Genomic DNA, 662,897 nt, shown 5'->3' with positions numbered 1-662,897 from the left:
TGGTGATGTTGAATGTCGCCGGAAGCGCGGATAGCTCTGCCGAGCGATAGAAAAACGGGTTGGTCGGGAACACATAAGACAGGTTCTGCGTCTCCGAATTGAAGAAGAACCTGTCAAATGCCGTGTTGGCCAGTGTCAGCGGATCATCCGTGTCATATTTCAGGCACTTCAAAACCGGGCCGACGCCCGGTTTGTAGCCAATAAATGTCTGGGTCATGTGAATATCCGCAGATCGGCTAAGTTGTCATAGCCGCGCATGATGAACTTGCCGTTGTTGGACTGGAGCACGTCGAAATACAGCGTTCCGAGACGGGCATTCTGAATGTAGACCTGCCCATTCTGCACAACGAACGGATAGGTGAAGGTGCCGTTATTGTTCGGATCGGCAATCGCGAACTGGTTGGACACAACAATGAACTGGCTACCCGTCGGGGTGACATTGATAAACCAGCCTGCCTGTTTCCAAGTGTCGCCTGTGTTGATGCGGGCGTAAGCCGATATTCTGGCCGATGTGCCACCGCCGCCAACCGTCGCCGTCATGCGCCAACCCGAGTTAGCCACCGTGCCGTCGACCGACGCGTTCACGTCAGTGATCGCATCTGCGACGGCTGTGTACTGCCCTTCGACATTATCCACTCGCGTGGACAGAAGCGTCACAACGCTTGCGTCTGCCTTGTCGTCAAGCTCGGCGTTCAACTGTGTCAGTTGCTGGACAATGGCGCTGTTGGGCCCGGTCGCTACATAGATATCTTCCGACCACGAAGCCCTTGCCTTGCCGTAGGTGCTGGCAAGCTCGCGGCGAAGCGACCGACTATCTGCATAACCGGCCAGCATGCCGTCAGCGGTCTTGGTGGCGTTTTCCTGAGCCTGGCGAAGCGCTTCGCGCCGGTCGTCGGTCATCCAGTTAATGAGGCCCTTCACGTCACCGTCGAGGCGCTCGTAATCAACCGGACCTCCCGAACGGGCCTTAAGCGTCGTGAAGGCAGTATTCGCTGACCACGCTACCGACCGGCCATTGTCCACGCGCAAGCGTGTCCGGACGAACCAATCAGTGAGCGAGGTCAGGCCTTCAGATAGAATGACGCTCGTTACATCCCATGTGACAAACCGTGTGAACACCTGCGAAGGATCGTTGGCAGGCCAATATTCTATGTTCACGCCAATGACCGAGATATCCTCGATGCTGTCCCACAGAAGTTGTGCAGCGGGCAGTTCGCCCTCCCCGTTCGAAACCACGATAAGGGGGATTACGTCGAAGTTCTGCACTTCAGACAGGTATTGCGGCGGTGGAATAACGATGATGTTCGGCGGGTTGGTCTCGTAGGCTGTCGGATCAAACACACCATTGCTGATCTGCTGCAAAGACAGCGAGATATCGCGAGCGCCATCAGTATTGATCCCGCCAAGCTGGCGCGTCAGAACCTGAAACGTGCGGTCGCCATACTTCTTGCTGTTCCAGCGAACCCACCGGCCTTCCTTGATCGTGTCGAGAAACTTCGGATGAACGACGATTTCTGCCGATGCCTGATAACGCGCACCACGGATCGCAATATCTGCAAGTCGGTCCACCTGCCGAACATCCGTGACAGCGGAATAAGGAATGGCACTGGCAAGCGTTTCCCTGTCCTCGGCCAATGCACCGGCATCGATACGGGTTGCCGCGTCCTTCGTCTCATAGAAATCATCTGGCGAGATATAGGACGCCGCGACTGTGTTGATGAGTTCCGTGCGCTTGCGCTTGACGCTGAAGCGCAACGCCGCACCACGCTTGATATCGTCATCGGTGATGGTTGCAACGATAGCCTGTGGAGCGCCCGCAATAGGAAATTCGCCGTCGACACGTTCCACCCACGAGCCGCACATGGCTTCTAGGATCGGCGTCAGGTTCGCGTCGTGGTTAGCGCCGGGGCCGTCCTTGGCAATCGCGTGGGCGCGATACCGCTTCGAACCGTCGACCATGAACTCGTCGCAGATGTTAGCGGCTTGGGTGTAGTCGCCCAGTGGCAGGCGGCTTGCGCGGACTGCTTTGCCGACCATTCGCTGAGTGCCATTGAAGAAACCGCGCTCCAGATTGTAAATCTGCACAACCGGATTATCGGAATATTCCCATGTGCTCTGATCTTCCCAGCGATGTCCGCCAGAGCCGCCAACTGTGCTGTCTTTGCGCCAGTCATAAAGCGGCGCGCCAACGACTTGGAACAGCAGCTTTGCTGGCGAGGTCAGGCCATCGCCATTCTTGCGAAGCTCTGAAAACACGATTGCATAGGCTACGCCTGCGCCGCGATGGTTTGCAGTCCAGCGACCCGCAGGTCGGGCATTATTGATCAGCGTCGGTTCTGCCTGCTGATCCATCGTGCCGTAGAAGAACTTGACGCGGACGTTATCATGATCGTCGCCGCTCGTGCCTTCGTTCGGCACAAGCCAGTAACCGTCAGCGTCTTGCACCGAAAGAACACGCCATTCGCCGTTGTATCGAACACGCGGCACGGACGTGATGCGAAAGCTCGACAGAACGAACACATCCTGAATGAGACGCCCGCCACTGCCGTAGCTGTTTCGGTAGATGTGATGGCCTTCGGTCGCACATGTGCCGAGAATGACCGAACGCGGGATATTCGAGCCGTATTGCGTTTCCAGTTCCGATGCACGGCTTTGCGTCTTGGGCGGGAAGAGTGCATTGAGCGCAAACTTTGCCGCGATCCCAAATGCTGTTTGGGCGATCCCGGCAAGGATCGGGCTTGCAGCAGCCCATGCGGCCACGCTCGATACAATGCCACCGATAGCGGTAAATATTGGTGCGAGAAATGGCATTCAAAAGCCTCATGCAGGCGCAACAAAATAGGCCCGCATTTGACGGACCTTCGAACGCGCAAATTTGATTGGAAGTGGTGGCTATTTCAGCTGGCGTTTGAGGCGGCGAAACTCGCGCTCGCAATCATCTGGATTTGTAAAGATCAGCAGTTTTGCGTCTTCGCCCTCGCCAAGTACAATCATCGTCTTCGATTTTATGATAATCATGATCACACCCCGACCCTGTAGGCCTGCTCGATATCGGTCACTGGAAAGAAAGCTAGGCCGCTGGGCTGCTTGACCGCGAACCCTGTGCCGCAGATAAACCCGGCCACATATTCATCATTGATGACCATCACGCCGACATCACCCCGGCGTGCCACGAGCCGATTGACCGGCTCAAGCTGGAGATAGTTCTCGAACACATCCTTGACATTCTCGCAGCCATTGGCGCGCATCTTGCGAGCTGCCCCGGCTTCCGTCTTGTACTTGCCGCGGAACTTCACAAGCGGGTCTTCCCCGGTTACGGCCTTGATCGCATCTGCCGCCGTCATCAGGCAGTCTGATACACCCCATTCCGGAGCGATAGAGACATGAGCAGTTGCCAAGTCTTCCAGCGCCCGATCCCAGCCGGGAACCCTAGCCGAACTTGATTTTGAAATACTCATTCTTGATCCTCGCTGCGTATTCGAACAGCATGTCGCCGGGGGAAACCAGCTGCTGATCCTCATGGGAGGCATAACGATAGCCCTCACGGAAATTGTCGATGGCTCCGGTTTCGATGTGACCTTCCAGCCAAACGTCCTCCCCCTCTTCACGATGATCGATATTGTCGATGTAGCCGTACCAAGTCGGCTCAGCGTGAAGGAAAGCGTTCGTGTCGGGATCGATATAGAAATCGTAGAAGGTGATCGGGCGGTTCTTGTAATCTTCCTGCTCGATCTGGCTGAGCTTATCCGGGGTCAGGCCGAAATCAGCGGCAGCGGGCAACTTCATCGTTATCGGTTGGGCCGCTGTACCGAGAGCATATTGCGGCTCATCGATATCGATCAGCGTGTTGCCGTTGTAGGTAAGGCCATTGTAGACGATGCTGCCTTTGCCGGCAAAAAAACCATATGTGCCCGTGCCGAACTCGGCCTTGACGGCAGAGGCGATTTTGCCCCTGCCCTCGTCGAGCAATTGCTGTAGACGTGCTGGGAAGGCCATTAGTTACCGCCAAATCATCGAAAGGGTGGATTGAACCGCGCCCAGGTGATATCTGGCCGGCATGATTAGAAGTGTTTGCATGTTGATTGTCGGTTTTGGTGCCTTGATCCAAGGTGTTCTTCGCCTTGGAAATCCAGCCCAAGCAGTAGAAAAAACAGGCTGGTTATATCAGCAGTTCGGAGACCAAGGCGTAGCTATCGGCATGATCGCCATGGGTGCCGTCGCATTGGTCATCGGGCCATTATGTTTAACAACACATGGATTCGCGCTATTCGTGCGCGACGACAGCGTTGATCTGCCTATCTCGGCACTTCAATGAGCTGAAACTTCGCAGTTGGCATCACACCATCCTCAACCTCGGTCGATCCGGGCACGATCCGGGTATTCAAGACTGGATCTTTGAACCGAACAGTTGCCCCGACTGCGATATAAGACGGGATGGGCGGTTCGACTGGAAGCGTGATCGACGCCCCCGCTGTGACATTGGCGGTCACCCGATGCAGACTGTGATAATCACCGGTGGTGAGCGAAATCAAATCGCCCTTCATCATGGCCAACCCAGCAGTAACACTACCGATAAGCAGCGTTTTCCCGTTCGTCACTGATGTAAGCGAACCATTATCAGCCGGAATGGCGCTATTTGGATTGCTCCAATAGGCACGAGGAAGCGATTGCTTTCCGAGAACCGTGTAAACAATCGTCTCCATGCCGTTCTGTGCCTGTGCGAGCCATCCTTCTAACTCGGCCAAGTCCTCATCATACATCGGCTGGGTTTCAATATTGACCGTCCACCACTCATCGCCGTTCTGGATCATAGATATGGCCCGTTCGCCATAACGAGACATGGAAATCGGCTTGTTAAGTCGTGGACGGCCAGCCTGATACTCGATGAAGTCAGGGAGGCTAATACTCATCTGACATAACCTCTTTGGCTGACCTGTCTCAAATCACGAGCTGCGCGAACGGCGCTGCTCTTGTCCCAACTCTTATTATTGGCCGCGATTTTCTGGTCGATCCGGCTATCGACTGCCGCAAGAGGATTCCCATCCTTGTCGAAGGAAATCTTTACATCGGTCGTGACGTTGACGTTTTGAGAGCTGCCGCCGCCTCCCCCAATCATCTTGACGGGGATGTGTCGGCCATCAGGCAGCGGAACTGCTGCTTCAGGGCCCGCTTCACCGAAGATCGCGGGTTTGTTGGTGACGCCGCCGTTAGCGAATAGGCCGATACTGCCTGATGCAAGAGCCCCGGATAGCTGAGTACTTTTAAACCCGCCTCCAAAACTTCCGCCGCCAAAAAATCCAGCCAGAGGGCCGCTGCCGAACAAAGCAGCCTGCGCAGCGGCAAGTGCCAGTTCGACGGCGAGACGCTTAACTGCGTCGGACGCCTTATCCGATCCATCTGCAATCGACAGGATCGCGTCGCCAATCATGTTTAAGCCGTTGTCCATTGCATGGACGAATTTTTCCTGAGCCTCTTTTGCTTGTTTGTCAGCTTCGGCAGCTGCCTTTGTGGCTGCTTCCTTCGCGTTGATCTTTTCGACAAGATCAGCAATCTTCTGCCCTTCAGCTGAATAGATATCGACATTAGCCTGGCGCAGCGCATTCTGAAGTCGCAATGATTGGGCGGACATTCCCATCGTACCGAGTTCAAACTGAAGGTTCTCAGTTACCCGCGAGATTGCCTTGGCTTGCCGATCTGCTTCACGTTCTGCATCGGAACGTCCTGACTTTGCCTTTTCCGGGGCAATGCTTTCCAAGTTAGGCCGCTGGCCGGGGGTCGGCATTTCCGACGCCCGAAGGCGCGCCAACGTGACTTGATATTCCTTCGCTGCTTTAATCCGGTTCTCAATGCTCCCATCTGCCGTCACTGCTCGATTATAGGCGTCCTGAGCTTGCTCCATATTGCTAAGCGTGGGGGCCGCTATCGATGCAAGGTCACGATACGCCTTCGTCAGGTCACTTATCTTCCCTACTTGTCCAGATGCTGTGTCTCCCAACTGAGCCACAATATTGGTTAGGGAAGCCAGTTTCCCTTGAACATCGCTTGCTGATCGCCCCGTTTCGATAATCTCTCGAACCAAGTCCCGGATCTGCTCCGGTGTCCCAGACTGTTGTTCAATCTCCACCATTCGATCGATAAACCGACGTACGTCAGGTTCACCACGTTGTATACTATCGTGAAGCTGCGCCATTGCGGACTGAACTTCGGCAATGACGTAAGTGGCGCCCTCAAACGATGATGCCGGAACCTGCCGGACTGTTTCGTACAGCGAGTTGGCCGCCTCACTTACAATCGTGCGATACTCTTGGATTTTCTGCTGGATATCGTATTCCAGTAAGGCCTTGCTTTTTCCGGAATATTGCTCTGCAGCAACCGCCGCGTCTCCGTATGCATCCCGTATTTCTCGAATAAGGGCCTCATGTCCCTTTAATGCATCATTTGCCGAACTTACGTTCTCGTCGACGCCAGTAAAGTACTGGACGGCAGATGCACCCATTGCAATTAGGCCAACCGTTACCAAGGAAACGGGGCTCACCATCGACACTAGTGCGGCGCCAAGCGACCGAATGATGCTTGTACCACTCCCCATGGTCTGTAGAACTTGGCTGATCTGGGTTCCTTGCTGAAGGGCCAACTGGAGCGGTGATTGACCGGCGGCGAGCATAACGCCGATATCATTGAACTGGGCAGCCAAGTTGGCGGTCTGGAACGAGCTTGCCTTTAAAGCGTCGGAATACTGGCGGGTATCGGTAGCGACCTTCTTGACGCTTGAGGAAACCTTCTGCGAACTCCTTGAAAGTCTATCCGCTGATGTTTCTGCGCGATCCGCAGCCCCGGACAATTTATTGAGCTCGGTTGAAGCGTCGGTAAGCGGTTTGGAATTGACCGCAAAACCAAGCGTGGCAATATCACCAGCCATTGAAACTGTCCTTTTATCTCGGGGGTATGATGAAACTTCACACAGCCGTTTTCAGTCTTACACTGGCTTTCAGCGGTGCGGCCAATGCTCAAATGTTCATCGACGACACATTCAAGGCCCTACCAAAAGACGCTCAATCAGCGATGACGGCAGCTATGGATGATAATTTTCGTGATCCTGAGGCGACAAAGTTCAAATCGCTGACATTTAGATCAATCGAAGGCGAAACGAACATCAACGGTGAACCCCTGCAGGGGTTCAATGTGTGCGGACTTGTAAACGCTAAGAATAAACAAGGCGGCTATGAAGGATACAAGAAATTCACATTCTCCAGCGAAAGCAAGAAATTCGCAATCGGCGGTAACTTCTGCAAATAAAAAGGGGAGCCAAGATCCCCTATTTACTTTACAACATCAGAAATAAAAATCCGATCTAGTTCGCCATCTTGGTATTGAGGCTTGCATTTTACCGCGATTGTATCGTGATTATCAAACGCACTGGTATAAGCGTTGTTAGGCGTTACAATTTGCGGGTCCGTTATTTTCCCATCAATCCGCTTGCGTATATCTGGATCATCTACAAGAGAGACTTTGCAGGTTTGGTTTATTCGATCCAGCTCTGTAATCTGAACTCGCCAAACTCTTTCCTCACCAATTTCAATCGGCTTTGCTTTCTCGATTTCATCACGATCCAATTGTCCTATCGGAAATGAGCCTGTGGAGACATGCCCAATCCGCATGAATTGAGCAGATAAACCAATAGGGCTTACGAGTTGCTTCGCCCCGGAATGGTTAGAAATAGCTACTCGCTCTACCATATCCATTGCGTGGCGTGCGGTATGCCCCATTTCTTCTAGAGCCTTGACAGCGACTTCATTGGATGTCTGCATTTCAGCTTTCCGTCCCGCCCATTTGCTAATGACGTAGTTTGTCATTCCTTCGACCGCCTTTGTCGCGGCTGTTTTGACGGCAGTTTCGATCAAAGGGAACATCGGAGTTGCAAGCGGTGTAGCTATTGCCGTAACCGCTATCCAAAACTCATAGCTTCCCGCCTGGGGTGGCAACCCCAGAACCCGGACATCGTTCTGTATTTCCTTTTTTGAAAACCGCCCAGCAAGAGCAACTTGGCCGCTCGCGGCAATAATCTTGGAAGCGCCTTGAAGTGAGGACGCCAACACGGACAGTTCAACCGCATTGTTATTAGCGTCCAGACCCTCAAATTTTATGCAGATTGGATCAATTTTCTCGATATTCATGCCCATCCCCAGTTACGGAAATAAAAGCATGAAATTTTAAAAACGCGAGTCCTAAAATCTCCATTTTTGGTTGAAGGTTAAAGGCGGCCCGTAGGCCGCTCCTTATGCTGGCAGTCTGCTCCGCCATCTAGCCGCCATTGGAACACGCGCTATAATCCCCCGAAAGAGGGAACCCACATGAAAGCACTTGTGATCACCTGTCTCGCGCTGTTCGTTCTTTCTGGTTGCGCCAGCAATAGGGCACCTGACCCTGAATACAAAGAAGTTCGCTGCAAGCAGTTGCTTAGCCGCGCCGAATACCCAGCGATCAGGGAAATCGAACGAGTACAGGCGAGAACAGAAGCAGCACAATTGGGCTGTTATCAGTAAGGCGTCATCATCTCGACACTCCGCTGCGACTCGGCTTTGATGGCCGGGTTAACAACGGGAGGTTTGAATGAAGCAGGTACGGCTACAAGCGACTGATCCAGTTCCAGGAATGGATATCGATCTCGTTGGCGCATACGGGTATGACAAAGACCCAAATGGCGCCGATTTACTCTGCGGTCACTGTGGCGAGGTCATGTTTGCTGCCCATCCATTATCTGGGCCGAACAGCATCCATATCGAAGGCATTAAATGTCCCTCTTGCGGCGGACAAAACACCCTCGACACCGCATCCTTGAAGTGAGAACGATCCTCTTATCGTTAGTTTCACAGCGGGCTGCTCGTCCACGTTGAACGTGATCTCGTGCAGCCCGTCTTTGATGCGGTCTATTCTGCTAAGAAGCCACGGTTTATTTTCCCCGGCCATGGTGTTCTCCATCGGGCTACCCCTTCTTTTTCTTGAAGCCACGTAACAGCGATGCAACTCCGTGTCCGTCACTGACCGGCGTTTCGTTCTGAATGTTCGTTTTGTTCTTCGCTCGCCTCATAGCAGCTTCGATTGCTCGAATATCGAGCCTCCGGATTGCGACCACTTGCCATTTTCGGAACGAAATCCCCATCAAACGGCCATATTCAGCGATTTCGGCATATGAGATAGGAACAAATCCCATCCCCGAAGGCCGAGTGGTGCTTAGGTCACAGAACCATTGCCACACCCGTTTCAGTTCTGGCGGCAAATCCTCAGCCTTTCGTCTGCCGTTTGGCTTTGCCATCATTTCGGCATATTTTGTCAGCCTGCCGATCAGCTCTTCGTAAAAAGGGCTTTGTTTTTCCCTGCAGCGATTACTTGCGAGAGAATGGAAGGATATTCGGTATAAACCTTCCGCACATTCTCCGCCGTGCATTCCGGCCCTTCGAAGGCAGCGGGGAACTTCCAAGAGATCGTCGCCGCTATTGCCTCCTCAAGATTGGCTGCATCGATTTCGGATAGCGTCATCGGCTTGACTGTCCCAGCTTCAACCCTGGAATCAAATATACTTTCAGCGATTTGACGACGACGCGAGCTGTCCGGACCAGCAATTCGAATTATAATTCCGCTGTCTTCACCAGCGTCATTGCGGATCGATATTTCTGTTCCTTTTTCGGATGCTTCCCGCGAAGCAAAGCCCGAAAAGTCAAACGTCTTCTTCATCTGTGAATTTCCTGTTGATACGTTTGTGGAGAAACGGTTGATAAGCTGTTGGGATTACGGGGTTCCGGCAGTGGCCTCTTGTTCAAAAATGGCGGTCGTAATGCCGAGATTGAAAGCCGTGGTGACCACATCATCAGCTTCGCCGTAGCTTTCCTTGGCCGACTGTACTAGCGCGTGAAAATAGAACTCGGTTGGAGTGCCGGTTTCATCTGGCGCATCGTTCGCGATGATGCGAATTGCGTAAGCCAGATTGGTCTTTTCAGCCGCTCGCAGCGCGATCTGACCTGCATCGAGCGGATCACGACCACAAACCAGAGCGAGAACGCCGGCATCGCGAGCGCCCTTGAGGTGGCGCACACGGGCGTCGGAAAGGCTCGTGAACGTGACGTCGTTCGCCTCATCGCCAAATTCGCCGAGATTCTGGACCTCGCCAACAGGCACGAACGTGAGCGCCTTATAGGCTGCAATGATCGCAGCTTCATTTGCACCGGTTACAGGAGTTGCAGGCCCGATAGCAATCGTAGAGCCCGAAGCAGTTGTAATCATGGGTCTTCTCCATATGAAAAAAGCCCCGTATCGGGGCTGTTAACGGCTCAGGCCGGATCAAAGTTATGCGAAACAGTCGTATGAGATCGTCACCGGCACTTGCCAGTGCGTCTCATCGCTGAACCCCTGTGCGATGTCAGGTGCCTTGGTGATGCGGACGGTCAATCCGTCTTTCGGCAGCTTAAGGTCAGTCGGGAAGTGTTCGGCCACCTTCCCTGCTTTCTCGGTGGACTTCGTTGCCCCACCGTTCAGAGGGAGGAACACATCTATCTGAAGAATGCCCCGCCTTTGATGAGGCTCAGTTGACCCGACAAACCGCCGTCGCGAAGTGTTCGGCACATGCGTCACACGCAAATATCCCGTAGCGGGTCGCTGGAACGCGATGTTCGGCCAAGCGACCGGAAGCGCAGGATTAAGCACCAAAGACGCAACGCGCTCGAATAGAGCGTTTTCTATACTCTTCTCGATCGTCATGTCAGAGCTTGAGCCTTTGCTTCACTTCTTTGGCTTTGGCGGCAACGATTTCTTCCCACCGCTGACCGATGAGCGTTACCCACGGACGCGGAGCCGCGCCCTTGGCACCATAGTGGACATATGCCGCGTAGTTGGCGGTGTAGCCGAGATAGATGGTATCTCCGAGGTCCGCGCTATTGATGACCAGGATGACTGGCTGCAGATCAGGCGGAACCGACCCGCCGGGATTGTCTCGATACAGCCTTGGCATGGCTTCACGTGACGCCATCAGAGAGGCACGAAGAAAGCCGGTTCGCCTGTAATTCTCAGATGATGGCTGGTCATAGACCATGTCCGACAGAAGTTTGTCCATCTGACTGACGAGCTCTTGCGCGCTCTCTTTAAACACGACTTCAAGCGCGCCATCGACTTTAACGGCCCACTGCCCGACGGTTGCGGCAAAAGACTTGGCCATTATTCCACCAACTGAGCGACGAAATCGATCTTGTATTCGGCCACGCACTTGCATCCGATCTTGTGCCGGGCCGGAATGCCTGGAGCATGCGGATACATGATCAAGGTGCCGTCTTGCGCGACGAATGGTTGGTCATACCTGACCTTCTGTCCTCGCATCGCAACATGCTGCGCTCGCGGGTGCTCCTGCGGTGTGTGTCGCCAAGTCTTGGTGACGATGTCTGCCGAGAGATTTCCGTTATCGATCTGCTGGCGAAAGGCGATGTCTTTTGCCGCTGCCATCGCATCGAATGTTTCATTCAGGGCGATCGTGTCGGCCCGAAGCTTCAGCAGGCCTGCACTATAACGATTGACGATCCTGTCCACGACCTCCGCCGGCAATGGTGTTTGTTCCTTAAGAGCTTTCGTCACCGTTCGGTCAAATCGCTTGTCTCGCCGGCCGCGCTCCAGATAGTTCCGCAACAGCGCAGGATCGCCGGAAAGAAGCTCGTCACGAGCGCTCTGAACGAACCGGGCCTGTGCTGCCGTCAGACCGATAATCCCGCCTTCTCGCGTTCCAGTAGCCCGGGTTACTGGCCCAACGATAGCCTTGGCGGCCTTCGTTGGGTTGTCGCCGCTAGCAAGGCTGTCCGTCAGGGCGGCACGGATGCTTTCGACCTGATCAGCTACAATTCCTGAAACGAGACTGGCCGAATGATCGCGTAGCCAGTTTTCAGCGACTATGTTTCGCGCATCCCATCGAATAACAACGGTATGGCCTTCCGGGTCCTTGAATACCGGCATGTTCGAAACGGTATCGACCCCGCCCGCGTTGAATGCCTGTCGAAGAGCCTCTTCGAGCGGATTGAATGCCGATTCTTCGATAAACATTGCATCAATCGCGCCCGCGATATCGCCCTTCTCCAGCCGTTCAACGATCCGGCGAAGCACGATATTAGAACGGATATCATCCACGGCGGCCATGAACGCGGCGCGCAGGATCGGTTCATACGTCGCGATAAGCGCGTCAAATTGCTCACGTGGACTTAGACGCTTCAGCATGTTTCACCCTTGATAGTTATGGCGATGCCCATACAACTGTTGCGTCAAAACCAACGGGGGCTACACATGGCACTGACCTATTATTCGGATATCGAGAAGAACAAGCTTCACGCTCGCGCTGTCCAGATTTACGCAATACTCATCTCGGCAGCTCACAACCGACAAACACTGACATACGGTATGGTCGCCGATCTATTGGATTATAAGGGCGCGGGAGTACTCGATCGCCAACTCGGTTTGATCATGAATTGGTGCGCAGATAACGATCTTCCGCCGCTTACCGTTCTGGTTGTGAACTCCGAAACTGGTTTGCCCGGAGAGGGCCTTGTACGCATCAATGAACTTCATTCGGATCGTGAACTGGTTTTCAACTACCCTTGGTTTGCGTTGGTGCCACCATCTATCGAGGAACTCGCTGACTACGGCGCATTGCGATAGTAAACCGCTCAAACTCGTGCTTGCAGTTCGAAATAAACGACAGTTCCCGCCGGATTAAGCGGCTTTGCTTCGACAATCGTGCTTACAACCCCGCCGATGATGACCTTGTCGGTTGTCGTCGGCTGGATCGTCAGGCCCTTTGTGGCAACGTAGACCTTATTATCCGTCGACTTGATCAGCGTCCCGTCTATATCCTTCTGGTCATATTCCAGCGCAACAAGAGTGCACGGATAGTCCGTATCGCTCGTTCCGGGGTTCCATGGATCGCCGGATGTCTCGGTACGCCGGATAGCGCCAGTCTGTCCAAACTTGTCGATTAGCTTATTCGCGGTCTGAACAGACCGGGCATAGTTGAACTTGGCCATTAGCCCACCGATTTCAGCCAGAGACAGGTTGCATCCAGATCGCGCAGGTACGGTGCGAGCATGCCATCAACTGTCGAGATTAACGGTGTAAGGAACGATGCTGTGCCATCAGACTGAGCATTTGCATACTGAACTTCTAGATCGCCGACCTTCTCGCGAACTACCGCAGAAGAGGAAGAACCTGTATTGTTCAGACTGCCTGGATTAACTGCTTCCTCATAGGCAGCGTAGAAAGAGGCATAAACTACCGCCTGCGGGATTACGTCAGAAGGTATCGCCGTGCCTCTGAGTGACGCACCTATGCGAGGCCAAGCCCGTTCCTGATCGAATGTGGCGATACGACCTATGAAGCGGTCACCATAGACGGCATCAATGTAAAGACTGCCACGCTGACGAAGAACGGCAAGCGACGGCGCATCATCGGGCAAGGTATATCCGTTATCAGTTAGCCATGACTGGAACTGATCGTCTGTGCCGTAGCCTGCCATGTTCGTTATTCCGCCAGTTTCGCGTCAATCAGTTCCTGAAGCTTTCCATTCGAGATGTTTTTGGCGTACTCGATGCCAAGCTCATCCGCCTGCTTCTTCAGTTCTTCCCGTTCACCCTGACTGGGATTGGTGATTGCGGCCTTACCTTCACCGTCTCCGACAATGACTTCATATCGACCGGCCCAGCCCTTCGGCTCTTCCTTCACGGTCACCTCAGTGCCGACCGGGACTTCACCCTTGGCGCCAAAGATGCCCGGCTTCGTGATTTTCACACGCATGCTCTGTTCCTTCCTGAAAGAGAACGCCCGGCACTAAGGCCGGGCTGGTTCATCAGTTGACCACAGTGGAGTAGAAGACGCCGGTTTTGCCGTTGTAATCGGCCCGGATTTCCAGACCCATCGCGCCCATGATGAGGAACTGATAGTTGTCGGTCGGGTTCTGGCGAACCTTGGCGGTCGTATTCACGGCCATGCCGACAATCGGACGGATGAATTCCGAGTTCGGGACAAAGCCGAAGAACTCATTTCCGCTCAGCTCATAAGTCACCACGATCTTGTTGATGCGGCGATTCGTGAGCAGGTAGGAGAGCAGAGTGCCACCCTTGAACCCGGTCGAGCCCGAATACGACTTGTCGAAGTTCCGCCCGATCTCTGGCGAGATATACAGATTGACCTTGCCCGTGATCAGGTTGTCATCGAGCACTCCGCCGAGAACCTGAGTGATGAAGTTGTCAACATCATCAGAGCCTGCAGTCGTCAGATCGATGTTGGCGCCGCCGGCAGCCGAGCCAAGGTTGATGGCCTTGGAGAACGGCGAGGTACGGATACCGTAGCCCGAATAACCCTGCACAGTGATGGTAGGATCACCATCAAGGGCATACAGAGCCATATCGCGGCGGATTTTGGCGGTATGTGCTTCCTGATCGTCCGACAGAGCGTCAAAGTTTTCAGACTGCAGCGTGTTCCATTCCCGCCATTCACGACCATACGCGGTCGAGAAGATCGGAACCGGCGTACCTCGATAGTCATAGGTGACTTTGTCCAGAGGGACTGGCACCTGACCAGACAACGAGCGAACAACCGTACCGGCATCCGAAGATACGCGGTTCAGGTGAACGAGCTTGCCGATGTTAACCGCCTTTGCGAGAGGCATCAGATCAGCCATGTAAGCCTGACCTTCGTCGTTGCGCATGACGCGGCGGGTAATGCTGTCGAGCTCAAGCCAGGCATCACGTGGCAGCACCGCAGCCTGATTGCGCACGGCAGCAAGCTGGTCTTCAGCATTGTGGAACCAAGCACGGTCCGCCGAGACTTCATCCCACCAACCGGCGTGAATACGCGAGTTGCTGAGAAGCTGGGAGGAGAAGTAACGCATGTGGTGTAACTCCCTTATGCCGCGGCCAGATGGCCCTTGGCTGCGCGTACACGCACAAGCTGGTCCGATCCGGTCGTGTTGTTGTAAGCCTCTTCAGCGATCGCGATGATGCGATTGCCAGCGGCAGCGAGAACGAAACGACCAGTGGCGTTCGTGGTTAGTTCAGCACCCTTGGCGACGTTGGTGCCAGTCGGTACGCGGACGTTAAAGAACTGCTCATCGAGCATTTCCATGCCGATCATGCGATCATTGGCAGACCACGCATCATCCACGCCCTTGAGGACAAGGTAATTGTCCTGAGCGATGAACACCTTTTCATTGGTGGATGCGCCGGCGATGGCAAAGCCGCCTGTGCCATTCAGCACAACGGCAAGACCCGGAAGCGTTGCAGCGGCTGCAATGCCTTCCTGAACCTGCGGAGTTGCCTCGGTGAACGGGCCAGCGAAAATCTTGTTATAGCGGGCCATGGATTATTCTCCTTCCGGAACCTTGAAGCCGGGCTTATCGCTCGTCGGCTTGAATGCACCGTTCAGAGCAGCTGCGCGGCCAGGTTCAGCCTTCGGAGCCAGTTCCTTGAGAGCATCGATTGACAGCGTGTTTGCAACTGCTTCGGTGAGAAGATTGGCCTTCACGACCTTCTCGACCAAGTCAGCCTTTTCGGCGTCTTCCTTGGCCTTCTGGTTGGCGACCATTTCATTTTGTGCATCGACCAATGGCTTCACAGCGTTGGCCACTGCGGTGCCAATGGTTTCGCCGATCTTGGCAAATCCGTCCGTGAGGGTTTTGACCTCATCGGAAAGCGCCTTGAACTGCTCGTCAGAGACAGACATGTCGTCTTCCTTTCGATTGGTTGAGGGAACCCGCTCGGACAGGCCAACGGCCTCCATAATCGCGGACTTCATTCGCTCCAGCACGGACGCCTTGGAGCGCCGTTCCAAAGCTCGGGCGAGGCTATCTACCGCCCAATCCATTTCGCGGTCAGCATCCTCGATAAACGAGTTGATGACCTCGACTTCCTGTTTTTCGCCCTTAGCGTTGACCAGCATACCGACGCCTTGTTCAGGCGTTGCCGCGCCTTGCTCATCAAGCAGAATGGCGTCATGGTCGAATTCAAGGGCTCGAGCGATATGCTTGTAATTCACATCACCGTTTGCGGCTTCCAGAACTCGCTTGCCGCCTTCTGAGCGACTTGCCGTTTCAACGTCGATGACCTTGTCGAGGAACACCCGGCCATTCTCACGGCGCACGTTCTCATTCCATGCCCCGATCCAGCCAAGATTGATCCCTTCCGGATCACGCGCTGAGACAAATGCACCGTTGATCATTGGATGGCCGAGCGGTGCCGGTGTGCGCTCCAGACCGGTAAAGCTCTTCTCGATCTCGTCAGCCGGGTACATGATGTCATTCATCACGATGTCGTCGGGGAGAGTTGCGGACGGTACGATAACCACGTCTCGCCCGTTTCTCTTCTCGCGCCGGATCGCACCGGCGTTAGCCAGTGATCGGATATTCACCCGAACGGTTTTCATTGGTTATTCCTCGGTTGCGGGATCGACAGGAAGGCCAGCAGCAGCGGTCAGATCGTCGTCATCATCCTCACGGTATCGCTGTTCGTCCGTGAGCGGTTCCTTGCCGACGACTTCACGCATCTCATCAGCCGTGAAAACCAACTCATTGGATGCACTCATCTTCCGGTTGGTATCGGCCATTTTGGCTACGCGGTCGATCTTCTCGGCCATGGACGTCTCAGTCAGGTCTGACCAATCGAGATACCAATCCTTTTCAGGAAGGATGCGGAATCGTTCCAGTCGGTTGACGAAGTCCATGATGTTGGGCCGAACCGTGTTGGTTCGGCGAGACATGTTCGTCTTGGCCCATTCGTCTGCATCTTCAGTGCTGGCACGTTCGCCAGTCTGAGAGCCGACAAGTATCTTGACCGGTATCGAGATGGATGCTGCGAATGCCTGAAGCGCGATGGAGAAGAAGTGTTCAGGGCTCGGCAGCGTTACGCCAAGTGTCTTCGCGGTCATACCCTGCATCATCAGCAACTTGTCAAAGCCGCGCTGCCAGTCCTCAACCTGATCATTCATGCGATCGACGAGCTCATCGACCGGTACGCCCATGATCTTGGCCATCTCGTCAAGCTTTGCCTCGGCGTCGACTTCAAGTACCGGTGCTGACTTGGCATTCTTCCAGAAGCCCTCTCCACCTGCCCCGCTGACCTTCTCCAGTGTAATCAGATCGTTATAGCCGGGCTCCAGAAGTGAGCGGCAATCGAGCGTTCCGTCACGCGACCAGACAATCACCCGGTCTGGATGAAGCATGAATTGGCGTGGCTGTCGTGTTTCGTCACCAACGCTCGCTTCATTAAACTGGTACATTTTTGGCTGGCCGTAGGTATCGGACATTTCGTCCGTATCCCACTGCGAGACCTGTAACTGTCCTTCCCACGCCGGGATGACTTCAACCAAGCCTTTCAGCCCGCCTGGCACCGTATCGACAGGTTCAGAGAACTTCTTGTTGTCTGCAAAGCGAAGGATCAGGCCAGAATAAGCGCCAACCAGTGAGCGACGATCCGTTTCCGCAATGCGCGACCAGATGCGAAGATCTTCGAACCTTTGGCGAATATCGGCTTCGATCTTCGTCTCCTCGGTTCTCTTGCCCTCTGACCCGTCACGCTGCTTTTCCTGGAGGAATGGATTGTCCTGCCAAGTCTTCAGGATTGTCTTGTCAACACCAGCTGCGGCAATACCGTTTCGGCTATACATGCCGTACAACATGTCAAACGTCAGGTGCTCTGGATATCCGAAGTCAGCATAATGGTTGTGCTTGGCGGCAGCGAAGTGGCCCGGAAACATAGCGTCGAGCCGACGCGCCGCGGCATTGGCCAAGGCTCGAATTGGGTTCATCGGTGCCTCTTGCTTAAGAACATGGCGACGTTTTTCTCGTCACCCAGCATCAATTCAGTGATAGCCCACACAAGAGCGTCGGCACGGTCTGGCGATCCCTCACCCACGTAACCGGAGGCAGTGAAGTTGCACATCTGGTCTTCGAGATCGGGGAAAATGCCCACGTGATGCACTTTGCCCTGTTCGTACAAAGCACTAATCGGCTCGGCTCTCACTGCCTTGCCGCGGCTGGCGACCACTTCCTTGAAAGCCGCCTTCTTATCGGCTGTTGCAACGGTGAAGCGCACCATGTCGCCGCCGTAGTTCCGCTCACCGACAATCCGGTCAGCGTCGAAACGGTGATACAGGTCGACTGCGCGCCGCCCCCATCCTTCGGGCGACAACTGGCAAGTGCCATCCTCAAGAATGTATGCATGGCCGTCTATTCCGCGACCGGCTACCACAATGCCGATATCGTCGCCGCCATCATCTCCACGGGTGCCTGATGGATCGACAGCGACCACGATACGAACAAGCTCTGGCGCCTGTTTCACTCGCAAGCTGTCAATGCCCGGCATGGTCTTGCCATCGGCAGCCGTGCGGTCATCCAGCGCCCACAAGGCACCATTGACTTCACTTGCCCATTCGCCTGCTTCAAAACGTAACCGCTTTGCCGCCGACATCGAAGCCAGAACGTCGAAATACTCCGCCGGCAGATTATCGGCGTTATCGGACGGGTTTACCTTCATCTCGACGTAGTCGTCGGGATTAGGAAGCGCCTCTTTCGTGCCGGGCTTCATCTTCGACCGGAATAGCTGAAAGCTCCAATGCAGCTTTGACGGCGGGTTGCAGTCGAAATATGCCTTGAGCGCCAGATACAGCCGCCCAGTAGCCTTTGCTATTTGTGCCGCAAGCTCGCACTTCTGAGCCAGTCGGGACATTGCGGTTTCAACCGATGCCCATGGAATCTGACTACTTTCGTTGAAATAAAGCGTTGCGTATTCCTGCCCAAGGATCTTCTCGACGCGCTCCTTGTCATCCAGACCCGCAATCCAGACCTGAGAACCGTTCGGTAACTCGACATAGAAGTCAGTTTTATCGAACCGCACTCGCAGCGATGGAAAGCAAAGCTTCAGAACCTTGGGCAGTGTGTCAGACCATACGGAAGTCTTGGCATGATTGAACCGAAAGCGGAAAATGACATGCCGAGAACCAGGTGCATTGATTGCCCTCTGAATGATGGCACGGACAAGCACGAAGGTCTTTCCAGATCGGGAGCCACCGCGCAGCATGATATTGCGCGCAGGGCCAGCCAGTAGGCGGTTAGCCTGCCGTTGCTTCTCCGTCAGTTGAATTGCAGCCATGTCTCACAGTTCAGCGTCCTCTTGCGACACAGTCAGAGATATCTCACCTGAATGCTCGTGCTTCTCGATGAACATCCCAAGGTGCTTGCCAATGTCGACAAGCGCCGCTTTCTTATCGTGCAGCTTCAGTTTGATCCCGCCGGTAGAATTCTGGCTGATCTCAGCGATAGCTGCCGCCGTGTCGTCGTCAATTTCATCGCTCGAAACGAGTTGCACGTTATTCGTGACTACGTTCTTTACGACCAGCACTTCACCGCCATCGGGATTGTCTTCCTCGGTTACGAGCGTGCCCTGCCATTTGATGGCTTTACGAATGTCCGAGAACCCAATCTTGGCCAACTCCGCCAGAACGCGTTCTTTCGTGATTGCAAGCTTATCTATGGCCTTTTCCGTCGCCCTGCGTTCAACGGTTTGCTCCCATTCGAGAAGCTCACTCACGCGTTTTGATATGCTTTGCTTCCGCTTTAACGTCGCCGCATTTCCACGGTTCGGCTTAAAGCCTGCAACCCGGTACGCTTCATCCGCTGTTTTGCCCTTAGCGAGCTCTTGCGCAAACGCTTCATGACGGGCGTTTTTCAGAACAGGCATTATTCACCTATCGATTAAGTTTTGCCCGCCATCCCGAGATGATACTCTCTCTTCACGTGGGAGGTGGAATTATGAAAAACGTAGTTTTTATAGCAGGGCTGTTAATCGCGGCTACCGCACAGGCCGGGGAACTTAAGGGCCAAGGCAATCTGGTCGACGGCTTAAACAGGCATTTGCAATCGGCCCAACAGGCCCCAGCAGCTATCGATAGACCCCAAGAGATCGTAAGCGACCCAACAGGCGCACCCTTGCCGAATTGGGGCATCGTCGTAAAGGGCAAAGATGGCAAGGTCCTAGATGTATTTGGGCAGGTTGACTACAACGTGACCAACGCAGGTATGGTGAGTGTGCCAGGCTACAAACCACCTTCAGGCTCGACCTTACAGATCGTGCCTCAGGCGCAATACATTTCTGCGATGAAACAGACTGCTGGCGAAGGCCTTAGCCCGATGTTTCAGCCGTTAACTGCGATCCCGAGCGTGGTCACGAAAGCGACGGACTATCTTGCCAACGAACTGTGCGGGCGAAAAGGACGTCCATCTACGATGAATCTGTCAATTGTCGTGTCTGCATCCGGATCGATCTTATTTGCCACAGCCGGTACTGAGGCTGGTTCAGAAGTCGGATGGGAATTTGGCGACGTCTGCAAACGCTACGCGTTGGAGGGCGACAGTATCCCTTTTCGCGATTAATAAGCTAGTCCTGCGTTGTGGCGAATGGCCCCGTATCAATCAGGAATTCAGCGACAAACCGCTCTTGTTTCGGCGTGAGACTCACGGTTGTATTCCTGATGGGTAGTTGAGGAGGGCTTTATGCATCTAGTAGTTTCTTGGGACATCACCGATGGTGCAAACCGAAGCAATATCAGTGATGAAATGATATCAGTGCTTAAACCGTATAGTTGGTATCGGCCACTGACGACTTTTTATATCATAAAAACTGATCTTCTTGGTCGAGACGCCATAATCTCAGGGTTAAATGCCATTGCACGCAAATATCCGGGACGAACACGGTTTGTCGTGTCTCCTCTCATGCAAGGGACATATCAGGGCATTTTGAATAATAACGATTGGACGGAAATCAATCAGAGGACGAATTGATGAGCACGTCATCTGACCCAGCCCCGCCAGTTGGCCCTAATCCTATCGGAGATAGTTTCAATATCTCTGTGTTGGTGCCAGAAGAAATTACGATAAGAATGGTCGATGCATCGGCGTTAGCAGATTACGAGATCTGGTTTTTTCTCTCATCCCTATTGGCGAGCGCATTCGTTGGCTTTCTAATTCCCTGTATGCAGGCCCACGAAGCTAACACCCCAAGCGCTACCGCCCTCTTCTGGATCACCATTTTAGTAGGCGTTCTGTTTGCGGTTTCATTCTTTATGGCTATCGCAAAACGACGAAGCCTTCGGAAACGAGGCCGATCAATGAAGCTAAAAACTTCACAGGCTTGAAACCCATATCAATCCCCTCGTATCGAGGAGATAGAAATGAGCACCGCCGCCGATCAGTTACGAACGGCGGGGTGTCAACTAGCCATTTTAGGCTGCTCTGATGTGAGGGTCGATATGTGAATACGCTTCGACCGACTGGCGAAAAGCAGAGTTTGGCTGGTTCTGGCAAACATAAGAGACTGCATGGCTGTTGCGACTTCGACCAGGAAGCGCAACGGCTGCTGGCAAGGCAGCGACAGCTTTGAAAACGTCAGGAACGACATAATCATAGCTGACTGAGGGGATCTGGAACACGCCTGGACTGTAATCAACAGCCGATGCTGGCGCACTCATACACAGAACAGCCGCGAGCATAGCAGCGCAGCCGAAGAACAGACTTCGGAACAGCTTCATGTGTTTTCCTCTTGTTGGGTTGCAGAAATGAAAAACCCCGCACTAGGCGGAGCTGGATGCAATGTTAAATTTTCTAACTTTGGTCAGAACGGGCGCAGCATTCAGGTCTGACGGTCGCTGGCTTCTGCTCTTCCTCTACTATCCGTCAAACTGCCGTGCTGATTAGTATGCAAGCCGAATGCCACCGCTCTCCGTATATATCTCTCCCGGTGCTTGGCGCTGAGGCTTTGCCCCGAAACTTTCGCGCAAGGTTTGCACCTGACCCTTGTTCTATCGAATCAACGGGGGCAACTGTTTCATGAATGACGGCGGAAAGAAAACTCGAAGGGGAAGACCTCGTAATCCAATCGAGAAAGTTAGCTTGTCTATACGGCTCGAAGTCGAACTCGTTAACTGGATTGTAGATAACGAACCGAATTGGCGCGAAAGGATAGCTGATTTGATACGAGAGGAATTTCAACCCCGCATACAATAAAGAAGCGGCCCGAAGACCGCCTTGCAAATCGGGTTGCGCCTTAAGCGCAAACCACCACAATACAAAATATAGTGTAATTCGCTTAAGCGGGCAACTACCTATCGCGTTTTATACCCCCAATGCACAGACAATTCTTCAAGGCCATCCTTGATGTAATCGCTGAAAGTCGTCTTCTCGCGCTGTGTCTTGGCAATGTCGGCAATTTCCATGCCTTGCCCGACGACTTTGATCATGAGATCGAAGGTGCGCTTGCCGAGAACTGGCAGACAGCTATTTAGATGATGCGTTGCCTCGACCACGCGATCAGGCAGCGGGTCGAGCGTCTTACCTCCGTCAACCTGAACACGGCCATAGTCGATAGCAATCGCACCCTTTGCGCCGGATTGTTCCCAGTACATGCGGAACCGTCCAGCCGCCGCCCACTGCGCATCATTGATATGTCCGCGCGCGTAAAGCGTTCCCACGGCGCTTTCCTTGATATTGACCAGAGCGTCAACCTTGATGGGGTTTGACCTGGAGGGCTGATGGGCTGGATTAAAGTGCGGATTTGGCGCCGAGCGCAGTCGCACCGTAGATTTAAGGCTTCCGGGCTCCTCATGCTTGCGCCGCGCCACTTTAAGTGCATCACGCAATCTCTTGTCTGCAATTTTCCGCTGTTCAGTCATCGCCGCCATGTTTGTTCCTCGTCGCCCAATTATGCCGCGTGTTTTACAGGTGCGCAGAGAGGTTCAAGCCCATCCGCGATCCGCAGCCCGTCCACAAATTCAATGATCTTTTGCCAAGACTGGCGCTTGCCGATGCCCGGCTTCCCCACCGGCTTAAGCGCGAAATTCGCTTGCACCCGGCGCATGTCCCAACCCTTTTCGAGAAGGTACAGGCGAATACTGTCGTATTTCCCAGAAGATCCTTGAGCAAACCGACGCGCACCGTGCTTGGCGAGGTATTCTTGGATCAATACAGCTTCATGCATCACGCGGCCTTCCCTACTTGCTTGAATGATCCGCTAGGAGCGGAGGTGAGATTGTCGATGTTGAATTCGTGGCCGTTGGCTTCCGCTGCCGCCTGTAGGCGAGCCATGCAGGCTTCCGCGCTGACGTCATACTGATCACGCTTGACGTCATCCTTGGCGCCCTCTGCCTGCATCTGGGCTTTGATGGCTTTCCACTTGGCCGATGCGCGCTGACGACTTTCGGGCGTCCAGGTTGATTGCGAGTGTTCCCGCTGGCGCTTTTCTTCGTGCTGTTCCTTGAGAATTTCAGCTTCGCGTCGGTCGCGAGCACGAGCTTCGAGGATGGGGCGCATGATTTCATCGCACAAACCACGCAATTCGGGCGGCAAAGGCATCCACTTATGGCCGAGAGCGTTCTGCATAATGCGCTCAACAGCTTCCGATAGCGCGTAGGCTGATACACCCTTGAGCGCAGACATGAAGTTCTCTATCTCCGCTCGGCGAATATCGGCCTTTTCCGCATCGGTCAGACCGTCAGGAAGGCCGCGCGAAGGCAAGCCGTAGAGGCGTCTCATCGCCCTCTGAATGTCCTGCATGTCTGCTGGAGTGGTGAATTGATCGTTCGTCGCTATCTGGTTCTGCATGCTGCTGCTCCAGCTTCTGCCCAAGGCGCATCCACATGACGCGCGGATCATCAAGTTCGGTTTTCTGAGGTTTTTTGGCGCTGTCTCGCCCTATCTCGGCAGCGCGGTTGTCATATCGACCTTCAAGCAAACGAGTGAACGACTGCTGCTGAAGGAGAAAATCTAGATCGGCGCGGAAATCGCCTTTGCGCCCCAGACAGAAATCGCTCGCCTCGACCTTCGCCAGCGCTTCAAGCCAAACCGGCAATCCGTGAGTTTTCAGCAACGAGGCAAGTTTCCGCTTCCGCGCATCATTCAGCACCCGGACAGCAGGCAGACCACACCTACCAGCTACCGCCGAATAGGCTTCGATAGCTTCCGAAACATGGTCCTGTTTTTTTGCGCGCTCGCTAACATCTGAACGAAGTGAAGATGTTGTATCTGTATCTGTATGGTATCTCTTTTGAGATTCTAAGCCTTTGTTTTTGTTTGGCCTTGACCTATTTTCAGACAGTTTTTCTGTGAGTTTTTTCGTGGTTTCGAGCTCGATAACTGCGCGTTTATTCGTCAAAAACTCGCCGGTAATCTCGATTTTGCCCAGAGTAACAAGTTCACTGCGCAACGAATTCCACTTGCGGATCGTGCAGCCTAGAAGGCCTGAAATGTAACGGGCGTCATCCGGCAGATTGCCGCCCTGCATGTAAATCAGATCGAGGACAAGGCGATACGCAGCCTTAAGCTCGAACGACATGCCGATGGTGCCTTCAATGAAGTCCCGCGGATACGCCTTGTAATATGGAAGACCATTCATGCCGCTTGCGCCTCCTCGGCGCGCTGCAATATGACGACGCACTCTTCCTTCAGGCCTGGATCCCAGACCATTGAAAGCCGTTCACAGAGATTGTCGTTCTTGATGACCTTGTAATGCTGGAGAACGTCGAGAAGCGCTTTCATGCGGTTGTCGAGGTCCATGCGCTTATGTGGACGCTTCAAGGCAACCTGAATGCTGAATGGGCCGTCGATGAACTCGTTCTTGCCATTGAGGAAATAGCCGCAATCGCTGCGCCACTTCGCATATTCAGGCGAAAGGCGACGTTGCTTGCCCCAGCCGACATAGATATCCCAGACAGAAGGAGGGAATGGGAGTTCGATCTTTATCACGATGTGCACTCCCCTTCGTCGCGCTGGCAAAGCGCGTCTTCATCATCCAAAATCCAGTCGCCTTGGCGCTCCATGAACCGGCGCAGCTCGGCCTTGGAAAATCTTTTTGAGAAGGTTGAATTGTCAGCAGGGCGACCTTTCTGGGTCTTGAGTTCGCCAATGCGAGCCTCAGCCGCTTCCCACCACCCATGGCGATCAGGGAAATCTCGCGCCAATACCGCCTGCGAGCGTTCCGATTTAAGGAAGCAGCCGTCGCAGTTGCCAAGCCAGCAGTTACCACGCACGTTTGGCAATTGCAGATCGAAAGGCTGGGCTTTCCAGAAATCGCCCACAATCTGCCGTGTCACCCCAGCAGCAGCCAGTGGGTGCCAGTTTACCCAACGGTCTTTGACTGTTTTGGGATTTCCGTCCTTGTCGAAAAGCCGGTGGGGCTCATCAGCGCGGATGCCAACAGCTGCTGTCCAGCGATACCAGCCGATGGATCGGAGATATCGCTTGGCAGTTCTAATTTTTAGTTCTTGGGTGCAGAACCGGGATTGTTGGTTGGGTAAATACTGTTTCTTGTCTATGAGTGCGTCGAATGGCTCACCGTTCCGGCTCGCCCCCTGAAAACCTACTTCCTCGAAGAATGGCTTCTGCGCGCGATATTCCGTCCATATGATGAGAACACCCCACCGCTGGCCGCACTCGCGGACGAAATCCAGTGTTTCCTCCATTTCGCGCCCGGTGTTTTGAAACATCACCTTAACGCGATCCTCAGGAATTCCCCCGTTGGCTTCGAGGATGGCATGCAGCATATAGGCAGATGTACGACCGCCACTAAACGATATCTGTACATTACCTTCGGGTAACAGATATGGATTGCTAATCCGATCAAAGTTGATGCGTGCAAGTGCCGTCATCAGTACCTCGCCGCAATGAGCAAGCCGATCAGACAGACCAGCAGGATTGTCAGAAGTGTCGATAAAAGAGCGACGAGGACGGCGTTCATTTCTCAACTTCCTCGCGGCGTTCCAGTTGTTTTCGTGGATGCTTTTTGCGCTTCGCGAACCTTCGCCAAAAGCTGCGAAGCCTCGCGCTCAAAATCCTCCATATCAGCATCGCCGTTCACCGCTTTTTCTATTTCGAGTTCGTGTTGCAGGCGTGCGATCTGCCTTTCGCAAATGTCGAGGTAGGCCGAGCGTATGCGCTGATAGACTGAGGCATCGACCGTCTTGGATCGGCCAATGCGGAGATTGTTCAAAGTCCAGTAAGACAGGCCGTAACGGCGGCTGAGGCGCTGCAAGGCGCTGGCATTATCGCCCCACCCTTTCGCTTCCTTTTCCAGCATTCCGCGAACGTATTCGCCTGCCATTTCGCAGCTACTCATCGGTACGCGCTCCGAAACCAATTGATGCTCGATTGACTGAATTTTTGAGTCCGTCATGCACAAAGCCCTTCGCTAAGTTCCTGATCAGAGACGACCGGAACCAAACAGAAGGACGGACATGGAACACATCGGACACGCGGCTTGGAGGGTTCTGCAAAACGCTCGCAAGGCCGCGATTGCCCGAAGAGAAAAAGGCGCGGATGATAATTGGCATGGCGATCAGTCTGAAGTTCCAGGTTTGCCAACCTTGAGCGCCACGCGCCGCCCGGCAACATCCGCTACCGTCGAATATCCGGGCGAACGGAAAAGATCGCGACACAAAGGACGCTCGACAGGTCTGAAAATTTGAGAATTGGACAGGCTGAATGTTCCTCATCGCCGCCTTAGTCCTGTCCATGAGAGGGAGCCGAGACGCTAGGGAGTGCAGCGTCTCGGCTCTTTTCGTCTACCGCACGGGGGGCTTGGGAGACAGCAGACGAATGCAATTGACTATCGGTCGCAAAGTTGCGCCCAATCGAGGCATTACGATTCTTCAAAAGGGGCGAATTATGAGTAACGACATTACGGTTAAGAGCGGAAAGGTTCTCCGAGTTGGCGAGGTCGACGTGGATATTGTCGACGCGGGTATTCCCGTTGTTGTTCCCAATTTTTTCATTGAAAACCGCCAGTCTAACGGCGTTATTGCCCTGTCCTTCGCCACCGCCATTGCGGACGGGGCAAACCAGCCTGAAGCTCATGTGTGTACGCGCTTGAGGATGGATCTCGTTTTCGCGCAGCAGCTTCGAGATGCTCTTTCTGATCTTATCGGAGATGCACTGGCACAACCCGATAAATCCAAGACGAACTGAGGGGGTCATTCCGCACCTCCCTCGCGCGTGTCGCGCGTAAGGGCGTCGAAATACTGTTCAACGAGGGCTTCGTGACCTATAATTTTCTCTTTCTTTTCAGCGATTTCGAACGCGGCAACACGACGAAATGCAGCGCGAACCGCCTTCGTGTCGTGGCCCTCGCTTTTCATCTCTGCGAAAAGCTCTTTCAGATCGTCGCCATTGGCTTTCTTCGCCTCTTCGAGACGTTCCCAACGCTGATAAAAGGATTTCAGGCGCTCATTGCTCATACCGGCGTCCTCACAGAACGGGGGCGCTTGGGCGAAGGAACCTTGCGGGCCTTGCAGTTGGCAAAAAACAGTTCGTCCGGCGAAACCTCCGCCAGCTTGATAATGACGGGCCAATGCCGATCAGGAATCCCAATGTTGGGCCACTTGTATACGGCGTCCTTCTTGATCCTGCCTTTACTCGCATCCGCGATAACAGCAGCACCACCGGCCAATTCTATGATCTGTGTAACGGAGTGTTTTGTAGCCATGCAATACAATTACTGGATTTTAAATCCAATTACAAGGCCGGAAAATTCCAATTCGGATTTTATTTCCTAGTTTATGCTGTGCAACATGAAGTGGTGGGAACGATTACAGCAACGTATTGATGAACTGGGATGGTCGAAGGCTGAGCTTTCGCGCCGGGCTGAAATCAATTACGACAGCATCAACAAATATTTGCGCGGCGATATCGACAATCCTCGCGGTAATGTCCTTGAGAAATTAGCCGGGACCATTGACCGAAGCGTATTGTGGTTGCGCGATGGAATCGAACAGTCGGAAGCCGAGCTAAACCGTATCGGCGGACGCATGGTTCCCGTCCGTACTGCTGGCACGGTCGAAGCAGGTGCGTTCCGTGAGGTCGATGAACTCGACCAAGGGGAGCCGGATGAAATCTATCTGCCACCCGACAGCAAATACCCGAACGCCCGTCAAATGGCTTTTGTTGTCGCGGGCGACTCGATGAACAATCTAGATCCTCGCCCGATATTGCCCGGTGACCGAGCTATTTGCGTGGCGTATTCCGATATTGCCTCTCAAGTAAAGCTTCGCGACGGCATGGTAGTTGTAGTGCAGCGCCAGCGTGACGGCGGCCACTTCCGCGAATGGTCAATCAAGCAGATTGAATTGTATGAAGACAGGACGGTTTTTGCACCGCGTTCCAATAATCCTAAGCACAAGCCTATTGTTGTCCCGCGAGACCATTCGGCAGATAACGGCGAAGAAGTGGAGGTAATAGCTCTATTACGGCGCGTTGTGAACGATTACGATTACTGAGCTTTGCAGCGATGCCGATCAAACTCGTCCTAGCAGATGATGATAGAGAACCAATCCCAGTGTTTATCGCTGTCGGGACCGACCAAATTGCGAGAATTTATCTCGGCGATGATGAGAGCGGCCTAATATATTCCGCAATTGCTTGCTTAAGTCCGTTAACGGGATACAACGGGTTGCACGCCTTTGAGCTTGTCTTCTTTCTGCAGCAATGCGCCCCAGACGGCACAGAACTCCATGCGTTCAAAGATGGGGCATTGACTAAACCACTTCTCCCGACGCCAGAAAGCCGCGGTATAGTGTTTGCCGCCATACTGACCTGCATAATTGGCTTGATCGATAAAATACGACCGTCCCTATGCCATATGTATACAGAGGTCCCAAACCAACCCGAGCAGTCATTACGAAAATTTCATAGAATAGTAACGATATTTCGGGATTATGGGTATAATTGCTCGGAAGACGGTCCACTTTACGGGCGTTATATCTGGCGTATGGAAACCTCGGAGTAATGTGTACCATGAAGAAACTCTCTATTTCCGAGCGCGAGCAGAACCTAATGATGACCGCTTCTAAGAGGTCTGAAGCTCTAATTGACCGGTTAAACAAATCGGCGGCCTACAAAGAAGCGATCACCAAAAAACAGGTCACATTCAAGCAGAAGCTTGAAATGGCGGCAAACTAAGCAGCAAACTTTTTGCTGTCGAAATCGAAATCTCGACAAGCCTTTGCGATGTCTGCCATGAACCAACGGCTAGGCTGCTCACACATTAGAGAGCGGCCATCAGGGCTTAGAAAGTTCATGATTGGCAGAACGCAAAATTCTTCGTCGTCGCCAACCGGCGCAAAATCCGCAATTTTGAAGCTATAGCCGGGAAACCTGCGCGTTAAATGATCCTTCAACCGCTCCGCTGAGGCGGCCACCTGGGCGGCTCGCTCGTACGGCGGTACAATGATGTATTCCAGAACTTCACGCTGCATCACACTTCTCCTACTGTAACATCAACAAGACGACCGATTACGCCCTGACAATGGACGCATCGGAATTCCATGCCGCTTAATAAGGCGCTCTCAACAAGCTCATCGGCGTCCCTTGGCATCTCTGCGCAAGCGGGCACAGAAAGCCCCCTCCTCGCCTCTCTCAAGCAATTCTCGCAGCGAATGTGCAGCGTGAACGATTGATACTCCTGCTGCCTTAACGCCCACCCCATACCCTTCGCCTCTCCGTTTGTTCTCTTTCTGTTCTCATTCAGCCAGAACGGACCCTGTGAGTCGAGTCGTATTTGCAATATGGAAAATAAATCCAATTAGGTGTTGACATCCAGATTATCTGGATTTAAATTCCAACTAACAAATGAGTTGGGAGACACCAATGCACCCCTCAATCCAGAATACCTACAACGAAGTGGCAAAGACGCTTATCGGCCTGACCATAAAGGCAGAAAAGCCGGTTCGTGATTACTCCCGCCAGCGCCGTGTAATGGCCCGCGCATGGGCAAAGTTCAACGCATGGCTGGCAGAGCATCAGAACGCGAGCGCCCGCCTCCGTAAGATCATGTTCGCAAGCGAGCTGGGCCACGCTCACCGCTTTGTCCGTAATCAGGACAATCCCGTTTTCATCACAGACGAACAGTCCCGTTTTATCGGCTCTGACAGCCGGTGGAGGTGAACAAAAATGGCTGATCATCTCACCGAAACCGAGGTCAGGCGGCTGATCGCTGAAATTGAACACCGTCTCAAGACCGATCCACACGTCCCGACCCGTCGCTATCTCGCTGAAAAGCTTTTCGAACTCACCGACCTTCTACAGGAACAGGAAGGAATTGCAGCATGACGCATACCTATGATTTCTGGAATGCATCGCTAGCCAACCCGAAGGATGTAGGCAAAAACCTGCCCGTTCACGAAGGTGATGCACAGCCGGGGTTTTATCGCAAGCGCACCGGCAAAGACGGCCCTTGGCTTCCTGTCGCGATCTGGGAACAGGACGGGCAGATTGTCGCGAAGATAGGCGACAAGATGGGCGACCCGGTTGACCTCTGGTCGTGGGTTTGCCGGTTCCCAGTTTCTGAGGCTGCATATCGCAAGGCTGTAGACGGCAAAGGTTGGGATGATGATGCGCCCGTTGCTCCGAAGGGTCACAATCTGCCGGATGATCCCCACGAAGCTTTGAAGCTGGAATTTCAGGCCGAAAAGGAATTGGCCGATACGTTCCTGAAAACGCCAATCACCACTCAGGAGCAGGCCGATAAGGCGGCGGTGTGGTCGAAGAAGTTTGCCGGTATCACCAAGAAGGCTACCGATCTGCACAAGGTCGAGAAGCAGCCAAGTCTTGATGCCGGTCGAGCCGTTGACGACAAATGGCGCGACCTCAAGGAAGATCCTGCCGACCTATCCAAGAAGCTCAAGCGGCATATGGATGCATTCCTGATCGAACAGCAGCGCCTCGAAAACGAGCGCCGCCGTAAAGAACAGGAAGAAGCCGACCGCCTCCGTCGTGAGGCAGAGGAACGCGCCCGCGCAGCAGAGCAAGGCAACGACGAAACGGCATTGGCCGAGGCTGAACAGTTAAAGGCCGAAGCCGCTGAGCGTGAGAAAGCCGCGCAGGCTACAAATGCTCACGCCGGTCGCACTGGCGCAAAGGTGAGCCTTCGCACGTTCGTCTCTGCCCGGATCGTTGATTACGACAAGGCATTGGTCGCCCTGAAAGACCACCCCGAAATGAAAGCTCTTGTCGAGCAGCTTGCCAACCGTGCGGTTCGCGCCGGTGTCGAGGTTGCTGGCGTCGAGCGCTTTGAAGAACAGAGGGCCGCATAATGAACGCTGTAGCTCATCACGAAACAAATCGTCTCCCCGCCCTCCATGCTGGCGGCAAGGTCAGCGCTATTGTCCCGCAGGATTTCGACGGCGCATGGCGCATTGCATCCGCTGTTTGTAAAGCGGGCATGGCCCCGAAGGGACTGGAAACGCCGGAAAAGGCCATGGTTGCAATCATGCACGGTATGGAGGTCGGCTTAACGCCGATGGCCGCTTTGCAGTCTATTGCTGTCATCAATAGCCGTGCCACCCTTTGGGGCGATGGCGCTCTCGGTCTTGTTCAAGCTTCCGGTAAGATGGAAAGCTTCAAGGAATGGTTTGAAGGCACCGGTGATAGCCGCAAGGCTCTCTGCCTTGTGAAGCGTAAAAGCGACCCAGAGGCCAAACTTGGCGAATTCTCCGTGGCTGATGCCCGCAAGGCTTCGCTCTGGGGTAAGTCAGGCCCTTGGTCGCAGTATTCAGACCGCATGCTGAAGATGCGCGCCCGCGCCTTCGCCTTGCGTGATGGCTTCTCTGATGTTCTTCGCGGGTTGGGAATTGCGGAAGAAGTACAGGACTTTCCGGCACAACAGGAAGCTGTCAACGTCACGCCGCCGTCGCCACCAAGCCCACCTTCCCCGCCTTCGCCGGCTATCAAGGCACCCGAACAGGAACCCATTGAAGACGCTCATATCATTGACGATGGCGAAGCATTCGACCTTGAGGCTTTTCTGTCTGAACTGGACGAAGGCATGGCCACCGGCAAAACAGAAGACGAAATTGTTGAAATCTGGGACGGCTTCGACGTCGAAGCCACCTTGACCGAGGATGAAGAAGCGCTTCAGCGCGCCTTCGATCTCCGCAAGCACCAGATCGCCCGCGTTCTTCGCACCATGCTTAACTCTCACCCTGTCAATGCGGGGTGAGCCATGAGCAAGCGAGAAAAGCCAGTTTATGGTTTCGTCCGCAGGGGAAATGCTCTTGTTCCGGCCATGGAATTCGACATGGCCGCGCTGGACAGCATCCGCAACGGCGAACTGGTCAAGGTTGAAATCAAGCAGTTTCGGAACGTCTCCCGCCATCGTGCCTATTGGGCAATGATACAGGAAGTCGTTGACGGGTACGGCCTCGACTATACCGCCGACCGTCTGCACGAAATTCTCAAACTTCAGAATGGTGTGATTGATCCGGTAACGCTTCCAAGCGGCCTGACCATCGCTATTCCGGGTTCCATTTCCTTCGACAAAATGGATGAAGCCGAATTCAAAGCCTTCTTTCTCAAGGCTGAACGTTGGCTCGCCAAAACCTACGGCTATGTCCGGCAGGAGGTCGCATGATCATTCATTTCATCGCATCCAAGTTCCGCGCCCTCTGGGAACGCTATGTCGATCCACTCCCTCGCCTTCGTCGTGAGGCAGAAAAGCTTCGTCAGGATATGGAAAAGGCAAAGCGCCAGAAGAAGGCCCATAAGCACATAGAGCGCGAATATATCCGTAAGACGGCTGATATTGTCGCAGTTGAGCGCGGTATTTCCTACCGCAAAGGCTCTCTGGATTGGGGGCTGTGATGGCGCGTAAGTCATTCTCCACGAAAGAGCGCACCAGGCTTTTCTCTTTGAACAAGGGTATTTGCCATATTTGTTCCGGCAAGATCGACGCCAGCCTTGATGCTTGGGAAATCGAACATGTGAACCCGCTGGCAATGACCGGCGACAACAGCGACGACAATCTCAAGCTGGCGCATCAGAAGTGCCATGCGGTCAAGACAAAGCAGGATGTTGCGCTGATCGCAGAGGCGAAGCGCCGGGAAGCGAAGTTTAAAGGCGCAAAGCGTCCATCTTCAAAGCTCGCCGCCGAAAAGCAGCCAAAACGCCTCACAAAAGAACTCCCTCCCCGTAAGCGCCCACTTTACGTAAGCGCAGAACAGGCCCAGCCATGACCGACAAATCTCACCTACTCCGCTTCGGCTATGCACCGGGCCACTATTGGTTTGTCTGCTCAGACTGCGAACAGAAATTCTACGGAGACAAGTATGCTCGTCGTTGCGAGACTTGCGCGGGAACCCTCTATTCGCAAGTGTCGTCTGTCGAGGCTGTGGCTGACAAGCACCGTACCGCGCCCATGACCATCCCAGAACAGGCAGTACAGGCTATGCCAGAGCGCATCTTTCTAGGTTGCGCAGACACCGACAACGAGCATCAGGTTTGGACTGATGAAGGTGAAGGCGGGACAGAGTACGTCCGCGCCGATCTTGCCGCCCCTCACCTAGCAGCGGTGCCAGCCGACCCGTGGGTTGATACTCGTCTCGTCAGGTTTGATGACACAATCGTTTTTGGTCGCGGTGGCTTTGATTTTGACCGTTGGGAGGGCCTCCGGTGGGAGATGCATACTCGTCACGGATCGTTCGCTGTCTGGAAAAGCGATAGCAAGACTTGGTCTATGTACGGAGGCAAGTATGGCTTCCTGATGCTGGATCGATTTTCAAGCGAGGAAGAAGCCAAGGCCGAGGCAGAACAGATTGTTGTTTCGCTCGACGCCGAGCCTTCCGCTGGCAGAGCGGCTGTGCTGGAGGAAGCGCTGCGGATCGCGAAAAGCGAATTAGAGGCTTGGATGAGGTGCGCCCGTAAAGCCCGCATTGGCGTAACCTCTACGCCTCATGTCATTGATCATATCGACATGGTTCTCGCGTCCCATCCAGTAGCGGATAAGCCCGACGAAGCGGGGGCGCAGGGGGAAGTGATCGAGCGCATCGAGTTTCAGCGTGGATACGTTCTGGCCTGCGCAAACATCGTAAACCTGCATGGCCCTGACGTGAACGTGGCCGAAGGTTTCGCGCAACTGAACATATCAAGGGACGATCTGAAGCGCCTCGACTTGTGCGATTACGATCAGAACGCCATCCACGCGCTTGAGGATTTCTGGGGTTTGGAAAAGCTGTATGCCCCCTCTGCACCAGCTTCGGAGGGCGCGGAATGAGTGAGCCGGTTTTCAACGATGAAGTTCAATACCGAAGGCTTCCCCGACGGCTGGATCGTGCAAGACCGAGTGGATGAGGGGGTAACGCTTCTATGTAAACGTGTAGGCTGGCCGGTCCCCGCCTACGCCTGCATTTGCCTCCGTCCGAAATCGATATCTACGCATGATTGGTTGCCGGTCGCCCGGAAAATCGCCGAGGGGCTTGAACTTGTGCAGGCCTCCCACCCATCAGGAGGCGACCGTCATGGCGATTAAGTTCTTGGTCGATCCACGCGACGTTCCGCCGGAGAAGGCTGCCCGTCGTCTTGGCCTCACACTGGAGAGGTTCGGCGAACTATTACCGCGCTTGCTACAGCGCGGTTTTCCGCCGTCGGATCCTGACACCGGATATTACGATTTGGACGCCATTGATGAATGGCGCGCCTCGCGTCACAAGCGCATCTTGCAAACGAATCAATCTCCTGCGCAATCTAGCGGCTTGGTGGCGGCAAGATTGGAGCGGCTTGGTGGGTAAAGTGGATATCCCTTATTACGTGGTTAAAAAGGGCAAATACGGCTATTGGCAACCCACCAAAGTGATGAAGGATGCTGGCTTCCTGCCGGTTCGCTGCGGCATAGATGGCCCCGCAGCATGGAAAATAGCTGCGGAATGGAACGAACGCTGGCAGAGACATCGGCAAGGTCGAGCGCAGGATACCGGCCCACGTTGGCCTATCGGGTCGATAGGCGAAGCGTTTGAACGCTACAAAAAAACAGAGGAATGGTCCAAAAACAAAAAACCGCGCACCCGCGAAGAGTGGGAGCGAGCCTGGGTGAGGATCTCACCTGTATTCGGAGACCTGCCACCAACCAGCCCGGAAATCTCGCTTGAAACCCTCTCTCGCTTTCGGGCGATGATCGAGACAAATGTATCTCTGCGCGAGGCATGGCGAACGATTAAGATCTGGCGGGCGCTTTGGAACGTCTGCAAGGGGTTGAATTACACCGGCCAGAAAAACGACCCGTCATCTGCGATATCCAATCGTGCACCGCAACCCCGCTCCAGTTCGTGGCGCGAATGGGAGGTTGTGCGGCTGGCGAAAAGAGCTTGGCGGGAAAAATATTACGGCCTCGCTGTCACCATCGCACTCGCATGGGATACTCAGTTCTCCCCGGCAGACCTACGCAAATTAACAATCAGTGGAATCGAAGGAAAGGGAATAGATCGCTACTTCCCTGTAGGGCGCGCCAAGACAGGTCGGTCCGCTATTGGCACGTTGGGAAAGCGTTCCCTCGCCTTGATGGACGCCTATTTGAAAGATAGCCCCTGCGAAGTTGGTGCGTTTCTCCGCAATCGTAGCGGCGCACCGTATTCTCGATTTACGCTGCCAGATGATTTTGCGGTAATTCGCGAACTTTGCTTCCCCGGCGATAAGCGCACACTGGCCGACATGCGGCGCTCTGGCGCGATTGAAGCCCAGGCGGGCGGAGCCACACCAGCTGAAACAGCTGCCAAGATGGCGAACTCGATTTCGAGCGCCAACGCCATTCATAAAACGTATCAGCCGGTGGATCTAACTGCCGTTCGCCAGGCAGATGCTGCGCGCCGACGAGGGCGCCAGAGAATGCGCGATCAGAACAAATGATGAAGAAAAGTTGGAACTCGAAAATTATCGAGTTGGAACTTTCGCAATTTGATGAAGCTAAGTTATTGAAAAGGTGGCGATCCCGACAGGATTCGAACCTGTGACCATCGGCTTAGAAGGCCGGTGCTCTATCCAGCTGAGCTACGGGACCACGTCTTTGAAAAGTCGAAGACATTTTGAGCGCTTCGGGCTTCAGTAAAAGCCCGAGCGATCATATTCCGGCCTTAGCGCGATGACCAAGACCGGGCAAGCTGTCAATGCGTCCAGGGCATCGTGCGATCGAAGCGGAAATTGTCCGAATAGGACACTTTGCGGCGCTTCGGTTCGTTCGGCTCGGCAACGCGATAGGCAATGCCATAGCGCTTTGCATAAGCGATGGCGTCTTCCTGGTTATCGAAAGCGAGACGGATCTGGCTTCTCATATCGCCTGACGACGTGTAGCCCATCAGTGGCTCGACCGTGCGCGGGCTTTCCGGCTCGTATTCGAGGATCCATTGATCTGTCTTGGCCTGACCGGACTGCATGGCAGTCTTAGCTGGACGGAAAATGCGTGCAACCATTTGAAGAACCTTGGACTATGCTCTTGCCGCCCCCAAAAGGGCTCTGAATTTCAACAAGGCAATAGTAGACCCACCAACCCATGTCAACGCGATAAAGACACGCGCCGCAAGCCAAGCACTGGATAGCTTGCTTTTTCAGGTCAATCATGGTGGGGAAAACATGGTCGGAGCGGCAGGATTCGAACCTGCGACCCCCTGATCCCAAATCAGGTGCGCTACCAGACTGCGCTACGCTCCGTGGCCCTCTCGGACGTTGAGTTCCCTAGAGAATTCGCTTTCCTAAGGCAAGAGCTATTTTCAAACTTTCATAAAAAAATCGAACAGTTGACGCAAGAGTTGGACCCGTCCCCGCCAAAAGCTCGCTTGAATGCACCGGCCCGCGCATCGCAAGCCGGTGGAACTTCGCGAATAGAATCAGTCTTCCGAGCCGTAAGCGTCGAAATCGAAATATTTGTCGTTGATTTCCTTGTATTTTCCATTCGCACGGATGGCCTTGATGGCGGTATTGAACTTTTCAACCAGTTCCGGACGTCCCTTCTTCAGGGCGACGCCCACGCCAACACCGTGAATTTCCGGGTCGGGCGGATAGGTGCCAACCATCTTGCAGCAGGCGCCATCCGGCGTCTTCAGCCATTCGGCCAGCGTGACGCTGTCATCATTGGCGGCATCGAGGCGACCATTGGCCAGATCGAGGCGATATTCGTCAGCGGTCGGATAAGCCTTGATCGTGCTATCGGTGAAGGCGTGTTCGGCATAATTGGCATGGGTGGTGGAAACCTGCACGCCGACCGTCTTGCCTGCAAGGTCCGCCTTGGTCACGCCCTTGATGTCGCTATCCTTGGGAACCGCGACGCCGGGAGGCGTGTTATAATATTTATTGGAGAAATCGACCTGCTTCTTGCGCTCTTCCGTGATCGACATGGACGATACATAGGCGTCGAACTTATCAGCCTGCAGCGCCGGGATCGTGCCGTCCCATTCCTGCGTGATGAACGTGCACTCGGCCTTCATTTCATCGCAAAGCGCCTTTGCGATATCCACGTCGAAACCAGCCAGGGTGCCATCCGGCTTAATGAAATTGAACGGAGGATAGGCGCCCTCAGTGCCGATGATGAGTTTCAGCGGTGCTTCGGCATTTGCAGCAGTCGTTGCCAGTCCGCCGATCATGGTTGCCATCGTCGCCACCGAAGCAGCCACGACGATACGCTTCAAGACACGCATGCTAAGTTCTCCCAATTTGCTTTGGCTGGTTCCCTTATTGATGTGCCGACCCAGCCGCCGGCAGGGTAATCACAACCAAGTCAATGCAAATTGACGACTCGCAGTGCCTTCCCCCGCTCTATCAATAGATGTTTCTTTTAAATCTGGACAATGTCTTTTCGTGTGAAAGCTTCAGTATCAGTCCTACTGAGCCTTCGCTCGCAATACACGTCAACGACGCACACCGCCGTGTCATGAGTGACAGGCGATGAAAGGATAGTGCAGCTCTAACTGCCCGGTTCTACCCGAACAGCCCGACAAACATCCACACGACGAGGGACGCCATCAGACTGACAATCAACACGGTCAGAACCTGGGTTCCCTGCCTGCCCTGACGAACATTCTGTGCCTCGAATTCCTTCGGCGGCAATGCGCGCGTGACCATGACAGCCTCCTCTCAAAGAGACCTTCCAATATGCGCTGAAATAACGACGAAAAAGCGGCCTGTATTGGCGCATGCTTTTCCCGAATCAGAACAAGTCCTGACGTTACGTCATTTGAACAAGCACAGTCTTTTCTCCTGCACGAGTAGCATATCCATGCCTAAAGTAGCAGAAGAGCCCGAATTGACAGTCCTGGTAAAGTAAGTTTACCAATCAATCGTCTAAAGAATTCAACAATCAGCAATAGGCACGTCCGGGGAGAGGATGGTGTCCGTTGCCTCTTCATCGGCAGACAGACCGGTGAAGCATTTTGCATTGAAGAGAGGAACGTTTTTCAGTCCAGGAAGGGAGGAAACCATGCCCTGGAATCAAGTATACGACCCTTTGGGCAGCATGTTCTGGTCAACATTGCTTGCCGCTTTGCCAATTGTCGTCCTGTTGGGCGGTATCGGCTTTCTCCATATGAAAGCTCATACTGCAGCAATACTCGGTCTTCTGACCGCTCTCATCATCGCCGTTGTAGGATTTGGTATGCCCGCCGACAAGGCAGGCGCAACTGCCGTCTATGGCGCGGCCTACGGGCTTTTGCCCATCGGCTGGATTATCCTGAACGTCATTTTTCTCTATCGCCTTACTGAACAGACCGGGCAATTCAACATTCTGCGCGATTCAATCGCCGGGATTACGCCGGATCGCCGTCTGCAGCTGCTGTTCATCGCCTTTTCCTTCGGTGCCTTCTTTGAAGGTGCGGCTGGTTTCGGCACGCCTGTCGCGGTCACTGCGGCGATGCTCATGGGGCTGGGCTTTGCCCCTCTCCCAGCTGCTGGCCTGTCGCTGATCGCAAACACCGCGCCTGTGGCCTATGGCGCGCTTGGAACACCAGTCATCGCGCTTTCCGCCGTGACCGGCATCGATCTTCTGCAACTATCAGGCATGATCGGGCGGCAATTGCCGTTCTTCTCGGTTATCGTGCCCTTCTGGCTGATCTGGGCCTTTGCCGGACGCAAGGGCATGCTGGAAGTCTGGCCTGCCTTGCTGGTTGCCGGTGTGGCCTTTGCGATTCCGCAATATCTGGTTTCAAACTTCCATGGTCCGTGGCTGGTCGACGTGGTTGCCGCCGTCTGTTCCATGGCAGCGCTCGCGGGATTTCTGAGAATATGGCAGCCGAAACGCATCTGGACTTCCACCAGTCTCGATGCCGACGAAGTCGCCGCGCCCTATACGCCACCGCAGCAACATGCGAGCGGAATCGTTTTCCGTGCGTGGTTGCCATGGCTGATTCTGTCAGTCTTCGTGTTTCTGTGGGGCACGCCACAGTTCCGTGCATGGCTCGACTCACTCTGGGTGCTGAAGGTGCCGGTGCCTTATCTGCATAATCTGGTGTTCAAGGTGCCGCCCGTCGTCGCCGAAGCTCATGCGGAAGCGGCGGTCTATACGCTCAATCTGCTGTCGGCCACCGGGTCAGGCATCCTGCTTTCCGCCATCGTGGCGGGGCTGGTGCTGGGTTTCAATCCGTTCAAGCTTTTGAAGGAATACGGCAAGACCGCCTATGTGGTGCGCTTCTCGCTCATCACCATCGCGGCCATGCTGGCGCTGGGCTATGTCACCCGCTATTCCGGTACGGATGCCACGCTTGGTCTTGCATTCGCGCAGACCGGCTGGGTCTATCCGTTCTTCGGCGCAATGCTGGGTTGGCTCGGCGTTGCCCTCACCGGCTCGGACACGGCATCCAACGTTCTTTTCGGCGGTTTGCAGAAGATTACCGCCGAGCAGCTCGGGCTCTCGCCAGTACTGATGGCTGCCTCCAACTCGTCGGGTGGCGTCATGGGCAAGATGATCGATGCGCAATCCATCGTCGTCGCGTCCACGGCAACCCAGTGGTACGGGCATGAGTCGAAGATCCTGCGCTATGTGTTCTTCCACTCGGTTGCGCTGGCGTCGCTCATCGGTCTTCTCGTGATGGCACAGGCCTATCTGCCGCCATTTACCCATATGGTTCCGGCGGAAACCCTGCCTGCCATAACGCACTGATTGCCGATCAAGCCCGCAACAACCCACGCGAGCGCATGCCCGCGTGGGTTTTCTTTATCGGAACCGATGGCGCATTCGGGCGTTCCATTCTTACCCTCACGTTAAGGAGTTGAATGTGAACAGAAACGGGCTTTATCTGATTATCGGCGCATTGATCGTCGTTGCCGCCGGTCTGGCTTTTTACGTCTATCGCGAAGAGACGAAACCCGCCGGGATCGAGTTAAAAATCGGAGAAGGCGGTGTTTCCGTCGAGGAAAACTGACCTCTAAAAAGGTTATAAACATATAAACCGATTTAGATTTCAAGTGCTTACGCTTTGTGATGCAACGTTCTGGGCAGCTCCGTGTTATCTGCATCGCCAGATGAACGGAGGATCAAAATGAGTATCCAGACTGTTTCCGATGAACTTTATCGTCGTCACGAACGCGAATGGGCACAGTGGCGCGACGCAGTTGAAGAGCAGGAATCGAACCAGAAACAACAGGATAAGGTTTCCGGCGATACTTCTTGTGACGGCAAGACGTCCGGACACTGATTAACCTCTTCTCGAAGAATTGGATGCGCCGCGAAAGCGGCGTTTTCCGTTTGTAGCCTGTCATCGCCCGCTAAGCCCAGGTAACGAAATGCGAAGGAAGACTTGTTAGCGTCTAGCCATCGCGATTCGAACAGGGGTCAGACATATGGCTGCACGGAAGCCCACCCGAAAAGCTGCACCGAAAAAGAGGTCCCGCTCCACCAAGGGTGGATCTGGTTCGTCTGCGCCTGTTCTGGCGTTGGCCGCCATCCTCGGTCTTGGCGCTTTCAGCCTATGGGCCACCTCGCAGCACAAAAGCCCGCAAGCCGCACTGACGGCGCTGTTCCAGCGCTCCGCGACCAATCCTTTTGCCTCGACCCCGCCCCGTACGGAAAGCAAGCCCACGGTTACCGCGAAGGCTCCAGAAACGACCGCACCGTCGAAGGACAAAGACAAGGACTACGGCGCAGCCGTTGGCCCTGTGCCGCGTCCGTCAGCGCCTGTCGCTCCGAAGCCCGTTCAGCAGGCGGCGGCTCAAGCCCCAACTCAAGTCACCGTTCAAGCGCCGAAGCCGCCACGCCCGACCAATCAACTCGTCGCCTCAGCGCCGACCGGCCCGCATATGATGCCGCCGCGTGGCGTCAACACGCCTGCGCATTCGCCTTCGGTCGTCTACGCCCGGACGCAGCTGACCATTCACAAGAATGCTTGGGACAAATCCGCAGCCATCGGCACCGTCGCAAAGGGACGCGAGATGCGCTCTTACGGCAAGACAGGGCGCTGGCATCGCGTCATCGTGCCTAAGACCAATATGATTGGCTGGGTTCATGAAGATCAGCTTGTCGGCGGTCGCAACAAGCCCGACAGCGCAACGCTGATCACCGGCTCGGTCACGAAGAAGCCGGAGATCGCTAAAAGCGCGCCTCTACAGACGCAGTCCCGCATCGTCCCGCCCAAGGCGGTTGGAGATAAGAATTAGGCTTTTTTAACTTCCGCAGCCATGGCTGCAATCTGCGGATCGCCAGGAAGATATTCAAACCCGGCCCCGGTCAGTGACGACGTGTCCGCTGTCAGATCACCGAACAGCTGCTCATAGAGCCCCTTTTTTCCGAGTGCCGTCAGCAGCAGGCGCATCAGCATTGGCGGCACGGGCAGAAGGCGCGTCGGACGCCCCATAGCCTTACGGGCGATGGATACCAGTTCCCGGGTTGAACGCGGTTTGGGTTCAGCCAGATGGAACACCCGCCCCGCGACTTTTTCAGCCGGAGCTTGCGATAGGAAAGCAAGTGCGCGGGCGGCATTCTGCAAGGATACGAAGCTGCGCTGGTTGTTCGCCATGCCGAACGGTAGCGGAAATGCACTATCGCAGAGCTTCATCAAGGCCCGGAGATTGGCGCGTGCACCGGGACCGTAGACGAGTACGGGACGCGCAATGACAATCTCGATGCCGGTCATCGCCAACAGCACCGCTTCCGCCTTCGCCTTGGCGCGTCCATAATCGTCGTCTGCCCTCGGCGCTAACGGCATGTCGGGTCTCAGCGGCGAGGGATTTTCGGCAATGGTATAGATGGTTGAAACGAAGATGAAGCGTTTCACGCCCGCCTGTTTCGCCTTTTCGGCCAGTTCAACAGTCAGTCGGTGGTTGACGGCATCGAAAGCATCAGCGTCCGGTCGTTCCGCGCCCGTGCGATGGGCAAGGGCCGCGCAGTGCACAACGGACTCCGTGCCGGAGAAATACGCATTCGCCAGATCGTTGCGAGAGAGGGGCGTGACCTGATGCCCTTCGTCATGCAGCTGCTGCACAAGCGCGCTGCCGATAAACCCGCCTGCCCCCGTGACGACAATCTTCACCGTCAGCCTGCCTTGTCGCCCGTTTGGCCATCCGTATCAGCCAGCACCTGCGCCGCCAGCGCCCGCGTGATGCGGGTTTTCTGTTCCAGAGCCGCCCGGTCGAGCTTGTCGACAATCTGGATCGCAGACAGGAGCGAACGTTCAATCCGGCTGACCAGATAGGTCACGACATGCGGCTCAACGCTGACCTGACGATCGGCAAAAAGCTTGTGAATGACGCCCGACAACAAAAGATCGTCCGGCTCGGCGATTTCCACCACGGTGGCCGCTTTCAGCCGCGAAGCGAGATCGGGCAGCTTTACGTTCCAGTTCGCGGGCCACAGGCGCGACGTCATCAGGAGTGACGGCCCGAAACCCTGCGCGGCATGCTGGCGAACGCTGTTGATGAGGTGAAACAGCCCCGTTTCATCGAACGGCGCGCCGCCAATATCGTCAATCAGCACGGCGCGCTCTGCCGCAGCCTGAACGATTTCATCGGTAATCCGCGCGGGATCGACCAGAAGCGCATCTGTGCCCGCGCGCCAGATTTCGGCGAGATGCGTCTTGCCCGCACCGGTCGGCCCGGCCAGGATCGTAACCGGCGATACCCAGTTCGGCCAGCGGTCGATAAGGTCAACCGCCGCACGGTTCGAGCCCGTGACGATCAGGTCTTCGCGGTGATAACCGGGCTGGTGTTCGAGATTCAGCGGAATCTGACGCGGGGCGTCACGCATCGCTGCCTCCCGCACATCCGTCCAGATTGCGGTTCAGTCTCATTTGTCCCTGCCTGCATTCGGGCCTGCATTCTCGCCTGCCTCGATCAGCGGCCCCGCATCCGGGTCGCGACGACGAAAGGCTGGATCGTACATCGGTGAATTGAGATAGCGATTCAAGGCAAAACGCACAAGCACCCCGACTGCCGCCGCAGCGGGCACAGCGACCAGCATTCCGGTGAAGCCGAACAGTGAACCGAACGCGAACAGAGCGAACATCAGCCATACCGGATGGAGGCCAACCGACGACCCAACCAGCTTGGGCTGGAGGATGTTTCCTTCCACGAACTGGCCGATGAAAAACACCGCCGCGACGGCACAGATCATGATCCAGTCTGGCCAGAACTGTACCAGCGCCACACCAATGGCGAGTGCCAGACCGACGAACGAGCCGATATAGGGAATGAAGGAGATCAGACCGGCAAAAAAGCCGATCAGCAGGCCGAAATTGAGCCCCGTCAGGGTCAGTCCCAGGGCATAATACGTGCCCAGAATGAGGCAGAGCGTGCCCTGCCCGCGAATGAAGCCTGCAACCGCTGCATTCATTTCGCGTGCGATCTGGCGCACCGTATGAAGTTGCGCGCGCGGCACCCAGGAATCGATGCGATTGACCATCCGGTCCCAGTCGAGAAGCATGTAGAAGGCGACGACCGGCGTGACGACGAAAAGTCCCGCAATATCGATCAGGGATTTCCCCGAATTCCACAGGGACTGCAGCAGCGTTGTCATGAAACCGGCGCCCTGCTGGACCAGCGCGCTGAGATTTTGCTGAATGACCGAACTGTCGATGCCGATATATTTCTTCAGCCATTGCGAGTTTTCGTTAGCGAGCAACGACTGCAATTGCGTGATGTATCCGGGCAGTTTGGAAATGAAATCGGCAAGCTGCGTCGCCAGAATTGGCACGATGATCATCAGCCCGACGACGAGCGCGATCAGAAAAACCAGCAGGATCACGACAGTTGCAGTCAGACGCGACAAGCCGAAACGCTGGAGCCTGTCAGCCACGGGATCAAGGAAGTAAGCCAGAGCCATGCCCGCCACAAAAGGCAGCAGCACCGAGCTGAACACCACCAGAAACAGAACGAACAAGGCCATTGTCGCGACCCAGAACATCGCCTGACGCCGCACCGTTGTTCCCGTCAAACTGCCGACTTCGACATTGACGTGGATATTGCCATCCGAAGCGATGGCATCCGTCTGGCGAATGACTTTGCTGCCAGCCGTCTGGTTGGTATCTGTTCTGGCGCTTGTCTGGCGTGTCGGCGTCGGCTTCTTGACCATATGGTTCCGTTCTCTGCAAATATCTGCTGGCAAAACAATATCAGAATTGCATTACCGGCATCTTATCGCTGATGCTCGGCTCATTTCGTACTAAGAGTAGACTGGCCCGCGCGAAATGCAAAGCCATGCGACAAACGCAGTCATCGGCACGACGACGACCGATCATGCGAAAAACTGGGCAGAATCCAGCAGAGTTTTGCGCTTTTCCCGCTTCTTGACCTTGCGGGCAGCGCCATCTCGTGGCATTGCGCGCTAGGGTCTGAACTCGATTAGGATTTGGAGCGCGGTATGAGCGAAAATCGCTCAGCTTTAGGAGCGAACGCGAAGGTGGAGTGTATCTCCATCAAGTGTTCGCGACGAAAAGATGAGGGATTTCCGTCATATTCCGAAGGAACGCGGTGGATTTTGTCCCAGAATGCGTCGAAAAGCCCTCATGGAGATTTACTCCATCACGGTCTTTTCTCCTATTCTAAAACAAAATCCAGCTCGCGCCGCGCCCGAAACCTAATCGAGTTTAGACCCTAGTGGATAGCACCCAGTTTCAGGAGCAGGCCATGTCCTCGGAAAACAAGCTCGACGGCCATAATGGCCTGACCTATGCGCAGGCAGGTGTCGATATCGATGCCGGCAACCTGATGGTTGAAAAGATCAAGCCACTCGTGCGTTCGACGCGCCGTCCCGGTGCGGATGGCGAGATCGGCGGTTTCGGCGGCCTGTTCGATCTGAAAGCGGCAGGCTTCAAGGACCCGGTTCTGGTCGCCGCCAATGACGGCGTGGGCACCAAGTTGAAGATCGCCATCGACGCTGACAAGCATGACACCGTTGGTATCGACCTCGTCGCCATGTGCGTGAACGATCTGGTTGTACAGGGTGCGGAGCCGCTTTTCTTCCTCGATTATTATGCCACCGGCAAGCTGTCGCCCGATCAGGGCGTGGACATCGTTGCAGGCATTGCCGAAGGCTGTCGTCAGGCTGGCTCGGCGCTGATCGGCGGCGAAACCGCTGAAATGCCCGGAATGTATCGCGACGGCGACTACGATCTGGCCGGTTTCGCCGTGGGCGCGGCAGAGCGCGACCGGCTGTTGCCGCGCGGCGATATTGCCGAAGGCGATATCATTCTTGGCCTCGCCTCTTCCGGCGTTCATTCCAACGGCTTTTCGCTGGTGCGCCGCATTGTTGAACTGTCCGGCCTCGGCTGGAAGTCCGATGCGCCATTCCAGCCGGGTTCGACGTTGGGTGAAGCGCTACTCACCCCGACCCGCATTTATGTGAAGCCGCTGCTTGCAGCCATCCGCGCTTCGGATGGTATCAAGGCGTTGGCGCATATCACCGGCGGCGGTTTCCCCGACAATATTCCGCGCGTTCTGCCTGAAGGTCTGGCTGCCGAAATCAACCTGACGGCCATCGCCGTACCGCCCGTTTTCTCCTGGCTTGCCAAGACCGGCAACGTGGAAGCCAATGAAATGCTGCGTACCTTCAATTGTGGTATCGGCATGATCGCCGTCGTCACGCCTGAAAAGGTTGACGAAGTGGTCGCGGCCCTCGTGGCTGAAGGCGAACAGGTCGTCACGCTCGGTCGCATGATCGCACGCGAAAAGGACGGCGTCGTCTATAAGGGCACGCTCGCACTATGAGCCGCAAGCGGGCCGTTATTTTCATCTCGGGCGGCGGCTCCAATATGGAGGCGCTGATCCGGGCTGCGCAGGCACCCGACTTTCCGACGGAAATCGTCGCGGTTTTTTCCGACAAGGCAGATGCAGGCGGCCTCGTGAAAGCGCAAGCCGCTGGCGTTGCCACACAAGTTTTCACGCGCAGGGATTTTGCGTCGAAGGAAGAGCATGAAGATGCGATCCTCGCCGCGCTGGCTGCGCTGAAGCCTGATTTCCTCTGCCTCGCTGGCTATATGCGGCTTCTGTCCGGGCGTTTTATCGCGCCCTATGAAGGACGCATCCTCAACATCCACCCTTCCCTGCTGCCACTTTTTCCGGGCCTCCACACACATCAGCGCGCTATCGACGCCGGTGTGAAACTTGCAGGCTGCACCGTGCATCTTGTGACGGAAGGCATGGACGAAGGCCCCATTTTGGCTCAGGCTGCCGTGCCGGTCATCGACGGCGACACTGCCGACACGCTGGCGGCACGTGTTTTGAAAGCCGAACATCGGATTTATCCGCTCGTTCTGCGGCAGTTTGCGAATGGCCAGAAGGACGATGATGCGTCTCTAGCCGACGCGATGCTCGTGAGCGCCTGAGGGCGCTTCCGCGCATATGCGCGACAAATTCATCACACCCCAAGTTTTTTGTTAATAAAACTTTAATTTCCCGCAAAAAGCTCTAATTCAGATTTGTAACGGAACTTGCTTCGGCAATCCCCGTTATTGAGACGAGCCTATGCAGCCCCGTCTCTTTCAATATGTGTTCAAGAAGAGGACAAGATCATGTCTCTCCGTTTTTCGACTTCCTTCCTGTCCGCAATGGCCGTCATCTCCGGCATTGCTGTCACCGCTCCCGCCATCGCGGCAGACTTCGTAGCTCCTCCCGCTTCGGGTCGCACGCAGCCGCGTTCGGAAGTCGGCACCCTGACCTGCGACATTTCCCCGGCGATCGGTGTGATCATCGGCAGCCAGCAGGAGGTTGATTGTGTGTTCCGCCCTGCGCGCCGTGGTAATCCTTTGGAACATTACACCGGAACGATCACCAAGCTCGGCGTTGACGTCGGCTTTATCAATGGCGGCACTGTCGCCTGGGCCGTCTGGGCTCCGACCGTTCGTCCGGAAGGCGCACTCAAGGGCCGTTATGTCGGCGCTTCGGCCAATGCAGCCATCGGCATCGGTTTCGGCACGAACATCCTGACGGGTGGTTCTTGGAAGACGATTTCGCTGCAGCCGATTTCGGTTCAGGGCCAGCGTGGCCTCAATGCAGCTGTTGGTGTGTCCAAGCTGAAGCTGAACTACGCCGGTTAATCGTTAGCCTGCGTTACGAAAAAGCCGCGCCGAAGACATTCGGCGCGGCTTTTTATTACGCAAGTTTTCTGATCCAGATCTTTGTGTCATGCACCGCCAGACCGCCATAAGGAGCGGCGGGCTCCGCACCGAGCAGCGTATTGATCCCCTCGCCGCGCTCGAATGACGTGTTTGGAAAAATGCCTTCCGACACCACCACGCCGCGTTTTTGACCAGCGCGAAGCACGGCGTGCAGCACCACTTCGCCGCGATGATTGCCGATCTCGATCCGTTCGCCATCGGCAATGCCAAGTTCCGCCGCGTCGTCTGGATGAATCAGCAGTTCCGGGCGGATTTCCTTGGCCATAGAGGTCTGCGTTTCGGCAAAAGTCGAGTTCAGGAAATTATGCGCCGGTGATGTCGCGAGCCGGAACGGATGCTCGGCATCCGCCACCTCAATGACTTCCCAATAATCCGGGAATTCCGGGATCGAGTGGAACTCGCCTTGCAGGCCCATGACTTCCGGCGGACGGTCCGGTGCAGGACTACCCGTCCAGTCAGGACGGAAGCGGAATTTGCCATCGGGCCATTTGAAGCCGTTGATGTAATGCGCTTCCTCGAAAGGCGGTTGCTTGTCCACAAAACGCCGCTCTCTCAGTTCGTCGAAATGCGGCAGATCGCTGTTGGCGTTCATATTGTCAATCAGCGTGCGCTCATCGACAGAAAAGCCCGGAAGGTGGCCAACGCCGAGCCGATTGGCCAGTTCGTTGATGACGAAAATATTCGGTCGCGCCTCGGCTAAAGGTTCGATTAGCTTTGGCCCAAGCACCACGTGCTGCTGGCCGCCGCCGCGATATATATCGTCATGTTCCAGAAATGTGGTGGCAGGCAGCACGACATCGGCCATCTTGGCCGTATCCGTCATGAACTGCTCGTGCACGGTGACGAACAGGTCCTCGCGCGCGAAACCTTTGCGGACAAGACGCTGTTCCGGTGTCACATTCATCGGATTGGTGTTCTGGATGAGCATCGCCATGACGGGCGGGCCGTCATAAAGCGCCTCGCGATCGCCGGTGAGAACGCGCCCGATCTTCGACTGGTCGAGGAAGCGGATGGTCTTATCCTGCATCGCCCGGCCTTCAATCTCGCGCTTGTCGAATTTGAAGATGCTGGCGTTTGAGTGAAACGCGCCGCCGCCTTCATAAAGGAATGCCCCGGTCACGCAGGCGATAGAGGCTGCGGCATGCATATTCACCGCGCCATTGCGCTGCCGCGTGAAGCCATAGCCAAGGCGGAAATAGGTCCGCTTGGTCTTGCCGACGAGATGCGCGAAGGCTTCGATTTCCTCAACCGTCAGCCCTGTGATGGCGGAGGCCCATTCCGGCGTGCGGGTTGCCAGATGCGCTTCCAGCCCCTTCGGGTCATCGGTGTAGCGCTCCAGATAATCCCAATCGGCGAGGCCGTCGCGGAACAGCACATGCATGACGGCGCAAGCAAAGGCGCCATCCGTACCGGGCTTGAGTACGATGCCCATATCGGCCTGTCGCACGGTCGCATTGGCATAAATGTCGATGACGACGATCTTTGCACCACGCTCTTTGCGCGCACGCACGGCGTGGGTCATGACATTAACCTGCGTGGCGGCGGCATTGGTGCCCCAGATTACCACCACGTCAGCCTTGCTCATCTCGCGCGGGTCCGGGCCGATCAGGCTACCAGTTCCGGCGAAATAGCCCGTCCAGGCCATATTGGTGCAAAAACTGTCGAACTGATTGGAATAGCGCTTCGCGAAGCGAAGACGGTTGATGGAATCGCGCTGAACAAGCCCCATCGTGCCAGCATAATAATAAGGCCAGACGCTTTCGCTGCCATATTCGGCTTCGGCTTTCAAAAACCGTTCGGCAATCAGATCAAGCGCCGCTTCCCATGACGCCTGTTTCCATTCGCCCGCGCCCTTAGCGCCGGAGCGTATCAAAGGGTGTTTCAGCCGGTCTGGATGATGAACGCGTTCGGCATAGCGCGCCACCTTGGCGCAGATGACCCCCGCCGTATAGCTGTTGTCCTTCGAACCGCGCACACGACCGATGGTGCGCTCGTCCAGAAGTTCGACGTCGAGCGCGCAGGTGGACGGGCAGTCATGCGGGCAAGCCGAATGACCGATCTTGATATTGGATATGGAAATTTGCTCGTTCATATTTCTTTATTACCGCAAGCGCTCACACGGCGAAATATGTTTTCAACGTAGGACCTCTAAGACAGACGAAGCGTAATCGCACCCAGCACAATCAGTGCCGCAGCCGCAAAACGCGGCAACCCTACCTTTTCCTTCAGCACGACCGCAGAAATGATCATGCCGAACAGGATGGCGGTTTCACGCAAGGCCGCCACCACGGCAATCGGCGCCATGGTCATCGCCCAGAGTGCCAGCCCGTAGGAACCGAGCGTCCCCACGCCACCAATTAGCGCCGGACGCCAGCGATTGCGCATATAGCTGATAAAACGGTCGGGCTCGCGATAGAGTGCCCAGCCAGCCAACGGCACGGCATTGATGACGAACAGCCACAATGTATAGGAAAGCGGCGCACCCGACGCCCGCACGCCAAGACCGTCGATGATGGTGTAACCGGCGATAAACCCGGCATTGGTCAGCGCCAGAATGGCCGTGCGACTGGAGGTGCCGCGATTGCGCCGCCTTGCTTCCAGCGCCATGGCCAGCACGCCTGAACAGATGAAGACAATGCCGAGCCAGCTCTTCCAGCCCATGACCTCGCCCACCAGCGGCGCGCTGACCAGCGCGACGAGCAAAGGCGGCGTGCCGCGCATGATGGGATAGGCCTCGCTCATATCGCCGGATTTATAGGCCGCCGCCACCAGCGACATATAGAAAGTCTGGGTGACGGTCGACATCAGGATATAGACCCAGCTGACCGCATTCGGCATCGGCAGAAATGGCACGATGAACAAGGCGATGAAACCGGCAGCGCCGGTCACGCTGGCGGCAGCGAAAAACTTGTCGCCGCTGCTTTTGACGATGGCGTTCCAGCTCGCGTGAAGAAACGCGCCAAACAGGACGATCAGAAGGACGCCACCGGACATTGCAAGCTCGACTCAGGTGAAGATGCGGTTGGTGACCGCTGTATGTCACATTTATGACAGTCGTGGCGAATCGGAAATTGGTATCCTCTTGCCGAAAGCGGAAAGCCGTGAAACAAGCGCGATCATGAATTATCGTCACGCCTATCACGCCGGAAATTTCGCGGATGTCGTCAAACACGTCATCCTCGCCCGTATCATCGACTATCTGAAGCGCAAGGATCAGGCCTTTCGCGTCATCGACACCCATGCGGGCATCGGGCTTTACGACCTGAAAAGCGTAGAAGCGGGCAAGACCGGCGAATGGACGGGTGGCATTCACCGTGTCATCGAAGCGGTCGAAAAAGGCCAGATCGAACCGGCAGTGCTGGAACTGCTCACGCCTTATCTCGATGCAGTGCGGGCGGTGAACGCGGACGGAAAACTCCGCCACTATCCTGGTTCGCCTTATGTGACGCGGCATTTGTTGCGCAAGCAGGACCGCCTGTCAGCGCTGGAACTGCACCCGCAGGATGCGGCCAAACTGGCAAAGCGCTTCGACGGCGATTATCAGGTGCGCGTCATTGAACTCGACGGCTGGCTGGCGCTTGGCGCGCATCTTCCGCCAAAGGAAAAACGCGGCCTCGTGCTCGTTGATCCACCTTTCGAAATTGAAGGCGAATTCGACCGTATGGTGGATGGTCTCGCCAAGGCGCACAAGCGCTTCGGCGGCGGCACTTATGCGCTGTGGTATCCGGTGAAGGACCGCAAGGAAACCGAGCGCTTCGCCAAGCGGCTTCATGAAACCGGGATTCCGAAGATCATGCAGATCGAGCTGGCGATTCGCCCGCCCTCATCCGAACCGCGCCTCGATGGCACCGGTATGATTGTCGTGAATCCGCCCTATACACTCGAAAGTGAGATGCAAACCGTGCTTCCCAGCCTTACGAAACTGCTGGCCGAAGAAAAGGGTAGCAATTTCAGTGTTCGGTGGATACGCGGCGAGACGGATCGCTCTTGACCGCTGCCGCGTGCTGAAAGAAACTGCGCGAAGCAAAGCTTCGGCTATCACAGACATAAGCGCGCGCTTCGCGTTCGCATTTTGGGACAGGATAGAGACATGCAACTTACCTCGGGCAAACTGGATCGCTTCGGTCGCTTTTCGCGGGCCGCCCTCTTCGCCGCCTCCGTCCTGCCGGTGACTTTTGCAGCCCTGCCCGCCAACGCTGCCGATTATCTTCAGTCTGCACCAGCCGTCGTCGACAACACCGTCTGCAACCAGCAGAGCGTGCTGCGCTCGGTGGTCTCGCGCTTCGGCTATCAGGTGCGCCACGTTCCCGAACTGCCGCAAGTCGGAATTTCAGCGATGAGCGATGTTCAGCTGACCCGTTATGAGCCGAAGACCAACCCGGCAGAAATCGAACGCACCTATTGCAAGGCCACCGCCGTATTGAGTGACGGCCAATACCGTTCCGTCTGGTATCTGGTCGAAGAAGGTCAGGGTTTTGCATCGGTCGGTCGCAACGTGGAATTCTGCGTTGAAGGCTTCGACCGTTGGTATGTCTACGACGCGCCAAGCTGCCGCGTCCTCCGCTGACCTGACCGGAGGTTCCATGCTGCGAAGACTGGCGGCTGTCCCAAGCGCTTTGCTTTCGATTGCCCTGATGGCGACGACAATATTGTCGGGTGCAGCTCTTGCTGACGACCAGGACAATGGCGATGTGCCCGGCGATTTCGACTTCTATGTGCTGTCGCTTTCTTGGTCACCGAGCTATTGCGCGTCGGAAGGCCGTCGCGCCAACAAGCAGCAATGCAACAATCCGCGCCCTTTCGGCTTTGTCGCCCATGGTCTCTGGCCCCAAAATGAATGGGGCTATCCGGCCAATTGCCAGCTCGACAATGTGCGCAGCCGCGGCGGTTATGTTCCGCGCCAGATTATTTCCAGCCTGTCGGACATCATGCCGGCCGCTGGATTGATAGGCCATGAATGGCGCAAGCACGGAAGCTGCTCGGGTCTGTCCCAACGCGATTATTTCGACACGCTGCGCAACGCCTATGAGCAGGTCAATATTCCGCCCAGCCTTCGCAATGTAAGCGGTGACCGCCGGGTTGACCCAATGCTGGTCGAAAAAGCCTTTCTTGCAGCCAATCCGGGCATGAAGGCCAGCGGCATTTCTGTCACCTGCCAGCGCAATTATCTTCAGGAAGTGCGCATCTGCATGACGAAGGACCTCCAATATCGCGCCTGCCAGGAGGTCAATAATAACGCCTGCCGCAGCCGTTCGGTCATGATGCCGGCAACCCAATAATCTTCATTCTCAGGAATCAAACATGACGCAGATTCTCTATTCACCCGCCTCGCCTTACAGCGCGAAGGTGCGCATGGCCGCGCATTATGCAGGCGTCCCTTTTGAAAGCGTGGTCGTGAACACGTCGGCGGAGCCGGAGAACCTCATCAACGCCAATCCACTTGGCAAGATTCCAACCCTTGTTACCGATGATGGCAAGGCGGTGTTCGACAGTCGCGCCATTACCCAATATCTGAACCGCGTTTCCGGCAACAAGCTTTTCCCGCGCAATGCGGAAAAGCGCACCGATGCCGAGCGTTATGAAGCCATTGCCGATGGTCTGGCCGACGTTCTGCTCGCGCATGTCTATGAACGCCGCCTGCGCCCGGAAGATAAAATCCACCAGCCATGGCTGGATCTGCAATGGCGCAAGGCCGAGCGTGCGCTCGACCTGCTCAATGAGGCCCCGCCGCGTCTGGCGGGCAAGCTGCATGCGGGCCATATCGCCGTCGCTGCTGTTCTGGGCTATCTCGCGCTGCGCTTCGATGGCAAATGGGAACGTGGACGTCCGAAGCTGAAGCGCTGGATCAAGCGTTATCAGGAACTGCATCCGGAACTGGCGGCGTTGCTGCCGCAAGGCTAAGTTCTGCGCCAAGCTTTGAAACGCCCCGGATGGCAGCCGCTATCCGGGGCGTTTGTATTTTCAGCGATTATTGATTGCCGTCCAGCGCCTTCAGGATGCGGTACCCGGCCTTGATCCGCGCCTCATTTGGATAATTGCGGTTTGCAAGCATCACAATGCCGATCTTTTTGCCCGGCACAAAGGCCACATAGGCCCCGAAACCACCGGTCGAACCGGTCTTGTTGAGCAGCATGTCGTCCGACGGCTGCAAAGGTGGGTCTAGCTTTTCGATTTTGTGCGATTTCATCGCCATATCGGAGGTGTTGCCGCCAAGCAGCGTTTTCAGACTCAGCGGATAGGCGTAACGCTCCCAGCCAAGGCTCTGTGTCATGTCACCGACCTTGTAATAGCCGGTATGCGTGGCCGCTACGGCCTTTTGCATCGGCTGATCAAGCGATGTGCTGTCCATATTCAACTGAACGAAACGGATCAGGTCCGGCGCAGTGGTCTTGATTCCATAAGCCTGCGCGTCGAAGGCGCCGGGAGACACCCGGATCGGCTTGTTGGCTTTCGAATAGCCATAGGCGTAATTCTTCATCTGGCTTTCAGGCACCTGGATGAATGTGTGCTTCAGGCCGAAGGCCGGAATGAGCCTTGTTTCCATCACCTTGTCGAAGGGCTCGCCCATGCTTTGAGCAGCGAGATAACCAAACAGACCGATACTCGGATTTGAATAGCGGCGCTGTGTGCCCGCAGGATAATCCGGCTTCCAGTTCCTGAAATAATCGATCATCGTCTTGTGGTCGGTGACACTGTCTGGAAATTGCAGGGGCAAGCCGCCCGCAGTGTAAGTGCCAAGATCGAGCATAGAGACCTTGTCGAAGCTGCTGCCTGCCAGTTCGGGAGCGTATTTCGTCGCCGGATCGCCCGGGTTAAACGCGCCCTCCGCAAGCCCCAACCCGCCGAGCGTCGCGGTAAAGGTTTTGGAGACGGAACCAATCTCGAAGATCGTGTCTTCGGTCACCTTCTGTCCGCTTTCCTTAGAGGCGACGCCATAGCCGAAAAAGTAGGTCTCGCCGCCAGACGTAACCGCCACGGCCATTCCGGGAATCTTGTGTTCGGCCATGACAGTCTTGATCGTTTCATCGACCAGATGCCTGATCTCTTTCTCGCTCGGCGCGTTTGCGGCCTGTACTGATACACTGGACAACAGGCTGGCGACGGCAGTTATGCTCAAGGCGGAAACGGTAGTTTTTCTCATGATTTATACGCAATCCTCATTGTGAACCGATTTCCCTGCCGCGTGGGAGACATGCGGAAGGAATCGGTGTTTTCTCATGTGAAATAACGCGCGTTAAACCGGATGCAGGTGAATTGAATCAAAACCCGTCTATTCGGCACTCTCGATATAAGCGAGCTATACGTCCGAAACAAACGACGTTATCTTGCCTCTGGCATTAGAAAAATTTGGGTATAGCGATGGTCCGGCCTCATCTTCCGCTGAATGCACTGCGCGCCTTCGAGGCGTCGGCACGCCATCTCAGCTTCACCAAGGCGGCAATCGAATTATGCGTGACCCAAGCCGCTGTCAGCCATCAGGTGAAAAGCCTCGAAAGCCGCCTCAATGTCACCCTGTTCGAACGTTTGCCGCGCGGATTGCTGCTCACCCATGAAGGTGAAACGCTGCTGCCCACCTTGCGGGAGGCCTTCGATAACATTGCCGGGACGCTGGAACGTTTTGAAGGCGGACATTATCGCGAGGTTCTGCGCGTTGGTGTGGTCGGAACTTTGGCCGTCGGCTGGCTGATCCCTCGCCTGCGCGATTTTCAGACCACGCATCCGTTTATCGATTTGCGGCTTTCAACCAACAATAACCGCGTCGACATCGCCGCTGAGGGACTGGATTTTGCGATTCGGTTCGGGTCCGGGGCGTGGCACGGTGTCGAGGCAACCTGCCTTCTGGAAGCGCCGCTTTCGCCCTTGTGCATTTCGGACATAGCCAGCCAGCTGAAAAACCCGCCTGATCTCGTTCGCCATACGCTGCTGCGGTCCTATCGGGCCGATGAATGGTCGCAATGGTTTGCTGCTGCTGGCGTCACCGGCGACATGCCGCTGCCCAAAAGCATCATGTTCGATTCGTCGCTGGCCATGATGGAAGCTGCAATACAAGGTGCAGGTGTCGCGCTTGCGCCGCCGTCGATGTTCACCCGGCAGCTTCACGCCGAAACAATCGTCCAGCCCTTCCCGCAAACGGTGACCATGGGCAGCTACTGGCTGGCCCGACTTCAATCGCGCCCGGAAACGGATGCGATGACCGCTTTCCGTAAATGGCTGGTCGATACCGCACAGCAGGAAGGTTATTGAGGGCCTGTCTGCCCGAAGAAAATTCGGGCAACAAAAAACCGGGCAGTTGCCTACCCGGTTTTCCGTGTTCAATTATCAGATAATTAGAACTTGTAGCCGAGACCGACGCGGATGTCGTGGGTGTCGAGCTTGTTGCCAACGGTGGTGCCACCGAGGTCATAGTCCTTGTTACCGAACTGGGTGTAGCGGTATTCAACGCGGCCCAGGATGTTTTCGGTCAGCTTGGCTTCCATACCGGCGCCAGCAGTCCAACCAACGCGGAACTTGCTTTCGTCGTCGCCATTGCCGCTCAGCTTAACCTGCGAACCAGCGATACCACCGGTGATGTATGGCATGATCGGGTTCAGGTCGTAGCCGAGACGTGCACGCAGCGAGCCTTCGAAGCCCTGCTTGACTTCCAGACCGTCCTTGGACTTCTTGGCCCAGGAGTAACCAGCGTCACCTTCAACACCGTATACGAACTGGTCCTGCTGGAAGTTCCAGCCAGCATAAGCGCCAGCCTTCCAGTCGTCAGGCTTTACGGTGCCGACGATGTCGTTCTTGGCCTTGTTCCAGCCGTAGCCGAGGTACAGACCGGTATAACCGCCAGCCCAGGTGTTCTGGGGAGCCATTTCGACCGGAGCCGGAACAGGAGGCTGTTCCTGAATGGCGTCAGCTGCAAAGGCAGTCGCAGAGAACGGCAGCAGCGCAGCCGAGGCGATTACGAGAGACTTAAGAGTGCGCATAGCATTCTCCTTACACAAATTACGTTTGACACGGTCCCTTATCGGGCGGGCAGCATGTTGGGAGTTCGAAGTTGCCCATGCCGTGCTGATGGGGAGGAGGTATCGTCGGTAATTGCGGCACGAAATGCCCGCTTCTGTGAAGAAAACCCGACGAGAAAATGGCAAAAATGCGATGTTGCATTCTCGCAACGCCAAGCTTTTGTGACTATATGAGCAGGTGCGGATTGTTGCGGGGCAATCAACTCACTCCCTCGCTACGAGAAGCAACTGATATTGCTCGCATTTTGTCAGTAGCGGACGTATTTCCCGCTATTAATGGATGCAATCTGACGAGCAAAATGGCATGAAAATCACGAGAGAATCTCGATAAGAAAGTGTTTACCGTGTTGAACGAACAGGAAGTCAGCCAGCTTGCAAAATGTCCGGTCCTCGTGACGGGCGGCGCACGGCGCATCGGAAAGGCGATTGTCGAAGACCTCGCAGCCCATGGCTTCCCTGTTGCGATCCACTGCAACCGTTCCATCGAAGAAGGACAGGCTCTTGCCGATGCCATCATTGCGCGCGGCGGAACGGCCTGCGTCGTTCAGGCCGACCTCTCATCCGAGCAGGATGTGCGCGGCCTTATTGCGCAAGCAGAGCGTCAGATCGGCCCGATCCGCCTGCTCGTCAATAATGCGTCCTTGTTTGAGGATGACCGGGTTGGTGATCTCGACATGGCTTTGTGGGACAAGCATTTTGCAATTCATCTCAAAGCCCCGGTCATGCTTTCCGAAGCAATGGCCAAGGCTCTGCCGGAAGCAGTGGACGGGTTGATCGTCAACGTGATCGACCAGCGCGTCTGGAAGCTCAATCCGAACTTCTTCTCCTATACGTTGTCCAAGACAGCGCTTTGGAATGCAACCCGCACGCTTGCGCAGGCATTGTCCCCGCGCATTCGCGTCAACGCCATTGCGCCGGGGCCCACCTTGCCGAGTGAGCGGCAGCGACCGGGTGATTTTGAACGACAGGTCAGCAAGGTCGCCTTGCAACGTGCGCCAGAATTGCCGGAATTCGGGCGCACAGTGCGTTACTTCTGGGAGAATCGTTCCATTACCGGCCAGATGATCGCGCTTGACGGCGGGCAGCATCTGGCATGGGAAACCCCCGACATTGCAGGAATCACTGAATGAGCGGCAACCGCAAAAACCATGACGATACTGGCTCTAGCTTGCCGTCCGACGACGAGCAGGACGTGGCCGGTATTATCATTGGCGATGCGGAAGCCGAAGATGATGAAGACAGCGACGACACCGGTTCCGAAATTGTTGCTACGCCTTCAATGGCCGATCAGATCCAGTGGGACTCGTCCGATGGACTGCCGGATACGGCAGGTCTCAGCGGTCAGGATATCATCAACGCCTTCGTCAAGCGCCTGCCGAACAATCCCGGCGTCTATCGCATGTTCAACAGCGATGGTGACGTGCTCTATGTCGGCAAGGCGCGCAATCTCAAGAAACGCGTTTCCAATTATGCGCGCGGCATAGCCCATTCGAATCGCATCGTGCGGATGATCCGCGAGACGGCGATGATGGAATTTGTCGTCACGCGCACCGAAACCGAAGCGCTGCTGCTCGAAGCCAATCTGATCAAGCGATTGCGCCCGCGCTTCAATGTGCTGATGCGCGACGACAAGTCGTTTCCCTATATTCTGCTGACGGGCGATCATCGCGCGCCGGGTATTTTCAAGCATCGCGGCGCACGCTCTCGCAAGGGCGACTATTTCGGCCCCTTTGCCTCGGCAGGCGCGGTAGGACGCACGATCAATGCGCTGCAACGCGCCTTTCTGCTGCGCACCTGCACCGATTCGGTATTCGAAAGCCGCACCCGCCCCTGCCTGCTTTATCAGATCAAGCGCTGCTCCGGCCCCTGCACGGGCGAAATCAGCGATGCCGACTATGCCGAGCTGGTCTCGGAGGCCAAAGCATTCCTGTCCGGCAAGAGCCAGTCGGTGAAAGACCATCTGGCCACCGCCATGCAGGCGGCATCTGCCGATCTCGATTTCGAACATGCGGCAGTCTATCGCGACCGTCTGGCAGCGCTTTCGCATGTCCAGTCACATCAGGGCATCAATCCGCAGACGGTCGAAGAAGCCGATGTGTTCGCCATCCATCAGGAAGGCGGCATGACCTGTATTCAGGTCTTCTTCTTCCGCACCGGCCAGAACTGGGGCAACCGCGCTTATTATCCAAAAGCCGACAGCTCGCTTGGCCCGGCGGAAGTTTTGGGCGCATTCCTGTCGCAGTTCTATGACGACAAGCCCTGCCCCCGTCTTGTGCTTCTGTCTGAGGCCGTGGAAGAACAGTCGCTCATCGCCGAGGCGCTTTCCACCCGCGCCGGTCATAAGGTGCAGGTCAATGTGCCCCAGCGTGGCGAGAAGAAGGACCTTGTCGATCACGCCCTGACCAATGCGCGCGAAGCGCTGGGCCGCAGACTTGCCGAAACCTCGTCGCAGGCGCGCCTGCTGCAAGGCATGGCAGAGACATTCGGCCTTGCGCGTACGCCACGCCGCATCGAGGTTTACGACAACTCGCACATCATGGGCACGAACGCCGTCGGTGGCATGATCGTCGCCGGACCGGAAGGGTTCGTCAAAAACCAGTATCGCAAGTTCAATATCCGCTCGACAGATATCACGCCGGGCGATGATTTTGGCATGATGCGCGAAGTGATCGAGCGTCGCTTCTCAAGGCTGGTGAAGGAGCATGGCGCGCCGGATGAAGCACCCGATCCGGAAAGCCCTGAAGTGCCTGAAATAAATGACAGTTTCCCGGCCTGGCCCGATGTGATTCTCATTGACGGTGGACAGGGGCAAGTGGGGGCTGTGCGTCAGATTCTCAACGAGATGGGTATCGCCAATCTGGTCAATGCAATCGGCATCGCCAAGGGCGTGGACCGTGAAGCGGGACGCGAACGGTTTTTCGTGGAGGGCAAGCAGCCTTTCACCCTGCCGCCGCGCGATCCGGTTCTCTATTTCATCCAGCGCATGCGCGATGAGGCGCACCGGTTCGCCATCGGCACGCATCGCGCACGGCGCAAGAAAGAAATGGTCAAGAACCCGCTCGATGAAATTGCGGGAATCGGTCCATCGCGCAAACGCGCATTGCTGCATCATTTTGGAACGGCAAAGGCTGTTTCCCGTGCGGCGATGGAAGACCTGATGCAGATCGACGGCATATCGGAGGCAATGGCACGCACCATTCACGATCATTTTCGTGACCGGTGACGCAATTTTGATGCGCTTTTGCGCGCCAGCGTCATAAGGTCCGAGCAGAACACCTGCACAAGAGTTGATTTTATTGGTCATCCCTGTTGATGTGCACAAAATAACGTTACGGCGGAACAATGCAGAACAAACATACCCTCTCCTTGCCCAACATCCTCACATATGGACGGATTGTCGCCGTGCCGCTTGTGGTGTTGTGCTTCTTTGTGGAGGGGCGCCTCGAATCCAGCGACTTCGCGCGCTGGACCGCTCTTGGCCTGTTTATCGTGGCCAGCATCACCGATTTCTTCGACGGCTATCTTGCCCGTATCTGGAAGCAGACCTCGACCATCGGTCGCATGCTTGACCCGATCGCAGACAAGCTTCTCGTATCCGCCATTCTGCTGCTTCTGGCCGCCGATGGCACCATCGCCGGCTGGACGCTCTGGGCGGCGATCATCATCCTGTGTCGCGAAATTCTGGTTTCCGGCCTGCGTGAATATCTGGCGGAACTGAAAGTTAGCGTTCCGGTTTCGCGTCTTGCGAAGTGGAAAACCACAGCGCAAATGGTTGCATTGGCCTTTTTGCTCGCTGGCCCTGCCGGTGATAAAATCATGCCCTATGTAACGGAACTGGGCATTGTCCTGCTGTGGATTTCGGCAATCCTCACGCTTTATACGGGCTGGGATTACTTCAAGGCAGGCCTGAAGCACGTGATGGATTAAGCTCGTGAGCGTTAAAGTCGTCTATTTCGCCTGGGTGCGGGAGAAAATCGGCAAGGATGAGGACCTCATCGTCCTCCCTGCCCCGAAAGTGACGGTCGGCGAACTCATTAGCCAGCTGAGAACCCACGGCGAAGAATATGAAGCCGCTTTCGAACATGGCGACGTTATCCGCGCGGCGATCAATCAGGAACATGCCGAACACCACGAATGCATTCAGGACGGCGACGAGGTAGCACTTTTCCCGCCCATGACGGGTGGCTGAGATGAGCGGGCAACCAATTTGCCCGCTGTTCGTCAGCGTTCGCGAAGATGATTTCGACGCGGCGGCGGAAGTGGAAAAGCTTCGCGACGGGCGCAAGGATATCGGGGCCATAGTCACCTTCTCCGGGCTTTGCCGGGACGAAAATGGCCGCCTCTCTGCGCTTGAACTTGAACATTATCCGGGCATGGCCGAAGCCGAGATCAGGCGCATTGCCGAACAGGCGATGGCGCGCTGGCCGCTTCTCGGCATATCCGTCATTCATCGCTATGGGCTCATCAAGCCCGGCGACAATATCGTCCTTGTCGCGACCGCTTCCGCGCATCGCCTCGCCGCCTTCGAGGCCGCCTCTTTCCTGATGGATTTCATGAAGACCGGCGCACCGTTCTGGAAGCGCGAACACCTCGCCGATGGCACTGCGGATGGGTGGGTAGAGGCCAAGGCAGACGACGATTTGAGTCGGCAACGATGGGGCAAGTCGCGCGATACTTGAGCCGTCCAAACAGTGCGCTGATCTATTTGCTGAAAACTGCGTTTATCTTTAAGTGCGAATTAACTATTTAAACCCCTAAAATAAAGGGTAATTTGGGTCGCATTTACTTGTGCTGCCACAATTTTCACATGAAGATTTCATTACTGTCAGCGGAGTGAATCAGGCTCCCGTCAGATATGGATCGCGAACGGAGCAATGGGCACGGCAACACTGTCACGACGGGGATTCTCCCCGACTGTGCAGGAATCAGGTTTCGGACTTTAAGAATGCGAAAACTACTGAAAAGCACTCTTTCCATTGCGGCGGCCCTTGTGGTCGGTCTTGGCGCGCTTGGTGGCGCCGCCTTGTTTCTGACCACGTCCATGCCGACCAGCAGCATTGCTGCGGAAAAGACTGTCAGTGGCAAGGTCATGTATCGTGAGCGCATTGCCCTGCCCCCCGAGGCCAAGCTGACCGTGCAGCTTGCGGATATTTCGCTTGCCGATGCGCCGTCCACAACGATTGCCGAAACTCGCATTGAATCCGCGCAAGGATCGCCGATCCCCTTCGCGATTAATTTCGACACCGATCAGATTCAATCCGGCCACACCTACGCCTTGCAGGCCCGCATCACGGCTGGCGATACGCTCTGGTTCGTCAATGACCAGAATTACACCATCGATCCGGCCAATCCCGGTGCTCCGGTGGAAATGCGCGTCGTCATGGTTCGCAAGAGCGCCGACGAAGCCGTGTCCATCGGTATTGAAGGCAAGGACTGGCTGGCAGAAGACATTCAGGGTGGCGGCGTGATCGACAATGCCCAGACCACACTGACCGTCACCTCCGATGGATCCGTCAGCGGTTCGGGCGGCTGCAATCGTTATTTCAGCAAAGCCACGGTGACGGGCGAGAATATTTCCTTTGCCGAGGTCGGATCGACCTACATGCAGTGTCCACCCGCACTCATGAACCAGGAACGCAAGTTCCTCGACACATTGACCAGAACGCGATCCTACAAGATTGATACGGTAGGCAAGCTCGTCCTTCTCGATCAGGAAGGCAAAGAGATCGCGACACTGGCGCAAAATCTCTGATCTGATTTGAGAAAAGATACAAAAAAGCCGGGCGCGAGCCCGGCTTTTCTCATGCATGCGGATCGGATTAGCCGACGATTTCGGTGCCCGAGAACCAGTAAGCGATTTCTTCGGCAGCGGTTTCCGGAGCGTCGGAACCGTGAACCGAGTTTTCGCCGATCGACAGGGCGAATTCCTTGCGGATCGTGCCAGCGTCTGCATTTGCAGGGTTGGTGGCGCCCATGACTTCGCGGTTCTTGGCGATTGCGTTTTCACCTTCGAGAACCTGAACGATCGTCGGGCCCGAAGACATGAATTCAGTCAGTTCGCCGAAGAAAGGACGATCCTTGTGAACAGCGTAGAAGCCCTGTGCTTCACGCAGGCTCATCCAGACGCGCTTCGAAGCGACAACACGCAGACCAGCTTCTTCAAGCTTGGCGGTGATTGCGCCGGTCAGGTTGCGGCGGGTCGCGTCGGGCTTGATCATGGAGAAGGTACGTTCGATTGCCATTATGACACCTTGTTTGCTGGGAAATTTTAGAAAAGTGAGGCTCTATACCGTCGATAGGCCTGATTGCCAAGAGCTAGCGAGCATCGCCACCCGTTTACCGGCTTGAGACGGCAGAAATTTGAAGGCATAGATAACGCCATTCTGATTCAGGCTGTCAGATAGCGGGGGATTGCATGGAACAGCATTTTCAAATGTTTGCGTGGTACAATCGCTGGGCGAACGAACTGCTTTATGCAGCCGCTGCCGATCTGAGCGATGAAGAATACCGGCTGGATCTCGGCCTGTTTTTCGGCTCGGTCCATCGCACGCTCAACCATCTCCTGGTTACCGACCGCATCTGGATGAAGCGTTTTACCGGCGAAGGCGACCATCCAAAGCAACTCGACGCCATCATCACCGACAATTTCATCACGCTGCGCGATCTGCGCCATGCCGAGGATGAGCGCATCTGCCGCTATACCGAAGGGTTAAACGCCGACAAGCTCGCAGGGCGCTTTACCTACACGACCGTTTCCGACATGCGCACGATGAGCCAGCGACTGGCGCCTTCGCTTGCGCATCTGTTCAATCACCAGACCCACCATCGCGGCCAGATCCATGCGGCTCTGACGCGGCTCGGCACCAGCGCCCCATCGCTTGATCTCTCGCAATTCCAGCGCACGGAAGGCGGTCGCCGCTTCGCCTGATCTATGTTGATACTTGCGGAAACGCCCGGAGCCGTGCAAAAGCCTGTCCATGCTTATTCTCGATGACATTTCCGTCCGCATCGCCGGACGCCTTCTGATCGATCATGCCAGCGTGACGCTGCCAGCTGGGTCGAAGACCGGTTTCGTCGGTCGCAACGGCACCGGAAAGTCCACCTTGTTTCGGGTGATCACCGGTGATCTCGCGCCGGAAACCGGCAGCGTATCAGTGCCGAAGAACACCCGCATCGGTCAGGTGGCGCAGGAAGCCCCCGGCAACGAGGAAGCGCTGATCGAAATCGTCATGAAGGCGGACAAGGAGCGCACCGCGCTTCTGGAGGAAGCCGAAACAGCGACCGACCCGCATCGCATCGCAGAAATTCACACGCGGCTTGCCGATATCGACGCCCATTCAGCCGAAGCGCGCGCAGGCGCGATCCTGTCCGGTCTCGGCTTCAACGCGGAAGCGCAACGGCGCCCGGCGTCGGCCTTCTCCGGCGGCTGGCGCATGCGCGTGGCGCTGGCTGCGGTGCTGTTTGCCGAACCGGACCTGCTGCTGCTCGACGAACCGACCAACTATCTCGATCTTGAAGGCGTGCTGTGGCTGGTCGACTATGTGAAGCGTTATCCGCACACAGTCATCATCATCAGCCATGACCGCGATCTTTTGAATTCGGCCACGACCTCGATTATGCATCTCGACCAGAAGAAAATCAGCTTCTGGCGCGGCAATTACGATCAGTTCGAGCGGCAGCGGCATGAAATGCTGGAATTGCAGCAAAAGGCCCATGCCAAGCAGGAAGCGCACCGCAAGCACATGGAATCCTTTGTCGAGCGGTTCCGCGCCAAGGCCACCAAGGCCAAGCAGGCGCAGTCCCGCCTCAAGGCGTTGCAGAGGTTGAAACCGATCGACCTTTATGTCGAGAGCCATGTGCAGCCGTTCAGCTTTCCCGACGCGGAAAAGAAGGCCGCCTCGCCCATCATCGCGCTGGACCACGCCGATGTCGGCTACGTGCCGGGCAAGCCGGTGCTGCGCAATGTGACGCTGCGCATCGATAATGATGACCGCATCGCGCTGCTGGGATCAAACGGCAATGGTAAGTCCACACTGGCCAAGCTGATCGCGGGCCGGTTGAAGCCTGAAAACGGCACGCTGACCATTTCACCCAATCTGAAGGTGGCCTTTTTCGCACAGCATCAGCTGGACGATCTGGTGCCGGAAGACAACGCCAGCGAACATGTGCGCAAGCTGATGCCGACCGAGCCCGAAGCAAAGGTTCGCTCGCGCGTGGCGCGAATGGGGCTTTCGACGGAAAAGATGCTGACACCCGCCAAGGATCTTTCTGGCGGGGAGAAAGCGCGTCTTCTGATGGGGCTTGCGACCTTCCACGGTCCAAACCTTTTGATCCTCGACGAACCGACCAACCATCTCGACATCGACAGTCGCGAAGAGCTGGTCCACGCACTCAACGCCTTCAACGGTGCTGTCATCCTGATCGCGCATGACCGCCATCTGATCGAAGCCACGATGGAACGGCTTTGGCTGGTGCGCGAGGGCGGCGTGAAAGCGTTTGAAGGCGATCTTGATGAATATCGCCAGATCGTTCTGGCCGACGCCAAGGGTGAACCGGCTTCCGAACGTGACGAAGGGCCGAAGGTCAACAAGGCGGAGCAGCGCAAGCTTGCCGCGCAAAAGCGTGAAGCCATGGCGCCCTTGCAGAAAAAGATCAAGGAAACCGAAAGCTTGATGCAGAAACTGCAGAAACAGATTCAAGCTTTCGCCGCTCAACTGGAAGATCCGGCGCTCTACGAGAAAGAGCCTCAGAAAGCCATTCGCATCAACAAGGATATGAGCGATGCGAAATCCGCGCTCGCGAGCGCGGAAGAAAAATGGCTGGAGCTTTCATCGGAATATGAAGAGGCGATGGCGGATTAATCCGCCATTGCTCAACCGATAAATCCAAGAGCGAACACAAGCGCCAGCAGCACCCATCCGGCGATGCGCGCCCAGACCGGCAACGGTCTTGGCCCGAAGCGGACTGCCAGAACCGCGAAAATGACGGTCAGGATCGGAAATCCGAAATAGACCGCGACGTATCCGCTCGATCCTTCAAAAGACGAGCCGAAAACGCCAAGCCGCTCAAGCGGAAACAAGGCGATAAATGCCACCACAGCCGACAAAAGAAGCAAAAGCAAACGGTCTGAAATGGTGCGGACAAGCTGCATAGGATCAGCTCTGTCGGCGCAGACGGGTGCGCATCAGGCCATAGACGCCCAGCACGCCCAAAACCAGACCGATGGTGGTAAAGGTTTCGTCCGGTGTTTCCGCTCCACGGCGCAGAACCAGATCGGCCTTCGATATTTGCAGGCCGTCCGTATTGCCCTGAACAAGACGAAACGCATATTGGCCGGGGATGACCGGATCAATATCGCCCGCACTCTGGCGCAGCGGCGTCCCGTCCTGCGGGCGGTCCGTATTGACGGAGCTGCTGTTCGAAACGAAATCAAGCCCCTGCGACAGAACCGGCTGGCCGTCGCGGCTGACGGCAAGCGTCAGCGCGGACCGGCGTTCTGCAGGCACATAGCCCGGCAAAGGCGTGGCATCGATGAAGACCCGCACCGGCGCATCGCCCGTTTCAAGGCGCACTTGCTGCACCTTGAAACCGCTCTGCCGGTTTTCCAGCATTGTCCAGCGACCGATCTCGCTGCCGGTGAAATGGCGCATATACCACGGGTAGCCCAAGCCAAGCCCGACGCCCGCCACGATCATCGCAACAAAAACCGGACGCATCAGGCTTTCCGCTCCCAGCGGCGATCCGGCGTCTGCTGCCAGTAAGTCAAATCGTGGTTCTCCGCCTTGAAGGCTTTCCATTGTCCGCGCGCAATATCGAGCTGGTCCTGATCGTGACCGTCAAACATCACCACAAGCCGTTCGAAATTGCCGACCTGCTCCAGCCCGGCGCCTTCCACCAGAAAGCGGACGGTTGCGCCATTGGCATTGTTTTCGGTCGTCGTCAGCAGGACAGGCTGCAGCTCCGGGTTCGGTTCCGCATCGGTGCCGTGGGCAACGAAGGACGTGTCGGAGAAGGTCCACAGCAGATTGTCCAGCGCATCCCGCCTTTCCTCGCTGACGGTCTGCACCGTCACGCGCCAGCCGCGCCCAAGCGATCGCTCGACGAGGCCCGGCAGAGCTTCGTCGAGTGTCGATTCCGTCAGATGGTAGAACAGGATTTCTGCCATGCACTTCCCAGAACTGTCTGCGAAGCGGGGCGGAGAAAATGATTCACATTCCCGCCCCATCTTCTTGTTTCAAAAAGAGTTTAGCTTTCGAAATGGTCGCGGACAAGGCGGTCGAGCAGACGCACGCCGTAACCGGAAGCCCAGGTCTGGCTATATTCATTTGCCGGAGACCCCATTGCTGTGCCTGCCACGTCGAGATGCGCCCACGGCGTTTCACCGACAAAGCGCTTCAGGAACTGAGCAGCGGTGATCGAGCCGCCGTAACGACCGGCGCTGTTCTTCATATCGGCGAATTTCGAATCGATCATCTTGTCATATTCGGCGCCGAGCGGCAGACGCCACAACTTCTCACCCGTCGCCTGACCGGCATCGTAAAGCTGGTCAGCGAGTTCATCGTCGTTGGAGAACAGACCTGCATGATACTGGCCGAGCGCAACCATGACCGCGCCGGTCAGCGTGGCCAGATTGATGATAAAGCGCGGCTTGAAGCGATCATTGGTGTAGTGCAGCGCATCCGCCAGCACCAGACGGCCTTCCGCATCGGTGTTGATAACCTCGATGGTCTGGCCAGACATGGTGGTGACGATGTCACCTGGACGCTGCGCATTGCCGTCAGGCATGTTTTCCACAAGGCCGATCACACCAATCGCATTGACCTTGGCCTTGCGTCCGGCCAGCGCGCGCATCAGGCCCGTTACGGCTGCCGCGCCACCCATATCGCCCTTCATGTCTTCCATGCCGCCAGCGGGCTTGATCGAAATGCCGCCCGTGTCGAACACGACGCCCTTGCCGACAAATGCGACGGGCTTTTCCTTGCCCTTCGCGCCCTGCCACTCCATGACGACGAGACGCGGCGGGCGCACCGATCCTTGCGCAACCCCGAGAAGCGCGCCCATGCCAAGCTTCTTCATTTCCTTTTCACCGAGAATCTCGATCTTCACGCCGAGCTTCTCAAGCTTTTCCGCTTCTTCGGCAAACTCCACCGGGCCGAGTACATTGGCCGGCTCGTTGACGAGATTGCGCGCCTGAATGACGCCATCGGAAATGGCTTCAGCCACTTCAAAGGCCTTCTTCGCGCTGTGCGTATCGGCAACGTTGATGGTGATCTTCGCGGCGTGTTTCGGCTCGGCGTTTTCCTCGTTCTTGCGCGTCTTGTAACGGTCGAACTTGTAGGACCGCAGAATCATGCCAAGCGCCACATCGGCAGCTTCGTCGCCCGCAATCGTCGTTTCCGGCAGAGCCAGCGTGACAGTCGCGCGCTCGGACTTGCCGATTCGCGAAAATGCCGCACCGCCGATCTTCAGCCAGTCGTCATTGCCAAGCTTGCCCGGCTCGCCAACGCCGACGAGAATAATCTTGTCGATGCCGCCAGCCGTCGTTTCGATTGCTTCAGCAGTCTTGCCCAATGCGCCGGTGAAATCCGAGATTTCGAGGATGCGCGCAATCTTTTCCGCCCCACCGACAGCCTGCGCCGCCTCTTCAGCGAAGCCTCCGCCTTTGGCAACCAGAACGATGGCTGCGCCTTTTTCGGGTGCTTCAAACGCGCTGAAAGAAATCGAAGGACGTTTAGACATGATAACTCCAAACCGATGGCCGATGAACAAATGACACGATTGTGTCGCGACTTTTCATCACTCATGTGAGACGAATATGGCGAAACAGCAAGGGTGCAAGCCCTTCCTTATCAGTTTTGCGTTAACTTGGGTGAAGCGCCATCACATGCAATCGATATTCTGGTCACACCCTCGGTCATTCCAACAGCTGTTGCGCAGAAACATGTTGCCTCGGACATTTCAATCCTTTTAACAGACAACAGCTAGCGCCAGCGCTTCGCTTTTAGTAATCTGTTAACTGCGTTTATTCGGGCAATCTTAGCCAAGCGGCATTAGATTAAGTTCATTATTGCGAGTGCCGTTCCAAAATGGTGAATGGGCTCCTTCAACGGAACCGGGATGTAAACTCCACCTATGCGATTGATAGAGTTGTACATCCTGCGCCGCGTGGCGATCATGTTCCTCGCGGTGCTGGGCGCGGCGGTGGGCATTACGTGGACGGTGCAGGTGCTTCAGCGCATCGACTTTCTGACGACCAGCGGACAGACTTTTCAGACGATCATTCAGTTCAGTTCGCTGCTGATCCCGTCCGCCATCCCGCTGGTGATGCCTTTTGCACTGATCATCGCCATCACCCAGACGCTCTCGACGATGAACCAGGACTCCGAACTTGTCGTCATCAATGCATCGGGCGCGCCGCGCAGTGCTGTCATGCGCCCGATTCTGATGCTTGCGGCGGTGATTTCCATCGTTTCGTTTCTCGTCGCCAATTATGTCGATCCTTATGCGCGCATGAACATGCGCGCGATGATCGCCAATGCCAGCGCCGACCTCGTCAATCTGATCGTGCAGGAAGGCAGCTTCCGCAAGTTGGCTGACAATCTCTATATTCAGGTGGCCGAGCGCCGTTCCGATGGTAGCATTGGCGGATTGTTCATCGCGGATTCCCGCGATCCGTCGCTCGATCTCATCTATTACGCAGCCGACGGTGGCATCGCCACGACGGAGACCGGCGCCAACATGCTGCTCATGCAGAATGGCGAAGTGCAGCGCCGCAGTGTGTCCGATGGCACGGTTTCGATCATCAAATTCGATTCCTATGCTTTCGACCTCAGCCAGTTTGCCTCTGCCGGCGACGATTATGTGATTTATGCCAAGGACCGTCCGCTGTCCTATCTGCTCAATCCGGACCCGAACGATCCGATCCTGCAAACGCGCCCGCTGCGTTATAAGGCGGAACTGCATCGCCGTTTGACACAATGGCTCTATCCGGTGGTCTTTGCGATGATCGCACTGGCTTTCGCCGGCGATTCCCGCTCGCATCGTGAAGCACGGGTGTCCGCATCGTTTTCGGCCATCAGCACCGCCCTTCTCGTCTATTGGGCCGGGTATTTCGCCTCGGATCGCGCAGACAAGGACGCATCCTATATTGTCGTGATGTATTTCGTGCCGATTGCCGTCATGCTCTTCACCGGTTTTGCGCTGGCGACCGGGCGCAGCATCGGGCTGCCCAACAAGTGGAACGACAGATTGCTCGACAGCTTCGACCGTCTCCGGAAGTTTGTTTCCGATCTTTATGATCGCGTGACGGGCCGCTTCCGCGGCAATGCGGGAGGTCAGGCATGATCGGTTGGACGCTCGGTCGATACTTCTTCACGCGCTACGTGCAGATCACCTTCTATTTTCTGCTCGGCATTTTCGCGCTTTCGATGCTTCTCGACTTCACCGAGAATGCCAGCAAACTCTCCAATCTGCCTGACTATACGGTGTGGGCGGCGCTTGGCCTTTCCGCCATGCGCGTGCCGTTTATCATGCAGCAGATGATTCCATTCGTGGCGCTGTTTTCCGCAATGGCGACGCTGATTTCGCTTAACCGCAAATATGAGCTGGTCGTCGCGCGTTCGGTTGGTGTCTCGGCCTGGCAATTTCTGCTGCCCGCCTGCTTCGGCGCGCTGCTATTCGGCGTCGCGACGATTCTGGTGCTCAATCCGCTGGCGGCCTATGGCTTCTCCAAGGCTGAGGAAATTGCGGCGACATGGAAAAACGGCAAAGTGACCGATGTTTCCGCGCTGCGCGATCCATGGCTTCGCCAGAAGACCGACGAAGGCGAAACCATCATCGGCGCGAAGAGCATTCTGGATCAGGGCGCGAGGCTGGCCGACGCGACATTCATCCAGTTCGACAGCCAGAAGAATATCAGCGTGCGTTACGACGCCCGCGTGGCCCAGCTGATGGATGGTCATTGGCAGCTTACCGACGTGACGCGATTCGCGCGCGGCGAAGAGCCCAAGAAAATGGACAGTTTTGCGATCCCCACGCAGCTGCGACCCGAATATGTCGAAGAGAAGCTCGCTTCTCCCGATACGATTCCCTTCACCCAACTACGACGCAAGATCGAAGTCGCGCGTTCATTCGGCTATTCAGCAAACGCATTTGACATGCAATACCAGTCACTTCTGGCTTTGCCTGCGCTTCTGATGGCGATGACGCTCATTGCTGCAACAGTGTCCCTGAAATTTGTGCGTTTCGGCCAGTCCGGCGCGATGATTCTGGGTGGCGTTGTCGCTGGCTTCATGCTTTATGTCGTTTCGGTACTGGTCAAAGCATTCGGCAATGCGGGATTCGTCCCGCCGTTTGTAGCTGCCTGGGTTCCTGTGATTATTGCGACATTCTTTGGTGTCTCCTTTTTGTTGCATAAGGAGGATGGTTAGTGGGTTTGAGTAACACCCGCATGGTATTGCCCCAGCTGCTCACGCGCTTCTCGCGCGGGACCGCCTTGGCGTGCGTCCTTGCTTTGCCTTTCATATCTGTCGCAGTCATGCCCTCGCCCGCTTCGGCGCAGGACGCATTGGGAGCCAATTATCAGAGCGATCCGAATGCACGGATGCTTCTGCAGGCGGATGAGCTTGTCTATGATCGCGATGTGAACACCGTTACCGCTCAGGGTCGGGTCAAGATCGAGTATGACGGCAACCGCCTTGTCGCCGATAAGGTGACCTATAACCAGCAAACCCGACGCATGACGGCGACCGGGAATGTGGAAGTTGTCGAACGCGACGGCAACAAAATCTATTCCGATCACATGGATGTCACCGACAGTTTCCGCGACGGCTTCGTCAATGGCCTGCGCGTCGAGACGACGGATAATACGCGTTTTGCCGCCGAAAGTGCTGAGCGCAGCAACGGCGAAATCACGACATTCAATAACGGCGTCTACACGGCTTGCGAAGCGTGTAAGAAAGACCCCGACAGGCCTGTTCTGTGGCAAATCAAGGCCCGCAAGATCATCTGGAACAGCACCACGAAGACGGTGCGGTTCGAGCGCGGCAAGTTCGAGTTTCTCGGCATTCCGCTGGCCTGGTTCCCGGCGTTTGAAATGGCTGACCCAACGGTCAAGCGCAAGAGCGGCTTCCTGTTCCCGGGCTTTGCCTATAAGGACGATCTCGGTTTCGGCATCAAGAACTCCTATTTCTGGGCTCTTGCACCGAATTACGACGTGACCCTTTCGTCGACCTATTACACGAAGCAGGGCTTCCTGACCGAAGCCGAGTGGCGCCATCGCCTTGAAAACGGCACCTATAACCTGCGTATCGCAGGCATGCATCAGGCCAAACCCGGTGAGTTTGATGTCGCGACGGTTGATCGCGATGTGGACAACCGCGGCATGGTGTCCTCGAAAGGTGATTTCGAGATCAATTCCCGTTGGCGTTACGGCTGGGACGTCATGGCCCAAAGCGACCGTAATTTCAGCCGCACCTATAATATCGAAGGATATAACGCCGGAACGCAGGTTTCGAAGATTTACCTGACCGGTATCAACAACCGTAATTACTTCGATCTGAATTTCTATCGCTTCAATGTGCAGGAGTCCCTTCTGCCGGGCGATCCAAACGAGATACATTCGAAGCAGCCTTGGGTTTTTCCAAGTCTGGATTATTCCTATACGCTGCCTGAATCTGTTTATGGCGGCGAGTTGAGCATCAACACCAATCTGCAAGCGCTTTATCGCGACAACGATAATGTGACGCCTTTGGGTACTCGCTACCCTCGTGTACCGGGTTTTGGTGGAACAAGTGCTCGTTTAACGAGTGAAGCGGAATGGAAGCGTACCTACATCACGCCATCCGGCCTGGTTATTACGCCATTGCTCGCATTGCGTGCCGATGCAATTGGTGCCAATACGAATCTCGATCTTTCCTCCGCTGGATACACAGACGCCGTCGTACGCTCCGAAGCACTGCGCGCCATGGCGACTGCGGGCCTCGAATTGCGCTGGCCGATCCTGTTCTCGAGCACCAGTTCAACGCATATCCTCGAACCAATTGCGCAGATCTATGTGCGCAACAATGAGCGTTATGCTGGTGAATTGCCGAACGAAGATGCACAGAGCTTTGTCTTCGACGCGACGAACCTGTTCTCGCGCGACAAGTTCTCTGGTTATGACCGCGTTGAAGGCGGCACGCGCGCCAATCTCGGCTTCCGCTACTCCGGCAGCTTCAACAACAGCGATTGGGCGCTCTACGCCTTGGCGGGGCAGTCGTTCCAGCTGGGCGGCCTGAATTCCTATGCAACGAGCGACTTCGTGAATGTCGGTGCGGATTCGGGTCTCGACAGCGCACGTTCGGACTATGTTGCGATGATTGGCACGTCCAATTCGACCGGTCTGGCGCTGGCTGCACGCGGTCGCTTCGATAAGGACAGCCTGTCGGTACGTCGCGGTGAACTGGAAGTGCAGCAGAGCTGGCAAAAGCTGACGCTCACGGCGCAATACGCCTATATCACGCCACAACCAGCCTATGGCTATAATGATTTGCGTCAGGAAGTGAGCGGCACCGCTTCGGCCAAGGTCAATGCGAACTGGCGTGTTTTCGGCTCGGGCACTTACGATCTCGTGTCGAATACCCTCGTCCGTGCATCGTCCGGCCTTGCCTATGATGACGAATGCTTCACTTACATGATGGCATATACGCAGACGCGTAATCCCGGTGAGGACAAGGCTTCGCACGGCATCGGCTTCAACATCTCGTTGCGCACGCTCGGCGATATCGGCAGTGGCAACCAGACATTCTAAGATTTTTGATCGGAAACATATTCTTATGTTTCCGATCAAATCTGCTCAAAGCTGTTCCCAATAAAAAACGGCACTTCCGAAATTTGCGATTTCGTTCAGTAAACAATCTCCAATCGTCTTGTAAAATGCGCGAGGGTCATTGTTTCGCCGCACTGGCTCCTCTATACAGACAGCAATATAGTTGGTTTCCGATACTCTTGCGGCTCGATGACAAGCATATCCGGAACCGAATGAGCACATCCGGTGAAGGGTTTCGTTCACCGACCGTAAGGAAATCGGGAAACAAGATGATGTTTGCAAGACCTCTTTTCGCCTCCCTGTTAAGCGCGGCTGTCTGTCTGACGGCGCTCGGCACGGTTGCGCTTCCCACCTCGGCTTTTGCCGCTGGGGAAGCTGAGGTCAAGGTTGTCGTTTCCGGCAATGCGATCACCAATGGCGATATTCAGCGCCGGGCAGCTTTTTTGAAGCTGCAGCGCAAGGGCGGCAATACCGCCCAGCTCGCCCGTCAGGAACTGACTGACGAAATGCTGAAGCGCATCGAGATGAAGAGCCGCGGCATCAACGTTTCCGATCAGGAAGTCGATCAGGCCTATGCGGGCTTTGCCACGCGCAACAAGATGACGCTTGCGCAGTTGAATCAAGTGCTCAATCAGGCAGGTGTTACGCCGGACCATTTCAAGAAATACATCATGGTCCAGATGGGCTGGGGACGCCTTGTCAGCGCTCGTTTTCGTGCCACAGGCATGGTTAGCGAACAGGATGCCGTTCAGCGCATGCTGAAGGACGGCGGCAAGAAGCCTGTTGCGACCGAATATCATCTGCAGCAGGTCATCTTCGTCGTACCGACCTCTAAGCGGTCGCCCGCCCTTCTCGCCAAGCGCCGTCAGGAAGCCAATGCGCTTCGTTCGCGCTTCCAGAGCTGCGACGCGACGCGCCAGCAGGCAAAAGGCATTATCGATGTGACTGTCCGCGATCTTGGGCGCATTATCGAACAGCAGCTGCCGGGTGAATGGTCGAAGGATGTGAAGGCCGCTGGCGTGGGCCGCACGACACCGCCGCATGACACGGAAAAGGGCGTCGAATTCCTCGCCGTCTGCGCCACGCGCCAGCTTTCCGATGACCGCGTCGCACAGCTCGTTTTCTCCATGGAGGGCGCGGACACGCCAGAAGGTCAGGAAAAGAAGGCGGACGCGCTTGCCACCAAATATCTGGATGAGCTGCGCAAGAAAGCCACCATCGTTAATCGCTAACATTCCGGCGACAGCACAGCTGTCGTTCAGGATAAGGCAATGATATGAGCTGGCACGGTATTTTCCGGTTGCCAGCTTTATTTTTGGAATCAGAAGCATGTGCGCACAGTCTGTTCTTCCGCTCGCGGTTACTATCGGCGACCCATCCGGTGTCGGCCCGGATATCGCGCTGGCCGTCTGGCTCAGACGGGATGAATTGTCCCTGCCCCCTTTTGTGCTGCTGGCCGATCCTGCACAGCTTGAAGCACGCGCGCGGCTTCTCAATCTCGACGTCCAGATCGAAGCGGTCGCAGACGCTGCCGCATCGCGCGAGGTTTTTGCACGCGCTTTGCCCGTCTTGCCGCTCGTGAACAAGCACAGCGAAAGCGCTGGTAAACCACTGACTGACAATGCCGCAGGCACAGTTGAAGCGATTGAGCGCGCTGTCGCGCTTACGCTCGCTGGCGAGACGTCCGCCGTCGTCACCTGCCCGATTGCCAAGAAGCCACTTTATGAAGCCGGATTCCAGCATCCGGGGCACACCGAATTTCTGGCAGAGCTTGCAAGCCATCACGCTGGCACGACAATCACGCCGGTGATGATGCTCGCCGGGCCGCAATTGCGCGCCGTCCCCGTGACCATTCACATCCCGCTTGTGGAAGTGCCGCGCCAGCTCACGACCGAGAATATTCTCGAAGTGTCGCGCATCACGGCGCATGAACTGCGCGAGCGGTTCGGGATTGCCAAGCCGCGTCTGGCGCTTTCCGGCCTCAACCCGCATGCGGGCGAAGGCGGCGCCATGGGCAAGGAAGACGACGCGATCATTCGCCCCGCAGTGGAACAATTGCAACTGGAGGGCATCGACGTGCGCGGTCCCCTGCCCGCCGATACGATGTTCCACCCTCAAGCGCGTGCGGCATATGATGCAGCCATCTGCATGTATCACGATCAGGCCCTGATACCAGCCAAGGCGCTCGCCTTTGACGAAACCGTCAATGTGACGCTGGGCCTGCCCTTTATCCGCACCTCGCCGGATCATGGCACAGCGTTCGACATTGCAGGTCAGGGCTTAGCGCGACCAGACAGTCTGATGGCAGCGATCCGGCTTGCGCATGAGCTGGCAAAAAATACAACAGGTTCCAAGGCATGAGCATCGACAATCTGCCCCCCCTTCGCGAAGTCATCGAACGGCATGACCTGATGCCGAAGAAGTCTCTCGGGCAGAATTTTCTGTTCGATCTCAATCTGACTTCCAAGATCGCCCGTCAGGCGGGCGATCTGAAGGACCAGCCAGTTATCGAGGTTGGCCCCGGCCCCGGTGGGTTGACCCGCGCCCTTCTGGCGCAGGGCGCCTACGTGACGGCAATCGAGCGCGACGAACGCTGCCTTGAGGCGCTGGCGGAAATAGAGGCCCATTATCCGGGCCGCTTGCGGATCATCTCCGGCGATGCGCTGGAGCAGGATTTCAAGACACTGTTTCCCGATGGCCCCAAGCCGCGCATCGTGGCCAATCTGCCCTATAATGTCGGCACGCAGCTGCTTTTGAACTGGCTTCTGGTCGAGCCGTGGCCGCCGTTCTATTCCTCCATGACGCTGATGTTCCAGCGCGAAGTGGCAGAACGCATTGTGGCAACACCCGACAGCGATCATTATGGACGCCTCGGCGTGCTGGCAGGCTGGCGGACAAAATCCAGGATCGCGTTCGACGTGCCACCGCAGGCCTTTACACCGCCGCCGAAAGTCATGTCGTCCGTGGTGCACATCGTTCCGCTCGAAAATCCGCTGCCCTGCAATGCGGCGGCACTCGGTCAGGTGACGCAGGCCGCTTTCGGACAAAGGCGCAAGATGCTGCGCCAGAGCCTGAAACCCATCGGCGGTGCGGCCCTTCTGGAAAAGACCGGCATTGACGGCACCCGCCGCGCCGAAACGCTCAGCGTCGAAGAATTCGTCACTCTGGCGAATGCCCATCGCCCATGACGTGATTTAATGGTGGCCACCAGCCACCCGGCCCGCCTTTTGACTATTGGCCGGTCGGTCATGCGGTTCGGTCTTGTCCTTGGCGTCTGAGCCGTCTTTCAGAATCGGCAGCGTCATTTCATCGACGATCTGACCGACGTGATCGATTTCCTCGCGGAAACTCGACAGCGACGAACCGGAGAGCTTTTCACCGGCATTGAGGCGCGCGGTCAGCGGGTCGACATATTGATCGCCGACTTTCAGCTCATAATAAAGATGCGGACCCGTGGAATAGCCGGTCGAGCCGACATAGGCGATGACTTCGCCCTGCTTGACATGCTGGCCGACGCGCAGTCCTTCCTTGGCCGATGAAAGATGCGCATAGGTGGTGCTGTAACCGCCCTGATGGCGGATACGCACATATTTGCCATAACCCTTCTGGTATGAAATCAGTTCCACGACGCCGTCGCCCGCAGCCACGATCGGCGAACCTATCGGTGCGTCGTAATCGACACCGTTATGATGCTTGCGGACGTGCAGAACCGGGTGGATACGCCAGCCGAAACCATCGTTCAGTCGCCCGTTCGGCAAAGGTTTGTGCATCAGATATTTGGTCATCGAGGAGCCATCCTCGTTGAAGTAGTCCGTGGCGCCGCCCTTGCCTTCGTGACGGTAGAGGCGCTTGCTTTTACCGTTGGTGGTGAATTCCACAAATACCAGTTCCGGGTCGGTTTCTGCGCTTTTCCTGAAAAGAAGGTCGATCAGATCCGGCGCATTGACGCCCTTCTCCAGCACGACACCGTTCTGTTCCGCAAGCTTCTCGACTTCACGCACGATTTCTCGTGGAGCGCCCGCCTGAACCAGCCTCGTTTCTATCGAGCCATTGCTGTTTTCCGCCGGAGCCGATGGATGATAGGCGCTCAGCATGGCATCGCGGGACAAACGCGCAAAAAGCCGCTCATTACCGGTCGAATGAAAGACACCGTCATCTGCCCGACCATAAACGGCCTTGTTGGCATTGCCGTGGTTGAAGCGGGCCAGCGAAACATGGGCGGCGGCATCGCTGCCGTCTTTCTTGTCGACCAGCAGTTCCAGATTGTCGCCCGGAAGCAATTCGGTGCGGGCCAGCGCTTCTTCCAATCTCTGACTGTCTTCGGCGGCGATCCCCGCGGCCTGCAAAAGCGCCTCTATTCGTTCCCGCGATTGCGGCGCAACGATGATTTCATGCACATCCGCCTTCTCATGGGCGGCGGGCTTGGCAAGGCTGACATTGACCGGAACGCCGCGCTCCAGTTCGGACAGCGGTTGCGCCGGTTCGCAACACTTGGCCGCTATTGTTGTTCCATCCATCGTATCGTCAATGGCGGGCCGCCTGGCGTCGCGGCCTTTCACATCCAGCACCACGTGCTGATAGGTATAAAGCCGCGCATCGCCATCCTCGACGCCTTCCGCGATATCGATGCGGCGCGACACGCGATGGCTTAAGTCATTAATCGCGGCGGGCACCAGCCGCGCATCTTTGGCTGCGGCGCGATGCCGGCGAACCAAGCTTGTCGGGCTGGCAAAAGCTGGCTGTGCGGCACGACCATGGCGCACAAGCCCGCCGGTCGCGAGTATCATCGCGCCACCGGCAATGACCGTGACGGAGGCCAGCGCGAGACAGAAGCGCATATGCGTATGCAAGGAAAAGCGAACCCAGCGCACCGGCCCAAGGCTACGATGTGATAACGGTTCCGCCTTCATATTTGTGCCAGCAGGTGCAAAGACGGACCCCAATGGGTTCACCGTCGCAACCGCAAGCTTGCGATGGAAGTATCCTGCCCTCGGGGCCATACCGACAATACTCTAGGTTCTCTGCAAATATCGGCGGAACTGATGCTGATAGAGCGGCCAAATTAAGACCTCCGGTGGAGGTTATCCACCGGAGGTAAATCACAAATTATTTATGATTGCTGGTCAGTCCCGCGCGCGGTTGCGGCGGTGCTGGGACAGTGTCGACCAGGAGTAGAGCGCAAGCCCCGCCCAGATCAGCACGAAAGCGCCAAGCTGCACGGTCGAAAACGGCTCGTGGAAGATGAAAATCGCGAAGAAAAACAACATGGTGGGCGTCATATACTGCATCAGCCCAAGCGTGGTGTAGCGCAGAAGTTTTGCACCGCCCGCATAAAGAATAAGCGGGATGGCGGTGAACGGACCGGCAAGCAGCAGGAGACCGACATTCGAAACCGGACCGGCGAAGAAATGGTCCTGACCAGTCGAGCCGAGCCATGCCACATAGGCGAGCGCCGGAATACACAGGATCAGCACTTCAAGCGTGAAGCCCTGCAATGGCTGCATCGGCAGTGATTTCCGGAAGAAGCCATAGAGACCGAAGGACACCGGCAAAGCGAGCGACACCCAAGGCAAGCCGCCGGCATTGAACGTGAGCAGCAGGACAGCTGCCGCGGCAAGGCCGACAGCGACATATTGCACCTTGCTCAACCGTTCACCGAGAAACAGGCCGCCCAGCACCACATTGAACAGTGGATTGATGTAATAACCAAGTGCTGCGCCCATGACCTGGTCATGCGCGACCGCCCAGACATAAATGGTCCAGTTTGCGGTGATAAGCGCTGCGGTCAGCGCCGCCATTGCGAGCATACGCGGCTGTCGAACTGCGTTGAGAATATCCTTGAATTGCCCAAGCGCGACCAGCAGCAGCAAAGCAACCGGCACCGACCAGATGACGCGGTGAGACACCACTTCCATAGCCGGAATATGGGCTACCATTTTCAGATAAAACGGCAATGCGCCCCAAAGCGCATAGGCGCCGAACGCCATGAGAAAACCTCTGGCCCCATCCGAAAGACGGGTATCGGACAGGGTCTCATCGGTCATTGTCTCTCTCCACTCGAAAGCAAATCCGCTTTTGAATAAATCGCATAGCAGATGACTTGTTCAGCCACTGCTATGCGCTTCTCAATACATAAAATCCATTCAATTAAACTGATTGAAGCATCAATCCTAGTGAATGATGGCGGTTATTCCGCAGCCGCAAGCCCGGCCATGGCGCGGTTTTTCATAAGTTTAAAATTCACGGAATCCATCAGCGCCTGAAATGAGGCATCGATGATATTGTCCGAAACGCCAACCGTGCGCCAGCGCGCGCCTGTGGCGTCGCCCGACTCGATCAGGACGCGCGTGATCGCCGCCGTACCGCCATTCAGGATACGCACCTTGAAGTCCACGAGTTCGAGATCTTCGATTTCCGCCTGATAGCGACCGAGATCCTTGCGCAGTGCAATGTCGAGTGCATTGACCGGGCCGTGGCCTTCGGCGACAGACATGCGCACTTCGCCATCGACCTCCACCTTGACCACCGCTTCCGACACGGTCTTCAGCATGCCATTGGCATCGAAACGGCGCTCGACGAGACAACGGAACGACTCGACCTTGAAGAATTCCGGCTGCGGATTGAGCATATTGCGCGCCAGAAGTTCGAAACTTGCATCCGCGCCCTCATAGGCATAGCCTTCCGCCTCGCGCTCCTTGACCAGCGTGATCAGCGTATCGAGGCGGACATCGTCTTTCGCAACGCGGATGCCGCGACGCTCCAGCTCGGCGATGAAATTAGACTTGCCACCCTGATCCGAAACCATGACGCGACGGCTGTTGCCGACCGTTTCCGGCGGAACATGTTCGTAGGTCTGCGGTTCCTTGAGCAAGGCCGAAGCATGGATGCCCGCTTTCGTCGCGAAAGCTGATGTGCCGGTATAAGGCGCCTGCTCGGTCGGCGGACGGTTCAAAATATCGTCAAACGCACGCGAAATACGGGTGATCGCCTTCAGCGAAGCCGGTTTGATGCCGAGTTCAAACCGCTCCGACCAGTATGGCTTGAGCAGCAGCGTCGGGATCAGCGAAACCAGATTGGCATTGCCGCAGCGCTCGCCAATACCGTTCAGCGTGCCTTGCACATGCCGCACACCGGCATCGATGGCGGCAAGCGAAACGGCAACGGCCTGTTCCGTGTCATTATGGGCGTGGATGCCGAGGCTTTCACCGGGCACCACGGCCTTCACCGCATTGACGATTTCGGCAATTTCATGCGGCTGCGTACCGCCATTGGTGTCACACAGCACAACCCAGCGTGCGCCCGCCGTATAAGCCGCCCTCGCGCATTCCAGCGCATAGTCCGGATTAGCCTTGTAGCCGTCAAAGAAGTGTTCGCAATCGACCAGCGCCTCACGGCCCGCCATACGCGCAGCCGTCACCGATGCCGTGATCGATTCCAGATTTTCCTCATTGGTGCAGCCAAGCGCCAGCCGCACATGATAGTCCCAGCTTTTGGCAACGAAACAAACAGCATCGGCGGAAGCCTGCAGTAGGCTCGACAGTCCCGGATCGTTCGACGCGGAAACACCAGCACGTTTGGTCATGCCGAAGGCGGTAAATTTCGACCGCGACGTCTGACGGCGCTTGAAAAAAGCCGTATCGGTCGGATTGGCGCCCGGATAGCCGCCCTCGACATAATCGACGCCCAGTTCCTCAAGCAGCGCGACAATCGACTTCTTGTCCTCGACAGAAAAATCAATGCCGGGGGTTTGCTGCCCGTCGCGCAAGGTCGTGTCGTAGATGTAGATGCGTTCGCGTGCCATAAATGCCTGCCTGTCGGTGGGTCTCTATTGGTTCAACGTTACCGTTGCGGCCAATTATCTGTGTCGTAGTCTGGATGCTGATAGGAAATCATCGTCCTGACAAATTCGATGCTCTCCGGATCGCGTTCGGTTGCATAGCCGGGAAGGTTTGCAAGTCCGCTCACATAAGGAAGCTGCTTTTCGATGCCCCATTGCACGGTCGGCTCCACTTCCTCCGGCGCATCGAACGCACCGATGGCGAGCGCGATGCCATCCGGCGCTTCATAGGTGAGCGGGGTTCCGCATTCCGGGCAGAACCCGCGTTGCACATGATTGGAAGAGCGAAAACGCTTGGGCTCGTTGCGCGTCCATTCCAGTTTTGCCTGCTCGACGGAAACCAGCGGCGCATAGAAATTGCCGAAAGCCTTCTGGCACATGCGGCAATGACAGATAGAGGCCGAACCCAAAGCGCCGTCGACGCGGAAACGCACCGCGCCGCATTGGCAGCCGCCGGTATAAATCGGCTTGTTATCGAGCGTCATGTGGTCCTCCCCAATCAAAAACGCTGTCAGCCTACCACATCCCACGTCGTCATGCGCTCGCCCGTGGCAGGATCCTTGCCATCCTTGAGCTGCACGCCTTCCGCGAGAAGCGCATCGCGGATGCGATCAGCTTCCGTGAAGTTCTTCTCCTTGATGAAGCGCAGGCGTTCCGTAATGCGCGCCTCAATGGCATCCGTATCGACATTCGCTTTGGCGAACACCGGCACATCCTCCGCCGTCACGAAGTAAGGATCGAGCAGGCCCATCAGCGCCATGCCCTCGCCCAATGTCGCAATATCCTTGTTCTTGAACGCCTTGCGCAATGCGGTGATCGCGACCCAGCTGTTCAGATCGTCGGACAGGGCTTCCGTCACTTCACCGATTGCGGTGAGCTTCTCTGGCGCCGCAAACTTTACATCACGCAGCAAACCATACCAGCGGCGCAGTTCGTCGGCTGATTCAGCCAGACGCTGTGCCGTCCAGTTGATCGGTTCGCGATAATGGGTTTGCAGCATCGACAGGCGCGCAGCCAGACCGACCCAGCGATCACGGATTGCGTTGTCGTCCCACGCACCCAGTTGCGGCAGGCCGCCATTCAGCACGTCACGAATGGTGATGAAATTGCCGAGCGATTTCGACATTTTCTGCCCTTCGACCTGCAGGAAGCCGTTATGCATCCAGATATTGGCCATCCGCTCGGTGCCGAATGCGCAGCAGGACTGCGCGATTTCGTTCTCGTGGTGCGGGAAGACCAGATCGATGCCGCCGCCATGAATATCAAAGCGGTTCTTGTCCGGATCGTCGCATTTCAGTCCCCCGCCGAACGGCTCCAGAAGTTTGGCCATCGACATGGCCGAGCATTCGATATGCCAGCCCGGACGGCCGAGCGTCTCGATACCTGCGGGGGATGGCCAGCCCGGTTCGCCTTCCTTTGAAGGCTTCCACAGCACGAAATCCATCTCGTCACGCTTGTAGGAGGCAACGTCCACACGCGCACCCGCCAGCATTTCATCGAGCGAGCGGCGCGCCAGCGCGCCATAGCGCGGACCGCCGAACGTCTTGACGCGCTCGTTCATGGCGGAGGGCGAAAACAGCACGTGATCTTCTGCCACATAAGCGACGCCGATGGAGACCAGACGGTCAATCATCGCGCGCATCTCGTCCATATGCTCGGTCGCGCGCGGCTGAACACTCGGCGCCAGATTGCCGAGCGCCGTCACATCGGCCTGAAACTGCGCATTGGTGCTTTCCGTCACACGCCGGATGGCCTCGTTGAAAGGCAGCTTCGGATAATCGCGTGCGGCGCGCGCATTGATCTTGTCGTCAACGTCGGTGATGTTGCGCGCATAGGTAACGTGTTCGGAACCGTAAACCTGGCGTAAAAGCCGGAAAAGAATGTCGAAGACGATGACCGGGCGCGCATTGCCGATATGGGCAAAATCATAAACGGTGGGTCCGCAGACATACATGCGCACATTGTCGGCATCGATGGGGGAAAAATCCTCCTTCGTGCGGGTCAGCGTATTGTAAAGACGCAATTGCGGCGCATCAGCCATGGAACCATTCCCCAAAAAAACCAGCAAATCCAAGTGAATTCAATGCACAACGGATCGCAGCCATCTGGCCGGGGCGTTATCATCCTGTTTTATGGAAGGGAGACGAAAACGGCCGGGCCAGCAGGCTGCTAGCCAATAATGATCGCACAAATACAAATGTTCGTGGTCGGCGTTTTCATGGCAGCACTTATCCCTGTCCGGCGAACGACAGTCAAGCGCTTTTGCTTGGGGGGGATTATTTTGCCAGAAAGCACAGAGCCACTATTGCGGCTTTTAAGGGCGTATGCGCGGGCCCTATTTCGCGTTCGTAAAATCTAAGCTCCTCGCATAAGTTCTGGGGTATCTTCCACTTTTAATAACAACTATTTGGATATAAAATAGCACATGTCATTCTGCCATTGCTTTCTAAACTCAAGGAAAAATCGTGAACTCCACCCTTAAGGGCGATAAACTTGAAGATGCATTTTACCGATACCTTATAGATCAGCAAAATCGCGGAGAATTGCTTTTTGACATTTACCCGCCGGAAAACTGTAAAATCTTTAGAAAGAAGAAATAAGATTGCAAGCAACGTGAGGATGACGTTGAATTTGACATCGTCCTGGAGGTATATCGAAAAGGCAGACACTCACCCCATCTGCACGTCATATTTGAGTGTAAGAACTATAATGGGAATATACCGGAAACATACGTAAATGATTTTTCCTCGAAAATAGGTCGAATATTCCCGAATGCAGTGAAGGGCGTCCTAGTAATATCCTCACGCTTACAATCGGGCGCAGAAAAAGTTGCTTTAAACAACAAGATGGGCATTGTAAAATATGATGAAACTGGGCTGGATATAATTGCTGATCGCACGGGACGTATCTTCGTTGAAAATAGATTCATTGAAGCCCAGATTTTCTCGAGTGCTCCGCCTACCAAGTCCCTTAAATTTTCTGCTTATCACGACGGAAGATTTTTCGGAAATCTTGGCCGTTTTTTGTGTAGTCTGGACCCCAACATCTCAACCGAATCTAAAAAAGACCACGACTTGGTATCTGCTCGTTATATTCCCAACGAACACATAAAAAAATCCGCTGCGGAAGTGCTAAAACGAATCAACTACAAGAGTGGCCCCGTTGATCTAGAGAAAGTTTGCTCCTGTCTATCGATAGACTTGCAATTCACAAACCAGAAAATTCAAGATGAAAATGGAATTGTTACTCTCGGATCTGCAAACTTTCAACGTAGATTAATTCTTATTAACGCCCACGAAAATAAAAATCGAGAACGGTTCACGATCGGTCATGAGATCGGCCATTTCTGCCTAAACCATGAAATGTATCTGAGTTCAGAAACGATCGTCGAAAAAGACCTGCTGATAAATAGCGAAAAAGAAGTCACCTTCAATTACGAACGACTAGAATTTCAGGCCAATATTTTTTCAGCAAATCTAATTCTTCCCGATGAAGTTTTCAAAAACGTGACTGGATATTATCGGCACATTCTCGACATAAAAGATCGCGGGCATGGATACATATTCGTTGACGATCAGCCTTGCAATTTTATGGTGTACGAAGAGTTACTGTCTATTTTATCAACTCATTTTGGGGCATCCAAAACAGCGATCGAAATAAAGTTCAAAAACCTGGGCATGCTCACAGATCAGAGGAAACGCAGAGACGCCCCTCCTATACCGGGTTTGATAAAAAACTTGATTGCGCTTCGAAAAACTTGAGAGACGCGGACATCTGCCAAAATGTTGCATTTCTGCAACCCCGATAATTCTTGACGGGCGTTAACCGGATTACCCCAAAACCGGCCCCAAACAGCCTTCATTCGGTCTCAATCCATCACAAAATAGTGAGTGTAAATTACTTAGGCGTAACCGAAGTTCGGTTGGTTTTAGAAGCATTCGGGACCGAACGCTTCGGGGAAAGGAAGTAAAAATGTCTAAGAGTGAACTGCAACCGCGTCAGGACCGTCTGGTCGACAAGTATCGTGAAATTGGCCCCGCCGCGCTCGTCGCCGCCTTGATGACGGCAGCAAAGCGCAGCAGCGCAGGCCGTAACGACAATCGTCGTCATTCTATACTGGCCACCAAAAAATTCGCCAAGTAAGCGGTAACGACCACTATTAAGTCGCGCAACGCGGTCAGAACATTGAAAGCTGACCGCCGGAACTGTCTTCGGGTTCCGCTTTGGCCTTGCGCTTTTGTGGTGCTTTCTGAGCTTCCATCGTTTCTTCGACACGCGTCTGCAGATCCGGCGTGGCGTTGCTCACCTTATTGACCTTGTCCGAGACGGGTATCGCCTCGAAAAAATCCTCCTGCACCGGGCGCATGATGTCCGCCACTTCGCGCGGCAAGAAGCGCTTGCAGTCGAGCCAGCGTGCAAAATCTTCGGGCTGCACCACCACCGGCATGCGTTCATGGATAGGACGCAGGAGTGCATTGGCGCTTGTCGTCAAAATGCCGCCCGTATCGATCTGCGACCCGTCGGCACCGCTCCAGGTTTCGATCAGTGCACCGAAGGCGACCATGCCGCCATTGCGTGGGCGTACCCAATAGGCTTGCGCCTTGTTCTTCCCCTCGCGACGCCATTCATAAAAGCCGGAAGCCGGAACAAGCGCGCGACGGTGATTCAGCGCGGCGCGAAACGAGTTCTTTTCGGCAGCTGTTTCCGAGCGGATATTGAATACCAACGACCAGTCATTCGGGTCTTTCACCCATGATGGCACAAAACCCCAGCGCACCAGCGTGCCCACCCGATCCGGGCGGTTACTACCTACCGGAGGCATGTTGCCGACAAAACTGGAAAGAGACGGCGTTTCGCCTGCCACTATGGTCAGGATCGGCTGGGTCGGGGCGATATTATAGCGAGGAGGAAAATCCTCCGAGATCATGGCAGCCAGAAAGATCTCGAGTTCTTCCCGACTTGTCGTCAATGAAAAGCGTCCGCACATGGTGGCCATGTTCAGGTTTTTGTGCTGGTGGTCAAGACCGGTTTGCGATTGCCAAAACGCCGCAAGCCGATCATAGCTATTCCATGCCCACGATCCCCGTCATTCCCGTTCCGCTTCATGTTCATGGCGTTTCGCTGATCTGTCGTCGCGATGGCCGCTTTCTGCTGGTCGAACGCGGCAAGGAGCCGTGGAAAGGCTGGCTGGCTTTTCCGGGCGGAAGCATCGAAGCGGGCGAGACGCCGGAACAGGCCGCCATTCGCGAGTTGAAGGAAGAAACTGCGCTCGATGTCAGCGCGCTTTCCCACGTCATCACCGTCGATCTGGCGCTGGAAGGCAAGGTCTATGAGAAAAGCTATTTCCTGTCGGTCTTTCGTGCGCTGGATATTTCAGGGCGCGAACAGGCCGGCGATGACGCTGCCGCGATCCATTGGCTAACGTTGGAAGAAATGGCCCATGCCCGCGTGACTGACAGCACGCTCGACGTCGCCCGCTCCGTTGCGGAAAGCGAAGATGGCTTGGGATATTGATCGGCCTCGTTTCATCCTGTTTGACAATCTGCCTTGAAGCAGCCCCTATTTCACGCAACAAGTGCATTTCATGTGAGAGGGTTTCCGATTGAAAGGCATGAAACTGTTCCGGTTCGCATTGTTGATGTGGGCAGGCGCAGCCGGTCCGGCTTTTGCGCAGGATGCGCCCTATGAGGGCAAGATGTTGCGGCTTGCCGAGGTTCTGGGCTCGCTGCACTATCTGCGTAACCTGTGCGGAGAAGCAGGCAGCGAATGGCGCGACCGCATGGACGCGATCATCGCCGCCGAGAAGCCGTCGGAGGGCGAACGGGTGAGGATCGTTTCGAGCTTCAACCACGGATATCGCGTCTTCAGCGACAATTATACCAGCTGCACCCCTTCCGCGCTTGCGGCGATAGACCGCTATATGAAGGAAGGCGAAGGCTTGTCGAACGAGATCATCTCGCGCTATGGAAATTAACCAATCATACACTCTTATGCGGATTGCGGAGAATAGTCTCGTTCAAATCCGGTATAATCTGTTAACACTGTCTTAAGAAGGCAGGCAGGCCGCAAATGGATTGCGCTCCCGGAACACGGTGAGACATCCGCAAAACGGCAGAAAGGCGAAAGCCAGGATGAAGTCTATGGAACATGCACCGACCGATCTGGACGAGATGATCGCACGCGAGAAGAAACTCGTAGCTATCGAATATCAGAACGAGGCCTGGGCGGACGGTATTTCCGAAGGCATTGAGCCTGAAATCCTCGCCGAAGCTGCATTTACAACCGCGCTGACGGAATTGATCCGTGAGGCTGGCGACGATTGCGCGCTCGAACTGATCGAAAAGATGCGCGAACAGATCGAAGCTGGCGCTTTCCTGCCAGCACGCATCCTGCAATAGCTAAGCCATAACGTCGCCGGTCGAGGGGCAAGAACCGGCCGTTCCCACCAGTCGTCCTCCGACAACGCCGATGCATCCTGCAATCTGGAATTCCGTCCGACCGCTCGCGCTCGTCGCGGGCATGATGCTCGTCTCACTGCCCGCCTTAGCGGCAGCGGATCAATTGGCGTTTGTGGATCGTTCTGAATTCCTGACACTGCCAGCCTATAGCACCGCACCGGACGAACATCCGGCTTCGTCGCCGATACCGCTTCCCAATGCGCTGCCGCATCGGGTGCCCTCTGCAACACCGCAGAACGTGCCCGCCAGCCCTGCCCAACCGGTTGCCAAACCGATGCCGGAAGTGTTGCGTGATTTCGACAAACTGCCGCAGCCTGTCCGGCAAATGCGCGAGAAAATGCTCGCCGCCGCACAATCCGGCGATATCGAGCTGTTGCGCCCGCTGTTGGGCGAAGCCCACAACAGCACACAGTTTTCGCTGGAAGACCACGAAGAAGACGTCATCGAATTTCTGAAATCGCTGGCTGGCGATGCGGAAGGCCGCGAAATCCTCGCCATCATCGCCGACCTGCTCGGCACAGGTTATGTGCATGTGAATGCCGGAACGGATGATGAGGTTTATGTCTGGCCCTATTTCTACGCCATGCCGCTCGACAGGCTGACACCGTCGCAGACCGTCGAGCTTTTCCAGATCGTCACCGCCAGCGATTTCGAAGACATGAAAAAGGCAGGCGGCTATATTTTCTACAGCATCGGCATTGCGCCCGATGGAAGCTGGCGCTTTTTCACCGCCGGGGAATAATTACCCCACTGGTCCACGCGCGCGGCTTGGCGACTGGTTATAGATGCGCTGCCAGGCACGGCGAAACTGCCGCGCCGAGGCAAAGCCAGATTTTTCAGCCACATTCTCTATATCGAGATCTGAATTAAGCAGCATTTCGCGGGCCAGACCAACTTTCAGCCGGTTGACATAATCCGTCACGCTCATGCCCGCATGTTCATTGAACAGCCGCGAGAGATTGCGCGGGCTCGCGCCACTCACATCGGCAAGCTTTTCGACGGGCCATGCTCCGGCGGGATCCGCTGCGATGGCGTCCTGCGCACGGTGCACGACGGGGTTCATGTGGTTACGCCCTTCAAGCCAGGGCGAGAGCTGCGGATCGCCGCCGCTGCGTCGGAGGTAAACAACCAGATAGCGCGCCACCGACAAGGCGACTGCGTGGCTGGTCAAATCGGCCACGATTTGCAGCATCAGGTCGATCCCGGCGGTAATACCCGCACTGGTCAGCCGTTCGCCATCTTCCACGAAAAGCCGGTTTTGCAGCACTTTTGCGGTGGGTGCTGACTTTTCCAGTTCTGTAATGGCCATATGGTGCGTCGTGCAGACATAGCCATCGAGCAGGCCTGCGCGCGCCGCCAGCAGGGCGCCCGAGCAGATCGTGACCAGCCGAACACCGGGGCAGACGACACGCTTCAGCCAGCCGATAATTTCATTCTCAAGGACGGCGTCTTCATCCCGGCTGGCGACGGGCCCGCCAAGCGGTATATCCGTGGAACCGGACACGATCACCAGCGAACCCTGCGGCACGCTATCCGGCAACGGTTCGACGCCAGTTACTGTCAGACCGATGGAACTGTGAACAGTGCCGAGCGGCCCGACATAATGCACCGCAAATTCGACCTTGTCCTGATCGAGATTCGCCTTGCGCAACACTTCCAGCGGTCCTGCCACGTCAAGCAAAAGCAGACGTGGCGGAACGATGACATAGACGGGAATGATTTGCTTGCCGTCTGTCGGTTGCGTCATGCGGCCTTCCGTTCCTGCTGGCCAGCCAGCGCTTCTTCCACCGTGGCGATACGGGCGAAGCGATTGGCCAGTACGAGTTCAGTGCGCGCACGAATCTCGGCAGCGCTCCATTCACGGCCCGTTGCGTCAGTCATCGGGAAGGTCAGCGTCGCCTCGCCGACGAAATCGACCGTATAGCCCAGATCGGACGCCTGACGTGTGGTGGTTTCGCAGCACTGTTCCGTGCGAATGCCGGAAACGATCACCCGGCGAATACCGTTTGCTACCAGCCATACATCGAGACCGGTGCCGACCAGCGCACTGTGACGACGCTTACGGAACACCGCATCCGGCGTGAAGGAGAGCGGCGCGAGCGTGCGGACATGGCCCGATGCTTCGGCAAAGTTGCCGCTCTCTTCCATGTGGAAAATCTGCACAACCGGAATACCCGCCTGCTTTGCGCCATCAATCAGCTTTTGCTGGCGCTCGACATAGGCGGCCACATCGGCCTCACGATAATAAGGCTGGTGCCGGAAGGATTCCTGCGCATCGACGACAAGCAGAACGGTATCTTGAGCGGACATTTTTGTTCTCCTACAGTGTGAATATAGGAGAGAATTTACGCCGTACAGACTGGAGCGAAAGATAGATGCCGGACAAAGATGGGACAAATCACGCCATTCGTTCGAACAGCGTGAAAACCCATTATCCGCGCGGCAGAGCCTCGATGAATTCAACCGGCTCGCCCTGATGCGGGTTCACGATTTCCGCATCCCACATCACCTTGATGCCGCGAACAATCGTCCCGACCGGCCAGCCGGTGACGGTCTTGCCGTGGTAAGGCGTCCAGCCAGCTTTTGAGCCTGCTTGTTCATGCGTGATGGTTTCGCGGCGCTTCATGTCCACAATGGTCAGATCAGCATCATAGCCGACAGCGATGCGGCCCTTGCGCGACATGCCGAAAATACGGTTCGGGCCGTGGCTCGACAGATCAACGAAGCGCTCCAGCGACAGTTTGCCCGCATTCACATGGTCGAGCATGATTGGCACCAGCGTCTGCACGCCGGTCATGCCGGATGGCGAGGCCGGATAAGGCTTCTGCTTTTCTTCCAGCGTATGCGGGGCATGGTCGGAGCCCAGCACATCGACGATACCCTGATCGATACCCTTCCAGATGCCGTCGCGGTGGCGGTTGTCACGCACCGGCGGGTTCATCTGGATGAGATTGCCCAGTGTCTTGTATTCATCGGCGGAAAGCGTCAGGTGATGCGGGGTTGCTTCGCAGGTCGCAACATCCTTATGCGCTTGCAGAAAGTCGATTTCTTCAGCCGTGGAAATATGCAGCACATGAATGCGTGCGCCGGTTTCATGCGCAATGCGCACCAGACGTTCCGTGCATTGCAGCGCAGCAATTTCATCGCGCCAAACCGGATGGCTGGACGGATCGCCCTGCACGCGCAAACCTTCGCGCTGCTTGAGGCGGAATTCGTCTTCCGAATGGAAGGCAGCGCGGCGGCGTGTATTTTTCAGGATGGAGCGAACGCCGTCATCGTCTTCAACCAGCAGATCGCCGGTCGAGGAACCCATGAACACCTTGATGCCTGCGGCGCCCGGAAGGCGCTCCAGTTCGGCAACGTCCTTCGCATTGTCGCGTGTGCCGCCGACCCAAAAGGCGAAATCGCAATGCATGCGGTGGCGTCCGCGACGGATCTTGTCTTCCAGCGTTTCGACGGTCGTGGTCAGCGGCTTGGTGTTCGGCATTTCAAAGACAGCCGTAACCCCGCCCAGCACGGCAGCGCGGGAACCGGTTTCCAGGTCTTCCTTATGCTCCAGACCCGGCTCGCGGAAATGAACCTGGCTGTCCACCACGCCCGGCAGGATATGCAGGCCGGTGCAGTCGATCACTTCGCCTGCCGACGCCTGCCCCAGAGAGCCTATAGCGGCGATAAGCCCGTTGCGAATACCGATATCGCGCTGCCCGGTGCCGTCATGATTGACGAGGGTTGCGCCTTTCAGAATCGTGTCGAACGTCTCGGCCATTGTGCTCTCCTACGCTGCTGATGGGACTTGCGAGCCTTTCCAATGGGGATTACGTAACGAAGGCGCGAAACGCAAGGAAGAAGCGATGACAACGGCAGCCGAAACGATCAATCTTTCCAACAGAGCACTGGTCCACATCACCGGCGAAGACGCGGAAAAGTTTTTGCAGGCCGTAATCACGACCAATCTCGACAAGCTCGGCCCAGACGAAGCCAAACCGGGTGCGCTGCTGACGCCGCAGGGAAAAATCCTGTTCGATTTCCTTGTCTCGCGTATTGAAAACGGCCTGCGCTTCGACATGCCCGCAAGCATTGCAGCTGATTTCTGCAAGCGCATGACATTCTATCGCCTGCGCGCCAAAGCGGAAATTACACAATTGCCGGAATCACTTGTCAGCGTTTCCTGGCAAACTGATTCCGCTCCTTCACAAGATGATTCAACAAAACGCGATTCCCGCTTTCCGGCTGAGTTGAACGTGCTTCGCACCTATGGTCAGGCCGGTGAAAATGCCGACGCATCGGCTTGGACGAAGCTGCGCGCCGAATATGGTATCGCAGAAGGCGAAGCCGATTTTGCCTATAGCGATGTGTTTCCCCATGACGTCAATTTCGACCAGATCGGCGGCGTCACCTTCCCGAAGGGATGCTTCATCGGACAGGAAGTCGTCTCGCGTATGCAGCATCGCGGCACGCCGCGACGCCGGGTTCTGGTCGCCAAGTCGGAAGGTAATCTGCCACCGCTCGGCACGCCCATTACAGCGGACGGACGCGAAGTCGGCACTCTCGGCAGTTCTGCCAACGGCATCGGTATAGCGCTTGTGCGCATTGACCGCGTCAAGGATGCGATGGATGCTGGCACGCCCCTTTTCGCTGGCGAAACACCGCTAGAACTGAGCCTCCCGCCGCATGTTCGGTTCGGCTTCCCGGAAATCGAAGCAGGCAACGCCTGATGGCGGCGGCGGATCAATCATCCGGCAAAGCGCGCGCCTGGCAACGCATGCTGTCGGGCCGCAGGCTGGACCTGCTCGACCCCTCGCCGCTCGATGTGGAAATCGAGGACATTGCGCATGGCCTCGCCCGCGTGGCGCGCTGGAACGGGCAGACTGTCGGCGAACATGCGTTTTCCGTCGCCCAGCACTCCCTGCTGGTGGAAGAGATATTCAATCGCCTCGTGCCCGATGCAAGCGTCGAATGGCAAATCCTGACGCTGCTGCATGATGCGCCGGAATATGTCATCGGCGACATGATCTCGCCGTTCAAGGCGGTGATGGGGGGCAATTACAAGCTGATTGAAACACGTCTACAAACCGCCATTCACCACCGCTTTTCCCTGCCTGCAACATTGTCCGCAAAGCTGAAACCGCTGGTAAAACGCGCCGATCAGATTGCCGCGTTTTTCGAAGCCACGCGACTGGCCGGTTTCAGCGAAGGGGAAGCCATCAAATATTTCGGTCGCCCGCGCGGCTTCGATCCAGCCAATCTGGACCTGACCCCACGCCCGACGCAAAGCGTGCAGAGCGATTTTCTGGCGCGCTTCGCCTTGCTGGAAGAAAAGCGCAAGAGCGGCTCATGACGCTGATCGCCGTCAGCCCCCTCTCCCAACTGGCTCTACAGCTTGAGCATCACCGGCCAAGCCATGTCGTAACGCTGACTAGCGGGGAAGTTCCTGCATTGCCGGAAAGCGATGCTATGCGGCGTCTGGTGCTGACATTCAACGACATTACCGAACCGCGTGAAGGCATGGTCGCGCCAGACACGAGCCACGTGCAAGCCTTGCTCGGCTTTGTGCGCGCATGGCCCAAAAACGCGCCGCTGCTCATCCATTGCTATGCGGGCATTTCCCGTTCAACCGCAGCCGCCTATATCGCGGCCCTAGCGCTCAATCCGCAAAGCGACGAAGCAGGGCTGGCAAACGAATTGCGGAAGCGGTCGCCTTCCGCCACGCCGAATATCCGCCTGATCGAGATTGCAGATGAGATTCTGGGACGTAATGGTCGGATGGCTGCTGCGATCCAATCGATCGGTCGCGGTGCGGAAGCCTTTGAAGGTCAAGTTTTCAGCCTGCCTGTCCGCGTTTGAGCGCATTTAAAAAGCCGCCGCGGGAATCGGGCGGCGTCTGCGCACGCGGTTCCCAGACATGGCGCAGGAAGAAATAACCCGTCATCTTGAAGGCCTGGTCGATGTCTTCATAAGACGACGCACGCAGAGCCGTGTCATTGACGAAAGCAGGCAGGGCCAAAAGCTTGTCTGCCCAAGGCGCGCCAGCCTCGCGACAAACGGCGCGGCCGGATTTCGGCGAGACATAGATCAGCTCTTCACGGCGGCCCGTGGCGGCGCATTCCTTGAGATCTAGGCCGAAGCCCAGCTCTTCCAGCATCATGACTTCGAACCGCAGCAGCAATTCGCCGGATGCGAGCGGATCGTCAAAATGCTCGATGATCAGCCGCAGCGTTTCATAAAGTCCGCGATGGGCGTCGCGTTCCGGCAAGAGCCGCAAATGCGAGGCTGCAAGCTGGATGCCATAAAGGGCGACAGGCGTTTCAATGAGCCGGGCTGCGGCAAAGCCCAGCGGCTCGATGGTGAAACTGCCCATATGCTCGTCCAGCCGCGCCCACCAGCCGATATCGACATGGTTGCCGGGCTGGAGCAGCGGCTGCATGCGGCGGGATCGCCCGCCGCGCACCATGCCCAGATGTCGGCCATGTTCACGGGTCATCACTTCGACAATGGCGCTGGTTTCACCATGACGACGTGTGCCGAGAATTATGCCTTCATCATGCCATTCCATAGAGGTCAGTTTTGATTGTCAGGTTGGGAAATCAAGTCCCATTTCGCGATAGCGCTCGGGATCATTGCCCCAGTTTTCGCGCACTTTCACGAACAGGAACAGGTGAACCGTCTGTTCGAGAATTTCCGAGATTTCCTTGCGCGCCGACTGGCCAATCGCCTTCACCGTCTCGCCCTTGTGACCAAGCACGATCTTCTTCTGGCTTTCGCGCTCGACATAGATGACCTGCTCGATACGAACCGAGCCATCCTTGCGCTCTTCCCAGCGTTCCGTTTCCACGGTCGAGGCATAGGGAAGTTCTTCATGCAGGCGCAGGTAAAGCTTCTCGCGGGTGATTTCGGCTGCGAGCTGGCGCATCGGCATGTCGGAAATCTGGTCTTCCGGATAATACCACGGGCCGTTCGGCACGTTTTCAGCCAAATATTTCGCCAGATCCTTGCAGCCCGAACCATTCAATGCCGAGATCATGAATGTCTGATCGAAGGTCACCAGTTCATTGGCCTTCTGTGCCAGCGTCAGCAGAACCGGCGGATCGACGCGGTCCACCTTGTTCAGCACCAGCACCTTCTTCTGGCGCACATTCTTCATGCTTTCCAAAAGCGCTTCGGCATTCTCATTGAGACCGCCCTGCGCGTCCAGCAGAACCAGGATGATATCCGCATCCTTCGCACCGCCCCAGGCGGTGGTAACCATGGCGCGGTCGAGCCTGCGCTTCGGGCGGAATATGCCGGGGGTGTCGACCAAAACGATCTGGGCCGGACCCTCGATGAAGATGCCGCGCACCAGCGCGCGTGTTGTCTGCACCTTGTGCGTGACAATCGATACTTTCGTGCCCACAAGCTGGTTGACCAGTGTGGATTTCCCCGCATTTGGCGCCCCGATCAGCGCAACAAAGCCCGAGCGGGTCTGCCCGGTTTCCGTTTCGCTTTCTGTCGGTGTCGTCCGATTATTCATTGTCCATCCTTCCAGACGATATTTTTATAGAGCGTGATCCCCTTGGCACGCCCGCCTCCCGTGCGACCTGTCGTCATTACAACGAAATTTGTCGCAATCGATCAATTATAACCGATCTCGATTGAAAAAACGTGAGTTCTTGCGTCATATAGTTTCGTCGCGCTTCCACACGCCTTGGCGGTAGAGCATAGCCTCTGCAGCACTCTGTTCGGCGATGCGCTTGGAGCGCCCCTCACCGTTTTCCGGCGCAAAGCCTTTCACCTGAACTTCGACCACGAAAAGCGGGTCATGGTCCGGGCCGCTGCGGCTCAGGACCGAATAGGACGGGTGCACATTGCCCTGCTGATGCGCCCATTCCTGCAATTCCGTCTTGGCATCGCGGCGCCCTGCGCCGGTCTCCAGCGACCGTTTCTTCCAATAACGCTTAATGAAGGAGCGCGCGGCTTCAAGGCCGCCGTCGAGATAGATCGTCGCGATCAGCGCTTCCACGACATCGGCGCGCACATTCATGAGGCGCTTGTCGTTCAGCGATTTGATATCGGAGCCGGTGTGAATGAAATTGGCGAGACCGATTTCGTCGGCAATCGCCGCACAGGTTTCGGCATTGACGAGCGCGTTGAGGCGCACCGACAATTCGCCTTCGGAAGCCTCGGGAAATGCCTCAAACAGCATTTCTGCGACAGCGAGCCCCAGCACACGGTCGCCGAGAAATTCCAGCCGCTCATAATTCGCCCGCGATGGGGCCTGTACACTTGAATGCGTGAGCGCACGTTCCAGCCGTTTCAAATTAAGAAAACGGTGTCCTGTGCGCTCTTCCAGAATGGATGCTGCCTGCCCTGCGGAAACCATCTCAGTTTCCGGTGATGGCCGTGTGGGGCGCAGCATTCACAGAACTGAACAGACGGTTGAAACGCACATCGGTCGGCCATTTCCAGATTTCCAGCGGGCTGGCTTTGTCCGCGATGGAGAAGAAAATAATATTGGCGCGACCGACGAGGTTTTCGAACGGCACATAGCCGACGCCGAAGCGGCTATCGAGGGAGTTGTCGCGATTGTCGCCCATCATGAAATAATGACCGGCTGGCACTTCGAAGACGCGGGTATCGTCACCGATGGAATTGGGTGCGAGATCAAGCGTGTCGTAGGTCACGCCATCCGGTAACGTCTCACGATAGACCTCGACCGGACGGTTTTCTTCCGTCACATCTGGATTGTCGATGGTGCCGATGCGGTCGCGCTTGACCGGCTGGTCGTTGATATAAAGCACACCACCGCGCATCTGCACGCGGTCACCCGGCAGGCCGATCACACGCTTGATGTAATCAACGGACGTGTCGCTCGGCAGCTTGAAAACCACCACGTCGCCGCGCTTCGGTTCCGCGCTCCAGATACGTCCCGAAAAAAGGTCGAGACCAAAAGGCAGCGAAAAGCGCGAATAGCCATAGGCATATTTCGACACGAACAGATAATCGCCTTCCAGAAGCGTCGGGCGCATCGAGCCCGATGGAATGCTGAATGGCTGGAAAAGAATGGTGCGGATCACCAGCGCCAGCAGCAGCGCCTGCACGATAACGCTGATGGTTTCGCCGAGGCCGCCGGACTTCTTGGTTTCACTCTTGCTGGACACGCTCATTGTCTCTCCGCTTGCGATAACGCGATCTAATAACCGCTAAGATTGCGTGAGGCAATCCGCGCACTGCTTTCTCGCACGATTATGAGCAGGAGTTTACCTGTCACAATCCCAACAAGTTTCGTGTAGGCTACCAAAACCGCTCAAGCCGATTCCGGCAACGCCTCGATGATCACGAAAGCCTGCGCGAGAGGAAAATCATCGGTAATTGTCAGATGTATGGCAGCGCGTGTTCCCGGCGGCAGGAGTTTCTGCAACTGGGTGGCGGCTCCGCCCGTCAGATGCATGGTGGGCTTGCCGGAGGGCAGGTTCACCACCCCCATGTCGCGCCAGAACACACCGCGCGCAATGCCGGTGCCGAGTGCCTTGGCGCAGGCTTCCTTGGCGGCGAAGCGCTTGGCATAGGATGCAGCCCGCTGCTGGCGGCCATCCGATTTCTTCTGTTCGATTTCGGTATAAACCCGATTGCGGAAGCGGTCGCCGTGCCGCTCAAGCGCTTTTTCGATACGCCGGATATCGATAAGGTCACTGCCTATTCCGACGATCATGTTTGCTGCAGCCCCCGTTCGCCGTGCAGCCTGTGCTTTTCAGCCAGTCGCTCCAGACGACGACGGCGAAACCCCGAGACGGCATAGCGTGTCACAAAATAGACAAGCACGGCGCAGGCTGCGCCCAGAATTGTCGAACCGAACAGCATCGGCTTCAGAAGCGGCGTCCAGATTTCATCGAAATGCATCGTTTCGAGAGCACGGCCAAAATGCACAGGCGGCGCAGCATCCACACTGCCATTCATGATGAAGCGGCCCAGTTCGAACGTGCTTCCCCAGATGAAAGGCAATGTCAGCGGATTGGCCAGCGTGGTGCCGATGGCGGCAGCTGCAATATTTCCTGCCAGAAAATAGGCAAGCACAATCGCAATGATCAGATGAAAGCCGAAGAACGGGGTGAATGCCGAGAAGACGCCCACGGCCAGGCCCGCCGCCACCGCATGCGGCGACGCGGTGATGCGCAGAATCCTCTTGCCCCCGTACTTGAAAGAACGGGAAAAGGAGCGACGCGGCCAGAGCATAAGTCTCAGGCGCTCGCGTTGGGTCAGCGGATTTCGGCGTTGGAACAACATGGGCTCTTAATACTGCTCTCCTCGAGCGGAAACAATTGCTTTTATTAGATCATCCTATCGATCATGCATCGCGGTATTCTGTCGGCGCCAGCTCTGATTTCGGCTGGTAATGACGAGGGGATACGCCCAGCATGCGGCGAAACATTGTCGTAAAGGCCGAAACACTGTCATAGCCGAGATCGAGCGCCACGCTGGTTACGGCTTCTCCTTCCGAAAGCCGGGGAACGGCGGCGAAGAGACAGGCCTGCTGACGCCACACCGAAAGGCTCACCCCTGTCTCGCGCTGGAAATGCCGGGTAAAGGAGCGCCGGCTCATGGCAAGCCTGTCCGCCCAGTCATCGATTGTGACGCGCGAAGACGGGTTCTTGACAAAGTCGCGACAGAGCTTTTGCAAGCGCGGGTCGTTCGGAATGGGCAGTCCAAGCGACCTTTGCGGCAGCGTATGCAGATCACGCAGGATCAGTTCGATAACCAGCGCGTCGCGGCTGCCCGCTTCCGGTATGCTGTCGATCATGGTCGCATCGATGATGAGACAGCGCATCAGATCGGTCAGCCCCACGACATGCAGATAGTCGGGCACGCCGGATACGGCATCGGTGCTGATATAGATCGAGCGCATATAGACATCGCCGACGATCTCGACCGAATGCTCGATGCCAGCCGGTATCCACATGGCATGATCGCCGGGGATCATCCAGCGACCGGCATTGGTTGTAACCAGAACGACGCCCTGCGAAGCACACAACAGCTGCGCACGCGAATGGCTGTGGAGCGGTACGAAATAGCCGTCGGGATATTTCGTCGGAAGCGCCACTACCGGCCCGGTCATGGTCTCCAGCATCGCCACGCGGTCTTCGTGGAATCTTTGCAGTTCCTCGCTCTCGGGTAAGAAAAGACGTGATGGCGATGGCGGCTTCATCTCAAATTCGTTCTTAAACAGCTTAGCTTGGCCCACTCTGACAAGTAATGGACCAAATCACGAAAGCGGGCGGCGAGCAATATGCTTATGAAGAGAGAACTGGAGAGTACGCTTGACGAAATCTCCTTTCGGAATGGCATCCAAACGCTCCTTTTCTTTCCAATATGCGGGAAGGTTGGAACGAAAGACGGATACTTCTTATAAAATGCGTTCGATCTGATTGAATTGGGTCGGCGCTCTGCACGTTTATTTTAACGCACATCTTATCCGAAAACCGCTGATGCTTTTCGGGATGTGTTCGAGGAGTCGCATTATGAGCATGAGTGCTGCGCAGCAGCCGTCCAACAGCGGTGCGGACAATACGGTCCTCACCATCATATTGGCCACAAGCATGGGCCACTTTCTGAACGACATGATGCAGTCGCTCCTTCCGGCCATCTATCCGATGCTGAAGGACAATTACAGCCTGTCCTTCTGGCAGATTGGTCTTCTCACCTTCACTTTCCAGATGACGGCATCCATTTTGCAGCCGCTCGTCGGCATCTATACCGACCGCAAGCCGATGCCTTATTCGCTGTCTTTCGGCATGGGTTGCACACTTGTCGGCCTCGTGCTGCTGGCGACCGCGCATCATTATTCGGTACTGCTGATGGGCGCTGCCTGCGTCGGCTTCGGCTCGTCCGTTTTCCATCCGGAAGCATCGCGGGTTGCACGACTGGCCTCGGGCGGCAAGCACGGTTTCGCACAATCGCTGTTTCAGGTGGGCGGTAACTTCGGTTCGTCAATCGGCCCGCTGCTTGCGGCATTCGTCGTGCTGCCCTTCGGCCAGATCAGCGTTTCGTGGTTCTCGATCGCAGCTTTGGCGGGCATGTTGCTGCTCTGGTATGTCGGCAACTGGTACAATCGCTATCGTTTGGCCAATGCCCGCAGGGCTCAGCCTGACAAGACGCTGCCGCTGCCGCGTAACCGCGTAATCGCCACGGTGGCCGTGCTCGCGCTGCTGATCTTCACCAAATATATCTACATGGCGAGCCTGACGAGCTACTACACCTTCTACACGATCCACCATTTCGGCGTGTCGGTGCAGACCTCGCAGATCCTGCTGTTCCTCTTCCTCGGCGCTGTGGCCGCGGGAACGATATTTGGTGGCCCGATCGGTGATCGCATCGGAACGCGCAAAGTGATCTGGGTGTCGATCCTCGGCGTTTTGCCCTTCACTCTGGCTTTGCCTTACGCAAATCTTGAGATGACGGCTGTGCTGACGGTGATCATCGGCTTCATCCTGGCCTCGGCCTTCCCTGCCATCGTGGTCTTTGCGCAGGAACTGCTTCCGGGACGTGTGGGCATGGTGTCCGGTCTGTTCTTCGGCTTTGCCTTCGGCATGGCTGGCATCGCAGCCGCAGTTCTTGGCATCGTCGCCGACCGCAAGGGCATCGAGTTCGTCTATACGATCTGCTCGTACCTGCCATTGCTCGGCCTTCTGACTGTCTTCCTGCCAAAGCTGGAAAAGAACCGCAAAGCGAAAGCCTGAGCCCGAACTTGAAAAGCGCTCCCCCCCGAAGAGGGGGAGCGCCGCACGTCCCCCAACGGCGGCGCTCCCATGCCACTGACCTTTTGACGGCCCGGTACAGCGGCATCTCCAGAACGGTTCCTCGGAACCGCTCGATCAAATGCAGATCACACGGCGAAGCTGAAGCCTTGCACCGTTTCCCTGCGAAATTCATCAAAGGCCGCCGCGACGAGGCGGATCAGCGGCTTGCCATCCTCGGTAGCGCGGATGAGGCTACCCTTCACTTCGACCAGACCATCGGCGACCAACGGGCGCAGCAAGGCGAGTTCATCAGAGAACTCCATACCCGGCGCCACATCATCGAGATCGACCTCAAAATTGCACATGAGCGCGGTGATGATTGCCGAACGGAGCCGGTCGCTTTCGCGCATGGTATAGCCGCGCACCGTGGCAAGTTCGCCCGCATCGACGGTCTTGCGATACTGCCCGATATCGGGAATGTTCTGCGCATAGCCGCCCGGAAATTGCGAGATGGAGGACGGCCCAAAACCGATCAGGGTCTGGCTTCGATCCGTGGTATAGCCCTGGAAATTGCGATGCAGCAGCCCCTTGCGGGAAGCAACGGCCAGCGCATCGTCCGGCAAGGCATAGTGATCTATACCCACCGGCTCGTAGCCGAGAGCGGAAAAACAGTCAGCCACCACTCGCGACTGCGCAAAGCGCGCTTCAGCGTCGGGCAGTTGGCTCGCATCGATCAGTCGCTGGTTGGCGCGGCGCTGCGGCAGATGTGCATAACCATAGCAGGCAACGCGGTCCGGACGTAGCGCGGCAACCGTCTCGCAGGTGCGGCGCAGACTGTCCACCGTCTGCATCGGTAGACCATAGATGAGATCGAAATTGATTTTCTCGATGCCCTCACCGCGCAAAAGCCACGTGGCTTCCGACACGGTTTCCATCATCTGCACCCGGCCAATGGCCTTTTGCACACGAATATCGATATCCTGGACGCCAAGGCTGGCGCGGTTGACGCCCATGAAAGCCAGCGTCCTGACGAGGTCCGGCGTGACAGAGCGCGGATCAAGCTCAATGGCATGCTCCATCGTCGGCGCAAATTCGAACACCGAGCGCAGCGCTGTGATAATTTCCAGAAACTGGGAAGAATTCAGGATCGAAGGCGTTCCGCCGCCCCAGTGCAGATGGGTGACGCGCGGACGGCCGGTCAGCACATGGCCCACCGTTTCGATTTCGTTCAATAGCGAATGATAGAAACTCTCGACGACATCGTCGCGTATGGCGACCTTGGCGTGGCAGCCACAATAATAGCAGAGCTGCTTGCAATAAGGCACATGGATGTAGAGTGAGGTGCCCTCGCCCGGGCCAATCTGGCGAAGCCAGCGATGCGCAGTCTCGGATGCGAAGGGAACGAAATCGGCAGCCGTCGGAAAGGACGTATAACGCGGAACAGCAAGTGCAGCGTAACGCTTTATCGCTTCTTCATGCATGGCGCACCAACCTCGCGCGGCGCGCGGACTGGCGAAGTTCGGCCAGTGCGAACGGAGACGCCGATGCCTGAACCGGAATTGCAACCTGCAGGACTGGACGGCATGATGCGGCACGATATACCGCATGAATGACAGCCAATGTTGCAGTGACCAGCCACAAGAGCACCCGTCTTTCTCCCCATTTACCGCGCGGCCGTCCCTTTTGTAGCCGCATCAATCTTTATGGTAGAAATTACAGGGCAACGCGGCACCCCGCATTGATTTGAATCAACGGGTGACGATGAATGAGCAGAGTATTGGGAGCTGGAGAATTTTCACCAGAAGTGCTGCACGCCTATACGGTGAAATCAGCGCACCGGACTGATTTCAGGCCCAGCTTCGATCAGGCAGAATATACGCTAAAGCAAAGAATTAGAGCGATTACAACAGATCGACCTTAGACCGTTTTAAAGCGCGTCGAAATCCATGCCCGCAACAGCTGCAAGCGAACGGCGCGACAGAATTTCGACCGTATTGGCGTCGATGAGCTGGATCAGGCCCTGGCTCTTCAGCTTGGTGAAGCTTCGGCTCACCGTTTCGATGGTAAGCCCCAGATAATCCGCGATATCCGTACGGTTCATCGACAGATGCACCGGATTGGAGCGTTCACCGCGCTTTTCGGCGCGGGAGGACAGAACCAGCAGGAAGCTCGCAAGTTTTTCCACCGGCGCAAGACGACCGAGCACGAGCTGGTTGTCGCGCGCGGTGCGCAGTGCAGCCCGCGTCATCTGGTGCAGCCTTTCCTTGAGCTTTGGAAAGCGCTCCATCAGATTTTCCATTTCCTTCGTGGAGAAGGCACACAGGACCGAAGGCACCACTGCTTCCGCCGACTGCGAATAGACATCATCGTCGGCAAGACCGAGATAATCGCCGGGAAACAGGAAGCCCGCAATCTGGCGGCGCCCATCCGGTAGAGAGGTATAGATGCGCAACATACCGGACGTCAGGCTGAAGACCCGCCCCTTCAGCTCACCCTCCTCGACCAGCATCTCGTTCGCATCCAGCCTTTTGGACGTCATGATCGCTTCCAGCGCACCAAGATCGCCGTCGTCGAGCGCAGCACAAACCGCCATACGGCGCACATCGCAGTCGACACAGATGCCGCACGGCGCGCGAAAAGGCGATTTCGGATCGAAAACTAAAGGTGCTACAGCCACGATGGATTCCTGTCGGCGAGAACTGATCGGACTCTTCTATCAACCATCTAGATTACGTAAATAAAAGGCCCCACGTAAAGGGGAATCTCACCGCAGAGCTTTTAATAGCCCTGCGGCATCAAAACTTATATTATATCCAGCCAGAAAGTCTTTTAATATACAACGTTTCTAAAGAACTTCCCGGCAAGAAATAACCGTCAAATATTGCGGCTGCCCGGCTTGATGGCCGGGATTGCCGCCAGTTCCGGCGGCAGATTATCGGCGGGGTAAGCTGGCACTTCATATTCCGCAAGCGCGATCAGCTTGGTGCCAACATCAGCCTTGCCCGCCGACCGGTCAACGATGCAGGCCGCAGCAACAACCTCGATGCCGAGCTCTTTCATGCAGTCGATGGTTTCGCGGATCGACAGGCCGGTCGTCACGATATCTTCCACGATCACCACGCGCGCGCCCTTGGGCACATCGAAGCGGCGCAGGCGGAAAACGCCGTTTTCGCGTTCGACCCAGACCGACGGCACACCCAGATGGCGCGACGTTTCATAGGACGGGATAAGACCGCCAATGGCCGGCCCGACCACATAGTCGATGGGACCGAGATTGGCCGTCTTGATCTTTTCTGCCAGCGCCTTGCACAGCTTTTCCGTCTTGTCGGCATGCATGAACACACGCGCCTTCTGAAGGAAAATAGGGCTGCGAAGGCCGGAAGTGAGAATGAAATGGCCTTCGAGGATCGCTCCCGCTTCGCGGAAGACGGCAAGCACGCCTTCGGTGTTCATTTTGGTCCTATCCGTTCACGCGCTTGGCGCCGCTGACGCTCGCGCTTTCTTTCAATTGGGAAATGATGCGGTTGAGGTGTTTCAAGTCCCACACCTCGACGTCGATGATCATTTCGGTAAAGTCCGGTGCGGTGCGCACCATGGAGAGATTGTGAATATTGGCGTCGTTGGCCGCAACAATCTGGGCGATTTCCGCCAATGAGCCCGGTGAATTGATCGCCGAGACGCTGACGCGGGCCGGAAAGCGCTCATGCATCGTCTCATCGATATCCCAACGCACATCGATCCAGCGTTCCGGCTGATCGTCATAGGCGGTCAGCGCCGGTGACTGGATCGGGTAAATGGTGATACCGGCGCCCGGCTGGAGAATGCCGACGATACGGTCACCCGGCACCGCGCCTTCCGGCGCAAAACGCACCGGCAGATCGGAATTGGTGCCACGGATTGGCAGAGCACGCTTGCCCGGCTTCGTCGCGGTTTCCTGATCCTTGCCCTTATCGGCCTCGGAGCCTTCACTGCCTTCGGGAACCTTGAAGATCATCCCGGCAGCATTTTGAATGTTGAACCAGCCTTTTTCGCCGGTCTTGGCGGGGTTGTTCTGCGTTGTGACACGCGTATCCTGATAGTCTGGATAAACGGCCTTCACCACATCGGTGGACGGCAGTTCGCCGCGCCCGACGGCGGCCAGCACGTCTTCCACATCCTTTCGCGCCAGACGCGGCAGGCCCGGTTTCAGGATATCCTTGCTGAATGGCTTTCCGGCGCGCTCGAAAGCGCGTTCGAGAATACGCATGCCGAGGCCGGAATATTGCTTGCGCACGGCGGAGCGGGTCGCACGGCGGATCGCAGCGCGCGCCTTGCCGGTCGCAACCAGAGATTCCCAGGCCGCAGGCGGCACCTGCGCCTTGGAGCGGATGATATCCACTTCGTCACCGTTCTTCAGCTCGGTCATCAGCGGCATGATGCGGCCATTGACCTTGGCGCCAACACAGCTGTCACCAATATCGGTGTGCACGGCATAGGCGAAATCGATCGGCGTCGCACCGCGTGGCAGTGCAATCAGGCGGCCCTTCGGCGTGAAACAAAAAACCTGATCCTGAAACAGCTCCAGCTTGGTATGTTCCAGAAACTCTTCCGGATTATCGCCTTCGGAAAGCTGCTCGATGGTCTGGCGCAGCCAGGCATAAGCGTTGGTTTCCGTCGAGATCGCGTGCGGATTGTTGGCGCTGCCGCGATCCTTATAGATCGAATGCGCCGCCACACCGAACTCGGCAATTTCATCCATCGCACGGGTGCGGATTTGCAGTTCGATACGCTGGCGTGACGGACCGATAATGGTGGTGTGCAGCGAACGATAGTCGTTTTGCTTCGGCGTTGAGATATAATCCTTGAACCGCCCCGGCACCATCGACCACGTCGTATGGATCAGCCCCAGCGCCCGATAGCAATCCTGCACCGTATCAACCATGACACGGAAGCCGAAAATGTCGGACAGCTGTTCGAAGGACAGGCCCTTGGTTTCCATCTTGCGGAACACCGACCACGCCTTCTTCTGGCGGCTTTTGACACTGGCCTTGATGCCGTTCTTCTCGAAAATCTCGGACAGGTCCTTTTCGATCTTCTGCAGGAGACCGCGGTTTTTCTCTAGAAGTTCAGCCAGACGGTCCGTAACCGCGCGCCATGCATCGGGATTGATATAGCGGAAGGCCAGCTCTTCCAGCTCTTCGCGCATGTCCTGCATACCCATGCGGCCAGCGAGCGGCGCATAGATATCCATGGTTTCTTCGGCAATGCGCAGGCGCTTGTCCTCGCGCATGACGCCGAGCGTGCGCATATTGTGCAGACGGTCGGCAAGCTTGACCAGAAGCACGCGCACATCTTCGGCGATGGCCAGAAGCAGCTTGCGCAGGTTTTCCGCCTGCACGGCCTTCTTGGAAACCAGATCGAGCTTCTTGAGCTTGGTCAGTCCTTCGACGAGCTTGCCGATTTCCGGTCCGAACAGCTGGTCGATTTCCTGACGGGTCGCGGTGGTGTCTTCGATGGTGTCGTGCAGAAGCGCGATGGCGATCGTCGCCTCATCCAGATGCATGTCCGTGAGGATGGCCGCGACTTCGAGAGGATGAGAGAAATAAGGGTCGCCGGAAGCACGTTTCTGGCTGCCATGTTTCTGCATGGCATAGACATATGCCTTGTTGAGAAGCGCCTCGTTAACATCCGGCTTGTATCGCTGCACACGCTCCACAAGCTCATACTGGCGCATCATCTACGACAACTCCCTCAAACCAACGCCGGGCGGTTCGCGGCCACGCCGCAAAACAATGACACCCCAATCGAGCACAACTTCGCAAATTATCGAGTGTTTTGCGAGCTTTAGCACCGACTTTCTGCCAACAGGATTAATTTCAGACAGAAATCAATTTCCTGCAAGCCGCCGCAGCGATCATTTTATGTTCACGCGCGTAAAAATACGCGCCGCGGCCTGATGAGCCGCAGCGCGTGTATAAAAAGGCAACCCGAAAGCGGATTAGAAGTCGTCGTTCTTTTCCGGAGCGACCAGACCTTCGATACCGGCCAGAAGCTCTTCTTCCGACATGCGGTCGAAAGACACAATGTCTTCCTCGGCAGCATCGGCAATGCCTTCAGCCAGTTCGTCGGACGACGACGTGATCTGGGCAGGAGCAGCAGCTTCCGGTTCATCCACTTCCACATGCTTCTGCAGCGAGTGGATCAGGTCTTCCTTCAGATCGTCCGGCGAAAGCGTTTCGTCGGCGATTTCGCGCAACGCAACGACGGGGTTCTTATCATTGTCGCGGTCGACAGTGATCGAAGCGCCCTGGGAAATCTGGCGGGCGCGATGACCGGCGAGCAGAACCAGCTCGAATCGGTTCTCGACTTTGTCTACGCAGTCCTCAACAGTGACGCGGGCCATACACGGTCCCTTTCATTTTCGAACTTTAAACGGATTTTTTTCAGCACATAACGCCTGTCGGGCGAAATTACAAGCCAAAGCGAGATTACAGGCGTTAAATAGCCTTAATCCGTTCATATACCCTCGATTTTTAACGATATACCGCATAATATCTCATCGCATTTCAAAATGGAACAATATTAAGCAGACCAAAATTCGTTCCCATATCGAAATTGCTACATTAGGTAAATTAGCTCACTAAAATAACAACCTATGGTTGCTTGTTTTTCTATAATATGTCCTTAGAAACGCTATAAACGCTATTGGTAGAAATATTTCGCCAGCCGACGTTTGTGAAACAAATCTGAATACGCGGTCGACGGTCCACACTCCCGTTAGGCTGTAGAGTGGATATATTGCACGATGTTCGATTCTCGTGAAAAAATTGCGCTTTTTATTGACGGCGCCAATTTATACGCAGCATCCAAGACTCTGGGCTTTGACATCGATTACCGCAAGCTTCTGAAGGCGTTTCAGAAGCGCGGTTATTTGCTGCGCGCTTATTATTATACGGCGCTTGTTGAAGATCAGGAATATTCCTCGATCCGCCCACTGATCGACTGGCTGGATTATAACGGTTACAAAGTCGTCACCAAGGCCGCCAAGGAATTCACCGATTCGACCGGTCGCCGCAAGGTGAAGGGCAATATGGACATCGAACTCACCGTCGATGCCATGCAGCTCACCGACACGGTTGATCATTTCGTCATCTTCTCTGGCGACGGCGATTTCCGTTCGCTCGCAGAAGCCCTGCAGCGCAAGGGCCGCAAGGTTTCCGTCGTTTCGACGCTGACGACCCAGCCCGCGATGATCTCCGACGAACTGCGCCGTCAGGCCGATCATTTCATCGATCTTGTTTCGCTGAAGGCTGAAATCGGTCGCGATCCTTCGGAGCGCGCGCCACGCCGCCAGGACGACGATCTCGAAGAGAATTATTGATATCGGTCAGGGTTCGATCCATGCACCAGCATGAATTTTGAGCCCTCCCGACGAATAATCCACTTTTCTACCTGAATCAAAAAGAGCGCCTGACGGCGCTCTTTTTCCTTGGAATGCGATCAGCCCCGGTCGCGGAGCAAGCGGGCCTTTTCGCGGCCCCAATCGCGCTTCTTTTCCGTCTCGCGCTTGTCATGATTCTTTTTACCGCGCGCCACGGCCAGTTCCAGCTTCGCGCGTCCGCGATCGTTGAAATAGAGCTTCAACGGAACGACCGTCATACCGTCGCGCGATACGGAGTTGAACAGGCGCGATGCTTCGCGGCTGCTCACCAGAAGCTTCCGCAAACGGCGCGGCTCGTGGTTGAAGCGATTGCCCTGCGTATATTCCGGAATATAAGAGTTGATCAGCCAGAACTCGCCATTCTCGAAGCTGGCATAGCTTTCAGCGATATTCGATTGATTGGCGCGCAGGGACTTCACCTCGGTGCCGGTCAAAACCAGACCAGCCTCGAGCGTGTCCAAAATCTCGAAATTGAAGCGCGCCTTGCGGTTTTCCGCGATGATCTTGCGTGCAGGGGAATTCTTCGGCTTGTTCATAACTGCACTATATAATGTGTTGCATTTAAAATGAAAACGCTCCCGCGACGGCGGGAGCGTAAAAATCAGCAGCTTGCAATTCTTTTAACGAGCAGCCACGCTAATGCCTGCTCAGTTGATGAGACCTGCATGCTTCATGGCGTGATCGATCTTCTCCGCCGTCGAAGCTTCGACCTGCACCATCGGCGAGCGCAGGCTGTTTTCGACGCGCCCAAGACGCGACAACGCATATTTCGGGCCAGACGGGTTCGGCTCGATGAACAGCGCCTTGTGCAGCGGCATCAGACGGTCCTGCAGTTCCAGCGCCTTGGCGAAATCGCCAGCCTGGCAGGCATCCTGAAACTCGGCGCATAGACGCGGCGCGATGTTCGACGTCACCGAAATGCACCCTACCCCGCCATGGGCGTTGAAGCCGAGCGCGGTCGCATCCTCGCCCGAAAGCTGGATGAAATCCTTGCCGCAGGTGCCACGCTGTTCTGAAACGCGCTCGATCTTGCCGGTCGCGTCCTTCACACCGATGATGTTCTTGTGATCGCGCACCAGAGCGCCCATCGTTTCCGGCGTCATGTCGATGACCGAACGGCCCGGAATATTGTAGATGATGAGCGGAATGGAGATCGAACGCGCAACCTGCGAGAAGTGTTCGTAAAGTCCACGCTGGGTCGGCTTATTGTAATAAGGGGTCACCACCAGCACGGCGTCGGCGCCAGCCTTTTCGGCATGCTGCGCGAGTTCAATCGCCTCGACAGTATTGTTCGAGCCGGCACCTGCAATAACCGGCACGCGACCGGCGGCCACTTCGATGCAGACCTCGATGACGCGCTTGTGCTCGTCATGGGAAAGCGTCGGCGTTTCGCCGGTGGTGCCAACGGGAACCAGACCTTTGGTGCCCTCTTTTATCTGCCAGTCAACGAATGCACGAAAAGCTTTTTCATCGAACGCTCCTTCACGATCGAATGGCGTGACAAGCGCGGTAATTGAGCCCTTCAGCATCAGTAACTCCTGAAAAAGATAGACAGAACCTCAAACCGCAGGGGCGCTCGACCTCATATGCGGTTTGCGGAGGCGTTGAACAATAGTCTTGCAGCACGAATGGAGCAAGCACATTGCAAGCGGAAAACAGGGGTATTACGGCAGATTTGCGACGAAAATTCCGGCTTTATTCCAATGTCATCTTCGCTCATCCCGACAGCCCGTAAAGCCCGGTATTCCGCATGGCCGTTTCGTCCCCGTTTGCACTATCTTATAAAGCTTTTATTAATCATAGTTTCATTCCTGGGGGCCTATCCTTGACGACAAGATATGCGGGCGAAATGAAAGGCTAACAAAAGCCGAATTTTGCTAACATATTTTGCAGCAACCAAGTCCCGGCTAGCCGGATTTTTGTTTCAGAGTGCGGATGTCTAAAGAAGTCGTAGCGATCAATATCAGACGAAAAGCCCTGCTTGCAGGATGCCTTATTGCGGTTGCCGTGCAGCCGTCGGCGTCGTTTGCGCAGTCGTCACTGCCGACTCAAGTGCCGACCCCGCTCGTGCGCCCGTTTGCGCCTGCCGCAGCACCGTCTCCGGCGTCGCCGATGAATCTCGTGACGCCAACGCCGCGTCCCACCCCGCCCGATCCGGTTATCACCTCGTCATTCAGCCGCGTGGAAAACCCGGCGGCCATTGGCGGCACGCTGAAAAGCGGGCTTGATGCGCTTTATTCGAAAGATGTTGCAAGTGCGGTTGCCTTTCGCAACGGCATGCCACGCGGTTCGCTCGACCGGCAGATTCTGACCTGGGCCATTGCGACCTCGGGCGTCGAAGGCGTCACCAGCAGCGAAATCGCCGCTGCGACTGCCGAACTGCCCGGCTGGCCCGGCATTTCCACGCTTCAGCGCAATTCTGAACGCGCTCTATTCAAGGAAAACCCGCCTGCGGGAACCGTCATGGCGGCATTTGGCAGCCGTCGCCCGGTGACTACCGAAGGCATGATCGTGCTCGCTCGCGCCTATGTCGGTATCGGCAATCCCGGCAAAGCCCACGAACTCCTGTCTCCTTGGTGGGCAACGCAGCGCCTCTCGTCTGAAGACGAGCAGAAAGTGCTGAAGGAATTCAACGGCATCCTGACACGGGAAGACCATCAGCGGCGTTTTCTGCGCGCGATCTATAATGACCGTATGGCATCGGCAAAACTGCTTGCCGGTCCCGCGCAAGCCCAGTCGCTGTATAATGCTTTTGCAGCCGTCTCGCAGAAATCGCCCACCGCAGCGGCGACGATTGCCGCCGTGGACCGTTCGTGGCAGGCGAATGCGGCCTATCAGTTTTTGAAGATTCGCTATCTGCGTCGCACTGAGCGCTATGATGACGCGACCGAGTTGATGCTGAAAGCGCCGCGTCAGGCAGCCATGCTGGTCGATCCGGACGCATGGTGGACCGAACGGCGTATTCTGTCGCGCGAGTTGCTTGATCTCGGCAAGCCGCAACTGGCCTATAAGGTGGTCGCGGCCCACGCTGCCGAATCGCCAACAGTTGCCGCCGAAGCGGAATTTCATGCTGGCTGGTATGCGCTCCGCGCGCTCAAGCAACCCAAGACTGCCGCACCGCATTTCGCCAGAATTGCCGAAATCTCCGCCCGTCCAATTTCCGCGTCCCGCGCCTATTATTGGCTCGGACGCGCTGCGGATGCGGGAAGCGGCGGCAATGCGCGCGATTTTTATCGTCGCTCGGCCCATTTCGGCACGACATTCTATGGCCAGCTTTCCGCAGCCAAGCTGGATGAAAAGGCGCCGGAACTGATCTATCCGAAGCCGACCGAGACGGATCGCGCGCGCTTTGCCAACCGCCATGCGGTGCAAGCCATCAAACGTCTCGAACAAATCGGTTATGCCACCAAGGCGACATCCATCTATACGCAGCTTTCGCAGGAACTCGACAGTGTCGGCGAACTGGCTTTGCTGGCCGTCATGGCAGAGCGCAACGAGAACCATTATCTGGCACTGCGTGTCGGCAAAACCGCAGCCCTGCGCGGGCTGGATGTGGGTGCGCTTTCGCATCCGCTCGGCGCCATTCCGGCCAGCGCCAATATCAGCGGCTCGGGCAAGGCGCTTGCCTATGCCATCGCGCGTCAGGAAAGCGAGTTCAATGTCGGCGCAGTTTCGAAGGCCGGCGCACGCGGACTGTTGCAGCTGATGCCTGCGACCGCCAAGAGCGTCGCAACGCGCAACGGCATGCCCTTCTCTGCACCGCGCCTCACGAGCGACGCAGGCTATAACGCGACGCTCGGCGCGCATTTCCTGGGTGAACAGCTCGACCGTTTCAACGGTTCTTATGTGCTGACTTTCGCCGGATATAATGCTGGACCGCGCCGCGCTTCGGAATGGGTCGAGAAATATGGCGATCCGCGCGGCCAGTCGATTGAAGAGGTCGTGGACTGGATCGAGCGCATTCCCTATTCGGAAACGCGCAATTATGTGCAGCGCGTGATGGAAAATTACGAGGTCTATAAAGCGCGCCTGACCGGTTCCGCCGATATTGAAACCGATCTGGTTTACGGGCGCCGCTAGAGCGGTTCCGATTATGCTTCGGATTTTTTCGTAGGCTTTGCCTTCGGCTTGGCTGGAGCCTTCCTGGCTCTGGCTGGCCGTTTGGCCGCTGGCTTGATCGTGGTCTCCACAAGCCTTTCTGCCTGGCCGATCCAGTTTTCGCGCACGATTCGGCGCGGGAACCCGATGTGACGTTCGACCCATGCAGCTTCCTCATCCGACCAGTTTGCGATCTGGTCATAATGATAGACGCCAAGCCCATTCAGCATCGATTGAATAGCCTTGCCTATTCCGCCGATCACGGTCAGTTCGTCTGCCTTGCCTTCGCGCGGCGCATCCAGCAGTTCCGGGCGGCCCGGATCGTCCGGCACACTCTGTTCTTCCGGTTGGACCAACTGCACCGGCAGCGGCCCGCCAACAACTTCGGCATCCGGCACAGGCGCTTTCTTCGGCGTGCTCGCCTTTACGGGCTTCTTGTCTTTCGCAAGCGGCGCGGTCACCGCCTCTTTCACAGGCGCGGGCTGAACCGGCTCCGGCTTCTCATCCACGGCTGGTGCCGAAAGCGCAGCCGCGACGATTGTGCGTTCCTCGTCGGTCATGGCCTTGTTCTTGCGTCGGAACAATCTGCCCAGAACGCATCCGACGATAAACGCCACTGCAACAAGGATCGCCAGTTGAATGATCAGCAACGGCATATCGGTTTCCCTCGTATTCTGTACTACGCGCCCTAACCTCTCGATTCGGCGCATTTTATCTCTCGGCTCGCTTTTGAAGCCCACGCAGTTCGGAATGGCGGCTCTATTTACGACCGCTCAGCCATCCGACAACGATCCCGATCAATACCGCCGCGAGAAGAACGGGCCAGAATGTTTCAGCAAGATAAAGCATCAAAACCTGCACTGGGTTTCATAGGTCAATTCCAATCCGTCAGTCATAATAAGAAAGCAAAAATTGAAACAGCGAAACTGTCATTTTCGAACAGGAAAGTCGCTGGATTAACCTGCCGCCACGGAAGCTTTAATCCACAGAATCACGGCTCAACCAAATCTGATGCCGCAAGCTTCAAATCGAACGGTAGCGGCTTGGACAAAATATCCGCCATCGACTGATACTCCTCGGCACTTGCCGCCTTCCCTTTTATCGAAAGCGATCCGTCCGTAATCGTTATCTCGCCATCGGCAAGCCCTTTGGTCAAAGAGAGCGCAAACAGCACACCGTCGGAAAAATGTGGCCAGCTGCCGCGCGCCAGCGCCATTTCATCGTCGAGCGACAGGCCCGGTGCAGCCGCTTCCGCAGCCTCCATAATCCGGTCGCGCAAGGTGCTTTCAGGGATAGAGCCGGTGAAAACCAAACCGTCATTGCTCTTCTCTATCTTAAAAACATAAGGCGACGCGGCCGGCAGAACCGATGTGAGGTCGGTGATGTCGTTTACTCCCCACACAGCGCTCAATGCAGCACGTGCAGCGTCTTGCGCTGCCGGGTCGGGCGCGATGCCCTTCAGGGTGACATCGCGGCCTTCAATATCAAAACCCGTCCAGACATAGGGCGCCAGCGCTTCGGAGGTGCGGCTGGAAATATCGGTCTGAACACGATCCACGCCGAACCACAGCGCCAGCGCCGTCAGTGTTGCGGTCCACGTTAGCCCCGGCCAGAACCAGCTTTTCATGTCGCCTCACCTTCCGTGTCTGTGATCCGCTTCGTCCGAGCGGCGCATTTCAATAGCTCGTTCGTACAAAGACAGGACATTCCACAAATGCAAGAGCCGTTCGAATCAGAGAACAACAAAAAACCCGGCAGCTGAGCTGCCGGGTTTCCTGTAACCAATCCGTAAAGGATTAGAACGAACGCTGGAAGCGGATGGTGCCGCCGATTGCGTCCTTTTCGGTGATGCCACCGTCATAGGCGCGCCAGTCGTTGCTGAAGCGGGTGTAGTTGATTTCTGGCGTAATGGTGAAGCCAGGAACCAGCTCGTAAGCAACGTTAGCAGCAATTGCGGTCTTGCCCCAATCGTCATGCGCGCCCTGAAGGTTGAAGACAGCCTTGTCGGTTGCCTTGAACTTCAGACCACCCCAGACAGCCCAATCGCCGCCCCACTGGCCGTACATCTGGTCCGGATTTTCTTCCGAAGCGTATGCACCCTGCAACCAAACCGAGAAGCGGTCGGTGATGTTGACGTCGCCACGAACCTTGGCAGCCCACTCTTCGATGACCGAGTCGTAAGCCACGACGCCAGCGATCGAACCCCAGCCGCCAGCATACTTCAGGCCGCCAACAACGTGTGGCATGTAGCCGTCGATTGCGTAGTCGCCAGCGCCCGTAAAGCCACCGTCGTTGTCCGCACCCTGTTCAAGAGCGATCACAGCCGAGAAGCCGTTGCCGCCAGTGAAGGTGTACGAGATCTTGCCCGTGCGGTATGCGCCAGCAGAGACCACGTCATCGTTGATGATGTCGCCGAGGTAACCGGTGAAGGTGTGGAATTCCGACTCATCGATACCGACCTTCAGGCCGCCGAGTTCGATATAAGCGAACTGCATAACGACGTCGGAAGAGTTCGAGCCATAAACGCCGTCTTCACGCGAATTAGCCGAAGCATAGTTGAAGCGGGTTTCGGTGAAGGTCTTCAGCGTGCCGAGTTCGGTTTCCGAAGCGGTCGAGGTGCGGAGCGCGAAACGAGCGCCCTTATCCCAACCTTCACGGTCCTGACCGGAATAGACGTTGTCGCCGCCCTTTACGTCGTAACGGACGTAACCATGGATGCGCAGGCAGGTTTCGGTGCCCGGGATGTAGAAGTAGCCAGCGCCGTATGCGTCGCAAACGCGAACATATTCAACGGCTTCGGGCTCTGGCGCGACGATTGCGTCGGCAGCCTGAGCGCCGGAAGCTGCAACCAGAGCTGCAGCGGAGCCGAGAAGAAGGCTCTTGATGTTCATTTCTGACCTCCAGTCAAGAATCGGAGGGAAACCAGAAAATACCTATAAATCAGTATGTTACGTATTTTCGAGATTCAAAGTGTCAAAAACGCTCGCATCGCACGGCCTGAATATGCGTCGAGAAACGGCTCAAAGAGACGATACTATCGATGATTTTGGGGAAGGAGTTGGAAAGCTGATTGCAGCTAGTGGCGGAGAGGATGGGATTCGAACCCACGAGACCCTTATGAGGTCTACTCCCTTAGCAGGGGAGCGCCTTCGACCACTCGGCCACCTCTCCGGTAAGGGCGAGATAGCCGGTACGCCGAGGCATTTCAAGCGATTTACGCAACAGCTGGTAAAATTTCCTGCGAATTACACGCATTATATATAAGGCAACCATGGTGCAGGCTTGATTTGCGGCGTTTCGGCTATGCGCTCTTCATTGGTCCGTCGCACAATCATGCCATTCAGAACATTAGAGATTCGGCCTCTCACAAGAGGAATCACCAAGTTACGGACATCCGCAGGACACTTTCTGTTCCCAGGTGGCAAATGGTGGAATCTCGACGCTGTTTTGGCGCTTAACTTAAAAAAATCTACGTTTTCAATCGTTAAGATCGGTTAATTCGTGGTTAGGAATGTTAATAAACTCTAAAGAAGGGCCACCAAAGCTGACAATTTCGTGTCTTTTCTGCAACAACCATTCTGCATAGAGGGCTTGCCGGGGCGGGTAAGCCGTATTCGCAGTTGAAACGAGGGAACGGGCGAGTATCTTCACATCCAGAAGAAGGAGCGCTTCGGGGCGACTTTTTCACAAGGGGATGGGGACAGGTTGTCCTTCAGCCAAATCAAAATGCCCAGACCCGTTTTTAACTTTGACTGGAGGTCAGAAATGAACATCAAGAGCCTTCTTCTCGGCTCCGCTGCAGCTCTGGTTGCAGCTTCCGGCGCTCAGGCTGCCGACGCAATCGTCGCGCCAGAGCCCGAAGCCGTTGAATATGTTCGCGTTTGCGACGCATACGGCGCTGGCTACTTCTACATCCCGGGCACCGAAACCTGCCTGCGCATCCATGGTTACGTCCGTTACGACGTAAAGGGCGGCGACAACGTCTATTCGGGTCAAGACCGTGAAGGTTGGGACAAATCAGCTCGCTTTGCACTCCGCACCTCGACGGCTTCGGAAACCGAACTCGGCACACTCAAGACCTACACTGAAACCCGCTTCAACTACCTCGCGAACAACTCGCGTATAGACGGCGTATACGGCACCACCGATTCTGAAGTTGTACTTCAGTTCGCTTATATCGAACTCGGCGGCCTGAAGGTCGGTATCGATGAGTCGGAATTCCAGACCTTCACCGGTTACCTCGGCGATGTCATCAACGATGACGTGGTCGCAGTTGGCGGCTATCGCACGGGCAAGATCTCGTACACCTTCACCGGTGGCAACGGCTTCTCGGCTGTGATCGCTCTTGAACAGGGTGACGACGGCTTCACCATCGACGGCTACATGCCGCACGTTGTTGGCGGCCTGAAATATGCAGGCGGCTGGGGTTCGATCGCTGGTGTCGTAGCTTACGACTCGGTCATCGAAGAGTGGGCTGCCAAGGTTCGCGGCGACGTCAACATCACCGACCGTTTCTCGGTTTGGTTGCAGGGCGCGTACTCGTCGGAAGAATCTCCGCTGCAGATGTACGGCCAGTGGGGCGGCGATTGGGCTGTCTGGGGTGGTCTGAAGTTCAAGGCAACCGACAAGGCTGTCATCAACATTCAGGGCGCGCATGACGACTGGGGCAAGACCGCAGTTACGGCCAACGTTGCTTACGAACTGGTTCCTGGCTTCACCATCACGCCAGAAGTTTCCTACACCAAGTTCGGCGGCGAATACCGTAATGTCGTTGACGAAGACAACGCTTTCGGCGGCATGGTCCGTTTCCAGCGTTCGTTCTAATCAGATCGAGCTTGAACAGAAAGACGCCAGCGGGAAACCGCTGGCGTCTGCAATCGTAGAATCGTTGTTCACAGAGTTGTGAAACCACCCGCCTCGAAATGGGGATTTCGGCCGGTGGCGATGAGGGGAATTACCGAGAAACAGAAAGATGGGGACAAACGGGGGGCCTTAAACAAGGATCGCACCATGTCTCTGCATAAAATTAGCCTACTTATCTTGTGCTTCTTAAATTATTCCATTAGTTGTGCAGCCCGGAGAATGCCGGGGGGCGCAAAATGATAACTATTGGGGAAACCAAAGTCGGTTCTGGTGACAAATACGCGCCAATCATCGACTACAATCTGAACTACGCATCCGACAGAAGCCAAAACCATCGCCTCGTGGAGAAATTCTCCATCGCCGAGTTGACGGGAAAATATATAAACATTCTGTGGGATGACGGCTCGCACAAGTATAATGTGAGGTCGTTTCTCGGCGAGATTGACGAAATTCTGAAGGGCGAACGCTTTTCAGGTTTCGATCAGGAAATGCTTGATTCCCTTATTGGCACGCTCCGTGAGCGCGGCAACAGCAATGCAACCATCAACAGAAAGATGGCTGCGCTGAGCAAGCTGCTGCGAAAGGCGCATAAAATGGGGGATATCTATAGTCTGCCGGAGTTCGTCCGACAGAAAGAACGGGTCGGACGCATCCGTTTCCTCGAATATGAAGAAGAAAAGCGCCTGTTCGCCGCAATTAAATCGCGCTGCGAAGACAGTTTCCGTCTTGCCGTATTTCTGGTTGATTCGGGCTGCCGTCTTGGCGAAGCCATCGGTTTGACCTGGAACGATTTGCAGGACCATCGCGTCACCTTCTGGCTCACCAAATCCAACAGAAGCCGTACCGTTCCCCTCACCCGCCGTGCTGCAAAGGCAACGAAGATCGCACATGAGCGCCTCAAAGGCCCATTCTCGATGCTCAATCAGGTTCGGTTCCGCCAGATCTGGAACGAAGCCAAGATGGAAGTCGGCCTGGGCACTGACGATCAGGTCGTACCGCATATTCTGCGCCATACCTGTGCTTCGCGCCTCGTTCGCGGTGGGATCGATATCCGCCGTGTGCAGATGTGGCTCGGTCATCAGACACTGCAAATGACCATGCGATATGCGCATCTGGCTACGCATGATCTCGATTCCTGTGTGAAAGTGCTGGAGATTCACTAGGGATTTCCGGCCAACGTCTGGAGCGCCGACAGGGACAAATCGGGACACATCTGATTTCGATTACGCTGCGGTGCGAGAATCGTAAACAAAAACAACGCGATTGGATTACTCCACGCGGACGCAGCCCTTCGTAGAGTTGTGGTTTAATGCCTTAAAACATGTCTTCCATATTTGACTGCATCCTCTTCTCGCGACAGCACTGGAAGCGGAACTCTTAATATCGGCCTCATCTGCCATTGCGGTTCGGAAGCCGAAACGCACCTCCTTAATGGAGCGGTGCGAATTCCTCAGTCCTTACGACCACGCATTCTTCTGTGGTTTCCGCTTTGCGTCGGGCACGCCTTAGCCGGCCAGTGATTGAAAACACACTCCGAAAAAGCGTCCTCGCCTCCTACTATCGCGCCTCGAACCTTTATCGACCGCCTTCGTCAAAACGACACGACGGAACACGCCGCACAGCTGATCGCAATAAACCTCGCATCAACAGTACCCGATTGAAAATCCGGGATCGTCAGCGCTTTCTCAGCTAAATGAAATTGATGCGTTGACCACATCACGAATGCCGCCAACCCTGATCACCTATTTTAATATCCAGCAAATGGACCGCTAAACACGCCTTTCTCACCATTCTGGTGGAACCGACGGGCAGGTCTTGCTATGCCTGATTATCGGGAGGACGAACGGCCATGCGGCAGCAGTTGCGGACCATCTCGCCCGACCGAGCCGCCTTCATTGCCTGACGGAAAGCTGACTGGATATCGCCATGGGATCACCCCGCCTCACGCCTCTTGTGGAAAAGCTGCCTTCAACCGTGCCGTTTGTCGGCCCCGAAACGCTGGAATTGCAGCGCGGCAAACCGTTCAAGGCCCGCATTGGCGCCAATGAGAGTAGTTTCGGCCCAGCACCTTCGGTGATCGAAGCGATGCAGCGCGAAGCTGCAGAGGTCTGGAAATATGGTGACCCGGAAAATTACGAACTGCGCCATACCATCGCCGGGCATCACGGCTTGAAAGCCGAGAATATCATGCCCGGTGCTGGCGTCGACGCCCTACTTGGTCTGGTCGTTCGCCAGTATGTTCAAGAGGGTGACAAGGTCATCAACTCACTCGGCGGCTATCCGACCTTCAATTATCACGTCGCAGGTTATGGCGGCGTGTTAGTGACGGTGCCTTATCGCAATGATAAATCGGATCTGGATGGCCTGCTCGCTGCTGCAAAGCGCGAGAATGCAGCCATCGTCTATGTGGCCAACCCGGATAACCCGATGGGGACCTGGCACGAAGGCGCCGACATTCAGTCATTCATCGACGGGCTTCCGGAAACGACGATGCTCATTCTGGATGAAGCCTATTGCGAGACCGGACCGGATTCGGCCTTCCCACCTTTCGAAACAGATCGCCCAAATATTCTGCGCATGCGCACCTTCTCCAAGGCTTACGGTTTGGCGGGCATTCGCTGCGGTTATGTCGTCGGCAGCACTGAAGCGATCCGCTCATTCGACAAAATCCGCGACCATTTCGCCGTCAACCGTGTCGCGCAGGCAGCAGCTATCGCAGCGCTGAAAGATCAGGCCTATCTCAAGGACGTTGTCGGCAAAATCCATGCCGGTCGCGACCGTATCGCTGCCATTGCCGCGGCCAATGGCTTGAGCGCCATCCCTTCGGCAACCAATTTCGTGGCTATTGACTGTGGACGCGATGCAGCCTTCGCCTCCGCCATTATGAATGGACTGATCGCGCGCGATGTTTTCGTGCGTAAGCCCGGCGCACCGGTTCTCGACCGCTGCATTCGCGTGAGCGTGGGAATCGAAGAGCAGCTGGATGTCTTCGAAGCCGCCCTGCCCGGCGCATTGGAAGATGCCCGCCAGTCCGTCAAAAGCACCGAAACCGTTTGAACAGCGAGCCATCATGTCCAGTTTATTGAATGGCAGACCCTATAACGTTCTTTTCAGCACGCTCGGTGGCCTTTGCGGCGCGCTAGCAATTGCTGCCTATGCGGGCGCTGCCCATGGGGGTGAAAACCACCTCGGCAGCATAGCACCTTTGCTTCTGGGGCACGCGCCAGCCCTGCTCGTGCTGGCCCTATTGGCACCTGCAAGCCGCGCAGCCATGATCGGCGGCGCACTTCTGGTCGTAGGCCTTGCACTCTTCTGCGGTGATCTTTTCATGCGCGATATCACCGGCAATCGGCTGTTTCCCCTTGCCGCGCCGACAGGCGGAAGCCTGATGATTCTTGGCTGGCTCGGTGTTGCGCTGACCGGCTGGTTTTCACGACAAAAATAAAGGGCCTCACGGCCCCTTTTTCTTAAAGTGTGTCGCGTTCAGTCATATTCACGCGACACATTTTAAGCTTTTGTTTTTACGCATGTCTCCCGAAACTGGTTCCCACTTCGGGAGACATGCTTTAGATCAGGAATTGCCCTTGAGGCGTGCATTGCAAAGGCTGTAATAGCCGCCGCCCTTCTGCACCCACTTCAGGCCGCCAAGTGCATTGGCATCCTTCAATGCGTGATACTGCTCAAGGCAGGTGTGCATGCGCGCCTTGCCAGCCGATTCATTCGAATATTTCGCAGAAACGGCAGTTGGGAACTTCACGCCCTTTGGAGCCGCGACGGTTGGTGCAGCAGGTTCGCTATTGCCATCCGTGCTGAGCGCAATCGGATCGGCTCCGGCGCCGCATTCGGCCTTACGGAAATCGTTCCACTTCACGCCACCATCTGTGCCTGCGTCCTTGGCAGCCTGATATTTGGCGCTGCACTGCTTCATCGTCAGGCCCTTGGCGCTGTCATCAGCGGCAGGAGCTGCCGTTTTTGCAGCCTTGGCGGCTGGCGCTGCTGCGGCAGGTGCCGCCGGAGCAGCTGCAGTATCGTCGTCGCCGCACTGCGCTTTGCGGAAGTCGTTCCACTTCAGATTGCCGAGCGTTCCGGCGTCTTTGGCGGCCTGATACTTGGTGCTACATTCCTTCATCGTCAACGCGCTTGCAGGCGACGAGAAGGTGAAAGCCGCTGCACCCATAATGATGGCGGTGCCTGCCAAAGCTGTGATGGTTCGAATGGACATTGCGTCACTCCCTATCGAATACGGCCCCTTGGATCGCGAGACACCGGATTGATGCTTCCCGACCAATCTCTATTGCATATGCAGGGATTCTATATTCCTCAGCATATGCCGGAATTAAGAAGAACGCAGGCCCAACCTGTTGCTCCTGTTCATTCCTTTTCCGCGCCAACATTGCTCCTGGCAAAATTGACTGTCAATCGTTTGCTTAATATTACAGGCTCTGGCAATACAAATTTTCTAACGATCATTTTCGGCCCGTTATGGTTACCGCCTTCATAGTAACGACATAGTAACGCCATCAAATTGACCGCTTTCTATTTAAGCAGAAACTGCATTAAGGACGGTGGACGATGCCACAGCGTATCATGATTATCGGTGGCGCCGGTTCAGGAAAATCAACGCTGGCGCGGGAACTGGGCCAGATGCTGGACCTGCCGGTCATCCACATCGACACCATCTACTGGCAACCAGGCTGGGTGATGCGTTCGCTGGATGAAATCGCACGTCTGACAAAGGAAGCGGCGGACGGTGAGGCCTGGGTCTTTGAGGGCAATCACAGCCATACCATGGCCTATCGCGCCTCGCGGGCCGATATGCTCATCTTTCTCGATATTTCAACTAGTCATCGCCTCTGGCGGATCATCTGGCGCATCGTGAAATATCATGGCCGCACCCGACCGGATATGGGCTTAGACTGCCCGGAGCGTTTTGACTGGGATTTCATCAAATGGGTGGTCGATTATCGCAAAAATGGGCGAATTCGCGCCCTGAAATTCATGGAAGAGGCCCCAAATCACCTCATAAAGCGCCATTTACGCGAGCCCCGCGAAGTGGACGCTTTTCTCGACAGCATTCGTCGCGAAACAAAACAAAAGCAAACCGACCATAAAAAGTAGCTAGCCAATAAAGGTGATCGTAAAATAGCAATATTTCAAATGATGCCAAGGCGCTCTGGCACTGCTATATTCCATGCGTCTCCCAAGACTTGACGTTCGTGTACGATCATCGCAACAACGACCCTATCGGCACAGCGCAATCATCTGTTAAACGAGCGCCGGACCCAATCCGGCTTTTAACTTTTGAGCCGGTTTCCCGGCTCTCGCTGCTGGAGTCCGAACGTGGCCAATATCGCAGATAGCGCCGCTCCGCTTGCCGGTGTGCCCAATACAATGAGCCACGACCGTCATCGCCTCTACGAAGACGCGATGGCCATGCTCATTGGCACGTCGTTTATCGCGCTCGGTATCAATCTTTACAGTCATGCAACTTTGATGACCGGCAGCACCGCCGGTATCGCCCTTCTCATTCAATATGCGACGGGCACAAATTTCGGCCTTCTTTATTTCCTGATCAACCTGCCGTTCTATTATTTTGCCATCCGGCGCATGGGATGGCCATTCACGATCCGCACCTTCGTTGCGGTCGGCATGTTGTCGGGTTTTGCCTGGCTGATACCGCAGAGCGTCGATTTCAGCACTGTCAATCCGCTGTTTGCTGCGCTGATGGGCGGCACCTTGATGGGAATGGGTGTGTTGGCACTTTTCCGCCACCGCTCCGGCGTCGGCGGCGTCAATATTCTGGCGCTCTATCTCCAGGACGCTTATAAAATTCGGGCGGGCTGGTTTCAGCTCGGCCTTGATCTGGTGATCATGCTGGCATCACTGTTCTTCATCCCGTGGCAGAACATGGCGCTGTCCCTGCTGGGCGCAGTGGCGATGAACCTCATCATCGCGATCAATCACAAGCCGGGCCGCTATCTCGGCATGAGCTGATGCAAAAAAGCCGCCTTCGAAGGCGGCTTTTGTTTCCGGTCATGACTTTCGCAGTATCAGTGCGTGGTCATCCATTCGCGTGCATCGCGAAGGGCTGCGGCCAGTTCAGTCTTGCTCATTGTGGCGGCCACCTGATTGCGCATCCGGGCGGCCTTTTCGTTGCCGCGAATGGCAGCGATGTTGAGCCACTTATGGGCTGCGACCACGTCGATCTCGCAATCACGACCGATTGCAAACTTCATGCCCATTTCCAGAAGAATGCGGTCCTGCGAGGCGATCTTTTGCTGCTGCGTAAAGCTCTGAAACTGTGCCATTTTTCTTTGTCCCTGTTAAATCCCGAGAACCGTCCGGTCTTTCTTTCGTGGCGGTTGCTACCGCTTTGAAAACGCCGTCTCTGTCGTTCCGTTCATAATGTCGAGAATAGAGCTCAGGGCTGAAATGCGCGTTAAACCAGATGCTTAACGTCTGACCAACAAAATCCCAACAAGGTGTAAACTTGGGATTTTGTTAAACATCCAAGCCTCGCGGATTGCTGGGTTTTTCCAAAAATTCAATTCAAATCCACTCGGTGCATGGAAACCGGATGATAACCATAGGACAAACGCTGTCCGTCGGATTGGTGCATTTCGACGTTTACACATGCGCAGAGAATCCCTTCACCAACGCTCCCGCGAGAGTGAAAATTCCACTTCCGCTCTTGCGAAATCTCGTTTACGTTTACGTTTGCGTAAGTCGTGGCGATTGGGGGAGAACACTGTCGTCTTGCAAAACCGGCGCAATCCGAGGCTTTTCGATCAGGCAAAGGCCCCGGTTACGGCGACCACGGCAAATGAACGAAGCGGTTTGCGCCATATCCCGATGGAGCGGGACTGGCGCACATTGGGAGGAATGAATGATCCGCACTCTTATTCTTGGAATGACACTTGCAGCCAGTTTCGCCGCGCCCGCCCTGGCGGAGGAAGGCATTGTGGGCAGCTGGAAGCGCCCGAACGGTACCATCATCAGCTATGCGTCCTGCGGCGGCAACAAATTCTGCGGCACGGTCATGACCGGCGAGTACAAGGGCAAGTCCATCGGCACCATGTCCGGCACGGGTGGCAGCTACAAGGGCGAAGTCAACAAGCTCGACGAAGGCAAGACCTATACGGGCAAGGCATCGGTGAAGGGCAACACACTATCGCTGTCGGGATGCGTACTCGGCGGCCTGATCTGCAAGAGCGAAAGCCTGACGCGCCAATAATCGCGGCGGCAACAGTCACCAAACGAAAAGGGCGGCCTGAATAGCCGCCCTTTCCTTTTATTCCGCGTTTAGCGCGCTTTCTGGCCGAAGAGAATCTTCTGCGCTTCCTTGTCGTTAGCGAGATTGGATTTTTCGCGCTCTTCCTTACCGACAAGCAGACCGCGCGCGACGGCCGGACGCGCGTTCATGGTTTCATGCCAGCGCTTCACATTCGGGAAATCATCGAGGTTCTGCTCGTAGTTCTTGAAAGCATTCACCCAGCCGATACTGGCCATATCCGCGATGGAATACTCGCCGGTGATATAATCCTTGCCTTCGAGCTGACGGTTCAGCACGCCATAAAGACGGTTGACCTCATTGGTATAGCGGTCGATGCCATACTGCACCTTTTCCGGCGCATAGAGACGGAAGTGCCCCGCCTGACCCGACATCGGCCCCAGCCCGCCCATCTGCCACATCAGCCATTCGTCGACGGCCACGCGCTTGCGTTCGTCAGTCGGGTAAAACTTACCGAACTTACGTCCAAGATATTGGAGAATAGCGCCGGATTCGAAAACCGAGATCGGTTCGCCGCCCGGCCCTTCGGGATCGATGATCGCTGGCATGCGGTTGTTTGGGGCAATCTTCAAGAAGTCCGGTTTGAACTGGTCGCCCTTGCCGATATTGACATATTTGACCTCGTAAGGAACGCCCAGTTCCTCCAGCATGATGCTGATTTTGACGCCGTTCGGCGTTGGCCAATAGTACAGCTCGATGGGCTTTGTCTGTTCAACCATGGGCTTTCTCCAACTCGTTCGAGTGTGTGCAGCAGATTTGTGCGGGAAGCGTCCCGCGTTCCAATGATGGGAAACATAAGACCCATTTCGACAGGCACAAGACCAATCCGGCGCATTTAACGGAACATCAATATTTTTGAACCGCACATGAACGACCGTATCAGCTGCGGTTCAGGCGCGCTCGCTAAACTGGGCAACAACAAGGACGGATTTGAACCTTTTGGGGGCTTTCATGTTGCTCAGGCGCCTGACGATCGTTTGTCTGCTCATTGCCGGATTGGCGGTTGTCGCCGGCGTCTTCGCAGACAGGAAACACGATAGCTATCGTGACCAGACGATGTTCGGCCCGCTGGCTTCCATGCAGGTCAAGACGGGGAAACAGCCATGACCAAAACCATTCGTTCCAGTGCCGCAATCGCGCTGCGCGTATTCCTATTCACAGCGATTTTCACCGGCCCGGCGGCAACCTTCGCCTATATGCAAATCGGCGAGCACACCAAGATGAGTGGCGTCGGCCTTGTGCTCTATGTCAGCCTGCAACGCACCGCATAATCTGCTTCATTTTATGGTCATGGACTCTGCTATACTAAGCCATGACACAGCGAATCGAACAATCATTTCTCAACGAAATCAAAACGCCGTCGCCGGTCGAGCCGGAGGTGTTTACCGATGCGAGCGCGGCGGTTGCCGCGCTGCAAAAGCTTTACGAGCGCAATACGGGTTTTCTGCGCAATGCTTTCGAGAAAGTGGCGCGCGGGGAAATACGTGCCCAGCGATACCGCGCCTTCTACCCCGAGACTTGCCTTTCCACATCGAGCTTCGCGCATGTGGATTCGCGTCTGGCTTTTGGCCATGTTTCGACGCCGGGCGATTATTCCGCCACCATTACCCGTCCCGACCTGTTCGACCATTATCTGACCGAGCAAATCCGCCTGCTGATGCGCAATCACGGCGTGACGGTCACGGTGCGCGAATCGTCCACACCGATCCCGATCCATTTTGCCTTCATGGAAGGCACCTATGTGGAGGCCTCGGTCGCGAGCGCCTTCCAGCATCCGCTGCGCGATCTGTTCGACGTGCCGGATCTGGCGGCCACCGACGACAAGATCGTCAATGCAGACTTTGAACCCGCGCCGGGCGAACCGATGCCGCTTGCGCCCTTCACGGCACAGCGCATTGATTATTCGCTGCACCGGCTGGCGCATTACACGGCGACCAGCCCGGCGCATTTCCAGAACTTCGTGCTCTTCACCAACTACCAGTTCTACATGGATGAGTTCTGCGCCTATGCCCGCGATTTGATGGCGCAGGGCGGCGGCGGTTACGAACAATTCGTGGAACCGGGCAATCTCATTACCCGTGCGGGCGAAACCGCGCCAAGCAGCGGCACCCCATTGGGACGCCTGCCGCAGATGCCAGCCTATCACCTGCAGCGCTCCGACCATTCCGGCATCACCATGGTGAATATCGGCGTTGGACCTTCCAACGCCAAGACAATCACCGACCATATTGCCGTGCTGCGTCCGCATGCATGGCTGATGCTCGGCCATTGCGCAGGCCTGCGCAACAGCCAGCAGCTTGGCGATTACGTGCTGGCCCACGCTTATATGCGTGAGGATCACGTTCTCGACGACGACCTGCCGGTCTGGGTTCCCCTGCCCGCGCTGGCGGAAATTCAGGTCGCGCTGGAAGAAGCGGTCGAAGAAATCACCGGCCTCGAAGGCTATGATCTCAAGCGCATCATGCGTACCGGCACCGTTGCCACCATCGACAATCGCAACTGGGAACTGCGCGACCAGCGCGGCCCGGTGCAGCGTCTTTCGCAGGCACGCGCCGTTGCGCTCGACATGGAATCGGCCACCATCGCCGCCAACGGCTTCCGCTTCCGCGTACCCTACGGCACCCTGCTCTGCGTTTCGGACAAGCCACTGCACGGCGAGTTGAAGCTGCCGGGCATGGCGACCGAGTTCTACAAGCGGCAAGTGGCGCAGCATCTGCGCATCGGCATCCGCGCGGTGGAAAAGATCGCCGCCATGCCGGATGAAAGGCTGCATTCGCGCAAGCTTCGAAGCTTCTACGAGACGGCGTTCCAGTGAGGTTAGGGGAGTAGGGGAATAAGGGAATAGGGGAGTAGGTCTTCGGGAATGCGGCCTCAGCACCAACATACTCCCGTACTCCCCTATTCCCTTATTCCCTTATTCCCCTACTGCCCTCCTTCCATCATCACGCCGTAATCCATCCCTAAAGGCATCTCATGTCGAAGAGCCGTGAGAATATCCCCTTCCTGTTGCTGCTTGCCGCTGTAGCGGTATCCATCCCGCTCGTGCTGGGATTTCTCGGTGCGGTCCATCCGGCGCTCGATTCGTTTTCGCATTTTCGGGCACATCTCGCGGTTCTGATGATCGTGCTGGCTCTGCCGCTGCTGTTCACCAAGATGCGGCGCGAAGGTGCGATGTTGCTGCTGTTCGCCATCATGGCGCTCAGCACCACGCTCGGCATGGCGCGTGATTTTCTCAGCGATACGGCAGGCGCAACCTCAGCCGAAGCAACAGGGCCGCGCTATAGCCTCGTTCAGATCAATCTGCGGGAGGACAATCCGGAGCCAAAGCGCATCTTGCAAATGATCGCTCGCGAAAAGCCGGACATCATCACCTATCAGGAAGCCAGCGAGCAGTGGACGAAGTGGCTCGATATTCTCCAAGGGACTTATCCCTATCGCCTGCATTGCCGTAAGGATCCCCGCACTTGGGGCGTGGGTATACTGTCCCGCCGTCCTTTCGTTGAAGGCGCACAACCTGTTTGCATCGGTGATGGCGTGCTCGCTATCGCCCCCGTCGATCTCGGCGGCACGCATGTCAACGTAGCTTCACTGCATTTTTCATGGCCATGGCCGCGCTGGCAGCCCTATCAGCTTGGCTTCATAGAGCCGAGCTTAAGGGAGTTGGCTGGGCCGACGATCATCGCTGGTGATCTGAATGCCGTGCCGTGGAGCAATACCGTTCGCCGGATTGAGGCCGCGTCGAAGACCGCACATATGACAGGCATCGGGGGAAGCTGGTTCCCGTCGTTCCTGCCGGTGTCGCTAGCGCCTTTTCTCGGCCTGCCTATCGATCAGATTTTCACAAGCCCGGATATTGTTGCGCCCAGGGCTGCAGCCCGCGAAGATGCCGGGTCGGATCACCTGCCCGTTCGGCTGGACTTTTCGGTCCCAGCCCCGGTGCGCCCGGACGAAGACGAACCGGAAACGCAGTCCGTCATGCTGCAATAGAAGGAACTCCTCATGCAGATGTATCAGGTCGATGCGTTTACCGATCGCCTTTTCGGCGGAAATCCCGCTGCCGTTCTCGTCCTTGACGATTGGCTACCGGATGCACTGATGCTGGCAATTGCGCAGGAGAACAACCTCGCCGAAACCGCCTTCGTCAAGCCTCGCCCCGATGGAGCATGGGATTTGCGCTGGTTTGCCCCGGCGCATGAGGTTGATTTCTGTGGTCACGCTACCCTTGCGACAGCCCATGTCTTGTTCACCACGGCCAAGGCGGACACCCTGCTGGTCTTCCACAGCAGAGTGGGAGAACTGCGTGTGTCGAGGGAAACGGATAGCTACAGGCTAGACATTCCCCGCCTGTCGCCGGAAACCATTGACGCTTTGCCCCGCGAAATTGCCGATATCTTCGCCGAGCCGCCTGTCCACATTTTTCGGAATTTTGAAAACTTCTTTGTCGATCTCGGCAGCGCCGATGCCGTGCGGAGTTTTGTGCCGGACCTCGCCGCAATTGCCCTTCTCGGCCCGGTCGGTCTTGTTGTGACCGGGCAAGAAACGGACGATGCAAAGCCGGACTTCGTGTCCCGCTATTTTGTTCCGGGCGCAGGCATTCCAGAAGACCCGGTTACAGGGTCGATCCATGCCACGCTTGTGCCCTATTGGGCCTCACGGTTGGGACGCGACAAGCTCATGGCCTATCAGGCGTCGGCACGCGGAGGGTGGCTCGACTGCGAATTGAACGAGGATCGCGTTATTCTGCGGGGAAATGCCGTGACTTTCATGGAAGCCACGATCTTTCTGCCCGAAACGACATAGCTGTCATTCATCTGCAATAAAAAAGGCGGCCAACGGCCGCCTTTTCGCATTACATGTTCACATAGACCGGTCCTTCGCCGCCTTGTGGCGGGACCCAGTTGATGTTCTGGTTCGGGTCCTTGATATCGCATGTCTTGCAATGCACGCAGTTCTGCGCGTTGATGACGAAACGAACATCCTTGGCGCTTGGGTCCGCAGCCGAGTTGCCGTCCTTGTCCACCCATTCATAAACGCCTGCCGGGCAATAACGCGTCGATGGGCCTGCAAAAACATCGTGTTCCGACGTCGTCTGCAACTGCATATCGCGGACTTGCAGATGGATTGGTTCATTCTCGTCATGATTGGTGTTCGACAGAAACACCGACGACAGACGGTCGAAGGTCAAAACACCATCCGGCTTCGGATAGTCGATCTTCTTGTGCTTTGCTGCCGGTTCGAGCGACTGCGCATCGTTCTTGCCATGCTTCAGCGTGCCAAAGAACGAGAAGCCGAACAGCTGGTTCGTCCACATATCGAGACCGCCGAGAGCGACGCCCACCACTGTGCCAAACTTCGACCACAGTGGCTTGACGTTGCGGACCTTTTTCAGGTCCTTGCCGATCAGGCTCGAACGCCAGCTGTTTTCGATCTCGACCGGTTCGTCATTGGCGCGACCGGCTGCAATGGCTTCCGCCAGCTTGTCGGCGGCGAGAATGCCGGACAGAACCGCATTGTGGCTGCCCTTGATGCGCGGCACGTTTACGAAACCTGCCGAGCAACCGATCAGCGCGCCGCCCGGGAAGGACAGTTTCGGCACCGACTGGAAGCCGCCTTCCGTAATCGCGCGCGCGCCATAGGACAGGCGCTTGCCGCCTTCGAACACGTCGCGGATGGCCGGATGCGTCTTGAAACGCTGGAATTCTTCAAACGGCGACAGATACGGGTTCTTGTAGTTGAGGTGCAGCACAAAGCCGACCGCAACCATATTGTCTTCGAGATGATAGAGGAACGAACCGCCGCCGGTCTTCATGTCGAGCGGCCAGCCGAACGAATGCTGCACCAGACCCGGCTTATGCTTGGACGGATCGACCTGCCACAATTCCTTGAGGCCGATACCGTATTTGCCCGGTTCGCGGCCTTCATCCAGCTTGAACTTCGAGATCAGCTGCTTGGCCAGCGAACCGCGCGCGCCTTCACCGATCAGCGTATATTTGCCGAGCAGCGCCATGCCGCGCGTATAGTTCGGCCCATGCGTGCCGTCGCGCTCGACGCCCATGTCGCCGGTGGCGACACCGATGACCGCGCCTTCGTCATTGTAAAGCACTTCGGTTGCGGCAAAGCCCGGGTAGATTTCGACGCCAAGTTCTTCCGCCTTCGTGCCAAGCCAGCGGCAGACATTGCCGAGCGACACGATGTAATTGCCGTGATTGTTCATTAATGGCGGCATGGCGAAATTCGGCAAACGCACCGAACCGGCAGGGCCGAGCAGCAGGAAATGATCGTCCGTCACCGGCGTCTTGAAAGGGTGCCCCTCGTCGTCCCGCCAGTCCGGCAGCAACTGGTCGATGCCCACCGGATCGACAACCGCGCCAGACAGGATATGCGCACCGACTTCCCCGCCCTTTTCAAGGACCACGACAGAAAGCTCTGGATTGACCTGCTTCAGACGGATCGCCGCCGCAAGACCCGCAGGGCCCGCGCCGACGATCACAACGTCAAATTCCATGCTCTCGCGTTCGGGAAGCTCCGGGTTCGCATGTTCTGGGGCTTCGGACATTCATCCCTCCGTTCGGTATGCCATCATCGTCTCATTACGACAGCGAGATGATGCATCCAATTGTTTTTACGCATAATCCCCTTGCGAATACCCATCAACCAGCGCATTGGCCAGTAATGATTGGCATCCGATTGGATTTACCTGTTCCCGTCATTCGCCTTAACCTCTTACAGAGTTAGTCACTGTCGCAAATGCGTCCAATTGTCCAAAATCAGCGTCTGACTGCGTTTAATCATATTTACTTTAACGTAAACGTCAATTTCAATTGTTTGAAATCAGTGCGCTGGATTTTTTGTCGCGACCGGGGTGGTTTTCACCTCCCCGGCAAGCTTCCGGTGGTTAGTCGGCGGTTTGATCGTGAAAAGCGCGGCGCGCTCTTGCATTCGCGGTCAAAATTCGCCACCTCATCTATTGAGGTACAAAATGACTGATGGCCGCGAGATACTGGATATGGAAGGCTTGCTCCGCTTCTATGCGGAAGCGGGCGTTGACATGCCGCTCTCGGAAACGCCGATTGACCGCTTTGCCGAACCGCAGCGTGCGCCTGCCGCGCCACGACCGGACATGCAGGCCACAGAGCGCCCTCGCCCGCCACAGCAGCAGCCCAACCAGCAAAGCCGTTCGCAAAACTGGCAGCAACCCTCGGCCGCCGCAACGCCTTCGCCGGAAAGCAGGCCTGTTCAGGCCGCAGCCGACGTGCCCGATACGGCCCAGATCGCTCTGGCCCGGGAGGCCGCGGCACAAGCCGCGACATTGGACGAACTGCGCGAGAAGCTTGCGGCCTTTGACGGCTGCAATTTGAAATTCACCGCGAAGAACCTTTGCTTTGCCGATGGCGATCCTTCCTCCGACATCATGTTCATCGGCGAAGCGCCGGGACGGGATGAGGATATGGAAGGGCTGCCTTTCGTCGGCAAATCGGGCCAGCTTCTCAACCGGATGATCGAATCCATCGGTCTGAAGCGCGAGAGCGTTTATATCGCCAATACGATCCCCTGGCGCCCGCCGGGCAATCGCACGCCGACGCCGCTGGAAACCGAGCTTTGCCGCCCGTTCATCGAACGGCAGATAGAGCTTGCCGCGCCGAAAATACTGGTCGCACTCGGCGGACCGGCAGGCAAGGCGCTGACCGGAGCAACCGAAGGCATATTGCGGCTTCGCGGCAACTGGAAAATCCACCGCACGCCATCCGGCATGGAAATTCCTGTGCTGCCGACATTGCACCCGGCCTATCTTCTGCGCACACCGGCACAGAAGCGTTTTGCCTGGCGTGATTTTCTGTCCGTGAAGTTGAAACTAGACGAATTACGCAATTGATATTTCGGCCTTTCGGTGTCATCGCCTCTCGCACGAGAGCAATGCTTGTCACCAACATGCCGCAAACTTGTTCTATTTCGCCGCTTGCCAAAGCGCCTGACGGCGACAAGTAGTTTTAAAATCCAGACTCTTCGTTTCGGAGTATTTCATGGCTGGCCAGCTCCTGCCCATCGCCGCCCTGCTTGCAAGCACGTTCCTGATGCTGCTTGCCGGTGGCCTCGCGGGTATTCTTCTGCCGCTACGCGGCGGAATGGAAGGCTGGTCCACAACCACCATTGGCTGGATGGGAACAAGCTATTCGCTGGCCTTCACCATCGGCTGTATCGTCGTGCCGCATCTGGTGCGCCGCGTCGGCCATGTGCGCGTGTTTTCCGCTTTGTTGACCTTGCTGTCGATGGCGCTGTTGTTTCATGCGCTTGTGGTCAGCCCGGCGGCCTGGATGATCTTTCGTGGTGTCGCAGGCTTCTCGCTCGCAGGCAGCTACATGATTATCGAAAGCTGGCTGAACGAGCGCGTGACCAATGAATCGCGCGGGCGCATTTTCTCGATCTATATGATCATCACTATGCTCGGGCTTATGTGCGGACAGTATATCCTGCCCTTCGGCGATGCGATGACGCAGACGCTGTTCATCGTCTGCGCGATCATCTATGCCAGCGCCCTGCTGCCAACGGCCTTGTCCAGTGCCCAATCGCCGAACCCGCTGACGCAAGTGTCGCTCGACATCAAGGGGCTTTACCGCCGCTCACCCGCCGCAGCCATCGGCTCGCTCATCGCCGGTATCGTCGCCGGTACGTGGAACTTTCTTGCCGCGATCTATGGCGAGATGAACGGTCTTTCGACCTTCGGCATTGCGACCATGCTGGCCTCCGCAATGATCGGCGGTGCCATTTTCCAATATCCGCTCGGTCGCGCTTCTGACTTCGTGGACCGGCGCTATGTCATGGTTCTGGCCGGGCTTATCGGCTTCGCATTGTCGCTGGTCATGGTGCTGTTCCACCCGACCGCGCCTTATGCAATCTATGCGATGATGTTCCTGTTCGGCTCGGTGATCTATCCGATCTACAGCCTTAATGTCGCGCACGCGAATGACTATGCCGACGCCAGCGAATTCGTCAAAATCTCCGGTGGACTGCTGATCATCTATGGTGTGGGCAGTGTGATCGGACCCGCACTTTCCGGCCCGCTGATGGATGCCATCGGCCCTTCCGGCTTCTTCGTAACCATGGCCATCGCCTTTGGCGTTTATGGCCTGCACGCCTTCTGGCGTATTCGCAGGCTTCAGCGCCCCGCGATCAGCGAGCAGAAAACCGAATACAAGTTCCACACACCGGACGGCCAGTCCACGCCGGAAACCATGCAGCTTGATCCGCGTTCCGAAGGGCCGCAGGAAACGACAAGCTGATCTTTACTGGCCTTGCGGCGCGTTGACCTTATGCGGTTCGAGCGCGAGCTTGTGTTCGCGATAGATGATGAACCCGCCCGCTGCCATCACAATGACGCTGCCGACCAGCATTTCCATGGTCGGCACATCACCGAACAGCAGGAAGCCGATCAACAGGCCAAGCAACATCGACGTATATTCAAAGGGCGCGATGGTAGACATCGGCGCATGACGGTAGCATTCGGTGAGCAAAATCTGCGCAATGCCGCCCGCAAATCCCGCACCGACAAGCAGAGCCAGCTGTGTCCAGCTCGGCACGACCCAGCCGAAAGGCAGGCTAAACAGCGCAATGACGCTTGCCGATAGCGAAAAATAGATCACGATTGTTGCCGTGCGTTCTGTCTGCACCAGACGCCGCACCAGCAGCATGGCGATGGCGGAGGTGAAAGCTGCACCCAATGCGGATAGCGCCCCAATCGCCTCGGCCTGCCCGACATTGCCTTGCGAAAACAGCGTCATTCGCGGCCAGATAATCACCAGCACGCCGAACAGGCCAACCAGAACCGCGCTCCAGCGATAGAACCGCACGACTTCATGCAGGATGACCGCGCCGAGAATCACCGTGATCAGCGGCGAGGCGTAATTAATGGCGATTGCTTCGGGAAGCGGCAGTTTCATCAACGCAAAGAAGCTCATCGTCATGGAACAGACGCCGACCAGACCACGCCAGAAATGACTGAAACCGTGCTGCGTCCGAAACGCGCCGGAAAGCTGCCCACGCCATTGCAGATAGAGCAGAACGGCAATCACCGCAAAAAAGGATCGGAAGAAAATCAGCTGCCCAAGCGGCACGCCGTCAGCGGCCTTGAGCATGGTGGACATGCCGACGAAAACGGCAACGGAAGCAATCTTGAGGCCGATGCCGAGCATCGGATTCGAGTCCAGCCCTGCCGCCTCAACAGGTGCACTCGCACGAGCGTTCACGATGCAATTCCCCAAACGTACCGCGTAAAAAGCGTGGCCTGAATATTATGACCACATTGATTTCTTAAGCTTGTTTGCAGAGAACCGCCACCCGGACTTGGCGTGATCGCGAAATTTAATTGACGCAAGCGCTTTTCTTGTCGTTTGCGCAAAAGCCGGGTACGAATCCAGCATGAGAGCGGTTCCTGTTTAGACGGAATCGTCGGAACCGCTCTATCCATTTGTGTTTACGCATTTCCGAACGCAAAACCGCTTCGCACTTTTGCTGGAAATGCTCTGAAGTCCACAGAAAGAGTTCCGCAATGCGTACAGAAACCGGCCAGACATTTCGTCTCGAAGATTACCGCCCGACGCCTTACGCGATACCGGAAACAAAACTCGACTTCACGCTGGAGCCGGAAAACACCATTGTCCGCGCCGAGTTGACCATCGAGCGCCGCCCGGGCACCGCGCCCGGCACACCGCTGGTCCTCGACGGCGACGAACTGAAGCTCGTCAGCATCGCCATCAACGGCACGCCGCTTGCTGATAACAGCTATGCCGCGACGCCAGATCTCCTGACCATCAGCGATTTGCCGGAAGGCGAGCGTTTCACGCTGGAAATCGTCACCGCCGTCAACCCGTCGACCAACCGCCAGCTGTCAGGGCTTTATCGCTCCAGCAGCGTGTATTGCACGCAATGCGAAGCGGAAGGCTTTCGCCGCATCACCTATTATTATGACCGGCCCGACGTGCTTTCCGTCTATACCGTGCGTGTCGAAGCCGACCGCGAAGCCGCACCGATCCTGCTCGCCAATGGCAACCCCGTTGAAAACAGCGCGACGGCAGGCAATGCCGACCGGCACTTTGCAGTGTGGCACGATCCGCATCCGAAGCCGTCCTATCTCTTCGCTCTCGTTGCCGGCTCGCTCGGCGTCGTGAAGGATCATTTCACCACCGCTTCGGGACGTCCGGTTGATCTCGCCATCTATGTCGAGCATGGCAAGGAGAAGCGCGCGCTTTACGCCATGGATGCGCTGAAGCGCTCCATGCAATGGGACGAGGAAAAGTTCGGGCGCGAATATGATCTCGATGTTTTCAACATTGTCGCCGTGTCGGATTTCAATATGGGCGCGATGGAAAACAAGGGCCTCAATGTCTTCAACGACAAATATGTGCTGGCCGACCCGGAAACCGCAACCGATCTGGATTATGCCGGTATTGAGGCCGTCATCGCGCATGAGTATTTTCACAACTGGACCGGCAATCGCATCACCTGCCGCGACTGGTTCCAGCTCTGCCTCAAGGAAGGGCTGACCGTCTATCGCGATCACGAATTCTCTGCCGACCAGCGCTCCCGCCCGGTAAAGCGCATCGCCGAGGTGAAGATCCTGAAGGCGCAGCAGTTCCCGGAAGATGGCGGCCCCCTCGCCCATCCGGTGCGCCCGCGCGAATACCGCGAAATCAATAATTTCTATACGGCGACGGTCTATGAAAAAGGCTCGGAAGTCGTGCGCATGATCCGCACGATCATCGGCCCGGACCTGTTCCGCAAGGGCATGGACCTCTATTTCGAGCGCCATGACGGCGATGCCGCCACCATCGAAGATTTCATCAAGGTTTTCGCCGACGTTTCCGGACAAGACTTTGCGCAATTCGCGCTCTGGTACGATCAGGCAGGCACCCCGCGCGTGGAAGCGGATTTCGATTATGATGCGGCGGCTGAAACCTTCACCATCCGTTTGAAACAAGCGCTGGCGGCGACACCCGGCCAGCCGGTGAAAAAGCCGATGCATATCCCAATCGCGTTCGGCCTTATTGGGCCAGACGGCAAGGATATAGAGCCCACTTCCGTGGAAGGTGGCGACGTGCATGACCATGTCATCCATCTGCACCATGCGTCTGAAACCATTCTTTTCCACGGCATCAAGGCGCGCCCGGTTGCCTCGCTGCTGCGCGGCTTTTCCGCGCCGGTCAATCTCACTTCACCGCTCTCCGAGGAAGACCTGACATTTCTGGCGCTGAACGACAGCGATCCGGTTGCGCGCTGGCAGGCCATGACCAGCATTCTCACCCGCGCCCTGCTCGACGGCGCAAAGCGCGTTCGCGGCGGTTATCAGCCGGAGCTGAATGCCAAGGTAGTTGAACTGGTCGGTCGCGTTGCGTCCGACGAAACGCTCGACCCGGCGTTCCGCGCACTCTGCCTGACGCTTCCAAGCGAAAGCGACGTGGCGCGTGAAATGGGTGACAATGTCGATCCCGACGCTATCCTTGCCAGCCGTGACCACTTGATCGCCGCGATTGCATCGGCCTATGCGACCGATTTCGCGAAACTTTACGACGGTCTCAAGCAGACCGGCGCGTTCACGCCGGATGCGGAAGCCGCAGGCAAGCGTTCCTTGCGCAATGCGCTGCTCGATTATCTGAGCCGCCATGAGCAGAACCAGCGTCGTGCCGCCCTGCAATATGCAGATGCCGACAACATGACCGACCGCTTCGCAGCGCTGACGATTCTCGTCCATCGCTTCGGCGATACGGATGAAGCACAGGAAGCCCTGTCCGGCTTTGAACAGCGTTTCGGCGGCGACGGCCTTGTCATGGACAAATGGTTCAATGTTCAGGCAACCCGACCCGGCGACCATGCGCTGAAAACGGTGCGCAAGCTTGCCGTCCATCGCCTGTTCTCGCTCGACAATCCCAATCGGGTGCGCTCGCTGATCGGCTCGTTCTCGGCGTCGAATCCGACCGGTTTCAACCGCAAGGACGGCGCGGCCTATGCGTTCTTCGCCGACACGATCCTCGCCATCGATCCCGAAAACCCGCAGCTCTCGGCGCGGCTTTTGACCTCGATGCGTTCGTGGCGGTCGCTCGAAGAAACGCGGCGCGAACACGCCCGTGCCGCTCTTGCCCGCATATCGGGTACGGCGAAGCTTTCCACCGACCTGCGCGACATCGTGGACCGCACTCTCGCCTGATTCGCTGGCGACAATCGAAACAGCATGATTCGCCCCTGCCCGCCGCCTCGTCGCGGCTGGCAGGGTGAACAGCTATGCCCGCCAGCGCTTGTCTGACAAGCTTTCGGAGCGAGCATGTTTTTCATGAGTCTTTTCATGGATTTAAGCGCGTCAGCTGACGAACTGATTCCAGTTAAGAGCTTGAGATTCATAAGAAAATCAGCAGCAGCAAACGGGCTTTTTTACGTCTCGTTAACGAAATCGCTGGACAGCGCGAATCACTTTTGATTCATTGAATGCATTCGGAGGTGGCGTATTCCGAATCACTTCACTCGCAGGCATTTCACGAGGGACCATCAGATGGCGAGCACCGACGCGTATGGCGCGCCGGCGGGGACGCATTGCGAATCCGGTCGGAAGAGAAGGAAAGGCAAGGTCTCTGGCCATGTCCGTCTTCTCGCGGGTCCGGCCTATGGCAAGTTTATCTCGATGGAACCCATTCTGCGCCGCCTCGTTCCCGCGCTGATCATCATCTTCCTCGTCATTTTGGGTGTCGCCCGCGTGTTCTCCATGCTGGCCTGGCATGACGATATCGAACAGCAGCACAAGGCTTCGCTGTCGGCGGCGACCGCCAATCTCGCGCAAATGATCGAGCGCGTGGCGAACGGCACCACGGCAGGCGCGCAGATTTCCGCCAAAGACCTTCAGGACACGATTGCCGAATTTCGCTCGCGCGGCCTCTCCTCGCCCGGCATGACGGTTGCCGTCCTGGACGGTCAGTCGTTGGTGGTCGCAGCCTCCGGCCCGCTCTCCGATTTGACCGGGAAGCCGATCGATACGATCCTGACGGAAGCGCAACCGCTGTTCCTCTTTGCCGAGCGCGCAGGCGTATTGAAAGTGATGTTGCAGGGCGAAGCCGCCTATGGCGCCTTGTCCAAGCCACTGACGGCGCCCTATTCCGTCATAGCGACGGAAGCAGAAAACACGATCTTTGCCGAATGGCGTCGCGCCGTGTCGCTCAACGTCACGCTCTTTGCAGGCACCACCGGCGTCATGTTCGCCATTCTCTACGCCTATTTCAGTCAGGCAGCGCGCGCTCGCGAAGCCGACGATCTGTCCAACCAGATCCAGCGCCGGATTGATCTGGCCATGGCGCGCGGACGCTGCGGCCTCTGGGATTGGGACATGGCGCGCGGGCGCATCTACTGGTCGCATTCCATGTATGAAATGCTGGGCTATGAAGCGCAGGACGCGGTTCTGCCCTTTGGCGATGTCGCTGCGATCATCAATCCTGAAGACGGCGACCTTTATTCTCTTGCTGAGCAAGCCGCCGCTGGAGACTTCTCACATGTCGACCGCGTGTTCCGCATGCGCCATGCGGACGGGTCGTGGGTGTGGATGCGTGTGCGTGCCGATATTGCCGCCGAGGGCGACCTGCATCTGGTCGGCATCGCCTTCGACGTCAGCGAACAGCACCGCTTTGCGGAAGCGACAGCGGAAGCGGACATGCGCATCCGCGAAGCCATCGAGAATATTTCGGAAGCCTTCATTCTCTGGGATTCCAACAACCGTCTGGTGATGGCGAATTCCAAGTTCAGCGAATATGCGGGTCTGCCAGTCTGGACGCTGAAGCCGGGCGTGCCGCGCAATGAAGTCGACGCCCATACGCGCCCGTTCACCTTCGAACGCCGCATGGCCAACGAACACAATCGCGCAGGCGGTCAGACCTTTGAACGCCAGCTCAGCGATGGCCGCTGGCTACAGGTCAACGAACGCCGCACGCAGGATGGCGGCCTCGTTTCCATCGGCACCGACATTACCCAGCTCAAGCTGCATCAGGAACGTTTGGTGGACAGCGAACGTCGCCTCATGGCAACGATCCACGATCTGTCCATTGCCCGCAAAGGCGAGCGCGACCGTGTGCGCGAATTGTCCGAACTTGCCCGCAAATACGGTCAGGAAAAGGAACGCGCCGAAGCCGCCAACCGCGCCAAGTCGGAATTCCTCGCCAATATGTCCCATGAGCTGCGCACGCCGCTCAATGCGATCATCGGCTTTTCGGAGATGATCCAGGCGGGCACCTTCGGGCCCCTCGGCTCCGACCGCTACGAGGAATATATCAACGATATTCACACCAGCGGTAACTTCCTGCTGAATGTCATCAACGACATTCTCGACATGTCGAAGATCGAAGCCGGTCATTTCTCGCTCGACCGTGAGCAGATCGACCTTTGCCCGCTCATAAATGAGACGGTACGCATGATTTCGCTGCAGGCCGACGAGAAGAACATCACGGTCGAAACGCGCATCGAAGATGCGATGCAGCTCTATGCCGACCGCCGCGCGGTCAAGCAGGTGTTGATCAATCTTCTGTCCAACGCGGTCAAGTTCACGTCCCATAACGGGCACATCACAGTGCGCGCCCGCAAGGCCGGATCGGCCCTGTTCATGACCATTCAGGACACGGGCGTCGGCATTCCAAAATCGGCATTGAAGAAGATCGGCCAGCCGTTTGAACAGGTTGAAAACCAGTTCACCAAGAGCCATAGCGGCTCCGGCCTCGGGCTCGCCATCACCCGTTCATTGGCCGAACTGCATGGCGGCTGGCTGCGCATCCGCTCGACCGAAGGCGTCGGCACGGTGGTTGCGGTCAGCATACCCGACCGCAAGGCGGTTCAGATCAGCGGGCACAGCACCGCGATCCACGCGGCGTAAATTTAGACGCTAACGAGCTTCTCAAAGCTCGCACGCACTTCCTTCGCCAGTTCGGTCAGATGATGTTCGACACGCTTGATGTCGGGCATATCGGCGGCGCGGCACAGAAGATCGATCATGCCCGGAATGAACTCGTCGCGCGGGGCATCGCCGCCGAGACACAGGCGAATGGTCTGGCTGAGATTGGTGTAAAGCCGGTGTGCTTCAACCAGACTGTCGGCAAGGGCTGGTTCCGCATAGGCCGGGTCGAGCGATGCCAGCACCTCCTCCGTTCCAAGCGGACGCGGCTTCTTCGTCACCTTGCCGACCAGCGCCGCAAACTGGGCGATGAATTCCAGATCGACAATGCCGCCCGGTTTCAGCTTGAAATCCCAATCGTCGCGCGGTGGTTTTTCCTGATAGATCAGGTCGCGCATTTCGCGCACATCCTTGGCAATCTTCTTCACGTCACGCGGCGTTGATAGCACCTCGTCGATTTCCGCCGTGATATGCGCAATAAAATCCTCGTCGCCGTGGATCGGGCGCGCGCGCGTGAGCGCCATATGCTCCCAGGTCCAGGCTTCAGTGCGTTGATACTTGCCGAAGGATTCAATATGCGTTGCAACAGGTCCCTTGTTGCCCGAAGGGCGCAACCGCATGTCGACTTCATAGAGCACGCCCTCCGCTGTCGGCGCAGACAGCGCGGCGATCAGGCGTTGCGTCAGGCGGATATAATATTGCGACGGGGCGAGCGGCTTTTCACCGTCCGATTCATCAGCATCCGTGTCATGATCGTAGAGCAAGATCAAATCAACATCGGAACCTGCCGTCAGTTCACGACTGCCAAGCTTGCCCATGGCGAGCAGCGCGGATTTCGCGCCTTTGACCTTGCCGTGGCGACGCTGCAATTCGGCCTCCACGGCCTCGAATGCTTTGCCGATCATCAGCTCGGCCAGATCAGAAAAAGCGCGGCCGGCGCGCACGCCGTCAATCGCGCTTGTCAGCAGGCGAATGCCGATCAGGAAACGGTGTTCAGCCGCGAAGATGCGCAGCCGGTCCAGCACTTCCTCATAGTCGGTCGCGGCCCCGAGAAAGACGCGCAGCCGTTCTTCAAGATAGGAGCGGGTCGGCATTTCTGAAAAGATAGCCGGGTCGAGCAGTCCGTCGAAAACATGCGGATTGCGGGTGATGATTTCGGCCAGCCGTGGCGCGGCGCTCATGATCATCACAAGCAGATTGAGCAGGCGCGGATTGGATTGCAGCAGGCTGAAAAGCTGGATGCCCGCAGGCAGACCTTGCAGGAAACTGTCGAACCGCAACAACGACTCGTCGGCGCGCTTGGTCTCGGCGAAGGCTTTGAGGAGCGCAGGCGTCAGTTCGGTCAGGCGCTCGCGCGCTTCCGCTGACTGCGTGGCGCGATAGCGTCCGAAATGCCAGGTGCGGATGACACGGCAGATGTCGCTCGGGCGCTCATAGCCCATGGCGGCGAGCGTCTCCAGCGTACCCGGATCGTCCACATCGCCGGTGAAGACGAGATTGCCGGTCGAGGTGCCCAGTTCCGGCGCCTGTTCGAACAGGGCCGCATAGTGCTTTTCAACGATCTTGAGCGCTTCGAGGAAAACATCGGAAAACTCTGACGGATCAGCATAGCCCATCATATGGGCGACACGGGCAAAGCCTTCGTCGTCTTCAGGAAGAATATGGGTCTGCTCGTCGGCAATCATCTGGATGCGGTGTTCCACATCGCGCAGGAAATAATATTCCTTGGCCAGCGCATCGCGCGCTTTTTCCGTGATCCAGCCGCGCTCCGCCAGTTGGCCGAGCATCGGCACAGTCTGATTGCCGCGCAGTTCCGGAAAGCGTCCGCCAGCGATCAATTGCTGGGTCTGGACGAAAAACTCGATCTCGCGGATACCGCCGCGACCAAGTTTCACATTGTGCCCGCGAACGGCAATGTCGCCATGGCCCTTATGGGCGTGGATTTGCCGCTTGATCGAATGAACATCGGCAATCGCCGCATAATCGAGATATTTGCGCCAGACATAAGGGGAGAGTTCAGCCAACACCTGACGACCGGACGCGCGATCACCGGCGACGGGCCGCGCCTTGATCATGGCGGCGCGCTCCCAGTTCTGCCCGCGCCCTTCGTAATAATGCAGCGCCGCGCCAACGGGAATGGCAAGCGGCGTCGAACCCGGATCTGGACGCAAGCGAAGATCAACTCGGAAGACATAGCCATCCGCCGTGCGATCCTGAAGGATGCGGACAAGACGCCGTGTCAGACGCGAAAACGTGTCCACGCATTCATAAGGATCGCCGATGGCCGGTTTGGTTTCGTCGATGAAGACAATCAGATCAATGTCGGAGGAATAGTTCAGCTCGCGGGCGCCGAACTTGCCCATGCCCAGCACGATCCAGCCGCAATCCTTGTCGGGCTTGTTCCTGTCGGGCAGCTTGATCTTGCCCGCAGCATCCGCATCGCGCAGCAAAAAGCGCACGGCAGCACCGGTGCAGGCCTCGGCCAGATCGGTCAGCCAGCCGGTGGTGGCTTCGGTGTCGAAAATATGCGCCAGATCGCAAAGCGCGATCAGCACATGCGCTTCGCGTTTGAAGCGGCGCAGATCGGCCATAAGCGAAGCTTCGCTCGCGCCCTCCTCCATGCAGCACACGGAAACCGTCGCAAGAATGTCGTGCAATGCAGTTTCTGGCGAAGCAGAAACGATCCGGCTCAAAATAGATGGATGCCGGTTCAGCGCTTCGCGAATGAAGGGCGACAGATCGAGTACCGCTGACAGGAAGGCCGAAGCTTTCTGCGTTTCCAGCAGAGCGGCGACTTTCGGCAGTTCGTCCTCGCGGGACCGTTCAATCAGATCGGCGAGGAAAGATCGCGCCCGATCAGGATCAAGCGGCACCAGCGCACAAAGGTCTCTCTCGAAAAACAGTGCCTTTGTATCGTCAGCCGCCATGATCCCCTCATCGAATTATGCTTATTTCACCTCGCCCTGCGGCAACGGAAATTCCAGAACAGCACGCAGTCCCGGTTCGTTGCTTTCAAGACGAAGCGCGCCACCGTGCAACTTCATGACCGCCTTGGCAAGACTCAAACCGAGGCCGGAACCCGGTTGCGTACGGCTTTCCTCCAGACGCACGAAACGTTCTGTCGCCTGTTCGCGTTTTTCCTCGGGGATGCCCGGTCCATTATCGGCCACGATGATCCGCACCCAGTTAGCATCGCGCTCCATGGCGAGCGAGACATTTGCCTCGCGTTCCTCGCAACTGGCATATTTGATCGCATTGTCCACGAGGTTCGAAACTGTCTGGCCCACCAGTTCGCGGTTGATATGCAGCACCACCTCGTCCAGAGCGCCAAGCGTCAGCTTCCCATTCGCGTCTTCCGCCACCGGCTCATACATCTCCGCCACATCACGCACGATGGGCGCGACCGGCAGGTCTTCGAGGTTTTCCGTCGAATAACCAGCCTCAAGACGCGAAATCATCAGGATCGCGTTGAAGGTGCGGATCAACTGATCCGATTCGCCAATGATATCTTCCAGAGCTTCCCGATATTCCGGCCCCGCCTTTTTGCCCGCCAGTGCTTCCTCGGCGCGATTGCGCAGCCGGGTCAGCGGCGTCTTGAGATCGTGAGCAATATTATCGGAAACCTGCTTCAGCCCTTCATTCAACTCCAATATGCGCCCGAGCATGACATTGAGATTGCCCGACAACCGGTCGAATTCATCGCCCGAGCCGTTGACCGGCAGACGCCCGGTCAGGTCGCCATCCATGATACGCTGCGAGGCTTTGGATACGTCATCGATGCGCTTCAAGGCGCGGCGTCCGACCACGAGCCAGATCAAAAGCGCGCCCGCGCCCATAATGCCAAGCGCCAGCATGAGTGAACTGCGAATGATGTCGCGGAAGCGCTCCGGCTCGCCAAGATCGCGCCCGACCATCAGGCGCATGCCATTTGGCAGCGCAATTACCACGGCAACGGCGCGATGATCGCTTTCTGCCCCCTGTTCGCCATAGCGCTTGTAGACAAAGGCGCGCTCAACAATGCCGTCCGTGTCCAGCACGCCTGGTTCCACGCTTTCGACATTGCCTGCCAGAATGCGCCCCGTTGGGTCGGCGACCAGATAAAGATAAGCGCCCGGCTGGCGCGAGCGATAATCGATGCTGCGCACAAGCTGCGGAATACCGCCGCGCGCATAGCTCTTGCCGATGCTGGCCACCTCTTCGCCCAGTGCCTGTTGGGTCTGGGCGGTGAGGATCGAAGCCGACAGATTGGTCATGTAAAAGACCAATGCGACGGCCCCGACCACGAAGAGAAGCAGATAAAGAGCCGACAGGCGCACCGCCGTGGTGCGCATAAGCGCGGAAAACCGACCCATCAGTCCACCTTGGCGGCGGTCTGTTTGGCACGCCCGGCCTTCAGCATGTAACCGGCGCCACGCACCGTATGCAGCAGCGGGCCGTCAAAGCCCTTTTCGATCTTGGAGCGCAGACGCGAAATATGCACGTCGATCACATTGGTCTGAGGGTCGAAGTGATAATCCCATACATTTTCCAGCAGCATGGTGCGGGTCACCACCTGCCCGGCATGACGCATGAGATATTCGAGAAGGCGAAATTCACGCGGTTGCAGCGTGATATCGACATCCTGACGGCGCGCCGTATGCGCAAGCCGGTCAAGCTCGAGATCGCCGACGCGATAGATTGTGTCCGCCTCGCGTGGGCTGGAACGGCGCTGCAATACTTCTACGCGCGCCAGAAGCTCGGAAAATGCATAGGGCTTGGTCAGATAGTCATCGCCGCCAGCACGCAGGCCCGTCACGCGGTCATCGACTTCGCCGAGCGCAGATAGAATTAGCACCGGCGTTTCCATGCCCTTGGCCCGCAGGCCCGCCACGACAGACAGTCCATCGCGCTTCGGCAGCATACGGTCCACGACCAGCACGTCATAAGTGCCGTTTTCCGCCAGCGCATAACCGGTCTCGCCGTCACCGGCAATATCTGCCGAATGTCCGGCTTCGCTGAAAGCTTTCTCCAGATAACGAGCAGCTTCGCGGTCATCTTCAATAACGAGAATTTTCATGGCGCCACTTATAAATTACATTCGGAGATAAAGCACATCCCGAAAAGTGTAAGACAGTTTTCGGATAAGAGGTGCGTAAACAAAAACTGAGAGCGCAGATCTGATGCAATCAGATCGAAACGCGCTCTAAGACGATGCCAGGCAGTTACCCGCCTGGCATCGATTGTTCAGAAGTCGCTACGGATACCGGTCATCAACCCTGATCGATCGGCAAGGCCACGAAGCGGCTCTGATCGTTGCTCTGCAATTGCAGCAGCACAGCCTTGCGACCCGACTTGGAGGCTTCGCTGATGGCGTTGTTGATGTCTTTGGCGCTCTTCACCGTCTGGTTGTTGACGCTGACGATGACATCGCCGGAGCGAACGCCACGGTCGGCGGCATCGCTATCGGGATCGACATCGGTAACCACCACGCCGTCACCATCTTCCGAAGGCGTCACGGTCAGGCCGTAGCTGTCGAGCGTTTCGCTCTGCTGGCCGCCCTTGTCTTCATCCGTCGTACCGCCAGCCTGCTTCAGATCCTTCGGCATCGCCTCGATGGTGATGCTGATTTCTTCAGCCTTGTTCTTGCGCCAGACGCTGAGGGCTGCCTTTTCGCCCGGATTGATACCGGCAACCTTGCGGGCCAGATCACGCGGATCCTGTACCGTTTCCCCATTTACGGCGGTGATCACGTCACCGGCCTGAATGCCAGCCTTGGCTGCGGGACCATCCTTCTGCGGTGCAGCGACGATTGCGCCCTTTTCCTCGGCCAGACCAAGCGAAGCAGCGATATCCTTCGTCACCGGCTGGATCTGCACGCCAATCCAGCCGCGCTCAACCGAGCCCTTCTTGATGAGCTGATCGACAACCTGCTTTGCAGTGCCCGACGGGATTGCGAAGGCGATACCGACGCTGCCGCCCGAAGGCGAGAAAATGGCGGTGTTGATGCCGACGACCTGACCGGACAGGTTGAAAGCCGGGCCACCCGAGTTGCCCTTGTTCACAGCCGCGTCGATCTGGATGAAGTCGTCGTAAGGACCAGCTCCGATGTCACGGCCACGGGCCGAAACGATACCCGAGGTCACCGTGCCGCCGAGACCGAACGGATTGCCGACTGCAACAACCCAATCGCCGACGCGCACCTGATTGTCATCGCCGAAAGCGACATAAGTGAACTTGCGCTTGGCATCGTCAACCTTCAGCACGGCAAGGTCGGTGCGCGGATCGGTGCCGATCAGCTTGGCGTCGAGTTCGGTGCCGTCATCCATGACGACCGTATAGGCGTCACCGTCGGAAACGACGTGATTGTTGGTGACAACATAACCGTCTTCAGAGATGAAGAAGCCGGAGCCCTGTGCATAGGGGCGCTCATGACCCGGACGGCCCGGACGCTTGCCGGGGCCACGGCGACCATCGGGACGCGCATCGCCACTCGGCGGTTCCATGCCGAAATCACGGAAGAAGCGCTTCAGCGGATGATCGTCGGGCAGCTGGTCAAAACCGCGCGCACCAAAATTCTGACCGCCACGGCTATCGGCTTCCTGAACGTTCTTCTTCACGGTGACGCTGACGACGGCAGGACGTACCTTTGAAACCAGATCAGCGAAGCCGACAGTCTGCTGCGGCGGCGTCACCTGAACGGCTTCCGCGCGGGCATCGTTGAGTGCGCCAAGCGGGCCAGTCGCGACAAACGCGCCTGCAAGGGCAGCGCAAACTGCAACGGCTGCAACGCTCTTGCGGTAATGGGAAGTCTTAGCTCTGGACATCTATTTCTCCTTGCGAGCAGTAATCGGCCCGTGTTCTCGTCATCGGGAAACGAGGCCCTGAAGATCCTTTATAGAGCGCAGGATAGCTACAGCTACCTTACCGCTCAATTTCCGCAACATGAAAGTTTCGTAAGGTTGAGCGCGCGCAAGGTAGAAACTTGCTCATAAATATAGAGGATTATTTATTATTCAGAAGTCGGGAAAGCTCAGCTTTTTCGCTTTCGGAAAGCGGCTGCGCCGCTTCGCCAAGCCTGCGTCGCCCCCGAAACGCGAAGACGAGCGCCACCGCGCCGATCAGAAGCACCATGACCGGAAATCCCCAGAGCAGAACCGTGCGGGCCGACAGGCGCGGCTTCAACAGCACGAACTCACCATAACGGGCAACCACAAAATCCTTCACCTGATCGTCCGTATCACCTGCTTTCAGGCGGTCACGGACGAGAAGGCGCAGATCGCGGGCAAGCTCGGCATTCGAATCATCGATGGATTCGTTCTGGCACACCAAGCAGCGCAACTCGCCGGATATGGTGCGGGCGCGCTTTTCAAGCGCCGGGTCGGGCAGAACTTCATCCGGGTTGACGGCGAGTGCCGCCGTTCCCTGAATGGCCAGAGCAACGGCAAGGGCACACGTGGCAAAGAGGTTGCGCATCTTCATGCTGCGGCCTCCGCTTCCTGCGACGAGGTCTTTCGCTTGGAGGCAGGTGCGCCGACGCGCAAGCGGCGGTCGGCCAGCGAAAACAGGCCGCCCAGCATCATAACCAATGCGCCATACCAAATGAGCGTGACCTGCGGTTTCCACCAGATACGAACGACCACCGAACCGTCGCCCGGCTCATCGCCCAGTGCCACATAGACCTGACTGAACCAGAGCGTGCGAATGCCCGATTCGGTCGTCGGCATCTGGCGTGCCGGGAAGAAGCGCTTGGATGGCTCTATCCGGCCAAGATCGCGCGCACTGGAATCGAGCAAAGTGAACGTACCGCGATTTTCCGTAAAATTCGGACCCGTCAAAGGCCGCAACCCGTCAAAACGCAACGTGTAGTCCTGAACCTTGACCGTATCGCCCGCACGCATGATGAGCACGTTTTCGGTGCCGAAGGTCGTCACGCTCACGATACCGAGCAGCGTCACGCCAAGACCGATATGCGCCAGCGCCGTTCCGAAAACGGAGCGCGGCAGCCCCTTGAAACGCGCCCAGGCCTTCGTTGCCGAAACCTTGCCGATACCGGCTTTCTGTACCAGATCGGTAAGGCTACCGAAAATCAGCCAGGCGGCGAGACCGACGCCGCAAGCCGCAAGCAGCGATTTGGCCGAAGTGGTCCAAAGCACGATACCGGCCACAACCAGCGCCAGGGCGAAAGCCGTCATCAGTCGCTGGGCCACGCCGTAAAGGTCGCCGCGTTTCCAGGCGAGAAGCGGCCCAAACGGCACCGCAAACAGAAGCGGGATCATTAGCGGACCGAAGGTCATGTTGAAGAACGGCGCGCCGACGGAAATCTTCTCGCCCGTCATGACTTCCAGCAGCAGCGGGTAAAGCGTACCGATCAGAACGGTCGCAGCGGCCGTGGTCAGGAACAGGTTGTTGAAGACCAGCGCCCCTTCCCGCGAAATCGGATGGAAAATGCCGCCAGCGGTGAGGCTCTGGACGCGAAGCGCGAACAGCGACAGGGAACCGCCGATAAAAATGGCGAGAATGGCCAGAATGAAAAGCCCGCGCCCCGGATCGGTCGCGAAACTATGCACCGAGGTCAGCACGCCGGAACGCACGAGGAAGGTTCCGAGCAGCGATAGCGAGAAGGTCAGGATCGCCAGCAGGACCGTCCAGATTTTCAGCGCCGAGCGCTTTTCCATGACCAGCGCGGAATGCAGCAAGGCGGTGCCGACCAGCCATGGCATGAAGGATGCGTTTTCGACCGGGTCCCAGAACCACCAGCCGCCCCAGCCGAGCTCGTAATAGGCCCAGTAGGAACCCATTGCGATGCCGCCGGTCAGGAACACCCATGCCACCAGCGTCCATGGCCGCACCCAGCGCGCCCAGGCTGCATCAAGACGACCTTCCAGAAGGGCGGCGACAGCAAAGGAGAAGCAGACGGAAAAACCGACATAGCCGAGATAAAGTAGCGGCGGATGAATGGCGAGGCCGATATCCTGCAAGATCGGATTGAGATCGCCGCCTTCCATCGGGGCCGGAAGGATGCGCGTGAACGGGTTCGACGTGAAGATGATGAAGGCCAGAAAAGCCACAGCGATCCAGCCCTGCACGGCCAGCACATTAGCACGCAATGTTTCAGGCAGATTGCCGGAAAATGCCGCGACCAGCGCGCTGAAAAGCGTCAGGATGAACACCCACAACAGCATGGAGCCTTCATGGTTCCCCCAGACGCCGGTGATCTTATAGAGAAGCGGCTTTTGCGAATGCGAGTTTTCGACAACGTTCAGGACCGAGAAATCGGACACGACATAGGCATGGACCAGCACCGCTGAGGACAGGACGACAAGCGCAAAAACCGCAAGCGCCGTTGGCACGGCCACCGACATGAGCTGCGTGTCGCGTCGGCGGGCGCCGATCACCGGCACGACCGACTGAACGATCGACAGAGCCAGCGCCAGCACCAGAGCAAAATGGCCGATCTCGACACTCATAGGCAGTCTCCCGGCATAATTATTTACCTTCCCACACGCCTTTGGCCTTCAGGCTATCGGCAAGATCCTTGGGAACATAGTTCTCGTCATGCTTGGCAAGCACATTGTCGGCGCGAAACACGCCATCTTGTCCGAAACGTCCTTCGGCCACCACACCCTGCCCTTCACGGAACAGGTCGGGCGGAATGCCTTCGAACACCACTTTCACGGTCTTGATCGTATCGGTGACGGTGAAGCGCAGCTCGCTGCCTTCTCGGCTGACCGAGCCTTCCTCGACCAGACCACCCAGACGAAAACGAGAACCGGACGTCAACTCCTGTTCCGTCAGATCAGCGGGCGTGCGAAAGAAACGGATGTCCTGATTGAAGGCCATCAGCATCAAGCCAACCGCCACGGCCAGAACCGCCAGCGCACCGCCGATCAACATCAGGCGCTTGCGTTTTCTCTGGCCGATTGTCCGGGCAAGACTGCCAGCAGGTTTCGGCTTGCGTGCGTTTTCTTCTGCGGTCGCGCTCATTTCTGTGCCTCTAGACCCAAGCCGGATGCAAAACTGCGAAGTTCGGTCCGCTGTTCTTCCGCAAGGGCGGTCATGCCCCGGTTCAGGGCATCAAGCGCCGCATCGCGGCGATGCAGGATCATATAGGAGCGCACGAGACGCTTCCAGCCTTCGACATCCCCGCTATTCTGGCGAAGACTTTCATCAAGACGTTGAACCATGCCCTCGATCATCGTCTGACGGTCTTCCGCCGACAGGGACGAAGCCGCTTCGATATCGTCGGATGACGGGCCTTTTTGCTCTGTCGGCTGGTTGGCCGAAGGATTGCTTAGCCGCGCAATGGCCTGTTCGACCTGACCACGCCAGGGGGCATCAGCTGGCGCCTTGTCCAGAAGGGTCTTGAGACGGGCGGCGGCGGCATCGGGGCGACCGTCCTGCATCTCGCCTTGCGCAAGATAGAATTGCGGACGCGGATCGTTCGGATCGAGCGCGACAGCTTTGTTCAGAAACGTTTCTGCCTCGGCGGTGATCGTGCCGCCGGAAACTGCGGCAAGCCCTTCGGCCAGACCCAGCAAGCGCGGGAAATTTTCGCCGTCAATGCGCATGGAAGAACGATAGGCATTCACCGCATCCGCTGGACGGCCAAGACGCATATAAATCGGCGCCAGCACATCCCAGCCGCGCGCATCGTCGGGATTTTTCGCCAGATGCGCTTCGGCCCGCGCGATCAGTTCATCAACGGAACCGCGATCAGGATTATCGGAGAGACGGTCCGCAAGCGGCATGGATGGCACGTCCGGCTTGCCAAAAAGCGGATAGACGCCCCAGGCGATCAATGGGACCGCCAGCACGGCAACCAAGGCCAGAACGCGGCCCGACTTTGTGGCCTGCGCTGCGCTCACAGCGTCCTGACTTACCTTTTCAGCACTCAGAATGCGACGGGAAATTTCAATTCGCGCCTGTTCGGCGCTTTGCGGGTCGATCATGCCGCGCGCGGCATCGGATTCGACCTCGCGCAGTTGATCGCGATAAACTTCAAGGTCGTTCTTTTCGGCAGGCAAAAAAGCCTGCTTGCGCCGCGTTAGAGGCAACAAGACAGCCAAAGTGGCTGCTAACGTCAATAATGCTGCAATCAACCAAAATCCCATGGCTACGACTTAAGCGTAGGCATGGGAAAAACCAACCTCTACCTGCCACAACTGGCCGCCTAGGGCAATTCGCCGCAAAGGCCGCCCGTGAGTTGATCAGGTCAGCGGCGTCCAGCTGCCGTCCGTGTTGCGGCAGGCGGTGCCGCGCACGGTCTGCTGCGAACCGCCAATATCGAAGGTGTGCGAATATTGGCGGCAATTCTGCGAGCCGACCTGATAAGGCTGTGCCGCAGTGACATCACCGGAGTTCGAACCGCCGCTCCAGGAAACGGCTTTGCCGGCTGGCGAATATTCAAGCGCACGATATTCGGCTTCCAGCGCTTTTTTGCGGTCGCCCGCGCTCAGCTGGTTTGCCGCATTGCCAAGCAGGCCGTTGCCCAGCGATGCGAGCAGGCTCGATTCCGGCTTTGCAGATGACGACGATCCGCCAAGCGATGTCAGCCCTCTGCCACCACCCGATGTGCCACATGCCGCCAAGGCCAGCGACAGCGCAACCATGGTCGGAACGACCAGAACCGGAGAAGAAAACCTCAATTCCATCATCATAACAAACCGGCCCTCATGAACCAATGAGCTTGCATATTATCGCATCATGCGATCTTGTAATTTCAATTTCTTAGAGCATTTCCCGCAAAAATGTGAGCCTGTTTTGCATACGGAAATGCTAAAAAGCAAAGACGCCGTTTCAGCCTAAAAGACAACCTTAATCTTCGGCAAGCGGCAACACACTGCGAACACGCAGGCCCCCGAGCGGGCTGCGGTCGAGATGCAACTGGCCGCCATATTCACGAACGGTATCCTGCACGATGGCAAGCCCCAGACCTGTGCCCGGCTTGGTTTCGTCCACGCGGCTGCCGCGTTTCAATGCGGCCTCGATCTTGTCGTCCTCAAGTCCCGGCCCGTCATCCTCGATTACGATTTCAAACTGCCGTTGCCCGCCCATTGCTGCCCCAACGGTGATATTCACCCGACGGCTTGCCCATTTTCCGGCATTTTCAAGCAGGTTGCCGATGATTTCCTCAAGGTCTTCCTTTTCACCGGCGAAGATCGCGTGCGGGAGATCATTGCGCAAGCTGACATGCAGTGCAGGGTTAAGCTTGGCGGTCACCCGTTGCATGCGCTCCATCACCGGCGCGACAGAGGTGCGGAAAACCACACTGTCCCGTTGCGCCGCTATGCGCGCACGTTGCAGATAATGCTGGATCTGCACCTGCATGGCCTCGCTCTGCTCCTGCACGACGCGGCCCTGATCGCCGCCGATGGCGCGGCCTTCATTGACCAGCACGGACAGCGGCGTCTTGAGCGAATGAGCGAGGTTGCCGACCTGCGTTCTCGACCGCTCGACGATTCGGCGGTTGTTTTCGATCAACGCATTCATTTCGCGGGCAAGCGGCGCAATTTCCATCGGCAGTGAGGCATCGAGCTTGGATGAACGCCCCTCGCGAATATCGGTGAGTGCCTGACGCACCTTGTCGAGCGGGCGCAGGCCGAACAGGATGATGGCTGCATTGATGAGGATGCTGCCGATACCGAACACCGCAAGATAGGCGGCAAGCTTCGTCCTGAAATCGGAAATCTCGTTCATGACTTCGCTGAGATTGCCCATCACGCGGAAGCGGGCCACCCGGCCCGCATTATCCAGCACGACTTCCGTTTCGACGATGAAAAGCTCTTCGCCATTGAGTCCCGGCAAAGAATAGCTGCGCATGAAGGAACTGTCGAAAGGCGCCTGCGTGATCGGCATTTCCGGGACAATGCGCCCAATCAGCGAGGGCGATTCCAGCTTGCCGCTAACATTGGGTGCGAGCGGGTCCACCGACCAGTACCAGCCGGAAAGCGGGCTTGAATAGCGCAGTTCACCCAGTTCGGGACGTCCTTGAAGCACGCCTTCCGTCGATACACTGACAGCGCCAACAAGGCTGAATAGATGTGCTGTCAGAAGCCGTTCGAAATTGCTGCGGGCGGCATCGCTATAAAGCGAGCCGATGAGGGTCGCGACCACCACCAGCGCGGCAATCACCCACAACGTCGACAATGTGACGACGCGAACGGCGAGAGAGCGAAGCGATGGGATGACGCGAAAACGCTTCAGTTGTCGTTCCCCTTCGGTTCAGCTCCGGTATCGGAGCGCATACGATAACCCATGCCGCGCACGGTCTCGATCAGATCGACACCCATCTTCTTGCGCAGGCGTCCGACGAAGACTTCAATCGTATTGGAATCGCGATCGAAATCCTGATCGTAGAGATGCTCCACCAGTTCCGTGCGGGAAACCACTTCGTCCATATGATGCATGAGATAGGACAAAAGCCGGTATTCATGCGAGGTCAGCTTCAGCGACACGCCGTCAACACTGGCCTTGGAGGTCTTGGTGTCGAGATGCAATGGACCGCAGACGATTTCCGACGAGGCATGACCGGCAGCACGACGAATGAGCGCACGAAGCCGCGCCAAAACTTCCTCGATATGAAAAGGCTTGGCGACATAATCATCCGCACCGGCATCGATACCGGCAACCTTGTCGCTCCAGCGATCACGGGCGGTCAGCATGAGCACAGGCATGGCACGGCCGTTCCGACGCCAGCGTTCCACGACGCTGATGCCGTCAATACGCGGCAGTCCGATATCGAGAATCACTGCATCATAGGGTTCCGTATCGCCCAGAAAATGACCTTCTTCGCCGTCATAGGCGCTATCGACCACATAACCGGCGGCAACCATCGCATCGGAAAGTTGCCGGTTCAGGTCCTTGTCGTCCTCAACAATCAGGATACGCAAGCGGGCTGTCTCCCTTCAAAGGATCAGATGCAACGCAAAAGCCGGTCTGCTTCTTACAACGCAAACCGGCTCTAAAACCCATGCCGGGAATTTTATCGATTGGGCACAGCCACTTCGACGCGACGCGGACGTTCACCGTCGCGACCGGGGACCAGCACGACGACAACGCAAACCGGCGCACCGTTCTGGGTGGAAGGGGTGGCCTTGGCGAGCTGTCCGCCCTGTTTGGCCGCAACCTGTTCGCCCACGGCGGCGCAGTCGCTGGCAGCGGCGATCAGAAGATTGGAGGTCTGCGGCGCAGCAATCGGCATGGCGCCAGCATCGGCAATGCCGCCGACGGGCAACAAGCCAAAACTCACCGCGAGAAGCGCGAAAACTTTGAGTGCAGAGTTCTTTTTCATCATGCCGCCTTGTATAGCGCGCGACAGCTGAACGATGCATGAACAGCCTGTTCCCGCTATAGATCTTAAAGAATATTTTCCCTTAGCTATCACGCTTTGTGAAATTATGAAATGCGCGATGTTGCCCTGATACCGCCAAAAACCGTAACAATTCCAGCGATTGCAGCCGCCAGTTGCAGTAAAACATCTGTTAGTGCTTCGGGATCTAGATGCCGTCCGCAATCCCGATAGCGCCCGCCAGCCCCTTAATTATCGGGACCTGACCGTGCGGGGAAAATACTAGGATTTGTAGTCCGTCACGTCGTTTCTCCAGAAATTATAGGCCAGCCGCCAGATTGAGTATAGCCGTATCACCAGCGTCGATTTCGTGCTGACCATCGCTACACCGACTGGAACGCATCCGCGTCGACGTCGGCGGCGCGAATTACCTTGGCATAGGTCCAGGACGGTACAGCGACCTGTTCGCTACGAACCGAAACGCCATTTTGCCAAATCTCAACTGCGTAATGTTCGCGTTCCTCGCCGAGCGGAATGTCTTCGCCAAGCGAGTTGTCGGCATCAACCCGCCCGTGCCGCCAAATAGGTGAGAACGGATTTTAGTCGAGCGAGAGCGATTGCGAGAACGTAATGTGCATATTGCGCGTTAGCGCAGAGCTAAGCTGAAAGCGCCACGCTCACTCACCCCTCGCCGTCTAAGCCAGAAATGTTTTGTAGCCCAAAAAAGCCGCGGTCGATCTCACATCATCCAGCCTTAGCGATGAGCGTTTGGCTTCGAACATCCGGCTTCCCCATTGGAGCTCCTTGCAGAAGGTAAAATGCCCGGTAGGGCCGCATTTTTAAGTCGTTCGCTGAAACGCTTACACACCCCAAGAGCCGACCAGGAGGCAAGGCTCGCCGAAGTCGATCCTATGAGCATTAGTTCCGTTCGTCCAAGTACCGCTTCAAGCGCTAACGCTTTCGTGATCTTGACGCTTGCAGCGCCACCGAAAACTATGCCGCAGATAATGCCGACCACGAAGCGGGCCGCCGCCTCTCGTCTGCCATGCGGCGGCATATAGAAAAGAGATATAATCGCGCCTGCAATTGAACCTGCCACCTTGGAGAACCACAGCCAGGCGATGTCGGACGCAAAAAAAGTGTCGTTCAGGGTGCTCATAACGACCTCCAATCTTGTTGTGAGGCTTATAGACAACCGCGCGCCTCTTCTCGTCGAGGAGAACAGGGCACACGCAAATGGCTGCGGCGGGTCGTGCGCTGGGAGTTCTGCGATAACGTTAGGTAGTAAGGAAGGCGAGAATTCTGCCCGAAAGCACCCCTGCAGCGCTGAAAGCCTTGGCTTTATGCCCATCCAAGGCAGCACCGTCCGCCGGAACGAAGACCGACAGTCTATTCGAAATTGAGCTAGTTGTTGTCACAGGGAATTCCGAGCAGCATGTGCGGGGTTTCTTAGACCGTTACTCGGTGCATAAACCCGTACGCTTAATGCGCCTGCTGAATGCCCAGCAACGTCGTTTTCCCGTACGCCCGCAGCATTATGCGAACCAAGCGCCATCAGCGCGGCTTGCAGCGGCACGGAAGCAAAAAACGTAAAGCGGGATAAAGAGATGCCAACCACCACCAAGCAAAATCCGCCACGCCTGTCTTGTCGTGATATCCAACTGCGGCACCTGTGCTCATAAAAACCCCGGAAGCGCGAGCGCCTTCGGGGTTATGAACATGTTTGGTTCGACAAGTTAATCCCGCAGTCAGCGACTGCGGTTACACTTCTTCGACCGTACCGAATGACTACCAAAGCACCGTTACGCAGTCAAGGACTTTTTTCCTATTTAACGAATATTTTCCTGTTTTATGATATGGGCTGCAAATTCCATATTTAAGCATATACTTGAAAATAACATCTGCCCGGAACATCCGCTTCACCCTCAGCTCAAAGCGCCGAATTATAAAATAGCGGGCAACATTATGTTTCTGCTGCTTTTTCACGATTGCCATTAAAAATTTGCTCCTCCCTCCTTTGGCAACCAATCGTCAACTTCCACCCACTAGGCTCCTGGCCTATTAGTTTGCTATAATAAAAGAGCAAGTTCAGTGCATTTCCCAATTCTCTAGTGCCGAAGTCAGAGTTTATGCGTCATACGGCAGACAAAGATTCCGGAAAAAAGCAGCGGAAACCCTTCCGGGTTTCGCGCCTGATTGGACTCGACGCCTGGATTGATTCAGGCCTGTACAATCTGCATTTCCGTCTCGGCGAATGGTGGGAAAACATAACCATCTTTTCGCGCCGTTTTCGTGTGCGCGGTTTCCGGCGCTTTGTCGTCGAGGTTCTGGACGAGGGTTTTACGCTCGGCGTCGCGGGTTCTGTCGTGCTTTTGATGCTGGCGCTGCCCGCTTTTGAGGAAACCAAGAAAGACTGGCGCGCGCAGGACGATTATGCCGTCACTTTCCTTGACCGTTACGGCAATGAAATCGGCCAGCGCGGCATTCTCCACCGTCAGGCCGTGCCCATCGATGAATTGCCGGATCATGTCATCAAGGCGGTACTGGGCACCGAAGACCGGCGCTTCTTCGACCATTATGGCATCGATTTCTGGGGCCTCAGCCGTGCGCTCAGCCAGAACATGCGCGCCAATGGCGTTGTGCAGGGCGGCTCGACGATTACCCAGCAGCTTGCAAAAAACCTGTTTCTCTCCAACGAACGAACGCTGGAACGCAAGATCAAGGAAGCCTTTCTGGCGCTCTGGCTGGAAAGCAATCTGAGCAAGAAGGAAATCCTTCAGCTCTATCTCGACCGCGCCTATATGGGCGGCGGCACATTCGGTATTGCAGCCGCGTCCGAATTCTATTTCGGCAAGAACATCAAGGATGTCTCGCTCGCGGAAGCCGCCATGCTGGCGGGTCTGTTCAAGGCACCGGCCAAATTCGCGCCACATGTCAATCTGCCCGCTGCACGCGCACGCGCCAATGTCGTCTTGTCCAATATGGTGGAAAGCGGTTTTCTGAGCGAAGGTCAGGTCGCCGTCGCCCGCCGTCATCCGGCGAGTGTCATCGACCGCGCCAAGAATGAAAGCCCGGACTATTTCCTCGACTGGGCCTTCGATGAGGTGAAGCGCGTGGCAGGCCAGATGCCGCAGCACACGCTGATCGTGCGCACCACGCTGGACAGCAATATCCAGCGGGCAGCGGAGGAATCGCTCGAATATCACCTGCGCCAATATGGCAAGGACTATAATGTTGCGGAGGCCGCAACTGTGGTTCTCGCCAATGACGGCTCGGTGCGGGCGCTTGTCGGCGGGCGCGACTATGGCGAAAGCCAGTTCAACCGCGCTACCCGTGCGCTGCGTCAGGCGGGCTCGTCCTTCAAGCCTTATGTCTATGCGGCAGCAATGGAAAAGGGTCTGACGCCCAAAACCATCGTCTCCGATGCGCCCGTCAGCTGGGGCAACTGGTCGCCGCGCAATTATGGCCGCAGCTTCGCGGGTCGGGTCGACCTGACGACGGCACTCGTGCGCTCGCTGAACAGCGTGCCGGTGCGCCTCGCCAAGGATTATCTGACCACGGCACCGATTGTCGCCTTGACCAAGGCGATGGGTGTGGAATCGCCGATCTCCTCGCACAAGACGATGGTGCTTGGCACATCCGAAATGACGGTGATGGATCAGGCCACCGGCTTCAATGTGTTTCCGAATGGTGGCATGGCGGGCAATCGTCACGCCTTCACGCAGATCGTTTCTTCGGACGGTCGTGTATTGTGGGATTTCACCCGCGATGCGCCAAAGCCGCACCGCGCTCTGTCTGAAAAGGCCGCTTTCGAGATGAACTCGATGCTGGTTCAGGTGCCGGAGCGCGGGACGGGCCGTCGCGCCGCGCTGCCCATGACCCGCGTGGGCGGCAAGACCGGCACGACGCAGAACTATCGCGATGCCTGGTTTGTCGGCTTCACCGGCAATTTCACGGCGGCGGTCTGGTTCGGCAATGACAATTTCACGCCGATGAAGGATTTGACCGGCGGCATTCTGCCTGCCATGGCATGGCAGCGCATGATGTCCTATGCGCATCAAAACGTCGAACTGAAGCCGATACCCGGCGTCACGCCGCCTTTCCCCGCCCCGCCGAAAAACCCTGCGCCACAGGTGGCCAACGCCAAGCCGGAAGAAACCATGGCAGCGCCGCCACGGGTTCTTTCTCCGATGGCAACCAAGGTTCTCAAGGAGTTGCACGACCGTTTCATGGCCGCACCGCCTCTGCCGAAAATTGCCGAGCGGACCAAGATTTCGGTGCTTTGAGGATATATGCTTAAAACCATTCTCAAAGCTGCTTTTGTACTGGCGCTTGCGCTCGGCGGGGGCATATTCAGCGTCCATTTCATCCTCGACCGTTTCAACGGTTTTGGAGAATTGCAGGTTGGTGCCTGGACCGCATTTCCCGACGATGGGACGGCGAATGCCGATCCCTACTCGCGCGCCCGCGCCGCCCGCAAGGCCTATCTGGCGCTTGGCGCCGCAGAGGGGCTGCCCTTCTTTGCGCGCCGCGACAGCAGCGGACGCGACTTGCAACGCGGCTGCACCTATCGCCTGACCGGAGCCACGCCGCCAGCCCGTTTCTGGACGATCTATCCGGCCACGCCCAACCTCACTCCGATCAAGCCGCGTGACGGCCTGCAAGCAGCGCTTCATTCAAGAGAAGTCCTCTATGAAAGCGACGGCAGTGTTTCCATCACCATTGGGCCCGATGCCCGCCCCGGCAACTGGCTGCCGGTGGAAGGCCGTGGAGGCCTTATTCTCGTCATGACGCTTTACGACACGCCCGCCGCAAGCTCGTCGGGCCTGTCCGATCTCGTCATGCCTGTACTCGTGCGCACGGGGGACGACTGCCATGGGTAGGATCATCCGTCTCATCCTGCTCGGCCTCGTCGGCGCAGCCATCGTCCATATCTGTGTGCTGTTGCTGGTCCCGGTCTATTCCGACACGAATGCGTGGGCGCGTATCGAAAGCGCCACCACGCCCTATCGTTTCTTCGCTCTCGACGAGAACAAAGGCCCGGTCGGCGACAGCGACCCGCTGGTCAAGGAAGCGACCTGCCGTTTCGATCTGGCCGACGGGCCGGTTCATATGACCACGGCGGGCATTGTCCCCTACTGGTCCTTGTCGGTCTATGCGCCGAATGGCGACAATCTCTACAGCATCAACGATAACGTCTCCAATGAGCGCAAGCTTGATCTCATCATCGCCGATCCCGTCGGCATGGCGAGCCTCAAGGCGGACGGGTCGCAGATTGATGCGCAATCTCTGGCCGTCGAGCAGAACATTGGCGAAGGGGCTGCCGTGTTGCGTGTTTTCATGCCCGACGCGACCTGGAAGAAAGAGGTGCAACGCTTCTTCGATGACGCCCAGTGCGCGCCCTTCGAGGGCAGCTAAAGGCATCCAGATCTTCTGCGGCACGGTTAATGAGTTGCTAAGGCTTCATGCCTATTATCCGGTGTGCTGACCATTGCGGGGACCTTTGATGGCAGCGAGTGTATGCCTACCGGAGTATTCTGCGTGACAAATGATCAGTTCCGCGCCCTGGAGGAAATTTCAGGCAACCGGAGCCCGTCGAATTCAAAAGCGGGGAGCAAAGCGGACGACCTTCTGGCGGCCGCGATTTCTGCGTTCGCCGGTATCACGCGCCCCGGTCGTCAGGACATGCAACAGCTGGAAGATCTGGTCACGCCGCTTTTGCAGTGCGCGACCACGCGCGGCAAGCGTCACGCAGCCAATGCCCTTGCCCAGTTGGAAGAAGCCCCGCGCCGCATCATTCTCGCGCTTGCCGCCGAGCCGGTGGAAATCTCGGCCCCCATTCTCCTGCGTTCGCCGCTATTGCGTCCGGGCGACCTGATCGATCTCATCGGCCAGAACGGGCTTGCCCATGCCCGCGCCATTGCCCGCCGTCAGTCCGGCGATATTCTGCTGCAAGGCGTGTTGCGCAGCTTCGCCGATCCGGTGATCGACCGCACGCTGACGCTGCAGGACAATCTCGCGAATATCGAAGCCGAGCCGCTTGAAAAGCCGCAAATACCCGATCTGTCGGCAGCGAAAGCGCCGCTGATGAGCGGCGGCAGCTCGGAACGTCTCGCGCGCACGCTGCAACAGCCCTTCTTCAATGCGGGAACCTTGATCGGCTCTGACCGCCTGATCGAAACGGCGCTTTTGATCGACAGCCAGTTTTTCCGCAACGCGCTTGCCGATGCGCTCGACCTGTCGTTCGAGCGTGCTGACGCCGTCATCGGCAGATGGCCGGAGTCGCATCTGCCGATTGCTTTGAAGGCGCTTGGCCTCCCCGCCGCCGAATGCTTTCTGGTGATGACCGCTGTTCTGGGAACCATCGACACCGATCGCGACGGGCTGCGCGAATTCGTGCAAATCTACCGTTCCATCGATCGGGAAAAAGCCATGGCGCTGGTGCGCCGCTGGAAAGCCGAGGATATGTCGGCCATGCTGCGCAGTAAATTGCGTGAAATGGCTCATGATGATGAACCGCTGGCCGAGGCCGCCAACAGCGATGGACCGGCTGCGGATAGCAGGTTCGCCAAGTAAAGTTCAGAACGTCTCGCCGTCCTGCGCGATAGTGAAGAACAGAGACGCGTCGGTCACATCTTCCAGTTCGACCAGCCACAGGTCCGGATCAAAACGGATTTCCCGCTGCATCCTGTCGCCTGCCGCTATGTCGTCGGCATCGTGGAGAATGCGCAGAAACTTGCGCTCGCCATCATTGTCTTCTTCATAGGACGTCTGCGGCGCAGGCGAATAAAGATCGCATGTGCCGAAACGCGAACTGACCTTGATGAATATCGCGCCTGCTTCCGTCGAACCGCGCCGGGCGAGATAGGCAAAGCCACCCTCACCCTGCACTCGGCGGATCAATGCGGAAACCCAGAAATCCGATGTCAGTCGCATGGCCGCGTAACTACTTTTCTTTCGCATTATCCGACGCAAAACCGCTTCGCACTTTTGCTGGAAAGGCTTCTAGCTGATGAGCCCGATTTCACGCATCTTGGCAATGAGCGTGGAATCGATTTCGCCTGTCTGGCGCATGCCGAACAGCTTCTGGAACTCGCGAATGGCTGATTCCGTCGCCTTGCCCGGCTGGCCATTGACCGGCACCATATCATTGCCGAAAGCCTTCAGCCCGGCCTGCACGCGGATGATATCCTGCGAAGAGATTTTCCCCGCCGGACCTGCCGGTGCGCCAGCCGGTTCGCTCTTCTGAACCGGCTTTTGATAGGCGGCAAGATCAGGCTTCGGCTTGGCCGGCGTCTCGCTTTTCAACACAGCCGGTTGTGCGGATAGTTGCGGGCGCGGCGTCGGCACAGCCACGACTTCGATAGCCTTGGCGACCTCATCCTGTTGCGCAGGCGCCGGGCTTTCGACCTGCGCCGGAACGCTGGCCTGCTGCACGCCCAGTTTCTGCTGCAAGGCGCGCCAGCGATCCACAGCCTCGCGGGTCTGCGGGCCGGTAAAGCCATCCACCGGGCCTTTATAGACGCCAAGCATGGAAAGACGCTGTTGCAGACGGGCAATCTCCAGATCGGCATTCGGCGCGAGCGCAGGCAGCATATCGTCGGTGGCCGTGACCGGCATGCGATCTGCCGAAAGGTCGGCATCGCTCACGCCCTGCGTGGTCGTCTTGCCCGTTGCCTGCGGGTCAGCCGTTGCCGTTTCTACTGGCTTTGTTTCCTGCTGACTGGCGGCGGCGGTGCCGGGCAGAACGGCGCGTGGCGTCGGCTTGAAAACGAAATCAGGTCTCGTACGGAAGAACACGGCATTATGCGCCTCCGGCTGATACCAGAGCGCATTGGCCGACACGAAACTCATTACCACGAGAAAGGCCGTCGCTCCGCCGGTCAGAACCGGATTGCGCACGACAAAGTCACCGGCAACGATCGCCAGTGCCGAGGCCGAGTTGAAGAAGAATTGGAGGAGCCGTGTCCCCAGACTACGCTGTTTTGCGGGTCTGCGTGTGGAGCGGTTCTGCGATCCGCTCTGGGTTCTGCTCCCGGTCTTCGTCGTTCTGCCAGTCATTGCGCCTTTCTCCCTGGTGACGGTGCATATCGATCACCGTGCCAAGTTCCTGTTGTTCGTCATCTCCCGCGAGATATTGCGGACCTGTCACCGGAAGACGGACGGTCACAACCGTGCCTTCGCCGGGACAGCTCTTGAGGTTCATCGATCCCTGATGCAATTCCACGAGGCCCTTGACCACGGATAGTCCAAGGCCACTTCCTTCCTGAGCGCGCGTATAGCTGTTATCGGCGCGCACAAAAGGCATGCCGATGCGCTGCAAATCTTCCGGCTCGATACCGATGCCGGTGTCCGAAACGCTGATTTCCAGCATAGCGCGACCGTCAGCCACCACACGGGCGGCGTCAATGGTGACGCAACCGCCGGTCTCGGTGAACTTCACGGCATTGGCCGCCAGATTGAGCAGGATCTGCTGCACCGCGCGACGGTCGGCCATCAGTTCGCCAACGCCGTTGCCGACGCGATGGCAGAAGGCAACGCCCTTCTTTTCCGCCTGCGGCAGCATGACCGAGGTGCACATTTCGGCCACGTCGCGGAAGGCAAAGTTCTGCGGCGCAATCCCGTAAGTGCCGGTTTCCAGCCGCGAATTGTCGAGAACCGCATTCACCAACTCCAGCAGATAATGCCCCGACTGATGGATCAGGCCCGCATATTCGCGCTGCTTTTCATTGGCGAGCTGACCACCCACCCCATGCGACAGCATGTCGGAGAAACCGATGATGGAATTGAGCGGCGTGCGCAGTTCGTGGCTGACCGAGGCGAGCAGACGGCCCTTGCCGACGCGCTCCGATTCCAGCTCCGCCTTCAAGGTTGCGATTTCATCCAGAAGCTTTTGTTCGCCTTCCAGCGACCGACCGACCAGCGTGATTACGCCAGCGGCAGTCAGCCCTTCCAGACGATAGGCACGGAAAACCGGGCTTCCAGCTTCGATGGAGCGCAGACGGATATCGACACGTTTCGATGCAATCCCCGAACGCAGATCGGCCAGAAGCGAGAGATATTGCACGCGGTCGGCAACATGGACGCGGTCGACCAGAGCGGTCGTTTCCAGCATTTTTGGCTGCATGCCGAGAAGCTTTGCGGTCTTGTCGCCGACCGATGCGATGACGCCTTCTGCATCCAGTACGAACTGCACGTCGCCCTCGGCAATAGCAACCTGCGGCATGGCGGTTTCATTGTTCTGTGGCTTGACGGCCAGACCCACGCTGCGCGCGACAAGGCTTGCCGCATAAAGAACCAGCACTGTGACGGAGGCCAGCGAACCACCGGCAATCACGCCGCCGTTTGTCATCGCAAAAGCGCCGACAATGGCAAGTGCTGCAACAGCGCCAGCAATTGCGGCAGCAGGCTTGCGGCTGACAAGCCAGATTTCCAGCGGCAAGGCAGCCGCCATCAGCCACAGAGCGGCATCGCTACTGGAGACCATGCCAATGGCGGCAAGTCCCGCGCCATAGGCGACAAAATTCAATGTTCCGAGGAGAGCGGCGCTCAATCCCATCAGTGAGAGAGCGCAGAAAATCATCGCCATACCGGCGAAGCTGGCGGCGAGAATGGCAAATTCAGTCGGCCCGGATGCGAGACCGGAAGCCAGAACGGCAGCAACAAGCAGCAGCGGCACAACAACGACCGAACCGACAACACGCATAGCCGTCGCGTCGGGCGTGTTCACCCAGCGGCGGCAAAAACGTTCGTAAAAACGGCCGAGCGTCTGCACACCAGTGCGAACGGTCTTAGCTGCTTTCAAAAGAATGGCGTTCAACGTGCGCTACTCACTCAAACTCATACACATACTCATCCGCCCGAAACATTCGGAAAAGAACATTCCCGGCGATCTTCAGATTGCAGGTGAGGCTTTAAGGAAACGATAAAACGAGGCCCATGAATGCAGATAAGCATCGCGGGAGCCGTGCTTTTCGACCTATGGTAAACAGAGGGTAGCGATTGCTTGTACGAAAGCGCGAAGATTGCACAATCTTCCGCCTACCACTGCGCACATCACAGAATTGCGAATCGCGCGGTTACGGAATCTTTTCGATTTCATCGGACATTGGCGACATCGTTCGATTAGCTGAAGGCGAGCAACAGCAACAAGGCCATGATCCGTTTCCTCATCAAATCCGCTATCTGGCTGTCGCTGGCATTCATTGTAATGCCGCGCTTTTTCCCAGCGGAACAGGAAAACAAAAGTGCCGAAAAGCCCGCTGCCATCGCTGAGACGCGTGGCGAGCCGAGTACCGTGGATCAGCTTTTGGCCAATGGCAAAACGGCGATTGAGATCGGCAAACTCTGCATGAACAATCCGAGTTTCTGCGAGAATGGCACGTCGATGATTTCAAGTGCGGGCAGCGGTTTGCTCAAGGGCAGCGGCCAGATGCTCGATTATCTGAGCCAGCGTTTCGGCAACAAAAGCGAAACGCCTGCTGACCCGCAACCCGTAGCCGTCGCTGAAAAACCCGAAACGACAGTCTCCGAAATCCTGTCCGAGCAAGCCGCTCCTCAAACAAGCGGTTTGATCAATATCCCGATCCCGACCTCTCGTGCGGCAGCCTTGCGGGCACTGGATCGCCGGACGACTGGCGCGATCCCTGCAAAACACTGATCTTTCCCGTGACCTTACCACCATTCATGACTATATAAGCGGCACAACACCCCAAAGACGGCATTTCAGGCGAGTATCATGACGACCACAATCGATAGCATCATGTCCGACTTCGAATTTCTCGACGACTGGGAAGATCGCTATCGCTATGTCATCGATCTCGGCAAGGAACTGTCGCCCTATCCAGATGACGCGCGCGATGCAGAACATAAGGTTCAGGGCTGCGTCAGTCAGGTCTGGCTCAAGACCATGCCGCATAGCGGCGCAGATCCGGTGATCGAATTTCTGGGCGATTCCGATGCGCATATCGTGCGTGGTCTGGTCGCCATCGTTCTGGCGCTCTATTCCGGCAAACGCGCCTCGGAAATTCTCGCCATCGAGCCGGAAAGTGTGCTGAAAACGCTTGGCCTTGACGAGCATCTGACCCCACAGCGCTCAAACGGTCTGCGCGCCATGGTCGCCCGCATCCGCCGTGAAGCGGAAGCGGCCAAGCTCTCAGCCTAGTACCTTTTCCACCGACAGAGCAGCTGCAAGCAGGTTTTTGTCGGTGTCGCCGCGTGCGGTCAGCATCAGGCCTGTCGGCAGCTTCATGTCCGGCATAGGCAGCGTGATGCTGCACAGATCGAACTGATTGCCGACCTGCGTATCGCGTAGCGTCAGACCTTCCACACGATCATATTCGTCCTCGTCGTGACTGACCGAAGCAATCGTCGGCGCGACAATCGGTGTGGCGGGCGTGGCGAATGCATCGAAGCCATTCAACCGCTCATCCATCTCGCGGATCAGCTGATTTCGGGTTTCCACCATGGCGCGATAGGTTTCATCCGGCACGTGCAGGCGCACCGATAGCGGGCGCTTCACCCGCAGATCGACATTGGCGTCGGGGTCGCGCAGCCAAGTGTCGGCATGAATGCGGCTGGCCTCGATGCCGACAATCGACCCGGAGCTGCTTGCCTCTCGCCAGCGCTGGATCAAATCGTCCAGCATGATATCGACAAGCTTTACGCCTGCCTTTTCAAGCACCGCCAGCGACGCCCCGAAATGCGCAGCCACATCCGGCTCCATGGCGTCCAGCAAATAGCCCCTCGGCACGGCGATCCGCAGGCTGGAAAGCGGCACCGCATCCGGCAGAATCGGTGTTTCGCCCGCCATCACGGCATCGGTCAAAATGGCATCCGCCACCGTCCTGGTGAGCGGCCCAATGGAATCAAGCGAAGGCGCCAGCGGAAAAGCGCCATCCAACGGAATGCGCCGCGCCGTCGGCTTGAAACCGACAATGCCGTTCAGCGCCGCGGGAATGCGCACCGAACCGCCCGTATCCGACCCGATGGCGATTTCGCTGGTGCCTTCCGCTGCCGAGACCGCTGCGCCCGACGACGACCCACCCGGAATGCGCGTCGGATCGACGGCATTGCCCGGCTCCCCATAATGCGGGTTGAGACCGACTGGCGTGAAAGCAAATTCAGTCATATGCGTCTTGCCGACGATCACCGCTCCCGCCTCGCGCAGCCGCTGCACGATGGTCGCATCCTGGACCGCAGGTGCGGCTGTGCGCCGAACCACAGACCCGGCCAGCGTCGGTTCGCCCGCGACATCGAAGAGATCCTTGATCGAGACAATGCGGCCATCCAGCGGACCAAGGGCCTGCCCTGCTCCAAGCCGTGCATCAGCGGCATCTGCTTCCGCCCGCGCCCGCTCCGCATAAACCTTGCTGAAAACACGCTCATGATCGCGGCGGGCCTCAAGCCGCGTCAGAATAGTTTCCAGCCGATCCCGGACATTCGACGACATGCAAATTCTCCCCAATTTCCCCGCCCGGTCACACCGGCTTTTCCCTTGCGATAAGGTGGTGTTCGGTCACTGTCAATCGGGGGTATCTGGCCCCGCCTGAAATGACCGTGCGGCAAAACAGTCGCGGATTGCGGGCAGCGCTTCCCTCCCCGTTTGCGTGGTTGGACCACTGGTCGGATAGGCCAGCACCAGACGCTGGCGCAGCGTTTCATCCTCAATCGGCAGGCACACGACTTTTCGTCCATCATGGCTGAAATCGTGGCCGGGCCGCGTGAAAAGCAGCGACACGCCGAGACCATTCGCCACCATGCCGCGCACCATCTCCACCGAGGTGGTCCGCAGCACGATATTCGGCGACAGACCCTGCTGCCAAAATGGCACCAGCAGAAATTCGCGGCTGAGCGGCAGATCGACAAGAATGAACGGATAGCGCGCCAGTTCCGCCAGCGTCACGCTCTGCTTCGCGGCCAATGGATTGTCCGGCGGAACGACCGCATGCGGTGCGTAAGACAGCATGGTTTCCCATGTGACTGTCTCCGGCAGACCGACATCATAGGTAATGCCGAGATCGACAATGCCTTTTTCCAGCGCCCGCGCCATGCCTTCCAGATCGAACTCGCGCAGCTTCACGCGCATATCGGGAAACGCCTGTTTCAAATGGCCCAATATGCCCGGAACACAGACCGGCCCCAGCGTGCTGAAATAACCGAGCGTCAACCGTGCCGCACCCTCACCCTTGCCCGATAGAGCAAAATCTTCCGCGCCAGCCAGAAGCAGCCGCGCCTCTTGCAGCTTGCGACTGCCGAAAGGCGTCAGCTCCAGCCCCCTAGCCTGCCGCCGCTCGAAAAGCGGTTGCCCCAGATCACGTTCCAGATCGCGGATTGCCGCCGATATGGAGGGCTGCGAAACATTGAGCTTTTCGGCAGCGCCCGTTGCGCTGCCAGCCTCGGCGGAAGTGACGAAATAGTGGAGTTGACGAAGCGATATCATTAGAGGATTTTCCTATAATGACTGCTCGATTTCAATTCTTTTTCCGATACTGAACTGCGTTTAGCCTCCCCTTAAATTAAACAATAAGGGGATACGAACATGTTCAACGAAAGGGCGCCGTGCCTCGACGGGATTCGCGTTTTGGATTTCACGCGCGTTCTGGCCGGGCCGTTTTGTACGGCCTTGCTTGGCGATCTGGGCGCGGAAGTCATCAAGATCGAAAGTCCGGAAGGCGACGATTACCGGCACATCACGCCGGGAACAACCGACGGCGGTGGGCTGTTCCTGCTGATGAACCGCAACAAGAAGAGCATCTCCATTGATCTGCGCAAGGAACGCGGGCGGGATATTGTCCGCCAACTGGCAAAGAATACCGATATCATCGTGGAGAATTTTCGCCCCGGCGTGATGGACCGGCTGGGGCTCGGGTTTGCCGAGCTTGCCAAAAACAATCCGCGCCTCATCCATGTGGCGATTTCCGGCTTCGGCCAGCAAAGCCCGATGGGCAATCTGCCTGCATATGATCTCGTCGTGCAGGCGGTAACCGGCTTCATGGATATTTCCGGCGAACCGGATGGCCCGCCGATGATGACCGGCGAATCCGTTGCCGATCTGACCGCCGGGCTTTTTGCGTCCTGGTCGGCGCTGGCCGCCCTTCTTGCCCGCGAACGAACCGGCAAGGGCCAGTTTGTCGATGTCGCCATGTATGATTGCCTGTTCAATCTTCTGCCTGCGGCGCTGACCCAGCAGCTTTATGGCAGCAAATCGCCGAAGCGGGTCGGGAATCGCCATCCTTTGAGCGCGCCATTCGGTGTCTTTGCGGCAGCGGACGGCTATCTGACGATTGCCGTTTTGAGTTCGAAGCAATTTGCCGGTCTGGCCGAAGCTTTGGGCGAACCCCAGCTTGCGACCGACGAACGCTTTGCCACGGCAACCGCACGCAACGAAAACCATGCCGAGCTGAAGGCCATCATCGAAGCATGGAGCACGGCAATGGGTGTCGAACAGGTGATCGACGCCTTGCAGGCCCATGACGTGCCCTGCTCGCCGGTGCTTTCTGTCTCCGATGCAACCGCCAGCGAACAGGTGCGCGCGCGTGGTCTCCTGCCGGAAGTCACGTCCGCCAGCGGCCCGGTGCGCGTTCTGCGCCAGCCGGCCAAGTTTTCCGGCATGGATTGCCCCGCCCCGACACCGCCACCCGCACTGGGCGCGCATGCCACCGACATATTGCAGGAAAAACTGGAACTTACTGCCGACGATATCGAAAGCCTCGTGCGCGACGGCGTGTTGCACGGCCTGACATTGCAACCGCAGCAGCTTCTGAAGGAACCCAACCATGACGCATGATTGCCTGCTGACCGACGAACAACGGATGATCCGTGACAGTGCGCGCAGCTTCGCCCGTGAAAAACTGGCCCCAACCGCAGCCATGCGCGACCGTGAGCACCATTATTTTCCGCGCACCGAAATGCAGGAACTGGGAGAGCTGGGTTTTCTCGGCATGCTGGTTTCCGAGGAATGGGGCGGCGTTGCAACCGACCATCTGAGCTATGTTCTGGCGCTGGAAGAAATCGCCGCCGCCGATGGCAGCATCGGCGCGATGATGGCGCTGCACAATGGTCTCATTTCGACTCCCTTGCGCGTACATGGGAGCGATCGGCAGAAGGAACTTTATCTGCGTCCGCTGGCGGAAGGTCGCTTCAACGGTGCTTTTGGCCTGACCGAACCGGAAGCAGGGTCCAATGCCTTTGCGATCCGTACCAAGGCGGTCCGGGTCGATGGCGGCTTTCGCCTCACCGGCGCAAAACAGTTCATGTCGAATGGCAAATCCGCCGATATCGCCATCATATTTGCGGCAACCGAGAGCGATGACCCGCGCCGCCGCATCACCGCGTTTCTGGTCTCCCCGACCGCGCCCGGTTATGTCTGCGTTCGCATCGAAGACAAGCTCGGCCTTGCGGCCTCGGAAACCTGTCAGGTGCAGCTTGACGATGTCTTCGTTGCCGACGACCATGTGCTGGGTGAAGTCGGCGGCGGCTATGCTCTGGCGATGAGCACGCTGGAACTCGGACGCCTTGGCATCGCGGCGCAGTCGCTTGGGCTGGCGCAGGCGGCCTTCGACCATGCCCATGCCTATGCGCTGGAACGGCAGACATTCGGCAAAGCCATCATCGAACATCAGGCAGTCGGTTTCCGGCTGGCAGAAATGCACACGCAAATCGAAGTGGCGCGCAGCTATCTGCATTATGTCGCAAGGCTGCGTGATGCAGGTCAGCCCTGCAAGACGGAAGCCGCCATGGCGAAACTGTTTGCCTCCGAGATTGCTGAAAAAGTCGCCTCTGAAGCGATCCAGGTGCACGGCGGCTATGGTTATCTCAAGGATTTCGCCGTCGAACGCATTTATCGCGATGCCCGGATCTGCCGCATCTACGAGGGAACCAGCGATATTCAAAAGCTGATTATCGCTGGGTCCCTCGCAAAGAAAGGCAAGGCCGTTTGACTGCCGAGAGCGGCCTCACCTCGTATGAGGCCGCGCTGCGGGGCGGTAGTCATCCGCCCCCCAATGCAGCACCACGCCCCGGCGACGATCACTGTCACGTGGCGGATTATAGTGCCGGTGCAGCATGGCGAGGCCCGCTTTCAGCATGACCTTGGCGGAACGCACCGGCCATTGACGCTCGCGCTCCACCCGCTCCAGCCCTTTCAGGAAACAGCAAACATCGACCAGCACGCGGCTTAATTCCGGCCCGACCGCCTCCAGCGCCCGCTCCACCCGCATTCGGCTCGCAAGTGCGATGTCGGTCAGTTCCGCCATGCCGCCTGCCCCACCGCGCCCGCCGCCGCCAACGCTGATATCCCAGCGCGACGTGATCGACGGCATCAGCGAACCCCGCGTGAAATCCGCCCGCAAGCGTTCTCCTGCGTGGAACTCATCCTCCGAAATGAAGGCATTGCCGTCAGGACCTTTACGGCGATAGAGCATGGCCAGCGGCGATTCCGCCAGATTGACCTCGACCTTCTCCCCCGATGCCAGTTCAATCAGCGCCGTCACCCGCCCGCCGCCATGATCTGGCTCAGGCGGCGCGATTTTGGTCGATTGCGTGCGCCTACGCCCATTACCGGAGAGCGCCAGCTTCTGACCGTCCATCCGCAGCAAACCTTCGCCGCACATGGCGGCGACTTCATCGCGGGCAACCGCAATCGTCCCCTGCTCGCCAACCAGCAGCATATGCGAATCGCGAACCGAATCCTGCATTTCGCAAGCACCTGTTTTGAGGAACCGCATCACGCGCATTTCGGACGTCGAGATCTGTGTGGTCATGCCGCCATCCTCCAGGTTGAAAAAGCCGAATTCACGATGCGCTCAAAGGCGGTCACGATGGCGTCGAAATCGACATCATCGCGCATATCTTCCACGAGATGGCAGGCATGCATCACCGTTGTGCGATCCCGCGCAAAGCCGGTGGCCACCTCCCGCATGGCCAGACCGAAGGACGTATGCGCCACATACATGCCGATCTGCCTGACCCGCGCCACATTGCGCCTGCACCGGGTTGGCGCACGCAGTTCCTTGCCATCCACACCGAACGACGCCACGAGGAGATCAATCAGCGTTTCGCACAATTGGACGCTGTATTCCTGCCGCTTTCGATCTGGCAATCCCTCAACGGGGTCGAGAAGAAGGGGCCTCCCATGTCGTGCCGCGATCAACCGCAAAGCATCAAAAGCATCTGCCCGCGTATGAATGACATCCGTTAGTTCCAAAGACATTCATCTTCCCTCATCTGAATAGGAATATCTTCTTATAATGAGAAAATTGCAAGGGAGGATAAGTTTGCGGGATAAAGTTTGGAGTGTCCGGCACCGCGTTGGAGGATGACGCTTCTGGCGCTTTGGCTTGAGCCACCTGACCGCCCACCCCAAGGGTTTCTCTAACTATTTGCTTTAGAGAGCGTTTTTCAACAGCCATCCGCAAGATCGGCGACACCGAGAGTAAACCGACCGTCCCTCCGCCCGTCAAACAGATTCACAGATTTTAGGAATATTATCCACACCATACAGAAATCGCCGATCCTGTTTGTATCGACAAACGAGGACAAGGCGTATGAAAACAGCGCTGGAACAGGCCCGCAGAATCTTTCTCGCCGAACGGGAGCAAGACCGGATGAGCGCCATGCAGCGCGTGGCCCTGCAAATCGTGGCGGGAATCGATATCGACTGGCTGGTGCAGGCATCGGAGACGGAAAAGCAGCAAGCAGCGCGCCGCCTCACGCGACTGATCGAACGCGAACGCCTCAAGGGCACCAGTGGTCACTGGAGTTATGATCTCAACCGCCACATTGCCTTAAAACAGGCGCTCGACAGGTTGGAAGGCAAAGCCGATCGTGATGTTGCTGCACATATACGCGGCCCGCGAAAGAGTTATAGTCAACGCCGACGCATTCGAACGACCGCGCCTGATAGCAATCACAAGCAAAAGCCCATCTCGATATAAAACAATCTTTGTCGCGTCCAAATCGAAAGCTCAAATACGAGAAGCACAGTGCTAAAACACAAAGAGCGCGCCCGGGCCTGCTCATGGCAGGTCAGGGCACGCTCCATATTTTTGCTTCAGGCACATTAATATCCGAAAACCGCTTCACGGTCTTCGCGATGCGCCGTCAGGATCGCTGATTAAGCGCCCTTCGGCTTGCGGCCGAGGCCCATCTTCTTTGCCAGACGCGAACGAGCGGCAGCATAGTTCGGAGCAACCATCGGGTAGTTAGGATCGAGATCCCACTTTTCGCGGTACTGTTCCGGGGTCATGTTGTAATGGGTCATCAGGTGACGCTTGAGCGACTTGAACTTCTTGCCGTCTTCGAGGCAGATGATGTAGTCGTCATGAACCGACTTCTTCGGATTGACGGCTGGCTTCGGCTTTTCAACAACAACCGGCGCTTCTTCACGTTCCACGTGACGCTTGAAAGCGGCATGAACATCAGCAATCAACAGCGGCAGCTCGCCCGCACGAATCGAATTATTGCCAACATAAGCAGCGACAACATCCGCGGTCAGGCTCAGAAGCAGTTCTGCGCTTTCGTCGTGCGTATCCAGATTTTCCATCGGTTTTCCTTTTTTTACTTCTTATGTTTTTGTTTTTCCGCAACTTTCGGCATCGATGACACATCTGAAGTCGGGATTGCGTATCTCAGAACTCTACCTAGCTCTTTTATGACCGCACTTAACAACTATCATGATCTTTTGCAATAGAATTGTTGTGCGAAACTACATTAATAATAGCCTATTATTCTTTAAGCCACAAATAAAAAGAACGAAAACAAAGCCTTTTCATGGAAATAGCACCCCGGCAATCTCACTGGCACAATCATGGCGCGCATCGTTTATTGACGATAAAGCAACCGCATATAGTTTTTCAGCACGGCTCGCATAATTTGCATGACCAAGTTTAGCAACCGTTTTTGCTTTAAGCTATGATCTGGCCTCGCGAAACAAACACATTTTGCTGATTGCAGCACTGCCTCTAAAATCGGGCGCGAAAAAGGCATAGCTTAAATATATTTCATTGAAATCAACTCGCTTTCGACCGTGCCTGAAACTATATATGCCTCAATATCCGCCTTTCCAAAGGGTCGTTAAAGCGATCCGCAACAATTTGAAACAATGTTCATCGGATTTCAGAATGCCTCATAACGCTCGCCCGCCACAGCCTCCGCACGCCCCGAAACATCCGCATAGCGACACCCGCCACGGCATCACCCGCACCGACGATTACGCCTGGCTTCGTGCGGAAAACTGGCAGGACGTCTTCAAGGACCCGTCGGTTCTTTCCCCGGAAATACGCAAACATCTCGATGCCGAGAACGCCTATCAGGCAAGCCTGATGCAGAACACGGAAGCCCTGCAGAAAGAGCTTTTCGCGGAGATGCGCGGCCGCATCAAGGAAGATGATTCGTCGGTTCCGTTGAAGGATGGCCCCTATGCTTACGGCGTTTCATACCGCACCGGCGGCGAGCAGCCCTATTTCATCCGCACGCCGCGCGACGGCGGTGCCGAAACAATCCTGCTCGACGGCGACAAGGAAGGCGAAGGCAAGGCCTATTTCCGTCTTGCTTCGGCAGACCATGCCCCCAATCACAATCTGTTGATCTGGGGCTATGACGACAAGGGATCGGAATTCTACAAGCTGAAGGTTCGCGATCTCACGACCATGGCGGAACTTTCGGACATCGTCACCGATACCAATGGTGGCGGCACGTGGGATGCGGAAAGCAAAGGCTTTTTCTATACACGGCTTGATGAAAACCATCGCCCATCGAAAGTATTCTATCACCGCATCGGCACCGACCAGTCCGAAGACCGGCTGATCTTTGAAGAACAGGACGCTGGCTTCTTCCTCGGCGTCGGCGGCTCCGCGCTGGACGACTATATCTTCATCGATATTCACGACCACGAAACATCGGAATGCTGGCTGCTGCCCGCCAATGATCCGGCGGCCAAGCCGGAACTGATCATGGCGCGCAAAAGCGGCACGGAATACGACATTGCGCCGGGCGGCGATGAATTTTTCATTCTGACCAATGCCGATGGCGCGAAGGATTTCAAGATCTGCAAAGCGCCAGCCAGCGCGCCGCAGCCGGAAAACTGGGTGGATGTGGTGACGGAAAAGCCGGGCCGCCTGATCCTGTCCCACTCTGCCTACAAGCATCACCTCGTCTGGATCGAGCGGGACAACGGCCTGCCGCGCATCGTCATTCGGGATCGCAAGAGCGGCGAAGAACATGCCATTGCCTTTGACGAGGAAGCCTATTCGCTCGGCCTGCATGGCAGCGCCGAATACGACACCGAGGTCATCCGCTTCTCCTATTCGTCGATGACGACGCCGGAACAGCTCTTCGATTACAATATGCGCACCCGCGAGCGGACGCTTCTGAAGACGCAGGAAGTGCCGTCCGGCCATGATATCGACGATTATGTGACGCGCCGCATCCTTGCGCCCGCAGCCGATGGCGAGCTGGTGCCGGTCTCGATCCTTTATCACAAGGATACCAGGCTGGACGGTTCGGCTCCGTGCCTGCTCTACGGCTATGGCTCCTATGGCATCACCATTCCGGCAAGCTTCAGCACATCGCGCCTGTCGCTGGTGGATCGCGGCTTCGTCTACGCCATTGCGCATATTCGCGGCGGCAAGGACAAGGGCTTTGCCTGGTATGAAAACGGCAAGCGCGACAAGAAGACGAACACTTTTACCGACTTCATCGCCGCCGCCAAGCATTTGGTCAGCGAAGGTTTCACCAGTCATGACCGCATCGTCGCCCATGGCGGCTCCGCTGGCGGCATGTTGATGGGCGCGGTCGCCAATCTCGCGCCGGAAGCCTTTGGCGGGATTATCGCGGAAGTGCCGTTTGTCGACGTGCTGAACACCATGCTCGACGATACGCTGCCACTCACCCCGCCGGAATGGCCGGAATGGGGTAACCCGATTGCCTCGGAAGCGGATTATCGCACCATCGCCGCCTATTCGCCTTATGACAATGTGACGGCGCAAGCCTATCCGGCCATTCTGGCTGTTGCAGGCCTGACAGACCCGCGCGTCACCTATTGGGAACCGGCGAAATGGGTTGCCAAGCTGCGCGAGTTGAAAACCGATGACCACCCGGTGCTGTTCCGCATCAATATGGATGCCGGCCATGCGGGCGCTTCGGGCCGTTTTTCGCGGCTGGAAGAAGTCGCCTATACGCAGGCTTTCGCGCTGAAAGTCGTGGGCAAGGTTACAGGCTTCGAAGGTTGATACACGATCACGCTCCAGGGGGTTTATCTCGCTGGAGCAAATGAAAAGCAGCTACACGTTTGACAATCAACGCCCTATACTATCGCAGATTGAATGTCGTCATGGAGATTGCATCATGAAAACCGGATGCGTGACTTTTCTGGCGAGCTTGGCATTGGCGCTTCCAGCCCTTGTGCCCGCCACCACGGGCGCGAATGCGCAAGTGCGGAAAGACGTGAGCGAATATGCGGGACGGCGCTGCAGCGCGCCGCCAAAGGGCAGCGGCATTATTTTCGGTCAGTTCAGCGGTGTGGACGATTCCCCCATGGTCAGCATGGACGGCATCGTTCCAGTCGATCGCATGCGCTGCTTCACCAACCTGTCCGAGTGCAAAGGCTGGCTCTATACCATGCAGAGCAAATATACCAATGCCGGTCCGGCAACAGTTGCCCGCTGCATCAAGCGATAAACGCCGCCCAAAAAACTGCAATTTTTGGCAGCACCATAAAATGGCAATATCATTGTCGGACGATAAGCGCGGGGCCGCATAAGGGGAACGAGAAGAACACTATCGGGGGGCTGAAATCGATTTGGGAGGATCGACTATGCAGCAGGCGAGCTATGTTCATGGCGCGAGTGACCGGCTTCTGATCGGCGATACGATTGGCAATCATCTCGACCGCATCGCCCGGCAATATCCCGACCGGGCAGCAGTGGTCGTCCGTCACCAGAATATCCGCCTGACATATGCAGAATTGAACGCTCGCGTTGACGCCCTTGCAGAAGGGCTCCTCGCCATTGGCCTGCGCCCCGGCGAACGGGTCGGCATCTGGTCGCCAAACAATCTGGAATGGATATTGACCCAGTTTGCCACGGCGAAAGCGGGCCTGATCCTCGTCAATATCAATCCGGCCTATCGGACGCATGAATTGGAATATGTGCTTGCCAAGGTCGAATGTTCGGCGCTGATCCTCGCGCCATCGCTCAAGACCAGCAATTATCTGGATATATTGCGCTCTATCGTGCCGGAAATCGATAGCGCGCGGCCTGGCCATCTCGTGGCGGAACGGCTGCCTGCCCTGCGCTGTGTGATCCGGCTTGGCGAAGAACAGACCGCTGGCATGATGAATTTCGATGCGGTTGCCGTCGCAGGCGATGAGGCCGCGCGCGACGAACTGCGCCGGCTGTCGGAGGAGCTGCAATTCGACGATCCGATCAATATCCAGTTTACCAGCGGCACCACGGGCAGTCCCAAGGGTGCAACCCTCTCCCACCACAATATTCTCAATAACGGCTTTTTCGTCGGCGAAGCCATGCGCCTCACCGAACAGGACCGGCTGTGCATTCCCGTACCATTCTACCACTGCTTCGGCATGGTGCTCGGCAATCTGGCCTGCATGACCCATGCCGCCTGCATGGTGATCCCGAATGACAGTTTCGATCCGCTTCTGACATTGCAGACGGTGCAGGATGAACAATGCACCGGACTGCATGGTGTGCCGACCATGTTCATCGCCATGCTGGATCATCCCGAGTTCGCAACCTTTGATCTTCAGAGCTTGCGCACCGGCATCATGGCCGGATCGCCGTGCCCAGTCGAAATCATGCGCCGGGTGATCAGCGAAATGCACCAGAGCGAAATCACCATCGCTTACGGCATGACCGAAACGAGCCCCGTCAGTTTTCAAAGCTCGACCAACGACCCGCTGGAAAGGCGCGTTTCAACCGTTGGCCGCATCCATCCGCATCTGGAAGTCAAGATTGTCGATGCAGATGGCCGGATTGTTCCACGCGGCGAAAAGGGCGAGTTGCTGACGCGAGGCTATAGCGTCATGCGCGGTTACTGGAACGATCCGCAAAGCTCGGCGGGCGCTGTCGATGATGCGGGCTGGATGCATACCGGCGACCTCGCCACCATCGATGCGGAGGGCTATTGCAACATTGTCGGGCGCATCAAGGACCTGATCATTCGCGGCGGCGAGAACATCTATCCCCGCGAGATCGAAGAGTTCCTGTTCACCCACCCGGCGATCAGCGATGTGCAGATTTTCGGTATTCCCGACCGCCGGTTTGGCGAGGTTATCTGCGCCTGGGTCAAGCTCAGTCAGGACGGACGCCTGAACGAAGCGGAACTGGTCAGCTTCTGCCAGCAGCGGATCGCCCATTATAAAATCCCGGCGCATATCCGCTTTGTCGATCAATTCCCCATGACCGTTACCGGGAAAATCCAGAAATTCGTCATGCGGCAAACCATGATCGAAGAACTCGAATTGGAAGAAATCAAAACCGCCTAAACCTGTTATTGCGTCTTATAGCCATTGGCATGCGGTGGAATGGCTTTCAGATAGGCTGCGATTGCAGCGCGGTCGGCCTCGGTCAGATGCGCCATATTGGACACCACGTCCGTCATCGATCCCCCAAGCGAATCGAAGTCGGGCGTGAAGCCGCTTTGCAGCGCATAGGCGATATCGTTTTCGCTCCAATCGCCAATACCGCCCTCGCCGGTGGTGATATTCGGAACCACGCTCTTCTTACCGTCGCTGCCGGTTTCCGCCGATAGCGCGCCCGCCAGCCATTGGCTGGTTTGCAGCCCGCCAATCAGATTGCGCGGGGTGTGGCACTCGCCGCAATGACCGAGCGCTTCGGTCAGATATTGTCCGCGCGTCACGAGGTCGGATGCATCGGCAATATCCACGGCGGGCGCATCCGACAGGTAAAGATGCTTCCAGATGCCGAGGCTGCGGCGAATATTGAAGGGAAATCCAAGCTTGTGGGGTGCTGCGACATTATCCGATGGCGGCAATGTCTTCATAAACGCGTAGAGGTCGGCCACATCCTGCGGCTCCATTCGGGTGTAGGATGTGTAGGGAAAGGACGGGTAGAGATGCTCGCCCTGCTTTCCGACGCCTTTGAGCATGGCATTGGCGAAATCCTGAATGGTCCAGGTGCCGATGCCCTGTTCGGACGGCGAAATATTGGGCACGACGAAGGTGCCGAAATCCGAGACCAGCTCATACCCGCCAGCAAGCACCTTGCGCGCATCGCCTGCAGCGCCCGGCGCCGCATGGCAAGAGGCGCAACCGCCCGCCCAGAAAACCTGTTCACCCCGCACCGCATCGCCGGGCTTCATGGAAGCCAGAACGGCGCTATCCACTTTTTGCGGCGTGGTCAGAATCCAGAAGGCGGCAGCGCCAATGACAAGCACAGCGCCCGCGGCATATGCCAGTTTGCGGACCATCCTACCCATTCCATTGTGGCAGTTTCGGTATCAAACGAAACTGCCGGTCTTGCAAAGCTGATCAGTTTTTCTTGACGCGATAGGCCTGATGGCAGGAACCGCAATTGGCAGCGACCTGCTGAAATGCCGTTTTCAGCGCATCTACATCCTGCGGCTTGGCAGCCAGAGCAGCGGCTGCATCGGTGCGGAATTTTTCGACATGCTTGACGAAATCGTCCTTGTTTTCCCAGATTTTCGGCGAAGCTTCGGTGTCGCCCTGATCTGACCCCGCCGGGAACAGCGTATCGACATCGAGCTTTTTGGCGTCGGCGTCAATTTTCTCAAGCGCCGCCAGAACCGCCGCTGCATCGAACGGCTTTTCGCCTTTGACCACCGGCGCGATCTGGCCAACCGAACGGCCCAGATCCTTCATGATGGCCTGACGATCAGCAATCGCATCGGCCTGTGCCAACCCGATACTGGCGACGAGCACTGCCGCAGAACCAAGTGCAGGAAAAAACAAGCGCATGTAGTCCTCCGCATTTCATTGAACAAAACCGATCTATTGGCAAAATATCCGATACAATCTCTGCCATTGCAACGATCGTTCCCAACATATCACCATCAAGAAAAGTAAAACGCGCACATTACAGAGGTTTATACAATTCCTTCACGATAACGTGAAAAACATGATAGAATTAGTACTGTTTAATTTGAGCATTTTACTGGACAGCTCAATAAGAAGAAAAAAGCCTCGCCATTCCGAATGCATACAAAAAAAGCCCCGCATGGACGGGGCTTTTTCCCATAACATCAATGGGTTGGCATTATGCCTGTTCGTACATTTCCAGCACGTAATCCCAGTTGATCAGGCTGTCGACGAAAGCTTCGAGATATTTCGGACGCAGGTTGCGATAATCGACATAGTAGGAGTGTTCCCACACGTCGACGCCGAGGATTGGCTTTGCGCCATGAACCAGCGGGTTTTCGCCATTCGGCGTCTTGGAGATTTCCAGCTTGCCGTCCTTGACCGAGAGCCATGCCCAGCCCGAACCGAATTGGCCGACGCCAGCAGCGATGAAATCTTCGCGGAACTTGGCGAAGCCGCCGAGATCGGATTCGATTGCCTTTTCAAGCTTGCCTGGCAGCTTGTTGCCGCCGCCGCCCTTCTTCATCCACTTCCAGAAATGGATGTGGTTGTAATGCTGGCCGGCATTGTTGAAGAGGCCCTGATTCTTGCCGTAGCTTTCCTTGACGATGTCTTCCAGGCTCTTGCCTTCGAGGCCGGAACCTTCAAGCAGCTTGTTGCCGTTGGTGACATAAGCCTGATGGTGCTTGTCGTGGTGGAGTTCAAGCGTCTCGCGCGACATGAAAGGCGCAAGTGCTTCATAGTCATATGGAAGGGCGGGCAGTTCGAAAGCCATTGGAAACTCTCCTCTTTATCTCTCAACGCGCGGCGGGCAATGCGGTTGCCTACCCGAAAAATTGCGTGCGGACTCTACATAGGCCCCAACCGCGTGAGCGGCAATGAAATATTATTGAAATCACAGTAGGATGAACCCCATTCAGGATTTCCGCATCGCCGCATCGATAAAGGGGTAACCGTGTCCGGTACAATTAGTTCCTATGTCTTCGACGCCTATGGCACATTGTTCGATGTCCATTCGGCGGTGCGGCGGCATGCGGACAAGGCCGGGCCCGACGGGCGCGCCTTTTCGGAACTGTGGCGCGCCAAGCAGCTTGAATATTCATGGGTGCTGAGCCTGATGGGCGCTTACAGCGACTTCTGGAAGCTGACGGAAGAGTCGCTGGATTTCGCCTTTGCGCGCTATCCTTCCGTCGATCCGTCGCTGCGCAACGACCTGCTCGACGCCTATTGGAAACTCGATTGTTATCCGGAAGTCCCCGCAGCGCTCAAAAATCTTAAGGATCGCGGCGCACGACTGGCCATCCTGTCGAACGGCTCGCCTGCCATGCTGGAAGCCGCCGTGAAATCGGCGGCCCTCGACGTTCTTCTCGATGATGTCATTTCGGTCGATGCCGTGCGCAAATACAAGACCTCGCCTTCGGCCTATGAGCTGATCACCATGCAATGGCGGCTTTATCCGTCCGCGATCTCCTTCCAGTCGTCCAATCGCTGGGATGTGGCGGGCGCGGTCAAGTTCGGCATGCGCGGCGTGTGGATCAATCGTTCGGGCCAACCGGACGAGTATAAAGCGTTCGCGCCTGCCCTGATTTTGCCGAGTCTCCAGCTTCTTGGCTGACACGCCAAGCGGCGAAAAAGAATATTTCACTAAAATTTGAATTACCGGGCTTCTTCCAAATAGGCTGATTGCCCGCAAAATTGTGTCGTGAGCGCAACACGCGTGCAACGGGGGGCTTTTCGCCACTTTTAGGCCCTATTCACACCGGCTCGGCGCCACAATTCTAGGGCGTTTTCCGGTCAGTCAAATCTTCAGGCTTCGGGAAACACTTACCCGAGTCCGTGCCTTCCACCCACGGCGCCTCTACCATATCTGGTTTGGTCGCACTTCGTTAACCCTGATTGTTGTATTCGTAACCCTCCCGTCACTAGTCTGGTTTTCTTATGCAAACGACCCTCACCCGCCGCTCTTTCCTGACGGCAATGACTGCCACTGCGGCTGCCGGTCTCGCCGGTTGCGCCCAGTTGGGACAGAATGTTCCTATCATCGATGTCGATGCGTCCGGCAACCCGATCAACAGAACGCCGCAGGCCAATGTGGATTCGTCCTTTGGCGGCTGGGAGCAGATGTATGCTTCCGTCAACGATGGCGGCTTCCAGCTTCCGGCGATCCCGATCCAGAAGATGGACAAGCGTTATCTGCGTCAGGTCGTACAGGACCCGACCGGCGAAATGCCCGGCACGCTGGTCATCGATACCTCCAACCGCTTCTGCTATCTCGTGCTCGATAATGGTCAGGCGCTGCGCTATGGCGTCGGCATCGGTCGAGAAGGCTTTGCATGGTCCGGTCGCGCTGTGATCCAGTACAAGCGCCAGTGGCCGCGCTGGACGCCGCCGGATGAAATGGTCGCCCGTCAGCCGGAACTGGTCCAGTACAGCGCTGCCAATGGCGGCATGGCTCCGGGCCTTAAGAACCCGCTTGGCGCGCGTGCGCTCTACATCTTCCAGGACGGCAAGGACACGCTCTATCGCCTGCACGGCAATCCGGAATGGTGGTCGATCGGCAAAGCGGTTTCGTCGGGCTGCGTGCGCTTCCTCAATCAGGATATCATCGATCTTTACGATCGCGTGCCGCCGAAGTCTCAGATCCTGGTGATGTGAGTTAAGGGAGTAGGGGAGTAAGGGAATAGGGCAGTATGTTTTTGCCGCCTGAAAATCTTATCCCTTACTCCCTTATTCCCCTATTCCCTTACTTCTTGAAACTGCCGAGAATGCCGCGCACCAATGCGCGACCCAGCGAATTGCCGACCGTACGCACGACGGACTTCATGGCTGTTTCCGCAACGGTCTGACGACCTGAGCGCTTGCCCGTGCCCAATGCCGTGCCGAGGAGGTCGCCAAGTATTCCGCCGCCGCCTTCTTCCTCCTGCTTGGCTTTCTGTTGCTCGACCGTCGCGTTCTGCGCCTTGCGCGCCAGCATCTCGAATGCTGAATCGCGATCAACAACCGTATCGTACTGACCCGAGACCGGGCTTGCGGCGATGATCCTGGCGCGTTCTTCCGACGTCAGCGGGCCGATGCGCGACGATGGCGGGCGGATCAGGGTGCGCTGCACCATGGACGGCACGCCCTTGGCCTGCAAGGTCGAGACCAGCGCCTCGCCCGTCGCCAGATTGGTGATTGCATCGAAGGTCTTGAAATCCGGATTGGGACGGAACGTATCGGCGGCGGTTTTCACCGCATTGGTCTCGCGCGGCGTATAGGCGCGCAACGCATGCTGCACGCGGTTGCCGAGCTGCGCCAGAACCGTTTCCGGCACGTCGAGCGGGTTCTGCGTCACGAAATAGACGCCGACGCCCTTGGAACGGATCAGACGCACGACCTGTTCGACACGGTCGACCAGCGCTTTCGGCGCTTCATCGAACAGAAGATGCGCCTCGTCGAAGAAAAAGACCAGCCTTGGCTTGTCCGGGTCGCCCACTTCCGGCAGCGCTTCAAACAGTTCCGACATCAGCCAGAGTAGAAACGTCGAATAAAGGCGCGGGCTCATCATCAGCTTGTCGGCGGCAAGCACGCTGACCACGCCGCGCCCGTCCGTCGTCGTGCGCATCAGGTCGGCAATGGTCAAAGCCGGTTCGCCGAAGAATTTGGCCCCGCCCTGCTGTTCAAGCACCAGCAGCGAACGCTGCACCGCGCCGACCGACGCCTTGTTGACGTTGCCATATTTGCCGGAAAGCTCGGCGGAACGATCCGCCATTTCCTTGAGGATCGCCTGAAGATCCTTGAGGTCAAGCAGCAGAAGGCCTTCTTCGTCCGAGAGGCGGAAAGCGATATTCAACACGCCTTCCTGCGCTTCCGTGAGGTTCATCAGGCGCGACAGCAGCAGCGGCCCCATTTCGGAAATGGTGGCGCGAACCGGGTGTCCCTGCTCGCCGAAAATATCCCAGAAAATGACCGGCGATGCGCGCAGCTCGTAAGGCTTGAGCTTGATTTCCTCGGCCCGCTTGTTCAGGCCGTCATTTGCAACGCCGATAGCGGCAATGCCCGACAGATCGCCCTTGATATCGGCACAGAAGACCGGCACCCCGGCGGCGGAAAAGCTTTCCGCCAACACCTGCAAGGTCACGGTCTTACCCGTACCCGTCGCGCCGGTGACCAGACCGTGCCTGTTGCCATATTTCAGCGCCAGATATTCCGGCTGCTGGTAGGAATCGTCGGGCTTGCGGCTTGCGCCAAGGAAAATTGCATCGTCAGCAGTCATCAGGCGATTTGCTCCTCATTTCGACCGGCACATCCACAGCGCAGTTTTTTCAGATATAACTGCCGCATCGTCATGCGACAACGATAAAGCCCATGCTCCACAGAGAGAACCGGTTTTGCTGTCACAAAAGCTGAAAAATTTCCCTATATTTTTGATCCGGACAAGCTTGCAAAGCGATAGCGAGAATGCATATTACGTAAACGTAAGATTTTTGGGAGAGTTTCCATGGAAGAACTGATCGCACGCATCACCTCGAATGTCGGCATCGATGCCGCGACGGCAGAAAAGTCTGTCGGCATGATCCTCGCATTCCTTCAGAAGGAAGGCCCGGCGGATCAGGTTCAGCAGCTTCTGGCCGCTATTCCGGGTGCGGAAGAAGCCGTTGCGCAGGTCAAGGGCGGCGGCTTTCTGTCCAACCTGATGGGTGGCGTGATGGGCCTTGGCTCGCAGCTCATGGGCGCTGGTCTCGGCATGGGTGAAATTTCCGGCGTCGCCAAAGAAACCATCCGCTTCGCCAAGGAAAAGGCCGGCGATGCACCGGTCGATGCGGTGATCGGCTCGATCCCGGGTCTCGGCCAGTTCGTCTGAGAACGAACACTCTGTAATGAAAAAACCCCGGCAATGCCGGGGTTTTTTGTTTATGCCTCTTTGTTTATCGTTCTCGCCCCCACATGGCGGGCGCGTCCTGACAGCCAGCCATTAATACTGGCCCCGATCCACAGAATCACAAAGAAAAGGCCGCTTGCGGCAAAGCTTCCCGTCGCGCTGTGAATCATGCCGACGACCAGCGGCCCGATGGCCGCGAGAATGTAGCCGACGCATTGCGCCATGCCGGACAGATGCGCCGCCGTATGCGAATCCGGCGAGCGCAGCACGATCACCATCATTGCAGCGGCAATCAATCCGCCCTGCCCGATGCCCTGAATGATTGCCAGTATCCAGAAGCTCCATTGCGGCAGATAGAGAAAGCCGATCAGCGCAAGCGATGCACAGGCGCAGAGAAAGACATTGATAAAGCTCTGGCTTTTCTGACGCACCGCAATGGACGGGATCAGCAGGCATGTCACGACCTGCGCCATGATCGAAAACGACACCAGACCGCCCGCCGCAGCCGGGCTCATACCCCGCTCGCGCAGGATCGGCGCCAGCCAGCCGAACACGATATAGGCCGTCGACGATTGCAGCCCCATGAAAAGCGTCACCTGCCAGGCAAGCGGATCTTTCCAAAGGCCCACGACGCGGAAGCCCGAATGCGCGACATTGTGCTTGCTGCGCAGCGCCTGCGGCAGCCACAACACCAGAACCAGCGCCGCCGGAATGGCCCAGAACGCCAGAGCGAGATTCCACGAGCCGCCAAGCATGTTCTTGATCGGGATCGTGAAGCCCGCCGCCGAAGCTGCACCACCGCAAAGCGCCATGGTGTAAAGACCGGTCATGATCGCGGCGGTCTTCGGAAAATCGCGCTTCACCACCCCTGGCAGCAGCACATTGCCCATGGCAATCGCCGCCCCGGCGAGTGTTGCGCCCATATAGAGCGACCAGAAAGACCCGACACCACGCAGCGCCGTGCCGATGGTCAGCACAACCAGCACGGCCAGCAGCACACGCTCGGCGCCGAAACGCTGGGCGAGACGCGGCGCGAAAGGCGCGAACGCGCCAAGGCAGACAACCGGCAAAGTCGTCAGCACGCCCGCGGCCAGCGACGACATGCCGGTTCCATCGATGATTTCCGGCAAAAGCACCGAAACACTGGAGAAAACCGGCCGCAAATTGGCGGCAATCAGCACCAGGCTCAGCCCCAGCAGGATGCGTGAAGCCTTGCTCGGCATTTGCGGCGCAGAGGGCGGCGGAACGCTGTCCGCTTCAGCATCAACAAGCTGTTCCGGCTGCGATGGCATGGTGTACTCCACCCGTGCTGCGGGAGGCACGGCATTGATGCGGCTCATGATGCGAGCAACCTTTCCAGTTCTTCAATCAGCGGCGCCATAAAACGACGAACCGTCGCGCTGGCCTTGTCCGGGTCGCCGGTCGCGATGGCATCAACGATCTGGCGATGCGCCTCATAATCCGGTTCCGGCAGTTCGCCATCCAGCGTGGCTTCAATCGATTCGCGGATCGATGCGGAAAAGAAGCCATAAACTTCGATCAGCGCATCGTTGCCGGAAGCTGCGGCGATGGCTTCATGGAATGCAAAATCGCGCTCAACGAACGTCGCCCGGTCGGTCTCCTCGCGCAGACCGCGTGAAGCCAGCATAGATTCCAGATGCGCAATCGTCTGCGGCGTTATGCGTTGCGCGGCCAGGCGCGCAGCCTCCACTTCCAGCGCCGCACGCATTTCAAGCCGGTCGCGCAAGCTTGTATGGCGTATGCGGTTCAGACTCCGCGCCGTGTCGGCCTTAGAACGAACATAGGTGCCCGAGCCCTGACGTGTCTCCAGCATGCCCTGTGCCACAAGCGCCCGGACGGCCTCGCGCACCGTGCCACGACTGACACCAAGCCGCGCCGAAAGCTGGGCTTCATTCGGCAGTTGCTCGCCCACAGCCCAGCGCCCCGACGTGATTTCGGAACGAATGGATTGCGTCGCCGCTTCCGTCAGGCTTTTGCGTGAAACCGTCTTCATAGAGCTTGCCAAATTCATCGGATGACTTGATGAATTAGCGGAGCGCGCTAAACCTGTCAACAGGCGCGATTATCTTGTCACAGTCCGGGCTAATCCCGCACTTGCGTGCGCCCAAATATTTTCATTTGGCTTCAAAATGCTCTAACAATTTTCGCGCAGATTGTATTTTCATTCGCAGCCAGCAGGTGCCAGCATGATCACGCTCTACAGCCTTTCCGGAGATCACCTTGAGAAAACGGAAGTCGAACCGGGCACACCATTACCGGACAGCGTGATCTGGATCGATCTTTCCACACCCGGCGTCAATGAAGATCATATTGTCGAGGCGTGGACCGGCATTGCCATCCCTACCCGCGAAGACATGACCGAGATCGAGGAATCGAGCCGCTTTTACATGGAAAACGGCGCACAATATCTCACCGTGCCCATCCTCCATGCCGTCGATCTCGATCATCGCGAACTCGCGCCGGTGACCTTCATATTGCACGGCTCGCGCCTGATTACCGTGCGCTATGCCGACCCCAAATCCTTCACCACCTATATTCTGCGCTCCACCAAGCCGGGTAACGGGCTGATTTCCGCCAAATGCACCGGGCTTTCGATCATGCTCGGCATCACCGAAGCCACCACCAATCGCCTGGCGGATATTCTGGAAGGTGTGGCGGGCAAGATTGACGCCGCTTCGCACTCCATCTATCGCCGCCAGCCGAAGGCGCGACCAATGACGACGCAGGATTTCCGGCACATATTGACCCAGATCGGCGGTCAGGGAACCTTTCTGTCGCGCATGCGTGAAAGTCTTGCAGGCATAAGCCGCATGCTGGTCTATCTTTCAGCAACCAGCAATCCGGCGACGGGAAAAAAGGAAACCCGCTCCTGGATCAAGTCCCTGGAACGCGACATGCAATCGCTGACTGCCTATGTGGATTTTCTGTCCAACAAAGTCACCTTCCTGCTCGACACCATCGTCGGACTAATTTCGGTTGAGCAGAATGCCATCATCAAGATATTCTCCGTCGCCGCCGTGGGCTTCATGCCGCCAACGCTGGTCGCGTCCATCTACGGCATGAACTTTTCCTTCATGCCGGAACTAACATCGCCCTGGGGCTATCCGATGGCGCTCGGATTGATGGTCGCCTCGGCCCTGCTGCCGCTCTATTATTTCCGCCGCAAAGGCTGGCTCTGAGCCCTCTTCTCGACAAGAGTGCAACTATGTTATATCATCGGTTATAACATAGGAGAAAAGCCATGAACGTCACTTTGCGCAAGATCGGCAATTCCGAAGGCGTGATCCTGCCCAAGGAAGTGCTCGAACGGCTAAATTTGAAAACCGGCGACAAGCTGCAACTCGTCGAGACGCAGAGCGGTCTTTCGCTGGAACCCGTAGACGACAGTTTCGAGCAGCAGATGGAAGCGGCTCGCAGAGTCATGGACAAATATAAGGTCGCCTTGCAGAAGCTCGCCGAATGAGCTGGCATTTTCTGTCACGTCGCGTTGTTGAAGCCATCCATGTCGAGCAGTTGCAGCGGCATGGAGGCGCGCAGGGGCTGCGCGATGAAAACGCGCTCGAATCCGCGCTGGGGTGGGCGCAGAACAAAGTTGTCTACGGCGATCCCGATCATGCCGACATCGCTGCGGCCTATGTCTTCGGACTGGGTCGCAACCATGCTTTCGTGGATGGCAACAAGCGCACGGCAATTGTTACCGCGGTCACCTTTCTGGCGATCAACGGTTATATGCTCACCGCCGATGACGGTCTGCTCTACAGTTTTACAATGGGTATAGCATCCGGTGAAATCGACGAAAATGGTGCTGCCGCCTTCTTCCGCGATCACAGCGTGGTGGTGGAAGACTAAATTTGAGCCTTGATCGACACGATTTCCCAATCCTTGCCGTTGATCTTCAGCACATCGCCAGCAGGCTTACCGAACAGCATGATGGCGACCGGCGCGACATGCGAGATCTTTCCGCTTGACGGATCGGCCTCATCTTCGCCCACGATGGTCCATGTCCGGCTGTTGCCATCGTCCAGATTTTCCAGCTCCACGGTCATGCCGAACCGCACCACATCGCTGTCGGTATCCGGCACGGACAATTCCGCCGTTTCGCGCCGCACCGTCCAATAGCGCAGGTCACGCGATATGCGCGCGATGGCCGAGCGTTCACCGGCGACATTGGCTTCTGCAAGTTCACGCTGGAGACGCGCAATCTCGTCATCCATCATCTTCAGGCCGGTCGGCGTGACAAGATTGCGATGCGGACTGATCGGACGCTCGCCGAGATCGGTCGGCGCATCATCCTGTTCTTTTGTAAAAGCTCTGCTCATTTCATGAATGTAGGCGGCGCGTAACGCCCCGGCAAGCCTTCTCCCCGCTCGGTCCGCGCCATCCAAACCAAGGCACAGTTTTTATTGATTGATGAGTCAATCAAAGATAAAATAGCTCAACAGGTCTGAAAATCGGACAAGGATTGAGACGATGCCGAAGATCGGGATGGAACCCCTGCGGCGGCGTGAACTGATCGACGCTGCCATACGCACCATCGGACAACGCGGTTCGCTGGATGTGACCGTTGCGCAGATCGCCCATGAAGCGGGCGTCTCGCCTGCGCTCGCGCATCATTATTTCGGCGGTAAGGACAAGCTCATCCTCGCCACGATGCGCCATTTGCTGCGCGAACTGGGCCGCGATCTCAATGAGGCTGTGAAGCTGACGGAAACGCCGCGCGAACGCATTGCAGCCATCATCGCCGTCAATTTTTCCGCTGCGCAGTTCACGCAGGAAACCATCGCCGCCTGGTTGACATTCTATGTGCACGCCCAGCAGTCGGAAGACACGCGGCGACTTTTGCGCATTTATGCGCGCCGCCTGCATTCCAATCTGGTCTTCGCGCTGGAGCAACTCACGGGCCGCGAGCGGGCGCAACGCATTGCTGAAGGTGCGGGCGCGATGATCGACGGGCTTTACATTCGTCATGCGCTCGGTGCCGACGCGCCCGACGCCCAATCCGCCATTGCATTGGTGGAAGATTATATTGCAGTTCAGCTGTCGGTGGGAACATGAGCATGGAAGCGGATTTCGTCATCATCGGCTCCGGCTCCGCCGGTTCGGCCATGGCCTATCGCCTGTCGGAAGACGGGCGCTATTCGGTAATCGTTATTGAATATGGCGTCCCGGATGTCGGGCCTCTGATCCAGATGCCCGCCGCCCTCTCCTTTCCGATGAATATGGAAACCTATGACTGGGGTTTTTCCACCGAGCCGGAACCGCATATTGGCGGGCGCAGCCTTGTCACGCCGCGCGGCAAGGTGCTGGGCGGTTCGTCCTCGATCAACGGTATGGTGTATGTGCGCGGCCATGCCCGCGATTACGACTTCTGGTCGGAAAGCGGCGCGCAGGGCTGGGCCTATGCCGATGTGCTCCCCTATTTCAAGCGCATGGAAAACGCGCATGGTGGGCAAGAAGGCTGGCGCGGAACCGACGGGCCGTTGCATGTCCAACGCGGTAAGCGCGACAATCCGTTGTTTCATGCCTTTGTCGAAGCGGGCCATCAGGCCGGGTTTGAAGTGACGGAAGATTATAACGGCCAGAAGCAGGAAGGCTTCGGACCCATGGAGCAGACGATCTATAATGGTCGTCGCTGGTCTGCGGCCAATGCCTATCTGAAACCGGCGCTGAAGCGCCCGAATGTCAAGCTGGTCAAGGGGCTTGCGCGCAAGATCGTGCTTGAAGGCAAGCGCGCCGTTGGCGTGGAGATCGAGGCGGGACGCAGTTTCTCGACCATCCACGCGCGGCGCGAGGTGATCATCGCCGCTTCCTCCATCAACTCGCCGAAGCTTTTGATGTTGTCCGGCATCGGTCCGGCGGCGCATCTGAAAGAACACGGCATCGAGGTAGTAGCGGACCGCCCCGGCGTCGGGCAGAACCTGCAAGACCATCTGGAAGTCTATATCCAGCAGGAATGCACCCAACCCATCACGCTTTATTCCAAGCTGAACCTGTTCTCTAAAGCGAAGATCGGAGCCGAATGGCTGTTCTTCAAAACCGGCGACGGCGCGACCAACCATTTTGAATCCGCCGCCTTCGTGCGCTCCAAAGCGGGCGTGGAATATCCTGATATTCAGTATCACTTCCTGCCGGTGGCGATCCGCTATGACGGCAAGGCCGCAGCGCAATCGCACGGTTTCCAGGCCCATGTCGGGCCCATGCGCTCCAAGTCGCGTGGCAGCGTGACGTTGCGTTCCGCCAACCCGCGTGAAAAGCCTGTCATCCAATTCAATTATATGTCGCATGAAGACGACTGGGCCGATTTCCGCCACTGCGTGCGACTGACCCGCGAGATTTTCGGGCAAGCGGCCTTCGACCCCTATCGCGGTGCGGAAATCCAGCCCGGCGCGCAAGTGCAGACCGATGATGAAATCGACAATTTCATCCGCGAGCATGTCGAAAGTGCATTCCACCCGTGCGGCACGGTCAAGATGGGCGCGGTTGACGATCCGTTTGCGGTGGTCGATCCTGAATGCCGCGTGATCGGCGTTGAAGGTTTGCGCGTGGCGGATTCATCCATCTTCCCGCGCATCACCAATGGCAATCTCAACGGGCCATCGATCATGGTCGGCGAAAAAGCGTCCGATCATATCCTTGGCCGCACACCGCTGGCACGCTCCAATCAGGAGCCGTGGATCAATCCGCGCTGGCAGGTGTCGGACCGCTAGTTAGGGGAGTAAGGGAATAGGGGAATAAGGGAGTATGTTGTTCGCAGCCAAAACATACTCCCTTATTCCCCTACTGCCCTATTCCCTTCTTTTCGAAGGAACACACCATGAAAGCACAACCCAAGGCCTCGCACTTCATCGGCGGGTCATACGTGGAAGACAAAAACGGCAAGCCGCTTCCCGTGATTTATCCGGCGACCGGCGAACAGATCGCCAAGCTTTATTCCGCCACGCCAAGCGTGATCGAAAGCGCCTATGCGGCGGCGATGAAGGCGCAGGAAGCATGGGCGGCGTTGAAGCCCGTCGAACGCGGTCGCATCTTGCGGCGGACGGCGGAAATTCTGCGCGAGAAGAACAAGAAGCTCTCTAAGCTCGAAACGCTCGATACCGGCAAAGCGCTTCAAGAAACGCTGGTTGCGGATGCGGCCTCGGCTGCCGATGCGCTGGAGTTTTTCGGCGGCATTATTTCCGGCTTCAACGGTGAATTCGTGGAACTCGGCGGTTCCTTCGCTTATACGCGGCGCGAAGCGCTGGGCATTTGCGTCGGTATCGGCGCGTGGAACTATCCGATCCAGATCGCCGCGTGGAAATCCGCTCCCGCACTCGCCATGGGCAACGCCTTCATCTTCAAACCATCGGAAAACACGCCCCTCTCGGCCCTTGCTTTGGCGGAAGCCTATCAGGAAGCTGGGCTGCCCGATGGCCTCTTCAATGTCGTTCAGGGCTACGGCGATGTGGGCGCGGCGCTCGTCAATCATCGCCAGACGGCCAAGGTCTCGTTGACCGGCTCGGTTCCGACCGGCAAACGCATCATGGCGCAGGCAGGCGAACATCTGAAACACGTCACGATGGAACTAGGCGGAAAGTCGCCCCTGATCGTGTTCGACGATGCCGATCTCGAAAGCGCCATCGGCGGTGCGATGCTGGGCAATTTCTACTCGACCGGACAGGTCTGTTCCAACGGCACCCGCGTCTTCGTGCATAAGAAGGTTCGCGAACGTTTTGTCGAGCGGCTGGTCGAGCGCACGCGCAAGATTCGCATCGGCGACCCGCTGGATGAAGCCACCCAGATGGGGCCGCTCGTCAACAGCGCCCAGCGCGACAAGGTTCTCTCCTATATCGAAAAAGGCAAAGCCGAAGGCGCAACGCTTGCCTGCGGCGGCGGCATTCCCAAGCTACAGGGCTTCGATAAGGGTTACTTCATCGAACCGACCGTCTTTACCGACGTGACCGACACCATGACCATCGCGCGCGAAGAAATCTTCGGACCGGTCATGAGCGTTCTGGAATTTTCGGACGAAGATGAAGTCATCGCACGGGCTAACGATACCGAATTCGGTCTGGCGGCGGGTGTTTTCACCGCCGATATCGCGCGCGGTCACCGCGTGATCGGCCAGATCAAGGCAGGCACCTGCTGGATCAACGCCTATAACCTGACGCCCGTGGAAGTGCCGTTCGGCGGTTACAAGCAGTCCGGTATCGGGCGCGAAAACGGCGTTGCAGCCCTTGCCCATTACAGCCAGATCAAGACCGTCTATGTCGAGATGGGCAACGTCGACAGCCCTTATTGAGCATTCAGGTAACGTGCGCGGCGGCATACCCGCCGCGCAAATCGATAAAATCAGATCAGGCCACGCGATGCGAGATTACGCATCAGATGCGACGAGCCGAACCGCCACGGGCTGCATTCCGTCGACAGGCGCACGGTGTTGGTCAGCGCACCAAGCTGCGGATTGGAGATGGTCACCACATCGCCGATCTTGTGAGTAAAGCCCTGCCCCGGCGTGTCGCGGTCTTCGACAGGCGCAAACAACGTTCCCATGAACAGCACGAAACCATCCGGATACTGATGGTGCTTGCCGATGGTCTGGGCAACCAGATCCAGCGGATCACGGCTGATTTCCTTCATGGTGCTGCGGCCATTGAGAACATAGCCATCCGGTCCTTCGACCTTCAGCGCCAGTTCCGCCGAGCACACATCGTCCATCGAATAGGTTTCGTCGAACAGGCGAATGAATGGGCCAACCGAACAGGACGCATTGTTATCCTTGGCCTTGCCGAGCAGCAGGGCCGAACGGCCTTCAACGTCGCGCAGGTTCACGTCGTTGCCAAGCGTCGCGCCCTTAACCTGCCCCTGACTGTTGACCGCAAGTACCACTTCCGGCTCCGGGTTGTTCCAGGTGGAAATCGGATGCAGGCCCACTTCCGCACCATGACCGACCGCCGACATGGGCTGGCTCTTTGTGAAAACTTCCGCGTCGGGGCCGATACCGACTTCGAGATATTGCGACCAGACGCCTTCTTCTATCAGCGCCGCCTTGACGCGGGCCGCCTCTTCCGAGCCTGCCTTGAGGTTGCGCAGGCTGTCGCCGATGATCGCACCTACACGCTCGCGGATTTTCAAAGCAAGATCGGGATTGCCAGCAGCGCGTTCCTCGATCACGCGTTCGATCATGGAGCGAGCAAAGGTAACGCCGCAGGCCTTGATCGACTGCAGGTCGTTCGGTGCCAGAAGATGCAGCGCGCTTTCATCGCCGGGCTTTCCGGAAAACAGGGCTTCTAGCGAACCGATATCCTGTCCGGCGGTTGCGCGTACATGAGCCAGCGCATCGTCAAGTTCAAGCAGGTCGCGCATCGTCGGTGCAGCTTTGGTGGTAATGTCGATGACGCGCCCTTCGCGCAAAGTCACCAGAACCGGCCCCTTGGCCGTCGGGCTCCATGCTCGCCCGACAAATGTTCCCGAGGCGAAAGTTTCATTGCTGCTCACGTTTAATGCTCCTCACCGGTGTTATGCGCGGCACTCCAGACCGCATGCCTATCACTGAACTCAAACCACACTGTCGCGCCCGCAAAGCTTTCACGTTTCGTGTGATAATGCACTAACAGTTCAGTCAGTGTTTAAGGCATAAGGCAGAGAACATATTTGCGCAAAGCAAAAAACGCGGTGACGGGCATCAACCGCGCCAGTTGCGGTAAGGCGTTGAGCTTGGTGGTCAAGCGGATACTGTGTCACTCAATTGCTTTCGATGCGGTGATATCCGTACCGCCTAACAATCCGGCTATTTGAATTGCTAGTCGGTTTATGGCTTCACTCCACTGTTACCGATTTTGCCAGATTGCGCGGCTGATCGACGTCCGTGCCCATCAGGTCAGCGGTGTGATAAGCCAGCATCTGGATCGGCAGCGCATAGACCAGCGGCGTGATGAATTCCGGCACGTCCGGCAGGACGATCGTTGCCATCGTATCGACGCTGGCGCTTTCCGCACCTCGTCTGTCGGTGATCAGGATGATGCGACCGCCACGGGCCGCCACTTCCTGCATGTTGGAAACGGTCTTTTCATAAAGACGGTCAGACGGTGCAATGACGATGACCGGCATGGTTTCATCGATCAGCGCGATTGGGCCGTGCTTCAACTCGCCAGCGGCATAGCCTTCGGCGTGGATATACGAGATTTCCTTGAGCTTCAGCGCGCCTTCCATGGCAAGCGGAAAGGACGTGCCACGACCGAGATAAAGAACGTGATTGACCTTGGCGAGATCGGTACAAACTGCCGCGATCTGATCTTCCAGCTTCAGCACTTGATTGAGGAAACGCGGGGCTTCGGAAAGCTGGCGCACCAGTTCCTGTTCGCGCGCATCGTCAATCGCGCCGCGCGCCTTGGCGGCGGCGATGGCGAGCGACGCCATGGCCGAAAGCTGGCAGGTGAAGGCCTTGGTGGAGGCAACGCCAATTTCCGGACCGGCAAGCGTCGGGAACACGGCATCGGATTCACGCGCGATGGTCGAGCCGGTGACGTTAACGACGGCGGCAATCTTCAAGCCTTGCGACTTGCAATAACGCAGCGATGCCAGCGTATCCGCCGTTTCGCCGGACTGGGAAACGAACATCGCCAGCGAATCTTTCGACAACGGCATTTCGCGATAGCGGAATTCCGATGCGATATCGCTATCGACCGGCAGACGGGCAATCTGTTCGAACCAGTATTTACCCACCGATGCCGCATAATAGGCCGTGCCGCAGGCGGAAATCGTCAGACGGTCAATCTTGCTGAAATCGACGCCGATCGCTTCCTGACGCACCTTGCCGGTGGTGAAATCGAGATAGTTGGCAAGCGTGTGGGAAATCACTTCCGGCTGCTCGAACATCTCCTTCTGCATGAAGTGACGATGATTGCCCTTGGAAACAAGCATATTGGCCGTCTGCGTCTTCTGGATCGTGCGCTCGACCTGATTGTTGCCCTCGTCATAAATGGTGACGCCCTTGCGGGTCAGTACAGCCCAGTCACCATCTTCCAGATAGGCAATGGTGTCGGTGAAGGGCGACAGCGCAATCGCGTCCGAGCCGAGGAACATCTCGCCATCGCCATAACCGACAGCCAGCGGCGGGCCCTGACGAGCGCCGATGAGCAGTTCTTCATCGCCTTCAAAAAGGAATGCGAGAGCGAATGCACCATGAAGCTGCGGCAGGCAATCGCGCACGGCCTCAACCGGCGACTTGCCCTTTTCCAGCTCACGGGTCACCAGATGCGCAACGGCTTCGGTGTCGGTTTCGGTCTGGAACTTGCGGCCTTCGGCTTCCAGCATGGTGCGCAGTTCGGCAAAGTTCTCGATAATGCCGTTATGAACCACCGCAAGGCGTTCAGTGATGTGCGGATGCGCATTACGCTCCACCGGCTTGCCATGGGTGGCCCATCGGGTATGACCGATGCCTATCACGCCCGGAAGCGGCTCACCGGCAAGGCGCTTTTCCAGATTGACGAGCTTGCCTTCCGCACGGCGGCGGTCAAGCCTGCCGCCCTGCAAGGTGGCGATACCGGCGGAGTCATAACCGCGATATTCCAGTCGTTTCAGAGCATCGACCAGAAGCGGCGCGACTTCATCCTTGCCGATAATACCGATAATTCCACACATGCGTCGCTCCGATAGATGCAATCATCTTCCATTTGTGGACCGGATTTAGTCCAATAAAACAAAGTCGCAATCAAGTAATTGCATGTATCTCGAATTTGTAGCCAAACGACCTTTTTTCTGAGCGGATCGGGAAGATATCCCCGCCGACATTGTTGTGGGATAGCAGTTTCCGCAGAACTAAAAGATCACGTGATACTGGCCAACGATGGAATCCGAGAAGTTTCGCTAAACCAGCCTTGCCACCACATCCCCTAGTGACGATTGCCAATGCGGCATGGTCCAGCCAAATGTCGCGCTGAACTTCTCTGTAGAAAGGCGTGAATTGGCGGGGCGCGTCGCCTTGGTCGGATACTCTGCAGTCGCAATATCCGTCACTTCAGCGGTCGGGCCGCCCTGCTTAGCGCTTTCAGCGAAAATCCCGCGAGCAAAACCGCTCCAACTGATGTCGCCCGTACCAACAAGATGATAGATGCCATAGCCAGAAAAATCAGGCTTTGCCGCCAAATGATCCGCCACGCGAATGACGGCTTCGGCGATATCCAGCGCGGAAGTCGGATTGCCCCACTGGTCGGACACGACTGACAGGCCATCACGGGTTTCTGCAAGGCGCAGCATCGTCTTGGCGAAATTCTTGCCGAACGGACTGTAAACCCAGGCCGTGCGCAGAATGATATGCTGCGGATGGGCCTCAGCAACCAGCCTTTCGCCTTCAAGCTTGGAGCTGCCATAAACACTGCGAGGGCCGGTTGGATCGGTCTCCACATAAGGCCTATTGCTATCGCCGGCGAAAACATAATCCGTCGACAGATGAATGACGAGCGCACCGCAGGCCTTCGCCGCTTCGGCCACAGCGGCAGCACCAGCCGCATTCACCGCCAAGGCGATTTCCGGCTCATCCTCGGCCTGATCCACAGCCGTATAGGCCGCAGCCGAAACGACGACATCCGGCTTGACATTGACGATCGCCTTGCGGATCGTTTCGGGGTCTGCCAGATCAAGTTCCGGCCTTCCCAACGCAATTACTTCAAGATCCGAGCGCTCTGCGGCCTTTTCCAGAAGGCTCTGAACGACCTGCCCTTCCCGCCCGGTGACGATGATCTTCATACCGCACCTGCTTTGGTCGCACCGGTTTTGGTTTGACCGCCGCCCAGACGCTCACCAGCATAAGTGCCGCTGCGGATCGGCTCCCACCACCAGCCATTGTCGAGATACCACTGAATGGTTTTCTCAAGGCCCGTTTCGAAAGTTTCCTGCGGGGTCCATCCGAGGTCACGCTCGATCTTCGAGGCATCGATGGCGTAACGGCGATCATGCCCCGGGCGATCCGTTACAAATGTAATCAGGTCGCCGTATTTCTTGCCATTGGCGCGCGGGCGCTTCTTGTCGAGAATGGCGCAAATCGTTTCCACTACATTGAGATTGGTGCGTTCCGAGCGTCCGCCGATATTGTAGCTTTCGCCGACTTTACCGGTCGTCGCCACCAACGCCAGCGCGCGGGCGTGATCTTCGACATAGAGCCAGTCGCGCACATTCGCCCCTGTCCCGTAAACGGGCAGCGGCTTTTCGTCGAGCGCGTTCAGAATGACAAGCGGAATGAGCTTTTCCGGGAAATGGAATGGCCCGTAATTGTTCGAGCAGTTCGAGAGAACTACCGGCAAACCATAGGTTTCGTGCCATGCGCGAACCAGATGATCGGAGGAAGCCTTCGATGCCGAATAGGGCGATGATGGCTTATAGGGCGTTTCTTCCGTGAAAATGCCGCTGTCGAACGGCAAATCGCCGAACACTTCATCGGTCGAGATGTGGTGGAAGCGGAAGTTCGACTTGCGCGGTTCCGGCAGTTCACGCCAATAGGCGAGAGCGGCATTGAGCAGGCGGAACGTGCCGATGATATTGGTTTCGATGAAAGCTGCCGGACCGTCGATGGAACGATCAACATGGCTTTCGGCAGCCAGATGCATGACGACATCGACAACATTCGAACGCAGCGTGTCCAGAATGAGATTATCGTCGCAGATATCGGCCTGCAGGAAACTATAGTTCGGATGGTTTTCGATCTGACGCAGCGATGCGAGATTGCCCGCATAGGTCAGTTTGTCCAGATTGATAACATTAACCTTCGGATCAGCGGCCAGATGACGGCATACAGCCGAACCGATGAAACCTGCACCGCCAGTGACGAGAATATTCATATCATTCCTTAAGCAAAAACTTCTGCATCGGCAAGCAACGGCGCATTCTTATCCTTATCCGATGTTTGTATACCGGAAGCGGAAATTGGCCAATCTATGCCTATTGCGGGGTCATCATATCGGATTGCGCGATCATGCTCAGGAGAATAGTAATCCGTTACTTTATAGAGAACTTCTGTATTCTCAACCAACGTCATGAAGCCGTGCGCGAACCCCTTCGGCACCAAAATTTGGTTCCACTTTTCAGCTGAGACTTCTTGCGCGACCCACCGACCAAAAGTCGGTGAGCTTTTGCGAATATCGACCGCAACATCGAGAATTGCGCCGCGAACAACGCGGAGCAGCTTATCCTGAGCAAATGGCAGCAACTGATAGTGAAGACCACGTACTACCCCTTTGGCCGCCGAAAAGGAGTGGTTGTCTTGGACAAAATTGAAGTCAATACCCGCATCCCTAAGCGCCTTGGCCTTGTAGGTTTCGGAAAAAAAACCACGATCATCACCAAACTTTCGCGGAAGTATCTCAACAACACCATCTAAACCTAAAGGGCGGACTTCCATTAGTATTTTCCTAGTTCATCAACACGTCGACGCAGATATGCTGCGTACTCGGTTTTACCAAGCTTGGTCGCACGTTCCAACACCGCATTACTGCTCAGCCAACCTTTATCCAGGCCGATTTCCTCTGGACAAGCAATCTTGATGCCCTGCCGCTTTTCGATCGTTTGAACAAATGACGACGCTTCGTGCAAACTGTCATGCGTACCGGTATCGAGCCAAGCATAACCGCGACCGAAGCGCTGAACATTTAACTCACCTCGTTCGAGATAGACATTATTAACGGTGGTTATTTCCAGTTCGCCGCGTGCGGACGGCGTGATTGAATGGGCAATATCGACCACGTGATTATCATAAAAATAGAGGCCCGTAACAGCCCAGTTTGACTTGGGTTTTGCAGGCTTTTCTTCAATGGACACCGCTTTACCGGTGCTGCTGTCGAACTCCACCACACCATAACGTTGCGGATCATCAACCCGATAAGCAAAAACAGTTCCCCCCTTCATTGGTTGCGACGAAAGCTGAGACAGTTTTGAAAGACCATCACCAAAATAGATATTATCGCCTAAAATCATGGCAACGCTGTCGTTGCCGATGAACTCTCTACCGATGATGAAAGCTTCAGCAAGACCATTGGGATGCGCCTGTTCGGCGTACGAGAAATTCACTCCGAACTCAGAGCCATCGCCGAGCAATTTCTGAAAAAGTGGTAAGTCGTGCGGCGTCGAGATGATCAAAATATCCTGAATGCCCGCGAGCATGAGCACACTCAAGGGATAATAGATCATCGGCTTATCATAAATCGGCAGAATCTGCTTTGAAACAGCAATTGTTAAAGGGTACAATCTGGTACCACTACCACCGGCGAGAATAATCCCCTTCATGCGATTTCACATCCTATCATCTTACTTCTTTCGCTTCGTTCATATAAGCACATTTCGTGCCTAAGATAATGGCTTCCTTTTGACGACCGTCAGACCCATTTGGCGAACCGAGAACACAAAGAATGACCTATGGTTTTTCAGCTGCTGATCCTAAAATCAATAACCAGCCATTGCTAACTATTTCAATCGTTACGTTTAATCCCGACTTAGAAGAATTTAAGAAAACGCTGGATAGCCTACGAACTGCGCTGAAGGCGCTTCCACCCAACGCATTCTCAATTACGATTGTGGATAACTCCTCTCGCAAAGACGTCGCCTCCTTTTTGCTGCGTTTCTATCCCGAATTACCAGTTACCCTAATTCAAGGACAGGGAAATATCGGCTTCGGGAGGGCCCATAATCTCGCGATTTGCCAGACGGGTGAGTTTCATCTGATTTTAAATCCAGATATTCAGCTCGATCCTGATGCGCTCATAAATGCAGTTGCCTTTATGAGAACTCATGAAAATTGTGGCCTCTTGAGCCCTCGTGCCACATGGCCCAATGAGCAACGACAGTATTTATGCAAACGCTATCCGGCGGTATTTGACTTACTTCTGAGAGGCTTTGCGCCCAAGCTAGTTCGCTCGTTTTTCTCTGCGCGCTTGGCAAGATATGAATTGCAGGCCGAAACACAAAACGCCGTCTTTTGGAACCCTCCCATAGTGAGCGGATGTTTCATGTTTTTCAGAGGTACTACTTTAAGAAATACGGGCGGCTTCAGCGATAAATATTTTCTATATTTTGAAGATTTTGACATCTCCCTAAGATCGATAAAAATTGCCGATACAGCTTATGTACCAACGATACGAGTAGTACATGCGGGGGGGCATGCTTCGAAGAAGGGGCACTGGCATATAAAAATGTTCATCCAGTCCGCCGTGACCTTTTATAGAACTAATGGGCTTAGATTATTTTAGTTTACAGCAGAGAACCAAGAAGGCACATCGAATGAAGAGATTCAGATCATATTATACTTCGATTTAGAGCCGAACCGAAAATTAAGTTGAGCGATTTCAGGAGTTTATGATTCTCTGTGGTTTACCAAGACTACGGAGGATCACATGGCCTGGACTGAAACCGCCCGGCGAGACTATGCCAGACGTGGCTTGCGCTATGCAAGCGATTGTACCGACGATGAGTGGGCAGTTGTTGCGCCGCTTTTGCAGCCGATGGGCAAAGTCGGCCGTCCGCGCGAGCATGATCCACGCATATTGTGGAACGCAATCCAATACATCGCGACAACCGGCTGCCAATGGGCGCAATTACCGAAGGAATTCCCGCCGTTTACGACGGTGCAGTACCATTTCTACCGGATGCGCGACAACGGCGTAATGCGTCGGGATGCGATGTTATATCTCGGTCTTGGCGTTAGCAATGGCTTCGTGTGTCTTCGACAATTCCTGAACGTCGTTGATGCCAGCACGCAAGGGATCGTGATAAACCTGCGTCGAATGGATCCTCAACATGTGCAGGATCACCTGCGCATCCTTAGGATCGTTTTTGTCCCAACAGTTGTGCAAGGCTTCTCGCGTGCGGGCAAGCACCAGCGACGACACCAATCGCGTTTCGAAGCCGGCTTCCACCAACCGCCAGGCGATCGGACGATGATAATTACCCGTTGCCTCAAAGGCGCAGACCACCGGTCGGTCATAGGATTGCAAAATCTCGATCAGATGGTCATGTTCTGCACGCGTATTGAGAACAGACAATCGACGGCGGCGTTTATGGCCGGGTGCTTCGATCAACACTTCATTGCGAACCTTGGCAATGTCGATGGCTACCAACACGGCATCGGCAGGCATAGAATTCTGACTGGTCATTGTTGGTCTCTCCGGAATGAGTTGTGAACACTCACATTCTAGAGCTACTTCGACTGGCCATGGCCACCTCAAACGGTGCGCGCTTGCAGCAAAAAAGCTGCGCGCACTGTTTGAGGTGGCTCCAACTCTTCCTTCCGTAGGTGCTACGGGACCGAACTGACCTCAAATGCCATCCTCGCCTGGTCGAAGGATCACAAGATCGAGTGGCACTACATCGCGCCGGGAAGACCGATGCAAAACGGCTATGTCGAGAGTTTCAATGGCCGCATGCGCGACGAGTTACTCAACGAGCGCCTGTTCTTTGGTCTCGATCATGCCCGCGGCGCCATTGCCGAATGGGCCGACGATTACAACAATTTCCGGCCCCACTCATCGCTCGGATACCAGACCCCGGCAGACTATGCAGGGATCATCGCCGCAACCGGCTCCAACGCTACGCAATTTGGAAGCTTCGCCTTTCCGCCGGTTGCTCCCATCACGCCATGTGGCGTATCAAAAACCGCCGAGGCTCTAATCGCAGCCGGATGAAACTTCAGTGGCAGGTCATTCGATACCCACGTATGTAAAGGGCGGATTTGCACAAGCTGTAGTTGATATATCGTCAACAACTGGCGTGGTGTCTGTACGATATTCGTCTGGCGGCGGAAATCTCCGCTTAGAGGCATGTCTTTCTTAAGCTGATGGTCCAGACCTTGGCTCCACCCGGTGTGGGTGGGGCACCGTCAATTACAGATCACAAGAAATAAGACTGTTTCAAAACGCGAAGTTAGCAACTAAATCAGACCAATGACTCTTGCATGCAACATGTTTATTTCATCTTTAATAGAAGATAGTTCAGTCTGGACCTCTATGGGAAACTGAGCCGTTCTTAGGTATTCTGGGTGGCTTGAGCCAGTTTGTCTCAGATATTGAATTTCTTTGGCCAATTCATCATATGCAATTTGTATCGCTTCTTTCGTGAAAGGCCGGGTGGTATATTCCATAATTGATCCTTGAGGGCGTACGCAATAAACGTATCCTAACGCCACAGATCGAATCAAACAAGTGGCTGTCATCCAACGCAAAGCTCCGTGCCGTCAGACTGGGGTGTGTTTTTATTAAAGGTCAGATATGCCCGCAGAAAAGTTTATAATGCCCCTGCCTGGACACTTTGATAAGCGTGATTATGACAATTTTAATCAACCGCATCCCTATGTGTGTACGCCTCAGTGGAATTTTGGCGTAAATGCGGAAGCTAGAATCATCAACGATATTTTCAATGATGGGCTGACATCCGACATTATATGGCAGCCGGATACATATCATTCAGCTAAGTCCTATGCGGAATCCATAGATGCAAAGCGTGTCATCGACATCGGGTGTGGCAGTGCCCTTAAACTCAAAAGTCTGTTTTCCGGCACCGGTTCTGACGTGTTCGCTGTGGATTTCAAAGGATCACTGGCTGCGGCCATTGAAAACTACGCGGAAGCATCTCACGTCGAGTGCGATCTTACGTCATGGAACGAGGTTCTCAATGTTGCGAAGAAATTTCGTAATGATGTTCCAACAGTCATAATTTGTGCGGACGTTATTGAGCATATACCAGACCCTCGGCCGCTTCTGGCCTTTATAAGACTGTTATTGTCAGGGAACCCGAAGAGCAGGTGCTTTTTGTCGACTCCCGACAGATCCCGTCTGGGGTATCAATCGTTGACGGCTAAGCCGGCCAATCCGGCACATGTGCGAGAATGGACCGCCGGAGAACTTCGCAATCTCTTGATGGCATCCGGTTTTCATGTTGAAAATATCGGAAATATTGGCGCGAATGAACATGACGAGGCGGCCAGCACTATACTTGCGGACATTTCATTTGACGCGAAATTCTATGCGGGGACGCTAGCGCGCTATGGGATTAATTCCGTCGATGTAACATCTGTTATGATCACAACGGAGTATCCCGGTCTGATAGCTAGCGGAGGGATAGGCACCTTTGTGGCGGATTGGCATCGTTCGACCAAGGGTTCTGCTGTTCTAGCGGCTTTCGACTTCGACAAGGAAAAAACTCAGAACGGCGACGTCGTTTTGAGCCCGTCGGGTGTCATCGACGTATCAGAGATTGGAGAAATCGGTACTGCTGACGTGTTGCTGCAGGCCGCCACCCAATTTCTGTTTCTGTGCCCAGATATGAGAGAGATACACTTTCAAGAATACTTGGGTATAGGGATGCGTATCGCGCAAGCGAAAATGGCGGGGGTACTTCCTGATACCCTTACAATCGTCGCTCATTGTCACGGCAATCAGCATTATCTCGAAAATGCCAATCAAACATGGATGGGGGCTGATTCTCAGATATATGCGGTTAGGGAAAAGATTAGCATCGAACTTGCTGATTTTGTCGTGTTCCCTTCAGAGTTTCTGCGGAAATTTTACGTTCAGTCTGGCATCCAGATTGACGATAGCAAAATTATAATCTGCCCCTATCGATATACGAATATCAAAATTGATAGTTCTCCGTTCGACAATGTGAAGCGCATCGTATTCGTCGGAAAGTTTATCCCGATGAAGGGGTTCGATTTATTCTGCGCATCGTTGGATGATAGTTTCTGCAAGGAACTAAAGGCAAAGGGCATTGAAGAAATAACTTTAATTGGACGCGGGCCCGATACGGGATATGAGCACGAGAGGGTGCTCAAACACCACTTCGCGCTGACGGTCCACACTGGCTTTGATCACGCGCAATTGGTTTCGTATATTCAGGGCCACCGATCTGACAGTTTGTTTGTTCAACCTTATCGTGGTGATAATTTCCCACTCGCTGTTTATGATGTCATTGGAAATGGCGGTGTGCTTCTGGCTGGGAACGCAGGGGGCATTCCGGAGATGTTCCGAGATAAAGACTGGCGCGAGTGTTTGGCAGACCTGTCACCAGATTCGCTGCGCTACAAAATTCGCGAAATTTTGGATTGGGACAACGAGAAGAAGGCGCGCATCCGCGATACACTCGTAGAAGATCTGAGGCGCGGGAATCGCGTCTCCGAAAATCAACGATATATACCGGTTGCCAGTCAACCTGTTGAACTCCTTAGTTCAACAGTGATGATCCCATTCTATAACACCGAGATTTCGGAATTCATCGAATTGCTGAAGGCTCTCAATCAACAGTCGCTCCGCCCGAGCGAGGTGATAATCGTCAATGACGCGTCTAATTATAAGAGCCGAACCGATATGGCGGAAGCCGTTCAAAGGTATCTCGATATTCCGTTCAGGATTATTGATCACGCGTATAATTGCGGTTTGGCAGGCGCCAGAAATACCGCATTGTCCGCGTGCACAACTGATCTCATATTGAATGCCGATTCCGACGATATCCCGCTCAACGATTGGGTTAAGACAATCGTTACAGCTATGAGCAGAAACCCTCAGGCTGCAGCTGCTGTACCCTATCTAGCTGCCTTTGACGCCGGAACGGATTTCAACCGTCCCTTTCATAAAGGGCAATATGTCTACCGGCCAATGGGCGATGGATTCGTGACGTCGCAAACCCGAAATGATCTTGGCCACGCAAATTCTGGTTATAGGGTCAGTCATGCAAGAGGGATGGGCGGCTGGAACGCTGGTTCGAAGGCAAAGTATGAGGATTGGGCGTTCTTTCTCAATATTCTGGCGAACGGACTGCGGATAGAGCTTATTCCGACCGTCACCTGCTTGTATCGCGTCCGCAAGAATTCCATGGCGCGAACATATTCAGAGTGGCCAGGACAGGTCCGTCTTTATCAGACAACCAACGGGTTATCTCGTTTCGAAACACTCCAACTTCAGAGACATTGTCGGTCTGAAACAAGTTTGGGTGGCGACCCAGCAAAAGTAGGTATCGAACGCGTAATGGAGTTGCAGAAACAAATCGAAGCCTTCGAGCGCCGTAAAGTAATTCGTATTGTGAATGCGATGTCCGCGCAAGTGCAGAAATTACCCTTTCTACATAAGCTTCTACGCAGATTAGGACGTTTGGTAGGCCTACTGCGTTAGTGTTGGTGGCTCTAGCTACGTCGTTAATATTGGCGGCGTAGCTCCAGCATCAAAGACTGTCCCACGGTTCAATTAGTGACTAGTTTTGCTGGTGATCCTGTAGTCGCTTAGTTTTAACGGATTGATGAGAGCCTTTTTTAAAAAAGCTTTCAATGAATGAATATGTTCCTACGAAGAATACGAGATATCCTGAAATGTATGAGGGTAGCAGGTAACGCCATTCCAAACCTGTTTCCGAAACCATGTACGGGACCGCATACAGAACGCCGAAGATGTAAATTGTAAGAAGTAATATGTTCTGACGGCGCCAATTCATAACGAGAGCCACAAGCCCGAGCAGCAGAGCGGGCCAATGCTTGAAAATAAAGGATGTTTTCAGAGCGGTCAGCGTCGAAACTGTCCATTCATATCCAGGGATTTTAGGCGATAGGAATACATTGAAAATGTTTTTATCAACATAGGGATGCATAGGAAAGTACTCAGCCGAGTTGTTGAGCTGTCCAGTGATGTATTTCATCTTATGACGCATAAACCCTTTTGGAGATTGCCATACGACGTGAGGTAAACGGTCAACGATAAACTGACCGTTATTCATGATGTTGCCAAATCCGATCAGTGCGTCCTTCGGCCAGAACATCGCGCCGTTTCCGCTAAAGAGATACAGAGGTATCGAGGCTTCTAAAGTGCCTTCACCAAAAGCAGCATCATAGTAAGGCTTTTCCTGAGCTATTAGCTTTTCCCTTACATCAGGATCGGAGTTAACAATTGTACCCAGATACTGGTTGTACAACGCAAATCTTATCATCGATGGCTTTTCCTCAACGCCCGGCATTAGGAGAAAAGCCTTAGAAGCTATGATGATGACGACGCACGCCATTGTCGATAAAAACACGCGAGGAACAGCTTTCAGCGCTCGTCTTTTTTGTAGATAAAAGTACCATGCTACCGCAACAAGCGGCAGGGACGACACGGCGTTATATCGAATACTTATCGAGATAAAGAAGAACAGGCTTCCTGTTAGCAGCCATTTGGTGCTAACAAACCCGGATCGAAATAGCTCAAAAAATGAGAAAAGACCGAAATAAGCGAACGCAAATACCCACATATCGGTCCAGTGAACGTTTGTATGCACCCATAACGGCATCAGACAAAGCATAAGTAAAGAGCAGACGATAAGCGCTCTCCATGTTCTAGTTGTCAGCGCTATCGCCATGAATATGGCAGACCAAAGAAGCGTACCCTGAACCCAAGAAAAGCTGGCAATTGTCGCTTCACCTGATGGAGAAAATAGGTAAAAAATCCGCTGGATAAGCGCCATCAACGGCGGTTTGATTGTGTCATAGTGTTGGCTTACGGCCTGCTTCCAGCTAAAAATGCTGTCATTTGAGAGAAAGCCAGGATAAAATACTAATAGGAATATTGTGCTTATGAAAGCGCCAGCCAAAACGGATGTAATAATCCTTTTGGGCGACACCTGGTAATCAATGTCAAACGTCATTTCCCGCCCCAGTAGCCCTTATTTTCGGATGCCCGAAGCTTCAATAGTATAAAGAAGTTCGTTTTGTAAGGGGAGGTAGTCGTAATTTGTGGGACATGCGCGGTCACACGACACTCAAGGTGGCGGCCCGATCAAGTTACGGCTTGATCAGCGCCTGATAAAGAAAAACAATCCAGCGACGACGACGACAGATATCACTAACGCTCATCCTATCGAAAATATCACCCACGGATGGAACGCGTCAGAAAATTGAGCATCGTGTACGGCAAAAAAGTGCTTCCTAAGAGGTGGCTCGGTTTGTTTGAACAGTTTCGGGCGTTTCGCTAAGTGGATTTCCGCCTCGATTATGCCGCCACCATCATTGGCGTCAGCGCGTTGAAGTAAGCCTGATCCGGCGTCTGCCGGTCAAGCGATGAATGTGGACGTCGGCTATTGTAAAAGGTCAGATAACGGCCGATGCCAGCGCGTGCCTCAGACACGGTTTTATAGGCATGGAGGTAGACCTCCTCGTATTTGATCGAGCGCCACAGCCTCTCGACAAAGACATTGTCCCGCCAAGCGCCTCTGCCGTCCATCGAGATGGCAATTTCAGCTTTCTTCAACACCGCCGTGAAGTCGATGGATGTGAACTGCGATCCTTGATCGGTGTTGAAGATGTCCGGCTTACCGTAGCGGGCAAGCGCCTCTTCAACCTCCTCGATGCAGAAGTCGGCTTCCATCGTGATCGACAGTCGCCACGACAGAACACGCCGGCTGAACCAGTCCACAACGGCGCAGAGATAGACAAATCCGCGAGCCATCGGAACATAGGTCAGGTCCATCGCCCAGACCTGATTGGGTCTGGTAACCGCCAGCTTGCCCAGGAGATAGGGATAGACCTTGTGCCCCGGCGCTGGTTTCGGCGTGTTCGGGCGACGGTAGATCGCCTCGATGCCCATCTTCTTCATCAGCGTGGCGACGTGTAGTCGACCGGTTTGTAACCCTTCTCCCCTCAAGAGCCCTTGCAACATCCGGCTTCCGGCAAACGGGTATTCGAGATGCAACTCGTCGATCCGGCGCATCAGAGCCAGATCGCCATCAGACACCGGACGCGGCGAATAATAGACACTGCCACGGCTGAAGCCGAGAAGCTTCGCCTGACGCACGACGGACAGCTTGTGCTCGCGGTCAATCATTTCTTTCCGCTCAGCAATCCCGCCTTGCCGAGCGCACCGGACAAAAAATCGTTCTCCAGCGTCAGTTCGCCAATCTTGGCATGAAGCGTTTTGACATCAACGGTTGGACCGGCAGGTTCGGCGTAAGCGGTCAGCCGATGGCGTTAGACTTGAAGTTCCAAGGCATAAGGGCTTCGATTTCAGTTACAGGCCAGCCTTGAGCGATGCGGCTTAGTATTTGGGATAGCCAGTCGAGCGGATCGACGCTGTTCATTTTGCATGTCTGGAGAAGCGTGGCCAGTGTAGCCCAGGTCCGTCCACCGCCTTCGCTTCCGGCAAACAGGCTGTTTTTCCTCGTGATTGTCTGTGGTCTGATCGCACGCTCGACAATGTTGCTATCGATTTCGACCCGGCCATCGGTGAGGAAGCGCTCCAGAGCCTCGCGCCGGGTGAACGCGTAGCGGATCGCCTCGGCGGTTTTGGACTTGCCCGAGACTTTACCCAGTTCCTTTTCCCACAGGTCGAAGAGGCGGGCGACAATGGTTTCGGACTGTTCCTGACGGAACGCGGCGCGGATGTCGGCATTCTTGCCGCGAACCTCATCCTCGATCTTCCACAATTTGGTCATGGCGATGACCGTATCTGTTGCAGCCTGCGAGATCCCGCTGACGTGCAGATCGTAAAATTTGCGGCGCAGATGTGCCCAGCAGCCTGCGAGCTGTATCTGTTCGTTGCGCCCAGCCTTGGCTTGCGCCTTGATCATGCTCGTATAGGCGCCATATCCGTCCACCTGCAGGATTCCGTTGAACCCGGCAAGATGCCGCGCCACGCATTCTGCGCCCCGACTGTCTTCAAAGCGATAGGCCACCATTGGTGGACTGCTCCCACCATAGGGGCGATCATCGCGTGCATAAGCCCAAAGCCATGCCTTAGTGGCTTTTCCCGAACCGGGAGCCAGGGTAGCAAGGTCGTCTCATCGGCGAAGACCCTTTCACCTTTCTTGACCCGCTCCAGGATATAATCAGCGCATATCTGAAGCTCGAAGCCCAGATGCCCCATCCATTGCGCCATCAAACTCCGGCTGATCTCGACCCCATCACGCAAATAGATTGCTTCCTGACGGTAAAGTGGAAGGCCATCGGCGTACTTGGAGACGGCGATATAGGCGAGCAGGCGCTCTGTCGGCAGACCACTCTCGATAATATGTGCAGGCGCGAGTGCCTGAACCACACCATCATGGTTCCGGAATGCATATTTGGGGCGACGTGTCACGATAACCCGGAACTTCGGGGGCACGACGTCCAGGCGTTCCGAGCGATCCTCGCCGATCAGGACCTTTTCCAGCCCCTCGCAACCAGCTGGAATCTCCGGTTCGATGACTTCCTCAATGCGTTCGAGATGGGCCGCAAAACCCTTGCGCGGACGTGATGCCCGTTTCGGCTTGTCCCTGGCCGCATCGTCAAGTTCGCTCTGGATTGCCGAGAGACCGGTTTCCACTTCCTCGAAAGCAAACGATACCTGTTCATCGCTAACACCAAGGCGTAATCGTTCAGAGCGCCGGCCGTGCTGGGTGCGCTGCAAAACCTTCATGATGGATGTCAGGTTGGCAATCCGTTCGTTGGCGCTCTTCTCCACTGCCTCCAGCCGGGCAATCTCAGCTTCAGCAGCCTTCAACCGGGCTTCCTTTTCAGCCTGCTCACGTGCCATCGCGAGCACCATGGCTTTCAGTGCGTCAACGTCATCCGGCAGATCGTGAAGCGGTAAATCCATGAGGCTGAGTAGAGCATAAAAGCGGCCGTTTTCCCAACCATTACAGCATCATGAATCATCTTGCCGCAGGCGCTATCACCCCGTCAGCAAAGGGCGTCTTGTCCTGTTCGGGCGGATCTTTTTCCAGTCCATTCCGGCCAACAAAGCCATGAGCTGGGAATGGTCCAGACGTATCCTCGCAACTGACAGGCCCGGCCAGCAAAAGCCACGGTCCTCAAGCGTTTTCGAATAAAGGCAAACGCCACTTCCATCCCACCACACAATCCGGACCCGGTCGGCACGTTTTGACCGGAAGACATAAAGCGCTCCATTGAACGGGTCGAGACCGCCATCACGGACAACTGCCATCAGGGAAGCGGCTCCCTTGCGGAAGTCGACGGGCTGGCAGGACACATAAACCACCACACCGCTGGAAATCATGCCTTGCGAGCCGCCCTCAGAACCTTCACCAGGTGATCCGGATCGAAGGCTGAACCGACGCGAACTACCATGTCGGCGACAACAATATCGATCGAAGCGCTACTCGTCGTTTCAACCCGTGCAAACCTGGCCGGACTGGCCGGTCCCGCTGTTACCGGTGAAACAACACCAGATGCAAGCGCCTTACGACGCCATCCATAAAGTTGCGAGGGATCCAGTCCTTCAGACCGTGCAACCGCCGAGACGTTGGCCCCGGGCTGCAACGACGCAGCCACGATCCGCGCTTTCTCGTCATCCGACCAGTCACGCGGCCGCCGTCGGCTTCGCACGGGTTCCGCCGTCAAAACCTCGAATGTCCGGGGCTGATTCACAGTGTCGCTCATAGGATTCTCCGCATGATTCATGCAGAAAATCGCCCATCACACCGACGAAAGATACGTGGGGTAGCCTACCCGCTTACGGTTCGGCCTTGGTTCCATCGCCGAAAACGCCTGTCGCCCCCTCAAGAAGCTGTTCTTTCCACTGCTTGATCTGATTGGCATGCACGTCGAACTGCTGGGACAATTCCACCAGCGTCTGCTCGCCTCTGATCGCGGCAAGCGCCACCTTGGCCTTGAAAGCCGGACTATGGTTCCGGCGCGGTCGTCTCGTCATGGTATCTCCTGTTCCCAGCATTTAAGCTGAAGTCAGGCGGAAATTCCACTTATCCTAGCTGTGCAGATTTCCCGAGCCAGCTCTAACTTCAGTGGCAGGTCAACCCGTGCAAGACAAATCTGCTGAGCATGGTGAATGGGTGTTCCTTCTATTTCTTCACTGGCGTGCTGAGTAGCGACATGCAGATCGAAGAGGCGAACAACTCCTCTATCGGCAACAAAAAAATCAAGCTTCGCCTGCCAGAACGATTGGCCGCGGGTGACAAACCATCTTCTGCTCGGCTCATTTCTATCCGTTCTATTATGTGAGACCGAATCAGACACTAGCGAGGCCTGGCAATCGACAAACGCAACCATGGCTCCTTGGCTATACGTCCATCGCAGCTGTCACTGGCATGTTTCTATTCTTGAGGCGCTGAATTGCCCCGAAAGTAGCCCGCCAATATCTTGTCAGAACTACGGTCGACAAAATTGTAAAGCGGCTTTCCGTGGGTATCCATAATGAGAATCGAGATGTACTCGATTACTAATCCTGTGAGGAAAATGGATACTCCACCGAAGAACATGATCGTAATCATCAGTGAGGCCCATCCGGTCACAGGCATCATCGACGGATCAATAAGCTTAGTCACGATCACAACAAATGAGAAAAGAAATGCGAGGCATACAGCCAATCCACCTACCGCACTTCCAATGCGCAAAGCCTTCACTTGCGTTGAGAATAGAAGACGGCGGGCGTGGCTGAACAGACTTTTGAGATTGTAACCGCTCTTTCCAGTTACGATATATCGGTCATCCTTCAAAAGCATCGTGACATTTGAGACCCGCTGCGTAAACCACGAAAGGGCCATATCGAAATAGGTGCTATGGCCACATGCCTGCGAAGCCTCACGAGCTACGCTGCCACGAATAAGCCGAAAGCTATTGAATACAGTGATGTTTCTATTGCCACTCAGACGGACCATCAAAGACTTGAAAGTTTTCGACGTCCAATCACGCAAAAAACTCTGATGCACAGCCTCTTCCGGGTTTGCGTAAACAATATCGCTACCCAGCTTAACAGCTTTCTCCAAAAGGCCCTCAACCTCCTCGGGAGGATGCTGCAGATCTTCATCCATTGTCACCACCCAATCGCCGGTGCTCTTCATAATGCCCGCGACAGTGGCCGCATGCTGTCCGTAGTTCCGTGACAAATGAAGGGGCTTTACCCAATCGAATTCAGATCCTAGATCATCAATGATCGTACCAGACGCATCCTTCGCCCCATCCTCCACGAAGATCAACTCGGACACCTGAAAAGGCGCACCCGTGTCGGTCAGCTTCGAACGTACACGAGCCACGCGCTCGCAGAGCTGCCGTAAATAAGCCTCCCCAGAATAAACTGGCACGACAATGGAAATAAAAATCATATTAAGCCCCGAAATTCGCTTGTCCAGTTGCTTAACAACTGTCAGAAGCAGCATCAAACGAATTCTAACGGGCGCGCAATGAATGTGATAATGCAATTCGGGCGGTTTGGATTGGTTGGTTTACTCAACACGTTCATCACGCTTCTGGTTATTGCGGTTCTGACATGGCTAGGAGCTTCCCCGTTTGTAGCCAATGCCGCTGGATACGTTGCCGGACTTGTAAATAGCTACTTTGGAAACATGAAATGGACATTCAGATCCGAAAGCAGTTGGACAAGAACCCTTCGTTTTCTCGTAGCCTTCGGTATCTGTTATGCCGTTAACGTCTACGTATTGCATCTATCGTTACCGCTGGCTCAATACCAAGTCCTAATGCCACAGGTGGTGGCAATGACGTCATATACGGTATTGTTTTTCATTCTTTCACGGGCTTGGGTGTTTAAAAAGTGAACAACACTAAATTCACCAATGTGGTTGGCATGTTGGACCAATGACGCTTGTACCAGGGTTCGCTATCCAAACCACAAATGAAGTTGCTTGTCGGGCTTTCGATCTTACACTCTATTCCAGCGACAACAGCTTGTTACGTAGGCACTCGTGAAGTTAATTTCCGTGAACGTAGCGCGTCGTCAAGGCATATCACCACGATAACGATTGATCGGTTCGATTGCGTGATAAATACTGGCTGTAAATGCCACCGCAACAATCACCTTATCCGATCAACAATACTTAGCGAGATATGAAAAGCCTTGCGGAGAACTGAATAAAGTATGGGCGTTTTTCTTAAACGCACGATTATAGCATTCATCATTCTGAGTATTTTTCGGCGTTCTAAAGCGCTCAATTGCCCCTGTAATTCGATAAGCCCCTCCGTACTGGTAGCCATGCGACACAAGCGTTGCAATTGAAGGGACTCGAATCTGGATAGGCCATGGGTCGTTTGATAAAGCCGAACCTGTCCCGGCCATTCTGAATAGGTTCGCGCCATCGAATTCTTCCTAACCCGGTAAAGACACGTCACCTTTGGGATAACTGCGATACGAAGCCCGCTGGCTATCACGTTGAGATAGAATGCCCAGTCTTCGTATTTTGCCTTAGACGCGGCGTTCCATCCCCCAATGCGCTTAGCATGAGAAACCCTGAAGCCAGAGTTTGCATGACCCAAATTGTTTTGCACTTGAGAGGTGACGAATCCGTCTCCGAGCGCACGGTAGATATACTGTCCCTTTGGAAGGTATTTATTGAAGTCTGCGCCAGCATCAAACGCAGCCAGATATGGAACCGCCGCTGCTGCCGACGGGTCACGGGTCAACGCGACAACTATGGTCTTAACCCAGTCATTCAGTGGGATATCATCGGAGTCAGCATTCAATATAAAATCCGTTTTACAGGCGGTCAAAGCCGTATTTCTCGCACCTGCCAGCCCACGATTGTGGGCGTGATCAAGGATTCTAAACGGTATATTGAGATGCTTCTGAGCCGCCTCTGCCATCTCAATACGATTTTTAGTCAAAGACGCATCATTTACAATGATAATTTCGGTTGGGCGAAGAGACTGCTGATTGAGCGATTTCAACAAGTCAGTAAATTCGGCAATATCAGTATTATAGAATGGGATCATCACCGTCGAACTGGGAAACTCGACTTCGGCTTTGTCGCTCTTCACATACTTAGTGGTATCTGCCACATCATTGCTACGACGCAGATCATCAATGAGCTCCGCAGCGATACGGCTCCTTTTACTGCTATCCCAATCGACCAATTCTCGAATTTTACAACGAAGGGCTTCCGTAGAGAGATCAGCTAGACATTCCTGCCAAACTTCCGCTCGGAACATCTCCGGGATGCCCCCTGCGTTGCCGGTCAGAAGAGAACCGCCATTGCCGACAACATCATAGACAGCGAGAGGGAAGTTATCGCCGCGATATGGTTCAACAAACAAGCTATCGGACCTGCGCTGTCTTACATACCAAACAAGCTTCGCAAGATCAAAATCGGTATGCACCGTTAATTTGAAATGACGTTTGATAACCGCCTCGTTGCGATAACCGCTAGTAGCTCCGCGCCCAATGAGCGTGACTTCCTCAATGCCCTTTGCCTTAAGATCCTTACAAAAGTTTTTGTCAAAGGATTCGCAAAAAAGGTCGAAACCCTTCATCGGCATAAATTTTCCGACAAAAACAATGCGTCTTATATTTGCAAATTCGAGTTTATCATTACTTATATTACCGTATTTATAAGGGCACATCAGAACCTTATTATCTTCGACAACTATTCCTGCTTGCTTGTAGAGATTACGCAAAAATATCGACGGGAAAACGACTTGATCACTCAGTTCAATGCAAATCTTTTCCTTAACCGCATATTCCTGAGCATCCACCCCTAACCAAGCCTGATTTGCATTTTCCAGATAATGTTGGTTGCCGTGACAATGTGTGACGATTGTGAGTGTATCGGGAAGAATCCCCGCGCTTTTAGCTTGCGCAATGCGCATACCTATACCTAGATACTCTTGGAAGTGTATTTCCTTAAGATCAGGGCACATAAAAAGCAGCTGCTTGACAGCCTCAAGCAGTATATCTGGGAGACCTATGTCGCCTATTCTCGATACATCGATCACATCTGCCGGGCTGAAAACGACGTCATTCTTCAACTTTACTTTGCTGTCAAAATCGAAAGTGGTGAGCACGACTGAATTGTCAGTCGAACGGTGCCAGTCCGCCACAAAAGTGCCGATACCACCGCTCGCGACCAACCCAGGATACTCAGTAGTGATCATCACCGACGACACACTTGCGGAGGTAATACCATCGCGTGCCAACACTTCTCGATACGAAGAATCGTCAAACAAGAATTCCGCAAGTATCGTGCTGCCTTGATCCTCTTGTGCATTCTCGAGAATATTATCTATCTGTGCTACATAGAAACCCGAAGCCGCAAGTAAGTTTCTAAGTTCTCCGCTGGTCCATTCTCGAATGTGGGCTGGATTATCTGGCTTACTCGTAAGTCGATGATCCGCCGACTGTGGACGGCCTGGCGTCGACAAGAAACAGCGATTACGGGTCGAAGCAGCCAATAGCAACCGGACTAGCGCTAAAAGCGGGCGCGGGTCGGGCAGATGTTCAACTATGTCGGCACACAAGATAATCGTCGGGACGCCGTCGCGATATCTTTCGGCAACGGATAATACGTCGTTCCACGATGTTAGGTCGCACTCAACACGAGTTGCGGCTGGATAGTTCGCCTTAGCAGCAAACAACACCCCCGCAGTGTCAACGGCAATAACCTCAAAATCGCCTTCCGCAAAAAGGTTCTTGACCGTGAAAGCGCTGCCACAACCAATGTCTATTATCCGCCGCGCACCAGAAGCATCGGCGTATCGCTTTGCAGAAAGATACGCATCTGGTTGCCTTTCAGTATCTACATCCATATCGTCAATGAATATATCATTCAACGCACGAGCTTGCGCGTTTACCCCAAAATTCCATTGTGGGGTTGATATATACTGGTGTGGAATACTGCTGTTCTCCAAAGACCTTGGGTTAACTTCTTTTGGAGCAGACATCAAAAACCATCCGAACTCATAAGACCTCTAAAGACAACTCACGGTGGCGTTTATACCGTCTCTCAGATCAACATTTGGATGCCAGTCTAGTTCATTTCTTACTAACGATATATCAAGAACACTTTTTCTAACGTCGAATATTCTACCTGGAAGCGGGTTTCTTTTCGCTTTCACGCTCATCGCGTTCTCGACAAGGGAAATAATCTCATTAACACTCTTCCCTTCTCCACTGCCAATATTGAAAATCTTGTGGCTGCCTTTGTAGGCTATCGCCGACTCCATCGCCCGGACGGCATCTCCGATGTAAACGTAGTCTCTCTGCGTTTCACCGTCGCCATAGACATCGACTGCACGGCCATTTTTTATCGCATCTATCACAGCCGCTATCAGCCCAACCCCTTTGGCCACTGGTTGCAACGGCCCATAGGGATTAGACAACCGAAGGATCAGATAATCCAGCTGTCTTGTATATGAAAATACCCGAAGATAATTCTCAATTAGAAGTTTATGAGCACCATAGGCGTTCATTGGTATTGTAGGATCACTCTCGCGTGAAGCTACCATACCATTATCACCATATACTGTGCCACCAGAGCTTACAAATATAACTTTCTTTACGCTTGCTTCCGCGCACAAGTCTAATAGAGAAATTGTGGGATTAATGGTTCGAACAATATCCCCCGCTATATCGAAATTCACCTTCGGGGGATTAGTGCCGTGAACTAAATGAAAAACATAATCCTGATCAACGAGCGCTCGCTTAATTTGCTCAGCGTCAGAAAAATCTCCGCGCAGGAATTCGATATCGGGATGCAACGCCGTTGATGCAGTCCTTCCGAATGAGAATACCTTGTAACCAGCACTCAACAACTGATTACAGAGATGCGTACCCACGAAGCCAGTACCACCCAGCACCAATACTCTTTGCTCAGACAAGGTCATCTCCTCGCGCTGTGATCGGACTAATTGAAAGACCCCAATCTGTCAAACGTGACGAATCCTTGAGATCGATTTGACGCAGGCCCCAAAAAAAGGGGCTGTAGTACAACACTGGACATGCCACCTGAAAACAACATTCACTTCTGATAGGAAGACATTATGATTCTACAAATCATTCGATGCGTGAGTGTGTAGCCACTCTCGAACTAGACCTTCAATCTTCTGCTGCGCAGCCGCGATCATTGGGGTGTAGCGTTCGTTTTCAAATCCCCATAAAGTGGACGTAGCGTCCTCCTTGTGTCCAGCTATAAATGGCAAAGCCACAACGACCCGGAGACCTTCCTGACGCTCAAGGTAACGGTCAATCGTGTTGGTGACAGCATCAGTATTCAGCGGATTCCATTTTGAGATTATTTCTAAAGCACTTTTATTATATATGTTGAATACAGTGCTAGTCATTTTGTCGATAGTAACGTAGGTACGATCGCCAAATTGATCAACGGAGATGATTTTCGCGTCCGGATGAACATCGGCCATCAGGCCAGAAAAGATATCCCAATTTGATCCGCGCTTATTAAGGTATTCATTTATCTCGCACAGGATTTTATTGAAATTTCCAGGCAGCTCCACGTCATCTTCGATGACGGTCAGCCTGCCCACCTCGTTCGCGACCGCATAGCGCGATAAGGCATTAAAGCTACATCCACAACCAATCCAACCTGCACTATGGCGAATCCCGTCAAACAACTCGCAACCATCCGGCAGCGATTGGGCTATCGCCCTGCGCCGTTCTATAGTTTCGGGCAACGAAAGAGCGAAGAAGTCACTTTTCTGCGCAACATATATCGGATGTTCTAGAATGACGTTAGCCGGAACAACTCCAATAGCCACCAAAAAGCGGTCCATCATAAAATTGAAGCGTGCCGCACTGACTGAAACAGCGACTTCGAGAGTTTTGCTCTTCGTTGCCAAATTGTGAAGCATCTCCGACGCCGAGGTCATCATGCTCTCGACAGACCCCTCATCGAAGAATTTCACTGCACCTTCGAGTTCAGGATATTCATCCTGATCCATTGTGCCTTCGGAGAGAACAGGGACACCCAAAGAAATGCACTCGCATATCCGGGGCATTTCCAACAACGCTCCGTCATAATAGTGAATATTTATAACAATCTTTGATTGTTTTATTACATCGTATAGTTCTCTACCAAATAAATCGTTGCATATTTTTACACTATACTTCTCTTTCAATCTATCAAGAAAACTACTTCTTCGTTCGCTGCTTGAACTGTCACCATAAAACACAAAATCATATTTTTTTGGCTTTGTGTTATATTCAAAATCCTCGGCCAGCGAAGCACCGATTGGCAAATAATGTACTTTTGGGTATTTCAGACCGTTCTTGGCTAAAAAATCGACGTTCGTTAGAGAATATTCGAGCACCCACAGAGAATCTGCGAGAATTTTCTTATATTGCGCCGTGAACCATCTTGAACTTACCGATTGCTCAAGCTGGAAGATGACCCGTTTGTTTGCTGGCGGGAGACGCCCGAACATCTGCGCGCAAAGAACAATATAAAAATCATGGTCGAAACTCTTCATCGAGCCCGTAACGATTTCGCTTTCGATTCCGTGACTTGCTAAGCGTTCCGATATAGCCCGCGCTATAAAAAGGGTGTGTGGCGTGCAGAGAATGCCCCAAACGATGCCACTTTCGTGCGCGAGGCGTTTACGCAGCTTCACATAATTAAATTCGCGCCCGTACCATTTCAGGCGACGAAACAACCCTGAAACATCCCCCTTGGCCAAATAGCGTAGCGCATTGGTCAACTGCCTGAAGCGGCTGGCTAATTTTGGCATGGCTGTTCAATACCTTACAATAATAACGACGAACTCGCATGAGTAAGAAGCCAATTATATCATTGGTTTCTGAAACGCGCTTTCCATGCGACTTTCATGCGAGCCGCTTCGACTTGCGTCATTCACCAAAATATGCAGCCAGTACATCATTAGGCGGCCCGTCCATTTTCACCCGCCCATGTTCCAGCCAGATTACTCTGTTGCAGTTCTTGGTCATCAGATCTTTTGAATGACTGGCAAGAACGAGAATCTTCGTAGAGTCCACGAGCTCACGCATACGTATATTGGCGCGCTCTTTAAAATCCTCATCACCAGTCGAAAGCCATTCATCCATGATCAGGATTTCAGGACGAACAGCCGTTGATGTCGCAAAAGCCAATCTTAACTGCATACCCGACGAATATGTACGGAATGGAACATCCAAGAATTCTCCGAGACCAGAAAAATCGGCAATCTGGTCAAATTTCTCGGCAATTTCTTCGGGCGGCATTCCCATCATCGCCGAGCGCAGACGGATATTTTCTCGTCCTGTCGCATCTGGATCTATTCCTAGATTGATATTGATCAACGATACACAGTGGCCATTAATGACCGAACTTCCATGTGTCGGGGTATAGATGCCCGACAAGACACGAAGCAACGTGGTCTTACCCGATCCGTTATGGCCGATCAACCCAACCCGATCTCCGTCCCTGAACGTCATAGAGACATCATCAAGCCCCCGCACAATCACCAGACGGTCACTGCGTCGTTCGATTTTTCCGCCTGTAGCGATGCTGAGAACTCTGTTTTTGAGTGAGCGGCTAGTCGAATTATAGATCGGAAATTCGACACTAACATTCTGAAGTTGAATTAAACTCATTTTCTACAACCAATACGCTACGCGCCAGCGATATCGCCCAAAGAACAGAATCGCAACGATCCAACCAATTATTGCGCACGCAAACCCGAACGTCCAATCAAGCAGAGATGGCGGAGAACCGAAGAGCGGAGCACGAACAAGTTCGATAAAGTGATAGAAGGGGTTCAAATCGATAAACGCTCGGGAAACGTGGTCTGGTAATATCTTCACCATCCACATGATCGGCGTCGCGTAAAACAACACTTGCAGAATGTTCGTAACTACTTGGGTCATGTCGCGAAATCTCGCGCATAGAATCGCGAGAATGAGCATCATCCAAGATAAATTGATGCACAAGACTATAAAGCCTGGAATTGCCCAAAGCACATTCACACTGATCATTCGACCGAGAATAAGAAGAAGAACAGGTAAAATGACAATATTATGAGCGAATATTATTATATTTCTCCAAACCGCACGCATAACATGTGTAAACAACGGCATGCGAACTTGTAGGATTATTCCGTCGGAAGACGTAAATGTCGTACATCCCTCATTCAAGCAAGTCGAGATAAAGCCCCACGTGATGACGCCAGCGCACAGATACGGCAGAAACTCACGCATCTCGCTTTGGAAGAGCGTTCCGAAAATCAAACCTAGCGCGCCGATAAACACAGCCATGTTCAACGTTAGCCAAAAGGCGCCTACCCTGGAGCGCCGATAACGTTGTGCAACATCTTGCCAGCCGAAAATTAAGGCCAAGCGATATTTGGACAGAGCTTCCGAAATGTCGCCAATGGCGACTTTAGCTCCTTTGGTTGGCTCTGCCACCACAACGTCGTGCGACACGACGGCCCTAGTCATCTCAATACTCATGGGTTCTTCCGGGCCAATCCGATATTTGTCACGAATGCCACCTTCTTGAATAAATCTAAACAACTCTCTTATGCGTAATTGAAGAAATATAGCTGCTAAGTCAACTCCGTCGTCACCCGCGAATACGGCGCATTTAGGACCCGCTCGTTATGGCAGGATATCACCGAGTATGATCTGTCATATTGGCTAGCATACACCGTTCTCTCGCAGTCGGGAGAATATTGGACCAAAACCCATACGTTTGGTGAAGGGCCAAAGCTGCCATTAAGCTGAACGCAGACGACAATCAGCTTATATGATTTTTAATACAGGATGACGAGAACCAAAAGGTGTCCCGGCATCTATCAGAAGGATCTGGGAAAACGCGAGCAGCAGCTAAAAGCGTTTGATTTTTCCATCAAGTAGTGGCTGGGGCGCCTGGATTCGAACCAGGGAATGCCGGTACCAAAAACCGGTGCCTTACCGCTTGGCTACGCCCCAACAAATCAAACCGAAGCAATCGGTTGCGCGGCCTTATAGCCGCTTCATTTCGCAAGCGCAATCGCCTAATCGCGAAATCCTCGCTCATGCGCAAACTACCAGTTCGAACGTCACAATCACTCTAGCTTACTTCTTTCACCGGCAATACAAGCGGGGATTTGCGCGGACGCGTAAAGCTGATAATTCCTGTAACAGCTTCATTTGCCGTCGGTATCCCTATGCTTTTTTTAGCAATCTCTTCTGTATTCAGTGCAGTCCTCTGCGTTCTGGGTCTTGTGATCCTTTCTCGTCTTCTGCCCGCGACATTTCTGGCTGCGCGGATGAATTCGCGTTCGAACCACACAGTTGCGGCAAGACAGATTGGTGGATTGGCTCTGATACCGGCGACGCTTGCTACTTTGCTGATTTTCGGGGCCGATCTCGAAATTGCCAACAAGCTGTTGCTCTGCCTCATTGGGGCATCGACCTTACTGTGGGCTGTTGGCGGACTGGACGACCGCTATGAGTTGTCCGAGATCATTCGGCTTGGATCGCAGCTCCTAGCCGCCTGTGTCGTTCTCTACGGTATGGGACCCGATTTTCGCCTTCTGGCAGATGTACTGCCCCATTGGCTGGAAGCGGCATTGATCTTGTTTTCACTTCTGATCGCCATCAATGTCACGAACTTTATGGACGGCCTTGATCTGATGACCGTCGCCGGATTGGGAGTGCCGCTGGCGGGTATCGCTCTGCTGGCAGCGCTTGGCCTTGCGGGTATGGAAAGCGGCGGACTGAGCGCGGCGACTGCGGGCGGGTTACTCGGCTTTGCATGTTTCAACCGCCCCCCCGCCCGCGTTTTCCTCGGCGATTCAGGGAGCCTGCCGCTTGGTCTCATCACTGGCACGGCTTTGCTTCTTCTGGCGCGCGAAACCAACATCGTCGTGGCGTTGATTTTGCCGCTTTATTATATTCTCGATGCGGGCTCGACCATTATCATGCGTCTCAGCCAGGGTGAGAATATTTTGAAAGCGCATTCGAAACATGCTTATCAGGTCGCCAAACGTGCAGGCTGGAGCGTTTTGAAGGTTATCGGCCATGTGGCCCTGCTCAACCTTATCCTGATTGCTTGTGCCGTCGCGCTGCTGGCGCTTGACCATCTGATCACGCGCGTAGCCTTCCTGCTTGTCGCAGTCGTGGCCACGCTTGTGTTGCTTCTGGATTTTCGCGGACGCTTCAGGAAGCTATAACGCTGAAGAGTATCTTGCGAACAGTGGCCACATCGCCGCTCTCCATCGCCGCCTGAAGGCGCTGAAGGCTTTCAGGCACATCAACAGCGGCCTTGTTTCCCTTCGGCGCGCGCATGATCTTCGGATGCCGGGTGGTTTGCGCCTGCGACGGATCGTAGAAGAGCTCTTCATACATCTTCTCGCCTTCGCGAATGCCCGTCACTTCAATGCCGATGTCGCCATTCGGGTTTTCCGCATTGCGCACCGTCAGACCGGCCAACAGGATCATATTTTCCGCAAGATCGCGGATTTTCACTGGCTCGCCCATTTCCAGCAGCACCGTATCGCCGGATTCGGCAATCGCGCCCGACTGCACGATGAGTTCCGCCGCTTCCTTGATCGACATGAAATAGCGCGTCATGTCCTCGTGGGTCAGGGTGATCGGCCCGCCATTGGCGATCTGCTCGCGGAAAAGCGGCACCACCGAGCCATTCGACCCAAGCACATTGCCGAAACGGACCGAATAAAAGGCTTTTTCCTTGCCCGCTTGTGCGGCCAGCAAGCCGTAATAATAGACGACCAGTTCGGCCCAGCGCTTTGTCGCGCCCATGACATTCGTTGGCCGAACCGCCTTGTCCGACGAAATTAGCACCATGCGCTCGACGTCGGTTGCGAGTGCCGCTTCCGCCACGTCCAGCGTACCGAATACATTGTTGCAGATGCCGATGAGAGGATTTTTCTCGACCAGCGGCACATGCTTATAGGCAGCGCAGTGATAGACCGTGTCGATGTTGTTATCGCGCAGCGCCTGCTCGACATAAGCGCGGTCGCGCACGGACCCCAGCACCGGTACGATCTGGCAGGACGCAATTTGTCGCAACTGGCGCTCGATCTGATAAAGCGCGAACTCGCTCGATTCAAACAGCACCAGACATTCGGGGTTCCACTGCACGATAGTCCGGCAAAGCTGGCTGCCGATAGAGCCGCCTGCGCCCGTCACCATGATGCAGCGACCTTCGACCACTTCACGCAGCAGTTCTGCATCCGGTGGCACCGGCGAGCGACCAAGAAGGTCATCTATTTCGATATTGCGCAGCGCCGAAACGAGATATTTGCCTGCGCTCAAATCGGCAATCGGCGGCAGAATCCGCGTATTGACCGGAAGCCGGCCAAGCAGACGGGCAAAGTCCTGCCGCTGTTTCTGATCGAGCCCCGGCTCGGATACCAGCACCTGTTTGACGCCGTAATTTTCAATAAGGGCAGGCATTTCTTCAGCCCCATAGACACGCAGGCCGATAATATCCATGCCCTTGAGCTGCCCTGCCGGATCGACAAAGCCAACGACCATCGTATCGCTATGGCTGCGCAGCGCCGTCGCCAGCTGGCGCGCAGGCTCTCCGACGCCCACGATCAGCGCCGAGCTGGTGTAAGTCCTGCCCGTTTCGGCATTACGCAGCAGCCATTTCGCGCCGAAACGGCTTGCCGTTATCAGCACCGTGCTCAAAAGCCAGTAGAGAAGCGGCACGGAGCGCGGCAGACCGGCATTGCCGTAAAGCTCCATCAGAAAGACCAGCGCGACCCAGAATAGAGCCGCCACTGCGGTCGCCTGAAAGATCGGCCAGATGGCGCGTTCCGCCAGATAGCGGATGATGGCGCGATAAAGTCCGAACCGGATGAAAACCGGCACGGTCAGCATCGGAGCGATGATAATCAGAAAAAGCTGCGCCTTGCTGGGTGTGAAAACAAAGCCCAGACGAATGACAAACGCCAGATACGCGCTGAGCAACAGCAGAACGCAATCGCTCAGCATCAAAATAATCTGCTTGGTCAGTCGTGGCAAAAGCGCCAGCCTTTGCCAGGGATATCTCAAACTCATACGCGCATTATCCTGCTCTCAAGACAGAGCGAAACAAATACCGCTCCTGTCGGCAGCAAAAAACTCTCTTTTTACCCGACGGATGAAGCCCCTAGAATTATTCCGCAACCGTTAGCATGAGTCCGCCGGACGAACCATATGAATTGAGCCTGCATAAGATTAACGAACACGTTTCAGGCCGTTAATATGCCGGTGCGGCATAAAAGCGCCATAAAAGGCGATCTGTCTGGAAAAAATTTCGATTTTCCAGACAAATACCACTCAGGATATCAAAATGCCGGTTCTGATGCTGCGCCATGCGCTGCCATCGCAATAGGCGAGCTGCGCGCCCGCCGACGCATCCGTAACGTAGATCAAGGCGCCCGCACCGCGATTCGCGGCGATAGGCATTGTGAGTTTCGAATAGGATGCAGGCCGGATCGGCCCATCGACATCAAGACGCGTCACCGGTGCATTGCTTCCGATTGCGACATTGCCCGTCGCGCGATCCACACTCATTGCCTGACGCCACGTGCTCAAATCGTCACTCACCTTGATGCTGAAATCGCTGCTGCCGTTCAGGCCCATTCGGCATAGCCGGTCCAGCTGGTCTGGAACAGAAGGCTCGCCGTGTCGGTCGCGGCCTGCTTGTTGACCTTGATCTGATGTCCCGCGCCTGCATTGTTGAACAGGCTAGCCGCCGCCAGTGGGGTTCCAGTCCGTTCCATCGAAAACCAGAAGCTGCGCTTCCGCCTCGACATAGGCTTGCCAGCCGCTTGCCGGTTGAATGAACAGCCAGCCATCATCGATGAACGAAGCGACCATGCCGTTCTTGCCGGACCAGGTGCCGGTGGCGGGCGATGCAAAAATGTAGCGATCCCCGGCAGCAGGCACGACCGGTGCACCGGTCGTCGTGCGCGATTTCACGCCCAGATTCACGACCGTATCCCGCAGCCGCAATGCTTCATTATGCGTGACATGCTTCTGCGCCTGACTGGGCAGAATATAGGGAAGTTTCAGATTAGGCGATTCATCCATGTTCGGCTCCTCGTGTTTGGTGGTACGAGGAGCTTAACCCGGGCGAACAACGCGGGGATAAGTGCGGATCAACTGCCGCGATAGGTGGAATATGACCACGGGCTGACGAGCAGCGGCACGTGATAATCTCCGTCCACATCCGCAACGGCGAAGCGGATCGGAATGAGATCGAGAAAAGGCGGATTGGCCTGATCGGCCCCGCGCCCTGCAAAATACTCGGCCACATGGAATTGCAGTTCGTAAATGCCAACCTGCATGTCGTCGCCGGTCAGCAGCGGTACATCAGTACGCCCGTCCAGATTGGTGACAACGCGCTTGATCAGTTCCGGTGCGCCCTTGCTGATGCGATAGAGTTCGATGCGCATCGCCGCAGCCGGGCTGCCATGCGCTGTGTCGAGAACGTGCGTGGAAAGTCTGCCCATGTTTCCCTCGAATAATATTCAGGCTGGTTTGGCCGACTGGATGCGGAAAACGACATCCGGGAAGAAATATTCTTCCAGATTGTCCTCCTTGCCAGCACGGTCGACAATGAGAAAATCCGATTTCTGCTCAAGCGCCAGAAGCGGATGATGCCAGACATTCTTGAGATAATTGACGCCCTGATCGCCATTGGCAAGGAAAACACGCGGACGCGCAGGCTTGCCGTCGGCATCTTCAGCGACAACGACCAGAAACGGACGCCGCTCCAGCGGTATGAAGGCCTGCGAGCCAAAAGGATGACGCTCCATCATGACGATATCGATGGGCGCTTCAAAAGACTGGCCGCGGAAAATATTGATGAGCACACGCGCTTGCGTGCCTTCTGCCTCGACGCGCGCCAGATCGTGAAAACGCTCGGTCGAACCATTGTTGATGAGACGCCGCTCTGCCCCTTCAACCTCGATGACATCGCCGAACGGCGCGAATGCTTGCTTGGTCAGCGGCTCCACCGCGAGCGTCTCAACCTTCACCTTTGCCTCCCGAAAAACAGTACTGGAGGATGACAAAGCGTTGTCCCGCGCCGCTTGTCAATCGCGAAGCAGTTTCAATCAGATATGATAAAGGCCGGACATGATCCGGCCTCTCGCAACCACGGTGAAATAAGCCCTGCATATTTGCGCGGGAGCGCGTTTTACTTTTTCTTTGAAAAGCCGTAGAGCGCTGAAATGCCCAAGAGCGCCACCGCCTGCACCGCCATGATCATATAGATGAAATCAACCTTCACCCCAGCGGCAATCGCAACGAGCGCCGCGCCGATCAGGCCAAGGGAAAGGAAGGAGAATATTCGGGCGAGCTGTCTTGTTTGACGAGATTCGGCGGCGAGCGATGCGGTAGCGACGCGTGACTTTGCTCTGTGCGGCATATCCAACTCCTGACCGTGATGAATACGATTTCCGAATTCCGAACGCATAACCGTCTCAGGTCCATTCTTGACGTTGCAGTGTCTGAATCAAAAAGCGATAGGCCGTGGCGAAAATGGTGATTTCGAGAACCGGAGCGCAGCGTACATTTGGGTACGTGAGCCTAGGTAAGCGCAGAAATTGCCATTTGCAGACCGGCATGGCGACTTTTGGATCAGACACTCAGGCAGTTACCGTTTGAAATCCCACTATATAAGGCCTATGCCGTTTCGACAATAACACCATAAATAAATTGGAAATGACTTCCATGGCGCTCGTTTTCGACAGCAGTTTCTCTCCTGAATATGGGAAGCCGGTTGAGCTAAGTAAAGGGATTGTCCGCGTGACGGTGAACAATCCGAGCGCCTTCACCTTTCATGGCACCAACAGCTATATCGTTGGCCGGGACACGCTGGCGATCATCGATCCGGGTCCCGTCGATGAGGCCCATTATCAGGCTCTGCTTGCCGCCATTGCAGGACGCCCCGTCAGCCATATTTTCGTCAGCCACACGCACCGTGATCACTCGCCGCTAGCCGAGCGCCTCAAAAACGAGCTGGGTGCAAAAACGGTTGCCGAAGGCCCGCACCGGCCCGCCCGCCCCTATCATGCGGGCGAAGTGAACGTGCTCGAAGCCAGCGCCGACACGGATTTTACGCCCGATATCGTGCTTGCCGATGGCGAAACCGTGGAGGGCGATGGCTGGGCGCTTCAAGGCCTCCACACACCGGGTCATGCAGCGAACCACATGGCATTCGGGCTGAAAGGCACGGATATCCTGTTTTCGGCCGATCATGTGATGGCCTGGGCTACCTCCATCGTCGCCCCGCCGGATGGCTCGATGAGCGACTATATGGCCTCGCTCGAAAAACTCCTGGCACGTGACGATCATGTCTATCTGCCCGGCCATGGCGGTGCGGTGACCAAGCCCGCCGCCTTTGTGCGCGGATTGCGGGCCCATCGCAAAATGCGTGAGCGCGCGGTTTTTCAGCGGATCTTGCAAGGCGACCGCACCATCGGCGACATGGTGAAGGCGATCTATCGCGACACCGATCCGCGCTTGCATGGCGCAGCAGCTCTGTCGGTGCTGGCGCATCTGGAAGATCTGGTCGGGCGCGGGGAAATCGTGACCGAAGGCGACCCATCGCTCGACAACATCTACCAGCCTGCATAAACAACGCTATTCGACGTCCGCAGGTGCCTTGTTCACTTCGCCTTCCAGGCTTCCAAGAAATTCGGTGATGAAGGCCGCATTCTGCCCCAGATCGCGTTTTCCATAGCGCGAGAGCGAACGGATATCGACATAGGTGGTTTCACCTTCATCCAGCAGCCGGATGACGATATCGCTCTTGAGACCGAGAATGAAACTATGTGCCGTCGCGACAAAGCGGGTGGCGCTTTCCTCCGGCGACGGCACATCGTTGACGATCACCTGCCAGCCGAAACTCTTCAACACGGTCTGCACACCCTGCGCCACGCGGTCGGGCGCTGCCTCATAGCGGCGGCCCAGTACATCGGGATAGGCGGTGAGCTGTGTCAGCGCATCGCCGCTGACCGCCGGTGTCAGCGGGTTCATCCATTGCAGGCGGGCGGGCATGTCGGTGGGAAATTGCGGCGGCGTCTCGAAATCGGTCGAAATATCGTAGAGCGCTGGCGAGCTGATCCAGAGAATGCCCAGCAAACCGAGCGGCGCCAGCACGATGCAGGCAAACACGCAGGCCGTGAAGGATCGCGCCCCGCCCTTGTCGCCATTGACCCAGAGATTGCGAAAACCCTTGGCTGCGCAGATCAGCGCCAGCAGGGCCAGAGCGCCGCTCAACCCGGCGGCAAGGACGAAATCAGGCGTTTCAAGCTTCCAGAAGCGGTGCAACACGAAAGCCAGCGCCAGCAATACGGCAGCGAAGACCCCGAACCGCAAGGCCCAGACCGCAGAACGCGACTGTCGCCGCTGATAGCGAAGTTTTCTCATCCAGGTTCCCAGAAGCACATCCCGAAAAATACAACGCACTTTTCGGCAGAATCCCAAAACGGCCACAACATTCAGCCACGCTTATGAATAGCAGAGAGATTTGAACCCGGCAAAACATCCAGCTGTACAGTTTTGCATAATCATCTTTACTGCCTGGAAAGCACACGTATTGCGCGATCATGGCACACTAAAAACGCATGAAGTGCAGGCTATTTTTGGCTCACTATTGCCGCCGAACAGAAAAAAGCGAGGTAAATCAATCAAAAGAGCATTGCAGCAACTACTAATGAAGGGCATGATCGATTATTAGGGGGCTTTTTTCGGATTCGTCGGAGAGGACGGAATGAACCACGCGCCTGAAAACAGTGCCAACGGGATTGGCACCACCACCCGGTCGGGCAGCGCCGAAGAAAGCGCCCAGACGGGTCTTGAAACAAGTACGATGACGCTCGAAGCCGTCGAGCTGGAATTTGCGCTCGGGGCCATTGACGTGCTGATAGAGGGGTTTGATGCAGCGCTTGCCAAGGCCGCAGAACGTGTGGGTGGCGAAGTTCTGTTCAACATGCCGGCGCTCGACACCAGCGAAGCCCAGCGCATCGGCGCGATCGCCATTGCCGGGCAGCCGCAGGATCAGGTGATTTTCGTCACGCTGCGCAATGACGGCACAACCCTGTCGGTCGAACCGCCGAAGGGCGAGAATGCGCTTTTCGAAAGCCTTGGTCGCAACTATGCCGCCGTCATGAAAAGCCTGTCGCCGAAGGAGCAGACCAACGGCGCTTGATCATTTCGGCGGGGTGGATTTTTTGACGCCTGGAACACCCGCCTGAAGATTGTGCGCAGGCACCGGGTTCAGCGTCATCGACGTTTCAACATCGCGCAGCAGCACGAATTTCATTCCCTTGGCCTTCAGCGCCATTATTCCTTTGGCAACGCCCTCGCCCGCCGACCGTGTCGGCTGATTGATATGCGAAATGATGACATCGCCATCGCGGGCCGCCGATATGCGCCGCGCCACAGTCGGCGCCAGCAACGATGCGCCCTGATCCCCATTCAGCGAATAACCGCCGATCTTGTAGCCAAGGCTTGTGGCGAGCGCCACGGCGTCGGTCGAATAGCGGGCTGTCGCATCGCGATAATATTGCGGCTTTGGCGCACCAGCCCCGACAATCGACGTCGATCCGCCCTCGATTTCCGAGCGCACGGCATCCAGCGATCCGGCGGTCTTGATGCCATACATGGTCGGCACATTGGTAATGGCCGGAACATGCATGGCGCCGTGATCCTCAATCGCGAACAGGTCGGGATTGGCTTTCATCACCGCAAAGGCTTCTGCGTTTTGTTTCAACCAGCGCCCGGTCACAAAGATCGTCGCGGGAATGCGCTCCTTGACCAGCGTATCAAGAATGCGATGGTCCGTCTTGCCCATGCAGGCATCGAGCGTCAGCGCCACTTGCGGCGTATCGGCGCCGCCGCGTGCGATGCGCAGCTGCGGCTCCACGATCCGAACCTTTTCCGGTTGGGCCGCATCCTGCGGTGAAACCTCGACAGCGCCTGCCGCGCTGCAAGCGAAAACAAGCGCGGCCCCCGCCGCAGAAATGAAACGACGCATGGCCCGTTCTTCTGAAAGTGTAAATTTCGAAGGATTTTAATACGTCGGGCAATATTGTCCAGTGTGCCGACCCAACTGAATGGGGCCGACATACTAACACTTTGTTGTTATAGGGATTTTCCTTGCCAGAGCGAAAGCGCTCCTTCCTTTTCGGGAGCGCGTTCTTTTGGCTTTACGCCTTGCGCACGGCTGCCTGTGCGGCGGCGAGCCGGGCAATCGGCACGCGGAACGGCGAGCAGGACACATAATCAAGGCCGGTCTTTTCGCAGAAGGCAATCGACGACGGATCGCCACCATGCTCACCGCAAATGCCGAGCTTGATCTTGTCGCGCGTCTTGCGTCCCCGTTCGGCGGCGATCTGCACCAGTTCGCCCACGCCATCCACATCGAGCGACACGAACGGGTCCTGCTCCACCACACCGCGCTGCTGATAGGTGGTGAGGAAGCCCGCCGCGTCATCGCGCGAAATGCCGAAAGTGGTTTGGGTCAGGTCGTTGGTGCCGAACGAGAAGAACTCTGCCGTTTCGGCGATTTCCGCTGCGCGCAAAGCTGCACGCGGCAGTTCGATCATCGTGCCGACCATATAGTCGATCTTGACGCCCGCTTCCTTCATGACGTCCTGAGCCACCGCATCGATGCGCCCCTTGACGAAATCCAGTTCCGCCTTGAGGCCGACCAGCGGCACCATAACTTCCGGCACGACCGGTTCGCCGGTTTTCTTGCCTGCATCGACGGCAGCCTCGAAAATGGCGCGCGCCTGCATTTCCGCAATTTCCGGATAGGAAATCGCCAGGCGACAACCGCGATGGCCCAGCATCGGGTTGAACTCGTGCAAGCTTTCGGCGCGCTCGCGCAGCTTCACCGCGTCAACGCCCATGGAGCTGGCCACTTCGGCGACTTCCTCGTCCGTATGCGGCAGGAATTCGTGTAGCGGCGGATCGAGCAGACGGATCGTGACCGGCAGGCCCTTCATGATTTCGAACAGTTCGGCAAAGTCGGAACGCTGCATCGGCAGAAGCTTGGTCAGCGCTGCGCGACGGCCTTCTTCATTGTCGGAGAGGATCATCTCGCGCATCGCAACAATGCGGCTTCCCTCGAAAAACATGTGTTCGGTGCGGCAAAGACCGATGCCTTCCGCGCCGAAAGACCGGGCCGTGCGGGCATCCGCAGGCGTTTCGGCATTGGCGCGTACTTTCATGCGGCGTTGGCGGTCGGCCCATTCCATCAATTGGCCAAAGTCGCCGGAAAGCTCCGGCTGAAGCATGGCGACAGCGCCTTTCAGCACCTGCCCGCTCGAACCGTCGACGGTGACAACATCGCCCTTCTTGAAGGTCTGGCCGGCAGCCAGCATGGTGCCGTTGCGATAATCGACGCGCAGCGATCCCGCACCCGAAACGCAAGGCTTGCCCATACCGCGCGCCACGACCGCCGCATGGCTGGTCATGCCGCCGCGTGTCGTCAGAATGCCTTCTGCTGCGTGCATGCCATGAATGTCTTCCGGGCTGGTTTCGATACGAACCAGAATGACCTTGCGGCCTTCCGACTTCGCCTGTTCGGCATCTTCCGACGAGAAGACGATTTCACCCGTCGCAGCGCCCGGCGAGGCGGGCAGGCCCTGACCGACGATCTGGCGCTCGGCGCGCGGATCGATGGTCGGGTGCAACAGCTGATCCAGCGCCGCGGGATCGATACGCAGCACGGCCTCTTCCTCGGTGATCAGCCCTTCGCCAGCCATTTCGACGGCCATTTTCAGCGCGGCCTTGGCGGTGCGCTTGCCCGAACGGGTCTGGAGCATCCAGAGCTTTCCGCGCTCGATGGTGAATTCCAGATCCTGCATGTCGCGATAATGCTGTTCCAGCCGGTCGGCGACCTTGAGGAATTCGGCAAACGCTTCCGGCATCGCCTTTTCCAGCGACGGTTTGTCGGAACCGGCTGCGATGCGCGCTTCTTCGGTGATGTTCTGCGGCGTGCGAATGCCCGCCACCACATCTTCGCCCTGCGCATTGACGAGGAATTCGCCGTAAAGCTTCTTCTCGCCGGTCGAAGGATTGCGTGTGAAGGCTACGCCCGTGGCGGAAGTCTCGCCCATATTGCCGAACACCATGGCCTGCACATTGACCGCCGTGCCCCAGGCCGCCGGGATATTGTGCAAACGGCGATAGGTGATGGCGCGGGCATTCATCCAGCTGGAGAAAACAGCACCTATGGCGCCCCAAAGCTGCTCATGCGGGTCCTGCGGAAAAGGCTGGCCCAGCTCTTCCTCGACCTTGGCCTTGTAGAGCGAAATGACATCTTTCCAGTCGTCCGCCGTCAGCGCCGTGTCGACATCGACGGCGAGATCGGCCTTCTTGTCTTCGAGAATTTCTTCGAAGAACCCGTGATCGACGCCCAGCACCACATCCGAATACATCTGAATGAAACGGCGGTAGCTGTCATAGGCGAAGCGCTCGTCACCGGCTTCGCGGGCGATGGCCTGCACGGTTTCGTCATTGAGGCCGAGATTGAGCACCGTATCCATCATGCCGGGCATGGAGGCACGCGCCCCGGAGCGAACCGACACCAGCAGCGGCTTATCAGCATCGCCGAAATTGCGATCTGTCACCTGGGCGATATGGGCAAGCGCTGCGCGCACCTGCTCGTCCAGTTCGGACGGGTAATTGCGGTCATGGTCGTAATAATAGGTGCAGACTTCCGTGGTGATCGTAAAGCCGGGCGGTACGGGCAGACCGAGGTTGCTCATTTCAGCCAGATTCGCTCCCTTGCCGCCGAGAAGATTACGGTCGCTTGCCGCACCTTCTGCCTTGCCGTCGCCGAACGTGTACACCCACTTCGCCATCATGGCCTCCCTTGATGCAGGAACGGTTCACAAAAGGCTTGCAACAATTGCAAGTACTCCCAGAACCTGCTGTCCGTTGCTTATGCGATCCGCAAGGCTGCTGCCAACCAAAAAAGACGGGCCGCGACAATAGAATCGATTAGAGAAGGATCGTTGGGTGAGCGAATTGGTTTTATTGGCCAGACGGTTCGGAAGTAATAACATTTTGAAGCGACCACCCATAATCATCGTTCGAGCGGATGTTGGCGCGAAAACTGCGTATCCTTGTGGCGATCGTACTGGCCAGAAAAAATGGCTCGAGCTTTCTGGGCGATGGTGACAAAACAGGAAAATTACAACATCTCCGAGGCGGCCTCTTGAAACTTACAAGTGCAAAAAAATTTGATGTCGGTAAAAGAAATATGAGAGGTGAATAAACTGACTTGCAGATGTGAGTGATTTGCGCTGGGCAAGCCAGCTAGCAACAGCGATCCGGATCGAAGGCTGAACCGACGCGAACTACCATGTCGGCGACAACAATATCGATCGATGCGCTACTCGTCGTTTCAACCCGTGCAAACATGGCGGGACTGGCCGGTCCCGCTGTTACTGGTGAAACAACACCAAATGCAAGCGCCTTACGACGCCATCCATAAAGCTGCGAGTGGTCCAATCCTTCAGACCGTGTAACCGCCGCGACGTTGGCCCCGGGCTGCAACGACGCAGCCACAATCGGCGCTTTCTCGTCATCCGACCAGTCACGTGGCCGCCGTCGGCTTCGCACAGGTTCCGCCGTCAAAACCTCGGATGTCCGGGCCTGATTCACAGTGTCGCTCAGGATTCTTCGCATGATTCATGCAGAAAATCGCCCATCACACCGACGAAAGATACCTGGGGTAGCCTACCCGCTTACGTTGCAGTTTCGTTTGCTTGAAGCGCTCATGCCAAAGCCGGAAATTGTCTGGAGCAGGTAGGACCTCATCGACGCAGTATGGGGCCAGGGAGCTATCGTCGAGCCACGTACGGTCGACATTCATATCGGCCATATACGGCGTGCATTGGCGCGGCACGGTCCAAATTTGATCAGAACAGCCCAGGGTCGGGGCTACGCTCTCGATCGGTGGGCGGACCCATTACAGTAAGTTTCAATTCATGAGGCGCTGAAAAATCCGCGTCCAGAACTGAAAATTACGTTGATCATTTTCGAACCAGGCATCGAGTGCAAAAAGCGCGGCAGCTGTCGGCGCTGTATCTGCGTAGATTCGCCTCGTGGCATCAACGATCAGACTGACTTCCGTGCCATGACGGATAGCGTCCTGCTGCAAAAGTTCCCGGGCAGCTTTTACATTCGAAATTTGCAACACAACCATTCCTCCTGCGTCCGGCGGAGGGGAAAATAGAATGGAGCCGGACGTTAGGAGACCGCATAGCGGATTTTTTAACAGCAGGTGCTGTATCGTCGTCCCTGGCATGTGTTGCTCAAATATGTACTGTCTTGTAACAGAATCAAATAGTTGTGGCAACAATCGGATAGAGGGTTTAGATGAAATTCAAGACCTTTCGAGGAGTACAACAGCAAAGAAAAATAAGCGCTGTTGGATCGAAGGATAAAATTGCTATCTCGTCGACAGAACTACATAGGAAAAAAATCTTATGAATTTTGCAAAACCTTAGTTGATCCACGTCCTTGGATTTTGCATCCTAGCCGACACACCAGATAGTTCGGCTTTCACTTCAAACCGACAGGTGCGCCCGTGCTGATGAAAGACCGTGTTGATCATTTGCCCCACGTAAAGCAGCGTGAGTTGCAGCGCGTGCTGGAAATAATATTCGAGGAATTCGAGGATGCGCTCAAGGAGGGCGCGGCGGAATTCAAGAAGCGGGGTCGTATCGTCAAGGTAATTCTGTTTGGATCCTATGCGCGCGGCACACAGGTGGATGAGCCGCATACTGGCAAAGGTTACCGGTCTGATTTTGATCTGCTGATTATCGTCAACAACCGGAAACTGGCGGACTTTGAGTTCTGGCGCAAAACCGAAGACCGGCTTATGCGCCTGCGAGACGTGCAGACACCGGTAAACTTCATCGTCCATTCGCTTCGCGAGGTGAACACGCGAATTAAGGAAGGACGATATTTCTTCACTGACATTCGCAAAGAAGGCATCGTCCTTTACGAACTCGATCCAGAGCCACTTGCACGGCCTGGGATTCTCAATCCGGAAGATGCCTATCGTATCGCGAAGGAATATTTTGACGACCGACTACCGCACGCGAGTGCGTTTATAAAATTTTCTCGTTATGGTATTGAACAGAGAGACTTGAGGGAAGCCGCTTTTTTACTACATCAGGCAATTGAACAGGCTTATTCAACTTTTCTCTTGGTAACCACAAATTACGCCCCAGCTTCGCATAATCTGAAATTCTTGCGACGTCTCGCCGAAGGAAAGCGAAGCGAATTGGCTAAGGCGTGGCCTCAGGATCAACAGCGCTACAAGGCTTGGTTCAATATCGTCAACGAAGCTTACGTCAAGGGCCGTTATTCACCTCACTTCGAGATCACAGAGGAAGCATTAAAATGGCTATTAGCACGCGCGAATATCCTAATCGCTTTAATAGAAGAGCTTTGCACCCAACATCTGAACGCAATAGAACCCGAATGATAGGCGTTCTATACATGGCTCTTTGACGAATTTTCAGGTTGGTATTTTTCATTTTGTTCTGCCGTGAGAGGCTCAGACAAGTAAAAAACCGTGAATTGTTGAGCTTTGGCTCAATGAGATAAGTCGCGTCCCCGATTGATACGGCGTTGCTGACGTTCGGCCAAGATTTTCTGGCTTGCCTGCAGCCGTACGGTCTTCTGGAGGGTCTGTAACCGCTCACAAAGTGCTTCAAATGCCAGACGCTGCATAGACGACGCATTCGTGATGAGGTTCGTCTCGCCCTTCAAGATCGCATCGCGACCGAAACGGAGGTCGAGTGCCCGACTGACACACTTAAATTCCTCACGGATATCGGCATTAATTAATCGAGCCGCAATGTCGAGCTTGGCATCTTTTTTCTGCATCGCCATTGTCAGCTCACGCAATACCACTTCGGCTGCAGGTGACAAACCTGGAATGGCAATTCCCATACGCTGGCGCTCCCCGGTAATCGCTTTGGTCTCGTTGCTCAGCGCCGTCGCGTAAGATGCACCCAACGACCGAACACGGCTTTCTGCGTCCGGGACAGCCAAAAGGGCTTCCTTTCGTTCACGCCCAGATGCCAGAAATTTATCCATGATGCGGTCAGAACCACGCAATGCCCCATAGGCTGCGGGATCGTTAGCAACCGCCGCCGCGATGCGCTCAGCCGCAAAACCTTTGATAATCAAGGCTTCAATTTTGTCGACGGCACCTGCCGGATCACGCCAGATGTTGGAGGCTGTTTTAGCAAGGGCTGCGCGATTGTATTGGTAATGATTGGCTGTGAACGCCCTCTCCTTTGCCTCATCTTCTATTGGCGCTTTGAACTCCGTCACAGCTGACAGCATCGGCAACACGGCATTTGTTTTCGCGCCTGGCTCGATGCTGGCAGTTGTAACGACCTTCGCGCGGTCCCTTGTTTCGACAAGACGCTGTTCCTCGGCAAAACGGCGTATAATGGTAAAAAGACGCGTCAGTTTCTCGCGCCGATCTGAATTGAGGTTCTCCGGCATGCGCTCGAGGATATTGCGTTCAGCCACGGCATCAGCTTTGTCGGTAAAGGCCGACCAGCCAAAGCGCGCGGTCAACGCCTCATTGATCGCCTTCACTTGCTGGACCAACTGATGGTCCCCCGCAGCATGGGAAAAGGCCGTCTTATAGGCATCTGTTACACCGCGCTTGCTCTCCGCTTCGACTTCGATAAGGCGGGCCATTGCCTGCTGCGAGGGTGCAGGGATCGACAGTGCCATATAGCCGCGACGTTGCTCTTCGCGCTTGCCAAAGCGTTCCGCCTGACGACGGAATTCTGTCGCATGCGCACGCGCCAGCGGAACAAGTTCAGAAAGAGCGCCAAGCGCGGCCTTGCGTTCATCCCGAGCGACGCGACCGTCAAACAGAGAACCCGATCCCCGGATCGGGCCAAAACGTTCTGGTTTAGCGGCAATATCCTCAGCAAGGCTTCGCGGTTCTATTTGCCTGTTGGAGGCAAGTGCATTGAGCCTTGCCAGCGCACCATCTGGATCTCGATATATCTTCCCCAACACTTGTCGAAGAATGACCTCCCGCTCCTTCCAGCGATCTGAATGTAATTGCGCACGTCGGGCATCCTCTTCGAGGCTGCGGGCGAACTGGGTTATTGGGGGAAGAAGATGAGGTCCGTTGTTGCCTCGTTGCTCTGATGTTTCAGGTGGTCGTGCTGCAAGCTGCTGCGAACGTTGTTCAGTATAGGAAACGCTTTTGTTGCGTTCGATCATGATATCGAGCGCCACACTGGCCCGTTCCCAAAGCTTTGCCACTTGTCCGCGCTTGTCATCAAGCCACGCCAGCTTTTGTCCGACACGCTCTTCTATGCTCGCCATAACTACGGCAAGCGTGTCGATACCTCGCCGACGGGCAAAGTCATGCGCATGCGCCCGATAACCAGCTTCATTCTCAAAATCGAGCGTCGTGGTTTTTGCGCCTGAACGGCCAAGACGTTCAACCAGTTGCCCAAACAATTCCGGCCTATGGTTTTCGCGCTCGATCCGCTCACTTCGTATAATAGCAGTTTCGAGCTGCTTTGCCGTCCAGACGTTTCGCTCGACTTCGCGTTCCTCAAAACTCTTCCGGCCGGTCAACTTGTCTGTGACAGGGATTTTGACCTTGACGATTTCAACGCCGTCTTTTCGGAGAAGTGCGGTATCATCTTTTGATACACCTCCGTCAGCCAACGCCTTGGGCAAACTGACGCCCCAGAGCCGATGCACGGTTTCGTCATCTATCTTCACATCAGCATAGGGACTTTCATCCGTATCCTTATCCTGTGGCCGGAACTTTGCCATACCGGTCGCAATCAGTTCGCCGGCAACACCGGCTGCATGATCAACCCGCGATTTCCCGCCCCATTCCGCTTTTGGCTCAAAATCCTCCCGCGCCGCATAAAGATCGGCGCGGTCATGATGACGGGTCATGGACACATAGGTCAGATGCTGATCCATCATGCCGGTAGCAAGCACAAATGTCCGACCAACGGTCACGCCTTGCGATTTATGGATGGTCACAGCATAGCCATGATCGATATTGCGATAGCTGTCCTCGCTGAGCACCACATCCCGGCCAGTGTCGAGACGGATCGATAAAAGCGGACGCCCACCTTTGCCACCGGTGGAAACGACAGTACCGAGCATACCGTTTTTGACATATTGCGGACGAAGATGCTTTGCGCGCGTTTCGACAAAGCGGGCATTTTCTAGAAAGATGACCCGGTCGCCGCAGCCAAATTCTCGAACGCCGCGCTCTGTGCGAAACTCACGAGCGTTTGTCAGAGCACCCTCCCTGTGCATGACGATGCGCAGGGATTCGTTCAAGCGCCTTACATCTTTATTGGTATGAGCGAGCACCAGCATCTCGTCGCCGCGCAGCTTTCCATCTTTCCCTGCCGTCCGCGACTGTGCGATCGCCTCTCGGCGCCCATCGCTCCAGTCGGCAACAAGACGTTCTATAACCTCAGCGCGTCGCTCGGCTTCGATTATGTGCCCCTTTTGAGCATAGGCATCGAGCCCCTCTTCGACCTTGCCCCGCGCAAAAAGCCTGGAGGCATCGCGTGCCCAGGCTTCTCGTTGGCGGCGGACACCGGCAAGCTCGGCGAAACCAATCCGCTCCGTTATTGCCCGGAAGGCTGCACCGGCCTGGATCGGCTGAAGCTGCATCGCATCACCGACCAGAACGGCTTTTGCACCGGCATTCTCAACCGCCTTCAACACGCGTGCCATCTGCTCAGAAGACACCATGCCGGCTTCGTCCACTACGAAGATGTCTCCGCGTTTGAGAAGATCACGACCATTCTCCCAGCCAAGTTCCCAAGCGGCAAGGGTTCGCGATTTTATGCCAGAGCTATCCTCCAATCCTTCCGCAGCTTTACCGGATAAGGCTGCTCCGAAGACATCCCTGCGCTCATTTTCCCAGGCAATACGGGCAGTGGCAAGAAGCGTCGACTTGCCAGCGCCCGCAAGCCCGACCACGGCGGAGATGGCACTGTCGCCAGTAAGATGACGAATGGCGTCAATCTGCTCCAGATCAAGCTTAAAAGATTTGCCCGGATCCGCCGTTTCGAATTTTTGGATGCCCGCTTCAATCTTCGCAGCACCAATTCCAACGCCCTTGCGCTTTGACAAAACCTCAGCTGACTGCGCCATGTCATATTCAATCCGCAGGATCTCGCGGGTGGTAAAAATTGCGGGCTCGTTTGCCTTGCCGGTTTGCTGATCCACCTGTTGCGGCTTCAACAGTACTAGATCGTCAGACGCCATCAGCCGTGAGCGAATATTGGCAAAATCGCCCGGATCATCAACATAACGATGCAATGTCCTGGCGATATCCTTCTCATCAAAGGTCGAACGCTCAATGCCGAGGCGTTTGAGAAGAAGTCCGGGGTCAGCAAGCAGTCGATCAGCCATTTCCTGCCGACGCGCAAGTTCGGCCGGCGCGAAATACATCTCCACGCCCTTGCGAGCCATTGCAGTCTTTGCTGGCCCAAGATGTTTCTGGGCAATTCCATCCAGACCCTGTTCAGCGTAAGAGCGCCCATCAAGGCGAATATCATGGCCAGCCAGAGCCAAGTAGCGGCTCGCCGTCTCTGCCCAAGCAACCTTCCACGCTTTCATGGTCTCTTTGTCACCAGCCCAACACGTATAAACAATATCCCCGTTATGGCGGTTCGACTTTACCTCACGCAATGGTTTCCCGTCAGGTCGGAGAACCGGCACATATTTGGGACCAAAACCCGTTTCTGTCAGGGGTCTGAGCGCAGTCAGCAGGTGAATATGGGGATCACCATCCTTGTCGTGATAGACCCAGTCAGCAATCATACCCTTCACAGTCAGATTGTCCCGGACGAACTCCTGCACCAGGGCAATATTCTCCGCCCGCGTCAGTTCTTCTGGGAGCGCAATAATCAGCTCACGAGCAAGCTGTGCATCCACCCGCGTCTCAAATGCATCGACGGCGTTCCACAACACTTCGCTCGCACCCGCGGCGGTCTTGCCATCTATCGCCAACCGTAACCAACCCGGAACATCTTCCGGCAAAGCCAGCTCTTCATGGACCAGATCATCGTCGCCACCACGATAGTTGAATGAGATTCCGGTCTGTTCGTCTCTCATCCGGGTGCGATGCCGATAAGAAGCCGCGGAGATAATATTACGGCCCGCCCCTCTGCTGATCATCTGTGCTCTGACGAACATGATTGCCACGATGAACTCCTGACCTCACAAACGTGCCAACCAACCCAATCCTGCTGCTTGCCAAAAGTCAGCTCCCAACTCCGGGACGAAAATCAGGTTGGAATTTCGGTAGTGTCGATTTGGATAATTCCACAGACAAACGTTTTTTACTATCTTTTTTAGATTAGTTAAATTCGACCCTTATGTCTGGCTAGAATATGCGTAAGGCGTAAATTGATCTAAATTTCGTATTTTTCGTAACGATGGACAAATAGAGATGCTGATCGAACGTATAAAACAAGTTACAGTTAAACCGGCCGAACCGCTAAGGCAGGACTAGCGCAAATGAGGTCGCCGATGTGAAACTCAATCACAGTTTCGAAGAATTCGTGGCGCGGCTTCGTGAAAGCTGAAAAAAGCGATTGGGGAGAGCGACAACGGCAAAATAAAAAGCCACACAACTTTTAGAAAACGTCTCAAGGACGAGCTGCCAGAACACGACCGGTTCATGAACCCCTGAGGCAGTCGCAACCCCTCCCCGTTGCTTATGCAATCACCTTATCTGCGCCAACGAAAAAGTTGGGGCGCGACAATCGAAACGATTCAACAGTTGAGGTCCACACTGGACGATTGACTCTCCTTCTCAGTTGCCTCAAAAATAAGAACAAATAATGAACACTTGGAGATGATGATGCGCACAACTGGCAAACTCGATTATCTGGAAATGCCCGCCGCCAATGGCTCACTCGACGCGACAAAAAGCTTTTATGCACGGGCATTCGGCTGGTCGTTCACCGATTACGGTCCCACTTATTCGGCCTATTCCGAGGGGCTGGACGGCGGCTTTGACGCCGACCCGCAAGCGACATCGAAGCCCCTACCCGTGCTTTATGCGCTGAGGCTCGAAACCGCGCTTCAAGCCGTGACCGAAGCTGGCGGCACCATCGTCAAGCCGATCTTTGCATTTCCGGGCGGACGCCGCTTTCATTTCACTGATCCGGCGGGTAATGAACTCGCAGTATGGAGTGAAAATTAGAGCAGCCCATGTCCACATCCTTGTCAGCCCTCGAAGCCGCAGCGCGATACTTATCCCAGGCCGACAAGGATCGGTTCTTCCGGATCAAACGTGAAATGGAAGCGGCAGGCGCTTCCAAAAAGAGTATCGAAGACCGCCTTCACGCCTTCATCTGGGAAGTCATCGAATCCGATGACGACGATGAAGACGTGGAAGAAGAATAGACGTCAGGTCTGAAGCACATCCCGAAAAATACGAAGCGTGATCAGCTCGCTTCACGCAGGCGTTCCGCCGTTTGGAGATCGACCGAAACAAGCTGGCTGACACCCTGCTCGCCCATGGTGACGCCGAACAGACGATTCATACGCGCCATGGTGATCGGATTATGCGTGATGACCACGAAACGAGTTTCGGTTGAAGCCGCCATCTCGTCCATCAGATTGCAATAGCGCTCAACATTGTGGTCGTCGAGTGGCGCGTCCACTTCGTCCAGCACGCAGATCGGCGCGGGATTGGTGAGAAACACCGCAAAGATCAGCGCCATGGCAGTCAGCGCTTGCTCGCCGCCTGAAAGCAGCGTCATGGTCTGTGGCTTTTTCCCGGGTGGACGGGCGAGAATTTCAAGCCCGGCTTCCAGCGGATCGTCGCTTTCAATCAGTTGTAGTTCCGCCGTGCCGCCGCCGAACAGATGCGTGAACAGGCGCTGGAACTGCACATTCACCACCTCGAAGGCAGCCAGCAGACGCTCGCGTCCTTCGCGGTTCAGGCTCTGGATCGCCTGGCGCAATTTCTTGATCGCCTCGATGACATCCTCGCGCTCGGATACGATCGCGTCGAGACGGTCCGAAAGCTCCTGGCTTTCCTCTTCCGCGCGCAGGTTCACCGCGCCAAGCCGCTCGCGCTCGATCTTGAGCCGCTCCAGCTGGCGTTCCAGCTGATCGGGGTCGGGAATAGCATCATCGGCCTTCAGCCCGGTATGGCGGATCGCTTCATGCGGCGCACAGTTGAGCGCCTCAACGATACGGACTTCCGCATCCTTGCGCCGCTCTTCGGCTGCGGCAAGGCGTTCTTCGGCGCGGGCACGCTGCTCGCGGCTTGATGCCAGATGCTGAATGGCAAGCGTCGCGGCCTTGTCGAGTTCGGCCTGCGCGGTCTCAGCCTCGGCCAGAATATCAGCGGCTTCTTTACGACGATCATCCGCCAGGGAAAGCTCGTTCAACAGCGCCCGGCGGCGCGCCTCGATCTCGTCCGGCGCTTCGGCCAGACCTTCCGCCTCGTCTGCCGTCTCGGCGCGACGGTCGTTCAGCGACGCAATCTGCCGGTCGGCATTTTCCGCGCGCGAAATCCAGTTGCGTCGCTCCAGCGCAATCATGTCCAGACGGCGCAACCGCGCTTCGGCCTCACGACGCAGCCCTTCATAAGCGGCGCGTGCTTCGGCCAAAGCCGTGCGGTCGGAGAGGACTTCGCTCGTCAGCGCTGCAAGGCGTTGCGCAATGGCCTCCAGATCCGGCATTTCACCGAGCCGGTCTTCCGCTTCCGCGACGCGGATCTGCGCTTCTTCCAGATTTTCTTCCAGCCGCGCCTTGGATTCGTCCAGAGCCGAACGGCGGGTTGCAAGCTGCCCTGCCGCACGCTCGGCGACCGCCAGCGCTTCACGCGCCTCGTCCAGCTTGCGCTGATTGGTGCGCCACTGATCGCGGGCGACACGCTCATGTTCGACGGCTTCGCGCACCGAAGCTTCGGCGCGGCGCACTGCCTGTTCGGCCTCATCGACGCCGTTGCGGGCGACAACCGATTCCTGCTCCAGTTCGCTCAGGCGGTTCTTCTGTGCCAGACGTTGTGCTGCCGGTGTCGGCGCATCGGCGCTTGCCGTATAACCATCCCAGCGCCACAGCGCACCGGCCTTGCTCACCAGCCGCTGGCCGGGACGCAAAAGCGCCTGCAATCGCTGACCATCACTGTCCGACACAACGCCGACTTGGGCCAGCCTGCGGCGCAATTGCTGCGGCCCATCGACCAAGCGGTCGAGCGGCGTTGCCCCTTGTGGCAAGGCCGGATCGGCTTCCGGTGCCGGATTATAAGCCCAATAGACCGGTGCATTGTCGTCGCTTGCCGCGTCGAGGTCTTCACCCAAGGCTGCGCCGAGGGCGATTTCATAACCCTTTTCAACGCGCAGCTCTTCCACCACCGGCGGAAACAGGCCGGTTTCGCCAGCATTGAGAATACGCGCCAGCGTCTGCGCTTCGGTCTCGATGCGGTTCAGTTCCGTGCGCGCTTCGTTCAGAGGCTGTCGGCTTGCCGCTTCCACTTCGCGTGCGCCTGCGACCAGTTCTTCTGCCGCAACAACCGCTTCTTCAGCCGCAGCAAGCGCATCCGCACAGGCATCAACCACGATGCGCTTTTCAGCCGGGTCGAACAGACCGCCGATCTGCTGGACGACAGTGGCAATATCGCGCTCGATGGCGTCCATCTGCACGGCAAGGCGGTCGCGGCGATCCTGCGTTTCCTTCAAAGCGCGTTCGATCTGCGCCCGTTCGGCGGTCGCTTCCGCCCGTTCGGCGGTCACCCGCGCCAGCGCGCCTTCGCTATCGGTCAGGCGAATTTCCGCCTCTTCGAACAGCGCACGCAATTCCTCGTCGCGCTCGCCCGATGCTTCGTTGGAAGCGACCAGTTCCTGCTCTTCTTCTTCCAGTTTCGCCAGAATATCGGCATTCTCGCGCACCATCTGCTCTTCGCGAGCAATGTCGGCAGTCAGCTGTTCCAGCCGCTTCATCAGCTCGGCGCGGCGGGCGCGAATGCGTCCGTCCTCTTCGTCCAGCTGGGTGCGGGCAATTGAAAGGCGCTGCAAGGCGGCAGCGGCCTTGGCTTCGGCCTCGCGCAGTTCCGGCAACTTATGCGCGCCGACCGCCTGATCGCGAGCCGCGTTCATCTGCGCCTGCGCCATATCGCCGACAGTCGCGGTCGCAGCCGACAAGGCGCTTTGTGCCTCCCCTTCCTGCGCTTTGGCCTGGCTCCAGCGCAGATGCAGCAAGGCGGCTTCCGCACGGCGAATATCCGCGGAAAGCGCCTTGAAACGGTTTGCCTGACGCGCCTGACGCTTCAGGCTTTCGATCTGGCTACCCAACTCGCCGACCACATCGTCAAGACGGTCGAGATTGCCCTCGGCAGCACGCAGGCGTAGTTCCGCTTCGTGGCGACGCGTATGCAGGCCGGAAATACCGGCAGCTTCTTCCAGAAGCGCACGGCGTGCCTGTGGTTTTGCCTGAATGAGTTCGCCGATGCGCCCCTGCCCGACCATGGACGGCGAACGCGCGCCGGTCGATTGATCCGCAAAGAGCAACTGCACATCCTTGGCGCGAGCTTCCTTGCCATTGATGCGATAGACGGAGCCTGCCTCGCGCTCGATACGGCGCGACACCTGCAACTCATCGGCGTCGTTATAGCTCGCGGGAGCCGTGCGGTCGGAATTGTCGAGGAAAAGCGTCACTTCCGCTGTATTGCGCGCCGGGCGCGTGGCGGAACCGGAAAAAATGACATCGTCCATGCCAGAAGCGCGCATGTTCTTGTATGAGTTTTCACCCATCACCCAGCGCAAGGCTTCCACCAGATTGGATTTGCCGCAGCCATTCGGCCCGACAACGCCGGTCAGCCCGCCTTCGATGACGAACTCCATCGGCTCGACGAAGGACTTGAAACCGACAAGGCGCAGTTTGGAAAAGCGCATCAGCAAGCGCCTCCAGTTTTATCGCCCATTCCAGAAACGACAAAAGCGGACGCAATGATACGTCCGCTTTTCATCCGGGAAAACGGGTCAGAGAAGCTTGTCGATGATTGCCGACATTTCGTCAACCGAAAGGGCTCCAGCGTATTTTTGGCCGTTGATGAAGAAGGTTGGCGTCGCGTTGACTCCATAATCCTTCGATCCACGTTCCATCGTGGCTCTCACATCATCGAGAACTTGCTGGTTCGTCAAGCAAGCCTTGAAGGACTCCTGTGTAAAACCGGCAAGTTTTGCGATTTGTAGCAGGGCGGCTTCACCATCTTCGGCGGTTGCCCACTGTTGCTGCTGCTTGAAGAACACGTCGACCATCGGGAAATAGCGATCTTCCGGAGCGCAGCGCGCCAGCATGAACGCAGCGGTTGCGCGCGGATCGAACGGGAATTCGCGGAAGATGAGCCGCGCCTTGCCTGTATCGATATATTTTTCCTTGATCTTCGGGAAAGTATTGATCGTGAATTCGGCGCAATGCGGGCAGGTCAGCGATGCATATTCGATGATCGTCACCGGTGCATCGGCCTTGCCGTAGACCATATCCTTGAGCTTGCCCGGCTCGGCGATCTTCGCCGCATCGACAGTGCCTTCCGGGGCACGGTCCTGCGCCAGAGCGCCCGTTGCAGAAGCTCCTGCAAAAGCCAGTCCGGCAGCAGCCGATCCAGCGAGAGAAATGACGTGTCTGCGATTAAGCACTGCAGGCATCCGAATCATCCAGTCCTGTTTCATTTGGTTGTTCGATATATAATCTAAGGCGGCCGAGAAATATTCGCCAGACCCGCATCGTTCACATGAAAGTCAGCAGACCACCGATATTGTTTCCATATGCAGAACGACTAGCCCAGTTCTTGCTTCAACTCGCTGCAAACTGCCGAAGCCTTGCATCAAATTTATGGCGGCTTGTATCGCAATTAAGCGTTTTTGCAATTGCAGGAAGTTTCTGGCAACGCACTGAGCTTAATCCGTCTTTTTGCCGGAACTTCGCTTTTCCGCCAGAATATTCTTGCCAAGCCGTGCAAGTGCCGCCCGCAAGGCATCATCCTCGATTCCGTCCGTTGCCTTGTCGATCCGGCGCTCTTCCGAAGGGGCCAGCGGAGCAAGCCGCTTGGCCCGGCGCTTGGCCGGTATAGCGGGTGGCTTTTGCTCGATGCGGATGCGCCCGATGGCCGAAAAGCCAAGAAAGCCATTGACGCGACTGATGATTTCGCCGGTCTCGTGCTGGATCTGTAAGGCGGCAAAACCTTCGCAAGCGATGATCAAGGTCGCAGGTTTGAATGGGTCATCTTCATGCAGGCGACGCGGCCAGAGAATACGCAACGGGCGCGATGTGGCGCCAATGGCCGGGCCGACGATATCTTCCCAGGATTGCAGGAGCGAGAGATTGATGCCCGCACGTTTCTGGAGCATCGGGTCCATCAGACCCGAGGTCATATCCGCCAGCGGTCGAAATCCGCGTTTTGATTTTGGCTCGCTCATCGCGCTCCATTATAGCCGCGAAACCACTCCACAAACAAAGGAATACCTTCATCGAGCGTCGTTTTGGGGCTGAAACCCAGATCGCGGGTGGCCAGCGTGATATCCGCATAGGTGCGTGGAACGTCTGCGGCAGGCATCGGTTCAAGCCTGCGGATCGCTTCCCTACCTGTCGCCTTCTCGATTGCCGCAATGAAATCATTGAGCATGACCGGGCGGTTGTTGCCGAGATTATAGACCGGTGCCGTTTCCTGCGGCTTTTCCAGAATGCGCTTTACCGCGCCGACAACGCCGCTGACGATATCCTCCACGAACGTAAAATCGCGCTGCATCTCGCCATTGTTGAAAACGCGGATGGGCTCCCCTTTCAGGATCGCCGAAGTGAAAAGCCATGGCGCCATATCCGGTCGTCCAAAGGGGCCGTAAACCGTGAAAAAGCGCAAGCCCGTCGAATGCAGCTTGTGTACATGGCTGTAGGAAAAAGCCAGCAATTCGCCCGAGCGCTTCGTCGCGGCATAGACCGATACCGGATGATTGACCGGATCGCTTTCTGAAAAAGGAATTTTCTCGTTTGCGCCATAAACCGAAGACGAACTGGCATAGACCACAGGCGGGCGCTTCTCGAGCTTCAGCGCGGTCTCGAAAATATTGACCTGCCCCATGACATTGGCCGAAACATAGGCAGCCGGGTTTTCGATGGAATAACGCACGCCCGCCTGCGCGGCGAGATGTACGATCACATCGGCGTCCCTATCCGCGCCAATGGCATTCTTGATCGCTTCCGCATCCGCAATATCGGCTTTGGCAAAACGAAAGCCGTCGCGTGCGAGGAGCTTGGCGAGCCGCGTTTCCTTCAGCTCGACCTGATAGTAGTCATTGACATTATCGATGCCGACAACCTGCCAGCCTTCGTCCAGCAGGCGTTGCGCCGTGTGGTATCCGATGAAACCGGCGGCCCCCGTTACTATCGCTTTCATGCAATCGACTTCTTTCCGAATACGCACATTTCAAGTCCGGCACGCCGTGCGGCCATGACCCGACGGGACGCGGCTGCATTCAGCGCCGCAAGGAAGAACATGGTCGACGAAATCGTGACTTCGTGCAGCAGCGGATTGTGCAGCATGCCGTAACTGCCGCTGACCACCGCGAAATAAATCAGGGCCCTGCGCATTGCCCAGCTATCTGCGGTTCGCCACAGATAGACGAAAATAGACAGGAAGGCACCGGTCATGAAGATCAGGCCGATGATACCGTCATTCAGCAATTCGTCGAGAACAGTATTGTGCACATGGCGGAAACCAGCCAGCATCGGAGCCTGTTCGCCCGCTTCCGTCCGCACCTCATCCATTTTGGAATAGGAACCGACGCCCGCAATCGGATGCTGCACGATGATCTTGCTGGCGCTTTTCCACAGCACCTCACGAATATCGGCAGAAATCTTGTCTTCCCACTGCTTGCTGTCACCGGTGTCGTAATACTCGATCATGCCCGAAAAGCGCTTCGAAATGATGTCGCCGACAGGACCGACGACAACCAGCGCCGCCAAAGCAACGCCCAGCGCGGCGTAAACACTCCCCTGCTGGCGGATGCTGAAACGCTTCAGAAAGAAAATGATTTCAATCGCAGCAAAGATAGGCAGAACCACGATCACGGCCCGGGTTTCGGAGGTCAAAACCGCCGCCAGACCAAGCACGAGCCAGTGCGGCCCGTTCGGGAGATAGCGCGATGCCTGGCGCAAAGGTATCGCTGCCGAGATGGCCGAGACGCCCACAACAAAGGCAAAAACCGCCTGATTGCCGCCGATCCCGATACGTCCGCCAGCGGTGACCGCCAGATACAGCGCAGCAATAGTGGCGACGAGGACGCCGACACGCGCGCCAAGCACATAGGCGCGCAGCGGGTCGCGGATCAAAGCCATGCCGGAGCCTGCAAAGGCGAAAACCGCAATCAGCAGCGTATAGCCGATCTGACGGTTATCGTTGAACGGTTCACCGCGAAACAGGATCAGCCCAAGCGACCAGGCCGCATAAAGCAGAATGAAAATATAGAATTTCTTGCAATGGAGCCGCGCGACCGCATGGCGGCCGCAAGCCATATAGATCCCGATGCAAGAAAAGACGAATAAAATCAAAGGACCGAGGCCGACCCGGATAGGCATCGCCGCCGAGGCCACGCCCAAAATCCAGGGATCTACCTTGCGGCGAACTAAAAAGGATTTTTTGAAATAACTCAATCGGTTGCCTCTCTGAGATTCCTCTTCGCAAGTGCATAAACGATTCGCCTGACATAATCGGCAGTCCTGAAAAAAAGCGTAGTTAGCCTTTTGTATGGCGGCAATCGCTTTTTAGCGTAAGCTGAACGGCCCTGTGCAATTGTCGATACAGCAACCTCGGAGAATTCCACCACCGGTTTGTCGGTAGTGAAAATCTCGTAATGGCCAGCCCATCCTCGTTCAAGTGCAACATCGTAAGGGACCCGCATGGGGCGTATCCCAGCCAGCAGTTTCGCAGCCCCTTCCCGTGTCACGATATAAGCAGCAGAGCTTCCCAGCGGTCCATGCAGACAACGCCCGATCGCGAACTCGTCATCGACTTGACGGAAAGACCGGAATGCCGCCGTGCGGTGATTGACCAGTTTGATCGCATCCCAACCGCTGATTCGGATCGCTTTTTCAACGAAGGGCATAAAAGCGGGCGTAAACAGGACATCGTCCTCGACCAGAACGGCAAAGGGTTCCGGGGCCGCAGCGATGACTTCAAGGGCGCTAATGTGGCTGAAATAGCAACCAATTTCGGCAGGCATGGCGATTTTGCCATGGCAGCGCCGGAAACCGGCCTCATCGAAATCGCCAAGCTCGTCCGGCTGCAACAGCTTGCCTTCCACAGCCTCGACGCGCCGCAGATCGAGCGAAAACGCGTCAGCGCTTTGTTGCAGGCGCTCCCATCGGTCTCGCGAACGCGCGAGATTGATGACATAAACCGGTACGGAATTAATCACTGATTCTCTTTCCACGGCAAAAGCGCGATGGGAGGATTTGTAACGCGCCAGACCCATTTGCCAAGTGCTGACAATGTTTGGCTTTACACTATCGCTGTTTTTTCTATCAACTACAGTAAACGTGACATTTTTTGGAAAGCCGCTGCGACTTTGAACTCCACCGCCCGCCCGATCACTGCTTCGCCTCAAGCCAAAAGCGGCTCCACACGCAGCGGCCAGCTTTTGAGCTGGTATGATCGCCATCACCGTGTTCTGCCCTGGCGCGTGACGCCCTCAGAACAGACGCGCGGCATACGGCCCGATCCTTACCGGGTCTGGCTTTCGGAAATCATGCTTCAACAGACGACTGTTGAGGCCGTGAAATCCTATTTCACCGCTTTCGTCGCACGCTGGCCGAACGTGCGCGCCATGGCGAACGCCAGCGAAGACGACATTCTGCGCGCATGGGCCGGGCTTGGTTACTATTCCCGCGCCCGCAACCTCAAGAAATGCGCCGACCTCGTTGCCGCACAATATGGCGGCAAATTTCCAGGCAACGCCGCAGCCCTGAAGGAACTGCCCGGCATCGGCGACTACACATCGGCAGCCATTGCCGCAATTGCCTTCGGCGAAAATGCCGCAGTGGTGGACGGCAATGTCGAGCGCGTCATTTCGCGGCTCTATGCCATCGACACGCCACTGCCAGCCGCCAAGCCGCAAATCCGCGCCCTGATGGCCGGGATGACGCCGTCAGACCGCCCCGGCGACTTCGCACAAGCAATGATGGACCTCGGAGCAACGATCTGCACACCGCGCCGACCGGCCTGCGCGATCTGCCCGGTCAATGATAACTGCATCGCACTCGCCACCCGCGACCCGGAGGAATTTCCGGTCAAGGCGCCGAAGGCGGAAAAGCCGATCCGCACTGGTGCGGCTTTCGTTGCCATGAGCGGAGACGGCGCAATCTTTCTGCGCAAGCGAAAAGGCGAAGGCCTGCTTGCGGGCATGACGGAAGTGCCGGGCAGCCCGTGGACCGCGCGTATCGATGGCGACGCGACCGTCAACGCGGCCCCCTTCCCGGCTTCATGGAAACCGGCGGGCAGCATTACCCATGTCTTCACCCATTTCGAATTGCGCCTCTCGGTCTACCGCGCCGAGAATGTGAGCGAGCGTTTGGCCGCAAATGGCTGGTGGTCAGCGCCGGACGAGCTCGCCGGAGAAGCTTTGCCCACCGTGATGAAGAAAGCCATTGCAGCGGCGGTGCCGGATGCCTTCAAACAGACTGGCAAACCCAAAAGGAAGAAACCGTGATCTCTCCAATCAAACATGTCGTTTTCGATATCGGCAAGGTTCTCATCCATTACGATCCGGAACTGGCCTATCTCGACATCATTCCCGACACCGAGCGGCGGCGCTGGTTTCTGGAAACGGTCTGCACGGGTCCGTGGAATGTCGAACAGGATCGCGGGCGTAGCTGGCGGGATGCCGAAGCGCTGTTGATCGACACCCACCCGGAATGGCGCGAGCAGATTCTGGCTTTCCGGCAAAACTGGTCGCGCATGGTGCCGCATGCCTATGATGAAAGTGTCGCCATTCTGCGCGGGCTGATCGCCTCGGGGAACGATGTCACCATGCTGACCAATTTCGCCTCAGACACCTTCCGCGAAGCGCAGGTCCGGTTTCCTTTTCTGACGGAAAGCCGGGGTGTCACCGTTTCGGGCGACGTGAAGATGCTGAAACCCGACCGGGAAATCTACGACGCGCATGTCGCGGCGTTCGACCTTGACCCGGCGGCAACGCTGTTCATCGATGACTCGCTGCATAATGTGGACGGCGCAAAAGCTGCCGGCTGGCAGGCCGTTCATTTCACCGGTGCACCCAAACTCGCCGTCGACCTGAAGTCCCTCGGCCTTACGTTCTGATAAAAGCGAAAGCGCCCGAAGCATTCGCTCCGGGCGCTCCATGATCAGACTTTGCTGGAGGCCGTCCGATGAGAATTATGCTCAGGCGCCTGCTGCTGCCATCTCGTCGCGGATAACTTTGCGCAGATCGTCGATAGGTTTCAGCACGCCTTCTTGTTCAAAATGCCAGAAGGTCCAGCCATTGCAGGCGTCGAACCCTTGCACCTTGGCGCCAATACGATGGATCGAACCAGCTTCGCCATTGGCCGCCAAAGTGCCGTCAGCGCGAACGATCGCCGCATAACGACGGCGCGCATCGCAAAGAACCGTTCCCGGACGTAAGAGACCTGCTTCCAGCACGCTGGTGAAAGCCACACGCGGTTCAGCGCGCTTGCCGGTCATGACGGTCAGTTCGGCCTTGCCGAGCGGCTCGACTGCATCGATGCGAGCGGTTGCGGCGTCGATATAGGTCTGTTCGCGTTCGATACCCACAAAATGGCGTCCGAGACGCTTCGCCACCGCGCCGGTCGTGCCGGAACCGAAGAATGGGTCGAGAATAACGTCTCCCGGCTTGCTCGAAGCCATCATGATGCGGGCCAGGAGCGCTTCCGGCTTCTGCGTCGGATGAACCTTGTCACCGTTCTCGTCCTTCAGGCGTTCTGAACCCGTGCAGATCGGGAACAGCCAGTCCGAGCGCATCTGCACATCGTCATTGGCGGCTTTCATCGCTTCATAATTGAAGGTGTAGCCTTTGCCCTTCTGGTCGCGCGATGCCCAGATCAACGTCTCATGCGCGTTCTGGAAACGACGTCCGCGGAAGTTCGGCATCGGATTGGTCTTGCGCCAGATCACGTCATTAAGGAGCCAGAAGCCCAGATCCTGCAACTGTGTGCCGACGCGGAAAATATTGTGATAGGAGCCGATAACCCAGATCGTGCCATTCGGCTTCAAAACACGGCGGCAGGCCAAAAGCCAGGCGCGGGTGAAAGCGTCATAAGCCTGAAAGCTCTCGAACTGGTCCCAATGATCGTCAACAGCGCTGACCATCGACTGATCCGGGCGATGCAGATCGCCACCCAGCTGAAGATTGTAGGGCGGATCGGCAAAGATGACATCGACGGAATGATCCGGCAGGCGCTCCAGAGCGGAAACGCAATCACCCTTGATGATGGAGTCGAGCCAGGCGGTACGCGGGGCCTCGATGGGCAACTCATGGGCAAGACGTACTAGGGACATGGGATACTCGATTACCTGTGGACGCGAAAACTTGTCCTTATGGTTACCGGGTAGGGTAAATATGGCGTTAACGCCAAGGTATTGAAATCGTAAACCTTTTCTTAAAAAGGCAACAAAGTCCCGGCTTTCCGGGCTTTTTCCTTTCAAACGATGCTGAACAATTTCACGACTGCCATCTTAACGCCGTCATCGAAATGCAAAGGCCGACGGGTAATGCGTCGTCACCAATAAGGCTTGGTTATCCCTTTCCGGCTATGATTTGCGAACAATCAGCCTTCGAGGCAACTGAGCCGACCGAACCGCGCCTGTCAGGTTTTTGCATATGAATTTCGCAGAACTGCGCCATAACCGTTATTTGAGGGTGTTCTTCGTTCCCTTCCGAATGCGCGCCGTTGTGCGCGGCAGCGAAATCGGTCTCGTCATCGCGGGTGTGGTGATCGGTATCATATCCGGCCTTGCCGTTGCGGCCATCGGCGGCATATCGCAATGGATGCATCAGGCGCTATTTGCGCTGGAACCCGGCGAAAAGCTCAGTTCTGCGGCGCAGCTTTATCCCAGCGCCTTCATCGCGCCGCTGGCTGGCGGCATCCTCATGGGGGTGGTCATCTGGGTGCTGGCGCGTTGGCGCAAGCGCCCCATCGTCGACCCCATCGAAGCCAATGCCTTGCATGGCGGTCGCCTGTCGCTCACCGATAGCTTTATTCTCGTCGGGCAAAACCTGATTTCCAACGGCTTTGGCGCTTCGGTTGGCCTTGAGGCCGCATATACGCAGCTTGCCAGCGGCTTCGCATCGCGCATCGGGCGTGCACTCAAACTGCGCCGGGCCGACTTGCGCACGCTGGTCGGCTGTGGTGCGGCAGCGGCCATTGCCAGCGCGTTCAACGCGCCCCTCACCGGCGCATTTTATGCATTCGAGCTTATCATTGGCGTTTATTCCATCGCCACACTGGCCCCGGTGGTCGTCGCGGCGATTGTCGGCACTTTGGTGACGCAGGCCATTGGGGGCACACCTTTTCTGATCGATATCGGCAACATCGACGCCATCACCCCACGTGACTACGTGCCCGCATTGCTGCTGGGCTTTGTTTCGGCAGGGATCGCCATTTTGATCATGCGCGGCGTAACATTCGTCGAGCAAATCACCCGGCGCAGTTTTCTGCCCAATGTACTGACACCGGCTATCGGCGGGGCCATCGTCGGTCTGATCGCCTTCTTCTCGCCGCAGGTGCTGGCGTCCGGCCATGGCGCGCTGCATCTCGATCTGAATGCGAATATTACCATCTCGGCGCTGCTGTTGCTGATCCTGACGAAATCGCTGGCCTCGGCAATTTCCATCGGCTCCGGCTTTCGCGGCGGCCTGTTCTTCGCATCGCTGTTTCTGGGCGCATTGACCGGCAAGCTTTTCGCGGCGGTCGCGGGCGTGGTGCTGCCAACCAGCCTGACGCTTGCGCCGGAAGTCTATGCGGTGATCGGCATGTCATCACTGGCCGTCGCCATCGTCGGCGGCCCTATGACCATGACCTTTCTCGCGCTGGAACTGACCGGCGATTTTCCGATTTCCATGCTGGTGCTGGGCGCCGTCGTGTCCTCCTCGCTGATGGTCCGCAAGACCTTCGGCTACTCCTTCGCCACCTGGCGCTTCCACCTGCGCGGCGAAGCCATCCGCTCGGCGCATGATATTGGCTGGATACGCAATCTGACCGTCAGCCGCATGATGCGTCACGATGTGCGCACCGTGCTGATCGACACGGATATCGAAACCTTCCGCCACGATTTCCCGCTTGGTTCCACCCAGCGGGTCATCGCGGTGGACGCGCAAGGACGCTATGTCGGCATGATCCCCGTGCCGGAAGTCTATGCCGACAGTTTCGACAGTTCGGAAAACCACAGCATCAGCGAGCTTTTGAAGTATCAGGATGAATTCCTGTTGCCGCAAATGAACGCAAAGGAAGCTGTCGTGCGGTTTGACCGTTCCGAAAGCGAAGCGCTCGCCGTGGTCAACAATGCGCAGGAACGCAAGGTCATGGGCCTGTTGAGTGAAGCGCATACGCTCAGGCGCTATAGCGAAGAGCTGGACCGCAGACGGCGCGAGGTCTCCGGTGAAGTTTGACGCTAGGGCTATAAAGTTGTAGCTGATCCTTCAATATTCCCGATGCGTTCCCGCAAGTGTGAATGCGTCCTCCTCCCGATAAGAAGGCTACCCACATGGCGGCTCCGTCCCTCATCATTTTCGATTGCGATGGCGTTTTGGTGGATTCCGAAATCATCGCTGCGGAAGTCGAATCCGTGCTTCTGACCGATGCCGGTTTTCAGATTTCCGCCGACGAACTGGCCGAACGTTTCGCCGGTCTCACCTGGCAGGACATCCTGCTGACGGTCGAGCGCGAGGCAGGCATAGCGCTTTCCGCTTCGCTGATCGATAAATCGGAAAGCATTCTCGATGAGCGCCTCAAGAACGAGGTGCAGGCTGTCGATGATATTGTGGAAGTGGTTTCGGCATTGAAGCTGCCGAAATGCATCTGCTCCAACTCGACCAGCGCACGGCTGGAAACCATGCTGAAGCGCGTTGAGCTTTACGATCTCTTTGCACCGAATATTTTTTCGGCAAAGGAAGTCGGCACCAAAAAGACCAAGCCCGCGCCGGATGTGTTCCTTTATGCGGCCAAGCAATTCGATGCCGATCCAAGCAATGTGATCGTGATCGAGGATTCCGTGCACGGCATCCATGGCGCGCGTGCCGCCGGTATGCGCGTCATCGGCTTTACGGGTGGCGCGCACACCTATCCCGGCCATGCCGACCGCCTGACGGATGCTGGCGCCGAGACGGTGATCCACCGTCACAAGGATCTGGCGAGCGTCATCAACGCGCTATCGATCTGGACCGACGCCTGACACACAAGATGCCGGCACGCTGTCCGGTTTGATCCAAATATCGCGATAGCCCGAACGTTCGGGCTATCGTCTGTACTGCTTCAGTGTCTGAATCAAAAGCGACAGGCCGTGGCGAAAATGGTGATTTCGAGAACCGGAGCTTGAGCCGTACTTTTGGGTACGTGAGCACCGGGAGCCTCGCGCAATCCAGAAAAGTTGCAGACTTTTCGGATCAGATTATGCGAATACAAAACTCAGATTGCCATTTGCAGTCCGGCATGGCGACTTTTGGAACAGACACTCAGGCGGCGGAGCGTTTGCTGCGCCCCTTCGGCGGCGCGTTGAGGATGGCCAGCAGCTCTTCGGCTTCCTGCTCGGCAAGACCGATCAGCAGCCGGGTCCCCATCATGACAGGCTCACCCGTAGACGTCTCGAAGATCGCCCAGGTATCCGTCGGTTCGAGAATACGTTCATATTTCTGTTTCATGGGTGCAGACTAGCGCAGACTCGTTGCTTTTCGTTTGAACATCGCTGTCGAATTTAATTCGAATTTTAGCTAAAGCGCGTTTTGCTTTTAGGATATTCACAGAATGCGGTAAGACATCAGTCTATCTAACCACGCGGCTCGCCGCCAATGCCCAGAAACGAGCCTTTTCGGGTCGTCTTCCGGCGTTTTACGGGTTTTGCGGGTTTTGCAACCACCAGCGTTCGCGCGATGATCGCAGAGACCGGCTTGCCGAAATACCAGCCCTGCGCCTTGACCGGCGCGCTGTCGCCCGCACTTTCCCTGGCGAAATAGAGCGCCTGCGCCTCCGTTTCCACACCTTCAACAACCACGTCCAGACAATGCTGCCGCGCCATGGCCAATATCTGCGGAACGATCGAAACCGTGCTGCCATTATCGACGGTCCGCGTGAACGTCTTATCGATCTTGATCGCATCCACATTCAACGCGCCGAGATAAGCCAGGCTGGAATAGCCTGTTCCAAAATCATCGATATAGATGCGATGCCCCTTCTCGCGCAAATGATGGATCGCACCGGAAGCCTTCGCAAAATCCACCGCTGTACGCTCGGTCAGCTCCAGACCGATCTGCTGCGGGTCGATGGACGCTTTCACCAGCCGCGCCTCCAGCCGGTTGGCGAATTCCATGTCATGCAGGTCGCGGGCGCTTATGTTGATATTGATGCGCAAGCCGGGCTTGGCGCGCAACAGCTCGCCCATTTCGCTGATCACTGCATCGATTACATAAAGCGTTATGCGATGGATCAGCCCGCTCTTCTCCGCCCGCGTAATGAAAACATCCGGCGGAACAAAGTCTCCCTTATGAATCTCCCAGCGTATCAGAGCCTCAAAACCGACAATCGCGCCACTGGCAACATTGACTACCGGCTGGTAGACAACCTCCAGTTCCTTTTTTGTCAGCGCTCTGGACAGGAGCGTCATCAGCGAACGGTCGCGATTATTATAGACGCGCCAGCCAAGGCCAAGACTGCCAGCCGCCAACATGCCAAGCACAATGGAAAGAAATGATCGCAGCCGCGCATGCAGGCTTGTGCGGTCGATCTCCGTCCTCAGCGTGAGACAGATGAGCTTGTCCGGTTCGCAGGCATAGGCGTTCAGCTGGTCATGCTTTTCGACAAAGTCCCTTATACGCCCGCCCGATAACGGCTCCAGATCGGCATTGGCCGGATATTCATAGAAGCGGGCGAAATTCTCGCGCGACTGGTCGCTCATGAACAGGGCGAAGGCATAGCCCGGCGTATGCATGAAATCGAAGGCCGCCGGGCTTAGAACGACATTGGAGTTGCCCTTGCCCATCACCGGGCCATAGGTTCCCGGCGTAACCAGCGGGCGGTCGGCATAGACGTAGGTTCCGTCAGGCAGCAGCACATCCGCCGTGGAGCGCGGTTCCTGCCGCGCCAGATCCGGCAGCAGCGTCGAACAGTTCAACCGGCCATCGATCAGCCGGCCGATATCCTTGATCTGATAGGCTTTGAAGAGAATTCTGCGCAGATAGACCCGCTCATCGGCGGAGCAAACCCTGTGGGGCGACTGTTCCGCCTGATCGAGAGTATTGTGCGCCGAGTCGATCAGCCGCCCCGCATAGGAAAGCAATGCCTCCATATAGGCATTCACCTGTCGCTCATCGCCCATTCTTCGTAGTTTTTCGCCAACCCAATGCCCGGCGACCGCTCCACAGAGAAGCAGCAAGAGAAGGATAAGAGGAACTGGATTGAAAAGGCTGCCGCCACTGCTCCGCCTGCGCACCATCCGCCCTTGAAACCTCGCAAACGATCTGTGGCAGGGACTATACTGCTTATCCCGCATAAGCAGCTATATTAAATATAAGCACAGACCCACAGCATCAATATAAACATATAAAAACGATATGACTATTACACGAACCGCATCTTTTGGGAACAATATTAATTTATTGGCAGTTTTGTTTTTGTATTAGAGCTCGCAAATATATCGACGTTCGCGACTGTACCAATATCGCGCGCAGGCAACAAAAAATGCGCGGGTTTTGCCCCGCGCATCTGGTTTTCCGATAAGCGCTCCGCCCTATCAGGCGCTGCGAAAATTACTTGGGATTCGGGCCTTCATCGAAGCCGACGAAAATCTGGATATTCTGCTTGTCCGGCATTGGCAGCGAAATGCCCTTGTCGTTGAAGACGAACTGGGTCGCGGTATCGCCGTTGGTGATGGTGACCGCCTGCTTGTGCAGCTTGGAATAGACCACCTGATCACCCTGACGCACGGCCACACGCACCGGCATGGTGATGGTGCCGCTCTTATATTTCGGACCGGGCACAACCTTGCCAGCGGCAGCCACATCGATGGTAATGTTGCCGTCGCCATACTGGCACGAACGCGTCACATCGGTCAGCGATGCCTGATAGACCACCTGTGCCGGGTCCTTGTCGCCGCCCTTGGCATAGGTGCTGAAGAAGGCGGTTCCGTCACGCAGCGTCACCGTCGGGCAATAGGCGCGAAGCTCAGATGCGCTGATGCGCTTTGGACCTTCAGCCGCCATATCGCCAGGCTTTTCGCTGCCACTGGTCGTGCAACCCGCAAGCGCTGCGAGCAAAACCGTTGCAAAGACTGGAAACAACGATGAACGATTCTGTGATGCTTTCTGCATAAACCGGGCTTCCCTGCATTAATTCGTTTGTTTGAGAGCGCGCCGATTTCATTGAAACCGCCGGACCACCCCAATTTGTTCCGCCGCCACATTTCCCAACGCAAAACCGCTTCGCACTTTTGCTGGAAATGCTTTATACCACTGCGCACAAAACAGTGCGCGATGACGTTTTCCCGTTTTTTGCCGCGAAGAGCAACCCCACCCCCTCCGGGATGTTTTAATTTCTTGCGGCTTTTTTATGGACGCCCTATTGCATTTGCACAGCTTTGAAACGCATCCCAATAAGATGCGCGTCGAATGAGACATGCGCAGCCGATCTGGGCAGATATCTGGAATGAAGGCCTGACGAAATGAAATATGTAAGCACACGCGGCGAAGCCCCGGTCCTGGGTTTTAGCGATGCATTGCTCGCCGGACTTGCCCGCGATGGCGGCCTCTATCTGCCGCAGGAATACCCGCAGTTTTCTCCAGAACAAATCCGCAGCCTGCGCGGAAAATCCTATGTCGAAATCGCGCTGGCCGTGCTGACGCCCTTCACCGGTGGCGAAATTCCGCAGGCCGATTTCGAACGCATGGTGCGCGAAGCCTATGGCACCTTCCGTCATGATGCCGTGTGTCCGCTCGTCCAGACCGGCGCGAATGAATTCGTGCTCGAACTCTTCCACGGCCCGACGCTCGCCTTCAAGGACGTCGCCATGCAGCTTCTGGCGCGCATGATGGACTATGTGCTGGCAAGCCGTGGCGAGCGCGCCACCATCGTCGGCGCAACCTCTGGCGATACCGGCGGTGCGGCAATCGAAGCCTTTGGCGGTCGCGACAACACGGACATCTTCATCCTGTTCCCGAATGGCCGCGTCTCGCCGGTGCAGCAGCGCCAGATGACTTCGTCGGGCTTCGCCAATGTTCATGCGCTGTCCATCGAAGGCAATTTCGACGACTGCCAGAACCTCGTCAAAGGCATGTTCAACGACCTCGCCTTCCGCGATGCGCTGTCGCTTTCGGGTGTGAATTCGATCAACTGGGCGCGTATCATGCCGCAGGTGGTCTATTATTTCACCGCTGCGCTGAGCCTCGGCGCGCCGGACCGTCCGGTGTCCTTCACTGTTCCGACCGGCAATTTCGGCGATATTTTCGCAGGCTATGTGGCCAAGCGCATGGGTCTGCCCATCGAACGCCTGATCGTCGCAACCAACGACAACGACATTCTGTCGCGCACGCTCGACACCGGCGCTTATGAAATGCGCGGTGTGGCCCAGACCACCTCGCCGTCGATGGATATCCAGATTTCGTCCAATTTCGAACGTCTGCTGTTCGAGGCCCATGACCGCGATGATGCTGCCGTGCGCGGCCTTATGCAGAGCCTGAAGCAATCGGGCGGCTTCACCATTTCCGAAAAGCCGCTTTCGGCGATCCGCGCCGAATTCTCCGCAGGCCGCTCGACGGTTGCGGAAACGGCGGAAACGATCAAGTCGGTGCTGGCTGATGACGGTTATCTTCTCGATCCGCATTCGGCCATTGGCGTAAAAGTGGCTCGCGAAAATGTGTCCGGCGCAGCACCGATGGTAGCGCTCGCCACCGCGCATCCGGCCAAATTCCCCGATGCCGTAAAGGCTGCATGCGGTGTCGAACCGCAGCTCCCGGCATGGCTGTCGGACTTGATGCAACGAAAAGAAAGCTTCACAGTTCTTCACAACGACCTGAAAATCGTAGAAGAATATGTAAGCCGCCATTCCAGAGCCCACGCCTGAGGCTCCGGAAAGGAAATTTGAGCCCGACCCCGAACCGGATCGGGCCCATGAAAAGTCAGAGCGGGGAATGCAGGGAGCAGTTCGCTTATGGGTGTTGAAGTAACGCGTCTTCCCAATGGGTTGACGATAGCCACCGATACCATGCCGCATGTGGAAAGCGTGGCGCTTGGAATCTGGGTTAAAGCCGGCGCGAGAAACGAAGCCGCCAACCGGCACGGAATAGCCCATCTCCTCGAACATATGGCCTTCAAGGGCACGGAAAACCGCTCTGCCTGGCAAATCGCCTCGGATATCGAAGATGTGGGCGGCGAGATCAACGCCGCAACCAGCGTCGAGACTACATCCTATTACGCGCGCGTGATGCGCGATGACATGCCTCTCGCCATTGATATCCTCTCCGACATCCTGACCGCATCGAAGTTCGACGAAGCCGAACTGGAGCGCGAAAAGCAGGTGATCATGCAGGAGATCGGCGCGGCGCACGACACGCCGGACGATATCGTCTTCGACCGTTTCACCGAAACAGCCTATCGTCACCAGCCCATCGGCCGCGCCATTCTTGGCGAGCCGGATACGGTGATGTCCTTCTCTTCCGCCGATCTGCGCCAGTATATGGACGAGCAATACAGCGCCGACCGCATGGTCGTAACGGCTGCCGGTGGCGTGGACCACGATGCTTTCGTCAAGGAAGTTGAAAAACGCCTCGGTGGTTTCCGTGCCCATAACACGGCCCCGACGCTTGAGCTTGCCACCTATGTCGGCGGCGACTTCCGCGAAAACCGCGAATTGATGGATGCGCAGGTGCTAATCGGCTTTGAAGGCCGCGCCTATCATGTGCGCGACTTCTATGCCTCGCAGCTTCTGTCCATGGTGCTGGGCGGCGGCATGTCTTCCCGCCTGTTCCAGGAAGTGCGCGAAAAGCGCGGCCTGTGCTATTCGGTCTATGCCTTCCATTGGGGCTTTTCGGATACCGGCCTGTTCGGCATCCATGCCGCCACGGGTCGCGATGAACTGGTGGAACTGGTTCCGGTCATCATTGACGAGCTGCACAAGGCGGCGGATTCGATCAGTATCGAGGAAGTCAATCGCGCCCGGGCGCAATATCGCGCCAGCCTTCTGATGTCGCAGGAAAGTGCAGCCAGCCGCGCAGGCCAGCTGGCCCGCCAGTTCCTGCTCTATGGCCGCCCGGTCGACAATAACGAATTGATGGAACGCCTTTCCCTGATCACGCCGGAACGCCTGACGGACCTTGCAGGTCGCCTGTTCCTCGACAGCAAGCCGACCATCGCGGGTGTCGGCCCCGTTGGCCGCCTGATGAGCTTCGGCGACCTCACCGATGCGCTGTCGACCAATGCGCATACGAGAAAGATAGCTGTTTAAGGCCGTAGGGGAATAAGGGAATAGGGGAGTATGTGGCCGTGAAGATTTCGTTTTTCCTACTCACTTATTCCCCTACTCACCTACTCCCCTAACTCCGATGATCGGCCTGTCGTTTCGGCGCAACAACCCGACGATCCTGCGTGGACAGCGCATTTATCTGCGCGAGCCCATGATGGGTGATTTCGCGGGCTGGGCAAATCTGCGTGAGCAAAGCCGGGCGTTTCTAACCCCGTGGGAGCCGACCTGGCCCGACGATGACCTGACGAAAAGCGCCTTCCGCTATCGCATGCGGCGTTTTCAGGAAGAAATTTCTGCCGGAACCGGCTATCCTTTCTTCATTTTCCGCAACAGCGATAATCGCATTCTCGGCGGTATCACGCTCGGCAATATCCGGCGCGGCGTAGGACAGAACGGCATGATCGGCTATTGGAGCGGCGCTCCTTTCGCGGGTAAAGGCTATATGACCGAGGCGCTCTCTCTGGTTATCCCCTTTGCATTCGACCAACTGCGGTTGCACCGGATTGAAGCTGCCTGTATTCCCCATAATGTACGTTCGGTCCGGCTTCTCGAAAAAGCCGGATTTCAGAGAGAAGGACTGTTGCGCTCCTATCTCAAGATAAATGGCTTCTGGCAGGACCACCTGCTGTTCGCCCTCATAGAAAGCGACAAACGTATGTTGGATGGCCGCATGATCAATGGCAAGGTTGAACGCTCGTGAGCGGTTTTTCTGAAAAGCTATTCCAGAACGCCGCGCGGTTTCTCGCGTTGATCGTCTTTCTGGCCTTTTCGACCGTTCATGCATCTGCCATCGAACCGATCAAGATTTCCAAGGACGACACCGCTCTCGATCTGTCGCGCGCCGTCGAACTCCTGCGCAACAAGGGCGAGAGCGTTCAGGTTTCTACCGCGCCCGGCCCCGATGGCATTGTGCGCCGCATCGAAGTGCAGGCCGATCAGAACAGCAATGCCTCCGGCGACTGGGCCGCTTTCTCCATCGCCAATCCGACCGACCAGCAGATCGACCGCCTGATCGTCGCGCCGCATTTCCGTCTTGTCGGTTCAGGCATTATCTGGCCGGATCTCGGCTCGCCGCGTATTGCGTCGATCACCCCCAGCGAAGGCTTCGCGCTCGACCGCCAGCCAAGCGCCGATGCGGATGTGTTCCGCATCACGCTCAATCCGGGCAGCGTGGTCACCTTCGTCGCCGAGCTTTCCTCGCATAATCTGCCGCAGCTTTATCTGTGGGAACCGGAAGCCTATAAGGACACGGTCAATTCTTATACGCTCTATCGCGGTATCCTGCTTGGCATTTCAGGCCTGCTGGCGCTGTTCCTGACCATTCTCTTCGTCGTCAAGGGCACCTCGCTGTTTCCAGCCACGGCGGCGCTTGCATGGGCGGTTCTCGCCTATATCTGCGTCGATTTCGGCTTCTGGAACAAGCTGATGGAAATCACACCCGGCAATGAGCAGATATGGCGCGCGGGCACAGAGGTGGCGCTTGCCGCCTCGCTGGTGATCTTCCTGTTCGCCTATCTCAATCTCAACCGCTGGCACGACCATTTCAGCTATGGCGCGGTGACGTGGGTTCTGGGCCTGCTGGCGCTTGCAGGCGTTGCGGTTTTCGATCCGCCGATTGCCTCGGGCATCGCCCGCATCTCGCTCGCACTGACCGTCGTTTCCGGTGTGGCGATTATCGGCTATCTCGCGGTGAAGGGCTATGACCGGGCGGTCATGCTGATACCCGCCTGGCTTCTCACATTGATATGGCTGCTCGGCGCATGGATGGCGGTCACGGGCCGTCTCGACAACGATATTGTCCAGCCAGCGCTGGGCGGCGGCCTCGTGCTGATTGTGCTTCTGATCGGCTTTACCGTCATGCAGCACGCCTTTGCGGGCGGTGCGCTGCAGCAAGGGCTGCTGTCCGACATGGAACGCCAGGCGCTTGCCGTCATCGGCGCGGGCGATATCGTCTGGGACTGGGATGTGCCGCGCGACCGCGTGGTTACGACGCCCGATATCGCCAACCAGCTCGGCAATTCGGCAAGCAGCTTGCAGGGACCGGTGCGCAACTGGCTGCCCGTCATGCATTCCGACGACCGGGATCGTTTCCGTTCGACGCTGGACGCCATTCTGGAAAACCGCCGCGGACGCATCGGCCAGATTTTCCGTATGCGCGCCAATGACGGCCATTACCACTGGTATGCGCTGCGCGCCCGCCCGGTGATCGGCTCGGACGGCGAAGTCGTGCGTTGCGTCGGCACGCTCGTCAACGTTACCGAGCAGAAGAAGGCCGAAGAGCGCCTGCTGCACGATGCCGTACATGACAATCTGACCGGCTTGCCCAACCGTGAGCTTTTCCTCGACCGCCTCAGCAATGTGATGAACATGGCGCGCGGCGAGAGCAATCTGCACCCGACCGTGTTCATGATCGATATTGACCGCTTCAAGCAGGTCAATGACAGTCTGGGCATGTCGGCGGGCGATACAATCCTTTTGACCATTTCGCGCCGTCTGGCGCGATTGATGAAGCCGCAGGACACGCTGTCGCGCCTGTCTTCCGACCAGTTCGGGCTGCTGCTTGCATCAGAGAGCGACCCCGGCCGTATCGCGGCCTTTGCGGAAGCGCTGCGTCAGGCCACCCGCGCGCCCATTGCCTACGCCAAGCGCGAGATCGTCCTGACCGCCTCCGTCGGCCTCATCACATGGACGAAAACCGCCACCACGGCAGAAGATTTCGTGAAGGACGCGGAACTGGCCATGTATCAGGCCAAGCGCTTTGGCGGCGACCGGATCGAGCCGTTCCGCCCAGCCTTCCGCGCCATCGGCAGCGACAAGCTGCAGCTGGAATCCGATCTGCGCCGCGCGCTCGAACGCGACGAAATCAGCATGGCCTATCAGCCGATCGTCAAACTGGAGGAAGGCACCATCGCCGGTTTCGAAGCGCTAATGCGCTGGGAACATCCGCGCCGTGGCGCAATCTCGCCGTCGGAATTCATTCCGATTGCCGAAAACTCTGGACTGATCGTGCAGCTTGGCCTTTTCGCCATGCAGCGCGCCGCCGAAGACCTCTTCGCCTGGCAGGAACAATTCCCGAAACTCGACCTGTTCGTCTCGGTCAACCTGTCATCCACGCAACTCATCCGGCAAGACCTCATCAACGATGTCCGGTCCGTACTGTCGCGCATCCACCTCAATCCGGGCAGCCTGAAGCTGGAGCTGACCGAATCCGTCCTCATGGAAAATCCCGAGCAGTCGGCCCATGTGCTGGCGCGGCTCAAGACGATGGGGATCGGCCTGTCACTGGATGATTTCGGCACCGGCTATTCGTCGCTAGCCTATCTGACGCGCTTCCCGTTCGACATCATCAAGATCGACCGCTCCTTCGTGAAGGGCGACCAGCCGCAGAAGACCACCCTGCTGCGTTCCATCGTCAGCATGGCGCATGATCTGGGGCTGGCGGTTGTGACGGAAGGTGTGGAGAGCGAAAGCGACGCGCTCCAGCTGCGCCAGATGGGCTGCGAATATGTGCAGAGCTTCATGTTCGGCCAGCCGACCAGCCGCGAAGACGCCACCCGTATGATCAAGGAACAGCTGGAAGCAGCGGCAGCGTGAGATTAGGGGAATAGGGGAATAGGGGAATAGGGGAATAGGGGAATAAAAACTGAATCGGGTCAGCCGAAGCAAGTCTTTTTGACCTACTCCCTTACTGCCCTATTCCCCTACTCCCTTGACTCACGCATGCCCCGCGTCGGAAACCAGTCGCGACATGTCGATGCCCATATGCATCATGAGGCGGGAATATTTGCCTTCGATGTCGCTGTCGAAAAGCATGTCGAGCGGCGCATCGCAACAGAGCCAGCCATTGTCGGCAAGTTCTGCTTCCAGCTGCCCCGGCGCCCAGCCGGAATAGCCCAGCGCCATCAAAACCTGTGACGGGCCCTTGCCGCCATAAATGGCGCGCAGAATATCAACCGTTGCGGTCAGGCAGACATCTTCGGAGACCGGCATGGTGGAATCGACCATGTAATCGTCGGAATGCAGCACAAAACCGCGCGAGGTATCTACCGGCCCGCCATTGCGCACCATCATATGCTGCGTGCGCTCTGGCAAAATGATCAGTTCATCCTCATCGATCACGCCAATCTGGCGCAAAATATCCGGGAAGCCGATCGGCTGCAGTTGATTGATGATGAAGCCCATCGCGCCCTCGTCCGAATGGGCGCAGATATAGACCACCGACCGGGCGAAACGCTCGTCGCTCATGCCGGGCATGGCCAGCAGGAACTGCCCGTTTAAGAACCCCTGCTCGTGGTTTGGCTTCCGCATCGTGGTCATAGTGATGAAGGTAGCAAGCCTGCAGAAAATAACAATGGGCGTCGCAGAATTGTCTTCGACGGACGCAAAAATATAATTGCTCCCAACAATGTTGGACTTGAAGCAACCATGATTTCATTTCATTTTTGAACAATGAAAACACGTCTGAATATTCTTGCGTTTGGCCTGCTGGCCACCTCGGCCCTGCCCGCCCACGCTTCAACGTCCGCCTGGACCGACACCCCCGGCGGGCGCGTCCGCGTCATCATCGAAGATGGTGCGGTTTCAGCTGAAGCGGGCCCAAAGCGCGAGATACGCGGCGCGTTGCAAATCGAGTTGCAGCCGGGGTGGAAAACCTATTGGCGCAATCCGGGCAGTGCCGGTGTGCCGCCACAGATCAATCTTGATGGCAACGCCAACGCACAGATCGACTATCCCGCGCCAGTGCGGTTCGGTGGAGATGACGACGGCATCGGCTACAAGAAGCCGGTTTCGCTCCCCATCATCTTCAAGCTGCAACCCGATGACACACGCCTCAAAGGCCATGCCTTTCTGGGTGTTTGCGAACATATCTGCATCCCCGTGCAGGCCGAATTCGACTTCCCCGTGAGTGCAAATGCCGAATCCGCCGAGCCGCAGGCCATTGCCGCGCGTACCATTGTGGAGACGGCCTTCGGGCGGCTTCCGGCGACGGCCTCCCCCACTTTCGGCGTCAGCGCTGTGAAGCGCGATGAGGACACGGCCGTCTTCACCGTGGCCGTGCCTGATCCCAAAGCACCTGCCGAGCTTTTCGTCGCCAGCGACAAGCTTCGCCTGTCTGATCCGGTGGCGTCCGGCAATCGCAACTTCACCGTTACGATCAAGGGCAATGCGCGCTATGCAACAGTCGACTATACCGTCGTGCAGAACGGCAAGGCTGTATCGGGACAGGTCACGCTCGACTGAAGTCGTGTGCGCCCTCGCCCTTTTTGATGGCAATATCAACGTTTTGAAATTGTCGAGCGCCCCGTTATCGGTTTAACTGTCGCTGCCTGCGCTTCGCAGTGCGGCAATGACAGTTTTAAAATCAGGCAGCGGATCAGACGGCGATTTATCCCCTGCCCTCAGGAGAGAACAGATGACGATCAAAGTTGGCGACACGCTTCCCGCAGCAACCTTCAAGGTCAAGACTGCGGACGGTGTCAAGGAAGTGACGACCGACGAAGTCTTCAAAGGCAAGAAGGTCGTCCTCTTTGCCGTTCCGGGCGCTTTCACGCCGACCTGCAGCCTCAACCACCTGCCGGGCTATCTCGACAATCGCGATGCAATTCTCGCCAAGGGCGTGGATCAGATTGCGGTCGTCGCCGTCAATGACGCCTTCGTCATGGGCGCATGGGCGCAGAGCACCGGCGGCGAAGGCAAGATTCTTTATCTCGCAGACGGTTCAGCCACTTTCACCAAGGCAGCAGGCCTTGAACTCGACGCCACCGCGGGCGGCCTTGGCATTCGCTCCAAGCGCTATTCGGCCATCGTCGAAGATGGCGTGGTCAAGACGCTCAATATCGAGGAACAGGCCGGTCAGGCCGTGACCTCCGCTGCTGCCGGAATTCTCGAACAGCTTTGATCCAATGCAAAAAAGGGCGGTGAAAACCGCCCTTTTTAGTATCCAGAATGATGTCTAAAGCACCTTCAAAGATTTGTGGCCGCCATATTTGAACGGCTCCATACCGGCGCGGGCCAGTTCGTCGGCCCGTTCGTTTTCCGGGTGCCCGGCATGGCCCTTGACCCAGTGCCAGTTGACCTTGTGCGGCTTGCGCGCCTCATCCAGCAATTGCCATAGCTCGGCATTCTTCACCGGCTTCTTGGCCGCTGTTTTCCAGCCATTGCGCTTCCAGCCTTCAATCCAGCCGGAAATACCGTCGCGCACATAGACCGAGTCCGTATAGAGATCGACTTCGCAAGGTTCCTTCAGCGCCGACAGTGCCGAAATTGCCGCCATCAACTCCATGCGGTTGTTGGTGGTCTCGGCCTCGCCGCCCTTCAGCTCTTTCTCATTGCCGTTCCAGCGCAGCACCGCCCCCCAGCCGCCGGGGCCGGGATTGCCGGAGCAAGCGCCGTCCGTATAGGCTTCGATCCGCTTCACGCAGCCACTCCCTGCGGTTCCAGCCCATATTCGGCAGCCGAAACGATCTGGCGGTGGAAGCGCATCTTGCGCACATATTCCATCGGGTCCTTCTTCATGACGAAGCTGCCGTCGGGGACGGTCAGCCAGTCATAAAGCCGCGTCAGCATGAAGCGCACCGCAGCCCCCCGCGAGAGGACCGGCAGCGCATCGGCTTCCGCCGTCGAAAGCGGACGGATCGATGTGTAACCACGCAACAGCGCTGCGCCCTTGGTGCGATTATAGGAAAAGTCTTTTTCGAAGCACCACGCATTCAGGCAGACGGCAACGTCATAGGCCAGAATATCGGTGCAGGCGAAATAGAAATCGATGAAGCCCGACAGCTTGTCGCCGAGGAAAAAGACATTGTCCGGGAACAGGTCGGCATGGATCACACCGTGCGGCAGTTCGGCCGGCCAATGCTTTTCCAGAAAGTCGAGATCGGCTTCGGCTTCTTCGACCAGCCCCGGTTCGACCGTATCGGCGCGTTCGCGCGACAGGTTCCACAGCGGGCGCCAGTCGGGCAGCGTCAGACCGTTGCGGCGGCGCATGGCGAAATCCTCGCCTGCCAGATGCATGCGCGCCAGTCCCTCGCCCACGGCCTCGCAATGCGCCACCGTCGGCTTGCGCATCCACATGCCTTCCAGAAAGGTGACGATGGCCGCCGGGCGCCCGGCCAGTTCGCCGATCGTTTCGCCGTCGCTGCGTATCACCGGCTGCGGGCAATCCACGCCATGCCGGGCCAGATGCTGCATCAGGCCCAGAAAGAACGGCAAGTCTTCGCGGTTGGTGCGCTTTTCATAAAGCGTCAGAATGAAGGAGCCGGAAGTGGTGTGCAGGAGATAATTGGTATTCTCCACGCCCTCGGCAATGCCCTTATAGGACGTCAGCGTGCCGATATCGTATTGCTGCAGGAATGCGCCAAGTTCGATTTCGTTGATATCAGTATAGACGGCCATGCCGCTTATTTCCCCTATATGACCTTGGGCATTATTTTGGGCGCCAGTTTCGGAATGCCGACAACCCTGTTCTCGCCATTGACGAATGCCATATCCTGCACCGTCAGTTCCACATCGCGAATTTCACGATTCACAAGGAAGTTTTCCGTTTCCACTGCCGTTTCCGCCAGTTCGATGCGCACATCGAAGCGGTCGCGGAACGATGCGATGATTTCGTCAACGATGATTTCCGGGGCGGAAGCACCCGCCGAAAGACCGACGACCGAAATATCGCCGATCTTGTCCCACTCGATATCAGCCGCGCGTTGCACCAGCATGGACATGCGCGCGCCCGCCTTTTCCGCTACTTCGACCAGACGTTTCGAATTGGACGAATTCGGCGCACCGACAATCAGGAACAGGTCGCAGCCGGGCGCTGCCGCGCGAACCGCATCCTGACGGTTGGTGGTGGCATAGCAGATCGATTCCGCAGCCGGAGCCGAAAGATTGGGGAAGCGCGCCTGCAATTCCTCGATAATGCCTGCGGTATCGTCCACCGAGAGCGTCGTCTGCGTGACGAAACCGAGATTATCCTCATCAGCAAAATGGCAGTTGCGGGCGTCCTCGACCGTTTCGATCAGCGTGACAGCGCCTTCCGGCAGCTGGCCCATCGTGCCGATGACTTCCGGATGGCCGGAGTGGCCAATCAGGATGACATGGCGTCCAAGCCGCTGATGGCGCATGGCCTGCTTGTGCACCTTGGAAACCAGCGGGCATGTCGCATCGAGATAGAAGAGGCTCTTCGATTCCGCATCGGCAGGCACGGATTTCGGAACGCCATGGGCCGAGAAAACCACCGGCTGATCGCGATGCTCCGCCGGGATTTCATCAAGCTCTTCGACAAAGATCGCGCCGCGCGATTGCAGCCCTTCGACCACATAGCGGTTATGCACGATCTCATGGCGGACATAGACCGGCGCGCCGTATTTCTTCAGCGCCAGCACGACGATCTGGATCGCCCGGTCAACACCGGCGCAAAAGCCGCGCGGACCGCAAAGGCGAATTTCCAATGGGGGGCGCTGATCGGTCATGAAGAAGCTCGCAGGTTCGGCGTGACGAAATACTTAAGATCTGTAGCCTCCGAGTTGGGCCGCAACGCGGCCAATGTCAACCCCTTGGCGATTTTCGATAGCGCCAGAGCCACGTTCCGACAACCCCCATCAGCGCCAGAGCGAGGCCGTACCACGTCACAGCATATTGCAGATGATTGTTGGGAAAATCGATGATCGTCACGCCGCCGATGGGTAGACCGCCCGGATTGGGCTTGCTGTCGGCATCGATGAAGAAAGGCACCACCTGATTGAGATCCGGCAGATCGGCGCTTTCGGCCATCGCCGCCCAGTCTTTCCAGTAGAAGATATTTTTGGCGATATCGTTTTCGGGCAGGAAGAAACCGGGCTTTGCGGATAGCGGGTCGCGCGCCAGCCCGGTTATGCTCACCGGCCCGTCCAGCTGGCCATCGGCGCGGGTGGCCGGGTCCTTCTTCTCGTAGGGAACGAAGCCGCGATTGACCAGCACGAAGCGTCCGTCTTCCAGCATCAGCGGCGTATAGACATTATAGCCTGCCGCACCTTCATAGGTGGACAGGAAATGCCGTTCGCCCTGATGCATGAAGGTGCCGGAAACGGTCATAGGCAGATATTCGACCGTGCCCTTTTCCTTATAGAGCTTTTCCATCTCCGCCAGCGGCAAAGGCGGTTCCTTGATGCGCTCATTGGTGGAAGCGATCAGCGCTTCCTTCCAATAGAGCCGCTCCACCTGCCAGGTGCCGAGCGCCAGAAGGATGACGAGCGCGATACCCGATGCGATGAGAACGCCCCATGGAAAGCGGCGCGATGCCTGACGCTCTGTCATTCTTTGGTATCCGGATGGCTATCGGCACCTCGTTGTATCGTGCCGGGCGCGGCCTTGTTGCGATATTGCATATTGATGAGAATACCCTTCATCCATCGCATGGCCACGAGGCTGAGAATGATCGCCAGCGGCACCCAAAGGATGAAATGCACCCAGAGCGGCGGGCCGAGATTGACTTCCATCCAAAGCGCCAGCCCGACCACGATAAAGCCGATGATCAGGATCACAAAAGCTGCCGGACCGTCGCCGGAATCGGCAAACGCATAATCCAGCCCGCAGGCATTGCAGCGCGGCGCGACCGTCAGAAAACCATTGAACAGTTTGCCCTCGCCGCAGCGCGGGCAGCGCCCGGCAATACCGCTTTTGATCGGATCGACCGGCGGATAGAGATTGGCATCAGGCATCGCGCGCTCCAAGATCTTGACGGTGTTTCAAAACAAAAGGCGGCCATGTTGCCAGGGCCGCCTTGAAACTCAGATTACGGCCAATCAGCCGGCGTGCATCGGCGCGCCCCAACCACCCCAGACATAGATGGCGAAGAACAGGAACAGCCAGACCACGTCAACGAAGTGCCAGTACCAGGCGGCAGCTTCAAAGCCGAAATGCTGCTTTGGCGTGAAATCACCACCGATTGCGCGGAACAGGCAGACCAGAAGGAAGATCGTGCCGATGATCACGTGGAAACCGTGGAAACCGGTGGCCATGAAGAAGGTTGCGCCGTAGATCGAGTCCTTGAACGCGAACGGGGCGTGCATGTATTCATAGGCCTGCACGAACGAAAAGATAATGCCCAGCACCACGGTGATAGCGAGGCCGGTGATCATGCCCTTGCGGTCATTGTGCAGCAGCGCGTGGTGCGACCAGGTGAGCGTCGTGCCCGACAGGAGCAGAATCACAGTGTTGTAGAGCGGCAGGTGCAGCGGGTCGAGAACCTCGATGCCCTTCGGAGGCCAGACGCCGCCCGTAAACGTGGCGCGCGCCACCTGATGAACTTCGTTCGGGAAGAGGCTTGCATCGAAGAAGGCCCAGAACCATGCCACGAAGAACATCACTTCCGAAGCGATGAACATGATCATGCCGTAGCGCAGATGCAGCGACACGACGCGGGTATGGTGACCTTCCTTGCCTTCCTTGATGGTATCCGCCCACCAGCCATACATGCAGTACAGCACGATTGCGAGGCCGATGAAGAAAATCCACGGCGTGACGAGGTTCAGGCCGAAGAACGGCACCTCACCCGCATTGATGTAACGCATCCAGGCGATGCCGCCGATTGCGAGCACAAAAGCGCCCATCGAGCTCAGGAACGGCCAAGGGCTGGGCGCTATGATGTGATAATCGTGGTTCTTCTCGTGTACGTCCGCCATGTCTCTCCCCGTAATCCCCTGAGGGGCTCCTCTCTCGTGCCTGCCTGCTGAAATCCGCCAAGGGACACAAGCAAGCGCGACTATGTTTTGCGTCAGATGGCTCCCTGACCAGATGCCGCATACCGTCGATATTCAAGCGGTTTTACCAACGGTTTGATTCCGACAATAAAACCAGTCTTCGCATTTGTCTTTGCGGCATTATGTGCCGCCCCGGAACTGGCGTCCCGTTATCCCCCATTGCTCGCCGCATCATCCGGCTTCGTTGCTGCCTTTGCATCGGCAACCGGCTTCGGCTTGTCGATCGGGAAAAATGTGTAGGAAAGTGTGATGGTCTTCACATCCTTCAGATCGGGATCGTTGACGATCTCCGGATCGACGAAGAAAACCACCGGCATTTCCATGTCTTCGCCCGGCTTCAGCGTGGTATCCGTGAAGCAGAAGCACTGGACCTTGTTGAAATAGGCGCCTGCCCGGCCCGGCGAGACATTGAAGCTCGCACGACCAAAGGTCGCTTCATCGAACAGGTTGCGCGCTTCATACTTGATCATGGTGGTTTCGCCGATACGCACCGTCACTTCGCGCTGCACCGGCTTGAAATCCCAAGGCAGGCCATTAGCCGTATTGGCGTCGAAACGCACCTTGATGGTCTTGTCGAGAATCGTATCGGAATATTGCTCAACGCGCTGCGTCGTGCCGCCATAGCCCGTGACCTGACAGAACAGCGTGTAAAGCGGGACGGACGCATAGGCCGCACCGATCATGCAGACGAAGAAAGACACGCAGGCAATCGCAATGGTCCGGTTGGAACGCTGCTGCCGCTTGAGCTTATCGTCTTTGTTCTGCTGATCTGCCATGGTCTCCTCCCAGTTTCCCTCCCGAAACAGCCTAACCCGAACTGTTTGTCAGAGCGGCCGCACCAGAATATTGGCACCCAGTTTTGCTATCGTGCCGACATAGACGAGCAGCACGAACAGCGCCAAGGCAATTGCCAGTCCCCAGGACCGGTTGCGCTGGGCTTTCTTCTGCTGCTCGGTCGGCACGACCAGTTCCAGCTTCTCATGAACCGGATTTTCTGCCGTTTTATCCATTACAACACTCCAAAGGCGTGAAGCGCCTTCAACGTCAGTGCCTCGACAAGCATAACCGCGAACAGGCCGGACAGATACACCAGCGAAAAGCGAAACAGCTTGCGCGCGGCAACCAGCATTTCCGGCTGCGATGCGGCCATCCACATGCGCCAGGCATAATAGATGAAGGCTCCGCCCAGCAGCACCGATACGGCACCGTAGACCGGGCCTGCAAAGCCCATCACCCATGGCAGCACGCCGACCGGCGCCATGAGCAGCGTATAGAACATCGCCTGACGGCGGGTCGAAAGCTCGCCCCTCACATTCGGCATCATCGGAATGCGCGCGGCTTCGTAATCATTGGTCGAAAACAGCGACAGCGCCCAGAAATGCGGCGGTGTCCAGAGGAAAATGATCATGAACAGCACGACGCTGTCCCAGGTGATCTCGCCCGTTGCCGCAGCCCAACCGATCATCGGCGGGAACGCGCCCGCAGCACCGCCAATGACGATATTCTGCGGCGTCGAGCGCTTGAGCCACATCGTGTAGATGACGGCATAGAAGAAGATTGTGAAGGCCAGAAGCGCTGCCGACAGCCAATTGACCATCAGGCCCAGCGTCAGCACCGAAAAGACCGACAGCGTCAGACCGAAAGCCAGAACCTGATTGGGTGCAATCACACCAGCTGGAATCGGGCGGCTGCGGGTGCGCTTCATCACCGCGTCGATATCGGCGTCGTACCACATGTTCAGCGCGCCGGATGCGCCCGCACCAACCGCGATGCAGAGAATGCTGATGGCAGCCAGAACCGGGTTCATCGTGCCCGGAGCAAGGACAAGGCCGACCAGCCCCGTGAAAACCACAAGCGACATCACGCGCGGCTTCAGCAGAACCAGATAGTCCCGCGCCGTTGCCTCCGAGAACGCGACTGCGTCATTCGGACCTGAAGCGCTTACGTTTTTTTCCACCAGCGACATTAGACTTCAACAACCTCAAATTCACCGGTCCGACCACCGCATCTTGTTCGATGCAGTTCGACAACCAACACAACCTGTCCCTCCCGGAGAACATCCGTTCCTGCCGGAAATGCCGTGCAATTGTCGGCAGGCCAAACCTGCCAGTACGGTCATAACGCGATGGGCGGAACAGAATGTCGCCCGCCTTTAGCACAATTTGTTGGAAAGGGCGAAGCCTTTTGCAGACCTCCCCCTCCCCATCGCATCATCCTACGCAAAACCGCTTCGCACTTTTGCTGGAAATGCTCACTTTTCTCTGTCGCATTATCCTAAGCAAAACCGCTTCGCACTTTTGCTGGAAATGCTCATGCCCTTCGCGCGATTACTTGATGCGCGGCAGCTGTTCCCACTGGTGGTACGGCGGCGGTGAAGGAAGCTGCCATTCCAGCGTGGTTGCGCCTTCGCCCCATGGGTTTGCACCCGCTTCACGCTTCTTCGCGAATGCCTCGAAGACATTGTAGAGGAAGATCAGCACGGCAAAGCCCGAAATATAGGAGCCGTAGGACGACACCATGTTCCAGCCTGCATAGGCATCCGGATAGTCGATGTAACGGCGCGGCATGCCGGCGAGACCGAGGAAATGCTGCGGGAAGAAGATCAGGTTCACACCGATGAAGGTGACCCAGAAATGCAGCTTCGCGGTGAACTCGTTATACATGTAGCCGCTCATCTTCGGGAACCAGTAGTACCAGCCCGCGAAGATCGCAAAGACAGCGCCCAACGACAGAACGTAGTGGAAATGCGCCACCACGTAATAGGTGTCGTGCAGTGCACGGTCGAGACCGGCATTGGCGAGCTGAACGCCAGTCACACCACCAACCGTGAACAGGAAGATGAAGCCGATTGCCCACAGCATCGGCGCGCGGAAGGTGATCGAACCACCCCACATGGTCGCGATCCATGAGAAGATCTTGATGCCTGTGGGAACCGCGATGACCATCGTGGCGAACACGAAATAGCGCTGGGTGTCGAGGGACAGGCCGACTGTGTACATATGGTGCGCCCAGACCACGAAGCCGACGACACCGATGGCGACCATGGCGTAGGCCATGCCGAGATAACCGAAGATCGGCTTGCGCGAGAAGGTCGAGACGATGTGGCTGACGATGCCAAATCCCGGCAGAATCAGGATGTACACTTCCGGGTGACCGAAGAACCAGAACAGATGCTGGTAGAGGATCGGATCGCCACCGCCATCCGGCGCGAAGAAGGTCGTGCCGAAGTTACGGTCGGTCAGCAGCATGGTGATGCCGCCTGCCAGAACCGGCAGCGAAAGCAGAAGCAGGAACGCCGTGACCAGAACAGCCCATGCGAAGAGCGGCATCTTGTGCAGCGTCATGCCCGGCGCGCGCATGTTCAGGATCGTGGTGATGAAGTTGATTGCACCGAGGATCGACGATGCACCCGAAATGTGCAGCGCCAGAATGGCGAAATCGATTGCCGGACCCGGCTGACCGCTCGTCGAAAGCGGCGGATACAGTGTCCAGCCGCCGCCAGGACCCCAGCCGCCCGGTGCCGAAGGCATGAACAGCGAGATCATCAGCAGCATCAGCGCAGGCGGCAGAAGCCAGAACGAAATATTGTTCATGCGCGGGAAGGCCATGTCCGGCGCGCCGATCATCAGCGGCACCATCCAGTTGGCGAAACCACCGATCAGCGCAGGCATGACCATGAAGAAGATCATGACCAGCGCGTGCGCCGAGGTGAACACGTTGAACATCTGCTTGCCGGCATCAAGTGCGGCATCGCCCTCGACACCGTAGACCATGGACGCAAGGCCATGGAAAATCTGAATGCCCGGTTCCTGCAGTTCGGCGCGCATCGCGATGGACAGCGCGCCGCCGATGATACCGGCGATGATTGCGAAGATCAGGTACAGCGTACCGATGTCTTTATGATTGGTCGAGTAAACCCAACGAACCCAGCCGTGTGGCTTGTGGTCGTCATGGGCACCCTCGTGAGCTGCTGTGCCAGCCATGGAATTCGCTCCCGTTTTTCAACAGTTTGGCGTTCGGGATCAGAGACCCGCCGCAGCCACTTTATTGTTTGCGCCACCTTCGACGGCAGCCTGCAGCGCCTTGTTCGCGCCGTTCAGATCCGAGCCCGCAGCGGCGAGCCATGTCTGGTACTGCTCTTTCGAGACAACGCGCACGGCGATTGGCATGAAGCCATGATCCTTGCCGCAAAGCTCCGAGCACTGACCGTAATAGAGGCCTTCCTTGTCAGCCTTGAACCAGGCTTCGTTGATACGGCCGGGAACGGCATCCATCTTCACGCCGAAGGCGGGAATGGTCCAGGAATGGATCACGTCGGCGGCGGTTACCAGAAGGCGAACGGTTTCACCGACCGGAACAACCACTTCATTGTCGACGGCCAGAAGGCGCGGATAGCGGGACTTATCCTCTTTGCCCGCGGCGGCGCGATCTGCATCCTTCAGAAGAAGGGCGTCAAAGCTGACCGGATTGTCGACCTGATATTCATAGCCCCAATACCACTGGTAGCCGGTTGCCTTGACCGTCAGGGACGGGTCTTCCGGCGAATATTGCGCGGTCAGAAGCTGGAACGACGGCACAGCCAGGAACAGAAGAATGATCACGGGACCGACGGTCCAGATCACTTCGATCATCGTATTGTGGCTGGTCTTCGATGGTTCCGGATTGACGCTCGCCCGGAAGCGAAGCACGACGATAACCAGCAACGCCAGAACCAGCAACGTAACCGGAATAATGAACCAGAGCGTATAGCGCTCAAACCAATGAATCTGCTCGGCAATACCCGTTGCAGCGTCCTGAAATCTCCATTCCCATGGACGCGGCTGATCCGCAAAAGCGGCACCGGTCATCCACAGCACTGCAAGAGCACCAACGACGGCGCCCTTCGTTGTGGCAACAATCTTATCCACCAGAACTCTCTCCCTTTTCGCCCTTTCAGGCTGGACGCCGGACGCAAATGACGGCCGCATCCCCCGTCGGCGTTCAAATCACACCTTAACGCACACCGCAAGGAAGGCGAATATGTTCCTGTGCGGCATTTTTGCGCGCAGCTTTTGCCCGCCGACGGAACCACTCCCAATTCCGCCCGGATTTCTAGCCTTATGCCTGCGCATCCGTAAACCGGCAAAAACTTGGGAAAAACCTGTAAATCTCATAATGAAGCCATGATTTGAAAAGAGGTTTCGCCGCACGTGCTACGTGACAATCGATCCAACAGGCGATATCACCGTTGCAATGATAGCTATGATTGACGATGACTGATAATCGCGTCTCTGATTGCTTTTCATGGCTGATGCTGCGCGTTAACGTCCCACTGATTCGATCAGGGATTCGATCTGGAGATTTCATGACTGTCCGCATGCTTGCCAACCGCCCGATTCTTCAGCGCCTGATGGCTCTTGCCGCTGGCGTCAGCCTGTCGCTCGCAGCCGCAACCCTGCCGTCCGCCGCGCAGAATACGCCCGCGCCGTTGCAGACACCGGATCAGGCCCCGGCTGCGCAGTCGCAGGCGGCCCCGTCCAACCCGCAGCAAAGCGGCAAGCTGAAGTCGCAGCACGGCGCTTGGGCTGTGCTTTGCGATACGCCCGCTGGCGCCAAGACCGAGCAATGCGCGCTAATCCAGAATGTGGTTGCCGCCAAGCGTCCGGAACTCGGCCTTTCGGTCGTGGTTCTGAAGACCGCCGATAACAAGGCGCGCATTCTGCGCGTACTGGCCCCGCTCGGCGTTCTGCTGCCGAACGGCCTCGGCCTCAACGTCGACGGCAAGGATATTGGCCGCGCCTATTTCGTGCGCTGCTTCGAAGACGGCTGCTATGCGGAAGTCATTCTCGAAGACGAGCTGTTGAAGACGCTGCGTTCCGGCAAGGCCGCAACCTTCATCGTCTTCCAGACACCGGAAGAAGGCGTCGGCATTCCCGTGGATTTGAAGGGGTTTGGTGAAGGCTTCGACGCCCTGCCCTAAGAACTATCGATATTCCGGCGCTGGCGGGCTGCAAACCGCATCCCGCTGCGCTTCCGGTGCTCATGTACCCTTAAGTACATTCCGCTCTGGTTCTCGCGGCCTACGGTTTTCGCCTCACCATCACCAGAATCTCAACAGTTCTTCATCGCGTGGTTGTTCTCAACCGTTTTAAGGCTTACATCCTGCAGCAGACCCATGCTGCAGGATTTGTTTTTATGAAAAGCCTGATCGACAGTTTCGATACCGGACGCGACGATATCGAACGCCTCGTCGCCGCAAGCCTCAAGGGCAGCGACGACGGCGAACTCTTCATCGAATATCGCGAAGCTGAAGCGCTCGTTTTCGACAATGGCCGTCTCAAGACCGGTTCCTTCAATCAGGATCAGGGTTTTGGCCTGCGCTCGGTTGCCGGTGAAGCCATCGGCTATGCCCATGCGGGCGACCTTTCGATGGCCGCGCTGAAGCGCGCCTCCGATGCGGTTTCCGCCACCATCAAGGGCTATGGCGGCACCTACGCCGCTGCACCGGCTGGCACCAATCGCCACCTCTATACCGACGAAAACCCCATCGGCTCGCCGACCTTTGATGCGAAAGTGCAGCTTTTGCAGCAGATCGATGGCTATCTGCGCGCCAAGGACCCGAAAGTCCGTCAGGTTTCCGTCTCGCTGGCCGGTTCATGGCAGCAAGTTGAAATCCTGCGCGCCGACGGCCATTTCGTGCGCGATATCCGCCCCATGGTGCGGCTCACCGTTTCGGTCGTGGCAGGCAGCGGCGACCGTCAGGAATCCGGCTCGCACACGCTGGGCGGTCGCAAGGGGTTCGGCGAATTCATCACCGTCGAAAGCTGGCAGCATGCCGCCGACGAGGCGCTGCGTCAGGCGCTGGTCAATCTGGAAGCGATCCCCGCCCCGGCAGGCACGTTCGACATTGTACTCGCCAATGGCTGGCCGGGCGTCATGCTGCATGAAGCGGTTGGTCACGGCCTTGAAGGCGACTTCAACCGCAAGAAGACTTCGGCCTTTGCCGGGCTGCTCGGCCAGCAGGTTGCATCCAGGGGCGTGACGGTCGTGGATGACGGAACGATTGCCGAGCGTCGCGGTTCGCTGACCATCGACGATGAAGGCACGCCGACCAATCGCACGGTTCTGATCGACGACGGCAAGCTGGTCAATTACATGCAGGACCGCCAGAACGCCCGCCTGATGGGCATGGAGGCGACCGGCAACGGACGCCGTGAATCCTATGCCCATGCGCCGATGCCCCGCATGACCAACACCTATATGCTGTCGGGCGACAAGACACCGGAAGAGATCATCGCCTCCATGAAGAAAGGCATCTATGCTGTTTCGTTCGGCGGCGGACAGGTGGACATCACCTCCGGCAAGTTCGTGTTCGGCTGCACGGAAGCCTATATGATCGAGGACGGCAAGATTGCAGCGCCAATCAAGGGCGCCATGCTGATCGGCAACGGCCCGGATGCCATGCAGCGCATTTCTATGATCGGCAACGACATGAAGCTCGATACCGGCAGCGGCAATTGCGGCAAGGGCGGCCAGTGGGTTCCCGTTGGCGTCGGCCAGCCGCATCTGCGTATGGATCAGGTCACCGTCGGCGGTACGGCGGTCTGAGGACCGTCGTTTAGCCTGAAACGCCGCGCATTTGATAAACCGCACCGAAGGCGTTTATAAAGCTCTCTGAAGGCTTATAGAAAATATAGGCCGATCTGGAGATGCATATGCCTGGTTCTTCATATGACTGGACAGGGAAGCAGCCCGACAAGCGCAACCGGCAAAAGCGCATGCTCATCATCACGGCGATCACGATGGGCGCGCTCATCCTGCTATTAGGCATGGTGGACGGACTTTTGATCCTGCTCGGTTGATGGTGCCCGTTTACGAAATCGACTGCGCAGGTGTGACAACGCCAGACGAACTCTGGCGACGCTACCTTGCCGCGGTCCCGGCGCAGGATGTGCAGTCCTTCGGCTATACGCTCGATTCTTTCTGGGATGCGGTGCAATGGCAAGGGCCAGGTTGGCCCGGCGAATGCGAGATTGTGTTTAAAAACACAGAAGCGCTAAGCAAATTGCGCACGCTCGGAGGCAAGCCTTTTCTGGAAGCCTTCAGACGGCTGGTGCATGACACCAGCCGCATTTCGATAAGGCTAAACTAGATCGTCAGATATTCTGACCGCCGGACACTTCGATGCGCTGGCCGGTGATCCAGCCCGTGCCGCCCGACAGAATGGCCGCTACTGCACCGCCAATATCATCCGGACGTCCCACGCGACCCATGGCAGTGGAGTTCGCCACCATCTTGTTGACTTCCGGCATGTCGCGCACCACGCCACCGCCGAAATCCGTTTCGATGGCGCCCGGCGCAATCGCGTTCACCGCAATGCCGCGCGGGCCAAGTTCGCGGGCGAGATAGCGGGTCAGAACCTCGATGCCGCCCTTCATGGTGGCATAGGCCGAATAGCCCGGCAGCGCGAAACGCGCGAGACCGGTCGAGACATTCAAAATCTTGCCGCCATCCTCGATCAGCGGCAGCAGGGACTGCGTCAGGAAGAAGACGCCTTTCAGATGCACATTCACCAGACCGTCGAAATCTTCTTCCGTGGTTTCGGCAAATGGCTTGTGAACGCCATGACCGGCATTGTTCACCAAATAGTCGAAGGTTGTGCGGCCCCATTTTTCCTGAAGCGCCTGCTGCAACTTTTCAGCAAAAGCAGCAAAACTTGCCACCTTCCCCGTGTCGAGCGGCAGGGCAATGGCGGTGCCGCCCTCGGCTGCAATTTCAGAAACCGCCTCTTCCGCGGCCTTCGCATTGCTCTGATAGGTCAGGACGATGCCGACGCCCTGTCTGGCCAGATGCAGCGCTGCGCTGCGGCCAAGGCCCCGGCTACCGCCCGTGATGAGTGCAATCGTCATGTCAGTTTCCTTTCGCTCAACGAATTCTGGTTTCTATATTGCCGCTTTCCCGTTCGTTCGGCCTGCCACATTCTCCATGAAACATGCCCATTCCTCCGAAGGCTCCGATTTCTGTGTCACGGAAATCAAAGGCTTGCTATGCTTTTCCCATGTCCGAACACGCTTCAAATCTCGCAGCCCGCTGCATCGAAATTGTCCGCGAAACTGGGGTGGGGCCTTATCCTGCACCGACCGGCATCGACGGCGTAACCGTGGTCTGCTCCCCGGCCATATCGGCCATTCGGCCCGATATGTATCAGCCGATGATTTGCCTGGTCCTCCAGGGCGCCAAAGAAATCCTGCATGGCGAACGGGCCGTTCGTTTCGATGCGGGCATGACGGCGATCGTCTCGCACGAATTGATCACAGGTGCGCGCATTGTCGAAGCCAGCCCCGATAATCCCTATATAGCCCTTGCTTGCCGGATCGATCTGGAGATTTTGCGCGCCCTTCAGGGCGAGATTGAGCCGGAGATGATCGCGGCGGCGCGTAGCGAAGCCGTGGCCACCGGCAGGGCGGATGCAGGCGTGACCGATGCCATGACGCGTTTGCTCGATCTGCGCGACAAGCCGCTGGAACGCCGCGTTCTTGAGCCGATGATCCGCAAGGAACTGCATTTCCGCGTGCTTCTGACCCGCAACGGCGCGATGTTGCGTCAGCTTGCCCAGCCGGGCAGCCCGGCAAGCCGCATCGCTAAAGCAATCACCCATATCAAGCAGCACTGGAACAATCCGATCCGCACGGAAGAGCTGGCGGATATTGCCGGAATGAGCCCTTCCAGCTTTCACGAGCATTTCAAATCCGTCATGGCCACCACGCCGCTGCAATATCAAAAGGCGTTGCGGCTTCTGGAAGCGCGCCGCCAGTTGAGCGAAACCGCAGTGCCGGTTTCATCGGTTGCTTTTGCTGTCGGCTATGAAAGCCCGACGCAGTTCAGCCGCGATTATCGCCGCGCATATGGCGCCGCGCCTCGCGAAATGCGAGCATAGAAGAATTGCCCCGCATTGCGGTGAAGATGTGGGAAACGCCGCGAAGCGTGCCCTCGCCTGACAATTTTCAGTCTGGCATCCATAAAAATAAAACAGCCTCAAAAGGCGGTTTTATTGTTCAGCAGAATGCTCAGATGCCCGGCTCTTCTTCGAGCAGGCCTGTCACGAAATCGAACAGGCCGGGGCGGCGGTCGCGACGCAGGCGCTCGGCCTCAATGATCGACTTGATCGCCGCAAAGGAGCGGTCGAGGTCTTCATTGATGACAATATAGTCGTATTTCACCCATTTCTGGATTTCAAAACGGGCATTCTGCAAGCGTGTCTCGATCACTTCCGGCGTGTCTTCCGCACGGCGGTTGAGACGCTGCTGCAATTCGCGCATCGTCGGCGGCAGGATGAAGATCGACACCACATCGGCAGGCATCTTGGCCTGAAGCTGGTCCGCGCCCTGCCAGTCGATATCGAACAGCATATCCTGACCATCGGCCAGTGCAATCTCGGCGGTTTCGCGCAGAGTGCCGTAAAAATTGCCGTGCACTTCCGCCCATTCGATCAGTTCGTCATTGTCGCGCAGACGCTCGAACTCGCGAATGGTCTTGAAGTGATAATGCACCCCTTCGATCTCGCTCGGACGGCGCTGGCGCGTCGTCACGCTGATCGACAGCGAAAGGTCCATCTTCTTGTCTTCCAGCAACAGCCGGGCAATCGTGGATTTTCCAGCGCCCGATGGCGACGAGATCACCACCATCAAGCCTCTGCGCGCGACGCCATTTTCAACTGAAGTGATGGCCATGTTACTCTTACTCCAGATTCTGTACTTGTTCGCGAAACTGATCGACGACCGCTTTCAGTTCCAGCCCGATGGCCGTGATCGACGCCGCGTTCGATTTGGAACACAGTGTATTCGCTTCACGATTAAATTCCTGTGAAAGAAAATCGAGCTTGCGCCCGACCGGCCCGCCATCGGCGAGCAATTTATGGGCGGAGGCGACATGGGTGTCGAGCCGGTCCAGCTCTTCCTGAATATCCGCCTTGGTCGCAAGGAAAGCCGCTTCCTGATAAAGCCGGGCCTCATCCAGTTCACGCGGGCCGTCAAGCAGCAGCGCAACCTGCGTCGCGAGCCGCGCCTTGATGGCATCCGTGCTTCGCGACGGATCCTGACGCGCCGCTTCTGTGAGACGGCCAATCGTATCGACATGACCCGACAGGATCGTGAACAGCGCCTTGCCTTCCTGCGCCCGCGCCTCGGCAATGGCCTTCAGCGCGCCTTCAAAGGCTGCCACGACGGCTGCTTCCAGTGCTGCCCGGGCATCGTCGTCTTCCGAGACCTGCGCCTGATCGATCATGCCGCGCAGCGACAGAACACCATCGACGCTAGCAGGTGTCAGACCGTGCTTTTCCTGCAATTCGGCACCGAGTTTCAGCACCTCGGACAGCATGGCGTGGTTGATGACGAAATTGGCCTGCTCGTCGGTCCGTTCGACACTCAGGCTCGCCTGAAAATTGCCGCGGGAAAAATGACGCGCCAGCATGGAACGCACCGGATGCTCGACCGCTTCCAGCCCCTGCGGCAGACGCAGGCGCAGATCAAGCCCCTTGCCATTGACCGAGCGCACTTCCCAAACGATACGCGCTTCGCCATTGGCGCCGTCATGCTGCGCGGCATAGCGCGCAAATCCGGTCATGCTCTGGAGCGCCATGCGTCCCTTCCCCTCAACCTGAGCCCGGAAGCGATAGTTCGCCGCCCGTGCACCGAAACTCAATCATGCACTCCAATACGCGGAATGCTGCATTCCTTTAGACATACAGAGCCGGCGCTTTTCAGCAACCGGCTCTGTCGAATCACACACAGATATGTCTGGCAGTCAGGTCACTGCGCAACCTTCTGGCTGCCAGCAGCGCCACCGGCGCTGTTCTGCTGTTCGACATTGCGCCACTTGCGGACATTGGCATTGTGTTCCTGCAAGGTCTTCGAGAAGACATGCCCGCCGGTGCCATCGGCAACGAAATACAAATCCTCGGTCGCAAGTGGATTGGCGACCGCTTCCAGTGCCGCCTTGCCCGGATTGGCAATCGGCGCCGGTGGCAATCCGTTGATGACATAGGTGTTATAGGGCGTCGGCTTTTCGATATCCGACTTGAAGATCGGACGGTCGGACGGTTTGCCCGCACCACCGAACAAGCCATAGATGATCGTCGGGTCCGATTGCAGCCGCATGCCCTTGTTCAGACGATTGACGAAAACCGAAGCGACATGCGGACGCTCCGACGCGATACCCGTTTCCTTCTCGACGATGGAAGCGAGCGTCACGAATTCATTGCGGTCCTTGACCGGCAGGTCGGGGCCGCGCTTCGCCCAGATATCGTCAACCAGCTTCTTTTGCGAAGCGATCATGCGGTCGATGATTTCGGTCCGCGTGGTGCCACGCGTGAAATGCAACGTGTCGGTGAAGAGCGAACCTTCCGGCGGCATGTCTTTCGGCATATCGCCGACCAGAATCGGATCGGACGAAATACGATCGAAAATCTGCTTGACCGTCAGCCCTTCGGGCACCGTCAGCGGATACATGATCGACTTGCCGCTGATGAGAATATTCATCACGTCGCGCATGGTTGCACCCGCTGGAATGGCATATTCACCGGCCTTGAGGTCGTTTTCGTGACCATAGGCGCGCATGCCGAAACGGAAAATACGTCCATCGCTGACGATATCGCGGGCTTCGAGGCTGTTGGCGACTTCGGAAATGCCCGCGCCGCGCTTGACCACGAAAGTCGTCTCGCTTGCCAGCGGGCCCTGCCCGTCAAATTGCATCTTGCCGAAATAAAACAGCGCCGACGCGCCCAGCAAAGCGAGCACGACCAGCGACAGCATGAAATTCATGAAGACGACGATCTGGCTACGCGCATGGCGCGAACGCTTGCGCGGCGGCGGCGTGCCGGGTTCAGGACGCAGAGCTTCCGACGCAGATTTGGGAACAAACGGCTTTGTGGCCGCAGCCGTTTCCGCCGGCGCTTCCGTTGGCGTCTCCGGCTTGCCAGCCTTGGCTTGCTCTTCAGCAGAGTTGGTTCCGGGTTGTGCCCCGGGCTGTACCTCTGAATTCACTCCGTCACCTCGGTCTTGTAGCCTTGACCGGCCTTGCCGCCAAGAGGCGTCAACGACCTGTCCCGAGCGGCTCTCCGCACTTGATGCCCAAATCCGCTCAGGCCGAAGCCTTCCGTCAATTCGAGCGTGCTCACCCTAACCACTATTAGCGATTTTAAATATCGCATCCGGTTATATTTTGACAAAAACGCGGAGAAATCCCCGCGTTTTTATTTATTCCTATCAGATTTGGTCTGTCCGGCCAGAAATGCCGGTCAGGAATAGCGACGCAACACCAGCGAAGCGTTGGTTCCGCCGAATCCGAAGGAGTTCGAAAGAGCCACGTCGATCTTGCGTTCGCGTGCCTTGTGCGGCACCAGATCGATCTTGGTCGAGACAGCCGGATTGTCGAGATTGAGCGTCGCAGGTGCGATATTGTCGCGAATGGCCAGCGTCGAGAAAATCGCTTCGGCAGCACCGGCAGCACCCAGAAGATGGCCGATGGACGACTTGGTAGAGGACATGGAAATCTTCGAAGCCGCATCGCCGACCACGCGCTCCACAGCGCCCAGTTCGATCGTATCGGCCATGGTCGATGTGCCATGGGCGTTGATGTAGTCGATCTGGTCCGGCGTGATTTCAGCACGCTTGAGAGCCGCAACCATGCAGCGCTCCGCACCTTCACCGCTCTCGGTCGGAGCCGTGATATGGTATGCATCGCCCGAAAGGCCGTAGCCGATCACTTCGGCATAGATCTTCGCGCCACGCGCCAGCGCGTGTTCGAGTTCTTCCAGAACCACAACGCCTGCACCTTCGCCCATGACGAAGCCGTCACGGTCATCGTCATAAGGACGCGATGCGGCGGTCGGATCGTCGTTGCGCTTGGTGGACAGCGCCTTGCAGGCGGCAAAGCCCGCCAGCGAAATGCGGCTGACCGGCGATTCCGTGCCACCGGCAACCATCACCTCGGCGTCGCCGAAAGCGATCAGGCGGGCGGCATCGCCAATGGCGTGCGTGCCTGTTGCGCAGGCGGTGACGACCGAATGGTTCGGGCCGCGCAGATTGTGCTTGATCGACACATGGCCGGAAGCCAGGTTGATCAGACGGCCGGGAATGAAGAACGGGGAAATGCGGCGCGGGCCCTTGTCGCGCAGCGTGTAGCCTGCTTCGACGATACCTTCGATGCCGCCAATGCCGGAACCGATCAGAACGCCGGTGCGCACCTGATCTTCATCGCTTTCGGGATGCCAGTTCGCGTCATCCAGTGCCTGATCGGCCGCGCCGACGGCATAGACGATGAACGGATCGACCTTGCGCTGCTCCTTGGGCTCCATGTGGAGATCGGCATTGAACGTGCCGTTGGTGCCATCGCCAACCGGAATACGGCAGGCAATCTGGCAGGCCAGATCGTCAACCTCGAATTCCGTGATGCGGCGAGCCCCGCTTTCGCCAGCCAGAAGCCGCTTCCAGGACTCTTCCACACCGCTTGCAAGCGGTGACACCAGACCGAGACCGGTGATGACGACACGCCTCATATCCACCCCTTAAAACTGTTATGTCACGAGCATCGACCCGCAGGCTTTCACCGGCAGATGCAATGTCCGGGCCTGGCTTTGAAAGGGATGATGCTCCAATCGTTAAATCGGAGTCTGCCGCAAGAGCCTGTCGAAACGATCCGACACCGGCATGCCGGCAAATTCACTTGGATGCCGAAACGGCCCGTACAGACATGTCTGTACACTGTATTTTCTACACGCTTTATTCCCGGCCATTCCCGGATGCGAGGCAACCTTCATTACAAAGGCGCAGCATCCGGCAATGTCGGAATAGAGCTCAGAATACAGGCAGGGCCGGGTTCCGAAGAGCCCAGCCCTCAGCTCTGGTCCTGATTAGGCCGAAGCCTTGTCGATGAACTTCACAGCGTCGCCGACCGTGAGGATCGTTTCTGCAGCGTCGTCAGGAATTTCAACGCCGAATTCTTCTTCGAAAGCCATGACCAGCTCGACGGTGTCGAGGCTGTCTGCGCCGAGATCATCAATGAAGCTTGCGCCTTCCGTGACCTTGTCGGCATCTACGCCCAGATGTTCAACAACGATTTTCTTGACGCGCTCTGCGGTATCGCTCATGTCGGAACCTCGACCTGTTTGTTTGTTGCTCTGCCTTGGTTAGCGGCATGCAGGATTGTAATCAAGTTCTAAGATGACTGCCAGTTTCGAGCGAAGCCGCCCGGACAGTCATCCTGTGGATATTCCTTTCGGAACAGGATCGCGGCAAATTCTACGAAATGCCACAACTCTCGATGGGCGCATTACCATGCTTCTTGAGCAAGGCAAAGCGCCTTTTCCCGTCACGCCCCATGTATTAAGGTGTTTTATACCATAAACTGGCGGCGTGAAGGGGCTTAAATCATGGCCATGCCGCCATTGATGTGCAGCGTCTGACCCGTCACGTAGCCGGCCTGATCGCTGGCGAGATAGACCACGGCAGCAGCAATATCGGCGCCAACACCCATGCGCTTCATGGGAATATTGGCCATGATCGCTTCTTTTTGCTTGTCGTTCAGCTTGTCGGTCATGGCCGATTCGATAAAGCCCGGCGCAATGCAGTTCACCGTCACATTGCGGCTTGCGATTTCCTGCGCCAGCGACTTGGAGAAGCCGATGAGGCCCGCCTTCGACGCGCAATAATTCGCCTGCCCCGGATTGCCGGTCACGCCGACGATGGAGGTGATGTTGATGATGCGGCCATTGCGGCGGCGCATCATCGGATGGGTCAGCTCACGCGTCAGGTTGAAAACCGAGGTGAGATTGACATTCAGAACGGCATCCCAGTCTTCATCGCTCATGCGCACGAACAGGCCGTCACGGGTGATACCGGCATTGTTGACCAGAATATCGACGCCGCCCAGCTCTTCTTCCGCCTTCTGGCCGAGCGTCTTGACGGCTTCGCGGTCCGACAGATTGGCCGGGAAGATGAAAACACGATCGCCGAGTTCGGCGGCCAGTTCCTTCAGCTTTTCTTCGCGCGTACCGTGCAGGCCGACAATAGCGCCCTGTGCATGGAGAGCGCGAGCAATCGCTTCACCCAGACCGCCGGTCGCACCTGTTACGAGAGCCTTGCGGCCAGTCAGATCAAACATATCGGATCCTTTTAGCTAATGAGCTTTTATGCCAGAGCAGCAAGCGCTGCTTCGATTTCTTCAGCCGAACCAACAGCGGCGCCCGACACATCCTTGGAGATGCGGCGCGCCAGACCGGTCAGAACCTTGCCCGAACCTACTTCATAAAGCGAGGTCACGCCATTGGCGGCAAACCATTCCACGGTCTCGCGCCATCGCACCTGACCCGTCACCTGCTCAACCAGCAGATCGGCGATTTCACTGGCGTCCGTCACCGGCGCGGCGCGCACATTGGCGATGAGCGGGACAACCGGATTGTGCTTCTCGACACTGGCCAGCGCTTCGCGCATTGCTTCAGCAGCCGGAGCCATCAGAGTCGAATGGAAGGGTGCGGAAACCGGCAGCATGATGGCGCGCTTTGCGCCCTTTTCCGAAGCAAGCTTTGCCGCCAGTTCGACCGCAGCCTTGGAGCCGGAAATTACCAGCTGGCCGCCGCCATTGTCATTGGCGATCTGAACCGAACCGGAAGCCTTTGCTTCCGTGCAGATTGCTTCCACATCGCCATGTTCCAGACCGATGATGGCAGCCATCGCGCCTTCGCCAACCGGAACAGCCTTCTGCATCGCATTGCCGCGAATGCGCAGGAGGCGCGCCGTATCGGCAAGCGAGAAGGTGCCGGCAGCGCAAAGTGCAGAATATTCGCCCAGCGAATGACCGGCCACATAGGAAACCTTTTCCTTCAGCGAGAAGCCACGCGCTTCCATGACGCGCAGGACGGCCATCGACACGGCCATCAGCGCGGGCTGGGCATTGGCGGTGAGCGTCAGAACGTCTTCCGGGCCTTCGAACATGGTGGCGGACAGCTTTTCGCCAAGCGCTGCGTCCACTTCGTCGAAGACAGCGCGCGCTTCCGCGAACTGTTCGGCCAGGGCTTTGCCCATGCCTACCGCCTGGCTGCCCTGTCCGGGAAAGGTAAATGCTACCGCCATTGATGCCTCGTTCTGGTTCTATGCATATGATAAAGGTGAAACCGGTATCCGTTTTCGCCGCCATGCCTGCAATGAAATGCACAATTTGGCGCGATGTGCCTTAGCCTTGGGCGAAAAGTCAAGCATTTGTCGGTTTTTCGGGGATATCGCGCTTGCAAACAAGGGGAAAAACACGTAATAGCCGCCCGTTCATTGTTCGGCACCAGCTGGGGGCTGAACGGAGGGCCGTGTCTTCTTGCCGTTAAAAGCAGGATAGCACGTTGGAAGTCATAAGCGCTTCTGCCTCCCGTGTCTCCGCTCTCGACCGTCTCAAATACGCGTCCTTTCTTCACCGGTTTCCGGCAAAAGAGAAGTCGCAGGGGCTTAGCCGCTGGTGTCGGCGTGATATAACGAAGAAAGGCAAAGCCAATGGCTCTTTATGAACATGTGCTTCTTGCCCGCCAGGACATTTCCCAGCAGCAGGTCGACGCTCTTGTCGAACAGTACAAGGGTGTCCTCGAAGCTAATGGCGGCAAGGTCGGTAAGGTTGAAGCTTGGGGTCTGCGTCCCCTCACCTACCGTATCAACAAGAACCGTAAGGCGTATTATACGCTTCTGAACATCGACGCTCCGGCTGCTGCCGTTGCTGAAATGGAACGTCAGATGCGTATCAATGAAGACGTCCTGCGCTTCATGACCATTCGCGTTGAAGAACACGAAGAAGGCCAGTCGGCTATGCTGACCCGCCGTGACGACCGTCGCGAGCGTGATGGTGATGACCGTCCGCGCCGCCGTGAAGGTGGTTTCGACCGCGGTGATCGTGGGGATCGCGGTGATCGCGGCCCACGTCGCCCACGCGACAACGAAGCTGGTGAAGGAGCATAATCATGGTTGATATCAATCAGATCCCGACCCGCCGTCCTTTCCATCGCCGTCGCAAGACGTGCCCGTTCTCCGGCGCAAACGCACCGAAGATCGACTACAAGGACATCAAGCTTCTGCAGCGTTACATTTCCGAACGCGGCAAGATCGTTCCTTCCCGTATTACGGCTGTCAGCCAGAAGAAGCAGCGTGAACTCGCCAAGGCGATCAAGCGCGCCCGTTTCCTCGGCCTGCTGCCTTACGTTGTGAAGTAAGACAAGATTTTCGGGAGGCATCTCATCAGAGTTTGCCTCCCGGACCCTTTCCTCCCTTGCGATGGGCGCAACGGAGCGTACTGAAAACCCAAGTTGGGGCATTTGCCTCTAACTGCACGAGCCGGCAAGACCGGGGCAGGACAGCGAAACTGATGAAATTCAATGGAACCATAGTTGGTGTCGGCATATTGGCGGGGCTTGCCTCGGCACTGATGTCGTCCGGCGTCATTGTCCAGTCGGGCATGGCGATGGTTCTGTATTTCCTGACACCGCTTCCCATTTTCGTTGCAGCACTCGGCTGGGGTTCGACCGCCGGTATTGTCGCAGCAGCCGTAGCAACTGTAGCGGTCGGCGTTTTCGCCGTTCCGATGGCGGCCCTCCTGATGGCGCTGACGAGCTATATTCCTGCGGCCATCGGTGCATATCTGTCCGGCCTTGCGCGCCCCGCCGAAGAACTGGGCGGACCGAAAGGCGTGATGGTCTGGTATCCGCTGTCGGATATCGTTTTCCGCCTCGCCCTGATGGTGGCGGTTTCCTTCATCGTCATCGGCGCAGTTCTGGGTTTTGGCCCGGATATGGCGCGCGAACTTGCCAATGCGGTTATCGACCGCGTTGCCGAAGCCGACCCGCAATTCACCGCCAGCGATGAAATGCGCAACACCATGTCGGCGCTGCTGATGTTCGCCCTTCCGGCGATCCAGCCCGCCACGTGTCTTGCCATTCTGGTCGGCAATCTCTATCTGGCGCTGCGCCTGACTGCCATGTCGGGCCGCCTGCGCCGTCCGCGTGACGACTGGCCCGCAACGCTGCGCATGCCGCGCACGGCGCTGATCGTTTTCGCAGTAGCACTTGCAGTCGCTTTCCTGTCGGGCGCCGCCGGTCTGGTGGCAACCGTCGTGGTCGGCTCGCTCGGCGCAGGCTTCATGATGGCGGGCCTTGCCATCATGCATATGCGCACACGCGGCAAGGTATGGCGCCCGGTGGCGCTGTGGTTTGCCTATTTTGCGATCATTCTTTTCGCATTTCTGCTTTTCGTCTTCATGGTTCTCGGACTTTTCGATACGTCGCGTGGCGCGCCGATCTCGAAAATTCCGGGCAATGACAAACAATAACCCGGATTAAACACTCGAAAGGAAACTCCAATGGAAGTCATTCTTCTGGAACGCATTGGCCGCCTCGGCCAGATGGGCGAAACCGTCAAGGTCAAGGACGGCTATGCCCGTAACTTCCTGCTCCCGCAGGGCAAGGCTCTTCGTGCCAACGAAGCCAACAAGAAGAAGTTCGAAGGCCAGCGCGCTCAGCTCGAAGCCCAGAACCTGGAACGCAAGAACGAAGCAAGCGCCGTTGCTGAAAAGCTGAATGGCCAGAGCTTTATCGTTGTGCGTTCGGCTGGTGAAACCGGTCAGCTCTACGGTTCGGTTTCGACCCGCGACATCGCCGACATCATCACCGCAAACGGCTTCACCCTGCACCGCAACCAGGTTGAACTGAACCATCCGATCAAGACCATCGGCCTGCACGAAGTTTCGATTTCGCTGCATCCGGAAGTTCAGGTTGAAGTGACCGTCAACATCGCTCGTTCGAACGAAGAAGCTGAACGTCAGGCAAAGGGTGAAGACCTCACCTCGATCGAAGCCATCTACGGCATCGAAGAAGCCCCGCTTTCGGAAGAAATCTTCGACGAAGACGAAGAAGCTGAAGACCAGGCTTAATTGTTACACTTACCTCCGGAAAAGCCAGCTTTGTCAGCAGGCGTTCCAATGGTGGTAAACTTTAAATGATCATGCCCGGCGGCCTCCGCCGGGCATTTTCTCTTTCCAGAACGGGAAAACTGCCTATTCTTCTCCATGGTAATGTATTGGAGAGGGTGCAGACGGAAACGTCCGCGTTGCTTAAGACAGCGTTCCCAGGGCCGGTAGACCTTACGGAAACTGCCTGAAAATCTGATGACAGTGTGGCTCGAGAAGAGGATACACAAGCCGCCTGCCATGCAACCGCATGGATGCTACGCCTGTCTCACTCCATAAAAGGAGATGGGGCCGATGTATGGAATGATGCGTACTGTTCTTTCGCATATGATTAAAACCGGAGACCTGACGGTCACCGATTCTAGTGGTGCGCGTTCGCAGTATGGCGACAAGACCGGGGTGCCGGTTCATATACACTTCAAGACAAAGCACGCCGAGCGCGCCGTAGCGCTCGACCCCGAACTGAAGCTCGCCGAATGTTTCATGGACGGCGAGATCGACTTTCTGGACGGCGATATCTACACGCTGCTTCAGATCGTGTTCGAAAACACCGGGCCGACCGCCGCGACAGAACCGTGGATGAAGGCGCTGGCGAAACTGCGCATCCTGTTCCGCCGCTTCCAGCAGATGAACACGATTGCGCGCTCGTCCGACAATATCAAAAGTCACTACGACCTTTCCGGCGAGCTTTACGACCTGTTTCTCGACCCGGACAAGCAGTATTCCTGCGCCTATTTCGAAACACCGAATGCAACGCTTGCCGAAGCGCAACTTGCAAAAAAGCGCCATATCGCCGCGAAAATGCTGGTGAAGGAAGGCGACAAGGTGCTCGATATCGGCTGCGGCTGGGGCGGCATGGGGCTTTATCTCGCCCGCCATCTCAAGGCCAATGTGACCGGCGTGACCCTTTCGGAAGAACAGCACGGCATCGCCAACCAGCGCGCCGCCGATGAAGGACTTTCCGACCGCGCCAAGTTCGAGCTGACCGACTATCGCAATATCGAAGACAAGTTCGACCGGCTGGTTTCGGTCGGCATGTTCGAGCATGTCGGTGTCGGCCATTTCGCGGAATATTTCCAGCATGTGGCGCGACTGATGAAGCCGGATGGTGTGTTCATGCTGCATGCCATCGGGCGTGCCGATGGACCGGGCGCGACCAATCCGTTCATCCGCAAATATATCTTCCCGGGCGGTTACATTCCTGCTTTGTCGGAAGTGCTGCCGCATATCGAAAAGGCCGGGCTCTATGTCACCGACATCGAAATCCTGCGGCTGCATTATGCGGAAACGCTGAAAGCCTGGCGTGAGGCCTTCATGGCCAATCGCGAACGGGCCAAGGCGCTTTATGACGAACGCTTCTGCCGCATGTGGGAGTTTTATCTGGCCGCATCGGAAAGCGCCTTCCGCTGGCAGAACATGATGGTGTTCCACATCCAGATCGCGCACCGGCAGGAATCCGTTCCGCTGACGCGCAACTATATCGAAGCGGAAGAAAAGCGCCTCAAGCGGCTCGACAGCGCGCCAAAGGGGGCCAATAGCGAGGCCCGCGCCGTCAAGAAAAGCGCGAACGCCTGATCCGGCGAGCACCGGTTCACAAAAAGGGCTGCCGTCTCCGGCAGCCCTTTTGCATTTTCACTCGACCTTCGGCACTGGTCCTAATTTTAGCCAGCCTTCGGCACTCATCCTTATTTTAGTCGGCCTTCGGCACTCCGGTTTCCCACTTGTCCCAATGGGTAACGATATCATCGACCAGCGGCGAACCGACGAGATAGATGTTCTGCACCGTCTCCGCAAAACCGCCTGCCGTCTGACCCGGCGCTGGATCAAGATGCTGCAAGGTGGTTTCGTTCGGGTTGCCCTGATCGAAGTTCACCGAGCCGCGCAGGCTGGCGATACGATCCGTGCCGAACTGGCGCTTGATGACCAGCGTAATTGCAGCCGCTTCCATTTCCGTCACCAGATAATCATCCGCACCGTAGAGATGCGCGATATATTGCGCCTCTTTCGACAGGCCGGGCCCGTGGAAGAACGTATCGCCGGTCATATGCGTGCCTGTCTTGAGCGACGGCTTGGCCTGTGCGGCCTTGTCGGGATAACGCATGCGATAGTTCTGAGCGTCCTGCGAATCAAGCAGTTCGACCTTCGAATCGAGGCGAAGCGCGGCGGCGATCAGATCTGGATTCAGCTTGAAGACCCGGTAATCCTCATAACCCTTCCGCGGCATGAAAACCGGCTCGCCGGGCTTGCCTTCTTCCGGCGCCCAGCGATGGCCGAGATCGTAATCGACCAGCCAGGTCGCCCAACTGACATCGCCGATGGTGCCGCGCGATGGCGGCGTACCACCGACGCCCGACAGAATATAATAGCTCTTCGAGAAATCGAAGGCCGGATCGAGCAGAATAGCCTGCATGCTGGAGGAGGAATTGACCTTGCCCATGCCAAGCACCGAGCCGCAAACGCCATCATTGTTGCAATAGACCGGCTTCAGCGCGCCCTTCACTTCGATGGGCTTTGCGTCTTTCCAGTAACGGTCATACCACCACTGGAATTCACCGGCGCGATCACCGCTATTCTGTCCGATTTCGAACATGGCGGCGATGAAGACCTTGACCTTGATCGGCTCGGCAGCCGTAGCCGGTGCCGTAAACGAAGCGAGATAAGCAAGGCAGGAAAGCCCGGCTGCGATCAGACGATGCCGCATGAATGAACCTTTGCATGAAGAACCTGTCACCGGGATCTGGCACGACCGTGGACAGGGTGAATTTGATGATCGGGAGGCAGAGTAATATCCACTGCTATTCGCGGCAACGCCCGTCAAGAACATAGCGCTCATTCACAGGCGCAAACTGTGAATCAGTGTGAATCATGGTATAGCTTATCCCTTCCAGCAGGAATCATCCGAAGCCGCGTTGCGTTTGGCATCACATGACGGTTAGCTGGCAGCATCAGGGACAGGATCAAGAATCATGGCGGAAGCGGCGGTACGCAAACTCGAGGATGTGCGCGATCAGAAGGACGCACTCTATCGGGAAGCACCACACAATATCGAAGCGGAACAGGCATTGCTGGGCGCAATCCTGATCAACAACGATGCCTTTTACCGCATATCGGACTTCCTGAAGCCGACCCATTTCTTTGAGCCGCTGCATCGCCGTATCTACGAAATCACCACTGATCTGATCCGCGTCGGTAAGATGGCCAATCCGGTCACGATGAAGACCTTTCTGCCCGAGGGCAAGGTCGGCGATCTTTCGATCTTCCAATATGTCACCCGCCTTGCCACCGAGGCCGTCACCATCATCAATGCTGCCGATTATGGCCGCGCGATCTACGATCTGGCGACCCGCCGCGCGCTGATCGGGATCGGCGAGGACATGGTCAATCTCGCCTATGATGCGCCGGTCGACAACGCGCCGCAGGAGCAGATCGAGGACGCCGAGCGCCGCCTGTTCGAACTGGCAGAAACCGGTCGTTACGATGGCGGATTCCTGCCGTTCAAGGACGCCGTGACCACCGCAGTGGACATGGCCAATGCCGCTTTCATGCGCGATGGCCACCTGTCGGGTATCTCCACCGGCATTCACACGCTTGACGGCAAGATGGGCGGCTTGCAGCCGTCCGACTTGATCATCCTCGCCGGACGTCCGGGCATGGGTAAAACCTCGCTCGCCACCAATATCGCCTTCAACATCGCCAATGCCTATGAGGGCGAACAACAGGCCGATGGAACGGTGAAAGCCAAGAATGGCGGTGTAGTCGGCTTCTTCTCGCTCGAAATGTCGGCGGAACAGCTCGCCACCCGTATCATTTCCGAGCAGACGGAAGTGTCGTCCTCGAAAATCCGCCGTGGTGATATCACCGAGACCGATTTCGAAAAGCTGGTCGCCTGCTCGCAGGTGATGCAGAAAATCCCGCTTTATATCGACCAGACCGGTGGTATTTCCATCGCGCAGCTGGCCGCCCGCGCCCGTCGCCTCAAGCGCCAGCGCGGCCTTGATGTTCTGGTCATCGACTACGTGCAGCTGATGACCGGCTCGTCCAAGGCCTCGGCACAGAACCGCGTGCAGGAAATCACCGAAATCACCACCGGCCTGAAGGCGCTCGGCAAGGAACTGAACGTTCCGATCATCGCGCTTTCCCAGCTCTCGCGTCAGGTGGAAAGCCGCGACGACAAGCGCCCGCAGCTCTCCGATCTTCGTGAATCGGGCTCGATCGAGCAGGACGCCGACGTGGTGCTGTTCGTGTTCCGCGAGGAATATTACGTCAAGAACCTCGAACCGCGCGACGAGTTCGACCCGAAATACGAAGAATGGAAGCAGCATTTTGAAAAAGTGCGCGGCACTGCCGATGTCATCATCGCCAAGCAGCGCCACGGACCGACCGGTACGGTCAAGCTCGCCTTCCAGTCCGAATTCACGCGATTTGCAGATCTGGCCGAGGGTTCCTATCTTCCCGAACAGTATGAATAATATCTCTTCGAAAAAGGCGCGTATCTGATGGCCAAGGCGCGCATTCAGTTCATCTGCCAGAATTGCGGCACAGTGCATACGCGCTGGGCGGGCAAGTGCGATTCCTGCGGCGAGTGGAACACGCTCGTCGAGGAAGGCACCAATAGCGGTATCGGTTCCGGTCCGGGCGCGATGCTGTCGAAGCGCAAGGGCCGCGCCGTGGCGCTGACCTCGCTGTCCGGCGACATTGAAGATGCCCCGCGCATTATTTCCGGCATCAGCGAACTCGACCGTGTAACCGGCGGCGGCTTCGTGCGCGGGTCGGCGCTGCTGATCGGCGGCGATCCCGGCATCGGCAAGTCAACGCTTTTGACGCAGGCGGCAGCAGCCCTTGCCAATCGCGGCCACCGCATCGTCTATGTTTCAGGCGAAGAAGCGGTCGCGCAGATCCGCCTGCGCGCGCAGCGTCTCGGCGTCGCCACATCGGCAGTGGAACTTGCCGCCGAAACCAATGTCGAAGACATCATCGCCACCATTTCCGACGGCAAACGTCCCGATCTCGTCATCATCGATTCGATCCAGACCTTGTGGACCGACATGGCGGATTCTGCCCCTGGCACGGTCACGCAGGTGCGCTCCTCGGCACAGGCCATGATCCGTTACGCCAAGCAGACCGGCGCTGCGGTTGTTCTGGTCGGCCATGTCACCAAGGACGGCCAGATTGCCGGTCCCCGCGTGGTCGAACACATGGTCGATGGTGTTCTCTATTTCGAAGGCGAAGGCGGGCATCATTACCGCATCCTGCGCACGGTGAAGAACCGCTTTGGCCCCACCGACGAAATCGGCGTTTTTGAAATGTCCGATGGCGGCTTGCGTGAAGTGTCCAATCCGTCCGAGCTTTTTCTGGGCGAACGCAACGAAAAAGCGCCGGGGGCAGCGGTTTTCGCCGGGATGGAAGGCACGCGCCCGGTTCTGGTGGAAATTCAGGCCCTCGTCGCGCCCTCCTCGCTCGGCACGCCGCGACGCGCGGTCGTGGGCTGGGATGGCGGGCGTCTCGCCATGATCCTCGCAGTGCTCGAATCGCATTGCGGCGTTCGCTTCGGCCAGCATGACGTCTATCTGAATGTCGCGGGCGGCTATCGGATCAGCGAACCGGCTGCCGATATTGCGGTTGCATCGGCGCTTGTTTCCTCCATGGCCGGTATTGCCCTTCCGCCAGATTGTGTTTATTTCGGCGAAATCAGCCTTTCCGGTGCTGTTCGTGCGGTGACGCATGCAGTACAGAGATTGAAGGAAGCGGAGAAACTCGGCTTCCGGCAGGCGGAAGTGCCAAGCGGCAGCGGCGAACTTTGGAAAGATCGCAGCTTCCGTCTCATGGAAACCGCCGCCCTGCCCGACCTCGTTGCGCGCATTGCAGCATCGGGTGCCGGAAAGAAGTAATAATTCAGGGGCTTAACGCGGGAAGATTCTGTCAACCTTCCGATGTTAAGCTTCCGCGTCTTTGACTGCCCTGCGCACCGGAACGCATGCGCGAAACACTGAGGACAGGCCAGAATGCCGATAACCATACTTGATGGAATTCTACTCGGAATAACGCTGGTATCAGCGGTTCTGGCGATGGTGCGCGGGTTTTCCCGCGAAGTGCTGTCGCTGGTATCCTGGGCCGCTGCCGCCGCTGCTGCATTCCTGTTCTACAAGCCGGTGCTGCCCTACATAAAGCCCTATATCAATAACGACACGCTAGCCATGATCGCCGCCATGGCTGCGGTTTTCCTCGTGGTGCTGATCATCGTTTCGCTGATCACCATGAAGATCGCGGATTTCATCATCGACAGCCGCATCGGCGCGCTCGACCGCACGCTGGGCTTCCTGTTCGGTGCGGCTCGCGGCGTGCTTCTGATGGTCGTCGCCATGCTGTTCTTCAACTGGGCGGTGCCGGATAACCAGCCTGCCTGGATCACCAACGCCAAATCGAAGCCGATGCTCGATTCCTTCGGCGAACAGTTGCGCAATCTCCTGCCGGCTGACCCGGAAAAGATGGTCGACAAGTTCAAGCCGCAGCAGAACAATGCTCCGGCCACTGGCGAGCAGGAAGAAGCGCCTGTCCCGGATGACGCGCCTGCGCAGCAATAATCACAATCTGATGTGAAAAATTGAAACCGGCTTGTGCCGGTTTCATCTGTTTTTGGCCCCAATAAAGGCCTATATGATCAGCTTAACTGACGCGGGTTCAAGGGATCGCTTTCAAAACGGCGTCCTTTCATGTAAATGTTGTTTTTAACAACCCGCAATCGAAAGGCCTTGCGGACAATGTTCCAACAGTCGCATGATGAGACTTCCTTTATGCTGGATGACGACACCCTGCATGAAGAGTGTGGTGTATTCGGCATTTTGGGTCATGAAGACGCCGCAGCGCTGACAGCGCTCGGACTGCACGCCCTTCAACATCGCGGGCAAGAAGCCGCCGGTATTGTGTCCTATCACAATCGCCGCTTCCACTCCGAACGCCATATGGGCCTCGTCGGGGACCATTTCACCGACGCCGCCACGCTGAACCGCCTGCCCGGCGACCGCGCCATCGGCCATGTGCGCTATTCCACCACCGGCGAAACGATCCTGCGCAATGTGCAGCCGCTTTTCGCGGAACTGGAAGTCGGCGGCATTGCGATTGCCCATAACGGCAATTTCACCAACGGCATTTCGCTGCGCAAACAGCTGATCGCCTCGGGTGCGATCTTCCAGGCGACTTCCGATACGGAAGTCGTTTTGCATATGATCGCCCGGTCGCGTTTTGCCTCGTCTTCCGACCGTTTCGTGGATGCGATCCGTCAGGTTGAGGGCGGTTACGCCATGCTGGCGCTGACCCGCACCAAGCTGATCGCTGCGCGTGACAGCATCGGCATTCGTCCGCTCGTCATGGGCGAACTGGACGGCAAGCCGATCTTCTGCTCGGAAACCTGCGCCCTCGACATCATTGGCGCCAAATATATTCGCGACGTCGAAAATGGCGAAGTGATCGTCTGCGAAATCCAGCAGGACGGCTCGATCACCACCCAGTCCATCAAGGCGGAAAACCCCCAGCCGGAACGCCTGTGCCTGTTCGAATATGTCTATTTCGCCCGCCCGGATTCGGTCGTCGGCGGACGCAGCGTCTACGTGGCGCGCAAGAACATGGGCATCGAACTTGCCGGTGAAGCCGGTGTCGAAGCGGATGTCATCGTGCCGGTGCCCGATGGCGGTACGCCTGCGGCGCTCGGCTTTGCGCAGGCAAGCGGCATTCCATTCGAATATGGCATCATCCGCAATCATTATGTGGGCCGTACCTTCATCGAGCCGACCCAGCAGATTCGCGCCCTGGGCGTGAAGCTGAAGCATTCGGCCAATCGCGCCATGATCGAAGGCAAGCGTGTCGTGCTCGTGGATGATTCCATCGTGCGCGGAACCACTTCGGTCAAGATCGTGCAGATGATGCGCGATGCGGGTGCGAAGGAAGTGCATATTCGCGTGGCAAGCCCGATGATCTATCATCCGGATTTCTATGGCATCGACACGCCGCATGCCGACAAGCTTCTGGCCAACCAGCATGAAGATCTGGAATCCATGTGCCGTTACATCGGTGCGGATTCGCTGGCCTTCCTGTCCATCGACGGTCTTTACAAGGCTGTCGGCGGCAAGGTTCGTGATCCGAAGGCGCCTGCCTTCACGGATCACTATTTCACGGGTGACTACCCGACCCGCCTTCTCGATCAGGAAGGCGAAAGCAACATCCACACGCTGTCGCTGCTTGCGAGCAACGGCTGACGCATATTCGCGAACGGGCGGCCTCCGGGCCGCTCCAATCTCTTCATAAAAGTCATTGGGGACGGAATGACAATCGACCTTACGGGCCGGCTGGCCGTGGTAACGGGGGCATCGCGCGGCATTGGCTATTTTCTTTCGCTGGAACTGGCAAAGCGCGGCGCGCATGTGATCGCCGTGGCGCGCACTGTCGGCGGCCTTGAAGAGCTGGACGACGACATTCGCAAGCTCGGCGGCAACGCGACTTTGGTGCCGCTCGACATCACCGACATGGAAGCCATCGACCGCCTTGGCGGCTCGATCCACGAGCGCTGGGGCAAACTGGATATCATGGTCGCCAATGCGGGCGTGCTGGGCACCATCTCCCCGATCGGCCATGTGGGAGCAAAGACCTTCGAGAAGGTCATGAATGTCAACGTGACGAGCGTTTGGCGGCTGATCCGCTCTACCGATCCGCTGCTGCGTCTTTCCGATGCCGGGCGCGCCATTCTGCTTTCATCCGGCGTTGCGCATAGCTGCCGCGCCTTCTGGGGGCCTTATGCGGCCTCCAAGGCGGCTGTCGAGGTCATGGCCCGCAGCTGGGCCGAAGAGACCAGGCAGATGGCGCTGAACATCAACTCGGTCAATCCCGGCGCAACCCGCACCGCCATGCGCGCGCAAGCGATGCCCGGCGAAGACCCGGACACCCTGCCGACACCGCAGGAAGTGGCCGAAAAAATCGTGAAGCTTGCCGATCCGGCGCTCAATGTCACGGGCAAGCTGTTCGACGTGCGGCAGGACCGCTTCCTCGACTATCACATGCCGGATTGAAAATCTGATCCAAAATAGTTATGTTTGGAATGGCGGCTGAAGCTGTAACTCCAGCCGCCGCGTACTTAGGCTAAGATGATTACCCGCACATATGCTTGCCAGCCTGTGCGGGTTTTCTTTATCCTAAGCGTGAACCTGATGGGTATCAGCCACATAGTTCACCTCCAAAAGGAGAGCAAAGCCCTTGCCTGGGTCGGGGTGGCTCATCCTCCCCGACGCGCCCGCTGGCTTGGCGCTTGCTGCTTTTGCCCCCATCCCGAATTGATGAACCAATTTTCAGTTGGTGAATAGCCTTTTTCAACATGAGGACGAAATGACTGACGCCACTACGCGCTTCACCGTCATCAGCGGCGGCCCCGGAACGGGCAAAAGCACGCTGATTGACGCACTCGAACAGCACGGCTACGCTCGCACCGTGGAGGCCGGACGCGCCATCATTCAGGATCAGGTTGCCATTAGTGGCACGGCCCTGCCCTGGGACGACCGCGCTCTCTTCGCCGAGCTCATGTTGTCGTGGGAAATGCGCTCATACCGCTTGGCGCAAGACCAAACAGGGCCGGTCTTCTTTGATCGCGGCGTGCCGGATGTGATCGGCTATCTTTCGCTTTGCAACTTGCCCGCACCACCGCATATGGAAGCGGCAGCACAGCAGATTCGTTATAACAAAACAGTGTTTCTCGCCCCGCCATGGCCGGATATTTTTGGGCAAGATGCCGAGCGCAAGCAGGATTTCGACGAGGCTGTGTGCACCTTCACGGCGATGGAAACAACCTATCGCCGGTTCGGATATGAAATCGCGCTCCTGCCGAAAACTTCGGTTGAGGAGCGCGTTGCGTTCATTCTGGAAAAGCTCCCGTCAGTTTTCTTCTGACGCCGACGACTTTTCTTCCTCGCTCTCGGTCGCGGTTTCTTCCGCCGCTGCCCGATCCGCAGCCTCGCGGCGGTTCCACGCGGCAAGGCTGAACGGCAGGAACGCCAGATAGGCGAGAGCTGTCAGGCTCAGCGTCTGCCATGTGAAGCTCATCAGGAACGCCACGTAGACGACCACGCAGAGAATCAGCGGCATGACGATATCGCGGCGCACGAGGCTGCCGGCCGACTTGCCGTTATAAACTGGCAGGCGGCTCACCAGCAGAAACGCGATGGCTACTGTATAAATCGCAACACCGAAGGCCAGCCCGCGCGAGGGCGTCAGGCCGAGAAAACCGAGATAGACCGGCAGCAGCACCAGCATAGCGCCTGCGGGCGCAGGCACGCCGATGAAATAATTGCTCTGCCATGCAGGCCGGTTCGGGTCTTCCAGCATCACATTGAAGCGCGCCAGACGCAGACAGCAGGCAATCGCATAGAGAAGACCGGCGATCCAGCCGAAGGAACGCGCCTGATCCAGCATGAATGCATAAAGCACCAGCGCGGGCGCAACGCCGAAATTGACGATATCGGCCAATGAATCCATCTGCTCGCCGAATTTCGACGAGCCTTTCATCATGCGCGCGACACGTCCGTCGATGCCGTCGAGAAATGCCGCAACCAGCACCATAGCGACGGCCAGCTCGAAGCGGTTTTCGAAAGCAAGACGAATCCCGGTCAGACCAGCGCAAATGGCCAAAACCGTAATGAGGTTCGGAATAACAATACGCAGCGGTATCTGCGACAGCTTTGGGCCGCGGGATGACTCCACGCGGCCATTAGGCTCAAAAGGCGGAAAAGGTGTTCCCATCGGCTACGCAATCCGGACGACGGGTTCGCTACGGTTGCTGCCATAATCGGCAAGCACCGTTTCACCAGCAACAGCCGTCTGACCGACGGCAACGCGCACAGTCGCATCGGCGGGCAGATAGACATCCACGCGGGAACCGAAGCGGATAAGGCCAAAACGTTCTCCGACCGACAGATCGTCATCCTGATTGGACCAGCACACGATGCGGCGCGCCACCAGACCAGCGATCTGCACCACGCCGACCTTGCCATGCGGGCTCTCGATCAGAACGCTGTTGCGTTCGTTTTCGGTGCTGGCCTTGTCGAGTTCGGCATTGAGGAACTTGCCCGGGCGATGCTCGACCTTAACGATCTGACCACGAACCGGCGAGCGGTTGATGTGCACGGAAAAGACATTCATGAACACGGAAACGCGCGTCAGCGGCTCGTAACCGAGATCAAGCTCCGCAGGCGGAATGGCCGGGCCGACGAAGGATACCTTGCCGTCAGCCGGGCTGATGACGAGATCGTCGTCCATCGGCGTCACGCGTTCGGGATCGCGATAGAAATAGATGCACCAGACCGTCAGCACCATACCGATCCAGAACAGCGGGTCCCACAACCAGCCAAGGATCAGCGAAACCACGAAAAAGCCCGCTATGAACGGATAGCCTTCACGGTGAATCGGCACGAAAGTGTTGCGGATAGTGTCAGTCAGGCTCATCGCTTGTTCCTCGCGTTTCGCCGTATGTAGCGCATCCCTTCCAGAATCTCAAAATGCATTTCGCAATTTATGCACGACTGTCAGGTGGCGTGATCACTCCGCCGCAGGCGTTCCGCGCACAACCACGCCCATATCGTCGCTTTCGCGCACCTGACGCAGGCGTTCTTCGGCCTCGTCAGCCTCACGCTGACGATCCCACATCGAAGCATAAAGGCCTTTGTGCTTCAGAAGCTGGCGGTGGGTGCCGCGTTCGGCGATCAAGCCATCCTTCAGCACGATGATTTCATCAGCACCGATCACCGTTGAAAGGCGGTGCGCGATAACCAGCGTCGTGCGGCCACGGCTGACGATATCCAGCGCCGACTGGATTTCCTGCTCGGTCGCCGTGTCCAGCGCCGAGGTCGCTTCATCGAGGATCAGGATCGGCGGTGCTTTCAGGATCGTGCGCGCAATCGCCACGCGCTGCTTTTCGCCACCTGAAAGCTTCAGGCCGCGCTCGCCCACCATGGACTTATAGCCGTCCGGCAGATGCTGGATGAAACGGGAGATCTGCGCCATTTCGGCTGCCTTCTCCACCTCTTCCTCGGTCGCATCGGTGCGGCCATAGCGGATATTATAGGCGATGGTGTCGTTGAACAGCACCGTATCCTGCGGGACCATGCCGATAACCTTACGCAGGCTTTCCTGCGTCACATCGCGGACATCCTGCCCGTCGATGGTCACCGAGCCCGACTGGATATCGTAGAAGCGGAACAGCAGCCGCGAGATGGTGGACTTGCCCGCGCCCGAAGGCCCGACAATCGCCACGGTCTTGCCCGCCGGAACTTCGAAGCTGATGCCCTTGAGGATCGGACGATTGGAATCATAGGCAAAATGCACGTCATCGAAGCGGATTGCGCCCTTGTCGACCTGCACCGGCTTGGCATCCGGCTTGTCACTCACTTCCTGCTTTACGTCGAGCAGGTCGAACATCTGTTCGATATCGGTCAGACCCTGACGGATTTCGCGATAGATGAAGCCGATGAAGTTGAGCGGAATGGAAAGCTGCATCAACAGCGCATTGATGAACACGAAATCGCCGATGGATTGCGTTCCGGCGCGCACTTCCAGCGCCGACATCACCATGACGATCGCCATGCCGACACCGAAGATCACCGCCTGACCGAAGTTCAGCCAGCCGAGTGAGGTCCAGGTCTGGGTCGCAGCTTTTTCATAACGCGCCATGGAGCTATCGAAACGCTTGGCCTCCATCGCCTCGTTGCCGAAATATTTCACGGTTTCGAAGTTCAGCAGGGAGTCGATAGCCTTGGTGTTGGCGTCCGTATCGGAATCATTCATCTCGCGACGGATGTTAATGCGCCAGTCGCTCGCCTTGATGGTGAACCACGTATAGAGCCACACCGTCGCCGCGACGACGACCAGATAGGAAATGCCGTAGGAGACGGCGAAGATCACCGCCGTCATTGCAAATTCCAGAATGGTCGGCAGCGTGTTGAGAATGGTGAAGCGGACGATGGTTTCGATGCCCTTCGTGCCGCGCTCGATCACGCGTGACAGGCCGCCCGTGCGCCGCTCCAGATGAAAGCGCAGCGAAAGCTGGTGCATGTGCACGAACGTCCGATAGGCGAGCTGACGCACAGCATATTGGCCGACACTGGCAAACAGCGCGTCACGCAGCTGGTTGAGACCGGCCTGCACGACCCTCGATCCATTATAGGCCACCACCAGCATGACCGCACCGGTCAGGAAGAGCGGCACATAGCCCGGCGCTTGCAGCTGTCCGTTCAGCGCATTCGTCGCCCATTTGAAGAAATAGGGAACGAGAATGAGTACGATCTTCGAAATGACCAGATAGAACGTCGCCCACACCACGCGCATGCGCAGGTCCGGCCTGCCCTCGGGCCACATATAGGGCCAGAGATTGCGCAGGGTCTTGAATGTTTCGCCGGATTCGGCAGAAACCGTTTTGGAGGAGCTCATCAGGCGTTCTTTCGGGTCAGATCATAACGTGCAACAACCACCGGCAAATGCGGCAAGGTGGGTGCGAATGGCATTGATTTGCTGCCAGTTGACGCTGTAGCGCGAAGACTGGCGTTCGGGTCGATAGTCGATCAGCCTTGCGGTCACGAGAACCTTCAAATGCTGCGAAACAGTGGATTGGGCGAGATCCAGCCTGCCGACAATGTCCTTGCAGCAGCAGGCGTCCTCAAGGATCAGCTGCCGTAAGATGGCGATACGCACCGGATGCCCCAGCGCGGCATAGATCCGCGCGGCATCCTCGTCGCCTTTCGCCATCGTGCCGAGATCGGCTGCGGGCTGATCATTCATGGAAATCTTCATCGTATATCGACGATAAACGATTATACCTTAAAGCACAAGATTTCACGGCGTCTTTTCCAAAAAACGCCGTGAATGTAAAAACAAGCTATCGTGATTGTTAAGTAGCACGACAGTTGCAAATTCGTCAGGCTGTGGCGAAACGAGTGATTTTCGAGCACCGGAGCACAGGAAATTGCTCGTTGCAGACCGGCATCACGAAGAATGCAACTGTCGTGGTAGAACGAAGACTGGTCAGTTTTGACGTTCCTGCCTCTGGCGCTTCACTTCCTCATCGCCCAGTGGCTCTTTGGGCATGTGGAACACCTGCCCCGGCCAGATGAGGTCCGGATTCCTGATCTGCTCGCGATTGGCCAGATAGATCGTCGTGTAGCGTGTGCCCTTGCCATAAGCGCGCTTGGAAATCGTCCACAGATTATCGCCGCGGCGGATGATCACCGAACCATCGACCTTTTGGAGCGCGGCCTTGTCCTCGGCACCGGCTTCCGCGGGCGCAGCGCCGCTGGCGGCGGGGGCGACCGCCGAAATATTCGCGCCAGCCTCGCGACGGAACGGCACACGCGCAGTTGCGACGATACGATTGGCATTGTCGAGAAGATCGGCGCGAATGATGTAATCGGCAACAGCCAGCGGCTGCGTGCTCTGCACGAGGAAACGGCCTTCCGGCGAAACGGCACTGGAGCCGATCAGAATATCGTTGGCATGGACGATCACGCGGTTTCCGCCCTTGGCGTTGCCTGCCACGAAGATGGCGTCTCCTTCGATTTCCACCGCTTCGATGGCAATCGGAAGTTCCTCCGCAGGCTTGGCCTGCGAACTTTCGCCCGGTGTCGGCGCTGTAGCCGCGCCATTCGACGGGCCGGAGGCGCTGTCGGCGGGCTGCGCGGGAGCCGCTTCGGGCTTGGTGATCAGGCGGCTTGCTGCGCCCGGCTCTTCAACCAGCGCCAGAACCTGTCCGCTTTTTGAATCCGGCACGGAGACAATGGCGGTTTGGGCGGAAGTGGCAACCTTGTCCTGCCCCGAGGCGCGCAACACCAGCTGATGATCGCCCGGCTTCAAAGGATCGTCCAGCACCACGACGAAATCGCCATTGGGGCCTGCCTTGGCCTTGCCGAGAACACTGGCGCCAGCCACGACTTCGACGTCCGAATTCGGCATGGCCTTGCCTGCAATCACCACGGAACCGTCCGGTTCTACGCGCAAGACGTCGAAGATCGGCGTCTGGTGTTGCTGTTCCGGTTCAACGGCAGCCTGTTCGGCAGGGGTGGTCGGCTTATCGGCCTTTGGCGCAGCCGCAGCGGATTGCGCTGGGGGTGTTTCCGTCTGGGGCGTTTGCGGCTGTGCTGCCTGTTGTTCGCCGCCGGAAGCGGCGGGCGCGGAAACGCCGGCCTTCGGCGTATCTGGCTCTGTCTTTTTCGCGTTCCAATAAAGACCGAGCCCGACAATAACCGCCATCACGCCAGCGCCGAGCAATCCAAAGCTGTTCTTCTGCATTTCGTTTCGAAACCCACGCCAGAGACTTGCGCGTTTCCGGTTAAAACGGAGACTTTGGAACCGCGCTATCTATTTTTTTCTGCGCATCATCCAACACAAACCGCTTCGCACTTTTGCTGGAAATGCTAACTTCTTCCCCTGTCGCATTATCCAACGCAAAACCGCTTCGCACTTTTGCTGGAAATGCTCTCTAGAACGGGTTTATAGCTTTTGGCTTCCCCCCACAACAAATCTGCACCGAATTAGAGAAAGCTACGAGGGTTTTTCTTAGCTTGCTTATTGTTCTGCACAGCTTGTAGGCTTTTCCTGCTCCGGGTCGTCCATAAGATTGTAGAGACTAGCCTCCGGGCCCTTGGTCCACCAGACATAAACCCCACCGGCATATTTCGCGCCTGAGCCAGAAATGACGTTGGAAGCGACGACGGTTTCATCATCCAGCTCAAGCTCGGCCAGCGAAATATCACCGGCATTGTAATAGGTGACGGACACGTCCTTTTCGCCGCATTTATAAAGGACGGAATTGGTCGTCACCGCCGTATCGTCCGGCAGTTTGATGGTAATTTCAGCAGCCGATGCCGCGGAGGCGGTCAGGGACAGTGCAAAAAGCGCGACGGACAATTTCATTGGTGACAACATTTTCAAATTCACTCCGATTTGATTTGCAAAATAAGACTTAGAATACTGGCGCTGAATGTACAGGACATGAACGGATTTTACGGCTCTGCGGCGTGACGCCCGACTTGACGCTTACGCAGCAAAAGCCCAAAAAAGCACTATGTCTGAGATTCGATCCATTTGCGTTTATTGCGGCTCTTCCATGGGCCAGAACCCCATCTATCGCGAAGCGGGCCTTGCGCTTGGCCGCTCCATCGCCGAACACGGCCTGCGCCTTGTCTATGGCGGCGGCACACGCGGCATCATGGGCGCGGTGTCGCAGGGCGTGATGGAAGCTGGCGGCGAAGTCACCGGCATCATCCCGACTTTCCTGCTCGACAAGGAAGCAAGCCTCGAAAAGGCGGAACAGCTGACCGAACTGATCGTCGTTGACGATATGCACGAGCGCAAGCACCTGATGTTCCAGAAGTCGGATGCATTCGTCACACTGCCCGGCGGCATCGGCACGGTCGAGGAAATCGTCGAGATGATGACTTGGGGACAGCTCGGCAAGCATCGCAAGCCTATGGTCTTCGCCAATATCAACAATTTCTGGCAGCCTATGCTGTCGCTGCTCGACCATATGCGTGCGGAAGGGTTTCTCCATACCGCCCATCAGGTGCAGCCGCTGGTCATCGACCGGGCGGAAGACATTGTGCCGGCCATCATCGCCGCCAATGGCAAGCCGCGCGAAGGCGATCCCGAAATCATCGAAAAGATGTGAGCCCTCCCCCTCGCAAGGGCGGCCTTCTTATTCGTTTTGCATTGAACCATCTGTACCGCCCGTACAGATGGTTTTTGTTTTTAGAGCATAATCCGACCGGAGCGAAACAAGGATCGATAAGATTATGCTTGAAATATAGCAGCTTAGAGCGCCGATCTGATTCATTCAGATCGAAACGCGCTCAAGCACGCAACCGCCACCACGGCCCATTGAAAAACGTTCACCCATATGGTTGACTATTTCCGTGGATGGCGTATATTCAACCTTACGGGTGAATAATGAACGAAGATGCTCTGTCACATATTCTCAAAGCCGTCGGAGACGTTACGCGACGGCATATCTTGACGCTGCTCGTACAGGAGGGGCCATCAAGAGTGACTGCGCTCGCCGCTCATTTCGACATGTCGCTCAACTCGGTCTCCAAGCACATCAAAGTGCTGGAGGAGGCTGGATTGGTCACCCGCAAGACTTTGGGCCGCGAGCATTTCATTGCCGCTGAACTGGAACCGGTACGGGAAGTGGAAAACTGGTTTGCGGAACTGAAGTCTGTCTGGGAACTGCGCCTGACGGCGCTGGAGGATGTACTCGTTTCGAAGGAACAGGAAAATGAGTGAGCTTGAACTGACAGTCAATCGCAGGATCGCCGCTCCCCGGGAGAAGGTTTTCAACGCATGGCTCTCGCCCGCAACGCTGGCGAAATTCATGCGCGCATCAAGCGACAGCACCGGTCCGTCCGATGTCAGCACGGATGCGGTGAAAGGCGGTCGCTTTTCCATTTTGATGCACATGGTCGACCGCGACGTGCCGCATTCGGGCACCTATCTGGAAATAGACCCCCATGCGCATCTGGCGTTCACGTGGAATTCGCCGCATTCGCTGGACGACAGCGTGGTGACGATAGACCTGAAGGAAGTGGACCCGAACACCACGGACATCACGCTGAAGCAGGTCAAATTCCGCAGCCCCGAAGCGCGCGACGGCCACATCAAAGGCTGGACCACCATTCTGACGAATTTCGACGGACTGGCCAACTGACCCTGATGATCGAAATAAAAATGCCGGGCGCTCTGCCCGGCATTTATCGCATTATTTCTTCACCAGCGTCGCCACCGCTTCCACATGCGGCGACCACAGGAACTGGTCGATGGGCGTGACGCGCTGGATGCGATAGCCGCCCTTCAGCAGAATGGCGAGATCGCGGGCGAGCGTCACCGGGTTACACGACACGGCAACCACCCTTTCCACCTTGGACTTAGCCAGTTCCTGCGCCTGTTCTTCGGCGCCCGCACGCGGCGGATCGAAGACCACGGCGTTGTATGGCAGCAATTCCTTCGGCATCAGCGGACGGCGGAACAGGTCGCGCCGCTCGACCGAGACAGGCTTCAAGCCCTGCACATGGCGCACGCCACGATCGAGCGCCGCCAGCGCAGCCGCATCGCTTTCCACCGCATGCACAGCGCTTTTCTCTGCGATTCTAAGGGCAAACGTGCCGACGCCGCAGAAGAGATCAGCGACGCGCTTCGCCTTGCCGACGTGGTTCAGCACCAGCGCTGTCATGGTTTCCTCGGCTTCGGCCGTCGCTTGCAGGAAGCAGCCGGGCGGCACCGGCACCGGAACCTTGCCGAAATGGATCAGTGGCTTTTTCGGCTCGACGATGATTTCGCCCTCGTGCGAAAGACGCGCAAAGCCTTTCTTGATGACCAGCGCGGTCAGGGCGCGGCGCTGGTCGTCATCCAGCACACCGCAGCCGCTTGCCGCCAGATCGAGGCCGGATGCCGTCAGTGTGGCCGCCAGCTTGAACGGTTTGGAACCGGGGGCCAGCAAAGCGCCGACATCGCGCAAATCGTCGAGGCGCGCGATGATTTCCGGCACGGTGACCGGGCATTCGACAATATCGATAATTTCGTGGCTGAGATGGCGATTGAAGCCGAGCAGAACGCCCTTCTCGGTCTTGCGCACCGCAAAAACGGCCCGGCGGCGCGTATGCGGCGCGCAAGCCACCAGCGGTTCAACCTCTACGTCGATGCCCCTGCCCTTCAGGGCCGAGACCACCAGTTCGCGCTTCCAAAGGCGATAGGGTTCGTCCTGCCAGTGTTGCAGCGCACAACCGCCGCAGGCTTCGAAATGCTCGCAGGCCGGGTCCTGCCGTTCTGGCGAGGCTTCCAGCAAGGCCATCAGTGTCGCGCGGTTCTTGTCGCGCGCCACATTGGCCACTTCGCCCGGCAGGGTGAAAGGCACATAAATCTGACCATCGGGAAGATTGGCGACGCCATCGCCGCCCGCACCAATCGAGCGGATATTAACTTGCCCCGTTACTGGCGTCGTCATTGGTCTTTCTTTCCTGCCAAGAGATATTCACGATTGCCATCACCACCTTCGATGGGCGACGGGCAAAGGCCGAGCGCGCGCCAGCCAGGCTGCGTCTCAAGCCAAAGTTTGAGTTCTTCTGCGATGCGTTCGCCGTCTGCCGTGTCGCGCAAAATGCCGCCCTTGCCGATGGCTTCACGTCCTGCCTCGAATTGCGGCTTCACGAGAAGCGCGCAGATAGCATCTTTTTGCGCAAAGGCCAATGCCGGGGGCAGCGCCAGCTTCAGCGAGATGAAGCTCACATCCGAAACGACGCAGTCGATGTCGCGTCCATCGAGATGGATAAGCTCCAGCGCGCGGGCGTTAACGCCTTCCCTGTTGGTTACTTGGGCGTTACCACGCAGGCGCTCGTGCAACTGGTCGTGTCCGACATCGATGGCGATGACATGGCTTGCGCCGCGTTCCAGAAGCACCTGTGTAAAACCACCAGTCGATGCACCGATATCGAGCGCCGTGCGCCCCTTCACATCGAGATCGAAATGATCGAGCGCCGCAATCAGCTTGAGCGCCGCGCGCGAGACATAGGCGCTGGCCGGATCGTCCACCGTGATCGCCGCGTTGTGGGCAGCCGTCTGGCCCGGCTTGGTGACGGCTTTGCCATCCACCTTGACCGTGCCGCGCTGGATCGCATCGCGAGCGCGCGAGCGCGTGGCGAACAATCCGCGTTCCACCAGCAACTGGTCAAGGCGCGCCCTGAAATCAGGCACGGAACGGTGTCGCGATATCTTCGCGGCCAAGCGCCGAAAAGACCGTGTGCACGATACCGGCACGGTCGAGACCGGCGCTGGCATACATCGCATCCGGCTTGCCGTGATCCTGATATAGATCGGGCAGCGTCAGCGCACGAACCTTGAGGCCACGATCCAGCAAACCATCGGTGGCGAGGAATTGCAGCACATGCGAGGCAAAGCCGCCTACCGCACCCTCTTCTACCGTCACCAGCACTTCATGCTCACGGGCGAGACGACGGATGAGATCGTGATCGAGCGGCTTGGCAAAGCGCGCATCAGCAACTGTCGTCGAAAGTCCGGCAGCGCCCAGCTCATCGGCGGCGGCAAGGCATTCCTGCAACCGCGTCCCGAAGGATAGCAGCGCCACTTTGGTGCCTTCGCGCACGATGCGGCCCTTGCCGATTTCCAGCACCGAGCCGCGTTCCGGCAGATCGACGCCGACGCCGTCACCACGCGGATAGCGGAAGGAAATCGGGCTTTCGTCATATTCGGCGGCAGTGCGCACCATATGGCGCAGTTCGGCCTCGTCGGAAGCCGCCATGACGACAAAGCCCGGCAGAGCGGCGAGGAAACCCGTATCGAAGGAGCCTGCATGGGTGGCGCCATCGGCACCCACCAGACCGGCGCGGTCGATGGGGAAGCGAACCGGAAGGTTCTGGATCGACACGTCATGCACGACCTGATCGTAGCCGCGCTGCAGAAAGGTCGAATAAATGGCGCAGAACGGCTTGAAGCCCTCGCTGGCGAGACCGGCTGCAAATGTGACGGCGTGCTGTTCGGCAATGCCCACATCGAAGGTGCGCTGCGGAAAAACTTCGCCGAAAAGGTCAAGCCCGGTGCCGGTCGGCATGGCGGCGGTGATCGCCACGATCTTGTCGTCGTGACGCGCTTCCTCGATCAGGCTCGTGCCGAAAATCTTGGTATAGCTCGGCGCATTCGCAGGCGGCTTCGCCTGTTTGCCGGTGATGACATCGAACTTGTTGACGCCATGATATTTGTCGGCGGCAGCTTCGGCAGGCGCATAGCCCTTGCCCTTCTGCGTCACCACATGGATCAGCACCGGGCCTTTTTGCGTGTCACGCACATTTTTCAGCACGGGCAGAAGATGGTCGAGATTATGCCCGTCGATAGGCCCGACATAATAGAAGCCCAGCTCTTCGAACAGCGTGCCGCCGGTGAAGAATGCGCGGGCATATTCTTCCGACTTGCGCGCCTTGTCCTGAAGGAATTTCGGCAGTTTCTGCGCTACCTGCTTGGCGGCTTCGCGGACGCTGCGATAGGTGCGGCCCGAAACGAGGCGCGCCAGATAGGCGCTCATCGCGCCGGTCGGCGGCGCGATAGACATGTCGTTGTCGTTGAGGATCACGATCAGCCGCGCATCCAGCGCACCGGCATTGTTCATCGCTTCATAGGCCATGCCCGCCGACATGGAGCCATCGCCGATGACGGCAATGACATTGCGCTTTTCGCCGGAAAGATCGCTGGCCACCGCCATGCCGAGACCGGCGGAAATCGACGTCGAGGAATGCGCCGCGCCGAATGGATCATATTCGCTCTCGGAACGCTTGGTAAAACCGGACAAGCCGCCTTCCTGCCGCAGCGTGCGGATGCGGTCGCGACGACCGGTCAGGATCTTGTGCGGATAGGCCTGATGGCCGACATCCCAGATGATGCGGTCATGCGGCGTATCGAAAACATGGTGCAGCGCGACCGTCAGCTCGACCACGCCCAGCCCCGCGCCCAGATGCCCGCCCGTGGTGGACACGGCGTCGATCAGCTCGGCGCGCAGTTCTGCCGTCAGTTGCGGCAGGTCCTGCTCCGGCAAAGCGCGCAGGCGATCCGGGGTCGGCGCCTTGTCGAGCAATGGGGTGTTGGGTCGGGACATCGAAACAACCTGTCTTTGGGATTATCTGGATTGGTCGTCGGTATAGCAGCAGCGTGGCCAGATCAAGCAGCGCAGGCCGATCTGGGCCAATATGCCCAAGCTAACACCATAAGGCTATCATTCAGGCAAAGGTATGAAATCCTGTTCGTCGCCCGGCACGATATCGAACCGACCCGTGCGCCATTCTTCCTTGGCCTGCTCGATGCGCTCTTTGGAGGATGAAACGAAATTCCACCAGATGTAACGTTTCGAGCCAAGCGCCGCACCGCCGAAAAGCATGATATGCGCGCCTTCAGGCCCGGCCTGCACGACGATATCGTCACCGGGGCGGAAGGCCAGCAGCCGGTCGGGCGGAAACACTTCGCCGCCAATGCCCACATTGCCGCTCAGCGTATAGATCGCGCGTTCTTCCGCTGTCGGCGGGATGGGAAAACGACCATGCGGCTTGATGCGGATATCGGCATAAAGCGTATCGGCATGCTGGATGACCGGCGATTTCAGCCCATGCATCGAACCGATGATCAGGCGACCGTCAAATTCGGGATCCGTCATCAACGGCAGATCGGGCGCATTGGTATGATAGAAATGCGGGTCGATTTCTTCCAGCGCATCGGGCAGCGCCAGCCATGTCTGCACGCCGGAAATCGAGAGCGGCCCATTGCGTTCTTCTTCGGGCGAGCGCTCCGAATGCACGATACCGCGCCCGGCTGTCATGAGGTTCACATCGCCGGGGCGCACCACCATTTCCGTACCGAGGCTGTCGCGGTGGCGGATATGACCATCAAACAGATAGGTGACCGTCGAAAGGCCGATATGCGGATGCGGGCGCACGTCGAGCGCATCGCCATCGCGCAGCACTGCCGGCCCCATGCGGTCGAAGAAGATGAACGGCCCCACCAGCCTGCGGCGAACGGTTGGCAGCGCGCGGCGCACTTCCAGCCCGCCAATGTCGCTTGTGCGCGGAATTACCAGCGTCTCAATCGCATCCACTGTCGTCTTGTCGCCAAGCACCGGATCGGGACAGGGGAAAAAGCTCATGAGACATCCTTCCAACCGGATCAGCCGCAAAACCAGCCGATCAAATCTGTTCAAAACAAAACCGCACCGGCAGGCCGGTGCGGTCCGCATTCATCAATATGGCGCTAGCTCCACGCTTTTCCAGAGCCGCATTATCCTACGCATCGAAGCGGGATCAGAAATCAGTCCAGTGGACTGATTTCCCCGCGTAGGCGCTACGCACTTTTGCTGGAAATGCTTTAGCGACCCTGCAACAGCTTGGAAAGCGCGTTGGTGTCCGGCACCTGACCGTTGGCGGTCAGCTTGTCCACCAGACCCGGCAAAACCTGCGAAAGCTGGTTCAGCAATTCCTGCTGGTCAATGCCTGCATGCTGTGCAATTTCGCTGAGCGTCTTCTGGCCAATAGCATCGCCAAGCTGGCCCGGCTCGATGGGGTGGTTCTGCCCCTGGCCGACCCAAGATTCAACCTTTTCACCAAGACCTGCCTGGTTCAGTTGTTCCAGCAGGCCGCCAAGGCCACCGCTGAGCGGACCCGGCGCGGAAGGTGCTGCCGATGCGTTGCCCGCAGCAGCGCCACCAAGCAGGCCACCAAGCCCGCCGAGAATGCCACCGAGCAATCCACCACCAAGCCCGCCAGCCTGACCCGCAGATGGTGCAGCCGAAGCATTACCGGCTGCGCCGCCGCCAAGCAGGCCACCGAGAAGATCGCCCAAGCCGCCGCCAGCCTGAGACTGGTCAGGCACCGGCTGCGCCTGCGTCGGTGCGGGTTCTTCCTTGCTGCCGCCGAGCATCTTGCCAACCAGCAACGCGCCAAGTGCAATCATGATTGGCTTGGCAAGACTGCCGCCGGGGATCGGCGAACCGTTTGAGTTATCGTCGTAACTACCCATGACGCAATACTCCCTGTTATCCCATGCAGCTTGACGTGCATGCGGTAAGTTGAAGTTAAAACGATTTCTCGTTTTGACAAGCATATTAACTTGCCTCTGCGCAATAAATATGAAAATTTTCCGCGAGCGCGAAACAAATGTTTATCTGCGCTTCGGGAGATATAAGATGTCTGTAATAAGCTGGATCATACTCGGCCTGATTGCTGGCTTCGTCGGCAGCAAAATCGTTAATAAAAGCGGTCAAGGCGTCTTCTTTGACATCGCATTGGGTATTGTCGGCGCAATCGTCGGCGGCGTGCTTTCATCTTCACTGTTCGGGCGCGGCGTCACCGGCGCATTCGATCCGATCAGCCTTATCATCGCCATTGTCGGCGCAGTCATCGTGCTTTGGGCCTATCACGCCATCACCGGCAAACGTTCTATCGGCTGATATTTTGATTTATATGTTTCCGGCTCCGGTCCGCGCCGGAGCCGTTTGCGTTTCAGGACCAGCGGTTTCTCAGCAAAGATGTTGAATTTATGAGCTTTCTCGAACCCTACATCACAGCCTATGGCGCGTTGGCGCTGTTCGTCATCGTCTATTTCGAGTCGTTCGGCGCGCCGCTTCCCGGCGAAAGCGCGCTGATCGCAAGCTCGCTTCTGGCGCTGCATGGCACGCTGAATATCGAAGCCGTGCTGCTGGCGGTGTTTATCGGCGCGGTACTGGGCGATTGCACCGGCTATCTGATCGGGCATTTCGGCGGGCGCAAGCTGATCCTGCGCTATGGCCATCTGGTCAAGCTCACGCCTGAAAGGCTCGATCAATTTGAAAAGCTGTTCGACAGCAAGGGGTTTTATGTGGTCGCGACGGCGCGCTTCGTCGTGCTGTTGCGCCAGCTCAACGGCATTGTCGCGGGCTCCATGAATATGAACCCGCTGCATTTTCTGGCTGCAAACGTGATCGGCGCTGCCGGGTGGACGCTCTGCTGGGGCCTTGGCCCCTATTTGCTGAGCGGCGTGCTCGCGCCCTATGTCTCTCAACTCAGGGCGCTGTTCTAACTATTCCGCGTCGAGCGGTTCCGTGCCGACAGGCTGACCATCGCGGCCGATGCGGATTTTTTCGACCTTGTCTTCCGCCGATTTCAGCAGCGTGTCGCAATGCTTCTTCAGCGCTTCGCCGCGCTCATAGATGCGAATGGATTCTTCCAGCGGCACATCGCCCCGCTCCAGATCATCGACGATCTTTTCAAGCTGCTTGAGGGCATCCTCGAAGCTCATGACCGCAATATCGGCGTTGGACGGTTCGGTTACCATGATTCATCCTTTCAACAGCCGCGTAATATGCGTAGATGCGGACTGCGACAAGCCCTCTAGATCATATCCACCCTCCAGCACACTCACGAGCCGGTGATCGCAGAAGCGTTCCGCCCGTTCCATGAGTTTGCCGGTCGCCCAGTCGAAGTCCGCCTCGTCGAGATTGATCTCGGCCAGCGGATCGCGAAAATGAGCATCGAAGCCAGCCGAAATAAGGATCAAATCTGGCCGGAAGTTGTCCAAAGCGGGCAATACACGACTATTAAATGCTTCGCGAAATTCGCGGCTGCCCGTATTGGGTGATAGCGGCGCATTGACGATATTGCCGACGCCGGTTTCATCCTTCGCGCCCGTGCCGGGATAGAGCGGAAACTGATGCGTGGAGCAGAACAGAACGCTTGGATCGTCCTGAAAAATATCCTGCGTTCCGTTGCCATGATGCACGTCCCAATCGATGATGGCGACCCGCTCGGCACCGTGTCGGCGCTGCGCATGACGAGCCGCAATGGCAATCGAATTGAACAGGCAAAAGCCCATGGCGCGCTCACGCTCGGCATGATGGCCCGGGGGGCGTGCAGCGACAAAGCCGTTGCTGGCGGCGCCTGAAAACACGTCATCCACCGCGCCCATCGTTGCGCCGATGGCGGTGAGCGCTGCCTCCATGCTTTTCGGGCTGACATAGGTGTCGCCGTCGAGCTTCACTACGGGCTGCGGCGCTTCTTCATCCTCGACCGGCTCCGGGATTTTGGCGCGCACCGCATCAAGATGCTCTTCCGGATGGGCGAGAAGGATCGCGTCTGCGCTCGCCTTCGATGCCTCGACCCGGTCGAGCCGGTAGAAATCTGTCCCTTCCAGCTCGCTCATCAGCGCGCGAATGCGATCCGGGCGCTCGGGGTGCCCGGACGGTGTCAGATGTTCCAGATAGATCGGATGCCAGTAAAGCCGTGTCGTCATGCGTCCACTATAGCATCAGGCGAGCACATGACCATGACGGCCCTGTGCATATCCTGCCTGCAGTCTTCAGATGATTTCGGTGCGGGCAATGCCGATGCCGAAACCTTCGAGGCCGACATAGTGACGTTCGCGCGAGGCCAGCAGCACGATGGAGGTGATGCCCAGATCTTTGAGGATCTGCGCGCCAAGGCCGATCTGACGCCATTCTTCTTCACGGGCGCGGGCTTCCGCATGGCTTTCATGCTCGCCTGGCAGATTATCGCGGGCGCGCGCATCGTGATGATCGGCGCGAACACCGACCGAACCTTCACGCAGATAGACCAGAACGCCCCGGCCTTCCTTGCCCATGCGCTCCATGATCGCGTCGAGATTGCTGCCACCCTTGCCGAACACGTCGTTCAGCACGTCTTCGCGATGCAGGCGCACCGGCACTTCCTCGCCATCGCGAATGTCGCCGAACACCACCGCCACATGCTGCATCGGCTCCCATGGCAGTTCGTAAGTATAGGCATGGGCATTGCCGGCGCAGGTCTTGATCGCCGCATCGCCGACGCGCTTGACCAGCGTTTCCTTGCGCTGGCGATAGGCGATGAGGTCTGCCACCGTCACGCGGTGCAGCGAATGTTTTTCGGCGAAAGCGGTCACATCGGGGCCGCGCATGACTGAGCCGTCATCATTGACCAGTTCGCAGATGACGCCGATGGGCGGCAGATTGGCGAGCTTGCAAAGATCGACGGCAGCTTCGGTGTGGCCCGAGCGCATCAAAACGCCGCCTTCGCGCGCGATCAGCGGGAAAATATGGCCGGGACGCACAAAATCATCCGCACCTGCATTCGGGTTCGCCAGATTGCGCGCCGTCAGCGTGCGGTCTTCCGCCGAAATACCGGTGGTCGTACCATGGCGATAATCAACCGTGACCGTAAAAGCGGTGGTGTGGGCAGATTCATTCTCGGCGACCATCGGCGCGAGATTGAGGCGCTTCGCTTCCTCACGTGGCATCGGCGTGCAGACGATGCCCGATGTGTGGCGCACGATGAAGGCCATCTTTTCCGGCGTGCAATGCACGGCGGCAACGATCAGGTCGCCTTCGTTCTCGCGGCCATCATCGTCCATGACGACGACGATTTCGCCGCGCTCGAAAGCGCGCAATGCATCCACAACCTGCTTCTGATTATAGCTCATCGACATACACCCTTTTTAAATCCGTCCGGTCTGGCCCCGTTTTATCAGACGCGGCCAGTTTGGCCGCGGTGACGCAGATAATGATCCGCAATGGCGCAAGCGACCATCGCCTCGCCAATCGGCACGGCGCGGATGCCCACGCATGGATCGTGACGTCCCTTGGTCATCACGTCCACTTCCTTGCCGTCCTTGTCGATGGAGCGGCGCGGCGTCAAAATGGAAGACGTCGGCTTGACCGCAAAGCGCGCCACCACCGGCGCGCCGGTGGCGATGCCCCCCAAAATGCCCCCGGCATGGTTGGACAGGAACAGCGGCGTGCCGTCATTGCCCATCCGCATTTCATCGGCATTTTCTTCGCCGGTCAGGCGGGCAGCCTCAAAGCCATTGCCGATTTCGACACCCTTCACGGCGTTGATCGACATCAGCAGGCTGGCAATATCCTGATCGAGCTTGCCATAGATCGGCGCGCCGATACCGGCGGGCACGCCCTCGGCCACGATCTCGATCACCGCGCCGACCGACGATCCGCTCTTGCGAATGCCGTCGAGATAATCCGCGAACAATTCGACCGACCCGGCATCCGGCGAGAAGAAAGGATTGTTGTCCACTTCCGACCAGTTCCAGCGGCGGCGGTCGATGCCGTGTACGCCCATGGCGACCAGCGCGCCCTTGACTTCAAGGCCCGGCACGATCTTGCGCGCAATGGCGCCAGCCGCCACACGGGCCGCCGTTTCCCGCGCCGACGAGCGGCCCCCGCCACGATAATCGCGAATGCCATATTTGACGTCATAGGTGTAATCGGCATGACCCGGACGGTACTGGCGGGCGATCTCGCCATAATCCTTGGAGCGTTGATCGGTGTTTTCGATCATCATTGAGATGGGTGTGCCGGTGGAGGTCATGGTCACGCCGTCTTCGCCGAGAAGAACGCCGGATAGCACGCGCACCTGATCCGGCTCGCGACGCTGGGTGGTATATTTGGACTGACCAGGTTTGCGCTTGTCGAGATAGGACTGAATTTCAGCTTCGGTAAAGGTGATGCCGGGCGGGCACCCATCCACGATGCAACCGAGCGCCAGACCGTGGCTTTCGCCCCAGGTGGTTACGCGGAACAGATGACCGAAACTATTATGAGACATGCGCGACGCCTGACTAAAATGACCCCGGAACGCCCCGGAGGCGAACCCTGACGGGCAGGATACTAGCTACTTCACCGGGCGTTTTATTGAGCTTTTCGGGATCGGTCAAATCATGGCCACCGCCGACCCGAAATTTCCTTCGGATCATCCCGTTCCGGTATTTTTTTTGACACATTCGACACGCTAGATTGAGGGCAACAAAGAGCAAGTCGCTAATAAACAAATGGCGACGTGGTGTCGATTCGGTGAAGTCTTGCTTCACGACAATGAAACCGGGCGAAAGAGCGGGCAAAGGAACGGAAAACCATGCAGTATCTGGTCGGATTGATCCTCATTCTCGCCTCGCTGTTTTCGACAGTCGCCATGGCCGACGATGCCGAAGGCAAGATCACGTCCATCAACAAGGATAGCGAAACGCTTTCACTCGATGACGGTAAGACTTACAAACTGCCGGGCGAATTCGATTACAGCGCCATCAACAAGGGCATGAAGGTCATCATCATTTACGATATGGTGGATAATACCCGCTTCATCACCGACATTCAGGAAGCGCCGTAAGGCATAATTTGCCGATCAGGCGCAGTCCAACCACGCCTTTACACCCACTCCAGCTTGCCGTTTTCGAACTTCAGAATCTTGTCCTGCGGGATGGAGAGATTGGCGGCCTCATGGCCGTCGAGATCGCCATAGAGATAAAACAATGTGCGAATGCAGCCGCCATGCGTGACGCAAACGGTTGGCCATTCCACGGCCTCAACCCAGCGGCCAATGCGCTGCGACAGGCTCATATAGCTTTCCGCAGTCGTGCCCGGCGGCACGAAATTCCACTTGTCGCGGGCGCGCGCTTCCACCAGATCATTCCGCTCCCTGGCAATGTCTTCCATCATGAAGCCCTGCCAGTCGCCGAAATTCACTTCCATCAATTGCGGATCGGTGCGGAAATCATAAGGATCAAGGCCCATGCGCAGCCGGATGCGTTCCATCGTCTCGCGCGTGCGGCGTAATGGGCTTGCCACGAAATCGAAGCCTGCGCCATCACCGATTAGCGATTTCAGCATATCGCCATTGCGATCAGCCTGGGTGCGTCCATGAGCATTGATGTCAATATCGAGCTGCCCCTGAATGCGCTGCGAAACATTCCAGTCCGTTTCGCCGTGACGCGAAAAGTAGATGATCTCCCGGGCCAAAGCCTTACCTCTAAAGCGTTGCCAGTCGAAAACAGCTGTCGAAGCCGTTCCGGCTGTTTCCTCTTTCTCTTAGTGTCTGAATCAAAAACCGGCAGGCTGTGGCGAAAATGGTGATTTCGAGAACCGGAGCGCAGCGTACATTTGGGTACGTGAGCACCGGAAGCGCAGAAATTGCCATTTGCAGACCGGCATGGCGGCTTTTGGATCAGGCGCTAAAACAGGGATAACTTTCCCGGTCCGGGAAAGACAAAGAAAAATCCCGAAAAGCGTCTCAACTTTTCGGGATTTCAAAAGGATCGTATCAGTCCTTGACGACTGAAATGTCCGGCGCGTCCACCGCCTTCATACCGATGACGTGGTAACCGCTATCAGCGTGGTGCACTTCACCCGTCACCGAACGCGACAGGTCGGAGAGGAAGTAGAGGCCAACATCGCCCACTTCTTCAATCGTCACGGTGCGGCGCAGCGGCGCGTTATATTCGTTCCATTTGAGAATATAGCGGAAGTCGCCAATGCCCGAAGCGGCCAGCGTCTTGATCGGGCCTGCCGAAATCGCGTTGACGCGGATGTTCTGCGGGCCGAGATCGACGGCGAGATACTTTACGCTTGCTTCGAGTGCAGCCTTGGCAACGCCCATGACGTTGTAATTCGGCATGACCTTCTCGGCGCCGTAATAGGTCAGCGTCAGGATCGACCCGCCATCAGCCATCAGCTTTTCCGCGCGGCGGGCAACTGCGGTCAGCGAATAAACCGAAATCAGCATCGTATTGGTGAAATTGGCTTCCGACGTATCGAGGTAGCGGCCGGTCAGTTCGTCCTTGTCGGAGAAACCGATGGCGTGCACCAGAAAGTCGATCTTGCCCCACTTCTTCTCAAGCGCGTCAAAAACAGCGTCGATGCTCGCGGCATCCGCCACGTCGCAATGACCGGCAACAAAAGCGCCAAGTTCTTCGGCAAGCGGCTCGACGCGCTTCTTCAATGCATCGCCCTGATAGGTGAATGCGAGTTCTGCGCCGGCATCGCGGGCGGCCTTGGCAATGCCCCAGGCGATGGAGCGGTTGTTGGCCACGCCCAGAATCAATCCACGCTTGCCCTGCAACAAACCAGACTGTGCGGTCATTAAGGGTCCTCATTGAAAAACTATAAACTTGTTGCCCTATCGCACAGGCTTGCATCACCTTCAAGCAATTGCAGCGAAAAAGCCGGGCATTGTCACTTTACTGCCGCAAAGCTACAACACCCGGCCCGCATTTTGGCCCGCGTGACCACAGAAAAACAGTTCTGATCGATTGAAAAGCAATTCAATCGATCAGAATCGCATAAATTCTTATTGTGTGGCCTTATTGCCTCCCAAAGCGATTTCCGCTTCGGGAGAACAATATCAGCCTTCGCGGCGCTTCTGGAGGAATTCTTCCAGTTCCTTGTCACCGCCCTCCGGCAGCATGATGCGGATATGAACATAAAGGTCGCCGCGCCCGCCCGCTTTCAGCGGCAGGCCCTTTTCCTTCAGGCGCAGCACCCGATCCGAACTCGACCAGGCGGGAACCTTCACCGCAATACGCCCATCGAGCGTCTCGACCTCTTCCTTGCCGCCAAGGGCTGCATCGCTGAGATTGACCGGCAAATCCACATGCACGTCGCGCCCTTCAAGACGGAAACGCGGATGCGGCTTGAAGCGGATCGTCACAAGCGCATCGCCGGGCGTTCCGCCCATCAGCGGCTCGCCCTGCCCTTTCAAGCGGATGGTCTGGCCATCCTCGACATATTTCGGCAGCTTGATATTGAGATGCTTGCCATTCGGGAAAATCGCCTCGACCTTCTCCGCGCCTGCCGCTTGCGACAAGGTCACGTCGATGGATGCGGACAGATCTTGGCCCTTGGCACTGGCGCCCGCGCGGCCACGCTGCCGTCCGCCGCCGCCAAAAGCACCGCCGAACAAATCGTTCAGAATGTCTTCTGCGCCGCCGAAGCCGCCGCCCTGACCGCCGGGACCGGAACGGAATTCGAAATGGCTGTTGCCGCCGCCCTGGCGGAAGCCCGCAAACGGGTCGCCATGTGCACCGCCGAAACCACCGCCGCCCTGGAAACCCTGAAACAAGGGCTTGCCTTCGGCATCGATCTCGCCGCGGTCGAACTGACCGCGCTTATCCTTGTCGCCGACGATTTCATAGGCCTGATTAACTTCCGCAAAGCGCTCCTGCGCCTTTGGATCATCCTGGTTCTGATCCGGATGGTGCTTTTTGGCCAGCTTGCGAAAGGCCGATTTTATTTCTTCGGGCTTCGCCGTTTTGGCGACGCCCAGCACGCTATAGGGATCGCGCATATAGTTCCTCATTCAGGAAAATGACTGTGAAGTCAGTGGTAAGACTCAATTGAGCCTAATATGCGCATCAGGCAAGAAAAGTTCCAGTCTGTACCGACGTCAGACTGCGCATATTGTCAGATCGGTGCAAATGCCGTGACAGTCCACTGGCCGCCGCGCTGCATGCAGGTTTCACCGCGATAGATGGAAACGCCGTCAAAAGCTTCGCGTGAGGTCTCGAATTCACGGCAGAGCTGATCGTTCTTGTTGCTCTCGGCAACGGTCGTGATCGTGCCCTGGCTGCCAGTATCCGGATTGGTCCACGGCACCGGCTTCTTACCCCATTGCGTGAAGTTTAAAGCGGAAACCACGTTCTTGACTGTTGACTGATCGGAAAGCGTACTGGAATCCGGCACGGTCGGCTGCTGCACCGAACCGGTGATGGTGGTCGAATCAGGAACGGCCTTGTCGATGCTGACGCCACCCATGGCACAACCGGCCAGCGAAAACAGCGTCATGCCGATCACGGCATTGCGCAGGGCCGCAGCAAAATCAACGGCAGAGCGGATATGTTTCTGGTGACAGACAGTTCCAGCAGCCAAACGCTACGTCCTCAATTTTACACGCTATGGATGCAGCGATTATGGCGGTGGTGGGTTAACAAGCGATGAGCTGGCAAGGTAAACAAAACCATACCAATGCACAACAGCAACTCTGTGGGTTTCCTCAGCCGACGGGCAGAAAAATCCACGCCCATTCTTGTGATGCGGCATATGCATTCAACCCCGCCCCTGTCCCTGACCAGGAGGTGGACAAGACGCGCTTTATGGAGGAAGCTCGCGCCAGTTTTTCAGGTCGGGATTCCCGTTCCGACCCCGCCTATCACCACAATCATTCGAGAATAGTGGAAATGACCAGCTCAAGCGACGATTTCACCCTGTCTTCCCAGCCTTTCAAGCTTTTTGCGGAGTGGCTGGCCGATGCAGGCAAGACCGAACCGAACGATCCCAATGCCGTAGCGCTTGCCACCGTCGATCCCGACGGGCTGCCCAATGTGCGCATGGTGCTGCTGAAGGATTTCGACGAGCAGGGTTTTGTCTTCTACACCAATTATGAGAGCAAGAAGGGGCAGGAAATCCTGTCGGCTGAGAAGGCTGCCATGTGCTTCCATTGGAAGACGCTGCGCCGTCAGGTGCGCGTGCGTGGGCCGGTTGAGAAAGTCAGCGATGCCGAAGCCGACGCTTATTACGCCTCGCGTCCACGCGGCAGCCGTATCGGCGCATGGGCCTCAAAACAGTCGCGCCCGCTGGAAAGCCGTTTCGCGCTGGAAAAATCTGTCGCGGAATATACCGCGAAATATGCCATCGGCGACATTCCACGCCCGCCATACTGGTCGGGCTTCCGCATTCGCCCGGTCTCGATCGAGTTTTGGCACGATCGCCCGTTCCGCCTGCACGACCGCGTCTTGTTTACCCGGCCCGTGCCGGAAGGGGACTGGAACAAGGACCGGCTTTATCCGTAAGAGAAAGAAAAGCTGCTACGCCCCGCCCTCACCGTGAGGTGCGGAGCGTAGCGAAGCCTCGAAGGGTCGGCCCTTCGACAAGCTCAGGATGAGGGTCGCGCGTTTACGCCTGCCCCTCAATTACACAATCGGCTTGATCGCCACCCAGAGGCTGCCGAAAACGAGGCCGAGGAAGATCAGCCAGCCGACGATATTGTTCGACTTGAACAGTTTCAGGCACTGGTCGGGGTTGTCGATATCGAGCACGATAATCTGGCGGTAGAGATGTACGCCAGCGGCCAGCAATCCGGCAAGTGCCGGCATCGGCACCTGCGCCACCGCAAAAGCGGCGGCAAAGAAACCGATAGCGCCGCCATAAAGGATCATCAGTGCGGTCTTGGTGTGCTTCCCGAACAGGCGCGCCGTGGAACGCACGCCGACCAGCGCGTCGTCTTCCTTGTCCTGATGGGCGTAAATCGTGTCGTAACCGATGGTCCACAGGATCGCGCCGATATAGAGCAGCACCGGTGGCAATGAGAGCGATCCTTCGACCGCAGCCCAACCCATCAGCGCGCCCCATGAAAAGGCGAGACCCAGCACAAATTGCGGCCAGTCGGTAATGCGTTTCATGAAGGGATAGGCAGCGACGATCAAAAGCGAGAAAATGCCGAGCGCAATCGAAAACCAGTTGAATTGCAGCACCACGACAAGCCCGACCAGCGCTTGCAGGACGAGAAAGGCCTTGGCCTGACCGCGTGTCACCTGCCCGGCAGGCAGCGGGCGTGAACGGGTACGGTCCACCTGATCGTCGATATCCTGATCGACCAGATCATTATAGGTGCAGCCCGCGCCGCGCATGGCGATGGCGCCAACCAGAAACAGGAACAGGTGCCAGATCGAAGGCACGACCGACCATGCGCCGTCACCGGGCTGCGCACCGGTGCCCGCCACCAGTGCCGCCGACCACCAGCACGGCCACAACAGAAGCTGCCAGCCAATCGGGCGATCCCAGCGCGCAAGCTGCGCATAGGGCCAAAGCGACTGCGGCAACAACTTATAGACCCAATGGCCCGACGGAGCGTCCTTTACGCGCCCTTGCGCATTGCGTGACTGAATCGATCCGTGTAGTTCGGGCTGTGACATGGCGAAATCCTTGATATATGCAGCCATCACTATAACCCCGACGAAGACGGAGCAAGCAATGAGAGTTCTTTTAATCGGTTCTGGCGGTCGTGAACATGCTCTGGCCTGGAAACTGTCCGCTTCTCCGTCACTGACAAAACTCTATTGCGCGCCGGGCAATCCCGGCATCGCGGAAGCCGCCGAACTGGTCGATATCGATGTCAGCGACCATAAGGCCGTGATTGCCTTCGCCAAGGATAAGGCCATCGATCTGGTCATCGTCGGACCGGAAGCGCCGCTGGTTGCAGGCCTTGCCGACGATCTGCGCGCCGAAAACATCCGCGTCTTTGGCCCCTCCAAGGCGGCAGCCCAGCTGGAAGGCTCCAAGGGTTTCACCAAGGATCTCTGCGCCCGCTTCGATATTCCGACCGGGGCCTATGGCCGTTTCAACAATGCGCCGAAAGCCAAGGCCTATATCCGCCAGCAGGGCGCGCCCATAGTGGTGAAGGCTGACGGTCTGGCCGCAGGCAAGGGCGTGGTCGTCGCCATGACGCTCGATGAAGCGCTGGATGCGGTCGATGCCTGCTTCGAAGGCGCGTTCGGCTCTGCCGGGGCCGAAGTGGTGGTGGAAGAATTTCTGGACGGCGAAGAAGCAAGCTTCTTCTGCATCTGCGACGGCAAAACGGCCCTGCCGCTTGGCTCGGCGCAGGATCACAAGCGTGTCGGCGATGGCGACACCGGCCCCAATACGGGCGGCATGGGCGCTTATGCCCCAGCTCCGGTCATGACGCCGGAAATCGTTGAGCGCACCATGCGCGAACTGATCGAGCCGACCATGCGCGGCATGGCGGAAATCGGCGCGCCCTTCTCCGGCATCCTGTTTCTCGGCCTGATGATCGGCAAGGACGGCCCAAAGCTGATCGAATACAACACCCGTTTCGGTGACCCGGAATGTCAGGTGCTGATGATGCGCCTCAACAGCGACTTGCTGGCGCTGATCAATGCCGCCGTCGACGGCAAGCTGGATCAGGTTTCGCCGGACTGGAAAGATGATCCGGCGCTGACCATCGTTATGGCTGCGGAAGGCTATCCGACCAATGTAAAGAAGGGCAGCGTCATTCGCGGTCTCGACGCGCTTGACGGTCTCGATGGTGTCAAGGTCTTCCACGCAGGCACGGCTGAAAAGGACGGCAATCTCATTGCCAATGGCGGTCGTGTGCTGAACATCACCGCAGTCGCCAGCACTGTCGCGGAAGCACAGGCGAAAGCCTACGACGCCATCAGGAAGATCGACTGGCCGGAAGGTTTTTATCGCACCGATATCGGCTGGCGTGCTGTGGAGCGGGAACGTTCCGGCAAATAGTTTTAATGACAGCACCGGCATGATCGCATCCTTTTGACAGATAGGATGCGATTGGAGCCTGTTTTCATCATGCAATAGGCTGCGAGAAAATATTGACGTTTACGTAATAAGCCGATAGCTCTTGTGTTGAAGAAGACTGATACTCCCTCTGCACGCTTGCAGATCGGAGGCCGGGGTTTCCGAGGAGGGGCCTCGATGAGCACGATGTGGAGGAAAGATGTATCGCGCGCCGGTTTCTGAAATTTCCCATACGCTGATGAAGGTTGCGGGGCTTGAAAAAGCGCTGGCCGACAACCGCTTTCCCGAATTTTCCGCCGATCTGGCCGCAGCCATTCTCGAAGAGGCCGGAAAGTTTGCCGCTGAACGTGTCGAGCCCTTACGCATCCCCGGCGACCGGCATGGCGCGACCGTCAAGGACGGCGTCGTCACCACCGCGCCGGGCTGGAAAGACCTTTACCGCGACTGGATTGCAGGCGGCTGGAATTCGCTGACGGGCACGCCGGACTATGGCGGTCAGGGTCTGCCGACCATGATGTCGGTCGCCGTCAATGAAATGTGGAATGCCGGTTCGCTGTCCTTCGCCATCGGGCCGACGCTCACCACGGGTGCGATTGAGGCGCTGGAAAAGCATGCCTCCAGGGAATTGAAGGATATCTATCTCGAAAAGCTTATCTCCGGCGAGTGGATGGGCACGATGAACCTGACCGAGCCGCAGGCCGGTTCCGACCTTGGCGCGCTGCGCAGCCGCGCCGAGCGCGGCAATGACGGCACCTATCGCATTTTCGGCCAGAAGATTTTCATCACCTATGGCGAACATGACCTGACCGATAACATCGTGCATCTGGTGCTGGCCCGCCTGCCCGATGCGCCTGCGGGCACCAAGGGCATTTCGCTGTTTCTCGTGCCGAAATTCCTCGTCAATCAAGACGGTTCGCTCGGTCGTCGCAACGATCTGTTCTGCTCTGGTCTTGAACACAAGATGGGCATTCACGCCTCGCCGACCTGCACCATGATCTATGGCGACGGTTTCGTGAAAGGCGAGGAACAGGGCGCGGTCGGCTATCTGATCGGCGAAGAAAATCGCGGCCTCGCCTGCATGTTCACCATGATGAACAATGCCCGCCTGCTGGTCGGCATTCAGGGCGTTGGCGTTGCGGAAGCGGCTTACCAGCAGGCGCTCAACTATGCCAAGGAGCGCAAGCAGGGCCGCGCCATCGGTGCGAATCCCAAGGAGGGTATGAGCCCGATCATCGAACACCCCGATGTGCAGCGCATGCTTTTGACCATGAAGGCGCTGACGCAGGCCGCCCGTTCCATCACCTATGCCTGCGCCCATGCCATCGACATGAGCCATGCGACCGAAGGTGCGGATGCACAGCATTGGGCCGACCGTGCCGGTTTGCTCACGCCGCTGGCCAAGAGTTTTGCCACCGATGTTGGCGTGGATGTCACGTCGCTCGGCGTGCAGATCCATGGCGGCATGGGATTCATTGAGGAAACCGGCGCGGCCCAATTGCTGCGCGATGCGCGCATCACGCCGATTTACGAAGGCACCAACGGCATTCAGGCCATCGATCTGGTGATGCGCAAGTTGCCGCTTGGAAATGGCGAGCATATCAAGGGTTTCCTTGCCGAATTGCAGCAGGATGCCGACAAGGTAGTTGCCTCCAACCGCCCGGAACTGGGCGAAACCGGCGCACGTCTTGCAAAGGCGCTCTCCGAAGCGCGTGAAGCGACCGACTGGCTGCAAAAGACAGTTGCCGAGGGTGGCGCAGAGGCGGCACTTGCCGGTGCAACGCCTTATCAGCGTCTGCTGTCGCTTACTTCCGGCGGCGCTTATCTGGCCCGCGCAGCCCTTGCAGGCGACGATAAGGGTCGCGCCGTTCTTTGCCGTTTCTTCGCCGAGAACATGCTGGCCGAAGTATCGTCGTTGAAAGACACCGTCATCACCGGCGCAGCCAGCCTCGCCGCCGCTAAATCCGCACTGGAGGCTTGAACGTGAGCGAACATATTCTCGTCGAACGTCGCGATGCGGTGCAGATTATCCGACTGAACCGGGCCGACAAGAAAAACGCCATCACCCGCGCCATGTATGCCACCATGGCCAAGGCGTTGAAGGATGGCGACGCCGACGACGCGGTGCGCGTCCATGTGTTTCTTGGTGTGCCGGGCGCGTTTTCATCCGGCAACGACATGCAGGATTTCATGGCCGCAGCGGCTGGCGGCGGCGATATGGGCAAGGATATTCTGGATTTTCTCTATGCCCTGTCGAGCGCCAAAAAGCCGGTCGTCTCAGGCGTTGATGGCCTTGCGATTGGCATTGGCACGACGATCCATTTCCATTGCGACCTGACATTTGCAACGTCACATGCGCTGTTCCGCACGCCATTCGTTGATCTCGGTCTCGTGCCGGAAGCCGGTTCCAGCTTGCTCGCGCCACCGCTGATGGGGCATCAGAAGGCCTTTGCCCTTCTGGCGCTCGGTCATGGTTTCAGCGCGGAAGCAGCGCTTGAAGCAGGCATCGTCTATAAAATCGTGGAAAGCGCAGAGCTGGAAGCGGAAGTGCTGAAGGCTGCGGAAGAAATCGCCGCCAAGCCGCCGGAGGCCATGCAGATCGCGCGGTCGCTCATGCGCATGCCCGCCGAAAACATCGCGGATCGTATTGCGCGGGAAGCGAAGCTTTTCGGCGAACGCCTGACCTCCAATGAAGCGCGTGAGGCCATCATGGCCTTTCTCAGCCGCAAGAAGTAAATCCCGGCTCTGATCGATAAAAAAGAACCCGGATGGGGAAACCCATCCGGGTGGCTTTGTCTGGAGGTCAGCCAATTAATTTAGCTTCAAAATGAAGCAGTCTCCTAAACCTAGCGGCAGAATGGGACGAGATCGTGATCACACGACAATGTGAATAATCTCGCCCGTTCAACTTTTCCGCTGCGGTCAATTCCGGGCGATGATTTCCTTGCCTTCGATCACCAGACGGACGCCCAGCGTGCCAGCCTTGCGGCGGGCGAGGAAGCGCGGGCGGCGACGGCGCGTCTCGTGCCCCTGACGGCGGGCCTGCGGTTGGCTGGTGCGCACCGGGCCGGTGCTTTCGTAAAGCGGACGGGCGACGCCGTCTTCTTCCACCAGCATCATCGGCAGGTTGAACGCAGCCGCCCAGGCGCGCCAGTCGGCGGCAACATCGGTCAGGTCATGCGCCACCAGAAGCGGCACGGAAAGCTGCGGGTCCTGATGCATCAGTTCCAGCGTGACGGTGATTTCGCCATATTCGTCTTCGACCGCGCGGGCGACAACACCGACAAAAGCATGGATCGGCAGTGCAATCGACATGGGCAGGCCGCTCGACGGCAGAACCTGCCGGATGACCGCGCCCCGTTCGTTGATGGTGAAGGTGACGTCGGTATTGCCGTCGTGCGATGCGTAGCTCACCACCTGCGGAAAGTGAAACGGATCGAGCCGCAGTTCACGGCCTGCCCAGTCTGGCTTCAGTCCCTTGCTCATCATTGTCAACGCCTCTGTCTCTCTGTCTCTGTCGAGAGCCGGTTATTCCAGCTTCTCTTTGATTGGGCTTTCTGCCCTCGTTGAGATGGAGAATAGACCGCGTTTGTTACCGATGGCCTTAAGGAGTTGGGTTAACTTTTCCCTGCTTTTTCCTTTGGTTATCAGAATGCAACCAGGTGTAAGAATTCGGAAATTCTTCCTAATATGCGTTTACCGATAGCAAAACGGGCGGAAAAACCGCCCGTCATTCAAGTAGCAATTTGGTTTGTTTTACAGGGTCTTGCCGGGGTTCATAATCCCCGCCGGGTCGAAGGCCGTCTTGATGCGGCGCATCAGGTCGAGCGCGAAAGGCTGCTTGAAATGCGCAAGCTCGTCCCGCTTCAGGCGACCGATGCCATGCTCGGCAGAAATCGACCCCCTGTAACTTGTGACAATCGTGTGGATGCGGTGATTAAGCGCGCCCCAATGGGAGAGGAATTCCTTTTTGTCCGCGCCGACCGGCTGCGACACGTTATAATGCAGGTTGCCATCGCCGATATGGCCGAAGCAGACAATGCGTGCACCGGGGATCATCTCCAGCACCGCCGCATTGGCTTCGCGGATAAAGGCCGGAATGGATGAAACAGGCACGGAAATATCGTGCTTGATCGAGCCGCCCTCCGGCTTTTGCGCCCAGGACATTTCCTCGCGCATTTTCCAGAAGGATTGCGCCTGCGCGACGCTTTCGGCAATCGCCGCATCCTGAAGAATATCCGCCTCAAAAGCTTCGTGCAGAATGGTTTCCAGCGTGGTGCGCGCATCTTCTTCCGAGCGCGTGGAGGAAATATCGATCAGCACATACCAGTCATGCGGGCTTTCCAGCGGATCGCGCGCGCCATCGACATGGCGCACCGTGAACTCGACGCCGACACGCGGCATCAGCTCAAACCCGGTCAGCGACGGGCCTGCATGTTCGGTCGCGAGCTGGAACAGGCGCAGCGCGTCGTCCGGGCTGCGCATCCCGGCATAGGCGACGCCCTTGCCCTTCGGCTGCGGAAAGATTTTCAGAACCGCCGCCGTGATCACGCCGAGCGTGCCTTCGGAACCCACGAACAGGTCTTTCAGGTCATAGCCGGTATTGTCTTTCTTCACATAGCGGAGGTCGTCGAGAGTTTCGCCGGTTGGCAAAACCACTTCGAGACCGAGGCAAAGCTCGCGCATATTGCCATAGGCGAGCACCGCCGTACCACCTGCATTGGAACCGAGATTGCCGCCGATCTGGCACGAACCTTCCGCGCCCAGCGACAGCGGGAACAGGCGGCCCGCCTTCTCGGCCGCGTCCTGAAGGTTTTTCAGGATGACGCCTGCCTCGACGGTCACCAGATTGCCCACCGTATCAAGCGCGCGTATCTTGTTCATGCGGCCAAGCGCCAGCACGATCGTCGTGCCGCTCTCATCCGGCGTCTGCGCGCCGACGAGGCCCGTATTGCCGCCCTGCGGCACAATCGGTGTTTTCGTTTCGCTGGCGAGTTTCATGATCGCCGCGACTTCTTCCGTGGAGCCGGGACGCAACACCAGCGCCGAATTGCCCTTATAAAGATCGCGTTGCTCGATCAGATAGGGCGCAATGTCTTCTGGCGCGGTGAGTGCGTTCTTCTCGCCCACGATGGCGGCGAAACGTTCGATCAATCCGGTGTCCATATTGGTCCTTTGAAATCTAGCGCGGTGCGGCAGCGCGGTTCAAACGGTCATTGATGGCCTCGCCGAGACCGTCAAAGGGAATGGGTTCAACGGCAATGGTGCTGGCGCCGATGGCGTCGAGCTTGCGCATGAAATCGAACAGATTGCTGGCCGCCTCGCGCAGATTGCCATCGGCGCTGAGGTTGAGTACGGCCTTTGCCGTCTCGGCTCCGGCCACCCGCGACGGCCCGAAAGCCAGCAGCGCCTCGCCCGGCTGCACATCGCCAACCGCAAGCCGCATGGCGGCATCCGGTGCATAATGCGAGGCCATCATGCCCGGCGCGATGATATGCGCCTGAATGGCCTCGGTCTGTTCGGTGCGCACCAGCTTTGTGCCAATCGCTGCTTCTATGTCCTCTGCAGCAAGCCCGCCGGGGCGCAACAGACGCACCATGCCGCCCTCGACCTTCACGATGGTGGATTCCACGCCCACTCCGCATGGACCGGCATCGAGGATCAGGTCTATTTTGTCGCCAAGATCGTCCGCGACGGCTTTGGCGCTTGTCGGACTGATACGCCCGGAGGTATTGGCGCTCGGTGCCGCAACAGGGCTGTCCAGCGCCGTGATGACCTCCTGCACGCGGCCATGCGGCATGCGGATGGCGAGCGTCGGCAGTCCCGCCGTCACCAGCGGATGAATGGGCCGACTGGTATCCTGTTGGTCTTTCAGCGGCAGCACGATGGTCAGCGGGCCGGGCCAGAACAGTTCCGCCAGCTTGCGCGACAGGGCATCGAAGGTAACATAGCGCTCTGCCATGGCAATGCCGCTGACATGAGCAATCAGCGGGTTAAACTGCGGGCGACCCTTGGCGGCGAAAATACCGGCCACGCCTTCGCCGTGCGAGGCATCGGCGGCAAGACCGTAGACGGTTTCGGTGGGAATGGCGACAAGACCGCCGCGCCGCAGGATTTCCACCGCGCGCTGAACTGCCTCATCATCGAATTTCATTACATCTGACACTGGTTTTCCGCCTCTCGGGCGTCCAAGTTGAGTGCATCCCGAAAAGTGCAAAGCGGTTTTCGGACAAGATGCACGCATAGATATGAGCGCCTTCTGCCTACACAAGCGCGAAGCCCTGCGCAAGCAAACAGGCGGTTTGCCTCGTGCACATTTATGGCAACGCGACCCGGAAAATTGCGTTTTGTTAGCTTTTTTGCGGCAGGATGTTACTATCCATGCTTGAGGTGAATAATGTTATCGCGATTTATCGCCATTTCACTGACTGTCGCCGGACTGCCCGCTGTTCCATCGGCCCACGGGGCGGAACTTGCGCGAACGACCTATGCGGTCGGTTCCATCGACTATATCGGCTATGACCGGATGGGCGCCAACGGGCTGCCTGTCTGCGGCGCTTGCAGCCAGCGGCAAGAGGCTGAAGCCGAAGCGCTGAAGGAAATCGAAGCACGGCGCAAGCGCGCCCGCGCCTATATGGCGCGCATGCAGGGCAAGCCGCTGCCGGAAGACGTGCAGGAACAGCCCGCTATCATCCCGACCGAACAGAAGATGCCAGACTTCGACCCCGCCAAGCCCGTGCGCGTCGTCGGCGATCCGTGGGCAGGCGCATCGGGAGAAGTGGACCTCAGTTCGCTGACGCTCAGACCCAGCCTTCAATAATCCTCAAATAAAAATGGCGCCAACCGGCGCCATTTTTATTTCGTATAGGCTGGCTATCAGCCAGCGATCTTGGAGAAATCCGCAACCTTGCCGGTGGCCGTGCGGATCAGGTCGAGCAGAGCCAGACGGTTGGCGCGAACATTTTCGTCCTCGTCATTGACGAGCACCTTTTCGAAGAACGTATCGACCGGACCGCGCAGCTTGGCGAGCGCCAGCATCGCGCCCGAAAAATCTTCGCGGGCAATGGCCGTTTCGGTTTCGCTCGATGCGAGATTGACCGCGTCGAACAGAGCCTTTTCCTCGTCCAGCTTGAGAAGCGAAGCATCGACGCTGCTCGCGACTTTGGTGCCCTTCTTCTCTTCCGCTGCCAGAATATTGGCGGCGCGCTTGGTGCCAGCCAGCAGGTTCTTGCCGTCTTCCTCATTGATGAAGACGATCAGCGCTTCCAGGCGGCGTGCGACCAAAAGCAGGTTGTCGGCTTCCGGCGTCAGCACGGCGTCGATAGCGTCGTAACGTGCGCCTTCGTCTTTCAGATGCACCTTGAAACGATCGTGAAGGAAGGAGAGAAGATCGGCCAGCACCGGTTCGGCGCTGCGGTCGGCTTCGGCACGAACTTCCGTCTCATAGTTGCGCAGTGCATTGTCGACATCCTGTTCGCCATCGACATCGCCAGACTTTTCACCTGCAAGCCTGGCTTCGAATTCACGCAGCTTGCGCTGGACCACGCCTTCTTTCAGCGCGGCGAAGGCCGAACGGAACAGCGGCAGCAGCGGGAATTTCCAGTCCTGCGATAGCAGAAGACGAATCACGCCAAGGGCGGCACGACGCAGCGCATAGGGGTCTTTCGAACCGGTCGGCTTTTCGTCAATGGCCCAGAAGCCGACCAGCGTATCGAGCTTGTCGGCCAGCGCCACGGCAACCGAGACCGGGTTCTTCGGCACCACATCGGACGGGCCTTGTGGTTTGTAATGTTCTTCAACCGCTGCGGCGACGGCTGCATCCTCGCCCTGAAGCAAAGCATATTTGCGGCCCATCGCGCCCTGAAGCTCGGGGAATTCACCCACGACTTCGGTGGTCAGATCAGCCTTGGCCAGCACTGCCGCACGTGCAGCAAGCTTCGGATCGGCACCGACCAGCGGCGCGATCTGCGCAGCCAGTTCGCGGATACGCTCAACGCGAGCGCCTTGCGTCCCGAGCTTGGCATGGAAGGTCACGTTCAACGCGTCCAGCCGCGCCATGCGCTGATCGAGCGGCTTCTTCAAATCGAGGCCGAATTTTTCCGCCGAGGCGCTGAGCTTGTCGAGGTCGGGCAGATCATGCTGATCGGTGTGCCAGAAATAGAGCGCATCCGACAGACGTGCGCGCACCACCTTGCCGTTACCGTATGCGATTTCCGTACCGCCATCGCGGGCTGCGATGTTCGACACCAGAATGAACCGGTTGGACAGCGCTTCCGTTTCGCCCTGCTTGCGCGTGACAAAACACTTCTGGTTGGCGCGGATGGTGAGGCGGATGACTTCCGGCGGGATCGCCAGAAACTCTTCCTCGAATTCGCCCATCAGCACGACCGGCCATTCGACAAGACCTGAAACTTCCTCCAGAAGCCCCTCATCCTCGACCAGTTCGAGTCCCGACGCGAAGGCAAGGTTATGCGCGTCCTGCGAAATCATTTCCTTGCGGCGTTCGGCGTCGAGCACCACAAAAGCCTTTTCCAGCTTTTCGACATAATCGTCGAAGCGGCGCACCTTGATCGCCTGACCGTCGCTCAGGAAACGATGACCATAGGTCAGATTGCCGGACTTGATGCCATCGACGTCGAATTCGATAACCACTGTTTCCTCGGTTTCAGGGCCGAAGGTGCACAGGATCGATTGCAGCGGACGCACCCAGCGCAATGCACCGGGCTTTGCCGAAGCCGCGCCCCAGCGCATGGATTTCGGCCACGGGAAATTGCGGATCGTCTGCGGCACCAGCTCGGCGACGATTTCTTCCGCCGGGCGGCCCGGCTTCGTCAGATGGGCGACATAGAAATCGCCCTTCTTCGGATCGGAATGCACATGGGCCTGCGCAACATCGGTGAGACCGGCCTTGCGCAGAAAGCCCTGAATGGCCTGTTCCGGTGCTGTGACCGACGGGCCCTTGATGTCCTCATGCACGTCCTTGGAACGCACGGTCAGGCCGCGAATGTCGAGCGTCAGGCGACGCGGCGTCCAGTAAGCGGTCGCGGCTTCATAGGTAAGACCGGCTTCGACCAGACCATCGGTGATCATCTTTTTCAGATCGCCGGCAGCCTTGCGCTGCATGCGGGCCGGGATTTCCTCGGAAAAGAGTTCGAGAAGTAAGTCAGGCATTAAACAGCCTCATTCTTGTAATTAAAGCCGCCTGCATCGGTGAGCAGAAATGCCTCGCCGCACTGACGCGCGAGATTGCGGACGCGCAGGATGTAGCTCTGGCGCTCGGTGACCGAAATCACGCCGCGCGCATCCATCAGGTTGAAAACATGGGATGCCTTAATGCACTGGTCATAGGCGGGGAGCACGCATTTGTGCAAAGAGCCCTCGCCCGTGCTGCCCGCCTTCAAAATGGCTTCGCATTCGCGCTCGGCATCAATGAAGTGGCGATGCAGGATTTCGGTATCGGCCATTTCGAAATTGTAGCGGGAATATTCCTGCTCAGCCTGCAGGAACACATCGCCATAGGTAACCTTTTCGTCGCCTTCGAGACCGTTGAAATTGAGGTCGTAGACATTGTCCACGCCCTGCACATACATGGCGAGGCGCTCCAGACCATAGGTCAGTTCCCCGGCGACCGGCGAGCATTCAATGCCGCAGACCTGCTGGAAATAAGTGAATTGCGACACTTCCATGCCGTCGCACCAGCATTCCCAGCCAAGCCCCCAGGCGCCGAGCGTCGGACTTTCCCAGTCGTCTTCCACGAAACGCACATCATGCAGCGTCGGATCAAGGCCGATGGCCTTCAGCGAACCGAGGTAAAGGTCCTGAAGGTTCGGCGGCGATGGCTTGATGATGACCTGATACTGGTAATAATGCTGCAGCCGATTGGGATTTTCGCCATAGCGGCCATCCTTGGGACGGCGCGACGGCTGCACATAGGCGGCTTTCCACGGCTTCGGCCCGAGCGAACGCAGCGTGGTTGCCGGATGAAACGTACCCGCACCCACTTCCATGTCGTAAGGCTGCAAAATAGCGCAACCATGTTCCGCCCAATAGTGATGGAGCGTCAGGATCAGACCCTGAAAGGAACGGGTGGGATGCATATGTGCGGGCAACATGCTGGACGAATTAGACACCGGGCTGGGCCTCGTTATTGAAATGATGGCCCGGTCTAAGCAGGATTTCCGAAAAGTGGCAACCGGTTTTCGGATAAAAATCCTGCCAGATCATACATCAGCACCGCAGGGTCAAGCACAGACTGCCGGTTTCAGTGTCCTATCGCCCTGAAACCGGACCTATCTGCCGCTTTTAATCCGTCGTCGGCTTTTCCGGTGTGGGCGCAGCTGGTGCAGGCGCGACAGCAGGCGTGTCCTGCTTCGGTTCTTCCGGCTTCGGCTGGTCCGGCTTTTTCTCGCCTGGCTTGGTCGCATCGGCGGAAGACTGGCCCGGAACGTCGGGCAGGCCCTTCTTCAGCTTTTCCTCGATCTTGACGAGTTCTTCCGGCTCCGGCTTGCCTGCAATCGCATGGTTCCACTGAAACGTCGCCTCAAGCTGGCGACCAACGCGCCAATAGGCATCGCCCATATGATCGTTGATCGTCGGGTCTTCCGGGCGCAGCTTAACAGCCTTTTCCAGTTCCACCACCGCTTCGTCGTAACGACCGAGCTTGTAATAGGCCCAGCCCAGCGAATCGACGATGTAACCGTCCTGCGGGCGCAACTCGACCGCCTTCTTGATCATGTCGAGCGCACGATCGAGATGGATGCCCATATCGACCCAGGAATAACCAAGATAATTCAGCACCTGCGGCTGGTCGGGATAAAGCTCCAGCGCCTTGTTGAAACTCGGTTCCGCCTTGTCCCACTGCTTCAGACGCTCATAGGCGATGCCGCGCTGGTAGAAGACCGGCCAGTCCTTGCGTTCCGGCGTCTTGATCTGTTCGACAGCCGCGTCATAAATCTTGGCGGCTTCGGCGAAATTCTTGTCCTGCGCGTAAACGCCACCCAGCGCCAGATAGGTACGGATGTCGGTCTTGTCGCGGCCCAGAAGCGTCTTCAACTGCTCAATGGCCTCGGCAGACTTGTCATTATCGGCAAGGTTCAGCGCGCGCTGCATTTCGGCATCGCGGCGATAGGGCGATTTTTCCGGCACTTGCGCATAATATTCCACTGCCGCTTCCGGACGGCGCAGCTTGGCCGAAATATCGCCAAGCTGGAACAGGGTCGCATCATTGCCCGGACGCAGCGGCAGCGAGAGTTGCAGATAAAGCTTCGCAAATGCCTCTGCACCGCTGCGGTTGATCGCGGTGCCGAGCGTATAAAGCACTTCACCAGCGCCCTGCTGCGGCGTTTCGATCAGGCGGTCAACTTTCTGCCCCGCCTCGACCTGCTCGCGCAGTTCGGTGAGCGTCATGCGACCATTCAGCAGTTCCTCGCCATCCTTCAAGATCTGGATGGCCCCGGCCTTGTCGCCCTGACGCAGCTTGAACGAGGCATAGGCCATAATGATGCGTTCATAGGTGTCGGGCGCAGCGCTGCCGCCGGGACGGTCATCGAAGGCCTGCTGGTAGAATTCCGCCGCTTCCTTCTTCATCCCGGCCTGATCGGCGATCAAAGCAGAATTATAGGTGCGGAACAGGCCATACCATTCGGGGCCTTCCATCTTCTTGATATCGGCCAGTGCCTGCTTGGGATTGCCCTGCCCCACCTTGACCCACGCATTCATGAAGCCTGTCGCAAGCCGGTCCATGTCGGACTGCATGGACAGCATCAAAAGCGGTCCGACCTTGCGGTACTGCTTTTTGGAAATAGCGTCGATGGCAAGGGCGACGCGAGAGAAACGCTCGATATCCGGCACATTCTGCAATTCGGAAGCAAGTGGCAGGGCGTCTTTGAAGCGGCCTTCGGTCAGCAGAACGAGAAGCAGGTCCTGCTTGACCTGACTGTTGCCCGGATCGAAAGCCATGGCCTGACGATAGAAATCGGCGGCGGCGGACAGGTTGTTATCGGCTTCGGCGGTGCGGCCCGCCAGATAGGCGCCAGCAAAGGAACCGGCCCGAACAGCAGGCGTGACGACGGGAGCGGGATCGGCTGCCGCCTTGGCCCATGCGCCGCTGGCAGGCATTGCAATTCCCGCCAGAAGCGAAAAAAGCAAACCGTAAAGCGGGCCGTTTTTCATTCCATGCCGCATGAAGCCCAATCCTCTTCTCACATTCCCACCTGTGCCATCGGCAACGAATCGCCGACCGTATCCAAAACCGACAAGCCGTCTCCTCACCGGAAAAGGCACTTCAAGCATGGCCTTTTTGGGATGAGGGGGCAAGAAAAGCATCCGTGATGGGGTGCTTTTCCTGATCGATCCCGTTCGAAATATTCGAACTCAGTTCACGCGGCTGATGCAGAAGTCGATGACTTCGATGAGGGCATCCTTTTCCGGCGAGGCCTTCAGCGGCGCCAGAGCATCGCGGGCAATCTCGCCAAAGTGGCGCGCACGCTGCACGGTATCGGCAATCGCGCCATGTTTGGTCATCAGGCCGATGGCCTTTTGCAGCGATGCATCGTCGCTGGCACCGTCCTCGATGGCGTGCTTCCAGAACGCGCGTTCATCATCGGTGCCACGACGGTAGCTGAGAATCACCGGCAGCGTGATCTTGCCTTCGCGGAAGTCGTCGCCCGTGTTCTTGCCCAGATCGGCAGCCGAGCCACCATAGTCGAGCGCATCGTCAACCAGCTGGAAAGCGAGACCGAGATTGAGACCGTAATCCCGCAAGGCTGCGCGATCCGAACGCTGCACACCGGCGATGATCGGGCCGACTTCGGCAGCCGCCGAAAACAGCGCCGCCGTCTTGGCCTTGATGACCGCCAGATATTCGTTTTCGGTGGTTTCCATGTTCTTGGCAGCGGCAAGCTGCATGACTTCGCCCTCGGCGATCACCGAAGCAGAGGTCGCCAACACGTCAAGCGCGTCGAGCGAGCCGACATCGACCATCATCTTGAAAGCCTGACCGAGCAGGAAATCGCCGACGAGAACGCTGGCCTGGTTGCCCCAGATCATGCGGGCGGTGCTTTTGCCACGGCGCAGATCGCTTTCATCAACCACATCATCGTGCAAAAGCGTTGCGGTATGCATGAATTCGACAGCGGTTGCGAGACGCACATGACCGTCGCCGTCGTAACCGAACATGCGGGCGGCAGCGAGCGTCATCATCGGGCGCAGGCGTTTGCCGCCCGACGAGATCAGATGATTGGCGACTTCGGGAATCATTTCGACGTCGGAACCGGCGCGTGACAGGATCATTTCGTTTACGCGCGCCATATCGGCCTTCGTCAGGTCGACAAGCGGCTGCACCGATCCTGTCTGCTTTTTCTTGTCGTCGAGATTCAGAACCACACCCAATGCCATTACTCCTTGATGGGGCCGCCACCATATTTAAGCGCGGCGGAATGCTCAAGACGCATTCCGTGCCTTCACTGCCTGTTCAACATTGACGGAAGCTGTTGTCAATGCGGTGCATTGGCTCCAAACTAGGTAAATGATCGAACTTATCCGCACCAACGATTCCGTCCTTTTGTCTTTCGCCGAAGCCTTGATGAAGGAAGCGGGAATAGCTTATTTCATCGCAGACACCAATATGAGCATTATCGAGGGGTCGTTAGGCGTACTGCCGCGCCGTCTTCTGGTCAGTGAGGATCAGCTGGACGAAGCGCGGCAAATCCTGATCGATGCCGAGATTGAACACGAACTGCGCGATCAATGACCCTGACGACCGAAGACGAGATTGAAGAAACGCTGGATGTCTTTCATCGCGGCGCTTTTCATCTCGTGCAACCGGCAATGAAAGGGCATCGCTCCGGCGTCGATGCGATGATCCTTGCAAGCGCGGTGCCGGACGGCTTTGCCGGACGCCTCGCCGATCTTGGCAGCGGTGCGGGTGCAGCCGGGCTTGCGGTTGCGGCCCGATGCGCGGCAAGCCGCATTACCCTTGTCGAACGCTCTGGCCTGATGGTCGGCTTTGCCAGAAAGACCATCGCGCATCCCCTGAATACAGCTCTGGCAGACCGCCTCGCGATTGTGGAAGCGGATGTGGCGCTGACCGGAAAAGCGCGTGTTGCGGCAGGTCTTGCCGATAACAGCTTCGATTTCGCCATCATGAACCCGCCTTTCAACGAAGCGGCGGACCGGCGCACGCCCGATCCGCTCAAGGCGGAAGCGCATGTCATGCCCGAAGGCATGTTCGAACAATGGGTGCGCACGGCGGCGGCCATCGTCCGGCCGGGCGGCGGCATCGCCATCATAGCGCGACCGGGCTCGATTGCGCTCATTCTGGAAGCGCTCACCGGGCGCTTCGGCGGCTTGCGCATCGTGCCGGTGCACCCCCGCGGTGACGCAGCGGCAATCCGTATCGTCGTCACCGGCACGCGGGGCAGCCGCGCCGGTCTCTCGTTCATGCCGCCACTCGTCCTGCATGGCGACAGCGGCAACGGTTTCACACCCCGCGCCAATGCCATCAACAACGGCCAGACCGCGCTTCTTTGATCCGGGGAGAATAAACCGTGCTGCTTATCGTCGGAACCGTTCGGCTGCCTGCTGCGAAGTTGAATGAGGCGCGCCCTGTCATGCAGCAAATGATCGAAGCCAGCCGCGCCGAGGCTGGCTGCATCGACTATTCCTATGCCGCCGACATTCTCGATCCGGGTCTTATCCATGTAAAAGAGCTGTGGCTGGACCGGGCTTCGCTGGACAAACATTTTGCCTCCGGGCACATTGCCGCCTGGCGTTCGACATGGCCGACACTCGGCATCACCGACCGCGATCTTGTGCTCTACGAAGTGGATGCGCCGCAAAGCACCTAACAGTTTCTTTAAGGAGACCGATGAACCACAGTCCAAATTCCGCTCGCCCCGTATCTCTCATGCGACGCTTTCTGGATAGCGAGGTTGCCGGTGGCCTGGTGCTGATGGCAGCGGCAGCGCTTGCGCTCATCGTGGCCAACTCACCCTTCTCGCAAATCTATTTCGATGCGCTTCACGTCTATATGGGCCCATTGAGCCTTGCGCACTGGATCAATGATGCGCTGATGGCGGTGTTTTTCCTGCTCGTCGGGCTGGAGATCAAACGCGAATTCATCGACGGGCAGCTTGCAAGCTGGCCAAACCGGATGCTACCAGGCATTGCCGCAGCAGGCGGCGTGATCCTGCCTGCGATCATCTTCGCGTCGCTGAATTTTCACGATGCCGAAAAAGTGCGGGGCTGGGCGGTGCCTTCCGCAACCGATATCGCCTTTGCGCTCGGGGTCCTGTCGCTGCTCGGCTCACGCGTACCGTCGAGCCTCAAGGTTTTTCTGGCGACGCTCGCCATTCTCGATGATCTGGCCGCCGTCGTCATCATCGCCATTTTCTACACAGCCGAAATCTCGATGCCCTATCTGGGCGGGGCTTTCATAACTGCGATTGCGCTTTTCGCGATGAACCGCATGGGCGTGATGAAGCTGCTGCCCTATCTGATCGGTGGCGCAATTTTGTGGTTCTTCGTGCTCAATTCCGGCGTTCACGCCACCGTCGCCGGTGTGGTGACAGCGCTGATGGTGCCGCTGAAACCTGCGCCCGGCAAACCGGATGACATGACGTCACCGCTGCACATCCTCGAACATGCGCTGGCAAAACCGGTCGCCTTCCTCATCGTGCCGATCTTCGGCTTTGCCAATGCGGGCATTTCCTTTGCCGGGCTCGATGCCTCGGTGATGGGCGACACGCTGACACTCGGCATTCTGCTCGGGCTTTTTGTTGGCAAGCAGCTTGGCGTGTTCGGCGCAGCCTGGCTCGCCATCAAGACCGGCCTTGCGCAAAAGCCGATGGGCGCCAGCTGGGCGCAGCTTTATGGCGTCGCCATATTGTGCGGCATCGGCTTTACCATGAGCATTTTCATCGGGCTTTTGTCCTTCCCGTCCGATCTCATGCAGACCGAAACGAAAATTGGCGTTCTGGCCGGTTCGGCGCTCTCGGCCATATTCGGCTACGGACTGTTGCGGATCGTGGCAAAACCCGCGAAAAAATGATCCTACTCACCCTCCGAAGATATAAATTTTCGGAGGGTTTTCTTTGTGTTTCCCAGATTGGTTCCTACATTGGCAACCAACAGTTGATCCAGTTTGGAGTTTGCCTTGCCCGGTTTATTGACGCGCCTTGTTCCGCGCCGCTTTCGCAATGCCGCAATTGAAATTCCCGTCGTGCGCCTGCATGGCGCCATCATGAGTGGGGGTTCAGCGCTGCGCCCGTCGCTATCGCTGGCATCGACCGCCGCCGTGCTGGAAAAGGCTTTCAGCAACAAGCATGCGCCAGCCGTGGCGATTTCGCTCAATTCTCCCGGCGGTTCACCGGTGCAGTCGCGCCTGATCTATCGCCGCATTCGCGATCTCGCCTCCGAACACCAGAAAAAGGTTTTCATCTTCGTTGAGGATGTGGCCGCATCCGGCGGTTATATGATTGCCCTGGCCGGTGACGAGATCATCGCAGACCCCTCCTCCATCGTCGGCTCCATCGGCGTGGTGTCCGCGTCATTCGGTTTTCCGGAATTGCTGAAGAAAATCGGCGTGGAGCGGCGCGTCTATACCGCCGGCAGCAACAAGGTCACGCTTGATCCGTTCCAGCCGGAAAAGAAGGCCGACATCGAACGGCTGAAATCGCTGCAACTCGAAATCCACGACACCTTCATCGAAATGGTCAAGGAACGGCGTGGCAACAAGCTTGTCGAGGAATCCGACCTGTTCACCGGCCTGTTCTGGACCGGCACGACAGCCTTGCAGCTCGGCCTCATCGACGGGCTGGGCGACATGCGCAGTTTCCTGCGCAAGACCTATGGCGACAAGGTGGAGCTCCAGCTGATCCAGCCCCAGCGCGGACTGCTTGGCCGCAAGGTTCCGGGCGTCGGCATGGCGCTTTCATCGGCGTTTTCCGGCTTGGAACCGGCGGAAATTGCCGCCCATCTCGGCGACGGCCTGCTCTCCGTTGCTGAAGAAAAAGCGCTTTGGGGACGCTATGGTCTTTGAAACATCACGGTTTCTCGTGATAAGATGTCAGAAATGACAGGGTGCGATAAGCGCGCGCCCAACACGACACATAAGGAATTTGGTCATGCCACAGCTCATTTTTCTGCTGCTGATCATCATCGCCGCCTGGTATGGCTACCGCTCGTTCAAGCGTGAAGCCACACGCGTGTCGCAGCGCGTTCGTCAGGCCGAGAAGGAAGCGCAGAACCGTGCCAACGGCACGCTGGTGCAGGACCCGAAAACCGGCGAATATTACGTCAAGAAAGACTGATCCGCTTAAACCCCGATGACCGACACCCTGTTGCGCGCCCGGCCTGCTGACAGCCGGTCTGTTACCCGTCTTGCCCCTGCGAAAATCAACCTCGCGCTGCACGTCACCGGACGGCGCGACGATGGCTATCATCTGCTCGACATGCTGGTGGTCTTTGCGCACTATGGCGATACGATAACGGTTGCCGATGCTCCGGAAGACCGGTTTACGGTCAGCGGGCCTTTCGCCTCGGCGGTTCCCCTCGATGGCGGCAATCTGGTGCTCAAGGCGCGCGATGCATTGCGCGCGCATTCCGGGCGCGATCTGCCGCCCGTTGCCATTCATCTTGAAAAAAACCTGCCCATAGCATCGGGTATTGGCGGCGGCTCCAGCGATGCGGCGGCCACATTGCTTGCCCTCAACACGCTCTGGAACCTCCAATTCGATTTCGACCGGCTCGCCGCGCTCGGTCTGGCGCTTGGCGCTGATCTGCCCATGTGCCTGCATGGTGCGGCGCATGGCACGCCGCTGACGGCGCGCGGCATTGGCGAAGACCTTGCACCTGTTACGGGCCTTCCGGCCCTGCCCCTGCTGCTCGTCAATGACGGCACGGCGCTTGCCACGCCCGATGTGTTTCGCGCCCTCGACAAGCGGAACAATCCCGCCTTGCTGCCGCCCGACCAGAATGAACTCGGCGCGCTCTGCCATTACCTTGGCACGACGCGCAATGATCTCCTGTCGCCAGCCCTGGCGCTTGCTCCGCAAATCGGCGACAAGCTTGCGCTGCTACGGGCGGGCGATGCGCTATACGCCCAGATGTCCGGTTCCGGCGCGACCTGTTTTGCAATCTTCGCCGACGAAGACGCCCTGCAAAAGGCCGCAGCCCGCATGAGAGCCGAAAAGCCGGACTGGTTTGTCATCGCGACCGGCACAGCTGCATCGTAACCCTCACACAGCTGTAACCCGCCTCCTCCGATATTGATTCTGCCTGCTTTGCGCTTGCGTGCAGCCCGCAGAAATCCATTCTCCTTCGATAGTCAGTAACACCCTATTCAAAAGCCAGCTATTGTTCACTCTTATTGGACAATAAACACGGACACTCTGTTCGCGATTTATGAACAAAAAGCGTCATATAACAGTCACGTGATTGCTGGTATATCAATCAAACTGTTGATTTTACGTATATATTTTTCCTATTTTCGATTGTTTCCAAATATTAACGAGCACGAATGTGTGATTAACAAAACATTTTCGTGACTGGAACTTTTGCCCATTGTCACCCATTTCAGCTGCATCGGAACGACGAAAAGAAACGCCGCTCCAGTTTCCAAGGAGATAGGAAATGAAAAAGATTGTTCTTGCTGCTGCTGCCCTCGCCCTGAGCGCCGGCGCTGCCTTCGCTGAAAACCCATATGTTGGCGAACCTGCAGACCTCTATGCAAATGACCGCACCCCGGTTGTTTCGCAGACTGTTGACCACACCGCAACCGCAACCATCCAGTCTGGTTCGGCCTATCAGGACGGTTCTGCACATCGTTTTGGCGACGCTTCGCCTTCGAGCTACCAGAACTAATCAGGCCTACGCCTGACTGCATAACGGGCGTCGCGCTGAAAACGCCGCTGACGCCCGCCCTGCCGGAATCCTCCCAAGCAATCCCGGCGATTGATTTCCCCTCCCTGATGGATGGCATTTCGGCCACCCGGGACGCCCCGGACAGAACCCAGTGATTGGGTGTCGTTCGTGCGGCAAACGAAAAGGAATATGAAAATGAAAACGTTTGCTCTTGCTGCTGCCGCCCTTGCCCTTAGCGCCGGTGCTGCCTTCGCAGAAAACCCACATGTTGGCGAACCTGCAGACCTTTATGCAAACGACCGCACCCCGGTTGCTTCGCAGACCGTTGACCACACCGCAACTGCGACGATCCAGTCGGGTTCGGCCTATCAGGACGGTTCCGCGCATCGTTTTGGCGACGCTTCGCCTTCGAGCTACCAGAACTAATCAGGCCAAAGCCTGCTGCATAACGGGCGTCGCGTTCGAACGCTGACGCCCAAGGCCGGGCCTCAAACGATCCGGCTTCAACAGTTATCTCCCCGAAGGATGGTGCCTGAGCCACCCGGGTGCCCTTACTTGCTTCCCGATTGGTTCGGGTGCCATCCGAAGGGCGATCTTCAAAGGAATATGAAAATGAAAAAGCTTGCTCTTGCTGCCGTTGCCGTTGCCCTTAGCGCCGGTGCTGCTTTCGCAGAAAACCCGCATGTCGGCGAACCGGCCGACCTCTATGCAAACGACCGCACCCCGGTTGCTTCTCAGACCGTTGACCACACCGCAACCGCGACGATCCAGTCGGGTTCGACCTATCAGGACGGTTCTGCACATCGTTTTGGCGACGCTTCGCCTTCGAGCTACCAGAACTAATCAAGATAGAAGCGAAAGCTGCTATCTTACAAAAAGGCGAAGCTCCTGCTTCGCCTTTTGCTGTTTAGAGCCTGAATCAAAAAGCGGCACGTGTGTGCGAAAATGGTGATTTTCGAGTACCGGAGCGGGGCGTACTCAAAGTACGTGAGCACCGGAACGCAGAAGATTGCCATTTGCAGCCACACAGGACGACTTTTGGAACAGGCTCTTAGGGACCGCTTCAATCCTGCGTGGGCGGATGAATGCCATGCTTGAGCCGCACTGGCTTCATCTGACGCGGAAGCCCAGCAAAAGCCATCCCGTCCAAAATCAGAGGCTTGATCATATCCAGCCGAACCAGAAGCCCGGCATCGAGCGTCGGCCCCTTGCCGAACACTGCCGCCTTCAACCCGCCAAGCCCGCGCTCCCCGGCCAGCGTGAACCGCGCCGGATCACTTGTGCCTTCCATATGGCGACGCGCAACTTCTTCCCATCCATCCTGCGGAATAGCGCCCGGCGCGAGAACCAGAACCCAGGGCGTGCGGATCTCGCTTAACGCCGCCGCCTTATCCGCGCCATCGCTGAACGAACATCCGGCGCCAATCGCCACCAGTGCGGTTTCATCCGACGAGCCTTTGTCGATCACCAGAACGCGACGAACAAGCCCCTCCACCACCGCTGGCACAAGCGCCGACAATGTGTGGGTCAGAGGCTTTTCGGAATTCTGCGTTTCTATAATCACGGACAGCATGCGCGCTTCTTATATCAACAGCGCGTGAACGGAAAGCGGAACGAACTATGTTCTTGATTTGTTCTTACTCTTCGGATAGGAATAGATTCATCAGACAGAGTCGGACAATTACCAGAAGCGTTGCCGCATGCAAGCCGTCAGAGGCTTTGCCGGACATGCTTTGAAGCTCCGCAGGGAGATGAAGATGGCAGCTATCCAGCACGCAGATATCATCAAGCAGGCAGACATGGCCGCATTCGGCACTGGCCGTGCGGAGCATGCCAACGCGCTTGTCGGCGAAGCGGGGCTGCGGATCGATCACAGCCGTCGGCGTGGACGCGGTGCGGGCATTAATCCGACGGGACGCTTTGAGCCGACCACGCGCGAGGATTTCGACGACGGCTGGACGACGCTGGAAGAGCTGCCCGCTTTTAACACCGATGTGCAGGTGGAAAAGCCGCGCACGATCATCACCCGCAACGATTCTCCCGATATCAGCTTCGACCGTTCGATCAATCCTTATCGCGGTTGCGAGCATGGCTGCATCTATTGTTTCGCCCGCCCGAGCCATAGCTATATGGGGCTGTCGGCTGGTCTCGATTTCGAATCCCGCCTGTTCGCCAAGCCGGACGCGTCGCGCCTTCTGGAACGCGAACTGGCGAAGGCTGGCTATCAGCCCAAGACGATTGCCATCGGCACCAATACCGATCCATACCAGCCGATCGAGAAGAAATGGCGCATCATGCGCGAAATTCTCGAAGTGTTGGAAGCGGCCAACCACCCCGTCGGCATCGTAACGAAATCGGCGCTTGTGGTGCGCGATATCGACATTTTGAGCCGCATGGCTGAAAAGGGTCTCGCCAAGGTCGCGCTATCGGTGACGACGCTGGACGCGCATCTGGCCCGCACGATGGAGCCGCGCGCTTCGACGCCGAGCCTGCGCCTTCAGGCAATCCGCAAGCTGACCGATGCAGGTATTCCGGCTTCGGTCATGATGGGACCTGTCATTCCGGGTATCAACGATCACGAGATCGAGCGCATTCTCGACGCGGCTTATGCGCAAGGAGCGCGCGAGGCTGGCTATGTACTGCTGCGCCTGCCGCTGGAAGTAGCGCCCTTGTTCAAGGATTGGCTGCTGCGCAATTATCCCGACCGTTACCGGCATGTGATGTCGCTGGTGCGCTCGATGCGCGACGGCAAGGACTACGATGCCGAATGGGGCAAGCGGATGCGCGGCACCGGCCCTTATGCCTGGCAGATCGGCCGCCGGTTTGAAATCGCCGCCCGCAAGTTCGGCTTCAACAGCCAGCGCAAACACCTGCGTACCGATCTGTTCGAACCCGTCCAGAAAGGCGGCAAGCAGTTGTCATTGTTTTGATGGCCACACCCAATACAGATTAACACACTATCTATTTCCGCCTGTCCCGTCAGGCGGATCGGGTCCTGCTTCCCGCCACCATTCCTCTTGGCAGGACCTTGCGGAGAATCGGAGGCAATGCGAAAATCGCCGCCTCATGAAAAGCACGGCTTCTGATTCTCCTCTTCTATTCGACATCCCACTCGTGCCCGACTTCTCTGAAGAAGCGAGGCTGCTGGCGCGTGGGCTTCGCCATATTGTCGGCATCGATGAAGCGGGGCGCGGGCCTCTCGCCGGGCCGGTCGTAGCTGCTGCCGTGCTGCTGGACGCAAGCGACGTTCCCGACGGGCTAGACGATTCCAAACGTCTCAATGCAGCCAAGCGCGATGCGCTCTATGAGACTATTCTGGCGAAGGCCATAAGCGTCTCTGTTGCAAGTCTCAGCGCCCGCAGCATCGATGTCAGCGATATTCGGAAAGCTGCTTTGGAAGCCATGCGTCGCGCCGTACACGGGCTGATCTTACAGCCATGCCACGCATTGATTGATGGGCGCGATGTACCGCCCGGCCTGCCCTGCCCCGGTTCCGCCCTCGTGAAGGGCGATCAGCGCTCCGTGTCGATTGCTGCGGCTTCCATCGTCGCCAAAGTGACGCGGGATCGCATGATGGAGCGCGCAGGCAGCGTTCACACGATCTACGGCATGGAAGTGCATGCAGGCTATGCAACCGCCCGCCACCGCGCCGCCATTGAAAGCGACGGCCCCATCCCCGGCCTGCACCGTTACACTTTCGCACCGATCAAGGGACGCTTTGAGCCTCACACTTAAGCGCATCGTGTAGATGCGAAACGCCTGAACGGAAATCAGTCCGCAGGAATGAGCCCTTATCCGGCTCGGTCCGAAAAGATGCGAGCGCAAAACCGGAAGCTGCACCGATCGAATCCTGGTGGATTTATCAGGCGCCACTGGCGGCGATCAACCAGATCGCGCCGGTTATGTCATCCATCGCCCCCGGTAGCTCCATTCTTTTCGAATACTCGGCATGTCCCTGAATGGCTCATCCATTCCACTGGTATGCACCGCCGAATTGGCGCACCCTCTCCGAGGCCTTATTAAAACAAAAATGCCGCCCTTTCAGGCGGCATTTCAAAACTCAAAAGGTCGCGAGAACCTTAGTTCATGTTCGACTTGACCTGAACCAGTGCGTCCTTGAACAGACCGCCGGAAACCTTGGTGTCAACCTTGTCGGCGACAAGCTTGCCAGCGGCGGCAACGGCGAGATCGACAGCCGAAGCGCGGACGGCATTGATAGCGTCGACTTCAGCGGTTGCGATCTTCTGTTCAGCCAGCTTGTTACGGCGGGCCACATATTCTTCAGTCGCACGCTTGGCGTCTTCGAGAAGAGCCTTGGCTTCGCGTTCAGCAGCGGCGACGATATCGCCTGCTTCCTTTTCGGCTTCCTTGCGCTTGCGATGGTATTCGGCCAGAAGCTGCTGTGCTTCTTCGCGCAGCGTACGGGCTTCTTCCAGTTCCTTCTTGATGTGATCGGCACGCTCATCGAGCGAACGACCAACCATGGCCGGAACTTTCAGATAGGCGAGGATCGCCAGGAAGATGATGAGGCCAACAAGTGCCCAAAATGTAGCGTCCATTGTCCTCTCCTCAGGCGTTCACGGCCTTGACAGCGGCTGTTACCGAAGCCTTGTCGGCCTTGGTGCCCAGAAGCTGTTCGACGATTTCAGCCGTGGTTTCCTCGGCGATGGTGCCGACGTCGCTCATGGCCTTGGCCTTGATCGCAGCAATACGCTCTTCGGCGTCCTTGAGCTTGCCTTCCAGCGCAGCTTCGGCAGCAGCGCGTTCGGCGTCTGCTTCGCCCTTGCCTTTTTCGCGAGCAGCTTCTGCAATGGAAGCGGCCTTGGTGCGGGCCTGGGCCAGTTCCTGCTCATAAGCAACGATGGCGTTATCGGCATCCTGCTTGAGACGGGCAGCCTGCTCGAGATCCTGGGCGATACGGTCACGACGGGTTTCGATCACGCCGCCAATGCGCGGCAGAACCACGCGCGACATGAACAGATAGAAAAGACCGAAAGTGATCGCCAGCCACAGAAGCTGCGAGGCGTAGTGGGTGGAATCGAACGGAGGGAATACGCCGCTGCCGTGTCCGGCATCCTGCGCGACCCCGGTTTCGGTGTGCACAGCATCAGCTGCGCCGTGCTCACCAGCAGCTGGTGCCGGTTGCGATTCGGTGGCGGTTTGGGCAAACGCCGTGGACACGAACATCCAGATTTCCCCTTAAATCGAGCATGATCTGATCCGAAAACCGGTTCCCGTCTTCCGGGATCATGCCTACTCGAACGTCATATGCAAAGGCCAGCCGCGCTGCATTTCAAGATACAGATCGCGGCAGGCCAGACTCTTGAACCGTTTATTAGACGGCGAAGAGGAGCAGAAGCGCGATGAGCAGCGAGAAGATGCCCAGAGCTTCCGTAACGGCGAAACCGAACACCAGACGGCCGAACTGGCTGTCAGCAGCGGACGGGTTGCGCAGAGCGCCGGAGAGGTATTGGCCGAAGATGTTGCCGAGGCCGAGAGCCGTACCGGCCATACCGAAACAGGCGAGACCGGCGCCGATGTACTTTGCTGCTTCCGCTTCCATGTTAAGCTCCTTCTGGATTGAAATATAAGCGCGGATTTCAGTTCTGGCGGTCGCCCGCCGGTTTGAACTCAGTGTCCCGGATGTACTGCGTCGTTGATGTACATGCAGGTGAGAACGGTAAACACGTAGGCCTGGAGGAAGGCTACGAGGAATTCGAGTGCGGTGATCGCAACCGTCATGATGAGCGGCAGCACCGCGCCACCGACGCCGATGGGCCCAAGAGCGGCCAGCGAAACAACAAAGCCGGCAAAAACCTTGAGCGTGATGTGGCCTGCAAGCATGTTCGCAAAAAGACGAACCGAGAGGCTGATCGGACGCGACAGGAACGAGATGATTTCAATGGCGACAACCAGCGGCACGATGATGCCGGGAACACCGCTCGGCACGAACAGCTTGAGGAAGCCGAAACCGTGCTTGAAGAAACCGTAGACGATGACCGTACCGATGACCAGGCACGCGAGAGCGAACGTCACGATGATCTGGCTGGTGACAGTGTAGAAATACGGGAAGAGACCGATGAAATTCGCGACCAGTACGAACATGAACAGCGAGAAGACGAAGGGGAAGAACTTCATACCCTTCGAACCAGCCGAATCCCGCAGGCTTGTCGCCACAAATTCGTAGGCCATTTCCGAAACCGACTGCAGACGGGTCGGGATAAGACCGCGGCCCGACGATGTCAGATAAAGGAAGCCCGAAGCGACCACGACGGTTGCGACCATGAAAGCCGAAACATTCGTGAACGACAGGTCAACGCCGCCTACATCGATGGGAATCCACCGAGAAATCTGGAACTGATGGATCGGATCGTTCGCCACCTTAACCTCGTCTGTCTTCCCTGCCCGAAGGCGATTTGGCCTGCCCGAAGGCGATTTAGTCTGCCCTGAGGCGACTTGGTCTACCCGAAGGCGTTTCAGTCTCGGGGCCCGACATGCATCCGGCCCGCTTATCACTTACACTTGAACGAACTTTACCGTAAAGTCCGCCAAGTCTTATTTCCTGTCACTCTTTTCCGCGTTAGTCTTAATGCCGCCTTGATCGGCGACATAACCTACGGAACGAAGCACATTGAGGACACCCGCTGCGAAGCCCAGTAGGAGAAATACGATCAATCCCCAAGGCGACGTGCCGGCGACACGATCGATGAACCAGCCAAGCACCGCACCCACCACGATCCCAGCGATAAACTCGCTGGAAAGCTTCATGGCCTGCGCGACCGAACTTGCCGTCTCCGACCGCTCCTCCTCGGAAGCTGGCTTCTTGAACATGCCCTTCTTGACCAATTCGGCCTCAAGACGGTTCAAACGCTGATCCAGCTCCCCGGAAGCAGGTTGCCCTTGCCCATCCTTGACAGCACCGGATGGCTTTTCGGGCTCAATTCCCCGTGCCATTGGCAGCTCCTTTTTTCAAGAAAGGCAGGTTCAAAACCCCATTTCCAAGTTGCGCGCAACATATTGACACCCCGCCCGCTAGTCAAGGCGGTGAAGCCACTGCTCCAGAAGGTTTTTTATTCATAAAAAACAATTGGATAGCTAATGGTGCGACTCATTTTCCGCCCAAAGTCCAAGAATGTGGCGCGAATCCTTCACTTTTTCGTTGCCACTATCCCCAGCGTATCGCAGCCGGAGCGGCTCCAGCGCCAATGAAACGCGGGCCCTGCTTCAGCCATCCGGTTTCCGCCGCGATCAACGATCAAACTTGCCCTGGATTCGCGTGAGAGCGCACTGCGCCAAGTGCTTGCTGTCGAGCAGTGAAACACAGACAGGGAAAGCTGGGTCAAGAACGGGCGCAACGCAACAGGCGGAAGAGGTTGCCCTCTCCCGCCTGTTTGTTTTCATAATGACAGTTTCGCTAAACGGCACGTCGAAGCCGATCTGCCGTCGGCTCTAACGCTTCATGCCAAGCAGAACCGTTCCTTGCCCGGCAAAGCTTAAAACTTGCCAGAAAGGCCGATGATCGCGCCGAAGGCCGTATCCTTGTTGACCGTGCGGTTTACATAAGGCGTCACGCCGATGCTGACGGCATCGCTGAACGCATAGGAAACCGTGGTCGACAGGCTGCCGCGTGTATGCGCCGCATCGGAATCGAACTTGAACGAGCCGATATAGTCGGCGCTGGCGATTACGCTCGGGTCCTTGTGCGACAAATCCTGCTCGATCTCGGCATTGACGGACCAGTTGACCTTGTCGGTCAGCGCCATGCCGTAATTGAGACCGAGATAGGCCGTGGTGCGCTGTGACTTCACATCCGAATAGGTGAATGGGAAATGAGCGCCGGATTCGGTATAGCCGTCCATTTTCAGGTCGGTATAGTCCAAGCCGCCGTAATAACCGAACGATGCCTTGTTGCCGAGATCAAACGACTGCCCTGCTTCCAGCTGTACGCCCCAACCATTGACGGTGCTGTCACCGCTGCCCGGTTCGGTATAGCCCAGCACCTGACGCGTCCGCTCGACATCATAGCGATTGATCGCAGCCGAACCACGCATATACCAGGTTCCGCTCTGGGTCCGGTCTTTCCACTGCGCATAGATACCGCCGCCGAGATTATTGTTGGTGCGGTCGAAATTGTCCGGCATGTCCTGCCAGAACGTATGGGCAATGGTTGCGCCTGCCGAGAAATTATCGGTGAAGGCGTGACCGAGCGTCATCCAGCCGAGCACATCCTTGCTGTCGCCTGCGCGGCCAACGTCGGAATAGATGCCGTACCAGCTTTCGCCACCCCGCGCCATGCCGAGACCGGCGCCGGAGAAGTCGTTGAAGCCCTGACCGCTGCTGCTGCCGCCCATCAGCCGGCCAACAATGGCGCCTTGCGAGCCGACGACCGAGAAGGTGTCATTGGCAAGTGCGGCAACCGTCTGCACCGTATTGGTGACATCGATGCCGACAGGCGTGGGCGTTGGTTCCGGTGCTGGTGTCGGCTTCCCATTCGCGTTCGGGTCCGGATCAGGGGTCGGAGTGGGGTTCGGCTTAGGATCGGGCGGCGTTACCGTCACGAGTTTCCAGAGCGCGGTATGTGGAACAGTATCGGCGCCATAAGAGTAACCGACGATCACAGTCCCATCAGCAGAGACGCCGCTCGTATAGGAAGCCTTGCCCCCCAAAGTCCCAAGGTCTGTCGGCGATGTCGCACCGCCAATCCAAACCACGGCGTGGATTGCATCGCTCTCATTCGTCGCATGGCCAACGATAACCCCCCATTCGCTGAAACGGCAGTTGCGTCAGAAGCCTTGCCCCCTAAAGTGCCCAGATCGGTCGGTGTTGTCTCTTGATTATACCACGCTACGGCATGGGTATCAGCTGTTGATGAATACGTTGCCCCCCCGATGATGACACTGCCATCAGCGGACACAGTACGGGCAAAAGAGCTCGATCCGCCATTCAAAACGCCCAGATTCACCGGATTCGCGTTTTTGCCGTACCACGCCACGGCGCGCAAATCTCCACCAGCCAGGTTCGACTGTCCAACAATTACGGTTCCATCGGCAGACAAGCCGCGTGCGCTGGAGTTACCACCCAAAGTCCCAAGATCCACCGCATGCGAATCTATGTCGTACCATGCCGCAGCATGGTTATGTGTCGCATCCAAATCTGCCGAACCGACAATCACCGATCCATCGTGGGAAACGGCAGCCGCGGCGGAAGTAGCGCCACCCAATGTTCCAAGATCAAGGATCGAATAGGCACCGTTAACACGCGACCAAAGAACGGCATGACCGTTGTTCAAAGCACCATTACTGTTCGAGGATCCGACAATCGTCGTTCCGTCGGCCGAAATTGCATGGGCGACCGCCGTACTATTGGCATCGAGAGCGTCAAGACCAGTTGGCGTCGACGTTTCATTCAACCACACCAGAGGGCGCTGCACACCTTGGGCGTCGACCGTGCCGCCAAAAATAACCTTCCCGTCAGCAGACGCACCATTCGCAGAAAACGGACGACCTGCGTCCAAAGCCAAATTTTGGAGGACAGTCAGTTTTCCAGTTTTGCTATCCCAGACTGAAGCAGTAGTAGCGCCGCCAGTCGTATCTGCAACGTACCCAAAAATCACACTGCCGTCAGCAGAAACGCCTTGGGCAACAGACCTAACCCAGCCAGCCCCCTCAACCAAAATGGGTGCAGGGTTAGGATCAAGCTCCAGCTGCTGCGCCATCGCAATATGTGCAACGCCTAATAAAGAAGATGTACCAATAAGCAAATACGCCAAATTCTTATTTAAAACTTTCATTACCCCTCACACATCAAAAAAGATGAACAAACTCCGATGATTCCTATCTTATATTTATTTTAAAATATCATGTCTATATTACAAAATATTCATATATATACTAATAAAGTTAAATATGAAGTAACTTTATCTATATATTATTTTACATCTAATTTAGATAATAAGAATAGCTACGCGCAGGCGGGCCGGATCGACACGCCAGACATTTATTCGCGCATATTTTATGAAATCGAAGCCGCAGCAAGCTCTGCTAAAGCGGGCCTTTGCGGGTGGATACCGGATAGATCAAAGCTGTATCAGTGGGCAGTCCAGCGGGCTTGCCGCCGCGGGCTTCACACTTTTGCTGGAAATGCTTTCTTCCCTACGCTTTTCCGAACGCAAAGTCGCTTCGCAATTTTTGCTGGAAATGCTTGTCAGCTCCACCCGCCGCCATAGGTGCGGTAGAACACATGAAGGCCGATCTTGGTCAGCTTCTTCATGGTGGGTGCCCAGAAGGGCTTCACATAGGTTGCATGATAATGCGTGGCCGAGCCCACTTCCGGCAGCCATATCTGACCGGACGACACCGTCTTCGCCACCTGCTGCGCCATGCGCCATTGCGGCATCTCGGTAACACGATGTTTCTGCCCGTCGCAGGCAAAGGAGAACTGGCAGGCATTCAGCCAATCGCGGTTCTGATAGACCACCCCGCAAATGGTGCCCGGATAGGCCGGGTTGCGCACGCGGTTGAGCACGACCTGCGCCACAGCCACCTGCCCTTTGACCGTTTCGCCACGCGCCTCGTAATAAACGGCTTCGGCGAGGCACTTCTGTTCGCCCTTGCTAAATGCCGAAGGCGGCAACGGAGTTGCCGCCCAGTCGTGATCTTCCTGTCCGATGGGCGGGACGAAACGCCCCTCGCTCGGGTCTGGTTTCAGGATACTCTCAAAGGGTGATGTTTTTCCATAATCAGGCGCAGACGGTGCATAACCCAGGGCCAGCACATCCGGCTGGTCATTGTTGATCAGCTTGGCCAGTTGCACCGGCATTTCTGCGCGCGGCTTTGGCGGCTTCACGGCATGGAAGGCCATGGTGATGTCGATTTCCTTGCCTTCAAGCTTGCTGGAAAAGGCCATCTTGGTGTCGGTCTTTTCCGGCGGGCGGGTGATCATGCTGATCTTGTCGAACATGCTGCCCGCGGTGAACGCCTTGGCGGGCGCCTTTGGCTGCACCGAGACCAGACGGCCCGTCTTGTCGGCGCGGTTGATGCGGTTTTCGTCCGGGTTGGGATCATCCGGGCCGAGCTTCGCGGTCTTCTTGCCGCCCGAAAGCGCTACACGACCGATGCCCGGCACTTCGATGCCGTTGGTGGCGATGCTGCCGGTGACGGTCGTTGCATCGACAAAGGGCATTTCCGCCTGATGCACCGAACCAACGGGAGCCTTGGCGACAAAAGCCGTCCAGCGATGCGTGCCGAGATCAGCAGACGGCACGAGGCTCGCCATATCCTGAAAGGCAATCGCATTGGAATTGAAGAGATAGGCGAAGGCTGTGAGGACCAGCGGGATCAGACGCTGCGGCCTGCGGGCGATGTGACGCGGTTTCGCGCGCACGGCATAATAGCGACCATCCTCCGGGCAATAGCCCGTGACAGGATAATGCCATACCGGCTCGGCAACGGCCTTCCGTCGGCCAAACAGCGCTCGTATCGACACAAGACGCACCGCACACTCCACTCACACAGACTTCAGTTCTCGCGCACAGGTTCCGAAGCCGTTTCACGCTTTTCGGGATGTGCTTAACGAAGCCGATAATGGAGTATTAACCTTGATGGATCGTTAACGATGTCTTGTTTACCCTTTGAAAATATTGATTAATTTTGAATTAACACTGTCCGCCCAACGATTGTTTTCATTGCGTTTTTGAGTGGCAATGGTCAAAACGGTATGGCAGGGATAAAAGCCCTTTGGCAAAAAATGCCTGCATAAGATTACCGACAGGAACCAGCGAACGTCATTGGCACGTGATATTCAAACAGAGGCAGAATGGACTTTTTCCAAATGTTTGCGGCTGGCCTTATCAGCATAGTTGGATGTTATGCTGCTTCAGCGGAAGTCATGAACCTCAGAGTGACCAGCTCATCCATGATGCCCACTTTTGGTCCGGGGGATGTGGTCGCCACCAGCAGCTATGCGTCGACCGAAACCATGGAACGGGGCGATCTCGTTGCCTACAAGGTCCACTATATATCGAAAAGCTTGTTGGGCGGCCCCGGCCAGCTTGTGGATACGGTATTCCTCGGGCGGATCATAGGCTTGCCTGGAGAAACAATCGAGATCGAGGACGGGATACCAATTATCAATGGTGAACCGCTTAAGATGACACCAATTTCATCGACTCTCGATGGGGGGTGCCCCGAAGAGACAGAATCCAGCACTTATTATCAATGTCGTTTCGTGCGGGAAACAACACCGAAAGGCAAAAGCTATATACTGCTGGACATGGTCAATAATAGTTTCGGTGATAATATCGACGCAAAGACACTCGCGGATAATGAATACTATATTATGGGGGACAATCGGGACAACGCGAATGACAGCCGCTTTCCATCGGTCGGCCTTGTTCTCAAGGACCAAATAAAAGGTAAGATTCGCATGTTTTCCGCATCGGTCCGCAAGCCGGATCGTCAGTGGCGACTGGATGGCTTTCCGGGATTTAAGTAAGCTCTATCAAGCGCACTCGACAGCAATCGTTCGGAGGGGAATGATGAACGCAATCTTCAAGACGGCCTGCATCAATGGTTTCATTGCAATGGCGTTTCTGGCATCGCCGGGGAGCGCCTTCGCCAAATCGCCCTGCGACGGGGTTACCACGAGCCTGACCAAGCAACAGCGGTCCGATTACTCGGCCCTGATTGCCAAAAGCCTTCGCAAGAAGGTGAAGCCAACTGCGGTCAAAATCGACAGTTTCATGCAAAGCGGTGAATGGGCAGTCGTTTATGCCGATGTTCCGGTCGCCGACCCCGGCTATTTCTTCTTCGACCTTTCAGGCAAGACACCGCAGCTTAAAGACGTCTGGGGCGGCATGGCCGACAGGAGTGAAGTGCCGGATCTGGTCAAATGGGCCAAAAAGCTTGGCGCGAATGGAAAGATCGCCAGCTGTTTTGCCGATACGGCAACTGCATCCTAAAGCGCTTGTCAGAACAGAGCGCCTTTGGCAATCACTTCACCGACCAGCGGTCGATATCGGCGTCCTGTCCGATCAGCGCCAAACCCGTGGCAATCGAATCGAACTGGTTGGAGCTGGTCACGGCCGCATCGGGAAAGCGGCTTTCGAATGCGGTGCGGATGGCCGGCACAAAGGACGTGCCGCCCGTCAGGAAAACGCGGTCGATATTGCCGGATTGCAGTCCGGCCTTTTCCACGGCTTCATCCACCGACTGTTCGATCTGGCGCACATCCTCGGCGATCCAGTTTTCGAAATCGTTGCGGGTGATATCCGAGCGAATTTCAAAATCGTCCGCCTTGAAATGCAGTTCCGCGATGCGCTCGGATGAGAGGCGAACCTTCAGGTTCGAAACGGCGCGATAGATTTCGTAGCCGTAATCATTCTCGATCAGATTGATGAAATGCTCCAGCGCTTCCGGCTCGACCGCCTGCTTGGCAAGCTCGGTCAGGTCGCGGATCGTCGCGGGCGAGTTCATCAGGAACAGCGTGTTCCAGCGCGCGAAATTTGCGTAATAATGGTTCGGCATGGTCAGGCGCTTGCCGAAGGACTTGTATTCCGTGCCCTTGCCGAGCAATGGCGAAACCGCATTGTCGATGATGCGGTAGTCGAATGTGTCGCCCGCAATGCCAAGACCGGTCTGGCTCATCGGCGTGAAGGAAAGACCGCCCTTACCTACTTCGAAGCGCACGATGGAAAAATCGCTCGTGCCGCCGCCAAAGTCGGCCACCAGAACAGTCGAATCCGCCTTCAATTCCTGCGCATAAAAATAAGCCGCGGCCACCGGTTCATAGACATAGTGAATGTCGGTGAAGCCGAAGGCGCGAAACGCCTTTTCGTAGCGCTGCATGGCCAGCTGCTCGTCCGGCGAGCCGCCTGCAAAAATAACCGGACGCCCGACCACCACGCGATTGCCCTTTGGCGGCAACCTGTCGCCGAGGCGCGCGGCAACCGTTTCGAGGAATGTCGTCAGAATATCCTCGAACTTGAACCGTTTGCCGAAGACCGGCGTATCGGTGAAGGATTTTGACGCCGCAAAGGTCTTGAAGGATTGCAACATGCGCGTTGAATGCGGCGCATTGACAAAAGCATCCATCGCCCATGGGCCGCTTTCCACCGTGCGCTCGCCGGTTTCGCGATCTTGCCAGAAACAGAGGATCGAGCGATAGCCGGTCACGTCGGCGCCATCCTTGACGACGCTCAGCACAGCCGCGGTGCCATCGGGGCTTGCAACCGACAGAACCGTGTTGGTGGTGCCGAAATCGATGCCTAATGTCACGCCATCAAATGGGCTCTCAATAGCCTTCGTCATCGTGGCACCTTTTGGGAGAAAATCGGGGAGCGGGCGGATTAGCAGCCGCGACGACCAAGCTCAACCCGTTAATGTGCGTTTTGATGCCAACGGATAAGATCGGCGCGAAAAAAATACCTGAAACACCGGCCCAACCCATCATGTAACGAACGGAAAAGAAGTTTGAAGTAAAAGATTGTAGGTTTTTTGAAAATTTATAGAATTTTTGTTTTCAGACTGTTAGGTTTCAGCCCCGCATCCGGAGTGGTTCACCTTTTAGAGCATAATCCGATCAAACCTGCTCTCATAATACCGCCAGAACTGCTCCCTTATTTGTTCTCACCGCATGAATGCGACGCCGGGTGATTTCTTCCGACTGCATAATGCTCCAGGCTGTCCAACAAATGAAAGCGATACTCATGGCGTTTCTCTCACGTACACTTCTCGCCACCGTCTTGCTGTCTGCAAGCGCCCTGCCCTTTGGAGCGCTGGCTGAAGAATCAGCGGGCCAGCCGCTCGCCACCGGCTATCACAGCAGCGGTCAGGTTACCGCCGAGGTCAGCGGCGCCATCCGCGACGGCGACAAGCTAACCGTCAAGGTTCGTTTCAAGAACGCCACGGAAGGCGACAACGTTTCCTCGACGCTTTACAGCTCCATGTCAGACAAGGAGTACGAGAATGATTATTACCTTCTCGCCGGCGTCAAGAAGTATCTGCTGTTGAAGGACTCCGAGGGCAAGCCGCTCACGCCAACCTCCGTTTCACTGTTCGGCAAGGGGCCTGTGGTCGGCGTCTGGCACGGCGTTTTTCCGGCACCACCGAAAGATCAGAAGGTGACGCTCTATATCAAGGGGGTCGAGCCGCTCGGACCATTCGCCGTTCCCGCCGAATAGGGGGAACAGCCAATGGCTACAATCCATCGATTGACCCGTCTCGGTCTGATCGGCCTTGCTGCGCTGTGCCTGCCGTCGGTCGGAACAGCGCAGGATGCAGGGCTGAATACGGATAAGAACGCCTATATCCGTGATCTTGTGCCGGAAATCCGCGATCTGGTTTCGGCTTCCGGCGGTACGGATGACAACGCACGCGGCCTTTCGGCCGCAGCGCAACAGATTGTCGAGAAGAGCGGCAACATCACGATGCGCGAGACAGACAACAGCGTCGTCCTGTCTGTCTCGAGCGATATCCTGTTCGGTTTCGACAGCGCCAAGCTGACGGCTAAGGCCAAGTCCACACTGGGTGGTGTCGTCAAGATATTGGACAGCACACCGGATTCCACCGTGCAGGTTGTCGGCTATACGGATTCCAAGGGCTCCGATAGCTATAACCTCAAGCTTTCGAAAGCGCGGGCCAGAGCGGTTGTCGAATTTTTAGTCGGCAATGGCGTGCCGTCGGCGCGCCTGAAGCCGGAAGGGCGTGGCGAAAGCGAACCTGTCGCTCCCAACGACATCAAGGGTAAGGACAACCCCGATGGACGCGCCCAGAACCGGCGTGTGGAATTTGTGCTGCCAAAGGCATGATGCCGTCTGCACAGTAATGCCAAAAGAAAAAGCCCGGATCACTCCGGGCTTTTTTACATGATGCTTATCGCTTCTTCTTGGCGCGGCCCGCGAACGGATTGTCCGAGGTGCGCAGCGCAAGGCGGATCGGCACGCCCGGCATATCGAAGGTTTCGCGCAGGCCGTTGACCAGATAACGCACATAAGATTGCGGCATCGCGTCGGGACGCGAGCAGGAGACGACGAAGCCCGGCGGGCGGGTCTTCACCTGCGTCATATATTTCACTTTCAGGCGGCGACCGGAAACAGCCGGCGGCGGCTGATGGGCAATCACGCTTTCCAGCCAGCGATTGAGGCGGCCGGTGGAAATACGGCGATTCCATATCTCATGGGTCTTCACGACATTTTCCATGAGCTTGTCGAGACCCTGGCCGCGTTCGCCGGAAATCGGCACGGCGCGCAGCCCGCGCACCTGCGGCAGAAGACGGGCGGTCTTTTCGTAAAGATCGGCCAGAACCATCTGACGGTCTTCGATCAGGTCCCACTTGTTGAAGGCGATGACCGGCGCACGACCTTCACGGATGATGAGATCGGCGATCTGCAAATCCTGCTTTTCAAAGGGGATCGTCGCATCAAGCACGATGATCACCACCTCGGCAAAGCGGATGGCGCGCAGGCCATCGGCAACCGAAAGCTTTTCCAGCTTTTCCTGCACGCGCGACTTGCGACGCAGACCGGCAGTGTCGAACAGCTTGATCTTGCGACCGTGCCATTCCCAATCGACCGAGATCGAGTCACGGGTGATACCCGCTTCCGGGCCAGTCAGCAGGCGGTCTTCACCGAGCATGGTGTTGATCATCGTGGACTTGCCCGCATTCGGGCGTCCCACAATGGCAATGCGCAGCGGCTTGGTCGCGTCATAGGCCGGGATGACTTCCTCATCCGGATCTTCAATGTCGTCGCCGATCAGCTCGCCGACCGCCTTTGGCGTGAAGACTTCGTCAGCGCCTTCCGCTTCTTTTTCGTCGGCGAAGACGCGTTCTTCGCCCAGAAGTTCGACAATGGCGTCGCGCAGGTCGGGCATGCCCTGACCATGTTCAGCGGAGATCGGGCACGGTTCGCCGAGACCAAGCTGGAAGGCGTCATAAAGGCCCGACTGCGCGCCGCGCGCTTCGGCCTTGTTGGCCACCAGCACCACGGGCTTGCCGGACCGGCGCACCAGTTCAGCAAAGGTGTTGTCGGCAGGCGTCAGGCCGTTCTTGGCATCGACCACGAACAGCACCGCATCGGCTTCGCTGATGGCGGCTTCCGTCTGGGCGCGCATACGCGCTTCCAGCGAGTCATTGGCGGCCTCTTCGAGACCAGCCGTGTCGATCACCTGAAACTTGAGGTCGTAGAGCTTGGCGTCATGGATGCGCCTGTCGCGCGTGACGCCCGGCAGGTCGTCCACCAGCGCCAGCTTGCGGCCGACGAGACGATTGAACAGCGTGGACTTGCCGACATTGGGACGCCCGACGATTGCGAGAGTGAAACCCATGAACGAAAATTACTCCAGAAAGAAACAGGGCCGGTTCAAGACCAGCCCCGAAGGTAGCCTTTGTTTAACTTTGTGCCGCAACGCCTGCGCTGCGCATCAGGTCCAGCATCGTATTGGCGCGCTGGCGGATATTGGCCTGCGCCATACCGTCATCGGCGATCTGCTTGAACAATTTGACCGCATCGTCGAAACGTTCGGCCTTCCAGGCTGCGAGGCCAAGGGCTTCGCGCGCGCTGGAGCGCATCGAATTGCCATCGGCAGACAGGGTTTCAACCCGCTTGGCGACATCGTCATAAGAACCGCTATCGACCAGCAGATAACCCGCCCGCAAACGCGCCACATCGCGCAGCGTACCCGGCACGGCATTGTCGGCAGCGATATCGTCAAACGCCTTCACGGCGCCAGCCGCATCGCCCTTGCTGGCAAGGACGGAGGCCGCACGCAGGCGCGCCAAAACCGGATAAGACCCATAGCCGGTCTTTTCCAGATCGTCGAGCGCAGCAAGTGCTTCATCGTTCTTGCCTGCCGATGCAAGGTCAAGCGCCGCAAGGAACTTGTCGCCGGAAGCAGAGGCCTTGCTGTCGGTCCAGTGCTGGTAGCCGACCCAGCCGGCAGTGCCCAGAACGATTGCAACGGCAGCACCGATCACGATCGGGCCGAAATTCTTCCAGACCTGCTTCGCCCGTTCCGAACGGAGTTCCTCGTTTACCTCGCGAATGAAACTGTCGTCTGCCATGGACCTGCCATTGTTCTTGAATCTGATTTACGAAATAGCTGTTCTGGCGCTTTTAGTCGGAATTGTCGCCATATGTAAGACCCGTCCGCGAAATAAGCATAGCGAGCCCTGCGTAAAAGTGAATTTCGGTCCGACCTTCGCCATATTCAAGGGATAGCCGGGTCACTGGCCCCTTCCCGGCCTTGGATTTTCCCGGTATTTGATGGCAATGCGCGTTTTCTTCCCCAAAACTCTCCTCGCTCTTTCCCTCTCGGCGGCTTTTTGTGCGCCTGCCGGGGCCACATCACCGGAAACAACGGCCAGCAAAACGCAATATGTGCTGATTTCCTTCGACGGCGCGCATGACAATGCGCTTTGGACGCGCTCGCGCGAGCTTGCGAAGAAAAACAACGCTCGTTTCACCTATTTCCTGTCCTGCGTCTTTCTGATGACCCGCAAGGACCGCGCCAGCTATCAGCCGCCGCACAAAAAGGCGGGCGCGTCCAATGTCGGCTTTGCCCAGACCCGCGATGAAGTCGTGACCCGGCTTGGCAATATCTGGCAGGCGCATCTGGAGGGCAACGAGATCGCCAGCCACGGCTGCGGCCATTTCGACGGCACGAGCTGGTCCACCGCCGACTGGAACAAGGAAATCGGCGCGTTTCGCCGCATCGTGGCCGACGCCTACAAAAATAACGGCATCGAAGGCGAACCGGAAGGCTGGCGCAACCTCGCTCTCAACGGCATCAACGGCTTTCGCGCGCCCTATCTCGCCGCTTCGAAGCCGGTGCAGGACGCACTCAAGGCCAATGGCTTCCGCTATCAGGCATCATCCGTCACACGCGGGCCGGAACTGCCGCAGATCACCGGTCAATTCGCATCTTTCGGTCTGCCGCTGATCCCGGAAGGCCCGTCAAAGCGACCGATCGTCGGCATGGATTACAATCTCTATGTCCGCCATTCCAAGGCTAAGGAAACACCTGACCAGTCGGCAGCGTTCGAAGAGCGCGCCTATAAGGCGTTTCGCGCCGCCTTCGACAAGCAATATGACGGCGAGCGCATTCCCTTGCAGCTTGGCTTCCATTTCGTGCTGATGAATGACGGCGCATACTGGCGCGCCATGGAGCGACTTGTTTCCGAGGTCTGCACCAAGGCCGACGTCAAATGCACCACCTATGGCGATTATCTGAACAGCCTCGACAAGAACACCGGCTCGACCATTCAGAACCGGTCGTAACCGGCGTTTTTCCAAACCCTCGTGCTTCGAGACGGCGCTGACGCGCCTCCTCAGCATGAGGGTGTTGGCGCTCTTTAGCATGAGGTGTTGGCGGACTTCCCTAAACGCTCTGCGGCGTTTCCAGATTTTGACGATCCAGCGTCGGCAGTTGCTCGCCATGGATGGTCGCCTCGAAGGCGCGAAGGCGCTTGTAGATCGACAGAAGCTCGATGATCGTTGTCCAGGAATTGACCAGATACTGGAACGAGCCGCGCACCTGATCGAAGACGTTCAAGATCTGGTTCATCAGGCCCAGGGTCAGTTTGCCTGCCACAATGGACGGAATGAGGATCAGGGTCGGGAAAATATTATCCGCCTGAATGTAGAAGATGCGGGCGACGTTGAAATAGACGTAGTGGAAATAAAGCCGGAAATAATTATGCCGGACATTGCGGAACAGTTCCTGCATCGTCACCGGCGCGGCGCGGTCTTCGTGATCCTCACCATAGACCAGCTCCTTACGATAGGCTGCTTCCACGCGCTGATTGTTGAACTCCAGCCCCGGCAACTTGATGCCGACGAGCGCCAGAAAACCGGTGCCGAAGGCGGCCCACAAAATGGCCGCCCAGACAAGCGCATGCGGAATAGCGCCGATGATCGGCAGTTCATTGACCTTTTCCGAAAAGGTGAACAGGACCGGCAGAAAGGCGATCAGCGTCATCACGGATTTCACAAGGCTGACGCCCAGCTGTTCCAGCGTGGAGGAGAACCGCATCGTGTCTTCCTGCACGCGCTGCGCGGCGCCTTCGATATGACGCAATCGCGGCCAGTGGCTCATATAGTAATTGTTCATCGCCGTGCGCCATCGGAAGATATAATGGCTGACGAAGAACAGGCTGAGCACGCTCACCGTGACCGCGATGAAGGCGATGCCAGCGAATTCGACCATCCCCCAGTAAAAATCGGCGGCTGTCACCGAACCCGGCGTCGACAGCGCCTTCTGCACCATGTCGTAGAATGGTCCGTACCAGGCGTTCACCGCAACACTCACCTGCACCGAAAAATAGGTCGTGAACAGGATCAGTGCCGAACCGAGGATCGACCAGCGCTGCCATGGATGCGGTGAAAACAGCGCCCAGAAAGCGTAAAACGCAAAGGTCGCCACGGCGAAATAAATGTAGAACCAGAGAAACGGCGCCGACCAGAAAAGGCTTGCGCCGATGATCGGCGCGGCGTCCGGCGCGGCGGGCGGCAGGCCGAAAAGACGCCCGAGATTTTCGCCCCCCATATACCAGCCGAACACGGCCAGCAGACTCCAAAGAAAGACAGATGGAAAAAACAGTTTTGGGCGGGGGAAAAAAGATACGAACACGAAAGCGGTCCCGATTCTATGGGGTTATCGCCCCATAGAATGCTTCTTGCAGCGCCTTTGCCAGTTAAATGTTTGTAAGATTTTGACAGAAACCTTTTTTAGATTCCCAATTTTGCAGTGCTACTTGGCCTTTTGACCGGCCAGCACGCCGATGACGGCGACTGCCACCAGCGAGAAGGCGGCGGCAAGGCTGGCCGAGGTGAAGGAGCCAGAACGCTGCGCCATGTAACCGGCGACCAGTGGCCCGACAATCTGCCCGATGCTGAACGATACGGTCATGCGCGCCAGTGCCCGCTTCGGCGAGGCGGGAGCCAGAACCCGCGCGATCTGGAGACCGAAAGCAGTCAGCGCCATGAAGGTCATGCCGAGAAGCGCACCGCCGACCAGCGGACCGACAGGCGGGGCGATGACGACGCTTGCGGCGACACCGATGGCTTCCAGTAGCGCCGTCAGCGCGAAGGCATTGAACAGGCCGAACTTCTTCGCCGCCGGAGACCACAGCCAGATCGACGGCGCGGCGGTCAGGCCGGTGACGATCCACACGGCTGCTTCCATCAGCGGCCCGCCATCATTGGCGCGCACGATGGCGATCAGAAAGGTGGCGGTGATGACATAACCGAAGCCGAAAATGCCATAGGCGAGCGCCAGCGCGTTGAAGGCAAAGCTTTTCGGCAAAGCCGGTTCACGCGCGTTGCCGCCGTTGCCGCGCGGTCCCTCGCGCACCAGAAAGACCACTGCCGCCAGCATGACCAGCGTGAGCAAAGCCGCGCCGATCCAGTCCGCACGCCAACCGAGGCCGGAAAAACGGATGGCCGCCACCAGCACCGCCGATATGGCGATACCGCTGCCCACGCCGCCGAAATGCAACGCGCCAAGCCCGCTGCGCTCGGCGGCGGTCACATGGCTGAGCACGATGGCCGTGCAGAGGATCATGGTCACGGCGCTGGCGAAACCGGCGGCAAAGCGGATCGCGGCAAACATCCAGACGCCGTCGAAGAGTGCCATGGCGGCGCAAAGTGCGGCGCTGATGATCAGGCCGGTGATCACGCTGGCGCGCTCTATGCCTGCCGACCAGCCATAGCCTGCGGCAACAGCGCCGAGCAGATAGCCGATATAGTTGGCGGAAGCGATGAAGCCCGCATCGGCGGCATTGAAGCCAAGATCGGCCATCATGCCCGGCAGGATCGGCGTATAGATGAAACGCCCGATCCCCATTGCGGAGGCCATGGCGAGAAAACCGCCCAGCGCATAACGGATCGCCGTCTGATGTTGAGCGGATTTTAGTGAGGATGACATTGAAAAATCCGAACGGAAGAAGGCAGACTTAAGGAAGTTCGACTTGGGAGAGAACTGAGTCATGCGCGGGAAAATACGCCTCAAATGCAGCCGCACAATTGAATTTTTCTGATGGCAGCGATCAAGGGGAGTAAGGGAGTAAGGGAGTAAGGGAGTAAGGGAGTAAGGGAGTAAGGGAGTAAGGGAGTAAGGGAGTAAGGGAGTAAGGGAAGAGGATCGCGGGCGCTTATTCAGCGCAAGCGTTTTTCTTCGGAGCACCGAGTGCCTACCCTATTCCCCTATTCCCCTACTGCCCTCCTCTATCCCCTCACCACCGGCACGCTGTCCGGAACCCCGGAATGCAGGAAGTGCAGCAGCGTATCCTGCACCGATTCCAGCCGGTGCACGCAATCGCGCCAGCCGAAGGGAATTTCCTTCGGCACGGGCGGAATGCGCTGCGGCGCCACGCCTTCATCCAGCGAACAATTGGCGATGATGATCTGCAACGCCTCGCTGACCCATGGCGGCGGAGGCGCTTCCTTCTTGCGCAGCGCATTACCCAGCGCTTCGCCAAACAAGAGCGCTGAAGCATAAAGACGAATGCCGCGACGGTCATAACGCCCGGCCATTTCTGTCACTTCGCGCGCCGCCAACCGCCCGCGCAACGACCAGCGCGCATTGCTGCGCGCAAGCGCAATGCCGTCACCCAACGCGATTACCGCGCGATGCGCGGAGGTGAACTGGTTGATTGCGTTTTGGGCGCGTGCCGCATCCTCCTTATCGAGCGCGATGGCCGCCTGTTTCAGCCCGTTGGCCAGCCGGTCCAGCAGGCCCCGCGCCGCCCGGTCGATCAGCCGCACCGGGTCCGGTGTCAGCAAGATCTGGCTGAACAGAAGCCCGACACCTGCGCCCACCAGAACGTCGATCAGGCGCGTCACACCCGCCACCTGCGGCCCCATGGCGAGCACCAGAATGGCCGAAACACCGGACTGGATGGCAATTGCCGGCGCCATGCCGAACGAGGTTGCCAGCACCATGGCGATGAAGGTCACCACCGCCATATGCACGACGAGAACGGTTTCCGGCAGCAGCAGCGACAATTCTCCCGCGGCTACCCCTGTCGTCACGCCGACCATGACGCCGATGGCCTGCTTGCCATGGTTTGGCAGGTTGGGCGCAAGGCAGATCACCGCCGTGACCATGGCGAAGACCGGCCTTGGCTGACCGAGAAGCCACTGGCAGATCAGCCACGCCACAGCCCCACCAATGGAAGCAATCAGCGCATCGCGCCAGCTCACCGACCATTGCTGGACAACCTTGTTCACGCGCTGATGCATGGGGTTTTCTCCGCTTGGGCAGGCCTATCGGCAGATACTTATGGCAGAAGCCCGGCAGCTCAAGCCTTGAAGAACGCCTCATACTGATCCGGCTTGAAACCAACCGTCAGCACGCCGTCCCTGTCGAGCACCGGGCGCTTGACCATGGAGGGCTGTTCCAGCATCAGCGCCCGCGCCTTGGCGGCATCGACACTCTGGCGTACATCTTCGGGCAATTTGCGGAAGGTCGTGCCAGCGCGGTTCAGAAGCTGTTCCCATGCGACGGTTTTAAGGAAACGGTCGAGCGTTGCCGCATCCAGCCCTTCCTTCTTGTAATCGTGAAAACCATAGTCGATGCCATGGTCCTCCAGCCATGTGCGCGCCTTCTTCATGGTGTCGCAGTTTTTGATACCGTAAATGGTCACGCTCATGGTCGACTCCTTCAATCCTTTGCGCGATCAAAGGCTAATACGCGTTTCGGTTCAACCCCTTATGTCGGCCTATCGCGCATCGTGAAAGATTATGCCCAGCGTATGTCGCATGCCGGAGCGGATACGGCTGACGCCGTGCCGCATCTTGACCCGGTAGTCGCCGCGCGTGCCCTGTACCGGGCGGTCATTGACGGCGAAGATAACCGCGTCACCCTGTTGAAGCGGCACCACCTCCGCCCTGCTCTGCATGCGCGGACGTTGCTCGGTGAGCACGAATTCGCCGCCCGAGAAATCCTCGCCCGGCTTTGACAGGAGGATAGCCACCTGCAACGGAAAGGCGATGTCGCCATAAAGGTCCTGATGCAAACAATTATAATCCCCCTCGCCATATTGCAGGAGAAGCGGTGTCGGACGTAACTGACCGGCTGTGTGGCAGCCTTCCAGAAAGGCGTCGTGGGTCGGCGGATAGCGCGTGTCGCTGCCCATTCTCCGGCTCCACGCATTGGCGATGCGTGCGAGCTGCGGATAGAGATTTTCGCGCAGGCCCGCAATTAAGGCAGGCAGCGGATAGGCGTAATATTTGTATTCGCCGCGCCCAAAACCGTGCCGCGCCATGGAAATGGTGGTGCGAAATGCGGCGGAATCATGCCATTTCGTGGCAAAATTGTGGCATTCGCTATCTGAGAGGAGTTTCGGGAGAATAGCCGTACCCAATGTGTCGAGTTCGGCGCCGATCTTCTCCCAGTCATAGGCGGCGACTTTAGCCGCCGCCGTTTCGTGATCGCCACTCATGCTTCACGCTCCCGCTTCAGGAGGTCGCGCTTGCGCTCGACACCCCAGCGATAGCCGGACAGTCCGCCATCATTGCGCACGACACGATGGCAGGGCACCGCGACGGCGATCTTGTTGGCGGCGCAGGCCTGCGCAACAGCGCGAACGGCTTTCGGCGCGCCGATCCGTTCGGCAATATCCGTATAGCTTGCTGTTTTTCCTGCCGGAATTTCCCGCAAGGCCTGCCAGACACGCTGCTGGAATGCCGTGCCGCGCAGATCGAGCGGCAGATCGAGACCAATGCCCGGCGCTTCGACAAAGCCGACCACCTGCGCGATCATGTCCTCGAAGTCGCGGTCGGCCCCGATGAGATTGGCTCTCGGAAAGCGCTTTTCCAGATCGCGTATCAGTGCTTCCGGGTCGTCGCCCATTAAAATGGCGCAGACGCCCTTGTCGCTCGCCGCCACAAGCACTGCGCCAAGCGCCGATTGGCCAATGGCGAAACGAATGTCGGCATCCTTGCCGCCCTGCCGGTAAGCCTTTGGCGTCATTCCGAGAATCCGGTCTGAGGCTTCGTAGAAGCGGCTGCTGGAATTGTAACCCGCATGATAGATTGCATCGGTGACGCGGATTTCCGGCGCGTCGAGCGCCACACGCATTTTGCGGGCGCGATGCGCATCGGCATAAGCTTTTGGCGTCAGCCCGGTGAAGGCTTTGAAAATGCGGTGGAAATGCGCGGGGCTGGTCTTCACCGCATCTGCGATTTCCTCCAGGGACGGCACTTCTTCCGCCGCCTCTATATAGCGGCAGGCAGCGGCTACAATTTCGGCATGGCGCGCATTATTCTGCGTCGCGAGCGTTTCAGTCAGATGCGGCTTGCAGCGCAGGCAGGGGCGAAAGCCTGCCCGCTCCGCATCCTCACAGCGGTCGAAAAACTGCACGTTTTCGCGCTTTCCTCGCCGCGACGGGCAGGACGGGCGACAATAAACGCCAGTGGTGCGCACGGCATAAACGAAGGCGCCGTCCGACGCCTTGTCGCGTCCGAGCACCTTCTGCCAACGGCTTTCATCGGGATCGTGCTTTGCGAGTGTCATAAGGTTCATGTCCGTGTTCCTTCTTTATATGAACCAGACATAGAAGCTTACAAGGGCGCTCACACTCCGCTGCTTGCTTTCAAATTCGCATCACGCTTTACGCGCATCCGCGATAGCTGCGATCAGTTCCTGCTGCTTCATGACCCCGCCATAGAGCTTGGTGCCGATGACGAAAGACGGGGTGCCGCTGAAATTAAACGCTTCGCCCTGATTCATGTTGCGCTCGAGTATGTTGTTGATGCGCTTGGAATCCGCCTTATAGGCCGCCTGAAGCTTGGCCGCGTCCAGACCAGCCTTCTTCAAGGCTGCATCGACCTGTTCCTTGGTCAGACGGCCCGGCGTGGCCATCATGGCTTCCATCGCCTTGGCGTAATTACCGGATTTTTCCGCCGCCAGAACAAGCCGCGCCGCATAGGCTGACGTTTCGCCAAAGATGATCCAGTCCTTCAGCACCAATCGCACATTGCCGTCATCCTTGACGACGCGCATCAGTTCGCCATGGCCCTTTTTGCAATAAGGGCACTGATAGTCGAAATATTCGACGATGGTGACATTGCCATTCGGGTTGCCGAGAACCGGGATTTCGGTGTCGTAAAGAACCTCGGCCACGGTCGGAACGGCCTGTGCCAGACCTTGCACGCCCGAAAGGCCGAGCGTCGCAACGGTTCCGGCTGAAACAGCCAGCATCTGACGACGATTTATCATGCACTCACTCCCGTACCGGATTGCGACTTGTCGAGCACCACAACGCGGGCGCCCGTCGGGGCGCGCTTGTAGAGATCGAGAATGTCCTGATTGAAAAGGCGGATACAGCCCGAGGACGCCGCCTTGCCGACCGACCACGGTTCGTTGGTGCCATGGATGCGGTAGAGCGTGTCCTTGCCGTCGCGATAGAGATAGAGCGCGCGGGCGCCAAGCGGATTGCGAATGCCGCCTTCCAGACCATTGGCATATTTCGCGTAATGATCGGGATTGCGCTTGATCATATTGGCGGTCGGGGTCCAGCGCGGCCATTGCGACTTATAGGCGACCTTGGCTTCGCCCTTGAAGGTCAGCCCTGCACGGCCGACGCCAACCGAATAGCGCATGGCCTTGCCGCCCGGCTGCACCAGATAAAGATAGCGCGCATAGGGATCGACAATGATGGTGCCCACCGGATGGTCGGTCGCGTAATCGACCTGCTTGCGCAGGTTGCGCTCGGCAATCTTGTTCACGTCGAGCGCGGGAATGAAGTTCTTTCCGTCGGTGACGGCACCATACATCACTTCATATTCGCTGCGCGCCGTCTGTACTTCCGGTTCCGCAACGGCCGCGACTTGCACCGGCTGCGGTTCTGCCACAACCGGCTGAACCATCGGCGCGGGCATAACAACCGCGACCGGCTGCTCGGCGGAAGTGGTCGTGCAGGCGGCTGCCGCCAGTGGCAGCGCAGCGACAGTGGCAATGCGCAACAGTCGCGCTGCAATACGATATCTATCGTCCCCGCGTTTCATAATAGTCCAAGCCCCCGGCATCATCTTCAATCCTTGTTTCTGCAATTACATCCGGCCATCGGCTGTGAGACCAACCGACCGGGCAATGGTGGCAGACGTGACATCGCCCACCAGTCTCGTCCCCTCCCGCTCGCGGCTTGCCTTGTCGAAGAAAATCATCGTCGGCGGGCCAGCCACTTTCAGCTTCGCCATCAGGTCGGCATTGCCACTGGTGAGATCGGAAATATCAGCCTTGATGAGCTGATAGCCGTTCAGGCTTTTCTTCACATCGGCATCCGGCAACACACGCTTTTCCACGGTGGAGCAACTCACGCACCAATCCGCCGTGAAATAGACCAGTGTCGGGCGCGAGCCTTCCACTGTCGCAAGCTTCTCCTGAAGGGAAGAAACCGTATCGACCGGCGCGAATCGCAGCTCGGTCCTATTCTGGTTGTCGCCACGGTTAGCGAATGCGGCCAGCGGTTGCAACGGATCTCTGCCGCCCGAGGCAAGACCGAGCATCAGAATGGTTGCGTAGACGAAGGCCGCCGCGCCAATCGTGCGGGCCACCACGCTGTGCCCCGGCACTTTGAGAAAGGCAAAACTTGCCACGCCGAACAGCAGGATCGCCCAAAGTGCCATGTCCACGCCTGACGGCAGAAGCGGCGCGGCCATGAAGATGGCGGTTGCCAGAAAACCGAAGCCGAAAATCTGCTTCACGGTTTCCATCCATGCGCCTGCGCGCGGCAAGGTGCCCGCGCCAAGGGTCGCGAAAGCGATCAACGGCAGGCCCTTGCCGATGCCGAGCGCAAAAAGGGCCCCCGCACCCAGCGCGATATTGGCCGTCTGTGCAATATAGAGAAGCGCGCCCGCCAGTGGTGCGGTCACGCAAGGACCGACGATCAGCACCGACGAAAAGCCGAGTATGACGGCGGAGCGCTTGGAGCCTGTGCGCTGGCCAGTCTGCGCGGAAACCGCGCTCACCCACTGGCTGGGAAGCTGGATCTGGAACAGGCCGAACATCGACAGGGCCAAAAGCGTGAACAGCCCGGCCAGAGCAAGCGCTGTCCATTTCGATTGCAGGACCATTTGCAGATTCTGCCCCGACCAGCCAGCGATTGCCCCCACCAGCGCAAAGCCCAAAGCCAGACTGACCACATAGACGGAGGACAGGACGAAGCCGCGTTTTGCCGTCAGCTTTTCACCTTCGCGCGCCAGTGTTCCGGCAACAATGGGGTAGATCGGGAAGACACAAGGCGTGAAGGCCAGCAGCACCCCGAAAGCCAGAAATGCCGCGATAACAAAGCCCGTGCCGCCCTCAGCCAGCAGGTTTTCGACCATGCCCTTTTCCGGCGCGAGCGCAAAGGCCTTGCTTTGTGCGCCAGGGGTCGGCGGGACCGCGGCTTGCGTAAAGGCCGAACTCTGCCCGAATGATTTCGCCAGATTTCCCATCTGGCTGGAAACCGCCAGCGTCACCGGATCGACCGTCCGTGTTTCAGGCCGATAGCAGATGCCGTCTTCCTGACAGCCCTGATAGGTGATTTCCACCGGCGCGGTTTGCGCGTTCACGCTGGCGCTGGCATAGCGATAATAGACTTCAAGCCTGCCGAAATTCGGATCGTCCTTGGCAATGCCGGGCTGTGTATCGACATCGAGCGCATTGCCCTTGTCGTCCTTCGCGGCAATATGATCGCGATAGAGATAGTAGCCTTCGGCAATGGTCCAGCCAAGCACGAGGCGTCCGTCGGCATCTTTCGTCACGCCGAGACGAAAGGCTTCGTTCACCGGCAAGGGGCCTGCGGCAAAGGCAGACGAGCACGCCGTGAAGATCAGGAGAGCCAAACACGCAAGGCTCGCAGAAAGACGCATTCCGGTTTTCCGAACTGATTCGTAGAAAATTGATTATGCTGTAAAAGGCGAATGACGCCGCCACCTTAAGGCAGCCTTAAGCTGGGTTGCCGACAAGCCCGGGCGGTTTAAAACGACAAACAAGGCGAAAACAGGAAGACCAATGCGCATTCTGGTGGTTGAAGATGATGCAATCCTGCTCGACGGCCTGTCCGTCGGTCTTGGCATTGCCGGTTTCACCGTGGATGCGGTCTCGACCTGTGGCGATGCGGAAGCAGCCCTCGCCGCGCAGAATTACAATGCTGTCGTGCTCGATCTCATGCTGCCGGACGGGTCCGGCCTCGACATTCTGAAAACCATGCGGCGCGGACGTGACGATACGCCGGTGCTGCTTCTGACCGCCCGCGATCAGGTGCCGGAACGCATTGCCGGGCTGGACGCCGGTGCCGACGACTATGTCGGCAAGCCGTTCGATCTGCATGAGCTGGCCGCCCGGGTGCGCGCTATTGCGCGGCGGGGGGCTGGTCGCGCCAATGCCGTGCTGGAATGGCGCGGCGTCGAGCTTGATCCGGCGGAAATGTCGGCGCGTTTTAACGGCGAACCGCTGCGGCTGACGCGGCGCGAATTCTCGATCCTGCGCGCGCTGATGGAGCGCCCCAATGCGACGCTTTCGAAATCGTCGCTGGAAGAAGCGCTTTATGGCTGGCAGGAGGAAGTAGAGAGCAATGCGGTGGAGGTCCATGTCCACCACCTGCGATCCAAGCTTGGCTCCGATTTCATCGAGACGGTGCGCGGGGTCGGCTATCGTCTGGCGGGAGCCTGCGCATGAATTCGATCCGTGGCCGTCTGACCGGCATTCTGATCGGCGTGACCTGTATCGTCTGGCTGGTTGCGGTGGTGTGGATTCACATCACCACGCAGGCGCAACTGGAAAAGGTTCTGGATGCGCGTCTGATGGAAGCCGCGCGCATGGTTAATTCACTATTGAGCGATCACCGTGTCGAAGTCGGCCCGAACGGCGATGGCGGCCAGCTTTCGCTAAAACCCATGCCGGAATTTTCCGACTATGACCGGCAGCTTTTCTGCCAGATCTGGGCGCTGGACGGCAAGCTGGTCGGGCGCTCGGAAAGCGCGCCCATCACACGGCTGACCAATGTGGCGAACGGCTTTTCCAACACCGTTGTCGACGGTGAGCGCTGGCGGGTCTTTGCGGTTGAAAACACGCAGCTCGGTCTGCGCGTCATGGTTGGCGACAGTCTCTATGTCCGTGAAAGGCTGGTGCGCACGGTGGTGACGGGGCTGGCCGTGCCTGCCCTTCTGGTACTACCGCTGCTGGCAGGCATGATCTGGCTTTGCGTGCGGCGCGGGCTCAACCCGTTGAGCAGCCTTGCCTCCGTTCTGTCGAAGCGACAGGCACAGGATTTACGCCCGCTGCCGGAAGACAATCTGCCCAAAGAAATAGCCCCTGTCGTGACGGCGTTGAACGGGCTGTTCCACCGCGTCGAGGAAGCGCGCGAGCGCGAGCGCAACTTCGCGATCTTCGCCGCCCATGAGCTGAAGACGCCGCTCGCCGGACTGAAGACGCAGGCGCAAATCGCCGAAAGCGCAAAGGACAAAGCCGTGCGCGCCAATGCGGTGCGCCAGATTGCGGCGGGCGTGGACCGCACCAGCAGGCTGGTCGGTCAGTTGCTCGATCTTGCGGCGCTTGAAACCAGCGACGAAGCCGAGACACCGGTGCCGGAACCGGCCTGCAAGCTTCTGCACACCATCGCCACCGATATGCGCATGCTCGGCGCGCAGCGCGGCGTCGCCATCGAATTGCTGGAGGGGATGCCGCTTGTGCAGATGCCGTTCCCACATCTCTTCACGCTTGCCGCGCGCAACCTGATCGAAAATGCCGTGCTGCATTCCCCGGTGGATGGCTTCGTGCGCTGCGGCTTTACCGTCGCGGACGACCGCCTCACCCTCACCGTCGAAGACAGCGGCCCCGGCATTCCCGACAATGAAATGCCGCATGTGACGGAACGCTTCTTCCGTGGCAAGCACCGGCAGGATAATGGCAGCGGCCTTGGGCTTGCCATCGTGCACATGGCGGTGACGCGCATGGGCGGCAGTTTTGCTCTGGTCAACCGTTCCGATGGTGGTCTTCGCGCCTCTATGATCGTCCCGGTGACATAAGCTCCGGGACCACTTCCCTCCCTAGAAAATCGTCGTTGATTAGGATCAATGACAGCACGCCACCGAGCGCAGATAGACATCCTGTCGCTACAACTGCCCCTGACGGGCGGTCTTCGTTACGCGCTGCGAGGGGATTTCATGAACTACGCCGCTGGAACAGTCCTATCCGGTCTGGGAGCGCTTTTTGCCGTGCTTCTGGCCGGATTTTCCCATGACGAGCTGTTCAGAACCCATATGTGGATTCTGTTCGTCGTGCTCGCCATTTTCACCATTCTTCTGATGCGCAATGCCGATTACGGTCTGACGCCGAAAAAGACGGACCAGTCCGTCTATATGGATGGCCCGATCCGCTACGGCGTGATCGCCACGGTGTTCTGGGGCGTTGTCGGCTTCCTCGTCGGCGTCGTTATCGCAGCCCAGTTGGCTTTCCCGGATCTCAATCTGGAACCATGGCTGAACTTCGGTCGGGTGCGCCCACTGCACACTTCCGCCGTCATCTTCGCCTTCTGCGGCACCGCGCTCATCACCACATCCTTCTATGTGGTGCAGCGCACCTGCCGCGCCCGTCTGTTCGGCGGCGATCTGGCCTGGTTCGTGTTCTGGGGCTACCAGCTTTTCATCGTCATGGCCGCCACCGGCTATCTGCTCGGCATCACCCAGAGCCGCGAATATGCCGAGCCGGAATGGTATGTGGACATCTGGCTCACCATCGTCTGGGTCGCCTATCTGGTCGTGTTCCTCGGCACGGTCCTGAAGCGCAAGGAGCCGCATATCTATGTGGCCAACTGGTTCTTCCTCGGCTTCATCATCACCATCGCCATGCTGCATATCGTGAATAACCTTGCCGTGCCGGTCTCCTTCCTTGGCACCAAGAGCTATTCCGCCTTCTCGGGCGTTCAGGATGCGCTGACGCAATGGTGGTACGGCCACAATGCCGTCGGCTTCTTCCTCACCACCTCGTTCCTCGGCATGATGTATTATTTCGTGCCGAAGCAGGCGAACCGTCCAGTCTATTCCTACCGCCTGTCGATCATCCACTTCTGGTCGCTGATCTTCCTCTATATCTGGGCTGGTCCGCACCACCTGCACTATACCGCCCTGCCCGACTGGGCGCAGACGCTGGGCATGGTGTTCTCGATCATGCTGTGGATGCCGTCCTGGGGCGGCATGATCAACGGCCTGATGACGCTTTCGGGCGCATGGGACAAGATCCGCACCGATCCGATCATCCGCATGATGGTGGCGGCCATCGCCTTCTACGGCATGGCGACCTTCGAAGGTCCGCTGATGTCGATCAAGGCGGTCAATTCGCTGTCGCACTATACCGACTGGACCATCGGGCACGTCCATTCCGGCGCGCTTGGCTGGAACGGCATGATCACCTTCGGCGCAATCTATTATCTGGCTCCGAAGTTGTGGAACCGCGAACGCCTCTATTCGGTGCGCATGGTCAACTGGCACTTCTGGCTCGCTATTCTCGGCATCGTGCTCTACGCCGCCGCCATGTGGGTTGCGGGTATCCAGCAGGGCCTGATGTGGCGCGAATACGACGACCAGGGTTTCCTCGTCTATTCCTTCGCAGAAACGGTCGCCGCGATGTTCCCTTACTACGTCATCCGCATGACTGGCGGCCTGCTCTACCTCACGGGCGGTCTCGTCATGGCCTGGAACGTCTATCAGACCATTCGCGGAAATCTGCGCGATGAAGCGCCGATTGCCGGCGTAACACCGGCCAAGCCGACATCAGCGATGCAGCCTGCGGAATAAGGATCGAACACACATGTCCTTTCTGAAAAAACATGCCGTAATCGAAAAGAACGCAACGCTGCTGCTGGTTGGATCGCTGACCGTGGTGCTGATTGGCGGCATCGTGGAAATCGCGCCGCTGTTCTATCTCGAAAACACCATCGAGAAGGTGGAAGGGATGCGACCCTATTCACCGCTCGAGCTTGCGGGGCGCAATATCTATGTGCGAGAGGGGTGCTATCTGTGCCACAGCCAGATGATCCGCCCCTTCCGCGACGAGGTGGAACGCTACGGGCATTACAGCCTTGCGGCGGAATCCATGTATGACCACTCGTTCCAGTGGGGTTCCAAGCGCACGGGGCCAGACCTCGCCCGCGTCGGTGGCCGCTATTCCAACGAGTGGCACGTCCAGCACCTGATCCGCCCGCGCGACGTGGTGCCGGAATCGGTCATGCCGGGCTATGGCTTCCTGAAGGATACGCCGCTCAGCGCCGACACCATTGCCGCCGATCTTAAGGCCAATGTCGCGGTGGGCGTACCCTATACGCAGGACATGATCGACAATGCGCTGGCCGACCTCAAGGCACAGGCCGATCCCGAAGCGGATACATCCGGCGTCGAAGCCCGCTATCCGAAAGCAAAACTTGGCGATTTCGACGGCAACCCGGCTGCTTTGACCGAGATGGATGCACTCGTCGCCTATCTCCAGATGCTCGGCACGCTGGTCGATTTCTCGACCTACGATCAATCCCCCAAAGCGCGATAGGAGCTTCCCATGGATTACAACGCCATGCGCCACTTCGCCGACAGCTGGGGCCTGCTCGGCATGACGGTCTTCTTCGTTATCACCGTCTTCTATGTCTTCCGTCCCGGCAGCAAGAAGATCGCCGACGAGGTGAAAGCCATTCCGTTCAAGGATGACGCAAATGACTGATAAGCATATTGACGACGTCAGCGGTGTTTCCACCACCGGCCATGAATGGGACGGCATCCGCGAACTCGACAATCCGATGCCGCGCTGGTGGCTGTGGACCTTCTACGCCACCATCCTGTTCGCCATCGGCTACACCATCGCCTATCCGGCATGGCCACTGATTTCCAGCTCGACTGCGGGGCTGACCCAATGGTCGAGCCGCGGCGCGTTGCAGGAAGACATGCGCCAGGTGGCGGCAGAAAAACAAGGCATTCTCGACCAGATCAAGACCAAGGATGTGCACGAGATTGTGGCCGATGAAAATCTGCGCCAGTTCGCCGTTGCAGGCGGCGCGGCTGCCTTCCGCGTCAATTGCGTGCAGTGCCACGGCTCCGGCGCGCAGGGCGCGCCCGGCTATCCGAACCTCAACGACGATGACTGGCTGTGGGGCGGTTCCATCGACGAAATTCTGACGACCATCCGTCATGGTGTCCGCTCGAAGGACGACGCGGATACGCGGACTTCCGAAATGCCCGCCTATGCCGACATTCTGGAACCGCAGCAAGTTCGCGATGTGGCGGCCTATGTGGTGAGCCTGACCGGCACACCGCATGACCCGTCGATGGTCCCGGCAGGCCAGAAGGTTTTCTCGGAAAACTGCGCCGTCTGTCACGGTGCCGACGCCAAGGGCAGCCGCGAATTCGGCGCGCCGAACCTGACCGATGCGATCTGGTTCTACGGTTCCGGCGAAGACGCGATCATCCGTCAGGTATCACACCCCAAACACGGCGTCATGCCCGCATGGGAACCGCGCCTCGGCGACACGACCGTCAAGCAGCTGGCGATATTCGTGCACTCGCTTGGCGGGGGAGAATGAAGAGAGGGGAGTAAGGCAGCAGGGGAATAGGGGAGTATGTTTTGGTTGTGAAGGCCCGCAACGTCGCGCCCCTTTTTTTCATACTCCCTTACTCCCCTATTCCCCTACTCCCTTCTCCTCTCACGGAGCATAAAATGTCAGAGCAGGTCGAACGCATCGACGTTCAGGCAGTGAATTCCCCCAAGACCCGGCAATCGCTCTATGCGGCGCGGGTCAAGATTTTTCCGAAGCGCGTTCGAGGTGAGTTCCGGCGCTTCAAATGGCTCGTCATGCTCATCACGCTGGGCATCTATTATCTCACGCCGTGGTTGCGCTGGGATCGCGGGCCTTATGCGCCCGATCAGGCCGTGCTGATCGACCTCGCCAATCGCCGCTTCTATTTCTTCTTCATCGAAATCTGGCCGCAGGAATTCTATTACGTCGCGGGCCTGCTCATCATGGCGGGCCTCGGCCTGTTTCTGGTCACATCCGTCGCAGGCCGCGCATGGTGCGGCTATACCTGCCCGCAGACCGTCTGGGTCGATCTCTATCTCGTGGTGGAACGCGCCATCGAAGGCGACCGCAACGCCCGCATGAAGCTCGACAAGGGGCCATGGACTTTCGACAAGATCTGGAAGCGGGTGGCGAAACATTCGATCTGGCTTTTGATCGGGGTGCTGACCGGCGGCGCGTGGATTTTCTATTTCGCCGATGCGCCGAAATTGCTCCTCGACTTCGTGAGCGGACAGGCGGCGCCCGTCGCCTATTTCACCGTCGCCATTCTCACCGCCACCACCTATGTGCTCGGCGGGCTGATGCGCGAGCAGGTCTGCACCTATATGTGCCCATGGCCGCGCATTCAGGCCGCGATGCTGGACGAGAATTCGCTGACCGTCACCTATAATGACTGGCGTGGCGAGCCGCGTTCGCGCCATGCCAAGAAGGCAATCGCCACCGGGGAAGCCGTCGGTGACTGCGTGGATTGCAATGCGTGTGTCGCCGCCTGCCCCATGGGTATCGACATTCGCGACGGCCAGCAGCTTGAATGCATCACCTGCGCGCTATGCATCGATGCCTGCAATTCCGTTATGGACAAGGTCGGCAAGGCGCGCGGCCTCATCTCCTATGCGACGCTGGCCGACTACAACGCCAATATGGCGCTGGCGACCGACAACGGAACGATGCCCATTACCCCCGCGCGGGTTTATGACGCGCCGAACCGCTTTTCCCACAAGGTGCAGAACCTGTCGTGGGGCAAGGTGCTGCGTCCGCGCAGCCTGTTCTATTTCATCGTCTGGGCGCTGATCGGCCTCACGCTGGTCATTTCGCTGTCGATGCGCCAGCGCATCGGTATCAATGTCCTGCATGATCGCAACCCGCAATATGTGCTTCTGTCCGACGGTTCAATCCGCAACGGCTATACCGTCAAGCTTCTGAACATGATCCCGACGCCGCGCACCTTCCGGCTTTCCATCGAAGGTCTGCCCGGCGCGACCCTGACCGTACAGGACGAGACGGCAGACGTAGACGGCAATTATGCCGTGCCCGTCGAACCCGACCGGCTGAAGACATTGCGCGTCTTCGTGACCCTGCCGCACAGCGCCATCACCGATCACCGCCAGGATTATGAAATCGAAGTGCGCGATGCGGACGGCGCGGAACACGCCCGCTACAAGGCAACCTTCATGGCTCCGGAGGGACGATAATGTCGGCAGAAACCAAGACAGCATCCGCAAATTCGTCGGGCACTTTCACCGGCCGGCACATGCTGGGCATCATGGTGGCGTTCTTCGGGGTGATCATCGCCGTCAATGTGACGATGGCCTATTTCGCCATCAACAGCTGGAGCGGGCTGGTCGTCGCCAATTCCTACGTCGCAAGCCAGGAGTTCAACGAAAAGGCCGAGACCGGCAAGCAGCAGGCCGCTCTGCAATGGCAGTCGAAACCGTCTTATGAAAATGGCGTGCTGACCTATCGTCTGCTCGACCGCAACGGCCAGCCGGTTGCAGTGACTGGCGGTACCGTGGAGTTCAAGCGTCCGGTGGGCGATGTGAACGATACCAAGGCCGCGCTCACCGCTGGCGACGAAGCAGGTGTGCTCGGCGCCAGCATCGCGCTTACCGATGGCGCATGGGTCATGGAAATCAATGCCGATGCCGGTCTGGAAGACCCGTATCGCCACATCATCCGTGTCCTGATCAAAAACGGCAAAATGCTATGAGCTGCTGCGTCGAGAATGCACAGATCGCGACTGTCATCCAGCGTGTTTCTCCGGATGAAATGCAGCTCGCCAGCCGCGCGCTTGGCGACGGGCTGCGGCAACTCGACCTCTCGGTGCCGGGCGTTCACTGCGGCCTGTGCATCAAGACCATCGAAGATTCGCTGGGCCAGATTGCGGGCGTTGCCTATGTGCGCGTCAACCTGACGGCGCGCCGGGTCGCGATCCGCTGGAAGGACGGCGAAACGCCGCCCAATGTCGTCGATCCGCTGCGGAAGCTCGGCTATGAAGCGCATATTTTCGACATGGCGCAGGAGAAGGACCCCGCCTTCACGCGCCTGCTGATCGCGCTTGGCGTTGCGGCTTTTGCCTCCAGCAATGTCATGCTGCTTTCCGTCGCCGTCTGGTCGGGCGCGGATGCGGCAACCCGCGATCTGTTCCACTGGGTCTCTGGCCTCATCGCCCTGCCGACGCTGATCTTCTCGGGCCGTATCTTCTATGTTTCCGCTTGGAATGCGCTGCGCAACAGGCGAGTGAACATGGATGTGCCGATAGCGCTCGCCATTTCGCTCGCTTTTGCGATGAGTATCTATGAGACCATGAACCACGGTCATCATGCCTATTTCGATGCCTCCGTGACGCTTCTGTTCTTCCTGCTGATCGGTCGCACGCTGGATTACATGATGCGCGCCCGCGCCCGCTCCGCCGTGCGCGGACTGGCGCAGCTTGGCAGTCGCGGCGCGGTGGTGATCGGCGATAATGGCGAGCGGAACTATCTGCCCGTCAATGAAATCCGCCCCGGCATGCGCATCATTCTGGCGGCGGGCGAGCGTGTGCCGGTGGATGCCAGAATTGAGGAAGGCCGCTCCGAACTCGATTGCGCCATTGCATCAGGCGAAAGCGATGCGGTGCCGGTCGGCCCCGGTTCAGATATTCGCGCCGGTACGCTGAACCTCTCCACGCCACTCATCATCCGGGCGACGGCGGAAGCGAAAGATTCCTTCCTTGCCGAAATGGTGCGCCTGATGGATGTGGCCGAGAGCGGACGCGCCTATTATCGCCGCCTCGCCGACCGCGCCTCGGAACTCTATGTGCCGATGGTGCACACGATCGCCTTCCTCGCATTTACAGGCTGGATGGTCTACACGGGCGGCGACTGGTATCGCTCGATCTATATCGCCATCTGCACGCTGATCATCACCTGCCCATGCGCGCTGGCGCTGGCGGTGCCGATTGTGCAGGTGGTTGCGGCGCGCCGCCTGTTCGAGAACGGCATCATGATCAAGGACGGCTCCGCCATGGAGCGCATGGCCGAGATCGACACGGCGATTTTCGACAAGACCGGCACGCTCACGCTCGGCCAGCCGCGACTGATCGGCGTTGAAAGCGTCAATGCGCGCTATCTGGAAATCGCCGCCGAACTGTCGCTCTATTCCCGCCATCCGCTGTCGCGGGCGTTGGCGCAGTTTTCCGGTCAGGGCCCGATGAGCGCCTTCACCCGGATCGAGGAATTTTCCGGTTCGGGGATCGAGGCGGAAATCGACGGCAAGCTCTATCGTCTCGGCAAATCCGAATGGGTGGGCGGCCTGGCCGATGCAACCGCCGCAAACGGCCCGGAAACCTGCCTTTCCATCGACGGTATGCTGGTTGAAACCTTCCGTTTCGAGGACAGCCCGCGCGAAGACGCCGCCGCCGCCATCGCCGCGCTGAAAAAGGATGGGCTGAAGCTCGCCATTATTTCCGGCGACCGGTTGCCCGCCGTCAGACAACTCGCGGATTATCTCGGCGTCGATGATTATCGCGGCGCAGTGCTGCCCGCCGACAAATCCCGGCTTGTACAGGAGCTTTCCGGCGAAGGCCGAAAGGTGCTGATGGTGGGCGATGGTCTCAACGATGCGCCCGCCCTCGTCGCGGCCCATGTTTCCATGGCGCCTGCAACTGCAGCGGATATCGGGCGCAATGCCGCCGACTTTGTGTTCCTGCGGACAAGCCTCGCCGCCGTGCCGCTGGCCCTCGCCGTCTCGAAGGAGGCTGGCCGGCTGATCAGACAGAATTTCGCGCTGTCCATCGGCTATAATATCATCGCCGTGCCGATTGCGATTTTCGGCTATGTCACGCCGCTGGTGGCGGCTCTTTCCATGTCGCTATCATCCATCGTGGTTGTCAGCAATGCGCTACGCCTGAAAGCGGGAAAGCAGAAGCAACAGGCGCAGAAAACGGCAGCGCCTGTGGCCTTCATCAAGGAAGCACACAAATGAGCGGGCTTCTGTTTCTGATCCCCGTTGCGCTGTTCATGGGTGCACTGGGACTTGCCGCTTTCCTGTGGTCGCTGAAAAACGGCCAATATGAAGATCTCGATGGCGCGGCTAGTCGAATCCTGCTCGACGACGACACTATTCCGTCACAAGAATCGCGCGCAAATCGTTGACATTGGTGCCGGTCGGTCCCGGTATGAACAGATCGCCGATGGCGTCAAACGCCGTCCAGGCATCATTGTTGTTGAGGCGCGCCGCACCATCCTCGCCCGCCTTTTGCAGACGCGACACCGTGCTGCCATCGGCGAAAGCACCCGCATTGTCCTCCGAACCGTCAATGCCATCCGTGTCAGCGGCCAGCGCATGGATATTGCCATAGCCGTCGATATCGAGCGCGAAGGACAGCAGGAATTCGCTGTTGCGCCCACCCTTGCCACCCTTGCCGCGAATGGTGACGGTGGTTTCGCCCCCGGACAGAATGACCACCGGTTTCTTGAACGGGCGGTCGCGTTCGGCCACCTCCCGCGCAATTGCCGCATGGACATGCGCCACCTCGCGCGATTCCCCTTCCATGGCGTCCGACAGGATCACCGCTTCAACACCGTGGCGGGCAGCCTCTTTCGCTGCCGCTTCCAGCGATACGGCGGCAGATGCAATCACCCGCACCTCGTTTTGCGCGAAAACCGCGTCATCGGGTTTCGGTGCATGTGCGCCTTCGCCGCGAATATGCTTGAGCGCAGCCTCCGGCAAGTCGAGCCGGTAGCGTTCGATGATCCTGAGCGCATCGTCGCGGCTGGTTTGATCCGGTACAGTCGGGCCAGAAGCCACGAAGGCCGGATTGTCGCCCGGAATATCCGAGACCACCAGCGAGAAAACTTTGGCCGGATGGGCGGCGGCGGCAAGGCGTCCGCCCTTGATGGTCGAAAGATGCTTGCGCACGGCATTCATGGCCGAGATCGGCGCGCCCGACGCCAGCAAGGCCTTGTTGACGGCAATTTCGTCTTGCAGCGTCAGCCCTTCCGGCGGTGATGGCAGCAGTGCCGAGCCGCCGCCTGATATCAGCGCCACCACGAGATCGTCTTCCGTGAGGCCCGATACGGCTTCGAACAGGCGCTTGGATGCCACAAGCCCGGCATCATCTGGAACCGGATGCGCCGCCTCGATAATCTCGATGCGTTCGCAGGGCGTGCCATAGCCATAGCGTGTCACCACAAGACCCTCAATCGGGCCGTCCCACGCCCTTTCGAAAGCCGCCGCCATCTGCGCGGAACCTTTGCCCGCGCCGATGACGATCGTGCGGCCCTTGGGCTTCGCGGGCAGGTTTGCCCGTATCACCAGTTCCGGATCGGCTGCGGCAACAGCCGCATCGAAAAGGCTGGTCAAAAACTTCTTCGGATCGGCGATGGCGCTTGGGGCAGTCATGGGATTCCCGATTTTGATTATTGGTTTGGCAGCACTATTTCGTGCCGCGCAAATAAAATCAATGGAGCCGGCCACCTCCTCCAAAGCGGCCAGCTCCACCTTCTCCCCTCCAGAGAAAAGGTCATGCCCGAAGCTCAGGCGACCTCGTGATTGGCCATCCGCTCCAGCGCGCGCACCAGACCGGAATGGTCGAGACCATCATCGCCGTGCGCCGCGCAGGAATTGAACAGCTCCTGCGCCGTGGCCGTGTTGGGCAGCGAGACGCCCAAGGCCTTCGCGCCCTGAAGCGCCAGATTGAGGTCTTTCTGATGCAAGGCAATGCGGAAACCAGGATCGAAGGTGCGCTTGATCATGCGCTCGCCATGCACTTCGAGAATGCGCGAGGAAGCAAAACCGCCCATCAGCGCTTCGCGCACCTTGGCCGGATCGGCACCCGCCTTCGAGGCGAAGACCAGCGCTTCGGCAACAGCTTCGATGTTGAGCGCCACGATGATCTGATTGGCGACCTTGGTGGTCTGGCCATCGCCACAATCGCCGACCAGCGTGATGTTCTTGCCCATCAGCTTGAGAAGCGGCAGCGCCGCATCAAAGCTTGCCTGCGCGCCGCCCGCCATGATGGAGAGGCTGGCGTTCTTCGCGCCCATCTCGCCGCCCGAAACCGGCGCATCGATATATTCCGCACCCGTGGCGCGGACTTTTTTCGCAAATTCCTTGGTCTCGATGGGCGAAATCGAACTCATGTCGATCAGCGTCTTGCCCTTGCCCAGACCTTCCGCCGCGCCGTTTTCCCCGAAAAGGACTTCGGCCACCTGCGGCGTATCCGGCAGCATGAGTATGGTCGTCTCGCATTCCGCAGCCACCGCCTTGGGCGTATCGAGAACCGTCAGCCCCGCATCCATCAGGTCCTTGTGCGGCGGCTGGCTATGCTTCGAGGTGAAAAGCTGGTGGCCTGCATTCTGCAAATGCTGCGCCATCGGCTTGCCCATGATACCCAGTCCGATAAAGCCGATCTTGGCCATTCTCTATCTCCCTATGCAATTTACGCGCTCAGACGCTCGGCTTCATATTGTTTGAACCAGCCCAGACCTTCCTCGGTGGTGGTCTTCGGCTTGTATTCACAGCCGATCCAGCCCTTGTATCCGGCGTTCTTCAGTGCCTCGAAGACGTTCGGATAATGGATCTCGCCGGTGCCGGGCTCGTTGCGCCCCGGATTGTCGGCAAGCTGCACATGCGCGATCAGCGGCTTGTAGCGCTCATAGGTCGCGACGAGTTCGCCGCGCGTGCGCTGCTGGTGATAAAGGTCGTACTGAATGAACAGGTTGTTGCTGCCCACCTCGTCGATGATCGAAACCGCCTGCTCCACAGTGTTCAGATAGAAACCTGGAATGTCGTAATGGTTGATCGGCTCGATCAGCAGGCGGATGCCGTGCTTTCCCAGCTCCTTCGCCGCCAGCCGCAGATTGCCGACAAAGGTGGCCCGCAGCGCGTCCGGGTCGATGCCCTGCGGCGCGATCCCGGCAAGGCAGTTGACCTGCGAGCAGTTGAGCGTCGTGGCGTAATCGATGGCATCCGCCACGCCGCGCCGGAACTCATCCACACGATCCGGCAGGACGGCGATACCGCGCTCGCCGCCTGCCCAGTTGCCGGCGGGCAGATTGTGCAGCACCTGCGCCAGATTGTGGCGGGTCAGCGCTGCTTTCAGCTCATGCCGGTTGAAGTCGTAAGGGAACAGATATTCGACGCCTGCGAACCCGGCCTTGGCGGCCAGCGCAAAGCGATCCATGAACGGCACTTCGGTGAAAAGCATGGTGAGATTGGCTGCAAATCTTGGCATTTCCGCCTCCTCTGTTTTTCTACGCAATTGCGGAGAACCGCTTCACACTTCTCCAATTGCTCTAATGTTGTTCTTTTCCCTCATCCTGAGGAGCCTCCCGAGCTTGTCGAAGGGAGGCGTCTCGAAGGGCGAGGGAAAACGCACCGTGCCTGCCCTCACCCTTCGACCCTTCGACGGGCTCAGGATGATGCTTCGCTTCGCTCCGCACCTCAGGATGAGGAGTGAAGCCGGGGGAAAAATCGCGCCGCTAATCCAGCAATGCCGCAATCGCGGTCGGCGCATCCTCGCCGCGTTCGGCCAGGTCCTCGAACTCGACCACCTGATCGATGTCGGCGCCCATGGAAATATTGGTGACGCGTTCCAGAATGAATTCCATCACGACGGGCACCTGATGCTCCTGCATCAGCGCCTTGGCCTGCTCGAAACTTTCCGCAAACTGGTTAGGGCTGCGCACCCGGATCGCCTTGCAGCCGAGACCTTCGGCAACCGCCACATGATCGACGCCATAGCCCTTCTCCGCATCGCCGGACGCATTGATGTTGTCAAAGGCAAGGCTGACCTCGAAATCCATATTGAAGCCGCGCTGCGCCTGACGGATCAGGCCGAGATAGGAATTGTTCACGACGACATGGATGTAGGGCAGTTTGTGCTGCGCGCCGACCGCCAGTTCCTCGATCATGAACTGGAAGTCATAGTCGCCCGACAGCGCCACGATAGGCCGATCCGGATCGGCAGCGCGGACGCCCAGCGCCGCAGGCAGGGTCCAGCCGAGCGGACCGGCCTGACCGCAATTGATCCAGTTGCGCGGGCGGTAGACATGCAGGAACTGCGCGCCGGCGATCTGGCTGAGACCTATGGTGGTGACATAGCAGGTGTCACGCCCGAAAGCCTTGTTCATCTCCTCATAGACACGCTGGGGTTTCAGCGGCGTCTGGTCGAAATGCGTCTTGCGCAGCATGGTGCGCTTGCGGCCCTCGCATTCCTTCGCCCAGCCGGACCAGTCGCGCAACTTGCCTGCCGCCTTCCATTCGGTCGCAACGTCGAGCAACTGCTTCAGCGCCTTGCCCGCATCGGACACGATGCCGAAATCTGGTGCAAAGACGCGCCCGATCTGCGTCGGTTCGATATCGACATGGATGAAGGTGCGATCCTTCTTATAGGTATCGACATTGCCGGTGTGACGGTTGGCCCATCGATTGCCGATGCCGATGACCGCATCGGAGGCCAGCAGATTGGCATTGCCGTAGCGATGCGAGGTCTGGAGGCCGCACATGCCCGCCATCAGACGGTGATCGTCCGGGATGACGCCCCAGCCCATCAGGGTCGGGATGACCGGAATGCCGGTGATCTCGGCGAATTCGACCAGCAAATCCGATGCATCGGCATTGATGATGCCGCCACCCGCAACGATCAGCGGGCGTTCCGCCGCGTTGAGCATGGCAATCGCCTTTTCGGCCTGCGCCCGCGTGGCGGCTGGCTTATAGGCCTCCATCGGCTGATAGGTGTCGATGTCGAACTCTATTTCGGCCATCTGCACATCAATCGGCAGATCGATCAGCACCGGACCGGGACGGCCCGACCGCATGACATGGAACGCCTTCTGAAAAACAAAAGGCACCAGTGCAGGCTCCATGACCGTGACCGCCCACTTGGTGACCGGGGCCGCGATCTTGGCGATATCGACTGCCTGAAAGTCCTCCTTGTCGAGCCGGGCGCGGGGGGCTTGCCCTGTGACGCAGAGGATCGGAATGGAATCGGCGGAAGCCGAATAGAGGCCGGTGATCATATCCGTGCCCGCCGGGCCGGAGGTGCCGATGCACAGGCCGATATTGCCATGCTTTGCCCGCGTATAGCCTTCGGCCATATGCGATGCGCCTTCGACATGGCGGGCGAGCACATGGCGGATCGAGCCGCGCGCCTTCATGGCCGAATAAAACGGATTGATGGCTGCACCCGGCACGCCGAAAGCGCAATTGATCCCTTCCCTCTCCAGCACAAGCACGGCTGCATCGACTGCACGCATTCTGGCCATCGCCCTATCCTCCTACGGAAACATCTTCCATTTACAAATCCTATTTTCAAAAAATGGAAATGCATACCATTATATGGAAATAAAGATTTTCAACGGAATGGAGATAATCGGCGGCCCTTTTCGCGGATGCGGCGATAGGATAGTGAATGATCACAGCAGAATCGGAGGCGGGCAGATGGAACAGGCCAAGGCGAAGCGGGGCCGCAAGGCGGCGGATAATGCCGCGCCCTCGTCCGTGCAGGTTCTGGACCGTAGCCTGAAACTTCTGGCGCTGATCGCCGAGAATGACGGCTCGACCCTGACCGATCTCGCCGATGCGAGCGGCATGGCACCTTCCACCGTGCACCGGCTGTTATCCTCGCTTGCCAATCACGGCATGGTTTCACACGATCTGGAAAGCGGCGACTGGACCATCGGTGTCAAGGCGTTTGAAATCGGCAATGCCTTTCGCCGCTTCCGCAAGCTGGGCACGCTGGCGCGCCCCTATCTGAAGCAACTCATGGAGACGAGCGGCGAGACCGCGAATATCGGCGTCGAGGACGACGGCGATGTGGTGTTCATCTCGCAGATTGAAAGCCATGCGCCGATGCGCGCCTTCTTTCGTCCCGGACGGCGCGGACCGATCCACGCATCGGGCATCGGCAAAGCAATTCTGTCGACCTGGTCGGATGGCGAAATCGCCCGCGCGCTTTCAGCAAAAGCGCTTGAGCACTTCACCCAGCGCACGCTGGATGGCCTGCCTGCGCTTCTGAAAGACATTCAGGCGACACGCATGCGCGGCTGGTCCATCGATGACGAGGAACACACGCTCGGCATGTGCTGCATCGCCGCCCCGATTTTCAACGAATATGGCGAGGGCATTGCTGGCATTTCCGTTTCCGGCCCCGCGGTGCGTCTGCCAAAGAAGAAGCTCGAAGAGGTGGGGCCGCTCATCCGCGCGACCGCCGATCAGCTGACCCGCGCCATTGGCGGCAAGCGACCGGAAGAGCTCTGAACACGATTATTTTGGGCTGAATTCTATGTTGCCACGCTGCTCTTTTCCCTCATCCTGAGGAGCTTTCCTGAGCTTGTCGAAGGAAAGCGTCTCGAAGGGCTGAGGGAAAACGAACCAGCGCCTGCCCTCGTCCTTCGATCCTTCGACAGGCTCAGGATGATGCTTCGCTTCGCTCCGCACCTCAGGATGAGGGGGAAGCGAAGCGACGGATTAGGCGAAAATCGTCAGGCTACATCTGTACTTTACAGTTCCGTCTTGAGCGGCCTCCCCGCCACATAGGTTTCGACAATGGCGCGGTCGTCGCCGACCGTTTGCAGCAGGAACAGCTCCTGTTCCAGCGTTGCGCCTGCCGCCATGCGCAGACGCATCGGCGATGTGGCGGCTGAATCAAGCACCACGATATCGGCCTCCGTGCCTTCGTCCAGCGTGCCGATCTTGTCTTCCATCGACAGCGCCCGAGCATTGCCAAGCGTCATCATGTAGAAGGACTGGAACGGGTTCAGACGCTGTTCGCGCAACTGAAAAATCTTGTAACCCTCGTCCATGGTGCGCAGCATGGAAAAGCTGGTGCCGCCGCCGACATCGGTTGCCACAGCCATGCGCACGCCCGACGCCTTCAGGCGATCACGGTCGAACAGGCCGGAACCGAGGAACAGGTTCGAGGTCGGGCAGAACACCGCCACCGAGCCGGTTTCCGCCATCACACCCACTTCGCGCTCTTCCAGATGGATGGAATGGCCAAGCAGCGTCTTGTTTCCCAAAAGGCCGTAATGCTCGTAAATGCCGAGATAATCCGGCGCATCGGGATACAGCGACTTTGTAAACGCAATTTCGTCGTGGTTCTCCGAAAGATGCGTCTGGATAAAGCATTCGGGATGTTCACGGGCAAGCGCCTGACTGGCTTCGAGCTGTTCCGGCGTCGAGGTAATGGCAAAGCGCGGCGTGATCACATAGTCGAGGCGGTCCTTGCCGTTCCAGCGCGCAATCAGCGCCTTGCTGTCGTCGTAGCCGGATTGCGCCGTGTCGCACAAAGCGGGCGGCGCGTTGCGATCCATCATCACCTTGCCGCCCAGCATGCGCATATTGCGATGCTGCGAGGCACGAAAATAGGCGTCGACGCTTTGCGGATGCACCGAGCAATAAGCGACAGCCGTGGTGGTGCCATGGCGGATTAGCTCGTCCAGAAAACGCTCGGCGATGAATTCCGCGTGCTGCTCATCGGCGAATTTCTGTTCGGCCACGAATGTATAGGTGTTGAGCCATTCCAGAAGATTGGCGGCATAGGACGCGACCACCTGGGTCTGCGGATAATGGATATGCGTATCGATGAAGCCCGGCAGGATCAGATGCGGGCGATGATCGGCCAGCTTCACATCGCTGCCCGCTTCCGCGCTAACTTGCGCATACTCCCCAAGGCGCACAATGCGTCCGTCTTCGACCAAAATGGCGCCATCTTCGATATAGCGATAGGACGCGCTGTCATCGAGACTTTGCGGCTCATCGCGAAAGGTCAGCACGCGGCCACGGATGAGAAGTCTGGTCATTGTTACTTTGCTCCAGCAGTAGCGGATTCATACCAGGAGGCGAGAAGCTGGCGCTCCTGGTCGGTCACTCCGGTCACATTGGCGGGCGGCATGGCATGGGAGCGACCGGCCTGCAAATAGATTTCACGCGCATGGGCGGCGATATCCCGGTCTGTTTCAAGCGTCACGCCCTTCGGCGGCGTGATCATGCCTTCCCAACCCGGCTCCGCCGCATGGCACATGGCGCAGCGTCCTAAAACGGTATCCCGCACCTTGCCGAAGTGCGGGTCCGAGATGAAGCTTTCCTGCAAGGCCGAAACCTTCTGTTCTTCCGGCTGACCGGTCAGAATCTTCGGTGCGGTGGAAAGCCACATGATGACGATGAACAGGATGACCGTCACCAGCCAGGTCCAGGTCGGCTTGCCCTTGCGGGCATGCTGCGTGTTGAACCAATGGCGGATGGTCACGCCCATCAGGAACACCAGCGAAGCGATGATCCAGTTATACTGCGTGCCGAAAGCCAGAGGATTGTGGTTCGACAGCATCAGGAATAGAACCGGCAGCGTCAGATAGTTGTTATGCGTCGAGCGCTGCTTGGCGATCTTGCCATATTTCGGATCGGGCTTGCGACCGGCGATGAGATCGGCCACCACGATTTTCTGGTTCGGGATGATGATCATGAACACGTTGGCCGACATGATCGTCGCCGTGAAAGCGCCCAGATGCAGGAAGGCCGCGCGGCTGGTGAACAGATGCGTATAGCCCCAGGCCACGAACACCAGCACCGCATAGAGCATGACCATCAGAAGCGTATCGCTCTTGCCCAGCATCAGCTTGCAGATGGTGTTATAGGCGACCCAGCCAAAGGCCAGCGAGGCGATGGAAATCGCGATGGCGACCGGAACAGACACGTCGAGTACATTCGGATCGATCAGATAGAGATCGGCGCCCGTGTAATAAACGATGCAGAGCAGCGTGAAGCCCGACAGCCAGGTGGCGTAGGATTCCCATTTGAACCAAGTGAGATGTTCCGGCATTTCGGCTGGCGCAACCAGATATTTCTGGATGTGATAGAAACCACCGCCATGGACCTGCCATTCCTCGCCATGCGCACCAACCGGCAAGCCGGGACGCTGGCGCAGACCGAGATCAAGCGCGATGAAGTAGAAAGACGAGCCGATCCACGCAATCGCGGTAATGACATGCAGCCACCGCGCTGCGAAGCCCAGCCAGTCCCAGGCTACGGCAAAATCATACATCAGGCACTCCCATTGTTCGCCCCATTGTTCGTTATCTCATTATGTGCCAAAGCTTTGCGTCCGAGGGAACGTCACAACACGACCATCACTTTCAAAAAAAACTAGACAATCGTGGAGGGGACGCATGTCTTATCTTGATAATCTGCGCGTTTTCGTGCGCGTTGTCGAATTGGGAAATCTTTCTGCCGCCGGGCGCGACCAGCGCGCCTCTCCGGCGGTTGCGAGTAATCGAATCAAGGAGTTGGAGAAGCATCTTGGCGTCCGGCTCTTCAACCGTACCACGCGCAAGCTGACGCCGACCGAGCATGGCCGCATATTCTATGACGGCGCTTTGAAAATCCTCGAAGCGGTCGATGAGGCGGAAGCAGCCGTCGCGGAACTTGCGAAAAATCCCAAGGGTTCGATTCGCATCACCGCGCCTTTGGGGCTTGGCCGCAGGCTCATCGCGTCGGGCATTCCGGAGTTTCACGACAAATATCCGGATATCGAAGTGCGCCTGCGACTATCTGACCACGAGATCGACATTATGAGCGAAAGCGTGGATGTCGCCTTCAAACTCGGTGTTCTGGAAAACTCCAACTTGCGCATGCGCGGCATCCTGAATTGTGAGCGCGTGATCTGCGCCGCCCCGCAATATCTTGAAAAACATGGGATTCCGCAATCACCGGAAGAGCTGCTCGGCGACACGCATGACTGTTTGCTGCTGCGTTTTCCGGGGTCGAAGGAATATTACTGGTCGCTGCAAACATCGGAAGGTCTTCGCAAATTCGAAGTCACCGGACCTTATGATTCCGATGATGGCGACGTATTGACGCAATGGGCGCTGGGCGGGCGCGGCATCATCAACAAGCCGCTGTTCGAGGTGAAGGAATATCTCCGCGACGGACGGCTGGTGCCGCTCCTCGAAAGCACGCCGCCAGCACCGATCCAGCTTGCGGCGATCTATCCGCACAAGCGTTTTCAGGACCCGAAGGTGCGTCTGATCATCGATTTCATGACGGAGCGCTGCCAGCGGCTGATACGGGAGGCGCTGGCTAAATAGCAAAGCGCAAAGATGTTCATGCATCGCCTCTGCGGAGGTGCGGTCGCCACACGCACTTGACCAAAGTCTCTCCGAGCCGTTCCGATGAAAGCGGAACGGCGGAGCTTCTCCATACTATCAGGGGCCGCGCCCGTTCAAAATCTCCTGTTCTGGATGATGAACCATAAATCCCGTGATAGTAACGGCCATCAAAGCGGCAAGAGTATCTAATCCACGCAACAATAAGCGACCACACTATTCGAATTGACAATTAATCGGATAAAGCTTTCAAATATATTTGAAATATAAATTCAAAATAATACATTTTACACAATACTCATTTTAAAAATTCCATGAGTATCAACCCGTAAATCCAACGGTTCAGAGAAAATGTGAATAAATTTCAAGGAATTATTTTTTTGAGAGAAAATATTTCACCTGATGCTTCAAATCGCGACCCAATAATTGAAGACATCCAGAAGCGCACCTTCCAATGGTTCTGGGAGAGTGGGCAAAATAGTCCCCACGGCCTTATCCCCGATCGCAATTCGGAAGGGCATCTCGATCAGGATTTCACAAGCATCGCAGCCACGGGTTTTGCCCTTACAGCCTACGCTGTCGGTGTCGAGCGCGGATATATTGCTCGTCATGAGGCCGCAGAACGAACGTATAATACCCTTCATTTTTTTGCCACCGCACCTCAGGGCGACGGTACGAGCGGCTTCACGGGTTACAATGGATTTTTCTACCATTTCTTGCACAAGGACAGCGGCACCCGTTATAACACCTGCGAATTATCATCCATTGATACCGCTTTGCTGCTTGCAGGGGCGCTGTTTGCTCAAGCCTACTATTCCAACCCTTCTGACCCGCTAGAGAAAGCTATTCGCAACCTCTCCGGTCAGATCTATTCAAAAGTAAACTGGAGCTGGATGCGGGGTGGAGCCGACAAAAAGACAATTGCCATGGGCTGGCTGCCGGAATCGGGGGGCTCTTTTGTGTCAGCCCCGTGGCTCGGCTATAATGAAGCAATGATATTATATATCCTTGCACTGGGCGCGCCTACATTTTCGCTTCCACCGTCTGCATGGAAAGAGGGATGGACCAGTAATTATTACCGGCAAATATGCTCTTATCAGGACAAAACCCTGCTTCGTTTCGCGCCCATGTTTGGCCACCAATACAGCCATATCTGGCTTGATTTTAAAGGCATCCAGGACGACTGGAACAAAGAAAACGGGCTGGACTATTTCGAGAACAGCTGCCGTGCGACCTATCATCAGCAAGCCTATGCGGTCGCCAATCCACTGGGTTTCAAGGGATATGGCGAAAATGTGTGGGGGCTTACAGCATGCGATGGCCCTGCCAATGATTCTGGTGGCGAACCTTACTGGGACGCACAGGGAAAGCGCTATTTCGGCTATACTGCCCGTGGCGCCGGGCGTCTGGGCGTTATCAATCCTGCGGATGCTTATACAGATGCCGGCGGCACCATCGTTTCTGACGATGGTACGATTGCGCCTACGGCAGCAGGTGGCTCCATCGCATTTGCACCAGATATTGTCATTCCCACATTAAAACATATGAAGAATATAAACGTTGGAAACAGGCCTGTTTATGGTAAATATGGCTTCTTCGACGCTTTCAACCTCACCGTAAACAAGTCTCCATATGTAAATGGATGGGTGGGTTATCAATATATTGGTATTGATCAGGGACCGATCGTGCTCATGATTGAAAATTATTACAGCCGCCTGATATGGGACACGATGAAAAAGAACAGTTATATTCGCGACGGATTGAAGCGAGCCGGCTTTACGGGTGGCTGGCTCAACGATAACGGATATGATGGCTTGGTTGAGCCCGCGCGGTAATTGAACATTTTCTAGTGAATTGAATTTGACGTTTGAATTCCGCCTGACATAGATGCTGTTTCAAACGTCAAATTCGAAAAATCCACTAGATACATATACTTGCTAGTGGTCTTTTTGATTCCAACATTTGCTTAGCGCGTGAACCGAGGGATGCAAATGTTGGAATCAGATCACTAGGCGTAATGCGTCAGTATCTCAGCGCCTTGGAATAATTGACACACAAAACGGCGGTCAGCACTTCGGCCGCCGCAAGGGCTGCAATGACTTCCGGCCGTTTGTCCTTCACGACCGCACCGCCGACCGGGCAGATGAGCTCTTCAAACAACTCGTCGCTGCCGAATTCGCGGTTCAACCAATTTTTGAAAGTCGCCTTCTTCGTCTTCGAGCCGATCATGCCGACATAGATCGCATCGCGGCGTTGCAGCGCCTCGGCGGCGATCAGAAAATCAAGCGCATGATCATGCGTCAGTATGATGAACGCACTGCCCGGCGGTGCGGAACGCACCACCTGTTCCGGCATGGCCGCGAGGCAGGTTTCGACGCCCGGCGCGTCAACAGCCATAAGCTCCGCCTCGCGCGTATCCACCAGCACCACCCGCACCGGCGTCAGCGACAGCGCATAGGCCAGCGCATCGCCGACATGGCCTGCGCCGAAGACATATACATGCGGGCGGGTGGCGATTTCCGCATCGATCTTGCCGACCAGTTCATCGGCGAGGCCGCGATTGACGCGTCTGAAACTTAAAGCCACGCGCCCGCCGCAGCATTGGCCGATTTCGGGGCCCAGAGGCACATCCATCGGGGAATCGCGACCGCCAGCGAGTATTTTCCGGGCGTGGTCGATGGCCATATATTCGAGCTGTCCGCCGCCGATGGTGCGGAAGATCATATCGCGGGCGACGAGCATCCATGCCCCGGCATCGCGGGGCGCAGAGCCCTTCACGTCCGCCACCTCCACCAGCACGCTGTCGTGGCGACGGTTCAGGAATGCCCTTATATCGTCCCGCCTGCCCAGCGTGCCGCGGCTCATAGTGTTACCCCTTTTGCGCGCGCAACCGCTCGATAGCCATCAGCACACGCTCAGGCGTGGCTGGCGCATCGAGACGCGGGCTGATCTTGTGGTCGGCAACGCTCGCCACCGCATCCGACAGCGCATAAAGCACCGACATGCCGTGCGGCAGCGGCGGCTCGCCCACCGCTTTCGAGCGATGGATGGTCGACTCATAGGCTTCCGACCAGTCGGTCAGCGCCACATTGAAAATCTTTGGCCGGTCGGACGCCAGCGGGATCTTGTAGGTGGATGGCGCATGGGTGCGAAGCCGCCCCTTATCGTCCCAGACAAGTTCCTCGGTGGTGAGCCAGCCCATGCCCTGCACAAAGCCGCCTTCGATCTGGCCGATGTCGATGACACGGTTGAGCGAGCGTCCGGTATCGTGAAGAATATCGGTGCGTTCCACCACATATTCGCCGGTCAGCGTATCGATAGAGACTTCCGAACAGGCCGCGCCATAGGCGTAATAATAGAAGGCATGGCCTTTGCCCTTCGCCCGGTCCCAGTGGATTTTCGGCGTCTTGTAGTGCCCGGCGGCGGAAAGCTGCACGCGCCCGATATAGGCCTGCTTCACTAGATCGTTGAAGCTGATCTCCTGATTGCCAACGCGAATGCGGTTGGGCAGGAATACAACCTGATCTTCCGGCACCCGATATTGCTCGGCAGCAAAACGGATCAGCCGCTTCTTGATCTGGCGTGCGGCATCCTGCGCCGCCATGCCGTTGAGATCGGCACCCGACGATGCCGCCGTCGGCGCGGTGTTCGGCACCTTGGCGGTGGTGGTCGCGGTGATCTTCACCCGGTCGATGTCGATCTGGAATTCTTCCGCCACGACCTGCGCCACCTTCATATGGAGCCCCTGCCCCATTTCGGTGCCGCCATGGTTCATATGCACCGAGCCGTCATTATAGACATGCACCAGTGCACCGGCCTGATTGGACTCGGTCTTGGTGAAGGAAATGCCGAATTTCACCGGCGTCAGCGCCATGCCGCGCTTCACGGTGCGGCTTTTGGCGTTGAATTCACGGATAGCCTCGCGGCGCGCAGCGTAATCGGCGCTTTCTTCCAGTTCCGCGACAATGCGCTGGATGATGCAGTCTTCCACCTTCTGGTGATAGGGTGTGACGTTACGAGCGCCACCCTCCGTACCCATCGCGTCGTAGAAATTGAGCTTGCGGATATCGAGCGGGTCCTTGCCAACCGCAAAGGCCACTTCCTCGATGACACGTTCGGCACCAACCATGCCCTGCGGGCCGCCAAAACCGCGAAACGCCGTGTTGGACACGGTATTGGTATAAAGCGGCGCGGATTGCGCATGCACTGCCGGGAAGAAATAGGCATTGTCGCAATGAAACAGCGCGCGGTCACCGACCGGTCCCGAAAGGTCGGCGGAAAAACCGGCATTGAGCGCGAACATATAATCGACGCCCAGAATATTGCCTTGGTCGTCGAAGCCCACCTCGTAATCGATCATGAAATCATGACGCTTGCCCGTGGCGGTCATGTCCTCATCGCGGTCGAGACGGATTTTCACCGCGCGCTTGTGCTTCTTGGCGGCGATAGCGGCAATAGCGGCCCATTGATTGGCCTGCGTTTCCTTGCCACCGAAGCCGCCGCCCATGCGGCGCACTTCAACCGTGACCGCATGGCTCGGCACGCCCAGCGCATGGGCGACCAGATGCTGCGTTTCGCTCGGCCCCTGCGTGGAGCAATAGATGGTGACGTCTTCATCTTCACCGGGAACGGCCAGTGAAGCCTGCCCCTCGAGATAGAAATGGTCCTGACCGCCGACCATCATGCGGTTCTTGACCTTGCGCGGGGCCTCGTCGATGGCCTTGCGGGCATCGCCGCGATTGAGCGTCAGCGGCGTGAAGACCAGACGGTCTTTTGCGCCGTCGAGATCGGCAATGGAAAACAGGCCCGGCATTTCCTCATATTCGACCTTGGCCAGACGCGCGGCGCGGCGGGCCTGATCGCGTGTGCGACCGATCACGGCAAAGATCGGCTGGCCGTGAAACTGTACCGTATCGACCGCGAAGATCGGATCGTCATGCATGCCGGACGGCGAGACGTCGTTTTCGCCGGGAATGTCGCGCCAGGTCAGCACATCGACCACGCCGGGCGCTGCACGCACGGCGGCAAGGTCGATAGACTTGATATTGGCATGGGCCACCGTCGCAAGGCCGACGCCAACATGCAGCGTGCCTTCGGGTTCGGGAATATCGTCGATATAGACCGCCTCGCCCGTCACATGCTTATGCGCGGAATCGTGCTTCTGGTCGGTGGCGACACCACCTTTGATAGCGGCGGCTTTGATCGTGCTTGCAGGATGTTTGTTCATGCCTGCCTCCTTCAGACCGCTTCGATATGCTGAGCGCGCAGGGGTTCGGCTTGCCCTTGCGTTTCGGCATAGAAGCGGCGCAACAAATTCTTTGAGACCATCAGGCGATAATCCGCTGTGGCGCGCATATCGCTCAAGGGCTGGTAATCCTGCTCATAGGCACCGATTGCGGCCTCCACTGTATCTTCGCTCCATGGCTGGCCCAGAAGTGCGGCTTCCACGGCAAAGGCGCGTTTTGGTGTCGCCGCCATGCCGCCATAGGCGATGCGAATGGAAGCGACCTTGCCTGCCGCATCAAGCACCATGTGGAATGCGCCGAGCGCTGCGGTGATGTCTTCCTCGAAACGCTTGGACACCTTGTAGATCGCAAAGAGATTGCCTGCCTCCGGAACCGGCACATGCACCGCCTCGACGAACTCGCCGGGCTGACGATCCTGCTTGCCATAGGCGATGAAGAAATCTTCCAGCGGAATGGTGCGGCGGCTATCGCCCTTGCGCAGCGTCAGCCTTGCGTTGAGCGCGATCAGCGGCGGTGGGGTGTCGCCGATGGGCGAACCATTGGCGATATTACCGCCGATGGTGCCCATATTGCGCACCTGCTCGCCGCCGATGCGGTTGATGAGTTGCCCAAGCTGCGGAATGCGCTTGGCGAGGAAAGCGAAGGCCTCCGTATAGGTCACGCCCGCGCCGATGGTGACGACGTTTTTGTCCTCGGTGATCGCCCGCAATTCGGTCAGATGGCCGATAAAGACCACCGGCGAAATATCGCGCATCATTTTTGTGACCCAGAGGCCCACATCGGTGGAACCGGCCACCACGGTCGCCTTCGGCTCATTGGCCAGCAGTGCGGCAAAATCGTCGAGATCGGCAGGCACGACCAGACGGTCCTTGCCATCGCCGACTTCGACCCGCGAACCGTCGCGCATGGAATTCAACTGTTCCAGCACATGGGCGCGTTCTGCCGCCAGCGGGTCTTCAGTTGTATTGCCGTAATCGGAAATGGCACGGGCGGCGCGAATGATCGCCTCATAGCCGGTGCAGCGGCAGAGATTGCCTTGCAGCGCCTTTTCAATGGCCGGATCGGCGGGCTTCGGATTGCGCATCCACAGCCCGTAAAGCGACATGACGAAGCCCGGCGTGCAGAAGCCGCATTGCGAGCCGTGGAAGTCGATCATCGCCTTTTGCACCGGATGCAGACCGCCATCGGCCCCGCGCAGATGCTCGACCGTCACCACATGGCAGCCATCCAGTGAACCGACGAAACGGATGCAGGCATTGACGCTTTCATAGACGAGTTCGCTGCCCGCGATCTTGCCGACCAGCACCGTGCAGGCGCCGCAATCGCCTTCTGCACAACCTTCCTTGGTGCCGCGCAGCTTGCAGGCCAGACGCAGATAATCGAGCAGTGTTTCCGTTGGCGAAACCTGGTCGAGTTCAACCCGCTCGCCATTGAGAAGAAAACATATTCTGTTTCTCACAGACTGAACCATCCTGCTCAGCTCCCGCGATAGGTCGAATAGGAAAAAGGCGAAACCAGAAGCGGCACATGATAATGCGCTTTTTCATCGGAAACACCAAAGCGCAACGGCACCACATCAAGGAACGGCACGCCGTCTTCGTCCTTGCCAAAATATTCGCCGACATGAAACAGGAGCTCATAGGAGCCGCGTTGCAGGTCGCCATTGGCCAGCATCGGCTCACCGCTGCGCCCGTCCTGATTGGTGCGGATTTCCTTGATGCTGTGCGGCGTGTGATTCTCGATCCTGCGCAATTCGATACGCAATCCCGCAGCAGGCTTGCCGCTGACCGTATCGAGAACATGTGTCGTCAACCGACCTGTTCTGCCCTCATCGCCGTGATGTCCCTGACCCATTTGCACTCCTGACCGCTTGCGTGATTCTCCGGCCATTAACAGCCGAACCGCCGCAAGTTGCTGATTTTACTCGGTTTGCCAGTGCTGTTTTTGCAATGAAAGCACATTTTTATGGCAGACCGGCGGCGTTCCCGCTTTTGTTCCCATCGTGAAGTATTCCGCCTTATGCGGCATTAAGAAAGAGCTTTCTCATTGGATGTCTTTCAAAATTTTGAAGGGGAATTCAGCGCGTAAATCTTTATTATCATGGACCAAATAACAGAACCCAAAGGGATGTTTGGAAGGGGATGTATGGCATGAGCTATCCACGTAATCTGATCGGCTATGGCCGCAACACGCCAGATCCGCGCTGGCCCGGCGGGGCCAATATAGCCGTCCAATTCGTGGTCAATTATGAAGAGGGTGCGGAAAACTGCATTCTCGACGGCGATGCATCCTCGGAATGCCTGCTGTCGGAAATCGTCGGTGCACAGGCCTGGAACGGCCAGCGCAACCTGAACATGGAATCCATCTACGAATACGGTGCGCGTTCCGGTTTCTGGCGTCTGTGGCGCGCCTTCACGCGGCGCAACATGCCCGTCACTGTCTATGGCGTGACGCTGGCCATGGCGCGCAATCCCGAAGCAGTCGCTGCCATGAAGGAAGCCGACTGGGAAATCGCCAGCCACGGCTTGCGCTGGTGGGAATACAAGGACGTGCCGGAAGAAGTGGAGCGCGAGCATATCCGCGAAGCCGTGCGCCTGCACACCGAAGTCACCGGCTCGCGTCCGCTCGGCATTTATCAGGGCAAGCCGTCCGACAACACGCTGAAATTGGTGATGGAAGAAGGCGGCTTCGTCTATTCAGCCGATTCCTATGCGGACGAGCTGCCCTATTGGGTCAAGGGCCCGAAAGGCCCGCATCTGATTGTGCCCTATACGCTCGATGCCAACGACATGCGTTTTGCAACGCCGCAAGGCTTCAATTCCGGCGATCAGTTCTACACCTATCTGAAGGACGCCTTCGACGTGCTCTACCGCGAAGGCGCAGAAGGCGCGCCCAAGATGCTGTCCATCGGCCTGCATTGCCGTCTGGTCGGACGTCCGGGTCGGGCAGCCGCCCTTGAACGTTTCCTCGATTATGTCCAGAGCCACGACAAGGTCTGGGTTGCCAAGCGCATCGACATTGCCAATCACTGGCACGAACACCATAAGCCAAAAGTGGCCGATGTAGTGCCATCCCAAGCCAGCAAAGCCGATTTCGTGGCCCGTTTCGGCAGCATTTTCGAGCATTCGCCGTGGATCGCCGAGCGCGCCTATGATGCCGGCTTCGGTGCCGCTGAGGACACGGCCTCCGGTCTTGCCGCTGCGATGACGAGAATCTTCCGCGCCGCCTCGCCCGAGGAGCGGCTTGGCGTTTTGAATGCCCACCCGGATCTCGCCGGCAAGCTGGCGCAGGCCAAACGCCTGACGGCGGAATCCACCGCCGAACAGGCCGGTGCCGGTCTCGATGCACTGACCGATGCGGAAAAGCAGACTTTCACCGAACTGAACGACGCCTATACGCAGAAATTCGGCTTTCCCTTCATCATTGCCGTGAAGGGGCGCAACAAACAGGAAATCCTCGGCACGTTCCAGCGCCGCGTCGCCAATGACCGCGATACGGAATTCGCCACCGCTTGCGCGCAAGTCGAGCGTATCGCCCTTCTCCGGCTGAAAGATATTCTGCCAGAAACGCTTTATTGATCAGGAACAGACAATGACCCGCACTTATTTCGCACCGACCGGTGGGTTGCCACCGCAGACGCAGCTTCTGACCGACCGCGCCATGTTCACGGAAGCCTATGCGGTTATTCCGAAAGGCACGTTCAGCGATATTGTGACGAGCTTCCTGCCTTTCTGGGAAAAGACGCGTCTATGGGTGATCGCCCGCCCTATGTCGGGTTTTGCCGAAACCTTCTCGCAATATATCATGGAAGTGCAGCCCGGCGGCGGCAGCGACCGCGCCGAGCTTGACGACACGGCGCAAGGCGTGTTGTTCGTGGTCGAAGGCGAAGTCACCGTCACCGTCGCGGGCAAGACCCACACGCTGACCGAAGGCGGCTATGCTTATCTGCCGCCGAAAAGCGGCTGGAGCCTGCGCAACACGGCCAGCGCGACCGCACGTTTCCACTGGGTCCGCAAGGCCTATGACTATGTGGACGGGCTTGATGTGCCGGAGCCGCTCTTCCTCAACGAAAACGACATCGCCCCCTCGCCCATGCCCGACACCAATGGCGTTTGGGCAACGACGCGCTTTGTCGATCCGAACGACATGCGCCACGACATGCATGTCACCATCGTGACGCTAGAACCGGGCGGCGTGATCCCCTTTGCCGAAACCCATGTCATGGAGCACGGCCTCTATGTGCTGGAAGGCAAGGCGGTCTACCGGCTCAATCAGGACTGGGTGGAAGTGGAAGCCGGTGATTTCATGTGGCTGCGCGCTTTCTGCCCGCAGGCCTGCTATGCAGGCGGTCCGGGCAAGTTCCGCTATCTGCTTTACAAGGATGTGAACCGTCATATGAAACTGTCGCGATAAGCGTAAACCGCAACAGGTATCCGGCCAAAGCTGGCTGGATACCTGCTCACTGCAACGCCCAACCCGCTATTTTCAAGCAAACGTTGCAGTGAAGACTATATTAGACTTCGATAACCTTTTAAGATTATTCGAGCAAACAAGATATTTTGATGGGATTGCAGTTGAACGCCCTCCTGATTTATGCTCAATAAATCTCCAAAGCCGCCTCTTTTGAGCAGCAGGCTTCGGATGATTGTTTTTAGAGAGAAATATATTTATGAAAAACCATCGCGCGCTCGGCCTTGCTTGCACGCTGTCAGCACTTCTCGCAGCCCCTGCCTTTGCAGCCCCCCTTCCGGGCGGTGCAAACAGCTTGCAGGAAACCTATCAGGACTGGACCGTCTCCTGCCAGACGCAGAAGGACGCGTCCACCTGTGCTATCCGCCAGGAGCAGAACAGCTCTCAGACCGGCCAGCGCGTCTTGACCGTCGAGCTGCGCAATGTGGCGGGCGGAAAGGTCGACGGCGTCATCCTGATGCCGTTCGGCCTTGATATCGGCAAAGGCGCAACCATCAAGGTTGATGAGGCCGCTGGTCCGAATCTGGCATTTTCCACCTGCCTTCCGCAGGGTTGCCTTGCACCGGTCAGCTTCGACCCCAAACAGGTTGCGGCCATCAAGGCGGGTGCCAATATCAACGTGACCGCGACGGCGCTCAGCCCAAGCCAGCCGGTCGCCTTCAAGATTTCCCTGAAGGGTTTCGGCAGCGCGCTTGATCGCATTATTGCTCTGACGAAGTAATCGCAAAAGCGAGAACGCGGATACGGTATGATATCCGCAGCATGCAACTATGCCGCACGACCTTCAGGCCGTGCGGCATTTTTGTTTTATGCCAGTGTTCTGGAAATATGGGCCAGATGCCTGCGCCAGCGCAGGGTCATCATCACCGCAACGATGCCAAGCCCTGCGGCAAGGCCGAGCCAAATGCCCTGACCGCCCATGCCGACCTTGAAGGCGAGCAGCGCGCCAAGCGGCAGGCCGACGCCCCAATAGCCAAGCAGCGCCAGAAACATCGGAACGCGCGTGTCGCGCATGCCGCGCAACATGCCCGCCGCGACCGCTTGCGCGCCATCGACCGTCTGAAACAGGGCGGCCAGCGCAAGAAAGCTGACGGCCAGTTCCATCACGGGCAGATTTTCCGGATCGTGCAGATCGAGAAACACGCCGATGAACAGACGCGGGATCAGGATCATCAGAAGGCCCATGATCATCATGAAGCCGACGCCCAGCGCATAGGCGCTCCAGCCTGCATAGGCGACGGCTTTAGGATTGCCCGCGCCATAAGCGCGCCCCACCCGCACGGTCGCCACCTGCCCGAAACCGAGCGGCACCATGAAGCTCAGCGATGCGATCTGGATCGCCACCGCATGCGCCGCCATGGCGGTCGGGCTGATCCGGCCCATCATGACCACCGCCGCATAGAAGATCGAGGTTTCAAACACGAAGGTCAGCGCCATCGGAAAGCCAATGCGCCACAGCTCGCGCAGACGCGGCCAGTCAGGACGCCAGAAGCGACCGAACAGGTGATAGCGCCGGAAGCGGCGATGACGCAGCGCGATCACCGCCATGCCGAGAAACATCATCAGGCTGGAAAGCGTCGTCGCGATACCTGCGCCATGCAGTTCCATGCGCGGAAAGCCGAAATGACCGAAGATCAGCGTCCATCCGGCAAGCGCGTTGAAGCCGATCGCAGCACCTGCAATCAGCAGCGTCCACATCGGCTTTTCCATCGCCGCGAAGAACGAGCGCAGCACGATGTAGAACAGATAGGGCAACAGCGCCCATTGCAGCGTGTGCATGAAATCGGTCGAGCGTGCGGCAATATCCGGCTGCTGGCCGAGGAACAGGAATATCTCCTCGCAATGCCACAGCACGACCCAGATCGGGATCGAGATGATGATCGCCGTCCAGAAGCCCTGACGGACCGTGCGGCGCACATCGCGCACCGAATGGCGGTTCTTGCCAAGCGCGATGGCGATCATCGGCATGACCGCCGAAACCAGCCCCATCGAGAAGATGACCAGCGTGTGGTAGAAGCTCGTGGCGAGCAGCGCCGAGGCGAGCGTATCCTTGCCGAGACGCCCGATGAAGATCACGTCGGTTGCCGTCAATGCGGCTTGCGAAACATTGGTCAGGATCAGCGGCCAGCCGAGCTTCAGCGCCGCCGAAAGTTCCCTGCCCCAGCGTTGAACGCTGTTCTGATTGGGCTCATGAAAGCCCGCATTGGTTGTACTGCTCACATTCCACTCCCCTGAATCATCCGGGGAGCCGTCACTCCGCCGGACAATTCAAAACCTGAAAACCACGCGCCGAGACATCAAAGACTCAGAGACCGGGTCAATCTGAGGAGAGAGTGGCGTCGCGATACGATCATCGACCGTCCCATGCCGGCTAAGAGCCGCGCGTTGCTTTTCAAAACAACGGTGCCCCAGCTTTTCGGGTTGTTCAATTTCAATGGGGAACGTTTTGCATGTTCCTGAAACTGATCCGGAGCCAAGCGGGTTGCGCATCGATCTGCACAAAATCAGTGCAATCAATATCAAAACTGCACGGATAAGCAACACATCATGAAACGAAATACTTTGCCCCTGCCAATGTCAGAAATCCTTTTCTCTTTCCGTCGCGAATGAGCCATCCATCGTCCGATAAATGATTGACCCGGCACAGCGTCTGGATAGGAATATACGTGTTGTATTTTGCGAGGTTCCCATGCGCAGCACCAAGGTCATCCATATCGTCGGCTGTCATGCGGAGGGCGAAGTCGGCGACGTCATCGTCGGTGGTGTCGCGCCGCCTCCGGGTGAAACGGTGTGGGAACAGTCGCGCTTCATCGCCAGCGATGAGACCTTGCGCAATTTCGTGCTGAACGAACCGCGCGGCGGGGTGTTTCGCCATGTCAATCTGCTGGTGCCGCCGAAAGATCCGCGCGCGCAGATGGGCTTCATCATCATGGAACCTGCCGATACGCCGCCTATGTCGGGTTCGAACTCGATCTGCGTTTCAACAGTGCTGCTTGATAGCGGCATCATCCCGATGCAGGAACCGGTAACGCGCATGGTGCTGGAAGCGCCGGGCGGGCTTATCGAGGTGGAAGCGGAGTGCCGCAACGGCAAAGCCGAGCGTATCAGCGTGCGCAACGTGCCGTCTTTCGCGGACCGACTGGATGCTGCGCTTGAGGTCGAAGGACTAGGCACCCTCACCGTCGATACGGCCTATGGTGGCGACAGCTTTGTCATTATCGATGCGGCTGAGATCGGCATGAAGATCGAGCCGGGTCAGGCGCGGGAACTGGCAGAGATCGGCGTGAGGATCACCAAGGCCGCCAATGAGCAGCTCGGTTTTCGTCACCCGGAAAAGGACTGGAACCACATTTCGTTTTGCCAGATCACCGAGCCGGTCACGCGCGACGGCGATGTACTGACCGGCGTGAACACGGTGGCGATCCGTCCGGCCAAGCTGGACCGCTCGCCGACCGGCACTGGATGTTCGGCGCGAATGGCTGTGCTGCACGCCAAGGGCCAGATGAAAGTGGGCGAGCGCTTCATCGGCAAATCCGTACTGGGTACGGAATTTCATTGCCGGTTGGACAGAGCGCTGGAACTTGGCGGTAAGCCCGCCATCAGTCCGATCATTTCCGGTCGCGCATGGGTGACCGGCACCGCGCAGCTGATGCTCGATCCGAGCGATCCGTTTCCCGGGGGGTATCGGTTGTCGGACACCTGGCCCCGGGGCGAATAGCCGGATTCGTTCGAATAGAGCGGTACTGGTTTAGCGCCGAGGTCCACAATTCCAGCATGGCAATACGTGGAAAGGACTAGACAGACCTTTGGCCTGCCCGCCGGCCCAGGATGCGCCCATGGCGCCACCCAGAATTCCTGTCAGGACCGATAAGGCTATCACTGTATTTTTCATCGAAGACCTCCTCTGTTGTAAACACAGTGGAGTTGAACACAGATCGGATTCTCCCACATCCCCAACTCTATGCCGCCGAAATTCAGGGTTCCAGAATATCCTCGATCCTTCGAGACGGCCCTACGGGCCTCCTCAGGATGAGGATCGAAGGAGACAGTGCAAAGCATGAAGCACGCAATAAAAAAACCCCGCCAAAGCGGGGTTTTTTATTGTGTAAAGCTATAACCTCACGCGAAGTCCAGCGCGCGGTCGCCATTCTCATCCTTGATACGGGATGGCAGGCCGATATGGTTCAGGATGTTGAGGAAAGGCTTCGGGTTCAGCTCTTCCACATTGACCATTTTCTTCACATCCCATTCGCCGGAAGCGATCAGGATTGCGGCAGCCACAGGGGGAACGCCAGCCGTGTAGGAAATGCCCTGCGAACCCACTTCGTTGTAAGCGTCCTTATGATCGGCAACGTTGTAGATGAAGACTTCCTTTTCCTTGCCGTCCTTGGTGCCCTTGACGAAATCGCCAATGCAGGTCTTGCCGGTATAATCCGGCGCCAGCGACGACGGATCGGGCAGCACAGCCTTGACCACCTTGAGCGGCACGACTTCCAGACCTTCAGCAGTCTTGACCGGCTGTTCGGACAAGAGACCAAGATTGTTCAGCACCGTGAAGACGTTGATGTAGTGATCGCCAAAGCCCATCCAGAAGCGGACATCCGCATTCGGGTAGTTCTTGGACAGCGAATGCACTTCATCATGGCCAGTCATATAGGCCTTGCTCGGGCCGACGACAGGCAGATCGAACGTGTGGCCAACTTCGAACATCTTGTTCGACTGCCACGCACCCTTCTGCCAGGAATAGACCGTGCCGGTGAATTCGCGGAAATTGATTTCCGGGTCGAAATTGGTCGAGAACCAGCGGCCATGCGAACCGGCATTGATGTCGACGATATCGATCGACTTCACATCATCCAGATAATCGTCAGCGGCCAGACGCGCATAGGCATTGACCACGCCCGGATCAAAGCCGATGCCGAGAATGGCTGTGATGCCCTTCTCTTCGCACTCCTTGAGGTGCTTCCATTCGTAGTTGCCATACCATGGCGGCGTCTCGCAGATCTTCTTCGGATCTTCGTGAATGGCCGTGTCCATATAGGCAACGCCCGTATCGATACAGGCGCGAAGAACCGACATATTGAGGAAGGCCGAGCCGACATTGATGACGATCTGAACACCCGTCTTCTGGATCAAAGCCTTGGTGGCTTCAACATCCAGAGCATCCAGCGCATGCGCTTCCAGCTTCACCTCGGTCTTGAGGCTCTTCTTTTCATGCACGCTATCGATAATCTTGCGGCATTTCTCAACCGTGCGGGACGCAATATGGATATCGCCCAAAATGTCAGAGTTTTGCGCACATTTATGTGCAACAACCTGTGCCACGCCCCCGGCGCCGATAATGAGAACGTTCTTCTTCATTTTCTGTCGATGCTTCCTCTTCCAGCGGTTTCCCGCCATCTATTGACCGTCCCGATTGCCTTCTCATTCGGAACACATGAGTTCGTTGCAGCCTGAAGCCGCAACCGGATCTTTACGAAAGCGACCCTTCAAAATCCGCGAAGGTGAATTCGCGGACAACCTTGACCGTGCCGTCCAATTCGCGCACGGCAATCGCAGGCATTTTCACGCCATTGAACCAGTTTTTCTTGACCATCGTATAACCGGCGGCATCCGCAAAAGAGAGACGGTCGCCAACTTTCAGTTCATGGCCGAAATTGAACTCGCCGAAAACATCGCCCGCCAGGCACGACTTGCCGCAGACCATGTAACGGTGGTTGCCCTCATTCGGCTCCATCTTCGCGGTTTCGCGATAGATCAAAAGATCGAGCATATGGGCTTCGATGGAGCTATCCACGATGGCGAGGTTCTTGCCGTTGAACAGCGTGTCGAGAACCGTCACTTCCAGCGTTGTGGTCTTGGTGATCGAGGCTTCGCCCGGTTCCAGATAGACCTGCACGCCAAACTTTTCCGAAAACGCCTTCAGGCGCGTGCAGAACTCATCGACCGGATAATTCTCGCCGGTGAAATGAATGCCGCCGCCAAGGCTGACCCATTCAACCCGGTGCAGAAGCGAGCCGAACTTGTCTTCGATCTCCGTCAGCATCTTGTCGAACAGACCGAAATCGGAATTTTCGCAATTGTTGTGAATCATGAAGCCAGTCACGCGGTCCATGACCTTCTCGACCTTCGCCACATCCCACTCGCCAAGACGGCTGAACGGACGCGCCGGATCGGCAAGATCGAAGCTCGATGACGACACGCCCGGATTGAGACGCAGGCCGCGCTTGATATGCGCCGCCTTATCGGCAAAGCGATCCAACTGGCCGATGGAATTGAAGATGATCTTGTCGGCATTGGCGATGACTTCATCGATCTCGTGATCGGCATAGGCAACGCTATAGGCGTGGGTTTCGCCGCCGAATTTCTCGTGGCCAAGACGCACTTCGTTGAGCGAGGACGAGGTGGTGCCGTCCATATACTGGCTCATGAAATCAAACACAGACCATGTCGCGAAGCATTTCAGCGCCAGCAAAGCCTTCGCGCCGGACTTCTCGCGCACATAGGCGATCTTTTCCATGTTGCGCTTCAGCTTGGTCTTGTCGATCAGGTAATAAGGCGTCTGGATCATGGCTCTTCGTCTTCGGGTCGTCCAATGGGGAAATCTGGCCTGTCCAGCAAGGCTGGTCGCCACGTTGGGAAGAAGCGTCAGACGCTTCTTCTGGAATTATTCAAAGGCTTATAGGAAGCTTGTGACAGAAACACAAATCCGCCACAGCACCACGGGGAAAAATTTCCCCACAAGCTGTCGCGGATCGCTTCCATCTTGGCTATCAGCCTTCAACGGTTGGCCCTGATATAGAGCTTTTCGCCAGAATTTGAACCCCTTACACGCTTCTCCCTTGTTTTGATTGAAAGTCTTTGTGCGCTGGCCCGGCTTCCTGCGCGTGATTGACCGCTCTATCATCGCCCGAAATATCTCCCTGATAATTAAACAAGCATCTTCTTGACAAATTAAAGGGGCGGGCGTAGCGATTGGCATGCAGTTCGGACAGATGGGCATTTTGGGGCCTCCATGTCCGGTTATTCAGTTGTGTAAGGGAAAAATCATGCAGGACCAAACATCCGCTAGCGGCCAGACCGCCGGTTGGGGAGACCTGTTTGCCGGTAAGAACGCCATCCGGTCGCTCACGCTTGTCGGCGGTGTCGCATTGCACGCCATCAACGTGTTCATCGCCACCACCATCCTGCCCACGGTCGTCGCCGATATTGGCGGCATGGATTATTACGCCTGGAACACGGCGCTGTTCGTGACGGCCTCCATTCTCGGCTCTGCGCTCGTTCCGCGCCTGCTCTCGCAGGCAGGTCCGCGCAGCGCCTATCTGTTGGCGGCAATAATTTTCGCCGCCGGGACGCTCGCCTGCGGTCTCGCGCCATCCATGCCGGTCATGCTGGCCGGGCGTTCGGTGCAGGGCCTTGGCGGCGGCATGATGCTGGCGCTTTCCTATGCGATGATCCGCATCGTTTTCCCTGAAAACCTCTGGCCCCGCGCCATCGGTCTCGTCTCCGGCATGTGGGGCGTTGCAACCCTCGTTGGTCCGGCCATCGGCGGCATATTCGCCGAGCTTGGCATCTGGCGCGCTGCCTTCTGGTCGCTGGCACCGGTGATCGGCATTTTTGCCATCATGGCCATGGTCGTGCTGCCGCGCGCCTCCGGCGATGCAGGCAGCCGCGCACCACTGGCCTGGCCTCAGCTCATTTTGCTGACGGCGGCTGTCCTTGCCGTCTCCGCCGCCAGCATTTCGGTCAATGCCGTCATGAATGCGGCAGGCGTCGCGCTGGCTATCGTGCTGTTGGTCCTGCTCTTCGTGATCGAACGCAATTCGTCACGGCGCATTCTGCCCAAGGGGTCTTTCAGTCTCCGCCGGCTCGGCGCGCTTTATCTGACGCTCGCCTTCCTCAGCGCCTCGGTCACCAGCGCCGAAGTGTTCGTGCCACTGTTCTTTCAGGTGCTGCATAACCAGTCGCCCTTAGTCGCCGGTTATCTGGCCGCCATCATGGGCGGAAGCTGGACGCTCGGTTCCATCGGATCTTCGGGCGTCTCGTCAGGCCGGGTTGACCGGGTGATCATCGCCGCGCCGCTGATGGGCATAGCGGGCATGGCCACGCTCGCCACGCTGGTTCCCGTCGGCAGCGACGGTCAATGGGCAAGCCTGTTGCCAATCTGTCTGGCGCTGGCGGTCATCGGCTTTGGCGTGGGCATGACATGGCCGCATCTTCTGACGCGCATTTTCAAGCGCGCCGATGCGGATGACCAGAATCTAGCGTCGGCATCCGTCACGACTGTCCAGCTTTTCACCACGGCGCTCGGCGCCGCGCTGGCGGGCATGGTCGCCAATATGGCTGGCCTCAGCAATCCCGGCGGCTTTGCAGGCACCGCCAATGCCGCCATGTGGCTGTTTTCCGGCTTTGCCATCATGTCGGCGCTGGCATTCCTGTCCGCGCTGGCTTTGGTGCGCAGCGCAAGACAGCCGCAAGTGGCATCGTGCTGATCAGGAAAGACTGGCCGGGGTAAAAACATAGGCGCAGCGCCGCGCCCCGGCCAGAATATGCTCGGTACGGGCAACCGAAACATCGGGACCCAGAACCGCTTCAAACACCTGAAGCTCGGCCCGGCAAAAGCCCTGACAGGCATCGGCGGCGGCACAGATCGGACAATGGTTCTCGACAAAAAGCCAAGAACCATCCGCCCGCCGCTCGGCATCGGCCATATAGCCCTCGGTCGAGCGAATATCTGCAAGCGCCTTGACGCGCTCGTCGAACTCCATGTCCTTGAGGCGCGCATGATACTGGCGGCGGGTTTCCGTCTCGCGATGCGCAACCAGCGTTTCCAGCGCGTCTTCACCAAGGATGGTGCGCACGGAATGCAGAAGCTGCACGGTCAGATCGGCATGGGTATCGGGAAAGCGCTTATTGCCGGTTTCCGTCAGATCCCAGAACTGCGACGGGCGGCCAACGCCCTGCGAAACGGAATGCGGCGCGACGAGACCTTTCTCGGCCAGCCGCACCAACTGCTGGCGCACCGCCTCGCCGGTGGTGCCGAGATGTTCACCGATTGCGGCAGCCGTCTGCGCACCGCGCATCTTCAGCGCCAGCATCACGCGTTCTGCGGGTGAACGTGCTCCCGAAACGTCCGTATTTAGAAAGTCATTCCTTGACATATTGCCTGTTTTCGATTTAAAGAAGCATTATCTTGTTAAATTAAGCGAACCGCCCGGAATTATCAAGATCGTTCTGTATGAAGGAGTCCAAAATGAGCTTTACCCTGCCTCCGCTTCCCTATGCGACCAACGCTCTTGAAGGCGTCGGCATGGGCACCGAAACGCTTGAGTTGCACCATGGCAAGCACCATCAGGCTTATGTAACGGCGCTCAATGGCTTCGTTGAGAAGAACGATGCGCTCAAGGGCAAGTCGCTTGAGGAAATCGTGCTCTTTGCCAAGGACAAGGCCGATCTCGCTCCGGTCTTCAACAATGCCGGTCAGCATTGGAACCATGATCTATTCTGGCAGAACCTGTCGGCAAATGGCGGACGCCTTCCCGGCGCGCTGGAAAAGAAGATCGTTGAAGACTTTGGCGGCGTCGACCAGTTCAAGGAAGCCTTCAAGACGGCGGCTGTCGGCCAGTTCGGGTCGGGCTGGGCGTGGCTGGTTCTGGCCAATGACGGCAAGCTGAAGGTCACCAAGACGCCAAATGGCTCCAATCCGCTGGCAACCGGCGAAGGCAAGGCGCTATTAGGGCTTGATGTCTGGGAGCATAGCTATTATCTCGATTTCCGTAATCGTCGGCCTGACTATGTAACGAACTTCCTCGACAAGCTGGCCAACTACGAATTCGCGGAAGCCACCCTGAAGGCAGCCTGACGCGCTTATATTGATTGCGATCAAAGCGGCCTGCCTGCTCAGGATGCAAACTCCACGGAGTTGCATCCATGCGGGCGGGCCGCAGCAATGACCGATAAAGACCAAACCAACCGACCCAATCCTGAAGGCGCCGTCCTCCCAAGCGTGGTGCCGGAGAACAACAGAGACAGTTCCGAAGATGAGCAGCAACTTTAATCAGGAAACCGTCACCGATATCCATCACTGGACCGACACGCTGTTTTCCTTCCGCACGACGCGTGATCCGGGCTTCCGCTTCCAGAGCGGCCAGTTCATCATGATGGGCCTCGAAGTGAACGGCAAGCCGCTCACCCGTGCCTATTCCATTGCCTCGAGCCTCTACGAAGACGGGCTGGAATTCTTCTCGATCAAGGTGCCGAACGGTCCGCTGACTTCCAAGCTCCAGCATTTGAAAGTTGGCGACCAGATCATCCTGTCCAAGAAGCCGGTCGGCACGCTGCTCTATGACAATCTCAAGCCCGGCAAGAATCTGTGGCTGCTCTCGACCGGCACCGGCCTTGCGCCATTCCTGTCGATCATCCGCGATCTGGAAGCCTATGAGCGCTATGAGAAGATCATTCTCGTTCATGGCGTGCGTCAGGTGGCGGAACTGGCCTATACGGATTTCATTTCCAACGAATTGCCGCAGGACGAATTCCTCGGCGAGATGGCGGCAAAGCAGCTCATCTATTACCCGACCGTCACCCGCGAGCCTTACAAGAACCGCGGACGCCTCACCGACCTCATTCGCTCGGGCCAGATTTTCACCGATATCGACATGCCGGAACTCAATCTGGAAGACGATCGCGTGATGCTGTGCGGCAGCCCGGAAATGCTGGCTGAAACCAAGCAGCTCCTCGAAGAGCGCGGTTTCAAGGAAGGCAGCCAGAGCGAAGCCGGTCATTTCGTGATCGAAAAGGCTTTTGTCGAAAAATAAGTTTCGCAGCCATGCAGACGAAAAAAGGGAGGCGATTGCCTCCCATTTTCATTTCAGCTCTTCGAAATCGAGCCCGATATCGAGGTTCGGCGCGCTGTGCGTGGTCCAGCCGACCGAAATCAGCTCAACGCCGCTGGCAGCCACCGCCGCCACCGTTTCCGGCGTGATCCCGCCGGACGCTTCCGAAATCGCGCGCCCGTCGATCACCGACACCGCCTCGCGCAATTGCGCAGGCGACATATTGTCGAGCAGCACCGCATCCACGCCGACAGCCATCGCCTCATCAAGCTGTTGCAGCGTATCGACCTCGACTTCGATCTTGACCATGTGACCGGCCCCGGCCTTGGCACGTTCGATGGCCTCACGCACACCGCCAGCAACTGCGATGTGATTGTCCTTGATCAGCACCGCATCATAAAGCGCGAAACGGTGGTTCATGCCGCCGCCTGCCCTCACTGCATATTTCTGCAAGGCGCGCAGCCCCGGTGTTGTCTTGCGCGTGCAGACGATGGAGGCCCTGATGCCTTGGACCGCCTGCACCAAGCCGGCGGTGGCTGTGGCGATACCGGAGAGGTGACCGAGGAAATTCAGCGCCGTGCGCTCCCCCGCCAGAATGGAACGGGACGAGCCGGAAACGCGGGCAACATCCGCCCCCTTCTCAAGAGACTGACCGTCCCGCGCCAAACGTTCGAATTTGACATCCGGATCGACCAGACGAAACGCCATTTCGGCCACATCCAGCCCGGCAATGACGCCCGGCTGGCGCAGGCTGAAAAGCATGGCCGAACGGTGATCCTCCGGCACCACCGCATTGCTGGTGATATCGCCAGCGAGCCCCAGATCTTCCAGAAGTGCGGCGCGCACCAGCGGTTCGACGACAAGCGGAGACAAGCGCGGCAGGTTCATCATGCAGTCCTTGTAACAGGGTGAGGCGCGGCGATTTCGCAAGCCAGTGCGAAAGCGACCGGAAAGGTGAAAAAGCTGCGGCCTGAATCCGTGCTTTTGGTGGGATAGTCGGTGCGGGCATGGCTGCCGCGCGACTCGCACCGGTCAAATGCCGCAACCGCAGCGACCAGCGCCACGGCTGCGGCATCGTCGGTCTCCGCGAGGGGGAGAAGGGTGGTGATTGCAGAGCGCAAACCTTCTTCATCACGCAGCAGGCCAAGATGGCGGGAAACAATGTGCCGCACGGGTTCAGCGTCCGCGCTCTGCGGCAGGCTGACCGGCACGGGATGCCGCACGGCGACCGCCTCTTCACAGCCAATCGCGCGGGCGGCGCGCAACCCCATGGCGGCGGCTTCAAGCAGTGAATTGCTGGCAAGCCGGTTGGCGCCATGCAGGCCGGTGCAGGCAGCCTCGCCCACAGCCCAGAGACCGGGCAAGCTGGTGCGACCGTCAGCGTCGGTCTTGACGCCGCCCATGTGATAATGCGTGGCGGGTCTGACCGGGATCATATCGCGGGACGGATCGACGCCATGTTGTTTGCAAAGCGTATCGATACCGGGAAACCGGGTTGCAAAACGCGCGCCCAGAGCTGTACGCGCATCGAGATAGACCTTGCGCCCTTGCGCGATCTCGCTGCCGATGGCGCGCGCCACTACATCGCGGGGCGCAAGCTCGCGGCCCGGAATATCCGCCATGAAGCGCTCGCCACGATCATTGACGAGATTGGCGCCCTCCCCGCGCACCGCTTCGCTGATCAGCGGCAGACGCGGCGCGGAAACGGCTAGCGCGGTCGGGTGGAATTGCACAAATTCCATATCGGCCAGCACAGCGCCTGCACGGCCTGCCAGAGCGGCCCCTTGGCCGAGATTGCCGAGCGGCGTGGTCGTTGCGTTATAAAGTCCGCCGATCCCGCCCGTCGCCAGCACCACGGCGCGCGCTGCAACCGGACCGACATTTTCAAGACAAGCGCCGGCGACACGGCCATCCTGCCGGATGAGCCGCAAGGCGCGGGTGTTTTCCATGACGTTGATCGAAGGCGTCGCCAGCACTTTCGCAATCAAGGCGCGCATAATGCCAGCGCCGGTCCCATCGCCATCCACATGCACAATGCGATAGCGACTATGGGCGGCTTCCAGCCCGAGCGAAAATGAACCGTCCGCCGTGCGGTCGAAGTGTACGCCATGGGCTTCCAGCGCGGCAACCACGTCCGCGCCTGCCGCGATAATTTCTGCCGCCACGCCTGCGTCACACAGGCCGTCGCCCGCCGCAATCGTATCGGCCAGATGCAGCGCCGCGCTGTCATCCGCGCCAAGGCTCGCGGCAATGCCGCCTTGTGCCAGCGTGCTGGATCCGGAAAGGCCGAGGGTTCCCGCCGTCACCAGCAACACAGGCTGCGGCGACAAGGTCAGCGCCGTCATCAGACCGGCAAGGCCGCTGCCAATGACGAGGACCGGGGCCGTATTCATACCGCCAGCATCCGCTCGACGGCACGCCGGGCAGGCTCCATCAATGCTGCATCGACGGTCACTTCATGACGGTTGTTTTCCAGCGCGTCGCGAATATTGGCGAGCGTGATCCGCTTCATATGCGGGCAGAGATTGCACGGGCGGATGAACTCCACATCCGGGTGATCGACGGCGACATTGTCGCTCATCGAGCATTCGGTCAAAAGCACGACACGCTGCGGCTTCTTCTCGCCGACATAGTCCGACATGACCGCTGTGGAACCGGCAAAATCGGCGACCGCCACCACTTCCGGCGGGCATTCGGGATGGGCCAGAACCACCACGCCGGGATGGCTTTCACGCAATTCACGGATATCGTCGGGCGTGAACCGCTCATGTACCTCGCAATGGCCATGCCAGGCGAGAATTTCGACATTGGTTTCGCGCGCCACATTCTGCGCCAGAAACTCGTCGGGGATCATCAGCACACGCGGCACGCCAAGCGACTCCACCACTTTCTTGGCATTCCCGGAAGTGCAGCAAATGTCGGACGCCGCCTTCACGGCAGCAGATGTATTGACATAGGTGATGATTGGCACGCCCGGATGCGCCTGCCGCAACAACGCCACATCTTCCGGCGTGATGCTGTCGGCCAGTGAACAGCCCGCGCCCATATCGGGGATCAGCACCGTCTTGCCGGGATTAAGCAGCTTCGCCGTCTCGGCCATGAAATGCACACCCGCCAGCACGATCACATCGGCATCGACCTCCGCAGCCTTGCGGGCCAGCGCCAGACTGTCGCCGACAATATCAGCCACGCAATGGAAGATTTCAGGCGTCTGGTAATTATGCGCAAGGATCACCGCATTGCGTTTTTTCTTCAATTCGAGAATGGCTGCGACATCGTCTTCGAAGCCCAGCCACTCCGCCTTGGGTAGCACCTTGGCCACGCGGTCATAGAGTTGCGAAACGGAAACATGATCGTTCATGGTTGGGCCTCCCGAGCCTACCCATTATACTCAATCTGAGCATTTCATGTTTATGAACTTATACTCGATTCGAGTATATTGTCAATCGCGGGAGATTGGCAGCTTGGCTCCAGCCAGATGGCGCTCGGAAAGGGCGCGTTCCTCGACAATCGAGTAACGGAAACGGAAGAGTTTTGCCGGGCGACCGCCGGTTTCGCTATCGCTTTCGCCGGTTTCCTCGACCAGATCCTGCTGCTCGATCAGGCGGCGGAAATTCTGCTTGTGCAGGCGCAGACCGGCCAGCGCTTCGACCGTGCGCTGCAATTGCAGAAGCGTAAAACTGTCCGGCATCAATTCGAACACCACCGGGCGATATTTGATCTTGGCGCGCAGTCGCGCAATGGCCGTGGCAAGGATGCGGCGATGATCGGCAAACATGGAGCGACCGTTCTCGTCTTCCTTCATCCCAGCTTCCGCCACCAGACCGGCTTCGAACAGCAGTTCATAGCGTTGCAGCACGAGGTCTTCGTTCCAGCGCCCGCCCCACTCGCCATTTTCAAAGCCGAAGGTGAAGGCGATACGCCGCATGCGCTGCGCGGTCAGTTCCGGCGTTTCGGCCCGATAGGCCCAGACAAGGAGCGCATTGTTGAGATGCTCCATGATGGCCGGTTCGCCCTGACGGTGATCTTCCCACGGCAGATAATCATACCAGCCGCGCCAGCCGGCCTGCCCTGCCGCCGCATCGCTCTCACGCACAAGGCCGAGATAGCTGATCGAAATGATGCGTTCGCCCTGTGCGTGACGGTCACGGTCGGCAAAAGTGTAGAGCTGCTCCAGATAACCGACCGGATGTGCGGTTTCCGACTGCACCCAGGCGCGCAGACCGGATTGCAACGAACGATGCTCGCTTTCGAACGGGCCAGAGGGAAGAGCCTGCCCCTGCCGCACGGTCATGACGCGCGGCTGTTCGCTGGTCACGGCGGCCAGCACGGCAATCAGTTCGGTATGGGCAATATCGTCGGTCACGGCAACTCCGGAAAACAGTTCCGACATTGAACGCGATTGACCAACGAATACAAGGCGCTGTGCGTTACCGGCCACAGCTTTCAGCGCCTACGCCTTGCTCTTGGCCCCGAAAACATGCTCCGGCCCCGGAAATGTGCGCGCGCGCACCTCCTCGGCATAGGCTTTTGCGGCATCGGACACCTGCGGCGCCAGTTGCGCAAAGCGCTTCACGAAGCGCGGCGTGAAATCCTGAAACAGCCCCAGCATATCGTCGGAGACGAGTATCTGCCCGTCGCAAGCCGCCGACGCACCGATGCCGACGGTCGGAATGGCAAGGGCACCGGTGATCTCGCGCGCCAGCGGCTCCACCGTGCCTTCAATCACCAGCGCAAACACGCCGGCATCGGCAATGGCCTGCGCGTCACGGCGGATGCGGTCGGCTTCCTCGTCGCCGCGTCCGAGCGAGCGAAAACCGCCGACCGTGTTGACCTGTTGCGGCATCAAACCGACATGGCCGAAGACCGGAATGCCGCGCCGCACCAGAAAATCGACCGTTTCGGCCATTTCTTCGCCGCCTTCGAGCTTGACGCCATCACAGCCAGTTTCCTGCATCACGCGAACGGCGTTGCGAAACGCCTGTTCCTTCGATTCCTGATAGGAACCGAACGGCATATCGACGATGACGCAGGCCGTCTCGGCTCCGCGCATCACCGCCTGCCCATGGGCGACCATCATGTCGAGCGTCACGGCAAGGGTGGAATCCATGCCGTAAAGCACCATGCCGAGCGAATCCCCCACCAGCAGCAGGTCGCAATGCGGATCGAGCAGACGCGCAATCGGTGTCGTATAAGCGGTGAGGCTGACAATCGGGCGCTCGCCCTTCAGGGCTGAAATGGCCTTGGGCGTCAGTCGCTTCTGTTTGACGGGTGCGCTCATGTCAGGCCGCCTGTTCCTGCGCGACATGCGCAATGACACGATTATCGAGGAGCCGCGTCGTGCCAAGCCGCACGAACAGCGCAAGCAGCACCGGACGCCCCTGCACCACCGTCAGGCGCTCCAGCGTTTCGGGGTCGCGCAGCGCCACTACTTCCGGCGTCGCCAGCGGCTCCGTGGCGATATAGGCGCGAATTGCCGCTTCCAGCGCATCGGGATCATCCACACCGGAGCGATAAAGCCGCTCAGCCTCATCAAGCGCCTTCGGCACGATGATGGCGGCAGCACGCTCAGCGGGCGTCAGATAGACATTGCGCGACGAACAGGCGAGCCCGTCATCCTCCCGCACCGTCTCCACGCCGACGACGCGCACCGGAATGGCCATATCCTCCACCATGCGGCGGATGATGACGAGTTGCTGAAAATCCTTTTCGCCGAAATAGGCGGCATCGGGACCGACGATATTGAAGAGCTTGCTCACCACCGTCGCGACCCCGGCGAAGTGGCCGGGACGCGCCTCGCCTTCCATCTGATTGCCGAGCGTCGGCACATCCACCACCGTCTGCATCGGGCGCGGATACATGTCGCTGACGGCTGGTGCGAAGAGGTAATCGACCTCTGCCCCGCGCAACAGAGCCGCATCGCGCTCCAGATCGCGCGGATATTTGTCGAGATCTTCATTCGCGCCAAATTGCAGCGGATTGACGAAGATCGACACGATGGTCAAGTCATTGTCGGCGCGGGAACGATGTACAAGTTCCAGATGGCCTTTGTGAAGATAGCCCATGGTCGGCACGAAGCCGATGCGCTTGCCCGCACGACGCGCAGGCGCCAGAACCTGCCGCAATTCCTCGATGGTGCGGATAATCTGCATACGCGTTCCTCCTCGCGGGCCGATCTTCTGATGGCCGCGAGTCCTACAGCGTCAACTCAAATATGACAACAGCGAAGGCAAGGCGCACCAAGCCGCTTATTGCGTCGGGGTCGCCACCGCTCCCACCGTATTGCCGACAGCGCGACCAAAACGGTCGATCTGCTCGTCATAGGTCTTGCGGGTTTTCGGATCGAACACGGCAATCGGCGCTGTGACCACGAGAGAGGCCGCCGTACCGACGCCTTGCGCCGTGCCGATGGCCACGGCGCCCAGACGATCACCGAGACCGATCTGCGAATCCGTGATGGTCTGGCCTGCAACAAGGCGCTGGCCGATCAGCTGCACGACCTCGGGGCTTGAGGCAAACTTGCCGTGATTGAGGCGATCACCCGATTTGAGCTTGGTAAGATCGATGACGGTAATGCCCGCCTTTTCAAGCCCCGAACGATAAGGCTCTATGGACGGATCGATCTGGCCGAGGCGGTCGATATTACCGGAAATGCGCCGCGACAGTGCAAGCGCGCGGTCGTCACGCGAGGTGAACAGCGTGAAGCGCGGATGGTCCTTGCCCATCGCCAGAAACTGCTTGGCAAACACATCGACGTCGAGATCGGGTGAAGCCAGAATGACATCGGTGATCTTGGCATTCACGCGCCCGTCGCGGATCGCCATCTGGCGCAGCGCTTCAACCGTCAGCCAGCTGCCCATCGAATGGGCCATCACGGTGATGTCCTTCACCTCCGGCTCACGGGCGATGGCGCGAAGGATCTGTTCCAGCGCGTCGCGGGAATAGTTGGTGCTTTCCTTGTCGTAATTATAGTCGAACACGCTGGCGCGCGACGGCCAGGTAAAGATCACCGGCGCAACATCGGCCCCGGAATCATGCACGATCTGGGCAAAGCGGTAGACGGAATCTTCAAACGTGTTGTTGAAGCCGTGCACGAACACCATCACGCGGCGGCTCTTGGTGAGGTGCGGGCGAACCCAACCTGCCTTCTCAACATCGGTCTTGAGCGGTGTTACACTGACGGTGGCAAAATCGGTCTGCGGATTGGGCGGCAGCTTCTTTGGCCACTGCACTTCGCCGGCCTTGCGGTTCTTTTCCGGCGGGATGGATACGACGATATCATTGATCGAGACAAGCTTGTCGCGCTCGCCGGAGAACAGAATGCCGGGATTGTCAGATGGGCGGCGGGTGGTTGCGACGAGCAGATCAACCTTGGTCGTTCCGGGCGATGTAACCTCGCCCACCGGCACAAGCACGCCTTCAGGACGACTGGCGCAACCTGCGAGCAGCGTCACCAAAACAAGCAATGCAGGCACAGCCCGACGAAACATGCTCTGCAAAACCAAGCTCCCTTTACGCCACCGCTTCGCACCGAAATCAGACCTGATTTCTGAAAGGCCAGACACGCCACGTCAATGAATTCGCGTTTCTTTTACACTGCGAATTTTGCAGGTTAATATATTCTTGACGGGCCAAGCTCTGCCAAGCCCCTTTTATCCACCACCGAACGATCAGGCCACGGCTGCGGCTTATCGGTTACACACTGTTCAGCAACCAGCACTTTTCCGGAACGCCCCAACGGACGATATAGGGACCAACAGCAAACGCAACTCCCTGAACAAAGGAGGCAATTATGGCTTTGGAACTTACCGGACTGCACCACCTGACGGCCATCACCGCCAATGCACCGGCCAACCGGCGCTTCTACACCGATACGCTCGGGCTGCGGCTCGTCAAGAAGACCGTCAATCAGGACGACACCAGCGCCTACCATCTGTTCTATGCCGATGGTCTGGCATCGCCGGGCACCGACATCACCTTCTTCGACTGGCCGGTCGAGCGCGAACGCCGCGGCACCAACAGCGTGGCCCGCACGGGCCTGCGCGTGAATGGCGTCGAAAGCCTCGACTGGTGGCGCAAGCGCCTGAACGAACAGGGCATCGAAGCCGGCGATATTTTTGAAGTGGCCGGTCGCGCCGTACTCGATTTCGAAGACCCGGAAGGCCAGCGTCTGCGGCTGACCGACGATGGCGGCGCGGGCGACGCCCATAGCTGGGACAGAAGCCCCGTACCCGCCGAGAGGCAGATTCGTGGCCTCGGCCCGATAACGCTGAGCGTCCCCGACCTCGCGCCGACCAGGATCGTGCTCGAAAAGCTGATGAACATGAGCGAGACCGGCGACTATGCCTCGCCCGATGGCGAAGGCCATGTGCATGTCTTCTCGATGGGACCGGGCGGCGCGGCTGCCGAACTTCATGTCGCCGTGCAGCCCAACCTGCCGACAGCATGGCAGGGTGCGGGAGCGGTGCACCATGTCGCCTTCCGCACGCCGGATCAGGAAAGCATGCAGGAATGGGTCGAACGCCTGCGGTCGCTCAGGGTGCCGTCCAGCGGTGAAGTCGAGCGTTACTATTTCCGTTCGCTCTATTTCCGCGAACCGAACGGTATCCTGTTCGAAATCGCAACCGACGGTCCGGGCTTTGCCGTCGATGAACCGCTGGAGAGCCTCGGCGAAAGCCTGTCGCTGCCGCCTTTCCTCGAAAGCAAGCGCGCAGCCATCGAAAAAGGCCTCAAGCCGCTGGACTAAGCAAATAAAAAGGGCCGCCGGAGAAATCCGGCGGCCCTTTTTTCGTTTGATCGACGAGGCATTCAGAGTTTCTGCTTCAGCCAATCGCCTGTGAGGCGAATATCGTCGTCGGTCAGGCCATGCCAGCCCTCGATGGCGTGAACATCGATATCGGCACCATCATCCCGCAGCGCCTTTGCCAATGCGCCCGAAGCATCGCCGAACGGATCGGCTGCGCCGTTCAATTGAAGAACGGCAGCGTCGGAGAGATCGGCGTCCGGCTGTTCCTCCAGAACTTCCGAAGGGCGCAGCAGAACCGCCTTGCGCACGATATGCGGATGAAGCCGCATGAAGGCCGCAAGCAGGTTTGCCCCGTTGGAATTGCCGATAAAGGCCAGTCGGTCCGGGTCGATGTCATAGGCCGCAATCGCGCCCTCAACGAAAGCCTCAAAGGCTTCCGCTTCGAACCGGATGTCCTTCTGATCGAACCGCTTCTGATCGAAACGGCGGAACCAGCGCTGAATGCCCTCCTCCGTGCTGCGACCGCGAACACCGATCAGCGTGGCGCGCGGCGCGGCCAGCCGGGCGAGCGGCATGAGATCATTCTCATTGCCGCCCGAACCGTGCAGCAGGATCAGCGTGCTGCCATCCGGATCTTCCGGCAGGTGAACTCGATGGACGAAGGGCAGATCGCGATAGATCACCCGCTCCTCACCCGGCAGGCCGAATTGCGGCATGCGGGCGCGGATTGCCTGGGCCTGTTTCTCATTGCCCGGCGGCACGAACAGAAGCTGCCCCAATGTTTCCACCGGCTCATCCACGGTAAAACCAGGGGCGTCGGTGGCAAATTCGAACAGGGTTCCGCCCGGCTCACGAACATAGAGCGAGGTGAAATATTTGCGGTCATGCACATTGACCTCGCTGGAATTGAGCTTGGACAGCTCCTTTTCCAGCGTCGTCACATCGTCGGTCGTGCGGGCGCGAAACGCCACATGATCGGCAATGCCGGTCCCCGGAATGCCGGGCCAGAAGCCGCTCGCATCGCGCACATCGATGGCGTCACCGGAATCGGAGACCAGCCGGTCGATGGTTTCTTCCTTCCCCTGATGGCGAAAGCCGAAATATCGCTCGATGAATGCGGCGGTCTGTTCGGGCTGCTCCGACAGGATGGTGGCGGAGCGTATCCGGCGAATGGCGAATTCAGCCGGAATGCCCTCACCGGACCACGGGTCATTGGCCGCAAGATCGCTGCCGACCAGCTTGACGATCACGCCATCGGGATCGCGCAGCCGCAAAACCGGCTCGCCAAATTCCTGCACCGGACCCTCGGACGATACGTGATAACGCAACGCGCGCTCCAGCCAGAAGCCGATGGCCGTGCGGTCGATGGAAAGCGCGATTTCGCTGACCTGCCCGTGACCGACCCGGCCCTTGGAGCCGTCTTCCCAGACCAGAAAGGTGATCAGCGAACCGGGCGTGCCGGAGCGGTCGCCATAGAACAGATGCAGCTGCTCGGCATCCTCGAAGCCGCCCGTCCGCTTGACGATACGCAGACCCAGAAAGCCCGCATAGAAATCGACATTCGCCTGCACCTTGTGCGTGATCAGCGTGAGATGATGGATGCCACTGGTCATGATTGCGATCTCCCGTCCTAATAAAGCTGCACGAGAGATAGTACAGCCAGTGCGGATTGCCCATGGGGCTATACGGTGACGGATTGTCAACGGATGGAGCGTTTGGCTTGTGCAGATTTTGGGGAGGCTCACAAAAAGAAAAAGGCCGCGCGGGAGGAGGATGCGCGGCCTGATCTTCGAATACGGCTGGGAGGAGGAGTGCCGTATTCCGGTATCGAGTTCTGGGAGGAGGAGTGAACTCGATGGCCAAGTTCTAACCCGCTGTACTTTATACAACAACGGCCAATAATGCATGTCAGTTATGCAAATTCCGCACTGCTCAAGAAAAAGGCATCTGCGGAAAATGCAAAAGCGCCCGCAAAAACGGGCGCTTCTGAAGGAAGATTTATATTTATAATCAGCGATTTAGAGGAAATGTGCAATCATCGGCGCAGCCAGTACATTCACCAGTCCAACCAGCACCATGACGAGACCGGCGATGGAACCTTCCTCGCTGCCGATCTGGTGGGCCTTTGCCACACCGGCGCCATGCGCTCCCATGCCGAACAGTGCGCCGCGCGCCAGTGCGGAGCGCAGCGGCAGCCAGTTGAGCATCACTTCGCCAAGCGCCGCGCCGAAAACACCGGTCAGCACCACGAAGATGGCAGTCAGGTCCGGCGTGCCGCCAATGTCGCCCGAAACCGTCATGGCGAACGGCGTGCTCATCGAACGCGGCATCAGGCTGAGGCTGATCGCCTCGTTCAAGCCCAGCAGATGCGCCAGCCCCCAGGCCGAAGCCATGGCCGATGAACTGCCGACCAGCACACCAGCCAGCAAAACCGGCCAGTACCGGCGGATGGTCGCGCGCTGCTGATAGATGGGAATGGCGAAGGCAACCGTTGCAGGGCCGAGCAGCGCCACCAGCCAGTGGGTGGCGCCGAAATAGCCGCGATAGTTTTCATCAAGCGCGACAACCAGCCCCATCAGCAGAAGCGGCGTGACGGCCAAAGGCGTCAGCCACCATAGGGGAAAGCGGCGATAAACGCGCTTGGCCGCGAGATAAAGCAGGATCGTGGCCGCCGACCAGAACAGCGTTGCCACGAAGGGGTTACTTGGCAGCATAACGGAGGCTCCAGCGATAGCAGAGGTCTACCGTCAATGCGGTGACGCTCATCACCGTCAGCGTGCCGAGCAGGATGACGGCCATGATCTTGAGGCCAAGCACACCGATCAGTTCGCGATGCTCAAGGATCGCCAGAACGGCGGGCACGAAGAACAGCAGCATTTCCGCCAGAAACCATTCCGCGCCGCGCTTCATGCTGAACAGGCTGACGCGCCCGCTCAACAAAAGCGCCAACACCAGCGCCATGCCGATGATGCCACCCGGCAGGGGCAGGCCAACCACGCGGACGAAAGCTTCACCCGCCAGCCAGAAGCCGACCAGCGTCGCAATCTGCATCATGCGGCTGTGGTGCAGCGCATAGCGGAAGCGGACGGCGAGAGTACGGGCATTTTTGGAGGCGTTCATTGGCTTCTTCCCGGGCGTTGACCCGTTTGAATTCGGTCTCTTGTGAACAACAATATAGGCCGTCATGGCTTATTCTAGAAATGAATTGATTTCATTGCAGCTATTCCGATATAGAATAGCTCATGAACTTGAGGAGCTTTCAGGCATTTGTGGAGGTGGTGCGGCAGGGCGGGTTTTCCGCCGCGGCCAGAGCCATTCACGCGACCCAGTCCACCGTCAGCAAGGCAGTGAAGCAGCTGGAGGAAGAGCTGGGCCTTGCCCTTCTCGACCGCGACGCTTCCCCGCCCCGCCTGACGGCTGCGGGCGAAATCGTCTATCGCCGATCTATCGCCATGCTGGCCGAGAAAGACGATATGCTGGCGGAACTGGGCGAATTGCGCGGCCTGAAACGCGGTCTGCTGCGCCTCGGCCTGCCGCCCATCGGCTCCAGCGTGCTGTTTGCGCCGGTTTTCGCCGCCTATACCAAGCTTCACCCGGATATCGACATTCAGCTGGTCGAGCATGGCAGCCGCCGCCTGGAAGAGCTGTTGCTGGCGGGTGATGTCGAGCTTGCCGCCTCGCTTCTGCCTGTTGAGGACAGTTTCGAGTGGCAGGATGTACGCTGCGAGCCGGTCGTCGCCCTGCTGCCCGCGACCCATGAGGCCGCCAAAGGCGACGGCGTGACGCTGGACCAGATCGCAGGCTTGCCTTTCATTCTTTTTGAAAGCGGCTTTGCACTCAATCATATCATCCTCGATGCCTGCCAGCAGCATGGCTTTGCCCCCAATGTCGCGGTGCGTTCCAGTCAGATCGATTTCATCGTCGAGTTGGTGGCAGCGGGCATGGGCGTCGGCTTCCTGCCCCTGATGATCGCCGAGCAACGCCATCATTCCGGCGTCCGCATTCAGAAAATCACCGATGCGGACATGAACTGGAACATGGCTCTGATCTGGCGCAAAGGCGCGTTTCTGTCCCATGCGGCGCGGGCCTGGCTGACACTTGCAAGCGGTGGAACGTCAAAAACCCCTTGAAGCGCGCGGGTCGTCGCCTATCTCAAATAGATACACCGACTTTACGCGCCATCCGGCGGCGTTCCGTCTTGATGCTTATCAGCTGAGAAGGAGGCTATGATGGAAGGTCAGGTTATATTCTACAAAGGCGACAGGATCCTCTACCGGCACCATATCGAAGTGCAGGACGACGATTATTCCAAGGGCGTCAATGACGCCTTGATCGCCTTCCAGCGCAACTATGCCGGTTTCGATCTTGCGGGCGACGATATTCACGTCCGCTTCAAGAAGCCTGGAGATGTTTAACGGCTAACATTCCACCGCGACTGGAGCCCGCGTCCGGTTTCATGCCGAACGCGATGGGCTCCTTTTGCCCGCATTGTCAGGCTGCGGCGTAAGCGGCTTCGCGCGCCACGCGGCGGATGTCGTTGCGGCTGAGGCCGAGATCGCTCAGTTCGCGGTCGCTGCAGCTTTCAAGCTCGCGCAGGTTTTCGCAATACTGCATCCAGCGATTGAATTGGGTACGAAGATTGATTGGAAGGCTCATGGCGGTATCCCCTTGTTTTTATCTTCCTCCCAAAAATGAGCTTCCGCCTTTCAAACGCGTTTGAGAAGTGCAGATACTGCATGGCTGCATTGTGATTGGGGAAATCCTGCAAATCAGCCAACATTCTTTTTATCTAAATTAGCTAATGCTTTTAAAATATAAAAATTCCGGTTAGACGGGAAGCAGAACGTCTTTCAAGTCGATTCCCGCCGGTAAAAATGAAGAAAACTCTCATTATAGTCGGTAATGCCCCTTTACCCCGCGACCTGTCGCGCGAGGTTGATGCTGCAGATTTCGTGGTGCGTTTCAACGAGCCCAAGCAATCGATCGGCATGAGCGGCACGCGGACCGACCTCCTGATACTGGCCACCTCCAGCAAGCCGATGCAGCGCCGCCTGCGCGATCCGGGCTTCGTGCAAACCCCGACCTTCCGGGCCGCGAAGGAAGTCATGCTCGCCTATCACCCGAGCATCATGCGTCTTTATCACCCCAAGCCGAATATCCTGTCGCGTCTCAAGGGGCGTCGTTCCGACTGGACCGCCGAAACCATCGAAGTCGTGGGCGCTGCGGGCAAGGAAATCCGCATCATGCCGCCGCAGTTCTATATGGCTGGCTGCAAGGAACTGGGCGTCAGCGAGGAGCAGCTGAGCAAGGTTTTTCCCAGCACCGGCTTTTTCGGCATCTGGCACATGCTGGGCAAATGCCCCGCCGAAAGCTGGGACGTGAAGCTGTGCGGTTTCACCTGGGAAGGCTGGAAACGCCACGCATGGGGCGACGAGCGCAGCTGGGTCGAAAGACAAGTGGCTTCCGGGCGCATCAGCATCATCGAATAGCCCGACCTGCTCGGGCCTTCGCCACAAATCTCGTTAAAAGGAGTATTTGAATGACTGAACCGTTACGCATTTTTATTGGCTGGGACTCCCGCGAACCGATCGCCTATGAAGTCGCCAGGGCCTCGGCGCTGAAACATTCTTCCATTCCGCTGGAGATCGTACCGATCAAGTTGCAGGATCTGGTCGATCAGGGCGTCTATACGCGTGACATCGACCCGCTGGCGTCCACGGAATTCACCTATTCGCGGTTCTTCACGCCCTGGCTTGCCGGCTACAAGGGCTGGGCGCTGTTTTGCGATTGCGACTTCCTGTTTCTCGGCGATATTGCCGGGCTGCAGGCCTATAACGACCCGTCGAAGGCGGTTTACTGCGTGCAGCACGACTATCAGCCGAAAGACAGCGTCAAGATGGATGGCAAGGTGCAGACCACCTATCCGCGCAAGAACTGGTCGTCCTGCATGTTGTTCAATTGCGCGCATCCTTCGACGCAGCAGCTGACGCCGGAACTGGTCAACCGCGAAACAGGCGCTTTTCTGCATCGCATGCAATGGGCTGCCGATGATGAAATCGGCGCCTTGCCGACCGAGTATAACTGGCTTGAAGGCTGGAACGAAAAGCCCGAACACGGCCTGCCGAAAGTCGTGCATTACACCAGTGGCGGTCCCTGGTTCAAAGACTGGCAGAATGTCGATTATGCCGATCTGTGGCGCGCCGAAGCCGATCTTGTGGAACCGGGCTGGAAGCCGGTCTGATCGCCGCTCCTTTCCGGCAAAAATCCTGAAGCTTTTTCGTCGGCTCCACGCTACATAGAGACCATGAACGAAACGCGTCATGACTCTCCAGCGCAAGGCGGATCGCAAAAGCCCGCCACGCAACAAAAACCAGACGGCCCGAAAAGGGCCGTGAAGGCCTTCATCATCCATCTGAAGCGGGCGAGCGATCGCCAGCCGCAGGTGGCGCATCTCATCGAAAACCTGCCCATGCGGGCCGAGGTGATCGACGCCATTGACGGGCGTGTGCTTGATGGAGAAACCATCCAGCGCGTTTATCGCCGCTCGGTGCACAAGCCCCACTATCCCTTTCCGCTGGGCACCAATGAGATTGCCTGCTTTCTCTCGCATCGCAAGGCATGGCAGGCCATCGTCGATCAGAAGATCGACGCCGGTTTTGTGCTGGAAGATGACGTGGAGCTGACGCCGGAATTTGCCGCCGCTTTTCAGGCCGCGTTGCAGCTTGTCGACCATGACAGCTTCATCCGCTTTCCTTTCCGCGAGCGGGAAACAGGCCGCGAAGTGCTGAATATCGATGGCGTGCGCGTGATCCTGCCCGTACCGGTCGGCCTCGGCATGGTCGCCCAGCTTGTCGGGCGCGACGCGGCGAGACGGCTGCTGGCCGCGACCGAAACTTTCGACCGGCCGGTCGACACCACGGCGCAGATGAACTGGGTGACGGGACTGAAGCCGCTTTCCGTCCTGCCCGGCGGCGTGCGCGAGGTGTCGGTGCGTCTGGGCGGCAGCACCATCCAGAAATCCCGATCCCTGCCCGATAAGCTGAAGCGGGAAATCCTGCGACCGCTTTATCGCTGGAAGATCAAAAATCGTTCTCGCAAGAGTTAGCAATTCCATTCAGGAAAAAACTGATTTAATTATTTATTTTTAAAGATTTAGCGACAAAACAATATTTCGCGCGACCGACTGAACATACAAGATCGAGGATTATCGTGTCCGTACCAATTCTTCTTTATCACCAGATCGATGTTCCGCCCCGGCACAAGGCGCCTTTTCGCAGCATGACCGTGCATCCCGACCGTTTTGGCAACCAGATGGCCTGGCTCAAGCGCCTCGGCTATCAGGGATTGTCGCTGAAGGATGCGCTGCCCTATATCTATGGTGGCAAAGAGGGGAAAGTCGCGGTCATCACCTTCGATGATGGGTTTGACAATGTCTTCCGCAATGCTCTGCCTATCTTGCAGGAACATGGCTTTACCGCCACGAATTATTTCGTCGCGAACCAGATCGGTGGCTTCAATCTCTGGGATCAGAAAATCGGCGTGGCGCGGGCCGATTGCATGGGCGTCGCCGAAATGCGGGAATGGGCGGCCCTCGGTCACGAAGTCGGGTCACATACGCTCGATCACATCAATCTGAGCACCGCAAACGATACGGATGCTGAAGTGCAGATCCGGCAATCTCGCGAAAAGATCGAGGACTTGCTTGGTCAGGAAGTCATATCATTCGCCTATCCCTATGGCGGCGAGACTGCGAGAACACGCGAGATCGTCGCGCAGGCCGGGTATAAATACGCCACCACCACGGAAAAGCGCCGCGCAAAAGCCACCGACGACCCGTTCGGCATTCCGCGCCTGACGATCCGGCGTAACGATATATGGCTGCAATTCCTGCGGAAGATCGCCCTGTCCTGAGCCGAAACATAACCGGTTTCAGCTTGCCTTGGCCCGCTCCATGCAGGGCGGCTTCGTCAGGTTTTGCAAATCCACCATGAAGCCGCGTTCGACCAGACATTCCGGTCCCGTATAGTGAACCGAGCCGGAATAGACCAGCGAAAGGTCGTCGGAAAACCGCTCGTTGCCGACGATGGCCTTGTAGTGTTCCGAGCCGCCTGCATGGCCGCCCTCTTTCGCGATCCGTTGAAACTCCTCGACCGAGCGCGACGAAAAACGATAGTGCAAAAGCGCCCCGGTGACCGGCAGATAATTGCGGAAGCAAGGGCCCGGCCCGTGAATGCTGCCGCGGCGATAATCGGTCTTGCGGTCTACCCAGATCAGCGGAAATTTGGACAGGCGCATGCTGCGCCCGAACAGGCGCTGGCGCGGCCCACCGCGCACGGCAACGCCGAAACGCTCCTGCTTGACCGTATAGCCGTCGCCGTCGAAATGCGACGACACTTCGAAAGGATATTTCGTTCCGTCATCGACAAAAACGCCATCGCGCAGAAGACCGGCGGGATACATGTCGATCATCGGCGCGAGGCAACGCCGGATACCATGCGCTTCCAGTTCCCCGATGAAATCGCGCAAGCTGCGCTGTTCCATACGCGGGAAGACGAAGAACTCGTCGGCATCCACCGAGAGATACCAGCGGCGGCGACCGTAAATATTGAACAGCGCATCGCGCCAGGCGCGCCCGCGATCCGCCTCAGCATAGCGCACGTCGGAAACGAACAGATCGACATCGGCGGCATTGGCGAGAATTTCGGCCGTGCCGTCATCCGACTTGTCGTCCACGACGATGAAACGCGTGACGCCCAGCGCACGATAATAGCGCAGGAACGAATTCAGATAGGCGCCGGCATTGCGCACCACGCAAATCAGCGGCAGATCATCCGGCAGCAAAGCCGCGAAACTTCCAGCCGAGGCGATCAGATTGGCCTTGCCGCGCCTTCTGGGCACCGACAGCCGCGCATGACGCCAGCGCAGCTTGAAGTGCTGGGCCGACGAGGCGCGCCAATAGGCGGCCCAATCCGTTTCTTTTGACGCTGGATAGTGCATTGGCGGCAAAACCGACTTCATACGGGGGATGTCTTTCAGGAAGCGCTAATAAACACTATATCGCTATTCATTCCAGGCAATTCCATGTCAGCAAGAATCACGCTGTGTGATGCGACGATACGAATGCGTGAATGATCGTTTCAGCCATTTTGCCCTTCTGGCTGCATTTGCTTGATCCTGATCAATGCTGCTTCAATAAAACGTGGCAAATTGCCCGCGACCGCGCCATGGACCTTAACGGCCAAAAGCGCTAGTTAAGGCAAAGACAAGCGCATCGGCCTAAAAATCGGGAGCGATTTTTCGGAAACAGGGTGCGTCGAATCAAATAGTTAGAGCGAGTTTTGTGCGCCCTGAAGGACGCGCTGCCCTCTAAGGAGCGCATGATGGATTATCGCCGGTTTTTCGAAGACGCGATTGATCAGTTGCACGCCGAGAAGCGTTACCGCGTTTTCGCCGACCTTGAACGCATCGTCGGACGTTTCCCCCGCGCGATCTGGCGGAACAATGGCACGGCCCGTGAAATCACCGTTTGGTGTTCCAATGATTATCTCGGCATGGGACACCATCCCGATGTGATCAAGGCCATGTGCGACACCGCAAGCAATGCCGGTTCCGGCGCAGGCGGCACGCGCAACATTTCCGGCAACAACCATCCGCTGGTCGAGCTGGAAGCCGAACTGGCCGACCTGCACGGCAAGGAGGCCGGTCTCGTCTTCACCTCCGGCTTCATTTCCAACGAAGCCTCGATTTCGACCATTGCGCGCCTGCTGCCGAACTGCCTGATCCTGTCCGACGAGCTGAACCATGCCTCGATGATCGAAGGCGTGCGCCGCTCGGGTGCGGAGAAGAAGATTTTCCGCCACAATGACGTCGAGCATCTGGAACAGCTTTTGAAGGCCGCCGATCCGGCACGCGCCAAGCTGATCGTGTTTGAATCCGTCTATTCGATGGATGGCGATATTGCACCGATCGAAGAGATCGCCGACCTCGCCGACAAGTATAATGCCATGACCTATATCGATGAAGTTCATGCCGTTGGCATGTACGGCCAGCGCGGCGGCGGTATCACCGACCGCGATGGTCTGGCACACCGCATCGACATCATCGAAGGCACGCTCGCCAAGGCTTTCGGCGCGCTGGGCGGCTATATCACCGGCTCACGCGCCATTATCGATGCCGTGCGTTCCTATGCGCCGGGCTTCATCTTCACGACCGCGCTTCCGCCATCGGTGGCAGCGGCTGCAACGGCTTCGATCCGCCATCTCAAAACCTCGCAGATCGAACGCGACGGCCAGCAGCGTCAAGCGCAGCAGGCCAAGGATGTACTGTCGGCAGCGGGCCTGCCGGTCATGCCTTCGGACACGCATATCGTGCCCGTGCTGGTCGGCGATCCGGAGCTTTGCAAGAAGGCCAGCGACCGGCTGCTCGATGTCCACGGCATCTATATCCAGCCGATCAACTATCCGACTGTGCCGCGCGGCACCGAACGCCTGCGCATCACGCCGTCGCCGCTGCATGACGATGCGCTGATCGACGGGCTGAAGGACGCGCTGCTGGAAGTCTGGAACACGCTCGGCATTCCTTTTGCCGAAACCGATGCCCCGCAGACGGCCAGTTCCGACCGCGTCGTGCCGCTGATGGTGTCCAAGGCGGGCGGATAAGCGCTTCGCAAATAGCTGAATGAAAAAGGCCGGTTTTCACCGGCCTTTGTTTTAGATTAAAGTCGCTCGATCCATTTCACGAGCCGTGCTGCGGCCTCATCAATCTGATGCGGGGCGCGACCGAAACATAGCCGGAAGAACGCCTCGCCGCCCTGCCCAAAGGCGCTGCCCGGTGCAAGGCCCACATTGGCCCGGTCGATAATATCGATGGCCGCCTTGACCGAATCCGTCACGCCTTCAACGCCGAAGAACAGATAGAACGCGCCTTCCGGCGGGGCCAGGCGCACCTTGCCGGTTGCCTGCAAGGTCGAGCAAAGCCTGTCGCGGGTGGCGCGGGCACGCTCCACCTGCATGGCGAAAAAGGGTTCACCCTGATCGAGCGCCGCCACCGCGCCACGCTGCATGAATGGCGCCACACCGGAGTTCGAATACTGGATCATGTTTTCGATCACCGGACCGACGGAAGGATGCACCGTCATCCAGCCCACGCGCCAGCCGGTCATCGCCCAGTTCTTGGAGAAGGAATTGACGAAGATGATGCGGTCGTCGGGCTCCATGATTTCCATAAAAGACGGGGCGTGACCGCCGCCATAATAGAAATGCGTGTAGATCTCGTCGGCGATGATCCAGAGACCGTGCTTGCGCGCCAGATCAAGGATGTAACGCAGCGTCTCACGGTCGGCGGTCCATCCGGTCGGGTTGGACGGCGTGTTGATGAACAGCGCGCGGGTGCGGGGCGTGATGGCGGCGGCGACCTTCTCCGGGTCGAGCACCCAGCCATTCGCGCCGAATTCCAGTTCCACCGCGACGGGCACCGCACCTGCAAGACCAGCCGCGCCGACGAAATTCGGCCAGGCCGGCGACAGATAGATCGCTTCCTCGCCCGCACCGACCGTCGCCGTCAGCGCCATTTCGATGGCGTGCATGCCCGAGCCGGTGACGTAGAAATTCTCAGGCTTCAAGGCCAGCGGGAAATGACGCGCATGGTAACGGGCCAGCGCCTCGCGCAGTTCGGGAATACCGGCCTGCCATGTATAGAAGGTCTCGCCGTCGGTAATGCTTTTCTGCGCCGCATCGCGGATGAAATCCGGCGTCGGCAGATCGCCTTCGCCCACCCATAACGGAATGAGCCCTTCGCGGCCCCTGCCATGATTGGCAACGGCGACAATGCCGCTTTCTGGCGCTTGCGCTGCTTCACGGCGGAGACTGGCTAAAAGTGTCATGATGATCCTGCGCTACTTGCTCTATGTCTATCGGCCTTAGCAAGACGCGAGCACAAAATCACTCGGCATTTTGTGATGATCCGATCATCGGTATTGATGAATGCCAAAACAAAAACGGAGCCCTTGCAGGCTCCGTCTTGTAACGCAAAGAAAAAATCCCGATCAGGCCTTCTTGGCAAGAAGATCGCGGATTTCGGTCAGCAGCACTTCCTCGCGCGGAGCTTCCGGCTCAGGCTTTGCTTCTTCCTTCTTCTTCATGCGGTTCATGCCCTTGACGACAAGGAACAGCACCCAGGCGATAATCAGGAAATTGATCAGCAGGGTCACGAAGTTACCGTAAGCAACGGTTGCACCGGCTTCACGGGCGGCGGCAAGCGTGGACTTCGGCTCGCCGGCAAGCTGGATGAACATGTTCGAGAAATCGATACCGCCGGTGATCAGACCGATGATCGGCATGATGATATCGTTGACGATGGAATTGACGAGGCCACCGAAGGCGCCGCCGATAATCACACCGATGGCCAGATCGACCATATTGCCCTTGAGAGCGAATTCCCTGAATTCTTTCAACATTCGTCAGTCTCCCTCACGATTGCATTCCACATAACCGGGCCGTCGTTGCTGCGGTGCGTTCGTCAATTAATATGGCGTCAGATCGCTCCGACGGTGAACGATAGGACCGCTCCTGACAGGGGGAGGCTCGAAGAACGGTTCTATCAAACTGTATTTCGCTTAGTTTGTATTCGAAAAACTTCAAAGAAAAGATAAACGCGGATATCGACGGGTAAAACATCCGCTTTTTCATCAATATTCTTGCACGCAGAACATGAAAGTGCTTGCGTCAGACAGACTTGGATAAACTGAAGAGGAATAAAGCCGCCTATGCAAGGCTGGGGAATCATCGGCGCTGCCTTCCTGTACCTGCTGCTGCTTTTTGCTGTTGCCAGTATCGGCGACCGCAGAGCCTCACGCTGGAACAGTGCGCCGCGTCCCTATGTCTATGCGCTGAGCCTTGCGGTCTATTGTACGTCCTGGACCTTCTTCGGCTCTGTCGGCCTGTCCGCACAGCGCGGGCTGGAATTTCTCGGAATCTATATCGGGCCGATCCTGGTGTTCACGCTCGGCAACCGGCTACTGCGCCATATCGTGCGGCTGGCCAAGGCGGAGCGCATCACCTCCATCGCCGATTTTCTGGCGGCGCGGTATGGCAAAAGTTTTGGCGTGGCATCTCTCGCCACCTGTATCGCCGCCGTAGGGTCGATCCCCTATATCGCCTTGCAGCTGAAAGCAGTTGCGGGCAGCGTCGGGCTGGTGATGGACCATTATGGCCGCGCCGTCGCGCCGCCTGCCTTCATCTTCGGCGATATTTCGCTGGCGGTTGCCGCTGTGCTCGCCGTCTTCGCGATCCTGTTTGGCACGCGCCACACCGATGCGACCGAACACCAGAACGGGTTGATCCTCGCCATTGCGGTGGAATCCGTCATCAAACTTTGCGCATTTCTCACCGTGGGGCTCGCCTGCACGTTCTTCCTGTTCGGCTCGCCCTCGCAGCTCATCGACCAGATTTCCCAGTCCACCGATGCGCTGAAAGCCTTCCACTACCAGACCTCCATCGGCACCTGGATCATACAAACCGCCTTGAGTGCTGCGGCCATCATCATGCTGCCGCGCCAGTTCCACGTTACGGTCGTCGAAAGCCGCAGCGAAAAGGAATTGCGCACCGCATCCTGGCTGTTCCCGGTCTATTTGGTGCTGATCAATATCTTCGTGTTTCCGATTGCCCTGATCGGCGTGATGACGCTTGGCACCACGGTCAGTGGCGATCTTTACGTGCTGGCGCTGCCGCTTGCCGCCGAAGCGCACTGGATGGCGCTCATCGCCTTCCTTGGCGGTCTGTCCGCTGCAACGGCGATGGTGATCGTCGCCTGCGTGGCGCTGTCGATCATGATTTCCAACCATCTCGTGCTGCCGCTTTTCATCCGCAGCATGGCCAAGCGTCACCCGGCTGAACAGCCCGACCTGACAAAGGTCATTCTCAATACAAGGCGTGTGACGATCATCGCCATTCTGGCGCTCGCCTTCGCCTATTATCGCTTCACGTCCAACAATATTCACCTTGCCTCTATCGGCTTCGTATCGTTTGCGGCGATTGCGCAATTCGTTCCGGCCTTTATCGGCGGTTTGTTCTGGCGCAATGCCAATGGGCGCGGCGCAATGATGGGGCTGTCGGCGGGCTTTCTCGTATGGGCCTATACGCTGTTGCTGCCCACCATGGCGCCGGAAGATGCCGCCATTTTGCGCGACGGCTTTCTGGGTTTCACCGCGTTGCGCCCGGAAGCGCTGTTTGGCACCGATGCGCTGCCGCTGACCAATGGCGTGATCTGGAGCCTCACCGCCAACACGCTGTTCTATATTCTGGGTTCGCTCTCGCGCGCCTCGACGCCGCTGGAGCGCATTCAGGCCAGCATCTTCCTGCCGCGCTATTTCATCGCGACGCCGACGCTCCGACGGTTCCGCACCACCGTCACCGTGGCGGAACTGAAAGCCACCATGGCGCGCTATCTCGGCTCCGAACGTGTCGAGCGCGCCTTCCTGCGGTTCGAAGGGCATGAACAGCGCAGGCTCGATCCGGGCATGACCGTTGACACGCCCCTGATCCGCCATGCCGAACAATTGCTTGGCACGGCGGTTGGCACCGCTTCGGCACGGCTCGTTCTGTCGCTGCTTCTGCAACGCAACGATGCTTCAGGGCGTGATGCGCGCCAGCTTCTCGATGACGCTTCCGCCGCCCTGCAACAAAATCGCGACCTGTTGCAGATCGCGCTCGACCAGATGGAACAGGGCATTACGGTTTTCGACAAGGATTTTCGGCTGGCCTTCTGGAACCGCCAGTTCCGCACCCTGCTCAACCTGCCTGACGAGGTGATGCAGGTCGGTATCCCGGTCTCGGAAATCGTCGAGCATCTGATCCGCCGCGAAGACATCGCCTTCAATGCGCGCAACAGCATCATCCATTCACTGACGGCCAGCCGCAAGCCCGCGCGCCTGAAGATGAAATCGACGGCCAAGACACTGGAAATCCAGTCCAATCCGATGCCGGATGGCGGTATCGTCGCGACCTATACCGACATCACCGCTGCCGTCGAAGCCGATCTGATGCGCCAGAAGGCCGCCGAAATGCTGGAACAGCGCGTGGCCGACCGCACGGCGGAACTGACCCATGTGAACAAGGAACTGGCGCGGGCGCAGGCCGCTGCCGAAGAGGCCAATCTCGGCAAGACGCGCTTTCTCGCCGCCGCGGGCCACGACATTCTGCAACCGCTCAACGCCGCGCGCCTCTATTCCACCGCGCTGTCGGAGAAACTTGGGCGTTCGGAAACCAGCGAATTTGCCCGCAACATCGATTCCTCGCTGGAGGCGGTGGAAGCCATTCTGGGCATGGTGCTGGATATTTCGCGCCTCGACACAGGCGCGCTGAAACCGGAAGTCTCGGTGTTCCGGCTGGACAGGTTGCTGAGCCAGATCGCCACGGATTTCACGCCGCTGGCGCGCAAGAAGGCGCTGAAACTGCGCGTGGTGCCGTCGAGCATCGTGGTGAAAACCGACCGCAACATGCTGCGCCGCCTGATCCAGAATCTCGTTTCCAATTCGATCAAATATAGCCGCAGCGGCGGCATGCTGCTTGGCGTCCGGCGGCGGGGCGCTTTTGTCGAATTGCAGGTGCTGGACACCGGCATCGGCATTGCGCAGCACAAGCTGAAACTCGTCTTCCGCGAATTCACCCGCCTTGATGAAGGTATGCGCGAGGCGGAAGGGCTGGGACTTGGCCTGTCCATCGTCGACCGCATCGCCCGGCTGCTGGAATTTCCGCTGTCGGTGCGCTCGGTTCAGGGCAAGGGCACAACATTCACCCTGCGCATTCCGGTTTCAAACGAGCCGGTGCCGGTAGAGGAAACCAGAAGCCGTCGTGGCCATGCGCGCGCGCTGGAACTGACAGGCCTCGATGTGCTGTGCATCGACAATGATGCCGACATTCTGTCCGGCATGGAAACGCTTCTTTCGGGCTGGGGCTGCAACGTGACCACGCTGCGCAACGGCGCGGCGCTGAAAGCCTTTTGCGCCAATCGCAGCACCGCGCCGGATGTCATCGTCGCCGATTATCATTTGATCCATGAAAACGGCATCGACATGATCGGCTTCACGCGGGAGCATTTCGAGACGGAAATACCCGCCATCTTGCTGACCGCCGACCGTTCCAAGGAAGTGCGCCAGCGCGCCGAGGATGAAAACATCACCTTGCTGAACAAGCCGCTTCGCCCGGCGGCGTTGCGCTCATTGCTGTCGCATTTTTATCATGCGCGACAGGACGGCAGCTCGTCACAGACGGCTGCGCAATAACCATATCATGTGCTGATAACGTCACTGCCGATGCGCGACAGCAAGATGACAGCCTGAGTGCGGCTATCGACGCCAAGCTTCTGCAACACGGCCGAGACATGCGCCTTGACGGTTGCTTCCGACACGCTCAGCTCATACGCGATCTGCTTGTTGAGAAGACCCTCGGCGAGCATGGTCAGCACGCGGGTCTGCTGCGGTGTGAGCGTGCGCAGGCGCGCAATCAGCCCCTCGATTTCCGGATCCTTCGGGTGATCGAGATCGATGCCTTCCGGCGTCCAGATATCGCCTGCAAGCACGGCGCGAACCGCCTCGCCGATGGTTTCCATGCTGGCAGATTTGGAGATGAAGCCCGATGCGCCAAGTTCCACCGCATGATGGATGGTGGCGGCGTCATCCGTGGCCGATACGATCACCACCGGCAAAGCCGGTTGGAGCGCCTTCAGCGCAACCAGCCCTGACAGGCCTGCACCACCGGGCATGGTCAGATCGAGCAGCAGAAGGTCGATATCGTCGCGTTCGGCAACCAGTTTCCTGACGGCATCGAAATCGCCAACTTCGACAATCTCGACGTTTTCGGATTGTCCCGACAGAACCTGTCTCAATGCGCCGCGAAAAAGCGGGTGATCGTCAGCGATGATAAAGTGCATGTGCCTCGCGCGCCAATTTCAAGTGGTTCCTCCCCGTGCGGTGCATCCAATGCTACCAAACAAGTTTTTATGCCTATTTTTATGCGGAGCAACCAAAAATCACGTTGCTAACGTGTTTTCGCATTTCTCATTGCCGCCATGTTGCCCCATTGTGTGGTAGGGTTGCGCCGGAAATTGAAACACAGGCCCCGCCAGACACGTGAAGCAGAGGGTGGGAACCAGAAGGCCTTTCATGACGCGCAATATGCTTTATCCCGAGATTGAACCCTTCAAGGAAGAGATGCTGCAGGTGTCCCCGCTGCATCGCATCCATGTCGAGCAGTGCGGCAACCCGGACGGCAAGCCGGTGATCATGATTCATGGCGGCCCCGGCGGCGGCATCACGCCTGCCATGCGTCGCCTGCACGATCCCGAGCGTTATCGCATCATCCTGTTCGACCAGCGCGGTTGCGGTCGTTCCACGCCGCACGCCGAATTGCGTGAAAACACCACCTGGGATCTGGTCGCCGATATGGAGCATATCCGCGCCCATCTCGGCATCGACAAATGGCAGATTTTCGGCGGCTCCTGGGGTTCGACGCTCGGCCTCGCTTATGCTGAAACGCACCCGGAACGCGTGTCGGAAATGGTGCTGCGTGGCATCTTCATGCTGCGCCGGTTCGAAATCGACTGGACATATACCAACGGTGCCAGCATCATTTTTCCAGATCACTTCGAAGCCTTTCAGGAGCATATTCCCGAAGCCGAGCGCGGCGATATGATTGCCGCCTATTACAAGCGCCTGACGGACCGCGATCCGAAAGTTCAGCTGGAAGCCGCCCGTCGCTGGGCGCGCTGGGAAGGCTCAATCATTTCGCTTCTGCCGGACCCATCCCGCGTTGATGCCTTCGGCGCGGATGAATATGCAATCGCCTTTGCGCGCATCGAATGCCACTATTTCCAGAATCGCGGCTTCCTCGATTCCGACGACCAGCTTTTGCGCAATGTCGAACGCATCCGGCATATTCCGGGCGTCATCGTGCATGGCCGTTACGATATCTGCACGCCCTTCATCAATGCATGGCAGCTGAAGAAGCTGTGGCCAGAAGCCGACCTCAAGATCGTCGAGGATAGCGGCCACGCCGTGACCGAGCCGGGCATCGTTCATGAGCTGATCGAAGCGACGAAACGCTACGCCGCGTAACGACAGAAACAGAAAAGGCGCCATTTGGCGCCTTTTTTATTATCCACGAGCGATCACGTCCGTCCGCCGGGCGGTGTTGGTGTCGTCTCCGCGGGCTTTTCTGGCTCGCTGTCGAAGCTCTTGGCTATGTCCATGAAGCGGCGCATGAAGCGTTCCATATAGCTCATGGATTGTTCGAACTCCTGTTCGCTCGGCAGGCCCGAAGCGGTATTGCCGCCGCCCTTCTGATCGATGGCCGCCAGCCGGTCTTCCAGCACCTTCACGCGGCCCTGCAAATCCGCCAGATCATTCTCATAAGCCTCGCGGTCTTCCGTGGCCATCTTGCAGATCATCTGGCCCTGCGACTGTTCGGTGCAAACCGAAATCGCGCCGGTCTTGCTATCAAGGCGCACATAGCCGGTTTCGGTCTGTTCCAGACGATAGCGGCCATTTTCCTGCGCCACCGCTCCGGATGCGGCCAGAACCGGCGCGACCAGAGCCACCGCCGCCAGACCGCGCATGACGGGACGTGCGGCGAAAAAGGTGTTTTTGTTCGACATAATCCGATCTCCCTTTGGCTTCCTGTCATCATATGGGAGCTTTGCGACGAAAATCGAACATCACGGTCTTTGATTTTCTGACAATTTCGGTCTAGAGGACAGCCATGACCAAGATCATCTACAAGATCGCCCCGCGCGAACTCTGGGCGCAAGCGGAAAAGGCGGGAAGCTTTTCGGGTGCACCGGTTGATATTGCCGATGGCTATATCCATTTCTCTACTGCAACACAGGTGCGCGAAACCGCTGCGAAGCATTTCGCGAACCAGAACAACTTGGTTCTTGTGAGCGTGGACGCGACCCGTCTTGGTGAAGACCTTAAATATGAGGCCTCGCGCGGTGGTGCGCTTTTCCCTCATCTCTATGCGGACCTGCCGCTTGATGCGGTCGTGGCTGTCGAGCCCTTGCTGCTCGACGACAATGGACTTCATATTTTCCCGGAGCTGAAAGACGAATGAGCGGACTTTTTGAAACTCTCGGCCGACGCGCCCTCTTCTCTTTCGACGCAGAACAGGCGCATGGCCTGTCCATTGCCGGGCTGAAGACCGGGCTCGTAAGCTGCAGCGCACCGAGCGACCCCGCTTTGTCGGTCAAGGTTGCGGGATTGCAGTTTCCCAATCCGCTCGGCATGGCCGCTGGCTATGACAAGAATGCCGAAGTGCCGGATGCGCTTTTGAAGCTCGGCTTCGGCTTCACCGAAATCGGCACCATCACGCCGCGCCCGCAAAGCGGCAATCCGCGTCCGCGCATTTTCCGTCTTGTGGATGACAGGGCCGTCATCAATCGCCTCGGTTTCAATAATGAAGGCCACGAGGCGGCTTTCAAGCGCCTGTCGCAGCGCGCAGGCAAGAGCGGCATTGTCGGCGTCAATATTGGTGCCAACAAGGATGCGGAAGATCGCATCGCCGATTACGTGGCGGGCATTCGCCGGTTCTACCAGCTGGCGCGCTATTTCACCGTCAATATTTCCTCGCCCAACACGCCGGGCCTGCGCAATCTCCAGGCGCGCGACAGTCTGCGCGAGCTTCTGAGCCGTGTGCTGGAAGCGCGCAACGAGGAAGGCAGCATGTGCACGCTGAAGCGTCCGGTGTTCCTCAAGATCGCGCCTGATCTGGCCGATGAGGAACTGGACGACATTGCCGTCGAGGCCACCGAGCAGAAACTGGACGGCATCATCGTTTCCAATACCACCCTGTCGCGTACCGGGCTGAAAAGTGCTGAAAACCGCGACGAAACCGGCGGGCTTTCCGGCGCACCGCTGTTCGAACGGTCCACCGTGGTTCTTGCCCGCATGCGCGAGCGTGTGGGGCCTGACATGCCGCTGATCGGCGTTGGGGGTATCGATAGCGCCGAAACCGCCCTGACCAAGATCAAGGCTGGGGCTGATCTGGTACAGCTTTATACGGGCCTCATCTATCGCGGCCCCGGCCTGCCAAGCGACATTCTGCGCGGGCTTTCGGCAGCGGTTAAACGCGAAGGCGTTGCCAATATTGCCGAACTGCGCGACCGCGACACAAAAGACTGGGCAGCGCGTCCGTTGCCTGCGTGATTATTTCGTGAATTCCAGCCGATAGCGGCGTGGCAGCATCGCCAGAAGCGTGATGCCACGTATCGACAGAAACAGATTAAGCGCCAGCCAAAGCCCGTGATTGCCCATCGCGGGCTTTGCCGCGTAAAGCACGGCCATAAAGAAGGCCAGCGACAGAAACATCATATTGCGCATGTCGCGCGACCATGTGGCCCCGATATAGACACCGTCCATATGAAAGGCGAGCAGCCCGGTGATACCGGTGAGTGCCGCCCATGGCAGATATTTGAGCGCCTCGGCATGGACATCCTCGGCCTTGGACAAGAGGCTGATGATTGGATCTCCGAAAACCAAAAGCGCGAAGGCGATGATGCTGGCCATCACCAGCCCCCACACAAAGGTGAGCTTAGTGCCGCGCACAAAGGCCGGGCTGTAGCGCGCACCGATCGACCGCCCGACGATCTGTTCAGCGGCGGCGGCCATGCCGTCGAGGAAAAAGCCTGCCACGAGGAAGAAATTCATCAGCACGGCATTGGCTGCGAGCGTCACCGGCCCGAGATCGGAACCCGCACGTGTGAAGAAGGCGAAAGCGGTCAGAAGCAGGAAGGAGCGGATCATGATATCGCGATTGACCGCGAACATGCGCAGAATGCCTTCCTTCTGGAAAATGCGCTGGCGGCTCGGGCGCTTGGTCGCGTCCTTGCGGAAATGCCGGACCACCAGAAAGAGGCCGACTATCGCCGCGACGGTTTCGCCGGTGACCGTGGCCCAGGCAACGCCTGTCACGCCCCAGCCGAGTTCCAGACCGAGGATAATGCAGAGCACGATATTGATGCCGTTGAGCAGAACCTGAAGGCCGAGGCCAAGCAGGCCCTGTCCGCGTCCGAGAACCAGCCCCAGCACCGAATAATTGATGAGCGCCACCGGCGCGGCCAGCATGCGGATCGACACATAGGTCGCCATGGCCTCCTGTGTCGCGCTTGTCGGATGCATGAAGCTGGAGGCCGCGGCCAGAATGAGCGGCAGGCAGAGGATCATCAAGCCGCCCGCGATCACCGCGATAATGATGGCGCGCCAGAAGATTGCCTGTTCTTCGATGGCGTCTTCAGCACCCATGGCCTGCGCCACCAGACCGGTTGTGCCGGAGCGCAGGAAATTGAACATGGACAGCAGGAAATCGAACACCAGCGCGCCGATGGCCAGCCCGCCGATCAGTTCGGCCTTGCCCATCTGCCCGACCACGCCCATATCGACGAGCCCCAGCAGCGGCGTCGTGATGGCGGCAAGCGTCATGGGAATGGCGATCAGCATGACCATGCGATGCGTCACATCGAACGGCCTCGTAACGCTTCCAACGCGCTGCGACTGATCCATAACCACTATCCCCGAATTCACACCTGTAATTCGAGAACGTCTACTCTGGAATCGCTCGAAACTACAGAGAATTCGGCCCATAGATTGTCGCAGCCCCTGACAGCTTTATGTCAGGAGTTATAGAGATCAGAGGCCCAGCATCATTGCCCAATAGATGCGATTGGGTTTGTTTTCCGGCGTGGCCCAGGCCAGGCCATAATGGCTGAAGGTGGGATCGAGCATGTTTTTGCGATGGCCGGGCGACTTCATCCAGGCGTCGAACACGGCTTCGGTATTGGGCTGGCCGGAGGCGACATTTTCAGCCGCAGGACCGCGAATGCCCGCCTGACGCAACCGCGCGACAAAACCATTGCCCCAGCCGACGCTGTGGCCGATCTTGCCATAGCTTGCCATGCGCTTCGCCTGAAAAAGCGCGGCCTGTTCCAGCTTGGAATCGGTCGCCATGAGCGAGAGGCCGTTTGCCTTGCGGATGGTGTTGAACAGCGCGGTGGGATCACCCGCGCTCACCACATTCGTCGCTGCATCCGCTGCGCCGAACGGCAAGACGGAGAGCGAAACCGCGCCCCCGGCGAGAACCAGAAAGCCGCGCCGGGAAAGCATAAATCCTTGTTTTTGCTGCATCGTCCGAATGTATAACCCTGCTTCCAATATCTGCTATTTGCGATAGCTGAGGATACGGAGCAAAATAAAGGCAGGGATGACAACGGCTGCGCCCAAAATGAGATAATCCGCGAAACGGGCGACGGCGGAGAAGCCCATATTCCACAGGCGCAGGAAGAAATCGCGAATGCCCCAGAGAATATCGTAGGGCGTCCAGTGGAACGCGCTCATGACCACGCCAACCACCAGCGAAATCAGCACCAGCTTGACGATGATGCGTGCAGGCGTATCGCCAAGAAAACGGTTTACACCATCAGACATGCAAATCTCCTGCGTCTCAATTTTCCGCCATGCTGACAGATTCATCGCGCAAGACATAAGCGGAGATGATGACATCCGCAAGTTTTGAGCGTCTGCATCTATCTTTGCTTACGATAATCGCGTGGAGCCTTCTGCTTCTGGCGCGAGAAGGACCGGTTCATGCTGCGCGTATCGGTAAAGCCACTCGCGACGGCCACTTCCAGAAGCGATAATCCGGTCTCGGCCAGCAGTTCCTTTGCCTTCTTGACGCGCAGTTCTTCGCGCACTTCGAAGGCTGTGCGTTCCAGCGCCAGCCGGAAGCCGCGCTCCATCTGCCGCACCGAAATGCCGAGCCTGCGCGCCACATCGATCATGGGCACCGGGTCTTCCAGCGTTTCCTCGAAAATGCGGATGGCCTTGCGGATCATCGGCGAGCGCACGCCATTGAAACTAAGCGCTGGCTGTTCGGAGCGTACCAGCTCGTAAGGGATCATGAGGATCGATGCGCTTTTACGCGCCAGTTCCTCGGAAATTTCGTTCTGGATGATGGAAAGCGCCAGCGACGCTGCACCCAATCCACCCGCGCAGGTATAGTGCCGCCCGCTGCGGTGAAACAGGCTGGTCGTATCGGCGGTATAGCCGTCGAACAGATCGAGAAAATCGTCGCGGTGGAACCAGTTCACACAGCAATTGCGGTCTTCGAGCAAGCTGCCCTCGGCAAGCAGGAAAGCGGCGGTGCAAAGCCCCACCACGGTCTTGCCGCGTTTGTCGGCGCGCTTGATGAGATCGATCAATGCCTGCTGGCGCGGACGATACTGGGCAAGCACCCCACCAACGACCGCCACATAATCGCATTCGTCGAGTTCGCCGATGGGAGCTGTCGGCTCGATCACCATGCCGGAACTGGACGCAACCGGATCGCCCGACAGCGTGCAGATTTTCCAGGCGCAGCGGATCTGGCGGCTCTTGTCACGATCATCGGCAGCGAGGCGGAAGGGATCGAGAAACAGGCTGAGCGCCGTCAGCGTAAAACCCGGCAGCGCGACAATGCCAACCGACAGCCTGCGCGGCGACGCATCCGCCGGGGCATCCTGTTTTCGGCTTGTTTCCGGTCCTGTTCCGTTGGCCACGTTCGTCGCTTTCCTCCGCACTTCATCTATCTGCGCGGAGCAGGCTCATACAGTCAACGAAAATGCTTGGAAAGCTTCAACTGCTGCGCCTGATAATTGGAGCCGAGATCGGTGCCGTAAAGCGCCTTCGGACGGTGCAGCATATGCTCATAGACAAGGCGTCCGACGATCTGGCCATGTTCCAGAATGAAGGGCACTTCATGGCTGCGCACTTCGAGAACCGCGCGGCTGCCCGTGCCGCCAGCCGCACTGTGACCAAAGCCCGGATCGAAGAAGCCCGCATAGTGAACGCGGAACTCACCGACCAGCGGATCGAACGGCGTCATCTCTGCGGCGTAGAGCGGCGGCACATGCACGGCTTCTCGCGAGACGAGGATATAGAATTCATCCGGGTCAAGCACGAGTTCGCGTGCGCCGCGATCATAGATAGGCTCCCAGAAATCGAGCACATCATTGGCGGCGCGCTTGTCCACATCGACAACGCCCGTGTGATGTTTGCCGCGATAGCCGATCAACTTGTCCGGGCCGCCGGAAAGATCGACGGAAAGCGCAATGCCGCCGCCGGAGATGTTCGGCATTTCAGCGGCCACCAGCGTCTCGGAATTATGCAGCGCGGCGAGTTCCGCCTCATCGAGCTGGGCGCGGCCCTTGCGGAAACGGATCTGCGACAGGCGCGAGCCGGTGCGCGCAACAATGGGGAATGTGCGCGGGCTGACTTCCAGATAAAGCGGGCCGTTGTAACCGGCAGGCACCTTGTCGAATTCCTGCGCGCCATCGGCAATCACGCGGGTGAAGATGTCGAGACGGCCAGTCGAGCTTTTCGGATTGGCGGATGCCGACAGTTCGGGCGACAGCGCAAGGCTTTCCAAGAGCGGCACGATATAGACGCAGCCGGTTTCGAGAACCGCGCCTGCGGTCAGGTCGATCTCGTGCAGCTTGAGCCGTTCGAGCTTATCTATAACCGGTGTGCCGGGACCCGGCATGAAGGAGGCGCGAACGCGATAGGCCTTTGCGCCAAGGCGGAGATCGAGGCTCGCAGGCTGAATCTGGTCGGTATCCAGCGGGCGCGGCGAAGCCAGCAAACCGCTTTCGAACAGCGCAGCGATATCCGCATCCGCCAGAATTCCCGCATCTCTTAGCGCCATCGACCTCGTACTCCATAGTCTGAGCAATTCTTCAAAAGACCTTTGACCACTCGAAGGCCCAATGCCAACCCTTCACGCCCGGAGAAACGGGGTTTTCCGCAGGAATCGAACCCAATCGTGAGCCAACGAGGCAGGCTTTTCCTCAAAACTCGCTATCGTGGCATTGACGACCTTGCGCAACAGGCATATGGAAAATGTGTTCCGTGGTGATTTGGCCGGCCGGCTTGCAGCCACGTTAAAGAATTCGCTAAAAAGGGCCGCGGTTCGTTACCGGCCTTTTGGGCCGGTTTTTTATTGGCCGCCGAGATGCCACTAAACGCTTTTGGGCGTCCCGGCCGACCAGCTTTTGACAGGTTGGAAAAATGACGACTGAGACTACCCGCAAGTTCCGCCCCGCAACGCAGCTCGTGCACGCCGGTTCGCTCCGCTCCGGTTTCGCCGAAATGTCGGAAGCGATGTTCCTCACGCAGGGTTTCCTTTATCCCGATGCCGAAGCCGCCGAAGCGCGTTTCAAGGGCGAAAATCCGGGTTTCATCTATTCGCGATACGCCAACCCCACCACGGACATGTTCGAAAAGCGCATGTGCGCGCTGGAAGGCGCCGAGGAAGGCCGTGCCACGGCTTCCGGCATGGCTGCCGTCGCCGCTGCCATTCTGTGTCAGGTCAAGGCGGGTGATCATGTGATTTCCGCGCGCGCCGTGTTCGGCTCGTGTCGCTATATCGTCGAGACCCTGCTGCCGCGCTATGGTGTGGAAATCTCGATCATCGACGGCTCGGACATCGCCAACTGGAAAGCCGCTGTTCGTCCGAACACCAAGGTGATGTTCCTCGAAAGCCCGTCGAACCCTACGCTCGAAATCATCGATATCGCCGCCGTGGCCGAAGTGGCCAATGAAGCAGGCGCGAAGCTGATCGTGGACAATGTCTTTGCGACCCCGCTTTACCAGAAGCCGCTGGAGCTTGGCGCGCATATCGTCGTCTATTCGACCACCAAGCATATTGACGGTCAGGGCCGCTGCCTTGGCGGCATCGTGCTGTCCGACCGCGAATGGGTCGAAACCGAGCTTCAGGACTATTATCGCCATACCGGCCCCGGCATGAGCCCGTTCAATGCCTGGATTATGCTGAAGGGTCTGGAAACGCTGTCCGTGCGCGTGCGCCAGATGACGCAGTCGGCGGCTGCCGTTGCCGATGTTCTCGCAGGCAAGCCGGGCGTCAAGCGCGTCCTTTATCCGGGCCGCGCCGACCATCCGCAGGCAGATGTGATCGCCAAGCAGATGACTGGCGGTTCGACCCTGATCGCGCTCGAACTGGAAGGCGGCAAGGAAGCCGCGTTCAAATTCGAAAATGCGTTGCAGGTGTTCAGCATCTCCAACAATCTGGGCGACGCCAAGAGCCTGATCACCCATCCGGCCACCACGACGCACAAGAACCTGAGCGATGAGGCCAAGGCCGAGCTTGGCATTTCCGATGGCGTGCTGCGCATTTCGGTTGGCCTTGAAGATACCGACGATCTTCTGGAAGACGTCGAAGAGGCGCTGAAGGCAGCCGTTCGCTAAATAAAGAAAAGGATGATCCGGCCTGATTCCGTCAGGCCGGGTCATCCGTTTATTTTCTGCATTTTCTTGTGCCGAAGCATCTCCGGATCATGCAAAAGACGGTGTTTCGTCTTAAAAAATGTGACCTTTTCGCTGCAATCCACCACAAGAACGATCCGATTGCAGAAAACCGCCCGCTTTGGCCCTGTCGAGATTGCCGCGCCACGTTGACCTCCAACGCAACTTTGGCGATAGGTGGGCAACAGGCACATGACAAAGGCGGATGCGATGTACAGGGCGGTGACGCAGGGGATCGAAATAACGGTTGAGCCGTTTTATCTGGAAGACGAGTCGGCTCCCGAAGACAACCGCTATGTCTGGGGCTACCGCATCACCATTGCCAATAATTCCTCCGACACGGTGCAGCTGCGCTCGCGCTACTGGCAGATTACCGATGCCAATGGCCGCGTCGAGGAAGTGCGCGGGGCCGGTGTCGTCGGCGAACAGCCGGTGCTCGATCCGGGCGACTCGTTCCAATATTCATCCGGCTGTCCGCTGACCACATCATCCGGCGTCATGGTCGGGCGCTATCAGATGCAGAACCCGACGGGCAATACATTCGAAGTGGATATTCCGGCTTTCTCGCTGGATGTGCCGGAACAGCGCCGCACGCTGAATTAGAGCAGGAAACAAAAAAGGCGGTTCTTCTGAACCGCCTTTTTTGATTACTTGGCGAACTGCGCCGGATCAAACTCGTAATGCGTCGAGCAGAATTCGCAGGACACCGAAATCTTGCCGTTTTCGATGCTGTCCTGAATTTCCTCTGCCGAGAAGCCCGACAGGACGCCCTGGATTTTCTCCCGCGAGCAGGAGCATATATCCGCCACCTTGATGGCGTTGAAGACGCGCACGCCGCGCTCGTGGAACAGGCGATACAGCAGGCGTTCCGAGCCGACCTGCGGATCGGTCAGTTCCGAGCTTTCGATGGTGCCGAGCAGTGACCGCGCCTCATCCCAGGCATCATCCACCGGATGAAACACGGCTTCTTCCTCGTCACCGTCGCCGCCCGGCAGATCGGGAACACGCGCGCGCAATTCCGATTCCGGCAGGAACTGGATGATCAGACCGCCTGCGCGCCATTGCTCGACCGGCTTGCCATCGGCACCCCGTTCGACCAGCTTGGCGACGCTCAGCTTCAGATCGGTCGGGATCTGTTCAGACTGACGGAAATAGGTCGTGGCAATTTCCTCCAGCGTCGAGCCGTCCAGCGCCACAATACCCTGATAGCGCTGCATATAGGCGCCCTGATCCACCGTGAAGGCCAATGTGCCGCGACCGAGCAGCTCTTCAGGCTGCGTCTTGCCTGTGGCGATGGCGTCCTTCAGGCGATCCTCATCGAAACGCGCATAGCCGCGCACCGCATTGGGTGTGCTGAAATCCACCACCAGCATGTCCACCGGACCGTCGGACTGGGTCTGGAAGATGAACTTGCCTTCGAATTTGAGCGAAGTGCCGAGCAGAACGGTCAGAACCGTCGCCTCCGCCAGCAGGCGGGCCACTTCTTCCGGATATTCGTGGCGTTTCAGGATGGCGTCGATGCTCGTGCCAAGCTGAACCGCGCGACCGCGCACATCGAGCCCTTCCACCTGGAAAGGCACGACGGCGTCGTCGCCTGCAAAGCCGAAATCACCCAGATCGAGCTTGGGACCCGAATGGCCGTTTTCGGCTTCGATATAATCGTTGCTGGTATTCTCAGCCACAGAAAACTCCAATCACGCGCCTTGCAGGCACCAGGCCAGAATGGCCTTCTGGGCGTGGAGCCTGTTTTCGGCTTCGTCGAACACGACCGATTGCGGCCCGTCGATCACTTCGTTGGTCACTTCCTCCCCGCGATGTGCGGGCAGGCAATGCATGAAGAGCGCCTTCGGGTCGGCTTTCGCCATCAGCCGCGCATTGACCTGATAGGGCATGAACACATTATGTCCACGGGCACGGTCCTCCTGTCCCATCGAAACCCAGGTGTCGGTCACGATGCAATCCGCACCGCTTGCCGCTTTTTCCGGGTCTGTCGTGGACATGATGTCCGCACCGTTTGCCCTGGCCCAGTCAATGAAGTGCTGGTTTGGCTCGCTGCCTTCCGGCGTCGCGATATTGACGTTGAAGTCAAACCGCGCCGCGGCTTCCACAAGCGAATGCAGGACGTTGTTGCCGTCCCCCATCCAGGCAAAGGTCTTGCCTTTGATCGAGCCGCGATGTTCCTCATATGTAAGTACGTCGGCCATAATCTGACAAGGGTGGGTGTCGTCGGTCAAAGCGTTGATGACCGGAACGGTGGCATATTCGGCCAATTCGAGCATGCGGTCATGCGATGTGGTGCGGATCATGATCGCATCCACATAGCGCGACAGGACCTTTGCCGTATCAGCGATAGTCTCGCTGCGACCGAGCTGCATTTCCGAGCCGGTGAGCATCAGCGTTTCGCCGCCGAGCTGGCGCATGCCGACATCGAACGACACGCGCGTGCGGGTCGATGGCTTTTCGAAAATCATCGCCAGCACCTTGCCGGCATAGGGCTTTTCAATCTCGCCCGCCTTCAGCCGCGCCTTGCGCGCCTTGGCGTCTTCGAGGATGGAACGCAATTCGCTTCCTGAAACAGAAGACAGGTCGAGAAAGTGCTTGATACCGTTATCCTGAGCCATGATTACGCCGTCTTGCTGATCGGATTTACGACAGAAAGCCGTTCCACGGCTGTTTCGATGCGGTTCAGCGCTTCACGGGCTTCTTCCGGCGTCGTGACCAATGGCGGCAGCAGACGCACGACATTGTCGCCAGCGCCGACGCTGAGGAAATGCTCGTCGCGCAGCGCCTGAATGAGCGTGGTGTTCGGCACAACGCATTTGATGCCCATCAAAAGGCCGCGACCGCGCACCTCGGACACCACATTCGGGAACCGGTCGATGATCGACGCAAGGCCCTGCTTCATGACAAGCGCGGTGGCCTGAACATTTTCCAGAAAACCCTCTTCCAGAATGACGTCCAGCACGGCATTGCCGACCGCCATGGCCAGCGGATTGCCGCCATAGGTGGTGCCATGCACACCGGCAACCATGCCCTTGGCGGCTTCAGCCGTTGCAAGGCAGGCGCCAACCGGGAAACCACCGCCGATGCCCTTCGCCACAGCCATGATGTCCGGCGTGATGCCCGACCACTCATGGGCGAAAAGCTTGCCGGTACGACCAACGCCGGTCTGCACTTCATCGAGGATCAGGAGCAGGCCCTTTTCGTCGCAGATCTGACGGATAAGGCGCATGAATTCTTCCGGGAAGCCACGCAGACCGCCCTCGCCCTGAATGGGCTCAAGCAGGACAGCGGCGGTTTCATCGGTGATGGCGGCGCGAAGGGCCGCCTCGTCGCCGAACGGCACCTGATCGAAGCCTTCGACCTTCGGGCCGAAACCTTCGAGATACTTGGCCTGGCCACCGGCAGCGATGGTCGCAAGCGTGCGGCCATGGAACGCGCCTTCAAAGGTGACAATCCGGAAACGCTCCGGATGACCGTTGGCGAAATGATAGCGACGGGCGGTCTTGATCGCGCATTCCAGCGCTTCAGCACCGGAATTGGTGAAGAAGACCTTGTCGGCGAATGTGTTGTCGACCAGACGCTGGCCGAGCTTTTCCTGTCCGGGAACTTCATAAAGATTGGACAGGTGCCACAGCTTGTCTGCCTGATTTTTTAGGGCTTCGACCAGATGCGGATGGGAATGGCCAAGGGAGTTCACCGCAATGCCAGCCGCAAAATCGAGATAGCGCTCGCCGGTTTCGGTGATCAGCCAGATGCCCTCACCTCGCTCGAAGCGCAGAGCCGCACGATTATAGGTGTCGTAAAGCGGTTGCACGGTCGTAGCGTCGGTCATTGCAATCAGGCCTCCATAAGCCTTTCTAATGCTGCATATCCGCAGAAAGCGGACTGTCAGCCTTGCCATTTTGAGCGATATTCCGGCCCTCTCTCCGGCCAGTTATCACAGGATTTTGGCACGTCGATCATGCGCCCTTCGCATGACGAACCTGCCGAAATAAAAAGCCGCCCACCGGGCGGCATAATTATTCTGGGTGTATATTGGCGCTCGCGAAAAAAATGTCAATCAAACTAAGGCTCGATTATCGCGCTTCTTTACGCATGAGTTGATGCATTTTTTGCCCGTTGTACGGGCGTTGCCCGCACTTTTTCAGCGCGCATGCCGGACTTGTCGCCAACATTTCCGGAAGCGGGCTAGCGCTACCGACATCCCGCCTATATATAGAGCCCAGTTTCCACGGCGCGGCGCGTGCAGCGGCTTCTCTCTCAAAGGTGTTCAAAAATGCACCACGGGACCAAAGAAAAACCGTCTTTGCCACCCAAGTTGGGGAAAACCTTAAAAATGGAATCTGCCTGACAGGGCTATCCCTTGTCATGGAGTCATCCGGTATTGTAGTTTCTCTTTAAAGAAAAAAGCTACATTTCGTGCGGCGGACCTAGTCACCCGGATAGATATGGTGTTTGCGCCTGGAGCAATCCGGGAACACTGGTGGATTCCGGATAACGAAAATGATTGGAGCCCAGGGCGATGAACTGGACAGACGAACGCGTTGAACTACTGAAGAAACTGTGGAGCGAAGGCTTGAGCGCAAGCCAGATCGCAGCACAGCTTGGCGGTGTGAGCCGTAATGCAGTGATCGGCAAAGTGCACCGTCTGAAGCTTTCGGGTCGCGGTAAGACGACGACCGCTGCTCCGCGCAGCAAGAAAGTCAATACGGTTGCAGCAGCGCCGCGTCCTGTAACGCAGCATGCGGGCGGCAGCACGCATACGGCCCATACGACGACGATGCGCACGGCAACTGTCACCAAGACAGTGGGCGCAACGGCACTGCAGATGGAATATGCAGCCGAAGTGGTGACGGAAACCGTCGTCAAGCCGGCTTCGAATGTGGTGGTGCCGATCTCGCGCCGCCTCACTTTATTGCAGCTCTCCGAGCGTACCTGCAAGTGGCCGATCGGCGACCCGCTGAACGAAGATTTCCACTTCTGCGGCAGTGAATCGGGTGAATCCAGCCCTTATTGCAGCTACCACTCCCGCCTGGCTTTCCAGCCGACGGCAGAACGACGCCGGGCACGCTGATCTAAGGGAATAGGTGAGTAAGGGAATAGGGGAGTATGCTTGACGATATCGTCGGCAGCTCCCTTTTTCTTTGCCTGCCGCCCTATTCCTTCACATACTGCCCTACTGCCCTAATCCCTTATTCCCCTCCTCATAGACCCTCAGCGTGCGATCGGCGATGCCGTCCCAGCTGTAATCGCGGGCGATCCAGTCGATGAGTTGCTGCGACTGTTCTGCCGTCAGCGGGTTGTCGCTCTTGCGGCGTAGCGCGGTTTTCAACGCATCGATGTCGCCGAGCGGGAAATAGTCGTCGTCTGGCAGTCCGACTTCCAGATTGGCCGTGATGTCGCTGGCCAGCACATTGAGCCCGTAGCCCATCGCCTCCAGAAGTGCGATGGGCATGCCTTCATGGCTCGACGGCAGCACAAAAAGTCCAGCCTGACTGAAAAGCGCGGAGAGTTCCTCCCCCTGCAATGCCCCGGTCAGGACGACGCCCGGCACGGCCTCGGCGCGGGTGCGCACCTCTCCCGCATAGTCGGCGGTATATTCCGCCGAGCCGATCAAGGCGAGTTTCAGCGATGGATCGGAGAGCTTGGCGAATGCCTCGATCAGATCGAGCTGGCGCTTTTCCGGTACGATGCGCGCGACCAGCGCAATATAGCGGCTCGGAACTAGCCCATGCTTTTCCAGCCAGCTTGGATCACGGCTCGGCTCGCGCAGGGTGACGCCATTCGGGATGAAGGTGACGGGAACGTTATAGCGTTGCCCGACCGTTTTCGCGATATCGTTGGAGACGGCGATGCGGGCGTTTGCAAAGCGCATTCCCCATTTTTCGCCAAGCTTCAATGTCGTGCGCGCCAGGCGGCCCCATTTTTGACGGTTATAATCGAAGCCGTGATGGGTCACGACCGTCCGCAAACCGAGCAGACGCGCAAGCGGCGTCACTAGTGCCGGGCCGATAGCGTGAATGTGCAAAATGTCGGGCCGTGTGAAACCCGCGCGCAGCACGCCCAGAAGGGTATGCACGATGGCTTCGAACTTCATCGACGTCGGCGCCCAGATCGGCGTGACTTTCACGCCTTCCCAGACATAGGGCTGTTTGTTGGGAAGATAGGGGCTGCGGCCCACCACTTCGACATCCCAACCCTTGGCGATGTAAAGACGGGCCAGTTCTTCGACATGTCGCTCCACGCCGCCCTGCACATTGGGTACGCCGCGCAGGCCGAGCATCATAACACGTCGCTTTTTAGCCCTTTGTTCCATCAAAGCGCTCCCAGTTCCGCGTAAAGTTCCAGTGTCCGGTTCCGATAAGCCTCCGGCGAGAACTCCCGACCAGCCCAGGTGCGGCCAAGACGGCCCATCCTGCGCCGGGCCTGCGGGGGCAGACTGGCGGCTTCGCTCATGACGCGGGCAAGGTCTTCAGCATCGCCGGTTCTGGCCACCATGCCGGTCTCGCCCGGCACGATCATTTCGGGAATACCGCCAATGTCGGCGCCAATCACCGGCACGCCAAGCGCATAGGCCTCCAGAATACTGATCGGCGCATTTTCATACCATTCCGACGGCAGGATCAGCGCCTTGGCCTCGCCGATGAGCCTGTGCAACCGCTCGCCCGAGACATAGCCCGCAAAGGTAATATCGCCGCCGGTTTCAGCCGCCAGCGCCCGCAAACTTTGCTCTTCCGGGCCGGTGCCTGCAATCACCAGTTTCTGGCCGGCAATTGCGGCTGCGCGGATCAGCGTGCCAATGCCCTTTTCCGGGGCCAGACGGCCCACATAGGCGAAATAGTCGCCTTCATGCTCGAAGGGTTCGAGATTATCGGTCTGTGCGAAATTCGGGATATAGACCAGCTTTTCCTCCGGCCAGCCCCATTCGATCAGCTTCGAAATATAGAAGCGGCTCGGTACCACGATGCGATCGAGCGTGTTGCGATAAAGGCCGAGCGTGCGATGGATCGCCGTTTCGACCAGAACCAACCCGCTCAACGCCGTCGAATCCTTGATGCATTTATGGACTGCGACATTGTAGATGCGCCCGCCCTTGCAGCGCTCGCAAATCTGGTTATGCGACAGCATCTTATAGGCCGGGCAGGCGAGCTTCAGATCATGCGCGGTCATGACGGTGGGAATACCCGCCGCTTTCAGCACCGGAAAGATCGACGGCGACAGGTGATGATAAACATTATGCGCATGGGCGACGTTCGGGCGAAAGCGCTCGATCAGCGCCTTGATGCGGTCGCGCGCTTCCCATGAATAGATGATCTTGCCTGCCTGCGCGACTTTGGTGAGAAGGCCGCTCTCGCGCCCATATTCGATTTCCGACACGAAATAGGACGACCAGTCGGAGGCGAAATTGTCCGGATGCTGCATGGCAAAGGGAGCCGTCTCCCATCCAATCTCGGAAAAGAGCTTGATATGGTCGAGAAAAACCGCTTCGGCCCCGCCGCGACGGTAAAAATAATTATTGATTGCCAGCAGGCGGTGATCCGGATCGGCAGCTTTCATCAGGGAGCACCTTCCTCTGCTCCGATATGAGCCAGCGCATCGCGTATCGACAAAACCTCCGCGCCGCTTTGTGCCGCATGGGAAACCAGCTTTTCGAAGGTTTCCGGCGTGCAACCGAAAGGCGTCGGCCTGTCGCTGATATCATGCGTATAGAAGATCAACCAGCCGGGATTTGCGACGAGATCGTCGATCCAGCGGGTCAATTGCTGCGAATGCTGCTCCGGCTGCCTTATCTCGACGGCTTCCAGAAAGGCGAGATCAACCGCGTCGCGATTGATCCGCTCGCCGCCACTGCGGCAGGTGGCGAAGCGGTCGGCAAACAGGCCGCGCGAGCGCATCGACGAGGCGCAATAGGGATAGGCGAAATTGCGCCGCCCGACCCGGTTCGGTTCGATCCCGTGCAGATAAGCGTGGTTGCGGTCAAGATCGGCCGCCAGATCGCGCGCGCCGACCGAAGGCACATTCCAATGTGCATATGTATGGCAGCCAATGTCGTGCCCGGCCTCGGCCAGCCTGCGGAGCCCGTCTTCGGTGATCAGCTGCCGGTGGGTTTCGACGGAGCCGACCAGGCCACCGGCAATATAGAAGGTGCCATGAAAGCCGTAGCGTTCCAGTATCTTCGCGCCTGTGCTTTCAGCACTGTCGGGAACATCGTCGAATGTGAAACTGATGATCCGCCGGTCCTTCGGCAGTGGAAAGGGCCGCAACGGAAAACTGCGGCTCAGCGCGTCATGCAGGCGGTTGTTCAGCCGGTCCAGACGTGCCCGCGCCCAGCCCAATCTGTCCTGCTCCCCCAATTTTTCCTGTCCCATTGTCTTTACCAAGCCTTTGCCCCAAAAAGCTTAACTTACAAGTCGCGCCTTCGCCTGAAGGCGCATGCCGAAAACGGCAATCATCAAACAAAACCAGACCGCGCTGCCATTCTGGAAAAACGTGCTTTCCATGCAGGATGCATAGAGGCCGTACAACCACAAACGGCTGAAAAGAAGCGTCAATGCCGGATCGTTCCCCGTCGCTTCGGCTGCTTTGATATAACTTAGCGGCAGGATCATCAGCCAGATCAGCATCAGGATCAGGCCGAAAACGCCCGCATTGATCATCATATCCAGATAGGCATTATGCGCGTTGAAGGCTGCGACTGCCCATGTCGCCCCGCCTCCCCCGGCATAGACCATTTCCGGTGTTTTCCAGAAAGAGTCCAGCCCGTAACCGAATATCGGCTTTTTAGCGACTGCCGAAAAGGCTATGCGCCAAATATCGGCGCGGTTGGTAAATGTCGCGTCAATGCCGATGCTGGTGATCAGCTGGCGGATGGGGTCCGAAACCGCAGCTCCAATGGCGACGAAATTGAACGCCGCCACCCCGCCGATCGAGATCGGAATGCGTGTCCAGCGCCAATGCGTGAAGATCAGCGATATGATGGCAATGAAGGGCAGCATGGCCGTCGATGTCTTGCCGCCCGTGTGCAGCAGGAAGAAGACACAGAGCGCCACGACCAGCCCGCCTGCCTTGCGATACCCCATTTGCCAGCCATAAAGGCCGAAGAAGCTGAGCAGCACCAATGCAGCAGCAGCAGCGTTCTTGTGCGGAAAATGTCCGCGCCATGCGCCCGCCAGCATCGGCTCGATGACATTTGTTGCCTGATGGATGGCCCGGCTCGGCATGAAGATAACGCCGAAATAGGCAAAGCCGAGCGTGATGAACGACCCGATCAGCAGGAGCCGCGCCATCTGGGTGGCGGAGCGCGGCAAAAGCAGGAATATGCTGGCATTGAGCGCCATCAATACCGACAGCACCACCTTGCGGCTTGCGATCGAAGGATGCGCCGAGACAAGGGCCGTCACGAACATCCAGATGAACAGCGTTACCAGAAGCGTCCGCGGCTGGAGAATGGTCTGGCGCAAGGGACTGCTCAGGCCGCAAGCGATGAAGCCTGCGGTCAGTCCCAGCGTCAGCAGCTGGTTCAGCAGGTTCGATTGCCCTGCCGAGGCAGCAGTGCCCAGTTCAGCACTGGAAGTCGGATAGGGGCTGATCCCCACCCACATGAACAGAAACATGATCAGAAACAGGGCAACGCCCAGCGATGACGATACCGTCGTCAGGTCGCGGGGCGATGCTTTGACTGGGACAGGGGCCGTCACACGCCGATGGGAAGCGAGGTCAGACACGGCTCTCCCGATTTCTCCGCCAGGCGCCAAGATAACCCAGCGCCAGCGCCAGCGCCACGCCGAGACCGAGCCCCACGAAACCACCGGCTGCACCGAGCAACACGGTGCGCGGCGGCCAGCTGCGGCTGACGGGCGGGATCGCCGTCGAGATCACGCGGATATTGGTGGCGTCGAGTTGCTGGCGCTGATGCGTTTCCGTCGAGCGCGTCAGGAACGTGTTGTAGATGGACACTTTGGCGGTCATGTCGCGCTCAAGGTCGGACAGCTGCACCTGCGCATCATTATCCAGCGCTACCGCAGAGCGCGCCGTCGCGGCCTGCGCATTGAGCGCATTGACAACCGCATTGGCCTGATCGAGATCGACCTTTGCCGATTGCAGGATGCGCGAGCGTTCATTGGCGATCTGCTGTTCCAGCCCGTCGAGCTGGCGCTGCGTGTTGATAAGCTCGGGATAGCGCGGGCCATAGGTCATGGTCAGCGCATCGTAACGCTGCTTCAGCGTCGCATACTGGCTGCGCAGATTGGTCATGGTCGGCGATTGCAGCGTGCTTGCCGGGCCAACCGGGCTGCCCGTATCACGAGTCAGCTCGTTATAGCGGGTGCTGGCGTCGGTCTGGCGCGCCTTGGCATCGACCAGCTTCGTGTTGATCTGCGCCATGGACTGCGCGCTGACCAGTTCGCCGCCGGTGGTCTGGAGACCATGTGCGCGGCGGAAAGCGGCGACTTTCTCTTCCGCATCGGTGGCGGCTTTCTGCAAGGAGGTCAGGCGTTCCGACAAGGCCGCAGCAGCGCGACCTGCGCCATCGGCATCCGCCTCGGCCACTTCTTCCTGAAACGACTGCGCCAGAGTATCGGCAACCTTGACCGATTTTTCGGGATTATCAGTCCAGACACCGATGGTCACGAGATAGGACCGCTCCGGCCGGCTCACGACAATGCGTTGCGACAAGGCGCGCACCGCCGTCAGCGTGTCGTCGGATGCACCCTTCGGTTTGCCAAGTCCAACCAGCGCGCGCAGATCGAAACTGGCAGGCGGCGGTACGAATTCCGGATCGCTTTGCAGGTTGAGATCCTGCACGACACGACGCAGCACATTGCCCGAGACCAGCATTTTCATCTTGCTTTCGATGTCGAGAATCTGGCTGTCAGCCTGAAGGCTCTGAGCATAGATATCGTTGGGCAAAAGCTGCAAGCCGGATGGCGGCACCAGCATATCCGTATAGGCCGTATAGCGCGGCTTGGCCGTCATGCCATAGGCAAGGCCCGCCAGTGCACCGGCAAGCGCGAGAATGACGATCCATATCCAGCGGGCGCGCACCCATTCAAGTGCCGCCCAGAGATCGATTTCCGGCAGCATGAGCCCGCCGCCGTAAGACCCCGTCTCCTGCTCCACCGGACGGGATGCAGGTGCATCGGAAACGGACGCTGGCCTTGGATATGACGGCGCATGGTTCTGCGCCAAAGCCTGGTTCCATTGCTCGAGCGTCTCTGCACCGCGCTTTTGAGCAGCCGGTTGCTGAGCCTTCGAAGCAAGGTCACGCAAGGTGTACATTGATCGATCCTATGGTTGGGCCTTTGATCGCCCTCGTGTTGCCCCGTCGCGCAAAAAGCGCCTTTGCCTTGTTTATATGAGAAGATTAAAAAAATTGGTTAATCACAACTATCGGGCAGCAATACGCGATAAAACTGGAAAATACATGACCTGTTCAGTTAGGGTTCATATTTCAACGCTACATGTGCAATAAGCACAATAACCGCAGATCAAGACAATATTGAGTAAGTCGGGAGAGGGAAACAACCTTTCCGCAAAAGCCATGCCGGGCTGGACCGAGGCGCAAAGCCGACATCGGCAGACAATGCCCGACACAGATTACCCCCTAAATCCGCAGTAAGAAATGTTGAAACGCTACTGGCCCACCTTGTTGTCCTATGCCGCATCGAGTGGCAGTCTGTTTGCAGCCAATGTGGCGCAGCTGCTGACTTTTGCCATTCTGGCACGGTATCTCGGATCACACGAGTTCGGGCTTTTCGTGACCGTCATGGCGATCACGGCCATAGCGAATTACATTTGCGGACTTGGCGGAGCCGAATGTCTCGTGCGGCGCGTGGCCCAAAACCGGGCCATCTATCCCGCCATGCTCGGGCACAATATCATCCTGATCGTCACAAGCGGCGTCGTGCTGGTGGTGATCGGCATGATCCTGCTGCCGTTCTGGCTTGAATCCGTCCCGGAATTCGCCAGCAATTATCTCGGCATGTTTTTCCTGCTCGTCACGAATATCGTGCTTGTCCGCGCCATTCTTCTCGTCGAACAGATCTATATCGCCCATACCGACTTCGTATCGGCCAACCTGTCGGTGGTCGGTTTTGCGGTGGCGCGCACGCTGGCCGCAGTCATTGCCTGCCTCGTCTTCGATATTTCAACCGTGGTGCAGTGGGCCTACTGGCAGTTCGGCTGCCATGTGCTGGTGCTGGCGATCTATGTGTGGTTTTTGCGCCGGCTCGGCGCGCCGCAATATCGAATCGTGCGCGAGGAAATCCGGCTCGGCATCATGTTCGCCTCGCAGTTCATTTTTCGCGCTATTCGCCAAAATGCCGACCTTCTCATCCTCGGCGCGCTTGTCGCACCCAGCATCGTCGGCAGCTATGGCGTAACCCGCCGTATCGTGGACAGCAGCATGCTGACCATCGAGGCTATGAACCGTCTCGTCTATCCGCGCCTGTCGCAAGCCAGCGCCAACGGCATTCACCACGCATTGCCGATCACGCTGCGTCTGCTCGGTGCTTCGCTTCTGATCGGAACGCTGACCTCGCTGGTCATCTTCATCGCCGCGCGCTATCTCCCTCTTCTGTTCGGCCAGGAATATACGACGCTGATCGCCTTCTGCCGCACACTGTGCTGGATCACGATCTTCGTCGCTCTGTGGTCGATTGCAGTGGATTTGCTCGGTGCTGCCAGCCAGCACGCCTATCGCACGGCGGTGCTGAATGTCGGTAATATTCTGGGTGCGCCGCTTCTGGCGGCAGCCACCTGGTACGCCCCGATCACCGGCACGTTCACCGCCATTTACTTTATTGAAATATGTATCGTGTTGGCTTCGTGGTGCTGCGTCTTCTATCTCGTCAAAAGAAGCCGCGAGGCTGCTGCAAGGAAAGAGGTTCAAGTTTAAGCCCGGTCCGCCCGGGCAGAGGGGCAGGGTATAGTGGGGTTCACATCTGTCGCGGATACAAGGACACATCGGGTCCGGTCCATGCGTGTCGACGACATACCAGCGGTGCGCGACCTGTTCAGACAGGTCTTCCGACCCGAAGCCACCTCGAACGACGAGAGTTTCGACCGCTATTTCCAGCAAGTTTTCTTCGAAAACCCCTATTACGATGCCGATCTGTGCAGCATCGTGCATGAGGACAGTAAGGGCGAGATCGACAGTACGCTTTGCGTGTTGCCCATCCCCTATCATGTCGACGGCAAGATCGTCATGGGAAGGCTGCTCTGCGCCTATATGATGCGCCCCGGCAGCTCACCACGCGGCGCAGCGGAACTGACGCTGACCTTGCGCTCCCGGCCCAATGATTTCTCCTTCAGCGACAGTGCAGCACCCGTCAGCACCCGCCATTTCAGCGCGGTCGGTGGCATCACGCTCGATACCCATGGCCTTGCCTGGACCCGGATTTTCCGCGCTGCCAGTTATGTGGCCCAGTTCGTCGCCGAACGCCGCGCCGCCTTGCGCGGCTGGCCTGCGGCAAAGGTCGGCCAGCTTCTGGACCCTCTCGTTCCACTGCCCAAATTGCGCAATTCCACCAATGGCAAGCTGGCGGTGCAGGACATTGAGCAAAGCGACGCCATCGGCCTGATCCGTCACTTCCTGCCGACCTATGACGCCTATCCGGCATGGACGGAACAGGACCTGCACTGGGTCTTGAACCTTGCCCGCGACAACCGCGCCGCCGGTGCGCTCCGTTCCTGCTCGGTTTCCGGCACGAGCGGCGAGCCGGTGGGTTTCTTCTGCTATTATGCCCGGCCAAACGGGATTGCCGAAGTGCTCAGCATTCTGGCGCCGAAAAACCGCGAGCAAGCCGTGGTCGAAGTCATGCTGTCCCACTTGCAGGAGGCCGGGCATATCGCGGCGCAAGGCCGTGCAGACCCGCACTTTCTCGGCGCGCTGTCGCAGCAATCGGTGATGTTCTTCCGCCTGAAAGCCAATGTCTGTGTGGTGACCGCCAATCCAGATGTGCTGAACGCCCTCGACCACAACGATATCTTTGTCGGCGGACTCGCGGGAGAAAGCTGGAGCAGGCTTGTAACCGATTTCCAGTGAGGTTCTAGCTAGAGCAGTTCCAGCAAAAGTGCGAAGCGGTTTTGCGCAGGATAATGCGTAAAAACAAATAGATAGATCGGCTCCACGATTCCATTTTAACCGGAAATGCTCTAGCGGCTGAACCGGCGTTCGAGCAGGAAGAATGTCGTCGGCCCATTGGCGCTGGCGCCGTTATCGAGACGAAACTCCACTGCGCCCTCGCCGGTCGCAACGGGCGCATGAAGCTTGCCGTCAAGGCCGATGGCGGACAGTTTCCAGACCGATGCGGCGCCTGCAAGCCGGATATCGACGCGGTTGCGCAGCAGTGTAACGGGCAGACGCCCCCAATCCTCGATCACCTTTTGCGCGCTGTCGCGAAAACGCATATCCGTGTTGCGCGCATCGGTGGCAAAAATCACCAGCATCTTTTCGCTGGTCGCGAGGGGTTGTTCATCGAGCGCCGACACGGAAACGAGGCCGCGCTCTTCGGCATTGCCAAGTGTCACAACCCCGAGCGTCAGACTGTCCTTCAGATCGGCAAAGGCCAGAGCTTCGGTGCGGGGTGTCACCACCCGCATGCGGCTGCGGTCACGTTCCAGAAGGAGTTCCCCGGTCGCGCTGGCGAAGATGCCACGATAGGGATCGGTCGGATTGTCCTGCGAAAGCAAGCCTGCCTGTTTCAAACGCCCCAGAACATTATCCAGCGCGACATTGCGATAATTGATCTCGATGCCCCGCGTTACGGTTTCCGGCCATTGCAGACCGGAGGCGAAAAGTCCGATACCGCCGACCAGCGCCAGCGGTTTCAGCCTTTCCGGCTCACGCGCCTCAAGCGAATCTCCCAAGCTGGTTTCGCCCTGTATCATGAAGGGAACGGTAAAAGGCGCCGTTTTGACATCGCCACGCCGGAACAACAGCGAGGCCAGCGTTTCGCCCGCCCGCGCCACCGGATCGACCGCAAATGTATAGGGCACGATGCGCTGGCGAAGCGGCTCCGCCTCGTCGAAACCAAGCGTGACCGGCCCCTGCCCGTGGCGGCAAATGCCGTCCCAGCCCTGCAAGGCGGCATAGGCCGGAAAGACCAGCCCGGCTTCGTAGCGATAGCGGTTCCAGAACAGATGTTCATATTCGGTAACGAAGAACGGACGCCCGATCCAGCGCCCCGCCGCAAGCTCGCTTACATAGAAAGCGGCCTCACCGATGGAGCTGTTCTGCTTCATCGTCGTTCCCTGTTCCATTGAGCCGGTCCAGTCGTGATAGCTGTTGGCGCTGACCGCTTGTTGCGGCATGCGCGACAGCGCGGTCTGGACCGTGAACCAGTTATTATAGGGTGCGATCAGCCCCTTATAACCCAGCTTCCGATAGGCAGCCTCAAAGCGCGCGGCCAGCGCCTGTTCCCGCTCGACGGCGAAAGCCTGAAAATCATGCAGCCGCCGACCGCCGCCGGAGCGGCTTTGTGGCAGTTGCACCGTTCCCGCTTCAAGGCTTTCGCCAGCGGCAAGACCGCCCCAGGCGCGCGACAATGCAGCCGTGCCGGTATAACGTTTTTTCAAAAACGCATTGAAAGCCGGGGCAAATCCCGGCCAGAACGGCCCGCTCGCTGGCCTGCCATGCAGGAAACTCGTGAATTCAATGCCATTCTCATTGAAGGGAACAATCAGCGCCAGCGCCGGGTCGTGCAGCGGGGCCAGCCCCGTATAGGGATTGACCGTCGCATAGACTTCCTTTTGAAACCGCAACCAGTGGTCGAACGCGGTGTCGTCCACATAGATGCGGCGTTTCAGATTGCCTTCCGGCCCCCAGCGGTTGATATCCTTGCCGCCGAGCGCGCCGCTTTCCGCCGTCAGCCCGTCGATGGTCAAGTAGATGCCTTCGCGTTTCAACGCCGCCATCAGATAGCGAATGCGGTCCAGCGCCTGTGGGTCGAAGTTGAAGTCACCATCCCGACCCAGCATCAGGTCGGTGTCGAGGAAATGCAGCCGCGCAATATTGTAGCCATGGAGACGCAGCTGCCGCACATAACGGTCGATGAAGGCGTGGTCAATTTTCCCGGCTGACGGCAATCGCCAGGAGAGCGACGCGCAAAACAGGCGCTGAGGCTCATCCGGCTTTGCAGCCCGGACCAGACGCCCGGCGGCATTGGCGACGATGCGACCTTGCTCATCGATCGCAGGGTTGGGCAGAAAGGACGAGAAGTCCAGCGGGCTGCCCGGTGCCATTTCCAGCCGGGTTTCGGTGACCGGCATCCACTCTTCCGCGCCAGCCGTTACCGGCCAGCACGCCAAAGCGCCGAGACCGGCAAGGCAGGTTAGGAAAGCGGCGCGCGGCTTTCTCATGTCGTCTCTTTGAGAGGCTCTTTCGATATTTCTTTCACAACTCGGCTTTCGATCCAGTCCTGCGGCTTTCGGCGCGACTGGAAGAAGCCGAGCGGCATGGCGGCTGCGTGGAAAATCCACGCAACAACCGCGTAGACGCCAAGCGAAACGCTGCGCTCGCGGATCGACATCAGCACGAAAGGCAACAGCGCGAAAACGAGGGCTGCGACAGGCCCCCAAGGCGTGACGAAACCCAGCAATAGCGCGGCGAACACCAACAGCCACCAGACATAGACCGCGCCCCAGAGCCGCAATTCCGGCAGTTCTTTTATAACGTTCTTCCAGTGCGGCTGCCCGACTGCCGCGCGCAGCACCTCGCCCGTGCCGCGCAGATATTTGCTTTTCCAGCGGCGTGTCAGAAGCTTGTAGGCATTCATCGAATAGCCGAAATGCTGCACGAATGGCCGGTCGAGACGGTGCAATTTCCAGCCATGGGTACGCAGCCGCACGCCCGCGTCAAACTCCTCATGGCCATGCAGGTTGCGGTCGGAGAAATAGCCTGCCTGTTCGATTGCGGCACGACGGTAGAGCCCGCCGCCATTCATCCGGTCGATGTTACCAGCCTGCTTTTCGGGCGTATGCCTGCGGGCTCGCCGCTGAAATTCAAGGCTTTCCAGAATCTGGTCCACCACATGGCCGGTGACGCCACCGGCTTCGGGGTGGTCGGCCATATATTGCAGGGCTGCCGGAAAAAAATCCGGTTCGATGATCATGTCCCCGTCAATCAGGCCGACGAAAGGTTGCGTGGAATATTGAAAGCCCAGTTGCGGCCCCAGACCGCAGCTCGCCCGCGCAGGCGCTTCGATCTGCACCACCCGCACCGGATAGGCGCTGGCAATCTCCACCGTGCGATCTGTCGAACCGCTATCGGAGACGATGACTTCGACCTGTTCGTCCGGCAAGGCTGCAAGCGCGCTTTCAATCGCGGCGGCGATGCGCTGTTCTTCATTCAAAGTCTTGATGATGATCGAAACTGACATTACCCCGCCTTGCCCGCTACCGGTTGGTTATCGACAGTCATCGCTTGAAGCACATACACTTCTTGGATGTTTTCCAAAGTTTCATAGTTCCGTTTAGTTTCAAATAAACTAAACACCGCTATGCCAATATCGAATCGTCAGTGCATATTGGCGGATAAGCTTATCAACCGGCAAAGCAAACAGATATTTCAAGGCTACTGATGTCGAATGCCAATTTTCAAATAGAAGTACACAGTCGCGTTGATGATATATCCGAAGACTGGCCCGATGCAAATGACAGCAGCGGCAGCGCATTGTTCGTCTTTCAGTCGAAAACGTTTTTGCGCGCCTGGGAAGCGAGTTATGGCCAAGCCCGCAAGGCCCAGCTTTGTCTGGTCGAGGTGCGCGACCAGGACCGGCGCCCGGTCCTTTTTGTCCCCCTTTACATCCAGCAGCAACATGGCGCGCGCGTCCTCGCCTTCACCGATGACGGTGTGGCCGATTACAATGCGCCGATCCTTTTCGACCATGGGCAGACATGGGATGCCGCAAGTGCGGAGGCGCTGCTGCAATCCATTATCGCCGCTCTGCCGCCCTTCGACATAGCGGCTTTCGACAAGATGCCGGAAAGCATCGAGGGCCGCCCCAATCCGTTCTGGTATATTTCCAACCGCGATTGCGATGAGGCAACGCAATGGATCACGCTCGACCGGGCACAGCCCGATATCGAAGCATCGATCCGCGGCCTGCGCACCTTGAAAAAGCGCGCCAAGGCGCTGCGTCAGGCAGGCCGCTATCGCTTTCTCGTCACGCGCACGCCGGAAGAACGCGCCACCATTCTCGACGCCATGTTGCGGCAGAAGCAGCGGCGCTTCGTGGAAACCCGCGTGCCGGGCTTCGACGCTCATCCCGAAAAGCGCCAGTTCTTCGAGCTGGTGACGGAACCGCTCGCCGCCCGCAACGCCCTGCATTTCTCCGCCCTGACCATGGACGACGAGGTGGTCGCCACCATGTGGAGCGTCACGCGCAACGGGCATTATTGTGCAATGATCACCACTTTCGAAGATGGTGTCTGGAACAAATATTCGCCTGGCAAGGTGCTGATCCTGCGCCTGATCGAAGCGCTGAAAACCGACAATTACGCCTGTTTCGATCTCGGCTTCGGCAATGAGCCGTGGAAGCAGGATTTCGCAGATCGCACGATCCCCTTGCGCGATTATGTTGCCGCCCGGACAGCGCGCGGGAAACTGTCTCTGGCAAGCCAGCAACTGTTACGATCGCTGCGCTCCACCCGACTTTATCAGCGGCTTCGCCCGCTCAAATGGGAATTGCTGCGCCGGTTCTCGCGCTGAACGCTCAGCCCTCGCGCTTCGGCAGGCGCACCATGAAGGTGGAGCCTTCGCCAAGCTGCGAGCGGACGACGAGGCGTCCGCGATGGCGGGCCAGAATATGCTTGACGATGGCAAGCCCCAACCCGGTGCCCTTCTGCGCCCGGCTGGTTTCCACATCGATGCGGTAGAACCGCTCGGTCAGACGCGGCAGATGTTCGGCAGAGATGCCCGGCCCGAAATCCTGCACCGAAGCCACGACTTCCGGCGCGCTCCCGGTTTCATCCGTCTCCAGCTTGACGATGACTTTCTTGCCGCCCTGCCCATATTTGCAGGCATTTTCGACAAGGTTCTGGAACACCTGTATCAACTCGTCGCGGGCACCCGTGACCAGCACCGGACGATCCGGCAGATTGCGTTCGATGGCCACGCCCAGATTGGCGGCAAGCGGGGTCAGCGTGTCGGTGACATGGTTGATAACAGCCGTCAGGTCGACGCTTTCATTGACCGCCAGATGCGCCCGCATTTCCAGCCGGGACAGAGACAGGAGATCGTCAATCAGACGCGACATGCGCTCGGCCTGCTTCTGCATGATATCGAGAAAGCGGTCGCGGGCGGCAACGTCATTGCGCGCCGGACCCTGCAAGGTTTCGATGAAACCGCGCAAGGAGGCGAGCGGCGTGCGCAATTCATGGCTGGCATTGGCGATAAAGTCGGACCGCATGCGGTCGATGCGGCGCGTCTCGCTCTGATCGCGGAAGATGAGCACGAAGAGTTCGGGCCGCCCGTCCATATCCGGCAGCGCCTTGACCATGGCCTTGTACCAGCGGTCGATTGGCACACGCTCGAAATATTCGATGCTGCGGGGCTCGCCATCGGCAATAACGCCCTGAATGAGCGCATGCATTTCCGGGGCGCGGAAGCGCAGATAGAGCGCCGTTCCGCTTTCCAGCGATTGAAAGGCTTCAAGCGCCGCCGCGTTGGCGAACAGCACCGTGCCGCCATGGTCGAAAACGATCATCGGATCAGTAAGCAGATCGGCCAGCCGCTCGCCGGAAACACCGGCCATTTCGCTGTGGTCTTCGTCCTTGACCGGAGCCGCTTCGGGTTCACCACTACCGACTTCATTCGCGACCCACACCGCCCCCAGCACCACCAGAGCCAGAAGCGCAGCCCGGAACCAGAATGGCAGTTCCAGAGCCATGACGCAGACCGCCAGAACCATGCTGACGATGAGAACGCCTTTTACCCTGCCTAGCGGCGCAAAAATCGACGATTCCTGAACCTGCGCCGTCTGGGCGGTCTTGGCATCCTCGGTATGGCGGTTGTTTTCACTCATTCTTGTCCCTCAGGCGTGCCGAAGATCTGCCCCAAAATCCACAGCGACGTCTTTACGCAACTTCTTATCTGCCCATATCATGGATTGATATAAACGAAAGGGAATTGCCGTGGGTGACAGTTCGAAGACAGCTAACAAAAAGAACGACAAGAAAAGCGATATCCCAGCTATTGATAAGCCGCTGAAGCTGAAAATCGGCGGCGAAACCCGCAAGTTCGATATCAACGATCCCAAGCTTCCCAACTGGATTGACGATCAGGCGCTGCAGTCCGGTGGCTATCCCTATTCATCCCGCATGAAGAGCGATGAATATGAGGCGACGCTCGAACGCCTGCAGATCGAGCTGGTCAAACTGCAATACTGGCTGCAATCGACCGGCGGACGCGTCATCAGCGTCTTTGAAGGGCGCGATGCGGCTGGCAAGGGCGGCACCATCTTCACCATCCGCGAATTCATGAACCCGCGTACCGCGCGCAACGTCGCCCTGCCAAAACCCACCCCCACCGAAAGCGGGCAGTGGTATTTCCAGCGCTATGTGGCGCATTTCCCCACGGCGGGCGAATTCGTCACCTTCGACCGCTCCTGGTATAACCGGGCTGGCGTGGAAGCGGTGATGGGCTTCTGCACTCCTGCGCAGCTTGAAATCTTCCTCACCGAAACGCCCGATTTCGAACGGATGATCGTGACGGACGGCATTCACCTGTTCAAATTCTGGCTCGATATCGGGCAGGAAATGCAGCTGAAACGCTTTCACGAGCGCCGCCACAGCCCGCTCAAGAGCTGGAAATTCTCGCCGATGGATGTGGCCGGTATTTCGCGCTGGGATGATTATTCCGCAGCACTCCACACCATGCTGGAACGCACCGACAGCGGCTATGCGCCATGGACCATCGTGCGCTCCAACGACAAGCGGCGCGCACGACTGGCCGCCATCCGGCGTATCCTTTTGACCCTCCCCTATGACGGACGAGACCTCGACGCCATCGGCCCGGAAGATCAGTCCATTATCGGGCGCGGTTCGGCATTCATCACGCAGTCGACGGCATCCAAGTAAAAAATACTCGGCCTGTGCGGCGTTTTCTCCCAAAGATGTGGTTTGCGCACCAGCTGCCACAGCGCCCGCCAGGCCGAGAGCGAAATCAGCACCCAATAAATCGGTATTCCCGGCAGATAGGCATAACCGCCGCGTTCTGTCGGCTCCATGGTTTTTGCGCCGAGCAGATAGAAGCTGAGATAGGCCAGCAGAATATTCACCACATCCAGTACCAGCAGCCAGAGACTGGCGGGCGTCAGCGGCTGCGCGAGCAGCTTTACGACCAGGACGATCAGCGTCACCAGCATGAACGGATGCAGCAGCGCCGAAGCAATAATGCCAAGCGTATAAATCTGGTTGATCGCAAAGCGCCAGCCGCCAAGCTGGTGCAAGGCCGTGTAAGGGTCGCGGGCATGCACCAGCCATGTCTGTATCCAGCCCTTGATCCAGCGCGTGCGCTGCTTGCGCCAGACAGCGTAATCCTCAGGCGCATCCTCGATGGTGCCTCGACTGATTATGCCGATACTGTAGCCATAGCGCGCCAGACGAATGCCCAGATCGGCATCTTCGGTTACGTTGAAAGCATCCCAGCCGCCGACCTCTTCGAGACACGACCGGCGGAAATGATTGGACGTGCCGCCAAGCGGAATGACCAACCCCCGGCTGGCCAGCCATGGCAGAAGCCCGCGAAACAGTGCCGCATATTCAAAGGCGAACATGCGCGTCAAAAGATTATGCCGGAAATTGCCGATGATCAGCGGCGCCTGCACGCAGGCAAGCTGCCCGCCGTCGCGCCGGAAAGCCTGCCATGCCTCGCGTAACTGGTCGGGATGCGGGCGGTCCTCGGCGTCGAACACCGCAACAATCTCGCCGCGCACAAATTGCAATGCATAGTTCAGTGCATTCGGCTTGGTGCGCGGCCCACCCGGCGGCACGGTAATGACCTCGAAATTCGCAGGCAGAGTGTGGCGCTCTATCGCGGCGCGGGTTTCGACATCGTCTTCTTCGCAGACGAGCTTGATTTCCAGCTTGCTGCGTGGCCAGTGGATCCCGTTGAGCGCGGCAATCAGCTGGCCGATTACCTCTTTTTCCCGATAAAGCGGCACGAGCACGGAATAGACCGGCAACTCACTTTTCTTCAGCGGGAAGAGTTCCACAAAGCACAGACGCCCGCCGCTCGTCACCGCGAACAGCCGGATCAGCACGCAGCCGAAGAAGAACAGCGTCATCAGGACATGGATGGCAAGAAAAGTCTGGAGCGGCCAGTTGATGAGGGCGGCGATCAGCAGATAAAGCGCCATCGCAATGACGAAGGCTTGCCAACTATGCAAGACGCGGGCTGCCGAAAGGGTTTGCGGCGTCATCTGCCGCGCCCGTTCAATCAGCCGCGCGCGGTATCGCCGTCGCAAGATCTGCCTGAGAAGTGTAGGCGTGCAGATGCGGATACGCCTGCGCAGCGACGGATTTGCACGCACATGCTCAAGCAGGCTCCTGATCCGATGCTCCGCCGGCGCAATATAGAGATATGTCGTGCCATCCGGCCCGATGGTCGTGACCTGCGCGACATCGGTGAGCCGCAGCAAGCCCTCTTCATCCGACATGAACACGCGAGACGGCAATATTGCCTGCGTGAACTCCAGCCCCAACAGGTCTGCAATCGCTTCGAAAACCGCAATTTCCGTCATGCCGGGCTGCTGAACAAGTTCGGCGCAGAATGTGGTCCCGTTGCGCACGGCTTCGCTATAAGCCCCGATAAGCGAACATCGTGCAACTCCGCGCCGCTGCAATCTGGCAGATATGGCGCCGCATATCTCCAGATCGAAGCCAATCGATCCGTTATTCATAACGCCCCCCGACGTTCGACAAATATAAATCAGATATATTTATTTTATTGATTTATAATAGTAGAATATAATTATGCACTACTACCTTTCTCTTCGCCTTTTATTGAAATTTTAAAGTAAAAAAATATTATAAAAATGCAACCATTATTTTAAGCGCCATTCACTATGCAACTCTTGCAAGTTGCGCGTTAACGCGAAATTATGCCGAAGCTGATAGGAAGCCTGCCCATGAAACGGTGTCTTTCAAGCTTGATGATTTTAGCTGGCGCGCTGGCGGCGAGCCCGACCGCGTTTGCGCAGACGGCACCGGCTGCTCCGGATTTCCTCAACCAGAGGGAACGCCTGCCCCTGCCTTCGCTGCAACGGCTCACGCGGCTGCGTTTCATTACCACAGTGGATTTTCCGCCGTTCAACACGCTCAACAATCAGGGGCAGCTCTCCGGCTATAATGTCGATCTGGCCAAGGCGCTTTGCCGCCAGCTCGGCATCGAGGATATCTGCCAGATCGAAGCAGCCCCCTGGAACGAGCTGGAAGACCGTGTCCTGAAAAGTGATGCGGAGGCGATCATCGGCGGCTGGCAACCCACCGAAGCGCGGAGGAAGGATTTCGTGTTTTCGCGCAGCTATATGCGCCTGCCCGCCCGCTTCGCGACGCAAAAAAGCAAGAGCTTTAACCAGCCCGCCTCGCTGGCAACACGCGGCAAATCAGTTGGCGTTGTTGCGGGCACCGCGCATGAGCAATTGCTCAAGAGCTATTTCCCACAGGCGCTGGCAAAACCCTATCCGGATCGCGCAGCCATGCTGGCCGACCTGAAAGGCGGCAAGCTCGATAGCGTGTTCGACGACGGCATGGCGCTGTCCTTCTGGCTCAATGATGCCGAAAGCGGCAATTGCTGCGCCCTGACCGATGGCCCCTATCTCGCGCCGCAATATCTGGGAACCGGCCTCAGCATCGCCGTGACGAGCGAGAACGCCGCCATCGCCAGCGCCATCAACAATGCGCTGCAAGCCTTGCAGCAAAAGGGCGTCCTGACCGAATTGTACCTGCGTTATTTCCCGACAAGCTTTTACTGAGCCCGGGTTGAATCAGCCGGATAACACTTTTCGGCCACCCCACGCCCAAATGCGCATTTCAAATGACGGCATTTGCTGCACACGCTCCCCACAGGGGGCCAAACATGCGTGCCATTTTGACGCAGAGCATAGACTCAACGATTTCGGATTTCACAAATTTTTGAAACTTCCGACAGAACAATACTTACAGTAATAAAGTAAAAATGTTTACTATCAAGCACTTTTGGTAAATTTCAGCCGCTAAAAGGTTGATAAAGCGACCGATATCAAGCAGTTACGCGCCGCTTTTACCACAAACATAAGTTTAAATACATCGATTTATTTTGACTTGAAGAAACAACCGCCTGATCCCTAATCTGTCATGGGGAGAAGGAGGATTTATACGATGTTTGATGGCGTTCCCGCACAATGGCACAAAACTCCGGAACAAACCAAACGCTCGCCGAATGAAGCGGCATATGTCTTTCTGGGGATCATGCTGGCAGCATTGACCGTACCGGCGGCGTTTCTCGGCTGGGCACTGTTCCAGAGCATCGGCTCGCTGCTGCACTGAGCGGTTTTCGGGTCAGAACGCAATTCACCCGGCTTGAGGAGACCGGGGCTGCTGTGGCGTGATCTGTAAACCATTGGGGACATCCCGGTGAGGATGTTCGTGAAACAAGATTTTGAGCAAATGAAAAGCCCCGCCGGATAGCGGGGCTTTTGCTTTTTTGGTTTCAGGGCTAGCGGTCAGAGACCGCCGGCCGAGCCATTCGGCGCATCATGGGATGGCGTCTGCTCGATTGCATCATCCTCGTCCTCAGGCTTCTTCGGCGGCTTGCGCGCGATGATGCTGTAGAACATCGGGATGAAGAGCGTCGCAACGAAGGTTGCAACCAGCATACCGCCGATAACGCCCGTACCGATGGAGTGACGGCTGGCCGAGCCTGCGCCCGAGCTGATTGCCAGCGGCACCACGCCGAGAATGAAGGCCAGCGAGGTCATCACGATCGGGCGGAAACGCAGGCGTGCCGCAGACAATGCCGCATCGAAGGCGGATTTGCCCGTCTCGCGTTCCAGCACGGCAAATTCCACGATCAGGATCGCATTCTTTGCCGCAAGACCGATGAGTGTCACCAGACCGATCTGGAAATAGACGTCATTGGTCAGTCCGCGCAGATGGGTGGCCAAAAGCGCGCCGAAGATTGCGAAAGGCACCGCCGTGATAACGGCAAGCGGCAGGCTCCAGCGCTCATACTGGGCAGCCAGGATGAGGAACACCATCAGAAGACCGAAAATCATGGCCTGCGTGCCGGTGCCGCTGGTCGTGACTTCCTGATAGGCGGAACCCGTCCACGCGATCTGGAAGCCCTGCGGCAACACTTCCGCCGCCACTTCCTGCATCGCCTTGATGGCGTCGCCCGAGGTGTAGCCCGGCGCCGGGTTGCCGGTGACCTTTGCAGCGTTGAACGCGTTGAAACGTTCGAGCTGGTCGGGACCGACGATGCGTTTGACGGTCACAAGAGCACTCAGCGGAATCATGCTGCCGGAGTCGGCGCGCACGAACACGTGTTTCAGATCGCTTGGATCGCGGCGGAACTCTGCCTCGGATTGCAGATTGACCTGATAGTTACGACCAAACAGCGTGAAATCGTTGACATAGACACTGCCGAAGGTCGCCTGCATGGCGGTGAACACCGAGTTGATCGGCACGCCCATCGCCTTGGCCTTTTCGCGGTCAAGCTGGATGTCGTATTGCGGAACATTCGGATCGAATGTCGTGCGTACACCTGCAAGCTCGGGCCGCTTGGCGGCTGCATCAGTGAGCAGCTTCGTGGCATTGGTCAGCGATTCCACACCACCGCCGGTACGGTCCTGAACATAAAGTTCGAAACCGCCGGTCGTGCTGAGGCCGAGGATCGGCGGCGGGTTGAAGGCCAGCACAAGGCCGTCCTTGATCCCCGCATTCATGCCCATGATGGCGCCCGGCAGGTTGCGCGCGTCGAGATCCGGCGTCGTGCGTTCCTTCCAGTCCTTAAGCATGATGAACATGGTGCCCGCACTGGTCTTCAGACCGCCCGACAAGAGGTCGAAACCCGAAACGGCAAACACGTTTTCCACGGCTGGATGCTTGCGGATATTTTCGCTCGCCTGATTGAGAACCGCCGTCGTACGTTCCAGCGAGGCGGCCGGAGGCAGGATGGCGACACTGAACAGGAAGCCCTGATCTTCATCCGGCAGAAGCGAACTTGGAACCTTCTGGAACAGGAAATACGTGCTGCCCAGAAGACCTGCAAAGATCAAAAGGCCGATGGCAACGCGCTTGAGGAAGAAGCGAACGCCCGCCGTATAACCTTCCGTAACCCGGTCGAAGAATCGGTTGAAGATGCGGAACGGCAGGATCGGCTCATGATGTCCCGGCTTCAGGATCAGCGCGCAGAGCGCCGGTGTCAGGGTCAGCGCCACAGTACCGGACAGCACCACCGAGATCGCGATGGTGACGGCGAACTGCTTGTACATTTCACCGACGAGACCGCCCATGAAGGCAACCGGAATGAACACCGCGCAAAGCACGAGAACAATCGCGATAACCGGCCCCGTCACTTCGCCCATGGCCTTGATGGCGGCCTTGCGCGGCGAGAGCTTCTCGGTCGTCATGATACGTTCGACGTTTTCAAGCACCACGATGGCGTCGTCCACGACGATACCGATGGCAAGAACCAGACCGAACAGGGTCAGAAGGTTGATCGAGAAGCCCAGCACATACATGCCCGCAAATGTACCGATGATCGAGATCGGCACCGCGATAACGGGAATAAGCGTTGCGCGCCAGTTTTGCAGGAAGATGAACACCACGAGGACAACGAGGATAATAGCCTCGATGAAGGTGTGGATGACTTCCTCGACCGAAACCTTAATGAACTTGGTCGTGTCGAACGGGATGGAATAATTGATGCCCGCCGGGAAGCTGGCCTTCAGCTCATCCATACGGTTCTGGATGAGTTCCATCGTGTTGAGCGCGTTTGCGCCCGGCTGCAGATAGATCGCAATCGGAACGGCGGGCGTTCCATTGAGATTACTATCGACGAGATAGCTTTCGGTGCCAAGTTCCACGCGCGCCACGTCTTTCAGACGCAACGTCGCCGCATTGGGGCTGGACCGCAGAATGATGTTTTCGAAGGCCTTTGTATCCGGCAGACGGCCCTGCGTCGTCGCCGTATAGGTGAACGGACCGGCCTGCGGATCAGGCTGATCGCCGAAGCGACCTGCAGCAAACTGCGCGTTCTGTTCCTGAATGGCGGTCTGAACGTCGGATGGCGTCAGATTATACTGCGCGAGCTTGTCCGGGCGCAGCCAGATACGCATCGAATAATCGATATTGCCGAGCAGTTGCACATCGCCCACGCCCGACAGACGCTTCAGATCGTCGATGACGTTCAAAAGCGCATAGTTACCGACATAGGTACGGTCATAGCGTCCCTCTTCCGCGAACATGGCGACCATGCCCAGAATGGTGGTGGAACGCTTGTCCACGGTCACGCCGAGACGCTGCACTTCCTGCGGAAGCGAAGAGGTCGCGCGCTGAACGCGGTTGTTGACGTTGATCGTGGCCTGATCCGGGTCGGTGCCCAGCGCGAAGGTCACAGTCAGCTGCATGGTGCCGCTGCCAAGGCTCGAGGACTGCATGTAAAGCATGTTCTCGACGCCGTTGATCTGCTGCTCCAGCGGCGCGGCGACGGTTTGCGTCACCGTTTCCGCGCTTGCACCCGGATAGGTCGCGGTGACCACCACCTGCGGCGGTGTCAGCTCCGGATATTGGGCGATCGGCAGGATGCGGATGCAGATAAGCCCCGCAAGCACAAGCACAATGGATATGACCGCCGCGAAAACGGGGCGGTCTACGAAAAACTTATTCATTTGCTGCCTGCCGCCTGTTCCTTGCCAGCTTCAGCCGACGATGCTTCCTTGTTGCCGGCAGCCGCCGCCTCGACAGGCTGCACCTTGGCGCCCGGATGCGCCTTGATGACGCCTTCGGTCACAATGCGGTCACCTTCCTTGAGGCCATCGGAAATCAGCCATTCGTCGGCGAGTTCACGCGCGACCGTGACCGGGCGCACTTCCACGACATCGTCCTTGTTCACGACATAGACGAATTGCAGCTGCGGACCCTGCATCAGGGCAGCCTTCGGGATCGTCACGGCGTCTTTCACCTGAATGCCGAGAATGACGGCGCGCACGAACTGACCGGGGATCAGGCGGCGATCCGGGTTCTGGACCACGGCGCGGGCGCCGAGCGTTCCGGTTTCCGTATCGAGCGACGACGAGGTGAAGTCGATCGTGCCTTCATGGTCATAAGCCTGTCCGTCACCGAACAGGATCTTGATCTTGAGACGGTCGGCATCCTCGCCCGTCGCGCCGCGTTCGGCGCGCAGCCGCTGGATTTCAGCGGCTTCCGTGTCGGTGAACGAGAAATTCACATAGACCGGATCAAGCTGCGTGATCGAGGTCAAAAGGCTCGATGTCGCGTCGGTGCCGATAAGGCTGCCCTCGGACACCTGTTCCTGGCTGGTAATGCCGCTGATCGGCGCGGTCACCTTGGTATAGCTCAGATTGAGTTCGGCAGTGCGCAACTGCGCCTGCGCGGCGGCGACAGCGGCCTTGTTCAGATCGCGGGTCGCGAAGGCCGTATCGCGGACTGCCGTGCTCTGCACCTTCTGCTGGACCAGTTGTTCGGCGCGCTCGGCATCGCGGATGGACTGCTGATACTGCGCCTGCGCCTGCGCAACCTGAGCCTGCGCTTTTTCAAGCTCGGCCTGATAGGGCGCCGGATCGATTTCGAACAGCACTTCGCCGGCCTTCACCTCGGTGCCTTCGACGAAGTTGCGGTGCAGGAGAATGCCGCCGACGCGGGCGCGAACCTGCACGTTACGATAGGCGCTGATGCGCGCTGCATATTCATAGGTAACGGGCACGTCGTGCGGTCTGATCGTCACGACAGAAACCTGCGCAGGCGGTGCGCCTGCGGGTGCCTGTGCAAAAACAGGCTGCCCTGCAAAAACAAGAAAAGCGGCTCCCGCCGCAAAAAGCCGGATAGAACGATGGATGGTCATGATGGGTGTTGCCCTTGCTGTCGCCCCGGTGGTGCCCATGAGGTGCGGCCAATTAAACATACATATCTGTTTGTAAACACGATTTGCGATGCTATAGTCAATAAGCTCAAAGGTAGATCACGAATGATTTATCCACGGTACAGCCGAAAAAGCAAGGAAATCCAGTCTTTTCCGGCAGATTGAGACAAATATGCGCCGAACCAAAGCCGAAGCCGCCGAAACGCGGGAAGCCATACTGATCGCTGCCGAGCAGATGTTTCTGGAACGCGGAGTTAATCAGTCATCGCTGATGGAAATCGCGTCCCATGCAGGCGTGACCCGTGGCGCGATCTATTTCCACTTTCACGACAAGCTGGACATATTTCAGGCCATCATCGGACAGGCGCGCTTTCCACAAGAAGAGATCATGCTGCAGGCGGCGAGCGTCAATCATCCGAACCCGCTCAATGTGCTCGAACAATCCATTGTTTCGGCGCTGGAACTGTTCGTGACGAATGAGCGCCAGCAGGTCATTTTCACCATCATCAACCAGCGCTGCGAATATGTGGGCGAAATGGCCCCGGTGGTGGAGCGCATCAAGGAAGCCCGCGACAATGTGCTGTCGCTTTTCACCGGACTTCTGGACGTTGCGGAACGGCGCGGCGAGCTGTCGCCGGAATGGACAGCCAGCACCGCGGCTCCGATCCTGCTCGCCATTGTCAGCGGACTGCTGAACGAATGGCTGCGCAGCGAAAAGAATTTCGATCTGGTGGCGGGCGGCAGCAGGGCTGTGAGGACACATATCCAGTCGCTTCGCCGGAACGACTGAGATCGGTCAGACACGGTAAAGCTACGCTCCGGTTCTCAAAATTTGCATTTCCGCCAGCACAGCCCGCACCCCCTGACACCGAGATCAGGCCATTATCCAGTGTTTGCTAAAGTTTTTCAGGAAGACTCGACAGCTTATTATTTTACGTTTACGTCAATGTAAGCCTTGCGAAGAAGTGGAAACTCGACCACATTATTCTGGAGGGAGCTGACCGGGAGGACGGGCCAGCTTGGGAGATGGGCGGATGACGTTCCGCTGGAAGACATTCCGAAAACTGTGAAATGGCTTTCGGATGCGATGTGCACGAACAAACGATCAGAGCGCCGGTCCGGTGATGGGATCGCAGGCGCTCCAGCTGCAACGGACGGAGCGATCCGGGGAGAAAAAATGGCGAAAAAAGCGACAGGGCAAAGTGCATCTGCAACCGAAACCGTCATGGCGCAGCAGGCCAAGCCTGCACCCGGACAGTTGAACCGCTACTGGCTGCAATCCTATCCGGCTGGCGTTCCCCATGAGTTCGAGCTGAACCGCGCCATGTCCATTGGTGACATGATCGCTACCGCCTGCCGTCAGTTTCCCGGCAATCCTGCCTTCACCTGCATGGGCAAGGACCTGACCTTTAAAGAGCTCGACGAGAATGCGCGGGCGCTCGCCGCATTCCTGCAATCGCGCGGACTGGTCAAGGGCGACCGTGTCGCCATCATGATGCCGAATGTGCTGCAATATCCCATCGCGATCGCCGCCGTCCTGCGCGCGGGCTTCGTCGTGGTGAATGTCAATCCGCTCTATACGCCGCGCGAATTGGAACACCAGCTCAATGATTCCGGCGCCAAGGCGCTGATCGTGCTGGAGAATTTCGCTGCGACCGTTGAAAAGACCCTGCCCGCCGTCAAGCTGTCGACCATCATCGTGGCCTCCATGGGCGATATGCTGGGGCTCAAGGGCCACATCGTCAATCTGGTGGTGCGCAAGGTCAAGAAGATGGTTCCGGCCTGGAACCTTCCCGGCCATGTCAGCTTCAAGGATGCTCTGGCGCAAGGCAGGTCGAAGTCGTTCAATCCGGTTCCCGTCGAAGGTTCGGACCTCGCCTTTCTGCAATATACCGGCGGCACGACCGGCATTTCCAAGGGGGCGATGCTCACCCACAGCAATATTCTCGCCAATGTCGAGCAGATGGAACTGTGGAATGAGGTGGCCTTCCGCATCAAGGGCAGGCCGAAAGCGCTGAACTTTGTCTGCGCGCTGCCGCTCTATCACATCTTCGCGCTGACCGTGAATGCGATTTACGGCATGAAACTTGGCGCGCGCAACATCCTGATCCCCAATCCGCGTGACATTCCGGGCTTCGTTAAGGAACTGAAGAAATATCCGTTCCATATCTTCCCCGGCCTCAACACGCTGTTCAACGGGCTGATGAACAATCCCGATTTCCAGACGCTGGATTTCAAGCCGATGATCCTGACGCTTGGCGGCGGCATGGCCGTGCAGCGCCCGGTGGCCGAACGCTGGCATGACATGACCGGTTGCCTGATCACCGAAGGCTATGGCCTGTCGGAAACCTCGCCGGTCGCCAGCGCCAACGCGCTGGACGCGACCGAATTCAGCGGCACCATCGGCCTGCCGATGCCTTCGACCGAAATTGCCATCCGCGACGATGACGGCAATGATCTTCCGCTCGGCGAAGTCGGCGAAATCTGCGTGCGCGGCCCGCAGGTCATGAAAGGCTACTGGAACCGTCCCGACGAAACCGCCCGCGCCATCATGCCGGACGGATTTTTCCGCACCGGCGACATGGGCTTCATGGACGAGCGCGGCTATACGAAGATTGTCGACCGCAAGAAGGACATGATCCTCGTCTCCGGCTTCAACGTCTATCCGAACGAGATCGAGGAAGTCGCAGCAGGCCATCCGAGCATTGTGGAATCAGCCGCCATCGGCGTTCCCAACGAGCATTCCGGCGAAGTGGTGAAGCTTTATGTGGTGCGCCGCGATCCGAACCTGACGGCAGACGAGGTCAAGGCCTTCTGTGCCGAACGGCTGACCAATTACAAGCGCCCGCGCGAAATCGAGTTCCGCGAAAGCCTGCCGAAGAGCAATGTGGGTAAAATCCTGCGCCGCGAATTGCGCGACTGATCGCAAAAATCAACAGCCGGGGTTTTCTCCCCGGCTTTTCTCTTTAGAGAGGTCCCGGGTAAAATGGAATCGGGCAACCGCTATCTATTTGTTTTTACGCATTATCCCACGCTAAAGCGCTACGCACTTTTGCTGGAAATGCTCTAGATCAGGCCGATGGCGGGGCAAGCGGCTGCACGATTTCCTGAAAAGGTGCGAGCGCCTCGCAGCGCCCGGCGAGTGTCGCCAGCGCCGGATATTTCTCGACGTCGACGAGATGCCCATGGGCCTCGCCAACAAACCGCAGCGCACAGGCAACCGCGATATCCGCGTGCCCGATATCGTTACCGAACCAGAACGGCGAACCGCGCGCGGAAAAGTCCTGCTCCAGAACGTCGAGCACACGCCCGATCTGTGTTTCGCACCGCTCCACCCAGACTGGTGACTGTTCCTTGCGCAAAAGCCCCTCATAGAGAAGGCTCACCGCCTTGTCGGCAAGCCCCGTGGCCAGCGCGCAAATCTTTAACGCCTGACGCCGTTCAATGCCGTGACCAGCGATCAGCGGTTTTCCCGCCTCGGCAATCTCATCGAGATAATCGAGGATCGCCGCACTTTCGATCAGCACATCGCCATCGTCGAGCAACAAGGTCGGCACACGGCTGAGCGGATTATAATCCGCCAGTCGGTCACGGTCGCCAAATGTAGACCACGGCCAATGCTCGAATGGCAGGCCATACAGGCGCATGGCGATTGCAACACGTCGGACGAAGGGTGAATCATATTGGCCGATAAGGATCATGGACTTAAGCTCGGATGAGGTTGTAATCCGGCCATGCTACCGCAGGACCCCGCTTCCGCAAGGGTCACTGCGATGAATTCTTCTGAACGAAAGATCAGAAAACGGAAAGCTTTACGGTATGGCTTTCAGCAGTTGCGGCAGACCGGCAATGGACTGAAGCACCACATCGGCATGCGGTTCCAGCGCCTCACGCGGGCTGTTGCCCGACAGGACGCCGATGGCCAGTCCCGCATCCGCCGCATGCGCTGTTTCGAGATCGTGCAGATTATCGCCCACCATGGCGATTTCACGCGGCTGAAGCCCCAGCTTCTCTGCGAAATGCAGCAATGGATCGGGAAAGGGTTTTGGGCGCGCTGCCGTGTCATAACCGATGATCACTTCAAAGAAGCCCTCAATGCCGAGCGCCCTGGCCGTCGCATGGGCGCCCGCCTCGGAATCATTCGTCGCAATGCCAAGCCGATAGCCCATGGCGCGCAGCGCTTCCAGCGTTTCGCGCAGGCCTTCGATGGCGACCGCCGAACGCGCGCCCTCCGCCACCGCATAGCGGTCATATTCGCCGATCAGGCTGCGCCGGTCAGCGTCGTCCAGTTCCGGATGCCAGAGCGAGACGATGTCTTCCACCGTTCCCGCAGCAATCACCGAATTGGCGCGAAAACGCTTTGCCGTCCAGTCATAGCCACCGGCATCAAGCAGGGAGCGCGCATGCGGCTCGTCGCCCTTTCCCAAACACTGGGCAGAACGCTGCGCCAGTGTCCACGAAACCGAAAACCATGTGCGGTCGAAATCGATCAGTGTGCCGTCCTTATCGAAAAGAACGGCACGGATGTTTTTCAGGCGGTCGGCAAAGGGCGTCGCACTCATGCTTCGAGTGCGCCCGCACGCTTCTTGACGGAAGACGGCTTGGCACCGAGCAGTTTCAGGAGATCGTCGCCACGGCGCACATAACGCAGCGAGCGGCGCGTCAGGATGCGACCGGCCTGCGGCGCGGTCATGACGATGTCGTGTTCCGGTTCGCCCGGCACGGTGACAATCGTGACGAGCTTCGCGCCTGCTTCCACCTGATCGCCCGGCTCGACATGGAAGAACACCATGCCGCCTTGCGGTGCGCGGACCATTTCGACGTTCGAAAGCGGCGATATGAGGCCCTTATAGTCGAGGTCGAGCTTGACGCTCTCGTCGCGGATGACGCCGCGATGCACGAGAAACTTATAAAGACCTTCCGCATCGCCCTTGCCCATATCGGCGTAAACATCGGTCAGGCCGCGGAATTCCACCGTGGTCACGGCGCGGCGCTTCATATCGCGCTTGTCTTTCGGCAGTTGCAGAACGGGATGCGCGCAGGCTTCCTCAAAAGCAGCGTCAGCTGTGGTGTCCCATGCAAGGATCGCTGTGGAATTGAGCGCGACCGCCAGATCCTTCATGTCCTCCACGAATTCCTCCGCGATATAGACATAATTTTCGCTCTCGTCGTCGCAATGCAGGTCAAGCACGATATCGTTCGGCAATGCGAGCTTGAGAAGCGTCGCCTTGAGCCGCTTGGCCAAAGCTTCCGGCGCATCGGGACCGGGCAGTTCCGAGGTATCGAAATCCGGCAGCAGCGGGAATGCGCGATTGAAGTTCACCGCCGAGAACATCTCGAAACGGCCCTGATGCTGATAGGCCAGCCACTGGTTGGAACCCACCGGATTGGCCTGTGGCACCACGGTGATGTTGCCCAGAATGCGGCCTTCTTCGCCAGCCTTTTTCAGCATCGGGATGAGAAAATGAAGTGCGGCCTGACCCGGCAGCTCCGAACCATGCAGCGAGGATTGCAGATAGGCTGTCGGCGCATCGCCACCCTTGCCTGCAAAGCGCAGCACACGCAGTTCGATGGCATTGCCCGGTACGTCGCCCGCAAATTCGATGATCTCAGTCTTCATTTCACATCCATTTCATTTTCATACGAATGAAGCCGGGTCTGGTACAACAAACCCGGCTCCACATTATTTCTATTACGCAGGATTATGCCGTCAAGCTTTGCGTCGTGCGTGCAGATGCGCGACAAGACCTTGCGTGGAGGCGTCGCGGGTGCCTGCCGTCTCCTTGCCGGAAACCACCGGCAGCAATTCGGTGGCCAGTTCCTTGCCCAGTTCCACGCCCCACTGATCGAAGGCATTGATGCCGAAAATCTGCGCTTCCACGAACACACGGTGTTCATAAAGCGCGACGAGGCGACCCAGCGCATAAGGATCGAGCTTGTCGTGCACCAGCGTCAGCGACGGGCGGTTACCGGAGAAAACACGGTGCGGCGCGATCCGCTCGACTTCGCTTTCCGGCAGCTTCTTCGCCTGCAACTGGGCGCGGGCTTCGTCGAGCGTGCGACCCTTCATCAGTGCTTCCGACTGCGCAAGGCAGTTGGCCAAAAGCATTTCATGCTGATGATCGAGTTCCGGTTCGTGCCCTTTGGCGGCCACGATGAATTCCAGCGGGATCGTATCGGTGCCCTGATGCAGAAGCTGGAAGAAAGCGTGCTGGCCGTTGGTGCCGGGCTCGCCCCAGACAACCGGACCGGTCGGGCCGGAAACCGGCTTGCCGTCCACAGTCACACTCTTGCCGTTCGATTCCATGTCGAGCTGCTGGAAATAGGCCGCAAGGCGCGAAAGGCGCTGATCGTAGGGGATGATCGCGCGGCTGCCATAGCCGCAAATCGCTCGGTGCCAGTAGCCGATCAGGCCGAGCCACAGGGGCAGGTTCTTGTCCATCGGCGCATCGCGGAAATGCACATCCATGGCATGGGCACCGGCGAGGAACTTGCGGAAATTTTCGGGACCGACAGCGATCATCACCGGCAGACCAATCGCCGACCATACCGAATAGCGACCGCCGACCCAGTCCCAGAAACCGAAGACGCGCTCTTCGGCAATGCCGAAGGCCGCAACCTTGTCGAGCGCCGTCGACACGGCAGCGAAATGCGCGCCGACCGCCGCCTCGCCCAGCGCATCGGCTATCCATTTGCGCGCCGTCTGCGCATTGGTCATGGTTTCGATGGTGGTGAAGGTCTTCGAGGCGATGATGATCAGCGTCGTCGCCGGATCGAGCGGAGCCAGCGTGTCGGCAATATGTGCGCCATCGATGTTGGACACGAAATGAGCGCGCGGACCATCGTGATAAGGCGCCAGCGCCAGCGTCGCCATGACCGGGCCGAGATCGGAACCGCCAATGCCGATATTGACGATATCGGTGATCTTCTTGCCCGTCGAACCCTTTAGCGCGCCGGAACGGATGCCGTCAGCAAAGGCCGCCATGCGATCCAGAACCTGCTTCACATCCGGCAGCACATTGTGGCCGTCAACGAGCACTTCCTTCGACGATGTGTCGCGCAAGGCCACATGCAGCACGGCGCGGTCTTCGGTATTGTTGATATGTTCGCCTGCGAACATGGCAGCGCGGCGGCCTTCCACGTCTGCGGCCAGCGCCAGCTCTTTCAGAAGCCCAATGGTCTCGTCATTGACCCGACATTTCGACCAGTCGAACAAGAGATCGTCCAGCGACAGCGAATAACGCTCGAACCGGCCCGGATCGGATTGAAATGCCGCGCGCATGTCGTGCGGGGCTTTCTCCGTCCAGTGCTTTTTCAGCTTAGCGACCGTTGCTTCAAGCTTCGTCGCGTCTCTTGCCATGATGCTACTCCCGAATCAAATCGATTTAATTCCGCATATTAGGGCAGTTTAAGAAAGTTTGTGGCAATTAAATCACCGAAACTTCCTATTTGGATAGATTGCCATATACATCTTATCAATCAAATTACATTGATAGCAGCACGCGTCTGGAGCAAAGCATGGACCTGACAGGTGAAGAACGCATAGCAGCGCCAAGACAGGCGGTTTGGGATGCGCTGAACGACATCGAGACGCTGAAAGACTGCATTCCCGGCTGCGAGGATATCGAGCGTCTGTCGCCAACCGAAATCCGCGCTGCGTTGAAAGTCAATCTCGGCATTGTCAAAGTCCGGTTCCACGGCATGCTGGAATTGTCCAACATGAACCCGCCAGCCTCCTATACGATTTCCGGCCATGGCGAGGGTTCTATTGCCGGTTTTGCGCATGGCGTGACCGACGTGATGCTGACCGAAGATGGCGACGAAACAATCCTGTCTTATACCATACGCGGCGATGCGGGCGGCAAGATTGCCCAGCTCGGCACCAAGCTGCTCGGTTCTGTCGCGCGCAAAGTGGCCGACCGCTTCTTCGCCAATATTGCCGAAGCTGCATCCGAAGCCTCTGCGAGAACAGCATAATTTCAAACCATCTATCTGCCTTGAAAAGCGGTGCCTCGCATCGCCTATTTCTTGACAGTTTTTGAGCGCCGCATTTCCGAACGCAAAACCGTTTCACACTTTTGCTGGCAATGCTCGGGAATCATAAATTGACCAGATGATAAAAAATTTGACCTTCCGAAAAAATCTGTCATCCTAACCATAACCGGAGCAAGCAACAGCAAGATTGCAGCCTGGACATGAGCGGCATTGCGCAAAGGGAACCCGCATGTCGCATGGAGCACCAAGGCGTCCGCAAGGGCGCACAAAGGTCGCTCCGAAGCATTTCTACGCATCGTGATTTCCAAAGGTCGATCCGGACTTTTGGGCCAATACTGTAGATAAAGATGGGAGATGCGATCCATGAATCCTTCCACGAGGGGATCCGCAGGCAGTTCATCCATTGATGCAGAAACGGGCCACACGCCTGACATTCACGGCGCGCGCCTTGCCGCCGGTGAATATGCGCATGTGTTCGACGATCTGCATCCGCCGCTGACGCGGCACGAAGCCATTGTCGAATCCGACCGCTGCTATTTCTGCTATGACGCGCCCTGCATGAATGCCTGCCCGACGGGCATCGACATTCCGCTGTTCATCCGGCAGATCAATGCGGGCAATCCGGTCGGTGCGGCCAAGACAATCCTGAGCGAAAACATTCTGGGCGGCATGTGCGCCCGCGTCTGCCCGACGGAGACGCTCTGCGAAGAAGTCTGCGTGCGCGAAACGGCAGAGGGCAAGCCGGTCAAGATCGGCAATCTGCAACGCTATGCCACCGATGTTCTGATGGCCGAAGGCAAGCAGCCCTTCAAGCGTGGAGCGGAAACCGGCAAGCATATTGCCGTGGTGGGCGCTGGTCCCGCCGGTCTTTCGGCAGCGCATCGTCTGGCCATGAAGGGCCATCAGGTCACCGTGTTCGAGGCGCGGCCGAAGGGCGGCGGTCTCAACGAATATGGTATTGCGGCCTATAAGACCGTCAATAATTTCGCCCAGCGCGAACTGGAATTCGTGCTGGAAATCGGCGGCATCACGATCGAATACAACCAGACGCTCGGTCAGGACATCACCATCGAAGCGCTGAAAGCGGGCCATGATGCGGTGTTCCTCGGCATGGGGCTGCCAGGCGTGAACGATCTTGGCCTTGCCGGCGAAGATGCGCCCAATGTGCTCGACGCGGTCGATTACATCGCCAATCTGCGTCAGGCCAAGGACCTCTCCGCCCTCCCCGTCGGGCGCAATGTGGTCGTCATCGGCGGCGGCATGACGGCCATCGACGTCGCCATCCAGACCAAGAAGCTCGGCGCGGAAAATGTTACCGTCGTCTATCGGCGCGGTCAGGAAAGCATGAATGCCAGCGCCTACGAGCAGGAACTGGCGCAGATCCATGGCGTCGTCATCCGGCACTGGCTGCAACCCCATGCGCTGGAACGCAGCGGCGACGGCACCGTCCATGCGGTGACCTTTGAATATACCGGCAATCAGGACGGCAAGCTGGTCGGCATGGGCGAATATTTGACGCTGGAAGCTGATCAGGTCTTCAAGGCTATCGGCCAGACATTCGATCCAGAACCGCTGCGCGGCTCCGGTATCGGCATGGCCAAGGGCCGGATCAGCGCAGATGCGGAAGGCCGAACCACGGTTGAAGGCATATGGGCGGGGGGCGACTGCGTTGCAGGCGGCAAGGACCTGACGGTCGCATCGGTAGAGGCGGGCAAGATTGCCGCTGAATCGATCCATGCCACGCTGACGCGGCGTCCGCAGGCCGTGGAAGGCTTTGCGGAAGCCGTGCTTTCCGGCGGGGCACATCACGCGAGCGCATCCGCACGGGACAGAAACATCCCATCCGATCATTGGGCAACGACCCAGCTTGGCAACGAGCAAGGCTGAGGAGGTTCAGGACATGGCTGATCTTTCAACGAATTTTCTCGGAATCAAATCGCCCAATCCGTTCTGGCTGGCTTCGGCCCCGCCGACCGACAAGGCCTATAATGTCGAGCGCGCCTTCAAGGCGGGCTGGGGCGGCGTTGTCTGGAAGACGCTCGGCGCGGAAGGCCCACCAGTGGTCAATGTCAACGGCCCGCGTTACGGCGCCATCCACGGCGCCGACCGGCGGCTGCTCGGCCTCAACAATATCGAGCTGATCACCGACCGTCCGCTGGAGGTCAATCTGCGCGAGATGAAAGAGGTCAAGATGCGCTGGCCCGACCGCGCGCTCATCGCCTCGATCATGGTGCCTTGCGAGGAGGAAGCCTGGAAGGCGATCCTGCCTCTGGTCGAGGAAACCGGCGCGGATGGCATCGAGCTGAACTTCGGCTGCCCGCATGGCATGAGCGAACGCGGCATGGGTGCTGCTGTCGGTCAGGTGCCGGAATATGTCGCCATGGTCGTCAAATGGTGCAAGCAATATAGCCGCATGCCGGTGATCACCAAGCTGACGCCCAATATCACCGATATTCGAAAGCCCGCGCGCGGCGCGCATGCGGCGGGTACGGATGCCGTGTCGCTGATCAACACGATCAACTCCATCGTCTCGGTCGATCTCGACCGCATGTCGCCGGTGCCCTCCATTGACGGTCGCGGCAGCCATGGCGGCTATTGCGGCCCGGCGGTAAAGCCCATTGCGCTCAACATGGTGGCGGAAATCGCCCGAGATCCCGAAACCCACGGCCTGCCGATTTCAGGCATTGGCGGCATCACGACATGGCGCGACGCAGCCGAGTTCATCGCGCTCGGCTGCGGCACGGTGCAGGTCTGCACGGCGGCCATGACCTACGGCTTCAAGGTCGTGCAGGAAATGATCGACGGCCTGTCGGACTGGATGGATTCGAAAGGCTATGAAACGCTCGACGATTTCCGCGGCATGGCCGTACCGCAGGTTACCGACTGGCAGTATCTGAACCTGAACTATGTCACCAAGGCGCGCATCGATCAGGATCTCTGCATCAAATGTGGTCGCTGTCACATCGCCTGCGAGGACACCTCGCATCAGGCGATCACCAATCTCGTCAATGGCGCGCGCCATTTCGAGGTGATCGACGAGGAATGCGTCGGCTGCAATCTCTGCGTCAATGTCTGCCCGGTCGAGAACTGCATCACCATGGAGCAGATCGGCGGCGTCGATCCACGCACCAAGGCGCCGATCATGCCTGATTACGCCAACTGGACCACCCATCCGAACAATCCGATGGCGGTCAAGGAAGCGGCTGAATAAACGCTATCCAACAAAGACAAAGCGCCGGGCGAAACCCGGCGCTTTGCAAGCTAGAGCATTTCCAGCAAAAGTGCGTAGCGCCTACGCGGGGAAATCAGTCCACTGGACTGATTTATGGTCCCGCTTCGATGCGTAGGATAATGCGTAAAAGCAAATAGATAGAGCGGTTCCACGATTCCTTTTTAACAGGAACCGCTCGCGTCACGAATCCTTGAAACGCGCCTGAATGCTCTGTGACAGCAGCGCCACCGGGCGGGTCTGATCGCCGGGCGGGTTCCACAGCAGTTCCTCAATCTCGCTGGAAGCGACCGGCACCTGACCGTCCTTCAGCGTGAGATGGAAAAGCTCTGCTTCCACGGTGGCGTCCACCTCATTGGCGGCTGGGGCCGACATCTTCGCCGCATAGCGCAATTGGCTGGCGTCGATGCGAATGCCAAGTTCTTCCTCGATCTCGCGAATAAGCGCGATTTCCGGCTGTTCGCCTGCATCGATCTTGCCGCCGGGCTGGAAGAATATCGCGCTGCCGCGCTTGCGCACGAGCAGGAACCGGCCTGCCTCGTCGCGGATGATGGCTGCTGAAATGCGAATCGTTTTCATGATGCGGCAACTTCTTCCCGTGGGCGGATTCCGTCAAGGATGATGGCGCTGACCGCCGCTGCCGTTTCGTCGTAAAAGCCGGGCTTCTGGGTCCGGTCACCGAGAATGGCGGAAACCTGCACCGAGAAATCGGAATAATGCTGCGTCACCGCCCAGATCGTGAAGATCAGATGATAAGGATCAACCGGCGCGATGCGCTTTTCGGCGATCCACCGATGAATGACGGCTGCCTTCTCATCGACAAGCTGCTTCAGATGCCCTTTCAGAAAATCGGAAATGGCTGGTGCGCCGTGCAGGATTTCATTGGCAAACAGGCGCGAGGCTTCTGGCTTTTTGGCCGATATTTCCAGCTTCACCGCAATATAGCGGCGCAATTCATCCAACGGGTCGCCCTCCGGGTCGATATTCTCGAAAGGCTCCAGCCATGTGGCGAGCGTATCTTCCAGCACGGTGACATAGATGTTCTGCTTGCGCGGAAAATAATAGAGCAGGTTCGGCTTCGACATTCCCGCCTTCTCGGCGATCTGGTCGATGGTCGAGCCGCGAAATCCATAGTTTGAAAACACTTCCAGCGCCGCGTCGAGAATGAGCCGGCGATTGATGCCCTGAATACGCGTCGCACCTTCCGTCTTTTCGGGCGCGGTTGGGTCCGCAGATGGGGGTGCTGAAGGGGCTGTGGCCATTTGACACCTTTCGGCAGTGTAGAATTTTTCAAAAGCGCTTGACCGTCTTCGAACGCTCTTCTAGCCTGCATTTTGACCAACTAGTCAAGTTTTTGCAATTCAGGCAAGAATATTGTGGCCAAAGAGCCGGGTCGCGGGAACTTATAAGCGAGTGGATACGAGCCTTATGCAGATTTGGCGCAGCGTCCAACGCATCCATACAATGAGGAGGTCGAGCGCATGGTGCTCACCAGCAATCTCAGAGTCAATGGCGACCGCCTGTGGGACAGCCTGATGGACATGGCCAAGATTGGCCCTGGTCTGCGCGGCGGCAATAACCGTCAGACGCTGACCGATGAAGACGGCGAAGGCCGCAAGCTTTTCCAGTCCTGGTGCGAAAAGGCTGGACTGTCGATGACCGTCGACACGATGGGCAACATGTTTTTCTTGCGCCCCGGCGAAGACGCCGATGCCGACCCCGTCTATATGGGCAGCCATCTCGACACGCAGCCGACCGGCGGCAAATATGACGGCGTTCTGGGCGTTCTGGGCGGGCTCGAAGTCATGCGCACGCTCAACGACATGAACATCCGCACCAAGCGCCCCATCGTGGTCACCAACTGGACCAATGAGGAAGGCACCCGCTTCGCGCCTGCCATGCTGGCTTCCGGCGTATTTGCAGGCGTGCTGGATCAGGACTGGGCCTATCAGCGCACTGACGCCAAGGGCAAAAAATTCGGCGATGAGTTGGAGCGCATCGGCTGGAAAGGCGACGAGCCGGTCGGCAAACGGAAAATTCACGCCATGTTCGAACTGCATATCGAACAGGGGCCGATCCTTGAGGCTGAAAACAAGGATATCGGCGTTGTCAGCCATGGTCAGGGCCTGTGGTGGCTGCAAGTGACGCTGACCGGCAAGGAAGCGCATACCGGCTCGACGCCGATGAAGATGCGCAAGAATGCCAGCCTCGGCCTTGGCAAGATGCTGCAACTCGTCAACGAAATCGCCATGGCGCATCAGCCGGATGCGGTTGGCGGCGTCGGCCATATCGATGTTTCGCCGAATTCGCGCAATGTCCTGCCGGGCACGGTCGTGTTCACGGTGGATTTCCGCTCGCCCAATCAGGATGTGCTGGACGGCATGAAGGCGCGTTTCGAAAAGGAAGCGCCGAAGATTGCCGAGGAACTGGGCATCGGCATCGAAATCGAAGTGGCTGGCCATTTTGATCCCGTCACCTTCGACAAGGGCTGTGTGGAAGCTATCCGCAATGCCGCCGAACGGCTTGGCTACAGCCATCGCGATCTTGTTTCCGGCGCTGGCCACGACGCCTGCTGGGTCAATCGCGTTGCACCGACGGCAATGGTCATGTGCCCCTGCGTCGACGGGTTGAGCCACAATGAGGATGAGGAAATTTCGAAGGAATGGGCGTCGGCGGGAACCGACGTGCTTCTGCATGCCGTATTGGAGACTGCTGAAATTGTAAGCTGATTTCACTGCCATCCAATACAGCACCTGTGTTCATACAAAACCAAAAAGGGGAACGAACAGTGGCTAAGACTGGAGCATCCAAGGTCATCAAAGGCGGCACCGTCATTACCGCCGACCGCACCTTTAAAGCCGACGTTCTCATCGAAGGCGAGAAGATTGCTGCCGTTGGCGACAATCTGACCGGCGATGAAATTATCGACGCGACCGGCTGTTATATCATGCCCGGCGGCATCGATCCGCATACCCATCTGCAAATGCCCTTCATGGGCACCTATTCGTCCGACGATTTCGACACCGGCACGGCGGCGGCCCTTGCGGGCGGCACGACCATGGTGGTCGATTTCGTGCTGCCGGATTCCGAAGGCAACCTCCTCGACGCGCTTCAGGAATGGTTCCAGAAGGCGGGCAAGGCGCGCACCGATTATTCGTTCCACATGGCGATTACCGGTTGGAACGAGCGCACCTTCAACGAGATGGCCGAAGTGGTGAAGCGGGGCATCAACACCTTCAAGCATTTCATGGCCTATAAGGGCGCGCTGATGGTGAATGACGACGAGATGTTCGCCTCGTTCCAGCGCTGCGCGGAACTGGGCGCCATGCCGCTCGTTCACGCCGAAAACGGCGATGTTGTCGCCCATTTGCAGGCCAAGTTGATGGCCGAAGGCAATAACGGGCCGGAAGCCCATGCATATTCCCGCCCGCCGGAAGTGGAAGGCGAAGCCACCAACCGCGCCATCATGATCGCCGATCAGGCAGGCGTACCGCTTTATGTCGTGCATGTTTCCTGCGAGCAGAGCCACGAAGCAATCCGCCGCGCCCGACAGAAGGGTATGCGCGTGTTTGGCGAACCGCTGATCCAGCATCTGACGCTGGATGAAAGCGAATATCATAACAAGGACTGGGATTATGCGGCGCGCCGCGTGATGTCGCCGCCCTTCCGTGACAAGGTCAATCAGGACAGCCTGTGGGCGGGTCTTGCGGCTGGCAGCCTGCAATGCGTCGCGACCGACCATTGCGCCTTCACCACCGAGCAGAAGCGCTATGGCATCGGCAATTTCACCAAAATTCCGAACGGCACCGGCGGTCTGGAAGAGCGCCTTCCGGTTTTGTGGACGCGTGGTGTTCGCACCGGTCGTCTGACGCCGAACGAATTCGTGGCGGTGACTTCGACCAATATTGCGAAGATCCTCAACATCTACCCGCAAAAGGGTGCTGTCCTGCCGGGGGCCGATGCCGATCTGGTCATCTGGGACCCGGAAGCCACCAAAAAGGTTTCGGCCAAGACACAGCACTCCTCCATCGACTACAATGTGTTCGAAGGTTTTGAGCTGAAGGGCCTGCCGGTCGTGACGCTCTCTCGCGGTCGCGTTGCCTATAACAAGGGCAAGGTTACCGCCGAGCCGGGCGACGGTCGCTTCATCGAACGCGAGCCGAACGGCGCGGTGAACAAGGCGCTGTCGCAGTGGAAGGAAATCGTCGCTCCGCGTAAGGTGGAACGCAGCGCAGAACATATGCCGATAGGGGTCTGACACATGGCTCTAGCTCAGCTTCGGGAACCGCGCATGAATGTGAATGACAGCATGGCCCCGGAGAGGGGCTTGGAGAATGCGCAGACGGTAATCGACATCAAGGATCTGTCATTGGTTTTCGAGACCAATGACGGGCCGGTCCATGCGCTGTCCAATATCAACCTCGCGATCCAGCGCGGCGAGTTCGTTTCCTTTATCGGTCCTTCGGGTTGCGGCAAGACCACGCTGATGCGTGTGGTCGCCGATCTCGAACAGCCGACCTCCGGTTCGGTGAGCGTCAACGGCATGACGCCCGCCAATGCCCGTCTCGACCGCTCCTACGGCTATGTATTTCAGGCGGCAGCCCTGTTTCCATGGCGCACGATCGAGGACAATATCAGCCTGCCGCTGGAAATCATGGGCTATTCCAGGGCGGAGCGTCAGGCGCGGATCGAGAAGAACCTCGCGCTCGTCAATCTGACCGGCTTTGGCAAGAAGTTTCCATGGCAGCTTTCCGGCGGCATGCAGCAGCGCGCTTCCATCGCGCGCGCCCTGTCGTTTGACCCCGACATGCTTTTGATGGACGAACCCTTTGGCGCGCTCGATGAAATCGTGCGCGACCACCTCAACGAACAGCTTCTGAAACTCTGGGCCGCGACGCGCAAAACCGTCATCTTCGTGACCCACTCGATCCCGGAAGCCGTGTTTCTTTCCACCAAGATCGTGGTGATGAGCCCGCGTCCGGGCCGCATTCATGAAATCATCGACTGCGACCTCGGACCGGATCGGACGCTGGATATTCGTGAATCGGAGGCTTTCCTGAAAATCGCCCATCGCGTGCGCGAAGGCCTGCGGCTGGGGCATATCCATGAGTAGAGCTCGCGGCCCATATGCTGTTGCTGGAGGCCGCAAATGAAAGCCTTCCTGCACGACAAATTCATTCCCGTGACGACGGTTCTCGCCGTGTTCGTCGCGCTCTGGTATGGGCTGGCCGTTTTTCTCAATGCGCCATTCGAGCGCGATCAGGCAGAGCGCGCCGGGACCGAGGTTTCGTTTTCCACGCTCGTCGCCAATACGATGAACCAGGAGCGCCCGGTTCTGCCAGCACCGCATCAGGTGGCGCAGGAAATCTGGAAGACCGTTTTCGACGTCAAGCCCACGTCCAAGCGCAGCCTCGTCTATCATGGATGGGTCACGCTGTCCTCCACGCTGCTGGGCTTCGCGCTGGGTTCGCTTCTTGGCATCGCGCTTGCGGTCGGCATCGTCCATTCGCGCACGCTTGACAAGAGCCTGATGCCGTGGATCATCACCTCGCAGACGATCCCGATCCTCGCCATCGCACCGATGATCATTGTGGTGCTTAACGCCATCGGCATATCGGGCTTGCTGCCGAAAGCCTTCATCTCGACGTATCTCTCCTTCTTCCCCGTTGCCGTGGGCATGGTGAAAGGGCTGCGGTCGCCGGATGTCATGCATCTCGACCTCATGCGAACCTATAATGCGTCCCGCGCACAGGTGTTCTGGAAGCTGCGCTGGCCTGCCGCCATGCCGTTCCTGTTCACATCGATGCAAATTGCCGTTGCCATCAGCCTTGTTGGCGCAATCGTCGGCGAATTGCCGACCGGCGCCGTGGCCGGACTTGGCGCGCGTTTGCTCGCTGGCTCTTATTACGGGCAGACGGTGCAGATCTGGGCGGCGCTCATCGCCGCCGCATTGATGGCGGGTGTGCTGGTCGCACTGGTCGGGCTGGTAGCGCGCATCGTCAACAGCCGCATGGGCGCGAAGGCGGAAAGGGCGGCGGCATGATGACCGGCATTCTCTCCGTTATCGCCATCATTGTGGTGTCGTGGGTGATTGTGGGTTGGGTTTCCAGCCTCAAGGCCCGCACCCCGCAGGGCCAGAAACTTCTCGACATCGCGGTCCCTGCCCTGTTCGGCATCGCCATGCTGGTGCTGTGGGAAGCAGCCGTCCGGCTGTTCGCCATACCGCAAGTGCTGCTGCCTGCACCTTCCGCCATCTGGGCGCGGATTGTCGATTCCGTGCCGATCCTCTGGGCGGATTTCCGCCAGACCTTCATGAAGGCGGTCATCATCGGTTATGTCGCCGGTTGCGGGCTTGGCTTCATCACGGCCATCATCGCAGACCGCATCCCTTTCCTGCGCAAGGGCCTGTTGCCGCTCGGCAATCTGGCGGCGGCGCTGCCCATCGTCGGCGTCGCGCCGATCATGGTGATGTGGTTCGGTTTCGACTGGGAGTCGAAGGCTGCCGTCGTCATCATCATGACCTTCTTCCCCATGCTGGTGAATACGGTTGCAGGCCTTGCCAGCACCGGATCGATGGAGCGCGACCTGATGGAGACCTATGGCTCCAATTACTGGCAGACGCTGGTGAAGCTGCGCCTGCCCGCCGCCATGCCCTTCATCTTCAACGCGCTGAAGATCAACTCCACGCTCGCGCTGATTGGCGCTATCGTGGCCGAATTCTTCGGTACGCCGATTGTCGGCATGGGCTTCCGCATCTCGGCTGAGATCGGGCGCATGAATGTGGATATGGTCTGGGCCGAGATTTTCGTGGCCGCTCTGGCGGGATCGCTCTCTTATGGGCTGATCGCGCTGATCGAGCGCAAAGTGACATTCTGGCACCCTTCTTACAGGCGGGGGTGAAGCCTTTCCGGCGAAAGCGCGAAGTGCTTTTGCAGGAAAGACGCAGATGTAAGCAGATCCGGTATCCGCCACCATAAGGCGGGACCGTCAACCAGAGGAGAACCAAGCATGAAGAAGGCACTATCCATAGGCCTTGCAACAGCCGGACTTGCATTGGCACTCATGAGCACGACCGCCATGGCCGCCGACAAGCTGACCTTGCAGCTCAAATGGGTTACGCAGGGCCAGTTCGCAGGCTATTACGTGGCCAAGGACAAGGGTTTCTACGAAGAAGAAAAGCTTGACGTCGAGATCAAGCCGGGCGGTCCGGACGTGGCCCCGCCACAGGTGATCGCCGGTGGCGGTGCGGATGTGGTGGTGGACTGGATGCCGTCGGCGCTCGCCACCCGCGAAAAGGGCGTGCCGCTGGTCAACATCGCGCAGCCTTTCAAGAAGTCGGGCATGATGCTGACCTGCCGCAAGGAAACGGGCATCACCAAGCCGGAAGATTTCAAGGGCCGCACGCTAGGCGTCTGGTTCGGCGGCAATGAATATCCGTTCCTGTCCTGGATGAACCATCTGAAAATCCCGACCACGGGCGGCAAGGATGGGGTCACTGTTCTCAAGCAGGGCTTCAATGTCGATCCGCTGATCCAGAAGCAGGCCGACTGCATTTCCACTATGACCTATAATGAATATTGGCAGGTTATTGATGCCGGTATTCCTGCCGACCAGCTCGTCGTCTTCCCCTATGAAGAACAGGGCGTCGCGACGCTGGAAGACGGGCTTTATGTGCTCGAAAAGAGCCTCGATGACCCAGCCATGGTCGACAAGCTGGCACGCTTTGTCCGCGCTTCGATGAAGGGCTGGCAATATGCGTCCGAACACCCGGATGAAGCCGCCGAAATCATTCTCGACAATGATTCTTCCGGCGCGCAGAAGCAGGAAGTTCAGGAGCGCATGGTCAAGGAAATCGGCAAGCTGATCGACGGCTCGGACGGCACGCTCGATGTTGCCGCTGCCGACCGCACGGTCGAAACGCTGCTTGGTGGCGGCTCCGATCCGGTCATCACCAAGAAGCCGGAAGGCGCCTGGACCACAAAGGTCACTGATGCGATGAAGAAATAATCATTGCCATCTCACAATGAAAAAACCCGGAAGCGTGCTTCCGGGTTTTTGTTTGCGTAGCCAGTATTTTTACTTCAGCTTCTCTTCCAGAGCCACGGCCCGAACAAGCTCGCGTTGCAGACGCGCTTCTTCCTCGACCTTCGGCTTGGTGAAGCGTCCGAGCAGCAGATAGGCCACCGGCGTCACATAAAGCGTCGCAATGGTTGCAAGGCCAAGACCCCCGACGATCACCCAGCCGAGCGCCACGCGGGCTTCCGCGCCCGCTCCGCTTGCTAGCACCAGCGGCACGCCACCCAACACGGCGCAAATCATGGTCATGCAGACCGGACGCAGGCGGATATTGGATGCTTCCTCGACAGCCTCGCGTACGCTCAGCCCCTTGTCGCGCAGCTGATCGGCGAATTCGACGATCAGAATGCCGTTCTTGGCCATGATGCCGACCAGCAGCACAAGGCCGATTTGGCTATAGACATTCAGGCTGGTGCCGGTCAGCATCATCGCGACAACCGCACAGCCCAGACCGAGCGGCACCGTCGCCATGACGATCAGCGCGCTGACGAAGCTTTCGAACTGCGCGGCCAGCACCAGCAGAATGATGATGATGGCAAAGCCGAACACCATGGCAAGGCCGGTGGAGGTTTCGCTGAGCGTCGAGGCTTCGGCCAGCGGAATGATATGGCTGCCCGGCGGCAGCAGCGGTGCGGCGATTTCCTGCGCTGCCGTGAAGGCATTGCCGAGCGCGAAATCCGCACGCAGGCCTGTGGTGATGGCCACCGAACGCTGGCGCGTTTCACGGTCGAGCTGCGGCGGCACCGCCTTTTCAACGACGGTTGCGATGGACGACATCGGCACATAGCGACCGTCCGCCGCTTTCATGAAGATGTTTTCCAAATCCGTCGGATCGTTGATCGGATTGGTGGTCGCGACAAACTTCACGTCGAAGCTGCGGTCTCCGACATAGACAGAGCCGATCTTGCGCCCGTCCAGCACCGACTGCACGGCATTGGCAAGGCCGGTAATGTCGATGCCAAGATCGGAGGCGCGCTCACGGTTGATCTCGACGGAAAGCTGCGGCTGCGTCGGCTCCACCGACAGGCGCGGCTGCACGAAGCGCGGATCTTTTTCCAGCGCCGCAACCACGGCCTGCGCGGCAGGCTGAAGCTTGGCGTAGTCGCTGCCGACAATGGCGAATTGCAGTCCGTTACCCGCGCCGCGAATGCCAAGACTGTTCGGCTGCGTCGAGAAAATACGCACGGCGGTGATGTTCTGCACCCGCTTCGTGATATCCGCCATGATCTCCTGCTGGCTGCGGTGACGCTCCTTCCATGGCGCGAGCGTCAGCACCATGAAACCATTGTTGGAGGAGCCACCGGAACCCGCAATGGCATAGGTGGTGACAATCTCGCCATCGTCGCGCAAGGGTTGGATGGCTTCCTCGATCTTGTTGAGCTGCGATTGCAGGAAATCAACACTGATGCCTTGCGGGCCATTGATGCGCAGCAGCGCCACCGCGCGGTCTTCCGACGGCGTCAGTTCCTGACGGATCGTGCCAAAGACCACGACCGACGCGCCACCGAAAAGCAGCGCCACCAGCACGACCACCCATGGCGCGGCCAGACAGGCATGGAGCGTCTTGCGATAGAAACCGGCGAGCGCGCCGCCAATCCGGCGCAGGAACAGCGGTCCATGCGCACCTTCCGTCTCGCCGCTTCCCTCTTTCAGAAAGCGCGAGGCCAGCATCGGACACAGCGTCAGCGCGACGACCGACGACAGCAGAACCGCAATGGCCAGCACGAAGCCGAACTCACGAAACAGGCCGCCCGCCTGCCCCGGCAAAAACGAAATCGGCACAAACACGGCGGCAAGTGTCAGGGTGGTCGCGATGACGGCAAAGAACACTTCCTGCGTGCCCAACACGGCAGCAGCACGCGGCCCCATGCCCTGATTGCGTCGACGCACGACATTTTCCAGCACCACGATGGCGTCATCGACCACAAGGCCGGTGGCAAGCACCAGCGCCAGCAATGTCAGGATGTTGATGGAAAAGCCCGCAAGATAAATCGCTGCGACGGTGCCGATCAGCGCCACCGGCATGGAGAGCGCCGGAATGAGCGTGGCGCGAATATCCCACAAAAACATGAAGATGATCGCTACCACGATGATCACCGAAGCGATCAGCGCAATCTCGACTTCGTGGATGGCGCCATTGATGAAGCTTGCATCATCGCTGGTGACGGCGATGTTCACGCCCGGCGGCAATGTCGTTTGAAGATTGGCAACGGCGGCGCGCACGCCTTGCGAAATATCGAGCGTGTTGGACTGCGCCTGACGCACGATGCCAAGGCCGATTGCCATTTTGCCGTTGGAACGCACGGCAGAACTTTCCACATCGGGGCCGAGCGTGACAGTGGCGATATCTCGGACCTGTGTACGGCCCTTGATATAGACATTCTCGAAATCTTCGGGCTTTTCCAGATTGGCCGTCGCGCGCACCACGATGGCCTGATCGGAGCTGCGCAGCGATCCGGCTGGCGCATCCAGCCCCATGGAATTGAGCGCGGTCGCGACATCGGCCAGCGTCAGCCCGTAGCTTGCAAGGCGCGCCTGATTGATATCGATGCGAAAAATCTTGGCGCGGTCGCCATTGATCTGCACATCGGCCACGCCCGGCACTGCCGACAGCACATCCTGAATCTGATCTTCGATCAGCACGGTCATGTCGTCGACCGACATGGAGTCCGACGTCACGGCCAGTCGCATCACGGGATCGGCGTTCGAATCCGCCTTGATGATGCGGGATGGATCGGCCTCTTCCGGCACCGTGTTGGCGACGCGTGAAATCGCATCGCGCATATCGGCAGCGGCAACGTTGAGATCGACACCGTCATTGAACTCAACCGTCACGCGGCTGCGCTCGAAGGACGAGGTGGAGGAAATCGACTTGACGCCGGAAACACGCGCAACGGCGTTTTCCAGAACCTGCGTCAGCTGGCGGTCGATGGTTTCGGCGGACGCGCCGCTGAAATCCGTGCTGATCGTAACCACCGGACGATCCACATCGGGCAATTCACGAATATCGACGCCGGTAAAAGCGGCAAGGCCCGCAACGACGATCAGAACATTGACGACAAAGGCGAAGACCGGACGACGAATGAAAAGCGCCGTCGAACCGCCCCGCTCGGCGGATGGTGATTTATGGTTGCTCACCGGCGCGCCCTCAACCGGCAACGCGCTTGGTAGGCGCAGGCTCGGCGCGGGCGGTGCCCTGCTCCTCCATCACGCGCACGGGCGCTTCATCGCGCACGGTCTGCACCCCTTGCGTGACGATCATGTCGCCCTGCTTGACCGGACCGTCCAGAAGAATGCTCGTCGCATTGCGCTGCACGACACGCACGGCGACCTTTTTTGCCAAACCCTGCTCGATGCGCCAGATATAAGAGCCGTCCGCGCCCCACTGGATCGCCAGCGGATCGACAGACGGAAACCGGCTGCCGGGGAAAAGCACGGTGACGTAGAACGACATGCCGGCGCGCAGGCGATCTTCGGAATTATCGACCTCGGCCCGCACATGCATCGTGCGGCTCGCCTCATCGATCATATTGTCCACGGCGTTGATTTCGCCCTTGTGGGTTTCCCCCGGAAAGGCCGTCGTTTCCGCCGTCAGCGGCTGGCCAACCTTGATCTGCGGCGCAAAACGCTCAGGCACCCAGATATCGACCAGCATCTTCGAGCGGTCGTCAATGCGCGCAATGGAGGTCTGCGCGGTGACATAGTTGCCAGCATTGACGGGCAGAATGCCCACCACACCCGAAATCGGCGAGCGCACCGTGCGGCGGTTCAAGGCAAGTTGCGCGTCCTTCAGTGCAAGTTGCGCATTGGCGACGGCCAGTTCGGCTTCGACCGCCTGAACACCGGTTGCGGTGTTGGTGGCGCGCAGCCGCTCAATACGCTGCCGGGTCGTCTCAGCATCTTTCAGGGCCGTTTCAGCCTTGGCGACGGCAATTGTCTCGGTATCCGAATCGAGTTCTGCAATCGGGTCGCCAACCTTGACGCGGTCGCCCGCCTTGACGAAAAGTTTGTTCATATAACCGCTGGAATAAGGCGTGATCGAAACAGTGCTAAGCGCACGTGCAGAACCAATGACGGTCAGGCGATTGTTGATCGTTTCCTCGCTGGCCGGTTCGACGACGACCAGCGGCGCCCTCGCGCCGGATCGGGCAGCGGATTGCTGAGTGCGGGGCGTGTCAGCGCCTGCGGCGGCGTTTTCCGGCGCAGCGTTCTTCTGTTTATAGGCGTTCCAGCCGCCCGCAGCGGCCAGAACAATAAGCAGGCAGAGTGCAATCTGCTTCCACGATTTCATTCAGCTCTCCGGCAGGCCCCGTCCCGTCGCTGCCCGACGGGCCTGTCTTTTCAAAAATATACTTTTTTGCACGACACGTCGAATGCCCGACCATTCGCGACAACCTATCGGCAAGATGGTTACCGCCTGCCCATGACAGGGATTCGATGGAGAAATAGCTAACACATCCCCATATTGCTTTTTTGCATCGCCTCCCAAGAAGGTCGAATTAAATTTCGGTAATCCTTGCACCCAACAAGTGACGACCACATTTAAATCGATACAATAAAGCCTGTTGGAAATCTCCCCCGCCACCATATATAGGAAGCTATATTTATTGCAGTATCGAGACTCATAGACATATCGGACGCGCTGCACCGGCCAACAGCCCCAGTCGCCGTCTATTTGGAATCAGGTTATGGCGGTTGTTGAAAAGACCATAGTTCCGGGCGTTGCTCCGATAGAAACCGCTGCGCCGGACGGAAGCGCCGAGGATCGCACCTCGCCGGCGCAATTTACGCGGCTGCGCTGGCAGAACCGCCTTTCCAGCAAATTGCTTCTGCTTATCGTTCTCGCCGTTCTGGTAGCGGAAGTTCTGATTTTCGTGCCGTCCATCGCCAATATGCGCCTGCGCTGGCTGACATCGCGCCTCGATACGGTGGGCGCAGTCAGCGAAGTGCTGGCGGCAAGCGCCAATATGGACGTGCCGCGCGCCATTCAGGACAAGGTGCTGCTCGTTACCGGCACCAAGGCGATTGCACTGCGCGAAGCTGGCGCGTCACGCCTTCTCGCCATGTCGGAAGTGCCTGGCAAGATCGATCAGGTGATCGACCTCGACAATGTCAGCGAAGCGGCGTCCATCTGGGACGCCTTCAGCACGCTTTTTCACGGTGGCGACCGGACATTGCGCATCTACGGTTCCGTTTCGCCCACCACGTCGCCGGGGCGCGTGATTGAAATCGTCACCTCCGATGCGCCCATGCGCCGCGCCATGTTGCTCTATGCCCGTAACGTGGCCGTCATTTCGCTGATTATTTCGGTGATCGCCGCCAGCCTGATCTATCTCATCATCCATGAAATGCTGCTGCGCCCGGTGCGCATCATGCATCGCAACATGATCGATTTCGCAACGACGCCCGACAATCCAGCGCTCATTCTCGTGCCGGAAAACCGCAAGGACGAGTTCGGCATTGCCCAACGACAGATTGCCCACATCCAGAGCGATCTGCAACGCACGCTGAAGGAACAGAAGCATCTGGCCGATCTCGGCCTCGCCGTATCGAAGATCAATCACGACATGCGCAATATTCTGGCTTCCGCGCAATTGATGTCGGACCATCTGTCTGACGCCAAGGACCCGATGGTGAAGCGCTTCGCGCCGAAGCTGATCCGCACACTCAGCCGCGCCATCAGCTATTCGGAAAGCGTCATCGCCTATGGGCGCTCGCAGGAAGCGCCGCCGACGCCGCGCCGTGTCAACCTGCACGCCATCGTCACGGATGTGCAGGAAAGCCTCAATCTGGAAAGCGAAAGCGGCATCGAGTTCGACAATCGCATTCCTGACGACTTCGAACTGAATGTCGATTCGGAACAGCTGTTCCGCGTGCTGAGCAATCTTTGCCGCAATTCCGTGCAGGCCATGGAGCGCGACGCTACCGGCGGTGCCGCCGCGGTGAAGCGCCTGACGCTCTCATCTGGACGAATCGGCACCACGGCGATCATCGGCGTTGAGGATACGGGGCCCGGCCTGCCGCAAAAGGCGCGCGACAATCTCTTCACGGCGTTCAAGGGTTCGACCCGCAGCGACGGCACCGGACTGGGCCTTGCCATCGCGCAGGAGCTTATTCGCGCCCATGGCGGCAGTATCGAGCTTCGCGAAGACCGCCCGATCGGCGCGCATTTCGAGATTCGTCTGCCTGATTTGCCTGCACAGCGCGAAAGAGAACAAGCGCGGCGCGAAGAAACCGTGTGACTGGGGAAAAACCCCAGGGAAAACAACGGTGAAAAAGCCCGGAAATCCGGGCTTTGACAAGAAATCTTCACAGAACGGCATTTTTTTCTCACAAGACGCTTGCATTTAGCAATGGGTCCGATTATCAACCGCCCATCGCCGCAGCGAGCGGCGCCAAGGCAAGCACCCGTAGCTCAGCTGGATAGAGCACCAGACTACGAATCTGGGGGTCAGAGGTTCGAATCCTTTCGGGTGCGCCATTTCTTTTCAAGCATTTAGCGAAGATTTCACGACAGACTGATCGACAGGTCTGACTTCGCTTTTTTGCTTATTCCATTGCAAAACGGATTGCCGGCGTCGTCTCTGCAAAACGCAGCGACGGTGAGGCGGCCCCCGCCCTATTCCACCGAATCCATAACGCATTGATATGTGACGCCCTGCGACGTGATGGCGATTTTGGACAAGGTCTCGAATGCAATTTCATAGCCCTCGCCCGCAAATTTGCTGCCGGAGCTGGAGGGCACCTTCTCAAGAAGACGGTCGCGGCTGAAAGCGCTCAACCGGATATGGTTGGGGTCGTCGGTCGAGGTGAAGACATCGATGACATTGTCGTGGTCGCATACATAGGAGATGCGGTCCTGATCGGCTTCAGCATGGGCCAGAGACGGCATCAGGATCAAAACAGCACCGAACAGCCAACGCATGGACAAACCCCTCCTGAGACCCGCAACGCGCTTCTGTCGGAATGAAGCAGACAGGCGTTGACGGCTTCCTTTAGGTGCATCCGAATGAAACGCCGTCCCAATCGGCTGCACGACACTCCCACATAACGAATTGTCGGCAATCCGCGCAAGAGATCATGCAATCAACCGCTGTGAAAAGCGGCAACACGCAAACATTGTCGCTTAAAATGCAGCATTCTTTCTTGGAGAAGAAGTGGTGCCCGGAGGCGGATTCGAACCACCGACACGCGGATTTTCAATCCGCTGCTCTACCAACTGAGCTATCCGGGCATCCTGTCGCAAGCACTTGGTCTTGCTTGTGGCGGTGTTGGTGTCCGCCGGAAGTGGGTGGGTTATAGCATTAAATTTCGCGCTGTCCAGCACCGTATCGCATTTTTTATGCGCTTTTCTCACAGTTTCTCTAATGTTTTGATTTCACATCAGAAAAAGCGCCAAAAACCCTAATTCTCGCCCTCATCCTCGTCGCCCAGAGGCTTGCCGGGGATGACATAGCTTCCCGAAAGCCAACGATTGAGATCGATGCTTTTGCAGCGCGGCGAACAGAACGGATAGCTGTCACGCGCCGAAGGCTTGCCGCATTCCGGGCAAGGTCGTGTCGGGCGCAGCGGCGTCACGCGTGCGCCTGCTGCTGCGGATATGTCCTTCTTGCCGTTCATGGCTGAACCTTAAACTTTTCCGGTGCTCCAGTTGGCATAGACCGGATAATCACCGTCAGCCAGCAGGCTTACGGTTTCCTGAAGCGGCAGGCCGACCACATTGCTGTAGGAGCCGACCAGCTTGACGACAAAACTGCCTGCAAGGCCCTGTATGGCGTAGCCGCCAGCCTTGCCGCGCCATTCCCCGGAAGAGAGATAGGCGTCGATCTGCTGGCGCGACAGGCGCTCAAAGCGCAGGCGTGTTTCCACCAGGGTCTGGCGCAGATTGCCGTTCGGCAAAAAGAGGCAGACGCCCGTAAAGACCTTATGGGTACGGCCCGACAGAAGACGCAGACATTCACGCGCCTCATCGGCGGTTTCCGCCTTGGGCAGAATACGCCGCCCGACCGCGACGACCGTATCGGCCGCGAGCAGGAAGGGCTTGACGAAATTGGCGTCGCTTTTCAGTTGCGCCAACGCCGCTTCAGCCTTTTCACGCGACAGACGACGCGCCAGCGAGCGGGGATGCTCGCCACGCTGCGGCGTCTCGTCTATGTCCGCAGGCTGGATATGATCCGGCTCGATACCGGCCTGCCCAAGCAGTTCGATCCTGCGAGGAGACCCGGAAGCCAGAACCAGCTTGTGTTGCGCAACTGTCGTCAAGAACACCCCCGAAACGGCTGCCCGTGCGTGATAAGCTTACTTGAAGCGGTAGGTGATGCGACCCTTGGTCAGATCGTAAGGGGTCATTTCGACCAGAACCTTGTCACCAGCCAGAACGCGGATACGGTTCTTACGCATACGGCCAGCCGTATGAGCGATGATTTCATGTTCGTTTTCGAGCTTCACGCGGAACATTGCATTCGGCAGCAGTTCCGTAACAACACCCGGAAATTCGAGGACTTCTTCTTTCGCCATGCGATACCTGTTTCTTTCTTCGATAAAAGCGTCCGAAAATGGACTCTGATCCTAAATTTGGCCGGAACCTATATGATTAGGCGGCATTTGTGAACAACGGAATTCCGTGAACTTATTTCGGGCTGAAACGCTGCAAAATCTGCGTCTTCAACCGATCCCGCACATCGCGATAAGCATTCATGATCTGCTCGCGGCTGCCGGTGACCAGCGTGGGGTCTGGTGTCGGCCAATATTCCACATCCACGGAGAAACCGCGCATGCGCTCCAGCACCGTATGGTGGGCAAGCGGTGTCAGCGTCACAATGAGATCGAAATAGCCGTCGGCCAGTTCTTCAATGCCCCGCGGCTGGCGGTCGTCGAGCGAAAGACCCTCTTCCGAAAGCACCGCATCCACGAATGGATCGCGTTCGCCCCGTTTCACACCTGCAGAAGCCACATATATATTGGGCGGCAGCAGCTTTCTTGCAAGAAGTTCGGCCATCGGCGAGCGGATCGCGTTCTTGCCGCAGACGAAAAGCAGGGATGACGGCAGTTTCTGTTTCGGGCCGCCATCGCCCTCTCCATCATCCTGCGCGCTTTCAACATCAACGGCGACCATGCAGGCTCAACCTCGCCAATGCAGCACGCAGACAAGCGTGAACAGTCGCCGCGCCGTGTCAAAATCGACTTCGATCTTGCCCTTCAGCCGCGCCTGCAAGGTTTGCGACCCTTCATTATGCAGTCCGCGCCTGCCCATATCGATGGCTTCGATCTTGCTTGGCGTGGCCGAGCGGATCGCCTGATAATAGCTTTCGCAAATCATGAAATAATCGCGCACCACGCGGCGCAGCGGGGTCAGCGACAATATATGCGTCGCCACATCGTCCCCGCTTTCGCGGCTTATGGCAAAGATCAGCCGCGTTTCCATCAGCGACAGCTTCAGCCTGTAGGGACCGCCGGTCTCGTCGCCAATCGGGTGAAAGGAATTCTCCTCGATCAGATCGAAAATCGCGACCGCGCGTTCATGCTCGACGTCAGGCGTCGACCGCCCGATGGATTCATCGAGCTCGACATCAACAAGACGGGCATTGGGAACGCCAGCGGTCATGATGCCTCATAGATTGAGCCGGATGGCGACTGACTTGGCGTGCGCGTCAAGACCTTCGGCGCGCGCGATTTCGATGGCAGCAGGGCCGAGAACCCGCAACTGGTCCGGGCCAAGCTTCAAAAGCGAGGTGCGCTTCATATAATCAAGCACATTCAGGCCCGACGAGAAGCGGGCCGAGCGCGCCGTCGGCAGCACGTGATTGCAGCCGCCCACATAATCGCCGATCACTTCCGGCGTGTGCGCGCCGATAAAAATGGAACCGGCATTGCGGATTTTCGGCAGCAGCGCTTCCGGGTCGGCGACGGCGATTTCCAGATGTTCGGCAGCGATACGGTTGGCGAGCGGAACCGCCGCCTCGAAATCCTCCACGAGAATGACCGCGCCGAAATCGCGCCAGCTTGCCGTGGCAGTTTCAGCACGCGGCAGCGTCAACAACTGACGCTCAACCGCCGCTTCCACATCCTTGGCCAGCGTTTCGTCATTGGTCATGAGGATGGATTGTGCGGCAGTGTCATGCTCTGCCTGCGCAAGCAGATCGGCAGCGATCCAGTCCGGATTGTTGTCCTTGTCGGCAATCACCAGAACTTCCGACGGACCAGCGATCATGTCGATGCCGACCGTACCGAAAACAATACGCTTGGCAGCCGCGACATAGGCATTACCGGGGCCGACGATCTTGGCGACCGGCTTGATGGTTTGCGTGCCATAGGCAAGCGCGGCAACGGCCTGTGCCCCGCCGACGCGGTAGATTTCCGAGACGCCTGCGAGACGCGCTGCAACCAGCACCAGCGGATTGAGAATACCGTCGGGTGCGGGAACAACCATGACGATGCGCTCGACGCCCGCCACCTTGGCGGGCACGGCATTCATCAGAACCGAGCTTGGGTAACTGGCCGTGCCGCCCGGCACATAGAGGCCAACCGCCTCGATTGCCGTCCAGCGCGAACCAAGCTCGACGCCAAGCGCATCCGTGTAACGGTCATCCTTGGGCAACTGTCGCGCATGGTGGCTTTCAATGCGCTCATGCGCCAGTTTCAGCGCTTCGACGGTGGATGCGGGCGCAACTTCAAAAGCCGCGTCGATTTCAGCTTCCGTGATGGCAATGCCGGTCTTTTCCAGATCGATACGGTCGAAGCGGCGCGAATAGTCGATCAGCGCCGCATCACCTTCGCGTCGCACGCGCTCGACGATTTCGCGGGCTGCGAGGTCCACGTCTTCCGAAACTTCGCGCTTGCCGGACAGAAAGGCTGCGAATTGCTGTTCGAAGTTCGGATCGGTTTGTCTGAGCGTCGTGACCACGCTTTTATTCCTTTAAATAGTCCAGATAAGAGCAACCGCCCGCATGGCAGCAGACGCGATGCGTCGAAGTTACATTGTCATACGCCGTGACGCGGGAGCGATTCCGTTTCCCAGGCCGCGCCCAGATCCGTCAGCTGCGCTTCGATGCATTCCACCGAAAGACGGATAGCGGCATTTGCCGAGAATGTCAGTTCTATTGTGCCCGCAGGCGCTTCGCCGGGGACAAAACCGATCGTCAGCAGCGACAGGACATCATCCTGCTTCTGGCGGTCGATGCCAGTGGCCTTGGCGGCAGTGACGCGGTTGAAATGCAAAGCGGCGCGGCGGCGTTGATATTGCGGCTTGCGCAGGAATTTCGGCCGCGCCTCTTCCCAGACGAAACGGTTCGCCGTCAATAAAAAGCGCTGCTCTTTGGCGATAAATTGCAGATCGGAGACTTTGAGAACCGCGTCCTGAAGATGGGCGGACAGGACCTGTAAATCCTCTTCATCCAACGCCACAAGCTTCAACATATCCATGGTCCGCACCGATTTCCTGTCATGTTCAAAACAACCGCCCGACATCGCATCCAGATTGGCGACATGGTTGGTTCACGAAGCAACTTTGCTCAATGGTTTGAGACAACTTTGCTCAATAACTTTGCATGTCGGCAGAAAAAAATCGACAGGCTTTTCAAGCCTGTGATCAATCAGCGTGCCAGAATGAAAAAGCCGGAGCTTGATTTAAGCTCCGGCCCTTGCCGATTATCCGCTGATGCGTTCGACATTCGCGCCGCAACGCGAAAGCTTTTCTTCCAAACGCTCGAACCCGCGATCCAAATGATAGACGCGGTTGACGACGGTTTCGCCTTCAGCGGCAAGGCCCGCAATAACCAGCGATACCGATGCGCGCAGATCGGTCGCCATGACCTGAGCGCCCTTGAGGCGTTCCACGCCTTCAACGGTCGCGGTCTGGCCGGACAGCGAAATCTTCGCGCCGAGACGCGCCAGTTCCTGCACATGCATGAAGCGGTTTTCAAAGATCGTTTCGGTGATGTGCGACGTGCCCTTGGCCTTGGTCATCAGGCCCATGAACTGTGCCTGAAGGTCGGTCGGGAAGCCCGGGAACGGATCGGTCGTGACATCGACCGGATGGATGCCATGGCCATTGCGCACCACGCGCAGACCGCTATTGGTCTCGGTGATTTCCGCACCGGCCTGACGCAGCGTATCGAGCGCCGAGGAAAGCAGGCTTTCCTGTGCGCCTTCGAGCAGCACGTCACCGCCGGTCATGGCGACCGCCATGGCATAGGTGCCGGTTTCGATACGGTCGGGAATGACGCGAACGCGCGCGCCGGAAAGGCTGGTGACGCCCTGCACGTGGATCGTGCCGGTGCCTGCACCCGTGATCTTCGCGCCCATTGCATTGAGGCAGTCGGCAAGATTGACGACTTCAGGCTCACGTGCCGGGTTTTCGATGATCGTTTCGCCCTTGGCGAGAACAGCGGCCATCAGCATGACATGCGTTGCGCCGACCGAAACTTTCGGGAAGTGATAGCGCCCGCCGACAAGACCGCCCTTCGGCGCACGCGCCTTGGCATAGCCGTTTTCGATGTCGATTTCGGCACCCAGCGCCTGCAGGCAATCGAGCAGCAGATCAACGGGGCGCGTACCAATAGCGCAACCGCCTGGCAGGGACACGGTTGCTTCGCCCATACGCGCCAGAAGCGGGCCGATCACCCAGAAGCTCGCACGCATTTTCGAGACCAGCTCATAAGGCGCAGTGGTATCGACGATGTTGCGGGCTGTGAAATGGATGGTGCGGGAATAAGCGCCGTTCTGGTGTTCGCGTCGGCCATTGACCGAATAATCAACGCCATGATTGCTCAGAATGCGGATCAGCTGCTCGACATCGGCCAGATGCGGCACGTTTTCGAGCGTCAGCGTATCGTCGGTCAGGAGCGAAGCGATCATCAGGGGCAAAGCGGCATTTTTTGCGCCCGAGATCGGAATGATTCCATTCAGCTTATTACCGCCGACGATTTTGATGCGATCCATGCTGTTTCCCCTTCTGGGCCGGGGCTTCTCCCCCGGTAATCGATTTGAAGCCGTTGGAACGCGTTTCGATCGGGATAATCGGATCGACACTCCAACTGTTTGTTTTCAAGCACATCTTATCCGAAAACCGGTTCACCCTTTTCGGGATGTGCTGTTGCTGCTGCCTGAACGGCGCGGCGGCGGTACATGACAAATGACGAGTCTTGCGGCGGAATTACGTTCGAACGCGAATCGCTTTTGAACGACAATGGCAACCGAGAACAGAAAAGCGCTTTTACCTTAGCCGACGTTTCTCTTCAAGAAAGGCTTTCCAAGCTAAAGCGAACTCTTATTTGGTCGGCTGATGCCCTATTCCTTTTCTTGCCCCGCTTCTTTCCCGGCGCTGGCAATGCCGTCGGTGCGCTCATCCGCTTCGCCGGAGCGTCGCGAGCGTGACTGTTCCTTGCGGCGCATCAGATTCGCGCGCAGCTGATCGGCCAGCCGCTTTTTCTGGCGGTCCAGCTGGTTTTGTCGTTCCTGATTGATCGGTTTTTCGCTCATGAGCCGTGTTTACTACGAGAAAAAGCGCCGGAAAAGCGGCTTGAAGCGCAGCTATACGCAGATTTCCACATTATGTGAAAAGAAATGCATTTGGTCGCTTGCGATTTGCGCAATGATGTGTCAGAAGTCCGCCGCACTCAAGAGAATGCTGCGGTAGCTCAGTGGTAGAGCACTCCATTGGTAATGGAGAGGTCGAGAGTTCAATCCTCTCTCGCAGCACCATTCATCTCTTTGATTTGGCAAATTTTCCCTGAAAATTGATCACGAATGTCACGGCTTTGTGCGATAGCATTTTAGCGCATTCTTACCCGTTGTTTTTTCATCGGATGGTCGAAGATCGCCGGTGAAACATTGGCGTCCAGCCTTTGAAGAAATGGGAAACTCAGGAGAGGATATTTTATGCTGTGGACCTTGTTCGGCATTCTTTCGGGTGCCTGCATCGCCATTCAGGCGCCGATCAATGCAGCTCTTGCGCGCGGACTTGGCTCCCCACCGACTGCCGCTGCGATTTCATTTCTGGCAGGTGCAGTCATTCTCGCCATCGTCTCGACCATAACCGCAAAGGCGACCGGCAACCTTCCCACATTCAATGTACCCGCAGGCTGGCTGTTCGTCGCGGGCGGCGCGCTGGGCTGTATCTATGTCACCGCATCGATCCTGCTGACACCGCGCATCGGCGCAGCAGCCGTGATGGGCCTTGCCGTGGCCGGGCAGTTGATGGCCGGTCTACTTGCTGACCGCATCGGCTTCATGGGCGTCGCCGTGCGAGAGATCACCGCCGGACGTGTCGCAGGCGCCGTGCTCCTGCTTACCGGTGCCCTGATGATCCGCTTTCTGTAAAAGAAAACGCCGCGCTTCAAAGCGCGGCGTTTTCGTATTCGTTAAGGCATTGAAACTGGCTCAACCCTTGAAAGTATAGTCCGCAATCGACTGCGGCTTCATCTCGATGGAGAAGCCCGGCAGCGACGGCGGCATATAGGCCGCGTTCTTGATCACGCACGGGTCGATGAAATGCTCGTGCAGATGATCGACATATTCGATCACACGGCCTTCCTTGGTGCCCGAAACGGCCACATAGTCGATCATCGACAGATGCTGCACATATTCGCACAGGCCAACGCCGCCCGCATGCGGCCAGACCGGCTTGCCAAACTTGGCGGCCATCAGCAGCACGGCCAGAACTTCGTTCAGACCACCCATGCGGCACGAATCGATCTGGACGATGTCGATGGCGCCTTCCGCTATGAACTGCTTGAACATGATGCGGTTCTGGCACATTTCGCCGGTCGCGACCTTCACGTCGCCAATGGCTTCGCGAATCTTGCGATGGCCTGCCACATCGTCCGGGCTGGTCGGTTCTTCAATGAAGAACGGCTTCGAGAAAGCGAGCTTGTTGACCCATTCGATGGCCTGATCGACTTCCCAGACCTGATTGGCGTCGATCATCAGATAACGGTCGGGACCGATCACTTCGCGCGCGATGGTCAAGCGACGGATATCGTCTTCGAGATCACGGCCGACCTTCATCTTGACGTGGTGGAAACCCTCGTCGATGGCTTCCTGGCAAAGACGGCGCAGCTTGTCGTCGTCATAGCCGAGCCAGCCGGCAGAGGTCGTGTAGCAGGCATAGCCTTCCGCCTCGAGCGTGGCAATACGCTCGGCCTTGCCGGCTTCCGCCTTGCGCAGGATTTCGACGGCTTCATCACGCGTCAGCGCATCGGTCAGGTAGCGATAATCGACGATGTCGGCGATCTCTTCCGGCGACATGTCGGCCACAAGCCGCCATACAGGCTTGCCTGCCTGCTTTGCAGCCAGGTCCCAGAAGGCGTTGACGACAGCGCCGGTGGCAAGATGCATCGCGCCCTTGTCCGGGCCGATCCAGCGCAGCTGGCTGTCGCCGGTCAGGTAACGCCAGAACTTGCCGGGGGCTGCGAGGAAATCATCCATCGAAGCACCCACGACCAGATGACGCATGGCGAGAATCGCCTGACAGCAAATGTCGTTGCCGCGTCCGATGGTGAAGGTAAGGCCGTGGCCCTTCAGCGAGGCATCATCCGTATCGAGGATGACATAGGCCGCCGAATAATCCGGGTCCGGGTTCATGGCATCCGAACCGTCCAGACTTTGCGAAGTCGGGAAACGCAGATCGAAGACGCGCAGGTCAGTGATTTTCGTCATGATATATCCGTGATCAGGGCATGATCCCAAAACATGGGAACGGTTTTGGGACCATGCGTAAACAAAGCCTAGATGTCAGCGCGCACGTTCTGCTTCTGCGTGCCGAGGCCTTCGATGCCGAGTTCGACAACATCGCCAGCCTTGAGGTAACGCGGCGGCTTCATGCCCATGCCGACGCCGGGAGGCGTACCGGTGGAGATGATGTCGCCCGGCTGCAGGGACATGAACTGCGAGAGATAGGAAACGAGGTAGCGAACGCCGTAAACCATGGTCTTGGTCGAGCCGTCCTGCATGGTTTCACCGTTGAGGGTGAGCCACATTTTCAGGTTCTGCGGGTCAGCGACTTCGTCCTTCGTCACCAGCCACGGGCCGGTCGGGCCGAATGTGTCGCAGGACTTGCCCTTGGTCCACTGACCAGCGCGTTCGATCTGGAAAGCGCGTTCGGAAACGTCATGCAGCGTGCAGTAGCCAGCGACATAATCCAGCGCATCGTCTTCCGAAACGTATTTCGCGGTCTTGCCGATGACGATGCCGAGCTCGACTTCCCAATCGGTCTTTTCCGAGCCGCGCGGGATGAGAACGTCATCATTCGGGCCGACGATGGCCGAGGTGGCCTTCATGAAGATGACCGGCTCAGGCGGCACAGCCATGCCGGATTCGGCTGCGTGGTCGGCATAGTTGAGGCCGATGCAGATGAACTTGCCGGTGCCTGCAACGCAGGGGCCGAGGCGCGGATTGCCTTCAACCTTCGGCAGCGAATTGACGTCGACCGCGCCAAGCTTGGCCAGCGCATCGGGGGCAAGAGCCGCACCGGAAAGGTCGCTTACATGGGCGGAAAGATCGCGGATCGCACCATCGGCATCGAGAATGCCGGGCTTTTCCTGACCGGCTTCACCGTAACGAAGAAATTTCATGAGTTTACTCCTTTGGGGGTAGCTGGGGCGAACTTAGATAGTCCAGCCGCCATCAATGTTATAAGCTTGTCCGGTCGTGTAGGTCGCACCAGCGAGATAAACGGCGAGATCAGCGATTTCTTCCGGCTGGCCGATGCGGCCAATCGGCTGGCGGGCGATGAACGCCGCGCGCTGCTCTTCGTAATCGCCCTGCGAACGCAGACGGTCCTGCAAGGACGGGCTTTCGACCGTGCCGGGGCAGATCGCGTTGCAGCGGATGCCCTTGGCAACATAATCGGCTGCGACGGCCTTGGTGAGACCGATAACGGCGGCCTTGGTGACGCCATAGGCAAAACGGTTCGGCACGCCCTTCACGCTCGATGCGACGGAAGCCATGTTGACGATGGCGCCGTCCTTGCGCTCCAGCATGCCCGGCAGCACGGCGCGGATGGTGCGGATCATTGCCTTGACGTTGAGATTGACGGCGAAGTCGAGGTCTTCGTCCTTCATTTCGAGGATGGAGCCGCCGTGAACGACACCGGCGCAGTTGAACAGGATGTCCACCTGTCCGATTTCGGCTACAAGTGCGTTCACTTCCGCGTCGTCAAGCACATTGAGCTTGCGGGTGATGATACCGTTGACGCCTTCGATTTCCTTGAGGGCATCGGTGTTGATGTCGGTCGCATAGACCTTGGCACCCGCTTCTGCGAAGGCCAGCGCGCTGGCGCGGCCAATGCCTTGTGCTGCGGCTGTCACCAGCGCGGTTTTTCCATCAAAGCGTATCGTCATTTTCAAGCCTTCCGTTCGACAAGCAGGATGTGGTCACAAGCGAGCACCACTTCGTCCCGCTGATTAAGCACTTCGCAACGTTCCGTCACGCGTCCCATAGTGGCGCGTTTTGGATCGTCTTCCTTCGCACTGATCGTAACCCGCGTGCGGATCGTATCTCCGATATGCACCGGACGAATAAACCGCAAGCGATCATAACCATAGGAAAAAGCAACCGGGTTGATCAACGTCGCCGTGAGGCCGACGCCAATGGCAAAAATCATGGTGCCATGCGCGATGCGCTGGCCGCCCGGCAAGGTCTTGGCGAATTCCGCATCCATGTGATGCGGGAAGAAATCGCCCGTATGCCCGGCATGGACCACGAAATCCGTCTCTGTAATCGTGCGGCCCGTGGTGAGGCGCACATGGTTCATTTCATAATCTTCGTAATATATTTTCTGCTCGGCCATGGTCAGACCTCCGGTTTTGCAGCAAGCGGCGTGGCGGGCGCGGCGCTCGATTGATAGGCGGCCTCGACAAGCGCCATGGTGTGCCAGGCATCTTCGACCGAGCCGAGGAGTTCGGCATCCTCGCCGCAAGCGAAACGCTGCAACTGCGCCATGCGATTGAGGAAAGCGTCCGGGAACCAGGCCCCTTCAAGCGGCACGGAAACCCAGTCTTCGGCACCCTTCGACTTGATCCAAAGCTCGTCCGGTTCGCCGCGCGGATAGTCGAGATTGACGCCCAGTTTCACATAGGCCGCACCCTCGGTCCCGCAGATGCGGAATTCGCAGGCCTGAAACTTGCGCCCGAAATCATGATCGTGGTTGACCGACAGCGCGCAGCGAACGCGGTCGCCATAATCCAGAATTGCAGCCGTGCGCGTCTGGGCTACGTCGTGGTTCGGATGGCCAATGGTCTTGGCGTGAACGCCGAGAGGATCGCCCAGCAGACCGCGGACGAAATCCAGATAATGGATCGAGTGCATGGCGATTTCGATGCGTGGCAGACCTTTCAGGAAAGGCCACAGACCCCATGGCGTGGCAAGCGCCAGCCAGGCGTCAAAATCCACCACTTCGCCCAGCAAGCCCTTATCGACGGCGTCATAAAGCGCGAGCATCATCGGCGCGAAACGCAGCTGAAAATTCACCGCCGCCTTCAGATTACGCGCGCGGCAGACTTTGAGAATTTCCGTCGCGGCGGCGAGGTCGCTGCCCATCGGCTTCTGGATCAGAACAGCCGCACCTTTCGGCAATTGCGACAGGATTTTCGCATGGGCTGATGGCGGCGTCGCCAGATCGAAGATCGCGCCTTCGACGGCAATCGCTTCCTCGGCGCTGGCAAAAGTCTTGACGCCCCACTGGTCGGCAAGCTCCCGCGCCTTGTCCAGATCGGGATCGAAAATACCGGCAACCGGAAAGCCGCCCTTCTTGTAGGCGGGCAGGTGCGCGTCGCCGACAATGCTGCCCGCGCCAAAGATCACGATGGGTTTTGGCTTGGTGGGCTTTGCCCACCACTGGCGCAACTGCGTCGGATCGAAAGCCTCAGTCATGATGGAACACCTCTTCCATCATGGCCCACCACTCGCCCTCTTTGCGGGTTTCGAGCGGCTTCTGGCAGGGCATACAGAAGGACCACCATTCCTGATTTTTCGGATTATCGGCCATCTTCTTCATGTCGGCCTCAAAGTCGGTGCCGACATATTCCCATGTGCCGAACAGGAGATTTTCCGGCTCTTTCAGAAAGATCGTATAGTTGGTGATGTTGCACTCGGTAATGAGAGCCAGAATTTCCGGCCACACGGCGGCGTGCAGCTTCTTGTATTCTGCGATCTTTTCCGCATTGAGTCCGATCACCATGCCCATTCTTTGTGCCATTACGACCTCACGATCTCGCGGGTAAACTCGGAAATCGAACGGCTACGCACTGCATCCCAATCCCATTCGATGCCGATACCCGGCTCGGACGGGGCAATGGCGCGACCGTCGCGAATTTCCATGCCCTTGGTGGTGAGGTCGTCGAGCTGCGGAATATATTCGACATAGCGACCGTTCTGCACCGCGCAAACGAGGCTGACATGCAGTTCCATCAGGAAGTGCGGACAGACTGGAATGTCGAATGTTTCCGCCGCATGGGCGACTTTCAGCCAGGGCGTGATGCCGCCAATGCGCGCCACATCCACCTGCACGATGGAGCAAGCACCCTTCTGCATATATTCGCGGAAATGGCGGATCGAATAGATGGACTCGCCCACCGCAATCGGCGTCGGGGTGGAGCGCGTCAGGCGGATATGACCGTCGAGATCGTCCGCCGGAAGCGGTTCTTCGATCCATGCCAGATCAAGCTCCTTCAGGCGCTCGGCACGACGAATGGCTTCATCAACCGTAAAACCCTGATTGCAATCGGTCATGATCTCGAAGCCGTCGCCCAGCGCCGCACGCACGGCGGACAGGCGCGCATAATCTTCAGAACCGTGCGGCTTGCCGATCTTGACCTTGGAGCCGGTGAAGCCCTTGGCCTTGGCCTGCAACGCGTCCTCGACCAGCGCTTCCTTCTCGATATGCAGCCAGCCGCCTTCGGTCGTGTAGAGCGGGCAGCTTTCCTTGGCCCCGCCCGCAAGCTTCCACAGCGGCAGACCCTGCTTCTTGGCGCGCAGATCCCAGAGTGCGGTATCGACCGCAGCCAGCGCCAGCGCGGTGATCGCGCCGATGGTCGTGGCATGGGTTGCGAATTCCAGCTTGCGCCAGATGGCTTCGATGCAATCAGCATCCTCGCCGATGATGAGCGGCACGAGATGGTCGCTCAACAGGCGCATGACCGACGAACCGCCGGTGCCGATCGTATAGCTGTAGCCGGTGCCGACCGCGCCGTCGCTGTCGGTGATGGTGACAATCGGCGTTTCCTGGCTGACGAAGCTCTGGATCGCGTCGGTGCGCTTGACCTTCGGCGGAAGGTCAACCATGCGCAGTTCAACTTTTTCAATACGTGCCATGGTCAGATAGCCAAAGTCTTGCCGCTTACGGCATCGAAAAGATGCGCCTGCGACAGATCGAGTTGCATGGTAATGGTTTCGCCCGGTTGCAGGTGACGCGGGTTCAGCATGCGCGCCACCCACTCCTTGCCCGCGAATTCCACGAAGACAAGCGTTTCGTTGCCGAGCGGCTCGGTGATCGAAACGCGCATGTCCTTTTCAAACACGGCGTCACTGGTGGAAATGCCATGACCTTTCGGGAAGACATCATCCGGGCGCAGACCGAACGTCACCTTGGAACCATCCTTGGCCTTGCCCTGGAACTGTGCAGGCAGCGGCAGGCGGTCGCCATTGGCGAAGACCAGATCGCCGCCCGTCACCGTCGCCTCGCCCATATTCATCGGCGGGGAGCCGATGAAACCGGCAACGAACTGCGTCGCCGGGCGCTTGAAGACTTCATCCGGGGTTCCGGCCTGTTCAATATGACCATCGCGCATGATGACGATGCGGTCGGCCAGCGTCATGGCTTCGACCTGATCATGCGTCACGTAAACGACCGTGGACTGCACCTTGGCGTGCAGCTTCTTGATTTCGGTGCGCATCTGGGTGCGCAGCTTGGCGTCAAGGTTAGACAATGGTTCGTCGAACAGGAACACTTCGGGATTACGCACGATGGCGCGGCCCATGGCGACGCGCTGGCGCTGGCCGCCCGAAAGCTGCGCTGGGCGACGCTCCATCAGTGCTTCGAGGCCGAGAATGGCCGAGGCTTCATTGACGCGACGGTCGATTTCCGCCTGCGGCTGCTTGGCGATCTTCAGCGAGAAGCCCATGTTCTCGCGCACCGACATATGCGGATAAAGCGCATAGGACTGGAACACCATCGAGATGTTGCGGTCACGCGGCGGCAGATCGTTGACTTGCCTGCCGCCGATTTCCAGCGTACCGCCGGAAATGGATTCCAGACCCGCGATCATGCGCAGCGTTGTGGACTTGCCGCAGCCGGACGGACCGACAAGTGCTACAAATTCCTTGTCCGCGATTTCGAGATTGATGCCATGCACCACGCCGACATTGCCGTAACGCTTGACGAGATTTTTGATGGAAAGCTGAGCCATTGTTCTATCAACCTTTAACCGCGCCGAACGTCAGACCAGCAACAAGGTGCTTCTGGACGATGAATGTGAGGGTCAGCGCCGGAATAATCATCACGACCGCCAGCGCGCACATGCCGCGCCAGTCGATGGTGAATTCAGCGGTGTAATCGAGAAGACCGACAGGAAGGGTCTTGGAATTGACGGAACGGGTGAGCTGGGAAGCCAGCGCATATTCGTTCCACGAGGTGAGGAAGGCAAAGATGCCAGCCGTCGCGATGCCGGGACCGGCCAGCGGAAACTCCACCTGCCAGAAAGCCTGCCAGCGCGTGCAGCCGTCGATCTGGGCGGCTTCCGCAAGATCCTTCGGCACCTGACGGAAGAAGCCGTCGATCAGCCAGATCGTGAATGGCACATTCAGCGCCACATAGGTCAGGATGAGGCCAAAATGCGTGTCGATGATGCCGACGCGGGAAAACACCATGAAGAGCGGTAGCGAGAGCGCAATGCCCGGCACCGAGCGCGTCAGCATGAAGCCGAGGAAGGTTGCCGACTTGCCCCAGAAGCGGAAGCGCGCGAAGGCATAGCCGCCAGATACGCCGATGATCAGCGCAATCACGGTCGAGGTGATCGAGATAATCAGCGAATTGCGGAAATAATCCCAGACCGGAATGCCGCCCGCACCTGCGCCCGAGAACATGGCGCGATAGGCTTCCAACGTGATTTCCTGCGGAATCCAGACCGGTGGCTTTGCCATGATCTCGACCGGCGGACGCAGCGACGAAAGCACGATCCACAGGCCGGGCAGGCAAATGACGGTCATCGCCAGAAACAGACCGACCAGATAGGCGATTTTCTTGAAACGGCGCAGCAGACGATGCTGGCTGTTGGAAAGTGTTGTTGTTGCCATGATTACCACTCCGCTCCAATCTGCGTGCGTGCGGACGCAAGTTTGCGGAAGAACAGGACGGTGAAGAGGATCGAGAGCAGGATTGCGACATAGGCCATGGCATTGGCCATGCCCATCTGCGCATCCGCATAGGCCGTGCGGCCCACCAGCGTCCAGATCAGTTCGGTGCGGCGCGCCGGGCCGCCATCGGTCATGATCTTCACAATGTCATAGGCGCGGGCCACATCCAGCGAACGGATGGTCATCGCGATATAGGCAAACGGCATCAGATAAGGCCAGATGACGTAGCGGAAGGTCTGCCACGGCGTGCAGCCATCGACGCGCGCAGCCTCGACCGGGTCCTGCGGCATGGACAGAAGACCGCCGAGAATAAGGATCGCGAAGACCGAGGTGGACATCCACACTTCCGCCAGCAGGATGGCGATCAGCGCCAGATTGCCGTCGATCAGCCATGGAATGGCGGTATTGGTCAGGCCCAGCGACTGCAGCGCATTGTTGACCAGACCGATATTGTCATTGAACATGAACTTGAACTGGAAGCCGACAAGCACCGGCGAGAACATCATCGGGAACATCATCAGCGTGCGCAACACGCGCTGGCCGTGCGTCGCCTTGTTGACGAGCATGGCAAGGCCGAGGCCGAGCAGCATTTCCAGATTGAGCGCAATGGTGAGGAAGACCACCGTGCGAATGAAGGCCGCCCAGAACACCCAGTCGGTCAGGATGCGCTGATAGTTGCGGAAACCGATGAAGTTGAACAGGCTCTCGGGGCGCGTCAGCCGGAACGGCGTGAAGCTCGAATAAAGCGACAGCGCGAGAGGAAACAGAACCACCGCTGCGAGAATGATGAAGGCCGGAAGCAGAAGCAGGACCGGCGGGGAAAGTCTCTTGAACATTGCGCTTCCAAATAGTGGACTGGCAAACAGTGGAACGGGCGAACAGCGGAACTGCCTCAGCGCCGCCACTGGCAAAAAAGGCCCGCCCCAAAAAGGCTTCAGGGCGGGCCCATGATTTTGTTCAGGCAGGATCAGAGCTCGCCTGCATCCTCAAGAATCTGCGTTGCCTTCTTGGCAGCGTCATCGAGGGCCTGCTGGGAGGTCTTGTCGCCAAGGATCGCAGCCTGAAGCTCAGGATAGACCGCGTTGGAGATTTCGATCCAGGATGGGGTCTGCGGAACCGGGAAAGCGGTCTTTGCCGTTTCCTGGAACACCGACAGCACTTCCTTTTTGTACGGGTCGGAAGCGGCCTGCTCGATCACGTAATCCCAGACAGCGGTGCGGGTCGGCAGCGTACCGGCAGCCGATTCCTGCTTCTGCGAATCTTCGTTGGTCAGGAACCAGACGAGCGAGGCGGCGGCTTCCTTGGTTTCGCAAGCTTCCGTTACCGAGAAGCCGTGATGACCCGACCAGCCGGTGCGCTTGCCGGAAGAACCGGTTGGCGCCGGAGCGATGCCGACATTGCCAGCGACCTTCGACGACTTCGGATCGTTGAAATAGGTCGCCCAGCCCGGCCAATCCAGGTTGACCGCGATGGTGCCGGAAGCAAAACCAGCGCCCAGCTCATCCCACAGATAGTTGGTGGTGCCAGCCGGAACAGCCTTGGCCTTGTAGAGATTGACGAACCAGTCGAGGGCGCGAACACCGGCTTCCGAATTGAAAGCAGGCTTGCCGTCCTTGAGATATTCGCCGCCTTCGGCGACCAGCATTTCATAGAAGCGGCCATTGATGGCTTCTTCCTTGCCCGCAAACTGCGTGCCGTAGAAATTCGGCGGATCGGCGAAGAATACTGCCTGATCCGACACTTCCTTCCAGGTTTTGGCCGGTGCGAGGTCGTAGCCGTATTTCTCCTTGAACGCCTTCTTCTTGGCTTCGTCGTTGAAGAGGCTCTTCTGATAATAGAGTGCCGAAACGTCGAACTGCGCACGCGGCAGCATGATCAGCTTGCCGTCAAGCGTGGACGCCTTGATGACCGATGGCACGAAACCGTCGATTTCTTCCTTCGGAAGCAGCGAGTTCAGATCGACATAGAGGCTGGTATATTGCGGCGCGAAAGACGAGTGGTTGGAACCGACGCACCAGTTGATCGAACCCGAAGCGATGTCGGACTTGATTTCCTTGTCCAGCTCGAAATGGTTCTTCTTGGACAGGATGTTGACCTTGGCGCCAGTCGCCTTTTCCCATTCGCCGATACGCGAATAGAGCGCCTCATATTGCTGACCGCCGATCAGCTTGGCGTTGATCGTCACGCCTTCGAACTTGCCGGGCAGATCGGCTGCAACTGCCGGGGCCATCCCCACGGCGAGCCACGCCACACCTGCCAAAATGTGCGCCTTGAAACTTTGCATCACTTCTCCTCCTAAAACGGGCACTCCCTGCCCGCACCCCCGGTTGTGAAGGTTGTATTTATATGCAAACATAGTATTCAAGAACGGTCAAGGCGTTTTATCGCCGATATACGACTTTCGCAGTCGGAAATGTTTGTATATGAATGACGAAATTCACGAAGAGCCACCTTGGGGGAACGCATTTGGAAACCGATGACCGCTACCGCGCGCCCGCGCTCGACAAGGGCCTTGATATCCTCGAATTGCTGGCAGGCGTGGACGGCGGACTGACGCAGGCCGAGATCGCCAAGCATCTGGATCGCAGCCCGAACGAATTCTACCGCATGCTCGACCGGCTGGTGAAACGCGGCTATGTCACCAAGCTAGAGGGTGACCGCTATTCGCTGACGCTGAAACTGTTCGGCCTTGCCCAGTTGCACGCGCCGGTGCGCCGCCTCGCCTCGTTCGCAACGCCCTTCATGCGTGAGCTTGCCGACCGTTCCAAGCAGGCAAACCAGCTTGCCGTGTTCGACCGCGGTTCCGTGGTGGTGATTGCCCAGCAGGAAGCGCCGGACTATTGGGGCATTTCGATCCGCGTCGGCTCGCATATCAGCCTGTTCGACACGGGTTCCGGCCATGTGCTGCTTGCCTTCCGTTCGCCGGAAGAGCGCAAGATGATGATCGCTGAATATGGCAAGGATGGCGAGACCGTCGATCTCGATCCAAGCTTCTATGAGCGGCTCGACCAGATCCGTGAGCGCGGCTATGAAATGATGCCAAGTGCCCAGGTTGCAGGCGTTTATAACCTCTCCGCGCCCATTCTCGGACCAGACGGCACCTGCATCGCGGCGCTGACCTGCCCCTATGTCACGCTGGTCAATTCCGGTGCCTCGCCCGACATTACCCAGACCATCACGCTGCTGCAAAAGACGGTGCAGGAATTGTCCAAGCTGGTGGGCGCAGATCTTTCCACACTCGATTAGGGCTGGTTCCGTCCGGGTCGGACCACGCCCTAAATTCTTATTTGAAAACTATCTTCTTTTTTGAAAATATCGGGATAGGAGGAATCTCTATGCTGATTGATACCCATCTGCACCTGATCGACAAAAGCGCGCTCACCTATCCATGGCTAGGCGACGTGCCAGCGCTTGATCGGGATTTTCTGTTCGACACCTACCGGCAGCAGGCGGAACGCTGCGGCATCGCCGCCGCCCTGCATATGGAAGTGGATGTCGCGCCCGAAGCGATTCAGGCCGAAACGGACCATATTCGGGCGCTTTCCATCGCAAATGGCGGCTTCATCAAAGGCGCGATTGCATCCTGCCGCCCCGAAGAAGACGGCTTTGCCGCCTATCTTGAGCGCCAGCTTGCTGATCCCTTTGTCAAAGGCTTTCGCCGCGTTCTGCATGTCGTGCCGGACGAGCTTTCCGAAGGCGCGCTTTTCCGCGAAAACCTCAAGCGCATGGACAATACGCGTCTGACCTTCGATCTCTGCACCCTGCCGCATCAGATCGACAAGGTTATCGCGCTTGCCGATCTGGCGCCGGGCCTGCAATTCGTGCTCGACCATTGCGGCGTGCCGGACATCAAGTCGGGCGCACTGGAAAGCTGGCAGAAAGGCATCACCGAGATTGCCCGCAGGCCGAATGTGGTGGCGAAGATTTCCGGTGTGGTAGCCTATGCCGATGCTGAAAGCTGGACTGCCGAAACCATCCGCCCCTATGTCGAACATGTCATCGAGGCGTTCAGCTGGGACCGAGTGGTATGGGGCAGCGACTGGCCGGTCTGCACGCTTGCAAGCTCTATCGATGCCGGACTTTCGACATGGGTGGCGACGACCCACACCCTGCTTGAAGGCTGTGGCAAGGACGAAAAAGCGCGCCTTCTGTCTGAGAACGCGCGCCGTATCTGGAACCTTTAAGTAGACGAGAATAGCTTTCTCCTCGACCCTCATCCTGAGGAGGCTCCCTGAGCGAAGCTCGGGGAGACGTCTCGAAGGATCGAGGGATAGGAAACGAGAAGAAACACAGTGCCTGGCTCCTCACCCTTCGAGACGCCTCCTTCGCAAGCTCAGGAGGCTCCTCAGGATGAGGGGATGGAGAGGTCGATCAATACAAGCCGTCAGAAGCTTTCGCGGAACAGCCGGTTCAGATCGGCGATCACCTGTTCTGCCGGTTCATGGCCCTGAAGCCCCTTGTTGATGCGCTCTGACGCTGCTTCCTGAAACGGCATATAGCCGTCATGGCGTGGGCGCACCCACGCCCCTTCAAGCGTTGCGCGCGTATCGAGATAGAAGCCTGATGTAGCGGCATTCACACCCTCGTCTTCCCATGCTTCCGCATGGCCGGGCTGGCCGTTGGAGGCGGCATAAAGCCCCTTCTGCACCGCGCCGCTTGCTATCCAATAGGCGAAGTCGATGGCGGCTTGCGGGTGCTTCGTAAAGGCCGAAACGGCAATGCCCGTGCCACCCAGCGCCGAACCCGCAACACCTTTCACGCCTGCCGGAATATCGGCAAAACGGATCAGACGGTCGCGGAAACCCGGCATGGCATAGTTCACATATCCATAGATCAGGGGCACGCAGGCAATGCCGGAATCGGGCTTTGCCATTTCTTCGAACACCGCAATCGGGTCCATGCTGAAACATTCCGGCTTCACCAGCGCAGCAATTTCCCGAAGCTGTTCAAAAGCCGTCACGCCGTCTTCAAGGTGGATCAACGCGCCCTCGGTGGCACAAGGCGAACCGTTATTGGCAGCGAATGTATAGAAGCACATCAGCGAATGCGGCGAGCGCAATGGCAAAAGCACCTTGCCCGCGCGCGCCAGTTCCAGCACTTCGGCCCAACTTGTGGCGGGCTTTTTGATCAGGTCCGGACGCCATGCCTGAACCTGCGTGGCCGCATCGAGCGGAAACGCCCATTGATGGCCCTGCCATTTATAGCTTGGGAAGGACTGCCCGACCGAACCGTCGGCCAGCGCCTCCAGCTCGGCTTCGCGGCCCGGCACATCGAGCGGCAGCAGGCAGCCTTCCTTGGTGATCTGGCCGACATGGGGATGATCGATCACGATCATATCGAAATTGCGCGCCAATTCCTCGACCGGAAAGGTCTCGAAATCCTGCAAGGAACGCTTTTCCCATTCGATCTCGACGCCCTGGTCGCTCAGCCATTGCGTGGCGCCGGCAACCATCGGATCGTAACCGCGCGGGTGGCTCCAGGTCATGCCTTTCAGCTTGATCGCACTCATAGACCAAACTCCTCACGAATTGCCTTGCTGTTTTCACCGACGCGCGGCGCTGCTCGTTCCACCTTGTGCCGCTTCCCGTTGATGCGCAGCGGCGAGCGGGTGGTGGTGATGGACACGTCATCCTCACGCGTGACGGTCTGCAGCATGTCGAGAACCGAAAAGCCGTCGCTGGCCAAGAGCTCTTCCCAGTTGAGAACGCGGGCGCACCAGATATCCGCCGGTTCCAGAATGGCCAGCCATTCATCCACCGTCTTCTGGGCGATGCGGTCGGCGATCAGGCGCTTGATTTCATCGCGCTTGGTAAACCAGCTCGACGGATCGTCGGCATAGGGCGCCAGCGTGTCGGCCTCCAGCAGCGCCGCCAGTTTCGGGATCGGCGTCATGGCAATGGCGAGATAGGCATCCGCCGCTTGATAGACCCCGTAAGGTGCGGAGAGATAAGCATGCGCGCTGCGGAAATCGGAACGTTTTGGTAAACGGCGTCCGTCATTGAGATGGGTGGTCAGCACTTCGAACTGGAAATCGACCAGCGCTTCCAAAAGGCTGGTTTCCACATGCGCCCCCTTGCCGGAAATGCCGCGCCGCACCAGTGCAGCGAGAATGCCCTGCGCCACGGCAGCGCCTGCCAGCATGTCGGCGACAGCCAGACCAAACGGCACCGGTCCCTGCCCTTCATCACCATTGAGCCACATCAGGCCTGAACGCGCCTGCGCCAGCAAATCCTGCCCGGGACGCTTGACCCAAGGACCTTCCTCGCCATAGCCGCTGATGGAGGCATAGACGAGGCGCGGATTGATCGCCTTGGCGGATTCATAATCAAGCCCGAGGCGTTCGATGACGCCGGGACGGAAATTCTGGATCAGAACATCGGCCTTGGTGATGAGCTTCTTCAGCGCTTCCACATCATCCGGATTTTTCAGGTCGAGCGCCAGGCTGTCCTTGCCGCGATTGATGGCGTGGAAAATCGTTGAATCGCCACCGATCTCCGTATCGCTCAGATAAAGCCTGCGCGACAGGTCGCCGCCGTCCGGGCGCTCGATCTTGATGACCCGCGCTCCAAGGTCCATCAGCCGCAGCGAGCAATAAGGCCCCGACAGAAACTGGCTCATATCGACAACAACGAGCCCGCTCAGCGGCAGTTCATTTTCCGGCATCGGGAAATTCCCTCCTCATGAATTTCTTATGTGAATATAGTCTTCACATATGGATTTATAGAAGGCAAGACTGAAATTGCCCTAAAAACAAAAACGCCGCCCGAAACGGACGGCGTTTTTGAGAATTGAAAGTGAAGGCGTAAGTCGAACGATCAGACTTCGAGTTCGACTTCGCGGCTTGCGGTTTCGAGCAGCGTCCAGACGTGATCGGCGAGCGAGTTCCACACTTCGACCCGGTAGTGATCCGCACCCCATTTCAGGAGGATGATCTGCACGCGGTCGAAGATGGTGCGCGCAGCGCCGGGTGCCGCCATCGAAGCCAGATCGAGCGGCGAAGCGGCATTGAGCAGCCACTCGGCCTGCGGCCCGGTGATGTCGATGCCGGTCTCGCGATGGCTTACCTCGACCAGCGCATGTGGTTCTGTCTCGTAAAGGCTCGCGAAGGCCGCGACGATCTCCGCGGCCTTGCCGTCATCGGCCCAGATATACCATTCATCCGGTCCGATGCAGGCAATGGCGATCTCGCCGGTTTTCGCAAGTCCGCCGATTTTGGCGGGGATTGTTGCGCCAAGCGCCTTTTCCGCCAGCGCCAGTTTTTCCGGCTTGAAGCGCAGGACAAAGCGCGCACCATCAGCAGCCGGACGGATATCGAGCTTGCCCGGAATGGCAACCGCGCGGCTCGCAAAAGGGTTGGTCTGTTGCAGCATGATGCGATCCTTATCCGTTCAGCTTCTTGCCTTCTGGGTCATAAAAGACGAGCCCAGTGATTTCCGCCTCATGCACACTGCCATCCGGCATCGGCATATAGATGGTTTCGCCCGTGCGATCCTTGCCGCCAGCAACCAGCGCCATGGCGAACGAACGGCCCAGCGTCTCGCTCCAATAGGACGAAGTGACATGGCCCAGCATGGTCATCGGCACGGCCTGTTTCGGATCGGCGACGATCTGCGCGCCTTCCTCCAGCACCAGCTTCGGGTCCTTCGGCAGCAGGCCGACCAGATGCTTGCGATCCTTCTTCAGCATGTCCGGGCGCGCCAGCGAACGCTTGCCGACAAAGTCCGGCTTCTGCTTGCCGATGGCCCAGCCGAGCGCGGCATCGTCCGGCGTCACCGTGCCGTCGGTGTCCCGACCGACGATGATATAGCCCTTTTCTGCACGCAGGACATGCATGGTTTCGGTGCCATAGGGCGTGATGTCGTATTTCTGGCCCGCTTCATAAAGCGCCTTCCACAAAGCCAGGCCGTAACGCGACGGGACATTGATTTCGAAGCCGAGTTCGCCGGTAAAGCTCATACGGAATAGACGCGCCGGTACGCCGAGGAACTTGCATTCCGCCACCGACATATGCGGGAAGGCTTCGTCGGAAAGGTCCAGCCCCTCGACCATCGGCTCGATGAGCTTGCGCGCATTCGGTCCGTTCAGCGCCACCACGGCCCATTGTTCGGTCGTGGAGGTCAGCGAAACCTTGAGGTCCGGCCATTCCGTCTGGAGATAGTCCTCCATCATGTTCAGCACACGCGGCGCGCCGCCGGTGGTGGTGGTGACGTGGAAACGGTCCTGCGACAGCCTGCCGACGACACCGTCATCGCGGATGAAGCCGTCTTCACCGAGCAGCAGACCGTAACGGCAGCGCCCGACACCGAGCTTCGTCCATGGATTGGTGTACATGCGGTTCATGAATTCGGCTGCATCCGGGCCGACCACTTCGATCTTGCCGAGCGTCGATGCATCGAACATACCAAGGCTGGTGCGCACGGCCTTGCATTCGCGCGCGACGGCCTTGTGCATGTCTTCGCCCGCCTTGGGGAAATACCAGGCGCGACGCCACAGCGAGACCGGCTCGAAAGCAGCGCTCTGTTCTTCCGCCCATGAATCGATCGGCGTCTTGCGCGTCACGTCGAACAGCTTGCCCCGATTGTAGCCGCAGAAAGCGCCAAAGGTCGTCGGCGTATAGGGCGGACGGAAGGTCGTCAGGCCGACCTGCGGTGCGGGACGGCTGAGCGCATCGGACGCAACGGCGAGACCGTTGATGTTCGAGGTCTTGCCCTGATCTGTCGCCATGCCGTTGGTGGTGTAGCGCTTGATATGCTCGATGGAGCGGAAACCCTCACGCACGGCCAGACGAATATCCTTGGCGGTCACGTCGTTCTGGAAATCGATGAAGGCCTTTGCCTTGCCGGGATCGCGATCTGTCGGCAGCTCACGGCAATTGACGCCCGCGCAGACGAAATCGCCCGCCACCGCATATTCGGCGGGTTTCGCCTTGTGTCCGGCATCGCTTGCCGCAGCCGCACCGCTGACGGCACCCTCGCGCAGCGCAGCCTGAAGATCGAAATTGCCGTTACCGGCACCGGCGCAGCGGCTTTCTTCCGTGCGTTCGCCCGGCAGATAGATCTGGCGTTCCTCATCCCAGATGAGCGAGCCCTTGGTGTGCGAGAACAGATGCACGCTCGGATTCCAGCCGCCAGACATCAGCACGACATCGCAGGCAATGGTGCGCGCCGCGCCGACCGAACCGTTTTTGACCGGATTGACACGAACGGAGGAAACACGATGACGACCCGCCGTATCGCTGACGGTCCAGCCGGTCAGCGTTTCAATGCCGAGCATTTTTGCGCGGTTCACCAGACTGTCGGCGACCTGATCGCGCACATCGATAATGGCCGGTACCTTGACGCCCGCAACCGCGAGATCGAAGGCCGCAAGCCAGGCGGAATCATGCGAGGTAACAACGACAGCCTTTTCGCCGACCTTGACGCCGTAGCGATTAAGATAGGTGCGTGCGGCACCGGCCAGCATCACGCCCGGACGGTCATTGCCCGCAAAAACCAGCGGTTTTTCGATTGAACCCTGCGCAAGCACAACCTGCTTGGCGCGCACGCGCCACATGCGCTCACGCGGGGCATTGGCGGCGGGCTTTGCCTGATGGTCGGTCAGGCGCTGGCAAAGGCCGACCATGTTCTGATGATAATAGCCAATCGCCGTGGTGCGCGGCAAAAGCGTGACATTCGCCATCGCGCCCAGTGCTGCCAGCGTCTGGTTCAGCCAGTCCCAGCTGGTGCGGCCATTGATGACCGGCTCCGGCTCGGACAGGAGCGAGCCCCCCATTTCCGCCTGCTCGTCGCAGAGGAAAACTTTCGCGCCGCTCTTGGCGGCTTCAAGGGCTGCGGCAAGACCGGCAGGCCCGGCGCCCACCACCAGCACGTCGCAATAGGCATAACGGCTGGCATAGCTGTCGGGATCGGCTTCGGACGGCGATTTGCCGAGACCGGCAGCACCCCGGATGAAAGGCTCATAGACCTTGTTCCAAAAGCTCTTCGGCCACATGAAGGTCTTGTAGTAGAAGCCTGCCGAGAAGAACATGTAGAAGGCGTCGTTGACCGCGCCGACATCGTGCTTCAGCGACGGCCAGTGGTTCTGGCTTTCCGCCTTCAGCCCGTCATAAAGCTCCAGCACCGTGGCGCGGGTGTTCGGCTCGTAACGGCCCTCTCCACGCGAAACGCCCATCAGTGCATTCGGCTCTTCGGATCCGGCAGAAAGAATGCCGCGCGGACGGTGATATTTGAACGAACGGCCCGCCAGATGCTCGCCATTGGCCAGAAGCGCGGATGCAAGCGTATCGCCCTCAAAGCCGCTATAAGTCTTGCCGTTGAAGGAAAAGCGCACGGGCTTCGCCTTGTTGATGCGGCCTTTATTATTCAAACGCATGTCGGTCATTATTTTGTCTCCGCAGCGGGAGTTTCTGCCAATACAGGGCGCGGCTCACCGGCCTTATAGGTCATGACGAATTTGTCGCTCACCGTGTCGCGCACCGCATTGAAGAAGCGGCCGCAACCGTTGATGTGCCGCCAGCGTTCAAAATGCGTCCCGCGCGGGTTGGAGCGGATGAACAGGAAATCGCGCCATTCATCGTCGGAATAGGTCGAAGGATCGGCAGGACGCGCAATATGAGCTTCGCCCGCATAGGCGAATTCGAGTTCCGGACGTTCCATGTCGCAGTAAGGGCAACGGATCAAAAGCATGTCGATATTTCCTCAGTGCGCAACTGCGGCAGCCGCCGCTTCGTCGATCAGGCGACCCGTCTTGAAACGGTCGAGCGTGAACGGCGCGTTGATCCAGTGCGGCTCGTCGCGAGCGATGGTGTGGGCAAAGACATGCGCCGAACCCGGCGTTGCCTTAAAGCCGCCCGTGCCCCAGCCGCAATTGACATAGAGACCCGGAACCGGCGTCTTGCCGATGATCGGCGAGCGATCCGGGGTGACGTCGACGATGCCGCCCCATTTGCGCAACATACGCATGCGGGTGAAGATCGGGAAGATTTCGCAGATCGCCGCCAGCGTATGCTCGATCAGCGGCAGGCCGCCGCGCTGGCTGTAGGAAGTGTACTGATCCGTACCCGAACCGATCACCAGCTCGCCCTTGTCGGACTGGCTGATATAGGCATGGACGGTGTTGGACATGACCACGCAGGGGAAGATCGGCTTGACCGGCTCGGACACCAGCGCCTGCAGCGGGAAGCTTTCAAGCGGCATGCGCACGCCAGCCGTATCCATGACGACCGAGGTGTTGCCAGCGGTCGAAACGGCGACCTTCTTGGCCTTGATGAAACCGCGCGCGGTTTCAACGCCGGTCACACGGCCAGAAGCATCACGACGGATCGATAGAACCGGGCAATTCTGGATGATATCCACGCCGCGTTGGGTCGCGCCGCGCGCATAGCCCCAGGCCACCGCATCATGACGGGCCACGCCGCCGCGACGCTGCAAGGTTGCGCCAACCACCGGATAGCGGGCATTGGGCGAAATATCGAGCGGCGGGCAATATTCTTTGGCTTCTTCTTTCGACAGCCATTCATTGTCGATGCCGTTGAGGCGGTTGGCATGGATATGGCGCTTGAAGCTCTGCACATCATGCACCGTATGCGCCAGCATCATGACGCCGCGCTGTGAGAACATAACGTTGTAGTTGAGGTCCTGACTGAGCCCCTCCCACAGCTTCACCGCATGTTCGTAGAGATGCGCGCTCTCGTCATAGAGATAGTTGGAGCGAATGATGGTGGTGTTGCGCCCCGTATTGCCACCGCCGAGCCAGCCCTTTTCGATCACGGCGACATTGGTGATGCCGTGTTCCTTGGCCAGATAATAGGCGGCACCCAGACCATGACCGCCCGCGCCGACGATGATCACATCATACTCGGCCTTGGGTTCGGCATTGGGCCATTGCGGGTCCCAGTTCTTGTTACCGGAAAGCGCGTTTTTGATAATAGAAGCTGCAGAAAAGCGGGACATGAACAACCACCAGTTTCGCGGCTGCAAGCACCCTGACGGCACATGCGAAGCCTTTGATGATATTTCTATTGTGTCCTGTGAAAACCCGACAGCAGGCTTGCGTCAAAAGACGCCATAAATACGACATGCGCACCATTTCGCGACATGACGCCCCGCGCAATAACGATGGCTTTTTTCCTGCCCGCCAGTCCTCCTGACAGACAGCTGTCAGGAGCCGGTTCCACCCAAGGTTTCCTTTTTGCGGTCGCGCTATAGTTTATCATGAACACAATTAAGCAATATGGGACGAGGATTATGTCATACCGAGGTCTTCTGAAGGGCGCAGCCATCGCAGTCACCCTGATTGCGGGCGCGACGGGACTTTCAAATCCAGCACAATCACAGGTTGTCGTTTCATCCAAGATCGATACGGAAGGCGGCGTGCTGGGCAACATCATTCTCGCCATGCTCAACGCCAACGGCATTCAGACGACCGACCGTATTCAGCTCGGCGCGACGCCAGTGGTGCGCAAGGCCATCGTGGCCGGAGAGATCGATATTTACCCCGAATATACCGGTAATGCGGCCTTCTTCTTCAACAAGGCAGATGATCCGCTCTGGAAAGACCCGGCCAAGGCGTTTGAGACGGCAAAGAAGCTCGATTACGACGCCAACAAGATTGTCTGGCTGTCGCCTTCGCCCGCCAACAACACCTGGGGCATTGCACTGCGCAAGGATGTGGCGGACGAAAACAAGCTCACGAGCCTCAGCGATTTCGGCAAATATGCGTCCGGTGGCGGCAAGGTCATTCTGGCCGCCTCGTCGGAATTCGTGAATTCGGCTGCCGCCCTGCCCGCTTTCCAAACCGCCTATGGCTTCACGCTGAAACAGGACCAATTGATCACGTTATCCGGCGGCGATACGGCGGCGACCATTGCCGCCGCCGCCAACCAGACCAATGGCGCGAATGCGGCCATGGTCTACGGCACCGATGGCGGCATCGCGCCGTCCGGGCTGGTGGTGCTGGAAGATGACAAGCATGTGCAGCCCGTGTATCAGCCCGCACCCATCATCCGCGAGGACGTGCTGAAAAAGAACCCGAAGATCGAAGAACTGCTGAAGCCGGTTTTCGCAAAGCTCGACCTGACCACGCTGCAGGAACTGAACGGTCGCGTGCAGTTGGGCGGTGAACCGGCCAAGGCGGTCGCCGAAGACTTCCTGAAGAAGAACGGCTTTTTGAAATAGGCGGATAAAGGCGACCCGTTGCCGGATAGAATCGCAGTCCCTCATTCCAATTCGGCGAATGCTGAAAAGGCCTCGCATGGCCTGTTCGGCCATGTTGACAAGCTTGGCTTCGTCATCGCGGTTTCGTCCATTGCCGGGCTGCTGCTGCCCTTTGCCAATTTCCGCGCCAACCGCATCGTGCAGGGCGAGCCGCGCTTTGTGCTCGACGCCTTGCCGATGGCCGAAGCCTTGTCTTTGCTTGGCATAATGGCAGCGGTCCTGCTTTTTGGCCTCTTCTCGGCCAAAGCCAGACTGCGGCTTGGCGCAAACCTTGCCGGCCTTGCTGCTATCATGATCGCGATCGGGCTCGCGGCAACACATCTTTCACCCGACGGCAATAATTATGCCCGCGTTTCACCCGCATCCGGCTTCTGGCTGCTGCTGTTTGCCAGCGGCATTTCGGTTGCCGATGCTCTAGTGCGCTTGCAAGTGCGACCGCTCATGCGGGTGGGTTTGCTGATACTCGCAGCCCTTCTCCTCTATGCGCTGCTCGCCTCGGGATTTTGGGACAATCTGTCCTTCATGAAGGAATATCTCAGCCGCGCCGACAGTTTCTGGAACGAAGCCCGCCGTCATGTGGAACTGGCGCTCGGCTCGCTTGTCGCAGCGACGATCATCGGCATTCCGCTTGGCCTCGTCTGCCACCGTGTGCCAAGGCTGCGCGGACTGGTGCTGAACAGCCTCAACATCGTGCAGACCATTCCCTCCATGGCGCTCTTCGGCATTCTGATCGCACCGCTCGGCTGGCTTGCGGCCAACGCGCCATGGGCAGCAAGCCTCGGCATTCGCGGCATTGGGGCCGCTCCCGCTTTCGTGGCGCTGTTTCTCTATTCGCTGCTGCCCATCGTCGCCAATACGGTGGCCGGGCTCGCGCAGGTGCCAGCACCGGTCAGCGATGCCGCGCGCGGCATGGGCATGACGCGGCTGCAACGGCTGTTCAAAACCGAATTTCCACTAGCCTTTCCGGTGATCCTCACCGGCATCCGCATCGTGATGGTGCAGAATATCGGCATGACCACCATTGCCGCCCTGATCGGCGGTGGCGGTTTTGGCACCTTCGTCTTTCAGGGCATCGGACAGACGGCCATGGACCTCGTGCTGCTTGGCGCGCTGCCAACGGTTCTGCTGGCCTTCGGTGCTGCCGTTCTGCTCGACGCCGCCATTGAAATCGCCGGGAAAGGAACCGCGCCATGATCGAGTTCGACCAGATCACCAAGCGCTATAATGGCCGGGCTGCCGTGGATGCGGTCAGCTTTTCCGTTGAGCCGCACAGTATCGCGGCCATTGTCGGAACCTCCGGTTCGGGCAAGACGACCCTGCTGCGCATGGTCAACCGTCTTGTCGAGCCGACCGGGGGCGAAATCCGCATCGACGGGCACAGCAATATGGACGAGCCGGGGCACGCCTTGCGGCGGCGGATCGGTTACGTGATCCAGCAGCACGGGCTTTTCCCGCATCGCACGGTGGCAGAAAATATCGCCACCGTGCCGGTTCTGCTCGGCTGGACGAAACAGCGTATCGATGCCCGCGTCGATGAACTGCTCGATTTGTTTCAGCTTGAACCGGCGGATTATCGCGACCGCTATCCGCAGGAACTGTCCGGCGGGCAACAGCAGCGCGTCGGCGTCGCCCGGGCGCTGGCGGCGGAGCCGAACATATTGCTGATGGATGAACCTTTCGGCGCGCTCGACCCGGTCATCCGTGCCAAGGCGCAGGAAGACCTGAAGGCGATCCAGCGCCGTTTCGGCACCACGATCCTGCTGGTCACGCATGATATGGAGGAAGCGATTTCGCTTGGTGACCATATTGCGGTGATGGATGACGGCAAGCTTTTGCAATATGGCCCGCCTGCGGAAATTCTGGCGCGACCCGCGACGGACTTCGTCGAAAGGCTGGTCGGCACCGGCGAACGCCCTTTCCGCCTGCTCTCGCTCACCGATCTCAAGACGGTCCTGCAACCGGGTGATGCCAGCGGCGACGCCATGCCGGTTTCCGCCTCGCAACGCGATGCGCTGGCCGAGCTTTTATGGTCGGGTCGCAATGCTCTGCCGGTTCTGGACGCAGACGGCAGACCGCTTGGCCGCGTCACACTGGAAAAGCTGTTGCGAAAAGCGGAACGCCCGGCATGAGGCTGTTCATTTCCATCATTCCACGGCTGGCGCTTCTGGCGATGCTGCTGCTCTTTCTGATGCAGCCGAATCTGTTCGAACCCGTCTTCCGCCCATTGGTCAGCGATGGCGCGCCCGTCATCTATGACCGCGCCAATCTGATGACGCTGACCTTGCAGCATTTGGGGCTGGTGGCATTGGCGACCCTGATATCCACGCTGGTGGCCGTCGCCATGGCGATCTTCGTGACCAGACGGCAGGGCGCGGAGTTTCTGCCGCTTTCGCGCAGTCTGGTGAATATCGGCCAGACCTTTCCGCCCGTTGCGGTGCTGGCGCTCGCCGTGCCGATCTTCGGTTTCGGCGACAAGCCGACGCTGATCGCGCTGTTTCTCTATGGGCTGCTGCCGATCTTTGAAAACACGCTGACCGGCCTCACCACCCTGCCTGCGCCTGTCGTGGAAGCGGCGCGCGGCATGGGCATGACGGGAATGCAGCGTCTGGTCAAAGTGGAAATGCCGCTTGCCATGCCGGTCATTCTTGCCGGAATAAGGCTATCGGCGGTGATCGGCCTTGCCACCGCCACCATCGGCTCGACAGTGGCCGCCCGGACGCTTGGCGAAGTCATCATCGCCGGTCTCATCTCCAACAATCTTGCTTTCGTGCTGCAAGGCGGCCTTGTCGTCGCGGCGCTGGCCATTTTGATCTTCGACGGATTTCAGGCCCTTGAACATTTTCTCATGAAACAGGCCGGAACCGACGCCTGAACCGCACCAGCCCCCTTTGAATAGCCGCATTGCATTCCTATATCGTCGTAAATGACCATTGGATGAGGAACGGAATGAATATCGGGCAGGCAGCCACAGCATCGGGCATATCGGCGAAGATGATCCGCCATTATGAAACCATCGGGCTTATCGAGGCTGCCGAACGCACAGGTTCCGGCTATCGCGTCTACACGCAAAAAGATGTCGAGACGCTGCGCTTCATCCGTCGCAGCCGCGATCTCGGTTTTCAGGTCGAGCAGATCAAGGAACTTCTGGCGCTCTGGCGTGATCGCAACCGCGCTTCTTCCGATGTGAAGAAGGTTGCGCTCGTTCATGTCGAGGAACTGGAAGCCAAGATGCTCCAACTGCAGGAAATGGCCGACACGCTGCGCCATCTGGCGCAAAACTGCCATGGCGATAACCGTCCCGACTGCCCGATCATCCACCAGCTCGCGGCAAACGTCGCCGAGCCGCGCAAACGACCTGCCGCGCGCAAGGGCGAATTGCTGCACAGCAAGGTCTGACCAACCCACATATTCAGAAGAAAACGCCGGGATTTCTCCCGGCGTTTTTGTTGCAACTTCCGTTGGGAGTTAGCTCTTCGGCAGCGTATAGGCGATAACGTAATCGCCCGGCTTGGTGCCGATCGAGCCATGACCACCGGCCACCATCAGCACGAATTGCTGATCGCCGACCGTGTAGGACATTGGTGTCGCCTGTCCGCCCGCGGGCAGACGTGCTTCCCACAGAACCTTGCCATTTGTCAGGTCATAGGCGCGCAGATAGTTGTCCACGGCGGCACCGAGGAAGGCAACGCCGCCTGCCGTGATCATCGGTCCGCCTATGCCCGGTACGCCGACTTTCAGCGGCAGCGGAACCGGCGCCATATCGCGGATGGTGCCGTTGCGATGCTTGTAGACGGTCTTGCCGGTGCGCAGATCGACGCCCGTGACATAGCCCCATGGCGGGGTCTGGCACGGAATGCCGAGCGGGCCGAGGAACGGTCCCATGAAGACGCCATAAGGCGCGCCGTCATTGCGGTTCAGGCCCTGTTCGCTGCCCTTCTCATCCTGTCCCTTCGGTGGAATTTCCGAACGCGGGACAAGGCGCGAGGTGAAGGCCAGATAGGTCGGCATGCCGAACATTACCTGACGCACCGGATCGACCGCCACACTGCCCCAGTTGAAGACGCCGAAATTGCCCGGATAGACAATGGTGCCCTTCAGCGAAGGTGGCGTGTAGCGGCCTTCATAGGCAAGCTGGTGGAACTTGATGCGGCAGGCCAGTTGATCGAACATCGTCACACCCCACATGTCGCTTTCACGCAATGCAGGCGGGCTGAAGGTCAGATCGGAGATCGGCTGCGTCGGCGACGAATGATCTTCCGGGATAGTGCCGGTCGGAGCCGGGATTTCCTTGACCGGAATGATCGGCTCGCCGGTGCGGCGGTCGAGCACATAGAGGTCACCCTGCTTGGTCGGGCCGACCAGCGCAGGCGTGCCATTGATATCGAGCAGCACCGGCTGCGCCGGAACGTCCATGTCCCACAGATCATGGTGGACCGTCTGGCGCACCCACTTCACCTGACCCGTATTCACATCGAGCGCGACGATGGAGGAGGAATATTTCTCCACATTTTCGCTGCGCCCCATTCCGAGCTGGTCAGGCACCTGATTGCCAAGCGGAACGAAGATCAGGCCGAGCTTTTCGTCCACGCTAGACACCGACCAGCTATTGGGCGAATTCGTCGTGTAGAACTGACCTTCCGGCAGCGGTGTCGTGACGTCCGGATTACCCGAATCCCAGTTCCAGATAAGCTGGCCCGTGCGGATATCGAAGGCGCGGATGACGCCCGACTGTTCTTCCGTCGAGTAATTGTCATTGACGGCGCCGCCGACGATGATCTTGTCGCCGACCACAGCCGGAGGCGAGGTCGAGTAATAGTAACCGGCCGGATTATATTTCATGCCATGGCTGAGATCGAGCGTGCCGCCATTGGCGAAATCGGTGCAGATTTCACCGGTCGCCGTATCGAGCGCGATCAGACGAGCATCCGAGGTCGGCAGATAGACCCGCTCGGCGCATTTCGCGCCAGCGGTCGCATTGGCGTCCTTCCAGTAGCTCACGCCACGGCAGGTCTGGTGCTGGCGGTCGGTGTTGAAGCCGACCTTCGGGTCGAACTTCCACTTTTCCTTGCCGGTCGCGGCGTCGAGCGCAATCGCCCAGTTATGCGGCGTGCAGAGATAAAGCGAATCGCCGATCTTCAGCGGCGTCACCTGATAGGTGGTTTCGCCAACATCCTGCGGCTGCTTCACGTCGCCGGTCTGGTACTGCCAGGCCACCTGCAATTTGGACACATTGTCTGGCGTGATCTGCGCCAGCGGCGAATAACGCTGGCCGTAAGGCGTGCGGCCATATTGGTGCCATTCGCCTTCCGGCACATTGCCGCCGAGGTCCGGCGTCGCCGCAACCGTCTCTGTCGGCAGGTCGCCCGAAATATTGTACGGGTCCTGCGTCATGGAATAGCCGGCAATGGCCAGCGCGATGACGCTCGCGACCGTCAGCGGCAGTCCGCCGCCGCCCTTGCCGCCATTGAGCGGCTTTCTGATCCAAGGGGTCAAAAGCCACAGGCCGAGCAGCACGATAATGCCGCCACGCGCGCCAAGCTGCCACCAGTCAAAACCGACTTCATAGACGGCCCAACCGAGCGACCCGAGCACGATCAGCGCATAGAGCCACAGGGCCGAAGCGCTTCTTTTCAAGAGGAGAGCGGCCGTCAGCAAAAAGCCGACAGCCGCAATGATGTAGTACCAGCTGCCCCCCAGGGTGATCAGCTCGATACCGCCCCAGCCGAGCGCAAGCCCGACCAGCAGAAGGACGATGGATGTCAAGGAAATCAGCAAAATATTACCCCTTCAAGTGTGACTGCAGACCCGCCGTGCCTGAGCCGAAACGCACGGAACACATCGAATGCGAGAAGTCCTGATGGGTGGGAGCGCCGCTGCGTTTCAGACGCCGCGACACTCTCTGCCTGTATTAAACATTAGGCAGAAATAAAATAAATCCAGAGGAAATGAAAAAAGGCGACTCGTGAGAGCCGCCTTTGCTTGGGAGTTAGTTTGAATTGCGGTTTTGGTCAGCCGAGGGGACTCTTGAACCGCCGCAACCGCAACGCATTGCTGAGCACGAAAATGCTCGACAGCGCCATGGCGCCCGCTGCCAGAACCGGCGACAGCAAAGTGCCGGTGAAGGGGTAGAGAACACCGGCGGCGACCGGAATGAGCGCCACATTATAGGCGAAGGCCCAGAAGAGGTTCTCGCTGATATTGCGGATCGTCGCCTTGGATATGGCGATGGCATTGGCGACACCGCGCAGATCGCCCGACATCAGCACCACATCCGCACTTTCAATCGCGATATCCGTTCCGGTGCCGATGGCGATGCCCACATCTGCCGCTGCCAGCGCCGGGGCGTCGTTGATGCCGTCCCCGACAAAAGCGATGCGCTTGCCACCAGCCGAAAGCCGCTTCAGCGCTTCGACCTTGCCGTCGGGCAGCACTTCCGCCACCACTTCATCAATCCCGAGCCGCTTGGCGATAGCCTGCGCGGTGCGGCGATTGTCGCCGGTAATCATCGCCACGGTGAGCCCCTGTTCGTGTAGAGCGGCGATGGCGGCAGGCGTTGTCTCCTTCATCGGGTCTGCGACCGTCAGGATAGCCGCAAGCTTGTCGTCAACGGCGGCATAAAGCGGCGACTGGCCTTCATCGCCAAAGCGCTTCGCATCCTCGGCAAACACCGCCACATCATGGCCGAGCTTGGCCATATAGCGATCAGCGCCGATAGCGATTTCATGCCCCGAGACGGTCGCCTTGAGGCCGAAACCCGGCACTGCTTCGAAAGCCGAGACATCGGCAAGCTTCAGGCCCTCTTCCTTTGCAGCCGTCACAATGGCGTCGGCAATCGGATGTTCCGAGCGAGCTTCGACAGCTGCCACCAGCGCCAGAAGTTCTTGCCTGTCGAAACCGGCTACCGTTGCAAAATGCGCCAGTGCAGGCTTGCCCTGGGTCAGCGTGCCGGTCTTGTCGACGGCGATGATCGATGCATCGCGCAAGGTTTGCAGTGCATCGCCCCGGCGAAACAGAATGCCGAACTCGGCGGCGCGACCGGTGCCAACCATGATGGAGGTCGGCGTGGCAAGGCCCATGGCGCAAGGGCACGCGATGATGAGCACCGCAATGGCATTGACCAGCGCGTAGCCAAGCATGGCCGTCCCTCCGATGGCGAGCCAGAGCACGAAGGTCAGCGCGGCGGCGGCCATGACGGCGGGCACGAACCAGCCCGTCACCTTGTCGACCTTGGCCTGAATGGGCAGCTTGTCGGCTTGCGCATCCTCGACCATGCGGATGATCTGCGAGATCACCATATCACGGCCCACCTTGGTGGCGCGGAAGGTGAAAGCGCCGGTTTTATTGATGGTGCCGCCGACCACTTCCGCGCCCTCGTCCTTGGCGACAGGGACGGGCTCGCCGGTGATCATCGATTCATCGACATAGGACGAGCCTTCGACCACCTCGCCATCGACCGGCACTTTCTCGCCGGGCCGCACCTGCACGATATCGCCTGCGCGCACGTCTTCCAGCGGCACATCGATCGTCTCGCCATTGCGCACCACGCGGGCCGACTTGGCCTGCAAGCCGACCAGACGGCTGATGGCCGCACTGGTGCGCCCCTTGGCGCGCGCTTCAAGATAGCGCCCGATCAGAATCAGCGTGACGATAACCGCCGCCGCCTCGAAATAGACATTGACGGTGCCCGCTGGCAAAACGCCCGGCAGGAAGGTTGCGACAAGCGAGAAGCCCCAGGCCGCAAGCGTGCCGACGACCACCAACGAGTTCATATCCGGTGTGGCGCGCAGCAGCGCCGGAATGCCCTTCTTGAAGAAGCGCAGACCGGGGCCGAACAGGACGAGCGTGGTCAGCACGAATTGCAGATACCAGCTGTTCTGCATGCCGATCCGGTCCATCACGAACATATGGACAGCGGGAATGAGATGCGATCCCATTTCCAGCACGAAGACCGGAAGCGTCAGGACGGCGGCCAGCAGAACGCTCTTCTTCAGTTCCGCAGCTTCGGCATCGCGCTTTTCGCTTTGGGTTTCGGCTGGCGCTTCATCTTTTCTATCGTTCAGCGACCGCGCTTCGTAACCAGCTTTCTCGACGGCCTTGACGAGTTCGGATGTCTCGACCCCACCCGCCAGTTCCACATGCGCGCGTTCGGTCGCCAGATTGACGCTGGCCCGCGTCACGCCCGGCACCGCATTCAACGCCTTTTCGACCTTGCTGACGCAGGAAGCGCAGCTCATGCCCTCAATGGCAAGATCGACGCTGCCGGAAGGAACCTCATAGCCCGCCTTGCGAATGGCATCGATAACGGCAGGCAGATCCGGCGCGCCTTTGAAGGTTACGTCGGCGCGCTCGGTGGCCAGATTGACGGAAACCTTGTCGACGCCCGCAACCTTCGACACGGCCTTTTCGACGGAGGAAACACAGGATGCGCAGCTCATGCCTTCCACGGGAACGGGAAAGCTGATGGATTCGTGATCGACGGGCTTGTTCATGGCAATCCTCTTCGAGACCTTTAGCGGTCCCTTTTCAGCCTTCGGGCGCGCATCTTGTCCGAAAACCGTTTCACACTTTTCGGGATGCGCTCCAACAGAGGCTAGATTTCTGAATTGCCATATAAGTAGTCCTTCCCACCGTTGGAAGGTCAAGCGCTTTTTTGAAAGCGGAATTGCGGCAGCGTTTTTTCTGGAGTTTCCGGGTCAGACCGGCAGGCGGTTATGGGCTGCGGGCATGGCAAGACCATTGCCGTTATTGCTCTGGATGAAGGCATGCACATCGCTGGCTGGCATCGGGCGTCCGGTCAGATAGCCCTGCACTTCGCCGAAACGTTCGGTTCTCAGGCGTTCCAGCTGCTGCGCTGTTTCCACGCCCTCGGCGGTGGTGACGATATTGAAGCCGGCGCCAAGTGTCGCCACCGCCTGGATGATGGCGAGATCGCGCGTATCCGCTTCGATGCCGGACACAAAGCTGCGGTCGATCTTGATCTTGTCGAACGGAAAGGAGCGCAGATAGCTGAGCGAGGAATAGCCAGTGCCGAAATCGTCCATAGCAATGCGGGCGCCCAGACGGCGCAACTCGAACAGCAATTCGATATTGTGCTTGCTGTTGGAGAGAAACACCGATTCCGTGATTTCAAGTTCCAGCCGGTTCGGCGACAGGCGGGCCGCATCCAGCGCATCGGTGACAGAGCGCAGAAGCGAGGTCTGGCTGAACTGGACCGGCGACAGATTGACCGAGACCTTGATATCTTCCGGCCAGGAAACCGCCTCGCGGCAGGCAGCCAGCAGCACCCAATCGCCAATCGGGCCGATCAATCCGGTTTCCTCGGCAAGCGGAATGAATTCCGCAGGCGATACCATGCCGCGTTCGGGATGACGCCAGCGGATCAGCGCTTCGAAGCCGGAAATCAGTCCGCTCTCCAGATTGAAGATCGGCTGGTAATGCAGTTCGAACTGTTCGGACAGCAAGGCTTGACGCAGCTCGCTCGTCATGATGTGGCGCTTTTCGGCGGCCAGACGCAGCGAATGCTGGTAGAAATGGAATGTGCGCCTGCCGCCTGATTTCGACGCATTGAGCGCCAGATCGGCATTGCGCATCAGCACGTCGGAATTGTCGCCATGCAGCGGCGCCTGCGCGATGCCCATGCTGCAGGTGACGAATTCGGAATTGTCACCCAGCCGGAACGGTTCCTGAAAGGCCGAAAGCACCCGGTCTGCAAACATGGCGATCTGGCCGACGGTGCCACTGCGATAGATGACGGCAAATTCGTCGCCACCAAGCCGCGCGATGAACTGGTCGGACGTGGTGATCTGGCGCAAACGCTCGGCAACCTGTTGCAAAAGCTGGTCGCCCGCCTGATGGCCGATATTGTCGTTGATGCTCTTGAAGTGATCGATATCGATACAAAACAGTGCAAAAGGCTCCGCATCGCCGCGCTTTTTCAGCAGTTCCTCCACATGATGGGAGAAAGCGGCGCGGTTGGGCAGGCGCGTCAGACTGTCATGCATGGCGATATGGGCCATGCGTTCCTCGATTTCGCGCCGTTCGGTGACATCTTCGATCAGGCCGATCAGATAACGCGGCGTGCCGCCCTCAACCGGCGGAATGGAACTCTTGATGACACGCAGAATGCGCTGCGTTCCGTCGTCATGTTGGGACTTATATTCGACGCTGAGCGCCTCGCCCTTGCTCATCACCTGACGATCCTGCTGCGCATATTGGCGGCGTTCCAGATCCGACATCAGTTGCGCATCGGTAAAGCCGACAACCGCATCGACCGCCTTGCCGCTCGCCCGCGACGCCGCCTGATTATAGAGGACATAGCGGCCATCATCCTGCATGTCCTTGATGAACACGCCGAGGGGCAGATTGCTGACGAGGCTGTCGAGCAGCGACTGGGCATGGATCGCCTGCCGGTTGGCCTTGGCCAGTTCGGTCCGGTCCTGCACGATGGCGAGGATCGCTTCCCTGCCATCGAACTGCACCTCACGTCCATAGGTCAGTACTTCGATGATTTCGCCATCGGCGCGCCGGTGCTGCCAGCGCTCCGGGCGCTCCAGATCGCTGCGATCCCGGACAGCGCTCAGCATGCGCTCGCGCTCGGTATGCGGACGAATATCCAGGACAGTCATGCCGGGCAGCTCATCGGGCGTGTAGCCGTAAAGCGCATAGGCGGCATCATTCATGATGATGAAGCCCAATGTTTGCGGATCATAGACCCACATCGGCGTCGGATGGGTGGTGAACAGAATACGGAAATCCTGCTGGGGCGTGCTCGCCATGGAGCTTCCCGCCTGTACCGGACCGGCTTTCCGCTTCGCCATTCTTATTCCCCTCGCCCAAGCCGACACATGCCGTCGTTTTAATTAGCCAACAAAACCTCTCACTGGAACATCATATTCCGCATGTGTTCATGAGACAGGCTCACAAACAAACAAGCGGGGACCGCCACCCAGACACACTTCCCCGCAACTAGATTACGACCAATGGTTTTAACAAACCATATATGAAAAATAGGCTCATATAAGTTTTTTCTGATGATGGCGTTTTCATCGCGCCGAGTCACAGTGCAAGACACGGGACAACACTGTTTCCCGACCAGCGAAGACATTGCTTGACCACTCAAAACTTCCGGCCTATGCCTATGGACGCAAAATTCGTTGGGGTGCCTCAAAAGAGGCTGAGAGGCGCGTTCTCGCGTTAACCCATTGAACCTGATCCGGGTAATACCTGCGTAGGGAACGGAGTTTGACGCGTCGCGGACGGGGTTCATTCCCCACAGGAGCTTACGCTCCATAAAGGTTCATGGCGTCTCATCTTTCCGTTCGGAATGAGAGACGACACGATGAACCAGAAACATAGTTTCTCCCGAAGCAAAACCAACAATGGCCAGATGCGTTCTGTGCCCATCTGTGTAACCATTGCCGGTTCCGACAGCGGTGGCGGCGCTGGCATTCAGGCCGACCTCAAGACATTTTCCGCACTTGGCGTTTATGGCGCAAGCGTCATTGCGGCTGTGACCGTGCAGAACACCTGCACGGTAAGCGCGGTGCACGATATCCCGCCCGCTATCGTCGCAGGGCAGATCGACGCTGTTTTCAGCGATCTCGATGTTGCGGCAGTGAAGATCGGCATGGTTTCCGTGCCTGAAACCATCGACGCTATCGCGCGCGGCCTTGCGCATTTTTCCGGTCCCGTCGTTGTCGATCCGGTGATGGTGGCAAAGTCGGGCGACCGGCTTTTGAGCGAAAACGCCATTGCGCTTTTGCGCCAGAAACTGGTGCCGCTGGCCACGCTTTTGACGCCCAACCGGCCAGAAGCGGCTTGCCTGCTCGGCTGCGGTCTGGCGCTCGACGATGCGGACGCCGAGGAACAAGGACGCGCCTTGCTCGAATTCGGCGCGAAAGCCGTTTTGATGAAAGGCGGCCATGCGGAAGGCGAAACATGCGTCGATCTGCTGGTGCGCCCCGATCAGCCGACGCTGCGGGTTGAAGCACCGCGTATCTTGACCGGTAACACCCATGGCACAGGCTGCACGCTCTCCTCGGCCATAGCCGCAGAGCTTGCCAAAAACCTGCCGCTGGAGAAAGCCGTTCTGAACGCACATACCTATCTGCAAGGGGCAATCCGCGCCGCCGACACATTGAAGATCGGACACGGCCACGGGCCGGTGCATCATTTCCATGACCTCTGGACAATCCGGGTGGAGGAGATTGCGTGATGCGCGTCACCATCATCGGAGCGGGTGTCGCCGGTCTTGCCACCGCCGCAGAGTTCACCGATCAGGGCCATGCCGTCACAGTGATTGCCCGCAGCCCGCAGATCGGTTCCGATTGCTGTTCGTGGTTGGCAGGCGGCATGCTGGCGCCATGGTGCGAGGGCGAAAGCGCCGAAGAGCCTGTGGTGCGGCTTGGTCAGGAATCCATCGGCTGGTGGGAAAAACATGTTTCCGGCGTCAAACGCGAAGGCACACTGGTTCTGTCGCACAACCGCGATGCCAGCGAGTTGCGCCGTTTCGCCCGCCGGACGGAAGCCTTCGACACAATCGATCATGAACGCATCAATGCACTGGAACCTGATCTGGCCGAGCGTTTCCGGCAGGGCCTGTTCTTCGCGCGCGAAGGGCATCTCGATCCGCGCAAGACACTCGTTGAGCTGGCCGGAAACCTGCAACGAAAGGGTGTCGTCTTTCACCTCAATACGGACGCAGATGAAGCGAAGATCGACGCGGATATCGTGGTGGATGCACGCGGCCTCAGCGCCCGTGACGCCCTTCCCGATCTGCGCGGTGTGAAGGGGGAAATGCTGGTTGTCCGCTCGCGTGACATCAACCTTTCGCGGCCTGTGCGCCTGCTGCATCCGCGCATTCCGCTCTACATCGTGCCGCGCGGCGACGGTGTGCACATGATCGGCGCGACGATGATCGAAAGCGATCAGCGCAGTGGCATCAGCGTGCGCTCGACATTGGAGCTTTTGAGCGCTGCTTACGCCCTCCATCCGGCCTTCGGCGAAGCGGAGATTCTCGAAACCGGCGTCGATGCGCGCCCCGCCTTTCCCGACAATCTGCCCCGCGTAAGGCGACGCGGCAAAACCATCTATGTCAACGGGCTTTACCGCCACGGCTTCCTGCTCTCGCCGGCGATAGCGCGGATGGCGGTTGCGAGCGCGACCACGCCCGAAACCAAGCCCGAATTTGTGGAGGACTATGCATGACGATCGTGCTGAACGGTGAAGTCATCACCACGGCAGCAGCCAATCTGGCGGCGCTGCTCGCCGAAATCGAACTGGACGAAGCGGTGGTCGCAACCGCGCTGAATGGTGAATTCGTGGCCAGCGATGAGCGCGCAACCGCGACCCTGTCGCCTGGCGACCGCATCGAAGTTCTGGCCCCGATGCAGGGAGGCTGAGATGCTCGAATTCTACGGAAAAACGTTTGAAAGCCGCCTGCTGCTTGGCACGGCGCAATATCCATCGCCCGCTATTCTTGCCGATGGGGTGCGCGCCTCGCGGGCCGGGATCGTCACCGTGTCGCTGCGTCGTGAAAGCGGTGAGGCACGGGCCGGACAGGACTTCTGGGCGCTGATCCGCGAACTGGGCGTGGCCGTTCTGCCCAATACGGCAGGCTGCCACACGCCGCGTGAAGCGGTGACCACGGCCAAGATGGCGCGCGAAATCTTCGGCACCAACTGGATCAAGCTGGAGGTGATCGGCGACCACGACACATTGCAGCCCGACCCGTTCGGCTTGGTGGAAGCCGCGCGCATTCTCTGCGACGATGGCTTTGAGGTCTTTCCCTATATGAATGACGATCTCGTCGTCGCGGAAAAGCTGATCGAGGCTGGCTGCAAGGTGCTGATGCCCTGGGGCGCGCCCATCGGCTCGGGCCGTGGCCTCAACAACCCCTATGCGCTGAAGACCATGCGGGCGCATTTCCCCGATATTCCGCTGGTGGTCGATGCTGGCATCGGCGTGCCGTCCCACGCGGCGGCGGCGATGGAGCTGGGCTATGACGCCGTGCTCATCAACACCGCTGTAGCCAAGGCTGGCGATCCCGTCGCCATGGCGCGCGGTTTCGCGCTAGCGGTTGAAGCCGGGCGGCTCGCTTTCGAGGCAGACGCCATCGAAGCGCGAGACATGGCCGCGCCATCCACCCCTCTTCTCGGAAAGGCATTTTTGTAATGGCCCTCGATCCGTTCTATCCGATCTTCGACAGCGCCAAATGGCTTGAGCGCATGGTGCCGCTCGGCGTCAAGCTGGTGCAACTGCGCGTCAAGGACAAGACCGAGGCGGAGCTGCGCAGTGAAATCCGCGCCGCACGAGAAATCTGCCTTGCCCATGACTGTCAGCTGATCGTCAACGACTACTGGAAGCTGGCGCTGGAGGAAGGCTGCGACTTCATCCATCTCGGACAGGAAGATCTTGACGATGCCGATCTCGACGCCATTCGCGCCGGTGGTTTGAAACTGGGTGTTTCGAGCCATGATGAGGCCGAACTCGACCGCGCTTTGTCGGTAAAGCCTGACTATATCGCGCTTGGCCCCATCTACCCGACCATTTTGAAAAAGATGAAATGGCGCGAACAGGGCCTGCCCCGTCTTGGCCAATGGAAGGCGCGCATTGGCGACATTCCGCTGGTGGGCATCGGCGGCATGAGCGTCGAGCGCGCGCCGGGCGTTTTCGATGCGGGCGCCGATATCGTGTCCGTCGTCACCGACATCACCCTGAATGCCGACCCCGAAAGCCGCCTGCGCCAGTGGATCGAAACCACGCGCGCTTATGCTGACCATGCTCTGGAGCAGACATTATGAAAAAGACCGTCTTCGCCGCCCTGTTCGGCCTCGCTTTCACGGCTGCCACTTCGGCTCATGCTGACGACAAGCTGAAGCTCATTCTCGACTGGTATGTGAACCCCGATCACGGCCCGATCATCGTTGCCGACAAGCTCGGCTATTTCAAGGATGCCGGGCTGGACGTGGAAATCGTCGCGCCTGCCGACGCGTCGACGCCCACCAAAATGGTGGCGGCAGGACAGGCCGATCTTGCCATTTCCTATCAGCAGCAGGTGCATCTTCAGGTGCATGAAGGCCTTCCGCTGATCCGCGTCGGGACACTGATCGACTCGCCGCTCAACTGCCTGATGACCCGCGATGACGGATCGGTGAATGCCATTGCCAATCTCAAGGGCAAGAAGATCGGCTATTCGGTCGCCGGAACCGAAGAAACCTTGCTTGGCACCATTCTCGGCCAGCATGGCGTCAAACTCTCCGACGTTGAACTCATCAATGTGAATTTCTCGCTGGCGCCTTCACTGATGTCGAAGCAGGTCGATGCGGTGATGGGGGCCTATCGCAATGTCGAGCTGAACCAGATGGCTGTCGAAGGCGTGCCCGGCAAATGCTTTTTCGTCGAGGAAGAAGGCGTGCCGGTTTATGACGAGCTGGTCTATGTCGCTGCTTCCGACAAACTGGATGCAGCGGAAAAGGGTAAGATTTCGCGCTTCCTCGCAGCCACCGAAAAGGCAGCGCAATATATCGTCAATCACCCGGAAAAGGGCTTTGAGCTGTTTTCATCCTACAGCACCGAACTCAACGACGAGCTGAACCAGCGCGCCTGGAAAGACACCGTAGCGCGCTTTTCCCGCGCGCCTGCAAGCCTCGATTATGGTCGCTGGCAGCGTTACGAGGCCTATCTCAAGGAGAACAATCTGATTCCTTCCATCCTGCCGGTCGAGAAATTCGCCATCGACGTCAACGCCGAAGGGAGCAAGTCATGAGCCAGCCACAGCCGCATTATTCATCCGAACTGTTCACGCGGCTTCGCGCCGCGACCCTTGCCGACTGGAAGCCCTATATCGAGCATGAATTCGTGCGGGGAATGGGCGACGGCACGCTGCCGAAAGCCGCCTTCCTGCATTATCTGCGTCAGGATTATGTCTATCTGCACCACTATGCCCGCGCTTTTGCGCTCGGCGTGGTCAAGGCCAACACATTGCAGGAAACCCGGCTCTGCGCCGATATCATGCACGGCCTTGCCCATATGGAACTGCCGCTGCATGTCAGCATCTGCGCCCGCGAGGGGATCAGCGAAGACGAGCTTTACGCGACCAAGGAAGAGCCGGAAAACCTTGCTTATACGCGCTATGTGCTCGACTGCGGGCAGGCCGGCGACTTCCTCGATCTTCTCACCGCGCTTGTGCCCTGCGCGCATGGCTATGGTGAAATCGGCCTCAACCTCGCCGTGACCGCCCTGCCCGGCACACCCTATCAGGAGTGGATCGACACCTATGCGGGGCCTGAATATCAGGACATGTGCCACACGGTCGGCAAGCTGTTCGATCAGGCCGCCAAAGACCGCATCGGCGACGACTTCGAGAAAAGCCCGCGTTGGCCAAGGCTCTGCCAGATTTTTGCAACCGCAAGCAGGCTCGAAGCCGATTTCTGGTCGATGGGGTTGAAAGCAGTTTCAGGAAAAGTGGGAACCGGTTTTCCGTCCGAAACTGCGTCAGCAAAATGATGAAGGCGGCTTAGTTGGACGCCACGATTTCGACTCGTTCCCGCACAAGGCGCATCGCCGACGGCTTGCTGTCGGCGGCGGTGGCGCTGGCCATCTGGCAAGCGGTGGTGAGCATCGGCCAGATGCCGCGCTTCATCCTGCCCGGCCCGCTCGAAGTGGTGCAGGCGCTGATCGGCAATGCCGGGCTGATTGCTGAGAACGCCGCCGCCACCATCGGCGAAGTGCTGGGCGGCCTTGTCCTCGGCAGTGCGGTCGGCATCGCCACCGCGATCTGCCTGATGATGTCGCCGCTGGCGCAGCGGCTTGTCATGCCCGCCATGGTATTCAGTCAGGCGATCCCGATCTTCGCACTCGCCCCGATTTTAACCTTGTGGCTCGGCTACGGTCCCGCATCGAAGATTGCGGTCACGGTGCTGATGATCTTCTTCCCCATCGTTTCGACCTTCTTCGACGGCATGCGGCGCACCGAAACGAGCCTGATCGACGCGGCGGAAATTCTGGGGGCCGGACGCATGGCGATCCTGTTTCGCATCCGCATCCCGTCCGCCTTTCCATCGCTGGCGTCGGGCCTCAGTCTTGCCGCCGTCTATGCGCCCATCGGCGCGGTGGTGGGCGAATGGGTCGGCGCATCGAAAGGTCTCGGCTATCTGATGCTGCTCGCCAATGGTCGCGCCAAGGGGGATCTGATGTTCGCCTGCCTGTTTGTACTGGCGGCTTTCACCATGCTGCTGCATGGCACGGTATCGCATTTCGCCCGCAAGTTGGCCGCATGGCCTAAAAAAGCCGCATAAAAAACCGGCGGGGAAACCGCCGGTTTTCGCATTCTCTCAGACCGCTAAAGCTTTTGTTTTTACGCATGTCTTTATCCCGAAACCGGTTCCCACTTTCGGGAGACATGCTTTATCAGGCCAGCGTATAGGCCGTCTTGACCGTCGTGTAGAACTCGGCGGCATAGCGGCCCTGCTCCCGCGGACCGTAGCTCGAACCCTTGCGCCCGCCGAATGGCACGTGGAAATCGACGCCGGCGGTGGGCAGATTGACCATCACCATGCCCGCTTCCGAATTGCGCTTGAAATGGGTCGCATATTTCAGGCTCGTCGTGCAGATGCCCGACGACAGACCGAAGTTCGTATCGTTGGCGGTGGCAAGCGCTTCTTCATAATCCTTGACGCGGATAACCGAAGCGACCGGGCCAAAGATTTCCTCGCGGCTGATGCGCATCTGGTTGGTAGCCTCGGTGAAGAGTGCTGGCTGGAGATAGAAGCCCGGCGTTTCGCGGTTGAGGCGTTCGCCGCCAAAGGCAAGCTTCGCGCCTTCCTTGCGGCCGATCTCGATATAATCCATGTCCTGCTGAAGCTGGCTTTCATCCACGACCGGGCCGATATGCGTGCTCTGCTTCAGGGCATTATCGACCACGACGCCCTTCAGCCTTTCGATGGCGGCGGCAATGAACTTGTCGTGGATGCCTTCCGTCACGATGATGCGCGAGGATGCCGTGCAGCGCTGGCCGGTCGAGAAGAAGGCTGAATTGACGACGGATTCCACCGCGACATTGAGATCGGCATCATCCAGAACAACGACCGGGTTCTTGCCGCCCATTTCCAGCTGGAAACGGCGGTTATGCTCGATGGAGGCGGCAGCAACGCGCTTGCCCGTGCCGGTCGAGCCGGTGAAGGTCACGGCCTGAACATCGGCGCTGTCCAGAATGGTCTGACCGACAACCGAGCCCTTGCCCATGACGAGGTTGAGAACGCCCTTCGGCAGTCCGGCGCGGTGCAGGATATCGACAATCGCCCAAGAGCAGCCCGGCACGAGGTCGGCTGGCTTGAAGACGATGGTGTTGCCATAGCAGAGCGCGGGCGCAATCTTCCAGGTCGGAATGGCGATCGGAAAATTCCATGGCGTGATGATGCCGACGACGCCGACCGGTTCACGGGTGACTTCAACGCCGATGCCCGGACGCGCCGAAGGCAGCGTTTCACCGGCAAGGCGCAAGGCTTCGCCTGCGAAGAAATCGAAAATCTGGCTGGCGCGGATGGTCTCACCAATGCCTTCGGCCAGCGTCTTACCCTCTTCGCGCGACAGGAGACGGCCAAGCTCGTCCTTGCGCGCCAGAATTTCGTCGGCAGCCTTACGCAAAATTGCGTGGCGCTCCAGAATGCCGGAACGCGACCAGGCCGGGAAAGCGGCCTTTGCAGCGGCAATCGCAGCCTTGGTGTCATCGGCGGTGGCGCGGGCATAGGTGCCCACTACATCGTTGGTGTCGGACGGATTGATATTGGCAATGCCGTCGCCGCCAACCCACTCGCCAGCGATCAGATTCTGATGAATTGTCATGTAACTCTCCCGTGAATTCCCGATATCGGCCGTGCGGCACTGATATATCTGACCTTCATTCGCGCAGCGAACAGGCGAATGCAAGGGCGCAAGCGCTTGTAACAGAAAAATTGAAAAGTATTACTTTTAAAATTCAGAAATTCGAAAACTTGCAAAATTGCCACACCCCGCCCCTTGCAGACCAGAAATTGCATTTTGGGCCTTGGCAAATGGGTTTGCTCATTTATTGTGCAACCATCTGAAACACTGGCAGGAGGTATGAGATGCGTGTCCATTACCCGTTCCCAATGGTGCCCAGTGTTTTCGCGGGCGCTTCTAACCGCTAGGTCCGCGGCCCACCCGGCAGGCTGACCTGTCCGCTCCTTCGGAGCATCTTTCCAAACCATCGCTGTTCGCGGCTCCTCCGGGTGCCGATCGTTTTGTTTTTCTCAATCAAGGGCCAGTTTCTGCGCGCGAGCACAGGCTGGTAATATGGATATGACTCGGTTTCGTCTCGATTTCCGGGGGCCTGCGTTCCGCAATGTCCTCGGCTACACTTTCAGCCATTGGCGAAGTCAGCCCTTGCGGCTGGCGCTGATGATAATCGGCATGCTGCTTGCAACAGCCGCAGATGTCTTGACCCCGCTCTATTCCGGACGGCTGGTGGATGCGCTTTCGCTAAGCGGCGACAGCGCCTGGAACAGTGCAATCGAAGCACTGGTGATCTTGCTTGCACTCGGCGCGCTGGCGCTGATCACCCGCCAGCTGACCTTCTATGTCATCACCGACTTTACCTTGAAGATCATGAGCGACATGGCGGCAAGTTCGTTCCACAAGTTGCAGCGGTTCTCGACCGACTGGCACGCCAATGCCTTTGCCGGATCGACGGTGCGCAAGGTTTCGCGTGCCATGTGGGCGCTCGATCTGCTCAATGACACGCTGATCATCGCCTTGCTACCATCCTTGCTGATGCTGCTTGGCTCCGTTGCGTTGCTGTCGTGGTATTGGCCGTTGATGGGCTTGCTGGTTGCAATCGGCTCTGTGCTATTCATCGTCTGCACGATTGTGATTTCGCTCGGCTTCGTTGCGCCTGCCGCAACATTGGCCAATAGCTGGGACACGCGCATGGGCGGCTCGCTGGCCGATGCCATCTCCTGCAACGCTGTCGTGAAGGCATTCGGCGCGGAAAGCCGCGAAGATCTTCGTCTCTCGAAGGTCGTTACCAAGTGGCGCAGTCGCACGCGCCGCACGTGGCTGATCGGCACACTGAACGGCTTCATCCAGGGCGCGAACCTTTTGGTTATGCGCGGCGTTGTTATTGCCTTTGCGCTCTATCTGTGGAGCCAGGGCAAGGCCACTGCAGGCGATATCACCTTCGTTCTGACGGCATTCTTCATGCTACAGGGCTATCTGCGCGATGTCGGCATGCATATCCGCAATCTGCAACGGTCGGTCAACGACATGGAGGAACTGGTCGAGATCGAAGCACAGCCCTATGGCATTGCCGACAGGTCTGGCGCGCCCGCCATCAGGATCGGCGCGGGCGAGATCACCTTCGATCACGTCACCTTCCATTATGGCAACCATGAAGCCGCGCTTTACCGCGACTTCTCGGTCAAGATCGATGCGGGCGAGCGGGTTGGCCTTGTCGGCCATTCCGGCTCCGGCAAGACCACTTTCGTCAAGCTGATACAGCGGCTTTACGACGTTAATGACGGCGCCATCCGCATTGACGGGCAGAACATTGCCGACGTGACGCAGGCGTCGCTGCGCTCGCAGATCGCCATCGTGCAGCAGGAGCCGATCCTGTTTCACCGCACGCTGGCGGAAAACATCGCCTATGCCCGCCCCGGCGCGACGCAAAGTCAGATCGAGGAAGCGGCACGCCTTGCCAGCGCGCATGACTTCATCATGCGGCTGCCGAAGGGCTATGCGACACTGGTGGGTGAGCGCGGCGTAAAATTGTCGGGCGGCGAACGCCAGCGCGTGGCCATCGCCCGGGCGTTTCTCGCCAATGCGCCGGTTCTGATCCTCGACGAGGCAACGTCCAGCCTCGATTCGGAATCGGAAGTGCTAATCCAGCAGGCGATGGAACGCCTGATGGTCGGGCGCACCACGCTTGTCATCGCGCACCGGCTTTCGACGGTGCGCGCACTCGACCGGCTGCTGGTCTTCGACAAGGGTCGCATCATCGAGGAAGGCGACCACGACGCGTTGATCCGGAAGCCGGGCGGCATCTATCGCCGCCTGTTCGAACGGCAGGCGCTGGAACTGACCAAGGGGCTTGAGGACGTCATTTAAACGACGATTATCGTCAGCACTTGAAGAATAGGGCCGGAAGCAATTCCGGCCCTATTTTTATTGGGCTTTTTCCATTCATTGTGCGTTCAGATCACGTCCGGTATCACCCGCCGCTCAACCGTGGCTTGACATTTCCATGACAGAAATGTGACACGAAATTTCTCACAGGAAGAAATGGTAGCGAGTAAGGCATGTCTGGAGTAGTGGAAAACGCGGGCGAACGTCGCTGGAGCGATGCTGCCATTTTCGGCGCTTCGCATGTTTCCTGGCCTGTGCGTGTTGCCTGGGTTGCTCTTGCTTCCATTGTTCTGTCCGTTCTTCTGGTTTTCTCCGTTGAATGGATTTTTCGCGGTTCTTTTGCCGAAACGATTGCGTTTTTCCGCACGCCGCACAAGCCTGCATGGACGACGGTTGCCTTCTTCGTTGTGGTGCTGACCGCCAGCGACGCGATTTTCGGGCGCATCCATTACGGGCTTTTCGTGGTGGGGCCGCTGGCGCTGATCGCCGCCGCCACTGCGCGGGAGAAAAGCCTTTATCTCGGCGACCCGCTTTATCCGAGCGATTTTCTCTATGCCCGCCAGATCGTCGATCTGCTGCCGCTTCTGGTGCGTGAACGCCCGTGGAGCGCTGTCGGCATCGCCCTTCTCCTGCTTGCCAGCGCAGCACTTTTGATTGCCGCGAGCCTTTTCTGGTGGCGTCGTTTCGACCGCATTCCGTGGAAAGGCCGCGTGCTTCGTCTGGCCTTCGCGCTGCCGCTGCTGGCGTGGTTCGCCTTCATTTCCGATTATTCCAGCTTTTCGCTGGCGCGTGACCGCCTGCGCGTTCTGCCCATCATGTGGGATCAGAAGGAAAATTACGCGCATAATGGTTTCACCATGGCCTTCATCCTGAATGTGCCGATGGCAACCGTGTTTGCGCCGGAAGGCTATTCGCCGGAAGCAATTGCCTCGATCGAGCCGCCCGCGCAGCTCATTCCCGCAGCACTTGAAACCGGCAAACCCGACGTCATCATGATCATGAGCGAGTCCTTCTGGGACCCGACCCGCCTGCCGGGCGTGGCGTTCAGTGCTGATCCGATCCCGACCGTGCGCGCTGAACAATCCGGCCATGTGTTCTCGCCGGAATTTGGCGGCATGACCGCCAATGTCGAGTTCGAAGCGCTGACCGGTTTTTCCAAGGCATTCCTGCCTTCCGGCAGCATTCCCTATCAGCAATATGTCCGGCGTCCGCTGCCTTCGCTCGCGAGCTTCTTCAAGGAACAGGGCTATGCAACCCGGGCTATCCACCCCTATCGCCAGTGGTTCTGGAACCGCGGTCCCGTCTATGAAAATATGGGCTTTGACAAGTTCATGTCCGAAGAAAACATGCCACCGCTGGAAAAGCGCGGCATGCTCGCCTCGGACGACGCGCTGACCAGCGAGATCATTCGCGAGGCGGATGCGCAGGAAGATCCGTTCTTCTTCTTTGCTGTTTCGCTGCAAGGCCACGGTCCCTATGAGGCCAACCGCTATCCGGATTCGAAGCTCGACGTGCAGGCCGATGCCAGCGACGCTGTGCGCCAGTCGATCCGCACCTATTCACAAGGCGCGATGGATGCCGACGCCAGCCTCGCACGTCTGATGGACTGGGCGTCAAAGCGCGAACGCGAGACCATTCTTGTATTCTTCGGCGATCACCTGCCGCCACTCGGGCCCGTCTATACGGAAACCGGCTTCATGCAGGAACGTGTTGCAAGCCGCATCGCGCCTGCTCGCGACATGCTTCTCCAGCATGAAACGCCGCTGGTGCTGTGGTCGAACAAGCGCGGCGCGGAACGCGGTACGGGCACGATCAGCCCGGCATTCCTGCCGATGCAGATACTCGAAATGGTCGGGATGCAGCATCCCTATTACACCGGTTTCCTGCGCCAGCTGCATGACCAGTATCGCGTCGTCGATGCGCATGCCGTGTTCGATAGCGGTGAAAATGCCGATGAAGGCTGGCAACAGCGCCCGCCTTTTGCGCCCCTGCTGCGCGATTACCAGATGCTGCAATATGACATGATCTTCGGCAGCAGTTACGCGCGAGACCGGTTTTTCCCCGTGCCATCCCAAAGCTGAGAGCTATACGGGGGCCTTGCCGGCTGACTGACGAATGATCAGCTTGTAATCGATCTTCCGGGCAGGCGAAATCTGGCCATTTTCGATATGGTTCAACAGCATATCCGCCGCCCCGCGCGCCATTTCGAAAATCGGCTGGCGCACGGTGGTGATCTGCGGCGATACCATGCTGGCAATCGAACTGTCGTCGAAACCGACCACGGTAATATCGCCCGGAACAGACAGTTTGTGGTCATGCGCCATCTGCACCACGGCTGCCGCCATATCATCATTGGACGCGAAGATCGCCGTTGGACGATTTTCGAGTGACAGAAGCTTCTTTCCGGCGACCAAACCGCTGGCGAAACTGAACCCGCCCTGCGCCTCATAATCCGGATTGCGCTCGATCCCCGCCGCGTCCAGCGCCTTCCGGTATCCGGCAAGCCGCAATTCGGCGGAGCGGTGGGTCGGGTCGCCGATGATGATGGCGATCTTCCGATGACCGAGTTTCAGAAGATAGTTCACCAAATCGACGGCTGCGGCCTCGTCATCGATTGAAATACTGTCGGTTGGATGTACGTTGACATCGCCCGCCACGCGCGCAAAGGGCATGGCCGAAGCGGAAAGTTCCTGCAAAATTTCCGGATCGTCCGACATGGGCGGCGTCACGATGATGCCGTCGAGGCCCGATGCATGGGCGGTTTCTATCAGTGCACCGCGAATATCGGCGCGGTTCTCGACCGGAAAAATCAGCAGGCGATAGCGCGTGCCGCGCAGGCGTTCCAGCGCGCCCATCTGCAATTCGGCGACATAGCTGGAACTGGGATTTTCGAAGAAAAGGCCGATCAGATGCGAGCGGCGCTCCACCAGATTGCGTGCCGCCGCATTGGGCCGATAGCGCAGCTCCTGCCCCACTTCGCGCACCTTTTCGCGGATCGCCTCGCGCACATTCGGTTCGTCGTTATAAACGCGTGAAACGGTCTTGATCGACACGCCCGCCAGACGCGCCACATCGTGTATCGTCGCTCTTTTACCCGTTGCGGCCATGTAGAATCGACTTCCTCCCCGAAGAGCCTATGTAAATAGCTTGTTCGCCGGATAACGAAAAGGCCAAAGCTTTCAGGGAACGGAACATATGCGGGATCGCGTGAGAAAACGCACCTCCCGCCCGTTATCGAGCGAGAACATGCCCCCGCGCCCCGGTACGACATCGATGATGAGTTCGGTGTGCTTCCAGACTTCATATTGCGGGCCGCTGATATAGACCGGCGCGCCACCAATCTCGCCCAGCTTCACATCCGTATCGCCAATGACGAATTCGCCCTGCGGATAGCACATTGGCGAAGAACCATCGCAGCAGCCGCCCGACTGATGGAACATGATCGGCCCATATTCAGCCTGCAATTCACGAATAAGCTTGAGAGCGTCGGGGGTGGCGCTGACTTGCCCCTTGCCGTTGTCCTGCTCGCCCCTTTGCGGGTTTTCTTGCAACATTTTCTCCTCCCTCGCATGCAAGCGGGCGAAACAGGTCCGCCCGCTCGGAACTTACAGAGCCTATCCTGCACGCTTTATTGCGTCAGATCCATCACGACACGGCCTTCAATATTGCCCTTGCGCATGTCATCGAAGATGGAGTTGATATCTTCCAGTTTCTCGGTGCGGATGGTTGCCTTGACCTTGCCGTCGGCGGCGAAGTCGAGCGATTCCTGAAGATCAAGGCGAGTGCCGACGATGGACCCGCGCACGGTGACGCCGTTCAGCACCATGTTGAAAATCGACAGCGGAAAATCGCCCGGCGGCAGGCCGTTCAGCGATACCGTGCCACCGCGCGCCACCATGCCGAGCGCCTGTTCAAAGGCGATCGGCGAAACTGCCGTCACCAGTACGCCTTGCGCGCCGCCATCGGTTTCCTTCTTGATATAAGCTGCCGGGTCCTTGTTCGTCTTGGCATTGACCGTCACCGTCGCACCAAGCTTGCGGGCAAGGTCGAGTTTCTTGTCGTCGATATCGACGGCCGCAACATTCATCCCCATGGCCTTGGCATATTGCACCGCCATATGGCCAAGACCGCCGACACCGGAAATCACCACCCAGTCGCCCGGTTTGGTGTCGGTCACCTTGAGGCCCTTATAGACGGTGACACCAGCACAAAGCACCGGGGCGATCTCGTTGAAATCGATATTTTTTGGCAAATGGCCGACGAAATTCGGATCGGCCACCACATATTGCCCAAAGCCGCCATTGACCGAATAGCCGGTATTGAGCTGTTCCTCGCAGAGTGTTTCCCAGCCGCCGAGACAGTGGCGGCAATGACCGCAGGCCGTGTAAAGCCATGGAACGCCAACGCGGTCGCCTTCCTTCACGTGCTTGACGCCAGCCCCCACGCCCGACACGAAACCAACGCCTTCATGACCCGGGATAAATGGTGGATTGGGCTTCACCGGCCAGTCGCCTTCGGCGGCATGAAGATCGGTATGGCAGACGCCGGAAGCCTGAATGGCAACCTGAATCTGACCCGGTCCCGGCTCAGGTATCGGCACTTCGTCGATTGTCAACGGCTTGCCAAATTCTCGTACCACTGCCGCTTTCATTGTCTTGGCCATAAAGTCTCTCCTTCGTTATCGAATTGAGTTTCTTTCAAGCTGTTCCCCGAGACGGGACGGAAGAAATGTAGTCGGAAATATGGTGCACCCTGTTGCCGCGTCCAGCCAGCCGCGTGACACTTATGGGCCGAAAGGGTCGCCCGGGCATTTTCGCCCAGGCCCCTTCGACAGTCCCCTTGGGAGGGTGAACTGATACCGTTCTTCCAACGCAATACTGACATGGAAGACGGGAATGCTCTTTGATTAGACGCAATGCGGAGACATCTTCTCCGCATTGCAACGCGCGATATTCAGACCTCAGAAGAAACCTAGCTTTTTCGGGCTGTAGCTGACGAGCATGTTCTTGGTGTTCTGATAATGCTCCAGCATCTTCAGGTGGTTTTCGCGACCGATGCCCGACTGCTTGTAGCCGCCAAAGGCCGCATGGGCCGGATAGGCGTGGTAGCAGTTGGTCCACACGCGGCCCGCCTGAATGGCGCGACCGAAGCGATAAGCGCGTGTACCGTCACGGGTCCAGATACCGGCACCCAGACCATAGAGCGTGTCATTGGCAATCGAGAGCGCTTCCGCATCGTCCTTGAAGGTTGCAACAGACACGACCGGTCCAAAAATTTCTTCCTGGAAGATGCGCATCTTGTTGTTGCCCTTGAACACGGTCGGCTTGACGTAATAGCCGCCCGCCAGATCGCCCGGCAGGACATTGCGTTCACCGCCGGTCAGCACTTCAGCACCTTCCTGACGACCGATATCGAGATAGCTGAGGATCTTCTCAAGCTGCTCGCTCGATGCCTGCGCGCCGATCATCGTTGCCGGGTCGAGCGGATCGCCCTGCACGATGGCTTCCACACGCTTCAGCGCCTTTTCCATGAACTTGTCGTAGATCGATTCATGAACCAGCGCACGGCTCGGACAGGTGCAGACTTCACCCTGATTGAGCGCGAACATGACAAAACCTTCGATGGCCTTGTCGAGGAAGTCGTCATCTTCGGCTGCGACGTCCTTGAAGAAGATGTTGGGCGACTTGCCACCAAGTTCCAGCGTGACCGGGATGAGGTTCTGGCTGGCATATTGCATGATGAGGCGGCCAGTTGTGGTTTCGCCGGTGAAAGCGATCTTGGCGATGCGCGGGCTGGATGCCAGCGGCTTGCCTGCTTCGAGACCGAAACCATTGACCACATTGACCACGCCTGCTGGCAGCAGATCGCCGATCAGTTCCATCAGGACGAGGATAGAGGCCGGGGTCTGTTCTGCGGGCTTAAGCACCACGCAATTGCCAGCGGCCAGCGCCGGGGCCAGTTTCCACACCGCCATCAGGATCGGGAAGTTCCACGGAATGATCTGGCCGACAACGCCCAGCGGTTCATGGAAGTGGTAGGCGACCGTGTCGTGGTCGATTTCCGAAATGCCGCCTTCCTGCGCGCGAATGACACCGGCGAAATAGCGGAAGTGATCGACGGCCAGCGGAAGATCGGCAGCGGTGGTTTCGCGGATCGGCTTGCCGTTGTCCCATGTTTCGGCGGCAGCGAGCGCAGGCAGGTTTTCCTCGATGCGATCAGCAATGCGGTTGAGGATCAGCGCGCGTTCGGCAACGCTTGTGCGACCCCATGCTTCCTTGGCGGCATGAGCGGCATCGAGCGCGGCTTCAACATCCGCCGCGTCGGAACGCGCGACTTCGCACAGAACCTGGCCATTGACCGGTGAGGTATTTTCGAAATAGCGACCCGACTTGGGTTCGACCCATTTGCCGCCGATGAAATTGCCATAACGTTTGGCAAAAGCCGGCTTCACCGTCCGGCTGAATTCAACCTTATTCATGACTTCCTCCCGAGTTAACGCCGCTCCTACAGCGCTTCAACAGGGAGGATCGCGCGATAGCGGGGAAGAGTCATCCCGCCATTCCATGCTCGCAAGATCATGTGTCGCAATATTGAGACAGTTGCGTCAGATGATTTTGCCAGCAGTTCAATGAGGGCGAATGATCTTGAGACGGTTCAGCTTGCGATGCAGCGTCGCCCGGCTGATGCCCAGAAGCCCTGCGGCGGCGGAAATATTCCCTTCCGCGCGGGCCAGCGCCCGCAGGATGACGCCGCGTTCCGACTCTGCCATATCCTCGCGCGGATCGGCATTCCAGCCGAGAATATCGGCAGCAGGCAGCGGGCCCGCCAGCGCCGCATCGTCAAGGCCGAGCGCCAGACGCGCAGCCCGTGTCGCGCCGATTACCAGATCGTCCTTATCGACCGCGATCAAGGCGCCGCCGCTGCGGTCCACGCTGGGCGCAAGCATGATGCGCGCCTTTGGAAAAGCCTGCCGGAAATTTTCCGCCTCTATCCGGCGCGCCGCGTCGATCACCGCCACCGAAATGAGCTGCGCAAAGGCTTCCGTCAGATCGGAGCGGCAGGATGAAACATCGAGCGCGGCCATGAGGCGACCCTGATGATCGTGGATCGGGGCCACCGTGCAGGACAGTCCGACATTGCGCGAATGAAAGTGCTGGTCGCGGTGAATGGTCAGCGCGCGCTGTTCGACAATACAGGTGCCGATACCGTTTGTGCCTTCGCTTTCCTCGCTCCATACCGCGCCCGTCCAGAGGCCCCAGCGATAGAAGGTGTCGTCGTCGCTGGCCGCCCCGCGCCGCTCGACCGGCACGCCTTCGCTATCGGCCAGAAGCACGCAGCAGCCGACACCGCCGACCGCCAGGTAAAGGCGATCCATGCTGGCCTGCGCCACGCTGACCAGCCGCTCCACCCGCTCGTGCGCGGTGCGGAATTCACCTTCTGAAAGTGTGCGCACCGCACCGGGGGCGGCAGGATCGAGCTTGTGCAGTTCGGCAGAACGCTGCCACGACGCCACCAGTGCCGAGCGGGCAGACCCGCCGGTGTGGATTGCGGACAGAATACGGTCCGCATGAACCCTTTCTTGCGGTGCACCCATCTTTCTCCTCCCAGGAAGGCTGGAACCGCTGAATTCGTCTTGAACATGCCCGAATGCAGGACCGCTGCGCAGTCTTGCCGGAATGCTCGTCAATGAATAATGGCTTTTTCCCCCACAACTGGCAAGCGCATCATCGAAACGACGAGAAAACGGCCCGGCGGAGATAGCCGCCGGGCCGCAAGGTCAACTGATGGGAGGTATGTATTGTCAGGGGTATGCGCCTCGTGAGAGACGATTGCATGAACGGTGCGGAACCAATCTAAGTGATGACACCCGGACAAAAATACACCAGTCCGAGTGGTATCGGGAGGAAACGATCAGCATCCGCACCGCATTCATAAAGTACTGTTTTAAAATTTTCAAGTATAAAAGTCTTTAAGTACATTAGTAAACTATCACGTCAAAGAATAATTGAAAATTACAAACATTTGATTGCGATTAAGCGCCAGCAACAAATCGGGATTGCATTTTTTCTTCGTCTTGCAGGTAATTATTCAGTCCCTCTACTTCTGCCGCATTCAGACGAAGGCCGAGTTTTGTGCGCCGCCAAAGGATATCCTCTGCCGTGCAAGCCCATTCATTTTCAATGAGATAGGTGACTTCCGCCTCATAGAGATCGGCGCCGAAATGGCGACCAAGATCGGCAAGCGATGCGGCCTTGCCAAGCAGGTGATGGACGCGCGTTCCGTAGAGCCGGAACAGGCGACGCGCATGGTCTGGCGACAGAAATGGATAAGCCGACTGTATTTTCCGCAACTCGCTTTCGAAAGCAACTTCCTGAAAATCCCCGCCCGGCAGCGCTGCCGCATGGGTCCACGGCGCGCCCTTTTTGCCCAGATGATGCTCGATTTTTTCCAGCATGTGTTCGGCAAGTTTGCGCGCCGTCGTCAGCTTGCCGCCAAATACATTGATCAGCGGCGCAAGACCGGCTGGCGCATCATCCTTCAGAACATAGTCGCGCGTTGCTTCCTGCGCCTTGCTGGCGCCGTCATCATAGAGCGGACGCACGCCGGAATAGGTCCAGACCACATCTTCGCGCCGCACAGGCTCGGCGAAATATTCGCTTGCCGCCGCGCAGAGATAGTCGGTTTCAGCCTCGGTGATCGCTACCTTGGCGGGGTCACCCTTGTAATCCTGATCGGTGGTGCCAATCAGGGTAAAATCATCTTCATACGGGATTGCAAAGATGATGCGCCCATCATTGTTCTGGAAAAAATAGGAGCGCGGATCGGCAAATTTCTTGCGCACCACGATATGGCTGCCCTGCACCAGACGAACATTGTGCAATTGCCTGTCGCCTTCGACGCCCTGCAAAACCTTGTCGGCCCAAGGACCGGCGGCATTGACCAGCAGGCGGGCGCGAATTTCTTCGCGACGCCCGGTCTCCGTGTCCTCGACTGTCACCGTCCAGCCTTGGCTGTCGCGGCGCGCCGCCACAACTCTGGTCCGCGTACGGATCGACGCGCCACGGTCGGAAGCATCGCGCGCAGTCAGTGCCACGAAACGGGCATCATCGACCCAGCAGTCGGAATATTCAAATGCCTTGGTGAAAAGCGGCTTCAGCGGTTTGGCGGCGGCGTCGGTGCGCATATTCAATGTGCGTGTCGCCGGAAGTTTCTTGCGCCCGCCCAGATGATCGTAGAGGAACAGGCCCAGCCGCAACAACCACGCGGGCCGCACGCCGCCCTTGTGATAGGGCAGCACAAAGCGCATCGGATGGATGATATGAGGCGCATTCGCCCACAGCACCTCGCGTTCCATCAGCGCCTCTCGCACCAGACGAAACTCGTAATGCTCCAGGTAACGCAGGCCGCCATGGATCAGCTTGGTGGCACGGGATGAGGTGCCGCTCGCCAGATCGTTCATTTCCGCCAGGAAGACGGAAAAGCCGCGCCCGACCGCATCACGCGCAATGCCGCATCCATTGATGCCGCCACCAATAACGAAAATGTCGAATATGTCTTCCTGCGCCATGGCAAACCTTAAAAGCGGTTTCAGAGCGCTTGCAGCAGACAGACGCTCGAACATTCATTTTAAGGCGCGTGACAGCACGCGCCTCAGAAACACCAAAGCGAATATAAAACTATTTAATATGAAAGCAAAGCGAAAATAAACGAAACCGCCGCGCTTTGACTTCTCTCGCTGACTGTCTGATCAAAAAACGGCAGGCCGTGGCGAAAATGGTGATTTCGAGAACCGGAGCGCAGCGTACTTTTTTGTACGTGAGCACCGGAAGCGCAGAAATTGCCATTTGCAGCCCGGCATGGCGGCTTTTGGATCAGACGGGGAGCGTTTCGATCAGCTCAACCTCATGTTCTGAACAAAGATCGCGCAGCTGCTGCGAGGTGCAACGGTCGGTGATGAAGGTATTGATCTGCGAAATATGGCCGATGCGCACCGGTGCGGTGCGTTCCAGCTTGGTGGAATCGGACACCAGAATGACGTGGCGCGCATTGGCGATAATCGCTTGTGCGACTTTCACTTCGCGGAAATCGAAGTCGAGCAGCGCGCCGTCCTCATCCATCGCCGACGCACCGATGATGGCGTAATCGACCTTGAACTGGCGGATAAAATCGACCGCCGCCTCGCCCACAATACCGCCGTCGGACGAGCGGACCACGCCGCCGGCGATGACCACTTCGATAGAGGTGTGCACGCGCAGCGTGTTGGCCACGTTGATATTGTTGGTGATGACCATCAGCTCGCTGTGATCGATCAGGGCATGGCTGACCGCTTCGGTCGTAGTGCCGATATTGATGAACAGCGATGCGCCATCCGGAATGATATCGGCTGCGGCCTTGCCGATCGATTCCTTCTCGCGGGCGGCGATCCGGCGGCGCGCCTCATATTCCATATTTTCCACGCCGGACGGATAGAGCGCGCCGCCATGGATGCGGCGCAGCAGCCGTGCGCGACACAGATCGTTGAGATCCTTGCGCACGGTCTGCGGCGTCACGTCAAAAGCCGCGGCCAGATCGTCCACCAGAACCTGCCCCTGTCGGCGGGCGAGTTCCAGAATTGCATTGTGACGAGGGGTAAGCTGCATTTTTTGCCCGCGCTGAGTTTGTTAGAATTGCGAGCCTGTAATGTCTCTGTTTTCGAAGAGAAAGCAACCGCCTTGCACATATGCTGGACGTCTGAAACCGCTCAATCGTCTCCCAGGCCGTTATTGTACATATTGTGCAGCTTGCAGGCCACTTCGGTCCGGTTGGCGGCGCCGATCTTGCGCATGATGTTATGAACATGCGCTTTCACGGTGCCTTCGCTCATGCCGAGTTCGAAAGCGATCACCTTGTTGGAGCGACCGATACGAATCGCATGAACCACCTCGATTTCGCGCGCCGTCAGCAATTCGCCCAGCGCATCCTCGTCAATATCGGGCGGCGGCGCTTTGACAGCCATGGAGGCTGGAATATACATGCCGCCCGCGCTCGCCAGATGGATCGCCTCGACGCAGACCCTGACATCGACGGAGGTTGGAATATACCCCCTCGCGCCAATTTCCATGGCCCGCACGACCTGCGCCCATTCCTCCCGCTCGGCGAGAAGCACAATCGGCGATGGCGCCCACATCTCCACGAGAGATCGAATTTCTTCGGAAAAGAACGGATCGGCAAGCCGCTTGGCCCCGATATGCAGCAGAATGACGGCGCTTCCGCTGAAAAGCTTTGCCTGCTCGATGGACGCATAGCACGTCACCGGCATTTTCAGCCCATTCATCAGGAGCCCGTTGAAAAGGCACTCCCGCTCCAGATTGCTCTTGCACACAAGCAGCAGATGGCGATCACTGTTCGGCAGAACGCCGACACCGACCGCTCCATTATCTCTATCTTCCGGTACAGCCCACAGGCTGGCACCCCTTGCATCCAACATCGGCGCGTCTCCCCGGCACGAAGGTTACTTACTCCTACACAGTGATCCGCCGTTCCCGCCGTCACAGGTTCGGTATTTAAATTATGCTTATGACTTATATTAACGAAATTCCCCCATCCAATGGCCCAATATTGCTACCTCGCAGCAATCGTGTCATTAATTTATGTTAGCAAGTACGAAAATTTATCTTGTCCGTAAGAGCGACTTAAACAATAGGAAGATATAAAACTATATCTTTCGTTTAGTGCGGAAGTGTTATGCATAGTGGTAGAGGCATCGCGGCACCTTCCGTGGGGGCGCTGATCGACTTGTTGGAATCTTCGCCGATTCTGGCGGACCTCGACGCACATGCCATTGGTGCTTTGGCTTCGCTTGTCGTCACCGAGAACAGTTTTACCACCGATACCATCATCATCGAACAGGGCGAGCGCGTCAGAAACGTGCATATGGTCGTGTCCGGCTGGGGCTGTGTCTATCGCGACCTGTCCGGCGGGCAAAGGCAGATCATCGACTTTCCGATGCGGTGCGATTTCATCGGCCTTCGCACCGCCGACGGCTATAGCTACAATACAATATCGGCCATTACGCCGATGAAAGTCATTGAAATTCCAGTGGCTTCGCTTGAAAGCGCCATTCGGCGCGTGCCGCGTCTGGCGATGATCTTCATTGAGCTTTTGTCACGACAGCGCGCCATGCTGATCGAGCATCTCACCAATGTCGGACGCCGCAGCGCCTATGTCCGCACCGCGCATCTGCTCCTGGAACTGTCTGACCGGGTCAAGGCCAGCTGCGTCGATGATCCCGATTCCTATTATTGTCCGCTGACGCAATATCAGCTGGCCGATGCGCTTGGCCTGACGCCGATCCACCTCAATCGCATGTTGCGGGATCTGCGCGAGGAAGGGCTTGTGCTGTTCCGTTCCAACCGGGTCGAGATTCTGGATCGCGCGCGTCTGGTGGCGCTTGCCGAATATGACGGCGAATTCATGCGCATGTCGGTTTTCGGTCGCCATCAATAGAAAAATATGTGCGAAGGGAAGAGTTTCTGGAAAAATCGGGAACAGCTTCCAGCATCTGAATGGTCGGAGTGAGAGGATTCGAACCTCCGACCCCCTCGTCCCGAACGAGGTGCGCTACCAGGCTGCGCTACACTCCGAACCAGTCGGTCGCAGCCAGTGGCGCAACCGTTGAGGCGGCTTATAACGCTGCATTTTTGATGCCGCAAGTGCATGACGCAGTTTTTTTGCCGCCACACTCAAACCTGCTCATAAATGTCACAGGATCAGAGCACTTCCGCCGGAAAGACGGGCGTAAAGCCCGCGCCATAGGCGACGAAATGCGGGTTGGCGAAGCCCTTCACGCCCTGTCCGGCGCGCTGGCCATAAGCGAACGGCTTGCCGTCAAGGGTGGCGGTCATGCCGCCGGCGGCACGCAGCACAGCGTCGCCAGCCGCCGTGTCCCATTCCATGGTCGGGGCAAAGCGCGGATAGATATCCGCCTCACCGCGCGCGATCAGACAGAACTTCAACGACGAACCGACCGAAACATGGCCGGAAATCTGATTTGCCTGCAAAAAGCGCTGGGTTTCGGGCGTGTTGTGCGAACGGCTGCACACGGCAATGCGTTCCGCGGCACCTTCCCGCGCTCGGATTGCACGCCGGCGGGCAATCTTGTGATCCGCAGTGGTTTCCGCTTCCTCGGCGCGGTTGCCCGTGCCGGTAAAAAGCAGATTGCGCGCCGGGGCATAGACGATGCCCGTGACCGGCACGCCATCTTCGATCAGGCCGATATTGACTGTGAAATCGCCGTTGCGCAGCAGAAACTCCCGCGTGCCATCCAGAGGATCGACCAGCAGAAAGCGCCGTCCGAAATGGGATGGAAGGCGGCCCGCGGAAACCTCCTCCTCGGCCACGACCGGAATATCGGGCGCGACCGACGAAAGTGCGGCAAGGATGATCGCCTCGGCGGCGCGGTCTGCTTCCGTGACGGGCGATTCATCCTTTTTATGTTCGACGGCGCAGCCATCGACATAATGCTTCATGATGACCCGGCCAGCCTCAAGCGCTGCTTGTTCAAAAACGGCGAGCAAGGCTGCGCCATTCGGGTCTGCTTTGGGAGAGGCTGGAATGTTCATCGCTCAGATCGACCAGGAATCGCTACCATAACTGCCGATGATACCACGCTCGGCCAGATACTTTTCTACTTCCGCGACCAGTTCGTCAACATTGCGCCCCGTCGTATCGAGGCGCAGTTCCGGCGAGGCTGGCGCTTCATAAGGCGAATCGATGCCCGTGAAGGACTTGATTTCGCCACGCAGCGCCTGCGCATAAAGACCCTTTGGGTCACGCGCAATGCATTCCTCAATCGGCGTATCGACGAAGATTTCAATGAACTCCCCTTCCGGCAGCCGCGCGCGAACCGTATCGCGCTCCGAGCGGAACGGGGAAATGAACGAAACCAGCGTGATCAACCCGGCATCGGCCATCAGCCGCGCCACTTCACCGACGCGACGGATGTTTTCCGCCCGATCCGCATCGGAGAAACCAAGATCGCTGTTGAGGCCGTGGCGGACATTGTCGCCATCGAGAAGATAAGTGTGCTTGCCCAGCGCATGCAGGCGCTGTTCCAGCCGGTTGGCGATGGTGGACTTGCCCGACCCCGAAAGGCCGGTGAACCACAGCACTGCTGGCTTCTGGAATTTCTGCGCGGCCCGTGTCTTTCCGTCGAGGTCGAGAGCCTGCAAATGCACATTGGTCGCCTGACGCAACGCACTGTCGATCATTCCGGCACCAACTGTCGCGTTGGACACCCGGTCGATCAGCACGAAAGCGCCGGTAACGCGGTTCTCGGCGTAAGCGTCGAACACAATCGGGTCGGCCGTCTGGAGGTGGCACAAGCCGATCTCGTTGAGGTCCAGATGGGCCGCATCCTCACGGGCGAATGTGTTCACATCGGTCCGATATTTGATCTCGCTGACCGTCACCGGCGTCTGGTCGGTTTCGGTGCGCAGGAGATAGGACCGTCCGGGCTGCAAGGCGTCCTCGCCGAACCAGACGATATTGGCTGCGAAACGATCCGCCACTTCCGGCCGTGCTTCCGCGCCGACCAGCATATTGCCGCGTGAAACTTCGATCTCGTCTTCCAGCACCAGTGTGACGGCCTGTCCTTCCGAGGCGCGGGGCAGATCGCCATCATAGGTCGCGATGCGCTTTACCCGCGACTGCTTGCCGGATTTAGCTACGACGACCGTGTCGCCTGCCGCAATCGAACCGGAGGCGACCGTGCCGGAAAAACCGCGAAAATCGAGATTGGGCCGGTTCACATATTGCACCGGAAAGCGGAATGGCCTGGCTGCCGCTTCCGTATCGATGCGTACGGTCTCCAGATGTTCGAGCAGATGCGGGCCATCATACCAGTCGATACGCGGCGACAGGCTGGTGACATTGTCGCCATAGCGGGCCGAAAGCGGGATCGGCTGGATACTGGCAAAACCGAGATCTTTGGCGAAGCTCATATAATCGGCAACGATGCGGTCGAAGGCCTCTTGCGAGAAATCGACAAGGTCGATCTTGTTGACCGCAAGCACGATATTGCGAATGCCGAGCGCCGAGGCAATGAAGGAATGGCGGCGCGTTTGCGTCAGCACGCCCTGCCGGGCATCGATCAGCACCACTGCCAGATCGGCGGTCGAAGCGCCCGTCGCCATATTGCGCGTATATTGCGCATGGCCCGGCGTATCGGCGACGATGAACTTGCGGCGCGGCGTGGAAAAGAACCGATAGGCGACATCGATGGTGATGCCCTGTTCGCGCTCGGCCTCCAGACCGTCAACCAGAAGCGCGAAGTCGAAATCGTCATCTGTCGTGCCGAATTTGCGGCTGTCGTTCTTAAGCGCTGCAAGCTGGTCTTCGAAGATCAGCTTGGTGTCATAGAGCAGACGCCCGATCAGCGTCGATTTACCGTCATCAACGGAGCCGCAGGTGAGAAACCGCAAGAGCGTCTTGCGCTCCTGATCGGCCAGAAACTCGGTCACCGCTGCGCTGGTGACGGAAGGCTTCAACACGGCATTCATCAGAAATAGCCCTCGCGCTTTTTCTTTTCCATGGAACCGGCTTCATCGCGGTCGATGGCACGGCCCTGACGTTCCGACGTGCGGGCGATCAGCATTTCCTCGACAATATCCGAAAGGCTGGAGGCGCTGGATTCAATCGCCCCGGTCAGGGGATAGCAGCCAAGCGTGCGGAAACGCACCAGCCGCTCTTCCACCTTTTCACCATCGCGCAGCTTCATGCGGTCGTCATCGACCATGATCAGCATGCCGTCGCGCTCCACCACCGGACGGCGGGCGGCGAAATAGAGCGGCACGATGGGGATGTTTTCCTGCAGAATATATTGCCAGATATCGAGCTCGGTCCAGTTGGAGAGCGGGAAGACGCGGATCGACTCACCAGCCGCAACGCGCGTATTGTAAATCTTCCACATTTCAGGCCGCTGGTTCTTCGGATCCCAGCCATGCTGCGCATTGCGGAATGAGAAAATGCGCTCCTTGGCGCGGGATTTTTCCTCATCGCGACGCGCGCCGCCAAAAGCCGCATCGAACTTGTACTTGTCGAGCGCCTGCCGCAGACCGACCGTTTTCATGACATGGGTATGGACATTCGAACCATGGGTGAATGGGCCGACGCCCTCGCGCACGCCATCCTCATTGATATGTACCAGCAGCTCGAAACCCTTTTCGCGCGCCTGTGCGTCGCGGAATTCGATCATCTCGCGGAATTTCCAGGTCGTATCGACATGGAGAAAGGGAAAGGGCGGTGGTGCGGGATAAAACGCCTTCATCGCCAGATGCATCATGACCGACGAATCCTTGCCCACCGAATAGAGCATCACCGGATTGGAGAAGGTTGCTGCGACTTCGCGAAAGATATGGATCGCTTCTGCTTCGAGACGTTGCAGATGCGTCAAATTCTTGGTCAGGGATGCATGATGCACGACATTAACTCCCGGAAACCGGATAGAGACGAGAAAGCAGGATTACGGTTCTGACGGAGCGAAATCGGCACCCTGGCTAAGTTGCGCGCATTGTCGTGAAAAGAAGCCGAAAAGTGAAAGAATGCTTTCGCGTATTAGCGATTGCCTGCGCCAAAAACTTGCAGTCTTTCGCACAAGGCCGGAACAAACTTGCGCCGCCGACAAAAAGTGAAATTTGGCGTAAATGTCGGAAAATCCTACTAAAATTGTGATATTTAGCAGTTTTGGAGCGTTCACGCCGGGCAAATTCTTGCTCAAAAGAGCGGCCACCGTCGGGCATCTTCTGCCGCGCGCGATAAGGATGGAACGGTTTTTGGAGGGAGATTTTTGAAAGCACCCAACGGGCCAAACCGCCGTGGGGCTTAGAGTGGATCAGAGCAGGCCGAAGGTACGCGCCTTGGCGACTGCCTGAACCTTGTTCACTGCAACAAGCTTCGTCAGTACATTGCTGATATGAAAATTGACGGTACGGGTCGAAATATTGAGGATTGCCCCGATAATTTCGGCGGTTTTTCCTTCACTCGTCCAACGCAGGATTTCACGCTCCCGTGCCGTCAGACAGACTTCACTGGCGCAATTCAGCCGCGGCACATTGACCAGTTCGAACATCGACAGATGCAGGAGATTGGTCACCAACTGCAATTGACGCCGCAGGGCTGTGACTTCGGCTGCAGTCAGCGGCTGGCCGCTGCGCAGGAATGTCAACATTCCAAACACGCCCTGTGCCGCCCAGCATGGTTGTGAAATACCGACCTTCAAGCCAAACGCTTGCAGATCAGCCCATAATTGCGGCGTTTCGGCAAAAAGCTTCGGCGACCAGACCAGCGGGTCGATGCTGTGCAGGCCGAGCCGGACAAGGGGATCGATCTCAACATATTTTTTGCTGGCATAGAGTGCAGTCCAGCCTTTCGGCATATCTTCGTAACGCACCCATTTGACCGCCCCATTCAAGGACGGAACCGACATGACATAAGAAACATGATCAAAGCCGATTTCGCGGGCATATTTTTTTACATATTCAAACAATTTGTCCGCATTACCGGCGGACTGCATGGCATCGCATAACAATTCCCATTTCATTGCTGCCATCCTAATATTTTGTTTTCAATAACTTCGCACAATACAACTTTAACGCTCACAAAATTTCGAACGCACAGCCTTAAATAGCATTTTCCTGTAACTCTCTCCAGAAGGATTGCTTCCAAAAAGCAGCGTGAATTTCGCAAAACCTCTGTTTTTAAACAGTTATGCCATCGTGGGATAAGAAATATTGCAAACAAAAAAGCCTCGCAACGTGCGAGGCCCTTCTTCTTGAGGTTGTGACAGCTGCGTCGGCTATGCCGCTTCGTCCGTAACATTGCCGGGGGTGTAATTGAGAATCGGCGCGAGCCAGCGCTCCACCTCCCCGACGCTCATATCCTTGCGGTTTGCATAATCCTCGACCTGATCGCGCTCCACCTTGGCGACACCGAAATAATAGCTTTCCGGGTGGCCGATATAGAGGCCCGAAACCGACGAGCCCGGCCACATGGCATAGCTTTCGGTCAGTTCCACACCCGTCTCCGCCGTTGCATCGAGCAGACGGAACAGGGTGGTCTTTTCGGTGTGGTCGGGTTGTGACGGGTAACCCGGAGCCGGGCGGATGCCCTTGTAAGGTTCGCCGATCAGTTCTTCCGGCGTATAGGTTTCTTCGGTCGCATAGGCCCAGAATTCCTTGCGCACGCGCTCATGCATCAGTTCCGCAAAGGCTTCGGCAAAACGGTCGGCCAGCGCCTTCACAAGAATAGCGGAATAGTCGTCATTGGCCCGCTCGAAACGCTCGGCAATCGCCACTTCGCCGATGCCCGCCGTGACGACGAAGCCGCCGACATAATCCTGCTTTCCGCTCTCGACGGGCGCCACGAAGTCGGACATGGCGACATTCGGGCGGCCATCGCGCTTACCAAGCTGCTGACGCAGCGTGAAGAAGGTGGCCAGCTCCTCTTTCCGGCTCTCGTCGGTGAACAGCCGGATATCGTCGCCGACCGCATTGGCGGGCCAGAAACCAACCACGGCTTTCGGCGTGAACCATTTTTCGTCGATGATCTTCGTCAGCATAGCCTGCGCATCAGACCAGAGCTGGCGCGCGGCCTCGCCCTGCTTTTCGTCCTCAAGGATTGCCGGATAGCGCCCTTTCAGCTCCCAGGTCTGGAAGAATGGCGTCCAGTCGATATAGCGCGCAATTTCGGCCAGATCGTAATCGTCGAATGTCTTCGTGCCGGTAAAGCTTGGCTTCACCGGTGCAAATGCGTCCCAGTCGAGCTTGTGCGCATTGGCGCGGGCGCGGGCAAGCGGCAGGCGCTGCTTTTCCGCTTCGCTACGCGCATGGGCGGCTGCAACCTTGGCATATTCCTCGCGGATGCCATCGACATAATTGCCCTTGGCTTCCGGCGACAGCAGGCTGGATACGACGCCGACCGCGCGGCTGGCATCGATCACATAGACCGTCTGGCCGCGCTCGTAACGCGGATGAATTTTCACCGCCGTATGGACGCGGCTCGTGGTCGCCCCGCCGATCAAAAGCGGAATGTCGAAACCTTCGCGTTCCATTTCCGCGGCCACATGTGCCATTTCATCGAGCGATGGCGTGATGAGGCCGGAAAGGCCGATGACATCGACCTTCTCTTCACGCGCCACCTGCAAAATCTTCTGCGAAGGCACCATGACGCCGAGATCGATAATCTCGTAATTATTGCAGGCCAGCACGACGCCGACGATATTCTTCCCGATATCGTGCACGTCACCCTTCACGGTCGCCATCAGCACCTTGCCGGCGCTCTGACGCTCGCCGCCCTCAATGCCATTTTCGGCATTGCGGCGCTTTTCCTCTTCCATGTAAGGCAGGAGGACGGCCACAGCCTGTTTCATTACGCGGGCGGATTTCACCACCTGCGGCAGAAACATCTTACCCGCGCCGAACAGATCGCCAACCACATTCATACCGGCCATCAGCGGGCCTTCGATGACGTGCAGCGGCCGTTCGGCAGCCTGACGCGCTTCTTCCGTATCGGCTTCGATATATTCGGTAATGCCGTTGACCAGCGCATGTTCGAGACGCTTTGCCACCGGCCATTCGCGCCAGGCCAGATCTTGCGCCTTGGCTTCCTTCGAGCCTGAATCGCGGAAACGTTCGGCAATCTCCAGCAGGCGTTCGGTCGCGTCGGAGCGGCGGTTCAGCACCACGTCTTCGCAGGCCTCGCGCAGCTCCGGATCAATGGCATCGTAGACCGCCAGCTGACCAGCATTGACGATACCCATATCCATGCCCGCCTGAATGGCGTGGTAGAGGAACACGGCATGCATCGCCTCACGCACCGGCTCATTGCCGCGGAACGAGAAGGACAGGTTCGACACGCCGCCCGACACATGGACATGCGGCAGGGTCGCCATGATTTTCCGGGTCGCTTCGATGAAATCGACGCCGTAATTATTGTGTTCCTCGATGCCGGTCGCCACCGCGAAGATGTTCGGGTCGAAAATGATGTCTTCCGGCGGAAAACCAACCTGCTCGGTCAGAATCTTGTAGGCCCGACTGCAGATTTCGATCTTGCGCGCTTCGGTATCGGCCTGTCCGGTTTCGTCGAACGCCATGACCACGACCGCCGCACCATAAGCACGGACGAGCTTTGCGTGATGAATGAAGGCTTCCTCACCTTCCTTCATCGAAATGGAGTTGACCACCGGCTTGCCCTGAACGCATTTCAGGCCAGCCTCAATCACTTCCCATTTGGAGCTGTCGATCATGATCGGCACGCGGGCGATATCCGGCTCGGCGGCGATCAGATTGAGAAATTCGACCATCGCCTTTTCGGAGTCGATCAGGCCCTCATCCATGTTGATGTCGATGATCTGCGCGCCATTGGCGACCTGATCGCGCGCCACATCAAGGGCGGCGGCAAAGTCACCGGCCTTGATCAGCTTGCGGAACCGGGCGGAACCCGTCACGTTGGTGCGTTCCCCGACATTGACGAAGGGAATGTCCTCGGTCAGCGTGAACGGCTCAAGGCCCGAAAGGCGCATCAGTGGGGCAACCTTGGCAGGTTTGCGCGGCGGGTGCTTTGCAACAGCCTCGGCAATGGCGCGGATATGGTCCGGCGTGGAGCCGCAGCAACCGCCAACCACATTGACCATGCCGTCGCGGGCAAAGCCCTCGATCTGGGCAGCCATCGCCTCCGGCGTTTCGTCATACTGGCCGAACTCGTTCGGCAGACCGGCATTCGGATAGGCGCAGATGAACGTATCGGCGATATTCGACAATTCGTCCAGATGCGCGCGCATGGCATTGGCGCCGAGTGCGCAGTTGAGGCCGATGGTGAACGGCTTGGCGTGACGCAGCGAATGCCAGAATGCCGTTGGCGTCTGGCCGGACAGGGTGCGGCCGGAAAGATCGGTGATCGTGCCGGAAATCATCACCGGCAGGAAAATGCCCTTCTCTTCGAACACTTGCTCCGAAGCGAAGACGGCGGCCTTCGCATTCAGCGTGTCGAAGATGGTTTCAATCAGGATGATGTCGGAACCGCCGTCGATCAGCCCCCGGATCTGCTCGGCATAGGCAACACGCAGATCGTCGAAGGTGACGGCGCGGAAGCCGGGATTATTGACATCCGGCGACAGCGATGCAGTGCGGTTTGTCGGTCCAAGAGCGCCCGCGACGAAACGGCGGCGACCGTCCTTCTGCTCGGCGCGCAAGGCAGCGCGACGCGCAAGGCGCGCACCGTCGCGGTTCAGCTCATAGACCTGCTCTTCCATGCCGTAATCGGCCTGGGCAATCGTCGTGGAGGAGAATGTATTGGTTTCGAGAATATCCGCGCCCGCAATGGCGTAGGCGTAGTGGATTTCCTCAATGGCCTTTGGCTGCGTCAGCGTCAGAAGGTCATTATTGCCCTGAAGCTGACAATCACAGGCCCCGAAACGCTCACCGCGGAAATGCTCTTCATGGAAGCCAAGCCCTTGAATCTGCGTTCCCATCGCCCCGTCGAGGATCAGAATACGCTCGCGCGCCGCTTTGGTCAGCGCGGCCAGCACCTCCGAACCATCGGGCTGAGCCGCCGTTGCACCGAAAAGATCGTCGAGGGAAGACGCCATAAGAGTACCGCCTGTATTCTGATATGCACAATCGCAGGAGGTCGCTTAATGACATAAACATATCTTTATGTCAATTATTGTTCAGCTCTCGAAGCATTATATGTACCCGCTATAAACTGCTCGCTTTGGGCTGCAGGCAGCTCTGTGTTCCCTCCCTGGTCTGTTGCAGCACAGAAGAAATCGTGACTGGTGAAAGCCACCGCTCCGCCACAATGGGCGAGCAAAAATACGCACATAAACGATTGCTTTGATTAGGAGAGACCTATGAAAAGGTTTGGTTATTCCGTTTTTGCCGCGTGTCTGTCGCTGGGCATGGGCCTGTCCGCCGCTGCCGGGACAGCCAATGCGGCGCAGCCCTCGCTGATGGCGGCCCCTACCACGGCACCGGCTCAGGCATCGGCACCTACTGCGCAAACGGTGCAATATTACGATTATCGCGACGACCGGCGCTATTGGCGCTACGACCGTCCGCGTTACCGGCCCTATTACAGACATGACCGGCGTTACTGGGGTCCGGGTCCTGCCTACCGTCCGGCACCGACTTACCGCAGCCGCAACCCGCATACCCGCTGGTGCTACAGCCGCTATCGGTCATACCGCGCCTATGACAATACGTTCCAACCCAATTACGGGCCGCGCCGCCAGTGCTATTCGCCTTATCTATAAGGCCGCGACCAACGAAAAAGCCCCGCATTGCGGGGCTTTTCTCTCAATTGCTTCGAAATATTGATGGCTCTCAGGTGACGTAGGCACCGATAGAAGCCGCGACAAGGCCGATTGCAACGGCAATCATCACGCCATAAACGCGCGGCTTGTCGAAAAGAACGGCGAAAGCTGAAAACCAGCCGACGACCGCTGCACCAAGCGCGAAAAGAAAACCCGGCTTGTCGCCATGATAAAGGTTTGCCGCCATCAGCCCGCCGATGATCAGCGCGCCGAAAACGATCATTAACCCCGTGGCATAACGCTCATAATCGTCCATTTAAATTCCTCGGTTCCGATCTCGCGAAAACTGCGACGGAAACTTATATCGACCCGTTTGGCCATTTAAGGGCATGGAATCTCTCATGCCACGATCCTGACCTTCCCGCTCACACAATCATTATTCGGAACGTTCTTCAACCATTTCGCAGCGCCATACGCTGCAAATGTTGCAACTTATCGTTTCCAGTCGCCGTTCGTCGCGAAATCCGTGCTATATTGATACGTATGGAACCGTCCGGAATCACCATCTTTGAGACGCCGATTGGCCCGTGCGGCATTGCCTGGCGCGGTGCAAAAGTCATTGGTGTCGAAATCGGCGATACGGACGAGAAAGAAACCCGTTACCGCCTTGGTGAGCGGGTGGGCGAACAGTTTTCCGATGCTCAGGCCGATGTGCCAGCCTTTGTAACGCAAGCCATCGAAAAAGTGCGCGCGCTTCTCGACGGCGGATCGCCGGATTTCTCGCAAACGCCGCTAGCGTTCGAATCGCTCCCCGACCTCAACCGGCAGGTTTACGAGATTATTCTCGAACTGAAGGCGGGCGAAACCACTACATATGGCGCGATTGCCAGACGACTTGGTGACGTGAGCCTGTCGCAAGCGGTCGGTTATGCACTTGGCAAAAACCCGTTTCCGATCATCGTGCCCTGTCACCGGGTGCTCGGTTCCAACGGCAAGGTCGGCGGGTTTTCGGCGGCGGGCGGCACGGCGACGAAACTGAAGCTTCTCAATATCGAGCGCGCCAAAATCTCCAGCGAGCCAGATCTATTCGGCGGCCTGCCACTTCAGGAACGACCACAGGCGGAGTGGTAACTACTCTTTATCAGTGACAACATCAGCGGAAAAACGCAATTCGCGCATCGGGCGCACGAGTTGCGTCGTGGCGTCATAGGTCGGATGTTTCTTGAAAGCGAAAAGCGCTTCTTCATCCTTGAACTCGGCATAGACGACGAGATCGATGCGGTCGCACATCGGATCGACCCTGGAATTCGGCAGAACTTCGAAGACTTCGGAATGCGGGATGGTGGCAAGCTGCTCCAGCCCTTTTCTGACTGTCTCGATATCCTGACCTTGCTTGACGCTGAAGAAAACAATGTGCCGGATCACGCATCGACTCCCTGTAAATGACAAGGCGTATCTAGCGCATCAAGACAGCCAAAAAAATGGCAAGTTTGAGCGATGTGTCTAACTAGCCTTTACCCGCCGCCAGGCGAACCCACCTTCCGCCGGAATGGAACCGCGCCCCGGCTGATAGTAACCGGGTGTATCGACCAGACGGTTTTCGCCAAGACGGCTCTGGGCGACCTTGTTGGTCACCTGAAGACTGTCGAAGCCGGTGCGCAGCATCAGCGCCGCCTGATCGATCAGCACATCGCCGACGGCGCGCAACTCACCCGCAAAACCTTCGCGGCGCAGAATCTCGGCCTTGGAATAGGAGCGACCATCGTTGAAAGCCGGGAACTGCAAGGCGATCAGCGGCAGGCTGCCCAGATCATTCAACAGCGGTTCAATCGCTTCGCCCGGCGCAACCGAAACGCCGATGCGGCGGTTGGAGGCGCGGCGGCGCTCTTCATCTAGGCCGAGCCAGACGGCGAGCGGAATGATGATCGCCGGGGCATCGCCCGCAGCTTCAAGATCGTCGGCAAAGACATAATCGTCTTCGCGAAAGCCATCGGAGGACCAGAGTTTGGTTTCGTTGATATCGCTCATTTCCGCTCGGTGGCTCCCAATGTTTTAAGGCTGTCGGCAAGGCCAGTCAGATGGATGCCACATTCTGTCTTTTCTGATCCCGCCCAGCGTCCGGCACGCTGGTCTTCGCCGTCGTTCACGGGCCGCGTGCAAGGCATGCAGCCGATGGAACGATAGCCCTGCGCAGTCAGAGGATGCGGCGGCAGATCGTGCTTTTCAGCGTAGGCCTTGAGGTCTGCTGCCTGCAAACGCGCTAGCGGATTGATACGAATGCGCGGGCCGACCGATTCAAACACCGGCAAGCTTTCGCGTGTCGATGCCTGAAACTGCTTGCGGCCCGTCATCCAGGCGCGATAGGGCGCGACGGCGCGCGCCATCGGCTCAACTTTGCGGATGAAGCAGCAGCGGTCCTTATCGGTCATCGACAGCGCGCCAAACGGATCATCGCTTTTAAGACTGTCCTCAAGCGGCAGGATATCCTGCACATCGGTCAGCCCCAGCCGGTCCACCAGATCGTGACGATAATCGAGCGTGGCCCGGAAATGCTTGCCCGTATCGAGAAACAATACCGGTGTCGCCGGATCGACTTCCGAAATCATATGCAAAAGCACAGCCGATTCCGCCCCGAAGGAAGACACAACCGCGATCTGCCCGTCATAGAGTTCACGCGTGACGAGCGCGATCACTTCCTGCGGGGTAGACGCGCCGTGGCTTGCCTCCAGAAGGCGGGCTTCGGCGGCAGCACTTTCTTCAGCATCAAGCTGCACGGCTTATTTCTCCATAAAGCGCGCGTTTGAACGGTTCCATGCCAACGCGGCGATAGGCGGCCAGGAAGTTTTCCTCTGGGCTTTCACGCAAGGCGAGATAGGTATCGACCACCGTTTCGATGGCATCCACCACTTCTTCCGACGAAAAGCCGCGACCGGTGATTTCACCTATGGTCGAATGCTCGTCCGCCGAACCGCCAAGCGTGATCTGATAGAGTTCCTCACCCTTTTTCTCGACGCCCAGAATGCCGATATGACCGACATGGTGATGGCCGCAGGCATTGATGCAGCCGGAAATCTTGATCTTGAGATCGCCGATTTCGAGCTGACGCTGCTGGTCGCCGAAGCGTTCGGAAATGCGCTGCGCCACCGGAATGGAGCGCGCATTGGCAAGGGCGCAATAGTCGAGACCGGGGCAGGCGATGATATCGGTGATGAGACCGGCATTCGGCGTCACCAGCCCATCCGATTGCAGCAGATCATAGACGGCTGCAAGATCGGCCTTAGCCACATGCGGCAGGACCAGATTCTGCTCGTGGCTGACGCGGATTTCGTCGAAAGAATAGGTTTCGGCAATATCCGCCACCAGTTCCATCTGCTCGGCGCTCGCATCGCCGGGAATACCGCCGATGGGCTTCAGCGAAATGGTGACGACCGCATAATCCGGGTTCTTGTGCGGCGTGACATTGCGCGCCACCCAGCTTGCAAATTCCGCATCGGCCTTCTGGGTAACAGCCAGCACTTCCCAGCCTTCCGGCCGTTGCGGCAACTTCGGCATGCGGAAATAGCTTTCAATCGAGTCGATATCGCGCTGCGGCAGCTTCAGCTCGCCATTGCGGATTTCTTCCCATTCAGCATCGATCTCGCGGGTCAGTTCTTCAACGCCCGTTTCATGGACGAGGATCTTGATGCGCGCCTTATATTTGTTGTCGCGACGGCCATGCAGATTATAGACGCGCACGATGGCCGTCACATAGGTCAGCATGTCCTCGATGGGCAGGAAGTCACGAATCTTCTTCGCCACCATCGGCGTGCGGCCCTGACCGCCGCCGATATAGACAGCAAGGCCCAGATCGCCCGCCTCGTTCTTCTTCAGCTGCAAGCCGATGTCATGTACCTGAATGGCGGCGCGGTCATGGTCCGAGCCGACAATGGCGATCTTGAACTTGCGCGGCAGATAGGAAAATTCCGGATGCAGCGACGACCATTGGCGCAGGATTTCGGCGAAGGGGCGCGGATCGGCCACTTCGTCGGCGGCAGCGCCTGCGAAGTGATCGGCAGTCACGTTGCGAATGCAATTGCCGGAGGTCTGGATGGCGTGCATCTCGACTTCCGCCAGCTCTTCCAGAATGCGCGGCACGTCCTTCAGCGCAGGCCAGTTATACTGGATGTTCTGGCGCGTGGTGAAATGGCCAAAGCCGCGATCATAGACGCGCGCAATGTGACCAAGCTTTCGCAACTGGCGGCTCGACAGCGTACCATAGGGAACCGCCACGCGCAGCATATAGGCGTGCAATTGCAGGTAAAGGCCATTCATCAGGCGCAGCGGACGGAACTGTTCTTCCGTCAGCTCTCCGGTCAGGCGGCGCTCAACCTGATCCTTGAACTGGGCAACGCGGGCCGCAACGAAATCGCGGTCGAATTCATCATAACGATACATAGTCTAAATCCAGATCAGAGCATTTCCAGCAAAAGTGGGAACCGGTTTTGCGTCCGGAAATGCGTCAACAGATATTACGAGGCGCGCTTCAAAGCAGGCTTGTCGAGGGGCAGATCACCAAAGGTCACGATGGTCGGGCCGGAAAGGCGGATCCGCTCGCGCAGGCGGATCGGGTAAAGCCCCTCCTCGCGCTCCTCAACATCGATCACATTCACATCGACAACCAGATTGGCTTTCGCTGCAACCTTGCCCGCGTCTTCCAGCGCCGTCACAGCTTCGGCGTGGCGTGCAACCAGCGCGCCGTCGATGGTCTCCTGCCACGAACCATCGGCACCGAGCCACACAGCCTGCCCGTCGATCAGCCGGTTTGCAGTGAGAACTTTTACGACCATTTCCAAACTCCAAACTTTTGTTAACCGCGCATCCTGCGGGTTTAGGCTGCGACGGAAACCGGCTTGAGGGCCAACGCTTCGGCTTTGTCGATTGCGGCACCGGCGACCGCATCGCCAATGATCACCATGACCGGGCCGGAAAGCTCCTTGCGGCTTTCCAGATCCGGCAAATCCTTCAGCGTGCCGTGGAATAGGCGCTTGTCCTGCCGGCTCGCATTTTCCACCACCGCCACGGCGGTATCTTCATGCAGGCCCGCACCAATCAGGCGTGCGGCAACCGATGCCGCGACCGTGGAGCCCATATAGACGGCAATGGTTGCGCCGGAGACGGCAAGCTTGGCCCAGCCCGGCAGCACATCGCCCGTCATATCGTGACCAGTGGTGAACACCAGCGACGAGGCGACACCGCGCAGCGTCAGCGGCAATTCCATATCGGCAGCGGCGGCAAAGGCCGAGGTGATGCCGGGCACGATTTCGAAACCGATACCAGCGGCACGCAGCGCCGCCATTTCCTCGCCTGCGCGTCCGAACACCAGCGGATCGCCGGATTTCAGCCGCACAACGCGCTTGCCTTGCCGCCCCAGCGAAACCAACAGGCGATTGATCTCTTCCTGGCTTTTGGAATGGCAGCCCTTGCGCTTGCCGACGGCGAGGCGTTCGGCATCGCGGCGGCCCATGGCAATCACGCCTTCCGGCACCAGCGCATCATGCACGATGACATCGGCTTCCATCAAAGCGCGGTGGGCGCGCAAGGTCAGCAGGTCTTCAGCACCCGGTCCGGCACCAACCAGCCAGACATAACCGGCGGCATTGTCGCGCTGCTCGATCAGGTCGCTCGCAGCCTTATACGCTTCCGCGCGATCACCATTTTCAATGGCGCTGGCAACACGGCCCGAAAAGAAGCCGCGCCAGAAGCTGCGGCGCGCCAGCCCCTTGGGCAATGCGCGCTCGACCAGCGGACGCCAGCTTTCGGCGAAATGCGCAAGCTCGCCAAGGCGCGGCGAAAAGGCGGCATCGATACGTGCACGAACCATCTGCGCCAGAACCGGAGCGCTTCCTTCCGAGCCGATGGCAATCGTCAGTGGCGCGCGGTTGACGATGGCAGGCGTCAGGAAATCGCAAAGGGCAGGACGGTCAACGACATTGACCGGGATCTTCTGCGCCTTGACCGCAGCGGCAATGGCGCGATCCTGCGCTTCGTCGCCGGTTGCCACGAAAACAAGCTTCGCGCCTTCGATATGTTCCGGCGCAAAAGGTGCCGCCACATGCTGCACACCATGGCTTGCGATGAACTCGGCCAGATGATGTTCCGTTTCCTCGGCAACGATGCGAAGGCGTGCGGATGTCTGCGCCACAAGGCGCGCCTTGTTCAAAGCTTCCTCGCCGCCGCCAACGACGACAACCACCTCTTCCGACACCCGGAAGAAGGCAGGAAAATCAGCCAGTAAACGCTTTTGCGGTAGAGACACGATGCCATCCTTGAGAGCATTTCCAGCGAACGCGGATACCGTTTTCGCGTGCGGAAATGCGTCTTGTGAAAGTTGGCGCCATTATCCATGGAGAGCGGGAGATTTATAAGAAACGGGCTTGCGCGCGAAAATGATGGCGAGCATCACTTTTTCTCAAAACAGCCGTTTGCGGGATTTTAATTTCCCGTAAGGCCGGAAATATATCCCACAATTTTTATAGGATTTACATAGGCTTATCGATAAGCGCCACTCGAGAAGAAGGCCGGAACGTGTTTTGGCCAGCGGCGCGGCAGCACGGCAATCAGGTCGAAACGAAGAGACAGACGGTCAAGGTCGGGCTGGCGTTGCAGCCAGAGATCAGCTGCGGCTTCGATACGGCGCATGGCCTGCGGCGTGACGGCCAATTGCGCTGCTTCGAGACTGCTGCGCGCCTTGACCTCGACGATCAGCACCAGATTACCCCGTCGGGCGATCAGATCGATTTCGCCGAGCCGTGTCCGATAGCGCCGCGCGACAATGCGAAAACCTTTCAAAAGAAGCACCATCGCCGCAAAGCGTTCGGCGCTATGTCCGCGAAAGAAAGCAACGCGCTTTTTCTCGCGGAGGTCTGTCATCGCTGATCCGATTTCAGTTGCATAAGACGCTGATAGAGAACCGATTTCTGCCCGCCTGTCATGCGCGCCGCCTCGCCTGCAGCCTTGGATGGCGGCAATTCGGCGGCAAGCGACAGAAGCAGCTTGTCGATGTCTTCCTCGCTTTGCGGAATTGTGTTGCCTGTCGGCGGGCCGACCAGCAGAACCACTTCGCCGCGAATGCGATCCTCACCGTCGAATTCCTTCGCCAGTTCGCCCAACGGAGCAGTGCGAATGGTTTCATAGGCCTTGGTCAGTTCGCGGCAGAGCGCGCCCAGACGATCCGACCCGAACACTTCGGCCATTTCGGCCAGCGTCGCCGCTGTCCGATTTGGCGATTCGTAGAAGACCAGCGTTGCGTCGATTCCCTTGAGACTTTCGAGCTTCGTCTGCTTTTGCCCGTGTTTTGAAGGCAGGAAGCCGCAGAACATGAAGGCGTCGGTCGGCAGGCCCGAAGCGGCGAGTGCGGCCAGAACGGCGGAAGCACCCGGAATGGGAACGACACGAATACCCGCCTCGCGGGCTTCGCCGACCAGACGAAAGCCCGGATCGGAAACGAGCGGCGTGCCCGCATCCGACACCAGCGCAACGCTTTTGCCCGCTGACAGCGCGGCAATCAGCTTTTCTCCGGCTTCGGCGGCATTGTGCTCGTGATAGCTGATCGGGCGGCGGGAAATGCCGTAGCGGTCGAGGAGAACACGGGTCACACGCGTATCCTCGCAGGCCAAAACATCGGCTGCGGCGAGCGTTTCGATGCCGCGCAGCGTCATATCGCCAAGATTGCCGATCGGCGTCGAGACGATATAAAGCGCGGGTTCCAGCGGACGGGCGCGCATGGCTGTGCCACCCACCACATAATCGCGCCGTGCGTCGCCCATATCCTCAGTCATTGCTTACCCCTCATGCGGCCAGATCGGCCACCAGCGCATCCAGCACCAGCGCACCGTCCGGTGTTGCGCGAATGATGCTACCGCCCATCGGCTCGATCATGCCCTCGGCAATCAGTTTCGCCAGACGCTTCTGGTCAACGCTCTGGCCCGACAGCCGCTTGTATCGATCGAGATCGATGCCTTCGCGCAGACGAAGCCCCATCATCAGAAACTCGTCGCCCTCCTGCCCGCCATCGAGATATTCTTCCTCGACAATGCCATGACCGCGCCGTTCGACATGATCGAGCCAGGTTTCCGGGTGCTTTTCGGTCATGGTGACGGTGCGAACATCATTTTCCACGAAACGCCCATGCGCGCCGGGGCCGATGCCGACATATTGGCCATAGCGCCAATAGACCAGATTGTGCTGCGACTCGCGCCCCGGCACTGCGTGATTGGAAATCTCATAGGCCGGAAGTCCATGCTCTGCCGTCACCCGCTGCGTTTCTTCATAGAGCGCTGCGGCGTGGTCCGGCTCCGGCGTGGTCAGCTTCCCAGCCTTCCAGAGATTATAGAACTGCGTGCCTTCCTCAATGGTCAGCTGATAGAGCGAGAGGTGATCGGCAGCCAGTCCGATGGCCTCCTTCAGCTCTTCGCGCCATGCCTCAATGCTCTGGTTCGGACGCGCATAGATCAGATCGAAGGACAGGCGCGGGAAAATCTCACGCGCTAAGCGAATGGCCGCCTTTGCCTCATCGACCGAATGCATACGCCCCAGACGGCGCAGATCGGGATCGTTCAGCGCCTGAATGCCGAGCGACACGCGATTGACGCCTGCGGCGCGATAGCCGCGAAAACGGTCGGCTTCCACACTGGTCGGATTGGCTTCCAGCGTCACTTCGATGTCGGGTGCGACAGACCAATGCGACGCAATATTATCGAGAAGCGCACCCACTGTTTCGGGCTGCATCAGCGAGGGCGTGCCGCCGCCCAGAAAAATGCTGGTGACCGTGCGTGGGCCGGTGCGCTCGCGCAGCGTTTCCATCTCGCGGCGAAACGCTTCAGAAAACCGCGCCTGATCCACCGGCTTATGACGGACATGGCTGTTGAAGTCACAATACGGGCATTTGGCCAGACAGAACGGCCAATGCACATAGACGCCGAACGCATTTTCCCCGTTTACCCGCGCGATAGGGATCATGCTGGCAGCATTTTTCGCCTGCAAAGGGGGAAAGAGCCTGTTCATTTCGCGGAAGCCGGCTCCACGTTGAGCGCCTTTTCGGCGAAAAGCTTGAAGGCGCGGGCGCGATGCGACAGGGCCGAAGCGTCGCCCGGCTTCCAGCCGTGCTTCTCGTCGGCGGACATTTCACCAAAGGTTTTCTCATGGCCATCCGGCAAGAACACCGGGTCATAGCCGAAGCCGGTCGTGCCGCGTGGCGGCCAGATCAGCACCCCTTCCACTTCGCCGCGGAAATATTCCGCTTCGCCATCCGGCCATGCAAGGCAGATGACGGAGACGAAACGCGCGCCGCGCTTGTCCGGGCTCGTCGCACCCTTTTCCTGCAAAAGATCTTCGACCTTGCGCATCGCCATGTTGAAATCACGCGTGCCGTCTTCGGTCTCGGCCCAGTTGGCGGTATAGACGCCCGGCTCGCCATCCAGCGCATCGACCATCAGGCCGGAATCGTCGGACAATGCGGGCAAGCCGGTGGCTTCAGCCGCTGCAAGCGCCTTGATATAGGCGTTTTCCTCAAACGTGGTGCCGGTCTCGTCCGGCTCCGGCAGGCCAAGTGCCGCGACCGAGCTGACATCGAAGCCGAACGGGCCGATCAGCCCGTCGAATTCCTTCAGCTTGCCCGCATTGTGCGAGGCGACAATCAGCTTGCCCTTTTCCAGCGTTCTCATTTTCAGTTCCATAGTTTGGGTTCGGCGATCTCCAGCGAATTGCCGGATGGATCGCGGAAGTAAATCGAATGTGCGCCATTGGGCCAATCGAAACCGGCCTCAATGGCGACGCCATGTTGTTGCAGATGTTCCCGCCAGTCGTCGATCTCGGCACGACTTGCGGCAAAACATACATGACCCGGCCCCGTCGTGCCATGTGGTGGCACAGGCAGATGGCCGGGCAAAGGCGGCTTCAAGGTTTCTTCCGCCTTGAAAAGCAGCAAAATGCCCTCGCCGCAGCGGAAGAAAGCGTTGCGCTCGCTAAGCTGGCCCACCGGCTCCAGCCCCATTGTGTCGCGATAGAATTCTACCGCCTCGGCGACGTCGCGAACATAGAGAGCCGTTTCAAGAATACGTGCAGCGCGCATGGATCAGGTCTCCTTATTCAGATGGAGCAGACACTGTCCTATCAGAGCCTGTTCCAAAAGTCGTCTTGTGCGGCTGCAAATACGCTTTTTTGAGTGAGGCTCTTAAGCGACCGCCATTTTCTGCAACGACACAAGACGATCCACACCGCTGCGCGCCAGCTTCATCAGGTTCAGGAACTCTTCTTCCGAGAAAGGCGCACCCTCGGCGGTGCCCTGAATTTCAACAATGCCGCCTGCGCCGGTCATGACGAAATTGCTGTCGGTCTGGGCGACGGAATCTTCCGCATAATCGAGATCGAGAACAGGAGCGCCTTCATAGATGCCGCAGGAAATAGCCGCAACGTGGTCCTTCAGCACCTTCTCGACCCGTACCATCTGGCGCGCTTCCATCCAGCGCAGGCATTCATGTAGGGCCACCCAGCCGCCGGTGATGGCTGCCGTGCGCGTGCCGCCATCGGCCTGAATGACATCGCAGTCCACCGTGATCTGCACTTCGCCCAGCGCTTGCATATCGACAACAGCGCGCAAGGAGCGTCCGATCAGACGCTGGATTTCCTGGGTACGTCCGCCCTGCTTACCGGTGGCTGCTTCACGGCGCATGCGGTCGCCGGTCGAACGCGGCAGCATGCCGTATTCCGCCGTAACCCAGCCCTTGCCGGTATTGCGCATCCAGCCCGGCACCTTTTCCTCAAGGCTTGCCGTGCACAGAACATGGGTGTCGCCGAATTTGACCAGGCAGGAGCCTTCCGCATGTTTGGAGATGCCGCGCTCGAAAGAGACGGCGCGCATTTCGTCGGCAGCACGCTTGGATGGACGCATATAGTAAATTCCTTGATCGAGTTTTTTGGGATTCAAAGTTTTCCGTGCGGCTTTTTAGGCCCCCCGGGCACAAATAGAAAGGCATTTCACATCGTTCCGGGGCCAAAGATATGTTGAGAGGATTGCCAGTGTGAGGCTAAAGCCTTTGACGCTTGGCGCAGCAACCTTATATTCAAGGCAAGCAATCAACAGGTTCGCCGCTCTATCATGATGAAATCGCCTGAACATCAGCTTTTGAATTCGCTCGACCAGCGGTCGCGCGAAATTTTCCGGCTGGTCGTCGAGAGCTATCTCAACGACGGCGACCCGGTCGGTTCGCGCAATCTGTCCCGTCTTCTGCCACATTCGCTCTCGCCCGCCACCATTCGCAATGTGATGAGCGATCTGGAGCATCTGGGCCTGATCTATGCGCCGCATGTGTCGGCGGGCCGTCTGCCGACGCAGATCGGCCTGCGCTTTTTCGTCGATGCCTTTATGGAAGTCGGCGATCTGGCGCCCGGCGAGCGCTCGTCCATCGAGGCGCAGGTGCGCGCCGCCGGAAACAGCAATTCGGTTGAAAACGTGCTGACCGAGGCAAGTCAGGTCCTGTCGGGCCTGTCGCGGGGGGCCGGTCTCGTGCTCGCCACCAAGACCGAAGGCGCGCTGAAACATATCGAATTCGTGCGGCTGGAACCAACCCGCGCGCTGGCCGTGCTGGTGATGCAGAATGGCGATGTGGAAAACCGCGTCATCAATCTGCCGGTCGGCATCAGCGCATCGCAGCTGGTCGAAGCGTCCAATTTCCTCAACGCGCATATTCACGGCCATACGCTTTCCGAAGCCAAGGCCGAGTTGAAAGTGCTGATGGAGGAAACCCGTCAGGAACTCGACCAGCTTTCGCAGGAACTTGTCGAACAGGGCCTCGCCGTCTGGGGCGGCACCGGTTCCGACCAGCCGTCACGGCTGATCGTGCGGGGGCGCGCCAATCTTCTCGAAAACATTCACGCGCAGGAAGATATCGAGCGCCTGCGCCATCTCTTCGACGATCTGGAAACCAAGGACGGCATGGTCCAGCTTCTCGATCTGGCCGAAACCGGTTCGGGCGTGCGCATTTTCATCGGCTCGGAAAACAAGCTGTTTTCACTGTCCGGCTCGTCGCTTGTGGTCGCACCCTATCGCGACAGCGAACAGCGCGTGGTCGGGGCGCTTGGCGTCATCGGCCCGACCCGCCTCAATTATGCGCGTATCGTGCCGATGGTGGACTATACGGCACAGATCGTGTCGCGGCTGTTGCGGTGAGGTGTCAATCTTACCGGGTCAGCAGAAATTAAGCCTTGATTTTAATGGCCTGAAACTCGATATCCGCCCCAGAAGATATTCAAGACGGAAGAAGCATTATGTCTGACGAAAAGAACAAAACCGAGAACCCCGATCTTGAGCAGCGCGACATCAACAATCCACGGGATCGTGAGGCGCTGAACCGGGCTGCCGCCGATTTCCTGAAAGCGCGCAAGGCGGAAGCCAGCGCCGAAGTTGCGGAAGACGAAGCGGACAATGCGGTCGATGAAACCGCAAACCGTATTCTCGCGCTCGAAGCCGATAATAAGGAACTCAAGGACCAGGTTCTGCGCGTTGCTGCCGAAATGGAAAACCTGCGCAAGCGCACCCAGCGCGACGTGCAGGATGCCCGCACCTATGCGGTGACCAATTTCGCCCGCGACATGCTGTCGGTTTCCGACAATCTGCGCCGCGCCATCGACACCATTCCTGCCGAAATGCTGGAAGCCGATGCCAGCCTGAAGTCGCTGGCCGAAGGCGTGGAAATGACCGAACGCGCCATGCTGCAGGCGCTGGAACGCCACGGCGTTACCAAGCTTGAGCCGGAAGGCCAGAAATTCGACCCGAATTTCCATCAGGCCATGTTCGAGGTACCGAACCCGGATCTGCCGAACAATACCGTCGTGCAGGTTGTGCAGGCGGGTTACGCCATTGGCGACCGCGTGCTGCGCCCGGCCATGGTCGGCGTATCCAAGGGTGGCCCCAAGGCTGCTGCCGAAAATGGCGGCGCGGAAGCCAACAGCTGATAAAGCCTATCTACTGAGTTAGACGATCAGAGCGGCGGTTTATCCGCCGCTTTTTTGTATCTGCTGACCTGCGCTCATACACACATATTGCCAAGGCGCGCAGAGCAATAGAAAATCGCATCATATATCTTGCTGGGGGAGCCCGCGTGACCGTCGTGCAGTTTCTGAACTTTGCGGGTGTTTTCGTCTTCGCGGCAACAGGCGCGCTTGCAGCCTCGCGGCGGCAGCTCGATATTGTGGGCTTCATCTTTCTTGCCAATATCACCGGCATCGGCGGCGGAACGCTGCGCGATCTGATGCTGAGCACGCCGGTTTTCTGGGTTCAGGAACCGATCTATCTGCTGGCGGGCACACTGGCCGCCTTCGCGGTCTATTTCACCGCTCATAGGGTGGAATCACGCTATCGCGTGCTGCTCTGGCTCGATGCCATCGGCATGTCGGCCTACACGGTGATGGGTGCCGCCAAGGGGCTTGCGCTTGGCGTCAGCGCGCCGGTTGCCATCGTCACGGGCATTTTCACCGCCACGCTGGGCGGTATCCTGCGCGATATGGTGGCCGGAGAGCCATCGGTGATCATGCGGCGGGAAATCTATATCACGGCGGCACTGGCTGGCGCCTGCCTCTATGTCGGGCTGGCGCGCCTTGGTGTCGATCCGTTCTTCTCGGCGGTGGTCGCAGCGCTGACCAGTTTTACCGTGCGCGGCGGGGCGCTTTATTTCGGCTGGAACCTGCCGGTTTATAAAAGCCGTCCCGGCCGCACCGAAGAAGAACTCCAGCGCGACCGGATCATTCGGTCCGAATAGAGACCAGCACTACAGTTGCAAATTCGTCAGGCCGTGGCGAAACGAGTGATTTTCGAGCACCGGAGCGGAGCGTACTTTTGGGTACGTGAGCACCGGCGCGCAGGAAATTGCTCGTTGCAGCCCGGCATGGCGAAGAATGCAACTGTAGTGCTAGATCAGGCCAGCCTGACTTGCAGCAGCCTCAAGGCTGAGCAGCGGACGCGGGCCCATCTGCTGGATGATGAGACCGGCGGCAAGCGAGCCAAGCCGTGCGCAATCTTCCAGCGAGCGGTCCTTGGTATAGCCATAGAGGAAACCCGCCGCATAAAGATCGCCTGCACCGGTCGTATCGACCAGTTCGTCGATCTCGATGGCTGGAACTTCGAGCGTCTGATCAGGCGTCACAATGACAGCGCCCTTTTCCGAGCGCGTGATGATCGACAGCTTGCAATCCATCCGCATTGAGGCAATCGCCGTTTCGAGCGACTTGGTCTGATAGAGCGATTTGGCTTCGTCTTCATTGGCGAAGACGATATCGACCGTGCGCTGGCGCATCAGGTCGAGAAACTCTTCGCGATAGCGGTCCACGCAGAACGGATCGGAGAGCGTCATGGCCATTTCATGGCCCGCCTCATGCGCGATCTTTGACGCCATCACGATGGCTTCCTTAGCGCGCGGCGGGTCCCACAAATAGCCTTCAAAATAGGTGACTTTGGCATCGGCGACCTTGGAGGTCTCGACGTCTTCCGGTCCAAGCTCGACGCAAGCGCCGAGAAACGTGTTCATCGAGCGTTCGCCATCCGGCGTCACGAAAATCATCGAGCGGGCGGTCGGCGACCCCTTTTCCAGCGGACGCGTATCGAAGGCCACGCCCTGCGCGCGGATATCATGCGCGAAGACACGTCCGAGATGGTCAGTCGCTACCTTGCCGAAATAGGCGGAGCGTCCGCCCAGGCTGGCGACGCCTGCCGCCGTGTTGCCCGCGCTGCCGCCCGACATTTCAGTCGCCGGACCTGCAATGCGGCTATAGAGCAATTCTGCACGATCGGCATCGATCAGGTTCATTGCGCCTTTGACGATACCGTTGGTTTCGAGAAATGAGTCGTCCGTACGCGACAGAATATCGACAATGGCATTGCCGATGCAAAGAACGTCGAATGTGGCCATGAGCGCGAGAAGCTCCCCTTTTTTCAGTTCTCCAGCCCGCCCTCGATATGGCAGGAGGAGGCTTTGGCGCCAGCTGCGTATCGTGGAATTGATACGCTTATGCAAATATGCGCGTGCGGGTTTAGCCTTTTGCCGCCCTTTTGGCTACCCCGCGCCAATCCCGGGATGTGGGTAGTCCGGCTTGCACAGCCAACGGCTCGTTCCTATTTTCAGTTCGTCCACAGCCAAAACGGGCGCAAAACGGAAAAAGAATGATCATAGATGCTGCCTTGAAAGCCCTCTCCCGCCTGCTGACGCCGGAGTTTCGCTCGGTTTTCTGGAAAACGCTGGGTCTGACGCTTTTGCTGCTGGCCGGTCTCTGGGTCAGCATTCGTCAAATCTTTTTTACCTATGCCTGGCCGTGGATGGAGCAATTGCTGCCGGGCATGCCCGCATGGGCAGGCTGGCTCGGAATCGTCGCCGCTGTCGCGGCGGGACTGGGGCTTGCGCTTGTGCTGGCGCTGATGATCGCGCCGGTGACCGCTCTTGTGGCCGGTCTGTTCCTCGACGATGTGGCGGAAGTGGTCGAGCGCACGGATTATCCGAACGATCCTGCGGGCAATGCCCTGCCGCTTGGACGTTCAATTGTGACGTCGCTGAAATTCCTCGGCGTGGTGATCCTTGGCAACCTGCTGGCGCTAGCTCTGCTTTTCGTACCGGGGATCAACCTGATCGCCTTTTTCGTCATCAACGCCTATCTGCTCGGACGCGAATTTTTCGAATTCGCCGCCATGCGCCATCGCACCGAAGCGGAAGCCAGGGCGCTACGCTCGCATTATGGCGTGACGGTCTTTCTGGCAGGCTTGCTGATCGCCGGTTTCATGGCCATTCCGCTGGTCAATCTTCTGACCCCGCTTTTTGCGGCAACTATGATGGTGCATCTGCACAAGGCCATATCGCAGCGCGAGGCCGCAAAGCCTGTCAGAACTTAAGCCTGAGGCGGAAGCGGAACCAGTGCGGCGGGCACGTCGCAGGTCTTTTCCGGCGACTTACAGATATCGGCGATGACGCAGTGTTCGCATTCGGGCCTGCGCGCCTTGCAGGTATAGCGCCCGTGCAAGATCAGCCAGTGATGGGCGTGCAACATATATTCCGCCGGTATCACCCGCACCAATATCGCCTCGACCGCTTCCGGCGTCTTGCCGGGCGCCAGACCGATCCGGTTGCCGATACGCAATATATGCGTGTCCACCGCCATGGTCGGCTGGCCGAACGACATGTTGAGCACAACATTGGCGGTCTTGCGCCCGACGCCCGGCAGTTTGACCAGCTCGTCACGGTCGCCTGGCACCTCGCCGCCATAGTCGCGGATCAGTGCTTCCGAAAGCAGGATGACATTCTTCGCCTTGTTGCGCCAAAGGCCGATGGTGCGAATGTGACTGCCGACCTTTTCCTCGCCCAGCGCCAGCATTTTCTGCGGCGTATCGGCAACCGCAAACAGGCCGCGCGTGGCCTTGTTGACGCCCGCATCCGTCGCCTGCGCCGACAGCACCACCGCGACCAGCAGGGTGAAGGCGTTCACATGCTCCAGTTCGCCCTTCGGTTCCGGGCGCTGCACGGAGAAGCGGCGAAAGATTTCGTGAATCTCATCAGCCGTATAGAGCGTACCAGCCACGCGGCGTGGACGCCGTGCTGGCGGGGCGGCGGAAACAGTCACGGGCGATTTGATTTTGGCCTTTTGCATTCTGTCTCTATACTGAGGTCTGTTCCTGGAAGACAACCCGCAGCTTGACGCAGGCGGCGTTCAAAGGCTCAGACACCCATGCACCATCCAGACGGCGCGGAACCGGACAGGTTCGAGACCCCTATTTTTGAAGCCTTGCTGAGACCCTATCGCTCGCTGGGGCGCACGGGCTTTACCGTTCTGATGGCAGCCCTCATCGCCTGCTGGATTGCTGTCGGCATTCTGTTCTGGTCCATCGGCGCTTGGCCGATCTTCGGCTTTTTCGGCCTCGACGTGCTGTTGATCTATCTGGCATTTCGCTGGAATTATCGCGCGGCGCAGGCCCGCGAAGAGATTTCCGTTTCGCGTGCAGCCCTGCACATCCGCCAATACGCACCATCCGGCAAACTGACCGCACATCAGTTCAATCCGTTCTGGACACGCTTTCGCGTGGCGCGAAAGCCGGACATCGGCATCACGGATATGAGCGTTGAAAGCCGCGACAAGCATGTCGCCATCGGCAGCTTTCTGAACCCCGACGACCGTGAGGATTTCGCCACCGCTTTTCGCGCAGCGCTTGCCGAAGCAAGACGGTAGAACACATTTCTCGATATGCTAAGTTTGACACTGCCCGCCCCGCAACAGTGGCGGGTATCGCCCTCCCCATCGTCGTTTTACGATAGAACGAAGGGGGATTCCGGCATTGGCCCTTGAAGTCGGGCTTTTCACAAGCCATATCAGTTAGCGAAGAGATACGCCGAACGGGTTCTCTTCATAACGGTCGCTTCTCATCAAGGACTGATGCAATGACAAGAATGACTCCGTTTTCGAGCCCTCTCTTGCTCGGATTCGACACGATGGAAAAGACACTCGAACGGATTGCAAAATCCGGCGATGGCTACCCACCCTATAATATCGAACGCCTGCGCGGCGAAACAGGCTCTGAGCGCTTGCGCATCACGCTTGCCGTGGCAGGTTTTGCCAGCGACGATCTCGACGTCATGACGGAAGACAACCAGCTTGTCATCCGCGGTCGACAGACCGACGACACCGAACGCGAATATCTGCACCGCGGCATCGCGGCGCGTCAGTTTCAGCGTGTGTTCGTGCTGGCCGATGGTATGCGGGTGCTGGGTTGCGAGTTGAAAAACGGTCTTCTCGCTGTCGATCTCGACCGACCGGAACCGGAACGGCTGATCAAGAAAATCAACATAGCTGTGAAAGACTGAAAAACGTTCAGGTTTCGTTCAGTCATTAAGGCTATGATAACTATCGTGAAGCTCTGGTGCGGCATAGCCGTGAATGGTGTGCCGCTCAAATGGAGGCTAAGACCATGAACAGACAACAGGTTCTCACCGAAAATGAATTCGCTCATCTGGGCGAAGGTGAAATTGCCTACGTGCGCAAGATTCGCTCCGACGACCTTGCTCGCAGCTTCCCTGCCCTCCCACCAATCGAGCCGGGCCTTGAGCTCTGGGCCCTCTTTGGCGCAAGCGGCGAGCCTATCGTGCTCTCCGATGTCCGCGCCACCGCGCTGCAAGGCGCCCATGAACACGAATTACGCACGGTGCTGCTCAACTAAAATGGCAGCCCTGTCGAATATGTGGCGATAGCGGCCCGCCTTGTAAGGAAGCTGCTATCGTCCTCATTGCGCCATTGCCGGCATCAGCCGGGCGCGACTTCTCAATCTACTGACACTTGAGTTGTTCTTGCTTGAAGCAGTCATGATACTGCTTCGAGAAATTGAGACTGCTTACCGTGTTGAGCTTCGATAAGCGCTTGCTTACAAGTCGCCTGGGCATTCTTGAAGCAAGCCTCCCTCGCATTAGCCAGCGCGGAACCGGAAGGCCTTCACTTTGATGTGCCCAATTGTATTGCCTCAACCGAGCACAGAGTGCCGATATGTTTGACACAGTCACGATGTTCCTGCGAAAACTGATCCGAATGTCTTTTATTGCACATTTCAACCGCTTTATTGATGCACGCCATCCTGTCCACAGCCAAAGCAGCATTTGAAATAGATAGAAACGAAATCAATGCAAAAATTACTTTTCTCAATTTATTCTTCCTTAGTATAATTAATCTAAATTACTTTCCAAATCCGGGACAGAGAGGCAGATTTTCCATTAGACAATTATGATAATTAGGATTGAATTCTAGTAAATCGCTCCCGTGCTTCGCGGTACATTCTTTGACGACACGCTCTACGCACTCCGCCTTAGTTTCTTCAGCTAGGGCGGAACCGGAAAACACAATCGTAACAATAAATATTGAAATATATTTCTTCATGTAATTTGTCCTGGTTATGAAATTTACACATTCCGTTTACACGAATGCCATCAATTGCATAATCCATATATTATATTAGTATAATAATACTAGCGATGACGCTGAAATACAAAAGCCGCCACTCTGTCCGAGTGACGGCGTTACCAAATGATTTACCGGAATGCTTCTGTTTTGACGAAATCGTCAGAACCGCTCCGTATATTTGCTTTCTGGCATTTCTGAACGCAAAACCGTTACACACTTCCTTTTGAAAAGCGCCGGTACGAACAAATCCGGCGCTCCAGTTCTTGTATTTGAAGCACAATCTGTCGAGCCGCGTTCACGCCGGTCGGATTATGCTCAGTGGCTCAGGCGGCGTTGGACGCCGGCTGGGCTGTCAAAAATGAATAGAGCGCCTGTGCATCATGGGTGCCTCGCAGCTTGGCGACCATATCCGGGTCGCGGAGCATACGCGCAATGCGCGACAAGGCTTTCAGATGATCGGCCCCGGCATTTTCCGGAGCCAACAGCAGGAAAACGAGATCGACAGGCTGATCGTCCAGCGCCTCGAAATCAACCGGCGTTTCAAGGCGCGCGAAGATGCCGGCAATCTTGCCGATATTCGCCAGCTTGCCGTGTGGAATGGCCACACCGCTGCCCACCCCGGTTGAACCGAGGCGTTCACGCTGGAGAATTGTTTCGAAAACTTCACGCTCAGGGAGACCGGTCAGTTCCGCAGCCTTTTCAGACAAAATCTGCAAAAGCTGCTTTTTGGAGCTGGCTTTCAGCGCGGGGATAATCGCCCCCGGCTGAATCAGATCACTAAGATCCATTCTCTCCGTTCCTTCTTCAATCAGACCGTTTGCGGCCCGGTTTTGGGAAGCGCACGCAACCACCCATAAATGGGCTCGCCCTTCACTGGCGATAACGCGTAACGTGCGCTTCGGGTTTGCCGTCAGACGCGAGGCGCGGCCTGGCGGGTAACCGTCGATGGGTCAACCCAGCCAATATTGCCGTCCGCTCGACGGTAGACGATGTTTACTTCATCATTGCCCGCGTTCCGGAAAACCAGAACGGGATTTTCAATCAGATCAAGCTCGACCACCGCCGAAGCCACCGACATGGTGCGCAGGGCGACGGACGTTTCCGCCACAATGGTTGGCGCATAATCGGCCGGAAGCTCCTCCTCTTCCTCCGGCAGCGGTGCCATAACACGATATGCCACGTCGTCATAGATCGCATTTGGCTGGGTAGCCGTACGCGACTTCAGACGGCGCTTGTAGCGCCTAAGGCGGGTTTCGATCTTGTCCGCTGCCGCATCAAAAGCCAGCTGCGGATCCTGCGCATCGCCAGTGCTTTGTAGCGTCGCACCACTGTCGAGGTGCAATGTACAATCCGCACTGAATCGTGAACCGGACTTCGTGACCGTTACCTGCCCGGAAAAGCCATGATCGAAATATTTGCCGACCGTTTCATTCACCCGATCCACGATCCGGGTTGTGAAAGCTTCACCGACGTCCATATGCTTTCCAGATACACGCAGAGTCATTGGCACACCTCATTTGCGTTACACCACAGGGCTTAGTCTAATCACAAGGCAAGCGAAGCGCAAAGCGAACCGTCATCAAAGATGGCTTTCATCCTACGGGTTTTTCAGCCTTGATCCGGATCGCCGGCCAGAGCCTTGAAACACCTTCGAAATCCACGCTTTTCCGGTTTAAAACCGGTCAAACGGCACCCCGAACATCCCTTGTCTTATGCAACGCCCCAAACGCGTGATCGTTGCCCTTTCTGCTAAACTGCCTTTCCTTTAAGCAATCGGACATCCGCATTCTCTTTCAGAAAAAGCCGATGCATATTTCGTGCCACATACGCATAAGGCCGCAAAACCGAAGAATTCCGGCTTTTTCGGGCCAGCGTCGCAGCGCGAGCGGGGCTTCTATTGATTGAAACGGCGCTTGTCAATTGGTCCTCCTGCCAGTAGCCCAACTCGAAACGCTGCCGGTTCTCACGATCATCATCGATTTTTTCTGATCGTGCGGTGCTTCAAGTTCAAAATTTCAGAGCATTCTCTTGGGGCTTGAACTGGTCGAAAACGCTCTGGAGGTACAATCGTCTATTCCAGGCCGCCGGGGAACCGGTGGTTTAAACAGTTGTTTTGACACACATCTTTTCCGAAAACTGCTTCGCGTTCCGGGATGCGTTCTAAGAAACAGAAAGCTTGGCTTTCTTTTCACGCCTGCGCTGAACCGATGAAGCAATATTCATCGATTCCCGATATTTTGCGACCGTTCTGCGCGCAATATCCACACCGTCCTTCTTCAACGCATCAACAATTGCATCGTCAGACAGCACATCATCGGGCTTTTCGGCGTCGATCATCTGGCGAATACGATGCCGCACGCTTTCAGAAGAATGGGCGTCACCGCCCTCCGAAGAGGCGATGGAAGCCGTGAAGAAATAGCGCAATTCGAACACGCCGCGCGGCGTTTCCATGAACTTGTTGGCGGTCACGCGGCTGATGGTGGATTCATGCATACCCACCGCATCGGCGACCATGCGCAGGTTCAAGGGCTTGAGATGGGTCACGCCCTGACGCAGAAATCCGTCCTGCTGGCGCACAATTTCCTGCGTCACCTTCAAAATGGTTCGCGCGCGCTGATCGAGGCTGCGCACCAGCCAGCTTGCCGTCTGCATGCAATCGGCCAAAAACGTCTTTTCCTCAGCCTTTACCGATCCGCTGACTTCCGCATAATATTCATTGTTGACAATAAGCCTCGGCATGGCCGCCGGATTGAGTTCAATCGCCCAGCCTCCGTCACGTGACGGCGTCACCACCGCATCCGGCACGATGGCGTCGGCCACCGCCACCTCGAACAAAGCGCCGGGCTTCGGGTCCAGCGTACGGATTTCAGACAGCATGTCGAGAATGTCAGCCTGATCAACCCCACAGAGCTTTTTCAGCGTCGCAAAATCCCGTCGCGCCAAAAGGTCGAGATTGTCCACCAGCGCTGCCATGGCTGGATCGAAGCGGTCTTTCAGGCGCAGCTGAATCGCAAGGCACTCGCGCAGATCGCGTGCAAAAATTCCAGGCGGATCAAAGCTTTGCAGGATCGCCAGCACTCGTTCGACCTCCGAGGTCTCGACGCCGAGATTTTGCGCCAGACCGATAATATCGCCCCGCAGATAGCCGCTTTCGTCCAGCGCATCGGCAAGAGCCATCGCGATGAAACGGTCGGAGGTTTTCGGAAAGGTCAGGGCAATCTGCTCGCCCACAAAGTCAGCCAGCGAGACCCGGCTCGCCGTCACCTGATCGAGATCATATCCGCCACCGCTGCCGCCACTATAGGCGTCGAGGGTCGACGATTTCCATTGGGCGGCAAGGTCTGGATTGATCTCGTCATAGCGCCCCGGATCATCGGGAAAGATATTCTCCAGCGAGCTGTCGAAGGTGGTGGAGAGATTTTCAGCTGCGTCCGGCGCGTCGGTCTTGAACCAATCCGCCTGCGCTTCGTCGAAGGCCCCATCATCCGTTCCATCATCACTTGCGGCAGAACGGTCATCATCCCGCGCCGCGTCAGCGCCGGAAAAATCATCATTTGCTGCCTCTATTCTGTCCAGCAGCGGATTTTTTTCGATTTCCAGATCGAGAAAATGTTCAAGCTCAAGATGCGTCATCTGCAGCAGTTTGATCGACTGCATCAGCTGAGGCGTCATCACCAGCGATTGTGACTGACGAAAATCGAGCTTAGGCGACAGAGCCATACGACGCGTTAATTCCCCCTGCGAACGACTGGTCGACCGAACCCTGAGCCGCTATTTTCAGCCGATCTTTCTGACCGGCGCTTCTTCCCGATCAAAACTGGTATGAACCTTGCTTGTCAATTCAGAATGTGCAGTTTTGGGACAAATGAGGAAAATAGTCGCAATATTGACGGGTTTTTTAGAGCGGCTGTAACGGAGCCAGCTTCAAAAGACCCGAAAGCCGAAGCTTTCGGGCCAGATTATTGTGTCGTCAGGGAAAACTTAGAGCGTGAACTGATCGCCAAGATAGAGACGACGGACGTCAGGATTGGCGACGATCTCGGCCGGGCGGCCATGAGTCAGCACCTGACCGGCATGGATGATATAGGCGCGATCGATCAGACCGAGCGTTTCACGCACATTGTGGTCGGTGATGAGAACACCGATGCCGCGACTGGTCAGATGGCGCACCAGCTGCTGAATATCGGAAACCGCGATGGGATCGACGCCCGCGAAAGGCTCATCGAGCAGCATGAAATTCGGGCGCGAGGCAAGCGCGCGGGCAATTTCCAGACGGCGGCGCTCACCGCCCGACAGCGAGATGGCGGGCGCCTTGCGCAGATGCGCGATATGGAATTCTTCGAGCAGCGCGTCGAGTTCGGAAGCGCGCTTCTTGCGGTCCTTTTCGACCACTTCAAGCACGGCCTTGATATTGTTCTCGACCGAAAGGCCACGGAAAATCGAGGCTTCCTGCGGCAGATAGCCGATACCAAGACGCGAACGGCGATACATCGGCATGGATGTCACGTCGAAACCGTCGATTTCGATAGAACCGGCATCGGCTGGAACCAGACCCGTCACCATATAGAAACAGGTGGTCTTGCCCGCACCGTTGGGGCCGAGGATGCCAACCGCCTCGCCAGCGCGCACGCCGAACGACACGCCATTGACGACCTGACGACCACGATAGCTCTTGCAGAGGCCGCGCGCGACCAGCGTGCCCTTCAGGCGCGCCGTCTTGCCCGGCTGTGCTGGCATGGCGCCATGAGGTTCACCCGAAGAGCCGACACTCTCGGCAACCGCTTGCGGCTCGCCGTCTTTCTTGTTCCAGAACAATCCCACACGTGCTCCGGTCAGTTCTGCTTGGGCGCGGCACCGCCCTGCTGTTGATCCTTCGGCGCCATGATGATCGACACGCGGCCCTTGCTGTTCGCGCCGCTCTTGCAGCTTTCGACATTGGCGCGGCCCGTATCGAGATGCGCCGTCAGCTTGCAACCGGTGACGACATTGTCACCATCCGTCAGAACGACCTTCGAGCCTTCGAGAATCATGATCTGGTTTTTTGCGTCGTAACGACCGGTATCGCCGGTCGCGACCTGCGTGCCCGACTTCAGGTAAACCTTGCCGGATATATCGATGTGATCGATGCTCGACGAATCAAGGCCACCGACACCGGCGCTTGCCGGTTCCTTCGGGGCTTCGCCGTCCTTGGCCGCCTTGTTGTAATAGACAGTCATCAGACCTGCCTTCAACAGCGCGTCGCCCTGCGCCACAGAAACATTGCCGGTGAAAACCGCAACGCCTTCCTTGTCGCGCATTTCCAGCTTGTCGGCATCGATCTTGACCGGTGCCTTGCTGTTGGAAAGCTTGAGGCCGTTCACTGCGCCGCCTGCGGCTTCCTGTGCGGAAGCGGCAAAAGGAGCGGCAACGATGCCAAGCGCCAGAACTGCGAATCCTGCCCGCATCGTGCGAGCCATAGTGCCCTTGATCATCTTGCCCGTCTCACGTTCCATAAATTCAGTCCCCGAATGCAGGCGTCATGATGTAAACAACCTGCCTCCAGATGCAACATTAAGCACTTTGACGCCAAATGGGAACATAAGGCTTTGCAAAATGCGTATAAAAAACAAATCCGCGCCAGGCCCGAAAATGGGGCTGAACGCCGGATATGCCGTTCTTTTGCACCCGGTCAGGGCGCCTTGTTTCCCGAAACCACGCTGCCGTCAACGGTCATCTGAACGCGGTTCTCAAAAATCAGAACCTTGCCGTTGTCCTTGACCTGCATGGTATCGGCCAGAATATGCGTATTTCCGCTGCGAATATCGACCGGCTTGTCGGTTGTGATCTGCCCGCTCTTCAGATTGACATCTGCCGAACGCATCACCGCACGCAAACCTTCATTCGTGGTTACGACAAAGTCCTTATCAAGTTGCAAACGACCATTGGCATTATCGTAAATGCCGGAGGCCGCCTCGACCTTTGCCGTGCCTCTTTCACCGACCGGCAGTTCCGCCTGAATGCCTTCCAGGGTGATGACGCCGCTATTTTTGGCATCCTGCGTCGCCTTGGAGGCGGTCATCGAATAGGGCTTGTTGTCCTTGGTGTAACCGTTGAGATGCGGGCTGGCCATGACGAGCTTGCCGTTCTCGCCGCCCGTATTCATCTCGACCTTGATCGGGGTCGCTGGCGTTGCCAGAAATGTGTACCAGGAAAACACCGCCGCAAGCGCGACGGCCGCGACCGGCAGGGCGGTTTTCAACACCCGCACCCGGATCGAATGGCGCTGCGCGGCATGAAAAAGCGACTCGGCCTTCTGGGACGCACCAAAACGCACGCCGCCCTTGCCGCGCCCGGAAGGGGCTGCGGTCTGCGCAACGGGGCTGTTTGTGGTGTCGGTTGTCATGACGTCCTTCAGATAATCCACGGCACTCAATTCAAGAAACTTCCGGTCAATAAACTTACGGTCGAGAAACACCCACCCAGAAGACAGGCGCACGCCCGATGTAAGGTCCATTCCCTGCAATCAATAGGCGCTTTTTCATTTTAATATGGTTTATTTGGGATAATTTGATCGGATGCTCAATAGCAAGAAGGCGACACAAAATATCGCACCTGCCTCATAATGAAAGACAAGCACGTCTACCCCATTGATATTTCATCACAATCAGCACCTACCTTAATTAGGTAGAATGCTAATCAACTCTTTGATACCACAAATTGCTCTTGAATTACAGCGCGTCGCAGGGCCGCTAAACTTGCAAATGAGCCCGGTTTTTCGACCAAAGACAGAATCTTTCGTCCCCATGTCATGACAATGCAGTTGTGCAGCACTATCTCTTTGAAATCTGTAGCAAGATCGAAGCTCTTGCCGCCCGACTGAATTGGGGGCACAAAGATCGCCAGAGTTTTCAGGATCGCCCCTCGGGGCCGGTCATATTGATAAAGACGATTGGATGGACAAAAATGGCCCAGGACGCCGAGGCACTGATCGAAAGACGAAAGCTGCGCCGCAAGCTGACCGTCTGGCGCGTGGCTTTTCTGCTTCTGCTCGCCGTTCTGATCGCCGGTTTCGCCTCATGGTCGATGCGCGGCGCCAATCTCACCCAGCCGCATATCGCCAAGGTGCGCATCGAAGGCACCATTTTCGAGAATGAGGAGCTTCTGAAGCGTCTCGACCGGATCGCCAAGAACGATGCGGTGAAGGGCGTGATTCTGGTTCTCGATTCGCCCGGCGGCACAACGGTGGGCGGCGAAGCGATTTTTGAAGCCGTGCGCAAGATCGCCGAGAAAAAGCCGGTCGTCACGCAGGTCGGCACGCTGGCGGCGTCTGCCGGTTATATGATCGCCAGCGCTTCGGACCATATCGTGGCGCGGCAGACCTCCATCATCGGCTCCATCGGCGTGCTGTTCCAGTATCCCGACCTTTCCAAGCTTCTCGACACAATCGGCGTCAAAGTCGAAACCATCAAATCCGCGCCGCTGAAAGCGGAACCCAATTATTTCAGCCCGGCCAGCGACGAAGCCAAGGGCATGATCCGCAACATGATCATGGATTCCTATGCCTGGTTCGTGGACATTGTGGAAAAGCGCCGCTCGTTTACGCATGAACAGGCGCTGGCGCTCGCCAATGGCGCGGTTTTCACAGGCCGTCAGGCGCTGGAGAAAAAACTTATCGATGGGCTTGGCGGTGAGGACGAAGCCGTGGCCTGGCTTGGCACCAAGGGCGTTTCCACCACCTTGCCACGCCTTGAATGGAAGCCGGTCAACTCCGAAACGGGTTTTTCGCTGCGCGATCTCATCATCCATGCCGGTGCGCGGCTGATCGGTCTGCCGCAGGAAGCCGATAGTATGCTCAAGGGGATAGCAAAGGATCGCATCTTTCTTGACGGACTTCTCTCGGTTTGGCACGTTGACGGAACGCCAGATGCAAATTCAGCAAACTAACAATGTCCGGCGTCAAGGCCTGACAGCACATAACAGGAAACAGGGGTAAAGCCGTGATCAAATCGGAACTCGTTCAGATTATCGCCAGCCGCAATCCGCATCTCTTTCAGCGCGATGTCGAAAACATCGTCGGCGCGGTTTTCGACGAGATCACCAATGCACTCGCGGACGGCAACCGCGTCGAGCTGCGTGGCTTCGGCGCTTTTTCGGTCAAGAACCGCCCCGCCCGCAGTGGTCGCAACCCGCGCACCGGCGAAACGGTGGATGTGGAAGAAAAGTGGGTTCCCTTCTTCAAGACCGGCAAGGAGCTGCGCGACCGTCTCAACGGCGCCGTCTGATAGAAGATCATGCTGGCAAAACGTATTGTCGCAATCGTCATTCTGGTCCCGCTCGCGGTCATTCTGATCGCGCTGTCGGTTGCCAATCGTGCGTCCACGGTCCTGACGGTTGATCCCTTCAATCCGGGCAATCCGGCCTTGTCCTACAGCGCGCCGCTGTTCGTCTGGCTGTTTGGCGCGCTGCTCGTCGGCGTGGTGATCGGCTCTGCGGTGACCTGGTTGACGCAGGGCAAGCACCGTCGCCGCGTCCGTGACAGCAAGCAGGAAGCAGCCCGTCTGCTGGAACGTGCAGAAGCCGCCGAGAGGCGCAACACATCGGTCGCGAACACCTGAAACGCCCCCTCTTCGCAAGCCCGGAAGCGAAACTTCCGGGTTTTCCGGTCCTGAAAAGGCCTGCGCACGGGAAAGAACGTCGTTTTCCCCTTCCACACCGGCCTTGTTTATCCTACCTAGACCGCAATCACTGTGATTGGAGTTTCGGGTGAAAGCGCCAAAGGGAAAAGGCAAAAAGCCGTCGGGTGGCAAACAGGATCGCGGTTTTGAACGCGCGAAGCATGATGCGCCGCGTCATGAAAACAAGTTTGAATCCGCCAATCCGGGTAAAGGCCAGGCGTTCAAAAAGCCGCGTCCGCAATTTGCCAAGGCAGCGCCAAAGCCGGTAGCCGCCGAAGAACGCGAACGTCCCGCCGCCCCGCAGCGCGAAATCAAGCCCTATACCGGCCCTCGCCCGGGCGAGAAACTCCCGGTCATCCTCGAAACAGAACCGTCCGCCGATTATGCGCTGCTCGACAGCGGCAACGGGCTGAAGCTTGAGCAATACGGTCCCTACCGCATCGTTCGCCCGGAAGGTCAGGCGATCTGGCTGCCCAGCCTGCCGCAAAAGGAATGGGATCAGGCCGATGCGGTCTTCACCGGCAATACGGACGAGGAAGGCATCGGACGCTGGGCGTTCCCGAAAGTGCCGCTCGGCGAAACATGGCCGATGCAGCATGACGGCATTTCCTTCCACGGTCGCTTCACCTCTTTCCGCCATGTCGGCGTATTTCCCGAACAGGCCGCGCACTGGTCTTTCATGGATGGCCTTATCCGCGATGGCGTGAAATCCGGACGCAACGTGAAGGTGCTGAACCTGTTCGGCTATACGGGCGTTGCCTCGCTGGTTGCAGCCCGCGCCGGTGCGGAAGTCACTCATGTGGACGCGTCGAAAAAAGCCATCATCTGGGCGCGCGAAAATCAGGAAATGGCGGGCCTGTCGGACAAGCCGATCCGCTGGATTTGCGAAGACGCGATGAAATTTGTGGCGCGCGAAGAACGCCGTGGCAGTTTCTACGACATTATCCTGCTTGACCCGCCCGCCTACGGGCGCGGACCGAGCGGCGAAGTCTGGCAGTTGTTCGAGCATCTGCCCGCCATGGTCGATACGTGCCGTTCGATCCTGACGCCGAAGCCGCTCGCCGTGATCCTGACCGCCTATTCGATCCGCGCATCGTTTTTCGCGATTCATGAGCTGATGCGCGACCGCTTCACCGGCCTTGGCGGCACAGTCGAATCGGGCGAACTTATTCTGCGTGAGCGTTCTGCTGGGCGCGCGCTTTCAACATCCATGTTCAGCCGCTGGGTAGCCAAATGAGCCGTAACGACGATTTTTCCAGAAACAGCGGTTCGCGCGGTGATCATTCAGGTGGGCACTCCAAAGTCGGTCAGGTGAAGGAAGTCACCAGCCTGACCAACCCGATCGTCAAGGATTTGCGCTCGCTGGCGCTGAAGAAATTCCGCGATCAGCAGGGCGTGTTCCTCGCCGAAGGGCTGAAGCTCGTCATCGACGCGCTGGAGCAGGACTGGCGCATCAAGACGCTGGTTTTCGCCAAATCAGGCAAGGGCAACAAAATGGTCGAGCAGGTCGCCGCCCGCACCTTCGCCAAGGGCGGACTGGTGCTGGAAGTGACCGAAAAGGTGATTGCCGCGATCACCCGCCGCGACAATCCCCAGGTGGTGGTTGGCGTTTTCGAACAGCAATACCAGCATTTGGCGAGCCTCAGGCCCAAGCATAATGATGTCTATATCGCGCTCGACCGCGTGCGCGATCCGGGCAATCTCGGCACGGTCATCCGCACCGCCGATGCTGTCGGGGCAAAAGGCGTCATCCTGATCGGTGACACCACCGATCCCTATTCGCTCGAAACCGTGCGCGCCACCATGGGTTCGGTCTTTTCCGTACCGCTCTACAAGACGACGGAAAATGACTTCCTCAACTGGCGCAAGGGTTTCTCCGGTCTGATCGTCGGCACGCATCTGAAGGGCGCTGTCGATTACCGCACCATTCCCTATGCCAACAAGCCTGTCGTGCTGATGATGGGCAATGAGCAGCAGGGCCTGCCGGACAATCTCGCCAATGCATGCGACAAGCTTGCGCGCATTCCGCAGGCAGGCCGCGCCGATTCGCTCAATCTCGCCATCGCCACCGGCGTCATGCTCTATGAAATCCGCCGTGAGGCGCTTACCCTCGACGAAAGAGGTTAGTCATGAAGCGCCACGCGGTTCTGTCCTCGCTTTTCGTCGTCATTCTCACGGTTCTGATTGATCAGGGCGTCAAGCATCTGGTCGAAACCCGCATGGACTACGCCCAGCAGATCGACCTGCTGCCGTTTCTGGCGCTGTTTCGCACGCATAATGAAGGCATCGCCTTCTCCATGCTCGCCGGGCTGCACGATTGGGGTTTGGTGGCGTTGACAGCTGCGGTCATCGTCTTCGTGCTTTATCTCTGGTGGACCAATGCGCATGACCGCGTCTTTGCGCGCTATGGTTTTGCACTAGTGATCGGCGGCGCCATCGGCAATCTGATCGACCGCGTGATGCATGGCTATGTGGTGGATTATATCCTGTTCCACCTGCCGACATGGTCGTTTGCTGTCTTCAATCTTGCCGACACCTTTATCACCATCGGCGCGGCGCTGATCATTCTGGAAGAATTCCTCGGCTGGCGGCGCGAACGCGCTGCCCGATAAGCCACTCATATGACGCCCAATATATTGCGGGCACCCGGGTAACTTGATCGTTATTGGGCTTTCGCATAACGTGAAGGCTGTAATTTTAAAGACTTTTGAAGGGGATAAGCGGCGCCCAGCCGAAATGACACATTGGTGACACGCTTCTGTCATCCTCACGTAGCACTCGCTCTCTAGTACGTCGGCCAGATGCAGTTCAGGCTGCGCCGCCGACCTATAAATGAGAAGGCCGATTCCACTGCCTAATCGGTGGGAAAAGGTTCAGGAATACGTGAATAGACAAATCAGGAGCGAATCATCATGACAGTACTGCTTGGAATGGGCCAGCAAATCATTGATGATACGGTCATGTCAGGCTTAGAAGCACAACAGGCGCTATTCGCAACCGGTGAAGACCCGATCGTTCTCGGACGTATCGGCTCGCTGGAAGTGCGACTTGCAAACTCCCGTGAGGCCATCGAGGCCGCGCAGGAACTTCGGTTCCGCGTGTTCTTCGAGGAAATGGGCGCGCGCAAGGAATCCATCGAGGCCGTGGAGCTTCGCGATGCCGACCGTTTCGACACGATCTGCGATCACCTTCTCGTCTATGACACGGCCCTGCCGGTCCCCGAGCACCAGCAGATCGTCGGCACTTACCGGCTGATGCGCAGCGATCAGGCCGACAAGGCGCTCGGTTTCTATTCGGCGGATGAATATGACGTGCAGCGCCTGGCGCTGTCCCGCCCCAATCTCAAGCTGCTTGAGCTTGGCCGCTCCTGCGTGAAGGCGGAATATCGTTCAAAGCGCACCGTCGAGCTGCTGTGGCAGGGCGCATGGGCCTATTGCCGCCGCCATTCGATTGACGTCATGTTCGGCTGCGCTTCGTTTCATGGCGCGGTTCCTGCCGCCCACGCACTCGGCCTGTCGTTCCTGCACCAGAATTGCCGCGCCACGTCCGACTGGGATGTGCGCGCACTGCCGCATCGCTATCAGCCGATGGACCTGATGCCGAAGGAAGCGATCAACAACAAGGTTGCGCTGTTCTCCATGCCGCCACTGGTCAAGGGATATCTGCGTCTCGGCGCGATGATCGGCGACGGCGCGGTGATCGATGAGGCCTTCGGCACAACCGATGTGTTCATCATTCTGCCGATTGAGCGCATCTCCAGCCGCTACATCACCTATTACGGCGCTGAAGCAAACCGCTTCGTGTAGTCTGTAGCTATTTCCCCTCGCCCTTCGAGACGGCCCTACGGGCCTCCTCAGAATGAGGGGAAACCATCTGGATACCCTTCGCAGAAAAACTCGACGCCCTCACCCTGAGGTGCGGAGCATAGCCTGATCCTGAGCCCGTCGAAGGATCGAAGGGCGAGGCTTCAGAAAGCCCTCACGCCTTCCCGGCCAGTTCCTTCAGCTTATAGATCAGGTCGAGCGCTTCACGGGGCGTCAGCTCGTCGGGGCTGATGCCTGCCACCGCCCTTGCCAGTTCGCTGTCCTTTGCCGATGCCTGCGGCTTCGGCTTTTCCTGTTGCAGCACAACGGAGAAGAGCGGCAGATCGTCGATCAGTTTGTCGGCTTTGCCGGATGTTTCGCCAGCTTCCAACTGGTGCAGCACATCACGCGCGCGGTTGACGACTGCTTCCGGCAGACCGGCCAGCCGTGCCACCTGAACGCCATAGGACCGGTCGGCAGCCCCCTTGGCCACTTCATGCAGGAAGACGACATCATTGTCCCATTCCTTGACCCGCATCGTGACATTGGAAAGCCGCTCCAGCTTTTCCGAAAGTGCGGTCATCTCGTGGAAGTGAGTCGCGAACAAAGCCCGGCAGCGGTTCTTCTCATGCAGATATTCCACCGCTGCCCAGGCGATGGAAAGCCCGTCGAAGGTGGCAGTGCCACGACCGATCTCATCGAGGATGACCAGCGAACGTTCGCCCGCCTGATTGAGGATTGCCGCCGTTTCCACCATTTCGACCATGAAGGTCGAGCGTCCGCGCGCCAGATCGTCGGAAGCGCCGACGCGGCTGAACAGCCGGTCCACCACACCAATCTGCGCGGCGCCGGCAGGCACGAAGGAACCCATCTGGGCGAGGATCGCGATCAGCGCATTCTGGCGCAGGAAGGTCGATTTACCGCCCATATTCGGCCCGGTCAGCAACCAGATCGCGCCATTGCCAGCGTCGCTTTGCGGCGAGAGATCGCAATCATTGGCAACAAATGGATTGGCCGCCTGACGGCGCAGCGCCTGTTCCACCACCGGATGGCGACCGGCCACGATGTTGAAGGACAGGCTGTCATCGACCATCGGGCGGCAATAGCCCTGTTCCTCGGCCAGCACGGCAAGCGCTGCCGAAACGTCAAACACCGAAAGTGCGGCTGCAGCAGCGCGGATCGCATCGGCATGAGAGACGGCTTCCGCCGTCAGTTCTTCGAAGATGGCGAGTTCGATAGAAAGCGCGCGGTCGGCGGCATTGGCGATCTTGCTTTCAAGCGCGGCCAGTTCCGTCGTCGTGAAACGCATGGCATTGGCCATGGTCTGACGATGGATGAAGCGCCCCTTGGCGGCATCCGTATCGGTCATCGCGCCGGAATTATTCGCCGTCACTTCGATGAAATAGCCAAGCACATTGTTGTGCTTGATCTTCAGCGACTTGATGCCGGTTTCCTCGATATAGTCAGCCTGCAAACCGGCGATCACCCGGCGGGACTGGTCGCGCAAGGCGCGCATTTCATCCAGTTCGGTGTTGTAGCCCTCGCGCACGAAACCGCCGTCGCGCTTCAACAGCGGCAGCTCGTCGGCCAGCGCCCGGTCGATATGCACGGCAAAAGCCGCAGGCATGGCGTCGAGCGCATCCCGCGCCGCAGCCAGCTCTTCCGGCAAAAGCGCGCCTTCCAACAGCGAGACCAGCGTGCCCGCTGCCTCAAAACCGCGCTGCAACGCGCCCAGATCACGTGGACCACCGCGCCCCACTGCCAGACGCGACAGCGCGCGCGGCATGTCGGGCACACCTTTCAGCTCTGCCCGCATTCCGTTGCAAAGCGTCTGCTCGCTGAGAAAGGACGACACGGAATCAAGCCGCAATGCGATTGCCTTGGGATCGGTCAGCGGCGCGGTGAGCCGCTCCGCCAGAAGCCGCGCCCCGCCGCCAGTGACCGTGCGGTCGATGGATTTGAGCAGGCTGCCATCGCGATTGCCCGACATGGTGCGGACCAGTTCCAGACTGGCGCGCGTGGCGGGGTCGATGAAGATCGTGCCGCCTTCATGCTCGCGCTCCGGCCGCATCAGCGGCGGACGCTCGGCAATCTGCGTCTTTTCGATATAGGCGATGGCGCCGGAAATGGCCGATAGTTCCGAGCGGCTGAACTGGCCGAAACCGTCCAGCGTCGCCACATCGTAATAGCGCTGGATGCGCGCCTGCGCAGCCGCACTGTCGAACAGGGTTGCCGGCTGCGGTGACACCGCCTTGCCGACCAGATCGAAAGCCGGGCGCAATTCGGGATCGTGAAACGCCGTATCGGCCACCACCAGCTCGCGCGGATCGACGCGCATGATATCGGCAAAAAGCCGCTCTTCCGTCGTTTCCGCCACGCGGAATGTGCCCGTGGAAATGTCGATCCAGGCAAGCGCCAGCGCGCCGTCTCCCTTGGTGCGGCCAAGCGCCATCAGGAAATTGGCCTCCGACGGATCAAGCAGTTTTTCTTCCGTCAGCGTACCGGGCGTCACCAGACGGATCACGTCGCGGCGCACCACGGATTTCGAGCCGCGCTTTTTGGCTTCCGCCGGGTCTTCCACCTGTTCACAGACGGCGACGCGATAGCCCTTGGCAATGAGCTTTTGCAGATAATCGTCGGCGGCATGGACCGGCACGCCGCACATGGGAATGTCTTCGCCCAGATGCTTGCCGCGCTTGGTCAGCGTGATGCCAAGTGCGCCCGACGCTTCCACCGCATCGTCGAAGAACAGCTCGTAAAAATCACCCATGCGATAGAACAGGAGCGAATCAACATTCGCCGCCTTGATCTCGATATACTGCTCCATCATGGGCGTGAGACGGACAACCGTTTCCTGTGCGGCATTTTCTTCCGCTTCCGGCTTGTCGTTTTCGCCCCGCACGTCCATGCTATAAAACCTTATTTTGTTGCGTGTTTTGCACGACCAAAGTTATTAAATTACGCATTCGTTCGCTTTTGAATGAATAACTATTCCCAAAAGCGCTGTTTACACATTTCCAGACTGGCGCTATCGAATGCGACCGCACAAGATTCCGGAGGGAACATGCCAGTCTCGACGCCGAAGGGCAACACGCCAGAACGCACACCCACAGCCAGTGAGAAAGAAGCGCTCGACTTTCACGCGCAGGGCCGCCCCGGCAAGCTGGAAATCAACCCTACAAAACCGATGACCACCCAGCGCGACCTGTCGCTGGCCTATTCGCCGGGCGTGGCCGTGCCGGTCAAGGCCATCGCGGAAGACGCCGCGCGCGCCTATGACTATACGGCCAAGGGCAATCTCGTCGCCGTCATTTCCAACGGCACCGCCATTCTCGGCCTCGGCAATCTCGGCGCACTGGCGTCGAAGCCGGTCATGGAAGGCAAGGCCGTTCTGTTCAAGCGCTTTGCCGATGTCGATTCCATCGATCTTGAAATCGATACGACCGATATCGACGCCTTCATCAACGCTGTGCGTTATCTTGGGCCCTCCTTCGGGGGCATCAATCTGGAAGACATCAAGGCGCCAGACTGCTTCATCATCGAGCAGCGCCTGCGCGAGCTGATGGACATTCCGGTTTTCCACGACGACCAGCATGGCACCGCGATCATCGCTGCCGCCGGTCTGATCAATTCGCTGCATCTGACCGGACGCGACATGAAGACGACCAAGCTCGTCTGCAATGGCGCAGGTTCCGCGGGCATCGCCTGTATCGAGCTGATCAAGGCCATGGGCTTTGCGCCGGAAAACATCATCCTATGCGACACCAAGGGCGTCGTCTATCAGGGCCGTGAAGAAGGCATGAACCAGTGGAAATCGGCGCATGCGGTCAAGACCGACCGCCGTTCGCTGACCGATGCGCTGAAAGATGCGGATGTGTTCTTCGGCCTCTCGGCCAAGGGTGCCCTGACCGAAGAGATGGTGCGCGCCATGGCGCCCAATCCGATCATCTTCGCGATGGCCAACCCCGACCCGGAAATCACCCCGGAAGAAGTCGCCCGCATTCGCGATGACGCCATCGTCGCCACCGGTCGTTCGGACTATCCGAACCAGGTCAACAATGTGCTTGGCTTCCCTTACATCTTCCGCGGTGCGCTCGACGTGCGCGCCACGACGATCAACGACGCGATGAAGATCGCCGCCGTCAATGCTCTGGCGGAGCTTGCCCGCGAAGATGTGCCGGACGATGTGGTCGCCGCCTATCAGGGCAGCCGCCCGCGCTTCGGCCCGAGCTATATCATTCCGGTGCCGTTCGATCCGCGTCTGCTCGCTTCCGTTTCGGCAGCCGTCGCCAAGGCCGCGATTGAAACCGGCGTTGCCGGTCACATCATCACCGACCTTGAAGGCTACAAGAGCGAATTGTCGGCGCGACGCGACCCGATCGCCTCGACGCTGCGCGGGATTTACGAGCGTGTGCGTCGCCAGCCAAAGCGCATCGTCTTTGCCGAAGGTGAAGAAGAGCAGGTCATGCGCGCCGCCGTTTCCTATGTGAATCAGGGGCTAGGCACGGCCATTCTCGTCGGTCGCGACGAGCGCATCAAGGACACTGCCAAAGCCGCAGGCATGGACCTCGACCGCCCCGGCATCGAGATCATCAATGCGCGCCTTTCCAGCCGCAATTCGGCCTATGCCGACTATCTCTATGAGAAATTGCAGCGCAAGGGCTATCTGGCGCGCGATTGCCACCGCCTCATCAACAATGACCGCAATCATTTCGCGGCCTGCATGGTGGCGCTGGGCGATGCCGATGGCATGGTGACGGGCGTGACCCGCAACTACGCGGTCGGCCTGGAAGATGTGCGCCGCGTGGTCGATTCCAAGCCCGGCCATCGCGTGGTTGGTGTTTCCATCGCGCTCTGCCGCGGTCGCACCGTGTTCATCGCCGATACGGCCGTGCATGAAAAGCCGACCGCCGACGAGCTTGCCGATATTGCGGTGGAAGCCGCAGGCATGGCGCGTCGCATGGGCTATGTGCCGCGCGTTGCGCTCACCGCGTTCTCGACCTTCGGCCATATGGGCGGCGAAAGCTCGGCCCGCATTCAGGAAGCGGTGCGCATTCTTCACACGCGCCATGTCGATTTCGAATTCGACGGCGAAATGAGCGCTGATGTGGCGCTGAACCCCAAGCTGATGGAACAATATCCGTTCATCCGCCTGTCGGGTCCCGCCAATGTCATCGTAACGCCAGACAATCATTCGGCGTCGATTGCCGCCAATATGTTGCAGGAACTGGGCGGCGCGACCATTATTGGCCCGCTTTTGGTCGGTCTCGACAAGCCGGCGCAGATCGTCAGCATCGGCGCGAAGGATTCCGATATCGTCAATATGGCGGCTATCGCGGCCTATAACGCGACCAATTGAACATTAGAAAATACAAACAGAAAGGCCGGGGAAACCCGGCCTTTCCTTTTGCATATTCATCCATTGTAAAAGCCGCTATAGGATAGTCTTGTCACCGCAATTCCTTTCCCGAAAAGCCGGACCTGCAAGCCGCATGAGCGCACACGACCTGAAGCTGGAAGAGATCGTCAATCCCGAAACGCTCCGTCGCAAGCTCAATGAGCTGGCGGATTCGACCGACGAAAGCTATACGAGCCTTCCGGTGCGAAAGGTGGTTCTGCACGCGTTGAAAGATGCGCTGGTGCGCGGCCGCGCCAATGCGGAAGGGCTGCTAATGAAGGATGGCGGCGGCACACTGTGCGCCCGACGCCTGTCCTACCTCATGGACACGCTGATTGAGGCGCTGTTCGAATTTGCAACCACCAAGGTCTATCCGATGGTCAATCCGTCCAAGGCGGAAAACATGGCCATCGTCGCAGTCGGCGGTTATGGGCGCAACGGGCTGGCGCCGGGTTCCGACATCGACCTTCTGTTCCTGCTGCCCTACAAGCAGACGCCGTGGGGCGAGCAGGTCGTCGAATATATGCTTTACATGCTCTGGGACATGGGGCTGAAAGTCGGCAACTCGACACGCAATATCGATGAGTGCATCCGGCTGTCGCGCGAAGACATGACGATCCGCACCGCCATTCTCGATGCGCGTTTTCTCACCGGCAACAAGGATCTGTTCACCGCGCTCGTCTCCCGCTTCGATGAGGAAATCGTCAAGGATACCGGGCCCGAATTCATCCAGGCCAAGCTTGCCGAGCGCGACGAACGCCACCGCAAGGCGGGCGAGACGCGCTATCTGGTGGAGCCCAATGTCAAGGAAGGCAAAGGCGGCCAGCGCGATCTGCATACGCTGTTCTGGATCGCCAAATATTTCTATCGCGTCAAAACCAAGGAAGAGCTGGTCAAGCTCGGCGTGCTGTCACGTGCCGAATTGCGCATCTTCAACAAGGCGGAAGATTTTCTCTGGGCTGTGCGCTGCCACATGCATTTCGCCACGCTGAAAGCGGAAGAGCGCCTTTCCTTCGACATTCAGCCGGAAATCGCCCAGCGCCTTGGCTATACCGCGCATCCCGGACAGAACCATGTCGAGCGCTTCATGAAGCATTATTTCCTCGTGGCCAAGGATGTCGGCGACCTGACCCGCATCATCTGCGCCGCGCTGGAAGAGGAACAGGCCAAGCATGTGCCGGGCTTCAACCGCATTTTCCTCACCTTTTCGCGCCGCAAGCGCAAGCTTTCGACCGATGGCTATTTCGTCTCCGAAAACCATCGCATCAACACCGCGCGCCCCGACGTGTTTTCGGAAGATCCGGTCAATATCATCCGCATCTTCCAGCTGGCCGACAAGCATGGGCTGGAGTTTCACCCGGAAGCGATGCAGCAACTGACTCGCTCGCTGAAGCTTATCAATGCCGATCTGCGCGAGAACCCCGAAGCCAACAAGCTTTTCCTCGACGTTCTGACATCGCCGCGCAATCCCGAACTGATCCTGCGCCGCATGAACGAATCCGGCGTGCTGGGCAAGTTCATCCCGGATTTCGGCAAGATCGTCGCCATGATGCAGTTCAACATGTATCACCACTATACGGTGGACGAACATCTCTTACGCTGCATTGCCGTGCTGTCGGAAATCGAGCATGGCGAACTGGAAAACGAGCATCCGCTTTCCAACCATCTGATCACCACGATCAAGCGCGACCGCAATCTGCTCTATGTGGCACTTCTCCTGCACGATATCGCCAAGGGTCGCCCGGAAGATCATTCGATTGCCGGTGCCCGCATTGCCCGCAAGCTTTGCCCGCGCTTCGGCCTCTCCCCTTCCGAGACGGAGACGGTGGAATGGCTGGTGCGCGAACATCTGACCATGAGCATGGTGGCCCAGTCGCGCGATCTCAACGACCGCAAGACCATCATCGACTTTGGCGACACGGTGCAGACCATGGAACGGCTGAAGCTGCTCCTGATCCTGACCGTCTGCGATATCAAGGCCGTCGGCCCCGGTGTCTGGAACGGCTGGAAGGGCCAGCTTCTGCGCACGCTTTTCTATGAAACCGAACTGGTGCTGACCGGCGGTTTCTCCGAGCTTTCACGCGCCGACCGCGACCGGCAGGCCCGTGAAGCGCTGGCCGAAAAGCTTTCCGACTGGCCAACGCCTGAGCGCGACGCCTATCTTGGCCTGCATTACATCAATTATTTCCTGACCGTCAGCCTAGACGATCAGGTGCGCCACGCCCATTTCATCCGCGAAGCCGACCGGGCGGGCCGCGCGCTTGCCACCATGGCCAAGCCACAGAGCTTCGAAGCCGTGACGGAAATCACCGTTCTTGCGCCCGACCATCCGCGCCTCTTGTCGATCATCACCGGCGCCTGCGCTGCCGCAGGCGGCAATATTGTCGATGCGCAGATTTTCACCACCGGCGACGGACGCGCGCTCGATACGATCCTGATCAGCCGCGAATTCGATCTGGATGAGGATGAACGCCGCCGCGCCGAGCGCGTGGGCAAGGTTATCGAAGACGTGCTTTCCGGAAAGGCGCATCTGCCCGACGTGCTGGCCAAGCGCACCAAGCCGAAGAAGAACGCCAAGGCCTTCACCGTGGAACCGCGTGTTGAGATCAACAACACGCTGTCGAACAAGTTCACCGTCATCGAAGTGGAAGGTCTGGACCGTCCCGGCCTTTTGTCGGAACTGACTGGCCTTATTTCCGACCTTTCGCTGGATATCGCTTCGGCGCATATCACGACCTTCGGCGAAAAGGTCATCGACAGTTTTTATGTAACGGACCTCGTGGGTCACAAGATTTCAAACGCCACCCGCCAGGGCAATATCCGGCGCAAGGTTCTTGCGTTGCTCAGCGGCGAAAACGGCAGCAAGGCCAATGGCCGCTCGTCGCAGGCAGCATAAGTTAGGTTTCTCAAAAGCATGAGTCTGGTCAAAAAGTTCGCCACGGTGGCATCCGGCACGCTGATGAGCCGCATATTCGGCTTCACCCGCGAGATGTTCATGGCGGCAGCGCTCGGCACCGGCCCGGTGGCCGATGCTTTCAACGCAGCATTCCGCTTTCCGAACACGTTCCGCAGGCTTTTCGCCGAAGGCGCATTCAACTCGGCCTTCGTGCCGCTTTTCGCCAAGGAAATCGAAAAGAACGGCATGGACGGCGCCCGCCGCTTCTCCGAAGAAGTGTTCGGCGTGTTGTTCACGGTGTTGCTGTTCATCACCATCGTGATGGAACTTTCGATGCCCTTCATCGTGCGCACCGTCATTGCGCCGGGCTTCATGGACGATCCGGTGAAGTTCGACAACACGGTGCGGCTCGCCACCATCATGTTCCCCTATCTCGCCTGCATGTCGCTGGCGGCGATGATGGGCGGCATGCTCAACTCGCTGCACCGCTATTTCGCGGCAGCGATAGCGCCTGTCTTCCTCAACATCATCCTGATCGGCGTTCTGGCCTTTGCCTGGTGGCGCGGTCATGATCCATTGACTGTCGGCTACGGCCTGTCCTGGGGCGTCATGGCGGCAGGTCTGGTGCAGCTCGCCATCGTCTGGCTCGCGGTGCGCAATGCGGGCATCAAGATTGGCTTTCGCCGTCCGCGCCTGACTGCCAACGTCAAGCGGCTGCTGGTGTTGGCGCTGCCCGCCGCAATCACCGGGGGCATCACGCAGATCAACCTGCTCATCAACACCAACATCGCTTCCGGCATGGAAGGAGCTGTTTCCTCACTGGTCTATGCCGACCGCATCTATCAGCTGCCGCTGGGCGTCGTGGGCATTGCGGTTGCCACCGTGTTGTTGCCGGAACTGTCGCGCGCCTTGCGTGGTGGCCACATGAAGGAAGCCTCGAACCTGCAAAACCGCTCGGTCGAGTTCACGCTGTTTCTTACGCTTCCCGCAGCAGCAGCGCTTCTCGTCATGTCGGAACCCATCGTGCGGCTGTTGTTCGAGCGCGGTAAATTCAGCCCCGATTCCACAATCGTCGTCTCCAACATTCTGGCGATCTACGGTCTTGGTCTGCCCGCCTTCGTGCTGATCAAGGCGTTTATTCCGGGCTTCTTCGCCCGCGAGGATACGCGTACGCCGATGATCTTCGCGGCCATTTCCGTCGCGGTGAATGTTTCGCTTGCCATCACGCTGTTCCCGCGTCTCGGCCCGACCGGCATCGCCACAGCAGAAATCGTGGCTGGCTGGGTCAATGCCGTTCTGCTGTTTGCAACGCTCGTGAAACGCGGCCATTGGGGACAGGATATTCCGCTTCTCACCCGCATTCCGCGCCTGTTGATCGCGGCGGGCGTCATGGCGTTTGGCATTCATTATGCCATCGGCCATTTCGCCTATGAGCTTTCTTCCGCTGCGCCCTTTGTCGTTCGAGCCGGAACAGTCTGCGCCATGGTGATTGCCGCGATGATTGTCTATTTCGGCCTCGCCTTCGGTCTCGGCGGTGCAAATACCGGCATGATCCGCCGCAATGTCAAACGCGGCGCGGTCAAGAAAGAGCCCGAGAGTGACGCATAATTGTCCTTGAAACGCCTCTGCGTCTCTGCGAAAACACGCCACATCATCAAAGCCCCCTGCTCTCCACCGGCAGGGGTTCATTTTTAGGATAGAACCATGAGCACGTTCAAACCGCTTGTCTTCTCCGGCGTCCAACCGACCGGAAATCTCCACCTCGGCAATTATCTGGGGGCGATCAAGCGGTGGGTCGAGGTCCAGAAGACCCAAGAATGCATTTATTGCGTCGTGGACATGCACGCGCTGACCGTGTCGCCCGACCCGGCTGAACTGCTGCAATCCACCCGCGAAGTGACGGCGGCGTTTCTGGCTTCCGGCATTGATCCGCAGAAGAGCATCGTCTTTAACCAGAGCCGTGTCATGCAGCATGCGGAACTGGCCTGGGTGTTCAACTGCATTGCGCGCATCGGCTGGATGAGCCGTATGACGCAGTTCAAGGACAAGGCCGGCAAGGACCGCGAAAATGCTTCGCTGGGCCTCTTTGCCTATCCGAGCCTGATGGCTGCCGACATTCTGCTCTATCGCGCCACCGCCGTGCCCGTTGGCGAAGACCAGAAGCAGCATCTGGAGCTGACGCGCGATATCGCGCAAAAATTCAACAATGACTATTCCGACCGTATTGCATCGCTTGGCATCGGCGTGGATATGCAGGTGGGCGACGAGAAGGTTTCGGGCTTCTTCCCGCTGACCGAACCGATGATTTCGGGTCCGGCTATGCGCATCATGTCGCTGCGCGACGGCACCAAGAAAATGTCGAAATCCGATCCGTCGGACCTGTCGCGCATCAATCTGATCGACGACGAAGAAACGATCACCAAGAAGATCCGCAAGGCCAAGACCGATTCCGATGGCCTGCCATCGGAACTGGATGGTCTGTCCGGTCGTCCGGAAGCGGACAATCTGGTCGGAATCTATGCGGCTCTCGCCTCGCAGTCGAAGGAAGATATCCTTGGCGAATTTGGCGGGCGCCAGTTCTCGGAATTCAAGGCGGCACTGGCCGAACTGGCCGTGACGAAGCTTTCGCCGATCACCCATGAAATGCGCCGTCTGGTGGCCGATCCGGCCCATATCGACAGCGTTTTGCGGGACGGCGGCGAGCGCGCAGGTGTGATCGCCGAGAAGACCATGCGCGATGTGCGCGACATTATCGGCTGGTTGCAGAACTGATTTTCAACAGCGTCACCAAGGGCGACTGGTTTTTTGCGGTCGCCCTTGTTTTTGTGAAATTGCCTGCTGTTCAGGGCCATAGCAAAGAATGCTGGCTTGCAGGCGGCCAATCCTGATGGCAAATTGCGGCCATGGTATCCAAACGACTAAGCCGGGAATCCGGTCACCGACGCAAATTTCTCGCCGTCATCGATGAAACGCCCGAATGCGGGCGCGCTGTCGCCTATGCCGCACGCCGTGCCAAAAACACGAGCGGCTCGCTCATTCTGCTTTTCGTTATTGATGACTCCGATTTCCAGCAAATTTTGGGCGTCGGCGAAATCATGCGTGCCGAAGCGCAGGATCGAGCGCGATCCGCGCTGGAAAAATTCGCCGCCGTCGTACGTGAAGATCAGGGCATCGAACCCGAACTTAGCATCCGTGAAGGCCAGACAGCGGAAGAGCTGCTCAGCCTGATCGAGGAAGACCAGGACATTGCCATTCTGGTTCTCGCTGCCGGTTCCGGCAAGGAAGGCCCCGGCCCTCTCGTGCAATCGCTGGCTGGCCGCGCCCAGTTTCCCATCCCCGTCACCGTTGTTCCCGCAGGGTTGACCGATGACGACATTGATGCGGTGACCTGACGCAACAGTTGCATTCTTCGTGATGCCGGGCTGCAAAGAGCAATTTTGAGTTTTGCGTTCGCATAATCTGATCCGAAAAGTCTGCAACTTTTCGGGATTATGCGAGGCTTCCGGTGCTCACGTACCTTTAAGTACGTTCCGCTCCGGTACTCGAAAATCACTCTTTTCGCCACGGCCTGACGAATTTGCAACTGTTGTGCAATCACCCTATATTGATAGCAACTGAAACGCGCCTGAGAGCGACAGCCCTTGTTTCCGCGCGGTTTCGCTATTATTAGAACAGTTCCAAAATTGAAAGCGGAGAACTGGCATGTTCATCCAGACTGAAACCACGCCCAATCCGGCGACCCTGAAGTTTCTGCCCGGGAAGGTGGTCATGCCGGAAGGCACCGCCGATTTCCGCGATGCTTCATCCGCCGGCAACACGTCGCCGCTGGCAGCCAAGCTGTTCGCCGTTCCGGGCGTTACCGGCGTTTTCTTCGGCTATGACTTCATTACCGTCACCAAGGACGATGGCGAATGGCAGCACCTGAAGCCTGCGATCCTCGGCACGATCATGGAACATTTCATGTCGGGCGCCTCGGCCATGGCTGGCAACGCCAATGCAGACGCCGCAGCCGCCCATGGCGATGAAGAATTCTTCGATGAGGCCGATACCGAAATCGTCGAAACCATCAAGGAACTGATCGAAACCCGCGTTCGCCCTGCCGTGGCGCAGGATGGCGGCGACATCACTTTCCGTGGCTTCGAAAACGGCACCGTGTTTCTCAACATGAAGGGCGCCTGCTCGGGCTGCCCGTCTTCGACCGCGACGCTGAAGCACGGCATCCAGAACCTGCTTCGTCACTTCGTGCCGGAAGTGCAGCAGGTCGAACAGATCTGATCGGTCTCACAAACTGAAATCTGAAAAACGCCGGATCGCCAGACCGGCGTTTTTTTATAAAAGCGCCGCGCTCAACGCCGTCCCGGCGTATATCGTATATTAAGTATAAGCGATATCATGGTACTTATCGTGTACCAAACTATGGCGATTGCAGCGCCCCGTAAAAAGTATAGATTCACTCATGTTTCAAGAAAGAGGACATGATGTTTCATATACCGATCGGCAGTTCAGACTTGGAAGAACTAAAGGAGGCATATGGATACTTTATGCACTCCGTTTCAGATGTCATTCTGCAATATGCAGATATATTTCCCGCACTGCTCTGAAAATAGACTTTAAACTATTTGAAAATAAGTTCGGCGATACACGATCACCACTTTAATGTCGTGTATCGCCGATATTGTATTATTTACTGCTTCACGATGACCTTTGCACCCTGTTCGGCACGATCATAGAGATCGATGATATCCTGATTCATCAGGCGGATGCAGCCCGACGACATGGCTTTGCCGATGGTCCACCATTCCGGCGTCCCGTGCAGGCGATAGCCGGTATCACCACCCTTGTTGAACAGATAGAGCGCACGCGCGCCGAGCGGATTTTTGAGGCCCGGGTCCATGCCATTGCGGAACTTCGCCAGTTCCGGCTGACGCTTGATCATTGCCGATGGCGGCGTCCAGGTCGGCCATTCGCGCTTCATGGCAACGCGGGCTGTGCCCGACCAGCCAAAGCCTTCACGCCCGACGCCGATGCCATAGCGCATCGCCTTGCCATCCGGCATGATGTAATAGAGGAACTTCGCTTGCGTATCGACGATGATGGTGCCGGGGGCTTCATCGGTCTGATACTTCACGATCTGGCGACGATATTGCGCCGGTATCTTTTCGCTCGGAATGGCGGGAAGCACATAGCCAGCATCGGTGACCGACGAGTAAGAGGCTGTGTAGAACGTTCCGCCGACAGTAGAGCAGCCAGCAAGTCCGCCTGCAAGAAAAAGTGCCGCCGTCAGTTTAAGGACGCGAGAATTCATGCATTCCCCCAAGATAGAATCAATGTGCCGTCAAAAGGAGCGAATCGCCCATTCATGCTTGAAGATGCGGCAGTATTGTTAACTGTACGTTAACCGTAAATTGAAAAATTCTTTATTAGGCCATTTTTCTGCCTTTTTTCGCCTTGTTTGACGGACCAATACTCAAAAATCGCCACAAAGAATCGCGCGTTTTCGGTTGTTTCGCTTTGAAACCGCACGCAAAATGCCGCCATGCCCATCGTGATTCCCAACCAGACCCATCCGCTGTCCGACGGACGGCAATCAGACAACGCCATGCTTGTGCGCCGTGGTGTGCAGCGCCTGTTTCTGGATATGGGGCTTGCGACCTTGCCGGAGCTGCCGCTTGCATCCGGCCGCCGCGCCGATCTGATTGCGGTCAGCCGCAAGGGCGAAATCTGGATTGTCGAGATTAAGTCGTCGATTGAGGACTGGAAGGCGGATCGCAAATGGCCGGACTATCGCGCCTATTGCGACCGGCTGTTTTTCGCCACCCATCCGGCGGTGCCGCGTGAGATATTCCCGGAGGAATGCGGCTTCATTCTCTCTGACGGTTATGGCGCGGAAATCCTGCGCGATGCGCCTGAACACAAGCTGGCAGGTGCTACCCGCAAGGCGCTGATGCTGCGCTTTGCCCGGGCGGGCGCGGCGCGCCTCACCTATGCCGAGCTTTCCGGACTGGAAATGCCGGGCGGCGATTTTTAAACAAAAAGCGAGGAAACCGATGTGGTTTCCCCGCTTTTCAATGCTTTAGCAGAGGCGCTTACTGGCGCGAACGGCTGCGGCTGATCGCGATGATGGCGACCAGAGAAATCAGCACCGTCACCAGCAGATAGACCGCGACCGCATGCCAGCTGCCTTCATATTTGGCGAGCAGCCAGGTGGCGATCAGCGGCGCAGTACCGCCAGCCAGCGCAGCACCCAGCTGGTAGCCGAGCGTGATGCCGGTATAGCGCACCTTGGTCGCAAAGATTTCCGACGACAGTGTGCCCAGAACAGCGGTGATCGGCGACCAGAGAACGCCGAAGCTGATAACCGTTGCCAGCGTCAGGCCCCAGACGGTCTTGGTGTCGAGCAGCATGAAGTAGGGAACGATGAACAGGCCGAGCAGGATGCAGCCGACGACATAGACCGTCTTGCGGCCAACATAATCGGACACGAGACCCATGGTCGGGATCAGGATCGAAGCGACCAGCGCGCCGATCATCACGGCGTTCAGCGCCCCGCTCTTTTCGAAGCCGAGTGTGCTCACCGCATAGCTCACCACGAAGGTAGAGAAGATGTAGAACGGTGCTGTTTCCACGACCTTCAGGCCAGCGGCGATCAGCACTTCGCGCCAATGGTTCTGAAGGGTTTCAACGAGCGGCATCTTGGCGACATTGCCGCTTTCCTTCGCCTGCTTGAATTCCGGCGTCTCGTCGAGACCGTTACGGATCCAAAGGCCGAGGAAAACCAGACCCGCGCTCAGCACGAAGGGAACGCGCCAGCCCCAGGCCATGAAGGATTCATCCGGCAGGGTGACCATCAGGCTGACCGAAAGCGTCGCCAGCAACATGCCGATGGTTACGCCGACCTGCGGAACGCTACCGAAGAAGCCCTTGCGATTGGCAGGTGCATATTCATAGGCCAGCAGCAGAGCACCGCCCCATTCGCCGCCAATGCCGAGCCCCTGCACCATGCGCAGCAGGATCAGCAAAATGGGTGCCCAGACGCCAATATGCTCATAGGTCGGCAGCAGACCGATGAGAACGGTTGCGCCGCCCATCAGCGACAGCGTGATGACCAGCGTCTTCTTGCGGCCGATACGGTCGCCGATATGCGCGAAAATCACGCCACCCAGCGGACGGATGAAGAAGGTCAGCGAAAACGACAGATAAGACAGCATCAATCCGACAACGGGGTCGAAGTTGGGGAAGAACAGCTTGTTGAAAACAAGCGCGGCGGCTGTGCCGTAGAGAAAGTAGTCGAACCATTCGATGGAGCTGCCAGTCAAGCTGGCGATAAGCGCTCGCCGGCGGGCGGTCGCGCTCGAAGGTGCATCAGTATGAGCAGTCATGTGTTGCCTTGAATGTTAGATAGCGCATTCGAGCACAAGAGAACCGGGCTGCGGTGGAACAGGGCGCAGCATTCTCCTCCGAATGGCCCTAGAGCGGCGCATGACCGCTCTAACTATTTGTTTTTGGAGCACATCTTATCCGAAAACCGTTTCACACTTTTCGGGATGTGCCTTAATTGCCTTATTATTATAGATTTTTATATTCAACTTTAGAACAATCCACTAGGAATGGTGCACAATATAGGGAATTGGCCTTTGAAATTCTCTCTAATAAAAAAATCCAGCAAAACACGGAGGTTTTACTGGATTTTTCACTAAATTAAGAAACTCTTAATTTTCAAAGAGCGAATGCCACATGCCGAAGCAAGGTCTCAGCGCGGCGCGCGCTTGGCGAGAATGCGCTGCAAGGTACGGCGATGCATGTTGAGACGGCGCGCGGTTTCCGAAACATTGCGCTCGCACATCTCGTAAACGCGCTGGATATGCTCCCAGCGGACGCGATCGGCAGACATGGGGTTTTCCGGCGGAGCGACTTTTTCGCCCGGACGGCGGGTCAGGGCTGCGAAAACTTCATCCGCATCGGCAGGCTTCGACAGATAGTCGATGGCTCCGAGCTTCACCGCATTCACGGCGGTGGCGATATTGCCATAACCGGTGAGGACGATGGCACGCGTATCGGAACGACGCAGGCGAATGGCCTCGATGACGTCGAGACCGTTGCCGTCTCCCAGCCGCATATCGACCACGGCATAGGCGGGCGCTGCGGCCTTGGCGGCGGCGATGCCTTCTTCAACCGATTCCGCTGTGGTCACCTGAAAGCCCCGGCTTTCCATGGCGCGGGCCAGGCGTTGCAAGAAAGGTTTGTCGTCATCAACCAGAAGGAGGGTGGGGTCGTTGCCTATGGCTTCGCTGTCTTCCTGCTTCAAGTCGTCCATCGGGTGCTTCCTGCCTGTATTTTTGATCCCTTATTGATACCCCTGCGTCAAAAAGTCAAATAGCCATTGAATCGTTGAAGCAATTTCTACGGCCATGAATTTTACGCCAGACTATAAATCATTGTATTTGATTAATAATTCTAAAAGACAACACAAGAAGTTGAGCAAAAACAATTTTGCGAGGCGGTTTTGCGTCAGACGTGGGTGAAGGTTGAACGCGGCCAAACCACTTTGACTTCTGCCCCCTGCCCGGGATTGCTTCGATTACGAAACGCAATCTGTGCGCCGGAACGCTCCAGCAAGGTTTTTGCGATGAACAGGCCAAGGCCAAGGCCGCCGCCATTGCGGGTGCTGTCGCGGCTGGTCATATAGGGCTCACCGATGCGGTCGAGGATTTCCGGCTTGAAACCTTCGCCATCGTCCTGAATGGTCACGCTGACCTGATTGTCGGTCCAGCCCCAGGTGACACTGACATTGCCGCGCGCGAAATCGACAGCATTTTCCACCAGATTGCCGAGGCCATAAAGCAGGCCGGGATTGCGCCGCGTGACCGGCTCGGGCTTCGGCCCTTCCACCTTCTCCACGTCGATGGTGACACCGAAATTGCGATGCGGCGCTATCACTTCCTCGATCAGCGAGGACAATGGCAGGCGCGACATATGCTCCTCGTTTTCCGAGGACAAGCTGGTCAGCCGTTGCAGAATTTCACGGCAGCGCTGCGTCTGCGAATGCAAAAGCGCAATGTCTTCGCCAAGCCCCGTATCGACCGGATTTTTGGCATAGGAACGCTGCATTTCCTTCACCACCAGCGCGATGGTGGCGAGCGGCGTTCCCAGCTCGTGAGCGGCAGCAGCGGCGAGACCATCCAGAGCGGTGAGGTGATGTTCGCGCTGGAGAATGAGTTCCGCAGCGCTCAATGCATCGCCCAGCTGGCGCGCTTCTTCCGCGATGCGATAGGCATAGACACCGGTAAAGCCCAGTGCCGATGTGATGGCGCACCAGATGCCGATCACGAACAGGAACGGCAGGTTCAGCACCTCGCCCGGATACCAGGGCAGCGGTTCATGCCGCACCGAAAGCACGGATGTGCAGGCGACGACCAGCAAAGCCAGCGCCAGCGTATGCCGGGCTGAAAGCGAGGTGGCCGAAATGATGACCGGCACGATCATCAGGATGACGAAGGGATTTTGCAGCCCGCCGGTGAGATAAAGCAGGCCCGCCAGTTGCAGAATATCGAAGGCCAGCACAAGGCTCGCCGCTTCCGGGTTCAGCCGGTGATTGGTCGGAAAACGAAAGGCCAGATAGAGATTGAGCCAGGCCGAGCAGGCAATCAGCGCAAAACAGATGCCAACCGCAAAGGGAAATTGCAGGTAAAGCGCCACGAGCATGACGGCTGCCGTCTGTCCGGCGATGGCCAGCCAGCGCACACGAACCAGCGTGGTCAAACGCGGGCGACGCGAAAGATTGGAAGCGCGGTTCTCGAACTCTGCGTGCATTTTTTGCTGTTCCTCTATCCTGCCCCTTATGGGGCAAGCGAAGACTGGAATGCAAGCGGAACTGCGTTATCCGGTCGCAGGCGATTAATGCTTCGTTTTAGCACGACAGTTGCAAGTTCGTCAGGCCGTGGCGAAAAGAGTGATTTGCGAGCACCGGAGCGGAGCGTACTTAAAGTACGTGAGCACCGGAGCCTCGCATGATCCCGAAAAGTTGCAGACTTTTCGGATTAGATTATGCGAATGCAGAACCTAAAATTGCTCTTTGCAGTCCGGCATCACGAAGAATGCAACTGTCATGTTAGGTTCCGCGCGGCTTTGCCCGGCGGGTTGCTTCCGCATTGGCGGGGTCTTCCGGCCAGACATGTCTTGGATAGCGCCCACGCATGTCGGACCGGACATCGGCCCATGATCCTTTCCAGAAGCCCGGCAGATCGCGGGTGATCTGGATCGGGCGATGGGCGGGCGACAGAAGTTCCAGCAGCAAAGGCACCTTGCCATTGGCGATAGATGGATGCACACCAAGTCCGAACAGTTCCTGCACGCGGACGGCCAGCACCGGCTCTTCGGCATCGTAGTGGATTGGAATATGCGAGCCGGTAGGCACGGTGAAATGCGTTGGCGCGAGTTGATCCACGCTGCGCTGAAGATCAAAGGGCACAAGGCTCATCAGGCCGTTTTTCAGCACGTGACCCGGAATGCGGTCGAGTTGCGCTTCCCCGGTCAGGAAGGGCAGCAGCCAGTCTTCCAGCGTCTCCAGCAGATGCTCGTCGTCCATGGATGGCCATGGATCGCCCAGGCCACGATAAAGCCAGCCAAGACGGCGACGCAGAATTTCGGCTTCCTTGCCCCAGGGCAGAATGCCAAGCCCATGTTCGCGCAGGGCGGCGATCACGCCCTCATCGGCAGCGCTGCCCGATGGCGCGGCCAGCGGCTTTTCCGAAAGGGCGATGGCGCCGATGCGCACGGCCTCACGCGCCCTGAGCGCGTTCTTTTCGGGGTCATAGACGACCTGTCGCCCGCTCTCGATCCGCTCGCCAAGAGCCAGCCGGATTTCCGCTTCCGACACTTCGGCAGCCGAAAGAACACGCGCACGGCCCGCCTTGCCGGACATATCCGCCACGACCAGCCAGGGGGCACGACTGAGGCTGATCGCGCTATCCACCTCGCCGCCGCGACCATTGGCCAACAGGAATTGCCCGGTCTGGCCGCGCGCTCTGGCAATCCGGTCGGGATAGGCGTCTATCAGCATGCGCCCGATGCCTGATCCAGCGGGCGCGCCCTGATTGGGCACATTCGCGGCAAGGCGCTTTGCCAGACCCTTGGCCCTTTGAGCACGGTCCGAACGATCATTGCGAAAGCGCGAAAAGCGCGTATCGAGATCGGTTTCGTTACCGCCAAGGCCGCGCTCGGTTAAAAGCACCGCCAGTTCGGCAGCCTTTAAAACTTCGCCGCGCTTGCCCGCCTCGGCCACCATATGGGCAAGACGCGCAGGCAGAGCGAGCTGACGCATGGCTTCTCCGTCGGGGGTCAGACGCCCGGCCTCGTCCAGCGCGCCAAGCCTGCGCAACAGAGCACGGGCTTCGTTCAGCGCCGGTTTCGGCGGCGCATCGAGAAAGGCAAGCGTTGCCGGATCGGTCACGCCCCAAGCGGCGCTGTCGAGCACAAGGCCGGATAGATCGGCCTCCAGAATTTCGGGCGGAGAAAAGGCGGGCAACGATGCCGTCTGCCCCTGATGCCAGAGGCGAATGGCCATGCCCGGCTCCGTTCGCCCGGCGCGGCCCGCCCGCTGATCGGCGCTTGCGCGCGAGGTCCGCACCGTTTCCAGCCGTGTCAGGCCGGTGGCTGGTTCATATTTCGGCAGGCGAGCAAGCCCGCTGTCGATCACCACGCGCACGCCGTCGATCGTGATGGAGGTTTCAGCAATCGAGGTCGCCAGAACCACCTTGCGCCTGCCTTCCGGTGCCGGCTTGATTGCCGCGTCCTGATCGCGGCCTTCCATCGCGCCATAAAGCGGCGCGAGTATCACATGGGCCGGCACGCGATCTTCCAGAAGGCGCACCGTGCGCTCGATTTCGCCCTGCCCCGGCAGGAAAGCCAGAATGCTACCGGTCTCATCGACCAGCGCGTCGCGAATGCTCCGCGCCATCGCGTCTTCCACCCGCTCGTCGGCTTTTCGTTCGCGATAACGAATATCGACAGGGAAGGCCCGGCCCTCGCTTTCAATCACTGGCGCATCGCCGAGGAGTGCGGCCACGCGGGCACCATCGAGCGTTGCCGACATGACCAGAATTTTCAGATCGTCGCGCAAGGCCGCCTGCACATCGAGCGCCAGCGCCAGCCCGAAATCCGCATCGAGGCTGCGCTCGTGAAACTCGTCGAACAGCACTGCCGCCACACCCTTGAGGTCCGGATTATCAAGGATCATCCGCGCAAAGACGCCCTCAGTGACGACAAGGATTTTCGTCCTGCCCGAGACCTTGCTCTCCAGACGCATCCGGTAGCCGACCGTTTCGCCCGGCTCCTCGCCCAAAAGCTCGGCCATGCGACGGGCAGCCGCGCGGGCAGCAAGTCGCCTCGGCTCCAGAAGCACGATCATGCCATCGCCGCGCCACTGCGCATCCAGCATATGGATCGGCACCAGCGTCGTCTTGCCCGCACCCGGCGGCGCGACCAGAACCGCGCTTGCATGGGTGTCCATGGCCGCAACCAGCTGCGGCAGAATGCGTGTAACGGGAAGATCAGGCAGGCGCGTCAAAAGAATATCCGTCGATCAGGGGGCAGCAGCATTTGTGCTTATCACACAAGTGCTGGCCATTATCCATATTCGAACCCGACCGAACAGGCCCCCGCGTCCTACAGGACGCGACAAAAGTATTTCTGTATATTTTATTCATAGAATTGCGCATAGTATTTATAAAATTAAAAACATTGGGGAATTAATCGGGATGAATATTAGCAAAAGGGAATTTTTAAAAGGACTTATTCTTTCCAGTCTCGCAGGCGGTCTGGCGACATCGGGTTTTCCCGGCCTCTTCGATGCAGCTGCGAAGGACACGGATGCAGCCATTCCTCTTATCCCGACCCCGCACAGGATCAGGAATTTGAGCGGAAAATTCCGCGTCGAGAGCGGCGCCAGGATCACCTATGACGATCCCGCCATTGAAAACAGTATTCGCGTTTTCAAAGAAGCAATACGACCCTTCTCGGAAATAAAACTCGTAAACGCACCCCGTTCCAGCGCGAATTCACCGAAGGGCGCCATTCATCTGGAAATCGGTCCGACACCGGAAATCAAAGAGGCTCCCCGGTCGACGGGCCTCTCGCCCGCCGAGCAGGACGATCTGGACGAGCGCTATTTTCTGCACGCAGACGAAACCGGGGTGGTCATCAGGGCGAACAGTTCGCAAGGGCTAGCCATGGGCCTGACCACGCTGTTGCAGCTTTTCGCCACCGCGCCGCAACAGGATGCCAGCGGCATCGAAATTCCTGCTGTCCGCATCGTGGACGGTCCGCATTACAAATGGCGCAGTTTCCATCTCGATGTTGCCCGGCATTATTTCACCACGGACGAGATCAAGACTGTCATCGATCTGATTGCGTTCTACAAGTTCAACGCGCTCGATCTTCATCTCACCGATGATGAGACCTGGCGCATTGAAGCCGCTAGACCGGATGGCAAACAGCCGGATGACGAGCCCATCTATAGCCGCGCCGATCTCAACGAAATCGTCGCCTATGCGCAGGCACGTCACATCACCGTCATTCCATCTTCGGACGCGCCCGGCCATGCCGCGGCACTGATCAGGCTGCACCCGGAACTGGCGATGGGCAGCAACGTACAGCGTTTCGAACTGACGCCGGGGGTGGTGCAGCATCGCGCCTGGCTCAACCCCGATCTGCCCGATAGCTTCAAAGTCTATGACGAGATCATAGCCTATCTGTCGGATGTGTTCCCCGGGCGCTGGCTCGATATCGGCGGTGATGAAGCCTTCGGGATGACGGAACAGCTTTATACGAAATTCGTCCGGCATCAGCATAAGGTGGCGGTGCTGGCCGGGAAAAAGCCGATCGCCTGTCAGGAAACCATGCGGGCCGGACTTGACCGCGATATCGTCGTTCAGCACTGGATTTCCACCGACCCCAAATATGCCAATATGGAACTCGGCGCGCAGATGGGATCGCAACAGGCACTCCAGTTGCAGAAAATGGTCGTCAAGAATGTCCAGAACAGTTTGAACGACCTCAACCGCGCGATGGAGCGCGAGCTTCCGATCCTGCTCACGCCTTTTGCCCATAGCTATCTCGACGTGCCCTATAAGGAAGCGTCCATTCTGCCCGCGCAGAACGCGCTCAAGGCACGCCTTGGACTGCGCACCTATCGGCCCCAGACCGTCGAGGAATATTATAACTGGAATCCGGGCAAATCCCTGCCCGGCGGGGGCAAGAACGCGCATATTGCGGGCGTGGGTGCGGCAATCTGGTGCGAAACCATCAAGAGTTTCGATGATTTGAGTTTTCTGATCCTGCCGCGCCTACCCGGCATGGCGCAAAAGGGATGGAGCACCGTTTCCAACAGTCCATGGCAGAGGCACAGCGCGGCTCTTCCGGCCCACGGAACGGTCTGGGAGAAAAGCAAACTCGGCTTCTTCAAGTCCGAACTGATAAGGTGGTAGAAGAGCGTGCTTTCACACCTATTCTGTCAGGAACACACATGCCCCATATCCGCCTATCGAGCGCGACCGACGCGCCTGCTCTCACTGAAATCTGGCGGGCCAGCGTGCGCGCCACGCATGACTTTCTTAGTCCCGAGGATTTCCGGGAAATAGAAACCCTCGTATCCGAGCATTATCTGCCTAATGCTGAAGTCTGGGTCATCGAAGACGACGGAAGGCCTGTCGGCTTCATGGGGCTGACCGACAATCAGATCGACAGCCTGTTCATCGCGGCAGACCAGCGCGGCAAGGGCATTGGCAAGCGGCTCATCGCCCACGCGCAATCCCTCAATGGCGGCACGCTGACTGTCGATGTGAACGAGCAGAACGCTCAGGCCGTCGGCTTCTACCGGCATATGGGCTTCATCGAAACCGGACGTTCCGAAACCGACGATCAGGGACGCCCCTACCCGCTGATCCATATGCGCCAGCAAAAACCTGCCTGATACCGGCCTGAAAGGTTTGCGCGTAGCTGGCCGCACGCGCAGATCCTTTCCTGAAAAAGACGTTTCAGGAGCAATTGACATACTCCCCCATAGTATATAGATTTTCGCAAAATCGAGAGGATTCATGCCGCATTCACCGGACGATAAAAAGCGTGCGCTAACCCGCCTTCGCCGCATTCGCGGACAGGCGGAAGCGTTGGAACGCGCCGTGGAAGCGGGCACGGAATGTGCGGCGCTGTTGCAGCAAATCGCCGCTTTACGCGGCGCGGCCAACGGGCTGATGGCGGAAGTTCTGGAAAGTCACTTCCGCGAGACATTCGGGCAAGCGCGTGAGACCATTGTGCGGGATGTCGCGACAGACCCGGACGCCGAGATCGATCAAATCATGCAGATTTTGCGCACCTATCTGAAATAGGGCGCCAAACCGGACTAACTATTTGTTTTTGAGCCCATCCTGTCGGAAGATAGTTTCAAAATTGTCGGGATGCGCTCCAGATCCAGAAGGAACATCGTCATGAAATCACGTGCAGCCGTTGCCTGGGAGGCAAAAAAGCCGCTCACCATCGAAACCGTCGAAATCGGCGGGCCGCGGGCCGGTGAAGTGCTGGTCGAAATCATGGCGACCGGCGTGTGTCACACCGACGCCTATACGCTGTCGGGCCTCGATTCCGAAGGCAAGTTCCCGGCCATTCTCGGCCATGAGGGCGCGGGCATCGTGCGCGAAGTTGGCGCAGGCGTAACCTCCGTCAAGCCGGGCGACCATGTCATCCCGCTTTACACGCCGGAATGCCGCCAGTGCAAAACCTGCCTGTCGCAGCGCTCCAACCTCTGCACCTCGATCCGCGCCACGCAAGGTCAGGGCCTGATGCCGGACAAGACCACGCGCTTTTCCTGCGATGGCGGCGAAGTGTTCCATTATATGGGCTGCTCGACTTTCTCGAACTTCACCGTTCTGCCGGAAATCGCCGTCGCCAAGGTGCGTGAAGACGCGCCCTTCGACAAGATTTGCTATATCGGCTGCGGCGTCACCACCGGCATCGGCGCGGTGATCTATACGGCAAAGGTTCGTCCAGGTTCGAATGTGGTGGTATTTGGCCTCGGCGGCATCGGCCTCAATGTCATTCAGGGCGCGCGCATGGTCGGCGCGGACAAGATCATCGGCGTTGATATCAACCCGGCCAAGGTCGAAATGGCGAAGAAGTTCGGCATGACCGACTTCATCAACCCGCGTGAAATCGGCAATGACAAGGTGGTTCAGGCCATTCAAGACCTGACCGATGGCGGCGCGGACTATTCCTTCGACGCCACCGGCAACACCGATGTCATGCGTCAGGCGCTGGAATGCTGCCATCGCGGCTGGGGTGAATCCATCATTATCGGCGTTGCGGAAGCTGGCAAGGAAATCGCCACGCGTCCATTCCAGCTGGTCACGGGCCGCGTCTGGAAAGGCACCGCCTTCGGCGGCGCGCGCGGCCGCACCGACGTGCCGAAGATCGTCGACTGGTACATGGACGGCAAGATCAACATCGACGATCTGATTACCCACACCATGCCGCTCGATGAAATCAACACGGCCTTCGACCTGATGCATGAAGGCAAGTCGATCCGTTCGGTGATTGTCTACTGATGAGCGAAAAAACGCTGATATCCCGCTGGGATGAGCTGGACGATTTTACGCCGCGCGCGCTTTATGCGCTGCTGAAATTGCGCGTGGATATTTTCGTGGTGGAGCAGAAATGCCCCTATCCCGAAATCGATGGCAAGGACATTGGCGCGTTCCACCTGCGCATTCTTGACGGCGAAGAACTCGCAGCCGCCTTGCGGGTTCTGCCGCCGGAAAGTGATGGCAAACCTGCCAAGATCGGGCGTGTGGTCGTGGCCCCGGATTACCGGGGCTACCAACTTGGCCGAAGGCTGATGCAGGAAGCGATTGCCTTCACGCAACAGCATTTTCCCGGCATCGCCATTGAGCTCGGTGGCCAGAGCCATTTGCAGAAATTCTATGGCTCGTTCGGTTTTGAAGTCATTTCGGATGAATATCTGGAAGACGGCATCCCGCATGTGGACATGCGGCTGGAACGCCGGGAAAAGAGCAACTGATGTTTCTGCTGCGCCGCCATATGTCCTTCTATCTTGCGGCCATCGGCGGCGCAGCGGCCTTTATCATCGCCTGGCTATTCGGCAGTCCGCTGGCGCCGGTGATCGGGGCGGACACATTCTTCGTGCTTTATCTGGTGCTGGCGCTTGCAGCCATCCCAAAGCTCACCGCCGCTTTTCTCAAAAAGCACGCCGCCGCCGCCGATGAACCGGCCTGGATCATCTTTCTGGTGACTTTCGCAACCGTTATCGTCGCAGTGGCCTCGCTGTTCATCCTGCTCAACCGGCAGCCGAACGCGGATGCATTGGCGCTGGTGACCACGCTTGCATCGGTGCCGCTCGGCTGGGCGACCATCCACATGATGACGGCCATTCACTACGCCCATGCCTTCTGGCAACCGCAGGAACCAGCCGGTGACGACAACGGCCACGCCAGCCGCCATCGCGGCGGGTTCGACTTTCCCGGCACGCAGGAACCATCGGGCTGGGATTTCGCCTATTTCGCCTATGTCATCGGCATGACCGCGCAGACTTCCGATACGGGCGTCACCACCACCGCCATGCGGCGGCTGACACTGATGCACAGCGTGGTATCCTATTTCTTCAACACCATTCTCGTCGCGGCAGCGGTCAATGCCGCCGTCGCGCTCGGCAGCTGAATAGCCCGGCCCGCGCGCAAAATCAGGAACTGGAATTCACATGACAACGACCCTCGAAACAATTTCGACAGCCAAGTGCTTTGGCGGGACGCAAGGCGTCTACCGGCACAAAAGCGCGACCTGCCAGTGCGATATGACCTTTGCCGTCTTCCTGCCGCCGCAGGCCAAGGATGGTCCGGTGCCGGTGCTCTGGTATCTGTCCGGCCTGACCTGTACGCATCAAAACGTGATGGACAAGGGCGAATATCGACAATTGGCCGCAGAACTTGGAATTGCCGTTATTTGCCCGGATACGAGCCCACGCGGTGATGACGTTCCGGACGAACCGGAGAACTGGCAGTTCGGCAAGGGCGCAGGCTTTTATGTCGATGCGACGCAGGCGCCTTTCGCCCGGAACTACCAGATGTACAGCTATATCACGCAGGAACTGACCGATCTGGTTGCGGCTGAGTTTCCGCTGGATATGGCGCGGCAAGCCATCACCGGCCATTCCATGGGCGGTCATGGCGCGCTGACGATTGCGCTGAAAAACCCGGACCGCTTCAAGTCGGCCTCGGCTTTCGCGCCGATCGTGCAGCCATCGACCGCCGGATGGTCGAAACCGGCGCTGGAAAAATATCTCGGACCGGAAGAACGTGCATGGCGTCCCTATGATGCGTCGTTGCTGATCGAGGATGGCTACAAATTCCCGGCATTTCTGGTCGATCAGGGCACCGCAGACGGTTTCCTGAACGACGGCTTGCGTCCGTGGCTGCTGGAAGAAGCCTGCAAGAAAGCTGGCATTCCGCTCACGCTCAACATGCGCGAGGGCTATGATCATTCCTATTTCTTCATTTCGACATTCATGGATGACCATCTGCGCTGGCATGCAGAACGGCTGTAAGACACAGAAAAGCCCGGCTTGGCCGGGCTTTTTGCTATCGCCTCACCACCTTCATCGGCAGACCGCCCTGCGGCTGCGTGGTGAGCTTTTGCACCGGCCACGGTCTGGTGGTTTCCAGCACGTCGAAGCGGTGACCGTCGAGCAAAGTCGCCAGCGCAATCACCGCTTCCTGCAAGGCAAAGCTCGCCCCGATGCAGACGCGCGGTCCCGCGCCGAAGGGCAGATACTGGAAACGGTCGAGCCGGTCGCGGTTTTCCGGCCAGAAGCGCTGCGGCATGAAAGCATCCGGCTGATCCCAGTAGAGGCGGTGACGGTGGATCACCCACGGCATGACAAGCACCGTTGCGCCTTTCGGTATTGCCAGATCGCCATAGCGATCATTCTCCGCCGCCTCGCGATTGATCGATGGCGCAGGCGGGTAAAGACGCATCGCTTCCTCGAAAGCCGCGCGCGTAAAAGGCAGACTTGCCAGCCATTCATGCGGCGGGAGATCGCGCCCGCCCTTTTCGAAAAAGGCGTCGATTTCCGCCTCAACACGCGCACGCTCTTCGGGGGCCTTGGCCAGCAGATAGAGCGTCCAGCCAAGCGCCCGGGCCGTGGTTTCGTGACCGGCGCCAATGAAGGTGATGATGTTGTCTTCGATCTCGGAACGGCTCAGGCCTTCCGGACCTTCGGCGCGCAGAAGCAGCGTCAGGAAATCGCTCGGCACCGCCTCGCCCTTGTCCATGCGCGCCTTGCGCAGGGCAATCGTGTCGGAGACGAGCGCGCGGAAGAAGCCCATCGACTGCTGGCCACGCAAACGCGTGAAGCGTGGCAGCCAGTCGGGCAGGCCCAGCAGATCGAACGGATCGACGCGCCCCATGGTTTCAAACAGCTTGTCGATCTGGCGCGCGAAATCATTGGCATCGCCTGCGATCTCGCCGGAAAACAGCGTTTCGGCCAGAATATCATAGGTCAAAAGCGTCATGTCATGGGCAACATCGGTGACGGTGCCGTTGGTCCTGTAGCGCTCGACGAACAGGCGTGAACGGTCGCGCATGGTTTGCGCAAAGCCCGCAATATGGCGCGGCGTGAAGACAGGCGCCATGGCCTTGCGCGAACGCTTCCACACCTGCCCCTCAGCCGTCAGAAGGCCATCGCGCAGCAGCGGGCGCAGCACGCGCTGCCGAATGGCGGACATGGGATAATTGGCGGCGTTGTCCACAAGCACGTGGCGGATCAGCCCCGGATCGTTGGCGATGATGGTTTTGATGCCGAGCCAGCTGACCTCGACCCAGCGCTCATTGTAGGAAGGCTCACCCCACAATTCGAGCGGGTTCTTGTAAACCACGCGCATCATCTCGAAACGGCCGACCGGCTTTTCGCGCGGACGCGGCGCGGGCGGCACGAAGGGTTCTAGCACTTCCGGCATAGTCATCGCAGTTTCATCCAAGCGTTCCAGATACCGTTGTTTTATGACATATAAGGGGTAATTGTGGCGCTTCCAGAAGCCCAATCGAGGCTGCATCTGCCATATGGGGTCGATATCCGCCCAAACTACCGGAATCCCCGGCAAATTTGCGCGTGAAATTTGGAAAATAAGCCGTTAGCGCCTATATTAAAGCCATGTTTGTCGTGTGATTCGACACGTTCTTTAAGGCTGCATTTGCAGCAGGCTATCAGGCTGCATTCGCAGCACGTTTTCGAAAGATTTTCATGAGCGATACGCCCGAGATGAATTCCGAAGCCTCCGCCGAATATGGCGCGGATTCCATTCGTGTTCTGAAAGGTCTGGATGCCGTTCGCAAGCGTCCGGGCATGTATATCGGTGACACGGATGACGGCTCCGGCCTGCATCACATGGTTTATGAAGTCGTGGACAACGCCATCGACGAAGCGCTGGCGGGCCATGCCACACTCGTCACCGTGACGCTCAATGCCGATGGCTCCTGCACTGTGACCGATAACGGTCGCGGCATCCCGACCGACATCCATAAGGAAGAAGGCGTTTCGGCTGCTGAAGTCATCATGACCCAGCTCCATGCGGGCGGCAAGTTCGACCAGAATTCCTACAAGGTTTCCGGCGGTCTGCACGGCGTGGGCGTTTCGGTCGTCAACGCGCTTTCGGTCTGGCTGAAGCTGAAGATCCGCCGCTATGGCAAGGTTCACGAAATGAGCTTTACCCACGGCGTCGCCGATGCGCCGCTGGTGGTGACGGGCGATGTGGCCGACGGCGAAACCGGCACCTCCGTGACCTTCCTGCCCTCGACGGAAACCTTCAGCATGGTCGAATTCGACTATGACACGCTGGAGCGTCGCCTGCGCGAGCTGGCCTTCCTCAATTCCGGTGTGCGCATCAAGCTGAGCGATCACCGTCATGCGGACGCCAAGGAACACGAACTGCATTACGACGGCGGCCTGATCGAATTCGTGAAATATATCGATCAGAACAAGAAGCCGCTGATCGACGAGCCGGTCTATATCCGCAGTGAAAAGGACGGCATGACGGTTGAAGTCGCCATGTGGTGGAACGATTCCTACCACGAAAAGGTGCTGTGCTTCACCAACAACATCCCGCAGCGCGATGGCGGCACCCATCTGGCCGGTTTCCGTGGTGCGTTGACCCGTCAGGTCACGGGCTATGCGGATGCTTCCGGCATGACCAAGAAGGAAAAGGTGCAGCTCACCGGCGACGATTGCCGCGAAGGCCTGACGGCCGTTCTTTCCGTCAAGGTGCCGGACCCGAAGTTCTCGTCGCAGACGAAGGACAAGCTGGTTTCGTCGGAAGTGCGCCCGGTGGTCGAAAGCCTCGTCAACGAAGCGCTGTCGATCTGGCTGGAAGAGCATCCGGCGCAAGGCAAGGCCGTGGTCGAGAAGGTCATTCAGGCCGCCGCCGCCCGTGAAGCGGCGCGCAAGGCCCGCGACATCACCCGCAAGAGCACGCTCAGCGTCACCTCGCTGCCGGGCAAGCTCGCCGATTGTCAGGAACGCGACCCGGCCAAGTCGGAACTCTTCATCGTCGAAGGTGACTCGGCAGGTGGTTCCGCGAAGAGCGGGCGTTCACGCCAGAACCAGGCGATCCTGCCGCTGCGCGGCAAGATCCTGAATGTGGAACGCGTCCGCTTCGACCGCATGCTGTCCTCCGATCAGGTCGGCACGCTGATCACGGCGCTCGGCACCTCGATCGGCAAGGATGAGACGCACGGCTTCAACGCCGACAAATTGCGTTATCACAAGATCATCATCATGACCGATGCTGACGTCGACGGTGCGCATATTCGCACGCTGTTGCTCACCTTCTTCTTCCGTCAGATGCCGGAGCTGATTGAGCGCGGCCATATCTATATTGCGCAGCCGCCGCTCTATAAGGTGTCGCGCGGCAAGTCCTCGCAATATATCAAGAACGAGGCCGCCTTCGAGGACTTCCTCATCGAGACCGGCCTTGAAGAAGCAGCCCTTGAAATGGCAAGCGGCGAAGTGCGCGCCGGGCCAGATCTGCGCGCCGTCGTGGACGATGCCCGCACGCTCCGCCAGCTTCTGCAAGGCCTGCACACCCGCTATGACCGCCGCGTTGTCGAACAGGCGGCGATTGCTGGCCTGCTCAACCCCGACGCTTCGAAGGACAATGCCACGGCGCAACGCTCTGCCGATACGGTTGCGACGCGCCTCGACATGATTTCGGAAGAAACCGAGCGCGGCTGGACCGGCCATGTCATGGACGATGGTGGCTATCGCTTCGAGCGCATGGTGCGCGGCGTCAAGGATGTCGCCATTCTCGACATGGCGCTGCTCGGCTCTGCCGATGCCCGACAGATCGACCGGGTGGCAGGCCGCATGAGCGAAACCTTCGCCGAGCCGCCCATGCTGCGCCGCAAGGACAAGTCGGACGTGCTGTCCGGCCCGATGGCGCTGCTGGATGCGGTTTTCGCGACGGGTCGCAAGGGCCTCACCCTACAGCGTTACAAAGGCTTGGGCGAAATGAACGCCGAACAGCTGTGGGAAACCACGCTTGACCCGAATGTGCGCTCGCTTCTGCAGGTCAAGGTGACCGATGCGACCGACGCGGACTCGCTCTTCTCGCGCCTGATGGGCGACGAAGTGGAACCACGCCGCGAGTTCATTCAGGAAAACGCGCTGAGCGTCGCCAATCTGGACGTCTGATCCAGCTCGGTCCCTGACAACAATAAAGGCCTCTGCTCGCAGAGGCCTTTTGTTTATCTGGCGGTATCACAACCGCAAAAAGAAAGGCCCCGCAATGCGGGGCCTTTCTCTTGCAATCCTTTAACGAAGGATCAGAACTTGTAGGCAACGCCCAGACGAACTTCGTTGGTCTTGAAGTCGTTGTTGACGCTCAGTCCACCGAAATCGAGGTCCTTATCGCCGTAATCGGTGTAGCGATATTCAAGACGCAGGATCAGGTTGTCGGTTGCGGCATAGTCCACACCGCCGCCAATGGTCCAGCCGGTAAGCGTCTTGCTTTCGGAGAAGCCGATACCGTCGATGTCGCCGCTGTTCTTGATATTGCCGAATGCAACACCGCCAGCGATGTAAGGCAGGAAGCGGTCAAAGGCATAACCAGCACGGGCACGAACGGCACCCGACCAGCGCAGCTTGTTTTCAAACGAACCGACTGCGAGATCGCCATCGTAAATGTCGATGCCCTTCGAGACGTCATTATAGGTGATGTCGCCATCGATACCGAGAACAACATTGTTGCCCAGATCGAAGTTGTAACCGGCATAGAGACCGCCGAGGAAGCCATCAGGCTTCACATTGCCATAGGTGAAAAGGTCACCGCTGAAGTCGGACTTGCCCCAGCCATAGCCAACCTGACCACCGATGTAAGCACCGTTCCAGGTAAAGGTCGGAGCGACGACAACCGGTGCTGGTTCCTGTTCGATAACCGCGTCAGCAGCCTTTGCGCCGGTGGCAGCAATCAGGGCGACGGTGGATGCGAGAAGAAGCGTCTTGAGCTTCATGATGAACCTCCAAAGGAAATTTTCTGAACCAAGCTTGCCCCTAATATAAGCGACTACTCAGAAAAGTCTGTAGCAAGGAAGCCACAGCAAGCGAAATGTGCAAAAAGCCGAACACGAAGCCGTGAAACCGCCTTCTCTAGTTAAAATTCGGTTAAAAACCACCGAAAGAGCCGCTCTGTGCAGGCCTATATTAATCCCGATCCAATCGGGTTATAGAAAACCGGGCTTAAAAGGTGGGAGACTGATATGCAGATAGCGGGCGGCAGCGAACGGATCGACTGGGTCGATATTGCCAAGGGCATCTGCATTATCTTCGTCGTTATGATGCATTCCACGCTGGGCGTCGAAAAGGCGGCGGGTGCCGAAGGCTGGATGCATTATGTGGTTGCCTTCGCCAAACCATTCCGCATGCCGGATTTCTTCATGATCTCCGGGCTGTTTCTCAGCCTCGTCATCGACCGGCCCTGGCGACGCTATCTCGATCGCAAGGTTGTGCACTTCCTGTATTTCTACATTCTGTGGCTCACGATCCAGTTTGCGTTCAAGGCGCCGGGCATTGCCAGCGAAGCCGGTATTTCAGGCGTTGTGCAGGCCTATCTCATGGCTTTCGTCGAGCCGTTTGGAACGCTGTGGTTCATCTATATCCTGCCAATCTTCTTTATCGCGACGCGGCTTTTGAAGCGTGTGCCAGTGGGCGTGACCTTTACGGTGCTGGCTGTGCTGGAAATCCTGCCCGTGCATACGGGCTGGGTGATGATTGACGAATTCTGCTCGCGTTTCGTCTATTTCTTCGCGGGCTATGCCGTCGCACCGGCCATCTTCAAGGTTGCGGACTGGCTGCGCCAGCGCCCTCTTGTCGGCGTTGCCGGGCTACTCGTCTGGGGTCTTGTCGAATATAAGCTCGTCTTCATGCCGGTGCCGGAAAGCCTCGCATCGTTGATCGCGCCGGCAAGCGATCTTCTGAACGGGCGTGGCGCTATCAGCGATCTGCCCGTTATCTCGCTACTGCTGGGACTGGTCGGCGCGCTGGCGATTATCTCGATTTCGTCGCTGTTAAGCCTGCTGTCCGCGCGCAACTGGCTGCATCGGGCCTTAAGCTGGCTCGGCGCACATTCGATTGTGATCTATCTGGCCTTCTTCCTACCAATGGCCATTGCGCGCACGGTGCTGCTGAAACTCGGCTTCATCGATATCGGCACAGTATCGCTGCTGACCACCGCAAGCGGCGTGATCGGGCCGGTCATTCTTTACGGGCTTATCCGATGGACCGGCTATGGCCAGTTTCTGTTCCGCCGCCCGGCATGGGCCTATATTGATCAGGCCCCGCAAAAGAAAACGGCGGCCACAGCCGCCGTTTGATGGTTTCGGATTTTTCGCCCAGTATTAGCTATGCGCGAAGATATCGTCTTCCGGCCAGCCCATCAGATCGAGCTCCGAACGAGTCGGCAGGAATTTGAAGCAGGCTTCGGCCTGTTTCACGCGGCCATCGCGCTCAAGGCGCTGTTCCAGAACGGCCTTCAGGCGATGCAGATAGAGCACGTCGGAAGCAGCATATTCGAGCTGCGCCTGCGAGAGAATTTCCGCAGCCCAGTCGGATGACTGTTGCTGCTTGGAGATAGAAACGTCCAGCAGCTCGTTGCACAGTTCCTTGAGACCATGGCGGTCCGTATAGGTGCGGGTGAGCTTCGATGCGATCTTGGTGCAAAAGACGGGCTGCGGCATGGTGCCGAAAGCCTGCGCCAGCACCGCCAGATCGAATCGGCCGAAATGGAAGATTTTCGTGATCGAGCGGTCTTTCAAAAGCTTGACCAGATTGGGCGCCTTTTTCTGACCGGCTTCGATCTGGATTACGTCTGCCGTGCCGTCACCGGGCGAAATCTGCACCACGCAAAGCCGGTCACGATGCGGGTTCAGCCCCAGCGTCTCGGTATCGATGGCGACCGCATCGACCTGATAGTGATCGAGGTTCGGCAGATCGTTTTTATGAAAACGGATGGTCATTCTCTATTATCCTTATTTGGCGGCGATAACCGCCATGATGCGAGCCCTACTTGGCGGCGATAGCCGCCATAATACGCGCCCATGAGCGTTGGCCTTTGTGGAAGGAGTTCAGCTCGTATTTTTCGTTGGGCGAATGGATCCGGTCGTCTTCGAGGCCGAAGCCGACGAGCAGCGATTCCATGCCGAGGAACGTGTCGAAGTCGCCGACAATCGGGATCGAGCCGCCCATGGCGATCAGCACCGCTGGCTTCGGCCATTCGTCGGACAGCGCGTCCTTGGCCTTGGAAACCAGCGGTGAATCATAAGGCAACTGGATTGCGGGCGAGCCGCCATGCGGGTGGAACTCCACCGAACAATCGGCTGGCAGACGCTCTTGCACAAAGGCGCGGAAGGCTTCGCGGATCTTCGCCGGGTCCTGTTTGTGGACCAGACGGAACGAGACCTTGGCCGAAGCCTGCGCCGCGATAACCGTCTTGAAGCCTTCGCCGGTATAACCGCCGGTGATGCCGTTTACTTCCGCAGTCGGGCGCGCCCAGGTGAGTTCCAGAACGCTGCGGCCCTTTTCGCCGGATGGGACCGACAGGCCGATAGGACCGAGAAAATTTTCCGCCGTGCGACCGAGGCTTTCCCAGGATTGCAGGATTTGCGACGGGGTTTCTTCCACGCCTTCATAGAAGCCCGGAACGGTGACGCGTCCGGTTTCGTCATGCAGGTCGGCCAGAATCTTGCTCAGAATATGGATGGGATTGGCGGCAGCACCACCGAAGAAGCCCGAATGCAGATCACGGTCGGCAGCCTTGATGACGATTTCCTCGCCGACGAGACCACGCAAGCCCACACTGATGGCAGGGGTTTCCGCGTCCCACATGGCGGTGTCGCAGACCAGCGCCACGTCGGCCTTCAGCTCCGCCTTGTTGGCATCAAGGAATGGCTTCAGCGACGGCGAACCGGATTCTTCCTCGCCTTCGAACAACAGCGTCACCTTGACTGGCAGATTGCCATGGATCGCCTTATAGGCGCGGCAGGCTTCCACGAAGGTCATCAGCTGGCCCTTGTCGTCGGACGTGCCGCGACCGGTCAGGATCTTGCGACCGTTACCGACATCCTTGATCGCCGGATCGAACGGGTCGTTTTCCCACAGGTTCAGCGGATCGACCGGCTGCACATCATAGTGACCATAGAACAGCACATGCGGCGCATCGGGCTTGGCGCCATCGTGATGTGCAACCACCATCGGGTGGCCCGGCGTGTCGCGCACGCTGGCGTCAAAGCCAATCGTCTTCAGATCCTCGACCAGCCATTCCGCAGCTTTACGGCAGTCGGCCTTATAGGCCGGGTCGGTCGAAATCGACTTGATCCGCAGCAGTTCGAACAGGCGTTCGAGGCTTTTATCGAGATTGGCGTCGAGGTGGCTGAGAACTTTGTCGAGCGATTGCTGAGACGTTTCCGTGGACATGAAAATTTCCTGACGAGTCTTAAACTGGCGGCACACTACAACCAGCATCGTCAGGAGGAAACCCGGTTTGAGAGCGGGCACCCGAAAATGATTTGGCCGCTGCGGTGAGGGGATACCACAGCGGCCATATCACTACACTCAAAGCGGCAGCCCGGAGAGGGGAATGAGGCTGCCGCAACATCCGGTATCCAACGGGGGACGGGTCAGAAAACCGGCGACCGACGAACTGTCGATGACTGAAATTTGGTTTTCAATCGTGGCTATTCAAGGGCACGGAAGATTACAAATCTGTAACAAACTTGTTATCGATCCGTGACGAGGTTCTTTCGCGTGGATCATTGTTTCTCCTGACATTGAGCCAGTTCCCTTTAGGGCTGCTTTGATCTACTTCTAAGCCATGAAAAAAGGCGATCATCTCTTTCTCGTTGACGGCTCGGGTTATATTTTCCGCGCCTATCACGCCCTTCCCCCGCTGACCCGCAAGACCGATGGTTTGCCGGTGGGCGCCGTATCGGGCTTCTGCAACATGCTGTGGAAGCTGCTGAAGGATGCGCGCAACACCGATGTAGGCGTGGTGCCGACCCATTTCGCGGTGATTTTCGACTATTCGTCGAAGACGTTCCGCAACGCGCTTTATCCTGAATACAAAGCCAATCGCACCGCACCGCCGGAAGATCTCGTTCCGCAGTTCGGCCTGATCCGTCAGGCAACCCGCGCCTTCAACCTGCCCTGCATCGAAAAGGAAGGGTTTGAGGCCGACGACCTGATCGCGACCTATGCGCGCCTTGCCGAACAGGCGGGCGGCGATGTCACCATCGTCTCTTCCGACAAGGATCTCATGCAGCTCGTGACGCCGGGCGTGTCGATGTATGACAGCATGAAGGACAAGCAGATTTCGATCCCCGAAGTGATCGAAAAATGGGGCGTGCCGCCGGAAAAGATGATCGACCTGCAATCGCTGACCGGCGACAGCACCGATAACGTGCCCGGCATTCCGGGCATTGGCCCCAAAACGGCAGCGCAATTGCTGGAAGAATTCGGCGATCTCGACACGCTTCTCGCCCGCGCCTCGGAAATCAAGCAGAACAAGCGCCGCGAAAATATTATCGCCTTTGCGGACCAGACCAAGATTTCGCGCGAGCTGGTCACGCTCAAGACCGATGTGCCGTTGGATGTCGATCTCGACGGTCTGGTTCTGGAACCGCAAGACGGCCCGAAGCTGATCGGCTTCCTCAAGGCCATGGAGTTCACCTCGCTGACCCGCCGCGTGGCCGAAGCGACCGATACGGATGCTTCCGCCGTGGAGCCGTGCCATGTCGAGACGCAATGGGGCGCGGATGCGCATGGCCCCGATGTCGATGTCGTCGTGACGAGTGTTGCGGACGTCACGGTCGTCGCTGTGGCGACGGGCGAGCCTGCCGCTGCGACAGGCTACACCCCGCAGGCGCTGGCCGATAAGCGCGTCGCGAATGCCACTGCGCAGAAGATCGACACCGGCGCTTACACTTGCATTCGCGATATTGCCACGCTCAAGCTCTGGCTGGCCGAAGCGGTCGAAACCGGCGTGATGGCTTTCGATACGGAAACCAATTCGCTTGATCCGATGCAGGCCGAACTCGTTGGCTTCTCGCTGGCTCTCCCCGGCCAGAATAGCACGACCAGGGCGGCTTATATCCCGCTTCAGCACAAATCCGGTCAGGGCGATCTGCTCGGCGGCGGCATGGTCGATGGGCAGATACCGCTCGGCCAGGCCCTTGAAGCGCTGAAAGCCGTGCTTGAGGATGCTTCCGTTCTCAAGATCGCGCAGAACATGAAATATGACTGGCTGGTGATGCGCCGTCACGGGATCAACACCGTATCCTTTGACGATACGATGCTGATTTCCTATGTGCTCGACGCCGGTACGGGCAGCCATGGCATGGACCCGCTTTCGGAACGCTGGCTCGGCCATACGCCGATTGCCTATAAGGATGTTGCAGGCAGCGGCAAAAGCGCCGTGACCTTCGACATGGTCGATATCGACCGCGCGACAGCCTATGCGGCTGAAGATGCCGATGTGACGCTGCGCCTGTGGCAAGTCCTCAAACCACGCCTCGCTGCTGAGGGCCTCATGTCGGTCTATGAGCGGCTGGAGCGTCCATTGGTCGATGTGCTGGCGCGCATGGAAGAACGCGGCATTTCCGTGGATCGTCAGGTGCTGTCGCGCCTGTCTGGCGATCTGGCACAGGCTGCCGCCGCTTACGAAGATGAAATCTACGAACTGGCCGGTGAGAAATTCACCATCGGCTCGCCGAAGCAGCTCGGCGATATTCTGTTCGGCAAGATGGGCCTGCCCGGCGCCTCCAAAACCAAGACCGGCCAATGGTCCACCTCGGCGCAGGTGCTTGAAGACCTCGCTGCTGAAGGTCATCCCCTGCCGCGCAAAATCGTTGACTGGCGCCAGCTGACCAAGCTGAAATCCACCTATACGGATGCGCTGCCCGGTTTCATCCATCCGCAGACCAAACGCGTCCACACATCTTACGCAATGGCGTCCACGTCGACGGGCCGCCTCTCCTCTTCCGAGCCGAATTTGCAGAACATTCCGGTGCGTACCGCCGAAGGTCGCAAAATCAGGACGGCCTTCATCGCGGAACCGGGCAACAAGCTGATCTCCGCCGATTACAGCCAGATCGAGCTGCGCGTGCTGGCCCATGTGGCCGATATTGCGCAATTGAAACAGGCTTTTGCCGATGGCGTCGATATTCACGCCATGACCGCATCGGAAATGTTCGGCGTGCCGGTGGAAGGCATGCCGTCGGAGGTTCGCCGCCGCGCCAAGGCGATCAATTTCGGCATCATCTATGGCATTTCGGCTTTCGGTCTCGCCAACCAGCTTTCCATCCCGCGTGAGGAAGCCGGGCAATATATCCGCACCTATTTCGAGCGCTTCCCCGGCATCAAGGATTATATGGAAGCGACCAAGGCTTTTGCGCGTGAAAATGGCTATGTCGAAACCATATTCGGACGCCGTGCCCATTATCCGGATATCCGCGCATCCAACCCGCAAATCCGCGCTTTCAACGAGCGCGCTGCCATCAACGCGCCCATTCAGGGTTCGGCTGCCGACATTATCCGCCGCGCCATGATTCGCATGGAAGATGCGCTTGAAAAAGAAAAGCTCGCCGCCCGCATGTTATTGCAGGTGCACGACGAACTGATCTTCGAAGTACCCGAAAATGAAGTGGAAAAAACCATTCCGCTGGTGCGTCATATCATGGAGAATGCGGCCCTTCCGGCGGTATCTCTGACGGTTCCGCTGCATGTCGATGCGCGCGCAGCGCATAACTGGGACGAGGCCCACTAAAATATTTACCGAGCCGTCACTGCCAAACAGTTGCGGCTCGGCTTTGCTTTAAATCCGCGTTTTAACGGATCATACAGAACGACCTGTAGTGATTATCCGTATAATAATAGGTGCGATTTGCACTTCCATCATAACCGATAATGGCCCGGTGCCTTCCACGGCGACCGTATCGATCCTTGCCGAGATCGAACTCAAAATAGGTCATACGAGGCACATTCGGGAGAATTCCCTCGTTATTGTTGAAGACCGTGGGCCTCTGCCCCTTCCCCTTCAAATATTGGTCGAGCTGGAATTTTGCATTTCTGAAATCATCATATTCATTGGGGTTACTCTTGGGAGGAATTCCAGATGCACAGTACGAAATCGGCCTTGCGACACTGTAATTGACAGAAAACATCAAACCAGCGATTAAAAAAGCTGAAACAGCCAATAATTTTCTCATTTTTATCTCGCAATTACTTTTATTAACACGAATTGATAGCCAATCATTATTGTTAATGGCGTTTATATATTAAATGAAAACTTCCCCGCGGTAAGTCGGTTAATTGGCATACGCCGGGCGCAGGGCTGCCATGTCGCCAGCCATGGTTGACCTCGCGACCTGAACCCTATAGGGAAGCGGCAATTCTGTTGCTTCGGTGGTCGCCAGGGGAGCCGTGAACGTTAGGTTTACGGCCAATGGGTTTGCGACTTGTGAAGCTTTTGTGAAAGTTGTCCATGTCTCTGCCCGAAACCATCGCTCCGGCCCTGTCCGGAGCTCTTGCCGCTCGCGGTTATAATACCCTCACCGCCGTTCAGAACGCCGTGCTGGCGCCTGAAACCCTTGATTCCGACCTTCTCGTTTCCGCCCAGACCGGTTCCGGCAAGACCGTTGCCTTCGGTCTCTCCATGGCCAACACCATTCTGGAAGACGAGCTTCGCTTCGGCGAAGCGGGTGCGCCGCTTGCCATGATCATCGCGCCGACGCGCGAACTGGCGCTTCAGGTGCGCCGCGAGCTGGAATGGCTTTATGCCGATACCGGCGCGCGCATTGCATCCTGCGTTGGCGGCATGGATATCCGCACCGAGCGCCGTGCGCTGGAGCGTGGCAGCCATATCGTCGTTGGTACGCCGGGCCGCCTGCGCGACCATATCACCCGCTCAGCGCTGGACATGTCTGCGCTGCGCGTCGTCGTGCTCGACGAAGCCGACGAAATGCTCGACATGGGTTTTCGCGAAGACCTCGAATTCATCCTCGGTGAAGCGCCGGAAGACCGCCGCACGCTGATGTTCTCGGCAACCGTGCCGAAGCCCATCGCGCAGCTCGCCAAGCGTTTCCAGAACAATGCGCTGCGCCTCACCGTGCAGAGCGAAACCAGCCAGCACGCCGATATCGATTACGTCGCCATGCCGGTTCCGCCGCATGAGCGCGACCACGCGATCATCAACACGCTGCTTTATTACGATTCACAGAACTCGATCATCTTCTGCTCAACCCGTGAAGCGGTAAAGCACATGGCAAGCCGCCTTTCCAATCGCGGCTTTGCAGTGGTGGCGCTTTCGGGCGAACTGAGCCAGGCCGAGCGCAACAATGCGCTGCAGGCCATGCGCGATGGTCGCGCCCGCGTTTGCGTGGCGACCGACGTTGCCGCACGCGGTATCGATCTGCCGAATCTCGATCTGGTTATCCATGCCGATCTGCCGAACAATCCTGAAACCATGCTGCACCGTTCGGGCCGTACCGGTCGCGCCGGTCGCAAGGGCACCTGCGTGCTGGTCGTGCCGTTCTCGCGCCGCCGTTCCGCCGAGCGCCTTCTGCATATGGCGAAGCTCGACGCGCAGACCATCCCTGCGCCGGGCATTGCCGCCGTTCAGGCCAAAAACAACGAACGCATTCTCAATGCCGAGGCATTTGGCCAGCCGGTTGAGGAAGAACATCAGGACGTGCTGAAAGCGCTTCTGGAGCGTTACACGCCGGAACAGCTGGCTGCCGCCTATCTCAATCGCGAATTGTCGCTGGCGCCTGCACCGGAAGAAGTGTCGGACGCGCCGGTTCATCCGGTTGGCGGCAAGAAACCGCGCGAACGTTCTGACCGCGGCGATCGTTTCGAGCGTAACGACCGTTTTGATCGTGGAGAACGCGGCGAACCGGGCGAACGCTTCGACCGCAATGCGCATTTCGATGGCGTCTGGTTCTCGGTTTCGGCTGGTCGAAAGCACCGCGCCGATCCGAAGTGGCTGCTGCCGCTGATCTGCAAGGCTGGCGACGTGTCGAAGCGCGATGTCGGCTCGATCAAGATCCTCGACGGCGAAACCCGCTTTGAAATCGCCGCATCGAAGGCCGATGAATTCCGTCAGTCGGTTGCCGAGCGCGGCACGGGCGAAAAGGGTCTGGTGATCCGTCCTGCGGTTGCTGGCGCCGGTGAAGATGCCGGACGCCGCGAAAGCAAGAGCTTCAGGCCGCGTGTTGAAAAGTCTTATGGCGAGAAATCCTGGGGCGACAAGCCGCGCGGAGACAAGCCTTGGGGCGACAAGCCACGTGGGGAAAAGTCATGGGGCGACAAGCCGCGTGGCGAAAAATCCTGGGGTGACAAGCCTCGCGGTGACGGCTTCAAAAAAGGCCCGAAGAAGTCCGAAGGCGGCTATAGCAAAAAGCCTCGCAGCGAGTAAGCTGTTCGTAAAACTGGAAAAGCCCGCCGCATGGCGGGCTTTTTATTAACCGGCGATTTACGTCCCTTTAAACCGCCGCATTTACCCTGCACCGGGTAGACCCTTCTTCGCATTGGCTGAATAACATGACGGCAATGCAGATTAATTTTGGAAAATGATCGGTTCGCACGCATAACGGACCGGCGCGCAGGTGGGTAACTTAGGCAGACTATGGCATCGCGAGACGACAGGAACGGACGCATCGACCCCTCTTTCGGCAAAGAAGAGAAGAGGACTGACGAGGACGATTTCCGTGTCGATGAGGAGGAGCGTATGGCGCGCTCGCAGCAACGCAAACGGGCCCCGTCCCGGGATCGCGAACCGCGTGCAGCACGCCGCGGCAAGGCGAAGCCGCGCGGCTTCTTCGGCTTTCTGCGCCGCGCGATCTACTGGTGCTTCGTGCTCGGCCTGTGGGGCGGCATCGGCCTTGCCGGTGTGCTCGTCTATTTTGCAGCCAAGATGCCGCCGACGACGGATTGGGAAATTCCCGACCGTCCACCCAATGTGCGCATTGTCGATGTTAGCGGAAAGCTGATTGCCAATCGCGGCACCACAGGTGGCGAGGCTGTGGGTCTGCATGAAATGTCGGCCTTCATTCCAAAGGCGGTTGTCGCCATTGAAGACCGGCGTTTCTTTTCGCATTTCGGCATCGACCCGATCGGCCTTGCCCGCGCAATTGTGACCAATGTTGTTTCAGGCCGCGCCGTGCAGGGCGGTTCGACGCTGACACAGCAGCTCGCCAAAAACCTGTTCCTGTCACCTGACCGCACGCTGGAACGCAAGGTACAGGAAGTGATGCTCGCCGTGTGGCTTGAGCATAAATACACCAAGGAACAGATTCTGGAGATGTATCTGAACCGGGTCTATCTCGGTTCGGGCGCCTATGGCGTCGACGCGGCTTCGCGGCGCTATTTCAACAAGTCGGCCAAGGATGTGAACCTGATGGAAGCCGCCACGCTGGCTGGCCTTCTCAAAGCCCCGTCCCGCCTGTCGCCCGCCCGCGATCCGGAAGCCGCCGCCGCCCGCGCCAAGCTGGTGCTGGGTGCCATGCGCGAAGAAGGCATGATCGACGACAGGCAACTGGCGATCGCCGAAAGCGAACCGCCGACCCGCGCGCCATCCTTCTGGCAGGGTTCGGAAAACTATGTCGCCGACAAGGTCGTGTCGGCATTGCCGGCGCTGATCGGTGAGGCAAAGACCGATATCACGGTGGAAACGACCATCGATCTCGGCCTGCAATCGGCAGGCGAAGACGCGATCAAGGACCAGATTTCCCAAAGCGGCAAGAAAATGAATGTGAGCCAGGGTGCTCTCGTTTCCATCGACGGCACTGGCGCGGTGCGCGCCATGGTCGGTGGCGTCGATTATGCCGCCAGCCAGTTTGACCGCGTGACCGATGCGCGCCGTCAGCCTGCATCCTCCTTCAAGCCGTTCGTCTATCTTTCGGCGCTGGAACAGGGCCGCACACCGGATTCGGTGCGCAACGATGCGCCGGTGCGCATCGGCAAGTGGACGCCCAGCAACGACAACGGCAAATATATGGGCGAAGTGACGCTGGCGACCGCGCTGTCGCACTCGCTCAACTCGGTTTCCGCCCAGCTTGTGATGGAAGTCGGCCCGCAGACCGTGGTGGATACCGCGCACCGTCTTGGCGTGCAATCGAAGCTTGAGCCCAACGCTTCGCTGGCGCTTGGCACCTCGGAAGTGACCCTTCTCGAACTGGCCGATGCCTATGTGCCTTTTGCCAATGGCGGCTATCGCGCGCCGGTCTATTTCATCACCAAGGTGACGGATGCCGATGGCAAGGTGCTTTACCAGAAAGATGACGCCATTGGCCCGCGTGTCATCGACGAGCGCAATGTCGGGATGATGAATGCCATGTTGCGGCGAACCGTCGAGGACGGCACGGCGCGCAAGGCGGCCTTTGGCGGCTGGCCCGCAGCGGGGAAAACCGGCACCAGCCAGAATTTCCGCGACGCATGGTTCGTCGGCTACACATCCAATCTCACCACTGGCGTCTGGTTCGGCAATGACGATGGCAAGGGCATGAAGCGCGTCTTCGGCTCGACCTTGCCCGTTGCCGCCTGGAAAAGCTTTATGCAGGAAGCGCACAAGGGCGTGCCCATCTCCGAACTGCCCGGCCATTACGACATCCAGAATGTCGTACCCGGCGGCAGCGACGGCATGGACCCGAATGCGCCTTACGATCCCAACATGATGCCACAGGGCGGCTATGGCGATCAGCCGATGGCTGGAAATGGCGACGATGGTTACTGGCCGCCAGCGCCGGAAACCACCACGCGCAACGACATCCAGCAGGCTGCACCGGAAGGCGCTTATCCTGTGAATGCGCCGGGGCCGCAGGGCAACGCATCCGGCGGGTATAACGACACCTACCGCCCGATGCCACCCGGCGAGGTCGGTGGCCAGCCGGTGCAGCAGCCGCAGCGACGGCAGGGTGGCTCCACCACGTTGCTTGACATCATCATGGGCAATTCGCAGTAGAGATTTGCAAGAAATGCGGGAGTGGATGACAGTCCGCTCCCGCAGTCGCGATCAAGTGAAGCACCTTCTGCACGCAATTGCTAATTCCCCTCGAAATCTTGAGCGGCATGGTCTATTCAAGATTTGAGAGCGAGGTTTTCCATGACCCAAATGACCAAAACAGACGCGTCCCCATCTGAAACCCCGAAGGTTGACGAAGAGCGCAAGACACTGGTTCTGACCGGCGCCAGCCGCGGTATCGGCCATGCGACCGTCAAGCGTTTTTCGCGTGCAGGCTGGCGCGTGATTACCTGCTCGCGGCAGGATTTTTCCGATAATTGCCCATGGCCCGCCGGACCGGAAGACCATATCAAGGTCGATCTGGCCGATCAGGAAGACGTCGGCAAGGCGATTGCCGAAATCCGCCGTCGCCTTGAAGCCAATGGCAGCAAGCTGCATGCGCTCGTCAACAATGCAGGCATTTCGCCGAAAGCACAGGGCGGACGCCGCCTGAATTCGATTGAAACGCCGATGGCCGTGTGGCGCGACGTGTTTCAGGTCAATTTCATGGCCCCGATCATGCTGGCGCGTGGTCTGTTCAAGGAACTGGAAGCCGCGCAGGGTTCGGTCGTCAATGTGACCTCCATTGCAGGCAGCCGTGTTCACCCCTTTGCAGGCACCGCTTATGCCACGTCGAAAGCAGCGCTTTCCTCGCTGACCCGCGAAATGGCCTCGGATTTCGGCCCCTACGGCATCCGCGTCAACGCCATTGCGCCGGGCGAAATCGACACGGCGATCCTGTCGCCGGGCACAGAAAAGCTGGTGGAACAATTGCCCATGCGCCGCCTTGGCAAAACCTCGGAAGTCGCGGAAACCATCTACTTCCTGTGCACTGAGGCTTCATCCTATGTCACAGGATCGGAAATCCATATCAATGGCGGCCAGCACGTCTAACAAATGCAAAGCGCGGCTGTTGAAAAACACTGCGCTTTTTGTTTAGCTGCCTTCAATCGATTTAAAACCCAATTCAACAGTAGACCGAACCATGATCCTTTGTTGCGGTGAAGCCCTGATCGACATGCTGCCACGCGAAGCCGCGACCGGCGAAACGGCCTTCGTGCCTTTTGCGGGCGGTTCGGTTTTCAATTCGGCCATAGCGCTTGGTCGACTTGGCGTGCCGACAGGCTTCTTCTCCGGCATTTCCTCGGATTTCTTCGGCGAAGTGCTGCGTGACACGCTGGCGCGCTCCAATGTCGATTATTCCTTTGCCGCCATTTCGGATCGCCCGACGACGCTTGCCTTCGTCCGCCTCGTGGACGGTCAGGCGCGCTATGCTTTCTACGACGAGAATACGGCTGGCCGCATGCTTTCCGAAAGCGACATGCCTTTCGTGGATGAAAGCATCGACGCCATGCTGTTTGGCTGCATCAGCCTGATTTCCGAGCCATGCGGCAGCGTCTATGAAGCGCTGATGACCCGTGAAGCTAAAAAGCGGGTCATGTTCCTCGATCCCAATATCCGCGCCGGTTTCATCACCGACCGCGAGAAGCATCTGGCGCGCATGAAACGCATGATCGCGCTGGCCGATATCGTGAAACTGTCGGACGAAGATCTCAACTGGTTTGGTGAACATGGCAGCCATGACGAAATCGCCGCCGAATGGCTGAAGCTCGGTCCAAAGCTGATTGTCATCACCAAGGGCGCCCATGGGGCCGATGCCTATACGGCCCATGCAACGGTGCGTGTGCCGGGCGTCAAAGTTGATGTCGTGGACACGGTTGGCGCGGGCGATACGGTCAATGCGGGCATTCTCGTCAGCCTGCACAATCAGGGCTTGCTCAACAAGGCGGCCATCGCAACTCTGAACGACGACCAGATTCACGCCTCCGTCGCGCTCGGCGTCCGGGCTGCTGCCGTCACCGTTTCCCGCGCGGGCGCAAACCCGCCATGGGCCGCAGAAATGCGCGATTGATTCCGTCATCTACAGATAAGACAGCGCCTTCTAACCTACGCCATTGACCCGACTCAATTCCCGCCTTCTATAGGGAGTGGGTGGGAGAGAATCGAATATGGCGAAGGACAATTCAGTGGACGTCTTGCGCATCGCAGCCTTCTCACAAGGCAATCAGGGCGGCAACCCAGCAGGTGTGCTGATTGCGGACCGCCTCCCCTCTCCAGAGGAAATGCAGAAAATCGCCAAGGAGGTGGGGTTTTCTGAAACGGCTTTCGCCGCGCCGGACGGCGAAAGCTGGCGCGTGCGTTATTTCGCACCAGAAATGGAAGTGCCGTTCTGCGGCCATGCCACCATTGCGCTCGGTGCAGCGCTGGCCATGCGCATGGGCGACGGACATTTCAACCTGAAGCTCAATAACAGCACCATCAGCGTGGACGGCCGCAAGGAAGGCGAGTTGTTCGCCGCCAGCCTGCAATCGCCGCCGACGCGCAACCGTGCCGCCGCAGAGGTTGAGGTGGAGCAGGCACTCTCGCTGTTCAGCTACGACAAGGACGATCTCGCGCCGGGCATTCCGCCGGCGCTGATCCATGCGGGCGCGGACCATATCCTGTTGCCGCTGCGCTCACGCGAGAAGCTTGCTTCGATGCATTATGATCTGGCGCGTGGCCGTGTAATGATGAAGCGGCAGGGTTGGACGACCATCCTGCTGATCCATTCGGAAACGCCGCAACGCTTCCATAGCCGCAACCCGTTTGCCGCTGGTGGCGTCTATGAAGACCCGGCGACGGGCGCTTCCACGGCGGCCTTTGCCGCCTATCTGCGCGATATCGGCTGGCCGCATGGCGGCGAGATCGAAGTGTTTCAGGGCGAGGATATGGGCAGTCCGTCGCATCTTCGCGCCCAGATCGGCACGGAACGCGGCGGATCAATCCGCCTTTCCGGCACAGCACGGCTGATGGAATAGCGGTAAAACGCGGCTCGTAACGTCAGTGGAGATTCGGCGTTATGGTGAGACGAAAATGCCGTTCTTCGAGAACCGGCGCGCAGCGTACTTAAAGGTACGTGAGCACCGGAAGCGCAGAAGAGCGGTATTTGCAGGCCACCAGAACCCGAATATCCGCTGACGTTTAAACTCTGACGAGCTGCTCCACTCTTTCCTCATTGCCGAAGAATTTGAGATATCGCGCCACTTCCTTCGGGTCGCCCGTCGCTTTCTGCGGATTGTCGGAAAGCTTGACCGCCGGATGACCATTGGCATCCGTGACCTTACAGACCAGCGAAATGGCATTCAGCCCTTCGATGTTCTTCGGCGCGCAACCCATGAAATCATTGGTGAGGTTTGTGCCCCAGCCGAAGCTCATGCGCACACGACCTTCGAAATGGCGATAGGTGTCTTCGATCGTATCGACATCCAGCGCATCGGAGAAAATGAGCAGCTTTTCACGCGGGTCTTTTCCGCGTGATTTCCACCATTCGATGATGCGTTCGCCGCCTTCGACGGGCGGGGCGCTGTCGGGACGAAAACCCGTCCAGTCGGCAACCCAGTCCGGCGCATTGCGCAGGAAGGCCGCGGTGCCGAAAGCGTCCGGCAGAACAATCAGCAGATTGCCGCCATAATAACGGTTCCAGTCCTGCAACACGCGATAGGGCGCGCTGCGCAGTTCCTCGTCGGTCTTGGCGAGTGCGGCCAGCACCATCGGCAATTCATGCGCGTTGGTGCCGAGCGCTTCAAGGTCGGTATCCATCGCCAGAAGCACGTTGCTGGTGCCGGTAAAGGAATCGCCGATGCCCTCCTTCAGCGCCTCCACGCACCAGCGCTGCCACAGGAAGGAATGGCGACGGCGGGTGCCGAAGTCGGAAATCTTCAGATCCGGCAGCAGGCGCAGCCGTTCCACCTTGCTCCACATCTTGGCTTTGGCGCGGGCATAGAGCACATCGAGCGAAAACGGCCCGAGGTTCTTCATCGCCGCGCGCGAACGCAGTTCGTTGATGATGGCAAGCGCTGGAATTTCCCACATCGATGTGTGAGACCACGGCCCGTGGAAATGCAGCTCGTACTGCCCGTCCTTGCGACGAAGCTCATATTCCGGCAGCTGGAAATCATGCAGCCATGCCAGGAATTCCGGCTGGAAAATCTGCTTGCGGCCATAGAAGGTGTTACCCGCCAGCCAGATCATTTCCTTTTTGGAGAAGCGCAGCGTGCGCGCATGATCAAGCTGCGCGCGCAGCTCGCCTTCTTCGATCTCGTCGGCGAGGCGCACAGAGGTCGTGCGATTGATGAGCGAGAAGGTCGCGTCCACCTTGGGATAGAGGCCCCAGATCATCTGGAGCATCAGTAGCTTGTAGAAATCCGTATCCAGCAGGCTGCGGATAATAGGATCGAGCTTCCAGGCATGGTTATAGACGCGGCGCGCGATATCAGTTCTGGCCATCACGGCCTCCAGCAAACAACAAGTATCCGATGGCACTAGGGCTAATTCTACTTAGCCTGAGTCGTGCAAAAGGCGGGTTTTCACCCGCCTTTTTAATCGGTTCACTTCTGTTTGGGAAGCTCTACCACAATTTCATGTTCGCCATCCGGCTTGATCGGCACGCCTTCGTCCGGTTTGCCGACCTTGCGTCCGTTGAGCTTGATCGCCTTATCCTTAGCACCAGCGACAACCTTGACCCGGTAGAGCGCCTCGCCGAAGCGAAGCTCGGCTTCATAGCCGTCCCATTCCGGCGGCAATGCCGGATCAAGATGCAGCCTGTCTCCACGCTTTGTCACACCGAGGATACCCTCGGTCGCCACGCGGTAGAACCAGCCTGCCGAACCCGTATACCAGGTCCAGCCGCCCTGCCCGCGACGCGGCTCGACGGAATAGATGTCGGCTGCGATCACATAAGGTTCAACACGGTAGGTGTCCGGGTTGCGGCCATGATTGACCGGGCTGATCAGCGAGAACAGACGCCAGGCTTCCGCTGTCTTGCCCATGCGGGCCAGCGCCAGAATGGCCCAGGTTGCGCCATGGGTGTACTGACCGCCGTTCTCGCGAACGCCGGGCGGATAGCCCTTGATGTAACCCGGCTCCTGCACGGTCTTGTCGAAAGGCGGCGTGAATAGGCGAAGCAGTTCGCCCTCCTCATCCAGCAGACGTTTTTGGAGCGAAGCCATCGCCTGTTCGGCGCGCTTTGGATCTGCCACACCGGACAACACGCTCCAGGATTGCGCGATGGCGTCGATCTGGCATTCGTCGCTGTCTTTCGAACCAAGCGGCGCGCCATTGTCGTAGAAGCCACGACGATACCATTCGCCATCCCAGCCGTCGCGGTCGAGCGCCGCCGTCAGGCTGTCCAGATGCGCTTTCCAGATATCAACGCGAACATTATCCTTGCGCGCTTCGGCAATCGGGATGAACTGGCGCAGCGTATAGGCCAGGAACCAGCCGAGCCACACGCTTTCGCCTTCGCCCTTCACACCGACAAGGTTCATGCCGTCGTTCCAGTCGCCGCCGAGGATCAGCGGCAGACCATGCTTGCCGGTGCGGTCGACCGCAAGGTCGAGCGCCAGCGCGCAATGCTCGTAAAGGCTTGCCGTGTCCTTGGAGATTTCCGGCTCATAGAAGGCATCATGTTCGCTTGTCTCCAGCTTGCGTCCGACGAGGAATGGCAGCTTTTCATCGAGGATCGAGCGGTCGCCCGTCGTCTCGACATAAAGCGAGGTGCCATAGCCGAGCCAGACCACATCGTCCGAAATCAGCGTGCGCACACCGGCACCCGTGGCGGGCAGCCACCAATGCTGGACATCGCCTTCCGGGAACTGGCGCGATGCGGCATTGAGGATCTGCGCGCGGGCGAGCGTCGGATCGACGAGCAGCAGCGACAGCGTGTCCTGCAACTGGTCGCGGAAGCCGAAGGCGCCGCTGGCCTGATAGAAAGCGGCACGCGCCCAGATGCGGCAGGCAATCGCCTGATAAGGCAACCAGCCATTGACCAGAAGATCGAAGGCCGGATCAGGCGTCTTCACCTGCACGCGATTGAAGAGCGTTTCCCACTGGTTCTTCGCCGCCTGCAGCTTGTCCTCGAAAGACGCGGTGCGGGCGTCGGAAATCAGCTTTTTCGCCTGCACCTGATCGGCGGCATTGCCGAGCAGGAACACCAATTCGCGGCTTTCGCCAGGACCGACCTCGATGTCGAGCGCAAGCGCCGCGCACGGATCGCGTCCGGCTTCCACCGTGTTGGAGAGCGCCTTGCCTGCAAGCACGACTTCCGGCCTGTCCACCGAACCGGTGGTGCCGATGAACTCGCTGCGATCAGCCGTCACCGATTGTGGCTTTTCAGTCGCTGCAAAGAAGGCGATCTGGCCCGATTTGTCGGGATGATACGGGTTGCCCGCAAAGAGCGCACCCAGTTCATCATCATGCGACGGCACGATGAACGGCACGTTCTTGGCGCGGGCATTGCCCAGCACCCATTCGACGTAACCATAAGCGCGCAGCTTGCGCTTGGAGCGGCCCTTGTTGGTCACTGTCAGGCGCGACAGGCGCACCGGCTTGTCGGCATCGACGATATGGGTCAGTTCCAGCGCCAGTTCGCCATGCTGTGCGGCGAAAGTGCTGTAGCCATGGCTGTGGCGGGCTTCGTAAGTCACCGCCTCGTCGCGCAGCACATTCGACGTTGGCGCGAAGGTGCGGCCCGTTTCGCGGTCGAGGATATAGATCGCCTCGCCCGGACGGTTGGTGACCGGATCGTTGGCCCATGGGGTCAACTGATAGTCGCGGCTGTTGCCAGCCCAGGTGAAGGCCGAACCTTCCGCCGAGACATGGAAACCGAAGGACGGATTGGCGATGACATTGATCCACGGATGGGGCGTGTTGGTGAGGCCATTGACCCGCACCACATAGCTGCCATCCTCCGCAAAACCGCCATAACCGTTCCAGAACTGGAGATCGTCGCCCGACGGAGCCGGACGATTGGTGACCTTCGGCTTGACGACCGGACGGCGTTCTTCCGTACCGCCGACGCCACGTTCGATGGCGACAGGCGCAAGTCCGGCAGCACCGAGACCCTGTGCCGCCGCCTGACCATTGGTCGCCGACTTGGCATCGCGGGCGGCGAGATCGACGGTGATTTCCTCGCTGCGGCGCAATTGTTCGGCCAGCGAGCCGTTCTGCGCATGCATGACGATACGGGCAGAAGCCAGGAGCGTGTTGTAGCTTTCGTCGCTCATCTGGTCGCGGCGCACCGCGAAGATATGCGGCTGCCCGCCGCCACGGGCGCGGAAACCTTCCACGATCCAGTCGATGGCGCGCTGCGTATCCTGCGCATAGGAGAAGGCGCGTTCGTTGACCGCCACCACATCGACGGTGAGGCCCTTCGAGCGCCAATATTCCTGTGCGCGCAACACGCCGCGCAGCACTTCGAGATCGGCTTCGTTGTCGATCCGCAATGCGAAGATCGGATAATCGCCGGAAATCGACATCGGCCACAGATCGGACTGTTTGCCGAGACCGCTGGCGATGGTTTCCGGCGGCTGGCGCAAGGTCCGCTCGGGATAGAGCAGATAGGCCGCGACCTTCTGGTAATCGGCAGCTTCCGCCGGCTTGATACCAATATGGTAGAGCTGCACCTGCGAGCTGGTCCAGGACAGCGAATATTCGCGGGCAAAGCTTTCCGGATGGCGATGCATCGCCACGGCATGTTCCACCGCATCGCGGCTGCCACCGGCGAAGGTCCAGAAAACGAGGCTCACCTTCTTGTGTGCCGGTACGCGGACACGGGTGCGCACCGATGCAATCGGATCGAGCACGCAGCCCTGGCTGCCGCTAAATTTCGCACCCGGCTCGAAGGCAATCGCATCACGCAGGCTGCGGCCACGACCGATGAAGGCGCGGCGGTCGGTTTCGACCTCGGTTTCACGCACAGCGCCAGTCAGATCGGTGACGAAATGCGCAACATGGATATCCGGGTCGGACGGCGCGCGCTTGCGGCGCTTGGCATAGATGGTCGAACCGTTATCGGCGATTTCGGTTTCGACGAACATCTTGGCAAAGGCCGGATGGGCGGCATCGCTGTCCTTGTCGGTCAGCACCAGTTCCTCATAGGACGTGACTTCGATGATGCGGTCACGCGCCGAGGTGTTGATGATGTCGAGCCTGCGGCCCTCACCGTCATATTCCGACGAGACGATCACTTCCATGACCGTCTTGATATCGCCGGCGGTCTTGTAGAATTCCGCCTTGTCTTCGGTGAAGACGGTCTTGGTTTCTTCTTCCGGGTTGCGCACCGGCTCGCCGGTCGCCGACCACCAATAGCCGCTTTCCATATCCCGCAGGAACAGGAAGGAACCCTGAAGGTCTTCCGACGCATCGGCGTGGAAACGGGTGATATCCCAATTGTGCCAGCGGCTGTAGCCGGAACCATTGGCCGTGACCATCAGCGCATATTGGCCGTTCGACATCATATGCGTGGTGCGCGGCGCCTTGAACGGCTTGTCGATGATGCGCATCGGTGCATCGTCGAAACCGCCCGAATCCACGCGCATCGGATTTTCTGTCTTGGCGTAAATCATCGGGATTTCGCGCGGCGCCTTTTCCTGCAACAGGAGTTCGGCGGCTTCGATCACCGGATCGGAGTGGAAACGCTCGCGCATGCGGCCTTCGAAGATCACATTGTTGACCGCGATGATCGCCATACCATGATGGTGGGCATAATAGTTCTTCACGACCGCGCAGGTTTCGCCTTCGCGAACACGCGACGGGGTGAAGTCCACGGAATCGTGGAAGCCATAGCGGCCCAGCGCGCCAAGCTTGGCCAGACGCTTGAGGTTGGCGACGGCAGCCGCTGGCTGATATTGCGACGCAAGCAGGCTCGCATAAGGCGCGATAACCGCATTGCGCGACAGGCCGCGCTGCAAGCCCAGATTAGGCACGCCGAAGTTGGAATACTGGTAGTTCATATGCGCGTCACGCGCATTGAACGCCGCTTCGGAAATA

613 protein-coding genes, 8 tRNA genes, 13 pseudogenes and 2 riboswitches (1 of these 636 only partly in view) are annotated in these 662,897 nt (G+C 57.8%); of the genes and pseudogenes, 274 read left to right on the top strand and 360 right to left on the bottom strand.

Annotation, left to right across the window (positions count from 1 at the left end; genetic code table 11):
• From ABWW11_RS05295 to ABWW11_RS05275, 5 genes are all read right to left on the bottom strand, one after another.
• On the bottom strand, positions 1-217 hold a 217-nt coding region (locus tag ABWW11_RS05295; protein WP_353409241.1), incomplete at its 3' end, for a hypothetical protein.
• Positions 214-2,811, bottom strand: coding sequence for a phage tail tip fiber protein (locus ABWW11_RS05290; RefSeq protein ID WP_353409238.1), 2,598 nt, complete (start codon positions 2,809-2,811; stop codon positions 214-216). The genes ABWW11_RS05295 and ABWW11_RS05290, both read right to left, overlap by 4 nt.
• Positions 2,812-2,892: 81 nt before the next feature.
• Positions 2,893-3,018, bottom strand: a complete 126-nt coding sequence (locus tag ABWW11_RS05285) for a hypothetical protein (RefSeq protein ID WP_319081301.1) — start codon at positions 3,016-3,018, stop codon at positions 2,893-2,895.
• A 2-nt stretch (positions 3,019-3,020) separates the two neighbouring features.
• Positions 3,021-3,458, bottom strand: a complete 438-nt coding sequence (locus tag ABWW11_RS05280; RefSeq protein WP_319081299.1) for a DUF6950 family protein — start codon at positions 3,456-3,458, stop codon at positions 3,021-3,023.
• Positions 3,430-3,996: a hypothetical protein gene (locus ABWW11_RS05275; protein ID WP_353409234.1), complete on the bottom strand. Its 567-nt coding sequence runs from the start codon at positions 3,994-3,996 to the stop codon at positions 3,430-3,432. The genes ABWW11_RS05280 and ABWW11_RS05275 overlap by 29 nt, the downstream gene beginning before the upstream one ends.
• A 79-nt stretch (positions 3,997-4,075) precedes the next feature.
• On the opposite strand from ABWW11_RS05275, the gene ABWW11_RS05270 reads away from it, so the two are divergent.
• On the top strand, positions 4,076-4,315 hold the full coding sequence (locus ABWW11_RS05270; RefSeq protein ID WP_353409231.1) for a hypothetical protein: 240 nt from the start codon (positions 4,076-4,078) through the stop codon (positions 4,313-4,315).
• Here the strand turns inward: ABWW11_RS05270 and ABWW11_RS05265 are convergent.
• Together ABWW11_RS05265 and ABWW11_RS05260 are read right to left on the bottom strand one after the other, a co-directional pair.
• Entirely contained in the window at positions 4,296-4,910 is a 615-nt protein-coding gene (locus ABWW11_RS05265; protein WP_319080328.1) for a hypothetical protein, read from the bottom strand. The genes ABWW11_RS05270 and ABWW11_RS05265 overlap by 20 nt on opposite strands.
• On the bottom strand, positions 4,907-6,919 hold the full coding sequence (locus tag ABWW11_RS05260; RefSeq protein WP_319080329.1) for a phage tail length tape measure family protein: 2,013 nt from the start codon (positions 6,917-6,919) through the stop codon (positions 4,907-4,909). Before ABWW11_RS05260 ends, ABWW11_RS05265 begins: the two co-directional genes overlap by 4 nt.
• A gap of 29 nt (positions 6,920-6,948) precedes the next feature.
• On the opposite strand from ABWW11_RS05260, the gene ABWW11_RS05255 reads away from it, so the two are divergent.
• Positions 6,949-7,296 (top strand): hypothetical protein, encoded by a 348-nt coding sequence (locus ABWW11_RS05255; RefSeq protein ID WP_319080330.1) that lies wholly within the window; start codon positions 6,949-6,951, stop codon positions 7,294-7,296.
• Positions 7,297-7,319: 23 nt separating this feature from the next.
• Here ABWW11_RS05255 and ABWW11_RS05250 read toward each other — a convergent pair whose 3' ends face one another.
• On the bottom strand, positions 7,320-8,174 hold the full coding sequence (locus ABWW11_RS05250) for a DUF7946 domain-containing protein (protein ID WP_319080331.1): 855 nt from the start codon (positions 8,172-8,174) through the stop codon (positions 7,320-7,322).
• Between the two features lie 177 nt (positions 8,175-8,351).
• Here ABWW11_RS05250 and ABWW11_RS05245 point away from each other — a divergent pair, with 177 nt between their 5' ends.
• Positions 8,352-8,543, top strand: a complete 192-nt coding sequence (locus ABWW11_RS05245) for a hypothetical protein (protein WP_319080332.1) — start codon at positions 8,352-8,354, stop codon at positions 8,541-8,543.
• 67 nt (positions 8,544-8,610) lie between these two features.
• Complete coding sequence (locus ABWW11_RS05240) at positions 8,611-8,844, top strand: hypothetical protein (RefSeq protein WP_319080333.1); 234 nt, start codon at positions 8,611-8,613, stop codon at positions 8,842-8,844.
• A 139-nt stretch (positions 8,845-8,983) separates the two neighbouring features.
• Here the strand turns inward: ABWW11_RS05240 and ABWW11_RS05235 are convergent, their stop codons facing one another.
• The 6 genes from ABWW11_RS05235 to ABWW11_RS05210 all read right to left on the bottom strand — a co-directional run bounded on the left by ABWW11_RS05235 (position 8,984) and on the right by ABWW11_RS05210 (position 12,246).
• Positions 8,984-9,316 carry a phage tail assembly chaperone gene (locus tag ABWW11_RS05235; protein WP_319080334.1) on the bottom strand — a complete coding sequence of 111 codons (333 nt, stop codon included), beginning with the start codon at positions 9,314-9,316 and terminating at the stop codon, positions 8,984-8,986.
• Between the two features lie 26 nt (positions 9,317-9,342).
• Positions 9,343-9,732: a hypothetical protein gene (locus ABWW11_RS05230; RefSeq protein WP_319080335.1), complete on the bottom strand. Its 390-nt coding sequence runs from the start codon at positions 9,730-9,732 to the stop codon at positions 9,343-9,345.
• Positions 9,733-9,786: 54 nt separating this feature from the next.
• Positions 9,787-10,278, bottom strand: coding sequence for a phage tail tube protein (locus tag ABWW11_RS05225; protein ID WP_319080336.1), 492 nt, complete (start codon positions 10,276-10,278; stop codon positions 9,787-9,789).
• A gap of 63 nt (positions 10,279-10,341) precedes the next feature.
• The gene (locus tag ABWW11_RS05220; protein WP_319080337.1) at positions 10,342-10,752 is read right to left on the bottom strand and encodes a DUF4128 domain-containing protein; all 411 of its coding nucleotides are present in this window, start codon (positions 10,750-10,752) and stop codon (positions 10,342-10,344) included.
• A 1-nt stretch (position 10,753) separates the two neighbouring features.
• A complete protein-coding gene (locus ABWW11_RS05215) occupies positions 10,754-11,206 on the bottom strand; it encodes an HK97 gp10 family phage protein (protein WP_319080338.1) in 453 nt (150 codons plus the stop codon).
• Positions 11,206-12,246 (bottom strand): putative phage head morphogenesis protein, encoded by a 1,041-nt coding sequence (locus ABWW11_RS05210; RefSeq protein ID WP_319080339.1) that lies wholly within the window; start codon positions 12,244-12,246, stop codon positions 11,206-11,208. Before ABWW11_RS05210 ends, ABWW11_RS05215 begins: the two co-directional genes overlap by 1 nt.
• Before the next feature lie 66 nt (positions 12,247-12,312).
• Between ABWW11_RS05210 and ABWW11_RS05205 the strand changes: the two genes are divergently transcribed.
• Entirely contained in the window at positions 12,313-12,684 is a 372-nt protein-coding gene (locus ABWW11_RS05205; protein ID WP_319080340.1) for a hypothetical protein, read from the top strand.
• 8 nt (positions 12,685-12,692) lie between these two features.
• Here the strand turns inward: ABWW11_RS05205 and ABWW11_RS05200 are convergent, their stop codons facing one another.
• The 9 genes from ABWW11_RS05200 to ABWW11_RS05160 are packed head-to-tail and all read right to left on the bottom strand — an operon-like array spanning position 12,693 to position 19,751.
• Positions 12,693-13,049 carry a hypothetical protein gene (locus ABWW11_RS05200; RefSeq protein ID WP_319080341.1) on the bottom strand — a complete coding sequence of 119 codons (357 nt, stop codon included), beginning with the start codon at positions 13,047-13,049 and terminating at the stop codon, positions 12,693-12,695.
• Positions 13,049-13,537 carry a DnaT-like ssDNA-binding protein gene (locus ABWW11_RS05195; protein ID WP_319080342.1) on the bottom strand — a complete coding sequence of 163 codons (489 nt, stop codon included), beginning with the start codon at positions 13,535-13,537 and terminating at the stop codon, positions 13,049-13,051. Before ABWW11_RS05195 ends, ABWW11_RS05200 begins: the two co-directional genes overlap by 1 nt.
• Positions 13,538-13,542: 5 nt before the next feature.
• Complete coding sequence (locus ABWW11_RS05190) at positions 13,543-13,815, bottom strand: hypothetical protein (RefSeq protein WP_319080343.1); 273 nt, start codon at positions 13,813-13,815, stop codon at positions 13,543-13,545.
• Positions 13,816-13,867: 52 nt separating this feature from the next.
• Entirely contained in the window at positions 13,868-14,911 is a 1,044-nt protein-coding gene (locus ABWW11_RS05185) for a major capsid protein (RefSeq protein ID WP_319080344.1), read from the bottom strand.
• 14 nt (positions 14,912-14,925) lie between these two features.
• Positions 14,926-15,378 carry a hypothetical protein gene (locus ABWW11_RS05180; protein WP_319080345.1) on the bottom strand — a complete coding sequence of 151 codons (453 nt, stop codon included), beginning with the start codon at positions 15,376-15,378 and terminating at the stop codon, positions 14,926-14,928.
• A gap of 3 nt (positions 15,379-15,381) precedes the next feature.
• Positions 15,382-16,440, bottom strand: coding sequence for a hypothetical protein (locus ABWW11_RS05175; protein ID WP_319080346.1), 1,059 nt, complete (start codon positions 16,438-16,440; stop codon positions 15,382-15,384).
• A 3-nt stretch (positions 16,441-16,443) separates the two neighbouring features.
• Positions 16,444-17,820, bottom strand: a complete 1,377-nt coding sequence (locus tag ABWW11_RS05170; protein ID WP_319080347.1) for an anti-CBASS protein Acb1 family protein — start codon at positions 17,818-17,820, stop codon at positions 16,444-16,446.
• The gene (locus ABWW11_RS05165; RefSeq protein ID WP_319080348.1) at positions 17,817-19,163 is read right to left on the bottom strand and encodes a phage terminase large subunit; all 1,347 of its coding nucleotides are present in this window, start codon (positions 19,161-19,163) and stop codon (positions 17,817-17,819) included. The genes ABWW11_RS05170 and ABWW11_RS05165 overlap by 4 nt, the downstream gene beginning before the upstream one ends.
• Before the next feature lie 3 nt (positions 19,164-19,166).
• Positions 19,167-19,751: a terminase small subunit gene (locus ABWW11_RS05160; protein WP_319080349.1), complete on the bottom strand. Its 585-nt coding sequence runs from the start codon at positions 19,749-19,751 to the stop codon at positions 19,167-19,169.
• Between the two features lie 71 nt (positions 19,752-19,822).
• Here ABWW11_RS05160 and ABWW11_RS05155 point away from each other — a divergent pair, with 71 nt between their 5' ends.
• Complete coding sequence (locus tag ABWW11_RS05155; protein WP_319080350.1) at positions 19,823-20,443, top strand: hypothetical protein; 621 nt, start codon at positions 19,823-19,825, stop codon at positions 20,441-20,443.
• 407 nt (positions 20,444-20,850) lie between these two features.
• Positions 20,851-21,204 (top strand): hypothetical protein, encoded by a 354-nt coding sequence (locus ABWW11_RS05150; RefSeq protein ID WP_319080351.1) that lies wholly within the window; start codon positions 20,851-20,853, stop codon positions 21,202-21,204.
• 87 nt (positions 21,205-21,291) lie between these two features.
• Here the strand turns inward: ABWW11_RS05150 and ABWW11_RS05145 are convergent, their stop codons facing one another.
• From ABWW11_RS05145 to ABWW11_RS05110, 8 genes are all read right to left on the bottom strand, one after another.
• Positions 21,292-21,597: a hypothetical protein gene (locus tag ABWW11_RS05145; RefSeq protein ID WP_319080352.1), complete on the bottom strand. Its 306-nt coding sequence runs from the start codon at positions 21,595-21,597 to the stop codon at positions 21,292-21,294.
• A 573-nt stretch (positions 21,598-22,170) separates the two neighbouring features.
• Positions 22,171-22,746, bottom strand: a complete 576-nt coding sequence (locus tag ABWW11_RS05140) for a hypothetical protein (RefSeq protein WP_319080353.1) — start codon at positions 22,744-22,746, stop codon at positions 22,171-22,173.
• 20 nt (positions 22,747-22,766) lie between these two features.
• Positions 22,767-23,042: a hypothetical protein gene (locus tag ABWW11_RS05135; RefSeq protein WP_319080354.1), complete on the bottom strand. Its 276-nt coding sequence runs from the start codon at positions 23,040-23,042 to the stop codon at positions 22,767-22,769.
• Positions 23,042-23,596, bottom strand: a complete 555-nt coding sequence (locus ABWW11_RS05130; protein WP_319080355.1) for a hypothetical protein — start codon at positions 23,594-23,596, stop codon at positions 23,042-23,044. Before ABWW11_RS05130 ends, ABWW11_RS05135 begins: the two co-directional genes overlap by 1 nt.
• A complete protein-coding gene (locus ABWW11_RS05125; protein WP_319080356.1) occupies positions 23,556-24,455 on the bottom strand; it encodes a DUF1376 domain-containing protein in 900 nt (299 codons plus the stop codon). The genes ABWW11_RS05130 and ABWW11_RS05125 overlap by 41 nt, the downstream gene beginning before the upstream one ends.
• The gene (locus tag ABWW11_RS05120) at positions 24,452-24,805 is read right to left on the bottom strand and encodes a RusA family crossover junction endodeoxyribonuclease (RefSeq protein WP_319080357.1); all 354 of its coding nucleotides are present in this window, start codon (positions 24,803-24,805) and stop codon (positions 24,452-24,454) included. Before ABWW11_RS05120 ends, ABWW11_RS05125 begins: the two co-directional genes overlap by 4 nt.
• Positions 24,802-25,707 (bottom strand): phosphoadenosine phosphosulfate reductase domain-containing protein, encoded by a 906-nt coding sequence (locus tag ABWW11_RS05115; protein WP_319080358.1) that lies wholly within the window; start codon positions 25,705-25,707, stop codon positions 24,802-24,804. Before ABWW11_RS05115 ends, ABWW11_RS05120 begins: the two co-directional genes overlap by 4 nt.
• Before the next feature lie 92 nt (positions 25,708-25,799).
• Positions 25,800-26,159 carry a hypothetical protein gene (locus ABWW11_RS05110; RefSeq protein WP_353409207.1) on the bottom strand — a complete coding sequence of 120 codons (360 nt, stop codon included), beginning with the start codon at positions 26,157-26,159 and terminating at the stop codon, positions 25,800-25,802.
• Positions 26,160-26,653: 494 nt separating this feature from the next.
• Here ABWW11_RS05110 and ABWW11_RS05105 point away from each other — a divergent pair, with 494 nt between their 5' ends.
• Entirely contained in the window at positions 26,654-27,022 is a 369-nt protein-coding gene (locus ABWW11_RS05105) for a hypothetical protein (RefSeq protein ID WP_319080360.1), read from the top strand.
• Positions 27,023-27,027: 5 nt separating this feature from the next.
• On the opposite strand, the gene ABWW11_RS05100 is transcribed toward ABWW11_RS05105, so the two are convergent.
• Positions 27,028-27,291: a GapR family DNA-binding domain-containing protein gene (locus ABWW11_RS05100; protein WP_319080361.1), complete on the bottom strand. Its 264-nt coding sequence runs from the start codon at positions 27,289-27,291 to the stop codon at positions 27,028-27,030.
• Entirely contained in the window at positions 27,288-27,539 is a 252-nt protein-coding gene (locus ABWW11_RS05095) for a carph-isopro domain-containing protein (protein ID WP_353409203.1), read from the bottom strand. The genes ABWW11_RS05100 and ABWW11_RS05095 overlap by 4 nt, the downstream gene beginning before the upstream one ends.
• Positions 27,540-27,624: 85 nt before the next feature.
• On the opposite strand from ABWW11_RS05095, the gene ABWW11_RS05090 reads away from it, so the two are divergent.
• Both ABWW11_RS05090 and ABWW11_RS05085 read left to right on the top strand, forming a co-directional pair.
• A complete protein-coding gene (locus ABWW11_RS05090; RefSeq protein ID WP_319080362.1) occupies positions 27,625-28,329 on the top strand; it encodes a LexA family transcriptional regulator in 705 nt (234 codons plus the stop codon).
• 517 nt (positions 28,330-28,846) lie between these two features.
• Entirely contained in the window at positions 28,847-29,011 is a 165-nt protein-coding gene (locus ABWW11_RS05085) for a hypothetical protein (RefSeq protein ID WP_319080363.1), read from the top strand.
• Here the strand turns inward: ABWW11_RS05085 and ABWW11_RS05080 are convergent.
• Positions 29,008-29,307, bottom strand: a complete 300-nt coding sequence (locus tag ABWW11_RS05080) for a hypothetical protein (RefSeq protein WP_319080364.1) — start codon at positions 29,305-29,307, stop codon at positions 29,008-29,010. The two genes, ABWW11_RS05085 and ABWW11_RS05080, sit on opposite strands and share 4 nt — an antisense overlap.
• 391 nt (positions 29,308-29,698) lie before the next feature.
• Here ABWW11_RS05080 and ABWW11_RS05075 point away from each other — a divergent pair, with 391 nt between their 5' ends.
• The 10 genes and pseudogenes from ABWW11_RS05075 to ABWW11_RS05030 all read left to right on the top strand — a co-directional run bounded on the left by ABWW11_RS05075 (position 29,699) and on the right by ABWW11_RS05030 (position 35,722).
• Positions 29,699-29,995, top strand: a complete 297-nt coding sequence (locus tag ABWW11_RS05075; RefSeq protein WP_319080365.1) for a hypothetical protein — start codon at positions 29,699-29,701, stop codon at positions 29,993-29,995.
• 6 nt (positions 29,996-30,001) lie between these two features.
• On the top strand, positions 30,002-30,160 hold the full coding sequence (locus ABWW11_RS05070) for a hypothetical protein (protein ID WP_167394108.1): 159 nt from the start codon (positions 30,002-30,004) through the stop codon (positions 30,158-30,160).
• On the top strand, positions 30,157-31,143 hold the full coding sequence (locus tag ABWW11_RS05065) for a hypothetical protein (protein ID WP_319080366.1): 987 nt from the start codon (positions 30,157-30,159) through the stop codon (positions 31,141-31,143). The genes ABWW11_RS05070 and ABWW11_RS05065 overlap by 4 nt, the downstream gene beginning before the upstream one ends.
• Positions 31,143-32,048, top strand: a complete 906-nt coding sequence (locus tag ABWW11_RS05060; RefSeq protein ID WP_319080367.1) for a hypothetical protein — start codon at positions 31,143-31,145, stop codon at positions 32,046-32,048. Before ABWW11_RS05065 ends, ABWW11_RS05060 begins: the two co-directional genes overlap by 1 nt.
• A gap of 3 nt (positions 32,049-32,051) precedes the next feature.
• Positions 32,052-32,459 carry a DUF1367 family protein gene (locus tag ABWW11_RS05055; RefSeq protein WP_151662072.1) on the top strand — a complete coding sequence of 136 codons (408 nt, stop codon included), beginning with the start codon at positions 32,052-32,054 and terminating at the stop codon, positions 32,457-32,459.
• On the top strand, positions 32,456-32,689 hold the full coding sequence (locus tag ABWW11_RS05050; protein ID WP_319080368.1) for a hypothetical protein: 234 nt from the start codon (positions 32,456-32,458) through the stop codon (positions 32,687-32,689). Before ABWW11_RS05055 ends, ABWW11_RS05050 begins: the two co-directional genes overlap by 4 nt.
• Positions 32,689-32,883: pseudogene (locus tag ABWW11_RS05045) on the top strand (HNH endonuclease); the annotation flags it as partial. The gene ABWW11_RS05050 and the pseudogene ABWW11_RS05045, both read left to right, overlap by 1 nt.
• 173 nt (positions 32,884-33,056) lie before the next feature.
• Positions 33,057-34,097, top strand: a complete 1,041-nt coding sequence (locus tag ABWW11_RS05040) for a hypothetical protein (RefSeq protein WP_319080369.1) — start codon at positions 33,057-33,059, stop codon at positions 34,095-34,097.
• Between the two features lie 244 nt (positions 34,098-34,341).
• Entirely contained in the window at positions 34,342-34,611 is a 270-nt protein-coding gene (locus ABWW11_RS05035) for a hypothetical protein (RefSeq protein WP_319080370.1), read from the top strand.
• On the top strand, positions 34,604-35,722 hold the full coding sequence (locus ABWW11_RS05030; protein ID WP_319080371.1) for a site-specific integrase: 1,119 nt from the start codon (positions 34,604-34,606) through the stop codon (positions 35,720-35,722). Before ABWW11_RS05035 ends, ABWW11_RS05030 begins: the two co-directional genes overlap by 8 nt.
• A gap of 74 nt (positions 35,723-35,796) precedes the next feature.
• Here the strand turns inward: ABWW11_RS05030 and ABWW11_RS05025 are convergent.
• The 5 genes from ABWW11_RS05025 to ABWW11_RS05005 all read right to left on the bottom strand — a co-directional run bounded on the left by ABWW11_RS05025 (position 35,797) and on the right by ABWW11_RS05005 (position 37,927).
• A tRNA-Arg gene (locus ABWW11_RS05025) sits at positions 35,797-35,873 on the bottom strand.
• Positions 35,874-35,976: 103 nt separating this feature from the next.
• Positions 35,977-36,282, bottom strand: a complete 306-nt coding sequence (locus tag ABWW11_RS05020) for an ETC complex I subunit (protein WP_121535671.1) — start codon at positions 36,280-36,282, stop codon at positions 35,977-35,979.
• Between the two features lie 161 nt (positions 36,283-36,443).
• Positions 36,444-36,520 (bottom strand) — tRNA-Pro (locus ABWW11_RS05015).
• 176 nt (positions 36,521-36,696) lie between these two features.
• On the bottom strand, positions 36,697-37,503 hold the full coding sequence (locus tag ABWW11_RS05010; protein ID WP_413464679.1) for an ABC transporter substrate-binding protein: 807 nt from the start codon (positions 37,501-37,503) through the stop codon (positions 36,697-36,699).
• Between the two features lie 280 nt (positions 37,504-37,783).
• Complete coding sequence (locus tag ABWW11_RS05005) at positions 37,784-37,927, bottom strand: hypothetical protein (protein WP_180917957.1); 144 nt, start codon at positions 37,925-37,927, stop codon at positions 37,784-37,786.
• A 355-nt stretch (positions 37,928-38,282) separates the two neighbouring features.
• Here ABWW11_RS05005 and ABWW11_RS05000 point away from each other — a divergent pair, with 355 nt between their 5' ends.
• From ABWW11_RS05000 to ABWW11_RS04985, 4 genes are all read left to right on the top strand, one after another.
• A complete protein-coding gene (locus tag ABWW11_RS05000; RefSeq protein ID WP_319080373.1) occupies positions 38,283-39,956 on the top strand; it encodes an L-lactate permease in 1,674 nt (557 codons plus the stop codon).
• A gap of 115 nt (positions 39,957-40,071) precedes the next feature.
• Entirely contained in the window at positions 40,072-40,218 is a 147-nt protein-coding gene (locus ABWW11_RS04995) for a hypothetical protein (RefSeq protein WP_119045079.1), read from the top strand.
• A gap of 117 nt (positions 40,219-40,335) precedes the next feature.
• Positions 40,336-40,491: a hypothetical protein gene (locus tag ABWW11_RS04990; protein ID WP_319080374.1), complete on the top strand. Its 156-nt coding sequence runs from the start codon at positions 40,336-40,338 to the stop codon at positions 40,489-40,491.
• 145 nt (positions 40,492-40,636) lie between these two features.
• On the top strand, positions 40,637-41,449 hold the full coding sequence (locus ABWW11_RS04985; protein WP_319080375.1) for a hypothetical protein: 813 nt from the start codon (positions 40,637-40,639) through the stop codon (positions 41,447-41,449).
• Here the strand turns inward: ABWW11_RS04985 and ABWW11_RS04980 are convergent.
• From ABWW11_RS04980 to ABWW11_RS04970, 3 genes are read right to left on the bottom strand one after another with little or no spacing between them, the layout of a single operon-like run.
• The gene (locus ABWW11_RS04980) at positions 41,446-42,321 is read right to left on the bottom strand and encodes an NAD-dependent epimerase/dehydratase family protein (RefSeq protein ID WP_140024813.1); all 876 of its coding nucleotides are present in this window, start codon (positions 42,319-42,321) and stop codon (positions 41,446-41,448) included. The genes ABWW11_RS04985 and ABWW11_RS04980 overlap by 4 nt on opposite strands.
• A 2-nt stretch (positions 42,322-42,323) precedes the next feature.
• Positions 42,324-43,034, bottom strand: a complete 711-nt coding sequence (hdaA, locus tag ABWW11_RS04975; RefSeq protein WP_121535653.1) for a DnaA regulatory inactivator HdaA — start codon at positions 43,032-43,034, stop codon at positions 42,324-42,326.
• Positions 43,035-43,073: 39 nt separating this feature from the next.
• On the bottom strand, positions 43,074-44,357 hold the full coding sequence (locus ABWW11_RS04970; RefSeq protein ID WP_109368692.1) for an AI-2E family transporter: 1,284 nt from the start codon (positions 44,355-44,357) through the stop codon (positions 43,074-43,076).
• Positions 44,358-44,911: 554 nt separating this feature from the next.
• Here ABWW11_RS04970 and purM point away from each other — a divergent pair.
• The 3 genes from purM (at position 44,912) to ABWW11_RS04955 (ending at position 47,319) form a co-directional block, all read left to right on the top strand.
• Positions 44,912-45,991 (top strand): phosphoribosylformylglycinamidine cyclo-ligase, encoded by a 1,080-nt coding sequence (gene purM / locus ABWW11_RS04965; protein ID WP_109368691.1) that lies wholly within the window; start codon positions 44,912-44,914, stop codon positions 45,989-45,991.
• Positions 45,988-46,608 carry a phosphoribosylglycinamide formyltransferase gene (gene purN / locus ABWW11_RS04960; protein ID WP_319080376.1) on the top strand — a complete coding sequence of 207 codons (621 nt, stop codon included), beginning with the start codon at positions 45,988-45,990 and terminating at the stop codon, positions 46,606-46,608. The genes purM and purN overlap by 4 nt, the downstream gene beginning before the upstream one ends.
• A 186-nt stretch (positions 46,609-46,794) precedes the next feature.
• On the top strand, positions 46,795-47,319 hold the full coding sequence (locus tag ABWW11_RS04955; RefSeq protein ID WP_109368689.1) for a DUF992 domain-containing protein: 525 nt from the start codon (positions 46,795-46,797) through the stop codon (positions 47,317-47,319).
• A gap of 55 nt (positions 47,320-47,374) precedes the next feature.
• On the opposite strand, the gene ABWW11_RS04950 is transcribed toward ABWW11_RS04955, so the two are convergent.
• Together ABWW11_RS04950 and ABWW11_RS04945 are read right to left on the bottom strand one after the other, a co-directional pair.
• Positions 47,375-49,492, bottom strand: a complete 2,118-nt coding sequence (locus ABWW11_RS04950) for a molybdopterin oxidoreductase family protein (protein ID WP_319080377.1) — start codon at positions 49,490-49,492, stop codon at positions 47,375-47,377.
• 56 nt (positions 49,493-49,548) lie between these two features.
• Positions 49,549-50,394, bottom strand: a complete 846-nt coding sequence (locus ABWW11_RS04945) for an EamA family transporter (RefSeq protein ID WP_109368687.1) — start codon at positions 50,392-50,394, stop codon at positions 49,549-49,551.
• A 124-nt stretch (positions 50,395-50,518) separates the two neighbouring features.
• Between ABWW11_RS04945 and ABWW11_RS04940 the strand changes: the two genes are divergently transcribed.
• The 4 genes from ABWW11_RS04940 (at position 50,519) to ABWW11_RS04925 (ending at position 53,301) form a co-directional block, all read left to right on the top strand.
• The gene (locus ABWW11_RS04940) at positions 50,519-51,391 is read left to right on the top strand and encodes a 23S rRNA (adenine(2030)-N(6))-methyltransferase RlmJ (protein ID WP_140024916.1); all 873 of its coding nucleotides are present in this window, start codon (positions 50,519-50,521) and stop codon (positions 51,389-51,391) included.
• 99 nt (positions 51,392-51,490) lie between these two features.
• Complete coding sequence (locus ABWW11_RS04935; RefSeq protein WP_140024818.1) at positions 51,491-51,967, top strand: phage portal protein; 477 nt, start codon at positions 51,491-51,493, stop codon at positions 51,965-51,967.
• Between the two features lie 16 nt (positions 51,968-51,983).
• The gene (locus ABWW11_RS04930; RefSeq protein ID WP_319080378.1) at positions 51,984-52,679 is read left to right on the top strand and encodes a ribonuclease T2 family protein; all 696 of its coding nucleotides are present in this window, start codon (positions 51,984-51,986) and stop codon (positions 52,677-52,679) included.
• 22 nt (positions 52,680-52,701) lie between these two features.
• A complete protein-coding gene (locus ABWW11_RS04925; protein ID WP_140024820.1) occupies positions 52,702-53,301 on the top strand; it encodes a glutathione S-transferase in 600 nt (199 codons plus the stop codon).
• A 67-nt stretch (positions 53,302-53,368) separates the two neighbouring features.
• Here ABWW11_RS04925 and ampC read toward each other — a convergent pair whose 3' ends face one another.
• The gene (gene ampC / locus ABWW11_RS04920) at positions 53,369-54,541 is read right to left on the bottom strand and encodes a class C beta-lactamase (protein WP_319080379.1); all 1,173 of its coding nucleotides are present in this window, start codon (positions 54,539-54,541) and stop codon (positions 53,369-53,371) included.
• A 218-nt stretch (positions 54,542-54,759) separates the two neighbouring features.
• Here ampC and ABWW11_RS04915 point away from each other — a divergent pair, with 218 nt between their 5' ends.
• Positions 54,760-55,644, top strand: a complete 885-nt coding sequence (locus ABWW11_RS04915) for a LysR family transcriptional regulator (protein ID WP_283735794.1) — start codon at positions 54,760-54,762, stop codon at positions 55,642-55,644.
• 83 nt (positions 55,645-55,727) lie between these two features.
• Here the strand turns inward: ABWW11_RS04915 and omp25 are convergent, their stop codons facing one another.
• Positions 55,728-56,369: an outer membrane protein Omp25 gene (omp25, locus tag ABWW11_RS04910; protein WP_109368681.1), complete on the bottom strand. Its 642-nt coding sequence runs from the start codon at positions 56,367-56,369 to the stop codon at positions 55,728-55,730.
• Between the two features lie 374 nt (positions 56,370-56,743).
• Here omp25 and ABWW11_RS04905 point away from each other — a divergent pair, with 374 nt between their 5' ends.
• The 6 genes from ABWW11_RS04905 to ABWW11_RS04880 all read left to right on the top strand — a co-directional run bounded on the left by ABWW11_RS04905 (position 56,744) and on the right by ABWW11_RS04880 (position 62,160).
• Positions 56,744-57,538, top strand: a complete 795-nt coding sequence (locus ABWW11_RS04905; protein ID WP_371835923.1) for an SDR family oxidoreductase — start codon at positions 56,744-56,746, stop codon at positions 57,536-57,538.
• Positions 57,535-59,631 carry an excinuclease ABC subunit UvrC gene (gene uvrC / locus ABWW11_RS04900; protein WP_319080381.1) on the top strand — a complete coding sequence of 699 codons (2,097 nt, stop codon included), beginning with the start codon at positions 57,535-57,537 and terminating at the stop codon, positions 59,629-59,631. Before ABWW11_RS04905 ends, uvrC begins: the two co-directional genes overlap by 4 nt.
• Before the next feature lie 119 nt (positions 59,632-59,750).
• Positions 59,751-60,335, top strand: coding sequence for a CDP-diacylglycerol--glycerol-3-phosphate 3-phosphatidyltransferase (gene pgsA, locus ABWW11_RS04895; RefSeq protein ID WP_078340745.1), 585 nt, complete (start codon positions 59,751-59,753; stop codon positions 60,333-60,335).
• A gap of 4 nt (positions 60,336-60,339) precedes the next feature.
• Positions 60,340-60,597 carry a molybdopterin converting factor subunit 1 gene (moaD, locus tag ABWW11_RS04890; protein ID WP_283735792.1) on the top strand — a complete coding sequence of 86 codons (258 nt, stop codon included), beginning with the start codon at positions 60,340-60,342 and terminating at the stop codon, positions 60,595-60,597.
• A 1-nt stretch (position 60,598) separates the two neighbouring features.
• A complete protein-coding gene (locus ABWW11_RS04885; RefSeq protein ID WP_283735791.1) occupies positions 60,599-61,087 on the top strand; it encodes a molybdenum cofactor biosynthesis protein MoaE in 489 nt (162 codons plus the stop codon).
• 266 nt (positions 61,088-61,353) lie between these two features.
• The gene (locus ABWW11_RS04880; RefSeq protein ID WP_121535619.1) at positions 61,354-62,160 is read left to right on the top strand and encodes a YbaY family lipoprotein; all 807 of its coding nucleotides are present in this window, start codon (positions 61,354-61,356) and stop codon (positions 62,158-62,160) included.
• 67 nt (positions 62,161-62,227) lie between these two features.
• Here the strand turns inward: ABWW11_RS04880 and ndk are convergent, their stop codons facing one another.
• Positions 62,228-62,650, bottom strand: coding sequence for a nucleoside-diphosphate kinase (ndk, locus tag ABWW11_RS04875; RefSeq protein ID WP_109368676.1), 423 nt, complete (start codon positions 62,648-62,650; stop codon positions 62,228-62,230).
• 173 nt (positions 62,651-62,823) lie between these two features.
• Here ndk and ABWW11_RS04870 point away from each other — a divergent pair, with 173 nt between their 5' ends.
• A complete protein-coding gene (locus ABWW11_RS04870) occupies positions 62,824-63,336 on the top strand; it encodes a DinB family protein (RefSeq protein WP_109368675.1) in 513 nt (170 codons plus the stop codon).
• Between the two features lie 49 nt (positions 63,337-63,385).
• The gene (locus ABWW11_RS04865) at positions 63,386-65,269 is read left to right on the top strand and encodes an ABC-F family ATP-binding cassette domain-containing protein (protein ID WP_319080382.1); all 1,884 of its coding nucleotides are present in this window, start codon (positions 63,386-63,388) and stop codon (positions 65,267-65,269) included.
• Between the two features lie 11 nt (positions 65,270-65,280).
• Here ABWW11_RS04865 and ABWW11_RS04860 read toward each other — a convergent pair whose 3' ends face one another.
• The 4 genes from ABWW11_RS04860 to ABWW11_RS04845 form a co-directional block, all read right to left on the bottom strand.
• Entirely contained in the window at positions 65,281-65,559 is a 279-nt protein-coding gene (locus ABWW11_RS04860) for a hypothetical protein (protein WP_319080383.1), read from the bottom strand.
• A gap of 4 nt (positions 65,560-65,563) precedes the next feature.
• The gene (gene bspB, locus ABWW11_RS04855) at positions 65,564-66,124 is read right to left on the bottom strand and encodes a type IV secretion system effector BspB (RefSeq protein WP_121535613.1); all 561 of its coding nucleotides are present in this window, start codon (positions 66,122-66,124) and stop codon (positions 65,564-65,566) included.
• On the bottom strand, positions 66,124-66,573 hold the full coding sequence (locus ABWW11_RS04850; RefSeq protein WP_283735788.1) for a DNA polymerase III subunit chi: 450 nt from the start codon (positions 66,571-66,573) through the stop codon (positions 66,124-66,126). Before ABWW11_RS04850 ends, bspB begins: the two co-directional genes overlap by 1 nt.
• A gap of 80 nt (positions 66,574-66,653) precedes the next feature.
• Entirely contained in the window at positions 66,654-68,147 is a 1,494-nt protein-coding gene (locus ABWW11_RS04845; RefSeq protein WP_319080384.1) for a leucyl aminopeptidase, read from the bottom strand.
• Between the two features lie 393 nt (positions 68,148-68,540).
• Here ABWW11_RS04845 and lptF point away from each other — a divergent pair, with 393 nt between their 5' ends.
• The 6 genes from lptF to rsmA all read left to right on the top strand — a co-directional run bounded on the left by lptF (position 68,541) and on the right by rsmA (position 76,403).
• Complete coding sequence (gene lptF / locus ABWW11_RS04840) at positions 68,541-69,752, top strand: LPS export ABC transporter permease LptF (protein ID WP_121535607.1); 1,212 nt, start codon at positions 68,541-68,543, stop codon at positions 69,750-69,752.
• Complete coding sequence (gene lptG / locus ABWW11_RS04835) at positions 69,749-70,837, top strand: LPS export ABC transporter permease LptG (RefSeq protein ID WP_124915599.1); 1,089 nt, start codon at positions 69,749-69,751, stop codon at positions 70,835-70,837. The genes lptF and lptG overlap by 4 nt, the downstream gene beginning before the upstream one ends.
• Positions 70,838-70,857: 20 nt before the next feature.
• Positions 70,858-73,197, top strand: coding sequence for an LPS-assembly protein LptD (locus tag ABWW11_RS04830; protein ID WP_283736115.1), 2,340 nt, complete (start codon positions 70,858-70,860; stop codon positions 73,195-73,197).
• Positions 73,198-73,484: 287 nt separating this feature from the next.
• Positions 73,485-74,447, top strand: coding sequence for a SurA N-terminal domain-containing protein (locus tag ABWW11_RS04825; protein WP_140024830.1), 963 nt, complete (start codon positions 73,485-73,487; stop codon positions 74,445-74,447).
• 97 nt (positions 74,448-74,544) lie between these two features.
• Positions 74,545-75,576, top strand: a complete 1,032-nt coding sequence (gene pdxA, locus ABWW11_RS04820; protein ID WP_283735786.1) for a 4-hydroxythreonine-4-phosphate dehydrogenase PdxA — start codon at positions 74,545-74,547, stop codon at positions 75,574-75,576.
• The gene (gene rsmA, locus ABWW11_RS04815) at positions 75,573-76,403 is read left to right on the top strand and encodes a 16S rRNA (adenine(1518)-N(6)/adenine(1519)-N(6))-dimethyltransferase RsmA (RefSeq protein ID WP_319080385.1); all 831 of its coding nucleotides are present in this window, start codon (positions 75,573-75,575) and stop codon (positions 76,401-76,403) included. Before pdxA ends, rsmA begins: the two co-directional genes overlap by 4 nt.
• A 6-nt stretch (positions 76,404-76,409) precedes the next feature.
• On the opposite strand, the gene ABWW11_RS04810 is transcribed toward rsmA, so the two are convergent.
• The 5 genes from ABWW11_RS04810 to cysS form a co-directional block, all read right to left on the bottom strand.
• The gene (locus tag ABWW11_RS04810) at positions 76,410-78,215 is read right to left on the bottom strand and encodes a M23 family metallopeptidase (protein WP_371835925.1); all 1,806 of its coding nucleotides are present in this window, start codon (positions 78,213-78,215) and stop codon (positions 76,410-76,412) included.
• Positions 78,216-78,338: 123 nt separating this feature from the next.
• Positions 78,339-79,259, bottom strand: coding sequence for an EamA family transporter RarD (rarD, locus tag ABWW11_RS04805; protein WP_109368664.1), 921 nt, complete (start codon positions 79,257-79,259; stop codon positions 78,339-78,341).
• Between the two features lie 143 nt (positions 79,260-79,402).
• Positions 79,403-81,016 (bottom strand): citramalate synthase, encoded by a 1,614-nt coding sequence (cimA, locus tag ABWW11_RS04800; RefSeq protein WP_109368663.1) that lies wholly within the window; start codon positions 81,014-81,016, stop codon positions 79,403-79,405.
• Between the two features lie 38 nt (positions 81,017-81,054).
• Positions 81,055-81,537, bottom strand: coding sequence for a GFA family protein (locus ABWW11_RS04795; protein ID WP_124915594.1), 483 nt, complete (start codon positions 81,535-81,537; stop codon positions 81,055-81,057).
• 26 nt (positions 81,538-81,563) lie between these two features.
• Positions 81,564-83,093 (bottom strand): cysteine--tRNA ligase, encoded by a 1,530-nt coding sequence (gene cysS / locus ABWW11_RS04790; RefSeq protein WP_319080386.1) that lies wholly within the window; start codon positions 83,091-83,093, stop codon positions 81,564-81,566.
• 424 nt (positions 83,094-83,517) lie between these two features.
• Between cysS and ABWW11_RS04785 the strand changes: the two are divergent.
• Together ABWW11_RS04785 and ABWW11_RS04780 are read left to right on the top strand one after the other, a co-directional pair.
• Positions 83,518-84,813, top strand: a pseudogene (locus tag ABWW11_RS04785) (ImmA/IrrE family metallo-endopeptidase).
• Between the two features lie 211 nt (positions 84,814-85,024).
• Positions 85,025-85,195 carry a hydrolase gene (locus tag ABWW11_RS04780; RefSeq protein ID WP_109370198.1) on the top strand — a complete coding sequence of 57 codons (171 nt, stop codon included), beginning with the start codon at positions 85,025-85,027 and terminating at the stop codon, positions 85,193-85,195.
• A gap of 34 nt (positions 85,196-85,229) precedes the next feature.
• On the opposite strand, the gene ABWW11_RS04775 is transcribed toward ABWW11_RS04780, so the two are convergent.
• Positions 85,230-86,039: an SOS response-associated peptidase gene (locus tag ABWW11_RS04775; RefSeq protein WP_319080401.1), complete on the bottom strand. Its 810-nt coding sequence runs from the start codon at positions 86,037-86,039 to the stop codon at positions 85,230-85,232.
• 83 nt (positions 86,040-86,122) lie between these two features.
• Here ABWW11_RS04775 and ABWW11_RS04770 point away from each other — a divergent pair, with 83 nt between their 5' ends.
• The 4 genes from ABWW11_RS04770 to ABWW11_RS04755 all read left to right on the top strand — a co-directional run bounded on the left by ABWW11_RS04770 (position 86,123) and on the right by ABWW11_RS04755 (position 88,252).
• A complete protein-coding gene (locus ABWW11_RS04770; protein ID WP_319080387.1) occupies positions 86,123-86,566 on the top strand; it encodes an NUDIX hydrolase in 444 nt (147 codons plus the stop codon).
• Between the two features lie 97 nt (positions 86,567-86,663).
• Positions 86,664-87,026, top strand: a complete 363-nt coding sequence (locus ABWW11_RS04765) for a TIGR02301 family protein (protein WP_109368659.1) — start codon at positions 86,664-86,666, stop codon at positions 87,024-87,026.
• A 166-nt stretch (positions 87,027-87,192) separates the two neighbouring features.
• Entirely contained in the window at positions 87,193-87,450 is a 258-nt protein-coding gene (locus tag ABWW11_RS04760) for a hypothetical protein (protein WP_171318934.1), read from the top strand.
• 7 nt (positions 87,451-87,457) lie between these two features.
• Positions 87,458-88,252, top strand: a complete 795-nt coding sequence (locus ABWW11_RS04755) for a hypothetical protein (protein WP_413464680.1) — start codon at positions 87,458-87,460, stop codon at positions 88,250-88,252.
• On the opposite strand, the gene ABWW11_RS04750 is transcribed toward ABWW11_RS04755, so the two are convergent.
• The 3 genes from ABWW11_RS04750 to ABWW11_RS04740 form a co-directional block, all read right to left on the bottom strand.
• Positions 88,253-89,257: a GlxA family transcriptional regulator gene (locus tag ABWW11_RS04750; protein WP_319080389.1), complete on the bottom strand. Its 1,005-nt coding sequence runs from the start codon at positions 89,255-89,257 to the stop codon at positions 88,253-88,255.
• Positions 89,254-89,820, bottom strand: a complete 567-nt coding sequence (locus tag ABWW11_RS04745; protein WP_121535592.1) for an isochorismatase family protein — start codon at positions 89,818-89,820, stop codon at positions 89,254-89,256. The genes ABWW11_RS04750 and ABWW11_RS04745 overlap by 4 nt, the downstream gene beginning before the upstream one ends.
• 121 nt (positions 89,821-89,941) lie before the next feature.
• Complete coding sequence (locus ABWW11_RS04740) at positions 89,942-91,276, bottom strand: dihydroorotase (RefSeq protein ID WP_319080390.1); 1,335 nt, start codon at positions 91,274-91,276, stop codon at positions 89,942-89,944.
• Positions 91,277-91,361: 85 nt separating this feature from the next.
• On the opposite strand from ABWW11_RS04740, the gene ygfZ reads away from it, so the two are divergent.
• The 3 genes from ygfZ to ABWW11_RS04725 are packed head-to-tail and all read left to right on the top strand — an operon-like array spanning position 91,362 to position 93,354.
• Positions 91,362-92,225, top strand: coding sequence for a CAF17-like 4Fe-4S cluster assembly/insertion protein YgfZ (gene ygfZ, locus ABWW11_RS04735; RefSeq protein WP_319080391.1), 864 nt, complete (start codon positions 91,362-91,364; stop codon positions 92,223-92,225).
• Entirely contained in the window at positions 92,225-92,848 is a 624-nt protein-coding gene (locus ABWW11_RS04730; protein WP_319080392.1) for a YfbR-like 5'-deoxynucleotidase, read from the top strand. The genes ygfZ and ABWW11_RS04730 overlap by 1 nt, the downstream gene beginning before the upstream one ends.
• On the top strand, positions 92,845-93,354 hold the full coding sequence (locus tag ABWW11_RS04725) for a tyrosine phosphatase family protein (protein ID WP_319080393.1): 510 nt from the start codon (positions 92,845-92,847) through the stop codon (positions 93,352-93,354). Before ABWW11_RS04730 ends, ABWW11_RS04725 begins: the two co-directional genes overlap by 4 nt.
• On the opposite strand, the gene recO is transcribed toward ABWW11_RS04725, so the two are convergent.
• From recO to ABWW11_RS04690, 7 genes are all read right to left on the bottom strand, one after another.
• Positions 93,332-94,063 carry a DNA repair protein RecO gene (gene recO / locus ABWW11_RS04720; protein ID WP_319080394.1) on the bottom strand — a complete coding sequence of 244 codons (732 nt, stop codon included), beginning with the start codon at positions 94,061-94,063 and terminating at the stop codon, positions 93,332-93,334. The genes ABWW11_RS04725 and recO overlap by 23 nt on opposite strands.
• 18 nt (positions 94,064-94,081) lie before the next feature.
• On the bottom strand, positions 94,082-95,017 hold the full coding sequence (gene era, locus ABWW11_RS04715; RefSeq protein ID WP_078340714.1) for a GTPase Era: 936 nt from the start codon (positions 95,015-95,017) through the stop codon (positions 94,082-94,084).
• A 144-nt stretch (positions 95,018-95,161) separates the two neighbouring features.
• Positions 95,162-95,866 (bottom strand): ribonuclease III, encoded by a 705-nt coding sequence (rnc, locus tag ABWW11_RS04710; protein WP_121535583.1) that lies wholly within the window; start codon positions 95,864-95,866, stop codon positions 95,162-95,164.
• Between the two features lies 1 nt (position 95,867).
• A complete protein-coding gene (gene lepB / locus ABWW11_RS04705) occupies positions 95,868-96,650 on the bottom strand; it encodes a signal peptidase I (protein WP_319080395.1) in 783 nt (260 codons plus the stop codon).
• Positions 96,651-96,790: 140 nt separating this feature from the next.
• On the bottom strand, positions 96,791-97,195 hold the full coding sequence (gene acpS / locus ABWW11_RS04700) for a holo-ACP synthase (protein ID WP_109368649.1): 405 nt from the start codon (positions 97,193-97,195) through the stop codon (positions 96,791-96,793).
• The gene (gene bspA, locus ABWW11_RS04695; protein ID WP_319080396.1) at positions 97,192-97,767 is read right to left on the bottom strand and encodes a type IV secretion system effector BspA; all 576 of its coding nucleotides are present in this window, start codon (positions 97,765-97,767) and stop codon (positions 97,192-97,194) included. Before bspA ends, acpS begins: the two co-directional genes overlap by 4 nt.
• A gap of 61 nt (positions 97,768-97,828) precedes the next feature.
• Entirely contained in the window at positions 97,829-98,686 is an 858-nt protein-coding gene (locus ABWW11_RS04690) for an AraC family transcriptional regulator (RefSeq protein WP_109368647.1), read from the bottom strand.
• Positions 98,687-98,999: 313 nt separating this feature from the next.
• On the opposite strand from ABWW11_RS04690, the gene ABWW11_RS04685 reads away from it, so the two are divergent.
• A complete protein-coding gene (locus ABWW11_RS04685; protein ID WP_121535571.1) occupies positions 99,000-100,217 on the top strand; it encodes an MFS transporter in 1,218 nt (405 codons plus the stop codon).
• 146 nt (positions 100,218-100,363) lie between these two features.
• Here ABWW11_RS04685 and hemN read toward each other — a convergent pair whose 3' ends face one another.
• From hemN to rpoZ, 5 genes are all read right to left on the bottom strand, one after another.
• Complete coding sequence (hemN, locus tag ABWW11_RS04680) at positions 100,364-101,698, bottom strand: oxygen-independent coproporphyrinogen III oxidase (protein ID WP_319080397.1); 1,335 nt, start codon at positions 101,696-101,698, stop codon at positions 100,364-100,366.
• A gap of 446 nt (positions 101,699-102,144) precedes the next feature.
• A complete protein-coding gene (locus ABWW11_RS04675; RefSeq protein ID WP_210261576.1) occupies positions 102,145-102,810 on the bottom strand; it encodes a helix-turn-helix domain-containing protein in 666 nt (221 codons plus the stop codon).
• A 281-nt stretch (positions 102,811-103,091) separates the two neighbouring features.
• Positions 103,092-103,670 (bottom strand): orotate phosphoribosyltransferase, encoded by a 579-nt coding sequence (pyrE, locus tag ABWW11_RS04670; RefSeq protein ID WP_109368643.1) that lies wholly within the window; start codon positions 103,668-103,670, stop codon positions 103,092-103,094.
• Positions 103,671-103,677: 7 nt separating this feature from the next.
• Complete coding sequence (locus ABWW11_RS04665) at positions 103,678-105,933, bottom strand: RelA/SpoT family protein (RefSeq protein ID WP_109368642.1); 2,256 nt, start codon at positions 105,931-105,933, stop codon at positions 103,678-103,680.
• Positions 105,934-106,194: 261 nt separating this feature from the next.
• On the bottom strand, positions 106,195-106,599 hold the full coding sequence (gene rpoZ / locus ABWW11_RS04660; protein WP_109368641.1) for a DNA-directed RNA polymerase subunit omega: 405 nt from the start codon (positions 106,597-106,599) through the stop codon (positions 106,195-106,197).
• Positions 106,600-107,001: 402 nt separating this feature from the next.
• Between rpoZ and ABWW11_RS04655 the strand changes: the two genes are divergently transcribed.
• Positions 107,002-107,577 carry a LabA-like NYN domain-containing protein gene (locus ABWW11_RS04655; protein WP_109368640.1) on the top strand — a complete coding sequence of 192 codons (576 nt, stop codon included), beginning with the start codon at positions 107,002-107,004 and terminating at the stop codon, positions 107,575-107,577.
• A gap of 119 nt (positions 107,578-107,696) precedes the next feature.
• Here the strand turns inward: ABWW11_RS04655 and smpB are convergent, their stop codons facing one another.
• The gene (gene smpB, locus ABWW11_RS04650) at positions 107,697-108,173 is read right to left on the bottom strand and encodes an SsrA-binding protein SmpB (protein WP_109368639.1); all 477 of its coding nucleotides are present in this window, start codon (positions 108,171-108,173) and stop codon (positions 107,697-107,699) included.
• 111 nt (positions 108,174-108,284) lie between these two features.
• The gene (dapA, locus tag ABWW11_RS04645; protein ID WP_109368638.1) at positions 108,285-109,166 is read right to left on the bottom strand and encodes a 4-hydroxy-tetrahydrodipicolinate synthase; all 882 of its coding nucleotides are present in this window, start codon (positions 109,164-109,166) and stop codon (positions 108,285-108,287) included.
• Positions 109,167-109,572: 406 nt separating this feature from the next.
• On the opposite strand from dapA, the gene ABWW11_RS04640 reads away from it, so the two are divergent.
• On the top strand, positions 109,573-111,717 hold the full coding sequence (locus ABWW11_RS04640; protein ID WP_121535564.1) for a lytic transglycosylase domain-containing protein: 2,145 nt from the start codon (positions 109,573-109,575) through the stop codon (positions 111,715-111,717).
• An 11-nt stretch (positions 111,718-111,728) separates the two neighbouring features.
• On the opposite strand, the gene ABWW11_RS04635 is transcribed toward ABWW11_RS04640, so the two are convergent.
• The 4 genes from ABWW11_RS04635 to ABWW11_RS04620 all read right to left on the bottom strand — a co-directional run bounded on the left by ABWW11_RS04635 (position 111,729) and on the right by ABWW11_RS04620 (position 114,906).
• Entirely contained in the window at positions 111,729-112,391 is a 663-nt protein-coding gene (locus tag ABWW11_RS04635; RefSeq protein ID WP_121535561.1) for a helix-hairpin-helix domain-containing protein, read from the bottom strand.
• Between the two features lie 335 nt (positions 112,392-112,726).
• Positions 112,727-113,362, bottom strand: coding sequence for a BON domain-containing protein (locus ABWW11_RS04630; RefSeq protein WP_319080398.1), 636 nt, complete (start codon positions 113,360-113,362; stop codon positions 112,727-112,729).
• A gap of 169 nt (positions 113,363-113,531) precedes the next feature.
• On the bottom strand, positions 113,532-114,626 hold the full coding sequence (locus ABWW11_RS04625) for a porin (protein ID WP_121535555.1): 1,095 nt from the start codon (positions 114,624-114,626) through the stop codon (positions 113,532-113,534).
• A 189-nt stretch (positions 114,627-114,815) separates the two neighbouring features.
• Positions 114,816-114,906: transfer RNA gene (locus tag ABWW11_RS04620), tRNA-Ser, on the bottom strand.
• A gap of 594 nt (positions 114,907-115,500) precedes the next feature.
• Here ABWW11_RS04620 and ABWW11_RS04615 point away from each other — a divergent pair.
• The 4 genes from ABWW11_RS04615 to ABWW11_RS04600 all read left to right on the top strand — a co-directional run bounded on the left by ABWW11_RS04615 (position 115,501) and on the right by ABWW11_RS04600 (position 120,043).
• Entirely contained in the window at positions 115,501-116,559 is a 1,059-nt protein-coding gene (locus tag ABWW11_RS04615) for a porin (RefSeq protein ID WP_121535552.1), read from the top strand.
• Between the two features lie 275 nt (positions 116,560-116,834).
• The gene (locus tag ABWW11_RS04610) at positions 116,835-117,761 is read left to right on the top strand and encodes a tyrosine-type recombinase/integrase (RefSeq protein ID WP_109368632.1); all 927 of its coding nucleotides are present in this window, start codon (positions 116,835-116,837) and stop codon (positions 117,759-117,761) included.
• A 763-nt stretch (positions 117,762-118,524) separates the two neighbouring features.
• Positions 118,525-119,655, top strand: coding sequence for a pyridoxal phosphate-dependent aminotransferase (locus ABWW11_RS04605; RefSeq protein ID WP_319081234.1), 1,131 nt, complete (start codon positions 118,525-118,527; stop codon positions 119,653-119,655).
• A gap of 13 nt (positions 119,656-119,668) precedes the next feature.
• Positions 119,669-120,043, top strand: a complete 375-nt coding sequence (locus ABWW11_RS04600; protein ID WP_109368630.1) for a DUF423 domain-containing protein — start codon at positions 119,669-119,671, stop codon at positions 120,041-120,043.
• Positions 120,044-120,169: 126 nt separating this feature from the next.
• On the opposite strand, the gene ABWW11_RS04595 is transcribed toward ABWW11_RS04600, so the two are convergent.
• A complete protein-coding gene (locus ABWW11_RS04595) occupies positions 120,170-120,820 on the bottom strand; it encodes an antifreeze protein (RefSeq protein ID WP_109368629.1) in 651 nt (216 codons plus the stop codon).
• A 365-nt stretch (positions 120,821-121,185) separates the two neighbouring features.
• On the opposite strand from ABWW11_RS04595, the gene ABWW11_RS04590 reads away from it, so the two are divergent.
• Together ABWW11_RS04590 and ABWW11_RS04585 are read left to right on the top strand one after the other, a co-directional pair.
• On the top strand, positions 121,186-121,716 hold the full coding sequence (locus tag ABWW11_RS04590; RefSeq protein WP_319081235.1) for a P-loop NTPase family protein: 531 nt from the start codon (positions 121,186-121,188) through the stop codon (positions 121,714-121,716).
• A gap of 222 nt (positions 121,717-121,938) precedes the next feature.
• The gene (locus ABWW11_RS04585; RefSeq protein WP_109368627.1) at positions 121,939-122,592 is read left to right on the top strand and encodes a YitT family protein; all 654 of its coding nucleotides are present in this window, start codon (positions 121,939-121,941) and stop codon (positions 122,590-122,592) included.
• Positions 122,593-122,648: 56 nt separating this feature from the next.
• Here ABWW11_RS04585 and ABWW11_RS04580 read toward each other — a convergent pair whose 3' ends face one another.
• Complete coding sequence (locus tag ABWW11_RS04580) at positions 122,649-122,906, bottom strand: hypothetical protein (protein WP_109368626.1); 258 nt, start codon at positions 122,904-122,906, stop codon at positions 122,649-122,651.
• A gap of 578 nt (positions 122,907-123,484) precedes the next feature.
• On the opposite strand from ABWW11_RS04580, the gene ABWW11_RS04575 reads away from it, so the two are divergent.
• On the top strand, positions 123,485-123,832 hold the full coding sequence (locus tag ABWW11_RS04575; RefSeq protein ID WP_109368625.1) for a DUF2147 domain-containing protein: 348 nt from the start codon (positions 123,485-123,487) through the stop codon (positions 123,830-123,832).
• A gap of 68 nt (positions 123,833-123,900) precedes the next feature.
• On the opposite strand, the gene ABWW11_RS04570 is transcribed toward ABWW11_RS04575, so the two are convergent.
• A complete protein-coding gene (locus tag ABWW11_RS04570) occupies positions 123,901-124,608 on the bottom strand; it encodes a glutathione S-transferase N-terminal domain-containing protein (RefSeq protein ID WP_109368624.1) in 708 nt (235 codons plus the stop codon).
• A gap of 232 nt (positions 124,609-124,840) precedes the next feature.
• Between ABWW11_RS04570 and ABWW11_RS04565 the strand changes: the two genes are divergently transcribed.
• From ABWW11_RS04565 to ABWW11_RS04545, 5 genes are all read left to right on the top strand, one after another.
• Complete coding sequence (locus ABWW11_RS04565; protein WP_167836020.1) at positions 124,841-124,996, top strand: hypothetical protein; 156 nt, start codon at positions 124,841-124,843, stop codon at positions 124,994-124,996.
• Positions 124,993-125,160, top strand: coding sequence for a hypothetical protein (locus tag ABWW11_RS04560; protein ID WP_167836019.1), 168 nt, complete (start codon positions 124,993-124,995; stop codon positions 125,158-125,160). Before ABWW11_RS04565 ends, ABWW11_RS04560 begins: the two co-directional genes overlap by 4 nt.
• A gap of 41 nt (positions 125,161-125,201) precedes the next feature.
• Positions 125,202-126,704: an AMP nucleosidase gene (locus ABWW11_RS04555; protein WP_319081237.1), complete on the top strand. Its 1,503-nt coding sequence runs from the start codon at positions 125,202-125,204 to the stop codon at positions 126,702-126,704.
• Positions 126,705-126,862: 158 nt separating this feature from the next.
• The gene (locus ABWW11_RS04550; protein WP_121535543.1) at positions 126,863-127,876 is read left to right on the top strand and encodes an endonuclease/exonuclease/phosphatase family protein; all 1,014 of its coding nucleotides are present in this window, start codon (positions 126,863-126,865) and stop codon (positions 127,874-127,876) included.
• A 12-nt stretch (positions 127,877-127,888) separates the two neighbouring features.
• Complete coding sequence (locus ABWW11_RS04545) at positions 127,889-128,689, top strand: PhzF family phenazine biosynthesis protein (protein ID WP_121535540.1); 801 nt, start codon at positions 127,889-127,891, stop codon at positions 128,687-128,689.
• 49 nt (positions 128,690-128,738) lie between these two features.
• Here the strand turns inward: ABWW11_RS04545 and ABWW11_RS04540 are convergent, their stop codons facing one another.
• The gene (locus tag ABWW11_RS04540; protein WP_121535537.1) at positions 128,739-130,445 is read right to left on the bottom strand and encodes an electron transfer flavoprotein-ubiquinone oxidoreductase; all 1,707 of its coding nucleotides are present in this window, start codon (positions 130,443-130,445) and stop codon (positions 128,739-128,741) included.
• Positions 130,446-130,868: 423 nt separating this feature from the next.
• Here ABWW11_RS04540 and ABWW11_RS04535 point away from each other — a divergent pair, with 423 nt between their 5' ends.
• Both ABWW11_RS04535 and ABWW11_RS04530 read left to right on the top strand, forming a co-directional pair.
• Positions 130,869-131,762: a uracil-DNA glycosylase gene (locus tag ABWW11_RS04535; protein ID WP_109368619.1), complete on the top strand. Its 894-nt coding sequence runs from the start codon at positions 130,869-130,871 to the stop codon at positions 131,760-131,762.
• Positions 131,763-131,910: 148 nt separating this feature from the next.
• The gene (locus ABWW11_RS04530; protein WP_121535534.1) at positions 131,911-133,167 is read left to right on the top strand and encodes an MFS transporter; all 1,257 of its coding nucleotides are present in this window, start codon (positions 131,911-131,913) and stop codon (positions 133,165-133,167) included.
• Between the two features lie 3 nt (positions 133,168-133,170).
• Here the strand turns inward: ABWW11_RS04530 and ABWW11_RS04525 are convergent, their stop codons facing one another.
• Positions 133,171-134,076 (bottom strand): DMT family transporter, encoded by a 906-nt coding sequence (locus tag ABWW11_RS04525; protein WP_121535531.1) that lies wholly within the window; start codon positions 134,074-134,076, stop codon positions 133,171-133,173.
• 356 nt (positions 134,077-134,432) lie between these two features.
• Between ABWW11_RS04525 and pepN the strand changes: the two genes are divergently transcribed.
• Both pepN and ABWW11_RS04515 read left to right on the top strand, forming a co-directional pair.
• Positions 134,433-137,084, top strand: coding sequence for an aminopeptidase N (gene pepN / locus ABWW11_RS04520; RefSeq protein WP_121535527.1), 2,652 nt, complete (start codon positions 134,433-134,435; stop codon positions 137,082-137,084).
• Between the two features lie 339 nt (positions 137,085-137,423).
• Positions 137,424-139,778: a PAS domain-containing sensor histidine kinase gene (locus ABWW11_RS04515; RefSeq protein WP_283735773.1), complete on the top strand. Its 2,355-nt coding sequence runs from the start codon at positions 137,424-137,426 to the stop codon at positions 139,776-139,778.
• 2 nt (positions 139,779-139,780) lie between these two features.
• On the opposite strand, the gene ABWW11_RS04510 is transcribed toward ABWW11_RS04515, so the two are convergent.
• From ABWW11_RS04510 to ABWW11_RS04450, 14 genes and pseudogenes are all read right to left on the bottom strand, one after another.
• Positions 139,781-142,723, bottom strand: a complete 2,943-nt coding sequence (locus tag ABWW11_RS04510; RefSeq protein ID WP_121535521.1) for a bifunctional [glutamine synthetase] adenylyltransferase/[glutamine synthetase]-adenylyl-L-tyrosine phosphorylase — start codon at positions 142,721-142,723, stop codon at positions 139,781-139,783.
• A 21-nt stretch (positions 142,724-142,744) separates the two neighbouring features.
• Positions 142,745-144,151 (bottom strand): sensor histidine kinase, encoded by a 1,407-nt coding sequence (locus ABWW11_RS04505; protein WP_171318999.1) that lies wholly within the window; start codon positions 144,149-144,151, stop codon positions 142,745-142,747.
• Positions 144,148-144,852 (bottom strand): response regulator transcription factor, encoded by a 705-nt coding sequence (locus ABWW11_RS04500; RefSeq protein WP_109368612.1) that lies wholly within the window; start codon positions 144,850-144,852, stop codon positions 144,148-144,150. The genes ABWW11_RS04505 and ABWW11_RS04500 overlap by 4 nt, the downstream gene beginning before the upstream one ends.
• Positions 144,853-145,045: 193 nt before the next feature.
• The gene (locus ABWW11_RS04495) at positions 145,046-146,599 is read right to left on the bottom strand and encodes a Do family serine endopeptidase (RefSeq protein WP_109368611.1); all 1,554 of its coding nucleotides are present in this window, start codon (positions 146,597-146,599) and stop codon (positions 145,046-145,048) included.
• Positions 146,600-146,777: 178 nt separating this feature from the next.
• A complete protein-coding gene (locus ABWW11_RS04490; protein WP_121535518.1) occupies positions 146,778-147,254 on the bottom strand; it encodes a cytochrome c-type biogenesis protein in 477 nt (158 codons plus the stop codon).
• The gene (locus ABWW11_RS04485) at positions 147,251-149,242 is read right to left on the bottom strand and encodes a heme lyase CcmF/NrfE family subunit (protein WP_121535515.1); all 1,992 of its coding nucleotides are present in this window, start codon (positions 149,240-149,242) and stop codon (positions 147,251-147,253) included. The genes ABWW11_RS04490 and ABWW11_RS04485 overlap by 4 nt, the downstream gene beginning before the upstream one ends.
• Positions 149,243-149,261: 19 nt before the next feature.
• Complete coding sequence (gene ccmE, locus ABWW11_RS04480; protein ID WP_109368608.1) at positions 149,262-149,759, bottom strand: cytochrome c maturation protein CcmE; 498 nt, start codon at positions 149,757-149,759, stop codon at positions 149,262-149,264.
• Positions 149,756-150,886, bottom strand: coding sequence for a c-type cytochrome biogenesis protein CcmI (gene ccmI, locus ABWW11_RS04475; protein ID WP_121535513.1), 1,131 nt, complete (start codon positions 150,884-150,886; stop codon positions 149,756-149,758). The genes ccmE and ccmI overlap by 4 nt, the downstream gene beginning before the upstream one ends.
• 96 nt (positions 150,887-150,982) lie before the next feature.
• Complete coding sequence (locus ABWW11_RS04470) at positions 150,983-151,432, bottom strand: RT0821/Lpp0805 family surface protein (RefSeq protein ID WP_121535510.1); 450 nt, start codon at positions 151,430-151,432, stop codon at positions 150,983-150,985.
• A gap of 157 nt (positions 151,433-151,589) precedes the next feature.
• On the bottom strand, positions 151,590-152,921 hold the full coding sequence (locus ABWW11_RS04465; protein WP_235858863.1) for an ATP-binding protein: 1,332 nt from the start codon (positions 152,919-152,921) through the stop codon (positions 151,590-151,592).
• A 53-nt stretch (positions 152,922-152,974) separates the two neighbouring features.
• Positions 152,975-153,664 carry a response regulator transcription factor gene (locus ABWW11_RS04460; RefSeq protein WP_109368604.1) on the bottom strand — a complete coding sequence of 230 codons (690 nt, stop codon included), beginning with the start codon at positions 153,662-153,664 and terminating at the stop codon, positions 152,975-152,977.
• A 92-nt stretch (positions 153,665-153,756) separates the two neighbouring features.
• A complete protein-coding gene (locus ABWW11_RS04455; RefSeq protein WP_109368603.1) occupies positions 153,757-154,065 on the bottom strand; it encodes a hypothetical protein in 309 nt (102 codons plus the stop codon).
• A gap of 104 nt (positions 154,066-154,169) precedes the next feature.
• Positions 154,170-154,351 (bottom strand): annotated as a pseudogene (locus ABWW11_RS25260) (hypothetical protein).
• A 465-nt stretch (positions 154,352-154,816) separates the two neighbouring features.
• Positions 154,817-155,221 (bottom strand): DUF6107 family protein, encoded by a 405-nt coding sequence (locus ABWW11_RS04450; RefSeq protein ID WP_109368602.1) that lies wholly within the window; start codon positions 155,219-155,221, stop codon positions 154,817-154,819.
• Between the two features lie 970 nt (positions 155,222-156,191).
• Here ABWW11_RS04450 and ABWW11_RS04445 point away from each other — a divergent pair.
• The 4 genes from ABWW11_RS04445 (at position 156,192) to ABWW11_RS04430 (ending at position 160,638) form a co-directional block, all read left to right on the top strand.
• Entirely contained in the window at positions 156,192-158,348 is a 2,157-nt protein-coding gene (locus ABWW11_RS04445) for a penicillin-binding protein 1A (protein ID WP_109368600.1), read from the top strand.
• A 6-nt stretch (positions 158,349-158,354) separates the two neighbouring features.
• Entirely contained in the window at positions 158,355-158,945 is a 591-nt protein-coding gene (locus ABWW11_RS04440) for a DUF1214 domain-containing protein (RefSeq protein ID WP_121535507.1), read from the top strand.
• A complete protein-coding gene (locus ABWW11_RS04435) occupies positions 158,938-159,480 on the top strand; it encodes a DUF1254 domain-containing protein (RefSeq protein ID WP_121535504.1) in 543 nt (180 codons plus the stop codon). Before ABWW11_RS04440 ends, ABWW11_RS04435 begins: the two co-directional genes overlap by 8 nt.
• A 123-nt stretch (positions 159,481-159,603) precedes the next feature.
• Entirely contained in the window at positions 159,604-160,638 is a 1,035-nt protein-coding gene (locus ABWW11_RS04430; protein WP_121535501.1) for a DUF2336 domain-containing protein, read from the top strand.
• 3 nt (positions 160,639-160,641) lie between these two features.
• On the opposite strand, the gene ABWW11_RS04425 is transcribed toward ABWW11_RS04430, so the two are convergent.
• The 3 genes from ABWW11_RS04425 to ABWW11_RS04415 all read right to left on the bottom strand — a co-directional run bounded on the left by ABWW11_RS04425 (position 160,642) and on the right by ABWW11_RS04415 (position 163,882).
• On the bottom strand, positions 160,642-160,998 hold the full coding sequence (locus ABWW11_RS04425; RefSeq protein ID WP_121535498.1) for a DUF1491 family protein: 357 nt from the start codon (positions 160,996-160,998) through the stop codon (positions 160,642-160,644).
• Positions 160,999-161,067: 69 nt separating this feature from the next.
• Entirely contained in the window at positions 161,068-162,123 is a 1,056-nt protein-coding gene (locus ABWW11_RS04420) for a peptidoglycan-binding domain-containing protein (RefSeq protein WP_121535495.1), read from the bottom strand.
• Positions 162,038-163,882, bottom strand: coding sequence for a sensor histidine kinase (locus ABWW11_RS04415; protein ID WP_121535492.1), 1,845 nt, complete (start codon positions 163,880-163,882; stop codon positions 162,038-162,040). Before ABWW11_RS04415 ends, ABWW11_RS04420 begins: the two co-directional genes overlap by 86 nt.
• Positions 163,883-164,218: 336 nt before the next feature.
• Between ABWW11_RS04415 and ABWW11_RS04410 the strand changes: the two genes are divergently transcribed.
• Together ABWW11_RS04410 and ABWW11_RS04405 are read left to right on the top strand one after the other, a co-directional pair.
• Positions 164,219-164,722: a hypothetical protein gene (locus ABWW11_RS04410; RefSeq protein ID WP_121535489.1), complete on the top strand. Its 504-nt coding sequence runs from the start codon at positions 164,219-164,221 to the stop codon at positions 164,720-164,722.
• Between the two features lie 78 nt (positions 164,723-164,800).
• The gene (locus ABWW11_RS04405) at positions 164,801-165,226 is read left to right on the top strand and encodes a SufE family protein (protein ID WP_078340179.1); all 426 of its coding nucleotides are present in this window, start codon (positions 164,801-164,803) and stop codon (positions 165,224-165,226) included.
• On the opposite strand, the gene ABWW11_RS04400 is transcribed toward ABWW11_RS04405, so the two are convergent.
• Together ABWW11_RS04400 and ABWW11_RS04395 are read right to left on the bottom strand one after the other, a co-directional pair.
• Positions 165,218-166,513 (bottom strand): amidase, encoded by a 1,296-nt coding sequence (locus tag ABWW11_RS04400; RefSeq protein WP_121535486.1) that lies wholly within the window; start codon positions 166,511-166,513, stop codon positions 165,218-165,220. The genes ABWW11_RS04405 and ABWW11_RS04400 overlap by 9 nt on opposite strands.
• A 72-nt stretch (positions 166,514-166,585) precedes the next feature.
• Complete coding sequence (locus ABWW11_RS04395; protein ID WP_121535483.1) at positions 166,586-167,503, bottom strand: LysR family transcriptional regulator; 918 nt, start codon at positions 167,501-167,503, stop codon at positions 166,586-166,588.
• Positions 167,504-167,602: 99 nt separating this feature from the next.
• Between ABWW11_RS04395 and ABWW11_RS04390 the strand changes: the two genes are divergently transcribed.
• The gene (locus ABWW11_RS04390) at positions 167,603-168,850 is read left to right on the top strand and encodes a CaiB/BaiF CoA transferase family protein (protein WP_121535480.1); all 1,248 of its coding nucleotides are present in this window, start codon (positions 167,603-167,605) and stop codon (positions 168,848-168,850) included.
• Positions 168,840-170,003 (top strand): acyl-CoA dehydrogenase family protein, encoded by a 1,164-nt coding sequence (locus ABWW11_RS04385; RefSeq protein WP_121535477.1) that lies wholly within the window; start codon positions 168,840-168,842, stop codon positions 170,001-170,003. The genes ABWW11_RS04390 and ABWW11_RS04385 overlap by 11 nt, the downstream gene beginning before the upstream one ends.
• A gap of 15 nt (positions 170,004-170,018) precedes the next feature.
• Here the strand turns inward: ABWW11_RS04385 and ABWW11_RS04380 are convergent, their stop codons facing one another.
• Both ABWW11_RS04380 and ABWW11_RS04375 read right to left on the bottom strand, forming a co-directional pair.
• Positions 170,019-170,825 carry a DUF6456 domain-containing protein gene (locus tag ABWW11_RS04380; protein WP_121535474.1) on the bottom strand — a complete coding sequence of 269 codons (807 nt, stop codon included), beginning with the start codon at positions 170,823-170,825 and terminating at the stop codon, positions 170,019-170,021.
• Positions 170,822-171,268 carry a helix-turn-helix domain-containing protein gene (locus ABWW11_RS04375; protein WP_121536280.1) on the bottom strand — a complete coding sequence of 149 codons (447 nt, stop codon included), beginning with the start codon at positions 171,266-171,268 and terminating at the stop codon, positions 170,822-170,824. The genes ABWW11_RS04380 and ABWW11_RS04375 overlap by 4 nt, the downstream gene beginning before the upstream one ends.
• A 340-nt stretch (positions 171,269-171,608) precedes the next feature.
• On the opposite strand from ABWW11_RS04375, the pseudogene ABWW11_RS04370 reads away from it, so the two are divergent.
• Positions 171,609-171,890 (top strand): annotated as a pseudogene (locus ABWW11_RS04370) (cytoplasmic protein); the annotation flags it as partial.
• A gap of 287 nt (positions 171,891-172,177) precedes the next feature.
• Here the strand turns inward: ABWW11_RS04370 and ABWW11_RS04365 are convergent.
• Positions 172,178-172,606 carry a Ros/MucR family transcriptional regulator gene (locus ABWW11_RS04365; RefSeq protein ID WP_109368585.1) on the bottom strand — a complete coding sequence of 143 codons (429 nt, stop codon included), beginning with the start codon at positions 172,604-172,606 and terminating at the stop codon, positions 172,178-172,180.
• Between the two features lie 577 nt (positions 172,607-173,183).
• On the opposite strand from ABWW11_RS04365, the gene ABWW11_RS04360 reads away from it, so the two are divergent.
• The 3 genes from ABWW11_RS04360 (at position 173,184) to ABWW11_RS04350 (ending at position 177,565) form a co-directional block, all read left to right on the top strand.
• On the top strand, positions 173,184-175,292 hold the full coding sequence (locus ABWW11_RS04360) for a S9 family peptidase (protein ID WP_283736101.1): 2,109 nt from the start codon (positions 173,184-173,186) through the stop codon (positions 175,290-175,292).
• Positions 175,293-175,407: 115 nt separating this feature from the next.
• Positions 175,408-175,740 (top strand): metallophosphoesterase, encoded by a 333-nt coding sequence (locus tag ABWW11_RS04355; protein ID WP_121535468.1) that lies wholly within the window; start codon positions 175,408-175,410, stop codon positions 175,738-175,740.
• Between the two features lie 136 nt (positions 175,741-175,876).
• Complete coding sequence (locus tag ABWW11_RS04350) at positions 175,877-177,565, top strand: AMP-binding protein (protein ID WP_121535465.1); 1,689 nt, start codon at positions 175,877-175,879, stop codon at positions 177,563-177,565.
• Positions 177,566-177,570: 5 nt separating this feature from the next.
• On the opposite strand, the gene ABWW11_RS04345 is transcribed toward ABWW11_RS04350, so the two are convergent.
• From ABWW11_RS04345 to ABWW11_RS04335, 3 genes are all read right to left on the bottom strand, one after another.
• Positions 177,571-178,509, bottom strand: coding sequence for a c-type cytochrome (locus tag ABWW11_RS04345; RefSeq protein WP_121535462.1), 939 nt, complete (start codon positions 178,507-178,509; stop codon positions 177,571-177,573).
• 61 nt (positions 178,510-178,570) lie between these two features.
• Complete coding sequence (locus tag ABWW11_RS04340) at positions 178,571-179,017, bottom strand: c-type cytochrome (RefSeq protein ID WP_109368580.1); 447 nt, start codon at positions 179,015-179,017, stop codon at positions 178,571-178,573.
• A 298-nt stretch (positions 179,018-179,315) separates the two neighbouring features.
• Positions 179,316-179,912 (bottom strand): superoxide dismutase, encoded by a 597-nt coding sequence (locus ABWW11_RS04335; protein WP_121535459.1) that lies wholly within the window; start codon positions 179,910-179,912, stop codon positions 179,316-179,318.
• Positions 179,913-180,092: 180 nt separating this feature from the next.
• On the opposite strand from ABWW11_RS04335, the gene ABWW11_RS04330 reads away from it, so the two are divergent.
• Together ABWW11_RS04330 and ABWW11_RS04325 are read left to right on the top strand one after the other, a co-directional pair.
• Positions 180,093-180,752 carry a haloacid dehalogenase type II gene (locus ABWW11_RS04330; RefSeq protein WP_235858862.1) on the top strand — a complete coding sequence of 220 codons (660 nt, stop codon included), beginning with the start codon at positions 180,093-180,095 and terminating at the stop codon, positions 180,750-180,752.
• A gap of 323 nt (positions 180,753-181,075) precedes the next feature.
• Positions 181,076-181,792 (top strand): L,D-transpeptidase, encoded by a 717-nt coding sequence (locus ABWW11_RS04325; RefSeq protein WP_109368578.1) that lies wholly within the window; start codon positions 181,076-181,078, stop codon positions 181,790-181,792.
• A gap of 88 nt (positions 181,793-181,880) precedes the next feature.
• Here ABWW11_RS04325 and ABWW11_RS04320 read toward each other — a convergent pair whose 3' ends face one another.
• A complete protein-coding gene (locus ABWW11_RS04320; protein WP_121535456.1) occupies positions 181,881-183,392 on the bottom strand; it encodes a helicase HerA-like C-terminal domain-containing protein in 1,512 nt (503 codons plus the stop codon).
• Positions 183,393-183,617: 225 nt separating this feature from the next.
• Between ABWW11_RS04320 and ABWW11_RS04315 the strand changes: the two genes are divergently transcribed.
• On the top strand, positions 183,618-183,980 hold the full coding sequence (locus ABWW11_RS04315; protein WP_109368576.1) for a hypothetical protein: 363 nt from the start codon (positions 183,618-183,620) through the stop codon (positions 183,978-183,980).
• Positions 183,981-184,030: 50 nt separating this feature from the next.
• Here ABWW11_RS04315 and ABWW11_RS04310 read toward each other — a convergent pair whose 3' ends face one another.
• Together ABWW11_RS04310 and ABWW11_RS04305 are read right to left on the bottom strand one after the other, a co-directional pair.
• Entirely contained in the window at positions 184,031-185,290 is a 1,260-nt protein-coding gene (locus ABWW11_RS04310; RefSeq protein ID WP_371835946.1) for a CynX/NimT family MFS transporter, read from the bottom strand.
• 44 nt (positions 185,291-185,334) lie between these two features.
• Entirely contained in the window at positions 185,335-186,012 is a 678-nt protein-coding gene (locus tag ABWW11_RS04305; protein WP_109368574.1) for a FadR/GntR family transcriptional regulator, read from the bottom strand.
• 193 nt (positions 186,013-186,205) lie between these two features.
• Here ABWW11_RS04305 and ABWW11_RS04300 point away from each other — a divergent pair, with 193 nt between their 5' ends.
• The 3 genes from ABWW11_RS04300 (at position 186,206) to ABWW11_RS04290 (ending at position 187,868) form a co-directional block, all read left to right on the top strand.
• Positions 186,206-187,198, top strand: a complete 993-nt coding sequence (locus ABWW11_RS04300) for a magnesium transporter CorA family protein (RefSeq protein WP_109370193.1) — start codon at positions 186,206-186,208, stop codon at positions 187,196-187,198.
• A 62-nt stretch (positions 187,199-187,260) separates the two neighbouring features.
• Positions 187,261-187,482, top strand: coding sequence for an AbrB/MazE/SpoVT family DNA-binding domain-containing protein (locus ABWW11_RS04295; RefSeq protein WP_109368573.1), 222 nt, complete (start codon positions 187,261-187,263; stop codon positions 187,480-187,482).
• Positions 187,479-187,868 carry a type II toxin-antitoxin system death-on-curing family toxin gene (locus tag ABWW11_RS04290; protein ID WP_121535450.1) on the top strand — a complete coding sequence of 130 codons (390 nt, stop codon included), beginning with the start codon at positions 187,479-187,481 and terminating at the stop codon, positions 187,866-187,868. Before ABWW11_RS04295 ends, ABWW11_RS04290 begins: the two co-directional genes overlap by 4 nt.
• On the opposite strand, the gene ABWW11_RS04285 is transcribed toward ABWW11_RS04290, so the two are convergent.
• Entirely contained in the window at positions 187,865-188,338 is a 474-nt protein-coding gene (locus ABWW11_RS04285; RefSeq protein ID WP_121535447.1) for a GreA/GreB family elongation factor, read from the bottom strand. The two genes, ABWW11_RS04290 and ABWW11_RS04285, sit on opposite strands and share 4 nt — an antisense overlap.
• Before the next feature lie 151 nt (positions 188,339-188,489).
• On the opposite strand from ABWW11_RS04285, the gene betI reads away from it, so the two are divergent.
• The 3 genes from betI (at position 188,490) to betB (ending at position 192,297) form a co-directional block, all read left to right on the top strand.
• The gene (gene betI / locus ABWW11_RS04280) at positions 188,490-189,074 is read left to right on the top strand and encodes a transcriptional regulator BetI (RefSeq protein ID WP_121535444.1); all 585 of its coding nucleotides are present in this window, start codon (positions 188,490-188,492) and stop codon (positions 189,072-189,074) included.
• 2 nt (positions 189,075-189,076) lie between these two features.
• Positions 189,077-190,726, top strand: a complete 1,650-nt coding sequence (betA, locus tag ABWW11_RS04275; protein ID WP_121535441.1) for a choline dehydrogenase — start codon at positions 189,077-189,079, stop codon at positions 190,724-190,726.
• Positions 190,727-190,833: 107 nt separating this feature from the next.
• Positions 190,834-192,297 (top strand): betaine-aldehyde dehydrogenase, encoded by a 1,464-nt coding sequence (gene betB / locus ABWW11_RS04270; RefSeq protein WP_121535438.1) that lies wholly within the window; start codon positions 190,834-190,836, stop codon positions 192,295-192,297.
• A 50-nt stretch (positions 192,298-192,347) separates the two neighbouring features.
• On the opposite strand, the gene ABWW11_RS04265 is transcribed toward betB, so the two are convergent.
• From ABWW11_RS04265 to rfbA, 6 genes are all read right to left on the bottom strand, one after another.
• Positions 192,348-193,493: a fumarylacetoacetate hydrolase family protein gene (locus tag ABWW11_RS04265; RefSeq protein ID WP_121535435.1), complete on the bottom strand. Its 1,146-nt coding sequence runs from the start codon at positions 193,491-193,493 to the stop codon at positions 192,348-192,350.
• Positions 193,494-193,814: 321 nt separating this feature from the next.
• A complete protein-coding gene (gene glmS / locus ABWW11_RS04260) occupies positions 193,815-195,638 on the bottom strand; it encodes a glutamine--fructose-6-phosphate transaminase (isomerizing) (RefSeq protein ID WP_353409093.1) in 1,824 nt (607 codons plus the stop codon).
• A gap of 225 nt (positions 195,639-195,863) precedes the next feature.
• A complete protein-coding gene (rfbD, locus tag ABWW11_RS04255) occupies positions 195,864-196,742 on the bottom strand; it encodes a dTDP-4-dehydrorhamnose reductase (RefSeq protein WP_121539546.1) in 879 nt (292 codons plus the stop codon).
• A complete protein-coding gene (rfbB, locus tag ABWW11_RS04250) occupies positions 196,739-197,830 on the bottom strand; it encodes a dTDP-glucose 4,6-dehydratase (protein ID WP_121539545.1) in 1,092 nt (363 codons plus the stop codon). The genes rfbD and rfbB overlap by 4 nt, the downstream gene beginning before the upstream one ends.
• 8 nt (positions 197,831-197,838) lie before the next feature.
• Entirely contained in the window at positions 197,839-198,390 is a 552-nt protein-coding gene (rfbC, locus tag ABWW11_RS04245; protein WP_121539544.1) for a dTDP-4-dehydrorhamnose 3,5-epimerase, read from the bottom strand.
• Positions 198,390-199,271 carry a glucose-1-phosphate thymidylyltransferase RfbA gene (rfbA, locus tag ABWW11_RS04240; protein WP_121539543.1) on the bottom strand — a complete coding sequence of 294 codons (882 nt, stop codon included), beginning with the start codon at positions 199,269-199,271 and terminating at the stop codon, positions 198,390-198,392. Before rfbA ends, rfbC begins: the two co-directional genes overlap by 1 nt.
• Before the next feature lie 122 nt (positions 199,272-199,393).
• Here rfbA and ABWW11_RS04235 point away from each other — a divergent pair, with 122 nt between their 5' ends.
• The gene (locus ABWW11_RS04235; protein ID WP_121539542.1) at positions 199,394-200,230 is read left to right on the top strand and encodes a glycosyltransferase; all 837 of its coding nucleotides are present in this window, start codon (positions 199,394-199,396) and stop codon (positions 200,228-200,230) included.
• Between the two features lie 144 nt (positions 200,231-200,374).
• Positions 200,375-200,647: pseudogene (locus ABWW11_RS04230) on the top strand (transposase); the annotation flags it as partial.
• 18 nt (positions 200,648-200,665) lie between these two features.
• Here the strand turns inward: ABWW11_RS04230 and ABWW11_RS04225 are convergent.
• A pseudogene (locus ABWW11_RS04225) lies at positions 200,666-201,133 on the bottom strand (IS110 family transposase); the annotation flags it as partial.
• Positions 201,134-201,280: 147 nt separating this feature from the next.
• On the opposite strand from ABWW11_RS04225, the pseudogene ABWW11_RS04220 reads away from it, so the two are divergent.
• A pseudogene (locus tag ABWW11_RS04220) lies at positions 201,281-201,661 on the top strand (integrase core domain-containing protein); the annotation flags it as partial.
• A gap of 245 nt (positions 201,662-201,906) precedes the next feature.
• Here the strand turns inward: ABWW11_RS04220 and ABWW11_RS04215 are convergent.
• Positions 201,907-202,116, bottom strand: coding sequence for a hypothetical protein (locus ABWW11_RS04215; protein ID WP_121539541.1), 210 nt, complete (start codon positions 202,114-202,116; stop codon positions 201,907-201,909).
• Positions 202,117-202,264: 148 nt separating this feature from the next.
• Here ABWW11_RS04215 and ABWW11_RS04210 point away from each other — a divergent pair, with 148 nt between their 5' ends.
• Positions 202,265-205,138, top strand: a complete 2,874-nt coding sequence (locus ABWW11_RS04210; protein WP_167836172.1) for a glycosyltransferase — start codon at positions 202,265-202,267, stop codon at positions 205,136-205,138.
• Between the two features lie 79 nt (positions 205,139-205,217).
• Here ABWW11_RS04210 and ABWW11_RS04205 read toward each other — a convergent pair whose 3' ends face one another.
• The 6 genes and pseudogenes from ABWW11_RS04205 to ABWW11_RS04180 all read right to left on the bottom strand — a co-directional run.
• A complete protein-coding gene (locus ABWW11_RS04205; protein WP_121539539.1) occupies positions 205,218-206,636 on the bottom strand; it encodes a hypothetical protein in 1,419 nt (472 codons plus the stop codon).
• 344 nt (positions 206,637-206,980) lie between these two features.
• Positions 206,981-207,918: pseudogene (locus ABWW11_RS04200) on the bottom strand (IS3 family transposase); the annotation flags it as partial.
• Positions 207,919-207,941: 23 nt separating this feature from the next.
• Positions 207,942-209,560: pseudogene (tnpC, locus tag ABWW11_RS04195) on the bottom strand (IS66 family transposase).
• Between the two features lie 75 nt (positions 209,561-209,635).
• Complete coding sequence (gene tnpB, locus ABWW11_RS04190; protein WP_100649048.1) at positions 209,636-209,980, bottom strand: IS66 family insertion sequence element accessory protein TnpB; 345 nt, start codon at positions 209,978-209,980, stop codon at positions 209,636-209,638.
• Positions 209,977-210,363 carry a transposase gene (locus tag ABWW11_RS04185; RefSeq protein WP_121539538.1) on the bottom strand — a complete coding sequence of 129 codons (387 nt, stop codon included), beginning with the start codon at positions 210,361-210,363 and terminating at the stop codon, positions 209,977-209,979. Before ABWW11_RS04185 ends, tnpB begins: the two co-directional genes overlap by 4 nt.
• A gap of 82 nt (positions 210,364-210,445) precedes the next feature.
• Positions 210,446-210,634 (bottom strand): annotated as a pseudogene (locus ABWW11_RS04180) (transposase); the annotation flags it as partial.
• A 179-nt stretch (positions 210,635-210,813) separates the two neighbouring features.
• On the opposite strand from ABWW11_RS04180, the gene ABWW11_RS04175 reads away from it, so the two are divergent.
• Entirely contained in the window at positions 210,814-210,942 is a 129-nt protein-coding gene (locus ABWW11_RS04175) for a hypothetical protein (protein WP_268967065.1), read from the top strand.
• Between the two features lie 92 nt (positions 210,943-211,034).
• Here ABWW11_RS04175 and ABWW11_RS04170 read toward each other — a convergent pair whose 3' ends face one another.
• Positions 211,035-212,096, bottom strand: coding sequence for a glycosyltransferase family 2 protein (locus tag ABWW11_RS04170; protein WP_121539537.1), 1,062 nt, complete (start codon positions 212,094-212,096; stop codon positions 211,035-211,037).
• A gap of 24 nt (positions 212,097-212,120) precedes the next feature.
• On the opposite strand from ABWW11_RS04170, the gene ABWW11_RS04165 reads away from it, so the two are divergent.
• On the top strand, positions 212,121-212,492 hold the full coding sequence (locus tag ABWW11_RS04165; RefSeq protein ID WP_121539536.1) for a GtrA family protein: 372 nt from the start codon (positions 212,121-212,123) through the stop codon (positions 212,490-212,492).
• Between the two features lie 256 nt (positions 212,493-212,748).
• Here the strand turns inward: ABWW11_RS04165 and ABWW11_RS04160 are convergent, their stop codons facing one another.
• From ABWW11_RS04160 to ABWW11_RS04135, 6 genes are all read right to left on the bottom strand, one after another.
• A complete protein-coding gene (locus ABWW11_RS04160) occupies positions 212,749-215,607 on the bottom strand; it encodes a glycosyltransferase (protein WP_319081173.1) in 2,859 nt (952 codons plus the stop codon).
• Positions 215,608-215,634: 27 nt separating this feature from the next.
• Positions 215,635-216,543 carry an NAD-dependent epimerase/dehydratase family protein gene (locus ABWW11_RS04155; protein ID WP_167836171.1) on the bottom strand — a complete coding sequence of 303 codons (909 nt, stop codon included), beginning with the start codon at positions 216,541-216,543 and terminating at the stop codon, positions 215,635-215,637.
• A gap of 168 nt (positions 216,544-216,711) precedes the next feature.
• Entirely contained in the window at positions 216,712-218,406 is a 1,695-nt protein-coding gene (locus ABWW11_RS04150) for a methyltransferase type 11 (protein ID WP_121539533.1), read from the bottom strand.
• Between the two features lie 118 nt (positions 218,407-218,524).
• Positions 218,525-219,268: an ABC transporter ATP-binding protein gene (locus ABWW11_RS04145; RefSeq protein WP_121539532.1), complete on the bottom strand. Its 744-nt coding sequence runs from the start codon at positions 219,266-219,268 to the stop codon at positions 218,525-218,527.
• Between the two features lie 3 nt (positions 219,269-219,271).
• Positions 219,272-220,123 carry an ABC transporter permease gene (locus tag ABWW11_RS04140; protein ID WP_121539531.1) on the bottom strand — a complete coding sequence of 284 codons (852 nt, stop codon included), beginning with the start codon at positions 220,121-220,123 and terminating at the stop codon, positions 219,272-219,274.
• A gap of 405 nt (positions 220,124-220,528) precedes the next feature.
• A tRNA-Gln gene (locus tag ABWW11_RS04135) sits at positions 220,529-220,603 on the bottom strand.
• A gap of 218 nt (positions 220,604-220,821) precedes the next feature.
• Here ABWW11_RS04135 and ABWW11_RS04130 point away from each other — a divergent pair.
• Positions 220,822-221,829 carry an MraY family glycosyltransferase gene (locus ABWW11_RS04130; protein ID WP_121539530.1) on the top strand — a complete coding sequence of 336 codons (1,008 nt, stop codon included), beginning with the start codon at positions 220,822-220,824 and terminating at the stop codon, positions 221,827-221,829.
• Here ABWW11_RS04130 and ABWW11_RS04125 read toward each other — a convergent pair.
• The 5 genes and pseudogenes from ABWW11_RS04125 to ABWW11_RS04105 form a co-directional block, all read right to left on the bottom strand.
• The gene (locus ABWW11_RS04125; RefSeq protein WP_121539529.1) at positions 221,816-223,684 is read right to left on the bottom strand and encodes a polysaccharide biosynthesis protein; all 1,869 of its coding nucleotides are present in this window, start codon (positions 223,682-223,684) and stop codon (positions 221,816-221,818) included. The two genes, ABWW11_RS04130 and ABWW11_RS04125, sit on opposite strands and share 14 nt — an antisense overlap.
• Before the next feature lie 261 nt (positions 223,685-223,945).
• Positions 223,946-224,701, bottom strand: a pseudogene (locus ABWW11_RS04120) (DUF2793 domain-containing protein).
• A 68-nt stretch (positions 224,702-224,769) separates the two neighbouring features.
• Positions 224,770-225,123: a hydroxyisourate hydrolase gene (gene uraH, locus ABWW11_RS04115; RefSeq protein ID WP_121539528.1), complete on the bottom strand. Its 354-nt coding sequence runs from the start codon at positions 225,121-225,123 to the stop codon at positions 224,770-224,772.
• An 18-nt stretch (positions 225,124-225,141) separates the two neighbouring features.
• The gene (locus ABWW11_RS04110; protein WP_121539527.1) at positions 225,142-225,651 is read right to left on the bottom strand and encodes an ureidoglycolate lyase; all 510 of its coding nucleotides are present in this window, start codon (positions 225,649-225,651) and stop codon (positions 225,142-225,144) included.
• A gap of 161 nt (positions 225,652-225,812) precedes the next feature.
• Positions 225,813-226,091, bottom strand: a complete 279-nt coding sequence (locus tag ABWW11_RS04105) for a hypothetical protein (RefSeq protein WP_121539526.1) — start codon at positions 226,089-226,091, stop codon at positions 225,813-225,815.
• Positions 226,092-226,348: 257 nt separating this feature from the next.
• On the opposite strand from ABWW11_RS04105, the gene ABWW11_RS04100 reads away from it, so the two are divergent.
• A complete protein-coding gene (locus tag ABWW11_RS04100; protein ID WP_121539525.1) occupies positions 226,349-227,254 on the top strand; it encodes an MBL fold metallo-hydrolase in 906 nt (301 codons plus the stop codon).
• Between the two features lie 6 nt (positions 227,255-227,260).
• Here ABWW11_RS04100 and ABWW11_RS04095 read toward each other — a convergent pair whose 3' ends face one another.
• Complete coding sequence (locus ABWW11_RS04095) at positions 227,261-228,049, bottom strand: DUF1499 domain-containing protein (protein WP_121539524.1); 789 nt, start codon at positions 228,047-228,049, stop codon at positions 227,261-227,263.
• Positions 228,050-228,491: 442 nt separating this feature from the next.
• Between ABWW11_RS04095 and ABWW11_RS04090 the strand changes: the two genes are divergently transcribed.
• Entirely contained in the window at positions 228,492-228,830 is a 339-nt protein-coding gene (locus tag ABWW11_RS04090; RefSeq protein WP_036592710.1) for a hypothetical protein, read from the top strand.
• Here ABWW11_RS04090 and ABWW11_RS04085 read toward each other — a convergent pair whose 3' ends face one another.
• From ABWW11_RS04085 to ABWW11_RS04075, 3 genes are all read right to left on the bottom strand, one after another.
• Positions 228,831-229,658, bottom strand: coding sequence for a polysaccharide deacetylase family protein (locus ABWW11_RS04085; RefSeq protein ID WP_121539523.1), 828 nt, complete (start codon positions 229,656-229,658; stop codon positions 228,831-228,833). It abuts the gene before it with no gap.
• 172 nt (positions 229,659-229,830) lie between these two features.
• Entirely contained in the window at positions 229,831-232,494 is a 2,664-nt protein-coding gene (ppdK, locus tag ABWW11_RS04080; RefSeq protein ID WP_319081258.1) for a pyruvate, phosphate dikinase, read from the bottom strand.
• A 457-nt stretch (positions 232,495-232,951) separates the two neighbouring features.
• Positions 232,952-233,323 carry a transposase gene (locus tag ABWW11_RS04075; RefSeq protein WP_121539521.1) on the bottom strand — a complete coding sequence of 124 codons (372 nt, stop codon included), beginning with the start codon at positions 233,321-233,323 and terminating at the stop codon, positions 232,952-232,954.
• A 64-nt stretch (positions 233,324-233,387) separates the two neighbouring features.
• On the opposite strand from ABWW11_RS04075, the pseudogene ABWW11_RS04070 reads away from it, so the two are divergent.
• Positions 233,388-233,615: pseudogene (locus tag ABWW11_RS04070) on the top strand (winged helix-turn-helix domain-containing protein); the annotation flags it as partial.
• Between the two features lie 3 nt (positions 233,616-233,618).
• Here ABWW11_RS04070 and ABWW11_RS04065 read toward each other — a convergent pair.
• On the bottom strand, positions 233,619-233,945 hold the full coding sequence (locus tag ABWW11_RS04065) for a Y4oE-related protein (RefSeq protein WP_319080951.1): 327 nt from the start codon (positions 233,943-233,945) through the stop codon (positions 233,619-233,621).
• 288 nt (positions 233,946-234,233) lie between these two features.
• Between ABWW11_RS04065 and ABWW11_RS04060 the strand changes: the two genes are divergently transcribed.
• Entirely contained in the window at positions 234,234-235,133 is a 900-nt protein-coding gene (locus ABWW11_RS04060; RefSeq protein WP_319080952.1) for a nucleotidyltransferase and HEPN domain-containing protein, read from the top strand.
• A 110-nt stretch (positions 235,134-235,243) separates the two neighbouring features.
• On the opposite strand, the gene traA is transcribed toward ABWW11_RS04060, so the two are convergent.
• On the bottom strand, positions 235,244-239,884 hold the full coding sequence (traA, locus tag ABWW11_RS04055) for a Ti-type conjugative transfer relaxase TraA (protein ID WP_319080949.1): 4,641 nt from the start codon (positions 239,882-239,884) through the stop codon (positions 235,244-235,246).
• Between the two features lie 661 nt (positions 239,885-240,545).
• Here traA and ABWW11_RS04050 point away from each other — a divergent pair.
• Positions 240,546-240,890 (top strand): VOC family protein, encoded by a 345-nt coding sequence (locus ABWW11_RS04050; protein WP_121537399.1) that lies wholly within the window; start codon positions 240,546-240,548, stop codon positions 240,888-240,890.
• A gap of 8 nt (positions 240,891-240,898) precedes the next feature.
• Entirely contained in the window at positions 240,899-241,093 is a 195-nt protein-coding gene (locus tag ABWW11_RS04045; protein ID WP_109368520.1) for a hypothetical protein, read from the top strand.
• A gap of 41 nt (positions 241,094-241,134) precedes the next feature.
• Here the strand turns inward: ABWW11_RS04045 and smc are convergent, their stop codons facing one another.
• The 6 genes from smc to ABWW11_RS04015 all read right to left on the bottom strand — a co-directional run bounded on the left by smc (position 241,135) and on the right by ABWW11_RS04015 (position 249,354).
• Complete coding sequence (smc, locus tag ABWW11_RS04040) at positions 241,135-244,593, bottom strand: chromosome segregation protein SMC (protein WP_121537397.1); 3,459 nt, start codon at positions 244,591-244,593, stop codon at positions 241,135-241,137.
• 87 nt (positions 244,594-244,680) lie between these two features.
• Positions 244,681-245,346, bottom strand: a complete 666-nt coding sequence (locus tag ABWW11_RS04035; protein ID WP_109370185.1) for a DsbA family protein — start codon at positions 245,344-245,346, stop codon at positions 244,681-244,683.
• A 252-nt stretch (positions 245,347-245,598) separates the two neighbouring features.
• Positions 245,599-246,117 (bottom strand): DUF721 domain-containing protein, encoded by a 519-nt coding sequence (locus ABWW11_RS04030; RefSeq protein WP_109368517.1) that lies wholly within the window; start codon positions 246,115-246,117, stop codon positions 245,599-245,601.
• Positions 246,114-247,091 carry an SDR family NAD(P)-dependent oxidoreductase gene (locus tag ABWW11_RS04025; protein ID WP_121537395.1) on the bottom strand — a complete coding sequence of 326 codons (978 nt, stop codon included), beginning with the start codon at positions 247,089-247,091 and terminating at the stop codon, positions 246,114-246,116. Before ABWW11_RS04025 ends, ABWW11_RS04030 begins: the two co-directional genes overlap by 4 nt.
• Complete coding sequence (locus tag ABWW11_RS04020; protein WP_235858910.1) at positions 247,088-248,209, bottom strand: O-antigen ligase family protein; 1,122 nt, start codon at positions 248,207-248,209, stop codon at positions 247,088-247,090. The genes ABWW11_RS04025 and ABWW11_RS04020 overlap by 4 nt, the downstream gene beginning before the upstream one ends.
• Before the next feature lie 134 nt (positions 248,210-248,343).
• A complete protein-coding gene (locus ABWW11_RS04015; RefSeq protein WP_235858909.1) occupies positions 248,344-249,354 on the bottom strand; it encodes a glycosyltransferase family 25 protein in 1,011 nt (336 codons plus the stop codon).
• Here ABWW11_RS04015 and mutY point away from each other — a divergent pair.
• On the top strand, positions 249,283-250,401 hold the full coding sequence (gene mutY / locus ABWW11_RS04010) for an A/G-specific adenine glycosylase (RefSeq protein ID WP_121537470.1): 1,119 nt from the start codon (positions 249,283-249,285) through the stop codon (positions 250,399-250,401). The two genes, ABWW11_RS04015 and mutY, sit on opposite strands and share 72 nt — an antisense overlap.
• On the top strand, positions 250,398-251,012 hold the full coding sequence (locus ABWW11_RS04005) for an HAD family hydrolase (RefSeq protein ID WP_121537391.1): 615 nt from the start codon (positions 250,398-250,400) through the stop codon (positions 251,010-251,012). The genes mutY and ABWW11_RS04005 overlap by 4 nt, the downstream gene beginning before the upstream one ends.
• An 81-nt stretch (positions 251,013-251,093) precedes the next feature.
• Here the strand turns inward: ABWW11_RS04005 and ABWW11_RS04000 are convergent, their stop codons facing one another.
• Positions 251,094-252,227 carry a site-specific DNA-methyltransferase gene (locus ABWW11_RS04000; protein ID WP_121537389.1) on the bottom strand — a complete coding sequence of 378 codons (1,134 nt, stop codon included), beginning with the start codon at positions 252,225-252,227 and terminating at the stop codon, positions 251,094-251,096.
• A 322-nt stretch (positions 252,228-252,549) separates the two neighbouring features.
• Between ABWW11_RS04000 and ABWW11_RS03995 the strand changes: the two genes are divergently transcribed.
• Complete coding sequence (locus ABWW11_RS03995; RefSeq protein WP_121537387.1) at positions 252,550-254,337, top strand: chloride channel protein; 1,788 nt, start codon at positions 252,550-252,552, stop codon at positions 254,335-254,337.
• A gap of 95 nt (positions 254,338-254,432) precedes the next feature.
• Complete coding sequence (locus tag ABWW11_RS03990) at positions 254,433-255,119, top strand: HAD family hydrolase (protein ID WP_121537385.1); 687 nt, start codon at positions 254,433-254,435, stop codon at positions 255,117-255,119.
• 280 nt (positions 255,120-255,399) lie between these two features.
• Here the strand turns inward: ABWW11_RS03990 and ABWW11_RS03985 are convergent, their stop codons facing one another.
• The 3 genes from ABWW11_RS03985 to ABWW11_RS03975 form a co-directional block, all read right to left on the bottom strand.
• On the bottom strand, positions 255,400-255,585 hold the full coding sequence (locus tag ABWW11_RS03985) for a hypothetical protein (protein ID WP_109368510.1): 186 nt from the start codon (positions 255,583-255,585) through the stop codon (positions 255,400-255,402).
• A gap of 125 nt (positions 255,586-255,710) precedes the next feature.
• Complete coding sequence (locus ABWW11_RS03980; RefSeq protein WP_121537383.1) at positions 255,711-257,372, bottom strand: EAL domain-containing protein; 1,662 nt, start codon at positions 257,370-257,372, stop codon at positions 255,711-255,713.
• A 313-nt stretch (positions 257,373-257,685) separates the two neighbouring features.
• Positions 257,686-258,246 carry a hypothetical protein gene (locus ABWW11_RS03975; RefSeq protein WP_121537381.1) on the bottom strand — a complete coding sequence of 187 codons (561 nt, stop codon included), beginning with the start codon at positions 258,244-258,246 and terminating at the stop codon, positions 257,686-257,688.
• Between the two features lie 350 nt (positions 258,247-258,596).
• On the opposite strand from ABWW11_RS03975, the gene thrC reads away from it, so the two are divergent.
• From thrC to ABWW11_RS03955, 4 genes are all read left to right on the top strand, one after another.
• Complete coding sequence (gene thrC, locus ABWW11_RS03970) at positions 258,597-259,994, top strand: threonine synthase (RefSeq protein ID WP_121537379.1); 1,398 nt, start codon at positions 258,597-258,599, stop codon at positions 259,992-259,994.
• Positions 259,995-260,081: 87 nt separating this feature from the next.
• Positions 260,082-261,374 carry a M16 family metallopeptidase gene (locus tag ABWW11_RS03965; protein ID WP_109368506.1) on the top strand — a complete coding sequence of 431 codons (1,293 nt, stop codon included), beginning with the start codon at positions 260,082-260,084 and terminating at the stop codon, positions 261,372-261,374.
• A 97-nt stretch (positions 261,375-261,471) separates the two neighbouring features.
• The gene (locus ABWW11_RS03960) at positions 261,472-262,092 is read left to right on the top strand and encodes a GNAT family N-acetyltransferase (protein ID WP_109368505.1); all 621 of its coding nucleotides are present in this window, start codon (positions 261,472-261,474) and stop codon (positions 262,090-262,092) included.
• Entirely contained in the window at positions 262,089-264,986 is a 2,898-nt protein-coding gene (locus tag ABWW11_RS03955; protein ID WP_109368504.1) for a sensor domain-containing phosphodiesterase, read from the top strand. The genes ABWW11_RS03960 and ABWW11_RS03955 overlap by 4 nt, the downstream gene beginning before the upstream one ends.
• A 120-nt stretch (positions 264,987-265,106) precedes the next feature.
• On the opposite strand, the gene ABWW11_RS03950 is transcribed toward ABWW11_RS03955, so the two are convergent.
• On the bottom strand, positions 265,107-265,709 hold the full coding sequence (locus ABWW11_RS03950; protein ID WP_109368503.1) for a YqgE/AlgH family protein: 603 nt from the start codon (positions 265,707-265,709) through the stop codon (positions 265,107-265,109).
• Positions 265,710-265,841: 132 nt separating this feature from the next.
• On the opposite strand from ABWW11_RS03950, the gene ABWW11_RS03945 reads away from it, so the two are divergent.
• Together ABWW11_RS03945 and ABWW11_RS03940 are read left to right on the top strand one after the other, a co-directional pair.
• Positions 265,842-266,633: a protein-disulfide reductase DsbD domain-containing protein gene (locus tag ABWW11_RS03945; RefSeq protein ID WP_121537377.1), complete on the top strand. Its 792-nt coding sequence runs from the start codon at positions 265,842-265,844 to the stop codon at positions 266,631-266,633.
• Between the two features lie 172 nt (positions 266,634-266,805).
• A complete protein-coding gene (locus tag ABWW11_RS03940) occupies positions 266,806-267,291 on the top strand; it encodes a peroxiredoxin (protein WP_109368501.1) in 486 nt (161 codons plus the stop codon).
• 54 nt (positions 267,292-267,345) lie between these two features.
• On the opposite strand, the gene rnhA is transcribed toward ABWW11_RS03940, so the two are convergent.
• From rnhA to coxB, 11 genes are all read right to left on the bottom strand, one after another.
• Positions 267,346-267,810, bottom strand: coding sequence for a ribonuclease HI (rnhA, locus tag ABWW11_RS03935; protein ID WP_121537375.1), 465 nt, complete (start codon positions 267,808-267,810; stop codon positions 267,346-267,348).
• Complete coding sequence (locus ABWW11_RS03930) at positions 267,807-268,787, bottom strand: homoserine kinase (protein ID WP_109368499.1); 981 nt, start codon at positions 268,785-268,787, stop codon at positions 267,807-267,809. Before ABWW11_RS03930 ends, rnhA begins: the two co-directional genes overlap by 4 nt.
• Positions 268,788-268,801: 14 nt before the next feature.
• The gene (gene ispH / locus ABWW11_RS03925; RefSeq protein ID WP_121537373.1) at positions 268,802-269,857 is read right to left on the bottom strand and encodes a 4-hydroxy-3-methylbut-2-enyl diphosphate reductase; all 1,056 of its coding nucleotides are present in this window, start codon (positions 269,855-269,857) and stop codon (positions 268,802-268,804) included.
• A 76-nt stretch (positions 269,858-269,933) separates the two neighbouring features.
• A complete protein-coding gene (locus tag ABWW11_RS03920; RefSeq protein WP_121537371.1) occupies positions 269,934-270,680 on the bottom strand; it encodes an SURF1 family protein in 747 nt (248 codons plus the stop codon).
• On the bottom strand, positions 270,677-271,084 hold the full coding sequence (locus tag ABWW11_RS03915) for a DUF983 domain-containing protein (protein WP_121537369.1): 408 nt from the start codon (positions 271,082-271,084) through the stop codon (positions 270,677-270,679). The genes ABWW11_RS03920 and ABWW11_RS03915 overlap by 4 nt, the downstream gene beginning before the upstream one ends.
• 84 nt (positions 271,085-271,168) lie before the next feature.
• Entirely contained in the window at positions 271,169-272,047 is an 879-nt protein-coding gene (locus tag ABWW11_RS03910) for a cytochrome c oxidase subunit 3 (protein WP_109368495.1), read from the bottom strand.
• A gap of 227 nt (positions 272,048-272,274) precedes the next feature.
• Positions 272,275-272,901 (bottom strand): cytochrome c oxidase assembly protein, encoded by a 627-nt coding sequence (locus ABWW11_RS03905; protein ID WP_109368494.1) that lies wholly within the window; start codon positions 272,899-272,901, stop codon positions 272,275-272,277.
• Between the two features lie 48 nt (positions 272,902-272,949).
• Positions 272,950-273,135, bottom strand: a complete 186-nt coding sequence (locus tag ABWW11_RS03900) for a cytochrome c oxidase system small membrane protein (RefSeq protein WP_109368493.1) — start codon at positions 273,133-273,135, stop codon at positions 272,950-272,952.
• Positions 273,135-274,091, bottom strand: coding sequence for a heme o synthase (locus tag ABWW11_RS03895; RefSeq protein WP_121537367.1), 957 nt, complete (start codon positions 274,089-274,091; stop codon positions 273,135-273,137). Before ABWW11_RS03895 ends, ABWW11_RS03900 begins: the two co-directional genes overlap by 1 nt.
• Before the next feature lie 361 nt (positions 274,092-274,452).
• Positions 274,453-276,108 carry a cytochrome c oxidase subunit I gene (gene ctaD / locus ABWW11_RS03890; protein WP_109368491.1) on the bottom strand — a complete coding sequence of 552 codons (1,656 nt, stop codon included), beginning with the start codon at positions 276,106-276,108 and terminating at the stop codon, positions 274,453-274,455.
• A gap of 39 nt (positions 276,109-276,147) precedes the next feature.
• Positions 276,148-277,032 (bottom strand): cytochrome c oxidase subunit II, encoded by an 885-nt coding sequence (gene coxB / locus ABWW11_RS03885; RefSeq protein ID WP_109368490.1) that lies wholly within the window; start codon positions 277,030-277,032, stop codon positions 276,148-276,150.
• Positions 277,033-277,469: 437 nt separating this feature from the next.
• Between coxB and ABWW11_RS03880 the strand changes: the two genes are divergently transcribed.
• From ABWW11_RS03880 to ABWW11_RS03865, 4 genes are all read left to right on the top strand, one after another.
• Complete coding sequence (locus ABWW11_RS03880; RefSeq protein ID WP_109368489.1) at positions 277,470-278,084, top strand: invasion associated locus B family protein; 615 nt, start codon at positions 277,470-277,472, stop codon at positions 278,082-278,084.
• Positions 278,085-278,299: 215 nt separating this feature from the next.
• Positions 278,300-279,712 (top strand): metalloprotease TldD, encoded by a 1,413-nt coding sequence (tldD, locus tag ABWW11_RS03875; protein WP_121537365.1) that lies wholly within the window; start codon positions 278,300-278,302, stop codon positions 279,710-279,712.
• A 107-nt stretch (positions 279,713-279,819) separates the two neighbouring features.
• On the top strand, positions 279,820-279,966 hold the full coding sequence (locus ABWW11_RS03870; RefSeq protein WP_167836051.1) for a hypothetical protein: 147 nt from the start codon (positions 279,820-279,822) through the stop codon (positions 279,964-279,966).
• The gene (locus ABWW11_RS03865; protein WP_121537363.1) at positions 279,966-280,256 is read left to right on the top strand and encodes a barstar family protein; all 291 of its coding nucleotides are present in this window, start codon (positions 279,966-279,968) and stop codon (positions 280,254-280,256) included. The genes ABWW11_RS03870 and ABWW11_RS03865 overlap by 1 nt, the downstream gene beginning before the upstream one ends.
• A gap of 4 nt (positions 280,257-280,260) precedes the next feature.
• On the opposite strand, the gene ABWW11_RS03860 is transcribed toward ABWW11_RS03865, so the two are convergent.
• Positions 280,261-281,013, bottom strand: a complete 753-nt coding sequence (locus ABWW11_RS03860) for an SDR family NAD(P)-dependent oxidoreductase (RefSeq protein WP_109368487.1) — start codon at positions 281,011-281,013, stop codon at positions 280,261-280,263.
• Positions 281,014-281,162: 149 nt separating this feature from the next.
• On the opposite strand from ABWW11_RS03860, the gene ABWW11_RS03855 reads away from it, so the two are divergent.
• Positions 281,163-282,041: an AraC family transcriptional regulator gene (locus ABWW11_RS03855; protein ID WP_167836050.1), complete on the top strand. Its 879-nt coding sequence runs from the start codon at positions 281,163-281,165 to the stop codon at positions 282,039-282,041.
• 130 nt (positions 282,042-282,171) lie between these two features.
• Here the strand turns inward: ABWW11_RS03855 and gmk are convergent, their stop codons facing one another.
• The 7 genes from gmk to fabD form a co-directional block, all read right to left on the bottom strand.
• Positions 282,172-282,834 (bottom strand): guanylate kinase, encoded by a 663-nt coding sequence (gene gmk / locus ABWW11_RS03850; protein WP_109368484.1) that lies wholly within the window; start codon positions 282,832-282,834, stop codon positions 282,172-282,174.
• Positions 282,835-282,841: 7 nt separating this feature from the next.
• Positions 282,842-283,741, bottom strand: coding sequence for a YicC/YloC family endoribonuclease (locus tag ABWW11_RS03845; RefSeq protein WP_121537359.1), 900 nt, complete (start codon positions 283,739-283,741; stop codon positions 282,842-282,844).
• Between the two features lie 170 nt (positions 283,742-283,911).
• On the bottom strand, positions 283,912-285,144 hold the full coding sequence (gene mltG / locus ABWW11_RS03840) for an endolytic transglycosylase MltG (RefSeq protein ID WP_109368482.1): 1,233 nt from the start codon (positions 285,142-285,144) through the stop codon (positions 283,912-283,914).
• A gap of 254 nt (positions 285,145-285,398) precedes the next feature.
• On the bottom strand, positions 285,399-286,658 hold the full coding sequence (fabF, locus tag ABWW11_RS03835) for a beta-ketoacyl-ACP synthase II (RefSeq protein ID WP_109368481.1): 1,260 nt from the start codon (positions 286,656-286,658) through the stop codon (positions 285,399-285,401).
• Between the two features lie 354 nt (positions 286,659-287,012).
• The gene (locus ABWW11_RS03830; RefSeq protein ID WP_002963616.1) at positions 287,013-287,249 is read right to left on the bottom strand and encodes an acyl carrier protein; all 237 of its coding nucleotides are present in this window, start codon (positions 287,247-287,249) and stop codon (positions 287,013-287,015) included.
• A 275-nt stretch (positions 287,250-287,524) separates the two neighbouring features.
• Positions 287,525-288,262, bottom strand: a complete 738-nt coding sequence (gene fabG, locus ABWW11_RS03825; protein ID WP_121537355.1) for a 3-oxoacyl-[acyl-carrier-protein] reductase — start codon at positions 288,260-288,262, stop codon at positions 287,525-287,527.
• A gap of 26 nt (positions 288,263-288,288) precedes the next feature.
• Complete coding sequence (fabD, locus tag ABWW11_RS03820; RefSeq protein WP_109368479.1) at positions 288,289-289,230, bottom strand: ACP S-malonyltransferase; 942 nt, start codon at positions 289,228-289,230, stop codon at positions 288,289-288,291.
• Positions 289,231-289,638: 408 nt separating this feature from the next.
• Here fabD and rpsF point away from each other — a divergent pair, with 408 nt between their 5' ends.
• From rpsF to ABWW11_RS03795, 5 genes are all read left to right on the top strand, one after another.
• Entirely contained in the window at positions 289,639-290,094 is a 456-nt protein-coding gene (rpsF, locus tag ABWW11_RS03815; protein WP_121537353.1) for a 30S ribosomal protein S6, read from the top strand.
• 2 nt (positions 290,095-290,096) lie between these two features.
• A complete protein-coding gene (gene rpsR / locus ABWW11_RS03810; RefSeq protein ID WP_006466219.1) occupies positions 290,097-290,345 on the top strand; it encodes a 30S ribosomal protein S18 in 249 nt (82 codons plus the stop codon).
• Between the two features lie 152 nt (positions 290,346-290,497).
• Positions 290,498-291,457: a DUF2232 domain-containing protein gene (locus ABWW11_RS03805; protein ID WP_121537351.1), complete on the top strand. Its 960-nt coding sequence runs from the start codon at positions 290,498-290,500 to the stop codon at positions 291,455-291,457.
• 30 nt (positions 291,458-291,487) lie between these two features.
• Positions 291,488-292,057 carry a 50S ribosomal protein L9 gene (gene rplI / locus ABWW11_RS03800; RefSeq protein WP_109368476.1) on the top strand — a complete coding sequence of 190 codons (570 nt, stop codon included), beginning with the start codon at positions 291,488-291,490 and terminating at the stop codon, positions 292,055-292,057.
• 330 nt (positions 292,058-292,387) lie between these two features.
• A complete protein-coding gene (locus tag ABWW11_RS03795; protein WP_109368475.1) occupies positions 292,388-293,668 on the top strand; it encodes a cyclopropane fatty acid synthase in 1,281 nt (426 codons plus the stop codon).
• A gap of 115 nt (positions 293,669-293,783) precedes the next feature.
• On the opposite strand, the gene ABWW11_RS03790 is transcribed toward ABWW11_RS03795, so the two are convergent.
• Positions 293,784-294,794, bottom strand: a complete 1,011-nt coding sequence (locus tag ABWW11_RS03790; protein ID WP_121537347.1) for a purine-nucleoside phosphorylase — start codon at positions 294,792-294,794, stop codon at positions 293,784-293,786.
• A 265-nt stretch (positions 294,795-295,059) separates the two neighbouring features.
• On the opposite strand from ABWW11_RS03790, the gene ABWW11_RS03785 reads away from it, so the two are divergent.
• The 6 genes from ABWW11_RS03785 to ABWW11_RS03760 all read left to right on the top strand — a co-directional run bounded on the left by ABWW11_RS03785 (position 295,060) and on the right by ABWW11_RS03760 (position 302,020).
• The gene (locus ABWW11_RS03785) at positions 295,060-296,562 is read left to right on the top strand and encodes a replicative DNA helicase (protein WP_109368473.1); all 1,503 of its coding nucleotides are present in this window, start codon (positions 295,060-295,062) and stop codon (positions 296,560-296,562) included.
• Between the two features lie 27 nt (positions 296,563-296,589).
• Complete coding sequence (gene radA / locus ABWW11_RS03780; protein ID WP_109368472.1) at positions 296,590-297,981, top strand: DNA repair protein RadA; 1,392 nt, start codon at positions 296,590-296,592, stop codon at positions 297,979-297,981.
• A gap of 114 nt (positions 297,982-298,095) precedes the next feature.
• The gene (locus ABWW11_RS03775) at positions 298,096-298,674 is read left to right on the top strand and encodes a CvpA family protein (RefSeq protein WP_109368471.1); all 579 of its coding nucleotides are present in this window, start codon (positions 298,096-298,098) and stop codon (positions 298,672-298,674) included.
• A 177-nt stretch (positions 298,675-298,851) separates the two neighbouring features.
• Positions 298,852-300,342 (top strand): amidophosphoribosyltransferase, encoded by a 1,491-nt coding sequence (gene purF / locus ABWW11_RS03770; protein WP_109368470.1) that lies wholly within the window; start codon positions 298,852-298,854, stop codon positions 300,340-300,342.
• A 66-nt stretch (positions 300,343-300,408) separates the two neighbouring features.
• On the top strand, positions 300,409-301,149 hold the full coding sequence (locus tag ABWW11_RS03765) for an SDR family NAD(P)-dependent oxidoreductase (RefSeq protein ID WP_319080993.1): 741 nt from the start codon (positions 300,409-300,411) through the stop codon (positions 301,147-301,149).
• 313 nt (positions 301,150-301,462) lie between these two features.
• Positions 301,463-302,020 (top strand): AAA family ATPase, encoded by a 558-nt coding sequence (locus ABWW11_RS03760; RefSeq protein WP_121537343.1) that lies wholly within the window; start codon positions 301,463-301,465, stop codon positions 302,018-302,020.
• Here ABWW11_RS03760 and pssA read toward each other — a convergent pair.
• From pssA to ABWW11_RS03730, 6 genes and pseudogenes are all read right to left on the bottom strand, one after another.
• Positions 302,006-302,869 (bottom strand): CDP-diacylglycerol--serine O-phosphatidyltransferase, encoded by an 864-nt coding sequence (gene pssA / locus ABWW11_RS03755; RefSeq protein ID WP_109368467.1) that lies wholly within the window; start codon positions 302,867-302,869, stop codon positions 302,006-302,008. The two genes, ABWW11_RS03760 and pssA, sit on opposite strands and share 15 nt — an antisense overlap.
• Positions 302,870-302,872: 3 nt before the next feature.
• Positions 302,873-303,577, bottom strand: a pseudogene (locus tag ABWW11_RS03750) (phosphatidylserine decarboxylase); the annotation flags it as partial.
• A gap of 87 nt (positions 303,578-303,664) precedes the next feature.
• On the bottom strand, positions 303,665-305,551 hold the full coding sequence (locus ABWW11_RS03745; protein WP_109368465.1) for an ABCB family ABC transporter ATP-binding protein/permease: 1,887 nt from the start codon (positions 305,549-305,551) through the stop codon (positions 303,665-303,667).
• A gap of 21 nt (positions 305,552-305,572) precedes the next feature.
• Positions 305,573-305,899 carry an ArsR/SmtB family transcription factor gene (locus ABWW11_RS03740; protein WP_349496900.1) on the bottom strand — a complete coding sequence of 109 codons (327 nt, stop codon included), beginning with the start codon at positions 305,897-305,899 and terminating at the stop codon, positions 305,573-305,575.
• Positions 305,900-306,142: 243 nt separating this feature from the next.
• The gene (locus ABWW11_RS03735; RefSeq protein WP_121537339.1) at positions 306,143-307,402 is read right to left on the bottom strand and encodes a LysM peptidoglycan-binding domain-containing protein; all 1,260 of its coding nucleotides are present in this window, start codon (positions 307,400-307,402) and stop codon (positions 306,143-306,145) included.
• Between the two features lie 276 nt (positions 307,403-307,678).
• Positions 307,679-308,026 carry an MliC family protein gene (locus tag ABWW11_RS03730; RefSeq protein WP_371835843.1) on the bottom strand — a complete coding sequence of 116 codons (348 nt, stop codon included), beginning with the start codon at positions 308,024-308,026 and terminating at the stop codon, positions 307,679-307,681.
• A gap of 151 nt (positions 308,027-308,177) precedes the next feature.
• Here ABWW11_RS03730 and ABWW11_RS03725 point away from each other — a divergent pair, with 151 nt between their 5' ends.
• The 3 genes from ABWW11_RS03725 (at position 308,178) to ABWW11_RS03715 (ending at position 309,815) form a co-directional block, all read left to right on the top strand.
• Complete coding sequence (locus ABWW11_RS03725; RefSeq protein WP_109368461.1) at positions 308,178-308,780, top strand: LOG family protein; 603 nt, start codon at positions 308,178-308,180, stop codon at positions 308,778-308,780.
• 278 nt (positions 308,781-309,058) lie between these two features.
• A complete protein-coding gene (locus ABWW11_RS03720; RefSeq protein ID WP_109368460.1) occupies positions 309,059-309,394 on the top strand; it encodes an ArsR/SmtB family transcription factor in 336 nt (111 codons plus the stop codon).
• On the top strand, positions 309,387-309,815 hold the full coding sequence (locus tag ABWW11_RS03715) for an SRPBCC family protein (RefSeq protein ID WP_109368459.1): 429 nt from the start codon (positions 309,387-309,389) through the stop codon (positions 309,813-309,815). The genes ABWW11_RS03720 and ABWW11_RS03715 overlap by 8 nt, the downstream gene beginning before the upstream one ends.
• Positions 309,816-309,866: 51 nt before the next feature.
• Here the strand turns inward: ABWW11_RS03715 and ABWW11_RS03710 are convergent, their stop codons facing one another.
• The 5 genes from ABWW11_RS03710 to ABWW11_RS03690 all read right to left on the bottom strand — a co-directional run bounded on the left by ABWW11_RS03710 (position 309,867) and on the right by ABWW11_RS03690 (position 315,670).
• Positions 309,867-311,108 (bottom strand): class I SAM-dependent RNA methyltransferase, encoded by a 1,242-nt coding sequence (locus ABWW11_RS03710; RefSeq protein ID WP_109368458.1) that lies wholly within the window; start codon positions 311,106-311,108, stop codon positions 309,867-309,869.
• Positions 311,105-311,854 carry a TlyA family RNA methyltransferase gene (locus ABWW11_RS03705; protein WP_235858908.1) on the bottom strand — a complete coding sequence of 250 codons (750 nt, stop codon included), beginning with the start codon at positions 311,852-311,854 and terminating at the stop codon, positions 311,105-311,107. The genes ABWW11_RS03710 and ABWW11_RS03705 overlap by 4 nt, the downstream gene beginning before the upstream one ends.
• The gene (gene dxs, locus ABWW11_RS03700) at positions 311,847-313,763 is read right to left on the bottom strand and encodes a 1-deoxy-D-xylulose-5-phosphate synthase (RefSeq protein ID WP_109368456.1); all 1,917 of its coding nucleotides are present in this window, start codon (positions 313,761-313,763) and stop codon (positions 311,847-311,849) included. The genes ABWW11_RS03705 and dxs overlap by 8 nt, the downstream gene beginning before the upstream one ends.
• Before the next feature lie 117 nt (positions 313,764-313,880).
• Positions 313,881-314,801 carry a pirin family protein gene (locus ABWW11_RS03695; protein ID WP_109368455.1) on the bottom strand — a complete coding sequence of 307 codons (921 nt, stop codon included), beginning with the start codon at positions 314,799-314,801 and terminating at the stop codon, positions 313,881-313,883.
• A 218-nt stretch (positions 314,802-315,019) separates the two neighbouring features.
• A complete protein-coding gene (locus ABWW11_RS03690; protein ID WP_109368453.1) occupies positions 315,020-315,670 on the bottom strand; it encodes a YidB family protein in 651 nt (216 codons plus the stop codon).
• 166 nt (positions 315,671-315,836) lie between these two features.
• Between ABWW11_RS03690 and ABWW11_RS03685 the strand changes: the two genes are divergently transcribed.
• Positions 315,837-316,100 carry a GlsB/YeaQ/YmgE family stress response membrane protein gene (locus tag ABWW11_RS03685; protein ID WP_109370181.1) on the top strand — a complete coding sequence of 88 codons (264 nt, stop codon included), beginning with the start codon at positions 315,837-315,839 and terminating at the stop codon, positions 316,098-316,100.
• Between the two features lie 89 nt (positions 316,101-316,189).
• Positions 316,190-316,708 (top strand): DedA family protein, encoded by a 519-nt coding sequence (locus ABWW11_RS03680; protein WP_109368452.1) that lies wholly within the window; start codon positions 316,190-316,192, stop codon positions 316,706-316,708.
• On the opposite strand, the gene ABWW11_RS03675 is transcribed toward ABWW11_RS03680, so the two are convergent.
• The 4 genes from ABWW11_RS03675 to aroC form a co-directional block, all read right to left on the bottom strand.
• Entirely contained in the window at positions 316,709-316,963 is a 255-nt protein-coding gene (locus ABWW11_RS03675) for an exodeoxyribonuclease VII small subunit (RefSeq protein WP_078338030.1), read from the bottom strand. It lies immediately after the preceding gene.
• Between the two features lie 3 nt (positions 316,964-316,966).
• Complete coding sequence (locus ABWW11_RS03670; RefSeq protein ID WP_109368451.1) at positions 316,967-317,917, bottom strand: histone deacetylase family protein; 951 nt, start codon at positions 317,915-317,917, stop codon at positions 316,967-316,969.
• Positions 317,918-317,983: 66 nt separating this feature from the next.
• Complete coding sequence (ribB, locus tag ABWW11_RS03665; protein ID WP_109370180.1) at positions 317,984-319,099, bottom strand: 3,4-dihydroxy-2-butanone-4-phosphate synthase; 1,116 nt, start codon at positions 319,097-319,099, stop codon at positions 317,984-317,986.
• 44 nt (positions 319,100-319,143) lie between these two features.
• A complete protein-coding gene (gene aroC / locus ABWW11_RS03660) occupies positions 319,144-320,238 on the bottom strand; it encodes a chorismate synthase (protein ID WP_109368450.1) in 1,095 nt (364 codons plus the stop codon).
• 306 nt (positions 320,239-320,544) lie between these two features.
• On the opposite strand from aroC, the gene ABWW11_RS03655 reads away from it, so the two are divergent.
• Positions 320,545-320,796 (top strand): DUF1344 domain-containing protein, encoded by a 252-nt coding sequence (locus tag ABWW11_RS03655; protein WP_109368449.1) that lies wholly within the window; start codon positions 320,545-320,547, stop codon positions 320,794-320,796.
• Positions 320,797-320,834: 38 nt separating this feature from the next.
• Here ABWW11_RS03655 and ABWW11_RS03650 read toward each other — a convergent pair whose 3' ends face one another.
• From ABWW11_RS03650 to ABWW11_RS03635, 4 genes are all read right to left on the bottom strand, one after another.
• Positions 320,835-321,425, bottom strand: a complete 591-nt coding sequence (locus tag ABWW11_RS03650) for a histidine phosphatase family protein (protein WP_121537335.1) — start codon at positions 321,423-321,425, stop codon at positions 320,835-320,837.
• Between the two features lie 301 nt (positions 321,426-321,726).
• The gene (fabI, locus tag ABWW11_RS03645) at positions 321,727-322,545 is read right to left on the bottom strand and encodes an enoyl-ACP reductase FabI (RefSeq protein WP_109368447.1); all 819 of its coding nucleotides are present in this window, start codon (positions 322,543-322,545) and stop codon (positions 321,727-321,729) included.
• Between the two features lie 261 nt (positions 322,546-322,806).
• Entirely contained in the window at positions 322,807-323,748 is a 942-nt protein-coding gene (locus ABWW11_RS03640; RefSeq protein ID WP_109368446.1) for a DnaJ C-terminal domain-containing protein, read from the bottom strand.
• Positions 323,749-323,864: 116 nt separating this feature from the next.
• Positions 323,865-324,329: an RT0821/Lpp0805 family surface protein gene (locus ABWW11_RS03635; RefSeq protein ID WP_371830798.1), complete on the bottom strand. Its 465-nt coding sequence runs from the start codon at positions 324,327-324,329 to the stop codon at positions 323,865-323,867.
• A 308-nt stretch (positions 324,330-324,637) separates the two neighbouring features.
• Between ABWW11_RS03635 and pdxH the strand changes: the two genes are divergently transcribed.
• Positions 324,638-325,249 carry a pyridoxamine 5'-phosphate oxidase gene (gene pdxH, locus ABWW11_RS03630; RefSeq protein ID WP_109368445.1) on the top strand — a complete coding sequence of 204 codons (612 nt, stop codon included), beginning with the start codon at positions 324,638-324,640 and terminating at the stop codon, positions 325,247-325,249.
• 120 nt (positions 325,250-325,369) lie between these two features.
• Here pdxH and ubiA read toward each other — a convergent pair whose 3' ends face one another.
• Positions 325,370-326,371: a 4-hydroxybenzoate octaprenyltransferase gene (gene ubiA / locus ABWW11_RS03625; RefSeq protein ID WP_109370178.1), complete on the bottom strand. Its 1,002-nt coding sequence runs from the start codon at positions 326,369-326,371 to the stop codon at positions 325,370-325,372.
• 58 nt (positions 326,372-326,429) lie between these two features.
• Between ubiA and purD the strand changes: the two genes are divergently transcribed.
• From purD to ABWW11_RS03610, 3 genes are all read left to right on the top strand, one after another.
• Positions 326,430-327,713 (top strand): phosphoribosylamine--glycine ligase, encoded by a 1,284-nt coding sequence (purD, locus tag ABWW11_RS03620; RefSeq protein ID WP_109368444.1) that lies wholly within the window; start codon positions 326,430-326,432, stop codon positions 327,711-327,713.
• A gap of 217 nt (positions 327,714-327,930) precedes the next feature.
• Positions 327,931-329,709, top strand: a complete 1,779-nt coding sequence (locus ABWW11_RS03615) for an acyl-CoA dehydrogenase family protein (protein WP_109368443.1) — start codon at positions 327,931-327,933, stop codon at positions 329,707-329,709.
• 2 nt (positions 329,710-329,711) lie between these two features.
• Positions 329,712-330,464, top strand: a complete 753-nt coding sequence (locus ABWW11_RS03610) for a crotonase/enoyl-CoA hydratase family protein (protein ID WP_109368442.1) — start codon at positions 329,712-329,714, stop codon at positions 330,462-330,464.
• A gap of 186 nt (positions 330,465-330,650) precedes the next feature.
• Here ABWW11_RS03610 and ABWW11_RS03605 read toward each other — a convergent pair whose 3' ends face one another.
• The 3 genes from ABWW11_RS03605 to ABWW11_RS03595 all read right to left on the bottom strand — a co-directional run bounded on the left by ABWW11_RS03605 (position 330,651) and on the right by ABWW11_RS03595 (position 333,882).
• Complete coding sequence (locus ABWW11_RS03605; RefSeq protein WP_121537334.1) at positions 330,651-331,217, bottom strand: DUF6101 family protein; 567 nt, start codon at positions 331,215-331,217, stop codon at positions 330,651-330,653.
• Positions 331,218-331,484: 267 nt separating this feature from the next.
• On the bottom strand, positions 331,485-332,894 hold the full coding sequence (locus ABWW11_RS03600; RefSeq protein ID WP_109368439.1) for an FAD-binding oxidoreductase: 1,410 nt from the start codon (positions 332,892-332,894) through the stop codon (positions 331,485-331,487).
• 16 nt (positions 332,895-332,910) lie between these two features.
• Positions 332,911-333,882, bottom strand: a complete 972-nt coding sequence (locus tag ABWW11_RS03595; RefSeq protein ID WP_371830802.1) for an L-threonylcarbamoyladenylate synthase — start codon at positions 333,880-333,882, stop codon at positions 332,911-332,913.
• A 243-nt stretch (positions 333,883-334,125) separates the two neighbouring features.
• Here ABWW11_RS03595 and ABWW11_RS03590 point away from each other — a divergent pair, with 243 nt between their 5' ends.
• Positions 334,126-334,548 (top strand): hypothetical protein, encoded by a 423-nt coding sequence (locus ABWW11_RS03590; RefSeq protein ID WP_109368437.1) that lies wholly within the window; start codon positions 334,126-334,128, stop codon positions 334,546-334,548.
• Between the two features lie 56 nt (positions 334,549-334,604).
• Here ABWW11_RS03590 and glyS read toward each other — a convergent pair whose 3' ends face one another.
• From glyS to ABWW11_RS03570, 4 genes are all read right to left on the bottom strand, one after another.
• On the bottom strand, positions 334,605-336,899 hold the full coding sequence (gene glyS, locus ABWW11_RS03585; protein WP_121537331.1) for a glycine--tRNA ligase subunit beta: 2,295 nt from the start codon (positions 336,897-336,899) through the stop codon (positions 334,605-334,607).
• Entirely contained in the window at positions 336,899-337,825 is a 927-nt protein-coding gene (locus ABWW11_RS03580) for a glycine--tRNA ligase subunit alpha (protein ID WP_109370177.1), read from the bottom strand. The genes glyS and ABWW11_RS03580 overlap by 1 nt, the downstream gene beginning before the upstream one ends.
• Positions 337,826-338,030: 205 nt before the next feature.
• Complete coding sequence (locus ABWW11_RS03575) at positions 338,031-339,911, bottom strand: tetratricopeptide repeat protein (RefSeq protein ID WP_109370176.1); 1,881 nt, start codon at positions 339,909-339,911, stop codon at positions 338,031-338,033.
• Between the two features lie 189 nt (positions 339,912-340,100).
• Positions 340,101-341,117 carry a polyprenyl synthetase family protein gene (locus ABWW11_RS03570; protein WP_109370175.1) on the bottom strand — a complete coding sequence of 339 codons (1,017 nt, stop codon included), beginning with the start codon at positions 341,115-341,117 and terminating at the stop codon, positions 340,101-340,103.
• Positions 341,118-341,253: 136 nt separating this feature from the next.
• On the opposite strand from ABWW11_RS03570, the gene ABWW11_RS03565 reads away from it, so the two are divergent.
• The 10 genes from ABWW11_RS03565 to ABWW11_RS03520 all read left to right on the top strand — a co-directional run bounded on the left by ABWW11_RS03565 (position 341,254) and on the right by ABWW11_RS03520 (position 347,432).
• Positions 341,254-341,478 (top strand): putative signal transducing protein, encoded by a 225-nt coding sequence (locus ABWW11_RS03565; RefSeq protein WP_109368435.1) that lies wholly within the window; start codon positions 341,254-341,256, stop codon positions 341,476-341,478.
• Positions 341,475-342,257, top strand: coding sequence for a tRNA1(Val) (adenine(37)-N6)-methyltransferase (locus ABWW11_RS03560; RefSeq protein WP_109368434.1), 783 nt, complete (start codon positions 341,475-341,477; stop codon positions 342,255-342,257). The genes ABWW11_RS03565 and ABWW11_RS03560 overlap by 4 nt, the downstream gene beginning before the upstream one ends.
• A gap of 17 nt (positions 342,258-342,274) precedes the next feature.
• A complete protein-coding gene (locus tag ABWW11_RS03555) occupies positions 342,275-342,574 on the top strand; it encodes a putative quinol monooxygenase (protein WP_109368433.1) in 300 nt (99 codons plus the stop codon).
• 20 nt (positions 342,575-342,594) lie between these two features.
• Entirely contained in the window at positions 342,595-343,776 is a 1,182-nt protein-coding gene (gene nhaA / locus ABWW11_RS03550; protein WP_171316575.1) for a Na+/H+ antiporter NhaA, read from the top strand.
• A gap of 105 nt (positions 343,777-343,881) precedes the next feature.
• On the top strand, positions 343,882-344,766 hold the full coding sequence (locus ABWW11_RS03545; protein ID WP_171316579.1) for a S49 family peptidase: 885 nt from the start codon (positions 343,882-343,884) through the stop codon (positions 344,764-344,766).
• An 85-nt stretch (positions 344,767-344,851) separates the two neighbouring features.
• The gene (locus ABWW11_RS03540) at positions 344,852-345,037 is read left to right on the top strand and encodes a hypothetical protein (RefSeq protein ID WP_109368432.1); all 186 of its coding nucleotides are present in this window, start codon (positions 344,852-344,854) and stop codon (positions 345,035-345,037) included.
• 15 nt (positions 345,038-345,052) lie between these two features.
• Positions 345,053-345,961, top strand: coding sequence for a 4-(cytidine 5'-diphospho)-2-C-methyl-D-erythritol kinase (locus ABWW11_RS03535; RefSeq protein ID WP_109368431.1), 909 nt, complete (start codon positions 345,053-345,055; stop codon positions 345,959-345,961).
• A 397-nt stretch (positions 345,962-346,358) separates the two neighbouring features.
• A complete protein-coding gene (locus ABWW11_RS03530) occupies positions 346,359-346,589 on the top strand; it encodes a hypothetical protein (protein WP_109368430.1) in 231 nt (76 codons plus the stop codon).
• 195 nt (positions 346,590-346,784) lie between these two features.
• Positions 346,785-347,015 carry a hypothetical protein gene (locus ABWW11_RS03525; RefSeq protein WP_109368429.1) on the top strand — a complete coding sequence of 77 codons (231 nt, stop codon included), beginning with the start codon at positions 346,785-346,787 and terminating at the stop codon, positions 347,013-347,015.
• Between the two features lie 186 nt (positions 347,016-347,201).
• A complete protein-coding gene (locus ABWW11_RS03520) occupies positions 347,202-347,432 on the top strand; it encodes a hypothetical protein (protein ID WP_109368428.1) in 231 nt (76 codons plus the stop codon).
• Between the two features lie 220 nt (positions 347,433-347,652).
• On the opposite strand, the gene ABWW11_RS03515 is transcribed toward ABWW11_RS03520, so the two are convergent.
• Complete coding sequence (locus tag ABWW11_RS03515) at positions 347,653-348,162, bottom strand: glycosyl transferase (protein WP_109368427.1); 510 nt, start codon at positions 348,160-348,162, stop codon at positions 347,653-347,655.
• Positions 348,163-348,346: 184 nt separating this feature from the next.
• On the opposite strand from ABWW11_RS03515, the gene ABWW11_RS03510 reads away from it, so the two are divergent.
• Positions 348,347-349,519, top strand: a complete 1,173-nt coding sequence (locus tag ABWW11_RS03510; protein ID WP_109368426.1) for a PA0069 family radical SAM protein — start codon at positions 348,347-348,349, stop codon at positions 349,517-349,519.
• Positions 349,520-349,655: 136 nt separating this feature from the next.
• Positions 349,656-350,324 carry a ribonuclease HII gene (gene rnhB, locus ABWW11_RS03505; RefSeq protein ID WP_109368425.1) on the top strand — a complete coding sequence of 223 codons (669 nt, stop codon included), beginning with the start codon at positions 349,656-349,658 and terminating at the stop codon, positions 350,322-350,324.
• A 344-nt stretch (positions 350,325-350,668) separates the two neighbouring features.
• Here the strand turns inward: rnhB and ABWW11_RS03500 are convergent, their stop codons facing one another.
• The 8 genes from ABWW11_RS03500 to ABWW11_RS03465 all read right to left on the bottom strand — a co-directional run bounded on the left by ABWW11_RS03500 (position 350,669) and on the right by ABWW11_RS03465 (position 358,082).
• A complete protein-coding gene (locus tag ABWW11_RS03500) occupies positions 350,669-351,148 on the bottom strand; it encodes a F0F1 ATP synthase subunit B (protein ID WP_109368424.1) in 480 nt (159 codons plus the stop codon).
• A gap of 10 nt (positions 351,149-351,158) precedes the next feature.
• Complete coding sequence (locus ABWW11_RS03495) at positions 351,159-351,776, bottom strand: F0F1 ATP synthase subunit B (protein WP_109368423.1); 618 nt, start codon at positions 351,774-351,776, stop codon at positions 351,159-351,161.
• 148 nt (positions 351,777-351,924) lie between these two features.
• A complete protein-coding gene (locus tag ABWW11_RS03490; RefSeq protein WP_002963544.1) occupies positions 351,925-352,152 on the bottom strand; it encodes a F0F1 ATP synthase subunit C in 228 nt (75 codons plus the stop codon).
• A gap of 68 nt (positions 352,153-352,220) precedes the next feature.
• Positions 352,221-352,970: a F0F1 ATP synthase subunit A gene (locus ABWW11_RS03485; RefSeq protein WP_109368422.1), complete on the bottom strand. Its 750-nt coding sequence runs from the start codon at positions 352,968-352,970 to the stop codon at positions 352,221-352,223.
• Between the two features lie 174 nt (positions 352,971-353,144).
• Positions 353,145-353,543, bottom strand: coding sequence for an AtpZ/AtpI family protein (locus ABWW11_RS03480; protein WP_109368421.1), 399 nt, complete (start codon positions 353,541-353,543; stop codon positions 353,145-353,147).
• Positions 353,544-354,082: 539 nt separating this feature from the next.
• Positions 354,083-355,300 (bottom strand): autotransporter outer membrane beta-barrel domain-containing protein, encoded by a 1,218-nt coding sequence (locus tag ABWW11_RS03475; RefSeq protein ID WP_124915182.1) that lies wholly within the window; start codon positions 355,298-355,300, stop codon positions 354,083-354,085.
• Positions 355,204-356,379, bottom strand: coding sequence for a hypothetical protein (locus ABWW11_RS03470; RefSeq protein ID WP_109368419.1), 1,176 nt, complete (start codon positions 356,377-356,379; stop codon positions 355,204-355,206). The genes ABWW11_RS03475 and ABWW11_RS03470 overlap by 97 nt, the downstream gene beginning before the upstream one ends.
• Before the next feature lie 413 nt (positions 356,380-356,792).
• A complete protein-coding gene (locus ABWW11_RS03465; RefSeq protein ID WP_109368418.1) occupies positions 356,793-358,082 on the bottom strand; it encodes a cell wall hydrolase in 1,290 nt (429 codons plus the stop codon).
• A 321-nt stretch (positions 358,083-358,403) separates the two neighbouring features.
• Here ABWW11_RS03465 and lepB (ABWW11_RS03460) point away from each other — a divergent pair, with 321 nt between their 5' ends.
• Both lepB (ABWW11_RS03460) and ABWW11_RS03455 read left to right on the top strand, forming a co-directional pair.
• Entirely contained in the window at positions 358,404-359,081 is a 678-nt protein-coding gene (lepB, locus tag ABWW11_RS03460) for a signal peptidase I (protein ID WP_319081136.1), read from the top strand.
• 43 nt (positions 359,082-359,124) lie between these two features.
• Positions 359,125-359,547, top strand: coding sequence for a hypothetical protein (locus tag ABWW11_RS03455; RefSeq protein ID WP_353408991.1), 423 nt, complete (start codon positions 359,125-359,127; stop codon positions 359,545-359,547).
• Between the two features lie 31 nt (positions 359,548-359,578).
• On the opposite strand, the gene ABWW11_RS03450 is transcribed toward ABWW11_RS03455, so the two are convergent.
• A complete protein-coding gene (locus tag ABWW11_RS03450; RefSeq protein WP_109368416.1) occupies positions 359,579-360,895 on the bottom strand; it encodes an Hsp70 family protein in 1,317 nt (438 codons plus the stop codon).
• Positions 360,896-361,278: 383 nt separating this feature from the next.
• Between ABWW11_RS03450 and ABWW11_RS03445 the strand changes: the two genes are divergently transcribed.
• Complete coding sequence (locus tag ABWW11_RS03445) at positions 361,279-361,767, top strand: hypothetical protein (RefSeq protein WP_109370174.1); 489 nt, start codon at positions 361,279-361,281, stop codon at positions 361,765-361,767.
• Positions 361,768-361,779: 12 nt separating this feature from the next.
• On the top strand, positions 361,780-362,394 hold the full coding sequence (locus ABWW11_RS03440; RefSeq protein WP_109368415.1) for an OmpA family protein: 615 nt from the start codon (positions 361,780-361,782) through the stop codon (positions 362,392-362,394).
• Between the two features lie 64 nt (positions 362,395-362,458).
• Here ABWW11_RS03440 and der read toward each other — a convergent pair whose 3' ends face one another.
• Entirely contained in the window at positions 362,459-363,910 is a 1,452-nt protein-coding gene (gene der, locus ABWW11_RS03435) for a ribosome biogenesis GTPase Der (RefSeq protein WP_109368414.1), read from the bottom strand.
• A 64-nt stretch (positions 363,911-363,974) separates the two neighbouring features.
• Complete coding sequence (locus tag ABWW11_RS03430; protein WP_109368413.1) at positions 363,975-364,646, bottom strand: tetratricopeptide repeat protein; 672 nt, start codon at positions 364,644-364,646, stop codon at positions 363,975-363,977.
• A 208-nt stretch (positions 364,647-364,854) separates the two neighbouring features.
• Between ABWW11_RS03430 and ABWW11_RS03425 the strand changes: the two genes are divergently transcribed.
• Positions 364,855-365,862: a polysaccharide deacetylase family protein gene (locus tag ABWW11_RS03425; protein ID WP_319081146.1), complete on the top strand. Its 1,008-nt coding sequence runs from the start codon at positions 364,855-364,857 to the stop codon at positions 365,860-365,862.
• A 100-nt stretch (positions 365,863-365,962) separates the two neighbouring features.
• Here ABWW11_RS03425 and sbmA read toward each other — a convergent pair whose 3' ends face one another.
• The 9 genes from sbmA to dsbD all read right to left on the bottom strand — a co-directional run bounded on the left by sbmA (position 365,963) and on the right by dsbD (position 375,441).
• A complete protein-coding gene (sbmA, locus tag ABWW11_RS03420) occupies positions 365,963-367,213 on the bottom strand; it encodes a peptide antibiotic transporter SbmA (protein WP_109368412.1) in 1,251 nt (416 codons plus the stop codon).
• 120 nt (positions 367,214-367,333) lie between these two features.
• Complete coding sequence (locus ABWW11_RS03415) at positions 367,334-368,509, bottom strand: YbfB/YjiJ family MFS transporter (RefSeq protein WP_109368411.1); 1,176 nt, start codon at positions 368,507-368,509, stop codon at positions 367,334-367,336.
• A 299-nt stretch (positions 368,510-368,808) separates the two neighbouring features.
• Positions 368,809-369,825: an FUSC family protein gene (locus ABWW11_RS03410; protein WP_109368410.1), complete on the bottom strand. Its 1,017-nt coding sequence runs from the start codon at positions 369,823-369,825 to the stop codon at positions 368,809-368,811.
• Positions 369,826-369,884: 59 nt separating this feature from the next.
• Positions 369,885-370,235, bottom strand: coding sequence for an ArsC family reductase (locus ABWW11_RS03405; RefSeq protein WP_109368409.1), 351 nt, complete (start codon positions 370,233-370,235; stop codon positions 369,885-369,887).
• A gap of 69 nt (positions 370,236-370,304) precedes the next feature.
• Positions 370,305-371,027, bottom strand: a complete 723-nt coding sequence (locus ABWW11_RS03400; protein ID WP_124915181.1) for a 2OG-Fe(II) oxygenase — start codon at positions 371,025-371,027, stop codon at positions 370,305-370,307.
• Complete coding sequence (gene ada / locus ABWW11_RS03395; RefSeq protein ID WP_109368407.1) at positions 371,024-372,109, bottom strand: bifunctional DNA-binding transcriptional regulator/O6-methylguanine-DNA methyltransferase Ada; 1,086 nt, start codon at positions 372,107-372,109, stop codon at positions 371,024-371,026. Before ada ends, ABWW11_RS03400 begins: the two co-directional genes overlap by 4 nt.
• Positions 372,110-372,190: 81 nt before the next feature.
• Complete coding sequence (locus ABWW11_RS03390) at positions 372,191-372,805, bottom strand: DsbA family protein (protein ID WP_109368406.1); 615 nt, start codon at positions 372,803-372,805, stop codon at positions 372,191-372,193.
• The gene (locus ABWW11_RS03385; RefSeq protein WP_109368405.1) at positions 372,802-373,593 is read right to left on the bottom strand and encodes a L,D-transpeptidase; all 792 of its coding nucleotides are present in this window, start codon (positions 373,591-373,593) and stop codon (positions 372,802-372,804) included. Before ABWW11_RS03385 ends, ABWW11_RS03390 begins: the two co-directional genes overlap by 4 nt.
• A 45-nt stretch (positions 373,594-373,638) precedes the next feature.
• The gene (gene dsbD / locus ABWW11_RS03380) at positions 373,639-375,441 is read right to left on the bottom strand and encodes a protein-disulfide reductase DsbD (protein WP_109368404.1); all 1,803 of its coding nucleotides are present in this window, start codon (positions 375,439-375,441) and stop codon (positions 373,639-373,641) included.
• A 142-nt stretch (positions 375,442-375,583) separates the two neighbouring features.
• Between dsbD and ABWW11_RS03375 the strand changes: the two genes are divergently transcribed.
• From ABWW11_RS03375 to ccoS, 10 genes are all read left to right on the top strand, one after another.
• Positions 375,584-376,249, top strand: coding sequence for a response regulator (locus tag ABWW11_RS03375; RefSeq protein WP_109368403.1), 666 nt, complete (start codon positions 375,584-375,586; stop codon positions 376,247-376,249).
• Complete coding sequence (locus tag ABWW11_RS03370) at positions 376,246-377,598, top strand: ATP-binding protein (RefSeq protein WP_109368402.1); 1,353 nt, start codon at positions 376,246-376,248, stop codon at positions 377,596-377,598. Before ABWW11_RS03375 ends, ABWW11_RS03370 begins: the two co-directional genes overlap by 4 nt.
• 138 nt (positions 377,599-377,736) lie before the next feature.
• Entirely contained in the window at positions 377,737-379,365 is a 1,629-nt protein-coding gene (ccoN, locus tag ABWW11_RS03365; protein ID WP_109368401.1) for a cytochrome-c oxidase, cbb3-type subunit I, read from the top strand.
• Positions 379,366-379,378: 13 nt separating this feature from the next.
• Positions 379,379-380,110, top strand: a complete 732-nt coding sequence (ccoO, locus tag ABWW11_RS03360; protein WP_109368400.1) for a cytochrome-c oxidase, cbb3-type subunit II — start codon at positions 379,379-379,381, stop codon at positions 380,108-380,110.
• 9 nt (positions 380,111-380,119) lie between these two features.
• Complete coding sequence (locus ABWW11_RS03355; RefSeq protein ID WP_078337972.1) at positions 380,120-380,278, top strand: cbb3-type cytochrome c oxidase subunit 3; 159 nt, start codon at positions 380,120-380,122, stop codon at positions 380,276-380,278.
• Entirely contained in the window at positions 380,271-381,134 is an 864-nt protein-coding gene (gene ccoP / locus ABWW11_RS03350; protein ID WP_109368399.1) for a cytochrome-c oxidase, cbb3-type subunit III, read from the top strand. The genes ABWW11_RS03355 and ccoP overlap by 8 nt, the downstream gene beginning before the upstream one ends.
• Before the next feature lie 134 nt (positions 381,135-381,268).
• The gene (gene ccoG / locus ABWW11_RS03345; RefSeq protein ID WP_109368398.1) at positions 381,269-382,819 is read left to right on the top strand and encodes a cytochrome c oxidase accessory protein CcoG; all 1,551 of its coding nucleotides are present in this window, start codon (positions 381,269-381,271) and stop codon (positions 382,817-382,819) included.
• Positions 382,819-383,334: a FixH family protein gene (locus tag ABWW11_RS03340; protein ID WP_319081051.1), complete on the top strand. Its 516-nt coding sequence runs from the start codon at positions 382,819-382,821 to the stop codon at positions 383,332-383,334. Before ccoG ends, ABWW11_RS03340 begins: the two co-directional genes overlap by 1 nt.
• Positions 383,331-385,589: a cation-translocating P-type ATPase gene (locus ABWW11_RS03335; RefSeq protein ID WP_109368396.1), complete on the top strand. Its 2,259-nt coding sequence runs from the start codon at positions 383,331-383,333 to the stop codon at positions 385,587-385,589. The genes ABWW11_RS03340 and ABWW11_RS03335 overlap by 4 nt, the downstream gene beginning before the upstream one ends.
• On the top strand, positions 385,586-385,759 hold the full coding sequence (gene ccoS / locus ABWW11_RS03330) for a cbb3-type cytochrome oxidase assembly protein CcoS (RefSeq protein ID WP_109368395.1): 174 nt from the start codon (positions 385,586-385,588) through the stop codon (positions 385,757-385,759). Before ABWW11_RS03335 ends, ccoS begins: the two co-directional genes overlap by 4 nt.
• Here ccoS and ABWW11_RS03325 read toward each other — a convergent pair.
• The 4 genes from ABWW11_RS03325 to gcl all read right to left on the bottom strand — a co-directional run bounded on the left by ABWW11_RS03325 (position 385,725) and on the right by gcl (position 390,874).
• Positions 385,725-387,008, bottom strand: a complete 1,284-nt coding sequence (locus tag ABWW11_RS03325) for a glycerate kinase type-2 family protein (protein ID WP_109370172.1) — start codon at positions 387,006-387,008, stop codon at positions 385,725-385,727. The two genes, ccoS and ABWW11_RS03325, sit on opposite strands and share 35 nt — an antisense overlap.
• Positions 387,009-387,142: 134 nt before the next feature.
• The gene (locus ABWW11_RS03320) at positions 387,143-388,027 is read right to left on the bottom strand and encodes a 2-hydroxy-3-oxopropionate reductase (RefSeq protein ID WP_109368394.1); all 885 of its coding nucleotides are present in this window, start codon (positions 388,025-388,027) and stop codon (positions 387,143-387,145) included.
• A 20-nt stretch (positions 388,028-388,047) separates the two neighbouring features.
• Positions 388,048-388,842 carry a hydroxypyruvate isomerase gene (hyi, locus tag ABWW11_RS03315; protein WP_109368393.1) on the bottom strand — a complete coding sequence of 265 codons (795 nt, stop codon included), beginning with the start codon at positions 388,840-388,842 and terminating at the stop codon, positions 388,048-388,050.
• A 247-nt stretch (positions 388,843-389,089) separates the two neighbouring features.
• Entirely contained in the window at positions 389,090-390,874 is a 1,785-nt protein-coding gene (gene gcl / locus ABWW11_RS03310) for a glyoxylate carboligase (RefSeq protein WP_109368392.1), read from the bottom strand.
• Positions 390,875-391,049: 175 nt separating this feature from the next.
• Here gcl and ABWW11_RS03305 point away from each other — a divergent pair, with 175 nt between their 5' ends.
• Positions 391,050-391,868 (top strand): IclR family transcriptional regulator, encoded by an 819-nt coding sequence (locus tag ABWW11_RS03305; protein WP_109370171.1) that lies wholly within the window; start codon positions 391,050-391,052, stop codon positions 391,866-391,868.
• Between the two features lie 242 nt (positions 391,869-392,110).
• On the opposite strand, the gene guaD is transcribed toward ABWW11_RS03305, so the two are convergent.
• Together guaD and ABWW11_RS03295 are read right to left on the bottom strand one after the other, a co-directional pair.
• Positions 392,111-393,412: a guanine deaminase gene (guaD, locus tag ABWW11_RS03300; RefSeq protein WP_109368391.1), complete on the bottom strand. Its 1,302-nt coding sequence runs from the start codon at positions 393,410-393,412 to the stop codon at positions 392,111-392,113.
• 2 nt (positions 393,413-393,414) lie between these two features.
• Positions 393,415-394,650, bottom strand: a complete 1,236-nt coding sequence (locus ABWW11_RS03295) for a urate hydroxylase PuuD (protein ID WP_109368390.1) — start codon at positions 394,648-394,650, stop codon at positions 393,415-393,417.
• 124 nt (positions 394,651-394,774) lie between these two features.
• Between ABWW11_RS03295 and ABWW11_RS03290 the strand changes: the two genes are divergently transcribed.
• Together ABWW11_RS03290 and ABWW11_RS03285 are read left to right on the top strand one after the other, a co-directional pair.
• Positions 394,775-395,692, top strand: a complete 918-nt coding sequence (locus ABWW11_RS03290; RefSeq protein WP_109368389.1) for a LysR family transcriptional regulator — start codon at positions 394,775-394,777, stop codon at positions 395,690-395,692.
• A gap of 371 nt (positions 395,693-396,063) precedes the next feature.
• Positions 396,064-397,545 carry a glucoamylase family protein gene (locus ABWW11_RS03285; RefSeq protein ID WP_124915177.1) on the top strand — a complete coding sequence of 494 codons (1,482 nt, stop codon included), beginning with the start codon at positions 396,064-396,066 and terminating at the stop codon, positions 397,543-397,545.
• 187 nt (positions 397,546-397,732) lie between these two features.
• On the opposite strand, the gene xdhC is transcribed toward ABWW11_RS03285, so the two are convergent.
• The 4 genes from xdhC to uraH (ABWW11_RS03265) are packed head-to-tail and all read right to left on the bottom strand — an operon-like array spanning position 397,733 to position 402,810.
• Positions 397,733-398,575: a xanthine dehydrogenase accessory protein XdhC gene (gene xdhC, locus ABWW11_RS03280; RefSeq protein WP_319080568.1), complete on the bottom strand. Its 843-nt coding sequence runs from the start codon at positions 398,573-398,575 to the stop codon at positions 397,733-397,735.
• A gap of 4 nt (positions 398,576-398,579) precedes the next feature.
• Positions 398,580-400,937 carry a xanthine dehydrogenase molybdopterin binding subunit gene (xdhB, locus tag ABWW11_RS03275; protein ID WP_109368386.1) on the bottom strand — a complete coding sequence of 786 codons (2,358 nt, stop codon included), beginning with the start codon at positions 400,935-400,937 and terminating at the stop codon, positions 398,580-398,582.
• Positions 400,938-400,948: 11 nt separating this feature from the next.
• Positions 400,949-402,427: a xanthine dehydrogenase small subunit gene (gene xdhA / locus ABWW11_RS03270; RefSeq protein WP_109368385.1), complete on the bottom strand. Its 1,479-nt coding sequence runs from the start codon at positions 402,425-402,427 to the stop codon at positions 400,949-400,951.
• A gap of 5 nt (positions 402,428-402,432) precedes the next feature.
• Entirely contained in the window at positions 402,433-402,810 is a 378-nt protein-coding gene (gene uraH / locus ABWW11_RS03265; protein WP_109368384.1) for a hydroxyisourate hydrolase, read from the bottom strand.
• Between the two features lie 296 nt (positions 402,811-403,106).
• On the opposite strand from uraH (ABWW11_RS03265), the gene puuE reads away from it, so the two are divergent.
• The 3 genes from puuE to ABWW11_RS03250 all read left to right on the top strand — a co-directional run bounded on the left by puuE (position 403,107) and on the right by ABWW11_RS03250 (position 406,147).
• Complete coding sequence (gene puuE, locus ABWW11_RS03260; RefSeq protein ID WP_124915176.1) at positions 403,107-404,534, top strand: allantoinase PuuE; 1,428 nt, start codon at positions 403,107-403,109, stop codon at positions 404,532-404,534.
• Between the two features lie 13 nt (positions 404,535-404,547).
• Entirely contained in the window at positions 404,548-405,369 is an 822-nt protein-coding gene (locus tag ABWW11_RS03255; RefSeq protein WP_109368383.1) for a bifunctional allantoicase/(S)-ureidoglycine aminohydrolase, read from the top strand.
• 256 nt (positions 405,370-405,625) lie between these two features.
• Positions 405,626-406,147, top strand: a complete 522-nt coding sequence (locus tag ABWW11_RS03250) for an invasion associated locus B family protein (protein ID WP_109368382.1) — start codon at positions 405,626-405,628, stop codon at positions 406,145-406,147.
• Positions 406,148-406,233: 86 nt separating this feature from the next.
• Here the strand turns inward: ABWW11_RS03250 and ABWW11_RS03245 are convergent, their stop codons facing one another.
• Positions 406,234-407,646: an MATE family efflux transporter gene (locus ABWW11_RS03245; RefSeq protein WP_109368381.1), complete on the bottom strand. Its 1,413-nt coding sequence runs from the start codon at positions 407,644-407,646 to the stop codon at positions 406,234-406,236.
• Between the two features lie 469 nt (positions 407,647-408,115).
• On the opposite strand from ABWW11_RS03245, the gene ABWW11_RS03240 reads away from it, so the two are divergent.
• Complete coding sequence (locus tag ABWW11_RS03240; protein ID WP_109368380.1) at positions 408,116-409,144, top strand: trans-3-hydroxy-L-proline dehydratase; 1,029 nt, start codon at positions 408,116-408,118, stop codon at positions 409,142-409,144.
• A 401-nt stretch (positions 409,145-409,545) separates the two neighbouring features.
• Here ABWW11_RS03240 and ABWW11_RS03235 read toward each other — a convergent pair whose 3' ends face one another.
• Together ABWW11_RS03235 and nspC are read right to left on the bottom strand one after the other, a co-directional pair.
• On the bottom strand, positions 409,546-410,787 hold the full coding sequence (locus tag ABWW11_RS03235; protein WP_109368379.1) for a saccharopine dehydrogenase family protein: 1,242 nt from the start codon (positions 410,785-410,787) through the stop codon (positions 409,546-409,548).
• A 112-nt stretch (positions 410,788-410,899) separates the two neighbouring features.
• The gene (gene nspC / locus ABWW11_RS03230; protein ID WP_109368378.1) at positions 410,900-411,997 is read right to left on the bottom strand and encodes a carboxynorspermidine decarboxylase; all 1,098 of its coding nucleotides are present in this window, start codon (positions 411,995-411,997) and stop codon (positions 410,900-410,902) included.
• 478 nt (positions 411,998-412,475) lie between these two features.
• Here nspC and ABWW11_RS03225 point away from each other — a divergent pair, with 478 nt between their 5' ends.
• The gene (locus ABWW11_RS03225; RefSeq protein ID WP_109368376.1) at positions 412,476-413,918 is read left to right on the top strand and encodes an MFS transporter; all 1,443 of its coding nucleotides are present in this window, start codon (positions 412,476-412,478) and stop codon (positions 413,916-413,918) included.
• Here ABWW11_RS03225 and ABWW11_RS03220 read toward each other — a convergent pair whose 3' ends face one another.
• Positions 413,919-414,524, bottom strand: coding sequence for a helix-turn-helix transcriptional regulator (locus tag ABWW11_RS03220; protein ID WP_109368375.1), 606 nt, complete (start codon positions 414,522-414,524; stop codon positions 413,919-413,921).
• Positions 414,525-414,679: 155 nt separating this feature from the next.
• Between ABWW11_RS03220 and ABWW11_RS03215 the strand changes: the two genes are divergently transcribed.
• Together ABWW11_RS03215 and ABWW11_RS03210 are read left to right on the top strand one after the other, a co-directional pair.
• Positions 414,680-415,288, top strand: coding sequence for a superoxide dismutase (locus tag ABWW11_RS03215; protein WP_078337946.1), 609 nt, complete (start codon positions 414,680-414,682; stop codon positions 415,286-415,288).
• A gap of 178 nt (positions 415,289-415,466) precedes the next feature.
• Positions 415,467-416,243 carry a ferredoxin--NADP reductase gene (locus tag ABWW11_RS03210; RefSeq protein WP_078337945.1) on the top strand — a complete coding sequence of 259 codons (777 nt, stop codon included), beginning with the start codon at positions 415,467-415,469 and terminating at the stop codon, positions 416,241-416,243.
• Positions 416,244-416,291: 48 nt separating this feature from the next.
• Here the strand turns inward: ABWW11_RS03210 and nadC are convergent, their stop codons facing one another.
• The 7 genes from nadC to ABWW11_RS03175 all read right to left on the bottom strand — a co-directional run bounded on the left by nadC (position 416,292) and on the right by ABWW11_RS03175 (position 423,751).
• Positions 416,292-417,149, bottom strand: coding sequence for a carboxylating nicotinate-nucleotide diphosphorylase (gene nadC / locus ABWW11_RS03205; protein WP_319080570.1), 858 nt, complete (start codon positions 417,147-417,149; stop codon positions 416,292-416,294).
• Positions 417,149-418,654 (bottom strand): L-aspartate oxidase, encoded by a 1,506-nt coding sequence (locus ABWW11_RS03200; RefSeq protein ID WP_109368374.1) that lies wholly within the window; start codon positions 418,652-418,654, stop codon positions 417,149-417,151. The genes nadC and ABWW11_RS03200 overlap by 1 nt, the downstream gene beginning before the upstream one ends.
• Complete coding sequence (nadA, locus tag ABWW11_RS03195) at positions 418,651-419,622, bottom strand: quinolinate synthase NadA (RefSeq protein ID WP_109368373.1); 972 nt, start codon at positions 419,620-419,622, stop codon at positions 418,651-418,653. Before nadA ends, ABWW11_RS03200 begins: the two co-directional genes overlap by 4 nt.
• Before the next feature lie 81 nt (positions 419,623-419,703).
• Positions 419,704-420,654, bottom strand: a complete 951-nt coding sequence (locus tag ABWW11_RS03190; protein ID WP_109370168.1) for an NUDIX hydrolase — start codon at positions 420,652-420,654, stop codon at positions 419,704-419,706.
• A gap of 60 nt (positions 420,655-420,714) precedes the next feature.
• Positions 420,715-421,542, bottom strand: coding sequence for a 3-methyl-2-oxobutanoate hydroxymethyltransferase (panB, locus tag ABWW11_RS03185; protein WP_109368372.1), 828 nt, complete (start codon positions 421,540-421,542; stop codon positions 420,715-420,717).
• A 1-nt stretch (position 421,543) separates the two neighbouring features.
• Positions 421,544-422,413 (bottom strand): pantoate--beta-alanine ligase, encoded by an 870-nt coding sequence (panC, locus tag ABWW11_RS03180; RefSeq protein WP_109368371.1) that lies wholly within the window; start codon positions 422,411-422,413, stop codon positions 421,544-421,546.
• A gap of 96 nt (positions 422,414-422,509) precedes the next feature.
• Positions 422,510-423,751 (bottom strand): alpha/beta hydrolase, encoded by a 1,242-nt coding sequence (locus ABWW11_RS03175; RefSeq protein WP_109368370.1) that lies wholly within the window; start codon positions 423,749-423,751, stop codon positions 422,510-422,512.
• Positions 423,752-424,053: 302 nt separating this feature from the next.
• Between ABWW11_RS03175 and ABWW11_RS03170 the strand changes: the two genes are divergently transcribed.
• A complete protein-coding gene (locus ABWW11_RS03170) occupies positions 424,054-425,007 on the top strand; it encodes a ring-cleaving dioxygenase (protein ID WP_109368369.1) in 954 nt (317 codons plus the stop codon).
• Between the two features lie 62 nt (positions 425,008-425,069).
• On the opposite strand, the gene ABWW11_RS03165 is transcribed toward ABWW11_RS03170, so the two are convergent.
• The 3 genes from ABWW11_RS03165 to ABWW11_RS03155 all read right to left on the bottom strand — a co-directional run bounded on the left by ABWW11_RS03165 (position 425,070) and on the right by ABWW11_RS03155 (position 428,127).
• Positions 425,070-426,620, bottom strand: coding sequence for a VOC family protein (locus ABWW11_RS03165; RefSeq protein WP_109368368.1), 1,551 nt, complete (start codon positions 426,618-426,620; stop codon positions 425,070-425,072).
• 405 nt (positions 426,621-427,025) lie between these two features.
• A complete protein-coding gene (locus ABWW11_RS03160) occupies positions 427,026-427,721 on the bottom strand; it encodes an LrgB family protein (protein WP_109368367.1) in 696 nt (231 codons plus the stop codon).
• Positions 427,708-428,127, bottom strand: a complete 420-nt coding sequence (locus ABWW11_RS03155) for a CidA/LrgA family protein (RefSeq protein ID WP_109368366.1) — start codon at positions 428,125-428,127, stop codon at positions 427,708-427,710. Before ABWW11_RS03155 ends, ABWW11_RS03160 begins: the two co-directional genes overlap by 14 nt.
• Positions 428,128-428,249: 122 nt before the next feature.
• Between ABWW11_RS03155 and ABWW11_RS03150 the strand changes: the two genes are divergently transcribed.
• Entirely contained in the window at positions 428,250-429,137 is an 888-nt protein-coding gene (locus ABWW11_RS03150) for a LysR family transcriptional regulator (protein WP_109368365.1), read from the top strand.
• Between the two features lie 99 nt (positions 429,138-429,236).
• Positions 429,237-429,422, top strand: a complete 186-nt coding sequence (locus ABWW11_RS03145) for a hypothetical protein (RefSeq protein ID WP_109370167.1) — start codon at positions 429,237-429,239, stop codon at positions 429,420-429,422.
• Between the two features lie 76 nt (positions 429,423-429,498).
• Here the strand turns inward: ABWW11_RS03145 and ABWW11_RS03140 are convergent, their stop codons facing one another.
• Positions 429,499-429,663 carry a DUF1127 domain-containing protein gene (locus ABWW11_RS03140; RefSeq protein WP_210261360.1) on the bottom strand — a complete coding sequence of 55 codons (165 nt, stop codon included), beginning with the start codon at positions 429,661-429,663 and terminating at the stop codon, positions 429,499-429,501.
• A gap of 218 nt (positions 429,664-429,881) precedes the next feature.
• On the opposite strand from ABWW11_RS03140, the gene ABWW11_RS03135 reads away from it, so the two are divergent.
• The 4 genes from ABWW11_RS03135 (at position 429,882) to ABWW11_RS03120 (ending at position 432,918) form a co-directional block, all read left to right on the top strand.
• Entirely contained in the window at positions 429,882-430,496 is a 615-nt protein-coding gene (locus ABWW11_RS03135) for a glycosyltransferase family 29 protein (protein WP_109368364.1), read from the top strand.
• Positions 430,497-430,546: 50 nt separating this feature from the next.
• The gene (locus ABWW11_RS03130) at positions 430,547-431,248 is read left to right on the top strand and encodes a glycosyltransferase (protein WP_109368363.1); all 702 of its coding nucleotides are present in this window, start codon (positions 430,547-430,549) and stop codon (positions 431,246-431,248) included.
• Positions 431,249-431,311: 63 nt separating this feature from the next.
• Positions 431,312-432,112, top strand: a complete 801-nt coding sequence (locus ABWW11_RS03125) for a glycosyltransferase family 25 protein (protein WP_109368362.1) — start codon at positions 431,312-431,314, stop codon at positions 432,110-432,112.
• A gap of 104 nt (positions 432,113-432,216) precedes the next feature.
• The gene (locus ABWW11_RS03120) at positions 432,217-432,918 is read left to right on the top strand and encodes a polysaccharide deacetylase family protein (protein WP_109368361.1); all 702 of its coding nucleotides are present in this window, start codon (positions 432,217-432,219) and stop codon (positions 432,916-432,918) included.
• Between the two features lie 18 nt (positions 432,919-432,936).
• On the opposite strand, the gene ABWW11_RS03115 is transcribed toward ABWW11_RS03120, so the two are convergent.
• Positions 432,937-434,025 carry a glycosyltransferase family 2 protein gene (locus ABWW11_RS03115; protein WP_109368360.1) on the bottom strand — a complete coding sequence of 363 codons (1,089 nt, stop codon included), beginning with the start codon at positions 434,023-434,025 and terminating at the stop codon, positions 432,937-432,939.
• Positions 434,026-434,387: 362 nt separating this feature from the next.
• Here ABWW11_RS03115 and hemA point away from each other — a divergent pair, with 362 nt between their 5' ends.
• A complete protein-coding gene (gene hemA, locus ABWW11_RS03110) occupies positions 434,388-435,665 on the top strand; it encodes a 5-aminolevulinate synthase (RefSeq protein ID WP_109368359.1) in 1,278 nt (425 codons plus the stop codon).
• Positions 435,666-435,721: 56 nt separating this feature from the next.
• Here the strand turns inward: hemA and ABWW11_RS03105 are convergent, their stop codons facing one another.
• Together ABWW11_RS03105 and mscL are read right to left on the bottom strand one after the other, a co-directional pair.
• Complete coding sequence (locus tag ABWW11_RS03105; RefSeq protein ID WP_109368358.1) at positions 435,722-436,888, bottom strand: pyridoxal phosphate-dependent aminotransferase; 1,167 nt, start codon at positions 436,886-436,888, stop codon at positions 435,722-435,724.
• A gap of 162 nt (positions 436,889-437,050) precedes the next feature.
• On the bottom strand, positions 437,051-437,461 hold the full coding sequence (gene mscL / locus ABWW11_RS03100; RefSeq protein ID WP_109368357.1) for a large conductance mechanosensitive channel protein MscL: 411 nt from the start codon (positions 437,459-437,461) through the stop codon (positions 437,051-437,053).
• 309 nt (positions 437,462-437,770) lie between these two features.
• On the opposite strand from mscL, the gene ABWW11_RS03095 reads away from it, so the two are divergent.
• The gene (locus ABWW11_RS03095) at positions 437,771-441,286 is read left to right on the top strand and encodes a hybrid sensor histidine kinase/response regulator (protein ID WP_109368356.1); all 3,516 of its coding nucleotides are present in this window, start codon (positions 437,771-437,773) and stop codon (positions 441,284-441,286) included.
• A gap of 5 nt (positions 441,287-441,291) precedes the next feature.
• Here ABWW11_RS03095 and ABWW11_RS03090 read toward each other — a convergent pair whose 3' ends face one another.
• Positions 441,292-441,933, bottom strand: a complete 642-nt coding sequence (locus tag ABWW11_RS03090; RefSeq protein WP_109368355.1) for a response regulator transcription factor — start codon at positions 441,931-441,933, stop codon at positions 441,292-441,294.
• A 232-nt stretch (positions 441,934-442,165) separates the two neighbouring features.
• Here ABWW11_RS03090 and pip point away from each other — a divergent pair, with 232 nt between their 5' ends.
• Positions 442,166-443,116 carry a prolyl aminopeptidase gene (gene pip / locus ABWW11_RS03085; protein WP_109368354.1) on the top strand — a complete coding sequence of 317 codons (951 nt, stop codon included), beginning with the start codon at positions 442,166-442,168 and terminating at the stop codon, positions 443,114-443,116.
• Between the two features lie 53 nt (positions 443,117-443,169).
• Here the strand turns inward: pip and ABWW11_RS03080 are convergent, their stop codons facing one another.
• Positions 443,170-443,655, bottom strand: a complete 486-nt coding sequence (locus ABWW11_RS03080; protein ID WP_109368353.1) for a hypothetical protein — start codon at positions 443,653-443,655, stop codon at positions 443,170-443,172.
• A 104-nt stretch (positions 443,656-443,759) separates the two neighbouring features.
• Between ABWW11_RS03080 and ABWW11_RS03075 the strand changes: the two genes are divergently transcribed.
• Positions 443,760-444,110: a DUF952 domain-containing protein gene (locus ABWW11_RS03075; protein ID WP_109368352.1), complete on the top strand. Its 351-nt coding sequence runs from the start codon at positions 443,760-443,762 to the stop codon at positions 444,108-444,110.
• On the top strand, positions 444,107-445,201 hold the full coding sequence (locus tag ABWW11_RS03070; protein WP_109368351.1) for a quinone-dependent dihydroorotate dehydrogenase: 1,095 nt from the start codon (positions 444,107-444,109) through the stop codon (positions 445,199-445,201). The genes ABWW11_RS03075 and ABWW11_RS03070 overlap by 4 nt, the downstream gene beginning before the upstream one ends.
• Here the strand turns inward: ABWW11_RS03070 and ABWW11_RS03065 are convergent, their stop codons facing one another.
• From ABWW11_RS03065 to ABWW11_RS03045, 5 genes are all read right to left on the bottom strand, one after another.
• Positions 445,202-446,554, bottom strand: a complete 1,353-nt coding sequence (locus ABWW11_RS03065) for an MATE family efflux transporter (RefSeq protein WP_109368350.1) — start codon at positions 446,552-446,554, stop codon at positions 445,202-445,204. It lies immediately after the preceding gene.
• A 126-nt stretch (positions 446,555-446,680) separates the two neighbouring features.
• Positions 446,681-447,175: a CAP domain-containing protein gene (locus ABWW11_RS03060; protein ID WP_109368349.1), complete on the bottom strand. Its 495-nt coding sequence runs from the start codon at positions 447,173-447,175 to the stop codon at positions 446,681-446,683.
• 33 nt (positions 447,176-447,208) lie between these two features.
• Positions 447,209-447,475, bottom strand: a complete 267-nt coding sequence (locus ABWW11_RS03055; protein WP_078338112.1) for a DUF6460 domain-containing protein — start codon at positions 447,473-447,475, stop codon at positions 447,209-447,211.
• A 98-nt stretch (positions 447,476-447,573) separates the two neighbouring features.
• Positions 447,574-448,584: a GlxA family transcriptional regulator gene (locus ABWW11_RS03050; protein WP_109368348.1), complete on the bottom strand. Its 1,011-nt coding sequence runs from the start codon at positions 448,582-448,584 to the stop codon at positions 447,574-447,576.
• A gap of 53 nt (positions 448,585-448,637) precedes the next feature.
• On the bottom strand, positions 448,638-449,729 hold the full coding sequence (locus tag ABWW11_RS03045) for a 2'-deoxycytidine 5'-triphosphate deaminase (RefSeq protein WP_121537244.1): 1,092 nt from the start codon (positions 449,727-449,729) through the stop codon (positions 448,638-448,640).
• A gap of 193 nt (positions 449,730-449,922) precedes the next feature.
• Positions 449,923-450,002, top strand: a riboswitch (SAM riboswitch).
• A gap of 89 nt (positions 450,003-450,091) precedes the next feature.
• Between ABWW11_RS03045 and ABWW11_RS03040 the strand changes: the two genes are divergently transcribed.
• Both ABWW11_RS03040 and apaG read left to right on the top strand, forming a co-directional pair.
• Positions 450,092-451,288, top strand: a complete 1,197-nt coding sequence (locus ABWW11_RS03040; protein ID WP_109368346.1) for an O-succinylhomoserine sulfhydrylase — start codon at positions 450,092-450,094, stop codon at positions 451,286-451,288.
• 267 nt (positions 451,289-451,555) lie between these two features.
• The gene (apaG, locus tag ABWW11_RS03035) at positions 451,556-451,948 is read left to right on the top strand and encodes a Co2+/Mg2+ efflux facilitator ApaG/CorD (RefSeq protein ID WP_109370166.1); all 393 of its coding nucleotides are present in this window, start codon (positions 451,556-451,558) and stop codon (positions 451,946-451,948) included.
• Between the two features lie 44 nt (positions 451,949-451,992).
• Here the strand turns inward: apaG and ABWW11_RS03030 are convergent, their stop codons facing one another.
• The 3 genes from ABWW11_RS03030 to ABWW11_RS03020 are packed head-to-tail and all read right to left on the bottom strand — an operon-like array spanning position 451,993 to position 455,180.
• Complete coding sequence (locus ABWW11_RS03030) at positions 451,993-453,027, bottom strand: Hsp33 family molecular chaperone (protein WP_109370165.1); 1,035 nt, start codon at positions 453,025-453,027, stop codon at positions 451,993-451,995.
• Between the two features lie 12 nt (positions 453,028-453,039).
• On the bottom strand, positions 453,040-453,966 hold the full coding sequence (gene argF / locus ABWW11_RS03025) for an ornithine carbamoyltransferase (RefSeq protein WP_109368345.1): 927 nt from the start codon (positions 453,964-453,966) through the stop codon (positions 453,040-453,042).
• Between the two features lie 2 nt (positions 453,967-453,968).
• Entirely contained in the window at positions 453,969-455,180 is a 1,212-nt protein-coding gene (locus ABWW11_RS03020; RefSeq protein WP_109368344.1) for an aspartate aminotransferase family protein, read from the bottom strand.
• A gap of 690 nt (positions 455,181-455,870) precedes the next feature.
• Between ABWW11_RS03020 and ABWW11_RS03015 the strand changes: the two genes are divergently transcribed.
• Positions 455,871-456,422 carry a GcrA family cell cycle regulator gene (locus tag ABWW11_RS03015; protein ID WP_109368343.1) on the top strand — a complete coding sequence of 184 codons (552 nt, stop codon included), beginning with the start codon at positions 455,871-455,873 and terminating at the stop codon, positions 456,420-456,422.
• A gap of 102 nt (positions 456,423-456,524) precedes the next feature.
• Here the strand turns inward: ABWW11_RS03015 and ABWW11_RS03010 are convergent, their stop codons facing one another.
• From ABWW11_RS03010 to ABWW11_RS02990, 5 genes are read right to left on the bottom strand one after another with little or no spacing between them, the layout of a single operon-like run.
• On the bottom strand, positions 456,525-457,664 hold the full coding sequence (locus ABWW11_RS03010) for a glycosyltransferase family 4 protein (RefSeq protein WP_319080565.1): 1,140 nt from the start codon (positions 457,662-457,664) through the stop codon (positions 456,525-456,527).
• Positions 457,664-458,905, bottom strand: coding sequence for a glycosyltransferase family 4 protein (locus ABWW11_RS03005; protein ID WP_109368341.1), 1,242 nt, complete (start codon positions 458,903-458,905; stop codon positions 457,664-457,666). The genes ABWW11_RS03010 and ABWW11_RS03005 overlap by 1 nt, the downstream gene beginning before the upstream one ends.
• The gene (locus ABWW11_RS03000; protein WP_109368340.1) at positions 458,905-459,717 is read right to left on the bottom strand and encodes a polysaccharide deacetylase family protein; all 813 of its coding nucleotides are present in this window, start codon (positions 459,715-459,717) and stop codon (positions 458,905-458,907) included. Before ABWW11_RS03000 ends, ABWW11_RS03005 begins: the two co-directional genes overlap by 1 nt.
• A 30-nt stretch (positions 459,718-459,747) precedes the next feature.
• On the bottom strand, positions 459,748-461,073 hold the full coding sequence (locus ABWW11_RS02995) for an O-antigen ligase family protein (protein ID WP_319080564.1): 1,326 nt from the start codon (positions 461,071-461,073) through the stop codon (positions 459,748-459,750).
• Positions 461,066-462,625: a GumC family protein gene (locus ABWW11_RS02990; RefSeq protein WP_109368339.1), complete on the bottom strand. Its 1,560-nt coding sequence runs from the start codon at positions 462,623-462,625 to the stop codon at positions 461,066-461,068. The genes ABWW11_RS02995 and ABWW11_RS02990 overlap by 8 nt, the downstream gene beginning before the upstream one ends.
• A 343-nt stretch (positions 462,626-462,968) precedes the next feature.
• On the opposite strand from ABWW11_RS02990, the gene ABWW11_RS02985 reads away from it, so the two are divergent.
• Positions 462,969-464,243, top strand: a complete 1,275-nt coding sequence (locus ABWW11_RS02985) for a lipopolysaccharide biosynthesis protein (protein WP_353408926.1) — start codon at positions 462,969-462,971, stop codon at positions 464,241-464,243.
• An 81-nt stretch (positions 464,244-464,324) separates the two neighbouring features.
• Positions 464,325-465,392 carry a hypothetical protein gene (locus ABWW11_RS02980; RefSeq protein WP_109368338.1) on the top strand — a complete coding sequence of 356 codons (1,068 nt, stop codon included), beginning with the start codon at positions 464,325-464,327 and terminating at the stop codon, positions 465,390-465,392.
• Positions 465,393-465,502: 110 nt separating this feature from the next.
• Here ABWW11_RS02980 and ABWW11_RS02975 read toward each other — a convergent pair whose 3' ends face one another.
• The gene (locus ABWW11_RS02975; protein ID WP_235858903.1) at positions 465,503-467,707 is read right to left on the bottom strand and encodes a glycoside hydrolase; all 2,205 of its coding nucleotides are present in this window, start codon (positions 467,705-467,707) and stop codon (positions 465,503-465,505) included.
• Positions 467,704-468,726, bottom strand: coding sequence for a glycosyltransferase family 2 protein (locus ABWW11_RS02970; protein ID WP_109368337.1), 1,023 nt, complete (start codon positions 468,724-468,726; stop codon positions 467,704-467,706). Before ABWW11_RS02970 ends, ABWW11_RS02975 begins: the two co-directional genes overlap by 4 nt.
• A 320-nt stretch (positions 468,727-469,046) precedes the next feature.
• Here ABWW11_RS02970 and ABWW11_RS02965 point away from each other — a divergent pair, with 320 nt between their 5' ends.
• Entirely contained in the window at positions 469,047-470,057 is a 1,011-nt protein-coding gene (locus ABWW11_RS02965; protein WP_283736024.1) for a GNAT family N-acetyltransferase, read from the top strand.
• 4 nt (positions 470,058-470,061) lie between these two features.
• Here the strand turns inward: ABWW11_RS02965 and ABWW11_RS02960 are convergent, their stop codons facing one another.
• Complete coding sequence (locus ABWW11_RS02960) at positions 470,062-471,372, bottom strand: ATP-binding protein (RefSeq protein ID WP_109368335.1); 1,311 nt, start codon at positions 471,370-471,372, stop codon at positions 470,062-470,064.
• 109 nt (positions 471,373-471,481) lie between these two features.
• Here ABWW11_RS02960 and ppk2 point away from each other — a divergent pair, with 109 nt between their 5' ends.
• Positions 471,482-472,426 (top strand): polyphosphate kinase 2, encoded by a 945-nt coding sequence (gene ppk2, locus ABWW11_RS02955; RefSeq protein WP_109368334.1) that lies wholly within the window; start codon positions 471,482-471,484, stop codon positions 472,424-472,426.
• Here ppk2 and ABWW11_RS02950 read toward each other — a convergent pair.
• Positions 472,369-474,249: a glycosyltransferase gene (locus ABWW11_RS02950; protein ID WP_109368333.1), complete on the bottom strand. Its 1,881-nt coding sequence runs from the start codon at positions 474,247-474,249 to the stop codon at positions 472,369-472,371. The genes ppk2 and ABWW11_RS02950 overlap by 58 nt on opposite strands.
• A 228-nt stretch (positions 474,250-474,477) precedes the next feature.
• Here ABWW11_RS02950 and ABWW11_RS02945 point away from each other — a divergent pair, with 228 nt between their 5' ends.
• Together ABWW11_RS02945 and ABWW11_RS02940 are read left to right on the top strand one after the other, a co-directional pair.
• Positions 474,478-475,323 (top strand): transporter substrate-binding domain-containing protein, encoded by an 846-nt coding sequence (locus ABWW11_RS02945; protein ID WP_109368332.1) that lies wholly within the window; start codon positions 474,478-474,480, stop codon positions 475,321-475,323.
• A gap of 385 nt (positions 475,324-475,708) precedes the next feature.
• A complete protein-coding gene (locus tag ABWW11_RS02940; protein ID WP_167836049.1) occupies positions 475,709-475,876 on the top strand; it encodes a hypothetical protein in 168 nt (55 codons plus the stop codon).
• A 176-nt stretch (positions 475,877-476,052) separates the two neighbouring features.
• Here the strand turns inward: ABWW11_RS02940 and ABWW11_RS02935 are convergent, their stop codons facing one another.
• Both ABWW11_RS02935 and ABWW11_RS02930 read right to left on the bottom strand, forming a co-directional pair.
• The gene (locus ABWW11_RS02935) at positions 476,053-479,220 is read right to left on the bottom strand and encodes an efflux RND transporter permease subunit (protein WP_109368331.1); all 3,168 of its coding nucleotides are present in this window, start codon (positions 479,218-479,220) and stop codon (positions 476,053-476,055) included.
• The gene (locus ABWW11_RS02930) at positions 479,217-480,413 is read right to left on the bottom strand and encodes an efflux RND transporter periplasmic adaptor subunit (RefSeq protein WP_109368330.1); all 1,197 of its coding nucleotides are present in this window, start codon (positions 480,411-480,413) and stop codon (positions 479,217-479,219) included. Before ABWW11_RS02930 ends, ABWW11_RS02935 begins: the two co-directional genes overlap by 4 nt.
• Before the next feature lie 190 nt (positions 480,414-480,603).
• Between ABWW11_RS02930 and ABWW11_RS02925 the strand changes: the two genes are divergently transcribed.
• Positions 480,604-481,221: a TetR family transcriptional regulator gene (locus ABWW11_RS02925; RefSeq protein ID WP_109368329.1), complete on the top strand. Its 618-nt coding sequence runs from the start codon at positions 480,604-480,606 to the stop codon at positions 481,219-481,221.
• A 387-nt stretch (positions 481,222-481,608) separates the two neighbouring features.
• Positions 481,609-483,354, top strand: a complete 1,746-nt coding sequence (locus tag ABWW11_RS02920) for a long-chain fatty acid--CoA ligase (RefSeq protein WP_109368328.1) — start codon at positions 481,609-481,611, stop codon at positions 483,352-483,354.
• Positions 483,355-483,502: 148 nt separating this feature from the next.
• On the opposite strand, the gene ABWW11_RS02915 is transcribed toward ABWW11_RS02920, so the two are convergent.
• From ABWW11_RS02915 to pgi, 4 genes are all read right to left on the bottom strand, one after another.
• Positions 483,503-484,132 carry a glutathione S-transferase family protein gene (locus tag ABWW11_RS02915; RefSeq protein ID WP_109368327.1) on the bottom strand — a complete coding sequence of 210 codons (630 nt, stop codon included), beginning with the start codon at positions 484,130-484,132 and terminating at the stop codon, positions 483,503-483,505.
• 111 nt (positions 484,133-484,243) lie between these two features.
• Positions 484,244-484,993 (bottom strand): HAD family hydrolase, encoded by a 750-nt coding sequence (locus ABWW11_RS02910; RefSeq protein WP_109368326.1) that lies wholly within the window; start codon positions 484,991-484,993, stop codon positions 484,244-484,246.
• On the bottom strand, positions 484,990-486,051 hold the full coding sequence (locus ABWW11_RS02905) for a succinylglutamate desuccinylase/aspartoacylase family protein (RefSeq protein WP_109370161.1): 1,062 nt from the start codon (positions 486,049-486,051) through the stop codon (positions 484,990-484,992). The genes ABWW11_RS02910 and ABWW11_RS02905 overlap by 4 nt, the downstream gene beginning before the upstream one ends.
• 90 nt (positions 486,052-486,141) lie before the next feature.
• Positions 486,142-487,791: a glucose-6-phosphate isomerase gene (pgi, locus tag ABWW11_RS02900; RefSeq protein ID WP_109368325.1), complete on the bottom strand. Its 1,650-nt coding sequence runs from the start codon at positions 487,789-487,791 to the stop codon at positions 486,142-486,144.
• Between the two features lie 158 nt (positions 487,792-487,949).
• Between pgi and ABWW11_RS02895 the strand changes: the two genes are divergently transcribed.
• From ABWW11_RS02895 to preA, 3 genes are all read left to right on the top strand, one after another.
• Entirely contained in the window at positions 487,950-488,408 is a 459-nt protein-coding gene (locus tag ABWW11_RS02895; RefSeq protein ID WP_109368324.1) for an SRPBCC family protein, read from the top strand.
• 381 nt (positions 488,409-488,789) lie between these two features.
• Complete coding sequence (locus ABWW11_RS02890) at positions 488,790-490,313, top strand: NAD(P)-dependent oxidoreductase (protein ID WP_371831109.1); 1,524 nt, start codon at positions 488,790-488,792, stop codon at positions 490,311-490,313.
• A 13-nt stretch (positions 490,314-490,326) separates the two neighbouring features.
• Positions 490,327-491,637, top strand: a complete 1,311-nt coding sequence (preA, locus tag ABWW11_RS02885) for an NAD-dependent dihydropyrimidine dehydrogenase subunit PreA (protein WP_109368322.1) — start codon at positions 490,327-490,329, stop codon at positions 491,635-491,637.
• Between the two features lie 201 nt (positions 491,638-491,838).
• Here the strand turns inward: preA and ABWW11_RS02880 are convergent, their stop codons facing one another.
• Entirely contained in the window at positions 491,839-492,234 is a 396-nt protein-coding gene (locus ABWW11_RS02880; protein WP_109368321.1) for an NUDIX hydrolase, read from the bottom strand.
• Positions 492,231-492,917 (bottom strand): TetR family transcriptional regulator C-terminal domain-containing protein, encoded by a 687-nt coding sequence (locus tag ABWW11_RS02875; protein ID WP_109368320.1) that lies wholly within the window; start codon positions 492,915-492,917, stop codon positions 492,231-492,233. The genes ABWW11_RS02880 and ABWW11_RS02875 overlap by 4 nt, the downstream gene beginning before the upstream one ends.
• Before the next feature lie 219 nt (positions 492,918-493,136).
• Between ABWW11_RS02875 and ABWW11_RS02870 the strand changes: the two genes are divergently transcribed.
• From ABWW11_RS02870 to ABWW11_RS02845, 6 genes are all read left to right on the top strand, one after another.
• Entirely contained in the window at positions 493,137-494,384 is a 1,248-nt protein-coding gene (locus ABWW11_RS02870; protein ID WP_109368319.1) for a Zn-dependent hydrolase, read from the top strand.
• 59 nt (positions 494,385-494,443) lie between these two features.
• Positions 494,444-495,913, top strand: coding sequence for a dihydropyrimidinase (gene hydA / locus ABWW11_RS02865; protein WP_109368318.1), 1,470 nt, complete (start codon positions 494,444-494,446; stop codon positions 495,911-495,913).
• A 3-nt stretch (positions 495,914-495,916) separates the two neighbouring features.
• A complete protein-coding gene (locus ABWW11_RS02860; protein ID WP_371830896.1) occupies positions 495,917-496,768 on the top strand; it encodes an ABC transporter ATP-binding protein in 852 nt (283 codons plus the stop codon).
• A 36-nt stretch (positions 496,769-496,804) separates the two neighbouring features.
• Positions 496,805-497,698, top strand: a complete 894-nt coding sequence (locus ABWW11_RS02855; RefSeq protein WP_109368316.1) for an ABC transporter permease — start codon at positions 496,805-496,807, stop codon at positions 497,696-497,698.
• A complete protein-coding gene (locus ABWW11_RS02850; RefSeq protein ID WP_109368315.1) occupies positions 497,695-498,555 on the top strand; it encodes an ABC transporter permease in 861 nt (286 codons plus the stop codon). The genes ABWW11_RS02855 and ABWW11_RS02850 overlap by 4 nt, the downstream gene beginning before the upstream one ends.
• Before the next feature lie 108 nt (positions 498,556-498,663).
• Positions 498,664-499,662, top strand: a complete 999-nt coding sequence (locus ABWW11_RS02845; RefSeq protein ID WP_109368314.1) for an ABC transporter substrate-binding protein — start codon at positions 498,664-498,666, stop codon at positions 499,660-499,662.
• Positions 499,663-499,731: 69 nt separating this feature from the next.
• Here the strand turns inward: ABWW11_RS02845 and ABWW11_RS02840 are convergent, their stop codons facing one another.
• Entirely contained in the window at positions 499,732-502,869 is a 3,138-nt protein-coding gene (locus ABWW11_RS02840; protein WP_109370160.1) for an efflux RND transporter permease subunit, read from the bottom strand.
• A 10-nt stretch (positions 502,870-502,879) separates the two neighbouring features.
• On the bottom strand, positions 502,880-504,022 hold the full coding sequence (locus tag ABWW11_RS02835) for an efflux RND transporter periplasmic adaptor subunit (protein ID WP_109368313.1): 1,143 nt from the start codon (positions 504,020-504,022) through the stop codon (positions 502,880-502,882).
• Between the two features lie 397 nt (positions 504,023-504,419).
• Here ABWW11_RS02835 and ABWW11_RS02830 point away from each other — a divergent pair, with 397 nt between their 5' ends.
• Complete coding sequence (locus ABWW11_RS02830) at positions 504,420-505,973, top strand: sensor histidine kinase (RefSeq protein ID WP_109368312.1); 1,554 nt, start codon at positions 504,420-504,422, stop codon at positions 505,971-505,973.
• A 162-nt stretch (positions 505,974-506,135) separates the two neighbouring features.
• Positions 506,136-506,212 (top strand) — tRNA-Arg (locus tag ABWW11_RS02825).
• 138 nt (positions 506,213-506,350) lie between these two features.
• On the opposite strand, the gene ABWW11_RS02820 is transcribed toward ABWW11_RS02825, so the two are convergent.
• From ABWW11_RS02820 to ABWW11_RS02770, 11 genes are all read right to left on the bottom strand, one after another.
• Entirely contained in the window at positions 506,351-506,656 is a 306-nt protein-coding gene (locus ABWW11_RS02820) for a hypothetical protein (RefSeq protein WP_109368260.1), read from the bottom strand.
• Between the two features lie 233 nt (positions 506,657-506,889).
• A tRNA-Phe gene (locus ABWW11_RS02815) sits at positions 506,890-506,965 on the bottom strand.
• Positions 506,966-507,135: 170 nt separating this feature from the next.
• Entirely contained in the window at positions 507,136-507,351 is a 216-nt protein-coding gene (gene yacG / locus ABWW11_RS02810) for a DNA gyrase inhibitor YacG (protein WP_109368259.1), read from the bottom strand.
• Between the two features lie 9 nt (positions 507,352-507,360).
• A complete protein-coding gene (locus tag ABWW11_RS02805) occupies positions 507,361-507,993 on the bottom strand; it encodes a Maf-like protein (RefSeq protein ID WP_109370155.1) in 633 nt (210 codons plus the stop codon).
• Between the two features lie 36 nt (positions 507,994-508,029).
• Positions 508,030-508,248 (bottom strand): translation initiation factor IF-1, encoded by a 219-nt coding sequence (gene infA, locus ABWW11_RS02800; RefSeq protein WP_002965531.1) that lies wholly within the window; start codon positions 508,246-508,248, stop codon positions 508,030-508,032.
• Positions 508,249-508,360: 112 nt separating this feature from the next.
• Positions 508,361-508,846, bottom strand: coding sequence for an arsenate-mycothiol transferase ArsC (locus ABWW11_RS02795; protein WP_235858902.1), 486 nt, complete (start codon positions 508,844-508,846; stop codon positions 508,361-508,363).
• 6 nt (positions 508,847-508,852) lie between these two features.
• Positions 508,853-509,335: a UPF0262 family protein gene (locus ABWW11_RS02790; protein ID WP_109368258.1), complete on the bottom strand. Its 483-nt coding sequence runs from the start codon at positions 509,333-509,335 to the stop codon at positions 508,853-508,855.
• Between the two features lie 6 nt (positions 509,336-509,341).
• A complete protein-coding gene (gene hisD, locus ABWW11_RS02785) occupies positions 509,342-510,634 on the bottom strand; it encodes a histidinol dehydrogenase (protein ID WP_109368257.1) in 1,293 nt (430 codons plus the stop codon).
• Between the two features lie 77 nt (positions 510,635-510,711).
• Positions 510,712-511,152, bottom strand: coding sequence for a DUF2948 family protein (locus tag ABWW11_RS02780; protein ID WP_109368256.1), 441 nt, complete (start codon positions 511,150-511,152; stop codon positions 510,712-510,714).
• A gap of 225 nt (positions 511,153-511,377) precedes the next feature.
• Entirely contained in the window at positions 511,378-512,670 is a 1,293-nt protein-coding gene (gene murA, locus ABWW11_RS02775; protein ID WP_109368255.1) for a UDP-N-acetylglucosamine 1-carboxyvinyltransferase, read from the bottom strand.
• 348 nt (positions 512,671-513,018) lie between these two features.
• Positions 513,019-513,210 carry a hypothetical protein gene (locus tag ABWW11_RS02770; RefSeq protein ID WP_109368253.1) on the bottom strand — a complete coding sequence of 64 codons (192 nt, stop codon included), beginning with the start codon at positions 513,208-513,210 and terminating at the stop codon, positions 513,019-513,021.
• 147 nt (positions 513,211-513,357) lie between these two features.
• Between ABWW11_RS02770 and ABWW11_RS02765 the strand changes: the two genes are divergently transcribed.
• Together ABWW11_RS02765 and ABWW11_RS02760 are read left to right on the top strand one after the other, a co-directional pair.
• Positions 513,358-513,432, top strand: a tRNA-Thr gene (locus ABWW11_RS02765).
• Positions 513,433-513,609: 177 nt separating this feature from the next.
• Positions 513,610-514,050, top strand: a complete 441-nt coding sequence (locus ABWW11_RS02760) for a DMT family transporter (protein WP_109368252.1) — start codon at positions 513,610-513,612, stop codon at positions 514,048-514,050.
• A gap of 60 nt (positions 514,051-514,110) precedes the next feature.
• Here ABWW11_RS02760 and ABWW11_RS02755 read toward each other — a convergent pair whose 3' ends face one another.
• From ABWW11_RS02755 to ABWW11_RS02705, 11 genes are all read right to left on the bottom strand, one after another.
• Complete coding sequence (locus tag ABWW11_RS02755; protein WP_109368251.1) at positions 514,111-515,388, bottom strand: L-fuconate dehydratase; 1,278 nt, start codon at positions 515,386-515,388, stop codon at positions 514,111-514,113.
• 68 nt (positions 515,389-515,456) lie between these two features.
• A complete protein-coding gene (locus ABWW11_RS02750; protein WP_109368250.1) occupies positions 515,457-516,302 on the bottom strand; it encodes a fumarylacetoacetate hydrolase family protein in 846 nt (281 codons plus the stop codon).
• Between the two features lie 33 nt (positions 516,303-516,335).
• Entirely contained in the window at positions 516,336-517,070 is a 735-nt protein-coding gene (locus ABWW11_RS02745; protein ID WP_109368249.1) for an SDR family oxidoreductase, read from the bottom strand.
• Positions 517,071-517,072: 2 nt separating this feature from the next.
• Complete coding sequence (locus tag ABWW11_RS02740; RefSeq protein ID WP_078337859.1) at positions 517,073-517,519, bottom strand: MaoC/PaaZ C-terminal domain-containing protein; 447 nt, start codon at positions 517,517-517,519, stop codon at positions 517,073-517,075.
• A 2-nt stretch (positions 517,520-517,521) separates the two neighbouring features.
• Positions 517,522-518,601: a Gfo/Idh/MocA family protein gene (locus ABWW11_RS02735; protein WP_109368248.1), complete on the bottom strand. Its 1,080-nt coding sequence runs from the start codon at positions 518,599-518,601 to the stop codon at positions 517,522-517,524.
• Positions 518,594-518,926, bottom strand: a complete 333-nt coding sequence (locus ABWW11_RS02730) for an L-rhamnose mutarotase (protein WP_109368247.1) — start codon at positions 518,924-518,926, stop codon at positions 518,594-518,596. The genes ABWW11_RS02735 and ABWW11_RS02730 overlap by 8 nt, the downstream gene beginning before the upstream one ends.
• Positions 518,926-520,041: a mandelate racemase/muconate lactonizing enzyme family protein gene (locus ABWW11_RS02725; RefSeq protein ID WP_109368246.1), complete on the bottom strand. Its 1,116-nt coding sequence runs from the start codon at positions 520,039-520,041 to the stop codon at positions 518,926-518,928. The genes ABWW11_RS02730 and ABWW11_RS02725 overlap by 1 nt, the downstream gene beginning before the upstream one ends.
• A 2-nt stretch (positions 520,042-520,043) precedes the next feature.
• Complete coding sequence (locus tag ABWW11_RS02720; RefSeq protein ID WP_109368245.1) at positions 520,044-521,135, bottom strand: ABC transporter ATP-binding protein; 1,092 nt, start codon at positions 521,133-521,135, stop codon at positions 520,044-520,046.
• A 7-nt stretch (positions 521,136-521,142) separates the two neighbouring features.
• Positions 521,143-522,021 (bottom strand): carbohydrate ABC transporter permease, encoded by an 879-nt coding sequence (locus ABWW11_RS02715; RefSeq protein ID WP_109368244.1) that lies wholly within the window; start codon positions 522,019-522,021, stop codon positions 521,143-521,145.
• A 2-nt stretch (positions 522,022-522,023) separates the two neighbouring features.
• On the bottom strand, positions 522,024-522,917 hold the full coding sequence (locus tag ABWW11_RS02710) for a carbohydrate ABC transporter permease (protein ID WP_109368243.1): 894 nt from the start codon (positions 522,915-522,917) through the stop codon (positions 522,024-522,026).
• A 131-nt stretch (positions 522,918-523,048) separates the two neighbouring features.
• Positions 523,049-524,365 carry an ABC transporter substrate-binding protein gene (locus tag ABWW11_RS02705; RefSeq protein WP_109368242.1) on the bottom strand — a complete coding sequence of 439 codons (1,317 nt, stop codon included), beginning with the start codon at positions 524,363-524,365 and terminating at the stop codon, positions 523,049-523,051.
• A 143-nt stretch (positions 524,366-524,508) separates the two neighbouring features.
• Between ABWW11_RS02705 and ABWW11_RS02700 the strand changes: the two genes are divergently transcribed.
• Positions 524,509-525,327: an IclR family transcriptional regulator gene (locus ABWW11_RS02700; protein ID WP_171316747.1), complete on the top strand. Its 819-nt coding sequence runs from the start codon at positions 524,509-524,511 to the stop codon at positions 525,325-525,327.
• Positions 525,328-525,416: 89 nt separating this feature from the next.
• Complete coding sequence (locus ABWW11_RS02695) at positions 525,417-526,265, top strand: amidohydrolase family protein (RefSeq protein ID WP_109368241.1); 849 nt, start codon at positions 525,417-525,419, stop codon at positions 526,263-526,265.
• 200 nt (positions 526,266-526,465) lie between these two features.
• On the opposite strand, the gene ABWW11_RS02690 is transcribed toward ABWW11_RS02695, so the two are convergent.
• From ABWW11_RS02690 to ABWW11_RS02665, 6 genes are all read right to left on the bottom strand, one after another.
• Positions 526,466-527,590 (bottom strand): ABC transporter substrate-binding protein, encoded by a 1,125-nt coding sequence (locus ABWW11_RS02690; RefSeq protein ID WP_109368240.1) that lies wholly within the window; start codon positions 527,588-527,590, stop codon positions 526,466-526,468.
• A complete protein-coding gene (locus ABWW11_RS02685) occupies positions 527,587-528,744 on the bottom strand; it encodes a CaiB/BaiF CoA transferase family protein (RefSeq protein WP_109368239.1) in 1,158 nt (385 codons plus the stop codon). The genes ABWW11_RS02690 and ABWW11_RS02685 overlap by 4 nt, the downstream gene beginning before the upstream one ends.
• 152 nt (positions 528,745-528,896) lie before the next feature.
• A complete protein-coding gene (locus tag ABWW11_RS02680) occupies positions 528,897-529,451 on the bottom strand; it encodes a sarcosine oxidase subunit gamma (protein WP_109368238.1) in 555 nt (184 codons plus the stop codon).
• Between the two features lie 10 nt (positions 529,452-529,461).
• A complete protein-coding gene (locus tag ABWW11_RS02675) occupies positions 529,462-532,461 on the bottom strand; it encodes a sarcosine oxidase subunit alpha (RefSeq protein ID WP_319080517.1) in 3,000 nt (999 codons plus the stop codon).
• On the bottom strand, positions 532,461-532,766 hold the full coding sequence (locus ABWW11_RS02670) for a sarcosine oxidase subunit delta (RefSeq protein WP_109368236.1): 306 nt from the start codon (positions 532,764-532,766) through the stop codon (positions 532,461-532,463). Before ABWW11_RS02670 ends, ABWW11_RS02675 begins: the two co-directional genes overlap by 1 nt.
• Before the next feature lie 12 nt (positions 532,767-532,778).
• Entirely contained in the window at positions 532,779-534,032 is a 1,254-nt protein-coding gene (locus ABWW11_RS02665) for a sarcosine oxidase subunit beta family protein (protein WP_109368235.1), read from the bottom strand.
• Between the two features lie 294 nt (positions 534,033-534,326).
• Here ABWW11_RS02665 and osmF point away from each other — a divergent pair, with 294 nt between their 5' ends.
• The 5 genes from osmF to cueR all read left to right on the top strand — a co-directional run bounded on the left by osmF (position 534,327) and on the right by cueR (position 538,691).
• The gene (osmF, locus tag ABWW11_RS02660) at positions 534,327-535,256 is read left to right on the top strand and encodes a glycine betaine ABC transporter substrate-binding protein OsmF (RefSeq protein ID WP_121537192.1); all 930 of its coding nucleotides are present in this window, start codon (positions 534,327-534,329) and stop codon (positions 535,254-535,256) included.
• Between the two features lie 30 nt (positions 535,257-535,286).
• A complete protein-coding gene (locus tag ABWW11_RS02655) occupies positions 535,287-536,489 on the top strand; it encodes an ABC transporter permease (protein ID WP_109370152.1) in 1,203 nt (400 codons plus the stop codon).
• On the top strand, positions 536,486-537,424 hold the full coding sequence (locus ABWW11_RS02650; protein WP_109368233.1) for an ABC transporter ATP-binding protein: 939 nt from the start codon (positions 536,486-536,488) through the stop codon (positions 537,422-537,424). Before ABWW11_RS02655 ends, ABWW11_RS02650 begins: the two co-directional genes overlap by 4 nt.
• On the top strand, positions 537,421-538,167 hold the full coding sequence (locus tag ABWW11_RS02645) for an ABC transporter permease (RefSeq protein WP_109368232.1): 747 nt from the start codon (positions 537,421-537,423) through the stop codon (positions 538,165-538,167). Before ABWW11_RS02650 ends, ABWW11_RS02645 begins: the two co-directional genes overlap by 4 nt.
• Before the next feature lie 74 nt (positions 538,168-538,241).
• A complete protein-coding gene (cueR, locus tag ABWW11_RS02640; RefSeq protein WP_109368231.1) occupies positions 538,242-538,691 on the top strand; it encodes a Cu(I)-responsive transcriptional regulator in 450 nt (149 codons plus the stop codon).
• 69 nt (positions 538,692-538,760) lie between these two features.
• On the opposite strand, the gene ABWW11_RS02635 is transcribed toward cueR, so the two are convergent.
• The 3 genes from ABWW11_RS02635 to ABWW11_RS02625 form a co-directional block, all read right to left on the bottom strand.
• The gene (locus ABWW11_RS02635; protein WP_109368230.1) at positions 538,761-541,070 is read right to left on the bottom strand and encodes a glucose/quinate/shikimate family membrane-bound PQQ-dependent dehydrogenase; all 2,310 of its coding nucleotides are present in this window, start codon (positions 541,068-541,070) and stop codon (positions 538,761-538,763) included.
• Positions 541,071-541,303: 233 nt separating this feature from the next.
• On the bottom strand, positions 541,304-543,784 hold the full coding sequence (locus ABWW11_RS02630) for a heavy metal translocating P-type ATPase (RefSeq protein WP_109368229.1): 2,481 nt from the start codon (positions 543,782-543,784) through the stop codon (positions 541,304-541,306).
• Positions 543,785-543,988: 204 nt separating this feature from the next.
• Positions 543,989-546,112: a putative bifunctional diguanylate cyclase/phosphodiesterase gene (locus ABWW11_RS02625; RefSeq protein ID WP_244597150.1), complete on the bottom strand. Its 2,124-nt coding sequence runs from the start codon at positions 546,110-546,112 to the stop codon at positions 543,989-543,991.
• Positions 546,113-546,439: 327 nt separating this feature from the next.
• Positions 546,440-546,546, top strand: a riboswitch (TPP riboswitch).
• An 87-nt stretch (positions 546,547-546,633) separates the two neighbouring features.
• Between ABWW11_RS02625 and thiD the strand changes: the two genes are divergently transcribed.
• Genes thiD through ABWW11_RS02585 form a run of 8 tightly spaced genes read left to right on the top strand, consistent with a single transcriptional unit; the run spans position 546,634 to position 552,592 of the window.
• Positions 546,634-547,509: a bifunctional hydroxymethylpyrimidine kinase/phosphomethylpyrimidine kinase gene (gene thiD, locus ABWW11_RS02620; RefSeq protein ID WP_109368228.1), complete on the top strand. Its 876-nt coding sequence runs from the start codon at positions 546,634-546,636 to the stop codon at positions 547,507-547,509.
• Positions 547,509-548,501 (top strand): glycine oxidase ThiO, encoded by a 993-nt coding sequence (gene thiO, locus ABWW11_RS02615; RefSeq protein WP_109368227.1) that lies wholly within the window; start codon positions 547,509-547,511, stop codon positions 548,499-548,501. The genes thiD and thiO overlap by 1 nt, the downstream gene beginning before the upstream one ends.
• Positions 548,498-548,695, top strand: coding sequence for a sulfur carrier protein ThiS (gene thiS, locus ABWW11_RS02610; protein WP_109368226.1), 198 nt, complete (start codon positions 548,498-548,500; stop codon positions 548,693-548,695). Before thiO ends, thiS begins: the two co-directional genes overlap by 4 nt.
• A gap of 1 nt (position 548,696) precedes the next feature.
• Positions 548,697-549,467, top strand: a complete 771-nt coding sequence (locus tag ABWW11_RS02605; protein WP_109368225.1) for a thiazole synthase — start codon at positions 548,697-548,699, stop codon at positions 549,465-549,467.
• Positions 549,467-550,096, top strand: coding sequence for a thiamine phosphate synthase (locus tag ABWW11_RS02600; RefSeq protein WP_109368224.1), 630 nt, complete (start codon positions 549,467-549,469; stop codon positions 550,094-550,096). The genes ABWW11_RS02605 and ABWW11_RS02600 overlap by 1 nt, the downstream gene beginning before the upstream one ends.
• Positions 550,093-551,061, top strand: a complete 969-nt coding sequence (locus ABWW11_RS02595; RefSeq protein ID WP_109368223.1) for an ABC transporter substrate-binding protein — start codon at positions 550,093-550,095, stop codon at positions 551,059-551,061. Before ABWW11_RS02600 ends, ABWW11_RS02595 begins: the two co-directional genes overlap by 4 nt.
• Positions 551,058-551,801, top strand: a complete 744-nt coding sequence (gene tenA, locus ABWW11_RS02590; RefSeq protein WP_109368222.1) for a thiaminase II — start codon at positions 551,058-551,060, stop codon at positions 551,799-551,801. The genes ABWW11_RS02595 and tenA overlap by 4 nt, the downstream gene beginning before the upstream one ends.
• Before the next feature lie 14 nt (positions 551,802-551,815).
• On the top strand, positions 551,816-552,592 hold the full coding sequence (locus ABWW11_RS02585) for an ABC transporter permease (RefSeq protein ID WP_109368221.1): 777 nt from the start codon (positions 551,816-551,818) through the stop codon (positions 552,590-552,592).
• A 112-nt stretch (positions 552,593-552,704) separates the two neighbouring features.
• Here ABWW11_RS02585 and ABWW11_RS02580 read toward each other — a convergent pair whose 3' ends face one another.
• On the bottom strand, positions 552,705-554,138 hold the full coding sequence (locus tag ABWW11_RS02580; RefSeq protein WP_109368220.1) for an aldehyde dehydrogenase family protein: 1,434 nt from the start codon (positions 554,136-554,138) through the stop codon (positions 552,705-552,707).
• Between the two features lie 477 nt (positions 554,139-554,615).
• Here ABWW11_RS02580 and ABWW11_RS02575 point away from each other — a divergent pair, with 477 nt between their 5' ends.
• Both ABWW11_RS02575 and ABWW11_RS02570 read left to right on the top strand, forming a co-directional pair.
• Positions 554,616-556,418, top strand: coding sequence for an ABC transporter ATP-binding protein (locus tag ABWW11_RS02575; protein WP_109370150.1), 1,803 nt, complete (start codon positions 554,616-554,618; stop codon positions 556,416-556,418).
• Positions 556,419-556,609: 191 nt separating this feature from the next.
• Entirely contained in the window at positions 556,610-558,517 is a 1,908-nt protein-coding gene (locus tag ABWW11_RS02570) for an LTA synthase family protein (protein WP_124915166.1), read from the top strand.
• A 3-nt stretch (positions 558,518-558,520) separates the two neighbouring features.
• Here the strand turns inward: ABWW11_RS02570 and ABWW11_RS02565 are convergent, their stop codons facing one another.
• The 8 genes from ABWW11_RS02565 to ABWW11_RS02530 all read right to left on the bottom strand — a co-directional run bounded on the left by ABWW11_RS02565 (position 558,521) and on the right by ABWW11_RS02530 (position 567,903).
• Entirely contained in the window at positions 558,521-559,543 is a 1,023-nt protein-coding gene (locus ABWW11_RS02565; protein WP_109368217.1) for a LacI family DNA-binding transcriptional regulator, read from the bottom strand.
• A 72-nt stretch (positions 559,544-559,615) separates the two neighbouring features.
• Positions 559,616-559,990, bottom strand: coding sequence for a DUF779 domain-containing protein (locus tag ABWW11_RS02560; RefSeq protein WP_109368216.1), 375 nt, complete (start codon positions 559,988-559,990; stop codon positions 559,616-559,618).
• A gap of 74 nt (positions 559,991-560,064) precedes the next feature.
• Positions 560,065-561,099, bottom strand: coding sequence for an alcohol dehydrogenase AdhP (gene adhP, locus ABWW11_RS02555; RefSeq protein WP_109368215.1), 1,035 nt, complete (start codon positions 561,097-561,099; stop codon positions 560,065-560,067).
• Positions 561,100-561,396: 297 nt separating this feature from the next.
• Positions 561,397-562,914, bottom strand: coding sequence for an aldehyde dehydrogenase (gene adh / locus ABWW11_RS02550; protein WP_109368214.1), 1,518 nt, complete (start codon positions 562,912-562,914; stop codon positions 561,397-561,399).
• 147 nt (positions 562,915-563,061) lie between these two features.
• Complete coding sequence (locus ABWW11_RS02545) at positions 563,062-564,030, bottom strand: GAF domain-containing protein (RefSeq protein WP_109368213.1); 969 nt, start codon at positions 564,028-564,030, stop codon at positions 563,062-563,064.
• A 438-nt stretch (positions 564,031-564,468) separates the two neighbouring features.
• Positions 564,469-566,004: a glycerol-3-phosphate dehydrogenase gene (gene glpD / locus ABWW11_RS02540; RefSeq protein ID WP_109370149.1), complete on the bottom strand. Its 1,536-nt coding sequence runs from the start codon at positions 566,002-566,004 to the stop codon at positions 564,469-564,471.
• A 304-nt stretch (positions 566,005-566,308) separates the two neighbouring features.
• A complete protein-coding gene (locus tag ABWW11_RS02535) occupies positions 566,309-567,076 on the bottom strand; it encodes a DeoR/GlpR family DNA-binding transcription regulator (protein ID WP_109368212.1) in 768 nt (255 codons plus the stop codon).
• A gap of 101 nt (positions 567,077-567,177) precedes the next feature.
• Positions 567,178-567,903, bottom strand: coding sequence for a response regulator transcription factor (locus ABWW11_RS02530; protein ID WP_109368211.1), 726 nt, complete (start codon positions 567,901-567,903; stop codon positions 567,178-567,180).
• Positions 567,904-568,160: 257 nt separating this feature from the next.
• Between ABWW11_RS02530 and ABWW11_RS02525 the strand changes: the two genes are divergently transcribed.
• Positions 568,161-568,922, top strand: coding sequence for a Crp/Fnr family transcriptional regulator (locus ABWW11_RS02525; RefSeq protein ID WP_109368210.1), 762 nt, complete (start codon positions 568,161-568,163; stop codon positions 568,920-568,922).
• A gap of 60 nt (positions 568,923-568,982) precedes the next feature.
• Here ABWW11_RS02525 and ABWW11_RS02520 read toward each other — a convergent pair.
• The 6 genes from ABWW11_RS02520 to metH form a co-directional block, all read right to left on the bottom strand.
• A tRNA-Pro gene (locus ABWW11_RS02520) sits at positions 568,983-569,059 on the bottom strand.
• Between the two features lie 126 nt (positions 569,060-569,185).
• On the bottom strand, positions 569,186-570,037 hold the full coding sequence (gene cysQ, locus ABWW11_RS02515) for a 3'(2'),5'-bisphosphate nucleotidase CysQ (RefSeq protein WP_109368209.1): 852 nt from the start codon (positions 570,035-570,037) through the stop codon (positions 569,186-569,188).
• A gap of 3 nt (positions 570,038-570,040) precedes the next feature.
• On the bottom strand, positions 570,041-571,975 hold the full coding sequence (gene cysN / locus ABWW11_RS02510) for a sulfate adenylyltransferase subunit CysN (RefSeq protein WP_109368208.1): 1,935 nt from the start codon (positions 571,973-571,975) through the stop codon (positions 570,041-570,043).
• Positions 571,975-572,895, bottom strand: coding sequence for a sulfate adenylyltransferase subunit CysD (gene cysD, locus ABWW11_RS02505; protein WP_109368207.1), 921 nt, complete (start codon positions 572,893-572,895; stop codon positions 571,975-571,977). The genes cysN and cysD overlap by 1 nt, the downstream gene beginning before the upstream one ends.
• 411 nt (positions 572,896-573,306) lie before the next feature.
• Entirely contained in the window at positions 573,307-574,014 is a 708-nt protein-coding gene (locus ABWW11_RS02500) for a LuxR family transcriptional regulator (protein ID WP_109370148.1), read from the bottom strand.
• A 255-nt stretch (positions 574,015-574,269) separates the two neighbouring features.
• Positions 574,270-578,058 carry a methionine synthase gene (gene metH, locus ABWW11_RS02495; RefSeq protein WP_109368206.1) on the bottom strand — a complete coding sequence of 1,263 codons (3,789 nt, stop codon included), beginning with the start codon at positions 578,056-578,058 and terminating at the stop codon, positions 574,270-574,272.
• Positions 578,059-578,322: 264 nt separating this feature from the next.
• Here metH and ABWW11_RS02490 point away from each other — a divergent pair, with 264 nt between their 5' ends.
• The gene (locus ABWW11_RS02490) at positions 578,323-578,724 is read left to right on the top strand and encodes a BA14K family protein (RefSeq protein ID WP_124915165.1); all 402 of its coding nucleotides are present in this window, start codon (positions 578,323-578,325) and stop codon (positions 578,722-578,724) included.
• Between the two features lie 70 nt (positions 578,725-578,794).
• Here ABWW11_RS02490 and ABWW11_RS02485 read toward each other — a convergent pair whose 3' ends face one another.
• Positions 578,795-579,040: a hypothetical protein gene (locus ABWW11_RS02485; protein WP_006465911.1), complete on the bottom strand. Its 246-nt coding sequence runs from the start codon at positions 579,038-579,040 to the stop codon at positions 578,795-578,797.
• Between the two features lie 227 nt (positions 579,041-579,267).
• Between ABWW11_RS02485 and ABWW11_RS02480 the strand changes: the two genes are divergently transcribed.
• Positions 579,268-579,855: a methylated-DNA--[protein]-cysteine S-methyltransferase gene (locus tag ABWW11_RS02480; RefSeq protein ID WP_109368205.1), complete on the top strand. Its 588-nt coding sequence runs from the start codon at positions 579,268-579,270 to the stop codon at positions 579,853-579,855.
• On the opposite strand, the gene ABWW11_RS02475 is transcribed toward ABWW11_RS02480, so the two are convergent.
• The 12 genes from ABWW11_RS02475 to rph form a co-directional block, all read right to left on the bottom strand.
• Positions 579,856-580,149: a Dabb family protein gene (locus ABWW11_RS02475; RefSeq protein WP_109368204.1), complete on the bottom strand. Its 294-nt coding sequence runs from the start codon at positions 580,147-580,149 to the stop codon at positions 579,856-579,858.
• A gap of 78 nt (positions 580,150-580,227) precedes the next feature.
• Positions 580,228-580,752: a DUF934 domain-containing protein gene (locus ABWW11_RS02470; protein ID WP_109368203.1), complete on the bottom strand. Its 525-nt coding sequence runs from the start codon at positions 580,750-580,752 to the stop codon at positions 580,228-580,230.
• Positions 580,749-581,498: a phosphoadenylyl-sulfate reductase gene (locus ABWW11_RS02465; RefSeq protein WP_109368202.1), complete on the bottom strand. Its 750-nt coding sequence runs from the start codon at positions 581,496-581,498 to the stop codon at positions 580,749-580,751. Before ABWW11_RS02465 ends, ABWW11_RS02470 begins: the two co-directional genes overlap by 4 nt.
• A complete protein-coding gene (locus ABWW11_RS02460; protein WP_109368201.1) occupies positions 581,488-583,158 on the bottom strand; it encodes a nitrite/sulfite reductase in 1,671 nt (556 codons plus the stop codon). The genes ABWW11_RS02465 and ABWW11_RS02460 overlap by 11 nt, the downstream gene beginning before the upstream one ends.
• Positions 583,159-583,232: 74 nt before the next feature.
• Entirely contained in the window at positions 583,233-583,550 is a 318-nt protein-coding gene (locus ABWW11_RS02455; protein WP_109368200.1) for a DUF2849 domain-containing protein, read from the bottom strand.
• Between the two features lie 41 nt (positions 583,551-583,591).
• Positions 583,592-585,019 carry a siroheme synthase CysG gene (gene cysG / locus ABWW11_RS02450; protein WP_124915164.1) on the bottom strand — a complete coding sequence of 476 codons (1,428 nt, stop codon included), beginning with the start codon at positions 585,017-585,019 and terminating at the stop codon, positions 583,592-583,594.
• A 233-nt stretch (positions 585,020-585,252) separates the two neighbouring features.
• A complete protein-coding gene (locus ABWW11_RS02445) occupies positions 585,253-585,633 on the bottom strand; it encodes a YraN family protein (RefSeq protein ID WP_109368198.1) in 381 nt (126 codons plus the stop codon).
• Positions 585,630-586,541 (bottom strand): 16S rRNA (cytidine(1402)-2'-O)-methyltransferase, encoded by a 912-nt coding sequence (rsmI, locus tag ABWW11_RS02440; protein WP_109368197.1) that lies wholly within the window; start codon positions 586,539-586,541, stop codon positions 585,630-585,632. Before rsmI ends, ABWW11_RS02445 begins: the two co-directional genes overlap by 4 nt.
• A 10-nt stretch (positions 586,542-586,551) precedes the next feature.
• Entirely contained in the window at positions 586,552-587,766 is a 1,215-nt protein-coding gene (gene hemW, locus ABWW11_RS02435) for a radical SAM family heme chaperone HemW (RefSeq protein WP_109368196.1), read from the bottom strand.
• On the bottom strand, positions 587,763-588,425 hold the full coding sequence (rdgB, locus tag ABWW11_RS02430) for an RdgB/HAM1 family non-canonical purine NTP pyrophosphatase (protein WP_109370147.1): 663 nt from the start codon (positions 588,423-588,425) through the stop codon (positions 587,763-587,765). Before rdgB ends, hemW begins: the two co-directional genes overlap by 4 nt.
• Positions 588,426-588,427: 2 nt before the next feature.
• Complete coding sequence (locus ABWW11_RS02425; RefSeq protein WP_109368195.1) at positions 588,428-588,832, bottom strand: VOC family protein; 405 nt, start codon at positions 588,830-588,832, stop codon at positions 588,428-588,430.
• Positions 588,833-588,934: 102 nt separating this feature from the next.
• Positions 588,935-589,651, bottom strand: a complete 717-nt coding sequence (rph, locus tag ABWW11_RS02420) for a ribonuclease PH (RefSeq protein ID WP_078339626.1) — start codon at positions 589,649-589,651, stop codon at positions 588,935-588,937.
• Between the two features lie 207 nt (positions 589,652-589,858).
• Between rph and hrcA the strand changes: the two genes are divergently transcribed.
• The 3 genes from hrcA to ABWW11_RS02405 all read left to right on the top strand — a co-directional run bounded on the left by hrcA (position 589,859) and on the right by ABWW11_RS02405 (position 592,517).
• Positions 589,859-590,929, top strand: a complete 1,071-nt coding sequence (gene hrcA, locus ABWW11_RS02415) for a heat-inducible transcriptional repressor HrcA (RefSeq protein WP_109368194.1) — start codon at positions 589,859-589,861, stop codon at positions 590,927-590,929.
• 98 nt (positions 590,930-591,027) lie between these two features.
• On the top strand, positions 591,028-591,714 hold the full coding sequence (grpE, locus tag ABWW11_RS02410) for a nucleotide exchange factor GrpE (RefSeq protein ID WP_109368193.1): 687 nt from the start codon (positions 591,028-591,030) through the stop codon (positions 591,712-591,714).
• A gap of 146 nt (positions 591,715-591,860) precedes the next feature.
• Positions 591,861-592,517, top strand: a complete 657-nt coding sequence (locus ABWW11_RS02405; RefSeq protein ID WP_109368192.1) for a trimeric intracellular cation channel family protein — start codon at positions 591,861-591,863, stop codon at positions 592,515-592,517.
• Positions 592,518-592,667: 150 nt separating this feature from the next.
• Here the strand turns inward: ABWW11_RS02405 and ABWW11_RS02400 are convergent, their stop codons facing one another.
• A complete protein-coding gene (locus tag ABWW11_RS02400; RefSeq protein ID WP_109368191.1) occupies positions 592,668-593,663 on the bottom strand; it encodes an adenosine kinase in 996 nt (331 codons plus the stop codon).
• Between the two features lie 251 nt (positions 593,664-593,914).
• On the opposite strand from ABWW11_RS02400, the gene ABWW11_RS02395 reads away from it, so the two are divergent.
• On the top strand, positions 593,915-594,634 hold the full coding sequence (locus ABWW11_RS02395) for a sulfate transporter family protein (RefSeq protein WP_109368190.1): 720 nt from the start codon (positions 593,915-593,917) through the stop codon (positions 594,632-594,634).
• Here ABWW11_RS02395 and nth read toward each other — a convergent pair.
• Positions 594,631-595,386, bottom strand: a complete 756-nt coding sequence (gene nth, locus ABWW11_RS02390) for an endonuclease III (RefSeq protein ID WP_109368189.1) — start codon at positions 595,384-595,386, stop codon at positions 594,631-594,633. The genes ABWW11_RS02395 and nth overlap by 4 nt on opposite strands.
• A gap of 78 nt (positions 595,387-595,464) precedes the next feature.
• Between nth and ABWW11_RS02385 the strand changes: the two genes are divergently transcribed.
• The 3 genes from ABWW11_RS02385 to ABWW11_RS02375 all read left to right on the top strand — a co-directional run bounded on the left by ABWW11_RS02385 (position 595,465) and on the right by ABWW11_RS02375 (position 596,947).
• Positions 595,465-595,962 carry a DUF2244 domain-containing protein gene (locus tag ABWW11_RS02385; protein WP_109368188.1) on the top strand — a complete coding sequence of 166 codons (498 nt, stop codon included), beginning with the start codon at positions 595,465-595,467 and terminating at the stop codon, positions 595,960-595,962.
• Between the two features lie 209 nt (positions 595,963-596,171).
• A complete protein-coding gene (locus tag ABWW11_RS02380) occupies positions 596,172-596,594 on the top strand; it encodes an Hsp20 family protein (RefSeq protein WP_109368187.1) in 423 nt (140 codons plus the stop codon).
• A gap of 89 nt (positions 596,595-596,683) precedes the next feature.
• A complete protein-coding gene (locus ABWW11_RS02375; RefSeq protein WP_371830795.1) occupies positions 596,684-596,947 on the top strand; it encodes a BQ00720 family protein in 264 nt (87 codons plus the stop codon).
• 1,054 nt (positions 596,948-598,001) lie between these two features.
• Here the strand turns inward: ABWW11_RS02375 and ptsN are convergent.
• The 6 genes from ptsN to lptC form a co-directional block, all read right to left on the bottom strand.
• Positions 598,002-598,466 (bottom strand): PTS IIA-like nitrogen regulatory protein PtsN, encoded by a 465-nt coding sequence (gene ptsN, locus ABWW11_RS02370; RefSeq protein ID WP_078339638.1) that lies wholly within the window; start codon positions 598,464-598,466, stop codon positions 598,002-598,004.
• A 122-nt stretch (positions 598,467-598,588) separates the two neighbouring features.
• Positions 598,589-599,182, bottom strand: a complete 594-nt coding sequence (gene hpf / locus ABWW11_RS02365) for a ribosome hibernation-promoting factor, HPF/YfiA family (protein ID WP_109368185.1) — start codon at positions 599,180-599,182, stop codon at positions 598,589-598,591.
• Between the two features lie 656 nt (positions 599,183-599,838).
• Entirely contained in the window at positions 599,839-601,398 is a 1,560-nt protein-coding gene (rpoN, locus tag ABWW11_RS02360) for an RNA polymerase factor sigma-54 (RefSeq protein ID WP_109368184.1), read from the bottom strand.
• A 261-nt stretch (positions 601,399-601,659) separates the two neighbouring features.
• Positions 601,660-602,499, bottom strand: a complete 840-nt coding sequence (gene lptB / locus ABWW11_RS02355) for an LPS export ABC transporter ATP-binding protein (protein WP_109368183.1) — start codon at positions 602,497-602,499, stop codon at positions 601,660-601,662.
• An 11-nt stretch (positions 602,500-602,510) separates the two neighbouring features.
• Positions 602,511-603,170, bottom strand: coding sequence for an LptA/OstA family protein (locus tag ABWW11_RS02350; RefSeq protein ID WP_109368182.1), 660 nt, complete (start codon positions 603,168-603,170; stop codon positions 602,511-602,513).
• Positions 603,171-603,346: 176 nt separating this feature from the next.
• Positions 603,347-604,060 carry an LPS export ABC transporter periplasmic protein LptC gene (gene lptC, locus ABWW11_RS02345; RefSeq protein WP_109370146.1) on the bottom strand — a complete coding sequence of 238 codons (714 nt, stop codon included), beginning with the start codon at positions 604,058-604,060 and terminating at the stop codon, positions 603,347-603,349.
• A gap of 560 nt (positions 604,061-604,620) precedes the next feature.
• Between lptC and sppA the strand changes: the two genes are divergently transcribed.
• The 7 genes from sppA (at position 604,621) to olsB (ending at position 610,138) form a co-directional block, all read left to right on the top strand.
• On the top strand, positions 604,621-605,601 hold the full coding sequence (sppA, locus tag ABWW11_RS02340; protein WP_109368181.1) for a signal peptide peptidase SppA: 981 nt from the start codon (positions 604,621-604,623) through the stop codon (positions 605,599-605,601).
• A gap of 53 nt (positions 605,602-605,654) precedes the next feature.
• Positions 605,655-605,939, top strand: a complete 285-nt coding sequence (locus tag ABWW11_RS02335) for an integration host factor subunit beta (protein ID WP_061344837.1) — start codon at positions 605,655-605,657, stop codon at positions 605,937-605,939.
• A gap of 9 nt (positions 605,940-605,948) precedes the next feature.
• Positions 605,949-606,272 (top strand): lipopolysaccharide assembly protein LapA domain-containing protein, encoded by a 324-nt coding sequence (locus ABWW11_RS02330; protein WP_109368180.1) that lies wholly within the window; start codon positions 605,949-605,951, stop codon positions 606,270-606,272.
• A 148-nt stretch (positions 606,273-606,420) separates the two neighbouring features.
• Positions 606,421-607,569 carry an RsmD family RNA methyltransferase gene (locus ABWW11_RS02325; protein ID WP_109368179.1) on the top strand — a complete coding sequence of 383 codons (1,149 nt, stop codon included), beginning with the start codon at positions 606,421-606,423 and terminating at the stop codon, positions 607,567-607,569.
• A complete protein-coding gene (locus ABWW11_RS02320; protein ID WP_109368178.1) occupies positions 607,566-608,459 on the top strand; it encodes a TrmH family RNA methyltransferase in 894 nt (297 codons plus the stop codon). Before ABWW11_RS02325 ends, ABWW11_RS02320 begins: the two co-directional genes overlap by 4 nt.
• Positions 608,460-608,461: 2 nt before the next feature.
• A complete protein-coding gene (lspA, locus tag ABWW11_RS02315; RefSeq protein WP_109368177.1) occupies positions 608,462-608,944 on the top strand; it encodes a signal peptidase II in 483 nt (160 codons plus the stop codon).
• A gap of 300 nt (positions 608,945-609,244) precedes the next feature.
• Positions 609,245-610,138, top strand: coding sequence for a l-ornithine N(alpha)-acyltransferase (gene olsB, locus ABWW11_RS02310; RefSeq protein ID WP_181376067.1), 894 nt, complete (start codon positions 609,245-609,247; stop codon positions 610,136-610,138).
• A gap of 172 nt (positions 610,139-610,310) precedes the next feature.
• Here olsB and mutS read toward each other — a convergent pair whose 3' ends face one another.
• Positions 610,311-613,043, bottom strand: coding sequence for a DNA mismatch repair protein MutS (mutS, locus tag ABWW11_RS02305; RefSeq protein ID WP_109368176.1), 2,733 nt, complete (start codon positions 613,041-613,043; stop codon positions 610,311-610,313).
• A 156-nt stretch (positions 613,044-613,199) separates the two neighbouring features.
• Here mutS and ABWW11_RS02300 point away from each other — a divergent pair, with 156 nt between their 5' ends.
• From ABWW11_RS02300 to ABWW11_RS02275, 6 genes are all read left to right on the top strand, one after another.
• Positions 613,200-615,494 carry an NADP-dependent malic enzyme gene (locus ABWW11_RS02300; protein WP_109368175.1) on the top strand — a complete coding sequence of 765 codons (2,295 nt, stop codon included), beginning with the start codon at positions 613,200-613,202 and terminating at the stop codon, positions 615,492-615,494.
• A gap of 133 nt (positions 615,495-615,627) precedes the next feature.
• Entirely contained in the window at positions 615,628-618,429 is a 2,802-nt protein-coding gene (locus ABWW11_RS02295; protein WP_109368174.1) for a [protein-PII] uridylyltransferase, read from the top strand.
• An 18-nt stretch (positions 618,430-618,447) separates the two neighbouring features.
• Positions 618,448-620,037 (top strand): murein biosynthesis integral membrane protein MurJ, encoded by a 1,590-nt coding sequence (gene murJ, locus ABWW11_RS02290; RefSeq protein ID WP_109368173.1) that lies wholly within the window; start codon positions 618,448-618,450, stop codon positions 620,035-620,037.
• 96 nt (positions 620,038-620,133) lie between these two features.
• The gene (gene trpS / locus ABWW11_RS02285) at positions 620,134-621,201 is read left to right on the top strand and encodes a tryptophan--tRNA ligase (protein WP_109368172.1); all 1,068 of its coding nucleotides are present in this window, start codon (positions 620,134-620,136) and stop codon (positions 621,199-621,201) included.
• A 131-nt stretch (positions 621,202-621,332) separates the two neighbouring features.
• On the top strand, positions 621,333-621,821 hold the full coding sequence (locus ABWW11_RS02280) for a universal stress protein (RefSeq protein WP_109368171.1): 489 nt from the start codon (positions 621,333-621,335) through the stop codon (positions 621,819-621,821).
• 310 nt (positions 621,822-622,131) lie between these two features.
• Positions 622,132-622,704 carry a NifU family protein gene (locus tag ABWW11_RS02275; protein WP_109368170.1) on the top strand — a complete coding sequence of 191 codons (573 nt, stop codon included), beginning with the start codon at positions 622,132-622,134 and terminating at the stop codon, positions 622,702-622,704.
• Between the two features lie 409 nt (positions 622,705-623,113).
• Here the strand turns inward: ABWW11_RS02275 and ABWW11_RS02270 are convergent, their stop codons facing one another.
• Complete coding sequence (locus ABWW11_RS02270; RefSeq protein WP_109368169.1) at positions 623,114-623,734, bottom strand: L,D-transpeptidase; 621 nt, start codon at positions 623,732-623,734, stop codon at positions 623,114-623,116.
• 231 nt (positions 623,735-623,965) lie between these two features.
• On the opposite strand from ABWW11_RS02270, the gene ABWW11_RS02265 reads away from it, so the two are divergent.
• Positions 623,966-624,457: an MmcB family DNA repair protein gene (locus tag ABWW11_RS02265; RefSeq protein WP_109368168.1), complete on the top strand. Its 492-nt coding sequence runs from the start codon at positions 623,966-623,968 to the stop codon at positions 624,455-624,457.
• A gap of 58 nt (positions 624,458-624,515) precedes the next feature.
• Here ABWW11_RS02265 and ABWW11_RS02260 read toward each other — a convergent pair whose 3' ends face one another.
• The 4 genes from ABWW11_RS02260 to hrpB form a co-directional block, all read right to left on the bottom strand.
• Positions 624,516-625,808, bottom strand: a complete 1,293-nt coding sequence (locus ABWW11_RS02260; RefSeq protein WP_124915162.1) for an MFS transporter — start codon at positions 625,806-625,808, stop codon at positions 624,516-624,518.
• 371 nt (positions 625,809-626,179) lie between these two features.
• Entirely contained in the window at positions 626,180-626,743 is a 564-nt protein-coding gene (gene regA, locus ABWW11_RS02255; RefSeq protein ID WP_078339656.1) for a global response regulator transcription factor RegA, read from the bottom strand.
• Between the two features lie 194 nt (positions 626,744-626,937).
• Positions 626,938-628,239, bottom strand: a complete 1,302-nt coding sequence (locus tag ABWW11_RS02250) for an ActS/PrrB/RegB family redox-sensitive histidine kinase (protein WP_109368166.1) — start codon at positions 628,237-628,239, stop codon at positions 626,938-626,940.
• A 298-nt stretch (positions 628,240-628,537) separates the two neighbouring features.
• The gene (hrpB, locus tag ABWW11_RS02245) at positions 628,538-630,994 is read right to left on the bottom strand and encodes an ATP-dependent helicase HrpB (RefSeq protein ID WP_109368165.1); all 2,457 of its coding nucleotides are present in this window, start codon (positions 630,992-630,994) and stop codon (positions 628,538-628,540) included.
• 190 nt (positions 630,995-631,184) lie between these two features.
• Here hrpB and ABWW11_RS02240 point away from each other — a divergent pair, with 190 nt between their 5' ends.
• The 7 genes from ABWW11_RS02240 to fghA all read left to right on the top strand — a co-directional run bounded on the left by ABWW11_RS02240 (position 631,185) and on the right by fghA (position 637,036).
• Complete coding sequence (locus ABWW11_RS02240) at positions 631,185-632,912, top strand: family 20 glycosylhydrolase (protein ID WP_181376066.1); 1,728 nt, start codon at positions 631,185-631,187, stop codon at positions 632,910-632,912.
• Positions 632,913-632,950: 38 nt separating this feature from the next.
• Complete coding sequence (locus tag ABWW11_RS02235) at positions 632,951-633,397, top strand: acetyltransferase (RefSeq protein ID WP_109368163.1); 447 nt, start codon at positions 632,951-632,953, stop codon at positions 633,395-633,397.
• A gap of 124 nt (positions 633,398-633,521) precedes the next feature.
• Entirely contained in the window at positions 633,522-633,812 is a 291-nt protein-coding gene (locus ABWW11_RS02230) for a metal/formaldehyde-sensitive transcriptional repressor (RefSeq protein WP_109368162.1), read from the top strand.
• 99 nt (positions 633,813-633,911) lie between these two features.
• Positions 633,912-635,024, top strand: coding sequence for an S-(hydroxymethyl)glutathione dehydrogenase/class III alcohol dehydrogenase (locus tag ABWW11_RS02225; RefSeq protein ID WP_109368161.1), 1,113 nt, complete (start codon positions 633,912-633,914; stop codon positions 635,022-635,024).
• Positions 635,024-635,497 (top strand): GNAT family N-acetyltransferase, encoded by a 474-nt coding sequence (locus ABWW11_RS02220; protein WP_109368160.1) that lies wholly within the window; start codon positions 635,024-635,026, stop codon positions 635,495-635,497. The genes ABWW11_RS02225 and ABWW11_RS02220 overlap by 1 nt, the downstream gene beginning before the upstream one ends.
• The gene (locus tag ABWW11_RS02215; protein WP_109368159.1) at positions 635,497-636,153 is read left to right on the top strand and encodes a DUF1345 domain-containing protein; all 657 of its coding nucleotides are present in this window, start codon (positions 635,497-635,499) and stop codon (positions 636,151-636,153) included. Before ABWW11_RS02220 ends, ABWW11_RS02215 begins: the two co-directional genes overlap by 1 nt.
• A gap of 40 nt (positions 636,154-636,193) precedes the next feature.
• Entirely contained in the window at positions 636,194-637,036 is an 843-nt protein-coding gene (gene fghA, locus ABWW11_RS02210; RefSeq protein ID WP_109368158.1) for an S-formylglutathione hydrolase, read from the top strand.
• A 34-nt stretch (positions 637,037-637,070) separates the two neighbouring features.
• Here fghA and ABWW11_RS02205 read toward each other — a convergent pair whose 3' ends face one another.
• On the bottom strand, positions 637,071-638,447 hold the full coding sequence (locus ABWW11_RS02205) for a cytochrome P450 (RefSeq protein WP_413464710.1): 1,377 nt from the start codon (positions 638,445-638,447) through the stop codon (positions 637,071-637,073).
• A gap of 284 nt (positions 638,448-638,731) precedes the next feature.
• Here ABWW11_RS02205 and gyrB point away from each other — a divergent pair, with 284 nt between their 5' ends.
• Complete coding sequence (gyrB, locus tag ABWW11_RS02200) at positions 638,732-641,176, top strand: DNA topoisomerase (ATP-hydrolyzing) subunit B (protein ID WP_109368157.1); 2,445 nt, start codon at positions 638,732-638,734, stop codon at positions 641,174-641,176.
• A gap of 131 nt (positions 641,177-641,307) precedes the next feature.
• On the opposite strand, the gene ABWW11_RS02195 is transcribed toward gyrB, so the two are convergent.
• Complete coding sequence (locus ABWW11_RS02195; protein ID WP_109368156.1) at positions 641,308-641,994, bottom strand: outer membrane protein; 687 nt, start codon at positions 641,992-641,994, stop codon at positions 641,308-641,310.
• A gap of 246 nt (positions 641,995-642,240) precedes the next feature.
• Between ABWW11_RS02195 and ABWW11_RS02190 the strand changes: the two genes are divergently transcribed.
• Entirely contained in the window at positions 642,241-643,353 is a 1,113-nt protein-coding gene (locus ABWW11_RS02190; RefSeq protein ID WP_109368155.1) for an acyltransferase family protein, read from the top strand.
• A 24-nt stretch (positions 643,354-643,377) separates the two neighbouring features.
• Here the strand turns inward: ABWW11_RS02190 and ABWW11_RS02185 are convergent, their stop codons facing one another.
• Positions 643,378-643,995: a ribonuclease D gene (locus tag ABWW11_RS02185; RefSeq protein WP_109368154.1), complete on the bottom strand. Its 618-nt coding sequence runs from the start codon at positions 643,993-643,995 to the stop codon at positions 643,378-643,380.
• Between the two features lie 46 nt (positions 643,996-644,041).
• The gene (locus tag ABWW11_RS02180; protein ID WP_109368153.1) at positions 644,042-645,451 is read right to left on the bottom strand and encodes a dipeptidase; all 1,410 of its coding nucleotides are present in this window, start codon (positions 645,449-645,451) and stop codon (positions 644,042-644,044) included.
• Positions 645,452-645,848: 397 nt separating this feature from the next.
• Here ABWW11_RS02180 and polA point away from each other — a divergent pair, with 397 nt between their 5' ends.
• Complete coding sequence (gene polA / locus ABWW11_RS02175; RefSeq protein ID WP_124915160.1) at positions 645,849-648,797, top strand: DNA polymerase I; 2,949 nt, start codon at positions 645,849-645,851, stop codon at positions 648,795-648,797.
• 61 nt (positions 648,798-648,858) lie between these two features.
• Here the strand turns inward: polA and ABWW11_RS02170 are convergent, their stop codons facing one another.
• Positions 648,859-649,239, bottom strand: a complete 381-nt coding sequence (locus ABWW11_RS02170) for a ribonuclease domain-containing protein (RefSeq protein ID WP_109368151.1) — start codon at positions 649,237-649,239, stop codon at positions 648,859-648,861.
• Between the two features lie 275 nt (positions 649,240-649,514).
• Between ABWW11_RS02170 and ABWW11_RS02165 the strand changes: the two genes are divergently transcribed.
• From ABWW11_RS02165 to ABWW11_RS02145, 5 genes are all read left to right on the top strand, one after another.
• A complete protein-coding gene (locus tag ABWW11_RS02165; protein ID WP_109368150.1) occupies positions 649,515-651,446 on the top strand; it encodes a DEAD/DEAH box helicase in 1,932 nt (643 codons plus the stop codon).
• Positions 651,447-651,656: 210 nt separating this feature from the next.
• Positions 651,657-653,990 carry a transglycosylase domain-containing protein gene (locus ABWW11_RS02160; RefSeq protein WP_109368149.1) on the top strand — a complete coding sequence of 778 codons (2,334 nt, stop codon included), beginning with the start codon at positions 651,657-651,659 and terminating at the stop codon, positions 653,988-653,990.
• Between the two features lie 141 nt (positions 653,991-654,131).
• Entirely contained in the window at positions 654,132-654,923 is a 792-nt protein-coding gene (locus tag ABWW11_RS02155) for an SDR family NAD(P)-dependent oxidoreductase (RefSeq protein ID WP_109368148.1), read from the top strand.
• Positions 654,924-655,014: 91 nt separating this feature from the next.
• A complete protein-coding gene (locus tag ABWW11_RS02150) occupies positions 655,015-655,941 on the top strand; it encodes a carbohydrate kinase family protein (protein ID WP_109368147.1) in 927 nt (308 codons plus the stop codon).
• 115 nt (positions 655,942-656,056) lie between these two features.
• Positions 656,057-656,887 (top strand): PhzF family phenazine biosynthesis protein, encoded by an 831-nt coding sequence (locus tag ABWW11_RS02145; RefSeq protein ID WP_109370143.1) that lies wholly within the window; start codon positions 656,057-656,059, stop codon positions 656,885-656,887.
• A 163-nt stretch (positions 656,888-657,050) separates the two neighbouring features.
• On the opposite strand, the gene pncB is transcribed toward ABWW11_RS02145, so the two are convergent.
• Both pncB and ABWW11_RS02135 read right to left on the bottom strand, forming a co-directional pair.
• Positions 657,051-658,355 (bottom strand): nicotinate phosphoribosyltransferase, encoded by a 1,305-nt coding sequence (gene pncB / locus ABWW11_RS02140; RefSeq protein ID WP_109368146.1) that lies wholly within the window; start codon positions 658,353-658,355, stop codon positions 657,051-657,053.
• A gap of 101 nt (positions 658,356-658,456) precedes the next feature.
• Positions 658,457-662,897, bottom strand: partial view of a glycoside hydrolase family 94 protein gene (locus tag ABWW11_RS02135; RefSeq protein WP_413464709.1) — the 3' portion only. 4,142 nt of this gene lie beyond the right edge of the window; the window shows 4,441 of its 8,583 coding nt (coding positions 4,143-8,583); the start codon falls outside the window, past its right edge; the stop codon is at positions 658,457-658,459.

The sequence above is a fragment of the Brucella sp. NBRC 113783 genome (assembly GCF_040372265.1).
Lineage (GTDB): Bacteria > Pseudomonadota > Alphaproteobacteria > Rhizobiales > Rhizobiaceae > Brucella > Brucella teleogrylli.
The sequence above is the reverse complement of the archived record's forward strand: the minus strand, read 5'-3'. Positions and strand labels throughout refer to the sequence as shown.

Bases quoted from the DNA above. Each gene is read 5' to 3' on its own strand.
- ABWW11_RS03690 (WP_109368453.1), bottom strand. From the start codon at position 315,670: ATGGGTAGTTACGACGATAACTCAAACGGTTCGCCGATCCCCGGCGGC.
- ABWW11_RS02935 (WP_109368331.1), bottom strand. From the start codon at position 479,220: ATGAATAAGTTTTTCGTAGACCGCCCCGTTTTCGCGGCGGTCATATCC.
- ygfZ (WP_319080391.1), top strand. From the start codon at position 91,362: ATGACAACGGCAGCCGAAACGATCAATCTTTCCAACAGAGCACTGGTC.
- ccmE (WP_109368608.1), bottom strand. From the start codon at position 149,759: ATGAGCGCGACCGCAGAAGAAAACGCACGCAAGCCGAAACCTGCTGGC.
- ABWW11_RS03115 (WP_109368360.1), bottom strand. From the start codon at position 434,025: ATGAAGTCGGTTTTGCCGCCAATGCACTATCCAGCGTCAAAAGAAACG.
- ABWW11_RS05140 (WP_319080353.1), bottom strand. From the start codon at position 22,746: ATGGCGGCGATGACTGAACAGCGGAAAATTGCAGACAAGAGATTGCGT.
- ABWW11_RS02320 (WP_109368178.1), top strand. From the start codon at position 607,566: ATGAGCCGTAACGACGATTTTTCCAGAAACAGCGGTTCGCGCGGTGAT.
- ABWW11_RS04845 (WP_319080384.1), bottom strand. From the start codon at position 68,147: ATGTCTAAACGTCCTTCGATTTCTTTCAGCGCGTTTGAAGCACCCGAA.
- xdhB (WP_109368386.1), bottom strand. From the start codon at position 400,937: ATGAACAAACATCCTGCAAGCACGATCAAAGCCGCCGCTATCAAAGGT.
- ABWW11_RS05240 (WP_319080333.1), top strand. From the start codon at position 8,611: ATGAAGCAGGTACGGCTACAAGCGACTGATCCAGTTCCAGGAATGGAT.
- ABWW11_RS04490 (WP_121535518.1), bottom strand. From the start codon at position 147,254: ATGAAGATGCGCAACCTCTTTGCCACGTGTGCCCTTGCCGTTGCTCTG.
- ABWW11_RS02215 (WP_109368159.1), top strand. From the start codon at position 635,497: ATGTTTCTGCTGCGCCGCCATATGTCCTTCTATCTTGCGGCCATCGGC.
- ABWW11_RS03155 (WP_109368366.1), bottom strand. From the start codon at position 428,127: ATGAACGCCTCCAAAAATGCCCGTACTCTCGCCGTCCGCTTCCGCTAT.
- adh (WP_109368214.1), bottom strand. From the start codon at position 562,914: ATGAATAAGGTTGAATTCAGCCGGACGGTGAAGCCGGCTTTTGCCAAA.
- ABWW11_RS02455 (WP_109368200.1), bottom strand. From the start codon at position 583,550: ATGGTCGTAAAAGTTCTCACTGCAAACCGGCTGATCGACGGGCAGGCT.
- ABWW11_RS05175 (WP_319080346.1), bottom strand. From the start codon at position 16,440: ATGAAAACCGTTCGGGTGAATATCCGATCACTGGCTAACGCCGGTGCG.
- ABWW11_RS02460 (WP_109368201.1), bottom strand. From the start codon at position 583,158: ATGTATCGTTATGATGAATTCGACCGCGATTTCGTTGCGGCCCGCGTT.
- nhaA (WP_171316575.1), top strand. From the start codon at position 342,595: ATGAACCACAGTCCAAATTCCGCTCGCCCCGTATCTCTCATGCGACGC.
- recO (WP_319080394.1), bottom strand. From the start codon at position 94,063: ATGGAATGGCATGATGAAGGCATAATTCTCGGCACACGTCGTCATGGT.
- ABWW11_RS03680 (WP_109368452.1), top strand. From the start codon at position 316,190: ATGAGCTTTCTCGAACCCTACATCACAGCCTATGGCGCGTTGGCGCTG.
- ABWW11_RS03305 (WP_109370171.1), top strand. From the start codon at position 391,050: ATGGAACAGGCCAAGGCGAAGCGGGGCCGCAAGGCGGCGGATAATGCC.
- ABWW11_RS02855 (WP_109368316.1), top strand. From the start codon at position 496,805: ATGAAAGCCTTCCTGCACGACAAATTCATTCCCGTGACGACGGTTCTC.
- ABWW11_RS04495 (WP_109368611.1), bottom strand. From the start codon at position 146,599: ATGTCCAGAGCTAAGACTTCCCATTACCGCAAGAGCGTTGCAGCCGTT.
- ABWW11_RS03965 (WP_109368506.1), top strand. From the start codon at position 260,082: ATGGGTGTTGAAGTAACGCGTCTTCCCAATGGGTTGACGATAGCCACC.
- ABWW11_RS04615 (WP_121535552.1), top strand. From the start codon at position 115,501: ATGAACATCAAGAGCCTTCTTCTCGGCTCCGCTGCAGCTCTGGTTGCA.
- apaG (WP_109370166.1), top strand. From the start codon at position 451,556: ATGTACAGGGCGGTGACGCAGGGGATCGAAATAACGGTTGAGCCGTTT.
- hdaA (WP_121535653.1), bottom strand. From the start codon at position 43,034: ATGCGTGACGCCCCGCGTCAGATTCCGCTGAATCTCGAACACCAGCCC.
- ABWW11_RS02880 (WP_109368321.1), bottom strand. From the start codon at position 492,234: ATGAAAACGATTCGCATTTCAGCAGCCATCATCCGCGACGAGGCAGGC.
- rpoN (WP_109368184.1), bottom strand. From the start codon at position 601,398: ATGGCTCTGTCGCCTAAGCTCGATTTTCGTCAGTCACAATCGCTGGTG.
- tnpB (WP_100649048.1), bottom strand. From the start codon at position 209,980: ATGATTTCCAGCGGTGTGGTGGTTTATGTGTCCTGCCAGCCCGTCGAC.
- ABWW11_RS03145 (WP_109370167.1), top strand. From the start codon at position 429,237: ATGGAAGGTCAGGTTATATTCTACAAAGGCGACAGGATCCTCTACCGG.
- ABWW11_RS03065 (WP_109368350.1), bottom strand. From the start codon at position 446,554: ATGGATCAGTCGCAGCGCGTTGGAAGCGTTACGAGGCCGTTCGATGTG.
- ABWW11_RS03580 (WP_109370177.1), bottom strand. From the start codon at position 337,825: ATGCATCCCACCCGTTCCTTTCAGGGTCTGATCCTGACGCTCCATCAC.
- ABWW11_RS03455 (WP_353408991.1), top strand. From the start codon at position 359,125: ATGAACGCAATCTTCAAGACGGCCTGCATCAATGGTTTCATTGCAATG.
- ABWW11_RS02565 (WP_109368217.1), bottom strand. From the start codon at position 559,543: ATGGCCGCAACGGGTAAAAGAGCGACGATACACGATGTGGCGCGTCTG.
- ABWW11_RS03090 (WP_109368355.1), bottom strand. From the start codon at position 441,933: ATGCACTTTATCATCGCTGACGATCACCCGCTTTTTCGCGGCGCATTG.
- ABWW11_RS02710 (WP_109368243.1), bottom strand. From the start codon at position 522,917: ATGTTCAAGAGACTTTCCCCGCCGGTCCTGCTTCTGCTTCCGGCCTTC.
- ABWW11_RS02730 (WP_109368247.1), bottom strand. From the start codon at position 518,926: ATGGCACAAAGAATGGGCATGGTGATCGGACTCAATGCGGAAAAGATC.
- ABWW11_RS02735 (WP_109368248.1), bottom strand. From the start codon at position 518,601: ATGACTGAGGCTTTCGATCCGACGCAGTTGCGCCAGTGGTGGGCAAAG.
- ABWW11_RS04770 (WP_319080387.1), top strand. From the start codon at position 86,123: ATGCCCACGATCCCCGTCATTCCCGTTCCGCTTCATGTTCATGGCGTT.
- rfbA (WP_121539543.1), bottom strand. From the start codon at position 199,271: ATGAAGGGGATTATTCTCGCCGGTGGTAGTGGTACCAGATTGTACCCT.
- ABWW11_RS04125 (WP_121539529.1), bottom strand. From the start codon at position 223,684: ATGAGTTTGAGATATCCCTGGCAAAGGCTGGCGCTTTTGCCACGACTG.
- ABWW11_RS03910 (WP_109368495.1), bottom strand. From the start codon at position 272,047: ATGGCGGACGTACACGAGAAGAACCACGATTATCACATCATAGCGCCC.
- ABWW11_RS03540 (WP_109368432.1), top strand. From the start codon at position 344,852: ATGCCACAGCTCATTTTTCTGCTGCTGATCATCATCGCCGCCTGGTAT.
- ABWW11_RS02950 (WP_109368333.1), bottom strand. From the start codon at position 474,249: ATGAATAACGGATCGATTGGCTTCGATCTGGAGATATGCGGCGCCATA.
- ABWW11_RS04850 (WP_283735788.1), bottom strand. From the start codon at position 66,573: ATGGCAGAAATCCTGTTCTACCATCTGACGGAATCGACACTCGACGAA.
- ABWW11_RS05150 (WP_319080351.1), top strand. From the start codon at position 20,851: ATGAGCACGTCATCTGACCCAGCCCCGCCAGTTGGCCCTAATCCTATC.
- ABWW11_RS02890 (WP_371831109.1), top strand. From the start codon at position 488,790: ATGAATCCTTCCACGAGGGGATCCGCAGGCAGTTCATCCATTGATGCA.
- grpE (WP_109368193.1), top strand. From the start codon at position 591,028: ATGTCTGACGAAAAGAACAAAACCGAGAACCCCGATCTTGAGCAGCGC.
- ABWW11_RS04665 (WP_109368642.1), bottom strand. From the start codon at position 105,933: ATGATGCGCCAGTATGAGCTTGTGGAGCGTGTGCAGCGATACAAGCCG.
- ABWW11_RS03140 (WP_210261360.1), bottom strand. From the start codon at position 429,663: ATGAGCCTTCCAATCAATCTTCGTACCCAATTCAATCGCTGGATGCAG.
- ABWW11_RS03915 (WP_121537369.1), bottom strand. From the start codon at position 271,084: ATGCCTGATGCCAATCTCTATCCGCCGGTCGATCCGATCAAAAGCGGT.
- ABWW11_RS02605 (WP_109368225.1), top strand. From the start codon at position 548,697: ATGCTCGAATTCTACGGAAAAACGTTTGAAAGCCGCCTGCTGCTTGGC.
- ABWW11_RS04210 (WP_167836172.1), top strand. From the start codon at position 202,265: ATGCCCCTGCCTGGACACTTTGATAAGCGTGATTATGACAATTTTAAT.
- ABWW11_RS02925 (WP_109368329.1), top strand. From the start codon at position 480,604: ATGCGCCGAACCAAAGCCGAAGCCGCCGAAACGCGGGAAGCCATACTG.
- ABWW11_RS04305 (WP_109368574.1), bottom strand. From the start codon at position 186,012: ATGAAGACGGTTTCACGCAAAAGCCTGACGGAAGCGGCGACGCAATCC.
- pssA (WP_109368467.1), bottom strand. From the start codon at position 302,869: ATGGGAACACCTTTTCCGCCTTTTGAGCCTAATGGCCGCGTGGAGTCA.
- ABWW11_RS04340 (WP_109368580.1), bottom strand. From the start codon at position 179,017: ATGCGCTTGTTTTTTCCTGCACTTGGTTCTGCGGCAGTGCTCGTCGCC.
- ABWW11_RS05080 (WP_319080364.1), bottom strand. From the start codon at position 29,307: ATGCAGCGTGAAGTTCTGGAATACATCATTGTACCGCCGTACGAGCGA.
- ABWW11_RS03765 (WP_319080993.1), top strand. From the start codon at position 300,409: ATGACAATCGACCTTACGGGCCGGCTGGCCGTGGTAACGGGGGCATCG.
- ABWW11_RS05275 (WP_353409234.1), bottom strand. From the start codon at position 3,996: ATGGCCTTCCCAGCACGTCTACAGCAATTGCTCGACGAGGGCAGGGGC.
- panB (WP_109368372.1), bottom strand. From the start codon at position 421,542: ATGAGCGCACCCGTCAAACAGAAGCGACTGACGCCCAAGGCCATTTCA.
- ABWW11_RS02350 (WP_109368182.1), bottom strand. From the start codon at position 603,170: ATGGAACGTGAGACGGGCAAGATGATCAAGGGCACTATGGCTCGCACG.
- fabF (WP_109368481.1), bottom strand. From the start codon at position 286,658: ATGAGGCGTGTCGTCATCACCGGTCTCGGTCTGGTGTCACCGCTTGCA.
- ABWW11_RS04140 (WP_121539531.1), bottom strand. From the start codon at position 220,123: ATGAGTATTGAGATGACTAGGGCCGTCGTGTCGCACGACGTTGTGGTG.
- ABWW11_RS04425 (WP_121535498.1), bottom strand. From the start codon at position 160,998: ATGCGACTGACATCGGATTTCTGGGTTTCCGCATTGATCCGCCGAGTG.
- ABWW11_RS04745 (WP_121535592.1), bottom strand. From the start codon at position 89,820: ATGTCCGCTCAAGATACCGTTCTGCTTGTCGTCGATGCGCAGGAATCC.
- ABWW11_RS04435 (WP_121535504.1), top strand. From the start codon at position 158,938: ATGGGTAGGATCATCCGTCTCATCCTGCTCGGCCTCGTCGGCGCAGCC.
- fghA (WP_109368158.1), top strand. From the start codon at position 636,194: ATGACAACGACCCTCGAAACAATTTCGACAGCCAAGTGCTTTGGCGGG.
- ABWW11_RS03405 (WP_109368409.1), bottom strand. From the start codon at position 370,235: ATGAGCGTGACCATTTACGGTATCAAAAACTGCGACACCATGAAGAAG.
- ABWW11_RS05270 (WP_353409231.1), top strand. From the start codon at position 4,076: ATGTTGATTGTCGGTTTTGGTGCCTTGATCCAAGGTGTTCTTCGCCTT.
- ABWW11_RS05095 (WP_353409203.1), bottom strand. From the start codon at position 27,539: ATGGCTACAAAACACTCCGTTACACAGATCATAGAATTGGCCGGTGGT.
- ABWW11_RS02715 (WP_109368244.1), bottom strand. From the start codon at position 522,021: ATGGCAACAACAACACTTTCCAACAGCCAGCATCGTCTGCTGCGCCGT.
- ABWW11_RS04175 (WP_268967065.1), top strand. From the start codon at position 210,814: ATGCAGATCGAAGAGGCGAACAACTCCTCTATCGGCAACAAAAAAATC.
- aroC (WP_109368450.1), bottom strand. From the start codon at position 320,238: ATGTCTCATAATAGTTTCGGTCATCTGTTCCGCGTAACCACCTGGGGC.
- ABWW11_RS04595 (WP_109368629.1), bottom strand. From the start codon at position 120,820: ATGTCCATTCGAACCATCACAGCTTTGGCAGGCACCGCCATCATTATG.
- cueR (WP_109368231.1), top strand. From the start codon at position 538,242: ATGAATATCGGGCAGGCAGCCACAGCATCGGGCATATCGGCGAAGATG.
- cimA (WP_109368663.1), bottom strand. From the start codon at position 81,016: ATGGCACGCGAACGCATCTACATCTACGACACGACCTTGCGCGACGGG.
- ABWW11_RS04725 (WP_319080393.1), top strand. From the start codon at position 92,845: ATGACGCTGATCGCCGTCAGCCCCCTCTCCCAACTGGCTCTACAGCTT.
- ABWW11_RS03695 (WP_109368455.1), bottom strand. From the start codon at position 314,801: ATGAGCTTTTTCCCCTGTCCCGATCCGGTGCTTGGCGACAAGACGACA.
- ribB (WP_109370180.1), bottom strand. From the start codon at position 319,099: ATGAGCTATAATCAGAAGCAGGTTGTGGATGCATTGCGCGCTTTCGAG.
- rsmI (WP_109368197.1), bottom strand. From the start codon at position 586,541: ATGACTGAGGATATGGGCGACGCACGGCGCGATTATGTGGTGGGTGGC.
- lepB (WP_319081136.1), top strand. From the start codon at position 358,404: ATGGACTTTTTCCAAATGTTTGCGGCTGGCCTTATCAGCATAGTTGGA.
- olsB (WP_181376067.1), top strand. From the start codon at position 609,245: ATGACAGTACTGCTTGGAATGGGCCAGCAAATCATTGATGATACGGTC.
- ABWW11_RS04020 (WP_235858910.1), bottom strand. From the start codon at position 248,209: ATGGCTTGCGGCCGCCATGCGGTCGCGCGGCTCCATTGCAAGAAATTC.
- ABWW11_RS02670 (WP_109368236.1), bottom strand. From the start codon at position 532,766: ATGCTTTTGATCCGTTGCCCTTACTGCGACATGGAACGTCCGGAACTC.
- ABWW11_RS05250 (WP_319080331.1), bottom strand. From the start codon at position 8,174: ATGAATATCGAGAAAATTGATCCAATCTGCATAAAATTTGAGGGTCTG.
- acpS (WP_109368649.1), bottom strand. From the start codon at position 97,195: ATGATCGTCGGAATAGGCAGTGACCTTATCGATATCCGGCGTATCGAA.
- ccoG (WP_109368398.1), top strand. From the start codon at position 381,269: ATGTCAGAGCAGGTCGAACGCATCGACGTTCAGGCAGTGAATTCCCCC.
- ccoS (WP_109368395.1), top strand. From the start codon at position 385,586: ATGAGCGGGCTTCTGTTTCTGATCCCCGTTGCGCTGTTCATGGGTGCA.
- ABWW11_RS04445 (WP_109368600.1), top strand. From the start codon at position 156,192: ATGCGTCATACGGCAGACAAAGATTCCGGAAAAAAGCAGCGGAAACCC.
- ABWW11_RS03355 (WP_078337972.1), top strand. From the start codon at position 380,120: ATGGATTACAACGCCATGCGCCACTTCGCCGACAGCTGGGGCCTGCTC.
- ABWW11_RS02940 (WP_167836049.1), top strand. From the start codon at position 475,709: ATGTTTGATGGCGTTCCCGCACAATGGCACAAAACTCCGGAACAAACC.
- ABWW11_RS03940 (WP_109368501.1), top strand. From the start codon at position 266,806: ATGACGATCAAAGTTGGCGACACGCTTCCCGCAGCAACCTTCAAGGTC.
- ABWW11_RS02330 (WP_109368180.1), top strand. From the start codon at position 605,949: ATGCTGGCAAAACGTATTGTCGCAATCGTCATTCTGGTCCCGCTCGCG.
- ABWW11_RS03790 (WP_121537347.1), bottom strand. From the start codon at position 294,794: ATGCGGCATCGTCTGATCGCAGCCGGGCTTTCCTGCCTTGCTTATCTC.
- ABWW11_RS04925 (WP_140024820.1), top strand. From the start codon at position 52,702: ATGACGCAGATTCTCTATTCACCCGCCTCGCCTTACAGCGCGAAGGTG.
- ABWW11_RS04400 (WP_121535486.1), bottom strand. From the start codon at position 166,513: ATGTCGTCGAATGTCCGGGATCGGCTGGAAACTATTCTGACGCGGCTT.
- ABWW11_RS05090 (WP_319080362.1), top strand. From the start codon at position 27,625: ATGAAGTGGTGGGAACGATTACAGCAACGTATTGATGAACTGGGATGG.
- ABWW11_RS04780 (WP_109370198.1), top strand. From the start codon at position 85,025: ATGTCTAAGAGTGAACTGCAACCGCGTCAGGACCGTCTGGTCGACAAG.
- adhP (WP_109368215.1), bottom strand. From the start codon at position 561,099: ATGGCCAAGACAATGAAAGCGGCAGTGGTACGAGAATTTGGCAAGCCG.
- ABWW11_RS03480 (WP_109368421.1), bottom strand. From the start codon at position 353,543: ATGGCACGGGGAATTGAGCCCGAAAAGCCATCCGGTGCTGTCAAGGAT.
- ABWW11_RS04860 (WP_319080383.1), bottom strand. From the start codon at position 65,559: ATGCAGCTTGTCCGCACCATTTCAGACCGTTTGCTTTTGCTTCTTTTG.
- ABWW11_RS05160 (WP_319080349.1), bottom strand. From the start codon at position 19,751: ATGCCTGTTCTGAAAAACGCCCGTCATGAAGCGTTTGCGCAAGAGCTC.
- ABWW11_RS04150 (WP_121539533.1), bottom strand. From the start codon at position 218,406: ATGCCAAAATTAGCCAGCCGCTTCAGGCAGTTGACCAATGCGCTACGC.
- ABWW11_RS02560 (WP_109368216.1), bottom strand. From the start codon at position 559,990: ATGTTGCAAGAAAACCCGCAAAGGGGCGAGCAGGACAACGGCAAGGGG.
- ABWW11_RS02905 (WP_109370161.1), bottom strand. From the start codon at position 486,051: ATGAAGACTGAGATCATCGAATTTGCGGGCGACGTACCGGGCAATGCC.
- ABWW11_RS03440 (WP_109368415.1), top strand. From the start codon at position 361,780: ATGGCTACAATCCATCGATTGACCCGTCTCGGTCTGATCGGCCTTGCT.
- betA (WP_121535441.1), top strand. From the start codon at position 189,077: ATGGAAGCGGATTTCGTCATCATCGGCTCCGGCTCCGCCGGTTCGGCC.
- ABWW11_RS03385 (WP_109368405.1), bottom strand. From the start codon at position 373,593: ATGAAACGCGGGGACGATAGATATCGTATTGCAGCGCGACTGTTGCGC.
- dsbD (WP_109368404.1), bottom strand. From the start codon at position 375,441: ATGCGTCTTTCTGCGAGCCTTGCGTGTTTGGCTCTCCTGATCTTCACG.
- ABWW11_RS04170 (WP_121539537.1), bottom strand. From the start codon at position 212,096: ATGCTGCTTCTGACAGTTGTTAAGCAACTGGACAAGCGAATTTCGGGG.
- bspA (WP_319080396.1), bottom strand. From the start codon at position 97,767: ATGTTGTTCCAACGCCGAAATCCGCTGACCCAACGCGAGCGCCTGAGA.
- ABWW11_RS04540 (WP_121535537.1), bottom strand. From the start codon at position 130,445: ATGTCCGAAGCCCCAGAACATGCGAACCCGGAGCTTCCCGAACGCGAG.
- ABWW11_RS03375 (WP_109368403.1), top strand. From the start codon at position 375,584: ATGCGCATTCTGGTGGTTGAAGATGATGCAATCCTGCTCGACGGCCTG.
- polA (WP_124915160.1), top strand. From the start codon at position 645,849: ATGAAAAAAGGCGATCATCTCTTTCTCGTTGACGGCTCGGGTTATATT.
- ABWW11_RS03730 (WP_371835843.1), bottom strand. From the start codon at position 308,026: ATGAAATTGTCCGTCGCGCTTTTTGCACTGTCCCTGACCGCCTCCGCG.
- ccoN (WP_109368401.1), top strand. From the start codon at position 377,737: ATGAACTACGCCGCTGGAACAGTCCTATCCGGTCTGGGAGCGCTTTTT.
- osmF (WP_121537192.1), top strand. From the start codon at position 534,327: ATGTCATACCGAGGTCTTCTGAAGGGCGCAGCCATCGCAGTCACCCTG.
- ABWW11_RS04565 (WP_167836020.1), top strand. From the start codon at position 124,841: ATGTTGCTCAGGCGCCTGACGATCGTTTGTCTGCTCATTGCCGGATTG.
- ABWW11_RS04590 (WP_319081235.1), top strand. From the start codon at position 121,186: ATGATTATCGGTGGCGCCGGTTCAGGAAAATCAACGCTGGCGCGGGAA.
- ABWW11_RS03220 (WP_109368375.1), bottom strand. From the start codon at position 414,524: ATGCTGGCGCTGAAGATGCGCGGTGCGCAGACGGCTGCCGCAATCGGT.
- ABWW11_RS04050 (WP_121537399.1), top strand. From the start codon at position 240,546: ATGCGCACAACTGGCAAACTCGATTATCTGGAAATGCCCGCCGCCAAT.
- ABWW11_RS03525 (WP_109368429.1), top strand. From the start codon at position 346,785: ATGAAAACGTTTGCTCTTGCTGCTGCCGCCCTTGCCCTTAGCGCCGGT.
- ABWW11_RS02160 (WP_109368149.1), top strand. From the start codon at position 651,657: ATGGCATCGCGAGACGACAGGAACGGACGCATCGACCCCTCTTTCGGC.
- ABWW11_RS04105 (WP_121539526.1), bottom strand. From the start codon at position 226,091: ATGCGTTCGGAATTCGGAAATCGTATTCATCACGGTCAGGAGTTGGAT.
- ABWW11_RS03510 (WP_109368426.1), top strand. From the start codon at position 348,347: ATGGCAGCTATCCAGCACGCAGATATCATCAAGCAGGCAGACATGGCC.
- ABWW11_RS02695 (WP_109368241.1), top strand. From the start codon at position 525,417: ATGCTGATTGATACCCATCTGCACCTGATCGACAAAAGCGCGCTCACC.
- thiD (WP_109368228.1), top strand. From the start codon at position 546,634: ATGAACCAGAAACATAGTTTCTCCCGAAGCAAAACCAACAATGGCCAG.
- ABWW11_RS03640 (WP_109368446.1), bottom strand. From the start codon at position 323,748: ATGCGCGATCCCTATAGCGTGCTGGGCGTCGCCAAAACGGCGAAGCCC.
- ABWW11_RS04205 (WP_121539539.1), bottom strand. From the start codon at position 206,636: ATGACGTTTGACATTGATTACCAGGTGTCGCCCAAAAGGATTATTACA.
- ABWW11_RS03590 (WP_109368437.1), top strand. From the start codon at position 334,126: ATGTTATCGCGATTTATCGCCATTTCACTGACTGTCGCCGGACTGCCC.
- rpsR (WP_006466219.1), top strand. From the start codon at position 290,097: ATGGTTGATATCAATCAGATCCCGACCCGCCGTCCTTTCCATCGCCGT.
- ABWW11_RS02975 (WP_235858903.1), bottom strand. From the start codon at position 467,707: ATGAGAAAGCCGCGCGCCGCTTTCCTAACCTGCCTTGCCGGTCTCGGC.
- ABWW11_RS05145 (WP_319080352.1), bottom strand. From the start codon at position 21,597: ATGAAGCTGTTCCGAAGTCTGTTCTTCGGCTGCGCTGCTATGCTCGCG.
- omp25 (WP_109368681.1), bottom strand. From the start codon at position 56,369: ATGCGCACTCTTAAGTCTCTCGTAATCGCCTCGGCTGCGCTGCTGCCG.
- ABWW11_RS03615 (WP_109368443.1), top strand. From the start codon at position 327,931: ATGTATCGCGCGCCGGTTTCTGAAATTTCCCATACGCTGATGAAGGTT.
- ABWW11_RS03060 (WP_109368349.1), bottom strand. From the start codon at position 447,175: ATGCAGCAAAAACAAGGATTTATGCTTTCCCGGCGCGGCTTTCTGGTT.
- ABWW11_RS05260 (WP_319080329.1), bottom strand. From the start codon at position 6,919: ATGGCTGGTGATATTGCCACGCTTGGTTTTGCGGTCAATTCCAAACCG.
- ABWW11_RS02445 (WP_109368198.1), bottom strand. From the start codon at position 585,633: ATGACAGACCTCCGCGAGAAAAAGCGCGTTGCTTTCTTTCGCGGACAT.
- ccoP (WP_109368399.1), top strand. From the start codon at position 380,271: ATGACTGATAAGCATATTGACGACGTCAGCGGTGTTTCCACCACCGGC.
- ABWW11_RS03900 (WP_109368493.1), bottom strand. From the start codon at position 273,135: ATGGATAAAACGGCAGAAAATCCGGTTCATGAGAAGCTGGAACTGGTC.
- ABWW11_RS03290 (WP_109368389.1), top strand. From the start codon at position 394,775: ATGTCTTATCTTGATAATCTGCGCGTTTTCGTGCGCGTTGTCGAATTG.
- murJ (WP_109368173.1), top strand. From the start codon at position 618,448: ATGAGTCTGGTCAAAAAGTTCGCCACGGTGGCATCCGGCACGCTGATG.
- ABWW11_RS02535 (WP_109368212.1), bottom strand. From the start codon at position 567,076: ATGCAGCTTACCCCTCGTCACAATGCAATTCTGGAACTCGCCCGCCGA.
- ABWW11_RS05255 (WP_319080330.1), top strand. From the start codon at position 6,949: ATGAAACTTCACACAGCCGTTTTCAGTCTTACACTGGCTTTCAGCGGT.
- ABWW11_RS02185 (WP_109368154.1), bottom strand. From the start codon at position 643,995: ATGACCATCCGTTTTCATAAAAACGATCTGCCGAACCTCGATCACTAT.
- ABWW11_RS03990 (WP_121537385.1), top strand. From the start codon at position 254,433: ATGGCGGCTCCGTCCCTCATCATTTTCGATTGCGATGGCGTTTTGGTG.
- ABWW11_RS03200 (WP_109368374.1), bottom strand. From the start codon at position 418,654: ATGAATACGGCCCCGGTCCTCGTCATTGGCAGCGGCCTTGCCGGTCTG.
- ppdK (WP_319081258.1), bottom strand. From the start codon at position 232,494: ATGGCGAAGTGGGTGTACACGTTCGGCGACGGCAAGGCAGAAGGTGCG.
- ABWW11_RS02690 (WP_109368240.1), bottom strand. From the start codon at position 527,590: ATGAGTGCGATCAAGCTGAAAGGCATGACCTGGAGCCACCCGCGCGGT.
- ABWW11_RS02760 (WP_109368252.1), top strand. From the start codon at position 513,610: ATGCTGTGGACCTTGTTCGGCATTCTTTCGGGTGCCTGCATCGCCATT.
- ABWW11_RS03150 (WP_109368365.1), top strand. From the start codon at position 428,250: ATGAACTTGAGGAGCTTTCAGGCATTTGTGGAGGTGGTGCGGCAGGGC.
- thiS (WP_109368226.1), top strand. From the start codon at position 548,498: ATGACGATCGTGCTGAACGGTGAAGTCATCACCACGGCAGCAGCCAAT.
- ABWW11_RS04515 (WP_283735773.1), top strand. From the start codon at position 137,424: ATGGCGAGCACCGACGCGTATGGCGCGCCGGCGGGGACGCATTGCGAA.
- ABWW11_RS02720 (WP_109368245.1), bottom strand. From the start codon at position 521,135: ATGGCTCAGCTTTCCATCAAAAATCTCGTCAAGCGTTACGGCAATGTC.
- ABWW11_RS02530 (WP_109368211.1), bottom strand. From the start codon at position 567,903: ATGTTGGATGCAAGGGGTGCCAGCCTGTGGGCTGTACCGGAAGATAGA.
- ABWW11_RS02490 (WP_124915165.1), top strand. From the start codon at position 578,323: ATGAAAAGGTTTGGTTATTCCGTTTTTGCCGCGTGTCTGTCGCTGGGC.
- ABWW11_RS05055 (WP_151662072.1), top strand. From the start codon at position 32,052: ATGAGCAAGCGAGAAAAGCCAGTTTATGGTTTCGTCCGCAGGGGAAAT.
- ABWW11_RS04185 (WP_121539538.1), bottom strand. From the start codon at position 210,363: ATGAGCGACACTGTGAATCAGCCCCGGACATTCGAGGTTTTGACGGCG.
- ABWW11_RS04530 (WP_121535534.1), top strand. From the start codon at position 131,911: ATGGCTGGCCAGCTCCTGCCCATCGCCGCCCTGCTTGCAAGCACGTTC.
- ABWW11_RS03250 (WP_109368382.1), top strand. From the start codon at position 405,626: ATGAAAAACCATCGCGCGCTCGGCCTTGCTTGCACGCTGTCAGCACTT.
- puuE (WP_124915176.1), top strand. From the start codon at position 403,107: ATGAGCTATCCACGTAATCTGATCGGCTATGGCCGCAACACGCCAGAT.
- ABWW11_RS03845 (WP_121537359.1), bottom strand. From the start codon at position 283,741: ATGGCGCTCCAGAGCATGACCGGATTTGCGCGCTATGCCGCGCAGCAT.
- der (WP_109368414.1), bottom strand. From the start codon at position 363,910: ATGGGTTTCACTCTCGCAATCGTCGGGCGTCCCAATGTCGGCAAGTCC.
- rplI (WP_109368476.1), top strand. From the start codon at position 291,488: ATGGAAGTCATTCTTCTGGAACGCATTGGCCGCCTCGGCCAGATGGGC.
- ABWW11_RS04795 (WP_124915594.1), bottom strand. From the start codon at position 81,537: ATGACGCTCGATAACAAGCCGATTTATACCGGCGGCTGCCAATGCGGC.
- ABWW11_RS04335 (WP_121535459.1), bottom strand. From the start codon at position 179,912: ATGGCTTTCGAACTGCCCGCCCTTCCATATGACTATGAAGCACTTGCG.
- ABWW11_RS02575 (WP_109370150.1), top strand. From the start codon at position 554,616: ATGACTCGGTTTCGTCTCGATTTCCGGGGGCCTGCGTTCCGCAATGTC.
- fabG (WP_121537355.1), bottom strand. From the start codon at position 288,262: ATGTTTGATCTGACTGGCCGCAAGGCTCTCGTAACAGGTGCGACCGGC.
- ABWW11_RS03735 (WP_121537339.1), bottom strand. From the start codon at position 307,402: ATGCAGAAGAACAGCTTTGGATTGCTCGGCGCTGGCGTGATGGCGGTT.
- ABWW11_RS02870 (WP_109368319.1), top strand. From the start codon at position 493,137: ATGGTGCTCACCAGCAATCTCAGAGTCAATGGCGACCGCCTGTGGGAC.
- ABWW11_RS04970 (WP_109368692.1), bottom strand. From the start codon at position 44,357: ATGGTCAAGAAGCCGACGCCGACACGCCAGACAAGCGCCAGAACAGAT.
- trpS (WP_109368172.1), top strand. From the start codon at position 620,134: ATGAGCACGTTCAAACCGCTTGTCTTCTCCGGCGTCCAACCGACCGGA.
- ABWW11_RS03015 (WP_109368343.1), top strand. From the start codon at position 455,871: ATGAACTGGACAGACGAACGCGTTGAACTACTGAAGAAACTGTGGAGC.
- hpf (WP_109368185.1), bottom strand. From the start codon at position 599,182: ATGACTCTGCGTGTATCTGGAAAGCATATGGACGTCGGTGAAGCTTTC.
- ABWW11_RS04580 (WP_109368626.1), bottom strand. From the start codon at position 122,906: ATGGCACAGTTTCAGAGCTTTACGCAGCAGCAAAAGATCGCCTCGCAG.
- ABWW11_RS03125 (WP_109368362.1), top strand. From the start codon at position 431,312: ATGAACGAAACGCGTCATGACTCTCCAGCGCAAGGCGGATCGCAAAAG.
- ABWW11_RS05060 (WP_319080367.1), top strand. From the start codon at position 31,143: ATGAACGCTGTAGCTCATCACGAAACAAATCGTCTCCCCGCCCTCCAT.
- ABWW11_RS02600 (WP_109368224.1), top strand. From the start codon at position 549,467: ATGGCCCTCGATCCGTTCTATCCGATCTTCGACAGCGCCAAATGGCTT.
- ABWW11_RS02980 (WP_109368338.1), top strand. From the start codon at position 464,325: ATGCGTGTCGACGACATACCAGCGGTGCGCGACCTGTTCAGACAGGTC.
- ABWW11_RS04025 (WP_121537395.1), bottom strand. From the start codon at position 247,091: ATGAAAGCGATAGTAACGGGGGCCGCCGGTTTCATCGGATACCACACG.
- ABWW11_RS02630 (WP_109368229.1), bottom strand. From the start codon at position 543,784: ATGAACAAGCCCGTCGATCACGAATCCATCAGCTTTCCCGTTCCCGTG.
- ABWW11_RS04355 (WP_121535468.1), top strand. From the start codon at position 175,408: ATGAAAACCGGATGCGTGACTTTTCTGGCGAGCTTGGCATTGGCGCTT.
- ABWW11_RS05050 (WP_319080368.1), top strand. From the start codon at position 32,456: ATGATCATTCATTTCATCGCATCCAAGTTCCGCGCCCTCTGGGAACGC.
- dapA (WP_109368638.1), bottom strand. From the start codon at position 109,166: ATGCTGAAGGGCTCAATTACCGCGCTTGTCACGCCATTCGATCGTGAA.
- uraH (WP_109368384.1), bottom strand. From the start codon at position 402,810: ATGGGTCAGGGACATCACGGCGATGAGGGCAGAACAGGTCGGTTGACG.
- ABWW11_RS02990 (WP_109368339.1), bottom strand. From the start codon at position 462,625: ATGTACACCTTGCGTGACCTTGCTTCGAAGGCTCAGCAACCGGCTGCT.
- ABWW11_RS02280 (WP_109368171.1), top strand. From the start codon at position 621,333: ATGGTATCCAAACGACTAAGCCGGGAATCCGGTCACCGACGCAAATTT.
- ABWW11_RS05040 (WP_319080369.1), top strand. From the start codon at position 33,057: ATGACCGACAAATCTCACCTACTCCGCTTCGGCTATGCACCGGGCCAC.
- smc (WP_121537397.1), bottom strand. From the start codon at position 244,593: ATGCGCTTTTCCAAACTGCGCCTTGTCGGTTTCAAGTCCTTCGTCGAG.
- ABWW11_RS03775 (WP_109368471.1), top strand. From the start codon at position 298,096: ATGCCGATAACCATACTTGATGGAATTCTACTCGGAATAACGCTGGTA.
- ABWW11_RS02180 (WP_109368153.1), bottom strand. From the start codon at position 645,451: ATGTCCACGGAAACGTCTCAGCAATCGCTCGACAAAGTTCTCAGCCAC.
- ABWW11_RS04635 (WP_121535561.1), bottom strand. From the start codon at position 112,391: ATGCCGTTGCTGATCATTCAACTGGCGATCCTTGTTGCAGTGGCGTTT.
- ABWW11_RS02425 (WP_109368195.1), bottom strand. From the start codon at position 588,832: ATGCGCGCTGCACGTATTCTTGAAACGGCTCTCTATGTTCGCGACGTC.
- ABWW11_RS02740 (WP_078337859.1), bottom strand. From the start codon at position 517,519: ATGGCCGAGCAGAAAATATATTACGAAGATTATGAAATGAACCATGTG.
- ABWW11_RS04015 (WP_235858909.1), bottom strand. From the start codon at position 249,354: ATGGCGATCATACCAGCTCAAAAGCTGGCCGCTGCGTGTGGAGCCGCT.
- ABWW11_RS04765 (WP_109368659.1), top strand. From the start codon at position 86,664: ATGAAACTGTTCCGGTTCGCATTGTTGATGTGGGCAGGCGCAGCCGGT.
- ABWW11_RS03390 (WP_109368406.1), bottom strand. From the start codon at position 372,805: ATGATAAATCGTCGTCAGATGCTGGCTGTTTCAGCCGGAACCGTTGCG.
- ABWW11_RS04955 (WP_109368689.1), top strand. From the start codon at position 46,795: ATGTCTCTCCGTTTTTCGACTTCCTTCCTGTCCGCAATGGCCGTCATC.
- ABWW11_RS03975 (WP_121537381.1), bottom strand. From the start codon at position 258,246: ATGCAGAAAGCATCACAGAATCGTTCATCGTTGTTTCCAGTCTTTGCA.
- betB (WP_121535438.1), top strand. From the start codon at position 190,834: ATGAAAGCACAACCCAAGGCCTCGCACTTCATCGGCGGGTCATACGTG.
- ABWW11_RS05180 (WP_319080345.1), bottom strand. From the start codon at position 15,378: ATGGCCCGCTATAACAAGATTTTCGCTGGCCCGTTCACCGAGGCAACT.
- hyi (WP_109368393.1), bottom strand. From the start codon at position 388,842: ATGCCAAGATTTGCAGCCAATCTCACCATGCTTTTCACCGAAGTGCCG.
- hemA (WP_109368359.1), top strand. From the start codon at position 434,388: ATGGATTATCGCCGGTTTTTCGAAGACGCGATTGATCAGTTGCACGCC.
- ABWW11_RS03055 (WP_078338112.1), bottom strand. From the start codon at position 447,475: ATGTCTGATGGTGTAAACCGTTTTCTTGGCGATACGCCTGCACGCATC.
- ABWW11_RS04315 (WP_109368576.1), top strand. From the start codon at position 183,618: ATGGAAGAACTGATCGCACGCATCACCTCGAATGTCGGCATCGATGCC.
- ABWW11_RS05245 (WP_319080332.1), top strand. From the start codon at position 8,352: ATGAAAGCACTTGTGATCACCTGTCTCGCGCTGTTCGTTCTTTCTGGT.
- ABWW11_RS02985 (WP_353408926.1), top strand. From the start codon at position 462,969: ATGTTGAAACGCTACTGGCCCACCTTGTTGTCCTATGCCGCATCGAGT.
- ABWW11_RS03685 (WP_109370181.1), top strand. From the start codon at position 315,837: ATGTCTGTAATAAGCTGGATCATACTCGGCCTGATTGCTGGCTTCGTC.
- ABWW11_RS03920 (WP_121537371.1), bottom strand. From the start codon at position 270,680: ATGACAGAGCGTCAGGCATCGCGCCGCTTTCCATGGGGCGTTCTCATC.
- ABWW11_RS04000 (WP_121537389.1), bottom strand. From the start codon at position 252,227: ATGTCCCTAGTACGTCTTGCCCATGAGTTGCCCATCGAGGCCCCGCGT.
- ABWW11_RS03670 (WP_109368451.1), bottom strand. From the start codon at position 317,917: ATGACGACACGGCTTTACTGGCATCCGATCTATCTGGAACATCTGACA.
- ABWW11_RS03370 (WP_109368402.1), top strand. From the start codon at position 376,246: ATGAATTCGATCCGTGGCCGTCTGACCGGCATTCTGATCGGCGTGACC.
- ABWW11_RS03860 (WP_109368487.1), bottom strand. From the start codon at position 281,013: ATGACGATTGCACTCATCACGGGCGGTAGCCGGGGCCTTGGCCGCAGC.
- ABWW11_RS04045 (WP_109368520.1), top strand. From the start codon at position 240,899: ATGTCCACATCCTTGTCAGCCCTCGAAGCCGCAGCGCGATACTTATCC.
- ABWW11_RS05085 (WP_319080363.1), top strand. From the start codon at position 28,847: ATGAAGAAACTCTCTATTTCCGAGCGCGAGCAGAACCTAATGATGACC.
- ABWW11_RS03255 (WP_109368383.1), top strand. From the start codon at position 404,548: ATGACCCGCACTTATTTCGCACCGACCGGTGGGTTGCCACCGCAGACG.
- ABWW11_RS03430 (WP_109368413.1), bottom strand. From the start codon at position 364,646: ATGGCAGACGACAGTTTCATTCGCGAGGTAAACGAGGAACTCCGTTCG.
- ABWW11_RS03070 (WP_109368351.1), top strand. From the start codon at position 444,107: ATGAGCGGACTTTTTGAAACTCTCGGCCGACGCGCCCTCTTCTCTTTC.
- ABWW11_RS03020 (WP_109368344.1), bottom strand. From the start codon at position 455,180: ATGACCGACGCTACGACCGTGCAACCGCTTTACGACACCTATAATCGT.
- ABWW11_RS04630 (WP_319080398.1), bottom strand. From the start codon at position 113,362: ATGAAAAGCTGGTTCTGGCCGGGGCTAACGTGGACCGCAACACTGACG.
- ABWW11_RS03135 (WP_109368364.1), top strand. From the start codon at position 429,882: ATGAAGAAAACTCTCATTATAGTCGGTAATGCCCCTTTACCCCGCGAC.
- ABWW11_RS02480 (WP_109368205.1), top strand. From the start codon at position 579,268: ATGGAACCGTCCGGAATCACCATCTTTGAGACGCCGATTGGCCCGTGC.
- betI (WP_121535444.1), top strand. From the start codon at position 188,490: ATGCCGAAGATCGGGATGGAACCCCTGCGGCGGCGTGAACTGATCGAC.
- ABWW11_RS03225 (WP_109368376.1), top strand. From the start codon at position 412,476: ATGCAGGACCAAACATCCGCTAGCGGCCAGACCGCCGGTTGGGGAGAC.
- ABWW11_RS02650 (WP_109368233.1), top strand. From the start codon at position 536,486: ATGATCGAGTTCGACCAGATCACCAAGCGCTATAATGGCCGGGCTGCC.
- uvrC (WP_319080381.1), top strand. From the start codon at position 57,535: ATGAGCGGCAACCGCAAAAACCATGACGATACTGGCTCTAGCTTGCCG.
- ptsN (WP_078339638.1), bottom strand. From the start codon at position 598,466: ATGGATCTTAGTGATCTGATTCAGCCGGGGGCGATTATCCCCGCGCTG.
- ABWW11_RS04065 (WP_319080951.1), bottom strand. From the start codon at position 233,945: ATGCCAGGGACGACGATACAGCACCTGCTGTTAAAAAATCCGCTATGC.
- ABWW11_RS05280 (WP_319081299.1), bottom strand. From the start codon at position 3,458: ATGAGTATTTCAAAATCAAGTTCGGCTAGGGTTCCCGGCTGGGATCGG.
- rarD (WP_109368664.1), bottom strand. From the start codon at position 79,259: ATGACCGATGAGACCCTGTCCGATACCCGTCTTTCGGATGGGGCCAGA.
- fabD (WP_109368479.1), bottom strand. From the start codon at position 289,230: ATGGCGGTAGCATTTACCTTTCCCGGACAGGGCAGCCAGGCGGTAGGC.
- ABWW11_RS03985 (WP_109368510.1), bottom strand. From the start codon at position 255,585: ATGAAACAGAAATATGAACGTATTCTCGAACCGACGGATACCTGGGCG.
- ABWW11_RS03080 (WP_109368353.1), bottom strand. From the start codon at position 443,655: ATGTCGAACAAAAACACCTTTTTCGCCGCACGTCCCGTCATGCGCGGT.
- ABWW11_RS04655 (WP_109368640.1), top strand. From the start codon at position 107,002: ATGTTCGATTCTCGTGAAAAAATTGCGCTTTTTATTGACGGCGCCAAT.
- ABWW11_RS04830 (WP_283736115.1), top strand. From the start codon at position 70,858: ATGGTATTGCCCCAGCTGCTCACGCGCTTCTCGCGCGGGACCGCCTTG.
- ABWW11_RS02375 (WP_371830795.1), top strand. From the start codon at position 596,684: ATGGAGGCTAAGACCATGAACAGACAACAGGTTCTCACCGAAAATGAA.
- ABWW11_RS02525 (WP_109368210.1), top strand. From the start codon at position 568,161: ATGCATAGTGGTAGAGGCATCGCGGCACCTTCCGTGGGGGCGCTGATC.
- ABWW11_RS03500 (WP_109368424.1), bottom strand. From the start codon at position 351,148: ATGGACGCTACATTTTGGGCACTTGTTGGCCTCATCATCTTCCTGGCG.
- ABWW11_RS04325 (WP_109368578.1), top strand. From the start codon at position 181,076: ATGCAAACGACCCTCACCCGCCGCTCTTTCCTGACGGCAATGACTGCC.
- rph (WP_078339626.1), bottom strand. From the start codon at position 589,651: ATGCGTCCATCCAAGCGTGCTGCCGACGAAATGCGCGCCGTCTCTTTC.
- ABWW11_RS05115 (WP_319080358.1), bottom strand. From the start codon at position 25,707: ATGACGGCACTTGCACGCATCAACTTTGATCGGATTAGCAATCCATAT.
- ABWW11_RS04405 (WP_078340179.1), top strand. From the start codon at position 164,801: ATGACGACCACAATCGATAGCATCATGTCCGACTTCGAATTTCTCGAC.
- ABWW11_RS04165 (WP_121539536.1), top strand. From the start codon at position 212,121: ATGAATGTGATAATGCAATTCGGGCGGTTTGGATTGGTTGGTTTACTC.
- ABWW11_RS03340 (WP_319081051.1), top strand. From the start codon at position 382,819: ATGTCGGCAGAAACCAAGACAGCATCCGCAAATTCGTCGGGCACTTTC.
- rfbD (WP_121539546.1), bottom strand. From the start codon at position 196,742: ATGAAGATCATCGTCACCGGGCGGGAAGGGCAGGTCGTTCAGAGCCTT.
- rfbB (WP_121539545.1), bottom strand. From the start codon at position 197,830: ATGAATATTCTCGTCACTGGCGGTGCAGGTTTCATCGGTTCGGCTGTA.
- ABWW11_RS02295 (WP_109368174.1), top strand. From the start codon at position 615,628: ATGAGCGCACACGACCTGAAGCTGGAAGAGATCGTCAATCCCGAAACG.
- ABWW11_RS03335 (WP_109368396.1), top strand. From the start codon at position 383,331: ATGAGCTGCTGCGTCGAGAATGCACAGATCGCGACTGTCATCCAGCGT.
- ABWW11_RS02400 (WP_109368191.1), bottom strand. From the start codon at position 593,663: ATGGCCACATTCGACGTTCTTTGCATCGGCAATGCCATTGTCGATATT.
- ABWW11_RS04730 (WP_319080392.1), top strand. From the start codon at position 92,225: ATGGCGGCGGCGGATCAATCATCCGGCAAAGCGCGCGCCTGGCAACGC.
- ABWW11_RS03075 (WP_109368352.1), top strand. From the start codon at position 443,760: ATGACCAAGATCATCTACAAGATCGCCCCGCGCGAACTCTGGGCGCAA.
- ABWW11_RS04940 (WP_140024916.1), top strand. From the start codon at position 50,519: ATGAATTATCGTCACGCCTATCACGCCGGAAATTTCGCGGATGTCGTC.
- ABWW11_RS04100 (WP_121539525.1), top strand. From the start codon at position 226,349: ATGGCGCTCGTTTTCGACAGCAGTTTCTCTCCTGAATATGGGAAGCCG.
- ABWW11_RS04750 (WP_319080389.1), bottom strand. From the start codon at position 89,257: ATGACGCAACCGACAGACGGCAAGCAAATCATTCCCGTCTATGTCATC.
- hrcA (WP_109368194.1), top strand. From the start codon at position 589,859: ATGATGAAATCGCCTGAACATCAGCTTTTGAATTCGCTCGACCAGCGG.
- ABWW11_RS03870 (WP_167836051.1), top strand. From the start codon at position 279,820: ATGCCTGGTTCTTCATATGACTGGACAGGGAAGCAGCCCGACAAGCGC.
- ABWW11_RS03170 (WP_109368369.1), top strand. From the start codon at position 424,054: ATGGCTTTGGAACTTACCGGACTGCACCACCTGACGGCCATCACCGCC.
- ABWW11_RS03715 (WP_109368459.1), top strand. From the start codon at position 309,387: ATGAGTGAGCTTGAACTGACAGTCAATCGCAGGATCGCCGCTCCCCGG.
- ABWW11_RS05010 (WP_413464679.1), bottom strand. From the start codon at position 37,503: ATGCGTGTCTTGAAGCGTATCGTCGTGGCTGCTTCGGTGGCGACGATG.
- rdgB (WP_109370147.1), bottom strand. From the start codon at position 588,425: ATGAGAACGCTGGAAAAGGGCAAGCTGATTGTCGCCTCGCACAATGCG.
- ABWW11_RS04235 (WP_121539542.1), top strand. From the start codon at position 199,394: ATGACCTATGGTTTTTCAGCTGCTGATCCTAAAATCAATAACCAGCCA.
- ABWW11_RS03175 (WP_109368370.1), bottom strand. From the start codon at position 423,751: ATGTTTCGTCGGGCTGTGCCTGCATTGCTTGTTTTGGTGACGCTGCTC.
- ABWW11_RS02195 (WP_109368156.1), bottom strand. From the start codon at position 641,994: ATGAAGCTCAAGACGCTTCTTCTCGCATCCACCGTCGCCCTGATTGCT.
- ABWW11_RS02595 (WP_109368223.1), top strand. From the start codon at position 550,093: ATGAAAAAGACCGTCTTCGCCGCCCTGTTCGGCCTCGCTTTCACGGCT.
- ABWW11_RS03105 (WP_109368358.1), bottom strand. From the start codon at position 436,888: ATGACACTTTTAGCCAGTCTCCGCCGTGAAGCAGCGCAAGCGCCAGAA.
- ABWW11_RS05265 (WP_319080328.1), bottom strand. From the start codon at position 4,910: ATGAGTATTAGCCTCCCTGACTTCATCGAGTATCAGGCTGGCCGTCCA.
- ABWW11_RS03795 (WP_109368475.1), top strand. From the start codon at position 292,388: ATGTATGGAATGATGCGTACTGTTCTTTCGCATATGATTAAAACCGGA.
- lptC (WP_109370146.1), bottom strand. From the start codon at position 604,060: ATGACAACCGACACCACAAACAGCCCCGTTGCGCAGACCGCAGCCCCT.
- guaD (WP_109368391.1), bottom strand. From the start codon at position 393,412: ATGACCAGACTTCTCATCCGTGGCCGCGTGCTGACCTTTCGCGATGAG.
- ABWW11_RS04085 (WP_121539523.1), bottom strand. From the start codon at position 229,658: ATGCGTCGTTTCATTTCTGCGGCGGGGGCCGCGCTTGTTTTCGCTTGC.
- ABWW11_RS02960 (WP_109368335.1), bottom strand. From the start codon at position 471,372: ATGAGTGAAAACAACCGCCATACCGAGGATGCCAAGACCGCCCAGACG.
- ABWW11_RS04160 (WP_319081173.1), bottom strand. From the start codon at position 215,607: ATGTCTGCTCCAAAAGAAGTTAACCCAAGGTCTTTGGAGAACAGCAGT.
- ABWW11_RS05190 (WP_319080343.1), bottom strand. From the start codon at position 13,815: ATGCGTGTGAAAATCACGAAGCCGGGCATCTTTGGCGCCAAGGGTGAA.
- ABWW11_RS02835 (WP_109368313.1), bottom strand. From the start codon at position 504,022: ATGAAATCGTGGAAGCAGATTGCACTCTGCCTGCTTATTGTTCTGGCC.
- ABWW11_RS03905 (WP_109368494.1), bottom strand. From the start codon at position 272,901: ATGGCAGATCAGCAGAACAAAGACGATAAGCTCAAGCGGCAGCAGCGT.
- ABWW11_RS02580 (WP_109368220.1), bottom strand. From the start codon at position 554,138: ATGACAATTCATCAGAATCTGATCGCTGGCGAGTGGGTTGGCGGCGAC.
- ABWW11_RS04625 (WP_121535555.1), bottom strand. From the start codon at position 114,626: ATGAACATCAAGAGCCTTCTTCTCGGCTCCGCTGCAGCTCTGGTTGCA.
- ada (WP_109368407.1), bottom strand. From the start codon at position 372,109: ATGAACCTTATGACACTCGCAAAGCACGATCCCGATGAAAGCCGTTGG.
- mutS (WP_109368176.1), bottom strand. From the start codon at position 613,043: ATGGACGTGCGGGGCGAAAACGACAAGCCGGAAGCGGAAGAAAATGCC.
- ABWW11_RS04060 (WP_319080952.1), top strand. From the start codon at position 234,234: ATGAAAGACCGTGTTGATCATTTGCCCCACGTAAAGCAGCGTGAGTTG.
- rsmA (WP_319080385.1), top strand. From the start codon at position 75,573: ATGAGCATCGACAATCTGCCCCCCCTTCGCGAAGTCATCGAACGGCAT.
- ABWW11_RS04555 (WP_319081237.1), top strand. From the start codon at position 125,202: ATGACACAGCGAATCGAACAATCATTTCTCAACGAAATCAAAACGCCG.
- ABWW11_RS03235 (WP_109368379.1), bottom strand. From the start codon at position 410,787: ATGAAGAAGAACGTTCTCATTATCGGCGCCGGGGGCGTGGCACAGGTT.
- ABWW11_RS03045 (WP_121537244.1), bottom strand. From the start codon at position 449,729: ATGGCGCTAAGAGATGCGGGAATTCTGGCGGATGCGGATATCGCTGCG.
- ABWW11_RS05130 (WP_319080355.1), bottom strand. From the start codon at position 23,596: ATGAGACGCCTCTACGGCTTGCCTTCGCGCGGCCTTCCTGACGGTCTG.
- ABWW11_RS03595 (WP_371830802.1), bottom strand. From the start codon at position 333,882: ATGAAATTCGATGATGAGGCAGTTCAGCGCGCGGTGGAAATCCTGCGG.
- ABWW11_RS02750 (WP_109368250.1), bottom strand. From the start codon at position 516,302: ATGAAATTTCTTCGTTACGGTGAAGCCGGTCAGGAAAAGCCCGGCATT.
- ABWW11_RS04575 (WP_109368625.1), top strand. From the start codon at position 123,485: ATGATCCGCACTCTTATTCTTGGAATGACACTTGCAGCCAGTTTCGCC.
- pip (WP_109368354.1), top strand. From the start codon at position 442,166: ATGACGCGCAATATGCTTTATCCCGAGATTGAACCCTTCAAGGAAGAG.
- ABWW11_RS02725 (WP_109368246.1), bottom strand. From the start codon at position 520,041: ATGGCACGTATTGAAAAAGTTGAACTGCGCATGGTTGACCTTCCGCCG.
- ABWW11_RS02675 (WP_319080517.1), bottom strand. From the start codon at position 532,461: ATGACCGACATGCGTTTGAATAATAAAGGCCGCATCAACAAGGCGAAG.
- ABWW11_RS05065 (WP_319080366.1), top strand. From the start codon at position 30,157: ATGACGCATACCTATGATTTCTGGAATGCATCGCTAGCCAACCCGAAG.
- ABWW11_RS04350 (WP_121535465.1), top strand. From the start codon at position 175,877: ATGCAGCAGGCGAGCTATGTTCATGGCGCGAGTGACCGGCTTCTGATC.
- ABWW11_RS02915 (WP_109368327.1), bottom strand. From the start codon at position 484,132: ATGATCCTTATCGGCCAATATGATTCACCCTTCGTCCGACGTGTTGCA.
- ABWW11_RS04865 (WP_319080382.1), top strand. From the start codon at position 63,386: ATGCTTATTCTCGATGACATTTCCGTCCGCATCGCCGGACGCCTTCTG.
- nth (WP_109368189.1), bottom strand. From the start codon at position 595,386: ATGCAAAAGGCCAAAATCAAATCGCCCGTGACTGTTTCCGCCGCCCCG.
- lspA (WP_109368177.1), top strand. From the start codon at position 608,462: ATGAAGCGCCACGCGGTTCTGTCCTCGCTTTTCGTCGTCATTCTCACG.
- gmk (WP_109368484.1), bottom strand. From the start codon at position 282,834: ATGGCCATCACTTCAGTTGAAAATGGCGTCGCGCGCAGAGGCTTGATG.
- ABWW11_RS03960 (WP_109368505.1), top strand. From the start codon at position 261,472: ATGATCGGCCTGTCGTTTCGGCGCAACAACCCGACGATCCTGCGTGGA.
- ABWW11_RS04760 (WP_171318934.1), top strand. From the start codon at position 87,193: ATGGAACATGCACCGACCGATCTGGACGAGATGATCGCACGCGAGAAG.
- ABWW11_RS04380 (WP_121535474.1), bottom strand. From the start codon at position 170,825: ATGACCACACAGATCTCGACGTCCGAAATGCGCGTGATGCGGTTCCTC.
- ABWW11_RS03725 (WP_109368461.1), top strand. From the start codon at position 308,178: ATGTCTGAGATTCGATCCATTTGCGTTTATTGCGGCTCTTCCATGGGC.
- ABWW11_RS03560 (WP_109368434.1), top strand. From the start codon at position 341,475: ATGACCCTGACGACCGAAGACGAGATTGAAGAAACGCTGGATGTCTTT.
- ABWW11_RS04360 (WP_283736101.1), top strand. From the start codon at position 173,184: ATGCCTCATAACGCTCGCCCGCCACAGCCTCCGCACGCCCCGAAACAT.
- ABWW11_RS05105 (WP_319080360.1), top strand. From the start codon at position 26,654: ATGCAATTGACTATCGGTCGCAAAGTTGCGCCCAATCGAGGCATTACG.
- ubiA (WP_109370178.1), bottom strand. From the start codon at position 326,371: ATGTCACAGCCCGAACTACACGGATCGATTCAGTCACGCAATGCGCAA.
- ABWW11_RS04310 (WP_371835946.1), bottom strand. From the start codon at position 185,290: ATGCCATCGCAGCCGGAACAGCTTGTTGATGCTGAAGCGGACAGCGTT.
- ABWW11_RS03830 (WP_002963616.1), bottom strand. From the start codon at position 287,249: ATGAGCGATACCGCAGAGCGCGTCAAGAAAATCGTTGTTGAACATCTG.
- purF (WP_109368470.1), top strand. From the start codon at position 298,852: ATGTTCCAACAGTCGCATGATGAGACTTCCTTTATGCTGGATGACGAC.
- ABWW11_RS04915 (WP_283735794.1), top strand. From the start codon at position 54,760: ATGGTCCGGCCTCATCTTCCGCTGAATGCACTGCGCGCCTTCGAGGCG.
- ABWW11_RS03240 (WP_109368380.1), top strand. From the start codon at position 408,116: ATGCGCAGCACCAAGGTCATCCATATCGTCGGCTGTCATGCGGAGGGC.
- ABWW11_RS03950 (WP_109368503.1), bottom strand. From the start codon at position 265,709: ATGACCACGATGCGGAAGCCAAACCACGAGCAGGGGTTCTTAAACGGG.
- ABWW11_RS04455 (WP_109368603.1), bottom strand. From the start codon at position 154,065: ATGAAAAAGAACTCTGCACTCAAAGTTTTCGCGCTTCTCGCGGTGAGT.
- cysQ (WP_109368209.1), bottom strand. From the start codon at position 570,037: ATGAACATTCCAGCCTCTCCCAAAGCAGACCCGAATGGCGCAGCCTTG.
- ABWW11_RS03470 (WP_109368419.1), bottom strand. From the start codon at position 356,379: ATGAAAGTTTTAAATAAGAATTTGGCGTATTTGCTTATTGGTACATCT.
- ABWW11_RS02150 (WP_109368147.1), top strand. From the start codon at position 655,015: ATGATCCTTTGTTGCGGTGAAGCCCTGATCGACATGCTGCCACGCGAA.
- ABWW11_RS05165 (WP_319080348.1), bottom strand. From the start codon at position 19,163: ATGGCTGCAATTCAACTGACGGAGAAGCAACGGCAGGCTAACCGCCTA.
- ABWW11_RS02860 (WP_371830896.1), top strand. From the start codon at position 495,917: ATGGCTCTAGCTCAGCTTCGGGAACCGCGCATGAATGTGAATGACAGC.
- ABWW11_RS03130 (WP_109368363.1), top strand. From the start codon at position 430,547: ATGACTGAACCGTTACGCATTTTTATTGGCTGGGACTCCCGCGAACCG.
- ABWW11_RS03600 (WP_109368439.1), bottom strand. From the start codon at position 332,894: ATGGACACCGGATTGATCGAACGTTTCGCCGCCATCGTGGGCGAGAAG.
- ABWW11_RS02875 (WP_109368320.1), bottom strand. From the start codon at position 492,917: ATGGCCACAGCCCCTTCAGCACCCCCATCTGCGGACCCAACCGCGCCC.
- ABWW11_RS04690 (WP_109368647.1), bottom strand. From the start codon at position 98,686: ATGAAGCCGCCATCGCCATCACGTCTTTTCTTACCCGAGAGCGAGGAA.
- infA (WP_002965531.1), bottom strand. From the start codon at position 508,248: ATGGCGAAAGAAGAAGTCCTCGAATTTCCGGGTGTTGTTACGGAACTG.
- ABWW11_RS03325 (WP_109370172.1), bottom strand. From the start codon at position 387,008: ATGACTGCCCCAAGCGCCATCGCCGATCCGAAGAAGTTTTTGACCAGC.
- ABWW11_RS02910 (WP_109368326.1), bottom strand. From the start codon at position 484,993: ATGAGTGCGACGCCCTTTGCCGACCGCCTGAAAAACATCCGTGCCGTT.
- ABWW11_RS02625 (WP_244597150.1), bottom strand. From the start codon at position 546,112: ATGGCGAAGCGGAAAGCCGGTCCGGTACAGGCGGGAAGCTCCATGGCG.
- ABWW11_RS02665 (WP_109368235.1), bottom strand. From the start codon at position 534,032: ATGTCCCGCTTTTCTGCAGCTTCTATTATCAAAAACGCGCTTTCCGGT.
- regA (WP_078339656.1), bottom strand. From the start codon at position 626,743: ATGGACGACTTGAAGCAGGAAGACAGCGAAGCCATAGGCAACGACCCC.
- lptF (WP_121535607.1), top strand. From the start codon at position 68,541: ATGCGATTGATAGAGTTGTACATCCTGCGCCGCGTGGCGATCATGTTC.
- rnhB (WP_109368425.1), top strand. From the start codon at position 349,656: ATGAAAAGCACGGCTTCTGATTCTCCTCTTCTATTCGACATCCCACTC.
- ABWW11_RS02270 (WP_109368169.1), bottom strand. From the start codon at position 623,734: ATGAATTCTCGCGTCCTTAAACTGACGGCGGCACTTTTTCTTGCAGGC.
- ABWW11_RS03930 (WP_109368499.1), bottom strand. From the start codon at position 268,787: ATGGCCGTCTATACTGATATCAACGAAATCGAACTTGGCGCATTCCTG.
- ABWW11_RS04130 (WP_121539530.1), top strand. From the start codon at position 220,822: ATGCTTTTTTTAGCAATCTCTTCTGTATTCAGTGCAGTCCTCTGCGTT.
- smpB (WP_109368639.1), bottom strand. From the start codon at position 108,173: ATGAACAAGCCGAAGAATTCCCCTGCACGCAAGATCATCGCGGAAAAC.
- ABWW11_RS04605 (WP_319081234.1), top strand. From the start codon at position 118,525: ATGGGATCACCCCGCCTCACGCCTCTTGTGGAAAAGCTGCCTTCAACC.
- ABWW11_RS05075 (WP_319080365.1), top strand. From the start codon at position 29,699: ATGCACCCCTCAATCCAGAATACCTACAACGAAGTGGCAAAGACGCTT.
- ABWW11_RS03805 (WP_121537351.1), top strand. From the start codon at position 290,498: ATGAAATTCAATGGAACCATAGTTGGTGTCGGCATATTGGCGGGGCTT.
- ABWW11_RS05215 (WP_319080338.1), bottom strand. From the start codon at position 11,206: ATGGCCAAGTCTTTTGCCGCAACCGTCGGGCAGTGGGCCGTTAAAGTC.
- gcl (WP_109368392.1), bottom strand. From the start codon at position 390,874: ATGGCCAGAATGCGTGCAGTCGATGCAGCCGTGCTTGTGCTGGAGAGG.
- ABWW11_RS03760 (WP_121537343.1), top strand. From the start codon at position 301,463: ATGACTGACGCCACTACGCGCTTCACCGTCATCAGCGGCGGCCCCGGA.
- cysN (WP_109368208.1), bottom strand. From the start codon at position 571,975: ATGAATGCCGTGTTGAAGCCTTCCGTCACCAGCGCAGCGGTGACCGAG.
- ABWW11_RS04945 (WP_109368687.1), bottom strand. From the start codon at position 50,394: ATGTCCGGTGGCGTCCTTCTGATCGTCCTGTTTGGCGCGTTTCTTCAC.
- ABWW11_RS04990 (WP_319080374.1), top strand. From the start codon at position 40,336: ATGAGTATCCAGACTGTTTCCGATGAACTTTATCGTCGTCACGAACGC.
- ABWW11_RS03605 (WP_121537334.1), bottom strand. From the start codon at position 331,217: ATGATGAGCAAGGGACTGAAGCCAGACTGGGCAGGCCGTGAACTGCGG.
- ABWW11_RS02685 (WP_109368239.1), bottom strand. From the start codon at position 528,744: ATGCCGGAAAATGAACTGCCGCTGAGCGGGCTCGTTGTTGTCGATATG.
- ABWW11_RS02705 (WP_109368242.1), bottom strand. From the start codon at position 524,365: ATGCAAAGTTTCAAGGCGCACATTTTGGCAGGTGTGGCGTGGCTCGCC.
- ABWW11_RS03410 (WP_109368410.1), bottom strand. From the start codon at position 369,825: ATGCATCAGCGCGTGAACAAGGTTGTCCAGCAATGGTCGGTGAGCTGG.
- ABWW11_RS02895 (WP_109368324.1), top strand. From the start codon at position 487,950: ATGGACCTGACAGGTGAAGAACGCATAGCAGCGCCAAGACAGGCGGTT.
- ispH (WP_121537373.1), bottom strand. From the start codon at position 269,857: ATGACCGATCAGCGCCCCCCATTGGAAATTCGCCTTTGCGGTCCGCGC.
- nadA (WP_109368373.1), bottom strand. From the start codon at position 419,622: ATGAACGATCATGTTTCCGTTTCGCAACTCTATGACCGCGTGGCCAAG.
- ABWW11_RS03450 (WP_109368416.1), bottom strand. From the start codon at position 360,895: ATGACGAAGGCTATTGAGAGCCCATTTGATGGCGTGACATTAGGCATC.
- ABWW11_RS03880 (WP_109368489.1), top strand. From the start codon at position 277,470: ATGACTGTCCGCATGCTTGCCAACCGCCCGATTCTTCAGCGCCTGATG.
- ABWW11_RS03945 (WP_121537377.1), top strand. From the start codon at position 265,842: ATGAAAACACGTCTGAATATTCTTGCGTTTGGCCTGCTGGCCACCTCG.
- lptG (WP_124915599.1), top strand. From the start codon at position 69,749: ATGATCGGTTGGACGCTCGGTCGATACTTCTTCACGCGCTACGTGCAG.
- glpD (WP_109370149.1), bottom strand. From the start codon at position 566,004: ATGGCGCAGGAAGACATATTCGACATTTTCGTTATTGGTGGCGGCATC.
- ABWW11_RS04300 (WP_109370193.1), top strand. From the start codon at position 186,206: ATGATCACGCTCTACAGCCTTTCCGGAGATCACCTTGAGAAAACGGAA.
- ABWW11_RS02265 (WP_109368168.1), top strand. From the start codon at position 623,966: ATGCCCATCGTGATTCCCAACCAGACCCATCCGCTGTCCGACGGACGG.
- bspB (WP_121535613.1), bottom strand. From the start codon at position 66,124: ATGCGTCCGGTTTTTGTTGCGATGATCGTGGCGGGCGTCGGGCTTGGC.
- hemW (WP_109368196.1), bottom strand. From the start codon at position 587,766: ATGAACAGGCTCTTTCCCCCTTTGCAGGCGAAAAATGCTGCCAGCATG.
- ABWW11_RS04410 (WP_121535489.1), top strand. From the start codon at position 164,219: ATGATCCGTTTCCTCATCAAATCCGCTATCTGGCTGTCGCTGGCATTC.
- xdhC (WP_319080568.1), bottom strand. From the start codon at position 398,575: ATGAGCCGCGGCACGCTGGGCAGGCGGGACGATATAAGGGCATTCCTG.
- ABWW11_RS03745 (WP_109368465.1), bottom strand. From the start codon at position 305,551: ATGAGCTCCTCCAAAACGGTTTCTGCCGAATCCGGCGAAACATTCAAG.
- nadC (WP_319080570.1), bottom strand. From the start codon at position 417,149: ATGAACCTGCCGCGCTTGTCTCCGCTTGTCGTCGAACCGCTGGTGCGC.
- ABWW11_RS02500 (WP_109370148.1), bottom strand. From the start codon at position 574,014: ATGAAATGGGAATTGTTATGCGATGCCATGCAGTCCGCCGGTAATGCG.
- ABWW11_RS04365 (WP_109368585.1), bottom strand. From the start codon at position 172,606: ATGGAAAATCTGGATACGCACGACGAAAGCGCAGAACTGCTTCTGAGC.
- ABWW11_RS03980 (WP_121537383.1), bottom strand. From the start codon at position 257,372: ATGGTGCGCAGGCGGAGCAGTGGCGGCAGCCTTTTCAATCCAGTTCCT.
- ABWW11_RS04950 (WP_319080377.1), bottom strand. From the start codon at position 49,492: ATGAACGAGCAAATTTCCATATCCAATATCAAGATCGGTCATTCGGCT.
- ABWW11_RS03415 (WP_109368411.1), bottom strand. From the start codon at position 368,509: ATGTCATCCTCACTAAAATCCGCTCAACATCAGACGGCGATCCGTTAT.
- ABWW11_RS03320 (WP_109368394.1), bottom strand. From the start codon at position 388,027: ATGGCCAAGATCGGCTTTATCGGACTGGGTATCATGGGCAAGCCGATG.
- ABWW11_RS04550 (WP_121535543.1), top strand. From the start codon at position 126,863: ATGTCGAAGAGCCGTGAGAATATCCCCTTCCTGTTGCTGCTTGCCGCT.
- ABWW11_RS02680 (WP_109368238.1), bottom strand. From the start codon at position 529,451: ATGCTGCAACAGACCAACCCTTTTGCGAGCCGCGCGGTTGCCATTCCG.
- pgi (WP_109368325.1), bottom strand. From the start codon at position 487,791: ATGGCAAGAGACGCGACGAAGCTTGAAGCAACGGTCGCTAAGCTGAAA.
- ABWW11_RS03995 (WP_121537387.1), top strand. From the start codon at position 252,550: ATGAATTTCGCAGAACTGCGCCATAACCGTTATTTGAGGGTGTTCTTC.
- ABWW11_RS02795 (WP_235858902.1), bottom strand. From the start codon at position 508,846: ATGGTCGCCGTTGATGTTGAAAGCGCGCAGGATGATGGAGAGGGCGAT.
- ABWW11_RS04545 (WP_121535540.1), top strand. From the start codon at position 127,889: ATGCAGATGTATCAGGTCGATGCGTTTACCGATCGCCTTTTCGGCGGA.
- ABWW11_RS03190 (WP_109370168.1), bottom strand. From the start codon at position 420,654: ATGTCGGAACTGTTTTCCGGAGTTGCCGTGACCGACGATATTGCCCAT.
- ABWW11_RS04395 (WP_121535483.1), bottom strand. From the start codon at position 167,503: ATGATATCGCTTCGTCAACTCCACTATTTCGTCACTTCCGCCGAGGCT.
- ABWW11_RS02235 (WP_109368163.1), top strand. From the start codon at position 632,951: ATGCCCCATATCCGCCTATCGAGCGCGACCGACGCGCCTGCTCTCACT.
- ABWW11_RS04290 (WP_121535450.1), top strand. From the start codon at position 187,479: ATGAGCTGGCATTTTCTGTCACGTCGCGTTGTTGAAGCCATCCATGTC.
- ABWW11_RS02645 (WP_109368232.1), top strand. From the start codon at position 537,421: ATGAGGCTGTTCATTTCCATCATTCCACGGCTGGCGCTTCTGGCGATG.
- ABWW11_RS05185 (WP_319080344.1), bottom strand. From the start codon at position 14,911: ATGCGTTACTTCTCCTCCCAGCTTCTCAGCAACTCGCGTATTCACGCC.
- ABWW11_RS03210 (WP_078337945.1), top strand. From the start codon at position 415,467: ATGAGCAGCAACTTTAATCAGGAAACCGTCACCGATATCCATCACTGG.
- ABWW11_RS05070 (WP_167394108.1), top strand. From the start codon at position 30,002: ATGGCTGATCATCTCACCGAAACCGAGGTCAGGCGGCTGATCGCTGAA.
- panC (WP_109368371.1), bottom strand. From the start codon at position 422,413: ATGCAGATTATCCGCACCATCGAGGAATTGCGGCAGGTTCTGGCGCCT.
- ABWW11_RS02230 (WP_109368162.1), top strand. From the start codon at position 633,522: ATGCCGCATTCACCGGACGATAAAAAGCGTGCGCTAACCCGCCTTCGC.
- ABWW11_RS05230 (WP_319080335.1), bottom strand. From the start codon at position 9,732: ATGAAGAAGACGTTTGACTTTTCGGGCTTTGCTTCGCGGGAAGCATCC.
- ABWW11_RS04510 (WP_121535521.1), bottom strand. From the start codon at position 142,723: ATGGCGGCTGACGATACAAAGGCACTGTTTTTCGAGAGAGACCTTTGT.
- ABWW11_RS03165 (WP_109368368.1), bottom strand. From the start codon at position 426,620: ATGACCAGTGGCATCCATCATCTCACGCTGATCACGCACAAGGTGCAG.
- ABWW11_RS05205 (WP_319080340.1), top strand. From the start codon at position 12,313: ATGGCACTGACCTATTATTCGGATATCGAGAAGAACAAGCTTCACGCT.
- ABWW11_RS04930 (WP_319080378.1), top strand. From the start codon at position 51,984: ATGCTGCGAAGACTGGCGGCTGTCCCAAGCGCTTTGCTTTCGATTGCC.
- ABWW11_RS02385 (WP_109368188.1), top strand. From the start codon at position 595,465: ATGCACCATCCAGACGGCGCGGAACCGGACAGGTTCGAGACCCCTATT.
- tenA (WP_109368222.1), top strand. From the start codon at position 551,058: ATGAGCCAGCCACAGCCGCATTATTCATCCGAACTGTTCACGCGGCTT.
- ABWW11_RS02275 (WP_109368170.1), top strand. From the start codon at position 622,132: ATGTTCATCCAGACTGAAACCACGCCCAATCCGGCGACCCTGAAGTTT.
- ABWW11_RS03515 (WP_109368427.1), bottom strand. From the start codon at position 348,162: ATGCTGTCCGTGATTATAGAAACGCAGAATTCCGAAAAGCCTCTGACC.
- rfbC (WP_121539544.1), bottom strand. From the start codon at position 198,390: ATGGAAGTCCGCCCTTTAGGTTTAGATGGTGTTGTTGAGATACTTCCG.
- ABWW11_RS02845 (WP_109368314.1), top strand. From the start codon at position 498,664: ATGAAGAAGGCACTATCCATAGGCCTTGCAACAGCCGGACTTGCATTG.
- ABWW11_RS04610 (WP_109368632.1), top strand. From the start codon at position 116,835: ATGATAACTATTGGGGAAACCAAAGTCGGTTCTGGTGACAAATACGCG.
- thiO (WP_109368227.1), top strand. From the start codon at position 547,509: ATGCGCGTCACCATCATCGGAGCGGGTGTCGCCGGTCTTGCCACCGCC.
- pepN (WP_121535527.1), top strand. From the start codon at position 134,433: ATGCGTACAGAAACCGGCCAGACATTTCGTCTCGAAGATTACCGCCCG.
- murA (WP_109368255.1), bottom strand. From the start codon at position 512,670: ATGGATCGCATCAAAATCGTCGGCGGTAATAAGCTGAATGGAATCATT.
- ABWW11_RS04560 (WP_167836019.1), top strand. From the start codon at position 124,993: ATGACCAAAACCATTCGTTCCAGTGCCGCAATCGCGCTGCGCGTATTC.
- cysS (WP_319080386.1), bottom strand. From the start codon at position 83,093: ATGGCTGATGCGCCGCAATTGCGTCTTTACAATACGCTGACCCGCACG.
- ABWW11_RS04525 (WP_121535531.1), bottom strand. From the start codon at position 134,076: ATGCTCGGCATCGGCCTCAAGATTGCTTCCGTTGCCGTTTTCGTCGGC.
- ABWW11_RS04450 (WP_109368602.1), bottom strand. From the start codon at position 155,221: ATGAGCACCCTGAACGACACTTTTTTTGCGTCCGACATCGCCTGGCTG.
- ABWW11_RS02380 (WP_109368187.1), top strand. From the start codon at position 596,172: ATGACAAGAATGACTCCGTTTTCGAGCCCTCTCTTGCTCGGATTCGAC.
- ABWW11_RS04935 (WP_140024818.1), top strand. From the start codon at position 51,491: ATGCAACTTACCTCGGGCAAACTGGATCGCTTCGGTCGCTTTTCGCGG.
- ABWW11_RS05005 (WP_180917957.1), bottom strand. From the start codon at position 37,927: ATGGTCACGCGCGCATTGCCGCCGAAGGAATTCGAGGCACAGAATGTT.
- ABWW11_RS05200 (WP_319080341.1), bottom strand. From the start codon at position 13,049: ATGGCCAAGTTCAACTATGCCCGGTCTGTTCAGACCGCGAATAAGCTA.
- ABWW11_RS04390 (WP_121535480.1), top strand. From the start codon at position 167,603: ATGTTCAACGAAAGGGCGCCGTGCCTCGACGGGATTCGCGTTTTGGAT.
- ABWW11_RS02570 (WP_124915166.1), top strand. From the start codon at position 556,610: ATGTCTGGAGTAGTGGAAAACGCGGGCGAACGTCGCTGGAGCGATGCT.
- ndk (WP_109368676.1), bottom strand. From the start codon at position 62,650: ATGGCAATCGAACGTACCTTCTCCATGATCAAGCCCGACGCGACCCGC.
- ABWW11_RS05100 (WP_319080361.1), bottom strand. From the start codon at position 27,291: ATGAGCAATGAGCGCCTGAAATCCTTTTATCAGCGTTGGGAACGTCTC.
- ABWW11_RS02745 (WP_109368249.1), bottom strand. From the start codon at position 517,070: ATGACGATACGCTTTGATGGAAAAACCGCGCTGGTGACAGCCGCAGCA.
- ABWW11_RS05110 (WP_353409207.1), bottom strand. From the start codon at position 26,159: ATGGCAGGCGAATACGTTCGCGGAATGCTGGAAAAGGAAGCGAAAGGG.
- ABWW11_RS02545 (WP_109368213.1), bottom strand. From the start codon at position 564,030: ATGGGTGCACCGCAAGAAAGGGTTCATGCGGACCGTATTCTGTCCGCA.
- ABWW11_RS02165 (WP_109368150.1), top strand. From the start codon at position 649,515: ATGTCTCTGCCCGAAACCATCGCTCCGGCCCTGTCCGGAGCTCTTGCC.
- ABWW11_RS04885 (WP_283735791.1), top strand. From the start codon at position 60,599: ATGAGCGGGCAACCAATTTGCCCGCTGTTCGTCAGCGTTCGCGAAGAT.
- ABWW11_RS02850 (WP_109368315.1), top strand. From the start codon at position 497,695: ATGATGACCGGCATTCTCTCCGTTATCGCCATCATTGTGGTGTCGTGG.
- ABWW11_RS03530 (WP_109368430.1), top strand. From the start codon at position 346,359: ATGAAAAAGATTGTTCTTGCTGCTGCTGCCCTCGCCCTGAGCGCCGGC.
- glmS (WP_353409093.1), bottom strand. From the start codon at position 195,638: ATGTGTGGAATTATCGGTATTATCGGCAAGGATGAAGTCGCGCCGCTT.
- rpoZ (WP_109368641.1), bottom strand. From the start codon at position 106,599: ATGGCCCGCGTCACTGTTGAGGACTGCGTAGACAAAGTCGAGAACCGA.
- ABWW11_RS04675 (WP_210261576.1), bottom strand. From the start codon at position 102,810: ATGGCGGTTTGTGCTGCGCTCGACGACGGCGATCTTGGTGCGCTGGAA.
- ABWW11_RS04035 (WP_109370185.1), bottom strand. From the start codon at position 245,346: ATGCCTGCAGTGCTTAATCGCAGACACGTCATTTCTCTCGCTGGATCG.
- ABWW11_RS03565 (WP_109368435.1), top strand. From the start codon at position 341,254: ATGATCGAACTTATCCGCACCAACGATTCCGTCCTTTTGTCTTTCGCC.
- purM (WP_109368691.1), top strand. From the start codon at position 44,912: ATGTCCTCGGAAAACAAGCTCGACGGCCATAATGGCCTGACCTATGCG.
- ABWW11_RS04030 (WP_109368517.1), bottom strand. From the start codon at position 246,117: ATGAGCGAGCCAAAATCAAAACGCGGATTTCGACCGCTGGCGGATATG.
- uraH (WP_121539528.1), bottom strand. From the start codon at position 225,123: ATGGGCAGACTTTCCACGCACGTTCTCGACACAGCGCATGGCAGCCCG.
- ABWW11_RS03710 (WP_109368458.1), bottom strand. From the start codon at position 311,108: ATGACGACGCCAGTAACGGGGCAAGTTAATATCCGCTCGATTGGTGCG.
- purN (WP_319080376.1), top strand. From the start codon at position 45,988: ATGAGCCGCAAGCGGGCCGTTATTTTCATCTCGGGCGGCGGCTCCAAT.
- ABWW11_RS04095 (WP_121539524.1), bottom strand. From the start codon at position 228,049: ATGAGAAAACTTCGCTATCAGCGGCGACAGTCGCGTTCTGCGGTCTGG.
- ABWW11_RS04145 (WP_121539532.1), bottom strand. From the start codon at position 219,268: ATGAGTTTAATTCAACTTCAGAATGTTAGTGTCGAATTTCCGATCTAT.
- ABWW11_RS02395 (WP_109368190.1), top strand. From the start codon at position 593,915: ATGATCATAGATGCTGCCTTGAAAGCCCTCTCCCGCCTGCTGACGCCG.
- ABWW11_RS02970 (WP_109368337.1), bottom strand. From the start codon at position 468,726: ATGTCAGTTTCGATCATCATCAAGACTTTGAATGAAGAACAGCGCATC.
- ccoO (WP_109368400.1), top strand. From the start codon at position 379,379: ATGTCCTTTCTGAAAAAACATGCCGTAATCGAAAAGAACGCAACGCTG.
- ABWW11_RS04500 (WP_109368612.1), bottom strand. From the start codon at position 144,852: ATGAAAATTCTCGTTATTGAAGATGACCGCGAAGCTGCTCGTTATCTG.
- ABWW11_RS04825 (WP_140024830.1), top strand. From the start codon at position 73,485: ATGATGTTTGCAAGACCTCTTTTCGCCTCCCTGTTAAGCGCGGCTGTC.
- ABWW11_RS05210 (WP_319080339.1), bottom strand. From the start codon at position 12,246: ATGCTGAAGCGTCTAAGTCCACGTGAGCAATTTGACGCGCTTATCGCG.
- ABWW11_RS02945 (WP_109368332.1), top strand. From the start codon at position 474,478: ATGAAACGGTGTCTTTCAAGCTTGATGATTTTAGCTGGCGCGCTGGCG.
- ABWW11_RS02780 (WP_109368256.1), bottom strand. From the start codon at position 511,152: ATGGATATGTTGAAGCTTGTGGCGTTGGATGAAGAGGATTTACAGGTC.
- ABWW11_RS03005 (WP_109368341.1), bottom strand. From the start codon at position 458,905: ATGAAAGCTGCCGATCCGGATCACCGCCTGCTGGCAATCAATAATTAT.
- ABWW11_RS04295 (WP_109368573.1), top strand. From the start codon at position 187,261: ATGAACGTCACTTTGCGCAAGATCGGCAATTCCGAAGGCGTGATCCTG.
- metH (WP_109368206.1), bottom strand. From the start codon at position 578,058: ATGGCGTCTTCCCTCGACGATCTTTTCGGTGCAACGGCGGCTCAGCCC.
- ABWW11_RS05225 (WP_319080336.1), bottom strand. From the start codon at position 10,278: ATGATTACAACTGCTTCGGGCTCTACGATTGCTATCGGGCCTGCAACT.
- preA (WP_109368322.1), top strand. From the start codon at position 490,327: ATGGCTGATCTTTCAACGAATTTTCTCGGAATCAAATCGCCCAATCCG.
- ABWW11_RS05035 (WP_319080370.1), top strand. From the start codon at position 34,342: ATGGCGATTAAGTTCTTGGTCGATCCACGCGACGTTCCGCCGGAGAAG.
- ABWW11_RS02770 (WP_109368253.1), bottom strand. From the start codon at position 513,210: ATGAGCGAAAAACCGATCAATCAGGAACGACAAAACCAGCTGGACCGC.
- ABWW11_RS02920 (WP_109368328.1), top strand. From the start codon at position 481,609: ATGGCGAAAAAAGCGACAGGGCAAAGTGCATCTGCAACCGAAACCGTC.
- ABWW11_RS04075 (WP_121539521.1), bottom strand. From the start codon at position 233,323: ATGCGAAGAATCCTGAGCGACACTGTGAATCAGGCCCGGACATCCGAG.
- hemN (WP_319080397.1), bottom strand. From the start codon at position 101,698: ATGCATGAAGAAGCGATAAAGCGTTACGCTGCACTTGCTGTTCCGCGT.
- ABWW11_RS02930 (WP_109368330.1), bottom strand. From the start codon at position 480,413: ATGACCATCCATCGTTCTATCCGGCTTTTTGCGGCGGGAGCCGCTTTT.
- ABWW11_RS03040 (WP_109368346.1), top strand. From the start codon at position 450,092: ATGACGACTGAGACTACCCGCAAGTTCCGCCCCGCAACGCAGCTCGTG.
- ABWW11_RS03295 (WP_109368390.1), bottom strand. From the start codon at position 394,650: ATGTATGATTTTGCCGTAGCCTGGGACTGGCTGGGCTTCGCAGCGCGG.
- ABWW11_RS03160 (WP_109368367.1), bottom strand. From the start codon at position 427,721: ATGCTGCCAAGTAACCCCTTCGTGGCAACGCTGTTCTGGTCGGCGGCC.
- ABWW11_RS05155 (WP_319080350.1), top strand. From the start codon at position 19,823: ATGAAAAACGTAGTTTTTATAGCAGGGCTGTTAATCGCGGCTACCGCA.
- ABWW11_RS04215 (WP_121539541.1), bottom strand. From the start codon at position 202,116: ATGGAATATACCACCCGGCCTTTCACGAAAGAAGCGATACAAATTGCA.
- ABWW11_RS03895 (WP_121537367.1), bottom strand. From the start codon at position 274,091: ATGTCGCTGGTGGAAAAAAACGTAAGCGCTTCAGGTCCGAATGACGCA.
- rnc (WP_121535583.1), bottom strand. From the start codon at position 95,866: ATGGTTTCCGCAGGGCAGGCAGCATCCATTCTGGAAGAGCGCACAGGA.
- purD (WP_109368444.1), top strand. From the start codon at position 326,430: ATGAGAGTTCTTTTAATCGGTTCTGGCGGTCGTGAACATGCTCTGGCC.
- ABWW11_RS04870 (WP_109368675.1), top strand. From the start codon at position 62,824: ATGGAACAGCATTTTCAAATGTTTGCGTGGTACAATCGCTGGGCGAAC.
- pyrE (WP_109368643.1), bottom strand. From the start codon at position 103,670: ATGAACACCGAAGGCGTGCTTGCCGTCTTCCGCGAAGCGGGAGCGATC.
- ABWW11_RS03425 (WP_319081146.1), top strand. From the start codon at position 364,855: ATGCGCGTTTTCTTCCCCAAAACTCTCCTCGCTCTTTCCCTCTCGGCG.
- ABWW11_RS04810 (WP_371835925.1), bottom strand. From the start codon at position 78,215: ATGGCCCCGAGGGCAGGATACTTCCATCGCAAGCTTGCGGTTGCGACG.
- ABWW11_RS02820 (WP_109368260.1), bottom strand. From the start codon at position 506,656: ATGCGTTGGCTGTTCGGTGCTGTTTTGATCCTGATGCCGTCTCTGGCC.
- ABWW11_RS03865 (WP_121537363.1), top strand. From the start codon at position 279,966: ATGGTGCCCGTTTACGAAATCGACTGCGCAGGTGTGACAACGCCAGAC.
- lepB (WP_319080395.1), bottom strand. From the start codon at position 96,650: ATGAGCGTGTCCAGCAAGAGTGAAACCAAGAAGTCCGGCGGCCTCGGC.
- ABWW11_RS03400 (WP_124915181.1), bottom strand. From the start codon at position 371,027: ATGAGTGGCGATCACGAAACGGCGGCGGCTAAAGTCGCCGCCTATGAC.
- ABWW11_RS02485 (WP_006465911.1), bottom strand. From the start codon at position 579,040: ATGGACGATTATGAGCGTTATGCCACGGGGTTAATGATCGTTTTCGGC.
- gyrB (WP_109368157.1), top strand. From the start codon at position 638,732: ATGAGCGATACGCCCGAGATGAATTCCGAAGCCTCCGCCGAATATGGC.
- ABWW11_RS03535 (WP_109368431.1), top strand. From the start codon at position 345,053: ATGACCGACACCCTGTTGCGCGCCCGGCCTGCTGACAGCCGGTCTGTT.
- ABWW11_RS03655 (WP_109368449.1), top strand. From the start codon at position 320,545: ATGCAGTATCTGGTCGGATTGATCCTCATTCTCGCCTCGCTGTTTTCG.
- ABWW11_RS03740 (WP_349496900.1), bottom strand. From the start codon at position 305,899: ATGAATGATCAGCCCGCAGCCGATCTCGGCACGATGGCGAAAGGCGAC.
- ABWW11_RS02300 (WP_109368175.1), top strand. From the start codon at position 613,200: ATGCCAGTCTCGACGCCGAAGGGCAACACGCCAGAACGCACACCCACA.
- ABWW11_RS02155 (WP_109368148.1), top strand. From the start codon at position 654,132: ATGACCCAAATGACCAAAACAGACGCGTCCCCATCTGAAACCCCGAAG.
- pgsA (WP_078340745.1), top strand. From the start codon at position 59,751: ATGCAGAACAAACATACCCTCTCCTTGCCCAACATCCTCACATATGGA.
- ABWW11_RS04880 (WP_121535619.1), top strand. From the start codon at position 61,354: ATGCGAAAACTACTGAAAAGCACTCTTTCCATTGCGGCGGCCCTTGTG.
- ABWW11_RS04285 (WP_121535447.1), bottom strand. From the start codon at position 188,338: ATGAGCAGAGCTTTTACAAAAGAACAGGATGATGCGCCGACCGATCTC.
- ABWW11_RS04320 (WP_121535456.1), bottom strand. From the start codon at position 183,392: ATGACTGCTGACGATGCAATTTTCCTTGGCGCAAGCCGCAAGCCCGAC.
- ABWW11_RS04685 (WP_121535571.1), top strand. From the start codon at position 99,000: ATGAGCATGAGTGCTGCGCAGCAGCCGTCCAACAGCGGTGCGGACAAT.
- pdxH (WP_109368445.1), top strand. From the start codon at position 324,638: ATGACCAGCTCAAGCGACGATTTCACCCTGTCTTCCCAGCCTTTCAAG.
- ABWW11_RS02250 (WP_109368166.1), bottom strand. From the start codon at position 628,239: ATGCACGCAGAGTTCGAGAACCGCGCTTCCAATCTTTCGCGTCGCCCG.
- ABWW11_RS02755 (WP_109368251.1), bottom strand. From the start codon at position 515,388: ATGACGAAAATCACTGACCTGCGCGTCTTCGATCTGCGTTTCCCGACT.
- ABWW11_RS05220 (WP_319080337.1), bottom strand. From the start codon at position 10,752: ATGACGATCGAGAAGAGTATAGAAAACGCTCTATTCGAGCGCGTTGCG.
- pdxA (WP_283735786.1), top strand. From the start codon at position 74,545: ATGTGCGCACAGTCTGTTCTTCCGCTCGCGGTTACTATCGGCGACCCA.
- ampC (WP_319080379.1), bottom strand. From the start codon at position 54,541: ATGAGAAAAACTACCGTTTCCGCCTTGAGCATAACTGCCGTCGCCAGC.
- ABWW11_RS04775 (WP_319080401.1), bottom strand. From the start codon at position 86,039: ATGTGCGGACGCTTTTCATTGACGACAAGTCGGGAAGAACTCGAGATC.
- ABWW11_RS05125 (WP_319080356.1), bottom strand. From the start codon at position 24,455: ATGAATGGTCTTCCATATTACAAGGCGTATCCGCGGGACTTCATTGAA.
- ABWW11_RS04600 (WP_109368630.1), top strand. From the start codon at position 119,669: ATGTCCAGTTTATTGAATGGCAGACCCTATAACGTTCTTTTCAGCACG.
- ABWW11_RS04385 (WP_121535477.1), top strand. From the start codon at position 168,840: ATGACGCATGATTGCCTGCTGACCGACGAACAACGGATGATCCGTGAC.
- ABWW11_RS04535 (WP_109368619.1), top strand. From the start codon at position 130,869: ATGACTGATGGCCGCGAGATACTGGATATGGAAGGCTTGCTCCGCTTC.
- ABWW11_RS04985 (WP_319080375.1), top strand. From the start codon at position 40,637: ATGGCTGCACGGAAGCCCACCCGAAAAGCTGCACCGAAAAAGAGGTCC.
- ABWW11_RS04440 (WP_121535507.1), top strand. From the start codon at position 158,355: ATGCTTAAAACCATTCTCAAAGCTGCTTTTGTACTGGCGCTTGCGCTC.
- ccmI (WP_121535513.1), bottom strand. From the start codon at position 150,886: ATGGGATTTTGGTTGATTGCAGCATTATTGACGTTAGCAGCCACTTTG.
- ABWW11_RS04485 (WP_121535515.1), bottom strand. From the start codon at position 149,242: ATGAGTGTCGAGATCGGCCATTTTGCTCTGGTGCTGGCGCTGGCTCTG.
- thrC (WP_121537379.1), top strand. From the start codon at position 258,597: ATGAAATATGTAAGCACACGCGGCGAAGCCCCGGTCCTGGGTTTTAGC.
- ABWW11_RS02220 (WP_109368160.1), top strand. From the start codon at position 635,024: ATGAGCGAAAAAACGCTGATATCCCGCTGGGATGAGCTGGACGATTTT.
- ABWW11_RS05135 (WP_319080354.1), bottom strand. From the start codon at position 23,042: ATGCATGAAGCTGTATTGATCCAAGAATACCTCGCCAAGCACGGTGCG.
- sppA (WP_109368181.1), top strand. From the start codon at position 604,621: ATGGCCCAGGACGCCGAGGCACTGATCGAAAGACGAAAGCTGCGCCGC.
- ABWW11_RS05290 (WP_353409238.1), bottom strand. From the start codon at position 2,811: ATGCCATTTCTCGCACCAATATTTACCGCTATCGGTGGCATTGTATCG.
- ABWW11_RS02225 (WP_109368161.1), top strand. From the start codon at position 633,912: ATGAAATCACGTGCAGCCGTTGCCTGGGAGGCAAAAAAGCCGCTCACC.
- ABWW11_RS04570 (WP_109368624.1), bottom strand. From the start codon at position 124,608: ATGGTTGAACAGACAAAGCCCATCGAGCTGTACTATTGGCCAACGCCG.
- argF (WP_109368345.1), bottom strand. From the start codon at position 453,966: ATGGCTCAGGATAACGGTATCAAGCACTTTCTCGACCTGTCTTCTGTT.
- ABWW11_RS05235 (WP_319080334.1), bottom strand. From the start codon at position 9,316: ATGATGGCAAAGCCAAACGGCAGACGAAAGGCTGAGGATTTGCCGCCA.
- ABWW11_RS03855 (WP_167836050.1), top strand. From the start codon at position 281,163: ATGTCCGAACACGCTTCAAATCTCGCAGCCCGCTGCATCGAAATTGTC.
- tldD (WP_121537365.1), top strand. From the start codon at position 278,300: ATGAAAAGCCTGATCGACAGTTTCGATACCGGACGCGACGATATCGAA.
- yacG (WP_109368259.1), bottom strand. From the start codon at position 507,351: ATGAACGGCAAGAAGGACATATCCGCAGCAGCAGGCGCACGCGTGACG.
- radA (WP_109368472.1), top strand. From the start codon at position 296,590: ATGGCCAAGGCGCGCATTCAGTTCATCTGCCAGAATTGCGGCACAGTG.
- ABWW11_RS03095 (WP_109368356.1), top strand. From the start codon at position 437,771: ATGCAAGGCTGGGGAATCATCGGCGCTGCCTTCCTGTACCTGCTGCTG.
- ctaD (WP_109368491.1), bottom strand. From the start codon at position 276,108: ATGGCTGGCACAGCAGCTCACGAGGGTGCCCATGACGACCACAAGCCA.
- ABWW11_RS04470 (WP_121535510.1), bottom strand. From the start codon at position 151,432: ATGATGATGGAATTGAGGTTTTCTTCTCCGGTTCTGGTCGTTCCGACC.
- ABWW11_RS02205 (WP_413464710.1), bottom strand. From the start codon at position 638,447: ATGCCGGAAGTGCTAGAACCCTTCGTGCCGCCCGCGCCGCGTCCGCGC.
- xdhA (WP_109368385.1), bottom strand. From the start codon at position 402,427: ATGGTTCAGTCTGTGAGAAACAGAATATGTTTTCTTCTCAATGGCGAG.
- ABWW11_RS03215 (WP_078337946.1), top strand. From the start codon at position 414,680: ATGAGCTTTACCCTGCCTCCGCTTCCCTATGCGACCAACGCTCTTGAA.
- glyS (WP_121537331.1), bottom strand. From the start codon at position 336,899: ATGCCTGACTTACTTCTCGAACTCTTTTCCGAGGAAATCCCGGCCCGC.
- era (WP_078340714.1), bottom strand. From the start codon at position 95,017: ATGAATAATCGGACGACACCGACAGAAAGCGAAACGGAAACCGGGCAG.
- ABWW11_RS04090 (WP_036592710.1), top strand. From the start codon at position 228,492: ATGACGCTCGAAGCCGTCGAGCTGGAATTTGCGCTCGGGGCCATTGAC.
- ABWW11_RS02190 (WP_109368155.1), top strand. From the start codon at position 642,241: ATGCAGATAGCGGGCGGCAGCGAACGGATCGACTGGGTCGATATTGCC.
- ABWW11_RS04345 (WP_121535462.1), bottom strand. From the start codon at position 178,509: ATGGTCCGCAAACTGGCATATGCCGCGGGCGCTGTGCTTGTCATTGGC.
- ABWW11_RS03490 (WP_002963544.1), bottom strand. From the start codon at position 352,152: ATGGAAGCGGAAGCAGCAAAGTACATCGGCGCCGGTCTCGCCTGTTTC.
- ABWW11_RS05000 (WP_319080373.1), top strand. From the start codon at position 38,283: ATGCCCTGGAATCAAGTATACGACCCTTTGGGCAGCATGTTCTGGTCA.
- fabI (WP_109368447.1), bottom strand. From the start codon at position 322,545: ATGACCGCACAGTCTGGTTTGTTGCAGGGCAAGCGTGGATTGATTCTG.
- ABWW11_RS02700 (WP_171316747.1), top strand. From the start codon at position 524,509: ATGACGAAATTCACGAAGAGCCACCTTGGGGGAACGCATTTGGAAACC.
- ABWW11_RS02830 (WP_109368312.1), top strand. From the start codon at position 504,420: ATGGCGGTTGTTGAAAAGACCATAGTTCCGGGCGTTGCTCCGATAGAA.
- ABWW11_RS03675 (WP_078338030.1), bottom strand. From the start codon at position 316,963: ATGGTAACCGAACCGTCCAACGCCGATATTGCGGTCATGAGCTTCGAG.
- ABWW11_RS03010 (WP_319080565.1), bottom strand. From the start codon at position 457,664: ATGGAACAAAGGGCTAAAAAGCGACGTGTTATGATGCTCGGCCTGCGC.
- ABWW11_RS05285 (WP_319081301.1), bottom strand. From the start codon at position 3,018: ATGATTATCATAAAATCGAAGACGATGATTGTACTTGGCGAGGGCGAA.
- dxs (WP_109368456.1), bottom strand. From the start codon at position 313,763: ATGTCCCGACCCAACACCCCATTGCTCGACAAGGCGCCGACCCCGGAT.
- ABWW11_RS05020 (WP_121535671.1), bottom strand. From the start codon at position 36,282: ATGGTTGCACGCATTTTCCGTCCAGCTAAGACTGCCATGCAGTCCGGT.
- ABWW11_RS02170 (WP_109368151.1), bottom strand. From the start codon at position 649,239: ATGAGAAAATTATTGGCTGTTTCAGCTTTTTTAATCGCTGGTTTGATG.
- ABWW11_RS03720 (WP_109368460.1), top strand. From the start codon at position 309,059: ATGAACGAAGATGCTCTGTCACATATTCTCAAAGCCGTCGGAGACGTT.
- mscL (WP_109368357.1), bottom strand. From the start codon at position 437,461: ATGTTGAAAGAATTCAGGGAATTCGCTCTCAAGGGCAATATGGTCGAT.
- ABWW11_RS02470 (WP_109368203.1), bottom strand. From the start codon at position 580,752: ATGAGCGATATCAACGAAACCAAACTCTGGTCCTCCGATGGCTTTCGC.
- ABWW11_RS03520 (WP_109368428.1), top strand. From the start codon at position 347,202: ATGAAAAAGCTTGCTCTTGCTGCCGTTGCCGTTGCCCTTAGCGCCGGT.
- pncB (WP_109368146.1), bottom strand. From the start codon at position 658,355: ATGGCCAGAACTGATATCGCGCGCCGCGTCTATAACCATGCCTGGAAG.
- ABWW11_RS02260 (WP_124915162.1), bottom strand. From the start codon at position 625,808: ATGACTGCTCATACTGATGCACCTTCGAGCGCGACCGCCCGCCGGCGA.
- ABWW11_RS03445 (WP_109370174.1), top strand. From the start codon at position 361,279: ATGAAAGCGATACTCATGGCGTTTCTCTCACGTACACTTCTCGCCACC.
- ABWW11_RS04420 (WP_121535495.1), bottom strand. From the start codon at position 162,123: ATGACTGGCAGAACGACGAAGACCGGGAGCAGAACCCAGAGCGGATCG.
- rpsF (WP_121537353.1), top strand. From the start codon at position 289,639: ATGGCTCTTTATGAACATGTGCTTCTTGCCCGCCAGGACATTTCCCAG.
- ABWW11_RS03495 (WP_109368423.1), bottom strand. From the start codon at position 351,776: ATGTTCGTGTCCACGGCGTTTGCCCAAACCGCCACCGAATCGCAACCG.
- ABWW11_RS05195 (WP_319080342.1), bottom strand. From the start codon at position 13,537: ATGGCAGGCTACGGCACAGACGATCAGTTCCAGTCATGGCTAACTGAT.
- ABWW11_RS03575 (WP_109370176.1), bottom strand. From the start codon at position 339,911: ATGCGGCATGGAATGAAAAACGGCCCGCTTTACGGTTTGCTTTTTTCG.
- ABWW11_RS02790 (WP_109368258.1), bottom strand. From the start codon at position 509,335: ATGACCGCTGGCGTTCCCAATGCCCGTCTTGTTGATGTCGAGCTCGAT.
- nspC (WP_109368378.1), bottom strand. From the start codon at position 411,997: ATGATCCAGACGCCTTATTACCTGATCGACAAGACCAAGCTGAAGCGC.
- ABWW11_RS05170 (WP_319080347.1), bottom strand. From the start codon at position 17,820: ATGAACCCAATTCGAGCCTTGGCCAATGCCGCGGCGCGTCGGCTCGAC.
- ABWW11_RS02240 (WP_181376066.1), top strand. From the start codon at position 631,185: ATGAATATTAGCAAAAGGGAATTTTTAAAAGGACTTATTCTTTCCAGT.
- ABWW11_RS03785 (WP_109368473.1), top strand. From the start codon at position 295,060: ATGGCGGAAGCGGCGGTACGCAAACTCGAGGATGTGCGCGATCAGAAG.
- ABWW11_RS04640 (WP_121535564.1), top strand. From the start codon at position 109,573: ATGTCTAAAGAAGTCGTAGCGATCAATATCAGACGAAAAGCCCTGCTT.
- ABWW11_RS03000 (WP_109368340.1), bottom strand. From the start codon at position 459,717: ATGGGACAGGAAAAATTGGGGGAGCAGGACAGATTGGGCTGGGCGCGG.
- ABWW11_RS04740 (WP_319080390.1), bottom strand. From the start codon at position 91,276: ATGGCCGAGACGTTCGACACGATTCTGAAAGGCGCAACCCTCGTCAAT.